Source organism: Actinoplanes sp. CA-030573 (genome assembly GCF_050951115.1).
Taxonomy (GTDB): domain Bacteria; phylum Actinomycetota; class Actinomycetes; order Mycobacteriales; family Micromonosporaceae; genus Actinoplanes.
In genome coordinates this window covers 6,150,908-7,066,873 of sequence record NZ_CP192038.1, presented here as the reverse complement: position 1 = coordinate 7,066,873, position 915,966 = coordinate 6,150,908, and the positions used below count along the sequence as shown (strand labels likewise).

General features: G+C 72.0%; 794 protein-coding genes, 1 tRNA gene, 8 pseudogenes and 3 riboswitches (2 of these 806 only partly in view). Of the genes and pseudogenes, 439 read left to right on the top strand and 364 right to left on the bottom strand.

What is annotated here, in order from left to right; genetic code table 11:
- On the bottom strand, positions 1-31 hold the beginning of the coding sequence (locus ACQP2F_RS32470; protein WP_433294192.1) for an STAS domain-containing protein. It extends 308 nt beyond the left edge of the window; the window shows 31 of its 339 coding nt (coding positions 1-31); it begins with the start codon at positions 29-31; its stop codon lies off the left edge, out of view.
- A gap of 306 nt (positions 32-337) precedes the next feature.
- On the opposite strand from ACQP2F_RS32470, the gene ACQP2F_RS32465 reads away from it, so the two are divergent.
- Positions 338-1,153: an alpha/beta fold hydrolase gene (locus tag ACQP2F_RS32465; protein ID WP_433294189.1), complete on the top strand. Its 816-nt coding sequence runs from the start codon at positions 338-340 to the stop codon at positions 1,151-1,153.
- Between the two features lie 121 nt (positions 1,154-1,274).
- On the opposite strand, the gene ACQP2F_RS32460 is transcribed toward ACQP2F_RS32465, so the two are convergent.
- Positions 1,275-1,448 (bottom strand): CsbD family protein, encoded by a 174-nt coding sequence (locus ACQP2F_RS32460; RefSeq protein WP_433294187.1) that lies wholly within the window; start codon positions 1,446-1,448, stop codon positions 1,275-1,277.
- Positions 1,449-1,815: 367 nt separating this feature from the next.
- Positions 1,816-2,787: a quinone oxidoreductase family protein gene (locus tag ACQP2F_RS32455; protein ID WP_433294185.1), complete on the bottom strand. Its 972-nt coding sequence runs from the start codon at positions 2,785-2,787 to the stop codon at positions 1,816-1,818.
- A 75-nt stretch (positions 2,788-2,862) separates the two neighbouring features.
- On the opposite strand from ACQP2F_RS32455, the gene ACQP2F_RS32450 reads away from it, so the two are divergent.
- Positions 2,863-3,522, top strand: coding sequence for a TetR family transcriptional regulator (locus ACQP2F_RS32450; protein WP_433294183.1), 660 nt, complete (start codon positions 2,863-2,865; stop codon positions 3,520-3,522).
- A 550-nt stretch (positions 3,523-4,072) separates the two neighbouring features.
- Here the strand turns inward: ACQP2F_RS32450 and ACQP2F_RS32445 are convergent.
- The gene (locus ACQP2F_RS32445; RefSeq protein WP_433294181.1) at positions 4,073-5,275 is read right to left on the bottom strand and encodes a tyrosine-type recombinase/integrase; all 1,203 of its coding nucleotides are present in this window, start codon (positions 5,273-5,275) and stop codon (positions 4,073-4,075) included.
- A gap of 276 nt (positions 5,276-5,551) precedes the next feature.
- Between ACQP2F_RS32445 and ACQP2F_RS32440 the strand changes: the two genes are divergently transcribed.
- Positions 5,552-6,961: a sigma factor-like helix-turn-helix DNA-binding protein gene (locus tag ACQP2F_RS32440; protein ID WP_433294179.1), complete on the top strand. Its 1,410-nt coding sequence runs from the start codon at positions 5,552-5,554 to the stop codon at positions 6,959-6,961.
- Between the two features lie 100 nt (positions 6,962-7,061).
- On the opposite strand, the pseudogene ACQP2F_RS32435 reads toward ACQP2F_RS32440, so the two are convergent.
- From ACQP2F_RS32435 to ACQP2F_RS32415, 5 genes and pseudogenes are all read right to left on the bottom strand, one after another.
- Positions 7,062-7,376, bottom strand: a pseudogene (locus ACQP2F_RS32435) (ISL3 family transposase); the annotation flags it as partial.
- A 65-nt stretch (positions 7,377-7,441) separates the two neighbouring features.
- Complete coding sequence (locus ACQP2F_RS32430) at positions 7,442-8,320, bottom strand: aldo/keto reductase (protein WP_433294177.1); 879 nt, start codon at positions 8,318-8,320, stop codon at positions 7,442-7,444.
- A gap of 69 nt (positions 8,321-8,389) precedes the next feature.
- Positions 8,390-9,043, bottom strand: coding sequence for a flavodoxin (locus tag ACQP2F_RS32425; RefSeq protein ID WP_433294175.1), 654 nt, complete (start codon positions 9,041-9,043; stop codon positions 8,390-8,392).
- A gap of 2 nt (positions 9,044-9,045) precedes the next feature.
- A complete protein-coding gene (locus ACQP2F_RS32420; RefSeq protein WP_433294173.1) occupies positions 9,046-10,026 on the bottom strand; it encodes an aldo/keto reductase in 981 nt (326 codons plus the stop codon).
- Between the two features lie 95 nt (positions 10,027-10,121).
- On the bottom strand, positions 10,122-11,006 hold the full coding sequence (locus ACQP2F_RS32415; protein ID WP_433294171.1) for a helix-turn-helix transcriptional regulator: 885 nt from the start codon (positions 11,004-11,006) through the stop codon (positions 10,122-10,124).
- 149 nt (positions 11,007-11,155) lie between these two features.
- Between ACQP2F_RS32415 and ACQP2F_RS32410 the strand changes: the two genes are divergently transcribed.
- The 12 genes from ACQP2F_RS32410 (at position 11,156) to ACQP2F_RS32355 (ending at position 21,756) form a co-directional block, all read left to right on the top strand.
- Positions 11,156-12,361: an aldo/keto reductase gene (locus ACQP2F_RS32410; protein WP_433294169.1), complete on the top strand. Its 1,206-nt coding sequence runs from the start codon at positions 11,156-11,158 to the stop codon at positions 12,359-12,361.
- 109 nt (positions 12,362-12,470) lie between these two features.
- Positions 12,471-13,127: an MFS transporter gene (locus tag ACQP2F_RS32405; RefSeq protein WP_433294167.1), complete on the top strand. Its 657-nt coding sequence runs from the start codon at positions 12,471-12,473 to the stop codon at positions 13,125-13,127.
- Between the two features lie 68 nt (positions 13,128-13,195).
- A complete protein-coding gene (locus ACQP2F_RS32400; RefSeq protein ID WP_433294165.1) occupies positions 13,196-13,948 on the top strand; it encodes an MFS transporter in 753 nt (250 codons plus the stop codon).
- 561 nt (positions 13,949-14,509) lie between these two features.
- A complete protein-coding gene (locus tag ACQP2F_RS32395) occupies positions 14,510-14,848 on the top strand; it encodes a helix-turn-helix domain-containing protein (RefSeq protein WP_433294164.1) in 339 nt (112 codons plus the stop codon).
- Positions 14,849-14,865: 17 nt separating this feature from the next.
- Positions 14,866-15,729 carry an ImmA/IrrE family metallo-endopeptidase gene (locus tag ACQP2F_RS32390; protein WP_433294162.1) on the top strand — a complete coding sequence of 288 codons (864 nt, stop codon included), beginning with the start codon at positions 14,866-14,868 and terminating at the stop codon, positions 15,727-15,729.
- A 261-nt stretch (positions 15,730-15,990) separates the two neighbouring features.
- The gene (locus ACQP2F_RS32385) at positions 15,991-16,365 is read left to right on the top strand and encodes a hypothetical protein (RefSeq protein WP_433294160.1); all 375 of its coding nucleotides are present in this window, start codon (positions 15,991-15,993) and stop codon (positions 16,363-16,365) included.
- 289 nt (positions 16,366-16,654) lie between these two features.
- A complete protein-coding gene (locus ACQP2F_RS32380) occupies positions 16,655-17,326 on the top strand; it encodes a hypothetical protein (RefSeq protein WP_433294158.1) in 672 nt (223 codons plus the stop codon).
- Positions 17,254-19,506 carry a GmrSD restriction endonuclease domain-containing protein gene (locus tag ACQP2F_RS32375; RefSeq protein ID WP_433294156.1) on the top strand — a complete coding sequence of 751 codons (2,253 nt, stop codon included), beginning with the start codon at positions 17,254-17,256 and terminating at the stop codon, positions 19,504-19,506. The genes ACQP2F_RS32380 and ACQP2F_RS32375 overlap by 73 nt, the downstream gene beginning before the upstream one ends.
- Before the next feature lie 254 nt (positions 19,507-19,760).
- Entirely contained in the window at positions 19,761-19,997 is a 237-nt protein-coding gene (locus ACQP2F_RS32370; protein WP_433294154.1) for a hypothetical protein, read from the top strand.
- A 170-nt stretch (positions 19,998-20,167) separates the two neighbouring features.
- Complete coding sequence (locus ACQP2F_RS32365; protein ID WP_433294152.1) at positions 20,168-21,019, top strand: hypothetical protein; 852 nt, start codon at positions 20,168-20,170, stop codon at positions 21,017-21,019.
- Entirely contained in the window at positions 21,016-21,306 is a 291-nt protein-coding gene (locus ACQP2F_RS32360) for a hypothetical protein (protein ID WP_433294149.1), read from the top strand. Before ACQP2F_RS32365 ends, ACQP2F_RS32360 begins: the two co-directional genes overlap by 4 nt.
- A gap of 33 nt (positions 21,307-21,339) precedes the next feature.
- The gene (locus ACQP2F_RS32355; protein WP_433294147.1) at positions 21,340-21,756 is read left to right on the top strand and encodes a hypothetical protein; all 417 of its coding nucleotides are present in this window, start codon (positions 21,340-21,342) and stop codon (positions 21,754-21,756) included.
- 611 nt (positions 21,757-22,367) lie between these two features.
- On the opposite strand, the gene ACQP2F_RS32350 is transcribed toward ACQP2F_RS32355, so the two are convergent.
- Positions 22,368-22,625: a hypothetical protein gene (locus ACQP2F_RS32350; RefSeq protein WP_433294145.1), complete on the bottom strand. Its 258-nt coding sequence runs from the start codon at positions 22,623-22,625 to the stop codon at positions 22,368-22,370.
- A 486-nt stretch (positions 22,626-23,111) separates the two neighbouring features.
- Complete coding sequence (locus ACQP2F_RS32345; protein WP_433294143.1) at positions 23,112-23,345, bottom strand: hypothetical protein; 234 nt, start codon at positions 23,343-23,345, stop codon at positions 23,112-23,114.
- A gap of 148 nt (positions 23,346-23,493) precedes the next feature.
- Between ACQP2F_RS32345 and ACQP2F_RS32340 the strand changes: the two genes are divergently transcribed.
- Both ACQP2F_RS32340 and ACQP2F_RS32335 read left to right on the top strand, forming a co-directional pair.
- Positions 23,494-26,949 carry a tetratricopeptide repeat protein gene (locus tag ACQP2F_RS32340; protein WP_433294140.1) on the top strand — a complete coding sequence of 1,152 codons (3,456 nt, stop codon included), beginning with the start codon at positions 23,494-23,496 and terminating at the stop codon, positions 26,947-26,949.
- A gap of 48 nt (positions 26,950-26,997) precedes the next feature.
- Complete coding sequence (locus tag ACQP2F_RS32335; RefSeq protein ID WP_433294138.1) at positions 26,998-27,858, top strand: esterase/lipase family protein; 861 nt, start codon at positions 26,998-27,000, stop codon at positions 27,856-27,858.
- Between the two features lie 872 nt (positions 27,859-28,730).
- Here the strand turns inward: ACQP2F_RS32335 and ACQP2F_RS32330 are convergent.
- Positions 28,731-29,720 (bottom strand): zinc-binding alcohol dehydrogenase family protein, encoded by a 990-nt coding sequence (locus ACQP2F_RS32330; RefSeq protein WP_433294136.1) that lies wholly within the window; start codon positions 29,718-29,720, stop codon positions 28,731-28,733.
- 75 nt (positions 29,721-29,795) lie between these two features.
- Between ACQP2F_RS32330 and ACQP2F_RS32325 the strand changes: the two genes are divergently transcribed.
- The 5 genes from ACQP2F_RS32325 (at position 29,796) to ACQP2F_RS32305 (ending at position 36,510) form a co-directional block, all read left to right on the top strand.
- The gene (locus ACQP2F_RS32325; protein ID WP_433294134.1) at positions 29,796-30,176 is read left to right on the top strand and encodes a winged helix-turn-helix transcriptional regulator; all 381 of its coding nucleotides are present in this window, start codon (positions 29,796-29,798) and stop codon (positions 30,174-30,176) included.
- A gap of 787 nt (positions 30,177-30,963) precedes the next feature.
- Complete coding sequence (locus ACQP2F_RS32320) at positions 30,964-32,610, top strand: magnesium transporter MgtE N-terminal domain-containing protein (protein WP_433294132.1); 1,647 nt, start codon at positions 30,964-30,966, stop codon at positions 32,608-32,610.
- 290 nt (positions 32,611-32,900) lie between these two features.
- Positions 32,901-35,405 (top strand): excinuclease ABC subunit UvrA, encoded by a 2,505-nt coding sequence (gene uvrA, locus ACQP2F_RS32315; protein WP_433294130.1) that lies wholly within the window; start codon positions 32,901-32,903, stop codon positions 35,403-35,405.
- Between the two features lie 30 nt (positions 35,406-35,435).
- Positions 35,436-35,828, top strand: coding sequence for a nitroreductase family deazaflavin-dependent oxidoreductase (locus ACQP2F_RS32310; RefSeq protein ID WP_433294128.1), 393 nt, complete (start codon positions 35,436-35,438; stop codon positions 35,826-35,828).
- A gap of 103 nt (positions 35,829-35,931) precedes the next feature.
- Positions 35,932-36,510 carry a dihydrofolate reductase family protein gene (locus ACQP2F_RS32305; protein ID WP_433294126.1) on the top strand — a complete coding sequence of 193 codons (579 nt, stop codon included), beginning with the start codon at positions 35,932-35,934 and terminating at the stop codon, positions 36,508-36,510.
- Here the strand turns inward: ACQP2F_RS32305 and ACQP2F_RS32300 are convergent.
- Together ACQP2F_RS32300 and ACQP2F_RS32295 are read right to left on the bottom strand one after the other, a co-directional pair.
- Complete coding sequence (locus ACQP2F_RS32300; protein WP_433294124.1) at positions 36,492-37,202, bottom strand: helix-turn-helix domain-containing protein; 711 nt, start codon at positions 37,200-37,202, stop codon at positions 36,492-36,494. The two genes, ACQP2F_RS32305 and ACQP2F_RS32300, sit on opposite strands and share 19 nt — an antisense overlap.
- Before the next feature lie 115 nt (positions 37,203-37,317).
- The gene (locus ACQP2F_RS32295) at positions 37,318-38,034 is read right to left on the bottom strand and encodes a lysostaphin resistance A-like protein (RefSeq protein ID WP_433294122.1); all 717 of its coding nucleotides are present in this window, start codon (positions 38,032-38,034) and stop codon (positions 37,318-37,320) included.
- A gap of 124 nt (positions 38,035-38,158) precedes the next feature.
- On the opposite strand from ACQP2F_RS32295, the gene ACQP2F_RS32290 reads away from it, so the two are divergent.
- From ACQP2F_RS32290 to ACQP2F_RS32270, 5 genes are all read left to right on the top strand, one after another.
- On the top strand, positions 38,159-38,674 hold the full coding sequence (locus ACQP2F_RS32290) for an SRPBCC family protein (RefSeq protein WP_433294120.1): 516 nt from the start codon (positions 38,159-38,161) through the stop codon (positions 38,672-38,674).
- Positions 38,675-38,848: 174 nt separating this feature from the next.
- Complete coding sequence (locus ACQP2F_RS32285) at positions 38,849-39,862, top strand: LacI family DNA-binding transcriptional regulator (protein ID WP_433294118.1); 1,014 nt, start codon at positions 38,849-38,851, stop codon at positions 39,860-39,862.
- 35 nt (positions 39,863-39,897) lie between these two features.
- On the top strand, positions 39,898-41,700 hold the full coding sequence (locus ACQP2F_RS32280) for a ricin-type beta-trefoil lectin domain protein (protein WP_433294116.1): 1,803 nt from the start codon (positions 39,898-39,900) through the stop codon (positions 41,698-41,700).
- 242 nt (positions 41,701-41,942) lie between these two features.
- Entirely contained in the window at positions 41,943-43,580 is a 1,638-nt protein-coding gene (locus ACQP2F_RS32275) for a cellulose binding domain-containing protein (protein WP_433294114.1), read from the top strand.
- 17 nt (positions 43,581-43,597) lie between these two features.
- The gene (locus ACQP2F_RS32270; RefSeq protein WP_433294111.1) at positions 43,598-45,031 is read left to right on the top strand and encodes an RICIN domain-containing protein; all 1,434 of its coding nucleotides are present in this window, start codon (positions 43,598-43,600) and stop codon (positions 45,029-45,031) included.
- A 57-nt stretch (positions 45,032-45,088) separates the two neighbouring features.
- Here ACQP2F_RS32270 and ACQP2F_RS32265 read toward each other — a convergent pair whose 3' ends face one another.
- Positions 45,089-46,729, bottom strand: a complete 1,641-nt coding sequence (locus ACQP2F_RS32265; RefSeq protein WP_433294110.1) for a cellulose binding domain-containing protein — start codon at positions 46,727-46,729, stop codon at positions 45,089-45,091.
- Between the two features lie 399 nt (positions 46,730-47,128).
- Between ACQP2F_RS32265 and ACQP2F_RS32260 the strand changes: the two genes are divergently transcribed.
- The gene (locus tag ACQP2F_RS32260; protein ID WP_433294107.1) at positions 47,129-48,553 is read left to right on the top strand and encodes an arabinofuranosidase catalytic domain-containing protein; all 1,425 of its coding nucleotides are present in this window, start codon (positions 47,129-47,131) and stop codon (positions 48,551-48,553) included.
- Between the two features lie 166 nt (positions 48,554-48,719).
- Here ACQP2F_RS32260 and ACQP2F_RS32255 read toward each other — a convergent pair whose 3' ends face one another.
- Both ACQP2F_RS32255 and ACQP2F_RS32250 read right to left on the bottom strand, forming a co-directional pair.
- A complete protein-coding gene (locus ACQP2F_RS32255) occupies positions 48,720-48,944 on the bottom strand; it encodes a preprotein translocase YidC (protein ID WP_433294105.1) in 225 nt (74 codons plus the stop codon).
- A gap of 234 nt (positions 48,945-49,178) precedes the next feature.
- Positions 49,179-50,291 (bottom strand): carboxylate-amine ligase, encoded by a 1,113-nt coding sequence (locus ACQP2F_RS32250; protein ID WP_433294103.1) that lies wholly within the window; start codon positions 50,289-50,291, stop codon positions 49,179-49,181.
- 172 nt (positions 50,292-50,463) lie between these two features.
- Between ACQP2F_RS32250 and ACQP2F_RS32245 the strand changes: the two genes are divergently transcribed.
- The 3 genes and pseudogenes from ACQP2F_RS32245 to ACQP2F_RS32235 all read left to right on the top strand — a co-directional run.
- Positions 50,464-51,012, top strand: coding sequence for a hypothetical protein (locus tag ACQP2F_RS32245; RefSeq protein ID WP_433294101.1), 549 nt, complete (start codon positions 50,464-50,466; stop codon positions 51,010-51,012).
- A gap of 71 nt (positions 51,013-51,083) precedes the next feature.
- On the top strand, positions 51,084-51,911 hold the full coding sequence (locus ACQP2F_RS32240; protein WP_433294099.1) for a formate/nitrite transporter family protein: 828 nt from the start codon (positions 51,084-51,086) through the stop codon (positions 51,909-51,911).
- Positions 51,912-52,051: 140 nt separating this feature from the next.
- A pseudogene (locus tag ACQP2F_RS32235) lies at positions 52,052-52,453 on the top strand (GTPase HflX); the annotation flags it as partial.
- Positions 52,454-52,713: 260 nt separating this feature from the next.
- On the opposite strand, the gene glgX reads toward ACQP2F_RS32235, so the two are convergent.
- Positions 52,714-54,804, bottom strand: a complete 2,091-nt coding sequence (glgX, locus tag ACQP2F_RS32230; protein WP_433294097.1) for a glycogen debranching protein GlgX — start codon at positions 54,802-54,804, stop codon at positions 52,714-52,716.
- Positions 54,805-55,098: 294 nt separating this feature from the next.
- Between glgX and ACQP2F_RS32225 the strand changes: the two genes are divergently transcribed.
- The 11 genes from ACQP2F_RS32225 (at position 55,099) to ACQP2F_RS32175 (ending at position 69,941) form a co-directional block, all read left to right on the top strand.
- On the top strand, positions 55,099-56,595 hold the full coding sequence (locus tag ACQP2F_RS32225; protein ID WP_433294095.1) for a S8 family serine peptidase: 1,497 nt from the start codon (positions 55,099-55,101) through the stop codon (positions 56,593-56,595).
- A 170-nt stretch (positions 56,596-56,765) separates the two neighbouring features.
- Complete coding sequence (locus ACQP2F_RS32220; protein ID WP_433294093.1) at positions 56,766-58,286, top strand: diguanylate cyclase; 1,521 nt, start codon at positions 56,766-56,768, stop codon at positions 58,284-58,286.
- A gap of 48 nt (positions 58,287-58,334) precedes the next feature.
- Complete coding sequence (locus tag ACQP2F_RS32215; protein ID WP_433294091.1) at positions 58,335-60,113, top strand: ABC transporter substrate-binding protein; 1,779 nt, start codon at positions 58,335-58,337, stop codon at positions 60,111-60,113.
- A 118-nt stretch (positions 60,114-60,231) separates the two neighbouring features.
- A complete protein-coding gene (locus ACQP2F_RS32210) occupies positions 60,232-61,950 on the top strand; it encodes a S8 family serine peptidase (protein WP_433294089.1) in 1,719 nt (572 codons plus the stop codon).
- A 139-nt stretch (positions 61,951-62,089) separates the two neighbouring features.
- Positions 62,090-64,540: a putative bifunctional diguanylate cyclase/phosphodiesterase gene (locus tag ACQP2F_RS32205; protein WP_433294087.1), complete on the top strand. Its 2,451-nt coding sequence runs from the start codon at positions 62,090-62,092 to the stop codon at positions 64,538-64,540.
- Positions 64,541-64,668: 128 nt separating this feature from the next.
- Positions 64,669-65,880 (top strand): serine hydrolase domain-containing protein, encoded by a 1,212-nt coding sequence (locus ACQP2F_RS32200; RefSeq protein ID WP_433294085.1) that lies wholly within the window; start codon positions 64,669-64,671, stop codon positions 65,878-65,880.
- Positions 65,881-66,061: 181 nt separating this feature from the next.
- Positions 66,062-66,376 (top strand): hypothetical protein, encoded by a 315-nt coding sequence (locus tag ACQP2F_RS32195; RefSeq protein ID WP_433294083.1) that lies wholly within the window; start codon positions 66,062-66,064, stop codon positions 66,374-66,376.
- A gap of 173 nt (positions 66,377-66,549) precedes the next feature.
- Positions 66,550-67,710, top strand: a complete 1,161-nt coding sequence (locus ACQP2F_RS32190; RefSeq protein ID WP_433294081.1) for a glutathione-independent formaldehyde dehydrogenase — start codon at positions 66,550-66,552, stop codon at positions 67,708-67,710.
- 1 nt (position 67,711) lies between these two features.
- On the top strand, positions 67,712-68,287 hold the full coding sequence (locus tag ACQP2F_RS32185) for a type 1 glutamine amidotransferase domain-containing protein (RefSeq protein WP_433294079.1): 576 nt from the start codon (positions 67,712-67,714) through the stop codon (positions 68,285-68,287).
- Positions 68,284-68,769: a hypothetical protein gene (locus ACQP2F_RS32180; protein ID WP_433294076.1), complete on the top strand. Its 486-nt coding sequence runs from the start codon at positions 68,284-68,286 to the stop codon at positions 68,767-68,769. The genes ACQP2F_RS32185 and ACQP2F_RS32180 overlap by 4 nt, the downstream gene beginning before the upstream one ends.
- Positions 68,766-69,941 carry a zinc-dependent alcohol dehydrogenase gene (locus ACQP2F_RS32175; protein WP_433294074.1) on the top strand — a complete coding sequence of 392 codons (1,176 nt, stop codon included), beginning with the start codon at positions 68,766-68,768 and terminating at the stop codon, positions 69,939-69,941. Before ACQP2F_RS32180 ends, ACQP2F_RS32175 begins: the two co-directional genes overlap by 4 nt.
- A gap of 3 nt (positions 69,942-69,944) precedes the next feature.
- Here the strand turns inward: ACQP2F_RS32175 and ACQP2F_RS32170 are convergent, their stop codons facing one another.
- Positions 69,945-70,970, bottom strand: a complete 1,026-nt coding sequence (locus ACQP2F_RS32170; RefSeq protein WP_433294072.1) for a LuxR C-terminal-related transcriptional regulator — start codon at positions 70,968-70,970, stop codon at positions 69,945-69,947.
- Between the two features lie 91 nt (positions 70,971-71,061).
- Positions 71,062-72,411, bottom strand: a complete 1,350-nt coding sequence (locus ACQP2F_RS32165; RefSeq protein ID WP_433294070.1) for an FUSC family protein — start codon at positions 72,409-72,411, stop codon at positions 71,062-71,064.
- Between the two features lie 161 nt (positions 72,412-72,572).
- On the opposite strand from ACQP2F_RS32165, the gene ACQP2F_RS32160 reads away from it, so the two are divergent.
- On the top strand, positions 72,573-73,325 hold the full coding sequence (locus tag ACQP2F_RS32160; RefSeq protein ID WP_433294068.1) for a ZIP family metal transporter: 753 nt from the start codon (positions 72,573-72,575) through the stop codon (positions 73,323-73,325).
- A gap of 33 nt (positions 73,326-73,358) precedes the next feature.
- Here the strand turns inward: ACQP2F_RS32160 and ACQP2F_RS32155 are convergent, their stop codons facing one another.
- The gene (locus tag ACQP2F_RS32155) at positions 73,359-74,255 is read right to left on the bottom strand and encodes a LysR family transcriptional regulator (RefSeq protein WP_433294066.1); all 897 of its coding nucleotides are present in this window, start codon (positions 74,253-74,255) and stop codon (positions 73,359-73,361) included.
- Positions 74,256-74,480: 225 nt separating this feature from the next.
- Between ACQP2F_RS32155 and ACQP2F_RS32150 the strand changes: the two genes are divergently transcribed.
- The 10 genes from ACQP2F_RS32150 to ACQP2F_RS32105 are packed head-to-tail and all read left to right on the top strand — an operon-like array spanning position 74,481 to position 86,291.
- A complete protein-coding gene (locus ACQP2F_RS32150) occupies positions 74,481-75,815 on the top strand; it encodes an LLM class flavin-dependent oxidoreductase (RefSeq protein WP_433294064.1) in 1,335 nt (444 codons plus the stop codon).
- Positions 75,805-77,190 carry an NtaA/DmoA family FMN-dependent monooxygenase gene (locus ACQP2F_RS32145; RefSeq protein WP_433294062.1) on the top strand — a complete coding sequence of 462 codons (1,386 nt, stop codon included), beginning with the start codon at positions 75,805-75,807 and terminating at the stop codon, positions 77,188-77,190. The genes ACQP2F_RS32150 and ACQP2F_RS32145 overlap by 11 nt, the downstream gene beginning before the upstream one ends.
- Positions 77,187-78,809 (top strand): ABC transporter substrate-binding protein, encoded by a 1,623-nt coding sequence (locus ACQP2F_RS32140; RefSeq protein WP_433294060.1) that lies wholly within the window; start codon positions 77,187-77,189, stop codon positions 78,807-78,809. The genes ACQP2F_RS32145 and ACQP2F_RS32140 overlap by 4 nt, the downstream gene beginning before the upstream one ends.
- A gap of 8 nt (positions 78,810-78,817) precedes the next feature.
- Positions 78,818-79,804: an ABC transporter permease gene (locus ACQP2F_RS32135; protein ID WP_433294058.1), complete on the top strand. Its 987-nt coding sequence runs from the start codon at positions 78,818-78,820 to the stop codon at positions 79,802-79,804.
- Positions 79,801-80,640, top strand: coding sequence for an ABC transporter permease (locus tag ACQP2F_RS32130; protein WP_433294056.1), 840 nt, complete (start codon positions 79,801-79,803; stop codon positions 80,638-80,640). Before ACQP2F_RS32135 ends, ACQP2F_RS32130 begins: the two co-directional genes overlap by 4 nt.
- Entirely contained in the window at positions 80,637-82,301 is a 1,665-nt protein-coding gene (locus tag ACQP2F_RS32125) for a dipeptide ABC transporter ATP-binding protein (RefSeq protein ID WP_433294054.1), read from the top strand. Before ACQP2F_RS32130 ends, ACQP2F_RS32125 begins: the two co-directional genes overlap by 4 nt.
- The gene (locus ACQP2F_RS32120; protein ID WP_433294052.1) at positions 82,298-83,437 is read left to right on the top strand and encodes a hypothetical protein; all 1,140 of its coding nucleotides are present in this window, start codon (positions 82,298-82,300) and stop codon (positions 83,435-83,437) included. The genes ACQP2F_RS32125 and ACQP2F_RS32120 overlap by 4 nt, the downstream gene beginning before the upstream one ends.
- The gene (locus tag ACQP2F_RS32115) at positions 83,434-84,603 is read left to right on the top strand and encodes an SfnB family sulfur acquisition oxidoreductase (protein ID WP_433294050.1); all 1,170 of its coding nucleotides are present in this window, start codon (positions 83,434-83,436) and stop codon (positions 84,601-84,603) included. The genes ACQP2F_RS32120 and ACQP2F_RS32115 overlap by 4 nt, the downstream gene beginning before the upstream one ends.
- 6 nt (positions 84,604-84,609) lie before the next feature.
- A complete protein-coding gene (locus tag ACQP2F_RS32110) occupies positions 84,610-85,773 on the top strand; it encodes an LLM class flavin-dependent oxidoreductase (protein ID WP_433294048.1) in 1,164 nt (387 codons plus the stop codon).
- 2 nt (positions 85,774-85,775) lie between these two features.
- Positions 85,776-86,291 (top strand): flavin reductase family protein, encoded by a 516-nt coding sequence (locus tag ACQP2F_RS32105; protein ID WP_433294046.1) that lies wholly within the window; start codon positions 85,776-85,778, stop codon positions 86,289-86,291.
- A 108-nt stretch (positions 86,292-86,399) separates the two neighbouring features.
- Here ACQP2F_RS32105 and ACQP2F_RS32100 read toward each other — a convergent pair whose 3' ends face one another.
- From ACQP2F_RS32100 to ACQP2F_RS32090, 3 genes are all read right to left on the bottom strand, one after another.
- Positions 86,400-86,687: a hypothetical protein gene (locus ACQP2F_RS32100; RefSeq protein ID WP_433294044.1), complete on the bottom strand. Its 288-nt coding sequence runs from the start codon at positions 86,685-86,687 to the stop codon at positions 86,400-86,402.
- A gap of 262 nt (positions 86,688-86,949) precedes the next feature.
- Positions 86,950-87,387, bottom strand: coding sequence for a maleylpyruvate isomerase family mycothiol-dependent enzyme (locus ACQP2F_RS32095; RefSeq protein WP_433307952.1), 438 nt, complete (start codon positions 87,385-87,387; stop codon positions 86,950-86,952).
- Positions 87,294-87,635 (bottom strand): maleylpyruvate isomerase N-terminal domain-containing protein, encoded by a 342-nt coding sequence (locus ACQP2F_RS32090; protein WP_433294041.1) that lies wholly within the window; start codon positions 87,633-87,635, stop codon positions 87,294-87,296. The genes ACQP2F_RS32095 and ACQP2F_RS32090 overlap by 94 nt, the downstream gene beginning before the upstream one ends.
- On the opposite strand from ACQP2F_RS32090, the gene ACQP2F_RS32085 reads away from it, so the two are divergent.
- Together ACQP2F_RS32085 and ACQP2F_RS32080 are read left to right on the top strand one after the other, a co-directional pair.
- A complete protein-coding gene (locus ACQP2F_RS32085; RefSeq protein ID WP_433294039.1) occupies positions 87,553-87,936 on the top strand; it encodes a MarR family winged helix-turn-helix transcriptional regulator in 384 nt (127 codons plus the stop codon). The genes ACQP2F_RS32090 and ACQP2F_RS32085 overlap by 83 nt on opposite strands.
- A 61-nt stretch (positions 87,937-87,997) precedes the next feature.
- On the top strand, positions 87,998-88,663 hold the full coding sequence (locus tag ACQP2F_RS32080) for a VOC family protein (protein ID WP_433294036.1): 666 nt from the start codon (positions 87,998-88,000) through the stop codon (positions 88,661-88,663).
- 23 nt (positions 88,664-88,686) lie between these two features.
- On the opposite strand, the gene ACQP2F_RS32075 is transcribed toward ACQP2F_RS32080, so the two are convergent.
- The gene (locus ACQP2F_RS32075) at positions 88,687-89,226 is read right to left on the bottom strand and encodes a hypothetical protein (protein ID WP_433294034.1); all 540 of its coding nucleotides are present in this window, start codon (positions 89,224-89,226) and stop codon (positions 88,687-88,689) included.
- Positions 89,227-89,437: 211 nt separating this feature from the next.
- Here ACQP2F_RS32075 and ACQP2F_RS32070 point away from each other — a divergent pair, with 211 nt between their 5' ends.
- On the top strand, positions 89,438-91,033 hold the full coding sequence (locus ACQP2F_RS32070) for a hypothetical protein (protein ID WP_433294032.1): 1,596 nt from the start codon (positions 89,438-89,440) through the stop codon (positions 91,031-91,033).
- 60 nt (positions 91,034-91,093) lie between these two features.
- On the opposite strand, the gene ACQP2F_RS32065 is transcribed toward ACQP2F_RS32070, so the two are convergent.
- The gene (locus ACQP2F_RS32065; RefSeq protein ID WP_433294030.1) at positions 91,094-91,717 is read right to left on the bottom strand and encodes a TMEM175 family protein; all 624 of its coding nucleotides are present in this window, start codon (positions 91,715-91,717) and stop codon (positions 91,094-91,096) included.
- 53 nt (positions 91,718-91,770) lie between these two features.
- Here ACQP2F_RS32065 and ppk2 (ACQP2F_RS32060) point away from each other — a divergent pair, with 53 nt between their 5' ends.
- A complete protein-coding gene (ppk2, locus tag ACQP2F_RS32060; protein ID WP_433294028.1) occupies positions 91,771-92,667 on the top strand; it encodes a polyphosphate kinase 2 in 897 nt (298 codons plus the stop codon).
- A gap of 55 nt (positions 92,668-92,722) precedes the next feature.
- On the opposite strand, the gene ACQP2F_RS32055 is transcribed toward ppk2 (ACQP2F_RS32060), so the two are convergent.
- The 3 genes from ACQP2F_RS32055 to ACQP2F_RS32045 form a co-directional block, all read right to left on the bottom strand.
- On the bottom strand, positions 92,723-93,181 hold the full coding sequence (locus ACQP2F_RS32055; protein WP_433294025.1) for a VOC family protein: 459 nt from the start codon (positions 93,179-93,181) through the stop codon (positions 92,723-92,725).
- A gap of 119 nt (positions 93,182-93,300) precedes the next feature.
- Positions 93,301-93,690, bottom strand: a complete 390-nt coding sequence (locus tag ACQP2F_RS32050) for a DUF1003 domain-containing protein (protein WP_433294023.1) — start codon at positions 93,688-93,690, stop codon at positions 93,301-93,303.
- A gap of 4 nt (positions 93,691-93,694) precedes the next feature.
- The gene (locus ACQP2F_RS32045) at positions 93,695-94,123 is read right to left on the bottom strand and encodes a hypothetical protein (protein ID WP_433294021.1); all 429 of its coding nucleotides are present in this window, start codon (positions 94,121-94,123) and stop codon (positions 93,695-93,697) included.
- 234 nt (positions 94,124-94,357) lie between these two features.
- Between ACQP2F_RS32045 and ACQP2F_RS32040 the strand changes: the two genes are divergently transcribed.
- Positions 94,358-94,993, top strand: coding sequence for a hypothetical protein (locus ACQP2F_RS32040; RefSeq protein ID WP_433294019.1), 636 nt, complete (start codon positions 94,358-94,360; stop codon positions 94,991-94,993).
- Here ACQP2F_RS32040 and ACQP2F_RS32035 read toward each other — a convergent pair.
- The 4 genes from ACQP2F_RS32035 to ACQP2F_RS32020 form a co-directional block, all read right to left on the bottom strand.
- Positions 94,953-97,700, bottom strand: a complete 2,748-nt coding sequence (locus ACQP2F_RS32035) for an ATP-binding protein (protein WP_433294017.1) — start codon at positions 97,698-97,700, stop codon at positions 94,953-94,955. The genes ACQP2F_RS32040 and ACQP2F_RS32035 overlap by 41 nt on opposite strands.
- Before the next feature lie 110 nt (positions 97,701-97,810).
- Complete coding sequence (locus tag ACQP2F_RS32030) at positions 97,811-98,587, bottom strand: alpha/beta hydrolase (RefSeq protein WP_433294015.1); 777 nt, start codon at positions 98,585-98,587, stop codon at positions 97,811-97,813.
- A gap of 52 nt (positions 98,588-98,639) precedes the next feature.
- Positions 98,640-99,557: an alpha/beta fold hydrolase gene (locus tag ACQP2F_RS32025; protein WP_433294013.1), complete on the bottom strand. Its 918-nt coding sequence runs from the start codon at positions 99,555-99,557 to the stop codon at positions 98,640-98,642.
- Positions 99,554-99,967, bottom strand: coding sequence for a hypothetical protein (locus tag ACQP2F_RS32020; protein ID WP_433294011.1), 414 nt, complete (start codon positions 99,965-99,967; stop codon positions 99,554-99,556). The genes ACQP2F_RS32025 and ACQP2F_RS32020 overlap by 4 nt, the downstream gene beginning before the upstream one ends.
- 280 nt (positions 99,968-100,247) lie before the next feature.
- Here ACQP2F_RS32020 and ACQP2F_RS32015 point away from each other — a divergent pair, with 280 nt between their 5' ends.
- On the top strand, positions 100,248-100,931 hold the full coding sequence (locus ACQP2F_RS32015) for an SRPBCC family protein (protein ID WP_433294009.1): 684 nt from the start codon (positions 100,248-100,250) through the stop codon (positions 100,929-100,931).
- Position 100,932: 1 nt separating this feature from the next.
- On the opposite strand, the gene ACQP2F_RS32010 is transcribed toward ACQP2F_RS32015, so the two are convergent.
- Genes ACQP2F_RS32010 through ACQP2F_RS32000 form a run of 3 tightly spaced genes read right to left on the bottom strand, consistent with a single transcriptional unit; the run spans position 100,933 to position 103,944 of the window.
- Positions 100,933-101,754, bottom strand: a complete 822-nt coding sequence (locus ACQP2F_RS32010; RefSeq protein WP_433294007.1) for an alpha/beta hydrolase — start codon at positions 101,752-101,754, stop codon at positions 100,933-100,935.
- A gap of 55 nt (positions 101,755-101,809) precedes the next feature.
- On the bottom strand, positions 101,810-102,550 hold the full coding sequence (locus ACQP2F_RS32005) for an SDR family oxidoreductase (RefSeq protein WP_433294005.1): 741 nt from the start codon (positions 102,548-102,550) through the stop codon (positions 101,810-101,812).
- A gap of 26 nt (positions 102,551-102,576) precedes the next feature.
- Positions 102,577-103,944, bottom strand: a complete 1,368-nt coding sequence (locus ACQP2F_RS32000) for an epoxide hydrolase family protein (RefSeq protein ID WP_433294003.1) — start codon at positions 103,942-103,944, stop codon at positions 102,577-102,579.
- A gap of 218 nt (positions 103,945-104,162) precedes the next feature.
- Between ACQP2F_RS32000 and ACQP2F_RS31995 the strand changes: the two genes are divergently transcribed.
- The 5 genes from ACQP2F_RS31995 (at position 104,163) to ACQP2F_RS31975 (ending at position 108,519) form a co-directional block, all read left to right on the top strand.
- Complete coding sequence (locus tag ACQP2F_RS31995; RefSeq protein WP_433294001.1) at positions 104,163-104,489, top strand: STAS domain-containing protein; 327 nt, start codon at positions 104,163-104,165, stop codon at positions 104,487-104,489.
- 15 nt (positions 104,490-104,504) lie between these two features.
- Positions 104,505-106,460 (top strand): SpoIIE family protein phosphatase, encoded by a 1,956-nt coding sequence (locus ACQP2F_RS31990; protein ID WP_433293999.1) that lies wholly within the window; start codon positions 104,505-104,507, stop codon positions 106,458-106,460.
- A complete protein-coding gene (locus ACQP2F_RS31985; protein ID WP_433293997.1) occupies positions 106,457-106,864 on the top strand; it encodes an ATP-binding protein in 408 nt (135 codons plus the stop codon). Before ACQP2F_RS31990 ends, ACQP2F_RS31985 begins: the two co-directional genes overlap by 4 nt.
- Positions 106,865-106,924: 60 nt before the next feature.
- A complete protein-coding gene (locus tag ACQP2F_RS31980; protein ID WP_433293995.1) occupies positions 106,925-107,923 on the top strand; it encodes a zinc-binding alcohol dehydrogenase family protein in 999 nt (332 codons plus the stop codon).
- A gap of 329 nt (positions 107,924-108,252) precedes the next feature.
- Entirely contained in the window at positions 108,253-108,519 is a 267-nt protein-coding gene (locus tag ACQP2F_RS31975) for a hypothetical protein (RefSeq protein ID WP_433293993.1), read from the top strand.
- 72 nt (positions 108,520-108,591) lie between these two features.
- Here ACQP2F_RS31975 and ppk2 (ACQP2F_RS31970) read toward each other — a convergent pair whose 3' ends face one another.
- The 3 genes from ppk2 (ACQP2F_RS31970) to ACQP2F_RS31960 form a co-directional block, all read right to left on the bottom strand.
- Positions 108,592-109,404, bottom strand: a complete 813-nt coding sequence (gene ppk2, locus ACQP2F_RS31970) for a polyphosphate kinase 2 (RefSeq protein ID WP_433293991.1) — start codon at positions 109,402-109,404, stop codon at positions 108,592-108,594.
- A gap of 41 nt (positions 109,405-109,445) precedes the next feature.
- Positions 109,446-109,655, bottom strand: coding sequence for a DUF1918 domain-containing protein (locus tag ACQP2F_RS31965; protein ID WP_433293989.1), 210 nt, complete (start codon positions 109,653-109,655; stop codon positions 109,446-109,448).
- 125 nt (positions 109,656-109,780) lie between these two features.
- Complete coding sequence (locus ACQP2F_RS31960; protein WP_433293987.1) at positions 109,781-110,767, bottom strand: Acg family FMN-binding oxidoreductase; 987 nt, start codon at positions 110,765-110,767, stop codon at positions 109,781-109,783.
- 192 nt (positions 110,768-110,959) lie between these two features.
- Between ACQP2F_RS31960 and ACQP2F_RS31955 the strand changes: the two genes are divergently transcribed.
- Both ACQP2F_RS31955 and ACQP2F_RS31950 read left to right on the top strand, forming a co-directional pair.
- Positions 110,960-111,784, top strand: a complete 825-nt coding sequence (locus ACQP2F_RS31955; RefSeq protein ID WP_433293985.1) for an alpha/beta hydrolase — start codon at positions 110,960-110,962, stop codon at positions 111,782-111,784.
- A gap of 135 nt (positions 111,785-111,919) precedes the next feature.
- Complete coding sequence (locus ACQP2F_RS31950) at positions 111,920-113,950, top strand: sensor histidine kinase (protein ID WP_433293983.1); 2,031 nt, start codon at positions 111,920-111,922, stop codon at positions 113,948-113,950.
- On the opposite strand, the gene ACQP2F_RS31945 is transcribed toward ACQP2F_RS31950, so the two are convergent.
- Together ACQP2F_RS31945 and ACQP2F_RS31940 are read right to left on the bottom strand one after the other, a co-directional pair.
- Complete coding sequence (locus tag ACQP2F_RS31945) at positions 113,854-115,809, bottom strand: GTP-binding protein (RefSeq protein ID WP_433293981.1); 1,956 nt, start codon at positions 115,807-115,809, stop codon at positions 113,854-113,856. The two genes, ACQP2F_RS31950 and ACQP2F_RS31945, sit on opposite strands and share 97 nt — an antisense overlap.
- Before the next feature lie 222 nt (positions 115,810-116,031).
- Positions 116,032-116,970: a LysR family transcriptional regulator gene (locus tag ACQP2F_RS31940; protein ID WP_433293979.1), complete on the bottom strand. Its 939-nt coding sequence runs from the start codon at positions 116,968-116,970 to the stop codon at positions 116,032-116,034.
- Positions 116,971-117,041: 71 nt separating this feature from the next.
- On the opposite strand from ACQP2F_RS31940, the gene ACQP2F_RS31935 reads away from it, so the two are divergent.
- Positions 117,042-117,911, top strand: coding sequence for a DMT family transporter (locus ACQP2F_RS31935; RefSeq protein WP_433293977.1), 870 nt, complete (start codon positions 117,042-117,044; stop codon positions 117,909-117,911).
- Between the two features lie 8 nt (positions 117,912-117,919).
- On the opposite strand, the gene ACQP2F_RS31930 is transcribed toward ACQP2F_RS31935, so the two are convergent.
- Positions 117,920-120,172 carry a LuxR C-terminal-related transcriptional regulator gene (locus ACQP2F_RS31930; RefSeq protein WP_433293975.1) on the bottom strand — a complete coding sequence of 751 codons (2,253 nt, stop codon included), beginning with the start codon at positions 120,170-120,172 and terminating at the stop codon, positions 117,920-117,922.
- Between the two features lie 224 nt (positions 120,173-120,396).
- Between ACQP2F_RS31930 and ACQP2F_RS31925 the strand changes: the two genes are divergently transcribed.
- Positions 120,397-122,607: a ricin-type beta-trefoil lectin domain protein gene (locus ACQP2F_RS31925; RefSeq protein WP_433293973.1), complete on the top strand. Its 2,211-nt coding sequence runs from the start codon at positions 120,397-120,399 to the stop codon at positions 122,605-122,607.
- Positions 122,608-122,754: 147 nt separating this feature from the next.
- A complete protein-coding gene (locus tag ACQP2F_RS31920; protein ID WP_433293970.1) occupies positions 122,755-123,111 on the top strand; it encodes a hypothetical protein in 357 nt (118 codons plus the stop codon).
- A gap of 30 nt (positions 123,112-123,141) precedes the next feature.
- On the opposite strand, the gene ACQP2F_RS31915 is transcribed toward ACQP2F_RS31920, so the two are convergent.
- Genes ACQP2F_RS31915 through ACQP2F_RS31895 form a run of 5 tightly spaced genes read right to left on the bottom strand, consistent with a single transcriptional unit; the run spans position 123,142 to position 130,340 of the window.
- Positions 123,142-123,690, bottom strand: a complete 549-nt coding sequence (locus tag ACQP2F_RS31915) for a GNAT family N-acetyltransferase (RefSeq protein WP_433307674.1) — start codon at positions 123,688-123,690, stop codon at positions 123,142-123,144.
- Positions 123,690-125,450: a penicillin acylase family protein gene (locus tag ACQP2F_RS31910; RefSeq protein WP_433293968.1), complete on the bottom strand. Its 1,761-nt coding sequence runs from the start codon at positions 125,448-125,450 to the stop codon at positions 123,690-123,692. The genes ACQP2F_RS31915 and ACQP2F_RS31910 overlap by 1 nt, the downstream gene beginning before the upstream one ends.
- The gene (locus ACQP2F_RS31905) at positions 125,447-127,645 is read right to left on the bottom strand and encodes a GNAT family N-acetyltransferase (protein ID WP_433293966.1); all 2,199 of its coding nucleotides are present in this window, start codon (positions 127,643-127,645) and stop codon (positions 125,447-125,449) included. The genes ACQP2F_RS31910 and ACQP2F_RS31905 overlap by 4 nt, the downstream gene beginning before the upstream one ends.
- Complete coding sequence (locus tag ACQP2F_RS31900) at positions 127,642-128,928, bottom strand: lysine N(6)-hydroxylase/L-ornithine N(5)-oxygenase family protein (RefSeq protein ID WP_433293964.1); 1,287 nt, start codon at positions 128,926-128,928, stop codon at positions 127,642-127,644. Before ACQP2F_RS31900 ends, ACQP2F_RS31905 begins: the two co-directional genes overlap by 4 nt.
- Complete coding sequence (locus tag ACQP2F_RS31895) at positions 128,928-130,340, bottom strand: pyridoxal phosphate-dependent decarboxylase family protein (RefSeq protein ID WP_433293962.1); 1,413 nt, start codon at positions 130,338-130,340, stop codon at positions 128,928-128,930. Before ACQP2F_RS31895 ends, ACQP2F_RS31900 begins: the two co-directional genes overlap by 1 nt.
- A gap of 316 nt (positions 130,341-130,656) precedes the next feature.
- Here ACQP2F_RS31895 and ACQP2F_RS31890 point away from each other — a divergent pair, with 316 nt between their 5' ends.
- The 3 genes from ACQP2F_RS31890 to ACQP2F_RS31880 all read left to right on the top strand — a co-directional run bounded on the left by ACQP2F_RS31890 (position 130,657) and on the right by ACQP2F_RS31880 (position 134,617).
- Positions 130,657-131,175: an RICIN domain-containing protein gene (locus ACQP2F_RS31890; RefSeq protein ID WP_433293960.1), complete on the top strand. Its 519-nt coding sequence runs from the start codon at positions 130,657-130,659 to the stop codon at positions 131,173-131,175.
- 81 nt (positions 131,176-131,256) lie between these two features.
- The gene (locus tag ACQP2F_RS31885) at positions 131,257-134,193 is read left to right on the top strand and encodes a helix-turn-helix transcriptional regulator (protein ID WP_433293958.1); all 2,937 of its coding nucleotides are present in this window, start codon (positions 131,257-131,259) and stop codon (positions 134,191-134,193) included.
- Positions 134,194-134,299: 106 nt separating this feature from the next.
- Positions 134,300-134,617 (top strand): hypothetical protein, encoded by a 318-nt coding sequence (locus ACQP2F_RS31880; RefSeq protein ID WP_433293956.1) that lies wholly within the window; start codon positions 134,300-134,302, stop codon positions 134,615-134,617.
- 3 nt (positions 134,618-134,620) lie between these two features.
- Here ACQP2F_RS31880 and ACQP2F_RS31875 read toward each other — a convergent pair whose 3' ends face one another.
- Positions 134,621-137,422 (bottom strand): BTAD domain-containing putative transcriptional regulator, encoded by a 2,802-nt coding sequence (locus ACQP2F_RS31875; protein ID WP_433293954.1) that lies wholly within the window; start codon positions 137,420-137,422, stop codon positions 134,621-134,623.
- A gap of 136 nt (positions 137,423-137,558) precedes the next feature.
- Between ACQP2F_RS31875 and ACQP2F_RS31870 the strand changes: the two genes are divergently transcribed.
- From ACQP2F_RS31870 to ACQP2F_RS31860, 3 genes are all read left to right on the top strand, one after another.
- Entirely contained in the window at positions 137,559-137,996 is a 438-nt protein-coding gene (locus ACQP2F_RS31870; RefSeq protein ID WP_433293951.1) for a DUF7144 family membrane protein, read from the top strand.
- A gap of 66 nt (positions 137,997-138,062) precedes the next feature.
- Entirely contained in the window at positions 138,063-139,655 is a 1,593-nt protein-coding gene (locus ACQP2F_RS31865) for an MFS transporter (RefSeq protein ID WP_433293949.1), read from the top strand.
- Positions 139,655-141,232, top strand: coding sequence for a GMC oxidoreductase (locus ACQP2F_RS31860; protein ID WP_433293947.1), 1,578 nt, complete (start codon positions 139,655-139,657; stop codon positions 141,230-141,232). Before ACQP2F_RS31865 ends, ACQP2F_RS31860 begins: the two co-directional genes overlap by 1 nt.
- On the opposite strand, the gene ACQP2F_RS31855 is transcribed toward ACQP2F_RS31860, so the two are convergent.
- Together ACQP2F_RS31855 and ACQP2F_RS31850 are read right to left on the bottom strand one after the other, a co-directional pair.
- On the bottom strand, positions 141,194-142,234 hold the full coding sequence (locus ACQP2F_RS31855; protein ID WP_433293945.1) for a cytochrome d ubiquinol oxidase subunit II: 1,041 nt from the start codon (positions 142,232-142,234) through the stop codon (positions 141,194-141,196). The genes ACQP2F_RS31860 and ACQP2F_RS31855 overlap by 39 nt on opposite strands.
- Positions 142,231-143,610 (bottom strand): cytochrome ubiquinol oxidase subunit I, encoded by a 1,380-nt coding sequence (locus ACQP2F_RS31850; protein WP_433293943.1) that lies wholly within the window; start codon positions 143,608-143,610, stop codon positions 142,231-142,233. Before ACQP2F_RS31850 ends, ACQP2F_RS31855 begins: the two co-directional genes overlap by 4 nt.
- A gap of 117 nt (positions 143,611-143,727) precedes the next feature.
- On the opposite strand from ACQP2F_RS31850, the gene ACQP2F_RS31845 reads away from it, so the two are divergent.
- The 3 genes from ACQP2F_RS31845 to ACQP2F_RS31835 are packed head-to-tail and all read left to right on the top strand — an operon-like array spanning position 143,728 to position 148,491.
- Positions 143,728-145,011: an NAD(P)/FAD-dependent oxidoreductase gene (locus tag ACQP2F_RS31845; RefSeq protein WP_433293941.1), complete on the top strand. Its 1,284-nt coding sequence runs from the start codon at positions 143,728-143,730 to the stop codon at positions 145,009-145,011.
- Positions 145,012-145,030: 19 nt separating this feature from the next.
- The gene (gene zwf / locus ACQP2F_RS31840; RefSeq protein ID WP_433293938.1) at positions 145,031-146,431 is read left to right on the top strand and encodes a glucose-6-phosphate dehydrogenase; all 1,401 of its coding nucleotides are present in this window, start codon (positions 145,031-145,033) and stop codon (positions 146,429-146,431) included.
- Positions 146,416-148,491, top strand: coding sequence for a LuxR C-terminal-related transcriptional regulator (locus tag ACQP2F_RS31835; protein WP_433293936.1), 2,076 nt, complete (start codon positions 146,416-146,418; stop codon positions 148,489-148,491). Before zwf ends, ACQP2F_RS31835 begins: the two co-directional genes overlap by 16 nt.
- Here ACQP2F_RS31835 and ACQP2F_RS31830 read toward each other — a convergent pair.
- Positions 148,481-150,712, bottom strand: a complete 2,232-nt coding sequence (locus tag ACQP2F_RS31830) for a LuxR C-terminal-related transcriptional regulator (protein WP_433293934.1) — start codon at positions 150,710-150,712, stop codon at positions 148,481-148,483. The two genes, ACQP2F_RS31835 and ACQP2F_RS31830, sit on opposite strands and share 11 nt — an antisense overlap.
- Positions 150,713-150,816: 104 nt before the next feature.
- Here ACQP2F_RS31830 and ACQP2F_RS31825 point away from each other — a divergent pair, with 104 nt between their 5' ends.
- Entirely contained in the window at positions 150,817-152,136 is a 1,320-nt protein-coding gene (locus ACQP2F_RS31825; protein ID WP_433293931.1) for a neutral zinc metallopeptidase, read from the top strand.
- A gap of 8 nt (positions 152,137-152,144) precedes the next feature.
- Here ACQP2F_RS31825 and ACQP2F_RS31820 read toward each other — a convergent pair whose 3' ends face one another.
- The 9 genes from ACQP2F_RS31820 to ACQP2F_RS31780 form a co-directional block, all read right to left on the bottom strand.
- Positions 152,145-153,827, bottom strand: a complete 1,683-nt coding sequence (locus ACQP2F_RS31820; protein WP_433293929.1) for a SulP family inorganic anion transporter — start codon at positions 153,825-153,827, stop codon at positions 152,145-152,147.
- Positions 153,828-153,909: 82 nt separating this feature from the next.
- The gene (locus tag ACQP2F_RS31815) at positions 153,910-154,500 is read right to left on the bottom strand and encodes a hypothetical protein (protein ID WP_433293926.1); all 591 of its coding nucleotides are present in this window, start codon (positions 154,498-154,500) and stop codon (positions 153,910-153,912) included.
- Complete coding sequence (locus tag ACQP2F_RS31810; RefSeq protein WP_433293924.1) at positions 154,500-155,186, bottom strand: hypothetical protein; 687 nt, start codon at positions 155,184-155,186, stop codon at positions 154,500-154,502. Before ACQP2F_RS31810 ends, ACQP2F_RS31815 begins: the two co-directional genes overlap by 1 nt.
- A 204-nt stretch (positions 155,187-155,390) precedes the next feature.
- Positions 155,391-155,933 (bottom strand): hypothetical protein, encoded by a 543-nt coding sequence (locus tag ACQP2F_RS31805; protein WP_433293922.1) that lies wholly within the window; start codon positions 155,931-155,933, stop codon positions 155,391-155,393.
- A complete protein-coding gene (locus tag ACQP2F_RS31800; protein WP_433293920.1) occupies positions 155,926-156,426 on the bottom strand; it encodes an RNA polymerase sigma factor in 501 nt (166 codons plus the stop codon). Before ACQP2F_RS31800 ends, ACQP2F_RS31805 begins: the two co-directional genes overlap by 8 nt.
- Before the next feature lie 68 nt (positions 156,427-156,494).
- A complete protein-coding gene (locus ACQP2F_RS31795; RefSeq protein WP_433307672.1) occupies positions 156,495-157,400 on the bottom strand; it encodes an SUMF1/EgtB/PvdO family nonheme iron enzyme in 906 nt (301 codons plus the stop codon).
- A 47-nt stretch (positions 157,401-157,447) separates the two neighbouring features.
- On the bottom strand, positions 157,448-158,950 hold the full coding sequence (locus ACQP2F_RS31790) for an arylsulfatase (protein ID WP_433293918.1): 1,503 nt from the start codon (positions 158,948-158,950) through the stop codon (positions 157,448-157,450).
- A 104-nt stretch (positions 158,951-159,054) separates the two neighbouring features.
- The gene (locus ACQP2F_RS31785) at positions 159,055-160,044 is read right to left on the bottom strand and encodes a transcriptional regulator TrmB (RefSeq protein ID WP_433293916.1); all 990 of its coding nucleotides are present in this window, start codon (positions 160,042-160,044) and stop codon (positions 159,055-159,057) included.
- A gap of 55 nt (positions 160,045-160,099) precedes the next feature.
- Positions 160,100-163,912 carry a S8 family serine peptidase gene (locus ACQP2F_RS31780; protein ID WP_433293913.1) on the bottom strand — a complete coding sequence of 1,271 codons (3,813 nt, stop codon included), beginning with the start codon at positions 163,910-163,912 and terminating at the stop codon, positions 160,100-160,102.
- 681 nt (positions 163,913-164,593) lie between these two features.
- Between ACQP2F_RS31780 and ACQP2F_RS31775 the strand changes: the two genes are divergently transcribed.
- The gene (locus tag ACQP2F_RS31775) at positions 164,594-164,911 is read left to right on the top strand and encodes a MerR family transcriptional regulator (RefSeq protein ID WP_433293911.1); all 318 of its coding nucleotides are present in this window, start codon (positions 164,594-164,596) and stop codon (positions 164,909-164,911) included.
- Positions 164,912-164,927: 16 nt separating this feature from the next.
- Here ACQP2F_RS31775 and ACQP2F_RS31770 read toward each other — a convergent pair whose 3' ends face one another.
- From ACQP2F_RS31770 to ACQP2F_RS31745, 6 genes are all read right to left on the bottom strand, one after another.
- Complete coding sequence (locus ACQP2F_RS31770) at positions 164,928-166,772, bottom strand: serine/threonine-protein kinase (RefSeq protein ID WP_433293908.1); 1,845 nt, start codon at positions 166,770-166,772, stop codon at positions 164,928-164,930.
- A 328-nt stretch (positions 166,773-167,100) separates the two neighbouring features.
- Positions 167,101-167,502 carry a hypothetical protein gene (locus tag ACQP2F_RS31765; protein ID WP_433293906.1) on the bottom strand — a complete coding sequence of 134 codons (402 nt, stop codon included), beginning with the start codon at positions 167,500-167,502 and terminating at the stop codon, positions 167,101-167,103.
- Positions 167,503-167,656: 154 nt separating this feature from the next.
- A complete protein-coding gene (locus ACQP2F_RS31760; protein WP_433293904.1) occupies positions 167,657-168,142 on the bottom strand; it encodes a glutathione peroxidase in 486 nt (161 codons plus the stop codon).
- 27 nt (positions 168,143-168,169) lie between these two features.
- Positions 168,170-168,685 carry a hypothetical protein gene (locus ACQP2F_RS31755; RefSeq protein WP_433293902.1) on the bottom strand — a complete coding sequence of 172 codons (516 nt, stop codon included), beginning with the start codon at positions 168,683-168,685 and terminating at the stop codon, positions 168,170-168,172.
- 24 nt (positions 168,686-168,709) lie between these two features.
- Positions 168,710-169,384, bottom strand: coding sequence for a response regulator transcription factor (locus ACQP2F_RS31750; RefSeq protein WP_433293900.1), 675 nt, complete (start codon positions 169,382-169,384; stop codon positions 168,710-168,712).
- Positions 169,385-169,398: 14 nt separating this feature from the next.
- Positions 169,399-169,794, bottom strand: coding sequence for a hypothetical protein (locus ACQP2F_RS31745; protein ID WP_433293898.1), 396 nt, complete (start codon positions 169,792-169,794; stop codon positions 169,399-169,401).
- Positions 169,795-169,851: 57 nt separating this feature from the next.
- On the opposite strand from ACQP2F_RS31745, the gene ACQP2F_RS31740 reads away from it, so the two are divergent.
- Entirely contained in the window at positions 169,852-171,195 is a 1,344-nt protein-coding gene (locus ACQP2F_RS31740; protein ID WP_433293896.1) for an ATP-binding protein, read from the top strand.
- 256 nt (positions 171,196-171,451) lie between these two features.
- Here ACQP2F_RS31740 and ACQP2F_RS31735 read toward each other — a convergent pair whose 3' ends face one another.
- Positions 171,452-172,600 (bottom strand): alpha/beta hydrolase, encoded by a 1,149-nt coding sequence (locus ACQP2F_RS31735; RefSeq protein ID WP_433293894.1) that lies wholly within the window; start codon positions 172,598-172,600, stop codon positions 171,452-171,454.
- A gap of 26 nt (positions 172,601-172,626) precedes the next feature.
- On the bottom strand, positions 172,627-173,847 hold the full coding sequence (locus ACQP2F_RS31730; RefSeq protein WP_433293891.1) for a hypothetical protein: 1,221 nt from the start codon (positions 173,845-173,847) through the stop codon (positions 172,627-172,629).
- A gap of 114 nt (positions 173,848-173,961) precedes the next feature.
- Here ACQP2F_RS31730 and ACQP2F_RS31725 point away from each other — a divergent pair, with 114 nt between their 5' ends.
- The 4 genes from ACQP2F_RS31725 (at position 173,962) to ACQP2F_RS31710 (ending at position 180,850) form a co-directional block, all read left to right on the top strand.
- Positions 173,962-175,110, top strand: a complete 1,149-nt coding sequence (locus tag ACQP2F_RS31725) for an LCP family protein (protein ID WP_433293889.1) — start codon at positions 173,962-173,964, stop codon at positions 175,108-175,110.
- 42 nt (positions 175,111-175,152) lie between these two features.
- Complete coding sequence (locus ACQP2F_RS31720; protein WP_433293887.1) at positions 175,153-177,360, top strand: putative bifunctional diguanylate cyclase/phosphodiesterase; 2,208 nt, start codon at positions 175,153-175,155, stop codon at positions 177,358-177,360.
- Between the two features lie 119 nt (positions 177,361-177,479).
- Positions 177,480-180,065, top strand: coding sequence for a rifamycin-inactivating phosphotransferase (gene rph, locus ACQP2F_RS31715; RefSeq protein ID WP_433293885.1), 2,586 nt, complete (start codon positions 177,480-177,482; stop codon positions 180,063-180,065).
- A 23-nt stretch (positions 180,066-180,088) separates the two neighbouring features.
- Positions 180,089-180,850: a hypothetical protein gene (locus ACQP2F_RS31710; protein ID WP_433293883.1), complete on the top strand. Its 762-nt coding sequence runs from the start codon at positions 180,089-180,091 to the stop codon at positions 180,848-180,850.
- Here the strand turns inward: ACQP2F_RS31710 and ACQP2F_RS31705 are convergent.
- On the bottom strand, positions 180,847-182,040 hold the full coding sequence (locus ACQP2F_RS31705) for a cysteine desulfurase-like protein (protein ID WP_433293881.1): 1,194 nt from the start codon (positions 182,038-182,040) through the stop codon (positions 180,847-180,849). The two genes, ACQP2F_RS31710 and ACQP2F_RS31705, sit on opposite strands and share 4 nt — an antisense overlap.
- Positions 182,041-182,285: 245 nt before the next feature.
- On the opposite strand from ACQP2F_RS31705, the gene ACQP2F_RS31700 reads away from it, so the two are divergent.
- On the top strand, positions 182,286-184,067 hold the full coding sequence (locus ACQP2F_RS31700; RefSeq protein ID WP_433293879.1) for a SpoIIE family protein phosphatase: 1,782 nt from the start codon (positions 182,286-182,288) through the stop codon (positions 184,065-184,067).
- Positions 184,068-184,223: 156 nt separating this feature from the next.
- On the opposite strand, the gene ACQP2F_RS31695 is transcribed toward ACQP2F_RS31700, so the two are convergent.
- A complete protein-coding gene (locus tag ACQP2F_RS31695; protein ID WP_433293876.1) occupies positions 184,224-184,601 on the bottom strand; it encodes a hypothetical protein in 378 nt (125 codons plus the stop codon).
- Between the two features lie 269 nt (positions 184,602-184,870).
- Here ACQP2F_RS31695 and ACQP2F_RS31690 point away from each other — a divergent pair, with 269 nt between their 5' ends.
- On the top strand, positions 184,871-185,677 hold the full coding sequence (locus ACQP2F_RS31690) for an NmrA family NAD(P)-binding protein (protein WP_433293874.1): 807 nt from the start codon (positions 184,871-184,873) through the stop codon (positions 185,675-185,677).
- Positions 185,678-185,681: 4 nt separating this feature from the next.
- Here the strand turns inward: ACQP2F_RS31690 and ACQP2F_RS31685 are convergent, their stop codons facing one another.
- Both ACQP2F_RS31685 and ACQP2F_RS31680 read right to left on the bottom strand, forming a co-directional pair.
- Positions 185,682-186,350, bottom strand: a complete 669-nt coding sequence (locus ACQP2F_RS31685; RefSeq protein WP_433293872.1) for a GTP pyrophosphokinase — start codon at positions 186,348-186,350, stop codon at positions 185,682-185,684.
- A gap of 79 nt (positions 186,351-186,429) precedes the next feature.
- On the bottom strand, positions 186,430-186,963 hold the full coding sequence (locus ACQP2F_RS31680; RefSeq protein ID WP_433293869.1) for a hypothetical protein: 534 nt from the start codon (positions 186,961-186,963) through the stop codon (positions 186,430-186,432).
- Between the two features lie 102 nt (positions 186,964-187,065).
- Here ACQP2F_RS31680 and ACQP2F_RS31675 point away from each other — a divergent pair, with 102 nt between their 5' ends.
- On the top strand, positions 187,066-188,358 hold the full coding sequence (locus tag ACQP2F_RS31675; protein ID WP_433293867.1) for a DUF2252 domain-containing protein: 1,293 nt from the start codon (positions 187,066-187,068) through the stop codon (positions 188,356-188,358).
- On the opposite strand, the gene ACQP2F_RS31670 is transcribed toward ACQP2F_RS31675, so the two are convergent.
- On the bottom strand, positions 188,331-190,172 hold the full coding sequence (locus ACQP2F_RS31670; RefSeq protein ID WP_433293866.1) for a glycoside hydrolase family 9 protein: 1,842 nt from the start codon (positions 190,170-190,172) through the stop codon (positions 188,331-188,333). The genes ACQP2F_RS31675 and ACQP2F_RS31670 overlap by 28 nt on opposite strands.
- 59 nt (positions 190,173-190,231) lie before the next feature.
- Positions 190,232-190,891: a glycoside hydrolase family 75 protein gene (locus tag ACQP2F_RS31665; protein WP_433293864.1), complete on the bottom strand. Its 660-nt coding sequence runs from the start codon at positions 190,889-190,891 to the stop codon at positions 190,232-190,234.
- Between the two features lie 207 nt (positions 190,892-191,098).
- On the opposite strand from ACQP2F_RS31665, the gene ACQP2F_RS31660 reads away from it, so the two are divergent.
- Both ACQP2F_RS31660 and ACQP2F_RS31655 read left to right on the top strand, forming a co-directional pair.
- Positions 191,099-195,199, top strand: coding sequence for a caspase, EACC1-associated type (locus ACQP2F_RS31660; protein ID WP_433293862.1), 4,101 nt, complete (start codon positions 191,099-191,101; stop codon positions 195,197-195,199).
- Between the two features lie 4 nt (positions 195,200-195,203).
- A complete protein-coding gene (locus ACQP2F_RS31655) occupies positions 195,204-196,202 on the top strand; it encodes a tetratricopeptide repeat protein (RefSeq protein WP_433293860.1) in 999 nt (332 codons plus the stop codon).
- 39 nt (positions 196,203-196,241) lie between these two features.
- Here the strand turns inward: ACQP2F_RS31655 and ACQP2F_RS31650 are convergent, their stop codons facing one another.
- The 6 genes from ACQP2F_RS31650 to ACQP2F_RS31625 all read right to left on the bottom strand — a co-directional run bounded on the left by ACQP2F_RS31650 (position 196,242) and on the right by ACQP2F_RS31625 (position 203,109).
- Positions 196,242-197,900 (bottom strand): S8 family serine peptidase, encoded by a 1,659-nt coding sequence (locus ACQP2F_RS31650; protein ID WP_433293858.1) that lies wholly within the window; start codon positions 197,898-197,900, stop codon positions 196,242-196,244.
- Positions 197,901-197,996: 96 nt separating this feature from the next.
- Complete coding sequence (locus ACQP2F_RS31645) at positions 197,997-199,208, bottom strand: YncE family protein (protein ID WP_433293855.1); 1,212 nt, start codon at positions 199,206-199,208, stop codon at positions 197,997-197,999.
- Positions 199,205-199,996, bottom strand: a complete 792-nt coding sequence (locus tag ACQP2F_RS31640; RefSeq protein WP_433293853.1) for a polysaccharide deacetylase family protein — start codon at positions 199,994-199,996, stop codon at positions 199,205-199,207. Before ACQP2F_RS31640 ends, ACQP2F_RS31645 begins: the two co-directional genes overlap by 4 nt.
- 46 nt (positions 199,997-200,042) lie before the next feature.
- Complete coding sequence (locus ACQP2F_RS31635; protein ID WP_433293849.1) at positions 200,043-200,858, bottom strand: PIG-L family deacetylase; 816 nt, start codon at positions 200,856-200,858, stop codon at positions 200,043-200,045.
- Positions 200,855-202,096, bottom strand: a complete 1,242-nt coding sequence (locus ACQP2F_RS31630) for a glycosyltransferase family 4 protein (RefSeq protein WP_433293847.1) — start codon at positions 202,094-202,096, stop codon at positions 200,855-200,857. The genes ACQP2F_RS31635 and ACQP2F_RS31630 overlap by 4 nt, the downstream gene beginning before the upstream one ends.
- Positions 202,087-203,109, bottom strand: a complete 1,023-nt coding sequence (locus tag ACQP2F_RS31625; protein ID WP_433293843.1) for a lysylphosphatidylglycerol synthase transmembrane domain-containing protein — start codon at positions 203,107-203,109, stop codon at positions 202,087-202,089. Before ACQP2F_RS31625 ends, ACQP2F_RS31630 begins: the two co-directional genes overlap by 10 nt.
- Positions 203,110-203,246: 137 nt before the next feature.
- On the opposite strand from ACQP2F_RS31625, the gene ACQP2F_RS31620 reads away from it, so the two are divergent.
- The 6 genes from ACQP2F_RS31620 (at position 203,247) to ACQP2F_RS31595 (ending at position 208,862) form a co-directional block, all read left to right on the top strand.
- Positions 203,247-203,834: an RNA polymerase sigma factor gene (locus ACQP2F_RS31620; RefSeq protein ID WP_433293841.1), complete on the top strand. Its 588-nt coding sequence runs from the start codon at positions 203,247-203,249 to the stop codon at positions 203,832-203,834.
- Complete coding sequence (locus tag ACQP2F_RS31615) at positions 203,831-204,625, top strand: hypothetical protein (RefSeq protein ID WP_433293840.1); 795 nt, start codon at positions 203,831-203,833, stop codon at positions 204,623-204,625. The genes ACQP2F_RS31620 and ACQP2F_RS31615 overlap by 4 nt, the downstream gene beginning before the upstream one ends.
- Before the next feature lie 20 nt (positions 204,626-204,645).
- Complete coding sequence (locus tag ACQP2F_RS31610; RefSeq protein ID WP_433293838.1) at positions 204,646-205,446, top strand: ABC transporter ATP-binding protein; 801 nt, start codon at positions 204,646-204,648, stop codon at positions 205,444-205,446.
- A complete protein-coding gene (locus ACQP2F_RS31605; RefSeq protein ID WP_433293836.1) occupies positions 205,443-206,714 on the top strand; it encodes a hypothetical protein in 1,272 nt (423 codons plus the stop codon). The genes ACQP2F_RS31610 and ACQP2F_RS31605 overlap by 4 nt, the downstream gene beginning before the upstream one ends.
- 64 nt (positions 206,715-206,778) lie before the next feature.
- A complete protein-coding gene (locus ACQP2F_RS31600; protein ID WP_433293834.1) occupies positions 206,779-207,381 on the top strand; it encodes a hypothetical protein in 603 nt (200 codons plus the stop codon).
- A 146-nt stretch (positions 207,382-207,527) separates the two neighbouring features.
- Positions 207,528-208,862: an FAD-dependent oxidoreductase gene (locus tag ACQP2F_RS31595; RefSeq protein WP_433293832.1), complete on the top strand. Its 1,335-nt coding sequence runs from the start codon at positions 207,528-207,530 to the stop codon at positions 208,860-208,862.
- 86 nt (positions 208,863-208,948) lie between these two features.
- Here the strand turns inward: ACQP2F_RS31595 and ACQP2F_RS31590 are convergent, their stop codons facing one another.
- The 4 genes from ACQP2F_RS31590 to ACQP2F_RS31575 all read right to left on the bottom strand — a co-directional run bounded on the left by ACQP2F_RS31590 (position 208,949) and on the right by ACQP2F_RS31575 (position 210,394).
- Positions 208,949-209,263 (bottom strand): DUF1048 domain-containing protein, encoded by a 315-nt coding sequence (locus ACQP2F_RS31590; protein ID WP_433293829.1) that lies wholly within the window; start codon positions 209,261-209,263, stop codon positions 208,949-208,951.
- Between the two features lies 1 nt (position 209,264).
- Positions 209,265-209,621, bottom strand: a complete 357-nt coding sequence (locus ACQP2F_RS31585; RefSeq protein WP_433293827.1) for a DUF1048 domain-containing protein — start codon at positions 209,619-209,621, stop codon at positions 209,265-209,267.
- On the bottom strand, positions 209,618-209,944 hold the full coding sequence (locus ACQP2F_RS31580) for a PadR family transcriptional regulator (protein ID WP_433293825.1): 327 nt from the start codon (positions 209,942-209,944) through the stop codon (positions 209,618-209,620). Before ACQP2F_RS31580 ends, ACQP2F_RS31585 begins: the two co-directional genes overlap by 4 nt.
- Positions 209,945-210,190: 246 nt before the next feature.
- On the bottom strand, positions 210,191-210,394 hold the full coding sequence (locus ACQP2F_RS31575; RefSeq protein WP_433293823.1) for a cold-shock protein: 204 nt from the start codon (positions 210,392-210,394) through the stop codon (positions 210,191-210,193).
- Positions 210,395-210,616: 222 nt separating this feature from the next.
- Between ACQP2F_RS31575 and ACQP2F_RS31570 the strand changes: the two genes are divergently transcribed.
- Positions 210,617-211,552, top strand: a complete 936-nt coding sequence (locus ACQP2F_RS31570; protein WP_433293821.1) for an aldo/keto reductase — start codon at positions 210,617-210,619, stop codon at positions 211,550-211,552.
- Positions 211,553-211,603: 51 nt separating this feature from the next.
- Here the strand turns inward: ACQP2F_RS31570 and ACQP2F_RS31565 are convergent, their stop codons facing one another.
- On the bottom strand, positions 211,604-212,428 hold the full coding sequence (locus tag ACQP2F_RS31565; protein ID WP_433293819.1) for a DeoR/GlpR family DNA-binding transcription regulator: 825 nt from the start codon (positions 212,426-212,428) through the stop codon (positions 211,604-211,606).
- A 272-nt stretch (positions 212,429-212,700) separates the two neighbouring features.
- Here ACQP2F_RS31565 and ACQP2F_RS31560 point away from each other — a divergent pair, with 272 nt between their 5' ends.
- The 6 genes from ACQP2F_RS31560 to ACQP2F_RS31535 are packed head-to-tail and all read left to right on the top strand — an operon-like array spanning position 212,701 to position 218,874.
- Positions 212,701-213,990 carry an ABC transporter substrate-binding protein gene (locus ACQP2F_RS31560; protein WP_433293817.1) on the top strand — a complete coding sequence of 430 codons (1,290 nt, stop codon included), beginning with the start codon at positions 212,701-212,703 and terminating at the stop codon, positions 213,988-213,990.
- A gap of 57 nt (positions 213,991-214,047) precedes the next feature.
- The gene (locus ACQP2F_RS31555; protein ID WP_433293815.1) at positions 214,048-214,977 is read left to right on the top strand and encodes a carbohydrate ABC transporter permease; all 930 of its coding nucleotides are present in this window, start codon (positions 214,048-214,050) and stop codon (positions 214,975-214,977) included.
- A gap of 1 nt (position 214,978) precedes the next feature.
- Entirely contained in the window at positions 214,979-215,824 is an 846-nt protein-coding gene (locus ACQP2F_RS31550; protein WP_433293813.1) for a carbohydrate ABC transporter permease, read from the top strand.
- Positions 215,825-215,847: 23 nt separating this feature from the next.
- Positions 215,848-216,711: a ketose-bisphosphate aldolase gene (locus ACQP2F_RS31545; protein WP_433293811.1), complete on the top strand. Its 864-nt coding sequence runs from the start codon at positions 215,848-215,850 to the stop codon at positions 216,709-216,711.
- A gap of 1 nt (position 216,712) precedes the next feature.
- The gene (locus ACQP2F_RS31540; protein ID WP_433293809.1) at positions 216,713-217,933 is read left to right on the top strand and encodes an ADP-dependent glucokinase/phosphofructokinase; all 1,221 of its coding nucleotides are present in this window, start codon (positions 216,713-216,715) and stop codon (positions 217,931-217,933) included.
- Positions 217,930-218,874: a class I mannose-6-phosphate isomerase gene (locus tag ACQP2F_RS31535; RefSeq protein WP_433293807.1), complete on the top strand. Its 945-nt coding sequence runs from the start codon at positions 217,930-217,932 to the stop codon at positions 218,872-218,874. Before ACQP2F_RS31540 ends, ACQP2F_RS31535 begins: the two co-directional genes overlap by 4 nt.
- 12 nt (positions 218,875-218,886) lie before the next feature.
- Here the strand turns inward: ACQP2F_RS31535 and ACQP2F_RS31530 are convergent, their stop codons facing one another.
- From ACQP2F_RS31530 to ACQP2F_RS31520, 3 genes are read right to left on the bottom strand one after another with little or no spacing between them, the layout of a single operon-like run.
- Positions 218,887-220,533: a dihydrolipoamide acetyltransferase family protein gene (locus tag ACQP2F_RS31530; RefSeq protein WP_433293805.1), complete on the bottom strand. Its 1,647-nt coding sequence runs from the start codon at positions 220,531-220,533 to the stop codon at positions 218,887-218,889.
- A complete protein-coding gene (locus tag ACQP2F_RS31525; RefSeq protein WP_433293803.1) occupies positions 220,530-221,516 on the bottom strand; it encodes an alpha-ketoacid dehydrogenase subunit beta in 987 nt (328 codons plus the stop codon). The genes ACQP2F_RS31530 and ACQP2F_RS31525 overlap by 4 nt, the downstream gene beginning before the upstream one ends.
- Entirely contained in the window at positions 221,513-222,619 is a 1,107-nt protein-coding gene (locus tag ACQP2F_RS31520; RefSeq protein WP_433293801.1) for a thiamine pyrophosphate-dependent enzyme, read from the bottom strand. Before ACQP2F_RS31520 ends, ACQP2F_RS31525 begins: the two co-directional genes overlap by 4 nt.
- 95 nt (positions 222,620-222,714) lie before the next feature.
- Between ACQP2F_RS31520 and ACQP2F_RS31515 the strand changes: the two genes are divergently transcribed.
- The 4 genes from ACQP2F_RS31515 to ACQP2F_RS31500 all read left to right on the top strand — a co-directional run bounded on the left by ACQP2F_RS31515 (position 222,715) and on the right by ACQP2F_RS31500 (position 226,076).
- The gene (locus tag ACQP2F_RS31515; protein ID WP_433293799.1) at positions 222,715-223,188 is read left to right on the top strand and encodes an Lrp/AsnC family transcriptional regulator; all 474 of its coding nucleotides are present in this window, start codon (positions 222,715-222,717) and stop codon (positions 223,186-223,188) included.
- Positions 223,185-223,733 (top strand): RNA polymerase sigma factor, encoded by a 549-nt coding sequence (locus tag ACQP2F_RS31510; RefSeq protein ID WP_433293797.1) that lies wholly within the window; start codon positions 223,185-223,187, stop codon positions 223,731-223,733. Before ACQP2F_RS31515 ends, ACQP2F_RS31510 begins: the two co-directional genes overlap by 4 nt.
- Positions 223,733-224,716, top strand: a complete 984-nt coding sequence (locus ACQP2F_RS31505) for a hypothetical protein (RefSeq protein ID WP_433293794.1) — start codon at positions 223,733-223,735, stop codon at positions 224,714-224,716. The genes ACQP2F_RS31510 and ACQP2F_RS31505 overlap by 1 nt, the downstream gene beginning before the upstream one ends.
- A 124-nt stretch (positions 224,717-224,840) precedes the next feature.
- Positions 224,841-226,076 (top strand): L,D-transpeptidase, encoded by a 1,236-nt coding sequence (locus ACQP2F_RS31500; RefSeq protein WP_433293792.1) that lies wholly within the window; start codon positions 224,841-224,843, stop codon positions 226,074-226,076.
- On the opposite strand, the gene ACQP2F_RS31495 is transcribed toward ACQP2F_RS31500, so the two are convergent.
- Both ACQP2F_RS31495 and ACQP2F_RS31490 read right to left on the bottom strand, forming a co-directional pair.
- Positions 226,057-226,812, bottom strand: coding sequence for a DUF72 domain-containing protein (locus ACQP2F_RS31495; RefSeq protein WP_433293790.1), 756 nt, complete (start codon positions 226,810-226,812; stop codon positions 226,057-226,059). The two genes, ACQP2F_RS31500 and ACQP2F_RS31495, sit on opposite strands and share 20 nt — an antisense overlap.
- A gap of 60 nt (positions 226,813-226,872) precedes the next feature.
- Positions 226,873-230,373 (bottom strand): ricin-type beta-trefoil lectin domain protein, encoded by a 3,501-nt coding sequence (locus ACQP2F_RS31490; protein WP_433293788.1) that lies wholly within the window; start codon positions 230,371-230,373, stop codon positions 226,873-226,875.
- Positions 230,374-230,445: 72 nt separating this feature from the next.
- Between ACQP2F_RS31490 and ACQP2F_RS31485 the strand changes: the two genes are divergently transcribed.
- The 3 genes from ACQP2F_RS31485 to ACQP2F_RS31475 are packed head-to-tail and all read left to right on the top strand — an operon-like array spanning position 230,446 to position 233,293.
- The gene (locus ACQP2F_RS31485) at positions 230,446-231,555 is read left to right on the top strand and encodes a hypothetical protein (RefSeq protein ID WP_433293786.1); all 1,110 of its coding nucleotides are present in this window, start codon (positions 230,446-230,448) and stop codon (positions 231,553-231,555) included.
- Positions 231,552-232,463 (top strand): ABC transporter ATP-binding protein, encoded by a 912-nt coding sequence (locus ACQP2F_RS31480; RefSeq protein ID WP_433293783.1) that lies wholly within the window; start codon positions 231,552-231,554, stop codon positions 232,461-232,463. Before ACQP2F_RS31485 ends, ACQP2F_RS31480 begins: the two co-directional genes overlap by 4 nt.
- Complete coding sequence (locus tag ACQP2F_RS31475; RefSeq protein WP_433293781.1) at positions 232,460-233,293, top strand: ABC transporter permease; 834 nt, start codon at positions 232,460-232,462, stop codon at positions 233,291-233,293. The genes ACQP2F_RS31480 and ACQP2F_RS31475 overlap by 4 nt, the downstream gene beginning before the upstream one ends.
- A 157-nt stretch (positions 233,294-233,450) precedes the next feature.
- Here the strand turns inward: ACQP2F_RS31475 and ACQP2F_RS31470 are convergent, their stop codons facing one another.
- Positions 233,451-234,227: an esterase/lipase family protein gene (locus tag ACQP2F_RS31470; RefSeq protein WP_433293779.1), complete on the bottom strand. Its 777-nt coding sequence runs from the start codon at positions 234,225-234,227 to the stop codon at positions 233,451-233,453.
- A 39-nt stretch (positions 234,228-234,266) separates the two neighbouring features.
- Between ACQP2F_RS31470 and ACQP2F_RS31465 the strand changes: the two genes are divergently transcribed.
- Positions 234,267-235,058 (top strand): SAM-dependent methyltransferase, encoded by a 792-nt coding sequence (locus tag ACQP2F_RS31465; RefSeq protein ID WP_433293777.1) that lies wholly within the window; start codon positions 234,267-234,269, stop codon positions 235,056-235,058.
- A 76-nt stretch (positions 235,059-235,134) separates the two neighbouring features.
- Positions 235,135-237,558 carry a transglycosylase domain-containing protein gene (locus ACQP2F_RS31460; RefSeq protein ID WP_433293775.1) on the top strand — a complete coding sequence of 808 codons (2,424 nt, stop codon included), beginning with the start codon at positions 235,135-235,137 and terminating at the stop codon, positions 237,556-237,558.
- Between the two features lie 10 nt (positions 237,559-237,568).
- Here ACQP2F_RS31460 and ACQP2F_RS31455 read toward each other — a convergent pair whose 3' ends face one another.
- From ACQP2F_RS31455 to ACQP2F_RS31420, 8 genes are all read right to left on the bottom strand, one after another.
- On the bottom strand, positions 237,569-238,252 hold the full coding sequence (locus ACQP2F_RS31455; protein WP_433293773.1) for a siderophore-interacting protein: 684 nt from the start codon (positions 238,250-238,252) through the stop codon (positions 237,569-237,571).
- Between the two features lie 185 nt (positions 238,253-238,437).
- Positions 238,438-240,411 carry an ABC1 kinase family protein gene (locus tag ACQP2F_RS31450; protein WP_433293771.1) on the bottom strand — a complete coding sequence of 658 codons (1,974 nt, stop codon included), beginning with the start codon at positions 240,409-240,411 and terminating at the stop codon, positions 238,438-238,440.
- Between the two features lie 134 nt (positions 240,412-240,545).
- Positions 240,546-241,724, bottom strand: a complete 1,179-nt coding sequence (locus ACQP2F_RS31445) for a hypothetical protein (protein ID WP_433293769.1) — start codon at positions 241,722-241,724, stop codon at positions 240,546-240,548.
- A 181-nt stretch (positions 241,725-241,905) separates the two neighbouring features.
- Entirely contained in the window at positions 241,906-243,357 is a 1,452-nt protein-coding gene (locus ACQP2F_RS31440) for an APC family permease (RefSeq protein ID WP_433293767.1), read from the bottom strand.
- 45 nt (positions 243,358-243,402) lie between these two features.
- On the bottom strand, positions 243,403-246,261 hold the full coding sequence (locus tag ACQP2F_RS31435) for a glycoside hydrolase family 3 C-terminal domain-containing protein (RefSeq protein ID WP_433293765.1): 2,859 nt from the start codon (positions 246,259-246,261) through the stop codon (positions 243,403-243,405).
- 98 nt (positions 246,262-246,359) lie between these two features.
- A complete protein-coding gene (locus ACQP2F_RS31430) occupies positions 246,360-246,923 on the bottom strand; it encodes a hypothetical protein (protein WP_433293762.1) in 564 nt (187 codons plus the stop codon).
- 9 nt (positions 246,924-246,932) lie between these two features.
- Entirely contained in the window at positions 246,933-248,072 is a 1,140-nt protein-coding gene (locus ACQP2F_RS31425; protein ID WP_433307671.1) for a zinc-dependent alcohol dehydrogenase, read from the bottom strand.
- Between the two features lie 73 nt (positions 248,073-248,145).
- A complete protein-coding gene (locus ACQP2F_RS31420; RefSeq protein ID WP_433293760.1) occupies positions 248,146-249,159 on the bottom strand; it encodes a LacI family DNA-binding transcriptional regulator in 1,014 nt (337 codons plus the stop codon).
- A 53-nt stretch (positions 249,160-249,212) separates the two neighbouring features.
- On the opposite strand from ACQP2F_RS31420, the gene ACQP2F_RS31415 reads away from it, so the two are divergent.
- The 6 genes from ACQP2F_RS31415 to ACQP2F_RS31390 all read left to right on the top strand — a co-directional run bounded on the left by ACQP2F_RS31415 (position 249,213) and on the right by ACQP2F_RS31390 (position 256,749).
- A complete protein-coding gene (locus ACQP2F_RS31415; RefSeq protein ID WP_433293758.1) occupies positions 249,213-250,025 on the top strand; it encodes a phytanoyl-CoA dioxygenase family protein in 813 nt (270 codons plus the stop codon).
- 69 nt (positions 250,026-250,094) lie between these two features.
- Positions 250,095-251,384 (top strand): NAD(P)/FAD-dependent oxidoreductase, encoded by a 1,290-nt coding sequence (locus ACQP2F_RS31410; RefSeq protein WP_433293756.1) that lies wholly within the window; start codon positions 250,095-250,097, stop codon positions 251,382-251,384.
- A gap of 2 nt (positions 251,385-251,386) precedes the next feature.
- The gene (locus tag ACQP2F_RS31405; protein WP_433293754.1) at positions 251,387-253,198 is read left to right on the top strand and encodes a glycoside hydrolase family 15 protein; all 1,812 of its coding nucleotides are present in this window, start codon (positions 251,387-251,389) and stop codon (positions 253,196-253,198) included.
- Positions 253,199-253,251: 53 nt separating this feature from the next.
- Positions 253,252-253,656 (top strand): hypothetical protein, encoded by a 405-nt coding sequence (locus tag ACQP2F_RS31400; RefSeq protein ID WP_433293752.1) that lies wholly within the window; start codon positions 253,252-253,254, stop codon positions 253,654-253,656.
- Positions 253,657-253,955: 299 nt separating this feature from the next.
- Positions 253,956-255,284 (top strand): AI-2E family transporter, encoded by a 1,329-nt coding sequence (locus tag ACQP2F_RS31395; RefSeq protein WP_433293750.1) that lies wholly within the window; start codon positions 253,956-253,958, stop codon positions 255,282-255,284.
- 166 nt (positions 255,285-255,450) lie between these two features.
- Entirely contained in the window at positions 255,451-256,749 is a 1,299-nt protein-coding gene (locus ACQP2F_RS31390; protein ID WP_433293747.1) for a discoidin domain-containing protein, read from the top strand.
- A 21-nt stretch (positions 256,750-256,770) separates the two neighbouring features.
- Here the strand turns inward: ACQP2F_RS31390 and ACQP2F_RS31385 are convergent, their stop codons facing one another.
- Complete coding sequence (locus ACQP2F_RS31385; protein WP_433293745.1) at positions 256,771-257,259, bottom strand: pyridoxamine 5'-phosphate oxidase family protein; 489 nt, start codon at positions 257,257-257,259, stop codon at positions 256,771-256,773.
- Positions 257,260-257,419: 160 nt separating this feature from the next.
- Here ACQP2F_RS31385 and ACQP2F_RS31380 point away from each other — a divergent pair, with 160 nt between their 5' ends.
- Together ACQP2F_RS31380 and ACQP2F_RS31375 are read left to right on the top strand one after the other, a co-directional pair.
- Positions 257,420-260,512 (top strand): S8 family serine peptidase, encoded by a 3,093-nt coding sequence (locus tag ACQP2F_RS31380; RefSeq protein WP_433293743.1) that lies wholly within the window; start codon positions 257,420-257,422, stop codon positions 260,510-260,512.
- A gap of 187 nt (positions 260,513-260,699) precedes the next feature.
- Entirely contained in the window at positions 260,700-262,061 is a 1,362-nt protein-coding gene (locus tag ACQP2F_RS31375) for a helix-turn-helix domain-containing protein (RefSeq protein ID WP_433293741.1), read from the top strand.
- On the opposite strand, the gene ACQP2F_RS31370 is transcribed toward ACQP2F_RS31375, so the two are convergent.
- The 8 genes and pseudogenes from ACQP2F_RS31370 to ACQP2F_RS31335 form a co-directional block, all read right to left on the bottom strand.
- Entirely contained in the window at positions 262,030-262,602 is a 573-nt protein-coding gene (locus ACQP2F_RS31370) for an NUDIX hydrolase (protein ID WP_433293739.1), read from the bottom strand. The two genes, ACQP2F_RS31375 and ACQP2F_RS31370, sit on opposite strands and share 32 nt — an antisense overlap.
- A gap of 457 nt (positions 262,603-263,059) precedes the next feature.
- Positions 263,060-263,248, bottom strand: coding sequence for a hypothetical protein (locus ACQP2F_RS31365; protein ID WP_433293737.1), 189 nt, complete (start codon positions 263,246-263,248; stop codon positions 263,060-263,062).
- Positions 263,249-263,826: 578 nt separating this feature from the next.
- Positions 263,827-264,540: a hypothetical protein gene (locus ACQP2F_RS31360; RefSeq protein WP_433293734.1), complete on the bottom strand. Its 714-nt coding sequence runs from the start codon at positions 264,538-264,540 to the stop codon at positions 263,827-263,829.
- Complete coding sequence (locus ACQP2F_RS31355) at positions 264,537-265,910, bottom strand: dipeptidase (protein ID WP_433293732.1); 1,374 nt, start codon at positions 265,908-265,910, stop codon at positions 264,537-264,539. Before ACQP2F_RS31355 ends, ACQP2F_RS31360 begins: the two co-directional genes overlap by 4 nt.
- 9 nt (positions 265,911-265,919) lie before the next feature.
- Entirely contained in the window at positions 265,920-268,502 is a 2,583-nt protein-coding gene (locus ACQP2F_RS31350) for a putative bifunctional diguanylate cyclase/phosphodiesterase (RefSeq protein ID WP_433293730.1), read from the bottom strand.
- A gap of 65 nt (positions 268,503-268,567) precedes the next feature.
- The gene (locus ACQP2F_RS31345) at positions 268,568-269,689 is read right to left on the bottom strand and encodes a Gfo/Idh/MocA family protein (protein WP_433293728.1); all 1,122 of its coding nucleotides are present in this window, start codon (positions 269,687-269,689) and stop codon (positions 268,568-268,570) included.
- A gap of 129 nt (positions 269,690-269,818) precedes the next feature.
- Positions 269,819-270,073 (bottom strand): annotated as a pseudogene (locus ACQP2F_RS31340) (helix-turn-helix domain-containing protein); the annotation flags it as partial.
- A 67-nt stretch (positions 270,074-270,140) separates the two neighbouring features.
- A complete protein-coding gene (locus ACQP2F_RS31335; RefSeq protein WP_433293726.1) occupies positions 270,141-270,500 on the bottom strand; it encodes a VOC family protein in 360 nt (119 codons plus the stop codon).
- Between the two features lie 124 nt (positions 270,501-270,624).
- On the opposite strand from ACQP2F_RS31335, the gene ACQP2F_RS31330 reads away from it, so the two are divergent.
- From ACQP2F_RS31330 to ACQP2F_RS31300, 7 genes are all read left to right on the top strand, one after another.
- On the top strand, positions 270,625-271,791 hold the full coding sequence (locus ACQP2F_RS31330) for an MBL fold metallo-hydrolase (RefSeq protein ID WP_433293724.1): 1,167 nt from the start codon (positions 270,625-270,627) through the stop codon (positions 271,789-271,791).
- 18 nt (positions 271,792-271,809) lie between these two features.
- Entirely contained in the window at positions 271,810-272,841 is a 1,032-nt protein-coding gene (locus ACQP2F_RS31325) for a LacI family DNA-binding transcriptional regulator (RefSeq protein ID WP_433293722.1), read from the top strand.
- 79 nt (positions 272,842-272,920) lie between these two features.
- Positions 272,921-275,146 (top strand): alpha-mannosidase, encoded by a 2,226-nt coding sequence (locus ACQP2F_RS31320; RefSeq protein ID WP_433293720.1) that lies wholly within the window; start codon positions 272,921-272,923, stop codon positions 275,144-275,146.
- Positions 275,068-275,499 carry a hypothetical protein gene (locus ACQP2F_RS31315; RefSeq protein WP_433293718.1) on the top strand — a complete coding sequence of 144 codons (432 nt, stop codon included), beginning with the start codon at positions 275,068-275,070 and terminating at the stop codon, positions 275,497-275,499. Before ACQP2F_RS31320 ends, ACQP2F_RS31315 begins: the two co-directional genes overlap by 79 nt.
- A 517-nt stretch (positions 275,500-276,016) precedes the next feature.
- On the top strand, positions 276,017-277,408 hold the full coding sequence (locus ACQP2F_RS31310; RefSeq protein WP_433293716.1) for an ABC transporter substrate-binding protein: 1,392 nt from the start codon (positions 276,017-276,019) through the stop codon (positions 277,406-277,408).
- Between the two features lie 9 nt (positions 277,409-277,417).
- On the top strand, positions 277,418-278,335 hold the full coding sequence (locus ACQP2F_RS31305; RefSeq protein WP_433293714.1) for a carbohydrate ABC transporter permease: 918 nt from the start codon (positions 277,418-277,420) through the stop codon (positions 278,333-278,335).
- Entirely contained in the window at positions 278,335-279,249 is a 915-nt protein-coding gene (locus tag ACQP2F_RS31300; RefSeq protein ID WP_433293712.1) for a carbohydrate ABC transporter permease, read from the top strand. The genes ACQP2F_RS31305 and ACQP2F_RS31300 overlap by 1 nt, the downstream gene beginning before the upstream one ends.
- On the opposite strand, the gene ACQP2F_RS31295 is transcribed toward ACQP2F_RS31300, so the two are convergent.
- The 4 genes from ACQP2F_RS31295 to ACQP2F_RS31280 form a co-directional block, all read right to left on the bottom strand.
- Positions 279,227-280,615, bottom strand: a complete 1,389-nt coding sequence (locus tag ACQP2F_RS31295) for an FAD-binding oxidoreductase (protein WP_433293710.1) — start codon at positions 280,613-280,615, stop codon at positions 279,227-279,229. The genes ACQP2F_RS31300 and ACQP2F_RS31295 overlap by 23 nt on opposite strands.
- Before the next feature lie 32 nt (positions 280,616-280,647).
- Positions 280,648-283,869, bottom strand: coding sequence for a BTAD domain-containing putative transcriptional regulator (locus tag ACQP2F_RS31290; protein ID WP_433293708.1), 3,222 nt, complete (start codon positions 283,867-283,869; stop codon positions 280,648-280,650).
- A 138-nt stretch (positions 283,870-284,007) separates the two neighbouring features.
- Positions 284,008-285,324 carry an MFS transporter gene (locus ACQP2F_RS31285; RefSeq protein WP_433293706.1) on the bottom strand — a complete coding sequence of 439 codons (1,317 nt, stop codon included), beginning with the start codon at positions 285,322-285,324 and terminating at the stop codon, positions 284,008-284,010.
- Between the two features lie 10 nt (positions 285,325-285,334).
- Positions 285,335-286,495, bottom strand: coding sequence for an extracellular catalytic domain type 1 short-chain-length polyhydroxyalkanoate depolymerase (locus tag ACQP2F_RS31280; protein WP_433293704.1), 1,161 nt, complete (start codon positions 286,493-286,495; stop codon positions 285,335-285,337).
- 133 nt (positions 286,496-286,628) lie between these two features.
- On the opposite strand from ACQP2F_RS31280, the gene ACQP2F_RS31275 reads away from it, so the two are divergent.
- Positions 286,629-287,786: a VOC family protein gene (locus ACQP2F_RS31275; RefSeq protein WP_433293701.1), complete on the top strand. Its 1,158-nt coding sequence runs from the start codon at positions 286,629-286,631 to the stop codon at positions 287,784-287,786.
- A gap of 84 nt (positions 287,787-287,870) precedes the next feature.
- Here ACQP2F_RS31275 and ACQP2F_RS31270 read toward each other — a convergent pair whose 3' ends face one another.
- From ACQP2F_RS31270 to ACQP2F_RS31255, 4 genes are all read right to left on the bottom strand, one after another.
- A complete protein-coding gene (locus ACQP2F_RS31270; protein ID WP_433293699.1) occupies positions 287,871-288,413 on the bottom strand; it encodes a hypothetical protein in 543 nt (180 codons plus the stop codon).
- 92 nt (positions 288,414-288,505) lie between these two features.
- A complete protein-coding gene (locus ACQP2F_RS31265; protein WP_433293697.1) occupies positions 288,506-289,663 on the bottom strand; it encodes a hypothetical protein in 1,158 nt (385 codons plus the stop codon).
- Positions 289,664-289,731: 68 nt separating this feature from the next.
- Positions 289,732-292,830 (bottom strand): ATP-binding protein, encoded by a 3,099-nt coding sequence (locus ACQP2F_RS31260; RefSeq protein WP_433293695.1) that lies wholly within the window; start codon positions 292,828-292,830, stop codon positions 289,732-289,734.
- A gap of 128 nt (positions 292,831-292,958) precedes the next feature.
- A complete protein-coding gene (locus ACQP2F_RS31255; protein WP_433293693.1) occupies positions 292,959-293,261 on the bottom strand; it encodes a hypothetical protein in 303 nt (100 codons plus the stop codon).
- 415 nt (positions 293,262-293,676) lie between these two features.
- On the opposite strand from ACQP2F_RS31255, the gene ACQP2F_RS31250 reads away from it, so the two are divergent.
- Genes ACQP2F_RS31250 through ACQP2F_RS31230 form a run of 5 tightly spaced genes read left to right on the top strand, consistent with a single transcriptional unit; the run spans position 293,677 to position 298,264 of the window.
- The gene (locus tag ACQP2F_RS31250) at positions 293,677-294,816 is read left to right on the top strand and encodes a substrate-binding domain-containing protein (RefSeq protein WP_433293691.1); all 1,140 of its coding nucleotides are present in this window, start codon (positions 293,677-293,679) and stop codon (positions 294,814-294,816) included.
- A gap of 2 nt (positions 294,817-294,818) precedes the next feature.
- Positions 294,819-295,565, top strand: a complete 747-nt coding sequence (locus ACQP2F_RS31245; RefSeq protein ID WP_433293689.1) for an ABC transporter ATP-binding protein — start codon at positions 294,819-294,821, stop codon at positions 295,563-295,565.
- Positions 295,562-296,266 carry an ABC transporter ATP-binding protein gene (locus tag ACQP2F_RS31240; RefSeq protein WP_433293687.1) on the top strand — a complete coding sequence of 235 codons (705 nt, stop codon included), beginning with the start codon at positions 295,562-295,564 and terminating at the stop codon, positions 296,264-296,266. The genes ACQP2F_RS31245 and ACQP2F_RS31240 overlap by 4 nt, the downstream gene beginning before the upstream one ends.
- A 1-nt stretch (position 296,267) precedes the next feature.
- Positions 296,268-297,131: a branched-chain amino acid ABC transporter permease gene (locus ACQP2F_RS31235; protein WP_433293685.1), complete on the top strand. Its 864-nt coding sequence runs from the start codon at positions 296,268-296,270 to the stop codon at positions 297,129-297,131.
- Entirely contained in the window at positions 297,128-298,264 is a 1,137-nt protein-coding gene (locus ACQP2F_RS31230; RefSeq protein WP_433293683.1) for a branched-chain amino acid ABC transporter permease, read from the top strand. Before ACQP2F_RS31235 ends, ACQP2F_RS31230 begins: the two co-directional genes overlap by 4 nt.
- On the opposite strand, the gene ACQP2F_RS31225 is transcribed toward ACQP2F_RS31230, so the two are convergent.
- Positions 298,242-298,703: a peptidoglycan-binding domain-containing protein gene (locus ACQP2F_RS31225; protein ID WP_433293681.1), complete on the bottom strand. Its 462-nt coding sequence runs from the start codon at positions 298,701-298,703 to the stop codon at positions 298,242-298,244. The genes ACQP2F_RS31230 and ACQP2F_RS31225 overlap by 23 nt on opposite strands.
- A 69-nt stretch (positions 298,704-298,772) precedes the next feature.
- On the opposite strand from ACQP2F_RS31225, the gene ACQP2F_RS31220 reads away from it, so the two are divergent.
- Both ACQP2F_RS31220 and ACQP2F_RS31215 read left to right on the top strand, forming a co-directional pair.
- Positions 298,773-299,318, top strand: a complete 546-nt coding sequence (locus ACQP2F_RS31220; RefSeq protein WP_433293679.1) for a DNA glycosylase AlkZ-like family protein — start codon at positions 298,773-298,775, stop codon at positions 299,316-299,318.
- Positions 299,306-299,710 carry a DNA glycosylase AlkZ-like family protein gene (locus tag ACQP2F_RS31215; RefSeq protein WP_433293677.1) on the top strand — a complete coding sequence of 135 codons (405 nt, stop codon included), beginning with the start codon at positions 299,306-299,308 and terminating at the stop codon, positions 299,708-299,710. The genes ACQP2F_RS31220 and ACQP2F_RS31215 overlap by 13 nt, the downstream gene beginning before the upstream one ends.
- Here ACQP2F_RS31215 and ACQP2F_RS31210 read toward each other — a convergent pair.
- Together ACQP2F_RS31210 and ACQP2F_RS31205 are read right to left on the bottom strand one after the other, a co-directional pair.
- Complete coding sequence (locus ACQP2F_RS31210) at positions 299,596-300,039, bottom strand: hypothetical protein (protein ID WP_433293675.1); 444 nt, start codon at positions 300,037-300,039, stop codon at positions 299,596-299,598. The two genes, ACQP2F_RS31215 and ACQP2F_RS31210, sit on opposite strands and share 115 nt — an antisense overlap.
- 6 nt (positions 300,040-300,045) lie before the next feature.
- Positions 300,046-301,080 carry a hypothetical protein gene (locus tag ACQP2F_RS31205; RefSeq protein WP_433293673.1) on the bottom strand — a complete coding sequence of 345 codons (1,035 nt, stop codon included), beginning with the start codon at positions 301,078-301,080 and terminating at the stop codon, positions 300,046-300,048.
- A gap of 112 nt (positions 301,081-301,192) precedes the next feature.
- On the opposite strand from ACQP2F_RS31205, the gene ACQP2F_RS31200 reads away from it, so the two are divergent.
- On the top strand, positions 301,193-301,447 hold the full coding sequence (locus ACQP2F_RS31200; RefSeq protein WP_433293671.1) for a hypothetical protein: 255 nt from the start codon (positions 301,193-301,195) through the stop codon (positions 301,445-301,447).
- Positions 301,448-301,622: 175 nt separating this feature from the next.
- Here the strand turns inward: ACQP2F_RS31200 and ACQP2F_RS31195 are convergent, their stop codons facing one another.
- From ACQP2F_RS31195 to ACQP2F_RS31185, 3 genes are read right to left on the bottom strand one after another with little or no spacing between them, the layout of a single operon-like run.
- The gene (locus tag ACQP2F_RS31195) at positions 301,623-302,105 is read right to left on the bottom strand and encodes an SRPBCC family protein (RefSeq protein WP_433293669.1); all 483 of its coding nucleotides are present in this window, start codon (positions 302,103-302,105) and stop codon (positions 301,623-301,625) included.
- Positions 302,102-302,425 (bottom strand): ArsR/SmtB family transcription factor, encoded by a 324-nt coding sequence (locus ACQP2F_RS31190; protein ID WP_433293667.1) that lies wholly within the window; start codon positions 302,423-302,425, stop codon positions 302,102-302,104. The genes ACQP2F_RS31195 and ACQP2F_RS31190 overlap by 4 nt, the downstream gene beginning before the upstream one ends.
- Positions 302,426-302,470: 45 nt before the next feature.
- Positions 302,471-305,653 carry a glycoside hydrolase family 3 C-terminal domain-containing protein gene (locus ACQP2F_RS31185; protein WP_433293665.1) on the bottom strand — a complete coding sequence of 1,061 codons (3,183 nt, stop codon included), beginning with the start codon at positions 305,651-305,653 and terminating at the stop codon, positions 302,471-302,473.
- 210 nt (positions 305,654-305,863) lie between these two features.
- Between ACQP2F_RS31185 and ACQP2F_RS31180 the strand changes: the two genes are divergently transcribed.
- A complete protein-coding gene (locus ACQP2F_RS31180; RefSeq protein ID WP_433293663.1) occupies positions 305,864-306,001 on the top strand; it encodes a hypothetical protein in 138 nt (45 codons plus the stop codon).
- Positions 305,998-306,747, top strand: coding sequence for a CHAP domain-containing protein (locus ACQP2F_RS31175; protein WP_433293661.1), 750 nt, complete (start codon positions 305,998-306,000; stop codon positions 306,745-306,747). The genes ACQP2F_RS31180 and ACQP2F_RS31175 overlap by 4 nt, the downstream gene beginning before the upstream one ends.
- On the opposite strand, the gene ACQP2F_RS31170 is transcribed toward ACQP2F_RS31175, so the two are convergent.
- The gene (locus ACQP2F_RS31170; RefSeq protein ID WP_433293659.1) at positions 306,737-307,468 is read right to left on the bottom strand and encodes a hypothetical protein; all 732 of its coding nucleotides are present in this window, start codon (positions 307,466-307,468) and stop codon (positions 306,737-306,739) included. The genes ACQP2F_RS31175 and ACQP2F_RS31170 overlap by 11 nt on opposite strands.
- Entirely contained in the window at positions 307,461-308,036 is a 576-nt protein-coding gene (locus tag ACQP2F_RS31165; protein WP_433293657.1) for an RNA polymerase sigma factor, read from the bottom strand. The genes ACQP2F_RS31170 and ACQP2F_RS31165 overlap by 8 nt, the downstream gene beginning before the upstream one ends.
- 74 nt (positions 308,037-308,110) lie before the next feature.
- Here ACQP2F_RS31165 and ACQP2F_RS31160 point away from each other — a divergent pair, with 74 nt between their 5' ends.
- The 3 genes from ACQP2F_RS31160 (at position 308,111) to ACQP2F_RS31150 (ending at position 315,400) form a co-directional block, all read left to right on the top strand.
- Positions 308,111-309,367 (top strand): YncE family protein, encoded by a 1,257-nt coding sequence (locus ACQP2F_RS31160; RefSeq protein ID WP_433293655.1) that lies wholly within the window; start codon positions 308,111-308,113, stop codon positions 309,365-309,367.
- Between the two features lie 125 nt (positions 309,368-309,492).
- Entirely contained in the window at positions 309,493-309,846 is a 354-nt protein-coding gene (locus ACQP2F_RS31155; protein ID WP_433293653.1) for a hypothetical protein, read from the top strand.
- Positions 309,847-309,931: 85 nt separating this feature from the next.
- On the top strand, positions 309,932-315,400 hold the full coding sequence (locus ACQP2F_RS31150) for a carboxyl transferase domain-containing protein (RefSeq protein ID WP_433293651.1): 5,469 nt from the start codon (positions 309,932-309,934) through the stop codon (positions 315,398-315,400).
- A gap of 696 nt (positions 315,401-316,096) precedes the next feature.
- On the opposite strand, the gene ACQP2F_RS31145 is transcribed toward ACQP2F_RS31150, so the two are convergent.
- Positions 316,097-317,896 (bottom strand): galactose-binding domain-containing protein, encoded by a 1,800-nt coding sequence (locus ACQP2F_RS31145; protein ID WP_433293649.1) that lies wholly within the window; start codon positions 317,894-317,896, stop codon positions 316,097-316,099.
- 283 nt (positions 317,897-318,179) lie between these two features.
- Here ACQP2F_RS31145 and ACQP2F_RS31140 point away from each other — a divergent pair, with 283 nt between their 5' ends.
- From ACQP2F_RS31140 to ACQP2F_RS31130, 3 genes are all read left to right on the top strand, one after another.
- Entirely contained in the window at positions 318,180-319,721 is a 1,542-nt protein-coding gene (locus ACQP2F_RS31140; protein WP_433293647.1) for a M4 family metallopeptidase, read from the top strand.
- An 89-nt stretch (positions 319,722-319,810) separates the two neighbouring features.
- Positions 319,811-320,746 (top strand): helix-turn-helix transcriptional regulator, encoded by a 936-nt coding sequence (locus ACQP2F_RS31135; protein ID WP_433293645.1) that lies wholly within the window; start codon positions 319,811-319,813, stop codon positions 320,744-320,746.
- Between the two features lie 974 nt (positions 320,747-321,720).
- Positions 321,721-321,885 carry a hypothetical protein gene (locus ACQP2F_RS31130; protein ID WP_433293643.1) on the top strand — a complete coding sequence of 55 codons (165 nt, stop codon included), beginning with the start codon at positions 321,721-321,723 and terminating at the stop codon, positions 321,883-321,885.
- A gap of 64 nt (positions 321,886-321,949) precedes the next feature.
- Here the strand turns inward: ACQP2F_RS31130 and crcB are convergent, their stop codons facing one another.
- The 10 genes from crcB to ACQP2F_RS31080 all read right to left on the bottom strand — a co-directional run bounded on the left by crcB (position 321,950) and on the right by ACQP2F_RS31080 (position 329,751).
- A complete protein-coding gene (crcB, locus tag ACQP2F_RS31125) occupies positions 321,950-322,306 on the bottom strand; it encodes a fluoride efflux transporter CrcB (RefSeq protein WP_433293641.1) in 357 nt (118 codons plus the stop codon).
- The gene (locus ACQP2F_RS31120; protein WP_433293639.1) at positions 322,303-322,755 is read right to left on the bottom strand and encodes a fluoride efflux transporter FluC; all 453 of its coding nucleotides are present in this window, start codon (positions 322,753-322,755) and stop codon (positions 322,303-322,305) included. The genes crcB and ACQP2F_RS31120 overlap by 4 nt, the downstream gene beginning before the upstream one ends.
- A gap of 59 nt (positions 322,756-322,814) precedes the next feature.
- Complete coding sequence (locus ACQP2F_RS31115) at positions 322,815-323,510, bottom strand: GNAT family N-acetyltransferase (protein WP_433293637.1); 696 nt, start codon at positions 323,508-323,510, stop codon at positions 322,815-322,817.
- On the bottom strand, positions 323,507-324,838 hold the full coding sequence (locus ACQP2F_RS31110; RefSeq protein ID WP_433293635.1) for an NtaA/DmoA family FMN-dependent monooxygenase: 1,332 nt from the start codon (positions 324,836-324,838) through the stop codon (positions 323,507-323,509). Before ACQP2F_RS31110 ends, ACQP2F_RS31115 begins: the two co-directional genes overlap by 4 nt.
- Positions 324,831-325,988 carry an LLM class flavin-dependent oxidoreductase gene (locus ACQP2F_RS31105; protein WP_433293633.1) on the bottom strand — a complete coding sequence of 386 codons (1,158 nt, stop codon included), beginning with the start codon at positions 325,986-325,988 and terminating at the stop codon, positions 324,831-324,833. Before ACQP2F_RS31105 ends, ACQP2F_RS31110 begins: the two co-directional genes overlap by 8 nt.
- 2 nt (positions 325,989-325,990) lie before the next feature.
- Positions 325,991-326,971 carry an ABC transporter substrate-binding protein gene (locus ACQP2F_RS31100; RefSeq protein ID WP_433293631.1) on the bottom strand — a complete coding sequence of 327 codons (981 nt, stop codon included), beginning with the start codon at positions 326,969-326,971 and terminating at the stop codon, positions 325,991-325,993.
- 17 nt (positions 326,972-326,988) lie between these two features.
- Positions 326,989-327,744: an amino acid ABC transporter ATP-binding protein gene (locus ACQP2F_RS31095; RefSeq protein ID WP_433293629.1), complete on the bottom strand. Its 756-nt coding sequence runs from the start codon at positions 327,742-327,744 to the stop codon at positions 326,989-326,991.
- Positions 327,741-328,628, bottom strand: coding sequence for an amino acid ABC transporter permease (locus ACQP2F_RS31090; protein ID WP_433293627.1), 888 nt, complete (start codon positions 328,626-328,628; stop codon positions 327,741-327,743). The genes ACQP2F_RS31095 and ACQP2F_RS31090 overlap by 4 nt, the downstream gene beginning before the upstream one ends.
- A 62-nt stretch (positions 328,629-328,690) precedes the next feature.
- Positions 328,691-329,521, bottom strand: coding sequence for a hypothetical protein (locus ACQP2F_RS31085; protein WP_433293625.1), 831 nt, complete (start codon positions 329,519-329,521; stop codon positions 328,691-328,693).
- Positions 329,452-329,751 carry an MFS transporter gene (locus tag ACQP2F_RS31080; RefSeq protein ID WP_433293623.1) on the bottom strand — a complete coding sequence of 100 codons (300 nt, stop codon included), beginning with the start codon at positions 329,749-329,751 and terminating at the stop codon, positions 329,452-329,454. Before ACQP2F_RS31080 ends, ACQP2F_RS31085 begins: the two co-directional genes overlap by 70 nt.
- Positions 329,752-329,818: 67 nt before the next feature.
- On the opposite strand from ACQP2F_RS31080, the gene ACQP2F_RS31075 reads away from it, so the two are divergent.
- The gene (locus ACQP2F_RS31075; RefSeq protein ID WP_433293621.1) at positions 329,819-330,925 is read left to right on the top strand and encodes an LLM class flavin-dependent oxidoreductase; all 1,107 of its coding nucleotides are present in this window, start codon (positions 329,819-329,821) and stop codon (positions 330,923-330,925) included.
- Positions 330,926-330,932: 7 nt separating this feature from the next.
- On the opposite strand, the gene ACQP2F_RS31070 is transcribed toward ACQP2F_RS31075, so the two are convergent.
- Positions 330,933-331,811 (bottom strand): hypothetical protein, encoded by an 879-nt coding sequence (locus ACQP2F_RS31070; protein ID WP_433293619.1) that lies wholly within the window; start codon positions 331,809-331,811, stop codon positions 330,933-330,935.
- Positions 331,808-332,896 carry an SPFH domain-containing protein gene (locus ACQP2F_RS31065; RefSeq protein ID WP_433293617.1) on the bottom strand — a complete coding sequence of 363 codons (1,089 nt, stop codon included), beginning with the start codon at positions 332,894-332,896 and terminating at the stop codon, positions 331,808-331,810. Before ACQP2F_RS31065 ends, ACQP2F_RS31070 begins: the two co-directional genes overlap by 4 nt.
- Before the next feature lie 63 nt (positions 332,897-332,959).
- On the opposite strand from ACQP2F_RS31065, the gene ACQP2F_RS31060 reads away from it, so the two are divergent.
- Entirely contained in the window at positions 332,960-333,631 is a 672-nt protein-coding gene (locus tag ACQP2F_RS31060; RefSeq protein WP_433293615.1) for an NUDIX hydrolase, read from the top strand.
- 41 nt (positions 333,632-333,672) lie between these two features.
- Here ACQP2F_RS31060 and ACQP2F_RS31055 read toward each other — a convergent pair whose 3' ends face one another.
- Positions 333,673-334,200 carry a hypothetical protein gene (locus tag ACQP2F_RS31055; protein ID WP_433293613.1) on the bottom strand — a complete coding sequence of 176 codons (528 nt, stop codon included), beginning with the start codon at positions 334,198-334,200 and terminating at the stop codon, positions 333,673-333,675.
- Between the two features lie 204 nt (positions 334,201-334,404).
- Between ACQP2F_RS31055 and ACQP2F_RS31050 the strand changes: the two genes are divergently transcribed.
- Entirely contained in the window at positions 334,405-336,114 is a 1,710-nt protein-coding gene (locus tag ACQP2F_RS31050) for a hypothetical protein (protein WP_433293611.1), read from the top strand.
- 11 nt (positions 336,115-336,125) lie between these two features.
- Here ACQP2F_RS31050 and ACQP2F_RS31045 read toward each other — a convergent pair whose 3' ends face one another.
- The gene (locus ACQP2F_RS31045) at positions 336,126-336,557 is read right to left on the bottom strand and encodes a universal stress protein (protein WP_433293609.1); all 432 of its coding nucleotides are present in this window, start codon (positions 336,555-336,557) and stop codon (positions 336,126-336,128) included.
- A gap of 158 nt (positions 336,558-336,715) precedes the next feature.
- Between ACQP2F_RS31045 and ACQP2F_RS31040 the strand changes: the two genes are divergently transcribed.
- Both ACQP2F_RS31040 and ACQP2F_RS31035 read left to right on the top strand, forming a co-directional pair.
- Complete coding sequence (locus tag ACQP2F_RS31040; RefSeq protein ID WP_433293607.1) at positions 336,716-338,680, top strand: MFS transporter; 1,965 nt, start codon at positions 336,716-336,718, stop codon at positions 338,678-338,680.
- A 63-nt stretch (positions 338,681-338,743) separates the two neighbouring features.
- Positions 338,744-338,983: a hypothetical protein gene (locus ACQP2F_RS31035; RefSeq protein ID WP_433293605.1), complete on the top strand. Its 240-nt coding sequence runs from the start codon at positions 338,744-338,746 to the stop codon at positions 338,981-338,983.
- A 16-nt stretch (positions 338,984-338,999) separates the two neighbouring features.
- On the opposite strand, the gene ACQP2F_RS31030 is transcribed toward ACQP2F_RS31035, so the two are convergent.
- From ACQP2F_RS31030 to ACQP2F_RS31020, 3 genes are read right to left on the bottom strand one after another with little or no spacing between them, the layout of a single operon-like run.
- Positions 339,000-340,700 carry a glycerol-3-phosphate dehydrogenase/oxidase gene (locus ACQP2F_RS31030; RefSeq protein WP_433293603.1) on the bottom strand — a complete coding sequence of 567 codons (1,701 nt, stop codon included), beginning with the start codon at positions 340,698-340,700 and terminating at the stop codon, positions 339,000-339,002.
- 2 nt (positions 340,701-340,702) lie between these two features.
- Positions 340,703-342,220 (bottom strand): glycerol kinase GlpK, encoded by a 1,518-nt coding sequence (gene glpK, locus ACQP2F_RS31025; protein WP_433293601.1) that lies wholly within the window; start codon positions 342,218-342,220, stop codon positions 340,703-340,705.
- Positions 342,213-343,058, bottom strand: a complete 846-nt coding sequence (locus tag ACQP2F_RS31020; protein ID WP_433293598.1) for an MIP/aquaporin family protein — start codon at positions 343,056-343,058, stop codon at positions 342,213-342,215. The genes glpK (ACQP2F_RS31025) and ACQP2F_RS31020 overlap by 8 nt, the downstream gene beginning before the upstream one ends.
- Positions 343,059-343,180: 122 nt before the next feature.
- Here ACQP2F_RS31020 and ACQP2F_RS31015 point away from each other — a divergent pair, with 122 nt between their 5' ends.
- Complete coding sequence (locus ACQP2F_RS31015) at positions 343,181-343,942, top strand: IclR family transcriptional regulator (protein WP_433293596.1); 762 nt, start codon at positions 343,181-343,183, stop codon at positions 343,940-343,942.
- 20 nt (positions 343,943-343,962) lie between these two features.
- Complete coding sequence (gene glpK / locus ACQP2F_RS31010) at positions 343,963-345,456, top strand: glycerol kinase GlpK (protein ID WP_433293594.1); 1,494 nt, start codon at positions 343,963-343,965, stop codon at positions 345,454-345,456.
- 3 nt (positions 345,457-345,459) lie between these two features.
- Here glpK (ACQP2F_RS31010) and ACQP2F_RS31005 read toward each other — a convergent pair whose 3' ends face one another.
- A complete protein-coding gene (locus ACQP2F_RS31005) occupies positions 345,460-347,100 on the bottom strand; it encodes a DHA2 family efflux MFS transporter permease subunit (RefSeq protein WP_433293592.1) in 1,641 nt (546 codons plus the stop codon).
- A 77-nt stretch (positions 347,101-347,177) separates the two neighbouring features.
- Between ACQP2F_RS31005 and ACQP2F_RS31000 the strand changes: the two genes are divergently transcribed.
- Positions 347,178-347,591, top strand: a complete 414-nt coding sequence (locus ACQP2F_RS31000) for a cupin domain-containing protein (RefSeq protein ID WP_433293590.1) — start codon at positions 347,178-347,180, stop codon at positions 347,589-347,591.
- Between the two features lie 16 nt (positions 347,592-347,607).
- Here ACQP2F_RS31000 and ACQP2F_RS30995 read toward each other — a convergent pair whose 3' ends face one another.
- On the bottom strand, positions 347,608-350,484 hold the full coding sequence (locus ACQP2F_RS30995; protein WP_433293588.1) for an Ig-like domain-containing protein: 2,877 nt from the start codon (positions 350,482-350,484) through the stop codon (positions 347,608-347,610).
- Between ACQP2F_RS30995 and ACQP2F_RS30990 the strand changes: the two genes are divergently transcribed.
- Positions 350,471-350,656: a hypothetical protein gene (locus ACQP2F_RS30990; protein WP_433293586.1), complete on the top strand. Its 186-nt coding sequence runs from the start codon at positions 350,471-350,473 to the stop codon at positions 350,654-350,656. The two genes, ACQP2F_RS30995 and ACQP2F_RS30990, sit on opposite strands and share 14 nt — an antisense overlap.
- Positions 350,657-350,720: 64 nt before the next feature.
- On the opposite strand, the gene ACQP2F_RS30985 is transcribed toward ACQP2F_RS30990, so the two are convergent.
- Complete coding sequence (locus ACQP2F_RS30985) at positions 350,721-351,167, bottom strand: nitroreductase/quinone reductase family protein (RefSeq protein WP_433293584.1); 447 nt, start codon at positions 351,165-351,167, stop codon at positions 350,721-350,723.
- A 756-nt stretch (positions 351,168-351,923) separates the two neighbouring features.
- Here ACQP2F_RS30985 and ACQP2F_RS30980 point away from each other — a divergent pair.
- Both ACQP2F_RS30980 and ACQP2F_RS30975 read left to right on the top strand, forming a co-directional pair.
- Positions 351,924-354,530: a S8 family serine peptidase gene (locus ACQP2F_RS30980; protein ID WP_433293582.1), complete on the top strand. Its 2,607-nt coding sequence runs from the start codon at positions 351,924-351,926 to the stop codon at positions 354,528-354,530.
- 109 nt (positions 354,531-354,639) lie between these two features.
- Positions 354,640-355,836 carry an MFS transporter gene (locus tag ACQP2F_RS30975; RefSeq protein ID WP_433293580.1) on the top strand — a complete coding sequence of 399 codons (1,197 nt, stop codon included), beginning with the start codon at positions 354,640-354,642 and terminating at the stop codon, positions 355,834-355,836.
- Positions 355,837-355,843: 7 nt separating this feature from the next.
- On the opposite strand, the pseudogene ACQP2F_RS30970 reads toward ACQP2F_RS30975, so the two are convergent.
- Positions 355,844-356,032: pseudogene (locus ACQP2F_RS30970) on the bottom strand (hypothetical protein); the annotation flags it as partial.
- A gap of 292 nt (positions 356,033-356,324) precedes the next feature.
- On the opposite strand from ACQP2F_RS30970, the gene ACQP2F_RS30965 reads away from it, so the two are divergent.
- The 4 genes from ACQP2F_RS30965 (at position 356,325) to ACQP2F_RS30950 (ending at position 359,660) form a co-directional block, all read left to right on the top strand.
- Entirely contained in the window at positions 356,325-356,888 is a 564-nt protein-coding gene (locus tag ACQP2F_RS30965; protein ID WP_433293578.1) for a winged helix-turn-helix domain-containing protein, read from the top strand.
- Between the two features lie 119 nt (positions 356,889-357,007).
- Entirely contained in the window at positions 357,008-357,832 is an 825-nt protein-coding gene (locus tag ACQP2F_RS30960) for a lysostaphin resistance A-like protein (RefSeq protein ID WP_433293576.1), read from the top strand.
- The gene (locus tag ACQP2F_RS30955) at positions 357,832-359,010 is read left to right on the top strand and encodes a sensor histidine kinase (RefSeq protein WP_433307669.1); all 1,179 of its coding nucleotides are present in this window, start codon (positions 357,832-357,834) and stop codon (positions 359,008-359,010) included. The genes ACQP2F_RS30960 and ACQP2F_RS30955 overlap by 1 nt, the downstream gene beginning before the upstream one ends.
- Positions 359,007-359,660, top strand: coding sequence for a response regulator (locus ACQP2F_RS30950; RefSeq protein ID WP_433293574.1), 654 nt, complete (start codon positions 359,007-359,009; stop codon positions 359,658-359,660). The genes ACQP2F_RS30955 and ACQP2F_RS30950 overlap by 4 nt, the downstream gene beginning before the upstream one ends.
- A gap of 36 nt (positions 359,661-359,696) precedes the next feature.
- On the opposite strand, the gene ACQP2F_RS30945 is transcribed toward ACQP2F_RS30950, so the two are convergent.
- A complete protein-coding gene (locus ACQP2F_RS30945) occupies positions 359,697-360,413 on the bottom strand; it encodes a hypothetical protein (protein ID WP_433293572.1) in 717 nt (238 codons plus the stop codon).
- A gap of 162 nt (positions 360,414-360,575) precedes the next feature.
- Between ACQP2F_RS30945 and ACQP2F_RS30940 the strand changes: the two genes are divergently transcribed.
- Genes ACQP2F_RS30940 through ACQP2F_RS30930 form a run of 3 tightly spaced genes read left to right on the top strand, consistent with a single transcriptional unit; the run spans position 360,576 to position 363,996 of the window.
- Positions 360,576-360,920 (top strand): SDR family oxidoreductase, encoded by a 345-nt coding sequence (locus ACQP2F_RS30940; RefSeq protein ID WP_433293570.1) that lies wholly within the window; start codon positions 360,576-360,578, stop codon positions 360,918-360,920.
- A gap of 38 nt (positions 360,921-360,958) precedes the next feature.
- A complete protein-coding gene (locus tag ACQP2F_RS30935; protein WP_433293568.1) occupies positions 360,959-362,140 on the top strand; it encodes an FIST signal transduction protein in 1,182 nt (393 codons plus the stop codon).
- Positions 362,141-362,151: 11 nt separating this feature from the next.
- On the top strand, positions 362,152-363,996 hold the full coding sequence (locus ACQP2F_RS30930) for a putative bifunctional diguanylate cyclase/phosphodiesterase (protein ID WP_433293566.1): 1,845 nt from the start codon (positions 362,152-362,154) through the stop codon (positions 363,994-363,996).
- A gap of 2 nt (positions 363,997-363,998) precedes the next feature.
- On the opposite strand, the pseudogene ACQP2F_RS30925 reads toward ACQP2F_RS30930, so the two are convergent.
- Positions 363,999-364,634, bottom strand: a pseudogene (locus ACQP2F_RS30925) (DUF427 domain-containing protein); the annotation flags it as partial.
- 148 nt (positions 364,635-364,782) lie between these two features.
- On the opposite strand from ACQP2F_RS30925, the gene ACQP2F_RS30920 reads away from it, so the two are divergent.
- The gene (locus tag ACQP2F_RS30920; protein WP_433293564.1) at positions 364,783-365,322 is read left to right on the top strand and encodes a GNAT family N-acetyltransferase; all 540 of its coding nucleotides are present in this window, start codon (positions 364,783-364,785) and stop codon (positions 365,320-365,322) included.
- Here the strand turns inward: ACQP2F_RS30920 and ACQP2F_RS30915 are convergent.
- Positions 365,283-366,086, bottom strand: coding sequence for an endonuclease/exonuclease/phosphatase family protein (locus ACQP2F_RS30915; RefSeq protein WP_433293562.1), 804 nt, complete (start codon positions 366,084-366,086; stop codon positions 365,283-365,285). The two genes, ACQP2F_RS30920 and ACQP2F_RS30915, sit on opposite strands and share 40 nt — an antisense overlap.
- 111 nt (positions 366,087-366,197) lie before the next feature.
- On the opposite strand from ACQP2F_RS30915, the gene ACQP2F_RS30910 reads away from it, so the two are divergent.
- The 4 genes from ACQP2F_RS30910 (at position 366,198) to ACQP2F_RS30895 (ending at position 371,942) form a co-directional block, all read left to right on the top strand.
- Complete coding sequence (locus ACQP2F_RS30910) at positions 366,198-369,008, top strand: FAD-binding and (Fe-S)-binding domain-containing protein (RefSeq protein WP_433293559.1); 2,811 nt, start codon at positions 366,198-366,200, stop codon at positions 369,006-369,008.
- Between the two features lie 5 nt (positions 369,009-369,013).
- Complete coding sequence (locus ACQP2F_RS30905; protein WP_433293557.1) at positions 369,014-369,670, top strand: response regulator transcription factor; 657 nt, start codon at positions 369,014-369,016, stop codon at positions 369,668-369,670.
- 9 nt (positions 369,671-369,679) lie between these two features.
- The gene (locus ACQP2F_RS30900) at positions 369,680-371,098 is read left to right on the top strand and encodes a sensor histidine kinase (RefSeq protein ID WP_433293555.1); all 1,419 of its coding nucleotides are present in this window, start codon (positions 369,680-369,682) and stop codon (positions 371,096-371,098) included.
- Positions 371,099-371,234: 136 nt separating this feature from the next.
- On the top strand, positions 371,235-371,942 hold the full coding sequence (locus ACQP2F_RS30895) for a G5 domain-containing protein (protein WP_433307667.1): 708 nt from the start codon (positions 371,235-371,237) through the stop codon (positions 371,940-371,942).
- A gap of 9 nt (positions 371,943-371,951) precedes the next feature.
- Here ACQP2F_RS30895 and ACQP2F_RS30890 read toward each other — a convergent pair whose 3' ends face one another.
- Complete coding sequence (locus tag ACQP2F_RS30890) at positions 371,952-372,965, bottom strand: AraC family transcriptional regulator (RefSeq protein WP_433293553.1); 1,014 nt, start codon at positions 372,963-372,965, stop codon at positions 371,952-371,954.
- Between the two features lie 81 nt (positions 372,966-373,046).
- Between ACQP2F_RS30890 and ACQP2F_RS30885 the strand changes: the two genes are divergently transcribed.
- Positions 373,047-373,511: a DUF1772 domain-containing protein gene (locus tag ACQP2F_RS30885; protein WP_433293551.1), complete on the top strand. Its 465-nt coding sequence runs from the start codon at positions 373,047-373,049 to the stop codon at positions 373,509-373,511.
- Positions 373,512-373,562: 51 nt separating this feature from the next.
- Here ACQP2F_RS30885 and ACQP2F_RS30880 read toward each other — a convergent pair whose 3' ends face one another.
- The gene (locus ACQP2F_RS30880; protein ID WP_433293548.1) at positions 373,563-374,228 is read right to left on the bottom strand and encodes an esterase/lipase family protein; all 666 of its coding nucleotides are present in this window, start codon (positions 374,226-374,228) and stop codon (positions 373,563-373,565) included.
- A 115-nt stretch (positions 374,229-374,343) separates the two neighbouring features.
- Here ACQP2F_RS30880 and ACQP2F_RS30875 point away from each other — a divergent pair, with 115 nt between their 5' ends.
- A complete protein-coding gene (locus tag ACQP2F_RS30875; protein WP_433293546.1) occupies positions 374,344-375,288 on the top strand; it encodes an acyltransferase domain-containing protein in 945 nt (314 codons plus the stop codon).
- A 19-nt stretch (positions 375,289-375,307) separates the two neighbouring features.
- Here ACQP2F_RS30875 and ACQP2F_RS30870 read toward each other — a convergent pair whose 3' ends face one another.
- Positions 375,308-376,234: a TAXI family TRAP transporter solute-binding subunit gene (locus ACQP2F_RS30870; protein WP_433293544.1), complete on the bottom strand. Its 927-nt coding sequence runs from the start codon at positions 376,232-376,234 to the stop codon at positions 375,308-375,310.
- A 71-nt stretch (positions 376,235-376,305) separates the two neighbouring features.
- On the opposite strand from ACQP2F_RS30870, the gene ACQP2F_RS30865 reads away from it, so the two are divergent.
- Entirely contained in the window at positions 376,306-376,902 is a 597-nt protein-coding gene (locus tag ACQP2F_RS30865; RefSeq protein ID WP_433293541.1) for a hypothetical protein, read from the top strand.
- 15 nt (positions 376,903-376,917) lie between these two features.
- Here the strand turns inward: ACQP2F_RS30865 and ACQP2F_RS30860 are convergent, their stop codons facing one another.
- The 10 genes from ACQP2F_RS30860 to ACQP2F_RS30815 all read right to left on the bottom strand — a co-directional run bounded on the left by ACQP2F_RS30860 (position 376,918) and on the right by ACQP2F_RS30815 (position 385,323).
- A complete protein-coding gene (locus tag ACQP2F_RS30860) occupies positions 376,918-377,295 on the bottom strand; it encodes a DUF6582 domain-containing protein (protein WP_433293539.1) in 378 nt (125 codons plus the stop codon).
- 60 nt (positions 377,296-377,355) lie between these two features.
- Positions 377,356-377,595, bottom strand: coding sequence for a hypothetical protein (locus ACQP2F_RS30855; protein WP_433293537.1), 240 nt, complete (start codon positions 377,593-377,595; stop codon positions 377,356-377,358).
- A 33-nt stretch (positions 377,596-377,628) separates the two neighbouring features.
- The gene (locus ACQP2F_RS30850) at positions 377,629-378,309 is read right to left on the bottom strand and encodes a FadR/GntR family transcriptional regulator (protein WP_433293535.1); all 681 of its coding nucleotides are present in this window, start codon (positions 378,307-378,309) and stop codon (positions 377,629-377,631) included.
- A 9-nt stretch (positions 378,310-378,318) separates the two neighbouring features.
- Positions 378,319-379,167 carry an amidohydrolase family protein gene (locus tag ACQP2F_RS30845; RefSeq protein ID WP_433293533.1) on the bottom strand — a complete coding sequence of 283 codons (849 nt, stop codon included), beginning with the start codon at positions 379,165-379,167 and terminating at the stop codon, positions 378,319-378,321.
- The gene (locus ACQP2F_RS30840; RefSeq protein WP_433293531.1) at positions 379,164-380,120 is read right to left on the bottom strand and encodes an aldo/keto reductase; all 957 of its coding nucleotides are present in this window, start codon (positions 380,118-380,120) and stop codon (positions 379,164-379,166) included. The genes ACQP2F_RS30845 and ACQP2F_RS30840 overlap by 4 nt, the downstream gene beginning before the upstream one ends.
- The gene (locus ACQP2F_RS30835; RefSeq protein WP_433293529.1) at positions 380,117-380,428 is read right to left on the bottom strand and encodes an L-rhamnose mutarotase; all 312 of its coding nucleotides are present in this window, start codon (positions 380,426-380,428) and stop codon (positions 380,117-380,119) included. Before ACQP2F_RS30835 ends, ACQP2F_RS30840 begins: the two co-directional genes overlap by 4 nt.
- Positions 380,429-381,442 (bottom strand): ABC transporter permease, encoded by a 1,014-nt coding sequence (locus ACQP2F_RS30830; protein WP_433293527.1) that lies wholly within the window; start codon positions 381,440-381,442, stop codon positions 380,429-380,431.
- Positions 381,439-382,917, bottom strand: coding sequence for a sugar ABC transporter ATP-binding protein (locus tag ACQP2F_RS30825; protein ID WP_433293525.1), 1,479 nt, complete (start codon positions 382,915-382,917; stop codon positions 381,439-381,441). Before ACQP2F_RS30825 ends, ACQP2F_RS30830 begins: the two co-directional genes overlap by 4 nt.
- Positions 382,914-383,951, bottom strand: coding sequence for a sugar ABC transporter substrate-binding protein (locus tag ACQP2F_RS30820; protein ID WP_433293523.1), 1,038 nt, complete (start codon positions 383,949-383,951; stop codon positions 382,914-382,916). Before ACQP2F_RS30820 ends, ACQP2F_RS30825 begins: the two co-directional genes overlap by 4 nt.
- A gap of 85 nt (positions 383,952-384,036) precedes the next feature.
- Positions 384,037-385,323, bottom strand: a complete 1,287-nt coding sequence (locus ACQP2F_RS30815; RefSeq protein ID WP_433293521.1) for an L-fuconate dehydratase — start codon at positions 385,321-385,323, stop codon at positions 384,037-384,039.
- A gap of 136 nt (positions 385,324-385,459) precedes the next feature.
- Here ACQP2F_RS30815 and ACQP2F_RS30810 point away from each other — a divergent pair, with 136 nt between their 5' ends.
- The 4 genes from ACQP2F_RS30810 (at position 385,460) to ACQP2F_RS30795 (ending at position 388,099) form a co-directional block, all read left to right on the top strand.
- Positions 385,460-385,702 (top strand): hypothetical protein, encoded by a 243-nt coding sequence (locus ACQP2F_RS30810; RefSeq protein ID WP_433293519.1) that lies wholly within the window; start codon positions 385,460-385,462, stop codon positions 385,700-385,702.
- 101 nt (positions 385,703-385,803) lie between these two features.
- Positions 385,804-386,196: a hypothetical protein gene (locus tag ACQP2F_RS30805; RefSeq protein WP_433293517.1), complete on the top strand. Its 393-nt coding sequence runs from the start codon at positions 385,804-385,806 to the stop codon at positions 386,194-386,196.
- A 53-nt stretch (positions 386,197-386,249) separates the two neighbouring features.
- Positions 386,250-386,456 carry a hypothetical protein gene (locus tag ACQP2F_RS30800; RefSeq protein ID WP_433293515.1) on the top strand — a complete coding sequence of 69 codons (207 nt, stop codon included), beginning with the start codon at positions 386,250-386,252 and terminating at the stop codon, positions 386,454-386,456.
- 290 nt (positions 386,457-386,746) lie between these two features.
- Entirely contained in the window at positions 386,747-388,099 is a 1,353-nt protein-coding gene (locus tag ACQP2F_RS30795) for a glycoside hydrolase family 6 protein (RefSeq protein ID WP_433293513.1), read from the top strand.
- Between the two features lie 16 nt (positions 388,100-388,115).
- Here the strand turns inward: ACQP2F_RS30795 and ACQP2F_RS30790 are convergent, their stop codons facing one another.
- The gene (locus ACQP2F_RS30790) at positions 388,116-389,000 is read right to left on the bottom strand and encodes a helix-turn-helix domain-containing protein (protein ID WP_433293511.1); all 885 of its coding nucleotides are present in this window, start codon (positions 388,998-389,000) and stop codon (positions 388,116-388,118) included.
- Between the two features lie 93 nt (positions 389,001-389,093).
- Positions 389,094-390,323, bottom strand: a complete 1,230-nt coding sequence (locus ACQP2F_RS30785) for a lactate racemase domain-containing protein (RefSeq protein WP_433293509.1) — start codon at positions 390,321-390,323, stop codon at positions 389,094-389,096.
- A 61-nt stretch (positions 390,324-390,384) separates the two neighbouring features.
- Here ACQP2F_RS30785 and ACQP2F_RS30780 point away from each other — a divergent pair, with 61 nt between their 5' ends.
- The 3 genes from ACQP2F_RS30780 to ACQP2F_RS30770 all read left to right on the top strand — a co-directional run bounded on the left by ACQP2F_RS30780 (position 390,385) and on the right by ACQP2F_RS30770 (position 393,597).
- Positions 390,385-391,764 (top strand): N-6 DNA methylase, encoded by a 1,380-nt coding sequence (locus ACQP2F_RS30780; protein WP_433293507.1) that lies wholly within the window; start codon positions 390,385-390,387, stop codon positions 391,762-391,764.
- Between the two features lie 31 nt (positions 391,765-391,795).
- Entirely contained in the window at positions 391,796-392,878 is a 1,083-nt protein-coding gene (locus ACQP2F_RS30775; protein WP_433293505.1) for a restriction endonuclease subunit S, read from the top strand.
- A 65-nt stretch (positions 392,879-392,943) separates the two neighbouring features.
- A complete protein-coding gene (locus ACQP2F_RS30770) occupies positions 392,944-393,597 on the top strand; it encodes a DUF2238 domain-containing protein (RefSeq protein ID WP_433293502.1) in 654 nt (217 codons plus the stop codon).
- 21 nt (positions 393,598-393,618) lie between these two features.
- Here the strand turns inward: ACQP2F_RS30770 and ACQP2F_RS30765 are convergent, their stop codons facing one another.
- Entirely contained in the window at positions 393,619-394,560 is a 942-nt protein-coding gene (locus tag ACQP2F_RS30765; RefSeq protein WP_433293500.1) for an inositol-3-phosphate synthase, read from the bottom strand.
- 127 nt (positions 394,561-394,687) lie between these two features.
- Between ACQP2F_RS30765 and dhaK the strand changes: the two genes are divergently transcribed.
- From dhaK to ptsP, 3 genes are read left to right on the top strand one after another with little or no spacing between them, the layout of a single operon-like run.
- Positions 394,688-395,689 carry a dihydroxyacetone kinase subunit DhaK gene (gene dhaK / locus ACQP2F_RS30760; RefSeq protein WP_433293498.1) on the top strand — a complete coding sequence of 334 codons (1,002 nt, stop codon included), beginning with the start codon at positions 394,688-394,690 and terminating at the stop codon, positions 395,687-395,689.
- Between the two features lie 3 nt (positions 395,690-395,692).
- On the top strand, positions 395,693-396,328 hold the full coding sequence (gene dhaL, locus ACQP2F_RS30755; protein WP_433293496.1) for a dihydroxyacetone kinase subunit DhaL: 636 nt from the start codon (positions 395,693-395,695) through the stop codon (positions 396,326-396,328).
- A 6-nt stretch (positions 396,329-396,334) separates the two neighbouring features.
- Positions 396,335-399,442 (top strand): phosphoenolpyruvate--protein phosphotransferase, encoded by a 3,108-nt coding sequence (ptsP, locus tag ACQP2F_RS30750; RefSeq protein ID WP_433293494.1) that lies wholly within the window; start codon positions 396,335-396,337, stop codon positions 399,440-399,442.
- Between the two features lie 34 nt (positions 399,443-399,476).
- Here the strand turns inward: ptsP and ACQP2F_RS30745 are convergent, their stop codons facing one another.
- Positions 399,477-400,076 carry a TetR/AcrR family transcriptional regulator gene (locus ACQP2F_RS30745; protein WP_433293492.1) on the bottom strand — a complete coding sequence of 200 codons (600 nt, stop codon included), beginning with the start codon at positions 400,074-400,076 and terminating at the stop codon, positions 399,477-399,479.
- A 57-nt stretch (positions 400,077-400,133) separates the two neighbouring features.
- Between ACQP2F_RS30745 and ACQP2F_RS30740 the strand changes: the two genes are divergently transcribed.
- Entirely contained in the window at positions 400,134-401,345 is a 1,212-nt protein-coding gene (locus tag ACQP2F_RS30740) for an NAD(P)/FAD-dependent oxidoreductase (protein ID WP_433293490.1), read from the top strand.
- Between the two features lie 77 nt (positions 401,346-401,422).
- Here the strand turns inward: ACQP2F_RS30740 and araA are convergent, their stop codons facing one another.
- From araA to ACQP2F_RS30720, 4 genes are all read right to left on the bottom strand, one after another.
- The gene (gene araA / locus ACQP2F_RS30735; RefSeq protein ID WP_433293487.1) at positions 401,423-402,913 is read right to left on the bottom strand and encodes an L-arabinose isomerase; all 1,491 of its coding nucleotides are present in this window, start codon (positions 402,911-402,913) and stop codon (positions 401,423-401,425) included.
- Complete coding sequence (locus ACQP2F_RS30730; RefSeq protein WP_433293485.1) at positions 402,910-403,575, bottom strand: L-ribulose-5-phosphate 4-epimerase; 666 nt, start codon at positions 403,573-403,575, stop codon at positions 402,910-402,912. The genes araA and ACQP2F_RS30730 overlap by 4 nt, the downstream gene beginning before the upstream one ends.
- Positions 403,572-405,203 (bottom strand): ribulokinase, encoded by a 1,632-nt coding sequence (araB, locus tag ACQP2F_RS30725; protein ID WP_433293483.1) that lies wholly within the window; start codon positions 405,201-405,203, stop codon positions 403,572-403,574. The genes ACQP2F_RS30730 and araB overlap by 4 nt, the downstream gene beginning before the upstream one ends.
- A gap of 554 nt (positions 405,204-405,757) precedes the next feature.
- Complete coding sequence (locus tag ACQP2F_RS30720; RefSeq protein ID WP_433293481.1) at positions 405,758-406,336, bottom strand: TetR/AcrR family transcriptional regulator; 579 nt, start codon at positions 406,334-406,336, stop codon at positions 405,758-405,760.
- Positions 406,337-406,492: 156 nt separating this feature from the next.
- On the opposite strand from ACQP2F_RS30720, the gene ACQP2F_RS30715 reads away from it, so the two are divergent.
- Positions 406,493-408,826, top strand: coding sequence for an MMPL family transporter (locus ACQP2F_RS30715; protein WP_433293479.1), 2,334 nt, complete (start codon positions 406,493-406,495; stop codon positions 408,824-408,826).
- A gap of 1 nt (position 408,827) precedes the next feature.
- On the opposite strand, the gene ACQP2F_RS30710 is transcribed toward ACQP2F_RS30715, so the two are convergent.
- Positions 408,828-409,601 carry a hypothetical protein gene (locus ACQP2F_RS30710; RefSeq protein ID WP_433293476.1) on the bottom strand — a complete coding sequence of 258 codons (774 nt, stop codon included), beginning with the start codon at positions 409,599-409,601 and terminating at the stop codon, positions 408,828-408,830.
- Positions 409,598-411,175, bottom strand: a complete 1,578-nt coding sequence (locus tag ACQP2F_RS30705) for a CotH kinase family protein (RefSeq protein WP_433293474.1) — start codon at positions 411,173-411,175, stop codon at positions 409,598-409,600. Before ACQP2F_RS30705 ends, ACQP2F_RS30710 begins: the two co-directional genes overlap by 4 nt.
- A gap of 113 nt (positions 411,176-411,288) precedes the next feature.
- Between ACQP2F_RS30705 and ACQP2F_RS30700 the strand changes: the two genes are divergently transcribed.
- Positions 411,289-412,035 carry a S1 family peptidase gene (locus ACQP2F_RS30700; RefSeq protein WP_433293472.1) on the top strand — a complete coding sequence of 249 codons (747 nt, stop codon included), beginning with the start codon at positions 411,289-411,291 and terminating at the stop codon, positions 412,033-412,035.
- A gap of 158 nt (positions 412,036-412,193) precedes the next feature.
- Positions 412,194-413,210, top strand: coding sequence for a DUF2278 family protein (locus tag ACQP2F_RS30695; protein ID WP_433293470.1), 1,017 nt, complete (start codon positions 412,194-412,196; stop codon positions 413,208-413,210).
- Between the two features lie 50 nt (positions 413,211-413,260).
- On the opposite strand, the gene ACQP2F_RS30690 is transcribed toward ACQP2F_RS30695, so the two are convergent.
- Positions 413,261-414,766 carry an alpha-N-arabinofuranosidase gene (locus tag ACQP2F_RS30690; protein WP_433293468.1) on the bottom strand — a complete coding sequence of 502 codons (1,506 nt, stop codon included), beginning with the start codon at positions 414,764-414,766 and terminating at the stop codon, positions 413,261-413,263.
- A gap of 258 nt (positions 414,767-415,024) precedes the next feature.
- Between ACQP2F_RS30690 and ACQP2F_RS30685 the strand changes: the two genes are divergently transcribed.
- Entirely contained in the window at positions 415,025-415,867 is an 843-nt protein-coding gene (locus tag ACQP2F_RS30685) for a discoidin domain-containing protein (RefSeq protein WP_433293466.1), read from the top strand.
- A 3-nt stretch (positions 415,868-415,870) separates the two neighbouring features.
- On the opposite strand, the gene ACQP2F_RS30680 is transcribed toward ACQP2F_RS30685, so the two are convergent.
- Positions 415,871-416,137, bottom strand: a complete 267-nt coding sequence (locus tag ACQP2F_RS30680) for a hypothetical protein (RefSeq protein WP_433293463.1) — start codon at positions 416,135-416,137, stop codon at positions 415,871-415,873.
- Positions 416,134-416,697, bottom strand: a complete 564-nt coding sequence (locus ACQP2F_RS30675) for a TetR/AcrR family transcriptional regulator (RefSeq protein ID WP_433293461.1) — start codon at positions 416,695-416,697, stop codon at positions 416,134-416,136. Before ACQP2F_RS30675 ends, ACQP2F_RS30680 begins: the two co-directional genes overlap by 4 nt.
- 82 nt (positions 416,698-416,779) lie before the next feature.
- On the opposite strand from ACQP2F_RS30675, the gene ACQP2F_RS30670 reads away from it, so the two are divergent.
- The 3 genes from ACQP2F_RS30670 to ACQP2F_RS30660 are packed head-to-tail and all read left to right on the top strand — an operon-like array spanning position 416,780 to position 418,767.
- A complete protein-coding gene (locus ACQP2F_RS30670; RefSeq protein ID WP_433293459.1) occupies positions 416,780-417,157 on the top strand; it encodes a nuclear transport factor 2 family protein in 378 nt (125 codons plus the stop codon).
- Positions 417,158-417,211: 54 nt separating this feature from the next.
- The gene (locus ACQP2F_RS30665) at positions 417,212-417,553 is read left to right on the top strand and encodes a YciI family protein (RefSeq protein ID WP_433293456.1); all 342 of its coding nucleotides are present in this window, start codon (positions 417,212-417,214) and stop codon (positions 417,551-417,553) included.
- Positions 417,550-418,767, top strand: a complete 1,218-nt coding sequence (locus ACQP2F_RS30660) for an RNA polymerase sigma factor (RefSeq protein ID WP_433293454.1) — start codon at positions 417,550-417,552, stop codon at positions 418,765-418,767. Before ACQP2F_RS30665 ends, ACQP2F_RS30660 begins: the two co-directional genes overlap by 4 nt.
- 351 nt (positions 418,768-419,118) lie before the next feature.
- Here the strand turns inward: ACQP2F_RS30660 and ACQP2F_RS30655 are convergent, their stop codons facing one another.
- Entirely contained in the window at positions 419,119-419,631 is a 513-nt protein-coding gene (locus tag ACQP2F_RS30655; protein ID WP_433293452.1) for an N-acetyltransferase family protein, read from the bottom strand.
- 10 nt (positions 419,632-419,641) lie between these two features.
- Positions 419,642-420,316, bottom strand: a complete 675-nt coding sequence (locus ACQP2F_RS30650; protein WP_433293450.1) for a hypothetical protein — start codon at positions 420,314-420,316, stop codon at positions 419,642-419,644.
- A gap of 77 nt (positions 420,317-420,393) precedes the next feature.
- Between ACQP2F_RS30650 and ACQP2F_RS30645 the strand changes: the two genes are divergently transcribed.
- Entirely contained in the window at positions 420,394-421,356 is a 963-nt protein-coding gene (locus tag ACQP2F_RS30645; RefSeq protein ID WP_433293447.1) for an RNA polymerase subunit sigma-70, read from the top strand.
- A gap of 69 nt (positions 421,357-421,425) precedes the next feature.
- Here the strand turns inward: ACQP2F_RS30645 and ACQP2F_RS30640 are convergent, their stop codons facing one another.
- Positions 421,426-421,833: a winged helix-turn-helix transcriptional regulator gene (locus ACQP2F_RS30640; RefSeq protein WP_433293444.1), complete on the bottom strand. Its 408-nt coding sequence runs from the start codon at positions 421,831-421,833 to the stop codon at positions 421,426-421,428.
- A 118-nt stretch (positions 421,834-421,951) separates the two neighbouring features.
- On the opposite strand from ACQP2F_RS30640, the gene ACQP2F_RS30635 reads away from it, so the two are divergent.
- The gene (locus ACQP2F_RS30635; RefSeq protein WP_433293442.1) at positions 421,952-422,806 is read left to right on the top strand and encodes an SDR family oxidoreductase; all 855 of its coding nucleotides are present in this window, start codon (positions 421,952-421,954) and stop codon (positions 422,804-422,806) included.
- 53 nt (positions 422,807-422,859) lie between these two features.
- On the opposite strand, the gene ACQP2F_RS30630 is transcribed toward ACQP2F_RS30635, so the two are convergent.
- Positions 422,860-423,153 (bottom strand): hypothetical protein, encoded by a 294-nt coding sequence (locus ACQP2F_RS30630; RefSeq protein ID WP_433293440.1) that lies wholly within the window; start codon positions 423,151-423,153, stop codon positions 422,860-422,862.
- Positions 423,154-423,322: 169 nt separating this feature from the next.
- Here ACQP2F_RS30630 and ACQP2F_RS30625 point away from each other — a divergent pair, with 169 nt between their 5' ends.
- Both ACQP2F_RS30625 and htpG read left to right on the top strand, forming a co-directional pair.
- Entirely contained in the window at positions 423,323-424,201 is an 879-nt protein-coding gene (locus ACQP2F_RS30625; protein WP_433293438.1) for a hypothetical protein, read from the top strand.
- Between the two features lie 103 nt (positions 424,202-424,304).
- A complete protein-coding gene (gene htpG / locus ACQP2F_RS30620) occupies positions 424,305-426,140 on the top strand; it encodes a molecular chaperone HtpG (RefSeq protein ID WP_433293436.1) in 1,836 nt (611 codons plus the stop codon).
- Positions 426,141-426,144: 4 nt separating this feature from the next.
- On the opposite strand, the gene ACQP2F_RS30615 is transcribed toward htpG, so the two are convergent.
- The 3 genes from ACQP2F_RS30615 to ACQP2F_RS30605 all read right to left on the bottom strand — a co-directional run bounded on the left by ACQP2F_RS30615 (position 426,145) and on the right by ACQP2F_RS30605 (position 428,159).
- The gene (locus tag ACQP2F_RS30615; protein WP_433293434.1) at positions 426,145-427,065 is read right to left on the bottom strand and encodes a PfkB family carbohydrate kinase; all 921 of its coding nucleotides are present in this window, start codon (positions 427,063-427,065) and stop codon (positions 426,145-426,147) included.
- A complete protein-coding gene (locus tag ACQP2F_RS30610; protein ID WP_433293432.1) occupies positions 427,062-427,217 on the bottom strand; it encodes a hypothetical protein in 156 nt (51 codons plus the stop codon). Before ACQP2F_RS30610 ends, ACQP2F_RS30615 begins: the two co-directional genes overlap by 4 nt.
- 72 nt (positions 427,218-427,289) lie before the next feature.
- Positions 427,290-428,159, bottom strand: coding sequence for an amidohydrolase family protein (locus ACQP2F_RS30605; protein WP_433307665.1), 870 nt, complete (start codon positions 428,157-428,159; stop codon positions 427,290-427,292).
- A 56-nt stretch (positions 428,160-428,215) separates the two neighbouring features.
- Here ACQP2F_RS30605 and ACQP2F_RS30600 point away from each other — a divergent pair, with 56 nt between their 5' ends.
- Both ACQP2F_RS30600 and ACQP2F_RS30595 read left to right on the top strand, forming a co-directional pair.
- Positions 428,216-429,721 (top strand): MFS transporter, encoded by a 1,506-nt coding sequence (locus ACQP2F_RS30600; protein ID WP_433293430.1) that lies wholly within the window; start codon positions 428,216-428,218, stop codon positions 429,719-429,721.
- On the top strand, positions 429,718-430,311 hold the full coding sequence (locus tag ACQP2F_RS30595) for a TetR family transcriptional regulator (protein WP_433293428.1): 594 nt from the start codon (positions 429,718-429,720) through the stop codon (positions 430,309-430,311). Before ACQP2F_RS30600 ends, ACQP2F_RS30595 begins: the two co-directional genes overlap by 4 nt.
- On the opposite strand, the gene ACQP2F_RS30590 is transcribed toward ACQP2F_RS30595, so the two are convergent.
- The gene (locus ACQP2F_RS30590; RefSeq protein ID WP_433293426.1) at positions 430,298-430,813 is read right to left on the bottom strand and encodes a TetR/AcrR family transcriptional regulator; all 516 of its coding nucleotides are present in this window, start codon (positions 430,811-430,813) and stop codon (positions 430,298-430,300) included. The two genes, ACQP2F_RS30595 and ACQP2F_RS30590, sit on opposite strands and share 14 nt — an antisense overlap.
- A 77-nt stretch (positions 430,814-430,890) precedes the next feature.
- On the opposite strand from ACQP2F_RS30590, the gene ACQP2F_RS30585 reads away from it, so the two are divergent.
- From ACQP2F_RS30585 to ACQP2F_RS30575, 3 genes are read left to right on the top strand one after another with little or no spacing between them, the layout of a single operon-like run.
- Complete coding sequence (locus ACQP2F_RS30585) at positions 430,891-431,571, top strand: SDR family oxidoreductase (RefSeq protein WP_433293424.1); 681 nt, start codon at positions 430,891-430,893, stop codon at positions 431,569-431,571.
- Positions 431,572-431,598: 27 nt separating this feature from the next.
- Positions 431,599-431,925 (top strand): effector-associated constant component EACC1, encoded by a 327-nt coding sequence (locus ACQP2F_RS30580; protein WP_433293422.1) that lies wholly within the window; start codon positions 431,599-431,601, stop codon positions 431,923-431,925.
- Positions 431,915-435,283, top strand: a complete 3,369-nt coding sequence (locus ACQP2F_RS30575; protein ID WP_433293420.1) for a caspase, EACC1-associated type — start codon at positions 431,915-431,917, stop codon at positions 435,281-435,283. Before ACQP2F_RS30580 ends, ACQP2F_RS30575 begins: the two co-directional genes overlap by 11 nt.
- Here ACQP2F_RS30575 and ACQP2F_RS30570 read toward each other — a convergent pair.
- Complete coding sequence (locus tag ACQP2F_RS30570; RefSeq protein WP_433293418.1) at positions 435,222-436,763, bottom strand: FUSC family protein; 1,542 nt, start codon at positions 436,761-436,763, stop codon at positions 435,222-435,224. The genes ACQP2F_RS30575 and ACQP2F_RS30570 overlap by 62 nt on opposite strands.
- Positions 436,764-436,820: 57 nt before the next feature.
- Between ACQP2F_RS30570 and ACQP2F_RS30565 the strand changes: the two genes are divergently transcribed.
- Positions 436,821-438,407 (top strand): GntP family permease, encoded by a 1,587-nt coding sequence (locus tag ACQP2F_RS30565; RefSeq protein ID WP_433293416.1) that lies wholly within the window; start codon positions 436,821-436,823, stop codon positions 438,405-438,407.
- A 7-nt stretch (positions 438,408-438,414) separates the two neighbouring features.
- Here the strand turns inward: ACQP2F_RS30565 and ACQP2F_RS30560 are convergent, their stop codons facing one another.
- Positions 438,415-439,068 (bottom strand): TetR/AcrR family transcriptional regulator, encoded by a 654-nt coding sequence (locus ACQP2F_RS30560; protein ID WP_433293414.1) that lies wholly within the window; start codon positions 439,066-439,068, stop codon positions 438,415-438,417.
- Between the two features lie 57 nt (positions 439,069-439,125).
- Between ACQP2F_RS30560 and ACQP2F_RS30555 the strand changes: the two genes are divergently transcribed.
- Entirely contained in the window at positions 439,126-440,001 is an 876-nt protein-coding gene (locus ACQP2F_RS30555; protein ID WP_433293412.1) for an SDR family NAD(P)-dependent oxidoreductase, read from the top strand.
- 3 nt (positions 440,002-440,004) lie between these two features.
- On the opposite strand, the gene ACQP2F_RS30550 is transcribed toward ACQP2F_RS30555, so the two are convergent.
- Positions 440,005-440,454 carry a hypothetical protein gene (locus ACQP2F_RS30550; protein ID WP_433293410.1) on the bottom strand — a complete coding sequence of 150 codons (450 nt, stop codon included), beginning with the start codon at positions 440,452-440,454 and terminating at the stop codon, positions 440,005-440,007.
- 162 nt (positions 440,455-440,616) lie between these two features.
- Between ACQP2F_RS30550 and ACQP2F_RS30545 the strand changes: the two genes are divergently transcribed.
- Complete coding sequence (locus ACQP2F_RS30545) at positions 440,617-442,443, top strand: LamG-like jellyroll fold domain-containing protein (RefSeq protein WP_433307663.1); 1,827 nt, start codon at positions 440,617-440,619, stop codon at positions 442,441-442,443.
- An 11-nt stretch (positions 442,444-442,454) separates the two neighbouring features.
- Here ACQP2F_RS30545 and ACQP2F_RS30540 read toward each other — a convergent pair whose 3' ends face one another.
- The 4 genes from ACQP2F_RS30540 to ACQP2F_RS30525 all read right to left on the bottom strand — a co-directional run bounded on the left by ACQP2F_RS30540 (position 442,455) and on the right by ACQP2F_RS30525 (position 447,317).
- Entirely contained in the window at positions 442,455-444,245 is a 1,791-nt protein-coding gene (locus ACQP2F_RS30540) for a serine/threonine-protein kinase (protein WP_433293408.1), read from the bottom strand.
- 10 nt (positions 444,246-444,255) lie between these two features.
- A complete protein-coding gene (locus ACQP2F_RS30535) occupies positions 444,256-446,415 on the bottom strand; it encodes a bifunctional polysaccharide deacetylase/glycosyltransferase family 2 protein (RefSeq protein WP_433293406.1) in 2,160 nt (719 codons plus the stop codon).
- Positions 446,340-446,588: a hypothetical protein gene (locus ACQP2F_RS30530; protein WP_433293404.1), complete on the bottom strand. Its 249-nt coding sequence runs from the start codon at positions 446,586-446,588 to the stop codon at positions 446,340-446,342. The genes ACQP2F_RS30535 and ACQP2F_RS30530 overlap by 76 nt, the downstream gene beginning before the upstream one ends.
- Positions 446,589-446,699: 111 nt before the next feature.
- A complete protein-coding gene (locus ACQP2F_RS30525; protein WP_433293402.1) occupies positions 446,700-447,317 on the bottom strand; it encodes a maleylpyruvate isomerase family mycothiol-dependent enzyme in 618 nt (205 codons plus the stop codon).
- 140 nt (positions 447,318-447,457) lie between these two features.
- Here ACQP2F_RS30525 and ACQP2F_RS30520 point away from each other — a divergent pair, with 140 nt between their 5' ends.
- Positions 447,458-448,207, top strand: coding sequence for a sulfite exporter TauE/SafE family protein (locus ACQP2F_RS30520; protein WP_433293400.1), 750 nt, complete (start codon positions 447,458-447,460; stop codon positions 448,205-448,207).
- A gap of 71 nt (positions 448,208-448,278) precedes the next feature.
- On the opposite strand, the gene ACQP2F_RS30515 is transcribed toward ACQP2F_RS30520, so the two are convergent.
- Positions 448,279-449,691, bottom strand: a complete 1,413-nt coding sequence (locus tag ACQP2F_RS30515) for a DHA2 family efflux MFS transporter permease subunit (protein WP_433293398.1) — start codon at positions 449,689-449,691, stop codon at positions 448,279-448,281.
- A 65-nt stretch (positions 449,692-449,756) separates the two neighbouring features.
- On the opposite strand from ACQP2F_RS30515, the gene ACQP2F_RS30510 reads away from it, so the two are divergent.
- Together ACQP2F_RS30510 and ACQP2F_RS30505 are read left to right on the top strand one after the other, a co-directional pair.
- Positions 449,757-450,305 (top strand): TetR/AcrR family transcriptional regulator, encoded by a 549-nt coding sequence (locus ACQP2F_RS30510; RefSeq protein ID WP_433293396.1) that lies wholly within the window; start codon positions 449,757-449,759, stop codon positions 450,303-450,305.
- Between the two features lie 18 nt (positions 450,306-450,323).
- Positions 450,324-450,521 (top strand): hypothetical protein, encoded by a 198-nt coding sequence (locus ACQP2F_RS30505; protein ID WP_433293393.1) that lies wholly within the window; start codon positions 450,324-450,326, stop codon positions 450,519-450,521.
- Here the strand turns inward: ACQP2F_RS30505 and ACQP2F_RS30500 are convergent.
- The 4 genes from ACQP2F_RS30500 to folP form a co-directional block, all read right to left on the bottom strand.
- Entirely contained in the window at positions 450,518-451,894 is a 1,377-nt protein-coding gene (locus ACQP2F_RS30500; protein WP_433293391.1) for a WD40 repeat domain-containing protein, read from the bottom strand. The genes ACQP2F_RS30505 and ACQP2F_RS30500 overlap by 4 nt on opposite strands.
- Positions 451,891-452,391, bottom strand: a complete 501-nt coding sequence (locus ACQP2F_RS30495) for a SigE family RNA polymerase sigma factor (protein WP_433293389.1) — start codon at positions 452,389-452,391, stop codon at positions 451,891-451,893. Before ACQP2F_RS30495 ends, ACQP2F_RS30500 begins: the two co-directional genes overlap by 4 nt.
- Before the next feature lie 157 nt (positions 452,392-452,548).
- Positions 452,549-452,989 (bottom strand): Hsp20/alpha crystallin family protein, encoded by a 441-nt coding sequence (locus ACQP2F_RS30490; RefSeq protein ID WP_433293387.1) that lies wholly within the window; start codon positions 452,987-452,989, stop codon positions 452,549-452,551.
- Positions 452,990-453,169: 180 nt separating this feature from the next.
- A complete protein-coding gene (folP, locus tag ACQP2F_RS30485; RefSeq protein WP_433307661.1) occupies positions 453,170-453,967 on the bottom strand; it encodes a dihydropteroate synthase in 798 nt (265 codons plus the stop codon).
- Between the two features lie 93 nt (positions 453,968-454,060).
- Here folP and ACQP2F_RS30480 point away from each other — a divergent pair, with 93 nt between their 5' ends.
- Complete coding sequence (locus ACQP2F_RS30480; protein WP_433293385.1) at positions 454,061-454,999, top strand: TIGR03557 family F420-dependent LLM class oxidoreductase; 939 nt, start codon at positions 454,061-454,063, stop codon at positions 454,997-454,999.
- Here ACQP2F_RS30480 and ACQP2F_RS30475 read toward each other — a convergent pair.
- Positions 454,992-455,456: a MarR family transcriptional regulator gene (locus ACQP2F_RS30475; RefSeq protein ID WP_433293383.1), complete on the bottom strand. Its 465-nt coding sequence runs from the start codon at positions 455,454-455,456 to the stop codon at positions 454,992-454,994. The two genes, ACQP2F_RS30480 and ACQP2F_RS30475, sit on opposite strands and share 8 nt — an antisense overlap.
- Before the next feature lie 58 nt (positions 455,457-455,514).
- On the opposite strand from ACQP2F_RS30475, the gene ACQP2F_RS30470 reads away from it, so the two are divergent.
- Positions 455,515-456,180: an NAD(P)-dependent oxidoreductase gene (locus ACQP2F_RS30470; RefSeq protein ID WP_433293381.1), complete on the top strand. Its 666-nt coding sequence runs from the start codon at positions 455,515-455,517 to the stop codon at positions 456,178-456,180.
- A gap of 9 nt (positions 456,181-456,189) precedes the next feature.
- On the opposite strand, the gene ACQP2F_RS30465 is transcribed toward ACQP2F_RS30470, so the two are convergent.
- Positions 456,190-456,813: a CG0192-related protein gene (locus ACQP2F_RS30465; protein WP_433293379.1), complete on the bottom strand. Its 624-nt coding sequence runs from the start codon at positions 456,811-456,813 to the stop codon at positions 456,190-456,192.
- 87 nt (positions 456,814-456,900) lie between these two features.
- On the opposite strand from ACQP2F_RS30465, the gene surE reads away from it, so the two are divergent.
- Positions 456,901-457,689 carry a 5'/3'-nucleotidase SurE gene (gene surE / locus ACQP2F_RS30460; RefSeq protein ID WP_433293376.1) on the top strand — a complete coding sequence of 263 codons (789 nt, stop codon included), beginning with the start codon at positions 456,901-456,903 and terminating at the stop codon, positions 457,687-457,689.
- Here the strand turns inward: surE and ACQP2F_RS30455 are convergent.
- On the bottom strand, positions 457,658-458,248 hold the full coding sequence (locus ACQP2F_RS30455; RefSeq protein WP_433293374.1) for a TetR/AcrR family transcriptional regulator: 591 nt from the start codon (positions 458,246-458,248) through the stop codon (positions 457,658-457,660). The genes surE and ACQP2F_RS30455 overlap by 32 nt on opposite strands.
- Before the next feature lie 85 nt (positions 458,249-458,333).
- On the opposite strand from ACQP2F_RS30455, the gene ACQP2F_RS30450 reads away from it, so the two are divergent.
- From ACQP2F_RS30450 to ACQP2F_RS30430, 5 genes are all read left to right on the top strand, one after another.
- A complete protein-coding gene (locus tag ACQP2F_RS30450) occupies positions 458,334-459,521 on the top strand; it encodes a thiolase family protein (RefSeq protein WP_433293371.1) in 1,188 nt (395 codons plus the stop codon).
- A 141-nt stretch (positions 459,522-459,662) separates the two neighbouring features.
- On the top strand, positions 459,663-461,699 hold the full coding sequence (locus ACQP2F_RS30445) for a prolyl oligopeptidase family serine peptidase (RefSeq protein ID WP_433293369.1): 2,037 nt from the start codon (positions 459,663-459,665) through the stop codon (positions 461,697-461,699).
- A gap of 66 nt (positions 461,700-461,765) precedes the next feature.
- Positions 461,766-462,191 carry a hypothetical protein gene (locus ACQP2F_RS30440; RefSeq protein WP_433293367.1) on the top strand — a complete coding sequence of 142 codons (426 nt, stop codon included), beginning with the start codon at positions 461,766-461,768 and terminating at the stop codon, positions 462,189-462,191.
- Positions 462,191-462,670, top strand: coding sequence for a hypothetical protein (locus tag ACQP2F_RS30435; RefSeq protein WP_433293364.1), 480 nt, complete (start codon positions 462,191-462,193; stop codon positions 462,668-462,670). Before ACQP2F_RS30440 ends, ACQP2F_RS30435 begins: the two co-directional genes overlap by 1 nt.
- 27 nt (positions 462,671-462,697) lie before the next feature.
- Positions 462,698-462,874 (top strand): hypothetical protein, encoded by a 177-nt coding sequence (locus tag ACQP2F_RS30430; RefSeq protein WP_433293362.1) that lies wholly within the window; start codon positions 462,698-462,700, stop codon positions 462,872-462,874.
- Here the strand turns inward: ACQP2F_RS30430 and cydC are convergent.
- The 3 genes from cydC to ACQP2F_RS30415 are packed head-to-tail and all read right to left on the bottom strand — an operon-like array spanning position 462,871 to position 468,802.
- Positions 462,871-466,452 carry a thiol reductant ABC exporter subunit CydC gene (cydC, locus tag ACQP2F_RS30425; RefSeq protein WP_433293360.1) on the bottom strand — a complete coding sequence of 1,194 codons (3,582 nt, stop codon included), beginning with the start codon at positions 466,450-466,452 and terminating at the stop codon, positions 462,871-462,873. The genes ACQP2F_RS30430 and cydC overlap by 4 nt on opposite strands.
- Positions 466,449-467,429 (bottom strand): cytochrome d ubiquinol oxidase subunit II, encoded by a 981-nt coding sequence (gene cydB, locus ACQP2F_RS30420; protein WP_433293357.1) that lies wholly within the window; start codon positions 467,427-467,429, stop codon positions 466,449-466,451. Before cydB ends, cydC begins: the two co-directional genes overlap by 4 nt.
- An 11-nt stretch (positions 467,430-467,440) precedes the next feature.
- The gene (locus tag ACQP2F_RS30415; protein ID WP_433307659.1) at positions 467,441-468,802 is read right to left on the bottom strand and encodes a cytochrome ubiquinol oxidase subunit I; all 1,362 of its coding nucleotides are present in this window, start codon (positions 468,800-468,802) and stop codon (positions 467,441-467,443) included.
- A gap of 84 nt (positions 468,803-468,886) precedes the next feature.
- Between ACQP2F_RS30415 and ACQP2F_RS30410 the strand changes: the two genes are divergently transcribed.
- From ACQP2F_RS30410 to ACQP2F_RS30400, 3 genes are all read left to right on the top strand, one after another.
- A complete protein-coding gene (locus ACQP2F_RS30410; protein WP_433293355.1) occupies positions 468,887-469,240 on the top strand; it encodes a BlaI/MecI/CopY family transcriptional regulator in 354 nt (117 codons plus the stop codon).
- Positions 469,237-470,139 carry a M56 family metallopeptidase gene (locus tag ACQP2F_RS30405; protein ID WP_433293352.1) on the top strand — a complete coding sequence of 301 codons (903 nt, stop codon included), beginning with the start codon at positions 469,237-469,239 and terminating at the stop codon, positions 470,137-470,139. The genes ACQP2F_RS30410 and ACQP2F_RS30405 overlap by 4 nt, the downstream gene beginning before the upstream one ends.
- A 122-nt stretch (positions 470,140-470,261) precedes the next feature.
- Positions 470,262-470,399, top strand: a riboswitch (cyclic di-AMP (ydaO/yuaA leader).
- Positions 470,400-470,413: 14 nt separating this feature from the next.
- The gene (locus ACQP2F_RS30400; RefSeq protein ID WP_433293349.1) at positions 470,414-471,409 is read left to right on the top strand and encodes an NlpC/P60 family protein; all 996 of its coding nucleotides are present in this window, start codon (positions 470,414-470,416) and stop codon (positions 471,407-471,409) included.
- Positions 471,410-471,459: 50 nt separating this feature from the next.
- On the opposite strand, the gene ACQP2F_RS30395 is transcribed toward ACQP2F_RS30400, so the two are convergent.
- Together ACQP2F_RS30395 and ACQP2F_RS30390 are read right to left on the bottom strand one after the other, a co-directional pair.
- Positions 471,460-472,797, bottom strand: a complete 1,338-nt coding sequence (locus tag ACQP2F_RS30395; protein WP_433293347.1) for a M1 family metallopeptidase — start codon at positions 472,795-472,797, stop codon at positions 471,460-471,462.
- A gap of 24 nt (positions 472,798-472,821) precedes the next feature.
- A complete protein-coding gene (locus tag ACQP2F_RS30390) occupies positions 472,822-473,265 on the bottom strand; it encodes a MarR family winged helix-turn-helix transcriptional regulator (protein WP_433293345.1) in 444 nt (147 codons plus the stop codon).
- A 73-nt stretch (positions 473,266-473,338) separates the two neighbouring features.
- Here ACQP2F_RS30390 and ACQP2F_RS30385 point away from each other — a divergent pair, with 73 nt between their 5' ends.
- Genes ACQP2F_RS30385 through ACQP2F_RS30375 form a run of 3 tightly spaced genes read left to right on the top strand, consistent with a single transcriptional unit; the run spans position 473,339 to position 476,858 of the window.
- Positions 473,339-474,421, top strand: coding sequence for an epoxide hydrolase family protein (locus ACQP2F_RS30385; RefSeq protein WP_433293342.1), 1,083 nt, complete (start codon positions 473,339-473,341; stop codon positions 474,419-474,421).
- Positions 474,422-474,430: 9 nt separating this feature from the next.
- Complete coding sequence (locus tag ACQP2F_RS30380; RefSeq protein WP_433293340.1) at positions 474,431-475,687, top strand: AAA family ATPase; 1,257 nt, start codon at positions 474,431-474,433, stop codon at positions 475,685-475,687.
- Positions 475,688-475,712: 25 nt separating this feature from the next.
- Complete coding sequence (locus ACQP2F_RS30375) at positions 475,713-476,858, top strand: hypothetical protein (RefSeq protein WP_433293338.1); 1,146 nt, start codon at positions 475,713-475,715, stop codon at positions 476,856-476,858.
- Positions 476,859-477,018: 160 nt separating this feature from the next.
- Here ACQP2F_RS30375 and ACQP2F_RS30370 read toward each other — a convergent pair whose 3' ends face one another.
- Positions 477,019-477,411: an SCO5389 family protein gene (locus tag ACQP2F_RS30370; RefSeq protein ID WP_433293336.1), complete on the bottom strand. Its 393-nt coding sequence runs from the start codon at positions 477,409-477,411 to the stop codon at positions 477,019-477,021.
- A 101-nt stretch (positions 477,412-477,512) separates the two neighbouring features.
- On the opposite strand from ACQP2F_RS30370, the gene ACQP2F_RS30365 reads away from it, so the two are divergent.
- Both ACQP2F_RS30365 and ACQP2F_RS30360 read left to right on the top strand, forming a co-directional pair.
- The gene (locus tag ACQP2F_RS30365) at positions 477,513-478,133 is read left to right on the top strand and encodes a tyrosine-protein phosphatase (RefSeq protein WP_433293333.1); all 621 of its coding nucleotides are present in this window, start codon (positions 477,513-477,515) and stop codon (positions 478,131-478,133) included.
- Entirely contained in the window at positions 478,130-478,615 is a 486-nt protein-coding gene (locus tag ACQP2F_RS30360; RefSeq protein ID WP_433293331.1) for a hypothetical protein, read from the top strand. Before ACQP2F_RS30365 ends, ACQP2F_RS30360 begins: the two co-directional genes overlap by 4 nt.
- Before the next feature lie 4 nt (positions 478,616-478,619).
- Here the strand turns inward: ACQP2F_RS30360 and ACQP2F_RS30355 are convergent, their stop codons facing one another.
- The 5 genes from ACQP2F_RS30355 to ACQP2F_RS30335 form a co-directional block, all read right to left on the bottom strand.
- A complete protein-coding gene (locus ACQP2F_RS30355; RefSeq protein ID WP_433293328.1) occupies positions 478,620-479,732 on the bottom strand; it encodes a HoxN/HupN/NixA family nickel/cobalt transporter in 1,113 nt (370 codons plus the stop codon).
- 118 nt (positions 479,733-479,850) lie between these two features.
- Positions 479,851-480,684 carry a GntR family transcriptional regulator gene (locus ACQP2F_RS30350; protein WP_433293326.1) on the bottom strand — a complete coding sequence of 278 codons (834 nt, stop codon included), beginning with the start codon at positions 480,682-480,684 and terminating at the stop codon, positions 479,851-479,853.
- Positions 480,685-480,703: 19 nt separating this feature from the next.
- Entirely contained in the window at positions 480,704-481,447 is a 744-nt protein-coding gene (trpA, locus tag ACQP2F_RS30345) for a tryptophan synthase subunit alpha (protein WP_433293324.1), read from the bottom strand.
- Complete coding sequence (trpB, locus tag ACQP2F_RS30340) at positions 481,444-482,607, bottom strand: tryptophan synthase subunit beta (RefSeq protein ID WP_433293322.1); 1,164 nt, start codon at positions 482,605-482,607, stop codon at positions 481,444-481,446. Before trpB ends, trpA begins: the two co-directional genes overlap by 4 nt.
- Before the next feature lie 77 nt (positions 482,608-482,684).
- Positions 482,685-483,842 carry a LolA family protein gene (locus tag ACQP2F_RS30335; RefSeq protein ID WP_433293320.1) on the bottom strand — a complete coding sequence of 386 codons (1,158 nt, stop codon included), beginning with the start codon at positions 483,840-483,842 and terminating at the stop codon, positions 482,685-482,687.
- Between the two features lie 102 nt (positions 483,843-483,944).
- On the opposite strand from ACQP2F_RS30335, the gene ACQP2F_RS30330 reads away from it, so the two are divergent.
- From ACQP2F_RS30330 to ACQP2F_RS30320, 3 genes are all read left to right on the top strand, one after another.
- The gene (locus ACQP2F_RS30330; protein ID WP_433293318.1) at positions 483,945-484,604 is read left to right on the top strand and encodes a response regulator transcription factor; all 660 of its coding nucleotides are present in this window, start codon (positions 483,945-483,947) and stop codon (positions 484,602-484,604) included.
- A 40-nt stretch (positions 484,605-484,644) separates the two neighbouring features.
- A complete protein-coding gene (locus ACQP2F_RS30325; RefSeq protein WP_433307657.1) occupies positions 484,645-485,979 on the top strand; it encodes a sensor histidine kinase in 1,335 nt (444 codons plus the stop codon).
- 87 nt (positions 485,980-486,066) lie between these two features.
- A complete protein-coding gene (locus tag ACQP2F_RS30320) occupies positions 486,067-486,840 on the top strand; it encodes a YcnI family copper-binding membrane protein (protein WP_433293316.1) in 774 nt (257 codons plus the stop codon).
- Between the two features lie 88 nt (positions 486,841-486,928).
- On the opposite strand, the gene ACQP2F_RS30315 is transcribed toward ACQP2F_RS30320, so the two are convergent.
- Positions 486,929-487,396, bottom strand: a complete 468-nt coding sequence (locus ACQP2F_RS30315; protein WP_433293314.1) for a hypothetical protein — start codon at positions 487,394-487,396, stop codon at positions 486,929-486,931.
- A 54-nt stretch (positions 487,397-487,450) separates the two neighbouring features.
- On the opposite strand from ACQP2F_RS30315, the gene ACQP2F_RS30310 reads away from it, so the two are divergent.
- Together ACQP2F_RS30310 and ACQP2F_RS30305 are read left to right on the top strand one after the other, a co-directional pair.
- On the top strand, positions 487,451-487,948 hold the full coding sequence (locus ACQP2F_RS30310; protein WP_433293312.1) for a TspO/MBR family protein: 498 nt from the start codon (positions 487,451-487,453) through the stop codon (positions 487,946-487,948).
- 109 nt (positions 487,949-488,057) lie between these two features.
- A complete protein-coding gene (locus ACQP2F_RS30305; RefSeq protein WP_433293310.1) occupies positions 488,058-488,660 on the top strand; it encodes a YbhB/YbcL family Raf kinase inhibitor-like protein in 603 nt (200 codons plus the stop codon).
- A 201-nt stretch (positions 488,661-488,861) separates the two neighbouring features.
- Here ACQP2F_RS30305 and ACQP2F_RS30300 read toward each other — a convergent pair whose 3' ends face one another.
- Positions 488,862-489,560 carry an isocitrate lyase/PEP mutase family protein gene (locus tag ACQP2F_RS30300; protein WP_433293308.1) on the bottom strand — a complete coding sequence of 233 codons (699 nt, stop codon included), beginning with the start codon at positions 489,558-489,560 and terminating at the stop codon, positions 488,862-488,864.
- Between the two features lie 88 nt (positions 489,561-489,648).
- Between ACQP2F_RS30300 and ACQP2F_RS30295 the strand changes: the two genes are divergently transcribed.
- The 3 genes from ACQP2F_RS30295 to ACQP2F_RS30285 all read left to right on the top strand — a co-directional run bounded on the left by ACQP2F_RS30295 (position 489,649) and on the right by ACQP2F_RS30285 (position 491,432).
- On the top strand, positions 489,649-489,918 hold the full coding sequence (locus ACQP2F_RS30295) for a DUF2277 domain-containing protein (protein ID WP_433293306.1): 270 nt from the start codon (positions 489,649-489,651) through the stop codon (positions 489,916-489,918).
- 327 nt (positions 489,919-490,245) lie between these two features.
- The gene (locus tag ACQP2F_RS30290) at positions 490,246-490,455 is read left to right on the top strand and encodes a hypothetical protein (RefSeq protein WP_433293304.1); all 210 of its coding nucleotides are present in this window, start codon (positions 490,246-490,248) and stop codon (positions 490,453-490,455) included.
- 2 nt (positions 490,456-490,457) lie between these two features.
- Positions 490,458-491,432: a polysaccharide deacetylase family protein gene (locus ACQP2F_RS30285; protein WP_433293302.1), complete on the top strand. Its 975-nt coding sequence runs from the start codon at positions 490,458-490,460 to the stop codon at positions 491,430-491,432.
- On the opposite strand, the gene ACQP2F_RS30280 is transcribed toward ACQP2F_RS30285, so the two are convergent.
- Positions 491,429-492,775 carry a serine hydrolase domain-containing protein gene (locus ACQP2F_RS30280; RefSeq protein ID WP_433293300.1) on the bottom strand — a complete coding sequence of 449 codons (1,347 nt, stop codon included), beginning with the start codon at positions 492,773-492,775 and terminating at the stop codon, positions 491,429-491,431. The genes ACQP2F_RS30285 and ACQP2F_RS30280 overlap by 4 nt on opposite strands.
- Positions 492,776-492,831: 56 nt before the next feature.
- On the opposite strand from ACQP2F_RS30280, the gene ACQP2F_RS30275 reads away from it, so the two are divergent.
- Both ACQP2F_RS30275 and ACQP2F_RS30270 read left to right on the top strand, forming a co-directional pair.
- The gene (locus ACQP2F_RS30275) at positions 492,832-493,374 is read left to right on the top strand and encodes a TetR/AcrR family transcriptional regulator (RefSeq protein WP_433293298.1); all 543 of its coding nucleotides are present in this window, start codon (positions 492,832-492,834) and stop codon (positions 493,372-493,374) included.
- Between the two features lie 6 nt (positions 493,375-493,380).
- Positions 493,381-493,773 (top strand): DUF1992 domain-containing protein, encoded by a 393-nt coding sequence (locus ACQP2F_RS30270; protein WP_433293295.1) that lies wholly within the window; start codon positions 493,381-493,383, stop codon positions 493,771-493,773.
- Here ACQP2F_RS30270 and ACQP2F_RS30265 read toward each other — a convergent pair.
- Together ACQP2F_RS30265 and ACQP2F_RS30260 are read right to left on the bottom strand one after the other, a co-directional pair.
- Positions 493,763-495,403 (bottom strand): DUF6114 domain-containing protein, encoded by a 1,641-nt coding sequence (locus tag ACQP2F_RS30265; protein ID WP_433293293.1) that lies wholly within the window; start codon positions 495,401-495,403, stop codon positions 493,763-493,765. The genes ACQP2F_RS30270 and ACQP2F_RS30265 overlap by 11 nt on opposite strands.
- A gap of 78 nt (positions 495,404-495,481) precedes the next feature.
- Complete coding sequence (locus tag ACQP2F_RS30260) at positions 495,482-496,105, bottom strand: DUF6230 family protein (protein ID WP_433293291.1); 624 nt, start codon at positions 496,103-496,105, stop codon at positions 495,482-495,484.
- 393 nt (positions 496,106-496,498) lie between these two features.
- Between ACQP2F_RS30260 and ACQP2F_RS30255 the strand changes: the two genes are divergently transcribed.
- From ACQP2F_RS30255 to ACQP2F_RS30225, 7 genes are read left to right on the top strand one after another with little or no spacing between them, the layout of a single operon-like run.
- Positions 496,499-498,577 carry a transglycosylase domain-containing protein gene (locus ACQP2F_RS30255; RefSeq protein WP_433293289.1) on the top strand — a complete coding sequence of 693 codons (2,079 nt, stop codon included), beginning with the start codon at positions 496,499-496,501 and terminating at the stop codon, positions 498,575-498,577.
- Between the two features lie 38 nt (positions 498,578-498,615).
- Positions 498,616-499,842, top strand: a complete 1,227-nt coding sequence (locus ACQP2F_RS30250) for a sensor histidine kinase (RefSeq protein WP_433293287.1) — start codon at positions 498,616-498,618, stop codon at positions 499,840-499,842.
- Positions 499,839-501,764, top strand: coding sequence for an ATP-binding protein (locus ACQP2F_RS30245; RefSeq protein ID WP_433293285.1), 1,926 nt, complete (start codon positions 499,839-499,841; stop codon positions 501,762-501,764). Before ACQP2F_RS30250 ends, ACQP2F_RS30245 begins: the two co-directional genes overlap by 4 nt.
- 51 nt (positions 501,765-501,815) lie before the next feature.
- Entirely contained in the window at positions 501,816-503,525 is a 1,710-nt protein-coding gene (locus tag ACQP2F_RS30240; RefSeq protein ID WP_433293283.1) for a phosphatidylglycerol lysyltransferase domain-containing protein, read from the top strand.
- The gene (locus tag ACQP2F_RS30235) at positions 503,522-504,187 is read left to right on the top strand and encodes a hypothetical protein (protein WP_433293281.1); all 666 of its coding nucleotides are present in this window, start codon (positions 503,522-503,524) and stop codon (positions 504,185-504,187) included. The genes ACQP2F_RS30240 and ACQP2F_RS30235 overlap by 4 nt, the downstream gene beginning before the upstream one ends.
- Positions 504,184-505,161, top strand: coding sequence for an alpha/beta hydrolase (locus tag ACQP2F_RS30230; protein ID WP_433293279.1), 978 nt, complete (start codon positions 504,184-504,186; stop codon positions 505,159-505,161). Before ACQP2F_RS30235 ends, ACQP2F_RS30230 begins: the two co-directional genes overlap by 4 nt.
- Positions 505,158-505,865: an SGNH/GDSL hydrolase family protein gene (locus tag ACQP2F_RS30225; protein ID WP_433293277.1), complete on the top strand. Its 708-nt coding sequence runs from the start codon at positions 505,158-505,160 to the stop codon at positions 505,863-505,865. The genes ACQP2F_RS30230 and ACQP2F_RS30225 overlap by 4 nt, the downstream gene beginning before the upstream one ends.
- Before the next feature lie 3 nt (positions 505,866-505,868).
- On the opposite strand, the gene ACQP2F_RS30220 is transcribed toward ACQP2F_RS30225, so the two are convergent.
- The 5 genes from ACQP2F_RS30220 to ACQP2F_RS30200 are packed head-to-tail and all read right to left on the bottom strand — an operon-like array spanning position 505,869 to position 513,680.
- Positions 505,869-507,866 (bottom strand): hypothetical protein, encoded by a 1,998-nt coding sequence (locus ACQP2F_RS30220; RefSeq protein ID WP_433293275.1) that lies wholly within the window; start codon positions 507,864-507,866, stop codon positions 505,869-505,871.
- Positions 507,867-507,903: 37 nt separating this feature from the next.
- Positions 507,904-508,767 carry a hypothetical protein gene (locus tag ACQP2F_RS30215; RefSeq protein ID WP_433293273.1) on the bottom strand — a complete coding sequence of 288 codons (864 nt, stop codon included), beginning with the start codon at positions 508,765-508,767 and terminating at the stop codon, positions 507,904-507,906.
- Positions 508,764-511,376 carry a molybdopterin-dependent oxidoreductase gene (locus ACQP2F_RS30210; protein WP_433293271.1) on the bottom strand — a complete coding sequence of 871 codons (2,613 nt, stop codon included), beginning with the start codon at positions 511,374-511,376 and terminating at the stop codon, positions 508,764-508,766. Before ACQP2F_RS30210 ends, ACQP2F_RS30215 begins: the two co-directional genes overlap by 4 nt.
- A complete protein-coding gene (locus tag ACQP2F_RS30205) occupies positions 511,373-512,155 on the bottom strand; it encodes an FAD binding domain-containing protein (RefSeq protein WP_433293269.1) in 783 nt (260 codons plus the stop codon). Before ACQP2F_RS30205 ends, ACQP2F_RS30210 begins: the two co-directional genes overlap by 4 nt.
- A 52-nt stretch (positions 512,156-512,207) precedes the next feature.
- On the bottom strand, positions 512,208-513,680 hold the full coding sequence (locus ACQP2F_RS30200; protein WP_433293267.1) for a hypothetical protein: 1,473 nt from the start codon (positions 513,678-513,680) through the stop codon (positions 512,208-512,210).
- A 77-nt stretch (positions 513,681-513,757) separates the two neighbouring features.
- Between ACQP2F_RS30200 and ACQP2F_RS30195 the strand changes: the two genes are divergently transcribed.
- A complete protein-coding gene (locus ACQP2F_RS30195; RefSeq protein ID WP_433293265.1) occupies positions 513,758-514,288 on the top strand; it encodes an EXLDI protein in 531 nt (176 codons plus the stop codon).
- A gap of 5 nt (positions 514,289-514,293) precedes the next feature.
- On the opposite strand, the gene ACQP2F_RS30190 is transcribed toward ACQP2F_RS30195, so the two are convergent.
- Entirely contained in the window at positions 514,294-515,235 is a 942-nt protein-coding gene (locus ACQP2F_RS30190) for an SGNH/GDSL hydrolase family protein (RefSeq protein WP_433293263.1), read from the bottom strand.
- A 125-nt stretch (positions 515,236-515,360) separates the two neighbouring features.
- Here ACQP2F_RS30190 and ACQP2F_RS30185 point away from each other — a divergent pair, with 125 nt between their 5' ends.
- Entirely contained in the window at positions 515,361-516,335 is a 975-nt protein-coding gene (locus tag ACQP2F_RS30185; RefSeq protein ID WP_433293261.1) for a DUF4037 domain-containing protein, read from the top strand.
- Here the strand turns inward: ACQP2F_RS30185 and ACQP2F_RS30180 are convergent.
- From ACQP2F_RS30180 to ACQP2F_RS30170, 3 genes are read right to left on the bottom strand one after another with little or no spacing between them, the layout of a single operon-like run.
- Positions 516,332-517,006: a lysophospholipid acyltransferase family protein gene (locus tag ACQP2F_RS30180; RefSeq protein ID WP_433293259.1), complete on the bottom strand. Its 675-nt coding sequence runs from the start codon at positions 517,004-517,006 to the stop codon at positions 516,332-516,334. The genes ACQP2F_RS30185 and ACQP2F_RS30180 overlap by 4 nt on opposite strands.
- A gap of 1 nt (position 517,007) precedes the next feature.
- Positions 517,008-517,568 (bottom strand): TetR/AcrR family transcriptional regulator, encoded by a 561-nt coding sequence (locus ACQP2F_RS30175; RefSeq protein ID WP_433293257.1) that lies wholly within the window; start codon positions 517,566-517,568, stop codon positions 517,008-517,010.
- A gap of 32 nt (positions 517,569-517,600) precedes the next feature.
- Positions 517,601-517,972, bottom strand: a complete 372-nt coding sequence (locus ACQP2F_RS30170) for a VOC family protein (protein ID WP_433293255.1) — start codon at positions 517,970-517,972, stop codon at positions 517,601-517,603.
- Between the two features lie 36 nt (positions 517,973-518,008).
- On the opposite strand from ACQP2F_RS30170, the gene ACQP2F_RS30165 reads away from it, so the two are divergent.
- The 4 genes from ACQP2F_RS30165 (at position 518,009) to ACQP2F_RS30150 (ending at position 521,656) form a co-directional block, all read left to right on the top strand.
- Positions 518,009-518,749 (top strand): hypothetical protein, encoded by a 741-nt coding sequence (locus tag ACQP2F_RS30165; RefSeq protein WP_433293253.1) that lies wholly within the window; start codon positions 518,009-518,011, stop codon positions 518,747-518,749.
- 190 nt (positions 518,750-518,939) lie between these two features.
- Positions 518,940-521,123 carry a ricin-type beta-trefoil lectin domain protein gene (locus ACQP2F_RS30160; RefSeq protein ID WP_433293251.1) on the top strand — a complete coding sequence of 728 codons (2,184 nt, stop codon included), beginning with the start codon at positions 518,940-518,942 and terminating at the stop codon, positions 521,121-521,123.
- Between the two features lie 177 nt (positions 521,124-521,300).
- Entirely contained in the window at positions 521,301-521,432 is a 132-nt protein-coding gene (locus tag ACQP2F_RS30155; protein WP_433293249.1) for a hypothetical protein, read from the top strand.
- An 8-nt stretch (positions 521,433-521,440) separates the two neighbouring features.
- On the top strand, positions 521,441-521,656 hold the full coding sequence (locus ACQP2F_RS30150) for a hypothetical protein (protein ID WP_433293248.1): 216 nt from the start codon (positions 521,441-521,443) through the stop codon (positions 521,654-521,656).
- A 94-nt stretch (positions 521,657-521,750) separates the two neighbouring features.
- Here ACQP2F_RS30150 and ACQP2F_RS30145 read toward each other — a convergent pair whose 3' ends face one another.
- Positions 521,751-522,347, bottom strand: a complete 597-nt coding sequence (locus ACQP2F_RS30145) for a TetR/AcrR family transcriptional regulator (protein WP_433293246.1) — start codon at positions 522,345-522,347, stop codon at positions 521,751-521,753.
- A gap of 49 nt (positions 522,348-522,396) precedes the next feature.
- Here ACQP2F_RS30145 and ACQP2F_RS30140 point away from each other — a divergent pair, with 49 nt between their 5' ends.
- A complete protein-coding gene (locus ACQP2F_RS30140; RefSeq protein WP_433293244.1) occupies positions 522,397-524,163 on the top strand; it encodes an FAD-binding dehydrogenase in 1,767 nt (588 codons plus the stop codon).
- Between the two features lie 127 nt (positions 524,164-524,290).
- On the opposite strand, the gene ACQP2F_RS30135 is transcribed toward ACQP2F_RS30140, so the two are convergent.
- A complete protein-coding gene (locus ACQP2F_RS30135) occupies positions 524,291-525,439 on the bottom strand; it encodes a ricin-type beta-trefoil lectin domain protein (RefSeq protein ID WP_433293242.1) in 1,149 nt (382 codons plus the stop codon).
- Between the two features lie 317 nt (positions 525,440-525,756).
- Between ACQP2F_RS30135 and ACQP2F_RS30130 the strand changes: the two genes are divergently transcribed.
- Entirely contained in the window at positions 525,757-527,625 is a 1,869-nt protein-coding gene (locus ACQP2F_RS30130) for an alpha/beta hydrolase (protein WP_433293240.1), read from the top strand.
- A 261-nt stretch (positions 527,626-527,886) separates the two neighbouring features.
- On the opposite strand, the gene ACQP2F_RS30125 is transcribed toward ACQP2F_RS30130, so the two are convergent.
- The gene (locus ACQP2F_RS30125) at positions 527,887-530,337 is read right to left on the bottom strand and encodes a VIT domain-containing protein (RefSeq protein WP_433293238.1); all 2,451 of its coding nucleotides are present in this window, start codon (positions 530,335-530,337) and stop codon (positions 527,887-527,889) included.
- On the bottom strand, positions 530,334-530,990 hold the full coding sequence (locus tag ACQP2F_RS30120; RefSeq protein ID WP_433293236.1) for a MerR family transcriptional regulator: 657 nt from the start codon (positions 530,988-530,990) through the stop codon (positions 530,334-530,336). Before ACQP2F_RS30120 ends, ACQP2F_RS30125 begins: the two co-directional genes overlap by 4 nt.
- Positions 530,991-531,096: 106 nt before the next feature.
- Between ACQP2F_RS30120 and ACQP2F_RS30115 the strand changes: the two genes are divergently transcribed.
- Positions 531,097-531,906, top strand: coding sequence for a cyclase family protein (locus ACQP2F_RS30115; protein WP_433293234.1), 810 nt, complete (start codon positions 531,097-531,099; stop codon positions 531,904-531,906).
- A gap of 507 nt (positions 531,907-532,413) precedes the next feature.
- On the opposite strand, the pseudogene ACQP2F_RS30110 reads toward ACQP2F_RS30115, so the two are convergent.
- From ACQP2F_RS30110 to ACQP2F_RS30090, 5 genes and pseudogenes are all read right to left on the bottom strand, one after another.
- A pseudogene (locus ACQP2F_RS30110) lies at positions 532,414-532,830 on the bottom strand (peptidase M6 immune inhibitor A); the annotation flags it as partial.
- 1,532 nt (positions 532,831-534,362) lie between these two features.
- A complete protein-coding gene (locus tag ACQP2F_RS30105; RefSeq protein ID WP_433293232.1) occupies positions 534,363-534,629 on the bottom strand; it encodes a hypothetical protein in 267 nt (88 codons plus the stop codon).
- 108 nt (positions 534,630-534,737) lie between these two features.
- Positions 534,738-535,529, bottom strand: coding sequence for an ABC transporter permease (locus ACQP2F_RS30100; RefSeq protein WP_433293230.1), 792 nt, complete (start codon positions 535,527-535,529; stop codon positions 534,738-534,740).
- Positions 535,526-536,425: an ABC transporter ATP-binding protein gene (locus ACQP2F_RS30095; protein WP_433293228.1), complete on the bottom strand. Its 900-nt coding sequence runs from the start codon at positions 536,423-536,425 to the stop codon at positions 535,526-535,528. The genes ACQP2F_RS30100 and ACQP2F_RS30095 overlap by 4 nt, the downstream gene beginning before the upstream one ends.
- Before the next feature lie 254 nt (positions 536,426-536,679).
- Positions 536,680-537,861, bottom strand: coding sequence for a dipeptidase (locus tag ACQP2F_RS30090; RefSeq protein WP_433293226.1), 1,182 nt, complete (start codon positions 537,859-537,861; stop codon positions 536,680-536,682).
- 832 nt (positions 537,862-538,693) lie between these two features.
- Here ACQP2F_RS30090 and ACQP2F_RS30085 point away from each other — a divergent pair.
- The gene (locus tag ACQP2F_RS30085) at positions 538,694-541,276 is read left to right on the top strand and encodes a putative bifunctional diguanylate cyclase/phosphodiesterase (RefSeq protein ID WP_433293224.1); all 2,583 of its coding nucleotides are present in this window, start codon (positions 538,694-538,696) and stop codon (positions 541,274-541,276) included.
- A gap of 193 nt (positions 541,277-541,469) precedes the next feature.
- Here ACQP2F_RS30085 and ACQP2F_RS30080 read toward each other — a convergent pair whose 3' ends face one another.
- On the bottom strand, positions 541,470-542,105 hold the full coding sequence (locus ACQP2F_RS30080) for a DUF998 domain-containing protein (protein WP_433293222.1): 636 nt from the start codon (positions 542,103-542,105) through the stop codon (positions 541,470-541,472).
- Positions 542,106-542,243: 138 nt separating this feature from the next.
- On the opposite strand from ACQP2F_RS30080, the gene ACQP2F_RS30075 reads away from it, so the two are divergent.
- The 3 genes from ACQP2F_RS30075 to ACQP2F_RS30065 are packed head-to-tail and all read left to right on the top strand — an operon-like array spanning position 542,244 to position 545,035.
- A complete protein-coding gene (locus ACQP2F_RS30075; RefSeq protein WP_433293220.1) occupies positions 542,244-542,561 on the top strand; it encodes a YciI family protein in 318 nt (105 codons plus the stop codon).
- 4 nt (positions 542,562-542,565) lie between these two features.
- Positions 542,566-544,584 (top strand): DUF6596 domain-containing protein, encoded by a 2,019-nt coding sequence (locus ACQP2F_RS30070; RefSeq protein ID WP_433293218.1) that lies wholly within the window; start codon positions 542,566-542,568, stop codon positions 544,582-544,584.
- Positions 544,585-544,636: 52 nt separating this feature from the next.
- A complete protein-coding gene (locus tag ACQP2F_RS30065; protein WP_433293216.1) occupies positions 544,637-545,035 on the top strand; it encodes a MazG nucleotide pyrophosphohydrolase domain-containing protein in 399 nt (132 codons plus the stop codon).
- Positions 545,036-545,152: 117 nt separating this feature from the next.
- On the opposite strand, the gene ACQP2F_RS30060 is transcribed toward ACQP2F_RS30065, so the two are convergent.
- The gene (locus ACQP2F_RS30060; RefSeq protein ID WP_433293214.1) at positions 545,153-546,379 is read right to left on the bottom strand and encodes a benzoate/H(+) symporter BenE family transporter; all 1,227 of its coding nucleotides are present in this window, start codon (positions 546,377-546,379) and stop codon (positions 545,153-545,155) included.
- Positions 546,380-546,671: 292 nt separating this feature from the next.
- Between ACQP2F_RS30060 and pgi the strand changes: the two genes are divergently transcribed.
- The 3 genes from pgi to ACQP2F_RS30045 all read left to right on the top strand — a co-directional run bounded on the left by pgi (position 546,672) and on the right by ACQP2F_RS30045 (position 550,856).
- Complete coding sequence (pgi, locus tag ACQP2F_RS30055; RefSeq protein WP_433293212.1) at positions 546,672-548,300, top strand: glucose-6-phosphate isomerase; 1,629 nt, start codon at positions 546,672-546,674, stop codon at positions 548,298-548,300.
- 33 nt (positions 548,301-548,333) lie between these two features.
- Complete coding sequence (locus ACQP2F_RS30050; protein WP_433293210.1) at positions 548,334-549,410, top strand: winged helix DNA-binding domain-containing protein; 1,077 nt, start codon at positions 548,334-548,336, stop codon at positions 549,408-549,410.
- A gap of 66 nt (positions 549,411-549,476) precedes the next feature.
- On the top strand, positions 549,477-550,856 hold the full coding sequence (locus ACQP2F_RS30045) for a carbohydrate-binding protein (RefSeq protein WP_433293208.1): 1,380 nt from the start codon (positions 549,477-549,479) through the stop codon (positions 550,854-550,856).
- A gap of 379 nt (positions 550,857-551,235) precedes the next feature.
- Here ACQP2F_RS30045 and ACQP2F_RS30040 read toward each other — a convergent pair whose 3' ends face one another.
- Complete coding sequence (locus ACQP2F_RS30040) at positions 551,236-552,081, bottom strand: alpha/beta fold hydrolase (protein WP_433293206.1); 846 nt, start codon at positions 552,079-552,081, stop codon at positions 551,236-551,238.
- Between the two features lie 36 nt (positions 552,082-552,117).
- Between ACQP2F_RS30040 and ACQP2F_RS30035 the strand changes: the two genes are divergently transcribed.
- Complete coding sequence (locus ACQP2F_RS30035) at positions 552,118-552,666, top strand: helix-turn-helix domain-containing protein (RefSeq protein ID WP_433293204.1); 549 nt, start codon at positions 552,118-552,120, stop codon at positions 552,664-552,666.
- 164 nt (positions 552,667-552,830) lie between these two features.
- On the opposite strand, the gene ACQP2F_RS30030 is transcribed toward ACQP2F_RS30035, so the two are convergent.
- Positions 552,831-553,796: an FAD-dependent oxidoreductase gene (locus tag ACQP2F_RS30030; RefSeq protein WP_433293202.1), complete on the bottom strand. Its 966-nt coding sequence runs from the start codon at positions 553,794-553,796 to the stop codon at positions 552,831-552,833.
- 313 nt (positions 553,797-554,109) lie between these two features.
- Here ACQP2F_RS30030 and ACQP2F_RS30025 point away from each other — a divergent pair, with 313 nt between their 5' ends.
- Both ACQP2F_RS30025 and ACQP2F_RS30020 read left to right on the top strand, forming a co-directional pair.
- A complete protein-coding gene (locus tag ACQP2F_RS30025; RefSeq protein WP_433293200.1) occupies positions 554,110-555,027 on the top strand; it encodes an SCO2521 family protein in 918 nt (305 codons plus the stop codon).
- A complete protein-coding gene (locus ACQP2F_RS30020; protein ID WP_433293198.1) occupies positions 555,024-555,980 on the top strand; it encodes a DUF6879 family protein in 957 nt (318 codons plus the stop codon). The genes ACQP2F_RS30025 and ACQP2F_RS30020 overlap by 4 nt, the downstream gene beginning before the upstream one ends.
- Here the strand turns inward: ACQP2F_RS30020 and ACQP2F_RS30015 are convergent.
- From ACQP2F_RS30015 to ACQP2F_RS30000, 4 genes are read right to left on the bottom strand one after another with little or no spacing between them, the layout of a single operon-like run.
- Complete coding sequence (locus ACQP2F_RS30015; protein WP_433293196.1) at positions 555,965-556,894, bottom strand: SCO2522 family protein; 930 nt, start codon at positions 556,892-556,894, stop codon at positions 555,965-555,967. The genes ACQP2F_RS30020 and ACQP2F_RS30015 overlap by 16 nt on opposite strands.
- On the bottom strand, positions 556,891-557,811 hold the full coding sequence (locus ACQP2F_RS30010; RefSeq protein WP_433293194.1) for an SCO2523 family variant P-loop protein: 921 nt from the start codon (positions 557,809-557,811) through the stop codon (positions 556,891-556,893). Before ACQP2F_RS30010 ends, ACQP2F_RS30015 begins: the two co-directional genes overlap by 4 nt.
- On the bottom strand, positions 557,811-559,667 hold the full coding sequence (locus ACQP2F_RS30005) for an SCO2524 family protein (protein ID WP_433293192.1): 1,857 nt from the start codon (positions 559,665-559,667) through the stop codon (positions 557,811-557,813). Before ACQP2F_RS30005 ends, ACQP2F_RS30010 begins: the two co-directional genes overlap by 1 nt.
- A gap of 34 nt (positions 559,668-559,701) precedes the next feature.
- Complete coding sequence (locus tag ACQP2F_RS30000; protein ID WP_433293190.1) at positions 559,702-560,466, bottom strand: SCO2525 family SAM-dependent methyltransferase; 765 nt, start codon at positions 560,464-560,466, stop codon at positions 559,702-559,704.
- A 269-nt stretch (positions 560,467-560,735) separates the two neighbouring features.
- Between ACQP2F_RS30000 and ACQP2F_RS29995 the strand changes: the two genes are divergently transcribed.
- From ACQP2F_RS29995 to ACQP2F_RS29985, 3 genes are all read left to right on the top strand, one after another.
- Positions 560,736-561,827 carry an LLM class flavin-dependent oxidoreductase gene (locus tag ACQP2F_RS29995; RefSeq protein WP_433293188.1) on the top strand — a complete coding sequence of 364 codons (1,092 nt, stop codon included), beginning with the start codon at positions 560,736-560,738 and terminating at the stop codon, positions 561,825-561,827.
- The gene (locus ACQP2F_RS29990) at positions 561,824-562,432 is read left to right on the top strand and encodes a CE1759 family FMN reductase (protein ID WP_433293186.1); all 609 of its coding nucleotides are present in this window, start codon (positions 561,824-561,826) and stop codon (positions 562,430-562,432) included. Before ACQP2F_RS29995 ends, ACQP2F_RS29990 begins: the two co-directional genes overlap by 4 nt.
- Before the next feature lie 157 nt (positions 562,433-562,589).
- A complete protein-coding gene (locus tag ACQP2F_RS29985; protein WP_433293185.1) occupies positions 562,590-562,901 on the top strand; it encodes a hypothetical protein in 312 nt (103 codons plus the stop codon).
- A 69-nt stretch (positions 562,902-562,970) separates the two neighbouring features.
- On the opposite strand, the gene ACQP2F_RS29980 is transcribed toward ACQP2F_RS29985, so the two are convergent.
- Positions 562,971-563,378, bottom strand: a complete 408-nt coding sequence (locus ACQP2F_RS29980) for a hypothetical protein (protein WP_433293183.1) — start codon at positions 563,376-563,378, stop codon at positions 562,971-562,973.
- 179 nt (positions 563,379-563,557) lie between these two features.
- Between ACQP2F_RS29980 and ACQP2F_RS29975 the strand changes: the two genes are divergently transcribed.
- From ACQP2F_RS29975 to ACQP2F_RS29960, 4 genes are all read left to right on the top strand, one after another.
- On the top strand, positions 563,558-564,121 hold the full coding sequence (locus ACQP2F_RS29975; RefSeq protein WP_433293181.1) for a histidine phosphatase family protein: 564 nt from the start codon (positions 563,558-563,560) through the stop codon (positions 564,119-564,121).
- 3 nt (positions 564,122-564,124) lie between these two features.
- Positions 564,125-565,501 (top strand): MFS transporter, encoded by a 1,377-nt coding sequence (locus tag ACQP2F_RS29970; protein WP_433293179.1) that lies wholly within the window; start codon positions 564,125-564,127, stop codon positions 565,499-565,501.
- Between the two features lie 150 nt (positions 565,502-565,651).
- Positions 565,652-565,870, top strand: a complete 219-nt coding sequence (locus tag ACQP2F_RS29965) for a hypothetical protein (RefSeq protein ID WP_433293177.1) — start codon at positions 565,652-565,654, stop codon at positions 565,868-565,870.
- Between the two features lie 220 nt (positions 565,871-566,090).
- On the top strand, positions 566,091-566,978 hold the full coding sequence (locus ACQP2F_RS29960) for a hypothetical protein (protein ID WP_433293175.1): 888 nt from the start codon (positions 566,091-566,093) through the stop codon (positions 566,976-566,978).
- Between the two features lie 7 nt (positions 566,979-566,985).
- On the opposite strand, the gene ACQP2F_RS29955 is transcribed toward ACQP2F_RS29960, so the two are convergent.
- Positions 566,986-569,382 (bottom strand): beta-glucosidase family protein, encoded by a 2,397-nt coding sequence (locus ACQP2F_RS29955; RefSeq protein WP_433293174.1) that lies wholly within the window; start codon positions 569,380-569,382, stop codon positions 566,986-566,988.
- 35 nt (positions 569,383-569,417) lie between these two features.
- Between ACQP2F_RS29955 and ACQP2F_RS29950 the strand changes: the two genes are divergently transcribed.
- Positions 569,418-570,419 carry a LacI family DNA-binding transcriptional regulator gene (locus ACQP2F_RS29950; protein WP_433293172.1) on the top strand — a complete coding sequence of 334 codons (1,002 nt, stop codon included), beginning with the start codon at positions 569,418-569,420 and terminating at the stop codon, positions 570,417-570,419.
- Positions 570,420-570,516: 97 nt separating this feature from the next.
- Positions 570,517-570,987 (top strand): hypothetical protein, encoded by a 471-nt coding sequence (locus tag ACQP2F_RS29945; protein ID WP_433293170.1) that lies wholly within the window; start codon positions 570,517-570,519, stop codon positions 570,985-570,987.
- Between the two features lie 192 nt (positions 570,988-571,179).
- Here the strand turns inward: ACQP2F_RS29945 and ACQP2F_RS29940 are convergent, their stop codons facing one another.
- Positions 571,180-571,773 (bottom strand): hypothetical protein, encoded by a 594-nt coding sequence (locus tag ACQP2F_RS29940; protein WP_433293168.1) that lies wholly within the window; start codon positions 571,771-571,773, stop codon positions 571,180-571,182.
- 164 nt (positions 571,774-571,937) lie between these two features.
- On the opposite strand from ACQP2F_RS29940, the gene ACQP2F_RS29935 reads away from it, so the two are divergent.
- The 9 genes from ACQP2F_RS29935 (at position 571,938) to ACQP2F_RS29895 (ending at position 583,011) form a co-directional block, all read left to right on the top strand.
- Positions 571,938-573,428 (top strand): efflux RND transporter periplasmic adaptor subunit, encoded by a 1,491-nt coding sequence (locus ACQP2F_RS29935; protein WP_433293166.1) that lies wholly within the window; start codon positions 571,938-571,940, stop codon positions 573,426-573,428.
- A gap of 69 nt (positions 573,429-573,497) precedes the next feature.
- Entirely contained in the window at positions 573,498-574,259 is a 762-nt protein-coding gene (locus ACQP2F_RS29930) for a response regulator transcription factor (RefSeq protein WP_433293164.1), read from the top strand.
- Positions 574,256-575,773: a sensor histidine kinase gene (locus ACQP2F_RS29925; RefSeq protein WP_433293162.1), complete on the top strand. Its 1,518-nt coding sequence runs from the start codon at positions 574,256-574,258 to the stop codon at positions 575,771-575,773. The genes ACQP2F_RS29930 and ACQP2F_RS29925 overlap by 4 nt, the downstream gene beginning before the upstream one ends.
- Positions 575,774-575,838: 65 nt before the next feature.
- Positions 575,839-577,122 (top strand): efflux RND transporter periplasmic adaptor subunit, encoded by a 1,284-nt coding sequence (locus ACQP2F_RS29920; RefSeq protein ID WP_433293160.1) that lies wholly within the window; start codon positions 575,839-575,841, stop codon positions 577,120-577,122.
- Complete coding sequence (locus ACQP2F_RS29915; protein WP_433293158.1) at positions 577,119-577,856, top strand: ABC transporter ATP-binding protein; 738 nt, start codon at positions 577,119-577,121, stop codon at positions 577,854-577,856. Before ACQP2F_RS29920 ends, ACQP2F_RS29915 begins: the two co-directional genes overlap by 4 nt.
- A complete protein-coding gene (locus ACQP2F_RS29910) occupies positions 577,853-579,076 on the top strand; it encodes an ABC transporter permease (protein ID WP_433293156.1) in 1,224 nt (407 codons plus the stop codon). The genes ACQP2F_RS29915 and ACQP2F_RS29910 overlap by 4 nt, the downstream gene beginning before the upstream one ends.
- 18 nt (positions 579,077-579,094) lie before the next feature.
- Positions 579,095-579,712 carry a hypothetical protein gene (locus ACQP2F_RS29905; RefSeq protein ID WP_433293154.1) on the top strand — a complete coding sequence of 206 codons (618 nt, stop codon included), beginning with the start codon at positions 579,095-579,097 and terminating at the stop codon, positions 579,710-579,712.
- Positions 579,713-579,824: 112 nt separating this feature from the next.
- Entirely contained in the window at positions 579,825-582,590 is a 2,766-nt protein-coding gene (locus tag ACQP2F_RS29900; protein ID WP_433293152.1) for an AAA family ATPase, read from the top strand.
- Positions 582,591-582,753: 163 nt separating this feature from the next.
- Complete coding sequence (locus ACQP2F_RS29895) at positions 582,754-583,011, top strand: hypothetical protein (RefSeq protein WP_433293150.1); 258 nt, start codon at positions 582,754-582,756, stop codon at positions 583,009-583,011.
- Here ACQP2F_RS29895 and ACQP2F_RS29890 read toward each other — a convergent pair.
- Together ACQP2F_RS29890 and ACQP2F_RS29885 are read right to left on the bottom strand one after the other, a co-directional pair.
- The gene (locus ACQP2F_RS29890; RefSeq protein ID WP_433293148.1) at positions 582,999-584,009 is read right to left on the bottom strand and encodes a TerC/Alx family metal homeostasis membrane protein; all 1,011 of its coding nucleotides are present in this window, start codon (positions 584,007-584,009) and stop codon (positions 582,999-583,001) included. The genes ACQP2F_RS29895 and ACQP2F_RS29890 overlap by 13 nt on opposite strands.
- Before the next feature lie 87 nt (positions 584,010-584,096).
- Positions 584,097-584,858, bottom strand: a complete 762-nt coding sequence (locus tag ACQP2F_RS29885; RefSeq protein WP_433307655.1) for a dioxygenase family protein — start codon at positions 584,856-584,858, stop codon at positions 584,097-584,099.
- A 1,404-nt stretch (positions 584,859-586,262) separates the two neighbouring features.
- On the opposite strand from ACQP2F_RS29885, the gene ACQP2F_RS29880 reads away from it, so the two are divergent.
- From ACQP2F_RS29880 to ACQP2F_RS29870, 3 genes are read left to right on the top strand one after another with little or no spacing between them, the layout of a single operon-like run.
- Complete coding sequence (locus ACQP2F_RS29880) at positions 586,263-586,913, top strand: GOLPH3/VPS74 family protein (protein WP_433293146.1); 651 nt, start codon at positions 586,263-586,265, stop codon at positions 586,911-586,913.
- A 37-nt stretch (positions 586,914-586,950) separates the two neighbouring features.
- Positions 586,951-588,462, top strand: a complete 1,512-nt coding sequence (locus tag ACQP2F_RS29875; RefSeq protein WP_433293144.1) for an APC family permease — start codon at positions 586,951-586,953, stop codon at positions 588,460-588,462.
- Positions 588,459-589,058: a GNAT family N-acetyltransferase gene (locus tag ACQP2F_RS29870; protein ID WP_433293142.1), complete on the top strand. Its 600-nt coding sequence runs from the start codon at positions 588,459-588,461 to the stop codon at positions 589,056-589,058. Before ACQP2F_RS29875 ends, ACQP2F_RS29870 begins: the two co-directional genes overlap by 4 nt.
- 57 nt (positions 589,059-589,115) lie before the next feature.
- Here the strand turns inward: ACQP2F_RS29870 and ACQP2F_RS29865 are convergent, their stop codons facing one another.
- On the bottom strand, positions 589,116-590,891 hold the full coding sequence (locus ACQP2F_RS29865) for a serine/threonine-protein kinase (RefSeq protein WP_433293140.1): 1,776 nt from the start codon (positions 590,889-590,891) through the stop codon (positions 589,116-589,118).
- Between the two features lie 127 nt (positions 590,892-591,018).
- Complete coding sequence (locus ACQP2F_RS29860; protein WP_433293138.1) at positions 591,019-591,771, bottom strand: GntR family transcriptional regulator; 753 nt, start codon at positions 591,769-591,771, stop codon at positions 591,019-591,021.
- Positions 591,772-592,014: 243 nt separating this feature from the next.
- On the opposite strand from ACQP2F_RS29860, the gene iolC reads away from it, so the two are divergent.
- The 17 genes from iolC to ACQP2F_RS29775 all read left to right on the top strand — a co-directional run bounded on the left by iolC (position 592,015) and on the right by ACQP2F_RS29775 (position 611,763).
- On the top strand, positions 592,015-592,968 hold the full coding sequence (gene iolC, locus ACQP2F_RS29855) for a 5-dehydro-2-deoxygluconokinase (protein ID WP_433293136.1): 954 nt from the start codon (positions 592,015-592,017) through the stop codon (positions 592,966-592,968).
- Entirely contained in the window at positions 592,961-593,830 is an 870-nt protein-coding gene (locus ACQP2F_RS29850) for a Cgl0159 family (beta/alpha)8-fold protein (protein WP_433293134.1), read from the top strand. Before iolC ends, ACQP2F_RS29850 begins: the two co-directional genes overlap by 8 nt.
- The gene (gene iolB / locus ACQP2F_RS29845) at positions 593,830-594,717 is read left to right on the top strand and encodes a 5-deoxy-glucuronate isomerase (RefSeq protein WP_433293132.1); all 888 of its coding nucleotides are present in this window, start codon (positions 593,830-593,832) and stop codon (positions 594,715-594,717) included. Before ACQP2F_RS29850 ends, iolB begins: the two co-directional genes overlap by 1 nt.
- Complete coding sequence (iolD, locus tag ACQP2F_RS29840; protein ID WP_433293130.1) at positions 594,714-596,567, top strand: 3D-(3,5/4)-trihydroxycyclohexane-1,2-dione acylhydrolase (decyclizing); 1,854 nt, start codon at positions 594,714-594,716, stop codon at positions 596,565-596,567. The genes iolB and iolD overlap by 4 nt, the downstream gene beginning before the upstream one ends.
- Positions 596,568-596,575: 8 nt before the next feature.
- Positions 596,576-598,072, top strand: a complete 1,497-nt coding sequence (locus ACQP2F_RS29835) for a CoA-acylating methylmalonate-semialdehyde dehydrogenase (RefSeq protein ID WP_433293128.1) — start codon at positions 596,576-596,578, stop codon at positions 598,070-598,072.
- A gap of 53 nt (positions 598,073-598,125) precedes the next feature.
- Positions 598,126-599,073 carry a TIM barrel protein gene (locus ACQP2F_RS29830; protein ID WP_433293126.1) on the top strand — a complete coding sequence of 316 codons (948 nt, stop codon included), beginning with the start codon at positions 598,126-598,128 and terminating at the stop codon, positions 599,071-599,073.
- The gene (locus tag ACQP2F_RS29825; RefSeq protein ID WP_433293124.1) at positions 599,060-600,052 is read left to right on the top strand and encodes a sugar ABC transporter substrate-binding protein; all 993 of its coding nucleotides are present in this window, start codon (positions 599,060-599,062) and stop codon (positions 600,050-600,052) included. Before ACQP2F_RS29830 ends, ACQP2F_RS29825 begins: the two co-directional genes overlap by 14 nt.
- A 13-nt stretch (positions 600,053-600,065) precedes the next feature.
- Complete coding sequence (locus tag ACQP2F_RS29820) at positions 600,066-601,127, top strand: ABC transporter permease (RefSeq protein ID WP_433293122.1); 1,062 nt, start codon at positions 600,066-600,068, stop codon at positions 601,125-601,127.
- Positions 601,128-601,131: 4 nt separating this feature from the next.
- Positions 601,132-601,950 carry an ATP-binding cassette domain-containing protein gene (locus ACQP2F_RS29815; protein ID WP_433293120.1) on the top strand — a complete coding sequence of 273 codons (819 nt, stop codon included), beginning with the start codon at positions 601,132-601,134 and terminating at the stop codon, positions 601,948-601,950.
- On the top strand, positions 601,950-602,963 hold the full coding sequence (locus ACQP2F_RS29810; protein WP_433293118.1) for a Gfo/Idh/MocA family protein: 1,014 nt from the start codon (positions 601,950-601,952) through the stop codon (positions 602,961-602,963). The genes ACQP2F_RS29815 and ACQP2F_RS29810 overlap by 1 nt, the downstream gene beginning before the upstream one ends.
- Positions 602,960-603,820 carry a sugar phosphate isomerase/epimerase family protein gene (locus ACQP2F_RS29805; protein ID WP_433293116.1) on the top strand — a complete coding sequence of 287 codons (861 nt, stop codon included), beginning with the start codon at positions 602,960-602,962 and terminating at the stop codon, positions 603,818-603,820. Before ACQP2F_RS29810 ends, ACQP2F_RS29805 begins: the two co-directional genes overlap by 4 nt.
- A gap of 19 nt (positions 603,821-603,839) precedes the next feature.
- Entirely contained in the window at positions 603,840-605,078 is a 1,239-nt protein-coding gene (locus ACQP2F_RS29800; protein ID WP_433293114.1) for a D-arabinono-1,4-lactone oxidase, read from the top strand.
- 75 nt (positions 605,079-605,153) lie between these two features.
- On the top strand, positions 605,154-606,014 hold the full coding sequence (locus tag ACQP2F_RS29795) for a TolB family protein (RefSeq protein WP_433293112.1): 861 nt from the start codon (positions 605,154-605,156) through the stop codon (positions 606,012-606,014).
- Positions 606,015-606,255: 241 nt separating this feature from the next.
- Positions 606,256-607,401 carry a hypothetical protein gene (locus ACQP2F_RS29790; RefSeq protein WP_433293110.1) on the top strand — a complete coding sequence of 382 codons (1,146 nt, stop codon included), beginning with the start codon at positions 606,256-606,258 and terminating at the stop codon, positions 607,399-607,401.
- 112 nt (positions 607,402-607,513) lie between these two features.
- Positions 607,514-609,676: an ATP-dependent zinc metalloprotease FtsH gene (ftsH, locus tag ACQP2F_RS29785; RefSeq protein WP_433293108.1), complete on the top strand. Its 2,163-nt coding sequence runs from the start codon at positions 607,514-607,516 to the stop codon at positions 609,674-609,676.
- Positions 609,677-610,107: 431 nt separating this feature from the next.
- On the top strand, positions 610,108-610,863 hold the full coding sequence (locus tag ACQP2F_RS29780; RefSeq protein ID WP_433293106.1) for a glycoside hydrolase family 16 protein: 756 nt from the start codon (positions 610,108-610,110) through the stop codon (positions 610,861-610,863).
- 81 nt (positions 610,864-610,944) lie between these two features.
- Positions 610,945-611,763, top strand: coding sequence for a hypothetical protein (locus ACQP2F_RS29775; RefSeq protein WP_433293104.1), 819 nt, complete (start codon positions 610,945-610,947; stop codon positions 611,761-611,763).
- Positions 611,764-611,772: 9 nt separating this feature from the next.
- Here the strand turns inward: ACQP2F_RS29775 and ACQP2F_RS29770 are convergent, their stop codons facing one another.
- The gene (locus ACQP2F_RS29770; protein WP_433293102.1) at positions 611,773-612,945 is read right to left on the bottom strand and encodes a PucR family transcriptional regulator; all 1,173 of its coding nucleotides are present in this window, start codon (positions 612,943-612,945) and stop codon (positions 611,773-611,775) included.
- Between the two features lie 149 nt (positions 612,946-613,094).
- Between ACQP2F_RS29770 and ACQP2F_RS29765 the strand changes: the two genes are divergently transcribed.
- The gene (locus ACQP2F_RS29765) at positions 613,095-614,330 is read left to right on the top strand and encodes a YncE family protein (RefSeq protein WP_433293100.1); all 1,236 of its coding nucleotides are present in this window, start codon (positions 613,095-613,097) and stop codon (positions 614,328-614,330) included.
- 55 nt (positions 614,331-614,385) lie between these two features.
- Here ACQP2F_RS29765 and ACQP2F_RS29760 read toward each other — a convergent pair whose 3' ends face one another.
- Positions 614,386-616,605, bottom strand: a complete 2,220-nt coding sequence (locus ACQP2F_RS29760; protein ID WP_433293098.1) for an MMPL family transporter — start codon at positions 616,603-616,605, stop codon at positions 614,386-614,388.
- A gap of 273 nt (positions 616,606-616,878) precedes the next feature.
- Here ACQP2F_RS29760 and ACQP2F_RS29755 point away from each other — a divergent pair, with 273 nt between their 5' ends.
- The 3 genes from ACQP2F_RS29755 (at position 616,879) to ACQP2F_RS29745 (ending at position 624,553) form a co-directional block, all read left to right on the top strand.
- Complete coding sequence (locus tag ACQP2F_RS29755) at positions 616,879-617,430, top strand: TetR/AcrR family transcriptional regulator (RefSeq protein WP_433293096.1); 552 nt, start codon at positions 616,879-616,881, stop codon at positions 617,428-617,430.
- A 28-nt stretch (positions 617,431-617,458) separates the two neighbouring features.
- On the top strand, positions 617,459-619,651 hold the full coding sequence (locus ACQP2F_RS29750; RefSeq protein WP_433293094.1) for an MMPL family transporter: 2,193 nt from the start codon (positions 617,459-617,461) through the stop codon (positions 619,649-619,651).
- A gap of 66 nt (positions 619,652-619,717) precedes the next feature.
- Positions 619,718-624,553, top strand: a complete 4,836-nt coding sequence (locus ACQP2F_RS29745; RefSeq protein ID WP_433293092.1) for a DUF4011 domain-containing protein — start codon at positions 619,718-619,720, stop codon at positions 624,551-624,553.
- Here ACQP2F_RS29745 and ACQP2F_RS29740 read toward each other — a convergent pair.
- The 6 genes from ACQP2F_RS29740 to ACQP2F_RS29715 all read right to left on the bottom strand — a co-directional run bounded on the left by ACQP2F_RS29740 (position 624,550) and on the right by ACQP2F_RS29715 (position 632,765).
- Positions 624,550-625,920, bottom strand: coding sequence for an NAD(P)/FAD-dependent oxidoreductase (locus tag ACQP2F_RS29740; protein ID WP_433293090.1), 1,371 nt, complete (start codon positions 625,918-625,920; stop codon positions 624,550-624,552). The two genes, ACQP2F_RS29745 and ACQP2F_RS29740, sit on opposite strands and share 4 nt — an antisense overlap.
- A 119-nt stretch (positions 625,921-626,039) precedes the next feature.
- On the bottom strand, positions 626,040-627,146 hold the full coding sequence (locus ACQP2F_RS29735) for a glycoside hydrolase family 53 protein (RefSeq protein WP_433293088.1): 1,107 nt from the start codon (positions 627,144-627,146) through the stop codon (positions 626,040-626,042).
- Positions 627,147-628,463: 1,317 nt separating this feature from the next.
- Complete coding sequence (locus ACQP2F_RS29730) at positions 628,464-629,522, bottom strand: LacI family DNA-binding transcriptional regulator (protein WP_433293086.1); 1,059 nt, start codon at positions 629,520-629,522, stop codon at positions 628,464-628,466.
- Between the two features lie 20 nt (positions 629,523-629,542).
- Positions 629,543-630,451, bottom strand: coding sequence for a carbohydrate ABC transporter permease (locus ACQP2F_RS29725; protein ID WP_433293084.1), 909 nt, complete (start codon positions 630,449-630,451; stop codon positions 629,543-629,545).
- Positions 630,452-630,454: 3 nt separating this feature from the next.
- Positions 630,455-631,381 carry a carbohydrate ABC transporter permease gene (locus tag ACQP2F_RS29720; protein ID WP_433293082.1) on the bottom strand — a complete coding sequence of 309 codons (927 nt, stop codon included), beginning with the start codon at positions 631,379-631,381 and terminating at the stop codon, positions 630,455-630,457.
- 64 nt (positions 631,382-631,445) lie between these two features.
- Positions 631,446-632,765, bottom strand: a complete 1,320-nt coding sequence (locus ACQP2F_RS29715) for an ABC transporter substrate-binding protein (RefSeq protein ID WP_433293080.1) — start codon at positions 632,763-632,765, stop codon at positions 631,446-631,448.
- 192 nt (positions 632,766-632,957) lie between these two features.
- On the opposite strand from ACQP2F_RS29715, the gene galT reads away from it, so the two are divergent.
- Positions 632,958-636,386, top strand: coding sequence for a galactose-1-phosphate uridylyltransferase (gene galT / locus ACQP2F_RS29710; protein WP_433293078.1), 3,429 nt, complete (start codon positions 632,958-632,960; stop codon positions 636,384-636,386).
- A gap of 5 nt (positions 636,387-636,391) precedes the next feature.
- On the opposite strand, the gene ACQP2F_RS29705 is transcribed toward galT, so the two are convergent.
- Positions 636,392-636,691 carry a hypothetical protein gene (locus ACQP2F_RS29705; RefSeq protein WP_433293076.1) on the bottom strand — a complete coding sequence of 100 codons (300 nt, stop codon included), beginning with the start codon at positions 636,689-636,691 and terminating at the stop codon, positions 636,392-636,394.
- 157 nt (positions 636,692-636,848) lie between these two features.
- Between ACQP2F_RS29705 and ACQP2F_RS29700 the strand changes: the two genes are divergently transcribed.
- From ACQP2F_RS29700 to ACQP2F_RS29685, 4 genes are all read left to right on the top strand, one after another.
- Entirely contained in the window at positions 636,849-641,501 is a 4,653-nt protein-coding gene (locus ACQP2F_RS29700; protein ID WP_433293074.1) for a DUF6531 domain-containing protein, read from the top strand.
- 32 nt (positions 641,502-641,533) lie between these two features.
- The gene (locus tag ACQP2F_RS29695; protein WP_433293072.1) at positions 641,534-642,634 is read left to right on the top strand and encodes a hypothetical protein; all 1,101 of its coding nucleotides are present in this window, start codon (positions 641,534-641,536) and stop codon (positions 642,632-642,634) included.
- A 158-nt stretch (positions 642,635-642,792) separates the two neighbouring features.
- A complete protein-coding gene (locus ACQP2F_RS29690) occupies positions 642,793-643,929 on the top strand; it encodes a hypothetical protein (RefSeq protein WP_433293070.1) in 1,137 nt (378 codons plus the stop codon).
- Between the two features lie 82 nt (positions 643,930-644,011).
- Positions 644,012-645,463, top strand: a complete 1,452-nt coding sequence (locus ACQP2F_RS29685) for a hypothetical protein (protein WP_433293068.1) — start codon at positions 644,012-644,014, stop codon at positions 645,461-645,463.
- A gap of 55 nt (positions 645,464-645,518) precedes the next feature.
- On the opposite strand, the gene ACQP2F_RS29680 is transcribed toward ACQP2F_RS29685, so the two are convergent.
- The 8 genes from ACQP2F_RS29680 to ACQP2F_RS29645 form a co-directional block, all read right to left on the bottom strand.
- Positions 645,519-646,646 (bottom strand): glycosyltransferase, encoded by a 1,128-nt coding sequence (locus tag ACQP2F_RS29680; protein WP_433293066.1) that lies wholly within the window; start codon positions 646,644-646,646, stop codon positions 645,519-645,521.
- Positions 646,643-648,193 (bottom strand): lipid II flippase MurJ, encoded by a 1,551-nt coding sequence (locus ACQP2F_RS29675; protein ID WP_433293064.1) that lies wholly within the window; start codon positions 648,191-648,193, stop codon positions 646,643-646,645. The genes ACQP2F_RS29680 and ACQP2F_RS29675 overlap by 4 nt, the downstream gene beginning before the upstream one ends.
- A complete protein-coding gene (locus ACQP2F_RS29670) occupies positions 648,190-649,377 on the bottom strand; it encodes a glycosyltransferase family 4 protein (protein WP_433293062.1) in 1,188 nt (395 codons plus the stop codon). Before ACQP2F_RS29670 ends, ACQP2F_RS29675 begins: the two co-directional genes overlap by 4 nt.
- The gene (locus ACQP2F_RS29665; RefSeq protein WP_433293060.1) at positions 649,374-650,390 is read right to left on the bottom strand and encodes a glycosyltransferase; all 1,017 of its coding nucleotides are present in this window, start codon (positions 650,388-650,390) and stop codon (positions 649,374-649,376) included. Before ACQP2F_RS29665 ends, ACQP2F_RS29670 begins: the two co-directional genes overlap by 4 nt.
- The gene (locus tag ACQP2F_RS29660) at positions 650,341-651,837 is read right to left on the bottom strand and encodes an O-antigen ligase family protein (RefSeq protein WP_433293058.1); all 1,497 of its coding nucleotides are present in this window, start codon (positions 651,835-651,837) and stop codon (positions 650,341-650,343) included. Before ACQP2F_RS29660 ends, ACQP2F_RS29665 begins: the two co-directional genes overlap by 50 nt.
- Entirely contained in the window at positions 651,830-653,047 is a 1,218-nt protein-coding gene (locus ACQP2F_RS29655; RefSeq protein ID WP_433293056.1) for a glycosyl transferase family 1, read from the bottom strand. The genes ACQP2F_RS29660 and ACQP2F_RS29655 overlap by 8 nt, the downstream gene beginning before the upstream one ends.
- A gap of 66 nt (positions 653,048-653,113) precedes the next feature.
- Complete coding sequence (locus ACQP2F_RS29650; RefSeq protein WP_433293054.1) at positions 653,114-654,313, bottom strand: acyltransferase family protein; 1,200 nt, start codon at positions 654,311-654,313, stop codon at positions 653,114-653,116.
- Between the two features lie 88 nt (positions 654,314-654,401).
- Positions 654,402-655,508: an acyltransferase family protein gene (locus tag ACQP2F_RS29645; RefSeq protein WP_433293052.1), complete on the bottom strand. Its 1,107-nt coding sequence runs from the start codon at positions 655,506-655,508 to the stop codon at positions 654,402-654,404.
- Positions 655,509-655,614: 106 nt separating this feature from the next.
- Here ACQP2F_RS29645 and ACQP2F_RS29640 point away from each other — a divergent pair, with 106 nt between their 5' ends.
- Both ACQP2F_RS29640 and ACQP2F_RS29635 read left to right on the top strand, forming a co-directional pair.
- On the top strand, positions 655,615-656,877 hold the full coding sequence (locus ACQP2F_RS29640) for a DUF1800 domain-containing protein (RefSeq protein ID WP_433293050.1): 1,263 nt from the start codon (positions 655,615-655,617) through the stop codon (positions 656,875-656,877).
- Position 656,878: 1 nt separating this feature from the next.
- Complete coding sequence (locus tag ACQP2F_RS29635; protein WP_433293048.1) at positions 656,879-658,132, top strand: DUF1501 domain-containing protein; 1,254 nt, start codon at positions 656,879-656,881, stop codon at positions 658,130-658,132.
- Here the strand turns inward: ACQP2F_RS29635 and ACQP2F_RS29630 are convergent.
- A complete protein-coding gene (locus ACQP2F_RS29630; protein ID WP_433293046.1) occupies positions 658,116-659,213 on the bottom strand; it encodes a phytanoyl-CoA dioxygenase family protein in 1,098 nt (365 codons plus the stop codon). The two genes, ACQP2F_RS29635 and ACQP2F_RS29630, sit on opposite strands and share 17 nt — an antisense overlap.
- A gap of 72 nt (positions 659,214-659,285) precedes the next feature.
- On the opposite strand from ACQP2F_RS29630, the gene ACQP2F_RS29625 reads away from it, so the two are divergent.
- Positions 659,286-660,293: a LacI family DNA-binding transcriptional regulator gene (locus tag ACQP2F_RS29625; protein WP_433293044.1), complete on the top strand. Its 1,008-nt coding sequence runs from the start codon at positions 659,286-659,288 to the stop codon at positions 660,291-660,293.
- A 25-nt stretch (positions 660,294-660,318) separates the two neighbouring features.
- Here ACQP2F_RS29625 and ACQP2F_RS29620 read toward each other — a convergent pair whose 3' ends face one another.
- The 5 genes from ACQP2F_RS29620 to ACQP2F_RS29600 all read right to left on the bottom strand — a co-directional run bounded on the left by ACQP2F_RS29620 (position 660,319) and on the right by ACQP2F_RS29600 (position 669,119).
- On the bottom strand, positions 660,319-662,430 hold the full coding sequence (locus ACQP2F_RS29620) for an Hsp70 family protein (protein WP_433293042.1): 2,112 nt from the start codon (positions 662,428-662,430) through the stop codon (positions 660,319-660,321).
- Between the two features lie 106 nt (positions 662,431-662,536).
- Entirely contained in the window at positions 662,537-664,741 is a 2,205-nt protein-coding gene (locus ACQP2F_RS29615; protein ID WP_433293040.1) for an NACHT domain-containing protein, read from the bottom strand.
- A 1-nt stretch (position 664,742) separates the two neighbouring features.
- Positions 664,743-664,946 carry a hypothetical protein gene (locus tag ACQP2F_RS29610; protein ID WP_433293038.1) on the bottom strand — a complete coding sequence of 68 codons (204 nt, stop codon included), beginning with the start codon at positions 664,944-664,946 and terminating at the stop codon, positions 664,743-664,745.
- Complete coding sequence (locus ACQP2F_RS29605) at positions 664,883-666,040, bottom strand: serine/threonine-protein kinase (protein WP_433293036.1); 1,158 nt, start codon at positions 666,038-666,040, stop codon at positions 664,883-664,885. Before ACQP2F_RS29605 ends, ACQP2F_RS29610 begins: the two co-directional genes overlap by 64 nt.
- Positions 666,041-666,161: 121 nt before the next feature.
- Positions 666,162-669,119, bottom strand: a complete 2,958-nt coding sequence (locus ACQP2F_RS29600; protein WP_433293034.1) for an alpha-mannosidase — start codon at positions 669,117-669,119, stop codon at positions 666,162-666,164.
- A 36-nt stretch (positions 669,120-669,155) separates the two neighbouring features.
- On the opposite strand from ACQP2F_RS29600, the gene ACQP2F_RS29595 reads away from it, so the two are divergent.
- Complete coding sequence (locus ACQP2F_RS29595) at positions 669,156-670,268, top strand: DUF3500 domain-containing protein (RefSeq protein ID WP_433293032.1); 1,113 nt, start codon at positions 669,156-669,158, stop codon at positions 670,266-670,268.
- A gap of 20 nt (positions 670,269-670,288) precedes the next feature.
- Here the strand turns inward: ACQP2F_RS29595 and ACQP2F_RS29590 are convergent, their stop codons facing one another.
- Positions 670,289-671,092, bottom strand: coding sequence for an SAM-dependent methyltransferase (locus ACQP2F_RS29590; RefSeq protein ID WP_433293030.1), 804 nt, complete (start codon positions 671,090-671,092; stop codon positions 670,289-670,291).
- Positions 671,093-671,230: 138 nt separating this feature from the next.
- Between ACQP2F_RS29590 and ACQP2F_RS29585 the strand changes: the two genes are divergently transcribed.
- A complete protein-coding gene (locus ACQP2F_RS29585; protein ID WP_433293028.1) occupies positions 671,231-672,073 on the top strand; it encodes a helix-turn-helix domain-containing protein in 843 nt (280 codons plus the stop codon).
- On the opposite strand, the gene ACQP2F_RS29580 is transcribed toward ACQP2F_RS29585, so the two are convergent.
- The 3 genes from ACQP2F_RS29580 to ACQP2F_RS29570 are packed head-to-tail and all read right to left on the bottom strand — an operon-like array spanning position 672,042 to position 674,295.
- Positions 672,042-672,626, bottom strand: coding sequence for a hypothetical protein (locus tag ACQP2F_RS29580; protein ID WP_433293026.1), 585 nt, complete (start codon positions 672,624-672,626; stop codon positions 672,042-672,044). The genes ACQP2F_RS29585 and ACQP2F_RS29580 overlap by 32 nt on opposite strands.
- Before the next feature lie 34 nt (positions 672,627-672,660).
- The gene (locus ACQP2F_RS29575) at positions 672,661-673,707 is read right to left on the bottom strand and encodes an alcohol dehydrogenase catalytic domain-containing protein (RefSeq protein ID WP_433293024.1); all 1,047 of its coding nucleotides are present in this window, start codon (positions 673,705-673,707) and stop codon (positions 672,661-672,663) included.
- Positions 673,708-673,767: 60 nt separating this feature from the next.
- Complete coding sequence (locus ACQP2F_RS29570) at positions 673,768-674,295, bottom strand: gamma-glutamylcyclotransferase family protein (RefSeq protein ID WP_433293022.1); 528 nt, start codon at positions 674,293-674,295, stop codon at positions 673,768-673,770.
- A 168-nt stretch (positions 674,296-674,463) separates the two neighbouring features.
- On the opposite strand from ACQP2F_RS29570, the gene ACQP2F_RS29565 reads away from it, so the two are divergent.
- The 7 genes from ACQP2F_RS29565 to ACQP2F_RS29535 are packed head-to-tail and all read left to right on the top strand — an operon-like array spanning position 674,464 to position 681,796.
- Positions 674,464-675,090, top strand: coding sequence for a hypothetical protein (locus ACQP2F_RS29565; RefSeq protein WP_433293020.1), 627 nt, complete (start codon positions 674,464-674,466; stop codon positions 675,088-675,090).
- The gene (locus ACQP2F_RS29560; RefSeq protein WP_433293018.1) at positions 675,087-676,553 is read left to right on the top strand and encodes a DUF4407 domain-containing protein; all 1,467 of its coding nucleotides are present in this window, start codon (positions 675,087-675,089) and stop codon (positions 676,551-676,553) included. The genes ACQP2F_RS29565 and ACQP2F_RS29560 overlap by 4 nt, the downstream gene beginning before the upstream one ends.
- Entirely contained in the window at positions 676,550-677,311 is a 762-nt protein-coding gene (locus ACQP2F_RS29555) for a vWA domain-containing protein (RefSeq protein WP_433293016.1), read from the top strand. The genes ACQP2F_RS29560 and ACQP2F_RS29555 overlap by 4 nt, the downstream gene beginning before the upstream one ends.
- Entirely contained in the window at positions 677,298-678,650 is a 1,353-nt protein-coding gene (locus ACQP2F_RS29550; RefSeq protein WP_433293014.1) for a protein phosphatase 2C domain-containing protein, read from the top strand. The genes ACQP2F_RS29555 and ACQP2F_RS29550 overlap by 14 nt, the downstream gene beginning before the upstream one ends.
- Positions 678,638-679,801: a hypothetical protein gene (locus ACQP2F_RS29545; RefSeq protein WP_433293012.1), complete on the top strand. Its 1,164-nt coding sequence runs from the start codon at positions 678,638-678,640 to the stop codon at positions 679,799-679,801. Before ACQP2F_RS29550 ends, ACQP2F_RS29545 begins: the two co-directional genes overlap by 13 nt.
- 1 nt (position 679,802) lies before the next feature.
- Entirely contained in the window at positions 679,803-681,080 is a 1,278-nt protein-coding gene (locus ACQP2F_RS29540; protein WP_433293010.1) for a trypsin-like serine peptidase, read from the top strand.
- A 17-nt stretch (positions 681,081-681,097) separates the two neighbouring features.
- A complete protein-coding gene (locus ACQP2F_RS29535; protein ID WP_433293008.1) occupies positions 681,098-681,796 on the top strand; it encodes a M12 family metallopeptidase in 699 nt (232 codons plus the stop codon).
- 27 nt (positions 681,797-681,823) lie between these two features.
- Here ACQP2F_RS29535 and ACQP2F_RS29530 read toward each other — a convergent pair whose 3' ends face one another.
- Entirely contained in the window at positions 681,824-682,483 is a 660-nt protein-coding gene (locus ACQP2F_RS29530; RefSeq protein ID WP_433293006.1) for an AMIN-like domain-containing (lipo)protein, read from the bottom strand.
- A gap of 149 nt (positions 682,484-682,632) precedes the next feature.
- On the opposite strand from ACQP2F_RS29530, the gene ACQP2F_RS29525 reads away from it, so the two are divergent.
- Positions 682,633-684,924 carry a putative bifunctional diguanylate cyclase/phosphodiesterase gene (locus ACQP2F_RS29525; protein ID WP_433293004.1) on the top strand — a complete coding sequence of 764 codons (2,292 nt, stop codon included), beginning with the start codon at positions 682,633-682,635 and terminating at the stop codon, positions 684,922-684,924.
- On the opposite strand, the gene ACQP2F_RS29520 is transcribed toward ACQP2F_RS29525, so the two are convergent.
- From ACQP2F_RS29520 to ACQP2F_RS29500, 5 genes are read right to left on the bottom strand one after another with little or no spacing between them, the layout of a single operon-like run.
- Positions 684,914-686,479, bottom strand: coding sequence for a glycoside hydrolase family 13 protein (locus tag ACQP2F_RS29520; RefSeq protein WP_433293002.1), 1,566 nt, complete (start codon positions 686,477-686,479; stop codon positions 684,914-684,916). The two genes, ACQP2F_RS29525 and ACQP2F_RS29520, sit on opposite strands and share 11 nt — an antisense overlap.
- Positions 686,480-686,491: 12 nt before the next feature.
- Positions 686,492-687,664 (bottom strand): ABC transporter ATP-binding protein, encoded by a 1,173-nt coding sequence (locus ACQP2F_RS29515; RefSeq protein WP_433293000.1) that lies wholly within the window; start codon positions 687,662-687,664, stop codon positions 686,492-686,494.
- A 10-nt stretch (positions 687,665-687,674) separates the two neighbouring features.
- Positions 687,675-688,478, bottom strand: a complete 804-nt coding sequence (locus ACQP2F_RS29510; protein ID WP_433307654.1) for a carbohydrate ABC transporter permease — start codon at positions 688,476-688,478, stop codon at positions 687,675-687,677.
- Between the two features lie 32 nt (positions 688,479-688,510).
- On the bottom strand, positions 688,511-689,470 hold the full coding sequence (locus ACQP2F_RS29505; RefSeq protein WP_433292998.1) for a carbohydrate ABC transporter permease: 960 nt from the start codon (positions 689,468-689,470) through the stop codon (positions 688,511-688,513).
- Positions 689,467-690,681, bottom strand: a complete 1,215-nt coding sequence (locus ACQP2F_RS29500; protein ID WP_433292996.1) for an ABC transporter substrate-binding protein — start codon at positions 690,679-690,681, stop codon at positions 689,467-689,469. The genes ACQP2F_RS29505 and ACQP2F_RS29500 overlap by 4 nt, the downstream gene beginning before the upstream one ends.
- Before the next feature lie 222 nt (positions 690,682-690,903).
- Between ACQP2F_RS29500 and ACQP2F_RS29495 the strand changes: the two genes are divergently transcribed.
- The 3 genes from ACQP2F_RS29495 (at position 690,904) to ACQP2F_RS29485 (ending at position 696,759) form a co-directional block, all read left to right on the top strand.
- Positions 690,904-691,626 carry a peptidylprolyl isomerase gene (locus ACQP2F_RS29495; RefSeq protein WP_433292994.1) on the top strand — a complete coding sequence of 241 codons (723 nt, stop codon included), beginning with the start codon at positions 690,904-690,906 and terminating at the stop codon, positions 691,624-691,626.
- 431 nt (positions 691,627-692,057) lie between these two features.
- On the top strand, positions 692,058-695,297 hold the full coding sequence (locus tag ACQP2F_RS29490) for a glycoside hydrolase family 3 C-terminal domain-containing protein (RefSeq protein WP_433292992.1): 3,240 nt from the start codon (positions 692,058-692,060) through the stop codon (positions 695,295-695,297).
- Between the two features lie 31 nt (positions 695,298-695,328).
- Positions 695,329-696,759 (top strand): TIGR04013 family B12-binding domain/radical SAM domain-containing protein, encoded by a 1,431-nt coding sequence (locus ACQP2F_RS29485; protein ID WP_433292990.1) that lies wholly within the window; start codon positions 695,329-695,331, stop codon positions 696,757-696,759.
- Here the strand turns inward: ACQP2F_RS29485 and ACQP2F_RS29480 are convergent.
- Together ACQP2F_RS29480 and ACQP2F_RS29475 are read right to left on the bottom strand one after the other, a co-directional pair.
- Complete coding sequence (locus tag ACQP2F_RS29480) at positions 696,726-697,916, bottom strand: RNA polymerase sigma factor (RefSeq protein ID WP_433292988.1); 1,191 nt, start codon at positions 697,914-697,916, stop codon at positions 696,726-696,728. The two genes, ACQP2F_RS29485 and ACQP2F_RS29480, sit on opposite strands and share 34 nt — an antisense overlap.
- Positions 697,904-698,275 carry a YciI family protein gene (locus ACQP2F_RS29475; RefSeq protein ID WP_433292986.1) on the bottom strand — a complete coding sequence of 124 codons (372 nt, stop codon included), beginning with the start codon at positions 698,273-698,275 and terminating at the stop codon, positions 697,904-697,906. Before ACQP2F_RS29475 ends, ACQP2F_RS29480 begins: the two co-directional genes overlap by 13 nt.
- 111 nt (positions 698,276-698,386) lie before the next feature.
- Between ACQP2F_RS29475 and ACQP2F_RS29470 the strand changes: the two genes are divergently transcribed.
- The gene (locus ACQP2F_RS29470; protein ID WP_433292984.1) at positions 698,387-698,803 is read left to right on the top strand and encodes a nuclear transport factor 2 family protein; all 417 of its coding nucleotides are present in this window, start codon (positions 698,387-698,389) and stop codon (positions 698,801-698,803) included.
- A 198-nt stretch (positions 698,804-699,001) separates the two neighbouring features.
- Here ACQP2F_RS29470 and ACQP2F_RS29465 read toward each other — a convergent pair whose 3' ends face one another.
- Genes ACQP2F_RS29465 through ACQP2F_RS29455 form a run of 3 tightly spaced genes read right to left on the bottom strand, consistent with a single transcriptional unit; the run spans position 699,002 to position 701,091 of the window.
- Entirely contained in the window at positions 699,002-699,334 is a 333-nt protein-coding gene (locus ACQP2F_RS29465; RefSeq protein ID WP_433292982.1) for a hypothetical protein, read from the bottom strand.
- Positions 699,335-700,540, bottom strand: coding sequence for an MFS transporter (locus ACQP2F_RS29460; RefSeq protein WP_433292980.1), 1,206 nt, complete (start codon positions 700,538-700,540; stop codon positions 699,335-699,337).
- Positions 700,537-701,091 carry an ArsR/SmtB family transcription factor gene (locus ACQP2F_RS29455; protein WP_433292978.1) on the bottom strand — a complete coding sequence of 185 codons (555 nt, stop codon included), beginning with the start codon at positions 701,089-701,091 and terminating at the stop codon, positions 700,537-700,539. Before ACQP2F_RS29455 ends, ACQP2F_RS29460 begins: the two co-directional genes overlap by 4 nt.
- A 58-nt stretch (positions 701,092-701,149) precedes the next feature.
- Between ACQP2F_RS29455 and ACQP2F_RS29450 the strand changes: the two genes are divergently transcribed.
- On the top strand, positions 701,150-701,899 hold the full coding sequence (locus ACQP2F_RS29450; protein ID WP_433292976.1) for a 3-keto-5-aminohexanoate cleavage protein: 750 nt from the start codon (positions 701,150-701,152) through the stop codon (positions 701,897-701,899).
- Positions 701,900-701,908: 9 nt separating this feature from the next.
- Here the strand turns inward: ACQP2F_RS29450 and ACQP2F_RS29445 are convergent, their stop codons facing one another.
- Both ACQP2F_RS29445 and ACQP2F_RS29440 read right to left on the bottom strand, forming a co-directional pair.
- Positions 701,909-702,682 carry a hypothetical protein gene (locus ACQP2F_RS29445; protein WP_433292974.1) on the bottom strand — a complete coding sequence of 258 codons (774 nt, stop codon included), beginning with the start codon at positions 702,680-702,682 and terminating at the stop codon, positions 701,909-701,911.
- Positions 702,683-702,741: 59 nt separating this feature from the next.
- Positions 702,742-703,524 (bottom strand): hypothetical protein, encoded by a 783-nt coding sequence (locus ACQP2F_RS29440; protein WP_433292972.1) that lies wholly within the window; start codon positions 703,522-703,524, stop codon positions 702,742-702,744.
- A 188-nt stretch (positions 703,525-703,712) separates the two neighbouring features.
- Between ACQP2F_RS29440 and ACQP2F_RS29435 the strand changes: the two genes are divergently transcribed.
- The 5 genes from ACQP2F_RS29435 to ACQP2F_RS29415 all read left to right on the top strand — a co-directional run bounded on the left by ACQP2F_RS29435 (position 703,713) and on the right by ACQP2F_RS29415 (position 713,371).
- Positions 703,713-705,944, top strand: a complete 2,232-nt coding sequence (locus tag ACQP2F_RS29435) for an LPXTG cell wall anchor domain-containing protein (RefSeq protein ID WP_433292970.1) — start codon at positions 703,713-703,715, stop codon at positions 705,942-705,944.
- A gap of 99 nt (positions 705,945-706,043) precedes the next feature.
- A complete protein-coding gene (locus ACQP2F_RS29430) occupies positions 706,044-706,238 on the top strand; it encodes a hypothetical protein (RefSeq protein ID WP_433292968.1) in 195 nt (64 codons plus the stop codon).
- A gap of 133 nt (positions 706,239-706,371) precedes the next feature.
- Entirely contained in the window at positions 706,372-710,148 is a 3,777-nt protein-coding gene (locus ACQP2F_RS29425) for a chemotaxis protein CheB (RefSeq protein WP_433292966.1), read from the top strand.
- Positions 710,149-710,609: 461 nt separating this feature from the next.
- Positions 710,610-711,668, top strand: coding sequence for a hypothetical protein (locus ACQP2F_RS29420; protein ID WP_433292964.1), 1,059 nt, complete (start codon positions 710,610-710,612; stop codon positions 711,666-711,668).
- Positions 711,669-711,982: 314 nt separating this feature from the next.
- The gene (locus tag ACQP2F_RS29415) at positions 711,983-713,371 is read left to right on the top strand and encodes a hypothetical protein (protein ID WP_433292962.1); all 1,389 of its coding nucleotides are present in this window, start codon (positions 711,983-711,985) and stop codon (positions 713,369-713,371) included.
- Positions 713,372-713,943: 572 nt separating this feature from the next.
- Here ACQP2F_RS29415 and ACQP2F_RS29410 read toward each other — a convergent pair.
- Positions 713,944-714,036: transfer RNA gene (locus ACQP2F_RS29410), tRNA-Sec, on the bottom strand.
- Between the two features lie 42 nt (positions 714,037-714,078).
- On the opposite strand from ACQP2F_RS29410, the gene selD reads away from it, so the two are divergent.
- A complete protein-coding gene (gene selD / locus ACQP2F_RS29405) occupies positions 714,079-715,080 on the top strand; it encodes a selenide, water dikinase SelD (protein ID WP_433292960.1) in 1,002 nt (333 codons plus the stop codon).
- 109 nt (positions 715,081-715,189) lie between these two features.
- On the opposite strand, the gene ACQP2F_RS29400 is transcribed toward selD, so the two are convergent.
- On the bottom strand, positions 715,190-716,455 hold the full coding sequence (locus ACQP2F_RS29400) for an L-lactate MFS transporter (protein ID WP_433292958.1): 1,266 nt from the start codon (positions 716,453-716,455) through the stop codon (positions 715,190-715,192).
- A gap of 86 nt (positions 716,456-716,541) precedes the next feature.
- On the opposite strand from ACQP2F_RS29400, the gene ACQP2F_RS29395 reads away from it, so the two are divergent.
- Positions 716,542-717,651, top strand: coding sequence for a polysaccharide deacetylase family protein (locus ACQP2F_RS29395; RefSeq protein ID WP_433292956.1), 1,110 nt, complete (start codon positions 716,542-716,544; stop codon positions 717,649-717,651).
- Here ACQP2F_RS29395 and ACQP2F_RS29390 read toward each other — a convergent pair.
- Complete coding sequence (locus tag ACQP2F_RS29390) at positions 717,644-718,423, bottom strand: inositol monophosphatase family protein (protein ID WP_433292954.1); 780 nt, start codon at positions 718,421-718,423, stop codon at positions 717,644-717,646. The genes ACQP2F_RS29395 and ACQP2F_RS29390 overlap by 8 nt on opposite strands.
- A 57-nt stretch (positions 718,424-718,480) precedes the next feature.
- On the opposite strand from ACQP2F_RS29390, the gene fdh reads away from it, so the two are divergent.
- The 3 genes from fdh to nrfD all read left to right on the top strand — a co-directional run bounded on the left by fdh (position 718,481) and on the right by nrfD (position 723,775).
- Positions 718,481-721,747 carry a formate dehydrogenase gene (gene fdh / locus ACQP2F_RS29385; RefSeq protein WP_433292952.1) on the top strand — a complete coding sequence of 1,089 codons (3,267 nt, stop codon included), beginning with the start codon at positions 718,481-718,483 and terminating at the stop codon, positions 721,745-721,747.
- Positions 721,740-722,795: a 4Fe-4S dicluster domain-containing protein gene (locus ACQP2F_RS29380; protein ID WP_433292950.1), complete on the top strand. Its 1,056-nt coding sequence runs from the start codon at positions 721,740-721,742 to the stop codon at positions 722,793-722,795. Before fdh ends, ACQP2F_RS29380 begins: the two co-directional genes overlap by 8 nt.
- 68 nt (positions 722,796-722,863) lie before the next feature.
- On the top strand, positions 722,864-723,775 hold the full coding sequence (gene nrfD / locus ACQP2F_RS29375) for an NrfD/PsrC family molybdoenzyme membrane anchor subunit (protein WP_433292948.1): 912 nt from the start codon (positions 722,864-722,866) through the stop codon (positions 723,773-723,775).
- Here the strand turns inward: nrfD and ACQP2F_RS29370 are convergent.
- Together ACQP2F_RS29370 and ACQP2F_RS29365 are read right to left on the bottom strand one after the other, a co-directional pair.
- On the bottom strand, positions 723,762-724,349 hold the full coding sequence (locus ACQP2F_RS29370; protein ID WP_433292946.1) for a DinB family protein: 588 nt from the start codon (positions 724,347-724,349) through the stop codon (positions 723,762-723,764). The genes nrfD and ACQP2F_RS29370 overlap by 14 nt on opposite strands.
- The gene (locus ACQP2F_RS29365) at positions 724,346-725,119 is read right to left on the bottom strand and encodes a class I SAM-dependent methyltransferase (protein ID WP_433292944.1); all 774 of its coding nucleotides are present in this window, start codon (positions 725,117-725,119) and stop codon (positions 724,346-724,348) included. The genes ACQP2F_RS29370 and ACQP2F_RS29365 overlap by 4 nt, the downstream gene beginning before the upstream one ends.
- Positions 725,120-725,163: 44 nt before the next feature.
- Between ACQP2F_RS29365 and ACQP2F_RS29360 the strand changes: the two genes are divergently transcribed.
- The 3 genes from ACQP2F_RS29360 to ACQP2F_RS29350 are packed head-to-tail and all read left to right on the top strand — an operon-like array spanning position 725,164 to position 726,140.
- Positions 725,164-725,415 carry a type II toxin-antitoxin system HicB family antitoxin gene (locus tag ACQP2F_RS29360; protein ID WP_433292942.1) on the top strand — a complete coding sequence of 84 codons (252 nt, stop codon included), beginning with the start codon at positions 725,164-725,166 and terminating at the stop codon, positions 725,413-725,415.
- The gene (locus ACQP2F_RS29355; RefSeq protein ID WP_433292940.1) at positions 725,415-725,621 is read left to right on the top strand and encodes a type II toxin-antitoxin system HicA family toxin; all 207 of its coding nucleotides are present in this window, start codon (positions 725,415-725,417) and stop codon (positions 725,619-725,621) included. The genes ACQP2F_RS29360 and ACQP2F_RS29355 overlap by 1 nt, the downstream gene beginning before the upstream one ends.
- 45 nt (positions 725,622-725,666) lie before the next feature.
- Positions 725,667-726,140, top strand: a complete 474-nt coding sequence (locus ACQP2F_RS29350; protein WP_433292938.1) for a hypothetical protein — start codon at positions 725,667-725,669, stop codon at positions 726,138-726,140.
- Between the two features lie 30 nt (positions 726,141-726,170).
- Here ACQP2F_RS29350 and ACQP2F_RS29345 read toward each other — a convergent pair whose 3' ends face one another.
- The 3 genes from ACQP2F_RS29345 to ACQP2F_RS29335 are packed head-to-tail and all read right to left on the bottom strand — an operon-like array spanning position 726,171 to position 727,904.
- Entirely contained in the window at positions 726,171-726,413 is a 243-nt protein-coding gene (locus ACQP2F_RS29345; protein WP_433292936.1) for a hypothetical protein, read from the bottom strand.
- A 26-nt stretch (positions 726,414-726,439) separates the two neighbouring features.
- Positions 726,440-726,892: a lamin tail domain-containing protein gene (locus tag ACQP2F_RS29340; protein WP_433292934.1), complete on the bottom strand. Its 453-nt coding sequence runs from the start codon at positions 726,890-726,892 to the stop codon at positions 726,440-726,442.
- Between the two features lie 55 nt (positions 726,893-726,947).
- A complete protein-coding gene (locus ACQP2F_RS29335) occupies positions 726,948-727,904 on the bottom strand; it encodes an alpha/beta fold hydrolase (protein ID WP_433292932.1) in 957 nt (318 codons plus the stop codon).
- Positions 727,905-728,157: 253 nt separating this feature from the next.
- On the opposite strand from ACQP2F_RS29335, the gene ACQP2F_RS29330 reads away from it, so the two are divergent.
- The 5 genes and pseudogenes from ACQP2F_RS29330 (at position 728,158) to ACQP2F_RS29310 (ending at position 733,555) form a co-directional block, all read left to right on the top strand.
- A complete protein-coding gene (locus ACQP2F_RS29330) occupies positions 728,158-729,051 on the top strand; it encodes a methyltransferase domain-containing protein (protein WP_433292930.1) in 894 nt (297 codons plus the stop codon).
- Between the two features lie 177 nt (positions 729,052-729,228).
- A complete protein-coding gene (selA, locus tag ACQP2F_RS29325; protein WP_433292928.1) occupies positions 729,229-730,548 on the top strand; it encodes an L-seryl-tRNA(Sec) selenium transferase in 1,320 nt (439 codons plus the stop codon).
- A gap of 17 nt (positions 730,549-730,565) precedes the next feature.
- Positions 730,566-732,320 carry a selenocysteine-specific translation elongation factor gene (gene selB, locus ACQP2F_RS29320; protein WP_433292926.1) on the top strand — a complete coding sequence of 585 codons (1,755 nt, stop codon included), beginning with the start codon at positions 730,566-730,568 and terminating at the stop codon, positions 732,318-732,320.
- 142 nt (positions 732,321-732,462) lie between these two features.
- A pseudogene (locus ACQP2F_RS29315) lies at positions 732,463-733,089 on the top strand (alkaline phosphatase family protein); the annotation flags it as partial.
- Between the two features lie 109 nt (positions 733,090-733,198).
- A complete protein-coding gene (locus ACQP2F_RS29310; protein WP_433307652.1) occupies positions 733,199-733,555 on the top strand; it encodes a phospholipase domain-containing protein in 357 nt (118 codons plus the stop codon).
- A 165-nt stretch (positions 733,556-733,720) separates the two neighbouring features.
- On the opposite strand, the gene ACQP2F_RS29305 is transcribed toward ACQP2F_RS29310, so the two are convergent.
- On the bottom strand, positions 733,721-734,140 hold the full coding sequence (locus ACQP2F_RS29305; protein ID WP_433292924.1) for a RidA family protein: 420 nt from the start codon (positions 734,138-734,140) through the stop codon (positions 733,721-733,723).
- A gap of 80 nt (positions 734,141-734,220) precedes the next feature.
- Here ACQP2F_RS29305 and ACQP2F_RS29300 point away from each other — a divergent pair, with 80 nt between their 5' ends.
- Positions 734,221-735,117 carry a LysR family transcriptional regulator gene (locus tag ACQP2F_RS29300; protein ID WP_433292922.1) on the top strand — a complete coding sequence of 299 codons (897 nt, stop codon included), beginning with the start codon at positions 734,221-734,223 and terminating at the stop codon, positions 735,115-735,117.
- Positions 735,118-735,135: 18 nt separating this feature from the next.
- On the opposite strand, the gene ACQP2F_RS29295 is transcribed toward ACQP2F_RS29300, so the two are convergent.
- Positions 735,136-736,017 carry an alpha/beta hydrolase family protein gene (locus tag ACQP2F_RS29295; RefSeq protein WP_433292920.1) on the bottom strand — a complete coding sequence of 294 codons (882 nt, stop codon included), beginning with the start codon at positions 736,015-736,017 and terminating at the stop codon, positions 735,136-735,138.
- Between the two features lie 142 nt (positions 736,018-736,159).
- Between ACQP2F_RS29295 and ACQP2F_RS29290 the strand changes: the two genes are divergently transcribed.
- From ACQP2F_RS29290 to ACQP2F_RS29275, 4 genes are read left to right on the top strand one after another with little or no spacing between them, the layout of a single operon-like run.
- Entirely contained in the window at positions 736,160-736,690 is a 531-nt protein-coding gene (locus ACQP2F_RS29290) for a QsdR family transcriptional regulator (protein ID WP_433292918.1), read from the top strand.
- A 30-nt stretch (positions 736,691-736,720) separates the two neighbouring features.
- The gene (locus tag ACQP2F_RS29285) at positions 736,721-737,017 is read left to right on the top strand and encodes a YciI family protein (RefSeq protein ID WP_433292916.1); all 297 of its coding nucleotides are present in this window, start codon (positions 736,721-736,723) and stop codon (positions 737,015-737,017) included.
- Between the two features lie 28 nt (positions 737,018-737,045).
- A complete protein-coding gene (locus ACQP2F_RS29280) occupies positions 737,046-737,693 on the top strand; it encodes a dienelactone hydrolase family protein (RefSeq protein WP_433292914.1) in 648 nt (215 codons plus the stop codon).
- Positions 737,694-737,713: 20 nt separating this feature from the next.
- Positions 737,714-738,376: a phosphoribosyltransferase gene (locus ACQP2F_RS29275; RefSeq protein ID WP_433292912.1), complete on the top strand. Its 663-nt coding sequence runs from the start codon at positions 737,714-737,716 to the stop codon at positions 738,374-738,376.
- Here the strand turns inward: ACQP2F_RS29275 and ACQP2F_RS29270 are convergent.
- Positions 738,360-739,778 carry a D-alanyl-D-alanine carboxypeptidase family protein gene (locus ACQP2F_RS29270; RefSeq protein ID WP_433292909.1) on the bottom strand — a complete coding sequence of 473 codons (1,419 nt, stop codon included), beginning with the start codon at positions 739,776-739,778 and terminating at the stop codon, positions 738,360-738,362. The genes ACQP2F_RS29275 and ACQP2F_RS29270 overlap by 17 nt on opposite strands.
- Positions 739,779-739,937: 159 nt before the next feature.
- Between ACQP2F_RS29270 and ACQP2F_RS29265 the strand changes: the two genes are divergently transcribed.
- Both ACQP2F_RS29265 and ACQP2F_RS29260 read left to right on the top strand, forming a co-directional pair.
- The gene (locus ACQP2F_RS29265; RefSeq protein ID WP_433292907.1) at positions 739,938-741,290 is read left to right on the top strand and encodes a ferredoxin reductase family protein; all 1,353 of its coding nucleotides are present in this window, start codon (positions 739,938-739,940) and stop codon (positions 741,288-741,290) included.
- 29 nt (positions 741,291-741,319) lie between these two features.
- Complete coding sequence (locus tag ACQP2F_RS29260; protein ID WP_433292905.1) at positions 741,320-742,294, top strand: polysaccharide deacetylase family protein; 975 nt, start codon at positions 741,320-741,322, stop codon at positions 742,292-742,294.
- Between the two features lie 12 nt (positions 742,295-742,306).
- On the opposite strand, the pseudogene ACQP2F_RS29255 reads toward ACQP2F_RS29260, so the two are convergent.
- Together ACQP2F_RS29255 and ACQP2F_RS29250 are read right to left on the bottom strand one after the other, a co-directional pair.
- Positions 742,307-743,196: pseudogene (locus ACQP2F_RS29255) on the bottom strand (IS5 family transposase).
- Positions 743,197-743,250: 54 nt separating this feature from the next.
- Positions 743,251-744,078 carry a hypothetical protein gene (locus tag ACQP2F_RS29250; RefSeq protein WP_433292903.1) on the bottom strand — a complete coding sequence of 276 codons (828 nt, stop codon included), beginning with the start codon at positions 744,076-744,078 and terminating at the stop codon, positions 743,251-743,253.
- A gap of 450 nt (positions 744,079-744,528) precedes the next feature.
- On the opposite strand from ACQP2F_RS29250, the gene ACQP2F_RS29245 reads away from it, so the two are divergent.
- Genes ACQP2F_RS29245 through ACQP2F_RS29230 form a run of 4 tightly spaced genes read left to right on the top strand, consistent with a single transcriptional unit; the run spans position 744,529 to position 749,090 of the window.
- Complete coding sequence (locus ACQP2F_RS29245; protein ID WP_433292902.1) at positions 744,529-746,118, top strand: translation initiation factor III; 1,590 nt, start codon at positions 744,529-744,531, stop codon at positions 746,116-746,118.
- Positions 746,115-747,590, top strand: coding sequence for an NADH-ubiquinone oxidoreductase-F iron-sulfur binding region domain-containing protein (locus ACQP2F_RS29240; protein ID WP_433292900.1), 1,476 nt, complete (start codon positions 746,115-746,117; stop codon positions 747,588-747,590). The genes ACQP2F_RS29245 and ACQP2F_RS29240 overlap by 4 nt, the downstream gene beginning before the upstream one ends.
- 44 nt (positions 747,591-747,634) lie before the next feature.
- On the top strand, positions 747,635-748,159 hold the full coding sequence (locus ACQP2F_RS29235) for a redoxin domain-containing protein (protein ID WP_433307650.1): 525 nt from the start codon (positions 747,635-747,637) through the stop codon (positions 748,157-748,159).
- Positions 748,160-748,196: 37 nt separating this feature from the next.
- Positions 748,197-749,090, top strand: coding sequence for a cytochrome c biogenesis CcdA family protein (locus ACQP2F_RS29230; RefSeq protein ID WP_433307648.1), 894 nt, complete (start codon positions 748,197-748,199; stop codon positions 749,088-749,090).
- Here the strand turns inward: ACQP2F_RS29230 and ACQP2F_RS29225 are convergent.
- Positions 749,065-749,310, bottom strand: a complete 246-nt coding sequence (locus ACQP2F_RS29225) for a PspC domain-containing protein (protein ID WP_433292898.1) — start codon at positions 749,308-749,310, stop codon at positions 749,065-749,067. The two genes, ACQP2F_RS29230 and ACQP2F_RS29225, sit on opposite strands and share 26 nt — an antisense overlap.
- A gap of 176 nt (positions 749,311-749,486) precedes the next feature.
- Here ACQP2F_RS29225 and ACQP2F_RS29220 point away from each other — a divergent pair, with 176 nt between their 5' ends.
- Together ACQP2F_RS29220 and ACQP2F_RS29215 are read left to right on the top strand one after the other, a co-directional pair.
- On the top strand, positions 749,487-750,032 hold the full coding sequence (locus ACQP2F_RS29220) for an MmpS family transport accessory protein (RefSeq protein ID WP_433292896.1): 546 nt from the start codon (positions 749,487-749,489) through the stop codon (positions 750,030-750,032).
- A gap of 61 nt (positions 750,033-750,093) precedes the next feature.
- Complete coding sequence (locus ACQP2F_RS29215) at positions 750,094-750,444, top strand: hypothetical protein (protein ID WP_433292894.1); 351 nt, start codon at positions 750,094-750,096, stop codon at positions 750,442-750,444.
- Here the strand turns inward: ACQP2F_RS29215 and ACQP2F_RS29210 are convergent.
- The 3 genes from ACQP2F_RS29210 to ACQP2F_RS29200 all read right to left on the bottom strand — a co-directional run bounded on the left by ACQP2F_RS29210 (position 750,404) and on the right by ACQP2F_RS29200 (position 752,082).
- Positions 750,404-750,826 (bottom strand): SRPBCC family protein, encoded by a 423-nt coding sequence (locus ACQP2F_RS29210; protein ID WP_433292892.1) that lies wholly within the window; start codon positions 750,824-750,826, stop codon positions 750,404-750,406. The genes ACQP2F_RS29215 and ACQP2F_RS29210 overlap by 41 nt on opposite strands.
- 94 nt (positions 750,827-750,920) lie before the next feature.
- The gene (locus ACQP2F_RS29205; RefSeq protein WP_433292891.1) at positions 750,921-751,244 is read right to left on the bottom strand and encodes a GNAT family N-acetyltransferase; all 324 of its coding nucleotides are present in this window, start codon (positions 751,242-751,244) and stop codon (positions 750,921-750,923) included.
- Positions 751,245-751,362: 118 nt separating this feature from the next.
- Entirely contained in the window at positions 751,363-752,082 is a 720-nt protein-coding gene (locus ACQP2F_RS29200) for a PP2C family protein-serine/threonine phosphatase (protein ID WP_433292889.1), read from the bottom strand.
- Positions 752,083-752,143: 61 nt separating this feature from the next.
- On the opposite strand from ACQP2F_RS29200, the gene ACQP2F_RS29195 reads away from it, so the two are divergent.
- Both ACQP2F_RS29195 and ACQP2F_RS29190 read left to right on the top strand, forming a co-directional pair.
- Positions 752,144-753,124, top strand: coding sequence for a LuxR C-terminal-related transcriptional regulator (locus ACQP2F_RS29195; protein ID WP_433292887.1), 981 nt, complete (start codon positions 752,144-752,146; stop codon positions 753,122-753,124).
- Positions 753,121-755,736: a Tex family protein gene (locus ACQP2F_RS29190; RefSeq protein ID WP_433292886.1), complete on the top strand. Its 2,616-nt coding sequence runs from the start codon at positions 753,121-753,123 to the stop codon at positions 755,734-755,736. Before ACQP2F_RS29195 ends, ACQP2F_RS29190 begins: the two co-directional genes overlap by 4 nt.
- Positions 755,737-755,947: 211 nt before the next feature.
- Here ACQP2F_RS29190 and ACQP2F_RS29185 read toward each other — a convergent pair whose 3' ends face one another.
- Positions 755,948-757,672: a serine/threonine protein kinase gene (locus tag ACQP2F_RS29185; protein ID WP_433292884.1), complete on the bottom strand. Its 1,725-nt coding sequence runs from the start codon at positions 757,670-757,672 to the stop codon at positions 755,948-755,950.
- 109 nt (positions 757,673-757,781) lie between these two features.
- On the opposite strand from ACQP2F_RS29185, the gene ACQP2F_RS29180 reads away from it, so the two are divergent.
- Positions 757,782-758,510, top strand: coding sequence for a nucleotidyltransferase domain-containing protein (locus tag ACQP2F_RS29180; RefSeq protein WP_433292882.1), 729 nt, complete (start codon positions 757,782-757,784; stop codon positions 758,508-758,510).
- Here the strand turns inward: ACQP2F_RS29180 and ACQP2F_RS29175 are convergent.
- A complete protein-coding gene (locus ACQP2F_RS29175; protein ID WP_433292880.1) occupies positions 758,507-759,400 on the bottom strand; it encodes a glycoside hydrolase family 16 protein in 894 nt (297 codons plus the stop codon). The genes ACQP2F_RS29180 and ACQP2F_RS29175 overlap by 4 nt on opposite strands.
- Positions 759,401-759,425: 25 nt before the next feature.
- Here ACQP2F_RS29175 and ACQP2F_RS29170 point away from each other — a divergent pair, with 25 nt between their 5' ends.
- Positions 759,426-759,965: a GNAT family N-acetyltransferase gene (locus ACQP2F_RS29170; RefSeq protein WP_433292878.1), complete on the top strand. Its 540-nt coding sequence runs from the start codon at positions 759,426-759,428 to the stop codon at positions 759,963-759,965.
- Between the two features lie 60 nt (positions 759,966-760,025).
- On the opposite strand, the gene glgB is transcribed toward ACQP2F_RS29170, so the two are convergent.
- From glgB to ACQP2F_RS29145, 5 genes are all read right to left on the bottom strand, one after another.
- A complete protein-coding gene (glgB, locus tag ACQP2F_RS29165) occupies positions 760,026-762,131 on the bottom strand; it encodes a 1,4-alpha-glucan branching protein GlgB (RefSeq protein ID WP_433307646.1) in 2,106 nt (701 codons plus the stop codon).
- Positions 762,132-762,187: 56 nt separating this feature from the next.
- Positions 762,188-763,513 (bottom strand): maltokinase N-terminal cap-like domain-containing protein, encoded by a 1,326-nt coding sequence (locus ACQP2F_RS29160; RefSeq protein ID WP_433292876.1) that lies wholly within the window; start codon positions 763,511-763,513, stop codon positions 762,188-762,190.
- Positions 763,510-765,285, bottom strand: coding sequence for a maltose alpha-D-glucosyltransferase (gene treS / locus ACQP2F_RS29155; protein ID WP_433292874.1), 1,776 nt, complete (start codon positions 765,283-765,285; stop codon positions 763,510-763,512). The genes ACQP2F_RS29160 and treS overlap by 4 nt, the downstream gene beginning before the upstream one ends.
- Positions 765,286-765,307: 22 nt before the next feature.
- Positions 765,308-767,272, bottom strand: coding sequence for a maltotransferase domain-containing protein (locus tag ACQP2F_RS29150; RefSeq protein ID WP_433292872.1), 1,965 nt, complete (start codon positions 767,270-767,272; stop codon positions 765,308-765,310).
- A 124-nt stretch (positions 767,273-767,396) separates the two neighbouring features.
- Positions 767,397-768,161: a spermidine synthase gene (locus tag ACQP2F_RS29145; protein ID WP_433292870.1), complete on the bottom strand. Its 765-nt coding sequence runs from the start codon at positions 768,159-768,161 to the stop codon at positions 767,397-767,399.
- Positions 768,162-768,255: 94 nt separating this feature from the next.
- Between ACQP2F_RS29145 and ACQP2F_RS29140 the strand changes: the two genes are divergently transcribed.
- Positions 768,256-768,831 carry a hypothetical protein gene (locus tag ACQP2F_RS29140; protein ID WP_433292868.1) on the top strand — a complete coding sequence of 192 codons (576 nt, stop codon included), beginning with the start codon at positions 768,256-768,258 and terminating at the stop codon, positions 768,829-768,831.
- 87 nt (positions 768,832-768,918) lie between these two features.
- On the opposite strand, the gene ACQP2F_RS29135 is transcribed toward ACQP2F_RS29140, so the two are convergent.
- Positions 768,919-769,383, bottom strand: coding sequence for a PPOX class F420-dependent oxidoreductase (locus tag ACQP2F_RS29135; RefSeq protein ID WP_433292866.1), 465 nt, complete (start codon positions 769,381-769,383; stop codon positions 768,919-768,921).
- 11 nt (positions 769,384-769,394) lie between these two features.
- Positions 769,395-770,174: a polyphosphate--glucose phosphotransferase gene (gene ppgK, locus ACQP2F_RS29130; protein WP_433292864.1), complete on the bottom strand. Its 780-nt coding sequence runs from the start codon at positions 770,172-770,174 to the stop codon at positions 769,395-769,397.
- A 223-nt stretch (positions 770,175-770,397) separates the two neighbouring features.
- On the opposite strand from ppgK, the gene ACQP2F_RS29125 reads away from it, so the two are divergent.
- Complete coding sequence (locus tag ACQP2F_RS29125; protein WP_433292862.1) at positions 770,398-771,168, top strand: RNA polymerase sigma factor SigF; 771 nt, start codon at positions 770,398-770,400, stop codon at positions 771,166-771,168.
- A gap of 93 nt (positions 771,169-771,261) precedes the next feature.
- On the opposite strand, the gene ACQP2F_RS29120 is transcribed toward ACQP2F_RS29125, so the two are convergent.
- Positions 771,262-771,786 (bottom strand): general stress protein, encoded by a 525-nt coding sequence (locus ACQP2F_RS29120; RefSeq protein WP_433307645.1) that lies wholly within the window; start codon positions 771,784-771,786, stop codon positions 771,262-771,264.
- Between the two features lie 191 nt (positions 771,787-771,977).
- The gene (locus ACQP2F_RS29115) at positions 771,978-772,919 is read right to left on the bottom strand and encodes a phosphatase PAP2 family protein (protein ID WP_433292860.1); all 942 of its coding nucleotides are present in this window, start codon (positions 772,917-772,919) and stop codon (positions 771,978-771,980) included.
- A gap of 199 nt (positions 772,920-773,118) precedes the next feature.
- Here ACQP2F_RS29115 and gsmA point away from each other — a divergent pair, with 199 nt between their 5' ends.
- The 10 genes from gsmA (at position 773,119) to ACQP2F_RS29065 (ending at position 788,261) form a co-directional block, all read left to right on the top strand.
- Positions 773,119-774,258: a sporangiospore maturation cell wall hydrolase GsmA gene (gene gsmA / locus ACQP2F_RS29110; RefSeq protein ID WP_433292858.1), complete on the top strand. Its 1,140-nt coding sequence runs from the start codon at positions 773,119-773,121 to the stop codon at positions 774,256-774,258.
- A gap of 478 nt (positions 774,259-774,736) precedes the next feature.
- Positions 774,737-776,122 carry a hypothetical protein gene (locus ACQP2F_RS29105; protein ID WP_433292856.1) on the top strand — a complete coding sequence of 462 codons (1,386 nt, stop codon included), beginning with the start codon at positions 774,737-774,739 and terminating at the stop codon, positions 776,120-776,122.
- Positions 776,119-777,657, top strand: coding sequence for a hypothetical protein (locus ACQP2F_RS29100; RefSeq protein WP_433292854.1), 1,539 nt, complete (start codon positions 776,119-776,121; stop codon positions 777,655-777,657). Before ACQP2F_RS29105 ends, ACQP2F_RS29100 begins: the two co-directional genes overlap by 4 nt.
- 1 nt (position 777,658) lies before the next feature.
- Entirely contained in the window at positions 777,659-779,005 is a 1,347-nt protein-coding gene (locus ACQP2F_RS29095) for a CHAT domain-containing protein (protein WP_433292853.1), read from the top strand.
- Between the two features lie 174 nt (positions 779,006-779,179).
- On the top strand, positions 779,180-781,543 hold the full coding sequence (locus ACQP2F_RS29090) for an ATP-binding protein (protein ID WP_433292851.1): 2,364 nt from the start codon (positions 779,180-779,182) through the stop codon (positions 781,541-781,543).
- A gap of 81 nt (positions 781,544-781,624) precedes the next feature.
- Positions 781,625-782,401 carry an aldo/keto reductase gene (locus ACQP2F_RS29085; RefSeq protein WP_433292849.1) on the top strand — a complete coding sequence of 259 codons (777 nt, stop codon included), beginning with the start codon at positions 781,625-781,627 and terminating at the stop codon, positions 782,399-782,401.
- 43 nt (positions 782,402-782,444) lie between these two features.
- Complete coding sequence (gene hrpA / locus ACQP2F_RS29080; protein WP_433292847.1) at positions 782,445-786,338, top strand: ATP-dependent RNA helicase HrpA; 3,894 nt, start codon at positions 782,445-782,447, stop codon at positions 786,336-786,338.
- A gap of 75 nt (positions 786,339-786,413) precedes the next feature.
- Positions 786,414-786,809, top strand: a complete 396-nt coding sequence (locus tag ACQP2F_RS29075; RefSeq protein WP_433292845.1) for a DUF6401 family natural product biosynthesis protein — start codon at positions 786,414-786,416, stop codon at positions 786,807-786,809.
- Positions 786,810-786,858: 49 nt separating this feature from the next.
- Entirely contained in the window at positions 786,859-787,635 is a 777-nt protein-coding gene (locus ACQP2F_RS29070; protein ID WP_433292843.1) for a LamG-like jellyroll fold domain-containing protein, read from the top strand.
- Positions 787,636-788,021: 386 nt separating this feature from the next.
- Complete coding sequence (locus tag ACQP2F_RS29065) at positions 788,022-788,261, top strand: hypothetical protein (RefSeq protein ID WP_433292841.1); 240 nt, start codon at positions 788,022-788,024, stop codon at positions 788,259-788,261.
- 18 nt (positions 788,262-788,279) lie between these two features.
- Here ACQP2F_RS29065 and ACQP2F_RS29060 read toward each other — a convergent pair whose 3' ends face one another.
- The 5 genes from ACQP2F_RS29060 to ACQP2F_RS29040 form a co-directional block, all read right to left on the bottom strand.
- Positions 788,280-789,302, bottom strand: a complete 1,023-nt coding sequence (locus tag ACQP2F_RS29060; protein ID WP_433292839.1) for a cobalamin B12-binding domain-containing protein — start codon at positions 789,300-789,302, stop codon at positions 788,280-788,282.
- The gene (locus ACQP2F_RS29055) at positions 789,299-790,969 is read right to left on the bottom strand and encodes a PP2C family protein-serine/threonine phosphatase (RefSeq protein ID WP_433292837.1); all 1,671 of its coding nucleotides are present in this window, start codon (positions 790,967-790,969) and stop codon (positions 789,299-789,301) included. Before ACQP2F_RS29055 ends, ACQP2F_RS29060 begins: the two co-directional genes overlap by 4 nt.
- 85 nt (positions 790,970-791,054) lie before the next feature.
- Complete coding sequence (locus ACQP2F_RS29050; RefSeq protein WP_433292835.1) at positions 791,055-791,816, bottom strand: exodeoxyribonuclease III; 762 nt, start codon at positions 791,814-791,816, stop codon at positions 791,055-791,057.
- A gap of 196 nt (positions 791,817-792,012) precedes the next feature.
- Positions 792,013-794,253: a putative bifunctional diguanylate cyclase/phosphodiesterase gene (locus ACQP2F_RS29045; RefSeq protein ID WP_433292833.1), complete on the bottom strand. Its 2,241-nt coding sequence runs from the start codon at positions 794,251-794,253 to the stop codon at positions 792,013-792,015.
- Positions 794,254-794,291: 38 nt separating this feature from the next.
- Entirely contained in the window at positions 794,292-795,140 is an 849-nt protein-coding gene (locus ACQP2F_RS29040) for a universal stress protein (protein ID WP_433292831.1), read from the bottom strand.
- A gap of 164 nt (positions 795,141-795,304) precedes the next feature.
- On the opposite strand from ACQP2F_RS29040, the gene ACQP2F_RS29035 reads away from it, so the two are divergent.
- The 5 genes from ACQP2F_RS29035 (at position 795,305) to ACQP2F_RS29015 (ending at position 798,576) form a co-directional block, all read left to right on the top strand.
- Positions 795,305-796,588 (top strand): citrate synthase, encoded by a 1,284-nt coding sequence (locus tag ACQP2F_RS29035; RefSeq protein ID WP_433292829.1) that lies wholly within the window; start codon positions 795,305-795,307, stop codon positions 796,586-796,588.
- A gap of 76 nt (positions 796,589-796,664) precedes the next feature.
- Positions 796,665-797,342: a polysaccharide deacetylase family protein gene (locus ACQP2F_RS29030; RefSeq protein ID WP_433292827.1), complete on the top strand. Its 678-nt coding sequence runs from the start codon at positions 796,665-796,667 to the stop codon at positions 797,340-797,342.
- 2 nt (positions 797,343-797,344) lie between these two features.
- The gene (locus ACQP2F_RS29025) at positions 797,345-797,863 is read left to right on the top strand and encodes a pyridoxamine 5'-phosphate oxidase family protein (RefSeq protein ID WP_433292825.1); all 519 of its coding nucleotides are present in this window, start codon (positions 797,345-797,347) and stop codon (positions 797,861-797,863) included.
- A gap of 11 nt (positions 797,864-797,874) precedes the next feature.
- Entirely contained in the window at positions 797,875-798,207 is a 333-nt protein-coding gene (locus ACQP2F_RS29020; RefSeq protein ID WP_433292823.1) for a cupin domain-containing protein, read from the top strand.
- 6 nt (positions 798,208-798,213) lie between these two features.
- On the top strand, positions 798,214-798,576 hold the full coding sequence (locus ACQP2F_RS29015; RefSeq protein WP_433292821.1) for a nuclear transport factor 2 family protein: 363 nt from the start codon (positions 798,214-798,216) through the stop codon (positions 798,574-798,576).
- Between the two features lie 8 nt (positions 798,577-798,584).
- Here the strand turns inward: ACQP2F_RS29015 and ACQP2F_RS29010 are convergent, their stop codons facing one another.
- Positions 798,585-799,079: an SRPBCC family protein gene (locus ACQP2F_RS29010; RefSeq protein WP_433292819.1), complete on the bottom strand. Its 495-nt coding sequence runs from the start codon at positions 799,077-799,079 to the stop codon at positions 798,585-798,587.
- A 3-nt stretch (positions 799,080-799,082) separates the two neighbouring features.
- Positions 799,083-799,385: an ArsR/SmtB family transcription factor gene (locus ACQP2F_RS29005; RefSeq protein WP_433292817.1), complete on the bottom strand. Its 303-nt coding sequence runs from the start codon at positions 799,383-799,385 to the stop codon at positions 799,083-799,085.
- A 47-nt stretch (positions 799,386-799,432) separates the two neighbouring features.
- On the opposite strand from ACQP2F_RS29005, the gene ACQP2F_RS29000 reads away from it, so the two are divergent.
- The 10 genes from ACQP2F_RS29000 to ACQP2F_RS28955 all read left to right on the top strand — a co-directional run bounded on the left by ACQP2F_RS29000 (position 799,433) and on the right by ACQP2F_RS28955 (position 811,805).
- Positions 799,433-800,662 carry a glycosyltransferase gene (locus ACQP2F_RS29000; protein ID WP_433292815.1) on the top strand — a complete coding sequence of 410 codons (1,230 nt, stop codon included), beginning with the start codon at positions 799,433-799,435 and terminating at the stop codon, positions 800,660-800,662.
- A gap of 59 nt (positions 800,663-800,721) precedes the next feature.
- A complete protein-coding gene (locus ACQP2F_RS28995; protein ID WP_433292813.1) occupies positions 800,722-803,076 on the top strand; it encodes an ATP-binding cassette domain-containing protein in 2,355 nt (784 codons plus the stop codon).
- A gap of 66 nt (positions 803,077-803,142) precedes the next feature.
- Positions 803,143-803,637: a SigE family RNA polymerase sigma factor gene (locus tag ACQP2F_RS28990; protein ID WP_433292811.1), complete on the top strand. Its 495-nt coding sequence runs from the start codon at positions 803,143-803,145 to the stop codon at positions 803,635-803,637.
- Positions 803,634-804,806 (top strand): hypothetical protein, encoded by a 1,173-nt coding sequence (locus tag ACQP2F_RS28985; RefSeq protein WP_433292809.1) that lies wholly within the window; start codon positions 803,634-803,636, stop codon positions 804,804-804,806. The genes ACQP2F_RS28990 and ACQP2F_RS28985 overlap by 4 nt, the downstream gene beginning before the upstream one ends.
- A 16-nt stretch (positions 804,807-804,822) precedes the next feature.
- Positions 804,823-805,170, top strand: a complete 348-nt coding sequence (locus ACQP2F_RS28980; protein ID WP_433292807.1) for a VOC family protein — start codon at positions 804,823-804,825, stop codon at positions 805,168-805,170.
- 10 nt (positions 805,171-805,180) lie between these two features.
- Positions 805,181-806,737, top strand: a complete 1,557-nt coding sequence (locus ACQP2F_RS28975) for a gluconokinase (RefSeq protein WP_433292805.1) — start codon at positions 805,181-805,183, stop codon at positions 806,735-806,737.
- 47 nt (positions 806,738-806,784) lie between these two features.
- A riboswitch (cobalamin riboswitch) is annotated at positions 806,785-806,975 on the top strand.
- 6 nt (positions 806,976-806,981) lie between these two features.
- Positions 806,982-809,369, top strand: a complete 2,388-nt coding sequence (locus ACQP2F_RS28970) for a VWA domain-containing protein (RefSeq protein ID WP_433292803.1) — start codon at positions 806,982-806,984, stop codon at positions 809,367-809,369.
- Positions 809,369-809,968 carry a cob(I)yrinic acid a,c-diamide adenosyltransferase gene (cobO, locus tag ACQP2F_RS28965; RefSeq protein ID WP_433292801.1) on the top strand — a complete coding sequence of 200 codons (600 nt, stop codon included), beginning with the start codon at positions 809,369-809,371 and terminating at the stop codon, positions 809,966-809,968. The genes ACQP2F_RS28970 and cobO overlap by 1 nt, the downstream gene beginning before the upstream one ends.
- Positions 809,962-811,323, top strand: coding sequence for a cobyrinate a,c-diamide synthase (locus ACQP2F_RS28960; RefSeq protein WP_433292799.1), 1,362 nt, complete (start codon positions 809,962-809,964; stop codon positions 811,321-811,323). Before cobO ends, ACQP2F_RS28960 begins: the two co-directional genes overlap by 7 nt.
- Positions 811,320-811,805 (top strand): cobalamin biosynthesis protein, encoded by a 486-nt coding sequence (locus tag ACQP2F_RS28955; protein ID WP_433292797.1) that lies wholly within the window; start codon positions 811,320-811,322, stop codon positions 811,803-811,805. The genes ACQP2F_RS28960 and ACQP2F_RS28955 overlap by 4 nt, the downstream gene beginning before the upstream one ends.
- Before the next feature lie 18 nt (positions 811,806-811,823).
- Here the strand turns inward: ACQP2F_RS28955 and ACQP2F_RS28950 are convergent, their stop codons facing one another.
- Together ACQP2F_RS28950 and ACQP2F_RS28945 are read right to left on the bottom strand one after the other, a co-directional pair.
- Positions 811,824-813,305: a glutamate--cysteine ligase gene (locus ACQP2F_RS28950; RefSeq protein ID WP_433292795.1), complete on the bottom strand. Its 1,482-nt coding sequence runs from the start codon at positions 813,303-813,305 to the stop codon at positions 811,824-811,826.
- Between the two features lie 84 nt (positions 813,306-813,389).
- A complete protein-coding gene (locus tag ACQP2F_RS28945; protein WP_433292793.1) occupies positions 813,390-813,911 on the bottom strand; it encodes a hypothetical protein in 522 nt (173 codons plus the stop codon).
- 105 nt (positions 813,912-814,016) lie between these two features.
- Here ACQP2F_RS28945 and ACQP2F_RS28940 point away from each other — a divergent pair, with 105 nt between their 5' ends.
- On the top strand, positions 814,017-815,111 hold the full coding sequence (locus tag ACQP2F_RS28940) for a Vms1/Ankzf1 family peptidyl-tRNA hydrolase (protein ID WP_433292791.1): 1,095 nt from the start codon (positions 814,017-814,019) through the stop codon (positions 815,109-815,111).
- Between the two features lie 150 nt (positions 815,112-815,261).
- Positions 815,262-817,994: a hypothetical protein gene (locus ACQP2F_RS28935; protein ID WP_433292789.1), complete on the top strand. Its 2,733-nt coding sequence runs from the start codon at positions 815,262-815,264 to the stop codon at positions 817,992-817,994.
- A 57-nt stretch (positions 817,995-818,051) separates the two neighbouring features.
- On the opposite strand, the gene ACQP2F_RS28930 is transcribed toward ACQP2F_RS28935, so the two are convergent.
- Positions 818,052-818,786, bottom strand: a complete 735-nt coding sequence (locus ACQP2F_RS28930) for an ATP-binding protein (protein WP_433292787.1) — start codon at positions 818,784-818,786, stop codon at positions 818,052-818,054.
- 95 nt (positions 818,787-818,881) lie between these two features.
- Between ACQP2F_RS28930 and ACQP2F_RS28925 the strand changes: the two genes are divergently transcribed.
- The 6 genes from ACQP2F_RS28925 to ACQP2F_RS28900 all read left to right on the top strand — a co-directional run bounded on the left by ACQP2F_RS28925 (position 818,882) and on the right by ACQP2F_RS28900 (position 826,009).
- On the top strand, positions 818,882-820,615 hold the full coding sequence (locus ACQP2F_RS28925) for an ABC transporter ATP-binding protein (RefSeq protein WP_433292785.1): 1,734 nt from the start codon (positions 818,882-818,884) through the stop codon (positions 820,613-820,615).
- Positions 820,616-820,651: 36 nt separating this feature from the next.
- A complete protein-coding gene (gene secA2 / locus ACQP2F_RS28920; protein WP_433292783.1) occupies positions 820,652-822,943 on the top strand; it encodes an accessory Sec system translocase SecA2 in 2,292 nt (763 codons plus the stop codon).
- A 333-nt stretch (positions 822,944-823,276) separates the two neighbouring features.
- The gene (locus tag ACQP2F_RS28915; RefSeq protein ID WP_433292781.1) at positions 823,277-823,843 is read left to right on the top strand and encodes a winged helix-turn-helix domain-containing protein; all 567 of its coding nucleotides are present in this window, start codon (positions 823,277-823,279) and stop codon (positions 823,841-823,843) included.
- A gap of 11 nt (positions 823,844-823,854) precedes the next feature.
- A complete protein-coding gene (locus tag ACQP2F_RS28910; protein WP_433292779.1) occupies positions 823,855-824,487 on the top strand; it encodes a uridine kinase in 633 nt (210 codons plus the stop codon).
- 167 nt (positions 824,488-824,654) lie between these two features.
- Positions 824,655-825,071, top strand: coding sequence for a TraR/DksA family transcriptional regulator (locus tag ACQP2F_RS28905; RefSeq protein WP_433292777.1), 417 nt, complete (start codon positions 824,655-824,657; stop codon positions 825,069-825,071).
- A 65-nt stretch (positions 825,072-825,136) separates the two neighbouring features.
- Positions 825,137-826,009, top strand: a complete 873-nt coding sequence (locus ACQP2F_RS28900) for a DUF72 domain-containing protein (RefSeq protein WP_433292775.1) — start codon at positions 825,137-825,139, stop codon at positions 826,007-826,009.
- Here ACQP2F_RS28900 and ACQP2F_RS28895 read toward each other — a convergent pair.
- Positions 825,984-826,724: a DUF72 domain-containing protein gene (locus tag ACQP2F_RS28895; RefSeq protein WP_433307643.1), complete on the bottom strand. Its 741-nt coding sequence runs from the start codon at positions 826,722-826,724 to the stop codon at positions 825,984-825,986. The genes ACQP2F_RS28900 and ACQP2F_RS28895 overlap by 26 nt on opposite strands.
- Positions 826,725-826,814: 90 nt before the next feature.
- Here ACQP2F_RS28895 and ACQP2F_RS28890 point away from each other — a divergent pair, with 90 nt between their 5' ends.
- Both ACQP2F_RS28890 and ACQP2F_RS28885 read left to right on the top strand, forming a co-directional pair.
- Positions 826,815-827,069, top strand: coding sequence for a BatC protein (locus ACQP2F_RS28890; protein WP_433292773.1), 255 nt, complete (start codon positions 826,815-826,817; stop codon positions 827,067-827,069).
- Between the two features lie 16 nt (positions 827,070-827,085).
- A complete protein-coding gene (locus ACQP2F_RS28885) occupies positions 827,086-828,315 on the top strand; it encodes a cupin domain-containing protein (RefSeq protein WP_433307641.1) in 1,230 nt (409 codons plus the stop codon).
- Here the strand turns inward: ACQP2F_RS28885 and ACQP2F_RS28880 are convergent.
- The 6 genes from ACQP2F_RS28880 to ACQP2F_RS28855 form a co-directional block, all read right to left on the bottom strand.
- Positions 828,312-829,010, bottom strand: a complete 699-nt coding sequence (locus ACQP2F_RS28880; protein WP_433292771.1) for a hypothetical protein — start codon at positions 829,008-829,010, stop codon at positions 828,312-828,314. The genes ACQP2F_RS28885 and ACQP2F_RS28880 overlap by 4 nt on opposite strands.
- Positions 829,011-829,062: 52 nt before the next feature.
- The gene (locus ACQP2F_RS28875) at positions 829,063-831,705 is read right to left on the bottom strand and encodes an FtsK/SpoIIIE domain-containing protein (protein WP_433292769.1); all 2,643 of its coding nucleotides are present in this window, start codon (positions 831,703-831,705) and stop codon (positions 829,063-829,065) included.
- Between the two features lie 193 nt (positions 831,706-831,898).
- Positions 831,899-832,783, bottom strand: coding sequence for a hypothetical protein (locus ACQP2F_RS28870; protein ID WP_433292767.1), 885 nt, complete (start codon positions 832,781-832,783; stop codon positions 831,899-831,901).
- Positions 832,784-832,787: 4 nt separating this feature from the next.
- Entirely contained in the window at positions 832,788-833,048 is a 261-nt protein-coding gene (locus tag ACQP2F_RS28865; RefSeq protein WP_433292765.1) for a hypothetical protein, read from the bottom strand.
- A 305-nt stretch (positions 833,049-833,353) separates the two neighbouring features.
- Positions 833,354-834,511 carry an MFS transporter gene (locus tag ACQP2F_RS28860; protein WP_433292763.1) on the bottom strand — a complete coding sequence of 386 codons (1,158 nt, stop codon included), beginning with the start codon at positions 834,509-834,511 and terminating at the stop codon, positions 833,354-833,356.
- Between the two features lie 246 nt (positions 834,512-834,757).
- Positions 834,758-835,141, bottom strand: a complete 384-nt coding sequence (locus tag ACQP2F_RS28855) for a hypothetical protein (RefSeq protein ID WP_433292761.1) — start codon at positions 835,139-835,141, stop codon at positions 834,758-834,760.
- Positions 835,142-835,275: 134 nt separating this feature from the next.
- On the opposite strand from ACQP2F_RS28855, the gene ACQP2F_RS28850 reads away from it, so the two are divergent.
- Positions 835,276-837,792 (top strand): ATP-dependent Clp protease ATP-binding subunit, encoded by a 2,517-nt coding sequence (locus ACQP2F_RS28850; RefSeq protein ID WP_433292759.1) that lies wholly within the window; start codon positions 835,276-835,278, stop codon positions 837,790-837,792.
- Positions 837,793-837,815: 23 nt separating this feature from the next.
- Here ACQP2F_RS28850 and ACQP2F_RS28845 read toward each other — a convergent pair whose 3' ends face one another.
- The gene (locus tag ACQP2F_RS28845) at positions 837,816-838,808 is read right to left on the bottom strand and encodes a LysR family transcriptional regulator (protein ID WP_433292757.1); all 993 of its coding nucleotides are present in this window, start codon (positions 838,806-838,808) and stop codon (positions 837,816-837,818) included.
- Between the two features lie 100 nt (positions 838,809-838,908).
- Positions 838,909-839,538, bottom strand: coding sequence for a hemerythrin domain-containing protein (locus ACQP2F_RS28840; protein ID WP_433292755.1), 630 nt, complete (start codon positions 839,536-839,538; stop codon positions 838,909-838,911).
- 24 nt (positions 839,539-839,562) lie between these two features.
- On the opposite strand from ACQP2F_RS28840, the gene ACQP2F_RS28835 reads away from it, so the two are divergent.
- Together ACQP2F_RS28835 and ACQP2F_RS28830 are read left to right on the top strand one after the other, a co-directional pair.
- Positions 839,563-840,870, top strand: a complete 1,308-nt coding sequence (locus tag ACQP2F_RS28835) for a M20/M25/M40 family metallo-hydrolase (RefSeq protein ID WP_433292753.1) — start codon at positions 839,563-839,565, stop codon at positions 840,868-840,870.
- 21 nt (positions 840,871-840,891) lie between these two features.
- Positions 840,892-841,563 carry a hypothetical protein gene (locus tag ACQP2F_RS28830; RefSeq protein ID WP_433292751.1) on the top strand — a complete coding sequence of 224 codons (672 nt, stop codon included), beginning with the start codon at positions 840,892-840,894 and terminating at the stop codon, positions 841,561-841,563.
- 20 nt (positions 841,564-841,583) lie between these two features.
- Here ACQP2F_RS28830 and ACQP2F_RS28825 read toward each other — a convergent pair whose 3' ends face one another.
- Entirely contained in the window at positions 841,584-841,775 is a 192-nt protein-coding gene (locus ACQP2F_RS28825; protein ID WP_378966921.1) for a DUF5703 family protein, read from the bottom strand.
- A 113-nt stretch (positions 841,776-841,888) separates the two neighbouring features.
- Between ACQP2F_RS28825 and ACQP2F_RS28820 the strand changes: the two genes are divergently transcribed.
- Positions 841,889-842,638 (top strand): hypothetical protein, encoded by a 750-nt coding sequence (locus tag ACQP2F_RS28820; protein ID WP_433292749.1) that lies wholly within the window; start codon positions 841,889-841,891, stop codon positions 842,636-842,638.
- 22 nt (positions 842,639-842,660) lie between these two features.
- Here the strand turns inward: ACQP2F_RS28820 and ACQP2F_RS28815 are convergent, their stop codons facing one another.
- Positions 842,661-843,665 carry an aldo/keto reductase gene (locus ACQP2F_RS28815; RefSeq protein WP_433292747.1) on the bottom strand — a complete coding sequence of 335 codons (1,005 nt, stop codon included), beginning with the start codon at positions 843,663-843,665 and terminating at the stop codon, positions 842,661-842,663.
- Positions 843,666-843,789: 124 nt separating this feature from the next.
- Here ACQP2F_RS28815 and ACQP2F_RS28810 point away from each other — a divergent pair, with 124 nt between their 5' ends.
- The 4 genes from ACQP2F_RS28810 to ACQP2F_RS28795 all read left to right on the top strand — a co-directional run bounded on the left by ACQP2F_RS28810 (position 843,790) and on the right by ACQP2F_RS28795 (position 847,039).
- Entirely contained in the window at positions 843,790-844,842 is a 1,053-nt protein-coding gene (locus tag ACQP2F_RS28810) for an LLM class F420-dependent oxidoreductase (protein WP_433292745.1), read from the top strand.
- A complete protein-coding gene (locus tag ACQP2F_RS28805; RefSeq protein ID WP_433292743.1) occupies positions 844,842-845,522 on the top strand; it encodes a histidine phosphatase family protein in 681 nt (226 codons plus the stop codon). Before ACQP2F_RS28810 ends, ACQP2F_RS28805 begins: the two co-directional genes overlap by 1 nt.
- Before the next feature lie 108 nt (positions 845,523-845,630).
- Entirely contained in the window at positions 845,631-846,227 is a 597-nt protein-coding gene (locus ACQP2F_RS28800; RefSeq protein WP_433292741.1) for a DUF3090 domain-containing protein, read from the top strand.
- The gene (locus ACQP2F_RS28795; RefSeq protein ID WP_433292739.1) at positions 846,224-847,039 is read left to right on the top strand and encodes an SCO1664 family protein; all 816 of its coding nucleotides are present in this window, start codon (positions 846,224-846,226) and stop codon (positions 847,037-847,039) included. Before ACQP2F_RS28800 ends, ACQP2F_RS28795 begins: the two co-directional genes overlap by 4 nt.
- A gap of 25 nt (positions 847,040-847,064) precedes the next feature.
- On the opposite strand, the gene mshC is transcribed toward ACQP2F_RS28795, so the two are convergent.
- Positions 847,065-848,303 carry a cysteine--1-D-myo-inosityl 2-amino-2-deoxy-alpha-D-glucopyranoside ligase gene (gene mshC / locus ACQP2F_RS28790; RefSeq protein WP_433292737.1) on the bottom strand — a complete coding sequence of 413 codons (1,239 nt, stop codon included), beginning with the start codon at positions 848,301-848,303 and terminating at the stop codon, positions 847,065-847,067.
- Between the two features lie 218 nt (positions 848,304-848,521).
- On the opposite strand from mshC, the gene ACQP2F_RS28785 reads away from it, so the two are divergent.
- Complete coding sequence (locus tag ACQP2F_RS28785; protein ID WP_433292735.1) at positions 848,522-848,785, top strand: hypothetical protein; 264 nt, start codon at positions 848,522-848,524, stop codon at positions 848,783-848,785.
- A gap of 72 nt (positions 848,786-848,857) precedes the next feature.
- On the top strand, positions 848,858-849,430 hold the full coding sequence (locus ACQP2F_RS28780; RefSeq protein ID WP_433292733.1) for an NUDIX hydrolase: 573 nt from the start codon (positions 848,858-848,860) through the stop codon (positions 849,428-849,430).
- Here ACQP2F_RS28780 and ACQP2F_RS28775 read toward each other — a convergent pair.
- From ACQP2F_RS28775 to ACQP2F_RS28765, 3 genes are all read right to left on the bottom strand, one after another.
- On the bottom strand, positions 849,387-850,178 hold the full coding sequence (locus ACQP2F_RS28775; RefSeq protein WP_433292731.1) for a GntR family transcriptional regulator: 792 nt from the start codon (positions 850,176-850,178) through the stop codon (positions 849,387-849,389). The genes ACQP2F_RS28780 and ACQP2F_RS28775 overlap by 44 nt on opposite strands.
- Positions 850,179-850,266: 88 nt before the next feature.
- A complete protein-coding gene (locus ACQP2F_RS28770; RefSeq protein ID WP_433292729.1) occupies positions 850,267-851,136 on the bottom strand; it encodes a PAC2 family protein in 870 nt (289 codons plus the stop codon).
- A 95-nt stretch (positions 851,137-851,231) separates the two neighbouring features.
- Positions 851,232-852,149 carry a CDP-alcohol phosphatidyltransferase family protein gene (locus ACQP2F_RS28765; RefSeq protein ID WP_433292727.1) on the bottom strand — a complete coding sequence of 306 codons (918 nt, stop codon included), beginning with the start codon at positions 852,147-852,149 and terminating at the stop codon, positions 851,232-851,234.
- A gap of 189 nt (positions 852,150-852,338) precedes the next feature.
- Here ACQP2F_RS28765 and ACQP2F_RS28760 point away from each other — a divergent pair, with 189 nt between their 5' ends.
- Positions 852,339-852,896, top strand: a complete 558-nt coding sequence (locus ACQP2F_RS28760; RefSeq protein WP_433292725.1) for a phosphoribosyltransferase — start codon at positions 852,339-852,341, stop codon at positions 852,894-852,896.
- 4 nt (positions 852,897-852,900) lie between these two features.
- Here the strand turns inward: ACQP2F_RS28760 and ACQP2F_RS28755 are convergent, their stop codons facing one another.
- Complete coding sequence (locus tag ACQP2F_RS28755) at positions 852,901-853,359, bottom strand: N-acetyltransferase family protein (RefSeq protein ID WP_433292723.1); 459 nt, start codon at positions 853,357-853,359, stop codon at positions 852,901-852,903.
- Positions 853,360-853,416: 57 nt separating this feature from the next.
- Between ACQP2F_RS28755 and ACQP2F_RS28750 the strand changes: the two genes are divergently transcribed.
- The 4 genes from ACQP2F_RS28750 to ACQP2F_RS28735 are packed head-to-tail and all read left to right on the top strand — an operon-like array spanning position 853,417 to position 855,366.
- On the top strand, positions 853,417-853,968 hold the full coding sequence (locus ACQP2F_RS28750) for a hypothetical protein (RefSeq protein ID WP_433292721.1): 552 nt from the start codon (positions 853,417-853,419) through the stop codon (positions 853,966-853,968).
- 47 nt (positions 853,969-854,015) lie between these two features.
- The gene (locus tag ACQP2F_RS28745) at positions 854,016-854,228 is read left to right on the top strand and encodes a hypothetical protein (protein ID WP_433292719.1); all 213 of its coding nucleotides are present in this window, start codon (positions 854,016-854,018) and stop codon (positions 854,226-854,228) included.
- Positions 854,174-854,668: a helix-turn-helix transcriptional regulator gene (locus ACQP2F_RS28740; RefSeq protein ID WP_433292717.1), complete on the top strand. Its 495-nt coding sequence runs from the start codon at positions 854,174-854,176 to the stop codon at positions 854,666-854,668. Before ACQP2F_RS28745 ends, ACQP2F_RS28740 begins: the two co-directional genes overlap by 55 nt.
- Positions 854,665-855,366: an SDR family NAD(P)-dependent oxidoreductase gene (locus ACQP2F_RS28735; RefSeq protein ID WP_433292715.1), complete on the top strand. Its 702-nt coding sequence runs from the start codon at positions 854,665-854,667 to the stop codon at positions 855,364-855,366. Before ACQP2F_RS28740 ends, ACQP2F_RS28735 begins: the two co-directional genes overlap by 4 nt.
- A gap of 10 nt (positions 855,367-855,376) precedes the next feature.
- On the opposite strand, the gene ACQP2F_RS28730 is transcribed toward ACQP2F_RS28735, so the two are convergent.
- The gene (locus ACQP2F_RS28730; protein WP_433292713.1) at positions 855,377-856,132 is read right to left on the bottom strand and encodes a YqjF family protein; all 756 of its coding nucleotides are present in this window, start codon (positions 856,130-856,132) and stop codon (positions 855,377-855,379) included.
- Between the two features lie 22 nt (positions 856,133-856,154).
- On the bottom strand, positions 856,155-856,958 hold the full coding sequence (locus ACQP2F_RS28725) for an aminoglycoside 3'-phosphotransferase (protein ID WP_433292711.1): 804 nt from the start codon (positions 856,956-856,958) through the stop codon (positions 856,155-856,157).
- A gap of 76 nt (positions 856,959-857,034) precedes the next feature.
- Here ACQP2F_RS28725 and ACQP2F_RS28720 point away from each other — a divergent pair, with 76 nt between their 5' ends.
- A complete protein-coding gene (locus ACQP2F_RS28720) occupies positions 857,035-857,697 on the top strand; it encodes an HAD family hydrolase (protein ID WP_433307639.1) in 663 nt (220 codons plus the stop codon).
- 46 nt (positions 857,698-857,743) lie between these two features.
- Here ACQP2F_RS28720 and ACQP2F_RS28715 read toward each other — a convergent pair whose 3' ends face one another.
- Together ACQP2F_RS28715 and ACQP2F_RS28710 are read right to left on the bottom strand one after the other, a co-directional pair.
- Positions 857,744-860,272 carry an ABC transporter permease gene (locus ACQP2F_RS28715; RefSeq protein WP_433292709.1) on the bottom strand — a complete coding sequence of 843 codons (2,529 nt, stop codon included), beginning with the start codon at positions 860,270-860,272 and terminating at the stop codon, positions 857,744-857,746.
- Positions 860,272-861,027 (bottom strand): ABC transporter ATP-binding protein, encoded by a 756-nt coding sequence (locus ACQP2F_RS28710; protein WP_433292707.1) that lies wholly within the window; start codon positions 861,025-861,027, stop codon positions 860,272-860,274. Before ACQP2F_RS28710 ends, ACQP2F_RS28715 begins: the two co-directional genes overlap by 1 nt.
- A 298-nt stretch (positions 861,028-861,325) precedes the next feature.
- Between ACQP2F_RS28710 and ACQP2F_RS28705 the strand changes: the two genes are divergently transcribed.
- Both ACQP2F_RS28705 and ACQP2F_RS28700 read left to right on the top strand, forming a co-directional pair.
- Positions 861,326-861,823, top strand: a complete 498-nt coding sequence (locus ACQP2F_RS28705) for a hypothetical protein (protein WP_433292705.1) — start codon at positions 861,326-861,328, stop codon at positions 861,821-861,823.
- A 21-nt stretch (positions 861,824-861,844) separates the two neighbouring features.
- Positions 861,845-862,666 carry a DUF4097 family beta strand repeat-containing protein gene (locus ACQP2F_RS28700; RefSeq protein ID WP_433292703.1) on the top strand — a complete coding sequence of 274 codons (822 nt, stop codon included), beginning with the start codon at positions 861,845-861,847 and terminating at the stop codon, positions 862,664-862,666.
- A 280-nt stretch (positions 862,667-862,946) separates the two neighbouring features.
- Here the strand turns inward: ACQP2F_RS28700 and ACQP2F_RS28695 are convergent, their stop codons facing one another.
- Both ACQP2F_RS28695 and ACQP2F_RS28690 read right to left on the bottom strand, forming a co-directional pair.
- Positions 862,947-863,738 carry a LuxR C-terminal-related transcriptional regulator gene (locus ACQP2F_RS28695; RefSeq protein ID WP_433292701.1) on the bottom strand — a complete coding sequence of 264 codons (792 nt, stop codon included), beginning with the start codon at positions 863,736-863,738 and terminating at the stop codon, positions 862,947-862,949.
- 91 nt (positions 863,739-863,829) lie between these two features.
- Entirely contained in the window at positions 863,830-864,804 is a 975-nt protein-coding gene (locus ACQP2F_RS28690; protein ID WP_433292699.1) for a RecB family exonuclease, read from the bottom strand.
- 76 nt (positions 864,805-864,880) lie between these two features.
- Here ACQP2F_RS28690 and ACQP2F_RS28685 point away from each other — a divergent pair, with 76 nt between their 5' ends.
- From ACQP2F_RS28685 to ACQP2F_RS28675, 3 genes are all read left to right on the top strand, one after another.
- Complete coding sequence (locus tag ACQP2F_RS28685; RefSeq protein ID WP_433292697.1) at positions 864,881-866,038, top strand: site-2 protease family protein; 1,158 nt, start codon at positions 864,881-864,883, stop codon at positions 866,036-866,038.
- Between the two features lie 16 nt (positions 866,039-866,054).
- Complete coding sequence (locus tag ACQP2F_RS28680) at positions 866,055-867,083, top strand: tRNA (adenine-N1)-methyltransferase (RefSeq protein ID WP_433292695.1); 1,029 nt, start codon at positions 866,055-866,057, stop codon at positions 867,081-867,083.
- 227 nt (positions 867,084-867,310) lie between these two features.
- On the top strand, positions 867,311-867,901 hold the full coding sequence (locus ACQP2F_RS28675; RefSeq protein WP_433292693.1) for a hypothetical protein: 591 nt from the start codon (positions 867,311-867,313) through the stop codon (positions 867,899-867,901).
- Positions 867,902-868,004: 103 nt separating this feature from the next.
- Here ACQP2F_RS28675 and ACQP2F_RS28670 read toward each other — a convergent pair whose 3' ends face one another.
- Positions 868,005-868,298 (bottom strand): ferredoxin, encoded by a 294-nt coding sequence (locus ACQP2F_RS28670; RefSeq protein WP_433292691.1) that lies wholly within the window; start codon positions 868,296-868,298, stop codon positions 868,005-868,007.
- A 174-nt stretch (positions 868,299-868,472) separates the two neighbouring features.
- Between ACQP2F_RS28670 and arc the strand changes: the two genes are divergently transcribed.
- From arc to prcA, 6 genes are all read left to right on the top strand, one after another.
- Positions 868,473-870,254: a proteasome ATPase gene (gene arc / locus ACQP2F_RS28665; RefSeq protein ID WP_433292689.1), complete on the top strand. Its 1,782-nt coding sequence runs from the start codon at positions 868,473-868,475 to the stop codon at positions 870,252-870,254.
- 60 nt (positions 870,255-870,314) lie between these two features.
- Complete coding sequence (locus ACQP2F_RS28660; RefSeq protein ID WP_433292687.1) at positions 870,315-871,589, top strand: acyltransferase family protein; 1,275 nt, start codon at positions 870,315-870,317, stop codon at positions 871,587-871,589.
- Between the two features lie 56 nt (positions 871,590-871,645).
- The gene (gene dop, locus ACQP2F_RS28655) at positions 871,646-873,163 is read left to right on the top strand and encodes a depupylase/deamidase Dop (RefSeq protein ID WP_433292685.1); all 1,518 of its coding nucleotides are present in this window, start codon (positions 871,646-871,648) and stop codon (positions 873,161-873,163) included.
- Between the two features lie 99 nt (positions 873,164-873,262).
- The gene (locus ACQP2F_RS28650) at positions 873,263-873,478 is read left to right on the top strand and encodes a ubiquitin-like protein Pup (RefSeq protein WP_433292683.1); all 216 of its coding nucleotides are present in this window, start codon (positions 873,263-873,265) and stop codon (positions 873,476-873,478) included.
- 313 nt (positions 873,479-873,791) lie between these two features.
- Positions 873,792-874,631 (top strand): proteasome subunit beta, encoded by an 840-nt coding sequence (prcB, locus tag ACQP2F_RS28645; protein WP_433292681.1) that lies wholly within the window; start codon positions 873,792-873,794, stop codon positions 874,629-874,631.
- 51 nt (positions 874,632-874,682) lie between these two features.
- Positions 874,683-875,594, top strand: coding sequence for a proteasome subunit alpha (gene prcA / locus ACQP2F_RS28640; RefSeq protein WP_433292679.1), 912 nt, complete (start codon positions 874,683-874,685; stop codon positions 875,592-875,594).
- A 97-nt stretch (positions 875,595-875,691) separates the two neighbouring features.
- Here the strand turns inward: prcA and ACQP2F_RS28635 are convergent, their stop codons facing one another.
- Positions 875,692-876,696 (bottom strand): dTDP-glucose 4,6-dehydratase, encoded by a 1,005-nt coding sequence (locus tag ACQP2F_RS28635; RefSeq protein ID WP_433292677.1) that lies wholly within the window; start codon positions 876,694-876,696, stop codon positions 875,692-875,694.
- Positions 876,697-876,834: 138 nt separating this feature from the next.
- Here ACQP2F_RS28635 and pafA point away from each other — a divergent pair, with 138 nt between their 5' ends.
- The 3 genes from pafA to ACQP2F_RS28620 are packed head-to-tail and all read left to right on the top strand — an operon-like array spanning position 876,835 to position 879,862.
- Positions 876,835-878,193, top strand: a complete 1,359-nt coding sequence (pafA, locus tag ACQP2F_RS28630; RefSeq protein WP_020518589.1) for a Pup--protein ligase — start codon at positions 876,835-876,837, stop codon at positions 878,191-878,193.
- A gap of 19 nt (positions 878,194-878,212) precedes the next feature.
- Positions 878,213-878,401 (top strand): hypothetical protein, encoded by a 189-nt coding sequence (locus tag ACQP2F_RS28625; protein WP_433292675.1) that lies wholly within the window; start codon positions 878,213-878,215, stop codon positions 878,399-878,401.
- Positions 878,402-878,440: 39 nt separating this feature from the next.
- Positions 878,441-879,862 (top strand): GGDEF domain-containing protein, encoded by a 1,422-nt coding sequence (locus ACQP2F_RS28620; protein WP_433292673.1) that lies wholly within the window; start codon positions 878,441-878,443, stop codon positions 879,860-879,862.
- Here the strand turns inward: ACQP2F_RS28620 and ACQP2F_RS28615 are convergent.
- Together ACQP2F_RS28615 and ACQP2F_RS28610 are read right to left on the bottom strand one after the other, a co-directional pair.
- Complete coding sequence (locus ACQP2F_RS28615; protein ID WP_433292671.1) at positions 879,852-880,937, bottom strand: DUF3866 family protein; 1,086 nt, start codon at positions 880,935-880,937, stop codon at positions 879,852-879,854. The two genes, ACQP2F_RS28620 and ACQP2F_RS28615, sit on opposite strands and share 11 nt — an antisense overlap.
- Before the next feature lie 11 nt (positions 880,938-880,948).
- Positions 880,949-881,986, bottom strand: coding sequence for a cation diffusion facilitator family transporter (locus ACQP2F_RS28610; RefSeq protein ID WP_433292669.1), 1,038 nt, complete (start codon positions 881,984-881,986; stop codon positions 880,949-880,951).
- 60 nt (positions 881,987-882,046) lie between these two features.
- Here ACQP2F_RS28610 and ACQP2F_RS28605 point away from each other — a divergent pair, with 60 nt between their 5' ends.
- The 7 genes from ACQP2F_RS28605 (at position 882,047) to ACQP2F_RS28575 (ending at position 887,075) form a co-directional block, all read left to right on the top strand.
- Positions 882,047-883,021 (top strand): helix-turn-helix transcriptional regulator, encoded by a 975-nt coding sequence (locus ACQP2F_RS28605; RefSeq protein ID WP_433292667.1) that lies wholly within the window; start codon positions 882,047-882,049, stop codon positions 883,019-883,021.
- Positions 883,018-883,989 (top strand): helix-turn-helix transcriptional regulator, encoded by a 972-nt coding sequence (locus ACQP2F_RS28600; RefSeq protein WP_433292665.1) that lies wholly within the window; start codon positions 883,018-883,020, stop codon positions 883,987-883,989. The genes ACQP2F_RS28605 and ACQP2F_RS28600 overlap by 4 nt, the downstream gene beginning before the upstream one ends.
- Positions 883,990-883,999: 10 nt before the next feature.
- Entirely contained in the window at positions 884,000-884,215 is a 216-nt protein-coding gene (locus ACQP2F_RS28595; RefSeq protein WP_433292663.1) for a hypothetical protein, read from the top strand.
- Between the two features lie 174 nt (positions 884,216-884,389).
- A complete protein-coding gene (tatA, locus tag ACQP2F_RS28590) occupies positions 884,390-884,713 on the top strand; it encodes a Sec-independent protein translocase subunit TatA (protein WP_433292661.1) in 324 nt (107 codons plus the stop codon).
- A gap of 9 nt (positions 884,714-884,722) precedes the next feature.
- Positions 884,723-885,688, top strand: a complete 966-nt coding sequence (tatC, locus tag ACQP2F_RS28585; protein ID WP_433292659.1) for a twin-arginine translocase subunit TatC — start codon at positions 884,723-884,725, stop codon at positions 885,686-885,688.
- Positions 885,689-885,702: 14 nt separating this feature from the next.
- Positions 885,703-886,599, top strand: a complete 897-nt coding sequence (locus ACQP2F_RS28580; RefSeq protein ID WP_433292657.1) for a diacylglycerol kinase family protein — start codon at positions 885,703-885,705, stop codon at positions 886,597-886,599.
- Positions 886,600-886,796: 197 nt separating this feature from the next.
- The gene (locus ACQP2F_RS28575) at positions 886,797-887,075 is read left to right on the top strand and encodes a hypothetical protein (RefSeq protein ID WP_433292655.1); all 279 of its coding nucleotides are present in this window, start codon (positions 886,797-886,799) and stop codon (positions 887,073-887,075) included.
- 115 nt (positions 887,076-887,190) lie between these two features.
- Here the strand turns inward: ACQP2F_RS28575 and ACQP2F_RS28570 are convergent, their stop codons facing one another.
- Complete coding sequence (locus tag ACQP2F_RS28570) at positions 887,191-887,934, bottom strand: HAD family hydrolase (RefSeq protein WP_433292653.1); 744 nt, start codon at positions 887,932-887,934, stop codon at positions 887,191-887,193.
- An 87-nt stretch (positions 887,935-888,021) separates the two neighbouring features.
- On the opposite strand from ACQP2F_RS28570, the gene ACQP2F_RS28565 reads away from it, so the two are divergent.
- Both ACQP2F_RS28565 and ACQP2F_RS28560 read left to right on the top strand, forming a co-directional pair.
- Positions 888,022-890,766, top strand: coding sequence for a DEAD/DEAH box helicase (locus ACQP2F_RS28565; protein WP_433292651.1), 2,745 nt, complete (start codon positions 888,022-888,024; stop codon positions 890,764-890,766).
- Positions 890,763-891,485: a Pr6Pr family membrane protein gene (locus tag ACQP2F_RS28560; RefSeq protein ID WP_433292649.1), complete on the top strand. Its 723-nt coding sequence runs from the start codon at positions 890,763-890,765 to the stop codon at positions 891,483-891,485. Before ACQP2F_RS28565 ends, ACQP2F_RS28560 begins: the two co-directional genes overlap by 4 nt.
- A 207-nt stretch (positions 891,486-891,692) precedes the next feature.
- Here ACQP2F_RS28560 and ACQP2F_RS28555 read toward each other — a convergent pair whose 3' ends face one another.
- The 3 genes from ACQP2F_RS28555 to ACQP2F_RS28545 form a co-directional block, all read right to left on the bottom strand.
- A complete protein-coding gene (locus ACQP2F_RS28555) occupies positions 891,693-892,343 on the bottom strand; it encodes a C40 family peptidase (RefSeq protein WP_433292648.1) in 651 nt (216 codons plus the stop codon).
- A gap of 6 nt (positions 892,344-892,349) precedes the next feature.
- A riboswitch (cyclic di-AMP (ydaO/yuaA leader) is annotated at positions 892,350-892,497 on the bottom strand.
- Positions 892,498-892,643: 146 nt separating this feature from the next.
- The gene (locus ACQP2F_RS28550; RefSeq protein ID WP_433292646.1) at positions 892,644-893,753 is read right to left on the bottom strand and encodes an XdhC family protein; all 1,110 of its coding nucleotides are present in this window, start codon (positions 893,751-893,753) and stop codon (positions 892,644-892,646) included.
- A 58-nt stretch (positions 893,754-893,811) separates the two neighbouring features.
- On the bottom strand, positions 893,812-894,222 hold the full coding sequence (locus ACQP2F_RS28545) for a DUF2000 family protein (protein ID WP_433292644.1): 411 nt from the start codon (positions 894,220-894,222) through the stop codon (positions 893,812-893,814).
- Positions 894,223-894,272: 50 nt separating this feature from the next.
- Between ACQP2F_RS28545 and ACQP2F_RS28540 the strand changes: the two genes are divergently transcribed.
- Positions 894,273-895,106, top strand: coding sequence for a helix-turn-helix domain-containing protein (locus ACQP2F_RS28540; RefSeq protein WP_433292642.1), 834 nt, complete (start codon positions 894,273-894,275; stop codon positions 895,104-895,106).
- Between the two features lie 6 nt (positions 895,107-895,112).
- Here ACQP2F_RS28540 and ACQP2F_RS28535 read toward each other — a convergent pair whose 3' ends face one another.
- Positions 895,113-895,931 (bottom strand): SAM-dependent methyltransferase, encoded by an 819-nt coding sequence (locus tag ACQP2F_RS28535; protein WP_433292640.1) that lies wholly within the window; start codon positions 895,929-895,931, stop codon positions 895,113-895,115.
- Between the two features lie 149 nt (positions 895,932-896,080).
- Between ACQP2F_RS28535 and ACQP2F_RS28530 the strand changes: the two genes are divergently transcribed.
- Positions 896,081-896,509: a hypothetical protein gene (locus ACQP2F_RS28530; protein ID WP_433292638.1), complete on the top strand. Its 429-nt coding sequence runs from the start codon at positions 896,081-896,083 to the stop codon at positions 896,507-896,509.
- Complete coding sequence (locus ACQP2F_RS28525; RefSeq protein WP_433292636.1) at positions 896,506-900,456, top strand: hypothetical protein; 3,951 nt, start codon at positions 896,506-896,508, stop codon at positions 900,454-900,456. The genes ACQP2F_RS28530 and ACQP2F_RS28525 overlap by 4 nt, the downstream gene beginning before the upstream one ends.
- A gap of 149 nt (positions 900,457-900,605) precedes the next feature.
- Here ACQP2F_RS28525 and ACQP2F_RS28520 read toward each other — a convergent pair whose 3' ends face one another.
- Complete coding sequence (locus ACQP2F_RS28520) at positions 900,606-901,844, bottom strand: MFS transporter (protein WP_433292634.1); 1,239 nt, start codon at positions 901,842-901,844, stop codon at positions 900,606-900,608.
- A gap of 137 nt (positions 901,845-901,981) precedes the next feature.
- Between ACQP2F_RS28520 and ACQP2F_RS28515 the strand changes: the two genes are divergently transcribed.
- Entirely contained in the window at positions 901,982-902,206 is a 225-nt protein-coding gene (locus ACQP2F_RS28515; protein ID WP_433292632.1) for a hypothetical protein, read from the top strand.
- A 109-nt stretch (positions 902,207-902,315) separates the two neighbouring features.
- Here the strand turns inward: ACQP2F_RS28515 and ACQP2F_RS28510 are convergent, their stop codons facing one another.
- Together ACQP2F_RS28510 and ACQP2F_RS28505 are read right to left on the bottom strand one after the other, a co-directional pair.
- Positions 902,316-903,143: an NAD-dependent epimerase/dehydratase family protein gene (locus ACQP2F_RS28510; RefSeq protein WP_433292630.1), complete on the bottom strand. Its 828-nt coding sequence runs from the start codon at positions 903,141-903,143 to the stop codon at positions 902,316-902,318.
- 343 nt (positions 903,144-903,486) lie between these two features.
- Positions 903,487-904,197, bottom strand: coding sequence for a hypothetical protein (locus ACQP2F_RS28505; protein ID WP_433292629.1), 711 nt, complete (start codon positions 904,195-904,197; stop codon positions 903,487-903,489).
- Between the two features lie 163 nt (positions 904,198-904,360).
- Here ACQP2F_RS28505 and ACQP2F_RS28500 point away from each other — a divergent pair, with 163 nt between their 5' ends.
- Positions 904,361-905,482, top strand: coding sequence for a sensor histidine kinase (locus tag ACQP2F_RS28500; protein ID WP_433292627.1), 1,122 nt, complete (start codon positions 904,361-904,363; stop codon positions 905,480-905,482).
- Entirely contained in the window at positions 905,479-906,288 is an 810-nt protein-coding gene (locus ACQP2F_RS28495) for a response regulator (protein ID WP_433292625.1), read from the top strand. The genes ACQP2F_RS28500 and ACQP2F_RS28495 overlap by 4 nt, the downstream gene beginning before the upstream one ends.
- A gap of 126 nt (positions 906,289-906,414) precedes the next feature.
- Here the strand turns inward: ACQP2F_RS28495 and ACQP2F_RS28490 are convergent, their stop codons facing one another.
- A complete protein-coding gene (locus tag ACQP2F_RS28490) occupies positions 906,415-906,963 on the bottom strand; it encodes a MarR family winged helix-turn-helix transcriptional regulator (protein WP_433292623.1) in 549 nt (182 codons plus the stop codon).
- Here ACQP2F_RS28490 and ACQP2F_RS28485 point away from each other — a divergent pair.
- Positions 906,962-909,034, top strand: coding sequence for an MMPL family transporter (locus tag ACQP2F_RS28485; RefSeq protein WP_433292621.1), 2,073 nt, complete (start codon positions 906,962-906,964; stop codon positions 909,032-909,034). The two genes, ACQP2F_RS28490 and ACQP2F_RS28485, sit on opposite strands and share 2 nt — an antisense overlap.
- A gap of 32 nt (positions 909,035-909,066) precedes the next feature.
- Here the strand turns inward: ACQP2F_RS28485 and ACQP2F_RS28480 are convergent, their stop codons facing one another.
- The 4 genes from ACQP2F_RS28480 to ACQP2F_RS28465 form a co-directional block, all read right to left on the bottom strand.
- A complete protein-coding gene (locus ACQP2F_RS28480) occupies positions 909,067-910,431 on the bottom strand; it encodes a hypothetical protein (protein WP_433292619.1) in 1,365 nt (454 codons plus the stop codon).
- Positions 910,432-910,448: 17 nt separating this feature from the next.
- On the bottom strand, positions 910,449-912,428 hold the full coding sequence (locus tag ACQP2F_RS28475) for a S8 family peptidase (RefSeq protein WP_433292617.1): 1,980 nt from the start codon (positions 912,426-912,428) through the stop codon (positions 910,449-910,451).
- 158 nt (positions 912,429-912,586) lie between these two features.
- Positions 912,587-914,020 (bottom strand): aldehyde dehydrogenase family protein, encoded by a 1,434-nt coding sequence (locus ACQP2F_RS28470; protein WP_433292615.1) that lies wholly within the window; start codon positions 914,018-914,020, stop codon positions 912,587-912,589.
- A gap of 87 nt (positions 914,021-914,107) precedes the next feature.
- Positions 914,108-915,346 carry an isocitrate lyase/PEP mutase family protein gene (locus ACQP2F_RS28465; RefSeq protein ID WP_433292613.1) on the bottom strand — a complete coding sequence of 413 codons (1,239 nt, stop codon included), beginning with the start codon at positions 915,344-915,346 and terminating at the stop codon, positions 914,108-914,110.
- Between the two features lie 120 nt (positions 915,347-915,466).
- On the opposite strand from ACQP2F_RS28465, the gene ACQP2F_RS28460 reads away from it, so the two are divergent.
- On the top strand, positions 915,467-915,966 hold the 5' portion of the coding sequence (locus tag ACQP2F_RS28460) for a zinc-dependent alcohol dehydrogenase (RefSeq protein ID WP_433292611.1). The gene runs 463 nt beyond the window's last position; the window shows 500 of its 963 coding nt (coding positions 1-500); the start codon lies at positions 915,467-915,469; its stop codon lies beyond the right edge, outside the window.

The following is a 915,966-nucleotide window of genomic DNA, read 5'->3' as shown; positions in this document are numbered from 1 at the left end:
CACCACCATCGTCATAGAAGGCGATGTCCATAGCTGCTCCGTCCCGCTGACCGCATCGACGAGTCAGTCACGACGCCGAACGCTCGGGACTCTCGCAGCGCGCTGCCCGACTATGGTACGTATGTCCAGCCAGAAGTCAGGTCTTTCCCGATCACCTGTCGCCGCGTTTGCGTCACGCCAGCACATCCCTGCTGTCTGCATCGACCAAAATTGACGGGCCTCGCGCTTAGCGGGCCGTACCACCGGTTACCTGGTCACCGCGAGGCGGTAACCGACCTAACCCGGTTCAGTGACAGCAGGTGTAGTGAGCGTCCGCCATCGATGAGAGGCTGAACCGATGACGGAGCAAGCCGAGCAGACGGTACGCCGGCACGCCATCCACATCACCGGCGTCCCAGAGGGTCAGCCGATGATCTTCGCCCATGGCTACGGCTGTGACCAGAACATGTGGCGGCTGGTAGCGCCGTTCTTCACCGAAAGTTACCGAGTCGTACTGTTCGACCACGTCGGGGTCGGCCGCTCGGACCTGAGTGCCTACGACGACGCCCGTTACGCCAGCCTGGACGGCTACGCCTGCGATGTGTTGCAGATCGTGCACGATCTCGACCTGCACGATGTGATCTTCGTCGGGCACTCGGTCAGTGCCATGATCGGCATGCTGGCAGCGATCCGGGAACCCGAACGTTTCGCCCACCTCATCCTCGTCGGCCCCTCGCCGTCCTACATCGACGACGGTGACTACATTGGAGGTTTCAGCCGCAGCGACATCGAACAGATGATGCACGCGCTGGACAGTAACTATCTGGGCTGGTCCAGTGCGATCGCGCCGATGATCATGGCGAATCCGCAGCGGCCGGAGCTGAGCCAGGAGCTGGTCAACAGTTTTTGTGCCACGGACCCGGACATCGCCAAGAAGTTCGCCCGGGTCACGTTCCTGTCCGACAACCGCAAGGACCTGGCCGCGGTAAGCACGCCTTCGCTGGTCATGCAGTGCACCGACGACATCATCGCCCCTCGCCCGGTGGGGGAGTACGTGAACGCTCACCTGCGCCAGAGCGCGATGGTGGTCATGAACGCCACGGGGCATTGCCCCAACCTCAGCGCCCCGGAAGAAACCATCGAGGTCATGACGGCGTACCTGAACGGCCGCTAGCACGCAGCACAGGGGCATGCCGGCAACGCGACTCTGCTGAAGCGCGGCGGGCGGCACGCCAGGCGCGGGCGCTTACTCCTCGGCCTGGCGATACCGCCTCGCAGCATGCTGCCGGCTGCTGTTAAGACTTGAAAGCGTCCTTCACGTTCTCAACGGCCTGCTTGAGCTTCGAGCTGCTCTGGTCCGCCTTACCCTCAGCCTCGAGCTGCTCATCGTCGGTGGCCTTGCCGACTCCCTCTTTTACCTTGCCGCCGAACTCCTCGGCCTTGTTGTCAACCTTGTCATCGAACGCCATGCCGGCCCTCCTGAATGCCGAAGTGTCTGGTTGACGGGTACCCGACTTGTCCGGCGGGCAATCATCGACGATGTCCGGCGCACGGGGGCAGGACCGGGCAACGCAAAACCTCAGCAGGGCAGTTCCCTGCGTCAGGTCACAAGGTTTTGCCGGCCCCATATTGAGCCACATGCACGGCTCGGCTGGCCGAACGGCGTAGCTCGGTCCACTTCGTCGCCTATTCACCTGTCCCGAGCGGGTCCGTACTCTGTGCGCTCGGGCTCGAGAGCCGACGGCCGTACGTCTGGGTCGGTCCTGCGTGATCCGGCCGCCTGTTCCTACCGCCCGTTCGCAGCCGCATCATCGAGTTCGAGCTACGCGATCGAGGTCAAGGCGTCAGGACGATCCGTCCGCCGACCGAACCGCTCTCGAGTCGACGGTGAGCCTCAGCCGCCCGGGCGAGAGGGAGGGCCTCGACGCGGACGTCGAGCAATCCTTGTTCGATGGCCCGCCGTGCGGCCTGGACCGCCAGGGGCACCTGCTCGGGGTGGGATGGCAGATAGAAGCCGGCGGCGAAACCGGCCAGCGACAAATTGCTGCCCCACAGGCCAGTCGTGGATACCGTGTGCCCCCAATCACCGCTGGCGTTGCCGACCAGGAGCATCCGCCCCATCGGAGCCATCACCGCGAGACTATCGGTGCGCACCTGTCCGCCGACCGGATCGACCACCACGTCGAAGCGTTCGTTGCCGACCTCGGCCGCCAGGTCGGCGCTGGAAACGAGCCGGTCGTAGGGCAAGGCGGTCGGGCGTACACCCCCGCGTACGGTGCCCACCACCCTTTCCGCGCCCAGAAGGCGGGCGACACCAGGGAATGCGGAAGCCAGGCCGCCGAGAGCCCCGTGCACCAGAACCCGTTCTCCCGGCTGCAGGTGCGCCGCCCGACTCAGCGCCAGATAGGCAGTAGCGGCATTGGGCACGACCGCTACCGCCACCGCGGGATCCACCTCGGTTTCGGACAAGTCGGCCACCATCGCCGCGTCGACGACGGCAATGGAGGCGTACCCGTTGTCAGCGCCGGTGCCGGACAGCGTGACCACCGGCTGGCCGACCTGGAAAGCGCGTACTCCCGGGCCCAGTGCTCGCACCGTGCCGGCTACTTCAAGTCCGGGCACGAATGGCGGCTGTGGGAGGCCGGGGAAGTCTCGGTAGAGCCCCTGGCGGATGTAGACGTCGATCAGTCCGACGGCGGCGTAACTGACGTTGATCGAGATCTGACCCGGTCCCGGTAGCGGATCTGGTAGCTCGGACAGAGTAAAGACGTCGGGGTCGCCGAACTGTGTGACCACTGCAGCCTGCATGGCCGCCTCCTTCATTAACGCAATCCAATTGCGTTAACTCACCGTACCGTACCCGGCATGCGTAAAGTTCATGGGATGCATCACCGTGCCCGGTCCGCGGAGGCCAAACAACGCCGCGCCGAAGATCTGCTGGCAGCGGCCCGTGACCTGGCCGCCGAAAGAGGCGGGGTACGCCACCTCACGCTCGCCGCGGTCACGGCGGCGGCCGGCCTGCACCCGTCTGCAGTGCGACGCTACTTCGCCAGCCGAGAAGAGCTGCTGCTCGAACTCGCCGAACGTGAATGGAAACAGTGGAGCGACGCGGTCACCACCCGCCTCGCCGATCAGCGAGCCCTCACCCCGGCCGAGACCGCGACGCTGGTGAGCAGCACTCTCGCCGCCCAGCCGCTGTTCTGCGACCTGCTCACTCATGTGCCGCTGAGCCTCGAGGGCGATGTCGATCTCGAGCGCGCGCGACGCTACAAGACCCGATCGTTCGAGGCATATGACGCGATCGTCGAGGCGCTGACCGTAGCAGGCACGATGAGCGCGGCCCAGATCCAGGATCTGATCACCACGGCCCTGGGGGTCACCGCCAACCTCTGGCAGATCGCGCACCCCACCCCGACCTTGGCCCAGCTCTACGCCCAGCAGGCCCGGTGGCGACACGCCGCACTTGACTTCGAGCCTCGCCTCACACGGCTGCTCCGAGCTGCTGCCATCGGCCTCGCCGACTACTCGCGCCGTACTCCTTGACGAACAAGCCCCAGCAGCACCGCCTGCGCCAGGACCTACCCGGCCTACACCTGCAACCGGCCGCAGACAGGGACAATCTCAACGCGAGCCGAGAAACGTGATGCTCGCCGCCACAGCACTTCCGCGTACTTAACGGCCCGGATCAGAGGGCAGATCTGCCCCTGACCAGCATCGAGCCATTCTGCGCTTCGAGCGCTCACCGCCAACTCCCCACGCGAGGCCGGCCCTCCACGGATCGAGGTGGTCGCACCGGAGGATCTGATCAACAGGTAGCGCTGGCGAAAGGCTGTGTAGACCGTCGGCGATGGCCGGTGCAGCGGGATGTAGATCGGCGTTGCGGCCATGGCGGCGAGCGGCGCCGATCGCGGATGCGCCAAAGATGGGGCCCAGCGTCGGTGCAGAAACTTCCCTGGCCGAGCGCCGGACGGCCAGACTCGCCGGCTCAGCTACCGGCCGACATCGGTCACGACCGGTTGTCGCCGGAGTCAGGCGTCGGACATTCCGCGCGAGGCGAGGCGAACGGCTACCCAGGGCTCACGAATACGGCGCATCACAGCTCAGGTAGAAGCTGGTCGAGGGCGTCGACCCGGTCACGTTCGCCGTGCGGAAGCAGATGCCCGTAGGTGTCGAACGTCGTCTTTATCGACGCATGCCCGAGTCGAAGCTGGATCATGTAAAAATCCCAGCCGGCCGCGATCAGAAACGCCACATGCGAATGCCGCAGGTCATGAAAACGGGGCTTCGCATGCAGCCGAGTCGAACACCCGCACGCCGACACTGCTATCAGGCCGAGGCGTCCTGTGGTCCCACCCACGGGCGGATGCAGCCGGCAGCGCTGCGCGGCGGCGACCGCGGGACGCCAATACCGGTGTCGCAAGCTCCCGGCATCCCACGGGCCACCCCAGGGCGCGGCGAAAACCAGCTGCTCCGGATGCTTGCCCGCGAGCCAGCCGCCGAACAGCTGCGCCGTGTGCGGCGACAGCAAAATCGAGCGCCGCGACCTCGGAGTCTTCACCGGCCCGAACTCGCCTGTGCGGGACAACGCCTGCTCGACGTGCACCGCCGGGCTCGGCACATCCAGGCGCACATGCCTAACCTTCAAGCCGAGCAATTCGCCCAGCCGCATCCCGGTGCTGAGCGCGGCCAGCACGAGCGGCCGGATCGGCTCCTGGCAGCAGCGCAGAAGAATCGCGGCCTGCTCCCTGTCGAGTAGGCACGCTTGCCACGGCGTGATACGCGGCAGGCCGTTGCTGCGCAGCCCCTCGGGGCGGCGCGTCGGGTTGTCCGGCCGATACCGCGGGACCGCGTCGCGCAGGACCTGACTCAACACCGTCCAGTGCTTTCGCACGCTCGACGGCCGTAGCTGCTGAGCGAGGGCGGCCTTCCACGGATCCAGGTGTTCGAGCCGGGTGATGTCGGCGACCCGTAGATCTCCGAGATCACGGGCGACCCGGCGGCGCAGCAGCCGCGCGTACTCGTAGTGGGTGCCCGGGCTGACGTCGATCTTCATGGCGATCCAGCGCTCGATCCAGTCGCGTAGCAGCGGCGACGCCGCCCGTACGGCCTTGGGCGACTGCGGGTCGATGGCCGCGTACACCTCCCCACTGGTGACCCGATGGCGCCGCGATTCGATGTAGTGCCTGGCCGCGATCGCCGTCATCCCCGACGGGTCGCGGAAGGTGCAGCACTGATGCTCGCCGGAGGAGCGCCAGCGCAAGCAGAACGATTCTTTTCGTTGCGTCAGGTAAGCCATGACCCGAGCGTTCCTCGCGAACACCGCAGCCCGTGTACCCCGAATGTGCGCTGTCACCCGGGCTGGTTCTCGACGGCCGGCAACATTGCCCGCAACGGGTGGACGCCGACGCCCCGTTCGAGTGCCACCGCGCCGCAGCCGCTCACACGGCGGCCGGCCGTATCGCCGGCGGCGGCACCCCGGCCTGGCCTCGGAGGCCGACGCAGGGATCGTGATTTCACCGACGGCGGTGACGGATGAACGATCGGCCCGCCTGTACCGCTGCTCTGGTGGAGCTTGGCGAGCACCTTGGCTTTCTGGCGCCGGCCGGACGCAAAAACGCTCGGCGATAACAGCATAGGGATACATTATGGACTGATCTCGGTGTGGCCATGCCCGAAATTCGAGGTCATCGGCGTCGCGCGGACGGCGAGGGCGATGGGTGCGGCCTGGTCGACGGACGAAGCGGCCTTACTGCTCCACAATCTGCAAGCAGGTGTGTCGCTTGGTGGGCTGACCACGCAGCTCGGCCGCACGGCCGGAGCGATCACGCTGCGACTCAACTACATGATCCCCGCCGAACAGAACATCGATCCCGGTGCGGCGATGGCCTGGCTACTTGCCCGCTTCGCGGTAGAGCCCGGCTACGACTGGCGGGCCGTCCTGACTGCCCCGTGGGCGCGACCGCCACAACCGGTCGAGCTTGCCGCCTCCCACCTCTTCTCGCCGCCTGATCAGTCGTCCAGCCGTGCCGCGGTCACAACGTCGAGAGCGGCCAAGAGCGGCGGCCGAGCAGATACGCCGGATCTGGCAGGCGTCGTCGGCACTGTCCTGAGCCTGCAACGCGAGCAGCTGTTCACCGCCCATCCCGACCTTCACATGATCGGCTATTTCCCGGAGGAACGGATCGGTACGGCTGGCGAGCAACTCTATCGACGCGCCGGAGGGCTGCGGATTTCCTCATGGCTGCGCGAATGCACCGTCGACGGCGGCGCCACGACGAGTCTCACCTCCCGGATCGGACGCCGCCATCTTCATGCGAGATCTGCTCGACGCAGCGGCGGCGGCCTCGCCGCACCGCGAAGCCAGCGCATCATCGTCGAGCGGCTGGGCCTGCACGGCGACCCCGCCCGGACGCTGGCCGCTGTCGCCACCGACCTGTCGCTGAGCCGCGAGCGGGTCAGGCAACTGCAGGAACAGGCGTTCGCACACTTGCGGCGCCGCCACCGGCCGCCCAAACCGGCACAGTACGTCGGCCAGATCTTCGCTGACGTTCTCAATCAAGCAGGCGACGTCGGGGTCGATCTGCTGCACGCGGTGCTCGCCGTCACCGACGCCGCCGCGCTGAGCGGGCCCGACGCTCTGCTGGTCCGCACCATCGCCGCGCTGACGCGGCGCAACGACCAGGTCATGAGGCAGGTCGCGGCCGACGTCGAAGAGCTGGCCGCCTTACGCTGCGCCAAAGCCGCCCGTGCCGCTGGCGACGCCGCGGCGATCGAGCGTGCCAGCCGACATGTGGCCATCATGCTCGACGACGCCGAATGGCCTGACACCCCGGTGCTCCTGCCGGACTCCTCGCTCATCCGGCCGTTACGAACTACCCCACAGGACAGGGAAGGCGCCGGCACCTGGACGTCACCGGCCCGGTCATGGATCAATAAACCCGACGACAAGGACCTCGGAGAGACTCACCGCCGCAGCCGCTAGAAGCCTTCCACCAGCACAAAGCTCAAGAAAATGAAGAAGATGTCTCACTGGACTTGACGGGTTCCGCCGTAGGCAACGTGGTCTTCTCGACGGCCGTGGCCAGATTCGCCCACAGATGCCAGCGGTCGCTGGCCTGCACCGCTTGGGGTGCTCCGGTACGGATCGCCTCGGCGTAGCCCGCCGACCCGTCGCGGCACACCACCTGCACGCCGGGATGTTCCTGCAGCCACACGGCGAGGGTGCCGGCCTTGCGGTCGGGCAGCACATCGACACGGCGATGGGTGACCGCATCGATCAGCAACGTCGCATAGCGGCGGCTCTGGGGCAGCGCGAAGGTGTCCACGCTGAGCACGGTCGGCACCGCAGGCTCGGGGATCGGCGCCGCCATCAGCACCCGCAGCACCGTGCTACGCGAAACTCGAGCGCCGACCCGGGCCGGCGGCCGCACCGGCCCGGCACATGAGCGTCTGTTTAAAGGGCTCAGGCTTCGGGGATGATCAGTCCGAATCCGTCTGCGCTGATCGATGCGGGGTCGATGCCGCCGCGTTCGCCGGTCTTCAGGGCGTCGATCGCGGCGATCTGTTCGGTGGTGAGCTGGAAGTCGAACACGGCGAAGTTCTCGGCGATGCGCTGCGGTCGGACCGACTTGGGAATGGCCGAGCGGCCTTGCTGCAGGTGCCAGCGGATCATCACTTGTGCGGCGGTTTTGCCGTGGGCGGCGGCGATGTCGAGGATCGTGGGGTCGGCGAAGGTGGGACGGGTCCCGCCGCGGTAGCTGGTGATCCCGCCGATTGGGGACCACGCCTGGGTGAGGGTGCCCAGTTCGGCGTCGGCGGTCTGCACATCGGGCTGTGTGTAGTAGGGGTGCAGCTCGATCTGGTTCACCGCCGGGACGATCTCGGTGCGGTTGCGCAGTTCGGCGAGCAACTCGGGGGTGAAGTTGGAGACGCCGATGGCGCGGACGCGGCCGTCGGCGAGGAGTTGTTCCAGCGCCCGGTAGGCGTCGATGGTGGTGTCGAAGGCGGTGGGGACGGGCTGGTGCAGCAGGAGCAGGTCGAGTTGGTCGACGTCGAGTTTGGCTGCGCTCTTCTCGAAGGCGTGCAGGGTTTTGTCGTAGCCGTAGTCGGTGACCCAGATCTTCGTCTCGATGAACACCTCGGCGCGGTCGACGCCGGATCGGCGGATGGCGTCGCCGACCTCGCGTTCGTTGCCGTACGCGGCGGCGGTGTCGATTAGGCGGTAGCCCGTGGCCAACGCTGCGGTGACGGCGTCGGTGGTGGCCTCGGGCGCGGTCTGGAAGACCCCCAGTCCGAGGGCGGGCATCTCAACACCGTTGTTCAGCTTGATCATCATGGTCATAGTCCCAGCGTAGGAGTGGTTGTGGTGGTGAGGCAGACCGTGTCAGTGACCCTCTGAAAGGGTCAGGTTTTAGCTGTGCAGGCCGGTCGTGGTCAGCCATCGGGTGATCTGTTGCGCGGCGTCGGTGACCTGTTCGCCGCGCACGGCGAGGCCGTCGCCGACCGTGGCGCCGGGTGCCGCCGCGCGGTAGAGGTCGGTGGTGCTGCCGAGGCCGCTGACGGCGTAGGTTACGAACGGCAGGATGGTCTTGCCGCGCAGGTCGACCCGGTCGAGGAACGTGTTCATGATCATCGGTGGGCGTAGGTTCCAGATGGGGCTGCCGAGCAGCACGACGTCGTAGGCGGCGAGGTTCGGTAGTGGCCGGGCGATGGCGGGGCGGGCGTTCGTGTCCTGTTCACGAACGTTGCGGGCGACGGTGTCGTCGTAGCTGGCCGGGTAGGGGTCGGACGCTTCGATGCGGTAGACGGTGCAGCGGAGCCGGTCGGCGAGCATGCCGGCGAGGGCTTCGGTGTTGCCGATCGTGAGGGTGCGCCGGCCACCGTTCCAGTAGTTTTCCCCGGGGCGGGAGAAGTAGGCGATCAGCAGGTTCGGCGAGTTCATGGTGACTGCGTTCGCGGACGGGCTGATGGCGGGTGCGGGGGTGCCGGGGGTGCACGCGGCGGCGGCTGTCGCGCCGCTGAGCAGACTCGCCGCGCGTAGCACGCCACGCCTGGTCAGCGTCATGGTTAAAAGTAGGTGGGTTCGCGGGGGGTGTAGGGGCTCTCCAGGGCGTTGACCTCGTCGTCGGTCAGGGTGATGTCCAGCGCCGCGACCGCGTCGGTGAGGTGGGTGTCCTTGGTGGCGCCGGCGATCACGGTGCTGACGACCGGGTTCCGCAGCACCCAGGCCAGGGCTACGGAGGCCATGGCGACGCCGCGCTGTTTCGCGATCTGTTCGACGGCGTCGACGATGGCTTTGTCGCTGTCGAGGAAGATCGGCCGGCCGTGCTGGTCGACGGTGAAGTTCTCTTGGGAGCGGGTGGTGCCGGCCTGGCCCCAGGGGCGGGCGAGCAGGCCGGCGGCCAGGGGGCTCCAGGGCATGCTGGCCACGCCCTGGTCGGCGAGCAGCCCGAACATTTCGCGTTCCTCTTCGCGCTGGGCGAGGTTGTACTGGTCCTGCATGGAGATGAACCGGGTCCAGCCGTTGAGCTGGGCGGCGGTCTGCAGTTTCGCGAACTGCCAGGCGTACATGCTGGACGCGCCGATGTAGCGGACCCGGCCCGATGTGACCACGTCGTGCAGGGCTTGCATGGTCTCCTCGACGGGGACTTCTGGGTCGAAGCGGTGGATCTGCAACAGGTCGATGTAGTCGGTGCCGAGCTGGGCCAGCGACGCGTCGGTCTGCTCGAAGATCGCCTTGCGGGATAGCCCGGATCCGCCGGGGCCGTCGTGCATCGGCCAGTACAGTTTCGTGGCGAGCACGATTTTCTCGCGGGTCGTGTACTTTTTGACGGCCCGGCCGAGGATTTGTTCGGATGAGCCGTAGGCGTAGGCGTTGGCGGTGTCCCAGAAGGTGATGCCCAGCTCGACCGCGCGGCGCAGCAGTGGCTGGGCGGCGTCCTCGCCGAGGCTCCAGCCCCACATCGTCCCCGGCTCGCCGATGCTCATGCCGCCGAGCGTGATGCGGCTGACCTTCAGGCCGGAGTTACCCAGGCGCGTGTATTCCATGGTTTTCCCTTTCGAGGAACAAAGTGTGAGCGCACGCCGATGGCGGCAGTGCCGAACCAAGAAACGGCGGCGCCGATCAGACGAGAGGCGGGTGGTTACCGCTGGAGCAGCCGGGTGCTCCAGCTGGCGAGAAGCCGCAGGGCTTCGGCGTCCGGGGTGTGCGGAGCGGCGCAGTAGGAGGTCATGGTCAGGCCTGGATCCGCAGCCAGGGTCATGACCTCGTAGGTGAGGGTGATGTCACCGACGATCGGGTGATGCAGGGTCTTGGGGCCGGTGCGGTGCTCGCGGACGTTGTGTTCGGCCCAGCGGATCCGGAAGTCGTCGCTCTGCACGGCGAGGTCGCCGACGAGGGCGGACAGCTGTTTGTCGTACGGATGGTCGGTGGCCGCCACCCGCAGGATGGCGACCATCTGGTCGGCGGACTGCTCCCATTGCGGGTAGAACCGCTGGGCGGCGGGGTCGAGGAACATGAACCGGGCGCCGTTGACCGCCGGCGGCCGCTCGGTCATGGTGCTCGGATCGTCGATGCCCCACATCGGCGAGAACAGGGCGTAGCCCAGCCGGTTGGCGCCGATGATGTCCGCCCGATGGTTGCCGACCACCACGGGAGCATCGGTGATCGCGTCCAGGAACAGCTGCACGCTCGGGCGTAGCTGCTGCGCGACCGGCCGGGGTACACGCTGTGGCCGGGTGCCGGCCCCGGCGTGAGCGAGGGTGAACAGGTGCCGGCGTTCGGCGTCGTCGAGTTGCAACGCGCGGGCGATGGCTTCCAGGACGCTGTCGGAGGCCCCGGACGCGTCGCCGCGTTCCAGCCGAACGTAGTAGCTAATCGACACCCCGGCCAGCGAGGCCAGTTCCTCTCGGCGCAGACCGGGCACCCGCCGGGATGCGTTCATCCGCGGCAGGCCCGCTTGTTCCGGCGTGATCCGGGCGCGCCGGGTCATCAGAAACTCGCGCAGCTGCTGTCGGGCGTCGTCCATAACCCGAGCATAGGAGCGGTCACGACCCGCAGGCAGCCTCTGCCAGTGACCCCCTTGACCGGGGCTCCCACCGTGGCGGCGCCCGTGCTGGACTCAGAAACACGCCCACCCCGACACCGACTATCCACATGCACGGGAGAACGAGGCCGATGAGCGACATCGACAACACCGCGACCGGCGGTCCCACCGGCAGCAGCCGGCGCCGCCTGCTGGCCGGCGCCGCGGGCCTGGCCGCCGCGTCCGCCGTGGGCGGATGGGCCGTCTCGTCGGCCCAAGCGCAAGCCGACCCGCGACGCAACACCACGGCCGGCGGTAGCCGCCGGGTAACCGATGCCGTCACCCAGCGCGGACAACGGCGGCTCGGCACCCTGAAGGTCTCCAGCCTCGGAATGGGCACCCAGACGCTGCCCGGCACCCTCTACGGCCCGGTCACCAGCCGCAACGACATGGTCACCCTCATCCGGACCGCCGTCGACCAGGGCGTGACCTCCTTCGACACCGCCGAAGCCTACGGCCCGTTCGAAGCCGAGAGCATCCTCGGCGACAGCCTGCGCGGCGTCCGTGACAAGGTGACCATCACGTCCAAGTTCGGCTACGACATCGACCCGGCCACCGGGACGTTCGGCCCTGCCGTGTTGAACAGCCGGCCCGCGCACATCCGCGCCGCCGTCGACGGCATGCTCAAACGGCTGCGCACCGACCGCATCGACCTGCTCCTGCAACACCGGGTCGACCCGGCCGTGCCCATCGAGGACGTCGCCGGCACGGTCAAAGACCTGATCCGCCAGGGCAAGGTCCTGCACTGGGGCCTGTCCGAGCCGGGCCTGAACACCATCCGCCGCGCCCACGCCGTTCAACCGCTGACCGCGATCGAGAACGAATACTCGATGATCTGGCGAGGCCCGAAGACCAGTGTCCTGCCGCTGTGTGACGAGCTGGGCATCGGCTTCATACCGTTCAGCCCGCTCGGCGCCGGATTCACCACCGGAACCATCAGCCCCTACACCCGCTTCACCGCCGGTGACTTCCGCACCCAGGTACCCCGCAACAGCGCCGCCAACATGGCCGCGAACATGCCGCTGGTCCAGCTGCTGCAGGACTGGGCCGTCCGCAAGGGCGCCACCCCCACGCAGATCTCCCTCGCCTGGCTGATGGCCCAGCGCCCGTACATCGTCGCGATCCCCAGCACCACCCGGCTCTCGCATCTCATCGAGAACATCGGCACCGAACAGGTCACCTTCACCCCGACCGAGATCACCCAGCTCAACGCCGCCGTCGCCGCCATCACCATCCACGGCGCCCGGCTCCCGCAGGCCGCCCTCGACATGACCGGCGTCGAGGCACCCACCCGCTAAGCACCACCCGGCCGGCCCGGCGAGGCACACGCGCCGAGCCGGCCGGGTGAACGCTTCGCACGTCTTTCCGGTCGCCTAACCCGCCCACCTACTGTCACAGGAAGCACCCATGACCGACACCGCCGCACCGTCCACGGCACCCGCCATAGATCCCCGCCGCTGGCAGGCGCTCGCATTCATCTCGATCGCCCAGCTGATGGTCATCCTCGATGGCACCATCGTCAACATCGCCCTGCCCCGGATGCAGGCCGACATGGGCTTCTCCGACGGCACCCGGCAGTGGGTCATCACCGCCTACAGCCTCACCTTCGGCGGGCTGCTCCTACTCGGCGGCCGCCTGGGCGACCTCTGGGGCCGCAAACGCATCTTCCTCACCGGCCTCGTCGGTTTCGCCCTCGCATCCGCCCTCGGCGGCATCGCCGTCACCACCGGCATGCTGCTCACCGCCCGCGCACTGCAAGGCGTCTTCGGCGCCATCCTCGCCCCCGCCGCCCTGTCCCTGGTCGCGACCGCGTTCACCACCGGCCGTGAACGGGCCAAGGCCTTCGGGATCTTCAGCGCCATCGCCATGGCCGGCAACGCCACCGGCCTGCTGCTCGGTGGCGTGCTCACCGAGTACGTCGACTGGCGCTGGTGCCTGCTGATCAACATTGTGTTCGCCGCTGTTGCTGTGGCGGTGCGATCCCGTCGATCCACGACGTCGCCGCACCCACCCGCCACCGGCTCGACATCCCCGGAACCCTGCTCGGCAGCGGCGGAATCCTAGCGCTGGTCTACGCCTTCGCCCACGCCGAGCAAACCGGCTGGGCCTCACCCGTCACCATCGGCGCGTTCGTGGCCGCAGCCATCCCGCTGGCTGTGTTCGTGCTCGTGCAGTCCCGGGTGCCAGCACCGTTGCTGCCGCTACGGATCGTCACCGACCGCAACCGCGCCGGGATCTACCTCGGCGTCGCCCTGCTCATGATCGCGATTTTCGGCCAGTTCCTGTTCCTGGCCTACTACTTCCAGCAGATCAAGGGCTGGTCACCACTGACCAGCGGACTGGCATTCCTGCCGCTGACCGTCGCCCTAGCGATCGGATCCACTCAGATCGGCGCACGCCTGGTCACCCGGCTCCCGGCCAGGGCACTGCTCGTACCCGGCTATCTCAGTGCCGCCGCCGCCATGCTTCTACTCGCCCAGCTGTCCACCAGCTCCTCGTACACGACGCTGATCGTGCCCGCGCAACTGCTCCTCGGCCTGGGCATGGGCACCGCATTCACCGCCGCGATGAACGTCGCCACCGCCGGCGTCCAGCCGCAAGACGCCGGGATCGCCTCGGCCCTGCTCAACACCTCACAACAGGTAGGCGGCGCCATCGGCACCGCGCTGATGAACACCGTCGCCGCCGGTGCCACCGCAACCTGGCTCACCCGCAGCACCGCACAACAAGCCGCCGTCCACGGCTACGCCACCGCCTTCGCGCTCGCCTCAGCCTGCGCCCTGGCAGCCGCGATCATCGTCCTCATCTGCGTGAACGTCCGCCCCCAGCGGCCGCACGACAGCGCACCGGCCGGCGGACGGTCCACCCCGGTCGCCACCCACTGACAACGCCCCAGCCGAAGCAGTACCGCCGGTCGCGCCTGGGCTGGCCACCGGGCACACGGCGCGCCGAGCGGCGATCCGGAATCCCCGTCCGAGGCGATTCTGACTCTTGTAATATCTATCTTTGTCCGCCAGTGACAGATAGCTCTGTCGACTCGGACGTCACGATGGATTAGGGGCTTTTTGGGCCTTGCCCTGGTGACGGGCCCGAGGGTTTGCCAGGCTTTGCCAGGAAGGACGACGCCGGGGCGCCGGGGGTTGGTCCGGCAGGAGACTCTGTGTAACTCGGGATTAGGCCGCTGGCGTCCCACGCGCGATCGCGCCAACCGGCAACCGAAGGCTTGACTACGCGGCAGGCGCCCGAGTTGCTCGACTGGCCGGCTTCCGACCTCGCGCATGGCGGACGTCGCGGCTCTGTGAGGTCGGTCCGGACGGCGTTTCTAGTACCGAACGGGCGACCTGCGCGCCATCTGTCGCCGCGGCTCTGGGCTGCTGGCAGTGTCTGGCGCTATCACCTATACTGAATCACATGATCCGATCATGATTCAGCCTGAAGGAGGGGTCATGACCACAACCAATATCGGCGCGCTGATCGACGAAGCTCTGAGGGCAGCCGGCCTGAGCCAGCGATCCTTGTCCGAGGCCACCGGCATCTCCCAATCCACGCTGTCGCGCATCATCTCCGGTGATCGTGCGGCAAAGCTGCCCGAGCTCATGGCGATCGCCCAGGCGACCGGCTACACCGTCGCGCAGCTGACCGGTAGCGGCACCGTCGCCGACCGGGTCCAGTATGCGGCCCGCGCCACCAACGGCGCCGACATGGAAAGCATGCGCAAGACGCTGCTGCACTACATACAACTCAGCGACTACTTAGACGAGCAGGCCATCCCTGCCACGACGTGACGGCGGTAGTAACCCTCATGAGCTCTGAAGCCGAAGGCCGAGCCGCCGCCGATCAGTTCCGCAACGAGCATCGCCTGGGCCGCCAGCCTCTGGGCGATCTCGTTGCGCTGATCGAACAAGCAACCGGCATCGACGTGTCCGTCCTCGACGCCGGGCCCGACGAACACGGCCTGACCATGCGCGACCCCACGCGTGGCACCGTGTTCATCGGCGTTGCCCGCACGCGACGGCCGATGCGCCAGCGCAGCACCCTGGCCCACGAACTCGCGCACGCGTTGTTCGAGGACTGGACCGACACCAGTCCTCCCGGCTCGACCGTACGGCCCCCCGCCGAAGTCCGAGCCGATGCCTTCGCCCGGCACCTGCTGGTGCCGCTGCTCGGGCTACGCGACTTCCTCGGCGCCGCCCGTGACGCCGACCTAGCGACGCTGTCGGCCGTCGTCCAATACTTCTTGGTGTCACCGGCGATCGCCGTGATCGCTATGGAACAAGCCGGCTACATCGACGCCGCTACCAAACAGTCGTGGATGAGCACGACAACCCCGCAACTCGCCGTCCGATACGGATGGAGCGACCAATACCACGCGCTACAAGCCGACGCGGACCAGCGCCGAGCCCCGCAGCGGCTACTGACCCGCGCCATCCACGCCTACACCGAGGGACTACTCGCCCCGCAAGCCATCGCCACCCTCCGCGGCGTCCCCGTCACCACCCTGGAACAAGAACTGTCCGAGGCCGGCATCGTCCCAGCTGAGGATGCCGTCGCCTGGACGCCTGTAGCCGACCTGCCTGACGCCGACGTCGATCTCGACGCTCTGGACGCTGACCTCGGTGGGCCTGGCGATGACCATGAAAGCTCATGGGGGCCATACACGTCATGACCCACCGGCCGATCATCGATGCAGGCCCGAGCCTGAACTTCCTGTCGACCAACCAGGAGCGGCTGCTTATCGGCGTCCTCGGGAAAATCAGCGTCCCCGAGACGGTGCAAGACGAAGTGCTTCGCAAATCCGCGCAGGACCCCCGCTTCAAAGCCGCCGCCACGGTCTGGAAGAAGCTGACCCCGACCTGGATCCAGATCCTCGCCGATGACCCCACCCCGCCACTGGTCAAGACCGTCGACCGCATCGGCGCAGCAACCCATGGCCCAACGCGTCAAAACCTCCAAAGACCTCGGCGAAACCATGGTGATCGCCCACGCCGTCGTGGCCGCGGAAACAGGTGCCCACGTCGTCGTCCTGATCGACGACGGCGCCGGATCCCGGCTCGCAACAACCGAAACCCGCAGACTCGACCGGCTGCGACGTACCGACACCACGATCGGCTCGATCCAGCTGATCAACACCCTGACCGTCCTGGAGAAAGCCGCCGGTGGAAAGCACCTGCCGGGAAAGGCCGAGATGCGCGCCCTGTACCAGCGGCTCCGCGGTCTCGACGACGCATTGCCCCCGATCGAAACGACCAGACTGCTCTCGACCTCGCTCTGGACACCGAGCAGCCGCCGGCCAAACCCTTGAAGGGCCCCGGCTGTGCAAAGCCGGGGGAACGAACCCGGGTCTTCGGCGAACGCCAGCAGATCGGGGCAATTCCAATCAAGGCTCCCGGACCGCTCGGACCCGGCGAACTTGGTGGCCAACGCACCAGACGCCGACCCGCCATACCTGATCCGTCCCCTTGATCGGAAGGTGACGACATTGTCGCGGTGACGACACCTCGGCGATCATCGATCGATGCTTATGATGTAACCGTAGGTGGACGGCACTACTACTGAAAGTAATTTCACTGTCGACGGTGAAGGTGGACGGCGTGGGCCTGCTCGATCGATTCGACAAAGACGCGGAATCCGTTTTCGCGGAAGTCATTGAACGCGCCGGGCGCCCAGTTCAGCTTCGTGATATCCGTGAGGTGATCGTCGAGGCAGGTGCCGATCCCATCACGGTTAACCGCCGATGGAAGTCTGCGCAGAAAAGGCTCGCCGAGCATCCGCAGATCGGCCGGCCGGACAAGACCCATTACGAATGGTCACCCGTCACGGTCACCTCAGGAAGAGCGCTGACCGAGCTGACCGACCTGGCCCTGAAGTCCAGCCGCAGCTGGATCGTGCAACCATATGTCAAGGCGATCAAGAATGTGCTGGCCGCCGCCGAGAACTCGGGGCCCAGAGCCAGGCCTGACTGGACCGAGCAGAGCACACGGGAGAAGGTCACGCTGCTGGCCGACGTGGTTGCAGGCGCCGACCAGCTCGCTGCCGAGGACCAGAAGGCCCCCGAGATCGTGGCATGGCTGATGCGTGAGGCCCAAGACAATCGGCTGGACGTAATCGGTCCCGTTGGTGCCGCCGTAGATTTCGCGGCCGAACGGCACGAAGGGAACGCCCGCGCCGGAGAACGCGTCAGAATCAGGCGTTGCGGATTCATCTGGACCGGAACAGGCAAACCCATCATCGTTCTCAAGGCGCTGGCCGAACCGGTTTCCTGAGTACGCTGGGGGTCGTCATGGCCGGATCGCCAGATCCGAAGGAGATTGTGCGCGCCCGATCCGCAACGGTGCGCATACTCTTCGAGGGAAACGCCTACAGCCTCGGCTATTTCCAGCGCCGCTACGCCTGGGAAAAACTCCAAGTCGAAAAACTGATGCTCGACCTAATCAAAAAATTCGAACGAGAGTGGCGGCCGAACCACCAGGTCGCCGACGCGATGACCTACGAGCCCTACTTTCTCGGCTCGGTCATCACCTATCGCCGCGCCGAGGAGAAATACCTCGCCGACGGCCAGCAGCGGGTGGTCACCCTTCTCCTTCTGCTAATTCGGCTCTACCATCTGACGTCATCGCGTGAGGACACCAGGGATCAGAGCGCTCGCCTGCTGACGCTGATCCTCGGCATCGACCCCGTCCGGCGACAGTTCACCATCACCGACATCGGCTACCGCGACTGCTTCAACGACCTGCTCAACGGGCAGGCTTTCGGCGCGTACGGCGAGCCAGACGTCGTCCGGGTATTCCAGGCCTACCAAGACGTCACTCAGTTCTGCCTGCAAAACTTGCCAGGCGAGGCGCTACCAAACTTCGTCACCTGGCTACTCGAACGAGTATCGCTTGTCGAACTCGACGCCGGCGACCCCGACCGCGCACTCGAAATGTTCGTGGCGATGAACGACCGCGGCGTCCGGCTCACCCCACTCGACCTGCTGAAACAATACCTACTCAGCGATGCGCGACCCGATCCACGCGTGCACGACGCCGGCTGGCAGTCCATGCAAGCCGCGCTCGACGCGGTGGCGAAGGACGCGACGCTCGACTTCGTGCGTAGCGTGCTGAGGGCACACTACTTCCACCTGCACCCCGACGACGGTGACGGCATCACCCTCGACGAGGCACCGCACGAATGGCTGGTGCGGCACGAAGAAGCGATCTGGCCACGCTACAAGACAGGCGACCACGCCAAACTCTTCACCCAGGAACTCCAGCCGCTCTACCCGTTCTACGCCGATCTGCTGCGCTGGGCCGCCGCACCGGTCGAAGGCCATCTCGGCACCTGGTTTAACACCTCCAACGGCATCATCCGGCAGTTCGACCTCACCATGGCCGCCATACGCTCCAGCGACAACGAGGACGACATGCACCGCAAGGCCACCCTCGTCGCCAACTTCCTCGACCTGTTCGTCGTCACCCGCGGCCTAGTCGCTGAAAACTACGGACAGGCCGAAATCGACGAACTGGTCAACGAACTGCGGCCGGCGGTACGTGAATCCCGGACGGTGCACGACCTCGCCATCGCCCTGGGAAAGACCGCAGCCAACTGGTACCCGAATTTCAGCGGCGTGCTGACCCTGCGCTACCGCGAGCGCGGCAACCGGCCTTTCGTCGTCTACTTTCTCGCCCGGCTGACCGCCTGGATGGAATCACGCACAGGCCGCGGCGACCGCGCCGTGCATATGCTCAACCATATCGACGGCCGCGGCCACGAGGTCGAACACCTCTTCACGAGCAGGCACGCCGAATACCGCAACGTAATCCCAGACAGCGACGCCTACTCCCGCCAGCGCAGCCGCCTGGGCGCCCTGGTTCTGCTGGAAGGCTCAGACAACGCGAGCCTGGGCGCCCTAAGACTGGCCGACAAACTCGGCGCATACCGCAGCCACTACATGCTGGCCGGCTCGCTGCACCCCGACAGCTACGGGCGAGGTGAGGTACGGTTCCGCCGGTTCCGCGAGGACGAGAAACTCGATTTCCAAGCCTACGATGAAACGATACCAATCCCCGCGTTCGTGCAATCCCGCAGCCAGTTGTTCAAAGCCATGGCCGAGAAAATCTGGGCGGCGGACCGGCTCGGCCTGATCCTTCCGACACAACCGGTCGCCACACCAAGACCCAGGCAACGGAAAAGGTCACTGGTCACCCTCGTCGAACTTATCCGAGAAGGAATGCTCGCGCCCGACACTGGCCTGATCGGCACGCGCAACCGAAAAATGTTCCGCGCGACGCTACTAGGTGACGGCAGAATCCGTACCGCGAGCGACGAACCTTTCCCTTCCCCTACCGCCGCAGCTGAAGCGGTACTGGACGGAAAATCTGCGAACGGCTGGACCTTCTGGCGCATCGGCGAGGGAAAGGAAACCCTCGCCGAGGTGCGAACGAGATATGAACACCGCCGCTGACACAAAGAAAAAATAATCCCCGATACGGGCAACCGGGACCATCCTGTTCCAATGAGCCACCACCGTACGCAGATAGCTGGCCCTGGTCCTTGCGGATCCGCCAAATACGCCTCCCGGATCAAATCGACCTACGACCCGGCAGACCCCACCCCCTCCGTCGCGATGGCCACCCTCGGCGTCGAGGCCGTCGGCGGCCTCTGGGACAGCCGTCCCCTCGAGCGACGGCCCGCCGTCCGTACCTTCACCAGCGAGCCATGTCCGAGCCGATGTACCTAGCCGGCCGCGTCCGCGCCACCACGACCCTTTGCTCGGACGCTGGCGCCGACTTCTTCCTGCGACTCCTGGACGTCCACGAAGACGGCCAGCTACGCACCTTGGTCGACGGCTTCCCGCGCATCACCGAACCGGCCCTCGCCGACGGCTTACCCGTGCAGATCGACCTCGGCCCGGCCGGCCACCGCTTCGCCCCGAGGCGCGGGCCTACGCGGTGAATGAAACGTCGCAGCATCACCACTTCCACGCCCGCCTCCATACATTCAGTGATCGCGTGTGTACGCGATGCCTGTTAAGCTGCCAACCGCATAGATGCGGATCTATCGATGCGGGGGTAGCGGTGCGTGGAACTCGGTCGGCTCTTAGAGGCAGGGCCATAGCCGTTCTGATGGCGATCGCCGTAACACTGGGCCAAGCTTTCTCTGGCGCGGGACCAGCGGTTGCGGCGCCGTCCCAAGGGGTCAACGCGATCCCGTTCTACTCGTCGATCATGTCGGCCGGTGCATCGGTCGACGCAGACTCGGCACAACGGGACAGCCCTCCTGCTCGGCACATCGCCGTTGCGGGCCAGACGATTGGTGTAGAAGCTGGGCTTGTCAACGAGACCGGCAGCGAGCAGACCGTCGATGTCACTATGGCCCTGTGGTGCTGGACCGCAGCGTCGGCGCAGCGGGAGGTCAGCACGCCGGCCGTCGCAGTGACGGTGCCGGGGGATCCCGGCCTGATCAAGGGCGCGACAGTCCTGCGCCGAGTACGGGGCACGGTGCAGATTCCGGCGGACTGCGTCCATCAGAAGATCTTCGAGCAGCTCAGTCTGCCGGACGGGTTCACCTCGGTCACCACGACGCAGAACGGCCAGGGCTCGGCGTCAGACAACCAGTTCATGCTCGCCGGCCAGCTCCCCGGGCCAGGTTTACCGACAGCGGCCGACGGCGCGCTGGTCACGTTGTATCGGGCGGTCGATGCACAGGAGTTCGATGCGATTGCTGGTAACGGCGGCCGGTACGCGTTGGGGCCTGGCCAGATCGGGAAATACTTCTATCCGACGCGGGAGCAGGCGCAGAGCCTCGCGCAGAAGTATGAGCAGGCCGGCTACGGCGACTATGTCGTCACGAGTTCGCAGGTCGACGAAGGGCTTCTGGCCAGTGGGGCCGACAGCATCACGGTGGCCGGTGAGGGGGACGCATACTTCCTACTGGAAGAGGCGGTCTTGGGCTTGGGTGAGGTAGCGATCCTGTGAGCGAAGTGTTGCACGCGCACGCGGAGTTCTTCGCCGCAGCGATGACTGGCGGAGCGATGCCGAATCCGTCGCGGTCGTTCGTCATCGGCGACCCGGCCGTCGACACGCTAGTGTATGGCTGCGTCCTGGACCTGCTCGGTGCTAAGAGCATCGAACCTGGTTCCTCAGGTGAGGTTTCGATTCGTCTGATCCCCGGGCAGGCGTTGCCATCGCTGGATCGAACGTGGCCGCTATGGAGCGGCCGTGTCCTTGGCGAGCTTTCCGACCTGCGCCGGGTGGCCAGCTAGCGCCGCCCGCCGCTCACCCGCAACTTCTTCAGGGTGATTTACCACCCCTCTCTTTTCAACCACTTCGCCGTAATCGAAGCGTACGAAAACCTCCTCCGGAAACTTGACAGCTACACGTCGACGACCGAGATGCGTCACGCATTGCGCTACGAGTGGGGACCGGCGAGACGCAAACGCGGAATGCCGACTCGCGCTTTTGTAATCTTGACAGGATCAAACGACAAATACGCGCTGTGCCTTACGCGCGAATCGCAGACTGCGCCGGATTCAGCGACGTCGACTTGCAAGCCGCAGCCGCTAGCGGCCAGCCGCCTTACCGAATACAAAACTGACTGCGCCGGGATTCGCAACGAAAAGAAGGTGAAAGAGGGTCGGCAGCTATTGTCGATTTCGGCTTTCGAGAGGTTCGGACTGGAAGCAACAAAAAAAATCAAAAAGATGCGCGCATAGCTTTCGCCACGGCGCATTCCTCTAAAGTGAGACGGACGACGCAGTGCTTCTCGTTAGCAAAGCACCGCAAGGTCGTGCGGTTGCCCCAAAGGCGAAGTCGCGTGGCGGAAGCCTTTCAAGCATCTCATGTCTACCTGCGAAGCCAAGTGAATCATCCACGTGGCGATGTTTCGCGCTCCCCAGCACCTGATGATCCTCACCCCGCCAGGGTTCGATGCGACTTGGTGCGAACCGACCTCATCGGCTGCTATTCTGTAAAAAGTTGAGGCCCTGGAGCCGCTATGAGAGCTTCCGGTGCGGAGCGAGGGTGGGCCTCTCATATGCTGTCAAGTGCGCACCTAGAGCGCCGGCCCCGCGCGGTTTTGAATCGTTCAGGCGTCAGAAAGTCATGCGACCTCGTTCACGAAGGCGCGAAAGCATCAGGCCAATGGTCCGTACTGAATGGTGGCGATCCCATTTGATCGACCGTGGTCACGGACCTGGTCACGGCGTTGGTCGAAGTCTCTAGGATTGGTTGAAATCGGACGGCGTCACCATGGCGTTCTGTCCGGTTCTGCGTATAAAACGACACCACTTAGAAGGGCTTAATCAAATCGTTATCGGACTGGGGGTCAAGGGGTCGCAGGTTCAAATCCTGTCAGCCCGACCAGAAAACCGCAGGTCAGGGCCGGTATCGCGGAGACGCGGACCGGCCTTCTCCGTTCTTCGGCCTTCTTGGCCACGTTTCCTGTGCCGCAGTTCCTCGGATACCACACGGCCAGCGGCACGCCTTGATCAATCATGATGGTCGGGGCGGTGTGCTGCGGGTCGTGCACCCGGGTCACGGGCAGCCCGGCGTCGGCGGTGAGCTGGCGCAGGTGGTCGAGCACTTACCGCGGTTGCATGAGTTGCCTGTCCCCTCTGCGTGTGACGCTCCTCCTTGTCGGCCGGTCCAAAAGTGGTCGTCAGGCATCACCTCGACGTTCATTCGACGAGTTAGCAATCTGTCCCGGCGCAGCCAGGCCGCACCTCGCGGGGAGCCGGATTACTTGACGCGGGTCACGGGGATCAGCGATGACGACGATTCTCTGATTCACCCGGCAACGCTTGGCGATGGTCCGCTGCTGATGTTCCGACGCCACATAGATGACCACGTCGGCCAATCAACTCGGCCGTCTCCCCCGTGATCCGGGATGCGACTGGGCGGATCGCCGCTACGATTCGAGCCTTCGTTGAGGATCGATACACCCATCGCATAGTCCGGGTCACCATCCAACGGCCACGCCCTCGATCCGGTCCGATCATCGCAGCTGTCGGCCCGGCGCTGGCCGCCGCAAGAGGAAGCGTCGTTCGGACCCGGCCAACTAGGGTCCTCTCTAGCCAGCGGCGACGTCGGGTAGCGGGCCGGCCAAGCACGACGACACGGGCATTGCGGGCACCGCCACCGAGCCGTCCTTGTCACTGACGGTGTCGTTCACGACATCCCCGGCATGCCTGTTGATCATTATTGCGTTGCCGAGCTCATGAACACGGCTCGCCGCGCGCATGAGGCGATCGACTCGCCGGTCGTAAAACGGCCCGGAGACGTGCGAGCGCGCCAGCTCGACCACGCCAAGTGGCGCCAACTCCAGTCGCCGCCTCCCCGGCCGGTTTGGTAGGCGGAGGCCACGGAGATCGTCCCGCCCCCCGGGTCACGCTTGGTCAGCACCTCGTGTGACGGCTGTCCCGGATGCGCGGCGCCGGAGTGATAATGGCGGGATGCAAGACAGGTCGGTCACGACAACTCAAAATTTCGGCGTTATCGTGACCGGAGACCACAATGTCATCGCGTCGTTCGGCAGCGTGCAGGAAGAAGTGTCGCCACCGCAAGACCTGTCAGCCTGCCGGAGGATGCTTTTCGGCATGTCGGCACGACCGGCGCGAGGCCCTTCCCTGTTCCATTGGCTCGCCCCGGATGCTGGAATCGTCAGTGTCCAGCCTCGACCGGAGGTCGCCGAGCTCACGTCGTGGGCGCACGCGCCGCTGGCCCCCTTTGTCAGGCTAGTCACGGGCGAGGGAGGGCAGGGCAAGACTACGTTGGCGCGTTCCGTGTCGGAGGTGCTCGCCGAATCGGAGTGGATCTCCGGTCAACTTGATCTTCCGCCCGCGACGCTTCAGGCACGGGAAAACAGCCTGGGCCGCATCGACGCGCTTCACCATTGGCTCAAGCGTTGGGCCGAGATCAACGCCGCCTTGCTGTTCCTCTCGACGCACGAGTCTCACAATGCATTGCTGGTCGTGGACTATGCCGAGGAGCAGGCCGACGCCGTCGCGAAGCTTCTGACAGCGATCGTCGCCTCGAACGACGGACTCCTCGTCGGGCGGGTCAAACTGCTCCTGCTCGCCCGTACCGAAGGCGATTGGTGGGCGACTGTGGCACGTGATCACCCGTACCATCGGTGGGTAGATCCCGAACCGACGCGGCTGAAGTCTTTGACGGCCGCCCTCGACGCCGATCGGATGAACAAGGTCTGGTTCGATGCGGTGCGACAGTTCTACCGCAAGGCGACGGCAATGGAAGGACCAGCACCGTCGAGCGTGGAAGACGCTCCTCCGCCCCGCCAAGCGAGCGAGGCGACAACGCTGGACTTCTACGCGCAAGCCTTGCTGGTCGCTCTCTCCATGACCCGCGGGGCGGAGCCTGGTGAATTCTCCGATGCACTAGCCGGGGTGTTGCTGCACGAGAAGCGCATGCTCAAGAAGCTGGCGATCGCCGAACATGTGGAGTGCGAGGAGGCTCAGCTGGACAGCGCGATGTCGTCGGCTTTCCTCTACCCGCCCAACGATATCGAGGAGGCCGCGGCTATCCTCGTCCGGAATCCGGCCTTCCGGCAGCTTCCCTTCGCCACGATTCAAAAAATTTGCACCCTCCTCAGCGCAATCTACCCGGACCCCGCCGGCGACCTCTACTGGAGGGCGCCGACACCCGACCGGCTCCCGGACACGCACTTGCTGCGAGCCCTGGACCGCGCGCCGAACGACAGCAGCGCGATCGAGCCTTTCGTGCAGCTGCTGGAGCCAACCAACGCCGCCAGCGGAGGCTTTACGGCGGGGCGGATCTTCGTCGTGCTTACCAGGGCCATATCGACTCCCCGCGCCGCAAAGAACTACCCGCACGGTCTGCGCCGCCTCGAACAGCTGAGACTGCGGCTGATCGAACAATTTCCTCAGTACTACGTACGCGCCGCCATCGCCTTCGACCCCTTCCCGACCAGAGATGCAGTCCGCCTGGCGATCGAGGACGTCGACGGGGAAGAGCTCGAGTACATCGACGCGGTGCTGGGCGCCGTCGGCTTCAGCAGCAGCCGGGCGGACATCGCCGTCGAGGTATCAAAACGGCTACTTGGGTCCGTGCCCACTCCGGACGAGGTCCGTGGCGAAGACGATCCGGCCACCGTCAGAGACAGCGCATACCGGACCGCCACGCACGCCAGCCGTCTTTCGGACGCCGGCCGGACGGCCGAGTCGGTGGAGGTGTACCGGTCCATACTCCCGCTGTATCGCCGGCTCAGCGAGAGCGGTGACGCCGAGGACGTGCGGAATTACAGCGTCGTGCTCACCAACCTGTGCAACTGCTACCTGACTCTGGGTGATTCGCGCCGGGCGTTGTCGGCGGCCGAAGAGGCGGTACACGTTCAACGAGGACTAGCTGACAACGCAGTTTCGACGCGGCTCGATCTGGCTACCGCCATGGTGAACCTGGGGCTGGCGCAGTCGGAATGCGGCCTCAACGATGAGTCGCTGGTCACCATGGAGGATGCGGTCAATGCGATCCTCGCGATATCCCAGCAAAGGAGCGATCTCACCGAGCGCGAGGAGGTGGAGGTCCGGGAGGGGCTCGGTAGTGCCCTGACCAACCTCGGAGTCACCCTGGCCCGAAAGGGCGAGATCCGGGCGGCGCTGGACGCGACCCGGCGCGCCGCGGCCTTGCGGGCCGGGCTTGCCGAGCAGAACTCTGAAAAGTACCTGCCCAGTCTCGGGGCGACAATGGCGAACATTCCGGAGTTGCTGAGCCGTCTCGGCCTCTATGAAGATGCCTTGGAGGTTTCGCGAAGCGTAGTCGAGATCAGACGAGAGTTGTATGAAGCGAATCCCAACAGCAATCGTGAGGATCTTGCCGATTCCCTCCGAGCGCTAGCAAACCTCCTGCGCGAATTCGGCGATATCGAGAACGCCGCCGACAGTTTGACGGAGGCGATCGGGCTCTATCAGACCATTTCCGAGGAGAATCCGTTCAAGCTCAGGGATCTCAGCGTCGCCCTCAGCAATCTCGGCACGATCCTCAAGGACGCCGGCCGGTTCGACGAAGCGCTCGAGGTCTCACAGCAGTCGGTCGAGTCGCTGGAGCAACTGCCAGCGGAGATCGCCGACCTCCAGGTGTTCAGTTTGGCTGCCGCTAGGGTGAATCTGGCCAATCTTTACGGCGAGATGGGCATGCACGAGGAAGCGATCGCGCTCTCCACCGAAGCCGTGGCGGCGCTGAGGCGTCTGGCTGCCGACCGCTCGATGGACCGGCGGGGTGATCTGGCGAAGGGTCTCGCCGCGCTCGGCGGCCACCACCTCCTCTCCGGGCAACCGTCATCCGCGATTGGGCCACTCCGCGAGTCCGCCCACATCTACGAGGTCCTTCATGGCGAGGACCCGGACAGTTGGTCGTCCAGCCTCGCCAACTCCTTGGATCTGTACGCGTCGGCGGTAGGCAAGGATGACCGCCTCGATGAGGCTCTACCGGTCATCAGAAGGTCCGTGGAGATTCGCGAACAACTGGCCGACGCGCATCCCGACGTTCATCGGATCGACCTTGTTCGTGGGCTGGTGAATCTCGGCAACGTGTTTCTGGATCTCGGGAACTCCGCCGAGGCGGCGCCGCCGCTGCGACGCGCGGTCCGAATTCTGCGTTCGCTACGGTCGGGGGGTTCGAACTTATATTCTCATGAGCTCGCCCTGGCTCTGTTTTCGCTGTCGCGAAGCGATAACTCCACCATTTCATCTTCGGCGGACGCGGAGGAAGCCCTCGAATTGTGGATCAATCTGGCGAACTCTTCGCCAGTGGTGTATGGGCGATGGGTGATCGCCGCGCTCCACCATCTGGAGTGGATCTACCGCCGCTCCGGCCGCGGCGACGAGGCCGACGCGGTGCAGCAGGTAATAGACTCTCTGCAGCACGGTTCCTGACGCTGCGGGGTACGTGCCTCAACGGCACAGAACACGAGGAGCCGAGTGGTGACGGAGATCTTTGAGATTGCTTCGCCAGACGATGCGGCTTTGGATGTGGTCTTTCTCCACGGGCTGGACGGTGACGCACGGAAGTCCTGGTCGAGCGGGGGCGACGACTCGTTCTGGCCGCTGTGGCTGGCGCAGGACGTGGAGCGGATCGCGGTCTGGTCCGTTGACTACGACGCCTGGTCGAGCGGGTGGCGCGGCCGGTCGATGAGCATTCCGGATCGTGCCATCAATGTGCTTGCGTTGTTGCAAAACCACGAGATCGGCCGGCGTCCCATCTGCTTCGTCGCCCACAGCATGGGCGGCCTCCTGGTTAAAGAGATGCTGCTGCACGCGTCGGAGGCAGGAACGGCATACTCCGCCGTCGCGGAGATGACGAAGGGTGTTGTTTTTCTCGCCACGCCGCACACAGGATCCGGCACGGCCAAGGCCGTCCGGGCCCTCGGTTCGGTCTATCGGGGGACGCCCGCTGTCGAGGACCTGGTGCGCAACGAACCGCACCTTAGGCAGCTCAACGATCGGTACCGAGATTGGCTTGACTACCGAGCGATCCGCACCCTGGCGTTCTTCGAGACGCAGGCCACAGGCGGACTGAGAGTGGTCGACGAGAGTTCCGCCAATCCCGGCATCGCTAAGGTGCGGCCGATTCCGGTGGATGCGAATCACGTCTCCATTTGCAAGCCGGTCAGCCGCCGTGATGTTGTTTACGGCCAGATCAGGCGCTTCATTGCCGGCCTGCTCGATGGCCAGGTCAACCACCCGCAGTCAGCCGGCCGGCACGTCGCCGTCGACGGCGCCAATTACGGCGTCATCGTCACCGGCGACGGCAATGTCATCGACCCGAAGCGGCTTGACCCGTAGCGGGCCGGGGAGGCTCCACCGCGATGCCGATTCGCGAACGCGCCGGCATCCGCAGCGAACGACTACGCCGCTGGGGCTAACCCGCCATGCGGGCAGCCGCCCGACCCACAACAACCCATAGGAGACCGGCGCTCATCTGCGTCGGGTGCCGTTAGCTAGACCGCCATCGGTCCGCGGCGGCGGTGCCGTCCTCGCTGGGGCTAGGTTAGCCCCGGGAAGCACGGATGGCTCGCTCCAGCCGGTCGGCCCTGACCGCTTCGGCGTTACGGCGTCCCGCACTCGGCCGGTGAGGTCGTCACGGAACTGCTCCATGTCGGCCGTCTGGATGAGGCTTTTCCACCAGGTATTGAAGCCGCCTCATCGATCGATCATCGCGTGACTCGTCTCGTTCGATGCCGGCTTTCCATACTTTCATCGGCAGGTCGGATGTTCCGTCGGTGTTTTGCTGGTGCTCCGCAACATGTGTAACTGGCGAAGGACTCCGTCACCAACGTGCAAAGGACGCCGACGGCTCGTACGACGTGTTCGGCACCAAGGCCGGCGCCCGGTCAGGTACGAGGTGAGCGCCGACCTGAAGACCATCACCGCTAGTACAGGTCGCCACGGAGGCCCCGACGGGCATGGAGGCCGAGCCGCGCCACTCCGGCTTCCGGGTCGGCTTCATGACGTAGCCGCCGCGAGGGAGACCAACACCACCTATGTCCGGCGGCGGGCCGAAACGCTTCGTAACTATGGCTGGCCGACCGTGCTGAGCGACTAGATGGCCGAGCGGGTCGTGAGGGCTCTACGGGGCAAAAGTTCGGCCGAGGTGATAGCGCCGCCCATACGAGTGCCCGACGCGGATAACCGGCTCGGTCTGCCCGTCGGATCCGTTACATGGCGTAATCGAGGACCACCTTGCCGATGGCCGAGCCGGTCTCCACCGTGGCGTGCGCGCGGCGGAGGTTGGCGGCGTTCATCCCGTGGAGGCGTTCGGTGAGCGTGGTGTGCAGAACTCCTTTGTCGACCAGTTCGGCGGCCTGCCGCAGGATCTCGTGCTGCGCGGTGCTGGTGGGGTCGTACAGGGCGCGGGTGAACATCAGCTCCCAGTGCCAGGAGATGCTCTTGGATTTGAGCGGCAGGATGTCCAGGCCGGCCGGTTCATCGATGGCGACCACGGCGCCGAACGGCCGTAGGATCCGCGCGAATGTGGGCACCATGCCGGCCGAGTGCGGCGTGAGGATGTAGTCGACCCCGTCCGGCAGGCCCTCGGCTCGGTGGTCGACCACCCGATGCGCGCCCCGATCGAGGACGTACTGCCGGGACTCCGGGCGGGAGGCGGTGCCGATCACCTCGACGTTCGTCAGCTGCCGCGCCAGCTGGACGGCGATCGAGCCCACCCCGCCGGCCGCGCCGAGGACCAGCAGCGTGCCCGTGCTGTCCGGGCCGAGGCGCAGGTGCTCGAAGAGCGCCTCCCACGCGGTGAGGGTGGTCAACGGGAGCGCGGCGGCCCCGGCGAAATCCAGCGACACCGGCTTCGGGCCGGCGATGCGCTCGTCGACCAGGTGAAGCTCGGAGTTCGTGCCGGGACGCGCGATCGAACCGGCGTACCAGACCTCGTCGCCGGGGCGGAACAGAGTGACGGCCGTGCCGACGCGCTCGACGACTCCCGCCGCGTCGTAGCCGAGGATCTTCGGCTCGCCGTGCGGGTCGCTCCCTGCGCGTACCTTCACGTCCACCGGATTGACCGAGACGGCCCGGACCCGGACGACCAGGTCGTGCGGGCCCGGCTCGGGCACCGGAAGCTCGAGGTCGAGCAAGGACGAGGGGTCGGAGACCGGAAGGTTCTTGCGGTAGCCCACCGCACGCATCAATTCGGACATGCGGCCGACGGTATTTGAACGACCCTAGTTACCGTCAATGGCCCTTAGTTACCTTCGTATACTACGGTGGAGGTCATGGCATCCCCATCCTGCGGCCGCGCCCACGACGTGTACGACGCGACCTGCCCCTGCCGGCACATGCTGGATCTGCTGGCCAACAAATGGAGCGCCCTCGCCCTCGGCGCGCTCGAGGACGGGCCGCGCCGGTTCGGAGCGTTGCGGGCCCGGCTCGACGGGGTGAGTCCGAAGGCGCTCACCGCCACTTTGCGCCGCCTGGAGGAGCACGGCCTGATCGACCGGACCGTGTACCCCGCGGTGCCGCTGCACGTGGAGTACTCGTTGACGCCGCTCGGCCGCGACGCGTGCGAGCCCCTCGCGCTGCTGCGCCGCTGGGTGGTCGACAACATCGGCCGTTTCCCGCCCGCCGTGCTCGAAGTCCCGGCCGCTGTTCGGTGACAGCGCGGGAGCTGCACGGGCCGACGCGGAACTCGCACTGATCAAGGACGAGCTCGACCGCATCGCGGGCGCTGCCGAAACGGTGCGGGAGATCGGTTTGTACGGCTGCGGACCAGTGAGGAGCCCGCTGAGTATCGCCGCGCCACCAACGAGCCGGCGCAGCAGCGATCTGGCGCGGGCCATTGGTCGCTTCCCGCAGATGCGGTTCTGGGTTGCTCACAACAAGACGGTCCGTTGTCGGTCCTGGAGATACTCCGCAAAGATCCGGAGGAACGGGTTCGCTCGATGGCCAGACCAGCATCTTCCCCGCCATGACCGAGTTCATGTCGCGCTGCAGCTATTGACGATCGCCTCCGCGGCAATCGTCATCACGCCCCCGGGCAAGAGCACCCGAAGCACCTTATACGCCGCGGTTCGCCGTTCGGAGGTCTTGCTAAAGACGCCAGTCAATGCCAGAAGGATGACGACGCAGGTGTAGGCGACAATGATGGTAGGAAAGACCCAATGTGGCATTGTTGACGCTCCTCTTCAGGGCAGCTCTGGCCGGCGGCTGGACGTGGATCGCGCCTACGGCCCGTGACTGTCGCAATGACGAATGCTTCTTTCTGGATGACTCGATTTGCGGCAATTCGCGAACCGGTTACGAGCAATCGGCTCTGCTGCGTAGTTAAGAGGCACCAAGGCGATCGAGGAAGGGCTTACGGACAAAGCCGGAGAACCTCGCTCCCCGGCGGCCATCGTTGGACAGCATGGGACAACGTGGGACGTCTTCAGCTATCGTCAGGCGATGGCAGGTGATGTGCAGCTTCCTGATGATCAAGCCGCTGCGGGGATACACGCGGACCCCGACTCTGTCCATAGTGTCCCAGAGCTGGGCCGCGAGTTGCGACGGCTGAGAATATCGGCTGGGGCTCCAACGTTGCGTGCTTTGGAGTCGAAGGCTGCTAATTTGGGGGAACAACTACCCCGCAGCACGGCCGGAAACGCCGAATCTGGCCGGCATCTGCCCCGGCTTGACGTTGTGCAGGCATTTGCCCGCGCGTGTGGTGCCGGCGCGGCGGAGATTGTTCAATGGCGCCGTGCCTGGCAACGCGCATATGCCAGTCGTTATTCAGTGACGGCGAATGTCACCACCACGAGCTCCGCGGCAGAGCCAGTGGAGGATTCCAGCGAATACCTACCGGCCGAGGACGCCACGATAACGCGGACTCTCGCCGCCATGCCAATTGCGGATGCCGCCGTTCGGCTGGCTGGAATGCACCCCGAAACCGCTGCCCGACGCTTGACTGAAATGCCCACCACTGCAGCCGCGCTGCGGCTCGGCGGAATGCCCACTAAAGCGGCTGTCATGGTGCTTTTGGCGATGGATCCGTCACGAGCTGGCGCATTGCTTGCAGAGTTCGATCCCGATGCAGCAGCACGACTCGTGACCGACATGGCGGAGGATTCAGCCGTGCAGCGGCTGTCCACTCTGCTCACTCAACCCGCCGCATCGATCTTGGCAGCAATGAGCCCTAGACGAGCCATCGACTTTCTTGTATTGATGAACGTTGATCAGGTAGCCGCGATGCTGAACGTGATGCACGAGGAGCGAGCCGTCGAACTACTGCAGGCCACGCCTCACCGTCGCGCTGCTGAGCTCTTGAAGGCAATGCACCACAGCCAGACAGCCTCATTGTTGCAGGGCATGGACCAAACCTGGCTAACCGAATTCCTGACTGCGATCGACCCAGTCCAAGGGGGCGAACTGATTGGCCAGATCAGCCGATATCATCCACCCATGAAGGGCCGGTTCAGTTTGGCGGATTTGCTCGTTGGCTTGAACCGGGACACGGCGGCTGGCCTATTGGCGTCAATGGATCAAACTTTAGCAGCCAGGATCCTGGCCGAGACAGAGCCGAGGTCGGCGGGCGAGCTGCTCGCGATCATGGACAAGGGGCGAGCCACGTTGCTGACCGCGATCGCTCCGGGACCAGCGGGGGAACTTTTCACACAAATCGACTGGGAACGCGCCGCCAGACTGCTTTTGGCAATGGACGACCAGCAAGCAGTGGAGTGCTTCGGGCGAATCGGCTCACGCGGCGCGATTGAGGTGTTGAGACGAGTAGACAACGACTGGGCGGCCGCAACGCTGAGGCGGATGCATCCGTTCGCTGCAGCCGGAAGGCTCGACGATCTAGATGCCGCCACGGCCGCCGCCATCCTGTCGAGCATGCGTTCCTGGGAAGCAGCCGATATTCTGGGGCAAATGGGTTCAGATTCGCGCGAGGCAGTGCTGACGGAGATGCAACCCGCTGAAGCGGGAACGTTGTTGGCGGAAATGGATCGCACCGACGCGGCGGATATCCTGCGATACATGGACTCCGAACGTGCGGAAGACATTCTGGCCACCATGGAACCGAGTGATTCGGCTCAGCTCAGGATGGATATGTGAGCACACCGCGAGGCTGGTATCGTCTCGCGGTCGGCCCCACTACTCAACCTTGACATCCGGGTCTGCCGCCGTCCGTGCGCTCTGGCTCGTCATGATCCGCGGAAGGCCTTCGGTGTGCCGGGCGGCCAGTCATGTCGAGATGAGCACGGTCCCACGCTCGCGTACGAGCTGATCGGATCGGCAGTCCGAGGGCTCGCAAGACCGGACCGTCATAGCCACAAACCAGCGCCGAGGTGACGGGAGCGCTCGTGATGATGATTCGGCGCCGCCGAACAGGGTAAGCAGAGCCGGTGGAAAGCGACGTTTATGACGGGTTTGTGCGCGTCCGGGGCGCCGCCGAGCACAACCTTCGGAACGTCGACGTCGACATTCCCCGCGATGCCATGGTCGCCTTCACCGGCGTCTCCGGTTCGGGCAAGTCCTCGCTGGCCTTCGGCACGCTGTACGCCGAGGCCCAGCGCCGATACTTCGAGTCCGTCGCGCCGTACGCCCGCCGGCTGTTGCAGCAGGTCGGTGCGCCGCACGTACAGGAGATCACCGGGCTGCCCCCGGCCGTGGCCCTGCAACAGCGTCGCGGGGCACCCAGTTCGCGGTCGACGGTCGGCACCATCACCACGCTGTCGAACCTGCTGCGGATGCTCTACTCGCGCGCCGGGACCTACCCGCCGGACGCCCCACGGCTGGAGGCCGAGGCGTTCTCCCCCAACACCGCGGCCGGCGCCTGCCTGCGGTGTCACGGACTGGGCGTCGTGCACGACGTCGCCGAGGACCTGCTCGTCCCGGACCCGTCACTGAGCATCCGCGACGGCGCCATCGCGGCCTGGCCGGGCGCCTGGCAGGGCGCCAACCTGCGCAGCGTCGTGAGCGGCCTGGGCATCGACATCGACCGACCGTGGCGCAAGCTCCGGAAGAAGGACCGGGACTGGCTCCTCTACACCGACGAGCAGCCGTCCGTCCTCGTCGCGCCCGAGCAGGACCGCGTCGACTACGGCTACTACGGGAAGTTCTGGAGCGCCCGCAAGCACGTCATGCACGTCCTCGCCGACTCCAAGAGTGACCGGATGCGCGAGCGGGCGATGCGGTTCGTCCGGAGTGTGCCCTGCCCGCTGTGCCAGGGCAGCGGCCTGCGCCCGGAGGCGCTCGCGGTGACCTTCGCCGGCCGTACCATCGCCGAGGTCAACGCGATGCCGCTCACCGAGGTCGCGGCGCTCCTGCGGCCCGCCGCGACGTTGTCCGGGGCCGCGGCTGCCACGCCGACCGCCGAGGTCGCCGTCCGGCTCTGCGCCGACCTGGTCACGCGCGTCGAGGTTCTGCTCGACCTCGGCCTGGGCTACCTCAGCCTCGGGCGCCGCTCGACCACGCTGTCGCCCGGCGAGGCGCAGCGCCTGCGCATCGCCACCCAGTTGCGTTCGGGGCTGTTCGGGGTCGTCTACGTGCTCGACGAGCCCTCCGCGGGCCTGCATCCGGCCGACGCGGAGCCGCTGCTGGACGTCCTCGACCGGCTGAAGGCGGCGGGCAACTCGCTGTTCGTCGTGGAGCACGACATGGACGTCGTACGCCGGGCGGACTGGGTGGTCGACATCGGCCCCGGCGCGGGCGAGGGCGGCGGACGCGTGCTGTACAGCGGTCCGGTCCCCGGCCTCGAACCGGTCGAGGAGTCGGCCACCAGCCGGTACCTGTTCGGCCGCGGCGAGCCGCTCGACCATCGCCCGCGTACGCCCCAGGGCTGGCTGCACCTGCGCGGCGTCTCCCGCCACAACCTGCGCGGCGTGTCCGTCGACGTACCGCTCTGCGTGCTGACCGCGGTGACCGGGGTGTCCGGCTCCGGAAAGTCGACGCTGGTCACGCAGGTGCTCGCCGAGGTCGTACGGAGCCACCTCGGACTGGCATCCGAAGAGCCCGACGAGGCGGTGCCCGACGTCGATGTGGGGGACGTGGCGGGGCTCGACTCCTTCGACCGGCTGGTCCGCGTCGACCAGCGGCCCATCGGCCGCACGCCCCGGTCCAACCTGGCCACCTACACCGGGATGTTCGACGCGGTGCGCAAGCTGTACGCGGCGACGGACGAGGCCGAGGCGCGCGGGTACCCGGCCGGGCGGTTCTCCTTCAACGTCCCGGAGGGGCGATGCGAGACCTGCCAGGGCGAGGGGTTCGTCGAGGTCGAACTGCTGTTCCTGCCCGGGACCTACGCGCCGTGCCCGACCTGCCACGGCGCGCGGTACAACGCCGAGACGCTGGAGGTGACCTACCGCGGCAAGAACATCGCGGACGTGCTGGCGATGTCCGTCGACGCCGCCGCCAAGTTCCTCGCCGACGTCCCGGCCGCCTCCCGCAGCCTCGAGACGCTCCGCGAGGTGGGGCTGGGCTACCTGCGGCTGGGCCAGCCGGCGACCGAGCTCAGCGGTGGCGAGGCCCAGCGCATCAAACTCGCCGCCGAGTTGCAGCGCGCACGCCGCGGCCACGCCCTCTACCTGCTCGACGAGCCCACCGCGGGGCTGCACCCCGCGGACATCGCGCTGCTGCTGCGCCAACTGCACCGGCTGGTCGACGCCGGCAACACCGTCGTCCTGGTCGAGCACGACCTGGACACGATCGCCGGCGCCGACTGGGTCATCGACCTCGGCCCGGGCGGTGGGGACGCGGGCGGCCGGGTTGTCGCGACCGGTCCTCCCGCCACGATTGCGGAGGCCGGGGACAGCGCGACCGGGCGCTACCTGGCGCGCCACCCCGAACGCTCCGGGAAGATCCTGGAGCTGCCGCCACTTAGCAGTGGTGTCACAACCGTCGCCGACTGACAGCGGGTCCGCGGTAGCGCAGGAGGGCACATGGACGAGAACACCAGGACGGCACTCCACCACAGTCAGCTGATCGATCTGACCACGACCGGTCGCCGGACCGGCCGGCCGCGCAGGATCGAGATCTTCCTTCACGAGCAGGACGGCCGGCTGTTCATCACTGGCATGCCACGGGCGGACCGTACGCGCGACTGGATTCACAACATCACCGCTGACCCGGACGTCGTGGTTCACCTGAAGCAGTCCGTCGCGGCGGACATCCCGATGACGGCGCGCGTGGTCACCGACCCGGACGAACGGCGCCCGTACATCGAAGCCGCAGCTAGACGCTGGGGTCGCACCGACGTGGAGGAGATGGTGCGGCACAGTCCGCTGATCGTGCTGACCATGCCGGACGCCGGCGAGCAGGCGACCGCGCAGTAGTTCTCCGAGCGGCCGCGGGTGTCGTTTCCGTACAAGACGGCGGCTGGTGGTGCTTCCTACCGTGGCCGGAGTAGTTCACGGCCATCTACTGGGGAGGGACACCATGCGCGATCTTGTCTACACCGGCTTCCTGTCGCTCGACGGCGTGCTCGATTCGCCGGGCGGCGGTCCGGGCGAGGAGCACCGCAGCGGCGGCTGGGTGATCAAGGACATCGAGGTCCTGCCCGAAGTCTTCTCGCTCAAGGGCGAGGAACTGAAGGACACGACGGCCTTGCTGTTCGGCCGGCGCAGCTACGAGCTGTTCGCGCCGGTTTGGCCGGGCTCAGCGGACCATGCCGCCTACAAGGAGCTGCCTAAGTACGTTGTTTCCACCACCCTGGCCGACGATGCGCTCGTCGACGGCTGGGGCTCGACGACGATCCTGCGCTCGACCGAGGACGTCGCCGAGCTCAAGAAGAGCGAGGGCGGCGCGATCTTCATCCACGGGAGTGCCGAGCTCGCTCGCCGTCTCGCCGATGCGGGGCTGATCGACAGGTACAACTTGCTGGTCTTCCCGGTGCTGCTCGGTGCCGGGAAGAGCTTGTTCAGCCGGGCGGACAACGACAAGCAGAGGCTTCACCTGCGCGAGTCGGAGGCCTACCCGAACGGTGTGCTCAAGCTGATCTACGACGTCGTACGCTGATTCAGGTCCAGCGAGATCGCGCCACCGATGCCTTCCCGGAGCTGCCGTGCCGTGTACCCGATGTACTGGCGCAGCGCGCGGGCCAGGTGCGGCTCGTCGAAGTATTCGAGTCCGGTGACGACGTCAGCGACCGGTATGCCGGCGGTCAGCTGGATCGACGCCTTTCGGGCACGCTCGATCTGCCGCACGGCACCCTGGGTGAGCCCGGTGGCCGTGCGGAATCGGCGTTCGACGGTGCGTTGCGACACCTCGGGAACGTTGCCTCGCTGGACCTCGGCGACGAGCGGATCACGGACCACGACCCCGGCGCGGACAAGGCGCTCGACGAGCGCCTCCGCATCGTCGGGGCCAGGGGTGTCCCACCGTACGCCGTCCAGCCGGAAGGTCTTGTGTGTGGTGTCGGGCAAGTCGAGGCCGCCGTCGAGCAGGGTCGGGGTCGGCACGTTCCGCAGCGAGGTGCCCACCGCGAAGTCGATGCCGAGAAACGTCGCGCCCTCGGGCACGGGTGCGGTGCTGGATCTGCTCTCCGGACCCGTGACGCTCGCGTAGGACCTGCCCTCGCGCTGCCAGAACACCAAACCCCAGCGCACCGCCGCGACGGAGGTCATCTCGAAGACCTGCTCGCTCGTGGAGGTCCACACGGACTGGACCCACGGCGAGTCGGACGCGCGCGTCTCGAACCGGAGAGTCACACAAGCAGGGTAGGACGTTCAAGCCGGCTCTGTGCTCTCCGACAGCGCTCAGGTCAGGATGACTGGCCGAGATGATGCCGGTACCGAAGGCGTAAGACAGCAGCGCGTGCCATGGTCATGGATGGATCAGTGCCGGCAAAGCGAACAGCATGGTGGTCGACCAGGTGATGTGCGTGAGAGCGGGCGCGAGGATGCCACCGGTGGCACGTCGTTGGAGACCGAGCAGAAGGCCGAGGGTTCCCGCCGCGAAGACCAGCATCGCGTTGCCGGTCGCGAGGGTGGCAGCGGCATACACGGCGGTCGAGATGGCCACGGGGTGGCGGCGGCCGATGGCGGCGAACAGGGCGCCGCGGAAGAAGATCTCTTCGGCGACGCCGTTGATCACGGTGATGGCGGCGATCGCCATCAGGTTGCCGTAGCGGGCGTGGGCGAGCACATCGTTGACCGGGTCACGCAGGGCCGGGATCTGACGGACGAGCAGGGCACCGACGACGAAGACGGCCGCGATGGCCAGTCCGATGGCGATGGGTATCAGGACCGGGCGGCGCAGCCGGCCCCGCCGCGGGGCCCACCCGAGGTGCAGCGGCCCGGACAGCACCGCGCCGACGATCCACACCAGGGCGACCATGACGGTGAGCGGGTAGAAGATGGCGTCGCCGGGGCGTACCGACAGGGAGATGCCCAGCAGGGCCGCCCCGGCCGTCAGGGTGAGCGCGGCGACCAGCCGGCGGCGGCGGAACTGGTGGTCGCTCTGTTGGTGGTCGCGCTCGACCGGATCGATCAGGGCTGCGGTGATCGCGCGCCGGATGCGGGCCGGCCAGCCGGCGTTCACGGGTTCGGCCGGGCTCGACGTGCGAGCCGATGAAGCGTCACCGGTGGCTGTTACCCGCTCGGGTTGCCGAGGTCACCACCGGCTTGCTCACACCGGGCGCCAACCGGCGATCCGACGAGGGTTGATGCGCGATGATCGTCGGGAGGTCACCAGCAAGGGGGAGTGGACGATGGCGCGTTTCACGGTCGTGCAAGAGGTGGGCGCGCCGGCGAGCGTTGTCTGGGCTGCTCTGGTCGACTGGCCGCGGCATGGCCGGTGGGCGCCGCTGACCGTGGTGCGCACCGTGAGCGCACGGCCGGACGGCGTCGGCGCCCGGTTCGTGGCGCGTACGGGGGTAGGCCCGCTGGCCTTCGATGACCCGATGACGGTGACGGTGTGGCAGCCGCCGTCCGGTGACGGCTCCGACGATCGGCCGGGGCGCTGCGAGGTGGCCAAATCGGGTCGTGTCGTGCATGGCCGGGCATGGTTCTCGGTGCAGCCGTTGCCCGGGTCCCGCAGCCGGGTGGTGTGGGACGAGGACGTGACGGTGTCCCCGCGCCGAGTCACGCGCTTCGCTGGTCCGCTGGTGTCGGTCGCGGGCCGGCTGGGCTTCACCGCCACGTTGCGCGCATTCGCCAAGGATGTGGAGCAGCGCCGGTAGCCGTCACGGGCGATGTTCAGCGAACCGATTCGACGTAGCGGCCGGTCGAAACGCGCTACCAGTTGACATCGATGGGTGTCGCTATTTATGTTGTCCAACGAATCGGTTCGACCGTCTCCCCACTCTCCCGGTTCGCAGCCGGCCCGGCCGGGCCATGACTCAGGCGGAGTGGCGATGAACATCGGGGAGATAGCGCGCCGGGCCGGGGTGTCGCGCAGCACGGTGTCGTACGCGTTGAGCGGCCGCCGCGCGGTCAGCCCGGGAACCAGACAGCGCATCCAGGCCGTGATCGACGAGATCGGCTACCGCCCGAACGCGGCCGCGCGGGCTCTCAAGGAGGGCCGCACCCGCACGCTCGGGCTCGTCATCCCCCCGGCCAGCCTGCTGCTGACCGACATGCAGCTGGGCTTCGTCGCCAGCGTCGTGGAGGCCGCCGCCCACGCCGACCTCGACGTGCTGCTGTCGCCCTCGGGCGGGGACCACGACCGGTCGTTCGAGCGGCTGATCTCCGGCCGCCGGGTCGACGGGGTCATCCTGATGGAGATCCGGCTGGAGGACGAGCGGGTCACTCGGCTGCAACGGGCCGGGCTGCCGTTCGTCACCATCGGGCGCACCGCCCACCCGCACGGCACGTGCTGGGTCGATGTCGACTACGCCACGCTGGTCGCCCGGTGCACGCACCATCTCGCCGACCTCGGGCACCGCGAGATCGCGCTGATCAACCGGTCCACCGAGCTGGTCGCGGCCGGCTACGGGCCGGCGCACCGCGCTCAGGCGGGCTTCGGCGAGGCCGTCGCCCGGCGCGGCCTGACCGGCACCCACCTGCCCTGTGCCGACGACCCGGCGGCCGGCGAGGAGTGCTTCGAGCAGCTCCACGAACGGCACCCCGAGATCACCGCGATCGTCACCATCAACGAGGCCGCGCTGCCGGGCATCCAGCGTGGCATGGAGCGGGCCGGCCTCGCCGTCCCGCACGACCTGTCCCTCGCCGGCGTCGCCGCCCGCCACTGGGCGGAAGGCTTCCGCCCCCAGCTCACCGCCGCCGACATTCCCACCCTGGAAATGGGCAAGCACGCCGTCGAACTGCTCCTCGAACGGATTGCCACCCCGGACGGCGCCCCCCGTCACCTGCTGCTCACGCCGCCTATCTCGCTGAGGGACAGCACCGGGCCGGCACCCGTCCGCTGACCCTGTGCGCCGTCGACTCGCCACCGGAGACCTCGATGCATCAGAGAAGAACAGTCCGACGGCTCGCGACCCGGGCCGCGCTCGCCCTCGGCATGGCCCTGGCCGCGGCCGCCCCACTGACCGTGGCCGGGACCGGCCAGGCCGCCACCAACGAGGCGCTCAGCGTCGACCTGGCTGCCGGCCGGGGCGCGTCCTCGCTGGTCGGCGAGGGCGTCCTCTACGGGATCAACCAGGACGCCAGCCTGCCGGCCGACCAGCACATCAAGCCGCTCAAGCTCAACGCCTTCCGGGGCGGCGGGTGGTTCTCCGGCGGCTGGATCAAGGACAACTACCAGTACGGCGCGGCCACCCAGGCCGACATCACCTCGATCATCGCGCAGGCTCGCAGGCTGAACCAGGTCGGCAGCCACCCGCAGTACCAGGTGCTGCTGAGCGACCTGTACGGCCTCAACGCCGGGCAGCCGTCGAACACGGTCTACCCGTGCGACAACGGCAACTGCTCGAACTGGGCGACCTTCATCGACACCACAGTGGCCGCGCTGCAGGCCAGTGGGCTGCCGTTCGCGTACGACATCGACAACGAGCCGGACATCTCGGCCTTCTGGAAGGCCGGCGTCAACACCACCCAGTACTTCCAGATGTGGGACACCGCGTACCGGGAACTGCGCAAGGTCGCCCCGGGCGCGCAGATCGCCGGCCCGTCGTTCGCCTACACGCCGCTGGCCCGGCCGGCGCAATGGAGCACCTTCCTCAACCACGTCAAGTCCGCCGGCACCGTGCCGGACTGGATCACCAACCACGACGAGGGCGACGTCGATGACCCGGTCGCGGTGTCGCAGGCGCTCAACAGCCAGCTGTCCGCCGCCGGGATCGCCGCCCGGCCGCTGTCGGCCAACGAGTACCAGCCCGCCGATCGGCAGACCGCCGGCGTCACCGCGTGGTACCTGGCCCGGTTCGCGCAGTCGGGGTACACCAACGCGATGCGCGGCAACTGGGTCTGCTGCATGACCCCGAACCTCACCGGCATCCTGACCGCGAGCAACGGCACCTGGACCACCAGCGGCAACTGGTGGGCGATGCGGTCGTACGCCGACATGACCGGCACCCTGGTGAACACCTCCGGGCAGGTCGGCAGCACCGCGATCTCCGCGTCGATCGACAGCGCCAACCGTCGCGCCGTGGCGATCGTCGGTGACAGCAACGGCTACACCGGCAGCGCGACGGTGACCTTCACCGGTCTGTCGGCCAGCAGCTGGCTGGCCGGCAACGGCAGCGTCACCGTCACCGTCGACCGGATTCCCGATCAGGCGACGCTGAGCGCGCCGCTGGTGGTGCTGAACCAGACGATGACCGTGAACGGCGGCGCGATCACCGTGCCGCTGACCTTCCAGGCCTCGCACGACGCCTTCGCCGTCTACCTGACCCCGGCTTCCACCGGCGGTGGTCAGCCGGGCGTCGAACTGGTCGGCGGCCAGTCCGGCCGCTGCGTGGACGTGCCCGGCGGCTCCCCGGCCAACGGCACCCAGACCCAGCTGGCCGACTGCACGGGCGGCGCCTCGCAGCGCTGGACCTACACCTCGGGCAGGCAATTGCAGGTGTACGGCAACAAGTGCCTGGACGCCAACGGCCAAGGCACCGCCAACGGCACCGCGGTCATCATCTGGGACTGCAACGGCCAGGCCAACCAGCATTGGAACGTGAACGCCAACGGCACGATCACCGGTCAGCAGTCGGGACTGTGCCTGGACGCCACCGCCGCCGGGACGGCCAACGGCACGAAGATCATTCTTTGGTCCTGCAACGGTGGCTCCAACCAGCAGTGGAGCACGCGCGCCTGAGACCCGCCGGGCGGCGATTTTTTCGCTGAAAAGGCGTTACGAAAAGCGGTCTGGCCAAGGCTTGATACGCCGGAAATCCTCTGGCAATATTTGCAAATCTCGATGGGAGCGCTCCCAGCGCTGTGTCCTTCTGCGAGGTCCTCATGCGCCAATCCGCGTCCTCCGGGCGCCGGCTGCCATCACCAACCACCGGCGATTCGCCGCTGAGCGTGCGGAAATCCGCCCGCACCTGGAGAACCCACATGACTTCTTGGACGCGTCGCCGGCTTGTCGCCGCCGGGCTGACGATCGGCTCACTGCTGGCCGCCGGGGCCGCCTTCACCCTCTGCGCGCCCTCCGCCCAGGCCCTGGAGAATGGCGTCGCCCGGACGCCGCCGATGGGCTGGAACAGCTGGAACACCTTCGGGTGCAATATCAATGAGACGTTGATCCGGCAGATGGCGGACGCCATTGTCTCGTCCGGCATGAGTGATCTGGGATATAAGTACGTCGTCGTGGACGATTGCTGGTTCAACCCGAACCGGGACTCGTCCGGTAATTTGCAGGGTGATCCGTCGCGGTTCCCGAGCGGGATGAAGTCGCTGGGGGATTACCTGCACGGCAAGGGCCTGAAGTTCGGCCTGTACGAGGTGCCGGTGGCCAAGACGTGTGCGCAGGGCACGGGCGGTTACCCGGGGTCGACCGGCAGCCAGGGTCATGAGGCGCAGGACGCCCGGCAGTTCGCCGCGTGGGGCGTGGACTACCTCAAATACGACTACTGCTCGGGCAGCGGCACGATCAACGACCAGGTGACCACCTTCGCGAAGATGCGGGATGCGCTGGCGGCGACCGGCCGGCCGATCGTGTACAGCATCAACCCGAACAGCTTCCACTGCTGTACGGGTCCGCAGCGGAACTGGGGCGACGTGGCCAACATGTGGCGGACCACGGAGGACATCACCAACAAGTGGGACACCGGCCAGACCAACGGGTATCCGATGGGTATTCAGAACATCGTCAACGTCACGGTGCCGCTGGCCGGTAATGCCCGGCCCGGGGCGTTCAACGATCCGGACATGATGGAGGTCGGCCGGGGCGGGCTGACCGACACCGAGCAGCGTAGTCATTTCGCGTTGTGGGCGATGATGGCTTCGCCGTTGATCGCGGGCAACGACGTTCGGTCGATGACCTCGGCGACGCAGACGATCCTGAAGAACGCGAACCTGATCGCGATCGACCAGGACAGCCTGGCGGCGCAGGCGACGCAGGTGTCCAACGACGGTACCCGGCGGGTGCTGGCCAAGAAGCTGGCCAACGGGGACGTCGCGGTGGCGTTGTTCAACCAGGGCGGCAGTACGACCACGATCAGCACCACGGCCGCGACGATCGGCATGCCGGGCAGCTCGTTCACCTTGCGCGACGTGTGGAGCAACGCGACCAGCACCACCACGGGCACCATCTCGGCCGGCGTCCCGTCCCACGGCACCGTGGTCTATCGGGTCAGCAGGACTGACACGCCGACCTCGCCTCCGCCGACGTCGGCCCCGCCGTCGTCCAGCCCGCCGACTCCGCCGCCGGCCGCCGGAAGCTGCCGGGTCAGTGACACGCTCAGCGCCTGGAACACCGGCCTGACCTCCACCATCACCATCACCAACACCGGCACGAACGCCATCAGCGGCTGGTCCCTGGGCTTCACGCTGCCGAATGGCCAGACCATCACCTCGGGCTGGAACGCCACCTACTCGCCCAGCTCGGGCCAGGTGACGGCGAGGAACGTCTCCTACAACGGCGACCTCGCACCGAACGCGTCCCTGACCATCGGATTCCAGGCCACCCACACCGGCAACGCCGCGGCCCCCACCTCGTTCACCTTGAACGGCAGCAGCTGCGCAGTCGCCTGATCGGGAGGAGCCCCGAGATGTGCGCGTCAACTTCCGGGCGTACGCTCCGGATCCTGCTCGCCGCCGTGCTGGCGCTCGCCGGAACAACCGTGGTTCAGCATCGGGCGTACGCCGGCACCTCGCAGTTCCACGGGGTGAACTGGGCCGATCAGCGCGACAACTTCGTCGACGGCGTCCTGTACGTGTCGGGCCTCGGCTCGACCGACACGTACGCCTCCGCCGCCGTCGTCGCCGAGCGGGTCGTCGGGCAGCTGTATTCGATCACCGGAGCGGACACCGTCCGCATGCCGATCAACGAGCCGACCGTGGCGACGTACTGGACCACCTACACCGGCGCCATCGACCAGGCGCTCAGCCGGGGCAAGGTGATCCTGGCCTACTGGGCGCACGGCAACGGCCGCCCCGCGAGCGTCGCCGCCTACGACCAGATGTGGGACACCGTGGTGGCCCGGTACGCCGGCAACAGCAATGCCTACTTCGAGATCATCAACGAGCCGTACGGCTACTCCACGCCCGATCTGAACAACCTTTACAGCGGCTGGCTCGCCCGGCACCCGGACGTGCCTCGCGGCCGGGTCATCCTCGACGGCGCCGGGCTCGCCCAGAACGTCGCCGCGGTCGGCCAGGACAGCCGGCTGGACGGGACCCTGCTCGCCGTGCACGACTACTCGTTCTTCGCCGGTTACGAGGACGAGACCTCGTGGGCGAACCACATCGCGAGCTCCATCGGCGGGTACGCGTCGCGGACCGTGGCCACCGAGTGGGGCGCCCCGATGAGCCCCGGCAGCAAGAACGGCGTCTCCTACGACACCATCGACTACAGCATCCCGAGCGGCTCGTTCTTCGCCGACTACATCCGGGGTGTCAGCGGCAAACTGCGCGAGCTCGGCGTCGGCGGGGTCTACTGGCCCGGCCTGCGCGACGGTGACTGGTACAGCCTGACCAGACGCACGGGCAGCGGATCGAACCTCAACCTCACGCTGACGAACGCGTCCGGGCTGAACCGGCTGCAGTACTCGTGGGGCATCGGCACCGGCGGCACCACCACCGTTCGCATCGTCAACACCGCCACCGGGCTGTACGCCGACGGTTGGGGCCGTACCGCGGCCGGTAGCGACATCGCTCAGGGCCCGGCCGGCGCGAGCCCCAACCAGCGATGGGTGATCGAGAACTCGGGCACCTTCGTCCGGATCAGGAACGTCAGCAGCGGTCTGTACTTCGACGGCATGGGCCGTACCGTCAACGGCGCCGCCGCCGGGCAGTACAGCGGCTCGACCAGCGCCAACCAGCAGTGGAGCGTGCTCACCGACGCGAACACCGTGCGGTTGCGCAACCGGGCCACCGGCCTTTACCTCGACGGCATGGGGCGTACGGCGAACGGCGCCGCCGCCGGTCAGTACAGCGACTCCACCAGCGCCAACCAGCGCTGGAAGATCGTCGCCGCGGGATGAGGCGACCGCACATGAGGACTCGGCCGGGCCGCCATGGGCGGCCCGGCCGGAGTCGTTCTATCGGGCCGCGCAGGTGGGCGTGCCCGACGGTCCGACGCCGGTGCCCTGGAAGCCGAACTCGGTGTAACCGCCGGCCGGGACGCTGCCGTTGTACCCGACATTGGTGAAGCTCACCGCGCCGCTGCTGCCCTGGGCGGTGGCGTTCCAGGTGCTGGTGAGGGCGGCGCCGGCGGGCAGGGTGACCCCGGCCGTCCAGCCGTTCAGCGGCGTGGAACCGGCGGTGACCCGTACCGTCGCCACGAAGCCGCCGTTCCACTGGTTCACCGTGACCGACGCGACGCAGCCGGACCCGGCCGGCGGGGTGGTGGGCGGCGTCGTGGGCGGGGTGGTCGTGCCGCCCGCCGGTGCGACGGTGATGCGGTAGGCGTTGTTGGTGGCCATCGTGATCGGCACGGTGATCGTGCCGTTGGCCGGCGTGGCGACCGAGGTGGAGATCGTGCTCGGGCCGGAGGAGGCGACGGTCCGCCCCTGCGACACGGTCTGCTCGACCTTGACCGAGACGGCGCCGCCGAACCCGAGCGCGTCCAGGCCGTTGACTGTCACCGCGCACGATCCGTTGCAGTTGCCGGCCACGACGCTGACCTGGTCACGTCCGGCCGGCACCGCGGCGAACCCGTCGATGCCGGTCTGTGCGGGCGGGGTGGTGACCACCATGGTGCCGCTCATCGCGCCGTACCAGGTGTACATCCAGTACGCGGCGTTCGGGCTTCCGCCGCGGGCGGTCAGCAGGTCGCCCAGCGCGCCCGACTGGTTCCAGAACGCCAGCTCGGCGTCGCGGATGCCCAGACGTTCGAACTTCGCGACATAGCCGACCAGCGGTCCGGGCAGCCCGACCTCGCTCGGCGCCGCGTACTCCTCGATCGCGATCGGCCGCCGGCTGATGCCCAGCTGATCCTCGAGCGCCTGGACCTTTGCCACGTCCCCGGCGATCTTCGACGAGCTGATCAGCTCGTGCCAGGCGAGGACGTCCGGCACGGTGTTGGTCGCGACCGCGTTGCGCAGGAAGTTCTCCATGTCGCTGATGTTGTCGGAGAAGCTCGGGCCCTGAATGGGTTTGGTGGCGTCGAGCGAGCGGACCTGGCGGAAGGTCGTGGTCCAGAAGCTCTCGTAGGTTCCGTTGGCCGACTTCCAGGTGTTGTCCGACTCGTTCCACAGCTCGTACGCGGAGATGTTGTTGTAGTACGAGGACGACTTCATCGCCGCGATCTGCGAGTTCACGAACGGCGTCCAAGTGCTCCAGCTGAACTGGTACGGCCAGCCGGCGTAGTAGTCGGACAGCCGGTTGACCAGCTTGGCGCCGACGCTGACCGCGGTCGGCGCCACCACCGAGATGTCGCCGGTGGGTTGCTGCTTGCCGCCCTTCGGCATCTGCACGAAGGCGTTCGGCTTGATCGCCTGGGCCAGGGCGACGGACGGCTGGGTCGCGTTCGCCAGTCCGTAGAGGCTTCCGGTCGCGACATGGGTCACCGGGCGCAGATTCTGACCGGCGTTCACCACGAGCGTGTTGGCGGCCGCCGCCGCCGCGGCGGGGTTCGTCATCGAGCCGGAGTACACCAGCCCGGCGGCCAGTGCCACTACCGAGGCCACCGCGGTGGTCCGGCGGAACGGCCGCCGCATCGGTGCCGGGACAGTTCGCATCATGCTCTCTTTCCTCTTCGAGCGGAGCCGCCATCGCAGTCAGGATGGCGGCGCTTCCGGCCGGCCCGGCGCCGGGCGATGGCCACGGCCAGGTCCGGCCGGCAACGTCAGCGGCGCATTCCGCCGCCTTCGGGACTGGTCCGCCGGGAAAACGGCATGCGGATATGACGGGCGCCGTCGTGCGGGGCCCGGGATGGCAAGACGGAAAACGTTTTCCTAAAATATTCAGATAGCATCCGCGTCGTCAAGAGAGAAATACTGGCGAAATCCATTGCTGAAAAGTCGTTATAAGCCGGAAAGGGCTTTAACCAAATTACCGCCTTGAATGTATGGGAGCGCTCCCGTTACCGTTTGGTTGTGGGTCCCGCGCCGGAATCCGCACCCAGCAGGGGAGACGTCATGAGAACCAGAGCCTTGCTCCTCGCCGTCGCGCTGGCCTTCACGGCGGGGGTGATCGCCACGACGACGGCACCGGCGCAGGCCGCAGCCGGCTGCCGGGCCGACTACGCGGTCACCAGTTCCTGGCCGGGTGGTTTCGGTGCCTCGGTCACCGTGACCAACCTCGGCGATCCGATCAACGGCTGGCAGCTGTCCTGGTCGTTCACCGCCGGTCAGACCGTCACCCAGCTGTGGAACGGCACGGTGAGCCAGTCCGGTGCGCAGGTCACCGTGACCAACGCGAGCTACAACGCGTCCCTCACCACCGGTGGCACCACGGCCTTCGGCTTCAACGGCGCCTCGACCGGCAGCAACCCCGCTCCGTCCGCCTTCACGCTCAACGGCGTGGCCTGCACCGGCGCGCCGGCCACGCCCACTCCGACCACGTCGTCGGCCACCCCGGCCCCGACCCCGACGACCAGCCCGCCGCCGGCCGGCCTGCCCTGCGACCTCTACGCCGCCGGTGGGACGCCGTGCGTGGCCGCGCACAGCACGACCCGGGCGCTGTTCGCCGCGTACACCGGCGCCCTGTACCAGGTGCGCCGTTCGTCGGACAACGCCACTCGCGACATCGGCGTGGTGAGCCGGGGCGGCCCGGCCGACGCGGCGACGCAGGACTCGTTCTGCGGCGGGACCTCGTGCGTCATCACCGTCATCTACGACCAGTCGGGGCGCGGAAACAACCTCGGCTACCAGGGCCCCGGCGGCGTCGGCGGCGCCGACACCGCGGCCGGCGCCACGCGCGAGACGGTCACGGTCGGCGGGAGCAAGGTCTACTCGCTCTACATCAACCCCGGCAACAGCTACTGGCGTAACGGCTCGGCCACCGGCATACCGACCGGCAGCGCGCCCGAGGGCATGTACATGGTCACCAGCGGCACGCACGTCAACAGCGGCTGCTGCTTCGACTACGGCAACAGCGAGACCACCCGGCGCGCGGACGGCGCCGGCGCGATGGACGCGATCTACTTCGGCACCAGTTGCTGGTTCGGCGGATGTTCGGGCTCCGGTCCCTGGGTCCAGGCCGACCTCGAGTACGGCCTGTACCCCGGCGGCAGCAGTTCCTGGAACCCCAACCAGCGCGCGTTCTCCAGCAAGTTCGTCACCGCGATGCTGAAGAACAACGGCACCTCGCGATTCGCCATCAAGGGCAGCAACGCCCAGTCCGGCTCGCTCGCCACGCTGTGGGACGGTTCCCTCCCGCGCGGGTACAGCCCGATGCGCAAGCAGGGCGCGATCATCCTCGGCAGCGGGGGCGACTGCTGCGCCACCAACACCAACCTCAGCACCGGCACCTTCTACGAGGGCGCCATGGTCTCCGGCTACCCGAGCGACGCGACCGAGAACGCCGTCCAGGCCGGCATCGTCACCGCCGGCTACCGATGATCCCGTCTCCGTGCGTCCCAGGGAGAGGAGTCTCTTCGCGTTGCTTCGCCTCCAAGGCGATCGGATGACACCCGGACGCGCCGCCCAGGACTTGAACGAGGCGGTCCGCGGGGGTGATCCGGCGAATCGACCGAAGCGCGCCGCCGGGGAAGTAGTTGTCGGCCTATCAGCGGACACCGTCGGGATGGCCCGGCATGCTCGAGCCGCCACCGCTGCTTCCCGAGGAGCCGCCCGCCATACCGGAGCCGTCCGCCTCGGTGACGATGTCGCTCTCCGGCATGCCGCCCGGTCGGCGGTCGGTCTCGGCCTGAGTCGCCGGGGCACCTTCTTCCTGCTTGTCCACCGGGTCGACAGGCAGCTGCCCGTCGCGATCGCCGTCATTCGTCGTCATGACCGTGCGCGTACCCCTGCCTGAGCAGTCCATGCCGGGCGTGGTGCTGCGGTGCCCGATCGAACGGTGTCCGGAGGGGTGCTCGTGTGCTTGCGCTCGCTGGCACCCGGCAGAGTGCGTTTCGCCAGCGCCAGCTGGTGGGCACCGCCGAGAACGCCTGTGCCGCCATCCGGTGCGGGCCGCGGACGTGGGGATGTCACTCTTGGACACCGCGAAGGCGATCATCGCCGGCTATCAGTCACCGACGGTCTGGGCCGCCATGGCGGTGAGGACTGTGCCCAGGTCTCCGCCGTCACGGCGTACCCGCCGTTGCCGGGCGGCGCCGGTTCCCTGCCGGCGCAGACGGTCGAGCTGGTCGTGGACGAGCCGGTCGTCGCCGAGCCGGTGGAGCGCCGGGGTGACCGCCGCTACGAGGTCGCTGATCACGTCCCAGGCCGGCCGCGCGCCGCTGCGGCCGGGGTGGACCAGCGTGCCGTCGAGGCTGTCGTGGGCGGCATGCCAGTGCGCCGCGGACAGCAGGCAGTCGCGTACCTGCCGGGCGCGTACCCCAGCCCGTACGTCGTCGGCCGCCGTCACCACCAACGCGCGGATCAGGCCGGCGAGTAACAGCACGTCATCCACGGTGGGACACACGTCGGCCACCCGGACCTCGACGGTGGGATAGGCGTCGGACGGGCGGGCATACCAATACACCATGTGCCGGTCCAGAACGGTCCCGGATGTGATCATCTCATCGACCGTGGCGTCGTACTCGGCGGCGTCCGCGAACAGCGGAGTCGGGCCCATGCTCGGCCAGCGTTCGAGCTGGGCGCACCGCCAGCTGCCGTAGCCGGTGTCCGCGCCCTCCCAATACGGTGAGTTCACCGTCATGGCCTGAATCATCGGCAGCCACACCCGCAGGTGGTTGCAGATCTGCACGGCCAGCTCCCGGTCAGGCACGCCGACGTGCACATGGCACCCGCAGCAGGCGGGATCCTCGGCGATCGGCCCGTAGCGGCGGACCATGTGCTGGTAGCGCGGGTCGTCGGGCACGGTCCGCGTCGGCTCGGCGACCGGGGTGGCGCCGATCGCGACGAGCCGGGCGCCAATGCTCTGGGCGGCCCGGCCGGCCTCCCGGCGGAGCCGGATCAGCGTGTCGCGCACCTCGGACAGCCCGGAGCACACGGGCGTCACCATCTCGATCATGCTGCGGCGGAACTCGGGCCGGCTCTGAGCGCGCGCCTCGTCCGGCAGCGCGGTCAGGACCCGGTCGGCCACGGCCACGTTCTCTCCCGTGCCCGGATCGATCAGGAGAAACTCCTCCTCGACCCCGACGGTCGGGGCCTCGGGCCATCGATGATTGCCCATGGAAACGTCCCCGTTCGCGCAGCCTCCCGGACGACGTCCCGAGTACCCTGCGGCAAAAACAATAACGTATTTGTCCGACATGGTGGATAAGGAGAACGCGGCTCCCGACCGGTGTAGCGGACCGATGGTGGGGTAGCCCTGGCCGAACACCTCATCGAGTACGGAGGACCCCTTGGCGAAAGACACACTGTCCCGATCCCTGCACGATGTCGGTCTGGCTGCCTGGTTCGGCGGCACCCTGGCCAACGCGGTCGCGTTGAATCCGGCATCCGCGCAGGCGGACACGGCCAACGGCACCGGCCGCGTCGTGAACACCGGGTGGAACAAGTGGACGCCGGTGAACGCGACCGCCATCGGCGCGCACTTGATCGGCAGCGTCGGTGAACTCGTCGGCAACCGGTCACGGCTGGTCGCTCAGCGCGGCGCCGGCTCGACCGCGCTGGCGAAGGCCGGACTGACCGCGGCGGCGCTGGCCGTCACCGGATACAGCCGGGTGCTTGGCCGGAAGGTGGCCCAGGAGGAGTCGGTGCCGGCACTGGCCGGTACCGAGCCTGCCGCGAGCACGCCCGGTGACGTGGCGAAGGCGCAGAAGCAGCTGTCCGCGCTGCAATGGGTCGTCCCGGCGCTCACCGGTGCGCTGATCGTGGTCAGCTCGCTGGCCGGAGAGCAGCAGCGAGCGAGTGAGGTGAAGAAGGGCTTCCTCGCCCGCTTCAGCCGCTGATCATCAGCAACGCGTCCGAGCAATCGTGGGCCCGGGGGAATAGCGCCGCGCGTTGCGGGCAGTCGGCGGGGATGAGCTCCTCCACCGGCAGCACGGGAAGACCGGGATCCGGGATCAGTCAGCCGCCGGACGAACCCGAGCGTGAGCTCGAGGAAGCGTTCGATCTGCTGGTCGACGAAGGGTCCACGCGGCTGGCCCGGCCGTGGTCCAGCCTGACCGTCACCGGCCTGGTGGGTGGGATCGATATCGGCACGGGTGTGCTGGCCTATCTGATCGTGCACCGTGCCACCGGGTCGACGGTGCTGGCCGGCCTCGCATTCGCTATCGGGTTTGTCGCGCTGGTGCTGGCCCGCAGCGAGCTGTTCACCGAGAACTTCCTGGTGCCGGTGACCGCGGTGGTCGCCCGGCACGGCACGCTCGGCGGGCTGGCCCGGCTGTGGGTAGTGACGCTGCTGGGCAACCTGGCCGGCGGGTGGCTGGTCGCCTGGCTGATCATGCAGGCCTTCCCCGAGCTCCACCCGACCGCCGTGCTGGCCGGCGCGCACTACGCCGAGCTGGGGGTCAATCTTCGCTCGTTCTGCCTGGCGGTGCTGGCCGGGATGGTGATCACGCTGATGACCCGCATGCAGCATTCGACCGAGAGCCTGGGCGTACGGCTGGTGCCCGCGCTGTTGTTCGGCGCGCTGCTGGCCGGCGGGCAGCTGTTCCACTGCGTGCTCGACTCGATCCTGATGTTCGCGGCGCTGATCGCCGGCGCGCCGTTCGGCTATCTGGACTGGCTGGGCGCCCTGGCGTTCTCGGTTGTCGGCAATGTCGTCGGCGGGGTCGGGTTGGTGGCGTGCCTGCGGTTGGTGCGGGTGCCACACCGGATCGCGGAGGAACGCCGCCGCGCCGGCTGACTCCAGCAAGGCATCGACATGCCACCGTCGCTGATCGCGGTGGCGCCGGCACCACCGGCCGAGGAGGGGCGCCCGGCACCGATACCTCGCTGCGCGAGCTACGGCGGTTGGCCGACACCGACGGCCTGACCGTGCGAAACATGGTGGTGCAGAGCCGCCAGCATCCGGACGCGGCCACCTACCTGGGTTCCGGCAAGGTCGCCGAGCTGGCCGGCACGGTGGAGCGCGAGGCCGCCGACGTGGTGATCGCCGATGGTGAGCTCAGCTCCGGTCAGGCGCGTAACCTCAGCGACCGGCTGGGCGTGCCGGTGGTCGACCGGACAGCGCTGATCCTCGACATCTTCGCCCAGTCTGCCCGCAGCGGCGAGGGGCGTCTGCAGGTCGAGCTGGCCCAGATCGCGTACCAGCTGCCGCGGCTGCGCGGCGCCGGCCGGGCGATGTCGCGGGTCGGTGGCGGCCGCGTGGTGGGTGGGGCCGGCATGGGTGTACGCGGGCCCGGTGAGATGCGCCTCGAGGTGCAGCGTCGCCGGCTTCGCCGCCGGGCCGCCGGCCTTCGGGAACAGGCCGCCGAGCTGGGCCGGCGCCGGGACCGTACGCAGCGCCGCGCTGGTCGAAGCTTTCCGCTCGACGCTGGAGGAGGTGGGCCGGGCGGACGTCGCCCGGCACGTGGTCGACGCCTCGGCGTGGCTGCTCGCCGTGCGCCGCACCGCCGACCAGGAGGCCCGCCGGGTGCTGTGGCGGCCTTCGACCGGCGTTCCTCGCCCGGTCCCACCCGGGCGAGGAACGGACGGCTCGGGACCGTTCAGTATCGCCGGCGAAGCACGATCAGGCTGTGTGCGGTCACCGGCAGGTTCTGCTGCGCCTTGATGTTCCCGCCGGCGAAGGCGAGCAGCGGGTCAACGGTGTTCGCCACGACCTCCCACATCTCCCCGAAGGCCTGCTCGGGCAGGACGAAGTCGACCTGGTCCGGCGACGCGTTGAACAGCAGCAGAAAGGAGTCGTCGAGGATTCGCTCGCCCAGCGCGTCGCGCTCGTGGATGCCCTCGCCGTTGAGGAAGACGACCATGGTCCGCGCCGAGTCCCGTCCCCAGTCGTGTCCGGCCATCGGCCGGCCGTCGGGGCGCAGCCACGCGATGCCGGGCAGGCCGGAGGCGCCGGCCGGCTCACCGGTGAAGAACCGCCGGCGGCGGAAGATGGGGTGGTCGGCGCGGAGCTGGGTGAGCTGCCGGACGAAGGTGGTCAGCACGTCGTGGTTCCGCGCATTTGCCCAGTCGATCCAGCTGATCTCGTTGTCCTGGCAGTAGACGTTGTTGTTGCCGCGCTGGGTACGGCCGAGCTCGTCGCCGTGCACGATCATCGGTACGCCCTGGGACAGGAGCAGCGTCGCCAGGACGTTGCGCTTCTGCCGCTCGCGCAGCGCGATGACATCCGGGTCGTCGGTGGGCCCCTCGGCGCCGCAGTTCCAGGACCGGTTGTGGCTCTCGCCGTCCCGGTTGTCCTCGCCGTTGGCCTCGTTGTGCTTCTCGTTGTAGGAGACGAGATCCTCGAGCGTGAACCCGTCGTGGGCCGTGACGAAGTTGATCGACGCTACCGGCCGGCGGCCGTCGATCTCGTACAGGTCGGAGCTGCCGGTGAACCGGGACGCGAACTCGCCGAGGCTGGCCGGCTCGCCGCGCCAGAAATCCCGTACGGAATCGCGGTATTTGCCGTTCCACTCCGTCCAGTTCGGCGGAAACCCACCCACCTGGTAGCCGCCGTCGCCGACGTCCCAGGGCTCGGCGATCAGCTTCACCTGCGACACCACCGGGTCCTGGTTGACCAGGTCGAAGAACGCGGCCAGCCGGTCGACCTCGTGGAACTCCCGGGCCAGTGAGGCCGCCAGGTCGAAGCGGAACCCGTCGACGTGCATCTCGGTCACCCAGTACCGCAGCGAGTCCATGATCAGCCGCAGCGACTCGTGATGGCGGACGTTGAAGCTGTTCCCGGTACCGGTCGTGTCGTAGTAGTACTGCTTGTCGGCGTCGACCAGCCGGTAGTACGCCGGGTTGTCGATGCCGCGGAACGACAGCGTGGGCCCGAGGTGGTTGCCCTCGGCGGTGTGGTTGTAGACCACGTCCAGAATGACCTCGATGCCGGCCTGGTGCAGGCTCTTGACCATGGTCTTGAACTCCTGGACCTGACCCCCGTCGCCGCCGAACGACGAGTACTCGTTGTGCGGCGCGAAGAAGCCGATGGTGTTGTAGCCCCAGTAGTTGGTCAGCCCGCGGTCGATCAGGCCGCCGTCGTGCACGAACTGGTGCACCGGCATCAGCTCGACCGCGGTGACGCCGAGCTTCTTGAGGTGCTTGATCATCACCGGGTGGGCCAGGCCCGAGTAGGTGCCGCGGACATCGTCGGGAATCCCCGGGTGCCGCATGGTCATACCCTTGACGTGCGCCTCGTAGATGACCGTCTGGTGGAACGGGATCTTCAGCGGCCGATCGTTTCCCCAGTCGAAGAACGGGTTGATCACCACGGAACGCGGAGTGTACGGCGCCGAGTCGACGCCGCGAGCCAGATAGGAGAACAGCGCCGGGTCCCAGGCGATCCGGCCGTCGACGGCCTTCGCGTACGGGTCGAGCAACAGCTTCCCGGGGTCACACCGCAAGCCTTCGGACGGCTGGTAGGGGCCGTGCACCCGGTAGCCGTACCGCTGACCCGGAACCACCCTCGGCAGGTAACCGTGCCAGACGAACGCCTCGCGCTCCGGCAGGTCGAACCGCGTCTCCACGCCGGCCTCGTCGAACAGGCACAACTCGACCCGTTCGGCCACCTCGGAGAAGAGCGCGAAGTTGGTACCGCCGCCATCGAAAGTGGCGCCCAATGCGTACGGGTGCCCGGGCCAGATCTTCATGGGGCCCTGGCTACCCCTTTCTGACGAGGTCAGACGCCCGCGTGACCTGCGTCATCCACCGCCGCGCGTGGCTCGCTGATGTGGATCCGTGGCGAGGCCGACACCCTCGTGCCGACCGAGGGCTCCCGCGGCCGGGCGGCCAAGCTACCGCTGCCCGGCCCGGCCGTTGATCTCCCGGTGGCCGTTCGGGCGAGGCGGGCAACCGACCGGTCACCCTTGCGGCAACTCATTCATAACCCAGGAAACGCTGCCGACGAGGCGGGTCACAGAGTCACCTCGTCGAAGGAGCAGCAGTTGAAGGGGAAGGTGCGCCTCCGGGCAGCCGGGGCGGCCGTCGTCACCTCGGCCGCCCTGCTATACCCGGGCACGGCGAATGCCGCCACCGCGACGTCGCCCAGCGATTACAACTACACCGCCACCGCGGCCACGCTCTCCGACGTCCGCCGGATCATCCGTGACGACGTGGCGGCGGCGGCCGGCTACACCGGCAAGGGCGTCGGTATCGCGCTCATCGACACCGGCGTCGTCCCGGTCGCCGGCCTCACCAGCGGGAACGTGGCCAACGGGCCCGATCTGTCGCTGGAGTCGCAGGTGCCGGGGCTGCTCCGCCGCGACACGTACGGTCACGGCACCCACCTGGCCGGGATCATCGCCGGCCGCGACGCCGCCGGCGGCACGTTCACCGGCGTGGCGCCGGACGCCAAGGTGCTCTCCATCAAGGTGGGCGCGGCCAACGGCGCGGTCGACGTCACCCAGGTGATGGCCGCCGTCGACTGGGTCGTGGCGCACCGCAACGACGATCCGGCCAACCCGATCAAGGTGATCAACCTGTCGTACGGCACGGACAGCACGCAGAGCTGGGTGAGCAGCCCGCTGAGCGAGGCCGTGGAGAACGCGTACCTGGCCGGGATCAGCGTGGTCGCCGCCTCCGGGAACACCGGCGGCAACATCCTGAACCCGGGCTCGAACCCGTACATCATCACCGTCGGGGCGACCGACCCGCTGGGCACCACCAACCCGGCCGACGACAAGGTCGCCTCCTTCAGCAGCCAGGGCGCCAACAACCAGGACAACGCGCCGGACGTGATGGCGCCGGGCCGCTCGATCGTGTCGCTGCGCAACCCCGGCTCGTACGCCGACGTGAACTACGCGTCCGCGCGGGTGGGTGACCGGTTCTTCAAGGGCAGCGGCACCTCCCAGGCCGCGGCCGTGGTCAGCGGTGCCGCCGCCGTGCTGCTCCAGAAGTATCCGACGCTGTCGCCCATGCAGGTCATGTGCTACCTGAAGGCCACCGGCACGGCGGTCGCCGGCTCGTACGCGCCGCAGATCAACCTGCAGACGGCGATCAAGTCCACGCTGACCGGGTGCAGCCAGAGCGGCAGCACGATCACCGGCACGGGCAGCATCCAGAAGGACCGCGGCACGTCTCAGGTGACCATGGGCGACGGCGTCGCGCTGACCGGTGAGCGGGACATCTTCGGCCCGCTGAGCACGACGACCTGGGCCGCCGCCAGCGCCGCCCGGACCTCGTGGAACGGCGGCGACTGGATGGGCCGCCCGTGGACCGGCACCGGCTGGACGACCAGCACGGACGGGCAGGCGAACTGGTCCGCGAAGGCCTGGTCGGGCAAGGCGTGGTCGGGCAAGGCCTGGTCCGACATCGCCTGGTCGGGGCAGACCTGGTCGGGCAAGGCATGGTCCAGCAGCTCCGGCGGCGCGCCGAACTGGAGCGGGGCGACCTGGTCCTCGTCCGGCTGGCTCAGCGCCGGCGACAAGGGTTGGTTGTACTGACAGTTTCTCCAGACGGTGGGTGCCCGGCGTACGGGCACCCACCGTCCGTCTTTCTTGGTGAAGAAATGCACTCGAAAACACTGGCGACGGCGGTCCGGGATGTCGATACGGCTGGCATGAGTTCAGTCGGCAGCGGAACTGGCGTTGACGCGCCGGAGCTGCGCCGGCTGTTGGATGATCTTGAGACCTATCAGGGTCATGACATCCAGGCCAACCTGGCGTCGGCCACGGCCATCGAGCGGGCGGCCCGCGACGGCGGAGACATCGTCCTGCAGCTGCGTGCCCGGCTCGTACAGGCCGACATGACCCAGCGAAACGGTGACCGCGGCGGCGCGGCGCAGGTGTTCCTGGAGGTCCAGCGGCGGGCGCAGGACATGCAGGAGCCCGCGCTGCTGGCCCGCAGCCATTTCCACCTGGCGTTGACGTACAGCTACCTCGGCGACCACGCGGCGAGCCTCGAGCATGCGATCGGCGCGGTGGAGCTACTGGACGATCAGGCCTCGCCCGGGCTGCGACTGATGTACCTGATCCGGCTGGCGAACGCCCTCGGCGACGCCGGATCGATCGATGCGGCGCGGGAGCGCTACCTGGAGGCGGAACGGCTGGCGATCTCGATCAACGACCTCACACGGCGGCTGCTGGTGCTCAACAACCGCGCGTACACCGAGTTCGAGGCCGGCGAGCTGGCGGCCGCCGCGGCCGTCGTGGAGCGCATGCGGCCGGTCGCGGCGGCGCTGGGACGCGACTTCCTCATCGTGGAACGCGACACCATCGCCAGCATCCAGATCGGTCTGGGGGAGTACGCGGCGGCCGAGCAGACCTTGCTGTCGGTGACCGATTCGCCGCTCTGGTACGAGGTGCACGATCTCGCCGAGGCGACCCTGACGCTGGCCGGCGCGCAACGTCGTCTCGGGGCGCTCGACCGGGCCCAGAAGAGCCTGGATCGCGCCCGCACGCTGGGCGAGGAGCGGGAGCTGACCGGCGTGCGGGTGCGGGTCATGGCCGAGCAGGCGGAGCTGTACGCGGCGGCCGGCGCGTTCGAGCAGGCGTTCGCCGAGTACAAGCGCTATCACGCCGCGGGCGAGGAGTTGCGGTCGGCGCAGCAGGAGGCCCGCGCGCACACCCGGCAGGTGATGTTCGAGACCGCGCAGGCCCGCAACGACGCGCAACGCTACCGCGAACAGGCGCTGCGTGATCCGCTCACCGGGCTGTGCAACCGGCGCTACGTGGACGACCACCTGCCGACCGCGGTCGCCCTGGCCGCCGAGACGCGATCGCCCCTGACCATCGCGCTGGTCGACGTCGACCACTTCAAACGCATCAACGACACGTTCTCGCACGACACCGGCGACGAGGTCCTGGTCGCCGTGGCGCACGTGCTGAGCTCCGTGCAACAGACGGTGTCGGACAGCGGCTTCGTCGCCCGCATGGGCGGTGAGGAGTTCCTGGTCGTGCTGCCCGGCGTGGCCGCCGGGCAGGCAGCCGGCCCGTTGGAGGCGCTGCGGAGGGCGATCGCCGGGCACCGGTGGACGCCGTTGACCGGCGATCTGCCGGTCACGGTCAGCATCGGAGCCACGACGACTTCCGGCGACGACGCTCTGACCACCCTGCTCGCCGACGCCGACCGCATGCTGTACGCCGCGAAGCACGCCGGCCGCGACCGCGTGATGGTGCTGCCCCGCGCGGCGTGATGCCCGGAACTCGACCGCTGCTACCCAGCGCGACAGTACGATTACCGAATGTTTCCGGGTGGATCGGACATTTCGCGAGGCCTTCACGGCGAACGCTGCCGAGCGGGGATCGCGGCCACCGCCGCGCTGGCCCTGGTGCTGGCGGGATGTGGCAGCCCGTCGTCCAAGAACGGGTCCGGTGCGGGCGGCACCGCCGAGATCACGACTCAGCAGAGCGCGATGGATCCGGACGCCAAGGGCCCGGCGCCCGAGGTCGCCGGCGCCGTGAAGGGCGGCACGCTGACTGTCTACGCCGAGGCCGTGCCCACGTCGTTCGACCCGACCGACACCTACTACGCCGACGCGACGGTGATGGAGAAGCTCTTCCTCCGCACCCCGACGCAGTACGCCTTGCGCGACGGCAAGCCGGTCCTGGTCCCCGACCTGACCGATCTCGGTGCCGTGTCGGCGGACAAGCTGACCTGGACCTTCAAGATGACCGGCGCCTACAAGTACGAGGACGGCACGGACGTCAAGGTCGAAGACCTCGCGTATGCGGTCAAACGGTCGTTCGCGCACGACGTCTACCCGGACGGCCCGACCTACCAGCTTTCCTACTTCAAGGACGGCGACAAGTACAAAGGCCCGTACACCGACGGCGACACGTTCGCCGGCGTCGAGACCCAGGGCACCGACACCCTGGTCATCCACCTGGCCAAGCCGTTCGCCGACCTGCCGTTCTTCATGGCCTTCCCGATGTTCACCCCGATTCCGAAGGCCAGGGACACCAAGCAGGAATACAAGAACCACCCGCTCGCCACCGGTCCGTACATGTTCGCCGAGTACGTCGCCGGCACCTCGCTGACGCTCACCAAGAACCCGCACTGGGATCCCGGCACCGATCCGGTCCGGCACCAGTACGTCGACGGCTGGAGCTTCCGGTGGGGCGGCGACGCGGTCTCGACCCAGCAGCGGGTGCTCAACTCGGCCGGGGCGGACGCCAGTTCGGTACAGGCCGAGGAGATCGACTCCTCGCTCATCCCGCAGCTCACCGGCGACAAGGCCAAGCAGCTGAGCACCGGTCAGAGCCCCTGCCTCTACGTGCTGAACATCGACACCCGCAAGATCCCGGACATCAACGTCCGGAAGGCGATCGCGAAGGCGATCAACTGGGACGCGATCTCGAAGGCCAACGGCAACAACCCGTACACCGCCCAGCCGGCCAGCACCTTCCTCTCGCCGAGCGTCCCGGGCTACGAGCAGTACCCGCCGTACCCAGACCTCACCGGCACGGGCTCAGGTGACCCCGAGGGCGCGAAGAAGATCCTCATCGACGCCGGCAAGCTCGGCTTCGCGCTGAGCTGGTACTACGACAACACCTTGCCGATCCCGCAGCAGCGGTCCGCCATCCGGGCCGACAACCTGACCAAGGCGGGCTTCACGGTGAAGGCGATCGGCGCCTCGTCGGCCGTCATCCGGGCCAAGGCCGGCGACTACAACGCCCCGGTCAACCTCGACCAGGCGCCGCGCGGCTGGTGCTCCGACTGGCCCACCGGCTCGAGCTGGCTACCCACCCTGTTCGAGTCGCGGGCCGTGGCCGAGGGCACCAGCTGGGGCATGCAGCAGGACAAGGCGCTCGACGCCGAGATCGAGGCGGTCGCCGCCCTGCCCGCCGAACAGGCCACCGGCAAGTGGGCCGCGCTCGACCGGAAGATCATGGGCCGGTACGTCGCGCTGCCCTGGTACTACGGCAAGACCGCGTTCGTGGTCGGCAGCAAGGTCGGCGGCGCCGAAGCGGACCCGACTCAGGGACAGCCCTCCTACCTCGGCATGTTCCTGCGCCGATAGCGGGCACCGAAAAGCCTCATGGTTGCCGTACGGGTGCCGATGACCACCCATCGGAGAGGCCGAAGGGGTCCTCCGGAGGGAGCAGTCCGTGAAATCGGCAATGAGATTGCGACGGGCGATGACCGCGGTCCTCGCGGTAGCGGCGGGCGCGGGAAGCATGCCGGCCGTCGCCCTGGCCGCGCCCGCAGCGAGTTCCGGCCCTCAGACGGACGTGGTCGTCACGCTGGACGACGGCGTGAGTCCCGCGGCCGCTGAGCGCCTCGTCCTGCGTTCGGGTGGAACGGTGCGACGGCAACTGCCGATCGTCAACGGCTTCGCCGCGCAGCTGCGGGCCGCGCAGATCCCGTCCCTGCGGGCGGTCGCGGGCGTGCGGTCGGTCACCCCGGACGCCGGCGGCCACCTCATGGCGGTCGACCCGGTCCTGGGCTACGACGCGACCAGCGACGAGGGGTCCCTGTCCTTCGTCCGTAACACGATGCACGTCACCGACGCGTGGAAGGCCGGATACACCGGCAAGGGCGTCGACGTGGCGCTCATCGACTCCGGCGTGGCCCGGGTGCCCGGTCTGACCTCCGGCAACGTGGTCGACGGCCCGGACCTGTCGTTCGAGTCGCAGTACGCCGACGTCCGCTACCGCGACACGTTCGGGCACGGCACGCACATGGCGTCGCTCATCGCGGGCCGGGACGCCGCCGGCACCCCCGCCCAGTACACGGCGAGCACCGGCTTCAACGGCATCGCCCCGGACGCCCGGATCGTCAACCTCAAGGTGGCGGCGTCCGACGGCTCGGCCGACGTGTCGCAGGTGATCGCGGCGATCGACTGGGTCACCCAGCACGCGCACGACAACGGCCTCAACATCCGGGTGCTGAACCTCTCGTACGGCACCGACAGCGCCCAGGCGTCGACGCTCGACCCGCTGTCGTACGCGGTGGAGCAGGCGTGGCGCCGGGGCATCGTGGTGGTCGTGGCGGCCGGCAACGACGGAACCCTCCGGCAGGAGCTGGCCAACCCGGCCGTCAACCCGTACGTGATCGCCGTCGGCGCCGAGGACCCGAACAACACGGCCGTGGCCGCCGACGACCTCGTCCCGGCGTTCGCCCAGCGCGGCACCACCACCCGCCACGTCGACGTGGTCGCGCCCGGCGTTCACATCCTCGGGCTGCGGGTGCCGAACAGCTACGTCGACCAGAACAACCCGCTCGGCCGGGTCGGCACGCGGTTCATCCGGGGCAGCGGGACGTCGCAGGCCACCGCGATCGTCTCCGGTGTCGCGGCGCTGCTGGCGCAGGAGAACCCGACGGCGACGCCGGACCAGATCAAGTACCTCCTCACCTTCAGGGCCAGTCCGCTGGCTCTGGCCAAGTCCCTCTGGCAGGGCACGGGCCTGGTGGACGTGCGCACGGCGCTGGCCCTGAACCCGGCTTCCGCGCCGGTGCAGAGCTTCACCGCCGCCGCCGGCACCGGCACGCTGGAGGGCGCCCGCGGCACCGGTCACGTCACCATCAACGCCGTACCGCTGATCGGGGAGAAAGACATCTTCGGCCGGTCGTGGAACGCAACCGCCTGGTCCGCCGCGGTCCGGTCGAACACGGCGTGGTCCGGCGGCACGTTCAACGGCACGGGCTGGACCGGAACCGGCTGGGACACCTCCGGCGTCGCGTGGAAGCCGTCGACCTGGACCGGCGCCGACTGGACGGGGGGAAGCTGGTCCAGCCGGAGCTGGGTGAGCCGCTCCTGGGTCGCCAGCAGCTGGGACAGCCGCAGCTGGGTGACCGGCAACTGGTACAGCCGCAGCTGGGTGTCCGACGGATGGTCGGACGCGTACTGGGGCTGAGCGCGTCCGAAGCCCGGCGGCGGAAGGCTCAGGTAGCGCCGCCCCCGGCCGACTGGAGGAGCGAGGACGGCACGGCGTATCGCCCGTGCCGTCCTTCTGCCCACACCACGAGGCAAGGCCCCCAGGCAGGAGGGAAGGCGTGGACCCCACCGCGCGCCGTCGCGTCAGCGTGATGGTTGCGCTGCTGGTCGCGATCGCCTCCGTCCTGTGGGTCTTCGCGGTGCGCCTGCCGGGCTACCGGCCGTCGCACTTCATGACCTGGATCGTCGTGGCCGTTCTGTCGGCGGCGGCCGAACGTTTCGTCGTCCACATCCAGCTCCGCCGGGAGGCGCAGGCCGTCTCCCTCAGCGAGATTCCCCTCGTCCTGGGACTGTTCCTGGCCACGCCGGTGGACTTCGGGGTCGGCCGTACGCTGGGCATGCTGGCCGCCTGCGTCATCTGGCGCCGGTCCAGCCCGCTCAAGACGATCTTCAACACGGTCCAGGTCGCGGTCGAGTCGGCCGTCGCGCTGCTGGTCTTCGACGGGCTGCTCGCCGGTGTCGGTGACGGCACACCGGCGCGGTGGCTCGCCGCCTTCGCCGCCACCGCCGCGGTCGGCGCCGTGAGCGCGCTCAGCATCACCGCCGTGGTCGCCCTCGCCGACGGCGCGCTGCACGCCGGCGACCTGCTGCGTGAGCCCGCGCGCGGGGCCGTGACCTCGGCCGCCGCGGCGATCGGCGGTCTGATCGCCGTCATCCTCGTGGAGCAGAGCTGGTGGAACGGGCTGCTCGTGCTCAGCGCCCTCACCGGCCTGATGATCGTCTACCGGGCCTATGCCGGCCTGGCCGAGCGGCACCTCTCGCTGGAGCGTCTGCACCAGTTCAGCCAGGCCGTCGGCGCCGGCCCGGAAGTGAACGAGGTGCTGCACACCATCCTGAGCCAGGCCACCCAGGTGTTGCACGCCGCGCGGGCGGAGGTGCTCTTCCTCCCCGGCACCACGGACGCCGAGGCGGTGCGGATCGGGGTCGGGCCGCAGGGCGAGTTGGTGCGCACGGCGGCGACGCTCGACGGGCCGTGGGCGCAGGCCGTGAACTCGGGTGAGCCCGTGCTCATAGCGCGCACCGGACACGATGGCATCGTCGTGCCGCTGCGCGGCGACGCCGGTCTCATCGGCGCGCTCCACGTCTCCGATCGGCTGGGGGACGTGCGCACCTTCGACGAGAACGACGTACGGCTGCTGGAGACGGTGGCGAACCACGCCGCGGTCGCGCTCGGCCGGGGCCAGCTGGTGCATCGGCTGGAGCACGAGGCCGCGCACGACGCGCTGACCGGCCTGCCCAACCGCGACTCGCTGCGGCGCCGGATCGGCGAGCTCCTGGCCGCCGACGCCGGGGTCGCGGTGATGCTGATGAACCTCGACGACTTCAACCGGGTCAACGACGCCCTCGGCCACCACCACGGCGACGCGGTGCTGCGGCACGTCGCCCGGGTCCTGCGGGAGGCCACGCCCGCGGAGGGCATGGTCGCCCGGCTCGGCGGCGACGAGTTCGCCATCGTCCTGGCGCAGGTCCGGGACGCGCGGGAGGCCGTCGAGATCGGCGACCGGTTGCGTGCCGCGATCCGCACCCCGGTGACCGTCGATGGGGTCCGGCTGGAGGCCAGCGCGTCGCTCGGCGTCGCCGTCGCGCCCGAGCACGGTCACGACGAGGCCCACCTGCTGCGGCACGCCGACATGGCGATGCACCGGGCGAAGAAGACCCACCGCGGCGTCAGCGTCTTCGACCCCGGCGGCGGAGCTCCGGAGAGCGCTGCCCAGTTGACGCTGGCGGCCGACCTGCGGGCGGCCCTCGGCGAGGGCCAGCTGCGGTTGTACGTCCAGCCCAAGGCCGGCGCGCTGAGCGGGGAGGTGCTCGGCGTCGAGGCGCTGGTGCGGTGGGTGCACCCGAGCCAGGGGATGATCATGCCGGACCAGTTCATCCCGATCGCCGAGCGCACCGGGTTGATCCAGGCGGTGACGGCCGAGGTGCTCGACGCGGCGATCACGGCGGCCGCGGGCTGGGCCGCCTCCGGCACCCCGATCGGCATCGCCGTCAACCTCTCGCCCCGCAGCCTGCTCGGCTCCGATCTGGAGGGGCAGGTCGCCGCGCTGCTGGCCGCACACCGGGTGGACCCGGGACTGCTCACCCTGGAGCTGACCGAGAGCTCGATGATGACCGACCCGGACCGCGTCGCCGCGCTGATGGCCGACCTGCACCGCCGAGGTGTCCGGCTCTCGATCGACGACTTCGGCACCGGCTACTCGTCGCTCTCGACACTTCGGGGCCTGCCACTGGACGAAGTCAAGGTCGACAAGTCGTTCGTCATGGGCATGGCCGACAACGCCGACGACGAGACGATCGTCCGCACGGTCGTCGATCTCGGGCGCAACCTCGGCCTCGACGTGGTCGCCGAGGGAGTCGAGAGCGAGCAGGCGTGGCAGACACTGCGCCGGATGGGCTGCACCCACGTCCAGGGCTACCACCTGAGCCGCCCGATGCCGGTCGGCGAGTTCCCGGGCTGGCTGGCGCGGTACCGGCGCACGCGGGCGGCGGGCACACCCGAGGCCGCGTAAGGCGAATCCGTCCGGATGACTGTTTCGGCATAGGCAACCAATCCTCATCGGATCGATCTCCGGCTATGGCGGCAGCCACCAGGATGGGAGCCGTCCGGTTCCGATGAGAGGAGCCTGTCATGTACCGGATGAGGCTCGTAACGATCATGGTCGCCGCGCTCGTGGCTGTACCGGCCGGGGCGACCTCCGCGGCGGCGTCCGCCGCCGACCGGTCCAGGCCGGACCGGCAGCTCCAGCAACTGCTCGACGCGGTCCACGCCGCCGGGATGCCCGGCCTGTTCGCCGAGGTCCGGGACGGCCACGACACCTGGCGGGGTGCTTCGGGGCTCGCCGATGTCCGAACGGGCCGGCCGGCCGATCCGGCTTCGGAACACCGTATCGGCAGCATCACCAAGACCTTCGTAGCGACCACCGTGCTGCAGCTCGTCGGCGAGCACCGGGTGCGGCTCGACGCACCGATCGGCCGGTATCTTCCCGACGTGGTCGGTGGCCGGCTCGGCCGCGAGGTGACCGTCCGGATGCTGCTGAACCACACCAGCGGCATCGGGAACTACACGGACGCGCTGCTGGCGACACCCGAGGACATCGTCAGCGTCGGCAAGCGCACGTTCACGCCCGAGGAGCTCGTCGCGATCGGGCTGGCGCTGCCCCCGACCGGGCCGCCGGGAGCCCGGTTCTCCTACACCAACACCGGATACATCATCCTCGGACTGCTCATCGAGCGGATCACCGGGCATCCGTACGCCGCCGAGGTGAGCCGCCGGATCCTGCGCCCGCTGCGGCTGCGCCACACGTACTTCCCGGGTACGAATCCCTACCTCCCGAAGCCGCACCTCAACGCGTACGTGGTCTGGACCGACGGCAGGCTGCGCGACTTCACCGTGTACAACATGTCCTGGGGCTGGTCCGCCGGCGAGATGATCTCGACGGCGCACGATCTCAACGTGTTCTACCGGGCGCTGCTGTCCGGTCGCCTGCTGCGGCCGAGCCTGCTGGCGCAGATGAAGACGACGGTGCCCTTCGATCCCAACGCGCCGGAGCGGGGCGGCTATGGACTCGGGATCGGCTACATGGACCTGCCGTGCGGGCGGATCTGGGGTCACGGCGGCGGAGTGATCGGCCACACCACGGAGTCCTTGCACAGCGAGGACGGCAGCCGGCAGGTCACCGAGGGGGAGAACCTGATCGGCTACGAGACCGAGGGACAACCCAGCCCGATCGACGACGCCCGCGTGCAGTTCCTGCTGCAGGCTCTGTGCGGCACCGCCGGCAACGCAACACTGCGCTTCACCCCCCGCGACCTCCAGTTGCGGGATCGGTTGCCGATGACTACGGCGTGAGAGCAGGGTCGGCGCCGCGGTACGCCCTTATCGTCGGTGCCGGCCTTGTGCTCCAGGTCCTGCTGCCGCACCTGTCGCTGAGCGCCGGCCTGGTCGTCTCCAGCGCTCCGATCGCGGTCGCGCGGCCGACAGCCTCGGCATCCTGGCCGCCACGGTCACGGTGCCGGCGATCCTGGTCGCTGTGCCGCCGTTCGGCCATCGGCTGACGCGTGCTACGTACGCCATCGACGTCACCACCGTCGCGGGCGCCGTCTTCGCCACCGCCTGGCAGTTCGTGCTCGCCCCCACGCTCGTCCGCCTCGTGCCCGAAGACCGCGCGAGATTCCTGATCACCATGCTGCCCGAGATCGTCGCGGCCGCGCTCGCCCTGATGCTCATGTCCCGGCCCGGCGCCCGTCAGTACCGGTCCATGCGGGTCCTGGCCGCCGGCAAGGGCGTGGTGCGCCGCTACCAACCGGCCACGGTCGGCGATGCGGCCGGAGCAATCCACATCTGACCACCGGCGCTTGCCCGGCGGCGGCCTTCTCATATACCCCTCGCGGTGCCGGATTCACCTCCAGTAGGCATGGCATTTCTACCAATACCGGGCCAATGGTCCGCCGCGTGTAATGAAGACGAACCCGAGGCGCGGAGCGCCGGGATGCGTCTGCGACGACACGAGGAGGAACCGTGAAGGCAGTGGTTTATGAGGGGCCGCGGCAGGTCCGGGTCAAGGATGTGCCGGATGCGCGGATCGAGCGGCCGACGGATGTGCTGGTGCGGATCACGTCGGCGAATATTTGTGGTTCGGATCTGCATATGTATGAGGGGCGGACTGATTTCGAGCCGGGGCGGTGGTTCGGGCACGAGAATCTGGGCCAGGTGGTGGAGGTCGGCGATGGGGTCGACAAGGTGCGGGTGGGGGAGTATGTGGTCCTGCCGTTCAATATCTCGTGTGGGCATTGCAAGAATTGTGAGCGTCAGCTGACGAATTATTGTCTGACCGCGCAGCCGGATCCGAAGATGGCCGGTGCCGCGTACGGTTTCGCCGATATGGGCCCGTACGGTGGGGGCCAGGCGGAGTTGTTGCGGGTGCCGTGGGGTGATTTCAACTGTCTGCGGTTGGGGGAGGACGCCGAGGAGCGGCAGACCGATTATGTGATGCTGGCCGACATTTTCCCGACCGGGTATCACGCGACGGAGATGGCGGGGGTGCAGCCGGGGGACCAGACGGTGATCTACGGCGCGGGTCCGGTCGGTTTGATGGCGGCGTTGTCGGCGACGATCCGGGGGGCGGGCAAGGTGATGGTCGTCGACCGGCATCCGGACCGGTTGCGGCTGGCGGAGTCGATCGGGGCGATCGCTATCGATGACTCGAAGGTTGATCCGGTGCAGGCGGTGCTGGAGCAGACCATGGGGTTGGGTGCGGACAACGGGTGTGAGTGTGTCGGGTATCAGGCGCATGAGCCCGATGGTCAGGAGCAGGCCAACCTGACGATGAACCGGCTGGTGGCGTCGGTGCGGTTCACCGGGCGGATCGGTAACGTCGGGGTGTTCGTGCCGCAGGACCCGGGGGCCAGTGACGAGCTGGCCAAGCAGGGCAAGCTGGCGTTCGACTACGGCATGTTCTGGTTCAAGGGTCAGCACATCGGTTCCGGGCAGGCGCCGGTGAAGAAGTACAACCGGCAGTTGCGGGACCTGATCGCCGGGGGCAAGGCCGAGCCGTCGTTCATCGTCAGCCACGAGCTGCCGTTGGAGCGGGCGCCGGAGGCCTACGAGCACTTCGACAACCGCGACGACGGCTGGACCAAGGTCGTCCTGCACCCGGCGATGGCCGGAGCGGGTGCCTGACATGGCCGGAGACTTGAACGGACGCCGGATCGCCATCCTCGCCGCCGACGGGGTGGAACGGGTCGAGCTGGAGCAGCCGCGGCAGGCCCTCGACGACGCCGGCGCCCGTACCGTCGTGGTCTCGATCAAAAGCGGGGAGATCCAGGCCCGCGACCACGACCTGGAGGACGCGGGCACCTTCGCGGTCGATCGGCTGGTCGGCGACGTGTCGATCGACGACTACGACGCGTTGCTGCTGCCGGGTGGGACGGTGAATCCGGACAAGCTGCGGATGGAACCGGCCGCCGTGCGGTTCGTCCGGGAGTTCGTCCAGTCCGGCAAGCCGGTCGCGTCGATCTGCCACGGCCCGTGGAACTTCGTCGAGGCCGACGTCGCGCGCGGCCGGCGGTTGACGTCGTGGCCCAGCGTGCGCACCGACCTGCGCAATGCCGGGGCCGAGGTGGTCGACGAGGAGGTCGTCACCGACGGCAACATCACCACCAGCCGGTCACCCGACGACCTGCCGGCGTTCTGCGAACGCATCGTGCGGGAGTTCGCCGGGGCTCCGCAGGCGGCCCGGGCGGGAGGCCGCGCATGAGCTCGTCGATCGGCACCGTGGCGTCCCTCGCCGCCCGCGGCGCCGGGAGCGTCGTGCGCCACGTGCGCGCGGTCGTCAACCCGTCCGCCGCGCATCCGGCCGGCGCCGACCGGCCGGCATCCGGATGGCTCGCCGTGACCGTGCTCGCCGAGCCGTCCGAGATCGACGCGGCGAAGCTGCCGCCGCTGGCCGAGTTCGGCGACCGGATCGAGGTCCGCGTCCACGCCGCCCCCGGTGGCAAGGGCACCGAACTTGCGGCGCGGCTGCGCGACCAGCAGCACTCGGGCAGTGCGCTCAGCCGGCTGACCGGCAACGATCCGCAGGCCGATCTGCGATCCGCGCTGCGCCGGGCCGAGCAGCTCGTCGAGGTGGGCGAGGTGCTGGCGGTGGATCCGGCCCCGCACGGCGAGCGGACGGCGACTCCCGGCGGCGCGCTCCTGGAGGGGTGGACCAAGGTGGCGCCGAAAGCAGGTGTGCGATGAAGGCGGTGACCTGGCGCGGGGTGAACGAGATCGGTGTCGAGGACGTCCCCGAGCCGACGATCATCAACGACCACGACATCATCCTCGAGGTCGGGCTCAGCGCGACCTGCGGCTCGGACCTGCACCTGATGGGCGGCTACATCCCCGCGATGCGCGCGGGGGACGTGCTCGGGCACGAGTTCATGGGCCGGGTCGCCGAGGTCGGCCGCGGTGTGACGAAGCACCGGGTGGGTGACCGCGTGGTGGTCGTCTCGTTCACCAGCTGCGGGCAGTGCTGGTACTGCCGGCAGGGGCTGTGGTCGCTGTGCGACAACGGCAACCCCAACCCGGGCATGACCGAGGCGCTGTGGGGTCAGGCCATCGGTGGCTGCTACGGCTACTCCCACGCGCTGGGCGGCTGGGCGGGCAGCCATGCCCCGTACATCCGGGTGCCCTACGCCGATCAGGGCGCTTTCGCGATCCCCGAGGGTGTCTCCGACGAGCGGGCGCTGTTCGCCTCCGACGCCGCACCCACCGGCTGGACCGGGGCGCACCAGGCCGAAGTCCGGCCGGGTGACGTGGTCGCGGTGTGGGGAGCGGGCGGCGTGGGCCAGATGGCGGCCCGGGCGGCGATGCTCATGGGCGCCGAGCGGGTGGTCGTCATCGATCGGTACGACAACCGGCTCGAGCAGGTCCGCACGCACATCGGCGCGGAGACGCTCGACTACGAGAAGGCCGACATCCCGGCCGAGCTGCGCGAGATGACGGGCGGCCGGGGGCCGGACGTCTGCATCGAGGCGGTGGGCATGGAGGCGCACTCCCCGGGCCCGCAGTACCTCTACGACCAGGTGAAGCAGCAGATGCGGTTGCAGACCGACCGTCCCGCGGCGGTGCGCGAGGCCATCTACGCCTGCCGAAAGGGCGGGACCGTGTTCACCCTCGGCGTGTTCGCCGGTCTGGTCGACAAGTTTCCCCTCGGCGCGGTGATGAACAAGGCGCTGACCCTGCGCGGCGCCCAGCAGCACGGGCACCGGTACATCCCCGAGATCCTCGAACGCATGAGCCGGGGCGAGGTGAAGACAGAGCACCTTGCCACCCACGTGATGCCGCTGAGCGACGGGCCGAAGGGCTACCAGATGTTCAAGAACAAGGAGGACGGGTGCGTCCGGGCGGTGTTCCGCCCCGGCGCGTGAAGATCACCAGGTTTCGGCGAGGCGGTAGGGGATGTAGAGGCCACCGCGCATCGCGAGCACGGCGGCGGCCGTACGGGTCGGCGCACCCAGCTTCGCGCGGATGTGCTCGAGGTGAGCCGCGGCGGTCCGCGCGGTGATGGACAGCCGGCTCGCGATGCCCTGGTTGGCGTACCCCTCGATCACCAGGCCGAGCACGACCAGTTCGCGAAGCGTCAGACCGCGCAGATCCCCCGGCGGTGAGGTCACCACGAGGCCGACCAGGTCGTCCGGCGTGCCCGCCGGACAGGCGAGCCCGGTGATCCGGACGTAGCGCTGCTGGCCTCCGTCCGCCGGAACCGGTGAGAGGAAAGATGTGTGCCGCACCTGGTCGTCCAAATCGTCGATCGCCGTGGTCACGACGTCCGGAGTCCCGGTGAGCAGGGGGTCGCGGGGCATCCCGGGCAGCGGGGCGAGCATGCCCCGGCGGTCGACGGTGACGGCGGCGGTGGCGCCCTGGACCAGCCGGGCCAGCCCGGTCAACGAGTTCATCGGGTCCAGGACGGCGGCGATGGCGTGCGTTATGACCGCCACCGCGTCCCGGCCCATGGCGGTCGGCCGCCCGGCCGAATCGGTGTGCAGCGTGAGGACGCCGAGGTGACGACCATCCCGGGTGGCGATCGGAGCGACGACGGCCTCCCGGAAACCCGCCGGCCACCAGTGCTCGGACCAGCACGGTAGCTGCGCCCAGTGCGGCGGCGCGTCCTGCATGCGCAAGGGCCGGCGTCGCCCCACCAGACCGGTGGTCTTCCTCAACTCGGTCAGATCCTCCGATTCCATGTACGACGTGCCGTCCGCGTCGTGACCGGCGGAGGCCACGGTGGTGTAGCGACGGTGGTCCTCGTCGATCGTGCCGATCCACCTCGCAACGAACGGCACGAGCCGCCTCATCGGATCCCACATGAAAGCAAGGTCCTGAGCGGGATCGCCGCCCGGTGTCACCCGGTGGATCTCCGCCGCCAGATCCAGCGCCACCCCGAGCGGCTCTGCCACGGCCTGTATCCCCTCAAGGAAGAAGAACCGGTCAAGGCGCGGCGGGTACCCACGGCGAACGGTGGCAAACCACCCGATGGGAACGGCCGGGTCACGGCTCGGTGTCCTCCCCGGCCGGCGAGCCTGCGCCGGCATCCCGCCCGCCCGGGCGTGCCGTACGCGGGTCGGGGTTGGCCAGATGGTCCGCGGCGGCGTCCATCACGCGGCGGACCGCCTGGCGGGAACGGTCGGTGACCAGCGGAAGGGTCTGCTCGGCGACGCGCTGGGCGGCGCGCCGAGGCCCATCGGTCAGCGACGGCGGGCGCCACGGCGCGGTGGCCGGGCGTACGGCCGCCTCGACCTCGACCCGCAGCCGGTCCACCGCCGTGAGCAGCGCGCCGTGTTGCTGCCAGGCGGCGGCGTCGGCCTGCGGGTCCACCAGCAGGAGCCGGCCCAGAAGCTCCCGCCGTTGGTACAGCTCCTCCAGCTCGGCGAGCACCCGGGCGCGGGCGATGTCGACCGGCTCGGTGCCCTTGGCGACCGCGGCCACACCGTCGAAGGCCGCGGCGGCGGCGTCCAGCGCGTCAGCGAGGGCTTCCCGGGCCGGCGCCGAGTATGCCTCCGCCTCGAGTTCCGGCGGCAGATAGAACGTCCGGTCGAAGATCTCCCGGCACAGGGTCCGAACGACGATGGTGCAGTACTCGATCGCGGTGAGGGCCGTGCGCAGGCGTGGCTGAGCCACCCGGACCTCACCCCCGCGCGGGTTCAGCACGGCGCTCTGCTCGGCCCGCACCAGCGAGTGGTCGGCCTCCAGAACCGTTGCGCTCAGGCCGCGGGCCGCCGTGAGCCAGTCCTGCGCGGCCTGACGCGACCACCCGGCGCGCAGGTGCGTGGCCAGCGACCGCAGGAACTCCCCGAGCCGGGTGGCCAGGCCGGCAACCGCCGAGCCGGCCGACTCCACATGCACCGGGGGAACGATCGCGAAGTTCACCGCGACGCCGGTCGCGGTGCCGATGAGCGTCTCGTACACCCGGCCGGTCGCCGCCAGCGGCGCTGCGCCGCCGCCGACCGCGAGGATGAGCATCGCGCTGATCGGCACTTCCAGGGTGTGTGGCCCCAGGCGGAGAAGCTGCCCGAGGACGAGACTCGCGGCCACCACGACCCCGAGGCTCCACCAGGTCAGCCCGACGACGGTCGCGAGCCCGACCGCGACCAGGACGCCGGCCAGCACGCTCAGGACACGCTGCAGTCCTTCGGTGACCGTCTGGAACACGGTCACCTGCACCACCAGGATGGCGGTCAGCGGCGCGAGGATCGGTGACGCGGTGGTGTTCAGCAGATCGGCGGCGACATAGGCCAGTACGGCGGCGAGCGTGACCTTGAAGGTGCGGATCCCGGGAATGCGGCCCCAGCGGGCCAGCGCGGCCCGCCACGGGTGCCGCACGACGGTGAGCAGCCGCATCGCTCCTCCTCAGCGGCCGGGCAGGTGGCCGAGTTTCACCGTAACGGTGTGTCCGGTGCGCCGCCCTCGTCGCGGAGTTGCCCAGCGCAATGTTTGCCGACTGCAATGAGTGGTATGAGGGCGGCAGCTGAAATTCGCCGGGCGGGGAGGAGGGCCGAGGCATGCCGGAGTGGCTTCAGGCCGGAGGCTGGGGTTTGCTGGCCGGGTCGGCGTTGCTGGTCGGTGCCGCCGTCGGCTATCTGGTCCGGGTGCCGCGGCACGTGGTCGCGTCGGTCATGGGCTTCGGCGCGGGGGTGCTGCTGTCGGCCGTCGCCTTCGAGCTCATCGCCGAGGCCGACGAGCGCGGCGGACTCACCCCGACCGCGTTCGGCGCGATCGTCGGCGCGCTGGCTTACACCGGCTGCAACGTGCTCCTGGCCCGGCGCGGCGCGCGGCACCGCAAACGCTCCGGCGACCAGCAGCCGTCGGAAGGCGAGCAGTCGGGGTCCGGCCTGGCCATCGCGCTCGGCGCCCTGCTCGACGGCATCCCCGAGTCGATCGTCATCGGCGCCAGCCTGCTCGGTGGCGGCGCGGTCGGCGGGGTCACGGTGGCCGCGGTCTTCATCAGCAACGTCCCGGAGGGACTGTCCAGCGCGGCCGGGATGCGGCACGCCGGCCGCAGTCCCCGGTACGTCTTCGGCCTGTGGACCGGCATCGCGGTGGTGAGCGCGTTGGCCGCCGTCGCCGGTTACACCCTGCTGGGTGGGGCGCCGGCCGCCGTCCTGGCCGCCGTGACCGCGCTGGCCGCCGGCGCGATCCTGGCGATGGTCGCCGACACGATGATCCCAGAGGCGTTCGAGAACGCCCACCTGCTGATCGGGCTGGTCACCGTGGCGGGCTTCCTGATCGCCTTCGGCCTGTCCCAGATGGGCTGACCCCGCGGCCGGCCGGTGTCGCGCCGGGGCGTTTCAGGCTGCCTCGGCGCTGGTCACCAGGTGGCGGATCATGTCGCGGACGACGGGCGGGGTGCGGTGGTGGCGGCGCCGGACGGCGGCCATCGTCACGGCGGTGCGGTCGCCGGCGATCGGGCGGCTGACGATGAGGTTGGCCCGCTCCAGCGGATCCCCGTGCACGCTGTAGTCCGGCAGCAGGGTGATGCCGATGCCCTGGGCCACCATGATCTTTCCCATCTCGGCGCCGTCCGCCGAGTACCACTCGGCCGGCAGGTCGCGGCCGAAGAGCCGGTGCGCGAAGCGGTGCATGAGGTAGCCGGCGCGCATCGCGACGAAGTGCGCGCCGCGCAGGTCGTCGGCGCTGAGCTCGGCCAGCGCGGCCAGCGGGTGGGCGGCCGGGACGACGGCCACCGGCCGGCCCGAGACCAGCGTGGTGTGCTCCAGCTCGGGCGGGACGTCGTCGCCCTCGAGCAGGTTCACCAGGCCGACGTCGAGCGTGCCCTCGGTCAGGAGTGTGTAGATCTCGTCCTGCTGCATGTTGCGCACCTCCACCGTCGAGCTCGGGTGCTCGGCCTGGAACGAGCGCAGCGCCGGCAGCAGCAGGGTGACCGTCCCGGCGTTGACCGTGCCGACCCGCACGAACCGGCGGGAGGCGAGCTGGTCGCCGGCCGCCGCGCGCAGCCGGGACACCGACTCCAGCACGTCGGCCATCGGCTGGAGCAGCTCGCGGCCGGCGTGGCTGACCCGCGCGCCGGAGCGGCGGCGGTCGAGCAGGACCACGCCCAGCTCGCGTTCCAGCTTGCTCACCGCCTCGCTCAGCGCGGGCTGTGATACGTGGAGCTGTTCGCTGGCGCGACGCAGCGAGCCGTGCTTGCTCACCGCTACCAGGTACTCGAGCTGCTCTATTCGCATGACCGTCCTGAACGCGAAGGGCGATGGGGTGATCGGTTCTACCTGTCACCCGCGGTCTTGGCAGCATAAGCTACATCGCCTATCGTTCCTATAGGAATAAGGCCGCAGCGACGTCTCGCTCTGTCGGTGAGCCGGCCGGGCCAGCGCGGGCCCCCGCTCACTCGAAATCCCCCTCCTTGGAGTCCATCCATGCCAGCACGTCCGCTGCACTTTGCGGCATTTGTCATGAACACCACCGGTCACATCATCCAGGGCACCTGGCGTCGCCCGACCGCGCGCCAGACCGACTTCAACAACCTCGACCACTGGGTCGACCTGGCCCGGACGCTCGAGCGCGGCACCTTCGACGCCATCTTCTTCGCCGACGTGGTGGGCCTGTACGCGCCGTACCGCGGCGACGAGCGCAAGTACTTCGAGTCCGGGCTGCAGGTGCCCAGCAACGACCCGTCGGTGCTGGCCGCGGCGCTGGCCTACGCCACCGAGAACCTCGGGATCGCGTTCACCGCGTCGATCCTGCAGGAGCACCCGTTCAACTTCGCCCGCCGGATCTCCACCCTGGACCACGCCACCAAGGGCCGGATCGCGTGGAACATCGTCACCAACTACCTGCCGAACGCGTCACGCAACTTCGGGCTCGACGGCCTGACCAAGCACGACGAGCGGTACGCCTGGGCCGATGAGTACGTCGATGTCACGTACAAGCTCTGGGAAGGCTCCTGGGAAGAGGACGCCCTGATCCAGGACCGTGCGACCGGCATACACGCCGACTACGACAAGGTCCACCGGATCAACCACGAAGGACCGCGCTACCGGGTCGAGGGCCCGCACCTGGTCAGTCCGTCGCCGCAGCGCACCCCGCTGCTGTTCCAGGCGGGCGCCTCCGAGGCCGGCCGCACGTTCGCCGCCAGGAACGCCGAGGCCGTCTTCATCCAGTCGCCGAACCTCGCCGCCGCCGCCCGCGACACCGCCGACATCCGCGATCGGGCCGAGCGGCACGGGCGCCGCCGCGACGACATCAAGTTCTTCCAGGGCCTGTACGTCATCCCGGCGTCCACCGAGGCCGAGGCCGAGGCCAAGGCGGCCGAGCTGGACGAGTGGATCGACTACGACGCTCAGCTGTCGCACATGTCCGGCGCGGTCGGCATCGACTTCGGGCACGAGGACCTCGACACCCCCATCGGCGAGCTGCGCACCGAGGGCGTGCAGAGCATCGTCGGCTGGATCAAGGACCTGGTCCCGGACCGGCCGGCCACCCTGCGCGACGTCGCCCACTACACCGCCACCAACAGCCGCATCGTCGGCACGCCCGAGCAGATCGCCGACCGGCTCGCCCGGTGGCAGGCGGCCGGCGTCGACGGGATCAACCTGGTCAACGCCGAGATCCCCACCTCGTACGAGGAGTTCGTCGACCACGTCATCCCGGTGCTCCGCGAACGCGGCCTGGCGCACACCGAGTACGCCGAGGGGACGCTGCGCCACAAGCTGTTCGGCCGCGGCGACCGGCTGCCCGACCGGCACCCCGCGGCCCGCTACCGGAAGAGCGTCGCGCATGTCCGATAAGAAGCGGCTGATCCTGAACCTGTTCGAGATGAACTGCGTCAGCCACATCACCCACGGGCTGTGGCGGCTGCCCGGCAACAACCGCGACCGCTTCAACGACATCGAGTACTGGATCCGGCTCGCCCGGCTGCTCGAGGACGGCGGCTTCGACGCGGTCTTCCTGGCCGACGTGATCGGCACCTACGACACGTTCCGCGGCTCGGCCGAGACCTCGATCCGCGAGGGCCTGCAGATCCCGAACAACGACCCGGTGCTGGTGGTGCCCGCGATGGCCGCCGTCACCGAGCACCTCGGCTTCGGCATCACGTTCTCCACCACGTACGAGCCGCCGTTCGCCTGGGCCCGCCGGCTGAGCACCCTGGACCACCTCACCAAGGGCCGGGTCGGCTGGAACATCGTCACCTCGTACCTGCCCAACGCCGCCCGCAACTTCGGCCTCGACGGCGAGGTCGACCACGACACCCGCTTCGCGAAGGCCGACGAGTACCTCGACGTCCTCTACAAGCTGTGGGAGGGCTCCTGGGACGAGGACGCGATCGTCGAGGACCGCGAGCGCAACGTCTTCGCCGACCCGGAGAGGATCCACCCGATCTTCCACGAGGGCGAGTGGTTCAAGGTCGAGGGCCCGCACCTGAGCTCGCCCAGCCGCCAGCGCACGCCGGTGCTGTTCACCGCCACCGCGTCGGCGGCGGGCACCGCGTTCGCCGGCAAGCACGCCGAGGTCGTCTTCACCGGCGGCCCGACCACCGAGTTCCTCCAGCGCACGATCGCCGGCATCCGGCAGGCGGCGGTCGAGGCCGGCCGCCGCGCCGACGACGTCCGCTTCGTGACCACCGCCGGCGTCATCGTCGGCCGCACCGAGCAGGAGGCGGCCGCGAAGGTCGCCGAGTTCCAACGGCTGAGCAGCCCCGAGGGCTACCTCGCGCACGCCGGGCTCACCTGGGACCCGTACGCCTATCCGAGCGAGACCCGCCTGGGCGACGTCCCCGGCGACAAGGACAGCCGGTGGCGGGTGTCCGACCCGGACAAGACGGTCGGCGAGTTCCTGGCCGGCTTCGGCGACATCACCCGGCACCCGCTGTTCGTCTCGGGCACGCCCGAGCAGGTCGCCGACCGGATCGAGAGCTGGCTCGACGACGTCGGCATCGACGGCATCAACCTCCTGCAGTACCACTCGTACGGCACCGCCGAGGACTTCATCGAGCTCGTCGTGCCCGTGCTGCGGGCCCGCGGCCGGCTGCGCACCTCGTACGACAAGGGCGAATCGCTGCGGCAGCGCATCTTCGGCGCCGGCGACCGCCTCCCCGACCGGCATTTCGGCACCCGCTACCGCGGCGGCGCCAACCTCCCCGCACAAGGAGAAGGACAACGATGAGAATCAGACATGTGGTGGCGGCCGCCTCCGGCGCGTTGCTGGTCGCGAGCCTGGCCGCCTGCGGTGGCAGCGCCGCGGCGAGCGGCGACGGCGAGAAGGTCCAGGGCGGCACGATCGTCTACGGCCACGAGCAGGAGCCGCCCTGCATCTTCGGCGGCTGGGTCCAGCAGGCGTACATCTCCCGCAACATCCTCGACTCGGTCGTGACGATGGCCGACGACGGCTCGATCAAGCCCTGGCTGGCCACCGACTGGAAGATCTCCGCCGACGGGCTGACCTACACCTTCACCCTGAAGCCCGGCGTGAAGTTCACCGACGGCACCCCGCTGGACGCGCAGGCGGTCGCCGACAACTTCGCGTACTGGGAGAAGGGCGGCAACAGCACCGCCAAGGTCTCCATCGACCCGTACTTCAAGGCGGCCCGCGCGATCGACGCCACCCATCTCGAGGTGACACTGACCAAGCCGTACCTGCCGCTGCTGCAGATGATCTCGCAGGCGTACTTCGGCATCCAGTCACCGACCGCGCTCAAGCGCGGCGACCAGCAGAACTGCGAGGACCCGATCGGCTCGGGCGCGTTCAAGGTGCAGGAGTGGAAGCACGGCCAGGAGGTCGTGCTGACCCGCAACCCGGACTACACGTCCTGGCCGGCCACCGCCAAGCACCAGGGCCCGGCCATCGTCGACACGGTGCGCTGGAAGTTCCTCAGCGACGCGGTCAGCCGCTACTCGTCGCTGGCCACCGGCGAGACCAACGTCATCTACGACGTGCCCACGGTCAACTGGAAGGACGCCAAGACCAAGTACGACGTCCAGCAGTACATCACCCCCGGCAAGCCGGTCTCGATCTACCTGAACACGGTCAACGGCATCTTCACCGATAAGGCGCTGCGGCAGGCGTTCGCGTACGGCGCCGATCGCAAGTCCGCCGTCGAGGCCGCGTTCCACGGCGTCATCCCGTACGAGGGCAACCCCGCGGTGAGCCAGTCGACCCCCGGCTACCACGCCGCGGTCGCCGGCGCGTACGCCTTCGACCAGGCCAAGGCGAACGCGCTGCTCGACCAGGCGGGCTGGACGGCGCGCGACGCCTCCGGGTTCCGCACCAAGGACGGCAAGCAGCTCGCGGTCAAGTTCACGTACCCGGCCGGCTCGGTCTTCACCACCGAGGGCGCGACCCTGCTGCAGATCCTCCAGCAGCAGTGGAAGCAGGTGGGATTCAACGTCACGCTGATCCCCGAGACGCAGGCCGAGACGTTCGCCGGCAAGTACTCCGGGCCGAAGGCGTACGACGCGCAGCCGTGGTACTGGACCAGCCCGAGCTCGGCGATCCTGTGGATCGTCTGGCGCCCGGACACCAAGGACAACCCCAACGGCAGCAACTCCGCGTTCTACAACAACGACCAGCTCTCCACGGTCATCCAGGCCGGCAACAGCGCCGCCACCACCGAGGAGGCCAACGCGAAGTACGCCGAGGCGCAGCAGATCATCCAGGACAACGCGCCCGCCGTCGGCCTCTACACCCAGACGACCTCGCTCGCCTCGGCCCGCAACCTGCACGACGTCTGGCTGGAGAAGAGCCAGGGCGAGCCGGTCTTCGCCGACGCGTACTTCACCAAGTGAGGTAACGAATGACGACCGCAGTGCTCCCGCGCGCGCTGTCCGTGCCCTCCTGGGTGCGGACGGCCCGCGGGGCCCTCCTCAAGATCGCCACAGCCGTCCTCGTCCTGGTCGCCGCCGCCTCGATCACGTTCTTCGCCCAGCTGCTGGTGCCGGGCGACCGGGCGACCGCCATCCTCAACCAGCAGACCGGCCGCGCCCAGCAGTACACGGCGGCCGAGCTGGCCCCGGTCAACGCGCAGTTCGGCTTCGACCGGCCGCTGATCGCCCAGTACCTCGACTACGTCACCGGGCTGTTCCGCGGCGACCTCGGCACCTCGTACACCCAGCACCGGCCGGTCACCGAGATCATCGCCGACCAGATCGGGCCGAGCCTGGTCCTGACCGCCGCCGCCCTGGTCACCGCCTGGGCTCTGGCGGTCGGGATCACCCTGCTGACGGTCAAGCGCCGGCGGGCGGTCTCGGCGGTCGGCTCCGCCTGGGAGGCGCTCACCGCGAGTCTCCCGCCGTACTGGATCGGGGTCGTGCTGCTCGTGGTCTTCGCGGTCCAGCTGCGGATCTTCCCGGTGATCGGGGAGACGAGCGCGCGCGGCACGGTGCTCCCGGTGCTCACCCTGGCCATCCCGCTGGCCGGCTTCCTCGGCCAGGTCACCCGGGACGAGTTCGAGAAGGTGCTGGACCAGCCGTTCATCACCACCGCCCGGACCCGCGGGATGAGCGATGCGGCCGTACGCCTGCGGCACGCGTTGCGGCATTCGGTGGTCCCCGCCATCACCCTCTCCGGCTGGGCCCTGGGCGCGCTGCTGTCCGGCGCGGTGATCGCCGAGAACGTCTTCGGCCGGCCGGGCATCGGGCAGGTCCTGGTGACCGCCGTCAACACCCGGGACGTGCCGACGGTCTCCGGCATCGTGCTGGTCGTGGCCGGCGTGTACGTCATCGCCAACCTGATCGTGGATCTCGCCTACACGATCGTCGACCCGCGGCTGCGTACGTCATGACCGCCCTCGCCCTCCCGTACCGCGCCGCCCTGCGACTGCGCCCGGCCACCGTGTTGTCGGTGCTGGTCCTCGCCGTGCTCGTGGTCGCGTTGATCGCCCCGGGCCTGCTCACCACCCGCGACCCGAACGCGATCGACCTGCAGAGCACTCTGCTGTCGCCGTCCTGGAGCCACTGGTTCGGCACCGACGACGCCGGCCGCGACATGTACACCCGGGTCGCCTACGGCACCCGCGAGTCGTTCGGCATCGGCCTCGGCGCCACCGCGCTGGCCATGCTCATCGCCGTGGTCCTCGGCTTCATCGCCGGGCTCGGCCGCGGCTTCGTCGACACCATCCTGTCGCGGATCCTCGACGTCGCCTTCGCGTTCCCGGTCCTGCTGCTGGCGCTGCTGCTGATCGCCATCCGCGGTCCGTCGCTGGGCACGGTGATCGTCGCGGTCGGCATCGGCTCGGCGCCCGGCTACGCCCGCATGGTCCGCGGCCAGGTGCTGCACGTGCGGCAGGCCGGGTACATCCAGGCCTCGCACGCGCTCGGGCACACCCGGTGGGCCGTGGTCCGGCAGCACCTGTTCCCGAACGCCATGCGCCCGCTGGTCGCGATGATGACCCTCGGCGTCGGCCAGTCCATCGTCTGGGCCTCCGGGCTGGCCTTCCTCGGCCTCGGCGTGGCGCCGCCCAGCCCGGAGTGGGGTGCGCTGCTGGACGCGGGCCGCTCGGCCATCACCACCTCGCCGTGGCTGGAGATCCTGCCCGGCCTGGTGATCGTGGTGGCCACCCTCGCACTGACCTCGCTGGGACGCACGCTCCAGCACCGCCTGGAAGGGGCCGCCCGATGACCGTTCCCACCGCCGCCGCCGATCCGGTGGTGACCGAGCCGCAGGCCGCGCTGCTGTCGGTCGGCAACCTGCGGGTCTCCTTCGCCGGACGGGAGGTCGTCAAGGGCATCTCGTTCGACGCGTACCCCGGTCGCTGCCTGGCCATCGTCGGGGAGTCGGGCTCGGGCAAGAGCGTCACCGCCCGCACGCTGGTCGGCCTCACCGGCGCCGGCTCGCACGTCACCGCGGACCGGATCGAGCTGGACGGCCTCGACCTGGCCACCCGCTCCGAGCGGTCCTGGCGCGCGATCCGCGGCCGCGACATCGGCTTCGTCCTGCAGGACGCGCTCGTGTCGCTGGACCAGCTGCGCCGGGTCGGCGACGAGGTGGCCGAGCCGCTGCGCGTCCACCGCCGGGGCACCCGCCGGTCCCGGCAGGCGCGGGCCGTCGAGCTGCTCGAGGCGGTGGGCGTCCCGGAGCCGTCGGTCAAGGCCCGGCAGCGCCCGTACCAGCTCTCCGGTGGTCTCCGCCAGCGCGCGCTGATCGCCTCGTCGATCGCGCTCGACCCCAAGGTGCTGATCGCCGACGAGCCGACCACCGCGCTGGACGTCACGGTGCAGGCCCAGGTGCTCGACCTGCTCGCCGAGTCCAAGCGGCGGGGCACGGCGATCATCATGATCAGCCACGATCTGTCGGTGGTCGCCCGGCTCGCCGACGAGGTGGCGGTCATGCGCGAGGGCGAGATCGTCGAGCACGGGCCGGTCGACGAGGTGCTGTACCGCCCGGTGCACGAGTACACCAAGGCGCTTCTCGACGCGATCCCGTCCGAGCACACGCGTGGCACCCGGTTGGTACGCGGCAGCTCGGCGCCGCAGCGCACCCGCCGGCCGATCGACACCGGCCGGCCGCTGCTGTCGGCCCGGCACCTCAGCAAGGTGTACCGGGGGCCGGACCGGGTGGACCGCACCGTCGTCGACGACGTGTCGTTCGAGCTGTTCGCGGGGGAGACGCTGGGCATCGTCGGCGAGTCCGGCTCGGGCAAGACGACCACGGCCGGCATCGCGCTGGCGCTGGTCCCGCCGACCACCGGGGAGGTGGAGCTGGACGGCTCGCCCTGGACGTCGGCCACGCCCGGCCGGCGGCGCCCGCTCCGCCAGCGCATCGGCGTCGTCTACCAGGACCCGCTGAGCTCCTTCGACCCGCGCTGGACGGTCGGCCGGATCCTGGTCGACGCGCTCGCCCGGGGCAAGCGGCCGCCGTCGTCGCGGGCCGAGTCCCGCGGCCGCGCGGTCCGGCTGCTGGAGCAGGTGGGGCTGACCGCGCAGCACCTGGAGGCGGCGCCGCTGCGGCTCTCCGGCGGGCAGCGGCAGCGGGTCGCCATCGCCCGGGCGCTCGCACCGGAGCCCGAGATCCTGGTCTGCGACGAACCGGTCTCCGCGCTCGACGTGTCGATCCAGGCGCAGGTCCTCGACCTGCTCACCGACCTGCAGGACGAGCTCGGCGTCAGCTATCTGTTCATCTCGCACGACCTGGGAGTCATCCACCACATGAGTGACCGCATCCTGGTCATGAAGGACGGCAAGGTCGTCGAGTCCGGCGACGCGGACGCCGTCTTCCGCAACCCTCGGCACCCCTACACCCAGCGGCTGCTCACCGCCCTGCCGCGGCTGGCCCGGTCATGAGCGGATACGACTTCACCCCGGTCTTCGACAAGATCGCCGAGGGGGCGCTGACCCGGGAGGCCGAGCGGGTGCTTCCGTACGCCGAGGTCGAGCAGCTGCGCGAGGCCGGGTTCACGCGGCTGCGGGTGCCCGTCGAGCACGGCGGTTTCGGCGCCACCCTGCCCGAGCTCGTCGAGCAGCTGATCGCGCTGGGCCGGGCCGACTCGAACCTGCCCCAGCTGCTGCGCGGCCACATCGGCTTCGTGGAGAGCCGGCTCGCCCGCCGCGACGAACGCTGGCTGCGGCGCATCGCCGACGGTGCCGTCTTCGGCAACGCGCAGAGCGAGCTGGGCAACCGGTCGTTCTTCCACGGCGCGACCACGCTCGCCGACGGGCGGCTGAACGGCGCGAAGTTCTACTCGACCGGCAGTCTCTTCGCCGACTTCATCCACACCACCGCCGCGGTCGACGACCAGCACAGCGCGGACGTGTACGTGCCGACGGCCGCCGACGGGGTGCGGCGGCTCGACGACTGGAACGGCTTCGGGCAGCGGCTCACCGGCAGCGGCACCACCGTCTTCGAGGACGTGCGGATCGCCGCCGAGGACGCCGAGGTCTTTGAGAACGGGAAGCCACCCCGCACGTACCTCCCGGCCGTCTTCCAGCTGGTGCACCTGGCGACGCTGGCCGGGATCGGGCGGGCCGCGCTCGACGAGGTGACCGCGTACGTCCGGCAGCGGCGGCGCAACCTGCACAACCCGTCGACCGTCCCCACCGCCGACCCGCTGGTGCAGGAGACGGTCGGCCGGGTCGCCGGGGCCGCGTTCGCCGCCGCCGCCACGACGCTGGCCGCCGCCGCGGCGGTCGAGAAGGTGGCGCGGCTCGGCGACGCCGCCTCGCCCGCGGACTTCGACGTCGCCGACGCCGCCGTCTACTCGGCCCAGGGCCCGGTCATCACGCTGGTGCTCGGCCTGGTCACCGAGCTGTTCGAGGTGGGCGGGTCGTCGGCGGTGACCACCCGGTACGCGCTGGACCGGCACTGGCGCAACGCCCGGACGCTGGCCTCGCACAACCCGCTCATCTACCGGTACCGCAGCGTCGGCGACCACGTGCTCAACGGCACCAGCCTGGCCTATTTCGGCAAGGGGGACTCATGATCGGCCCGGACAAGGCGCTGCGGCTGGCCGCCGAGCTGGCCGCCGACTTCGCCCGCACCGCGGCCCGGCGGGACGCCGAGCGCATCCTGCCCACCGAGGAGCTGGACCGGCTGAGCGAGGCCGGTCTGCTGGCGATCACCGTGCCCGCCTCGCACGGCGGCGCCGACCTGCCGGCCTCGGCCGTGGCCGAGGTGATCCGGCTGCTGTCGGTCGCCGACCCGAACATCGGCCAGATCCCGCAGAGCCACTTCGCCTACGTCCGCAACCTCCGGCAGCACGGCACGCCGGCGTTGCGGGACCGCCTGTTCGCCGGGCTGCTGGCGGGCAAGCGGCTCGGCAACGCGCAGTCCGAGGCCGGCACCCGGCACGTCCGCGACATCCGCACCACGCTGCTGCCGCGCGGCTCCGGCTGGACGCTGACCGGGCGCAAGTTCTACGCCACCGGGGCCCTGCTGGCCGACTGGATACCGGTGCTCGCCCATCTCGGCGCGGACGGGCCGCTGCACGTGGCCTGGGTCGAGCGGACCGCGCCCGGCGTCGAGGTGATCGACGACTGGGACGGGTTCGGCCAGCGCACCACGGCCAGCGGCAGCGTCGTGCTCGACGAGGTGGCGGTCCCGGCGGAGTACGTCACCGCGTACGACGCCACCTTCGGCGGCCCGCAGACGTACGGCTCGTTCGCGCAGCTCCTGCACGCCGCGATCGACGCGGGCATCGCCCGCGGCGCGGTGACCGAGGCCGCCGCCTTCGTCCGCCGCAAGAGCCGTCCCTACCCCGACGCCGCGGTCGAGCGCGCGGCCGACGACCCGCTGGTGGTGCACGCCTTCGGCGAGGTGGAGCTCGCGGTCCGGGCGGCCGAGGCCCTGCTGCGGGAGGCCGCCGCGGCGGTCGACCGCGCCGACGCCGCCCTGAGCGCGGAGTCGGCCGGCGAGGCCAGCCTGGCCGTCGCCGCGGCCCGCGCGGCGACCACGCACGCCGCCCTGACCGCCGCCGGCCGGCTCTTCGAGGTGGCCGGCACCCGATCGGCCGCCGCCGGCCTGGGCCTCGACCGGCACTGGCGCAACGCCCGCACACACACGCTGCACGACCCCGCCGCCTGGAAGGTCCAGCGCCTCGGCCGGTGGGCCGTCGACGGCGTCTATCCCCCCAACCACGGACAGCTGTGAGACGCCATGACTGAACTGAAGTTCCACTGGTTCCTGCCCACCAACGGCGGCGACGGCCGGCATGTCGTCGGCGGCGGCCACGGCGTCGGGGCCGAGGCCGCCAGCCGGCCCGCCACCGTTCCCTACCTGGGCCAGATCGCCCGCAGCGCCGAGCAGCTCGGCTTCGAGGCCGCGCTCACCCCCACCGGCGCGTGGTGCGAGGACGCCTGGGTCACCACCGCCATGATCAGCAGCCTCTCCGAACGGCTGAAGTTCCTGGTCGCGTTCCGGCCCGGCGTCATCTCCCCGTTCTTGGCCGCGCAGATGGCCGGCTCGTTCCAGAACCTGTCCGGCGGGCGCCTGCTGCTCAACGTGGTGACCGGCGGGGAGAGCCACGAGCAGCGGATGTACGGCGATCACCTGGACAAGGCCGCCCGGTACCGCCGCTGCGGCGAGTTCCTCGAGGTCGTCCGCGGCCTGTGGCGCGGCGAGCGGGTCGACTTCGCCGGCGAGCACTACCGGATCGACGCGGCCACCCTCGCGCAGATCCCCGACCCGCTACCGGAGATCTACTTCGGCGGGTCCTCGCCGGAGGCCCTCGAGGTCGCGGCCGAGCACGTCGACGTCTACCTCACCTGGGGCGAGCCGCCGGCGGCCGTCGCCGAGAAGATCGAGCGGGTGCGCGTGCTCGCCGACAAACAGGGACGGGAGCTGCGGTACGGGATCCGCCTGCACACGATCGCCCGGGACACCGCGGACGAGGCCTGGCACGAGGCGAACCGGCTGCTGGCCGGCATCTCGGAGGAGCAGATCCGCCGGGTCCAGGACGGCCTGCGGCGCAGCGAGTCCGAGGGCCAGAAGCGGATGCTCGCCCTCAACGGCGGCACCAAGGACGGTCTCGAGATCTACCCCAACCTGTGGGCCGGCGTCGGCCTGGTCCGCGGCGGCGCCGGCACCGCCCTGGTCGGCTCGCACCGGCAGATCGCCGACCTCATCGAGGAGTACGCGGCGGCCGGCATCTCCGAGTTCGTCCTCTCCGGCTACCCGCACCTGGAAGAGGCCTACCGCTTCGGCGAGGGCGTCCTGCCCGAGCTCACCCGGCGCGGCCGCTGGCACCACCCGGCGCCGCCCCGCCGCACGTCCGCCGCCGTCCCGTTCGGCGGCGCCGTCAGCCCCACCCCCGGGAGGTAGTCATGACCGCCGCGCCCGTGTTCCCCACCAACCAGGACCTCGACCCGGCCGGCCTGCGCAAGGCGTTCGGCATCTTCCCGACCGGCGTCGTGGCCGTCGCCGCCGAGGTCGACGGCGAGCTGACCGGCCTGGCCGCGAGCTCGTTCACCTCGGTCAGCCTGGACCCGCCGCTGGTCTCGTTCTCGATCGCCAACACCTCGAAGACGTGGCCGCAGCTGCGCCGGGCCCGGCACGTCGGCGTGACCATCCTGGCCGACCACCACGGCCCGGTGGCGCGCCGCCTGGCCGGCCCGGTGGACAGCCGTTTCGACGGCCTCTCGCTGACCCGCACCGACCTCGGCGCGGTGACGATCGCGGACGGGCTGGCGCAGTTCGTCACCAGCATCTACCGCGAGGTGGAGGCCGGCGACCACACCATCGTGCTGCTGCGGCTGCACACCGTCGAGCACGTCGACACGTCGTCGCCGCTGGTCTTCCACCGCAGCGCGTTCCGCAGCCTCCGGCACCCGCCGGCGTGACCGCCCGGCCGCTGACGAGTGGCTCGGCCGGGGAGTCTCAGCGGCGGAACGTGCCTGCCGACCGGGGCCCGCCGGCCCGGGGGAGTGTGAGCCGGCGGGCGTACGGGGTCAGTGCTTCTTGATCCACGCCTTCTGGTGGTTGTTGGTCTTGCTGCTGCACACGGCCTTGTTGCCGCCGAGCAGGGTGGCCGTGATCACGTCCACGTTGACCTGGCAGAACTGTGCCGCCTCCAGCACCGACACGTTCTGCAGCAGAACGATGGTGTTGCCGGACGCGATATCGGTCGCCGTGACGTCGACGTTGCCGATGTTGCCGCTCGCCTGGGCCGGGGCGGCGAAGGCCATGGTGGCAGCGGCGCCGGCAAGCGCCAAGGCGAACGCAGAACGAACTCGCATGGTGTTCCTTTCGGATCGGGTGGGTCGGTCCCACCGGTCCGGCAATTTGGCCAGGAATGTCCGATGCGGAGTAGTGGAATCGCCGCAGACGAACAAACGTCAGACCGGTCTTACACACGCTCAGGGGCCAAATGCACCCTGCACGCCACACCGTGAGGTCGTGGCGACCCCGGGACGGCGGGGCCGTCTTCAGCGCGTCTCGTTCTCGGCGTATCGGTCCAGGGCCGACGCCCACGGCCGGGAGCGGCGCCACCGGACGACATCACAGCGGGCCGGTCAGGTGGGGCCGGGCGGTTGCGGTGCGGCCGGTGAGGAGCAGCAGCAGGGCCGCGATCGGGCCGGTGATCTCGTCGCCGGCGCCCGCCGACCAGTCGGTGTCGGTGGCGATCAGCCGCCGGCCGCGCAGCCGGCGCCGCGCGCGGAACGGCCAGCCCATGTCCCATACCCGATCGGCCGCGGCGCGGGCGGCGGCGGTGGGGGCGGGCAGGTCGCGGCCGAGCGGGATGGCGATGTCCTGGCTGTGCACCAGTACGTCCGGGACGATGTTGCGGTAGTTGGTGACGGCCGGCAGGCGGCGGGACGAGGCATGGCGGCGCAACTCGGCGACTATCTCGCCGGGCGGCCGGGCCGCGTGCCGTACGGCCATGTCGTGGTTGAGCCGGTCGAAGCTTCCCCGGGCGCGGACCGCCGCGCCGAGCATCGCGACCGGGCCGGGGGCTGTGGCGCCAGGGCCACGTGGGCGGCCACGTCCCGCACCCGCCAGCCGGCGCACAACGACGGGTGTTCCCACTCCGTGCCGGTCAAGCCCGCGAGCAGCTCGGCCAGGGCCAGCCGCTGCTGCGTGATGACCGTCCAGCTGGCTTCGATGGAGACCCGCGTGTTCGCCGCCCTGGCCGCGGCCGGCGTCGACGACTTCACCCCGTCCCAGGCCCGGGTCTTCCAGCGCATCGCTCCCGGCGGCAGCCGGCTCACCGACCTGGCCGAACAGGCGGGGATCACCAAGCAGTCGGCCGGCTTCCTGGTCGATCAATTGATGAGGGCCGAGTACGTCGAGCGGGTGCCGGATCCGACCGACGCCCGCGCCCGGCTCGTCCGGATCGCACCCCGGGGGGCCCGCGCCATCCCCGTGGCCGCCGCGGTGGTCGCCGAGGTGGAGGCGGAATGGGCCGATCACCTCGGCTCGGACCGGACCGCCCTGCTCCGGGACATCCTCACCGACCTGCGGGGCCTCACCGACCCGTACGCGTGAAGCGCAACCCCACCGGCCGGTGACTACTGCTCGTGATCATGGTTGCTGTACCGTGCCCGGCATGCAATCTCGGGTGCAGGCGGCGGTGCCGGTTGTCTACGTGCGCGATATCGGCCTCAGCGAGCGTTTCTACGCTTTGTTCGGCTATGAGATCCAGCGTTCGGGACGCGACGGCGAGTCGCGCTGGTCGTACCTGCAGTGCGGCGAGCACACGCTGCTGCTGGCCTTCGTGCAACCGCCGTTGATCCAGGTGGAACTGCCGCTGCTGATCTACCTGTACGTCACCGACCTGGCTGCCGTGCGTGAGCAGTTCGACCAGGCCGAGCACGGGTACGACATGGTCGGCTACCCGGATCACGCACCCGGCGGCGAAATGCGCACTCGCGACCCGGACGGCAACGTCGTACTGGTCGGCCAGCGCACCGCGGTCGCCGCGCACGACCGGGTCGACACCACCGCCCCGGAGGCACGCTTCTCGCTGATCAAACAAGCGGCCGAGGCCATCGCCCGCCGGAGCGGGGCACCGTCCGCTTGTCAGGTCGCGTCCTCGGACGGCAGCCCGTGTGACCGGCCCGCCGAGATCAAGTTGGCCGATTCCTGGGGCGTGACGGTGTGGAGCTGCCTGCCGCACGCCGACGAGGCGTTGATCGATGCGCCGGGCGCGTTCATCGCCACCGAGGACGCGCAAGGGCTCGGACCCTGGCTCCATCGACGCGCGGGCAAGTAGCAGCCTTACCGGGAGCTCACCGGCTACTCCCAGACGGTGCTCCAGCAGCAGTCGTGACCGAGCTGGCGCAGCACATGGGTGTAGCCGTCGACCCCCTGCACCTGTACGTGGATGGTGCGGGTGGAGCCGTCCAGCCAGGCCTCGAGCGGCGTCCACGGCTCGATGCGGCCGCTCAGTGGCTGCCAGTTGCTCCAGCTGCCGCCCGGCGTGAGCTGGTAGGCGTGCCAGAGCTTCTCGTCGTAGCCGCGGGCGAACACCTCCAGGCGGCCGTCGTTGTTGCTGGTGGCGCCCAGCCCGCTGCTGGGCAGGAACGGCTTGTTGGCGCTACCCACGAGCCGGTACTCCCCGCTGGAGGGAATCCCACCCCGGATGGGCGCCCATTTGTGGTACACGTAGCCGCTGTCGTTGCCGTTGCCCCAGAACCACTCCTCGCGGCCGTCGGAGTTGTAGGCGGCGACGAGCTGGTTGAAGAAGCCGGCCTGGGCCGGGGTGGTCGGCACCACCGCGAAGGCGGCCGCGGCGATCGCCAGGATGGGCACGATTCTGCGGATCAGCTTGGTCATTTCGTTCCCCCGTCCCGTGGACGTCCGTCCACGCGCGACAGTCTCGGCGCGGACGTCGGCGATGGACAAGGTTCACTCGACAGGTTGCGGATGACAGCAACGACCCGGTGCGTTCATCGGGCCGGCGGCCGGAACCTTTAGGGGCTGCGTGAGCGGAGGCGGGCCGTCTATGCTGCGCTCCGCTTCTTGATCACCCTAGTTGAGGACCCCCATGCAGCTCACCCACGGCCGGCGCGTCCTCGCCGGCCTCGGCGCCGCGGTCGCCGCGTGCGCGTTCATGACGCCCGCGTACGCCGCCGCCACCCCCAAGATCACCATGGTCTCGCCGGACGTGACCGTCGCCGCCGGCGGCAACGTCCCGCTCAGCCAGTACCTTTACGCCGACGTCGAGGACGAGACCGAGCTCTTCGACGTCATTACGACGTATGAGCTGAGCGGCGACCTCGGCGGCGTGACCCTCAGCAACATTCCCGACTCCAGCGGCTGCACCCCGGACGGCCCGGCCAAGCTGACCTGCTCCGAAGTGATCATGTTCGTCGGCCCGGACGGCCAGATCACGGCCCCGGACGCGCAGATCAACGCCACCGCGGCGGCGCTCGGCAAGACCGGCAAACTGACGATCACGCTGACCGCCGACGGCATCGAGCCGGTCGTCGCCACCGCGCCGGTGACCGTGGCCGAGGCGGTCGACCTGGCCGCCGGACCGGCCAGGACGATCAGCGCCAAGCCGGGTGCATCGTTCAAGGCCGCGGTGCAGGTGCACAACACCACCGACACGGTCGTGCACGGCGCCGCGCTGACCTTCGGCACCGACTACGCGTTCGGCAACCCGAAGCAGTTCGCCAACTGCTTCTACGCCGACGGGTTCCTCAACACCTGCGTGTTCGACCAGGACCTGCAGCCCGGCGTCACGTACCAGGCGGTGATCGGCTACACGCTCGGCAAGGACGCCATGGCGCCCGGCAACGCGTACGGGGAGTTCGGTTGGATGGCCAAGGGTGACTACGACGACCTGCTCAAGTTCGTCCACGACGCCGGCGACGACGGACCCGGCAAGCCCGGCACCGGCCCGAAGCTGAAGCTCGAGCCGCTGCCGGCCGCCCGCGCCCTGAACAAGCAGACCGACATCGACACCAGCAACAACTGGCAGGCGCTCGACGTCCGGGTGACCGGCAAGTCGGGTGCCGACATCCAGGCGGTCCCGGTGTCGGCGACCGGCAAGGCCGGCGACATCGTCACCGCCAAGGTGGCCGTCCGCAACAACGGCCCGGCGACGGTCGACGCCAGCCGCGGCGGCAGCGCGGCCACGATGGTCGTCGTCACCCCGCCGGACGGCACCGAGGTCGCCGAGCTGCCCGAGGCGTGCATGTCCGCCCGCGAGATCCTCAGCACCCCCAAGGGCAAGGGCAAGGACCAGTACGCCTGCTTCACCGACACGGTGTTCCCGGCGTCGACGACCGCCGAGTGGACCTTCAAGCTGCGGATCACCAAGGTCATCGACAACGCCACCGGCTGGATCGAGGCCAACCCCGAGTGCGCCTGCGACCACTTCTCCTCCGACGCCGACAAGGCGAACGACGTGGCGAAGATCGTCATCAACCCGCTCGCCGGCAGCGACAGCGACAGCGACGGCGCCGGCGCCGGCGCCGGCGCGGGCAACGGCACCGGCGGCCAGGGCGGCGGCGGGGGCCTGCCGATCACCGGCCCGCAGACCGCCCTGGTCGGCGGCGCCGGAGCGATCCTGATCGCCATCGGCTCCGCCGGCTTCCTGACGGCGCGCCGCCGGCGTACCCGCTTCGAGGCCTGATCCCGCGTTTCGCAGCACCTCCGGCCGGATCTCGACGGGTCCGGCCGGAGCCGCGGAAGGTCACTCGATGGTCACCCGGGAGCCCGGCCGGATCTGCTGAAAGCAGTAGTAGAGCGCGATCAGGAAGTGGGCCACCAGGCACAGGGGAGCGCTGATCAAAGCGACGACGAGCGTCCCGACGTACAGGATGATGCCGACCGCGCTGAAACGGATGATGGATTTGCGGGCGGCCACCGGGTCGACGTGTTCGGACAGCAATGCCGGTTGCCGCGCCAGGTGCGAGTAGAGCGCGGCGAACGCGAGCGACATCGCGAGCATCACCCCGGAGTAGACCAGCGCGGCGGTCCGCGCGTCACGACCGCCGGCGAGCAGGTACTCCGACATCAGCGCGGTGGTGAACGGGATGGCCACGACCGACATCAGCAGCAGGAGGTTGAGGAACAGCGCGAGCCGATCCACCTTGCTGACCAGGTCGAACACGCCGTGATGGTTGACCCAGATGATTCCGATGATCAAAAAGCTGGTGACGTACGCGGCGTAGGCCGGCCATCGTTCGGAAAGTGCGGCCGCCAGAGGTTCGTCGAGCGTCTCCCGGACCGGGACCCGGAGGTCGAGTACGAGCAGCGTGATCGCGATGGCGAGCACGCCGTCGCTGAAGGCCTCGGTTCTGCCGGTGTCGCTCACCGTGCCATTATCGACAGTCGCCGGCCGGCCTCGCTCGGATCGATACTTGACCGGTGATACGGGAGAACTTCCGGGAGTACCTGGAGCAGCTGCTTCGGGAGGGCTACAGCGTGCGGCACGACGAGCACCTGTCCGATCCCGACCTGATCGATCCCGGCGGCAACCCGGTGGAGACCTGGCGCGAGGACTACCCGTACGACGAGCGGATGGACCGTGACCTGTACGAGCAGGAGAAGTATCAGCTGCAGATCGAGCTGCTGAAGTTCCAGAACTGCGCGCAGGAGACCGGCACCAAGCACGTGATCCTGTTCGAGGGTCGCGACGCCGCCGGCAAGGGCGGCACGATCAAGCGGTTCATGGAGCACCTCAACCCGCGTGCCGCCCGGGTGGTCGCGCTGACCAAGCCCACCGAGACCGAGCTCGGCCAGTGGTACTTCCACCGGTACGTCGCCCAGCTCCCCACGGCGGGGGAGATCGTGCTGTTCGACCGCTCCTGGTACAACCGGGCCGGAGTGGAGCGGGTGATGGGCTTCGTCGACGACCATGATTACGAGCTGTTCCTCCGGCAGGCCCCGCTGTTCGAGCGGATGCTCGTCGAGAGCGGCTTCTCGCTGACCAAGCTGTGGTTCTCGGTCACGCAGTCGGAGCAGCGCACCCGGTTCGCGATCCGTCAGATCGACCCGGTGCGCCGCTGGAAGCTCTCGCCGATGGACCTCGAGTCGCTCGACCGCTGGGACGACTACACCGCCGCCAAGGAGACGATGATCGAGCACACGGACACCGACTACGCCCCGTGGACGTCGATCAAGAGCAACGACAAGAAGCGTGCGCGCATCAACGCGATGCGGTTCTTCCTCAACCAGTTCGAGTACGAGGACAAGGACCCGGCCGTGGTCTACCCCGCCGACCCGCTGCTCGTCCAGCGCGGCCGAGACGCGATCAAGGACTGACGGCGCTCGTGTCCGCGCGTCTCCTTCGCCGGCCCGGTGCCGAAGGTTCCGGCGGTCAGCTCCGGGCCGGGGTGGGCTCGCGGCCGGGCCGGCGGGCGGTGACTTCCTGCAGCGTCCAGCCGTTGCCGTCCGGGTCCTGGAAGGAGGCGTACGAGTTGTAGCTGGCTCGGTCCGGATCGGGGCCGGGGACGCGGGCGGCGGGCAGGAACGGGCTGCCCGGGCCGTGGTAGACGTCGGTGATGTCCACGCCGCGTTTGGCGATCTCGTCGCGGGTGGCGACGATGTCGTCGGTCACCAGCTCCAAGTGGTGCATCGAACCCGGCGTACCCTGCGGAATGCCGGCGCCGAAGGCGATCGAGACGTGGCCTTCGCCGGTCGGGGTGATCTGCACGACGCGGAAGTCGCCGCTCTTGATGTCGGCGTCGACGCGCCAGCCGAGCCGGTCGCGGTAGAACTCGAGTGCCTTCTCCACGTCGGAGACCGGGATGCTGACCACCTCGAGGTTGACGAACATGGGTATCGCTCCTTCCGCGTACGTTCCGTGCTGCCGGATACCGATGAGGACAGCGTGGCCCTGGCCGGCGGGAGCTCGCGCCCGTCGTTACCACGGGTCCGCCGGGCGGACACGCCAGATCAGCGGCGGGCGTCGTCGATGAGACGCCGGTGCAGCTCGGTGGTGAGCCGGTGGATCTCGCGGGTCAGCTCGGTGTTGGTCTTGAGCTCCAGCTCCTGCTCGTTGAAGTCGTGGTCGGCCTTGGCCTGCTGGAACGAGGCCTGCCGGTTCTGTCCGATCATCACGAAGGTGGACAGGAAGATCGCTTCGAGCGAGACGATCAGGGTCAGCATCGGCCACGGGTCCTTCTCGATGAACAGCATCCAGATCGCGAACAGTGCAATGTGGATGTAGACGAACGGCATCGAGCCGGCGTACGAGGTGATCGCGTCGGCGATCCGCAGTTGCAGGTGGTTGGCCCGCTGCGCCTCCTGCGCGAGCACGGTCGGGTGGTGCGTCGCGAGCTTCATGTGCTCAAGGCTGCTCCGCACTCGCCGCGGTTCGCGCCCGTCGATCCCCCTGGATCGCGAACTGGCTGTACGCCGCGGCCCAGAGCGTATGGCGGTTGCCGTGGGCGGGATACCTCTCGAGCATGCGATCGATGACTTCCCGCGGCGTACCGGAAACCGCTTTGGCCTCTTCGAAGTCCTCGAGGTAGCGGCGCGACTGGTCGAGCACCCGCCGGGCGTCGTCGTCGGGTGCGTCCGGATCTTTGTGGCCGGTGACGACGGTGGCGGCCCCGAAGGCGGCGATCGCGTCCAGCGAGGCGAGCCAGGCTTTGCGCGACTCGCGCCGATGACCCGCAACTGCACGGGGCTGCCCTCGATGTCGAGGTCGGTGGCGCCGGCCCGGACCGGTACCGGTGGCGACGCCGGAAGCTGCCCGGGGAACAGCGCATTCCACCGGGCCATCGCCTCGGGTGTGGTCTGGCCGCGGGCCTCGTCCACCACCTGCTGGTCGCAGGCGATCAGCCGGCATCCGGGGTACGCCTCCAGCAGTGGGCCGGCGCCGAAGAAGTGGTCGAATGCCCGTGCGTGACGACGATCGCCCGGAGGCTCTTGCCGGACTCGCGCACCCACGTGACCAGCCGGTCGCCCTCGCCGGTCGTGGTCAGCGCGTCGATGAGGATCGCGTCGGGTGCCGGCCTGGACCCAGGAAAAGCCCTGGTCCCGGTACGGGTGTGGAGCGACCGGTGAGGCCGGTGCTCCGACCGGGGGCAGCACGGGTGCCATCGGCCGGGGTGGGCGGCACGCTGACGACATGTCGGACTCGCCTCTGCTGGGGCAGACCGTGGTGGTCATCGGCGGCTGCGCGCCCGCCGTACGGGAGATCGCTCGTCGAGCCAAGCAGGCGGGAGCGCAATTGGTGATCACCGATCGGCGTGCCGGTCCGCTCGAGGACCTGGCCGACGAGATCGGGGTGGAGGCGACCGACTGCTTCGACGAAGAAGACGCCGACGCGCTCGAGGCGTTTCTCGGTAGTCTGCCCGGCCACGTCGATCACGTCGTGCTCGGCGGCGGCGAGCCGGGCTGCATCGTCCGTTATGCCCGACGGGAGATGCGCGATGGCGGGTCGTTGGTGCTCGTCACGACCACCTTGCCCGCAGTCGTCGGGCAACTCGCCGCCGAGGTGGCGCCGGTCCGGGTCAATGTGATCACCGATGGCCCGGCGCAGGCCGTCGCGTCGACGGCGGTGGCTTTGATGATCGATCCCTCGCGGACCGGGGTGGTGGTCAGTCCGGGAACGCCGTGTGCAGGTAGCGGCGTGAGCTGACGCCGAGCTTCGTGTAGACCTTCCGCAGGTGCCATTCCACGGTTCGGCTGCTGATGAACAGCTGCGCGCCGATCTCGGAGTTCGTCCGTCCCCGGGCGGCCAGCCGGGCGATCTGCTCTTCCTGGGCGGTCAGCTCGGTCGGCTCCTCGAAGCCACGTCTGCGCACGGTGGCCCCGGTGGCCGACAGCTCGTGCCGCGCCCGCTCGGCGAAGGCGGCCATCTCCATCGCGGTGAACAGCTCGTAGGCGGTCGCGAGCTCGCGGCGCGCGTCGACCCGGCGGCTCGCCCGGCGCAGCCATTCGCCGTAGAGCAGGTGGGCGCGCGCCAGGTCGCTGCGGATCCGGGTACGGGCGAGGTGGTCGATGGCGGCCTGATACCGGCCCTCCGCCTCGTCGCCGTCGCCGACCAGCGCGCGGCAACGTGCCTCCACGCCGAGCGCCCAGTCCGTTCCGCACGCCCGGGTCTTCTCGGCCAGCCGATCCAGGCTCGAGGTGGCCAGTTCCCGGTCGCCGGCCCGGGACGCCGCCTCGATCAGCTCGGGAAGCGCCCAGTTCTCGGCGACGACCTCCCGGTGGTCACCGGCGTCGCGGGCGGCGGCGACCGCCTCCTGATAGCGTCCGTTGCTGTTGGCCAGCACGGCGTCGGTGTAGGCGCAGATGGCCACGCCGATGCCCTCGCCGCGGGCGGTCGCCTCCTGCCGGGTGCTGCCGATCAGCCGAGCGGCATGACCGGCGCGGCCCTGCCAGGCGGCGAGAATCAGCGCGCCGTACGGTGCGGCCGCGATGCCGGTCATCTCCTCCACCGACCGGGTCTCGGCGACGGCCGCCGCGGCGGTGGCCAGCTCGCCGCAGAACACCAGCACCGGAATGCGGGAGCTGAGGGCCAGGGCCACCTCGCTGAGCGCTCCGGTCCGGCGGGCGATCTCGACATGGTCGCGGGACAGGACGTACGCGCTCTCGTCGTCCCAGATCTCGATCGCCACGACGCAGCCCTGCCACAACCGCCGCAGCTGGTCCGGCGGCGGGGTCCAGCCGGTGGCCATCCGCCGCACGGCGGCGCGGCACGCGGGCGCGGCGGTGACGTAGTCGTCGGCCAGCGCGATCAAACCGGTGAGCAGCAGGTCGGCCGGTGTGGGCTCGGCGCCGGCCCGGCCGGCGGCGGCTCGGGCGGCGTCGGCGATCTCGGTCATCCCGACGTCCCGGTTCAGCCGCGCGCCGAACAACGCCGCGGTGAACGCGTCCAGGTAGGTCTCGCGGGCCAGCCCCACGTCGAGCGGTTGGAGGCGCCGCGCGGCCGCCAGCAGCAGCGGCGGCGCCTCCGTGCCCCGGCTGGAGGCGAAGGCGACCTGAGCCCGCAGCAGGTCGACCTGCGCGCGCTGGAGGTCGTCGGCGACGCCGTCGGTGGCCAGCGTGAGCATCCGCCGCGCGGTTTCGAACTCGCCCGCCTGCACGTTGGCGAATGCCGCGGCGAGTGCGCGCCGGCCGCGCCTCGCCGCGTCGGGCGTCAGCTCGGTCGCCCGCGACAGGAACGCGCCGGCGGCGGCGAACCCGCCCCGGGACTGGGCCCGGCCGGCCGAGCGTTCCAGCTCGGCGGCGACGTCCTCGTTGGCCGCCTTGGTGGCCCGGGAACGGTGCCACGCCCGGCGGTCCGGGTCGGCGCCCGCGTCCGTCGCCTCGGCCAGCGCGCGATGCACCCGCTGACGCTGATCGGGTACGGCCGACCGGTAGGTCGCCGATCGAACCAGCGGATGGGCGAACTCCACCCGGGCCGACAGCCGGAGCAGACCGGCGGCGATCGCCGGGGTCGCCGCGGCCGGGTCGATGCGCAGCGTGCTCGCGGCCGCCGTGAGCAGGCGCGGGTCGCCGAGCGGCTCGGCCGCCGCGATCAGCAGGAACTGCTGCGTATCGGTCGGCAGCGTGGCCAGCCGCTGGGCGTAGCTCTGCTCGATCCGGCTGGCCACCGGCTGGCTGTCGGGCAGGCCGTAGCCGCCCGCGAGCTCGTGGCCGGTCCAGGTGCGCGGCAGTTCCAGCAGGGCCAGCGGGTTGCCGTGGCTCTCGGCGACGATCTGATCGACCACGTCGGGGTCGAGCGGCCCGGCGACGTTGGTCAGCAGCAGGGCGCGGGCGTCCTCGGCCTCCAGTCCGCCGACCGTCAAGGCGGCCGCGCCGGCGAGGATCGCGTCGCCGCTCCCGGTCCGGGCCGCGCACAGCAGGGCGATCGGCTCGGCCAGCAGGCGGCGCGCCACGAAGCCCAGCACCTGCGCCGACGCCTGGTCGAGCCAGTGGGCGTCGTCGACGACGCAGGCCAGCGGCTGATCCTTGGCGACCTCGTCGAGCAGGGTCAGGGTGGCCAGCGCGACCAGGAAGCGGTCGGGTGGCGGTCCCGGGCTGAGGCCGAACACCACCGTCAGCGCGTCACGCTGTGGCCGGGGCAGCCGGTCCAAATGATCGAGCACCGGCGAGCACAGCTGGTGCAGGCCGCTGTAGGCCAGCTCCATCTCCGACTCGACGCCGGTCGCCGTCAGCCGGTGCCATTCGCCGAGCAGCCCGGAGGCGTACTCCAGCAGCGCCGTCTTGCCGGAGCCGGGGTCGCCTCGCAGCACCAGGACCTGGCTCCGGCCCTCGCGGGCGTCGGCCAGCACCTGGCGCAGCAGCTCACACTCCCGGTGACGGCCGCGGAGGGCCGGCTCCGGCATCGCACGGGTCATGGCCGCCCATCCGCCCGGATCGATCGCTGCACGGTTGCAGACACGCGCCGCCGAGCTTCGCATGCCGGCAACCGGCAACGCATCACCCGGTCCGGACGATGAGCATGTCCCTAGACGTGCGCGGCGCGGGCGGCCGCGACGATCAGCGCGGCGACCTTGTCGGGGTGCGAGGCGGGTGAGGCGTGGCTGGACCGCACCTCGATGGTGGTCGAGTGGGCGCGGGCGGCCATGAAGCGCTCCAGGTCCGGGTTGATCATCCGGTCCTCGGTCGAGACGAGCGCCCACGACGGCAGTGTCCGCCAGGCCGCCGGGCCGGCCAGGTCGCCGAAGCAGCGGGCGGCGATCGGCTTCTGCGTCGCGGCCAGGACCCCGGCGTCGGCGACCGGGATGTCCTGGGCGAAGTTGGTCGGAATGGCCGCCGGGTCGAACCACAGATTGCCGAGCGAGTCGGGCTGTGCGTGGGCCAGGCCGGGAGGCGCGGGGAACCCGGCGTTGAGGCCGCCCAGCGTCTCGCCCTCGTCGGGGGCGAACGCCGAGGCGTACACCAGACCGACGACGTCGGCGGCCCCGGCAGCGGCCTCGGAGATCACCGCACCACCGTAGGAGTGCCCCGCCATCACGGTCGGGCCGTGCACCCGTTCGGCCAGCACGTGCCGGGTCCACGCCACATCGTCGGGCAGCGACGTCAAGGGCAGCTGCACCGCGACCACGGTGTATCCGTGGCGTTGCAGGATGGCGATGACCGCGTTCCAGCTCGAGCCGTCGACCCAGGCCCCGTGCACCAGCAGGACGGTGGCCTTGCGGTGGCCGGTGGCGTGGGCTGCCGGCGCCAGACCGGATGTCGTCACCACGGCCGCGCCGGCCAGCGCGGCGGTGCCCCTCAACACGGTTCGTCGTGTCGACATACCTGTCGTTCCCCCTCTGCTCCCGTTTTTGTGGTCAGTCGGCTCGACCGGGCGCGAAGAAGCCGGTCAGCAGCTCGTTGACGCGATCGGCCTGGTCGTGATGAACCCAGTGGGAGGCGTCCGGCAACCGCTCGACCCGCTCGAGGCCCGGAACGTCGTCGCGGTCGGGCTCGGCCAGCTCCGGCCCGAGATAGGCGTCGCGTTGCCCCCAGATGACCAGCGTCGGGGCCTTGATGGGCTGGATCGCGGCTTCGGACTTCTTGGCCGGTGTCCGCACCGAGGACCGGTAGTAGTTGATCATCCCGGTGGCGGCGCCGGGCTGTGACCAGGCCTCGATGTAGTGGTCCATCTCGTCCGCCGTGAACGCCGGATCGGCGTCGTGCAGGAAGTGCCGGAAGAAGTGCCAGTTGTTGGCGTGGACGACCGCGTCCGGCAGGTCCGGCAGCGCGAAGAAGAAGAAATACCACGACTTCCGGAGCTGGCCCGGATGGTGCAGTCCCTCCGACAGCTTCCGCGGGTGGGCCGCGTTGAGGATGGCCAGCCGGTCGACCACCTCGGGGTGCGCCATCGCCGTCGCCCAGGCCACGCTCCCGCCCCAGTCGTGCCCGGCGAGCAGCGCGGATTGAGCGCCCAACCGGTGAATGAGGTCGCGGATGTCGCCGGTCAGCTTGTCGGTGTCGTAGCTGTCGACACCCTCGGGCCGCGACGACAGGTTGTAGCCCCGCATGTCGGGCGCGACGACCCGGAATCCGGCGTCGGCCAGCGCTTTGATCTGCAGCCGCCAGCCGAACCAGAACTCGGGAAAACCGTGCAGCAGGACGATCAGGGGCCCGTCACCCGCCTCGACGTAGTGCAATCGCACCTCGCCGAGGTCGGCGTAGTCTTCCCGGACTCCGCCGAGCCATTGTCCTTGCTCGCGGTGCCGGGCGGTCTGCTGATCGTCGGTGCTCATCGGTGCGCCAGCTCATCCGCGTGGACCTGCGCGTCGATGGCGTCCAGAATGGCCAGCTCGGCGTTGTCCACAGCCCACACGGCGAGGTCCAGCGCATCAGCCGCATCAGCCTCTGCCATCTGCGCGTCGCGGGCCGCGACCTTGGCATCGTGTTGCCGTGACCGTTCCTGGATCTTGGCCCGCATGTCGTCGACCCGGGCCGCGGCATCGTCCCGCAGTTCCGCCCACTTCGAGCGGGCATCGTCGGTGACCTGCTTCTGAGCCTTCTGTACGGCCTGGGCGATGTCGACCTGGGTCTGGTCGATGCGCTTCCCGATCTGGTCACGGGACTCGCCGACGGCAGTCTCGGTCGCCGCCCTGGCCGCCGCGACACGCTGCTGAAGCGCGTCGAGTCGCTCCGAGAAGTCCATCATCGCTCCCTCGATCTCGTCGATAGGGCTGGGTCGGTGCTGCTTCGAGCCTCTTCCGGCCGCTTGCCCGCCGCGCCCGTGGTTGCCCTAGCTGGTGCACTGGTCGGTACGGACGGCGGGCGCCCGATGGCCGGTTCCCGTCGAGCCGCCACCGCCGGCGGTCATTGCCCGGAGGCCGACGCCGAGTAAAGTCGGCTGCGCAGAGGGTCACGAACGCTGAGGTGCGCCATCCTGCCGGTCCGGATGGCGGCCGGCTGGTAGCAGGTCAGGAGGCGATCCCGTGGCCGGCCCGACCAACGCGCGGCCCGAGGGGACCGCGCGGCCCGAGTGGACACCGCCGCTGCCGACGGCGGCCGATCTCGTACGCCAGCTCCGGGATGTCATCGCCGATCTGCCGCGGTTCGTCGCGTCGCCCCTGCGCCGGCGGCGGCACCGCACCTGGGGTGCCACGCCGGCCGAGGTCGGCGCGCCGATGCCCGGCGACGATCTGCAACCACGCGCTCAGTACCGCAGCACGCGAGCCATCACCGTCGCCGCCACGCCCGCGCAGATCTGGCCGTGGTTGATCCAGGTCGGCGTCGGCCGTGCCGGCTGGTATGCCGACGACCTGCTGGACAACTTCGCCCGGCCCAGTGCCTGGCGGATCATCCCCGAGTTGCAGCACCACGAGCCCGGTCAGTGGCTGGGGTACGGCCCGAAACCATCGGAGCGGTTGTCGTTCGTGGTCGACAGCTTCGACGAACCGCACTGGCTTCTCTGGCGGGGCCGGGTCCGCAGCTGGGCCTGGCGGCTGGTGCCGCTGGCCGGCGGACGGACCCGGCTGATCTCCCGATTGAACACGTTCTACAACTGGCGGCGTCCCGGGACGCTGGTCACGGTGGCGCTGATGGAGTTCGGCGACTACGCGATGATGCGGCGCATGCTCCTCGGCATCAGGAACCGGGCAGAGGGACGCGGTCCGTGACCTAGGAGGTCCGGGCGTTCCGGATCGCCCACTCCAGGGCGTAGTCGGCCACCTGCTCCCAGCCCGGCTCGACACCGGTGAAGTGCGAGCGTTCCGGGAACTCGTAGAAGTCGGTGAGCGCCTCGGAGTCGCGGTACTTCTTGGCGTTCGAGCGGATCACCGCCGGTGGCATCAGGTGGTCCTTGCCGCCCGCGATGAACAGCAGCGGGGCTCGATCGTCGAGGTCGTAGTCGACCCAGGTCTCCTGGTGGCCGGGCTTCCAGTTGGCGATCAGACCGTACGCCCAGACCCAGCTGCCCGGCGCGGGGATGTGCAGCCGGTCGTAGGCCGCATCGGACTCCTCCCGGCTGACCGTGTTGGCGAAGGCGTAGTGGAACTGCTCCTTGGTGAAGCCGACGGCGCGGTGCCGGTTGGCCGGGTTCTTCAGGACGGGGAACAGGGACCTGATCTGGGACGGCGGGTTCACCCGTACGCCCTCCGGCGGCGCGCTGTCGATGGTCACCGCGGCCGCCCCCAGCCCGCGGTTGACCAGGAGCTGGGTGAAGGTGCCGCCGAACGAGTGACCCATGATGATCGGCGGACGGTCGAGGCCCTCGACCACCTCGGTGAGGTGCTCGAGGGTGTCCGGAACGGTGGCCTCGGCGATGATCTCGGGCTTCTCCCGCAGGGCCTCGACCTCGACTTCGAAACCCGGGTAGGTCGGCACGACGACCTGGTGGCCCTTGGACCGGTAGTGCTCCACCCAGCGGTCCCAGCTGCGGGCGGTCATCCAGAGACCGTGGATCAGCACGATCGGCGGGGCGTCGGTTCTCGGCTGGCTCATGATGGTCCTCCGTTCCGGTCGTTGTCAGGTGGTGCCGTCCCGCCGGTCCCGGCGGTCATCGGCGAAGCCAGTCGTCCAAGGTGATCCGGCCGAACTCGGCGCCCGGGCCGGGAAGCAACGTGCGTTCGCCGATCCGCGCTCCGGAGTAGCGGGCCCGCGCATCGGCGACGACCTCGCGCGGGTCGCTCTCGGTCGCGAGGATCTTGCGCACCAGGTCGTCGAGCCGGAATTGCTCGGGGCCGCCGATCTCGCGGAGCCCGTTCAGCGGGTCACCGGCCGCGACGCGGGCGACCGCGGCCGCGACGTCGTCGGCGGCCATCGGCTGGATCAGCGCCGGCGGTACCCGAACCGTGCCGTCGACCATGCTGAGATCGGCGATGGCCTTGATGAACTCGAAGAACTGGGTGGCGTGCACGATCGAGTACGGCCGGCCCGATTCGCGGACGAGCCTCTCCTGTACGTCCTTGGCGCGGAAGTAACCGGACTCGAGCAGCCGGTCGGTGCCGACCACCGACAGCGCCACGTAGTGCCCGACTCCCGCGTTGGCCGAGAACTTGAGCAGGTTGGCGGTCGAGGTCCGGGAGAACTCCATCACCGCGTCGTCGGCGAACGACGGCGAGTTCGATACGTCCACCACCACCGCGGCATCGTCGAGTACCTCGGCCAGGCCCTCACCGGTCAGGGTGTTCACTCCGGTGCTCGGGGCGGCCCGTACCGCCTCGTGACCGTGCTCGCCGAGCCGGGCGACGAGCCGCGATCCGATGAGCCCCGTTCCGCCGATCACAACGATCTTCACGGGCGTACCCCTCCCTGCTTGAAGGCTCAGGCCTGGCCACGAAGCGGCCGGAACGCCCTGCGCAGTTCGTCGGTGAACAGCTCGGGCTCCTCCCAAGCCGCGAAGTGACCACCCTGGCGGGGCTTGTTGTAGTACGTGAGCGTCGGGTAACCGATCTCGACCCAGCTGCGCGGCGCCTGGAAGATCTCGCCGGGAAAAGCGCTGAACGCGACCGGGACCGTCACCGGCGGTGGAGCCTGCCCGCCGCCGGCGAGGGCGGCGTGGAAGCTTTCCCAGTACGAGCGGGCGGCCGAGACACCGGTGCCGGTCAGCCAGTAGAGCGTGATGTTGTCGAGGACGTGCTCGCGGGTGAGGTTGCCCGATGGCGGCCCGCCACGGAACGCGCGAGAGATCTTGTAGTAGCTGTCGGTGTCGTGGTCGAGCATCCAGGACGCCATGGCCACGGGTGAGTCCAGCAGCGCGTAGCCGATGGTCTGCGGCCGGGTCTGCTGCTCGATGAAGTAGCCGTTGCCGGTCATGGCGAACTGAGCCTTCGCCGCGGCCGCGGCCTTCTCTTCGTCGGTGTCGGTCGGCAGGGTGGCGTTGCCGAGCGCGGTGATCAGCAAGTTCATGTGAATGCCGAGCAGCCCGGCCGGTGCCATGCGGCCCAGGTTGTCGGTGACCACCGCGCCGACGTCGCCGCCCTGCGCGACGTAGCGGGTGTAGCCCAGTCGCCGCATCAGCTCGACCCAGGCGCGGGCCGTGCGGTGGGTCTCCCAGCCGAGCTCGGTGGGGGCGCTGGAGAAGCCGTAGCCGGGAATGGACGGCAGCACCAGGTGGAAGGCGTCGGCGGCGGTGCCGCCGTGCGCGGTCGGGTCGGTGAGCGGGCCGACGGTCTCCAGCAGCTCGACGATCGAGCCCGGCCAGCCGTGCGTCATGATCAGCGGGAGGGCGCCGGCGTGCCTCGAGCGTACGTGGAGGAAGTGGACGTCGACGCCGTCGATCTCCGTCCGGAACTGCGGGAGCGCGTTCAGCTTCCGCTCGAACGCTCGCCAGTCGTACCGGGTGGTCCAGAAGTGGGCCAGCGCCTGCGCGGTCGCCAGTTGCACGCCCTGCTCCCGGTCGGTGACCAGTTCCGGAGAGGGCCAGCGTGTTCCGGTCACGCGGCGGCGCAACGCCGCGAGCTGCGCGGTCCGGATCGCGACGCGGAAGGGATGGATCGCCGCGGGATCGGTGGATCCGTCACGCAGACGCGGTGTGATCGCGGGCGGCGTTGCGATCGCCGGCGTGTCACCGAGCGCGCCCGTCGCGGCGAGGCTGACTCCCGCCGCGAGCCCGCCGTGCAGCAGCGTTCGTCGCGTCGGTCCTGATGCGGTTTGCCCGGAGGTTGGCGGCTGGTTCCCGGAGGAGCGCATGGGTCGTCCCCTTTCGCCGATCGGTCGAGCATGCTGTGGCATGGAGCCTGCGCGGCTCGCCCGGCCGTCGCGCCCGTATTCACCCTGGTCGGTTCCATGCCGCCGCCGGGTTGCCGCGCCGCTGGGGCGGCGGCAAGGTCAGCTGTCGGGGGATACCTGTCCAGGCGGCGGGGGCGTAGCGTGAGGGCCGGGCGGCGTTTGCTCCGGAGGAGGCCGCTATGCAGGCCGTTTCGATCGGCCCGGAAGTCGATGGCACTCTCACGATCAGTTTGCGTGGTGAAGTGGACTTCACCAACGCCGAAGGGGCGGCGGCGGTGATCCGCGGGGCGCTGGCGGAACGGCATCCCCGGGCCGTGTGCGTGGACGTCGCCGAAGTCAGCTTTCTCGATTCCTCGGGCATCGGCGTGCTGGTCAACGCCATGCAGGCGGCCGAGGACATCTCGGCCGGGTTCCGGGTCGAGAACCCCCGGTACAAGATCTTCGATCAGCTCCGGATGAGCGGGCTGCTGGATTCGTTCGGCCTCGCCGAAGCGCCGCCCGGCTGACGAGGCGGGCGTGCGATGGACATCGACGATGGATACGCCCGACGTCTGGCCGAGCTCAGCACGAAGATCGAGCAAGCCCGGCTGAGTCCCGAGATGGTGTGCGAGCGCGCGGCCGGGCTGCTGGCCGGCCGGGTCGGATGTGGCATCGACGAGGCGCACGCCCACCTGCGGCTGCTCGCGGCCCAGCGGGACTCCGATGTCGGCGCCGTGGCCGCCGCGGTGATCGCCACGCTGGAGACCCGGCGGCCGTTGCCGGCGACCGGCCTGCACCTGGTGCCGCCACCGATGCCGGGGACCGGTTTGCACCCGGTGCCGCCGCCGACGCCGGCGACCGGCCCGCACATCGTTCCGCCGCCGTCGGCGAGACGGCCGCGTGCGCCGGCGCCGCCGCCGGCGCCGGTGCCCCCGCCGGCCGACCCGAGCGACTCCGGATGGGCCGCCACCGTGCAGCAGATGCTGGACGGGCTGCCGGGCCGGCACATCGTGGTCAGCCCGGAGCGGGACGACCGCGGGAACATCGTCGACTACCGGGTCGCCGCCGTGAGCCCGTCGGTGGTGGATCTGTCCGGGCGTACCGGCGTACAGCTGATCGGTGATCGGGTGAGTGCGGTGTGGCCGGGCATCGTCGGCGGCTCGGTCTGGCGTGCGTGGGCCGATGCCCTCGGCGACGGGCAGGCCCGGACCGTCGCACCGGTGCCCTATGTGCACCGGGACGACGGGCACGAGACCGAGCATGTGCTGACGGTGCACATCCAGCCGGTGGGGGACGGTCTGCTCAATACCTGGGTACGTCAGGACGAGCACACGCGTCTCGCCGAGCGGATCGGGCAGACCGAGCGACTCGGCCAGCTGGGCTGGGGCGAATGGGACCTGATCACCGACGCGACCGTCTGGTCCGAGGGCCTGTACCGCATCTACGAGCGCGACCCGGCCGACGGCCCCCTGCCCCGGGAGGAGTCCGACGCGCTCGGGCTGCCCGAGGACGAGGGCCATCGCCGGCACGCGGCCGAGGCGTTCGGTCGCGGCGAGACCGTCGACGTGACGACCCGGTCCCGCATCAACGGCAAGGTCAAATGGCTGCGGGCGGTGATCGACGCCACCCGCGACACCGACGGCCGCCCTGTCAAGATCTACGGCATCATCCAGGACGTCACCGCCCGCGAGACCAGCCGCCTCAAGCTCGCCGAGGTCGAGGAACAGCTCCGCGAGCACCAGCGGAGCCTGGCCGCCGAGCACCGGGTCGCCACCCAGCTCCAGCAGATCGTGATCCCCATCCCGGAGGCGCCCATCGAGTTGCCCGAGCTGCGGGTCGGTGTCCGGTACCTGCCGGCCGAGCAGGCCAGCCGGGTGGGCGGCGACTGGTACCACGCCGACACCGCCGCCGACGGGGCGATCATCCTGGCGGTCGGCGACGTCGCGGGCCACGGCTTGCACGCCGCCACGACCATGGCGAAGCTCCGTCACGCCCTCGCCGCCCTCGCCGTGACCACGACCTCGGATCCGGCGACGCTGCTGACCCAGCTCAACCGCCTGCTCTGCTCCACCGGACCGTGGGCCGCCGCACCGACGGCCACCGCCGTCGTCGTCCGCTACCAACCGGCCGATCACACCTTGACCTGGGCGCAGGCCGGCCACCCCGGTCCTCTGCTGGCGTGCCGCGGCCGCACCACGGAACTCGATCGGCCGGCCGGTCCCTTGCTCGGCGCTCTTCGCGAGGCCGCCTACGCGACCGCCACCCGTACGCTGGGATCGGATGATCTGCTGGTCCTCTACACCGATGGGCTCGTCGAGAACCGCGCGCACAGCATGCGGGAGGGGCTGGCCGGCGTGACCGGGCTGCTCGACCGGGTCACCGCGGCGGCCGGGCCGCAGACCATGGAGGACTTCCTCACCCTGATGCGCCGGGCCAACCCGGAGGACGACACCTGCGTGCTGGTCGCCCGCCGATCCGCGGAACGAGGCACGCCGTGACCGGCGCGCGTGGCCGGGAACCGGCAGTGAACCTCCTGCGCCGGGAGTTCGGGCTGAGCGGATTGGTCGAGCTGCGTCATCAGGTCGAGCGCCGAGCGCTCGACTGCGGCCTCCGGGACATGGCGCTCTATCGATTCGTGGTCGCGGTCAACGAGATCACCACCAACGCCGTACGCCACGGAGGCGGCCACGGTCGTCTCGAGCTCTGGCGAGCGGCCCGGCGCCTGCACTGCCGGATCACCGATCACGGCCCCGGCCTGCCCGCCGGTCACCGGCCTCGCCGCCCCGGCACGCACGACGCCAGCGGACGCGGACTCTGGCTCGCCCAGCAGAGCTGCGGCGACCTGACCATCGAGACCGGAAGCCGCGGCACGACGGTCAGCCTCTCCGTACCGGCCGGATAGGACGATGTGAAAGCGGGCCGGTCGCGGGTCACCGGCCTGTCGTCGGATCGGAGGTGCGGCATGTTCGGCTGGCAGGTGGAGAACCCCGGCCCCGACGTCCGGCGGGCCTTGGTGCGGAAGCCGATGGAGATGCCGCGGCCCGGGCCCGGCGAGCTGCTGGTCGCGGTGGACGCGTGCGGCGTGTGCCGCACCGACCTGCACGTGGCGTCCGGTGAGCTGCCGGTCCACCGCCCGGCGGTGGTGCCCGGCCACGAGATCGTGGGGCACGTGCTGGAGACCGGCGACGGCGTCACCCGCTTCGGGCCGGGCGACCGGGTCGGCGTGGCGTGGCTGCGGTGGACGGACGGAACGTGCCGGTTCTGCCGGAACGGCGCGGAGAACCTGTGCCCGCGGTCGCGGTACACCGGCTGGGACGCGGACGGCGGGTACGCCGGCTGCACCACGGTCCCGGCCGACTACGCGTACGCGTTGCCGGCGGGCTACTCCGACGCCGAGCTCGCGCCGCTGCTGTGCGCGGGCATCATCGGCTACCGCGCGCTGCGGCGGGCCGAGCTGCCACCGTCCGGACGGCTCGGCGTCTACGGCTTCGGCGCGTCGGCCCATCTGACGGCTCAGATCGCGATCGCCGAGGGAGCCCGGGTGCACGTGCTCACCCGCTCGGCGCAGGCCCAGAAGCTGGCGCTCGAGCTGGGCGCGGCGTCGGCCGGTGGCGCGTACGACGAGCCGCCCGAGCCGTTGGACGCGGCGGTGCTCTTCGCGCCGGTCGGCGATCTCGTCCCGGTGGCGCTACGGGCGCTGGACCGGGGCGGGACGCTGGCGATCGCCGGCATCTATCTGAGCGACATCCCGGCGCTGAACTACGAACGCGCCCTGTTCCAGGAGCGGACCGTCCGCAGCGTCACCGCCAACACCCGGCGGGACGGGCGCGAGCTGCTCGAGTTCGCGGGCCGGCACCGGCTGCGGGTGGCCGTCACGCCGTACCCGATGGACCGGGCTCCGGACGCGCTGGCCGACCTCGCCGCCGGCCGGGTGAACGGCGCCGCCGTCCTGCTCCCCTGAGAGACGCCGGGACCCTGGACCCGGCCGACCGCCCCGCGCATCGCATTCGGGACCTTCGACCCCTTCAGCTCGGGTTCATGGACCCGGGTGGGCGCCGCGCGGCGGGAGGAGAGTCAGAGACATAAAGAGGCTTTCTGAGGAGGAACGATGACCATCGCCGGCCGGAGCCACGCGGCCCACCTCGAGCAGGTTGAGGCACCCGGCTCCATGCTCACCAAAGCCGCGGGTCGCCGACCAAGGGCTTCCTGGCGAGCGTCGACGTCGGCCCGCACTGGCTGCAGACCACCTTCCACGACATCGCCGGCGACCCGTGGGCGAACTGGCTGTTCATGCTCGGCCTGCTCGGCATCGGGGTCGCGCTCATCCTCGGCATCGGCCTGCGCATCGCCGCCGGCGCCGCGGTCGCCATGATGGCGCTGATGTGGCTGGCCGAGTGGCCGCTCGCCAAGGGTTCCGCGAACCCGATCACCGACTACCACTTCATCTACGCCGTCGGCGCCGTCGTGGTGGCACTCACCTATGCCGGGCACACCTGGGGACTCGGCAAATGGTGGGCCTCGCTGCCCCTGGTGCAGAAGCACCGCTGGCTGATCTGAGACTCCGCCGCTTCCCCGCCCGGGCCGGATCACCGGCCCGGGCGGTCTGCTGTGCGGCCGCGAGCGCCGCGGTCACGAACTCAACTTCCCGGCGTGATCCGGTACGAACGTCTGCATGTCACGTGGCGTTCGCTGGTAACCGATCGACGGTGGCCGCGGCGGCAGCGACAGGGGAACGCGTACCACCTCGTGGTAGGGAATCGTGGAGATCAGATGGGCGATCATGTTGATCCGCGCCCGCCGCTTGTCCTCACTGTCCACGACGTACCAGGGCGCCTCGGGGATGTCGGTGTGCAGGAACATCTCGTCCTTGGCCCGCGAGTAGTCCTCCCACCGGCTGATCGACTCGAGGTCCATGGCGGAGAGCTTCCAGCGCCGCATCGGGTCCTGCAGCCGGGATCGGAAGCGTTCCTCCTGCTCGTGGTCGCTGACCGAGAACCAGTACTTGCGCAGCAGGATCCCGTCCTCGACCAGGAGCCGTTCGAAGATCGGGCACTGGTGCAGGAAGCGCATGTACTCCTGCTTGCTGCAGAAGCCCATCACCCGTTCGACGCCGGCCCGGTTGTACCAGCTGCGGTCGAACAACACGATCTCCCCGGCGGCCGGGAAGTGCTCGACATAGCGCTGGAAGTACCACTGCCCGCGCTCGCGCTCGGTCGGGGCCGGCAGCGCGGCGATGCGGGCGAGCCGCGGGTTGAGATATTGCGTGACCCGCTTGATGGTGCTGCCCTTGCCGGCCGCGTCCCGGCCCTCGAAGACGATGACCACGCGGGCGCCCTGGACCTTCACCCATTCCTGCAGCTTGACCAGCTCGCCCTGCAGGCGGAACAACTCCGCCTCGTACGCCTGCTTCGGTAGTCGCCTGGTTTGTTGGTCCTTGGCCACGGTCGCTCACCTCTCCGTACCGCGTCGGCGCGAGCGCGTGGTCATCCGGCGGAGCCGGCCGGTTCGCCGTCATGGACGACATGGGCCTCGGGCCCGGGGAAGATCAGACCGACGTGACCGTTGTCCAGCCAGCGCACCTCGTACGGCGGTGTGCCGTCGGGGTTGCGCAGGGCGGTGACGACGCCGACGCGGACGGCGTCGCCCACGTGCGTCCCCTTGACGACGATGCGGTCTCCTACGTACGCGATCATCGTTGCCTCCTGAGTCGAGCCGGAACTCCGGACTCCGGGGTGTCTTCGCTCGGAGCCGGAGGGCGTCACCTCATCGTCGCGCCGGTCGTCGCCGGGTAAAAGGGGCACGAGCCGGTTCGGCGGGATCAGGAAAGGACGTCGGTGACGTCGCGCCGCGGGGCGGGGTGGCCCGGTGTGCCGTAGCCGAAGCGGATGACGATCTGCGGGAACCCCGTGCGACCCAGGGAGCGGCGCAGCTGGTCGCGGGCGGCCGGCACCTCGATCGGCTGGCTGATCATCGAGGTGTCCAGGCCCGCGGCGGTGGCGGTGAGCAGCACCTTCTGCATGGCCTGGCCCGCGGCGAGCTGGTCGGTGACCCGATCGCCGCCGACCCCGAGCACACCGACGAGCGGCTCCGGCTCGTAGTCCCGTCCCGCTGCCCGGCGCCGATCGGTGAACAGCCGCTGGGGCAACAGGTCCTGCGGCTCGCCCACCGGGGCGCCGGCGTGCGCCGGCACACCGTCCGGCGCCAGGTCGGCATGGGTCCAGGCGGCGAGCTCGGCCTGATAGTGGTAGTCGCGCCGCAGTACCCGATCCGCGCTGTACGCGATCTCGCTGAACGCGGTGAGCGCGGTCGTGCCGACCAGCAGGTCCAGCCACGCCGACTCGCTACGTGCGGCCTGCAGCAGTGCCATCCGGACGTCGGCCGGTACCGGGTCCGGCCAGAACGGCCCCCGGTTGCTGTAGCGGCGGGCGACGGCGGCGTACAGGTCGCGCTCGGCGTAGGTCGCCGGTCGCGGCCGGCCGGGCGTCAGCCGGGCCGCGAAACCGGGGTCGGCGGTGTCCGGATGCAGCGCCACGACCGGGGGCAGACCGGCGGCGGCCAGCGCCAGCCGGGCGTTGAACGTGGCGGCCCCGCAGGCCAGGCGGGCGGCCCAGCCGGTGCGGTCGGCCGTGAGCTGCCGCTCGGGGTCGACGTGGATCTCGACAGCCCCGGCGCCCAACCGGATGCGCCACGGTTGGCTGTTGTGCAGTGACGGGGCTCGGATGGCCGCCTCGGCCGCGAGCCGCAGGTGGGACTCGCCGTAAGCCGAAGCGACCTCACCGGTGGGTGTCGCGGTCGCGCGTTGCATGGTCGTACCTCGGGATTCACGTGGCTCGTCGGTGATGGAGCCAGGAGCTACCACGGTGCCAGGCGGCGGTGGTTCCGGTCAGAGGCTTTGGTCCTGTCGGCGGCCGGACCTTTCGCGGATGTCGGCCCCGCACCCGCCGGTCAAGGTCATACGATGCGAGCGCGGACGCGCACATCTACCCCTGGAGCACCCATGACGGAGCGGCACGCCGAGGGCCGGCTGGCCTCCGGTCAGTATTGGCAGAGCTGGAGCGGCCCGGCACCAGGCGGCCTGGTCGTCGTCGTGCACGGCGTGCACGAGCACAGCGGCCGATACCACTGGGTCGCCGAGCGACTTGTCGCCGCGGGCTACGACGTCTATGCCGTGGACCATCCGGGGCATGGCCGGTCGCCGGGCCGGCGGGGAAACATCACGAGCATGGCCACGGCCGTGGACGGCGTGGACGCGGTGACCCGGTTGGCCGCCGAGCGGGTCCCGGGCGTACCGGTGTTCGTCTACGGGCACAGTCTCGGTGGGCTGATCGCATTGCAGTACCTGACGGGGCAGCCGGACGATCGGATCAGCGGCGGGATCATCTCGGCGCCCGCCCTGGACACCAGCGCCGCAACCCCCGCGCAACGACGTCTCGCGCCGTTGGTGTCGGCACTGGCGCCCAACCTCGGCATGCTGACGCTCGACCTGGAGGCGGTCAGCCGTGATCCGGAGGTGGTCGGCGCCTACCGCGCCGATCCGCTGAACTACCTCGGCAAGATGACCGCCCGCACCGGCACGGAGCTCATGGTGACCGCCACCGCGATGCCGGCCCGGCTCGCGGGGCTCACGATGCCGCTGTTCGTGCTGCACGGCGGGGCGGACCGGCTCGTACCCCCGGCGGCCGGCGCGCTCGTCCGCGAGCACGCCGGCTCCCCGGACCTCACCCTCAAGATCTACGAAGGCCTCTACCACGAACCGCACAATGAGCCGGAGCGTGAGCAGGTGCTGGCCGATATCGTGAGCTGGCTCGACGCCCATCGATGAAACCGGATCTCGGGATCTGGGAACACAGCGCATGGCCGAACCGGGGACGGGCGGCGAGCCGTACTCCACATCGGATGCCGGCAGGTCGCCTTTCACCCGGAGGACTTCGCCCGTCGTCTGCCCGATCGAGGTCCCATGCCAACGAAACCGAGGTCCATCCGCTCGAAGATCGTCCTGGCTCTGCTGGCGCCGGTGGTGGCGCTCACCGCGCTGTGGGTGATGGACGTGCGGGCTTCGCTCACCGACGCGACCGCACTGCGCGACACCTACAACACGCGCGACAACGTGAGCCTGCCGTGCGATCGGATGGTGGCCGCTCTGCAGGCGGAGCGCACGAGATCGGCGGAGCTCCTCGCCGTCTCCGGTGGTGACGCTGCCGGTCTGCGTACGCAACGGGCCGCCACCGACGCGGCGATAGCCCAGTTCCGGGAACTGTCGCGCCGTTACCGGGGGAGCGGTGTCTCGGCCGAGATCACCCGGGCGCGTATCGCCGACATGGCGATCAGCCTCGACTCCCTGACCCTGGTGCGGGCCCGGGTCGACGCCCGGGAGGCCACCCTGACCTCGGCCCTCAGCGGCTACACCGGCATCATCCGCACCGCCTTCAGCGTCTCGAACGCCGCCGCGGCCTCCAGCGACCCGCTGGTGGAACGGGTCATGCGCACCATGGTCGCCATGCGGCGGGCCGGGGAGCTGCTCTACCAGGAGGACGCGCTGCTGACCGGCGCCACCGCGGCGGGGCGCTTCGGCAGCGGCGAGTACGTGCAGCTGGTCCAGATCGTGGGGGCGCTGCGCTTCCAGATCCCGACCGCCGGCTCGACCCTGCCGGCGCCCGATCAGGCGCGGTTCAAGGGCATGCTCAGCGGTCCCGCCTTCGCGGCGCTGCGGTCGGCCGAGGACCAGGTCATCGAGACGGGACGCCCCGGTGGGCCGGTGGGGATCAGCGCCGGGGTGTGGAAGGCGACCGCGACCCCGGCGCTGGGCCAGCTGTTCGCCTTCATGACCGACGGCTACGACCACGCCGTCACGTTCGCGAAGCAGGCCCGCGACCGGATCCTGATCCGGTTCGGCGTCTCCGGCCTGCTCGGCCTGCTCGCCATCGTGGTGTCCCTGGTCGTCGCCGTGCACATCGGGGGCTCGGTCGTCCGGCGGCTCTCCCTGCTGCGGACCGCGGCCGCCGAGCTCGCCCGCCGGCGGCTGCCGGAGCTGGTCCGGCGGTTGCGGGCCGGCGAGCGCATCGACGTGGACGGCGAGGCGCTGCGCCTTCGCCTGGGCGACGACGAGATCGCGGAGGTCGGCGCCGCGCTGACCGACGTGCACCTGAGCGCGGTCGAGTCGGCGGCCGGGGAAGCGGCCATGCGGTACGACCTGAACAAGGTGCTGGTCAACATCGCCCGGCGCAACCAGGCGCTGCTGGACCGCCAGATCGAGGCGCTCGGGCCGATGGACGGCACCGGCGCCCGGGCGCACCAGCTGGCCGTCCGGATGCGCCGGCACGCGGAGCATCTGGTCATCCTGGCCGGCTCGGCGCGCAGCCGGCGCGGGCTCGGTCCCGAGTCGCTGGCCTCGATCCTCGCCCGGGTGGCCGGCGAGACCGAGCACGCCGAACGGGTCGTCATCGAGCCGGTGGTGAACGCCGAGGTGCCCGAGCACGCCGTCGCCGATCTCGGCCATCTCGTCGGTGAGCTGCTGGAGAACGCGATCGCCTTCTCGGCGCCGGACACTTCGGTCCGCCTGTCGGCCCGGCGGGGACCGGACGGGATCGTGGTGGAGATCGAGGACCACGGCATCGGGATGTCGCCGGCCGCGATCGAGGAGACGAACGGCCGGCTGGCGCAGCCGCGGGAGTTCGATCCCGCCGACAGCGCCCGGCTCGGCCTGTTCGTGGTGGCGACCCTGGCCGCCCAGCACGGGATCGGCGTGACCCTGCACCCGGCCGGCGGTCGCGGCATCCGCGCGGTGATGACCCTGCCGGCGGCGGTGGCCGTCCCGGCCGAGGAGGCGGCGCCGGCGCCCGCCCCGACCGGCCGGTCGGACGCGTCCCGGCTGGTCGGGATGGCGGTCCGTGGTCAACGAGGGACGGCCCGGAACCACTCCTGGCGGTCGGCCGGGTCGGGGCCGCGCCGGGGCAGCGCCGGCGGGTCCTCGCCGGTGACCGGTGCGTAGTGGTCGAACCGGGCGGTCAGCACGGCCTCGCCGCCGGTGAGGTCGGGCAGCGCGCCCACCACCTGCGGCACCCGCGACGACGGCAGGACGCCGCTGACCTCGAGGTACCCGCCGGCGGTGGCGGTGTCGTGCAGAACCGCACCGGCCCGGCCGAGCAACGCGGCCACCGCGTCGAACGTCTCCGGCGGCAGGTTGACGTCGAACCGTTCGATCGGCTGGCACACCCGGGTTCCCGCCCGGCTCAGCGCGGCGCTGACCACAACCGGGGCGAGGTTGCGGAAGTCGGCGGCCACACTGGAGACCGACTTGTCGAACTTCTGATGCGGTTTGCTCTGTCGCGGCCAGTACTGCGAGGAGGTCATGGTCACGACGCAGTCGGTCACCGGCCAGCCGTGACGGCCCTGGCGCAGGGCGGCGCGCACGCCTTCCTCGGTGGCGGCCACGAACGCGGGCGGCAGCCGCCCGGGCTCGATGCCGGGGCGGAACTCGATGCCGTGCCCGGCCGGGGCGGCCTCGATGCGCAAGCCGATCCCGGCCAGGTACGGGTTGCCGCGCTCCTTGATCCGTTCCTCGGCCGACCCGGTGCCGGCGACCCGCTCGATGCAGGCGGTCAGGGTGCCCGAAAACCTGGCCTTCACGCCGTACCGCTCCTCCAGCAGGGCGGCGATCACCTCTTTCTGCACCTCGCCGTGCAGCCGGATCACCGCCTGCGCCTCGTGCTCGTCGAGCCGCAGGTCGACCAGGGGATCCTCGTCGGCGAGCTCGGCGAGGCCGGCGAACAGCGCCAGCCGCTGGGCCGGGTCCACCGGCTCGACCAGGGCCTGGCGGGTCGGCGGCGGGAACCGGTAGAGGTGCCGCCGCGGCGGGTTCCCGATGTGCTGGCCGATCCGCGCCGGCAGCCCGCGCACCGCCGCGATCTGGCCGGCGGACGCCGACGGGCGCACCAGAACACCGTCGGGCTCACTCACGGCGATCTGTGTCACCCTCTGCGGCCGGTTGCGGTCGAGCGACACCCGGTCCCGTACGCGCAACTGGCCGGACCAGACCCGCAGCCAGGCTCGCCGGCCGTGGTCGTCGCGGTCGACGGCGAACACCGTGCCCGCCAGCGGCGCATCCCGCTCGTCGCCGTGGGGCAGCAGGTCGACCAGGACGTGGCGCAGCTGCGACACGCCTGCCCCGGTGACCGCCGAGCCGTGGACGACCGGGAAGAGCCGGTTGTCGCGTACGGCTTCCCGGATGGCACGCCGGACCTGGCGCACGCGGACCGGCTCGTCGGTGAGCCACCGCGCCGCCACGGTGTCGTCGAGCTCGGCGGCCGCTTCGACGACCGTCTCGGCGTCGAGGCCGAGGGCACGCACCCGCGCGGTCCGCTCGCCCTGCCCGGCGACCGTGGTCAGCACGAGCGGGCGGGTCGCGAGCCGCTCGCGCAGCTGGGTCACGACCCGCTCCACGTCGGCGCCGCGGCGGTCCACCTTGTTCAGGAAGAACACGGTCGGCACGCCGATGCGGCGCAGCGCCCGCCAGATGGCGACGGTCTGCGGCTGGACGCCCTCCACCCCGGAGACGACCAGGACGGCCGCGTCGAGGACGGCCAGCGACCGCTCGACCTCGGCGATGAAGTCCGGGTGGCCGGGCGTGTCGAGCAGGTTGACGGTCAGGTCACCGAGCCGGATCGAGGTGACGGCGGCCCGGATGGTGATGCCGCGCCGGCGCTCGAGCTCCATCGAGTCGGTGCGGGTGGTGCCGGCGTCGACGCTGCCGGGCTGCGACACCGCGCCCGCCTCGAACAGCAGGCGTTCGGTCAGGCTGGTCTTGCCGGCGTCAACATGGGCGACGATCCCGAGGTTCAACGAGGCCAAAGCGGAACTCCACGGTAGGACGGTCAAGGGTCCGGAGCGTGGAAGCTGCTCGCATGGTCACTCCTCGTCGTGATCGGGTCGGCGGCGTGGCCGTCGCGCCGCGCCGGACATCACCGTCGCACGCCGCTCACCGGGCCGCCACCGCTTTTCGCGGCTTGCGCATGGCGGCTCTCCACCGTCCCGCGTTGTGGATGGCGGCTCGAAGTTGTCGTACCCGCGTGGTTAAGTCGCTCCCACCCACCAGGGCGGGGGAGGCGGTGGGCCGGCGACGGTTTCGGCCGCGATCGCGCGCAGCGCGTCGAGCACGGCTCGCACCGACGCCCGGTGCAGGGTCTCCGGTCTCGTCAGCACGTCGATGTGGCGGCCGGCCCGCACGTCGGCGAGCGGCCGCAGCACGAGCCGCGGGTCCGGCGCCGTCGTGTGACCGGGCAGCAGCGCGAGCGCCTCGCCGGCGGCGGCCACCGACGCGGCGACCGTGAACTCGTTGATCCGGTGCCGGACGTCGAGCGCGCGCCCGGCCAGCGCCTCGATCGCGGTCAGCACGCCGGTCAGCGGGAACCCCTCGTGCACGCTGATCCAGGGCCAGGCGCTCACGTCGGCCGCGGTGAGGCGGTCCCGCGCGGCCAGCGGATGGGTGGCCGCCATCGCCACGTACAGCGGCTCGTGGATCAGCGGGACCACCGTGAGGCGGTCGGCCGGCCAGGGCGGGCTGTGTGCCAGCCGATGCGCCAGCACCAGGTCGTAGTCGCCGACCAGGGCCGGGAAGTCGGCCTGGGCCACGTCGCGGTCCGCGCACCGCACCGGCGGCCCGCCGGTCTCGGCGAGCCGGGTGATCAGCGGCGCGAACCAGGTCAGGCCGGCGCTGTGGAACGCGGCCACGGTGACCGGCGTACCCGGCGCGTCGAGGTAGTCGCCGACGGCCCGCGACGCCCGGTCGAGTGCGGTCATCACCTCGACCGCGGCCGCCGCCAGGGCGCGACCCGCCTCGGTCAGCACCAGCCGCCGGCCGCTGCGCTCGGTCAGCGGCACCGGCGCTCCCCGTTGCAGGACGTTGAGCTGCTGGGAAACCGCCGACGGGGTGATGTGCAGCGCGCGGGCGACGGCGGCGACACTGCCCCGTTCGCCCAGTTCGCGCAGCAGCCTCAGGTGATGCGGATCCATTAGTCCCACTACATCGTCGATTCAGCAGATGGCGTCTTGTCTACCGTATCGGCGGGACGGAGGCTTCCGGTGTGACGGGAGACCTTCTGCTGGTGGCCGTGGCCGTGATCTGGGGAAGCAGCTACCTGGCGGCCAAGACGCTGGTCGCGGCGGGCGGGGTGCTGGTCGTGCTGGCGCTGCGCTATCTGGTGTCGGCGGCGGCGATGCTGCCGCTGATGATCGGCCGGCGTCCGGCGCGGGGCGAGGTGTGGGTGGGACTTCTGCTCGGCGGCACGCAGGCGTCGGTGCTGGCGCTCGAGACGTACGGTGTGTCGCGCACCAGTGCCACCAACGCCGGCGTGCTGATCAGCCTCACCATCCTGCTCACGCCGCTGCTGCAGGGCGGCCTGCCACCGCGGTTCTTCCTGGCCGCCACGGTCGCGACCGGTGGGGTGGTGCTTCTGGTCGCCGGCCCGGGCCTGCGTACGCCGTCGGCCGGCGACGCCCTGATGCTGGGCGCGGCCGTGGTCCGGGCCGCGCACGTCACGCTCTCCGGGCGGCTGAGCAGGCCCGCTTACGACACGGTCACGCTCACCACGTTGCAGACCGTGGTCGGTGCGGTGGTGTTCGCCGTCGCGGCCGGTCCGGCCCTGCTCCCGGCCGCCACCGGCCTCGGCGCCGACGCCTGGCTGGGCGTGCTGTACCTGGCGCTGGGCTGCAGCGTCTTCGCGTTCGTGGCGCAGCTGTGGGCGGTGCGCCGCAGCTCGGCCGCCCGGGTGAGCCTGCTGCTGGGCACCGAGCCGGTGTGGGCGGTGCTGATCGGCCTGAGCCTCGGCGGCGAGCGCCTGACCGTCCTCGCGGCGGCCGGCATCGCACTGGTCCTGGCCGGCGTCTTCTGGGGCCAGCGGATCGAGCGCGCCCACCGCACCGTTCCGGCCCCGGCCGCCGTGCCGGTGGGCTGATCCCGGTCCTACATGCCGAGCTCGCCGGCCCGGGCCACCGCCGCGTCGCGGTCGGCGACGCCGAGCTTGCGGTAGATCGACCAGGCCCGCGTCTGCACCGTGGCCGGCGCGGTGTGCAGCTGGAGCGCGATCTCGCCGAGGGACAGGTGGGTGGCCAGCAGCGGGAGCAGGCGCAGCTCGTCGGCGGTCAGCGAGGAGGCGCCGTGCCCGGCGAGGGGCAGCCCGCCCAGCTCGGACCGCAGCTCGTCGGCCTGCGCCCCGAGGTCACCGAGGTCGGGGCGGCGACGGCGGATCTCGGCGGCCTGCCGCAGGACCGCGTCGGCGCCGTCGGCGTCGGCCAGCGTGAGATAGGCACGAGCCATCTGGAGCAGCGTCTGCACGGAGACGACCGGCAACGCGTACGTCAGAAGGGGCCGCAAGTGGGTCGCCCGGACCAGATGCCGCCGGGCCGCCGCCCGGTCGCCGCGAAGCGCTGCGGCCAGCCCGGCCTGGGCGAAGATCAGCGCGCTGGACCAGTACCCCTCGAAGTGCCCGTCCTCGACGATCGCCAGCGCCCGCGCGGACAGCGCCTCGACCGCGGCCAGGTCGCCCCGGGCGGCGGCCGGGATGCAGCGTTCGGCCAGCACGAGGGCGGCCACCGGCGGCGACCCGGCCGCGAGCGCGTCGTCGAACGCGGAGGCCAGGATCGGGTCGGCCCGGTCGAGGTCGTTCTCGAGCAGGTGGGAGATGCCGACATAAAGCGTGGTGGTGACGCGATAGGGGCTGTCCGGGCCGAGGCCGGCCGAGCTCTCGCGGGCGTCGCGCCGCATCGCCTCGACCCCGTCCCGGCCGAGCAGGGCACGCAGATAGGCGAGAACGCTTTCCATGGTGCTGCCGTCGGCGAGCACACCGGACTTCTCGCCCCGCTCGGCGACGGCCACCCACCGGTCCGCCTCCCGGGCCCGGCCGAGCAGCGCCAGGATGAGCGCCCCGTGCACGGCGATGGCCGGGTAGCGTTCGACCGCGCGGCGTTCGTCGAGCCATTCCATCCAGCGCAGGACGGTCTCCACCCGGCCGCTCGCCCAGACCGGCTGGATCGCCTCCAGCACCAGCTCGGCGACGAGATCGGCGTCGCCAGCCGCCTGCGCGTGCCGGATGGCGGCCTCCGGCAGGCCGTGGCACCGCAGCCACCGCGCCGCCCGCAGGTGGAGCGGAGGGACCGACTCCGGCTCGCGCCGCCGCAGCTCGGTGCCGAGCAGGCGACGCAGCAGGTGGTGGTAGCGGTACCAGTGCCGGTTGCGGTCGACCGGGATGACCAGCATGTTGCGGGCGGCGAGATCATCCAGCACCCCGGCCGAACCGGCGGCCTCCAGCACCGCGTCGCACAGCGAACCGGTCATCCGGTCCAGCACCGACGTCCGGACCAGGAACGACGCCTCCGCCGGCGACACCCGGTCGAGCAGCTCGAAACGCAGATAGTCGAGCATGAGAGTCTCGGTCTGCGCCAGGGCGAAGCCGGCCGCCCGGTGCGGGGTACCGGCCCGGATGGAGAGGGCGGCGAAGTAGAGGCCCGCCGCCCAGCCCTCGGTGCGGGCGATGAGGTCCTCCACGCCGATGGCCGGCAGGTCCACCGCGGCCCCGGCGATGAGCTGCCCGGCCTCGTCCGGATCCATGGCGAGCTCGGCCGCTCCGATCTCGACGATCCGGCCACCGGCCCGGAGCCGCCCGAGCGGCAGCGGCGGCGCGTTCCGCGACGCGATCGCCAGCTGCCACCCGCTGGGCAGGGTGAGGGCGAACTCGGCGAGGACCCGGCGCGACTCGGGATCGGTGATCGCCTCGGCCGAGTCGATCGCGATCGAGAACGGGCCGAGCGCGCTGAGCGCGGTGGTGAGCTCGAACATGGCGGCGACACCGAGGGTCGACGAGGCGACGGTGTCGAAGGCGGCCGAGGCGCCGGGGTCCACCCGGCCGAGCGCCGCGCCGAGACAGGTCAGCAGGACGGCGGGATCGTTGTCGTCGTCGTCGCAGGAGAACCAGGCCGCGCGGGGGCCGCGGCGTTTCACCCACTGCGCGAGAAGTGTGGTCTTGCCGTATCCGGGCGGGGCGGCCACGGCGATCACCGGAACGTCGCTCACCGCGTCGAGGCGATCGAGCAACGCCGTACGGGTGACGGTGCCGGCCCGGTCGGCGGGTGGCTCGATCTTCGCCTCGAGCAGCTCGAACGGCGGCGCGGCGGGGGCGACGCCGCGCTCCGCCGGGTCGTGGCCGGCCTGGGGGTCCACGCCAGTGAACTTACCGCGCCCGGCACCCGGCACGCCGTCCCGTCACTCACTGGGCCGCCCGCGCGGCCGCGGACCGAAGGGGATCGCCGGTGCACGAGTCGCCGGTTCCGGTGCCCGTTCGCACCTTCTTCATTGACAGTTAACAAAGCCGTCACAAGACTCCGGCTGGAGAGCGCTCTCTTCGTCCCCCCACTGCTGGTAGGTACAAGAAAGTAGGGAAGCGCATGAATGCTGTCCCCCGATGGCGCCGCCGTGGGCTGGTCGCGGCACTGGTGCTGAGCGTGGTCGCCGCGCTCGGACTCTTCGGCACGACGCAGTTCGCCTCGGCCGCGATCGTCGGCAACACGATCGCCGGGCCGGGCGGGAAGTGCGTCGACGTCAGCGGCGACGACACCGGCGTCAACGGCACCGCGGTCCAGCTCTGGGACTGCCAGGCCACCAGCGTGGACCAGCACTGGAGCTGGAACGGCAGCGCGCTGACCACGATCGGCCGCTGCCTGGACGTGACCAGCGGCGGCACCGCCAACGGCAGCAAGCTGCAGCTCTGGGACTGCAACGGCACCGGGGCGCAGGCGTGGGTGCAGCAGACCAACGGCACCCTCAAGAACCCGCAGTCCGGCCGCTGCATGGACGCGCCGGGCGGGGCCACCGCCAACGGCACCCGCCTGCAGATCTGGGACTGCAACGGCACCGGAGCCCAGGCGTTCACGGTCACCACCGGGACGACGAACCCGGGGACCTGTCCGACCTACTCCGACACCCCGGACCTCGGCCCGAACGTTCACATCTATGACCATTCGATGTCGGATGCCACGATCCAGTCCTCGCTGGACAGCGTCTTCAACGCGCAGAAGGACACCCAGTCGGCGCAGTTCGGCACCCGGCGCGACGCGCTGCTGTTCAAGCCGAGCACCACGCCGTACGCGGTCGGCGCCAACATCGGCTTCAACACCTCGATCCTCGGCCTCGGCCAGAACCCCGACGACACCCGCATCAACGGCGCGGTGACGGTCGACGCCTTCAACGCGAGCGACGCCGGCAACGCGACACAGAACTTCTGGCGCTCGGCCGAGAACCTGTCGGTCAACACGCTCGGCGGGACCAATCGCTGGGCCGTCGCGCAGGCCGCGCCGTACCGCCGCATGCATGTCCTCGGGGGTTTGAACCTGTTCCCGGCCAGCTACGGCTGGGCCAGCGGCGGCTACATCTCCGACTCGAAGGTCGACGGGAACGTCGAGTCGGCCTCCCAGCAGCAGTGGTACACCAAGGACAGCACGCTGGGCAGCTGGAGCGGCTCGAACTGGAACATGGTGTTCTCGGGCACCAACGGCGCGCCGGCGACCAACTTCAACACCAACCCGGCGGCCGGACCGCGCTACACGACGCTGGCGACCACGCCGGTGTCGCGCGACGTGCCGTATCTTTACCTCGACTCGGCCGGCAAGTACCGGGTGTTCCTGCCCTCGCTGCGCACCAACGCCTCCGGGCCGAGCTGGGCCAGCGGCAGCACGCCGGGAACGTCGCTGCCGATGAGCAACTTCTACGTCGTGAAGCAGGGCGACTCGGCGGCGAACATCAATACGGCGCTGGCCAACGGCTGCAACCTCTTCTTTACGCCGGGCATCTACCACGTGAACCAGACGCTGCACGTCACCAAGGCCAACACGGTGGTGCTCGGCATCGGCTACCCGACCATCATTCCCGACAACGGCGTCAATGCGATGGACGTGGCGGACGTCGACGGCGTACGGCTGAAGGGTCTGCTTTTCGATGCCGGAACCACGAACAGTGACACCCTGCTGAAAGTGGGCCTGGCCAAGTCGGCCGTGTCGCATGCGGCCAACCCGACGACGGTGCAGGACGTCTTCTTCCGGATCGGCGGAATGGTCGCCGGAAAGGCCACCAACAGCCTGGTCGTCAACAGCAACAACACCATCATCGACCACACCTGGGCCTGGCGCGCCGATCACGGCGCCGGGATCGGCTGGACGGTGAACACCGCGGACAACGGGCTGACCGTCAATGGCGACAACGTGCTCGCCACCGGCCTGTTCGTCGAGCATTACCAGAAGAACGAGGTCGTCTGGAACGGCGCCAACGGCAAAATCGTCTTCTTCCAGAACGAGATGCCGTACGACCCGCCGAACCAGGCCGCCTGGATGAACGGCTCGCAGAACGGTTACCCGGCCATCAAGGTGGCGTCCGGGGTCACCACGTTCGAGGCGTGGGGTCTCGGTAGCTATTGCTTCTTCAACGTGAACAATTCAGTCTCGTCGCTGCGCGCCTTCGAGGTGCCGGCGGTGGCCGGCGTGAAGTTCCACGACATGGCGGTGGTCTCGCTGGGCGGGGTCGGCACCATTTCGCACATCATCAACAACACCGGGGGGCCGGCCAACTCGACGACCAACAACGTCTATCTGGTGTCGTTCCCGTAGGCTCGCTCACCCGCAATCCGGTCAGCGGCGGGCCGGCGTCGGAGGCAATCCGACGTCGGCCCGGCGGGCGGTGGCGGGTACGCTGAGCAGCCCGCGTTGGATTGAGGAAGCAATGAATCCGCAGGTCACGGCCGAGGACTACGCGGCGTGGACGGAGGAGCAGTGGAGCCGGCGCTGAGCATCGCCGACCACGTGGGGGCGGAGCCGCTCGAGGACGCCGAGCGGGTGACGGCCTATCTCGACAGCGGTTACCTGCTGATCGACATGATGGACGTCGAGCGGGATGTGCTCGATCCGGCGCAGGAGATCCTCGGCGGGTCGTCGATCATGACGGACGGGGAGTGGCTCTGGCGTCAGGATCTGTCCTACTACGTGCGTCGCCACCATGTCGCCCTGCCGGCGGAGCTGCTCGCGCGCATCCGGGAACGCCACTACACGATGCCGGCGGTCGAGGAGAAGCGGCTGATCGCCCTTACCGAGTACGCCGAGCAGCTCGCGTTCTGAGCGCGCGCGGCCCGCTGCCGCGGCCGGCCGTCACCCGGCCGCGGCGAAGCCGGCCCGGGTCAGGAACGTCAGCCTCGCCCGCTTGTGGCCCAGGTCGATCTCCGGGCCCAGCGTGAACCCGTGCCGCTCGAGGCGGCGTACGGCCTTCTCGTTGCGGATGTCCGGCTCGGCGATCAGGCGCCGGTGGGCGGGGTCGCCGAAGGCGAACCGGAGCAGCGCCGGGACGGTCAGCGTGCTCAGGTGCGGCAGGACCACGTCGCCGGGGGAGAGCAGCAAGTGGATGCCGAAGTCGCCGGGCTCGACCGGGTAGCGGTCGCCCACCGGGTCGTGCTCCGGCTCGTACGTCTGGAAGATGCCGATGGGCCGCTCGTCGATGCGGATGAGGTACGCGTGATGGGTCGCCAGGCTGTCGACGAACTCGTAGATCTCGCGGACCTGACCGACGGTATGGTCGCCCATGCCCCAGAACCGGTTGCGCGGCTGGACCACCCAGCCGTGCACCAGCCCGGCGTGGACCGCGGGGTCGAGCGGTATCAGCGTCAGCTCGCCCAGCCCGGGCAGCTTCTCGGCATAAACGATCATGGCAACTCCACGGAAGCGAAGGCGGGGATCAGCGAACCGGACGACCAGAGCGGCAGCTGGTCGAGGAAGTGGGGCGATCCGGGCGACCCGGCCGCGCCGAACGGGACGATCCAGCGGCTGCGCCTGCGGTCGGTGAGGTCCCAGACGTAGCGGGCGACCGGGCCCCGCCGGCAGGCGTCGCTGACGCCGGGGATGCTGGTCGTGCACAGCACCGAGTCGTTCGAGCCGGACAACTCGGTGCGGGGCACCTCCGCGTCCAGGCCGGGCAGCAGAACCGGGTGCAGCAGGTGCCGCGCGCCCCAGGGCCCGGCGGCCGCGAAGGGTGGCCCGGAGGGCGGCGGAACCAGTGACGACGGGTCGAGACCGAGGCCGGCCAGCACCCCGTCGAGGGCCAGTCCGATCCGGGCCCGCGGATCGGTCCAGGGCGCGAAGAGCGGATCGTAGGGCGACGGCGCGAACAGCGGCCGCAGCGCGGGATGCTCGTGCAGCGCCCGGGCGACCGCGTCGCGCCACGCGGCGTGCCGGCCGGCGTCGAGGCTGCCGGCGGGCATCGCGGTGTCCATGTGGATCCGCTCCGGCGGCGCGCCCGCGTCGAGCAGCTCCCGGATCCGCCGGGCCCGGGCCGGCGGCGAGAAGTCGACGCCGTACGGCGCGGTGTCCGGCCGCCGGTCGTTGGCGTTGACCGCGCTGGTCACCTCGGTCCGGGCCATCGGGGCCCAGCCGGGCTGCCAGGCGTACCGGGGGTCCCCGGCCGGGACCGGCACGTGCCGGTTGCGGTCGTCGCGGATCGGCACCCGGCCCGCGGTCAGCTGCAGGACGCGGCCGGTGGTGTCGGCGACCAGCACGCTGTTGACCGGCTCGACCCAGCGGGACAGGGCGCCGGCCACGTCGTCGACGGTCCGGGCCCGCAGCAGGGGCAGCAGCGCGCCGAAGCCGAGGTCCGATCCGGCGCGGGCCGGGGTGCGCAGGCTGAGGTTGCCGTCGACGACCGGGCCCCGCTCGGTCTCGACGATCTCGACCACTTCGGGTGCGGCGTCGCGTACCGGAATGGTCTCGGAGAAAGCATGCAGCGGCGGATCGCGGAAGTCCTCGATGTAGAGGTCCTGGTAGTCGGCCATCGCGTTGGTGACGGCCCAGGCCACGCCCTCGGTCTGCCCGAAATGCTGCACGCCCGGCACGCCGGGAAAGGTCAGCCCGGCCACGTCGAACTCCGGGCAGGTGAGCTGGATCTGCTGGTAGACGCCGGGCAGCTCGAGCAGGCGGTGCGGGTCGCCGGCGATCAGGCCGGGCACCGCCCAGGCGTTGCTGCCGGACGCGGACGGGCCCTCGATCGCGAACCAGCCGGCCGCCGCGGGGCCGAGCGTGCGTTCGACGTGCGCGCGCCACATCTTGTTCGGGAAGGTGCCGAAGAGGATGTGCTGGACGAGGAAGACGCCGAGCGCGGACCACGGCTGCCACGCGACACCGCCCGCCCGTACCCCCTCGGTGTAGGCCCGCAGCCAGCTCTTCGTCTCGGTGCCGAGGGTGGCGAAGCAGCGCCGGGCGGTGTCGTCTAGCCGGGCCCGCCGCGCGAAGCGGTCCCACGGCAGGCCGGCGCGGCCGGTGATCTCGGCGAGCCGGCCCTCGGAGCGGCGGCGCTCGACCTCGATCTGCCGCCCCCGGTCCTCGGCGGTCACCCGCCCCTGCAGGTACGCGAGCTCGTCGGCCGAGCCGGCCCGCAGGTGCGGGATCCCGTGGTCGTCGCGGAGGACCCTCATGAGGCGATCGGGTTGTCCAGCGTGCCCGCGAAGATCAGCGAGCCGGCCTGGTCGGTGAGGTCGACCATCTGCAGCGTGTCGCGCAGCTGCAGCCGGTTGAGGCAGGAGTGCCGGAAGGTGGGCCGGAAGAGGTCGAGCCGTCCGGCCAGCGCGGGGTGGTCGGCCGCGTGCCCGCGCACGCAGTCGCGCACCAGGCCCCAGAACTCGTCCGCCGGAAGCACGCCGTCGACGTCGAGGATGCCGGCGAGGTGCCGCAGGAACCCGTCGAACACGTCGGTGAACAGAGCGAGCTCCTTGATCTCGTCGGTGACGTCGATCCGGATCCTCGCCACGGCCGGCGGCAACGGCCGGTCGTTCATCACCGCCACCTCCTCGCCGATGTCCTTCATGAACACCCGGCGCGGCACGTGGTTCTCCAGCACGAGGATCAGGTTCTCGCCGTGCGGCATGAAAGCGAGGTCGTGCGCGAGCAGGCAGTGCACGACCGGCCGCAGGTAGGCGCGCAGGTAGGCGGCGACCCACCCGGCCGGCGTCTGGCCGGAGGCCTTGATCAGGGCGGTGACCAGCGCGTCTCCCCACCGGTCCCGATGCAGCAGGCTCGCCATCGTGGACAGTCGTTCGCCTGCGGCGAGCATCGGCACCGGGCTCTCGCGCCAGAGGGCGGCCAGCATCTTCGTGTACGCCGAGGAGGTCCCGGTGCGGTGGTAGGCGTCGCCGGTGTACCCGATCGCGGCCCGTTCCCGCAGCACGCCGAAGCCGCACGCGCGCAGCTCGTCGTCGCCGCTCACCAGCTCGGCGACCCACTCGTTGATCGGTGGGGTGGCCCGCATGTACCGCGGCGACAGCCCGCGCAGGAAGCCCATGTTCTGCACGGCGATCGCGGTCTTCACGTAGTCCCGGTCGGGCCGGTCGACGTTGAAGAAGGTGCGGATCGACTGCTGCGCCCGGTAGCGGTCGAGCCCGGCGTCGAGCGGCACGATCGCGCGGCGCGCCACGTCCGGCGCGAAGGTGACGGCGATCTTGTGCTCCCACTGCCACGGATGCACCGGCAGATAGCGGTAGTCGCCCGGATCGAGGCCCTCGGACCGCAGCTTGCGCTCGAAGCGGTCGAGGGTCTCGTCGCCGAGCTCGTCGCGGTAGTGGTCCTCCTCCGGCCGGGCGGACACGAACAGGCTCTCGCTCTTGCGGATCGCTACCCAGCGCAGGCGGACCGGGCGGCCGGCCTCGGGTGCGTACGCCTCGTGGTCGCGCAGCCCGAAGCCGATCCGGCCGTTGTTCGCCACGAAGCCGGGGTGGCCCTCGGTCATCGCCGCCTCGATCGCCTGGAAGTCGGCGTGCACCAGCTCCTCGGCCGTCTCCCGCCGGTGATGGTGCTTCCAGGCGGCGCCGGCCAGCGTCGCGGAGATCTCCTCCAGGTACGTGCCGAGCAGCTTCTCCGGGATGCCGAGCGTCTCCCGCAGACCGGCGATGAAGCCGAGCGCGTCCAGCGGCCCGCGCAGCGAGTGCGGGTCGACCACCCAGTGCTCCAGGGGGAACCGGCGGGCCCGGAAGGTGAGCTCGCCGAAGCGGTAGCCGTCGCCGTCGGGGACCGGTTCGATCAGGCGCTCGTGGCTGAACTCGGCCAGCGCCTTGGCGATCAGGCGGCGGTGGGCGTGCTCGATCGCGGCCGGGCTCAGGTGCGGGGTGCTCATCTCGTACGCGCCGCGGGTGCAGAAGCTCAGCCGGGCCACCTTGTCGTGCAGCTCGATCTGCCGTTCCTCGACGAAGCCGGCCTCGGCGTTCTTGCGGGCGATCGCCGCGTTGCGCACGTCGGGCTCGACCACCACCCGTTCGACGCGGGGGTCGGCGAAGCAGAAGTCCAGGACCGTGCGCATCACCGCCGAGGTCACTCCGGATCGGGGCGTGGTCGGCGGCGCGACCAGCACGTGCATGCCGAGATCGCCGGGCCGCACCGGATAGTGCGCGGCCAGCTCGCTGTGCGCCGGGTCGTAGGTCTCGGCCAGGAACAGGGGAGTGCCGTCGTCGTCGAGGCCGAGCCAGGCGTGGTGGTGCGGGTTCTCCGCGATCCGGCGGTACTCGGCGCGGACCCGGTCCGGGCCGGCGTCCTGCATTCCCCAGAAGTGCGACCGCGGGTGGGTCACCCACGCGTGCACCAGGCCGAGGTCGCGGTCGATGTCCAGTGGTACGAGCCTCACGAGGTCACCAGCGTCCGGGGAAGGCCGGCGGTCGGCGCGCCGAACTGCTGGAAGGCGATCCGCCGCTCGATCGGGTAGACCTCGCGACCGGTGAGCCCCTTGATGATCACCGAGTTGCGGTACGCGCCCATGCCCAGGTCGGGGGCGGTGAGGCTGTGCGTGTGCTCCTCCGCGTTCTGCACGAAGATCTCGGTGCCGGCGGCGTCGATCGAGTAGTCGACGGCGACGTCGAAGCGGCCGCGCTCGTCCCAGCGGATCCGGTGGCGCACCGGGTCGAGGAAGGACGGCACCCGCGGCGCGTAGCCGGTGGCGAGGATCAGGCCCTGGGTGATGGCGGTGAACGAGCGGCCCTGCTCGGCGTGGTGCAGCGCCAGCGTGTACCGCTGCGCGGGCTCGTCCCAGATGACGCCGGCCAGCTCGGCGCCGGTGAGCAGGGTCGTCGGGACCGGACCGGCGACGCTCTTGGCGTACAGCGTCTCGTGGATCGCGTCGATCAGATCCCCGCTGATGCCCTTGTAGAGGTGGCGCTGCTCGCGGGCGAGCCGGTCGCGGGTGCCGGCCGGCAGCGCGTGGTGGTAGCGGATGTACTCGGGTGAGGTCATCTCCAGGGTCAGCTTGGTGTACTCCATCGGGAAGAAGCGCGGCGACCGGGTGAGCCAGCTCAGGTGGTAGCCGTGGCGATCGATCTCGCCGAGCAGGTCGTGGTAGATCTCGGCGGCGCTCTGCCCGCTGCCCACCACGGTGATCGAGTCGAGCCCCTGCAGGCGCGCCTTGTTCGGCAGGTAGTCGGCGCTGTGCACGTACGGGCCCTGGTCGGCGACGGCCGGGACGCGCGGCGCCGTGCCGATGCCGAGCACCAGCTTGCGCGCCCGGAACGTCTCGCCCGCCGCGTGTACGAGGTAGGCCTCGCCGTCGTGGGTGACCGTCTCGACCGGGGTGTTCCAGCGGATCGACGGCAGCTGGGCGGCGACCCACCGGCAGTACGCGTTGTACTCCGCCCGCAGCGGGTAGAAGCTCTCCCGGATGTAGAACGGGTACAGCCGGCCGGTGTGCTTGAGGTAGTTGAGGAACGAGAAGCGCGAGGTCGGGTCGGCCATCGTGACGAGGTCGGCGAGGAACGGCACCTGGATGGTGACGCCCTCGAGCATCAGGCCCGGGTGCCAGTCGAAGCCGGGCCGCCGCTCGAGGAAGACGCCGTCCAGGCCGGGCAGGTCGGCGGTGAGCGCCGCGAGACCCAGGTTGAACGGGCCGACGCCGACCGCGACGAAGTCGTGCGTACGCATCAGGCCATCACCGGCGCCGCTGCCCGCTCGCCCGCCAGGTCCCGGCCGATCTCGCGGATCAGGTCGAGCACGTCGCGCAGGTGGGCCATCGTGGTGTTCGGGTTGAGCAGTGTGAACTTCAGCCAGTGGTGGCCGCCCGCGGTGGTGCCGGCGACGATGGCCCGGCCGTCGTGGAACAACCGCTGCCGCAGCCGGGGCGTCAGCACGTCGCACTCCGGCACGCTCAGCCCGGCCGGGCGGTAGCGGAAGAGCAGGGTGCTGAGCGTCGGCGCGGCGAGGACCTCGAAGTCGGGGTCGTCGAGCAGGTGCCGGTGCGCCTCGTGGGCCCGGTCGACCACCGCGTCGAACATCTCGCCGATCCGGTCCGAGCCGATCGCGCGCAGCGTCATCCAGAGCTTGAGCGCGTCCAGCCGGCGAGTGGTCTGCAGGCTCTTGTCCACCTGGTTGGGCACGGTGGCGGCGCGCGGGTTCAGGTAGTCGGCGTGCACCGCGATGCGGCCCAGCGCCTCGCCCCGGCGTACCACGATCGCGCTGGAGCTGACCGGCTGGAAGAAGCTCTTGTGGAAGTCGACCGTCACCGAGTCGGCGCGCTCGATGCCCTCGAGCAGGTGCCGGCGGCGGTGCGAGGCCAGCAGACCGCAGCCGTACGCGGCGTCGACGTGCAGCCAGATCCGGCGCCGTTCGCAGACGTCGGCGATCGCGGCGAGCGGGTCGATCCGGCCCAGGTCGGTGGTGCCGGCGGTGGCGACGACCGCCATCGGGGCGCCGTCCGCGTCGTCGATGGCGGCGGCGAGCGCGGCCGGATCCATCCCTCCGTCGCGGTCGGTGGCGACGCCGACCACGGCGCCGGGGCCCAGGCCGAGGACGGCGGCCGACTTGGCCACGCTGAAGTGGCTCTCGGTGGTCGCGAAGATCTTCCCGCCGCCGGTCTCCTCCCGTGCCAGCAGGAGGCCGTGCAGGTTGGACTGGGTGCCGCCGCTGGTGAAGACGCCGTCCGCGTCCGGGCCGAAGCCGATCCGCCCGGCGGTCCAGTCGATCAGGCGGCGCTCGATGAGCGTGCCGGCCGTGCTCTGGTCCCAGGTGTCCACCGAGGAGTTCACCGCGGCGATCAGCACCTCGGCGCTCAGCGCGGGGATGACCACCGGGCAGTTCAGGTGGGCGACGTAGGCCGGCTCGTGGAACCAGACGGCGTGGTCCAGATAGAGCCGGGCGACCTCGTGCAGCGCCGCCCCGGTGTCGCCGAGCGGGCGGTCGAGGTCCACGGCGCCGACCTGGTCCCGCAGGTCCTCGACGGACGCGCCCGAGTACGGGCCGCGCACCGCCTTCACACGGTCGGCGAGCAGCGCCGACGCGTGCCACACCGCGGACGTGTAAGCGTCCAGAGTGGACCCCGAGAACAGATGCGGGGACACGGATCCTTCCAAGGCTGCCTCCTAAGGTTAGCCTCACCTAACTTGCGCAGCCTAGCGGGTGACGTGTGTCCGCGGGAACAGGGGGCTGCTGTCTGAGGTAGCCGGCCTAGGCGAATGTCCGGGGACGGACAAGGCGGCGGCATGGCCCACCATTGCGTCTTTGCCGAAATTCCGCTATGCCGGTCGCCGGCGATCTGAGGTACCCGCCGGACGGGGAAATACGGCAGCTGACCAATATTCGGCGGGAGAACAATTCCGTAGCGTTTTTGGCATGCCACCGCCATTCACGGCGGGGCCCGCCGAAAGGAAAAACAAAATGTCACGCATCTCGTTCCGCAAGACGTTCGCCCTCGCCGCGAGCGGGGCCGCCGCCGTCGCCGGGCTGCTGCTGGCCGCGCCCGGCGCCGCCCACGCGAGCGGCCCCCAGGTCCGGCTGTCCCCGCTGTCCAACCCGTTCCTCTTCCTCGACGTGCAGGGCGGGTCGCACGGCGACGGCGCGCCGATCATCCAGTGGACGGCCTCCGGCGACAACCAGGTCTTCACGATGCAGCCCGCGGGCAGCCACTTCGAGCTGGTCAACAAGCTCACCGGCAAGTGCGTCACCACCGACCGGGTCGCCGGGCACCAGGTCTACCAGTGGTCCTGCAACGGCGCCGCCAACCAGCTCTGGGACACCTCGCTGGTCGCCAACAACGGCGTCTCGTACTCGATCTCGAGCGTCGCCACCGGTCTCTATCTGGAGGTGAACGGCGCCAGCGGCTCGCGCGGCGCGGCGATCGACACCTGGTACTGGAATGGCGGCCCGAACCAGTATTTCAGCGGCATCGGAGCCTGAATCCGGAAATGCGGAAGGCGCCGGCCGGTTTGTCCGATGCACGGCAGCGGAACCGGCCGGCCCGCACCTATGGTCGTCGATATGACGCGTGAGGTGGTCAGCCCGGTCCTGGTCGGCCGCGGCGACAATCTCGACCGCCTGCGGGCGCTGCTCGAGATGGCCGTCGGCGGCGAGCCGGCCGTCGCCCTGATCGGCGGCGAGGCCGGGGTCGGCAAGACCCGGCTGGTGGCGGAGATCAGCCGGATCGCGGCCGAGCGGGGCGTGCGGGTGCTCAGCGGAGGCTGTGCCGAGCTCGGCGGCGAGGGACTTCCGCTCGCGCCGCTGGTCGACATTCTCCGCACGGTCACCCGGGCCACTCCGGAGCGCGACCTCGACCGCTGCTTCGGGCCGGCCCGGCGGGAGTTCGCCCGGCTGCTGCCCGAGCTCGACCCCGAGGCGGCCAAGGCCCCGGCCCAGGAGTTCTCGGCCGGCCAGCTGCGTGAGCACGTGCTCGGCCTGATCACCCGGCTGGCCGCGTCGAGGCCGATGCTGCTGGTGGTCGAGGATCTGCACTGGGCCGACCGGTCGACCCGGGAGCTGGTCGCGTTCCTCGTGCAGACGATCCGTGCGCTCGGCGTGCTGCTGCTGCTCACCTACCGCTCCGACGAGCTGCACCGGCGGCACCCGCTGCGGCCGGTGGTCGCCGCCTGGGAGCGGATGCGCAGCGTCGACCGCATCGAGGTCGGCCGGTTCACCCGGGACGAGGTCGCCGCTCAGCTGCAGGCGATCCGCCGGTCGGCGCCGACGGCCGCGTTCACCGACGTGGTCTACGAGCGCTCCCAGGGCAACGCCTTCCTGGTCGAGGAGATCGTGGCGGCGGTCGACGCCGGCGCCGACCCCGGTGACCTTCCCCCCTCGCTGCGCGACGTGCTGCTCGCGCGCACCGAGACGGTCTCCGAGGCGGCCCAGCGGATCGTGCGCACGGCGGCCGCGGCCGGGCCCTGGGTGGACGATCGGTTGCTCGAGGCGGTCACCGGCAGCTCCGGGCCGGAAATCTATCCCGCCCTGCGCGAGGCCGTCGAGCATCACCTGCTGGTCGTCGACCGCACCGGCCGGGGATACGGCTTCCGCCACGAGCTCACCCGCGACGCCCTCTACGACGACATGCTCCCGGGCGAGCGGGTACGGCTGCACGCCGCCTACGGCGAGGCGCTGACCGCCGATCCCTCGCTGCTGGGCGACGACGGCAGCGTGGCGGCGACGCTGGCCCACCACTGGTACGCGGCGCTGGACCTGCCCCGCGCCCTGACCGCCTCGGTGGAGGCCGGCCGGCAGGCGGCGGCCGGCTTCACCCCGGCCGAGGCGCTGCGCCACCTGGAGCGGGCGCTGCAGATCTGGCCGCGGGTGACCGACGCGACCGAGCGCACCGGCCTGGACTGGCCCCAGGTCTGCGTGCTGACGGCCGAGGCGGCGTTCAGCACCGGCGAGCTCGGCCGGGCGCTGTCCATCATGGACCAGGTGCAGGCCGTCACCGACCCGGCGACCGACCCGGTGGGCAGCGCCCGGCTGGTGGAGCGGCGGGCGATCGTGCTGCACGCGCTCGGCCGCACCGACGAGGCGGCCGCGTCCCTGCACGAGGCGCTCGCTCTGCTGCCACCGCAGCCGGTCACCGCCACCCACGCCGAGGTGCTGGCCGCGCTGGCCGGCGCGCTCATCCGCATCGGCGACGACCGCCGCAGCGCCGAGGTCGCCCGCACCGCGGTCGAGACCGCGGCCGCCGTCGGCGCGACCGCGCAGCAGGCCGACGCGCTGATCACGCTGGGCACCGCGGTGACCTATCTCGACGACGCGCCGGCCGGTCTGGCGGCGCTGCGCGAGGGGCTGGGGCTGGCCCTGGCCGAGCGCCAGGAGCGGCACATGGTGGCGCTGCGCGGCCACATCAACCTCTCCGACACCCTCGAGATGATGGGCCGCCACCGCGAGGCCGCCGCCGCGGCGACCGCCGGGATCGAGCTGGCCACGCGGGTCGGCCACGGGCGGTCGTTCGGCGCCATGCTGGTCGGCAACCTGGCCGAGCCGCTGATCCGGCTGGGTCGCTGGCGGGAGGCCCTCGACCTGATCACCGAGGCGCTCGCCGACCAGCCGAGCGGCATCTTCGCCAGCACGCTGCTGCTGTTGCGGGGCGAGCTGCACGTCTGGCAGGGCGACCTCGACGCCGCCGAGCACGACGTACGGGCGGCGCGGCACGAGTTCGGGAGCGGCACCGACGTCCAGTTCACCGTGCCGATCGTCTTCATCGAGGCGGCGCTGGCGCACGGCCGCGGGGAGCCGGCCGAGGCGCTCCGGCGCATCCGGGCCGAGCTAGACAAGCCCGGCACCGGCTTCGGCGTCCGGTACCGGTGGCCGCTGCTCTGGCTCGGGATGCGGGTGGCGGCCGACCTCGCCGACCCGGCCGCCGGGGCCGCGCTGCGGGAGCCGGCCGCGACGACGGCGGCCGGCACCGCGCCCGCGCTGGCCTACCGGGCCATGTTCGCGGCCGAGCAGGCCCGCCTCGCCGGCGCCGGCGAGGCGGCCGGGTGGGAGGCCGCGGTCACCGCGACGCGAGCGGCGGCCGAGGCGTACCCCCTGTGCTACAGCCTGTTCCGGCTGGCCGAAGCCCAGGCCGGGGCCGTCCCCGACGCGGTGCTGCGGGCCACCGTGGCCGAGGGCGCCGCCCTCGCCGACGAGCTGTGTTGCCACCCAAGCCTGGACTATCAGTCGGCGAAGTCGGCGAAGTCGGCGAAGTCGGCGAAGTCGGCCAAGCCGGGGGAGCCGGCCGCGCCGCCGGACCCGCCCGGCCGGGTCCGGCTCACCGGCCGCGAGCACGAGGTCATCGCGCTCGTGGCCGAGGGACGCTCCAACGGGGAGATCGCCACCGCGCTCTACATCAGCCCCAAGACGGCCAGCGTTCACGTCTCCAACATCCTGGCCAAGCTGGGCGTTTCCTCGCGGACCGAGGCGGCCACGGTCGCCCACCGGCTCGGTCTGCTGCCGCTCTGACCGCCGGCGGGCCCGTTCAACGTTTGCTCAACGGTCGTGCAACGCCGCCCGCGGACTCTGAGGTGGTGCCCCGGACAAGCGGGGCCGACCAGAGGGGGACCAGGCAATGCCGACCATCAAGCTCAACTCCATGCACTGCGAGAAGCTGCAGGACTCCATCTCCGAGGACGAGATCGAGGTGCACATCAACGGCCTCAAGGTCGCCGGCCCGTTCGGCGTCCACAAGGATCAGACGGTGAACCTCGGTGGGATCACCCGCGCCTTCACCGGCACGGTGAACGTGCAGCTTGTCGAGAAGGACCCGAACAGCGCCGACGACAGCCTGGGGACGAGGGTCGTCAACTCGCACCCGGTCACCGGCAACACGCTGGTGTTCGACGCGCTCAAGCACGCGTACTACACGCTGAACTACAGCGTCAGCTGACGGTCAGGCCGCCGGCGCGACCGGTCGCGGCCCGTACCGGTACAACCTGGTGCGGAGATCGGCGGCGCGGGGATGCCTCAGCTCCTGGAAGATCGCCAGCGCCGCCTGCCATGCCCGGCGGGCGGCGCCGGTCTCGCCGGCGGCCTGGAGGGTGTCGCCCAGGCCCGCGTGGGCGGCGCCCTGGCGGTAGCGGTCACCGAGCTCGGCGAACATGTCGGCGGCCTGCCGGTAGTAGCCGCGGGCCTCGGCGTGCCGGCCCAGCTGGTGGTGGGCGTAGCCGAGGCTGTCCCAGGCGTTCGCCATGCCGTGGCGGTCGCCGAGCTCCCGGTGCAACGCCAGCGACCGGGTGCAGTAGGCCACCGCCTGGTGCGGGTCGCCGAGATGGGCGTGGTGCCAGCCGATGGCGTTCAGCGCCACGGCCTCGCCCGGCCGATGCCCCGCCACCTGGTACAGGCGCAGGGCGTGCCGGTCGTGGGGCAGCGCCTCGCGGTGCCGGCCCTGCTGGGCGTGGACCCGGGCGAGACCCCGCTGCGTGTCGGCCTGCCCGCGTACGCATCCGATCGCTTGGAACAGCTCCAGCGCATGCCGCAGGTGGGTTCGGGCCTCGTCGTGCCGGCCGAGCCAGACATGACAGAGGGCCATCTCGCGGTGGGCGTGGCCTTGCGCCCAGGTGTCGGCCAGGCGCCGGGACGCGGCCAACGCGATGGCGTGTACGGCGAGACGGTCCTGCCAGTACCCCGACCGGTCCAGGAACGTGGTCAGTCCCCACGCCAGGTGACCGGCCTGGTCGTCGAGACCGGCCTCGGCGGCGCAGCGCTGGGCGGCCTGGAGGCCGGCGTGCTCGGCGGCGAACCACGCGAGCGCCGCACCGTGATCGGCGAACCGTTCCGGGACGACGCCCGCGGCCGGCTCGCCGAGCGCGATCAGATCGCGATGGGGTGCGAGCAGCCGGTCGGCGCCGACGGCGGTATGCGTGTAGTGGTCGAGGATCCGGCGCAGGGCCGTCGCCCGATCGGCGGCGCGCTCCGCGGCGAACAGCCGGACCAGGTCGTGCATCCGGTAGCGGCCGGCGGCCGGCATCTGCACGAGGTGGCCGTCGGTCAGCTCCCGCAGCAGGGCGCCGATCCGGCCCGCGGGCAGGGCGGCCAGGCTCGCCGCGGCGGGCACGGTGAAGTCCGGACCCGGGCACAGGCCGAGCAGGCCGAAGAGCCGGGCCGCGCCCGGCGTCAGCGCCCGGCACGACGTGGACAGCACGGCCCGCAGGCTGACCGTCACCTCGCCACCGTCCAGCGCGTCCAGCCGGGTGGCCGCCTCGTCCAGCTCGCCGGCCAGGGCGGCCAGCGGCAGCTGCGGATGCGACGCGGCCCGGGCGGCCACGATGCTCAACGCCAGCGGCAGCCCGGCGCACCAGCGCAGGAGGACGGCCGCCGCGTCCGGCTCGGTCACCACGCGCTCGACACCGACCCGGTCGGCCAGAAGTTGCCGGGCCTCTCGCTCGGTCAGGACGTCCAGCGTCAGCGGCCGGGCTCCGTACGCGCTGACCAGCCCGAGCAGGTGGCGCCGGCTGGTGATCAGGACGGCGCAGGGTGCGGCGCCGGGCAGCAGCGGAACGACCTGGGCGGCGTCCCGGGCGTTGTCCAGGACGAGGAGCATCCGCCGGTCGGCGATCAGGCTCCGGAAGAGCGCGACCCGGCCATCCAGATCGGGCGGCATGGCCGGCGCCTCCACGCCGAGCGCCTCCAGGAAGCCCCGGACCGCGGTGGCCGGGGGCACCGGCTCGTCCACGGGATCGAAGCCGCGCAGGTTGACGTACAGCTGTCCGTCGGGAAACCGGGAGGCGTTGTCGTGCGCCCAGCGCAGGGCCAGCCAGGTCTTGCCGATCCCGCCGGCGCCACCGATCGCGCAGACGAAGGCGGCGTCCGGGGCCGTGCCGAGCTCGGTCAGGGCGGCACCCCGGCCGGTGAAGCGGGCGGGCGCCGCCGGCAGCTGCCGGGGCACCGGCCGGCGCGACGAGGCCGGCCCGCGTGGCCGGGACGCGGGCTCCAGGGCCGGATCGGCGCTCAGCACCCGCCGGTGGGCGCGTTGCAGCACCGGGCCCGGGTCGGCGCCCAGGGTCTCGGCCAGCGTCCGGCGGATGCCCTGATAGGTGGCCAGCGCGTCGGCCTGCCGGCCGCAGCGGTACTGGGCGAGCATGAGCAGGGCGGCGATGCGCTCGTCCAGCGGGTGCGCCCGGGCGAGGGTCAGGAGATCCGGCAGCAGGCGGCCGTGCTGCCCGGCCCGCAGCGCCGCGTCGTGCCGGTCCAGGACCGCCGCCTGCCGCTGGGCCAGCAGACCGTCGCGGACGCCGTTCAGCCAGGGCGTGTCCGCCACCCCGAAGGGCTCGCCGCGCCACAGGCCGAGCGCCCGGTCGAACAGCTCCACCGCCCGGTCGTCGTCCTCGGCCGCCCGCGCCCGGGCCAGCAGCGAACCGAACCGGTGCACGTCGACCGCTTCCGGCTCGACGGTCAGCACGTAGCCGTCCGGCCGGCGCTCGATCGCGACGTCGCCGGCCGCGTCCCGCAGGCTCCGGCGCAACCGCGACACGTAGGTGCGGAGCACGCCGCGGGCGCACTCCGGGGGGTCCTCGCCCCAGACCCGGTCGAGGATCCGGTCCGGTGGCACCGCGCGGTTGGCGTCGACCAGCAGCGCCGCGAGCACGCACCGCTGCCGGGCGTGGCCGAGGTCGACGCTGCCGCCGTCGACGACCGCCTCCACCTCGCCCAGCACGCGGAACTCCACCGCCATCCGGCCCCCACTCGGCGTCACCGGCGATCCACCGGCTGGTGACGAGTGTGAGCGGCCCGGTCGCCGGAGTCGTCGGTCTGTCGGTGACCGGACCGCGTACCGGCATCATCCGCCGCGGATGTCGTGCCCCGCGGCACGCGCATCACACGATGGCCGCATGTCCGGACAGAGCAGGTATGTGACCGAAGAGGACGACGAGCCGGTGCGCACCGGCTGGGTCGGCGTCCTGGTGTTCGGCGGGCTGATGCTGTTCCTGCTGGGTGTCTTCCACGTGATCCAGGGCATCGTGGCCCTCGCCGACGACACCTTCTACATCGCGCGCAAGGGCGACCTGGTGATCGCCGGGGACTACACGGTATGGGGCTGGTTGCATCTGGTGCTCGGCGTCGTCGCCATCGCCGCCGGCGCCGGGATCTTCACCGGCGCCATGTGGGCGCGGGTGGCCGGCGTCGTGGTCGCCGTGCTCAGCGCGCTGGCCGGCATGCTGTTCATGCCGGCCTACCCGGTCTGGGGCGTCGTCGCGATCACGTTCGACGTCGTGGTGATCTACGCGCTGGTCGCGCACGGGGGCGAGGTGCGCGGGGCCAAGCTGTGAGGGGCGTGCACACATCACCCAGGACGGGGGATGTGTGAACCCGGCCCGCGGGCGAGGTTGGACACCATGGCAGCGGAGTCCGAACAAGCCCCGGCCGCGGCCGCGGAGGCGCCGGCCCGCGGCGGCCTGGTGCTCACCGCGCTCATCGTGGTGGCGGCGGTGGCGAACCTGAACCTGTCGGTGGCCAATGTCGCCCTGCCGTCGATCGGGCGTGCGTTCGACTCCTCGCAGACCACGCTGGATCTCATCGCGGTGGGCTACTCGCTGGGCCTGGCCGCGTCCGTGCTCTATCTCGGCGCGCTCGGCGACCGGTACGGCCGCAAGCTGATGCTGCTGCTGGGCATGGGTTTATCGATCCCGGCCTGCCTGCTCGCCGCCTACGCGCCGTCGGATCTGGTGTTGTTCGGCGCCCGGGTGCTCGGCGGTATCTCGGCCGGCCTCGCCTACCCGACCACCCTGGCGCTGATCACCGCGCTCTGGGCCGGCGCCGGGCGTACGCGCTCGATCGCGCTGTGGTCGGCGATCGGCGGCGGTGTCGCCGCACTCGGCCCGCTGGTGGCCGGCGCGCTGCTGCAGAGCTTCTGGTGGGGCTCGGTCTTCCTGATCACGCTGCCGCTCGCGGTGCTCGCCCTGCTGATGGCGTTCTTCCTGGTGCCGGGCGGCGTCAACGAGACCACCGAGCCGGTCGACAATCTCGGCGGCGTGCTGTCGGTCGTGCTGGTCGGCACGCTCATCCTGTCGATCAACTTCGCGCCGGTGCCGGACAAGGGCACGCTCACCCTCGTCCTGGCCGGGCTCGCCCTGGTCGCGCTGGTCTGCTTCGTGTTGCGGCAGCGGGCCGCCGCGAACCCGCTCTACGACCTGCGCGTGGCCGGCCGGCGGGTGTTCTGGGTGGCGGCCTGCGCCGGCGTGATCGTCTTCGGCTCGCTGATGGGTGCGGCGTTCGTCAGCCAGCAGTACCTGCAGAACGTCCTCGGCTATTCCACGCTGGAGGCCGGCGCCGCGTTCCTGCCGGCGGTGATCCTGATGGTCCTGGTGGCGCCCCGCTCGGCCAAGCTGATCGAGACGCACGGCGCGCGGTTCACCCTTCTTAGCGGGTACGTCTTCCTGCTGCTCGCCTTCGGCTGGATGCTCGTGTTCTGGACCGACGGCAGCTCGTACTGGCAGATCGGTCTCGCCTACGCGTTCATCGGCGTCGGCGTGGGGCTCGCCGGGACGCCGGCGTCGCACTCGCTGACCGGATCGGTGCCGGTGCGCCGGGCCGGAATGGCGTCCGGCACCGCCGATCTGCAGCGCGACCTGGGCGGGGCCATCCTGCAGTCGATCTTCGGCGCGTTGCTGACCGCGGGATACGCTTCGGCGTTCTCGGCGGCGATCACGACCCAGGACCCGAGCGCCTCGGACAGCATCCGGAACATGCTCACGAAGTCCTTCTCCAGCGCCGCCCACGCCGCCCAGCTGTATCCCCAGTACGCGAACCAGATCACCGCCGCCGCGAAGCAGTCCTTCCTGGACGGCGCCGACTGGGCGTACACCGCGGGCATCCTGGCGATCGCGGCCGGCGCCGTACTGGTGTTCTTCATGTTCCCGCGCAAAGAACGAGAGCAGCAGCTCCTCGACGCCTACCAGGCCGAGGACACCGACAGGGGGACGACCTGATGGCCGACCAAGAGCACGCCGACATCATCGTGATCGGGACCGGCGCCGGCGGCGGGACCCTGGCCCACAAGCTGGCCGGAACCGGGAAGCAGGTCCTGATCCTCGAGCGCGGGGACTACCTGCCGCGCGAGCGGGACAACTGGGAGTCGACCGCGGTCTTCGTGAAGGGCAAGTACCGGGCGCCGGAGTTCTGGCTCGACGCCGACGGCAAGGAGTTCCCGCCCGAGGTCAACTACTACGTCGGCGGGAACACCAAGTTCTACGGCGCGGCCCTGTTCCGGCTGCGGCCGGAGGACTTCGGCGAGCTGCGCCACCACGGCGGCATCTCGCCGGCCTGGCCGATCACGTACGCCGATCTGGAGCCCTACTACAGCGAGGCCGAGCATCTGTACGGCGTGCACGGCCAGCACGGCGAGGACCCGACCGAGGGCGCGGCGAGCCGGCCGTACCCGTACCCGCCGGTGCAGCACGAGCCGCGCATCCAGGAGCTGAGCGACAACCTCGAGAAGCTCGGCCGCCACCCGTTCCACCTGCCGATCGGGGTGAACCTGACGCAGGACGCGACCGGCCGGGCCACCCACGACAGCGCCTGCATCCGGTGCGACCGGGTCGACGGATTCCCGTGCCTGCTCAACGCGAAGTCGGACAGCCAGGTGCGGTGCGTGGAGCCGGCCCTGCGGCACGACAACGTCCGCATGGTCACCAACGCGTACGTGGAACGGTTGGAGACCGACCCGAGCGGCCGGACCGTCACCGCGGCCGTCGCCAAGGTCGGCGACGAGACCGTCCGGTTCACCGCCGACATCGTCGTGGTCGCCTGCGGCGCGGTGAACTCGGCGGCCCTGCTGCTGCGCTCGGCGAACGACCGGCACCCGGCCGGGCTCGCCAACGGTTCCGACGTGGTCGGCCGGCACTACATGCGGCACAACAACCTGGCCATGATGACGGTCTCCCGCGAGCCCAATCCGACCCGCTTCCAGAAGACCCTCGCCATCCACGACTGGTACCTGGCGTCCAGCGAGTGGGAGTTCCCGATGGGCGGCATCCAGATGCTCGGCAAGAGCGACGCCGAGCAGATCCGGGCCAACGCGCCCCGGATGGCCGGGCGGCTCTCCCCGGAGACGCCGTTCGAGGTCCTGGCCCACCATGCGGTCGACTTCTGGCTCTGCGGCGAGGACCTGCCGGCGCCGCAGAACCGGGTCACCCTCGAATCCGACGGCCGGATCCGGCTGACCCTCGACGAGAAGAACAACGACGAGGGCGTCAAGCGGCTGCGGCATCAGCTGGAGAGCATGCTCGGCGATCTCGGGATGCACCCGCACCGGATGATCGACCACAGCATCTATCTGCACAAGGGGATGCCGATCGGGGCGACCGCGCACCAGGCCGGCACGGTACGGTTCGGCTCCGACCCGGCGTCGTCGGCGCTCGACGTGAACTGCAAGGCGCACGAGGTGGACAACCTCTACGTGGTCGACACCAGCTTCTTCCCGAGCATCGGGGCGGTGAACCCGTCGCTGACCGCGATGGCGAACGCGCTACGAGTGGGTGACCACCTGGCCGAGCGACTCGGCTGACTCCTCGTGCAGCTCCCCGCGCTGGTCCAGCCGGAACAGCAGGATCAGCGCGGGCACCACCAGCACCAGCGCCACCACGAACCAGACCAGAAGCCAGCGCATGGTCGCGGCCGAGCCGGCGCCCGCGCTCACCGTCAGCGAGAACGGCAGCAGGTACGGGTACTGCGCGACCGCCCACGCCCACACCAGCGTGGCGATGCCGCCCGCGGTTACCAGCCGCATCCGCCACACCCGGGTTCCGGTCGCCAGCAGGAGCGAGCCGGCCAGGGCGAGCACGCTGACGATCAGCAACGGCCAGCCGCGGCCGGTCACCCGATCGAACATCTGCTTGTTGTCGGCCCGCAGCGCGATCAGGGCGGCCAGGCCCAGCAGGAATGCGGCGCCGCCCGTGACCAGGGCGCGGGTCCGGAAGTACCCGGCGAGCTCGCGGACGCCGTGCCGGTGCGCCTCGGCCAGGAGGTACGTCGCCGACGCGTACGCGCCGAGGGCGACCGCAAGGAATCCGACCAGCAGCGCGGTGGGGTTGAACCAGCTGGTCACCTCGTTGCCGGCGGCGTTGCCGAGCGGCACCCGGCCGGTCAGCAGCGCGCCGACCGCGGCGCCCAGCCAGAACGGCGTGAGGATCGAGCCGATCCCGAACACCCAGCCGGCCAGGTGCCGCATCCGGGCCCGGGTCGCGTCCTTGCGCATGGCGAAGCCGCCCGCCCGCAGCACGATGCCGAGCACCGCCAGCGCCAGCGGGACGAACAAGGTGGACATGATCGACGCGAACGCCGGCCCGAACGCCGTCCAGCACACCACGAGCACGTAGATCAGCCAGACGTGGTTCGCCTCCCACACCGGGGTGATCGCATTGTCGATCAGCGAGCGGGCCTGCCGGCCGCGCTCCAGCCCGCCGGCCGCGAGATCCCAGAGCCCGGCACCGTGATCGGCCAGCCCGGTGCACGCGTAGAGCGTGATGGCCAGCACCATGATCGCGGCCACCGCCGTCGCCGCGCTCATCGCACGACCTCCGGGCGCGGACCGTAGACGGCGTCCTCGTCGTCGGTGCGATCACTGTCCCGCCATCGCCGGGACATCGCCCGCAGCACGAGGATCGTGCCGATGCCGAGGACCAGGTAGAGCACGAGGACCACGGTGAAGCTCACCCACAGCCCGCTCGCGTCGGTGACCGCGTCCTCGGTGCGCATGATGTTGTACACGATCCACGGCTGCCGGCCGACCTCGGTCACGATCCAGCCGCACTCGACGGCGATGTACGTGAGAACCCCGGCGCTCGCCGCGAACCACAGGAACAGCCGGTTGCCCGGAACGTCCCGCCGCCGCCAGTAGGCGAGCGCGAGCCACAGGGCGAGCAGGATCAGCACCGTGCCGATGCCGGCCATGGTGTCGAACGCCCAGTGCACGATCGTGACGTTCGACGGCTTGCTGTTCGGGAACTGGTCCAGGCCCTGCACGTACGTGTCGACGCTGTTCCCGGCCAGCAACGAGTCCAGCCCGGGGATCGAGATGCCGCCGTGCACCGTGTTGGTGGCGCTGTCGTAGATGCCGTACAGGACTTCCGGCTGATGGTCGCCGGAGTTCGTGACCACCTCCATGGCCGCGAACTTCGCCGGCTGGTCGTGGAAGATGGCCACGGCGGCCAGGTCGCCCACCACGAACTGGATCGGGGTCAAGGCGGCCGCGATGGTGAGCGGGATGAGGACGCCGAGGCGGTGATACCGGTCGCGGCGGCCCTTCAGCCAGCCGACCACGTAGATCGAGGCGAGCGTGAAGCCGGCCGCCATGTACGCCGCCAGCAGGAAGTGCGTGAGCTCGTACGGCAGCGCCTTGTTGAGAATCGCCGCGCCCGGATCGACGTCGGTGATCTCGCCGTTGGGGCCGAGCGTGAACCCGGATGGCTGGTTCATCCAGGAGTTCGCCGCGATGATCGAGAACGCGCCGCCGATCGCGACGAACGGGATCGGCAGTCCCAGCCGGAAATGGGTCCATGGCCGCATCCGGCGCCATCCGAAGATGTAGATGGCGACCAGGATCGCCTCGAGGAAGAACAGGACGCCCTCGATGGCGAACGGCAGCCCGAACACCTCGCCGAACCGCCCGGTCAGGCCCGGCCACAGCAGGCCCATCTCGAACGAGAGCACCGTGCCGGAGGCCGCGCCCACGGCGAAGGTCAGCCCCGCGGCGTGCGACCAGCGGCGGGCCAGGCGCAGCGCCACCGGATCGTTGTGCCGCAGGCCCTTGTAGTTGGCGATCAGCATCATGGTCGGCAGGGCGATCCCGAACGGCACGAAGATGATGTGGAACATCAGCGTGACCGCCATCTGCTCGCGGGCGGGGAGCAACTGGGCGGGTGCCGCCAGCACGGTCGCATTCACTCTTCCCACCCTGGCCGCACGGCCCCGAATTGACTTCACCCGGTCTGGGTGAAGCCCTCGGCCGCCGGGCCGGTCGACGATGGTCCTCGGGCAGACGGCCGGGGGAAGGGGCCATGGATGGCACGCGTTCTCATCGTCGGCGCGGGATTCGCCGGTGTCGCCTGCGCGCGGCGCCTCGCGGACGAGCCGCGCGCGCAGGTCACGATCATCGATCGCAACGGCTTCCACCAGTTCCAGCCGCTGCTCTACCAGATCGCCACCGCCGAGCTGGCGCCGCGGGACATCCGGTTCGACCTCGACGAGATGTTCGCCCGGCACGCCAATGTGGAGACCCGCACCGGCGAGGTCGTCGCGATCGATCCGAACCGGGTCTCGGTGACCCTCGCCGACGACACGACCATCGACGGTGACGTGCTCGTGCTCGGCGCCGGCGCACAGCCGAACTTCTTCCACACGCCCGGCGCCGACCAGTTCACGCTGCCCCTCTACAGCCTCGCCGACGCGCTGCGCGTCCGCGGCCGGCTGCTGGAGCTGTTCCGCGACGCCGCCGCCAAGCCGGAGCTGGTCGACGACGGGGCGCTCACCTTCGTGGTCGTCGGCGGCGGCCCGACCGGCGTCGAGACGGCCGGCGCGCTCGCCGAGATCGTCCACGACGTGATGCCGCACGTCTATCCGCATCTGGCCATCGCCGGGGCCAAGGTGATCCTGGTCGATCTCGGTCACACCGTGCTCACCGCCTTCTCCGACGAGGCGCACGGCTACGCGGTGCGGCAGCTGCGGCGGCGCGGGGTCGAGCTGCGGCTCGGCGTCTCGGTCAAGGAGGTGGCACCGGACCACGTGACCCTCGGCGACGGCACCGAGATCAAGACCCACCTCGTCGTCTGGGGCGGCGGGCAGATGGCCGCGCCCGTGGCGTTCGGCTCCGGCCTGCCGCAGGGCCACGGCGGGCGCATCGACGTACGCCCGGACCTGACCGTTCCCGGCTTCCCCAAGGTGTACGCGCTCGGCGACGTCGCCAACATCCCGGTCGGCGACGGAACAGTCCTCCCGCAGCTCGGCAGCGTCGCGCAGCAGTCCGGGGACTGGGCCGCCGGCAACATCATCGGCGACCTCGAGGGCACCGGACGCCAGCCGTTCCACTACAAGGACAAGGGAATCATGGCGATGATCGGCCGCAAGGCCGCCGTCGCCGAGATCGGGCCGCACCGCCACGAGCTCAACGGGCGGTTCGCGTTCGCCGCCTGGCTCGGCGTGCACGCCCAGCTGCTCGCCAACGCGGGCGCCGAGCTGCGCGCCTTCGTCTCCTGGCTGGACGACTTCTACGTGCGGCCCGCCCACCGTTCCGCCGAGCTCCTCGACCCGTCCACGATCGACGAGCCGCGCATCCGCAAGAACGCCTGACCCGGCAGGAGAGGACACCATGGCTCCGACACCCAGGCCCGCCGACGTGCTGGTCATCTTCGGCATCACCGGCGATCTCGCCAAGGTGATGACCTTCCGCTCGCTGTACCGCCTCGAGCTGCGCGGTCTGCTCGACTGCCCGATCATCGGGGTCGCCGTCGACCAGTGGTCGCAGGCCGACCTGGTCGCGCACGCGCGGGCCGCGATCGAGGGCACCGGCGAGAAGATCGAGGAGGAGGCGTTCGAGCGGCTGACGGGCCGGATGAGCTATCTCGCGGGCGACTTCGGCGACGCCGCCACATACCAGCGGGTGGCCGCGGCCGTCGGCACCGCCCGGACCCCGGTGTTCTACCTGGAGATCCCGCCGTTCCTGTTCGGCCGGGTCACGAAGGGCCTGGCCGAGGCCGACCTGGTGCGCGACGGCCGGGTCGTGGTGGAGAAGCCGTTCGGTCACGACCTGGAGTCGGCGATCGCCCTCGCCGACGAGATCCACCGGTCGGTCCCCGAGCCGCAGCTGTACCGGATCGACCACTTCCTGGGCAAGATGGGCCTGGAGGAGCTGGTCTTCTTCCGCTTCGCCAACGCCGTGCTCGAGCCGGTCTGGAACCGCAACTACGTGGACTCGGTCGAGATCACCATGGCCGAGAGCTTCGGTGTCGAGGACCGCGGCCACTTCTACGACCCGGTCGGCGCGGTCCGCGACGTGGTGGTCAACCACCTGATGCAGGTGGTCGCGGCCGGCGCCATGGAGTCGCCGGCCGGCCACGACCCCGACATCCTCAAGAACACCCAGCTCGCGCTGTGGCACGCGGTGGCCGAAGCCGATCCGGCCCAGTACGTCCGCGGCCAGTACCGGGGCTACCGCGACATACCCGGTGTGGCTCCGGACTCGACCACCGAGACGTACGCGGCGATCCGGCTCGACATCGACAACTGGCGCTGGTCGGGGGTGCCCTTCTTCATCCGCACCGGGAAGCGGATGCCGGTGACCCAGACCGAGTTCCGCCTGATCTTCAAGCGCCCGCCCCGGCTCGGCCTGCGGCTGCCCGGCATCGCCAACCGGCCCGAACCGGTCGAGCTCGCGGTCAAGATGGACCCGTCCACCGGCCTCCGGCTGCAGTTGCAGGCACACCGGTCGGACGCGGCCGGCCCGGAGCCGGTCACCCTCGACATGGAGTTCGCCGAGGAGGGCGGCGAGGGCCCGACGCCGTACGAGGTGCTCCTGCACGCGGCGCTGGTCGGCAACAGCACCCGGTTCCAGCGGCAGGACGGCGTGGAGGAGACCTGGCGGATCATTCAGCCACTGATCGACAACCCGCCGCCGGTCGAGACGTACGAGCCGGGCACCTGGGGCCCGGCCGGCGCCGACCGGCTCGTGGCCGGCCACGGGGGCTGGCACGGCCCGTGGGTTTCGGCGTAGCGCGGAGCTCGGTTCGGCGGGCCGCCCTGCTGCGGCAGCTCCATGCGATCTCTGGCGACACACCGCTGATCCTGCTGGCGGCGCCGGCCGGGTACGGGAAGACGACGCTGCTCCGGCAGTGGGCGGAGGAGGATCACCGTCGCCTGGGCTGGATTCAGCTGCGCGAGTCGGACAACGATCCGGCGCGGTTGCTGCGGCGCGTCGCCGACGTCCTCGGCCCGGCCGGATCCGATCGGTGGCTGCTGATCTTGGACGATGCCCATCTGCTGCATCGCGAGCAGGGCCTCGGCCTGCTGAGCCGGCTGGCCGCCGACGTGCCGGCCGGGTGCACGCTCGCCATCGCGGGCCGGTCACTGGCCGGGCTCGACCTGGGCGGGACGGCCGCAGGCGTACGGCACGCCGAGCTGGGACCGGCGGAGCTGAGCCTGACCACCGGGGAGGTCGGGACGCTCGTCGCCGGCCTCGGCGTGACGATCTCACGCGCGGCCGTCGCCGTGTTGCGGGAGCGCACCGAGGGCTGGCCGGCCGGGACCTACCTGGCCGCCCTCGCGATCGCGGCGGCGGCCGACGGTGAGGCGGCGGCATCGTCGGTGGGCGGTGACGACGTGTTCATCACCGACTATTTCCTCGACGAGGTGATGCGGGACGAGCCCGCCGAGCTCGTCCGCTTCCTGCTGCGCACCGCGCCGCTGGGGGAGATGACCGCGTCGCTGTGCGACTTCGTCACCGGGCAGTCCGGCTCCGCGGTCTGGCTGACCGGCCTCGAGCGCCGTCACCTGTTCCTCTCCGGACCGGTCGGGGACCGGCGGTGGTACCGGTACCACCCGCTCCTCGCCGAGACGCTGCGATCCGAGCTGCGACGCCGGGAACCGGGCGAGGAGGAGCGGGTGCACCGCCGGGCGGCCCTCTGGTACGAGGCGTATGGCCGGCCCGAGGAGGCGGTGCGGCACGCGTTCGCCGGGCGTGACCCGGTCGCCGCCGCCCGGCTCATCGGTCGGCACCTCGGGCGGTTCGTGGACGAGGGCCGGATCGAGGTGGCGCAGCGCTGGCTGGCCGAGCTCGGCATGGCCGCGCTGGAGCGGATGCCGCTGCTGGCCATCCGGGCCGGGTGGGTGTGGGCCCTCGGCGGCGACGCCGTCCGTGCGCTCCAGTGCCTGGCCGCCGCGGAGAACGGCGCCCGGGCGGCCGGCGTGTCGGCGTGGGGCGCCCGGCTGACCGCCGGCGCCGCCACCCTGCGCGCCGCGCTCGCCCCGCTGGGCGTGGAGGTCATGGTCCACGACGCGCGGTACGCCGCCGCCCAGTTCCTGCCCCCGGCGGAGCAGGGCCGCACCGCCGCGCTGCTCGGGATGGCGCTGCTCCTCACCGGGGACGCCGAGGCCGGCGCGGCCCAGCTGGAACGGGCCGTCGACGCGGGCGGGCACCGCGAGGCCCGGTTCGCGCTCGCCCAGCTGTCCCTGCTCGCCGCCGACGCCGGCGACTGGCCGGCCGCCGCGGGGTACGCCGGCCGGGCCGGTGCTCTCGTCGAGCCGAACCGGTCGGCGGACGATGTCACCAGCATTCCCGCGCACGTCGCCCGGGCCGCGGTCGCCGTCCACGACGGCGATCCGCGCGCCGCGCGCGGCAGCGTGGACCGGGCGCTGCGGCTGTGCGACGGGCCGGCGCTGACCGCCTTTCCCTGGCTCGGCGCCCAGCTCGCGACGAGCCTCGGCGGCATCCTGCTCGACCTCGGTGATCATGCCGCCGCCACGGCCCGGGCCGCCGAGGCCCGGCGCTTCCTCGCGCGGCTGCCGGCCGGGGGCGTCCTGCGCGGCCGGTATCAGCTGCTCGCGGCCGGCCTGGCCGGCCACGACGGACCGGCCGCCACCATCCTGACCGCCGCCGAGCTGCGGATCCTCGGCCTCCTCCCGACCAATCTGACGCTCGGCCAGATCGCCGACCGGCTGTTCGTCACGCGGAACACGGTCAAGAGCCAGGTCGCCGCCGTCTACCGGAAGCTGAATGCCACGACCCGGACGCAGGCCGTCCATGAGGGCCGCACGCTCGGCCTCATCACATCCTGACCGGCCGGGTGCCCAGTTCGCCGGAGCGCACCACCGCCGATCGCCGCCCGGAGGCGCCGAGCTTGCGGTAGATCGATGCGGCCTGGGTCTTGACGGTGTCCCGGGAGACGTGCAGCTGCTGGGCGATCTCGCCGAGCGAGAGATGCGTCGACAACAGCGGCAACAGGCGCAGCTCGGCGGCCGTCAGGCTGGACGCGCCGCCGTCGATCGCCGACAGCCGCCGGACGCGCGACGTCAGCTCGTCCGCCTCCCGCCCGAGGTTGCCGAGATCGGGCCGCCGGGTGCGGATGGCCCGCGCCTGGTCGAGGACCGCGGCGGCGCCGCCGGTGTCGGCGAGCGCCACATATCCGTGTGCCATCTGCAGCAATGCCTGGACCGACACCACCGGCAACGCGTAGGTCAGCAGCGGACGCAACCGGGCGACCCGGACGAGGTGCCGCCGGGCGGCCGTGACGTCGCCCCGGCTCGCCGTGATCCGCGCCGCGACCGCGAAGACCAGCGCGCTGGTCCAGTAGTCCTCGAGGTGGCCGTCCTCGACGATGGCGAGCGCCCGGCCGATCATCTCGTCGGCTTCGGCCCGGCCGCCGGGCCCGGCGGCGATGCACCGCTCGGCGAGGGCGAGGGCGGCCAGCGGCGGCGAGCCGGCCCGCAACGCGTCGTCGACGGCGTTGGCCAGGATCGGGTCGGCCTGGTCGGGGTCGTCCTCGAGAAGATGGGAGATGGCGAGGTAGAACATGGCCGTCGGCCGGTACGGGCTCGACGGGCTGAGACCGGCCCAGCTCTCGGTCGCGTCCCGCCGCATCGCCTCGACCCCGTCGCGGCCGGACATCGCCCGCAGATAGGCCCGGACGCCGTGCTCGGTGCTGCCGTCGGCGAGGGCCCCGGCCGACCGGCCGCGCTCGGCGATGCCGGCCCAGCGTTCCGCCTCCACGGCCCGGCCGAGCAGGGCCAGGATCAGCGCTCCGTGCACCGCGATCGCCGGATATCGCTCCACCGCGCCGTGCCGCTCGAGCCACTCCATCCAGGCCAGGACCGTGGTGATACGCCCGCTCGCCCAGTTCGGCTGGGCCGCGCCGAGGACCAGCCGGGCCACTCGGTCGGCGTCGGCGATCTCCTGGGCGTAGCGGATCGCCGCCTCGGGCTGGTCGTTCTCCTGACACCACTCGGACGCCCGGACGATGAGCGTCCGGACCGTTCCGGGCTCCCGGCGCTGCAGTTCCGCCCGCAGCAGGCGGCGCAGGACGTGGTGGTACCGGTACCACCCCTCACGATGGTCCAGCGGGATCACCAGCAGATTGCGCCCGGCGAGGTCCTTGAGAGCTCGCGCCGACCCGGCGGTGCCGAGCGCCATGTCGCAGAGGGGACCGCTCATCCGATCCAGCACCGACGTCCGGGTCAGGAACGTCACCTCGGCCGGTGACGCCCGGTCGAGGAGCTCGGCCCGCAGGTAGCCGGTCATGTACGACTCGTCCCGGGCCTCGGCGAACCCGGCTTCGCAGTGGGGTGTGCCGGCCCGGATGGACAGCGCGGCCAGATACAGGCCGGCCGGCCACCCCTCCGTGCGCGCGACGAGGTCGTCCACCTCGGCCGCGGTGAGGTCGACCTGCGCGGCGGCGATCAGCATGGCCGCCTCGCCCGGGTCCATGGCGAGTTCGTGACGTCCGATCTCGGCGATCTCGTGCCGGGCCCGCAGCCGCCCGACCGGCAGCGGCAGGACGTGCCGCGAGGCGAGGGCGAGCTGCCAGCCCGGCGGCAGGCGCAGGGCGAGCTCGGTGAGCAGGCGCCGGCATTCCACGCTCGTCAGCGCCTCGACGCTGTCGATCACCAGGAGGACGGGACTCAGCGAGCCGAGCGCGGCGGTGAATGCCGTCATGTCGGCGACTCCCATCGCCGGTGGCGCCGGCGTCGGGAACGCCGCCCGGGCCGCGGGCTCGACCCGGCCGAGCGCCGCGGCGATGCCGGTCAGCAGAACGGCGGGGTCGTTGTCGGTGGCGTCGCAGGTCATCCACGCCACCCGCGGGCCACGACGCTCGGCCCACTGCGCGAGGAACGTCGTCTTGCCGTAGCCGGGCGGGGCGACCACCGCGAGGACCGGCACGCCCGCAAGGGCGGTCGCACGGTCGATGAGCGCGGTGCGGACCACCGTGCCCGGGCGGTCGGTGGGTGGTTCGAGCTTGGCGGACCGCAGCGTGACCGCCGGGCGAGGTGGGGCACCATCCACAGAGCCGAATCTACCGCCTCGCTCGCTCACCTCCGCGGGATGAGGAAGGCCGCCGGACCGGGCTGGGAGGCTGAGGAGTCGCCGAGACGGGAGGACGGATCATCATGACCGGGATCCGCGCGAAGGCCTCGCTGGCCGCCGGAGCAGCCCTGTTCGTGGCCCTCAGCGGATGCAGCGGCGGGACCGGCCCGTCGTCGGTGGCCGCCACGCCGACGGCGTCGCTGTCGCCGGCGCAGGTCGTGGACAAGGCGCTGAGCGACATGCAGCGGTACTGGACGGAGACCTATCCGACGGTCAGCGGCGGGAAGCCGTTCGAGCCCCTGCAGGGCGGCTATCACCCGTACACGCAAAGCACCCCGCCCCCGGCCTGCGGTGGCGAGGAGGGCGTCTATCAGCCGAACGCCTTCTACTGCCCGGTTGGCGACTTCATCGCCTGGGACGCCGAGAAGCTGATCCCGCAGCTGCAGAGCCAGTTCGGCCGGCTGCTGGTCGCGCTGGTCTTCGCGCACGAGTACGGGCACGCCATCCAGCACCGGCTGGGCGACACCGACCAGCCCACGGTGGTCCTCGAGCAGCAGGCCGACTGCTACGCCGGGGCCTGGCTCGCCGATGCGAAGGCCGGCCACTCGCCCTCGTTCACCGGCATCACCCCGGCCCAGATCGACGACGCGCTCGCCGGCATGCTGCAGCTGCGCGACCAGCCGGGCACGTCCGCGACGAACCCGGGCGCACACGGCAACGCCTTCGACCGGATCCGGGCCTTGCAGGACGGCGTGGAGAACGGCGCCACCAAGTGTGCCGGCTACAACGCCGACAACCTGCCGATCACCGAGGTGCCGTTCACCCAGAGGCAGGACGCTGCGAACGGCGGCAACCTGCCGTACGGCGAGGCGGTCACCACGGTCGTCAACGACCTGGAGGCGTACTGGGCCAAGGCGTACCCGCAACTCACCGGCCAGCCGTGGAAGCCGCTGACGGTGCAACCGTTCGACCCGTCCTCGGCGCCCGCGTGCCCGAAGCCGGACGCCATCGCCGACGGCGCCGCCTTCTACTGCCCCGAGGGCGACTTCATCGCCTACGACGACCAGAAACTCCAGGTGCTGTACGACGCCTTCGGCGACAACGCCGTCGGGCTGATCCTCGGTGACCTGTACGCGCGCGCGGTCCAGCATCGGCGCGGCGCGTCGACCGAGGGCAGCGCCGGGCAGCTCGCGGTCGACTGCCTCAACGGCACCTGGACGTACGACCTGCTCCATCGTCCCCGGCAGAGCAACACCCCGACGTTGTCGCCCGGCGACCTGGACGAGGCGGTCGGCGCCCTGCTCGCGCTGGCCCGGGCCACCGGCGGGTCGGGAGCCTCGGGCTTCGAGCGCATCGCCGCCTACCGCAACGGCGTCCTGAACGGCCTGTCCGCCTGCAAGTGACCGCGCGATCAGCCCGGCGTCGCCAGCCATCGCTGGGCGGCGTGATAGCCCTCGAGGCTGGACTCGCCGACCACGTCGGTCGCCTCGAAGATCCGGACGCCGTCCACCCGCTCGACCGTCCGGTTGCGCTGGAGCTGGCGCAGCACGGCCGGGTCGACGCCGGTGAGGTAGAGCCGGCCGCCGGCGTCGGCCAGCCGCCCGGCGTAGTCGGAGAGGACGGCGAAGGCGGTCGCGCCGAGCATGGCGCGTCCGCGCAGCCGCAGGACCACGACCGGCCGCTCGGCATCCCCGGGCTCGGGCAGGCGGGCCTGCAGAGTCCGGGCGCCGGCGTAGAACAGGCTGCCGTAGACGTCGAGCAGCACGACCTGGCGGGACTCCAGCCTCGGCGGCGCCGGCTGCTCGACGAAGGCGCCGTCGTCGCGCGGCGTCAGCCGTACCACCCGCAGGTCCGCCGCCTCCCGGTTGAGCTGCATGACCAGCGACAGCGCCACGCCGATGCCGACGGCGGCGGCCACCGGCAGAAACAGCGTGGCCAGGAAGGTCGCGATCACCGCGACCCGGGAGATGGCACCGGTGCGCAGGATCGCCCGTACGTCGGCGGTCCGGAACGCGCCGACCGCCGCGACGATGAGCACCGCGGCCAGGGTCGACATCACCACGGCGCCGACCAGGCCGGAGAAGAGCAGGAGCAGCACGGCCATCCACAGGCCGGAGAAGATGCCGGCCCAGCGGTCGGCGGCGCCGGACGCGACGTTGAGCGCGGTGCGGCCGACCGAGCCACCGACCGGCTGGCCCCGGAACAGCCCGGCGAGCAGGTTGCCCACCCCCTGCGCCACGAAGTCGGTGTTCGGGTCGGGCCGGGACTTGTCCGGATTGGGCGCCGACTCGCTCACCCCCGCGCCCTGCACCAGGACGACGGCGGCGACCGCGAACGCCCCGGCCAGCAGGCTGAACGAGAAGTCGGAGAGGTGCGGCAGGACCGGCGCCGGCAGCCCGCTCGGGATGCCACCACCGTCCCCGGCCACCGGCACCGAGCCGGCCGGGACGATCGCGACGACGACACTGGGCACGATCAGCGCGACCAGCGTCGCGTACGTCGCGAACCGGGTGCGGCGGAAGGCCACCAGCACCGCCATGGCGAACAGCCCGGCCAGCAGCGCGCCGACGTTCACCCGGCCCAGGTGCCGGATCAGGTCCCAGGCCTTGGCCAGGGCGAACGGGCCGCTCGCGGTGGTGCCGGCGAGCACCGGGAGCTGACTCAGGACGATGTTCACGGCCACCCCGGACAGGAATCCGATCATGACCGAATGCGGCACGAACCGGATGTACCGACCGAGCCGGGCGACCCCGGCCAGGACCATCAGCGCCCCGGCCATCAGGGTCAGCAGGAACAGCGCTCGTGGCTTGTCCGCGGCCGGGACGTCGGCGAGCGCCGACCCGGCGGCGACGGCGGCGGCGCTGGTCGTCGTGATGACCATGAGCCGGGTGCCCGCCGTGAGGCCGCCACCGATCGGGCCGAAGATGCTGGCGTAGAGGCCGTACACCGGGTTGACACCGGCCAGCACGCTCGCCGCCATGCCGTCGGGCACGCCGCTGATCGCTCCCGGCAGCCCGGCCACGAGATCCTTGCGGACCGTCTCCCGCTGCGGCGCCACCCGGCGCAGCCAGCGCCAGGCCCGGCCGGCGATCACCACGCCGTATTGTCGGCGTGCCGTCGCCGGCCGAGCATCATGCGCGGCGGATGAGCCTTCGTCGCGGGCCTGCCGGCGGTGGTCAGGAGGCGATGTTCGCGCCGCTCAGCACGTCGGGAGCGGCGGGTCCGGCCGTGATCGACAGGAACTGGCCGGTGGCCGCGTCGAACACGGTCGTGTAGGAGTCGTACTGCACGGGCTTGGCACCGTACGGCACCGACCGGGGTGTGAAGGCGGCCTTGACCGTGACCAGCCAGACGCACCGGTCGGGAGCGACGATGCCCTCGGCGACGTCGTCCCCGGTCGAGGCGGCCGCCCGGGCGTACGACATCTGCGCCGCCGCCGCCGGCGAACCGGCCACCTTCAGCCCCGCCCGGCCACCGGCGCCGGGCACAGCCTGGGCCGCGGTCACCGCATCCGGAGCCGTGAGGGCCCGGGCGGTGGCCGGCTTCTGCGAGGCGGGATTCGAGCGCCACATGTCGACCCAGCGGGAGTCCCGCCCGGTCGGGGCCGGCGCCACGGCGTCGAGCCGGCACGACGAATCGGCGACCGCCGAGTGCGCGCCACCGCCGAGGACGGGAGCCTGCGCTTGCGCCGCCTGAGTGGCCAGCACGATCGCCGAACCGGTGGCGACGACGGCCGCCGCGGCGAGAATCCGATAGCGGTTCTTCATCACGGGATCCTCCAGGTCCAGGCCGACTCACCGGGGCGGTGGCCGTACAGCGGGGAGTCGACGATCGGCGTCTCGGTGCCCAGGTTCACGCGCGAGCCGGCCGAGTTGAGGCCCTTCGGATACATGTTGAAGGTCCCGGCGGTGCCCGACGAGGTGGCCACCTCGGCGCCGATGTCCAGCGTGCTGCCGCTCCAGAAGCCGACGCTCGGTGTGGTCTTGTACGAGCCGTCGAAATAGATCCGGAAGGTGTTCGTCGTGCCGGCACGGGAGATCTGATACTCGTCGGTGACCCCCGAGCTCTGCGAGACCGCGCCGAAGCTGTACTCGTGGTAGGTGCCGCCGGTGGTCTGGTAGGCGCCGAAGGCGTAGTAGCCGTTCGCGGCCGGCACCGCGAAGTAGCCTCGGGTCAGCCCGGTCTCCACCCACGCATTGGTGCTGGCGTTGGGGGAGAACCACATTTCCGAGTCGACGAACTGCGGATTGGACGCTGAGGACGAGGTGCCCATGGCGGCGCGGTTCCACGTCCCGTACATGCCGTAGAAGGTGGTTCCCGAGCCTCGCAGAATCGAGTAGCAATGGGAACTGAGCGAACAACCGGGCGTGCTGGCCTGTGCCGCCTGTGGAGCGATCAGCCCCACCGTCACCACGCAGGCGGCGACGACCGCGGCTCCGAATCCTTTCCTCACCCTGGCCTCCTTGTATGGGATAGGCCGAGAGTAGGTGCTGTCCATCGTGGACCGGTCGTCGCATTATTGACATAAATCGATGCGCTGACCGACCGTTCGTTCGGCGTGCCGACGGTGCGTGACGGCTTTCGTCACGGTGCCGGAACGGCGGCCGCGCAGAGTGATTGCGATGGCCCGTCGACCACCTTTCGTGACTTCAGGTAATCATCGTTGATTGCAGATCACCTGTACATTATCGAGACCGGCCGCTGTTATTTCGACAGGCTTCTCCGTATGGCATTCGTATTTGCCGGAACCGAACAACGGACTGGTCCCGGTGACGATGTAGCGTCCCGGTTTCACCGTGATCGAGAAGGTGCCGTCGTCGGCCGTCCGGACGCTGGTGATCTCCCCGCCCTCGGCTTGGAACCGCACCGTGCCCGGCAGGCCGGCGGGCTTGGTCCCGGCCGGGCCGCCCACCCGCAGCAGGCCCCCGCGCACGGTGGCCGCCACGGCGGCGGCCCGGGTGCTCGGCTGGATGGTGGTCCGGCCGGCGGCCTGATCGCCGTCACCCGGCCGGTTCCACGCCCGCAGAAACGGAATCGTGCCGATCGCCAGCCCCGCCACCAGCGCCACCGCCACGCCCGTCGCGATGCGCCGGAGACGGCGGCGCCGGCGGGCCCGGGCGCGCAGGGTGGCGAACTCGGGCCGGCGCCCGGGCTCCTGCTGCTCCGCGGCAGCACTCAGCAGCGTCCTCAGATCAGGCATGCGTCGCCTCCTCGTTGAGCAGAAAGGCCAGAGCGCTGCGCGCCCGGCTGAGCCGTGACTTGACCGTGCCTTCCGAGACGGCGAGCGTCCTGGCGACCTCGTGCACGGGGAGATCCGCGAGATGATGCAGGACGATGACCTGACGCTGGGGCGCCGGAAGCTGCCGCAGCGCGCGCACCACATCGATCTTGTCGGCGTTCGGCGGGGCGGCCGCCGTGGCCGGGCCCTGCCGGATCAGCGCCCGCCAGGCGTTGCGGGCTTTTCGGCGCCGGTTCGACAAGAGCCGGAAAGCGACGGTCCGCAACCATGCCTCCGGTGCCTCGTACCGGGACACCCGAGACCACTGGTCGAGCAGCCGGATGAATGCCTCCTGCACGCACTCCTCGGCCTCGGCGCGGCCGTCGGCGGCCAGCGCCACGACCCCGACCAGCCGGCCGTAGCAGGCTCGGTACAACTCACCGACGGCTTCTGGGCCGGACGACAATTCGCTCACGACTCTTAGAACCCGTGGCGAGCCCGTCCGGTTCCATGGAGTTGGCAAATTGCGCCGTGCGGGCGTGTTCAGCGCGACGGCGCGACGCAGCGAAAGCCGATGTGGCTCATGCCGGTGTCGACCATGTGCGGCCGGCGCGCGGCCGGCCGGTACCGCAGGCAGTAGGTGTCGGCGCAGAGGAACGAGCCGCCTTTGATGACCTTGCGAGGGATCCGGGTCCCCGGCTGCGCCCGGTCGTAGCTGTCCTCCGGCCGCCCGCCGCGCGGATCACGGGGGAGGCAGCAGGCGGAGTAGCCGGCCCAGCGTCGTTCGGCGTACCAGTCCTGGGTCCACTCCCACACGTTGCCGGCCATGTCGGCCAGGCCGTAGCCGTTGGGCGGGAAGGAGCCGACCGGCGCGGTGTGGCCGTAGCCGCTCTCGGCCCGCCACGGGAAGTCGCCGTGCCAGTAGTTCGCCCGTCGCCGGCGCGGGGTCTCCGGCTCGTTCCCCCAGGTGTAGGTGGCCCCGTCGAGGCCGCCCCGGGCCGCGTGCTCCCACTGCGCCTCGGTCGGCAGCGCCAGCCCGGCCCAGGCCGCGTAGGCCGCGGCGTCCTCGTAGGCGACATGCACCACGGGATGGTCGGCGCGGCCGTCGAGGTCGCTGCCCGGCCCCTCCGGATGACGCCAGGACGCACCCGGCGCCCACACCCACCACTGGCTCAGGTGGCGCAGGTCGACCGGGCCCGGCGTGCCGGTGAAGACCATGGACCCGGGCACCAGATTCGCAGCCGGGGCGCCCGGGAAGTCGGCCGGGTCGAGCGGCCGCTCGGCCACGGTGCGGTAGCCGGTCGCGGCCACGAACGCGGCGAAGGCGGCGTTGGTCACCGTCGTCCGGCACACCCAGAGGCCGCCGACCTCGACCTCGCGGACCGGCGCCTCCTCCGGGTAGTGGTCGTCGGATCCCATCCGGAACGTGCCGCCGGGCACCCAGACCATGTCGGCGTCCGGCGCGACCGGCGGCGCCGGCGAGGAGGCCGCCGCGGTCACGTGCTCGGCATTCCGGCCTGCAGCTTCGCCAGCACCTGTTCGAGGCTGAAGCTGGCGGGCTTCTGCCGGCGGGGGAACTCGGCGAAGGTCTGCAGCATGTTGGCGACGAACGCCTGCATCGGCACGGCCAGCCACGCGTGGTCGAGGCACCAGTCGTAGTAGGTGTTCGAGGTGACGTCGGCCCGCTCGTACGGGTCGGTGCGCAGGTTGAAGATCTTGGGAACCCGCAGCTCGGTGAAGGGCTCGGCCCACACCCGCAGGGTGCCCGTGGCGCGCTGCTCGAGGAAGACCAGCTTCCAGTTGCCGTACCGCACGGCGGTCAGATCGCCGTCGTCGGACACGTAGAAGAAGTGCTGCCGCGCGCTGGTCGCGGACCGCCCGGTCAGGTAGTCGAGCTGGTCGTGGCCGTCGAGGTGGACGTGATAGCGGGTGCCGTCGAGGTCGGCGCCGGCCCGCAGCTGAGCCGCGATGTCCGGCACACCGGCCGCGGCGAGCAGCGTGGGGAACCAGTCGGTGTGGCTCATGATGTCGTTCAGCACGACTCCCGCGGGGATCCGCCCGGGCCACCGCACGACCGAGGGCACCCGGTACGCGCCCTCCCAGTTCGAGTTCTTCTCGCCGCGGAACGGGGTCATGCCGGCGTCCGGCCAGGTGTTCATGTGCGGCCCATTGTCGGTCGAGTAGACGACGATCGTGTCGTCGGCGATGCTCAGCTCGTCGAGCAACCCGAGCAGGTCACCGACGAGCTTGTCGTGGTCGATCATCGTGTCGTGGTAGTCCGACTGCCACCGCCCGGCCTGACCGCGGCTCTCCGGCTTGACGTGGGTGCGGAAGTGCATGTGGGTGGCGTTGAACCACACGAAGAACGGTTGCTCGGCGGCGGCCTTGTCGCGGATGAAGCCCGAGGCGGCGGCGAGGAACTCGTCGTCGACGGTCTCCATCCGCTTCCTGGTCAGCGGGCCGGTGTCCTCGATCCGCTGGGTGCCGTCCTTGTCCGCCCAGGAGTGGATGACGCCGCGCGGGCCGAACCGCTTGTGGAACTCGGGGAACTCCTCGGGCTGCGGGTAGTCCTCGAGCTCGGGCTCCTCCTCGGCGTTGAGGTGGTAGAGGTTGCCGAAGAACTCGTCGAAGCCGTGCACGGTCGGCAGATGCTCGTCGCGGTCGCCGAGGTGGTTCTTGCCGAACTGGCCGGTCGCGTACCCGTGCGCCTTGAGCGCCGTCGCGATCGTCGGATCCTCGGGCTTGATGCCGACCTCGGCGCCCGGCATGCCGACCTTGGTGAGCCCGGTACGGATCGGGTTCTGCCCGCAGATGAAGGCGGCCCGGCCGGCGGTGCAGCTCTGCTCGCCGTAGTAGTCGGTGAACCGGGCGCCCTCCTCGGCGATCCGGTCGATGTTCGGCGTCCGATACCCCATCAACCCGTCGCTGTAGCAGCTCAGGTTGGAGATTCCGATGTCGTCGCCCCAGATGACCAGGATGTTCGGCCGGTCCGTCGGCATCGCTGACCTCCCCGCTGCTCGAGTGCTCGGGTCGAGTCAAGCGGCGCCGCACCGGGGTCGCCTCATCCCGCCCGGGTGAGGCACCGGCGGGCCGGTCGCCTGTTTCAGGCCCATCCTTTGCGTGCGGCGTGCCAGCCCAGCTGCACCCGGGTGCCGACGCCGGCCCGGGCCATGAGCTGATGGATGCGGCGCTGCACCGTGCGCAGCGACAGCCCGAGCTTGCCGGCGACGGCCTGGTCGGTCAGGCCACTGAGCAGCAGAGCCAGGATCCGCCCGTCGACCTCGTCGATGTCGGCCCCGGCCCCGGTTCCGGCCCCGGCGCCGGCCCCGGGCAGCAGCGGGTAGCCCCGCTCCCAGAGCACATCGTGCAGCGCGAGCATGGCGTCGAGCAGCCCGCTCGGGTGGATGAGCACGGACGCGTGGGCGGTGTGCTGGTTGTGCCGCAGCGGCAGCATCGCCACCTCGCGGTCGACGATCACCGCCTTGACCGGCACCCGGTCGACCACCCGGATCTCCTGCCCGGCGGCGGCGCTGTCGATGACGTCGCCGACCGCGCCCGGCTGGTCCAGCACCCGCCGGTCGATGATCGCCCGGTAGCGGACGCCGCGGCGCAGGCAGTCGTCGCCCGCCGCGTTCTCCCGGTGCGGCACCACCGACAGGTGGGGAACGACCAGCGAGAGCACCTCCTCGCGGGCCCCCTCCTGCAGCTGCGTGAACCGGTGCCGGACACCGTCCACATCGGTGATCACCTCGATGACGTCGGCGGCCGTCCGCCCGGCGCTCGCCGACCGGTACGTCTCGGCCAGCGCCGCGATCGCCAGCTCGGCCGCGCGCAGGTCGTCGTGCCGGCTCCGCAGCAGACCGGCGAGGGCGATCGCGGGCGGCGCCGGGGCGAACCGCACCACCCCGTCCCCGGCCGGCGACGGCTGGGCGGTGGCCAGGCCGCGCCCGACCAGCCCGGCCAAGGAGTCGGTGAGCTCGGCCCGGGTCGTGCCGGCCCCGGGCAGCAGCTCCTCCAGCGTGGCATCGCCGCCCGCGACGAGCAGGCGATATGCCTTCTCCTCAGCGGCATCGAGGCCCAGGGCGGCGAGCATGCTCCGAGGGTACGAGCGGGCGCCGCGGCCGCCAACGGACGGCGTCTTTCGCCGCTCATCTGAGACCGTAGGCCCTGATCACCTCCTGCGTGACGGCGTTGCCGCGGGTGTCCCAGGCGCGCGCCCGCAGCGACACGAAGCCGTGATGCGGCGCCGTGAAGGACGCGACGCCGCCGGCCACCGGCACCGGACGCCAGGTGACCCCGTCGTCGAACGAGACGGACAGCGTCGCCCCGGCGATCGTCCCCGCACCCGCCGCGCCCGGCAGGTGCACGGCGGCGAGCCCGATCGACTGCCGGCCGCCCGGCACGTCGCCGGCCAGGTCGGCGCCGATCCGGTAGTCCAGCTGCAGGACGGGCATCAGCTCGACCCGGCCCGGCGCCGCCGGCACCGACTTGACGGTCCAGACGGTGTGGCTGCGCGGCGACAGGCGGAAGACCGCCGGGTCGCGGCTCGCGACCAGATCCAGGGTGTACGTCGCGGGCCCGGCCGGGATCGGGTACAGCGACGCCGACGCCCAGTCGGACGTGCTCACCAGCGTGCCGTCCTGGTAGACCTTCATCTGTTTGGTGTCGCCGTCCTGGAGGTATCCGGCGTGCCCGGCCCCGCCGTCCGCCCAGGGCTGGACGTTTATCGCGATGGACAGATCGTCGCGGGTGGACGACCAGTAGCCGCCGCCGTCCCGCGGCCGCACGACCGGCCCGAACCAGTCATCGACCGTGCGTGCGCCGGGCCGCAGGGCGTGCACCTCGGCACTGGACACCAGGTTCAGGCCCGGGCCGGTGACGGCGGCCTCGGCCCACGCGGTGCCCGGCTGGGCCGAGGTGTAGTCGACCCGGGTGCCGGGCATCGTGGTCCGCAGCAGGGCGCCGAGGCCGTACGTGCGGTACGGCCGGTAGTCCCAGCGGAACTCGCCGCTCGGGTAGCGGGTGCGCCGGTCGAGGCTGTGGAACCGCATGTCGACCGTCGCCAGGTCGCCCGGCCGCGGCCGGTAGGCGAGCTTCTCCGGAATCCGGCCCGGGTGCGGGTCGACCAGGTCGTAGACGTACGGCGAGTCGGGCACCCCGGCGACGGCAAGGCGCAGCCGGCCCTGTCGTGCCCGCGGGATCAGGCTCGCGCCGGCGCGAGCGGTCACCGACACCACCGGGACAGCGCTGTAGCCGCCGTCGTCGCCGCCCACATAGTCGGCGAGCTTGCCCGGCCCGTCGTTGACCACGATCAGCAGCCGCGCCCCGGCCGCCGCCGCATTGCGGGCTCGCTCGCTGCCGGTCACCGCGTCCGACCGGGTCACCAGCACCGCCCGTCCCTTCGCCCGCAGGCCGGCGTAGTCGTCCGCCGTTCCGGTCCCGGCGTAGATCGCGTCGAGCTCGGCCCGCCCGTCGAAGAACGAGGACCCGGCGAGACCGAGGATCATCAACGGCTTGCCGCGATCGGCCACCGTGAGCAGCGGGTACGCCTTGCGCCAGCGGGCCTCGAACTCGAAGTCTCCGGTGGTGACCCGGGCGGTCGGCAGCGCGTACATGGTGTCGTAGACGGCGGGCAACATGTACTGGCTGGCGATTACGCTCTCCGCGCCGAAGCTGCGGTACCAGTCGAGGTACAGCATGCGGTCCTCGGTGGTGCGCGGCACCTGCGCGGTGACCTCCCGGGCCCGCCGGGCGTCGAGCACCAGCGACTGGCTGTGGTCGAGCACGACCTCCGGCGCGCCGAGCAGCGCCAGGCCGGCCGAATCCGGCCCGTGACTGCCGGCGACGTCGGCGTAGGACACCACGCTGTACGTGCCGGCCCGCAACCGCAGGTCGGCGGTGCCCTCGACGAAGACGTACGTCGGGTCCGGCACGCCGGCCTGCTGGATCTCGACGTACCCGGTCACCGGCGCGCCGGCCCGGTCCTTCACGTCCAGGTGCAGGGTGTAGCGCTCGTCCTCCCGGTAGAGCCCGACCTGGGTGCGCACCGCCGCGCCGGACGAGCGGTCGACGGCGACGATCTGACCGAGGTAGCGACGCCCGGGCGCGGCCAGGTCGGGGCGGGCGCTCGCGGTGACCGCCGCCGTCCCGTGCGCCGGCACCGTGACCGACGCGGCCGAGAGCCCGAACATGCCGTCCGGCGCGGGCGTCCCGGCATCGGCCTGCGGGTCGGTGTCGTACGGCCCGCCGGCCACGGCCACCGTCTCCCGCAGGTCGAGGGTGACCGGCGTGTCGCCGCTGTTCGCGTAGGTCACGGTCCGCGCGGACGTCGTGCCGTCCCCGTGCGGCCAGGCGTCGAAGCCGAGGTAGGCCGAGCCGGTCGCGGTGACCGTCGCCGGCAGTGCCGCGGCGGCGTCGACCCGCCCGGCACCGGCCTGATAGGCGGTCGCGGACAACGGCCGGGACGTGCTCATCAGCGCGTCCTTGAGCTGCGTGGCCCGCCACTCCGGATGGCGCTCGGCGAGCAGCGCCGCGGCCCCGGCCACGTGCGGCGTCGCCATCGAGGTGCCGCTCAACGTCTCGTACCAGCCGGTGCCGGCGGTGCCGCCGGCCTTGGCCGCCAGGATGTCGACGCCGGGCGCGGCGATGTCCGGTTTCAGGGCGTAGTCGCCGATGCGGGGGCCCATCGACGAGAAACTCGCCAGCTGATCATCGGAATCGACCGCGGCGACGGTGAGCGCCGCGTCCGCCGCGCCCGGCGCCGAGATGGTGGCCTCGGTGCCGGCATTTCCCGCCGCGACGACGAAAAGCGCGCCCGTCTGCTCGGTCAGCCGGTTCACGGCCTGGCTGAGCGGGTCGCTGCCGTCGCTCGGGGCCGACCCGCCGAGGCTCATGCTGATCACGCGGGCGCCCTGGCCGGCCGCCCATTCCATGCCGGCGATGATCCAGGAGTCCGCGCCGGAGCCCGCGTCGGACAGGACCTTGCCGACCAGCAGGTCGGCGCCGGGCGCCACGCCACGCTCCGCGCCGCCGGAGGCGCGGCCGCTGCCGCCCACGGTGGACAGCGTGTGCGTGCCGTGCCCGTTGCCGTCGCGAGCGCTCTCGCCGGGCACGAAGCTGACCGCGCTGCCGACCCGGCCCTCGAGGTCGGGGTGGTCGAGGTCGGCGCCGGTGTCGAGCACGGCGACCTTGACCCCGGCACCATCGACGCCGGCCGCCCACGCGGCCGGAGCACCGATCTGGGCGGTGCTCTGTGCCAGGTCGGCGTGTTCGCGCGCGTCCAGCCAGACCTTGGCGGTGCCGCTCGCCGCCCCGCCCGCTCGGCGTCCTGCCCCGCCCGCTGCATCCCGCGCGCCGCCCGCTGCGCCCCGCGCGCCGCTCGTCGCGCCCGGCGTGTGCGGCGAGACCAGCGCCGTCCACGCCTGCCGGGCGCGGCCCTTGGCGATCCGCACCGACCGGCCGTGGATGCTCTTCAGCACCCGAACCGGCTGGGCGCCGGCCGGGACCGGAGGCAGGGCCGCGGCGGCGGGCGACGAGAGGATCAGCGGTACACCGTCGCTGTGCGCGTCGTCGTAGCCCTGCTCGATCAGCGACGTCACGTCGAACAGCCGCCGGTCGACCGCATCGGCGGCCAGGTAGGGCAGCGCCTCGTCGGGCACCACGAACAGGTCGCGGCCGATCGTCTCGGCCCGCACCCCGCCCCGCGCGCCGCGGGGACGGGTGACGTCCACGGTGTGCCGGCCGCCGCCCACGTCGGACACGCGCACGACGTCGCCGGTCACCAGCGTGACGGTGTGCGCGCCGGCCGGGGCGACCGCCGGGACTGTCCGGACGGCCGGGGCGGAGGCGGCCGCGGGTCGCGTCGGGGTCGCGGCGCCGGAGACCAGCACCAGGGCGACGACGCCGGCCACCGGCGCGGTCAGCGCGCGTCCGGCCCGCCGTCCGGGCGGAAGCAGATTCATGGCCAAGGGTTTACCGGCCCCGCTCCCCGGCCGGAATCCTCCTGGCCTGGCGGGGACGTGCCTTGGCGGCGACCCGCCGCGGCGGTCTCGAGGGCCGGCCGAGAAAATCTATGACTGAACGACTAGATATTCTCGCGCGGGTCGGCTAATGTTCCCGGTGTTGACGACGAGATCGTGGAAAGACGCCGACGATCGGACCGACGTGAAGCAGGGCTCAGGACCCGAGTTCTGGGCTCGATCGGTCCCCAGCAAGACACATGTAAGGCACGTTGAAGTGGTTGGACAAGACCCTGATGTAAGTCCAGATCAGGGCGACGGGTCGAGGTGCTGGCACAGATCTCGACCTGGCAAGAGGCTCGTCGCACGTGCTCGGGGCCATGATTCGCGTGGGGCTTCGGCGCCGGCGGGCTGCACGACCGAGTTGAGAATCAGAGGAAAGGGAGGGTTGGACACCGTTGGATCGCCCGCTACCGGATTGCAGTCTTGCCCGGGGGCGGACACCGCAGTTTCCATCGAACGAGAGGTGGTCTTCGGTCACGCTTATGCGATCCTCGCGCCCGGTGCCGCCAGTGGCGGTGGGTGCGGACACGACAAGCCGACGTTCTGTCGGTAGATGGTGTTTTGACTCGTAAACCCTGGGCCCCGGCGCGGAAGCGCCGGGGCCCTCGTCATGGAGAGCGTATGGCCCCACCCGACGACATGTTCGGCGACGAAGACTATCCCGCCTACACCATGGGACGAGCCGCCGAGATCACCGGCGCCTCGCCCGACTTCCTGCGCCGGCTCGGCGAGGCCAAGCTGATCACTCCCACCCGGTCGGCCGGCGGCCACCGCCGCTACTCCCGCTACCAGTTGCGCCTCGCCGTGCGGGCCCGGGAGATGGTCGAGCAGGGCACCGCGCTGGAAGCCGCCTGCCGGATCATCATCCTCGAAGACCAGCTCCACGAGGCCCTCGAGCTGAACGAGCGCTACAAGCGTCAGCAGGAGACCGGCGCCTGACCGGCCCTGCTCCCGGTCAACTGGCCCGGGCGTCGAGGTCGGCGAACGACACCTCGGCCGTCGAGGCGCCGCCGGTGCTGGTGACGCCGAGCTGGATGCGGCCCGAGGTGAGGTCGGGGTCGGTGACGGCGCCCTGCACCGCGTCCGCGCCGTCGACGGTGACGGCGGCGTGCTGGCCGGCGATCTCGATCGCGAGCTGGTGCGGGGACCCCGGCTGCAACGCGGTCGACGACGACTTGCCGATCGAGGTCAGGACGGCGCCGTCCAGCTCCTCCAGCTCGATCTGGTCGGCGCACGCCGTCAGCTGGTAGCCGCGGTCGCCGTGGTAACGGAACCAGACCATCGCGCAGGCGTCGGCGTTGGCGAGCTCCACCCGTACTGCGATGGACTGGTTTCCGGAGAACGAGTCGGCGGGACCCTCGCATTGGTACGTCGACCGGCCCTTGACCTGGGCCCACAGGCGATCGTCGCGGAACGTGCAGCTGCCGGACGCCGCGCTGCTCTGCTTGAACCGGCCGGGGGCGCTCAGCGGGTCGAAGAAGGACGGCGGGCGCAGGCTCGGCGCCGCCGACGTCACCGTCGCGACCTCGGTGTGCGGCTGGGGCGCTTCGGCCTTCGGCGCGTCCCCCCTGGTCCGGGCGTAGGCGACGGTCGCCCCGGCCAGCGACGCCAGCATCAGGGCGCCCACCGCGTAGGTCAGCCGCCGGGTGGTCACCCTCGTCGGCGAGGGCACCGTCCGCCGCGAGGCCGCCCGGCCCTCCGCAGCCCGCCGTGGCGAGGTCCGCCGGGGCGACGGCGAATCGGCAGCGGCGGCCGCCCGCCGGCGGCGGCCCGGCGCGGGCGCGGGCGCGGCCGGTGGACCGGTGAGCGTCGGCGGCTTCGGTCCCTCCGCGATCATCTGCTCGAGCAGCTCGCGCGCGTCGAAGCGGCTGTCGGCCCGCCGCGACCGCCGGCCGCCCGGCGCGGGGCCGGCCGGTGCCGCCCCGGCCGGCGACGAGCCGTTGCGCGATGCCCTCGTGTGCGGCGGGGTGGTGGCGTGCGGGACGTTCACGGCCAGCAACTGCTGCAGCAGCTCGTTGGCGGCCGGCCGGTCGTTGGGGTCCTTGGCGAACGCGCGACTGACCAGGTCGACCAGCGACTCCGGCACCCCGCGCAGCTCGGGCGCCCTGGTCAGGATCTGGGCGGCGGTCGCCACCGGGGTGTCGCCGACGAACGGGTTGCGCCCGGTGCCGGCGAAGACGATCACGCCGCCCCAGGCGAAGATGTCGGCCGCCGGGGTGACCGGGCCGACGTCGGGATCGAGCCGCTCGGGCGCCATGTAGTCGACCGTGCCGACCCAGCGGCCGGGACGCGTGTACTTGGTGGTCGCCTCGAGCGCCCGGGCGATGCCGAAGTCGATCACCTTGGGCAGGCCGAGCGACAGCAGGACGTTGCTCGGCTTCAGGTCACGGTGGATGATGCCGGCGCCGTGGATCGCGGTCAGGGCCGCCGCCACGCCGACCGCCACGCTGTGCAGGTCGCCGGGGGACATCGGGCCGCGCTCCTCGACCACGTCCTGCAGGCTCGGCCCCTCCACGTACTCCACGACCAGGTAGGGCGTGTCGTTGTCGGGGTCGGCGTCGAGCACCGCGGCGGTGCAGAAGGACGGAACCTGCCGGGCCCGCTGCACCTCGCTGCGGAACCGGGCCCGGAACTCGTCGTTGCGGGCGTGCTCGGGCCTGATGACCTTGACCGCGACGGGACCGCCCGCCGGGTCGCGGCCGAGGAACACGGTGCCCATCCCGCCCTCGCCGAGTCGCGAGAGCAGGCGGTACTCACCGAGCCGCCGGGGGTCGCCGGGCCGCAGCGGGCTAGTCGTCATGAGACGTGCTCCCACCCCGGTCGACGGCCGATGTTGTTGGCATACCCATCCCGTACGCGAAGGAAGTTCACGCAAGGTGACGACTTCCGATCTGGACGGTCCCCGATCTTACGACCGAATGTCACGCGTACGAGCACGTGGGCGCCATTATTTTGAACACTCTTCTTGTTACTGGTGGGTTTTGGCACATTGTCGGCTGTCAATACGCAGCGTGAGCCGTGGAGGTCTGGTGGGGTATGCGGCAATTGACGCTATGGCCGGCCGTCACGCTCCGCGCCGGAGCGGGCCGGCGGGTGAGCGCGATGCTCGTCCGCCGGCGTCGCCTTCATCAACCCGCGGTCACGTTCAGCGTGAAGGTGGCCGAGGTGCCGATCGGGTCGCTGCTGATCGTGATCGCGGTGATGGTGATCGTCGCCGAGCCGACCGGGGTCGACGACGAGGTCCGCAGGAACAGGATCGAGCTGCCGATGAGTGCCGGCTTGGCCGGGGCGAACAGCGCGGTCACGCCGCCGGGCAGGCCGGTCGCGCTCAGCGTCACCCGCTTGTTCTCGATCTTCGGGCCGGCGTTGAAGGTGATCACGGTCGAGGCCAGGCCGCCGGCCGCCACGGCGGCCGAGCTCTTGCTGAGGTTCATCGTGTATTCGGTCGCCGGGGCCGCGACCGCGGCCGCCGGTGCGGCGAGGACCAGGGCCAGCGCCGCGCCGGTGGCGCCGCCGAGCGTGCGGTACATGCGGTGTCCTTCCGTTGCCGGGCGGCCGCGTGGGAGCGGGCCGCCGTCCGTCACCGGACGATGGCATCGGACACTGGAACGGCGCTGACGTGGCGCTGAAACCGGACCCTCAGCTCGGGGCGAGCCGACCCTCAGCTCGGGGGCGAGCCGAACCTCAGCTCGGGAGCGCCGCCTCGATCGCGGCGACCACCGACGGGTCCTCGGGCTCGGTGCGGGGGCCGAAGCGCACGACCTTGCCGTCCGGGGCGACCAGGAACTTCTCGAAGTTCCAGCGGATGTCGCCGGTGTAGCCCTCGCCGTCGGGCACGGTGACCAGCTCGGCGTACAGGGGATGCCGGTTGTCGCCGTTGACCTCGATCTTCTCGGTCAGCGGGAAGGTGACGCCGTAGGTGGCGGAGCAGAACTCGGCGATCTCGTCGGCGGTGCCCGGCTCCTGGCCGCCGAACTGGTTGCACGGCACGCCGAGGACCGTGAAGCCGCGGCCGGCGTAGCGCTCCTGCAGCCGCTCGAGGCCGTTGTACTGCGGCGTGAGGCCGCACTTGGACGCCACGTTCACCACGAGGGTGGCGACACCGGGCCGGGGGCCGAGCTGGGTGGAGGGGTCGGTCCCGCCGGGGATCGTCACGTCGAAGATGGTCATGAAGATCAGGATAGTTCGGCGTCGCGGTCAGTGCGTGTAGGGCTCGAGGCAGCCGAACTCGGCGCCGGCGCCGGTGACCTCGACCAGGAGCCGCTCCGGGCGCACGTCGCCGATGACGCAGCCGGCCTCGGGGAAGCGGACCGCGAAGACCGCGCCCGGCGGCGTGCGCATCTCGGTGACCTCGACGTCGTCCGGGCGCAGGCCGAGGCCGAGCAGGGCCTGCCGGGTGGAGGCGGGGGCGTAGTCGCCGGCCGCACGCAGCGCCGCGAGCTTCGGCCGGATGCGCGCGGCGAGGGCGTCGCCGGTCTGCTTCTCGTCGTAGTTGAGCTCGTGCCGCTGCTTCCAGCCGTTGTTCTCGGCCTCGTGCGGCGCGCCGTCCCGGGGCGGGGCGGCCTGGGCCGAGAAGGTGGGCGACGGCGAGGCACTGCCGGACGGCAATGGCGCCGAGTCGCCGTCGCGCGCGCCGGGCTGGGCGCATCCCAGGGCCACCAACCCGAGCGCGGCCGCCGTCGCCCACCGGCCGGCCCGCCTTCTCCCCGTCACAGCCTCGGATCGTACGGCCCGGTGTCAGGCCTCCGGGTCGAGCCGATAGCCGGCGCCCCGGACCGTGCGGATCGTGTCGCGCCCGAAGGGGCGGTCGACCTTGTCCCGCAGGTACCGGACGTAGACGTCGACGACGTTCGACCCGCCGTCGTAGGCGAAGTCCCACACGTGCTCGATGAGATGCGTACGGCTCAGGGTCTCGCCGTTGCGGCGCATCAGCTCGTGCAGCAGCGCGAACTCCTTGGCCGACAGGCTGATCGCGGTGTCACCCCGGCGCACCCGCCGCTCGGCCGGGTCGAGGAGGAGGTCGCCCACCCGCAGCACCGCCGGCCGCTGTCCCGGCTCCCGCCGGATCAGCGCGCGCACCCGGGCCAGCAGCTCGTCGAACGCGAACGGCTTGGTCAGGTAGTCGTCGGCGCCGGCGTCGAGACCGCGGATCTTGTCGGTCGTGCCGTCCCGCGCGGTCAGCATCAGCACCGGGACCCAGCGCTCGGCGGCGCGGATGCGGCGGCACACCTCGAACCCGTCCGGCGGCGGGATCATCGCGTCCAGGACCACCACGTCGTAGTCGGTCTCGGTGATGGTCCACACCGCCTCGGCCCCGTCGGCGGCGCTGTCCACGGCGTAGCCGGCCCGGCGCAGCCCCCGCCGGAGCATCGCCGACATCGCCGGATCGTCCTCCACGACCAGCACCCTCATGCCGCCAGGATCCCTCACCGACGTCGTGCCGGGTAGGCGGCGATGTCGGCGTACGCCGCGAGCCGGGCCACGTCGTCGTGCAGGCGCCGCATCTCGGCCCGCAGGTCCTCGGCCACGGCGGCCGACCGCCGGCTCTCGTCGAGGTGGTGCAGGGCCAGTTCGCGGGCGATCCGCTCGGCCCGGCGGGCGGTGACCAGCAGGACGGACACCCCGACGGCGGCGACGGCGGCGAGGGCGGCCGCCGGCCATGCCGATCCGCCGGGGTGCCCGGCCGCCACCGCGGCCACCGCGACCAGGACGCCGATCGTGAGGGTGATCAGGCAGCCCCGCTCGCCCGCCGTCGGCCGGCTCCCGGCGCGTACGCCGGGGTGCCGGTTCCAGCCGCCGGGGCGAGGGTTGGCCGAGGTCATGCGCCCATCGTGGAACCGGCCGCATGAGAGGATCGTGAAAACGTCGGAGGTGGCGCGGTGCGGCTCGGCCCGGCCTCGATTCGGACCCGGCTGGCCCTGTTCTTCGGGGTCGGCACCTCGATCGTGCTGCTGCTGTCGCTCGGCCTGCTCTACGTGGCGCTGCACCGGCAGCTGAACAGCGCGGTCGACGCCGATCTGACCGCGCGCGGCGACGACCTGCTCGGCAGCGTGCGGGCGGGCGATCTCAGCGGGATCGCCGGCGATCCGATGGCCCAGCTGTACGCCCCGGACGGCACCCTGCTCGCGACCGCCTCCTCGATCGCCGGGCACGTCCTGCTCACGCCGGCTCAGGTCCGTGCGGTGCGGGGCACGAAGGCGACGAGCATGACGCTTCCGCTGGGTGCGGGCGGGGCTCCCCGGCGCGTACGCCTGATGGCGCGCCCGGTCGACGGGACCGGCGAGGTGCTGGCCGTCGCGCTGCCGTCCGGCAACATCGAGCGCGCCGGCAACCGGCAGCTGGTGGTGCTGCTCGTCGCCGCCCCGGTGCTGGTCGCCGCGCTGGCCACGCTGTGCTGGCTGCTGCTGCGCGCGGCGCTGCGCCCGGTCGACGCGCTGACCCGGCAGGCGGCCGCGATCTCCACCCTCGACTCGGGCCGGGAGCTGCCACTGGTCGCCGGGGACGACGAGATCGCCCGGTTGTCGGCCACCCTCCGCGGCATGCTGGCCCGGCTCGCGGTGGCCTTCGCCCGCGAGCGCGCCTTCGTCGACGACGCCAGCCACGAGCTGCGCACCCCGATCGCGGTGTTGCGCGGGGAGATCGACCTCGCGCTAGCGGCGGCCGACAACCCCGAGGAGGTACGCCAGTCGCTGCTGGCCGCCCGGGGCCAGGTGGCTCGGCTCGGCCGCCTGGCCGAGGACCTGCTGCTGCTGGCCCGCGAGCGGGACGGCTCGCTGGTGGTGCGCCGGGAGCCGGTGGACCTGACCGACCTCGCCCGGGCCGAGGCCGGCGCGCTGACCGGGGTCACCGGGCTGGCGATCGAGGTGCGGGGCGACCCGGTGATCGTCGAGGCCGACGCCGACCGGGTGCGCCAGGTGCTGAGCAACCTGGCCGCCAACAGCGCGGCGGCCGGCGCCCGGTCGGCCCGGGTGACGGTGACGCTCGAGCCGCCGGAAGCGTGCGTCGCGTGGGCCGACGACGGGCCGGGGTTCGCGCCGGAGCTGCTGGGGGCGGCGTTCGAGCGGTTCGTGCGCGGTGACCCGTCGCGCACGCCGAGCACCGGGGCCGGGCTCGGCCTGTCGATCGTCCGGGCGGTGGCGACTGCTCACGGTGGCACCGCTGAGTTGCGCAACGGGCCGCCGCTGGGCGGGGCCGTGGTCACCGTCCGGCTTCCGGCCGGATAGCCCCCGGTCCGCTGCTCAACGCCGCGCGTTGGCGAGCGGCACGCGCTCGGTGCGGCGATCGCATTTTTTGCGCGCGGGTCGGCCCTGCTCTGGCCCCGCCCTGCTCTGGCCCCGCCCAGCTCAGACCCCGCCCAGCTCAGACCCCGTCCGGCTCTGGCCCCGCCCTACTCTGACCCCACCCTCGACTGGGTGGGGTCAGAGTAGGGCCCGGGTATGACACTTTCCGCGGAGTGTCCACAGCGGTGCGTGCCACCGCTCAGTGGGGCGGCCGGCGGGGGCTTCCGGCGAGGAGGGCGGTCGACGGGCCGGACGGCGTCGCCTGCTGGGCCGGGGCCGCCTGCTCGGCCGGGGCCGCCTGCTCGGCCGGGACCGCCTGCTCGGCCGGGGCCCAGACGACGGGACGGCCCAGCGTGGTCGACAACCAGTCGAAGGCGGGGGCCTCCATGGCGTGCCAGGTCTGCGCGTTGTGGCCGCCGCCGCGGATGTAGGACGTGGTGACCGACAGCGGCGGCCGCCCGGCGCGGGCCAGGGCGAGAGCGTCGCGCATCGCGCCGCGGTCGGTGGTGGCGCAGGAGAGGTACAGCGAGACGGCCGGGATCGGCAGGTGGGCGAGGCGCCACAGATCGTCGTACGTCGTGTGCTCGCTGTTGTTGCCGACCCGGATGCCCGGCGTGGCGTAGCCGGACAGCCCGGCGCCGGCGGCGTACTCGCGGGGGTGGCGCAGCGCGAGGTCGATCGCGCAGTACCCGCCGGCCGAGTAGCCGATCAGCCCCCAGCCCGCGGCGTCGGTGCGCACCGACAGCCGGGCCCGGATCGCGGCGGGCACGTCGACGGTTAGGAACGTCTCCGACTGCGGGCCGCCGACCAGGTTGGTGCACTCGGTGTCGAGCATCGGCTGCGGCGTCTGGTACGGGAAGATCACGACGGTCGGCGCCATCCGGCCGGCGGCGATCTCGCGGTCGAGGACGGTGGCGACCCCGAAGCCCTTCAGCCACTGAACCGGCGAGCTCGGGTATCCGTGCAGCGCCTCGATGACCGGGTAGCGGGTGCCCGGCGAGCGGCCGTACCCGGCGGGAAGGTAGGCGTAGACCGGCAACGTCAGGCCGCTGGCCCGGCCGGTGACGGTGAAGCGCACGACCTGGCCGGTGCTGCCGCCGGTGCTCGCGGGCGTGGCGGGCGTGGCCGTGTCGGCGGTCGAGCCGAAGAGACTGGCCCAGGTCGGATAGCTGTCTACCTGCCGGTTGAGCCAGACGAGGGTGGTCGCGGTCAGCGTGAGCAGGCAGCCGGCCACGGCCACCGGGCGCAGCCACACCCGCATGACGCCCCAGCCGGCGCTCAGCACGACCGCGGCGGCGACGGTCGCGGCCAGGGCGAGCAGCTCGAGGCCGAGGCTATCGGGCGACATGGCGGCGTACCCAGCGGAGGGCGCGGTTATCGGGGGACATGGCGGCCTTCTCGGGGGAGGGCGGGGGCGCTCGGCGAGGGTGAGCGGGTCGGATGCCGGTAGACCGGGAGCGAGGCGGCGGCCGGAGTCGAGGCGGCCAGCGGGGGAGGCGTCTGCCGGCAGGCCCAGGTGAGCGCCGCGGTCAGGGCGGCCTCCACCGAGGGCGCGGCGGTGGTGGCGGCGGTGAGAACGGTCCGGACGACCGTGACGTCGATGCCGGCCGGCAGGACCGCCGCGACCGGATGGCCGAGCCCGGCGGCGCCCCTGGCCTTGGCGGCCGGCTTCGCCAAGGGTTTCGGCGCGGGCTTCGACAAGGGCTTCGACAAGGGTTTCGGCGGGGGCTTCGACAAGGGTTTCGGCGGAGGCGTGGACAAGGGTTTCCGCGGAGGCGTGGACAACGGCGTCGACAGGGGCTTCGCGAGGGGCTTCGACGGGGGCTTCGCGAAGAGTTTCGACACCGGCTGGACGAGGGCGAGCGCCGGATAGTAAGCGGGGGCGGCGGCCACCGTGCGGTCGGCCAGCACGGCGTCGGTGGCCGGGGCGATCAGCGCCCAGCGGCGGGTGGTGACCCGCAGGTCGCGGGCCAGCGCGGCGGGCAGGGCGGCGGTCAGCGGCGGGGTGCCGGTGGCCGCGGTGGTCCGGACGAAGACCATGACGGCCGGGCCGGCCGCGCTGACGGCGCTGCGGGCGGCCGCCGTCTCGGCCGGCGCGGTCCAGCCGGTGCGGCCGTCGTCGAGGATCAGCAGCGCCGGGTAGCGCCAGGCGGGGTGGGCCAGGTAGCCGGCCGGCACGGCCACCAGCGGCGCCCCGGCCAGGTGCCAGCCCGTCCAGCCGGCCGGCTGCCAGGCGAAGGCGTAGCCCTGGCCGGCGGCCGTCCGGGCGCGCAGCCAGCCGTCGAGGTGGCCGGGGCGCACCGCGTACGTCGTCCCGGCCGGGCGGCCGGAGTGCAGCAGGGCCGCCCAGTTCGGGTAGAAGCCCTGCGACCGGTTGACCACCAGCCCGACCGAGAGCACCAGCAGCACCTCGCCGAGCAGCACTCCCGCCGTCCGCAGCAGAAACCCGGCCCGGAACCAGGCCACGACCGTCCCGGCGAGGACGGCGATCGTGGCCAGGATCGAGCAGGCGATCAGCGGCGAACCGGTCAGGGACATCTCGGCTCCGGCGGCGGGGTGCCGGGCACGGTCGACCGGCAGCTTCGCCAGCACCATGCGTCACGGAAAATGACAGGCGGATGAGAGGAACCGGTTTCCCAACGCATTCACAGGGCACGCAGGGAAGGCTCAGGAAACGCCGCTACAACTGGGGTGACAGGGGGGCGGCACATGATCAGAAGAGGGCGCCGGGCGCCGATCTGGACGCGCTGGTGCATCAGCCTCGGAGCACTGCTGATGCTCGCCAGCGGCGGCATCCTGGTGACCGAGCGCGTCCTCATCACGACCGCGACCGGCGCGATCAAGCAGCAGAACCTGCTGGGCACGGCGGCCGGTGGCGGCCAGCGGCACGCCGACGTCAAGGGCGCCAAGAACATCCTGCTGATCGGCCTCGACACGCGACCGAGCTGGGCCGGCACCGATCAGCTGAGCCGGTCCGACTCGATCATCCTGCTGCACATCCCGGCCGATCACTCCTCGGCGTACCTGATCTCGCTGCCCCGCGACAGCTACGTCGCCATACCGGCCTACGACAACGGCAAGGTGCCCTATCGCGGGGGGCACGACAAGATCAATGCGGCTTTCGCGTACGGGAGCCGGGGTCTCAGTGGTGCGGCGGCCGAGTCGCACGGGTCCGAGCTGCTCGCGCTGACGATCAAGCAGCTGACCGGCATCACGCCCGACGCCGCCGCGATCATCGACTTCTCCGGCTTCACCCGGGTGCTGCAGATCATGGGCTCGGTGTGCATGTACGTCGACGAGACCGTCACCTCGATCCACGTGGGCCACGATCGGAACGGCAACCAGGCGGTGCCGTACAAGACCAACAGCGCCGGCCAGAACCCGCGCCCGGTCCCGGGCGTCACCCCGAACGTGTATCGCAAGGGCAACCACTGCTTCACCCCGACCGAGGCGCTCGACTACGCGCGCCAGCGTGACCTGCTGGCCGACGGCGACGGCGACTACGGCCGGCAGCGTCACCAGCAGCAGCTGCTCAAGGCGATCTTCACCGGCGCGGTGCACCAGGGCCTCACCTCGCCGGCCAAGCTGCCCACGCTGCTGAGCGCGATCGGCAAGACCATGACCGTCGACGACGGCGGCACCTCGCTGGCCGACTGGGCGTTCGCGATGCGCGGCATCACCCCGTCCCGGCTGGTCACCCTCAAGACCAACGACGGCCGGTTCGACAGCCGGACGATACCGGGCGTGGGCAGCGCCGAGATCCTCAGCCCGACCAGCATGCAGATGATCCGGGCCGCCCGGGACGACACGCTGGCCGCGTTCGTCCAGGCTCACCCGTCATGGCAGTCACAGAGCTGACGCAGGACTCAACCGGCGCGGCCGGCTGCCGATATGGCCGACATGCCGGTGACGCCTCTCGACGAGCACGGAGCGGACTTCTGGGCCCGCCAGATCCGCGTCGGCGCGCTCATCGCGTTGCTGATCACCGGGCTCGGCGCCGCCGAGGTCGCCCTGACCTGGGCGGGCGACGCCCGCTGGTGGGCCGTGCCGCTCGCCGTGGCGGGGCTGGCGCAGGGCCTGGTCGCGGCGCTGCCCTGGCGCCGCTGGGTCCGCCGCCCGCAGGTCCGCGCCGCCCTGGTCCTCTGGTGGGTGCTGGAGATTCCGGCGCTGGCCGCGCTGGCCTACCGGGACGCCGACGGCGCCGCGTTCTACCTGCCCTGCGCCCTACTGATCGTCATTCTCGCCACCGCATTGTTCCGCGCCGCGGTCGTGACCGGGCTCGGGCTGGTCTCGCTGGCCGGCTACGCCGTCGTGCTGCACGGCCACCCCGGCACCAGCGTGGTGCTGATCGTCGGCATGGTGTCGGTCATGGTGTGCGCGGTGCTGATCAGCGGTGTCATCGCGCGCAACCGGCGCCGGCTCGACGAGCGGCGCCGGTCGGCCGAGCGGCGCACCGAGGCGCTGCTGCAGAACTCGCCCGAGGTGATCATCGTGCTCGGGCGCGACGGCGACGTCCGCTACGTCACCCCGTCGGTGCGGACCGTGCTCGGCCACGAGCCGGCGGCGGTCACCGGTGAGCTGCTGGGCTCGCTCGTGCACCCGGACGACCTGCCCGGGCAGCGCGGCTGGATGACGGCGCTGTGCTCGTCGGCGGCCGGCACGACGTCGCAGACCGAGACCCGGCTGCGCCGCGCCGACGGGTCGTGGTCGGTTCTCGAGGCCATCGGCACCAACTGCCTGGACGACCCCGACCTCGAGGCGATCGTGGTCAGCGTCCGCGACATTAGCGCCCGCAAGGCGCTGGAGGAGCAGCTCACCCGGCAGGCGTTCAGCGACCCGCTGACCGGCCTGTCGAACCGGGCGCTGTTCCGCGACCGGCTGCAGCACGCCACCGGGCGGCGCGACGCGCACGTCACCGTGCTTCTGATCGACCTCGACAACTTCAAGGACGTCAACGACAACCTCGGCCACAGCGCCGGCGACGAGCTGCTGACCACCCTCGCCGCGCGGCTGCGCGAGGGCGTGCGGCCCGGCGACACCCTGGCCCGGCTCGGCGGCGACGAGTTCGCCCTGCTGATCGACGACCTCGACGACCGGGACCCGGCGGCGGTGGCCGAGCGGCTGCTGCACGAGCTGCGCCAGCCGATGTCGCTGGCCGGCCGGGACATCCGCTGCACGGCCAGCGTCGGCGTGGCCGGCGGCCGCCAGCTCACCGGCGAGGAGCTGCTGCGCAACGCCGACCTGGCGATGTACGCGGCGAAACGGCAGGGCCGCAACGCGTACGCGCTGTTCGACCCGGAGATGTACGCCAGCGTGGTCACCGAGGCCCAGCTCCGCCAGGAGCTGGAGGCCGCCCTCGCCCAGGAGCAGTTCGTCGTCCACTACCAGCCGGTGGTGGACCTGCCCACCCAGCGGATCACCGGCGTGGAGGCGCTGGTCCGCTGGCGCCACCCCGAGCGCGGGCTGCTCGCGCCCCAGCACTTCATCCACACCGCCGAGGAGAGCGGCCTGATCGTGCCGCTCGGGCGCTGGGTGCTGCGGCAGGCGTGCGAGCAGCTGGCGCGCTGGCAGCGGGAGGCGCCCGAGGCCCCGGACCTGAAGATGAGCGTCAACCTCTCGGCCCGCCAGTTCCAGCACGAGGGCCTGGTCGCGGACGTGCGGGCGGCCATCGCCGACGCCGGGGTCGACGCCGCCCGGATCACCCTCGAGATCACCGAGTCGATGCTGCTGCAGGACATCGACAGCGCGGCCGAGACGCTGCACGCGCTGCGCCGGATCGGCGTCCGCCTGGCGATCGACGACTTCGGCACCGGTTACTCGTCGCTGAACTACCTCAAGCGGCTGCCGGTCGACATTCTCAAGATCGACCGGGCCTTCGTCACCGAGGTGGCCACCGACGCGGAGGACAAGGCGCTCGTCGACGCCGTGGTCAACCTCGGGCAGGCGCTGCGGCTGGAGACGGTGGCCGAGGGCATCGAGACCGACGACCAGTGGGAGATGCTGCGCCGGCTGGGCTGCGACTTCGGCCAGGGATATCTCTTCGGCCGGCCGGTCGAGGCGGAGTCGATCGACGCCCTCTTGCGCGCCCCGGTCACCGAAGCGGCCTGAAACGCGTCCCCTCCCACTCCAAGGTATAACGCACCCGGCGGCTTGCAGCAAGACCGGTGTCATAGCGCAGAATCGTCTCTCGAAGGCCACGACCTGCGAAAACCGGGGGAGCGATCGTCGTGATCGAACAGTACGTTCTGGATCTTCAAGAGGTCGGCGACGGCCAGGTGGGGGTCGTGGGCGGCAAGGGCGCGCACCTGGGTGAGCTGGGGCGGCTTCCCGGCGTACGCGTGCCGCCTGGTTTTTGCCTGACGACCGCCGCGTTCCGCCGGGTCCTCGCCGAAGCGCCCGGAGTCGACGGGGAACTGGAGAAGCTCTCGCGGCTGGACCCGGCCGACCGGGAGGGCATTCGGGAGGCCGGCGCGCGGATCCGGGGGGCGATCGAGGACGTCACCATCCCCGGCGATCTGCGCGAGGCGATCACCGCGGCGCTCGCCCGGCACGGCGAGCGGGAAGCCTACGCGGTGCGGTCGAGCGCGACGGCCGAGGACATGCCGACCGCCTCCTTCGCGGGACAGCAGGACACGTACCTGAACGTCATCGGCCCGGCGGCGATCCTCGAGCATGCCGCCCGCTGCTGGGCCTCGCTGTTCACCGAGCGGGCGGTGACCTACCGGCTGCGCCACGGCTTCGACGACCGCAAGGTCCACATGGCCGTGGTGGTGCAGCGGATGGTCGTCCCGCGGGCGTCCGGCATCCTCTTCACCGCCGACCCGGTCACCGGCAACCGGAAGGTCGCCACCGTGGACGCCGGCTTCGGGCTCGGCGAGGCGCTGGTCTCCGGCCTCGTCGACCCGGACGTCTACCGGGTGCGCGACGGCGAGATCGTGGCCCGCACCATCGCCGCCAAGCGGCTGCGCATCGAGGCGCGCCCCGAGGGCGGGACGCGGACGACCGAGATCGGGGCGGCGGAGCAGGAGCGGCCGGCGCTGACCGACGCCCAGGTCGTGGACCTGGTCGCCCTCGGCCGGCGGATCGAGGCCCACTTCGGCCGCCCGCAGGACATCGAGTGGTGCCTGGCCGATGACGGCTTCGCCGTCGTGCAGAGCCGCCCGATCACCACCCTGTTCCCGATCCCCGAAGCGCCCGACGACCAGCACCGGGTCTACCTCTCCGTCGGCCACCAGCAGATGATGACCGACGCCATGAGGCCGCTCGGCCTGTCGATGTGGAAGCTGACCGCGATGGCGAGATTCGAGGAGGCCGGCGGCCGCCTGTTCGTCGACGTCACCCGGCAGCTGGCCTCGCCGGGCGCCCGCCCGGGCTTCCTCGAGCTGGTCGGCCGGGGCGATCCGCTGTTCCGGGACGCGCTGGAGACGCTGATCGAGCGCGGCTTCGTCCCGGAGGTGCCGGACGGGGGCGGGCCGCCGGCCGGGCACCGGGGCGGGAGCGCGCCGCCGGAGCCGGCGACCGACCCGGCGATCGTCACCGGGCTGATCGAGCGCAGCGAGGAGTCGCTGGCGGCCCTGCGGCGCGACATCGACGGCAAGACCGGGCCGGCGCTGTTCGACTTCCTGCTCGAGGCGTTCGAGGAGCACAAGCGGGTGCTCACCGATCCGCTGAGCCTGCAGGCGATCATGGCGGGCATGGGCGCCACCTGGTGGCTCAACGACCACCTCGAGGAGTGGCTGGGCGAGAAGAACGCGGCCGACGCGCTCACTCTCTCGGCGCCGAACAACGTCACCGCGGAGATGGGGCTGGCGCTGCTCGACGTGGCCGACGCGATCCGGCCGGATCCGTCCGTCGTCGCGTTCCTGGAGGGCGTCATCGACGAGAACTTCGTCGACGAGCTGCCGGCCGGGCCGCGCGAGGCCGTCCGGGGCTATCTCGACCGGTACGGCATGCGCTGCGCCGGCGAGATCGACATCACCCGGCCGCGCTGGAGCGAACGCCCGACCACGCTGGTGCCGCTCATCCTCGACAACGTGAAGCTCTTCGAGCCGGGCGCCGCCGCGCGGCGCTTCGAACAGGGGCGGCAGGAAGCCGAGAACAAGCGGCGGGACGTCCTGGAACGCTTGCGGAAACTCCCGGACGGAGAAGCAAAGGCCGACGAGACCGTACGCATGATCGACCGTCTCCGGACCTTCACCGGCTACCGGGAGTATCCGAAGTACGGGATCATCAGTCGCTACTTCGTCTACAAGCAGGCGCTGATGGCCGAGGCCGGCCGTCTCGTGCGGGCCGGGGTGCTCGGCGAGGCGGAGGACATCTTCTACCTGACCTTTCCGGAGCTGCACGAGGTCGCGCGCACCGGCCGCGCCGATGCCGGGCTGATCCGCCGGCGGCGGGACGACTTCCGGTCGTACCAGGCGCTCACCCCGCCCCGGGTGCTGACCTCCGAGGGCGAGGCGATCTCCGGGTCGTACCGGCGTGCGGGCCTGCCGCCCGGCGCCCTGGCCGGCCTGCCGGTCTCGGCCGGCACGGTCGAGGGCCGGGCCCGGGTCATCCTCGACATGTCCGAGGCCCACCTCGAGGCGGGCGACATCCTGGTCACCGCCTACACCGACCCGAGTTGGTCACCGCTGTTCGTGGCGATCGCGGGCATGGTCACCGAGATCGGCGGCCAGATGACCCACGGGGCGGTGATCGCCCGCGAGTACGGCTTGCCGGCCGTGGTCGGCGTGGCCGGCGCGACCCGGCTGATCGCCGACGGTCAGCGCATCCGCGTCCACGGCGGCGAGGGTTACGTCGAGATCCTCACCTGACCGTGCCGGGTAGCGTTGCAGCGGTGTCGGGGATCGCCGCAGCCGGGCCGTCCGGGCTGATCGTCCGGGAGGGTGATCTCGTCGTGGCGAGCGGCCCGGTCGAGGCCGGTTCGAGGATGTGCGCGCCGGCCCTGGACCCCCTCCTCGTCAACACTCCCTGCCGATGGAGCATCCGGGTGCCGGGCGTCGAACCGACGCCCGGTGCGACGGTGCGCGGGCGGTGGCGTCCGGGCCGGCTGTCCGACATCCAGCGGATGCCGTACTCGCCCCCGTCGACCGGCCGGCTCGAGAATCCCGATCTGCCGGACGCCCCGCCGTGCCCGGTCCCCGCCGGTGGTTGGCGCGACGGCGAGGACTGGTTCGACGAGCCGGTCCGCGACTACGTGCGAGCACATGCTGAGCAGTTCGCCGAGCCGTACGCGACACATGTCGGGAACGCCCGCATCCTGGTGGTCGAGGTGGTCAGCGGCGACGTGGACCAGGCCCGCGCGGCGTTGAGGGCGATATACACCGACAACCTCTGCGTGGTCGCCTCACCCGGCGGGCACAGCATCGCCGCCGAGGACAGGCTGCAGGCCACCACCGGCAAAGCCGTCGAGGCGCTGATGGACGGGACCGGGCGGTCGGGCATCTACCTGGCCGGCTCGGAGAACGGCCGGATACGGGTGATGATGGTCCAGTTGACCGAGCCGCTGTACGACGAACTGGCCGCGATCGGCCTCGACCGCCTGATCCTCGACCCGTGGATCCGCCCGGTCGGCCCGCGATCTCCGTTCCACTCCTAGGAAAGGGCCGCCAGAAGCCGGTCGACCTCGTCCTCGGTGTTGTAGTGGTAGAGGCTCGCCCGGACCGCGCCGCCGCTGTCGCGCAGGCCGGCCGCCGCGAAGTACTCGACCGCGTAGTAGTCGCCGTGTGAGACGCAGATGCCCTGCTCGCCCAGGCGGCGGGCGGTCTCGGCCGGGGCCTGGCCGGCGACCCGGAACGAGACGGTCGGGCAGCGGTCGGCGCCGGCCGGGCAGATCGTCACGCCGTCGAGGGCGGCGAGGCCGGTCAGCAGGCGGTCGAGCAGCCGGCTCTCGTGCTCGGCGGCGGCCGCCATGCTCGCTCGCAGCCGTTCCCGGCGGCCGGCGCCGGCCGGGGCGGCGAGGGCGGCCAGGTGGTCGACGGCGGCGGTGATGCCGGCGAGCAGCTCGAAGCTCAGCGTCCCGTATTCGAACCGGTCCGGCGCCTGGGACGGCGACGGGACGAGCTTCACCGGCCGCAGCGGCTCCCAGACGGCCGGGTCGGCGACGACGGCGGCGTAGTGCGGGCCCGACCACTTGTAGGCGCTGGTCACATAGAAGTCGGCGCCGAGCTCGGCCACATCGGTCGGCCGGTGTGCGGTGGCGTGGACGCCGTCGGCGTACAGGAAAGCGCCCGCCGCATGGGCGAGATCGGCGATCTCCCGCACCCCCGGCATGGTCCCGGTGGCATTGCTGGCCGCGGTCACCGCGACCAACCGCGTGCGCGCCCCGATCAGGTCCCGGTACTGCGCGACCGGCAGCTCACCGGTCGCCGGATCGACGCCGGCCCACCGCACGCTCGCGCCCACCGCCTCGGCCGCCTGCACCCACGGCCGCACGTTGGCGTCGTGATCGAGCCGCGACACCACCACCTCGTCGCCCGGCCCCCAGCCCTGCGCCAGCGTGCGAGCCACGAGATACGTCAGCGCGGTGGCGCTCGGCCCGAACACCACGCCCTCGGGTTGCCCGCCGACCAGGTCCGCGACCGCGGCCCGGGCCGCCGCGACGATCTCCCCGGACCGCCGGGCGGGCTCGTGCGCGCTTCCCCGATTGGACACCGCCGCCCGCATGGCCCCGCCGATCGCCTCGATCACCGGCGCCGCCGGCTGGGTGCCGCCGGCCCCGTCGAGGTGCACAAACCCTTCGGCAAGGGCGGGATAGCCGGCCCGCACCCGATCCACATCGAAGATCATGCCCCGACCCTATGCGACCCAGCGGTCGCGTCCGGCGCGCGCGGCGCGTGGCGTGGTCGCGCCCCATCTGCGTCTGCGGCGCGGTGCCCGTGACCGGCAGAGCGGGCCACAGCAAGCTGTCAGGCTGGCAGCGCGGTGACGGCTCTCGTTATTGTTGCTGCGCAGCAAGTATAGATCCCGGCATCCCATGGCTGAGCGCTCCGCGACCCGTCCGTGGCAATCTGCGAGGCAGGAGTGACGCGCCCATGGACGACAAGCCGGACGAGCTCTCCGACAGCGGGCGACTCACCGCGTTGGCCGACACCGGCCTGGAAGCTGCACCGGACCCGGCGCTGGACCGGTTCACCGACATGGTCCGCACCGTGCTCGACGTGCCGGTCTCGCTGGTCAGCCTGGTCGACGCCGACCGGCAGATCTTCCCCGGCGCGTGCGGATTGGGGCAGCCGTGGCAGCAGCGGCGGCAAACCCCGCTGTCACATTCCTTCTGCCAGCACGTCGTCATCAGCGGCACACCGCTGATCGTCGAAGACGCCCGCACCGACCCGCGCGTGACCGGCAACCTGGCCATCACCGACCTCAACGTCGTCGGTTATGCGGGGATGCCCCTGACCGACGACGACGGGCACATCCTCGGCTCGCTGTGCGCGATCGACACCGTACCCCGCACGTGGACCGCGAAAGAACTCGCGGTCCTGTCCGATCTGGCCGCCGCGTGCAGCGACATGCTGCGCCTGCGGATCGCGACCCGCACCGCCCGGCAGCACGAGCAGTACGCCCGTGCGCGTAACGAGAGTGCTGACGCCGCGTTCGACCGCAGTCAGCTGTTGCTACGCGCCAGCGTCGCGCTGGCCAACACCAGCACCGGCGACGACATCGTCGACGTCGTCCGCGACTTGATCACCGGCTCGCTCGACCCCGCCTACGTCGGTCTGTCAGTGCTCGACGCGGCCGGGCGGGTGAGCCTGCAGTCCGGGCGGCAGCTACCCACCTGCGTGGCCGAGCGCTGGGACCGCTACGCCGGCACTACCGCCACCCCCTCGGCCCTGGCCGCCCGCATCGGCGCCCCGGTACTGCTGCCCGACATGGCCACGGTACGGGCATTGACTCCCGATGCCGCCGACACCTTCACCGAGATGGGCTGGCAGTCAGCCGCCAGCGTCCCCCTGCCCGGCCCCACCGGGCCGGTCGGGGCACTTACCATCGTGTGGAAACAGCCCCACCACCTCAACGATGCCGAACAAGCGGTTCTCGCCGCCCTCGCCGGGTTCGTCGCGCAAGCCCTGCAACGCGCCGACTACCTGTTCTCCCGCGAGAACGTCGCCACCGTCCTGCAACGCGCCATGCTCACCGACCTGCCCGACCCGGCGCCCTACGAGCTGGCCGCCCGCTATGAACCCGCCGCCCGCGGCGAACACGTCGGCGGAGACTGGTACGACGCCATCCGCCTCGACAACAATCACCTCGCTCTGGCCGTCGGCGACGTCACCGGACACGACATGGGCGCCGCCGCCCGCATGGGACAACTGCGCAGCAAACTGCGCCTGCTGCTGGTCGACCGGCACGAACCACCGTCGGCATTGCTGCGCCGCCTCGACGCCGCCAACCGCGCCCTCGGCGACCGCATCACCGCCACCGCCGTCCTGGCCTACCTGCGACCACACCCCGATCGCGACGGCTACCAACTGCAGTGGTCCAACGCCGGACACCCCGGCCCGCTACTGATCACCGACACCGGCATCACCGTCCTGACCGGGTACGACCCACTACTCGGCGCGACCCCCCGCACCCCTCGCACCAGCCACACCGCCGACATACCGCCCGGCGCTGTGCTGTTCTTCTACACCGACGGGCTGATCGAAACCCGTCGGAAACCCTTCGACGAACGCGAACAGGAGCTTCACGAGACCGCAGCTGCGCTGGCCGGAAAGCCCCTGACGCAACTGCTGGACCAGCTTTACGACCGGTTCGCCGGCGACAGCCACGAGGACGACGTCGCCCTGCTCGCGGTCCGTGTTCCCCCCTTGTGAGTGCTGCCACCAGCCGTCACCATCCGCACTTCCCGGCAAACTGGCGAAAGTAACGCCGCGGCCGCGCGGTTCGGCCGTTTGACCTTTGTCGCGAGGCGGGACCGCGAATTGTGCCTCCTACGTCGCGGATCGCAGCCAACAATCCGAAAAACGAGATCAACAATCGGTCCGAGGAACGGCAAGGATCCGTCTGGCATCACGTTTGAGATCCCAGTCGAAAATCAGCAGAAGAAGGCAAGCGCTTCCGCCGATACCGCTGGTCCACCGAGGGAACGGCTCGGCCCACAGCACTGCGATGAGCAGCAAGGTCATGGTCAGCATCACCTGGAAGGTGCGCGTGTATAGGAAGGACGACGACGGCTCCTGAAGGGCCATGCGCGAAAACCTCACGGCGGCAGCGTCAACACTGCCATCCGGATGCCGCTCACCTCGTTTTGCCAGTCGTGCCGCTTCCCGACGAGCCTTGAAGGGAACTTCACGCCATTCAGCAGCGATGGCACGCCTTTCCCGGCGCGTCAAACGCGTCTCAGTCATAACGAAGAATAAGGGGATGACGCTATCCGTCAATAATCAGGCCGCACATCACACCCGATCGTGCGGACTTCACCGCACGACCCGCGTCGGTCGTGGTCTCGATCGTCAGTCACCGGGCCGGACCCCGTTCGCGCCGTTGGAACGACTGGAGGGTGGCCGGGAAGGGTTACCGTCCCGGCCACCGAAGCGACTTCGCGGTGAGCGTCTCGCGTATGGAAGCGAGCGCCTCGGCCATTCTGGGTCTCGGCCGGCGTCGCTGTACTGGGCTCATGACTGATACGACGCTTCTCATCGGTGGGAACGGCAAGACCGGACGGCGGGTGGCCGCGCGGCTCGGGGCGCGCGGCGTCGACGTCCGGGTCGGGTCTCGTCGCGGCGGGACGCTGTTCGACTGGGACGACGAGAAGACCTGGGAGCCGGCGCTGGCGGGGGTGCGGGCGGCGTACCTCACCTTCTATCCGGATCTCGGGTTGCCGGGCGCGGCGGAGAAGGTGGGTGCGCTCGCCCGGCTCGCGGCCGGCCACGAGGTCGAGCAGCTGGTGCTGCTCTCGGGGCGCGGTGAGCCGCTCGCTCAGGCGGCCGAGCAGCTCGTGCGCGAGGCCGGCACGGGCTGGACGATCGTGTCCTGCAGCTGGTTCATGCAGAACTTCAGCGAGGACTTCCTGGCCGAGGCGGTGCTCGGCGGCGAGCTCATGCTGCCGGCCGGCGACGTGGCCGAGCCGTTCGTCGACGCCGACGACATCGCCGACGTGGTGGCGGCGGCGCTGACCGACGCGCGGCACCGGGGGCGGACCTACGAGCTGACCGGGCCGCGGGCGCTGACCTTCGGGGAGGCGGCGGCCGAGCTGAGCCGGGCGACCGGGCGGACGGTCATCTACACGCCGGTCACGCACGAACGCTACGAGCGGGTGCTGGTCGATGCGGGCCTGCCGGTGGAGCTCGGCGACATGTTCCGGGGGATCCTCGACGGGCGGAACGCGGCGCCGGCGGACGGGGTGCGGGCGGCGCTCGGCCGTCCGGCGCGGGATTTCCGGACGTACGCGACGACGGCCGCGGCCGCCGGGGCCTGGGGCTGAGGCCTCAGGGGCGCGGGCCGTGGATCTGGGCGTGCAGGCGCTCCATGCGCTCGTCGAGGTGGGCGGCGTCGGCGGCGGTCGCGGCCAGCTCGTCGCGCAGGGCCGCCGGCACGTCCCGCTCGTACTTGTAATGGATCTTGTGTTCGAGGCTCGCCCAGAAGTCCATCGCCACCGTGCGCAGCTGCACCTCGACCGGCACCGCCACCACCCGGTCGGAGAGGAAGACCGGGATCTCGACGATCAGGTGCAGGCTGCGGTAGCCGTTGGCCTTGGGCTCGGCGATGTAGTCCTTGGTCTGCAGCAGCGTGACGTCCTGCTGCCGGGTCAGCATCTCGGCGACCGTGTAGACGTCGGAGACGAAACTGCACACCACGCGTACGCCGGCGATGTCCCGGATCCGGTCGCGAACCGCCTCCAGGGTCAGCGGGCACCCGATCCGCCGGGCCTTGGCGGTCAGGCTCTCGACCGTCTTCAGGCGGGTGCTGACGTGCTCGATCGGGTTGCCCCGGCCGCGGTGCGTCAGCTCCTCGGACAGGATGGTGATCTTGGTGCCGATCTCCGCCAGCCCGAACTTGTAGACCAGCATGAAATGGCCCAGCTCGTCGCCCATCAGCCGCGACGGCTCGATCTCGGCGACGGGCACCGGTTCCAGCGCGGACCGGTCGGTGCTCACGATGTGTCTCCCGGCGTGTTCCTGCGTCGATTGCGCACCCACGGTAATCGGTGCGCGCCCGTCGACGTGCACGCGGGAGTCAGACCGGGGTGGCCGTGCAGCGCGCGTCGCTGCGGTCGGTGAGCAGGTCCTCCGCGGTCGGGTAGCGGCGGTGCAGCGCGGCCAGCACGTGCTCGTAGCCGCTGCGGTGGAACGGCTTCTCCAGCATCTTCGTGACCGACGCGCGGACGGTGGCGGTGAAGTCGGCCGGCCAGCGGACGCGGTGCAGGGCCCGGACGGTGTTGGTGTCGCGGTCGACGAGCACGATCTGCACGATGCCCCGCGGGTCCACGCCCGGTGGCGGGTCGTCCGGCTCGGCGAGGTGCGGCGAGTACGGCACCTGCGACCACGACAGGATCGGGCCCAGCCGGTACAGCAGCACCGCGGCCTCGTCGCCGTCGATCCACGCGAACTGGGTCGGCGCGGCGGTGACCGCGTCGACCTCCAGCTGATGCGGGTGGCTCAGGAAGATCATCAACTGGACCGGCTCCACGGCCGACATCGTCAGCGCGGCGCCGGCCGGATAGTCGATGTCCGGATCGAGCCGGCTGCCCACCTCGACGGTCACGTGCACAGGGCGAGCGTATTAGCCAACGCCCGGCGGCGGGGACGATTCGGCGTCTCTCACCCGGCGCAGGTGATGCCTTCGTGGCCGCTGGGACGTAATTTTCGCCCTGTGAGGGACGAGCGGTGGGCGCGGGGGCGGGCGGCCCGCGACCGGGTGCCGGTCCGGAGCCTCGCCGACTGGGACCCCGCGCACCGGGGGCACGACGCGTTGGGCACGGTGCTCGAGCAGAACAAGTCCCGGGTGCCCGAGCTGGTGCCGATCCGGCTGGAGCGGATGTCGGCGTCGCCGTGGACCTACTACCGGGGCGCGGCGGCGGTGATGGCGGCCGACCTCGGCGCCGCACCGCACACCGGGATCGACGTGCAGCTGTGCGGGGACGCGCACGTGCTGAACTTCGGGCTGTGGGCGACGCCCGAGCGGCAGCTCTCCTTCGACCTGCGGGACTTCGACGAGACGCTGCGCGGGCCGTTCGAGTGGGACGTGAAACGGTTTCTGGCCAGCCTCGTGGTGCTGGCCCGCGACACCGGGCTCGACGACCGGGCCGGGTTGGCCGCGGTCCGGGCGGCTTCCGCGGCGTACCGGGAAAGGATCGGTCTCTATTCGACCGCGGACGAGCTGACCATCTGGTACGACGTGATCACCTCCGGGGACCTGCTCGAGCTCTTCGGCCCGGAGGAGCAGGAGCAGCAGTCCGCGCGGCTGGCGAAACGGGCGCGGCGGCGGACGAGCGCCGGCACGGCCCGCAAGCTCACCCACGTGGTGGACGGTCGGCTGCGGATCGTCGACGACCCGCCGGCCCGGGTGCACGTGCCCGAGATCGCGGCCGAGATCGCCGCGACGTTCCGGGCCTATCGCGAGAGTCTTCCGTACGAGCGGCGCGGGCTGCTCGACCGCTTCACGCCGGTCGACGTGGTCCGCCAGGTCGTCGGCGTCGGTAGCGTCGGGATGCAGGTCTACCTGGTGCTGCTGCTGGGCCGTAACGGCACCGAACCGCTGTTCCTGCAGATCAAGCAGGCCGGGCCGGCCGTCTACGAGCGGACGCTGGGGCCGAGCCCCTATCCGGCGCACGGCGAGCGGGTGATCCGCGGCAAGCGGCAGATCCAGGCGGCGAGCGACATCTTCCTCGGCTGGACCAGTGCCGGCGGCGCCGACTTCTACGTCCGGCAGTTCCGGGACATGAAGGTGATCCCGAACGGCGAGCTGATCGCGCCGTACCTCGTCCCGTTCGCCGAGCGCTGCGGGCACGTCCTGGCCCGGGCACACGCGCGCACCGGTGACGCGATGGCCATCGCCGGCTACCTCGGGCAGGGGCGGCGCTTCGACGAGGCGATGGCCGAGTTCGCGGTGCGCTACGCGGACCAGACCGCGCGTGATCACCAGGAGCTGGTCGCCACCGACTGAGAGGCGGCGGCCAGTACGGCGCTGCCGGTCATGTCCAGCGCCGGCTCGTCGGTCTGCCACGCCCGTACGTCGTCGACGTAGCGGCTGCCGTGCCCGGTGAATGCCGCGAACCGGTCCTTGCCGTCGGCCGGGCAGGTCACCATCTCGTCCATCGGGTCGCCGAGCCCGTCGGCGAACAGCTCCGGGTCGTTCGGCCCGTTCACGACGGCGCCGGTCAGCGTACGGCCGGTCAGGTTGGCGATCTGGTGCTGCGGGCACCGCGGGAAGGTCGAGCCCACGCCGATCATGAAGCTGGTGCCCCAGGCGTTCGCGCCGAGCAGCCAGTCGCGCTGCCGGGTCGCGAAGGCGGCGAACGAGGTGTCGCCGCTCGCCGACCTGTAAAGGGCCTCGGTGGCGATCAGCCCGAAGGTGTGCGAGGCGACGTCGAAGTCGGTGTAGACGCCGCCGGCGTGGAACGGGTCGGCGGCGGCCCGGTCCGCTCCCGTGCGCAGCTGCCGCCGCAGGTCGCCGACCAGCGCGCCGGGGCCGGCCGCGAGATCGTGGCCGCCGCCCGTCTGCCGGATCGCGGTCACCAGGTCGGCGTGGGCCAGCGCGCTCACGTCGTACAGGTTGAACGTGTCCCCGGTCTCGGCGGCGAGGTAGCCGCGGGCGAATCCGGCGGCGTCGCGGACGTAGGCGCGGGCGCCGGGCCGGCCCAGCCGGTGCAGGGCGAGCGCGATCTCGGTGGCGCCCAGCTCCATGTCGTCGTGCCAGGTGTCCTCGGGGTAGAACTCGTTGGGCAGCGCCGTGACCAGCGGCTCCGGCGGGCTCTTGACGTCGGCGCGGGCGTAGAGCGAGGTGGCGGCACGCAGCTCGGCCCGGGCCCGGGCGGGATGGCGGGCGGCGTCCAGCTGCGCCGCCAGCGCGAACGCGGCGGCGACCCGGCCGGCCAGGTTGGGGCTGATCGGCGCGCCGGGCGCGGCGGCGTCGAAGACGGGACGGTGCGCCGCGGCGTACCGGTCGGCGGGGTCGGTGTCGCGGTCGTCGGCGCCGGGCAGCCGCCACAGGTCGTGGTCGCCGGTGAAGGTGCCGGCCTCGTTGCCCGAGCCGATGCCGACCTGCAGCCGCAGGGTCGCGGTGCGCTGGTCCCAGGCCCGCCCGAGCCAGTCGACGCCCGCCCGGGCCGCGGCGCGGGGACCGGCTCCGGCGGCCGGGCCGAGGGCGCGGGCCGCGGCGAGCAGGGAGATGACGCCGTACGCGGTGGTGTGCGTCATCTTCAGGTAGTCCCCGGCGTCGTACCAGCCGCCGGCCACGTCGACCGGGCCGCCGATCGGGGTGAGGTCGGCGTCGGCGATGACGTCCTCGGTGGCGAAATGCGGCGTCGCGTAGACGGTGGCGTGCGCGTCGTTGCGGTGCGCCCGGTCGCGCTGGGTACGGAAGAACGTCACGCCGTCGCGGACCAGCTCGCCGTAGAGGTCGCCGGCCGGCCGTACCCGGAAGCCGGGCGACACGAGCGCGCCGACCCGGATGCGGTAGGTGCCGGGCCGGTCGAGCCGGTCGAGGTCGATCGGGTAGACGGCCGGGTAGGCCGCGTTCCAGGAGCCGCGGCTCGGTCCGACCCGGCCGTGGAGCACCGGCCGCCCGGCCGCGTCGAGAACGGTGAACCGGGCGGCGGGGGCCGGCGCCGTGCTCATCAGGTACGCCCGCTTGCTCTCGCCCGGAGCGAATCCGGCCTGGTCCACGCGGATGACCCCGGCCGCCGGCGCCGCGGCGGCGACGGGCGTGGTGGGTCCGGTGGTGGCTACCAGCAGCAGGCTCATGACCAGTTTGAACACGGCGCCGCCCGTCAATAGGAAGACTGTTTAACAGACACTAAAGAGGGACAAGTGCACGGTCAAGAGTTGACGAACGCCGTCGCGGCGGCCGCGCCCTTGCTGTCGATGGCGCTGTTCGACTCGACCGGGCTGGGGACGCTGCCCGGGAAGACGATATAGGTCACGCCGGAGTCGACACCGCCGTTCTCGGGATCGGGGTTGATGCCGAGAGCCTGCGCGGTCGCGTACGACGCCTCGCCGATGATGTTGCTCGGGCCCTCGTCGGCGAAGACCGCGTACACCACCTTGTTGTTGTAGATGATCGCGGCCACGCTGCCCGGCTTGATCCCCTTGCTCGAGTAGTTGAACCGCGAGCTCGGCAGCGGGATCACGAAGTAGTGCGTCTTGTCGGCCTGGAACGAGTTGCCGGCCGACGTCTCGAACGACGTCTGGTCCTGGTACCAGGGATCGGTGTTCTCGTTGCACTTGGACGTGCGGACACCGTCGCAGTCGATGTCCATGTCGGCCTTCCAGAAGTAGGCCGACCCCTTCTTGCAGATGTTGACGGTCGACGATCCGCCGTCGTCGGTGGCGTACTTGCCGTTCGAGGCGACGGTGCAGGAGCTGACCTTCGCCAGCAGCTGGGCGGCGGTGGGGCCGGCCGCCTGGGCCGGTGCGGCGGCGAGGGCCGTGGTGATCAGCCCGAGCGCGGCCGCGGCGGTCAGGAGCTTGCGGTTCATGTGTCCTCCCGGACGAGGGGATGGCCGGGCGCGCACCGGCCTGGGGGATGTCCGCGGCGGAACTGTTAGTAAAGCTGCCGAACAATTCGACGTTGCCGACCGTATAGATGTCCAGCGATGCGCGCAAGGGCAAACGGCGATCCATCGCGTACCCGGCCCGGGCCGAGCGTGGATAGTGGACGGAGGCGAGGCTCGAGGAGGCGGGGGATGGGCGAGCGCATCGCGGTCCTGATCGTCACCGACGACCACCGCGACCCCGCGTTCGGCCGCCTGCGCGCCCCGGCGCGCGATGCCGCCTCGCTGGCGGCCGTGCTTTCCGACCCGGAGGTGGGCGCCTACCGGGTCGAGCTGCTGCACAACCGCCCGTCCGACCAGGTCCGGCTCCGGCTGGACCAACTGTTCCGGGACGCGGGTCGCGACGATCTGGTCCTGGTCTACGTCTCCGGTCACGGCGCCAAGGACGAGGCCGGAGACCTGCATCTCGTCACCGCCGACACCGTGCGCGACCTGTACGACTCGACCGCCGTCGCCGGGCACTTCCTGCGACGGCTGATCGACCGGAGCCGCTGCCGGCAGGTGCTGGTGTGGCTCGACTGCTGCTACTCCGGCGCGTTCCCGGCCGGCCACCTGCCCAAGTCCGCCGTCGAGGTCGACGTCCTCGACCAGCTCGCCGAGCCCGGCGGTCGCGGTTGCGCGGTGATGACGGCCTCGACCCGGATTCAGTTCGCCTACGAGTCCGGCGCCGGCGCGGTTCCCGGGCACCCGGCGCCCGGATCGGTGTTCACCGACGCCATCGTGGCCGGGCTGCGCACCGGCGACGCCGACCTCCGCCGGGACGGGGTGGTCGACCAGGGTGAGCTCTACGAGTTCGTGTACGAGTGGATGCGGGCCCGCACGCCCCGGCAGACGCCGACGCAGCGCAGCCAGGTCGCCGGGCGGTTGCCGGTGGCCCGCAGCCCGCACCACGCCGGCCCGCCGGTCCGCCGGGAGTTCCTGGGCGCCCCGCCGGTACGCGCGTCGCGGTTCGTGGATCGTCCCGAGCTCGCGGCCCTGGTCGCGGCACTCACCACCGGGCAGGGGCGACCGGTCGCCGTGGCCGGGATGGGCGGCGCCGGCAAGACCGCGCTGGCGGCGGCGGCCGTGCACGACGAGCGGGTGCGGTCGGCTTACCCGGGCGGCGTGGCGTGGCTGGCGGTCGAACCGCGCACCGATCCGCGGATGCTCCAGGCCGACCTGGCCCTGCGGCTGAGCGGCGGCGCGCCCTTCGCCGCCGGCGCCACCGGCGTCATGTCCTTCGCCGCCGACGCCACCGGCGGCGTACCGGCCTTCGCCACCGTCGCCGCCGGCCGGGACGCGCTGGCCGCGCTGCCGGTCGCCGGACCGGTGCTGGTCGTCCTCGACAACGTCTGGGAGCGCGACATCGTCGACGCGTTCCCGCCCTCCTTCCCGCTGCTGATCACCAGTCGCGACGCCGGGCTGGCCCGCGACCTCGACGCCGCCGTGGTGGCGGTCGCCGCCCTCGCCCTGCCCGAGGCGCTCGAGCTGCTCGGGCGCTGGACCGGCCGGACCGCGGACGAGCTCGACACCCTTCCCGCCGACGAGATCTGCACCCGCCTCGACAACCTCGCGCTCGGCATCGCCATGGCCGGCGCCATGATCGGGCCGGGGGCGGCCCCGGCCCGCTGGCACGACATCCTCGACCGGCTCGGCGAGGCCGACCTGTCGAAGATCCGGGCCGACTTCGGCGCCGCCTACCCCCATCCCACGCTGCTCGCGGCGATCACCCTCGGCATCGCCGAGCTGCCCGGTGACGATGCCCGTCGCCGCTACCGGGAGCTGGCCGTCTTCAACGGCCGCGGCGCTTTTCCCCGGTCCGCGGCCGAGGCGCTGTGGCGGCCGGCCGGCGTGCGGCCCGCCGACGCCGGGGACCTGCTGGACCTCTTCGAGCGGCGGTCGCTGATCACCTCGGCCGGCGGTGGCCTGCTCGTCCTGCACGACCTGCAGGCCGATGTGGTAGCACACGAGCTCGGCCGCGACGGGCTGGAGGCGGCGCACCGGCGGCTCATCGACGGCTATCGGCCGGCCGCGCCGGACGGGTGGCCGGCCGCGCCCGACGACGGCTACCTGCTCGACAACCTCGCCCACCATCTCGGCCGGGCCGGGCACCGGGACGAGCTCGAGCGGACGCTGACCGACCTCGACTGGCTGCGGGCCCGGCTCGCCGCGTCCGGCGTGGTGAGCCTGCTGCGCGACTACGCGGCGCTGCCCGGCGTTCCGGCCGCCGACGCAGTCCACGGCGCCCTTCAGCTGTCCACGCACGTGCTCTCGGGCGACCCGGCGCAGCTGCCCGGGCAGGTGATCGGCCGGCTTCCCGAGGAGCAGGACGCCCTGCGGCGGCGGCTGACCGGGGCGGCCGCCGGGTGGGCGCCGTGGCTGTGCCCGACCCGGCCGCTCGCCGCGACCGCCGGCGGCGAGCTGGAACGGACTCTGGTGCACCGGGCGCCGGTGACCGCGGTCGCGATCAGCCCGGACGGGCGCCACATCGTCACCGCGGCCGGGGCGGCCGTGCACGTCTGGGACGCCGGCAGCGGCCGCGAGGAGCGAGCGCTCGAGCACCACGCGGGCCCGGTCCACGCGGTGGCGATCACCCCGGACGGACGGCAGATCGTCTCCGGCGGCGCCGACCGCACCGTGCGGATCTGCCACCTGGTCAGCGGCCGTGAGGTCCGGGTTCTGACCGGGCTCGGTCACCCGGTGCGCGACGTCGCGGCGGCGGACGGACGGGTCGTGGCATCCGGCTCCGACGGCACGATCCTGGTCTGGGCCACGGCCGCCGCCTCCGGCTCGCCGGCCGCCGCCTCCGGCCCGGCCGACCCGGCGCCGGCGGCGATCGTCGGTGATGGGGCGGTCGGCGCGATCGCGGTCACCCCGGACGGAACCGTGCTGGTGGCGGCCGACGGTCACGCCGTCCGGTCCTGGAAGGTGCCGTCCGGGGCGTCCCGGTGGGCGCTCACCGGCGGCCCCGGCGAGGCCGGTCACGTCGCGGTCAGCGCCGACGGGCGCCGGGCCGCCTCGACCGGGCGAGACTCGACCGTGCGGGTCTGGGATCTCGCCACCGGCCGCCCGCTGCGGGTGTTGACCGATCGCCAGTACGGCGGCCCGGTGGCGATCACCGCCGACGGCCGGCACGTCGTGTCGGTCGCCTATGACCATCGCATCCGGGTGACCGACATCGACAGCGGCCGGGACGTGCACACGCTCGCCGGGCACACCGGCCGGGTCGTCGAGCTGGCCGCCGCCCCGACCGGCCAGATCGTGTCGGCCGGCGACGACCGGACCGCCCGGCTGTGGCGACCGCCCGCCGGCGCGCGGATCGGCTTGCCGCCGTCCGCCGGCGCGCGGACCACCTCGCCGTCGTCGGCCGGCGCGCGGGCCACCTCGCCGCCGCCCGCCGGCGATGGGCATCTGCGCAGCGTCGACGCGCTGGCCTTCGTCCCCGGCGGCGGATCGCTAGTGTCCGGCGGATTCGACGGCACCGTGCGGGTCTGGGAGGTGCCCGGCGCCCGGCCGGTGGCCACCCTGCCCGGCCACGCCTACGGCGTGCGGGCCGTGGCCGCCGGCGCCCGGTTCGTGGCCTCGGCCGGCGGCGACGGCGTGGTCCGCGCGGACGGCCGCTCGTGGAACGGTGACGATGCGGGGGCGATCTCGGTGGCGATCAGCCCGGACGGCCGGCTCGTCGCCGCGGCCGGGGAAGACGCCATGACCCGCGTGTGGGACGTCGCCGCCGGCCGGCGGTTGCACACCCTCCCCGGCCATCAGGGCTCGCCGGGCACGCTGGCGTTCGGCGGCGACGGCCGCCTGCTCATCGTCGGCGGCGACGACGGGACGGTCCGGGTGTGGGACACGGCGACCGGGCAGGCGTTGCACCACCTCGCCGGTCATCGCGGGGCGGTGGTGGCCCTGGCCCCGATCCCGGGCGGCCGCAACATCGTCTCGTGCGCGTACGGCGACGACCGGATCCTGCTCTGGGATCTCCTCACCGGAACCTCGGCCGGCTCGCTCGCCTGGCACGGTGACGCGGTGCGCGCCGCGGCGTTCAGCGCCGCCGGTGACTTCCTGGTCTCGAGCGGATACGACAGCACGACCCGGGTGTGGAGCCTGCGCTACGACCGGGAGACGGCCCGCTGGACGGCCGACCACCCGGTGACGAGCTGTGCGGTCGCCTCCGCCGGCGGCCGGGTCACGGTGGCGATCGGCGAGGACGGCGGCGCGATCCACCTGCTGCGCTTGCACGCGAATCTACTGTAGAGAGATGCGGATCGAGGACTACCTCGCCCAACTGGACCGGCGGCTGAAGCGGGAGCGCCGCACCGGCGGGGTGCAGGCCCGGACGCTGGCCGAGATCGAGCAGCTGGCCTGGAGCTTCCTCGACGGCGGCGACGCGCGCACCGCGTGCCTGCTGTGGGAACGCGATCTTGCGGTGCGGCGGCAGCTCGGCGCCGAGCTGCCGCCCACGCTGCAGCTGGCCGGCCTGCTCGGGGAGGGGCTGCGCCGGGCCGGCGAGCTCGAGCGGGCCCGCGTGCTGCTGGCCGGGACGATCGAGGCGATGGAGCGCGTCCTCGGCGAGGACGACTTCGTCACGCTGGCCACCATCAACAACTACGCCCTGGTGCTGGATCAGCTCGGCGAGCACGAGGAGGCCCGTGACCTCTTCCGGCGGATCCTTCCCCCGATGCGCCGCCGGCTCGGCGACGAGCACCCGGACGTCCTGCAGATGGATCAGAACCTCACCTCGTCGCTGCAGGCGCTCGGCGACCTGCGCGGCGCCCGCCCCATCTACGAGCGCATGCTGAGCGTCCAGCGGCGCACCCTCGGCGACCGTCACCCGGAGACCCTGCAGACGATCAACAACCTGGGCGCGACCGTCGCTCAGCTCGGCGACCCGCAGCGGGCCCGCGCGCTGCTCCAGGAGGCGGTCGACGGCCGCCGCGCGACGCTGGGCGCCGAGCATCCCGACACCCAGCGGGCAATGATCAACCTGGGCCGGGTGCTCTTCGACCTCGGCGACCGGATGCGGGCCCGGCGGGTCCTCCAGGAAGTCTTCGACCAGCGGGAACGAACCTTGGGCCTGGACCACGACGACACCCGGGAAGCGATGATCGCCCTCGCGCCGACGCTGCCCGAGCTGGCGCCGGGTGTCTTCGTCGTGCCCGCGCCGGGCGTGGAGCCGGTGCGGCTGGTGCCGGTCGAGGACGACGAGGGCGGCGAGCCGCCCGACGAGCGCCGGGAGCGCTGGTGGCGCCGTGCGTGACGGGGCGGCCCGCTCACCGGAACGGGCCGCCGTCGTGCGTCAGCGGCCGCCGACCGCCGCGTAGGCGTCGACGATGCCGTAGCCGTAGAAGCCGTTGAAGTGCTCGCTGCCGGCGCAGTAGGCGTCGAACTCGGTGCTGCGGCCGACGTCCACGTACGACTGCAGGCGCGGGTCGGGGCAGGCGTGCTCGGCCGCGGTGCGGTAGAGCACCCGCTCGACCCGGTCCGGCGACATCGTCTTGCCGCCGTGCCGGTGGTCGCGCACGCCGTAGCGGCTCACGATCAGCGCGCCCACCCCCGCCGCGTGCGGCGAGGCCATCGAGGTGCCCTGGAGGTACGTGTAGTAGCCGCAGACCCCGGCCTTCGTGCAGTCCTTGAAGACCGACTTGGACCCGGCCGCGGTGATGTTCCCGTCGGCGTCGACGAGCTTCTTGGCCTGCAGCACCTTGAGCGGGTAGGTGGAGAGGATCTCGTTGCCGATGCTCTGGTACGACGGCGTGCCGAGACCGTCCCGCAGGTAGCCGCCCGGCGCCGACACCGAGATCTGCTCGAGCCCGTAGTTGGAGTAGTCGGCCTTGCGCGCGGACGGGCCGAGTGCCGACACGCCGATCACGTGCGGACCCTCGACCGGCAGGTCCCAGCAGGTGCTGTTGTCGATCGGGCGGCTGTACGGCGTGCCGCCGTAGTCGGGGCTCGAGGTGTCCGTGCGTGGGGCCCCGAGGTCCTCGTGGTTGTTGCCGAGCGACCCGAACATGGTCACGCCCTTGCGGTGCGCGTACTCGAGGGCCCTCCGCATGCCCGCGATGATCGCCCGCTGCCCGGCCTGGTCGGTCGGGCTGTCGGCGGGGTTGGCGACGCAGTTGTAGAGCCAGGGGTCGACGTAGAACGACATGTTCACCACGTCGATGCCGTGGTCGCCGGCGTACGTCAGCGCGTTGACCACCGGGTCGAGGAAGAAGTAGCCCGAGTCCTGGCCGACCTTGAGCTCGACCAGCGTGACGTTCGGGGCGACGCCGGAGACGCCGACGCCGTTGGCCGCGGCGGCGATGGTGCCGGCGGTGTGCGTGCCGTGCCCGTCGTCGTCGGTGCCGGTCGGGTCGAGGCAGCTCGGCACCTCGCACGGCCCGTCGATGTCGGGCAGGTCGGGCGCGAAGTTGCGGGACAGCCGGGCGTCGAAGTTCGGCGCCAGGTCCGGGTTGGTGGCGTCGAGCCCGGTGTCGAGGATGCCGACCCGCACGCCGCGGTTGCCGGACTCGATCCGGCGCGCCTTGTCGGCCCGGACCATCGACAGGCCCCAGAGCTTGTCGTCGAGCGGATCCATGGTGGCCGGTCCGCCGTGGTGGCCGTCGCCGCCCGACCCGATCGAGCCGGTGTCGATCCGCTCGATCTGGCTGGGCGCGTGGCCGATGGCCCGGCGCACGCTCGCGCCGATCAGCTTGCCGGAGGCGGCGGCCCGGTCCTCGAACCGCGCGTCGGCCGAGGTGACCTGGTACACCCCGACGGTCTCGTTGCCGCTTACGATCGTGCCGCCGGCGGCGGTGATGGCCGCCGCGGCGTCCGCCGCGGACACCCCGTCGGCGGACACGACCGTGTAATCGACGGCCGCCGTGGGCGCCGCTGTGGCGGCCGACGGGACCGTGGTCAGGAAGGCCAGGCCGGTCGCGGTGGCGACGGCTCCGGCGGTCAGGCGTCTTCTCATGACCCGAATCCCACCGGAAAAGCCGGCGGCGGACCAGGTTCGCCTAAAGGTAAGACTGAAGGAGCGACCAATCCGCTATTTCTGCATTGACGGGCGTCAGCGCAGAATGCCGGTGTGCCCGAGCGAGTATCGGCCGGGCTGGGGCCAGACGCACAGGCCGTGCGGCTCGGTGCCGACCGGGATGCGGGCGACGAGGTGGCCGGTGGCGGTGTCGATGGCGTACACCTCGTGGTCGTAGCGGCCGGAGAGCCAGAGCACGCGCCCGTCGGCGGAGACGCCACCCATGTCGGGGCTGGCGTGGCCGGGCAGCCGCCACTTGGCGACGACCCGGCCGGTGCCGAAGTCGAGGACGGAGATGCTGCCCTCGCCCCGGTTGGCGACGTAGAGATCGCGCGCGTCGCGGCTGGGATAGAGGCCGTGCGCGCCGTCGCCGGTGGGGACGAATGAGCGTACGGCCAAATGGTCGCCGTCGATGACCCACAGCCCGCTGGTCTGCATGTCGGCGACATACCACGTACGGCCGTCGGGAGAGATCTTGATGTCTTGCGGCATCGCGTGCCCGGGCAGATGCAGCCGCCCGGCGACGCGCTGCGCCGCGGTGTCGACCTTGACCAGATCGCCGGAGAACTCGCAGGTGGCGATGAAGTAGCGCCCGTCGGCCGAGAAATCGGCGTGGTTGATCCCGTCGCAGCCCACCGGGAGCACGTGCCGCGGCGCCATGGTGTGCGGATCGCTGAAGATGATCGCCCGGCGGGACTCGGCCATCACCATCGCGAACCTGCCGTCCGGCGTGAAATAGAGGTTGTACGGGTCGTCGACCGGCACGGGACGGCCCAGCCGGCCGGTGCCGGGGTCGATCGGGATCAGCGCGTTGCCGCTGTTGTCGTTGATCCACAGTGTGCGCAGGTCCCACGACGGCACGACGTGCTGCGGGCCCTGACCGGCGGGCACGGTGGCGATCACCCGGTACGTGCGGGGGTCGATCAGCGTTACGGTGTCGCTGCCGAAATTCGGGACGTAGACCAGCGGCCGGGCGTGGACCGCGGCGCCGGTCAGATGGCCGGGACGGTCGGCCGCGTAGACGTCGGCCGGATCGAGCGGCGGCGGCATCCCCGGCAGCAGGCCCGTCGCCGTCGTCGCCCCCGCCCTCGCCCCCGTCGCCCCTGCCCCCGTCGCCCCCGCCGCCGTCGGCGCCGGGCCGGGCGTGGCCGGGGACGGGTGAGCGGCGCGGGGCACGGCCGGCGCGGGCGAGCTGGTGCAGCCGGCCAGCACGAGCAGGGCGGCCAGGGCGGCGATCCGGCGGGTCATGCGAACAGCTCCGACGCCGTGACCGGGCGCAGGCCGCGGTCCCGCAGGCCGGCCAGCAGCGGGGCGATCGCGGCCACCGTCCCGTCGTGGCCGCAGTGCAGGCTGACGATCGAGCCGGGCCGGACCGCGGCGAGGGTCGCCGCGACGATCGCGGACGGGCCGGGATCGGTGAAGTCGCGGGGGTCCACGTCGTACGAGAGGCAGTTCGGATAGCCGGCCCGGCGGGCGGCCGCCTCGATCATCGCGGTCGCGAACTGGGTTTGCGAGGGCCGGAACCACCGGCCGATCCCGCCGGCGACGCCCTTGATCGCTTCGGCGCACGCCGCGACCTCGGCGTAGGCCTGCGCCGGAGTCATCGCCTTGATGTCGGCGTGATGCTGGGTGTGGTTGCCGAGCTCATGACCGTCGGCGAGGATGCGCCGGCCGAGGGCCGGGTTGGCGGACAGCCAGGTGCCGACGGCCAGCACGGTGATGCGGGCGCCGCCCTTGTTCACCTCGTCGAGCAGGGCGCTCACCTGCCTCGGTCGGCCCTGGCCGTGGAAGGTCAGCGCCACCTGGGGACGGTCGCGTGGCCCGTGCCGCAGCTCGCCGGGCGGAACTGTTGCGGCCGGATCGGTCGCGTCCGCTGAGCCTACTTCGTTCGCCGGACCCGCCGCGTTCGCCGGATCGGGGGAATGTGCCGGTCGGACCGGCCTCGGGGCGGATGCGGGCGGCGCGGGGTCACAGCCCGCGGCGGCGGCGCCGAGGGCGAGGGCGGTGACCGCGCGGAGGGCGTCACGGCGTTCCATGGCGCGCACGCTAGGCGGGCGCGCATGAGAAAAGGCTGAAAGCGACTTAGGACCGCAAACTGATGAACACGTCATCGTCCGCCCGCGCGGCCGGTTCGCGACCGGTCTCGATGAACCATTCGCGGCCGGCGACCGCGCGGAACACCGGTCCCGGCAGCCGCCCGAGCAGTGCGACCGTGCGTATGCCAGGGCCGCCGCGCATCTGGGTCTCGTGCATGCGCAGGGCTTCACGTTTCTGCCGCCAGAACCGTCCGACGTCGACCACGTGGGTGGTGTCGCTCCGGGCGGCGTAGCTGCCGGATGACGCGGTCAGCGGGAGCCGCGGCAGCAACCGGCCGGCCGGCCGCATCAGCCGCAGCGCCGCCCGCAGCCGTCCACGGTCGACCGTCGCCTCGAGCAGCACCGGGGTCCCGGCCGCGGCGGCGGCGTGCCGAGCGACGTGATGCAGGTGGCGGTGGTCCGGGTGGCCGTACCCGCCGTGCGCGTCGTAGCCGGTGAGCACGTGCGCCCGCTCCTCGCGCAGAATGGCGATCAGCCCCGCCGCCGCCTCGGCGACCGGCACGTCGACGAACCGCGGCCGGCCGCCGGCCGCCGGTGGGGCGTCGCCGTGCAGGCCAGAGTCGCGGTAGCCGAGGACGGCGACCCGGGCGCAGCCGAGGGCGGCGGCCGCGCGGAGCAGCTCGGCGTGCCGGCGGGTGGCGACCTGCTCGGCGGGCCCCTGGGCGCCGGCCTCGCCGAGGGTGGCGACCACCAGCACCACCCGGTGGCCCTCGGCGGCGGCGCGGGCCAGGGTGCCGCCGGTGAGCAGGCTTTCGTCGTCCGGATGGGCGTGGAACGCCACCAGCGTGAACCGGTCCGTCATCCGGGCACCTCCACCCGTCCTCGGTCCGGTGGAACCGGTCGGCGCCGGATCGCCGTCTCGTACAGCGCGTCGGCGGCGGCGAGCACGGCCGGCCAGCTCATCGGCGGCGCGGTGGCCCGGTTGTGCGCGGCCACGGCGGCGAGCCGCGCCGGATCGTCGAGGAGTGCGGCGAGCGTCGTGGCGAGCTCCTGGTCGGAGCGGACCAGCCAGCCCTCGACGCCGGGCCGGATGAAGTCGGCGACGCCGGTGCCGGCGCGGGCCACGACCGGGAGGCCGGCGGTGCGGGCCTCGAGGGCGGCGATCCCGAACGACTCGCGCACGGCAGGCGCGATGTAGAGATCCGCCGCGGCCAGGACGCGACGGATCGCCGGGCGGGTCAGCGCGCCGGTCAGCTCGATGCCGCCGGTCGCGCCGGTCGCGCCGGTCGCGCCGGTGGCACCGGTGGTGCCGGTCGTGCCGGTCCCGCCGGTCGCGCCGGCTCGTCTCCGCATCCGCGGCAGCTGCGGGCCGTCGCCGACCAGCACCGCCCGGAACCGTCCGGGGTGGTCGTCCCGCAGGCCGAGCAGGACGTCGAGAAGCGGGAGAGGCCGCTTCCGGCCGACCATGCGCATCACGCTCACCAGCGTCGGCACGGGCGCCCCGGTGGCGAACGGCTTGGCCGCGGGCCGTGCGGTCCGCCAGTCGGCGGGATCGATGCCGTTGGGCAGGACGCCGACGGCCGTGCCGTCCAGGGCCGCGCTCACCGCCTCGGCGGCCGCGGTGCTGACCGCCGTCCATACTGCCGGCCATCGGGCGGTGCCGTGCCACCGTGCGTACCGGCGGGCCAGCGGCAGGATGTCGTGCCACATCGAGTGCACCGAGATGACCGTCGGCAGGCCGCTCGCGGCCGCGGTCCGGGCTGCCGTCCACGACAGTGGCGACAGGGTGGAGATGTGGACGTGGACCACGTCCGCGCCGCACGACCGGAGAGCGCCGGTCAGCTCCGGGCCCGGCACCCGGCGGTAGGGGCCGGCGCCGAGCCGTCGACCGGCGCCCAGCCTCAGGACCGGGACGTCGCCGGCCGCCGGGAGAACCGGGGCGGCGGGACCGAGCGCCGCGCCGGCGCCGGCGGCCGGGGTGGTGGTGATGACCACGGTTTCGTCGCCGCGGTGGCGCTGGTGGGTGGCCAGGTCGTGGACCTGCAACTCGACGCCGCCCAGCCGTGGCAGGTAGACGTCGGTGACATGGGCTACACGCATGCCGGCTCCCGGCGTACGGTCAATCGCCTGCTCGCCCACCACCCGAGCAGAACCGCGCCGCCCACCGGGATCTCGGCCGCGAAGACGAACGCGCGGAAGAGCAGCACCCCGGCCAGCGCCCGGGTGGGATCGGCGCCGAGCGCGATCAGGACCGTGATCATGGCCGTCTCGGCCGGGCCGGCGCCGCCCGGGGTGACCACCAGCAGCGTCATCAGCCGCTCGGCGACCAGACCGGCCAGCACCACCGGCGGCGACGGCCGCAGCCCGACGGCGGCGAGGCAGCACCAGAACAGCGCGCCCTGGGCGAGCCAGTAGCCGGCCATGCCCAGCGTGAGGGTGAGCCGTCGCCGCCGGACCAGCACGTCCGTGCCCTCGAGCAGGGCGGAGACCGCCGTCGGCCAGCCTGCACCCACCGACCGCCCGCGCGACGCCCACGAACAGGCCCGGGATGCCAGGCCGACCACGTGCAGCAGCGGCGTAGCGCGCCCGCACATCGCCCGCAGCAGCAGCGCTCCGGCCCCGAACGCGACGGCGGCGGCGAGCACCCAGCCGCCGGCGGCCGGGGACAGAGCGCCGGAAGCGAGCAGGGCGCCGACCGCCACCGCGGGCATCAGCAGCTTGGCGATGACGTCGCAGGCCTTCGTGACCACGACGAAGCGGGCGAAGTCGAGGCGGCTGTGTCCCCAGGACCGGGTCATGGAGAGGTTCAGCGCGGTGCCGGCCAGGCCGCCCAGGGGCAGGACGTTGGAGACGGCGCTGCCGGTCAGGTTCAGGGTCAGGGCCCGGCGGCGGCGCAGGCCGGGCATCGACGCGCTGAGCACGGTCGCGTGCACGCACAGGCCGAGCATCCAGACGGCGCCGAGGCCGAGGATCTCGAACCACGGGAGCCGGCCGATCAGACCGAGCGCCGCCGTCCACGAGCCGCCCACGGCCGGCAGCCGTCCGGCCGCCCACGCCACCGCCGCGACGACGGCCACGGCCACGGCGATCCGAGCCGGTCTTCGTATCGGCACGCGAGCCTCCATCGCCGAACCGCACCCGACCCGGCGACGATCACAAACGCGTACTGAGGGAACGCTGAAAGCACCGCTGTGGCCCAAGTCACACGCTGCGAGGCACCCGCGGCGCCGCCGCCGTCGTCTAGCTGGGTGTGAAAAGAAGCCTGGAGGCCGCCGACGAGGGCGAGCTCGTGCGACGCATAGCGGCGGGGGACCGTCGCGCGTTCGACGAGCTGTACCGGCGGACGTCGCCATGGCTGCTGGCCCGGCTGCGGCGGCGGTGTGCCGACGACGACATGGTCGCCGACGTCATGCAGGAGACCTACCTCGCGGTGTGGCGGGCGGCCGGCAGCTTCGCGGGTACGGCTGCCCAAGGAAGCTCGGTGGCCCAGGGAAAGTCGGTGGCCCAGGGCAGCGCGCTCGGCTGGCTCTGGACGATCGCCGCCCATCGGCTCGTCGACGCGTTCCGGCGGCGGGTCCGGCAGAACCAGGTGCCGCCGGTGCCGCTGACCGAGACGGTCGCCGCCGCCGCCGAGGACGAGGTGCTGGCCGGGCAGGTCGGGCACGAGCTGGAACGGGCCCTGCTCGAGCTGCCGGCCGAGGCGCGTCAGGTGCTGCGGGCGATGGTCCTCGACGGCCTGTCCGTGCGGGAGACGTCGCTGCTGCTGGGGATGCCGGAGAACACGGTGAAATCGCGGGCCCGGCGGGCCCGGATCGCGCTGCGGGAGGCGCTGTCATGACGACCCATCCGAGCCGAGAGATCATCAGCCGGTACGCGCAGGGGGAGCCGGCCCTCGACGAGGTCACCGTGTGGTCGGTCGAGACGCACCTCGAGGACTGCGCCCAGTGCCGGGCGCTGGTGCCGGCCGACGACTCGCGCGCTCTCCTCGATCGGGTCGCGCTCGCCCTGGAGAGCGCCATCGCGGCCGGGCCGGCGCCGGAGCCGCGCCGCCGGTGGTTCGCCGCGCGCAACCGCTGGCTGGTCTGGCATCTGGTGCCGTGGCTGACCATGACGGTGGCGGCGCTGGCCTGCGCGGCCGGGCTGCAGGCGCTGCTGCCCGACGTGCCGTCGCTGGTGATGCTGCTGGCGCCGGTCGCGCCGCTGCCCGGGGTGGCGATCGCGTGGAGCCGGCGGCACGACCCGATGGGCGAGCTGATCGCGACCACCCCGGCGGCCGGATTGACCATGCTGTTGCGGCGTACGGCCGGGGTGCTCGCCGTGATCGTGCCGGCGCTCGCCCTGGCCGGCGCCCGCACCGGCGGCGTGGACCTGGCCCTGACCCTGCTGCCGTGCCTGGCGTTCTCCGCCGCCACCATCGCGCTCGGCGCCTTCGTCGGGGTGCGCCGCGCGGCCCTCTGGCTCGGCGCCGCCTGGGTGCTGGCCGTGGCGACGCCGGCTGTGCTCGCCGCGCGCCTGCCGCTGGTGCTGCGGCCCGGGTCGTCCGTGGCCTGGGCCCTGCTGACCCTGGCGCTGACCGCCCTCGCGGCGACGCGGGCCGCCAACTTCCGCCTGCTGAACAGCCATAACTGACGCTGCGAAGGAGCACGATGATGCGCACGGTGAGCGCGGCCGAGTCGGCACCCACCACCTACCCGTGGGCGGTCCATGCCGATCGGCTGCGAGTGCGGGCGGGACGGCACCTGGCCGTGGACGGGCTCGATCTGGCTCTCGGCACCGGCGTCCACGGCCTGCTCGGCCCGAACGGCGCCGGCAAGACGACCTTGATGCGGGCGCTCGCCACCGTCATCGGTCCGGCCGGCGGCGAGCTGACCCTGCTCGGCGAGCCGGTCGGCGGGCGGGGCGACCTGCGGGGCGTACGGCGGAAGCTGGGTTATCTGCCCCAGCAGTTCGGGTTCTATCCGCGGTTCACGGTGCGCGAGTTCGTCGAATACATGGCCTGGCTCAAGGAGATGCCGAAGGCGGAGATCCCCGGCGCCGTGCAGCGGGCGATCGACCGGGTCGGCCTGGCCGCCAAGGCCGGCGCGCGGATGAAGACTCTCTCCGGCGGCATGCTGCGCCGGGCCGGCATCGCCCAGGCAATCGTCAACGACCCGGCGGTGCTGCTGCTCGACGAGCCGACCGTCGGCCTCGACCCCGAGCAGCGCCTCGACTTCCGCGAGCTGCTGCGCGACGTCGGTGTCGACAGCTGCGTGCTGGTCTCCACCCACCTGGTCGAGGACGTGGTCGCGGCCTGCACCGACGTCGTCCTGATCAACGAGGGGCGGCTGGTCTACCAGGGCACCCCGGACGACCTGGCCGCCCGCGGCGGGGAGCGCGACGCCGGTGACAGCCCGGCCGAGCGCGGCTACTCGGCGCTGCTCAAGGCGCACCGGGCGGAGGCGGCCCGATGAGCCGGATGCTGCGCGTCGAGCTGCGCCGGTCGGCGGCGATCGGCACCGCCCTCGCCCTGCTGGTGGTCGGCGTCCTCGCCCTGTTCTTCGCCGAGGGCATCGGCTTCGCCACCGGGTGGATGCAGCTGGCCATGACCCAGCGGCTCTACCTGGTCCTGCTCTGGCCGCTGGCGCTGGCCGCGGGCGCCTGGCAGGCTCGCCGCGAGCACCGGTCGCGGGTGGCCGAGCTGTTCGCGAGCACGCCGCGGCCGCGGGCCCAGCGGGCGGCGCCGACGCTGGGCGCGATGGCGATCGCGGTGGTCGGCGGTTACCTGGCGATGGGCGTGGTGGGCGGCCTGTGGATCGCCGGCACCGCGCGCTACCTGCCCTTGTCGGTCTTCGTCGTCACCGGGGTCGGCGCGCTGGCGCTGGTCGCCGCCGTCTGGCTCGGTCTCGCGGCCGGCCGCCTGCTGCCCTGGCCGGTGACCGCGCCCGCCCTGGGCGTGGGCGGTCTCGCGCTGCTGCTGCTCATCCCGGGCGCGACCCGGCCGCGGGGCTGGCTGGCACTGGTGTTCTCGCCGATCTACGAGATGAACATGCCGGACGCCTACACGACGGTCCCGGAGCGGGCGAGCGCCGCCCAGGCCCTGTGGCTGGCGGCGCTGACGGTCACCGCGCTGCTGCTGGCGATCTCCGGTGGCTGGCGTTCGCGTACGGCCGCGGTGGTGCCTTTGATCTTGGGGGTGGTGCTGGCCGTCGCCGTCATGCCGCACCGGAACCGGTACGTCGTCTCCTCGGTCGACACCACCGCGCAGGAGCTGGTGTGCGCGAAGGACCAGCCGCGGGTGTGCCTGAGCCGGGTCCACTCCGGACTGCTGGGCGAGGTGGGCCCCGGAGCGGCCGAGGGGCTGGCCGCGCTGGCGAAGCTGCCGGGCGCGCCGACCCGCGTGCACGAGGACACCACCACCTACGTGCCCGATGTCTACCCGGCCTGGGACAACGACGTGGTGCTGCTCGAGGTCGAGGTGGGCACGAACGGTCACCTCCGCGACCGGGCCGACGTGCCGGTGGAGGTGGTGACCGGGGCGTTCGCCAGTCCGCCGCACTGCGAGAGCACGGCGAGCGCGGCGCAGGCGCTGGCCGCCGCCTCCTGGCTGATCGGGCGGCCGCCCGCCGACGCCGAGGCGCGGGCGCTGTGGGAGACGTTGCACGCGCTGCCGGCTGGCGAGGCGCAGGCCCGGGTCGTGGCGCTGCGCACGGCCGCGCTGACCTGTTCGGTCCCGCGATGAGGTGGCTGGGGCAGCCCCCGCGCTCCCGGCACGCCGCGGCGACGCCGGCCCGATGGGTCGCGCCATGAGGTGGCTCGGGTTGTACCTGCGCTCCCGGCACGCTCCGGCCGCGCTGATCGGGGCGGGCGGGTGCGCGGTGGTGTCGTGGTCGCTGTGGTCGGTCTTCTCCGACAGCCGGGCGGTCGGCCCCGAGATGGTGGTCCTCACGCTGCTGCTCTCGGTCGCCGCGCTCACCGCCACCCTCGGCGGGCCCGACGACGCCCTGGAGAAGACAGCCGCCCTGCGCTGGGCGCCGCGCCGGGCCGCGCACCTGCTGGTGGCGTCGCTGGTCGTGGCGGGCCTGCCGCTGGTCACGCTGGCGACCGGGGCGCGCTTCGGGCCGGCCGGGCTCGTGGTACGGGATGCGGCCGGCCTGCTCGGGCTGACGGCGCTGGGCGCGGCGACGATCGGCACGCCGCGCGCGTGGTTCCTGCCGCTGGGCTGGACGCTGGCCGCCATCATGTTCCCGCGGGCGGAGCCGCTGCTCGGCCGGATCGCGACCTGGCAGTCCCAGGCTCCGTCGAGCACCGCCGCGGGGGTGGTCGCCGGGTTGCTCGCCGCGGCCGGGCTTGTCGCCTATGCGGCGGCCGGGCCGGCCAGGCGCGCACCGGCCGGGTCGGCCACATGACGGCCGAGCCGCCGGGCCGGGGCGATCGGCGGGATGTCGGATCACCGGGCCTGGCGTGTCGCCTTCGCGGCAGGACCGATGCCGATGTGCTTCACCCGTGTCAGCCTTCCCCGATGGCAGGCCACCACACGAGGGGGAGTCACACCATGGCCGGAACCATCGGGAAACACGCGCTGGTGCTGGGCGGGAGCGTCGCCGGGCTGCTGACCGCCCGCGTGCTCGCGGACCACTATGCCAGTGTCGCGATCGTCGAGCGTGATCACTTACCCGCCGGCGCCGAGCAGCGGCGCGGGGTGCCGCATGGGCAGCACGTGCACGCCATGCTGCCGCGCGGTTTGCAGATCATCGAGGAGCTGCTTCCGGGCTTCACCGCTCAGGTGATCGCGGCCGGCGGGTCCACCGGCGACATGCTCGCCGACGTCCGGTGGTACCTCAACGGGCGGGCGTTGCGGCGGGCGACCGCGGGCGTGAAGGCCCTCTCGGCCAGCCGGCCTCTCCTGGAGGGCACGATCCGGGAGCGGGTGCGGGCGCTGCCCAACGTCACCTTCCTCGAGGGGTACGACGTGACCGGCCTGCACGCCTCGCCGGGGCGCGAGCGGATCACCGGGGCCGAGGTGGCCAACCGGGACGGCTCCGACGCCCGCGTGGTCTCCGCCGGCCTGGTCGTCGACGCCACCGGCCGGGGCTCCCGGACGCCGCGGTGGCTGGCCGAGCTCGGGTACGAGGCGCCCGCCGCCGACACGGTCGCGATCGACCTCGCCTACAGCACCTGCGTGGTCGCGGCGCCCGGTGATCTGCTCGGCGGCGACCTGGTGGTGGTGACCCCGCGCTTCCCGGGGCAGCTGCGCAGCAGCGTGATGCAGCGCCTGGAGGGCGACCGGGTGCTGATCACCCTGGCCGGCGTGCTGGGCGAGCGCCCGCCGCTGCTGGCCGGCGACCTCCGGGCGTACGCGCGAAGTCTGTCCATGCCCGACACCTACGACGTGCTGCGCGCCGCCGAGCCGCTCGGGCCGCCGGTGCCGTTCCGCTTCCCGGCCTATGTGCGGCACCGCTACGACCAGCTGCGCCGCTTCCCGGCCGGCCTGCTCGTCGCCGGGGACGCGACCTGCGGTTTCAACCCCGTCTACGGCCAGGGCATGTCGGTGGCCGCGATGAACGCCGCCGCCCTCGGCGACGAGCTGGCCCACGGCGGCGAGCCCGACCCGTACCGCTACTTCCAGGCCGTCTCCCGCATCCTGGAGGCCCCGTGGCGGCTGGCCGTCGGCGCTGATCTCGCCCTGCCGGGGGTGACCGGCCCGGCGCTGTCCGAGTCGCCGCTCACCCCCGACTACCTGCGCCGGCTGCAGCTGGCCGCGACCGAGGACGACGAGGTAGCGGTGGCGCTGGTGCGGGTGACCAGCCTGGTCGATCCGCCGGCGAGCCTGCTCCGGCCGGAGATCGTCGAACGGGTCGACCGCGTCCCGGCCGGCGCCACCCCATGAATGCCGGGGTCACCCCAGGAAAGCAGCGCCAACCCAGGAAAGCGGCGCCAACCCAGGAAAGCGGCGTCACCCCATGATCGAAGGCCCTACGCGCGGGGGTCTTTGATGGATCGCTGGTAGACCTCCGCGTAGGTGGGGGAGTCCTGGATCAGGCCGTCGGTGAAGGCGGCGACGTCGGTGCCGATGAGCTCGAGGACTCCCTTGCCGGACGCGGCGCCCTCGGCGAAGAAGTCGAGGATCTCGGAGAGCAGGGTGCCGTCGGCGAGGCCGACCGGGCCGACCTTGAAGAGGTACCGCTGCATCTCCTGGTAGACGATCCGGTAGTCCGGCGGGAGGGCCTTGACCCGGGCCACGTGCGCACGCCACTGCCGCTTGCCCTCGATGATGTCGTGAATGCCCATGTCAGCCTCCCAGCCGGGCCAGTTTGCGGGCGACGTTCCGGTTCAACTGCGCGCGCCACCGGTCGCGGTAGGTGCGGGCGCCCTCGCCGCCGGCCAGTGCCGCGCAGAATCCGGGGATGTCGTCGCCGATGACCTCGTGCGCGCTCAGGCCCTCGGCCGCGGACTCCTCGAGCAGCGCGAGAGCGGCATCGGCGATCGGCATGAGGTTGCGGCCGGAGAAGTTGCCGTACGGGAAGAGGTTGCCCTTGATCTGTTCCCATGCGGCCCGGTGATCGGCCGGCAGCGCCGCGGCCCGGGCCTCGAACGCCGTCCAATCCCGGGTGAGATCGCTGCCGGTGATGGTCTGCCAGAAGCTCATCGCCCGCCCTCCTTGAGCCTGTCGATGCGTGACGAGACGTACTCCCATTTCGCCCAGAACGTCGCGAGCTCCCGCCGCCCGGCGTCGTTGAGCGCGTAGAACTTGCGCGGCGGGCCCACTTCGGACGGTCGTTTCGTCACCTGTACGAGCCCGTTGCGCTCCAGCCGCAGCAGGATCGTGTAGACGGTCCCGTCGATGACGTCGGTGAAGCCGAGATCGTTCAGCCGGCGCGTGATCGCGTACCCGTAGGTCTCCTCGCCGTTGATGATCTCGAGGACGCAGCCCTCGAGCGTGCCCTTCAGCATCTCGGTCAGGTCTTCCATCCCCGGCTCCCCTCTCGCCCCGCGCGGTACCCCGTAGCACCGGGTACCGCTATACGGTAACACCGGGTACCGCTATCCGGTAGTACCGAGTAGCGAGGAGAAAAGTATCGAGTAGCGAGGAGAAAGGGGAAAACGAAGACGGCCGACCGTCCCGGGAGATCACGCGGATGTCGCGGATCTGCAACCTGGAACGATCGGCCGCCGTCGTGCCCGGCGAGTCTCTGCGGAACCGCCGGGCCGCTCGGATCAGAGCGGACGGATGTTCTCCGCCTGAAGACCCTTGGCGCCCTGCGCGACGTCGAACTCCACCCGCTGGTTCTCCTCGAGGGTGCGGTAGCCCGAGGTCGCGATGGCGGAGAAGTGCGCGAACACGTCCTTGCCGCCGTCGTCCTGGGTGATGAAGCCGAAGCCCTTGTCGCCGTTGAACCACTTCACGGTACCGGTGGCCATTTTTTCTCCTTGCCAGCTGTGCGGCCCGCACCTTGCGAGCCGCGCGTCACGGCATTGATCGCCCCGGGAACTTACGACGAAAACAAAAAACGCCTGGCGGGTCTCAGATGACCCAACAGGCGCCGATCACGTCTTAGGAGAATCAAAACTGCAACGCTGCCACCGTAGCGCAGCGGTGGCCGGGAAGCCAGGCAGGCCCACCGGTTGAGCGAAGATGGCGTCATGGAGACCGACATCGTCGAGCGGCTGGCCGGGGCGTCGCGGATCGGGCTGGGTCTGGCGGCGGTCGGCCGGCCCGGCTACATCAATCTCGGCCGGGAGGCGGACCTGCCGGAGCGGCGGACCGTCGAGGCGATGCGCGCCCGGGCGCACGAGATCCTCGACGCGGCGTACACGGCCGGCGTCCGGTACTTCGACGTCGCCCGGTCGTACGGGCGGGCCGAGGAGTTCCTGGCCGGATGGCTGGACGGGCACGACGACGTGGTGGTGGGCAGCAAGTGGGGATACACCTACACGGCCGGCTGGCGGGTCGACGCCGAGGTGCACGAGGTCAAGGACCACAGCCTCGGCTCCTTCGAGCGCCAGTACGCGGAGACGCGGGCCCTGCTCGGCGACCGGCTCGACCTCTATCAGATCCACTCCGTCACGCCCGACAGCCCCGCCCTGCACGACACGCGGCTGCACCGCCGGCTGGCCGGGCTCGGTGTCGTGGTCGGGTTGTCGACCAGCGGGCCGGCCCAGGCCGAGGCGATCCGGGCCGCGCTGCGGGTCGAGGTCGGCGGGCGGCCGCTGTTCCGCAGCGTGCAGGCGACCTGGAACCTGCTCGAGCCGAGCGCCGGCCCGGCGCTGGCCGAGGCGCACGACGCCGGCTGCCTGGTCATCGTGAAGGAGGCGCTGGCCAACGGCCGCCTGGCCGGTGAGCCGGGCGACGCGGTCGCCCTCGCCGCGGCGCTGCGCCAAAGGTGGGCGACGATCGTGCTCTCCGGCGCCGCGACCGTCGAGCAGCTGAGGTCGAACCTGCGCGCGTCCGACCTGGCCGCCGGTCCGGCCGGCGACGCCGGCCACGCGGGCGACGCTGACCACGCCGGCCACGCCGGCGACCTGGCGATTCCAGCCGAGCGTTACTGGCAGGAGCGCTCCCGGCTGCCCTGGCGCTAGCGCCGCCTGCGGAACGCCGCCCGTGGCCGACCGCCGCCGGCGACAAGCCGCTCAGCGGGCGACCGCCGCCTTCGGGGTCATCAGCTCCACGCCGTTCGCCGCCAGGGCCTCGCGCAGGTCCGGCGGCGGCGGGTTGTCGGTGATCAGGTAGTCGGCGGCGCCGAGCTCGGACACCTGGGCGAACAGCCGCCGGCCGAACTTCGACGAGTCGGCCAGGATCGCGACCCGGGCGGCGCGGGAGATCATCTCCTGCATCATCGCCGCCTCGGCCAGGTTGCTGGTCGTGTAGCCGGCCTCGGCCGAGACCGCGCCGACGCCGATCAGCGCCAGGTCGCAGCTGATGTCGAGCTCGGCGCCGGTGTTGGCGCGGAAGCTGACCGGCCCGATGGTGGCCAGCGTGAGCGAGCGGACCGCGCCGCCGAAGACGTAGATGTCGCGGATCGCGGCCGGCGGCAGCGCGCCCGGCACCAGCAGGTTGTTGGTCGCCACCGTCAGCTCGCGGTGCTGGCCCAGGCACTTGGCCAGGGCGAGCGTGGTGGTGCCGCCGTTGATCATGATGGTCGAGCCGTCCTGGACCAGGGTCGCGGCCAGCGCCGCGATCTTCTCCTTCTCCTGCTCCTGCACGGTGAGGCGCTGATCGACGGCGCGGTCGGTGCGGGAGACGGTCGACAGGCTGACGGCCCCGCCGTACGTGCGCACGAGGCTGCCCTCGGCGGCCAGTTGATCGAGGTCGCGCCGGACCGTGTCGATCGAGACGCCGAAGCGTTCGGCCAGCTCACCGACGGTGACCTGACCGGTGTCGGCGACATAGGCCGCGAGCTGAGCCTTGCGTCCGGCAGGTAGATGGCGCGGCCGCTCGTCCCTGTCAACGCTCACTGTTCCCCCTTGTCAGTGCGGCAGTATGCCACAGCCGCGTGTCCATTGAGCACATCGCTGCGCGGAGCCGCGAAGAGCCGCAAGGATGGGCACGACCGGCCCAAACGCGGCTCTGCCCAGGGCGAACGGCGGCTTCGAGGATGTCCCATGGCGCAACAGTATGCCGTACTCCGCAGTTTTCTGCTGTTCTTCTCTTGTATCCATCTGTAACACGCTGCTAACGTGACGCCAACGCAGCAGAGAACGGAAAGATCTCGATAGAAGGAGCCATCATGGCGGTTCGTGCAACCCGGCTGAGGCGAGTGATAGGGGCGGTGACGGCGGCCACGACGGTCGCGTTCGTGGCGGCGTGCGGCGGCGGGGGCTCGGACGACGCGACCTCCGGCGGCAACGTCACGCTGGAGTTCGCCCAGTGGTGGGGGGCCGAGCTTCCGGCCGGGGAGTTCGACAAGATCGTCAACGATTTCACGACGCAGAATCCGACCATCAAGATCAAACTGCTGAGCGCGCCGTACGCCTCGACCAAGCAGCAGCTGATCACCGGTGCCGCCTCGAAGACCCTGCCCGACGTGGTCGGCCTCGACGGCGCCTGGGTCAACGACTTCGCCAAGCAGGGCGCGATCACCGACCTGTCCAAGCTGATGACCGACGCGAACTACGACGGCAGCCAGCTGGCCAGCCAGGTTCAGTACAAGGGCAAGACGTACATGATCCCGGTGGTCAACTTCGTCTACCCGCTGTTCGTCAACAAGGACCTGCTGGCCAAGGCCGGCGTGACCAAGACGCCGTCCACGCGCACCGAGTTCCTCGACGCGGCCAAGAAGATCAGCGCCACCGGCAACGGCGTCAAGGGCTGGGCCCTTCCGCTCGACACGGCGGTCCCCAACGGCATCCAGAACGACGTCATGTCCTGGCTGTGGGCATCCGGCGGCAGCATGCTGGCCGACGGCAAGCCGGCCCTGCAGACCCCGCCGGTCAAGAGCACCGTCGAGTACGTGAAGAGCCTGAACGACGCGGGCGTCATCGCACCCGGCTCGCTCACCATGAAGGAGCAGGACAAGGTCGAGAAGTTCACCAACGGCCAGGTCGGCATGATGATCGACTCGCTCGCGCACATCAACCTGATCAAGAAGAACGCGCCGAAACTCAAGTTCGAGGTGGCGGCCCTGCCGGCCGAGGACGGCTACACCGGCAAGCGCGGCATCCCGTACGCGTCCTGGGGCATCGGCATCTCCAACAGCACCAAGCACAAGGCCGAGGCGTTCAAGTTCGTGTCCTACCTGATGAGCAAGGACACCAACGCCAAGCTCAGCACGATCGCGAACGGCTTCCCCGGCAACAAGACCGCCCAGCCCGACTTCGGTGACAGCGACCCGCTGTTCAAGACCGCCTTCGGCATCTACCAGCAGGGCTACCCGGCCAACGAGTTCGTCGGCCTGCCCAAGTCCGAGGACCTGATGCGCAGCTTCGACGAGCAGCTCCAGCTCGTGCTGACCGGCAAGTCGAGTGTCGACGACGCGCTCGCCAAGGCCCAGCAGTCCTGGTCCTCGGTGATCGAGTAGTCCGCCCGGGCGCCGCGCCTCGGCGAGAGGCGCGGCGCCCGACGAAGGAGAACAGCCATGACTTTGATCGCCTCCAAGACCGCCCCCACGGTCGACCAGGCGGCGCCCGCCAAGAAGACCGTCGCCCGGCGCCTGATCCCGTACGGCTATCTGTCCCCGACGATCGTGCTGATCGTGGTCCTGATGGTGGTCCCCATCGTCATGGTGATCAGCTACTCGTTCCGGGACAACGTGATCGTCCAGGACAACTCGGTCTTCGCCGGGTTCGCCAACTACACGACGGTGCTCACCGACCCCGACTTCCTGGCCGCGATCAAGAACACCGCGATCTTCATCACCGTCAGCATGGTGGCCCACCTGGTCCTCGGCCTGACGTTCGCGATGATGCTGAACTCGCCGCTGCTGGGCGGGGTCACCAAGGCCATCTTCCGGATCGTCTACATCCTGCCCTGGCTGTTCACGATCGCGGTCATCGCCGTCATCTGGCGGCTGCTGCTCGACCCGTCCGGCGTCGTCAACTACGTCCTGCACACGCTGGGCCTGATCGAGCAGGGCGTGAACTGGCTGGGCGACCCGGGCACGGCGCTCTGGGCGGTCACCTTCATCAACATCTGGTCCGGCTACCCGTTCTTCATGATCAGCTTGCTGGCCGGCCTCCAGGGCATTCCCGGCGACCTGTACGAGGCGGCGGCCGTCGACGGCACGAACTGGTTCCAGCGCTTCCGGCACGTCACCCTGCCCCAGCTGCGGCCGGTGATCATCAGCATGGCCGTGCTCGACCTGATCTGGACGTCCCAGCAGTTCGCGCTGATCTGGATGACGACCGGCGGCGGGCCGCTGAACACCACCGAGATGCTCAGCACCTACACCTACAAACAGGCCTTCAGCGAGTACGAGTTCTCGACCGCCTCGGCCGCCGCCGTGATCGTGCTGCTGCTGACGATGATCCTGGCCTTCTTCTACGTCCGTCAGCAGAGGGAGCGCTGAGATGGCGACCACCGTCAAGACCCGCCGCACCCTGGCGAAGACCGGTGTCATCGCCGGGCTCGTCCTCGGCGCCCTGTTCGCCGGCCTGCCGGTGCTGTGGATGCTGTCGACCTCGTTCAAGAACAACGGCGAGGTCTTCCAGAACCCGCCCCGGCTGCTGACCAAGGGCTTCTCGCTGCACGCGTACACCGAGATCCTGGGCAACCCCGCCCAGCTGCGGTTCTTCGCCAACAGCTACATCGTCGCCATCGCGGTGACGGTCCTGACCCTGCTGGTGGCGCTGCTGGCCGGCTACGCGTTCAGCCGCTTCACCTTCCCGTTCCAGAAGACCATCAACGCGGTGATCGTCAGTGTGCAGGCCGTGCCGCCGATCACGCTCGTCATTCCGTACTTCGGGCTCGTCGTCGCGCTCGGGCTGTACAACACCTATCCCGGCCTGATCCTCACCCACATGGTGTTCACCCTCCCGTACGCGATCATCATGATCACCGCGTACCTGAACACCCTGCCGAAAGAGCTGGACGAGTCCGTCAAGGTCGACGGCGGCAACGGCTGGACCGCGCTGTGGCGGATCCTCGTGCCGATCTCGGTCCCGGGCCTGATCGCGGTCGGCGTCTACACGTTCATGATCTCGTGGAACGAGTACCTCTTCGCGCTCACGCTGACCCGTACCGACGACATGCGCACGGTGCCGATCGGGATCCAGCTGCTCATGGGCCAGCACTCGTACGAGTGGAACCAGATGATGGCGATGAGCATCCTCGGCTCGATCCCGGTCCTGGTCCTCTTCCTGCTCTTCCAGAAGCGGTTCATCGGTGGGCTCACCGCCGGTGCCGTCAAGGCCTGACCTCTCAAAGGAGAAACACCGTAATGCTGACGACCGGCAAGGCGATCCTCGATGTCGCCAACGAGCACAGCTTCGCCGTGCCCGCCTTCAACATCAGCGACTGGGCGATGTTCCAGGGCATCGTGGAGATCAGCGAGGAGACCGACGCGCCCCTGATCGTCGCCATCCACCCCGACGAGGTCCGGCACATCGGCGCCGACCTGATCCCGGCCATCGCCGCGCGGGCCCACCGGTCGAGCGTCCCGATCGCCATTCACTGGGACCACGGCGCCGACTTCGCCCAGATGCTGCAGGCCTTCCAGTACGGCTTCACGTCGGTGATGATCGACGGCTCGCTCAAGCCGTTCGAGGAGAACATCGCGATCACCAAGCAGGTCACCGAGGCCGCGCACGTGCTCGGCGTCTCGGTCGAGGGTGAGCTCGGCACGATCGGCGGCAACGACTCGTACGCCGAGGCCGGCGCCGCCGAGATCATCTACACCGACCCGGACGACGCCGTGACCTTCGTCGAGCAGACCGGGGTCGACAGCCTGGCCATCGCGATCGGCACGTTCCACGGCTTCTACCCGAAGGACCTCAAGCCGGAGCTGAAGCTCGACCTGCTCAAGGAGATCAAGGGCCGGCTCGGCATCCCGCTGGTGCTGCACGGTGGTTCCGGCAACCCGGACGACGAGATCCGCGAGGCCGCCCGGATCGGTATCAACAAGATCAACATCTCGACCGACATCAAGGTCGCGTACCACGACAAGATGCGCGAGGTGCTCGGCACCGACTCGAAGCTGCGCGAGCCGAACGCCATCCAACCTGAATGCATTCGCGCTATGCAGGTCGTTGCCGCCCACAAGATCCAGCTGTTCGGGGCCGAGGGCAAGGGTTCGCTCTACTGAGATGGCCGACCCCTCCCGTGTCCTTCTCGGTCTCGGCGGCTGCGTCGACTACGAGCTGAAGCTGACGGCGGCGGTCCTGGAGAAGCTGATCGTCGACCACGGCATCGTCGCCGCGGAGCTGACCTCGCCGGCCCCGGGCAGCGGCTGGGTCGCCAGCGAGCGGGACCTGGTCGTGTCCATCCTCGGATACGTGGCCCGGGGCGGGGGCGGCGAGCACTACGTCGCCTCCGCCCCGGCCCTGTCCACCTTCGCGGACCGGTTCCCGCACCGGCAGACGCTCGGCGGCACGTCGGTGCGGGCCGGGATCCTGATGAGCCGGCTCGGCGTGCCCTCGACCCTGCACCTGGTCACCGTCAACGACACGTTCCGCCGCCTGCTGCCGCCCGGCACCGAGTACATCACCAGCGGCGCCGGGGACACCTTCTACCCGCACCTGATCGTCCAGTACGACCAGGGGCTGTGGATCCGCGCCAACGACATCGACATCCACGCGCCGTACCCGAACCGGCTGATCTACGTCAACGACCCGGCCAACGGCGACATGCGGCTCACCGACGACCTCGGCGACCGGCTCGGCAAGGCCGGCGTCTTCCTGATCTCCGGCTTCAACGCCATGCGCGACCGGGCCGAGCTCGACGTACGGCTGGCCGCGCTGCGCGAGCACATGCGGCAGCTGCCGGACGACGCGGTGACCTACTTCGAGGACGCGGCGTACCACGAGCCGGCCTTCAGCGCCCGGGTCCGGGAGGCGCTGCTCGACCGGATCGACGTCTACGGGCTGAACGAGGACGAGCTCCAGGCGTACCTGGGGCGGCCGGTCGACCTGCTCGACGCGGCCGACGTCGCCGACGCTCTCACCGCCGTGCACGCGCTGATCCCGGTGCCGACGCTGGTGCTGCACACCAAGTACTGGGCGCTGGCGCTCGGGGCCGGCGACGACGCCGGCGACCATGCCGGCGCCCTGGACACCGGCACGGTCATGGCCGCCGCCCGGTACGTCCACGGCGACGACTTCACCGACGCCGACGTCGCCCGGTTGCGGTCGCTGCCCCGCCGCCCGGAGTCGGTCGCGTTCGCGGCCGCGCTGCGTGCCCGGCTGGGCGACGCCGTCCACTGTGTGGCGGGATTCGCGCTGGACGTTCCCGATCCCACTACGGTCGGACTGGGAGACACGTTCGTCGGGGGTTTCCTGGCGTCGGTGGCCAAGAAGGGACTCTCATGACGGTCGAGGCACTGGGCGCCAACCAGCCCGAGACGTTCTACCGCGGCGCCGGCCGGATCGCCGCGTTCCGCAACGTGCCGGCGCTGCCCGATCGGCCGGAGGACTGGGTCGGCTCGACGACCACCCGGTTCGGCCTCGCCCCGTCCGGGCTCTCCACGCTGGCCGACGGGCGGGTGCTGGCCGATGCGATCGCCGCCGATCCGCGCTGGTGGCTGGGCCCGGAGCGCACCGACACCGGCGTGCTGGTGAAGCTGCTCGACGCCGGTCAGCGCCTGCCCCTGCACGTCCATCCCGACCGGCGCTTCGCGACCACGCATCTGGCCTCGCCGTACGGGAAGACGGAAGCCTGGGTGATCGTCGAAGCGCGCCCCGACGCGTACGTCCACCTCGGTTTTGATCGTGATGTCGCGGCCGAGGAGCTCGCCGGCTGGGTGAGTGGGCAGAAGACCGACGAGATGCTCGCCGCGACCAACAAGATCCCGGTGGCCGCGGGCGACGCGATCCTCTGCCCGGCCGGCCTGCCGCACGCGATCGGCGACGGCATCCTGCTGGTCGAGGTGCAGGAGCCGACGGACTTCTCGGTGCTGCTGGAGTACGAGGGGTTCGGGCTCGCGGACGGGCACCTCGGGCTCGGCTACGACCTGGCGCTGCAGTGCGTCGACCGCAACGCGTGGACGCCGTCCCGCCTGGCCGGCCTGCGCGGCGACGCGGCCCACCTGCTGCCGCCGGCGGCGGACGAGTTCTTCTCCGCCCGCCGCCTCTACGGTGGTGACCGCCTGGCGCAGGGGTTCAGCGTGCTGGTCGCGGTGGCCGGCGAGGGCCGCCTGCGCGGCGAGACCGACGACCTGTCCCTCCGGCGGGGTGACACGCTGCTGGTCCCGTACGCCGCCGGGCCGCTCGTCCTCGAAGGCCAGATCGAGGCGATCCGGTTGGCCGGCTAGGTTTTCTGTTTCTTACAGTCGGGCTATCGCCGACGCCGGGTTCTCGACGGCGTCGGCCACCGCCCGCATGAAGCCCGCCGCCGTGCCGCCGTCACAGACCCGATGGTCGAAGACGAACGACATCTGCGTGATCTTCCGGACGCAGATCTGCCCGTCGACGACCCAGGGCCGGTCCATGATCCGCCCGAAGCCGAGGATCGCCACCTGCGGATGGTTGATGATCGCCGCGCTGCCGTCCACGTTGAAGCTGCCGTAGTTGTTGAGCGTGAACGTGCCGGCGGTCAGCTCGGCGGGCGTGACGCGGCCTTCGCGGGCGCGCTGGGTGATCGCGCGGATCTCCCGGTCGAGATCGGTGGTGGTCAGCCGGCCGGCGTCCATGACGGCCGGCACGACGAGGCCGCGGTCACCCTGGACGGCGAGGCCGAGGTTGATGTGGTCGAGCTCGACTATCTCGTCGCGGTCGTTGTCCCTCTCCAGGCGGGCGTTGAAGACGGGGTAGGCCTTCAGGGCGGCCACGGTGAAGCGGGCCAGATAGGCGATCAGGCCGGGACCGGTGGGATTCGATCGGCGGAGCTCCCACAGCGGGGTGGCGTCCACGTCGGCCCAGACGGTTGCTTCGGGGATCTCGGCGCGGCTGCGGGAGAGGGTGGCCGCTACGGCTTTGCGGAAGCCGCTGAGAGGGGTTCGGCGTTCGCCGCCTGTGGATGACGGGCCGAAGTTGTCGGTCCGAGGCGATACGCTGCGCCCACCCATTGAGGGCGGGGGTGGCGGCGGCGTTTGCGCCGCGGCGATTTGATTTTGAACGTCGGCACGGGTGATGACGCCGCCTGCGCCGGTCGGCGTCACGGAGCGCAGATCGATGCCGTTGTCGCGAGCCAGGGCGCGGACCAGCGGAGAGATCACGAGTGGCGGCGCGGCGGGTGTTGGCGCGGGCTGAGCGGGCGGTGCCGGCTGAGTGGGTGGCCCGAGCGGTGGCGGTGTGCCGAGAGCGGCGGATCCGGTGGGCGGTGCCGAGGGCGTGGACGATCTGGGAGATGTGGGCGATCCGGGCACGGTTTGCGGTGCGGGCGGCGCGGGCGATCCGGGCACGGTCTGCGGTGCGGGTGGCGTGGGCGATCCCGGCGCTGCCTGCGATGTGGCCGATGTCGGCGATCCCGTAACGGTCTGCGAAGCGGGCGCGGCGTGCGGAGCCGGAGCCGGAGCCGGAGCCGGAGCGGGAGCGGGAGCCGGAGCCGGAGCCGGAGCGGGGCGCGAGGCCGGTGCGATCGGCGATGTGGATGACGGGGGAGTGGCTGCGGCCCGGGGGCGTCGGCGGCGTCCCTTGCCGTGGGTGGCCGCCGTGCCGTAGCCGATCAGGACGTTGCCGGAGCCGGCCCGCTCCTCCTCCCGATATGCCTCGCCGGCCGGGGAAAGGGCGTCGACGGTGATCAGGGGGGTGCCTACGGTCAGGACCGAGCCCTCGGGGCCGTGCCGGACGGCTACCCTCCCGGCGAACGGGGACGGGACCTCGACCAGCGACTTCGCGGTCTCGACCTCGACGATCGGCTGGTCGACCGCGACCTCGTCGCCCACGGCTACCAGCCAGCGTACGATCTCCGCCTCGGTCAGGCCCTCGCCCAGGTCGGGCAGCAGGAAGACCTGTGCGGTCGCGGTGGTCATGCGTCCTCCCACTGAAGGTCGTCGACGGCGTCGAGGATGCGGTCCACCCCGGGCAGCTGGAAGTGCTCGAGCTTGGGCGGGGGGAACGGGATGTCGAAGCCGGTCACCCGGCGCACGGGGGCGGCCAGTGAGTGGAAGCAGCGCTCGCTCACCCGGGCCGCGATCTCGGCGGCGACGCCGGCGAAACCGGCGGCCTCGGCCACGACCACGGCGCGGCCGGTCGAGCGGACGGCGGCGCAGACGGTCTCGTCGTCGAACGGGACTATCGAGCGGACGTCGACCACCTGGAGGCTGCGGCCCTCCTGGGCGGCGACCTCGGCCGCCTCGAGCGCGGTGGGAACGGTGGGGCCGTACGCGATGAGGGTGGCGTCGGTGCCCGCGCGGACGACCGCGGCCCTGCCGATGCCGGGGACCGGCGTGCCGAAGTCGACCTCCTCCTTCGACCAGTAGAGCTTCTTCGGCTCCAGGAACACCACCGGGTCGGGCGAGGCGATCGCCTCCCGCAGCAGGTAGTACGCGTCGGTGGCGTTCGACGGGGCGACCACGTGCAGGCCGGGCGTGTGCGCGTAATAGGCCTCGGACGAGTCGCAGTGGTGTTCCACGCCGCCGATCCCCCCGGCGTACGGGATCCTGATCACCATCGGCACGGTGACGCGCCCGCGGGTGCGGTTCCGCATCTTCGCCACGTGGCTGACGATCTGCTCGAAGGCGGGGTAGGCGAAGGCGTCGAACTGCATCTCGACCACGGGACGCATGCCGTTCATGGCGAGGCCGACGGCGACGCCGACGATCCCGGACTCGGCCAGCGGGGTGTCGAAGCAGCGGGTCTCGCCGAACTGGGCGGTGAGGCCGTCGGTGATCCGGAAGACGCCGCCGAGCTGGCCGACGTCCTCGCCGAAGACGAGCACGGACGGGTCGTCGGCGAGGGCGTCGCGCAGGGCCCGGTTCAGCGCCTGGGCCATCGACAGCTTCTCGTGCGTCATCGGCCGGCCTCCCGGGCCAGTTCGTCGGCGACGACCGCGGCCTGTTCCTTCAGCTGGGGCGTGCGCTCGGCGTACACGTAATCGAAGAGGTCGTCGGGGCGCGGGTCGACGTCGAGGTTGAGGCCGGCCCGGGTGTGCGCCGCCACCTTCTCGGCCGCTTCGGCGAAAGCCGCCACCTGAGCGTCGGAGAGCGCGAGGAACGACGAAAGGCGGGTGATCGGGTCGCGGGCAACCCACGCGGCCACGTCGGCCTCGTCCCGGTAGCGGGTCGCGTCGTCGGCGTTGGTGTGCGCCTGCATCCGGTAGGTGTGCGCCTCGACCAGCTGCGGTCCCTCGCCGCGGCGGGCCCGCGCGACGGCGTCCCCGAGCACGGTCAGCAGCGCCGCCACATCGTTGCCGTCCACCCGCTCGCCGGGCATGCCGTAACCGATGGCCTTGTGCGCCAGCGACGGCGCGACCGACTGGCGGGCCAGCGGCACCGAGATCGCGTACTCGTTGTTCTGCACGAAGAAGACGACCGGCGCCTTGAAGACGGCCGCGAAGTTCAGCGCCTCGTGGAAGTCGCCCTCGCTGGTCGCGCCGTCGCCGCAGAGCGCCATCACGACCGTGGGCTCGCCGCGCAGCGTGGCGGCGTGCCCGACCCCGACCGCGTGCAACAGCTGGGTGGCGAGCGGCGTGGCCTGCGGGGCGACCTTCTTCTCGTACGGGTCGTAGCCGGCATGCCAGTCGCCCTTGAGCAGCACCAGCACCTCGACCGGGTCGACACCGCGGGCGACGGCCGCGGCCGTGTCGCGGTAGGTCGGGAACAGCCAGTCGCCGTCGGCCAGCACGTGCGCGGCGGCGACCTGGCACGCCTCCTGGCCGTGGGAGGAGGGGTAGACCGCGAGCCGGCCCTGCCGGACGAGCGCGTTGGCCTGGTCGTTGAGGCGCCGGGCGATCACCAGGTCGCCGTACGCCCGGAGCAGGGCCGCGCGATCGGGCAGGGGTTCGCCGGTCGCGGCGCCCGAGGGGTCGATCAGCTGGACGGGATCGGCCGACGGCAGCATGAGACTCGGGTCACGTGTCATGGTGGAATCCTGCGCGGGCCGTCTTTCGGATTCCATATTCGCGGGAAAGGCGAGAAGACGTCTCCGATCCCGCGCCGATGAGGAGCCAAACGTCCAGGGGCACGCCGCGACGACCGGGGAGGGCGAGACAGATGGCCGACGCGCTCGACGAGACCGACCACCGCATCCTCGACGCGCTCGCCGAGGACGGGCGGATGTCGATGCGTACGCTCGCGGAGAATCTGCACATCTCGCGCGCGAACGCCTACGCCCGGGTCGAGCGGCTGCGCTCGACCGGCGTCATCCGCGGCTTCCGGGCCGAGGTCGACCCGGTGCTCAGCGGGCTCGGCACCTCGGCGTACCTCACCCTCAACGTGCGGCAGGCCGACTGGCGCACGATCCGCGAGTCGCTCCGGCGCCTCCCGGGCGTCGCGCACGTCGCCCTGGTCGGCGGCGAGTTCGACGTCATCCTGCTGGTCCGCGCGCGCGACAACGCCGACCTGCGCCGCATCGTCCTCGACGAGATCCAGGGGATGGCGGGCGTGATCAGCACACGTACGCTGCTCGTCTTCGAGGAGATCGAGCCCGCGAACACATCGCGCCCCTCCGGCGAAGTAAGAGCGTGACCGAACTGGAAACCGCGCCGCGGGCGCCCGAGCACTTCACGGCGGTCTTCGACCGGCACTACCGGGACATCTACGCGTACGTGGCCCGGCGGCTCGGTCCGGACCTGGCCGAGGACGTGGCGTCCGAGACGTTCCTGACCGCCTTCGACCGGAGGCAGAGCTACGACCCGGCCCGGGGTGACGCCCGGCCGTGGCTGTTCGGGATCGCCTCGAACCTGGTGGCGCGGCACGTGCGCGCCGAGTCCCGCCGCTACAAGGCGCTGGCCCGGGCCGGCGGGCGGGAGCCGCGGGAGACCGAGTTCCACGCCGACGCGATCGCCGGCCGCCTCGACGCGGCGGCCGTACGGGGGCGGCTCGCGACGGCGCTGGCCGGGCTGCCGGAGCCGGTGCGGGCCGTGCTGCTGCTGGTGGCCTGGGCCGGGCTCAGCCAGCAGGAGGCGGCGGAGGCCCTCGGCATTCCGGCCGGCACGGCCCGGTCCCGGTTGCACCGGGCACGACAGGAGATGCGGCAGGCGCTCGGCGCCGAGATCGAGATGGACGAGTGATGGACGAGATCAGCATGCTCCGAGAGACCTTCGACGCGCCGGCCCCGTCGCCGGCCGCCGAGCAGCGGGCGCGAGCGGCGCTGCTGCACCACATCGCGCCGAAGCCCGCAAAATCCAAAAAAATTTGGTGGCGCGTGCCGATCGCGGTCGGGGTGGCCACGGCCGCGGCCGTCGCCGTGGCGGTGGTCATCGACAAGCCGGCCGAGCAGAAGAGCCCGGTCGTGCGGGCAAATCCCACGATGAAGGCGACGAAAAGCCTTCCGTACCTCAAGCCCGTGAGCGCGGCCCAGGTGCTGGAGAACGCGGCGTGGACGGCCGAGCAGGAGAACTGGACCGATCCGAAGCCGACCCAGTTCATGTACGTCGAATCGCGCCAGATGCGCAACCCGCCCTCGATCGAGTCGGCGCGGCCTAACGGCGCCCTGGTGCCCGGCAAAGCCAAGTACCGGACCGTCCAGAAGTGGGACCGGATCGACGGCCAGGTCCAGGGGGAGATCCGCAACGGCCGGCTCGAGGTGCACAAGCAGGGCGACAACCAGTCCCAGTGGGGATTCATCCCGTGGTCGCAGATCGTCAAGCTGACCTCGTCCGCGCAGATCGACGCGTTCCTCGAGCACCCCGAGGGCGGCTTGTCCCAGGATCCCGACGCGATGGCCGGCCAGTACGTGCTGCCGCCCGAGGTCAAGGCGGCCATCTACCGTTACCTGGCCGAGCAGCCGGGCATGCGGATCAACCCGGACGCCGTCAACCTCGACGGCCGGCCGGCAATCGGTCTCGGCCGGATCGAGGAGGGCTACCTGTCGCAGGAGCTGCTGTTCGACAAGGAGACGTACACGCTGATCGGCGAGCGGCTGGTCGCGGTGGCCGACCATGTGAACCGCGGCGACGACGGCACCTCGTACACGCATAAAGGCGACCTCTTCCGGCAGGTGATCTACCGCAAGATGGTCATCGTCGATCGGCCGGGCCAGACGGCGCCGTAGCCCCTGCAACGAAACCAGGGCCGGCAACCGTCATAAGAAGCGGGATCGCGCCGGGCGACATTGATCTATAAGATGCGCCCGGCCGTATTCCTCTCCGCCAGAGACGAGAGTCGAGAGAGAAGTCATGATTCGGCGACGCAAAGTTCTCCTCGGCGCGCTCGGCGCCGCGGCCGGCCTCACCGCGGCCGGCTGCTCGGCGGCCGAGGCCAGCAGTCCCTCGGCATCGGCGAGCACGGAACCGGTCGGCACCTGGAACACGCCGCCCCCGCCGCCGGTCACGCTGACGGTGAGTCCCCGGGCCGGCGCGGCCAAGGTGCTGCCGACCGAGGAGATCAGGGTTTCGGTCGAGGGTGGCAAGCTGGCGTCGGTCACCGTCGTCGCCGGCGGCAAGAAGGTCGGCGGCACGGTGCAGGACGACGGGCTCAGCTGGAAGTCGACCGGCAATCTCGCCTACGGCAAGACGTACAAGGTGACTGCCTCGATCGTCGACGGCTCGGGCGCGACCGTGGAGAAGACGTCCACCTTCTCGACGGTCAAACCCACGTCGGTCGCGGCGGTCACCTTCCAGGCCAACGGGATGGGCATTCTCAAGACCGGCGGCACGTACGGCGTGGGCCAGCCCGTCATCGTCGCCTTCAGCCGGACGGTGACCGACAAGGCCGCGGCCGAGAAGGCGATCAAGGTCGAGACGACGCCGTCGGTCGAGGGCAAGTTCTTCTGGGTCAACAGCAAGCTCGTGCACTGGCGGCCGGCCAAGTACTGGGCCAAGGGCACCAAGGTCGAGGTCAGCGTCGAGGCGCTCGGCGTGCACCTGGGCAAGGGCGTCTACGGCGCGTCGAACTCCAGGACCCACTTCACGATCGGCCGCGCGCTGGTGGCGATCAGCGACAACAGGACGCACCGCACCAAGGTCTACATCGACGGCAAGATGGTGCGCGACATGGCGTGCAGCAACGGCCGCGGCGGCTACACCACGATCACGGACGGCACCCGGATCCACTTCTGGACGCAGAACGGGCCGCACGTGGTGCTCTCCAAGGAACGCAAGCACACCATGAGCTCGGCCAGCTACGGGCTCGACGACCCGGCGAATCCGAACTACTACGCGCCGGAGGTCGTCGAGTACTGCACCCGCATCTCGTACTCGGGCGAGTTCCTGCACGCCGCGCCCTGGAACCACTCGCTGGGCGCGGCCAACATCTCGCACGGCTGCGTCAACCTGAGCCCGGCCGACGCCAAGTGGGTCTACGAGAACTTCCTGGTCGGCGACGTGGTCGAGGTCAAGAACAGCCCGAAGTCGCTGCCGGTGTGGGACGGCCTCGGCGACTGGAACGTCCCGTTCAGCAAGTACGGCCACTGACCGCGGCCGGCAGCAGGCCGCACAGCGTCTCGGCGTCGCGGACCGCGTTGCCCTCGCCGTCGTTGTTGAAGTAGACGTACACCTCGCGGCCCTGCCCGGTCCACTCGCCGATCCGGTCGGCCCACCAGGCCAGGCTGTCCCGCGCGTACGACCCGGCGTACAGATGCTCGTCGTCCGGCCCGTGCATGCGGAGGTAGACGACGGGCGCGGTCGCCCGCAGCACGCACGGCAGCCGGGCGCCGCTCATCACGCAGTACGCCACCCCGCGCCGCTCGAGCAGGTCGTACACCGGATCGTCGTGCCAGCTCGGATGGCGGAACTCGACAGCCGTGCGGGTGCGGACCCAGCCCGGCAGCAGGTCCAGGAAGTACTCGAGGCGCGCGTCGTCCCGTTGCTGCTGCGGCGCGAGCTGGACCAGGAACACGCCCCGCTTGTCGCCGAGCTCGTGCAGCCCGGCGGTGATCCGCGTGATCCACTCCTCGGGCGCGTACAGCTTCCGGGCGTGGGTCAGGCCGCGCGGCGCCTTGACCGACATCTGGAAGCCGGGCGGCAGCCGGCGCTGCCACCCGGCGAACGTGGCCGTGCGCGGCCAGCGGTAGAAGCTGGCGTTGAGCTCGACGGTGCGGAAGCGGCGCACGTAGTGCTCGAGGCGACCCGGCGGCCGGGTCCCCGGCGGGTAGAGCACGCCGTCCCAATGGCCGTAGCCCCAGCCCGAGGTCCCGACATGAACGGTCATGGGTGCACGATTTCCCCCGCGACGGCCGATCCATGTCAGGGGACCGGCCGTCGCGGGTTGTCAGTGCAGCTTGAACTTCTGGGCGGCGGAGGTATTGCAGTCGTAGACCTGGAGCAGGTCGCCGGCGGTCTGGGCGTTGTCCGGGTCGTCCAGGCAGCGGCCCGAGCGGGCGTTGACCAACGTGCCGTCGTCGCGCGATGTCCAGGTCTGGGCGGCGGTGCCGTTGCAGTCGAAGAGCTGGACGCGGGTGCCGTTGGCGGTGCCGGCGTTGGCGACGTCCAGGCACTTGCCGAAGGCGCGGATGCTGCCGTCGCCCGGGGCCGACCAGCGCTGGGCGTCGGAGCCGTTGCAGGTGTAGAGCTGGACCGGCGTGGCCGAGGACGGGTCGGCGCCGGCCACGTCGGCGCAGAGGCCGCCGGGGCCGGTGACCGGGCCCGGCGGCAGCCGCCAGATCTGGCCGTCGGTGTGCAGGCAGTCGTAGATCTGCAGCTGGGCCGCGCCCGGGGTGGTGTTCGAGTCGGGCACGTCGAGGCACTTGCCCGAAGCGGGGTTGCGCAGGGTCCCGTCGGCCCGCAGCGTCCACTGCTGGCCGGGTGCGCCGGCACAGGTCGTGGTGGTGACCGCGGCCGCGGCGGTGACACACCGCCCGAGCACGCGCAGCGAGTCGTCGGCCGGGTGGCCGATCAGTTGGGCGGCCGTGTGGTTGCAGGTCCAGACCTGCACCGGCTGTCCCTCGGCCGCGGTCCCGCCGCGCACGTCGAGGCACAGCCCGCCGACCCCGACGACCTCACCCGTGGCCGGGTTGTCGGTCGCGGTCCCGCTCAGCGCGACCGTGTGGGCCGAGCCGGCCGGCAGCGCGCCGGTGACGACGGTGACCGTACGGCTGTCCCGGTTGTAGGACCAGGCCGTCTCGGGTAGCTGCGTGCCGTCGACGCTGACCGCGGTGGGCGCGGCGCTGTTCGACAGCCGCAGCGTCCAGGTACGGCTGGACGGCGCGCCCGGGTAGTTGCCGGTGGTCGCACCGACCGTGAATGTGCGGGTGGCGTCGGTCCAGGTCAATGGCGTGGTGGTGAATTGGCCGGACTGGTAGCCGTTGCCCTCGCCGGCGTCGGCGTAGAGGGAGTAGGCGCCGTCGGCGCCGGCCGCCACGGTGACGGTCAGCTGGGTGGCCGCGCTCTCCTTCTGGTTGTGCACGTAGTCGGTGCGGATCGGCACCAGGCCGCCCGCCCGGACCAGCACCGGCATCCGGGACAGCGGCGCCGACATGGTCACCGTCGCCGGTCCGGTGTAGACGGCGCCGGTGAAGTAGTCGGTCCAGGCGCCCGGCGGGACCCACACCGAGGCCGAGCCGGCCGCCGACGTGATCGGGGCGACGAGCAGGTTGTCGCCGTACAGGTACTGGCCGGTCGCCGAGTAGGCCGCCTCCTGGGTGGGGTAGTCGAGGTACATCGGACGCACCAGCGGCATGCCGCTCCGGTTCGCCTGCCGGGCCGCCGTGTACGTGTACGGCACCAGCGCCTCCCGCAGCCGCAGGAACCGCGACGCGCTCGCCTGGGCCGCGCCCGGGTAGTCCCACGGCAGCCGGTCGCCGTGGTCGGAGTGCAGCCGGTCGACCGGCTGGAACGTGGCGAACTGCACCCACCGGGCGTAGAGGTCGTCGGCCAGGTGCCCGCCGTGGAAGCCGCCGATGTCGTGGCTGACGTTGGCCAGCCCGGCCGCGCCCTCGGCGGCGGTGTACCGGACCTCGTACGCGAGCGTGTCCCAGGTCGAGTAGGTGTCACCGGTGAACGCCAGCGAGTTGCGCCGCTCCGACCACGGCCCGGAGGCGAAGCTGCTGCTGTCGCCGGTGGCGTGCTCGGTGCCGCCGATCCGGCTGAACGCGAAGCCGCGCAGGCCCCGGGCGGTGTCGTGATCGGCGTACGCCTGGTTGATGAGGTTGTCGGCGCCGATCTGCGGGTTCGACGAGATCGAGGCGCCGCAGCCGCCGCAGTAGTCGAGCCACCAGGCGCGCACGCCCTGCTGCTCGAACGGCTGGTGCAGACCCTGGTACGCGGCGAGGTGCGCCGCGTTCGCCCAGTCGAAGTAGTGGGTGTGCCCGTCGGACTGGACGGGCAGGCCACCGGCGGCGGCGTCGGCGGCCGGGAACCTCGGGTCGCTGCCGTCGATCGCCGGGTGCACGTTGAGGCTGACGTCCAGGCCCATCTGCCTGGTCCAGGTCAGGAACGCCGGCGGATCGGGGAACAGGTCGGTGTTCCAGTTCCAGCCGTTCCACTCGACCGGCTTCTTCCAGTCGGTGTCGACCACCAGCCAGTCGATCGGGGTGAAGTTGTTCCGGAAGGCCGGCAGCAGCGTGTTCTGGTAATCGGCGGTGCGGTAACCCCAGAACCGCGAGAACCAGACGCCGTACGCGGATTGCGGCAGCAGCGCCGCCCCGCCGGTGAGCGCGTTGAGGTCGTTGAGCGCCTGCTTGTAGTTCTGGCCGTAACCGAAGAAGTAGCCGTCCTGGTAGGGCCGGGTGCCGTGGCTGACCCGGTCCTTGAGGGGCAGCAGGGCGGTCCGGGTGTCGTCGAGCAGATACCAGCCGCCCCGGTTGAGCACGCCCGGGTGCAGCGTCGGCGGCAGCCCGCCGGGCAGGTTGTCCAGCGACCGGTACCAGCCGCCGAGCGCGCTGGTGGGCCCGGCGCCGTAGCCGGTGGTGAGCAGGCCGGTGGCGGGGGCCGGATAGCCGGTCTGAGCGGTGGGCGTGACGGCGAGGCTGTCGAGGTTGACCCGGCCCGAGTCGCCGGCGTCCTGGCTGACCGTGATCGTGTTGACCCCGGCGTGCAGGCTGACCGTCACCGACGCGGTCGACCAGGTGTCCCAGGAGGCGGTCGGCGGCAGGCTGAAGCGCGGCCCGGTGCCGGTGTCGACGTGCGTGGTCAGCGTGCGGGTCGTGCTCTGGTTGTCGCTGCCGACCGCGTTGGCGTAGCGGACGGCGAGCCGCCAGCTGCCGGCGGTGGGTACGTCCACGTCGTACCGGACGCCGCTCCCGATGCTCTCGAAGCCGGCGGCGAACCCGCTGCCGGTGAAGCCGGTGTGGTCGTAGCCGGTGGTCGCCGAGCCGGGGAAGAGCGCGTTCTCCGCCTCGCAGACGGTGGAGACGGTGCAGTACGAGGGGAACGCGGGGAGGGCGGTCGCGCCGGTGGCGGTGATCGCGACCGAGAGGTTGGCGGCGGTGAACGGCCCGCTGTTCTGCTTGTAGCGCAGGGTGAGCGCGCTGGTCCTGATCTCCCGGTAGCCGTCCGCCGTCACGGTGGTCGTGTAGGCGGCGGCCGGGAAGGACCGGTTGATCGCGGTGAAGGTGGCGGCGTCGGTGAACACGCCGTCACCGGCGTACTCGGTGCGGATCAGCGTGGGCGTGAGGACCTGGAAGCGGGCGTTGCCGTCGGTGACGGGGGCGGCGAGGGCGGAGGCGGGTGCGGCGGCGGCCGGGGCGGCCGGCGTGGCGATCGGGCCGATGGCCCCGGCGGCGATGACGCTGGCCGCCGCGGCGAGTGCGCGGGACGGGCGACGGGGGAACATCTTTCTATGAGAACCCCAACATCGACGAAAATAAATTTTGTGCCCGAACGGGCAGGGTAGCTTTGCTGGCCTATGGTCCGCACCGTCGTCGCCAGGCAGGGTCTGCGCCGGTGGGCCCTGGTCGCAGGGCTCGTCGCGGCGCTCGTCGCCGTGCCGGTGACCATCGCCGTGTGGCCGGCCCCGGCGTCGGCGGTCGAGCCGGCCGCGCTGCGCGGCCGCATCGCCGCCTCGGGCGGCCAGGCCTATCACGGGTACGCGCAGAGCACCGGCCTGCTGCCGCTGCCCGCCCTGCCCAACCTCGCCCAGGTCACCGCCCTGGTCAGCGGCACCACCGAGATGCGCGCCTGGTACGCGGCGCCCGGCCGCTGGCGGGTCGACGTGCTCGGCGAGGGCACCGAGCGCGATCTCTACCAGACCCCGGAAGCGCAGTTCACCTGGGACTTCGGCGACAACCGGCTCACCCGGATCGACGGCGACCAGCCGGTGCGCCTGCCCCGCGCCGCCGACCTCACCCCGCCCGAGCTGGTCAAGCGGGTTCTCGGCGCGGCGGCCGGGGACCGGCTCGAGGCCCTCGGCGGCAAGCGGGTGGCCGGCGTCGACGCGGCCGGCCTGCGGCTGATCCCGGCCGGCCCGGACACCACCGTCGCCCACGTCGACGTCTGGGCCGACCCCGAGCACGGTCTGCCGCTGCAGGTCGAGATCACCGCGAAGGGCGGCGCCCGGCCGGTGTTCGTCACCCGCTTCCTCGAGATCCACTTCGGCGCTCCCGACCCGGCGGTGCTGACCCCGCCGGAGCCGCGGGACGGCATCGGCTACACCGAGACCTCGGCGCCGGACATCCTGAGCGCGATCAACCGGCGGCGCCCGGTGCCGCTGCCGCCGGCGCTGGCCGGACTGCCCCGCCGCGACGCCGTGGCCGGCCTGTCCGCGGCCGGCGTCTACGGGACCGGGCTGGCGTCGGTGGTCGTGGCGGCGGTGCCCGGGCGGTTCGGCGGGCCGGCATTCGAGCAGATCACGGCGTACGGGCAGAAGATCGAGGGCGCCGACGCCGCCGTGCTCGCCACCGGGTTGCTCAGCGTGCTCGCCGTGCGCGCCGGCAACCGCACCTACCTGGTGGCCGGGCTGGTCGGGCCCGATCTGATGCGCCGGGTCGCGCTCGGCCTGACGGCGGCGAGTTCATGATCGTCACCAGGGATCTGACCAAGCGCTTCGGGCGGACGGTCGCCGTCGACGGTGTCGATCTGGACGTGCGCGAGGGTGACCGCTACGGGCTGCTCGGCCCCAACGGCTCCGGCAAGACCACGCTCGTACGCATGCTGCTCGGCCTGGTCTTCGCGACGCGCGGCGAGATCGAGGTCCTCGGTGAGCCGGTGCCGAAGCGGGTGCACGAGGTGCTGCCGTCGATCGGGGCCATGGTCGAGGGGCCGGGCGCGTACCCGAACCTCTCCGGGCGCACCAACCTGGCGCTGTTCGACGCGGCCGGGCCCGGCAGCTCCCGCCGCGGCCGCCGCGCGCGGGTGGGCGAGGCGCTGGAACGCGTCGGACTGGCCGGCATCGACCGGCGGCCGGTCCGCGCCTACTCGTTGGGCATGCGGCAACGGCTCGGGCTGGCCGGCGCGCTGCTGCGCAAGCCGCGGCTGCTGATCCTGGACGAGCCGACGAACGGTCTCGACCCGCGCGGCATCCGGGAGATCCGCGACCTGCTGGCCGAGCTCAACGGCGCGGGCACCACGGTGTTCCTCTCCAGCCACCTGCTGGCCGAGATCGACGCGCTGTGCACCCGGGTCGGCGTGATGGACCGCGGCCGGCTGGTCCTGCAGGACGACCTCGACGACCTGCGCGCGCCGACCGGGCGGGTCACCCTCGGCACGCCGACGCCGGCGGAGGTGGTGGCGCTGCTGGACGGCCGGGTCGAGCATCGGGACGGGGAGATCCTGACCGTACGGCATGACGACCCGGGCGCCCTGAACGCCTCGCTGAACGCGGCCGGGGTCACGATCACCTCGATCGCGGCCGAGCGGCGCACCCTGGAACAGGTCGTCCTCGAGGCGACGACGGGCAGCTCCGACCGGATCGAGGCGGCCGGGTGATCCGGGTCGAGCTGGCCAAGCTGTTCCGGCGGCCCCGCACGTACGTGATCGCCGGTCTGCTCTGCGCCCTGCCGCTGGTGGTCGCGATCTTCTTGGCCACCACCCGGATCCCGCCGCCGCCGGGCCAGGGCGGCGCGTTCCTGTCGGCCGTGCTGAGCAACGGCTCGCTCTATCCAGCGGCGGCGATGGCGCTGGTGCTGCCGGTCTTCCTGCCGGTGTCGGTGGCGGTGCTGGCCGGCGACGCGGTGGCCGGGGAGGCGTCCGCCGGCACGTTGCGCTACCTGCTGATCCGGCCGGTCGGGCGGAGCCGGCTGCTGGTCGCGAAACTGATCTCGCTGGTGACGTTCGTGCTGTTCGCGATCGGCGCGGTGCTGATCACCTCGTACGTCACCGGGCTGCTGCTATTCGGGGCCGGGACGACCGCCGCCGGTGTCGCCCTGCCCGCCGACGTGACCTCGCTGTCCGGCGTCACGATCAGCCCGTTCGGCCTGGTCCTGCGGCTGCTCGGGACGGTGGCCTACATCGTGGTCTCGATGCTCGGGGTGGCGGCGATCGCGCTGTTCCTCTCGACCGTGACCGACTCGGCGCTGGGCGCGGCGATGGGCGCGCTGGCCGTGCTGGTCACCAGCCAGGTGCTGGTGACCCTGGACGCGGCGGCGGCGATCCGGCCCTACCTGCCGACGCGCTACTGGCTGGCCTGGGTCGACTTCTTCCGCGAGCCGGTCCTGTGGCGCGACATCGAGCGCGGCGCCGGCATCCAGCTGGTCTACCTGGTGGTGCTGCTGGGCGCGGCGTGGGCGAACTTCCTGACGAAGGACATCGCGAACTGACCGACCCGGCGCATTCAGCGACCCACGCGATCGTGTGGGCTCGTCCGGCTCGGGCCTGGTGGGGGCCGACGCCAGCGCTCCGACGGCTACGTGAGGTCAGCGTGGGCCGGCGTCCCGGACACGAGCGCCTTGCTGCGGTTGCAGTCACGTTCTGAACCTAACCCGCGCTCGTCGGGCAGCTGGTCGGCTCGGTCAGCGGCTCGGTGCCGAGCGCCCGCAGCACCAGGGCGGTCACGGCCGGGTCGGTCGGCAGGTCGCCGTGCGCGACCTGGGCTCCGGGGCAGATGGCCTGCAACGACACGTTGACCGCGCCGTCGAGGCGGGCCGAGTCCGGGGGCTGCACAGTCTCGTCGTTCTCGGTCCAGATCGAGAGCCAGGGCAGGCGGTCGGGCAGCGCGCCGTCGATGCTGTCCAGCAGGTCGCTGCCGGGCGCCAGCTCGCGGCACGCCGGCGGGCAGGCGTCGGGCGCCAGCGCCGCGCCGACCCCGGCGATCCGGGCGCCGTGCAGGGGCGACCCGAGCGTGACGATCCGGCGGGCCACCTCGGCGCCGTGGTGACGGTCGACCCACAGGCGGGTCACCACGCCGCCGGCCGAGTAGCCGATCACGTCGACCGACGGCGACCCGGCGCGCACGGCCGCGCGTACCGCCGCATCGAGGGTCTCGGCCTGCGCCAGCAGGTCGCCGGTCCCGTCGCCGGGCAGCGTCAGCACGTCGGTGGTGCGCCCGGCATCGCGCAACCGGCCGGCCAGCTCGGTCAGCGCGGTGCGGCTGCCGCCGTAACCCGGCACCAGCAGCACCGTCCCCGGCTGCGCCTGGTCCGGCCGGACGCCGCTGTCGCCGCCGCCGAGCAGGCGGACACCGGCCACCACCAGCAGCGCGACGACCACGGCGGCGGCGACACCGAGCAGCAGCAACCGCCGACGTGGTGACACCCCCTCATCATGCCCCGGCTTGGGCTAGGGTGACGCGGCATGGAGGAGCTGGACACGAGCAAGGCGCACGTCGCCCGCGTCTACGACTACTGGCTCGGCGGCAAGGACAACTTCGAGGCCGACCGGGCGTACGGCGATGAGCTCGAACGCCGCGTGCCGGCCATCCGGGTCGCCGCCCGGATGAACCGGCTGTTCCTCGGCCGGGCCGTCCGCTTCCTGACCGCCGAGGCCCGGGTCCGGCAGTTCCTCGACATCGGCACCGGGCTGCCGACCGCCAACAACACCCACCAGGTCGCCCAGCTGATCGCCCCCGCGTCGCGGATCGTCTACACCGACAACGACCCGCTCGTGCTGGTCCACGCCCGCGCCCTGCTGACCAGCTCGGCCGAGGGCCGCACCGCCTACATCGCCGCCGACGTGCGCGAGCCGGCCACGATCCTGGGCGCGCCCGAGCTGACCGCGACGCTCGACCTGCGCGAGCCGGTCGCGGTCCTGCTGATCGCCGTGCTGCACCTGGTCACCGACGATGCGGTGGCCTACCCGGCGATCCGGTCGATCGTCGACGCCATGCCGTCCGGCAGCTACCTGGCGCTCAGCCACGCCACCGGCGACTTCTGGCCGGCCGAGCAGGTCGAGGCGGCGAACGCGACGAACCGCGCGCACAACGTGGACTTCCGGTTCCGTACGCGCGCGGAGTTCGCCCGGTTCTTCGAGGGTCTCGAGCTGGTCGAGCCGGGAATCGTGCCGGTCGCCGAGTGGCGGTCCGACGGCGGCCCGATCCCCGAGCGCCGCGACGCCAACATCTGGGCGGCGGTCGCCCGGAAGGGTTGAACCTGTTTTGTGACCGGCTCCACGGGGAAGCTGTAACTCACATTGACTTCACAGCGGCAATTACTAAGGTGCCTGAGTGTCCTCCTGGTTCCGCCCCCGTGATCACAACATCTTCACCAACGCGACATCGCTGCTGATCTGCGGCCTGCTCGCCGGGGTGGTGGTCGCCGCCGCGGTCTTCCCGGCCGCCGCGATGTCCGGCCTCAGTGTGAAGGCCGGCGATCAGGCCTTCGCCGCGCTGCCCAGCCAGATCAAGGCGTTCGCCTCGCCGCAGATCACCCGGATCTACGCGTCGGACAACAAGACGCAGATCGCGGTCATGTACGACGAGTTCCGCAGCGATGTGCCGTTGTCGCAGATCTCGCCGAACATGCAGAACGCGATCATCGCGGCCGAGGACCGCGGCTTCTACAAGCACGGCGGCGTCGATCTCAAGGGCACGGTCCGCGCGTTCGTCAACGACTCGCAGGGCGGCGACCGGCAGGGTGCGTCGACGCTGGCCATGCAGTACGTGCGGATGGCGCTGGCCTACTCGGCGACCAACCCCCGGGAGGTGGTCGCCGCGACCGAGGACACTCCGAAACGCAAGATCACCGAGATGAAGTACGCGATCCAGATCGAGAAGGAGATGAGCAAGCAGCAGGTCCTCGAGCGCTACCTGAACATCGCCCCGTTCGGCAACGGCGCTTACGGGATCTACGCCGCGAGCCAGATCTACTTCCAGAAGAGCCCTAAGGACCTCGACATCTCGCAGTCGGCGGTGCTGGCCGGCCTGGTCAAGGGCCCGACCGAGTTCAACCCCACCACCCCCAGCGGGTACGCGAAGACGGTGGACCGCCGCAAGTACGTGCTCGACGGCATGGTCACCATCGGCGCGATCACCAAGGCGCAGGAGGACAAGGCCCTCAAGGAGCCGATCCCGCGCCAGGTGAAGAAGGTCGGCAACGGCTGCGTCTCGGTCAACAAGAACGAGTGGGGCTTCTTCTGCGACTACTTCACCCGCTGGTGGAACAGTCAGCAGGCGTTCGGGGCGTCGACCTTCGACCGGGAGCAGCGGCTCAACAACGGCGGCTACCGGATCGTCACGTCGATGGACGTCAAGGCGACCGCTTCCGCGTACAAACGCATCCACCAGCAGATCCAGAACGGCAACAAGGACGCGCTGATGCTGGCCGCGGTGCAGCCCGGCACCGGCCAGGTGCTGGCGCTGGCCGCGAACCGCACGTTCAAGCTGGACGAGTCGCACAACCACATCTCGTCGAACCCGGCCAAGGCCGCGCGCCACCTCAAGGGCACCTACCCGAACACGACGAACCCGATCGTCACCGGTGGCGGCGACGTCGACGGCTACCAGGCCGGCTCGACGTTCAAGATGTTCACCATGGTGACGGCCCTCAAGCAGGGCATCCCGCTGACCAAGACGATCCAGGCCGGGGTGGTGGCCAAGACCCACTACATCGTCGAGCCGAGCAGCCCGGCCGCCTGCCCCGGCACGCACTTCTACTGCCCGGGCAACGCGGGCGAGAGCGAGGCCGGCACGTACAACATGTGGTCGGCGTTCGGGCACTCGGTGAACACGTACTTCGTGCCGCTCGAGGAGGAGGTCGGCGCCGGCAACGTGGTGCAGACGGCCCAGGACTTCGGCATCCAGTTCCGCGCCTCGAACGACGCGACGCTGGCCGCGCCGGGCAGCGCCGAGCAGTGGGGCGCGTTCACGCTGGGCGTCTCCGAGTCGACGCCGCTGGACCTGGCCAACGCGTACGCGACGCTGGCCGCCGACGGCCGGTACTGCGCGCCGACGCCGGTCAAGGAGATCGTCGACCGCGACAACGAGAAGATCGACGTCGGCAGCCCGCAGTGCCGCCGGGTCGTCTCCGCCGACGTGGCCCGGGCCGCGCTCGACGCCGCCCGCTGCCCGGTCGGCGACTCGGCCCAGCTCGGCAGCTGCGGCGGCTCGGGCACGGCCCCGCAGTCGCACGGCGTCGTCAAGCACCCCGTCTTCGGCAAGACCGGCACCACCGACAGCGAGAAGACGGCGGCCCTGATCCTCGGCACGACCTCGATCGTGGTGGCCGGCTACCTGGCCGACCCGGACTGGCCGCAGACCACCCAGCACATGAAGCACGGCGTGGTGAACCCCGCGGTCTGGAACACGGTCGCCGACTTCATGGACGGCAAGCCCAAGGTCCAGTTCCCGAAGCCGGGCGACACCAAGGTCGCCACCGGCGACCTGGTCTCGGTCCCCACCGTGAGCTGCACGAGCGTCGCCGACGCCACCGCCGAGCTGAAGGGCGCCGGCTTCATCCCGACGACCGGCGGCCAGGTGACCTCGACGTGCCCGCCGGGCACGGTCGCCGACACCAGCCCGAGCGGCCGGGCGCCGAAGAACACCCAGATCATCATGGAGATCGCCAAGGACGCGGCCCCCAACCCGGGCGGCGGCGGCACTCCCGGCCCGAAGGGCGGCGACAAGAAGAACGGCGGCAAGCCCCCGCGCTAGGTCACCGGCCTCAGTCGTCGCCGGCGCCGAAGCCGGGGCGGCCGGTCTTCCACTGGGGCTGGGTCAGCACCGAACGCCGAGGCCACCCTCGCTGCTCGATCAGGTGACGCTGGATGAGGCGGCACGTGTCGCTCTCGCCGGCGACGTAGGCGGTGCCGGAAGCCGAGGGCAACTCCAGCTCCTGCACGGCGCGCAGCAGGACGCGGGACGCCACCGGGGAGGCGGCGCCCCGGTGCACCCACGGCAGCGGCGGGACGCCGTCCAGGGCGGCGACGGCGGGGGCGGGGACCTCGTCGGCGGCGCCGGTCGACTCGAAGACGCCGAAGGCCGGCCCGCGCGCGGCCGCTCGCATCGCCAGCAGCGGGACGGCGCCGGTCTCGTCGCCGACGAACAGGTGGAACGGCGCCCGCTCGTCGACGGTGATCTTGCTGCGCGGGGGCTCGACGGCGATCCGGTCGCCGGGCTCGACGCCGCGGGCCCAGTCGCAACCGGGTCCGCCGGCCGGGTGCAGCGCGATCCGGATGGTCAGGGCGGCCGAGCCGGGGCGGTGGGTCCAGATCGAGTAGACCCGCCGGGCGGCGCCGTTGCCCGCCGGGACGTGCACCACCAGGTGGGCGCCGGGGCGCGGGCGCAGGCGGGGCAGATCCGGGCCGGCCAGCTCGATCTCGCGCATGGCCGGCGTCACGTCGGTCACCGCGCGCACCCGGACCGGCAGACGCGACCTCGGCCTACGCACCGGCGGTCGCCCTGCTCGCAAGCCGGCCCACGCCCAAGCCCGCGCCCAGGCCCACGCCCAAGCCCGCGCCCAGGCCCGCGCCCAGGCCCGCGCCCAGGCCCGCGCCCAGGGCCGCACTCAGGGCCGCGCCCGCGGCGGAAGCGCTACTCATGACGGAAGATCGTAACCAGGACGCGCAGCACCAGCACCACCGCGACGATCAGCAGGCCGTAGCCGAGCAGCGGGAACAGGCCGACGCCCTGGCTCACCCGCGGACCGGCGCCGGCGCCCAGCAGGAGGGCCGCCATCACGCCGGCGGCGGTGCCGATCACGGTGAGCAGCGCCTGGTGCAGCAGTCCGGTGACCAGCCGCCGGTCCTGGTCGTCGGCGAAGAGCCGGACGTTGAGCCGCAGCCGGCCGTGCTCGACGGCCTCGCCGATGCGGTCGATGCGTCGCGGCAGGGCGCGCAGCACCGGCAGGAGCGTGGCCAGTTCCTCTTCGAGCACGCCGCGCACGTTCTCCGGGCGTATGGTCTCGGCCAGCCGTCGCATGCCTGCCGCGCGCGCCTCACCGACGATGTCGAAGCCGGGCCGGACCAGCGCCAGGGTGCCCTCGAGCGTGGCGACGGCGCGGAACACGGCGGCCACCGACGGCGGGACTCCCAGCCCGTACGAGGTGAAGGTCCTCATCAGCGCGGTCATCGCGGCGACGCCGGCGCTCCCACCCGGTCCCGCGAATCGGACGATGAGCGCGCCCACCACGCGTTGCAGATCGCGCTCGTCGATGGTCTCCGGCCGGTCGAGCAGCTGCAGCAGCGCGTCGCTCACGCCCACCGAGTCGCCGCGGCCGACCGCCAGCAGCAGGCGGCCGATCGCGCCGCGCGTCACCCCGTCGATCCGGCCGACCGAGCCGAGGTCGAGCATGCCCAGCGCGCCGTCGTCGTCGATCAGCAGGTTGCCCGGGTGCAGGTCGACGTGGAAGAGGCCGTGCACCAGGATCTGGTCGAGCATGCTGTCGAGCAGGCCGGCCGCCACGGTCGCGCGCCGCTCGCCGGGCAGCGCCGCGAGCACATCGTGTGCCGAGCCGAGCGGTGTGCCGGGCAGGCGGCGCATCACCAGCACGCGTTCGGAGCTTATCCGCCCGTACGCCTCCGGCACCGTCACGCCCCGGTCCGGCGACGCCGCCAGCGCCGCCGCCATCGCCTGGAGGTTGTCCCGCTCGACGGTGAAGTCCAGCTCCTCGCGCAACGCCTCGGCGAAGCCCAGGGCCAGCCCGCGCACGCCGAGGGACCGTCCCCAGGCCGTGCGCTCCTCGAGCGTGGTGGCCAGCCGCAGCAGGATGTCGAGGTCGCGCTCGACGACGCCCGCGATGCCCGGCCGCTGCACCTTGACCACCACCCGCTCGCCGCCGGGCAGCCGGGCCGCGTGCACCTGCGCCACCGACGCGGCCGCCATCGGCTCCGGGTCGATCTCGGCGAAGGCCTCGCCCACCGGCCGCCCGAGCTCGGCGGCCAGCACCTCGGACACCTCCGCCCACGGCACCGGCGCGGCCCGGTCCTGCAGGGCGGTGAGCTCGTCGACGAACTCGGCCGGCAGCAGATCGCGCCGGGTCGACAGCAGCTGCCCGATCTTGATGAACGTGACGCCGCCCTCGTCGAGCGCGTCCCGCAACGACCGGGCCAGCCGCCGCCGCGCCGCCGCCGACTCGGGCCCGCGCTGCGGCCGCCCGCGGAGGAACCGCCCGAGCCCGTGCCGCAGCGCGATGCGCACGATCGTCGCGTAGCGCCGGGCCCGCGCGACCCGCCGCCGCCACCCCTTCCACGCCTCGACCGGCCCCGGCAGCGACCCGGTCGGCAGCAGCACCTCGAGGATCACGACGGCGGCCATGGCCAGCAGCGCGGCCACGATGACCGCCGTGGCGCCGAGAAGGAGAGCTTCGCCGGTGCCGATCGAAGCCGGATCGGCCGGCGCCATGGCCGACAGAACCGGCGCCGTGACGAACAGCGCGAGCACCCCGGCGAGCAGCGCCCGCACCGGCCCGATCCGCACCCCGAGCAGCCGCCGGATGACCGCCGCGAACGCCGCCACCGTGACCACGACGACGACGATGAACAGCAGTACCGACAGTGTCCGGGTCACGACGGCAGACGATATCGGCCGGGGTGCGTTCTTTCTGCCCCGTTCAGCGCTCGTCTGCCCCGTTCAGCGCTCGCGGGACGCGGAGCGGCCTCCGGCAAAGATCACTCCGGCGACGTTCTCCAGCACGCGGACGATCAGCCGGCCGGCGAACCGGCAGACGACGTTGTCGATCCGGCGGGGGTCCGGAGCTCCCACCTCAGAGATGTACGCGGCGTAGAGCCGCAGCGGGCGGTCGAGCTCGGCGGCGACATCGGCGACCAGCTCCTTCCGGTGTTGCGGCCGGGCGGCCGTGTCGACGGCGAAGTACATGACGGCGACGCCGGCGAGCAGCAGCGCCACCTTGGCCATGGAGCCCCACGCCGACGGCGGTGAGGCGGTGGGAGCGCCGGTGCCGAGCCATCGGTGATCGTTTTGGGCGGCATGGTGATGGCGCCGAGCACCATCAGGAACGCGAAGACGCCGGCGCCGACCCAGGCGGCCCGCGCGATCTGCCGCATGCCGAGCGCCAGCGCGAGGTTGAGCTGCTGGGAGAGGAGCAGCGGCGGGGGCGGGTCCGGGGCGTCTCTCTGAAGCTCCGCCCGCAGGTCCGTGGCCTCCGCCGCCCCGGCGACGAGGATCACCGCGATCAGGAGCAGCAGGGTGAGGACCATGCGGAACGGCGTGAGGCCGTCGGCGACCTGCCAGACGTCGGGGTTGAGGAAGAAGAACAGGATGAAGAGCGCCATCGCGGGCAGGGTCCGGGCCTGCCGGGCGAGGCTTCCCTCGGCGTGCCGGTGGAGGTGGGTGCGTCCGCGGCCCAGCAGCCGGAGGACGCCGAACCAGGTGACGACCACAGCGACGATGGTGACCACCGCCCATTGCCCGGCATAGAAGGCCATGGTCTCCGCCGTCCGGGCCAGGCTCACGGAGCTTTTCGCGGTGAACCCGCCGTCGCGGAGAGACGGTGGCGGCGTGGTGAATCTAAGCTCAACCGGCAGGCGGGCGAGGGCGAAGACGACCGGAAGGACCAACGGCCAGCTGATCCACAGCAGAAAGGACGTCACCCGCACCGATCGGTGACGCGAGCCGGCCCGGAGCGCCCACCACAGGACCAGCGCCGCCACAAATAAGCCGCCGAACAGGTACGAGTTGCGGCTCACCTCGGCGATCGTCATCACGTAGATGAACAGGGCCGCCCCGGTGAAGAACGGCAGCGCCCGCGGCAGGACGTGCCTGGTCAGGCCGTAGTCGCGGATCAGCGTGGGGATACCGAGGTCGGCGAATCGGCGTTCGGCCTCGGCGGCGGTCAGGACAGTGTGCGGTTGCACCTCCACCGGCTGCCCTTCTGAGGCTGGTCGCGTCGCGGACCAAGCCATTGCAGCGCACCCGTGAGCGAATCGCCATCCCACCCGCGGGTGGGCACGACGGCGGAACATACAACCCCACCCGTGACTACGGGAGGGGTACGAGATTTCCGCGCCGATGTCCACAAGGGCGGCCGTTACCCGGGGTGGCTTACCGGCTCGGGCGCACCGCTGCTTCGTCGGTCAGGTGGCTGTGCCGGCGTCCGTAGGAGAAGTACAGGATCAGGCCCAGCGCCATCCAGATCAGGAAACGCAACCACGTCTCGATCGACAGGTTGGTCATCAGGTAGAGGCACGCCAGCGCCGACACGATCGGGACCAGCGGCGACAGCGGCACGCGGAACGGCCGCTTCAGCGCCGGCCGGGTGCGCCTCAGCACCGGCACCGCCACCGAGACGATGACGAAGGCGAACAGCGTGCCGATGCTGACCAGGTTGGCCAGCGACGACAGCGGCACGAAGCCGGCCAGCGCGGCGACCCCGACGGTGATCGCGGCGGTCAGCCGGTACGGCGTGCCCCACCGGGGGTGCACCGCTCCCACCGGAGCGGGCAGCAGGCCGTCGCGGGCCATGGCGAAGCCGATGCGGCCGATGGCCACGATGTCGACCAGGATGACGCTGGTCAGGCCGGCCACCGCGGCGATCGACACCAGCGTCGACGCCCAGTCGGCGCCGACCGCGGTGAACGCCGAGGCGATCGGGGCGCCGGGGTCGATGCGGCGGTAGTCCACCATGCCGACCACCACGAACGAGACCGCGACGTAGAGCAGCGTGGAGATGCCGAGCGTGCCGAACAGGCCCAGCGGCAGGTCGCGGCTCGGGCGGCGGGTCTCCTCGCCGAGGTTGGCGACGGCCTCGAAGCCGGTGTACGCGAAGAACACCACCGCGGCGGCGGTCAGCACCCCGGCGATGCCGAACGCGGACGGCTCGAGCCCGAACAGCACCTGTGACAGCGGCCGGGCCAGACCGGAGTCGCCGGCCGCGGCGGGACGGGCCGGGGGGACGAACGGTGTCAGGTTCGCGGCCTTGACGAAGAACAGCCCGACGATGACGACGAAGACGCAGATGCTCACCTTGACCACGACCAGCGCGTTGGTCACCCGCGACGACTGGCGGATGCCGACGGTGGCGACGGCGCCGAGCACGAGCGTGATGCCGATGGCCCCGACGTTGACGACACTCGACTCGCCGAAGAAGGTGCCGGGCAGCCCGAACAGCTCGGCGAGGTAGCCGGACCAGCCGCGGGCCACGACCGCGGCGCCGAGCGCGAACTCCAGCACCAGGTCCCAGCCGATGATCCAGGCGACGAGCTCGCCCATCGTCGCGTACGCGTAGGTGTAGGCGCTGCCCGCGGTCGGCACGCTGGAGGCCAGCTCGGCGTAGCAGAACGCGGCCAGCAGGCTCACCACGCCGGCCAGTGCGAACGAGACGGTCACCGCCGGCCCGGCGTGGTCCTGCGCCTCGACCCCGGTCAGCGTGAAGATGCCGGTGCCGATCACGATGCCGATCCCGAAGCCCATCAGGTCGAGCGGGCCCAGCCGCCGGCGCAGGCGGGTCTCCTGCCCGAGCACGTCCTCGACCGGCTTGGTGCGCATCACCGTCATACCGCGCGGGTACCCCGGACGATGCGCACCAATCCGGCAAGATGATCAGGAGTACAGGTTGAGCTCGGCGATCGACCACCAGGAGCCGGCCGAGCCGGTCTGGGTGATCCGCAGGTAGCGGGCGGTCTGGGTGCCGAGCGCCACCGAGATCAGCGCCGACGTGCCGGTCCCGGTGGCCACCGTGCGCCAGGTGGCGTTGTCGGTGGAGACCGCGACCGTGTAGCCGCGGGCGTAGTCGAGCGTGCTGCCGGCCGAGTCCATGGTGAGCCGGCCGAACGTCCGGGCGGCGCCGAGGTCGAGCGTGACCGTGTTGCCGTTGGTCATCGGCGTTCCTGAGCTCCACCGGGTGGCGGCGTTGCCGTCGAGCATCCGGGCGGGGACGTCGGTCGCGCTGGTCGGGACGGCGGCGGCGGTCCATCCCGTACGCGGGAGAGCCGTGCCCGTGGAACCGCCGAGCGCGACCGAGCCGGTCAGCCGGACATCGCGCGACGACGCCCCGACCATGATCTGGTGGGTGCCGGCCGCGGTCCGCCAGCCGCCGTCGTAGTACTGGAAGCTGCGGGCGTCCAGCGTGACCGTGACCCGCTGCGTCTGGCCCGCCGCGAGGCTGACCTTGGTGAAGCCGCGCAGGTTCTTCGGCGGCTCGCCGGTGCTCGCCGGCTGGCCGACGTAGACCTGCGGCACCTCGGCGCCCGCGCGCGTGCCGGTGTTGGTGACGTCGAACGAGACGGCCACGGTGCCGGCGCCGTCCGGGGTGCCGACGGTGAGGTTGCCGTACTGGAAGGTGGTGTAGGACAGGCCGAAGCCGAACGGGAACAGCGGGGCGATGTTCTGCCGGTCGTACCAGCGGTAGCCGACGTCGATGCCCTCGGAGTACTGGACCGTGTTGTTCTGCCCGGGCCACTGGGCGGTGGTGCGGGCCGGCACGTCGGTGAGCGCGGCCGGGAAGCTTACCGGCAGCTTGCCGCTCGGGTTGACGTCGCCGAACAGCAGGGCGGCGATCGCGTTGCCGTACTCCTGGCCCGGGTACCAGGCCTCGACGATGCCCCGCACGCTGCCGGCCCACGGCATGGTCACGGCCGACCCGCTGTTGACCACCACGACCGTGTTCGGGTTGGCCGCGGCGACGTCGGTGACCAGCTGGTTCTGGTCGGCCGGCAGGGTGATGTCGGCGAGGTCGGAGCCCTCCGACTCGAACTTGCCGACGAAGACCACGGCCACGTCGGCGGCCCGGGCGGCGGTCACGGCCGCGTCGTGGCCACCGCCGCTGGGCAGCGTCCACTTCTGGTTGGCGGCGCCGGTGCAGGTCCACAGCTGCAGCGGGGTGCCGTTGGCCGAGCTCTGGCCGGTCGCGTCCAGGCACAGTCCCTGGTTGACCAGCGTGCCGCCGGTGGCGGTCCACTTCTGCCCGGCGCCACCGTTGCAGTCGTAGAGCTGCACCTTCGCGCCACTGGCCGAGCCCTGGGCGGTCATGCATTTGCCCAGCGCGCGGAACGTGCCATCAGCGTTCTGGGTCCAGGTCTGCGCGTTGGTGCCGTTGCAGTCGTACAGCTGGATGGTGGTGTTGTTGGCGGTGTTCGCGGCCGCGACGTCGATGCACTTGCCGCCGATGCCGGTGATGCCGCTCGACGCGGTGCCGGGCGAGTAGGTCACGGTCACCCCGGTGCCGGCGCGACCGACGATTCCCTGGTACGGCGAGACGGTCGCCGACGCGTTGACGGCGGCGCTGCCTCCGCCCTGATACATCGGCGTGCCGATGACGGCGATGTTCTTCGTGGTCGCGGGCAGGGGCAGGACGTTGCTCGCGTTCTTGAGCAGCACGCTGCCGGCCGCGGCGACCTGGCGGGCCACGCCCGTGTGCGCCGCCGACGTCACGACGGCGGACATCGAGCCGGTCTGGGCGTGGTCGAACAGGCCACGCCGGAACATCGGGGTCAGCACCCGGCGTACGTGATCGTCGATGGTCGCCGGCGTGACCTGCCCCGCCGAGATCGCGTTGGTCAGTGCCGTGCCGTAGTAGTCGGCGCCCGGCATCTCCATGTCGAGGCCGTTGTTGGCCGAGGCCACGGTCGAGTGGGTGGCGCCCCAGTCGGAGGTGACGAAGCCGTCGAAGCCCCACCCGGACTTGAGGATCTGGTTCTGCAGCGGCCCGTTCTCGCAGCCGAACGCGCCGTTGATCGCCGAGTACGAGCACATCACCGAGTCGGCGCTTTTCACGGACGTCTCGAACGCGGGCAGGTAGATCTCGCGCTCGGCCCGGTCGCTGACGATCGCGTTGTCGGCGAGCGTGTTGCGGCGCGTCTCCTGGTTGTAGACGGCGTAGTGCTTGACCTGCGCCATCGGGCCCTGGCTCTGCACGCCCTGGATGTCGGCGGCGGCCATCTGCCCGGCCAGGTACGGGTCCTCGCCGAGCGACTCGAACGCCCGGCCCCAGCGCGGGTCGCGGACGATGTTGATGGTCGGCGCGAGCACCACGTTGGTGCCCTTGCCCCACTGCTCGGCGCCGAGGGTCTCGCCGTACTGCCGCATCAGCACGGTGTCCCAGGAGGCGGCGCCGGCCACCGGGGCCGGCAGCTGGGTGACGCCGGTGGCGCCGTCGCCGACGCCGAGCGGGCCGTCCTGCAGGCGCAGGGCGGGAATGCCGAGCCGGGTGTTGGCCGGGATGCAGCCGGCGTAGCCGCAGTTGCCGCCGCCGTGCAGCATGGTGAGCTTCTCGGCCTGGGTCATGGCCGCGAGCAGGGCGTTGGCGCGGTCGCCGGGGGCGAGGGCGGTGTTCATCCAGGGCTGGTCGGCGGCGCGAGCGGGGGAGACGCTCACGGCCAGGGCGCCGCCGACCGCGACGGTGGCGCTTGCCGCGAAGACGGCGAGCGCACGCCGGACGACAGGTCTGATTTTTCGGGACACGGGGGACTCCGGGGGATCGGGGACGCCCTCAGCATCACCGCCTCCCGACCCATCGGGGAAGATGAATGCGGTTCCGGAACGGTTCCGGAACCGCGAGGTCAGCGCCGCAGGCGGCGGATCAGCCCGTACGCGACCGCGGCGCCGATCAGCCAGGGTGCCGCCACGACGATCGGGTCCATCGGGTGGTGCCGCCGATCGACCCGCCGGCCCTCGGCCCGCGACGAGAGACCGTGGTGGGTCACCTCGGCGCGCACCCCGGTCTCGTGGATCAGCCGATCCGGCTTGCCGCTCGCCAGCGCACGCAGGCGGCTCTCCAGCACGTCGACCCGGTCACCGGCCAGCAGGAGCAGCCAGTGGGCGGCGCGGCCCTCGCTGTAGCGGTCGTACGCGTACCGCCGGATCCGGCCGGAGAGGCCGTGGAGCGGGGCCACGGTCCCGAAGACCAGGGTGAGGAACTTGTGCTCGATCGACCGCTCCCGCGGCCACTCCTCGACCTGGCGGTCCGGGAACTCCCAGTGCGCGCCGGCGAAGCCGGGGTCGAACCGCTCGCGCGGCACCGACGGCCGGTCCTTGGGGTCGAGGTCGGCACCCCAGCCGGGGATGCGGGCCCGTAGTTGGTCGCTGGTCTCGGCGAGCTTCGGCTTGTCCGGTGTGTAGGCCACGGTGTCTCCTCACGCGCCGTTCGGGACGATGATCGGCTTGATGCAGCCGTCGAGCTTGGACGACATCATGTGGTACGCCTCCGCGATGTGCTCGAGCGGAACGTGGTGGGTCACGATGTCGCTGGGCTTGAGGTAACCGGCCTGCACGTGCTCGAACAGGCGCGGCCACTGCCGTTTCACGGGGCACTGGTTCATCCGCAGGGTCAGGCCCTTGTTCATGGCGTCGCCGAACTTGACCGCGCTGAAGATCGGGCCGTACGCGCCCATCACCGAGATCGTGCCGCCCTTGCGGACCGAGTCGATCGCCCAGTTGAGCGCCACCGGCGAGCCGCCCTGCAGCTTGAGCTTGGTCGCGGTGACGTGCTGCAGCAGGTTGCCGTCGGCCTCGGCGCCGACCGCGTCGATCGCCACGTCGGCGCCGAGGAAGTCGGTGATCTTCTTGAGGTGCACGACGATGTCGTCGTACTCGGCGAAGTTGTAGGTCTCGGCCTGCGCGAACTCGGCCGCCTTGGCCAGCCGGTAGTCGAGGTGGTCGATGACGATGACCCGGCCGGCGCCCATCAGCCAGGCCGACTTCGCGGCGTACAGGCCGACCGGCCCGGCGCCGAAGACCACCACCACGTCGCCCTCGACGATGTCGCCCAGCTGCGCGCCGAAGTAGCCGGTGGCGAGCGCGTCGGTGAGCAGCACGGCGTCGTCCTCGTCCAGCCAGTCGGGGATGACCGACGGGCCGACGTCGGCGAACGGCACCCGGACGTACTCGGCCTGCCCGCCGTCGTAGCCGCCGGTGGTGTGCGAGTAGCCGTAGATGCCGCCGACCGCGGTGGCGTTGGGGTTGACGTTGTGACAGTTGGAGTACAGCCCGCGGGCGCAGAAGAAGCAGGTGCCGCAGAAGATGTTGAACGGCACCATCACCCGGTCGCCGGGCCGCAGCCGCTCGACCGACGACCCGACCTCGTCGACCACGCCGATGAACTCGTGCCCGAACGTCATGCCGACCCGGGTGTCGGGCATCATCCCGTGGTAGAGGTGCAGGTCCGAGCCGCAGATGGCGGCCCGGGTGACGCGCACGATGGCGTCGTTCGGGTGCTCGATCGACGGCCGGTCCTTCTCCTCCACCCGCACGCGGTAGGGACCGCGATAGACCATTGCTTGCACGACGAACCTCCTGGACCTGTCGACGAGACGGCTGGCTACCCCTCGTCGAGCCGGGCAAACGTCGCTATCCGGGCCGGGTGCTGGCCCGGATCTCCAGGCGGTGCGGCACGACGATGCGGCGGGCGGCGGGCGGATCGCCGCGGCCGCCGAGACGCTCGTCCAGGCAGGTCAGCGCCGCCTCGGCGATGGCCGCCTTGTCGGGGGCGACCGTGGTCAGCGGCGGGTCGGCGTAACGCCCGTCCTCGATGTCGTCGAAGCCGGCCACCGCGAGGTCGCCGGGCACCCGCCGGCCGCGCTCCCGGGCGGCGTGCATCGCGCCCAGGGCGAGCTGGTCGCTGAAGCAGAAGACCGCGTCGACCGGGTCGCCGGCGTCCAGCAGCCGGCCCATCGCGGCGGCGCCGTCGGCCCGGTGCAGCCGCTCGACCGCGATCTCGAGCGCGGGATCAAGCCGGAGGCCGGCGGCCGCCAGCGCCTGCCGGTAGCCCTCGGCCCGGCGGGCCGCGGTGCCGTTGGCCAGGTGCGGCTGCAGGCCGATGGCGGCGATCCGGGTGCGGCCGCCCTCGATCAGGTGGGCGGTGAGGGCGGCGGCCGCGGCCACGTTGTCGATCGCGACGTGGTCGAGCAGCCCGCCGGCGTCCTGCTCGCCCAGCAGCACCAGCGGGGCGCTGTCCGGCCGGCGGGTCAGATCGGCGGGGGAGAGGCCCCACGGGCTCATGATCAGGCCGTCGACGGCCTGCCCGCGTACGCCGTCGAGAAGCTCCCGCTCCCGCGCCGGATCGCCGCCGGTCTGCTGCACCAGCAGGGTCCACGCATGCGCCTCGGCCCGGTCGGCGAGGTGGCCGGCGAGCTCGCCGAAGTAGGGCGAGGCGATCTCGGGCACGACCAGCGCGACCAGGCCGGACCGCCCGCCGCGCAGGTGCCGGGCCGCCGCGTTGGGCCGGTACTGCAACTCGTCGAGGACCCGCTGCACCCGCTCGCGGGTCTCGGGCGCGACCAGCGCGAAGCCGGACACCACGTTGGACACCGTGCGGACGGACACGCCGGCCCGCTCGGCGACCTGCTTCAGATTGGCACCCACGACGTCATGCTAGCCCACTTGCAACGTTGCATGCCACGTTGCAACATGGAGGCATGACGACTGTGGAGCAGGACGCCCGAGAGGCCATCTACACCGACGGCATCACCGCGCTGCGCGGCGCGTTCAGCGTCGAGTGGGCCGACGCCATGCGGGAGGACATCGAGGCCGCCTTCGCCGAGGCCATCGCCCGCCCCGGCGGCGCCGTCGGCCGCGGCCCGAAGCGGTACTACGTGGAGATCCACCCGGAGCAGCTGCGCGGGTTCGTCGACCTGGTGACCCACCCGTGGGTGACCTCGGTCTGCACCGCCGTGCTCGGCCCGGAGTACGAGATCGTCGAGCTCGGCTTCGACATCCCCTTCGCCGGCGCGGTCAACCAGCCGTGGCACCGGGACTTCCCGATGCCGGAGGTGACCCGGGCCGAGGGCCGGCTCAACTCGCTGGCCTTCAACCTGACCGGCGTCGACACCACCGACGACATGGGCCCGTTCGAGATCGCCCCGGGCACCCAGTTCGACGACGACCCCGCATTCGGGCACGGCATGTTCCCGCCCAAGACCCACTACGACCGCTACAACGAGCGCGCGGTCCGCAAGTACCCGCAGCGCGGCGACATCTCGGCCCGCTCGGCGCTGACCATCCACCGCGGCACCGCGAACCACTCGGAGAAGTCGCGGCCGGTGCTGGTGCTCGGCGTCGACGCGCCGGACGGCACCAACGGCGACAAGCACGACATGGCGGTCACCCGGGCGTACTGGGACTCGCTGCCCCCGCTGGTCCGCGACCACCTGCACTGCCCGGTGGTCGACGAGCTCACCCCGATCACCCAGAAGCACACCATCGAGGGCCTGGTGATGGGCGACGCCTGAGCGTTTCCCGCCCGCCGAGCCGGGTAGGCGATCCCTGAGTTCACCCTCGCAGGGATCGGAGCCGGAGAAATGGCGCGTGCGCGCATCGTGATCGTCGGGGCCGGCTTCGCCGGCTTCGAGGCCGCCCGGACGCTGCTGCGCAAGTCCCGCGGCGCCGCCGACATCGTGGTCGTCAACCCCACCGACTACTTCCTCTACCTGCCGCTGCTGCCGGAGGTCGCGGGCGGGGTGCTCGACCCCCGGCGGGTCACCGTGCCGCTCGCCTCGACCCTGCGCGGCGCCCGGCTGCTGCTCGGGCAGGCCGAGGGCATCGACGTCGCGGCGCGGACCGTGACCTGGAGCGGCGGCACCCTCGACTACCACCGCCTGGTGCTGGCGGCCGGCAGCGTGAACAAGCTGCTGCCGATCCCCGGCGTCGCCGACCACGCGCACGGCTTCCGCGGCATCCCCGAGGCGCTGCACCTGCGCGACCACGTGATCCGGCAGATCGAGCTGGCCGACGCGGCCGAGGACCCGGCCGAGCGGGCGGCCCGGCTCACCTTCGTCGTGGTCGGCGCCGGCTACACCGGCACCGAGGTCGTCGCCCAGGTCCAGCTGCTGACCGAGGACGTGATCGCCCGGCACCCGCGGCTGTCCGGCGCCCGCCCCCGCTGGCTGCTGCTGGACACCGCCGACCAGGTGCTGCCGGGCATGGACCGGCGGCTGTCGGCGACCGCCGACCGGGTGCTGCGCGAGCGCGGCGTCGAGATCGGCATGGGGACCTCGGTGTCCGAGGCGACCGCCACCGGTGTCCGGCTCACCGACGGGCGCTTCGTCCCGTCCTACTCGCTGATCTGGTGCGTCGGCGTACGGCCGGACCCGTTCGCCCGGCGCACCGGCCTGCCGATGGACAAGGGCCGGCTGCGGGTCGACGAGTACCTGGCCGTGCCCGGCCACCCCGAGATCCTGGCCTGTGGTGACGCCGCGGCCGTGCCCGACCCGGCCCACCCGGGCAAGGCGGCGCCGATGACCGCCCAGCACGCCGTCCGGCAGGGCCGGCTGGCCGGGAACAACATCGCCGCCTCCTACGGCGTGGGCAAGCGGCGGCCGTACCGGCACAAGGATCTCGGCTTCGTCGTCGACCTCGGCGGTGGCCAGGCGGCCGCCAACCCGCTGCACGTGCCGCTGTCCGGCCTGCCCGCGCGGCTGGTGACCCGCGGTTACCACCTGAGCTCGCTGCCGTCGGGGCGGCTGCGCACGGCCGCCGACTGGCTGTTCGCCGCGGCCGGCTCGCGTCCGCCGGTGCAGCTGGGCCTGGTGCCGGGTCCGGAGGTGCCGCTCGACACCGACGCGCCCGAGCTCGTCCACCCGGCTTCCTGAGCATGCCGGGACGCATCGAGGACTACGCGCTCATCGGCGACCTGCACACCGCGGCCCTGATCGGCCGGGACGGCTCGCTCGACTGGCTGTGCATGCCGCGCTTCGACGCGCCGGCCTGTTTCGCGGCGCTGCTCGGCGACGAGTCGGCCGGGCACTGGCGGATCGCGCCGTCGGGGGCGGGCACGGCGAGCGCCCGCCGGTACCGCGACGACTCGCTGGTGCTGGAGACCGAGTGGCGCTCGGCCGAGGGCGTCGTGCGGGTCGTCGACTTCATGCCGCCGCGCGACGAGGCCGCCGACGTGGTGCGCATCGTCGAGGGCGTCGCCGGCGCGGTGCCGATGACGATGGAGCTGCGCTGGCGGTTCGACTACGGCCGGGTGGTGCCCTGGGTCCGCCGGCAGGACGGCGACCTCCGGGCGATCGCCGGGCCGGACGCGGTGTGGCTGCGCACCGCCGTGCCGCTGCGCGGCGAGGACCACCACACGACCGCCGGCTTCACCGTCCGGGCCGGCGAGCGGGTGCCGTTCGTGCTGACCCACCGGCCGTCGCACCTGCCCCGGCCGGAGCCGGCCGACCCGCTGCGGGCGCTGGCCGCCACCGAGCGGTTCTGGCACGACTGGATCGCCCGCTGCGACTACGACGGCCGCTGGCCGGAGGCCGTGCGCCGGTCGCTGATCCTGCTCAAGGCGCTCACCCACGCGCCCACCGGCGGCATCCTCGCCGCCGCCACCACGTCGCTGCCCGAACAGCTGGGCGGTCCGCGCAACTGGGACTACCGATACTGCTGGCTGCGGGACGCCACCTTCACCCTCCAGGCCCTGCTCGGCACCGGTTACGTGGCCGAGGCCAAGGCGTGGCGGGAGTGGTTGCTGCGGGCGGTGGCCGGCGACCCGGCCGACCTGCAGATCATGTACGCGCTCGACGGCACCCGGCGGCTGCCCGAGTACACGCTGGACTGGCTGGCCGGCCACCACGGCTCGCGGCCGGTGCGCGTGGGCAACGCCGCCGCCGGGCAGCTGCAGCTCGACGTGTGGGGCGAGGTGCTCGACGGGCTGCACCTGGCCCGCGAGGCCGGCATCGGCGCCACCGACGCCGCCTGGGACCTGCAGCGGGCCCTGCTCGACTACCTCGAGGGCGCCTGGCGGCAGCCCGACAACGGCCTGTGGGAGGTGCGCGGCCCCCGCCGGCAGTTCGTCCATTCCAAGGTGATGGCGTGGGCCGGCTTCGACCGGGCCGTCACCGCCGTCGAGCGCCACGGGCTGGACGGCCCGGCCGACCGGTGGCGGGCGATCCGGGACGAGATCCACACCGAGGTCTGCACGGAGGGCTTCGATCAAGAGCGCAACACCTTCACCCAGTCGTACGGCTCGGCCGGTCTCGATGCCGCGCTGCTGCTCATCCCCAGGATCGGGTTCCTGCCCGCGACCGACCCCCGGGTGGCCGGCACCGTCGAGGCCGTCCGGCGTGACCTGGTGCACGACGGGTTCGTCCTGCGCTACCGCGCCGACCAGGACGTGGACGGCCTGCCCGGCACCGAGGGCGCGTTCCTGGCCTGCACGTTCTGGCTGGTCGACGCGCTGCACGCGATCGGCCGCGAGAAGGAGGCCGAGGCACTGTTCGAGCGGCTGCTCGACCTGCGCAACGACGTGGGCATGCTCTCCGAGGAGTACGACCCCCGGGCCGGGCGGCAGCTCGGCAACACGCCGCAGGCGTTCAGCCTGGTCGGCCTGGTCAACTCGGCGCGCCTGCTGAGCGGCGCGGCCACCCGCACCACGGCCGACGCCCGCGAGCAGCGCACCCACCGGCCCGGCTGAGCGTGACGCGAGCGCCCCGAGGGCCGCGGGCCGCCGGTCGGTACAGTGAACGGGTGCCCCGAGGTTCCCGGCGTCTCACCGCGAACCGGATGCTCCTCGCGCTGGCGCTGGTCTCCGCCGGTCCGCCGCTCGTCATCCACGATGGCTGGCGGGGGTTCCTGGTGGCCGTCCCGGCCGCCGGCTACGCCGCCTACCTGGTGCTCGGCAAGCGATGGCCCCGCCTGCGCCGCCGCCCGCGTCCGGCCGCCCCCGCCGGCCCGGCGACGCCCGGCCCGGCGGCCGCCGGCTTCGAGGCGCCCGGTCCTGCGGCGCCCGGTCCTGCGGCGTTCGGCCCTGCAGCGCCCCGTTCCGCGACGCCCGACGGTCCGGCGCCCGGCCCGGCCGCGCCCGGCGGTCCGGCGGTCACCGAACCCGGCGTCGGCGACTTTTTCGCCGAGAAGGGCCGACCGGGCGTTTAGCCGGCGGAAGCCGGGGAAGCCGCCGTCCCCAAGAGGCGAGGGCCTCGGAGGGACGTTTCTCCCGGATCTCGGCGGCGATCTTCGCCGGGGTGTCGGCCCGGCCCGGTCCGGCGTGATGGCGACGACGCCGGCCGGGACCCGGGCCCGGGGCGGCGGCGCGCTCGAAATGGTGACCGGGCTCGGCGTCGCCGCCCCCTTCACCGTCCCCCGGTCAGAGCCCGACAATCACCCGGCTCCCGTAGTTTTCCGCGCGCCGTGTCCGGGTAGTCCCCGGACATCCCCCTCACGAGGAGCGCTTCATGGCGTGGATTGACGAACTGCGGGCGCGCCTCGACCAGGCCGCGCGTGACGAACGCACCCCGCCGTTCGTCGCCGACCCGGAACCGGTCGTGATGGTCGACGCCTCTCCCAAGATCGAGGACGGCATTCCGCGGGCGGTACGCGTGGCGGGGGCGTGGTCGTGGCGGATCATCGTCTTCGTCGGTGCCGTCTACGTGGTGCTGCGGCTGGTCTCCCTGCTGCGGGTGGTCGTCATCCCGGTGGCCGTCGCCCTGCTGCTCGCGGCACTCTTCCAGCCGGTCACGGCGTGGCTGCGCCGGCGGGGCATGAACAAGTCGTTCGCCTCGGCGCTGGTCGAGGTCGGCGCGCTGATCATCGTCTTCGGCGGCCTCGGCCTGATCATCAACACGTTCGTGGGCCAGCTCGACACGCTCAGCTCGCAGGTCGGCGACGGGATCCAGGAGGTGCAGAACTGGCTCGCGAAGGGCCCGCTGCACATCTCCCAGCAGCAGCTGAACAACAGCATCACGCAGCTGCGCGAGACCGTGACCGGCAACCGGGCGGCCCTGACGACCGGCGCGCTGAACACGGCCACGACCGTCGGCGAGCTCGCCGCCGGGTTCTTCCTCACCCTGTTCACGCTGTTCTTCTTCCTGCGTGACGGCGGTCAGATCTGGCGGTTCCTGTGCCGGCTGCTGCCGCGGGACGCCCGGGTGCCCACCGCGCGGGCCGGTCACTACTCGTGGCACACGCTTGTCTCGTACGTGCACGCGACGGTTCTGGTCGCCTTCGTCGACGCGATCGGCATCGGGGCCGGGCTGTTCATCCTGCAGGTGCCGCTGGCATTGCCACTGGCCGCTCTGGTCTTCCTCGGCGCGTTCATCCCGGTGGTCGGCGCGACCCTGACCGGCGCGATCGCGGTGCTGGTCGCGCTGGTGACGGTCGGCTTCGTCAAGGCGCTGATCGTGCTCGGCATCGTGATCGCCGTCCAGCAGCTCGAGGGTCACGTGCTGCAGCCGCTGATCATGGGCCGGGCGGTGGCGCTGCACCCGCTCGCGGTGATCCTGTCGATCGCGTCCGGCGTCGTCATCGCCGGCATCGTCGGCGGTCTGGTCGCGGTGCCGATCCTGGCGGTGCTGAACACGGCGATCCGCTACCTGGCCCATCACCCCGAGGGTGAGCCGACCCCGGACCGCGAGCCGCCGGGCACGAGACCGGCGGACGAGGACGAGGAGGAGCACGAGGAGAAGGCGGACGCCAAGCTGCCCCCGCCGGCCGAGACGTCGGTCGGGTCCGATGAGTCCGGCGTCGCGGCGTCCGACCGGGCCGACCGGCCGGCCGAGAGCTAGCTCCGGCGCGGAAGGCGCTTCCCCGACAAATTGTCGGAGATGAATGCTTGACGACCGCGGGACGGAGTTGTTAGCTGGCTGAGAGAGCGCTCTCTTCCCCATTTCGTGACGCACCCCGGCCGGTTCCCCGCCGGCCGCGGGTGTATCCCCGTCGCAAGGGAGAGCCATGTCCAGACGACATTGGCGTGCCCCGATCGCCGTTGCCGCCCTACTCGCGGTGACCGTCGTGGCCAGCCCCGCACACGCCACGGTCGGCGCCCCACCGGCCGGTTTCACGCTCACGTGGAGTGACGACTTCACCGGGGCGTCGGGCACCGGCGTCAACACCGGCACCTGGAAGTACGACACCGGACCGGGCAGCAGCTTCGGCACCGGCGAGATCGAGACCATGACCAGCAGCACCGCGAACGTCTTCCAGGACGGCGCCGGGCATCTGGTTCTCCGGGCATTGCACAGCGGGACCGCCCCGCGTACCGGATGGACCTCCGGCCGCATCGAGACCCAGGCCGCCACGTTCGGCGCCGCGCCCGGCGGCGTGGTGCGGATGGAGTCCCGCCTGCAGCAACCCAACGTGACCACGGCCAACGGCGCCGGGTACTGGCCGGCGTTCTGGATGCTCGGCGCGCCGCTGCGGTCCGGCGTCTCCTGGCCGACCAGCGGCGAGGTCGACATCCTCGAGGACATCAACGGGCGCAGCTCGGTCTTCGGCACCCTGCACTGCGGCACCAACCCGGGTGGGCCGTGCAACGAGTCGACCGGGCTCGGCAGCGGCGAGCGGGCCTGCTCGGGCTGCCAGACCGGCTTCCACAACTACGCGGTCGAGATCGACCGGTCGAAGTCGCCGGAAGAGATCCGCTGGTATCTGGACGGCGCCAACTACTTCACCCTGCCGGCCACCCGGGTCGACGCGACGACCTGGGCCAACGCGGTCGACCACCCGTTCTTCATCATCTATGACCTGGCCATGGGCGGCGGCTTCCCGGACGCGTTCGGCGGCGGTCCCAACGCCTCGACCGTCTCCGGCGCCCAGATGACCATCGACTGGGTCGCCGTCTACAACAAGGGCCCGTCGAGCGGCGGCGGCAACCTCGCCCAAGGCCGGCCGACCACCGCGTCGTCGACCGAGAACGCCGGCACGCCGGCCTCGGCGGCGACCGACGGCAACACCGGAACGCGCTGGTCCAGCGCCTTCAGCGACCCGCAATGGGTGCAGGTCGACCTGGGCGCCACGCACACCATCTCGCGGGTCGACCTGAACTGGGAGACCGCCTACGCCCGGGCCTTCCAGATCCAGACGTCCGCCAACGGCACCAGCTGGACCACCATCTATTCCACGACGTCGGGCACCGGCGGCAACCAGACGCTCAACGTCTCCGGATCCGGGCGATACGTCCGGATGTACGGGACACAGCGCGCCACCCAGTGGGGCTACTCGCTCTGGGAGCTCGGCGTCTACGGCACCTGACGCCGTTCCACCGGCGGCCGCCTACGGGAACTCGACCGACTGGTTGTCTCCCGTGGGCGGCTGCTTGTGCAGGAGCGCGGCCGTCCCGTACTGGATGAGCGTCACCACCCGGCCGTGCGGCGAGTCCCAGTACTCGGCCGACTCGGCGTGCACCTTGATCAGCGTCAGGCCCGCGGTGTCGAGCCCGTCCGGGAACCAGGCCTTGAGGAAGGGGTTCCAGAGGTCGGCCGCCTTGGCCCGGTCGTGGACGACCTCGGCGGTTCCGCTCAGCGAGACCCAGGCGTTCTTCGCGGTGGCGAACGAGACGTTGACCTGCGGGTTGGCCCGGATCTGCGCGACCTTGGCGCTGTCCTCGTAAGCGAAGAACCAGAGATCCCCGTCGAACTCGGCCTCCTGCAGCCCCATCGGCCGGCTGAGATGGCGGCCCTCGGCGGTCATCGTGGTCAGCATGCCGATCCGCCCGTCGCGGATCAGTTCGGTCACCTTCGTACGCGGCTCGTCGTCAGTCATGCCTCTCGTGTGCCCGGGCCCGGCATGTCTATGCGCAGGCAAATCAATAGGTCTGAGGGATGGTGCTGGAAACAAAACCCGTGTTAACTCCCCATCCAAGATCGGGCCTTGGCGATGCGTTCGCCGGGGTCCGGTCTTCTTCTGAGGGGAGGACGCCCTGGTGGGCAAAGACAGACTCAACAAGCGATTTACGGCATTGGCCGGAATCGGCATCCTTGTGACCGCAATGGGCGTGGTCAGCGCCTCGTCGAGCGCGGTCGCCGCGCCCGGCGTCAAGCAGGCGTTCAAGCCGGTCCCGGCCGGCTCGAAGATCACCAAGCTGCCGGCCGGCCTGCAGAACCGGCCGGTGACCGTGATGGTGCAGCTCAGCGAACAGCCGGTGGCGGCGGCCGACGCCGCGGCCGCGCAGCCGCTGACCGACACGCAGAAGCGGCAGCGCACCGACAAGATCCGGCAGGAGCAGGCGCCCGTCGAGAAGAAGGCGCGTCAGCTCGGCGGAACGGTGCTCGGCACGTACCAGCACGCCTACAACGGCATCAAGGTCCGCGTGAACGCCAAGGAGCTGGCGTCGCTCGCGTCGGCGCCGGGCGTGGTGAGCGTGCACCCGGTGCAGACCGTCAAGCCCGACAACACCCGCGGCGTACCGATGATCGGCGCGCCGACGGTGTGGAACGCGCCGGACAAGTACCGCGGCGAGGGCGTCAAGGTCGCGGTCATCGACACCGGCATCGACTACACGCACGCCGACTTCGGGGGCCCGGGCACCACCGCCGCCTACGACGCCGCGCACGCGACCGAGGCCGCGACGGCCGACCCCAAGCTGTTCGGCCCGAAGGCGCCCAAGGTCAAGGGCGGCGTCGACCTGGTCGGCGACAGCTACAACGCGGACCCGGCGAGCGCCGGCTACCAACCCGTCCCGCACCCGGACCCGAACCCGCTCGACTGCAACGGTCACGGTTCCCACGTGGGCGGCACGATCGGCGGCTTCGGCGTCCTCGCCAACGGCAAGACCTTCCAGGGTTCGTACGACAAGAGCACCGTCGCCGCCAACTCCTGGCTCGTCGGCCCGGGCGTCGCCCCCAAGGCCGACCTCTACGCCGTGCGCGTCTTCGGCTGCGAGGGCTCGACCGACATGACCGTGGACGCGATCGAGTGGGCCGTCGCCAACGACATGGACGTCATCAACATGTCGCTCGGCTCGCCGTTCGGCACCGCCGACGCCCCCGAGTCGGTCGCCGCCGACAACGCGGCCAAGGACGGCGTCATCGTCGTCGCGTCGGCCGGCAACTCGGGCCCGGCGCCGTACATCGTGGGCAGCCCGTCCACCGCGACCAGCACGATCAGCGTCGCCGCCAACGACCCGACGCCGTCGTTCCCGGGCGCGCACCTGTCGATCGGGCTCGACGCCGTCAACGCCAACGGCGCCACCTTCGCCGACGGCCTCTCGCTGCCGATCAAGGTGGTCGGCAACGGCGCCGGCGGCATCGCGCTCGGCTGCAGCACCGCCGAGTTCCAGGCGGCCGGCGTGACCGGCAAGATCGCCGTGGTCGCCCGCGGCACCTGCGCCCGGGTCGCGAAGGCGATCTACGGCCAGGCGGCCGGCGCCGCCGCGGTCATCATGGTCAACACGGACGGCTCGTACCCGCCGTACGAGGGCGCGATCACCAGCAACCCGGACACCGGCGAGGCCGCGAACGTCACGATCCCGTTCCTGGGCGTGCCGAACACCGCGGCGGCGGCCCTGATCGCGGCCGACGGCCAGACCACCACGCTGACCAACAGCCCGCTGACCAACCCGAGCTACACCGCCACCGCGAGCTTCTCGTCCGGCGGCGCCCGGGTCGGCGACAGCTGGCTCAAGCCGGACGTCACCGCGCCCGGCGTCAGCATCTCCTCGGTCGGCGTGGGCACCGGCACCGGCGCGGCCGTGGAGTCGGGCACGTCGATGGCCGCCCCGCACACCGCCGGCGAGGCCGCACTGGTCAAGCAGGCGCACCGGGACTGGCGCAAGGTCGCGTACTGGAAGGCGGCGATCGTCAACACCGCCAACCCGGGCGGGGTCGCGGGCTACTCGACCCGGCTCGACGGCGCCGGCCTCATCCAGGCGCCGGGCGCGGTCGACACCCAGGTGATCGCCCTCGGTGACGCCGGGACGGCCACGCTCAACTACGGTTTCGCCGAGCTCGACCGCAACTACGGCAAGACCAAGACAATCAAGGTCAAGAACCTCGGGCGTACGGCTCAGACGTTCACCGTCGCGGCCGGTCAGGCGGCCGGCAGCCCGCACACGGCCAAGCTTTCCCGTACGCGGGTGACCGTTCCCGGCCGGGGCGAGACCACGGTGCCGGTGACCCTCGAGGTGCCGGCCGCCACGGCCGGCGACTCGGCGCAGTTCCAGGACGTGTCCGGCCTGATCACCTTCACCCCGGTCGGCAAGGGCAACGCCGGCGTCGCGCTGCGGGTGCCGTACTACCTGGTCCCGCAGTCGGTGTCGAACATCGAGACCCACGTCGACACCGGCGCCCTGCGCTGGAAGGGCTCGGCCACCGCGGTGACCAGCAACCGGCACGGCGTCGTCACCGGTACCGCCGACTGGTACGCGTGGGGCCTCTCCGACGGGCGCGACGCCGAGCCCGGCGCCGCCGACCTGCGGGCCGTCGGCGTGCAGAGCCTGCCCGCCGACAACGCGATCGCCTTCGCCGTCAACACGCACAACCGGCTGTCCAACGCCGCCCGCAACGAGTTCGACATCTACGTCGACGTCAACGGCGACGGCACCGACGACTACGACGTCGTCGCCGTCGACTACGGCCTGCTCACCACCGGCGACCTCACCGGCGAGCTGGTCACCGCGGTCTTCGACATCCGCACCGGCGACGGCACGCTGGAGTTCTTCGCCGACGCGCCGACCGACAGCAGCACGTTCGTGCTGCCGGTGCTGCTCTCGCAGCTGTGCGCCGAGGGCTCGCCGTGCCTGTCCGCGGACAGCCCGCGGATGACCTACCACGCCGAGAGCATCGGCACCATCGACGGCAACGACGACACGATCGACGGCACCGCGTCGTTCAACCCGTTCACCCCGTCGCTGACCACCGGAGTGGCCGACGAGGTGGCGCCGAACAAGTACGCCACCGAGACGGTGAAGCTCGACAAGGCCGAGTTCGCGAAGACCCCGGCCCGCGGCTTCATGGTCGTCACCCACGACAACACCAGCCGCACCGAGGCGCAGCTGATCCCGGTCAGCGCACGCTGACCCGGTGAGGCAGGACGGCCCGGGACTCCGCGGAGTCCCGGGCCGTTCCCATGCTCGGCCGGACGCGGAACTGTCAGCCGACATGGTCTGCGCCCGACCGTGTGGTCCAAGGCCCCGCCAGTAGACGTGCCGGCGGTAACGTCGACGGTTACAGAACTTCGGGCGGCGGGACTCCGAGGAGCGGGCCATGCCGAGACAGACGGTCATCGCCGATCCGGCGTTCGCTCGACGGCTGAAGGAACTTCGCGAGGAGCGCGGCCTGTCGCTACGCCGACTCGGTCGGCAGGTCCACTGTTCGCACGGCTATCTCTGGGACTTGGAGTCCGGAATCAAACGGCCCAGCGTCTCTGTCGCGGTGCTGCTGGACGGCGCGCTGGGCGCGGACGGCCAGCTGTCGGCCCTGGTCCACGAGACGTCGGCCGACGTTGGGCATCGGCCGGACGATACCGGAGCGGAAGCTTCGACCGGGTTGAGTTACGCGTCGAATTGGCAACGCGGCGTCGATGCCGCGGTCCGCCTGTGGCGATCCGACATACGGCGACAGGACGGCCTCCGGAACGCGGGATTCAGCGCACCGGCGTTCCTTCCGCCCGCCATGCGGTGGTTGGTCTCGTCGTTCGACGAGCGGCCGGCCGGACGCGGTGAGCGTCTGGTGGGCCGGCCGGATGTGGAGACCGTGCGCCAGATGACCGCGACCTACCGGGCCTTGGACAACCGGTTCGGAGGCGGACACGTTCGCGAGAGTCTGATCCGATTCCTGAACCAGGACGTCGCGGAAGTGATCAGCGGCAGTTACGACGTGACAACCGGCCGCCACCTGCTCTCGGCGGTCGCGGAAGCCACACGACTGGCCGGCTGGACCTCGTACGACGCGGGAATGCACGGCCTCGCGCAGCGGTACCTCATACAAGCTCTGCGGCTCGCGGCCGGAGCGGGTGATCGGGCGCTCGGAGCCGAGATTCTCGCCGCAATGAGCCATCAGGCCGCCTATCAGCAAGCGCCGGTCGAAGCGGTCGATCTTGCGCTGGCCGCGTCCCGAGCGGCCGGCGACGCGGGGGTAGCCGCGATCCAGGCCGAATCGGCCGTGCTGGAGGCTCACGGGCACGCCATCGGCGGGGACGAGCGCGCTTCGGCGAGAGCGCTGAGCAGGGCAGAAGTGATCTTTGACAAGGCGGACCGGGCCGGCGAACCGCAGTGGATCGGCTACTTCGATGAGTCGTACCTCGCCGCAAAGTTCGGTCATTGCTTCACCGCGCTCGGCCGGGGTGACATCGCGCTGCGCTTCGCTGCCCGGTCGCTCGAGATGGACGGCCGCCAGTTCGCCCGCGGCCGTCAGTTCAACCTCGTGCTCCTGGCGGTGGCCCATATCCAGACCGGGAACCCGGAGGAAGCCGCGCGACTCGGCATCGACGCGATAGACGCGACCGAAGGGCTGCGTTCGGCGCGGGCCCGGGACTATCTCGTCGAGCTGGCGAACCGCCTGTCCAAGCACGTAGGTCTCCCGGCCGTTCGAGACTTCACGGAGCGGGCAGCTCTCCCGAGGCCTTGAGAAGCAGCACGGCGAGGAGACCCGAGACAGAGCCGGCACCGACGATACGTCCGTCCTCGATGTATCGCCGGACGTCCGCGAGGGGAATCCAGCTGATCCGCTCGGCCTCGTTGACGTCCGGCGCCGTACCGGTGAAGTCGGCTCCGCGCGCGAGGTAGACGATGTTGTCCTGGTCGATCGTGCCGACCATCGGCTGGAAACCAAGGAGCCGACGCATGCCTCGGGGACGCCATCCGGTCTCCTCCTCCACCTCGCGGGCCGCGCAATCGGCGGGGTCCTCGTCCGGGTCGAGATAGCCGCCCGGCAGCTCCCAGACCCACCGCCGAAGGATGAACCGATGCCGCCACATCATGAGCACGCGCTCCTCGTCGTCCAGGACGATCACCATCGCGGCGCCGGGGACGCGGAGCACGTACTGCTCAAACCGCACGCCGTCGGGCAGCTCCACGTCGGCGATGCTCAAGACGGCACGTCGCGTGTCGTCCACGACGCGTTCCCCATGGATGGTCCACTCGCTGGCGCGTCTGGGCTCGGTGGTCATGGGCGCACGATAGCCGGAGGCAAGGAGCCTCACGGGGAACGCGTCGGCTGACGATGGCGTACGCCCCGCGTCTTCATCCGTGGCGATGCAGCGACGACGCTGGTGATCGGACGCCACACGCGTATTCCAGTGAGTCAGGTCGAGATGAGGCAGCACCCCGATCGGGAGCATGCGCCATGAGGACTGTCGTCCGGACGTCGCCCGTGAGCCCGGCCCGTGCGATCACCGCGCGGGCCGAGCACATCGCGCATCGGCCGACGTGGGACTGTTTGTGCTGCGCCAAGCCGTGGCCTTGCGGTACCGCGCGGGAGAGTCTTCGCAGCGAGATGGGACGGGTTCACCTCATCGTCTACATGTGGGCGAATCTGGAGGAGGCGGCCCGCGACTTACCCACCGGGCCGGCGGCGGAGTTGTTCGAGCGCTTCATCCGCTGGACGCACTGAACGGCGTCGGAGTGCTACGAGCCGTCCGCCGCGGTGTTGTCCGCCGGGCCGTACGGCGACGCCTGGCTCTCCGGCACCGGGGAGTCCCCGGTCTTGTCCTTGCCGCCGTGCGGTGGGTCGGTCGGCCGCGCGTCCTCGGTGCGCTGCTTGGTGGTCGGCGACTCGCCGCTCCGGCGCATCTCCGGCTGCTGGACGTTGGTCATGGCTGGTCCCCTCGCATAGGTCAGATACGCGGGGAGTGCCCGCCGGTTCGCGAGATATGTCAGTAATTTTCCGACCCACGCCGCCGCCGGTCGGGCGGCCGCGAGCGGATGCACGAGCCGCGGTCCGGCAACCATGACAATTCCCCTCCATCGCCGATGAAGGTCGCATTCCCCCGGAAAGGGCGCACTAACGGACACCGCCCATCAGGCGCGGCACCGGCTTGCGGATCAGCCACAGCACCGCGCCCAGCGCGATCGCGATCAGGCCGAGGATGCCGAAGTACTCGACCGTCGTAGTAGCGCGCCAGCGTGCCCGACATGGCCGTCCCGAGCGCCACCGACAGGAGGAACAGGGCGACCATCCGGGTCGGGAACGCGGCCGGCGCGAGCTTCGTCGACGGTGACAGGCCTGGCGGCGACCAGCGGCGGCGACGGCCGGGGAGGGGGTTGGCGACCCGACGGGCGGCGGCCGGCAGCGCTGCCGAAGAGCACCCGCTCGGGGCCGAGCACGCGGTCGGCGAGCCAGGCGCCGACCACCGTGGCGAGGTAGACGGAGTACCCCGGCCCCGGCTGCTGCGTCAGCCGGGAACGGTGCGTGCGACGGCCGCCGGGTTCTCCGGCGCCGGGGTGACGCCGCGCCAGCGCTGGCTCGCCCGGTAGGCGAGGGCCCGGCTGCCGTGCACGAGGCCGGCCGGGTGCAGGCCGGGCAGCGAGTTGCGCACGGCGTCGAAGGCCAGGGCGGCGTCGGCGCCGGGTGACAGCAGGCGCCCGAGCGTCACGCGTCCGATCGGGACCTCCCGCTCACCCTGCCGCATGCCGAGCAGGAACCGGTCGCCCGGAGTGACCTCGCCGAGGCTGCGGCCGATCGCCGGCCCGTCGGGGTCGGGGCGGGCGAGAAGGTAAATCTTGGACCCGGAGCCGAGCCGGTACGCGGTGATGGTCCCGTACGTGGCGGCGAAGGTGCGCCGCGGCATCGGCAGGTGGCGGGTGAGCCGGCCGCGGCCGGCCGTGGACAGCAGCAGGTCCAGGTCGCGCCCGGGCAGGTGGGCGCGCACCGCCAGGCCGCGCACGTCGAGCCGGCCGCCGCGCGTTCCGGCCCCTTTGGACACGCGCACGGTCGCCGGGTGGCGAGCGGGCCCGCCGGGCAGGAGATCGCCGAAGATCTCGACGGTGCCGGCGAAGGAGCGGCCGGCCGGGTGCAGCGAGCGGCGGTGGCGTGAGCGGGCGACGCGGACGGCCAGGCCGGCCGCCACGCCGGTGGCCGCGGCGGCGGCGATGCGAGCAGGCCTCATGGATGAGGTGTGCCCGCCGCGGGGGTGGTCCAATCGGCGACATTGCGCAGCAGCAGAGCCTCGGCCAGGCAGGTGCGCGCGAACTCGCCCAGGTGCAAGCTCTCGTTCGGCCCGTGCGCCCGGCAGTACGGGTCCTCGATGCCGGTGACCAGCAGCGCCGCGGCGGGGAAGCGGCGCGCGAAGGTGGCGACGAACGGGATGGAGCCGCCGATGCCGATCTCCACCGGCTCGGTCCCGTCCCAGGCGGTGGTCAGCGCGGCGCGCATCGCGTCGTAGGCCGGCCCGGTGGCGTCGATCCGGCACGGCTCGCCGAAACCCTCGGGGGTGACGGTGACGCGGGATCCCCACGGTGCGTGCTTCTCCAGGTGGGTGCGCAGGTTGCGGTACGCCGAGAGCGCGTCGTCGCCCGGCGCCAGCCGTACGCTGATCTTCGCCGTCGCCCGCGGGACCAGCGCGTTCGGCGCCGCGCCGGCCGGTGGCGCACCGATGCCGAGCACCGTGATCGCGGGCTGGGTCCACAGCCGGTCGGAGATCCCGCCGTCGCCGATCAGCGTGACGCCGCCGAGCAGGCCGGCCTCGCGCCGGAACCGCTCCTCGGTCCAGTCCACGGTGGTGCCGCCGGCGCCGGCCAGCCCCTCGACGGCGACCGACCCGTCGTCGTGGTGCAGGCTCGCGATCAGCCGCATGAGCGCGGTCAGCGCGTCCGGGACCGGCCCGCCGAAGACGCCGCTGTGCACCGCGCCGCGCAGGGTCGCGACCTCGGCGAGGCAGCTCATCGTGCCGCGCAGCGAGGTGGTCAGCGCCGGCCGGCCGATGTCCCAGTTGTCGGAGTCGGCGATCACGATGACGTCGGCCCGCACCAGCTCGGCGTGCTCGGCCAGCAGCCGGTCCAGCGACGCCGACCCGTACTCCTCCTCGCCCTCGACGAACACCACGACGCCGACCGGCAGCCGGTCGCCGACCGCGCGCAGGGCCGCGACGTGCGCCATCACCCCGGCCTTGTCGTCCGCGGCGCCCCGGCCGTAGAGCCGGCCGCCCCGCTCGACCGGCTCGAACGGATCGCCGTCCCACAGCGCGGGGTCGCCGGCCGGCTGCACGTCATGGTGGGCGTAGAGCAGCACGGTGGGCGAGCCGGGCGGTCCGGGCCGGCGGCCGATGACGGCCGGCTGGCCGCCCGCGCGGACGATGCGCGTCTCCAGCCCGCAGCCGCTCAGCAGCTCCCGGACAAGCGCGGCCGACCGCTCGACGTGCGACGGGTCGAAGCCGTCGAAGGCGATGCCCGGGATGCGGATCAGCCGTTCCAGGTCGGCGCGCACGCCCGGCAGTTCCCGGGCGACGGCGGCGCGCACCGCGGCATCGGTGATGGTCACGCTCGGCGGTTACCCGCGGCGGCGGGTTTGATGCCGTTCGAGCAGGGCCTCCAGGTGCTCGGCCGGCATCGGGCGGCCGAGCGGGGCGCCCTGGCCGAGGCGGCACCCGGCGGCGCGTACCGTCTCCAGGTCCTCCTCCGACCCGAGGCCGTGGGCGATGACCTCGAGCCCGAGCCGCCGGCCGAGGGCGACGGTGACCTCCACAACGGCGTCGTCCGGGCGGCCGGACAGGTCGATCTTCAGCTGGTCGATCGGCAGGATGCGCAGCCGGCTGAGCGAGGTCGGGCCGGCGCCGAAGTTGTCGACCGCGGTGCGGATGCCGTCGGCGCGCAGACGGCCGAGGGTGGCCGCCAGGTCGGCCGGGGGCTGCCCGTCGCGTACGTCCAGAAGGTCCTGCTCGGAGATCTCCAGGACCAGGGACGACGGCGGCAGCTGGTAGAGCTCGACCGCGGTCTGCAGGATCGCCTGGAAGCCGGCGTCGGCCAGCGCCCGGGGACGGACGTTGAGCGCCAGCCAGAGCGTGTCGTTGCGCCGCCGCCAGCTCGGCAGCAGGCGGCAGGACTGGTGCAGCGCCCAGTGCGCGACGTGGCCGAGCAGACCGAGCTCCTCGGCCAGGGGGAGCAGCTCGGCCGCCGGCACCGGGCCCAGCACCGGGTGCCGCCACGCCGGCAGCGCCTCGACCCCGACCGGCCGCCGGCTCTCGAGCTCGACGATCGGCTGGTAGCTCAGCTCCAGCTCACCCCGGTCGACGGCGCCCGGCAGATCCTGCTCGAGGGTGGAGCGGCGCAGGAGACGGGCCTCCATCTGCTCGTCGTACCACTCCACGGCGCCGGGCGGCCCCGAGCGCACCGACCGCACGGCCAGCATCGCCCGGCGGATCACCTCGTCGATGTCGGTCTCGGGCATCAGGTCGGCGAGCCCGGCCCAGCCGGACAGGTGCGCCACCGTGCCGGCCGCCTCGTACGGTGCCGTCAGCGTGGTCAGCAGCCGGCTCGCCAGCAGATGGGCCCGCACCGCGCCGCTGCGGGTGAGCACCGCCAGCCGGGTCTCGCCGACCCGGGCCGGCACGTCCGCCTCCGGCACCGCGGTCCGCAGCCGCCGGGCCGCCTCGGCCAGCACCACCTCGGCCACCTCCGCGCCGTGCACGTCGCCGACCGCGGTCAGCCCGCCCAGCTCGATCACGATCATGGCGCCGGCGCCCGGGGTGAGCTCGCCGGCCCGGCACAGGCCCGGCCGGTTGGCCAGCCCGGTCTGCCGGTCGACGTGGGTGGCCTGGCGCAGCGCCCGTTCGAGGTCGCGCTCGTTGCCGGCGTCGCGCACGTGCACGACCAGGGTCCGCCCGGGCTCGGCCGGGTCGCCGCCGCTGGTCGTCCACTCCGTCTCGCGCCAGTGGCCGAAGCCGTCGCGCAGCCGTACCGGCAGCCCGGCCGCGCCCGGCGGCGGGACGTCGGCCAGCCGGTCGGTCAGGTACGCGTGCACGGCGTCGGCCTGGCCGGGGTGGACCAGCGCGGTCACGGCCCGGCCCAGCACGTCCTGATCGGAGAGGCCGAACTGGCGGGCGGCGGCCGGCGACTGCCAGCGCACGGCGAGGTCGGCGTCCAGGATCATCGCCACGTCGGCCGAGCCGAAGACCAGGCTGCGCAGCCGGTTGCCCTGGTCGGTGAGGTGGTCGGCGTGCCGGCGCAGGACGATCGCCGACACCCACTCGCGGGCCGCCACCGCCAGGATCGCGGTGACGGCGAGGACGATCGACGCCGTACCCATCCGCCCGCCGTTGATCAGGTGGTAGAGAGCGACCAGCGCCGAGCCCAGCATCGGCAGTGTGAGCAGCGGGAACCCGGCCGACGGCTCGCTGCCGGCGGGCGGGATCGGCCCCGCGTCGGGCCGGATCCGGACCGCACCGTGCCACAGCAGGACCGCGGCCGCGTCGATCGCGACCGCGGCCGCGACCGCGCCGATCGCGGCGTTCGGCACCCACGGGAAGTCGTTGGCGATCACCATCGCGGTCAGCCCGATCAGCGCCAGCGCCGCGCCCGGCGCGCACCACTGCAGGGCGGCCCGGTGCCGCACGGCGTGCACACCGGCGACCGCGATGGTCGCCGCCGCGCCGCCGCCGAAGACCAGCGCCGTGATCGCGCCGCCGCGCCGCAGGTCGTCGTCGAACAGCAGCAGCCAGGGCGGGAAGATCAGGCAGGCGGTCACGCCGAGCGCGTCCAGGCCGAACCGCAACCGGCCGAGCACGTCCCGGCGCTGGTGCGGGCGCAGCACCGCGGGCAGGAAGAACAGGGCCACGAAGAACAGGCTGACCAGCGGGATCTCGGCCGGCAGCGGCACGCCGTCGACCTTGGCCCCGGGCGCGGCCAGCACCGCGACGCCGCTCGCCGCGGCGGCCAGGGCGGTGATCATCAGCCCGCCGGCCAGGGCCAGGGCCCGGAAGCGCGGCCCGGCCGGGCGGGCCCGGGCCATCGCCACGGCGACCACGCCCGAGCAGGCGGCGATCAGGCCGGCCGCGGCCGCGGCCGGGAGCAGGGCAAGCGCGGCGACCAGCGCGGCCGTGGCGGCGGCCGCGATCGCCATCCGGCGGACTGCCATTCGGTGTCATCCAGGTACGGCGGAGGGGTGGGGGCACTTCGTTAACGAGCCAGCCGTGCCGGAGGTTACGTGGGCGGCAACTCGATCCTTCTTCCGGTGGCCGCGGCCAGCCGGACGGCCTCGACGACCTCGGCCTGCTCGATGGCGTCGGCCCGGCCGAACGGCGGCTCGGCGCCGGTGGCGATCGCGTGCGAGGCGGCCTCGATCTCGATCCGGTACGCGTCGTTCTCGTCCGGGTCGGGCGGGGCGGCCGACAGCCGCTCGACCGTCCCGTCCCGCTCGACCTCGACGATGCCGTACCGGCACAGCCACGGATCGCGGACCGTGATCTTCCCGCCGGTGCCGATCAGCTCGAGCTCGTCGCGGCGCGGGAAGTCGAGCGCCACGTCGAACTGCGCGAGCACGTCGCCGGGCAGCGCCAGCGTGGCGGCCAGCCGCAGGTCGACCGCTCCGGCGCCGGGCACGTCGGCCCCGCGGGCGCCGCGCGGGCCGGGCCGGCCGGCGCCGGGCACGTCCGCCCCGCGGGCGCCGCGCGGGCCGGCCCGGCCGGCGCCGGGCAGGTCCAACCCGCGGGCGCCGGGTGCGGTGTCGGCCACCTGCTCGGCCGCGACCCGCAGCGGCCGCCCGCCGAAGAGCCGGATCGCGCTGACGCAGTAGCAGCCGAGGTCGAGCGCGGCGCCCCCGCCCATCGCGGCCGTGCGGCGGATGTCGCCGGGCGGCACGTCGACCGTGAGCGCGGCCCGGATCAGGGCGAGCTCGCCGATCGCGCCGTCGGCCAGCAGCGACCGGGCGAGCCGGGTCTGCGGGTGGTGACGCCACATCAGGCCCTCGATGCAGAGCCGGCCGGCCGCGTCGGCCGCGTCGAAGCAGGCTGCCGCGTCGGCGGCGGTGGGCGCGAGCGGCTTCTCGCAGAGCACGTGCTTGCCCGCGCGCAGCGCCCGGATCGTCCACTCGGCGTGCAGCGCGACCGGCAGCGGGATGTAGACGGCGTCGATGCCGTCGTCGGCGAGCAGCTCCTCGTACGACCCGTAGCTCTCCGGGATGCCGAGCTCGGCGGCGTACCCGGCGGCCTTCTCGGCGTCGCGCCCGGCGACCGCGACGAACTCGGCCCGGGCCGAGTCCTGGACGGCGTCGGCCACCACCCGGCCGATCGAGGCGGTCGAGAGCATCCCCCAGCGGACCGTCATGCCGGCTGCGCCGCCCTTCGGTCAGGCGGCCAGGAGCATGGCCGGGCCGGAGCGGTGCGTCGCCGGCTGGGACCGGGCGACCTCGAGCCGGGCGCCGCCGAGCCGGATGACCGGCGCGCGGTGGCCGGTGAGCTCGAGCCGGACCTCGGCCAGCAGGTCGGCCAGCTCGAAGTGCAGCGAGTCGCAGACCGCGGCCAGGATCTCGGAGCTGGGCTCCTTGCGCCCGCGCTCGACCTCGGACAGATAGGGCACCGAGACGCACGCGTCCCGTGCCACCTCGGCGAGCGTGCGGCGCTGCTCCTGCCGACGGCGGCGCAACACCTCCCCGACCACCGTGCGAAGCAGCGGCCGGGGGCGCGAACGGTCGGCCCCGGGGAACTCCATGAGGTCACCGTACCGACGCGGCGCCCGCGGCAATACCCGGCGGGTTACGCCGGGAGCGTAGAGCCGGCTACCGGCGGTGCAGGAGGCAGAACTCGTTGCCCTCGGGATCGGCGAGCACGGTGAAGCCCTCGTCGCCGGTCTGGCCCACGTCGACGCGCCGGGCGCCGAGCGCCAGCAGCCGCGCCGTCTCGGCCTCGACGTCCCCGCCGTCCGCCACGAGATCCGGGTGGTCGCGGTTCTTGCCGGCCTTCTCGGCGCCGGTCGGCTGGAGCCAGACGCTCAGCCCGCCGTCCGGCGGGTAGAGGTGGACACCGCCGCCATCATCGTCGTCGGGTTCGATGCGATATCCGAGCACCGCCGACCAGAAGGCGGCGAGTCGCGGCACGTCGTGCACGTCCAGGGTCCATTGCGCGAACCGGCTCGTCATGACCCTCCGGGTACCCAAGGTCACCGCCACCACACCTCGATCTTGACCGGGCGTCATCGCCATCACCGCCTCCAGAAGTGGGATCGATACCATCCGCCGTGTCGACCGGATCACCGACGTGCTGATGACCCACCACCACCGCGACCAGGCCCAGGGCCTGGCCCGCGCCGCCGCCGCGGGCGCCCGGATCCACGTGCCGGCGGCCGAGCGCGACCTGTTCGGCGACGTCGGCGAGATGTGGCGGGGCCGTGCCCTCCACAACGACTACAACCTGCGGCAGGACCGGTTCTCGCTGCTCGAGCCGGTGCCGGTGCACGACGTCGTGCCCGAGTACCGCACCCGCACCTACGCCGGGACGGCGGTCGAGGTGCTGCCCACGCCCGGGCACACCACCGGCTCCACCAGCTACGTGATCGAGCGTGACGGGCGGCGGCTGGCCTTCACCGGCGACCTGATCTACGCGCCCGGCAAGGTGTGGTCGCTGGCCGCCACCCAGTGGTCGTACGTCGACAACGAGGGCCCGGCGATGACCGTGCTGAGCGCGCTGCAGCTTGCCGGGTGCGGCCTCGATCTGCTGCTGCCGTCGCACGGCGAGCCGATGGACGAGCCCGAGCCGGCCCTGCGTCTGCTGGCCGCCCGAGCACGTGGCCGGCGTCCTCGAGGCGCCGATGGCCGAGGACGTGCCGTGCACCTGGTACGACCCGATCCCGGTCGACCGGCGGCTGCCGCTGGGCCGGAGCTTCGGCTGGCACGAGTACGAGATCATGGTGCACGACCTGCCCGGGCACACCCGCTACCAGGCGGCGTACGAGTTCGTCGTGGACGGTGTGCGGGTGCTGGCCACCGGCGACCAGCAGGTCGGCACGGGGGTGACCGACGGCGCCACCATTTCGCGCTGGTCGCCCGCGAGGCCGAGGAGCAGGAGCGGCTGCACCGCGAGCTGCTGCCGCTGGACGACCTGGCGATCGGCCCGGACGGCGTGGTCGCCCGGGTGACGCCCTATTATTCGCGGGCGGAACCGCGGACGGTCGTACGCCTCGGGCTGCGGGTGCGCAATCCGTTCGACGCCGTGCGCAAGGCCGTGGTCCGCACCGTGCTGCCGGTAGGGTGGGTGGCCGTCCCGGACGAGGCGGCGATCTCCCTGCCGCCGCTCGGCCAGGAGTTGATGGAGATCGAGGTGACCACCGGCGGGCCGTGCCGCCGGGCCCGGCTGGCCGTCGACGTCACGGTCGGGGAGCTGCGCCTGGGCCAGCACGCCGAGGCGGTCATCGACGTACGGGAATCGGCTTAGCAGAGCGGAGAGCGCGAGTTGACCGCAGCTGGGGTGCCGGCGCGCCGCGCCACCATCCGGGAGGTCGCCGAGGCGGCCGGGGTCTCCCGGTCGACCGCGTCCCGGGCGCTGACCGGCCACGGCTATGTCGCGCCGGACGCCCGCGACCGGGTCCGCGCGGCCGCCCGCGCCCTCGGCTACGTGCCCGACGCCACCGCCCGGCACCTGCGCCGGCAGGCCAGCCCGTCGATCGGCGTGCTCCTGTCCGACCTGCGCAACCCGTTCTACGCCGGGCTCGCCGCCGGGATCGGCCAGCAGGCCCGCCGCCGGCAGTACACGATGATGCTGGCCGACGACGGCGGCTCGCCCGCGCTCGAGGCCGAGATCGCCGAGACGTTCGTGGCGCTGCGGGTCGCCGGTGTCATCGTCACCCCGGTCTCGGCGCAGGTCGGCGCCTATCTGACCGGCCAGCGGATCCCGGTCATCGAGGTCGACCGGCAGTTCTCGGCCGGCGAGTGCGACGCCGTGCTGGTCGACAACGGCAGCGCCGCCGAGCGGGTCACCGCCCGGCTGCTCGCCCTCGGCCACCGGCGGATCGCGCTGGCCACCGACGAGATGCACTGGACCACCGGCCGCGACCGGCTGGCCGGCTTCCGGGCCGCATACGCCGCCGCCGGCGTGCGGCTCGACGAGTCGCTGATAGTGACCGCCGGCTGGGACGTCGGCGCCGCCCGCGTCGAGATCCACAAGCTGCTCGGCCGGCCGTCGCCGCCGACGGCCGTGTTCGCCGCCAACAACGTGCTGGCCGAGGCGGTCTGGCGGGTCGCGGCCGAGCTCGAGTTGTCCATCCCGGACCGGCTCAGCCTGGTCTCGTTCGACGACGTCCCGTGGATGAGCATGGTGACGCCCGGGGTGACCGCGGTCGCGCAGGACACGGTCGCGCTCGGCGAGGCCGCCGTATCCCAGTTGTGCGAGCGGATCCTCGCCCCGTCGGCGCCCGCCCGCACGGTCCTGCTCTCCGCTGCGGTCGTCTCGCGCGGATCGACCGCCCCGCCCTTCCGGTTGTCTTGACGCTTTCCCGGCACTTCTCCTAGCGTCGATCTGGGAACGATCCCATGCGGGCCCCGCCCGCGGGAGAGGAGCCGGCATCGTGACCGCACCGATGGCCAACGCCCCGAACGGAGACCAGCCGCCCGGCCGCCCGGCCGGGGAACGCCCGGGCGCCACCCCCGACCGGACCCTGCACATGGTCGGCAACGCGCACCTCGACCCGGTGTGGCTCTGGCCCTGGCAGGAGGGCTACCAGGAGGCGCGGGCCACGTTCTGGTCGGCCATCCACCGCATGGACGAGTACCCCGACTTCGTCTTCACCTGCAACCAGGTCGTGCTGCTGTCCTGGGTGGAGGAGAGCGACCCGGCGTTGTTCGCCCGCATCCGCGAACGGGTCGCCGAGGGCCGCTGGCAGCTGGTCGGCGGCTGGTGGGTGGAGCCCGACTGCAACCTGCCCGCCGGTGAGTCGTTCGTGCGTCAGGGCCTCTACGGGCAGCGCTACCTGCGGGAGAAGTTCGGCGTCACGGCGACCGTGGGGATGAACGTCGACCCGTTCGGGCACCACGCGATGCTGCCGCAGATCCTGGCCGGGCAGGGGCTCAGCTCGTACTGCTTCATGCGGCCGGGACCGCACGAGTCCGGCTTCGGCGCCACCGCGTTCTGGTGGGAGTCGCCGGACGGGACGCGCGTGCTGGGCTACCGCATCCCGTACGAGTACTGCAGCCCGCCCGGCGACGTGAGCGCGCAGGCCGACAAGTCGCTCGGCGCCGTCGACCGCACCCTCGGCGACGTGATGATCTACTTCGGCGTCGGCAACCACGGCGGCGGACCGACCCGCGCCAACATCGAGTCGATCCACCGCTACGACCGGATGGGCACGTTCGGCCGCATGGTCATCTCGTCACCCGGGCGCTACCTCGACGAGCTGGCCAAGCGCCTGGGCCCGGCCGGGCTCGCCGAGCTGCCGGTGTGGCGCGGCGACCTGCAGATGCACGCGCCCGGCTGCTACTCCGCGCACTCCGGCATCAAGATCTGGCAGCGGCGGGCGCAGGCCGCGAGCCTCTCGGCCGAGCGCTGGGCGGCCGTCGGCGCCACCCGGTTCGGCCTGCCGCACCCGGGCGACGACCTCGGCCGGGCCTGGCGGCAGATCCTGTTCAACCAGTTCCACGACGTGCTGCCCGGCTCGGCGATCGAGAGCGCCTACGACGACGCCCGCGACCAGCTCGGCGAGGCCGTCGCGATCGCCAAGCGCATCATCACCCGTACGCACAACGTCATCGCGCGGCAGGTGGACATCCCGCTCGAGGACGGCACCCAGCCGGTGCTGGTCTTCAACCCCCACCCCTGGCCCCTGACCGTCTTCGAGGCCTCGGTTCCGGCGCTGGGGTACCGGCTCTACCGGCTGCGGCCCGGTGCGGAGGCGCCGCTCTCGGGGGCGCTGCGGGCTTCCGCGACGGTGCTGGAGAACGCGGTGCTCCGGGCCGAGTTCGACCCCTCGACCGGGTGGCTGTCGTCGCTGCTGGACAAGCGCACCGGCGCCGACCTGGTGGCCGGCGGCCGCGGCGAGCACACCCAGATCTGCGCCGATCCGACCGACACCTGGGGACATCGCGTCCGGTCGTACCGCTGGCCCGGCGTCTCCCTGCGTACCAGCCGGATGGTTCTCCGCGAGGCCGGCCCCCTCCGCGCCCGTCTCCGCGTGGAGCGCGAGTGGAACCGCTCGACGCTGGTGGAGGAGTTCGTCCTCGGCCACGACGCCGACTGCCTCACGGTCGACGTCACCCTCGACTGGCGCGAGCAGGCCCACCAGCTGAAGCTCTGCTTTCCCACCGGCCTGTCCGCCCCCGTGTCCACCTACGAGATCCCGTTCGGCGCCCTGACCCGCCCGGTCGACGGCGCCGAGAACCCCGCCCAGTCCTGGGTCGACGTCTCCGGCACGATCGGCGACGTCGCCGCCGGCCTGGCCGTGATCACCAATGCCAAGCACGGATACGACGTGTCACCGTCCTCGCCCGCGTCCCCTTCTCCCGATGCCGCACCCGGCGACACTGTCAGCATCGGCGTCACCGCCGTCCGCAGCCCCGTCTACGCCTGGCACGATCCGCGCGGGCTCGACCCCGACGGTTTCTACAGCTACCAGGACCAGGGCCGGCATTCTTTCCGGTACGCCCTGGTGCCGCACCGTGGTGACTGGCGCGCCGCCGGCCTGCATCGCCGCGCCGCCGAGCTGGCGCACCCGTATGCGCCATGCTGGAGAGCTTCCACCGCGGCCCGCTGCCACCCGCCCAGAGCTACGTCTCCGACGGCGGCGGCCAGGTGCTGGTAACCGCCGTCAAGTTCGCCGAAGACAGCGGCGCGTCCCCCGACCTGATAGTCCGGGCCGTCGAGACCACCGGCCACCCCGCGCGCGCCTCGATCGAGGTCCCCATGCTGGGCCGCACCCTCCACGCCGACTTCGCCCCGCACCGGATCCGCACGTTCCGCCTACCCTCCGCCGGCGGCCCGGTCCGCGAGACCGACCTCATCGAGTGGGAGCTGCCCGACGTGCAGGTCAGCTCCACGCCGCTTCCGGTCGCCCCCGCCGGCGGCCGTGACGCCGAGCCCGACCACGACGCTTCCGACGCAACCCTCCCCGCCGAGCGAATGGCCCCCGCCCAGCGACGCCATCCCGACAGCTGACGCATCCCAGCGCATCGAGCCCCACTCGCGCCGCCGCGCGCACCTGGAGATTTTCCGTCAAGCCCGCCGATTTCCCGGAGCGCTGAAGAGTTTGCGCCTGGCGGGTAGCGCCGATTCTTCATAGTTCGCCACGTTAAGCCCGAAGCGCGCGGTCACGGTGGTGCCGGCGTAGGGATGCCGACGCTGGTGCGGTGCCCGGCGACGCCGATGGCGCGGCGGCATTCCACATCGGAGCGCCACCAACACGAAAACTTCGCGCAATAGGCGTGTAAAAAGCCACCACCTGGGGTACTCCGCGGCCACTGCAGTGTCCCTGGCAAGATCACTAACCCACAGATGTGGCAACGTTTTCATGCCGGGCGCTGCGCGGATTTGCCCCTCGGACGACTCTTTGCATGACTTTGACCTGCGGCGATACGGGGCGGTACGCCGCCGACCTCTGTGCCTCTAACGGCGGACATGGGACGGGTTCCACAGGGCGGACAGCGTCCCGTACGCCGCCGAAGGGACGCGCCACATGAAGAACAGGCGAGCGGCCGTGCTGGCCGCGAGCGTTGCGATGGCCTTTGGCATCTCGATGGTCACCACGGGTTGCGAGTCGGGCGGGAGCGGCGACGCCGGCGGCGGGAGCGGTGGCGACGCGACCACGTTCAGCACCAACCCGACCGGGACGCTGAGCGCCTGGGCCTTCGACAACGCCGACGAGGTCGGCAAGGCGCGCATGGACTACGCGGCCAAGCAGCTCCAGGGCGTCACCATCAAGATGGACCAGACGACGTTCGACGCGCAGAAGTTCACCACGCGGCTGGCCAGCGGTGAGGTGCCCGATGTCGTGCAGATGGACCGGGAGTACGTGGCCACGTACGCCGCCCAGGGTCTGATCATGCCGCTGGACAAGTGCTTCTCGGCCAACCAGGTCGACGCGAAGCAGCGGTGGTACCCGAGCGTCGTCGGTGACGTCACCTACAAGAACCAGGTCTGGGCGGTGCCGCAGTTCTACCAGCCGCCGGCCATCATCGTGAACACGGCCGTGGCCGACGCGGCCGGCGTCAAGCCCGAGGACTTCGACACCTCGAAGCCGGACGCGCTGCTGGCCGCGATCGCGAAGATGTACAAGGCGAACGGCGGCGTGCCGGCCACGCTCGGCTTCGACCCGCAGCCGACCGGTCAGATGTACCTGTGGATGATCGGCCTGGGCGGCAAGCTGGTGGACGACAAGGGCGCGCCGACGCTCGACGACCCGGGCAACGTCTACCCGCTCGAGCTGCTCAAGAAGATCACCGACGCGCAGGGCGGGTACGCCAAGTACAAGAGCTTCGCCGACTCGTTCGACTTCTTCGGCGAGCAGAACCAGTACGTGAAGAACCAGGTCGGCGGCGAGGTCAACTACCAGTGGTACCCGAACGTCCTGTCGCCGTACGCGGGCAAGCTCAAGCTCGCCGGGGTGCCGTTCAAGGGCAAGGACGGGCAGCCGGTCGCGGTCGCCACCGGCTCGTCGTTCGCCATCCCGGCCAAGGCCAAGAACCCGAGCGCGGCCTGCAAGTGGGCGCTGGCGCTGACCGACGACAACTCGTGGAACGCCGCCGCCGAGGCCCGCGCCGCGACCATCGCCAAGGACAAGTCGATCAACACCGGCCTGTTCACCGGGCAGCCGGCCGCCGACAAGGCGATCAAGGAGAAGTACGTCAAGTCGAGCGGCAACGCGGGCTTCGACCAGGTCATCAACACGTACTACGACGTGGTGGGCGCCGGTAAGAGCGTCGGTGCCTCGCCGGCCGGCCAGCAGCTCAAGCAGGAGCTGACCAACGCGATCACGTCGGCCCTGCTCGGCCAGAAGAGCCCGCAGAAGGCGCTGGCCGACGCGCAGACGGCCACCATGTCGGCGTACAAGACCGTCACCGGCGGCTGAACCACCGCGATGTCCGAGAAGCTGAAGGCGCGCAAGTACAACCGTCGGGAGGCGGTCGCCGGCTACCTGTTCATCTCGCCGTGGATCATCGGGTTCCTGATCTTCACGCTGGGCACGATGATCTACAGCCTGGCCATCTCGTTCAGCCACTTCAACCTGGCCACGAACAAGATGCGGCCGGGCGGGCTGAGCAACTACCGGGCGCTGCTCGACGACCCGAAGATCGCGAGCTCGCTGGCCAACACGCTTTTCTACGCCGTCCTCGCCGTACCCCTGGAGATCTGTTTTGCTCTGTTCCTGGCGATCCTGCTCAATCGGGTGCGGCGCGGGGCCGGCTTCTTCCGGACCGTTTTCTACCTGCCGAGGATGACGCCGGCGGTGGCCACCGCGGCCATCTTCTTCCTGCTGCTCAACGGCAACACCGGGGCGATCAACCGGGGCCTGCGGGTGTTCGGCATCGAGGGACCGCAATGGCTTGTCGATCCGGCCTGGGTACGCCCGTCGATCGTCATGATGACGCTGTGGGGCGTCAGTGGGACGATGGTCATCTTCCTGGCCGCCCTCAAGAACGTGCCCAAGGATCTCTACGAGGTGGCCGCGCTGGACGGCGCTGGTCCGGTGCGCCAGTTCTTCCGGATCACGCTGCCGATGATCTCCGGCGCGGTGTTCTTCAACGTCATCATCCTGACCATCGCCGCGTTCCAGGTCTTCGACCAGGCCTACCTGCTGTTCTGGCGTGACCAGAACAACGTCGCGCCCGAGTCGTCGCTGTTCTACGCGGTCTACCTGTTCCAGCAGGCGTTCCGCCAGTTCAACTTCGGCTTCGCGGCGGCGATGGCGTGGGTGCTGTTCGTGATCCTGCTGATCCTGACGTTCATCCAGGTCCGGATCGGCAACCGGTTCGTGTACTACGAGGGGGAGCGCTGATGGCGACGGTCACGCTGGCGGAGGCGGCGGCGGAAACGCCGGTCGGGCGGGAGCCGCGCGGTTCACGAAGGCGCCGCTGGACAGCCGGCCAGATCATGCTCGTGGTGCTGCTGATCGGCTTCACCGCGCTCTTCCTCTACCCGCTGGTCTGGCTGATCGCGGCCAGCCTCAAGCCCGGCAGCCAGGTCTTCGACAACTCGCTGATCCCGCACACCTGGAGCTTCGGCAACTACGTCGAGGTCTGGCGCGAGCTGCCCCTGCTGCACTGGATCTTCAACAGCGTGTCGATCGCGCTGATCGCGGCGGCCCTGGTCGCGGTGTCCAGCTCGATCGTGGCCTTCGGGTTCGCGTACTTCCGCTTCCCCGGCCGCAATCTCCTGTTCGGGCTGGTACTGGCCACGATGATGCTGCCGGCCTCGGTGACGATGATCCCGACGTACCTGATCTGGAAGCAGACCGGCTTCCTCGGCACCTGGGTGCCGCTGTTCGGCGCCAACCTGTTCGGCTCCGCGTTCTACATCTTCCTGCAGCGCCAGTTCTTCCTGGGCCTGCCGCGGGAGTTGTTCGAGGCGGCCCGGATCGACGGCTCCAGCTACTGGCAGCTGTTCTGGAAGATCGCCATGCCGCTGTCGATCCCGTCGTTCGTCATCGTGTTCCTCTTCGAGTTCCAGGCGGCGTGGAACAACTTCCAGGGCGCGCTGATCTACCTCAACAGCGGGTCGGTCGACGGTTTCACGGCGCCGCTCGGTGTCGCGTACGCGATGACGAAGTACAGCCCCACAGCGGGCGGCCACAACAACTACCAGTACGTCATGGTCGCCTCGCTGCTGGTCACCCTGCCGATGCTGCTGCTGTTCAGCTTCGGCCAGCGCTACTTCATCGAAGGCGTGGCTACGCAGGGACGGAAGGGCTGATGTTCTGGTTGAGGCGGAACAGGTTGGCCGGGTCGTACCGGTCCTTGACCGCCACCAGCCGCTCGTAGGTGTCCTTGGGGTAGGCGGCCCGCACCCGGTCGGCGCCGCCCTCCCCGGTGAAGTTGACGTAGGTCGGCGCGTCCGGGCCGAGCGCGTCGGTCGCGCCGCGCGCCCAGGCGACCGCGGCCGGGTAGCCGTCCGCGTCGGTGGACCGGGCCACCACGTTCAGGATGAACTCCTGGTCGCGGGTGGCGAACGCGGTGGCATCGGCCGGCACGCGGCCCATCGCGCCACCGAGATGGTGTACGTGGATCTCGGTGAGCGGGTTCGGCAGCCGGCCGAACTCCCGCACCAGCGGGGCGGCCGCCCGGTCCAGGTCGTCGAAGAACGCCGACCGGAAGTAGTTCCACATGCCCCGCGGGTAGAGCGGGTCGAGCAGCCCCTGCATCGCGGTGTAGGGCATCGGGCCGAACAGGTCGGTCACCACCGGCGCCAGCTCGCGCAACGGCCGGGTGGCGGCGTCGCCGTCCTCGATGCGGCCGGCCCACATGCCGCCCACGGCCACGATCGGCTTGCCGTGGATCTCCTCGGGCAGGAACGGCGCCGGGGGAGCGGTGGTCATGTTCACCAGCGCGGTCAGCTCGTCCGGCGCGCCGGCGGTGGCCGTACGGAATCCGCGCAGCACCCGTTCGGCGTGTTCCCCCGCATAGAAGACCAGGCCGGAGAACACGGTCGGGCCCACCTCGTACAGCCGGAACTGCAGTGAGGTGACCACCCCGAAGTTGCCGCCGCCGCCGCGCAGCGCCCAGAGCAGCTCGGGACGCTCGTCCTCGCTGGTGTGCAGATACTGCCCGTCGGCCGTGACGATGTCGGCGGCGATGAGGTTGTCGCAGGTCAGCCCGGCCCGGCGGACCAGCCAGCCGATGCCGCCGCCGAGCGCGAACCCGGAGATGCCGGTGGTCGAGATGATGCCGCCGGTGACGGCCAGGCCGAACGCCTGCGTCTCGGCGTCGACGTCGCTCCACAGACAGCCGGCCTGGGCAGTGACCGTGCGGCCCTCGGGGTCGACCCGGATGCCCTTCATCGGGCTCAGGTCGAGCACCAGGCCGTCGTCGACGGTCGAGAACCCCGGAATGCTGTGTCCGCCGCCCCGGACCGCGAGCGGCAGTCCCTCGCTGCGCGCGAACTCGACGGCCTTGAGCACGTCGGCCACTCCCTGACAGCGGACGATCAGGGCCGGCCTCTTGTCATGGGCGGCGTTCCAGATGGATCGGGCCTCGTCGTAGCCCGGGTCGCTCGGGCGGATCAGGTCGCCCCGCAGGGCCTGTGCCAGCTCACCGAGCGTGGCTTCGCCAAAGGTGTTCATGTGGACCGACGCTAGGAGCGGCGCCTTCGCACTCACTTAGCGGCGCTTAACAGCCGCTCAGCGCGGGGCAGCCCGATCCGGCAGCCGAGCCGCTCGAACAGGTCCCGCGCGATCCGGGCGCCGGCCGGGTCGCCGAGCTCGGCCAGCAGCAGCCGCGACCATGCCTCGAGCCGGAGGAAGCCCTGCGGGGAGAAGGTGGTCACCGCCTGCTCGACCAGCTGCCGGGCCCGGTCCCGCTCGCCGGCGAACAGCTCGACCACCGCCATGTTGAGCAGCGCGCCGCCGACCCCCGGCTCGTCGTCGACCGCCGCACCACGGTCGAGCGCCACGGCCAGCACCCGGCGGCCCTCGACGGCGTCGCCGGCCGCGGCCGCGAGCAGGCCCAGCGCGGCCAGGCTGAGGTTCTCGCCACGCCGGTCGCCGATCTGCTCGCGCAGGCGCAGCGCCTCCCGCAGGTGCTTGCCGGCCGCGTCGAACCGGCGCGCGTCCCGCTCGACGCAGCCGAGGTGGTTGAGCGCGTGCGCGAGGCCGGCGTCGTCGTCGACCAGGGCGAAGGCCTCGACCGAGCGCTCGACCGCGTCACGGGCGCCGGCCAGGTCGCCGGCCAGGCGGTGGGCGTAGCCGAGGGCGGAGAACGCGTACGCGATGCCCTGCACCGCGCCGACCCGGCGGCCGAGCAGCCACGACTCCTCGAAGACCGGGATCACGTGATCGGCGGTCAGCGGGATGAGCGGCACGCACATGGTGACCGCCGGCAGGAACGGCGGCGCCGCCCGGTCGACCTGTCCGAGCGCGTCCAGGCAGGTGGCGAACCGCCGCCGGGCCGTCGCCGCGTCCTCGTGGCTCAGCGCGGCCTGGGCCGCCAGCCAGTGGGCGGTGGCGACCAGCGTCGGCTCCGGCGGCGTGCCGGCGAGGGCGATCCGCTCGGCCTCGTCCGGGTCGGCCACGCCGAGCAGAAGCAGCCCGCGCATGAGCCGGGCCCGGGCGATCTCGATCGGCTCGCCCGTCCGCTCGGCGTCGGCGACCCCGGCGTCGCCGAGGCTGCGCATCCGGTCGCCGCTGCCGCGCCGCCCGTGCAGCACGGCCAGCGCGAACAGGGCGCGGGCCCGCAGCGGCGACGGCGTGGGGGCGGCCTCGATCACCCGTTCCAGCCGGTCGGCCCCCTCGACGAAGTGGCCGCGGGCCAGCCAGTAGCGCCACAGGCTGACGGCCAGCAGCAGCGCCCGGCCGGGGTCGTGGCGCTCGGCCCAGGCGAGCGCGGCGCGCAGGTTGTCGTGGTCGACGTCGAGCCGCTGCGGCCGTTCGAGCACGAGGCCGGCCGCCCGGTCGGGATCGCTGTCGACGGCGATCCGGGTGAAATGCCGGCAATGCGCGTCCTCGAACTCCGCCGCCTCCCCGGCCGCGACCAGCCGCTCCCGGGCGAGCTGCCGGATGGTCTCCAGCAGCCGGTAGCGCGAGCGGTCACCGGCCGGCTCGATCTGCACGAGCGACTTGTCGACCAGTCGCCCGAGACAGTCGAGCACGTCGCCGCGGGGGAGCCGGTCGCCGGCGGGTGAGGGGGCGGCGGTCATGGGGCCGGCCGCCGGCGGGTCGGCGGCCGGCGGGTCGGCGGGCGGCGGGTCGGCGGGCGGCGGGTCGGCGCAGACCTGCTCCGCGGCGGTGAGCGAGAAGCTGCCGGCGAAGACGGCCAGCCGGCGCAGCAGGATCTGCTCGTCGGCGGCCAGCAGGGCGTGACTCCATTCCAACGCGGCCCGCAGCGTGGCGTGCCGGGTGAGCTCGCCGCGGCGGCCGAGCAGCGAGAGCGCCCCGGTGAGCCGCTCGGCGATCTCGGCACTCTCCAGATGGGACATCCGCGCGGCCGCGAGCTCCAGGGCCAGGGGGATGCCGTCGAGGCGGCGGCAGATCTCCATCACGTACGCCGCATTGCCGTCATCGAGCGCAAAGCCCGGCCGCACGTCCCGCGCCCGGTCGAGGAACAGCCGTACCGACGGCAGCGCCGCCAGCCGGCCCGGGTCGCCGCGGTCGTCGGCGGCCGGCACCTCCAGCGACGGCACCCGGAACGTCACCTCGCCCGGCACCCGCAGCGGTTCCCGGCTGGTGGCCAGCAGCGTCACGCCCGGGCAGCCCCGCCGCACGGCCGCGGCCAGGGCGGCGCAGGAGGACAGCAGGTGCTCGCAGTTGTCGAGGATCAGCAGCAGCCTGCGGCCCGCGAGCCGCCCGGTCAGCGTCCGCACCGGGTCGGCGCCGGCCGCCGGGTCGAGGCCGACGGCGGCGCCGACCGTGTCGGCGACCAGCCGCGGGTCGCTCACACCGGCCAGGTCGGCGAACCAGACCCCGTCCGGGAAATCGCGGAGCAGCCGCCGCGCCGCCTCCTCGGCAAGGCGCGTCTTCCCGGCGCCGCCGACCCCGGTGAGCGTGACCAGCCCGCCCGGCGCGAGCAGCCGGTGCACCTCGGCGATCTCCCGTTCCCGCCCGACAAAGCTGGTCAGCGGCGACCCGAGATTGTGGCCCGGCTCTTTCGCACCGCCCTCGCGCGCACCGCCCTCGCGCTCGCCGGTCTCGCGGGAGCCGGTCAGCAGTTCCCGGTACAGCCGCCGGGTCTCCGGGTCGGGGTCGGTGCCGTAGTCGGCGAGCAGGTCCTCGCGCAGCCGCTCGTACCGGGCCAGCGCCTCGGACCGGCGCCCGGCCGCGGCCAGCCGGCGGATCAGCGCCCGTACCGCCCGCTCGTGCCGCGGGTCGATGGCGAGCGCCCGCTGCGCCGCCGCCACCGCTTCCGCCTCGCCGGCTTGCTCGGCCAGGTCGACCAGCAGCTCGCAGAGGGTGCCTCGCAGCTGTTCCCGCCGCGGGATCGCCCACTCCTCGAACCGATCCTCGGGCAACAGGTCGCCGGCATAGGCACCGATCGTCGCCCGCAGACCGGCCAGGTCACGGGCGCCCGCGGCGAGCCGCTCGAACTCGGTCACATCAACCGTGACCGCGCCCATCGCGACGATGTCGTCCTGCAGCCGCAGCAGGTCGTCGTCGCCGAGCGCCCGCCGGGCCACGTGCATCGCCTGATGCAGGTTGTTCACCGCCGAGGCGGGATCCCGATCGGGCCAGAGCAGCTGCAGCAGCTCGTCGCGGTGCATCCGGTGACCGGGGGCGAGGGCGAGGAGCTTGACGAGGGTACGGGCTTTGCGCAGCCGCCACTCGCGGGCCGGCACGGGCACTCCGTCCCGGTCCACCGCGAATCCGCCGAGCAGCCGAAGCCGCACACCGAAACGGTAGCCGCCGCCCTCGGCCATCGGTGGATCGGTGATCCGACACTCGTCGCCGGGATGCCGGCCCGAGGACTTCGGCAGCTATGTGGACAGCCCGATCCACGACCGGACCGGGCTGTCCCGCATGCAGGTCTAGACGCGGTCGTGGTGGAGGGAGGAACGGGCGGTCTCGCGGGCGGCCAGCACGGCGGCCACGGTCAGGAGCGACGCGATGCCCATGTAGACGGCGACGGCGGTCAGGTTCGGATCGTCGGTGTCGCCGAGCAGCTTGAGGGCGATGATCGGGGCCGGCGCGCCGGCCAGGATGGACGCCAGCTGGTAGCCGACCGAGGCGCCGGTGTAGCGGACGGTCGTGCCGAAGAGCTCGGCGAAGAACGCGGCCTGCGGGGCGTACATCAGGGCATGCAGCAGCAGGCCGACGACCACCGCGAGCGTTATCGGGCCGGCCGAGCGGGTGCCGACCAGCTTCAGGAAGGGGTAGATCCAGAGGGCCACGCCGATGGCGCCGGCCAGATAGAGGGGGCGACGGCCGACGCGGTCGGAGAGGGCGCCGATCAGGGGGATCACGATGAACTGGACGGCCGAGCCGATCACCAGGGCGGTCAGGATCGTGTCCTTGTCGGCGGTCGTCCCGGCGTACGTGGTCAGGAAGGTGATCGAGATGACGGTGAACAGGTAGTAGGCGATGTTCTCGGCCAGGCGCATGCCCATGGCGAGCACGATCTCCCGTGGGTAGCGCCTGACCACCTCGAGCAGGGGCCGGCGGTCCCGGGGCATGGTGGCCTGGGCCTCGCGGAACAGCGGCGACTCCTCGATCGACAGCCGCACCCACAGGCCGGTCAGCACGAGCACGGCGCTGAGCAGGAACGGGATGCGCCAGCCCCACGCGTCGAAGGCGTCGTCCGGCTGGGCCAGGGCGAGCACCCACAGGACGGCGGTGGCGAGCAGGTTGCCGAGCGCGACACCGGCCTGCGGCCACGACGACCAGAAGCCGCGCCGGGCGTCGTCGCCGTGCTCGGCCGCCATCAGCACGGCGCCACCCCACTCGCCGCCGACCGCGAAGCCCTGCACCAGACGGCAGAGCAGGAGCAGCAACGGAGCGGCGACACCGATTCCGGCGTACGTGGGAAGCAGGCCGATGGCGAACGTCGCGAGACCCATCGTCAGAAGCGAGACCACGAGCATCTTCTTGCGGCCGACGCGGTCGCCGAAATGGCCGAACACCACGCCGCCGAGAGGACGGGCGACGAATCCGAGCGCATAGGTGCCGAAGGCGAGAAGGGTGCCGGTGACCGGATCCGACTTCGGGAAGAACTGGGAGCCGAAGACGAGAGCGGCGGCCGAGCCGTAGAGGAAGAAGTCGTACCACTCGACGGCGGTTCCGATCAGCGAGGCGAAGACAACCTTGCCGATTCCGGTACGGCGGGTGGCGTCCTGAAGTGTTGCCATGTCGATCCTCTCAGCACTGGCCGTCGGCCAGGACGTAATAGTTGGCGCCGGTCTGGCGCAGGGTGTGCGTGACCGCGACGTTCCAGAGGCCCATGGCCTGGTTGGAGCCATTGGCGTAGGTGTATCCGCCGCTCTGATGCGCGCGCCCGGCCGCCGTGTGCGCGTAGTTGCTCGCCGTGAAGCAGGGTTGGGTCGTGGGGGGCGGCGTCGTTGTCGGCGGCGTGGTTGCCGGCGGCGTTTCGTTGACCAGGCCCCAGAATTGGGCGAGGTAATACGAACTGCAGATCGAAGCGATGTAGTACGTGCCGGTGGTGCCGCATTGGGTCTCCGCCGATCCCGGATCGACCGGCGTGCCGTGAGCGATGCCTTGGACCCGATACAGCTGGACTCTTCCGGCATAGGCCTCACGCGTCGTCCCGCCGGGGAGCGCGTCCGTCGACGTCGGCGACGGAGCGACGCCGAGCACGTCGGTGAACTGGTCGCGCAGCTCGGTCGCATTGGCCGGAACCACTGTCGTGTCCGACGTGCCGTACCAGATGGCCACCTTGGGCCGGGGCCCTTGATAGCCCGGATAGGCGGCCCGCACGAGGTCGCCCCACTGCGCCGGTGTCTTGCTCTGCGCCTGGTATTGGCAGACCGTTCCGCAGTTGTAGGGCAGCCCGGCCACGACGCCGCCGCCGGCGAACACGTCCGGATAGGCCGCCAGCATCACCGCCGTCATCGCGCCGCCCGCCGACAGCCCGGTGACATAGACCTTCGAGGCGTCCGAGCCGTAATGGGCGACCGCGTAGTCGACCATCTGCTTGATCGAGAGGGCCTCGCCGCCGCCGCGGGCGATGTCCCCGGCCTGGAACCAGTTGAAGCAGGACAGGGAGTTGTTGGCCGAGGTCTGCTCGGGGAAGACCAGCGCCGCCCGGTAGAGGTCGGCGTACTTGGGCCAGCCGGAGTGGCCGTAGTAGTCGGAGGCGCTCTGCGTGCAGCCGTGCAGAGCCACCACCAGAGGCCGGCCGCCGGGCAGCCCGGAGGGCACGTAGGAGTACATCCGCAGCGCGCCGGGATTGCTGCCGAAGCCGGTCACCTGGGTGAGCGTGGCGGCGGCGCGGGCGGGGGTGACGAGCGCGGCCGTGGTCAGCACGGCCGCGACCAGAGAGATCCACATCCGTCGCTTCATGTCGGCGAACGTAATCCGCGTCACACTTCGGTTCCCATGGACGGCCGGCCCACAATGCGGGCCGCCGGTGTGTTGGCGGCCTACTCCCCGCGGCTACCCCCGATCGTCCGGAACAGGCTCTACAGTGCCGGGCATGACGGAGATGGGAACGGATTGGCGGAGAGTCGACGGTGTGGCGACGGCCTGGTTCGACGCGCCGTCGCTGGTCGAAGGGGCGGCGCTGGCCGGGCGCATCGTGCGGCCGCCGGCCGAGATCCTGGTCGATCTGCGCGCGACCGGCGTACGGGTGCGCCTCGCCGCGGACGAGCAGGCCGAGGCGGTGTCGGCGGCCGCGCGGGACCTCGGGCTGGCCGCGGACCCGGCCGTGCCGCAGCAGCTGAGCGTCGTGATCGAGGCCGTGGATCGGCCGGAGGTGCGGCGGTTCTGGCAGCGCGTGCTCGGATACGTGCCCGGGCCGGACGGCGACCTGGCCGATCCGGTGCGGCGCGACCCGCCGATCCGGATCCGGCCGTCGACCGAGCCGCGGCCGTTGCGCAACCGCATCCACCTCGACGTGGTCCGGCCGGCCGCCGTGGTCGAGCGGGCCGGCGCCGGGGAGCCGTCGGGACCGTACGGGGTCTGCCACACCGACCCCGACGGCAACGAGGCCGACCTGGTGCCGGGCGAGGCCCTGGGCGACTGGCAGGCGGTGTTCAGCACGATGGCCTGCTACCGCACGACGTCGCCGGCGCAGCAGCGGGACCTGGCCGCCGCCGTCGCGGCGGTGGCCCGCGACGCGGGCTTCCCGCTGCTGATCGACCTGCGCCCCGGACTGGTGATCATCGACAGCGGCAAGGACCAGGCGGACGCCGAGGCCCACGGACTGGATCTCGACTTCGCCGACCTCGCCGGCAACGTCCAGAGTGGCGCCCGCGAGCTCGGGGCCACCGCCGACCCGGAGCTGCCGCGCTTCGCCCAGCTGTTGCTCGACGCCGCCGACGTCGCCGCGGTCCGCGCGTTCTGGCTCGCCGCCCTCGGCTACAGCCCGGACCGGCGAGCCGGGGTCACCGACATCCACGATCCGCGCCGGCTGAACCCGACGCTGGTGTTCCAGCAGCTCGACACCGCCGACACCGACCGGCGCCGGCAGCGCAACCGCATCCACTTCGAGCTCGCCCTGCCGTCCGACCTGGCGCCGGCCCGGCTCGCCGCGATCGCCGACGCCGGCGGCCGGCTCCTCGACGAGTCAGCGGGTCGCCACCGGGTCGCCGACCCCGAGGGCAACGAACTGGTGATCCTCGCCGAGGCGTGAACCCGGCACGCGGGAGTTCTCCGCGGCGACCGATCGAGAGCCTCGCCCCGGCCGGACGCGGCGGGGCGAGGCTCCGCATTGCGGCTACGGGCACGCCACGAGGCAACCGCCGCCTCCGCCGCCCTCGCTGACCGGGGCGAACTCGCCGTGCACGGTTCCGGTCCGGAATGCGACGGTCACGCCACGGTGGTAGTCGAAGAAGGAGACGACGGCGTAGATCTCGTCCTCGTCGTTGTAGTCCTCGTCGAGGGTCGTGCTCGAGAGGGTCGCGGCGAACTCGGCCCCGAGGCCGGTCGGGCCGGCGGCCGGCCAGCCCGGCATCAGGGTCAGGTCGGCGAGGAACTGCCCGGTGCCGTGGTCGTCGCCGAACAGCGACGCGCGGAACCCGGCACCGTAGTCGATGATCTCCTGGGCGTACCTCTGCGGCATCGCCGCGTCCAGGCCGGCGTGGGCACGCCACTCGTTGAGGCCCGTGTGGGTGAAGTCCAGGCAGGCGTTGAAGCTGATGTGGTCGTAGTTGCAGGCCATGTCGGTGGCGGCGGCCCGCGCCGGGCCGACGCCGGCGAGCTGGGCGAGCATCAGGATGCCGGCCGCCAGCGGGGCGGCGACGAGGCGTGACAGTCTCATTCTCGTACTCCGTTCTCGGGTGGTGGTTCTCCCGGGAACGCTGCCGATCGCCGCCCGCCGGCACATGGGTACGCGGCCCCCGAAGCCGTGTCTCAGCCACCCACGTTCCGGTGCAGCACCTGGGTGTTGAAGCCCAGGCAGCCGACCGCCCAGAGATCGCCGGTGCGCTCGGTGGCCGCGATCGCGCTCAGCGCCGTCCCGGCCACGTTGCCGGTCGAGGCCGGCGGTGGGGGCAGCGGATCGGAGGTGAGGGCGGCGCCGTCGAACGACATCACCAGGGCCGTGTCGGCGGACCGGCCGGCGAGATAGCCGGCGGCCCAGACACCGGCCGGAAGCGCCACGACGCTGTGCAGCTCGGCGTCGCCCGGCGCGGCGCCGGACACCTCCTGCCAGCCGTTTCCGGACCAGCGCAGCGCGTACGGCTGCCGCCCGCCCGCCGTGCGCCGGTATCCCACCGCCCACACCACCCCGTCCCCGGCGGCCGCCACACCGAAAAGCGCGGACGGCGACTGCGGCGGCGAGCCGAGCTTCAGCTGCCGCCAGGCCTGGCCGTCCCAGTGCTCGACCTCCGGCTGCTCGTCGGCGCCGAGCTCGCCGGTGTAGCCGACGGCCCACACGTCGCCGGGCCCCGAGCCGGCGACCCCGGTGAGATGCACCGGACGCGAGCCGCCGTCCGGCGCCGGGACCGCGCGCCACGAGTCCCCGCTCCAGCGCAGGATCAGGCCGCGGGGCACGGCGGTGCGGTCCGGGCGGTACGAGCCGACCGCCCAGCCGTCGTTCTCGCCGAGCATGTCGATCGCGGCCAGCGACCCGGCGACGCCCGGCGCGGCGAGGTCGTCGACGGTCCAGGACGCGCCGTCACCGTGCAGCATCAGGGGAACGCCCCGGTCCGGGTCTTCCGCACCGGTCGCCGTCGCGTATCCGACCGCCCACAGGTCGGCCGGCGAGGTGCCGGCCACCGCCGTCAGCGTGTCGTTCCCGTCGGTGTCCGGGCTGTCCACGATGCGCCAGGCGAGGCCGTCCCAGCGTTGCGTCAGCGTGCGCCGGCGGCCGGTCGTGTCGTCCCGCCAGTCGCCCACCGACCAGACGGCGCCGGGTCCCACCGACGCCACCCCGCGCAGGTTGTTGCCGGACAGGCTCGGATTCGGGCTCCGCACCACGGTCCACGACGTGACGGGTCCGGCGCCGGACAGGGCGAGCGCGGCCACGGTCGCGACGGCGCCCAGGGTCATGGTCGATCGTTCGGTCATCTTTGCCCCCGCAGGTCGAGCTTCTCCCCTCACTGTGGCCGAGGCGCCGGCGGCCGTGGCCGCATCGATCAACCCAGTTTCTCCGCGGCACTACCCAATTTCTCCAGTGCCCGGGCGAGGCCGGCGAGCGCGGCGCGATCGTCCTGACCGGTCTTCACCAGCAGGCTGGCCACGTGTTTCTCGACGGTCCGGGGCGAGAGGAACAGGCGGCGGGCGATCTCCTTGTTGCCCAGCCGCTCGGCGATCAACTGCAAGACCTCATGCTCCCGTACGGTGACACCCTGCCGGCGGAGCGATGCCGGTATCCGATCGGAGCCGCGGCGCCGCTGCCGTACCGGCGCCCCCGTCTCGCGCAGCAGCAGACGGCAGGCCGCGGCCACGCGTACCGCATCGGTCGCGTGGAAGTAGGTCTCCGCCGCCGTGAGCCAGGCGGCCGGCTCGCCCCAGCCGTCGGCGAGCGCCCGCTCGCCGACCAGCCGCAACCCCAGGTGGTGGGCCAACGGATAGGGCGCGGCCAGGGTCTCGAACTCGGCCATCGCCGCCGCGGCCGCCGTGGCATGGCCCTGCGCGCCCTCGAGAACGGCCCGGCTCAACGTCACGAACTGCCGGTTCCAGCGGGCCAGCCCGTGCGCCGAGCAGGCCAGGCCGTCGTGCTCGGCCCACCCGGCGGTCCCGGCCAGGGTGGCCAGCAGCAGGTGCGGCCCGCGGTTGAAGGACAGGTAATGCGGCGGCCGGTCGTCCTCCTTCGCGATCGCCCGCCGCAGATGGAGGCCGGCCTGGTCGCGGTCCTCCTCCAGCAGCGCGGCGAAGGCCAGGCCGAGACCCCAGGCCGCGGCCGCGTGGTCGATCTCCTCGCCGCCGAGGACGCTGTACGTCGCGTACAGCTGCTCGGCGCTCTCCCGGCGCCCGCGATGCGCGGCCACGCAGATCCGCAGGGCGAGGGCGATCAGCCGGGTCTCGGTCAGCCGCAGCCGGGCGGCGGCCTCCTCGGACGTCCGGGCACACTGCTCGGCGGCGTCGTACTCGCCGCGGCTGAGGTGCACCATCGCCAGCTCGCACTGGATCACCAGGCCGGTGACCACGGCGCCGGCCGTGACCGCGGTGTCGTGGGCCAGCGCGAGCCGGGCCGGTTCGGCGTCGTGGATCCCGTCGAGGACGCCGAGATGGAACAGGAACCGGATCCGCCACGTGGTCATGCCGTGCCGCTCCGCCGTGGCCAGCGCGCGGTCGCACAGCGCGCGGCTGGCCGCCAGATCGTCCCGCCGGGCACAGCTCGCCAGCACCTCGAGGGCCGCGCACGCGACCTCCGGCTGCCCGTGGTCCTCGGCCGAGCGCAACGCCCGCCGGGCCAGCCGCTGGGCGTGGGCCATCCGGTCCGGGGCGGGATGGCAGAAGGTCAGCCAGGCCTGGACCGCGTCGACCTCGGCGCTGATCTCCGGCCGGGAGTCACCGGCGACCAGCTCGCGCGCGATCGCGACCTGGTGCAGGCCGTCCGCCCACCGGCCGGCCGCCGCGGCGGCCCGGGCGAGCCGCAGGTGCACCGCCGCCCGGCGCCCGGCCGTGGCGTGCAGATCGAGCCAGCCGCCGAGCTCGACCGCGCGTTCGATCTCGCCCGCGTCGATGAGCGCGTCGAGCAGCACCTCGCGCAGCTCGGTCGTCGCCGCGTCGCCGGTGGTTTCGTGGGTGGACTCACGCTCCAGCCGCTCCGCCCTCGCGTCGCCGGTCGTTCCCCGCTCCAAGAGCGACAGACCGTGCTCGGCCTGCGCGATCGCGGTCGAGACGGCGCCCTGGCGCCAGGCCCGGCGAGCGATCAGGCCGAGCACCCGCGCCGCACGCCGGTCGTCGCCCGCCTGGTGCCAGAGCCGGGCGGCCAGATCGCCCCAGCCGCCCGGAAGCGCGGGATACCATCTCTCGATCACCCGCGCCGCGCGGCGGCACCGGCCGGCGCGGTCGGCGGCGGCCAGTCCGGCGCTCAGCGCCTCGGCCGTCAACGCGTGGCGGAAGACGTACATGTCCGGCTCGTCGTCCGGCGTCAGGAGCTGCGCCTCGGCCGCCCGGCGCAGGCAGGCGGACAACTCCTCGCCGGTGACACCGGCGACCTCGCCCGCGACCGACGCCGGGAACCGCCGGCCCAGCAGGGCCGCCGCCTCCACCAGCGTCCGTCCCCGCGGTCCGAGCCGCGCGGCGCGGGCGGCGACGGCGGCCTCGAGGGCGTGCGGCACCCGGGTCCGCCACGGCCGGCGGATCCGCCAGCCCGTCTCGTCCGGTATCAGCGAACCCTCACCGACCATCCCGGCGAGCAGCTCCTCCACGTGGAACGGCACCCCGTCCGCCGCCTCCAGGAGCCGGCTCAGCACCGGCTCCGGCACCCGATCGGGCGGCACGTCGAGGCACTGGGCCGCGAGCCGGATGACGTCCTCGTCGTCGAGGCGGGCCAGCTCGAGGACGGCGGCGCCGCGGCGCCGCCTCGCCGCGCGAAGCAGGTCGAGGCCGGCGCTGGGCTCCGGCCGCAGCGTCGCCACGACCAGCACCGGCTCGTGTTGCAGGTTGTCGACCAGATAATCGATCACGGCGAGGGTGTCGCCGTCCGCATCGTGCAGATCCTCGACCACCGCGAGGCAGCCGCCCCGGCCGTCCGCCCCGCCTCGGCGGCCTCCGCCGCCTGGGTCGCCTCGGCCGCCTGGGCTGTCCGGGCCGCCTCGGCTGTCCGGGCCGCCTCGGGCGTCCGGGCCGCCTCGGCCGCCGAGCGACACGAGCAGGCGCAGCACCGCCTCGGCCAGCACGACCGGTGAGTCGTCCGGACCGGACGGGCGTTCCAGCCGCCATTCCGGCACCAGCCGCGACAGGGCCGGCCGGTAGGGCAGCAGCAACGTGTCGTCCGGCGGCGCCGAGCGGCGCAGCACCGACATGAACGCCTCACGCAGCGCCCGGAACTGGGCCGACGGCGTCGTGGCCCGGCCCCGCAGCACCCGCTGACCGGCCTCCGCGCCCAGCCGCATCGCCTCGGCGGCCAGCCGGGACTTGCCGATCCCGGCCTCGCCGACCAGGAACAACACCCCGCCCGATCCCCGTGCCGCGGCCCCGATCGCGTCGCGCAGGACGGCCAGCTCGACGTGGCGCCCGACCACGTCGAGACCACCCATCCGTACGCCTACGGCCTGCGTCACCTCGAACCACTCCAACGAGCGCCCGGGCGTTTCCGGCAGCGCCGTGCCGCACGATAGGCGGTGCGGCCCGGCGTCCGGAACCGGCGCGTCGGGATTGCGACGCGCCGGTCGTCAAAGCTTCCTTCCGCTCAGCAGAAGAGGTCGACGAAGGCCACCCACCGCGCCTGCTTGACCATGTCGACATCCGGCGTGCCCTCCAGGCAACGCGCCGGGTCGTACCCGGCCGCCTCGGCCTGGCTCCAGGCGTCCGCGCGAGCGTTGCGGATGGCGATGAACGCGGTGGGCCCGGAGCCGACCCCGTCGAAGATCCGCTCGAAACCCGCCTCCGGAACCGCCCGCGCGGCCATCGCGGACGCCGGCACGGCCGAGCCCGCGACCAGAGCTCCCGCCGCGGCCAGGCCCACCATCAAGTGCTTCAGACCACCGACCATGGTCCTCTCCCCTCGTGCTTCCCGCGCCCCGGTGGCGCGGGCCCGGTCACCGTATGAAGGCGGCCGGGGGCGGGACAGGCGGTCGGCGTACCCGGCTTCGGCCGGCACGCCCCCAGATTCCGGGCCGTGCCGCCTCGGCAGCGAAGCCGGCGCCGCGCGAGCGACATGCCTCTATGTGCTGCCGGACCATGCCTCCCGGCATTCCCGTGGTGGGCGCACACGTGGTTCGGCGGCGGAGGGCCGCCCTAGCGTGAGCCCACGCGAAACATCGATGTAACGAGAGGCGACGATGAGTGGATCAGCGACATCCCGGCTGTGGACGGCCGCGGAAAAGTGTCGTAGGGCTCGCCTATTTTTTGCCCACCCAGTAACGGGGCGGGGGAGGCGGCGGACCACCCCGATCAAAACCGCGATCTTGACGGCGGCCACCTTGACCGCCGCGGCCTGCGGCAGCCCCGAGCAGGCGGCCACCGGCGACGCGACCGGCCCCCTCAAGGTGGGCATCGTCTACTCCCAGACCGGTCCCCTCGCCAGCTACGGCCAGCAGTACGCCGACGGCTTCAAGGCCGGCCTCGCCTACGCCACCCAGAACACGAACAAGATCGGCGACCGCGCGATCGAGGTCACCTACGCCGACGACGCCGGTGATCCGGCCAAGGCCGTCGTCGCGGCCAAGGACCTGATCGGCAAGGGCTACCGGGTGCTGGGCGGCTCGACCGCCTCCGGCGTGGCCGCCCAGGTCGCGCCGCTCGCGGCCAGCAACAAGGTGCTCTTCGTCTCCGGGCCGGCCGCCACCGACGCCCTCACCGGCCTCAACAAATACACGTTCCGCTCCGGCCGCCAGTCCTACCAGGACGTGCAGACGGCCAAGGCCTACCTCGGCACCGGCAAGAAGGTGCTGGTCTTCGCGCCCGACTCGGCGTTCGGCAAGTCCAACGTCGCCGCGGTGCAGGCGGTCATCGGGGGCGCGGGCGCGACCGTCAGCAACATCGCCGTGCCGGCCACCGCGACCGACTTCACCCCGTTCGCCCGTCAGGCCAAGGCCGCCGCCCCCGACCTGGTCTTCGTGGCCTGGGCCGGCAGCACCGCCAGCGCCATGTGGCAGGCCCTCGACCAGCAGGGGGTGCTCGCCTCGACGACCGTGGTGACCGGGCTCGACATCCGCGCGACCTGGCCGGTCTTCGGCAAGGCCGGGTCCCAGCTGCACCTGCTCGCGCACTACTTCGACGGCGCCACCGACAACCCGGCCGAGCAGGCCCTCGCGAAGGCGGTGGGCGGCAGGACCGACCTGTTCCACCCGGACGGGTTCGCGGCCGCCCAGATGATCGTGCACGCGCTCGAAGCCGGCGGGGCGAAGACCGACGTCGACAAGATGGTGGCGGCGCTCGAGGGCTACAGCTTCGATTCGGTCAAGGGCAAGCTGACCGTACGAGCGGAAGACCATGCCCTGCTGCAGCCGATGTTCCAGGCGAAGCTCGACGGTGACAACGCCGTGCTCACCGCGACCGTCAGCCCCGAGGACGCCGCCCCACCGGCCGCGGCCATGAAGGGCTGACGGTGACGACCGACGCCCTGACGGTCGAGCAGGTCTCCTGGCACGCCGGCGCCGTCAAGATCCTCGACGAGGTGACGCTGACCGTGGCGCCCGGCGAGTTCGTGGCCCTCATCGGGCCCAACGGCGCCGGCAAGACCTCGCTGTTCAACGTGGTCAGCGGCCTTTACCGGCCGAGCCACGGCCGGGTGCTGCTCGGCGGTGCGGACGTGACCCGCCTCCCGCCGTACCGCCGAGCGCAACGCGGCCTCGGCCGCACGTTCCAGACGTCGGCCGTCTTCGCCTCGCTCAGCGTCGCCGAGAACGTGGCGCTGGCGGTGCAGGCCCACCGGGGCGGCAGCATGCGGCCCTGGCGGCGGGGAACCGACCGGCAGATCGCGGCAGCGGCCGCGGAGATCCTCGATCGCGTCCACATAACCAACAAAACGGCCATCGCCGGCGACCTCTCGCACGGCCAGAAGAGAAAGCTGGAGATCGCCCTGTTACTGGCCGTGGATCCGGCGGTGCTGCTGCTGGACGAGCCGATGGCGGGGGTCAGCGCCGAGGACGTGCCGGCCCTGGCCGAGGTCATCCGCGGGCTCACCGTGGGCGGCCGGGCCGTGCTCATGGTCGAGCACCACATGGAGGTCGTGCTCGACCTGGCCGACCGGGTCGCCGTCCTGCACCACGGCGCGCTGCTGGCGTGCGACTCCCCGTCGTCGGTGATGGCGGACGCGACGGTGCAGCAGGCGTACCTGGGGGAGGAACTGTGATTCTCCGCGTCAGTGACCTCTCGGTCCGCCTCGGCGGGTCGCACATCCTGCAGGGCGTCACCTTCGACGTGCCGCCGACCGGCATCACCGCCCTGCTCGGCCGCAACGGCGTCGGCAAGACCACCACCCTGCGCGCGATCCTCGGTGAAGTGCCGGCCGTGGGGGCGGTCGACTTCGACGGCGAGCCCGCGCTCGGCCGGGCGACCCACAAGCTGGTGCGCGCCGGTCTCGGCTACGTGCCGGAGGACCGCTGTGTCTTCGCGGGCCTCACGGTGGCGGAGAACCTGCGCTTGGCGGTCCGCGTCAAGGACCCCGATTTCCGTACGGTGTATGAGCTGTTCCCCGAGCTGCGCGAGCGCGGCGCCCAGCGGGCCGGCACCCTCTCCGGCGGCCAGCAGCAGATGCTGGCGCTCGCCCGGGTGCTGCTCAACCCGCAGCGCCTGCTGCTGATCGACGAACCGACCAAGGGCCTCGCCCCGGCCGTCGTCTCCGCGGTCGCCGCCGCCCTGGCCCGGATCGCCGAGCGGGTGCCGATGCTGCTGGTCGAGCAGAACCTGGCGGTCGTCCGGCGGCTCGCCACCGGCGCCGTCGTGCTCGCCGCCGGCCGGGTCGCCTGGCGCGGCGCGGCGGCCGAGCTGCTCGGCGACCCCGGCCGCACCCGGGACCTGCTGGGCGTCGGCTCGGCCGCGAGGAGGCCCTGACATGTCGACCGTGGTCCTGCTGACGCTGACCGGCCTCGGGCTGGCCGCGCTCTACTTCCTGATCGCCTCCGGGCTGTCGCTCGTCTTCGGGCTGGCCGGGGTGCTGAACTTCGCGCACGGGCTGTTCCTGTCGGTCGGCGCGTACGCCGCCTGGTGGCTCGAGCCGCACCTGGGTCTGGCCGCCGCCGTGCCGCTGGGCATCGCTGCCGGCGCGGCGACCGGGGCGCTGGTCGAGCTGGTCGTGATCCGGCCGCTCTACCGGCGTCCCACCGAGCAGGTGCTGGCCACCGTCGGCCTGTCGCTGGCCGGGGTGGCGCTGCTGCAGTCGATCTGGGGCGCCGACCCTCGCACCTACCCCCGGCCGGGGTGGGCCGCGCACACCACGAGCGTCCTCGGCGCCGAGGTGCCCGACGACCGGTTCCTGCTGGTCGCGGTGGCCGCGCTGGTCCTTCTCGCGCTGCTGGCCGTGCTCCGCTGGACCCGGTACGGGTTGATCATCCGGGCCGGGGTGGAGAACCGGGCCATGGTCAGCGCCCTCGGCATCGACGTGCGGGCCGCCTTCACGCTGGTGTTCACGCTCGGCGGGGCGCTGGCCGGGACGGCCGGCATCCTCGGCGGCATGTACTTCGGGTCGGTCTCCCCCGGCCAGGGCGCGAGCCTGCTGATCTTCGCGTTCATCGTGGTGGTCATCGGCGGGCTCGGCTCGGTCACCGGCTCGGCGGTGGCGGCCGTCGCGGTCGGCCTGCTCCAGCAGTTCGTGAACTACTTCGGCACGTCCGGCGCCGGCGACGTGAGCGTGGTGGCGCTGCTGGCCATCGTGCTGCTGCTGCGCCCGGCCGGCCTGACCGGAAGGGTCGCCACATGAGTCTCCTCGAAGCCGAACCGGCCGGACCGACTGAACCGGCCGCCGGGGCCGAGCCGGCCGCCCAGACCGGGCGGTCCGCGTGGGTGGCGCGGGCGAAGCGCCTGACCCCGATGGCGGTGCTGCTCGTGGCGGTCGTGCTGCCCTGGTCCACGCTGGACGTCCCGGTGCTGTTCGACGGGCCGCTCAACTCGCCCGGCACGTTGCAGCTGCTCGGCGTATGCCTGGTCTTCGGCGGGCTCGCGCTCGGCTACGACCTGCTCTTCGGGCACGCCGGGATCCTGTCGTTCGGGCACGCGCTGTTCATCGGCCTCGGCGCGTACGGGACCGCGATCCTCCTCGGCCATGCGCACTGGCCCCTGTGGACGGCCGTGGTGGTCGCGGCGGCCGGGACGGCGGTGGTGGCGGCCCTGCTCGGCGCCGTCGCGCTGCGCGTCGCCGGGATCGCGCTGACCATGGTGACGCTCGCCTTCGCCCAGGTCGGCTGGATCGTGGTGAACCGCGACCCGGGCGGGCTGACCGGCGGCGAGGAGGGCCTGCCGCTGGACTCGGCGGCGCTGCCGTCCGGCCTGGTCGGGGTGGCCAACACGGTGAACCTGTACTGGCTGGCGCTGGCGTTCCTGGTGCTGGTCGTCCTGGTCGTGCACGGCATCCGGCGGGCGCCGCTGGGCCGGGTCCTGACCGGGCTGCGCGACGACGAGCGGCGGATCGCGGTGCTGGGCCTGTCGCCGTACCGGGTCAAGCTCGGCACGTTCATCCTGGCCGCCGCCCTGGCCGCGCTGGGCGGGGCGGTCTACGTGCTGGTGGTCGGCGGCGCCACGCCGTACCTGGCCTCGACCGACCTCACCCTGTCGCTGATCGTGATGGCGGTGCTGGGCGGCGCCGGCACCCGGTGGGGCGCGGTGCTCGGCGGCATCCTGTATGCGTACCTGGACCAGCGGCTGACCCACGTCGGCGGGTCGCTGCCCGGACCGCTGGGTCAGCCGCTGTTCGTGCTCGGAACGCTCTTCGTGCTGGCCGTGGCCTTCGTGCCGGGTGGCCTGGCCGGGTTGCGGCTCCCGGTGGAGCTGCTGCGCCGCGGCCTCCGGAGCGGAGGGCCCCCCGGCGGCGGGCTCAGAACGAGAGCATCCCGCTGACGAGCGCCTGCCAGGTCATCGGGCCGACGATCCCGTCGACCGCCATCGACGGGACATCGGCGTGGATCGCGCGCTGGAAGTCGCGTACGGCCGCATCGGTCTTGGGCCCGAAGATGCCGTCCACCGCCAGCCCCTTCGACGGGTCGCCGGAGAGGTTGCGGAACTGGAACTCCTCCTGCACGCCGCGCACGGCGTCACCCTCGTCGCCCTGTCGCACCGTGATGATGAGCGCGGACCACGTGTTCGGCCCGACGATACCGTCGACCGCGAGGTGCTTGTCGCGCTGGAAGGCACGCACCGCGGTGTCGGTCTGCGGCCCGAAGATGCCGTCGACCGTCACCGTCTTGCCGCGCGCCCGCAGCAGGTACTGCAGTGTCGGAACCGGGTGTTCCTTGGCGCCCTGCCGGATCTGCGGCCACGGGCTCAGTGTTCCTGCCAATCGAATCGCCTCCTTCCGCACCTGCATACCGCCCGGTGGCCCGCGAGTCGCTGTTACTGTCCTTGATCTGTGGGGACGGCCCTGACGACCGGCGCGGCACGGCGGATCTGGTTGCGCGCGCAGCTGCTGCACGAGCCGTTCCCCTGGGACACGCTCGCGGCGGTCGCGCACCTCGGCTACGTGCAGATCGACACGATAAACGTGATCGAGCGGGCACATCACCACATCCTCCACAGCCGGATGCCCGCCTATCAGCGCGCCGCCCTGCACCGGGCGCAGACGGCCGACAAGACGGTCTTCGAGACCTGGACCCATGCGCTCTCGTACGTGCCGAGCGCCGACTACCGGTACTTCCTGCCGGCCATGCGCGAGCGCCGGACCGGGCCGTGGCCGTCATGGCAGACCGGCATCACCCCGGAGGACGTGCGCCGCGTGGTGAAGCGGGTCCGCGACACCGGGCCGCTGATGATCCGCGACATCAAGGACGACGTGCTGGTCGAGAAGGACTGGGCGTGGGCGAGCCGCAAGCCGTCGAAGCGGGCCCGCAGGGCCTGGTCAGCGTCGCCTCGGCCTGCCACCACGCGCCGCGGGCGAAGGCCGCCGTGCGCGCGCTGATCGAGCAGCGGGTGGCGCGCAAGCAGCTGGTGCCGGTGACCGTCGAGGGAGTCGAGCACTGGGCGGCGCCGGCCACGCTGGAGACTGTTCCCGAGGCCGGGCCGCCGCTGGTGCACATCCTGTCGCCGTTCGACCCGCTGGTCATCCAGCGTGACCGGCTGTCGCTGTTCTTCGGCTACACCCACGTCTTCGAGGCATACGTGCCGAAGGCCAAGCGCGTCTACGGCTACTTCGCCCTGCCCGTCCTGGCCGGCGACGAGGTGGTGGCGGTTCCAGCTCAGCGGTTGAACCAGCCGCCGCGCAGGGCCACCCCGTGCAGCGACTGGTGCGCCTCCGCCCGCTGTACCTCGTCCGGGCGCCGGTCGTCGTTGTCGATCTTCAGGGACACGTAGACCTGGCGGATCTCGTCCTGGAGACCGGCGTCGTCGCCGTCCGGGAAGCGGTTCAGCGGCTCGGGTGCGAGGCGGAACAGCAGCACCGGCGTGACGCCGTCGGTCGACGCCGTGAGCCGGTCCTGGAAGTACGAGACGGTCTTGATGTAGTCGCCGTAGTTGTCGACGTTGAGCGTCTCGAAGGTGGGCAGCTTCAGAGTGCCGGTGTAGCCGCGGATCTGCAGGCTGGTCTGCGCCCGCGCGTGACCGAGCTGGGCGCGGGCGGCGAGCACCGGGAGCGACACCGACACGTCGCCCCCGAAGCCGTAGTTCACCGGCATCCAGCGCATGGCATGTCACCCTCCCGACGCGGCCGTCACCGGCCCGGCGTAGGCCGGTGACGGGTCCTGATGCCGGTACGGCAGGCGGAAGAAGCCGCGCACCGTGCCCGGGGCCTCGTCGTTGCCGGTTCCGTTGGTGCGGATCACGGCGGTGTCCACCTCGATCACCACGTCGTCGCGGCCGGGGCGGTTGCAGTCGTACATGTGCAGGGTCAGCACCGCGCCGTGCCGTTCGTAACCCCACACCAGCTCGACGTGATTCTCGAAGACCGCCCACGGCTTGATCGACTCGGTCATGACCACGCCGACCGGGCACAGCGTGCCGGCGTCGATGTCGCCGAGGACGGCGGGCAGCTCGCTCATCGTCTGCTTTCGCAGCGCCGCGTCGGACTCGCGCGTCACCGCCAGCCAGCGCTTGACGATCGGGGCGCCGCCGAAGCTGTCGAGCAGCCGGGCCAGGATGTGCTGCGCGACCGGCCGCGGAAGGGCGCTCGGGTCGCGTTCGCGCAGCTGCGGGGTGCCGCTCTCGAAGATGTCGCGGGTCAGGAACGACATGCCGCCGCACAGGCCCATCCTGGTGGCGTCCAGCTTGATCGGGGGTAGCCCGAGCACCGACATCTCGAGGCGGGTGCCCATCGGCCAGGGCCCGTTGCCGAACAGCGGCGCGTTCGCCGACGGCCGGAAGCCGGGCACGAAGCGCGGCCCGAACCACTGCACCGTGTGGGTCGCCCAGAGCGCCCGGCCGGCGGCGTCGTAGACGACCAGGTTGCCGTCGTCCTGCAGCAGGGCCTCGGCGCCGGGATGGCCGTGCGTGCCCGACGCCCACAACGGACGGCCATCGCCGGCATAGGCCACCAGGTTCCCGTCACCCTGCATGATCCCGTACGCCACGGGCCGCGCCGCGGTGCCCGAGGCCCACAGCGCCGCGCCGTCGTCGGTGCGGTAGAGCACGAGATTGCCGTCGCTCTGCAGGACGAGCCGGACCCGCCCGTTCCCGGAGCGGAGCTCGTCACCGCTCGCCAGGCGCGCGCCCGCCGGAAGTCGCTCCATGACGGTCACGGTACGGTCGCCGTGCGCAGCCGGAGCCGAACTGTCGGCGACCGGTCTACGCGCGCCCGCGTGCTCCCGCACGGGGGACGCCGGGAGCACGTGGGAGGTCGCGATGAGCGTGATCGGGGATCGGATCGCCGAGCTCGGCCTGGCGCTGCCGGCGCCGGTGGCGGCGCCGGGCGGGGTCCGGCTGCCGTTCCGTCAAGTACGGGTGGTGGGCACGGTCGCCTACGTCGCCGGCCACGGGCCGCTCGCCGCCGACGGCACGCTCGCCGAGCCGCTGGGCAAGGTGGGCGCGGAGGTCACCGCCGAGCAGGCGTACGAGGCGGCCCGCCGGACCAGGTCATCAACGGCTTCTCCGACCTGATCCTCGAACTCTTCGGCCCCGAGGCAGGCGCACACGCCCGTAGCGCGGTCGGGCAGGCCGTCCTGCCGTTCGGCATCCCGGTCGAGATCGAGGCGGTCGTGCACCTGCACCCGTGACGCGCCGGCCGGGCTCGGGCACGCCGGGCTCGGCGGGGCGCGTATCGGCCGGACGGGCCCTAGACGGACGGGCCGAAGAGCGCGGCGTAGCGGTCCAGGTAGAGCGGCCAGCCCTGGTCGTGGCCCACGCCGTCGCGCACCGACTCCCAGCCCGGACCGTGCCGGTCGAGGTGGCGATGTTCCAGCTCGACCCGGGTGCGGTCCGGGGTCTCGGCGGTGAAGGTCACCTCGACCTCGCTGGTGCGCCCGGGATCGGTCTCGACCTGCCAGGTCGGGCCGATGTCCCAGGAGAACACCACCCGGGCCGGCGGGTCGTAGGCCAGGATCCGTGCCCATCGGCACTCGCTGCCGTCCTCGGCGCGATCGACGATGTGGCCGCCGACCCTCGGCTCGAACACGGTCTCGGCGATCGGCGCCGACAGCAGGTTGTGCTCCTTGGGCTTGAAGTCACCGAACCGCTCGGTGAACACGGTGAACGCCTTCTCGATCGGCGCGTTGACGACGATCCGGCGACGTACCGCCGCCGTGTCGGCCTGGGTCATGAGCTCTCCTCGGTCGTGTCCTCGACGGTGTTCTGGAAGCCGTCCAGCGCCCGGCGCCAGAACGTGTCCAGCTGGTCCCTCAGCGCGGCGACGCCGGCCGGGTTCAGCCGGTACACCCGGCGGGTGCCCTCGGGCCGGGCGGCGACCAGCCCGGCCTCCTTGAGCACCCGCAGGTGCTGGGAGACGGCCTGCCGGGTGATCGGCAGCTCGTCGGCCAGCTCACCGACCGCGCGCGGCCGCTCGGACAGGCACTGCACGATGGCCAGCCGGCTCGGGTCGCCCAGAGCCTCCCAGCCGGGGTGTCCTCTGAAAGTCGCCACGAACGAAAGCTACGACTTTCATTCCGAACCGTCAAGGCCGGTTCGCTAGACCGCTGTCCAGACGAAGGTCATGGCGTCCGGGACGCCGTCGACGGTGACGCGAACCGTGGTCGTGCCTCGGGTGGTGGCCGCGCCGGTGAAGGTGCCGGCGGGGGAGAGCGTCACGCCGGCCGGCAGGGCGGTTGCCGTGAACGTGTGGCCGCTGCCCAGCGACCAGTTCACCGCCTTGCCCACCGGCGAGCTCATGCCGTGTGGATTGACGACATCGGCGCCCGCGACCGGCGCGAGGGAGGCGGGCGCGAGCGAGGCGGGCGCGGTGAGGGTTCCGGTCAGGGGCAGGTTCCGGCTCGAGTCGCCGACCAGGATCTGGTACGAGCCGGCGGTCGTCCGCCACGCGTGGGAGGCGGTGTCCCAGTGGGCGAGGTCGCGCGTACGCACCGGGAAGCTCACCGTGCCGGAAGCGCCCGCCGCCAGGGTGATGCGCTGGAAGCCCTTGAGCTGATGCGGCGGTTCGCCGTCGGCCGCCGGATTGCCCACGTAGAGCTGCGCCACCTCGGTGCCGGCCCGGGTGCCGGAGTTGCGGACCGTGGCCGTCACCGTCGCGGTGCCGTTGGCGAAGGCGCCGACCTGCAGGTTGCTGAACGCGAACGACGTGTAGGACAGGCCGAACCCGAACGGGAACATCGGGGTGACGTTCTGCGCGTCGTACCACCGGTAGCCGACCTTGAGGCCCTCGCTGTACTGGACCTGGCCGTTCGCCCCGGGCCACTGCGCGGTGGTGGACGCCGGCACCGCCGAGAGCGAGGTGGGGAACGTCATCGGCAGCTTGCCCGACGGGTTCACGTCGCCGAAGAGCAGGCCCGCGATCGCCGTTCCCCACTGCTGGCCGTCGTAGAAGCCCTCGAACACCGCCGGGACCGACGACAGCCACGGCATCGCGATGCCGGCGTTGTTGTTGAGCACCACGACCGTACGCGGATTGGCCGCCACCACCGCGGAGATCAGCGCGTCCTGGTTGTTCGGCAGGTTGATGGTCGTCGAGTCGTGCTCCTCGTTGCCGTAGTTGTCGCTGGCGAAGACGACCGCCACGCTGCTGCGCTGGGCCAGCGCCACCGCCGACGCCTGGTTGCTGCCCTCGTCGTAGGCGACCGTGATCCCGGTGCCGGCCACCCGGTTCTGGATGCCGGTCAGCGGCCACACGGTCGCGCCGCTGCGGACGGTCGCCGAGCCGCCGCCGATGGTCTGGGTGCCGGCGCCGCCGTCCACGCCGATCACCGCGATCGACGTCAGGCCGCTGGTGGACAGCGGCAGGATCCCGGTGTTCTTGAGCAGGACCGTGCCCTCCTGCGCGCCGCGCAACGCGACCTGCACGTGCGCGGGCGTCGTCACGGTCGCGCCGAGCGAGCCGCTGGGCGCCCGGTCGAACAGCCCGAACGCGAACATCTGGGTCAGCACCCGGGAGACCATCGTGTCCAGGGTCTGGCTGCTGACCGTACCGGCCTGCACCGCCTGCTTGAGGAAGTCGGCGAAGAAGTAGCCGTTCGGCATCTCCATGGTCAGCCCGGCGTTGGCCGACTCGACCGTGGAATGGGTGCCGCCCCAGTCCGACTCGACGAACCCGCCGAAGCCCGCCTGCTGGTAGAGCCCGGTGTTGAGCAGGGACGGGTTCTGACAGGCCGGCACCGAGTTGACCACGCTGTACGCGCACATCACCGAGGCCGGGGCGCCCTGCTGGACCGCCGTCTGGAAGGCCGGCAGGTAGATCTCCTGGAGCGTCCGCTCGTCGACGACGACCGTGCCGTCGGGGTGCTCGATGTTGTAGACGGCGGCGTGCTTCACCGACGCCATCACCCCCTGGCTCTGCAGGCCACGCACGTCGGCGGCGGCCATCTGCCCGGAGAGGTACGGGTCTTCACCGTACGTCTCGAAGGCCCGGCCCCACCGCGGGTCGCGCACGATGTTCACGGTCGGGCCGAGCGCCACGTTCGCGCCCTTGCCGGCGAACTCGGCGCCGATCGCCGACCCGTAGGCCTGCGCGTAGTCGGGGTCGAAGGTGGCGGCGGTGGCCGTGCCGGACGGCATCTGGGTCACCCCGTCGAGCCCGTCGCCGACGCCGGCCGGCCCGTCCTGCAGCCCCAGGTTCGGAATGCACAGCGCCGGGATGCCGGTGACGTTGCCGATGTACGGCGACGCGTTGTTGTTGCCGTGCAGGATCTGCACCTTCTGGTCGATCGTCATCCGGGCCAGCACCTGGGCCACCCGGTCGGCGACCGGCGCCGCCGAGCCGACCCACGGGCAGCCGGTCCCGCCGGTCGGCGGGGTCGTCGTGGGGCCGCCGACCGTGTGGACGGCGAACTCCCAGAGCGAGTAGCCGTACTGGGTGGCGCGCGTGATCCCGTACAGGCGGAGGTAGCGCCCGGTGGCGTTCAGCGTTACCGATTGCGTGCCGTCGGCCCCGTTCAGCGTGGGCGTCGCGTCGGTCCAGGCGTTGCCGTCGGTGGAGACCTGGAGCTTGAAGGTGGCCGCCCGCGCGGTCTCCCAGTGCAGGTCGGCGCCGCAGATCTGCTGGGACGAGCCGAGGTCGACCTGCAGCCACTGCGGGTCGGCGAAGGCCGACGCCCACCGGGTGCCGTCGTTGCCGTCGGTGGCCGCCGCGGCCGGGGTGCCGGCGTTCTCGGTCGAGAGGGCGGTCGTCGGCCGGTTCAGCGCGCTGTTGCCGGTCGAGCAGGTGGCCGGCGCCGAGCCGCCGAAGACCTGGAACTCCCAGAGCGAGTAGCCGTACGGCGTGGCCCGGGTCAGCCCGTCCATCCGGACGTAGCGCCCGGTGGCGGTCAGCGGCACCGTCTGGGTGCCGTCCACTCCGGCGAGGACGGCGGTGGCGTCGGTCCACGCGTTGCCGTCGGTCGAGACCTGGATCTTGAAGGTGGCCGCGCGGGCGGTCTCCCAGTGCAGCGTGACCTGGCTGATGGCCTGCGACGCGCCGAGGTCGACCTGCAGCCACTGCGGGTCGGCGAAGGCCGAGGACCAGCGGGTGCCGTCGTTGCCGTCGGTCGCCGCCGAGGCCGGGGTGCCGGCGTTCTCGGTCGAGAGGGCGGTGGTCGGCCGGCCCTGCGACAGCAGGGTGAGCGCGGCGTGCGCGCCCGGCGCGACCAGCAGGGTTCCGATGAGCAGGAGGACGGCGGCGCCGATCGTCAACAGCCGTCGCCGAGGGCGGGGAACGGGGGACATGGATGCTCCTTGGGGGAGGAGTCGCGGCGCTCGGGGAAGCGCTCTCTCACCACATTCCCCACGTCATCGCAGGCTGTCAATGCGTCAACCACGGTTCCGGACGTAGACATTCATCAAGATAAGAAAGCGCTTCCTGCCCGTACGCGTCGGGACGGCGACAGTGCGTGACGAAGCCGGGGCACATGCTGGGCCCAGAGACGGAGGTGCTTCATGTCCGACAGCGATGTCGATCTCGACGAACAACTGGCCGAGCTGCTCAGCCATCCCCGGCCCGACACGAAAGTGCATCCGGAGGACGGCGATCAGTCCGCTGCCAAGATCGACCCCGACGAGGAGGACGACTCATGAACGCGGTGGATCGTCTCATCGCCGTGGCCGAGAAGGAACGCAAGCTCAAGTATCACGAGGGCAAGAACGGCTACACCAAGTACGGCGACTGGTTCGCACCCAAGTTCGAGCACGCGGCCTGGTGCGACATGTTCGTGTCATGGTGCGCCGACCAGTGCGGTCTCTCCAAGGTGGTCGGCCGTTATGCGTCGTGCACCGCCCACGCCAAGTGGTTCCAGGCGCACGACCACTGGGGCAGGAAGCCGCGCCGAGGGGCGATCGTGTTCTTCCACATGCCCTCGGGCCACAAGGGACCCAACCACGTCGGCATCGTCGAGCGGGTGCTCGACGACGGCGGCATCGTCACGATCGAGGGCAACTCCAGCGACAAGGTCGCCCGTAACGTGCGGCGCTCGCACATCGTGGGATACGGCTACCCGCAGTACCCCGACGGCGGCGGATCGTCCCTTTCGGTCAAGGTCCCGGCGTTCCCGCTGCCGAAGGACTTCTATTACGGCCCGGCCAAGAAGGGCCCGCACCCGGTGACCGGGCACAGCGGACCGGCGTCCTATCGCGAGGGGCTGAAGAAGTGGCAGCGCCGCATGCTCGTGCGCGGCTGGGGCGGCATCGGCACGGCGGACGGCTTCTACAGCGGCCGCACGGACAAGGTCGCCTCGCAGTTCCAGAAGGAGAAGGGGCTGTACATCGACGGGCTCATCGGTCCCGACACGTGGAAGGCGGCCTGGACGAAGCCCATCACCGGATAGAGCGGGCCACCGCGAGGGCCTCGTCGGGAGCGGCGAGACCCTCGAGGCGGTAGGTGACCGAACCGGACTGCCAGATCAGCACCGGGCCGGACAGCCGGGCCGTCTCGGTGTGCTCGACGCCGTCGCGGTCCACATAGGTGACCGGGTGCGGCGTCGGCAGCCACAGGGCGAAGTCGCCGAGCTCCAGCCACTGGGCGTCCGGCGCCTGTTTCAGGTAGATCGGGGACAGCGTGCCGTCGAACTCGTCGAGGCGCACGGCGCCGGCGCGCCAGGAGAGGGTGACCACGCGCGGGCGGCCGGCCCGGTCCGGGTCGGCCAGCGTGACCTGCTCAGGCGGGCCGAGCGCGGCCGGCGCCACGACCGGGAAGAGGGCGGCCCGGCGGGCCTCGCCGAGCGCGACCGTGCGCAGCGACGGCAGCGGAGCGGGGCTCGCGGGGAGCGACGGCGTGGCGGTGGGCGAGGTGCGCACCTCGACGCCGGCCACCCGCAGCAGGCCGCCGACCGCCTCGACCACGGCGGCCCGGGCCGGGGCGATGCCGCCGGCCGCGGCCGCGGCGGCGACCAGCGCCGAGATCAGCCAGAGGCGCCAGCGGTGGCGGCGCGGCGGCCGGGCGCCGGCGAGGCGGGCGCGCACGGTGGCCCGGTGATCGGCGGCCGGCGGCACGTCGAGGTGGTCGCCGAGCGCTCGCAGCTCCGCGATCAGGTCGTCGTGGTCAGGCATCGGTTCCCTCCTCTCCGCTCAGGTGCTCGCGCAGCTTCGCCAGCGCCCGCGCCGTGCGGGACTTGACCGTCCCCTTGGGCAGGCCGAGCGTCACCGCCGTCTCCGCCTCGGACAGGTCCAGCAGGTAGCGGCAGACCAGCACCTCGCGGTCCCGGTCGTGGAGCCGGCGCAGCTGGTCGACGAGCAGCCGGCGCCGCTCGGCCGCCATCGCCGACTCGGCCGGGTCGGGCGCGGGCTCGTTGGCGGCCCGCGCGGCCGCCCGCAGCACCAGGCCGTCGCGCCGGCCGCGGGACCGGTGCAGGTTGCGGGTCTCGTTGGCCACGATCGCCAGCAGCCACGCCTTGAAGCCCGAGTCGCCCCGGTAGCGCGACAGCTGCCGGTAGGCCTTCACCAGCGACTCCTGCACCACGTCGTCGGCGTCGGAGCCCGCGCCGAGCAGCACCGCCGCCCGGTGCGCGGGCACGGTGTAGCGGTCGACCAGGATCTCGTACGCCTCCAGGTCGCCGTCCCGGGCCCGCGCGACCGCGGTCGCGTCGTCCAGCGCGGTGGTCCTCTCCAGCCTCGCCACCTCCCGCCCTGACGACACCGCGGACACCGAAATGGTTCCAGGAACCTTTCCGGCGTGGCCGGTGTCTTTCCGGCATGACTACCCGGCGGAAGTTTCTCGTGCTGGCCGGCGGCGCCGCAGCCGCCCTGGCCGGCGGTTGCACCCGGCCCGCACCGGCCCGGCCGGCGACGGCCGGCGACGCGGTGCCCGACGTGGTGCTCGCCGACACCGAAGAGGGCCTGGCCGTGCTCGGCGGCCCGCGACCCGGCCGGCCCGGCACGGCATCGGCGGCGAGCGCCGACGGCCGGGTCGTCTACGCGGTGACGGCCGGGTCCGAGCTGATGCGGCTCGACCCGGCGGCGGGGGTGACCACCCGGAGCGCCACGCTCGGGGGCGGGTGGCTGCCCCGGGTCGTCGCCGCCGGCGGCGGGGCGTGCGCGCTGAGCCGTACCGCGGCCGCGCCCCGCCCGGCCGCCCGCGCCCGCACGCCGCTGCTGGTGCTGACGGGCGGCCGCCAGCGCGAGTACGACCTGCCGGGCGTCGTCGAGCCGGACGCGTTCACCAGCGACGGCGCCGGCCTGTTCGTGCTCGAGTGGACCCCGGCCGCGGCGCCCGAGCGCTACCGGGTGCGGCTGCTCGACCTCGGGGGCGGGACGGTCGGGCCGCTGCTCACCCGGGACAAGACGGCGGTGCCGCCGGGGGCCGAGGAGACGATGAGCGGCGAGGGACGGCAGCAGGTGGCCTCGCCGGACGGGCAGGTGCTCTACACGCTCTACACCCATCAGCCCGGCCACCGGCACACCCGCGACCTGCTGTCCGGGCGGCCCGGCAACGCGCACGCCTTCGTGCACGTGCTGCACCTGACCCAGCGCTGGGCGTACTGCCTGGACCTGCCGCACCCGTTCGGCGAGGGGCCGGCCGCCGGGCACGCGATCGCGGCCAGTGCCGACGGCCGTGAGATCGCCGTGCTCGACACCACGTCCGGCTCGCTCGCCTGGGCCGGCACCGAGGCGCTCGCGATCTCCGGTGTGGTGCGGGCGCCCGTCGCGACCGGTGGAGACGGCGTGGCGGCCGCCGACGGCGGGAAGGGCGCGGCGGAGGCGAGCGTGGCTTACCTGCCCGACGGCGGCCGGGTGCTGGTGGGTGCGGGCCGGACGGTCAGCTCGCTCGACCACACCGGCACGGTGACGGCCCGCTGGGAGATGCCGGGCGGCGTGCGCGGCCTGGCGGTGAAGGGCAGCAGGGTGTACGTCGGGGGAGAGGGCGAGATGAGATGGCTGGACGCCGGCACGGGGGCCGTGCAGGGACGGGCGAAGGTCGACGGGCTGGTCACGGTCAGGTCGGTGCGATGAGGCGGGCGGCGCTTTACCTCGTACTCGTGCTCGGGGGTTGCACCGCGCAGCAACCGCAAGCGGCACCGCCCGCGCCACCGACGACGAGCCCGGCCCCGACGGCGCCGGCGAAGTGCGGCTCTCCGGTGAGCACCGCGGCCCTGCCGGACTGGGCGCGGGCCGGGTTCAGCGGCGACGGCAGCGGGAACCCGCACGTGTTCGGGCGCGCCGGGACCATCCTCGGAGTGATCTTCGGAGCGCCGCTGCGGGCCGCGCCGGCCGAGGGACGGGCCAACAAGATCCTCTGGGTGTCGAAGCCGCCGATCGACGGCGACCCGCTGCAGATCACCGCAATCCTCGACGGAACCGGCGAAAAGGCCGAAGCGCACGTCACCGGCGGTCCCGGTCCCTCGATAGTCGATCTTCCCCGGGCCGGTTGCTGGCGGCTGACCCTGCGCTGGTCCGGTCACACCGACACGATGGATCTCACCTACTCATGAGTACTCATGATCAGTTCCCACCCCCGGGACCGCGGGCTGTAGCCTCCCCTCAGAGTTCTCACGAGGTAAGGCAGGGCCGGGTCCGGTGTTCAAGCGAATCGCCATCGTCAACCGCGGCGAGGCCGCGATGCGTCTCATCCACGCCGTCCGCGACCTGGTCGCCGAGTCGGGCACCCCGATCGAGACCGTCGCGCTCTACACCGACGTCGACCGCACGGCCATGTTCGTGCGCGAGGCCGACATCGCGTACGACCTGGGCCCGGCCGCCTCGCGGCCCTATCTCGACCTGAAGACGCTGGAGCGCGCGCTGGTCGACACCGGCGCCGACGCGGCCTGGGTGGGCTGGGGCTTCGTGGCCGAGGACCCGGCGTTCGCCGAGCTGTGCGAGCGGCTCGGCATCACGTTCATCGGGCCGAGCCCGGAGGCCATGCGCAAGCTCGGCGACAAGATCGGCGCGAAGCTGATCGCCGAGGAGGTCGGCGTCCCGGTCGCGCCGTGGAGCCGTGGGCCGGTCGAGACGCTGGAGGCCGCGCTCGAGGCGGCCCAGCGGATCGGCTACCCGTTGATGCTGAAGGCGACGGCCGGCGGCGGCGGGCGCGGCATCCGGGTGGTCCGCGACGCCTCGCAGCTGGCCGACGCCTACGAGCGCACCAGCCAGGAGGCCGCCCGCGCGTTCGGCAGCGGCATCGTCTTCCTCGAGCGCCTGGTCACCGGCGCCCGGCACGTCGAGGTGCAGGTCATCGCCGACGGCCAGGGCACGGCCTGGGCGCTCGGCGTGCGGGACTGCTCGGTGCAGCGGCGCAACCAGAAGGTCATCGAGGAGTCGTCGTCGCCGGTGCTCAGCGCCGAGCGGGCGGCCGAGCTCAAGGCGTCGGCCGAGCGGCTCGCGGTGGCGGTCGGCTACCGCGGCGCGGCCACCGTCGAGTTCCTCTACCACCCGGGCGACGACCTGCTCGCGTTCCTCGAGGTCAACACCCGGCTGCAGGTCGAGCACCCGATCACCGAGTCGACCACGGGCTTCGATCTCGTACGCGCCCAGCTCCACGTCGCCTCGGGCGGGCGGCTCGAGGGCACGCCGCCGGCCGAGCGCGGTCACGCCATCGAGGCCCGGCTCAACGCCGAGGATCCCGACCGCGACTTCGCGCCGTCCCCGGGCCGCATCGCCCGGCTCGTCTTCCCGGCCGGCCCGGGCATCCGCGTCGACACCGGCGTCGGCGAGGGCGACACCATCCCCGGCGACTTCGACTCCATGATCGCGAAGATCATCGCGTACGGCCGGGACCGCGACGAGGCGCTCGGCCGCCTGCGCCGGGCGATGGCCGAGACCACCGTGATCATCGAGGGCGGCGCCACCAACAAGAGCTTCGTCCTCGACCTGCTGGCCCAGCCCGAGGTCATCGACGCCAGCGCCGACACCGGCTGGATCGACCGGGTCCGGGCCGAGGGCCGCCTGGTCTCGCACCGGCACTCCGCCGTCGCCCTGGCCGCCGCCGCGATCGAGGCCTATGAGGAGGACGAACGGGTCGAGGAGGAGCGGCTGCTGTCGACCGCGTTCGGCGGCCGCCCGCAGGTGCGCCACGAGAGCGGCCGCCCGCTCGACCTCAAGCTGCGCGGCGCGAGCTACCGGGTGCGGGTCGCCCGGGTCGGCGCCCACCGGTTCCGGGCGAGCGTCGAGGCCGGCGGCGAGCGTCGCGACGCCGACGTCGAGCTGCACCGCTTCGACCAGCACACCGGCTGGATCGTGGTCAACGGCGAGCGGCACCGGCTGCTCACCGGCGCGCACGGCGCCATCCACCTGATCGAGATCGACGGCGTCGCGCACCGGATCACCCGCGACGAGGGCGGCGTGCTGCGCTCGCCGATGCCGGCACTGGTCGTCGCGACGCCGCTCGCCGTCGGCGACGAGGTCGAGGCCGGCGCGCCGGTGCTGGTGCTGGAAGCGATGAAGATGGAGGCGGTGCTCCGCGCGCCGTTCCGGGCCCGGCTCAAGGAGACGCTGGTCGCGGTCGGGGCCAAGGTCGACGCCGGCGCGGCCCTGCTGCGGCTCGAGCCGCTCGGCGGTGACGAGGCCGCGGCCGAGGCCGACGCCGCGCATGTGGAGATCGACCTGCCGGCGGAGCCGTCCGGGCTGCCGCCCGCGGCCCGCGCCGCCCGCGGCCAGGAGGACCTGCGCAGCCTGCTGCTCGGCTTCGACGCCGACCCGCACGACGAGCGCCGGGTGCTCAACGACTATCTCGCCGCCCGCAAGGACGCGGCCGCCGCCGGTCAGCGCCCCCTGGCCGGCGAGATCCAGCTGCTCGAGGTCTTCGCCGACCTGGCCGAGCTGAGCCGCAACCGGCCCGGCGGCGAGGACGACGGCGGCGACACCCGGGTGCACAGCCCCCGCGAGTACTTCCACGCCTACCTGCAGAGCCTCGACGTCGAGCGGGCCGGGCTGCCCGAGCGGTTCCAGGCCCGGCTGGCCAAGGCGCTGGCCCACTACGGCGTCGCCGAGCTCGAGCGCACGCCCGAGCTCGAGGCCGCGGTGTTCCGCATCTTCCTGGCCCAGCAGCGGGCGGCGGCCGACGCCACCGCCGTCACCGCCCTGCTGCGCGCCTGGCTCGGCGAGCCGCCGCCGGACGACACGCTGCACGAGGCGGCCGGCCTCGCGCTCGAGCGGCTGATCGCGGCCACCCAGGTCCGCTTCCCGTCGATCGCCGACCTGGCCCGCGGCGTGGTGTTCTCCTGGTTCGGCCAGCCGCTGCTGCGCCGCAACCGGGCGCTGGTCTACGCCGGGGTCCGCGCCCACCTGCGCGCGCTCGACGAGCGGCCGGACTCGCCCGACCGCGCCGACCGGATCGCCGAGATGGTCCGCAGCACCGAGCCGCTGGTCCGCCTGCTCGGCCAGCGCCTGGTCCGCGACAACCTCGACAACTCGGTCATGCTCGAGGTGCTGACCCGTCGCTACTACGGCAACAAGGGCATCACCGGCGTCCGTACGATCGAGGCCGCCGGCTGCTCGTTCGTGGTGGCCGAGCGCTCCGGCTCCCGGGTCGTCTCGGCCGCGGTCAAGTTCGCCGAGCTCGGCGCCGCCCTCGACGGCCTGGCCGTGCTGGCCACCGGTGACACCGCGATCGACGCCGACATCTACCTCTCGTGGGAGGGGCAGCCCGCCGACTCCGACGCGATGGCCGCCGCCCTGCACGAAGTGGTCAACGCCCGGCCGCTGCCGGTCCACGTGCAGCGGCTCACGCTGGCCGTCGCCGGCCGCAGCGGCGCCGTCGTCCATCACCACTTCACGTTCCGCCCGTCGTCGACCGGGATGACCGAGGAGCGGCTGATCCGCGGCCTGCACCCGCACATCGCCCAGCGCATGCAGCTCGAGCGGCTGCGCAAGTTCGACCTCACCCGGCTGCCCTCCTCGGACGAGGAGATCTACCTCTTCCGCTGCGTGGCGCGGGACAACCCGGGCGACGACCGGCTGGTCGCCTTCGCCCAGGTGCGCGACCTGACCGAGCTCCGCGAGCACGACGGCCGGCTGGTGTCGCTGCCGACCACCGAGGACACGATCGCCACCTGTCTCGACTCGATCCGCCGCAACGAGTCGGTGCGGCCCTCGGACAAGCGGTTCAACACCAACCGCATCGTGATCTACGTGTGGCCGCCGGTCTCCATCACCCGCGAGGAGATGGAGATGATCGCCCGCCGGGTCGCGCCGACCGTGTCCGGCGCCGGGCTCGAGGAGATCCTCTTCATCGCCCGCCTGCGTGACGAGGCGACCGGCAAGCTCACCAAGGTCGCGGTGCGGATCGCGTTCGACGTGACCGGCGGCGCCGAGCTGATCATCGGGGCGCCGTCGGACGAGCCGATCGAGCCGCTGGACGGCTACCGGCAGAAGGTGCTGCGGGCCGCGCGGCGGGGCGCCGTCTACCCGTACGAGCTGACCGGTCTTCTCGGCGATTTCACCGAGCACGACCTCTCGGCCGACGGCGAGCTGGTCCCGGTCGACCGGCCCAAGGGGCAGAACACGGCGGCCATCGTCGCCGGCGTAGTGACGACGAAGACCGAGCGGCATCCGGAAGGCGTGACCCGGGTCGTGCTGCTCGGCGACCCGACCAAGTCGCTGGGCGCCCTGTCCGAGCCCGAGTGCCGCCGGGTCATCGCCGCGCTCGACCTCGCCGCCCGCATGGACGTGCCGCTGGAGTGGTACGCGCTGTCCTCCGGCGCCCGGATCTCGATGGAGTCCGGCACCGAGAACATGGACTGGGTCGCCGCGGCGCTCAAGCGGATCGTCGAGTTCACCCAGGACGGCGGCGAGATCAACATCGTGGTCGCCGGCATCAACGTCGGCGCCCAGCCGTACTGGAACGCCGAGGCCACGATGCTCATGCACACCAAGGGCATCCTGGTCATGACCCCGGACTCGGCGATGGTGCTGACCGGCAAGCAGGCGCTGGACTTCTCCGGCGGCGTCTCGGCCGAGGACAACTTCGGCATCGGCGGGTACGACCGGGTGATGGGGCCGAACGGGCAGGCGCAATATTGGGCGCCGTCGCTGGCCGGGGCGCGCGATGTGCTGATGGCGCACTACGACCACACGTACGTCGTGCCCGGGGAGACGGCGCCGCGCCGGGCTGTTTCCGTTGACCCGGTCGACCGGGACATTTCGGACTTTCCCCATGACATCGCGGGGAGCGACTTCACCACGGTGGGCGAGATCTTCTCGGCGACGGCCAACCCCGATCGCAAGAAGCCCTTCGACATCCGTACGGTGATGCGCGCCCTGGCCGACCAGGACCACCCGGTGCTGGAGCGCTGGGCCGGCATGGCCGACGCCGAGACCGCCGTGGTCCAGGACGTGCATCTCGGCGGCATTCCGGTCTGCCTGCTCGGCATCGAGTCCAAGTCGGTGACGCGGCGCGGCTTCCCGCCCACCGACGGCCCCGACACGTACACGGCAGGCACGCTGTTCCCGCGCTCGTCGAAGAAGGCGGCCCGGGCGATCAACGCGGCCAGCGGCAACCGTCCGCTGGTGGTCCTGGCCAACCTGTCCGGTTTCGACGGTTCCCCGGAGTCGATGCGCAAGCTGCAGCTGGAGTACGGCGCGGAGATCGGCCGTGCGGTGGTCAACTTCCGCGGTCCGATCGTCTTCTGCGTCATCTCCCGCTACCACGGCGGCGCGTTCGTGGTCTTCTCGAAGCGCCTGAACCCGAACATGACGGTCCTAGCGGTCGAGGGCTCGTTCGCCTCGGTCCTGGGCGGCGCTCCGGCCGCGGCCGTGGTCTTCACCGCCGACGTCAACGCGCGCACGGCGGCCGACCCGCGGGTGAAGGAGCTGCAGACCCGGGTGGCCGCCGCAACCGGCGCCGAGCGCGGCGAGCTGGCCGCCGAGCTCGACGAGCTGCGCACGGCCGTGCGCACCGAGAAGCTGGGCGAGGTGGCCGCCGAGTTCGACCGCGTGCACAGCGTGCAGCGGGCCGTCGAGGTCGGCTCGGTGGACGCCGTCATCAAGGCGGCAGAGCTGCGCCCCCGCATAATCGAGGCAATCGACTTCGGCGCCGGCCGCAAGTCGTAGCCGGCCGTCCGCCCCGGCCCGCCCCGGCCACTCGGCCGGCGCGGCCGCTCGTCAGAGGCGGCCCGCCCGGCGGCTCGGTTGCTCGGCCGCCGTCCGGCTCGGCGGCTCGGTTGCTCGTCCGGCTCGGCGGCTCGGCCGTCGGCCGTCGGCCGACGCGTCGGCTCGGCGGGCTGGTTGCTCGGCCGGCGCGGCCGCTCGGAGGCCGAGTCGCTCCGCCGGTGGTCTGTCTCGGCCGCTCGTTCGAATGACGGAGGGCGCTCCCGTGAGGGGGCGCCCTTCCCGCACGTCCGTCCGACCTCCTCGACCTAGGTTCCTAGGATGCTCAGCTCGCGACCCACTGCCGAGCAACGCGACCTGCCGGGCGTCGGCGACGTCCGCGCCGCCCTTCACCGCCCGGCCGTCCCGTGCGGTCGCCCTCCCGTGCGGTCGCCCTCCCGAGCGGTCGCCCTCCCTGAGCTGACACCCGAGCTGGGTTGGCCACCCGAGCCGGGACGTCCGCGTGCTCGAGTCCGCCGTGGCCGGTCGGGAGCTCACCGCCCGTGGTCGGCCGCTGGTTCGCGCGCCCTTTGCTCTGCTCACCAATACGCGCCTTCCGCATGTCGACTCGCGGTGCGCGTATCGGTAAGCAGAGCAAAGGGCGCCGGCCCGGCCCGTCCGCCCGGAGCTGGCGGATGGGCCGGGCCGGCGCCGGGGGGCCTACCAGCCGACGGCGACCAGCAGGTACTGCGGGCTGCCGTGCGAGACGAACGAGCTCTGGCCCGCCACGTCGTCGTAGGGGAAGCCGTAGGCGAGCTTGCCCAGGGCGTGGTCGTGCCAGAACTTGGCGTAGTAGTTGGCGGGGGCGGCGCGGTAGTAGTTCGAAACCGTCTCCCACTGCGACTGCGGCAGGTCGATCGTGTGCCGGTTCAGCGCGGCGCACTGTTGGGGCTGTCCGGCCAGGACGCCGGCGCAGCCGAAGATGTCGGACGTGGCGGCGGTGATGCCGTTCTGGGCGGCGTAGCTGGACATGTAGTTCTGGTACTGGCCGCCGGCGCGGAACGCCGCGTCGCTGCCGGGCGCCATGATGCGGTACGGCGCGGTGGCGGTGGCCAGGTGCTTGAACTCGGTGGGCGTCTCGTCGGAGAACTTCTGGAACGTGACGGCCCGGTCCTCGGTGAAGGTCTGGTAGTCCTCGCCGACCTGCACGTCGTACCCGTCCTTGGCATGCAGGCGCATCGCGATCTTCAGGCCGAACGCGTCCACCCGGGTGGTGTTGCCGTTGAAGACGTTCGCGCCGACCGTGAACTCGATGAAGTCGTAGTACTGGCTGTTCGGGGAGCCGAGGTAGAAGTACATCCGGCCGGCCGAGTTGGCGGGCATGTCGAGGTACTGCTGCTCGGCGATCGAGTGCGTCTGCCCGTTGAAGCTCCAGTAGACCTGGCTGTCCGGGTACTTGCCGTTGGTGCGGTTGAGGATCTTGACCTGGACCACGTTCTGCGCGGCCGGGATGCTCGCGGTGTCGCCCCAGAACGAGTCGGGCATGGTGCTGCCGCCGGGCGGGGTGGTGGTGGGCGGGGTCGTCGGCGTGGTCGGGGTGGTGACCGTGCCGGTGATGTGAACGACGAAGGAGAACAGCGAGTAGCCGTACGCGGTGGCCCGCGCCGTGCCGAGCATGCGCACGTAGCGGCCGGTGCCGGAGACGTTGAGCGACTGGTTGCCGCCGGCGCCGGTGGTGGTGCTGTAGACGGTGGTCCAGGTGCTGTTGTCGGCGGAGACCTGGATCTGGAACGCCCGGGCGTAGGCCGCTTCCCAGCTCAGGGCCACGTTGCAGATCGTCTGGGAGGAGCCGAGGTCGACCTCGATCCACTGCGGGTCGCTGAACGCCGACGACCACCGGGTGCCCGGGTTGCCGTCGACGGCCGCGCTCGCCGGGGTGCCGGCGTTCTCGGTGGTGGACGCGGTGGCCGTACGGCCCTGGGCGGCGTCGGCGGTGCCGCAGGTGGCAGCCGAGCCGGTCGAGCCGAAGACCTGGAACTCCCACAGCGAGAAGCCGTAGGCGGTGGCCCGGGTGATCAGGTTGAGCCGGACGTACCGGCCGGAGCCGCTGACCGGCAGGGTCTGCACGCCGCCGGCGCCGGTGGTGGTGCTGTAGACGGTGGTCCAGGCCGAGTTGTCGGCCGAGGTCTGGATCTGGAACGACCGGGCGTACGCGGCCTCCCAGTTCAGCGTGACCGAGCTGATCGTGGCCGTGGCCCCGAGGTCGACCTGCAGCCATTGCGAGTCGGCGAACGCCGAGGACCAGCGGGTGCCGGTGTTGCCGTCGACGGCGGCGCTCGCCGGGGTGCCGGCGTTCTCGGTGGTGGACGCGGTCGCGGTCTTGCCCTGCGAGAGCAGGGTGTCGGCGGCGTGCGCGGCGCCGATCGTCACGGCGGCGTAGGCCGCCACGAGCAGGACGAGAACGGCGCCGATGACGGCGGTGACCAGCCGCGGGCGCCGTCGGGGAATGGCGTGTCGCATGGACTTCTCCCAGGGGATGGGGATGGTGCGCGGATTCCGCCGCCCGGCCGTGGGGGGCCTGGGGATGGACGACAGAGAGCGCTCTCACCCGCAGTGTCATCGATGCCGATCGCCGCGAGCAAGCGATTCAGGTTCCGGAACCACGCGCGAACCCCAGGCGCGAAGCGGACATGGCGCGATGTGGACGGCAAGGGTTTTCCCCATTCCGGAGATTGATGCCGATATATAGCGTCTTCTCTGAGCCCGCCCGTCACCCCCTTCGGGCGGGGAAGGAGTACGCGTGATGTCCCGATTCCCCCTCGTCATGGCCGTGGGGACCGCAACCGCGGTCGTCGTGGCGATGACCGCCGGGCCGGCCACCGCCGCCCAGCCCACCGCGCCGTCGGCGCAATCCGCCGCGACGCTGGCCGCCGGCGCGGCCGACGCGCTGATCGCCGCCAACCCGTCCTACCTGCACGCCAGCGCCTCGGACACGTTCCAGCGGCAGGCCGTGATCTCCTCCGGCGGCTTCAACTACGTGCCGTTCACCCGCACCTACAAGGGCCTGCCGGTCGACGGCGGCGACCTCGTCGTGATGACCGACTCCGCCGGCGCGACCAAGTACACGTCGGTCGCCCAGTCGTCCGCGATCGGTGAACTCTCCACCGTCCCCAAGCTCTCCGACGCCGCCGCCCTGGCCATCGCCAAGAAGCAGCTCAAGACCGTCTCGAGCGTCGAGGGCACCAAGCTCGTCGTGGTCGCCGCCGAGGGCGCGGCCGCCCGCCTGGCCTGGCAGTCCACGATCCGCGGCACGAGCGCCGAGGGCGTCAGCCGGCTCACCGTGAACGTCGACGCCGTCAACGGCAAGGTGCTGGGCACCCAGGAGCACGTCACCTCGGCGACCGGCACCGGCACCGGCTGGATCTACGGCTCGGTCTCGCTGAGCACCACCCAGTCCGGCTCGACGTACCTGCTGCAGGACTCGGCGCACACGACGCTGCGCGCGCAGAACGCCTCGGGCAACGCGACCTTCTCCGGCACCGACAACGTCTGGGGCAACGGCAACGGCACCAACCGGGAGACCGGCGGCGTCGACGCGCTCTACGTGGCCGAGAAGCAGTTCGCGATGCTGTCCTCGTGGCTCGGCCGGAACGGCCAGAACGGCTCGGGCGGCGCGTGGCCGATCCGGATCGGCCTGAACGACCAGAACGCGTACTACGACGGCACCCAGGTGCAGATCGGCAAGAACACCGCGGGCCGGTGGATCTCCTCGGCCGACGTGGTCGGCCACGAGCTGGGTCACGGTATCGATGACCACACCCCGGGCGGCATCTCCCGCAGCGGTACGCAGGAGTTCGTCGCCGACACGTTCGGCGCCGCCACCGAGTGGTACATCAACAACCCGAACGACCCGCCGGACTACCAGGTCGGCGAGGAGGTCAACCTGGTCGGCTCCGGTCCGATCCGGTACATGTACAACCCGTCGCTGGCCGGCGACAGCAACTGCTACTCGAGCAGCACCCCGTCGCAGGAGGTGCACGCCGCGGCCGGCCCCGGCAACCACTGGTTCTACCTGCTCGCCCAGGGCTCCAGCGGCAACGGCCAGCCGTCCAGCCCGACCTGCAACGGCAGCTCGGTGACCGGCGTCGGCATCCAGACCGCCATCAAGATCATGTACAACGCGATGCTGCTGAAGACCTCCAGCTCGTCCTACCTGAAGTACCGGGTGTGGACGCTGCAGGCGGCGAAGAACCTCTTCCCGGGCAGCTGCACGCAGTTCAACGCGGTCAAGGCGGCGTGGAACGCGGTGAGCGTGCCGGCCCAGTCCGGCGAGCCCACCTGCTGATCTTTTGACCTGATCTTTTGACCCCGATCGGGGGACCGGCCGCCGTGCCGGTCCCCCTTTCCCGTGCCGGGCTGGGAAGCTGATCGGCTGTGACTCCCTCGGTGTTCGAGACCACCGACGTGGACGCCGCCCACCACTTCCTGAACGGCGTCTACGGCCGGCTGCGCCTGTCGGTCGACGGGCGGTCCTGCGGCGTACGGCTGGTCCAGCGCGCGCTCGGCCGCCTCGACCTGCATCACAACGTCTTCCGCATGCGTTTCGAGGTCGACGCCCCGCCGATCGGCGCAATCGCCATCGGCCGCGTGAACGCCGGCGCCGCCACGATGGAGTCCGGCCGCACCAGCAACGCGTGCGTCGCCGGCGACATCTTCATCCCCGGCCTGCCGGGCGAGCGGTACCGGGCTTCGTTGGACAATTCGAACGCCGAGTTCATCCTCTTCGACCCCGCCCTGCTGGCCGAGGTGGCCGACCCCGCCCCCGGCCGTGCCACGGTCCGGCTGACCGGCCACCGCCCGGTCACCCCCGAGGCGGCGAGCTTCTGGCACCGTACGCACGACTACGTCCTGTCGATGGCCGCCGGCGCCCCGATCGCCCCGCTGGTGACCGGCGACGTGTCCCGTCTGCTGGCCGCCGCCGCCCTCGCCGTCTTCCCGAACGACCACCGCGCCGACCCCACCATCGAGGACCGCCGCGACGCCCGCCCGGAAACCCTGCGGCGGGCCCTCACCTACATAGACGAGAACGCCCACCGCCCCATCACCCCCGCCGACGTGGCCGCCGTGGCCCGCATCACCATCCGCAGCTTGCAGCTGGCCTTCCGCCGCCACCTGAACACCACTCCCACGGCCTACTTACGAGAGGCCCGCCTGGCCCACGCCCACCACGACCTGCGCGCCGCCGACCCCACCACCACAACCGTCGCCGCAGTGGCAGCCCGCTGGGGTTTCGCGAGTCACAGCCGCTTCACGGCCACATACCGAGCCACGTACGGCCAGACCCCGTCCCAAACCCTCCACCGCCACTGACCAGCCACCCCGCCCGCCGCCGTCGGCCCACCCACCCGCGCCCGCGGCCGCTGCCCACCCCACCCGGGCCCGCCGCCGCTGGCCCACGCGCCTGCGCCCGCCGCCGCTGGCCCACCGCCCGCGCCCGCCGTCAGTGACCCACTCGCCCACGCCCGCCGCCGAGGCCGTTGGTGCTCGGCGCCGTTGTCCCCGCTCACCGTTGCCCACCGCCGTCCCCGTGGCCGCCATTGACCGTCGTCCCTGGTCGTTCGTGGCCGCCTCCGTTCCTCCCGGAGTCGAGGGTTCCCTCGCCTTCCGCCGCTTCCCCGGTCGCGTCTTCCAAATGGGCGTTTTCGCCGTTCCCGCGCTCGGAGGAAATTGCTGTGGTGGGTTTGCGCCGGCGCTCTGCGGAGGGGCATTATCGACGCGTTCTCGCCGTTGCCGAAGCCGTGCAGGATGGTGCCGACGGTGAGGTATTTTCCGAGGAAGTAATTTGGGCAGAATCGTCGCAGTTCGCCTTTCGTCGTGGCGGCAATAAAGCTAGGCGGATGCGCGGGTCCGCTTTGCGCTGGATTGCTTCCCGGCCGCGTGGAGCAGGCTTGGCGGCGGGCCTCGCGTCGACCGGCGCCGCGTTGGCTGGTAGCGCTCCGGCGGGGTGCGCTGATCGGTGGTGCGTCGGCGGGCATTGCTCCCGTTGAGGTAGCGCTGACCAGGCGGGCGTTGGCGGGCGGTGTTTCGACTCGCGTGGGGACGGCGGTCGAGGCCGGCGCTGCTCCGGATGCTGCGGGCCCGGCGCTTGCGGATGCTGAGGGCCCGGCGACTCCGGATGCTGGGAGCCCGGCGGCTCGGGATGCTGCGGGCCTGGCGGCTCGGGATGCTGCGGGCCTGGCGGCTCGGGATGCTGCGGGCCCGGCGACCCGGGGCGCTGGCAGCTGGGCGACTCCGGAAGCTGCGTGCCCGGCGACCTCGCGCGGCCGGGCGGCAGCCTCTCTCGCGTGACGCAAACGCTCGGCATGACGGCGGGTCAGCCCCCACGCCCGGTGGCCTTCGTGCACTCGGCGGAAATGGTCGCGCTCGGGCGAATAAATGCGGCCCCGCGAACGATCACGCATGGCGCCGATCGCCGCCGTCGTGAACATCTGGAGCTGCCGTATGCGTAAACTCTCCCGCACCCCGACAGCCCGCCGCCAATATTAGATCATGCCATTCCCGAGGGGCGGCATATCAAAGAGCCTGCGCGGTGAGAATGCCGAGACCTGCGGCGCCCAGGCCGGCTACCAAAGAGGCCAGCACGTTCATGGCGGCGTAGAAAGTGTTGTTCGATTGGGTCAGGCGCAACGTCTCGTAGCTGAATGTCGAGTATGTGGTCAGCGCGCCGCAGAAGCCGGTTCCGAGCAGCGCCGTCCACGGGGCGGCGGCGGGCAGGCCGACCAGCAGGCCGAGCAGGAAGCTGCCGGCCACGTTGACCGTCAGGGTGCCCCACGGGAACGCGGACTCGTGGCGGGACTGGATCGTGCGGTCGGTCAGGTAGCGCAGCGGCGCGCCCACGGCCGCGCCCAGCGCGACCAGCAACCACGTCATGCGGTCTCCGCCGTGGGCGTGCCGGTCAGGCGGGTGGTGAGCGCGCTGCCCGCCCAGACGGCCAGCAAGGCGGTCACCAGTGTCACCGCCAGGTACGCCAGGGCGGTGCCGGGGCGGCCGGCCTGAGCGGCACGTTGCGCGTCCACCGCGTACGTCGAGAACGTCGTGAAACCGCCGAGGACGCCGACCCCGGCGAACGGGCGCAACAGGCGGGACGCACCGCGGTCGACGATCACCATGAGAACGCCGATCAGGAAGCAGCCCGACACGTTGGTGACCAGCGTCGACCAGGCGAAACCGCCGGCCGGATGGGGCCAGGCGAGTGCCAGCGCGTAGCGGCTCAGGGCGCCGACCACGCCGCCGGCCGAGATCGCGGCGAGCACCGGCCACGGGCTCGGGCGCATCTCGTCGCGCATGCGCGGCACATGCAGATCGACGTCGGGGTCCATGCGTAGCCCTTCCGAGGAGCAGGGAGAGGGGTACACGAGCCCCACCGCCGTCCCGAAGATTACCGAAGGGCGCGGTACCGGGCGAACGTCGTCCGCTTGCGCAGCCGGAAGCCGAGCGACTCGTAGAGCCGGATCGCCGGCGTGTTGGCCGCCGCGGTGTGCAGGAATGGGTTCTCACCGCGGGCGCGGATGCCGGCCGCCACCGCCCGGATCAGCCGGGTCGCCAGCCCCTGCCCGCGGAAGGCCGGGTCGGTGCAGACCGCGCTGATCTCGGTCCAGCCCGGCGGGTGCATCCGCTCGCCGGCCATCGCCACCAGCCGGCCGCCGCGCCAAATGCCCAGGTAGGTGCCGAGCTCGATGGTGCGCGGCCGGAACGGGCCGGGCCGGGTGCGCTCGACCAGGTCGAGCATCTCCGGCACATCGGCGGCGGTCAGCCGGAGCGCCTCGGCGTCGGGCCGGGCCCGCAGCGCGACGTCGATGAGCTGCACGCCGGCGATCTCGTCCACCCGCGCCCACCCGTCGGGGGCGGAGGCCTCGCCGGGCAGGGCCACCTCGGCGCCGGGACCGGTCAGCTCGGCCAGGTCGGCCCACGCGCGCGGATCGGCCGGGTCGGCGAGTGCGTAGAACTGTGCCACGTCGTCCGGATAACGGCCGGCCAGTCCGTGGATCACGGCGAGGTGGGCGTGCGCGCCGGTGAGCGACGTCCAGATCGGGTTGTCGAGGACGGCCTCGGCCGGAGCGGAGACGGCGGTCATGACCTCAACCCCAGGTGGTCGCGCAGGGTGGGTCCGGAATAGGCGGTACGGAACACGCCGCGCTCCTGCAGCAGCGGGACGACCGTGTCCGCGAACTCGTCCAGCCCGCCCGGCGTCACGTGCGGCACCAGGATGAACCCGTCGGCGGCGTCGGACTGCACGAGCGTGTCGATCTCCGCGGCCACGGTGGCGGGCGACCCCACGAAGGTCTGCCGCCCGGTCACCTCGATGATCAGCTCGCGGATGGACAGGCTGCCCGCCGACGCCCGCTCCCGCCACTCGCGCGCCACGGCAAGAGGGTCGCGGTGCATGCGGACGCTCGCCCGCCCGCGAGCGATGTGGCTGTCCGAAATGTCGGGCTCGACGGAAGGCAGCGGACCATCCGGGTCGTACGAGCTCAGATCCCGGTTCCACACCTGCTCGAGCAACTTGATCGCGGTCGGCCCGCTGACCTGCGCCCGCCGCACCTCGATCGCCTTCTCGCGGGCGTCGGCGTCGGTGTCGCCGAGCACGAACGTCGCGGCCGGCAGGACCAGAAGATCATCACGACCGCGGCCGTACGCCGGGAGCCGGCGCTTGACGTCGGCATAGAACCGCTGCCCGTCCTCGAGCGTCCCGTGCCGGCTGAAGATGGCGTCGGCGGTGGCGGCCGCGAACTCCCGCCCCGCGTCGGAGTCGCCGGCCTGCAGGATGACCGGCCGTCCCTGCGGACTGCGCGGCACGTTGAACCGCCCGCTGATGTCGAAGTGCTCGTCGGTGTGCTTGAACGCGCCCACCGACCCGTCGTCGAGGAACCGCCCGCTCTCCTTGTCGGCGACCACGGCCCCGGCCGGCCACGAGTCGAACAGCTCCTTGGCCGTCGCCAGGAACTGCGTGGCCCGGCTGTACCGGTCGGACTCGGCCAGGAACCCGCCGCGCCGGAAGTTCTCGCCGGTGAACGCGTCCCAGGACGTGACCACGTTCCAGGCGGCCCGTCCGCCGGAGAGATGGTCGAGGGACGCGAACTGCCGCGCCACCTCGTACGGCTCGTTGAAGGTGGAGTTGATCGTGCCGGCCAGGCCGAGGTGGGTGGTGACCGCGGCCAGGGCGGCCAGGACCGTGAACGTGTCCGGCCGGCCGACCACGTCGAGGTCGTAGATCTGGCCGCCCTGCTCGCGCAGCCGCAGCCCCTTGGCCAGGAAGAAGAAGTCGAACTTGGCCCGCTCGGCGGTTTGCGCGAGCTTCACGAACGACGCGAACTCGATGTGGCTGCCCGACTCCGGGTCGCTCCACACGGTGGTGTTGTTGACGCCGGGAAAATGGGCGGCAAGGTGGATCTGCTTAGGCATGGGAAGCCCCCACGAATCGGTTGGCGGGCCGGGGAAGGCCGAGCAGCCCGCGCAGGGTGGCGGCCTCGTAGCGGTCCCGGAAGGCGCCCCGCAGCCGCAGTTCGGGTACCAGGGCGCGGGTGATCGCCTCGAGATCGGAGGGGAGCCGGCCGGGACGCAACCGGAACCCGGTGATCCCGGCCTCGCGCCACTCCAGCAACAGGTCGGCGAGCTCGGCCGGGCTGCCGCTGAAGACCGCCGCGTCCGAGGAGTACGCCGAGCGGTCGAGTGTGTCCAGGCGGTCCTTGGCGTCCCGGTCGAAGAAGACGACCAGGTCGGCGAAGATGTGCGGGGTGCCGACCTGGCTCACGATCCGGGCGGCGTCGGAGGCGTCGGCCGGGGTCACGAAGGTCAGGTCGGCCGACCGGTTCGCGAACGCGTACGGGATGGCCGCGTGGGCGAGGGCCGTGACGAGCGGCTGGCCCTGCGGTGGCCGGGGCGTGATCGACGGACCCTTCACGCTGAAGTACTTGCCGTCGAAGTCGATGTAGTGCAGCTTGGACCGGTCGATGAACCGGCCGGTGGCGACGTCGCGGATCTCGGCGTCGTCCTCCCAGCTGTCCCACAGCCGCCGCACCACCTCGACGTAGTCGGCGGCCTCGTCGAACAGGTCCTCGACCACCTGGCGGGTGGCCGGCTCGTGCAGCCGGCCGCGCTCGATCACCGGCAGTGTCCGCCGCCCGAAGTGCCCGGCCTCGTGCGCGCGGCCGGAGACCTGCACCCGCCAGCCGGCCCGGCCACCGCTGACGTAGTCGAGCGTGGCCAGCGCCTTGGAGATGTGGAACGGCTCGGTATGCGTCACCGTGGCGGTCGGCACCAGCCCGATACCGGTCGTGAGCGGCGCGACCCGGGCGGCGATCAGCACCGCGTCGAGCCGGCCGCGGACGTGGTCGGTGCGCTCGTCCGGACCGTCCGGCCGGTCCGACTGCAGGCCGAGCGCGTCCTCGAAGGTGACGAAGTCGAGTGCGCCGGCCTCGGCCTCGAGGACCAGGTCGGTCCAGTACCGGGCGGTGAACAGCTCGGCGGGCCGGGCGGCCGGCTCCCGCCACGAGGCGGGATGCCAGCCGGTTCCCTCGAGGGCGACGGCGAGGTGCAGCGGTCGGTTCGGCATGGTCACTTCCCGTCGATCGGCAGGCCGGGCGGGTTGATCTCGGGCGCGGTGACGGCCTCGTTGCCGAGGTTCCAGCGAGCCAGGATCTTGGCGTAGTCGCCGGAGGCGACAAGTGCGTCGAGCGCCGCCTTCAGGGCCGGCACCAGCCCGTTGCCCTTCTTGGTGGTGAGCGCGATCAGGCCCTGGAGGGTGTCGCCGGCGCCCGAGTAGGTGCCGATGATCTCGGTCTGGCCGGCCACCGCGACGTGGTAGGCGGCGGTCGGGTTGGGGCCGAGGTACGCGTCGATCTGCCCCGAGCCGAGCGCCAGATAGGTGGCCTGGTTGGTCTGGTAGTACTTGATGTCGACCGCCGGGAGCCCGTTCGCGACGTCCTGCTTGCTCCACTCGACCAGGATCTTCTCCTGGTTGGTGCCGGAGCTGACCGCGATCTTCTTGCCCGCGACGTCCTTGGGCCCGGTGACCTTCCAGCCCGCGCCCTTCTTCGCCTCGAAGGCCAGGTTGTCCTTGCGGTAGGTGGCGAAGTCGTACTTCTGCTTGCGCAGCTCGGTGACGGTGATGTTGGAGGCGCCGACGTCGTACTTGCCGCTGTCGAGGCCGATGAACAGGTTCTCCCACGAGGAGTTCTGCAGGTCGGGCTCGAGGCCGAGCACGCCGGCGACCGCGACCGCGATGTCCGGCTCGCTGCCGATCAGCGTCTTGTTGTCGGTGGCGGTGAAGGCCAGCGGCGGCGAGCCCGAGCCGGCCGCGCCGAGCCCGATGGTCAGCTTCCCGGTCGCGCGGATCTTCTCCGGGACCAGGGCGGCGGCCGCGTCCACCTTGGCCGGGACGATCCGGTTCTGCTCGGGCCCATCGTTGATCTTGACGGCGTCCGCACCCGCGTCGACGGCGGCGGCCGCGGTCTTCGGCGCCTCGTCGGGCGCGGCGCAGGCGGTCAGGGCCACGGCCAGCGCGGAAAACACCACGGCGGCTTTGAGCGTACGCATGAATGCTCCTTTGATTCTCAAGAGAGGACCTTGGACAGGAAGGCCCGGGTGCGGTCGTGCCGGGGTGCGTCGAGGACCTCGGCCGGGGCGCCGTGCTCGACCACCCGCCCGTCGTCGAGGAAGACGATCGCGTCGGCCACCTCGCGGGCGAAGCCGATCTCGTGGGTGACGACGATCATCGTGGTGCCGGCCCGGGCCAGGTCGCGCATGACGTCGAGGACCTCGCCGACCAGCTCGGGGTCGAGGGCGGAGGTGGGCTCGTCGAAGAGCACCAGCTTGGGGTCCAGCGCCAGCGCCCGGGCGATCGCCACGCGCTGCTGCTGCCCGCCGGAGAGCTGCCGCGGGTAGGCGTCCGCCTTCTCGGCCAGGCCCACCCGATCGAGCAGCTCCCGCGCCCGCCGATAGGCCTCCGCCTTCGGCTTCCGCAAGGCCGAGATCGGCGCCTCGACGACGTTCTCGATGGCGGTGAGGTGCGGGAACAGGTTGAAGGTCTGGAAGACGAAGCCGATGCCGGCCCGCCGCCGCAGCACGTGCCGCTCGCTGAGCTCGTGCAGCCGGTCGCCGGCTTGGCGGTAGCCGATCAGCTCACCGTCGACCCGGACGTGGCCGCGGTCGACCTTCTCCAGGTGGTTGATCGTGCGCAGCAGCGTGGACTTGCCGGATCCGGACGGGCCGAGGATCACCGTGACGCTGCCGGCCGGGACGGTCAGGTCGATGCCCTTGAGCACCTCGTGCGCGCCGAACGACTTGTGCACCCCGCGCAGCTCGATCATCGCCGCCAGCCTCTCGAGAAGTGCCGCTCCACGTAGTGCTGGAAGACCGACAGGACGGCGGTCAGGACCACGTACCAGACGGTGGCGACCATCAGCAGCGGGACGACCCGGCCGTTGCGGCCGTAGACCACCTGGACCTGGTAGAACAGCTCGCCGATCGCCAGCACGTACACGACCGAGGTGCTCTTGAGGAGGTTGACCAGCTCGTTGGCCGCGCTCGGCAGGATCGCCCGCATGGCCTGGGGGAGCAGGATGCGGCGGAACTGACGCAGGCGCGGGATGCCGAGCGCGGCGGCCGCCTCCAGCTGACGCTGGTCGACCGAGATGATGCCGGCGCGGACGATCTCGGCGGCGTACGCGGCCTCGTGCAGCGCGAGGCCGAGCAGGGCCGCGCCGAACGAGCTGACCAGGTGTGCGGTCTCGAAGCCGGCGAAGCCCGGCCCGAACGGAACGCCGATCTGCAGCTTGTCGTAGAGGTAGCCGAGGTTGGCCCAGAACAGCAGCTGCACGATCAGCGGCACCGACCGGAACACCCAGATGTAGGTCCAGCTCACCGCCCGCAGCACCGGGTTGTGCGACAGCCGCATCGGGGCCAGCACGATCCCGCCGAGGAAGCCGAGCACCGCGCCGGCGAAGGTCAGCTCCAGCGTGACCAGCAGCGCCCGCATCACCGACTCCTCGAAGAAGTAGCCTGCGAACGTGCCCCAGTCCCAGCCCGGGTTGGTGATCAGCCCGTGCGTGAACTGAGCGACCAGCACGAGCACGGCGGCGGCGCCGATCCAGCGCCACGGGTGCCGGGCCGGGACGACGGTGAGCCGGCCGGGCTCGTCCGCGGTGGACGGTGGTGGTTCGGTGCCGGCGCGGGCCGAGGAGAGGACGCTCACGGGGATTACCTCCGGCGATGTCGGGGCCTGCCGCTCACGCTAGGGCGCCGTCCGCAATGCGCTCAAGTCCTATCGGCCATGTATGTTTTTACAGGGTTGTCAACGGCCGGTGTGACATCCCGCCAGGCGACGATCGCGGCGGCGGCGAGCATGGCCGCGCCGACCGCTAGGCCGTGCGTGACCGGCCCGGACCCGGCGGCCAGCGCCACGCCGGCCACCGCCGCCATCCCGACGGTGGCCGACACCCGCTGTGCGAGCTGCAGGAACGCGGCCGCCAGCCCGGCCGAGCCGGGCGGCGCGTGGCCCAGCGTCAGGGCCTGGTTGGGCGCGATGATCAGGCCGTTGGCGGCGCCCAGCGCGAGCTGGGTGAGGGTCAGCGCCAGTCCGAGGCGGCCGGGCGGCACCCAGGTGACGACCGCCGCCGCCGCGATCACCGCGGCCAGCGAGGCCACCAGCGCCCAGAGCACGCCGGCCCGGCCGTAGCGGCCGACCACCCGCCAGCCGACCGAGGAGACGGCGGCGAACGCGAACGCGCTCGGCAGCATGGTCAGCGCGGCGTGCAGGGCCGACCAGCCGAGCCCGATCTGCAGGTAGAGGGTGAGTGCGAGCGACGCCGAGAGGTTCGCGCCGAACTGGAGCATGGCGATCACCGTGCCGTTGCGGTACCCGCGCGAGCCGAGCAGCGCGGGCAGCAGGATCGGCGTGCCGCCCCGGCGGTGGTACCGGCCCTCGGCCGCGACCAGCAGCACGACCAGGGCCGCGGCGACCGCGAGCCACATCGCCCGGGGCGGGCCCTGACCGCCGGGCAGCGTGAACGGCAGCATCAGGCAGCCGATCGCCGCCGCGAGCAGGGCGAGCCCGGGCAGGTCGAGGGTGGTGCGCCGGGCGGCCATTTGCGGCCGTGCGCGTCGCCGAGCCGTCCGCCCGGCACCAGTGCCAGCCCGAACGACAGCGAGTAGCCGGCGACGATCCAGCCGATGGTGCCCGGGCCGGCGCCCAGCGACGTGCGCAGAGCCGGGACGGCGGTGTTCAGGCTCGACTGGTCGAGCAGCGTGGTGAAGGCGGCGGCGAGGCAGACCGCGAGGGTGGCGGGACGGGTGTTTCTGGCACGGGCGGCGATCACCCCTTGCTTATATCCTAGTTAAGCTATAGGAAAAAGGGAGCCGACGTCCAGCACCGAGGAGAGAACCATGACCGTTCCGCTGTCGATCCTGGACCTGTCGCCGCTGGTCTCCGGCGGCACCGCCGGCGACGCCCTGCGCCGCACGCTCGACCTCGCCCGGCGGGCCGAGCAGTTCGGCTACCACCGCTACTGGGTGGCCGAGCATCACCTGACCCCGGGCGTCGCCAGCTCGCAGCCGGCGCTGCTGCTGGGCCAGATCGCCGCCGTCACCGAGCGGATCCGGCTCGGCTCCGGCGCGGTGCAGACCGGGTTCCTCACGCCGCTGGGCGTGGTCGAGCAGTGGGGCCTGCTCGACGCCCTGTACCCGGGACGGTTCGATCTCGGGCTCGGCCGGTCGGCCCAGCGCCGCAACTCCGGTGCCGAGGAACCGGCGGTGACCGAGGAGCGCGTGGTCGACGGCCTGCTCATCCCGCGGTCGTTCTCGTTCGCGCCGATCTTCAAGTCGGCCCGGTCCAAGCTGTTCGCCCGCCTGCTGACCCAGCCCGGCGCCGAGCCGGCCGACCTCGACGCGGCGATCGCCGACATCGAGACGCTGCTGGCCGGGCCGTACACCGACGGCGAGGGCAACGAGGCCCGGGCGGTGCCGGGGGAGGGCGCCGACGTCGAGCTCTGGGTGCTGGGGTCGAGCGGCGGCGAGAGCGCCCGGGTGACCGGGGCGAGGGGGCTGCCGTTCGCGGCCAACTACCACGTCTCGCCGGCCCGGGTGCTGGAGGCGGTCGAGGCCTACCGGGCGGCGTTCCGGCCCTCGGCGCGGCTCGCCGCACCGCGGGTGCTGGTCTCGGCCGACGTCGTGGTGGCCGAGGACGACGAGACCGCGCGACGGCTGGCCGTCCCGTACGGGCTCTGGGTGCGCAGCGTGCGCACCGGCCAGGGCGCCATCCCCTACCCGAGCGTCGAGGAGGCCGAGGCGTTCGAGTGGACCGAGGAGGACCGCAAGCTGGTCGCCGACCGGGTCGAGACCCAGTTCGTGGGCTCGCCGGAGACGGTGGCCGAGCGCCTGGAGACGCTGCGGCGCGTCACCGGGGCCGACGAGCTGCTGGTCACCACCATGACGTACGACCACGAGGACCGGGTCCGCTCGTTCGAGCTGCTGGCCAAGCGCTGGTTCAACTGAGGCCCGGTCAGACCAGCCGGAGCCGGCGGGCCGCGACGCCGACCTCGACGCGCTGACCCCAGGTCAGCTCCAGCGCGTCCGACTCGAGGCCGTCGGCGAAGACGACCAGCCGCTCGGACTCGCCGGTCAGCTCGATCCGCTCGCCGGCGCCCAGCACCCCGGCGACCAGCCGCACCCCGGTCGCCGGCGAGGGCCACGCCTCGCGGACGAACCAGCACAGCGCCTGGTCCGCGGGCGCCGGCGCGGGCGGGGCGACCGCCCGCGACCCGGCGATCGAGGCGCACCAGCCGGTCGCGCCGGTCCCGGTGCCGACGATCAGCCCCGACGACGACTGCCGCTCCCGATCGCCGCCGGGCACGCTCAGCACGTAGCGCGCCGACTGGTGGCTCGGGTGGCCCACGAAGATCTCGTTGAGGCCGTAGAGCTCCTGGCCGTCGTCGAGCCGGGCCACGACCATGGTCCGTTCCTGGGCCGCCGGCGCGGTCAGCAGCCCGGCGACCGCGGCCGCCCGGTGCCGGACCAGGACGCCGGCGTTGCGGCCGGGCTCGGGGTCGACGCCGATCACCGGCTGGCCGTCCACGTACTTCGCCACGTTCGCCACCAGGCCGTCCTGGCCGACGGCGACCACCACGTCCTCGGGCGCGAACAGGAACCGGGGCAGGTCGGCCCGCTCGACGTGGCCGCGCCGCCAGTCGGCCGGGACGGCGGCGCCGACCTCGGTCAGCGCCGCCTGCAACGCCTCGTGCCGGGCGGTGACCTCGTCCAGGTCGCGGCCGCGCTGCTTCAGGAAGTAGGCGGCCGCGCCCCGGGTGCCGTGCCGGGCGAGCAGCTCGTCCAGCTCGCTGCGCCGCGACACGACCACCACCCGCGGGGTGAGCGTGCTCATCCCAGCCGCCCGACCAGCTTGGCCAGGATGTCGGGGGTCACGGTGAGCTCGTTGATGTCCGGCACGTGGCCGGCCAGCTCCTTGAGGGCGAGCGCCTGCAGCACCGCCGGGTCGACGTCGCGGTAGGCGGCCAGGCGCGCGGTCTCGGCCTCGGCCTCGGCCAGGCCGACCGCTCGCGCTCCGGCGGCGCGGGCCTCATCCCGTACGCGATCGGCATCGGCTTCGGCCGCGGCCATCAACCGTGCCCGGTCCGCCGCGGCCGTCGCCGCCACCTCCTGCCGTTCCGCCTCGCCGCGCGCCGCGACCAGCTGCCGTTCGGTCTCGCCGCGTGCCGTCACCAGCTGGGCATCGGCGTCGAGCTCGGCCCCGCGCCGGGTGTTGGCGCCGCGCTGCTCGACCAGCTGCTGCTCCCGCCGGGCCAGCTCGATCTTGCTCTGCAGCTCGTTCTCGGCGATCGCGCGCTCCTGCTGCACCGCGTTCGCGCGGCGGGCGTACGTCGCCCGGTCCGCCTCCTGCTGCACCTGCTCGCGGGTGGGGGTCTGGAGCGCCCGCTCGAGGTCGGGCTCGGGCCGGATCGCCACCACCCGGGCACTCACCACGGTCACGCCGGTCTCGGTCAGCCGCGGGTCGGCCGCCAGGGCGTCGGCGACCGACTGCCGCACCGGCGCGATGCCGGTGGTCAGCGCCTCGGCCAGCGGCAGCCGGGCGAGCAGGTCGAGCGCCGGCTGCTGGGCCAGCTCGGCCAGCAGGGTCGCGACCTGGTCGAGCGGCTGCCCCTTCCACCGGCCGCGGTAGGGGTCGATCGAGAAGTCGAGCCGGCCGGCGGCCGCGGCCGGCTCGCTGAACCGGTAGGTCACCGTGGCCTGCACGGTCACGTCGGCGAAGTCCTCGGTGCGGGCGTGGAAGAGCAGGGGCAGCTCGCGGTCGTCGACCGGCACCTCGGACAGCACCGCGGTGAGCGGCCGGTACCAGAAGGAGAGCCCGGTGCCGGCCCGCTTGGTCTTCCCGCCGACGGTGTGACTGACCCAGCTGGTCGGCGCTCCGCGCAGGTGCCGGAGGTGCAGGCGTCGTGTCACGTCAGCCATGTCGTGCCGTCCTTTCCTTTAACGTCACAGTGACGATAAAGGGTGCGAGTTATTATCGTCAACATGACGCGAAACACGGCGGCGGTCACGGTGGATCTCGTGCTGCTGACCATCCGGGAGGGCGCACTGCAGGTGCTGCTGATCCGGCGCGGTATCCCGCCGTTCGAGGGGCGGTGGGCGCTGCCGGGCGGGTTCGTGCTGCCGTCCGAGACCCTCGACGCGGCGGCCGCGCGCGAGCTGCGCGAGGAGACCGGGCTCGATCCTCTGTCCGGGCACTTCGAGCAGCTTTCGACGTACGGCGATCCCGGCCGTGACCCGCGGGGGAGGGTCGTGACGGTCGCCTACCTGGCCCTGCTGCCCGACCTGCCGGCGCCGACCGCGGGCAGCGACGCGGCCGGGGCCGAGTGGCGGCCGGTGTCGTCGGCCGGGGAGCTCGCCTTCGACCACGCCCGGATCCTGGCCGACGGGGTCGAGCGGGCCCGGGCCAAGCTCGAGTACACGCCGCTGGCGACCGCGTTCTGCCCGCCCGAGTTCACGATCGGCGAGCTGCGCGCGGTCTACGAGACGGTGTGGCGCACCCGGCTGGACCCGCGCAACTTCCACCGCAAGGTGACCGGGGCCTCGGGCTTCGTCGAGCCGACCGGGGAGACGGTCATCCGGGAGCGGGGCCGCCCGGCGCAGCTCTACCGGCGCGGCACCGCGACGCTGCTGCACCCCGCGTTGCTGCGCCCATGAGGAAAGGGGGCCGGCGGCCCCCTTTCCTCAACTGCGGGTGATCAGTGCTGGCCCGGCCGGTGGCCGTGCCCGTGGCCGTGGCCCTGGCCCTGGCCCTGGCCCTGGCCCTGCGGGCCGGCGTTGCGCACGACCGGCAGCACCAGGTTGACCCGGGCGAACTGGGTGCGGGCGTGCCGGCCGCAGTCGGTGTACGACAGCGCCGCCTTGAGCACCTCGAACCCGCTGGTCCGGCGCATGGCGTTGACCCGGATCGTGGTGACCCCGGTGCGGCCCGGGCGCAGCGTGTCGCCGGTCCGGAACGTGGTGGTACGGCCCGGGCGCAGGTACGAGACGGCCACCGAGCGGCCGCCGTCGACCGACACGCGGGCGTCGCAGACCGGCCGGTCCGTACGCCACGCGATGTTCACCCAGCTCGGCATGTTCGCCGTGACCGGGGCGAGCCGGGTGGTGACCGGCTGCGGCCCGCGGGGCGCGGCGGCGGCCGGGCCGGCCGTCGCCAGGGCGGCCGCCGAGCCGGCCGCGCCGACCAGGGCGACCGCGGCCAGGGCCTTCGTCATCTTCTTGCTCATCGCATGACCTCTCTGTTGGTCTCGCTTCCGATAGGTCTGACGTTAAGCCGCAAATCGGTCATACCGCGCGACGCACGCGCGGCGATTCCGGCAATAAGGACGAAACGCCTAGACGGCCATAGCCGAACGGATGAGGGGAGCGGTGAGGCGCTACCGTTCCGGGCAGCCTTGACCGCTACCCGACCCCGAAAGGGCCGCAGGCCGATGACCACGACCCTCGGGTCTCCGCCCACCGAGGCGCCCAAGCGCGCCCGATCCGTGCCGCAGACCGTGGGTGGGGTGATCGCGGCCCTGGTCGCGCTGGCCTCGATCGGCGTCACCCTCCGCGCGCAGCTCAACGGCGATGTCACGTACGCGCTCGGCGGCATCGAGACCGCCGGCAAGGGCGGGGTGAGCATCTGGGACGTCTTCATCGCCCGGCCCGTCGTCTACAAGCTGCTGATCGGCTGGATGGACGACTTCCGCGCGCTCTTCGTGGCCGACGAGCGGGTGGTGGTCCAGCAGACGCTGCTGCGGGCCGAGGCCTGGGTGCTCATCGCCGGCGTGGTGGCGGTCCTCTACTTCGGGGTCCGCCGGTTCCTCGGCGCCGCGGCGGCCACCGGCATCGCGGTCGCGACCGGCCTGGCCCTGGTCGTCGCCCCGCCCTGGCACTTCCTCGAGCCCGACTGGGTCGCCGCGCTGGCCGGCGTGCTCGCGGTCGGCGCCGCCTGCGCGCCCCGGCGGGACTGGCTCGGCGGCGTCCTCGGCGGCGTGGCCGCCTGCCTCGTGGTGGCGGTGAAGCTCGCGACCTTCCCGGTCGCGCTGCTGGCCCTGCTGATCGTGGCCGTGCTCGGCCGCCGCCGGGCGATCTGGGCGTCCGGCATGACCGCCCTCGCCGTCGCCGTCTGGTACGTGCTGACCAAGCAGCTGCTGCCCTGGGAGTGGATCTGGCTCGCCGACCAGGCCGCCCTGGTGCAGGATTCGCCGATCCACCACGGCATCCGCTGGGAGGACATCCACCACCTGCTGATCGGCGTCGCCAACGTGGCGATCCTGAGCCCGGTGGTGGTGCTGGCGCCGGCCGCCGCCGTCGTGCTGGTCCGCCGCGCGCCGTCCGGTCGCGGCCGGTGGATCGGGGCCGGGGTCGCCGTCGTCGCGGCCGGCCTGTCGGTGGCCTCCGCCTACGGTCAGGGCGAGTTCTACATGTACCACTTCGCGATCGTGCCGATCCTGGCCGCCGGCGTGTGGGGCGCCGCCTACGCGCTGGTCCCGGCCGCCCGGCTCCCCCTGGCGATCATGACGCTGCTCGTGGCCGTGTCGTGCTACCTGCTGCTGCGCCGCCCGGCCGGCTGGCGGCTCGCCCATGCCGACGAGACGGCGATCGTGATCGGCCTCGTCGCGGTGGTCGCGGCCCTGGTGCTCGCCGGGCTCGGCTCGGGCCGGCGCCGGGTGCCGGCGGCGCCCTGGGCGGTCGGGCTCGTCGCGCTCTGTGCCGCGCTGGTGCCGGCCTCGATGCCGGGCGCGCCGTACGCGTTCAGCTCGTACGACTACGCGATCTACAACAGCGGGTGGAACGGCCACGCGTTCGCCGACCTCAGCCGGCGCCTCGGCCGGGACACCCCGGTGCTGTACCTGACCTTCGGCTCGGTCAACCAGGCCATGGGCAACCCGACCAGCTGCCGCTACCCGTCACCGCAGTGGTTGCAGCGCGGCGCCGGCATCCTCGAGGTGCGCACGTACCGCAGCTACGCCGACAACCTCAAGTGCCTGACCGGCGACCAGGATGCGAAGTACCTGGTCTGGCAGCCCAAATGGTTCAACATCGGCCGGTCGAGCCCCGAGGTCCGCGCGCTGATCGCCCGGCGCTTCAACTGCGACCCGTCCGCCCGGCTCCCGGCGCCGCGGGACTACGTGGTCTGCCCGGCGCGCGGCTGACCCCGCCGGCCTCAGCGGATCACGGCGACCGGGCACTTCGCGTAGGCCGCGACGTGCTGGCTCACCGAGCCGAGCACCAGCCCGGCGAAGCCGCCGTGACCGCGGACGCCGACCACGAGCAGATCGGCGTCCGTCGACTCCTCGATCAGCACCTTGGCCGGCCGGCCCTGCTTGACCTGGGCCTGGACGGCGAGCGGCGGCTCGTCGCCGAGCTCCTGCCGGATCAGCTGGACCAGCTGGTCGGTGGTGCTCTGGCTCGGCTCCGGCACATAGTGCTCGGAGACCGTGACGCTGCCCGCCGGCGGCAGCAGCGTGTGCTCCCAGACATTGATCACGAACAGATTGGCGCCGTGGTCGGCGGCCTCGGCCGCGGCCCAGGTCAGCGCCCGGCGGCTGCCGGTCGATCCGTCGACGCCGACCACGATGGTCTTCCACTTGTTCATCGCCGTCTCTCCCTCCGCGACGCGCCGGGACGATTCCCGGAGTATTGCACGAGTTCACCGCCGGTAAGAGATCGAAAACTCTGAGTTGCGAGAGCCGCGAGACCGATTTAGCGTCGAGACGGGACTATGACGTAGATCACTTCGTCGAAGGGGTCGCCATGACCACCACGACACCGGAAGTCGTCGCCGAGACCGGCGCGGTGGACCGCAAGCCGCTGATGACCGGCGCCGCGATCCTGATGATGAACCTCGGGTTCTTCGGTGTGCAGTTCAGCTTCGGTCTCACCCAGTCGGCGGTGAACCCGCTCTTCTTGCTGATCGGCGCGAACCCCGACCAGCTGCCGATCCTCAACCTCGCCGGGCCGGTCACCGGGCTGATCATCCAGCCGCTGATCGGCGCGATCAGCGACCGCACCTGGAGCCCGCGCTGGGGGCGGCGGCGTCCGTTCGTGACGGCCGGCGCGATCCTCTGCGCGATCATCCTGTTCGTCTTCCCGTTCGTCGGCGTCCTGTGGATCGGCGTGCTCTGCTTCTGGCTGCTCGACGCCGGCAACAACACCTCGATGGAGCCGTACCGGGCCTTCATCTCCGACCGGCTGCCCAAGTCACAGCTGGCCCGGGGCTTCCTGACGCAGAGCATGTTCACCGGCGCCGGCGCGGTGCTGGCCAACATCTCGCTCTTCCTGCTCCAGAAGGTCTCGGCGCTGGAGAAGACCGCGGGCAACGGCGTCCCGTACTGGATGTACGTCTGCTTCATGATCGGCACGGTCTGCATCCTCGCCACCGTGCTGACCGCGATGGCGCGGACCCGCGAGCTGACGCCGTCGGACGAGGAGCTGGCCGAGATGCGCGCCGCGCCGAAGGGCCTCGGCGGCTTCGTGCACGACATCTCCGACGCCGTACGCACGATGCCGGTGGCCATGCACAAGATCGGCGTGGTGTTCCTCTTCCAGTGGTACGCGATGTTCATCTACTGGCAGTTCCTGGCCGTCAGCCTCGGCGAGACGGTCTTCGGCGCCAATCCCGAGCAGGGCGGCCCGGCGTGGGACAGCGCCATCGCGTGGAGCGGCCTGATGAACGGCGCCTACAACTTCGTCACCATGATCTCGGCGCTCTTCCTGGTCGGGTTCGCCCGGCGGATCGGCGCCAAGCGGGTGCACGCGATCGCCCTCGCGCTGGGCGCGGTGGCGCTCTCCTGGCTCGCGCACATCACCAACCAGTACGTTGCCCTGCTCCCGATGATCGGCCTGGGCATCTTCTGGGCCAGCGCGGTCGGCATCCCGTACCTGATGGTCGCCAGCATGGTCCCGGCCAAGCGCACCGGCGTCTACATGGGCATCCTGAACATGATGATCGTCGTCCCGATGCTGATCGAGACGGTGACCTTCGGCTGGATCTTCAAGCACTTCCTGGACGGCAAGGGCTCGAACGCGATCCTGGTGGCCGGCGTGCTGATGGGGATCGGCGCGGTGGCGATGCTGTGGGTCAACCCGCCGGACGAGGCCGACGAGTCCCCGATCGTGCCGCTGGGAGCAAGGCGGAGCATCAGCGTGTACGACCGGGTGGTCGTGGGCTCCGACGGCACACCCACCAGCCTGTACGCCGTGGACCGCGCCGCCGAGGTGGCACAGGCCGCCCAGGCCAAGCTGGTGGTGGTCACCGCCTACCGCGACGGCGGCGAGCAGTCCGAGGCCCAGGCCGCCGGCCTGCACCGCGACATCTTCGGCGCCGACGCGGCCCGCGACGCGCTGGCCAAGTCGGTGACCGGGCTGACCCGGGAGCGGGCCCGCTACATCGAGCAGCGCCTGGTGGCCGGCGACCCGGCGCAGGCCCTGCTCGACACCGTGGGCAACGATCCGGCGAACCTGATCGTGGTCGGCAACCGCGGCCTCGGCGCGAGCCAGGGCCAGCTGCTCGGCTCGGTGCCGGCCGGCGTCGTGCGCAACGCGGTCTGCGACGTGCTCGTGGTGCAGACGTCCGCGCTCGACGAGGACCGGATGTTCGCGGCCGCCGACAAAGTCCGGGACGAGGCCGGCGCGGCCGGCGCGGCCGGCGTGGCCGGCCGGACCGGCCCGACCGCCACCCCCGGCGCCGACACCCCCGACACGGTGAGTGACGTCTAGTCGACGGGAGTCTTCCGATCAAGTCACCTCCGGACAACCATGGGTGTCCGGAGGTGACGGGGGATGGTCTTCCTCTATGTATTTGTCGTGGTCGTCTTGTCGGTGTGCGCGGTCTCCGTCTGGTCGAAAGTCGTCCGGGAGCCGGCGGCCGCACGTCCGTGGCGCACCACGCCGGTGACACCGACGCAACGGGCGAGCGCCGAGGGCGTCCTGGCCGCCCAGCTGGCCGCCGGTGAGATCACCGAGCGTCAGTACGTGACGGCCATGGAACGCCTCGCCGCGAAGGAGGCCCGCTCCGGATAGGCGAGAAACACGCGGCCTAGGGGCGGCTCAGGGGCACCACGTCCGGGGCGCCGAGGCGGGCGGCGTCGGCGGTCTCGTCGTCGGGTTGCTCCTGGGAGCGCCGCTCGGCCTCGACCCGCAGGCGGTAGTTCTCCACCTCGCGGGCGGTCTGCTCCTCGGTCCAGCCGAGCACTCCGGCCACCAGCGACGCGGCCACCGGCGCCGCGGTCACGCCCCGGTCGAAGGTCTCGATCGAGATGCGTGTCCGCCGGGTCAGCAGGTCCTCCAGGTGGCGGGCGCCCTCGTGACTGGCCGCGTAGACGAGCTCCGCGCGCAGGTAGTCCTCGGCGCCCTCGACCGGGCCGGCCAGGTCGGGATCGGCCCGCACCAGGTCGAGCACCTCGGTGACCAGCGTGCCGTAGCGGCCGAGCAGGTGCTCGACCCGGGCCACGTGCAGGCCCGACTCGGTTGCCAGCACCCGGCGCCGGTTCCACAGCGCGGTGAAGCCTTCGGCGCCGAGCAGCGGCACGACCTGGGTGCAGGACGGCGGGACCGACCGGCCCAGGTTGTGCACGCAGGCGTCCACGGCGTCGCGGGCCATCACCCGGTACGTCGTGTACTTGCCCCCGGCGACCACGACCAGCCCGGGCTGCGGGCTGCCGACGGTGTGCTCGCGCGACAGCTGCGACGTCGACTCCGACTCGCCCGACAGCAGCGGCCGCAGCCCGGCGTAGACGCCCTGCACGTCGGCCCGCGACAGCGGCGAGACCAGCACCGAGTTCACGTGCTCGAGCAGGTAGTCGATGTCGGTGCTGGACGCCGCCGGATGCGCCTTGTCCAGCGCCCAGTCGGTGTCGGTGGTCCCGATGATCCAGTGCCGGCCCCACGGGATGACGAAGAGCACGCTCTTCTCGGTGCGCAGGATCAGCCCGGTCTTGGACTGGATCCGGTCGCGGGGCACGACCAGGTGGATGCCCTTCGAGGCCCGCACGTGGAACTGGCCGCGCTCGCCGACCAGGGCCTGGGTGTCGTCCGTCCAGACACCGGTCGCGTTGATGACCTGCTGGGCGCGTACCTCGAAGGTCCGGTCGTGCTCGAGGTCGTGCACCCGCACGCCGGTGACCCGCTCGCCCTCGCGCAGGAAGCCGACCACCTCGGCGCGCGAGGCGACGTGCGCGCCGTACGCCGCCGCCGTGCGCGCCAGGAACATAGTGTGCCGGGCGTCGTCGACCTGCGCGTCGTAGTACTGCAACGCGCCGACCAGGGACTCCTTCTTCAGGGCCGGGCACTCGCGCAGCGCGCCGCGAAGCGACAGGTTGCGGTGGTGCGGCAGCCCGCCGTTGAGCGCCATGGTGTCGTAGAGCGTGACCCCGGTGCCGGCGTAGATCCGTTCCCAGGCCCGATGCTGCAGCGGGTAGAGGAAGCGGACCGGCCGCACCAGGTGCGGCGCGAGGCGGGTCAGCAGCAGCCCCCGCTCGCGCAGCGCCTCGCGTACCAGCGCGAAGTCGAGCATCTCGAGGTAGCGCAGGCCGCCGTGGATGAGCTTGCTGGATCGGCTCGACGTGCCCGAGGCGAAGTCGCGCGCCTCGACCAGCCCGACGGACAGGCCGCGGGTGGTGGCGTCGAGAGCGCAGCCCGCGCCCACCACGCCACCGCCCACGACGAGCACGTCGAGCTCGGCGCCGGCCAGCGCGGCCAGCGCCGAGTCCCGATACTCCGGTGACAGAGCAACAGTCATGGTCAGTCCACGTCCACCCAGTCGAGAGTGCGCTGCACCGCCTTCTTCCACCGCGCGTAGCCCTCGGCGCGTTGCTCCTCGGTCGAGGCCGGCTCCCAGCGCTGCGACTCGTTCCAGTTCTCACGCAACTCGTCGGTCGACTTCCAGAAACCCACGGCGAGACCGGCCGCGTACGCCGCTCCCAGCGCCGTCGTCTCGGCCACCACCGGCCGGCTGACCGGCACCCCGAGCACGTCGGCCTGGATCTGCATGCACAGGTTGTTGGCCGTGATGCCGCCGTCCACCTTGAGCACGTCCAGGGTCACGCCCGAGTCCTGCGCCATCGCGTCGACCACGTCGCGGCTCTGGTAGCAGATCGACTCGAGGGTGGCCCGGGCGATGTGCGCGCCGGTGTTGAAGCGGGACAGGCCGACGATCGCGCCGCGGGCGTCGGACCGCCAGTAGGGCGCGAACAGCCCGGAGAAGGCCGGCACGAAGTAGACGCCGCCGTTGTCCGGCACCGAGGCCGCCAGCGTCTCGCTCTCCTCGGCCGAGTTGATCACGTGGAGCTGGTCGCGCAGCCACTGCACGGCCGAGCCGGTGACCGCGATCGAGCCCTCCAGCGCGTAGACCGGCGCCGCGTCCCCGAACTTGTAGCAGACGGTGGTGAGCAGCCCGTTCTCCGACCGGACCAGCTCGGTGCCGGTGTTCAAGAGCATGAAGTTCCCGGTCCCGTACGTGTTCTTGGCCTCGCCGGGCGCGAAGCAGACCTGCCCGACGGTCGCCGCCTGCTGATCGCCGAGGTCGCCGGTGAGCGGGACCTCCCCGCCCAGCGGGCCGGGCCACCGGGCCACGCCGTAGGTGTTGGGGTCGGACGAGGGCCGGATCTCCGGGAGCATCGAGCGCGGGATGCCGAAGAAGCCGAGCAGCTCGTCGTCCCACTGCAGCGTCTCGAGGTTCATCAGCATCGTGCGGCTGGCGTTGGTCACGTCGGTGACGTGGTTGCCGCCGTCGACCCCGCCGGTCATGTTCCACAGCAGCCAGCTGTCGGTGTTGCCGAAGATCGCGTCGCCGCGCTCGGCCGCCTCCCGGACCCCGTCGACGTTCTCCAGGATCCACTGGATCTTGCCGCCCGAGAAGTAGGTGGCCGGGGGCAGGCCGGCCTTGCGGCGGATCACGTCGCCGCGGCCGTCCCGGTCGAGGGCCGACGCGATGCGGTCGGTGCGGGTGTCCTGCCAGACGATCGCGTTGTAGTAGGGCCGCCCGGTGCGCTTGTCCCACACCACGGCGGTCTCCCGCTGGTTGGTGATGCCCAGCGCGGCCAAGTCGCTCGCCTGCAGGTTCGCCTTCTGCATGGCGGTGCGCACGACCGTCGTGGTCCGGTCCAGGATCTCGACCGGGTTGTGCTCGACCCAGCCGGCCTGGGGCAGGATCTGCTCGTGCTCGAGCTGGTGCCGGGCGACCTCGTTCCCGCCATGGTCGAAAATCATGAAGCGGGTGCTGGTCGTGCCCTGGTCCACGGCTCCGACGAAGTCAGCCACGGGTTGCCTCCACTGTCTCTCCTTCGGGCGGGGTCGGGATCCGGCCGGGCTCCTGCGGCGCCTCCGGCGGCGGCAGGAACCGCGCGATCAGTGCCTGGTACAGGCCGGCGCCCACGAGGCCGCCGACGATGGGTCCGACGATCGGGATCCAGAAATAGAGATACCCGGTCTGGTCGCGGAACGCACCGCCGTAGCCGGTGAGGAAGCTGGCGAGTCGCGGGCCGAAGTCACGGGCCGGGTTGATCGCGTACCCGGCGTTGGTGCCCCACGCCATGCCGATGGCGACCACCAGCAGGCCGATGATGAAGGGCGCCAGGTTGGCCAGCGGCGCCGTGTTGCGCTCGTCGGTGATGGCCAGGATCAGGAACAGCAGGATGGCCGTGCCGACGATCTGGTCGAGCAGGGCGCTCCAGTGCGAGACCGGCAGCACTCCGTTGCCGGGCAGGGTCGAGAACACGCCCTGCGTCTTGATCGTCAGGAAGGGGTCCTTCGCGTGCAGCACGTCGCTGTAGGTCCAGCGGACGATCAGGGCGGCGACGAACGCCCCGAGGAACTGTGCGACAGCGTAGGGGGCCACCTTGCGCCACTCGAAGCCCTTGAACGCGGCGAGTGCGATGGTGACGGCCGGGTTGAGGTGTGCGCCGCTGGTCCGGGCCGCGACGTAGACGCCGAGCGTCACGCCCAGGCCCCACGCCCAGGCGATGCTGTCGTGGTCGCCGAATCCGCCCGCGACCACCTGTGCGACGACGCCGACGCCGAAGAGGATGAGGATCATTGTCCCGGCGAACTCGGCGATCAGTTCGCCCAGCAAGCCCGGGACTCTCAGACGTTCTGCCATGTGCCCTCCTTGCTAGATGCCCCGGACGCTAGGTAGCGAGCAGGACACGGGCAATGACGGCCGTTCGGCATTGTCGAACATTGACCACGGTGGGCGTTCACGTCCTGGCATAGAGTCGAAACGTGCCCGGAACCGTGCAGTCGATCGAGCGGGCCGCCGCGATCCTGCGCCTGCTCGCCGGGGGGTCGGGGCGTCTCGCGCTGGGCGAGATCGCCCGCTCGCTCGATCTGGCGAAGGGCACCACCCACGGCATTCTGCGCACCCTGCAACATGTCGGATTCGTCGAACAGGACCGCGTCTCCGGCCGCTATCAGCTCGGCACCGCGCTGCTGCACCTCGGCACCGCCCACCTCGACATCAACGAGCTGCGTTCCCGCTCGATCAACTGGGCCGACCCGCTCGCGGCGCGCAGCGGGGAGGCGGTACGCATCGGCACCGTCCTCGACGGACAGGTGCTCGTCGTCCACCACGTCTTCCGTCCCGACGACACGTTCCAGACCCTCGACGTCGGGGCGCTGCTGCCGCTGCACGCCACCGCGCTCGGCAAGGTGCTCCTCGCGTACCGGGCCGAGGGCGCCGTCCCGCCGAAGGAGCTGGTCCGCTTCACCCGCCGCACCATCCTCTCGCCGCGCGCGCTCGCGGCCGAGCTCCAGCAGGTGCGCGACACCGGCTGGGCGCTGGAGGCCGAGGAGACCACGCCCGGCAACGCCTCGGTGGCGGCGCCGATCCGCGGCTACGGCGGCCTGGTCGTCGGGGCGATCGGCATCAACGGCCTGGTCGAGCGGATCTGCGACAGCCACTACCGCCCGCACCAGCACCTCGTCGCCTATGTCCGGGACGCGGCCCGTGCCATCTCCCAGGACCTCGGAGCTGCCCGACGCTGAGAGCCTCAAGGGGGAGACTCATGACCGAGCGCTATGTCGTCGCCATCGACCAGGGCACCACCTCGACCCGGTGCATCGTCTTCGACCGTCGCGGGCGGCTGGTCTCCCTGGCCCAGCAGGAGCACCGGCAGTACTACCCCAAACCGGGATGGGTCGAGCACGACGCCGCCGAGATCTGGCGCAACGTCGAGCGGCTCGCTCCCGAGGCGCTGCGCCGGGCCGGCATCACCGAGGAGCAGGTGGCCGCCGTCGGCATCGCCAACCAGCGGGAGACCACGCTGCTCTGGGACCGCGACACCGGCACGCCGATCGGCCACGCCATCGTCTGGCAGGACACCCGCACCGACGCGCTGGTCCAGGAGCTCTCCCACACCGTGGGCGCCGAGCGGGTCGAGCACGACTCGGCGCTGCCGATGGCGACGTACTTCTCCGGCCCGCGGATGCGCTGGCTGCTCGACCACCACCCCGAGGTGCGCGAGCGGGCCGAGCGCGGCGAGGTCCTCTTCGGCACGATGGAGACCTGGCTGATCTGGAAGCTCACCGGCGGCCTGCACGTCACCGACGTCACCAACGCGAGCCGCACCATGCTCCTCGACGTGCACACGCTCGACTGGTCGCCGGCGGCGCTGGCGTTCTTCGGCGTGCCGCGCGCGATGCTGCCGGAGGTGCGGCCGTCGATCGGCGTGTTCGGCACGGCGGTGGCGGCCTTTCCGGGGGTACGCATCGGGGCCGCGCTCGGTGATCAGCAGGCGGCCCTTTTCGGTCAGACCTGCTTCACGCCGGGTGAGGCCAAATGCACGTACGGGACCGGCAGCTTCTTGCTCCTGAACACCGGCGATGAGCTCGTCCGTTCCACGCACGGGCTGCTCAGCACGGTCGCCTACCAGATCGCCGGCGGCCGGGCGGCGTACGCGCTGGAGGGCTCGATCGCGATCACCGGCTCGCTGGTGCAGTGGTTCCGCGACCAGCTGGAGCTGATCACCACCGCCCCCGAGATCGAGACCCTGGCCCGCACCGTCGCCGACAACGGCGGCTGCTACATCGTGCCCGCGTTCTCCGGCCTCTACGCACCGTACTGGCGCAGCGAGGCCCGGGGCGTGATCGTCGGACTCACCTCGTACATCACCAAGGGCCACCTGGCCCGCGCCGTCCTGGAGGCCACCGCCTGGCAGACGCTCGAGGTGGTCGAGGCGATGAACGCCGACTCGGGCCTGGACCTGACCACGCTGCGGGTGGACGGCGGCATGACCGCCGACAACCTGCTGATGCAGTTCCTGGCCGACGTCCTGGACGTGCCGGTGGTCCGCCCGCTGGCCGCCGAGACGGTGTCCCTGGGCGCGGCGTACGCGGCCGGCCTGGCCGTCGGCTACTGGCCCGACCTCGAGGGCCTGCGCCAGAACTGGCACCGCGCGGCGCAGTGGCTGCCGAGCATGGACCCGGAGAAGCGCAAGTCCGAGTACGGCAACTGGCAGCGGGCGGTCGAGCGGACCTTCGACTGGACCCGCCCGTCCTGACTTCTACGTCGCGACCGGGGCCGCCTCGGGCTCCGCGGCCGGGGCCGCCGTGCGCCGCCGCCGCCGGACCAGCAGGACGGAGAGCGCCGCGCAGCCCATGACGGCGATCGGCAGCCACAGCGTGACCCGCATGGCGCCGACGAAGCCTTCGTGGAAGACCAGGGTGAAGAACGCGTTCAGCGCGGCCTTGGCCTGCTCGGGGAGGCCCGGCGGCAGGGCGGTGCCGATCTGGCCGCCGGCGATGTCCTGACTGCCCGACGAGACGTTGCTCAGCGCGTCGAGCACCTGCGGCCGGTACTGCGGCGGCAGCTGGCTCGCGTTGGCCACCGCCGCGTCCTTGAGGTGGGTGGAGAGCTGCGCCTGCAGCAGGGCGCCGACCGCGGCGGCGCCGATCACGCCGCCGAGCTGGCGGGTCGTGTTGATCATGCCGGAGGCGGCGCCGGCCATCCGGGGCTCGACGTTGCGCATCGCGATCGTCTGCAGCGGCGCGAACGTCAGGCCCAGCCCGACGCCGGCCACGATCAGGCCCGGCAGCAGGTGCAGGCGGCTGGAGCCGACGTGCGACGACGCGATGAGGATGCCCATGCCGGTGGAGAACAGCGACAGCCCGGCGAACAGGATCCACTTGCCGCCGAGCCGGTCGGCGGCCCGGCCGGCCACCGGTGCGATGAACATCGAGATCAGCGACATCGGCGCCGTGGTCAGCCCGGCCTGCAGCGCCGACAGGCCGAGCACCGACTGCAGGTAGATGGTCAGCGGCAGGAACAGCCCGAGCATGCCGAACGCGATCGAGCCCGCGACGAAGTTCATCACCGAGAAGTTGCGGTCCCGGAAGATCTCGAACGGCACGAGCGGCTCGTTGCGCTGCTGCGTCCACTGATGCACGGCGAACAGGCCGAGCACCACCACGCCCGCGACGATGATCTCCACGATGGTGATCGGCCCCCAGACCGCGCCCCAGTCGTGCGACTGCCCCTCGATCAGCCCGAACGTCACCAGGAAGAGCCCGACGGTGACCAGGGCGGTGCCGACCCAGTCCAGCCGGTGCTTGCGCTGCGGCCGCAGGTTGGGCATGACGATCGCGGCCAGCACCATGGTCAGCACCCCGACCGGCACGTTCACGAAGAAGATCCACCGCCACCCGAAGTCGGTGACCAGCCACCCGCCGAGCACCGGCCCGGCCAGCGTGGCCACACCGGCGACCGCGCCCCAGATGCCGAACGCCGCGCCCCGCTTGTCCGGCGGGAAGATCACCGTCAGCACCGACAGCGTCTGCGGCGTCAGCAGCGCCCCGCCGACCCCCTGCACCACCCGGAAGATGATGAGCTGCTCCGGGTTCTGCGCGAACCCGCACGCGGCCGACGCCGCCGTGAAGATCACCAGACCCACGAGGAAGAGCTGCTTGGGCCCGTACAGGTCACCGAGCCGCCCGGCCGTGATGAGCAGGACCGCGTACGTCAAGATGTACGCATTGATGATCCACAGCACATCCGACAACGACGCGTCGAGGTGCTCGCTCATCTGCGGGATCGCGATGTTGACGATCGTCGTGTCGAGCAAGATCATGAAGAACCCGAGGCAGAGCGCGACCAGCACGAGCCAGGGGCTGTACCGCCGCTCCGCGGCGACGTTCGGTGATGTCATGTCGGCAGCTCTTCCCTGAGATCCTCGGCCCATCGTCAACCTCCCGGCCGTACCAGACAAGCGCACTGGAGTCGGACATGAACCCTCGCTTCGCGACCAAGCAGCTCGCCGCGCCGGTCGATGCCGTCGCCCCGGACGGTTCGCAGGTGCGGATCCTGGTGGGGCTGGAGGCCGGTGGTCTCGCGCATTTCTCGCTGGGACCGGGCGCCACCTCGGTGCCGGTACGGCACCGCACGGTCTCCGAGATCTGGTACTTCGTCTCCGGCGCCGGCCAGATGTGGCGCCGGCAGGGCGATCAGGAGGCGGTGGACGACGTCCGGGCCGGCACGTCGGTCACCATTCCGGTCGGCACCGCGTTCCAGTTCCGGTCGACCTCCGGCGAGGCGCTGACCGCCGTCGGGGTGACGATGCCGCCGTGGCCCGGTGTGGGGGAGGCCGAGATTCTCGCGGAAGGTGCGTGGACGCCGACGGTGGAAGCCGGGCCGGCCTGAGCCCGGCCGAGGAAGGTCAGGCGGGGCGCGGCCGCAGCAGGGTGATGCGGTTGCCGCCGAGCTCGGTCACGTACAGGTTGCCGTTCGCGGTGTCCTCGGTCAGGTCCAACGGCTGGCTGAAACCGGTGAACCCGGTGATGCCCGTCGAGCGGTTGGCGAGCTTCCCGTCGGCGGCCACGTCGAAGGTCTCGATGTCCTGGCCGTCGGAGTAGCGGACGATCAGCAGCTTGCCGTCCAGCGCACCGCCGCGGTACTCGATCACGCCGTCGGCCGAGGCGTGCAGGCCGGCGTCGTAGATGCCGGCCAGGTCGAGGTTGGCGTCGGGCAGCGTGCCGGCCGGGTAGGCGTTCACCTGGAACGGGTCGGTGCCGGCCGTCGGGTTGCCGCCGGCCAGCACGAACTCGCAGCGCGTCGGGTTCGGGTGACCGTAGTAGCGGCCCCGCTTCACGTCGAAGACGTAGTCGGTCTCGGCCTGGCCGTTGTTCGTGATCGCGGGGACGACCGGGCCGGTGTAGCTGGGGCAGCTCGCGCTGGAGGCGGGCGTGTTGCCGCCGGCGGCCGAGCCGTTGGTCGGCGTGTAGAGATGCCCGTTGCGGTGCCAGACCAGGTCGTAGGCATTGCGCACCCCCGTCGCGTAGAGGGTGAGCGGCGCATTCGTGCCCGCCGGGTTGTAGGTGCCGCCGTCCTCGGTCTTCGCGTCCAGCGGCAGCGTGGCCGGCAGCTTCGTCAGGTCGAGGCGCAGGACGGCCGCGTTGAGCTTGTGCTCGGGCCGGTTGCCCCACGCCGAGTCGGGCGCGCCCATCGCGTTGTTCGCGCCCTGGGTGAAGTAGAGCGCGCCGTCGGGGCCGAAGGCGATCGAGTTGGTCTCGTGGTCCTTCACCGAGCGCGGCAGGTTGGTGACCACCTCGGTGTAGGTGCCGAGGTTGGCGCCGGTCAGCTTGGCGATCTTGCTGGACCAGTCGGGCACGTCGTAGGCGCCGACGAACTCGTAGTTGTCGCTCACCCACAGGACCGGTGCGGCCGCGGTCGACGCGGGGTCGAAGGCGAGACCGATGACGGTGCGGTTGGGCGCGCCGGGCAGGCCGGCGGACGTCGCATGATTCCGGACGGTGTCGATCACCGTCGCCGTGCCGAGCGTTCCGTCGGCGTTGATCGGATAGCGATAGATGTGACCGTCGAGGGTGGCGGCATAGAGCCGGCCGTCGGGGCCTTTCACCACGCTCGTGTACGCGGCGGCGACCGCACCGCTGGCCACCTTGTCGAACGCCACCGGGCCGCCGCCTCCGGTCGTCGCGCCGGTGGTGAAGACCATCGAGTAGGGCGCGAACGCGTTGCCGGCCACGTCCTTGACGGCCGGCGTGATCTCCAGCCGGTAGAGGGTCTGCGCGGCCAGCGGCGCCCGCGGCGAGGCGTTGATGACGTCCCCGCCGCCGCTGGTGATCGCGTTGATGTCCACGGCGGCGCCGTCCGACACCCGGGTGAGCCGCACCGACGACGAGGTCAGCGTGGACGGGTCGACGCCGCCCGCGAACAGGCGCAGGTCGGCCACGACGCTGGCGGTCGGGTCGACGCCGGTCGCCAGGTTGGCCGGGGTGGTGGTGCGGACGGCCGGGGTGGCGGCCGGCGCCGGGACACTCGCCACGTCCACGTAGTCGAACTTGGAGTTGGTGCCGGCCTGCGGGCTCAGCGTCAGCTTCCCGTCGGCGACCGTGACTGTACGGGTCGCGGTGGCGAACTTGCTCGTGGCGCTCGGGACGAAGGCGGCGACGCCGTTCTGGTCCTCGATGTTCAGGTAGTGCACGCTGTTGACCGCCGTGCCCGCGTCGCCGACGACCGCCGTGACCGTGTAGAGGCCGTTCGGGACCGCCAGCTCCCAGCGGCCCGGGGTCAGCACGCCGGCCGAGCCCGCGGGCAGTTGCGTGTGGATGAACGTGGCCAGGCGTACGTCCGCGTTGGCCGCCGTGCCCCGGTTGCGGCCGTTGCCGACCAGGCTGAGCGGGGTGCCCTCGTCGAGGTTCGTCCACCCGTAGGTCTGCCCTTTCCCGCGGGCGCCGTAGGGCTGGCCGTAATCGGTCAGGTAGCCGGCCGGGGGAGCGGTCGCCTGGTCCGCGAAGTTGACCTTGACGCTCAGGGCCGTCGGGGTCGCGGACGCTGATCCGGACAAAGCGGACTCGTTGCCGGAGGTGTCGATCGCGGTGACGGCGTACGTGTGCGCCGTCCCGTTGGCGACGGTGGTGTCGGTGAACGCCGGGGCGGTCGTCAGGGCTAGCCTCGCGCCGTCCCGGTAGACGCGGTAGACGAGCTGGTCGGCGGCGGTGCCGGCGGTCCAGGCGAGCGCGACCTGGTGGTCGCCCGCGGCGGCGGTCGTCCCGGTGGGTGCGGGTGGTGCGCTGGAGTCGTACGAGATCTTGGTGATCTGGATGTAGTTGACCTTGGTGTTGGTGCCCCCGATGGCGTCGGCCGTGAGCAGCCCGTCGGCGACCGGGACGGTGACCGTGCCGGAGGTGAACTCGGCGGCCGTGGTGCCCTTGAAGTGATCGATCGCCGTGACACCCTCGACCCGCACGACGTGGGTGCTGTCATAGGGCGCCTGATCGCCGGCCGAGACCGTGACCGTGTACGTGCCCGGCGGCACCGCGTATTGCCAGGCGCCCGCGGTCGCGACGCCGTTGGTGCCGCCGGTATCGCCGTACTGGAGGTGGATGAGCGTGTTCCGCAGCGGGTCGACGCCCGCACGCGCCCGGTCGCGCGTGTTCCGCGTCAGATCGAGCGTCGCGCCGTTGTCCTGCCGCACCCAGCCCGAGCCGCGCGCCGCCGTGTAGGCCGCGCCGGTGTCCGCCGTCCACCCCGCCGGAACCGCCGACGAGGCCGGCTGGAAGTTGACGCTCGCCACCGGCGTCGAGGTGGCCGCCGCTGCCGCTGCGCTTGCCGCTCCCGCCGCTCCCGCTGCGCTTGCCGCTCCCGCCGCGGATGCCGGCGCGCTTGCCGCGGATGCTGCCGCCCCGCTCGCCGTGATGGTCATCGCCGCCGTGATCAGAACCGTTCCCAGCCTCGACCGCATCTGAGCCCCCTCGATCCCTGAGGCTCAGTCTCGCCGCCGGTCGTACACGATCCACAGTGGCCGAACGGTCAGGCGGACCGCTCCGTCAGCAGGATGACCGGAAGCTCGCGGTCCGTTTTCTTGGCATATCCCGCAAACCGCGGCGCCGCCTCGACCATCCGCCGCCACCCGTCGGCCCGCTCGTCCCCGTGCAACTGCCGCGCGGTGACCGGCACCGTCCGCCCGCCCACGGTGATCGTCACATCGGGCTGGGCCGCGAGGTTGTAGTACCAGGCCGGATTCGAGATCGACCCGTTGGCCGACGCCACGACGATCCACCCGCCGTCCGCCCCCGCCACCCACCGCAACGCCGACTCCCGCGTGGCGCCCGTCTTACGCCCCACCGTGGTGAGCACGAGCATCGGCCCGTCGCTCTTGCGCTTGACCCGCCCGATGGCCATCTTGTTGGCCCAGGCGTAGAGCTTGCCACCGGGCGCCCGGCTGCCGCGGGTCCCCTTACGAGTATCAAAGGTCACGGGGGTGATTGTGCTCGCCGGGCACGGTGTCCGCTGCCCCGACCGGACCGCGCGGTTCGGTTGCCGCTTAGCGCTCGCCCCGCAGGTGCCGCGTCTCTCCATGTCGCGTCGCGCTTTGTGGCGCCGCGCTTTGTGGCCCCGCGCTTTTGCGGCGGCGCATTTGTAGCGGCGCCCCTGCGTTGCGTCGCGCCCTGTCGCGGTTGCTTTGTGACGTTCGCGTTGCTCGAGGCGCGTCGCCAAGCCTCAGTTCGCACTGTCCGCGCCGTGGCAGTCGCCGTTGTTCCCGTTGTCCGCGCGTCGCCCAGCGTCGTGCCGCCGGGCCGGCGATGCCCAGCGCAGTGAAGCGCCGGGCAAACCGCCGATTCCCCATCCCGTGCCGACGCCCCTCGTGAGCCGCCGGCAACCGCCCACCGTCAGATCTTGTAGAGATTGTGCGCCCAGGACGCACGAACTCTTCATCGCCCACGATTCGAGCGACCCAACCCCTGTCGGTTCCGCGTGTTGACCGCAGCCCGCAGTGGACAACGCGCAGAAAGTGTCAGACCCGTCCGCTTCACTCGGCCCACCCAGTGAACGGGGCGGGGGAGGCGGTGGGTCAGGGGCGGTGGGTCAGGGGCGGTGGGTCAGGGGCGGCGGATCAGGGGCGGCGGATCAGGCAGCACGACGCCCCGAGCGCCGACGAGCGGCCCTCAACCGAAACCCTTCCGGGAACCGAGAAGTCTCATGGTTGCCGCCACCCGACCGATTCTCGCGACCATGGCACACAACCTCCGCCGGTCCACCACCCTCGCGGTCGCCGTCGCGGCGGCCGTCACCGCCGGTGGCGCGTCCCCCGTTCTCGCTTCCCCGAGCGTCGCCGCGCCAGCCGCGCCGGCCTCGTCGGCCTCGTCGGCCGCAACGGCCGCAACGGCCGCAACGGCGGCAACGGCCGCTCCGCCGTCCGTGACGGCCGCCAGCGTGGCCGGCCTCAACGCCCCCGATCCGGCCAAGGAGGTCGCGGTCTCGGCGTCGGCCCAGTCGGTGCTGGCCGGCCACGGTGTCCAGGTCGACGGCACCAGCCCGGCGGCGACGATCATGGCGACCGGCGCCGACCCGTTCCGGCCGCAGCAGTGGGGGCTGGACGCGATCAAGGCGCCCGCCGCGAACACGGCCACCACCGGCGCGGGAGTGACCGTCGGCGTCATCGACACCGGCGTCGCCAAGGTCACCGACCTGGCCGGGAAGGTGCTGGCCGGCGCCGACTTCATCGCCGGGAGCGGGGACGGGACGAATGATCTGAACGGGCACGGCACCGGCATCGCGTCGATCATCGCGGCGACGGCCGGCAACGCGTACGGGATGGCCGGTGTCGCCCCGGGTGTGAAGATCCTGCCGGTTCGGGTCTGCGACGCCGCCGGGTCCTGCCCGGTCGACGCCATGGCCGCCGGCATCATGTGGGCGGTCGACCACGGCGCCCAGGTGCTCAACATCTCGCTCGGCGGCAGCGGCACCCCGGCGCTCAGTGACGCCATCGCCTACGCCGAGTCGAAGCAGGTCGTGGTCGCGGCCGCGGCCGGCAACTCGGCCGAGCAGGGCAATCCGGTCATGTATCCGGCCGCCTACGACACGGTGCTGTGCGTCGCGGCGACCGACTCCGCGAACACCAAGGCGACCTTCAGCGAGTACGGGGAGCAGGTCGACATCGCCGCTCCGGGCGTGGGCGTGATCCAGGCCGCCCCGGGCGAGCGCTGGATGCTGGCGTCCGGCACCTCGGAGGCGTCGCCCCACGTCGCCGCCGTCGCGGCCCTGGTCAAGGCGTACCAGCCGGAGGCGTACGCGGCCGGGGTCCGTGGCCTGATCACCGCCAAGGCCCAGGACCTGGGCGACCCGGGCCGGGACGACATGTTCGGCGCCGGCCTGGTCGACGCGGCCGCCACCCTCACGTACGCGGGAGCCGGTCTGACCACCCCCGCACCCACCGTGACCCCGACGCCCGCCGCCGCGACCAAGGCGCCCACCGTCACCGCCGTCTCCCCGGCCGTCGGGTCGACCGACGGCGGCGCGTCGGTGAGCATCAGCGGCACCGGCTTCACCAGCCTCGACCCGGCCGACCCGAACGCCGTGCTGTTCGGCGACACCCCGGCCACCTCGTTCGTCGTCGAGTCGGCCAGCAAGATCACCGCCTTCGCCCCGGCCGGCACCGGCCAGGTTCTGGTCAAGGCGGTCAACGCGATCGGCACCAGCACCGGCACCGCGAAGTTCACCTACCGCGCGCCGCTGAGCGCCGAGTTCGACGACGGCGTCCCGGCCAAGGTCGCCGGCGGCACGACCATCACCGTCACCGTCTCCGGCGGCACCGTCGGCGCCTCGGCGAAGGACTTCGCGGCCGAGAAGATCACCGCCCGGCTCGGCGCCAACGTCGCGCCGCTGGCCTGGATCGACGAGACCCACCTGAAGGTCACCGCGCCGGCCACCACCAACGCCAACTCGGTGCACCTGCAGCTCTTCCACGACGGCGTGCCCGGCCCGGTCTCGACCTCGGCCGTCAACTACACGGCGGCGGTGACCGCGGTGAGCCCGAACAAGGTCAGCGGCGCCGGCGGCACCACGGTCGTCATCACCGGCGCCGGTTTCGCCGGCGTCGACCCGGGCGACCCGTCCGCGGTCACCTTCGGTGGCGTCAACGCGACCAGCTTCACGGTCAACTCGGCCACGAAGATCACCGCGGTCACTCCGCCCGGCGAGAACGGCCCGGCCGCGGTCGCGGTGCGCACGTCCGGCGGCCTCAGCGGCGACGCCCCGAACGCGAAGGTCACCTACCGGGCGGCGCTCGGCCTGGTGCTGCCGGAGGGTGCGGCGGCGAAGGCCAACGGCGGCACGGTCCTCACCCTCGAGGTGACGGGCGGGACGGTCGGCGCCGACGCCAAGGCGTTCGCGGCCGAGAACGTGGTGGCGATGGCCGGCAAGGTGCGCCTGGTGACGGCCTGGGGCGGGGACGAGACCCACGTCAAGATCACGATCCCGGCCGGTACGACCGACGCGGCCACGGTGAGCCTGGTGCACGACACGTTCGCGGGCGAGCCGGTCAGCATCCCGTACGTGCCGGTGATCACCAGCATGTCGGCGTCGAGCGACGTCGTGGCCGGCGGCAAGAAGGTCACCATCAAGATCGTCGGCGGCGAGCTCTCCGGCGCGACCGAGTTCCGCTTCGGCGACAACCCGGCGACCTGCGTGAAGCAGGGCACCGGCGCGGCCACGGCGTACAGCTGCACCGTGCCGGCCGCCTCGGCCGAGGGACCGACCTGGGTGTCGTTCACCGCCAGCACGGGCGCGCGTTCCCGCTTCACCGCCGCGTCGGCGTTCGCCTACTCCGACCTCGGCTGACCCGTCCCGAGCTCTGACCGGGTACGAAGCTGCCCGTCGTCCCTCGCGGACGGCGGGCATTTTCGTGTCCGGCCTTTCCGGCCGGACCGTCACCGAGGATGATCCGTTGATGCGGAACGACGTGAGCGGCGCCCGGCGCGCCGTGTGGATCGGCGCCGGCTACGCCGCACAGGGCTTCGGCTACGCGGCCGTGGTCACCGCGCTTCCCGCGTTCAAGTCCCGCCAGCACATCGGCGACGCCTTCGTCTCGGTCATCCTGCTGCTGGTCTGCGTCGCGGCGGCGGGCGGCTCGGTCCTGGCCGACCGGGCCGCCGCCCGCTGGGGCAGCCGGTACGCGCTCGGCGGCGGCCTGCTCGCGGTCTCGGCCGGGCTCGCCCTGACCACCTTCCCCACGCCCACCGCGCTCTTCACGATCATTCTCATCGCGTACGGGATCGGGCTCGGCGCGGTCGACGCCAGCCTCAGCATGCAGGGCGTCCTGGTCCAGGCCCGGCTGGGCCGCAGCGTGATGAGCCGCCTCTTCGCCGCCTACACCGCCGCCGCCATCACCGCCGCCCTGCTGATGTCCGGCTTCGCCGCCTCCGGCGGTGGCGCCGCGCTCGCGGTGGGCGCCGCCGCCCTGATCGCCGCCGCGGTGGTCCTGCTCGGCTTCTCCTCGTTCGAGCCGGCCCGCACGGTGATGCCCGAGTTGACCGGCGGCAAGCGCCACGGCGGCACCCGCCACGTCGTCTGGATCTGCGGCGCCTTCATCTTCACCGCGTTCCTGGCCGACTCCGCGGTCAGCACGTGGAGCTCGGTCTACCTCGACGACACCCTGCTCGCCACGGCGGCCGTCGTCCCGCTCGGCTACGCCGCCTACCAGGCCGCCGTCCTGCTCTCCCGGCTGGCCGGCGACCACGTGGTGCCGCGCGTCGGCCGAGCCACGGCGGCGGTCGGCTGCCTGCTGGTCTGCGCGCTCGGCTGCGGCCTGGTGGTGGCCGTCCCGTCGATCCCGGTGGCGATCGCCGGTTTCGCCCTGACCGGCATCGGCGTCGGCGTCCTGGTCCCGCTGGCGTTCAGCGCGGCCGGCGAGGCGTCGCCCGGCCACAGCGACGAGGTGATCGCCCGGGTGAACCTCTTCAACTACGGCGGCGCGCTGGTCGGCGCCGTCCTGCTGGGCGCGCTCTCCGACCCGATCGGGCTGCGTACGGCGTTCGTGATCCCGGTGCTCGGCCTGCTGGCGACGATCCCGGTGGTGCGCTCGCTGCGCCGGCTGAGCGGCACGACCCCGGCCGTCCTCGAGCCCCCGGCGACCGCGCCGCGCTGACTCAAGCGGGCGCTGCGGCCGGGCCGAACAGCCGCGACAACCCCGTCAGCAGATAGCGACCGGGTCGAGGATCCTGGCCGACGGCGGCCTTGATGGCCAGGAGGAGGTCCGGGACTCGCTGGGTCTCGTCGATCACCAGAAGGTCGGGAGTCTCGACGAAGCCGACAGGATCGGTCTGCGCGGCGGCGCGGTCCTGTCGTAGCCGGCGATCCGGAAGACGCCGCCGGCATGGGCGCCACCATCATCGCGCCGCGCTCGTCGACCACGTCGAAGCCGGGGGCCGGCGGGTGGTCGGCCGGCCGCGGGGGAAGGGTGAGACCGACGGCCTGGACCTCGCTCGATGCGCGCGCCCGGTGAAGTCGACCCGGCGCTCGCGGAACCCGAAATGCCAGCCGGGCAGCTTGACGCCATGCCCGAGGAACGGATCGGCCGCACCGCGAAGAGCGAGCAGCTCCAGCGTCCGGGCGTGCATCCCAAAGGGTTCGCGGGTGCGTACTTGTCGCCACCTGACCAGCCAGGTGACGATCGGCGCCATGGTGACGACCGCACCGTACCGGCTGATCGCCGACGGGCTCCGCGACCAGATCCTCGACGGGCGGCTGGCCGCCGGGGCCAAGCTGCCGTCGGAGCACGAGCTCGCCGCCCGCCACCAGGTCGCCCGGGCCACCGTCCAGTCGGCGCTGCGCCGCCTCCAGCACGACGGGCTGATCACCTCGCGCAAGGGCGCCGGGCATTTCGTGGCCGGCGCCGCGGTCGCCGGCCCGGGCCGCTGCCCGGCCCGGCTCGAGCTCGACCCGTCCCAGCTGGCCTGGCTCGACCGCCGGCCGTGGCCGGGTCATGAGCCGGCCACGGCGGTGCGCTGCGAGCTCGAGCACACGCACGCCGGCGCCCACGCGGCCCTCGGCCGGCGCACGGTGGCGACCGGGTGGTGGATCCGGTGGACGCTGCGCGCCTCCGAGATCAACGGGTACCCGTCCTGCCCGCACGAGCGGGCCTGCCGGCTCTACGAGGGGCACCCCGGCCGCCATGCGCTCGGCGTCCGGTACGCCTGACGTCCCCCGCGCGAGCTACCGGCAAGTGTCCACCGCACGGTGACGATTCGACCGGCGTTGATCCCTAGCGTTCCGGATGTCCGCGGCACCGGGTCGCGGCACCGGGAACGGGAGTCGTCATGCGACTGGTGAAGCAGCTGGTGGTCGTCGGAGTCGTCGCTTTCCTCGGGAGCCTCGCCGTCGGCGCGGCGGGCTGGAATCCGGCGGGCACGCTCATCCTCGGCCTGGCCACGGCGGTCGCGGCGCTCTTCGCGTACGGCTGGATCGTGCGCCGGACCGAGCGACGCGCCCCGGCCGAGATCGCCCTCCCGGGCGCCGCGAGCGCCCTCGGCCGCGGCACCCTGCTCGGCATCGGGTTGTTCGCCGCCGTGATCGCCAACATCGCGCTGCTCGGCGGCTACTCGGCCGGCGCCGGATCGGCCGGGGGAGCGATCGCGCTGATCGGCTTCATGGCCGCGGCCGCCACCACCGAGGAGCTGATCTTCCGCGGGGTGCTGTTCCGGATCGTCGAGGAGCGCCTCGGCACCTGGCTCGCGCTCGGCCTCACCGGCCTGCTCTTCGGCCTGTCCCACCTGCTCAACCCGCACGCGAGCCTCTGGGGCGCGATCGCTATCGCGATCGAGGCCGGGGGCATGCTGGCCGCCGCGTACGCCGCGACCCGCACCCTGTGGCTGCCGATCGGCCTGCATTTCGGCTGGAACCTCGCCGAGGGCGCGATCTTCGGCACCGAGGTCTCCGGCAGCGACTCGCCGGACGGACTTCTGCACGGGACCACGTCCGGCTCCACGGCGCTGACCGGCGGCGAGTTCGGGCCCGAGGCGAGCGTCTACTCGGTGCTGGCCGGCCTGCTGGTGACGGCCGCGTTCATGTGGCTGGCCCGCCGCCGCGGCCACATCGTGCCGCGCCGCCGCCGGGCGACTCCGGCCGCTACGCTCGCCCGGTGATCGCGGCGATCGGACGGCGCCTCCCGGGCCTGTGGCGCACGCTCGACGTCACGGTCCGGGACGGCGCCTTCGCCGTGGCGCTGGCCGTCGCGTCGTTCGTCCCGGCCTGGCGCGGGCACGGCACCGAGGTCGGCGACCTGACCAACCGGCCGTTCGACGCGCTCGCGTACCTGGTGATCGCCCTGGAATGCCTGCCGCTCGCGCTGCGCCGCCGGTGGCCCGCCCTCTGCCTCGCGCTGGTCTACCTGGGGTTCGCCCTCGACCAGATCCGCGGCTATCACACGGTGGCCGGAACGGCGCTGCCGATCGCGCTGCTCAGCGTGGCGGCGCACCAGCCCCGGCGCCGCTTCCTGGTGGCGGGGGCGTTCTCGATCGCGTACGTGCCGCTCGCGGTCGCCCTGGATCGGCGGGGCTCGACCGAGGGTCCCGCCGGGTTCGTCTCGTTCTACCTGGTGCTGGGGGTGGCCTGGGGGCTGGGCGAATGGCTGCGGCTCTCGCGCGCGGCCGAGGACGAACGCCGCCGGCACGTCGCCGAGGCGACCAGGACGGCGGAGCGTACGCGGATCGCCCGCGAGCTGCACGACGTGGTGACCCACCACGTGACCGCGATGGTCGTGCAGGCCGAGGCGGCGCGCTACCTGACGGCCGCGCCGGAGAAGCTCGACGCGACGCTCACCGCGGTCACCGACACCGGCCGGCACGCGATCAGCGACCTGCGGCACCTGCTCGACCTGCTCGATCCCGGCCACGGTACGCCGGGGTCGCGCACGCCGGCTCTGGGTGACCTCTCGGCTCTCGTGGAGCAGACGCGGCGGGCGGGGCAGCCGGTCTCCCTCGAGGTCGTCGGGGAGGGTCGTTCTTTCCCCGGCGGAAGTGCCGAGGTAGCCGCCTACCGAGTGGTGCAGGAGGCGCTGACAAATGCCCTTAAATACGCACATGGGAGCGCGACGAGCGTGCATGTCCGGCATGGCGACGGCGAGGTGACGGTGTCGGTCACCACTCTAGGTGGGGCGGCGGCCCTCGGTGGGGCGGCGGCCGGGATCGGCGGCAGCGGCCGGGGGCTGGCCGGCCTGCGCGAGCGGGTCGGCGTGCTCGGCGGCGAGTTCAGTGCCGGCTGGGATGCCGGTCGCGGCTTCGTGGTGCGGGCCCGGATCCCGGCCGGTGGCGGCGGCGCATGACCATCCGCGTGCTGGTCTGCGACGACCAGGCCCTGATCCGCACCGGCTTCACCACGATCATCGGCGCCCAGCCCGACATGGAGGTGGTCGCCGAGTGCGGCGACGGCCGGTCGGCGGTCGACCTCGCCGCCCGCACGCACCCGGACGTCGTGGTGATGGACGTCCGGATGCCGGTGCTCGACGGGATCGAGGCCACCCGCCTGCTGGCCGGCGCCGGGGTGGCGGACCCGGTCAAGGTGCTGGTCGTGACGACCTTCAACCTCGACGAGTACGTCTACGAGGCCCTGCGCGCCGGGGCCAGCGGCTTCCTGCTCAAGGACGCCCCGCCGGCCCAGCTGCTGTCCGGCATCCGCACGGTGGCGACCGGCGCGGCGCTGCTCGACCCCGAGGTGACCCGGCAGCTGGTCGGCCGGTACGCGGCCCGGATCCGGCCCGCCGACGGCACGCCCGGGTACAGCCCGCTCACCCCGCGCGAGCGCGAGGTGCTGCGCCTGATCGCCGAGGGGCTCTCCAACGGCGAGATCGCGGCGGCGCTGGTCATCAGCCACGAGACGGTCAAGACGTACGTCTCCCGGATCCTGACCAAGCTCGACCTGCGCGACCGCGTCCAGGCCGTCGTCTACGCCTACCGGCACGGCCTGGTGACGTGAGCGTCAGCCCGGCGGCTCGGCCTGGTGACGTGAGTGTCAGCCGGACGGCTCGGCGAACCACCCGGTCGCCGGCCGCGGCGGTGGCGGCGGCTCGACCGCTTCGGCCCGTGGCGGCGGCGGCCAGAGCACCTCGCTGCGCCCGGCGGCGTCGCGGATGAGCCCGCCGTCGACCTCGGCCCGCGCCTCGGCGATCCCGAAGCGGGGCCAGGACAGCACGAACGTCACCGGCCCCTCCGGCGGCAGCGGAGCCACCCAGTAGCCCTGGTCCACGCTCGTGTCCCCGCCCCCGCCGCCCTGCTGCATCAGCACCAGCGGCCGGCTCGCCCACGGATCCCGGTGGTCGAGCGTCGAGGCGCGGCGGCCGTCGGCGTACTCGATCCCGAAGAGCAGGCGCTCCTCCACCGCAACCTGCGACGCCGGGTGCGGGTGGGTGTTGACCAGGTGGAAGAGGCCGCCCGGGTGATCCGGCACCGGCGTGCGCAGCCGCACCGCGAGGGTGAACCGGAACCCACCCGAGAACGCCTCGACCTGGGTGATCCCGACCGCCGCGTCGTCGGTCCGGCCGAGCACCGCGGTCACGCCGACCCCCGCCGGAAGCTCGTTCTCCGGCGGCTGCATGAGCCGCTGCCATTCCTCGATCTGCTCGGGCGTGGGTGGCTCCCCGTCCCGCCGTCCGCTCACCTGCATGGCGTCCCGTCCTCCCGCGGCTCCGGCCGGTCCGGCCGGTTCGGCCGGCCCGGTGAAGGCCTCCATTCTGGGCCTTCGCCGCTGAGCCCGCGCACCCCTTTTCCGCTTCGGACGGCGTGCCGCGAGGCCGGGCCGATGTGGGCAGCCGCGGCGCGGTGAGTGGGAGCGAGGCGCTGAGTGGGCACGCCGCGGTCAACGGGCACGCCGGCCCGACCGGGCGGCGCCGATGTGAGCGGGCACGCGGCGGACGGCGGCCGGAGCGGGCGGGATCGTCACCTTGGCATCTTCGGGGCGCAACCGGCCCTCGAGATCAGCGGCCACGAGCGGCGGCGGTGCTTCGAGGTCAACGTGCTCGCGGCGGAACGGCTCACGCGGGCCTACCCGCCGGGCATGCGCGACCGGGGGTGTGGCCGCGTCATGCGCAGGTTCCGGCCGCAGTCGCTGCTGCGGCGCCTGATCGAGCCGGAGGAGATCGCCAGCATGGTGGTCTATCCGGCGTCGCCGCCGGCGTCGGCGACCACCGGGGGAGCCGCACGGGTCGACGGCGGCTACGTGGACGCGATTCTGCCCTGAAACCGAAAGTCGGCGGCCGCAACGCCGATGCAACCGGCATGACGCTCGCCGAGGAACGCTGGTTCGCCACCGGTCACAGCACCCTGCCCGATCCGGCCGCGGCCGGAGCGGCCGCCGCCGACGCCGCGATCGCCGGGCGTGCGCCGGTGGTCGTGTTCGTGTTCTGCTCGGTCGGCTATCACGTGCCGGAGATGCTGGACGCGGTGCGCGCCCGGGTCGCCGACGGCACCGTGATCGTCGGCGCCACGACCTCGGGGCAGATGGCCACCGGCGAGGTCAGCGGGGACGGCGTGGCGGTGGTCGCGCTCGGCGGTTCCGGCTTCCAGGTCCGTACGCGGGTGGCCCGCGACGTGACCGGCCATCCGCGCGCCGGCGGGGCCGCCATCGCGGCCGGCCTCGACGAGCTGGACCGGCCGCACCGCGCGCTGCTGATGATCTGCGACGGGCTGACCGGCAACCAGCACGAGATCATCCGGGGCGCGTTCTCGGTGGTCGGCGCGGCGGCGCCCCTGGTCGGTGGCTGCGCCGGCGACCATCTCACGTACGTGCGGACCTATCAGTTCCACGGCGGCCGCGACGGTGTGGAGATCCTCACCGACGCGGCGATCGGCGTCGCGCTCGGCTCCGACCGGCCGCTCAGCGTCGGCATCGCGCACGGCTGGCACACGACCGGGGACGCGATGGTGGTGACCAGCAGCCGCGACGGCCGGGTCTTCGAGCTCGACGGCGAGCCCGCGCTCGACGTCGTCCTGCGCCGGCTCGGCCTCGACGAGTCGGTCCTCGACGACGAACAGGCGTTCCGTGAGCTTCTCGTCCAGCATCCGCTCGGGCTGTCCCGGCGCAGCGGACACGACATGCGGCTGCTGGACGGCGGCGACCGTACCGACCGCTCGCTGAAGTGTCTCGCCGACGTCCCGCAGGGCGCCCTCGCCTGGCTCATGGAGAGCGACCACGGCGCGCTGGTCGACGGCGCGCGCGAGTCGGCGGTGCAGGCGGTCGACGGGCTCGGCGGCGCGCGACCGCTGGGGGTGCTCGCCTTCGACTGCGCGGCCCGCCGGGTGGCGCTCGGCGACCACGGCGTCGAGCAGGAGGTGGCCGGCATCAGCAAGGAACTGGGCGACGTCCCGTACGGCGGCTTCTACACCAACGGCGAGATCGCCCGCCTGCGCGGCGCGCTCGGCATGCACCACTTCACGTTGGTCACGCTGGCCCTGGCCTGAGGGGAACAGCCGTGAACCACTGGTCCACCCATCAGCTCACCGAGTTCTTCGCCGCCGTCTGCGAGGCCCGCGACGAGCGCCTGGCCGCGATGGTCGCCATCGAGCGGGCCAGCGAGGTCCTGGAAACCGAGGTCGGCGCGGTGCTCAGCGGCGACCGGCGGGTCGAGGTCGCCTGGGGCGTACGCGGCGACGTGCTCGAGGACGCCCTCGGCTCGGGCCCGGCGGCCACGGTCGAGGTGCCCGGCCTCGACGAGCTCTTCGTGGCCGAGGCCGGCTTCGGCGGCGGCGACCACGGCCGGCTCATGGTCGCCCGGGCCGGCGAGGCGCTCGGCCCCGAGGAGCGTCAGCTGCTGCAGGCCATGGCCCAGACGCTCGGCCTGGCGCTGGCCAACATCCGGCTGCTGCAGGCCGAGCGCCGGGCGCTCGAATCGCTGCGCGAGGCACGGCACGACTCGCTGACGGGGCTGCCGACCCGGGTGCTGTTCCTGGAGAAGCTCGAGGAGACGGTACGCGAACCGGCCCCGGCCAGCGTGCTCTTCATCGACCTGGACCGGTTCAAGGCGGTCAACGACAGCCTCGGGCACCGGGCCGGCGACGAGCTGCTCGGTCTCGTGGCCGCCCGCATCCGGCACTGCCTGCGCCCCGGGGACGTCGGCGCCCGGATCGGCGGCGACGAGTTCGCGGTGCTGCTGCACGACACGGCGACGGACGAGGCCGTACCCATCGCCGAACGCCTCATCGACGCGGTCCGCCGCCCGTTCCGCGTCGCCGGCCGCGACGTCTTCATCGGCGCCAGCATCGGCGTCGCCACCCGCACCGACACGGCCCCGGCCGACGCCGGCGATCTGCTCGGCAACGCCGACGTGGCGATGTACCAGGCCAAGACCGACGGTCCCGGCAAGGTGGTGGTCTTCGCCCCGCACATGCACGCCGAGGCGCTGGCCCGGCTCACCCTCAACGCCGACCTCCAGCGCGCCCTGGCCGGCGACGAGTTCCGCCTGCAGTACCAGCCGCTGATCCGCCTGGCCGACGGCGCGATGGCCGGCGTCGAGGCTCTGGTGCGGTGGGACAAGCCCGATGGCGTACGCGCGCTGCCCGCCGACTTCCTGCCGATGGCCGAGGAGACCGGGCTCGTCATCGATCTGGGCCGCTGGGTCCTGCACCGCGCCGGTGAGCAGGCGGCCCGCTGGCGCCGCACGATGCCGGGCCTGGTGGTCAGCGTCAACGTCTCGGGAAGGCAGCTGGCCGATCCGGGCTTCGCGCCGGACGTGCGGGGCATGCTCGCGGACTGCGGTCTGCCGCCGTCGGCCGTGACGCTGGAGCTGACCGAGTCGGTGCTGATGAACGACCCGGCCACGGCGATCGCCCACCTGGCCGAGCTGAAGGCGATCGGGGTCGGCCTGTCCATCGACGACTTCGGCACCGGCTACTCGTCGCTTTCGCTGCTGCAGCGGCTGCCGGTGGACGAGCTGAAGATCGACCGTTCCTTCATGGGGCACGCCTCGCCCACGGTCGAGGACGTGGCCGTGATCCGCGCCGTGGTCGAGCTGGCCCGGACGCTGCGCTTGCGAACCGTGATCGAGGGCGTCGAGACGGCGGCCCAGCTGACGGCCATGCGGCGGCTGGGCTGCGACCTCGGCCAGGGCTACCACCTGGGCCGCCCGGCCGACCCGGAGAGGCTGTTCGCCGGCGCCGGCCGGCCGCGTCACGCGACGCCGAACTCGTCCTTCATCACGTCGGCGACCGGCGAGTCCGGCCGCTTGCGGGGCACGCCGTCGACAAGCACGTCGACCGCCTCGTCGAAGAAGGCGACCAGCCCGGCGAGCGGGGCCGCGTCGGGCAGCGGATCCGGGTAGGTCCAGGCCAGGTTCTCGCCCACCGCGAACGACAGATACGCGGCGCGGCCCTTGTACGGGCAGGCCGTCACCATGTCGCTGGGCAGGACGTCGGCCCGGATGTCCTCGCGCGGCAGGTAGAACCGCGGGTACAGCTTCGTCTCGAACACCAGCGTCGGGCGGTGCGACTCGGCGAGCAGCACGCCGTCCCGCTCGATGCGGACGTGCCGGCTGCTGCGACGCGCGTCGACCCGGGAGAACGGGTCACGCGGGTGCGAGAAGACCGGCTCGTCCTCCTCGGTCCAGTCGAACGCCCCGAAGTCGAACACGATATGCCCGGCGAGGTCGGCGTCCTCCGGGCGGAACGCGGCGCGCTCGCGGACGTCGTCACCGACGCGGACGTCGTACGCCTGCCCGGGCGTGGAGTGCGCGGCGAAAGGGATGCCGGGGTGCAGCACCGGCGCGTCGCTCTCCGGAGCCGGCCCGGCCGGTACGAGCTCGGCCCGGACGTCCCCGGCCGGCACGGCATAGGTGGGCACGATGCGGCGCGGCTCCCACAGCAGCAGCGCGGCCCGGCTGTCGGCCACGAGCCGGCCGCCGAGCCGGGCGCGGACCCACTTCTCCGTCGGCTCGTGCCGCAGCACGCCCAACAGCCGCATCATCTCGTCACCGACCTGAACGCTCATGCCGGCAAGTCTGGCCGCCGCACCCGCGCCCGGTCACGTTTCATCGGATTCGCGACTCGCGCCACCCGATATTCGCTGGCGCCGGTGCCGCTGCCGGCGCAGGGTCGGCGGGGTGATCAGCGTGCGGAGATTTCGCGACACCGACGCCGGGACGTTGTGGGCGCTGAACGCCCTGCCCAACATCGGCGAGACGGCCGATCCGGCCGTCCCGGTCCCGCTGCCGCCGGCGACCGTGTCGCCGGCCGGCTTCCCCGATCTGGCCGACGTCGAGCGGAGCTTCCTGGCGGTGGGCGGCGAGTTCCTCGTCGTCGAGCGGGGCGGCGCTGTCGTCGGCATGGGCGGCTACCGCCCCGACGGCGGCTCCGGCGCCGAGATCCTCCGCGTGCGGGTCCATCCGGCAACCCGCCGGCAGGGCGTCGGACGTGCGCTGATGAGCGAGCTGGAGCGGCGGGCGGCCGCGGCCGGCCGGACCTCGGCCCACCTTGACACGGCGACCAACCAGCCGGAGGCGATGGCGTTCTACGAAGCACTCGGCTACCGCGAGACCGGCCGGGAACACCGGCCGGGGTGGACGTGGACGCTGGTGTACTACGTCAAGTCACTTCCGGCGGCGGGCGGCGGTCAGCGGAAGGAGCCCAGGTACATGCAGTGGTCGGAGTAGCCGCCGCAGACCCGGCCGGCGCCGGCCGGGGCGAGGTGGCCGTTGCTGCCGAAGAGGTAGTCGATTTTGCGCTGGGGGAAGGGCTGGAACGTCGCCAGCGGGTGGTCGCGGCTGTCGTCGGCCTCGCCGAACGACTGGTAGAAGCCGTCCAGGTCGGTGCTGTCCGGCGGCAGGTTGAGGTCGCCGCCGAAGAGCACGGGACGGGACCGGGCGTACGGGGTGATCCAGCGCCGCAGGGCCGCGATCTGGGCGACCCGGTTCTCGCCGCTGTGGGCCGTGTGGGTGGTGACGACGAACAGCGACCGGCCGGGCAGGCGCACGTTGGCGGCCAGCAGCACCCGCCCCTCGGCCTGGGACCGGTCGGGGCTGGGCATGCGGTGCGCGTACCGGGAAAGGATCGTCCCGCGGGCCAGGATCGCCACGCCGAACGCCTCGCCGTGCTGGTGGTCGTCGTTGTCGCACTTGCCGCCGACCGAGGCGGTGCCGAACGCGGCGGTGTAGCCGTAGGGCGCGAGCCGGGCCCGGATGCTCAGGAACTGCGAGTAGCACAGCTCCTGGAGCATGACGATCTGGGCCTTGAGGTTGCGGGCCTGGTAGGCGATGTTGGCCGAGGTCATCCCCACCTCGCCGTAGCGGCAGACGTTGCCGCACGCGTTGAAGGTCAGCGCCCGCAGCGCCGGGCGGTACGCCTGGACGGGCGCGGCGCCGGGCAGCGCGGCCACGACGGCGGCGAGCAGCAGCGTGAGGACCAGCCGGATTCGCATGCCGGGTAAGTCGGTCGCCGGCGCCGGCGAGCGCAGGCAAAGCCGGTCGCAGCCCGGTAGCTAGCTGGTGCGGCCGATGGCCGCGCCGGACCGCTCGGTAATCTCGGGACCATGAGTGAGCCGAGTGAGCTGGTGCGCCGGCTGCGCCGGGCGGGCATCGCCGACGTGCTGGACGACGCGACCAACCGCTCGATGTACGCCTCCGACGCCTCCCTCTACCGGGTGGTCCCGCAGACCGTCGTCCGTCCCCGCCACGACGAGGACGTGCTGGCCACGCTGGCCGTCGCCCGGGAGCTCGGCGTTCCGATCACGGCCCGCGGCGCCGGCACGTCGGTGGCCGGCAACGCGATCGGCCCCGGCGTCGTGCTCGACTTCAGCCGCCACCTGAACCAGGTGCTCGAGCTCGACCCCGCGACCCGGACCGCCCGGGTGCAGGCCGGCACGGTCCAGGCCGTCCTGCAGGCCGCCGCCCGGCCGCACGGGCTGCGCTTCGGCCCGGATCCGTCGACGCACACCCGCTGCACGATCGGCGGCATGATCGGCAACAACTCGTGCGGGTCGCGCACGCTCGGCTACGGCCGCACCTCCGACAACGTCGCCGGCCTCAGCGCGCTCACCATCGACGGCGAGCGGTTGATCACCGACGGCCGGCGCACCACCGGCGCCGACAAGATCGTCGCCGGGCTCAAGGACGTGATCAACGACAACCTCAAGACCGGCCGGACCGAGTTCGCGCGCTTCGGCCGCCAGGTCTCCGGCTACGCGGTCGAGCACCTGCTCCCGGAACGCGGGTTCAACCTCACCGAGTTCCTGGTCGGCAGCGAGGGCACCCTGGCCGTGGTCACCGAGGCCACGGTCCGCCTCGTCGCAGATCCGAAATATCGGGTTCTGGTGGTTCTGGGGTACCCCGACTTCGGCGCCGCCGGCGACGCCGTCCCGGGCATCCTCGAGTTCAAGCCGACCGCCTGCGAGGGCATCGACTCACGCATCTGTGACGTGGTGCGCAGCCGTCGCGGGCCGGGCGCCGTGCCGCCGCTTCCGGGCGGTAAGGCCTGGCTCATGGTGGAGATCGCCGGGGACGACCTCGACGAGGCGCGGGCTCAGGCGGAGAAGCTGGCGGCGACGGCCGGCGCGGTGGACACCCTGATCGTCGAGGACCCGGTGGCGGCCGCGCCGCTGTGGCGGATCCGCGAGGACGGCGCCGGGCTGGCCGGCCGGGCGCCCTCCGGCCTTCCCGCCCACGGTGGCTGGGAGGACGCGGCGGTTCCGCCCGCGAAGATCGGGGCCTATCTGCGGGACTTCGACGCCCTCTGCGCGCGGCACGAGCTTTCCGTCATGCCGTACGGGCATCTGGGCGACGGCTGCGTGCACGTGCGCCTGGACTTCCCGCTCGACAAGCCCGGCGGGCCGGCCAAGTTCCGAGCGTTCCTCGAGGAGGCGGCCGATCTCGTGGTCGGCTACGGCGGCTCGCTCTCCGGTGAGCACGGCGACGGCCGCGCCCGCAGCGAACTGCTCACCCGGATGTACTCGCCGGCCGCGATCGGGCTGTTCCGCCGGATCAAGCACACCTTCGACCCCGCCAACCTGCTCAACCCCGGCAACCTGGTCGACCCCGACCCGGTCGACGCCAACATCCGGGTCGCCCAGGCCCGCCCGGTCACGACCAGGCTGGCGCTGGCCTACCACGCCGACCACGGCGACTTCAACCAGGCGGTGCACCGCTGCACCGGGGTCGGCAAGTGCCGCGCCGACACCACGGCGCTCGGCGGCGTGATGTGCCCGTCCTACCTGGCGACCAGGAACGAGAAGGACTCGACCCGGGGCCGCGCGCGGGTCCTGCAGGAGATGCTCGACGGCGATCTCGCCCCGGGCTGGCGCGCGCCCGCCGTACACGATGCGCTTGATCTTTGTTTGTCCTGCAAGGGATGCGCGAGCGACTGCCCGACCGGGATCGACATGGCGGCCTACAAGGCCGAGGTGCTGCACCAGAGCTACAAGCGGCGGGTACGGCCGAGGTCGCACTACTCGCTCGGCTGGCTCCCGCGCTGGTCCCGCCTGGCCGCGCGGATGCCCCGCCTGGCCAATCGGATGACCACTTTGCCCGGTCTGCGGGGAGTGGCCCTGGCGCTGGCCGGAGTCGACGCCCGGCGCAGCATCCCGAAGTTCGCTGACCAGACATTCCGGGCATGGTTCTCACGCCAGAACAAGAAGACCGGCAAACCGGTCGTCCTGTTCGTCGACAGCTTCACCGACCACTTCTCGCCCGAGATCGCCCAGGCCGCGGTCGAGGTGCTGACCGCCGCCGGCTACGCCCCGCGGATCACCACGCGCGAGGGCTGCTGCGGCCTCACCTGGATCTCGACCGGGCAGCTCGACGCGGCCAAGCGCATCCTCGGCCGGACCGTCGACCAGCTGGCCGAGGCGGCGGAGAACGGTGTGCCGATCGTCGGGCTCGAGCCGTCCTGCACCGGCGTGCTGCGCGGCGACCTGCCCGAGCTGATCGACACCGAGGCGGCCAGGAAGGTCAGCGCGGCCACCGTCACGATCGCGGAGCTGCTCGCCCGTACGCCCGGGTGGGAGCCGCCGTCGTTGGACGGCCTGAAGGTGATCGCCCAGCCGCACTGCCACCACCACGCCGTGATGGGCTGGGAGGCCGACGCCAAGCTGCTCAAGCGCGCGGGCGCCAAGGTGGTGCGGCTCGGCGGGTGCTGCGGGCTGGCCGGCAACTTCGGCGTCGAGCGTGGCCACTACGAGGTGTCGGTGCAGGTCGCCGAGCAGCAGCTGCTGCCGGCCCTGCGCCAGGCGGGCGAGGGTGACGTCTTCCTGGCCGACGGGTTCTCCTGCCGCACCCAGGCCGACGACCTGGCCGGCGTGCCCGGCAAACATCTGGTGGAGTTGCTGGCGACGAAGCTGAGAAGCTGAGCGGCATGCGAATCCTGCTCGTCGAGGACGACCGCCGGGTCAGCGCGGTGATGACCTCGATGCTGCAGCGCCGGGGGTACGAGGTGGAGCATGCCGCCACCGCGACGGCGGCCCTCGCCGCGGCGCCGTGCGATCTCGTGCTGCTCGACCTCAACCTGCCCGACGGCGACGGCGTCGACGTGTGCCGGCAGCTGCGGGCGCGCAGCGAACACCTGGGCATCATCGCCGTCACCGCCCGCGGCGAGGAGCGCGACCGGGTCACCGGCCTGCGGGTCGGCGCCGACGACTACGTAGTGAAGCCGTTCTCGATGGCCGAGCTCCAGGCCCGCATCGAGGCCCTGCTGCGCCGCACGGTTCGCCAGGCGCCGCCGCGCGAGGTGGTCGAGACCGGGCCGCTGCGCCTCGACCTGGCCGCCCGCACGGTGCACGTCGACGACGCGCCGGTCGTCCTGACCCGCAAGGAGTTCGACGTGCTGGCCTCGCTGGCCCGGCAGCCCGGCGTCGCGTTGTCCCGCGAGCGCATCCTGCTCGACGTCTGGCAGACGACCTGGTCGGGCAAGCACACGCTGGAGGTGCACGTGGCGTCGCTGCGCAACAAGCTGGGCCGGCCCGAGCTGGTGGAGACCGTCCGGGGCGTGGGCTACCGCTTGCGCACCGAATAGGAGGGTGTGGTGCGCAACCGGCTGGTCGGCACGTACGTGTTGCTGCTGTGCATGGTCCTGCTGGCCCTGGAGCTGCCGCTCGCCGTCGCGCTGACCACCCGCGAGACCGAGCGGGTCGAGGCCGACCGGCTCGCCGACGCCACCCGCTTCGCCTCGCTGGCCGCGCCCGCCCTGCGCAGCGGCGAGCTCGAGTCGTTGCGGGACGAGCTGCACCGCTACACCGACCTGTACGGCATCGCAACCATGGTCGTCGACCAGGACCAGCGGGTGCTCAGCGACTTCGGCCCGCCGGTCCGCGACGCCGGCCTGGCCATCCGCGCCGCGCTGGCCGGACGCCAGGTGGGCACCCCCGAGACGCTGTGGCCGTGGCAGAGCCGCCCGTTGATCGTCGCTGTCCCGGTCAGCGACGGCGGCGCCGTGCTCGGCATCGTGCTGACCGCGTCGCCGACCGGGCACAGCCGCCGGGTGGTGACGCTGAGCTGGCTGGTGCTCGGCCTCGGCGGCCTGCTCGCGGTGGCCGCCTGCCTGGTCACCGCCCACCGCCTGGCCGGCTGGGTGCTGCGGCCGGTGACCCGGCTCGACGCGGCCGCCCACGAGATCGCGGCCGGGGACAGCGCCGCCCGGGTGCAGCCCGGCCTCGGGCCGCCCGAGCTGCGCCGGCTGTCGGCGAGCTTCAACGAGATGGCCGACGCGGTCGCCGAGTCGATGGAACGGCAGCGCTCGTTCGTCGCGCACGCGAGCCACCAGCTGCGCAACCCGCTCACGGTGCTGCGCCTGCGCATGGAGGACCTGGGCGGCGACCTGGCCGACCCGCAGGCGCGCGCCGATCACGAGATCGCGCTGGCCGAGACCGACCGGTTGGCCGACGTGCTCGACGGGTTGCTGGCCCTGGCCCGCGCCGAACGAGGCCAGCACCGCGTGATCGAGATCGACGCGGCCGCGCTGGTCGAGGAGCGGGCCGAGGCCTGGCGCCCGCTCACGTCCCGCCGCGGCATCGAGCTGGTGACGTCGGTGTCCGCCCCCGACCCCGATGCCGGCGTGAAGCTGCCGGCCTGCGCCGTACCGACCGCGCTCGACCAGTCACTGGACGCCCTGATCGACAACGCGCTCAAGTTCACCCCGGCCGGCGGGCGGGTCGAGGTGGCGGCCGCGCCGTCGGACGGCGGTGTGGTGGTGTCGGTGCGCGACTCCGGGCCGGGAATGACCGAGGAGCAGTGCCGCCTGGCCACCGAGCGCTTCTGGCGGGCGCCCGACGCGCAGAACGTCGACGGCGCGGGTCTGGGCCTGTCCATCGTGACCGTGTTGATCGAGGCCTCGGGTGGCCGCTTCACGCTGGCACCCGCCGCCGGCGGCGGCGGCCTCGAGGCGCGCATCTGGCTGCCCCCGCCCGCGTCCCCGGACGTTTCGTCAGACGTATCGCACCCGTAGTCGAACGCTTACTGGCCGAACGGCCGTGGTCCGGCGCCGGCCGTCTGCCGAGACTGACCCGGTGACATATCAGGCACCCCAGCAGCACCCCTGGCCACCGCAGCCTCCCCCGTCCCGGCCGGGTCTCTGGTCGCGCATGAACCCCTTGCAGCGAACCGGGGCCATCGCCGGGGCGTTCCTGCTCGCGTGCTGCGGCGGGCTCCTCGGCATCGGCCTGGTCACCGGCGACTCGAAGAACGAGACGCTCACCGGCACGTCGCAGACCGTGACGACGACGGCGGCGGACGAGCCGGCCGCCGATCCGCTGCTCGGCGACGCCTCCGCGTCCCCGTCGGTCGAGGAGACGGCCGCGACCGACCCGGCGGCGACCGCGGCCACCACCGACCCGGCCGCGACCGACCCCGCGGCGACCGATCCCACGACCGCGGCTCCCGTCGTCACCACGAAGACGGTCAAGCAGACGAAGTCCATCCCCTACGGCACGCGCGAGGTCGAGGACGACTCGCTGGCGGAGGGGAAGACCAAGGTGCGGGTGAAGGGCGTGAACGGGGTGCGGACCATCACGTACCAGGTAACGCTGACCGACGGCGAGGAGACCGCCCGCAAGCAGATCTCCTCGGTCGTCACCAGGAAGCCGGTCACCAAGGTGATCGCCATCGGCACCAAGCAGGCGGGCGACGGCTGCAACCCCAACTACAGCCCGTGCGTCCCGATCGCCAGCGACGTCGACTGCGCGGGCGGCAGCGGCAACGGTCCCGTCTACGTCGACGGGCCGATCCAGGTCATCGGCAGCGACCCGTACGACCTCGACCGCGACGGCGACGGGGTGGCGTGCGACAGCTGATCGGCCGGCTCAACCGGCTTGGCGGAGTGCGTTCGCGCGCAGCTCGCGTGGTGACACCCCGCGCACCCGCTTGAACGCGGCGCTGAGCGCGAACGGGCTGCCGTAGCCCACGTCGCGGGCGATCTTCTCCAGCGTCGCGTCGCTGCGCATGAGCATGTCGGCGGCGCAGGAGAGGCGCCACTCGGTCAGGTAGGTCATCGGCGGGACGCCCACGAGCTCGGCGAACCGCCGGGCCAGCGCCGCCCGCGAGCAGCGGGCCTCGGCGGCCAGGGAGGCGACCGTCCAGGGGCGGTCGGGCCGGGCGTGGATGCGGGCCAGGGCGGCCCCGACGATCGGGTCGTCCTGGGCGGTGTACCAGCGCGGCGGGTGCGCTTCCGGGCGGGACAGCCAGGTGCGTACGGCGGTGATCAGCACCAGGTCGAGGAGCCGGTCGAGAACCACCTCCTGGCCCGGCGCGTCCCGGTCGACCTCGCGGATGACGTGCCCGATCAGCCCGGAGTCCCACTCGCCCGGCCGCAGCACCACCAGCTCCGGCAGCGCCGCCAGCAGCGACCGGCTGATCTCGGCCGGCGAATGGTAGGTGCCGGTGAGCAGTATCGTGCCGCCCTCGGGGTCGTTGCCCCACGACCGCAGCCCGAGCGGTCCCATCGGCCGCCCGGTCGCACCCGGAATCGGCCGGCACACCTGGTCGGGCCCGATCACCACCTGCGGCGCGGTGGCGGGGGAGTCGGCCACCCGGTACGGCGCCGGGCCGCGCACAAGAGCCACGTCGCCCGGCAGGATCCCGGTCGCCGACGCGCCCGCGTCGAGGTGCGCCGACCCGCCCGCGTCGAGGTGCGCCGACCCGCCCGCGTCGAGGCGCGCCGAGCTGCCCACGTCGAGGTGCGCCGACCCGCGCACGACCGCGACCAGGGTCAGCGGCGCCTCGTCCTCGATCCGCATCGACCACGGCGCCGACAGCAGCGACCGCAGGAGGAACGCGCCCCGCGCCCGCGGGTCGAGCAGGCCGCCGACCGGATCCATGCGGGACAGCGTAGACGCTCGCGTATGGAATCGGGTGCCTGCCGCATGGAAAGGCTCACCGGTCCGCGGTGACATGGAGTCATGACTCGTTCCTGGGAAGTTCTCACCGCCGCCACCACCGTCGGGAGCGGCCTGCTCGCCGGGGTGTTCTTCGCCTTCTCCGCGTTCGTCATGAGCGGCCTGCACCGGCTGCCGGCCCCGGCCGGCGCGGCCGCGATGCGCTCGATCAACGTCACCGCCCAGCGGCCGCCACTGATGATCGCCCTGTTCGGCGTCTCGATACTGTGCGTCGCGACGATCGTGCGGGCCCTCAGCACCTGGTCGCGGCCCGGTGCCGGAGGGCTGCTGCTCGGCGCGATCCTGACCATCGTGGGCGCGCTCGGCGTCACCGCCGCGGTCAACGTGCCGCTGAACGACCGGCTCGAGGCCGGCACGATCACCTGGGACCGGTACCTGGCCGCGTGGGACCCGGCCAACCACGCCCGGACGATCCTCTGCCTGGCCGGCTGCGCCGTGCTGCTGGCCGGCGCGATCCGCCGGCACTGAGGAGCCGCGCGCCCTCCCCGGACGCGCGGCCCCTCCGCCGGGTGGCCCGTGTCAGCCGGCCAGGAACGATCGGACCCGGGTGAGCGTGACGGTGTCGGTCAGGTAGCCGATGTGGGTCTGGCAGGCCACGTAGTTGTTGGTGGCGCCGCTCAGGACCGTGCTCGTGTAGGGGATGATGATGCCGTCGCAGGGGGAGTACCAGGTCGCGTACCGGGTGCTGCCCGGCGTCTCGTCACCGGCGCTGAGCGTGGTGATGAACGACGAGCCGGGATACATCTGCTGGCAGGTCACGAAGGCGAGGCAGGCGCTCGCGTACGTGGTGCCGTGGTTGGCCCCGGCGATCGACGCCAGATGCCGCACGTATTGCGCGCCGCCCAGCTGCTTGAGGTACCAGAGGCTGACCAGGCCGCCCATCGAGTGGTTGACGATGTCGACCTGGGCCGCGCCGGTGCGGGCCCGCACCTGGCTGACGTAGCTCGCCAGGCCCTGCGCGTTGGTGATGTTGTTGCCGTACGAGTTGTACTCGTACGCGAACAGCTCGCTGCTCGAATAGCCGCCGGCCCGGAACACCGACATGGCGGTGGTCCAGTTCGAAGCGCTGCCGGTGTAGCCGTGCACGAAGATCACCGGCGTGCCGGGCGCGGCGGCGGCGGGCCGGACCGGGCCGAGCGTGAGCGCGGTCAGCACGGCGGTGAGGAGGACGACGAGACGACGCATGGAACCTCCAAGGCGTTCGGGGTCCTTGCATCGTCAGTGCAAAAATGGGTCCCGCGCATCGGCGAAATCACCGGCCCGTCGCCGCGCCGCCGTGGTTGCCGGTATGGTCGCCCGCGTGGATCCGCAGGACATCGCCGCCCGGCTCGCCGTGCCCGTCGAGGAAGTCGCCCGGGTGCAGAGGCTCGCGGGTGACCGGCCGTCGGCGCCGCTGCCCGGCAAGGCCGGCGCCCCCGCGCTGCTCGACCGGCTGGCGGTGCGGCCGGACGACGCCGCCGAGATCATGGCGGGCTGGCCCGACGCCGGCTCTCCGTTGTGGACGCCGGAGCTGCGCTGGCTGCTCGACCGCTCGGTCGCGCTGGTCCGCGCCGATCTCGGGGGCTACGGCTGGCTGGCGCCGGGGCCGGAGCTGCCGCGCGATCGGGGCCCGGCCTGGCGGCATCTCTACGTCTACGCGTACCTCTCGCTGGTCGAGGAGGTCCGGGCCTACCACCGTGCGCACGGCATCGCCGACGAGGTGTCCTGGGCGACGCTGGCCGACCTCGGGCGCAACCTCGCCGTCGACCGGCGGATGAACCGCGAGGGCTGGCCGGTGATGCAGGCCTGGCTGACGCTGCACGCGCGCGGCGGCCTCTACGAGCTCGGCCGGCTCCAGCACCAGCGCGGCGCCGGCGCCATCGACCTGCACATCCCGGACGCCGGGCCGCTGACCCCGGAGTCCATCGACGCGTCGCTCGACGAGGCGCGCGCGTTCTTCCCGCGCCACTTCCCGGACGAGCGGTACACGTCGTTCGCGTGCGGTTCGTGGCTGCTCGACCCGCAGCTGCGCGACTATCTCCCCGCGGAGTCGAACATCATCCGGTTCCAGCGGCGGTTCGAGCTCGAGCCGTACGAGGAGCCGGAGGGGCTGGACGCCGACGTCGAGGTGCGGCGGTTCGTGTTCCGCACGCTGTCCACGCCGCTCGACCAGCTGCCGCGCGGCACGGTCCTGCAGCGGGCGGTCATCGACCACCTGAAGGCGGGCGGTCACTGGCGGTGGCGGCGGGGTCGCTTCCCGATCTGAGCGAGGCCGGAGCCGGGCGTCACGGTTTGATCGAGCGGTAGTAGCGGGCCGCGCCCGGATGCAGCGGCACCGGCAACGTCGAGATGGCCGAGCGGGAGTCGAGGCGCTCGGCGGCCGGGTGGGCGGCCGCCAGCACGTCGCGGCGCTCCATCAGCAGGCGGGTCAGATCGAAGGCGAGGTCGTCGTCCATCGACGACGCGACGACCAGCAGGTTGGGCACGGCGATGGTGGCGACGGCCGTCGTCCCGTACGCGGAGACCGGCACGTCGCGCACCACGTACACGTCGCTGTACGCCTTGCGCAGGCCGCTCGCCCACTTGGACAGGTCGACGATGCGCACCGAGGCCCGGCCGGTCAGCTCCTTGATGCCGGTCACCGGCAGGCCGCCGGAGAAGAAGAAGCCGTCGATGTCGTCGGCCAGCAGCGCCGCCACCGAGTCGTCGAGGTTGAGCTTCTGCTGGTCGACCCCGGCCAGGCCGGCCACGGCGAACAGGCGCTGCACGGTGACCACCGTCCCGGACCCCTGCGCGCCCACCGACACCCGGCGCCCGCGGAGGTCCTCGAGGGCGTGTATCGGCCCGGTCGCCCGCACGACCAGGTGCAGCAGGTCGTCGTACACCCGGGCCAGCGCCGCCATCGACGGCGCCGGAACCCCGCCGGAGACCAGCACGTCCGCCTGGCTGAAGCCGACCTCGGCGCGGCCCGCCGAGACCAGCTGAACGTTCTCGGCCGAGGCGGCGGTGACCAGCACACTGGCGTCGGCGCCGGGCAGGTCCTGCTCGATGACGCGGGCGAACGCCGAGCCGATCGCGTAGTAGACCGCCGTCGGGCTGCCGGTCGCGATGCGGACCCGCCGATGCGGCGGCTTGCGGACGGCGCAGCCCGCGACCGCCAGCGAGATCACCCCGGCGAGGAAGGCGCGACGCGATGGGCTCCGGAGCGTCACCTGCGCAAGTTTCCCTCAAATCCGCGAGCCGGAGGTACCCGCCGAACGGGCCCATCGCCCACGGTATCGGGATGGACCACGATCCGGTACGCGACATCGTGCTCGCCGGCGCGTTGCCCGCCGCGTTCGAATCGGCCTGTCTGCTGCGCTGCGCCGATGTCCGGCCGGCCGCCAGGCAGCGAACCGCGCCGCTGATCGGCGACACGGTGGCCGAGTTCGACCACGGGGACGCCGCGACACGGCTGACGTTGTTGCTTACCGGGTTGGGGTGCGCCGCCGACCGGGAGAGTCGCACCGGGGGCGGTCGGCGGCGCTACGACCTGCACCGGGTGCTGGTGCCCGGGGCACAGCGGATGGCCGTCGCCCGGATGACGGCGGCGGCCTGGCGTCAGGGCCGGCAGGCGCTGCTGAGCGCCGAGGCCCTGGGCGCGTCCTCGCGGCGGCACGCCCAGCGCGTGACCCTCGCCCACGCGGCGTGGCGGGCGGCCCTGCTGGCCGGCGGCCGGCGCCGTCGCGGGGACCTGCTGTGGGTGCGGACCGGCGACCAGGAGATGGCGGCGATGCTGGTCCGCGCGGCGCGCCTGATCGGGGAGGACACCGAGGTCTCCCGCCGGCCCGGGTGCTTCATGGTCGCCGTACCGCTGCGGGGCGCCCTGTCGGCCGCGTAGCCGCGAGAGGTCCGTCTAGGAGCGGGCCAGCGCCTGCTCCAGCTCGGCCTTGGTCATGTGCGAGCGGCCCTCGATCTTCTTGGCCTTGGCCTCGTTGTAGAGCTGCTGCTTGCTCTTGGCCTTGTCCGACGACTTCCGGCCGGCCGACGGCTTGCCCAGCTCCTGCCAGCGGCTCTCGGTCATCTCCACGCCGTACTTGGCGGCGGCCTTCTTGATCCGGCGGAAGGCCTCGTCCCGCTCCTTGTCGCTCACGTCGCGCACCTGGTCGAAGCGGGCGATCGCGTTGCGTACGTGCCGGGCGTCGCTGAGCGGTTCCTTGCGGACGCGCGGAAACGCGAACTCGCTGTCCGGCATCTTGTTGCGCTCTTCGGCATCCAGTTGATGTCCAGCCATGGAGTAGCACTTACCCGCGGCCGGCGATCGCAATCCGTGCGTCGTCTCCGAACTCGTCGCTCAGAACCCGAGCCCGTCGAGCGTTCTGATGATCGCGTTGCCCGTATCGCGGCGCTCCCGCTTCCGGTCGCCTTGCGCTGCCGGGGCACAGGGCTCGCCCAGAAGCGCCAAGGCGTCATCGGCCTTCTCGGCGACGTCGAGGCGGCCGGCCTGAACGGCGGCCTCGCGCAACCGCGTGGCCAGGGCCGCAAGCCGCGCGGCCGGTGATCCGTCGTCGGGCTGTCCCGCGTGCTCTGCCATGACCTCAGGCTATGCCGCCCCCGCCAGCCCGGCTCACGGGCTCTGCAGGGCGACCCGCAACCAGTCCTCGACGCCGGCCACGTGCACGGTCGCCCACGAGCGGGCCAGGTCGGGCTGCCGGTTGGCCAGCGCGTCGAGGATGGCGGCGTGCTGCTCGCGGGTCCGCTCGACCGCGCCGGCCTGGGTCAGTCCGCGCCAGATGCGGGCCCGCGTCGTCGGCCCGGAGAGGCTGTCGATCAGCGAGCACAGCAGCGCGTTGCCGGAGCCGGCCGCGATCCGGTGATGGAACTCCAGGTCGTTCGCCACCAGCTCGTCGATCGTCGCGTCCTCGGAGAGGCTGGCCAGGACCTTGCGCAGGGCGTCGATGTCGTCGGCCGACATGCGGGTCGCGGCCAGCGCGGTGGCGGCGGGCTCGAGGATGCGGCGCACCTCGAAGAACTCCAGCACCGTGTCGTCGCGGTGGAAGTCGACGATGAAGTTCAGGGCGTCCAGCAGCAGCTGAGGGGCGAGGCTGGTCACGTACGTGCCGTCGCCCTGCCGGACGTCCAGCACCCGGATCAGCGACAACGCCTTCACCGCCTCGCGCAGCGAGTTGCGCGAGAGCCCGAGCCGCTCGGCGAGATCGGCCTCGCGCGGCAGCCGGTCACCGGGCCGCAACTCCCCGGCGACGATCATCGCCTTGATCTTCTCGATCGCCTCGTCGGTCACTGCCACCGGAACCCCCTACGCCAGACTGAGATGGTAGGTCCGCACGGCCGTACCGCCGAGCACCTCGGCCCGAGCGTCCCGCGGCAGGATCGCATTCAAGGTCGAGAGCCATTTCCCGTACGTCGAGGCCAGCGTGCAGACCGGCCAATCCGACCCGAACATCAGCCGTCCGGCCCCGAACAGCTCGAGCGCCCTCAGCACGTACGGCCGCAGGTCGTCCGCGGTCCACCCGGTCCAGGCGGCCTCGGTCACCAGCCCCGACAGCTTCGCGGTGACGTTGGGGCACGCCGCGAGGTCGCCCAGGTCGGCCGCCCACCGGTCGAAGCCCCGTTCCCGGATGGGCGGCTTCCCGAGGTGGTCGAGCACGAACCGCACCCCCGGCAGCGCGGTGGCCGCCCGCGCCGCCGACGCGATCTGATCGGCCCGGATGACCAGATCGAAGGCCAGCCCCGCCTCCCCGACGGTCGCCAGCCCCCGCCGCACGTCGTCCCGGTCGAGATAGCAGACCGCAGCCCGCTCGCCGAACGCCTGGACCTGCGCACGGATGCCCACGAGATGTTCCCCGCCCGGCAGCCCCCGATACTCCTCGATCGTGTCCGCCAGCCCCGGATCGGCCGGATCACCCCACGCCACCACACCGGATATCTCAGAAACATCCGAAGCGAAGGCCAGCAGCAGACGCGCCTCGCCGGTGTCGCAACGGCCGCCCTCGACCAGCACGGTATGCGAGACCCCGTTCGCCTTCAGCTCGTCCCGCAGGTCGTCGGGCGTGAAGGTCCGCCGGATCGGCGCGAGGGACGGCTCGTCCAGCCACGCATAGCCCTGGTCGACCCGCCACAGGTGGTGATGCGCGTCGACGATCATCGGGCGCTCACCGGGATCGGGGCGTCCGGGCGCAACAGCCCGTTCTCCACCAGGTCGGCCCACAACTCCGGCGGCGGCTCCGGGCGGGGACCGAAGTTGGCGCGGGCCTGCTGCCGGCTCTGCGACCCGACGACGACCTTCGTCACGGCCGGGTGGGCGGCCGCGAACGCCAGGGCGGCGGCCGGCAGCGTTGTCGCGTGACGGCGGCATGTCTCCGCGATGCCGGCCGCCTTCGCCAGCACGGGCGCGGGCGCCGCGGCGTACTCGTAGATCGGCCGTTGACGTGGATCTTCGACGGCGAGGATGCCGCTGTTGAAGACGCCCACGTTGACCACCGCGACCGACCGGCGCCGGCACTCGGCCAGGAGGGGGAGGGCGGGCTGTTCGAGCAGGGTGTAGCGGCCGGCCACCATGACGGTGTCGATGTCGGTCTCGGCGACGAACCGCGACAGGATCCCGACGTCCTTCGAGCCGACGCCGATCGCGCGCACCACGCCCTCGGCGCGCAACCGGTGCAGCGCCGGATAGCCCTCGGCCAAGGCCGGGCGGGGGTGGTGCTCGGGGTCGTGCAGCAGCACCAGGTCGACCCGGTCGAGGCCCAGCCGGCTCAGGCTCTCCGACAGCGACCGCCGCACCCCGTCGGCGCTGAAGTCCCACACCCGGCGGTGCGTGGCCGGCACCTCGAACAGGTCGGGATCGCGCCCGGCGGGGGACCCGGCCGGCACCAGCAGGCGGCCGACCTTGGTGCTCACCTCGTACGCGTCCCGGGGGAGCCCGCGCAGCGCGGCGCCCAGCCTCCTCTCGCTCAGGCCGAGCCCGTAGTGCGGCGCGGTGTCGAAGTAGCGCACGCCGCACTCCCACGCCGCCGCGACCGTGTCGTACGCGGCGCCGTCGGAGATCGCCGAGTAGAGGTTGCCGAGCGGCGCGCACCCGAGCCCGGGCGAGGCCGTCACGGCAGCTCCCACACCAGCGGCAGCCCGCGGTCGTTGCCGGAGTAGTCGTCCTCGACCTCCAGCAGCGCCGCCATCTTCTTCTGCCACGGCACGTTGGCCGGATGCTCCCGCAGGAACGCCCGCATCCGGCCGTAGTTCAGCACCTCGACCACGTGGAACAGGTCGAGGCCGTCCCGCCAGATCTCCCACGAGCGCACCCCGGCCTCCCGCAGCGCCCCGTCCAGATCGGACGGGATCTCGGCGTGCAGCGACTCGTACTCCTGCTCCATGCCCGGCTTCAGCCGGGTGTGCAACGCGATGCGTTCCATTCAGTCCTGCGCCTTACCCGACGTGAGCCGCGCCAGCACGAGCGCGGCCAGGATGATCGCGCCGTAGATGGCCTGGATCCACTGGGCCGAGACACCGCCCAGGGTGAGGATGTTGTTGATCAGACCGAGCACCAGCACGCCGCACAGCGCGCCGAAGAGCGTGCCCTTGCCGCCGTCGAGGCTGACCCCGCCGATCACCGCGGCCGCGAACACCGTGAAGATCATGCCCTGGCCCTGCGCCGCCGCCACCGAGCCGAGCCGGCCCGTCATCAGCAGTCCGGCCAGCGCCGCGAGCAGACCACCCGCGATCAAGACCAACCACACCACGCGGTCGGTACGGATGCCGGCCGCCCGGGCCGCGTCCACGTTGCCGCCGATCGCGTAGACCGACCGCCCGGCTCGCAGGAAGCCCAGCGCCAGAATGCCGGCCGCGTAGAGCAGGGCGCAGATCCAGATCGACGCCGGCAGCCCGAGCCAGGTCGCGTTGCCCAGGTAGAGCACCGACGGCGGGACGTCGAACAGGTTCTGCCCGCCGGTCAGGCCGATCTGCAGGCCGCGCAGCACGATCAGCATGCCGAGCGTGACGATGAACGCGGACAGCCGGAACCGCAGGATCAGCAGCCCGTTGAACGCCCCGATCACCGCGCCGGTGAGCAGGCACAACGGGATCGCCAGCGCGGTCGGCCACTCGGTGCCGAGGCCGTTGCTGGCCGTCGGGATGACCAGTCCGAGCGCGAGCGCGGGGGCGAGCCCGATCGTCGACTCGAGCGACAGGTCGAACTTGCCGGCGATCAGGATGACCGCCTCGGCCAGCACCAGCAGCGACAGCTCGGTCTGCTGCTGCAGCACGTTCACCAGGTTGGACTTGCTCAGGAACACCGGGTCGATGATCGCGCCGACCACGACCAGCAGCACGATCGCGGGCACCAGCGCGAGGTCGCGGAAGCGGGCGAGCCGCAGCCGCGGGCGCGGCTCGGTCGGGGTGGAGGTGGACGGGGCGAGGGTTCCGGTCACGACTGCACTCCTTCGACGGCGGCCACCAGCTCGGTGTCGTTCCACCCGCGCGCTTCCTCGCGCACGATCCGGCCGTGGAACATGACCAGCACCCGGTCGCAGCCGCGCACGTCGTCGAGCTCGTCGGAGACGATCAGCACGGCGGTGCCCGCGGCCGCGGCGTCGGCGACGGCGTTCAGGAGGGATTCCTTCGACCGTACGTCGACCCCGGCCGTCGGGCTCACCAGGACGAGCGCCTTGGGGTCGCTGGCCAGCGCCCGGGCCAGCACCACCTTCTGCGCGTTGCCCCCGGAGAGCCCGTTGACCGGCTGGTCGGGTCCGCTGGTCCGGATCTCGTACCGGTCGATCATGGCGACCGCCGCCTCCCGCCGCCGGGCCGGCAGCGTCATGCCGGCCGGGCCCAGGCGGCCGACCGTCATCGTCGCGTTCTCGGCGACCGACAGCAAGGGGACCAGGCCCTCGCGGTGGCGGTCCTGGGGCAGGTAGCCGATGCCGGCCGCGAGCGCGGCCGGGACGCTGCCCGGCTTCGGCGCCGTGCCGCCGACCGTGATCGTGCCGGCGTCGGCCTTGTGCAGGCCGGCGATGGTCTGGGCGAGCGCGTTCTTGCCGCTGCTGCCCGAGCCGACCAGCCCGACCATCTCGCCGGCCCGGACCGTGAGGCTGACGTCCTCGTAGGTCCCCGCCCGGGTCAGCCCGTCGACCCGCAGCACCGCCGCCTCCCGCGCGGTCGATCCTTCGCGACTCATCAGCCCGGCCGCCGCGTCGCCGGTCATCGCGCGGACCAGGTCGTCGTGGGGCAGCTCGGCGACCGGGGCGGTCAGCACCGTGCGGGCGTCGCGGAACACGGTGACGGTCTGGCACACCTCGTACACCTCCTGGAGGTGGTGCGAGATGAACAGGAACGTCACGCCGGAGCCGCGCAGGTCGCGCATCCGCTCGAAGAGCCGGTCGATGGCGGCGGCGTCGAGCCGGGCCGTCGGCTCGTCGAGGATGATGAACCGGGCGCCGAACGACAGCGCCCGGGCGATCTCGACGAGCTGGCTCTGCTCGACCGTCAGGTCACCGGCGACCGTGCCGGGGTCGATCCGCACCCCGTACCGGTCGAGAAGCTCGGTCGCGTTGCGGCGCAGGCCGCGCCAGTCGATCAGCCCGCGCCGGGTCCGCTGCCGGTTGAGGAAGAGGTTCTCGCCGACCGTGAGGGTCGGGATGATCGTGGACTTCTGGTAGACGCAGGCCACCCGGCGGCGCCAGGCGTCCCGGTCGGCCAGCGGCGGCGCCGGCTCGCCGTCGAACGTGACCGTCCCGGCGTCGGCCCGCTGGAGGCCGGTCAGGATGGACACGAGCGTCGACTTGCCGGCGCCGTTGCGTCCCACGAGCGCGTGCGTCTCCCCGCCGGTCAGGGCGATGCCGGCGTCGTCCAGAGCGGTGGTGGCGCCGTACCGCTTGGTGATGCCGCGCGCTTCGACCGCCGTCATATCTGGTTGCCCCACAGGGACTTGTCGTCGACGTTGTCCTTGGTGACCAGGGGAGCGGCGAGCTGGTCCTCGAGGGTGCCGCCGCCGACGTCCACGATGGTCGAGTCGTGGTCGGTCGGTCCGGGCTGGAAGGTCTTGCCGTCCACGGCCGCCTTCGCGTAGAAGAGCGCGTACTTCGCGTACAGGTCGGCGGGTTGGGAGACGGTCGCGTCGATCTCGCCCTTGCGGATCGACTCGTACTCCTGGGGGATGCCGTCGTTGGAGACCGCGAAGATGTGCTTGGGGTCGGTCGGCGGCACCAGCAGGCCCTTGGACTTGAGCACCTGCAGCGTCGGGGCCAGGAAGGCGCCGCCGGCCTGCATGTAGATGCCCTTGATGTCGGGGTGCTGGGCGAGCCGGGTCTGCAGCGCGGCGGCCGCCTTGGGCCCCTCCCACTCGGTCGGCTCGGCGAAGACGGTGATGCCCGGGAACTTGGTCTTCATGCAGTCGCCGAACGCCTCCGACCGGTCCCGGCCGTTGACCGACGACAGCGAGCCCTGGAACTCGATGACCTTGCCCTTGCCGCCGAGCTTCTGACCGAGGAACTCGCACGCCTTCTGGCCGTACGCGCGGTTGTCGGCCCGGACGACCATGAACACCTTGCCCTTGTCGGGGCGGGTGTCGACCGAGACCACCGGGATCTTCTTGGACTCGAGCGTCGTCAGCGTGGACGCGATCGCGCCGGTGTCCTGCGGCGCCATCACGATCGCCTTGGCGCCCTGGCTGACCAGGGCCTGCGTGTTGGCGACCAGCTTCGAGACGTCGTTCTGCGAGTTGGTCGGGGTCATCATGTTGATGCCGAGCTCACCGGCGAACTTCGGCACGTACTTGGCGTAGGAGGTCCAGAAGTCGGTGTCGGCGCGGGGGAAGTCGACGCCGATGGGCGGGTTGCCGTTCGCGGCCGCGGTCTGCGTCTTGTCGTCGGCACAGGCGGCCGTGGCGGTGGTTGTCAAGATCAAAACGGCGGCGAGCGCCGAACGGGATGCGTACCTCATCGTGGATCCTCTCGAGAGAGGTGGATCGGTAACACGCCGGTAATTGATCGGAGGTCTATCAGTCCCTCATGGACGAGTGCAAGGTCTAGGCCCGATTTATCGCATCATCCATCCGATGTTCTGCCAATGACGATGGCTTCATCGTGGAGCTGAAGCCGGGGGCGGCCGGCGCCCGGTAGCGGCCCTGGTGGACGACCACGGGATCGACGAAGTGCTCATGCAGGTGATCGACGTACTCGATGATCCGGTCCTGCATCGAGCCGGAGACGGCGACGTAGTCGAACATGGACAGGTGTTGCACCAGCTCGCAGAGGCCGACGCCGCCGGCGTGCGGGCAGACCGGGACGCCGAACTTGGCCGCCAGCAGCAGGATCGCGATGTTCTCGTTGACGCCGGCGACCCGGGCCGCGTCGAGCTGGAGGTGGTGCAGCGAGCCGGCCTGCAGCATCTGCTTGAAGACGATGCGGTTCTGCACGTGCTCGCCGGTGGCCACGGTGATCGGTGCGATGGCCTCGGCGATGGCCCGGTGCCCGAGGATGTCGTCCGGGCTGGTCGGTTCCTCGACCCACCAGATGTCGTACGGGGTGAGCTCCCGGATCCAGGCGATCGCGTCGGGCACGTCCCACCGCTGGTTGGCGTCGACCGCGATCCGGATCTCCGGGCCGCACGTCTCCCGGGCGATCCGCAGCCGGCGCTTGTCGTCCTCGAGGTCGGCGCCGACCTTGAGCTTGATCTGCCGGAAGCCCTGGTCGATGGCCTCCTTGCAGAGCCGGCGCAGCTTGTCGTCGTCGTAGCCGAGCCAGCCCGGGGAGGTGGTGTAGGCGGGGTACCCGTTCCGGACCAGGTCGCTGGTCCGGTCTTCCCGCCCGGTTCGACCCGTGCGCAGGATCGTCAGGGCCTCCTCGCGGGTCAGGGCGTCGGTCAGATAGCGGAAGTCGACGAGGTCGACGATCTGCTCCGGGGACATCTCCGACAAGAGCCGCCAAAGCGGCAGGCCGGCCCGCTTGGCCTTCAGATCCCAGAGCGCGTTGATCACGGCCCCGATCGCCATGTGCATGACGCCCTTCTCCGGCCCCAGCCAGCGCAGCTGCGAGTCGTGCACGAGCTCCCGCCAGACCGCGCCGAGGTCGTCGTCCACCGGCCGCCCGACCAGGTAGGGCTTGAGCGCCGCGATCGCCGCCGTCTGCACGTCGTTGCCGCGCCCGATGGTGAACGCGAACCCGTGCCCCTCGTGCCCGTCCGGGTCGTCGGTGCGGATCACCAGGTACGCCGCCGAGTAGTCGGGGTCGGGGTTCATCGCATCCGAGCCGTCCCGCTCGAGCGAGGTGGGGAACCGGATGTCGTACGTCTCGATCGCCGTGATCACGCTCATGCGGGTGATCCGATGATTGCTCGTCCCATGTCGCGACGGTGGGCTGTTCCGTGACTTTGCAGGGTCATACATCGGATGTCTATCAGGCCCCGCGAGGGGGAACAAGGGAGGTGACCCCTGACGAAAGGAATCGACCATGACATCTCCGCAGGGCCTGCCCGCCGCCGCCGTGCCGCTGGCCGCCGAGATCACCGAGAACGAGAACGGGCCCGAATCGGCGGCCCGCCGGACCGGGGCCACGGTCGGCGCCTCGGACGCCGACGCCGACGCGGCCGCCTCGGGCGCCGACGTCGACCTGACCGGCGCGACCCGGGACTCCGACGGCGTACCGGTCGGGGAGGCCGACGCCGAGGCCGACCGCAAGGCCTCCGGCGCCTGATCCCGGGACTTCCGCCCCTCCCGTCGCCCGGCGCCCCCGGGCGACGATCGGGACATGATGACAAGCAGCGTCCCCTGTTCCCGTCCCCCGAGACCCCAGCCGTGGGGGCTCAGATCGTGGCGCGGTGGCCGGACGCCATGGTCCCGGCGTCGGAGCTCGTGGCCCGGGAGCCGGAATTCGGCGCCCGGGTGACCGTGACCCACCCGGAGCCGGTCCCCGAGCGCATCGCCGCCCTGGCCGCCGCCATCCCGCACCGCCACACCAACCGCCTGCCGTTCGCCGACCTCCCGGTCGCGCCCCCGGTGATCGACGAACTGCGCGCCGCCGCCCGAACCGAGGGCGCCGTCCTCGCCGTAGCCTCTCCCGCCGCGGCCGACGCGATCCTCTCCCTGGCCCGCACCGCCGACGACTACCTGCACACCCGTCCCGGCTACCGCCGGGAACTCGCCCGCCGCGCCCGGCCGAGCCGTTCGAGCCCCACCCCACGCTGCTGATCCTGGCCACCCATGGCGCCACCCGAGCCGACTGGATCCGAGCCGGTCAGGCATTGCAGCGCGTCCTGCTCACCGCCACCTGGCACGACGTCGCCGCCTCGCCGATCGGCCAGCCGGTCGAGGTGCCGTCGATCCGCCGGCGCCTGCTGGATCCGGCGGCCGGCCTCGCGGTCCAGATGGTCCTGCGCATCGGGTACGGCCGCAGGGCCGGTCGGACCCCGCGCCGGCCGGTGTCCGAAGTGCTGGTCCGCCCGGCCTGAGCCGCGCCCCGGTCGGCCAGCGGGCGCCCGGTCGTCTCGCGGGCGCCGCGGCGCTGGGCGGCTTCGTCGCGGCGCTGCACAAGGCCGGCGGCGCGCTGCACGTCCTCGTCGACGGTGGCCAGCGCCGCCCGCCATTCCCGTCCCGGCTCCGGCCGAAATCTCGCCAGACCCCCGCCCTGACCTGTTGCCCAACGTGTTGCGGGCACGTTAACGTGTGGGAGCGCTCCCATCGACGGACGTAACTTCTGCTCGGAAGGAAGCCCGTGTCCCCTCTCCCCGCATCCCCCCGCATGAGGCGGCTGACCCCCGTCCTCGCCGTTGCGGTGGCCGCCGCCGGTGTCTGGATCACGACCGGCGGCACGGCCAGCGCCGGCGTTGTCAGCGGCAGCCTCTATCGCGACCCCGACACCGCCGTCGCCCGCTGGGTGGCGGCCAACCCGAACGACTCGCGCACCGCGGTCATCCGGGACAAGATTGCCAGCCAGCCGGCCACCCGCTGGCTGTCCAACTTCAACGTGTCGACGGTGCAGAACGAGGTCTCCTCGTACGTCGGCGCGGCCAACGCCGTCGGGCAGATCCCCGCCCTGACCGTCTACGGCATTCCCAACCGGGACTGTGGCGGCGCTTCGGCCGGCGGCGCGCCGGACCTCAACACGTACCAGAGCTGGATCTCCAATATGGCGCGCGGCCTCGGCAACCGGACCGTGCTGATCATGCTGGAGCCGGACTCGATCGCGCTGCAGACGTGCCTGAGCGCCGGCGAGATCACGGCCCGCGACAACGCCCTGCGCACCGCCACCCAGACGCTCAAGGGCGCCAACCCGAACGCGAAGGTCTACCTCGACGCCGGCCACTCGGCCTGGAACAGCGCGAGCGAGCAGGCCAACCGGCTGGTCGCGGCGGGCGTGGCCGACGCCGACGGCTTCTACTCCAACGTCTCCAACTTCAACTCCACCAGCGCCGAGGCCGCCTTCGGGCGCAACGTCATCTCGGCGCTCAACGGCCGGGGCGTGAGCGGCAAGCGCCAGGTCATCGACACCAGCCGCAACGGGGGCGCGTCGGGCGACTGGTGCGGTGACGACAACACCGACCGCCGGATCGGCCAGTACCCGACCACGAACACCGGGGACGCCAACATCGACGCGTACCTGTGGGTGAAGCCCCCGGGTGAGGCCGACGGCTGCAAGTACGCCGCCGGATCGTTCCAGCCCGACCTCGCCTACAGCCTGGCCAGCAGCGCGCCCAACCCGCCGGTGACCACGCCGCCGACGACCGCGCCGACCACGCCGCCGACGACCGCGCCGACCACGACGCCGCCGACGACCCCGCCGACCTCGATCCCGCCGAGCGGTGGGTGCACCGCGAGCTACCAGACGGCGAGCTCGTGGCAGGGCGGCTTCCAGGGCACCGTCACGATCAAGGCGGGCAGCCAGGCGATCACCGGCTGGACGGTCACCTGGCCGCTCGGCAGCGGCCAGTCGATCACCCAGCTGTGGAACGGCGAACTGTCCACCAGCGGCGGCATCGCGACCGTCCGCAACGTGTCCTGGAACGGCTCGCTCGCTCCGAACGGCACCGCCTCCTTCGGCTTCCTGGCCAACGGCACGGCGAGCACCCCGAGCATTTCCTGCACCGCCCGCTGAGCGACGCTGACGGACCTCACCAGCCGGTGAGGTCCGTCAGCCGCGAGCGCAGATAATCGAGCGTGTCGTCCTCCGGCACGGCCGCGTCCCAAATCTTGTCGAACCGCCGCCGGTGCCGCGCCACCGATTGATCCTCGACAATCTCGTCGTGCAGCCCGCTCTCCCGGTAGAGCACCTCCCCGCGCCCCTCCGAGCTTAGGGTGAGCAGGTCGAACGTCGCATTGTTGGTGACCGCCGCATCGAACTTGAACGGCACCATCCGCATCCGCAGCCGCCCGTCGGCCGCCAGCTCGGACAGAAATCGCAGCTGCTCGCGGAAGACCTCGGTCCCGCCGATCGGGCGCAGAAAAACAGATTCATCGAGCAGCGCGTACGCCGTTAGCCCGCGGCCCAACCGCGACAGCATGGTCTGACGGCGCCGTTCCCGGGCATCGGCGCGGACCCGCCGGGTGGTCGCCGGCACGTCGTCGCCGAAACTGTCGAGATTGGCCCGCGCATAGGCCGGGACCTGCAACGGCCCGGGCATGAAGTAGACCTGGTAATAGCGAATTTCGACGGCCTCCGACTCGTACTCGATGAGCCGCAGGATCGCGTCGGAGAGATGTTCCCGGAATTCCGGCGCGTGGTACCACTCGGTCCGCCGCCGGCTCCGCGCGATCTTCGCGATCGCGATCAGCTCGGCCACCGTGTCGCGGTCGCGCACCTCGAGGAAGCTCAGCAGCGGCCGCAGATCGTTCGGGGCGATCGACACGTCGCCGGTCTCGATCCGGATCACCTTGCTGACCGACCACTCCATCGCCTCGGCCACCTGCGGCTGGGTGAGGCCGGCACGCTCGCGGGCATCACGAAGCGCCAGCCGGACGTGGCGGCGGGCGACGGTCGGCGAAAACTCCTCGGGCACTGATCGGACTGTAGCGGTAGATCCCCGCCCGATGACCACCCGCACCGAGCGCGGCGAGCTCGATTTCAGCTCGCGTCCCGGGACCGACGGCCGTCAGCGCAGCCGGAACAGGACCTCGCCGGCCTGCGGGATCACCATCGTCTCCGGGTCGTCGGCCAGGGCCTCGAGGTCGACCGCGGCCGGGTCGAGGTAGTCCAGGTTGGCCCGGCGCACCACGTCCTCGGGGATGCCGGTGGCCAGCGTGACCGTGACCCGGCCGTGCTCGCCGGTCTCCTCGTCCCACGTGCCGGCGCCGCGCAGGTGCGTCGAGTGGGCGAGGACGCCCCAGTGGTGGTGCGCGAACCGGTCCCACTGCTTCACGAAGTAGTCGCGGCAGTGGTAGCCGATCTCCTCGATCTCGGGATGCATCTCCGAGATGCGGGTGATGTGCGGGGCGTAGAGGATCACCTGGCCGCCGTCGGCGACGATCGGCTCGACCTTGTAGAAACCCTTGGCGCCGGTCCACATGTCGTCGTACTTCTCCGGGATCAGCGACAGGATCCGGCGTACGGGCGCATGAAGGTATTGGATGTGGGTTTCGGCGGAGATGTCGGCGCAGGCGGCCCACGCCTCCTCCGGCGTGCCGAACGAGGCCGCGTGCAGCGCGCCGGTGCCCGACTGCACCACCAGGCACAACGCCAGCCGGCGGCTCGGGATCAGCGCCGCGGCCTCGTGGATCAGCGCGCGGACCGGCGTGACGCCGCGGGTGCCGATGATCGACGCGCTGGTGATCAGCGCGCCCAGCCAGTGCGAGAAGTCGATGATCTCCTGGCCCGCCACGCCCGGGAAGAAGTACTTGTTGCCGCCCGAGAACCCGACCACCTCGTGCGGGAAGACCGGGCCGACGACCAGGCAGACGTCGTGCTCGACGACCGCGCGGTTGAGGGTGACGTCGACCTCGCGGCGCATCCGTCCCTCGGCCAGCTCGGCGACCCGGTCGGCGCCGATGACGCCGAGCGAGACCAGCGCCGACGGCTCCCACCACTCGTGGTTGCGCACGTCGAAGCCGGGGTAAGGCCCGCCCAGATGCTTGGCGAGCTGCGCCTGCGACATCGGCGCGTGCGTGCCGAGCGCGACCAGCACGGTCACCCGCCCGGCCCGGCCGTGCAGCGCCTCGTGGACGGCGCCGAGCAGCAGCGGAAGCGGGCAGCTGCGGGTCGCGTCGGGCACGATCACGCACACCGACTTGCCGTCCAGGTCCTCCCGCCGCAGCTGTCCGGCGACGAACGCGCGTACCGTCTCGTCGTCGAGCACCTGATCGGCGGCTCCGATCGTGTCACCCATGTGCGCAACCCTCCGTCGTGTGCGCGCGGCCCGCAAGCCGCCGCCCCGCTAAGGTGCACTGATGTCGCCCAGCACCCGGCCGATCCACGACGTGCTCTGGAAGGCCGCCGGCAAGCTGCGCGGCACGATGGACGCGTCGCAGTTCAAGGAGCTCGTGCTCGCGCTGGTCTTCCTCAAGTACGTGTCGGATGCCGAGCCGTTCCGGGTGCCTCCGGCCGCGCGCTGGGGCCGCATCGCCGATTCGTCCTCGCTGAATACCGCGATGGATTCGCTGATGCGGGCGAACCCGGCGCTCGGCGGGGTGCTGCCGCGCATTTCCGGCACCATCGACCCCGGGCGGCTGGCGTCGCTCGTCGAGCTGATTGGCGGCCTGCGCTTCGAGCGGGGCGGGGATCTGCTCGGCGAGGTCTACGAATACTTTCTCGAACGGTTCGCGCGGGCCGAGGGGAAACGGTCGGGGGAGTTCTATACGCCGGCGGGCGTGGTGCGATTGCTGGTCGAGGTTCTGGAGCCGTTCCGGGGGCGCGTCTACGACCCTTGTTGCGGTTCCGGGGGAATGTTCGTGCAAGCCGCGCGGTTCGTGGCCCGGTCCGGGGACATCGCGGTTTTCGGGCAGGAGGCGAACGAGCGCACCTGGCGGCTGGCGAAGATGAATCTGGCCATCCACGGCATGGACCCGGTCGGAATCGGGGATCGGTGGGCGGACACGTTCGCCGACGACCGGCATCCGGGGCTGACCGCCGATTTCGTCCTGGCCAATCCGCCGTTCAACTACAGCGACTGGGCCCGCCGGGTGGACGATCCGCGCTGGCGGTACGGGGTGCCACCCCTGGCCAATGCCAACTACGCCTGGTTGCAGCACATCGTGGCCAAGCTCGGGCCGGGCGGCAGCGCGGGCGTGGTGCTGTCGAACGGGTCGATGTCGTCGCGGCAGTCCGGCGAGGGCGAGATCCGCGCCGCGCTGGTCCGTGACGATCTCGTGGCGTGCATGGTGGCGCTGCCCGGCAACCTCTTCCGCACCACCGCGATCCCGGCCTGCGTGTGGTTCCTGACCAGGAACAAGACGGCGTTCGGCCGGCGCGGCGAGGTGCTGTTCGTCGACGCGCGCCGGCTGGGCACGATGGTCGACCGGACCGAGCGGGTGCTGTCGCCGGCGGACATCGGGCGCATCGCGGCGGCCTATCACGCCTGGCGGGGAACAAGCCCCATCCCGTACGCGGATGAGCCCGGCTTCTGTTACTCGGCCTCGCTACCGGAGGTAGCCGGGCACGGTTACGCGCTCACGCCGGGCACCTACGTCGGCACGCCGGAGGGTGACGCCGACACCGAGCCGATCCCCGACCGGATCGCGCGGCTGACCAAGGATCTGTTCGTCCAGTTCGAGGAGACGTCCCGCCTCGAGGCGGTGGTGCGGGAACAACTCGGCCGGCTCGATGTCTAGGTGGCCGGTCGGGACCGTGCGGGATGTCGCCGTGCCGAGGGGTCTCGTCGGCGGCCCGTTCGGGTCGGCCCTGGGCGGCAAGGACTACGTGCCGTCGGGGGTGCCGGTCATCCGCGGTTCCAATCTGGCCTCGGCCGGTTTCTTCGACGCTTCCGAGTTCGCCTTCGTGACGGCGGAAAAGGCGTTGTCACTCGGCGGTAATCTCGCCCGCCCGGGCGACGTCGTCTTCACCCAGCGGGGCACGCTCGGGCAGGTCGGCATCATTCCGGACGGCCCGTTCGACACCTATGTGGTCTCGCAGAGCCAGATGCGGTTGCGGGTCGATCCGGCCAAGGCGGTGGCGCGTTTCGTCTACTACCAGTTCCGGACGCCGGCGTTGGTCGACGCGATCCGCAACAGCGCGATCACCACCGGGGTGCCGCACATCAACCTCGGCATCCTCGGCGCGTTACCGATCGTGATCCCGCCCCTCGAGGCGCAGGAAGCGATCGCGTCGGTGCTGAGCGCGATCGACGAGAAGATAACGGCGAACTCCCGTTCGGCCGTCACCGCCTTCGATCTGGCCGCGGCGGAGTTCGCGCGTGCCGCGGTGTCTTCGTCGCGGCCGGTCCCGCTCGGCGAGGTGCTCGATCTGGCCTACGGCAAGGCTTTACCGGCGGGCCGGCGGCGCCCCGGGCCGGTTCCGGTCTACGGCAGCGGCGGCGTCTCCGGAACGCACGACCGGGCACTCGTCGGCGGCCCGGGCGTCATCGTCGGGCGCAAGGGGACGGCCGGCTCCGTGCACTGGTCACCGGGCGACTTCTATCCGATCGACACCACCTATTACGTGCGCCTGAAGAATCGAATGCTTTCCCTCCCGTACGTCTATTTCCTGCTCCGCGGTCTGGGATTGAGCGAGATGAACTCCGACTCGGCGGTTCCGGGGCTGAACCGCTCGCGGGCGCTCGCCGTGCCGGTGCGGCTGCCGGCGGCGTCGGCGATCGCCGAGTTCACCGCGCGTGTGCGGCCGCTCTTCGCGCTGCGTGACCAGCTGGCGAGCGAGAACGACGCGCTGTCCGGGCTGCGCGACTACCTGCTGCCACGGCTGATCGCGGGCGAGATCGAAGTGCGATAGACCCGATATCGATTCGTGGCACCGCCGGCACGCCGCCGAGACCGCGCGTCCGTTGAATGCCGACCATGAGCGCACAGATCGAGGTCGTGCGGACGGGGATCAATCCATATCGGGCGACGCTCGCCGTTTTCCTGGTCGTCGTGGCGGCGACCTGGTGGCGCCCGATCCACCCGGCCGAGCAGGCCATGCACCATTCACTGACGCTGATCGGACTGGTGGCGCTGGTCCTGGTGCAAAGGGCACGGCCCCTGCCGTACGCGTCCTTTCTGCTGATTTTGCTGTTCCTGACCCTGCATTCGGTCGCCGCCCGCTGGATCTACTCGTTCGTGCCCTACGACGACTGGACGCGGGCGCTGTTCGGGGTGCGGCTCTCGGAGGTGTTCGGCTGGCAGCGCAACAACTTCGACCGGCTCGTGCATTTCTCCTACGGCGCCTGTTTCGCCCCGGTCATCTACCGCGCCCTGCGTGAATGGCGCGGCTGGCGTCCGCGGTGGGCGGCGTTCGCGGCGGTCGACATCGTGCTGTCCACGAGCGCGCTGTACGAGCTTTTCGAATGGGGGGTGGCGATGACGCTCGCGCCGCAGGCGGCCGAGGCCTACAACGGTCAGCAGGGCGACATGTGGGACGCGCAGAAGGACATGAGCATCGCCACGCTCGGCGCGGTGGCCGGGGTGTTCGTCTGTCTCGCGGCCGCCCGTCCGGGCCGGGGGCGCCGATGACGGCGCCCGCCGGTTCCGGCGTCAGACGGCCGTTCCCGGCGGCGACTTGAGCAGCGGCGCGGCCTCGGCGACATAACCGCCGCGACCGGCGCGGAGGGCGCCGGCGGCGAGCCGGATCAGATCGATGTTGACGCCGGCCGCGCCGCTCGGGTCGTGCACCTTCAACCGCACGTCCAGGCTCACCTCGGTGCCGCCCCAGCCCTGCGCCTCGACATTGAGATGCGCGACCTTCTGCGATCCCAGGTGCGGCAGGTATCCGAGCGGCGCGATCTGCACCTTGTCCGAGCCGATCGCATTCAACTTCGATCGGTGCTTCGTGCCGGGGTTCTCGACGAGGTTGCGGAAGTCCTCGGTGCCGCCGAGATTGACCTGATACGAGCTCACCAGCGTGAGTCCGCGCTCCTCGAGCAGGCGCAGGAGCGTCCGGTGCAGCACCGAGACGCCGAACTGGCTGGCCAGGTCGTCCCCGATCAGCGGCAGGCCGGCGGCCTGGAACCGGTCCAGGATGGACGGCTCGCGGGCGACCGGATCGGCGGTCGTGTTGATGAAGGCGGCCTTCGCCGTCAGGGCCGCCTCGGCGTAGGCGCGGGCGACCTCGGGGCGGCCGCTCGGCGCGGAGTAGAGGACGACCTCGGCGCCGTTCAGGGATCGCGCCACGCGCTCGATCTCCGTCCCGTCCAGCAGGCCCCGCCGCACCTCAATGCCGGCCGGCGGCAGCTCGGCGCCGAGGTGGGGGAAGTTGTTGGGCGGCGCGAAGATCGCCTCGTGCAGGGGCTTGCCGACCTTGCCGGGCGAGAGGGCGAAGGCCGCGACGACGTCGATGTCGCCGACGCCCAGGCCGGCGATCTCCGGGCGGCGGATGCCGACCAGGCTGCCGGTCTGCCGGTAGAAGGCGATGCCCTGCACCAGGGCCGAGGTGTTGTTGCCGACGCCGACGACGGCGACCCGCGCGTTCTCGATCATGGTTGCCGAGGTTAGCGAGGCGGTGCCATCGACCACCGGCGCGCCATCGCCGACCATCGGCCAAACTTTGGTCGATGCCCGGTTTGTACGGCTCCCCTCCGGCGCTTCCGGGCGTAGGTTGAATTCCATGAACAAGCTCATCAACGACCCGGCGGGAGTGGTCCGCGACGCTCTCCGGGGTCTCGCGGCGGCACATCCTGATTTGCGGGTCGACCATGAGCAACGGGTCGTCTTCCGCGGCGACGCGCCCGTGTCGGGCAAAGTCGGGCTCGTCTCCGGCGGCGGCTCCGGCCACGAGCCGTTGCACGCCGGCTTCGTGGGCATGGGCATGCTCGACGCGGCCTGTGCCGGCGAGGTCTTCACCTCCCCGGTTCCCGACCAGATGGTGGCCGCCACCAAGGGCGTCGACGGCGGCGCCGGCGTGCTGCACATCGTGAAGAACTACACCGGCGACGTCATGAACTTCGAGATGGCGGCCGAGCTCGTCGCGGCCGAGAGCGGCACCGAGGTGGTCGCCGTGGTCACCGACGACGACGTGGCCGTGCAGGACAGTCTCTACACGGCCGGCCGCCGTGGCGTCGGCGTCACGGTCCTGGTCGAGAAGATCGCGGGCGCCGCCGCCGAGCAGGGCCGGCCGCTGGCCGAGGTGGCCGAGGTGGCCCGCAAGGTCAACGCGAACGGCCGCAGCATGGGCGTGGCGCTGACCTCGTGCACGGTGCCGGCCGCCGGCAAGCCGACGTTCGATCTGCCCGACGGCCAGATGGAGGTCGGCATCGGCATCCACGGCGAGCCGGGCCGCCGCCGGGTGCCGATCGCGAGCGCCGCCGAGATCGCCGAGATGCTGGTCTCGCCGATCCTCAACGACCTCGACTTCACCGGCGGCGACGGCGTCATCGCCTTTGTGAACGGCATGGGCGCGACGCCGCTGCTCGAGCTTTACGTGATGTACCAGGAGGTCGCCACCATCCTCGAGAAGAACGGCATCGGCATCGCCCGGTCGCTGGTGGGGCCCTACATCACGAGCCTCGACATGGCCGGCTGCTCGGTGACGCTGGTCAAGGCCGACGACGAGACGCTGCGGTTGTGGGACGCCCCGGTGCGTACGCCCGCGCTGCGGTGGGGAGTCTGACCCATGGCCGACACCGTCGACCTCGACGCGTTGCAGCGGTGGATCCGTGAGTTCGCCCGCCTGATCGCCGAGCACAAGGAGATGCTCACCGAGCTCGACTCGGCGATCGGCGACGCGGACCACGGCGCCAACATGGACAGGGGCATGGCCGCGGTGGTCGCCGCCCTCGACAGCGAGGCGCCCGGCCGCCCGGCCGAGCTGTTCAAGCGCACCGGCATGACCCTGGTGAGTACGGTCGGCGGCGCGAGCGGCCCGCTCTACGGCACCGCCTTCCTGCGCATGTCGGCCGGCGTGGGCGACGCCGAGACGCTGGATGCCGACGACCTCGCCAAGGTGCTGCGGGCGGCCCTGGAGGGGATCACCGCGCGCGGCAAGGCGGTCGAGGGCGACAAGACCATGGTCGACGCGCTGTCCCCGGCCGTCGCCGCGTTCGAGAAGGCGGTCGGGGGCGGCCAGCCCCTGGCCGAGGCCCTGGACGCGGCGGTCCGCGCCGCCGAGGAGGGCCGGGCCGCCACCATCCCGATGGTCGCCCGCAAGGGACGGGCCAGCTACCTGGGCGAGCGTAGCGCCGGGCACCAGGACCCGGGCGCCACGTCGGTGACGTTCCTGCTGGCCGCGGCCGCGACGTCGCTGGGCTGAGCCCCGATGGAGGCGCTGGGCCGGCCGAGCGGGCGCCGGACGCGTTCGGTCGGCCTCGTCGTGGTCAGCCACAGCCGTGCCCTGGCCGAGGCGGCCGTGTCCCTGGCCCTGGAGATGCCGCACGCCGGCGACCTCGCGGTGGAGACCGCCGCCGGCCTCGACGAGACCACCCTGGGCACCGACGCCGTGGCCATCATGGCCGCGATCGAGGCCGCCGACCGCGGCGACGGCGTGGTCGTCCTGATGGACCTGGGCAGCGCGGTCCTCTCCGCCGAGCTGGCGCTGGAGATGCTCGACGACCAGGTGCGGGACCGGGTCGTGCTGTGCCCGGCCCCGCTGGTCGAGGGCTTGGTGGCCGCGGTGGTCGCGGCGGCGTCCGGCGCCGCGCGCGACGAGGTGGCGGCCGAGGCGGTCGGCGCGCTGCAGGGAAAGCAGTCGCAGTTGGGGCTTCCGGCGCCGGAGCCGTCGCGTGGCGCTCCGTCGGCAACGGACACATCGGCCGACGCGTCGGCGCGGGCGACGGGCGGCAGGGCGGGCGGCGGCGCGGCGGGCGGCGGCGCGGCGGGCGGCGGCGCGGCGGGCGGCGGCGCGGCGGGCGGCGGTGATGGTGCGGCGCGGCGGGTGACGGTCACCAATGCGCATGGGTTGCATGCTCGGCCGGTGGCCCGGCTTGTCACGGAGGTCCGGCGGTTCGATGCGGTGGTGGAGGTCCGAAATCTGACGACCGGCTCGGGATGGGTGCCGGCGGCGAGCCTGTCCCGCGTGGCGACGCTGGGAGTCTTGCAAGGCCACGAGATCGAGGTGCGTGCGTCCGGAGTGGAGGCGCGGCAGGCGGTCGATGACATCATGGCGCTGGCCGAGCGCGGGTTCGACGACGATGACACGAGCTCGTTCGGCGACACGAGCTCGTTCGGCGACACGAGCTCGGTCGGCGACGCGCGCTCGGTCGGCGACGCGCGCGGTTTGGCGGCCGGGACCGGCCTGCCGGCCAGCGCGGCGGGCGCAGGGGAAATCGGCGGGGCGGGCGCAGGGGAAACCGGAGCGGCGGGCGCAGGGGAAATCGGCGGGGCGGGCGCAGGGGAAACCGGAGCGGCGGGCGCAGAGAAGACCGGCGGGGCGGGCGCAGAGGAAAAGAGTTCGGCCGCCACCCCGTCATCCCTCCCGCTTTCCGAGTGGCCGGCGACATCCGGAGATCCGGCGCGCAGGCAAGGGGCGGCCACCTACCTCGCGCGCGGGCAAGCGGCCTCTGCTGGTGTCGCTGTGGGGCCGGCGTGGTTGGCGCGGCCCGGGCGCGCGCCCTCCGCGGACACGGCCGGGGGCGGCACGGCCAAGGGCGGTGCGGCCGGAGGCGGCACGGCCGAGGGCGGCGCGGCCAAAGGCGGCACGGCCAAAGGCGGCACGGCCAAGGCCGGCGCGGCCAAGGGCGACACGGCCAAGGGCGACGCGGCCGGGGGCGGCACGGCCGCGGGCGGCACGGCCACGAGCGGCACGGCCGGGGGCGACACGTTCCCGAGCGGCACGGCCCTGCCCGACATTTCGGAAATGTCGCCCGATGGCGACGTCGATGACGAGTGGCAGCGGGTGGAGGCGGCGATCGACCTCGTGCGCGGGGAGATCGAGCGGGCTCGGGATCTTGCGGGAGCCGCGGGTGGGATCTTCGAGGCGCATCTGTTGTTGCTGGAGGATCCGGAGCTGCTGGGGGACGTGCGGGAGAGGGTCGATCGGGGGGAGGCGGCGCCCAAGGCGTTTGCCGAAGCGGCGGGGCGGGTTGCCAGCGAGTTCGAAGGGCTCGGGGATTCCTATCTGGCCGGGCGCGGGGCGGATGTCCGGGCCGTCGCCGGTCAGGTCGTGCGGGCGATGCTGGGCGTCGGCGAGAGCGCGCTCGACGGGGACGGCGTCCTGGTCGCGCGGGATCTCACGCCGGCCGAGGCGGTGGGGCTTCGGCCGGAGCGCGTGACGGGGGTGCTGCTCGCGGAGGGGAGTCCTACGTCGCACGGGGCGATTCTCGCGCGTACGCGGGGAATTCCGATGGTGGTGGGAGCGGGGGCCGGCGTGCTCGGGGTCGACGCCGGCACGGTTGTCGCGCTCGACGGCGGGACCGGGGAGTTCGCGGTGCGGCCCGATGCGGCGACGCTGGCCGATTACCAGGGGCGCGCGGCGGAGCGAGGCCGGCGGCAGGAGGCGGCGGTTCGGCGATCGGGGGAGCGGGCGGCCACGAAGGACGGCGTCGCGATCGCGGTGGCGGCCAACGTCGGGTCGGTCGGGGACGCTGTGGCGGCGGCGGAAAACGGGGCCGACCTCGCGGGGCTGGTGCGGACCGAATTCCTCTTTCTCGACCGGGATACCGCTCCCGATGTCGAGGAGCAGGTCACCGCGTACCGGGAAATCGCCGAAGCGCTCGGCGGGCGGCGCGTCACTTTGCGCACGCTCGACGTGGGTGGCGACAAACCGCTCCGTTATGCGGCGCCGGTGGGGGTCGAGCAGAATCCGTTTCTCGGGGTCCGGGGATTGCGGTATTCGCTGCGGCGGCCGGAATTGTTCCGGGCGCAGTTGCGGGCGATTGTCCAAGTGGCGCGGGAAACGCCGGTCAGCGTCATGTTTCCGATGGTCAGCAGCGTGCGCGAGCTGGTCGAGGCGCGGCGGATGCTCGAGGCGGAACGGCCGCCGGAGAGCCTGCGGGTCGGGATCATGGTCGAGGTGCCGGCGGCGGCGCTCAAGGCCGGCTCGTTCCGGGCGCATGTCGACTTCGTCAGCATCGGGACCAACGATCTGACGCAGTACGCGCTCGCGGCCGAGCGTGGGAATCCGGCGGTGCCGGCCGATGGGCTCGATCCGGCGGTGCTGCGGCTGATCGAGGTGGCGTGCCGGGAGCTGGGCCGGACCGTGGCCGTGTGCGGGGAGCTGGCGGGGGACGAGGCGGCGGTTCCGCTGCTGGTGGCGCTGGGGGTGCGCGAGCTGAGCGTGGCTCCGCCGGCGGTGCCGCTGGTCAAGGAGGCGGTGCGCGCTACGGCGATCGATCGGGAGGTGGCCGGGCGGGCGCTGGAGCTCGCGGATGCGGAGGCGGTGCGCGCGCTGATGGCCGGGAGACGCGAAGATCGGAAGGAGAGCCCCTGAGGGGTTCGGCGACGTCGATGGACCGGCGATCCGGTCAGGCGGGTGGCTCTCGCAAGCCGGTCAGCATCGCGCCCACCGACTGGCGCCAGATCGCCACCGCTTCGGCCTCCCCGCCCAGCACGCCGCGCAACTCGAGCGATGCCAATCCGTGCACGAGCGCGAACAATCCCCGGCCCACGTCGAACTCGGCCCGCCCCGCGAAGACGCCGTCGGCGACGGCCCGGCGCACCACGCTCAGCACCCGCTCGAAACTGCGATAGACCAGCGCGAACAACGGATCGGCCTGGGTGGCGCCGGCCCGGACCGTGCCGAAGAACAGGTCGTAGAGCTTCGGCTTCTCGAGGGCCGCCGCCCGATAGGCCAGCGCCAGCTCGACGATCTCGGCGATCGGATCGGCCTGCGACGGGACCGCCTCGTGATGGCGGCGCATCGTCTCGGCCACGTCGACCGAGAGCGCCCGCAACAGGCCGTCCTTGTCGTCGAACAGGCTGTACACCGCGCGGGTCGTCGTTCCCACGGCGGCGGCCACCCGGCGTACGGAAACCGCTGCCGCACCCTCCGCATGCAGGATCTCCGCCGCCGCCGAGAGCAACGCGGCCCGGGTTTGCGCTCCGTGCTCCTTCGGACGTCCCACGCTTGGCCACAATACGCGACGCTGTTACGTTACGGCGTAACGAAACGGGAGGTCACCATGGATTACGACGTCATCGTGGTCGGCGCCCGGGTGGCCGGTTCGGCGACGGCGATGCTGCTGGCCCGCGCCGGTCTCCGCGTGCTCGTCGTCGACCGCGCACGCTTCCCGAGCGACACGCTCTCCACCCACCAGGTGCAACTTCCGGGCGGCGCCCTCCTGCGCCGATGGGGCATTCTCGACAAACTGACCGCGTACGGCACCCCGCCGGCCCGCAGTGTCACCTTCGACGCGGGTTCGGCCGTCCTGCGCGGGGAGTATTCGCCGTTCGACGGCGTCGACGCGGTGTACAGCCCGCGCCGCACCCTGCTCGACACCCTGTTGCTGGACGCCGCCCGCGAGGCCGGCGCCGAGATCGAGGAGGGCTTCGCCGTCGAGGAGGTGAGCGCACCCGATGCCCGCATCCGCGGCCGTGCGAAAGGCAGCTCCACCGGCCGCACGATCACGGCCGGCCTGGTGATCGGCGCCGACGGCAAGCACTCCACGGTGGCCAAGGCCGTCGGCGCCCGGCGATACCGGGTTCGCACGCCGCGTTCGGCCGCCTGCTATGCCTATTTCGAGGGCCTGCCGGTCAAGGGCGGCGAGGTCTACGTCCGCCCCGACCGCATGATCGGTCTCTGGCCGACCGATGAGGGGCGGACCATCCTGTACGCCGGGATGCCCCGCTCGCATTTCGACCGGTTCCGCCGAGATCTGCCGGGGACCGTCGCAGGCGTGGCCGACCTCGGCGATCGCCTCGCCGCCGCCACGATGGTCGAGCACATCCGCGCCACCACCGACCTGCCGGCCGTGATGCGCCGCCCCTGCGGCCGGGGCTGGGCACTGGCCGGCGACGCCGGCCTGGTCATGGACCCGATCACCGGTCAGGGCATCGCTAACGCCCTGCGCGACGCCGACGCGCTGGCCGCCGCCGTCCTCGCCGGCACCGCGAGGGCGTTCCGCGACTTCCACCGCGAGCGCGACCGCGCCCGGCGCCCGATCTACGACCTGACCGCCCGGTTCGCCTCGTTCCGGCCGGACCCGGCGAACGAGATCCTGTTCCCGGCCCTGGCCGCGGACCCCCACCAGACGGCGCGGTTCCTCGGCGTCCTGACCGGAACCGTGCCGCTCCCGGAGTTCTTCGGCCCGGCCAACCTGCGCGGCCTCGTCGGCATGAGGGGCATGCTGCGCATGATGGCGGCCCGGGCTGGAATGACACGGTCGCGTACCTGATCCGACCGCGCGATCGAGGTGGGCGCGGCGGGTGAAGCCGGCGCCGCGTTCAGCAGGATGAGCGCGGCGCCGGCTTGTCACATCGGGCGGGCGAGGCGGTAGTAGGCCTGGTTCCAGCGCACCCGGTCGGCGAAGTCGTGCGGCGTGGTCTTCTCGTCGATGACCAGCAGCTCGGTGCGGACCATGTCGGCGAAGTCGCGCAGCGTCTCGGCTCCGACGGCCTGGGTCATCACGGTGTGGTGCGGGCCGCCGGCGGTCAGCCAGCACTCGGCCGATGTGGAGAGCGACGGCGCGGGCTTCCACACCGCTCGGGCCACCGGGAGGCGGGGCAGCGGCTCGTCCGGCGGCACCACCTCGATCGTGTTCGCCACCAGGCGGAACCGGTCGCCCATGTCGGCCAGGCCGATCACCACGCCGGGGCCGGGGGCGGCGTCGAAGACCAGGCGCACCGGATCCTCCCGGCCACCGATGCCGAGCGGGTGGATCTCGCAGCGCGGACGCTCGGCGGCGATGGTGGGGCAGACCTCGAGCATGTGGGCGCCGAGGATCTTCGGCTCGCCGGGGCCGAAGTGGTACGTGTAGTCCTCCATGAAGGACGTGCCCCGGCCCGTGCCGGCGCCCATCGCCTTGACCGTGGCCAACAGCGCCGAGGTCTTCCAGTCGCCCTCGCCGCCGAAGCCGTAGCCATCGGCCATCAGGCGCTGCACGGCCAGCCCGGGCAGCTGCCGCAGGCCGCCGAGGTCCTCGAAGTTCGTGGTGAACGCCCCGAAGCCGCCGGCCGTCAGGAACTGCCGCAGCCCGGCCTCGATGCGCGCCGCGTACCGGAGCGACTCGTGCCGGTCGCCGTCCTTCCGCAACGAGGGCGACAAATCGTAAATGTCGGAATACTCGGCGACGAGCGCGTCCACGTCGGCGGAAGAGGCGGCGTCGACCACCTCGACCAGGTCGTTGACGCCGTACGTGTTCACCGAGACGCCGAAGCGCAACTCGGCCTCGACCTTGTCGCCCTCGGTGACGGCCACGTCCCGCATGTTGTCGCCGAACCGGGCGAGCCGCAGCGTACGCATGTGCTGGAAGCCCGCCGCCGCACGCACCCAGGCGTCCACGCGCTGCGCGACCACCGGGTCCGCGGCGTGCCCGGCCACCGTCTTGCGCGGCACGCCGAGCCGCGCCTGGATGAACCCGAACTCCCGGTCGCCGTGCGCGGCCTGGTTGAGGTTCATGAAGTCCATGTCGATGGTCGACCAGGGCAGCGACTGGTTGTGCTGGGTGTGCAGGTGCAGCAACGGCTTGCGCAGCGTGTCGAGCCCGGTGATCCACATCTTGGCCGGCGAGAACGTGTGCATCCACGCGATCACGCCGATCACCGACGGGTCGGCGTTGGCCTCGAGCATGGTCTGCCGGATCGCCGCCGAGTCGGTGAGCACCGGCTTCCCGACGATCTCGGCGCTGAGCCCTCCGTCGGCGAGCAGCCGCTGGATCTCGGCCGACTGGGCGGCCACCTGGTCGAGCGTCTCCGGGCCGTAGAGGTGCTGGCTGCCGGTCAGGAACCAGATCTGGGGCTTCATGCGACGGGCTCCTGTCCGTAGACGTTCTGATAGCGGGCGAAAAGAGAGTCGATGTCGCCCTGGGGGATGGGAATCGGCGCCCCGAGCTGGCGGGCGATGTGCACGGTGCGCGCGACGTCCTCGCACATCACCGCCGCCTTGACCGCGTCGCGCGCGGACCGGCCGATGGTGAAGACGCCGTGGTTGCGCATGAGCACGGCGGGCGAACGGTGGTGGCGAAGCGTCTCGACGATTCCCCGGCCGATGGAGTCGTCGCCGATCAGGGCGAAGGGCCCGACCGGGATCTCGCCGCCGAACTCGTCGGCGATCATGGTGAGCACGCACGGGATGGCCTCGCCGCGGGCGGACCAGGCGGTCGCGTACGTGGAATGGGTGTGCACCACGCCTTGGACGTGGGGCATGTGCTTGTAGACGTACGCATGCGCGGCCGTGTCCGAGGACGGCTTGTGATCACCCTCCACCAGGTTGCCGTCCAAGTCCGTGACCACCATCGCGTCGGCTGTTATCTCGTCGTAGGAGACGCCGGAGGGCTTGATGACGAGCAGGTCCTCACCCGGGACGCGGGCCGACACGTTGCCCGCCGTCCACACCACGAGATCGTTCCGGGGCAGCTCCGCGTGCAGGTCGGCGACCAGCTTCCGGACGTCCCCGAGCACGCTCACGCGGCCGCCTTCCGCTGGATCGCCCGCAACTTGCGCATCACCTTGCTCGTGCCCCGCCCGAAGTAGTCGTGCAGCGCCGAGTACTCGGCGTAGAGCTCGTCATAGACGGCGGCGGCCGAAGCGGACGGCCGGTAGACGGCGCGCTCGACCCGGCCCATGGCCGCGGCCGCCGCGCGTACGGACGGATAGGCCTTTGCCGCCGCGGCCGCGTGGATCGCCGAGCCCAGCGCCGGTCCCTGATCGGAACCGATCACCGAGAGCGGCATGTTCAGCACGTCCGCGTAGATCTGCATGAGCAGCTTGTTCTTGAGCAGGCCGCCGGCCGCGATGAACTCCCGCACCGGCACGCCGGCCGCGACGAACGTCTCGACGATCTTGCGGGTGCCGAACGCGGTGGCCTCGATCAGCGCGCGGTAGACGTCCTGGGGCCGGGTGGCGAGCGTCTCGCCGATCAGCAGGCCGGACAGCTCGTGGTCGACCAGCACCGACCGGTTGCCGCTGTGCCAGTCGAGCGCGATCAGCCCGTGCTCGCCCGGCCTCTGGTCCGCGGCGAGGGCCGTGAGCCGTTCGTGCGTCCACTCGGCGCCGAGGTTGCCGACGTAGTGGCCGAAGATGTCGCCGACGCCGCTCTGCCCCGCCTCGTACCCCCAGAGACTGGCCACGATCCCGCCGTCGACGACCCCGCACATGCCCGGGACCTCGCGGACCTCGTCGCCGTTCAGCACGTGGCAGGTCGACGTGCCCATGATCGCGACCAGCTGACCGGGCTCGAGCGCGACGGCGGCCGCGCTGGTCACGTGCGCGTCGACGTTGCCGACCGCGACCGTGATGCCCTCGGGGAGCCCGGTCCAGGCGGCGGCCTCGGCGGTGAGCGTGCCGGCCGCGTCGCCGAGCTGACCGATCGGCTGGTCGAGCTTCTCCGACACGAAGTCCGCGAACTCGGGGTTGAGCGCGGCGAGGAAGTCCCGGGACGGGTAGGCGCCGTCCTGCAGGATGCCCTTGTAACCGGCGGTGCAGGCGTTGCGCACGTAGCGACCGGTGAGCCGCCAGACGATCCAGTCGGCCGCCTCGACCCATCGTTCGGTCGCGGCGTAGAGCTCCGGATCCTCCTCCAGCAGCTGCAGCCCCTTCGCGAACTCCCACTCCGAGGAGATCAGCCCGCCGTAGCGCGGGAGCCACGACTCGCTGCGCTTCGCGGCGAGCTCATTGATGCGATCCGCCTGCGGCTGGGCGGCATGGTGCTTCCAGAGCTTGACGTACGCGTGGGGACGGCCCCGAAACTGCGCAACCTCGCACAACGGGGTCCCATCGGCGAGGGCCGGCACCATCGTGCAGGCGGTGAAGTCGGTGCCGACCCCGATCACGTGCGCCGGGTCGACGCCGGCGGCGGTGATCGCGGCGGGCACGGCGTGCTTGAGGACGTCGATGTAGTCGCTCGGCACCTGCAGGGCCCAGTCGTGGCCGAGCGGGGTGCCGTCGGGGAGTGACTCGGTGAGGACGGCATGGCGGTAGTCGTGCACCGCGGAGCCGAGCTCCGCGCCGTCCGCGACACGGACGACGACCGCGCGGCCGGAGAGAGTGCCGTAATCGACACCGACCACGCAGGCCACGGAGGGGTCAACGGGCATGGGGGGATACCTCCACGTCGAGGGGCGTTTCAGCATTGTTATCGCTAACAACACAGGTGTCAACGCCACTCGACGGCAGCAATTGTTATCGCTAACATACTGCAGGTCAGCGCGCTGGGCGCATTCTTGAGCCGCGCCGGCCACCCGCCGTGCCGGCCGCCTGCCGTGCCGGCCGCCTGCCGTGCCGGCCGCCTGCCGTGCCGGCCGCCTGCCGTGCCGGCCGCCTGCCGTCCCTGCCTGCCGTCCCTGCCTGCCGTGCCGGCCGCCTGCCGTCCCTGCCTGCCGTCTCTGCCTGCCGTCTCTGCCGCCTGCCGTCTCTGCCGCCCGCCGTCCCGGCCGCCCGCCCGTCCCGGCCGCCTGCCGCCCCCTGCCGCCCGCCGTCCCGGCCGTCCCCTGCCGCCTGCCGTCCCTGCCGCCAGCCGTCCCGGCCGCCCTGCGCTGGCGGCGGGCTCTGCGCTGGCGGCAGGCCCTGCGCTGGCGGCCCTGCGCTGGCGGCCCTGCGCTGGCGGCCCTGCGCTGGCGGCCCTGCCTTGGCGCTCCTCGGCTGGGGCCGGTCAGGCGGTCCGGCGGCGGATGGCCAGGATGCGCCGGCCGCACTCCAGCAAATGCGCCCGTTGGGTCTCGCGGTCCGGCGCGGCCTCGCTCGGCGTCGACAACGGGGCCGTCATGCCGCTCAGGAACACCAGCAAGGCGGTCTGCGTCAGCGGATCGGCCTGCGGGCCCAGAATCTCGTCGACGATCCGGTTCCACCAGCCGACCAGGTCGTGGTGCGACTCCATCAGGCGCGCCACATAAGGGTCGCCGACCAGGACCGAGAAACGGGAGTGGTTGTCGACGATCAGGTTGACCATGCCGGTCACGAACTCGTCGAGCCGGGCCGGCCGGGAACGGTGCGCGGCGGCGCGGTCGAGGACGCCGTCGAGCGACGCGAAAAGCGGCGCGAGCACGCCCAGCACCAGCTCGTCCTTGCTGCGGTAGTGGTAGTAGACGGCGGCCTTGGTGACGCCCATGTCGTCGGCGATCGCCTGCAACGACGTGCCCTCGACCCCGTCGCGGGCGAACAAGCGAAGCGCGGTCTCGTGCAGCGCGGCCCGGCCGGCGCCGCGCGGTCGCACCCCGGCCCCCTGTGTCACACCGGTCATCGTATCGACACGTCCACGAAAAACCTAGCCGACGGGCAAGTGTGATACTTACCGCTTGGCTAGTTCTTTTCTAGCCGGCCGGTAAGTCTCATCTCTACCGTGGCCATGCCGAAACGTAGAGAGCCCGAGACGTGAGAGGGAGGCTTCGTGGCGACCTTGCTGTACCGGCTGGGCCGGTTCTCGTTCCGCCGCCGGAAGGTGGTCGGCCTGCTGTGGGTGGCGGTGCTCGTCCTGTTCGGGGTGGGCGCGGCCACGCTGTCCGGCCCGACCAGCGACGCGTTCTCGATCCCGGGCACCGAGTCGTCCCGCGCGCTGGCCGTGATGGCGGAGAAGTTCGGCGCCGGCGCGGACGGGGCGTCGGCCAAGGTCGTCTTCACCGTCGGCGGCGACGCCACGCTCACCGGCACCGAGCAGAAGGCCGCCATCGAGAAGGCGGTCGCCGCGCTGAAGAAGGCGCCGCAGGTCTCCTCGGTCGCCGACCCGTTCACCGCCAGGACGATCTCCAAGGACCTGCGGACCGCGTACGCGACGGTCAGCTACGGAGTGGCCGCCGGTGACGTGACCGGCGCCGCCCGCGACGCGCTGTTCGCGGCCGGCGACGAGGCCCGGGCGGCGGGTCTGGGCGTCGAGTACTCCGGCGAGATGGTCGCCACCCCCGAGGGCGGCCACTCGAGCGAGGCGCTGGGCATGATCATCGCCGCGTTCGTGCTGGTCATCACGTTCGGCTCGCTGGTAGCGGCGGGCCTGCCGCTGCTCACCGCGATCATCGGCGTGGGCCTCGGCATGACCGGCATCCAGATCGCCACCGGCTTCTTCGACCTGTCGTCGTCGACCTCGGCCCTGGCCACCATGCTCGGCCTCGCCGTCGGCATCGACTACGCGCTGTTCATCGTCTCCCGCTACCGTCACGAGCTCGCCCAGGGCCGCGACGGCGAGGAGGCCGCGGGCCGTGCCACCGGCACCGCCGGCTCGGCCGTGGTGTTCGCCGGCCTCACCGTGATCATCGCGCTGGCCGCGCTGAGCGTCACCGGCATCCCGTTCCTGTCGGCGATGGGCCTGGCCGCGGCGTTCACCGTGGCGATGGCCGTGGTCATCACGCTGACCCTGACCCCGGCGCTGCTCGGCTTCGCCGGCCGCCGCGTGCAGGCAAGGAAGGTGCGCAGGGCCGCCGCAGAAGCGGGCGGCCAAAGCGACAAGCGCGGCGGCGAAGGGGAGCGCGGCGGCGAAGGGGAGCGCGGCGGCGAAGGGGAGCGCGGCGGCGAAGGGGAGCGCGGCGGCGAAGGGGAGCGCGGCGGCGAAGGGCAGCGCGGCGGAAACGGCGAGCGCGGCGTGCGACGAGTGAGCGCCAAGATGCCGTTCGGTGAGCGCTGGGCACGCTTGGTGCTCAAGAACCGGATCGTCGCCCTCGTGCTCGCGCTCGGCGTCATCACGGTGGCCGCGGTCCCGGCGCTGGACCTGCACCTCGCCCTGCCCGACGACAGCACCGCGTCGCCGGCCTCGACTCAGCGCAAGGCCTACGACCAGCTCGCCGCGGGCTTCGGCGCCGGGTTCAACGGGCCGCTCATCGTCATCGCCGAGCACACCACCGAGGCCGCCGCCACCGCCGCCCAGCAGACCATCGCCGGCCTGAAGGACGTCGTGCTGGTCACCCCGCCGGCCATGAACCCGGCCGGCGACACCGCGCTGCTGACCGTCATCCCGGGCAGCGGCGCCACCGCCGAGGCCACCAAGGACCTGGTCGCGGCCATCCGCGCGCTGCCGGACCGGGACGGCACCGCCCTGGCCGTGACGGGCACGACGGCGGTCAACATCGATGTCACCGACAAGATCACGGGCGCTCTGGTCCCGTACCTCCTGATCGTGGTCGGTCTTGCCGTGGTGCTGTTGATGGTGGTGTTCCGCAGTGTCCTGGTGCCGCTCAAGGCGACGCTCGGGTTCCTGCTCTCGGTCGGCGCGACGTTCGGCGCGGTGGTCTTCGTCTTCCAGCAGGGCCACCTGGCCGGACTGATCGGCCTCGACTCGACCGGCCCGATCATCAGCCTGATGCCCATCTTCCTGATCGGCATCCTGTTCGGCCTGGCCATGGACTACGAGGTCTTCCTGGTCACCCGCACGCGCGAGGAGTTCGTGCACGGCGGCGACCCCGACCATGCGGTGATCAGCGGCATGCGGCACGGCGCGCGGGTGGTCACGGCCGCGGCGCTCATCATGATCAGCGTCTTCGCCGGCTTCGTCCTGGCCGACGACACGATCATCAAGACGCTGGGCTTCGCGCTGGCGTTCGGCGTGGCGGTCGACGCCTTCCTGGTACGCATGACGATCGTCCCCGCCGTGCTGTCGCTCTTCGGCCGGGCCGCCTGGTGGCTGCCGCGCGCGCTCGACCGCGTGCTGCCGAACGTCGACGTCGAGGGCGAGGCGCTCACCAGGCAGCCGGCGGCCGAGCCGGCGGACACCGGGGAGAAGGAGCTGATCGCCGCCTGAGTCAGCGGGCCAGGTCGAAGATCTGCAGGCACTCCTCCTCGACCTGGCAGTAGGCCGGCTGCGAGTCGCGTTTCGCCCGGTCGGAGACGGTGACGACACGGTCGGGGGCGATCCACGCGACGCCCTCGACCGTGCAGTAGCCGCGCGGGAAGTGGTCGATGCGGCCGGCGTCGACCGACCACGCGGCGGGATCGAGGTGGCCCGTCCACAGGGCCGCCGACTCCTGCGACACCACGGCCAGGCGGTCGCCGGCGAGGGCGACCGCGGCGTAGTCGGCCAGGCCGGGGATGTCCATCCGCGCTTCCGGATGCCAGTTGCGGCGGCCGCGGCGGAAGACCATGGGTCCCTCCTCCTCGTGCAGCGTGAGCAGGTAGGGGACGCCGTCGCGGCGTACCACCTCGAGGCCCTCCATGCCCTTGTTGGGCCGGGCGATCGGATATTCCAGCCAGGCCGCGTCCAGGAAGACCAGCTTCTCGTCGTACTCCTCGACCCGGGCCTGGTGGCCGCCGTTGCGGCGGGCCGACTCGACCAGCAGGTAGATGTGGCCGGTGAGCGGGTCGCGGGCGATGTCCTCGTAGCCGTCGGACGGTCCCGGCGCCGTCTCGACCAGGTCGGTGGCGGCCGGCGGGCCGGCCGCGATCCGGGCCACCGTCCGCAGGTTGTCGAAGATGACCAGGTAGTGGTCGTCGACCGCGATCACCCCGCTGGCCTCCAGCCGGCCGGGGCTGCCGGCCGGGAGGAGGCTGCGGATGCGGGTCTCGCTGATCAGCCTCATCCGAACGTCGCGCCGCTCGCGCCGGCCGGGAACGTCTTGCGCAGGGCGGTCAGCTGCTCGTGCGCGCTGTCGCAGCGCATCCGGGCGTAGTGGTAGATGCCCAGGATGAACTCGTTGCCGTGCCGCAGCTCCTGCTGCTCGTGGCCGGCCCGGTAGACCTCGTCGTTGGTGAACACCCGGCCGGTGAACGGGGCCGAGTTCGGGAAGTCGGCCTCGAGGTAGGCCGAGGGCACCACCCGCGGCCACAGCGCGTTCATCCGGGCGGTCAGCGCGTCCGGCGTGAAGTCGGTCGCCAGCAGATGGTCGATGTGGTCCAGGTAGTACTGCGCGCAGTCGTGGTCGGCCAGCAGCTTGGTCACCAGCGGGATCCGCGACAAACCCTTCCCTTGGTGGTACGCCTTGGTGTTCGCCGGCCAGTCGAGCAGGTCGGTGTACTGCCAGGCCGTCCCGAAGTAGTCGATGCCGAGGCAGTTGTCGTAGTCCCACGGGATGAAGGTGAAGTACGGCTTGTCGAGGAAGTCTTTCGGCGACCCGGCCTTGCCCGCGTTGTAGAGGTAGTAGTTGGCCGGGGTGGCGAAGTAGTTGTCCCAGCTGCCGAGCAGCACGTTCAGCCCCGCCCAGCGCAGGAAGCCCCGGACGTCGAAGAGGTCCTGGATCTCCGCCATCGACCCCCGGTCGAGCGCCCGGATCAGGTCGGCCAGATCGTCGTACGTGTTGAGGTCCGGGTCGTCCTCGTTGGTCTTGAGGCGATACGTCAGGTCGGGATTGTCGTGGCCGGTGTAGTACTGCTTGCCGCTGTCGTCGCCGTCCTTGCCGGTCCGGTGCTCGAGGGTCGCGCAGCCGACGTCGCCGCAGTAGGCCTTGTACAGGTTCCCGTGGTTGTTGGCGCCGAACCGCTCCTTGAGGAAGCCGCGGTCGACCTGCTCGATGAGCGAGAAGAGGCCCTGGTAGCCGCCGTTGATGGCGAACCGGGCGTAGGTGTGCCGCGCGGCCGGGACGCCGATCCGCCGGAAGAGCGACCAGGCGATGGCCTCGCGCATCTGGGACGGGTCGTTGACCATGGACTTGAGGTTGAGCCGGGACATCCCGACGATCCGGTCGTCGTCGGCCCCGGGGTCGACGTCCAGCTTCCACGAGCGCTTCGGCGCGTACTTCGTCCGGTTACCGCTGTTGACCAGCGAGAACGTGGTGCTGGTGTAGAGCACGCCGGCCTGGTCGGGCGGCGGGATCGGCCGCTGGTCGGCCGGATCGGCGCGCCAGAGCCCGATGCGCGCGTCGCCGCTGGACTCGACCGGCTGGTCGGGTTTCATGTCGGCGGGCGGCCACCCGGTCAAGGTGACCTGGTACATCGGCAGGGCGAAGAACTCCTCCCGGCCGATCGACGCCTTCTTGAAGACGCCGGCCAGTGGCGCGGCCGCGGGCTGGCCGAGCAGCGCCGTGAACTCGGCGCGGGTGCGCAGGGTGGCGTCGCCCGGCCCGCGCGGCCGGTTGGCCTTGGCCGCGAGGTCGCGGGCGGGGCCGGCCGGAAGGTCGGCCAGGACGATCGCCCGATCGTCGTCGAGGGGGTTTTCCATCACCCCATGTAGCGCCCTCATCCACCCGCGGAGAAGGCAAGAGTCAGGTTGGCGTCAGGACGCCACGAGCTGCCGGTACCTCGTTGATCGCTTGGCGTCGATACGGTGTCCCGATGTCACGACCGATACGACGGCTGCTCGCCGTCGCCGCAACGCTCGGGATCGTGCTCGGGGCCGGCACCCCGGCATGGGCCATCGCCAACTCCGAACCGGTGCCGGACGGGAAGTACACGTTCTCGGTCCGCCTGACCATGACCGGCATCCCGACGGCATCGGGCGGCCGCCGCAACAGCGCCTGCTCGGGCGCCCTGATCGCCCCGCGCTGGGTGATCACCGCCGGCCACTGCTTCCGCGACGAGAACAACGTGCGGGTGGACCGCCCGGTGGCCGACCTGACCACCGCCACGATCGCCGGCCGCTCGGCCACCGTGGTCGCGGTCCGCCAGTCCCCGACCGCGGACGTCTCGCTGGCCGAGCTCTCGGCGCCGGTGCACGGCGTCCGGCCGATCGCCCTGGCCCGATCGGCCCCCGAGGTCGGCGCGATCCTCCGGGTCACCGGTTACGGCGCGACGACCAGCGTCAACCCGGTGCCGGGCACCGAGCTGCGCACGGGACAGCTGTCGGTGGTCACCGTGGGCGAGTCGGTGCTGGGCATGCACGGCTACGCGCCGGCGCCGGACACGACCCCATGCCCGTACGACTCGGGTGGTCCCTATTTCACCGAGAGCGCCCACCGATGGCCGCGCCTGGCCGCCGTGGTGAGCAACGGCCCGAGCTGCCCGCACACCCAGATCGAGAACGCCGCCCGGACCGACAACATCGTCCCCTGGATCCGCACGGTCCTGCGCACCGTCCACTGAGAGCCGCCGGGCGGGCCCGCGGGATCCGCCCGGCCTCCTCCTATCGGGTGACGGCCACTCGGCGTGCGCGCCGAACCCCCGCATCGATCGGGTTGACCCGTACCCCTTTGTAGATCTTTTGACTGAGCGCCCCTCCGCCCCGATGCTCTAATCGCGCCATGCCGATCAAGCCCTACGGGGTCCTGCGCGCCGCCGTGATCGACCGCCGGATCGAGACGGCCGACACGCCGCACTATCAGATCCGTCTGCGGGCCGCCGGCGTCGACTACCGGGCGGCGGTCAACGTGCGATCGCAGCAGCGGCCGCCCGAGCTGCTCTACGTCGCCGTCGACGACTTCCGGCATCCGCTCCTCGAGCGCATCGCCGCGCTGCCCGACGGGTTCACCGAGCTGAGCAGCGACGGCACCGGGGCCGCGCTCGACTACATCCGGGGCAATCTGTTCCAGCGTGAGGCCATGCGGCCGGTGCCGACCGCCGAGCCGGGGCCGGAGAACGACCTCGGCGACTTCCTCGACCACTACGTGTCGCGCGCGCTGGGCGATCCGGCGGCGCGGGCCTTCGTGTTCGGCCAGTCGTGGGGTCCCGAGCCGGCCGTCAAGGACAAGATCTTCGACTTCCTGCCCGGCAACGGGGTGCACGACGTCCACATGAACCAGGGCAACAGCGGCCGGTTCGCCGACGACGACGGGGTGTACCAGGACGGCGGCCTGCTGCTGAGCTACCCGGACGGCAAGTGGGTGGCGATCTTCCTCGCCTTCCAGTCCCAGTCGTTCCACACCGACGACACCACGGGACACACCCTGCCCGGCATTCCGGAGCCCGGTCCGGCGCCGGCGCCGAGCCCGCAGGAGCCCGACCATCTCGTACGCATCGTGGCCGCGCTCGCCAACCCGGCCGGCCCCGCCCCCGAACCCGAGACCGTCACCCTGCTCAACGTGTCCCCGGGCGAGCTGGACCTGACCGGCTGGCAGCTGGCCGACCGCAACGGCGGCCGTCAGGAGCTCACCGGCCGGCTCCAGGCGGGCGACGCCGTCCGGCTCAGCGTCGCGGCCCCGGTCGCGCTCGGCAACCGGGGCGGCACCATCACCGTCCTCGACCACCGCGGACTCAAGGTCGACGGCGTCGCCTACACCGCCGACCAGGCCGCCCGCGAGGGCTGGACGATCACGTTCTAGGAGCGCGGGGGGCTGGAGGATCACGTTCCAGGAGCGCGGGGGTTCGACGATCACGTTCTGGGAGACAGCCGGATCGCGCTCCAGGACACCGGCGGCAGCGAGGCGGTGAGCGTGCCGTCGGTGGCAACCGCGGCCGATCCCGGTCGGGGCACGACCCGGTCCGGTTCCTCGAGAGTGTTCGTGGCGGTCAGGTCCGGGTCGGAGAGCGTCCAGCTTTCCGCCACTTCGTAAGACCCGCCCAGCAATACGGACAAGTCCACGGATGAGGACTGGTCCCGGTTGACGACGAAGACCGTCACATCCCCGGACCCGGGATCGTGGGTTGCCACCGCGTCGACGACCGGCACGTCCCCGAAGCGGGCGGTCGGGTACACCGGCGACGACACCTCGACCCGCAGCACGTTCCCCTTGGCGAGCCGGGACGTCAGGGCGAACGGATGGAAGGTCGTCTGCCGCCAGGCCGGCCCGCCGGGCTCGGTCCGGATCGGCGCGATCACGTTCACCAGCTGGGCCTGACAGGCGGCGGCGACCCGGTCGGAGTGCCGCAGCAGCGAGATCAGCAGGCCGCCGACCACGACCGCGTCGGCGACGTTGTACGTGTCCTCGATGACCCGGGGCGCGATCGGCCATTCGTCGTACGATCGATCGGCCTCGAACTTGCGGAGGTACCAGACGTTCCATTCGTCGAAGCTGATCTTCAGGCGCTTGGCCGACTTCAGCCGGGCGGCCACGCTGTCCGCGGTCGCGACCACGCTGTCGATGAAGTGGTCCATGTCGACCGCGGAGGCGAGGAAGCTGCCCAGGTCACCGTCGATCACCTCGTAGTAGGCGTGCGCCGAGACGTAGTCGACCTGGTCGTAGGCCAGCTCCAGCACCTCGGACTCCCACGCCCCGAACGTCGGCATCGACGATCCTGAGCTCCCGCAGGCGATCAGCTCCAGGCCGGGCTCGGCGGCCCGGAGCGCCCGTCCCGTCTCGGCGGCCAGCCGCCCGTACTCGTGCGCGGTCTTGTGTCCCGTCTGCCAGGGCCCGTCCATCTCGTTCCCGAGGCAGAACATCCTTATCCCGTACGGCGTATCCGCCCCGTTTTCCCGGCGCTGCTCCGACAGGCGGGTCCCGGACGGGTGGTTCAGGTACTCGTGGACGTCCAGCGCCTCCTGCACACCGCGGGTGCCGAGGTTCAGCGCGTACATCACCTCGACGCCGGCCTTGGCCGCCCAGCGCATGAACTCGTCGATGCCCACCTCGTTCGTCTCGAGGCTGTGCCAGGCGAGATCGCGGCGCACCGGCCGGTCCGCGACCGGGCCGACGCCGTCCTCCCAGCGGTAGCCGGAGACGAAGTTCCCGCCCGGGTAGCGCACCAGCGACACGCCCAGCTCCCGGGTCAGGGCCAGCACGTCCGGCCGGAAGCCGTCGGCGTCGGCGGTCGGATGGGACGGCTCGTAGATGCCGGTGTAGACACAGCGCCCCATGTGCTCGACGAACGAGCCGAACGTGCGGCGCGAGACCGGCGCGACGGTGAAGGCGGGATCGAGGCGGAACGAGGCGTTGAGCACGGAACTCCTCAGTTGAGCAGTACGACCGACCTTACCCATCCACCGCCCGGGAACGTGGGGTCATGCTGGTCGCGAGCGCGTTTGTCGCGGTCTGCACCTGGACCGGGCTGTTCCCGCTCTTCGTCAGGTGAGCACCCATCACACACAGAGTGACGACACCGACGAAAACTGGACCACATAGGACGTGCATCGACGTCGATGGCCGACGGATCGCTAAACTTCGCCGCGTCCCATTCGCACGCTGCTGAGGAGAGCTTGGTGGACGGCACGCCGACGGATCCGGCTGACGTATCTGACCAGCGCACCGCCGCCCAGCGGGCCGCCTCCGAGCGGGCGGCCTCGTTACGCGCTGTGTTCGCGTCCTCGCCCCGCCCCGGGCAGTCGCCGGAGGTCGCGGCCGGACCGTCCACGTTCGGCGGCGGCCGTCGCCCCGGCGATGACCAGCCCGCTGCGGCACGGCCTGCGGCACGGCCGGCGGCCGAGGCGAAAGCGAGAAGACGCCGCTGGCCGGTCCCGGTGCTCGTCCTGGCCATCCTGGCCGGCGGCGCCGCGGCCGCCGTAGCCACCGGCAAGGTCCACATCGCCCGCCCCAACCCCGCGGCGGCCGAGGGCCATGCGCCGGCCACGCCACCCCCGGGCCCGAACCCGGCCGGCTCGACGGTCCCGGCGACGGCCTCAGCCGGAGCCGAAGCCGGCCCGAAGCCGACTGCAACCGGCCGCCCCAACCTCGCCCTCGGCAAGCGCGCCAAGGCATCCAGCCTGGAAGCCGCCGGCTTCCCGGCCGCGGCAGCCGTCGACGGTGACCTCAACACCCGCTGGAGCAGCGCCTTCGCCGACCCGCAATGGTTCCTGGTCGACCTCGGCGCGATCCGTTCGATCCGCACCATCCGGCTGCGGTGGGAGCACGCCTACGCCGTCAGCTACCGCGTGGACATCTCCACCGACCTCAAGGGCTGGACCACCGTCTACCGCACCACCTCCGGCAAAGGCGGCATCCGTGACATCCCGCTCGAGCCGACCGCCGCGCGGTACGTCCGGATGTACGGCACCAAGCGCAACAGCGTCTACGGCTACTCCCTGCAGGAGCTCGAGGTCCGCTGACCGCTAACCGAACTTGCGCGCCTGCTCGAGGTGGTAGAGCGGCCGGTCCAGGCCGGCGGCCGCGCGATGCCACCGCGCCGCGTGCTCACGGCAGGGAAGGCAGGTCACGCTCTCCGGGCGGGCCGAGGTCATCGCGTACGCCACCCGCAGCCCACAACCCGTAGTGACGGACGACGGCGAGTCGGCGATCAGGCCGAACTCCGACGCCAGCATGTTCCGGGTGGCGGCCTGCCGGTTCAGGTTGCGCTCGACGTGGATGTGGGGGCTCATCGCGCACCTCCCGGGCGCAGGCCGTCGAGGATGACGGCGAGGATTCGCTCGCGGGCGGCCGCGTCCTGCCCTGCGTACTCGATCGCCTTGGAAGTGCCCGCAAGCAGACCGATCAGATCGGCCACCCGCAGGTCCTCGCGCACCGCGCCGCTCGCCTGGGCGCCGCGCAGCAGGGCGCCCAGCGCGGCCGTCACCTCGGCGTGCGCCTCGGCCGCGGCCGTCCGCACATCGACGCCGGCCGAGGTCAGCAGGCCGGCCAGCGCGTTCTTGACCTCGCCCTGCTCGGCCGCCTGCCGCAGGAACGACGCCAGCGCAGCACCCGGATCGGGGCCGCCGGCCAGCCGGTTCGCATCCTCGGCGAGCCGGTGCAGCCGCGCCACGAAGACGCCCTGCAGCAGCTCCTCCTTGGTCGGGAAGTGGCGGAACACGGTGCCGATGCCGACGCCGGCGGCACGCGCGATCTCCTCGGTGGACACCGTCGTGCCCCGCTCGACCAGCACGTGCTCGGCGGCCTCGAGGATGCGGGCCCGGTTACGGCGGGCGTCGGCGCGCAAGGTCATGGCGATCCCGGGGTGGTAAACGGAGTGCGTACTCCGTATATTCGGAAGCGGAGTGGCGACTTCTACTTTAGCGGAGGTTCCGATGAGCACACCCCAGCAGGTGTTCGAGCAGCTCACGGCGGGCATCGGCAGCGACGACTGGACAAACCTGCACCTCCTGTACGCCGAGGACGCATCCGTGGAGATTCCCTTCATGATGCCCGAGCCGGTACGCCTGACCGGCCGTTCGCAGATCCGCGACCACTTCGCGCGGCTGGCCGGCCGGATCTCGCTGCGGGCCGAGGACGTGCGCGTCCACGAGACCGCCGATCCCTCGGTCATCGTGGCGGAGTGGAACTACGACGTGCGGGGCGTCAAACTTCCCAACATCCAGGTCCTGCGCGTACGGGACGGGCTGATCGAGGAGACGCGGGACTACCACCATCACGCCGCCATCGCGAAGTTGTTGAGTGGGGTGTAGAAATCCCGGCGCCTCGTTCGTGTAGACGGTGACACGACGAGAGAGGAGCTTCCGATGAAGCAGTATCTGCTCAGCGTCTACCAGCCCGACGGCGACCCGCCGCCCCCGTCCGTCCTCGAGCCGATGATGAAGAACCTCGAGGTGCTGAACGAGGAGCTCCGGGCGGCCGGCGCCTGGGTCTTCGCGGCCGGCCTGCATCCGCCGTCGACCGCGACCGTGATCCGCTCCCGCGACGGCGAGCCGGTGCTGACCGACGGCCCGTTCACCGAGGGCAAGGAGCACCTGGGCGGCTTCACCCTGATCCGGGCCGCCGACCTCGACGAGGCCCTGTCCTGGGGCGGCAAGATGTCGGCGATCCTGGCGCCCCTGGCGATCGAGGTCCGGCCGGTCGTGTGAGCGACATCGAGACCATCTTCCGTACGGAGTACGGCCGCGCGGTCGCGGTCCTGGTCCGCCACTTCGGCGACATCGACCTCGCCGAGGAGGCGGTGCAGGACGCGTTCGCCGCGGCCGTGCGCCGCTGGCCGGCCGAGGGCATCCCGCCGAGCCCGGCCGGCTGGATCATCACGACCGCCCGCAACCGCGCGATCGACCACGTGCGCCGCGAGTCCCGGCGTGCCGCCCGCGAGGCCTCGTCACTCGTACCGGGGGAGTCGCCGCGAGAGGAGGACGACATGCTGCGCCTGATCTTCACCTGCTGCCACCCGGCGCTCGCCCCCGCCTCCCGGGTCGCCCTCACCCTGCGCCTGCTGGGCGGCCTCACCACCGCCGAGATCGCCCGCGCGTTCGTCGTCCCCGAGGCGACCATGGCCCAGCGCATCACCCGGGCGAAGGGCAAGATCCGCGACGCCGGCATCCCGTACCGGATCCCGCGCGACGAGGACCTGCCCGCCCGCCTCGGCGCCGTCCTGGCTGTCCTCTATCTAGTTTTCAACGAGGGCTACGCCGCCTCGGCCGGCGACCACCTCACCCGATCGGACCTGACCGCCGAGGCGATCCGCCTGACCCGCACCCTGCTCACCCTGATGCCCGACGAGCCCGAGGCCCGTGGCCTGCTGGCCCTGATGCTCCTGATCGACTCCCGCCGCCGAGCCCGCACGACCCCGTCCGGCGACGCGATCCTCCTGTCCGACCAGGACCGCTCCCGGTGGAACCGCCACCAGATCGCCGAGGCCCGGTCCCTCCTGCGCGACTGCCAGCGCCGCAACCGCCCCGGCCCGTACCAGCTGCAGGCCGCGATCAACGCCGTCCACGCCGACGCCCCGACCTCCGCCGACACCGACTGGCCGCAGATCCTCCTGCTCTACGACCACCTCTTCGCCCTGACACCCACCCCGACCGTGGCCCTGCACCGCGCCGTGGCGCTGGCCGAGGTCGAAGGCCCCGCCCCCGCCCTGGCCGTCGTCGACGGGCTGCCCGGCCTCGAGTCCCACCACGTGCGCGAGGTGGTCCGCGCCGACCTCCTGCGCCGGCTGGGCCGCGTGGCGGAGGCCGCCGGCGCCTACGCGAAGGCCGCCGCCGGAACCGGAAACACCGCCGAACGACGCTTCCTCGAGGCCCGCGCCGCAGCCCTCGTCCCGGGCTCCGTCTCGGACCCCGATTGCCGCTGATCCCGATCGCCGCTGATCCCGATCGCCGCCGATCCCCGTCGCCGCCGATCCCCGTCGCCATCGATCCCGATCGCCGTCGATCCCGATCGCCGGGCCGCCCCGTTGCGATCGGGGACGCGGCCGCGCACGGGGGTGACGCGGCCGCGCGAATCGGGGACGCGGTCGCGGGCAGGCGGTGGCGGCCACCCACCCACGACAACGCCGATCGATGCGTCCACCTGCGGAGGCATCGAACGCATCAGACACCGAAAGAACCGTCAATGCAACAGCTCTGTCTCATTCCGGCGTCGGGAAACCCGTGATCTGCTAACTGAGAGGGATCGGGCGTAACCGGCCTGAATCGAGACCCATCTAGCCGGGTTGCGCGATTCCGGAGCCGACCGGCCGCCTCATCTCCAGCGTGATCTCGTCGTGCATTTCGATCCCGTAATCGCCCACGAGCGGAATCCCCGGTTTCAGCCGGCGCGACGCGTCCACCCCGCCGCGCGTGACCCCCTCGATCCGCATCCCGCGACGCTGATAGAACCGCAGCGCGTCGATGTTGTCGTTGGTCGTGATCAGCCAGAGCCGGTCGAGCCCCTTCGCCCACGCGAGCTCCGCCGCCGCGTTCAGCAGCGCCGTGCCGACCCCGGCGTGCCGCACCACGGCGTCGATCGAGACCACTTCGAGACCCTCACTTCCGATGTCGTACGTCAGGAGCCCGGCCAGCCGCCCCCGCCGCTCGGCCAGCAGCGCGGGCAGCTCGGCCGCGTCGTAGCGGACCCCGTGCCCGACCACGACCGTCTCGCCCCATGACCGGGTCAGCAGGTCGACGATCCGGGGATGGTCGGCCGGCGTGGCGGCTCGGACGGCGATGGCGTTCATGCCGGTGAGGTTAGGGCAGGAACGGCGCGAAGTAATCGGCCACGAGGCCCGCGATTTCATCGGCCGGAAGAACGCCGTCCACCTCGATAATGCGGACGCCTTCCGCCTCGGCCTTGAGGACGACGTCGGCGGCGATGAGCCGGTCGCGCTCGATCCGGGTGCGGTTCGCCCGCTCCGGATCGCTCACCCGCTGCCCGACCCGCCGGGCCCGGGGGAGGGTCCGCGCCTGGTGCCGGCGCCACTCGTCGGTGGGCACCAGCACCACCATCCGCCGCGGATCGGTCACCCGGGCGACGAGCTCGGGCCGCAGCCCCCACCCGTCGGCGATCACCGTATGCGGCGTGACGATGCCGCGGAGGTCGTCGAGCACCCATTCGAACCGTTCCGGAAAGCCCCGCAGAGCCTGATCGGCCATCTCCGCCGGGCTGCGGCCGATCCAGGCCGCCTCCCCATCCGGTTCGATATCTCCCGGAGCACAGTCGCCCCGGCGCACCCGGCTTGCGAGCCGGCGATCCTCGTGCCCGCGCGAATCGTGGAAGTCGTAGTGATAGTGGATCAGGCCGAACCGGTCGGTGAGCAGCCCCGCGACCGTCGTCTTGCCCGCCCACTGGCCGCCGCCGATCCACAGCGCGCGCCCGATGGTGCCGTCGATCGTCCATCGCATGACATCGACGGTGCTCGTCATCGCGTACAAGATCAAGTATTGTATGCCGGACCCTGGTCTGATGTATTTGTCGTAGGTGGCGAGTAGCTTTCCCGGGCATGGAGGCACAGCTCACGGCCATGCGGGGCGAGCTCGTCGGGTTCGCCTACCGCATGCTCGGTTCACCATTCGAAGCGGAGGACGCCGCGCAGGAGACCTTGCTGCGTGCGTGGAAGCATGCGGGCGACTTCGATCCCGTACGCGGTTCCTTGCGCACGTGGGTCTACCGGATCGCCACCAATGTCTGTCTCGACATGCTCCGTTCCGCCAAGCGCCGCGCCCGCGCCGTCGACTTCGCCTCCACGGCCGCCCCCGGCGGCGATCTGGGCGCCCCGCTGCCCGAGTCGACGTGGGTCCTGCCCATCCTCGACCGCTCGATGGAGCTCGGCCGGTCGAGGGATCGCTCGGCGGCCGACCCCGCCGATGTGGCCGTGAGCCGCGAGAGCGTCCGCCTGGCGTTCGTGGCCGCCCTCCAGCACTTGCCGCCCCGCCAGCGGGCGGTCCTCATCCTGCGCGACGTCCTGTGCTGGCCGGCCGGCGAGGTCGCCACCCTGCTCGAGACGACGGTCCCGTCGGTCACGAGCGCTTTGCAGCGCGCCCGGGCCGCCCTGCGCAGGGCCGACCTGCCACCCCCGAGCCCGCTCTCCGACGCCGCCAAGCGTTCCCTGCTCGAGCGCTACGCCGACGCCTTCGAGCGCGACGACGTAGCGGCTCTGGTCGCCCTCCTGCAGGAGGACGTCATCAACTCGATGCCGCCGTTCACCTGGTGGATCCGCGGCCGCGACACGGTGGCCGCCGTCATGGCCGCGTCCGACGGCTCCTGCCACGGCGCCCGCATGACGTTCGAGTCCGCAAACGGCGGGCTCGCCCTGTGGCAGGAGCGCCCCACCGGCCCCGGCGGCGCGTTCGAGCCGTTCGCCCTGCTGCTGTTCGACTTCGGCGAAACCCTCATCGCCGGCGTGACGACGTTCCTGGGCTTCCGCCCGCCACCCACCGAGACGGAGGCGGCCATGCCCGGCTAGCCCCGAGCGCCGGCCGCGCCGCCGCCCACCGCCCGCACCGCTGCGCGGTGGCCGAGCGTCAGGCGCCGGCTATTTTCTGGTGCGTTCGTCGTACTTCCTGCGGGCGTCGACAACTTCCTCGATGTGCTGCGTCGACCACTCGGTGAGCGCCTTCAGGGGACCGCGCAGGGTCTGGCCGAGCGGCGTCAGCTCGTACTCCACACGGATCGGCGCCTCCGGATACACCATCCGCAGGATCAGCCCGTCGCGTTCGAGCGTGCGCAGCGTCTGGGTGAGCATCTTCTCGCTGATCCCCCCGAGCTGCTGCCGCAGCTGCGTGAACCGACGCGCCCCATGCCGGCCGAGCTCGCCCATCACCAGGACCGCCCATTTGCTGCCGATCTGGTCGAGCACGTCACGCGACGGGCAGCCCCGCGTATACGGGTCCCACGATGGTGTGGACTCGCTCACTTCCCGGACCGTCACCACAAACCTCACCTGGATCCTTTCGCCCGGGTGGGGACCTTACCCGAAAGTTCGCCCTTACCAAAGGAGAGTGACCAGGTCATGGTGGGTTCGCGTCGCGGAAGGCCCGCAGCGGAAAGGGGTAACCGCCATGTCGATCGTCGTCACCGCAGCGTCCGGAAATCTGGGCCGGCTCACCGTCGAAGCGCTGCTGACCCGTGGGGTGCCGGCCTCCGGGATCGTCGCGACCAGCCGTGACATCAGCAGGATCAAGGACTTCGCCGACCGCGGTGTCGAGGTCCGCCGGGCCGACTTCGCGGAGTCCGGCAGCCTCCCCGCAGCCTTCGAGGGCGTGGACAAGCTTCTGCTGATCTCCACCACGACCCCGAGCGAGCGCGTGGCCAACCACCGCCGCGCCATCGACGCCGCGGTGGTGGCGGGCGCGTCGCTGGTCGCGTTCACGAGCATGCTGCACGCCGACACGTCCACCACCAGTCTTTCTCCCACCCACCGGGCCACGGAGGAGTACCTGCGCGAACGCCTCCCCAGCGTGATGCTGCGCAACGGCTGGTACCTGGAGAACTACACCGACCAGCTCCCTCAGGTAATGCGGGGCGGAGCGCTCGTCGGGGCCGCCGGCCAGGGCCGGATCAGCGCTGCGACCCGAGCCGACTACGCCGGCGCCGCCGCGGTCGTGCTGACTACCAAAGGCCACGACGGCAAGGCGTACGAGCTGGGCGGCGATGAGGCCTTCACCCTGACGCAGCTGGCCGCGGCGATCTCGGCCGCGACGGGCAAGCGGATCGGCTACACCGATCTGCCGGTCGACGAGTTCGCCCAGGTGCTGGTCGACGGGGGCGTGCCCGCCGAGCTTGCCCAGGTCCTTGCGGACGCCGACCGCGCCATGAGCCACGACGAAATGTTCACCGACTCCGGCGACTTGCGGCGCCTGATCGGACGGCCGACCACGACCCCGGCGGAAGCGATCGCCGCCGCCGTCCGCTGACCGGGCGGCGCTGCGCCGTCCCGCCTGATGGTGACAACGAAAACGACGGGACCTCAGGCGCCCCGGTATCCCGGGATCTGCCGCCTCTGGGTGGCGCTCGCCACCCAGTGTCCGATGTCGAGCAGCCCGGCCAGGATCACCCAGAACCAGCCCCACCCGGTCAGGCCCACGCCCGGCACGTACAGCACCACATAGATCAGCGTGGCGAACGGCAGGAAGATGATGCCGAGCAGCGGCACGATCCAGCTGTCGAAGGCGGAGTTGACCAGCACCGGGCGCGCCACCCAGATGATGAACAGGGCCAGGCGCGGGAAGACCCCGGCGAACAGCGCGAACAGGCAACCCACGTCGCCACCTCCCGATCTCGGTGGCGTGATCGTCGCGCTCCGGGGACCCCGCCGGCCTCACCCCACCCGGGTGAATCACGCGGGCAACGCCGGTGATCGGTTGGATGTCATCGGCGACCCGTGACATACGGCCCGGATGCGGCTCGGCGCTGAGGGTGAGCATCGGATCATGTCCATGCGTCGGGTGGCGCCCGCGACAGCCCTCTTCTTCATCTCCCCGCTGGTGGCGGAGTTCCTGCTGGGCGACTTCACGCTTGCCCAGCTGCCGTTCCTCGTCCTGCTGGCCCCGGCCTACGGCGGCGCCGCCGTGCTCGTGCGGGAGATCGCCCGGCGCACCGGCCGCGGCTGGCCGACGATGCTGCTGCTCGCGCTCGCGTACGGCGTGATCGAGGAAGGGCTCGAGACGCAGTCGCTGTTCAACCCGCACTATCTCGGCCTGGATCTGCTCGCCCCGGCGTTCGTGCCGGCGCTGGGCATCTCGGTCTCCTGGACGCTGTTCGTCCTGGCCATCCACACCATCTGGAGCATCAGCACGCCGATCGCCCTGGTCGAGGAGTGGACCACCCGGCGCACGACGCCCTGGCTGCGGCTTCCCGGACTGATCGCGGCCGCCGTCCTGATCACGGTCGCCTTCCTGGTGCCGGCGACGCGGGCCGCGGACGCGAGTGGAAAGGCGGCGCCGGCGGCCTGGGTCGTGGGCATCGTCGCGCTGACGGTCGGTGTCGTGCTGATGCTGGTGGATCCGCTTCCGGCCTACGCCGGCGTGGTCATCGTGCCGGCCGCGTTCGCGACGACGATCACGGTGGTGTGGCGGTGGTCGAACCGGCCCGGCTGGGATGGCCGGCATCGGCTCGCGCTGGCCGGGGGCGCGCTTCTGACGTACGTCTGGCACAGCTTCACGATGAACCCGGTGGTGCCCGCCTCGGCCGCGCTTCGTGTGGGCAGCCACGTGGTCTTCGCGCTGGTGGCCGTGGTGCTGCTCGTCCTGGAGGCCCGGCGCGTGCGGGCCCGGGAGACGCGGCCGGAGATGGCCGCGGCGGTGGCATAACCGGTCAACAAAGGGTGACGAGTCCGGGGGTGTGGCCGCGCGGTCACCGTGAGGTCATACGATCTGGCGGTACGCCCGTCCGCGACCACATGGGAGTTCGGGAATGGAGACGCTGGAGTTTCAGGCCGAGGCCCGGCAGCTGCTGCAACTGATGGTCCATTCGATCTATTCGAACAAGGACATCTTCCTGCGTGAGCTGATCTCGAATGCCTCGGACGCGCTGGACAAGTTGCGGCTGGCCACGCTCCAGGACGGGCTCGAGGCCGACACCTCCGACCTCCACATCGAGATCGAGGCTGACAGCGAGGCCCGTACGCTCACCGTCCGCGACAACGGCATCGGCATGACCCACGACGAGGTCGTCGAGCTGATCGGCACGATCGCCAAGTCCGGCACCGCCGAGCTGCTGGCGAAGGTCAAGGAGGCGAGCGAGGCGCGCGAGACGGAGCTGATCGGCCAGTTCGGCGTCGGCTTCTACTCGACGTTCATGGTCGCCGACAAGGTGACCCTGGTGACGCGCAAGGCCGGCACCGAGGGGCACGGCACGAAGTGGGAGTCGGCCGGCGAGGGCACCTACACGATCGACGACGCCCCCGACGCGCCCGTCGGCACCAGCGTGACGGTCCACCTGCGGCCGAAGGACGAGGAGGACGCCCTCTTCGACTACGCCGACCAGTGGAAGATCAAGGAGATCGTCAAGCGGTACTCCGACTTCATCTCGTTCCCGATCCGCATGGGTGACGAGACGCTCAACTCGATGAAGGCCCTCTGGGCGCGCCCGCGCTCGGAGGTCTCCGACGAGGAGTACCACCAGTTCTACAAGCACATCAGCCACGACTGGAGCGATCCGCTCGAGATCATCAACATGCGGGCGGAGGGCACCTTCGAGTACGAGGCGCTGCTGTTCCTGCCGAGCCGGGCGCCCCACGACCTGTTCCAGCGGGACGCGCGCCGCGGTCTTCAGCTGTACGTCAAGCGCGTCTTCATCATGGATGACAGCAAGGAGCTGATCCCCGACTACCTGCGCTTCGTCAAGGGCGTGGTGGACGCGGCCGACCTGTCGCTGAACATCTCCCGCGAGATCCTTCAGCAGGACCGGCACATCCAGATGATCCGCCGGCGTCTCGTGAAGAAGGTCCTCGCCACGATCAAGGACCTTCTCAACAACAACCCGGAGAAGTACGCGACGTTCTGGCGCGAGTTCGGGCGGGCGCTCAAGGAGGGGTTGCTCAACGACCCCGACAACCAGAAGGCGATCCTGGACGTGTCGACGTTCTCGTCCACGGCCGGCGCCGAGCCGACGACCCTCGCCGCCTACGTCGAGCGGATGAAGGAGGGGCAGGAGGAGATCTACTACCTGACCGGCGAGTCCCGGTCGCAGGTGGAAAACTCGCCGCACATGGAGGCGTTCCAGGCCCAGGGCTACGAGGTGCTGATCCTCACCGACCCGGTCGACGAGATCTGGGTCGAGGCCGTGCCCGACTACGACGGCAAGAAGCTGCAGTCGATCGCCCGCGGCACCGTCGACCTGCCGAAGGACGCCGAGGAGCCGGAGCCCGAGGGTGACTTCGCCCCGCTGCTCGGCTTTCTCAAGGAGAAGCTCGACGAGAACGTCAAGGAGGTCCGGCTCTCGCACCGGCTGACCACCTCGGCCGCCTGCCTGGTCAGCGACACCGACGACATCACGCCGACGCTGGAGAAGATGTACCGGGCGATGGGCCAGGAGGGTCCCCGGGTGAAGCGGATCCTCGAGCTCAACCCGAACCACCCCCTGGTCAGCGGCCTGCGCGCGGCTCACGAGCGCTCGGCCGACGACCCGGCGCTGCCCGAGACCGCCGAGCTGCTCTACGGCACCGCCCTGCTGGCCGAGGGCGGCGACCTGGAGGACCCGGCGCGCTTCGCGAAGCTGCTGGCCGACCGCCTCGCGAAGACCGTCTGACCCGTCAGCGCGGAAGGGCCGCGAGCCAGGCTCGCGGCCCGGCGTGCATGACGCGCACCCCGGCAACGCGGATCGCGAACGCAACGCAATCCGACAAATCCGATTTGTCGGAGTAAGGGGTCAGCGAGGGCTGCGGTGGGAGCGGCGCCGAGGACGGCGGCGGGAGGCTGGCCGGGCGGGGGAGATCCGCTTCGAGCAGGGCGACCGCCAGAGCGCCGTGGAAGGCGTCCCCCGCGCCGGCCGTGTCGACGGCCTCGACGGGCGGGACCGGAATCGAACCGGAGCGCGAGCCGCTGAACCAGCGCACCGGGTCCGGTCCGTGGGTGACGATCACGTGCGGTGAGCCGATCGCCGCCGCCAGCGCCTCGTCGGTGGGGGACGCCTCGGCCGGATGGCGGAAGGCGGCCGAAGCGGCCACGACCTCCGCGAGCGGGAGGATCGACGCGAATACCGGCCGCCACGTGCCCGCGTCCACCAGCAGCCGCCGGGCCTGCCGCGCGGCCTCGACGGCCAGCGCGGGGTGGTGGCCGTCGACCAGCGTGAGGTCGGCGGCGGGCAGGGGCGGGACGGAGAGAGCCAGGTCGCCGGCGTTGCGGCTGACGATCGTGCGCTGGCCGGTCCCCTCCAGCACCGTGATCGCCGAGACCGGTGGCGGCGCGTCGGAGCCGGCGGCGGCGTCGATCAGCTCGACGCCGTACCGGGCGAGGTCGGCCCGGATCAGCGCGCCGAGCGGGTGCGCGCCCACGGCCGTGACCAGCGTGACCGAAGCGCCGAGCGCGGCCGCCGTGACCGCCGCGTTGGCCGCCGGTCCGCCGGCCGCGATCTCCACCCCCAGCGCCTGCGCCTTCTCGTCGACGCCGGGAATGTGGGAGACCCGGTAGACGAGGTCGACGGTGACCAGGCCGGCGCAGAGGATGTGGGTCACGTGGCCAGATCGTGGAAGAACGTGCCGATGCCGCGGAACGCGTTCATGAGCCCGTCCCAGAGGCTCTGGGCGATGTCCGCCGCCGGCCCTGGTTGGGTGCCTATGTAGAAGATGAGGAGGATGAGCAGGATCCAGCCGACTACCTTCTTCATGCCGGTCCCCTTCCACGGCCCGGACGTGCCTTACATGATCGTGGCACGCCGGCGCACGTCCTTACCGGACCTTCACCCGCGAGGCGGCATACCGAACAGGTCACAGGCGCTCGTCCAGCACACCTGGCGCAGCCAGTCGTCACCGAGCGAGAGGCGGGCCAGCGACTCCAGCTGGTGCTCGTAGGCGTACGGGATGGTGGGAAGGTCGCTCCCGAGCAGGACCTTGCCGCCCAGGCCGAGTTCGCGCAGCCGAGGCCGCAAGGTCGGAGGGAAGGGCGCCATCGCCTCGAAGAAGTCGGTGAACGCCATGGTCGTGTCGATCCGCACGTTCGGATAACGGAAGGCCAGGTCGAGGAAGGCGGCGTACTCAGGCGCCCCGGCGTGCGCGATGATCAGCGACAGCCGCGGGTGGCGGGCGAGCACCTCGCCGATCGGGCCGGGCCCGGTGAACCCGGCGGCCACCGGGCCGGAACCGGCGTGGATCACGATCGGCGTCCCGGCATCCGCCAGCAGGCCCCAGGTCTCGGCGAGCAGGTCCGAGCGCGGATCGAACCCGCCCACCTGCAGGTGCAGCTTGAAGATCTGGGCGCCGCGATCGAGGGCCGCGCGGGTGTATGCGGCGACACCGGGCTCGGGGAAGAACGTCGCGCTGCGCAGGCAGCCGGGCGTGCGGGCGGCGAAGTCCAGCGTCCATCCGTTCAGCGAGTCGGCCATCTCCGGCTTGTGGGCGTAGGCCAGCGCCGAGAAGTGCCGGACGCCCCATTTCCCGAGCAGGGCGACACGTTCCTCGGCGGGCACCCGGTAGGTGATCGGCCACGGCCGCCCGAGCAGCGGCCCGGCCATGTCGAAGTGCGCCCACACCCGGCGCTCCATCCGCGGCGGCAGGAAGTGGGTGTGCACGTCGAACAGGCCCGGCAGACCGAGTTGCGAGCAGAGCTCCATCACACCGCCATCCTATGTCTTGACAGTCACTCCTAAGTGAGGGTTACTGTCAAAACATGGTTACTTCCACATCACGGTGGTACGCGTTGGGCGCCCTGGCTCTGAGCACGCTGGCCATCGGGCTGGACACGACGATCCTGAGCGTCGCGCTGCCGACGCTCAGCCGGGACCTGCACGCCTCCACCGGCGACCTGCAGTGGTTCACGAACGCCTACCTGCTGGTGCTGGCGGCGACGCTGTTGCCGGCGGGCATGCTCGGTGATCGCTTCGGCCGCAAGAAGCTGCTGCTCGGCGCGCTGATCGTCTTCGGCGCCGCCTCGGCCGCCTGCGCCTGGTCGGCGACCTCCGGCCAGCTGATCGCCGCCCGGGCCGTGCTCGGGCTGGGCGCCGCGGTGCTGATGCCGCTTTCGGGGGCGGTGCTGACCGTGCTCTTCGACGACCGGGAACGGTCGAAGGCGCTGTCGGTCTGGCTCACCGCGAGCGCGCTCGGCATCCCGCTCGGCCCGCTGCTGGGCGGCTGGCTGCTCGACCACTTCTGGTGGGGCTCGGTCTTCCTGATCAACGTGCCGCTGGTGGCGGTGGCGCTGGTCGCGGTCGCGTTCTGGGTACCGGAGTCGCACGGCGACCGCGGTCGCCGCTTCGACCCGCTCGGCGTGGTGCTGTCGGCGGCCGGGCTGGTCGCCCTCACGTACGGGATCATCGAGGCCGGGGAACGCGGCTGGGGTGACGCCCGCTCACTGATCACCGTGGTCGCCGGCGTGGTTCTGCTGGTGATCTTCGTCCTTACCCAGCGAGACCGGAAGCGCAGGCAGCCGCTGGTCGACCTGGCGCTGTTCCGGTCCCGCGCGTTCACCGGCGGCGCCGTGCTCGCCACCGTCGCCAGCTTCGGCATGCTCGGCCTGCTGTTCGCGCTGCCCCAGTTCTTCTCGATCGCCGGTGGGGAGGACGCGTTCGGATCAGGCCTGCGCCTGCTCCCGGTGATCGGCGGCCTGCTGATCGGCGCCCGCGTGGCCGAGAAGGCCGCCGCCCGGATCGGCGCCCGGCCGGTGATCGCCGCCGGTCTCGCGCTGATGACCGCGGCCATGGCGTTCGGCTCGTTCACGACCGTGAGCAGCGGTTACGGCTTCGTCGCCGCCTGGATCACGGTGGCCGGCATCGGGCTCGGCTGCACCCTGCCGCCGTCGATGGACGCGGCGCTGGGCGCGCTGACCGCCGAGCGCAGCGGGGTCGGCAACGGGCTGCTGCAGGCGATGCGGCAGGTCGGCGGCGCGATCGGGGTCGCGGTGCTGGGCACGGTCCTCAACGGCGCCTACCGCGACGACCTGCCGGCGGGTGCGCCGGCCGCGGCGCGGGAGAGCGCGGCGGTCGCGACCCGGCTCGGCGACCCGGTCCTGGCCGGCGCGGCGCGGCACGCGTTCACCCACGGCATGGATGTGTCGCTGCTGGTCGCGGCCGCGGTGGCGGCGACCGGGGCGGTGCTCGCACTGGTGCTGCTGCCGCGCCGGGCCGGCGTCGCGCCGGTGGAGGACGACCGGCTGGTGCTGGCAGAATCGGGCCTATGACGTCGTCGCCGCCCACCGGCTTGCGCGAGCGCAAGAAGGCGAAGACCCGGGCCGCCATCCGCGATCACGCGATGCGCCTGTTCGAGGAGCAGGGGTACGCGGCGACCACCGTCGACCAGATCGCGGAGGCGGCCGAGGTCTCGCAGAGCACGTTCTTCCGCTACTTCCCGACCAAGGAAGACGTGATCCTGACCGACGACTACGACCCGCTGATCGTCGAGGCGATCAAGGCGCAGCCGCCCGGCACCCCGCCGGTCCGGGCGCTGCTCGAGGGCATGCGGGCGGTCTTCCTGTCGCTCGACGAGGACGAGTGGCGCAGTGAGCAGCGCCGCCAGCGGATCTACCAGGCCGTGCCCGAGCTGCGGGTCCGGGCCATGAACCAGACGGTCCTGGCGATCGACATGCTGGCCGGGGCGCTGGCCGAGCGGGACGGCGAGTCCGCCGACGACATGAGGTACCGGGTGATCGCCGGGGCGATGGTGGGTGTGGTGCTGGCCGTCGCGCCGCCGGGCGGCCACTTCGACCTGACCGACTTCGCCCGGGTCGAGGAGGCCCTGCGCGTGCTCGAGGCCAGCCTCACCCTTCGCTGAGCAGGGCGGCGCGGGCCTCGGCCAGGATGCGGTCGGAGATCTCGGCGCCGGCCGTCGCGCGCGCGAGCACCAGCGCGCCGACCAGGGTGGCGACGTCGGTGAGGCTCCCCAGCTCGCGCGCATAGGCCTCGATCCCCTGCGCGTACGCCTCGACGGCGCCCGGCGTGTGCTCGTGCGTGAGGTCCCCTCCGAAGCCGGCCGCCGGGCAACCGTCGCCGGGGGAGTCGCGATGCCCGGGGGCCAGGTACGAGCGGACGAAGCCATCCCGCCCGGCCGCCGCGATCTTGCCGTCGGCCTCCGCGAACGCCTGCCCGACCGCCTCCGCCACCAGCGCCTCCTTGGAGGCGAACTGCTTGTAGAAGCCGCCGTGGGTCAGGCCCGCCTCGCCCATCACGTCGGCCACGCTCACCCCGGCGACGCCCCGCTCGCGGAACAGCCGGGCCGCCGTCTCGACGACCCGCTTGCGGTTCTCCTGCGCCTGCGCCTGCGACACCCGTCCCATGCCGCCACTATAGCGATAGATGGTGTGTGTCATCTATTACCTTGCGTGAGTTAGATGATGCTCGTAATCTAATCCGCATGGACCTCACGAACTCCGTTGCCCTCGTCACCGGCGCCAACCGCGGCCTCGGCCGGCACTTCGCCGCCCAGCTGCTCGAGCGCGGCGCCAAGGTGTACGCCGCCGCCCGCGACCCCGAGACGGTCGACCTGCCCGGCGCGATCCCGCTGCGCCTCGACATCACCGACGCCGACGCCGTCGAGCACGCCGCCAAGATCGCCGCCGACGTCACGCTGCTGATCAACAACGCCGGCACCAGCACCGGCCAGCCGCTGATCGGCGGCGACCCGGGCCTGATCCGGCTCGAGATGGAGACTCACTACTTCGGCACGCTGGCGGTGACCCGCGCGTTCGCACCCGTGATCGAGGCGAACGGCGGCGGCGCGATCCTCAATGTCCTGTCCGTCCTGTCCTGGTGGCACCCGGCCGGCGTCGGCGCCTACAGCGGTGCGAAGGCCGCCGCCTGGGCGCTCAGCAACGCCGTCCGCGACGAGCTCGCCCCGCGCGGCATCACCGTCTCGGCCCTGCACGTGGGCTACATGGACACCGACATGGCGGCGCACGTCCCGGCCGACCAGAAGACCGACCCCGCGATCGTCGCGGCCCTGGCCCTCGACGGTGTCGCCGCCGGGGTGCCGGAGATCCTCGCCGACGACGTGACCCGGGGCGTGAAGGCGGGGCTGTCGGCCGGTCCGCGCTGATCGCGGCGACATGCTTCAATCCCTTGCATGAGGGTCTCCGCCGCCGTCGCCGATCCGCAGAGCCTGCCCGCCCTGCAGTCCCTGCACGACTGGCTGCGCCGTTCGCCCGACGTCGAGGTCAGTGCCGTCGCCAGTCCCGCGCACCAGGGCGCGGCCGAGATCGTCAACATCGTGCTCAGCAACACGATCGCGCTCGGCAGCTTCCTGGTCTCGCTCCGCGCGTGGCTGGCGACACGGCCGGCCAAGCCGCCGATCACCTTCGAGGTCGACGGGGTGAAGATCACGGTCCCGGACGACTCGCCGGAGAGCCTGGCCGCCTTGGAGAAGGCGCTGCGGGCCCTCGATGACCGGTGACGCCCGGCTGCCCGACCCGCGGCGCTCCCGGGCGGTGCTGGTCGGGCCGGCGGCGTACGAGCATCTGAGCCCGTTGCCGGCCGTGCCCAACAACGTCGCCCGGCTGCGCGAGCTGTTCGCCGACGACGGGCTGTGGGGGCTGCCGCCGGAGAACTGCGTGACCCTGACCGACGCCGGGAGCACGGACGAGGTCGAGGAGGCGCTGCTGGCGGCGGCCCGCGAGGCGGCCGACACGCTGATCTTCTACTTCGCCGGGCACGGTCTGCTCGACCTCGACTCGGGCCGGCTGTTCCTGGCGCTGGGCCGGGCCGAGTCGGCGCCGATCGTGCGGGCCATCGACTACGACCGCATCCGCCGGGCCGTCCGGGAGAGCCGCTGCCCGTCCAAGGTGGTCATCCTCGACTGCTGTTACAGCGGGCACGCGACGATGGGCGACTTCGCGGCGCAGACCGTGGTCGAGGGCACCTACCTGCTGACCGCCTGCGGCGAGCTGAGCCTGGCGGTGGCGCCGCCGGGTGCGCGATACACGGCCTTCACCGGCGCGCTCGTACGCCTGCTGGCCGACGGCATCCCGGGTGGGCCCGAGCTGCTCGGCACCGAGGACGTCTACTGGCGGCTGCGGGAGGACCTGCAGGGCGCCGGCCACCCACTGCCCGTCCAGCGGTCCGGCAACCGCGGCCACCGGATCGTCCTGGCCCGCAACCGGGCCCTCGTTCCCGCGGTCGACCGCACCGCCTCTCCCGCGGTTACTTCTTCTCCCGCGGTCATCTCCGCTCCCTCCGGCGACCCCGCGGCGGCGGCCCGGATCGCCGCCGCTGCGCCCACCCCCTGGCTCGCGCCGGCCGCGGTGCTCGGCCGGGTGCGGGAGTTGCGCGAGGCCGGTGGCGAGCGGGCGGCCGATGCCCTGCTCGACGCCGTCGGCGCCGGCCGCGCCCCGCAGGAGGTGGTCGGCATCGTCGAGGCCCTCGACGCCGGCGGTGCAACGGCCGATGCCGACCGGGTGCTGGCCGCCGCCGCCGGCCGGCCCGCCGCCGAGATCGCCGCCCTGTTCGGCATCCTCACCCGGCTCCGCCGGCGCCCGGTGCTGAAGCGGGCCCGCCGGGCCGTGGCCGCCCGCGAGCCGGTGCCGGTCGCCGCCCTGCTCACACCGGACCAGCGCGACCCGCTGCTCGACGCCGCGGTCGACGCCCGGTTCGGCCGCCCCGAGGCGATGGTCGCCCTGATCGCCGCGATCTCCACCACCCGCGCCCTGAACGGCGGCGTCCTCGACGCGCTGCTCGAACGCACGGCCGGCCGCATCCCGCCCGCCGACGCGGCCGCGCTCGGCGACGTGCTGCGCGACGCCGGCCGCGAGGAGGCCGCGTTCCGCGTGTACCAGCCGGCCGAGGAGGTGCTGGCCGCCCGCCCGGCCGCCGACGTGGTGGCGCTGGCCGTGGCCCTGGACGAGGCCGGGCACCACGACCAGTCCGGCCGGCTGATCGCGCGGGCCGTCGCCGCCTGCCACGACGCCGCCGGTTTCCTCGCCCTGCTGCGGGCGGCCACGTCCCAGCCCGTCACGGGCAACGCGCATTCCCGGCCGCCCGCCGCGGGCAACGGGCGTTCCCGGCCGCCCGCCGCGGGCAACGGGCGTTCCCGGCCGCCCGCCGCGGGCAACGGGCGTTCCCGGCCGCCCGCCGCGGGCAACGGGCCTTCCCAGCCACCCGGAGCGGGCAACGCGCGTTCGCAGCCACCCGGCGCGGTCGGCGTGATCGTCGCCGGGGCAGCCGCCACGCTTCCCGCCGACGCACTGCTCGGGCTCGCCACCGACCTGTGGCGGGCCGGGCGCGACGGCGAGGCGGGCGACCTGCTCGCGACCGCGGCGTCGGTGCGGCCCGTCGGCGAGACGATCGGGACGCTGCGGGCCCTCGCCGACGCCGGGCGCCCGCTCGACATCCGCCGGGTCGTCGAGGCCGCCGCCGGGCGAGGGCCGGACGAGGTCGCCGAGCTCGTCGCCCACCTCGCCGACACCGGCCTGGACTCGGTCGAGCCCCTGCTCGACGCGGTGCTGACGGACTGGTCCAAGGCCGGCCAGGTCCTGGTCCGCGTCGACCGGCCGGAGACCGTGCGCTACCTCGCCCGCCGGCTCGCCCAGTCGCCGCCGCAGGCGATCCTGGTGGCGATGCTCGAGTCGGTGCGTGCGGGCCGGCGGGAGGGCAGCCGCATGCTGGCCGAGCTGCTCACCCGGCCGGCCACCCTGCCGGCGGCCGACCCGGTCGAGCGCGCGCGGCTGGCCATCGACGTGCTCGTGGGCTCGCGCCAGCCGGGCATGTGCGAGGTCATCGGCCGCTCGGTCCACCCGGCCGAACTGGCCGATCAGCTCCTGGCCGAGGCGCCCGGCATCCTCACCACGGTCCTCGGCCTGCTGCACGAGCACCGGCAGGGCCGTCACGTCGACGCCGTGCTCGACCGGATGACGATCCGGCCCGGCGACGGCCTCGGCTGGATCCGGCTGCTCGCCTCGGTGCCGCCCCCGCCGGCCGCGGACGGGTCGCGGCCGCCCGCCGGGGCCGGGTCGCGGCCGCCCGCCGCGGACGGGGTCCGGGCATCCGCCGGGGGCGGGTCGCGGCCGCCCGACCTCGTCGACGCGTACCTGCGGCTGTTCTTGCGCCGGCACCCGCCGGCTGCGGTCGCGGAGCTGGTGCGCGACCTGAACGACAACGGGCTCGCCCCGATCGCCGGCCGGGTGATCCGCGACGTGCGCCTCGATCGGGCCGGCCACGCGCGGCGGGCGGAGGTCGCCCGGGCGCTGGCCGGGTCGCCGCGCACGGCCGCGCTCTGGAACTTCTGGTCGGCCGACCCGACCGAGCTGGCGGCGGCGGCCGCGATCGACGAGCTGCACCGCCGGCTGGGCGAGCGGGAGCTGACCGGCCTGTCGCTGCTCGAGATCGACGGCTGGCGCCAGGAGCTGACGCTGGGCCCGAACGAGTGGCCACTGTGGTACCTGATGATCCCGGCCGGCATGGAGAGCGCGACGATCGGGTTCAGCGACACCGGCCTGCACGTCAAAGCGCGGCCGGCGGGGTACATGGGTGCGGCGCCGGAGATCGTCATCGCGTACGTGCAAATGTTCGATCTTCGCTTCCGCGCCGAGCGGACGGTGATCGAGCTGCGCCGGCAACCGCCGCCCGGGTACGCGGGGCGGCCGCAGATCTTCCACTGGCCGGTGAACGCCGCCATCCTCGGGCGCAAGCGGGTCGAGGTGCTGGTCACCCTGCTCAACCAGGTGGCCGACGCGGTGCGGCAGGGACTGGCGCCGCTCAGTGGCGGCCGACCAGGGCCAGGCGAGCCGCACGTTCGGCCCGCAGCACCCGCTCCGTAGCGTCGGGAGCCAGCCCGGGCTCGCCACTGGCCACCGCGTACGCCTCCCGCAGCTGAAGGAGCAGCCCCGCGAGCCGGCGTGCCTCACCGTGCCCCCGCCGCAGCTCCGCCGTCGCCGCCGCCACCTCGTTGATCGCGCCGTCCAGGTGGCGCGCGGCCGCCCGGTTGCGCACCAGGGCGGCGGCGGCCAGCCCGAGCCCGCAGCCGAGCAGGGTCTGCACCAGGCGATCGCCGATCAGAGCGGCCGGCGGCGTCGGGTGGCCGAGCTCGCCCACCAGCAGCGCCAGCGGGGTGATCGCCAGCATCGCGAGCCCGTAGTTGCGCACCACCAGCAGCTCGGCGGCGACCTGGGCGATCACGATCGCGACGACCAGCGTCCATTGATCGCCGGGCAGGGCCACCGCGGCGCCGGCCAGGAACAGGCCGATCGTGGTGCCGGCGGCGCGCTGCATCGCCTTCTGCAGGGACAGGCGCAGCGAGTCGGCCTGCAGGACGGCCACCGCCGACACCGCCGCCCAGTAGGGGTGACCCAGTCCGGTGCCGTGGACCAGCGCTCCGGCGGCGGCCCCGGCGGCCAGGGCGCCGGCCGCCACCCGGGCGGCGGCCGGCCAGAGCGGTCCGGGGCGGCGGGTCGCCGGCTCCGACAGCAGCAGGGTGGCCAGGCGGCGGCCGAGCACCTCGGCGTCCTCGCCGCCGTCCGCGGGTGGGACGGGCGCGGGTCCCCGGCGGGCGGCGGCGCCGGCCAGCCGGCGCAACTGGGCGGCCGCCTCGGGATCGTGGCCGTGCAGGCCGCTGAGCTCGGTCTCGGCGTGGGCGACCAGCAGCGCCTCGGCGTGCCGGTCGGGCGGGACGGCCCGCCATGCCTTCTCGACGGCCAGCGCCGCCTGGTAGCGGGCCTGGATGCCGGGCGGTCCGTCCGGCGAGTCCACGAGGGCGGCCGAGGCCCGCAGCGCCCGGCTCACGGCCAATCTCATCGGAGCGTCGCGGTCCACGAGCACGCCCGACATCGAGATCAGCCAGGCGAGGGCGGCGGCCGCGGCGACCAGGCCGATGTTCCGCCCGAGGTCGGGGGCGGGGATCGCCGCGGTGACGGCGGCGGCGAAGGCGAACATCAGGCCGCCGGGCGGCCCGACCCGGAAGCGGCCGCACAGCAGCGTGGCCACGCCGCCGACGGCCGCGACGGCGGCGACCGCGGTGACCTCGTGTCCGCCGGCCAGCGTGCCGATGCCGACGCAGGCGATCAGGCCCGCCCCGGCCGCGGCCATGACCCGGGCCCGGCGGCGGTAGGGCTCGTCCCGGGCGTAGAGGGCGGTGAACGCGCCGAACGTGGCGACCCCGGCCGAGGACGGCCGGCCCACGGCCACCAGCAGCACCAGCGGGACGGCCACCGCCAGCCCGGCGCGCAGCGCGAACGCCCACGCCGCGTCGGGCCGGCGAACCAGGCTCGCGGCGCGTACCTCCCGCTCGATCGACCTGCGCATTTGTCCCTTTTACCCGGTCGAGATTGAAAGCCACGTACGAGGGGTAAACGCGCGCGCATGACGCCCCTCGCCGCCGAGGCCATCACCGACGCCGGCACCACCCAACTCGTACTCGCCGCGGTGCTCGGCATCGCGGCCGTCGTCCTGCTGATCGCATGGGCGAAGTTCCACCCGTTCCTCGCCCTCATCCTCGGCTCGGCCGTGCTGGGCCTGGTCGCCGGCGCCTCCCCGGGCTCCACCGTCACCTCGTTCACCACCGGCCTGGGCAGCACGGTCGGCAGCGTGGGCCTGCTGATCGCGCTCGGCTCGATGATCGGTGCCCTGCTCGCCGAGTCCGGCGGCGCCGACGGCATCGTCAAGCGCATCGTCGAACGGGTCTCCGGCAACGCGCTGCCGTGGGCGATGGCCGGCGTGGCCGCCCTCGTCGGGCTGCCGCTGTTCTTCGAGGTCGGCGTGGTGCTGCTGGTGCCGATCGTGCTGCTGGTGGCCCGCCGCACCGACATCGGCCTGCTGCGCATCGGCATCCCGGCGCTGGCCGGCCTCTCCGTGCTGCACGGCCTGGTGCCGCCGCACCCCGGTCCGCTGGTCGCCGTCTCCAGTCTCAACGCCGACCTCGGCCTCACGCTGCTGTTCGGCATCATCTGCGCGATCCCGACCGTGATCGTGGCCGGCCCGATCTTCGGCAACTGGATCGCCAAGCGGGTGCCGCTGCCGGTGCCCGCCCTGCTCACCACCGCCGGCGTCGCCGCCGCCGACACACCCGCCGCCACCACCGCCGGCGTCGCCGCTGCCGACCCACCTGCGGCCACCACCTCCGGGGTTGTCGCCGCCGACGCACCCGCCGCCGCCACCTCCGGCTCGTCGCCCGGTGTCTCACCGCTGTTCCGGCCCGGCGCCGACAATCCCGACGTTCCGGGCGACGTGCCCGGCGACGAGGACTACGCCAGAGGTGGCACCGCCGCGCGGGCCGCGACCCGGAACCCCGGCTTCTGGCCATCCGTGCTCACCGTGCTGCTGCCGATCATCCTCATGCTCGCCCGGGCGATCGGGGAGCTCACGACCGACAAGGGCACCCCGGTCCGGGACGCGCTCGACGTGCTCGGGAACCCGCCGGTGGCGCTGCTGTTCGGCGTGCTGGTCGCGATGTGGACGCTCGGCCACCGCTCGGGCATGGACCGCCGCGAGACCAACGCGGTGATCGGCGGCTCGCTGCCGCCGATCGCCGGCATCCTGCTGATCGTGGCCGCCGGTGGCGGGTTCAAGCAGGTGCTGGTCGACGCCGGCGTGGGCAACGTGGTCGCCGATGCCGCCCAGGACGCGCACATCAACGCCCTGCTGCTGGGCTGGCTGGTCGCGGTCGGCATCCGGGTCGCCACCGGCTCGGCGACGGTCGCCACCATCACCGCCGCCGGCATCGTGGCCCCGCTCGCCACCACCCTCGACCGCCCCGAGGTGGCGCTGCTGGCCCTGGCCATCGGCTGCGGGTCGCTGTTCTTCTCGCACGTGAACGACGCCGGCTTCTGGCTGGTGAAGGAGTACTTCGGCATGACCGTCGGCCAGACCATCAAGACCTGGTCGATCATGGAGACCATCATCTCGGTGGTCGGCGTGATCTGCGTCTTCATCCTCTCGGTCTTCGTCTGACGCCCGCCTACCGCCCGGCCCGCATCCCGTCGAGCAGCGCGCTCAGGATGCGGGCCAGGCGCGGCTCGACATCCACCACCGCGTGGGTCAGCTCGGGCGTGGCCTCGTAGAACGCCCGCAATGCCGTACCCGGCGCCGCCATCTGCCAGAACGCGCCGGCCAAACTGGTCGCCGTGGCGATGAGGTCGATCGCCTGCTCCTCGGTGAGCCCGAGCACGCGATGCAGGTCGTCGACCATGGGCCCGATCTCCCGGCGGGTGGCCATCTTGTAGTCGCGAACCGCCTCGAGCGACACGTTCCGCTCCAGATTCAGCGGCGCGTGGGCCAGCAGGTCGCAGAAGAGCGGCCGCTCGACCAGCGTGCGCGCGATGGCGGCGGCCACGTGCTCCGGCTCTGCTTCGGCGGCGTCGAGGGCGGCGCGAATGGCCGCCGACCAATCGCGCCAGCCCTCGGCGGTCAGCGCCAGGAAGATCTGCTCGCGAGTTTCGAAATATCGCAACATGGCCGACTTGTGCATGCCGACCGCCGCGGCCACATCGGTCAGCGTGATGTCGCGGACCGGTCGCGTACCGGCCAGAGTGCGTGCCGCCGCCAGGATGTCCCGCTCGCGCTGCTGCTTGGCCGCCATGCTGCGGGCGCGTTGCGGAGTCGCTGAGGTCACACGTCACATTAACACAACACCGTTGCGGTAATAACGCAACCGCGTTTTACTAACTGCATGAGCGAACAGACCTGGTTCATCACCGGTTCCTCCCGCGGCTTCGGCCGCGCCCTCACCGCCGCGGCCCTCGCGGCCGGCGACCGCGTCGCCGCCACCGCGCGCAGGCCCGAGCACCTCAAGGACCTCGTCGAGCGGTACGGCGACCGCATCCTCCCGATCGAGCTCGATGTCACCGAATTCGCCGCCGCCACCGCCGCCGTCGAGACCGCGGTCGACCGGTTCGGCCGCCTCGACGTGGTCGTCAACAACGCCGGCTACGCGAACATCGGCCCGATCGAGACCAGCCCCGAGGACGACTTCCGGCGGCAGTTCGAGACCAACTTCTGGGGCGTCTACCACGTGACCAGGGCCGTCCTGCCGACGCTCAAGGCGCAGGGCAGCGGCACGATCGTGCAGTTCTCGTCGATCGGCGGCCGGGTCGGCGGCAGCCCCGGCCTCGGGTCCTATCAGGCCGCCAAGTTCGCGGTGGACGGGCTCACCCGGGTCCTGGCCGTCGAGACCGCCCCGCTGGGCATCCGCACGCTGGTGATCGAGCCGGGCGGCTTCGCGACCGACTGGGCCGGCTCGTCGATGAGCTTCCACGACGTCCCGGCCGAGTACGACGCGACGGTCGGCGCCCGCATCCGCGACATGGACAACCCGCGCCTCACCGCCGGCGACCCGGCCCGCGCCGGCGAGATTCTGGTACGGCTGCTCAAGCGCGACGACATCCCGACCCACCTGGTGCTCGGCGCCGGCGCGGCCGCGATGGCCCAGGACTACTCGCGGCGCCAGATCGCCGAGGTGGACGCGTGGGCCGAGGTCAGCCGCTCGGCCGACTTCGGGCAGGCTTACCCGGCCGCCTTCCCGGCAGGCGCCACACCGCGGCCGTAACGGCTACGCGCCCGCGCAGGCGGCGTCCAGCTTCTGGCCCACGGTCTGGAAGTCGCCGTTCGCGTACGCCTTCGGGTCGGGCTGCTGTGCGCCCGCCGTCAGCGACGCCGCGACCTCGCGCAGCGCCGACTGCAGCGCGGGGTCGGTGGTGGTCTTGTCGGCCTCGGCCGTGAACTTGGCGGCCATCTCGGTGAACGTGTCGCGCAAACCCTGTGTGTTGTGCGGGCCCGAGCCGCGGATGTAGCCGGCGAGCTTGACCGCGCCGTCGGTGAGGATCTTGTAGCCGGCCGTGCACACGTACTTGGGGACGCCGGCCGAGGACGACGGCGTCGGGGCCACGCTGAAGGGGATCGGCGCCGAGACCGCGTCGGGGGAGACCTCGATCGAGCAGCCGGCGGCCAAGGCCACCGTCGCGGCAAAAAGGGGCACGGCGGTGAGGCGGCGTCGCGGCACGGCGTTCTCCTTCGGCGATCGGCGGCGGTACGCGCGGCAAGCATAGTTACCCGCGGGTCAAGATATTGAACGTACGCGATCGATCGCGACCGGGTTAGCCCAATCGGTCCGATTTGCGGCCGGCAACGCATCCTCCGTGGGGAGAGGGCGTTGACGTGCAATGTGCTTAACTTGCGAAAAAGCGGTAAATCGGTCGTCCGGCGAACCCTGATCGTCGGCGTGGCCACGGTCGTGGTCGCGGCCGGCGGCGCCGCCCTCGCCGAGGTGGTCTCGCCCGACCCGGTGACGTCGCCGTCGTTCAACGGGCCCGTCTACGCGGTCGCCTACCGGGGCGGCACCGTCTACGTCGGCGGCAACTTCACCAGCGCCAACGCCGGCGGCAAGAACGTGGCCCGGACCCGGCTCGCGGCCTTCGACGCGCACACCGGCGCGCTGCTGCCGTGGAACCCGGCCGCCGACGCCAACGTGCGCGCGCTCGCCGTCGACGGGGACGTCGTCTACGCGGCCGGCGACTTCGACACGATCAACGGCGAGACCCGGGACGCGGTGGCCGGCATCGGCGCCACCAGCGGCCTGGTCACCTCGATGCGGCACACCGTGCTCGGCCAGCCCAACGCGCTCGTCGCCGGCAACGGCCGCCTCTACCTCGGCGGGCGGATCACGTCGGTCGACGGGGTCCCGCGCTCCAACCTGGCCGCCTTCACGCTGGCCACCGGCGCGCTCGACGCCTGGGCGCCGACCGCCGACGACGTGGTCAGCGCGCTGGCGCTCACCAGCGACCGTGTCTACCTGGGCGGTCGTTTCCACAAGACGAACGGGGTGAGCTCGACCCTGCGGCTCAGCGCGGTGGATCCGGCCACGGGCGTACTGGATCGGAGCTTCGTGCCCAAGCCGGTGTCGCAGGTCTTCGCGCTCGCCGCCGACGACACCGGCGTCTATGCTGCCCTCGGCGGCCTCGGCGGCCGGGCCGTCGCCTACACCCGCGCCGGCGCCACCCGCTGGACCCGGGTCTTCGACGGCGACGCGCAGGCGATCGCCGAGCTCGGCGGCACGACGTACGTGGGCGGGCACTTCGACAAGGCCTGCACCACCTCGAACAACGGCATCAAGGGCGTGTGCACGGACGGCTCGGTGACCCGCGGCAAGCTGGCCGCGATCGACGCCCAGGGCAACCTGCTCGACTGGTCGCCGCAGGCCAACGGCGTGGCCGGCACCCGGCAGCTGGCGGTCAGCCCGGCGCTCGGCTCGGTCAGCGCGGTCGGTGACTTCACCGTGGTGGCCGGCGCGACCCGCAAGCGGTACGTGCAGTTCGACGGGGTCAAGCCGAGCGAGGAGCGGGCGACGGTCAACGCGGACTACGTGGCCTCGTACAACTTCGACACCACGATCGCGGACGGCACGTTCGACGACGGCTCCGGCCACGGTCACCTGCTGCGGGCGGTGACCCGCAACAACGGCAAGCTCACGCTGACGCCGCACGGCACCGGGCAGGCGCTGACCTTCCCGGCCAAGTGCACCGGTACGACGTGCCCGCGCCTGGTGCTGCAGGCGGCCGACACCCCGGACCTCAGCCCGGCGGCCAAGCCCATCCGCTACGGCGCCTCGGTGCTGCTCGCGCCGGCCGAGACCGCCAGCGGCGAGAACATCCTGCAGAAGGGCTACTCGACCGGCGGCGGCCAGTACAAGCTGCAGGTCGACGGCGTCTCCGGCAAGCCGAGCTGCGGGATGGGCGGCAAGGACGAGAAGGCCGTGCACCTGGCCCGCAGCCGCCAGTCGATCGCCGACGGGTCGTGGCACACGCTGGAGTGCCGGCGCACCGGGCCGACGCTGTCGATCCTGGTGGACGGTCAGGTCGAGGCGAGCGTGGCGGTGCCGGAGGCGCTGTCGGTGGTGTCGACTCTGCCGTTCAGCGTCGGCGGCAAGGGTGTCGGCGCCGACAACGACCAGTTCCACGGATCGGTCGACGACATCTGGATCCACATCGGCTGATTTTTCGGGATTCAGGGGGTGACGGGGACCGTCGCGTCGACCGCGGCCGGGTCCCCGTTCTCCTCGCCACCGCCACCGCCACCGCCACCGCCGCTGCCGCCGCTCCCGCTGCCGCCGCTCCCGCTGCCGCCGCCGGTGGTGCTGTCCGCGCCGCCGGAGCCGGAGCCGCCGCCGGAACCGGAGCCGGAGCCGCTGCCCGAGCCGGAACCGCTGCCCGAGCCGCTGCCCGAGCCATTGCCGGAGCCGCTGGCGCCGGTGGTGGTGGTCGATTCCGGTTGGGTCGTGGCGGCGGTGGTCTCCTGGGGCGCCGACGTGGTGGTCTGCTGCGTGGTCGTCGCGCGGCTCGGCGCGGTGGTCTGCCCGGGAGCGCCCGGGTTCGTGGTGGCGGTGGCCCCGCCGGTCGGGCCGGCGCTCGCGTCGTTGCCGCCGGACCGCCCGGTGGTCGCGCGGCCGTTGCCCGACTTGCCGGACTGGCCCTTGGAGGCCGCCGGACCGGCCGATTTGCTGGCGCCCGGCGTGGGGGAGACCGAGCTGGCCGGCGCCCGGTCGTTGCCGAGCAGCCCCGGGTAGAAGACCGTCAACAAGGCCGCCGCCGTGGCCAGCAGCACGAGAGCGGCGATCGCCAGCATGAGCCCACGCTTGCGCCCGCCCGGCGGCGCCGGAAAGACGCTGGTGTCGTGCAGGGGCGAGCCCGGCGCGCCGACGGGAACGGCCGACCGGGCCGCCGGCCCACTGCCCGCCACGCCCGGCGCATAGCCGCCGCCCGCGCCGCCGGCAGATGCGGCGCCCGCCGTGCCCGGCGCAAAATCGCCCGCCGTGCCCGGCGCAAAACCGCCCGCGCTGCCGGGAGATGCCGCCCCCGCCGTGCCCGGCGCGAGACCGCCCACCGCGCCCGCGGCACCTACCGCACCCGCGGCGCCCAGGGCCGCCGCACCCGGGAAGCCGTCGGCGAACGTCCTGGTCGTGGCCAGGATCGCGGTCGTGTCCGCGCCCGCGACCGCCAGCTCGGCCGCGTGTGCCATCGCCGCCGCCGACGCGAAGCGCTCCTCCGGGTCCTTCGCCATCGCCGTCTCGACCACCGCCCGCACGGCCGGCGGGACGTCGGCGGGCAGCGGCGGCGGGTCGTCGCGCAGGTGCTGCATCGCCACGTGGATCGGGTTGTCGCCGAGGAACGGCGGATGGCCGGCCAGGCAGTGGTACGCGACGACGCCCAGCGCGTACACGTCCGCCTTGGGTCCGGTGTTGTCCTTCGAGACCTGCTCGGGCGCGATGTAGAGCGCCGTGCCGACGACCTCCTTGGCCCCGGTCAGCGCGGCGGACTCGGCCGAGCGGGCCACGCCGAAGTCGACGAGCACCACGGTGCCGTCCGGCTCGATGATCAGGTTGCCGGGCTTGACGTCCCGGTGCACGATGCCGGCCTGATGCGCGGCCTCGAGCGCCCGGCCGGCCTGGGCCACGATCGACATCGTCTCGGCCGCAGTGAGCCGGCCGCGGGTGGCGATCCGCTGGTTGAGCGCCTCGCCGTTGACCCGGGCCATCACGATGTACGCGTCGGAGCCGCTCTGCCCGTAGTCGTAGACGTCCGCCACGCCGGGGTGGTGCAGGACGGCCATGGCCCGCGCCTCGTGCCGGAAGCGGGTCTGGAATCCCTCGTCACCGGCCCGTCCGGCGTGCAGCGTCTTGACCGCGACGTCGCGTCCGAGCACGGTGTCGGTGGCCTGCCAGACCTCGCCCATGCCGCCGGCCGCGATCCGGTCGTCCAGCCGGTATCGATCACCGAGTATCTCTCCAGGGTGGGGCATGCTGTCCCCTCTACCCACTTGGCGCGGCGCTGAAATCTCCCGTGCGGCGTATCTTCTGCCAGCCCAGCCGCCGCCCGGTGAGCGCGGCCAGCGCCGAGGCCAGCAGCACCGCGTACATGACCTGCCGATAGACCACCTGCTGCAGCGGAAGCGTCCAGAGCGGCCGCAGGCTCTCGTGGTCGAGCCGGAACGCCATGACCGCGGTCAGCGCCTGCACGACCAGCATCGCGAGCCAGCCGATGATGGTGATCTTGCGGTCGAGGAAGAACAGGCCGTAGACCGCCATCAGATCGATGAGCGGTGCCAGCAGCGGGAGAACCACGCTGAACAGGGCGATGAAGGGGATGCGCGTACGCCCGAAGTGCCCCCGCCGGTGCTTCCAGAGCGCCTGCATCGTGCCGTAGCTCCACCGGTAGCGCTGCCGCCACAGCTGGCGTGCCGTGGCCGGGGCCTCGGTGTAGGCGATCGCCGTCTCCTCGTAGACCACCCGCCAACCGGCCTGCTGGATCGCGCAGGTGAGGTCGGTGTCCTCGGCCAGGGTGTCGTTGCTCAGGCCGCCGGCCTCGACGAGGGCGGCCCGCCGGAAGGCGCCGAGCGCGCCGGGAACCGTGGGAATGCAGCCGAACGTGTCGTAGAGCCGGCGGTCCAGGTTGAAGCCGATCACGTACTCGATGTGCTGCCACTTGCCGAGCAGGCGGCGGCGGTTGCCGACCTTGACGTTGCCGGCGACCGCGCCGATCTTCGGGTCGGCGAAGGGCTGGACGAGGCGCTCGATCGCGTCCGGGGTCAGCACCGTGTCGGCGTCCACCATCACGACCAGCTCGTCGTGGGACAGCGCCACGCCCGTATTGAGGGCGGTCGCCTTCCCGCCGCTCGGCACCCGCACGACCCGGACCCGGTCCAGGTCTCTGACGGCGTCCGCGGTGCCGTCGGTGGACTCGTCGTCGACCACGAGGATGGACACGTCCGGATATGTGGACCGGGTCATGGACTCGACGGCGGGCCGGATGGTGGCCGCCTCGTTGTAGGCGGGCACGACGATGGTGACCGGGTCACGGACCGGCGGGCCCCACGACCAGGTGGACGCGCGCCGGCGCCGGGCATGCGCCCGGGCGAAGACGAACAGGATCAGCGTCCGTACGACGATCAGCCCGCCGGCCACGATCAGCAGCACCCACAGCAGGCGCAGGATCGCGTCGGCGCCCCGGACCGTCCACACCAGCGCGCCACCGCGCCACATCTCGACCGTCCCGGCACGGGGGTTCGGGGTGCCGGTGACCGTCCGGAACCGGTAGCCGCGCTGCTGCAGCGCGGGGATGAGCCGGTCGAGCGCGGCCACGGTCTGCGCGCGGTCGCCGCCGGCGTCGTGGAAGAGCACGATCGCGCCCCGGTCGCCGGGCGGGGTGGCGTTCTTGACGATCCGGTCGACGCCGGGACGCCGCCAGTCCTCACTGTCCAGGTCGTCGAGCACCGTCAGGTAGCCCTGGGCGCCCACCGACCGTACGGTCGCATAGTCCTTGTCGGTCAGCGCGTCGGCCACCGACGAGTAGGGCGGCCGGACCAGCGCGGTCCCGCGGCCGGTGGCGTAGGCGATAGCCAGCTGCGCCTGCGAGTTCTCCAGCGTCCGCCGCCAGGCCGGCAACGACGCCAGGTCGGGATGGGTGAAGGTGTGCGCGCCGATCTCGTGCCCCTCGGCCGTGATCCGGCGGGCCAGCTCCGGGTTCCGGGCCACCTGCGAGCCGATCACGAAGAACGTCGCCGGTACGTGGTGGCGGGCGAGCACGTCGAGGATCCGCGGCGTCCAGATCGGGTCCGGGCCGTCGTCGAAGGTGAGTGCGACGGTCCGGGCGGGCAGCCGGCTCGAGCGGGGCGTCTGCCCGGTCAGGTCGATCATCGGACCGCCGTCCCGGACGGCCGCCGGCACGTCGTTGTCCGTCGTGGAGCGCGGGTTGGTGCCGTCAGGGCTGAACCGGGCGCCGGTGTAGACCTCGACCAGCACCACGGTGGCGATCAGCAGCAGCGCGGCCAGGGCGAAGATGGCACGCAGCGGCCCGCCACCCTTTCTCGGCGGCGGCGGGGGAGCGCCGTAGACGGTCACCGCGCGCAGGCCGACGGGCAGGGCGCGGGGACCGGCGGCGGGGTGGCCGGGCCGGTGAGCTGGGTGATCCACACGGCCACCACGACCACGATCAAGAGCAGCCCGATCACGTACGCGATCCAGCGCACCCGGCGGCGCCGCGACCCGCTCGGGTCCACAAAGATCGGCGCCGGCGGGGTGTCGTCCCGGATCACGTCCGTGAGCGCGCGCTCGGGGGTCGGGGCCTTCCCGACCGCCCGATCCACACGCGCTCGTCCCTTTGGCGGCTTGCGTACGGTGGCGCGTCCGACCGGTCTCTCGTCAGGCTCGCGTTTCTCCTCGGGCACGCCATCGACGCTAAAAGATGGTCGTCATGATCACCCGGTGAAGCGGAACGCGGGCGTGCCTCTCAGCACCCCCTCCGGCAGGCGGCGGCCGCACACCACCAGCAGCAGGTCGCCCGCCTCGCCGGCCAGCGGTTCGCCCTCGCCGAACTGCCAATCCAGGTCGGTCGCCTCGAGGCGGACGCCGCTCAGATCCGTACCGAAGAAGTTCCGGTTCCTTGCCCGCATCGCCTCGAGAACGAGCCCGACCCGGGACGCCGGCGGACGCCGCTCCAGGCCCAGCGCCACCGCGATGTCCAGCCCGTGGATGACGTCGTGCGAGAGGGCGCCGACCTCGCCGCCGCCCGGCGGACTCCACCGGTGCTCGGCGTTGTCCTTGAGATCGTCCAGCAGATCGGCGTCACTCATCCGGGCGGTGTCCCGGCGCGCCATCCGATCGGCCATCAGGTTGAAGTTGGCCTTGGCCTTCGCCATCTCGAGCGCGAACCGGGGCGCCGACATCCGGAACGGCATCGTCATGTGGGCGACCACCTCCCGCACCCGCCAGCCGGCACACAGGCTCGGCGCGGCCCACTGCTCCGGCGTCAGCGCTTCCAGCATCGCGGCCAGCTCCCGCCGCTCCGCGACGACGTTCTCCCGTACGGTCTCCATCTGTTCCTCTCCCGCGTGCGGTTCGCACGCACAGAGGGGGTACGTCGCAGCCTCCGCGAACTAATCGGTCGCCCCCGGGGTGACCCGTCTCGCAGCACCGGCTCGCCGATCATGGCGATGGGCGCCGGTAGGTTGGCCGCGTGCAGCCAGGCAACGCCGTCCTCCTCGTCGCCGGCGGGGTGGGCGCGGGCCTGACCGGCTCGATGGCCGGCCTCGCGTCGCTGGCCAGCTACCCCGCGCTGCTGGCCGTCGGCATCCCGCCGATCGCCGCCAACGTCACCAACACGGTCGCCCTGCTCTCCAACACCGTCGGCACCGCCGCCGGCGCCCGCCGCGAGCTGCGCGGCCACCGCCGCCGCCTGATCCGCCTCTGCGCGGTGGCCGCCGTCGGCGGCCTGGCCGGCGCCGTCCTGCTGCTGGCCACCCCGACCTCGGCCTTCGAGCACATCGTCCCGGTGCTGATCGCCCTCGGCGCCGCGCTCCTGGTGCTCCGCGACCCCCTGCGGCGCTGGGCCGGCCACCGCACGATGTCCCCGCCGCTGCTGGCCACCGCCGTCTTCCTGATCGGCATCTACGGCGGCTACTTCGGCGCCGCCGCCGGCGTCCTGATGCTGGCGGTCCTCTCGGTGGCGGCCACCGAGCCCCTACCGGTGACCAACGCCGTCAAATCCATCGCCCTGGGAGCCGCTAACCTCTCCGCGGCCGTCATCTACGCCGTGATCGCCCCCGTGGAGTGGCCGGCCGCCGCCCTCCTGGCCGCCGGTTGCCTGCTCGGGAGCTGGACCGGTCCGGCCCTGGTCCGGCGGACGCCCGAGCGCCCGTTGCGCTTCGCCATCGCGGTGGCGGCCCTGGGCTTGGCGATCTACCTCTGGCGGAAGGCCGCCGGCTAGCGGGTTCCGACGCCGCACCGCAAGCGAGAACCCGCCGGGGACTCCCCCGGCGGGCCTCGGCACCGAAACCCTCAGCGGCCGGCCCCTTCACGCCGCGGAAGCCACAACGCCACCACCGCCCCCGCGGCCACGATCCCCGCGCCCACCAGCACGGCCGGCCTCAACCCGTCCACGAACGCGGCATGCGACCCGTAGCTCCCGTACGAGCTGAAGATCGAGGCCAGCGCCGCGACACCCACCGCCACCCCCAGCTCCCGGATCGTGTTGTTGGCCCCGGACGCGACCCCGCGCTGCGACGGCGACACGCTCGCCAGTGCCATCGTGCTGATCGGGGCGAACGTCAGCCCCATGCCCACGCCGGCCATCAGGAACGCGACCACCAGATCGGAGTAACTCACCGTAGCGGTGGTGGCCAGCCCCATCCACAGGATCGCCCCGGCCAGCAGGACCTGGCCGGCGAAGATGAGGTTCCGCTGCCCGATGCGGTCGCCGAAGAGGCCGGCCAGCGGCGCCACCACCATCGGCGCCATCGTCCACGGCAGGGTGCGCAGGCCCGAGCCGAGCGGGCTCAGGCCCTGCACCACCTGGAAGAACTGGGCGAGCAGGAAGACCGCGCCGAACGTGCCCGCGGAGAAGGTCAGCGTGACGATGTTGACCAGGCTGAAGCCGCGCGAGCGGAACAGGCCGAGCGGCAGCATCGGGTCCTTGTTGCGGGCCTGCCAGGCGATGAACGCGGTCAGCAGAACGCCGCCGCCGATCAGCATGGTCAGCACCCGGGTCGAGGACCAGCCGTGGTCGGGACCGTCGACGACGCCCCAGATGAGCAGCAGCATGCCGGACGCGGAGAGCGCCAGCCCCAGCGGGTCGAGCTTGCGGGCGCCGCCGCGGGACTCGTCGAGCACGGTGGCGGCCAGGACGACCGCGATGACGCCGACCGGGACGTTCAGCCAGAAGATCCAGTGCCAGTGCAGACCCTCGACGACCGCGCCGCCGACGACCGGGCCGACCGCGACGCCGAGGCCGCTGATGCCGCCCCAGATGCCGACCGCGGCGGTTCGCAGGTTGTCCGGCACCGCCTGGGCCAGCAACGTCAGGGCCAGGGGAGCGACCGCCGCGCCGCCCAGGCCCTGGATCGCCCGGGCCGCGGTGAGCTGCCACGACTCGGTGGCCAGTCCGGCCGCGAGCGAGGCGAGCGTGAAGACCGTGATGCCGGCCACGAACATCCGGCGCCGGCCGATGCGGTCGCCGAGCGCGGCGGCGGTGAGCAGGAACGCCGCGAACGGCAGCGTGTACGCGTTGACGAACCACTGCAGGTCGGCCAGCGACGCGTTCAGGTCGGTGCGGATCACCGGCAGCGCCGTGCTCACGACCAGGTTGTCCAGCGTGACCATGAAGGTCGGGATGCCGACGGCGGCGAGCACCGCGGCCAGCGGGCGGGAGGTGGGACGACGCTGTGCGGAAGGGCGGACAGCGGTGGTGGTCATGGAAACCCCCGGAAGTTGTTATCGACTGATAACCAAACTAGTTATCGACTGATAACCTGTCAAGCATGACCCAGCGCACACGTCTCACGGCCGAGGAGCGGCACGAGCAGCTTGCGGCGGCCGCCGTCACCGCGTTCAGTCTCGGCGGCTATGCCGGCACGACGACCGATCAGGTGGCCCGATTGGCCGGCGTCTCCCAGCCGTACGTGATCCGCATCTTCCGCACCAAGCAGGAGCTCTTCATCGCGGCCGTCAACCACGCCGGCGACCGCATCGAGGCGACGTTCCGGGAGGCGGCGGAGCGGGAGCCGACGCTGGCGAGCCTGGGCCGGGCCTACGACGACCTGCTGGCCCAGCGCGAGGTCATCACCCTGCTGCTGCACGGCTTCACCGCCAGCGCCGACCCGGCCATCGGCGAGCCGGTGCGTGCCTGCTTCGGGCGCCTCTACGGCCTGGTCAAGGAGCTGACCGGGGCGAGCTCGGAGGAGGCGCGCGACTTCTTCGCGATCGGCATGCTGCTGACCTGCCTCGGCGCGATGGGCGTGGTGGGCCCGCAGCCGGTGCCGCACAAGCCGTGGATGGAGGACCTGCTCGGCACGTTCGACAAGCACTGACGCGGGTACCCCCAGGTCATGAGCAGCAACGAGCAGACGGTTCCGGGCAGCAGCACCGACCAGCACATCACCGGCGACGAGGAGACCGGCACCTTCATCACCGACGAGCCGCCCACCTCCGCCACCCCGTCGCACGGCAGCAGCAACAAGGGCATCAACAAGCTGCACGCCAACCGCGAGGACGTCGAGGAGGAGCTCAACCGCAAGATCAGCTAGACCAGCGGCCCGTGCGACGTCTCCCACGGGATGGCGGCCACCCGGCGATGCCGGCGCAGGCGCCGATTCGCGACGAAGACCACCACGACGAGCGCGAGCAGGGCGGCGATCCACAGCCAGGCGCGAGGTCCCAGCACGTACGGCGGGGAGCCGTGCCGGAACGACCCGGACGACAGGGCATCGGTCGCCAGATCGAGCCAGGCCAGGTCGGCCGGAACGGTGATCGCATCGACCGGCCCGGCGGCGCCCGGCGTCAGCCGGATAACCCGCGCCGGCCCGGTCACGAAGACCACCGCGTCCCCGCCGATCCAGCCGAGCAGCGTGCCGGTCGCCGCCCCGGCCACCGGCGGCAGCCCCGGCCCGTCGACCGCCCGCCCGGTCCCGGCGTCGAACCAGCGCGGCCGCCAGGCGTCCGCCCCCGCGGCCGGCGTCCCGGTCGTTCCCGCGGCCGGAGTCCCAGTCGCCTCCGCGGCCGGCGTCCCGGTCGTTCCCGCGGCCGACGGCGGTGTCGTCCCTGAGGCCGGCGTCGCCGTCCCCGCGGCCGGCGGCGCCGCCGCCGGGGAGCCGCCGTCCTCCGCTGGCTCGGTGATCAGCGCGAGCCGGCGGCCGTCCGGCGTCCAGGCGCCCTTGCCCGCCAGCACGGAACCGGCCGGCGGCACGAACGACGAGAGCGTGTGCCCGGCCGCGTCGGCCAGCACGATCCGATGGTCCGACTCGTAGGCCAGCCGGCTCCCGTCCGGCGACCATGCCGCCGACGTCCACGCGTCGGCCGGCCCGAGATCGGCCCCGGAGCCGGCGGCGATGTCGAGCAGCGAGATCCGGACGCCGCTGACGACCAGCCGGCGGCCGTCCGGCGACCACGCGAGCGGGAAGCCCCAGCCGTCGAGCATCATCCGGGTGCGGCCGGTCTCGAGGTCGATGAGGCGGTCGGGCGTGGCGATCTGCCGCCCGTCGGGGGAGAGCAGGGCCGCGTCGTCGATCGGGCCCACCTTCAGCGTCCGGTAGGTCTCCGAGGTGGCGCCGACCAGGCCGGCCAGGGTCGCGTCGTCGGTCAGGCCGCCGAACCGCCAGCCCGGCCCCATGAACACGGCCGACGCGGCGCCGAGGTGCGGGCTGCCGGTCGCCGGGAGCGAGCCGAGCGCGGGTTTCCCGATCCGGTCCGGCAGCGAGGGCCCGGGCGCGTCGGCCGGCTGCACCGGGGCCGACCGCGGCACGAACGGCATCGCCAGCCCCAGCGCCGCCAGCACGAGCACCCAGACGGCCGCCGTCCGCCGGCGGCTCCGCCGGGCCGTGGACAGGCTCCGCGCGTACACGTCGTAGGTCTTGGCCTTGGCGGCCTCGCGCCGCAGCTCCTCGCGCAGGTCGATGGTCATCGCGCGCTCCCCTCGGAAAGCACATCCGCGAGCAGGCCGGGAGCCATCTCGCGCAGGCGGCGCAGGGCATCGTGAGCATGGCGCTTGACCGTGCCGACCCGGCAGCCGAGCACGTCCGCCGCCTGGGCCTCGGTCAGATCGTCGTAGAAGCGCAGCAGGATCACCGCGCGCTGTTTCGGGCTCAGGCGGGCCAGGGCCTCGGTCATCGTCAGGCGCAGGGCGGTCGCGTCGGCCGGGTCGGCGTGGGCGGCGCCCCGCGGGTCGGCGGCGAGGTGCTCGGGTACGCGCCGCCGGCGCCACCAGCTGATGTGCTGGTGGTACATGGCCTGCCGCACGTAGCCGTCCGGGTTGTTGTCACGGACCCGCCGCCAATGCCGGTACGTCGCGGCCAGCGCGCTCTGCAGCAAATCCTCGGCCAGCTGGTGGTCGCCGGTCAGCAGATACGCGTGGCGCGACAACGCCGGTGAGCGTTCCCGGACGAACTCCCGGAACTCCATTCGCCACCCCCTCGCCGAACAAGACGCCGGCCGGTCGGCGAATGGTTGAGGATGCCACGCCACGAATGCGGCCGGGCGGGAGCATCTCCCGCCCGGCGGCGGCGGGGAGGGCAGATTCGCGCCGCCGGGAGACGGCCGGCGGCGCGAACGGGTGGCGTCAGGCCGCGGCGAGCTCGGACTGCGCGCCCGCGCCGGCGCCCGCCGTGGTGATCTCGATGCGGCGGGGCTTGGCCGCCTCGGCGACCGGGATGGTCAGCGTGAGCACGCCCTCCTGCCAGGTCGCGGCGATCCGGTCGACGTCGAGGCCGTCGCCCAGGGTGATCCGGCGCTCGAAGGTGCCGGTCGGGCGCTCGCGGCGGACCCACTGAACCTCGTCGTCGGTGCGGGCGGTGCGCTCGGCGCGAATGGTCAGCACGCGCCGGTCGACGTCGATCTGCACCGAGCCGGGGTCGACGCCGGCCAGATCGCAGTGCAGCACGAAGTGGTCGCCGGACCGGTAGAGGTCGATCGGCATCGCCAGGCCGCCGGTGGAACCGCCGGTGAACAGCTGGCCGGCCAGACGGTCAAGGTCGCGGAAGGGATCGAAAGTCAGCACCACGGACACCTCCTCGAGACAGTCCACCGGCCCGTCCGGCGGACTCGTGGCGCTCGGCTAACAATCAGTCTCGCCGAGTGGCTGCGTGGTCTCCCGAGGTGCATCACCCTGGTTGACCAGCAGCGACAAGACATTTTTTAGCACTCTCCGCGGAGGAGTGCCAACCGTTTCCGGCAAAAATCTCTAGATGTTGTGCCGGGTGTACGCGGGCGCCCGCCAGCCCAGCATGGCCTCGGTCATCCGGACCGCACCGACGGTCGCGGCCACGTCGTGCACGCGCACGATCCGGGCGCCGTGCAGGATGCAGAAGACCACCGCGGCCAGCGTGCCGGCCAGCCGGTCGGCCTGGCTCGCGTCCAGCGTCTCGCCGATGAAGTCCTTGTTGCTGACCGCGGCCAGCATCGGGTAGCCGACCGCCGCGATCTCGTCGAGCCGCCGGGTCAGCTCCAGCGAGTGCCGGGTGTTCTTGTTCAGGTCGTGGCCGGGGTCGATGATGATCTGCTCGGGCCGGACGCCCCGCGACAGCGCCAGCTCCACCCGGTCGCGCAGGAAGGCGGCCACCTCCGCGGTGACGTCGTCGTACCGGGGGGACGGCCAGAGAGTCCGCGGCGGCGCGAGGCTGTGCGTGATCACCAGCTGGGCGTCGGTGCCGGCCACCGCGTCGGCCATCGCCGGGTCGCGCAGGCCGGAGGTGTCGTTGATGACGCCGGCGCCCGCCTTGATCACCTCGCGGGCGACCTCGGGGCGGAACGTGTCGACCGAGACCACGGCCAGGTCGCGGGCCTTGACCACGACCGGCAGCACCCGGTCGATCTCCTCGGCCGCGCTGACCTCGGGGCCGGGCGCGAACGGCACGCCGCCGATGTCGATCCAGTCGGCGCCGGCCGCGGCCGCGCGGTCGACCGCCTCCAGCGCCCGATCCAGGGCGAACGTGCTGCCCCTGTCGTGGAACGAGTCGGGCGTGCGGTTGACGATCGCCATCACGGCGACCTGCCGCCCGAAATCGAAGGCACGTCCGCCGATCAACCGCTTGCTGTGCTGTTCACCCACGGTTCGGGAGGGTACAGCGACGGTATGAGACTCGGATACAAGTTGGCGGCGGAGGCGTTCGGGCCCAAGGAGCTCGTACGCCAGGGAGTGCTGGCCGAGCGGGCCGGCTTCGACTTCGTGGAGATCAGCGACCACTATCACCCCTGGCTGGACGTGCAGGGGCACTCGCCGTTCGCCTGGAACGTGCTGAGCACGCTGGCGGCGCAGACCACCAAGCTCGGGCTGGCCACCGGCGTGACCTGCCCGACCGTGCGTTACCACCCGGCGATCATCGCGCAGGCGGCGGCGACCCTGGCGATCCTCTCGGACGACCGGTTCACCCTCGGCATCGGGTCGGGGGAGCGGCTCAACGAGCACGTGGTCGGGCAGGGCTTCCCGGCCGTGGCCGAACGTCAGGAGCGACTGGCCGAGGCGCTCGACATCATCAACCTGCTGTGGCAGGGCGGCTATCAGTCGTACGACGGCCGGCACCTCCGCCTGGAGGACGCCCGCGTCTTCGACCTGCCCGACAAGCTGCCCGCCATCGCGGTGGCGGCCGGTGGCCGGCAGGCGGCCGAGCTGGCCGCGACCCACGGATCCGGCCTGTTCGCCACCGAGCCGCGGGCCGACCTAGTCGACACGTTCCACGCCAAGGGCGGCAAGGGCCCGAAGTACGTGGAGGTGGCGGTGGCCTGGGCGCCGTCGGAAGAGGAGGCGGTCAAGGCCGCGCACGACACCACCCGGTGGGCGCTGCTCGGCTGGAAGGTGATGTCGGAGCTGCCCAATCCGGTCAACTTCGAGGCGGCCTCCGAGCTGATCCGGCCCGAGGACATCGCGGCCAAGATGGTGGTCGGTCCCGACCCGGAGGCCTACCGGGCGGCCATCCAGGAGCACGAGAAGGCCGGCTACGACCACATCGTGCTGATGAACGCCGGTCCCGACCCGGACGGCTTCCTCGACTTCTGCGCCAAAGAGCTCAGGTGAGCCGGGCCGTCGCGTCCCGGCCGGCGTCGGCGGTGCGCCGCAGGAAGTCGGCGATCACCTCGAGCTGCTCGGGGGTGTAGCCGGCGCACACCTCGTCCATCAGATCACTCATCCCGCGATAGAGACCGAGCACCTCGCGACCGCGCTCGGGCGACGACCGCAGCACCACCGCGCGCCGGTCGCCCGGGTCGCGGTCGCGGGTCAGGAAGCCGGCCTTCTCCAGCCGATCGACCACCCCGGTCATGGTCGCGGGGTGCAGGCCGGCCAGCTTGGCGAGCGCACCCGGCCCGAGCGGCCCGTGCCGGCTGATCAGGTTGAGGCAGTCGAAGTCGGCGTCGCGCAGCTTCAGCCGGGTCCCGATCTGGTGGTTGAGCAGGGCGAGCTGCAGCGAGGCGTCGCGCAGGGCCTGCTTCACGCCGTTCGCGAGCCGCCGGGTCGAAGGTGATACGGAACTCATAAGGTATGTGCCTCAAACTGAGATGGTATGGTTTTCATATTATCTGAGGGAGGGCGTCATGCGGCTCACCATTGTCGCCGCCACCGGCGGCATCGGACGTCAACTACTTCGCCAGGCGCTGGACGCGGGCCACGAGGTCACGGCGATCGCCCGGAGCCCCGAGAAGATCAAGGACCAGGTGCCCACCGCGTACGCCGACCTGGCGCACCCGGACGTCGACGAGCTCGCCGCGGCGGTGAAGGGATCGGACGCCATCCTCTCCGGCCTCGGCGCCCGCACCAAGTTCGAGGAGGGCGTCGCCACGCGCGGCACCGAGGCCCTGATCGGGGCGGCGAGGAAGGCCGGCGTGCGGCGGCTGGTCGTGGTCAGCGCCGCCCCGATCGGCACCGTCCCGTCGCCGGCCCGGCCACACCCGCCGCGGCACGACCCGGGCGAGGGCTTCTTCATGCGCCACCTCGGCACGCCGTTCGCCAAGACGATGTTCCGCACCCACTACGAGGACCTCGCCCGGATGGAGGACGCGGTGCGCGAGAGCGGCCTCGACTGGACGGTCAGCCGCCCGCCCAAGCTCACCGACAAGCCGTTGACCGGCCGATACCGTACGGCCATCGACCGCAACGTGCGCGGCGGGTTCTCCATCTCGCGGGCCGACGTCGCCCACCACATGCTCGCGTGTCTCAGCCGGCCGGAAACGATCGGGCACACCGTCGGCATCGCCTCGTAGCCGCGCGGTTCAGTAGAGGACGGCCAGCACCACCGGGTGTTCGAGCTCGGGCCAGCGGCCCTCCAGGTGCAGGTCGCCCTCGGCGCGGGCGGGGGAGAGGACGCGGCGCACGTCGAGGCGGGCGGCCTCGGCCACCACCACGGCCGGGTCCCCGTCCTCGACCCGGACCAGCCGGCCTACCGGCTCCGACGAGGAGGCCATGCCCGACCCGCGCACGGTCATCAGCGGGTCGCGGCGCTGCGGGCCGTCGTCGGTCTCGATGATCTCCTCGGCCTCGCCGCCGCCGGTCCGGATCGCGGTGGTCAGCGTCTCGACGTACACCGGATCGCCGACCGCGTCGTACACCCACCGGGTGCCCAGCACCGAATGCTCCATCGTGCCGATCAGGAAGAACTCGCCGTCCTCGAGCGGCTCCCCGCGATAGGTCATCGGCACGTGCACCAGCGGGCCGTCGGCGGCGCGGACCACGAAGGTCTCCACACCCACCTCGCCGGCCGGGTCGTCGAAGCGGAAGGCGGCGACCCGCTCCAGCCCGCCGGCGTCCTCGCCCGGATACCAGTGGCGGCCCGGCAGCCAGGCCTCCAGCAGCTCGAGCTTCGTCGGTTTGATGGTGGCCCGGTGGATGGTAGCCATGGGCGAACCCTAAGCGATCGGAAAGGATCTTCCCGGTCCGCCCCGAGGGTGTTCCCCCGCACAGCGCCGGTGCGTGATTCTTGGATCATGACGCGGATTCTGGTGACCAACGACGACGGGGTGGACGCTCCGGGCATAGCGGCACTGGCCGCCGCGGCCTCGGCGGCGGGGCACGAGGTGGTCGTGGCGGCGCCGGCCGAGGAGGCCAGCGGCATGAGCGCGGCGCTGACCGCGGTGACCTCGGAGGGTCGCATCCTGATGGAACGGCGGCCCCTCGGCTACGGCGTGGCGGCGTCCCCCGCGTACATCGTGATGCTCTCTTTCCTGGAGGTCTTCGGCGCGCCGCCGGAGCTGGTGCTCTCCGGGATCAACCGGGGCGCCAACGCCGGCAACGCCGTCCTCCACTCGGGAACGGTCGGCGCCGCCCTGACCGCCGCGGCCCACGGCGCCCGCGCGATGGCCGTCTCCCTCGACGTGATCGACTGGTCCTCCGACACCTCCCGCGGCGGCGCGGCGATCACCGTGGCCGACGACGCCGCCCTGCACTGGACCACCGCCGCCGGCATGGCCGCCGGCCTGCTCGACGACCTGGCCGCCATGCCCGCCGGCACCGTGCTCAACCTCAACGTGCCCGACCGCGCCGAGCCGCCCGAGCTGCGCCAGGTGACGCTGGCGACCTTCGGCCAGGCCCAGATGGCGATCGCCGAGTCGGGCGAGGGATTCGTCCGGATGTCCGTCCACCAGACCACCCGCCGCCCTGAGCCCGGCACCGACCTGGCCGTCCTGGCCGAGGGCTTCGCGACGGTGACGGCCCTGACCCCACCGGCCGAGGCCCGCGGCGTGGTCATCCCCAGGCAGCGGACCGCGCGCTCGTGACGAGCTCGCGAGCCCACTCGACGGCCACGGCCGGATCGCCGCCGGTGTTCGCATAGAGGGCGTCGATCAGCAGCCAGACCCGGTCCGCGGTCACCGCGGGCGCACCCAGCTCCCGCACCAGGCCGTCGACCTGCCCACGCGTGTCACGCAGATAGGCCCGCGCCACGAGCGCGGGCTCGTCGTCCCCGGAGGGAAACTCGGTCAGATAGTTCCGGAACGCGCACCCCCGATATCCGCGGCGCCGCACCCAGGCGGCGACCTCGGCAACCAGGGCGACAAGTTGCCCGGCGGCCTCGTCCGCGTTCGCGCTACCTGCCGGTCGGGTGGCTCCGGCGAGCGCATCCGCCGTCGATTTGTCGCGTTCCGCGCGGGCCAGCTCCAAGTAGGCCGCGACCAGCGCCGCCTTGCCCGAAAAATGCCGATAAAGCATGTTTTTCCCGCATCCGGCCGCCGCGAGCAGCTCGGCCAGGCCGACCGCGCGCACCCCTCGCACGTAGAACAGCCCCGCCGCCGCGGCCAGGATGCGATCGCGCCCGGACGGGTCTTCAGCTCGCGCCATGAGTGACAAGTTTAACGGACCGATCGGTCCGCCACTCGCCTAGTATCGGACCGATCGGTCCGACACAAGCAGAGGGAGAACACCCATGCGGGACGCCGTCATCGTCGACGCGGTTCGTACCCCGATCGCCAAGGGCAAGCCCACCGGCGCCTACCACCACATCCACCCCGTCGACCTGCACGCCCACGTCCTGAAGGCCCTCGTCGACCGCACGCCCGGCCTCGACCCGGCCGAGATCGACGACGTCATCGGCGGCACGGTCGCACAGGTCGGCGAGCAGAGCCTGAACGCCACCCGCCTCGCCGCGCTGGCCGCCGGCTTCCCGGAGTCGGTTCCCGGCGTCACCGTCGACCGCCAGTGCGGCAGCAGCCAGCAGGCGCTCAGCTTTGCCGCCCAGGGTGTCGTCTCCGGCGCGTACGACCTGGTCATCGCCTCCGGGGTGGAATCGATGTCCCGCGTCCCGATCGGCTCCTCGGCCTATGTCGACGGCGCCCGCGCCGACGTCGGAGGCCCCGCCCTCGCCCGCCGCTATCCCGGCGGCCTGATCCCGCAGGGCGTCAGCGCCGAGCTGATCGCCCGCAAGTGGGCCCTCTCCCGCGCCCGGCTCGACGAGTACTCGGCCGTCAGCCACCAGCGCGCCGCCGAGGCCTGGCGCAACGGGCATTTCGCCGGCCAGATCGCCGAGGTCGCCGGCATTCCCATGGCCGCCGACGAGACCGTCCGTCCGGGCACGACCGTCGAGACGCTGGCCGGCCTGCGCACCGCGTTCGAGCACCCGGCCTGGGAGGAGCGCTTCGGCGCGATCGAGTGGAAGGTCACGGCCGGCAACTCCAGCCCGGTCAACGACGGCGCCGCCGCCCTGCTCGTCACCACCGGTGAGAACGCCCGCCGGCACGGATGGCGACCCCGCGCCCGCATCCACACCGCCACCGTGACCGGCGACGATCCGATCCTCATGCTCACCGGCATCATCCCGGCCACCGCCAAGGTGCTCGACCGGGCCGGGCTGTCGATCGCGGACATCGACGCGTTCGAGGTCAACGAGGCCTTCGCATCGGTGGTGCTGGCCTGGCAGGCCGAGACCGGGGCCGACCTCGCCAAGGTCAACGTGGACGGCGGGGCGATCGCGCTCGGGCACCCGCTCGGCGCGAGCGGTGCGCGACTGGCCACGACGTTGCTGAACGTGCTCGAGCGGACCGGCGGCCGTTACGGGCTGCAGACCATGTGCGAGGCGGGCGGCACCGCGAACGCGACGATCATCGAACGGCTGTGAACAACGCGCGGAAATTGTCGTAGGGGGCCGCTATGTTGCCCCCACCCAGTGAACGGGGTGGGGTTGCGTAGCGCCCGACCGGTGAACGGGGTGGGGTTGCGTAGCGCCCGCCGCGGCCCCCGATCGGGAAGACTGGCGACCATGCCTGTCTCGTATCCCGGCCTTCTCGCCCGCACCCAGCGCTTCCGCCTCGGCCGCCCGACCCGCCTCACCCTCACCCCCGACGGCCGGCGCGTGCTCTTCCTGCGCTCCCGGGGCGGCGAGGATCCGGTGCGCTCGCTCTGGCAACTGGACATCGAGACCGGCGCCGAACGACTGCTGGCCGACCCCCGCACGCTGGGTGCGGAGCCGGACGCGCCGTCGGCGCAGGAGCGGATCCGGCGGGAACGGGCGCGCGACCAGGGTTCCGGCATCGCGGCCTACAGCTTCGATTCCGCCGTACGCGTCATAGCGTGCACGTTGTCGCAAGGCCTGCACGTGGTCGGGCCGCGCACCGGAACCGTCACCGAGCTGCCGGCGCGGACGCCCCTCACCGACGCCACCGTCAGCCCCGACGGCGACCTCGTCGCGTACGTGCACGAGAACGAGCTCCGGCTGATCGGGACGGACGGCTCGGATGATCGCGCGCTCGCCTCGCCGGAGAGCCCCGAGGTCACGTACGGGCTGGCCGAGCACGTGGCGGCCGAGTCGATGGAGCGGCTGCGGGGCTACTGGTGGTCGCCCGACTCGGCGCGGCTGGCGGTGGCGCGGGTCGACAACGCGCCGGTGGAGGTCTGGTATCTGAGCGACCCCGGCAACCCGGCCGAGCCGCCGACCGCCCAGCGCTACCCGGCGGCCGGCACCGACAACGCGCTGGTGTCGCTGTGGGTCTACGCCACCGGCGGCGAGCGGGTCGAGGTCGACTTCGGCTGGGACGACTACGAATACCTCGTCGACGTGGTCTGGGACGGGCACGGCCTGCTCGCGGTCCTGCAGAACCGCCCGCAGACCGTGCTGCGGATCGTCGCCGTCGACCCGGACACGGGCGCGTCGTCGGTGGTCGCCGAGAGCCGGGACGAGGCCTGGACGCAGATCGTCCCCGGCGTCCCGGTCCGCACCGCCTCGGGCGCGCTGGTCTGGACCGCCGACGTGGACGACACCCGGCACCTGACCGTGGACGGCAAGCCGGTCACGCCGCCCGGCCTGCAGGTGTCCGAGGTGCACGGCGCCGACGGGGAGACCGTGCTGTTCTCGGCTCAGGAGGAGCCGACCGAGCGCCACCTGTGGACGTGGTCGCCGGACGACGGCGCGACCCGGATCACCACGGCCGCCGGCTGGCACTCCGGGATCCGCACGGCCGGGACCACGGTGGTCAACAGCGCCACGCTCGACGGGCACACGATCACGGTCTCCGGGCGTACGGTCAAGGATCTCTCGGTGCGCTCCCCGCTCGTACCGTCGGTGAAGTGGATGCGCGCCGGAGAGCGCGAGTTGCGGACGGCCGTGGTGTTGCCCTCCGGGTGGGCGGGTGAGCGCCTGCCCGTGCTGATGGATCCCTACGGTGGCGCGGCCATGCAGAAGGCCGTCGCCGACCGGGACTTCTACTACGCCTCGCAATGGTTCGCCGACCAGGGCTTCTGCGTGATCGTCGCGGATGGCCGCGGCACGCCCGGGCGTGGGCCCCGCTGGGAGCGCACGATCTACGGCGACAAGTCGACGCTGCTGCTCGAGGACCAGATCGCGGCACTGCACGCGGTCGCCGCCGAGTACCCGCTCGACCTCACCCGGGTCGGCATCCGCGGCTGGTCGGCCGGCGGCTATCTCGCGGCGCTCGCCGTGCTGCGCCGGCCCGACGTCTTCCACGCGGCGGTGGCGGGTGCGCCGGTCACGGATTTCCTGCTGTACGACACGCACTGGCAAGAGCGTTTCTTCGGTGACCCGCGGATCGACCCCGAGCCGTACCGCCGCGGCTCGCTGATCGACGACGCGGCCGGCCTGTCCCGGCCGCTCATGCTGATCCACGGCCTGCGCGACGACAACGTCTACCCGGTGCACACGATGCGTCTGTCGGCCGCGCTGCTGGCCGCCGCCCGCCCGCACACCGTGCTGCCGCTGCCCGGCGCCAGCCACATCCCGCCCGGCACCGACCTCCTCACGCCCGAGCTGATCTTCCTGCGGGACGCGTTGAACATCGCCTGAACGTCTTTCCTTGCGGGCTCCACAGTGGATTTTGGGACCGCTCCCGCCGGGGCTAGCTTTCTGGCCATGCGCGTGCTCATCGTCGCGGACAGCGGCGGAGTCCTGCTCGACATGCTCGCGTTGCGCCCGTGGTGGTCCCGGCACGAGACGTCCTGGGTCGCGGCGCCGGCCGCCGACACCCTGGTCGCGCTCGACGGCCTCGACGTGAGCTGGCGCCCCGGCTGGCCCGGGGCGTGGCGCGTGCTCCGGCGGGTGCGGCCGGACGTCATCGTCTCGGCCGGTCACCGGATCGCCGTGCCGTACTTCGTGCTGGCCCGCCTGCACCGCGTGCCCGCGCTGTGGGTGGAGACGGTCACCCAGGTCGGGCGCCCGGTGGGCAGCGCCCGGCTGTGCGAGTGGCTGGCCCGGGCGGTCGTGGCCCAGCGTCCCGGTCGTTCCGGCGCTCTCCGCCGTCGTGGTCGTCCCGTGGTCGAGCTGGGGGAACTGCTCTGATGGCCCGCCTGCTGGTCACGGTCGGCATGGGTTCGTGGCCGTTCGACCGCCTGGTCGCCGCCGTGGCGCCGCTCTGCGCGTACCACGACGTCTTCGTCCAGCGCGGCACCTCCGCGGTCACGCCCCCGTGCCCGCACGACCGCTACATCCCGTTCGACGAGATGCAGCACCGCCTGGCCGAGGCCGACATCGTGATCACCCATGCCGGCAGCACCGTCCGGCTCGTGCAGCGCCTGGGCCGCATCCCCATCGTCGTAGCCCGCCGGCGCCGCCTGGGCGAGACCGGAAGCGATCGCCAGGAGCGTTTCCTGCGCACCGAGGAAGACACCGGCCGCGTACACGCCGTCGCCGACGTGGTCGAGCTTCCCGCCGCCGTGGCCGCGTTCACCCCGTCCCCGCCGCCGGCCCTCCCACCCGTGGTGGACCCGTCCCACCTGGTCGCCACCATGGATGACCTCGTGGCCCGATTGCGTCGCTGATTGCCGGGCCCACCTACTCTCGAACGCATGGAACAGCCGGTTCTCGCCTGCCCGCTCTGCCACTGCACCGAGTTCGAGCGCGAGGAGTCCCGCCAGGACAGCCGGTGGGGCTTCACCAGCCACCGCATGACCCTGATGATCTGCCGTCGTTGCCGGTACGTCCTGCACTTCTACGACAGCCACAGCATCTTCGACTTCGACTAAGCGATCACCGCCTCCCGGCTTTCCGTCGCGCGGGTCGCGTGGGCTTCCGCCTCCCGGGTCGCGTGGGCTTCCACCTCGCGGGTCGCGTGGGCTTCCGCGTCCCGAGTCGCGTGGGCTTCCACCTCGCGGGCTTCGGCTGCGCGAGCCGCGCCGGCTTTCGCCGGGCGCGCTTCCGCGTCGAGGTCGATAATGCGGTCGACCCGGTCGAGGCCCTCGGTGCGGTGGGTCAGCAGCAGCACCGTGCGGCCCGCCGACGCCTCCAGAAGGTCGGCCATCAGAGCTTCGGCGAGCTCTTCGTCGAGACCCTCGGTCGGCTCGTCGAGGATGAGAAGCTCGGGCTCCGCCAGCAACGCGCGCGCGGTGGCCAGCCGCCGCGCCTGACCGCCCGACATCGTGGTGCCGCCGGTGCCGAGCCAGGTGTCCAGCGTGAACCACCCGTCCAGCCGCACCCGTCGGAGCACCCCTTCCAACTCGGCGTCGGAAGCGGCCGGGCGAGCCAGGCGCAGGTTCTCCCGCACGGTCGATGCGAAGATGTGCCCGGTCTCGTCACCGACCAGCACGATGCGCCCGCGGATCTCGTGCTCGGGAAACGCGCGCAGATCCCGCCCGCCTGCGGTGATGCTGCCCGACCGAGGATCGAGCAGACGTGCCAGGACAGCGCCGAGCGTCGACTTGCCCGACCCCGACCGGCCCAGCACGGCGACGCGGCCCCCGGCCGGAAGGTCGAGGTCGAAATCGCGCAGCACCGGCTCGCGGCCGGCGTCCCAGCCGGCGTCGAGGCCCCGGATCGCCAGGGAACCAAGGGGCGCGGGTGCGTCGGGTGCGAGTGCGGCCGGCGCCGGTTCGGCGGGCCTGTCTGTGTCGGTCGGCGTGGGTGGGTCGGTAGGCGTGGCGGCGGCTGCCGAGGTGAACGTGACGGGCGTCGGGCCCGACGTGAGGGCGGCCAGGCGGGCGGCGGCCCCGGCTTCGCGGCGGCGGGCGGTCGCGGCGTCGGGGAGGGTCAGGACGGTCTCGCCCAAGGCGACCACGGCCAGGAGGACGACGGCTGTCCACTCGGGGGTCAGGGTGGCGGCGTGGGTGAGGGCATAGGCGGTGCCGGTCACGGCCAGGCCCCAACCCAGGTGGGCGAGGGCGGTCGCGCGGCCGGCCCAGGCGGCGGATCGGGTCTCCAGGCGGGCCAGGGCGCGGCTGCGGGACTCCGGGATCCGGCCGTCGGTCAGCTCCTCGATGCCGTCCACGGTCTCGACCATGGCGTCGCGCAGGCGGGTGCGGGCGTCGGCCGTGTCGGCGTCCTCGCGGGAGGCCTGATGGGCGGCCAGGGCGGGTGCGACGATGGCGGCCACGATCAGCCCGGCGACCAGGGGCAAGGCGACCGCCGGCGCCAGAGCGGCGACGGCGAGCGCGGCCACGGCCAGGGTCACGGCCGCGGTCAGGGCCGGGAGACGGCCCCGGAGCAGGCCGTCCACGCGGGCGTCCACGTCGTCGACCACGCGCGCGAGCAGGTCGCCGCGGCGGCGCAGGTGCGGGCCGGGGGTGCGGGGGATCAGCGCGGCGTAGACCCGGGAACGACGCGCCCCCAGGCGGGCGAAGGCGATGTCGTGCGAGACCAGCCGTTCGACGTAGCGGAGCAGCGGTCGGGCCACCGCGCTTCCCCGGACCAGCACCACGGCGGTCGAGAGCGTGAGGACCGGCGGCATGGTCGCGGCCCGCACGAGCAGCCAGGCGGCGGCGCCGGTGAGGAGCAGGCCGGCCAGGGAGGAACCGCTGCCCAGCGCGATCGCCACCGGCCAGGGCCAGGCGCGTTTCGCGGCGGCGGCCGGATGCGGCTGGTCCGGCGTGCGCGCAACCAGAAGTGAGGCAGAGCTCGGGGAAGAGCCCGGGGACGAGGCGGGCGCGACGCCGGACGTCAGAGTGACCGTGCGGTCGGCCGCTTCGAGCAGGGCGGGGCGGTGGGCCACCACGAGGACGGCCGAACCGGCCGCGGCCGTCTCGCGCAGGCGGGTGATGACCAGCCGTTCGGTGCCGGGGTCGAGGTGGGCGGTGGGTTCGTCCAGCAGGAGGGTCGCGGGGGACGCGGCCGCGCGGTGGAGGAGGGCGGCGAGGGCGAGGCGGTGCCGCTGGCCGGCCGAGATGCCGGTGCCGTGCTCGCCGAGCGGGGTCTGCGGGGACAGATCGAGGCCGACGGCGGCGAGGGCGGTCGCGGCGGCCTCCGGCGCGGGGAACAGGTCGGCGACCGTGCGGGCGTGCGGCAGCGTGGGACGCTGCGGCAGGTAGAGGGGCTCGGCCACGCAGAAGGTGCCGGCCTCGGCGGGGTGCAGGCCGGCCAGGACGCGCAGGGCGGTCGTCTTGCCGGCGCCCGAGGGGCCGCGGAGGGCGACGATCTCGCCGGGCGCCACGGAGAGGGCGGGCAGCGAGAGAGCGTCGACGGCGGCGCCGGCATAGCGGGCGCGCAGGCCGGTCGCCGACAAACCCGCAGGCACGGTCGCCGTCGTGCCATCCACCGGGGGGCCGAGTGGCGGAGCGCCCTGACGGCGGTGAGCGGTGACGGCGGCGGTGGAAGAGCCGGCGGTGGCGGAGTGGGTGGTGGGTGCGTCGGCGGTGAGGATTTCGTCTACGTCGGCGATGGCGGCGGTCGCGTCGGTGGCGGCGTGGTAGCGGGCCGCCATCTCGCGCAGCGGGCGGTAGGCCTCGGGGGCCAGCAGGATCACCAGCAGGGCGGGCGCCAGCGGCAGGTGGCCGGCGGCTACGCGGAGGCCGGCCTCGACGGCGATCAGGCCGACCGAGAGGGTGCCCACCAGGTCGAGGGCGGTGGAGGAGAGGAAGGCGACGCGCAGGACGCGGAGGGTGGCGCCGCGGTGCTGGTCGGTGAGGGCGGCGATGGTGGCGGTCTGGCGTTCGGCGCGGCCGAAGACGCGCAGGGTGGGCAGGCCGCGGACCACGTCGAGGAAGTGGCCGGCCAGCCGGGCGTCGGCCTGCCAGCGGCGCCGGGCCTGGGCCTGGGTGGCCCAGCCGATCAGCGCGCCGAGCAGCGGGATCAGCGGGAGGGTGGCGAGCGTGATCAGCGCCGAGGCTGGGTCGACGACGGCCATGCCGATGACGACGAGCGGGGGCAGGGTCACGCCCAGCACCACGGACGGCAGGTAGCCGGCGAACCACGGGCGCAACGCGTCGAGCCCGCTGGTGAGGACGGTGGTGAGGCGGCCCGCGCCGAAGCCGGCCACCCAGGCGGGGCCGCGGCGCGGGAGGGCGGCGAGCATCCGGCGGCGCAGCTCGTCGGTCACCCGGGCGGCGGTGGTCACGGCCACCCGCTGCTCGGCCCACGACGCGGCGGCGCGGACGAGGTAGGCCGAGGCGAGCAGGCCCAGGGCCCACCCGTGCGGCGCGGCGATCAGAAACGTCAGGGCGATCGCGACGAGCACGGTCGACGCGGCCTGGAGGAACCCCAGCACGGCGAGGACTGCCACACCCCGGCGGGCGGAGCGAGCATGCCGCAGGAGACGGGGGTCGACCGGACCGCGAGCGCGCTGAGCGCAGGCGGCGCCGGAAGGGCGGGCGGCGGGGTGGGGGAGGGCGGTCATGAGGGGACCCGCTCGCTGGCGACGCGCCGGCGGAAGACGACGTAGGAGTACGCCTGGTAGGCCAGGACGCCGGGCAGGATGACCAGGCCGAACCCGGTGAGGAGCGTCAGGGCCTGCGGGGTGGCGGCCGCCGCGGACATGGTCAGGGACCAGGCCGGGGAGATCGTGCTCGGCAGCACGACCGAGCCGTGGGCGGTGAGGACGGCGACCACCGCGCCGGCGACGGCGGTGGCGGTGGCGGCGAACGCGAGGGCCTCGCGGCCGTTGCGGGCCAGGATGCCGGCGGCCAGCGACAGGGCGGCGGCGGCCAGCACCACGCGGGATCCGGTGCCGACGCCGACGATCAGCAGGACGGCCGCGCCGCCGGTGCCCAGCCACCGGGCGAGGGTGCGGGCCCGGCGGCGGACCGGGCCGCTCGTGCGCAGGCTGAGGAAGGTCGCGCCGAGCAGCACCGCGGCGAAGAGTGCGGCCAGCGCGCCGGCGCCGGCTTCCCAGGTGAGTACGGGCGACAGGCTGCGCCCGAGCCCGCGACCGGTGACCGAGCCGTCCGGCCCCAGCGCCAGCCCCCGCACGAAGACCGACAGCAGCGCGCCCCACAGCAGCACGATCCCGGCCGAGCTCGCGGTCAGGGCCGCGTCGCAGCGCCGCCGCCAGCGGGACCCGTCGCCCTTGCCGCGGAACTCGAGCGCCACCCCGCGCACGGCCAGCAGCAGCAACAGCGCGACCATCGGCAGGTAGAGCCCCGAGAGCAGCGCCGCGTACCACGCCGGGAACGCCGCGAACGTGACCCCGATGGCGGCGACCAGCCAGACCTCGTTGCCGTCCCAGAACGGGCCGATCGTGCGGACGACCGCGCCCCGCTCGTGGTCGTCGCGGCCGAGCACCGGACCGAGCAGGCCGACCCCGAAGTCGAATCCCTCGAGGACGAAGAAGAGAACCCACGCGACGACGACGATCGCGAACCAGAAGGTGACCATCAGCAGATCCCTCAGTAGACGGGCGCGAGCTCGGGCGACTTGTCCGAGGCGGCGACGGGGTGCAGGGGCTGGCGGGCGAGGTGGCGGATCAGCCGGAGCCAGACCATCGCCAGCACGCCGTAGACGAGCGTGAAGCCGGTCAGCGACGCGACGACCTCGGCGCTGGTCAGGCCGGGCGAGATGCCGTCGGCCACCTTCGAGATGCCGAAGGCGATCCACGGCTGGCGGGCGGTCTCGGTGAAGATCCAGCCGAGCGTGTTGGCCGCGGTCGGAAGCAGCGGGATCAACGGCAACCAGCGCAGGAGCCAGGCCGGGGCGGAACGGCCCTTCCTCGTACGCCACAGGTAGAACGCGGCGACGGCGGCCGCCAGCATGCCCACGCCGATCATCAGCCGGAAGCTCCAGAACGCTACCGGGATCATCGGGACGTACGAGCCGGGACCGTACTGAGCCGCGTACTGCGCCTGGAGATCGTCGATGCCCTGCACGGTCGCGCCCGGCGAGCCCTTGGCCAGGATCGACAGCAGCCACGGGATGTCGACGGAGAACGACGGCAGCGGCTTGCCGATCGTGAAGACGGAGAAGGGGGCGCCCTCGGTGGTCTGGTAGAGCGCCTCGGCCGCGGCCATCTTCATCGGCTGCACCGAGGTGATGACCTTGCCGAGGTGGTCGCCGGTGAGCGCGGTGGCGGCGCCGCCGGCCAGCGTCACCCAGGCGCCGAGGCGGGCCAGGACCCGCATCGCCGGCTCGTGCGCCATCCGCCACACCGCGATGGCCAGCACCAGAGCGCCGCCGACCATGGCCGCCCCCGACAACGTGTGCGGGAACGCGGCCAGGTTGACCTTGTTGAGCAGCAACTCGGTGAAGGAGGTGAGCCGCGCCCGCCCGGTGACGGGGTCGATCGCGTACGCCACCGGGTTCTGCATGAAGCTGTTGCCGGCCAGGATGATGAACGCGGACAGGATCGTGCCGAGCGAGACGATCACGATCGTCGCCGCATGCGCGAGGCGCGGCAGCCGATCCCACCCGAAATACCAGAGCGCCAGGAACGTCGCCTCGAGGAAGAACGCGAGCATCCCCTCGATCGCGAGCGTCGGGCCGAACACGTCGCCGTAGAACTTCGCGAACGCGCTCCACGCCATGCCGAACTGGAACTCCTGCACCAGGCCGGTGACCACGCCGACCGCGAACGTGACGATCAGCAGCTTCCCGACGAATTTCGTGAGGTCGCGAAACTTGTCGTCGCCGGTGCGCAGCCAGGTGATCTCCAGGCCGGCCGCGATCGCCGCCAGGCTGATCGACAGCGGCACGAAAAAGTAGTGATAGATCGTCACGACCGCGAACTGCAGCCGGGTCAGGTCGAGCACGTCCATCGGGTCCCCCGTCAACAACGAATACGACGTCGCGTAGTAGATACTACGCCTCGTAGTACGACGTTGTGCAGTAGACTTTGGTCCATGGCGCTGGGAGACCTGGAACGTGTGGTCATGAACGTGTTGTGGGACGCGGGTGAGCCGCTCACCGTGCGCCAGGTCCACGAGTCGATCGGGCCCGAGCGCGACCTCGCCTACACGACGGTGATGACGGTGCTGCACCGCCTGGCCAAGAAACGGGTGGTGACGGAGCAGAAAGCGGACCGCGCCTATCGGTACGCCACCACGCAGTCCCGCGAGGAGATGACGGCCTCGGTCATGCTCGACGCGCTCAGCGCCAGCGCCGACCAGGACGCGGCGCTCGCCTACTTCGTCGGGCAGCTGCCGCCGGAGGCTCTGAAGGCCGCCCTCGAGGCCGTCGCCAAGAACGAGCGGTGACCGCCCTGCTGCTCGGCGCCCTCGGGCTGACCCTGTCGCTCGTCGTGCCGGGCGTCCTCGCCGCCGCCCGGTGGCCCGACCGCGCGCCGGCCGCGGCCGTGCTGCTCTGGCAGGCGATCACCTTGACCGCGGTGCTCTCCGCGCTCGGCGTGGTGCTGGCCGGCCCCGAAGAACTGGCCCGCGCGGCCGGCGCCGGGCGGCCGGTCACCGCCGCGGCCCTGGTCGGCGCCCTCGCCGTCGCGGCCACGATCGTGCTGCGGCTGCTCTGGTCCCTCTACGGTGTCACCCGGCGCTCCCGCGAGCGCCGCGCCCGGCACCGGCTGCTGGTCGACCTGCTCGACCGGGCCGAGCAGCGCCAGGAGCTCGACGACGACAACGTGCGGGTGCTCCAGGGCAACCTGCCGCTCGCCTACTGCGTGCCCGGCCGGGAGGCGCGCGTGGTGCTCAGCGACGGCGCGCTCCGGCTGCTCGGCCGGTCCGAGGTCGAGGCCGTCCTCGCCCACGAGCAGACCCACCTGCGGCACCGCCATGAGGTGGTGATGGAGTCGTTCACCGCGTTCTATCGCGCCGTCCCGGCGCCGTTGCGCAGCCGGGCGCCGCTGAACGCCGTACATCTGCTGCTGGAGATGGTGGCCGACGATGCCGCACGCCGCCGCACCGGGTCCGCGCCGCTGCGCGGCGCCCTGGAACGCCTGACCGGCGCTGTCCCTCTGTCGGAGGATGTCGCGCCCGGAACGGACGCCCGGGACCGCCGCCTCGCCCGCCTGGCCGCGCCGCCGAGGTCCTCGATCGCCCTCACCGCGACCGTCGCGCTCGGCGCCCTGGCCCTGCTGGTATTACCGACCGTGATCCTGGTGCTCCCGTGGCTCGACCGCGCCCTGGAAGCCTGGCCGTTGTAGTCACTGTCCGTAGCCCCTGCTGTGCAAGCAGTTTCCTGGTCGTGGCAGCTTCAGTTAACGACTTGATCGGGAGTACGGTGGTCCCCGGTTCGGCAGCCCCCCATCGTCCATCCGGCCGATCTGACGGACCACCGCCTAATCGTCCATGGCGACGAACCGGGGACCCGAGTAGTCGGGGTGAAGCCGCGATCCCTTGCGGCCGGGCGCGCTTCCCGCCCGAACCCGTCAGCTAACCCGGTCGGCGGCTTGATGGAAGAAGGGATAACGCACCTACGTGAAACGGATTGGGGCGCGCCGCGCCGCAGTTCTGCGCAGCCTCGCCTGCGCTGTCGCAGCGGTCGGGATCGTCTTCACCGGCCCGTCCGTAGCGCAAGCGACACCCTCGCCGGCCAGCGTCGAGGCCCAGATCGACAAGCAGTGGAACGAACTCGAGCCGGTCATCGAGCAGTACAACGACGTGCACGGCAAGCTGCTCAAGAACCAGGCTCAGCTGAAGAAGCTCACGACCCAGCTCACTCCGCTCCAGATCCAGGTGGATGTCGCCCTGTCCCAGGTGCGGGGGATGGCCGTCGACGCGTACAAGCAGGGTGCGCCCAACGCGTTCAACGCCATGATCATGAGTGGGTCGCCCACCGGCCTGACCGACAAGCTGACCTACCTCGATCAGCTTGCTCGGCACCAGCAGGACCAGATCGCCGGCGTCGCCAAGCTGCGCGACAAGTACGCCGGCATGAAGTCCGACCTGGACGTGCTGACCAAGTCGATCGCGGCGCGCGACAGCCAGCTCGCGCAGCAGAAGGCCGCGATCCAGAAGAAGATCGACTCGCTCCAGAAGCTGCGGCTCGCGGCGTACGGCGCGGCCGGCGAGTCCGACGGCCCGTTCAAGACCGGGCCGTGCCCCGTCACCTACAGCCAGGACAAGGGCGGCCGTGCGGCGCAGCGAGCCTGCGACCTCGTCGGCAAGCCCTACGTCTTCGGCTCCGAGGGCCCGAACAGCTACGACTGCTCGGGTCTGACGAAGGCGGCGTGGGCCAGCGTCGGCGTCTTCCTCGACCACTACACGAAGGACCAGTGGGGCGAGGGCAAGGCGGTGTCGCGGGACGAGTTGCAACCGGGTGACCTGGTCTTCTTCTATCCGGGCAGCCTCCATCACGTCGCCATCTACATAGGTGGCGGCAAGGTGGTGCACGCCCCGCACACGGGTGACCATGTGCGGATGGCGGTGCTCGACAAGGTGGGACCGATCGCCGGTTTCCGGCGTCCGGGCTGAGAGTTCGCGCAGAAAGGGGCCGCCCGCGGGCGGCCCCTTTCCGTGTGCGGTCAGCCCTCGACGCGGTGCGCCGCCCAGAACGAGGTGAGGCTGGTCGAGCCGGCGGCGGCCTGCGCCGCGGCCTTGAAGTCGGCCACCGTCGAGACCCCGTACCAGTGCGACGCCGCGTACGACTTGAGCAGGTTTGCCATCGCCGTCGTGCCGATCAGCCGGCGCAGGTCGTGCAGCGTGCACTTGCCGTAGCCGTAGACCACGGTGCTGTAGCGGCTCGGGTGCGCGTCCCAGTAAGCCATCGAGTTGGTCAGCTTCTCGGCGCTCGACTGCCAGGTGATCCCGCAGCCGCTGCCGGTCTTGTTGAAGTACAGATCGGTGGCGTAGTCGGTGAAGCCCTCGTCGAGCCACGGCGTCGTGTACTCGTCGTCGCCGACGATCCCGTAGAACCACTGGTGGGCGAGCTCGTGCGCCAGCGCCGTCGAGCTGATGACGTCGAGCACGAAGCCCGGGTACTCCATACCGCCGAACCAGTAGCCGTTGTCCAGCACCACGTCGGCCTCGCCGTAGGGGTAGGCGCCGAAGCGGGACGAGTGCGCGTCGAGGGCGGACCTGGCCGTGCTCAGCATCGAGTTGGCGCTCGACGTGCTGATCGAGCTCACCGAGTAGACGTTCACCGCGACGCCGCCCGCCGTGGTTCCGGAGATCTTGCGGAACGGCCCGGCGGCCCAGGCGAACTCGCGCACCTTCTTCCCGGTGGCGGTGGTGACCGTACGCCCACTGCTGCCGGCCCGGTCGACCGAGGTGCCGGTCGCGGGCACCGAGATCGTGCTCGGGTGATCGAGCGCGACGGTGTAGTCCGAGGCGAGCGCGTAGAAGGACTCCCCGTTGTTCGTGTACGGGTCCAGATGCCAGCCCGCCGCGTCGCGCACGGCCAGCACCGGGATCGCGTTGCCGATGAAGTAGTAGCTGCCGTCGTGGCCGAACCGGTCGATCCCGTCGGTCACCGTGATCGACAGGTCGAAGCCGACGCTGCCGGTCGCGCCCTGGGCCAGCGGCGCGGGCAGCGTGATCTTCAGCGCCGTGCAGGCGACCTCGAGCGCGCCCGGGGTGCCGCCGGTGACGTTGGTGACCTTGATCGGCAGGCTCGTGCAGGTGCCGTGGGCGTTGTCCCACAGACGCAGGTAGACCTCGGTCAGCGGGACCGCCGAGGCGTTGGAGAAGGTCACGCTCTCGTGGCCGGTCCACACGCCGCCGGTGCCGTTGCTGGTCAGGTTGATGGTGTAGGCCGGGGTCGCCGGCGTACGGGTCGCGTCGGTGGCCGCCGCGCGGGCCGGGGTGGCCGGCACGGCGATGGTCGCGGTCAGGGCGAGCAAGGCGGGGAGCACTCGTCTCATCATTCGACGAGAATGAATGCCGTCCTACTCCTTGGGCAACGGGGGAATCCCTTGCCTCAGGTGGTGGTCCAGGAGCTTGACGAGCGTCGAGAGCAGCTGGCCGCGCTCGGCCTCGGTCAGCGGCGCCAGCAGCCTCTCCTGCACGTCGTGCGCCCGCTTGGTCAGCTCGGCGGCACGCAGGCGGCCGGGCCGGGTGAGCGTGATGACATTCCGCCGGCGGTCGGCCGGGTCGGGCTCGCGGGCGACATAGCCCTCGCGCTGCAGCTCGTTGAGCGCGGCGACCATGTCGCTCAGGTGGATGCCGGTGCGCCGGCCGAGGTCGGCCTGGCTCGCCGGACCCTCCTCGAGCAGCGAGTTGAGCAGGCGGTAGTGGTAGCCGCGGGCGCCGACCTCGGCGAAGCCGTCGTGAACCAGGCGACCGGCGTGCGCCGCGGTCTGGGTCAGCAGCCAGCTCGGCAGTTGCTCCATATGCCAACTTTAACATTACGTTTACCTACCTAACGTTTGCCATCTGAATGTTCGTGGGCCTAACGTTAGCCGCATGAACGAATTCGCGCTACACGTTCCGCAGGCCGACCTCGACGATCTCCACGACCGGCTCGCCCGCACCCGATGGCCCGACGAGCTGCCCGATGCCGGCTGGGACTACGGCATACCGCTCGACCGCGTGCGGCAGCTCACGACGGCCTGGGCCACGTTCGACTGGCGGGCGCACGAGGCGGCGCTCAACGCGTACGGGCCGAGGGTCGAAACGATCGACGGCGAGCGGGTGTGGTTCCTGCACGTCCGGTCGGCCGATCCGGCGGCGATCCCACTGATCCTCACGCACGGCTGGCCGGGCTCGGTCGCCGAGTTCCTCGAGCTGATCCCGCTGCTCATGCCCCGCTTCCACCTGGTGGTCCCGGCGATTCCGGGCTACGGCTTCTCGGGGCCGACGCGCTCGCGCGGCTGGGGGCAGGAGCGGGTGGCCCGGGCGTGGGCCACCCTGATGGAGCGTCTGGGCTACGAGCGATACGGCGCGCAGGGCGGCGACTGGGGATCCGGCATCTCCCGGCTGCTGGCCGCGGTCGCGCCGGAACACGTCATCGGGGTGCACGTCAACTTCATGCCGACCGGTGGCGCCTACGACGGGCCGCTGAGCGAGGTCGACGCCGCCCGGCTGGCGAAGACCCGGCAGCTGGCCGGCAACCGGCATCCGCATCAGGTGCTGTTCGCGGCGGCGCCACAGACCATCGCGTACGCGCTCAACGACTCCCCGGCCGGGCAGCTCGCCTTCATCGCGGAGAAGTTCCAGCAGTGGGCCGATCCGGCCCACCCGATCGCCGACGAGGTCGTGCTGGCCGACGTCATGCACTACTGGCTGACCGGCACCGCGGGCTCCTCGTCGCGCCTGGTCAAGGAGACCGGCCTGGGCGGCGGGCCGATCCCGTGCCCGGCGCCGCTGGGGGTGGCGGTCCTGCCGCACGACATCGTCCAGCCGGTCCGTCCCCTGGTCGAGCAGCGTCACGACATCAGGCAGTGGACCGAGTTCCCGTCCGGCGGGCATTTCGCCGCGCTGGAGGTGCCCGATCTGCTGGCGGCCGACATCACCTCCTTCTTCGAGGCGGTGGGGGCGCGGGCATAATTCGGTGTCATGAGCGACTCGCCGCTGATCGACAGCCTGACCGCGGCCGTGCAGGCCCGGCCCGACGACCTGCCGCTCCGGCTGCACCTGGCCGAGCTGCTGGTCGACGCGGGGCGGGGGCCGGAGGCGATCGGCCACGCCGCGCAGGTGCTGGCCCGCGAGCCCGGCAACGCGACCGCTCAGCGGCTGATGACCTCCGCGCTCGGCAACGCCGCGCCCGCGACACCCGAGCCGGCGCCGGGGCCGGCCCCGGCGCCGCAACCGTCGTCCAAGGGCGACCAGAGCGTCGACTGGGCGGCCCTCGAGGAAGACCTCGGCGACATCGTGCCGCCGCGGTTCGCCAAGGCCGACGACGAGCCCGACCCGGTGCGCGGGCACGCCGACCGCACGTTCGACATCGAGACCTCGACCGTCACGCTGGCCGACGTCGGCGGCATGCAGGAGGTGAAGAAGCGGCTCGAGGTCTCCTTCCTCGGGCCGCTGCGCAACCCCAAGCTGCGCACGCTGTTCGGCAAGAGCCTGCGCGGCGGCCTGCTGCTCTACGGCCCGCCCGGCTGCGGCAAGACGTTCCTGGCCCGGGCCGTCGCCGGCGAGATGGGCGCGGCGTTCATCTCGTTGTCGATCACCGACGTGCTCAACATGTGGGTCGGCTCGTCCGAGCGCAACCTGCACGACCTGTTCCAGTCCGCCCGCGGGCACGCGCCGTGCGTGCTGTTCCTGGACGAGATCGACGCGCTCGGCCACAAGCGCAGCCAGCTCAACTCGTCCTCGATGCGCACGGTGGTCAACCAGCTGCTCACCGAGCTCGACGGCGTCGACGGCAACAACGACGGCGTCTTCGTGCTGGCCGCGACCAACGCGCCGTGGGACATCGACTCGGCTCTGCGGCGCCCGGGCCGGCTCGACCGTACGCTGCTGGTGCTGCCGCCGGACAAGGCGGCCCGCGCCGCGATCCTCGAGTACCACCTGCGCGACCGGCCGGTCGCCGGCATCGATCTCGGCAAGGTCGCCGACGCCACCGAGCACTACTCGGGCGCCGACCTGGCGCACGTCTGCGAGACCGCGGCCGAGTTCGCGATGCGCGACTCGATCGCGACCGGCGAGATCCGCATGATCTCCCAGGCCGACATGCTGGCGGCCGTGCGCGAGGTGCGCCCGTCCACCGACGCCTGGTTCGCCACCGCCCGCAACGTCGCGATGTTCGCCAACGAGTCGGGGGAGTACGACGACCTGGCGGCGTACCTGAAGAAGCGCAAGCTGCGGTGAGCCTTCTCGCGCCGATGAGCTCGTGATGGACGACGAGGCCGAGCAGGCCTTCGCGCGGGCGCAGCGGCTGGCCGAGGTCGGCCGTTACGACGACGCCGAGCGGACGGCCCGGGTCGGGCTGACCGTCGCGCCCGAGCATGGCCCGCTGCTCACGCTGCTGGCTTCCGTGCTGCGCCTGCGCCGCGAATACGTGGCGGCGCTGGCCACCGCCGACGCGGCGGTGGCGGCCGCGCCCCATCTGGCCGACGCGCACGCCGAGCGGGCCGAGAGCCTGATGCTGCTGATCCGGGCCAAGGACGCGGTGGCGGCGGCCGAGGAGGCGGTCCGGCTCGAGCCGCTCGACGCCTCCGGCTACCTGGTGCTGGCCCGCGCGCTGTCCCGGGACAACCAGGTCGCGCGGGCCCGGGACGCGGCGGCGCACGGGTTGTCGCTACGGCCGCGCTCGGTCGAGGGGCTGCTCACGGTGGCCGACGTCGAGCGGGACGCGGGCAACCGGGAGGCGGCGACGGCCTCGGCCCGCGCGGCGCTCGAGCTCGACCCCGGCAACGCGTACGGCCGCTGGCTGCTCGCCATGCTCGACGCCGAGCGGCTCAAGGTCCGCCGGTCGATGCGCGGGCTTCGGGACGTGGCCCGCGACCACCCGGCCCGGGCCGACCTGATCTCGCTGACCTGGCCGATCCGGGGCGTGCTGAGCGGCCTGCGGCGGGGCCTGGCGGTGGGTGCGCTGATCGTCGGCGCGCTGCTGGTCGCGGGACACTGGTGGTCGTACGCGACGACGTTCGCCCGGGTGCTCTCCGGCGTGCTGGCCGCGGTGCTGGCCGGCTTCGGCGCGCGGGTGCTGCTGCCGGCCGGCCGGCTGCCGTGGCGGTGCCTGCCGCTGCTCCCGCCGATGATGCGCCGCGCCAACTACGGCGGCCTCGCGATCATGGCGGCGGCGATCGTGCTGCTGGTGCTGCACGCGGCCACCGGGTGGTGGATCGCGGTGGTGGCGGCACTGGTGGCGGCGGTCGCGCTGTGGTTGCTGGGCTTCCTCGAGATGCTGGGGGCGGGGCTCGACGATCCGGGGTTCCGGCAGGCGTTCCGCGACATCGGCGCCGAGTTCCGCGACTGGTGGGTGACCGCGAAGAAGGATCTGCGGGAGGCCTGGACCGACCCGCCCGCGAAGGGTTGAGGCCGGCCGAGCCCCGCGAGGGTTGGGCCGGCCGCCGCCCGATCCCGGCAAAGATCGGGCGGCGGGGCCCCGCAAGCCACCCCCCACCCGAATGGGGTGGGGCCACCCTATGGCAGACCTACGACAACATCATTCGGTTATCCACAGGGAGGACCGGCTCTCAGCAGTTGCGCAACTCCGGGGACTGGTTGAGCAACTGCCCGCGCGGCGAGACGAACGCCTGGTAGCGCTCGCTGCCCACGGCGCCGAACGAGAACGCGGCCACCCGGTGGCAGTTCTGGAACGCGAGCTTCGCGCCGAAGTGGCGCTCCAGGCCACCCCGGATCGCGTCCGACGCGAGCGCCCGCAGCAGCTGGCCTCGTTCGGCCTCGGTGGGCGGCGGCACCTCGTGGTCGGCGAACTCGCCGCCCTCGGCCTTCAGGGACGTCATGACCTTGCTGACGACCTCCCACGCGTACGGCAGGGACTCGCGCACGCAGGCCACGAACTCGGTGTCCGTGACATCGCCGCGCTCGGCGACGGCGAGCAGGTCGGGGGAGACGTTGAGCGACATGGTCCAGGGTTCCTTTCGATCACCAACAACGGGCGGGTCCCATCTTGTTGGAAACGATTCCCATTAGCAAGTAGGCGTCACCCGTTCGGTAACCTGCCCCCATGACGGATCTCGACTGGCCGGCCTGCCGCAACGCCCGCGACCTCGGCGGCCTCGGCAACGTCCGCCCCGGCGCGCTCTACCGATCGGACGGTCTCTTCCTGCTGACGGCGGCGGGCATCGACGCCGTACGCGCGGCGGGCGTCTCGCTGATCCTGGACCTGCGCCGGCCCAGCGAGTGCGAGCGTGAGCCGAGCCCGTTCGCCGGCGAGCCCGGCTACCGGCACGTGTCGATCCTCGAGGAGGTCGTCACCTATGAGATCCCGCACGACTCGTACGGCCCGATGCTCGATTTCAACAAGCCCCGCATCGCCGACGCGTTCCGCGCCCTGGCCGCCGCCCCGCCCGGCGCCGTGCTCGTCTACTGCCACGGCGGCCGGGACCGCACCGCCGTGGTGGTCGCGCTCGCCCTGGCCGTGGCCGGGGTCCCGCCCGAGCAGATCGTCGCCGACTACGGCCGCAGCCCCGACCGCCTGCCGGGCGCGATGGCGGCCACCCTCGATCACCTGGAGACCGTCTACGGCGGCGCGGAGTCCTACCTGGACCACATCGGCGTGACGCCGGCCGAGGTGCGGGCCGTCCGCCGGAGGCTCACCGGGACCGGCGAGGCAGGGCCGGCGTGAGCAGCGACGTCATCTCGATCATCCCGGCCGACCCGCTGTGGGTGCCGGGCGAGCCGGAGGCGGCCGCGGCCCGCGCGGTGCTGGCGGCCATCTATCCGGGCGCCCGCGCCATCGACGCCACGGTCGACGACGATCCGGTCTTCGTCGACCAGGGTGAGAACTTCGAATCGGTGCACTGCCCGCACTGCGCGGCCCGGATGACGATCGACTGGTGGCACGAGCGGATGGACGAGGCGTGGGCGTCGCGGTGCCGGGTCCTAGACGTGCGGATGCCGTGCTGCGGCCGGGACTCCACGCTCAACGACCTGGACTACCGCTGGCCGGCCGGATTCGCGCGCTTCGTCATGCGGGTGCGCGATCCGCGTCGCCCGGGCACGGGTGATCCGTACGTCATCGACGCGACCCACCTCGACGACGCGGAGCTGAGGTGGGTCGCCGAGGCGCTGGGCCACCGGGTGCGCCAAATAGTCGCTCGTTACTGACCCGCTATTCGGCCTTGGCCGGGGCCAGCCGCGCGTTCCACTTCTCCTCGATGCGCCCGTATCGCCACACCAGCAGGGCCACCGCCCACGTCGCGACGAAGAGGCCGACGATCACGAAGCCCACGTAGTTGAGGTCGAGCCCGCCGATCGCGGCCAGCGGGCCGGTGGTGATGCCGAGCTTGTCGGTGAGGATGGAGACCAGCTCGATGGTGCCGATGATCAGCGCCACGGCGACCGAGAGCCCGGTGATGGTCATGTTGTAGTAGACCTTGCGCACCGGCTTGGCGTTCGCCCACCCGTACGCGAAGTTCATGAAGGCGCCGTCGATGGTGTCGAGCAGGCTCATGCCGGCCGCGAACAGGATCGGGAGCGTCAGGATCGCGTACCAGGGAAGCGCGAACGCCGCCGCGCCGCCGGCCAGCACCAGCAGCGAGATCTCGGTGGCGGTGTCGAAGCCGAGGCCGAAGAGCAGGCCGATCGGGTACATCTGCCACGGCTTGGTGACGGCGCGGGTGGCCCGCGACAGGATCCGGTTCATGAAGCCGCGGTTGTTCAGGTGGGCCTCGAGCTGCTGCTCGTCGAAGGAGCCCTGGCGCATCCGGCGGAAGACCTTGAAGATGCCGACCAGCAGCACGAGGTTGATGATCCCGATGACGTACAGGAAGACGCCCGAGACGCTGACCCCGATCACGCCGGTGATCTGCTGCAGGGTCGACGAGTCGCTCTCCACCTGGCCGGCCAGCGAGCGGACGCCGACGCCGAGCAGCATGCACAGCCCGAAGACGACGCTGGAGTGCCCGAGCGAGAACCAGAAGCCGACCGAGAGCGGCTTGCGCTCGTTGCCGAGCAGCTTGCGGGTGGTGTTGTCGATGGCGGCGATGTGGTCGGCGTCGAAGGCGTGCCGCATGCCGAGCGTGTACGCCGTGACGCCGAGCCCGACGCCGTAGACGCCGGCCGTGCCGATCTCGTAGCGCGCCGGCACGATCACGAAGAACAGCAGGCCCCAGCCGACCACGTGCAGCAGCAGGATGAACGCGCCCATCCCGCCAAGACTCGCCCAGCCGCGCGGACCGACCGCATCGCGTACGCCAGGGCGGGTCAACGTCGTCGTCGCCATGCTTCCCCCTACGCCGTATTAATGCTGTTGCCAATCTATGGCAATAGCCGGGCGAGGGGGAGAGTGGCCCCCCTCACGCTTGATCACACTTCGGAGCGGGGGCCGCGGCGGATGGGTCTCAGCCCTGGCGGCTCCACTGCATCGACAGGCCGGTGACCGCGCGCTCGGTGCGGATCTCGAGCACGGTGCCGAGGATGGTGGCGCGGTCGACGACCAGCGGCGTGTCGTCGAGGCCGTAGGTGATGCGGTCGGAGACGAAGGCGGGCGTGCCGGCGGGATGCCCGAGCAGGTCGGCGGTCACCGCGTCGAGCACACCGGGCCGGACGACCTCCGAGGCGCGATGCACGACCACACCCCGATCGGCCAGCGCCGCGTACAGGGAGGTCCCGCTGAGATCGGTCTCCACAAGATCAACACCACGGACCCAGGACAATTGATGTACGGCCGGACGCCCGGCCAGCAGACGCAGGCGCTCGAGCCGGAGCACGCGATCGGCGTCCGCCCCGCCGAGCCGGGCGGCCACCCAGGCCGGCGGCCGCCGCAGCGCCTGACCGAGGATCTGCGTGCTCACGGTCTGCCCCTGGGCGCGCAGATCCTCGGCGAAGCCCCGGAGCGAGTCGAGCCGATAGGCCGCCCGCGGCTCGGCCACGAACGTGCCGCGCCCCGGTTGCTGCGAGAGGAGGCCGTCGTCCTCCAGCTGCCGGAGAGCCTGCCGGAGCGTCGCGAGCGTGACCCCGTAGGCGGCGCTGAGCTCCTTCTGCGGCGGCAGCGCCGACCCCGGCGCCAGCTCGCCGCCCCGGATCTTGGCGGCCAGCTCGGCGGCGATGGCTTGATATTTGGGAGTACGCGGCGCGCTCAGCTCTCCTCCTGCGGCCCGGTTCCGGCACGCGAGCCCCAGCGCGACCCGCGTGCCAGACCTTAACCGAGCGCGCCCGGCCGCGAGCCCGCGCACGCCCGGATCCCGATCCGCGTCAACTCAACGCGGCGCGCAACTCGGCCACGTCCCGCCCCAGCTCGGCGGGGGTCGCGCCGTCGAGGACCCGGCGCATCAGGGCCGAGCCGACCACCACGCCGTCGGCCTCGCGGGCCGCGGTGGCGGCCTGGGCCGGGGTCGTGATGCCGAAGCCGACCAGCACCGGCAGGTCGGTCACCCGCTTGGTGCGGGCCGCCAGCCGGGCCGCCGCGGCGTCCACCGCCGATCGCTCGCCGGTGGTGCCCATCAGGCTCACCGCGTAGACGAACCCCCGGCTCCGGGCGCCGATCTCGGCCAGCCGGTCGTCCGGCGTGACCGGCGCCACCAGCAGGGTCAGCGCGATGCCGGCCTCCGCCGCCGCCCGCTCCACCGCCGCCGCCTCGTCCACCGGCAGGTCCGGCACGATCAGTCCGGAGACGCCGGCCCCGGCGAGCCGGCGGCAGAACGCCGCCGGACCGGCGCGGTAGACCAGGTTGGCGTAGGTGAACGCGATCAGCGGCACGCCGATCGCCAGTTCGGCCAGCTCATCGAGGATCGACCCGATCGTCGTACCGCGTGCCAGCGCCCGATCGGACGCCCGCTGCACCGTCGCGCCGTCGAGCATCGGGTCGGAGAACGGCAACCCGACCTCGATCGCGTCCGCCCCGGCCTCGGCGAACGCCCTCAGGTAACCGGTCCAGTCGGCGGTGATGCCGGCCGTCACGTACGGCACGAGCAGCTTGCGGTCCCGGGAGAGCCTCATCGCGCCGCCCCCGCCAGGCTGACCATGTCCTTGTCGCCCCGGCCCGAGACCGTGACCAGGACTGCCGAGCCGGCCGGCAGCTCGGCCGTGCCGGCCGCGCGCAGCACCCAGGCCACCGCGTGCGCCGACTCGAGCGCGCAGATGATGCCCTCGGCCCGGGCCAGCCGGTTGATCGCCGCCACCACCTCGTCGTCGGTGACCGTCTTGTACTCGGCCCGCCCGATCGCGCCGAGATGCGCGTGCTCGGGCCCGATGCCGGGGTAGTCGAGCCCGGCCGCGATCGACTCCGCCTCGGCGACCTGGCCGTCCGCGTCCTGCAGGACCATCGAGCGCGCGCCGTGCACGACCCCGGGCGCCCCGCCGGTCATCGCCGCGCCGCCCGCCGCCTCCACGCCGACCAGCCGGGCCGGCGTGTCGACGAATCCCGCGAACGTCCCGGCCGCGTTGGACCCGCCGCCCACGCACGCCACCACCACGTCGGGCACGCCCGCCGCCTGCGCCCGCGCCTGCGCGTACGCCTCGGCGCCGATCACCCGCTGGAACTCCCGGACCATCCACGGGTACGGGTGCGGGCCGCCGACCGAGCCGAGCAGGAAATGTGCGTTGTCGACGTCGGCCACCCACGCCCGCATCGCCTCGTTGGTGGCGTCCTTGAGCGTCCGGCTGCCGCTGGTCACCGGCACGACCTCGGCGCCCAGCATCTGCATCCGGAAGACGTTGAGACGCTGCCGCTCGATGTCCCGCGAGCCCATGTAGATCGTGGCCGAGAGGCCGAGCAGCGCCGCCGCCGTCGCCGTGGCCACGCCGTGCTGGCCGGCGCCGGTCTCGGCGATCAGCCGGGTGCGTCCCATCCGCCGGGCGAGAAGGGCCTGCCCCAGCACGTTGTTGATCTTGTGGCTGCCGGTGTGGGCCAGGTCCTCGCGCTTGAGCCAGACGTCGACGCCGAGGGCGGCGGAGAGATTGCGGGCGGGGGTGAGCGGCGTCGGGCGACCGGCGTACACCGCGAGAAGCTCGTTCAGGCGAGCGCGGAAGTCCGGGTCGGACCACGCGTCCCGAAAGGAGGCGGCCAGCTCCGCACAGGCCGGGACCAGGGACTCCGGGACGTAGCGCCCGCCGAAGCCGCCGAACCGGCCGGCCGCCGGTTCCGCCATGAGGGTCATCGTAACCTCCAAAAGTTATAGAACTCTCCGCCGCAGTGTTACACAACGCGGCGGAGAGTTCTAGAACTATGAGGCGGTTACTTGGCGGCGGCCTCGTGCAGCCGCTCCGGGGTCACCGCACCGGCGAACACCCGGCCGTCATCGGTCACCAGCACCGTGAACAGGGTGCCCGCGAACTCGTGCCCGCTGCCCCAGGAGCCGCTGACCGCCGGGAGCATGCCGATCAGGCCGTCGAGCTGCTTGGCGTCGGACGAGTCCTTGGCCTTGGGCAGCTTGGCCTGGACGATCGAGGTCCAGCCCTGGCCGGTCACGGTCGGCTCCTCGCCGCCGGCGAACGCCTGCTGGCGCTGCTTCGCGGCCTTCTCCATCTCGGCCTTGTGCTCCTTGGCCAGGCCCTCGGCCGAGCCCTGGCTCACCGTCGTGCCCGGCGGCGGGTTGAACGCGAACTGCTCTGCGTCCGGCACGGCGAAGCTGATCTGCTGGAACGCCACCCGCACGGCCGGGGTGGTCGCGTTCTTCGCGTAGACGTCGACGCGCAGCGGGATGTGGTGCTCGGCGTCGATCGCCAGGCGGACCTGACCGATCAGCGAGCCCGTGTCCTTCGGGGCGAGCACCAGCTCGTACGCGTCCCGGCCGGCCACCCGTGCGGCGCCGGTCGTGCTGACCTTGGTCGTCGGGTCGATCGCGGCCAGGGCCGCGTCGGCCGCCTCCTGCGGCGTCTTCGGCACCTGCCCGGCCAGCGACTCCGGGTGCTTGACGTCGGAGCCGGCCGGGATCGTCAGGTGGTTGGCGCTCTTGGCGGCGCTGTTCCACAGCCAGACGTCGGTCCCGTTGCGGATCACGTCGGTCTCGCCCTGGCTGCCGACCAGCGCGAGCCGCATCTTGCTGTCTCCCGCGTACCAGACGCGGGCGGTGTTGCTCCCGGCCAGCAGGCTGGTCAGGTTGCCGATGTCGGCCTTGCCCGACCCGGCCGCGCCGGCCGAGTTCGCCATGTTGCCGGCCAGGCCCGCGATGGCGGGCAGACCGAGGTCGGCGCTCTCGACGATGGTCCCGGACAAACCGTCGACCTTCGCGTTCTGGATGTCGACGAGCAGCTGAGCCGCGCTGCGATCCGGCAGCGACGGTTTTGCGCTCGCGACGATCGTGCCGGCCGCGGCGCCACCGCCGATGACGACGACCGCAGCGGCCGAGGGTACGAGCCAGCGCAACGCCGGCCTGGACCTGAACACGGACACGATGTCCACCTCCCGTTCTCTGCCACCAGAGTGCGTCGCAGGCGCTGTGACCGCGCTGAGAGCTTCCCCTAGGGGTGGCGCCCCCCATGTAAAGGTAGTCCCGTGCGGTTGTTGGTGGTGGAGGACGAGGCGCGCCTGGCGGCGGCGCTGCAGCGCGGGCTGCAGGCCGAGGGCTTCGCGGTCGACGTGGCCGGTGACGGGCAGGACGGTCTCGAGATGGCCCGCCACGGCGGGTACGACGCGATGATTCTCGACGTGATGCTGCCGAGGCTCAGCGGCTATCGGGTGGTGCGCCAGTTGCGGGCCGAGCGCAACTGGGTGCCGGTGCTGATGCTCTCGGCCAAGGACGGCGAGTACGACCAGGCCGACGGCCTCGACTGCGGCGCCGACGACTATCTGACCAAGCCGTTCTCGTACATCGTGCTGCTCGCCCGCCTGCGGGCGCTGCTGCGCCGCGGCGCCCACGAGCGCCCACCGGTGCTCGCGCACGGCGACATCGAGCTCGATCCGGCCGAGCGCCGGGTGCTGGTGGCGGGGGAGCAGGTGGTGCTCACCACCCGCGAGTTCGCCCTGCTGGAATACCTGATGCGCCGCCCGGGCGAGGTGGTCAGCAAGATCGAGCTGCTCGACCACGTGTGGGACGCGGCGGTCGAGACGGCGCCGAACGCGGTCGAGGTGTACGTCGGCTACCTGCGCCGCAAGATCGGACGGGACCGCCTCGAGACCGTGCGCGGCGCCGGCTACCGGCTCTCCGGGGCCTGACGTGCGCCGCCCGAGGGAGCTCAGCCTCCGCGCCCGCCTGCTGTGGCTGACCGTGCTGGTGGTCAGCGCCGGCCTCGCCGCCGGCGGCATCCTGCTGGTCGGGGTGCTCAACTTCGCGCTGCTGCGGGCGGTCAACGCCGAGGCGCTCGACACCGCCAAGGGCGTCGCCAAGCTGGTCGACGAGGACTCCCTGGTCAACCAGCTGATCTCGGTCAACCCGGCGATGCGGGTCCAGGTGATCGACGGCAACCAGCGGGTGCTGGCGGTCTCGGCCGGCGCCGACCGGCTCACCCCGATGCTGCACGACGACGAGCTGCGCGGCCTCAAGGACGGCGACGTCACCGAGATCCCCGGCTACCGGATCGGCCTCGACGGCGATGTCCGGGTGGTCATGAAGACCGCGGGGCCGCCGAGCGCGCCGGTGCGGGTCCTGGTGGCGCGCTCGACCGACGACCTGAGCCAGGGCGTGCACCTGCTGCGCGTGACGCTGCTGATCGCGTTCCCGCTGCTGGTGGGCATGCTCGCGGCCATCAAATGGCGCATTCTGGGTGCCGCGCTGCGCCCGGTGGACGCGTTGCGCGCGGGGGCGGAGGAGATCACCGGGGGTACGCGGGCGGGCCGCCTGCCGGTGCCCGAGTCCCGCGACGAGATCTACCGCCTGGCCGTCACGCTCAACGGCATGCTGCACCGGCTCGACGCGGCCCGCGCCCGGCAGCGGGCCTTCGTCGCCGACGCCGCGCACGAGCTGCGCAGCCCGCTGACCAACATGCGGGCCGAGCTCGAGATCGCCCAGCGCCTGCCCGACACCGACTGGCCGGCGCTCTCCGCCGACCTGCTCACCGACGTCGACCGGCTCAGCCGCATGGTCGACGACCTGCTGCTGCTCGCCCGCTCGGACGACGGCGCGCAGGCCGACCGCCGCCGTACGGCCGAGGTCGACCTCGACGGGGTGGTGGCGGCCGTGGTCTGCCGCTACCCGGAGGTGAGCTACCAGCGCCCGGCCGACCCGGTCCTGGTCACGGTCGAGCCGGACGCGATCGGCCGGGTGGTGGGCAACCTGCTCGACAACGCGTCCCGGCACGCGAGGTCCAAGGTCTCCGTCGAGGTGGCGGCCGAGGGCGAATGGGCGCGGATCACCGTGTGCGACGACGGTCCCGGCATCCCGCCCGCCGACCGCGAGCGGGTGTTCGACCGCTTCACCCGCCTCGACGACGCCCGGGCCCGCGACGCCGGCGGCTCCGGGCTGGGCCTGGCCATCGTCCGCGAGCTGGTCCGGCGGCACCACGGGAGCGTCACCCTGGGCGACGCGTCACCCGGTCTGCGCGTGGACATCAAGCTGCCGGTCACCCGGAAGCCGGTCGTCCCGGTCACCTAGAGAAGGCGGGGAACTTTCCGCGTACCGCCGCCGACCAACGTGCGTGCCCGGCACCGGGCGATGTCCACGCGGAAGGTATCGACAGCGATGTCCCTGCTCAAGCGCTCGGCCCTGGTAGCCGCCGCAATCGGCGGCCTGACCCTCGCGCTGGCCGGCCCGGCCTCGGCGCACGTGACCGTCAACCCCGGCACCGCGGCGCCCGGAGGATACGCCAAGGTCACCTTCCGCGTCCCGACCGAGTCCGACACGCTCAACACGACCAAGGTCGAGGTGAACCTGCCGGCCGACGCGCCGGTCGCGTCGGTGTCGGTCAAGCCGGTACCGGGCTGGACCGCGGTCGCCGAGAAGTCGAAGCTGGCCACGCCGATCGAGGCGCACGGCACCCCGATCACCGAGACCGTCTCGAAGATCACCTGGACCGCCGACGCCGGCGCGGTCATCAAGCCCGGCCAGTTCCAGGAGTTCGACGTCTCCCTCGGCCCGCTCCCGGACAAGGGCCAGATGGTCTTCAAGGCGCTGCAGACGTATTCCGACGGCTCGATCGTCCGCTGGATCGACGAGCCGTCGACCGACGGCACCGAGCCCGAGCACCCGGCGCCGGTGCTGAAGCTGGCCGCCGCGCCCGCCACCGCCCCGGCCGGCGCGCCCGCCGCGGCCCCTGCCGCGGCCCCCGCCGCGGCTTCCGCCCCCGGGGCGGCCGACACCTCTGACGGCATCGACGGCCTCGGTCTCGCCGGCCTGATCGCGGGTGTGCTCGCCCTGGTGCTGGCGGTGCTCGCCTTCCAGCGCGCGGGCCGCAAGCCGGCCGTCGCCGTCACCGACGCGGCCGCCGAGAAGAAGGTGCCCGCCGCCAAGGCGTGACGCTGGGCGCGGCCGTGTTCCGCCGGGCGGCGCGTGTTCCGCCGGGCGGGCTGTTCCGCCGGGCGGGCTGTTCGGCCGGGCGGGCGTTTCAGGTGGTGAGCGGGCCGCCCTCCACGCCGTAGAGCCAGTGGTTCTCGGGCGGCACCGGCAGGGTGCCGTCGACCAGGGCCCGCATCGCATCGGCCAGGTCGCCCAGGACGGCGCCGTCCACGTGCTCCTCGAAACGCAGGGCGAACGGCTCGCCCGCACGGACGTAGCGGGCGTCGGCCTCGGCCCGGGTCATCGTCCCGCGGTCGCGCAGCCGGCGGCCGGCCTCGGCGATGATCCGGTGGACGAAGGCGCGCTGCGGTCCCGTCCAGCGCTCGTCGTCGAGCGCCAGCTCCCAGGCCGAGCCGACCTGGGCGTGCGCGTTCAGCATCCCGAGGACGTCGGCCGCCCCCTCGGGCTGGTCCTCGGACCGGGCGGCCTCGATCGCTTCCAGCAGCAGGATGCCGAGGCTCACGTCGTACGCCCAGAACCAGTCGTCGCCGTAGCTCACCGAAACCGTCTTGCTCACCCCGCAGATGCTAGGGCCGCGTTTCGCGCGGCGGGCAGGGGGCAGTTCCCCGGCATGACGACGCATGCGGAGACCGAGGCCCGGCGGCCGGGCGGTCATCGGTGGTGGGGTCTGCTGGGCTTCGGGCTCGCGGTCACGGTCGCCGCCGCCATCGGCGGGCTCGGCGTCGCGGGGACGGCGGCCGAGTACAACAGCCTGCGCCAGCCGGCCTGGGCGCCGCCGTCGAGCGTGTTCGGGCCGGTGTGGACGGTCCTCTACGCGATGGTCGCGGTGGCCGGCTGGCTGGCCTGGCAGCGGGCCGGCTTCAACCGGGCGCTCTGGCTCTACGCCGCGCAGCTGGTGCTGAACGCGATCTGGACCCCGCTGTTCTTCGGGGCCGGGCGGTACGGGCTGGCCTTCGCCGACATCGTCGTGCTGTGGGTGCTGATCGGGGCGACCATTGCCGGATTCTGGCGCATCAAGCGGGCCGCGGCCTGGCTTATGGCGCCTTATTGGGTCTGGGTCACGTATGCGGCCGCGCTGAATCTCGCGGTCTGGACGATGAACCGGTAAGGCCTTGCCCGGCGGCGGTGATGTTGACGACGATCCTTGGATGCGGCCGGCTCGTGACCCGCATCCGAATGTCCATCGCCGGCACGCCACAAAACACGGGAGGAACCTCATGCATCGCATCACCCGCCGCACCGCCGTGATCGCCGCGGCCGTGCTGCTGATCCTGGGCACAGCCGTCGGCGCCTCGGCCGCCGGCACGTTCCCGACCTTCGGCTACCACAAGGTCCGTTCGGGCCTGCCCGCCGGGATCGGTCATTTCAAGCTGACCAGTTCCGACGTACGCGCCGGAAAGCCCATCCCCGCCCGGTTCTGGGGTTGCGGCGACACCAGCATCTCCCCGCAGCTGAGCTGGCGCGGCGCGCCGGCCGCCACCAAGAGCTTCGCGGTCACCGTCTTCGACGTGGACGCACCGACCGGTAGCGGCTTCTGGCACTGGACCGCCTGGGACATCCCGGCCACCACCCGTTCCCTCCCGACCGGCGCGGCGCTGCCGGCGCCCAGCGTGAACGGCGTCAACGACGCCGGCGTGAACGGCTACACCGGACCGTGCCCACCCCAGGGCGACATCACCCACCATTACGTGTTCACGGTCGTGGCGCTGGACGTGCCGACCATCGAGCTGACCCCGGACACGCGCGGCCCCGTGGCGGGTTACGTCGTGGGCCAGCACGCCATCGCGGCGGGAACGTTCACGGCTACGGCTCGTCAGTAGCGCCGGTTGCTGTCCGCCTCCTCTCGCCCCACCCCGGTCACTGGGTGGGGCGAGATTAGGCGGCGGGTACGACACTTTCCGCCCGGTCGTCCACACAGGCCTTCGCGCCTGCTCTCACCCCACCCCGTTCACTGGGTGGGGTGAGATTACGGCGGGAGTACGACACTTCCGGGCGGCCGTCCACAGCGGGACCGGTCGAGCTCAGGCCGACAGGGCGTTCACCTCGGCGTAGCTCAGCACGCCGTCGGGCGCGGGCTCTCCGGCGGCGATCGCGCGGGCCGTCCGGACGGCGGTGTCGAGCGCCACGCGGAACAGCAGCGAGCCGGTGCTGATGCGGGCCACGCCGAGGGCGGCCAGGGCCGGGACGGTCATGCCGGGGAGCAGCAGGACGTTCAGCGGGGCGTCGAGGGCGGTGGTCAGGGCCCGGATCTCGGCGGGGTCCGAGACGGCGGGGACGAAGACGCCGTCGGCGCCGGCCTTCAGATACGTGCGCAGGCGGGGGAGGGTCTCGCTGCGGTCGGCGCCCGGGAGCCAGTAGGTGTCGGTGCGGGCGTTGACGAACATGGCGGGCACCCGCGCCTTCACGGCGGCGATCAGGGCGGCCTGGTCGCGGGGCTGGGCGAGGGCGCCGCCGGGGCGGCCGTCCTCCAGGTTCAGGCCGGCGGCGCCGGAGTCGTGCAGGGCCTGGGCGTACGCGGCCAGCTCGTGCGGGCTGCTGCCGAATCCGCCCGCCACGTCGACCGTGAGGGGAACGTCGAGGCGGTCACGCAGTGCGCGTACGAGGGCAAGGGTTTGATCTTTGCCCTGCTCCTCGCCGTCGGGAAGGCCGTGAGCGGCCGACACGCCCAGGCTCGTCGTGCCGATCGCGGCGAAACCGGCGGCGGCCAGCGCCGAGGCCAAGGGTGCAGGAGCCGGGGGCGGACGCCCCGAACTTGTCGCACCCCGGGCGTAAGTTGGGCGCAGCCGTCGACCGGAAGGAGCACACGAGATGTGCCGCAACATCCACCAGCTGCACAACTTCGAGCCGCCCGCGACGGCCGACGAGATACAGGCCGCCGCGCTGCAGTATGTGCGTAAGGTCGCCGGCGCGACCCGGCCCTCGCAGGCCAACCAGGCGGCCTTCGACCGGGCGGTGGCGGCCGTCGCGGCGGCCACCGCCGACCTGCTGGGCGAGCTGGTGACCACCGCGCCGCCGAAGAATCGGGAGATCGAGGCGGCCAAGGCGCGGGCGCGGGCCGAGAGACGGTACGCCTCCTGATCCTTCGTTTGAGACGGCAGCGGCCGGCCGCAGAAATCCTCGCGCCTCGAAAAAGCCCGGAACTTTCGGAAAACCGAGCGATAAGTTTTGGAAGATGAGCTGCTTTAGAAGACATGAACGCCCCGACGAATGCCGACTCACCTGCAAATATGCCTACGAGTATTACCGACATCTTTCCGTAAGTTGTTGACAAGGACATGCGCGCGGTCCAATACTTCTCGCAATCGACGGATCTCGATAACCCCAAGCCGCTGTACGCCGGCATCCACCAGCCGGCTCGTTTCCCGCTGCCCCTCCCCAGGGCCGTCAGAAAAGGAAGCGCGTGCTATGTCCGAAATCCCCGCTCCCCGGCGCGGCCGCCGAGGCCCGCGCCCGCTGAATCCGTCCGGCCACGCCCGTCTGCCGCTGGGCGGCCGGGCCACCAACACGCTGGTCCGCACCTACGCGGTCGAGAACCACCGCACGAACGCGCCGATCGGCATCCCCACCACCGGCACGCGGGCGCGGAACAGCGCCTCGTGCGGCGGGAGGCGATGACGATGCGCCCCCTCAAGCTCCTGGCCACGCTCACCGTCGTCGCGGCGAGCACCGTCGTCGGCCTGGCCGCCGGCCCGGCGCAGGCCGCCACCTGCAACGGGTACGTCGGGCTGACCTTCGACGACGGACCGTCCAACGACCACACCCCGGCCATCCTCAACGCGCTGCGGCAGAACGGGCTGCGGGCCACGATGTTCAACGAGGGCCAGTACGCGGCCGCCTACCCGGCCCAGGTGCGGGCCGAGGTCAGCGCCGGCATGTGGGTGGGCAACCACAGCTACACCCACCCGCATCTGATCCAGCAGAGCCAGGCTCAGATCGACTCCGAGATATCGCGTACGCAACAGGCCATCGCCAACGCCGGCGGCGGAACGCCCAAGCTCTTCCGGCCGCCGTACGGCGAGACCAACGGCACGCTGCAGTCGGTGGAGCAGAAGTACGGGCTCACCCAGATCATCTGGGACGTCGACTCGCAGGACTGGAACGGCGCCAGTGTCGACGCGATCGTCGCGGCGAACGCCCGGCTCACCAACGGCCAGATCATCCTGATGCACGAGTGGCCGGCCAACACGCTGGCCGCGATCCCGCGCATCGCTCAGGGCCTGGCGAGCCGGGGCCTGTGCGCCGGCATGATCTCCCCGCAGACCGGGCGCGCCGTGGCTCCCGACGGGAGCAGCGGAGGCGGCGGGGGTGGCGGAGGTGGCGGTGGCAGCGGCAGTTGCACCGCCACCCTGTCCGCCGGCTCGACGTGGAGCGACCGCTACAACCTCAACGTCGCGGTCACCGGCTCGAACAGCTGGACGGTCACGATGAACGTCCCCTCGCCGGAGAAGATCATCGCGACCTGGAACATCTCCGCCTCGTACCCGTCCTCGCAGGTCCTGGTGGCCAAGCCGAACGGGAGCGGCAACAACTGGGGTGTGACGATCCAGACGAATGGGTCCTGGACCTGGCCCACCGTCTCCTGCAGCGTCTAAGGAACTACGGCCCCGCCGGCTCGCCAGCCGGCGGGGTCGACGCCGCCCGGGATCACGGTGCCGGGGTCGTAGGGCCGGCGGGTGAAGACGAAGGTGCCGACGTCGAGATGGGTGACGGCGCCGGTCTCGTCGCGCTCGACGGTGAGGCGCTCGCCGTGAAAGTAGCCGTTCTGGCCCACCCATCGCCCCGCGCCGTCGGGATGGAAGCGGATCCGGCCTCCCGCCAGCGGGGACAACTCCAGCCGGCCGTCCTCCAACGGCTTGAGGAGGTACGGCGCGGGGCCCCAGAACCATGGTCCGGCGAGCTCGAGGATGTCCGGGTCGACGCTCCGGAGCGGACGCCAGGGCGCGGGTATACGTGGTTCCTTCTCCGCCACCACGCGGATCAGGTCGGCGGCCAGGGTCGCGACCGGGAAGCCCGCGGTCGTGTTGGCCAGGACCACCGCGCCGACGCCGTCGTCGTGGCCGACCCACAGCGTGGCGACGAAGCCGGGCACGGAGCCGGTGTGGCCGGCCAGCAGGCGATTCTCGTGCCGCAGCAGCTGGGTGCCGAGGCCGTACCCCATGTCCCAGCGTGCCGCCTCGGGCGGGGATGCCGGGCGGCGCATCTCGGCGAGCGACTCCGATCGCAGCACGCGGTCGTCGCCGTTGAGCAGGAAGAGCGCGAACCTCGCCAGATCGGCGGTGGTCGACCACAGCTGGCCGGCGGGCGCCATCGGGCCGAGGTCGGTGGCGGGCTCGGGCATCAGGACGTCGGCCCACGGGTGGACGGCCCAGCCGGCGGCGTGCGGGGCGGTCGCCGATCCGGTGGTGCGGCTCATGCCGAGCGGGGTCAGCACCTCGTCGCGCAGCGCCTGCTCCCACGGCTCGCCCCGCAGGCGCTCGACGAGCGCGCCGATCAGGGCGAAGCCGGGGTTGGAGTAGTGGAAGAGGGCGCCGGGCGGGTGCGCGTACGGGTCCTCGGCGAGGATCTCGGAGATGGCCGGATTGCGCTCGAACCAGGGTCCGGGCGGCTCGGAGCGCAGTCCGGCCGTGTGGCCGAGGAGGGCGGCGATCGTCGCGTCGCCGGCCGCCGTGCCGGGGAGATGGTCGTCGAGGCGGTCGGTCAGGGCGAGGCGGCCCTCGTCGCGGAGGCGGAGCACCAGGATCGTGGTGAAGGTCTTGGTCAGGGAGCCGATGCGGTACTGCACGTCGGGGCCGCCGCCGTCGCCGTGGCTCTCGGCCCAGACCGTGTCGTCGTCGCGGACGACGGCGGCGGTGGCCGAAGGCGCCCGGCCCGTCGTCTGTGCGATGGCCAGGCGGTGGCGGAGGGCGCGGGCGGTTTCCGGCAGCAGCGTCGACATAGGACCCATCCTGCCTTCGCCGAGCGCGCTCTCCGCATCCGGGAGAGGATGCGCGTATGGCGTCGCAGCGGCCCGCGATCACCGAGCGGCAGATCCTGGACGCCGCGCTGGCGTTGCTCGACGCCGGCGGGCCCGCCGCGGCCTCCATCCGGCGGGTCGCGGCCGCGGTCGGTGTCGCGCCCACCACGGTCTACACCTACTTCCCGGAGTGGGCAGCCGTCGAGCGCGCCCTGGTCGAGCGTCTCCTCGGCGACGTGCGGCTGCGGGCGGCCGGCACCTGGCGCGCCCGCGTCGAGGCGCTGGCCACCGAGCTGCGTGCTCGGCTGCTACGGCATCCGGGCGCCGTGCCGATCCTCATCGGCGGGCCGATCCGGTCGCCCAGCGCCGAGCGGCTGCGTGCCTGCCTCGTGGCGTTGCTGATCCGGGCCGGCCTGGCACCGGAGTCGGCGGACCGGGCCGCGTACCTGCTGAAGAACTTCGTCCTCGGGTGGGTCGCTCTCGAGATCGCCGACGCCGAGCGCTCGGGCGGGGCCGAGCAGTATCTCTGGGGGCTGCGGAAGGTGCTGGACGGGATCGAGGCGGAGACGAAACTAGACTGACCAAGCATGGTGCACTGGTACGAGTCGTCGATCGACCGGCAGCTGCGCGAGGCGGCCGAGCGCGGCGAGTTCGACAACCTCGAAGGGGCCGGCAAGCCACTGCGGGACGCGGGCCGGGACTACCAGGAGGACTGGTGGGTCAAGGACTGGCTCGAGCGTGAGGGTGCGACCGCGGGCGTGATCCCGCCGACGCTGGCGCTGCGCCGGGACGTGGAGGATCTCGAGGCCGCGGTCGACCGGCTGCGCACCGAGCGGGAGGTCCGCGACCACGTGGCCGCGCTCAACGAGCGCCTCCGCAAGGCCCGGGTCGGCCTGATGGACGGGCCACCGGTGGTGCTGCCGCCGCGCGACGCCGACCAGGTCGTGGCCGCGTGGGCGGCGCGGCGACTCAGCCGTTGACCTTCAGCGGGTCGCCGGTCAGCGTGTCGCAGCGGACGTACGCGAGCTGGATCTTCACGTCGGTGAACCACAGCACGGGCAGGGTCAGCGGCGGCGGCGAGTCGGGCGTGAAGGTCACCGGGATCAGGCCGAAGAGCTTGCCCTTGAACTCGGGCGTGTAGAACTTCACGTCCCCGGTGGTGGTCAGCGACTTGCTGTTGATGACCGTCTGGCCGCCGCTCGGCTCGTCGATGGTCAGCTTGAACGGCTTGTTCTCGGCCTTGCGCATGCTGAACTTCAGCGCCTTGAACGAGCCCTTCGCGGTCGGCATGTCGACCACGCCGTCGTACGTCGAGTCGTACATGGTGAGCGAGCCGACCTCCATCAGGCCCGGCTTCAGCGCCACCGTCGGGATGTCGTCGGCGCTGGCCACCTTGCCGAAGACGCGGGCGCCGAGGCAGGGGATGTCATCGCTGCCGGCCGTCGGCGTCGGCTCGGTGGTGGCGGGGTCGGCCTTGGCCGGCTCGGTAGTGGCCGGCGCGGTCGTCGGGTCGGCAGCCGGCGGGGTGGTCTTGGCCGGCTCCTCGGCGGGGGTGGTGGCCGGCGTGGTGGCGGGCGCCGTGACCTTCGACGATGCCGGCGACGTGCTCGGAGTGGACGACTCGTCGTCGCCGATGCCGAGCACGTTGCTGACGCCGTCGACGAAGTTGGAGATGCCGTCGAGGACCGGGTTGCTCTTCTTCGACGCGGAGGCCGAGGCCGAGGCGGAGACGGAGGTGGACGCGGGCGCGGTGGGCGACGCCGGCTTCGCCGCGGGCTTGGTGGTGGAACGCGACGCCGGGGACGTCGCGGGCTTGATCTTCTTCTTGGCGGCGGCCGCCGCTTTCGGCGAGACGGCCTCCGATGAGGCGGCGGTCGAGCGGGAGGGCATGCCCTTCGGGCACTCCTCGGCGCTGGCCGGCAGGGTGCTGCCGACCACCAGGATGGACGCGGTCACGGCCAGCGGCACGGCGGCCAGCGTGATCGCATTGCGGTTGCGGCCGAGGCGCTGGAGCGGGGAGCGCCGGTCCCGCTGCCGCGGGATCACGAAGCCGGCCGGCCGCACCTGCTGCGGCTGCTGCTCGTGCGGCCGGTCGTCGTGCCCGGCGATCTCGATCTGCTGGGTCTCCTCGACGTCCCGGCCGTGGTCGTCGCCGGAGTTGAAGATGTCGTCGCCGACGTCGATCGGCTCGTCCTCGTCGTGGTCGGTCGGCTCGTCCGTGGGCGGCCCGTCGAGCGGCGTGCCCGGCCGCGAGCGCGGCGGTCCCCAGGCGATGATCAGCGCGCCGCCGAGGATGCCGAGCAGCATGCCGATCACAAAACCGCCGAGGTTGAGGCCGATGAACGAGTAGAGCGCGGCGAGCAGCGCGATGATGCCGTAGAACAGGCGCTGCTGCGGGGTGAACCAGCAGAGCAGGCCGCAGAGAACCAGGATCGCCGGCAGCACGTACGAGAGGAAGCCCTGCGGCCCGATGTGGATCTCGAGGGCCCCGAGCGACATGTTGGCGCTCAGGAACAGCTCGATCGCCGACAAGATCAGGAACAAGCCGCCCCAGAACGGGCGGTGGCGCCGCCAGCGGCGGAACTTGCCCCAGAAGTTGTCGGTTGCCACGTGGTCCTCCGCGAGAAGAAAAGGGTCGAGCATGAACAGGGCTCGCGGGTCCAAGGTCCCGCGAGCCCCGGCATTAGATCAGAAACATTCCTTGCCGTCGCCCACGAACAGCTTCAGGCTCATGCCGGTCAGCTTGAACGTGCTCGCCTGCGTGGAGTAAGCGACCTGGTGCAGGTTGGTGATCGTGACCTTGTCGGCCTGCTGGCCGAAACCGCCCACGTCGCCGCGCTCGACCGGGTCGGCCTTGCCCATGGTCGAAGCGTCCTGGCCGATGTTGATGTTGGTGAACTCGGCGTCGCCGCTGAGCTCGGACATGCCGATCAGCAGGTTGTCGGCGTGCACCGGGGTGTTCTTGCCCGCCTCGATACGCAGGACGACCGGGCCGACCGCGACGGTCTGGCACAGGTTGGTGATGTCCGCGCTCCTGATGCCCGACTTGGCGGCGATCAGGTACTTCTGGCCGGTCTGCTTCTGTACCGTCTCGGTGTCGAGGCGGCCGCTGTACTGGGTGAAGCCCTCGCCCACGAGCTTGTCCGCGGACAGCTTGAACTGGGTGCCGGACACGGAGAAGCTGGCGGCCACGGCGCCCGAGGCGACCCCGGCCACCAGCACGCCCGCCGCGACGGTGGGAATGCCCATCGCGATGGCGAAACGGCGCCAGTTGGTGCGCCCCTCCACCACGTCGCCTTGCGAATCCTTCACGGATCCTCCTATGGAAGTCAGACGGCTCACGCGGCCACACCGCTATGGGCTCACATCGACGAGAGACCCTGTCGATCAACCGCCAGCAGAGAGATCCGTCGATGCCGTCGTTTAACGTGCGGGAAATGTTGCCGCCCCTGCTCAGCGGTTACAAGTGCCAGAGCTACCAGTCAGTAACCCAAGTCACTTGATCTTGGTTACGCTGAGTGACCTTGGTCGCTGTGCAGACCTGAATTTGCTTCCTAATCTGGACAGAAGTGCCCTCGACGGGCGATGTGACGGTCACCACGTGTATAGGTGGCAGTGAAGGTTACGGATCGGTAACGAAACCCAGGGAGATCTCAGATTCGGGTGCTACCGACTAGAAGTCAGCCCATTGAAAGGATCTTGGGGATGGCAGAGAAGCGGCGCGGGGGCGCTCTGGCCCGGCTGAGCGGCGTGCTGATTCTGATCGGCGCGCTCGTCGGCGTCTCGGCGATCCCGGCCGGCGTGCTGCTGCTCTCCGCCGCGCACTGGTCCGAAAGCCAGCGCGACGAGCTGCCGGCGCAGCTGCTCAACCCGCCGACGGCGCAGGTCACCCGGGTGTACGCGAGTGACGGCAAGACGCTGATCACGACGTTCTACGACGAGGACCGGCACGACGTGGCGATGAGCCAGATCGCGCCCGTGATGCAGCAGGCGATCGTGGCCGCCGAGGACGTGCGCTACTACCAGCACGGCGGCGTCGACCTGAAGGGCGCCGTGCGGGCGCTGGTCACCGACGCCCGCAGCGGGGCCGCCGCCCAGGGCGCCTCGACCATCACCATGCAGGTGGTGCGCAACGTGCTGAAGGAAGACCCGACGCTCTCCGCCGCCGAGCGCGCCGAGGCCACCGCCGACACCCCGGGCCGCAAGCTCAAGGAGGTGCAGTACGCGATCGAGCTCGAGCAGCGGCTGACCAAGCAGCAGATCCTGCAGAACTACCTGAACATCGTGTACTTCGGCGACGGCGCCTACGGCATCGAGGCGGCCAGCCGGCGCATCTTCGGGGTCACCCCGGCCCGCCTCGACCTCGCCCAGGCCGCCATGATCGCCGGCATCGTGCAGTCGCCGGACGCGGACAACCCGGTCGGCGGGGACAAGGACAAGGCCAAGGCGCGGCAGCTGTACGTGCTGGGGGCCATGCAGAAGGCGGGCATGATCACCGCGGCCCAGCAGAAGGCCGCCGCCGCCGAGAAGCTGACGTTCACCGGCAGGACCCAGCCCAACGGTTGCGTCGACGCGTCCGGAAAGGCCGACGGGTGGGGCTTCTTCTGCGACTACGTCCAGCGCTGGTGGGACGCGCAGCCGCAGTTCGGCCGGACCACGGCCGAGCGGGACGCGGCCCTGCGCCGGGGCGGCTACACGATCGTCACCACGCTCGACCCCGCCGTGCAGAAGCAGGCGGCCGCGCAGTCCCGCGCCGTCTACGGGCTGGACAGCAAGAAGGTGCTGCCGATCGCGGTGGTCCAGCCCGGCACCGGCCAGGTGCTCGCGCTCGCCGTCAACCGTCACTACAGCGCCGCCCCGGGCACCTCCAACACGGTGAACCCGCTGATCAGCGGCGGTGGCGGGGTGTACGGCTACCCGTCCGGCTCGACCTTCAAGATGTTCACGATGCTGGCCGCGCTCGAGGCCGGCATGCCGCTGGACACCGGCTTCGACTCGCCGTCCAAGCTGCCCACCGAGTGGCCCGACAGCGGCCCCGGCAACTGCGGCGGCAAGTACTGCCCGGGCAACGCGAACCCGGGCTGGATGGACGGCTACCGCACGATGTGGAACGCGTTCGGCCGCTCGGTCAACACGTACTTCGTGCACCTCGAAGAGCAGGTCGGGCCGGCCGCCGTGGTCGCCGAGGCCAGGAAGCTGGGCATCTCCTTCGCCTCCCCGGACGACGCCCGGATGGCCGGGACCAGCGCGTCGAGCTGGGGGTCGTTCACGCTCGGGGTCATCGACACGACCCCGCTCGAGCTGGCCTCGGCGTACGCCACCGTGGCCTCCGAGGGCACCTACTGCGCGCCGACGCCGGTGCAGTCGATCACCAGGGCGGACGGCACCGCGGTCGCCTTGGCGTCCGGCTGCAGGCGGGTGCTCGACCCGGACGTGGCGCGGGCCGCCACCGACGCCGCGCGCTGCCCGGTCGGCCAGCAGAGCGCCTACGGCCGGTGCGACGGCGGCACCGCCACGCAGGTCGACTCGATCATGGGCGGGCGGCCGGTGGCCGGCAAGACCGGCAGCACCGAGGACAACCGCACCGAGACCTTCGTCGGCTTCACCCGCACCATGGTCGCGGCCGGCATCGCCGCCGACCCGGTCAATCCCTCCGACCACGTGGGCAGCGCGGTCGAGTCGCGGGTGGTGACGGCGGTCGGGCGGACGCTGCGGGCCGCCGTCGGCGACGGCGACTATCCGGGCTTCACCATGCCCGGCGACCAGGTCGCCTTCGGCAACTAAGACTTAGGTGACGGCGGTCACCTGCCGAATTTCCCTAGGTGACCACCCACGAGCGGGAGCGCCTGGCCGCACTGCACGAGTACCGCCTGCTCGACGCGCCGGCCGGCGACGAGCTCGAGGCGGTCGTCCGGGTGGCCGCGATGATCGCCGGCGTGCCGACCGCGACCCTCAACCTGATCGACGAGAACCGGCAGTGCCAGCTCACCACCACCGGCTTCGAGGGCGGCGACTCGGACCGCGCCGACTCGATGTGCGCCGTGCACTTCGAGAAGGGCGAGTTCATCTACCGGCGGGACGCCCGGCTCGACCCCGGCTACGCCCTCAACCCGTGGGTCACCGGCGTGTACGCCAACGTCCGTTTCTACGCGTCGGCGCCGCTGGTCACCCCGCAGGGGCACGCGCTCGGCTCGCTCTGCGTCTTCGACGACGAGCCGCACGAGCTCAGCGCCGCGCAGATCGACCGGCTGAAGGACTGCGCCCGGGTCATCCTGGCGCTGTTCGAGCGGCGCCGGCAGGCCCGGGTCAACGGCGAGCTGGCCGGCGAGCTCGCCGCCACCATCGCCGAGCTGCGGCGCTCCAACACCGAGCTCGAGCAGTTCGCCGGGGTGGTCAGCCACGACCTCGCGGCCCCGCTCACCGTCGTCCGCGGCTACCTCGAGCTGCTCGCCGACGTGGGCCTCGACGACCCCGAGGCGGCCGACTGGATCGCGGCCGCCCGCCGGGCCGTCGGCCGTATGTCGGGGCTGATCAGTTCGCTGCTCAGCTACGCACAGGCCGGCAACGCGCCCTGCCGGATCGAGCCGGCCCGTCTCGGCGACGTGGCCGAGCTGGCCCTCACCGACCTGCGCTCGGCGCTGGACGACGCCGTCGTCGAGGTCGACCCGGCCCTGCCCGAGCTCGACTGCGACCCGACGCTGATGCGTCAGCTGTTGCAGAACCTCGTGGGCAACTCGCTGAGGTACCGGCGCCGCGACCGGGTCTGCCGCATCGGGATCGCGGCCCGGCGAGTCGACGGCGAGTGGGCCGTCTCGGTGGCCGACAACGGCATCGGCATCCCGCCCGAGCAGCGGCAGCGCGTCTTCGACATGTTCGCTCAGGTCGACCCCACGGCCCGGCAGGGGCACGGCGTCGGCCTGTCCACCTGTCAGCGGATCGTCGACCGGCACGGCGGCCGGATCACCGCCGGCGAGACCCCGGGCGGCGGCACCACCATCACGTTCACCGTCCCGGCCCGGGACACCGCCGTCACCGCGGGGCGCCGGTGAGCCTCAAGCATCGAGTCGCGGCCGGCTTCGCCGTCCTCTGCGCGCTCTTCCTGGCGCTGGTGCTGCTCCAGCTCGTGGCCGGCGACCGGCTCCAGGCCCGGCACGACGCGCGGACGGCCCGCATGGAGGGGCTCTTCGAGGCCAATCGCGAGGTGCTCCAGGGCATGACCGACGCGGAGACGGCGGTGCGCGGTCTCCAGCTCACCGGGGAGCAACAGTTCCTCGAGCCGTACGAGAGCGGCAAGCGGGGCGCCTTCGCGGCCCTCGACCGCCTCGACGACGCCGTCGAGAACCCGGTCCTGGTCCGCCTGGTCACGGCCGAGCGGCAGGCGGTGAACCGATGGCTGTACGCGTACGGCATCCCGATCATCAACGCCGGCGTGGCCGACGGTGACCTCCGGCGCGCCGCCCGCGGCAAGGAGCTGTTCGACGACATCCGGGCGGCGAACGCCCTGGTCGGCAAGGCCGTCGAGGCCGAACGGGCCGCCGTGCACGCCGCCGACCGGCGCGACGCCCGGCGCATGCAGCTGATCTTCGGCGGGCTCGCGCTGCTCGTCCTGCTCACCGGGGCCGGCCTCGCACTGCTGCACCAGCGGTACCTGCTCGGCCCGCTCGAGCACATCCGACGCACCCTGCGCCGGCTCGCCGACGGCGATCGCGCGGCCCGCGCCGAGCCGACCGGGCCGGCGGAGATGCGCGCCGTCATCGGCACCCTCAACGACCTGGCCGCCGAGACCGAGCGGCTGATCGACGCCGAACAGGCCCGCGTCGCCGCCGGCGAGGCGCGCCACCGGGTCGCGGCCCGGCTGCGCAGCGGACAGGACCCGGAGACGATCGGGCGGCAGGTCCTCGAGGTCGTCGCCGATGCGTTCGGGGCCGGCGCCGCGTACGCACTGATCACCGTCGGCCGGCCGGCCGGGATGTCGGTGTGCTGGCCGTCCGGCGCCGCCGAGCCCGACCCCGAGCTGGTCCGGCAGGTGCGGTCGGGCCGGCCCGGCGTCGTGCGGGTGATCGGCGACGACCTGGTGATCGCGCTCAGCGGCGACGACGAGTGCCCACCCGGCGCCCTGATCGTGCACCGCCCCGGCGGCCCGGCCTGGACCGGCAACGACGAGCGCCTGCTGGCGCGCCTGGCCCGGGAGATCGAACACGCCGTCGGCCACCAGCGCCTGCACCTGCGGCAGGACCGGCTGATCAGCGAGCTGCGCCAGCTCGACGAGCAGAAGGACGTCTTCGTCGCGACCGTCACCCACGAGCTGCGCACCCCGCTGACCAGCATCCTCGGCTACACCGAGCTGCTCACCGCGGACGACGACCCGGGCGGGCTGTCGCCGATGCAGCGGCGCGGCCTCGACGCGATCCTGCGCAACGCCCACCGGCTCGAGGCGACCGTCGGCGACCTGCTGCTGCTCGACGGCGCGAACGGGCGCCTCGGCCCCGAGCCGGGGCCGGTCGACCTCACCGCGACGCTCACCGGCGTGCACGAGGAGCTGGCCGGCGCGGCCCGGGCCAAACACGTGCAGAGCGTTCTCGAGGCCGAGCCGGTCCGGGTGCTCGGCGACGGCGCCCAGCTCGAGCGGGCGCTGCGCAAGCTGGTCGACAACGCGATCAAGTTCACCCCGCCCGGCGGCCGGTTCGAGCTGCGGCTGTCCATCGACGGCGACGAGGCGGTGATCACGGTCAGCGACACCGGGATGGGCATCCCCGCCGACGACCTGCCCGGCCTGTTCACCCCGTTCCACCGCGCCGCCAACGCCATGCACCAGGCCGTGCAGGGCCCGGGACTGGGACTGGCGATCGTGCGTAACATCGTCACCGAACACGGCGGATCCGTCTCGGCCCGCTCCGAGCTGGGCAAGGGCTCGACGTTCACGCTGATCCTGCCGGTGCTCGCCCCCACGGCCGAGGAAGTGCACAGCTAGTCGGCAGCTTTCTGTCCGCCATTCTTCAGCGGGCGCATAGAAGATGGCGGCATGATGCAACCCCGGCTGGAGCGACCCCCGCTCTCCCGGCGCACGATCGCGCGGCTGGTCCAGCTGGCCGGCCTGATCGATGTCGTCACCGCCATCGCGCCACCCCGGCACGGCCGCATGCTCACGGCGATGGAGTTCGTGCCCGCCGCCGGCGCGCTCTCCGCCCGCGCCGGCACGGTCGTGATCGGCATGCTGCTGGTCTACCTGGGCGCCGGCCTGCGCCGCGGCAAGCGCCGCGCCTGGCAGGTGGCGACCGGGCTGGCCGCCGCCTCGGTCCTGCTGCACCTGGTCAAGGCCCTCGACTACGAGGCCGCCGCGGTCAGCGGCGTTCTGCTGATCATGCTGCTGGCCACCCACGACCGGTTCACCACGATCGCCGACCCGGCCCACCGCTGGCGGGCGGTCACCGCGCTGGCCGGCTTCGCGACGGCCGGCTTCGTGCTCGGCTTCGTCGAGGTCGGCATCCGGGCCGACCATCTGGTCGGCACGCCCGGCGTCACCGCCTGGGCGCAGGAGTCGGCACTCGGCCTGATCGGCCTGGACGGGCCGGTCGAGTTCCAGCGCCGGTTCGCCGCCGACCTGGTGGCCTACACGACCGGCGCCTGCGGCCTGCTCGCCGCCGGGGCGGCGCTGTTCGTGCTGCTGCGGCCCGGCTCGCGGCGGCCGCAGCGGGAGCCCGAGGGCGAGGAGCGCCTGCGCGAGCTGCTGCGGCGTTACGGCGGAGCCGACTCCCTCGGCTACTTCGCGCTGCGGACCGACAAGTCGCTGATGTGGGCGCCCAACCGGGCGTCGGTGGTGGCCTACCGGGTGGTCAACGGGGTGAGCCTGGCCGCCGGCGACCCGATCGGCCCGGAGTCGGCCTGGCCCGAGGCGATCGGCGCCTGGCTCACGGATGCGGCCCGGCATGGCTGGACCCCGGCCGTCCTCGGCTGCGGCAATGCGGCCGGCAAGGCGTACCGGAAAGCGGGTCTGGATGTCGTCGAGCTCGGTGACGAGGCGATCGTGGAGACCGGCGCGTTCTCGCTCGACGGCCGGCCGATGCGGGGCGTGCGCCAGGCGGTCAACCGGATGCGGCGGGCCGGCTACACGTGCCGGGTGGTGCGGCAGCGCGACCTGAGCGAGACCGAGCTGGCCGACGCGATCCGGGCCGCTGACCTGTTCCGCGACGGGCCGGTCGAGCGCGGCTTCTCGATGGCGCTGTCCCGGCTCGGCGATCCGCGCGACGCCGACTGCCTGCTCGTGCTCTGCCACGACGCCGACGGCCGGCTGCGCGGGCTGCTGCAGTTCGTGCCGTGGGGTCCCGACGGGCTGTCGCTCGACCTCATGCGCGGCGACCGCACGGCCGAGAACGGCCTCACCGAGCTGATGGTCACCGCGGTGCTGGAGGAGGCGACCACCTTGGGCGTACGCCGGGTGTCGCTCAACTTCGCGGTGCTGCGCTCGGTCTTCGCCCGTGCCGAGGAGCTCGGCGCCGGGCCGGTCCTGCGCCTGTGGCACCGGCTGCTGCGGGCCGCGTCCCGGCTCTGGCAGATCGAATCGCTCTACCGGTCCAACGCGAAGTACCTGCCGACCTGGACCCCGCGCTACCTGTGCTTCCCGGCCGCCCGTGACCTGCCCCGCATCGCGATCGCGGCGATGACCGCCGAGGCGTTCCTGCCGACGCCGCAGCTGCCGCGGCTGCGCCTGCCGCGGAGCGAGGTCGCCGCGTGAGCCTGACCGGCCTGCGGCTGATCGCGCTCGCGGCCGCCGCGCTCGTCGGGGTGGCCGCGGCCACGGTCTGGCTGTGGCCGCGCGGCGCCCGCCTGCGCCCGGTCACCCGCACGCTGACCGTGTTGCTGGTGGAGGCGCTGACCGTCCTGACCGTGGGCCTCGTGGTCAACCGGCACGAACAGTTCTACCCGTCCTGGCAGGCGCTGCGCGGCGACACCGGCACGGTCGCCACCACCGCGGTCGTGCACGCCGGCGTGCTCGACCACCACGTGCCGCCCGGGCCGTTCGCCTGGCGCCCGCACGACCTCGCCGCCTGGCACCTGGCCGCGCCGCCGACCGTGACGCTCCCGGCCGACTACGCGATCCGGGCCACGGTGACCTTCCCGGTCGTGCTGGCGCTCGGCGTCCCGCCGCCGGCACTCGGCGACGCGGTGCTCGTCCGCCTGGCGCCGACCCCGCGCACGACCGCGGGCGCCCTGCTCGGGCTGCCGTCCGCGCTCCGGCACGACCTGCGCGTCACCGCCACCGGGTGGGACGTGGTCGGCGGTGGCCCGCTCGGCGCCGCGTTCGTGGCCGCCGCGCCGGCCGGGCTCGCCACCCGCGACCGGACGCCCGACGAGGTGCCGCCCGCGCTGGCCGCGCCGCTGAAGCTGCCGTCGTGAGCCCGGACGGAGTGCTGCCGCTGGTCCTGGCCCTGACCGCGGTGGCGGCGACCGCCGTGCTGCTCGCCGTGGCGTGGAACAGGCTGCGCCTCGCCGGCCGCTCGGGACTCGTCCTGCTGGCCGCGCTCAGCGTCGTCGCCTCGGCCGCCCTGCAGGTCAACCGGCTGACCGAGGCGTACCCGCAGGCGGCCGAGGCCGCCCCGCCGGCCAGCGTCACCGGCAGCCGCATGCTGATCGTCCACGTCCCCGGCAAGGCCAGCCGGCTGACCCTCACCATGTTCGTCTACCTGCCGGCGGCGTACCGTGGCGGCAACGGCCGCTATCCGGTGATCGAGGCGCTGCACGGCTACCCCGGCTCGCCGATCACCTGGATAAGGCGGCTGCACGTGCAGGCCACGCTGGACGAGGAGATCGCGTCGGGCCGGATGGCGCCGACCGTGGTGCTGTTCCCGTTCCAGACGACCTGGCACCTGCTGGACACCGAATGCACCAACCTGAAGGACAGCGTGCAGTCCGAGACCTTCCTGACCGTCGACGTGCCGGCCTACGCCCGCGCCCACTGGCGGGTGCGCGCCGACCGGGCCGGGTGGGGCCTGACCGGGTACTCGGCGGGGGCGTACTGCGCGACGAACCTGCTGCTGAAGCACCCCGGCGAGTACGCGGCCGCGGCGAGCCTGGCCGGCTACGCGGCCCCCGGCATCAAGGTCGGTGACGGCTCCGAGCTGACGACCAACAACCCGGCCTGGCGCCTGCGTCACCTGCCGCAGCCGCCGGCGGCGTTGTGGCTGGGCTGGGCCGCCGACGACAAGGAGTCCTCCCGCGACCAGCGCCGTCTCGCGTCCCTGTGCCACCACCCCCTCTCGCTGACCACGGCGACGGTCGCGCACGGCGGGCACAGCGACGCGGTCTGGCTGCGCATGGAGCCGCCGTCGTTCGACTGGCTCTCCGCCCACCTGGCCCGGCCGGTCTCGTGAGGCGGGCGTCTGCGCTGCTGGCGGTGCTCCTGCTGGCGGCCTGCTCGACCGCGGTGCCGGAGCCGGAGCAGGCGTCCACGTCCGGCCCGGTCGAGCTGCGCACGGTGGTCACCCTCGGCGACTCGGTTCCGGCGGGCACGGCGTGCGGCTGCGATCCTTTCCCGGCCCTGTACGCGCGGGAGCAGCACGCCACCGACGTCAACCTCGCCGAGCCCGGCTCCACGGCCGCCGACGTGCGGGCGGCGCTGCCCACCGAGCACGACGTGATCGCCTCCGCCGCCGAGGTGGTCATCATGACCGGCGCCAACGACATGGGCGCCGTCTTCGACGACCCCACCCGGTACCGGTCCGCCGCCGAGAGCGTCCAGGCCGACGTCACCGCGACGGTCGCGGCGATCGAGCAGCTCCGGCCGATCCCGGTGATCGTCCTCGGCTACTGGAACGTCGTGCAGGACGGCGACGTGGGCAAGGCCACCTACGGCCCCGACGGCGTGCAGAACGCGGCCGACGCCACCGACCTGGTCAATAACGCCCTCCAGCAGGCGGCCGCCCAGCCCGGCGCCGCCTACGTCTCGACCGAGGAGGCCTTCCACGGCGACGACGGCACCCACGACCCGACCGGCATGCTCGCCCCCGACGGCGACCACCCGAACGCCGCCGGCCACGCCGCGATCGCCGCGCTGCTCCCGCCGCTGCCCGGCTGACCGTCAGAACAGCCCGGGCCCGCCGATCCCCGGCCCCTCCGGGTACTCGATCCCGGGTTCGTCGAAACGCGGCGGCGGCACATGCCGGTCGGCCGGCGTGTCGACCGGCGGGGCCGGGTCCCACGTGTCGAAGTCGCCACCCTGGAACGACAGCGGCACGGCCAGGATCGAAGGCGGCGGCATCGGCGGTTGCGGCCCCGAAACCGGCGGCGCGGGCATTCCCGGCGAGGTTCCGCCTCCGGCCGGCGACCGCGGAGCCCAGATGGGCGGCGCGGGCATTCCGGGAGCGGAGCCGTTCACGGTCGCCGGCGCCGGGGTGTACTGGTGCGGCGGCCGCGGTGCGGGAACGGCGACGGCCGGCGCCGTCGGCGCGAGGTCGTCCGGCGTAGCCACCGGCGGCGTGTCCGGGTGCGAAGCGTCCGGTTCCACCGGCCCGGGCGCCGGGGCCGGAGCGGAGCCGGGGTCGCCCGGCGATGCCACGAAAATGTGCAGGCGCGACGGCGTGGACGGATCGTGAGCCGCCGGTGTCGGCAGGAACCGGTCCCACCACGCTTCGCCGGGCTGATCTTCGTCCGGCACGTCGACGACCCGGGCCCGGCGGACGGCGCTCCGGACCGGCTCGGGCGCGCGGTCCTCCGGGAAGGACTTGAGCCGCTTCGCGAGCCGGCGCACCGCGGCGGCCCGGCGCCGGATCTCGCGGCGGCGGCGGATCAGGGCCTGCACGAGCGGATGGACGATCACCAGCTGCTCGTCGCCCTGCCCGATCAGCTCGACCATCCCGAAGTCGGCCAGGCGTTCCAGCGCCCGCCACAGCGGGAACGATCGCCCGAACAGGTCCGACTCCCGCAGCACCTGCTCCTCGATCATGATGCGGGGTATCGGTTCGGTGCTGACGCAGGCGATCACCCCGAGCAACAGGCCGGCGCCCGGATGTCCGGCCTCGATCCGGCCCAGCGACCGCTCCCAGGCCGCGACCACCGGCCACAGGTGGCCCGACTTGGCGGTGAGGCGGTTCCACCAAGTCGGCGACCCGATCGCGGCGTGATATCCGGCGAACGTCGACGGTTCGAGGTGATCCTGCGCGGCCACCGCCAGGTAGCGGCCCGCGAGGAACAACGCCATCGCGTTTCCGCCGAGTCGCGCGCTCAGCCGCTCGGCTTCGTGCCGGGGTCCCGCGTGCGGGGCGTGGTCGACAAGCATCCGGCCGCCGGGCGCGGCGGCGAGACCGCCCAGGCGGCGGAAGCGCACCGCGGCCCGGGAGAAGTGCACGGTTCTCCCGTCGGTCGTGGTGATGACCACGGCGCATCCGGGCGGCGGGATGCGTAGCCGGCCGTGCAGCGACCTGAGGTCGGCCCCGCTTCCGAGTAGCTGCACGTCGTCGAGCCCGTCGATGATCAGCAGCCATGGCGTCCGTACGGACAACCATCCCAGCCGATCCCAAAGCCCGTCGATGTCCAGCGGACCGGTCCCGACCGGTAGATCACCGGCCAGCCGGGCGACTCGGGCGTGCACCGCCTGGAAACCGCCCTGCAGCGTGGTCGCCGTCGACCCGTCGACCCAGAAGACCTCGGCGCCGTCGTTCTCGGCTCTGATCCCGAAGCGGCTCGCCAGCGCGGTCGTGCCCGTGCCGGCCAGCCCGTGCACGACGTGGATGCGTTTGCCGTCGTCGTGGTGCAGGGCGTGCACAAGCTCGTGGAACGGGCGGCCGCGACCGAAAAGGGATCCCTCGAACCGCCGCAGCGCGGTGCTGAGCATGTCCGGTGGCAGCAGCCGCGACCCCGGTTCCCCCGCCTCGATAAGGACGGCCTGCAGGGTGAGCACGACCATCAGCACCAGCATGGCCGCGAAGAGCCACCAGTTCCACGTACCCGTGATGAGGTTGGTGACGACACCGAGCAGGGCGCCGGCCACCGGTCCCGCGGCGAGGATCAGGGTCCGGTAGCGGACGGTCCACGGCCGCACGGCGAGGCGCCACCACTTCTTGACCCCGCGCAGCCGCATGTTTGCAGTCTGCTACATCAATGCCGTGGTGGGTTCCTCAGCCGGGGCGGTGGTGCTTCTTCACGAACGTGTAGCCCGGCTCCAGCGGGTCGGCGTCGATCTCCTCCTCCTCGACCGCCTGCTGGTGCAGCGTCAGCTGGCGCTCGGAGGCGTGGGCGCCCGGCGGCAGGCGGCGGACGAAGCCGTTGACCAGGTGCTCGGCCCGGTCGGGGTGGTTCTCGTCCTCGCCCGGGTACACGCCCTCCTCGACCAGCGGGGCGTAGAACAGCAGCTCGGCCGGCTTCTGGCCGTCGACCGCGGGGAAGGTGGCGTAGCCGGTGCCGTCGATGCTGCCGGGCACCCGGGTCAGGAAGCCCTCGCGGATGAGCTGGTCGACGGCGTGGCCGAGCAGGAACCTGCCCTTCGCGCCGCGGCCGAGGCCGGCCAGTGCGGGCACGGCGTCGGCCGGGAGCACCGCGCTGCCGTCGTCGAGGACCCGGCCCTGGCGGCGGACCGCGTGCAGGACCCGGCCGCGGTTGGACCGGCCGGCCTCGAACGAACGGGTCACGACCTTCGGGTCGTACTCGTGGTAGTAGTCGAGGCCGTCGACCCGGATGGGCTCCTCGAGGGCGGTCGTCCGGATGACGATCTCGTCCCTGGCCGGCTGCCACGAGACGGTGACCAGCGTGCCGGGGCGGACGTCGCCGGGCCACTCGATGCCGGTCAGCTGCCACTCGACGTCCTCGGCCAGGGCCGAGGCGAAGACCGCGCGGGCCGGGGTGAGGCCGTAGGTGCGGTGCTCGAGCACGACGGCGACCTCCGCCCGGTCGCGCAGCGCGGGCACGCACTCCTCGGGCACCGCGCACACGCCTCCGTCGAGGTCGGCCCGCCAGAGCGCGAACCGGCGGGTCGCCGTTCTCATGCCCCGAAAATACCGGCCCGCTGCAGTCCTTCCCAGATCCGGTCCCGGGTGAACGGCAGCGCCGTGAAGCGCACACCGGTGGCGTCCCGCAACGCGTTGGCCAGCGCGGGCGCGACCGGGTTGAACGGGCTCTCGCTCATCGACTTGGCGCCGAGCGGCCCGATCGCGTCGTCGGTGTCGGCGAAGACGACCTCCGTACGCGGGGTGTCCGCGAACGTGGGCAGGTGATATTGCCGGAAGCCGGTCGTCGTCACCTCCCCGTTCCCGTCGATGTCGACATGCTCGGCCAGCGTCGCGCCCAGCGCCTGGGCCACCCCGCCCTCGACCTGCCCGCGGCACTGCAGCGGGTTCATCACCGTGCCGGCGTCGGCGCTGTGCACGCTGCGGAGGATGCGCAGCTCGCCGGTCGCCGGATCGACCGCCACCCGGAACCACTGCGCGTTGAACGCCACCGACCGCGGCGACCCGTCGAACTGCCCCGAGGCCGTCAGCCGGTGCCGGGCCGCGAGCTCGGCCAGCGACGCCGGCGACGAGGGCCAGGTGCCGCCGGCCGCGGCGACGATCTTGCCGCGGAGCCCGTTGGCGGCCTCGAGCACGGCCCGCCCGGCCACGACGACGCCGGTCGAGGCGAAGGCCCCGGTGTCGTGCCGCACGACGTCGGTGTCCGACTGCCGCACCCGGATCCGGTCGGGCGTGGTGCGCAGCGCGTCGGCCGCGATCTGCGCGTGCACGGTCGTGCTGCCGTTGCCGAACTCCGCCGTCCCGACCGCGATCTCGAAGGTCCCGTCGGCGAGCAGCGTGGCCGTCGCGTCCGCGTAGTGCCCACCGGGTGGTCCGGCCGCGATCATCGCGATCGCCATGCCCTCCCCGACGAGCCATCCCGGCGGCGTGGGCGACAAATCCGAAGCCGATCGGATGTGGTCCAGGCACTGGTCCAGCCCGTAGCTCGCGATAGTCAGGTCGTCGGCGTGGTTGCCCGGCGCCTCCAACGGCTCGCCGGCCCGCACGATGTTCAGCGAGCGCATCAGGATCGGGTCGATGGACAGGCGGCGGGCGAGCTCGTCGATCACCGACTCGATCGCGAACGTCACCTGCCCCAGCCCATAACCCCGGAACGCCCCGGCCGGCACCGTGTTGGTGTAGACGCAGTACGCGTCGGTCTTCTTGTTCGCGCACCGGTAGACGGCCAGCGACTCGTGGCAGCCGTGGTACATCACCGAAGGGCCATGGTTCCCGTACGCGCCGGTGTCCGCGACCACCGAGAGTTGCAGCGCCGTGAGGATGCCGTCCCGCCGCGCCCCCGCCTTCACCGTCACCGTGAACGGGTGCCGGGTCGTCGCCGAGGTGAACTGCTCGGCCCGGGTGTACTCCAGCTTGACCGGCCGCCGCAGCCGCAGCACCGCCAGCGCCACCAGGTCCTCGACCAGCATCTCCTGCTTGCCGCCGAAGCCGCCGCCGACCCGCCCGGTCAGCACCCGCACCCGCTCCGGCGGCAGGTCGTAGAGGGCGGCGAGCGCGCGCCGGGTCAGGAACGGCGTCTGCGAGCTGGTGCGGATGACCAGGCGGCCGTCGTCGTCGAGCCAGCCGGCCGCGCCGTGCGTCTCCAGGCTCGCGTGCTGCACCCGGGGCGTCGAGAAGGTCCCCTCGTAGACGGCGTCGGCGGCCGCGAAGCCGGCCTCGACGTCGCCGAGCTGACCGTGCAGCTCGCCGACGACGTTGCCCGAGCGGTGCACGCGCGGCGCCCCCGGCCGCATCGCCGACGCGGCGTCGACCACCGCGGGCAACCGCTCGTACTCGACGGTGACGGCGCGGCATCCGGCCTCGGCCGCCGCCTCCGAGGTGGCGACCACGGCGGCGACCCGCTGGCCGGCGTAGCGGACGACGTCGTCGAGCACCCGGGTGTCGGCCGGATCCTCGGAGGCGTTCTCGTGCATGGCGGTCGAGAAGAGCTTGTCCGGGGCGTCGAAGTGGGTGAAGACGGCCTCGACGCCGGGGATCGACAGCGCCGCCTCGACGGCGATGCCGACGATCCGGGCGTGCGGGTGGGGCGAGCGCAGCACCTTCATGTGCAGGACATCGGGCAGGTCGAGGTCGAACGTGTAGCGGGCCGTCCCGGTGACGACCTCGGGGCCGGCGGGGGCGCCGAGGCTGGCGCCGACCGCCCCGCCCGGTGCCGGCGCGGCGATGTTCACCACGCCGGCCAGCGCGTCGGCGATCGCGCGGTACCCCGTACAGCGGCAGAGGTTGCCCTTGAACGTCCGGGGAAGGTCGTCGCGCTGGTCGGGGGTGAGCGCGGCGGTCGTCATGATCAGGCCGGCCGTGCAGAAGCCGCACTGGAAGCCCTGCGCGTCGAGGAACGCCTGCTGGGCGGGATGCAGCCGGTCCGGCCCGGCGAGACCCTCGATGGTGGTGACGCTGCGTGCGGCGGCGCGGAAGGCGGGATAGACGCAGGAGTGCACCGGTACGCCGTCGACGTGCACCGTGCACGCGCCGCAGTCGCCGGTGTCGCAGCCCTTCTTGACCCCGAAGCAACCCTCCTCGCGCAGGTAGGTGCGCAGGCACTGGCCCGGCCGGGGCGCCCGGTCATGGGGCGAGCCGTTGATGATCATCCGGCCAACTCCCGCCGGACCTCCTCGGCGTAGAGCCTGGTCAGGTGCCGCCGCCACGCGGGCAGGCCGTGCACGTCCCGCACGTACGCCTCCTCGGGGATGCGTTCGGTGACCGCGATCTGCACGACCTCCGGCTCCGGCATCTCCGGGAACCTCAGCACATAGGGGCGCCGGGTGGCGGCGGTGACGGTGATCGCGAGGCCGTCTCCGGCGCGGCGGCCGATCACCAGGACGCCCGATCGGCCGTGCGCGTGCAGCGACGCCTGCCGATACGCCGTCGGTGACAAGAGCGGCAACTTCGGCAGATGTACGGATCGGAGCAGCTCCCCGTCGCGCAGGACGGTCGTGGCCTCGCCCGTCACGAACTCGCTCACCGCGACCTCGCGGCGCTCGCCCTCCGGCCCGAGGATCAGGCACTTCCCGTCGAGCGCGGCGCCGAGCGCGATCATCGGCCCGGCCGGCAGCGCCGCGCACAGGTTCCCGCCGACGGTCGCCACGTTCCAGATCTTGAAGGAGGCCAGGAACGCGTGACAGCACCTCTCGACGATGTCGTGGCCGCTCGCCGCCAGCTCGGCGATGGTGCAGGTCGCCGCGATCTCCAGGCCGTCCGCGCGCATGGTCAGCGCCGGCCACCCGGCCGTGGTGAGGTCGAGCAGCCGGGACAGGTGCGGCCGCGGCTCGGCGAACAGCGCCGTCCCGCCGCCCAGCCACGCGTCGCCCGGCCGCCACTGGCCGGGCCCGGCCGGGCTGACCACTTCGGTGACGGTGTTCAGATCCACGTTCGTACGCTACGCGTGTTCTGTTTCCGATTCCGACGAGCCGAAGATCGGCTCAGGCCAGGATCAGCACGGTGAGGACGACCGCGGCCAGCCACGCGGCGTAGAGCGTGAGCGGGCGGGGCGGCACCTCGATCGACGGCGGCGGGGGCAGCGGGCTGATCGCGAACGACTGGCTGCGCGCGTCCCGCAAGGCCGCCACCAGCTGGTCGGCGCTGCGCTGACTGCCGGGCGACGGCCACGGCGGCGGCACCGGCACGGTCAGGACCGACTCGCCCGCGGTGAGCAGCACGGTTCCGGCGTCGTCGTGGACCACGGCGCTGTCGGTCGCCCACGGCTGGCGGTCCGGGCCACGGAAGCCGATCGCCGCCACGCCGCCGGCATGCCAGCGCAACCGCGGCCGCAGCTGGGTGCGCCAGCCGAACTCGAAGCCGGCCGCCCCGGCGACCGCCGCCACCACCCCCAGCACCACCGGGCCGACGCCGGCCAGCCGGGCCAGCTCGCCGGCCGCCAGCGCGCCGCCGAAGCCGATCGACGCCGTCGCCGCCCACGCGCGCTGCGGCGCGATCCGGTGCTCGCGGCACTCGAAGGCGTCCGCCCCGCGGTCGGCGGGCAGCAGCGCGGCCGGGTCGACCAGCTGCTCCTCGTCGTCCTCGATCTCCCGGGGCAGGCCCTGCACCACGTCGTAGGCGACCTCGATCACGTCGCCGACCGGGCCGACCGGCACGTGCAGCCGGCCTTCGACCTCGACCGTGCACCACGCGCCGCGCCGCGGCTCGCCGTAGAGCGTGCCGGGCCGGGTCCGTGGCTCGTCCTCGTCGCCGGTGCCGGCGTCGGCCACGTCGAAGGCGAACTCCTTGGCGACCAGCCCGCCCGGATCCGGCATCAGCACGTGGACGTACCCGGTCTGCTCGACGACCCGGACCGCGTGCATCGGCTGGGCCGTGCCGAACAGCCGGGCCAGCTCGGCGCGGTGCGCGACCACCCGGGCCAGCAGCGCGCACCCGAGCCCGAAGCCGCCGATCACGCCGGTGAGCCAGGCCGGGCCGGCTTGGCGCGTGAGCACCGCGACCAGCCCGCCCATCGCCAGGATCAGCAGCGCGAATCCGCCCACCTCGGCCGGCACGGCCACGTGCGGAAGGCCCACCGGTTCGCCGCGCTGTCCGGGGGAGCGGGCGCCGGTGGCCCGCGCCGGCGCCGGGGGACGGCGCCGGGGGACCGGCGCGGTGACCGGGGAGCGGTCGCGGCGGGTGAGCGCGATGGCGACCAGCGCGTACCCCCAGGCGACGAGGGCCGCGGCCGCGGTGTGGGCGAGCGACATCCAGACCACCGCGGCGAGCACCCCGCCCCAGGCCGCGGCGCCGCGGTGCGCATAAGCCATCAGCGCCGGCGCGAGCAGCACGCCGGCCCCCACCCAGGGCGCGACCGGCGACGGGTCGCCGGGACCGCCGAGCAGCCCGAAGAGCAGCAGGAACGCCACCACCCCGGCGACCGGCACCAGCCCCTCGACCCGCAGCAGCCGACCCATGCCCCTATCGTCGGCGAGGACGTCGGCGCGGGGTGGCGGAATCGGTGAGCTCCGGCCGGTATATGTACGGTGTACGTATGCCGAACAAGACCATCTACGTGTCCGAGGAGGACCTGGCGCTGTTCGCCCGGGCGCAGGAGCTCTCCGGCGGGAACCTGTCGGCGACCATCACGGCGGCACTCAAGCGCTACGTCGAGGCCGAGGAGGGCCGGCGCGAGGGGTACGACGAGATCACCGTCCGGGTCGGGCCCGGTCCCGGGCGCAAGGTCCGGTTCATCGCGGTCCCGCTCGGCGAGTGGGGCCGGTCGACGGCCACGACGGTCGAGAGCTACAAGGTGTTCCGCAGCCAGAAGGGCAAGTTCGTGGTGCACCTCGAGCGCTCGCCCGACCACGTGTGGCGGGCCGGCGAGAACCCGGGCGAGGGCGGCGGCTGGCGGACGCTGCTCAACGCGTTCAGCCCGAACCAGACCTGGGGCAGCAACAGCGGCGAGCGCACGCTCGAGGTCTACGACACCGCCGAGGACCTGCGCGCGCACATCCCGGCCGAGCTCTACGACCTGATCGAGGCGAGCCTCGCCGAGCCCGCGATCGAGGATCTCGACATCTAGTGCCGTCAGCTTGCGGTGATGAAGCGCGTCGTCACCCGTACGCGCATGACGGTCCTGCCTTTGATCTTGACTCGGTAGAGCCGCTTGGACCGCACCGGGAGGCGCCACGCCGACGCGGTCGTGCGGACCCAGGTGTGGCAGCCCTGCACCGCCGCGCCGAGGGTCGAACGCTGGATGCAGCGGGTGCCGTAACGAGCGAGGTAGGGATCCTCGGAACCGGGCCATGCCCGGCCCTCGCCCAGCACCGGTCGCAGCGCGCGGTACCAGTTCCAGGCCATCTTGCGGTAGCCGTAGTCGTTGGGGTGCTCGCGGTTCCACATGTCGATGCCGTGCACGTCGCTCTGGTCGACCAGGTGGAAGTCCGGGCCCTTACCCTCGACGATCGCGCCGATCGACGCGTTGTAGGCCGCCGTCCGCTGCTGCTGGGTCGCCACGTCCAGGTAGTCCGCGAGCCCGACGATCTTGGCGACGAACACCTGGACGCCGGGGCGGTCGGCGGCGATCCGGTCGAGCAGCGCGTCCAGCTGCAGCGGCGCGTCGGCGACCCCACGCACCATGTCGTTGGTCCCGATGTGCAGCAGCACCACGTCCGGCCGGTAGGTGGCCATCCAGTCGTCGACGTGCTCGGCGATCTGCGCGATCGTCCAGCCCTTGTGGCCCTCGTTGTCGGGGTCGGGGGACTGGCCCGAGCGCATCGACCCGACGAAGTCGACCGGGATGCCGGCGCCGGCCAGCCGCCAGTAGAGGTCGGTGCGGTAGGAGTTGGTCGCGGCCGAGCCCACACCCCAGGTGATCGAGTCGCCGAGCGGCATGATCCGGACCGGCGAGCCGTCGTCGGCCGGGCGGGCCTCGGCCGGGGACGCGCCGACGAGACCGCCGAGCAGGACGGCGGGCACCGCAACGGCCGCGGCGAGGCGCCGGAGGAACGTACGCGAGGAGCTCTTCATGACCTCTGCCTTGTGCGGTCGTAACGGGTGTCGGCCTGTCGGATCGGTCACAGTGGTGAGGGTTCTGACGGTTCACCCGGGTTCGCTACCAAAGACGCACTGTTGGTGCGGCCGGCGATATTCGGATGCGCGGCCATCGCGCGGACTGGTACTCCTGCGGGGTGAACGGCATCGAGATCTCCCGGCGGCACTACCTGGCGGAGGTGGCGCCCGGGCTGGCCGGGGTTCCGCACGCGGCGGCGCTGCTCGGTCCGGGGTCGGAGATCCTGGGTTACGACGACGAGGTGTCGCCCGACCACGACTTCGGGCCCCGGGTGCAGGTCTTCTACCCGGACCACGACACGGTGGGCGAGTTCTTCTCCGGGTGGCTCGGCTTCGATCCGGCCGAGGGGGTCTCGGTCGCGGACTGGCTGCTCACGCCGACGCAGATCTTCGCGAGCCTGACGCGCGGGGCGGTCTTCCACGACCCGTCCGGGGAGCTGGGGGCGCGGCGGGCGGCGATCTCCTTCTATCCGGACGACATCTGGCGGTACGCGTTGGCCGCCGCGTGGCGGAAGGTCGGCCAGGAAGAGTCGTTCGTGGCGCGCACCGGGTCGACCGGCGACGATCTCGGATCGCGGGTGCTGGCGGCGCGCCTGGTGCGGGAGCTGATCCGGATCGCCTTTCTGGTGGAGCGGTGCTGGGCCCCGTACGGGAAATGGCTCGGCCGCGCGTTCGGCGAGCTGAAGGTCGCCGGTCGCCTCTCGCCGCTGTTGTCGTCGGCGCTGAGCGCGACGTCGTGGCGCTCGCGGGAGGAGGCGCTGGTCGCCGCGGCCTCGCTGCTCGGGTCCGCGACCAACGATCTGGGCCTGGGCGAGGCGCTGGATCCCTCGCCGCGGCAGTTCTACACGCGCGACATCCGGGTCGTGGGCGCTGATCGCTGGACCTGCGCGCTCACCGCCGCCATCACCGATCCCGATCTGCGCGCGTTGCTCGACCGGCTCGGCACCCGCTTGGCTATCCCCAAGATCCCCGGCACGATCGATCAGGTGGTCGACAACACCGACATCCTCGGAGATGTCGCCCGATGCCGGGCCGCCTCCGCCCTGCTCGGTCTCTAGATCGCGCCGCTGGACAGCTCGTTGTACTCGTCGGCGACCTCCTGGCCGGAAAGCGCGGCGATCGCTGCCATGATCTTGTCGGTGGCCTCCCGACGGGCCGGTCCCGTGCCGCCCCGCTTCTCCTGCCTCTCGAAAGTCATCGGTGTGCCGAACCGGACGATGACCTTGCCGGGCCGGGGGAAGGGCGCGCCCACCGGCTGGATGCGTTCGGTGCCGCTGAGCGCGACCGGCACGACCGGCGCGCCCGAGGCGATCGCGAGCCAGGCGACGCCGGTCCGCCCGCGGTAGAGCCGGCCGTCCCGCGACCGGCTGCCCTCGGGGTGGATGCCGAACGCGCCGCCCTTCCCGAGCACGTTCAGCGCGACCTCGAGCGCCTCCTGCGCCGCCCGGTACCCGCCGCGCGGCACCGGGATCGCGTCGATGCCGGTCAGCAGCTCGCGGGTCGCCCACCGCCGCACGCCGCCGCCCTCGAAGTACTCCTGCTTGGCCAGGAACGACACCCGGCGCGGGGTCATCAGCGGGATCAGGAAGCTGTCGACGAACGAGAGGTGGTTGGCGGCCAGGATGACCGGTCCCGTGCGGGGCACGTTCGCGGCGCCGTGCACCTCGGGGCGGAAGGCCACCCGGGAGATCGGCAGCAGGAACGTCCGCAGCGTCGCGGAGAGCAGCATGTCAGGCTCCCAGGTGCGCGTCGACGGCCGCCTCGAGCAGCGGCTCGGGCGTGTCGAAACCGGTCACGACCTGCAGCGTTCCCCAGTGCCAGAGCTGGGCGATGCCGTGCAGGGCGGCCCACAGCGCGGCGGCCGTCTCGGTCGGCCTCGCTCGGTGTGCCTGGCGCAGCAGGTCCACCAGGACGCCGAACAGCGGCGTGCTCTCCTGCCGGAGCCCGATGTTGTTGCCCCGGAGCAGGTCGTGCCGGAACATCAGCGCGAACATGCCCGGCTCGTCGCGCGCGAACGCCACGTACCGCCGGCCCAGCATCATCAACGCCGTGCGCGGCTCGTGCGCGTGGTCGCCGATCGTCTCCTCGATCACCGTCGCCAGCCGCCGGTATCCCTGGCGGGCGATCGCGGCCAGCAGCGCCTGGTGAGTGGGGAAGTAGCGCCGCGGCGCCCCGTGCGAGACGCCGGCCCGCCGCGCGATCTCCCGCAGGGACAGCGCGTCGGTGCCCGCCTCGGCGAGCAGCTCGACGCCGGCCGTGATCAGGCGTTGTTCGACATCCCCCGATGGCATAGACAGTGTCTACCAAGCTTCGTAGACACTGTCTACCCCACCGGTGGCGCCCAGTGCGGCTTCGGGATCAGGCAGAACGGGTGACCGGCCGGATCGGCGTAGACATGCTCGCCGCCGAGCGCGGTCGCGCCCAGCGCCAGCACCCCGGCGTGCGCCGCGTCCAGGTCGTCGACCATGACGTCGAGGTGGATCTGCTGCGGGACGGTGGGATCGGGCCAGGTGGCCGGGCGCTGGTCGGGCGAGCGCTGGAAGGCCAGGCCCGAGGTGCGGTCGTCGAGGGATACCACGGCGAAGTCCCCGTCGTCGTAGGTGACCGGCGTGCCGAGCAGCCGGCCGTAGAACGCGGCCAGCGCGGACGGATCCGGGCAGTCGAGGATCACGTGGTGAAGTCGGCCGATGGGCATGGTCACAGGATTGCGCTCGGCCGCTACTTTGTCGCTGTGCGAACCGTCGACGTGACCGAGCCGGACGGCAGCCGCTGGCAGGTCCGGGTGCAGTGGGCGCCGCGGTGGCGGGCTCTGGCCCGGCGGTTCGGCGGCTGGCGGTCGAAGCGCACCGGGCGCTCGGGCGACGTCGTCGACGGCGCCTTCGAGGTCGCCGACGCGGGCACGCGCGGCGGCGGTGGGGGTGGGGGCGGCGGCGGTGGGCATGACTGGAGCCTCGGCGACGAGATCGCGGCGATCGTGTTCATCCTCATCGCGTTCGTGATCGCGGGGGCGCTGTTCTGGTGGGTGCTGCTGCCGCTGCTGCTGGTCGTGCTCGACCTGGTGATCGTGCTGGTGCTGCTGGTCGTCTCGCTCGTGGCGCGGGTCCTGTTCCGCCGGCCGTGGACCGTCCAGGCGGTGCGAATCGCGCCGGGCGACGCGGCCACCTCGGGCGGCGCGGCCATCCCGGGTGCGGCCACCTTCGGCGGCCCGCCCATCTCCGGCGCGGCCACCTTCGGCGGCGCGGCCATTCCCGGCGCGGCGAACCTCGGCGGCCTGCCCATCCCCGGCGGCCCGCCCATCCCCGGCGGCCCGCCCATCCCCGGCGGCGCGGTTACCCGCGGCGGAGCCACCCTCGGCGGCGATGTGGTCGCGGTGCGGGTGGTGGGGTGGCGGGCGGCCTTGCGTGCCCGGGACGACATCGCCGACTCCTTGCGGCGTGGACTGCGGCCGGCTGACGTCGTCGGGGCGCTCTGAGCCGTACCAAATGGGGGTTTTGATTGGTGTGGAACCGGTTACGGGACCGATCCCGAGTGAGAGAGCGCTCTCTTGTTCCGGAACCGTTAAGGGAATCTTAAGTCGGTCGATATCGGGTTGACCCGGCCGCCGCGGGATGGGAACTGTAAACCCACTTTCCGGTTTTCCCCACATCCCCATCCGGAGAATCATGTCTAGAAGGAAGCTCCTGGCCGGCGTCGCGATGGCGGTGGTGGTCGGCGCGCTCGGCGTCGTGGGCATCACCACGGCGTTCGCGGCCTCGTCGGGCACGCTGGTGTCGTCGCTGAACGGCAAGTGTCTCGACGTCACCAACGGCTCGACGGCGAACGGGAACCAGCCGCAGCTGTGGTCCTGCACCTCGGGCAACCAGAACCAGCTGTGGACCCTGGCCGACAACGGCTCGGTGCAGGGCCGCGGCAAGTGCCTCGACATCGCCAACAACTCCACGGCCAACGGCGCGGTCGTGCACCTCTGGGACTGCTACGACACGGTGGCGACCCAGAAATGGACGCTCTCCGCGGCCGGCGCCCTGGTCAACAACGCGGCCGGTAAGTGCCTGGACGTCAAGGACAACAACACCGCCGACGGCGCCAAGCTGCAGATCTGGGACTGCGCCGGCAGCGCCAACCAGAAATGGACCTTCTCGGGAGGAACGACGACGCCGCCGACCACGCCGCCCACGACGGTGCCCAGCAACCCGAACAACCCGGACCTCGGGCCGAACGTCTCGGTGTTCGATCCGTCGATGTCGGCGTCGACGATTCAGAGCAAGTTGAACAGCGTCTTCAATTCGCAGGTCAGTAACCAGTTCGGTAACGCGCGGTATGCGCTGTTGTTCAAGCCGGGTTCGTACAACGTGGACGCGAACGTCGGTTTCTTCACGCAGGTGGCCGGGCTCGGTCTCACCCCGGATCAGGTCACTATCAACGGGCATGTGCACGTCGAGGCGGACTGGTGGCCGGACGGGTCGCAGAACGCGACGCAGAACTTCTGGCGTTCGGCCGAGGGGCTCAACGTCGTACCGGCGGATGGTCTTGATCGGTGGGCGGTGTCGCAGGCCGCGCCGTACCGGCGGATGCATGTTCGCGGGAACTTGGCGCTCTCCGACGGCGGCTGGTCCTCGGGTGGTTTCATCGCCGACTCGAAGATCGACGGTCAGATCCAGTCCGGGTCGCAGCAGCAGTTCCTGACCCGCAATTCGCAGATGGGCAGCTGGACCGGCTCGAACTGGAACCAGGTGTTCGTCGGCAGCCCGGGCGCGCCGGCGCAGAGCTTCCCGTCGCCGCCGTTCACCACGGTCGCGTCCGCGCCGGTCATCGCCGAGAAGCCGTATCTGTACGTGGACGGCACCGGCGCGTACCAGGTATTCGTGCCGGCGTTGCGGTCGAACGCGAGCGGCACCACTTGGTCTTCCGGTTCGCCGGCCGGGACGTCGCTGCCGATCAGCAGTTTCTACGTGGTCAAGTCCGGTGACACCGCGACGACCATCAACGCGGCGCTGGCGGCGGGCAAGAACCTGCTGGTCACGCCGGGCGTCTACCACCTGAACCAGACGCTGAACGTGACCCGGGCGAACACCGTGATCCTCGGCCTGGGCCTGGCCACCTTCGTACCCGACGGCGGCGTCGACGCCATCCACATCGCCGACGTCGACGGCGTCCGGCTCGCCGGCGTGCTGCTCGACGCCGGCACCACCAACTCGAACACGCTGCTGCAGGTCGGCCCGGCCGGCTCGAGCGCCTCACACGCGGCCAACCCGACCGTGCTGTCCGACGTGTTCGTGCGCATCGGCGGCGCGATCGCGGGCAAGGCCACGGTCAGCGTCGAGATCAACAGCAACAACGTGATCGGCGACCACGCCTGGATCTGGCGGGCCGACCACGGCAACGGCGGCACCGTCGGCTGGACCACCAACACCGCCCGCAACGGCCTGATCGTCAACGGCCAGAACGTCACCTTCTACGGCCTGTTCGTCGAGCACTACCAGCAATACCAGACGATCTGGAACGGCAACGGCGGCCGGACGTACTTCTACCAGAACGAGATGCCCTACGACCCGCCGAACCAGGCCGCCTACATGAACGGCTCGACCCAGGGCTGGGCCGCGTACAAGGTCGGCGCCTCGGTCACCACCCACGAGGCGTGGGGCCTGGGCAGCTACTGCTACTTCAACGTCAACCCGGCCGTGGTCAACGCCCACGCCTTCGAGGTACCGGCCGTCTCCGGAGTCAAGTTCCACGACATGGTCACCGTGTCACTGGGCGGCACCGGAACGATCAGCCACGTCATCAACAACACCGGCGCCGCCGTCAACAGCGGCCACCAAGTCACCAGCATCGTCAGCGGACCCTGACCGGGACCGAGCGCCCGCCCGGCTCGTCCGGGCGGGCGCCCTTTCCGCCGGCGGCGATCCCCTCGGCCGGCCTACGGCGCCGACCCTTCGCCACCTGCGCCCAGCGCTGAAACGGACAGCCGGACGGGACCACTTGGGGGCGGCCGGGTGGGCTACCTTGTGGCGCGGGAGGCCACAGTGGACACGACCTATTACGAGCGGGTGGGTGGCGAGCCGGCGGTGACCTCGGCGGTCGACCGCCTCTACCGCGTGATCCTCGCCGACGACCGCCTGGCGCCGTACTTGCGGCCGTCGACATCGGACAGCTGAAGACCCACATGGTCGCCCTGCTGAGCCAGGTGCTCGGCGGCCCCGAGGACTACTCGGGACGCGACCTGCGCAACGCCCACGCGGGCCTGGGCATCGCCCGCGAGCACTACGACCTGGTCGGCGCGTATCTGATCGGCGTGCTCGCCGGCCTCGGCGCCGACGACGAGGTGCTGGAGGCGGTCCGCGGCGTGCTGGCCGCTACGGCCGACGACATCACCGTCTGACCGGCGCCCTTTGCTCTGCTTACCGATACGCGCGGCGTGGCGCCTCGCGCGCGCCCGTGTGAGCAGAGCGATGGGCCGATGCGCGCCGCGGCCGTCAGCGGACCAGCAGCGCCGTCAGCAGTTGTGTCAACCATGCGCGCGCGGCGGTCAGGTCGCCGTCGAGCAGCAGCTGCACCGTGACGCCGTCGTAGGCGGCGACCACCGCGCGGGCCGCCGCCGGCACGTCGGCGACACCCCGGGGCAGGGCCAGCCGGCCGTGCGCCGTGGCCAGTCGCGCTTCGATCGCGGCCCGCAGCTCGGCCCGATGAGCCGCGAGCAAGACCGCCACCTCCGGGTGCCGCGCGGCGTACAGGAGGAAGTCGGTTTTGACCAGGAGCCAGTCCCGGTCGAGCAGGAGCGTGGCCGCGGTGCGCGAGATCACCCCGTGGATGGAGGGCTCGATCGGCGCGCCCTCCTCGGTGGCGAGCGCGGCGGCCACCTGGCTCGAGATGATCGCCGCGCGCTCGTCGTAGAGGGCGAAGAAGAGCTCGTCGAGCGACGCGAAGTTGGAGTAGAACGCGCCGCGCGTGAAGCCGGCCGCCTCGCAGACGTCGTCGATGCGCGCCGCGCCGAAGCCCTTGGCCGCGAACACCCGGAACGCCGCGTCGAGCAGCCGCGCTCGCGTCTCCGCCCGTCGCTTCGTGACCCGCACCCGTCGAACCCTACCCAATACATTCGTGTATCCGATACATTCCTGAATCGTGAATGCGGACGTCATCGTCGTCGGTGCGGGCCTCGCGGGCCTGGTCGCCACCCATGAGCTCGTCGCGGCCGGCAAGCGGGTCGCGCTCGTCGATCAGGAGAACGCGGCCAACCTCGGCGGGCAGGCGTTCTGGTCGTTCGGCGGGCTGTTCCTGGTCGACACGCCCGAGCAGCGGCGCCTCGGCGTGCGGGATTCGTTCGACCTCGCCTGGGCGGACTGGCAGGGGAGCGCGCAGTTCGACCGCCTCTCTCCGGCGGGTGTGTCCTCGGGGGGCGCGTCCTCAGGCGGCGCGTCGTCAGGAGGCGCGTCCTCAGCGGCCGCGTCCTCGGTGGGCGCGTCCTTGTCGGGCGAGGACGACTGGGCGCTGCGGTGGGCCCGCGCCTACGTCGAGTTCGCGGCGGGGGAGAAGCGCTCGTGGCTCTCCTCCCTCGGGATGAGCTGGCTGCCGACCGTGGGCTGGGCCGAGCGCGGCGATCTGCGTGCCGACGGTCATGGCAACTCGGTGCCGCGCTTCCACGTCACCTGGGGGACCGGCACCGGGGTGGTCGCGCCCTTCGTCGCGTCGGTCAAGCGCGCCGCCGCCGAGGGCCTGGTCACGTTCCATCACCGCCACCGGGTGGATGAGCTGATCGTTTCGGCGGGAGCAGTTTCGGGCGTACGCGGAAAGCTCCTCGCACCCGACGCCGCCGCCCGTGGTGTGGCGTCCAATCGCGACGAGACCGGTGATTTCGAGCTCACCGCCCAAGCCGTCGTCGTCACCACCGGCGGCATCGGGGGCAACCATGAGCTCGTACGGCGTTATTGGCCGGACCGCCTCGGCACCCCGCCCGGCAGCATGGTCACCGGCGTGCCCGAGTACGTCGACGGCCGCATGCTCGACATCGCCGGTGAGGCGGGCGCGCGCCTGGTCAACCGGGACCGCATGTGGCACTACACCGAGGGCATCCGCAACTGGGACCCGATCTGGCCCGGGCACGGCATCCGCATCCTGCCCGCGCCGTCGTCGATGTGGTTCGACGCGCTCGGCCGCCGCCTGCCCGACCCGTGCCTGCCCGGTTACGACACCCTGAGCACGCTGCGCCACCTGCGCACGACGGCGGACATCGCCGCGTACGACCACTCCTGGTTCATTCTCACCCAGAAGATCATCCGCAAGGAGTTCGCGCTCTCCGGCTCCGAGCAGAACCCGGACATCACGGCGAAGGACCGCCGCGCGTTCGTCCGTTCGCGGATCCTGGGCAAGGGCGCGCCGGCGCCGGTCGAGGCGTTCAAGCAGAAAGGCGCCGACTTCGTCGTCGCGTCCGGGCTGGAAGAGCTCGTCGCCGGCATGAACAAGCTGACCGACACGGCGTTGCTCGACGCCGCGCGCCTCCGCGCCCAGATCGAGGCGCGGGATCGCCAGATCGCCAACCCGTTCTCGAAGGACTCCCAGATCCAGGGAATCCACAACTCACGTCGCTACCGCGGCGACCGCCTGGGTCGCACCGTCTCCCCGCACCGCATCCTCGACCCGGCCGCCGGCCCGCTGATCGCGGTCAAGCTGCACATCCTGACCCGGAAATCGCTGGGCGGCATCCAGACCGACCTCGAGTCCCGTGCGTTGTCCGCCGACGGCACCCCGATTCCCGGCCTGTACGCCGCGGGCGAGGTCGCCGGCTTCGGAGGCGGGGGAGTGCACGGCTACAACGCCCTCGAGGGCACCTTCCTCGGTGGTTGCCTCTTCGGCGGGCGTGCTGCGGGTCGTTCGCTGGTGCAGTCCCTTTGATCGTTGTCCGGGGGAGGGACCGTTGGTGATCGGCTTCTCCCGGGAGTGACCGCCTCCGGTCGGCTTCTCAGGGGAGTGACCACCTCTGGTCGGCTTCTCACGGGAGTGACCACCTCCGGTCGGCTTCTCACGGGAGTGACCACCTCTGGTCGGCGCGGCCGCTGCATGTGGCGACCGTGACTCCCGTGCCGGAGGCCGCCCCCGACGACGGGTCGGTCAGGCATCGTGCGTCGGACACGTTGACCAGCAGCTGACCGTCGGCCCGCCACTGCGCCGTCGTGCGCCCGTCGCAACCGGTGACGTGCACGGTGCCGTCCCCGGCGACCAGCGCGCACATCCCCATGACCCGCAGCGTCCCGTCGGTGGCGAGCGTCCAGCTTTGAGCGACGGTCCCGTTGCAGGTGAACACCTGAACGTGGTTGAAGTCGACCGCCACCGCGCCGTTGAGGTCGAGACACAGCCCGTTCTGCCCGCGGATGGTCCCGATTCGGTCGTCGGCCGGCTTGGGCGCGAGCGCCGCGGGTAGCGAGGTGTTCCCGCCGCTGTCGACCGCACTCGGTGAGGCGGCCGTGGGCGACCCGGTGCCGCCGCTGCCTGCTCCGTTGGTGCTGGTCCCGCCGGTGTTGGTGCCCGCACCGCCGGTGTTGGTGCCCGTACCGCCGCTGTCGGTGCCCGTACCGCCGCTGTTGGTGCCCGTGCCCGTGGCACCGCTGCCGGTGCCGTCGCTGTCTGATCCGCCGTTACCGGTCCCGCCCAGGCCCGTCCCTCCGGAGCCGGTCCCGTCGCTCCCGGTCCCGCCCACGCCAGATCCGTTCGCCCCGGTCCCGTTCCGGCCGGCTCCCTTCGCGCCCGGCGAGCCGGATGCCTGGCCCACGCTTCCCGGCGCCGCACCGCTTGACGTCGCCGTCGGCACCAGCCCGGACAGAGCCGGAATCGGCGCATCCGGCAGCGCCGCCGGACCGGCGGGCCTGGCGTTCGACCGCAGCGCCGCGAACCCGGCGGCCCCCAACCCGATCAGCACGACGGCGCAGGCGGCGATGAGCACGAGCAGCCGGCGGCGGCCGTCCCACACCGGCTTGCGCTTGGCCACCCCGGGCAGCAACAGCACGGCGGTCGGATCGTCGGCACCCTCGAGCGCCCGATGCGACCGCACCTCGCGCGTGGTGGCCGAGGGCCAGGTCTGCGTCGAACGATCGTCCCCGGACGCGTCGGAGTCACGAAGGTACGGCCGCACGAGCAGGGGATCCCGCTCCTCGCCGTGGTCCTCGTCCGTCACGATTCACCCGCCGCCATCGAGCCCTCACAAGACGATCGAGGGCCCAAACTACCTCGGCCTCCGCGCGACTCGCCGATCGCCGAAGATGTGACTTTCCGCCCGATCGGCCGTTCCGGGCCGCCGGGGCCGAGAACGGACGCAATGACCTGCGCCGATGCGTCCCGCGTCAGGTAGCCGACAGTGAACCCGTTCCCGTCCGTTCCCGCCCGGCCGGCAACGGAGATACACCGCGACGGCAAACCGAGCGGATCCACCGCGAACCTACCTTTCTGTACATCCGGGGCGACATGAGCGCCGGTCCACCAGGAAGGTCACTCATGCCGCTCACCACCCGTCTGCTCGCGGCTGGCGCCGCGAGCCTCACGCTGGCCGGAGCGATGATCGTCGCCGCGCCACCGGCGACCGCCGCTACATCGCCGGCCGGCGTTCCCCGGTCGGCCGTCGTCTTCTCGACGGGCAACGCTCGCCTGCTCGACGCCGCTCTCTCGCCGGCTGGCACTTCGTCGACGGCGCCCGCTTCCCGGCCGGGCGCCTGGGATCGCACGTCGGACGCCGAGCGCCGCCGCGTCGATGCGGTCGCCACCCCGACACTGCGGTGGTACTCCTGCTACAGCTGGGGCGAGTGTGCGACCGCCCGGGTGCCGCTCGACTACGACAACCCGCACGGCAAGCAGGTCGGCCTGGCCCTGCTCCGGGTCAAGGCCCGCGACCAGAAGCACCGCATCGGCAGCCTCTTCGTGAACCCCGGCGGCCCCGGCGGCTCGGGCGTGACCATGGCGCTGGCCGCCCCGTACTTTATGAGCGACGCCCTGCTCGACCGCTTCGACGTCGTCGGCATGGACCCCCGCGGCATCGGCTTCAGCGACCAGGTCAACTGCTTCGGCGACATGGGCCGGCAGTCGCCCACGATGCGGGAGCTCGGGATCGGCTTCCCGCTCGGCGCCGCCCAGGAGAAGGCCTTCATCAAGGCCGCCGGCCAGGAGGCGCACGCCTGCTCGACGATCGGCCGTGAGCTGGCCGGCGCCATGTCGACCGCCGAGGTCGCCCGCGACATGGACGTCATGCGCCGCGCCGTCGGCGACAGCAAGCTGACCTATCTCGGCTTCAGCTACGGCACCGCGCTCGGCCAGTACTACGCCAACATGTTCCCGGACCGCTTCCGCGCGATCGCCGTCGACGGCGTCATCAACCCCCAGGCGTGGGTCGGCTCCACGAAGACCGGCAGCCAGATCCAGGACGACCGCCTGCGCTCTGCCGACGGCGCGTGGAAGGCGCTGTCGGAGATCCTGCGCCGCTGCGGGCTCGCCGGAAAGACGAAGTGCGCGTTCAGCGCGAGCCCGATGCGCAACTTCCGGGTGCTGGCCGAGCGCCTCAAGAAGAAGCCGCTCACCGTCGACAGCGAGACGGTGACGTACGCCCAGTTCATCGGCATGGTGCTGAGCGCCCTCTACGAGCCCGACGCCGGTGCCGAGGTCACCGCGCTGGCGGCCGAGCTCTTCCAGCTGACGACGCCCGGCTACGTGCCGACCAAAGCCAAGCTGACCGCCGCCGCCAACCGAGTCGGCCGCATGCGACGCCAGGCCGAGGGGCGCGCCTTCCCCTACGACAACAGCTTCGACGCGTACGCCGCCGTGATGTGCACTGACGGCCGCCACCCCGCCACCGGAGCGTCGTGGCCCAAGGCCGCCGCCCGAGCCGACAAGCGCGCCACCTACTTCGGCCGCGCCTGGGCGTGGGCCAGCGTGCAGTGCGCCCAGAACCACTGGACGGTGCGTGACGAGGACGCCTACACCGGACCGTTCACCAAGCACACCCAGCACCCCGTTCTGATCGTAGGAAGCTTCTGGGACCCCGCCACCAACTACGCCGACGCCGTGCGGTCGTCGCACCTGCTGCCCAACAGCCGCCTGCTGTCCAGCAACAACTGGGGCCACACCGCCTACGGCACGTCGTCCTGCGCCACCGGCATAACCAACCGCTATCTCCTCTACCGCTCGCTGCCAGCTCCCGGAACCACCTGCGTGGGCGACCAGCAGCCGTTCCGAACCCCGCTCCCCGCCACCGACGACAAGCCGTCCCAGACGACCGCCGACGCCTTCGACCTCGGCACCGCCTCGGCCGCCCAGATCGCCGCCCACGGCCTGCCCGCCCCGGGCGCCACCAAGGTGCTGCCGCCGGTGCGCTGACCGCTCGGCCCGGGTCACCCACCCGGGCCTAGCGCCCGCGCTGCCGCGCCAGTGCTGGCGTGCCAGTGCTGGCGTGCTCGCGCTGCCGTGCTCGCGCTGCCGTGCTCGCGCTGCCGTGCTCGCGCTGCCGTGCTCGCGCTGCCGTGCTCGCGCTGCCGTGCTCGCGCTGCCGTGCCCGCGCTGCCGTGCCCGCGCTGCCGTGCCCGCGCCGCGCTGTCTCGGATGCCCCGCTTTCGTTTGGAGAGCGGGGCATCCGTCGTTTCAGCGTTTCCAGAACGACTTGCGCGACGGCCGTCCTTCAGTTGCCGCACCTGGCCCACCGGAAGCGTCCGACCCGCCCCCCGATTTCGAGGTCGGCCCATCGCCCCCGAAGGCGGCAAGTGTCTCGAGGGCCGACGCCCACTTCGCATCGAGCGACCCGTCACCGTTGAGCACGGCGACCAGATCACGCAGCGGGGCGTACTCGTCGCCCGTCAGCGACCCGAGCAGCACCGTGAGCCGGCTGGCCAGATCGTCGAGCGTGTCCCGCCGCTCGTAGGCGGGCCGATCGGCCGCCTCGCGCAGCCGCCCGGCTTCGATCCGGGCGATGTCGCGCACCTGGTCGAGCGACGGAGCCGCCCCGCCCGGCGCGAAGGCCTTGCCGGCCCGCATCGCTCCGGGAACGGCCGCGAAGGTCCGTGCCGCCCGGGAGCGCATGCCGCTCGCGTCGGCGCGCGCCGGAGCGAACCGCGGCGGCCCGGCCGGCGCGGGCATGCCGGGAGCCGGCGGCGTCATCGGCGCGCCGGCAGCGGGCGGAGGCAGCGGCGCCACCGCGCTCATCCGCATCAGCATCGGCGAGGCATCCGCGTCGGACGCCCACCCGGACGGCAGCTCGACCGGCTGCGTGACGCGCTTGGTCTTGCCGCCCTCGTTCACCACCCGGCTATCCACCGCCACGAACGCGGTGAACCGGCACAGCACCCCGTACCGCAGCGAGGTCGCGACGATCCTCTCCTCCAGCCCGCGGTCGCCGGCCGCATACGCGTCCTCGAGGTCGCGCAGCCGCGCCCGCGCCCACTGGGCCCTGATCGCCGGCTCGGTGCGCTCCCGGACCTCGATCGTGGTGCGGAACTCCCGGTCGTCCCGGGTCCGCCCGGTGACGGTGATGCTGCCGCCCGGCTTGCCGGCGAACCGCCCGGCGACCACGAGCGGAACCCCCGGGTAGAGGCCGGGCAGGCGCGCCGGGGCACGCTCGTCGTCGATGAGCCGCAGGCCGTCGCCGGTCACGGCCAGGTCGGTGATGACCGGCGCGCCGATCCGGCGGTGGATGTGCTCCATCGCCTCGTCCAGCCGGTCCTCGCTCTCCACCAGCTCGGCCCGGCCGCCGCCGAGCGCCGCGAGCCGGCCGAGGAAACCGGCGTTGACCGCGCGGTCGATGCCGATGGTGTGGATCCGGGTGGTGCCGATCAGCGGCGTCACGTCCTGGACGATCTGGTCCTCGTTGCCGACCTGTCCGTCGGTGACTAGCACCAGCACCCGGTCGCGGCCCTCGGTGGCGCGCAGCAGGCCGAGCCCGGAGGTGAGCGGCGCGAGCAGCTCGGTGCCGCCCCGGGCGTCGGCGCGGGACAGGTGCTCGACGGCACGGAAGCGGTTGCGGTCGCTCGCCTCGGACAGCCCCTCGCCCAGGTCGGCCGGTCGATCGATCTGGTGGTCGAACGTGAGCACGGCGAAACGGTCGGCGGAGGTGAGGGTGTCGACCACGCGCGCGGCGGCCCGCCGGGCGGCCACCATCTTCCAGCCGCCCATGCTGCCGGAACGGTCGAGCAGCAGGACCACATCCTTGGGGCGCGGCCCGGCGGTGTCGTCCGGCGGCAGCACAACCAGTTGATAGACGCCGCCCGGCTGGTCGCCGGTCTCGTCGGGCACGGCGATGGCGGTCTCGCCGCCACCCGCGTATCCGATGCGCAGCACGAAGTCGCGGTCGGCACGCTCGCCCGGCGCGATGCTGAGCACACCCTCACGTTCGGAGACGGTGTGCAGGCTGGACCGCACCTCGCCGAGGGCCAGGCCGGCCGGGTCGATCTCCACGCCGATCGACAGCCGCAGTGGATTGGGGAACCCCGGCAGCAGCACGGGTGGGGAGATGCGTGACGCGTCCGGGACCGCATCGGTGTCGGGAGTCTGCCCGTCACCGACGTAGGGGCCGGGCAGCGGCGTGCCCGGGACGTACCGCGGCGCCACGACCAGCGGGAACCGGAACGTCGCCGCACCGTCCTCGAACGGCAGCGGACCGACCAGACTGAGCTCGATCGTCACGCGCTCACCGGGCAGGATGTTGCCGACCCGCATGGTGAACACATCGGGCCTCTCCTCCTCGGCGATCGACGCGCGCTTACCGGCCGCGATCGCTTCGTCGTACGCCTCCCGCGCCGCGCCGCGCTCCTGAAGCTCGGCCTCGACCGTGCGGTCGTCGGCGGTCATCTTCATTCCGGTGACCGCGGCCCGATCGGGGAGCGGGAAGATGTACGTCGCCTCGAGCGCGGTGTCGTGTGCGTTGACGAACTCGGTCACCACCACCGTGTGGGCCACCAGCCCGCTGAGGCGCGCCCGCACGTCGAGCCGGTCGAGCGGGAGGTTGCCACGGTCGGTGCTCAGCCGGCCGAAGCCGGCGTCGGGCAGGATGCGGATGCGACCCAGCTCGCCCGGGCTCATCGGAGTGACGGAAAGGGTCATGACGTTCTCCCAACGATCAGGCCACGGGACTCGAGCATGGTCATCAATGGCGCGGCGGCCGCGGCTATCTCGGCGCGGTCGGTGTCGGAGACGGGGTAGGGGAGCAGCAGGACGACACCGTCGCCGAGCACCACTCCGTGGACCGCAGCCGGCGTGTCACCGGGAGCGGCGGGAACGGGCCGCTCCGATGCCGGACCGCCGGCCGGGAGCAGTCTCTCCGCTGCCTCCACGGGCCCGTCGATGTCGGGCGCGATGGCGGTCTCCGTCGGAGCGTCCGCCCAGAATCGGCGCCGGAACGCGATGTCCGGCTTGGGCGCCCCGCTGCCGGACGCCCCGTTGCCCTCCTCGAGCAGGTGGCCGGGCACCCGAGCGGCGTCGGCCAGCCCCTCGGCGGTCAGCCAGGTGAAGTCGGCTTGGATCTGCGCGAGACTCCGGCCCTCAGCCTGCCAGCGCTTGATCGCCACCAGCTGCTGCAGGTGACGCGGGCCGTAGATCGCCGTGCGCCCGCGCATGCCGAGCGGACGGTCGACGAGGCCGATCGTCGTATACCACCGGATGGCGCGCCGATCGGGGACATCGCGGACACGGCCGTTGGGAGCGCCGGAGTATTCGGCCGCCAGGGCCACCCGCACTCTCTCGATCAGCTCATCCATCGTCCACACGCTTGCGAGTCTGACACTGTCACAATGACAGTGTCAATGAATTCTGATGGCGCATTGCCATTGACGTCACTACAGGCAACCCGATAGTCACAATGGCATGCGACGACGCGAGATCATGGGCGCGGCTGCGGCCGGGCTGGCGGGGGCGATGATGACCGGTGAGGCGGCCCGAGCGGGCGGCCGTGAGGTGCCGAGACTCCATCGTCTGCGCCTGGTCAGCCTGTCCCATGTCAACGACCCGGCCACCACCAACGTCTATCCCGGCGACCCGCCGTTCGAGCTCGAGACCATCGCCACCATCGAGAAGGAGGGCTATTACCTCCAGTTCGTCCGCGAGGGCGAGCACACCGGCACTCACTGGGGAGCGCCCGGCCACTTCAACGCGGGGGAGCCGCTGGCCGACGACCTCGACGTCGACGACCTCTACCTTCCCGCCGTGAAGATCGACGTGCGCCGGCAGTGCGCCCGCGACGCCGACTACGAGGTCACGATCGCCGACATCAAGGCGTGGGAACGGCGCCACGGCCGCATCCCCGACGAGTCCATGGTGATCATCTGGACCGGCTGGGACGCCAAGTGGGGCACGGACGCCTACTTCAACTTCGACGCGGACGGCGCGATGCACCAGCCCGGATTCGCCCTCGACACCGTGCAGTGGCTGGTCGACACCGGCCGTCTCGGCTATCGGGGCGGCACCGGCACCGACACGTTCAGCCCCGACGTCGGCACCGACACGACCTATGCGGTGTCACTGCTGGTCTACCAGCGGCACCGGATCAGCTTGGAGATCCTCGCCAACCTCGCCGACCTCCCACCGACCGGCGCCTACGTGCTCTGCGGCGGCCACATCAACAAGGCCGGCGCGGGCTCCACGGCGCTGATCTACGGCATCCTGCCGCCCGGCTGACCGCTCCTCCCCGATGAACCCGAGTGGGGGGCGAGGCCGCGCACCCGGGCGACGGTTTGCGCCTGGCTGGGCAGGTGGCTTGCTGGCGCGTGGCTGGGCGGGTGGCTTGCTGCCGCCGGAGTGGCCGGGTGGCTTCGTCGGGCCCGGTTGCCCGACCGGCTTGGCCGGCGCTGTCGGCTCGCCGCCGCCCGGCTGCAGCGCGCCGTTGACGACGAGCCGATAGGGGGCATACTGCCTCACCTTCTCGGTCGGCTCGTCGTAGGCGACGATGGCGACGACCTTCGGATAACCCTTGAGCTCGGCGAACTTCCCCACCGGCACGATCCGCGCCCGCTTGCCGTCGATGCCGATGAGCGTGACGTGCCAGGCGTGCACCGCCGTCGGCACGATCATGGTCGGCGAGCGCCATCCGGTCAGCGTGCTGCCGTCGCTGACCGCCAGATCGCCGAGACTGATCTTGCCGATCCGCCAGCCCCCGCGGTTGACGGCGCTGTCACTCACGTACCGCAAACCCAGAAGGACTTTCTTTCCCGCGTACGGCTTGAGGCTGTAGCTGGTCGTGACCACGCCCCCGCTCGCCCCGCTCAGCGCAGGTCCCGCCGGGCCCGCGATGGTCCGATCGCCGGCGATCGCCGTGTAGGACCGGCCGCCATCGGTCGAAACGGTCACGTAGCCGAAGTCGTAGGAATCCTCGATGTCGTAGGACGTCTCGAGCTTCAGCGTCGCCTTGGCCGCCGCCGGAACGGTGATCGGCAGGACCGCTTCGTTGTCGAGATCGTTGGTGTTGCCCGAGAACAGCGTCTTGTCGGCGACCGTCCATCCGGTCGGCAGCGGCGGCAACGTCTTCGCGCCCGCGAACGTGACGGACTTCAGCGGCGTCGGCAGGGACACGTAGTCGGCACCGTTCGGCGCCGCTCCCGGCATGTCGTAATCGGACGGGTTGTCCAGGTTGATCATGGAGCGCAAGCCGGCCGCGGTGACCCGGTCGAGCGGAAGGCCGATCATGCGGCCGCCGCCCTCGCCGACGATCTTGTCGACGAGTGTCATGGTCTGGTAGTCGTGCAGGACATCGTAGAGGTTCGTTCCGGCCGGCAGCGCCGCCTGCACACCGGCCAGGCCCTGCCGCAGCCCGTCCCGATGCAGCATGGTGATCGCGTTCGGGCCGAATCGATCGCGCAGGTACAGCATGAACTGGTACGCGTTGCCGTAGTCGGCGAGCACCTCGGTGGGCGCCCCCTCGTCCCACAGGTTCAGCGAGTTCTGCGGGCCGCCGCACGCACGCGGGTTGGGGTTGTACTTGGTCTTGACCGAGCCCCAGCCCTGGAAACAAATCAAATGGTTGTCGTTGCCCCGGTCATTGACTGTCGCGCGACCGTCGACGTACCCCACCAATGTCTGGGCGAAATCGGACAGACCCTCGTTGACCCAGCTCTCCTCGTCCGGGTCGGCGTAGTACTCGAGCAGGTGCTGCCACTCGTGCGCGAACGTGGCCTCGTACATGCGCGGATGCGCCGGCCGGCTCGTGCACAGGTCATCGGTGGGGTCATCGGCCGGCTCGGCGCCGAGACGATGCTTCCAGTCGTACGCGTCGATGGTCATGACGTTGCGGTCGAAGAGCTCGTTGAGCTGGGCTGAGAAGAACCCGGCGACGTACGTGACCGCCTTGGGGTAGGTGAAGTAATTGGCGTCGCGGATGTTGTCGACGAGGGTGACCGTCTTGTCGCCGTCCCCGGTGAAGTCGCCCTTCATCGCCGCATTGCTGCCGTCCCGGTTCGGTGGCGTGCTGAAGGCGGTGGTCTCCTTCGGGTAGATCGTGTCGTCGAACTCGTGGATCAGGTCGCCGATCTGCGCGTCGGTGACGTCGACGGCGTTCTTCCGGCAGTCGGTCTTCGGAAACGAGACGTCGTCGGCCACCCACACCTCGAGGTGTTTGCCGATCGCCCGTAGCTTGTACTTCTTCGCGTAGTACCGCCCGGTCGTGTCGTCGAGCCCGAGCCACTGCCGCTCGGTGCCGATCGCCGGAGTGCCGGCCGCAGCCGACCGCGGCTCGGGCCGTCGCTCGTAGCGGGGGTGCTCGGGCAGCGCCTTGCCGTTGAGGCTGAAGTGGGTGCGGTCGAGTTCGCGAATGTCCGAGCCGGTATGCCGGTACCTCGGCGCAGCAGTGTAGGCCGCGGTGCTCGGATAGCTCGCGGTGCCCGGATGGCTTGCAGCGCTGGGACGGCTTGCAGCGCTGGGACGGCTCGCTGCGCCGGGTTGGGTCGCAGCGCTGGGACGGCTCGCCGTGCCCGGATGGCTCGCGTCCCGGTCGCCGGCTGCCGGGCGGCCTGTCCCGGCCGCGAAGGCTGGTGCCGACGCGAGCTGCGCAACCAGAGTGATAGCCGCAAAAGCTGCAAAACGGGCGCGATCCATGAAGCTGGACGCTACCTGCCGCCCGGCCGGCAGCAGGCCAACACGCGCTATTCGAACAGCGAGTGGTGGCCGTCTCCCTCGGCCCGGCGACGGGCACGCCGCCGCAGCTGCACGATCACCATGTCGATCACGGCAACCGCTGCCCAGGCGGCCAGCAGCCAGCCCGGCAGCGTCCATCCCGCGCGGAACAGCCAGATGGACAGCAGAGTGCACACGACGAAGCCGAACGCTGCCAGCACAAGCCGCAGATTCAGCGCGCTGTACGGCTCGCCGACAGTTCCGCGCCGCCCCGGCGGCTGAGCTCCGATCGGCATGCGGGCCGCGTACCCCGCGGTGCTGACCGCCAAACAAGTTCCATTCGGCACGGCCCCCGGACGACGGCCGCGACTTCCTCACCCAAGGTGACGCCGTTACCGGCTCGGTCATGTCACCTCCCGCCGGAGGATCCGCCACGAGCCCAGCAGCAGCGGCACCACCACCCACAGGACCGTCGACACCGCCAGGCGGCCGTATTCACTCGCGGACATGGCGGGCTCGGAGAGCGGACCGGACGTCACGTCGAGGTCGAGCCATCGCGCTAAGCCGTGCAGGGCGTGGATCGCCTCGCCCAGGACCGACCAGAGGGTGGGCAGGACGAAGTAGGCGACGATCGCCAACGGCGAGCTCATCAACAGCGCGCCGAAGGCCATGCCCATCAGGACGAAGAGGACGAGCAGAAGTGCGCCCTGCCCGATCAGCGACGGCGCGATCCGCCAGCGGCCGTCGCCGCCCAGAGCCATGCCCAGCAGGTTCGCGGCGACGCTCAACACCACCGTTGCGACGGTCGCGGCCAGGGCGACGAGGACCCCGGCCGCCAGCTTTGCGGCGATCACGCGCAGGCGCGCGGGCGTGAGCGTGAAGGTGGTCAGCGCCGTACGCTGCGACCACTCGCCGGTCATCGACAGGATGCCGAGCACCGGCAGCAACGCCGCCGACGGGACCAGGCCGAAGGCGAAGAAGCCGCCGAAGGTGAGCTCGTCGTCGGGTGCCCAGCCGAGCTGGATCGCCGCCGTCCCGGCCGTGCCCAGACCGATCACGATGAGCAGCCAGAGGCCGGCGCGGGTGTCGGCCAGCTTGCGGAGCTCGACGACCGTGAGGCGGACCGGCGAGATAGGGGTAGCCGCGATCGGCGCCGGACCGGTCGTGCGGTGAGCCGGGGACAGAGACGTGGTCATCGAACTGCCTCCCGCCCCGACTCGCCGGCCGTCAGCTCGAGGAAGATCTGCTCGAGCCCTCCGGCACCGGCCGGGCGCAGCTCCAGCAGGACCAGGCCCGCGTCGGCGGCGGCTCGTCCGATGGTCTCGGCGTCGGCCCGTACGACTGTGCCGCCGTCGGTCGACGGAGTGCCCGTCAGGCCGGCCCGACCCAGCATGGCCCCCAGCGCCGCGGGATCGAGAGCCCGGACCAGAGTGCCCGCCGTCGACAGCAGCTCGTCGCGGGCGCCCTGGGCGACAACCCGGCCGCCGCCGATCACGACCAGGTGGTCGGCGACCGCCTCGACCTCGCGCAGCAGGTGGGAGGAGAGCAGCACCGTGCCGCCACGATCGGCGAACTCGCGCAGCAGGCCGCGCATCCAGAAGATGCCCTCGGGGTCGAGGCCGTTCGCCGGCTCGTCGAGGATCAGCACCTGCGGATCGCCGAGCAGAGCGTGGGCGAGGCCGAGCCGCTGGCGCATGCCGAGCGAATAGCGTTTGACCCGGCGGCGAGCGGCCGTCGCGTTGAGCCCGACCCGGTCGAGTGACCGGCCGGCCGCGGCAGTGTCGACACCCATGCTGAGGGCGGCGAGCGCGAGCACTTCACGGCCCGTGCGGCCGCCGTGCTGCGCCGACGCGTCGAGCAGGACGCCGATCAGCCGGCCCGGGTTGCCCAGGCGGCGATAGGGCACGCCGCCGACGGTCGCGGCGCCGGAGGTGGGCGTGGTGAGGCCACAGATCATTCGCATGGTGGTGGACTTGCCGGCGCCGTTGGGCCCGAGAAAGCCGGTCACGGTGCCGGGCTCGCAGGTGAAGGACACGTCGTTGACTGCGGGGTGACTCCCGTACCTCTTGGTGAGGTGTTCGACCCGGATCATGTGGCTCAGCGTGCCGGGGCGGGCCGTCCGCTCGCGTCGGCCAGAGGTCGATGGCTGCGGGCAAAGGTCGATGCAATCGTCGACTTTGGTCGGTATCGCCGCGGTCACCGCAGCCCGTAATGTCGGCGGCACCTCAGGCGAACAAGCCGAGGCAGAGAGAGCGCGGGCCATGGCCTGGCGAGTTGACTGCTGCGGGGCGCCGGCAAAAGAGTAGACCCACGAGCCGGCGCCCGTCCGTGGACGATCGGAACGAGTCAGCGGGCCGGAGACAAAGGCCAGAGAGGCTCCTGGGCCAGCCGTTCGGATTCTCGCAGCACGCGCAAGATGTTGCCGCCCGTGAGCTTGTCGAGATCGGCCTCGGACCAGCCTCGGGCGGAGAGTTCGGAGAGCAGCCGGGGGTAGCTGGAGACATCGCCCATGCCCTCGGGGAGATCGACGGTGCCTTCGTAGTCGCCACCGAGGCCGACGTGGTCGATGCCGGCCACGTCGCGGGCGTGGTCGACATGGTCGGCCACCTGGGCGACGGTGACGGCCGGACGGGGGTTGGCAGCGAGCCACTCCCGGAGGGCGGGCACGGTCATCGGGTCGACGGCGACCGTGGGCGGGACGGTGGCGGGGTCCTCGGCCGGGCGCGGGGCGCGTGGCCAGTGGCCCAAGGGATCGGAGTAAAGACCGAGCCGTTGCTGCTCGGCGTCGCAGGCAAGCATCCAGGCGCGGTATTCGGCGGAGATGAAAGGAGCGACAAAGGTCAGCTGAACTACGCCACCGTTGGTGCGGAGGCGGGTCAGGACGTCGTCGGGAACGTTCCGCGGGTGATCGTGGAGGGCCCGGGCGCCGGAGTGGCTGAAGATCACGGGAGCGAAGGCGGTGTCCAGGGCGGCTCGCATGGTCACCGGGGCTACATGAGAGAGGTCGACCAGCATGCCGATTCGTTGCATCTCGCGCACGACTGCGCGGCCGTCGTCATTGAGGCCTTCCACCGCCGGTTCCGCGGCGGCGGAGTCCGCCCAGGAGGTGTTGTGGTTGTGGGTGAGTGTCATGTAGCGCACGCCCAGGCGGGCGAAGCTGCGGAGCACGCCGAGGGAGGAGGCGATGCTGTGGCCGCCTTCGATGCCGATCAGCGAGGCGATGCGGCCGGCGGCGATGATGCGTTCGACGTCGTCGGCGCTGTAGGCGATGGCGAGGTCGCCGGGGTAGGCGGCGGCGAGCCGGTAGACGGCGTCGATCTGCTCCATCGTCGCCGCCACGGCCTCGGTTTCGGGCAGGTCCGACGGGACGTAGACCGACCAGAACTGGCCGCCCACCCGGCCGGCGCGCAACCGGGGGAGATCGGTCTGCAGCTCGGGGCGGGGCTGGTCCAGGCCTTCCACTCGGTATCCGAAGCGGCCGCGCAGCTGCATGGGCAGGTCGTTGTGCCCGTCGATGATCGGCATCATGAGGACCTGGCTACTCGCTCAGGGCAGCCCGGCGCAACCGCTTCGGCGAATCCGCACGCAGGCAAGGGCGGGCCGCCCGCCGCGCGGCGTCGGCAACGGCGGCAGCGCCGAGCGAGAGAGCCGAACTGGGCGGACAGCGGGCCGGGCGGGCGAGCGGACCGGACGGGAACAGAAGGCCGCGCGCGGGCCGGGCGGTCCAGCGGGCCAGGCGGGTGAGCGCGCCCGGCGGGCCGGGCTGGTGAGCGGGCCCAGCGGGCCGGGCAGGCGAGTTAACCCGGTGGGCGAGTTGTCCGGGAAGACACGGCCGGGCGAGCGAGGAAACGACCCCGAGAGCGAAGCGCCCCAAACGAACCCCGAACCCCACCACCGAGCAAGGAATCAGACCGTGTCAATGCCACGACCCAAACCGTCAATGTCCATTTCTCGCACTTTGGCGATACTTTGCCACACGCGAAGACAACTTTTGTTCATCTTCACAACCCCGCATGAGGCCATGCGTTTCCGTAATGTTAATGATCGGCCGCCTGCGGCAGTGGGTGGCCCCCGTGGTTCGGGAATCCGCCGCGGGCGGGAGGCCGCCAGGCCGGCGTGTCGAAGGGAGGCCCCACCATGGCTAAGAAGTCGAAGAAGTCGAAGAAGGACAAGAAGAACAAGAAGAAGAAGTGATCTTCCGATCTTCGGCGCGGGACGGGAAGCCGAGACCGGGCCCGTCCCGTGCGCCGTTATACCCCCGATCAACGCCGTCTCACGAAGCGGGCCGATAAGCCTTAGGTCTTCGCGGCTTCGCCCGATTCTGGGCTCGACGGGCTGTCGATCGGCGGGGAGGAAAGGGATGACCGTCAGGCGTCCGCTGCCGGCCGCGATCCTGCTGGTGCTCGTGCTCGCCGGCGCGCTGGCGGCGCTGACCGGGCCGGTGGTCACCGCGGCCCTCACGAGTGCGGTCGCCTTCGGGGCGGCCACGTCCTGCCTGGTTCGGGCGGGGCGGCGGAGTGGGCGGGTACGGGTCGCCTGGACCGCGCTCGGCGTCGGCGCGCTGGCCTGTGCTCTCGCGGGCGGCAGTCCGGCCGATCCGGCGCCCGGCTATCTCGGGATGATCCCGTTCATGGTCGCCGGGCTGTTCCTCGTGCCGGTGCCCGTGCGTACCGGCATCGAGAAGGTCCGCGCCGTCATCGACACGTTTCTGATCGCGTCGTGCCTGGTCTCGCTGTCGTTCCACCTCGTGCTCGACACGCACCGCGCGGCCGGTTCGGCGCCGCTCGCATACCCGGTCGGCGACATCGTGCTCGGCACCGCCGCGCTGGTCGTGCTGACGCGCCTGCGCCGAGGCGTGCCCGACCTGCGGGCGATCACCGTGACGGCCGGCGCCTCGCTCCTGATCGCCGTCGCCGGGAGCGTCGCCTACGCCGGACTGGAGTCGCTCGGGGCGGCGAGCCGGCTGGCCGGGCTCGGGTTGCTCGGCGTGGCCGCGGTGCTGGGCCATGCGGGGGAGGATGTCGAGGCCGAGCAGGACGACCGGCCCGCGATGACGGTGCTCCTCCCGTACGTGGTGATCGTTCTCAGCCTTGTGGTGGGTATCGGCCGGTTGCTGCTCGGCGGAGCGCCCAGCACGGTCGGCAGCTGGACCCGGTCGATCAGCATCGCGCTGGTCGTGGGGCGCCAGGTGCTGCTCATGATCGAGAACCGGCGGCTGGCCCGTCGTCTGGAGTCGCGTGTCGCCGAGCGCGCCGCCGAGTTGCACGAGCGTGAGCTGCGGTTTCGTGCGCTGGTCGAGCAGAGCACCGACTCGCTCGCGATCCTCGAGGCGGATTCCACCGTGCGCTGGCAGTCTGAGTCGGTCAAGCGCATCTTCGGCTACCCGGCGTCACAGCTGCTGGGCCGGAAGTTCTGCGAACTGGTGGGGCGGAAGGTCGGCGGACGGGTCGCGGCCGCGATCGACGAGGTCAAGGACACGCCGGGCGCCACGACCGTGTTCGAGATCGTCATCTGGCACGCCGACGGTAAGCCTCGTCTGGCCGAGATGACCGTCACCAACCTGCTGGACGACCCGTACGTCAAAGGCCTGGTCTTCAACACCCGTGACATCAGCGAGGCCCAGGACCTGCAGGATCGCCTGCGCCACGAGGCGTATCACGATCCGCTGACCGGGCTGGTGAACCGCGCGGGCTTCGCCGACCGGCTCGGCCAGGCGATCGAGCGCAACCCCCGCGAGCGCGTGTCGATTCTGCTGCTCGACCTGGACGGCTTCAAGGAGATCAACGACAGCCTCGGGCACGACGCCGGCGATCACCTGCTGGTGTGCGTCGCGGAGCGCCTGCGCGCGTGCCTGCCCGCCGAGTGGACGCTGGCGCGGGTCGGTGGCGACGAGTTCGCGGTGATCGCCGACGCGTCGCTGCCGGCCGCCGAGATCGTCGCGGCCGAGATCCTCGGCGCGCTCGCCGAGCCGGTCCTGGTCGACGACCGTGAGCTGCACGTCAGCGCCGCGGTCGGCATCGCCTCGGCCGCCGACGCCGGCGACATCGAGCAACTGCAGCGCGACGCCGATCTGGCCATGTACCGGGCCAAGGACGCGGGCGGCGGCGGTTACGCGACGTACGACTCGAGCATGCACGATGGTCTGGTACGCCGGCTCGAGCTCGCCACCGATCTGCGGCTCGCCCTCGAGCGGGACGAGCTCGTGCTGCACTACCAGCCGAAGGTCGACCTGCGGAGCGGCGAGATCATCGGCTTCGAGGCCCTCGTGCGCTGGCAGCACCCGACCCGCGGCATGATCCCGCCGCTCGAGTTCATCGGCGTCGCCGAGGCCACCGGGTTGATCGTGCCACTCGGGCGCTGGGTGCTTACCGAAGCGTGCCGCCAGGCCGTAGCGTGGGGCCGCTCGCTCGTGATGGCTGTCAACGTCTCTGTCCGGCAGTTCGAGGCCGGCGACCTGGCCGATGTGGTCGCCGGGGTGCTCGCCGAAACGGGCATGCCGCCCGGTCAGCTCTGCCTGGAGATGACCGAGTCGGTCCTGCTCAACGACACCGATGAGAACCTCGCCCGCATCGTCAGCCTCAAGGCGCTCGGCGTCATGCTCGCCATGGACGATTTCGGCACCGGTTACTCGTCGCTCGCCTACCTGCGCCGCTTCCCGATGGACGTGCTCAAGATCGACCGCTCCTTCGTGGACCGGCTCGGCGGCGACTGCGAGGACGAGGCGCTGGTGCGGACGATCGTGCGGCTGGGGCAGCGATTCGGCATGCGCACGATCGCCGAGGGCATCGAGAACGACGTGCAGCTCGCGCTTCTGCGTGAGATGGGGTGCGACTACGCGCAGGGCTACCTGCTGTCGCGGCCGCTGCCGGCGAGTGACGCGACCGCGTTGCTGGAGAGGGAGACGGCTTTCTCGATGCCCGAAGCAATCCGCCTAGCCTCCTAGGACGGTGGGCGGTCCGGTCGCGCTTGGTCGGCGGCGTTTGCCGGTACGCGTGACAACTCCCACGCTGCACAGGATGCCGGGCGGCAGTGGGAACTCGGGCTCCCATGCCGCGGGCTCGCCACGGGGGCGCACCACGTCGAGCCCCGCACCGAAACCGGCGCGGGGCTCGAAAAAGCCTGACGACCAAAGCGGATCAGAGACCCCGCAGGCGATCGCCGCAGACCGTGGAGATCCAGAGCAGCGCGGTGATCGCGCCGATGGCGAGGGTCAGGGAACCCGCCCTGCCGCCCGCCGTCGCCCACAGGTCGCCTGCCAGCAGGGCTGTTCCGGCGACCACGGACGCCACCGCCCGGGCGCCGCGGAAACCGCGGGCCAGGACGTAGCACGCGGCGATCAGGGTGCCGAACGCCAGCGTGCCGCTCGCGAAGTGGGCGTAGCTGTGCCACGACAGCACTCCCATGCCGGCCGGAGTGCCGGCCGGGAAGCCGTCGCCGGGATCCATGGTGAAGACGCCGGCTGCGATCATGCCCACGCCGTTGAGGGCGACCAGCCGCGGGGCCCAGGTGCCGCGTCCGGTGCGGCGCAGGCCGATCGCGCCGGCGATGGTGAGCGCGCCGGCCAGCAGGAAGTTGGTGATCTGGAGCCAGCCGAGCGAGCCGGTGCTAAGCATGCTCAGCGGGTGACGGGTCAGGTCGAAGCCGTCCCGGGTGAAGGCCTGGGCCAGCGACACCGTGGCCCACAGCGGCGCGGCGACGACGCCGGCCGCCAGCAGCGGGCGGGTGGTCGAGGCGACGCGGACGGGTGCGGCGGCGATCGTTGCTGCGGTCATTTCGGGTTCCTCCTCGGTCGGTTCTCGCCAAATCGTCGAACGACCGATGCGACAGGGAACGGTCTCCATTCCCTGTCGCATAGGCTGGGCCGACGCAGTGGTGTCCGCGACACACGACCTCACCGGAGGAGCACGACCATGCGTTTCCTGATGATGCAGAAGCCGTCCGACACCGCGCCCGACGAGAAGCTGTTCGCCGAGATGGGAGCCTTCATCGAGGAGCTGACCGCGGCCGGCGTCCTGCTCGCCACCGGCGGTCTCGAGCCCGGCGGCGTCCGGATGACCTCGGCCGGCGACGAGATCACCGTGACCGACGGGCCGTTCGCCGAGGCCAAGGAGGCGGCCGCCGGCTTCGCGCTGATCGAGGTCGGCTCCCGCGAGGAGGCGATCGAGCTCGGCCGCCGCTTCCGCAAGATCGTCGGCGACGGGGAGAGCACCATCCAGCAGGTGTTCTGACCCGATGACGACCGACGTCCACCGCACGATCGACGCGGTCTGGAAACTGGAGTCCGCCCGGATCGTCGGCGGCCTGGCCCGGCTCGTGCGCGACGTCGGGCTGGCCGAGGAGCTCGCGCAGGACGCGCTGGTCGCGGCCCTGGAGCAGTGGCCGGTCGAGGGGGTACCCGACAATCCCGGCGCCTGGCTGACCACGGTCGCCCGGCGCCGGGCCGTCGACCACCTCCGGCGGTCGCAGCGGGAGACCGTCGTCGAGCGGGATCTGCCAGCGGCGCCAGAGGCGGGGCCGGAGACGGGGCCGGAGGCGGCGGCCGAGGACGACGTCCTGCGCCTGATGTTCGTCTGCTGTCATCCGGTGCTGCCCCGCGACGCTCGTGTCGCTCTCACTCTCCGGCTGGTCGGCGGGCTCACCGCGTACGAGATCGGTCGCGCTTTTCTGCTCGATGAGCCGCAGGTGGTCCGCCGGATCGCCGCCGCCAAGCAGACGCTCGCCGACGAGGGGGTGGGCTTCGCGCGGCCGGCGGGCGACGCGATGCCGGGGCGGTTGAGCTCGGTGCTCGAGGTGCTCTATCTGATCTTCAATGAGGGGTACGCGGCGACGGCCGGGCAGGATCTCGTCCGCGCCGACCTCTGTCGCGAGGCGCTGCGCCTGGGCCGCATGCTCGCCGAGCTCGCGCCGGACGAGGCCGAGGTGCACGGGCTGGTCGCGCTGATGGAGCTGCAGGCGTCACGCTCGGCCGCGCGCACCGGTCCCGACGGCGAGCTGGTACTGCTCCACGAGCAGAACCGCGGGCGCTGGGACCAGCTGCTGATCCGGCGCGGCTTCGCGGCGATGCTCAAAGCAAGATCTTTGAAAACCACGCCCGGCCCGTACGTCTTACAGGCCGCGATCGCCGTCTGTCATGCTCAGGCGCCGACCGCCGCGGCCACCGACTGGCAGCGCATCGTCGCGCTCTACGACGCTCTGATCCAGCTGGTGCCGACGCCGGTGGTCCGCCTCAACCGCGCGGTGGCGGTGGGAATGGCGCGCGGCGCGGCGGAGGGGCTGGCCGCGACCGAGCCGCTGCTGACCGACCCGTTCCTGCGCGACTACCACTTGTTGCCGGCCGTGCGCGGCGATCTGCTGGCCCGGCTGAACCGCCACGCCGAGGCCCGCCGCGAGTTCGAGCGGGCGCTGACGCTGACCCGCAACCACCGCGAGCTGGAGTTCCTACGCCGGCGCGCGGCCGAGATGACCACCGTGGCGCCGGCCGTCCCCGGCCCGGATCGCGCCGTCTCCGGCCGGGATCGCGCCGTCTCCGGCCTGGGTGCGGCGGTCGATGCCTTTCTGAACCGGGACGACCTCGATCCGGCCAGCGTCCGCTCCTACCGCCAGACCCTCACCCGGTTGCGCCGCGCCTTCGGCGACAGCATGCCCCTCGACGAGCTGACGCCGTCCGCGGTGGCCGCCGCGTGCACGACGGCGTGGGGGCGAGCCGCCCCGAAGACCTGGAACCGCCACCGCGCCGCGTTGCGCTCGTTCGCCGCCTGGTCAGCGGCCGCTTCTTCGTCTTCGGCCGGTTCCTTGTCTTCCGCCGGCTCCTTTGCCGATGCGTTGGATCGCCGCCCCGAGACGACCTCCGTCCCCGCCACCCCGCTCCCCGCCTCCGCTCTGACGGCTCTGCTCGAAGACCCTCGGTTCTCACCCCGGGAGCGCACGTTCTGGCGTTTGCTGCACGAGAGCGGCGCCCCGGTCAGCGCGGTCCTCGCCCTCAACGTCGAAGACCTGGACCTCGAGGATCGCCGCGCCCGTTCCGGCGCACGCTGGGTCACCTGGCGTTCCGGCACGGCCCGCCTCCTCCCGCCGCTGATCGGGGAGCGCACGGCCGGCCCGCTCTTCCTGACCGATCGCCGCCCCGCCCCCGGCGCCGCCGCCGACCGCTGCCCGCACACCGGCCGCGCCCGGTTGTCCTACGAGCGCGCCGAGTACCTCTTCAAGCGCGCCACCGGCGGCCACACCCTTCGCAGCCTGCGCCACGGGTGATGTCGGCGGTGGGTCGCGATCCCCGCCGTACGGGATCGGTATCGTGCCGTGCGTGAGTGAGTCGCCGTGGCGGTTGGTCCGGGAGTTCCATGAGGTGTTCGGGCTGGCGCACGCCGACCGCCCGGCGTCGATCCCGGCCGAGCTGGCCGTGGTCCGGCAACGACTGCTGGACGAGGAAGTGGCCGAGGTCGTGGAGGCATCGGCCGCCGTGCAGCAGGACCCGTCCCCGGAGAGGCTGGCGTCGCTGGCGCGCGAGCTGGCCGACGTCGTCTACGTCGCTTACGGCACCGCGATCTCGCACGGCATCGACCTGGACGCCGTGATCGCCGAGGTCCACCGGGCAAACATGAGCAAGCTCGGTGACGACGGGCGTCCCGTGGTTCGCGACGGGAAGGTCCAGAAGGGGCCGAACTTCCGGCCGCCCGATCTGGCGTCGCTGTTCGACCGGTGAGAAGCCGGTGAGATTCAGCCGGGAGGCCGCTGGGGCCCGCCGCGGCTGTGGATAACGCGCCGAAAATGTCGTAGGCCGGTGGTTTTCTTTACCCCACCCAGAACGGGTGGGGGTCGGTCAGGGGGCCGCGCCGGGCACTTTTACCCCGGCCGCATCGACCTCACCCGTCGCGCTCACCCTCCGGAACGCCCCCGTGGCAAGAGCCGTCAACAGCCCCGCAACCAACCCCCAGAATGCCGACCCCACCCCCAGCAACTTGATCCCGGAGGCGGTAGCCAGAAACGTCACAACCGCCGCCTCCCGCCACCGGGCCTGCGACAGCGCCGAAGTCAGCGACGACCCGATCGTCCCGAGGAGGCCGATCCCCGCGATGCCGAGCACCAACGCCGGCGGCAGCGCGGTCAGCAGCGAGCCCACCGTCGCCCCCAGCGCGCCGATCACCAGGTAGAACACGCCCGCCCAGACGCCGGCGACGTAGCGGCGGCGGGGATCGGGGTGGGCCTGCGGGCCGGTGCAGATGGCGGCCGTGATGGCGGCCAGGTTCAGGCCGAACGCGCCGAACGGGGCCAGCACGAAGTTGGTCAGGCCGGTCCAGGTGATCAGCGGCGAGACCGGCACGTCGTAGCCGTCGTTGCGGAGGACGGCCACGCCGGGCAGGTTCTGGGACGCCATGGTCACCACGAACAGGGGCAGGGCGACGCCGATCACCACCGGCCACGAGAACGACGGCTCGGTGAAGATCGGCTTGGCGAACGCCAGGCGTACGCCGTGCAGGTGCAGTGATCCGGTCAGGGCGGCCACCACCACGCCGGCGGCCAGCGCGCACAGGACGGCGTAGCGCGGGAGCAGGCGGCGGCACAGCAGGTACACCGCGAACATCGTGGCGACCAGCGCGAAGGCGTGCTGCATCGAGGAGAACAAGCCGATGCCGAACTGCACCAGCACCCCGCCGAGGAGGGCGGCGGCCAGCGGTACGGGCACACGGTCCATCACCCGGGCGAACCAACCCGTGACACCGCTCAAGGTGATCAGGGCGGCCGAGACCAGGAAGGCGCCGGTGGCCTCGCGGAGGGTGACGCCGCTCAGGCCGGTGGCCAGCAGCGCGGCGCCGGGGGTGGACCAGGCGGTGATGACCGGGGAGCGGAAGCGCAGGGACAGGCCGATGCAGGTCAGGCCCATGCCGACGCCGAGCGCGAGCATCCAGGAAGCAAGCTCGGCGTCGTTCGCGCCGGCGGCCCGGGCAGCGCTGAAGACGATCGCGGCCGAGCTCGTCACGCCGATGACCATGGCGAGCAGGCCGGCGGTCACGGCGGACAGGGGCGCTGCTCGGGTCAACCAGGTCATGCGCGGCGATGCTAATCGAAGGAGCCCGCCCGGTGGGCGCGGGGCGTCAGGTGGCCGCCACAGGACGTCGCCGATCCGATCGCTGCGCACCGGACCACCCTCGCCCCGCAGGTCGCGGTCGGGTGCTTCCGCGCCGCGCAGCGTGTCGCCGGGGCCGATCCGGGCGCGCTGATGCCGGCATTGCGGCGCCTGTCGGATCTCCTCGTGACGGACGGTTGAACTGATCGGTGACGGGCACCGTTTCATGCCAGGATGAGGACGAGAGTCCGGGTTCGAGCGAGAGACAAGGCCCATGAGCGAACACGTTTCCGACAGCGCCGAGTGGCAGGTCCTGCAGGGGCATGCGGAGAAGTTCTCGGCGGTCCACCTGCGCGACCTGTTCGGCAGCGACCCGGGGCGCGGCGAGCGCCTGACCGCGACCGTCGCCGACCTGACCGTGGACTACAGCAAGAACCTGGTGACTGACGAGGTCATGACCGCGCTGATCGCGCTGGCCGGCAGGGCGGGCCTCACCGAGCGCATCGCCGCCATGTTCGCCGGCGAGCACATCAACGTCACCGAGGATCGCGCCGTCCTGCACACGGCGCTGCGTCTGCCGCGTACGGCGCAATTGGTGGTTGATGGGCAGGATGTCGTCGCCGAGGTCCACGAGGTCTTGGACCGCATGGGCGCGTTCACCGACAAGGTGCGCTCGGGGGAGTGGACCGGGCACACCGGGCAGCGCATCAAGACCGTCGTGAACATCGGCATCGGCGGCTCCGACCTCGGTCCGGTGATGGCCTACGAGGCGCTCAAGGCCTACAAGACGCCCGACATCGAGTGCCGGTTCATCTCCAACATCGATCCCACCGACCTGTACGAGAAGACGCACGACCTCGATCCGGCGACCACCCTGTTCATCGTCTGTTCCAAGACGTTCGGCACCCAGGAGACGCTGACCAACGCGACCGAGGCCCGCAAGTGGCTCGTCGACGGGCTGGGCGGCGCGACCGAGGCGGTGGCCAAACATTTCGTGGCCGTCAGCACGAACGCCCAGCGGGTGGCCGACTTCGGCATCGACACCGCCAACATGTTCGGTTTCTGGGACTGGGTCGGCGGGCGCTACTCGCTGCCCAGCGCGGTCGGCCTGTCGGTGATGGTGGCGATCGGCAAGGAGCAGTTCGCCGACATGCTGGCCGGCTACCACGCCGTCGACGAGCACTTCCGCACCCAGCCGGTCGAGTCGAACGTGCCGGCCCTGCTCGGCCTGATCAACGTCTGGTACGACACGTTCCTGGGCGCGCAGTCGCACGCGATCCTGCCCTACTCGCAGTACCTGCACCGGTTCGCCGCCTACCTGCAGCAGCTGACCATGGAGAGCAACGGCAAGTCGGTGCGGCTCGACGGCTCGCCGGTCAGCTACCAGACCGGCGAGGTCTACTGGGGCGAGCCCGGCACCAACGGCCAGCACGCCTTCTACCAGCTGATCCACCAGGGCACGAAGCTGATCCCGGCCGACTTCATCGGCTTCTCGCAGCCCAACCACGACATCGGCGAGATGCACGACCTCTTCATGTCCAACTTCTTCGCGCAGACCGGAGCGCTTGCTTTCGGCCGTACGCTCGACCAGGTCAAGGCCGAGGGGAGCAGCCCCGAGGTCGCGCCGCACCGCGTCATGCAGGGCAACCACCCCACCACGACGATCCTCGCCGACAAGCTGACCCCGGCCATCCTCGGTCAGCTGATCGCCCTCTACGAGCACATCACCTTCACCGAGGGCACCATCTGGCAGATCAACTCGTTCGACCAGTGGGGCGTCGAGCTCGGCAAGGTCATGGCCAACCAGCTCGCACCCAAGCTGACCGGCTCGTCGGCCGAGGCCGATGACGACTCGTCGACCAACAACCTGATCCGCCTCTACCGGTCCGCCCGCGGGCGCTGACTTTTTGTCGTACCCAAGCCCTAGGGTCGTCGCATGGATGGACGGACGGCCCTGGGGCTTCGGCTCAGCAGCCTGCTGTTGCGCGGCAACGCGCCCGCTTCGGTGGGCGAGATCGTGTCCTGGTTCGGGGCGATGCAGTCGCAGGATGCCAACAGCATGCTGTGGTCCCTGGGCGCGCGCCTGCCCGGCTGGACGCTCGGTGACGTCAACGACGCGCTCGAGAAACGGGAGGTCCTGCGCACCTGGCCGATGCGCGGGACCGTCCATCTCGTGCCCGCCGTCGACGCGCACTGGATGCTCGACCTGATGGGGGTGCGGGCACTCGCCGGGGCCGAGAAACGCCGGGAGACGCTCGGGCTCGATCTCGCGACATCGGAGCGGGCGGTCGAGCTGCTCGGCTCCGCCCTCGCCGGCGGCGGGCGCCTGACGCGATCCGAGTGCCTGGAGGCGCTGCGATCGGGCGGCGTCGAGGTGAGCGGTCAGCGGGGTTACCACCTGCTCTGGTACGCGTCACAGCGTGGCGTGACGGCGATAGCTCCCCACGTCGGCAAGGAGCAGACGTTCGTGCTCCTCGACGAGTGGGTGCCGGCGCCCGTGCGGCCGTCCCGGGAGGAAGCGCTCGGGATGATCGCGTTGCGCTACTTCCGCAGCCACGGCCCGGCCACGCGGAAGGATTTCGCCGGCTGGACCGGCTTGACGATGACCGACTGCAAGGCCGGAATCGCCGTCGCCGGGGATGAGCTGTCCGTGGTCGACGTCGAGGGTGCTGAGATGATCATGGCTGCGAACACCGCTGACCGGGGTGTGGACGGCTGGCTCGCGCTGCCGGGCTTCGACGAATACATGCTCGGCTACAAGGACCGGTCGCTGATGGCCTCGCCGGCCGACCTGGCGGCGATCATCCCGGGCGGTAACGGGGTGTTCCAGTCGACGCTCGTGCGGGACGGGCGGGTCGTCGCGACCTGGAAGCGGGTGCTGGGCGCTCGTGGGGTGACGGTGACCGTTCTGCCCCTCGGGCGATTCACCGCTGCTGATCATCGGGCGGCCGCCCTCGCGCTCGAACCGTTCGCGTCATTTCTGGGGGTGCCGCTGACTGTTAAGAACCCTTGATATTTACGAATGTGAACTCCATGATGTGAGTGTCGTGGGCCACATCGGTAGATGAAGGGGTGCGCCATGGGCGTCCGTCGTCGGGTGTTAGCGCTGGTCGCAGGGGTGGCGGTGGCGGCGGGAGCATTTGCCGTGTCCATCGCCGGAGGGGGCACGTCGTTCGCGGCGGTGGCCTGTTCGGGCACGGTCTGGGCCGAGGGCGTGACCTATACGGCCGGGCAGCAGGTGACCTACAACGGGCACCTGTACCAGGCGCTGGTGACCCACACGGCGTACCCGGGGGCGGGCTGGAACCCGGCCGCGACGCCCTCGCTGTGGAAGGACCTCGGCGCGTGCACGGGCGGCACGACCACGCCGCCCACGACGGCCCCGACCACGCGACCGACCACCACGCCGCCGACAACCTCGCCGACGACGCCTCCGACGACCCGGCCCACGACGCCGCCGACCACCCAGCCCACGACGCCGCCGACCACGACGCCGCCGACCGGCTCGACGTGTGCGGTGAAGTCGCGGCCCGCGGGCAAGGTGCTGCAGGGCTACTGGGAGAACTGGGACGGCGCCTCGAACGGCGTGCACCCGGGGCTCGGCTGGATCCCGATCAACGACAGCCGGATCCTGCAGCACGGCTACAACGTGATCGCGGCGGCGTTCCCGGTGATCCGCTCCGACGGCACCGTGCTCTGGGAGAACGGCATGGACGCCGGCGTGAAGGTGTCGACCCCGGCCGAGATGTGCGCGGCCAAGGCGTCCGGCGCCACGATCCTGATGTCGATCGGCGGGGCCGCGGCCGGCATCGACCTGTCGTCGACGGCGGTGGCCGACCGGTTCGTCGCGACCATCGTGCCGATCCTCAAGCAGTACAACTTCGACGGCATCGACATCGACATCGAGACCGGCCTGACCGGCAGCGGCAGCATCGGCACGCTGTCGGCCTCGCAGTCCAACCTGATCCGGATCATCGACGGGGTGCTGGCGCAGATGCCGTCGAACTTCGGCCTGACCATGGCGCCGGAGACGGCCTATGTCACGGGCGGCAGCGTCACCTACGGCTCGATCTGGGGCTCGTACCTGCCGATCATCAAGAAGTACGTCGACAACGGCCGCCTGTGGTGGCTGAACATGCAGTACTACAACGGCTCGATGTACGGCTGCTCCGGCGACTCCTACTCGGCCGGCACCGTGCAGGGGTTCACCGTGCAGACCCAGTGCCTCAACAACGGCCTGACCATCCAGGGCACGACGATCCGTGTGCCGTACGACAAGCAGGTGCCCGGCCTGCCCGCCCAGTCCGGCGCCGGTGGCGGCTACATGACGCCGTCCCTGGTCGCGCAGGCCTACAACAGCGTCAGCGCGATCAAGGGCATGATGACCTGGTCGATCAACTGGGACGGCTCGAAGAACTGGACCTTCGGCGACAACGTGAAGTCCCTCGAGGGCCGCTGACTCTCCACGCCGGGCCGGCGCGCACCCGCCGGCCCGGCGAGCGGTTCCGTCGACTCCGCCCGGGGCGGACGCCTTCGCCCGCCCGCTGCGCGGATCCGTTCACTCGCGCGGTGTGCGGACGCCTTCGCCCGCCCGGCGCGCGGATCCCTTCACTCGCGCGGTGTGCGGACGCCTTCGCCCGCCCGGCGCGCGGATCCTTCGCCCGCCCGGCGCGCGGATCCTTCGCCCGCCCGGCGCGCGGATCCTTCGCCCGCCCGGCGCGCGGACCCTCCGCCCGCCCGGCGCGCCGAGGTGAGTAGAGCTGGGCCACTCTGTGCGCGCTGAGGTGAGCAGAGCTGGGCCACTTCCTTGCGCGCCGAGGTGAGCAGAGCTGGGGCGGCTATCTCAGCTTCGCCAGCAGGTCGGACAGTGCGGCGCGGACGGCGTCGGGCTGTTCCAGGTGCGGGACCTGGTGGGTGGCGCCCTCCAGGATGCGGTGCTCGCCGTCGGTGACGGCGGCGGCCATCGAGGCGTGCAGGTCGCGGATGCCGTCCAGCGCCTTTCGCACCAGCTCCGGCGGTCCGTATGCCGACCACGCGGGATTGCCGGCGCCGGCGGTCAGCACGATCGTGGGCACGTCGGGCACCGGGCCGCCGCCGCGCAGCTCGTCGTAGACGGCGGACTCCAGGTTGGCCGACTCGAGCAGCGCGATCCGCCACTTCGTCAGGTGGTAGCCGATCAGCTCCTCGCGCACGTCGGGTGGCCATGACGCGAGCAGCGACTCGTATGCCGTGCGCGCCGCCGACAGCTGCTCGGGAGTGAGCTCCGGCAGCTGGGCGGGATCGGGCTTCATCCGGTCGTTGAGAGAGGCCGCCTCGGCCGGCAAGTGCGCGAAGAGGTCCTCGTGCCCGGGGTCGAGCATCAGCAGGCCCGCGACCGAGGCCGGGTACAGCTGCGCGAACCGCCGCGCATAGACCGCGCCCATCGAGTGTCCGACCAGGACGTGCGGACCCGGCCCCGCCACCCGCCGCAGCTCGTGCGCCACCTCGGCGGCACTGCGCGGCAGGGCGGCCGGTGCACTCCACCCGGTGCCGCCCCGGTCGTACAGCAGATGGGCGGCCCCGGGCACCGACGTCAGATTGAGGAAGTCGAGCCCGACCAGCCCGGCGCCCGGCAGGTAGACGACGGACGCCCCGCCCGAGCCGCCGATTCGATAGGTGGCCACCCCGTCGACCATTGTTCTCATGGCTGCGAACATTATCAGGTGTGAGAACATAGCGGAATGGACCCGGTCGAGCTTCTTCTCCATCCGGTACGGCTGCGGATCGTGCACGCGCTCTCCGGCGGCCGCACCGTGACGACGGCCGGGCTGTGCGCCCGCATGCCGGACGTCTCGCAGGCCACCGTCTACCGTCACGTCGGCCTGCTCGCCGACGCCGGCATCATCGAGATCGCGGGGGAGCAGCGGGTCCGCGGCTTCGTCGAGCGCAGCTACCGCCTGCGCCCCGACCGCGCCACGATCGACGCCGGCCGCGCCGCCGCTGCGACTCCCGACGACCACCGCCGCATCTTCGCCACCGCGATGGCGGTGCTGATGGCCGAGTTCGGGGCCTATCTCGACAGCGAGGAGGCGGACCCGGCCACCGACATGGTCGGCTACCGCCAGCACGCGATCTGGCTGACGCCGGAGGAGCGTGACGGGCTGATCGCGGGCATGCGGAAGGCCATCATGCCGGTGATCGCCAACGCCCCGGAAGGCGGTCGCTCGCCCTACCTGCTGAGCCCGATCCTGTTCCCGATGGCCGACGCGCGGCCGCCCGAGGAGGGCTGAGGAGGGGCGATGGCTCGGGCGGCCGGGGAGGTCTGAGCAAGGGCGACGTTCTGGCGCCGCCCGAGGCGGGGCTGAGCGAGGGCGATGGCGCCGCACCACCCGGCGCGGGCGACGGCCCGGCGCCGGCCGGGACGGCCGCGGAGGCGTAGGCGGAAGCGGACCGCTCAGGACCGGCCGAGCAGCCCGAGCACGATGGACGTCACGTCGTCGGCGCAACCCCACGACAGCGACACCCCGGCCCCGCTGTGGCCGTAGTTGTGGACGATATGACCACCGTCCACGGCTTCGTGCTCCAAACGGATGACAGGCCGGGAGGGGCGGATGCCGCCGCGGTGGCCGAGGATCTCGGCCTGGCGGATCTCCGGGAAGATGTCGCCGCAGCGCTTCAGGATCGCCTCGGCCACCAGCGGGTCGGGCTCGGGGTCGGCGATGCCCTCCTCGGCGCTGCCGCCCAGCAGCAGCATGTCGCCCTGCGGGAGCAGGTAGATCATCTCGCCGAGCTCCTCGGTGTGCTCGGCGAAGAACTCGGCGTGCCCGGGATTGGCGATCGCGACCAGCTGGCCCCGGATCGGCTTCACCGACGGGTCGGGCACCAGCTCGCGGGCGCCGGCCCCGCTGCAGTTGACCACGATCGGCGCGTCGGCGAAGCCGTCGGCCAGCGACGTCAGGCGGGCGCCGAAACGCAGGTCGGCGCCGGGCGCGCGGACCATCGCCTCGAGCGCGGCCAGGTACGGCGGCATGTCGATGATCGGGGCGGTGTAGCGCCAGCCGTGCACGAAGCCGCGCGGCAGCTCGGCCGGCGTGCACTCGCGGAAGCCGGGCAGCCCGCGCGCCCACTCCGGCGACACCATCGCCTCGCGGGACGCCTCGACGCCGTCCACCAGGCGCACGCCGGGAAAGCCCTCGCCGGCCATCCGGGAGAAGACGTCGTAGCTGGCCGTGGCCCACACGGCGACCCGCGGGTGCTCGGCGTAGATCGGATCCCAGATCGCGCCGGCGGCGGCCGAGTTGGTCGAGCCGGGCGCGGCCTCGGCCCGGATCCGGACGCGTACGCCCCGCTCCGCCAGCCGCACCCCCGTGGTCAGCCCGGAGACACCGGCGCCGACGACGAGCACATCGGGTCGGTCCATCGTTCGACGCTAACGGTGATCGCCGGTCGGACGCGGGGGCGCGGCAGCGTGAGGAACGTGAATGTGCGGACAATGCGCACTTCGGCATCGCGGGGTTGAATCACCCGGTCGCCGAGTGCTATGCGCACCGAACGCAAACGACTGATCACCCACGGTTGCAATCCGAAAGCCTTTGCGGTGGAATCGACTCGCTGGCGTCATGCGGACGGGGACGCGCCGCTGGGGAGCGCGTGACGGTCATCGACGACCCGCCCACCAACCCAGGTCCCCGCACCGTCGAAGATGGGGGGCCCTCGTGCTCATCGTGGGTGAGGTGGACACCGGACTGTTGCGCGGCCGCGACCCGTCGTCCGGCGACGACGGCGAGAGCCTGGTACGGCTCGTCGCCGGCGAGCGGGTGCTGGTCTCCACGCGGCCACGGTCCTATGTGCGCTCGCCGGAGCGGCCGGTCGGGGTCGACTGCGCGGTGGCCGGCCGGGGTGCGGGCGACCGGTCCGCGCGCGGGATCGGCACGGCGCTGCAGCGCGCGGCGATCACCGACCACGAGGTGGTGCAGGGATCGGCGTACGCGCGGATCGTCCCCGCCGACCACACCGCCCGCCGCCCGTGGTCGCACTATCTCGCCCGCCCCGGGCAGATCGAGACGATCGGCCGCCCGCGATGGGCGGAGATGGCCGACGCGCTCGCCGCGCCGAAGATCGCGCGGGGCGCCCTCGACCTCGGCGCCGTCGCCCAGCGCGCCACCAACGAGGTGCAGGGCGCGACCAGGGGCGGCCGCGAGGAGACGTTCCGGGCCGCGCGGTCGAGGCTGAGATGGGTGGCCGAGACCGGGGGAGAGGGCATCGGAGAGGTGCGTTTCGAGGTTCACGACCGCAAGGTCCGGCTGCTGCGGTTCCGGACGAGGGAGGCGGACGCCGGGCGGCTGGCCTCGATCTGCGAGGACGTGGCGCTGCACGACTGGCTGCTCTTCACCCTGATCGAGAGCGTGCGTAAGGCCGCGATCGGCCGGGCGCCGCGCGGCGACACGCTGGCCCGGCTGGGCCCGGCCGTCGACCGCCTCCTGCACCTGTGGATGCCCGCCGCCCGCGCCGACGAGCTCACCGAGACGATGTGGGCGGTGCTGGAGCGCGGCGCCGGCTTCAGCCGGCAGTGGACGACGCTGGCGACCCGGGTCCGCGACCAGTTCTTGATCGCCCTGGCCGAGTCCTTCGCCGCGGCGACCCGCTCGTGAGCGCCGAGGTGCGGGCCCCGGTGGCCCGCGAGAGCGTGCTGAAGACGGCGCTGCTCACGGTGGCATCCGGTGGCATCACGTTCCTGGTCACCAACGGGCTCGACCAGCCGCAGGCGATCTGCATCATCCTGTCCATCCTGATCGGCGGCATCGCGCTGATGGTCCGCTTCCTGGTCGACTTCGAGAAGCGGCTGGCCGACGTCGAGCAGCTGGAGCGGGACGGCATGGCCGACATGAAGAAGCTGGTCGGCGACGCGTTCTCGGAGATCAGCGAGGCGACCGCGCTGTTCGGGCTGATCGAGGCGTCGGCGCTGCAGACCGACCTGGTCACCCAGCTGGTGCGCAACTCGACGAACATCTCGCCGGACTCGCCGCCGATCGTCTACAAGTTCGTCCAGGCCAAGATCAAGGAGATGTCGGACTTCCTCAAGCAGCTGGCCGAGGGCGGTACGGTCACCTACTACGGCGAGGACCGCGACTGGCTGCTCGGCCTGACCCGCACCGCGACCACCAGCGTCGACGCGATCAGCCTCGCCGCCGTCGACCACGACCTGTGGCGCAGCGAGATCGGCCAGCGCTACCTGGACGCGCAACGGCGGGCGGCCCGGGACGGCCGGCGGGTGCGGCGGATCTTCGTGCTGGACACGCCGGACATGGAGCACGATCCGGAGCTGCGCCGCGCGTACCAGGAACAGCGGTCCATGATGATCGAGGTGCGGCTGCTGGACCGGACGGCGGTGCCGACGCCGCTGCAGGTCCAGGTGCGCGATCTGATCCTGTTCGACGACATCCTGGCGTACGAGACGACGCCGACCACCACCGATCCGAGCCTGGCGCAGGTGGCGGAGACCCGGCTCGTGCTCACCGAGGCCCGGGTCAAGGAGTGCTCGCAGCTGTTCCGCGAGCTCTGGGACGTCTCCCGCGAGCTGACCCCGGTTCAGACGAACAGGTAGTCGATCCGCTCGGTCGTCTCGGCCGGCAGCCGCAGGCCCTCGTCGGCGGCGCGCGCCTGCACCTGCCCCGACACCAGCGGGTCGACCGCCACCTGGTTCAGGATCGTGCGCACGGCGTGCTCGATGGCCAAGAACCGGCGATCAAGAACATTGAAGGTCCGGTACGCGCGGAGCGCCGTCGCCTTCGGATTCAGCTGGACGACCGCCGGCATCTCGTCCCATTCCGCGGGCAGCTCCGCGGCCGCGACCGGAACCGGCGACGCGACCGGCTCGCCCCGATGCCGCAGCAGGCCCAGGCGCTGCAGCTGCCAGACCGCGGCCAGGAACGGGCACGACCATTTGCGGCCGACCGGCTCCTCGCTCCACAGCTCGACGTCCAGGAAGATCGAGTGGTTGCGCACGGCGTTCTCCCGCGGCGGCGCCCACTGCCGCGGCGCCGACATCGCCGAGGCGGCCGTCGACGGCGACCGCTCGCCGTTGGCCAGCCAGCCCGACACGCTCGCCGGCGGCCGGCCGCCGGTCGTGCCCGGCGGCGGCTCGTCGACGATGTGCGCCTGGACCACCGCGGCGATGTCGAGGTCGCCGACCCGGGCGCAGCCGGACTCGCGGGCCACGTAGTCGATCTCGAGCCCGGCCGTGGCGGCCGCCTCGACCAGCGCCGGCACCACCTCGCGCGGCGACGAGAACCGGGTGAAGTAGTCGTCGATCAGAAAGCAGGTGCTGACCCGGGGGCGCCCCACCATGACCTGCTCGGCCGCCACCTTCGCCCACGGCGCCACCCGGGCGAAGTGCTCGCGCAGCCGGGCCGGCCCCTGCTTGTAGTCGTCCATGTAGAGGTGGCCGAGCTCGACGGACAGATGGGAGAGGGCGACCGACCGGACCGCGGGAACCGCGCTCAGCTCGGTGAACGTCACAGCCCCTCCCAGGCGCTCTCGTCGACGATCTTCTTGGCCAGCTCCTCGAGGGCGTTGACGGTCCGCTCGTTGGCCGTCCGGTACATCCAGACGTCGTCGTTGGACAGCAGCTGCTCCTGCCACTGCAGAACCGGGTCGAGCGGCACCTCGCCGAGGAGCTTGGCCTGGCCCACGCCACTGCGGCTGGCCAGCTCCTGCAGCCGCCGGTTGCACACGTCGAGCCAGGCGAGCTGCTCGGGGCGCAGACCGGCCTGCTCCGGCGCGGACGGGTCGAGCACCGCCGTACGGACGAATCTGATGTTCTCGGAAAGGTTCGCCCGGACGTGACCCTTCTGCTCGCCGGTCTCGAGGATGCCCTGCGGACCCTGCACCAGGCTGCTCGCCGCGATGATGTGCTGGCGGGTCCAGCGGTGGAAGACGATCCAGCGGGCCAGCACCCGGTCCCGCATCGCCGCCGACGCGGTCACCTCGAGCACGATCTCGGTGGCGTACGAGCGACCGGCCGAGAGGTCGACGAGGACCAGGTCGTACTCCTCGTCCAGGCGCAGCAGCAGCTCGGTGCAGCGGTCGACGATGCCCGGTCCGGAGCTGAACTCGCCCCGGCCGCGATCGCCCGGCAGCAGGGTCAGCTCGCCCGCGCCGCCCGGCCGCGACCGCAGCGCCTCCCGCTGCGACGTCGCCCAGATGTTGATCTCGCGCGGTTCGGTCTCGCCGTCGACCAGGTAGCTGTGCAGGCCGCCGCCGGCGACCCCGGCCAGGGCGTCGGGCAGGTCGAAGATCGCGCCGGCGGTGGGTGAGCCGAAGTCGAAGTCGAGATAGCAGGCGTCCTTGCCGCCGAGCGCGAACCGGTAGGCCAGGTTGCACGAGGTGACCGAGCGGCCGGTCCCGCCCTTGTCGGAGGTGGCGAAGATCAGCATCAGGTCGTCCCGCTGTCGGCGCGGCGGGCGGCCGAGAGCCGGTCGAGCCGGCGCAGTACCTCTTCGGCCAGCGCGACCGCGACGCCCGGGCGGCCGGGCCGGACCGTGCGGGCCCGGCGCAGCTCGGTGCCGATCCGCTCGAGCTCGATCCGCAGCGCCTCGCCCCGGGTCGTGGTGCCGTTGAGCAGCTCCCGGTCGTAGAGGTACTCCGCCTCGTTCAGCAGGTCCTCGGCGACCCGGCCCAGCAGCTCGCTCGGCGGCGACGGCTCCTGGATCATCTGCGCGGCGGTGACCAGGCAGTCCACCACGCGCTTGGTGTAGTACCAGGAGACCTCGCCGGGATCGTCGCCGTCCCCGGCCAGGTAGCTGAACGCGCCGGCCGGCCGGTCCCACAGGCCGCGGTCCTCGCCGTCGACGATCATCCGGGAGCGCAGGTGCAGCCAGGTCGCGTTGGACAGGTCGATCATCCGGCTGCGGGCCACCCCGTCGGTGAGCATCTGGGCCAGGTCGAGCGTTCGGCGGAACAGCGTGGTGGCGATGTCGGCGACGGTCCAGGCCAGCGTGGGGCCGCCGACGTCCTCGCTGCCCTCCAGCGGGAAGTGCAGGCCGGGATGGTGGACCTGGACGGCGAACTCGGGCTCGGTCGACCGCCGGGTGATCCGGCTGCGGTTGGCCAGGTCCTCGAGCACGGCCGCGACCCGGCGACGCTCGGTGTCCGACGTGCGGGCGACCTGCATGTTCTGCATGACCATGCCGCCGACCAGCAGCGTGAAGTAGTCGAACTCGATGCCGTCGGTGGTGCGCCAGGGCATGTCCTCCAGCGGCCACCGCCCGGTGCCGAAGGTCGCGATCGTCGCCCAGTAGGAGCGGGTGAGCTCGAAGCGCAGCTGCAGCGACTGGGAGAGCCGGGCCTGCTCGGGGTCGAGCAGGCCGAGCAGCCGGGTGCGCTCGGAGGAGAGCGCCTGGATGGCGTCCAGGGCGACGGTCGTGAAGTAGAGGTAGGGCGCGTTCTGCGCGACACCGGGCTTCTGGACGCCGATGTCGGCCTCGGTCTGGATCTCCGGCGCGTCCCGGACCACACCCCACGACCAGCCGCACTCGAAGAGCCGGTTCGGGTTGTCGAGCTCGCTGCCCTCGGCGGCGCCGGAACCGATGGTGACGTCGTCGCGGAGCCGGGCGTTGATCTCCCGGAGGGCTTCCCGCAACTCGTCGACCACCTGCGGGATCGGGCGTTGCTCCTGATTGACCGTACGGATGAGCTCGCGCCCGAAGTCGCTGTCGGCCGAGAAGACGTTGACCGCGAAACTGCGCAGCAGCCCGGTCATCGCCGCCGACAGCCGCCGGTTCGCCTTCTGCTCCAGCTCGGTGACCTGCTCGATCAGGGCCGGGCGGGTGATCACCTGCCGGAAGATCTTGGTGAAGCCCACGATCGCGAGCATCAGCGTGATCGAGATGGAGAACGAGTCCACCACGTCCAGGTCACGCTGGGCCTGCTTGATCTCCTCGCCCTCGATCTCGGAGCGGAAGTAGCCGGCGCCGGAGAAGACGGGTGTGCCGTCGGGCGCCGTGTAGCGGTCGATGTAGCCGGTCAGGGCGCGGATCAGGCGTACCGGAATCTGCCGGTTGTCGCCCAGGCCGCGCAGCTTCTCGAGGACGTCGCTCGCGACGGCGTCGGGCCGGTCGAGCCGGAACAGCGGGATCACCGTGGCCGGCGCCATGATGCACAGAAGCTGTTCCGCGTCGGAGATCGAGTTGCCGCCGTCGCGGCCGTCGGAGATCCACTCACCGTCGCGATAGGACACCCGGGCGGTCGCCTGCCAGATGTCGAGCAGTTGCTGCCGCGGCTGGATCTGCATAGGTGTGCCGTCACCTACCCGTCCGTGGGCTGTGCTACCTCTTCCATCCAGTCGCCACGATCATGCCGCTGTAACCCTCGCGGAGCCCGTGGCTCTCCACCTCTTCAATCTCGTGGATGCGCGCCACGGGGGCAAGACACTCGCGGATGTCCTTTTCGGTGATCGAACAGGCGGGGAAGAAGTCGTCGCCGACCCAGTAGCCCTTGGACTCGCACATGAAGGCGGCCGCGAACGGGCCCCACGGGCGCAGCGAGCCGACGAACTGCTGGGTGGCCCGCTCGAACTCGTCCTTGCGGGTGGTGATCGACTCGGCCACGAAGAACATGGTGCCCAGGTCGTACTGGCCCGGGGTCAGCTTGAAGACGTTGCCCGCGGTCACCTCGGCCCGGCCGGCCAGCACGTCGAGCGGCTCGCGCATGCCCGCGTAGGCCTCGCGGCCGGTCGCGATCCGCGCCCAGAAGTCGCGCCACGAGTCCTGCGGCTTCTCCAGCGACGTGGTCAGCCAGGAGCGGTTGGTGAACGCCCGCTCGAACAGCGTGACGTGCGCGGAGAACGGCAGCATGGTCAGCGCCGGATAGAGGTTGGTGCCCGAGCCGACGTCGATCGCCCGGCCCAGCCGCTTACGGGGGCCGTGGGCGGCGAAGAACGTGGCCACCCGGTCGATGATGTCGCGGTCGTCGTCGCGCAGCCGCGCGTAGTTGTGCAGGTAGTAGTCGGCCGAGTCGAACCTGTCCCACGGCGCGTCCTCGTTGGTGACAGCGTGCTTCACCACCACGGGCAACGTCACGCTTCGGGTCACCTCTTCACTCTACGTATTGCCCTAGTCACGGCGCATCAACTGTTCGGCGCAAGGAACGAGGATGCAGATTAGGACATGGTCCCCCGTTTGGCACTAGTCCACACGTGCGATTCCCGAATTTGGCCACATCCAGTTAAAGGACCGCGCCCGTTCCGGCGACGCCCGAACGGGTGTGACCCGCGCCGCAGCCGGGGTCTTTGAATTTTGAAATACTTGCCGAGGCGGCGGCGTTGTGCGGGCCAGAACCACCGGAGCCAGAGGAGCGGGTCATGCAGTTCGGGATCTTCAGCGTCAGCGACATCACCACCGACCCGACCACGGGCCACACGCCGACCGAGCACGAGCGCATCAAGAACATCGTCACCATCGCCAAGCACGCGGAGGAGGCCGGTCTCGACGTCTTCGCGCTCGGCGAGCACCACAACGAGCCGTTCTTCTCGTCGTCGCCGACGACCACGCTCGCGTACATCGCCGCGCAGACCGACAAGCTGCTGCTGAGCACGGCGACCACGCTGATCACCACCAACGACCCGGTGAAGATCGCCGAGGACTACGCCATGCTGCAGCACCTCTCCGGCGGGCGCGTCGACCTCATGATGGGCCGCGGCAACACCGGGCCGGTCTACCCGTGGTTCGGCAAGGACATCCGGGCCGGCATCCCGCTCGCGATCGAGAACTACGCGCTGCTGCACAAGCTGTGGCGCGAGCACACGGTCGACTGGCAGGGCAAGTTCCGCACGCCGCTGCAGGGCTTCACCTCGACCCCGCGCCCGCTCGACGACGTCCCGCCGTTCGTCTGGCACGGCTCGATCCGCAGCCCCGAGATCGCCGAGCAGGCCGCCTACTACGGTGACGGCTTCTTCGCCAACCACATCTTCTGGCCGGCCTCGCACACCCAGCGCATGATCGCCCTCTACCGGGAGCGCTTCGCGCACTACGGCCACGGCGACCCCGACCAGGCCATCGTCGGCCTTGGCGGCCAGGTCTTCATGCGCCGGAACTCGCAGGACGCGGTCAAGGAGTTCCGCCCGTACTTCGACAACGCCCCCGTCTACGGCCACGGCCCGTCGCTCGAGGACTTCACCCGGGAGACGCCGCTGACCGTCGGCAGCCCGCAGGAGGTCATCGACCGCACGCTCGGCTTCCGCGAGTACGTGGGCGACTACCAGCGTCAGCTGTTCCTGATGGACCACGCCGGCCTGCCGCTCAAGACCGTCCTCGAGCAGCTCGACATCCTCGGCGAGGAGGTCCTGCCCGTGCTGCGCAAGGAGTTCGCCGCGCGCAAGCCCGCCCACGTGCCCGACGCGCCCACCCACGAGTCCCTCGTCGCCGCCTCGCTCGCCAAGAAGGTGTCCGCATGACCACACGTTCCCTGGTCGTCATCTCGGCCGGTCTCAGCCAGCCGTCGTCGACCCGCCTGCTCGCCGACCAGCTGTCGGCGGCGGCGGTGTCGGCCGCCGGCGTCCCGCTGGACGTACGGGTGATCGAGCTGCGCGACCTCGCCCACGACATCACGAACAACCTGCTCACCGGCTTCCCGCCGGCCGCGCTCCGGGAGGCGGTCGACGCGGTGACGGCGGCCGACGCGCTGATCGCGGTGACGCCCATCTTCACCGCCAGCTACAGCGGGCTGTTCAAGTCCTTCGTCGACATCCTCGACAAGGACGCGCTGGCCGGCAAGCCGGTGCTGATCGCGGCGACGGCCGGCACGGCCCGGCACTCGCTCGCCCTCGAGCACGCGTTGCGGCCGCTCTTCGCGTACCTGCGCGCGGTGGTCATCCCGACCGCCGTCTTCGCCGCGAGCGACGACTGGGGATCGGACTCGGCCGAGGGTGCGCTCTCGGCGCGCATCACCCGGGCCGCCGGGGAGCTGGCCGACGAGCTTTCGCGGCGCGCGCCGGTGACGGTGGGTGACCCGTTCGCACTCCAGGTCACCTTCGAGGATCTGCTCGACGTACGGGATTGAGTCTTTGTCCGACCTGCCCGGACATCGACTCGGCTGAACGGCCGACCTCGATGTCGATCAACCCGATCGCCATGGGGCTGCGAGGGTGATGCACGTGTGGCCGGTGATCCCTACGGTCTGGTCAGGAGCTTTAACTGACCGGCTACGGGGAGTTCATGTGACCGCCCTCGACACCCTCCAGGAAGCCCTCGAAGAGACCACCGCCGTCGCCGCCGACTACCAGGTGCCCGAGCACCGGGTGCGGGTGCACGAGGAACGTTTCCGCGAGACGGCCGCCCGCCACGGCTTCCTGCCCGGCGCCATGCAGCGGACCATCCTCGACGTCGCCGCCCAGCATCACGCCGAGTGCGACCGCGAGCACTGCCGCACCTGCGACACCATCCGCCACGGGCTGACCACGACGCTGGCCGCGCTGCGGGTGGCGGTCGCCGCCGAACGCGGGCCGCGCCTGGTGCGCAAGGCAAGCTGACGGCGGCGGCCGGCCCCGGCCCGGCCGCGCGGACTCGTCAGCTCGCGTGCGCGCCCCTCATGCTGCCGGTCAGCTCGCGTCCTCGGTCGCGTGCGCGGCCCGCATCAGCGGCACCACGTTCAGCGGCGTCAGATACGGCTGCAACCGGCGGACGTACCCGGCCTGCGCCAGCACCGTCGCCCGCAGCTCGCTCAGCGTGCTGGCGTCGCTGCGGACGTTCGCCGGCGTGCCCAGCGCCGCGCCCAGCACCAGCGCCGGCAGCTCGGCCGTGAAGCGCACCGCGCCGATGTCCTTGGCCACGATCGTCGTCACGGCCCGGGTCGCCGGGTCGAACACGATCTGATAGTTCAGGCTCTCGCCCGAGTACCGCACGCGCGACGGCCCGTCTCCCGCCCCCTCGGCCGGGCCGGACAGGCCGAACTCCGACACCAGGAAGCCGAACGCCCGCTCCACCTCGGCCTCGAACGATCGCACCACGCTTGCGCCCACGATGACCCCCGATCCGCCGGAAGCCTCCCGGCCGCCTGACGACCGCCGGGTTAGATCGACAAAAGCAGATGGAATCGCCGCGCGCAACGGGTCCGGTGTGACGATCTTGACGGGTTTCCCGGGCCGCTCGAAGCGCGGCGGCGCGGGCGGCACGGTAGAAAGAAGACATGGCGGAGATCGTGCTGATCCGGCACGGGCAGACCGAGTGGAGCGCGGCGGGGCGGCACACGTCGTACACCGACCTCGACCTCACCGAGGAGGGCGAGCGGCAGGCGCGCGCGGCCGGCGAGCGGCTGGCCGGGCGCACGTTCGCCGCGGTCCTGTCGAGCCCGCGCCGGCGTGCCCTGCGCACCGCAGAGCTGGCCGGGCTGACCGTGACCGAGACGACCGAAGACCTCGCCGAGTGGAACTACGGGCGCTACGAGGGGATCACCACCGCGACCATCCGCGAGTCCGACCCGGGCTGGTCGCTGTGGACCGGCGGCGCGCCCGGCGGCGAGACGCCGGACGAGGTCGGCGCGCGCCTCGACCGGGTGCTGGCCCGCGCGTCGAGCTTCCTCGACCGCGGCGACGTCGCGCTGATCGCGCACGGCCACTCGCTGCGGGTGGCGGGCGCCCGCTGGATCGGGCTGCCGGCGAGCGGCGGCGGCAAGCTCAAGCTGGGCACGGCGACGCTGTCGACGCTCGGCTTCGAGCACGGCAACCAGGTCATCGACGCCTGGAACGCCTGAGAAGTGGAACGCGGTGCACGCCGGCTGGCCCTGCTGGTGGCCGGCGCGTACTTCATGGAGATCCTCGACGCCACGGTCATCGCGCCGGCGGCGCCGCACATCGCGGCGGACCTCGGGGTCGCGCCGGTCACGGTCAACGTCGCCATCACCGCGTACGTCCTGACGCTCGCCGTCCTGATCCCGATCAGCGGCTGGCTGACCGAGCGTTTCGGCGCCCGGCGCATCTTCACGGTGGCCATCGGCATCTTCACGCTCGCCTCCGCCGGGTGCGCCGTCGCCGCGAGCCTGCCGATGCTGGTGGCCACCCGCGTGCTGCAAGGCGTGGGCGGCGCCATGATGGTGCCGGTCGGGCGGCTGGTCGTCATCCGTACCACCGCCAAGACGGACCTGGTCCGGGCCATCGCCTACCTCACCTGGCCGGCCTTGGTGGCGCCACTCGTCGCGCCCGCTCTGGGCGGGATTCTCAGCACGTACGCCTCATGGCGCTGGATCTTTCTGATCAACCTCCCGCTCGGCGCCGCCGCGCTGCTGCTCTCGCGGCGCCTGGTCCCCGCCGTCCGCGCCGAGACCCCCGGCCCGCTCGACCTGCGCGGTTTCCTGCTCGCCGCGGTCGGCATCGCCGCCCTGGTCTTCGGTCTCGAGGGCGTCGCCGAGCCGCGGCCGCGCTGGCCGGTGGCGACCGCCGCCCTGCTGATCGCCCTGGTCGCGCTGGCCGGCACGATCGCCCACCTGCTGGGCGCCACCCGCCCCCTGGTCGACCTGCGCATCCTGGCCGTACGCACCTACCGCGTCACCGCCCTGGGCGGCTCGGTGTTCCGCGCCGTGATCACCGCCATCCCGTTCCTGCTGCCCCTGTTCTTCCAGATCGGCTTCGGCTGGAGCGCCGCCCACGCCGGCCTGCTGGTGATCGCGCTCTTCGCCGGCAACATCGGCATCAAGCCGGTCACCACCCCGCTCATGCGCCGCTTCGGCATGCGCCCGGTGATGCTGGGCGCCGTCATCGCCTCGGCGCTGTGCCTCGGCGGCATCGCGCTTCTCCAGGTGACCACCCCGCTGCCGCTGCTGCTGGCCGTGCTGGCGCTGAGCGGCATCTTCCGCTCGATCGGCTTCACCACGTACAACACGGTCGCCTTCGCCGACGTCCCGGCACCCCGCATGACCAGCGCCAACACCTTGATGTCGACGGTCCAGGAGCTGGGCGGCGGGCTGGGCGTGGCGGCCGGCGCCCTGCTCGTCCGCCTGGGCGCGGGCGTCGGGCTGGCCGACGAGAGCGCCTACCGGCTCGCTTTCGTGCTGCTCGCCGTCCTGTTGCTGATTCCGGCGATCGAGGCGTTCCGGCTGCCCCACTCGGCCGGGAACGTGGTGGCCGGGCGGGCGTGACCGCCTCGCCGCGCCCGTTGAGGGGCCTGGCTGCACCAACAGATGATCGACGGGCCGCCCATCGGCCAGGGTGGAGCGCCGGGTCGGACGACGGCCCGCGCCCGGATGTGGGGCTAGCTTCACGTGATCGCCGGATCGAGGGAGCAGCGCGTGGGCCTGGTGAAACGCCCGTGGTTCCGCCGGATCATGCGCTACTTGCGACGTTCCGCGGGCGTGCCGGAGCGGCCGTCCCTCACCTCGGCGCCGGCCCTGCTCGCCGCGACCCGCGAGTGGGAGCGCGAGCAGCCCGAGGCCGGCCTGCCCGGCGCTTGCGGCGTGCACGCCGAGCTCCGCGCCGCCGCGCACCTGGACGACACCACCGACGCCTGACGCGCCGGCGTGCCCGGCTCCGCGCCGCGCGCCTCGACATCGCCGACGGCTGCGTGCCGACGACGCCGTGCCCACCGGGCTGACGCTTCGGCCGGCTCCGCGGCCGGCCGGCGGTGATCGGCCCGGCGCGCGTCGGCGGGGCCGCCCGGCGTGTGTCGGCGGGGTCGCCCGGCGTGTGTCGGCGGGGCCGCCCGGCGCCTAGGTGGGCTTCAATGTCGGCATGGCGGGACGGGACTGGGTGGAATGGCACGCGGACTACGACGTGGCGGGCTCGTCGCTGGCCCGGCGGCTTCGGGTGGTGCGGGGCTTTCTGGGGCGGGCACTCGACGAGCTCGGCGAGAGCGGGCAGCTGGTGGTGAGCATCTGCGCGGGAGACGGGCGAGACGTGCTGCCGCTGCTGGCGGAGCGATGGGGACGGGCGGAAGAGCGGCAAGCGGATGAGTGGCGCCCGGCTGAGGGTGGGCGCCCGGCTGAGGGTGGGCGCCCGGCGGGTGACGGCGCGCGGCGGGCGGGTGACGGCGCGCGGCGGGCGGGTGACGGCGCGCGGCGGGCGGGTGACGGCGCGCGGCGGGCGGGTGACGGCGCGCGGCGGGCGGGTGACGGCGCGCGGCGGCAGGGTGATAGCGCGCAGCAGGCGGGTGACGGCGAGCGCCGGGCGGGCGGGGGCGGGCCGCGCGCGGTGCTGATCGAGTTCGATCCGGAGCTGGCGGGGCGCGCCCGGCGGGCCGCCCACGAGCTGGGTCTCGGTGGCGTCGAGGTGCGGGTCGGTGACGCGGGGGATCGGGCGACCTACGACGGGGTCGGGCGGGCTGATCTGTTTCTGGCCTGCGGGGTCTTCGGGAACGTCAGCGACCACGACATGCGGCGGACCGTCGCGGCGCTGCCGGTGCTGCTGCGCGACGGCGCCGTCGTCGTGTGGACCCGAGGGCGGGGGGACGGCGGGCGGGACTGCGGGCAGGAGGTGCGGGCGGAGTTCCGGCGGGCGGGGTTCGAGGAGCTGGCCTTCGCCGCTCCGGACGACGCACGCTTCCGCGTGGGGATGTGCCGGTGGGTGGGGGAGGCCCGGGACGGTGAAGAGCTTCCGGCGCGGCTCTTCACCTTCCGCTAGCGCAGGATCAGGAGACGGTCGCCCGGATGTCGCCGAGGCCGCGGGCCACCAGGAACGAGCCGCCGTCGGCGAGGCGGCCCCACGAGGAGCCGGCCGGGTCCCAGCGGCGCCACAGGCGGGCGTCGGTCGGGACGACCACGCGGGCCGACTCGCCGGGCGCCACCCGCACCGCGGTCCAGCCGACCAGGCGGACCGGCTCGTCCGGCTCGACCGGGCGCAGGTAGACCTGCACCACCTCGCGGCTGGGGCGGGAGCCGACGTTCCGCACGGTGGCGGTGATGGCGGGCGCGTCGCCGGTCACCAGGCGGACGTCGCTGTACTCCCACTTGCCGTACCCGAGGCCGTGACCGAGCCAGAAGGCCGGTGCGGGGGCGCGGCCGGCGAAATGGCCGCGGTAGCCGATGAAGGTGCGCTCGGTGTACGGCAGCTTGCCGTCCACCGGGGTGACCGACCAGGCCGGTGCCGCGCCGTCGGCGGCCGGGAACGTGGTGACCAGCCGGCCGGCCGGCTCGATGTCGCCCAGCAGGGCCGCCGCCACCGCGTGGCCACCCTCCTGTCCGGGCAGTCCCGCCCACAGCACCGCGTCCACGCGGGAGAGCCACGGCATCAGCACCGGCGTGGCGGCGTTGACGACCACGACCGTGCGGCGTGCGGCGCCGGCGACGGCCTCGACCAGGGCGTCCTGGGCGCCGGGCAGGGCCAGCGTGGACTTGTCGGCGGACTCGGTCTCCTGCTCCTCGGTGAGGCCGACGACGACCACGGCCACGTCGGCGGCCGCGGCGGCGCGGACGGCCTCGTCGATCACGTCGACCGTGGGACGGGCGGCGGGGTGGGCGATCAGGCCGAACAGGCCCATCGGCGCGGCGAGGGTCACGGTGGCGGTGAACGACGCGCCGGGCGACACCCGGAAGCGGTCGGTACGCAGCGGCGGCGTGAGCACCTCTTCGCCGAAACCGTGCCCGGAGGCCCGGAGGGAGTAGTCGAGCGCGGGGGAGCCGTCGACGGTCACGGTCCAGTCCCCGACGCCCATCGGGCCGAGCTCCACGAGACCGGAAGCGGAGGCGATCACACCGGACAGCCGGGCCGACGCGACCGGGCCGGCGAAGTCGTCGTCCATGCCGACCATCGTCGAGGAGCGCGGGCAGAACCGTTCCTCCAGCACCGCGCCGGCGGCGTCGTAGAGGGTCACCCGGATGCCGGCCTGCCCGGTGACCGGGTCGACCAGGAAGCCGTCGCGCGCGGGCACCGGCCGGGTCCGCACGTCGACGCCGTCCACCACCGTCACCGCGGAACCGAGCGCCGAGGTCAGCCCGGCCGCGACGCTCACCTGGTAGGGCGGGTTGACCTGGGCCGAGCCGCCGCCCATGCCTATCGTCTCCACGGCGTGCCGGCCGATCAGCGCCACCGACGCGTCGCGGGCCAGCGGCAGCACGTCGCCCTCGTTCCGCAGGACGGTCATGCCGGACGCGGCGAGCCGGGTGAGCTGCTCACGGCGTACGGGGGAATCGGGGTCGGGAAAGGACGACGGCCAGGAACGCCCGGCACCCAGCGCGCCCACCCGCCGGGCCAGGAGAAGCAGTCGCGTGAGGTGGTCGTCGACCACCGGCTCGTCGACGCCGCCGTCGCGCACCGCCCGCACCAGCGCGTCGCCCCACGGACCGTCCGGACCGGGCATGACCAGGTCGAGGCCGCCGTTCGCCGCCGCGGCCGCGGTCTTGGTGGCGAACCAGTCCGACATCACCAGGCCGTCGTAGCCCCACTCACCCTTGACGATCTCGTTGATCACGTGCTGCTGCTCGGTCGCGGCGACCCCGTTGACGTCGTTGTAGGCCGCCATCATCGACCAGGCGTTCGCCTCCTCGACCGCGATCTCGAACGGCAGCAGGTAGAGCTCGCGCAGCGTCGCCTCGTCGACGACGCTGTCCACCGTGTTCCGCTCCGTCTCCGACTCGTTGGCGACCAGGTGCTTGAGACAGGCCGCCACCCCAAGATCTTGCATTCCGCGCACGTACGCCGCGGCCAGCCGCCCGGTGAGCAGGGGGTCTTCCGAGTACGCCTCGAAGAGCCGGCCGCCGAGCGCGGTCCGATGCAGATTGATCGTGGGACCGAGCACCACGTGGATCCGCTGCGCCATCGCCTCCTCGGCGAGCAGGGCGCCGACCTCGCGCAGCACGCGCTCGTCCCAGGTGGAGGCGAGGAGCGTGGCGTTGGGGAAGAGCGAGACCACCCGGCCGCCGGCGAACTTCAGGCCGCGCACACCGGTGGGTCCGTCGGAGAAGCGCAGCTCACCGAGCCCGATCGCGGGCGCGTCGGCGAGGGTGAAGGCCGAGGCGCCGGTGAGCAGGCGCACCTTGGCGGGCAGATCGAGAGACTTGACGAGGGCGGCGAGGTCGTCGGTGGTCATGGCCCATGGTTACACGTGTAAGTAAGCTTGTCACCATGAGCGAGCACCCGCGCCGGGTCACCAGCGCCGACGTGGCGGAGCTGGCCGGCGTCTCCCGCGCCACGGTCAGCTACGTCCTCAACGACACGCCGCGCCAGACCATCTCGCCCAGCACCCGCACCCGGGTCCTGGACGCGGCGGCCCGGCTCGGCTACGCGCCCAGCGCCGCCGCCCGCACGCTGCGCACCGGCCGCTCCGACGTGGTGCTCTGCCTGCTGCCGGACTGGCCGATCGGGCCCGAGGTGGGCTCGATGCTGGGCAACCTGTCGGCCGCGCTGGCCCGGCACGGCTACACGTTCGTCGTGCATCCCGGCAACCGGGAGGACCGCCCGATCGGCGAGATCTGGAAGGCGATCACCCCGGCCGCGGTCATCGCCTACACCGAGTTCACCGAGGGCGAGATCGCGGCCATGCGGGCGGCCGGGGTGGCGCTGGTGGTCGGCCTCTTCGGCCACGGCCGCCACCAGGACCGGCGCGAGCTCGAGGTGCCGCAGCAGCTGGTCGGGCGCCGGCAGGCCGCACACCTGGCCGCCACCGGTCACGGCCGGATCGGTTACGCCTATCCCGACGACGAGCGGGTGCGGATCTTCGCCGAGCCGCGGCTGGCGGGCGTCCGGGCCGAATACTCGGACCGGGGACTGCGTGGCCCGGCGGTGGAGACGGTCGCGCTCGACGCGGTGCCGGCTTCCCATGCCGTACGCCGCTGGCAGTCCGCGGGCGTCACCGGCATCTGCGCGTACAACGACGAGGTGGCCCTGGCCGTGCTGGCGGGTGTACGGCTGCTGGGTCTGCGCGCCCCGGCCGACCTCGCGGTGATCGGCGTCGACGACATCGCGCCCGCCCGCCTGGCCGTCCCCGCGCTGACCACGGTGACCACCGACCAGGTCGCGATGGCCGCCTATCTCTCGGCCACCGTCGTCGCCGCGATCAACGGCCGTCCCGCCCCCGACGTGCCGTCCGCCGACCTGATCCGGCTGGTGCACCGGGAGAGCGCCTGACTCCTACAGAGAACGCACAGGCACGGCACATGGGGACCTCAGGCTGCGGGCGAAGGGTGAAAGCACGACAACTGACACCGCAATGGGGGACCCCGCCATGCTCGTCCAGCTCAACCGCCACCGCACCGCCCGTGACCTCACCGCCACGGCGACCGACCTGCCGCTCAACCCGGCCGGCCTGCCCGTCTCGACCGGACCGCGCCCGAGCGTGGCGGTCTTCGGCACGCGCAGCCGGGTCGGCGGCCTCGACCAGCACCTGCCGCACGGCTGGCTGGTGCGCTATCCCGGCGACCTCGACGACGTCGCCCCCGACGAGCTCGTGCTCTTCGCCGGCGCGGGGGTCCGCGACGTGGCCCTCGCCCGCCGCCTGCTGCCCGGCCGCACCCAGATCGTCGCCCTGGTCGACGACGCCGCCCCGGCCGAGCTGGTCGCGGCGGTGCTCACCGCCGGCGCGGACGCATGCGTGCGCGGTGGGCAGCCCGCGATCCTGGCCAGCCACCTGGTCGCCTGCCGCCGGCGGCAGCTCGCCGGCCGCTGGGCCGCGGTCAACCAGCAGGAGCGGCACTGACCCGGGGCTCTCCCGCGCCGGCCCGCCGGCGCCCGCCCGCGGGCGCCGACCGGCTCCTGCGGCCCGGAGATGCGGCGGGCCGCCCGCGGCGCTCCGGGGGGTGCGCGTCGCGAGCGGCCCGGGATCGGGGGCGGGCTTCTCGAGCCCGGCTCGGTCGGTTCGGTCCGGCGGCTCAGGCCGGTCGGGTCCGGCTCAGGCGGTCGGTGAGGCGTTCGGCTGCGGCTGCAGCACCTTGCAGGTCTCCATCGCCTTCTTGACCGTCGGGTCGGCGGTGTTCAGCGGGGTCTCGCCCTGGGTCACCCCGTGCTGCTGGAGGCAGTTGCGGTAGGCCGCGTTCGCCCCGTTGCCGCCGTTGCGGTTGCCGCCGAACGAGGGCCGCACCGACGCGCACGCCGACTGCGCCTTCTCCCACGTCGCGTCGTCGACGCCGGCCGGCTTCTGCAGGAAGCCGCCGCCCGGGACGCCGTTGCCGCGGGCGAACGCGCTGCCGGACGGGCGCGGCATGCCGGACGGGAAGCCACCCTCCGGGAAGCCCTCGCCCGGTCCCCGCGAGGCGCCGTCGCCGCGCGGTCCGCGGGACGGCAGGGTGATCGTCACGCCGTTCTTCTTCAGGCAGTCGATGTAGGCGGTGAACGCCTGGTTGTTGCCGCCACCGCCGGTGCCGGTCGCGTTGCCGCCGCCCGAGGAGTCCGAGCCGCCGCCGCAGGCCGCCGCCAGCAGCACGGCGGCCGACGCCACGACCAGCGCTGCCGCGCGGCGGGGCGCCCGGGAACTTACTGTGCGCACGATGCCTTCTTTCCTCGGCCGTCGGTGTCGCACCACCAAAGCCCGGTTGCCTCCAGAGAACGTCGGACGATCCTCAGAGTTAGCTCGGAGCCATCCCGCGCTCCGAGGGAACTCCGAGGTGGGACCGAGCCCGCCGCGAGTTGCTTTCGGAACACTTCCCGGCCATGGGTGAAGCTCTGGCCGGTCGTCGGCGCTGGATCTGGGTCGCCGCCGCCGTGGCGGTGCTCGCGCTGATCGCGTACGGGGTGGTGCACGCGCTGACCGCGAACGCCACCGAGAAGCCGGCGGCGGCCGTCACCGCCGCGGCCGACCGGGGCGCGGTGACCACCGAGGTGGCCACGACCGGGACCGTGCAGCCGGCGCAGACGCGCAGCCTGTCGTTCGCGGTGGCGGGCACGGTGGAGAGCGTGTCGGTGCGGGCCGGCACGACGGTCACCGCCGGGCAGACGCTGGCCAAGGTCGACGACGCGGACGCGGCCGAGGCCGTGAGCAACGCGCAGAGCTCGCTGGACGACGCCGAGGACGCGCTCACCCAGGCCCGGGACAACGCCGCGAAGGCGACCTCGCCCACGCCGGCCGCGGGCGCGGGATGCGACGTGGCCGCGGCGTACACGTCTCCGGCAGCGTCGCCGACGGTGACCGTCTCGCCCAGCCGGACCGTCACGGCGTCGCCGACCCGGACCGTCGCGCCGACCCACACCGCCACGCCGACCCACACCGCGACGCCGACCCGGACCGCGACGCCGACCCGGACCGCGACGCCGACCCGGACCGCCGCGCCGACCAAGACCGGCTCGACCGGCGGCGGGCCCGGCGGCGGCACCGCCCCCGGCACCGGAAGCGGCACTGGAAGCGGCACCGGAAGCGGCACCGGGAGCGGGGCGTGCGGCGGCGGGACCGGCAATGGCACCGGAAGCGGAACCGGCACCGGAAGCGGAACCGGAAGCGGAACCGGCAGCGGCCAGCAGAGCGGCGGCCAGCAGAGCGGCGGCCAGCAGAGCGGCGGCCAGCAGAGCGGCGGCCAGCAGAGCGGCGGCCAGCAGAGCGGCGGCACCGACCCGATCCTCAGCGCCCAGCAGCGGGTCAACGCGGCCACCACCACGCTGGCGAACGCCGAGGACGCGCTCGAGGGCACGACCATCACGGCGCCGATCGCCGGGCGGATCCTCAGCGTCAGCGGCACGGTCGGCAGCCAGGTCGGCGCCGGCTCGACCTTCATCACCCTCGCCGACGTCTACGACATGCAGATCAGCGCCGACTTCCCGGAGGCCGACGCCGACCGGCTGGCGGTGCGCCAGAAGGGGGTGATCACGCTCGCCGACCGGCCGGGCAAGGAGTTCAAGGCGACGGTCGTGCAGGTCGACCCGACCGGCACCAGCGACGGGACGATGGTCCGGTACGGCGTGCTGCTCGCCTTCGACGACGCGCCGGAGGACCTGCTGGTCGGCCAGAGCGCGAACGTCAAGGTGACCACCGGCTCGAAGGCGGACGTGCTGCGGGTCCCGAGCACCGCGGTGCACGACGTGCACGGCGACAGCGGGACCGTGCTCGAGAACGGGGCGCAGACCAAGGTCGGCGTCGGCCTCCGCGGCGACCAGTACACCGAGATAACCTCCGGTCTCACGGAAGGTGACCAGGTCGTACGGTCGTGGTGATCGCCGCAGCACAGCGGGCTCTCGCGGTATTCATAGGGAATTCCTAGGTAGCGTTGATATCCCTTTCGAGTGTTCTCCGAATCCCGCAGTTCCGTCGCCCTCGGCGAGCCCCCGGCACGGGCCGCCCGGGTCCTGGTCGTCGACGACGAGCCGAATATCTCCGCCCTGCTCAGCGCCACGCTCCGGCTGGTCGAGTTCGAGGTGCGGGTGGTCGACTCCGGCCATCGGGCGCTGGTCGCCGTCGAGGAGTTCGAGCCCGACCTGGTCGTGCTCGACGTGATGCTGCCCGACCTCGACGGCTTCGACGTGGCCCGGCGGCTGCGCGCCACCGGCAGCCAGGTTCCGGTGCTGTTCCTGACCGCACGCGACGCGGTGGAGGATCGCATCTCCGGGCTCTCGGCCGGCGCCGACGACTACGTCACCAAGCCGTTCAGCCTCGAGGAGGTGGTGCTGCGCATCCGCGCGATCCTGCGCCGCAGCCAGCCCGAGACGGCGGCGGCCGAGGGACCGGGCGACGCGGGCGTGCTGCGCTACGCCGACCTCGAGCTCGACGAGGACGCGCACGAGGTGCGCCGGGCCGGCCGGCTGGTCGACCTGTCGCCGACCGAGTTCAACCTGCTGCGCTACCTGATGATCAATGCCGGGCGGGTGGTCAGCAAGGCGCAGATCCTCGACCGGGTGTGGAAGTACGACTTCGGCGGCGACGGGCGCATCGTCGAGTCGTACGTGTACTACCTGCGCCGCAAGATCGACAAGACCGACCCGCCGCTGATCCACACCGTCCGCGGCGTCGGCTACGCCCTGCGCCTGCCCCGCGGCGGCGAGGAGTGAAAATCAGGCTCCGCTGGCGACCGCGGCGGTGGGGCCACTGGACACTGCGCGCCCGCCTCGTGCTGGTGGTCGGCGCGCTCGCCGCGGTCGCCCTGGTCGTCGCCGGAATCGCCGGTCTCGTGCTGATCCGCACCTACCTGCTGGGCCGCATCGACGACCAGCTGCGGGGGATGACCCGCCCGTTCGCCGACCGGCCGGCCGGCGTCACCTACATGCCGCGCGGGCGCTTCCTGCGGATCGGTCCCGACCAGGTGATGTACGTCTACAACCCGGACGGCTCGCTCGACCCGCTGCGCAGCTCCACCACCGACGCGAGCCGCCCGCCGGTCGAGCGCCTCGCCGAGGTGGGAAAGCGGGCCGCGGCCGGGCAGCCGTACACGATCGGCGCCACCGACGGCAGCGCCGACTGGCGGGTGATCGCCGTGGCCGACGGCGACGCGGGCGGCTACGCGGTGATCGGGCTGTCCCTCTCCGAGGTGCAGCAGACCACCGACCAGCTGATACTCATCGACGCCGGCGTCTGCCTGCTGGTGCTGGCTCTGCTCACCGGCGGCGCGTGGTTCGTGGTCCGGCTCGGCCTGCGCCCGCTCACCGACATGGAACGGCTGGCCACCGACATCTCGGCCGGCAACCTCTCCGGCCGGGTCGCCGACACCGACCCGCACACCGAGCCCGGCCGGCTGGGCCTGGCGCTGAACTCGATGCTCACCCGGATCGAGGCCGAGGTCGACGCCCGCACGACCAGCGAGCGCCGGCTGCGCCAGTTCGTCGCCGACGCGTCGCACGAGTTGCGTACGCCGCTCACCTCGATCCGCGGCTTCGCCGAGCTCTACCGCCGCGGCGGTGCCCCGCCCGGGCCGGCGCTGGACGAGACCATGAGCCGCATCGAGGGCGAGGCCGGCCGGATGGGCGTGCTGGTCGAGGACATGCTGATGCTGGCCCGGCTCGACCGGCAGCGGCCGCCCGCCGTACGCCCGGTCGACCTGCTCGAGATCGCCGCCGACACGATCCGCGACGCGCACGCCCGGGTGCCGACCCGGCCGGTGCGGCTGGCCGGCCTCGACGACGACACCGACACGTTCGAGCCGGCCACCGTGCTCGGCGACGAGCACGGCCTGCGCCAGGTCGCCACCAACCTGGTCGCCAACGCCCTGCAGCACACGCCGGCCCGGTCGCGGGTCACCGTGCGGGTCGGGCGCCTGCCGTCCCGGCCGCCGCGGTCGGCCACCGTGCTCTCCGGCCCGGCCACGGTGCGCCCCGGGCTGCCGCTGGCCGTCTTCGAGGTCACCGACGACGGGCCCGGCGTGCCGGCCGCGCACGCGCCGCGCGTCTTCGAGCGGCTCTACCGGGCCGACTCCAGCCGCACCCGCGGCAACGGCGGCGGCTCGGGCCTCGGCCTGTCGATCGTCGCGGCGATCGTGCACGGTCACGGAGGGTGGGTCGAGCTGGACGCGCCCCGCGGCGGCGGGGCGACCTTCCGGGTCCTGCTGCCGACCTCCGGTGACGCGCCGTGAGATTCCGAGCTGGCTCCGAGGTTCCGACGTAGATCCTCCCAGGCCGCCGCATCACAGTGTCCGGCATGCCAGCGCGCCTCAACCTGCGACGTCCCTCGGTGGCGGTCAACGCCGCCCTCGGCGTCGCCCTCGTCGCCGGTGCCTTCTGGGCGTACGAGACCCTGTCCGGACCGGACACCTCGACGGCCGCCAACGCCTCGGTGCGGTCGGTCGCGGTCCAGCAGGGCACGGTCACCAAGACCGTGACCGCGGACGGGACCGTGGAGAGCGCGAACACCGCGACCGCCGGCTTCGTGACCGGCGGAACGGTCACCGCGATCAGCGTGCGGGTCGGATCGGTGGTGAAGAAGGGCCAGGTGCTGGCCAAGGTCGATCCGGCCGACGCGCAGCGCAGCCTCGACGCGGCCAACGCCGACCTGGACGCCGCGAACGACTCGCTGAGCCGGGCCGAGGACGCCGGCTCCGACACCTCGACCGCGGAGAACGCGGTCGAGCAGGCCAAGCTCGCGGTCGACGAGGCGCAGGCCGCGGTCGACGGCACCGTGCTGACGGCGCCGATGGCGGGCACGGTCACCGCGGTCAACGGCACGCTCGGCAGCTCGTCGTCCGGCTCCGGCTCGTCGTCCGGCACCGGGAGCAGCGGCGGCGGGAGCAGCGGCGGCGGGAGCAGCGGCGGCGGGAGCAGCGGGGGCAGCCAGGGCGGCGGGAGCCAGGGCGGCGGCTCGACGGGATCCTCCTCGTCCTCGTCGAGCTCGTCGTCCGCCGGCTTCATCGAGATCGAGGACCTGAGCAAGCTGCAGGTCACCGCCGCCTTCGCCGAGGCCGACGCGACCAAGCTCAAGGAGAGGCAGGCCGCCGAGATCACCTGGAACGCCCTCTCCGGGACGACGGCGACGGGCAAGGTGGCGGCGATCGATCCCTCGGCGACGACCTCCAACAACGTGGTCACGTACGGCGTGACGCTCAGCCTGGACAAGGTGCCGGCCGGCGCCAAGGTCGGCCAGACCGTCTCGGTCTCGGTGACCACCGGCAGCGTCCAGGACGCGACGTTCGTCAACTCGGCGGCGATCACCACGGTCGGCAACCGGCACACGGTGACCGTGCTCAGCAACGGTCAGCAGGAGGTCCGGCCGGTCGAGATCGGGCTCGAGGGCGACCAGGCCACCCAGATCACCTCCGGGGTCCAGGCCGGCGAGCAGGTCGTGCTCAAGACGACCTCGACCGGCACGAGCGGGAGCAACGGCTTCCCCGGCGGCGGCTTCCCGGGCGGCGGCCAGCTCGGCGGCGGCGGCAACTTCGGCGGCAACCGCGGCACCGGCACCGGGACCGGCGGCGGGGGCACCCGATGACCCGGCCGGTGATCGAGGTCCGCGACCTCCGGAAGATCTACGGCGAGGGCGAGGCGACCGTGCACGCGCTGCGCGGGGTGTCGCTCACCGTCGAGCCCGGCGACTACGTGGCCATCATGGGCTCGTCCGGCTCCGGCAAGTCGACCCTGATGAACATCCTCGGCGCCCTCGACGTGCCCACCTCGGGCAGCTACCACCTCGACGGCGTCGACGTGAGCAAGCTGGCCGACCGGCAGCTGGCACTGGCCCGGAACCGGCTCATCGGCTTCATCTTCCAGGCCTTCAACCTCATTCCCCGTACGTCGGCCGTGGCCAACGTGGAGCTTCCCCTCGCGTACGCCGGGGTGAAGCCGCGGGAACGCCGCCGCCGAGCGCTCGCCGCCCTGGACGTGGTGGGTCTCGCCGACCGCGCCCGGCACGAGCCGAACCAGCTCTCCGGCGGCCAGCAGCAGCGCGTCGCGGTGGCCCGGGCGCTGGTCACCGAGCCGGCCCTGCTGCTGGCCGACGAGCCGACCGGTAACTTGGACAGCCATTCGACCGAGGACGTGCTCGACGTCTTCGACGACCTCAGCCGTTCGGGACGGACGATCGTGATCATTACGCACGAGCCCGAGGTCGGCGCCCGGGCCAAGCGGCTGGTCCGCCTGGTCGACGGCCAGATCGTCGAGGACCACCGGCAGTCGCCGATCCACCTGCCGCCCGTGGGCGCGTTCGCCGGACGGCACGCGTCATGAGCTTCGGTGAGGTGCTGCGGTTCGCGCTGCGCGGGCTGTCGGCGAACAAGCTGCGCTCGGCCCTGACCATGCTCGGCATCCTGATCGGCGTGGCGGCGGTGATCCTGCTGGTCGCCGTCGGCAACGGCTCGGCCAAGGCGATCAGCGACCGGATCGAGGCCCTGGGCACCAACACGATCACGGTGATGAGCACCAACCGGGGCGGCTCCAGCAACACCGCGCTCACCACCGAGATGGCCGGCGCGCTCAGCGATCCGGCCATGGCGCCCGACGTGAAGTCGGTGTCGCCGGTGGTCAGCTCGTCCGCGACGATCACCTACGAGGGCACCGACCACCAGGTCAGCTCGTTCGTCGGCACCACACCCGGCTGGTTCACCGCCTCGAACACCCCGGTCGGCACCGGCGCCGGCTTCACCGCCGACGACGAGTCGCAGGGCCGCCGGGTCGTGGTGCTCGGGCAGACCGTGGTCGACGAGCTGTTCCCCGGCGTCGACCCGATCGACAAGCAGGTCACCGTCGGCGGCGCGCTGTTCACCGTGGTCGGCGTGCTGCAGGAGAAGAGCTCGACCGGCTTCCAGGACGCCAACGACACCGCCGTCGCGCCGCTGAGCGCGGTCCGCCAGGTGCTCACCGGCTACGGCGCGCTCAACTCGATCCTGGTCGAGGCCAAAGACCCGGGCCGGGTCGACGCCGTCGAGTCCGAGGTCGCCACCATCCTCGACCAGCGGCTGAACGTCTCCGCCACCGCCACGAGCACCTCCGGCGCCGGGTCGTCGACCACGCCGTACCGGATCCAGAACGCCTCCCAGCTGCTGCAGACCCAGACCGAGACCGCCGATACGTTCACCACGCTGCTCGGCGCCGTAGCAGCGATCAGTCTGCTCGTCGGCGGGATCGGCATCACCAACATCATGCTGGTCACGGTCACCGAGCGGACCCGGGAGATCGGCATCCGCAAGGCGCTGGGCGCGCCCCGGCGCACGATCCTCACCCAGTTCCTGATCGAGGCGACGCTGCTGAGCGTGATCGGCGGCGCCCTCGGCGTCGCGGCCGCGCTGATCGGCAGCAGCTTCGAGATCGTCGGGGTCAAGCCGGTGATCGTGCCCAGCTCCATCGGGCTCGCCCTGGGCGTGTCCATCGCCATCGGACTGTTCTTCGGCGGCCTGCCCGCCGGCCGTGCCGCCCGGCTGCGTCCCATCGACGCGCTGCGCTACGAGTGAGGACCCGCTGTGACGCCCATGAATGACGACACCGCCGTGCTGAACACGATCCCGGCCGACGGGGCCGGTCCCTCGCCCGGCGACGACCGGCGCGACGACGGCCTGGCCCGGGAGCTGGCGAAGGCCGCGCCCAAGAAGTGGTGGAACAAGGCGACGATCGTGCTCGGCGCGGTCGTGCTGGTGCTCGGCGGCTTCATCGCCGGCCTGCAGGCGCAGAAGCAGTGGGGCACCGGCTCGACCGGCGCCGGCGCCGGAGCCGGCAACCGCTCGGCGGCGTTCCCGGGGGCCGGTGCCGGCCGCTACGGCGGGGGCTCGGGCGCCTACGGGTTCCCGGGCGGCGGCGCCTTCCCCGGCGGCGGCACCGGCCCGGGCAGCGGCAGCGGCAGCTCCTCCTCTTCGTCCGCGGCCGCGGCCGGGACCACCGGCACGGTCAAGCTCGTCGACGGCGGCACGATCTACGTGCAGACGCCCGACGGCGACGTGGTGACGGTCAAGACCGACGGCAAGACGACGGTGTCGACCGCGAGCAAGGGCAAGGTCTCGGACGTGAAGGCCGGTCAGACCGTCACCGTGCAGGGGACCACCGGATCGGACGGAACGGTCACGGCGACGTCGGTGACGGCCCAGAAGAAGTGAACAACAAGGCAGATATGTGACAAGATCAATAGCTTGTCATAGGTGAACCCATTGATGACCACCGGCTAGGTTCCTAGGCTGAATTCAGCTGCGGACCTAGGGGGTGACTCGCGTGCCGTCCGACGCGACCCTCCGTGGCCGCGGCGCGCTCCTCGCGGCGATCGAGAATCGCCTCGGCGCCGGGGGCGGTGTGGCCCTGCACGGGCCGGCCGGCATCGGCAAGACCGCGGTCCTCGACGCGGTGGCGGCGGCCGCGAGAGGGCGGGGCGAGATCGTGCTCCGCTCGCGCCCGGTCCGCACGGAACGCTCCCTCCCGTACGCGGGAATCGCCGACCTCGTGGCGCAGCTGCCGGAGGAGGCCGCCCAAGCCCTGCCACCCGCCCAGCGTGCCGCTCTCGCCGCCCTGCGGCAGGGTCTCCCGCCGCGCGTCGGCACCCCCGCGCTCGCCCGCCGGCTCGTCCTGCCGCTGCTGCTCGCGCACTGCGCCCGCCGCCAGGCCGTCCTGCTCGTGCTCGACGACACGCAATGGCTGGACGCCGAGTCGGCCGAGCTGATCGGCTTCGCCATGCGCCGCCGACCGGGCCGGCGCGTGCGGGTGCTCGCCGCCCAGCGCCGTCCCGACCCGGCCGGGAAACGCCGCGCCGCCCGCCTCTGCCCCGCGCCCGTGCTCGAGCTGGCCGTGCCCCCGCTCGAGGCCGACGACCTCACCGCGATCCTGGAGGCGCGCGGACTGCCCTGCCGCACGGCCAGCCGGATGCACGAGGCCAGCGCCGGCAACCCGTTCCTGGCCCTCGCGCTCGGCGCCGCGGTCTCGCCCGGACCGCCCTGGCGTCCGGCGCCGATCCCGGAGACCGCCCGTGAGCTGCTGCGCGACCGGCTGCTCGCGCTCAGCGCCGGGGTCCGGGCCACGCTGCTGGTCGCCGCCCTCGCCACCGAGCCGACCACCACCGTGCTGCTGCGCGCCGGGCGCGACGACGCCGCACGTGACCTGCGGCTGGCCGCCGCCGGCGGGGCGATCGAGCTGGACGGCGAGGCGATCCGGTTCACCCCGCCCCTGCTCGCCCAGGTGCTCACCGAGGAGGCCACCGCGGCCGAGCGGCACGCGGCGCACGCCGCCCTCGCGGCCGGCGCGCTCGACCCGACCGAGGCGCTGCGGCACCGGGCCCTGCGCACCGGACGGCCGGACGCCGCCGTGGCCCGCTCGCTGGGCGCCGCCGCCGACCGCCGGGCCGAGCGCGGCGCCGGGCGGGCGGCCGCCGAGCTCTACCTGCTGGCCGCCGACCGCTGCCCGCACTCGCTCGCCGGCCAGCGGCTCGACTGGCTGGTCGCCGCCGCCCGGGCCGCCACCACCGGGGGCGCCCCGGCGCTGGCCGGCCGGGCCGCCGAGGCGGTGATCGCGGCCGAGGACGCGCCGGCCGGGCACCGGGTGCGGGCCCGGCTCGTGCTGCTCGACCTGGCCGGGCAGGGTCTCGCCGAGATGGGGGAGACGTTCGCGGCCGCGCTGGCCGAGGCCGGCGACGACCCGGCCCTGCTCGCCCCGGTACGGCTGCGGCTGACCTGGCTCGCGTTCCTCACCGGCGATCCCGATCGCGCCGCCACCGAGGCCGGTCGCACGGTCGACGCCGCCCGCCGGGCCGGCGACCCGACCACCGAGGCGATGGGGCTGAGCCTGATCGCCCAGGTGCAGCGGCTGCGGGGCGAGCCGCGCTGGGCCGACACGCTGGCCCAGGCACTCGAGCTGCCGGCCACCCCGGCGCCGGACTGGCTGCACTACGGCCCGCGCTACATGGCGGCCCGCTTCGCGATGGTCGACGACCGGCTCGACGAGGCCCGCGACGAGCTGCTCAAGCTGCTGGTGGTGGCCGAGGGCGACCGGATCGGCGAGGCCCGGGTCGAGGTGCTGCGCAGCCTGTCCGAGGTGGCCACCCGGGCCGGGCGGTGCCGCGAGGCCCTGCAGTACGCGCACCGCGCCGTCCACGCCGCCCAGCACGCCGGCCTGAGCCCCGGCCCGACCTGGTACACGGCCGCGGTGGCCGAGCTGGCCGGGGGCAGCCTGGCGGCGGCGGCCGGTTTCGCCCGGCGCGGGGTGCGCGCGTCCGAGCAGGAGAGCGACAGCCTCTACCTGCGTCGCAACCTGCACGCGCTGGGCCAGGCCGAGCTGCGGGCGGGGGAGACCCGGGCCGGCGTGGCGGCGCTGCGCCGGCTGCGCGACCTCGAGGCCGAGTCCGGTGGCGCCGACCCGATGATCGTCCGCTGGCACGGCGACCTGGCCGGCGGCCTGGCCGCCCTGGGCGAGCACGCCGAGGCGGCCGCGACTCTGGCCGAGGCCCGGGCCGCCGCGCACCGGCTGGGCAACACACCCGGCACGGTCGGCTATCTCGACCGGGCCACCGCCGTCGTGCTCTCCGAGAGCGGGCAGGCCGACTCGGCCGTGGTGCTGTCGGCGGCGGCCGCCCGCCACTTCGAGCAGCTGCACCAGCCGATCGAGCAGGCACACGCGCTGCTCGTGCAGGGCGGCGCCGAGCGGCGGCGGCGCCGGTACGCGGCGGCCCGGATGGCGATCGGCGCGGCGCTGACCATCTTCCTGGCCGCCGACGCCAAGCCGTGGGCCGAGCAGACCGAGCGCGCCCTCGCCCGTACCGAGGGAAGCAGCGCGTCCGGCCTGCCGCCGCTCGACCTCGGGCTCACGTCCACCGAGCTGCGCATCGCCGGCCTGGTACGGGACGGCGCCAGCAACCGGGAGATCGCCACCCAGCTCTACCTCAGCGTCAAGACCGTGGAGGCGACCCTGACCAGGGTCTACCGCAAGCTCGGGGTGCGGTCGCGCACCCAGCTCTCGTCCCGCCTCGCGGTGTCCGACATCACCTCGACCGCCTGACCTGCTCCTCGGCCACTCTCGGTGACCGCCACCACTGTTTTCGCGTTACCGGCGTCACTTCCGTCGCGGGAGTTTTACCTGGTCGTTTTGGGGATGAAGTGATTGCCGTGCATTGTTGTACTCAGTGCACAGCAACTACGATCCGTTGAGGAGACACAAGGTCATGCAGATCTCGTCAAGGCTTCGCGACGCTCGCACGGCTCTGGCGAACCGCCGGACCATGCGCGTCGCCCACCGCCGGCTCGCCGACGAGTTGGCTTCCTTCCGCAGCACCGCCGAGCGGGCCGAGCTCGACGAGCTCCTGAGCCGCCACTCGGCGGAGGAGACCCGGGAGATCCGGGCCATCCTCTACCGCCAGGACGTCGAGCGGCAGCAGTCGGCCGTACGGCAGACCGCCGGGCTCGGCGGCTACATCGGCTGACGCTCGTCGTCCTTTACCGACCGGACCCGGACACTGCCCGCGTGGGCCTTGGTGTCCGGGTCTTTCCGTACCTTGATCAGGCTCGCCACCGTGGTGACCACCAGGACCAGCACGATGACCGTCAGCGAGAGGCCGATGCTGACCTCGGGCACCGAGTGGCTGATGTCCTTGTGCGCCCAATGCAGCACCAGCTTGACCCCGATGAAGGCCAGGATGATCGACAGCCCCGTGGACAGGTAGACCAGGCGGTCGAGCAGGCCCTTCACCAGGAAGAACAGGGCGCGCAGGCCGAGCAGGGCGAACGCGTTGGCGACGAAGACGATGTACGCCTCGTCGGTCACCCCGAAGACGGCCGGGATCGAGTCGAGCGCGAACAGGATGTCGGAGCTGCCGATCGCGATCAGCACCAGGAACAGCGGCGTGAACATGCGCCGCCCGTCGACGTGGGTGATCATCTTGCCGCCCACGTAGTCATCGGTCAGCGGCAGGAACCGGCGGCCGGCCTTGACCAGCGCGTTGTCCTCGATGTCGGGATCCTCGTCGCGGTGCCGGAACAGCTGGATCGCGGTGAAGATCAGCAGCAGCCCGAAGATCAGGAACATGAACGAGAACAGGTTGAGCAGGGTCGCGCCGAGCGCGATGAAGACGACCCGCAGGACCAGCGCGATGATGATGCCGAAGGTCAGCACCTCCTGCTGGTACTTCTCCGGCACCGCGAACGTGGTCATGATGATCACGAACACGAAGAGGTTGTCGACCGAGAGGCTTTTCTCGACGATGTAGCCGGCGTAGAACTGGGCGCCGAAGTCCCAGCCGGCGATGGTGCCGAAGACGAGGCCGAAGACCACCGCCACGGCGATGTAGAAGACGGACCAGAGGGCCGCCTCCCGGAAGCCGACGGCGTGCGGGCGCAGCACGCCGAGGGTCAGGTCGAGGGCGAGCAGGGCGACGATGACCCCGATGGTCAGCATCCAGCCGAGCGCGGTGACCTCAAGCAACGTGGGAACCTCCGTATAAGCGGGGTGATTCCTTCGAATGGTCCCCGCTTACCCTGGGAAGTTCCTGACTAACTACTTTTCGTGAGGTCAGGCGACCTGGAATGATCGCTTCGCCAGGCCCATCCAGAAGCCGTCGATCGGCTGGTCGGGCGCCCGCTCGGCGTCGTCGGCCGCGCCCAGCGTGAGGAACATCGGCGCGAAGTGCTCGATGGTCGGGTGCGCCCACGGCATGCCCGGCGCCCGGTGCCGGAAGTCGGCGAGCTCGTCGACCGCGCCCCGGGCCAGCGTCTCGGCCGCCCAGGCGTCGAACTCGCGGGACCAGCCGGGCGCCGGGGCGTCGGTGCGGAAGTCGCGCAGGAACGGCAGGCCGTGCGTGGTGAACCCGGAGCCGACGATCAGCACGCCCTCGTCGCGCAGCGGGGCGAGGCGGCGGCCGAGCTCCAGGAGCCGGTCCGGCTCGAGGGTGGGCAGGGACATCTGCAGTACGGGGATGTCGGCGTCCGGGTACATGACGGTGAGCGGCACGTACGCGCCGTGGTCGAGCCCGCGGCCGGTCCGGGCGACATGCTCGTTGTCCGGCATCAGCTTCTCGATCCGGGTGGCCAGCTCGGGCGCGCCCGGGGCCGGGTATTGGACCTCGTAGTAGCGGCGCTCGAAGCCGCCGAAGTCGTAGACGAGCGGCACCGTCTCGGTGGCGCCCAGCATGAGCGGGGCCGACTCCCAGTGGGCCGAGGCCATGAGGATCGCCTTGGGGCGGGGGAGGCCGTTCGCGAGCTCCTCGAGCTGCGCAACCCAGCGCGGGTCGTCCACCAGAGGCGGGGCGCCGTGGCTCAGGAAGAGGGCGGGCATGCGACTCACGGGTACCTCCGTTGAAGCTTCAAGCTTTCCGGGTTCGATGGTACGCCGCTTTATTTGCATCGTCAACTAAATTGTGGACGGGCGGGCTCTTGGGGTTGTGGTGTTGGAGCCGGCGTCGGTGCCGTTCCGCAGCCCACGCCGTTCCGCGCCTCAGCCCGTTCCGCGCCTCAGCCCGTTCCGAACCCCACGCCGTTCCGCATTCCACGCCGTTCCGCACCCCACCCCGTTCACTGGGTGGGGTGAGTGGACCAGCCGGCTACGACATCTTCTCGACGCTGTCCACAGGGCGCGACGACCCCGCGGCGCGGGAATCGGCGGCGTGGGGTCCTGTGGCGTCAGGCGAGAAGAGTGAGGAGTTGGCGCGTCCTGTGCGAGGGTTCTCTTCAAGATCTGGGCGGTCGGCCGGGCTGGGCGGGTTGGGGGCCTCCCTGACTTCTGGCCTTCGCTGCCGTCCCGCCTGGCGCGTGAGGCCCGGGATCGCTAGGCGCTGGGTGCGGGGCTGCACGCCGCGGGGGTGCGGGCAGACGCGGTGCCGTTCCGGCCTAGGTGGCGGTGCGAGTGGCGTCAGCGGCGCGGTGGCGGCAGTGGTGCGGTGGCGGCAGTGGTGCGGTGGCGACAGCGGCGCGGTGGCGACAGCGGCGCGGTAGCGGTGGCGTTGCGGTGGCGGCAGCGGCGCGGTGGCGTCAGTGGTGCGGTGGCGGCAGTGGTGCGGTGGCGGCAGTGGTGCGGTGGCGACAGCGGCGCGGTGGCGACAGCGGCGCGGTAGCGGTGGCGTTGCGGTGGCGGCAGCGGCGCGGTGGCGTCAGTGGTGCGGTGGCGTCAGTGGTGCGGTGGCGGCAGCGATGCGGTGGCGCCGGCGGTGGCGGTGGCGGCAGCGATGCGGTGGCGGTGCGGAAGAAGATCCGAGCGCACGGTGGGCGGCCGCAAGCGGGGCGCGGACGGGACTCAGCGTGACCGGATGACATGCCGTCCGGGGTATGCCGGGAATCGCCGGGATGCGACCGGTTCGCTTGGGGGTTCGGTTTCGCGGGCGGAAACTACGGAACGTATAAGTTGACCTTGGTCAATACTGTCCGTTATCGCATGATTGCTTCCATCCAGGGGCATGGGTGTCTATCTACTTGATCGGGTGTGTTCGCCCGCACGTGGGTTAAATTTCTTTTACATCGAACGAGTGACATGTATGAAAGTCCTGGTCACAAGCGTTTGGTGAACAGGATTTCCAAATCGGACGATCCACGTCCGAACTCTCTCCCCAAAGGACATTGCATCCTGACCATCGCGCTGGCATGCTACGCGATGTTGCGCAGGGGGGCGCTCAACGTAACGGATGGCGACGACGGGGCGGGCTCACGGTCCGTAGTTGCCATGGGGAGTCAATAAGGAGGGCCTGCAGTGGCGTCGTCGCCGCAGCTTCCCCTCGCCGATGATCTGTTCTTGACCGCCCACGACACGGTCAAGGGCAAGTCGCTGCTGACCCCGGCCACTCTCGGCCTGGGTCTCGCCGCGGCGCTCATCGGCGAGCTTGTGTTCTGGCGGCGGCTGGATCTGATCGACGGCAAGCTCGCGTTGATAGACGATCGGCCGACCGGTGATCCGGCGACCACCGCCGTCCTCGACCAGCTGCTGCGCGAGGGTCACCATCGCGCGGTCCGTGACTGGATCTCGTTCCTCGCCACCGGCATCGCCACCGACCTGGTCGAGCGCCGCCTGTCCCGGGCCGGCCTGCTGCACCGGCAGGAGAAGCGCGGCCTGCTCGGCACCAAGGTGTCGTTCGTCCCCGCCGACTCGATGGTCGCCGGCTGGCCCGCCACCCGCATCCGCACGTTCATCGGCCGCGGTGAGCTCCTCGACGTCTCCGACCTCGTGCTGGCCGGCCTGATCCTGGCGACCGGCCTCGACCAGCACGTCTTCATCACTCTTGACGCTCGCGGCCGCGAGCAGTTGTTCGACCAGTTCCGGCGCCGCCTTCCGGCCATGCTGCAGGAGCTCGTCGCGCACACCGAGGCCGCGGTGGGCGATGCCGTCATGGCCCGGCGCGCCTAACCACCCCCACCCCCTCAACCCCCTCCTGGAGACCCTCGTGTCCACCACCCAAACACCACCGCAAAGCCAGTTGTCGACGGCACTGGCACGCGACCGGCTCGGCGTCGCGGCGGTGGTCTTCTTCGTGATGTCGGCGGCCGCCCCTCTCACCGTGGTCGCCGGCGTCGTACCGACCGGCCTCGCCGTCACCGGCCTGACCGGCATCTCGATCGCGTTCATCGCCATGGCGATCGTCCTGGCGATCTTCGCGGTCGGCTACGTCGCCATGGCCCGGCACATCGCCAACGCCGGCGCGTTCTACGCCTACATCTCCCAGGGCATCGGCCGCCCGTTCGGCGTCGGCGCCGCCTGGCTCGCGCTGCTCGCGTACAACTGCTTCCAGATCGCCGCCTACGGCGGTTTCGGTGCGATCGCGTCGCCGCTGTTCAAGGACTGGTTCGGCCTCGACATCCAGTGGTGGGTGCTGGCGCTGATCTGCTGGGCGATCACCGCCGTCCTCGGCGTCCGGGACGTCGCGGTCAACGGCAAGGTGCTGGCCACCCTGCTGGTCGCCGAGATCATCCTGGTCGTCGTCTTCAGCTTCGCCGACATCTTCTCGCCCAACTTCAACCCGTCGACCGCGCCGGTCGACCTCGGCAGCCTGGTCGGCACCGGCTCCGGCGCGCTGCTGGCCATGGCGATCACCGGCTTCGTCGGCTTCGAGCAGTCGGTGGTCTTCAGCGAGGAGTCGCGCGACCCGCGGCGTACGGTGCCGCGCGCGACGTACATCGCCATCGCTCTGATCGCCGTCCTGTACGGCTTCGCGTCGTGGGCGATGATCTCGGCCGCCGGCGACGACGTCGTCACGCGGGCCGGCAACGAGGGTCCGGACCTGTTCTTCAACGTCGCGTCGGACCAGCTCGGCAGCGCCGCGGTGCACCTGGGCCACGCGCTGTTCCTGACCTCGCTGATCGCCGCGATGATCTCCTTCCACAACATCATCTCGCGGTACACCTTCTCGCTCGGCCGCGAGGGCGTCCTTCCCCGTACGTTCGGCCGTACGGTGCCCGGCACCGGCGCGCCCAAGAACGGCTCGCTGGCCCAGTCGGCGCTCGGCCTGATCGTCATCGTGCTGTACGCGGTGATGGGCTGGGACCCGCTGGTGCAGATGTTCTTCTGGGGCGGCTCGGCCGGCGGCATCGGCGTCCTGCTGCTGATCACGGTCACCTCGATCGCGGTCATCGGCTACTTCGCCCGCCACCCGGAGGGTGAGGACGTCTGGCACCGCATCGGCGCCCCGGTCCTTGGCACCATCCTGCTGCTGGTCATGAGCTACCTCGCGCTCACCAACATCGCCACGCTCTTCGGCGTCGAGCCCGGCAGCGGGCCCACCTGGGTCGTGCCGCTCGCGTTCGCCGTGGTCAGCGTCGCCGGCATCCTCTGGGCGCTGGTGCTGCGCAGCAGCCGTCCCGACGTCTACCAGGGCATCGGTCTCGGTGCCCGCAGCGCTACCTCCGGCACGACCGGTGGCTTCTCCGCCGCCCTCGCCGGTGACCAGGGGGTCAAGTGAGCTTCGACATCCGCCCCGCCCGCGCGGACGAGATCCCCGCGGTCGGTCATCTGATCAGCCTGTCCTTCTTCGACCTGGCCGCGGACGCCTACCTGGTGCCGCCGCTGGACGACCGGCTCCCGGTCATGGCCGACTTCTTCGCGCTGCTCACCGAGCACGCGCACAAGTACGGCCGGGTCGACGTGATCGACAACCCGTCCGGCGACGGCCTGGTGGCGACGGCCGTGTGGTTCGACTACACCAAGGAGTCGCCGGACCCGGAGAACTACGAGGAGCGCCTGCGGTCGCTGGCCGGCGAGTACCTCGACCGGTTCATCGCGCTCGACCAGCTCTTCGAGAAGCACCACCCGCACGACCCGCACTGGCACCTCGCGTTCCTGGCCGTCCACCCGGACTTCCAGGAGCACGGCCTGGGCAGCAAGCTGATGAAGCGGACGCACGACGAGCTCGACGCGGCGGGCGTTCCGGCGTACCTCGAGGCCACGAACGAGAACAACGTGCGCCTCTACCGCCGGACCGGCTACGTCGACATGGAGCCGTTCGAGATGCTGCTGCCGGACGGCACGCCCTTCTTCCGCATGTGGCGCGCGGTCTGACGGAGAGTCGTCCGAGGTGAGAAGGCGTGGCCACCGTCCGGCCACGCCTTCTCCCGTCTACCAGTCGAACTCCGGGCCCTGGGCGCTGCCGCCGGGTAGCAGCGGGCGCTCGGTGTACTGCCACGTCTCGACCAGAACGTAGCGGTGGCCGCGCGGCGGGTCGAGGTCGGACGGGCCGCAGTCGTGGCGGAACGCGAAGTCGGTGAACATCACGGCCTTGCAGGTGAACGGGCCGGCGGCGATCTCCCGGGTCTTCGCGTCGCGCACGGTCAGCGCTATGTCGAGCTGCACGCCGGGGGCCGCCTCCATCTGGCCCATCACCCGGATCGACGGCCCGACCGCGTGGCAGGGCCGGGCCAGGACCGGATGACCCACATCCCAGCTGTACGCGTCACCGCAGCGCCACGGTCCGAACTGCACCTTCGCGTGGCCCTGGACGCCAGTGGCGGCCGCGCCCGCGCTCACCGCGGCCCCGGCCGAGGCGCCGGCGACCGGGCGGCCACGGGCCTGCTCGGGCAACGCGCCGGGGCCGCCGAGGCCGCCGGGGCCGACGAGACCGGCCGGCTGGTCGTTGGACACCTTCGACGGGAGCGAGCCGGCCGGGGCGGCCGACGGGACCGTTACGGCGGCGCCGGCCGGGCCGCCGCTCGCGGGAGTCGCGCCGGGCACGGCGACGGCCGGGAGCCGGCCCTGGGCGGTGCTCGCCGGACGACCGCCGGCGTCGATCAGGTGCCACGCGTTGTAACCGCTCAGGCCGGAGACCGCGACCGAGGCGGCGACCAGCGCGACCATCAGGCCGGGGCGGCGCCACATCCAGGAGCGGGGGCCGTTGCGGGGGCGCCGGCGGGGCGGCGGGCGGCGGGTGGACGGGTGCGGCTGTCCCAGGTGGGCCGTCATCCCGTACGCGAAATCGGGGTTGAGGGTCGCCGCGGTCAGCGCCGGGCAGCCGGCCATCTGCCGGGACAGCTCGCGCAGCGCCACACCCAGCTCACCGGCCGTCGGGCGGCGCGACGGGTCCTTCTCGACGCACCACTCGATCAGCTCCCAGACCGGCAGCGGCAGGCCGGGCGGGCGTTCCGGCGCGTCCTCCACGTGCCGCCGCAGGACCGCGAGCGGCTCGCCACCGTACGGCGGATGGCCGGTGACCAGCTCGTAGAGCACGATGCCCACCGAGTAGACGTCGGAGGCCGGCTCCGCCTCGCCGTGGATCGCCTCCGGCGCCATGTAGTGCGGCGTCCCGACGATGGCCTGCGGCGTGGTCAGGCCGGCCGCGTCGAGCACCCGGGCGATGCCGAAGTCGGTGAGGCGCACCTCGTGCCGGGCCGCCGCGCCCGGGGCCGACTCCACCTCCTGGAGCAGGATGTTGTCGGGCTTGACGTCCCGGTGCACCACGCCGAGCTCGTGCGCCTGGGTGAGCGCGGCGGCGACCTGGGCGAGCAGCCCGGCCGCCTCGGACGGGGGCAGCGTGCCGGCCGCGGTCAGCCGGTTGCGCAGCGAGCCGCCGCTGACGTAGTCCATCACCAGCGCGAGCGAGCCGCCGACGCTGAACAGGTCGTGCACGCCGACGATGTTCTCGTGGCGCATCATCATCAGGATCGTGCGCTCCTGCACGAACCGGATGACCAGCTTGGGCTGCCGCAGCAGTCCCTCGTGGAGCAGCTTGACCGCCACCGGCTCGCCGGTCGACCGGTCGATACCGCGCCACACGGTCCCGGTCGCGCCGTGCCCGACCGGGCACACGAGCACGTAGGAGTTGCCGACACAACGGCCGCTTAAGTCTGCGGTGGCGGCCTCGCTCGGCTGCACGCCACTCATCGACAGGGATGTCCGCACCGCGACGATGGTGCGGATCGGCCGGGCCGCGGGCAACCCGGTGACGCCCGTTCTGTCATGGACGGCCAGTCACGAGAACTTGCCGTAACTCCTCACGTTCTGACTCGTTCGTCCGACAAGCCCGGTTTCAACCCGCGGACAGGTTCAGCTCGAAACTGTAGCGGCTGGCCCGATAGAGATGGCTGCCGTACTCGAGGGCGCGTCCTCCGGTGTCCCAGGCGGTGCGGGTCATGGTGAGCAGCGAGGCGCCGCGCTTCTCGTCCAGCGTGCGGGCCTCGGCGGCGGTGGCCGAGCGGGCCCCGATCACCTGGGTGGCGATCCGCGGCACGTGACCGGCCCGGCGCAGCAGCTCGTAGAGGCCGTGCGCGGCGAGATCGGCCTCGGTCACGTCGAGCACGTCGAGCGGGATCGCATTGTGCATCAGCGCCAGCGGCTCGCCGCCGGCGAAGCGCAGCCGCTCGATCCACGTCACCGGGGTGCCGGGCGCCAGGGACAGCGCCGTGGCGACCTCGTCGGAGGCCGGCACCACCCGCAGCTCCAGCACCTCGGTGCGCGGCGCGCGATCGCCGGCGACCAGGTCGTCGTACAGGCTGGAGAGCTCGACCGGGCGACGGACCTTGGGGTGCACCACCTGGGTGCCCACGCCGCGCTTGCGCACCAGCATGCCGCGCTCGACCAGATACTGGATCGCCCGCCGCGTCGTGGGGCGGGAGACGCCGAGCCGCTCGGCCAGGTCCACCTCGTTCTCGATCCGGTCGCCGACCCCGATCTCGCCCCGCTCGATCAGCTCCTGCAACCGGGTCGCCACCTGGTAATACAGCGGCACCGGGCTGGTCCGGTCGAGGTGGACGGAGCGCACCGGGGCCGGGTCGGTTGTCACGGCTATCTCTCCCCCTGAAGACACGTGGTTCAGATGGTGCAAGTCAGTTTGTCAGGACAAAGTATTGACGGATGAGCCCTCACGTTATTACATCGAGGGCAGCAAACATAGGGTCGCCGGTCGATTACCGACGGCAGGCAACACTTCTTCATCGCGCCGTAATGAGCGCCGTAACGAGCACGGCACCCGGCACGCCGCTACGTGCCCATTTGTGATCATCTGTGCCCAACCCCGGGGAGAGGCATGCCCGCCGACGAGGTACTGACGATGGGACGCATAGGCGTCGACCTGTACCCACAGCAGATCGGCGTCTCGCTGCGCGAGGTGCGCACCTTCGAGAAGTTCCTGGGCGGCAGCGCCTCCAATGTGGCCGTCGCCGCCGCCCGCTACGGCCGGCGCGCCGCGGTCATCACCCGCACCGGCAACGACCCGTTCGGCGAGTTCCTGCACGACGCGCTGCGCGGGTTCGAAGTGGACGACCGCTTCGTGACTCCGGTGGCCGGCCTGCCGACCCCGGTCACGTTCTGCGAGATCTTCCCGCCGGACGACTTCCCGCTCTACTTCTACCGCTTCCCGAAGGCGCCCGACCTCGAGATCCGCGAGCAGGAGCTGGACCTCGACGCGATCCGCGCGGCCGGCATCTTCTGGGTCACCGGCACCGGCCTGTCCCAGGAGCCGAGCCGCACCGCCACGCTGGCCGCGCTGAAGGCCCGGGGCAAGGCCGGCATCACCGTCTTCGACCTCGACTACCGCCCGATGTTCTGGGAGTCCCGTGCGGAGGCCCGCAGCTGGTACGCCGAGGCGCTGCCGTACGCGACGGTGGCCGTCGGCAACCTCGACGAGGTGGACACGGCGGTCGGCGTCCGGGAGCCGGCCGAGGCGGTGCAGCGACTGCACGCGGCCGGCATCGAGCTCGCCGTCATCAAGCAGGGCCCGGCCGGGGTGCTCGCATCACAGGTCAAAGGCGAGCAGGCGGAGGTGCCGCCGGTCCCGGTCGAGGTCGTGAACGGGCTCGGCGCCGGGGACGCGTTCGGCGGCGCGCTCTGCCACGGCCTGCTCGCCGACTGGGAGCTCGAGGCGACGATGCGCTTCGCCAACGCCGCCGGAGCCATCGTCGCCTCGCGTCTGGCCTGTTCGGACGCGATGCCCACGGAGGCCGAGGTCCGCCGGCTGATCGGGGAGGCCGGCCGTGCCTGACTTCGCCGACCTGCTGGAGGCGCGCACCCGGCGCCCCGGCGCCATCGCGACCGCCGCCGCCGCCCGCCGCCGGCCGGCGAGCCTGCTCGGCCCGCACGGCAAGCTGATGATCATCGCGGCCGACCACCCGGCCCGCGGCGCGCTTCGGGCCGGCAAGGACCCGCTCGCCATGGCCAACCGGGTCGACCTGCTCGAGCGCATCCGCACGGCGCTGTCCCGGCCCGGCGTCAACGGCGTGCTCGGCACCCCCGACATCCTGGAGGACCTGCTGCTGCTCGGGGCGCTGGACGACAAGGTCGTGATCGGCTCGATGAACCGGGGCGGCCTGGCCGGCACCAGCTTCGAGATGGACGACCGGTTCACCGCGTACGACGCGGACAGCATCGCCCTGGCCGGCTACGAGGGCGGCAAGATGCTGCTGCGCATCGACCCCGACGACGCCGGCACCGTGGCGACGCTGCAGGCCTGCGGCACCGCGGTGACCGAGCTGGCCGCGCGCCGGCGGATGGCGATGGTCGAGCCGTTCATCTCGCACCGGGTCGACGGCCGGGTCCGCAACGACCTGACCGGCGAGGCGATGATCCGGGCGATGACGGTGGCCGCCGGGCTCGGCACCACCTCGGCCTACACCTGGCTGAAGGTGCCGATCGTGCCCGACATGGAGCGGGTCATGGCCGCGACCACGCTGCCCGCGCTGATCCTCGGCGGCGAGGTGACCGACGACGCCGACGGCGCCTACGACGCCTGGTCCCGGGCGCTGCGGCTGCCGACCGTGCAGGGCCTGGTCATCGGCCGGTCGCTGCTCTACCCGGCGAGCGGCACGGTGGCCGACGCGGTCGACCGCGCGGTGGGGTTGCTGTGATGAGCCGGGTCAATCCGGTCATGCGCCGGGGCAGCACCGCCGACAAGCCGTTCGACACCGTGGTGACACCCGAGAACGCCGGCTGGCGATTCAGCGGCCTGCGCGTGCTCGACCTGCCGATCGGTGCCCGGGCGCGGTTCCGCACCGGCGAGGACGAGATGCTGGTGCTGCCGCTGGCCGGCGGCTGCGACGTGACCTGCGACGACGAGCGGGTCACGCTCACCGGCCGGCGCTCGGTCTTCTCGCGGGTCACCGATTTCGCGTACGTGCCGAGAGAGTCCTGGGTAACCGTGCGCGCCCCCAACGGCGGCCGTTTCGCGCTGCCCGCCGCCCGCGCCGAACGCCGGTTCCCGTTCCGCTACGGCGCGGCCGAGGACGTCCCGGTCGAGCTGCGCGGCGCCGGGCAGGCCAGCCGGCAGGTCAACAACTTCTGCACCCCGGAGAGTTTCGACGCCGACCGGCTGATCGCGTGCGAGGTGCTGACCCCGGGCGGCAACTGGTCCTCGTACCCGCCGCACAAGCACGACGAGGCGGGCGACGGCGAGTCCAGCCTCGAGGAGATCTACTACTTCGAGGTGTCGCCCTCCCCGGCCGGCGGGGCGGGCAGCGGCTACCAGCGGGTGTACGGGCATCCCGACCGCCCGATCGACGTCTGCGCCGAGGTCCGCTCCGGCGACGTCGTGCTCATCCCGTACGGCTGGCACGGCCCGTCGATGGCCGCACCCGGCTACGACCTCTACTACCTCAACGTGATGGCCGGCCCGGGCGCGCGCGAGTGGATCGTGCGCGACGACCCGGCGCACGGCTGGGTGCGCGCCTCGTGGGCCGGGATGCCGGTCGACGAGCGGCTCCCGCTGACCTCCAGCAAGGAAAGGACGCGTCCGTGAGACTCACCGTGGGTCAGGCCGTCGTGCGGTTCCTGGCCAGCCAGTGGACCGAGCGCGACGGCATCGAGCAGCGCACGATCGCCGGGTGCTTCGGCATCTTCGGTCACGGCAACGTCGCCGGGCTGGGCCAGGCGCTGCTGCAGGCGCAGCGGACCGGTGAGGCGGACCTGCCCTACCACCTGGCCCGCAACGAGCAGGCGATGGTGCACGCGGCGGCGGGATTCGCCCGGATGCGGAACCGTCTGTCCACGATGGCCTGTACGGCGTCGATCGGGCCGGGCTCGACCAACATGCTCACCGGCGCGGCCCTCGCCACCGTCAACCGGCTGCCCGTGCTGCTGTTCCCGTCCGACGTCTTCGCGACCCGGGTCGCCGCGCCGGTCCTGCAGGAGCTGGAGGACCCGGGCTCGTACGACGTGAGCGTGAACGACGCCTTCCGCCCGCTGTCGCGCTTCTTCGACCGGGTGTGGCGGCCCGAGCAGCTGCCGGCCGCGTTGCTCGGCGCGATGCGGGTGCTCACCGATCCGGCGGAGACCGGCGCGGTGACCATCTGCCTGCCGCAGGACGTGCAGGCCGAGGCGTACGACTTCCCGGACGCCCTGTTCGCCAAGCGGGTGTGGCACGTCGCCCGCCCCCTGGCCGAGCCGGCCTTCGTCGAGCGCGCGGCCGACGCGATCCGGAACGCGTCGCAGCCCCTGCTCATCGCCGGTGGCGGCGTCATCTACGCGGAGGCGTCGGCCGAGCTCGACCAGTTCGCCCGGGAGACCGGCATCCCGGTGGCCGACACCCAGGCCGGGAAGGGCGCACTGGCCTGGGACCACCCGAACGCGGTCGGTGGCGTGGGCTCGACCGGCACCCCGGTCGCGAACCGGCTGGCCCGCGACGCCGACGTGGTGATCGGGGTGGGTACGCGCTACAGCGACTTCACCACGGCATCGCGTACGGCGTTCCGGAACCCGGACGTGAAGTTCGTGAACATCAACGTGGCCGCCTTCGACGCCGCCAAGCAGTCGGCCTTCCCGATCGTCGCCGACGCCCGGGCCGGGCTCTCCGAGCTGCTGGCGGCGGTGGGCGGCAAGCGGTTCCCGACGGACTACCGGACCGACGTGGTGGCCTGGCAGGCGACGGTGGAGCGCACTTATCGGATGGGTCACGGGCCGGTGCCCGCCCAGGCCGAGGTGATCGGCGCGGTGAACGAGGCGTGCGGCGCACGCGATGTGGTGGTGCAAGCGGCCGGCAGCATGCCCGGCGATCTCCAGCTGCTGTGGCGCGCGCGGGACCCGAAGCAGTACCACGTGGAGTACGGCTACTCCTGCATGGGCTTCGAGATCGCCGGGGCGCTCGGCATCAAGATGGCCGACCCGAGCCGCGAGGTGTACGCACTGGTCGGCGACGGCTCGTACCTGATGATGGCGCAGGAGATCGTCACGGCCGTCGCCGAGGGGATCAAGCTGATCGTGGTGCTGGTCCAGAACCAGGGCTTCGCCTCGATCGGCGCCCTCTCCGAGTCGCTCGGCTCGCAGCGGTTCGGCACCAGCTACCGGTTCCGCGGCGAGTCGCAGGACTACGACGGCTCCTACCTACCGGTCGATCTGGCCGCCAACGCCGAGAGCCTGGGCGCGAGCGTCATCCGTTGCCGGACCATTGCCGACCTGCGGGACGGGCTGAAGCGCGCCCGGGACGCCGACCGGCTGACCGTGGTGCACATCGAGACCGACCCCCTGTCGCCGGTGCCCTCGTCCGAGTCGTGGTGGGACGTCCCCGTACCGGAAATATCCGAATTGTCATCCACGCGCGAGGCTCGCGAGCGGTACGCCGCGGCCAAACGCGACCAGCGGTTCTACCTCTAGGGAAGCCCATGTCAACCATCGACCATTGGATCGGCGGAGAGTTCACCGCCGGTGCGTCTTCGCGGCGAGGGCCCGTCTTCAACCCGGCCACCGGCGAGCAGCAGCACGAGGTGGTGCTCGGCACGAGCGCCGACGTCGACGCGGCGGTCTCGGCCGCGGAAAGCGCATTCCAGGAGTGGAGCCAGGCGTCGCTGAGCAAGCGGACGAAGATCCTGTTCGCCTTCCGCGAGCTGGTCAACGCCCGGGTCAAGGAGATCGCCGAGCTGATCTCGGACGAGCACGGCAAGGTGCTCTCGGACGCGGCCGGCGAGGTGCAGCGCGGCCTCGAGGTGATCGAGTTCGCCTGCGGCATCCCGCAGCTGCTCAAGGGCGACTACTCCGACCAGGCGTCCACCGGGGTCGACGTCTTCAGCTTCCGTGAGCCGCTCGGCGTCTGCGCCGGCATCACCCCGTTCAACTTCCCGGCCATGGTTCCGATGTGGATGTACCCGGTCGCCATCGCCTGCGGCAACACGTTCCTGCTCAAGCCGAGCGAGCGCGACCCGAGCGCGTCGAACTACGTGGCGCAGCTGTGGCGCGAGGCCGGGCTGCCGGACGGCGTCTTCAACGTGGTGCACGGCGACAAGGAGGTCGTCGACGCGATCCTCGAGCACCCGGGCATCGCCGCCGTCTCGTTCGTCGGCTCGACGCCGATCGCCCGCTACATCCACGACCGGGCGAGCGCCACCGGCAAGCGGGTGCAGGCGCTGGGCGGCGCCAAGAACCACGCGATCGTGCTGCCCGACGCCGACCTCGACTTCGCCGCCCAGCACCTGACCGCGGCCGCGTTCGGCTCGGCGGGGGAGCGGTGCATGGCGATCTCGGCCGCGGTCGCCGTCGGCGGCGCCGGCGACGCGCTGATGGACCTGGTGTCGCGCAAGGCCGGCGAGGTGGTGGTCGGTCCCGGCCGCGACCCGCGCAGCGAGATGGGCCCGGTCGTCACGGCCGCCGCCAAGGAGCGCATCGAGGGTCTGATCGGCACCGGCGAGCAACAGGGCGCCAAGGTGCTGGTCGACGGCCGCGGCGTACGGGTGCCGGGGCACGAGAACGGATTCTTCGTCGGCCCGACCGTCATCGACCAGGTGCAGCCGACGATGGACGTCTACACCGAGGAGATCTTCGGGCCGGTGCTGTCGGTGGTGCGGGCCGACGACGTCGACGCCGCGATCGAGCTGATCAACAGCAACCCGTACGGCAACGGCACCGCCATCTTCACCTCCAGCGGCGAGGCCGCGCGCCGGTTCCAGCGCGGCGTCAAGGTCGGGATGATCGGCATCAACGTGCCGATCCCGGTGCCGATGGCCTACTACTCCTTCGGCGGCTGGAAGGACTCCCTGTTCGGGGACAAGCACATCCACGGGCCCGAGGGGGTCTCGTTCTACACCCGCGGCAAGGTCGTGACCTCCCGATGGCCGCACGTCTCGCACGCGTCCGGCGCGTCCCTGCACTTCCCTACGGCGAGCTGAGCCCGTCCAACCACCCCGGCCACCACCCCTCAACTCGACTGAAGGCGACTTGAATGGAAATCCGTCATCTGCAACTAGGTAGCTGCCCCGACTCGTGGGGAGTGTGGTTCGCCGACGACCCCAGGCAGACGCCCTGGGAACGGTTCCTCGACGAGATGGTCTCGGCCGGATATCGCTGGCTCGAGCTGGGTCCCTATGGCTACCTGCCCACGGACCCCGCCCTGCTCTCCGATGAGCTGGCGAAGCGGGGCCTGTCGGTGGCCGGCGGCACGGTGGCCGGGGTCGGCGGCCCGCACAAGGATTTCGACGCGGTGGTCGTCGAGAGCCGCAAGGTGGCCGCGCTGACCTCGGCGCTGGGCGCCGAGAACGTCGTCTTCGTGCCGGTGCCGGGCTACCGCGACGACGTGACCAACTCCTACCGCGAGCCCGCGCAGCTCAGCGACGACGGCTGGCGTGAGCTGGTGCGCAACTCCGACACCCTGGGCCGGATCCTGTTCGAGGAGTACGGGGTGCACATGCGCTTCCACCCGCACGCCGACTACCAGGTCGAGACCCAGGAACAGGTCGAGCGCTTCCTGGCCGGCACCGACCCGGCCTTCGTCTCGCTCTGCCTCGACACCGGCCACCTCGCCTACCGGCGGGCCGACGTGCCGGGCCTGATCCGCAAGTACCCGGAGCGGGTCGGTTACGTGCACATCAAGCAGATGGACCCCGAGATCGCCCGGCGCGCGGTCGAGGAGGACCTGGCCTTCGGCAAGGCCGTGGCCCAGGGCGCCAGCGTCGAGCCACCGGCCGGCGAGCCCAAGATCCCGGCGGTCATGGAGGCCCTGAGCGAGCTCGACGCCGACATCTTCGTCGTGGTCGAGCAGGACATGTACCCGGTCGACTTCGACGTGCCACTCCCCATCGCCACGCGTACCCGTTCCTACCTCAACTCGGTCGGCCTCCACTCCCGGCCGCCCGCCGCCTCACCCCAGGAGATATCCGATGAACGCTCGTAGTCGCACCTTCCGCGTCGCGGCCGCCCTGTCGGTCGTCGCCATCGCCGCCGCCGGATGCAGCGGCGGGGGCCGCGAGAAAACCAACGAGGACACCAGCGGCGGCGGGAACGCCGCCGGCAGCTCCGGGTACACGATCGCCTTCATCACCCACGAGACCCCCGGCGACACGTTCTGGGACAAGATCAAGAACGGCGCGCAGCAGGCGGCCAAGGACACCGGCGTCACGCTGAAGTACTCCAACGACCCGGAGGCGCCCAAGCAGGCCGTGCTCATCCAGAACGCGGTGGACTCCAAGGTGAGCGGCATCGCCACCACCCTGGTCACCCCGGACGCGCTGGCCGGCTCGGTCAAGGCCGCCACCCAGGCCGGCATCCCGGTGGTCGGCTTCAACTCCGGCATCGACCAATACCAGAAGCTCGGCGCGCTGATGTACTTCGGCTCGGACGAGACGCTGGCCGGCACCACGGCCGGCAAGCGGCTGGCCGACCAGGGCGTCAAGCACCCGCTCTGCGTCATCCAGCAGACCGGCTCGGTCGCCCTCGAGGCTCGCTGCGCCGGCGTCAAGAGCTCGGTCCCCGGCACCGAGAACATCCAGGTCAACGGCGCCGACGACGCGGCGGTCACGACCACGCTGCAGGCCAAGCTCTCGCAGGACAAGTCCATCGACGCGATCGTGACGCTCGGCGCGCCCCAGGCCATCGACGCGATCAAGGCCAAGGACCAGTCCGGCAGCCAGGCCAAGCTGGTGACGTTCGACCTCAACCAGGAGGCGGCGCAGGACATCAAGGACGGGAAGATCCTGTTCTCGATCGACCAGCAGCCGTACGTCCAGGGCTACATGGCCGTCACGTCGCTGTACCTGTACCTCAAGAACGGCAACGACATCGGCGGTGGCAAGGCCGTGCTGACCGGCCCGTCCTTCGTGGACAGCTCGAACATCGACAAGATCCTGCCGTTCACCAAGAACAACACGCGGTAGGCGGGGTGACGTCATGACACAGACCGTCCAAGCGCCGTCGCCGTCACCGGCGCCGGCCGACAACCGGGTACGCCTGGGACTCTCCAACCGCCTGCTCGCCCGGCCCGAGATCGGCGCCCTGGTGGCCGCCGTCATCATCTTCATCTTCTTCTTCGCGCTCGCGCCGTCGTTCCGCTCGGCCGAGTCCTTCTTCACCGTGCTCTACCAGTCGTCGGTGATCGGCATCGTCGCGGTCGGCGTCGGGATCCTCATGATCGGCGGCGAGTTCGACCTGTCGTCCGGCGTCATCGTCTACACCGCCGGCCTGTTCAACTCGATGTTCTGCTGGTACTACGGCATCAACCTGTGGGTCGGCGCGTTGCTCTCGCTGGCGTTCTGCCTGCTGATCGGGTTCCTGAATGGCTACCTGGTGATGCGGACCGGCATTCCCAGCTTCCTCATCACGCTCGGCACGTTCTTCGTGCTCCAGGGCGCCAACCTCGGCGTGACGAAGCTGGTCACGGGCACGGTCTCGAGCCCCGACATCAGCCAGATCGCCGGCTTCGACTCGCTCCAGAAGGTCTTCTCGTCCAGCTTCAAGATCGGGTCGGTCACGATCTGGGGCTCGGTGATCTGGTGGATCGCCTTCGTCGCCCTGGCCGCGTGGACGCTGCAGCGCACCAAGGTCGGTAACTGGATCTTCGCGGTCGGCGGCAATCCGGACAGCGCCCGCGCGGTCGGTGTGCCGGTCACGCGTACGAAGATCGGGCTGTTCATGACCGTGTCGTTCCTCGGCTGGTTCGTCGGCATGCACCAGCTCTACCGGTTCAACACGCTGCAGGCCGGCGGCGGCGTCGGCAACGAGTTCCTCTACATCATCGCCGCGGTGGTGGGCGGCACGCTGCTCACCGGCGGCTTCGGCAACGCGATCGGCGTCGCGATCGGCGCCTTCATCTTCGGCATGACCAGCCTCGGCATCATCTACGCCGGCTGGGACCCGAACTGGTTCAAGGCCTTCCTCGGCGTGATGCTGCTGCTGGCGGTGCTGGTGAACCTGTACGTCAAACGCATCTCGACGATGCGGAAGGTGGGGTAGCGCCATGACCGACACCCTGGCCGAACACGCCGACAGCCACCTGCACAAGGGCGAGCCACTGATCGAGATGGACGGCGTCGGCAAGTCGTACGGCGCGATCCGCGCCCTGAGCGGGATCAACCTCCGGGTCAACGCCGGCGAGGTCACCTGCGTGCTCGGCGACAACGGCGCCGGCAAGTCCACGCTCATCAAGATCATGTCGGGCCTGCACCCGCACAACGAGGGCACGCTGAAGGTGGACGGCGCGCCGGTCACCTTCGCCAGCCCCCGGTCCGCCCTCGCGCACGGCATCGCCACCGTCTACCAGGACCTGGCCGTGGTCTCGCTGATGGAGGTCTGGCGCAACTTCTTTCTCGGATCCGAGGTCACCGCGGGCAACTACCCGCTGGCCGGGCTCAAGGTGAAGCAGATGCGCGAGATCGCCGACACCGAGCTGCGCAAGATGGGCATCGTCGTCAAGGACATCAACCAGCCGATCGGCACGCTCTCCGGCGGCCAGCGCCAGTGCGTGGCGATCGCCCGGGCCGTCTACTTCGGCGCGCGGGTGCTGATCCTCGACGAGCCGACCGCGGCGCTGGGCGTCAAGCAGTCGGGCGTGGTGCTCAAGTACGTGGCGGCGGCCCGGGACGCGGGACTCGGCGTCGTCTTCATCACCCACAACCCGCACCACGCGTACATGGTGGGTGATCATTTCGTGATCCTGAAGCTGGGCCGGACCGCGCTCGACAAGACGCGCAAGGAGGTCGGCCTGGACGAGCTGACCCAGCAGATGGCCGGCGGGGACGAGCTGGCCGAGCTCTCGCACGAGTTGGGACGCAAGTGATGCTGAAGGTCGGAGTCATCGGGACCGGCATGATCGGCCAGGACCACATCCGGCGGCTGACCACGGTGCTCAACGGGGTGACGGTCACGGCCGTCGCCGATGTCGACACCGCGGTCGCCGCGGACGTGGGCGGCCGGATCGGCGCCGCCGTCCATGCCCGGGGCGAGGAGGTGGTGGCCGACCCGGACGTCGACGCGGTGCTGGTCTGCTCGTGGGGACCCACGCACGAGCAGTACGTGCTGGCCGCCATCGCCGCCGGCAAGCCGGTTTTCTGCGAGAAGCCGCTGGCCACCACCCAGGAGGCCTGCCTGCGGATCCTCGAGGCGGAGGTGGCCCACGGCAGCCGGCTGGTGCAGGTGGGCTACATGCGGCGCTTCGATTTCGCGTACCGCCAGCTCAAGATGGCCCTCGATGCGGGTGAGATCGGCACGCCGCTGATGATGCACTGCGCCCACCGGAACGCGAGCGTGCCGGGGTTCTACCAGAAGGAGATGGCGATCACCGACACCGCGGTGCACGAGATCGACATGGTGCGCTGGATGTTCGGCACCGAGATCGCGGCGGTGCGGGTGCTGGTGCCGCGCCGCAGCCGCCACGGCGGCGATCTCCAGGACCCGCTGCTGTTGATCTTCGAGATGGCCGACGGCGTGCTCGTCGACGTCGAGACCTCGGTGAACATCCGCTACGGCTACGACATCCGGGGCGAGATCGTGGGGGAGGACGGAACCGCTTCGCTCGGCTCGCTGTCGCCCCTGGCGGTGCGCCGCGAGGGACGGGTGGGCAATCCCGTTCCGGCCGATTGGCGGGAGCGCTTCCTGCAGGCGTACGACGTGGAGCTGCAGGAGTGGGTGCACCAGCTGGCCGGGGGCGGGCAGCCGCTCGGGCCGAGCGCGTGGGACGGGTATGCCGCGGCGGTCGTCTCCGATGCGGGGGTGGCCGCACTCCGTACCGGGAACCGGGTCGAAGTCGCCCTGGTCGACCAGCCGAAGCTCTACGCGGAGGCCGGCCGATGAAGATCGCTCTTGATCCCTACATGCTGCGCAAGGTGCCGCTGCTGTCGCTGCCTCGTCTGGTGGCCGATCTGGGCTACGAGTACATCGAGATGTCGCCGCGCGAGGACTTCCTGCCGTTCTTCGTGCATCCGCGGGCCTCTTCCGCCGACGTCGCCGCGTTCAAGCGGGAACTGGCCGCGGCCGACGTGAAAATCGCGTCGGTTCTGCCGCTCTACCGCTGGTCCGGGCCGGACGAGGACGCGCGGCAGGCGGCGGTCCGGTACTGGAAGCGGGCCATCGAGATCACCGTCGATCTCGGCGTGGACGTGATGAACTCCGAGTTCAACGGGCGGCCCTCGCATCCCGGCGAGAGCGAGGCGCAGTTCTGGCGCTCGATGGAGGAGCTGTTGCCGATCTTCGAGCGGGAGGGCGTACGGCTGGTGCTCGAACCGCATCCGGACGACTTCATCGAGGACGGGATCGCCGGGGTGAACATGGTCCGCGGCATCAACTCCGGCCTGGTGTCGTTCCTCTACTGCGCGCCGCACACGTTCCACCAGGGTGGCGACCTGGCCGCGGTGATCAAGCACGCCGGGCCGCTGCTGACCCAGATGCACATCGCCGACTCGTTCGACCACCGCGGGTCGTCCGGGCTGCGCTACATCGTCAACCCGCCCGGCTCCACCGCCCGGGTCCATCAGCACCTGGACATCGGGCAGGGCGAGGTCGACTGGGACCTGTTCTTCTCGACGCTGACCGAGGTCGGCTTCGACGGGATCGCCACGGTGTGCGTGTTCGCCTGGGAGGAGCGGGCCGAGGACAGCGCCCGGTACAACCTTTCCCAGGTCAACCAGTACCTTCGTAAGTCGGTGAGTTGATCAACTGTAGGCTGGGGCGATGAGCGAGCGCGTGACGAACTGGGCCGGCAACATCGTTTTCGGCGCGCGGGCGCTGCATCACCCCGCCTCGGTCGACGAGGTGCGGGAGCTGGTCGCGAGGGGTGGGCCGCTGCGGGTGCTGGGCAGTGGTCACTCCTTCAACCGGATGGCCGATACGTCCGGTGACCTTCTCTCGCTCGCCGGGCTGCCCCGTCTCACCGAGGTTTCCGCCGATCGCCGTTCCGTGCGGGTCGACGGCGGCATCAAGTACGGTGAGCTGGCCGTCCGGCTCGACGCGTTGGGGCTGGCGCTGCACAACACGGCGTCTTTGCCGCACATCTCGGTCGCCGGGGCGGTTGCCACCGCTACGCACGGTTCCGGCGTGCGCAACGCCAATCTCGCCACCGCCGTCTCCGGGCTGGAGTTCATCGACGGCCGGGGCGATCTCGTGGTCCTGGACCGGTCGCACCCCGACCTCGCCGGCGCCGTCGTCGGCCTCGGCGCTCTGGGTGTCGTCACGGCTCTGACGCTCGACGTCGTTCCGGCCTTCTCGCTGCGCCAGTACGTCTACGACAACGTGCCGCGCGCCTCCATCGAGTCGAGCCTGTCGGAAATGTTGGCCGATGGCTACAGTGTCAGCCTTTTTACGGACTGGTCGGGCCTGGATGCCAACATGGCGTGGCTGAAGCGGACGGCGCCGATGTCGGGCGAGTGGTTCGGGGCACGACCGGCCGACGGCCCGCGGCATCCGGTGCCGGGCATGCCCGCCCAGAACAGCACCGACCAGTCCGGCGAGCCCGGCCCGTGGCACACCCGGCTGCCGCACTTCCGCATGGAATTCACCCCGTCTGCCGGCGCCGAGCTGCAGTCGGAGTGGCACGTGGCGGCCACCGACGGCCTCGCCGCCATCGACGCCGTGGCCTCGATCCGCGCCCGGGTCGCGTCGGTGCTGCAGGTCTGCGAGATCCGCGCGATCGCCGCCGACGAGCTGTGGCTGAGCCCGAACTACGAGCGGGACAGCATCGCGCTGCACTTCACCTGGATCGCCGACACCGAGGCGGTGGAGCCGGTGGTGGCCGAGATCGAGTCGGTGCTGGCGCCGCTGCACGCCCGCCCGCACTGGGGCAAGGTCTTCACCAGCGGCGGCGAGTCGCTGCGGGCGGAGTGGCCGCGGTTCGGCGATTTCGCGAAGCTGGTGGAGCGGTACGACCCGGACGGCGTCTTCCGGAATCCGTGGCTGGAGGCCGTTCTCGGCTGAGCCTCCGGCCTTGACCGCCGGTGTCGCCCTTCCGACGGGCCGGGCCGCCAAGCCCTCCTCGCCACGGGGGCGATCGTGACACTGCTGGCCGGCGCGGCGACGCCGGCGAACGCGGCCGCTTCTCCGGGCGGGCGGATTCTGTCGGTGAACGCCAGTGACGGCAACAGCCCCGGAGAGCTGCGCAGCGCGCGGCCGGACGGCACCGGAATGACCGACCTGGGGCACGAGATCTATCCGCTCTCGTCCCCGGACTACTCACCCGACGGCACCCTGATCGTCTACGACGGCGTCCATTTCACCATCAGGACGATGAAGGCGGACGGCACCGACGATCAGCGGATCGCCGACGCGCCGTGCGGGCCCTCGCGTTCCCGCTGGTCGCCGGACGGCCGCTGGATCGCGTTCGAGTCCTGCGGGGACATCTGGAAGCTCAGCTCCCAGGGGTATCCCGGCGGCTACTTCAATCTGAGCAACAACCTCGCCAATTCCAGCCCGGACTGGGGACCGCTCGGCCGGCGGCTCGCCGCGCCGGCCGAAGGCACCATCCGGATCTACCGCGCCGACGGGTCCGGGTGGCGGGTGCTGACCGACCTGCCCCGGGCCTCCGACGTCGCCTGGAATCCGCGCTCCACCACCATCGCGGTCATGGCCATGGGCGACCTGTGGTTCGTGGACGCGGTCACCGGCGCGAAACGACAGCTGACCGACACGCCGGACGTGGTCGAGTCGCACCCGGTCTGGTCGCCGGACGGCCGGTGGCTGGCGTACGCCAGCGGCGGGGTGCTGCCGCCCCCGCCGCCCGACGAGCAGCCCCCGCCGGAGCCGCCGACGCCGGTCGTGAAGGACCCGCAGATCTGGTTGATGACCGCCGCCGGCAGTCAGCGCCACTCGACCGGCGTGGCGGGCATCCCGACCAGCTGGCGGGCGCAGGACTAGCTGCGCGGTTTCGAACGCGCCGCCTTCCGGGAAGGCTCGGAGGGCGGCGCACCGGCGAAGGCGAGCTTCCGCCGCGATCGCCGGCCCGGCCGCGTGAGCTGGGCGTATTAAGTCTTTCTTAAGCGCTGATCCGCTCATGGGAGCGCTCCCGTATTGCCAGCCGAACGCGAATAACGGCCCCTCTCGGGAAGCGCAGGTCCCAATGTACTCCAGGTCACGCTTCACAAAGTCCCGCACGAACGTGCGCCGCTGGCAGATCGGCGCGGTCGCCGGGGTCGCCGTCGCCATCGCGGGCGTCGGGCTCGGCGTCGCCTCCGCCGACGAGGCCGTGCCGACCGTCAACTGCCCGCAGGTCAAGGTCGCCGTGGCGGTGCCGGCTCAGGCGCAGGCCGAGGTGCAGAGCAACCTCCAGCTGCTCAACACCCAGATCAACGAGGCCAACAACCGGCTGAAGACCTCGGCCGGTCAGGGCGGCCCCAACTTCATCCAGAACGCGATCCTGGGCCCGCTGGCCGACAAGCGGTTCGCGACCATCAACCGGATCGAGACGGCGATCGGCCGGAACGCCGCCAAGCCCGACCTGAACGCCGAGGGTCTCAAGACCTGCACGCTCAATCAGGGTGGTGGGGCGTCGGCCACGCAGCCGACCTCGGCCGCCGGTGGTGGCAACGGAGCGGGTGGCAACAGCGGCGCCGGTACGGGTGAGGGCAGTGCCGCCGCCGGTGTGCCGACCGTCAACTGCCCGCAGGTCAACGTCAACGTGGCCGTGCCCCAGGAGGCGCAGGCTGAGGTCGTACGCAATCTCGAGCTCTTGAACACGCAGATCGACGAGGCCAACAAGCGGCTGGTCGACACGGTCGGCCAGGGTGGCGGGAACTTCATCCGGAACGCGATCCTGGGCCCGCTGGCCGACAAGCGGTTCGCGACCATCAACCGGATCGAGACCGCGATCGGCCGCCGCGCGCCGAAGCCGGACCTGAACGCCGAGGGCCTCAAGACGTGCTCGCTCAACGCGAACGGCGCCGCCTCGGCCAAGCAGGGCACCGGTGTGACCGTACGCCAGGCCGGCCAGAACGCCGCCGGCACCGGTCCCGCCCCGACCGTCAACTGCCCGGCCGTCACCGTGAACGTGGCGATCCCGGCTCAGGCCCAGGCCGAGGTGCAGCGCAACCTGGACCTGCTGAACACCCAGATCGCCGAGGCCGACAAGCGGCTGTCCACCACGGTCGGCCAGGGTGGCGCGAACTTCATCCGGAACGCGATCCTGGGCCCGCTGGCCGACAAGCGGTTCGCCACGATCAACCGGATCGAGACCGCGATCGGCCGCAACGCCGCCAAGCCGGATCTCAACGCGGAGGGTCTCAAGACCTGCTCGCTGAACGGCTGAGCACCTGATCGAGCTCCGGGCGTCCCAGCGGTGGCGGGCGCCCGGAGCTCATTTTCGTCGCGCGCGTCACGAGGGCGTCTTTGTGTCACACCCAAGCGGTACCTTTGCGCTCATGGCCGCCGATGCCCCCGAATCGCCAGCTCCGCAACGCCGCCCGCATCCGTGGCGGGTCGAGGGCGCGCCGCCCGGGAGCGGCCCGGGCCACGACGCGCCGAAGCAGCGGCCGGCCTGGCTGCGGTTCGGCTGGATGCTCATCGTGCTGCTCGCGATCAACTGGATCATCTCCTCGGTGCTGCTGGCGCCCCCGTCGCGGACGAACGTGTCGTACACCTTCTTCTTGACGCAGGTGACCGCGGCCAACGTCAAGGAGATCACCTCGACCGCCGACACGATCGAGGGCGAGTTCACCAAGGAGGTCGCCTACACGCCCTCCGGTGAGACGAAATCCGAGCAGGTCGAGCGCTTCACCACGCAGCGGCCCTCGTTCGCCGACGACGACCTGTTCGCCAAGCTGCAGGCCAACGGCGTGCCCGTCAACGCCAACCCGCCGGACGCGCCCGCGCCGATCTGGCAGCAGGTGCTGGTCGGGTTCGGGCCGACGATCCTGCTGGTCGGGCTGTTCTGGTGGATCAGCCGGCGGGCGGCGGCCGGGCTCGGCGCCGGCGGCGCGCTCGGTGGCTTCGGCCGGTCCCGGGCCAAGCTCTACCAGCCCGAGGCCGGGCCGCGCACGACGTTCGCCGACGTGGCCGGCATCGAGGAGGTCGAGCAGGAGGTCACCGAGATCGTCGACTTCCTGCGCGAGCCCGAGAAATACCGCAAGCTCGGCGCCCAGATCCCGCACGGCGTGCTGCTCTCCGGCCCGCCCGGCACCGGCAAGACGCTGCTGGCCCGGGCGGTGGCGGGCGAGGCGCAGGTGCCGTTCTTCTCGATCTCGGCGAGCGAGTTCATCGAGGCGATCGTCGGTGTCGGCGCCAGCCGCGTACGGGATCTGTTCGACCAGGCCAAGAAGGTGGCCCCGTCGATCATCTTCATCGACGAGCTCGACGCGATCGGCCGGGCCCGCGGCGGTGCGCAGTCGCTGGGCGGCAACGACGAGCGGGAGCAGACGCTCAACCAGATCCTCACCGAGATGGACGGCTTCACCGGCAGCGAGGGCGTGGTCGTGCTGGCCGCGACCAACCGCGCCGAGATCCTCGACGCGGCCCTGCTGCGACCGGGCCGGTTCGACCGCCGGGTGACGGTGAGCCCGCCCGACCTCAAGGGCCGCCGGGCGATCCTCGCCGTGCACAGCCGCGGCGTGCCGATCGCGCCCGGTGTAGACCTCGACGCGCTGGCCTCGGCCACCCCGGGCATGGTCGGCGCCGACCTGAAGAACCTGGTGAACGAGGCGGCGCTGCTGGCCGCCCGGCGCGGGCACGACCAGGTGCAGATGGCCGACTTCACCGACTCGCTCGAGAAGATCATGCTGGGCACGGTCCGGGGCATCATGCTGACCACGGAGGAGAAGGAGCGTACGGCGTTCCACGAATCCGGGCATGCGCTGCTCGGCATGCTCACGCCCGGCGCCGACCCGGTTCGCAAGATCTCGATCATCCCGCGCGGGCAGGCGCTCGGCGTCACGTTCCAGAGCCCGGCCACCGACCGCTACGGCTATTCGGCGAAATATCTGCGCGGGCGCATCATCGGCGCGCTGGGTGGGCGGGCGGCCGAGGAGGTCGTGTACGGCGACATGACCACCGGCGCCGAGAGCGATCTCGACCAGGTGAGCAATATCGCCCGGCAGATGGTCGGCCGCTGGGGCATGTCCGACGCGATCGGCCCGGTCACGGTGCTGCCGCCACCCGGCCAGGAGTCGCCGCTGGGCCTCGACGGCGTGGCGCCGGCGACCAAGGAGCTGATCGACGCCGAGGTCCGCAAGATCGTCGACGAGTGTTACGCCGATGCCCTGCGCCTGCTGCGCGAACACCGCGGCCAGCTCAACTCGCTGGCCCATCGCTTGATCGAGACCGAGACGCTCGACGAGGACGACGCCTACGCGGCGGCCGGCATCGACCGCAGCACGGCCCCCGGCGCGGTGGCCCGCGGCGAGGTTCCCGGCGGCCATCCGGCGCCCGGTATCCCGGCCGCTCCGGGCATCCCGGCCGCGCCCGCTTTCCCGGACACCGCCTCGGACGCCGCGACCCCGGGTGCCGCGACCCCGGGCGCCGCCAATCCAGGCGCTGCGAGCCCGGGCGCCGCGACCCCGGGCGCCGCAGCCTCGGGTGCGGGAACTTAGGCAACTTCGGGCGCTGTAACCCCCCGGCGCCGCAACTTCGGGCGCGGTAACGCCGGGCGCCGCGACCCCGAGCTCGTCGACGTCCGCCTCCGCGTGATCGGCGGATCGCCCAGGGTATGAATCGGCGAGGGCCCCGCGGGTCGGCTGGACCGCAGGGCCTTTTTCGCGGGCCGTTTCGCTGATTCCTGAACCGTTCCGCCGGTCCCGCAGGGCCGTGAGCTGCGGGAATACTGCGGTCCGTGGTTGATCTTCGCAGGGCGGCCGTGGCTGGTATCGGAACCTTCCTTCTCGGTGCGGCGGCGGCATGCGGCACCTCTCCGTCCGCGGAAGGCGAGAGCGCCGCGGCCGGCCCTCAGCCTTCGGTGGCGAACAGCGCGGCGGTGTCCGGCGGGTCGGCGGGGACAGGCTCGGAGGTGCCCGAATCGTCCGGAGTGAGTGCCGCGGCCGTTCCTCTTCGGCGGCTGGGCGAGCTGCTGTCGGAAACGCCCGGCACCTCCGGGAACACCCCCCGGCCGGCGAATCCGGCGGGCTGGGGCGATCCGATTCTCGTCGAGAGCTTCGACGGACCGTTGTCCCGGGACTGGGGACGCTACGACACCGTCAACGGGACGCCGCCGCGCAGTGCGGACGCGGTCTCGGTCTCCGGCGGCATGCTGCACATCACCGGGGGAGTGAACCAGCGGGTCGGCAAGGACGTCGGCGGCGGGGTCATGTATCTGAAGGATCTCAAGTACGGGCGGTGGGAGGTTCGCTTCCGGGTCCAGGCCGGCGCCGGGTACTCGGCCGTCGTGCTGATGTGGCCGAAGGAGAACGCGGACTGGCCCACGGCCGGCGAGATCGACCTCGCCGAGATCACCGACCCGGGGCGGTCGTCGTTCGGCAGCTTTCTGCATCATGGGCGGGACAACCACATGGTCGGCACCGACACCGAGGCGGACTTCACCCGGTTCCACACCGTCGCCGTGGACTGGCTGCCGACCCGGGTCACGTACTACCTGGACGGGAAGAAGATCTACAACGTGACGCCGGGGCAGATCGAGACCGGGCTGCCGACCGAGTCGGTCATGCACCTCGCCCTCCAGCTCGACCAGGGGTGCGACGACTTCATCCCGTGCCGGGACGCGCGCACGCCGGACAAGGTGGTCATGGACGTCGACTCGGTCCGGATCTACCGGATGCCGGCCTGAGTACGCGTGCTCAACCGTCCATACCGTCGATGAGTACGGCGGCGCTGGGCCCGGGCCGGGCGGCCGGCAAGAGTGACGGCCATGAGGATGCTGCGGTGGTGGGCGGTGGTGGTGGGCGGCGGCGCCGTCGCGTTGGTGTTCGCGTGGCTGGGGCGGCTGGCGGGCGTACCCCTGGAAACGCTTTTCGCCGTCGGTGGTGGGGTCGCCGCTCTGATGTGGACGGTGGTGCTGGTCACGCTGCCCTGGAATCTCCATTTCGAGGCGCGGCAGGTGCTGCGGCGCAACGCGGCCGGGCGCGAGCGCGGCATCGGGATCCCGCTCGACCGGGACCGTGAGGCGCGGCTGATCGCCCGCCGGACGCTGTGGCTCGCGGTCGGCGGCCATCTGGTCACGGCGGCGGTGTCGGCGGTGTTCGCGATCGCGACCGGGAGCGTGGCCGGCTGGTACGTCGCGGGCTTCTTCCTGCTGACCACGGCGATCCGGCCGGCGGCGGCGTTCCTGTCGCACCTGCGCGAGCGGCTCTTGATGTTGCGGCGGGAGGGGAGCTTCCCGCCGGACGACGTGGCCGCCCTGAAGGGCACCGTGGTCACTCAGGGTGCCGACCTCTACGAGCGGCGGTGCTTCGAGCAGGAGGCGGTGGAGGCTTTACGCCGTACGGCGAAAGCGTTTGCCGACGACCTCGAACACCTGCGGGATCGGGTCGACGTAGACCTCTCCCGGCTGGAGAACGCGCAGGCGGCCGAGCGGGCCGAGGGTCGCGCGCGCGACGAGCGGATGCGCGAGCGGATCGACCAGATGGCGCGGCGGATCGAGGCGACGCTGGACGGGATCGGGGATCACCAGGAGTTGCTGACCGGGATTCGGGCGCTGGTCCGGATGATCCGCACCGAGCCGGCGTGAGCGGCGCGGTCAGGACGCGGCGGAAGGGGTCGACTGGCGGGACCACGCGCGCAGCGCCCACCACCAGCGGACCGTCTCGAGGACGGGCAGGCCCTCGGCGGGGGTGCCGAAACCGGTCAGGTCCTGGAGGCGGCGCAGCCGGTAGCGGACCGTGTTGGGGTGCAGGTGCAACGCCCCGGCGGTGAGGTCGAGGCGCTGGCCGTGGTCGAGGTAGGCGACGGCGGTGGCGACCAGCTCGCGGTGGAAGTCGTCGCCCGGGGAGAGGGCGCCCAGCAGGTTGTCGCTCAGGAACGACGCCAGCATGGGCTGGGCCGCCAGGGCCGTCTCGCCGGCCAGCTCGACCACGTCGCAGATGCCGGTGGACTCGCGGGCCCGGGCGGCGTGCAGGGCGGTGCGGCTCAGGCGGTAGGCGGACCGGGCCTGGTCGAGGGTCACCGGCGGGGTGGTGACGACCAGGACGGCCGGGTCGAGGGCGCGGCCGGTCGGAACCCTCGGGGTCAGGCCGCTCAGCCGGCCGCCGACGGGGGCGAGGACGCCGCCGCAGCGGGCGAAGGCCTCCTCGAGGGCGCGGACCCGCACCGGGTCGGCGACGTCGGTGACCACGCAGTGGTACGTGCCGCTCGCGTGCAGGCCGAAGCGGGCCGGGTCCTCCTCGGGCGCGGCCGGCGCGCCGTCGTCGTCGAGCAGGAGGCGGCGCAGGACGCGGATGCGGCTCGTGCGGTCGTCGCGGTTCAGCTCGCGCTCGGCCTGGCGGTAGCCATCGATCACGTGGCGTTCGAGCTCGGTGCCGTAGCGGTCGAGCTTCAGCAACGCCTGGAGCAGCTCGTCGTACGGGATGCCGGACTCGCGGCCGCGGTTGATGGCGATCTCCAGCAGGCGGCTGCGGCCACCGTGCACGCCGGCCATCAGGCCCGCCACCGGAACGCCCAGCGCGGCCCGCTCGGCGCCGAACCGGTGGGCCTCGCTGAAGTCGAGGTCGTTGCCGAAGTCGCCCTCGGCCGCGGCCCGCTCGAACGCCGCGAAGCCGGCCGCGAGCAGGGCGGCCACGTGGCGCCGGCTCTCGGCCCAGGGGAGACGGGCGACCTCGGGGAACTGGGCGCGGGCCGAGGCGACGACGTCGTCGACCAGCTGCACGTCCTGGGACATGTCGCGCACGAGCGCGGCCACGGTGCCGGTCAGCATGGCCGGGCCGGTTGTCCGCAGGGCACAAGGAGCGGCTGTGGCATTGGGTGTGGCCCTCTATCGACGTCGGTCGTCAGCTTGTTCCCATTGTGTTACTGAAAAGTAACAGCCCCGACCCGTGTTGTGGAACCTCTCGGGAGAACCCTGTCATGACCGTACACATCGGACCGCTTCGGGGCGTACTCGGCGCACTCGTCGCGCTTCTTCCCCTGGCCGTCAGCGCGCCCGCGGTGGCGCAGAGCCCGGCGCTGCAGGAGGTCATGTTCGTCGGCAACAACTGGGAAGGCACGGTCGACGTCATCCACTCGCGCGGCGACTTCGCCAAGCTCGGCCGGATCAACGTCGTGCCGGACAAGACCCAGCGGCTGCTGGAGATCTACCTGAACCCGATCAAGCTGGCCTACTACCTCGGCATCCAGCAGGGGCCGGGCGAGGGGCACGACCAGCTGGTCGACGACATGTACACCACGCCGGCCGGCGACGCGCTGGTCGCGTCCCGCCCGAGCTTCGCCGACGTGGTGTCGATCGACCTCGCGACCGGCGCGGTGCGCTGGCGCTTCGCCGTCTCCGGGTACCGCGCCGACCACATGGCGGTGTCGCCCGACGGCAAGTCGGTGGCGGTGTCGGCGTCGACCTCGAACACGGTGCACGTGCTCGACATCGTGACCGGCCGGCAGCTGGGCTCGTTCACGGCCGGCGACAAGCCGCACGAGAACATCTTCACCCGCGACGGGCGCTACCTGTGGAACATGTCGATAGGTGAGGTCAACACGTCGCTGGACGACCCGTCGCTGGACTGGACCAAAGGGGACCGGCACATCACGATCGCGGACACCAGGACGTACGGCGTGGTCCGCACCATCGACATGCGGCCCCGGCTCGACGCGTTCGGCCGCAAGGACCTCTCCGACGCCGTGCGCCCCGCGGTCTTCACGCCCGACGAGTCCAAGCTGTACTTCCAGGTCTCGTTCTTCGGCGGACTGGTCGAGTACGACGTCGCCACCGACAAGATCACGCGGGTGAAGGAGCTGCCGCTCAACCCGGCCACCAACCCGGACCGGACGACGTGGGTGAACGACTCGCGCCACCACGGCCTGTCGATCAGCCCGGACGGCTCGAAGCTGTGCGTGGCCGGGACGATGGACGACTATGCGACCGTGGTCGACCGGGCGACGCTCACGCCGGGCCCGCTGGTCACCGCGAGCAAGCCGTACTGGGCGACGGTGAGCGGCGACGGGCTCGACTGCGTCATCTCCGAGTCGGGCGCCGACCGGGTGTCGGCGATCAGCTTCGCCACCGGGCAGCGGGTCGCGACCGTGGCCGTCGGCGACCACCCGCAGCGGGTCCGGATCGGGCACATCCCCGCCGGCTGGACCGCGCCGTAACGAAAAGGGCCGCCCCGCGACTCGGCGGGGCGGCCCATCGGCGTACGGACGGGGACTAAGGCGCACCCACCAGCTCGGGCACCCTCTCGTCGGGGTCCGAAGGCGACGGGAGGCCGTGCGCGGCGTGCCGGCCGCGCGGCCGCAGGAAGCGTGGCGCCCACCAGTTGGCCGGGCCGAGCAGCGTCATCAGCGACGGCAGCACGACCGCCCGGATGATCGTGGCGTCGAGCAGGATCGCCGCCGCCAGGCCGACGCCCAGCTGCTTCATGTCGATCGTGCTGAGCGTCGCGAAGATCGAGAAGACGGCGACCATCACGATCGCGGCGCTGCTCACGGTGCCGGCCGAGCCCGCGATGCCGTCGGCGACCGCCTCCCGGGTCGGCACCCCGCGGCCCACCGCCTCGCGGATCCGGGAGACCACGAAGACGTGGTAGTCCATCGACAGCCCGAACAGGACCACGAACAGGAACATCGGCAGCCAGGTGACGATCGCGCCGGTCGAGGTGAAGCCGAGCAGCCCTTCCGCCCAATGGTTCTGGAAGACCAGGACCATCAGCCCGTACGCCGCGCCGGCCGACAGCAGGTTCAGCAGGATCGACGTCAATGCCACCACGACCGACCGGAACGTCCACGCCATCACCAGGAACGTCAGCGCCAGCACGAAGCCGGCCACGATCGGCAGGGTGTGCCAGATGTGCTTGGCGTAGTCCTCGTTCTCGGCGACGGCGCCGGCCACCGCGTACTTGGCGCCGGGAATCGACCCGAGCGCGGCCGGGGCCAGCTGCTGCCGCAGCTCGTGCAGCGAGTCGGCGGCCTGGTCGCTGCGGGCCGAGAACGGCGTGGCCAGGTTGAGCACGGCGACCGTGCGGTCGGCCGAGACGTCGATGTCCGGTCCGGTGGTCTCGAGCGGGGCGAACAACGGATCGCCCTGGGTGCTGCCGGCCAGCTTGACCAGCGCCGTCTTCACGGCGTCGGCCTGCCCGGCCGGCGCCTGCACGGCGACCACGTGGGTGGTGCCGTTACTCGGGTACGCGGCGGTCAGCCGGTCGTACGCCTGCATCGCCGCCGTGGTCCGCGGCAGGTCCTCGGTCCCCGGGAACTTGAGCTTCATGCCCAGCGCCGGCGCCGCCAGCGCGAGCAGGGCCAGGACGCTCACCGCGAGGGTCGCGGCGGGGCGCCGGAGGGCCGGGGTGAGGATCTTGCGCCAGACCCGGCCGTCGCCGCCGCGGCCACGCAGGCGCCAGATCAGCGGCACCCGCGGCCGGTCGACCCAGCGGCCGAGCTTGGCCAGCAGGGCCGGCAGCACGGTCAGCGAGCCGAGCACGGCCACCGCCACGACCAGGATCGAGCCGGTCGCGAGCGAGGAGAACGTCGAGTCGCCGGCCAGGAACAGCCCGGCCATCGCGATGATCACGGCGGTGCCGGAGACGACGACCGCGTGCCCGGACGTCTCGGCCGCGATCTCGACCGCGTCCACGTGCCCGCGGCCCTTCGCCCGTTCCTCGCGTTCCCGGCGGACGTAGAACAGCGAGTAGTCGACGCCGACCGCCATGCCGATCAGCAGGATCACGCTGCCGGTCGCGTCGCCCATCGGCACCAGGTGCGAGGCGAGCGTGGAGAGGCCCATGGCCGCGGCTACCGACGACAGCGCCAGCAGCACCGGGATTCCGGCCGCGATCAGCGCGCCGAACGCGAGGATCAGGATGGCCAGGGTGACCGGCAGGCTGAGGATCTCGGCCTTCTGGAAGTCCTTGCCGAGCGTGTCGTCGAGGGCCTTGCCGATGGACGGGCCGCCGACCTCCTCGACCCGCAGCTGCGGGTGGGCGGCCTGCACCTCGGCCGTGGCCGCGAGCAGCGGCGCGACCCGGTCGGAGGCCGAGTCCGGGTCGCCGGCCATGGTGATCGGCACCAGCAGCGCCGAGCCGTCGCGGGCCGGGATCGGGTCGCCGACCTTCTCGACGCCGGTGACCGTGCGGAGCTTCGCCGTGGCGTCCTCGGCCACCGCGGCCGCGGCCTTGGCGTCGAGCTTGCCCGAGCGGGCGGTGATCAGCACGTTGTCCACGGCCGGCTCGTCGGCGAACTTGCCGTCCTCGATCATCACGTACGCGCGGCCGGACTCGCCGATCGCGTCGTCCTGCGCGGTCGCCTCGCGGGTTCCGGCCATGTTGCCGCCCACGAAGCACACCGCCACGAATGCCACCCACAACGCGATCGCGCGCCACGGGTGCTCGGCGCTCCAGCGCGCCATGCGTACCGTCACCGGACGCTTCCCCATCTGGGCCCCCTGCCCTCGGATTTCTGTGTCGAAGCTGAAGTTAGGCAGTGCGCGAGCTGGGAACATCGGGGTCGGACCCCGGTCGCACCCGGATCCGCCACGGCCGCCGAAGACGTCGGATCGCCGACTTTGCGGCTCCGCAAATCGGGCTTCTCGCCCCGAAAGATCACGCCGACCCCGAGATCGACTCAGGGGCTTTCCCGGAAAACCGTGTGAGGACCGACACGGTCGGTTCCCGACCAAGTTGGTCCATTGCCGTCTAGGCTGGTCCGCATGCCGCGCCCGACCAAGCAGCAGATCGAGGACGAGATCCTCGAGACCGCGGCCGCGCTCTTCGCCCGGCACGGGTTCAAGGAGACGTCGATCCAGCGGGTCGCCGACGCGGTGGGCTACTCCAAGACCGGCCTGCTGCACCGCTTCCCGACCAAGGAGGCGCTGCAGGACGCGGTGGTCGAGCGGGCGCTGGCCGACATGCGCGGCGTCGCCACCGAGGCCGAGGGCCTGCCGGTCGGTCCCGAGCGCGACCGGGTCGTGCTCACCGGCGTCGCCCGGCTCGCGGTCAACCGGCCCGGCGCCGTCGCGTTGCTGCTCAGCGGCCTGATGAGCGCACCCGACAGCGAGATGCTCCAGCAGGTCGGCGCGGTGGTGTTCGCCGCGTTCGGCGTGCCCGCGCCGGAGTGCGTCACCGAGCTGGACACCCCCCGGCTGCTGCGCATCGTCGGCGCCCTGGGCGCCCTCGCCGTCACCGCGGTCGCCTGCCAGGGCAAGGCCGAGGCCGGCCACCTTGTCGACGTCAGCTACGACGCGCTCGGCCACGAGCGCTGATCTCGCCGGAGAAGAAGAGGACCCCCGCATGGCAACGCTGCTGCACCGCCTCGGACTGGGCGCCGTCCGGCACCGCCTCGCCGTCACCGCCGTCTGGCTGCTCGCGCTGGTCGCGGTGGCGGTCGGTGCGGCGACCCTGTCCGGCGCGACGGTGAACTCGTTCTCGATCCCGGGCCAGGAGTCGACGACCGCGCTCGACCTCATGAAGCAGCGTTTCGGCAACGCGTCGGCCGGGGCCACCGCCCAGGTCGTCTTCGCGGCCCCGGCCGGCGAGAAGGTGACCGCCGAGCAGAACGCGGCCGCGATCGCGCGGACCGTGGCCGTGCTGGGCAAGCTGCCGGGCGTCGTCGCGGCCAGCAACCCGCTCGACCCCGCGTCGCCGGTGGTGTCGCAGGACCAGTCGGCCGCCTACAGCACGGTCACCTACGGCGTGCAGGCGTCGGAGATCACCGCCGAGGAGCGGGAGGCGCTGCTGACCGCCGCCGACCAGGCCCGGGCCGGGCAGCTGACGGTCGAGGTCCGCGGCGAGGCGGTCAAGGAGTCCGGCGCCGACGTGGGCGGCCCGGCCGAGGGCATCGGCGTCATCGTGGCGCTGCTCGTGCTCGCGCTGACCTACCGCTCGCTGGTCGCGGCCGGGATGAACCTGCTCACCGCGGTCGTCGGCGTCGGCATCGGCGCGCTCGGCATCGTGACGCTCACCGGCTTCGTCGAGCTGCAGTCGACGACCTCGATCCTGGCGGTGATGCTCGGCCTCGCCGTCGGCATCGACTACGCGCTGTTCATCATCACCCGGTTCCGGCAGGAGCTGCGGCGCGGCCTGCCGGTGCCGGAGGCCGCGGCCATGGCGGTCGGCACGGCCGGCTCGGCGGTCGTCACCGCCGGCCTGACCGTGGTCATCGCGCTGGCCGGCCTGTCGGTGGCGGGCATACCGTTCCTGACCGAGATGGGCCTCGCCGCGGCGGCCACCGTCGTCATCGCCGTGCTGGTGGCGATCACCCTGGTGCCGGCCATCCTCGGCTTCGTCGGCGTGCGGGCGCTGCCCAGGAAGCTGCGGCACGCGCCGCCGGTCGAGCACACCGGCGAGGAGACCGGCCGCGGCTTCATCCGAGGCTGGGCGAACACCGTCACCAAGCGGCGCTGGGCAAGCCTGATCGTCGCCGTCGCGGCGCTCGGCGTGATCGCCATCCCGGTCACCCGGATGCAGACCTCGCTGATCCAGAAGGAGGTCCCGGGCAGCACGATGGCCAAGGCCGACGCGCTCATCGCCCAGCGGTTCGGCCCCGGCTTCGCCGGCCCGCTGCTGGTGCTGGTCGACGGCGCCGGCTCGACCTCGTACGCGGCGACGGTCCAGCGGCAGGTGAGCACCCTGCCCGGCGTCCTGGTGGCCACCCCGCCGCGGCCCAACCCGAACGGCTCGGCCGCCCTGATCACCGTCATCCCCAGGAGCGGCCCGGACGCGACCGAGACCGTCGACCTCGTGCACGCCATCCGCGACCGGGTCGCCGACGGGCCGGACGCCCGGGTCTACGTGACCGGGCAGACGGCGATCAGCATCGACGTGTCGCAGAAGCTCAACGCCGCCCTGCCGCTCTACCTCGCGCTCGTGGTCGGGCTGGCCTTCGTGCTCCTGGTGCTCGTCTTCCGCTCGATCCTGGTCCCGGTCGCCGGCGTGATCGGCTTCCTGCTCACGATCGGGGCCGCCTTCGGCGCCACGGTCGCGGTCTTCCAGTGGGGCTGGCTCGCCGACGTGGTCAACGTCAAGGTCACCGGCCCGCTGCTGAGCCTGTCGCCGATCATCATCGTCGGCATCCTGTTCGGCCTGGCCATGGACTACATGGTGTTCCTGGTTTCGCGGATGCACGAGGCCCACGCGCACGGCGCCGCCCCACGCGACGCCGTGGTCACCGGCTTCCGCCAGGCGGCGCCGGTGGTGATCGCGGCCGCCACGATCATGTTCTCGGTGTTCGCCGGCTTCGTGCCGCAGGGCAACGACACGGTCAAGCCCATCGCGTTCGCGCTGGCCATCGGCATCCTGTTCGACGCCCTGGTGGTCCGCATGATCGCCATCCCGGCGGCGCTGGCGCTGATGGGCCGGGCCGCCTGGTGGATGCCCCGCTGGCTGGCCAAGCTCCCGGCGCTGGACGTCGAGGGCGCGGCCCTCGAGCGCCGCGCGCCCGAGACGGCTTCGGTCGCCGGGCGAGCGGGAACGCCCGTTATATGACGAATATTCGGAAGGAAGCGCGCGAATCCCCAGCGTGACCGCCGTCCGTCTTGCTGCAATTGAGGAATGCGGCCGGATCATGCAGCGGAACTGAGCGGGCAACCCGACGGCGCGGTCCGGGCTGCGCTCGAAACGTGGCGCTCGGGGCTCGTCGACCTCACGGACGCCAACCGCCTGCTGAACTTCGGCCGGACCCCGTCGGCCGCCGTCGAGATCACCGGCCCGTCGCCGAAGTCGCTGCTCAAGGTCCTGCAGGAGGGCGGCGCCTTCGGCTTCCCCGGCGAGGACGCCGACGGCCAGCTCCCGGTGCTGCGCACCGACCTCGACGAGGAGCACCTGGGCGCGCTGCTGCACCGCTTCTACCGCCGGTCCCGGCAGGAGATGATCGACCGGGGCGTGTGCTCGCTCTACCTCGCCGTCGGGATGCTGCATTGGACCGACGACCGCAACACCCCGTACCAGAGCCCGATCCTGCTGATCCCGGTGGAGATCGACCCGGCCGGCCCGGTGCTGCGGGCGCGCGGCGACGACCCGATCGTCAACCCCGCCCTGGCGCTGCGGATGAGCCCGCTGGGCATCGAGCTGCCCGAGGTCAGCGCGCTGGCCGACCTCGACGTCACCGTGCTCTGGGCGCACATCGACGTCGCGATCGGCGAGCGGGCCGGCTGGTACGCGGACGAGACGGTGGTGCTCAGCGGCTTCGGCGTGCACCGCGAGTCGATCCACGCCGACCTGGTCGAGAGCGAGCCGCACATCGCCGAGCACCCGATCGTGCGGGCGCTCGCCACCCGGGACGCGGCCCGGGCCTTCGCCTTCGAGCCGCCGGACGCGAGCCTGATCGACGAGACCGCCCCGGCCGAGGAGGTGCCGCTGCTGCTGGACGCCGACGCGAGCCAGCGGGCCGCGGTCGCCGCCGCCGTCGCCGGCCGCAGCTTCGTGCTCGACGGCGCGCCCGGCAGCGGCAAGTCGCAGACGATCGCGAACATGGTCGGCTGCCTGCTGCGCGCGGGCAAGCGGGTGCTGGTCGTCTCCGAGAAGGCGGCCGCCCTCGACACCGTGCAGCGGCGGCTGGCCGGGGCCGGGCTCGGGAACTACCTGCTGCCGCTGCACAGCGACCTGACCGGCCGGCGCGAGGTGGCGGTCGCGCTGACCGAGGCGCTGGACACCGATCCGGCGCCGCTGGCGACCATGGATCCGATCGATCGGCGGGCGGTGCGGGAGCGGCGCGAGCGGCTGAGCGCGTACGCGGAATCGATGAACTGCATCCGGCAGCCGCTCGGCCGGAGCCTCCACGACGTGATCGGCATCTGCTCGATGCTGCAGCACGTGCCCGCGGCGCCGGTGCCCGCCGAGATCCCGGCCGAGCTCACCGCGGAGGCGCTCGACCAGATCCGCGACGCCGTCGGCCGGCTGGGCCGCCTGCGCAGCGACACCTACCTGTGGCGGGACGCGATCGAGCGGGAGCCGATGGAGGGCCGGCTGCGGCTCGCCCTGACCGCGCTCGGCACGCTGGCCGAGGCCGTGGTCGGCAACTCCGCCCTGGCCGACGCGTTCGACCTGCACGAGCCGGCCGGCGCGGCGACCCTGGCGGCGCTGGCCGCGCACGCCGGGCACCGGCCGGGCGTGATCGTCGAGGAGTGGCTGACCATCGAGAGCCTCCAGCCCGTACAGGAGGCCGCCACCGAGCTGACCCGGCACCTGGCCGCGCTGCGCTACGGCGGCATCCCGTGGGCCGACCTGCCCTCGGCCGCCGAGCTGACCAGCGTCCCCGACCTCGCCCACCTGACGCCGCCCGGCATCGACCTGCGCCCGCTCAACGCCGCCCAGGCCGAGCACCTGGCCAACAAGTTCGCCGAGGAGGCCGACCGGCTGGAGACCCGGCAGGAGGCCCTCGACCGGGTCACCGCCCGGCTCGGCCTGCCGCACGTGGTGAGCTTCCCCGACTCCCGCCGGGTGATCACGATCGCCGAGCTCATCGCCCGCGACACCAAGCCCGAGGCGGCCTGGTTCGCCGAGGGCGGCATGGCGGCCGCGCACGCCGCCGTGCGGGCGCTGCGCCGCGCGGTCGAGGCCGTCAACGCCGCCGAGGAGCAGGCCCGCCGGCACTTCGACGAGGGTGTGCTCAACGAGCCGATCGAGGAGATGGCCGAGCGGCTCACCGCCCGCCGCGGCCCGCGCAAGCTGCTGCGCACCACCCGCAAGGCCAAGAGGGCCGCGATCGAGGCGGCGCTGCCCGAGGTCAAACCCGAGGACGCGGTCGCGAACGTGGAGGACGCGGCGGCCTGGAAGGCGGCGCTGGACGACCTGGAGGCGCTCGCCGACGAGCACGCCGACATCCTCGGCCGGCACTGGGACGGGCTGGACACCGACTTCGCGGCCATCCAGGAGGCGCTGCACACCGCGGACGAGGTGATCCTGCAGACGCCGCCCGAAGCGCTGGCGGCGGTGGTCGTGCACGTCACCGCGCCCCGGCCGAACAACGCGCTGCTGCGGATCGTCGGGGAGGCCCGCGAGGAGTTCGACCGGTTCCGCACCACGCTGCGCGAGGCCCCGGCCCGGGCGCCCCGGCCCGAGCTGGGCGAGGGTGCGATCCAGGACGCGGTCAGCTGGCTGCGGGCGCACGTCGGTCCGCTGCGGGGCGCGGCCGAGATGCTCCGGGCGTACGGCGGGCCGACCGGTCGCGGGGAGCTGACGCTGGCCGAGGCGGTCGAGATCGCCCAGCAGCGGCAGGCCGCCGTCGACGCCGAGGCCGCCATCTGGGCCAGCGCCGGTCCGCACGCGGCCGTGCTCGGCTCGATCTACCGCGGCACCAAGACCGACGACGAGCTGATGAACCAGATCGTGGTCTGGACCGCCGAGGCCCGCCGGCTGCACACCGGCCACGACGCGCCGCTCACGCCCGAGCAGGCGCACGCGCTGGCCGAGAGCCGGCCCAGCGAGGGGCTGGCCGGGGCGGTGGCGGGCTGGGAGCACGCCCGCGAGTCGGTGCTCGCGGCCTTCGGCCCGGACCGCCGGATCGAGCTGACCACCCATCTCGGCGACTACGACCAGGCCCGCGACCTGCTCGTCGAGCTGCTGCACAACGCCGACGGCCAGCAGGAATGGTTCGGGCACCTGGACGCCCGCGAGGTGATCCTGCAGTACGGGCTGGGCGAGGCGCTCGATTTCTGCGCCGAGAAGGAGCTGCCGCCCGAGCAGATCTGGCCCGTGCTCGAGCGCGCGATCTACCGCGGCTGGGCCGATCAGATCCTGCGCACCGACAACGGCCTCCAGCCGCTCGACGCCGACGAGCGGGTGCACCTGGTCGAGGTGTTCAAGCTGCTGGACAACGAGCTCAACGCGGCGGCGCTGGCCGACATCGTGTACGCGGTCGAGGCCCGCCGCCCCTCCGCCGCGACCACCGGGGAGCCGGCCCTCATCCGGCGCGAGGGCAGCAAACGGACCGGGCATCTCGCCGTACGGGATCTGATCGCCCAGGCCCGCCACGCCGTGCAGGCGCTCAAGCCCTGTTTCCTGATGTCACCGCTCGCGGTGAGCCGGCTGCTCCCGCCGGAGATCGAGTTCGACGTGGTGATCATCGATGAGGCGTCCCAGGTGACCACGGCCGACGCGATCAACTGCGTCTACCGCGGCGACGCGCTGATCGTCTCCGGCGACGAACGGCAGCTGCCGCCGACCACCTTCTACGACAAGGTGGAGGACGACGTCATCGACTTCCCGTCCATCCTCGACCTCGCCCGCGAGACGTTCCCGACGATCGAGCTGAGCTGGCATCACCGCAGCCGGCACGAGGCGCTCTTCGCGTTCCCGAACCTGGCGTACTACGGCGGGCGGCTGGTCAGCCTGCCCCGCGCGTACGCCCGCGAGCCCGACTTCGGGGTGCAGCTCTACCCGGTCGACGGCATCTACCACCGGCTCACCACCTCGGACAACCCGATCGAGGCCGAGGCGGTGGCGGCCCGGGTGCTGCACCATCTCACCCACCGCCCGGGCCGGACGCTCGGCGTCGTCACGCTCTCGGTCGCCCAGGCGGACGCGATCGACGACGCCGTCCAGAACATGATCGCCGAACATCCGGAGCTCTCGCTCGACGACTCCGACCGGCTCGACGGCTTCTTCGTCAAGAGCCTGGAGGCGGTGCAGGGCGACGTGCGGGACGTGATCATCCTGTCCGTCGGCTACGGCTACGACGAGCACGACAAGATCAGCACGAACTTCGGGGTGCTCAACCGGGCCAAGGGCTGGCGGCGTCTCAACGTGGCGATCACGCGGGCCCGGCAGCGCCTCGAGGTGGTCTCCTCGATCCACGCCTCCGACGTGCAGGACATGGGCAACGAGAGCATCCGGCACCTCAAGGCCTTCCTCGAGTACGCCGAGCGCGACGCCGCCACCCTCGGGCGCGAGGTGTCCGACCGGGAGGGCATGACCGCCTTCGAGGAGTCGGTGCTGGCCACGATCAAGGGCTGGGGCTTCGCCGTACGCCGGCAGATCGGCGCCGCCGGGCACTACCTCGACATCGGCGTGCTGCACCCCGACCACCCCGACGAGGTGTACGCCCTGGGCATCGAGTTCGACGGGCCCGGATACCGCCGGATCGCCTCGGCCCGCGACCGGGACCGGCTGCGCGAGCAGGCGCTGCGCGACCTCGGCTGGCACCTGCACCGGGTGTGGTCCACGTCCTGGTACACCGACCAGCCGGCCGAGGCGGCCCGGCTGCTGACCGCGATCCAGCGCGCCCTGGCCGACCCGGCGCCCGGCTTCGACCGCATCCCGCAGCGGGGCCGGCACACGCGGCCGTCCACGCCACACCCGGCCGGGCCGTGGCCGCCGACCGAGCCCTATCGGCCGGTCGGCCGGGAGCTCATGCCCCCGGCCGGCGTCGAGATCCAGCCCGAGCTCTAGCTCCGGACCTCCGCCTCCGCTTCGGCCGCCTCGGCGCGGGCCCGCTCGAACGGGTCACCGTACTCGTGGATGGCCCGCCGGGCGAAGGCCTGCTGCACGGTCGCGACCCGCTCGGAGCGGCCGCGGCCGAGGAAGCTGACCGCCCAGTGCAGCACGGCGGTCACCCGGTTCTTGAAGCCGACCAGATAGAGCAGGTGCACCGCCACCCAGATCACCCAGGCCGGGAAGCCGTCCAGGCGCAGCTTGCCGATGCTGGCCACGGCCGAGAACCGGGAGATGGTCGCCAGACTGCCCTTGTCGAAGTACTTGAACGGCTTGCCCGCGGGCTTGCCGGCCAGCCGCCGCTTGATGGTGTCCGCCGCGTACCGGCCGCCCTGGATCGCCACCTGGGCGACGCCCGGCAGTTGCTGGCCATGCTCGTCGTTGAGGTTCATCATGTCGCCGAGCACGAAGATCTCGGGGTGGCCGGGCACGGTCAGGTCGGGCTCGACGAACACGCGGCCGGCGCGGTCGGTCTTGGCCCCGGCCGCCTCGGCCAGCTTGCGGGCCAGCGGGGGAGCGGCGACGCCGGCCGCCCACACCTTGGTCATCGACGGGATGCGCTCGTGGCCGCGTTCGCTCTCGACCTCGATGCCGGTCGCGTCGACGCCGACCACCTTGGTGTTGAGCTCGACCTCGACGCCGAGCAGGTGCAGCTGGCGCAGCGCCCGGGTCGACAGGTGGTCGCCGAACGTGTTGAGCACCGCCGGCAGCGCGTCGACCAGGATGATCCGGGCCTTGCGCGGGTCGATGTGCTTGTACTGGCCCGGGAGCGTACGGTGGGCGAGCTCGGCGATCTGGCCGGCCATCTCGGTGCCGGTCGGGCCGGCCCCGACGACCACGAAGGTCAGCCAGCGCTCGATGTCCTCGGGGTCGGTCTGCAGGTCGGCGATCTCGAACGCGCCGAAGATGCGGGCGCGCAGCTCGAGGGCGTCGTCGATGTTCTTCATGCCGGGGGCGTGGTCGGCGAACCCGTCGTTGCCGAAGTAGGACTGGGCGGCGCCGGCCGCGACGATCAGCGAGTCGTACGGGACCTCGTAGTCGATGCCGGGACCGTTGACCGACACGATCCTCTTCTCCACGTCGACGTGGCTGGCCCAGCCGAGGCGTACGTCCACGTTCTTCTGCCTTCTCAGCACCTCGCGGATCGGGGGCGCGATCTCGCCCTCGGAGAGGATGCCCGTCGCCACCTGGTAGAGCAGGGGCTGGAAGAGGTGGTACGCCGTGCCGTTGATGAGCGTGATGTCCACCGGCGCGTTCTTGAGTGCCTTGATCGCGAAGAGACCGCCGAAACCGGCCCCGATGACCACCACACGATGCCGCTGCATCATCACTCCTGTCGATCGGTGTTCCGGTTAGTACAGCGCCCTGATCTGGGTGATTATGCCGTGAGTATCGACACCGTGACCGGCCCGGAGTCATACATCACTCCGGGCCGGCCGGGCGTTTAGGGCCTCCAGACGAGGTTCGGGTTCACGTGCCCGGTCCAGTCGAAGGTGGCCATGTTGTCCCAGCCGTCGCCGGTGCCGTTGATGTCGGCGGGGTCCCAGCCGTTGCCCTTGATCGCATACCAGGTCGGCTCCCAGTAGAAGACCCCGGTCGCGCCGGCGTTGCGGGCCGTGTTCTGCACCCAGGTGAACTGCTGGGCCTGTCCCGGCCAGGTCGCCGGGATGTTGTCGCAGAGGACGGTGCCCGGTATGGAGTTGGACTGGCTGTCGGCGTTGGCCGTGGTGAACTGGTACGCGGTCTCGGCGATCACGACCGGCTTGCCGTAGCGGGCCCTCACGTCGGCGATGACGTTGTAGAGGTTCGCCAGCGTGCCGTGCCACATGCAGTAGTAGGACAGCGCCGTGACGTCCCAGCTCACGCCCTGTGCCTTGATCCCGTCGTAGAACCAGCGGGCGTTCGCGTCACTGTCCGCGTCGGCCGTGTGGATCCACACCTGGGTCGCGCCGTTGCACGCCTTGGTGGCGTTGTAGCCCTGCTTGAGCAGGCTCGCCAGCGGCGCGAAGTTGTTGCCGGTCACCTTCCCGGCGGGCCACAGCATGCCGACGTTGATCTCGTTGCCGATCTGCACGCTGTCGGGCGTGGTGCCTTGCGCCTTCAGGGCGGTGCAGACGTCGTACGTGTAGCGGTAGACATCGGTCTGCAGTTGGCTGAGCGAATGTGATGCCCACGCCGCAGGCGGATATTGCTTGCCCGGGTCGGCCCACGTGTCGGAGTAGTGGAAGTCGATCAGGAGCTTGAGGCCCTTGGCTTTGATCGCCCGGGCCTGCTGGAGGACCTTGGCCTTGTTGTTGTAGCCGCTGGCCGGGTTGTTCCAGATGCGCAGCCGCACGTAGTTGGCGCCGGCCGATTTGAGGATGTCGTAGGGGTCGGCGGCGGTGCCCGATTTGTTGTAGTACTTGGCGCCGAGGTCGAGGCTGCGCTGCAGGGTGGAGACGTCGGCGCCGAGCATGGTCAGGGTGGTGGCGGCGTGGGCGGGGGGCGAGATCGCCAGGGGGATCGTCAGGAGGATCGCGGCGGTCAGGGTGGCTTTCAGGGACGGTTTCATGGCGCTCCTTTGCGGACGAAAGGGCGACCGGCGATGGGGGATCGCCGGGGTGGTTCCGTGGCGGGATCCGGGGTTCGGTGGTGGTGGTGTGCGTCGCCCGGCATTTCCGGATTTGTCGGTCGTGGTCGGGCCAGTGGGGTGTGCGGTCGGCGCGCTGGCTGGGACGGGTCGGTTGTTGGGCTCGGGCTGGTTTTCGATGGGAAGCGGCGGCCGTGGGACGGGTGGCGGTCGGCGGCAGCCGGGCGGCGGTCTGGCGGCGGTCTGGCGGCGGTCGGCTGTGGATCACCCCGGGCGGTCGGCTGTGGATGATGCCGGCGAAATTGTCGGACCCGTGTGCTTGTCTGGCCCCCACCCACAAGGGCGGGGGTTGGGAAGACGCCGACAGAGCAGGGCGGGCTGGCGGGCGAGGCGGGAGGGCGTCGGCGGGGCGCGGCGGCAGGGTGCCAGCGGGGGGAGGCCGGGCGGGCGTCGGGTGGGCGAGGCGGAGAGGGCGTCGGCAGCGCGGGCAGTGCGGGGGGTGGGCGGTGTGGAGTGCAGGGGCCGGCGGTGCCGGCGGTGCCGGCGGTAGCGGCGGCGCGGGTGCGGGCGGTGCGGAGTGTGGACGGTGTCGAGTGCGGGCGGTGTCGAGTGCGGGCGGTGTGGACTGCGGGTGCACGCGACACCGGCCGGCCGGGAGAAGCGGCGCGGCGGTGCGGTGCGTGAGCGGCGTGGAGTGCAGGGGCCAGCCGTGCCGGCGGTGTGAAGCGTGGGTCGTGCGAAGTGCGGGTGGTGCGGAGTGTGGGTCGTGCGGAGTGCGGGCGGTGAGCAGAGCTGGCGCTGGCTGCTGAGGGTGCGGGGAGGGAATGCGCGTATAGGTGAGCAGAGCAAAGGGCCGCCCACGGGCATGGCTGCTGGGACATGACTCGCTCGCTGGGCAGATCTTGGAGAGTTTCGTGCTTAGGGCTTGCACGGAACCTTCAAGATTCGGCGTCGGCGCTGAGAATGCTGGCGGGAGCTGCGTAAATATCGGATAAGTCGGACGGGGATGGCTCGCGATGTGGACGGACAGACCACCCGGCGGGAACGGCGCCGCCATTTGGGACGGAGAGCCAATTCGCGGGAGCTGCGGCCACAATGCGGGACCGGCAAGACGGGCGGGACCGGCAAGACGCGCGGGACCGGCAAGACGGGCGGGACCGGCGGGGCTGGCGGGGCTGGCGGGACGGGCGGGCATCGGACGAAAGCCTCCGGAGCGCTCGGGTGACGACCCGGCCGGGCAAACGAGAGCCGCGGGCGGGAAGCGGGAACCGATGGCCGGGGAGGGCCGGAGAACGGGCTTCAGGCGGGGGAGCTGCCCGAAAGCGGAGCGGGCGACGTCTCGCGCAGGACGAGTGTCGTGGGCACGGTGATCGACAGCGGGGTGCGGCCGGCGATCACGTCGGTGAGGAGGCGGACCATCTCCTCGCTGATGCGGTCCAGCGGATGCCGGACGGTGGAGAGCGGGGGATCCAGCGTGGCGGCCAGGCCGGAGTCGTCGAAGCCGACCACCCGCACGTCGCCGGGGACCCGGCGGCCCGCGTCGCGCAGGACCGGCAGGGCGGCGGCGGCCATCGCGTCCGAGGCGGCGAAGACGGCGTCCAGGTCGGGGGCCTGCTCGAGCAGCGTGCGCATGGCGGCGGCGCCCGACGCGCGGCCCCAGTCGCCGTGGACGATGCGGGACGGCTCGATCGGGAGGCCGTGCGCGAGCAGGGCGTCCTGGTAACCCTGCAAGCGGTCGACGCCGCCGGCCGTGTCCTGCGGGCCGGTGATGGTGGCGATCCGGCGGCAGCCGGCGGCGATCAGGTGCTCGACCGCCGAGCGGCCGCCGGAGCGGTCGTCGGCCATCACCGAGCTGATCTGCTGTTCGTAGCCGAGCACCCGGCCGCAGGCGACGATCGGCACCTCGGCCTGGACCAGGTGCGACAGCAGGGGGTCGCCGGAGTGCGGGGAGACCAGCAGCACGCCGTCGACGTGGCCGCCGGAGAGGTACGCGATCGTGCGGTTCCGCTCGTCGGGGGTCGAGGCGATCATCAGGATCAGCGTCAGCGAGCGGTCGGACAGGGCCTGGGCCACGCCGCGCAGCAGGACCGAGAAGTTGGGGTCCTCGAAGAGCAGGTGCTGGGGCTCGGTGAGCAGGAACGCGATCGATCCGGACTTGCCGGTGGCCAGCGAGCGGGCGTGCGGGTTCGCCGTGTAGCCGGTCCGGGCGATGGCCTCCCGCACGGCGCGCACGGCCTCGGGGCTGACCCACTCCCGGCCGTTCAGGACGCGGGAGACGGTCGCGTAAGAGACCCCGGCCTCGCGCGCCACGTCGCGGATGGTGGGCCGCTTGCGCCCCGTACCGGGCGGTGTCGGCACGCTAGGGATCATAGTGCTCATCAGGCCTTCACCGCGCCCGCGCCGAGGTCGACCCGCCAGTAGCGCTGCAGCGCGAGGAACAGCACGACCAGCGGCACGATCGACAGCAGCGCCCCGGTGACCACGGTGATGTACATGGCCGGCTGCGAGGCGCCCTGGTTGAGCAGCCCGTTGAGGCCGACCGTGAGCGGGTAGAGCCGGTCGTCGCCGAGCATGATGTAGGGCAGCATGAAGTTGTTCCAGATCGCCACGAACTGGAAGAGGAAGACGGTCACCAAGCCCGAGCGCATCATCGGCAGCGCCACGGTGCCGAAGGTGCGCCAGTCGCCGGCGCCGTCGATGTGCGCGGCCTCGAGGACCTCGGTCGGAACGGCGGCGGCCGCGAAGATCCGGCAGAGATAGATCCCGTACGGGGTGATCATGCTCGGCAGAAGCACGGACCAGTAGGTGTTGGTCATCCCGGCCTTGGCCAGCAGCAGGTATTGCGGGATCGCCAGGATCACGCCGGGCACCAGCACACCGGCCAGGATCAGGTTGAAGACGAAGCGCTTGCCCGGGAACGCGTACTTGGCCAGGGCGAAGCCGGCCATCGCCGAGATCAGCGTGGAGCCGGCCGCGCCCACCCCGGCGTAGAGGGCGGTGTTCGCCATCCAGCGCCAGTAGAGGCCGCCGCGGTACCCGCTGAGGTCGCCGATGTTGTCGAAGAGGTGGGTGCTGGGCTCGAGCGTGAACGTGGCGAACAGCTCGCCCGAGCTCTTGGTCGCCGCGATCAGCACCCAGAGCACCGGGAACAGGCAGTAGACGGCCCCGAGCAGCAGCAGGACCGTGGCGCTCGGGCTGATCCGGCGGTTGCCGCGGCGCTCGTGGGGCGCGGCCGGGACGGCGGCGGTGGCGGCCGGCGTCGCGGGGACGGCGGTGGTCACGGTCATGGATCAGTCCTCCTGGTTGAAGGCCCGGTTCCCGACGAGCTTGAGGAACCCGAAGGACAGGACGAAGGTGGCGAGCGCGATGATCACCGAGGTCGCGGCGGCGAGATAGACGTCGTTACGGGTGAAGGCGTCCCGGTAGACCTTCATCAGCGGCGTCCAGGTCGTGGAGATCGTGTTGCTCAGCGGCCGCAGCGTCATCGGCTCGGCGAAGACCTGGAGCGTCGCGATCAGCGAGAAGACGAACGTCATGATCAGCGACGGCAGCACGATCGGAATCTTGATGCGCCAGGCGATCTGCACGTCGGAGGCGCCGTCGAGGCGGGCGGCCTCGAACAGGTCGGTGGGGATCGCCCGGAGCGCGGTGTAGATGACGATCATGTTGAAGCCGGTCCCGCCCCAGACCGCGATGTTCGCCACCGCGTACAGGACCCAGGAATCGGACAGTAGATCGGGCGGGGTGACGCCGACCGCCTGGAGCGCGTCGGTGATCGGGCTTACCCGCGGGAGGTACAGGAATCCCCAGAGCAGCGAGGCGACCACCGCGGGCACGGCGTAGGGCAGGAAGATCGAGGTGCGGGCGAAGGCGCCGACCCGGGTGCGGCCGGCGTCCAGCAGGAGAGCCATCAGAAGAGCAAGGCCCAACATCACGGGGACGACGATCATCCCGTACGCGCCGACGCGCCCCACACTCGGCCAGAAATCCGGGTCGGTGAGCGAACGCGTGTAGTTGGACAGCCCGGCCCAGATCTCGGTGCGGGCGCCCCGGCCGAGGCCGAGCCCGCTCACCTTCACCCGGCGCAGGCTCAGGTAGGCCGCGTAGCCGATCGGCGCGGCCAGGAACGCGGCGAACATGACCAGGGCCGGGGCCAGGAACGTGTACGGCACCGCGGCCCTGCGGGGTTTGCGGGCGGGAGTGGGAACGGCCGTCACGGCGTCACCTTCCGACGATGCTCGGGGCGCGGTGCGGCGGCCGCCGCACCGCGCCGGGGAAACCTCAGCCGGCGACCTTGAAGCCGGTGTTCTTCATGTCGTCGAGCGTGGTCTGCTGCATGGTGGTCAGCGCGGTGGTGAAGTCCGCGGCCTTCTTCGATTGGGCCGCCTTGCCGAAGGCGTCGTTGTACGAGCTGTACGCGACGTTGACGTTCGGGCCGTACGTGAACGGGTTGGTGATCTTCGCCGACTCGGCCGCGATGCTGTAGAAGTCGGACTGGTCGGCGAGGAACGCCGGTGGCGAGGTCAGGGCGGCCGACGCGTCGACGCTGGCCGGGTAGACGTTGGCCGTGGTCGCGAGCGCCTTGACGCCGGCCGGGTCGGTGTTCAGCCAGGCGATGAACTGGGCCGCCTGGGCCGGGTGCTTGCTCTGGGTGGTGACGCTGGTGGCCGAGCCGCCCCAGTTGCCGTTCTTCGGGCCGGCCGCGTCCCACTGCGGCATCAGGGCCGCCTTCCACTTGCCCTTGGTGCTCTTGGCGCTGCCCTCGAGCACGCCCGGGCCCCACACCGAGCTCAGCCAGCCGACCTGGGTGCCGTCGTTGAGCGCGGCGTTCCACTCCGGGGTGTACATCGGCTTGTTGTCGATGACGCCCTCCTGGACCAGGCCGCCCCAGTAGCTCGCCACCTTCCGGGTGTTCGCGTCGTTGATCGCCACCGACCAGGTGTCCCCGTTCACGCCCCACCAGGAGGCGCCGGCCTGCTGGGACAGCCCGGAGAACCAGCCCGGGTCGTTGGCCGAGAACGTGCCGAGGAACTGCTTCTTGTTCGCCGAGTGAATCTTGCGAGCGGCCGCCGCGTACTCGTCCCAGGTCTTCGGCGCCTGCAGGCCGAGCTTCTGGAAGACGTCGGTGCGGTAGTAGAACATCATCGGCCCGCTGTCCTGCGGCACGCCGTAGAGCGCGTCGGAGCCGAGGGTCACCGCGTTCCAGGCCGAGTCGGGGAACTTGGCCTTGAGGCTGCCGGCCTCCTTGGTGATGTCGGCCAGCGCGTCGGCCGAGACCAGCGTCGGGATCTTCTGGTACTCGGCCTGCATGACGTCGGGCGCGCCGCTGCCGGCCTTGATCGCGGTGAGCAGCTTGGTGACGGCCGGGTCGCCGCCGTCCTGCTTGTTGACGGTCACGTGGATGTCGGGGTGCGCGCTGTTCCAGCCCTCGACGACCTTGTCCATGTTCGGCGCCCAGGTCCAGTAGGTCAGCTCGACCTTCTCCCCGGGCTTGGGCGTGCTGCCGCCGCTGCCGCTGTCGTCGCTTCCGCCCGAGCAGGCGCTGGTCATCAGGAGAGCCGCGGCCATCACTCCGGCGAGCGGCAGAAAGGTCTTCCTCATCGATCCTCCTCGATCGGCGGCCCTCGGTCGGGGGAGACGTGCGTCACCGAACAGGACCTGTGACCGGTTACAGTGCTGCCCGCTCCCGCAATTGTCAAGCCCTTGCGTCGCGGCGGTTAACGGCCGGTATCGTGCGGGGCCAAGCGGCTGTGACCGGTTACAGTCGTTGTCCCATCTGCGGAGGAGACACCCGTGCTTGACGTCGCGCACCATCCCTGGTCCGAGCCGCCGCGCCGGCCGCGGATGAGCAATGCCGAGGACGTACGGCCGGGGGTCGCCCTCACCAGCCGCCACCTGATCCGCGACGGGGTCCCGGTGATCCCGGTGTCGGGCGAGATCCACTACAGCCGGCTGCCCCGGGCCCGCTGGCGGCGGCGCCTGCGGCAGATGCGCGCCGGTGGCGTGACGGTCGCCGCCAGCTACGTCTTCTGGCTGCACCACGTCGAGCACCGCGGTGCGCCCCGCTTCGACGGCAACCTCGACGTGGCCGCATTCGTCGACCTGGCCGTCGCCGAGGGCCTCGACGTGATCCTGCGGATCGGCCCGTGGTGCCACGGCGAGTCGCGCAACGGCGGCTTCCCCGACTGGGTGCAGGAGGCGCCGGTCCGGCACCGCACCGACGACCCGGGCTACCTCTCGCTCGTGCGCGAGTGGTTCGGCCAGCTCGCGGGCGCGCTCGGCGGGCGGTGCGGCCCGGCCGGCCCGGTGCTCGGCATCCAGCTCGAGAACGAGCTCTACGACCAGCCCGGGCACCTGGTCACGCTGAAGCGGCTGGCCCGGGAGGCCGGCATGTCGGCGCCGCTGTGGACGGCCACCGCGTGGGGCGGCGCGGACCTGCCCGGCGAGGAGGTGCTGCCGCTCTACGGCGGGTACGGCGACGGGTTCTGGGTCGACGCCGACGCGCCGTGGGACCCGACGTTCCGCGACCACTACTTCTTCTCGCACGTCTGGGACGACCCCGGGATCGGGGCGGACGTGCGGCGGATGCAGCCGCGGGGGATGCGGCCCTCCGCCCGTACGCCCTCGGATCTGTTCCCCCCGGCCACCTGCGAGCTGGGCGGCGGGATGGCCACCGCGTACCACCGCCGTCCCCGCCCGGCGCCCCGCGACGTCGCCGCGATCGCCCATTGCAAGATCGGGAACGGCTCGGCCTGGCAGGGCTACTACATGTACGCCGGTGGCACCAACCCGGCCGGCGACCACGGCATGCAGGAGTCGCACGCCACCGGCTACCCGAACGACATGCCGAGACTGGGCTACGACTTCCACGCGCCGGTCGGGGAGGCCGGTCTGCTCGCCGGCAGTCACGCCGAGCTGCGGCGGCAGCACGCGTTCCTGGCCGCGTTCGGCGCCCGGCTGGCGGAGATGCCCTCGAGCCTGCCGCCGGTGCGGCCGGCGGGCGTCGACGATGCCGAGACCTTGCGGTACGCGCTGCGCAGCGACGGATCGAGCGGCTTCCTGTTCATCGCCTGGCATCAGCCGCACGTGCCGCTGGCGACCTATCGGGGCGCTCAGTTCCGGGTGGAGCTGGGCGCCACGGTGCAGACGCTGCCGGCGTCGCCGGTGGACATCCCGCCGGGGACGCTCGCGCGCTGGCCGCTGGGGCTGACGCTCGGCGGGGTGCGGCTGGACTGGGCCACGGCGTCCGCGCTGACCGTGCTGCCGGGCGGGGGCGGGTCGTCGTCCGCGGCGGCCGTGCCCACGCTGGTGCTGGTCGCGGAGGACGGCATCGGGGTCAGCTACGCGGTGGGCGGCGCGACGGCCACGGTGGAACCGGGTCTCTCGCCGGTCCGGGTCCGGCACGGGGAGGGCGCGCTGGATCTGCTGGTCCTGCCCGCCGCCCGCGCCGCCGACGTGTGGGTGTGCGAGGACGGCCCGGCGCGGCGGGTGCTGCTCTCGAGCGCGGAGCTGACCTGGGGCCCGGAGGGGCGGATCGAGTCGTCGGGACCGGACGTGCTCGTCTACGACGGCGCCGCCCAGGGTTTCGTCGCTCTCCCGCTCGAGGGCGGCGACGCCGGCGGCACGCGTCCCCACCCGGTCTGGGTGGGGGCCACTGAAGCACCCGGGTCCGACATTTCCCCGCCGTCATCCACAGGCGAACCGATTCGCGCCGAGCTTGTTCGCCCAGCCGGTGCGGCCGTGCCCGTTGCCTACGGGAAGTTCGACGGGCGGCAGTCGGCGCCGGCCGACGAGACGTTCGACGAACTCGCCGCGGTCTACCGGCTGGTCCTTCCGGCGCCGGGCGCCGACGATCTCCTGCGCATCCGGTGGGCCGGCGACATCGGCCGGCTGCGGGTCGACGGGCGCACCGTGACCGACCGCTTCTGGGACGGCTCCGACTGGGTGGTCAGCCTCCGCGACGCGGGCGTCGGCGCGCGCTCGCACGTCACACTTCACCTGCTGCCGCTGGCCACCGGCTCGACGGTCGCCCTTCCGCGCGACGCGCGCGATCGCCTGGCGGCGGCCGACGGGCAACTTCTGGCGATCGACTCGCTCACCCTCGAGCGTCGGCCGGTCTTCCGGGAGCCCCATCCCGTACGCCGATCAGCGCGCCGGATGGCCGACGGCCGCGAGATCATCTACTTCGACGACACGCCGCCCTTCGCCGCCCGGGAAGCCGTCGACGCCCGGCCGCTGCCGGTCGCGTCCGCCGATCCGGAGATGCGCCGCGACCCGCTGACCGGGGAGTGGGTGGCGATCGCGGCGCTGCGCAACGACCGGACGTTCCGGCCCGCGCCGGATCGGGATCCGCTCGCGCCGACGGTCCCGGGCGGCTTTCCCACCGAGATCGCCGAAGCCGCGTACGACGTCGTGGTCTTCGAGAACCGCTTCCCGTCGTTCTCGTCCCGGGCGGCCGGCGAGCCCGGCGTCGTCGACGGCGATCCGCTGTGGCCGGTGCGGGCGGCCTCCGGGCGTACCGAGGTCGTGTGCTTCTCGTCCGCGGCGCACGGGTCGTTCGGAAGCCTGACCCCGCACCGCGCCCGGACCGTCATCGAGGCCTGGGCCGACCGGACCGCCGAGCTCGGCGCGCGCCCGGAGATCGAGTACGTGTTCCCGTTCGAGAACCGCGGCCGCGAGATCGGCGTGACGCTGCCGCACCCGCACGGGCAGATCTACGCGTTCCCGTTCGTGCCGCCCAAGGCCGCCCGCATGATCGCGATGGCGGCGGACCACCGCGGCGGCAACCTGTTCCGCGACATCCTCGACGCCGAGCGGCGGGCCGGGACCCGGGTGGTGGCGACCTCGGAGCACTGGACCGCCTACGTCCCGGCGGCGTCGCGCTGGCCGATCGAGATCCATGTGGCGCCGCATCGGGACGTCCCCGACCTGCCGGCGCTGACCCCGCCCGAGCGGGACGACCTGGCGCTGATCTATCTCGACGTCCTCGGGCGGCTGGACCGGTTCCATCCCGGCGCCGGCCCGTTGCCGTACATCGCGGGTGTCTTCCAGGCCCCGGCCCGCGCCGCGCGTGACGTGTTCCGCCTGCACCTGCAGGTGTTCTCGATCCTGCGCGCGCCGGGCAAGCTGAAGTACCTGGCGGGCGTGGAGTCGGCGATGGGCGCCTGGATCAACGACACGCGCCCGGAGCGAGTCGCCGAACGCCTGCGAGAGCTGGGCTAGAGCGGTCAACCCGTCCAGCCGAGCCAGTGCTCGCCGGCGGTCAGGGCGGCGAACCAGATCAGCCATGCCAGGATCGGGACGGCCAGGACCCACAGCGGGCGGTGGGCGCGCAGCAGGGCGACGGCGAGCGCCAGCAGGGCGAGCCAGACGAGCAGCAGCAGGGCCACCGCCCAGCCGGGCGCGAGCAGGCCGGACGAGACGTAGAAGACGAGGGTGACCAGGTGGGCGGCCAGGCCCAGCCAGCCGAGCGCCCACTGCCACCAGGGGCGAGCGGCCGCCTCGGCGCCGGCGGGTGGCGGCGACATGGCGGCACTGTAGCAGGACGGTCTGGTTTCCGACTCACATGCATTGACGTGCGTCTAAGGACGTGCCAACTCTGCGACGGGGCAACGCATCGACGCCGATCGGAGTAGCGTCCACACGCGACAGATCGATCACGGTGTGTGAAATCGGGGGAGGATCATGCATCGGCGAATGTGGCTGGCTGCTGCCCTGACCACTCTGCTCACTCTCAATCTGGCGGTCGGCGCCGCCTACGCGGCGCCGCTCGTGGACCGGCCCGTCGCGGAGCTGTACGGGTCGCACGCGATCTACGGGATCGCGGGAAGCGGGGTCAACTCGGCGACCGGGAACTACTCGGTGTCGGCGAGCGACCTCGACTTTCCGGCGGCCCTGCTGCACTGGGGACGCACCTACAACTCACGCGACGACGCCGACGGGCCGTTCGGCAAGGGCTGGACGGCCGACCTCAGCGCGCATCTCACCGTCGGCCCGGAGCGGGTGGTCTTCCATGGCGACGACGGGCGCGCGCTGACCTTCACCGCGACCGGCAGCGGCTTCGCCCGGCCGCAGGACCTCGACGCCGACCTGACCGGCAACGCCGACGGCACCTACACGCTGCGCAACCTGTCCGGCGAGGTGTGGACGTTCGGCGCGGACGGCCGCGGCGTCTCCCGGGCGGGGAACGGCACCCGGGTGACCTTCGGCTACGACGACCAGGGCCGGCTGATCTCGGCGGCCCACTCGGCGGGCGCGAGCCTGGCCGTGAGCTGGACCGGCGACCGCATCACCCGGGTCGCCGCCGACGACGGGCGGGCCATCGCGTACGCGTACGACGGCAACGGCTTCTTGACCAGCGTGACCGGACCGACCGGCGTGATCGCCAAGTATGCGCCGGACGGCGACCGGATCGGCACCGTGACCGACGCCGAGGACCGCGTCGTGGTGGTCAACAGGTACGACGGCGACGGCCGCGTGACCCACCAGGAGTACGGCACCGGTGGCGAGGCCGCCTTCGTCTACGACGACGACGCCGGAACGCTCAAGGTGACCGGCACCGACGACGTGACCGCGACCTACCACCACGACCGGTCGGGGCGGCTGACCTCCGTCGACGACCCGGCCGGCGGCACCGTCACGCAGACCTTCGACGGCAGCGGGCGGATCACCGGCGTGCACAGCGCGGGCGGCACCGACATCGCGATCGCCTACGACGCGCGCGGCAACGTGGTCAGCCGCAGCATCGGCGACTCGGTCACCAGGTACGAGTACGACGGCCAGGACCGGGTCGTCACGGTGACCGACCCGGCCGGGGCGGTCAGCCACTACGCCTACACCGGCGACGACCGCACCCCGTCGCGGGTCACCGACCCGACGGGCGCGACCAGCACCAACACCGTGGTCGACGGCCTGGTGACCGAGACCGTCGACCCGGCCGGGGCGAAGACCACCTTCGCGTACGACGCGGGCCGTCGCCTCACCGCCCTGACCGACGCGGCCGGCGGCGTCACCCGCTACGCCTACGACGCGGTCGGCCGGCCCACCGAGGTCACCACCGCGCGCGGCTCGACCACGAAGTACGGCTACGACGCCTCGGGCCGGGTCACCTCGGTCACCGACCCGCTCGGCGCGGTGACGAAGTACCGCTACTCGGCGTCCGGGCGGCTGCTCGACGCGACCGACCCGGCCGGCGGCGTCACCAAGAACAGCTACGACGGCAACGGGCGGATCACGGCCGTCACCGACGCCCTCGACCGCACGACCACCTACACCTACAACGCGACCGGCCGGGTGGCGACCCGGACGAACCCGGTGGGGGGCGTGGAGAAGTACAGCTACGACCCGTTCGGCCGGGTCAGCGAGGTGACCAGCCCCAACGGCAACACCATCGCCTACTCGTACGACGCCGACGGTCAGCAGACGCAGCGCACGGCTCCGGCCGGGACGCGCAAGACGACGTACGACAGCCGTGGCCTGGTCACCTCGGTGACCGACGCGATGGGCCGGACCACCCGCTACGAGTACGACGCCAAGGGCCGGCTGACCGCGACCACCGACCCGCTCGGCAACGTGTCCCGGCAGTCCTACGACGCCGCCGGCCGCGTCGCCACCCGCACCGACCCGACCGGCGCGGTCACCAAGTACGCGTACGACAAGGTGGGCCGGCTGCTCACCACGACCACGCCGCTCGGGCACGTGGTCACCAACGGCTGGGACGCCCTGGGCCGGCTGGTCTCGGTCACCGACGCGATGGGCGGGGTGACCCGGTACACGTACGACGCCGACGGGCACCGCCTCACGCAGACCACCCCGGCCGGGCTGGTCACCAGGTACGAGTACGACACCGCCGGGCGGCTCGTGAAGTCGACCAGCCCGCGCGGCGGCGTCACCGGCTACGAGTACGACGCCAAGGGCAACCAGATCAAGACGACCGATCCGACCGGCGCGGTCAAGAAGTCCGAGTACGACGCGGCGGGGCAGCTCACCCGCAGCGTCAACGAGAACGGGCAGGCGACCGGGTACGCGTACGACGCAAGCGGGAATCTGCTCCAGATCACCGAGCCGAGCGGCTCCGCGACGAAGTACACGTACGACAAGGCCGGCCGGCAGCTCTCCTCGACCGATCCGCTCGGGCGCGTCACGAAGCAGACCTACGACGCGTCGGGCAACCTGACCGCCGTCACCGACCCGTCCGGCAAGACGCTGCGGATGGAGTACGACGCGGTCGGCGAGCTGCTCAAGCGGACCGGGGACGACGGCAGGACGCAGAGCTTCGCGTACGACGCCGACGGTCGCCGGACGAGCATGACCGACGCCTCGGGGACGACGACGTACGCGTACGACAAGGCGAGCCGGGTGACCGGCTTCACCCAGCCGAACAAGAACGCGTACGCGGTCACCTACGACGCCGACGGCCGGCGGACCAGCCTCAAGTACCCGGACAAGCTGACCGTCACCTACGGCTACGACGACAACGACCGCCTGACCAAGGTCGACGACCCGCGGGCCGGCCGGACCAAGTACACGGTCAACCCGGACGGCCAGGTGCTCGCGGCCGACCTGCCCGACGGCATCCTGCGCAGCTACGGCTACGACGGCGGCCTGCTGGTCCGGTACAAGCAGTGGGGCGGCCTGGCCAAGCCGCAGGACACGGCGCTCGAGCGGGACGGCGACGGGCGGGTGGTCAAGCAGACCGACTTCGGCGTCAGCACCAGGTTCGGGTACGACGCGGCCGGTCAGCTGACCAAGGTGGACGACCCGGGACTGGGCGTCACGTCGATCGCCTACGACGCGAACGGCAACCGCACCAAGGTCACCGGCATCGGGCCGGACACGACCTACACCTACGACGCCGCGGACCAGCTCGTGTCCAGCGACCACGGGCTCAAGCACACCGATTACACGTACGACACGTCCGGCCGTCTCACCCGCCGCGCCAGTCCCGGCGAGTCGGAGTCGATCGAGTACGACTCGTTCGGCGAGCCGGTCACCCGCAAGACCACGCACCTGCTGCTCACCTCGGTCGAGAAGTCGGTCTACAACGCCGACGGCCTGCTCGTCAGCATCGGCCCCGACAAGGGACCGAAGCGGACGTTCGAGTGGAGCGCCGGCGAGCGGACGCCGCAGATCCTGCGGGCCGACGACAAGACCGATTTCGTGTACGGGTCGGGGCGCATCTCCGCCGACACTCCCGTCGGCTCGGCCGCGTTCTCCCAGGACGCGTACGGATCGACGCTGTGGACCCTGCCGACCTCGCCGTGGGCGCTGGCCGGGCGGTACGACGCCTTCGGGAACCCGGACATCGCCGGGCTGCCGACCGCCGACGGGCCCCGCTTCGGCTACCGGGGCGAGCTGTCGGCCGGCGCGGACGAGATCTACCTGCGGGCGCGCTGGTACTCGCCTTCGTCCGGAACGTTCGATTCCCGGGACCCGTTGTCGGTGCTCGTGGGGTCCACGCGGCCGGCCAGCCCGTACCCGTACGCCAACAACGATCCGCTCGACATGGTCGACCCGCTCGGCCAGTTCGCGCTCTTCGACATCCTGTCCTCGATCGTCGCGCTGCTCGGTGAGCCGAACGACTGGCTGGACTGCTGGGAGAACCCGGACCCGGGCAACGACCTGACCCGCCACCAGAAGTGCTTCCAGGGCAAGGGCCCGCTCTGGACCCGCGGCTGGAACATGTCCTCGGACTGCCTCTCCGGCGTGGAGGACTGCCTCAGCGACATGTGGAACGACGGCGGCGAGGAGAAGGCGGCGCACGCGCTGGCCATCAACGAGCTGGCCCGCCAGTACGAGGACTGGTGGGACCGCTTCAAGGACGACCAGCTCGGCATGGGGACGTTCATCAGCAAGGACATCGACTGGGAGGTCGGCGACCAGCCCGGCGTGCCCGGCATCGACCCCGAGATCGGCTACCGCGGCTTCCGGATCGACATCGTCACCAAGGAACGCAACATCTACGAGGTCAAACGGTACGAGGGGGAGAGCACCACGGCCGACGTGAACGCCCAGCTGCAGCGTTACCAGGACACGGCGATGCTCTGGTACGGCATCCAGTTCGACCGGGGCACCGAGCTGCAGCACTGGGCGACCACGTTCCCGGTCTGGAAGCACTGGTACTCGTTCATCCCCGACGAGGTATACGTTTGGGGGCTGGGCGAGCCGGCCGGTCACGTCTACTTCACCGACGACGGCGACCGGGTTCCGGCCGGCGCGCGGGCGAAGGCCGAGACCAATGAGGACAACGGGAACAGCGAGGCCCAGCACGGGGTCCTGAGCTGCGGGTGGTGTGTACCGATCCCGATCATCCCGGAAGTGCCGGTCGTGCCGGTGTAGCCGGCATCTGTTCGCAGCTGAGGGAGGTTTTCGTGGCGGTCAGCGTCGAACCGGGCCTGACCGGCGGGTGGCGCGGCGGCAGCAACGTGCTGCTGCTGGTGCGCTCGCCGGAGGACGCCGGGCTGGTGCGCTCGGCGCTGGTCGCCGCCACGCGGGACATCGCGGCGCTCGGGGCGGCCTACGTGCCGCCGCCGGTCGCCGTGCCCGCCGGTCATCTGCTGACCTTCGACTTCGGAACGGTGCCGGCCGCTTCGTTCCGGTCCGTGCCGGAGTTGATCGCCCGCCGGCTGACCGAGGCCGGCGTCGGGGAGGCCGCCCTGGGCGTGCCGGGGAAGATCGGCGACCGCTATGCCGCGGTCACCGCGCTCGCCCCGGCCGCCCGGGCGTGGCTGCGCGGCCCGCTGGGTGCGCCGCTGGGCCCCGCACCGCTGGGCGCCGACCCGCTCCTGGAGATCGCCGCGGCCTGGGTGTGGGCCACCGCGCCCGAGCTGCCGCCGCAGGGCGTGGTGATCTCGGCCGAGTTCGAGCTGGCCTGGCCCGGCGTCACCGAGGCACTCCGCCCGGCGCTGGCCATGCACGTGCCGGTCGCGATCGTGGCCAGCGACTTCGCGTCGACGGCGACGGTGGCGGCGGTGGAGGGCACGCTGCTGGGCGCGGTCAAACAGGCAACGCTGACCGCCGCCGGCCAGGACGTGGCGGCGGCGATGCGCGGCCAGCGCGACCTGCTGGCCGCCCACGCCGGTGAGCTGGCCTGGGCCGGCGTCGACGCGGTGCCGACCGCGCGCGAGGCGTTGTCGGCCCAGTGGAGCGGCCGCCGGCCCGCGGCGGAGTACGTGCCCGACCTGCTGGTGCCGGAGGCCATGTGGTTCCAGGTGCTGTCACCCGGCCACCTGGACCGGCTGGGCGGCCCGCCACCGGGCGCGGTGCCGCTGCCCGGCGGCCGGGCCGGGCTGACCGTGGGCGAGCCCGAGCAGTGGTTGCCGGGTCACCCCGCCGGGGCCGAGCTGCGAGAGCGGGCGCGCGGCTTGCTGGCCGCCTGCCTGGCCGACGAGGAGACGGGGATGGCGCTCACCCGGGAGCGGCTGGCGGAGGCGCGGGCCCGCGACCGGGAGGGGTTCTTCCGCCGGCGATGAGGAGCTCGATGTGGATGGTCGCCCGTTTTTGTCGGTGGTGGGCCGTAAAGTCGCCCCACCCACCGAGGGCGGGCTGGGACTCGGGCATCCGATGGAGCGCGGGTTCGGGCGGGCGCTGGAGCCGGCACGCCAGCCGGCTCCGGGACGTAGGCCGACTGATGGCGGTGCTTCTGCTGGTCACCGGACTGACTGCCGCCTGCCGGGTTGGAGACCGGGACGACTGCCGGGAAGGCAAGCTGACGCCGGTCACGCCGGGAGCGGTCATGCCGACGCCGGGGAGCATTGACGAAGCACTCTGGGTTGCGGACGAGCGTGGCTCCCTGCGGGCGATCGACGGGCGCAGCGGGCGGATCACGGCGACGGTCGTGCTCGGCCGGGCTGGGGACCCCCCGCCGGCCGGGCATCCCTTTCCGCCGATGCTGGCGGCGGGTGGCGGCCGTGTCTACGCCTACTGGCCCGAGTCCGGAGAGCTGGCCGTCGTCGATGCGGTCGCTGCCCGGGTCGCCGGGAGGATGCAGGTGCCGGGGGTTCGGCCGTACGGCGGCAATCTGATGTTCTTTGCGCACGGCTCGTTGTGGATCGCCCAGCCGGGTCGGCTCTGGCGCGTGCGAGGCACAGCGGATGCCCTCTCGACGGCGCTGCCCGCTGACTTTGCGCCAGGTAGCGTGACCACATCCGATCACTGGCTCTGGCTGGCCGATGGTGGCACTCTTATCCGGATAAATCCGGACAGGCCGCAGGATCAGCAGCCAAGCGACCTGGCGAAGGGCGTCGGCCAACTGGCGAGCGGCATCTACGCGACCGGAGTCAACTCACCCGAGATTCGGCACCTCGACCCGGACGACGGCCACGAACTCGGCACGGTTCGGCTCGACGACAACGAGTTCGCGCTGGCGATCGTGGGCCACGGCGGTCAGGCCTGGGCGCTCGGCAACTGCGGCAACGCGATGCGCCTCGCGGACCGGCGCCGGGTGCGCGTCTCGACCGTCTCGCAGGACCTTCCGGCGGCCTCGGCGATGGGGTCACTCTGGGTGGGCGACGGGGTTCGGTCCGAGGTCGTACGCATCGACGCCGCCACCGGGGCCGTGCTGGCGCGCCTGCCGGTCGCCGCCGCGGATGCGGACGACCCCTCGTTCGGGCTGGTTGCCGGGCGGTCGACGGTCTGGGTGCTGGACGGCGATTTCGGGGGCGGGGTCTCGCGGATCGACGCCGCCGGCGGACGGGTCGTCCGGGTCCTGCCCGGAAAGCCGGGAAGCGGTGCTCTGTCGGCCGTTGTCTCGCTGCCGCCGCGATGAGAAGGTGCCGTGACCAGGGAACGACGCGCGGGCACCGCCCCGCTAGTATTCGCAGACAGGAATACTCGGGGGAAAGGTCGGAATGCAGCCAGTAAGCCCGTACCGGCTCGGCGAGCCGCTGGGTCAGTGCCAGGTGGGAAGCGTGTGGTCGGCCGTCGACGAGCAGGGGCGGCCGTTGACCGTGGCCGTGCTCGACACCGCGGCCCGCGACCAGGGCTGGCGTGACGCGTTCGCCGCGACCGTCAGCGCGCTGGCCGAGCCCGGCCCCGACCGTCCTCAGTACGTGCGCGCCGACGTGCGGGCCGAGGTGCCCTGGGCAGCCTATGCCGGCCCGGTCGGCGCGGGCGCCGGCGCGGAGCGGGTGTTCGAGTCGCTCGGCCAGCGGGTGATCGCCAGCGAGCCGTCCCTGCCCCCGGCCCCGCCGATCTCCGGTGCCCCGGTCTCGGCCTCCGTGATGCAAGCCACCACGGCCCACGCTTCGGCGGCAGGCCACGCTTCCGCGGCCCAAGCTTCCGCGGCCCCGATCTCCGCCGGCCCGTCCTACGGCTCGCCGGCGCCGTCCTCGGGCGTGCCGGTCCCGCAACAAAGTCACTCCCAGCCCAGCCAATCCCAGCCGGCCCAACCCCAGCCCAGCCAATCGCAACCGAGCTGGAACACGTCGGCGTCGGTCTACCCGGCGAGCGGCGGCTCGGTCTACCAGACCTCCTCACCGCCCGACCCGGTCTCCGGCACGCCGGTCTCGCCGGTCTCCACCGGCGGCGGCGTGGATCAGTACGGCCTCGGCTACGCGCCGCCGAGCGAGCCGAACCCGTTCTCCTCGCCCCAGCGCCGCATCGAGCCGTCCCCGCCGCGCAAGAGCCGCAAGAGCCTGTGGATCGCCCTGGCCGCCGTCGTCTTCGTGCTCGCCGGCGCCGGCACCTGGTTCGTGCTCGCCAACCGGGGCGGCGACCCCGACCCCGGCCCGGCCGCCTCGGCCGGCGCCGTTCCCCAGGCGGTCGGCACGGTGCCGACCGGCGCGCCGTCGAGCCCGGGCGTCGAGCCGCCGAAGTCGGGCGGCTGGCCGGCGAACTGGCCGCGGTACTCCCCGGTCGACAAGGTCAAGACGCTCAACCTCGAGGGCGTCGGCTTCCCGGTCAAGGTCCCGCAGACATGGAGCTGCACGCTCGGCGCCCGCGCCGAGGGCTACGTGAAGTACAACTGCGGCACCGCGCCGAGCGACGCCACCCAGGTCGGCGGCGAGCTGATCGTGCGCGCCTGCGCCGCGCCGTGCGACGGGGACCAGCAGGCCGAGGCCCGCCAGAACGAGGAGGCGTGGGGCATCCGCTGGATCCGCAGCGGCGCCTACGCGGCGTTCGGCGAGACGATCGTCCCGGTCGACGGCCAGGACCGGCACGCGCTCGCGGTCGTCGCGTTCTACCGCGGCGAGAGCGGCGAGGTCGACCACGAGATGGTGTTCCGCATGACGGCGCCGGTGAAGGACGCCCAGGTGCTCCGCCGGGTCGCCACCTACATCCACGACACGATCATCTTCTAGCAGTAACGCGGGAAGGGGCCGGGCGACGAATCGCCCGGCCCCTTCCGCGTGCCGGTCAGCGCGTCTCGTGCTCGATCCAGGCCGACATCCGGGCCGCGAACTCGCGCTCCGAGAACATCGCGGCCTGGGCCGCCACCCGCTGCGGGGACAGCCGGTTGAGGTGCCACACCGCCTGGGCGTAGTCGCGCGGGTCCCGCGAGTCGAGCAGGTACCCGCTCTCGCCGTGGGCCACGGTCTCGAGCAGGCCGCCACGGGCGAGCCCGATCACCGGCGTGCCGCACGCCTGGGCCTCGACCGGGATGATGCCGAAGTCCTCGTGCACCGGGAACAGCAGCGCCCGCGCACCCCAGTACAGGGTGCGCAGCCGCTCGCGACTCGGGCGTACCTCGAAATGCACCGGCACCCGGACCTTCGCGGCCACCTTGCGGAGGTTCTCCTCCTCGGGGCCGGAGCCGGCGATGATCACCGGGAGGCCGGCGGCGTCGGCGATCTCGATGATCAGATCGAAGTTCTTGTACGGGATCCAGCGCCCGAGCCCGAGCAGGTAATCGCGGGGCTGGTAGCGGTCGGCGGCCGGCGCCGAGCCGAAGTAGTCCACGTCGACCGGCGGGTTGATGACGACCGCGTCCCGCTTCCAGAACCGGTTGATCCGGTCCCGGACCTCGCGCGAGTTCGCCGCGTACGCGTGCACGTGCTTGCTGAGCTTGACGTCGGCCATCTGGAGGGCGGCGCGCGGCAGGGTCAGCAGCGGGCTCGACCCGCGGCCGTCGAAGTCGGGGCTCCACACGTAGCGGGCGGGGGAGTGGATGTAGCTGAGGTAGCGGGTCGTCTCCGGCGGGCCGAGCCGCACGGTGTGGGCGAAGGCGTGGCTCGACGAGATGACGACGTCGAACCGCTCCTTGCTCAGCGTGCGCCAGGCCAGCGGCATCAGCGGCAGCGCCCCGGCCTTGGACTTGCGCAGCGGCGTGTTCGCCATCCACGACTCGCTCAAGCCCGGCTCGTCCGAGTCGTGGTCCTTCCAGAGCACGAACTTCTTGCCGTGCGGCACGATGTCGGCGATGCGGCGGAAGACGTTCTCCGATCCGCCGGTGGCGCCGAACCATTCGTGTACAAGCGCGACCGACCGCCCGGCCAGGACGCCGGCGCCCGGTTGGCGGGCCGGTGCGTAGTCGGGATAGGTCATGCGTTGCTCCTCACGGCCGGGGTGGCCTGGTCGTTGTCAGAAATGTCGGGTTTGCGGCGAAGGCGGCGCAGGAAGCTGTCGAGGTACGCGTGACGCAGCGGCGGCACGGCGGCGACGTAACCGAGGAACAGCACCCCGATCGCCGCGCAGGAGGCGACCAGCCGGACGATCCCGTCGCCGGCCAGCAGCCAGCCGGTCACGCCGGCCAGGGCCGCGCCCGGCGCCAGCTCGGCCAGCCGCACCAGGCTGAACCTCAGCACGCCCAGCCAGTGGGCGGAGAGCGCGAACATCAGCAGGCCGCAGATCGAGGACGCGGCGCCGAGCGTGAACGCGCCCCAGAAGCGGTAGAGCAGCAGGTTGACCAGGATCGCCGAGCCGAACGCGGCGGCGTTGACGATGGCGACCCGGAAGTTCGCCCCGCGCGCGTTGAGGATCTTGACCAGCGTGTAGCCGATCACCTGGGCCCAGATGCCGAGGGCGAAGCCGACGAGCATGACCGAGGAGATGTCCACCGCACGCTCGTCGAACTGCCCGCGGGCGTACGCGAGGGTGACGATGCCCTTGGCGTTGATGGTGAGCACCAGCGACAGCGGGATCGTCAGGAGCAGGACCGGCGGCACCAGGCGCTTGAGGCCGCCGGACACCTCGTGCGCGGCCATCTTGGCGAACGAGGTCAGGCCGGCCAGCCCGAGCGGGGCGGCGAGCAGCGCCATGCAGGAGTCGACGATGAAGCGCGAGTACTCGGTGGCCGCCACCACCTCGACGCCGAGCAGCGAGCCGACCGCCCGCTCGACGGCGATCGAGCCCTGCAGGATCAGCGGGATCAGCAGCAGCGGGCGCAGGCGCTTCCAGAACAGGGTCAGCGCGGTGCGGCGGGCGACCCGGTACGACAGGTGGATGCCGGTGCCGTCGACGACCGGCACGTGCAGGTAGCGGCGCTGGTGGGTCCAGAACGTGCCGAGCGCGCAGAGCAGCACGTACGGGCCGGTGAAGCCCCACGCCAGCACCGACGCGTGCCCGGAGAAGTAGGCGACCAGGGTGGCCGCGATCAGGCCGATGCTCTGGAACGAGGGCCGGATGTTGAACATGCGGGTGTCGTCGTGGGCGAGCCCGACCAGCACGTACATGTTGTACTGGATGTAGAAGGGCATCCCGAGACCGGCGATGACCAGCATCGACGCGGCCATGCTCGCGGTCTCGCCGTCGAGGCCGGGGCCGAGCACCGCCACCCAGTAGTTCCGCCCGAGCACGAGCGCGAGCACCAGCACGACCGAGAAGCCGACCAGGATGTTGCGGACGTTGCGGTAGAGCACCGCGGCCATCGCCGGGCGGTCCTGCCGGTACTGCACGTACATCGGCAGGAAGCCGGCCGAGAGCGCGTCGGCGGTGAAGAAGTTGATCGGGACCATCGTCCCGGTCAGCGCGATCCGCTGGGCCGCCACCACCTTCCCGGCGCCGAAGAGGGCCGCGAGCAGCACCTCCCGGACGATGCCGAGGATCTTCCCGGTGATGCCCCCGAGGACCAGCTTGACGAAGATCCTGGTCACGGCACCGGGACCAGGTCCTGGAACGCGGTCAGGTAGCTGCGGGCGGAATGGGCGAGGGTGAACTCCTCGGGCAGCAGGCTCGCCCGCGCGCCGCGGTGGCCGGTGACGTCGATCAGCACGTCGGCGAGGCGCTCGGCGTCGGCCGGGTCGGCCTCGCGCACCACCCGGTCGAGCCGGCTGGTGCCGAGCGAGCCGGTCGGCACGACCGAGGGCAGGCCGCAGGCCAGCGCCTCGAGCACGGCCATCGGCAGGCCCTCGAGACGGGCGGTGGTGAGCAGGGCGACGTCGGCGGCGGCGTAGTACGCGCGGACCTCGTCCTTGTGCACCCGGCCGGTGAACCGCACGATGCTCTCCAGCCGCAGCTCGCGGGCCAGGTCGTGCAGCTTGCGCTCCTCGGGGCCGTCGCCGACGATCAGGAACGCGTACCGGCTGCCCAGGCCCCGGTTCCGCAGCACGGCGGCGGCCCGCAGCGCCCGGTCGACCCGCTTCTGGACGTGCAGCCGGCCGATCGACGCGATCACCGAGACCGACTCGTCGAGGCCGAGCGCGCCGCGGACCCGGGCCCGGCTCGCCGGGTCGAAGCCGTGATCCTCCGGGCGTACGCCGTTGGGAATGAGCCGGATGCGCTCGGGCGGCACCGACCAGCTCTGCGGCGGCGCCGCCAGCGACTGCGCCACGTTCTCGCCGATCGCCACGATCGCGTCGAAGTCGCGGTAGCGGGCGAGGTCCTTGGCCAGCCCGAGCATGTTCTTGGGGGAGGTGGCCAGCGAGCGCAGGTCGTGGGCGCGCAGCTTCGAGCCGATCTCCATGGCCGACGTGCCGTGCGCCTGCATGACGAACGGGACGTGCGGGAACTTCGCGCGGTCGCGGACCACGCCGTACGCGCCGGCGCTGACCGACAGCACCACCTCGGGCGGGGTCGGCAGCGACGCCCAGTACGCGCGGGACGCCTCCCACCACTCGGGCGAGTACTCGCCGGGGCGGGTGCCCGGGAGCGGGACGACCCGGACGCCGTCCTCGACGAACGGGGGCGGCGCGGGCGGGCGGGGGATGGCGGTGGTGACGACCCGGACGTCGCGGACGGTCCGGGCCCACTCGGCGGCCAGCGCCCAGGCCACCGTCTCCATGCCGCCGGTGCGGTGGTGCGGCGTGGAGCGGGCGAAGATCAGGATCGAGTCGGTCATAGCAGCGTCCGGTACAGGGCCTCGAGCTTGTCGGTCTGGCGGCGGAGGTTGAAGCGGTGCAGGACCATCTCGCGGCCGGCCTTGCCGAACCGCTCGCCCATCGCCGGGTCGCGCAGGAGCGCGATGAGCCGGTCGGCGAGCGCGGCCGGGTCGTGCTCGGGCACGAGGAAGCCGTTGACGCCCTCGGTGACCGCCTCGTGCGCGGCGCCGTGGTCGGTGGCGACCAGCGGCACGCCGGCGGCGCCGGCCTCCATCAGCACGGTGACCAGGCCTTCCTGGTCGCCGTTGGGCGCGGTGACGCTGGGCACGCAGACGACCCGCGAGTGGCTGAGCCACTGCAGCGTCTCGGCGTGCGGGCGCGCGCCGAGGAACCGGACGGCGCCGGCGATGCCGAGCTCGGCGGCGCTCGCCTCCAGCGACTCGCGCAGCGGGCCCTGGCCGACGATGGCCAGCTCGGCCCCGGGCACGGCCCGGCACACGTCGGCGAACGCCCGCAACAGGTCGGCGGTGCCCTTCTTCTCGACCAGGCGCGCGATGTGCAGGATGCGCGGGGTCTCGGGCACCGGGGCCGGCTGGATGACGTCGACGTCGACGCCGATCGGCAGCACGACGACACGGTCGGCCGGGTATCCCCACTCGATGGCCCGGCGGCGTACGTGCTCGGAGACCGCGACGAAGACGCGGCCGTGCGTGAACAGGTCGTCCCGCCAGGTCACGTAGTTGATCCAGGACGGCTTGCGCGACGCCACCAGTTGCGACTTGGCGACCGACACGTCGAACCCGTGCAGCGTGGTGACCAGCGGGACGCCCAGCGCCTTCGCCAGCGGCGTCACGTAGACGGCCTCGGGGCCGAAATGGGCATGCAGCAGCGCCACGTTCCGGTCGGCGAGCGCCTGCTTCAGCGGGCCCGGGGAACGGGTCAGCGTGTACGCCAGCTGCGCCCGCTTGCCGAACTGGGCGACGCTAACCGAGTCGGCCGGCGGCGTGATCTCCGGAACCCGATCCTTCGCCACGAAAAGTGGATGAAAAGTACGTAGTGCCCGTGCCTGATTGACGATGAACGTCTCCGAGGGCAGGAACTGCTGGTGTCTCACTATCCCGACGACCGGCGTCTGCGACATCGCCCGGAGCCTCCTCGCCAATGGGCCTGGTCAGGTAAACAAGCAGAAGGGCGAAGATCGGCATCAGGTGGATCTCGCCGAACACGTCAGTGTTCTCCGCCATGCCATGAATGAAGATCCAGGCGATGGCCGCGCCCGCGAACGCGGCGAACATCTTGTTCACCGCTACCCGGCCGGAGATGGCACGGATGACGATCCAGGCCACGACCCCGATGAATGCCGCGGTGAGCAGGGCGCCCACGATACCTGTCGTCGCCCAGGCGGCGAGCAGGAGGTTGTGGGGCGGGAGCGGCTTGTACACGCCGTGCGTCGACGCGTACGCCTTGAAGCCGGCGTCCCAGCCGCCGTAGCCGAGTCCCTTCAGCGGGTTGTTCCGGAACGAGTCGGCGCCGAAGCCCCAGATCTCGGTGCGCCCGACGAACGCCTCGGCCATCTGGCCGCGCAGTCCCGGCTTGATCACCAGCAGCGCCGCGACGCCGCCACCGCCGATGACGATCGCGGCGGCGACCAGGAGCAGGCGGCTGCGGGCCGGCATCGAGGAGCGGCTCAGCAGGTACGTCGCCGTGGCCAGCACCGGCAGCCCGATGGCCAGCAGCGAGCCCAGCTTGGAGCCGGTGAAGAACACCGTGACCAGGGAGAAGACGCCGGCCGCGGCCACCCACCGGGTGCGGGTGACGGCGAAGACGGCGAGGGCGGCCAGCCCGCAGACGCCCATGAAGATGGCGCCGACGTTGGCGTTGACGAAGAAGCCGCCCGACTTGCCGGGGTCGAACACGTTGTTGCGCCCGTGGCCGAACAGAGCGGCCGCCGTGTTCTGGCCGGCCACCAGCTTGGCCAGCGTGTGCAGGTACCGGTCCTCGACCCGGGGGGCGAGCCGGAACAGGATCACGACGAAGCCGTGCGCGACCACGAACGGCCAGAACAGCACCTGGATGCGGCGCAGCAGCGCGGGGTCGTCGCGCACGGCGGCGAACATGATCCAGAGCGTGATGGCGAACTGCGCGAGCAGCACCACCGGCCCGAGCGCGTCGCCCGGCACCGGCGACCACGCCATCGCGGCGACCCGGACCACCAGCAGCGCCGTGAGCACCGCGAACAACGCGACGTGCGGGATCGCGAGCCGCCGTGACCGCAGGATCCCGAGCGCGCCGACACCGGCCGCGGCCACGCAGAACAGCGTGGACAGCGCGATGTCGGACGTGCCCTGGGGCAGCAGGTAGATCTGCGGCACGGCGAGCACGAACAGCACGCTCGCCGCGAAGACCGGGGACGTGACGGTGGCGACCAGCTTCGCGAGGCCCGCCGGTGGGCGGGCCGCCTCCGTCGCCGGGCTAGACACCGGCGCTCTCGGCCGGACGGCCCAGGACCTCGGCGGCGAACTGCCGCAGCAGCCGCCCCCGGCCGGCCCAGCCGAAGTCCTGCGCGTACGCGCCACGGGCGTGGATCGCGGCGTCGGACGGCGGGGCGATCGTCGCCAGCACGCTGCGGACGAACCCGGGCGTACTGTCGGCGACCTCGATGAAGTGCGTGTTCGCGGCGGCCCGGACGACCTCGGGGATCGGCGTGCTGACCACATGGATGCCGCCCGCCAGGTACTCGTAGCACTTGAGCGGGCTGACGCCGGTGGTGTAGCTGTTCCGCGCGTACGGGATGAGACCGACCGACACCTCGCCGGTCACCTGGGCCAGCCGGTCGAGGGTGAGCACGCCCAGGTGCTGGGCGCCGAGCCGCTGCAGCTCGGCCAGCTCCCCGTCGAACCCGCCGCCGCCGGCCGCGACCGGCCCGGCCAGCAGCATGTCGCCGCGGCCGCGCAGGGCGATGGTCAGCTCCCGCAGCAGCTCGAAGTCGAGCTTGTGCGGGGTCAGGTTGCCGGCGAACAGCGCGGCCGGGCGTCGCTGGGCGGACGGCCGCGAAGCGCTCGCGAAGACGTCGACGTCGGCGACGTTGGGCAGGGTGTGCACCAGCGGGAAGCCCATGCCGCGCAGGTGGTCGGCGACGGCGTGGCTGGTGGCGATGGCGAACCGGGCGCGCTCGGCCAGGTTGCGCTCGCCGGCATCGACCGCGACCTCGTCGATGCCCGGGAACTCGCGGAGGATGTCGACGCAGTGGTAGATCGTGGCGTCCGCGTACTGCTCGAGGTCGTAGGTGACCGGGGTGAACGCCCACAGGATCTTGGGCCGGGTGCTCTCCCGCCACTCGGCGACGGCCCGGTGCAGCAGGATCCGGTTGGTCAGGCGGGTGGAGCGGCGGTGCACCGGCACGACGATCGGCGAGATGACCTTCGCGCGGGCCGGGACCGGGCGCGTCGACGACTCCGCCGGCTCGCTCGCGCCGACCGAACGGCGCAGCCGGCCGGCCATCCGGCCCAGGTCCTTCGCGTCCAGCTTGGGGCGACGCAGCCCGAGGGACTCGACGAACTGGACGTCGAACATCCGCGACAGCTCCCGCACCACGTAGTGCTGGTTGGTGGCGATCTGCGCGTTCCACTCCGCCGTACCGAGCACCAGGATCAGCGGCTCGGAGTCTCCGTGCTGGGGGGTAGTCGTCACTGGTTCCTTCTAGACATGTCGGGCGAGGGGGTCGCCGGTCCGGTCGGTGATCATAGCCGTCGTCGGTTACCTCGCGATGACCCGTTCGTCGGCCGCCCGGATCCGGGCGAAGCTCCTGATCAGGCCGTCTCGTAGCCGTTTGTTCACGGGGCGTTCGAACAGGTGGTGGACCGCGTAGCTGAGCAGCAGCACCCCGGCCACGACGGTGGTGAACAGCAGCCAGAACGGCACGTGCTCGTGGAACTCGCCGATGAAGGCCAGGCCGATCCGGTGGTGCAGCAGATAGACCGGGTAGGTGAGCGCGCCCAGCGTCACCAGGCCCGGCCACCTGACCCAGGAGAACCAGCCGAGCGCGACGGCGACCATGATGGCCAGGAACGCCAGCAGGATGACCACCGTCACCGGGTACGACGTGATGCCGCGCTTGGTCGGGTCGCGCTGGGCCAGCGAGGTCATGGCGATCGCCGCCGACGTGCCGAGCATGCACCACAGCAGCAGGTCCGGCCCGAACCGGTGGATCAGGTAGAGCGTGATGCCGGCGATGAACAGCGGCGCGTAGAACGGCTCGAACAGGCCCTCCAGGAACGCGGATCCGGTGTACATGGAGAAGAGGGTCGCGATCGTCCAGAACACGCAGAACAGGACAACCCGCTTGTACGTGACGCCGAACGCCACCACGATCGAGAACAGCATGTAGAACTTGAGCTCGATGAACAGCGTCCAGTCGACGCTGTCGACCGACGGGATGTGCAGGAACCGCTGCAGCATCGTCAGGTTGATCAGGGTGTGCGACAGGTGCGGCCGGTCGCGCCCGGCCGGGACCAGCGTGACGACCGCGGCGGTCAGCAGGATCGCGCCGATGTAGGCGGGCATGAGCCGGGTCACCCGGGAGACGAAGAACTGCGACAGCGAGCGGCCCCAGCTGCTCATGCAGATCACGAAGCCGCTGATCACGAAGAAGGCCTCGACGCCCAGGTACGCGTACTGCAGTCCCGCCTTCACGGTGGCGCCCAGCACGTGCGTGTCGCCGCCGGGGCCCCACGAGCCCTCCGACGAGGGGATGAAGTGGTAGCCGAGCACCGCCAGCGCGGCCAGGAACCGCAGCAGGTCCAGGATGTACAGACGGTTACCGGCCCGCTTCGGCCGAGGGGCCGCGGGGGCCGGCGCCTCCACCGGCGCGGGGTCCGGCGCAGCCACGACGACCGGTAGCTGCTGGGTGACCGCGTCGGCGCCGGCCGGCCTCGGTGCCTCGATTTCGATGCTCACTGTTTCCTCGGGCGTAGGGTCCGCGATGTTCCCGCGGAGGATATGTGAGAACGGTTTCGCGCGTGGTCCCGCGGGGGCCCGTTCGCCGTCATCCGCGCGGCGGGCGCGCGTCCGCGGCCCGGATCGTGGCGAAGCCGGCGGCCAGCCCGTGCCGCAGGGCCCGCGAGAGCGGCCTCTCGACCAGCTTCGCGACGGCGTGGCTGAGCAGCAGGACGGCGGCCACGACCAACGTGAACAGCAGCCACGGGTGGATCCCGGTCGGGCTCAGCCGCTGGATCGTGATGAGGCCGATCTCGTGGTGCAGCAGGTACACCGGGTACGTGAGCGCGCCCAGCGTCACCAGGCCCGGCCACCGCACCCAGTCGAACCAGCCGAGCGCCACCCCGGTCATCAGGGCGAAGACGCTGAGCATCAGGACCATGGCGATCGGGTACGAGGCGAAGCCCGTCCTGATCTCGGCCCGCTGCGCCAGGTTGGCCAGCTCGACCGCGACCGAGACGCCGAGCATGCACCAGAGCAGCAGGTCGGCCCCGAACCGGTGGATCAGGTAGAGCACCACGCCGGCCACGAAGAGCGCCGTCGTGCGCGGCTCGACGATCGCCGTGAGCAGCGGCTCGTCCTGGTAGACGGCGAACAGCGCGGCGATCGACCAGAGCACGCAGAACAGCACGACCCGCCGGTAGGTCACGCCGAATGCGACCACGATCGCGAACAGGACGTAGAACTTCAGCTCGATGAACAGCGTCCAGGACACGGCGTCGGTGGCCGGGACGTGCAGGAAGCGCTGCAGCATCGTCAGGTTGACCAGGGTGTGCGAGATGTGCGGCTTCGGTCGGCCCATCGGCATCAGCGTGATGACCGTTGCGGTGATCAGCACCGCGGCCATGTAGGCGGGCATCAGCCGGCTGACCCGCGAGATGAACAAGTGCGACAGCGGCCGGCCCCAGCTGCTCATGCAGATGACGAAGCCGCTGATCACGAAGAACGTCTCGACGCCCAGCCAGCCGTACGTCAGGACGCCCGTCGCCGGCCCGAACGCGCCGGCCCGGCCGGCCCAGACCTCGGGATGGTTCGCCACGTAGTGCAGCCCGAGCACCGAGATCGCGGCCGCGAACCGGAGCAGGTCCAGCACGTGGAGCCGGTCACCGCCGCCGGTTCTGACGACGGTGGGCGGCGGCGCCGTCACCAGGCTCATGGCTCCTCGCGATCTTTCCTCGTGTGCCGGGGGAGGATATGCGAGCGGACCGCGGGACGGTAACCCGCGTTTGCCGGGATATGAGGGTTCGCCTATCTTTCACAGCATGACCGGGGACGTGGGGCTGTTGCTGCGCCGCGCCGGTTTCGGCCCGCTTCCCGCCGAGTTGGCGGCGGCCCGTCAGGTCGGTTACGCGACCACGCTGGCCGGGCTGGTCAGCCCGTCCGGCCCCGACATCGGCGCGATCGGCGCCCCGATGCCGGCGATCGGCCTGGACCCGTTCGTCGGCCTGCCGGCGAAGCCCACCCAGGAGCAGATCGACCGCGCGTCGGTGGCCCGGCGCGAACAGACCGAGCTGCTCGCTCGATGGTGGCTCGACCGCCTGGTCGTGGCCGACCACCAGGCGTTCGAGCGTCTGCAGTTCTTCTGGCAGGGCCACTGGGCCACCAACGTCGTGGCCCAGCAGCTCATGGCAGCCCAGCACCGCACCCTGCGGGAGTCGCGCGACTTCCGGGAGATGGCGCACCGGATGGTCGAGGACCGGGCGCTGATCGAGTTCCTGAACGGCGATCAGAACACCAAGGCGGCGCCGAACGAGAACCTCGCCCGTGAGCTGTGCGAGCTGTTCATGCTGGGCATCGGTCAGTACACCGAACGCGACGTCAAGCAGGCGGCGCGCGCGCTGACCGGCTATCAGATCTCGCTGACCAGCGTGACGCCGGTCTTCCGCCCGCAGCTGCACGACGCCGGGAAGAAGACGATCCTCGGCGTCACCGCGAACTTCGACGCGAAGAGCCTGGTCGACCTGCTGCTCAAGCAGAAGGCCTGCCCGCGCTTCCTCGCGGCCCGCATGTGGTTCCGGTACGCGTCGCCGAGCGTGCCGATCCCGGACCGGGTCAAGGAGCGGATGGCCGCGGCGTTCCCGCGCCCGATGGCCATGCTCGGCGCGATGTTCGAGGCCGAGGAGTTCCAGGCGACCGGTGGCAGCCTGGTGAAGCAGCCGGTGGAGTGGTTCGTGGGCGCGCTGCGCCAGCTCGGCCTGCGCCCGTCGGCGTTCACCCCGGTGATGTTCGACCGCATGTTCTGGGCCCTGGCCGCGCTCGGGCAGCGCCCGTTCGCGCCGCCGAGCGTGGGCGGGTGGCCGTCCGGCACGGCCTGGCTGACCGCGGCGGCCGCCAACAAGAAGCTGTCGATCGCCAGGGACCTCGCCGACCTGCTGAAGCCGGAGCGGATGACGCCGGAGAGCCTCGCCTACACGCTGTGCGTCGACAAGTGGACCGACCGCACGTATGCGGTGCTGCGCGGGGTCAAGGATCCTCGGCGCCTGCTCGCGCTCGGTCTCGTGAGCCCCGAATACCAGGTGACGTGACATGGACGCACTCACCCGCCGTCGCTTCCTGATCGCCTCGGGCGTCACCGGCGCCGTCGCGCTGGCCGGCGGCGCGACCGCCATCGGCCTGCACGAGCTGCTGGCCAAGGCGCCGGACGACGCCCGCCCGGAGGCCGGCGCCGACGAGCCCAAGCTGGTCCTGGTGACGCTGTACGGCGGGAACGACGGGCTCAACACCGTCATCCCGTACGCGGACCCGGCCTACCACTCGGCCCGGCCCGAGCTCGCCTACGCCCCCGAGACCGTCCTGCACCTCGACGACGAGCTCGGGCTGAACCCGAAGATGACCGGGCTCAAGCGGGTCTGGGATGCCAAGCGGCTGGCGATCGTACGCGGCGTGCAGTACCCGAAGCCGGACCACAGCCACTTCCGGTCGATGGACATCTGGCAGTCGGCGTCGCCGGCCGGCGCGGCCGACACCGGCTGGATCGGCCGCTGGCTGGACGGCACGAACGCGCCTATCGAGACCGCGGTGAGCTTCGAGCCCACGCTGCCGCCGCTGCTGGTCGGCCGCTCCCGGGTCGGCGCCTGCGTGAACTACCGCGAGCTGACCTTGCCCGACTGGTTCGAGCCGGACGTGATCTCGGCGCTCGGCCGGGTCCAGCCGGGTGAGCCCCCGCTGCAGGCCCGCGCCGCGGCGTCGTTCGCCGATCTGATCGGCATGGCCCAGGAGATCCGCGACGCCGACCAGGTCACCGCCTCGCCCGACGACGACACGCGGGCCGGCGGCACCGCGACCGGCGGCAGCAGCGCGCTCTCGGCCCAGCTCGCGCTGGTGGCCCGGTGCATCACGGCCGGCGTGCCGACCCGCGTCTACTCGGTGAGCCTCGGCGGCTTCGACACGCACGCCGACGAGAAGGCCGGCCAGGAGCTCCTGCTCGGCCAGCTCGACCAGGCGCTCACCGAGTTCTACGACAAGATGGCGGCGTCGCCGGCCGGCCACAAGGTGACGGTCGTCGTCTACAGCGAGTTCGGCCGGCGCGTACGGGCCAACGCCTCCGACGGCACCGACCACGGCACCGCCGGGCCGCTCTTCGTGCTCGGGTCGTCGGTGGCCGGCGGCTTCTACGGCGAGCAGCCGAGCCTGACCGACCTCGACGACGGCGACCTCAAGGCGACCACGGATTTCCGGGACGTCTTCGGGACGGTGCTCGCCTCGGTGCTGGGCGCCGAGCCGGAGCGCTACCTGAACGGCTACCAGCCCCGGACGATGCCCCTCATCGTGCCGGGCTGAGCTCCCGCTCGAAGCGTTCGGCCGGCCAGCCCTCGTCGAGGGCCAGGCGCACCAGCTCGGCCTGGGTGCGGGGGGCGAGGCCGCCGACCGGCTGGTTGACGTCGAGGTCGGTGGGGAAGGCGTAGCCCTCGGCCGAGGCGGCGATCACGTTGTCCACGTTGCCGCGGTGCTCGCGCAGCACGGGGTACAGGGCGGACACCATCGCCGTGCGGTCGACGGTCTCCATCGCGCGGCCGAAGGCGGAGGATATCTGCAGCAGGTTCGCCATCCGGCGTACGGCCGCGGAATGGTTGTCGCCCGCGCCGTGGAACACAGCCGGGTTGAAGAACGCCGCGTCGCCCTTCCGTAGCGGCAGCTGCACCCGGTGCTCGTCGAAGTAGGCGGTGAACTCGGGCCGGTGGAACGCGACGTAGCCGGCCGGGTATTTCTGCGAGTGCGGCAGGTAGAGCGTCGGCCCGGTCTCCACCGGCATGTCGACGTGCGCGACCGCGCCCTGCAGGGTCAGCGCCGGCGACAGCAGGTGGATGTGCGCCGGGTAGCGCAGCGCCTGCTCCTGCGACATGAAGCCGAGGTGGTAGTCGCGGTGGGCGACCTGCGCCGCGCCGCCCGGGTTGACCACGTTGACCTGCGAGGTCACCTGGTAGCCGGCGCCCAGCCAGGCGTTGCTGACCAGGGCGAGGATGTCGTTGTCGTAGTAGGCGGCGAAGGCCTCCGGGTCACGCAGCGCGAACTTGTCGAGCGCGCCCCAGACCCGGTCGTTGGCGCCGGGCTTGGCGAAGTGGTCGCCCGCGGTGACCCCGGCCGCCTTCTGCTCGGCGATCAGCGCGGCGAAGACGGCGGTGGCCCGGTCGACCACGTCGACGGCGAACGCCCCGGCGAAGACGATCACGCCCGGACCGTCCATCAGGGCCCGGATCAGCTCGCCGCGCACCTCGGCGGTGTCCGGCAGGCGGCCGGGATAGATCAGCACGTTCTCGGCGACGTCGATGGCATGCGGGTAGTCGGTGAGGTCGGTCTTCTGCTCGCAGACCGCCCGGAACGCGTCCAGGTCGGCCGAGTCGGCGGTGAACCAGGTAGTCATGACGTCACGCTAGGTCCGCGCTCGGCCCGGCGGGTGATTGCAAACCCCTCAAAAGCCCATCATCGTGTACGCGTGAAGCACCCCTACCGGATCCGCGAGATCGCCGCCCAGGCCGGTCTCAGCGAGGCCACCGTGGACCGTGTCCTGCACGAGCGCGGCGGGGTGCGGGAGAGCACGATCCGCGAGGTGCACCAGGCGATCGCCGACCTCGACCGCCAGCGCGCCCAGGTCCGGCTGGGCGGCCGGACGTTCATGGTGGACGTCGTGGTGCAGGCGCCCCCGCGGTTCTCGGCCACCATCCGCGCGGCGCTGGAGGCGGCGCTGCCGGCGCTGCGGCCGGCCGTGTTCCGGGCACGGTTCCACCTGCTCGACGGCCGGTCGGTGGTCCCGGTGCTGGAGAAGATCGGCCGGCGCACCCACGGCGTGATCCTCAAGGCGCCGGACGTGCCGGCGGTGGTGGCGGCGGCCGGCCGCCTGGCGGCCCCGCTGGTCACGCTGGTGACCGATCTGCCGGCGACGCCGCGCATCACCTATGTCGGCATCGACAACCGGGCGGCCGGCGCGACCGCGGCGTACCTGATCCAGCAGTGGCTCGGCGACCGGTCCGGCGACGTGCTGGTGGTGCGCGGGCACGAGTCGTTCCGCGGCGAGGACGAGCGGGAGGCCGGCTTCCGGGCCGAGCTCTCCCCGGCCCGCCGCGTGCTCGAGGTGGTCGACGCCTCCGACTCGCCGGGCGCGGTGAGCGAGGGCATCCGCACGGTGCTGGCGGCGAGCCCGTCGGTGCGCGCGATCTACTCGCTCTACGCCGGCGCCGGCGGCAACGCGGCGGTGGTCTCCGCCTTCGCCGCGCTGGGCCGTCGCTACGACGTCTTCGTGGCGCACGACCTGGACGAGGAGAACACGGCGCTGCTGCGGTCGCGCAAGCTCTCCGCCGTCCTGCACCACGACCTGCGCAGCGACCTGCGGCGCGCGTGCTACGCCATCATGCAGGCGCACGGCGTGCTGCCCGGCCCGATCCGCACCAACCCGTCGGCGGTGCAGGTCATCACCCCGCACAACGCCCCACCGGTGGAGTTCTGACCGGGCGCGGGTGACCGCGTGCCGGTCAGCAGGTCACCGCGACGCGGTCGAAGCGGGCGTGGAACGGGGCCGGCTTCGAACCCTGCTGGGCCCGGTTCAGGGCGGCTACGCCGACCCGGACGGTAGGTGGCAGGGTCATGGCCACGGTGGCCAGGTGGGTGAAGGTGGGCCGGTCGGCGGGGCGCCAGGCGCCGGTCAGGGTGCCGCCGGTACGGGACATGCGGAAGACGACGCGGGTCGCGGTGGTGGTGATCGGGGGCTTGTCCAGCGGACCGTGGACCCACTTGTGGCCCTGGCCGTTGTTGTACTCGAAGCCGATCGTTCCGGCCGGCTTGCCGATGCCGCGCTCGATGCGCAGGTAGCTGGTGGGGCCGTTCCACAGCAGCAGGCCGGCCCCCTGGTAGAAGACGCTCGGCGAGGCCTCCACGGTGGCCTCGAGGACGAAGTCGCCGGTCACCGGGCGCAGCAGCTTGGGCGCGGTCGTGTTGGTCTTGTAGATGTCGGTGCCGTCGGGGGCGTCGAGCTCGGCGGCGCCGTTGCCGACGGTGACCCGCAGGTCCTTGCGGGTCTGCTCCCATGCCGGATCGAGCGTGGCGCCGGTGAAGTCGTCGGTGAAGCCGCAGGCGGGGGTGGTCGCGGCCGGTGCGGCGGCCGGGCGGTCGGGGCCGCGGAGGAGCCGGGCGGCGATCGGGACGCTCACCGCGATGGCCAGGACGGCCGCGGCGGCGACCAGGATGCGGGTGCGGCGGCGGGGGTGGGCGGCGACCGGCTCGGTGCGGCCGGGAGCGGGTTGCGATGCCGCCGGCGGAAGGTCCGGTGCGGGCAAGATCGGCGGAGAGGGCGAGAGTGGCGGCGGGGGCGAGGGCGGGCGCGAAGGCGAGGGCGAGGGCGAAGGTGAGGACATGGGCGAGAACGGCGGCGGTGGCGAGGTCGACGGTGGGGAGGAGGTAACGGTGGCGGGCGTCGCAGGTGCCGAGGGCGCTACCGGGCCGGCGGTTGCCGCGGGGACCTTGGCAGCAGAGGGGCCGGTGGGGGCGGAGGGGGCGGCGGAGGCAGTCATGCGGGCCGGAGAGGCGGCGGAGACCGAGGGGGCGGTCATGCGGGCGGCGCCGAGGGCGATGCTGTGTTCGGGGGTGGGGTCGACCACGACGGGACGGTCGAAGGCGGTGCCCACCAGGGAACCGGCCAGCGGGATGCGCGACGAGCCGCCGGCCATCAGGATCGCGCGCAAGTCGGCGGGGGTGACGCCGGCCGAGCGCAGCGCCCGGGTCAGCGAGCCCACCGTCTCGTGCAGGGCGGGGGCGATCATCGCCTCGAACTCGCGGCGGGTCAGCCGCACGCGGGTGTGCAGGCCGGGCAGGGCGACGGGGATCATCACGTCGGTGTCGAAGGACAGCGCCTCCTTGGCCTCGACGCAGTCGCGCCGCAGGCGGAGCAGGGCCGGCCGCAGCTCGGGGTCGTCGCCGGTCAGGCAGTGCGGAGGCAGCGAGCGGGTCACGTGGTCGAAGACGGCCTCGTCGAAGTCGGCGCCGCCCAGCTGCTCGATGCCCTCGGGCACGCCGAGCAGCTCGAACCCGGCCGCGGTGCGGCGCAGCACCGCCGCGTCGAACGTTCCCCCGCCCAGGTCGTAGACGGCGACCAGGTCGCCGTCGGCCATGTGCTCGCCCGCCGCGTACGAGATCGCCGCCGCCTCCGGCTCGGTGCGCAGCTCCACCCGCGGGGCGTCGGCCAGGCGCCCGGCCTGTTCCAGCAGGTCGCGCTTGTACGGACCCCAGTTCGCCGGGCAGGTGAGCACCACGGACTCGGGCGGACCCTGCTCGTTGGTCGCCGCCACCGCCAGCACGTGCGCCAGCTGACGGGCCAGCAGCGCGTGCGCGGGATAGGGCGAGCCGCCGACCAGCAGCGGCACCGGGTCGCCGACCCGCCGCTTGAACTCGCGCGCCAGCCGCTCCGGCTGCTGCTCACCGCGGCGCCCGGCCGGCTCGCCGACCAGCACCGGGCCCTCGGCCGGCAGGAACACGAGCGAGGGGATCTCGGGCCGCTGACTGCCGAGCCGCAGCACCTCGACCGCGTCGCCGCGCCGGACGGCGGCCGCGGTCCAGGTGGTGCCGAGGTCCACGCCCAGCCCATATGTCATCTCGGCCTCCGCGCCCGCCGCGACCCGGCACTCAGCATCGGCCCCGGCCGGGGCGCCGACAAGACCGTGGGCGGGCGCTGCCCGAAAGGCTGCCCGGGCGTACCGGTCAGGCGGCCAGTGCCAGCAACAGCTTGCGCAGTGCGCGCCGGTCCCGGATCAGCTGCTGAAGGGCGGCCGGCGACGTCGCCTCGGCGGTGATGAAGGCGTTGATCAGGTCGACGCCGTCGTCGTTCACCAGCCAGCAGTGCTCGCCGCCGGTGCCGCGGCGCTCCTGGCTGGCCAGGCCGGCCCGGCGGATCAGCTTCCAGCCGTCGTTGTCCTTGGCCTCGGCCAGGTTCTGCATCGGGATGAAGGTGTTCGAGCCGCGCCGCAGCAGCGGGCGGATCAGGCGGTTCAGCCGGTCGGCCCCGGAGGCGAGCAGCACCTGCTCGTCGACGCGGGCCGGCAGGTCGGTCCCCTCGTGGTCGTCGAGGGTCAGGATCGAGTCGTCGTACTGGCTGCGGTCAAGGTTGACGCAATACTGCATCGAACCGCCGCGCCCCTGGATCCGGGCCAGGGTCCAGCCGGTGAAGTCGAGACGCACGAGCGAGAGGTCGACCATGCTCACGTCCTCGAGCCGCGAGCTGCCGAGCAGAGCGGCCAGCTTGCGCGACCGCACGGCCGGGGACTCGCCGGGGACGTCGTCGTCCAGGCGCGCCAGCGCGAGCGCGAGCAGATTGCGCCGTACGAGCTTGGGCTCGTTCTCCGTCGACACCCAGGCGCGCAGCAGATCGGAGTCCTCGACCAGCCGGGCCAGGAACTCGACAGTGGCCTCGTCGAGCTTGCGGGTGCGCAGCTCGGGGGCGATCGACTCGAAGCCGTAGTGCGACCAGTCCCCGGCCAGCGCCCGCGCCGTGAAGAACGCCTGGAACTGCGGGTACTTGAAGGAGACGCTGCGGCCCGCGGCCCGGGTGAGCAGCGCGTGCGGGTTGAGTATGATCGCCGCCCGGGGCTCGGACTGGTCGATGCCGAGCAGCTCGAGCGCCTTGTCGGGGGTCGGCTCGCCGTCCAGGAACATCCAGTGCGCGAGGTCGGTGAGCAGCTGCATCTGGTCGTCGGTGGACACCTCGAGGCGGGGCTCGTCGCGCTGGCAGAACAGCCGCAGGAGCTCGGCGAGCACGCGGGTGCGCGACTGCCGCACGTGCGGGTCGAGCTCGGTGGAGAGATCGACGGCGTACGCCATGAGCAGGAAGAGCGGGATGCGCTGGGTCGGCGAGGCGGCCAGTCGCTTGAGGATCGCGTCGGCCTTCTCGTCGCTCGCGTTGTACTTGGTCAGCAGCTTGTGCGCGTCCTTCTGCGTCATCTCGACGATGCGGGCGATGTCCCGCTCGTCGAATGCGTCGGCCAGCGCGGTCCGCGAGGTCAGGTGGCCGACGCGGGTCGAGACGACCATCTGGCCGCCGTCGAGCTTCACCTTGTACAGCTCGGCCAGGCCTTCGGCGATCTTCTCCCGGCTGATCAGCAGCTCGTCGAGACCGTCGAGGAGCAGGATGACCCGGCCGATGCGCAGCAGCTGGCGCAGGCACTCGCCGCTGCCGATGTTGCGCACCGCCGGCAGCCCGTTGTCGGGGTCGGGCCGCGACAGGTAATGCGCGATCGCGTCGAGCGAGAGCGCGTGCAGGCTGCGCAACGGCACTCGAAGCGCGACCGGCGGCAGGGTCCGCACCTTCTGCGCCCGGGCCGACTCGTAGAACACCGCGTACCGCCACTCGTGCCACTGCAGCAGCTCGCTCTTGCCCTGCCCGGCGTCGGCCAGCACGGCCAGCCACGAACCGGGCGCCGGTAGCGCCTTCTCCAGCAGGCGGTGGTCGAGCACCTTGGTGCCGCCGAGCCAGACCTGCTGCGGCGCGTGCCGGCTGTCCGGCGTCGGCGGCTCGGGCAGGCCCTTGGGGATCAGCGACTCGAACAGCTGGTCCTGCATCTGCGCGTCGAGGCGGGCGCGGACGGCGGCCTGCGGCGCGTCCCAGAGCCGGTCCACGAACGAGGTCAGCCGCTCGACCTGGGGCTCGCGGCCGACGCCGCCCATGCACGCCTTGATCCGCTCGACGTCGAGCTCGGAGGCGTGGTCGGAGACGATGACGAGGTTCGGCCGTACGCTGCGGATGTCGCCGTCGGTCATCGCGGGAGCGTCGCCGGCCATCCAGGTGTGCGAGGTCGGCGTGAGGACGGCCGGCTCGGTGACCGCGAGTGTGAACCGGTTGGCCCGGCACTGCCAGCCCTGCGCCACGAGCAGCGACTCGATCTGCCGGGCGAGCGAGGAGACGTACGCCATCTCAGGCCGCCTGGATCGCGTCGCGCAACAGTGGCGGCAGTCCGGCCCGGCCCAGATGGCGGGCGCACCAGGCGGCCGCGTCGGGATCGTCGCGCAGGTGCCGGGAGAGGACCTGGATCACGGTGGCGTCGCGCTCCTCGATCAGGCTGCGCGACACGATGTAGCCGAACTCGCCCATCTCGTAGCGGATCGCCAGCCGCAGCATCGCCTTGAGACTGAGCTCGTGGATGCGGGGGCGGGGGACACCGCCAGCATCTCCTCGAGCAGCCGCATCGCCGCCATCGCCGAGTCGACGGCGAGCGGGCTCTCCAGGATCTCGACGTAGCTCTCCAGCACGGCGGGCAGCACCGCGGCGTGGTGCCGGGCGAGCGCGGCCCACAGCCGGGCCGGGATCCGCGGGAGCATGCTCAGCATCAGCCGGTAGTCGTGCCGGTTCTCGAGCAGGAACTGGGCAAGCTCCCGGGTGGCCGGCCCGTCGAACACGCCGCTCTCGAGCAGTCCCTGCACCATGGTGAGCACAGTGTCGACCGGGCGCTGCAGGGACGTCGGCCGGTCCAGCGCGAGCCGCAGGTCGGCGGCGAGCTCGTCCGCGCTCTGATAGCGCTCGTTGCGGTTGCGCGCGGTGGAGGTGCGGATGCAGTACTCCAGCCGGCGCACCAGCGGCGAGTCCGCCGGCACGACGACGCTCAGCACGTACTCGAGGAGACGGCCGAGGCTGAAGATGTCGGCGCGATGATCGACCGAGCGCAGATCGAGCCACTGCTCCGGGGCGGCGAACCCCTCGGTCCCGAAGCCGACGCCGGTCTCGGTCTGGAAGGGTGTGTCCCGGGTGTAGTTGCGGCCCAGCCCGAAATCGGAGACCGCGGCGTACATTCCGTCGCCGTTGTCGGACTCGAACACCAGGACATTCGCCGGTTTCACATCACGGTGCAGAACCCGGTTCCGATGGGCGAAGGAAATGCCCCGGACGACGTCCATGTAGAGCGCCAGCGCCTGTGTCGTGCTCACCTTCGGCAGGGTGTCGTCGAGGTTGCCCACGGCCAGCGGCGCCACGAACCACGGCACCTCCGCGTCGGCGTCGAAATCCAATATCGGCAGGATGTTGTGGTGGGTCAGCTGACTCTGCAGCCGGATCTCGCGCTGAAACCGCAGCAGGTTCTCGGTGCCCGAGCGCGGCGACGGCAGCTTGAGGGCAACCCGCATTCCCGAGCCGCGCTCGATCGATTCCCACACCTTTCCCATGCCGCCCTCCCCGAGGACGCGCACGGCGTCGTACGCGGCGGGAAAATATCGATCCATCGCCAACTGCCTCCGGTCGGGAAAAGGGGTCGCGAGACATTATGTTTCGCGACCCGGACCCGGCCCATCGATTGATCGAACCGCAGGAACTACCCGAGCGGTGTACCGCTTGAGGATTACCTCAGCGGATCAGGCGGATCGTGCGCAGCTCGAACGGGGTCAGGCTGATCGAGGGCGACGCCGGCCCCTCGGGGCGCTCGAGCAGGGACGCCTCGTGCATCGCGCGGACGGGGGTGTGGACGTGCAGGGTGCCGGCGGCGCGGCGGCCCCGGGACTCGTAGAGGCGGACGATCAGGTCGCCGCTGCGGTCGTCGGCCAGCTTCACGGCCGAGATCAGGATGCCGGGGTCGCCGGCCACGGACACCAGCGGCTCGAAGCCGTGGTCGCCGGGCACGACCCGGGCCGGGAGGTTCAGGGCGATGCCGGCCTCGGTGGCCCCGGCCACCGACGCGCCGATCACCAGGCCGTACGAGTGGGTCTGCCGGCCCTGGTCGGTCTCCGGATCGGGGAAGCGCGGCGCCCGCAGCAACGAGAGCCGGACCGTGGTCGTCATCGGCGTCTCGCGGGTCAGGTCGTAACCGTAGGTCGAGTCGGTGATCAGGGCGGCGCCGAAACCGGGCTCCTCGACCAGCACGAAACGGTGCATGGAGACCTCGAACTTGGCCGCCTCCCAGCTCGTGTTGGTGTGCGTGACCCGTTTCTGATAGCCGAACTGCGTCTCGGCGGCGGCGTGCTCCGCGCGTACGTCGAAGGGGAATGCGACTTTCAGGAATTTCTCGGTCTCGTGCCAGTCGGTCTTCTGGTCGATCCGCAGGACCCGGCTGCCGGGGGCGAGGGTGAGCGTCTGCTCGACCCGCGACCGGGAGAACGCGCGCACGATGGTGACGTGCGCGCCGGCATCGTCCTCGGTGAAGGACATCGACTCCACCGAGCGCAGATCGGTGACCCGGTTGCGATAGAAACGGTCGACGTCCCAGGCGTCCCAGCGGTTCGGGAAATCCTGGTGCAGCTGCAGCAGATTGGCCTCCCGGCCGGCCGGGACGACGTCGCGCCCGGTGGCCAGATCGACGGCCGAGGTGATGAGTCCCTGGTCGGAGACGGTCACCGACACGATTCCGTTCGACAGCACATTCCCATTGACGGCTACCGATCCGGACGGCGGTTCCGCGACGGCGGCGGACAGCGCCGGAACGCCGTCCCGCGGGAACGGCGCCGGATTCAGCGTGATCGGGCGGTCGCCGTGGCCGATCAGCGCGCGGCCCGCGTCGGCGATGAGCGCGGAGACCTCCGACTCGATGCGCCGGTACGCGGCGACGGCCTCCCGGTGCACCCAGGCGATCGACGTCCCGGGCAGGATGTCGTGGAACTGGTGCAGCAACACGTCCCGCCACAGCCGGTCCAGCTCGTCGTACGGATACCGATGGCCGGCCCGCACCGCCGCCGTCGCCGCCCACAGCTCGGCCTCGATGAGCAGATGCTCGGCGCGCCGGTTTCCCTGCTTGGTCCGATGCTGGCTGGTCAGCGTGGCCCGGTGCAGTTCCAGATAGAGCTCGCCCACCCACACCGGCGGGTGCGCCAACTCGGCCCGGGCCCGTTCGAAGAAGTCGTTCGGATGCTCCCACCGGACGGTCGGGCTGCCCTCGAGGTCGCGCAGCCGCGATGCCCGCCCGGCCATCTCCCGGGTCGTGCCGCCACCGCCGTCACCCCAGCCGACCGGCGCCAGCGAGGACGAGGCGAAGCGGCTCTCCCGGAACTGCGACGCCGCCAGGGCCAGTTCGGCGCCGGAGAGCTGCGAGTTGTACGTATCCATCGGCGGGAAATGGGTGAAGACACGGGAACCGTCGATGCCCTCCCACAGGAAGGTGTGGTGCGGAAAGCGGTTCACCTGGTTCCACGAGATCTTCTGGGTGAAGAACCAGCGGAATCCGGCCCGCCGCATCAGCTGCGGCAGCGCGGGGGAGTAACCGAAGCTGTCCGGCAGCCAGACGCCCTCGCACTCGATGCCGAACTCCTCGCGGAAGAACCTTTGCCCGTACGTGAACTGCCGCACCATGGCCTCGCCGGTGGGCATCACGGTGTCGCTCTCCACCCACATGCCGCCGAGCGGGATGAACCGGCCGTCACGGACCGCCTTCACGACCCGGTCCCACACCTCGGGCCGGTGCTCCTTGAGCCAGGCGTACTGCTGGGCGCTGGACATCCCGTACCGGAAATCGGGGTCGAGATCGATGAGCTCGGCCATGCCGGCGGCCGTGCGCGCCACCTTGCGGATGGTCTCCCGCACCGGCCAGAGCCAGGCCGAGTCGATGTGCGCGTGGCCGATCGCCGCGACGTGGTGCGCGCTGTGCTCGGCGGGCGCGGCCAGCACCCCGGCCAGCTGCGCCCGGGCCTGAGCCGCGGTGCCGGCGACGTCCTGCAGGTCGAGCGCGTCGAGGGCGTCGTCGAGCGCCTGCAGGACGCGCATCCGGCGCGGCGCCGAGGCGGGCAGGACGGCCTGCAGCTCGAGCAGCACCTCCACGTCGAGGGCCAGCTCGTACGTCTGCTCGTCGAGGAGCGCGAGGTCCATCCGCCGGGTCGTGTACAACGGCCGCGGCGACGAGGTCTCGATGTCGCCCTCCCGGGTGGGCCGGAAGGGGTGGTAGTCGAGCAGCACGGGATTGGCCGCCGCCTCGAGGTAGAGCTCGACCGGACCGTCGCCGACCGGGATCCACCGGTTCCGCGGGTTGATCGACTTCACCGGGCTGCCGTCCGGGCGGTAGACCAGCGCCTCGCATTGGAAGCCGGGCATGTTCTCGTCGAAGCCGAGGTCGACGACGGCCTCGACCCGCCGGCCCCGCCAAGCCGAGGGGACCCGGCCGCGCAGCCGGAACCAGGTGGTGTTCCAGGCGGGGCCCCACGGCGTGCCGACGGTGTACGGCTGGTAGTCCAGCGCCAGGCCGGCGGCGGGCGGGATCGGCTCGCCGGGCAGCGCGTGCCAGGCGACCTCGAGCGGCACGCTGTCGCCGTGGACCGCGGGCCGGATGCGCTCGGCCAGGACGCGGGTCGCGCGCCCGACGGTGAGCGGGATGTCGTCGTGCATCCGCCCATCATGCCCACGGCTCGGTAGATTGGCGGGATGACCGAGGAGCTCGCCTCGGCGATGGCCGCCGCCGCCCGCGCGTGGCTCGACATGCTGACCGCCGACCAGCGTGCGATCGCCGTGGGGCCGATGCCGTCGGCGGAGGCGTCCGATGCCGAGCGCCGCCGCTGGTTCTACACGCCGACCGACCATGGTGGCCTGACCCTCCATCAGCAGCGCCCGGCCCAGCAGCGGGCGGCGATGCGCCTGGTCGCGTCCGGCCTGTCGCGGCCCGGTTTCGTCACGGTCGCGACCACGATGGGCCTGGAGAACGTCCTCGACCACACCGAGGGCTTCGTGGCCCGCTTCGACCGTGAGCGCGGCCGCGACCCCGGCCTGTACTACCTGCGCGTCTTCGGCGATCCGGCGCCCGGCGGCACCTGGGGCTGGCGGTTCGGCGGCCATCACGTCTCGCTCAACAACCTGGTCGTCGGCGGCGCGGTCGCCGCCACCACACCGTGCTTCATGGGCGCCGATCCGGCGTCGTCCGAGCTCCTGGGCGGCGCGGTCAACCGGCCGCTGGGCCGGGTCGAGGACCTCGCCCGTACGCTGGTGAAGTCGCTGGATCCGCGGGTGGCCGTGCTCTCGCCCAAGGCGCCGTCCGATTTCGTGACCGCCAACCGCACGACGGTCGCCACCGGCAACCGGGTCATCCCGCTGGCCGGCATCTGGCGCGACGAGCGCTTCCCCGACCCCGCCGAGCAGGCCAAGCTGCAGGCCCTGAGCGACGCCATCGACGCCGCCGCCGGCTACACCGAGTCCGACCACTCGGCCCTGGAGTACACGGCCGTCCCGAAGGGCGTGGCCGGCGCCGCGATGTCGCCGGACCAGCGCGAGGTGCTGCGCGCCCTGCTGGACACGTACTTCGGCCGGGTGCCGGCCGCGGTGGCACCGTCCTACGACGACGCGGCTCTCGACGCGGTGCACTTCGCGTGGGCGGGCCCGACCGAGCCCGGGGCGCCGCACTACTACCGGGTGCAGGGCCCGCGGCTGCTGCTGGAGTGGGACAACACCCAGCGCAACGCCAACCACGCCCACTCCGTCTGGCGCGACCCGGAGAACGACTTCGGCCTCGACGTGCTGGCCACCCACCGCCGCGACCACCACTAGCGCCTGAGCGGAGCGGGCGGTCAGGGCTTGCGGGCGAGGGCGCCGAACTCGTCGACCTCGCGCCGGTCGTCGCCGGTGGCGTCGGGGGAAGGGCGCCAGGTGTTGCACGGGACCAGGCCCGGGTCGACGACCTCGAGGCCGTCCAGGAAACGGGCCAGCTCCTCGGGGCGCCGCAGGTGGTACGACAGCGGGGCGTTCGCGTTCCACACGCCGATCGCCTCCTCGAAGGCCGGCCCGTCGAGCACGTTGGTGCCGTCGGCGGTGACCAGGTAGCTCCCGGACGGCAGCCCGCCCATCAGGTGCCGGACGATCGAGACGGCCTCGTCGAGCTGGGGTACGTGGCCGAGGATGTTCATCAGGATCAGGCCGGTCGGCTCGGTCAGGTCGAGCGTCGTGCGGCCCGCCGCCTCCAGGATCGCGGCCGGGTCGCGCAGGTCGGCGTCGATGTACTCGGTGGCGCCCTCGCCGGTGCCGGTCAGCAGGGCCCGGGCGTGCACCAGCACCAGCGGGTCGTTGTCGACGTAGACGATGCGGGCGTCGGGCGCGACGGCCTGGGCGACCTGGTGGGTGTTCTCGGCCGTCGGCATGCCGGTGCCGATGTCGAGGAACTGCCGGATGCCCACCTCCCGGGCCAGGAACGTCACCGCCCGCTTCAGGAAGGCGCGCGACGACCGGGCCACGACCGTGATGTCCGGGTACAAGCCGGAGAACTGGTCGCCGACGGCCCGGTCGACCTCGAAGTTGTCCTTGCCGCCGAGCCAGTAGTTCCACACCCGGGCCGAGTGCGGGATGCTGGTGTCGAGCTTCGCGCCGGGGTCGGTCATGCCTGGGCTCCCGTCAAGGTTCGGATCGCTCCGTTCGTGGGTATGCTATCGCCCGACGATCATCAAGTTCCACTGTGGACGTCGGGGCAGGCGGGCCAGGTGAGCCAGGGACAGAGCGGCGGTTCCACCGTACGCCGTATGCAGCTCGGCTCTCGTCTGCGTGCCCTGCGCCGGGCCGCCGGGCTGACCCGTGAGCAGGCCGGCGACCCGATCCGGGCGTCCGAGTCGAAGATCAGCCGGATGGAGCTGGGCCGGGTCGGCTTCAAGGAGCGCGACATCGCCGACCTGCTGACCCTCTACGGCGTCGACGATCCGGAGGAGCGCCGGCATCTGATCGCCTTCGCCCGCGAGGCGAACTCCCCGAGCTGGTGGCAACCGTACGGCGACGTGCTCGACACCTGGCTGCAGACCTATCTGGACTTCGAGCAGGCGGCGGAGCTGATCCGGACGTACGAGGTGCAGTTCGTCCCGGGCCTGCTGCAGACCGAGGCCTACGCCCGCGCCGTGATCAGTCTCGGCTACGACGCGTCGGCCGGCGCCGAGATCGACCGCCGGACCCGTCTGCGGATGGAACGCCAGGCCCTGCTGAGCCGGCCGGACGCGCCGAAGCTGTGGGCGGTGCTCGACGAGGCGGTGCTGCGGCGGCCGATCGGTGGCCGCGCGGTGTTGCGCGAGCAGATCGCCGCCCTGCTCGAGCTCACCGGCTCCGCCACCGTACGGCTGCAGGTCATGCCGTTCGCCTCGGGCGGGCACGCGGCGTCCGGCGGCGCGTTCAGCGTGCTGCGCTTCCCCTACCAGGAGCTGTCCGACGTGGTCTACATCGACTACCTGACCGGCGGCCTCTACCTCGACAAGCGCGAGGAGGTCGACCGCTACTCGGCGGTGATCGGCCGGCTGTTCATCGAGGCGGCGCCGCTGAGCGAGACGCCCGCCATCCTGCGCCGCATCCTCAGCGACCTCGACGACACAGCTGGTTCCTGACCGCGGTCACCCAGGTCTGGTCGCCCACCCGGGGCAGCGTCACGGTGGTCCGCTGGTCGTCGACCTGGAGCGTCACCTTGCCGTCGCCGGCCGGCCCGGCGGCGCAGTCGACCCGGCCGGCCACGACCAGCGCCGCCTGCGCGTCGCCGTCCAGCGGCACCGAGGCGTAGGAGGCGGCCTCGACGGCGTCGTAGCCGCGCGTCTGCATCTCCGCGGCGCCGGGCAGCACGGCGGCGGCCAGCCGCTCGAAGCCGGCATGATCGGGCGCGGTCTCCGCCCGTACGTGAACGGGCAGGTGATTGAAGTTCTTGAGGTCGACCCGGACCACGAAGTCCTTCGCCGCGTCGCTGGTCTCGTAGGAGATCCCGGTGCCCGTCTCGACCAGGCCGGCCACCACCCTGACCATCGCGGTCGAGGGAGCCGGCTGCGACGGACGGGCGCGCGACAGCCAGGCCACCGCCGCGACCGCCACCACGAGCAGGCCGATGAGGTAGCGGGGCCAGGCCGGTGGGCGGCGGTCGGCGGAGGGGGTGCCGGTCACGACGATGTCCATCGCAGCGGAACCTAGCAGCGACGGGCCGGTGGTGTCAGGCCGGCTTGATGATCACCTTCAGCGCGGCGTTGGCGGCGGCGTTGCCGAAGACCTGGTACGCGTCGTCGATCTGGCCGAAGGTGAACGAGTGCGTGCCCATCTTCTCCGCCGGGATGCGGCCGCTCGCGACCATCTTCAGCAGCGTCGGGATCGAGACCGTGTCGACCAGGCCCATGGTCAGCCGCACGTTCTTGATCCACATGTCCTGCATCGGCAGCTCGACCGGGACGCCGTGCACGCCGATGTTGGCGATCGTGCCGCCCGGCCGCACCAGCGACGCGGCGGCCAGCAACGTCCCGGGATAGCCGACCGCCTCGATCGCGACGTCGACGCCGAGGCCGTCGGTGAGCGCGAAGACGTCGCCGGCCGTGCCCTCGCCGGCCTCGAAGACGTCGGTCGCGCCGAACTCGAGCGCCTTCTCCAGGCGGAACTTGTTGGTGTCGATCGCGATCACCCGGGACGCGCCCCAGAGCCCGGTCGTCAGGATGGCGGCCAGTCCCACGGCGCCGGCGCCGACCACGGCGACGGTGTGGCCCGGGCGCACCTCGCCGGCCAGCACCCCGACCTCGTACCCGGTGGGCAGCGCGTCGGCCAGGAAGATCGCCTGCTCGTCGGTCACGTCCTCGGGCACGGCGTACAGCGACGTGTCCGCGTACGGCACCCGCACCAGCTCGGCCTGGGTCCCGTCGATGAGGTGGCCGAAGATCCAGCCGATCCCGCCCACGGTCTGGCAGTGCGACGGCATGCTCCGCTGGCAGTACGCGCAACGGCCGCACTTGGTGATCGCCGGCACCAGCACCCGGTCGCCGGGTGCGAACCCCTTGACCGCGTCGCCGATCGCGGTGACCGTGCCGACCGCCTCGTGCCCGAGGATCCGCCCGTCGGTCACGGCGGCCACGTCGCCGTGCAGGATGTGCAGGTCGGTGCCGCAGATCGTGGTGGTGTCCACCCGGACGACCACGTCCGTCGGCTCCTGGATCGTCGCGTCGGGAACGTCCTCCCAGGACTTGCGCCCGGGGCCGTGATAGACCAGAGCCTTCATGGCGACCGACGCTATCGGCGCCCGGGCCCACCGGCCGTCGCAATATGCGACGCCGTGCGCTCAGCGGGCCCGGCGGATCAGCTCGACCACCGGCGCCGGCAGCGGGCCGGGCGGCGGCAGCCCGTCGTGGTGCGCGTGCGCCGCGACCACGGTGTCCAGGTACTGCCGCCGGATCCGGGCGGTGCCCTCGGCGATGCCGCGGCGGGCCCGGGCGGCGCTCTCCGGCTTGGCCACATAGGTCCAGGCCGGTCCGAAGCCGTCGACGTCGACGGCGACCCGGCGGTAGTTGCCCTCGCGGGCGTCGAGCGCGGGCAGCCCGTCGTCGGGCAGCTGGAACAGCACGCCGTCGACGGCGGCGCCGGGCTCGATCGTCAGGAACAGCACCTGGATCGCCGGGCGGGTGCCGCCGGCCGGGTCCTCGTACGTCACCGGGCCGTCGCCGGTGTTGTCGGTGCAGACGTTCCAGCTGCGCGACCAGCCGGTGAGCCGCGCCCGGGCATAGTCGTGGCCCGCGACGACCGGGCGGCCCGCCAACCGCGCGATGGTGGCCGGCGCGATCAATGACCCGTACGCGAAGACGGCCGCCATGCTCGAAGCCTAGGCCCCACGCACCCCGGCTGGACCGCCCGGACGACGGCCGATAGGCCGAACGGACCGGTCGCGGCGACGAAAGTTCGAAGTCTCCGAATGGCCGCCACCTCGCCACGGGGGCGCCGTTAACCGGTGCAGCGACGGCCGCCGGAGGGGGAGCGTGGAGTGGACGATGACGAGCGGGAGCCGTACCCGGTACTGGCCTCCGCACCGCTCGCCGCACCCGCCCCCCGGCTCCGGCGCTGGTTCGCGCCGGAGGTCGTCGAGCTGCCGCCGCCGCAGCCGGGCGCGTGCCTGGTCGCGCAGTCCGGCGCCGGGTTCCGCCGGGTCGAGTACGGCCTTCGGCGCGGCGACCCGGCCCTGCGCGGCGCGATCGCGATACACGTGGTCTCGATCGCGCCCCGGATGGTCAGCGCCGAGACGTCGCTGCCGTCGTTCGAGCCGGGCCTGGAGGTGCGGGTCGGCGCCCGGTTCCGCTGCCGGGTCGACGACCCGGTGCACCTGCTCGAGGCCGGCGTCACCGACCTCGAGCCGCTGCTCGTGCACTACCTGCTGGCCTATCCGCAGATCCGGATGACGGCGCTGTCGATGCCGCTGCGCCGGCCGGCCGAGTGGTCGGCGTTCAAGCGCCGGATGATCGCCATGTTCACCGCGTACGCGGAGCTGCAACCCCTGATGATCCCGGGCCTGGACGCCGCCCTGGTCGACGTGGAGGTCGGCGCCGCCGCGACCGACGTCGTCCCGGCCGGGCCGGTGGCCGCGGGCGACAACTACTGGTGGCCCGAGGCATGACCGACATGAACGACCGGACCGAGGACCTGCTGACCCGGGAACGGGGCGGGAAGCTCGCGCTGCTGCTGCGCCGCGCGGCCGGGGTCGACGAGCGGATCCTCGACGGGATCGACACCGAGCGCACCCGCTACACCGCGATGGGCGGCGTCGTGGCCGGCACCGCGCTGATCGCGATGTTCTCGATGTCGGTGGCGCTGGCCTTCGTGTTCGGCGGCTTCCCACCGTACGCGGCGGTCTTCGTCCTGCTGTGGGGCGCGTTCGTGTTCAGCGTGGACCGGTGGCTGATGGCCTCCTCGGCCGGCGTGCGGGCCCGCGACCGTCTGGTGCGGCTGCTGCCCCGGCTGGTGCTGGCCTCGGCCGTCGGGGTGGTCGTGGCCGAGCCGCTGGTGCTGGCCGCCTTCGACGCGACGGTGGTGGAGCGGGCCGGCGAGGAGCGCAAGGACGCCCTGCTGACGCTGGAGAGCGACCTGCTGGCCTGCAATCCGGTGCCGGGCACCGCGCCGGTTCCGGCCGGCCCCCGCTGCGAGGGCCGCCGGCTGACCATCGCCGAGGCGTCGGCCGAGGGCAAGCAGGGCGAGATCGCCGGGCTGAAGGCGCAGATGGCGACGCTGACCGCGACCGTGCAGCGGGACAGCGAGGCCCTCGACGAGATCGAGCGGCAGGCGGCCAAGGAGTGCAACGGCACCAGCGGTCCCGGCCTGTCCGGCCGCTTCGGCGTCGGGCCGAGCTGCCGGCGGCTGCGCGCCACGGCCGAGCAGTACCGCACCGACCACCGGCTCAAGGAGAACCTCGACGAGGTGGCCGCCCTCGACGGCCGGATCAAGAGCCTGACCGGCGCCCTCGGCCAGGATGCCGACGCCTTCGTCCGGGCCCGCAAGACCGCGATCGCGGCCGAGGTCGCCCAGGCCCGCGAGCGGCAGCGCGACCTCGGCCTGCTCGAGCGGATGCGCACACTCGGGCACATCACGAGCGACAACGGCTACGCCCGGGCCGGCGAGTGGGCCCTGCGGATCTTCCTGATCCTCATCGACTCGCTGCCGGTGCTGGTCAAGCTGCTGGGCGGGGTCACCGCGTACGACGAGATCGTCGCCGACCGGCTGCGCCGGCAGAAGAGCAGCCAGTTCGAGGTCAACCAGGCCCTCGCCGAGCGGGACTCGTACGGCGCGAAGCTGTGGAGCGAGAGCTACCTCATGCAGTTCCGGGCCGGGCGCGAGCGGATCCGCTGGGAGGCCATGCGGGAGCGCAAGGCGCTGGAGGCGTCGATGCACGCCGAGGTCGAGCGCCGGACCCTGCAGATCATCGGCGAGGCGCCCACCCTCACCATGCAGATCGCCGCGGCGCCCGGCGACGTCGTGGACGCGCCGCCGCCCGTGCCGCCGGTGCCGCAGCAGCCGCCGCCCGCCGCCGCTCCCGACCAGACCTGGCAGGACCGGCCGGCCCGCACCGACTGGGCCGACCGGTGAGCCGGCTGGACGCCGCGCCGCCCGGGCCGCAGCGCACCGTCCTCCGCAAATACCCGATCTACCTGCTGCTCGACGTCTCCGAGTCGATGCAGCGCCCGGACCACCACGGCCGGAGCTCGCTCGACGTCTTCGGGCCGATGATGAGCGAGCTCGTCCTCAGCCTCCAGGGCGCGGCCTGGGCCAGGCCCACCGTCTGGATCAAGGTGCTGGCGTTCAGCGAGCGGGTGCAGGTGCTCCGGGAGATGACGTCGCTGAGCCTCACCGAGTCGTTCCCGGAGCTCGAGATGGGACACGAGACGGACTACGCGGCGGCCCTGCGCTACCTGGCCGACACGCACCTGGAGGACTTCCAGCGCATCAACCTCAGTGCCAGCCGGCTCGGCCACCGGGCCCAGATCCGGCCGCCGCTGGTCTTCATCATCACCGACGGCGCGCCCTACGTCGGCGGCCGCAACCAGCCCCAGGCGGCCTGGCAGCGAGAGCGGGACCGGCTGGTCAACGGCACCATGCAGGCCTGGATCGCGGCGATCAGCGTGCGGCCGGAACACCAGGGGACCCTGTGGGACCTGGCCACCGGCTCCTCGCGCGGCGACCAGCGCAACGCGTTCCTGGCCAAGGCCGGCGCGCGCGCCGAGGGCCTCGCGACGAGCATCCACCAGTGCATCACGCAGAGCATCAAGCGGTCGGTACGCGCCGGGGACCGCCTGATGACGACGCCGGACGGCATGGAGAGGGCGGCCCGCGATGCAGCACGATGAGCTCGGCCGCCTGTTCGCGCTGTTCATGCTGACCATGCTGGCGCTGTTGGTGGCGATCATGCTGATGTTCGCGGTGCTGTTCCGGGCGCCGAGGCGGCTCCGCCCGCGCCGGTCGCCCCGCTCGCGCCGGTGGCTCCGGCCGCGCCGCTGGCCCCGGCCGTGGCGGCTCTTCTCGCCGCGCCGGCGGTCCGGTCCCGGCGGTGCGGTCGCGATGGCTGCCGCCGCGCCGGTCCTCGCCTCGCCGCCGGCCACGATGCCGGCCGTGCAGCCGCCGCTCTTCCGCCCGGCGGCCGCGCCCGCCGCGTCCGCTTCCCAGTTCGCGCCACCTTCCCAGGCTGCGCCGGTCTCGCGCGCTGCGCCCGTTTCCCAGGCTGCGCCCGTTTCCGAGGCCGCGCCCGTTTCCGAGGCCGCGCCCGTTTCTCAGGCCGCGCCCGATTCCCAGGCCGCGCGCGTTTCCCAGGCCGCGCCCGATTCCCGGGCCGCGGGCGCGCCGGTGGCGCCGCCCGTTCGGGAGCCCTCGCCCGCGCCGGACCGGGCCGCCGGGCCGCCGCTGCCGGGCACGGCCGTCGTCGACTGCCGCTCGCACGCCTCGCTCTTCTCGGGCTGGTGCGCGCCGCCGCACTCGGCTCCGCGCATGCACGTGCGCGGCGCGGCCTGGCGCGGCGGCCTGCACTCGGCCGACGGCAGCGAGGGCCAGGACGCGGTCGGCGCGGCCTGGGACCCGGCGACCGGCACGCTCTTCGTCGCGGTGGCCGACGGTCTCGGCTCGCTGCCGGGTTCCGGGCCGCTGGCCCGGGAGGCCGTCCGCGCCTCCCTGCGGCTCTGCCTGAAGCGGCCCGGCGGCCGGCCGTTCGCGCAGCTCGGGCCCCAGCTCTTCCGGGCGGTCGCGGACGGGCTGCGCCGCCAGTTCGGCCCGGGCGTGGCCGCCGACGCGGGCACCACGCTGGTCGTGGCCGAGCTGGCGCCGGCCGGTTCCGGCGCGCGGCTGACCGTGCACGGCGTCGGCGACTCCGAGGGCTGGGTGCTGCGGGACGGCCGCTGGTCGGCCGTGCACCTGGAACGGGGGCCGGCCGGCGCCGGCCCGGTCAGCCACGCCACCCGCGACCTGCCGACCGATCCCGTGCCCCGGACCGAGCGGCGCGACCTGGCCCGAGGCGACATGCTGATGCTGGCGACCGACGGCTTCGCCGAGCCGATCGCCCAGCCCGGCTGGTGGTCGACCCGGGTCGCGCTGGAGTTCCGGGAGGCGCCGGCGCCGCTGGACTTCCTGAGCGTGGTGGCGCCCGAGGACGGCGACGAGTCCGACGACCGCGGCGTGGTCGCCGTGTGGCTGGGCTGACCGTGACGCAGACCGACGTGCGCCTGGACGAGCTGCGGGCGGCGACGGCCCCCGACGTGCCCCTGGACCTCGAGGACGGGGGAACGGCGAAGGTCGGCCAGGTGACGTACGCCGGCGAGCCGTACCTGTTCAAGCGCTACCACGACGAGCTGCGCGACGCCGTACGCCCGGACGAGCTGCGCAAGATGCTCGCCTGGCACCGCGACCGTCCCGCCGGCGACCGGGCCTGGCTCAACGTGGGCGCGGCCTGGGTGCGGCACCTGGTCTGGGACGGCGACCGCCTGGCCGGGCTGCTGCTGCCCCAGGCCCCACGCGAGTTCATCGCCGGGCGGCAGCCGCGCACACTGGACACCCTGGCCGGCGACCAGCCGGTGGCGGTCAAGCGGAACGCGTTCGGCCACCTGATCGCGGCGGTCGCCTGGTTCCACGAGCGCGGTGTGGTGATCAACGACCTGCACGCGTACAACGTGTTGGTCCGCGCGGCCGGCGACGGCGTCTACCTGGTCGACTGCGACTCGATGACCGGGGAGCACTGGGCGCCGGTGATCCCCGGCAACCTCGCCCCCGACCAGATGCGCGACGTGATCCCGGACGTCGACGACCCGCGGCCGGAGGTCGACTACGCCCGGCTCGCGCAGGTCATCGTCACCACGACGCTCAACCTCGACGTGGCCCAGATCGCGGCCGAGCCCGGCGATCCCGTCTTCGACCAGCTGTGCGGTGAGCTGACCGAGCCGGTGGCCCGGTTCCTCTGCGCCGCCCGCACCGGGCAGTGCGGGCCGGCCGAGCTCGCCGAGTGGGCGCGGCTGGGCGAGCAGTGGCGCCTCCCGGCCCGCGCCTCGATCCCGATGCCGCACCGCAAGCCGGCCCTCGACGGGTGGAACCCGATCGGCGGCCCGCTGCTGCCGCGCACCGGCCTGCCGCGCATCTCGTGGACCGGCCCGGCGGGCGTCGGCGGCCCGCCCGGCATCCGGCTGCACGGTCCCGACGCCACGTCCGGGTCGCCGATCCGCCGCTACGCCGCCGCCGAGATCCGGTCCCGGTCCTGGTCGCCGCCGCCGGCCGGCCCCCGGCGTACGCGTGCGCTGGTCGCCGCCGGCGGTGTCGCCGCGCTCTGCCTCGTCGTCGTCCTCGTCTCCCTGATCGCCTGACGTGAGCGAGCTGATCGTCGAGGCCGGCACGTCCCGCCTGAGGCTGACCGGCGGGAAGGTGGCCTACGTCCAGACCGTCGCCGACGGCCTCGCGGTGAGCGAGAACCCGCGGGCGCCGGGCCGGGCCGGCTTCATCGTGCGGCTCATCGGCGGCTGGTACCTCTACACCGACGACCCGTCGGCGAGCGGGCTCGAGGTGGACGGGACCCGGATCACCGGCCAGGCGACGCCGCTGACCGGCCGGCGCGTACGGGTGGAGTGCTCGCCCGGCCCGGACCGGGCGAGCAGCGACCGGGCGACGCTCGCGCAGGCGCTGCGGACGGCCTTTCCCACCTACCGTGAGCTCGAGCAGATGCTGCTGGCCAAGTGCGACGTGGAGCTGGGCGACATGCCCGGCCCCCGGGCGATGGACAAGGTCGCGACCCGGGTCGTCGTCAGCGCCGAGCGCTACCGGTGGCTGCCGCTGCTGGCGTCGGCCGTCGGCTGGGACCGGCCGGACGTGCCCGCCGACGCCGGCCTCGACCCGGCGCCGGTGCTCGACGAGAGCGTGGTCGACGAGGCGGCCGGCTTCCAGGACCCCGAGGACTTCGGCCGCAAGCTGCAGCAGAACATCCGGCGTACCTGCTACATCGAGGTCGACACGCCGCGCCGCAAGGTGCACGGCACCGGCTTCCTGGTCGGCCCGGACCTGGTGCTGACCAACCACCACGTGCTGGCCGACGTGCTCACCGGCCAGGCGCCGCCGTCCTCGGTCCGGTTCCGCTTCGGCTACCGGGTGGTCGGGGACGAGGTCGACCGCGGGCGCGAGGCGACGCTGGCCGCCCGCAAGTGGAACGTCGCGAGCAGCCCGCCGGAGCGACAGCGGCCGCGCAGGAAGGGCGCGGAACGGCTGGACTACGCGCTGGTGCGGCTGAACGCGCCGGTCGGCCGGGACCGGGACGCCTCCTCACCCACGGGCGTACGCGGGTGGATGAGCCTGCGGTCCGCGGCCGGCCCGGCCGGTCCCCGTCACCAGCTGCTCATCCTCCAGCACCCGAACGGCGGCCCGCTCAAGATGGCGATGGCCCCCGACGGCATCGTCGACCTGCGCGGCAACCGGCTCACCCACCGGGTCAACACGCTCGGCGGCTCGTCCGGCGCGCCCTGCCTCGACTTCGACTTCACGCTGCTCGGGCTGCACCGCTCCGGCTTCGACGAGCACCGCAACGAGGCGGTGCCGGTCCAGGCGATCGTCCGGCACCTGGACGCCCAGGGCCTCGGCCACCTGCTGGGCCCCTGACCGTGCGAGGAGAACCCATGTCGTTCCTGTGCGTGGACCGGATCCCCGGCCTGCTCGACCTCGACCGGGCGGTCGGGCTCGAGGCCGCGGGCGACCCCCGGTACTTCTGGCCCACCGGCTCGGCCCTGCGGGTCCGGTTCCTGGACGGGCCGCCCGGCCTGCGCGCGCGGGTGATGGCCGCCGCCTCGGCCTGGACCGACCACGCCAACCTGACGTTCACCGTGGTCGGCGCCGAGCCGGCCGACATCCGGGTGACGTTCCGCGGCGCCGGCAACTGGTCGGCGGTCGGCATGATGAGCCGCAACCGCCGGATGTTCCCGCCCGGCGCGCCGACCATGTCGCTGGCCGAGGCGCCCGCCGCCGGCCCGGCCCGGCTCGCCCGCCTGGCCCGGCACGAGTTCGGCCACGCGATCGGCCTGGTCCACGAGCACTCGTCCCCGGACGCCGGCATCGCCTGGAACCGTCCCGTGGTGCTGGCCGCCCTGGCCGGCCCGCCCAACCACTGGTCCACCGCCGACGTCGCGGTCAACGTCTTCGACCGCTACCGCGACACGCGAACGCAGTTCACCGCCTTCGACCCGGAGTCGGTGATGCTCTACGCGTTCCCGCCGGAGTGGACGCTCGACGGCCGGACGTTCCCGGAGAACACCGAGCTGTCGGCGGCCGACCGCGCCTTCGCCGCGCACATCTACCCACCGCGCGGCGCGTCGAGGTGAGCAGAGCGACATCGCTCTGCTCACCGATCAGACGGCGACGTCGACGTAGATCCGGTCGCTCAGCTCGCCGGCGTGGAACCTCCGCACGCCGTTGAGGCCGAGCGCGATCGAGACGTAGCCCTCGTAGTCGCCGACGATCGCGTACGCCTTGATGCCGGCCAGTCCGGTGCGGTGGATCCCGCTGACGGTCGCGGCGCCGTCGGCCCGGTGTGCCTGGGCCGGATGCAGGACGATCATCAGGAAGGCCTCGCCGGGCATCGAGACCGGCTCGTCGGAGCCGTCGCGGCGCACCTCGTCCACGTACCTCACCGTGTACCCGGGCAGGCCGCCGGAGATGTCGAGCACGATGCGGTCGAAGCCGTCGCGGTGCGCGGCGTAGCGGATCCGCTCGACCACCGGTAGGGGCGGCACCGGCGGATCGTTGCGGACGGTGATGGGAGTCGTCGCCCAGGCGGACGGCGTCGCCGTTGCGGTCGCCCGGGCCGGCGTGGCGGTGGTCGTGGCCGGGGCCTTGTCCGGGGCGGGGACGGTCGTGGTCCGGCGGGCCTCGGCGAGGGAAGGGCTGGGGGCGGCGGCGCTCCGCGGCGTACCGGCGCTGTTCGTGGTGGTGGCTGGGGAGGTGCCGCCGGCGCAACCGCCGGCGACCGCGAGTGCGGTGATGACGATGAGTGCTTTCGTTCCCTTCATGGCCGTGGCCTCCGTCGATGATGCTGAGTAAGGCCAGGCTAGGCCCCGGTGGGCCCGGCGTATTCCCGGATTCGTGCCGTCCGCGGACCCGGCAATTGTGGAACGTTCGGAGGAGATCCGGTGCCGATCGAGGCGGATAAGGTCGGCCCGTGACCGCCCGGCGATACGTTCAGGCCACCGCCGCCGTCGCCGCGCTCGGAACCGCCTGGTGCGTGGCGTTCCTGACGGTCGGCGCGGGAACCGAGGCTTGGGCGTACGTCTTCGTCCCGATCGCCGGCGGGCTGGCGGCCGCGTCGGTGCACCGCATGCTCCGCGCCGGGCCGGGCCTCGATCCCGTCGCGCGCCGTTTCTGGCGGGCGGTCCGGCTCGCCGTCGCCGTCATCTCCTTCGGGTACGCGTGGTTGGCCGCCGACATGCTCGCCCACGCCGCCGAGGCCCGGACCCGCAGCATGCCGGTGCCCGCCGCGGCCTGCGTGATCGCCGGGTTCCTGCTCGCCATCGGGGCGCTGGCCCGGGTGCCGGTCGTCGCGACCGGCGGCGTCGAGCGGTGGCGGATGGCGCTGGACCGGACGATCGCGTTCCTCGGCTGCTCGGCCGTGGTGTGGTACGTGGGACTGGCCCCGATGCTGTCGGCCCGCGAGCCGTGGAGCCGGCAGGCGATGCTGATCGACGGGCTCGGTTTCGCGGTCGCGGTCGCGGCCGCGACGAAGGTGTCGTACATCGTGGGCGGCCCGGTCGACCGCGTCGCGATCCGGTTGATCGCCGCCGCCGGCGGGGTCCCGGCCGGTGTGGTGGCCGTGCTCGCGGTCCGGTTCGGGTACGCGGGCAGCATCCCGGCGCAGGCGATCGTGATGCCGCTGGCCCCGCTGCTGGTGGCGCTGGGCGTCGCGGCGCAGGGCCGGGCCGGCCGCCGGCCACGCCGGGACCCGGCCCGGGTCGGCGTCCTGCTGCCCTACCTGGCCATCGTGGCGGCCGACGTGCCGTTGATCGCGGTCGCGTTCGGCGCGCCGCTGCGCTGGCCGGTCCGGGTCGTGCTGGTCACCGCCGTCGCCGTGACCGCGCTGGTCACGCTCCGGCAGTACATCGCGTACCGGGAGAACGACCGGCTGCTGTGGAACACCCGGCTGCAGGAGGAGCGGCTGCAGTTCGAGGTGAGCCACGACGGCCTCACCGGACTGGCCAACCGGGCGCTGTTCCGCGACCGGCTGCGGAACGCCCTGGCCACCACCGGCACGGCCGCGGTGCTGCTGGTCGACCTGGACGACTTCAAGACCGTCAACGACCTGCTCGGCCACGGGATCGGCGACCGGCTGCTGGTCTCGGTCGCCCGGCTGCTGCGGTCCGAGGTCGGCGACGCCGGCCTGCCGGTGCGGGTCGGCGGCGACGAGTTCGCGGTGCTGCTCACCGGCGACGCCGATCCGGAGGAGCTGGCCGCCCGGCTGCTGGCCGCGCTCACCCGCCCGATCAGCGAGCACCGCCTGCTCGTGCAGGCCAGCATCGGCATCGCCGTGGCCGGGCCCGGGGCCACCGTCGACTCGGTGCTGCTGAACGCCGACGTCGCGATGTACACGGCCAAGCAGCGGGGCAAGGCCGGCGTCGTGCGCTACGCCGACGGCATGCGCGAGCCGGTGCTGGCCCACATGCAGCTCGGCGGCGAGCTGCGGCGGGCGCTGGAGAACGACGAGTTCCGCGTGGTGTACCAGCCGATCATGCGGCTTGACGGCCATCGCCTGATCGGCGTGGAGGCCCTGATCCGCTGGGACCACCCCACGCGCGGTGTGGTCAGCCCGGCCGAGTTCATCCCGGCCGCGGAACGGACCGGCCTGATCGTGCCGCTCGGCCGGTTCGTGCTGCGCGAGACCTGCCGCCAGGCCGCGGCGTGGCTGGCCGAGTTCGGGCCGGACGCGCTGCAGGAGGCCGGCCTCAACGTCTCCGCGCGCCAGCTGCACGACCCCGACTTCGTGGCCGAGGTGACCGGCGCGCTCGCCGACTCCGGGCTGCCGTGCGAGCGGCTGGTGCTCGAGGTGACCGAGTCGGCGGTGCTGCGCGGGCAGCAGGTGTCGCGGGCGCTCCACGAGCTCGACCGGATGGGGATCCGGCTGGCCCTGGACGACTTCGGCACCGGCGAGTCGTCGCTTTCGCTGTTGCGGGCGTTCCCGGCCGCCATCATCAAGCTCGACAAGTCCTTCGTGGACGGCATCGAGATCGACGACGGCCGGCCGGCGGCGGCCGACGCCCGCCAGGCGGTGGCCCGGGCGGTGATCCAGCTCGCCCGTGCCCTCCGCCTGGAGACGGTGGCGGAGGGCATCGAGAGCGCCGAGCAGGTGGCGGCGCTGCGCGAGCTCGGCTACACCGTCGGCCAGGGCTTCCACCTGGCCGAGCCGACGGACGCCGACGGCGTCGCCCGCCTGCTGGCCCGCCAGCGCGCCCTTACGTCGTAGCCTCCGCGCGGTACCAGGCGGCGGTCGCCGGGGGAAGCGTGCGGCTGTCGGTCAGGGGATCGCTGGCCAGGAGCAGTTCCCCCGGTACGGCCGGCGGGATCGCGGCCGGGCGCTCGCCGGCGTTGACCACGCAGAAGAAGCCGGGGGCGCGTTCGAAGGCCAGCACGTTCTCGGCGGCCGGCAGCCAGGTCAGCGTGCCGGGGGAGAGGGCGGTCAGGGCGGCGCGGTGGCGCAGCGCGGTCCGGTAGAGCGACAGCATCGACGCCGGGTCGGCGGACTGCCGTTCCACGGTCAGCCCGGACCAGTCCGGTGGCTGCGGCAGCCACGTGCCGCCGGAGCCGAAGCCGAACGGCGGTTCGGTGCCGGACCAGGGCAGCGGCACCCGGCAACCGTCCCGTCCCGGGTCGGCACCCTTCGTACGCCAGAAGGTCGGATCCTGACGCAGATCGGCCGGCAGGTCCTCGACCTCGGGCAGGCCCAGCTCCTCACCCTGGTAGACGTAGGCGCCGCCGGGCAGGGCCAGCATCAGCAGGGCCGCGGCCCGGGCCCGCCGCCGGCCGGTCGCGCCACCGCCGTAGCGGGTGACGTGCCGGATCACATCGTGGTTGGACAGCACCCAGGTCGCGGGCGCGCCGACCTCGGACATCGCCCGCAGGCTCTCGTCGATGGCCTCGCGCAGCGCCTTGGCGTCCCACGGGGCCAGCAGGAAGGTGAAGTTGAACGCGGTGTGCAGCTCGTCCGGGCGCAGGTAGCGGGCGAGCCGGGTGGGATCGGCCACCCACACCTCGCCGACGAAGGTGCGGTCGCCGGCGTACGTGTCGCTGATCGCCCGCCAGTCGCGGTAGACGTCGTGCACCTCGTCGAGATCCCAGTGCGGGTGGCCCTCGACGGCCGGGCCCGAGGTGGCCTGGCCGTGGCCGAGGTCGGTCATCGCCGGGTCCTTGGCCAGGCCGTGCGCCACGTCGATGCGGAAGCCGTCGACGCCGCGGTCGAGCCAGAACCGCAAAATCGACCGGAACTCCGCCCGTACGTCCTCGTTCGTCCAGTCCAGATCGGGCTGTTGCGGCGCGAACAGGTGCAGGTACCACTGCCCGTCGGCGACCTGGGTCCAGGCCCGGCCGCCGAACGCGCTCCGCCAGTTGTTGGGCGGAAGGGCGCCCCGGCCGTCCCGGAACAGGTACCGGGCCCGCTCGCGGCTGCCCGGCTTCGCGGCGAGCGCGGCCTGGAACCAGGGGTGCTGGTCGGAGGTGTGGTTGGGCACCAGATCGAAGATCAGCCGCAGCCCGTGCGCGTGGGCGTCCTCGATCAGCGCCTCGGCGTCGGCGAGCGTGCCGAAGCGCGGGTCGACGTCGCGGTAGTCCGAGACGTCGTAGCCCGCGTCGGCCTGCGGCGACGGGTAGAACGGGTTGAGCCAGAGCGCGTCGACGCCCAGGTCCCGCAGGTACGGCAGGCGGGACCGGACGCCGGGCAGGTCGCCGATCCCGTCGCCGCCGGAGTCGGCGAAGCTCCGCACGTAGACCTGGTAGATCACCGCGTGGCGCCACCAGGGGTCCATGCGGTCCCCCTCTCAGTCGGTCGCCAGCAGGTTCTTGCCGGACGACGCGTCGAACAGGTGGATCTTCGCGGTGTCGTACCAGAGCCGGGCGGTCCGGCCGCGGCGGACGTCGGACGCGGCGTCCAGCCGGGCGGTGATCGACGTGCCGGCCACGTGCATGTCGTTGCCGGTGTCCTTGGCCAGGTCGTCGAGGTCGGCCGAGTGCGCGCCCTCGCCCTTGACGGTGAAGTACGCGTAGACGTCCGACCCCATCGCCTCGACGATGTCGATCGGCGCGTCGAACGTCCCGCCCGGCTTGTCGCCGACCATCGAGGCGTCCTCGAAGTGCTCGGGGCGGATGCCCACCACCACGTCCCGCTCGCCGGCCGCGCCGTCGAGCGCCTGCCGGGTCCGGTCGGGCAGCTGGGCCTCGCCGAGGGCGGTCACCACGACGCCGTCGCCACGAAGCTGCCCGGGCAGGAAGTTCATCGACGGGCTGCCGATGAAGCCGGCCACGAACAGGTTCGCCGGATGGGCGTACAGGTGGGCGGGGGTGCCGACCTGCTGTACGACGCCGGCCCGCATGACCACGACGCGGTCGCCCAGGGTCATCGCCTCGGTCTGGTCGTGGGTCACGTAGAGCGTCGTGGTGCCCAGCGACTTCTGGATGCGGGAGATCTGCGTGCGCATCTGCACCCGCAGCTTGGCGTCGAGGTTGGACAGCGGCTCGTCCATGAGGAACGCCTTGGGGGAGCGGACGATGGCCCGCCCCATGGCGACGCGCTGCCGCTGCCCGCCGGAGAGGTTGGACGGCTTGCGGTCCAGGTGCTGGGTCAGCTCCAGCATCTCGGCCGCCTCGTCGACCTTCTGCCGGATGGTCACCTTGTCCATGCCGGCCAGCCGCAGCGGGAAGCCCATGTTCTCGCGGACGGTCATGTGCGGGTAGAGCGCGTAGGACTGGAACACCATGGCGATGTCGCGGTCCTTGGGCGCCTTGTCGTTCACCACCTGACCGTCGATGATCAGCTTGCCGGCGGTGATGTCCTCGAGGCCGGCCACCATGTTGAGGGTGGTCGACTTCCCGCAGCCGGACGGGCCGACCAGGATGATGAACTCCCCGTCGGCGATGTCGAGGTTGAAGTCGTCCACGGCCAGGGCCCCGTCGGGGTAGCGCTTGACGACATGCTCCAGAACGATCTCGGCCACTTTCCGCTCCTCAGCCTTTTACCGCGCCGGAGGTCAGGCCGGCGACGATGCGCCGCTGGAAGACCAGCACGAACAGCACGATGGGGATGGTGATGACGATGGCCGCGGCCGCGATCGGCCCGGTCGGCTTCTCGAAGGTGGTGGCGCCGGTGAAGTAGCTCATCGCGGCGGGCACGGTGCGCGCCCGCGACGTCGAGGTGAGCGACAGCGCGAACAGGAAGTCGTTCCAGCAGGCGATGAAGACCAGGATCGCGGTGGTGAACACGCCCGGCATCGCGAGCGGCGTGATCACCTGCCGGAAGGCCTGGTACGGGGTGGCGCCGTCCATCTTGGCCGCCTTCTCCAGATCCCACGGGATCTCCCGGAAGAACGCCGAGAGCGTGTAGATCGCGAGCGGCAGCGCGAACGTGATGTACGGGATGATCAGGCCGGGCCAGGTGTCGAACAGCCCGATCGCCGTCTCGATCTTGAACAGGGGAGTGACCAGCGCGATCGCCGGGAACATCGACACCAGCAGCGCCATCGCCAGGATCGCCTTCTTGCCCGGGAAGTCCAGGCGGGCGATCGCGTACGCGGACATGGTGCCGATGACGATGGCGACCAGCGTGGCGATCAGGCAGATGCCGATCGAGTTGATCAGCGAGCGCACGAAGTCGTCGTTCTGGAAGATCGCCTTGTAGCTGTCGGCGGTCGGCTGGGTCGGGAAGTACTTGCCGTCGTTCAGGGTCGCGGCATTCTTCAGCGAGAGCGAGAGCAGCCAGACGACCGGGATGAACGCGTACAGGAGCACGAGGAGGTTGATCCCCCACCACATCAGCTTGCGTTGCGTGGTTTCCGGCTGCACCGCTACCGCCTCCCCCCGGGGTCGGCTCCCGGTGCGGCCGCACCGAAGAGCTTGATGAACAGGAACGCGATGATGCCGGTGGTGATGAAGATCAGCACCGACATGGCCGAGCCGATGCCGAGGTTCAGCCCGCGGATCAGGTTGCTGTAGGTCACCATCGACACCGAGCTGGTCTTGTTGGCGCCGCTGGTGAGGATGAAGATGTTGTCGAAGATCCGGAACGCGTCGAGCGTGCGGAACAGCAGCGCGACCAGGATGGCCGGCTTGATCAGCGGCACGGTGACCATCCAGAAGCGCTTCCAGGCCGACGCGCCGTCCATCGAGGCCGCCTTGAGCAGGTCCTCGGGTACCAGGGCGAGGCCGGCCATCAGCAGCAGCGCCATGAACGGGACGGTCTTCCAGACCTCGGCCAGGATGATGATCCCGATCGAGGTGCCGAACTTGGTCAGCGGCGCCGAGCCGCTGGGCGCCAGCCAGCCCAGGTCCTCGGTCCAGGCGAAGCGCCAGGAGAACGCGGCCACCACGGTCACGATCGCGTACGGGACCAGGGCCGACGTGCGTACCAGCCCGCGGCCGACGATCGTGCGGTGCATGACGACCGCCAGCGCCATGCCCAGGGCCAGCTCGAGGGCCGCGCTCACGACCGTGATCAGCGTGGTGACACCGAACGCGGTCCACCAGATCGGGCTGGACAGCACGGTGATGTAGTTGTCGAACCAGATGAACTTGTTGTCGTTGGGCTTGCGCAGGTCGGCCCGGTTGAGCGACAGCCACACCGCGTACAGCACCGGGTAGGCCGTCACGGCGAGCATGATGATGACCGCCGGCGACACGAGCATCAGGCCGAGCTTGCGTTCGGCCCGCTTGGCCTCGTTGAACCGCCGGCGGGCGATCTCGGTGGTTTCCTCTTCGATCCGGACGTCGGCCGCCTCCGCGGCCGCCGGGGTCGGCGTTGCGGTCACGGCATGATCCCCTTGCCCTCGATCGCGGCCTGAATCGACTTGCGAAGCTTGTCCGCGGACGCCTGCGGGTTGATCTTCCCGGGCGGCGACAACGTGGTGGAGACGATGGTGGAGATGTTCTGGTAGACCGGCGACACCGGGCGCGGCACGGCGTTCTTCAGCTCGGCCAGCATGACGTCCTTCATCGGGTACGCCTTGATGAACTCGGGCTCGTTGAAGACGGTGGCCAGGGCCGGCACGTCACCGGCGTCGATCGCGGCGCTCAGCGCGTTCTTCTCGTTGCGCAGGCACATCCCGGCCTCGAACGACTCGGCGGGGTGCTTGCTGTACGTGCTGATCGCGTAGTTCATCCCGCCCAGCGTCACCTTGGGCTCGCCGCCGTTGATCGACGGATACGGCGCGAAGCCGAGGTCGTCCACCAGCTTCGGGTTGGCCTCGCGCATGGCGCTGAGCACGTACGGCCAGTTGAGCGAGAACGCCGACCGTTCCGCCTGCAGGTCGGCGAAGACCTCCGGCTCCTGGGCGTTGGACAGCGAGTCGCTGGTCACCCCGGAGCTGGCGAGCCGCCGCATCATGGCGAGGGCCTGCACGGTCTTGTCATCGATGGTGGGCGCCGTGCTGTCCGCGTTGACCAGCGTGCCGCCGTACCCGGTGACCAGGTTGTTGATGTTGACGACGTAACCCTCGTACTGGGCCGCGGTCAGGCCGATCTCGTACGGCTTGCCCTGCGCCTTGAGCTGCTGGGCCATCCGCAGCATCTCGTCGAAGGTCTTGGGTGGGGTGGGTACCAGCGACTTGCGGTACCACAGCAGCTGGACGTTGGTCGTACGCGGAATGCCGTACAACTTGTCCTTCCAGGTCGCCGTGTCGATCGGAGGCTGCAGGGTGTCCTTGGTGGCCTGCGTCTTCTGATCGCCGGTCAGCTCCCGGATCCAGCCCGCCTCGGCGAACTCGGCCGTCCACGTGACGTCCATGCCGAGCAGGTCGAGACCGGAGTCGTGGGCCGCGAGCCGGCGTACGAACTGGTCGCGCTGGCCGTCCGCGTCGCTCGGCAGCAGGTTGCCGACGATCGTGTAGCGGCCCGCCGCCGCCTGGTTGCAGTCGGCGATGATCTTGTCGAACCCGGTGCCGCTGGCACCGCCGTACAGGTTGACGACGATCCCCTTGGGACCGCTGGAGCAGGCGGCGAGTGACGCCACGAGAGCGATCACGCTCAGCCCCGCCGTCCATCGTGCCGGGCGCCCGCTCACCTCTGTCGGATTTGGAAGCCTCATTGATCCTCCGTCCGCACATCTGCGTTATGACCTAGATCACAACAGAATTCAGACTGCCAGATCTCCTTACGAAGCGCGAGTGGGGGCTAACTCGGTTTTGCAGATCTTCGCCGGCCGCCGTTGTTGACGACATCAACTTCTGTCGATTAGACAGGGCGGGTGATCAGGAAATTACTCGTCGTCACCCTCACGGCGGTCGCGGTCGGCGTCGCCGGTGCCGCTCCCGCCCGGGCGGCCGGCGCCGATCCCACCCAGCCCACCGGCGGACCCTGCCAGTACACGCCGACGCCGGACGACCCGGCCGCGCGCCCGGTGCCGCTGCCCCGCGACCCGGCCCGGACGCCTTCGCGCGGCTACGCGCACGTCCTGCTGAGCACCAACCTCGGCCCGATCCCGCTGCGGCTCGACCGCGCGGCGGCGCCGTGCACGGTGCAGAGCTTCCTGCATCTGGTGCGGCACCGCTTCTACGACCGGACCATCTGCCACCGGCTCACCGCGTACCCCACGCTGAGCGTCCTGCAATGCGGCGACCCGACCGGTACGGGCGAGGGCGGCCCCGGCTACCGCTTCAAGGACGAGCTGCCGGTCGGCCTGCCGCCCGCCCCCACCGACCCGACCGGCGTGCGCCGCGTCTACGCCCGCGGCGTGCTGGCCATGGCCAACGCCGGCCCCGACACCAACGGAAGTCAGTTCTTCCTGGTCTACGCGAATTCCGCGCTGCGCCCGAACTACACCATCTTCGGCACCGTCGATGCGGTGGGACTGCGCACGTTGGACCGCGTCGCCGCCGGCGGGATCGAGCCCACCCCGGACGACCCGGCCCCGGTCGACGGGCCCCCGGCCTTGCGAACGGAGATCATCCGGGCGAAGTCCTGCCGATAGCGGCGCCGCGGACGGCCCTTCCCCTGCGGCCGCCGCCATGATCCCGGCGGCCGGGTTGTGGTGCTCCGGGACCCACATCCGCACCCCGTGCCTGCGCTGAGGCCGTCCTGCCAAACCGCTTGCGGAACCGTTATAGTACTCCCGATCAATTGACATCGATCTATCCTGGATCAGGCCAGCTCAGCAGTTCCACCCTCTTGGTGGACCGGTTCAGCGGCAACTCCCCTGACGAGGTGATGGGCGACAGGCGCCGTGTGGCAGCAGGACAGCAGTTCGGATCCGTCGAGAGATCGGAGTTCGCCGCCGTGGACAGGGGAGACCTTCACATGGTGAAGACCAGTTCTGCGCCCTCGCCAGGGAGGAGCCACGGCAGAGGGGCCAGAACTTTGGGGCGCGGGGTATTGGCGCTCGGACTGGCGTGGGCTGTGGCGGTGGGCACGCTCGGCGCGTTCGCGCGGCCGGCCTCGGCATCCGCGGGGAGCACGCCGGCGTACCAGAACACCTCGCTGCCCTTCAGTGTCCGTGCGGCGGACCTGGTCTCGCGTATGACGCTGGAGGAGAAGTACGACCAGCTCATAGCGATGCAACCGCATGCGACCTGGCGTCCCAAGCCGAAGGCGATCGACCGGCTCGGCGTGAAGTCGTACGGATACTGGGGAGAGGCGAACCACGGGATCTACTTCCCGACCATCCCCGGCAACGGGAACTACACGCAGTATCCGCAGAGCACCTCGATCGCGTCGACGTGGGATCCGGCCATCACCCAGAAGATCGCCGGCGGTATCGCTGACGAGGCCCGCGTCACCTACAACACGTCCTGCCCGCCGGGTGTGGCGAACCCCGACCCGGTCGGAGGCGCCTGTCACGGCTTGAGCTACTGGTCGCCGAACCAGAACCTCAACCGCGATCCCCGGTGGGGACGGGCGGACGAGTCCTACACCGAGGATCCCTTCCTGGCCGGCCAGGTGGCCGGCGCCTTCGTGACCGGCATGCAGGGCAACACCTCGTCGCGTCCCGACACGATTCCCGCCGGGGCGCACGACTACGTTCAGGCGGTCGCCACGCCGAAGCACTACCTGGCGAACAACTCCGAGGCGAACCGCGACTTCGGCACGTCGAACTTCACCGAGCGTTCGATGCACGAGTACTTCCTGCCGCCCTTCGCGGCCTCGGCCGGCAAGGCGGGCGCGCGGTCGCTGATGGCCGCCTACAACGCTCTCTCCGTGAAGGAGGACTACACGAGGGACTACCCGTCCGCCGCGAGCTACCCGACCCAGTGGAGCCCTCGCGACAATGCCACCCCCGGCGGTACGCCCGGGACGCCGGCCGCGGCGAGCCGGTACTCCCTCGAGACCATGCTGCGCCGGTCGTTCGGCTTCGACGGTTACGTCGTCTCCGACTGTGACGCGATCACCCGCGTGTACGGAACCGGGACGCAGGGACACTCCTGGCATCCCGTCCAGCTCGGCGGTCAGACGCAGATCGACAAGACCCTCGGCAACGCGTGGGCGCTCAAGGCCGGCACCGATCTGGACTGCTCGGGCGGTGACTACCCGACCGCAACCGGACTTCCGGCGGCTCAGAACCAGGGCTTCGTCAGCGAGTCCGACGTCGACATCGCGCTCGTCCGCGCCTTCACCGCGCGGTTCCAGCTGGGCGAGTTCGATCCCGTCGCCGCGGTCCCGTGGAACAGCGAGTCCTACTCGCTGTCGGCGGGCGGCGATCCCGACGTCAAGCTCGCTTCGCCGGCGCACCGGGCGGTCGCGCACGAATCCGCCCTCGAGGCGCCCGTGCTGCTGAAGAACGCCGGCCGAACGCTCCCGTTCGCGGGCGCGGCGACCGGCAAGACCGTCGCCCTGGGCCACGTGGACTCCCTCAACGCGTTCCAGTCGGGCTCCTACTCCGGCCCCACGGCGGTCAACACCACCTTCGCCCAGGCGCTGGCCGAGCGGACCGGGTCGCCCGCCTCGGCCGTGACCGCGGGTTCCAGCACGCCGTTCCTGTCCGACCACCTCGCGGTGTTCCCCGACGTCCTCGACGCCGACGGCACCAAGATCACCACCTCCAAGTGCGCGAGCAGCCCCTGCGATCCCGTGACGGACGCGGCGACCGCCGAATACCAGCTATCCCAGGCGGACAATGTGGTGGTGGCCGTCGGCCAGCGGAACAACGACGGCGGCGAGGGGGCGGACCGCTCCACGGTCGCCCTGCCACGCATGCAGGCCGAGCTGATCCGGGACTCGATCGCCCCGCTCGCCCGCAAGTACGGCAAGAAGATCGTGGTGTGGATCCAGGCCAAGACCATGGTCGACGTCAGCGCGTTCAAGGACCTGCCGAGCGTAGGGGCGATCGTCTGGTCCTCCTTCAACGGCATGTACCAGGGCAAGGCGATGCCCGAGCTGCTGTTCAACGACGCGGTGAAACTCGAGGACGGGCGTACCGCGGTGGCCAACTTCTCGGGCAAGCTGCCGCTGACCTGGTACTCCGACGTCGACGCCCAGCTCGGGCCGGCGGCCGGCCATGCGATCGAGGACTACCGGATGACCAAGGCGGAAGGCGCCAGGTGCGGCCGGACGTACCTCTACTACCAGGTCGGTCCCGGTTGCGCGGCTCCCCACTACGTGTTCGGTCAAGGCCTGTCGTACTCGCCGTTCGTCTACGGCTCCCCGAGACTGTCCTCCTCGAAGATCACTCCCGATGACGCGGTGACGGTCTCGGTGCCCGTGTCGAACCGGGCCGCCAAGCACCCGGGCAAGGCGGTCGTCGAGGTCTACGCCAGAGCTCCGAAGGGAGCCGATGGGAACCAGCGCCCGCTCAAGCAGCTGAAGGGTTTCGTCAAGAGCGGCCTGATCGCCGGGACCGCCAAGACGGTAAAGGTCACCATCGGCGCCGGTGACCTGTGGTTCTGGGACGACGTGAAGCACAAGAAGGTGTTCCCCACGGGCGACTGGACCATCCTGGCCGGTCCGAGCTCGGCCGCCGCGGACCTGAAGCCGGTGCGCCTGCGGGTGACCGGACACCGCACGGCCGGCGTCGAGGTGGTCTCGGCCCAGCCGGACGCCACCGAGTTGAGCCTGGACACCCCCGACAACCGGATCAACGCCCAGCTGTCGGTCACCAAGCACGACATGACGTTCTGGGATCTCTCCGATCGGGCGCTCAGGGTGAGGTACACCTCCTCGAACCCGGCGGTCGCGACGGTCGACGCCGGCGGCTCGGTCCGGCCGGTGTCCACCGGCGCCGTCCTGATCACGGCCAGGGCCAGCGCCGACGGGGAGAGCAGGTCGACCACCTTCCCGGTCGTGGTGACCTCCGGCGCACCGGACGCCACCGGCTCGGCGTTCCCGAACGCTCACACGTCGCGGGTCGACTTCGGTGACCGGAAAGTGACGCTCGACGAGGCATCCTCGGGGTCGAAGCTGTCCGCGAGCGTGTACCCGGCCGACCCGGCAACGACGTACGGCTACCGGATCGCCCCGATGGACACCAACACCGCCGGAGCGAGCGTCACCCCGGCGGGAATCCTGACCGCGGGCCGGACCGGGCACGTACGGGTCACCGTCACCGCAACCAGTGCCGGCGTGCAAACGTCGGAATCCGCCCTGATCACGATCACACCCCGGTGCCGGTTCGGCGGGATGGGGCCACCGCCGCGCCCTGCCATCAGCTGATCTCGCGTCCCGCGGCTGGCAGAATCGCCGCATGGCTGGTGGGCTCGACCTCGTCCTGGTGCTGCGTTACCGCAAGGCGGTCACGTACGGCTTCCACGTGCTGCTCGGCGCGCTCGGGGAGCACGAGACCGCCACCCGGTACGAGGTGCGCTTCGGTGAGACTGCCGAGAAGACGGCCGAGCACATCCGGGCGGCCGGTGGCACCCGCGTACTCGTGTTGTGGTCGTTCTATTCGCCGGATGCGGCGGCGCTCGCCGAGGAGCTGGGGCGGATCCGGGCGCTGGCGGACGGGCCGAACGTCACGCACATCGCCGGGGGAGTGCACGCCACCGCCGAGCCGGTGCAGACGCTCGACGCCGGGTGGGACGTCGCGGCCGTCGGCGAGGGCGAGTCGACGCTCCTCAGCCTGGTCGACGCGCTCGGCGACCCGACCGGGATCGTAGGGCTCGCCTATCGCGACAAGTCCGGCCAGATCGTCCGGACGGGGAAGGCGAAGCAGCGCCCCCTCGACGACTTCCCCGGCTTCGGGCTCAAGTGGGACAAGTTCAACGCCCTCGAGATCACCCGTGGCTGCATCTACGCGTGCCGCTTCTGCCAGACGCCGTTCATGTTCTCGGCCCGCTTCCGGCACCGCAGCGTGGCCAACGTGCGCTGGCACGTCGACCGGATGCGCGAGCGCGGCCTGCGCGACGTCCGGTTCATCACGCCGACCGCGCTGTCCTACGGCACGCCGGACGAGGAGCCGAATCTCGCCGGCGTCGAGGAGCTGCTGGCCACCTGCAAGGAGGGCATCGGACCGGACGGGCGGGTCTTCTTCGGCAGCTTCCCCAGCGAGATCCGGCCGGAGCACGTCAGCCGGGAGGCGCTCCGGCTGGTCCGGCGCTACTGCGCCAACACCAACATCATCGTGGGTGCGCAATCCGGCTCGGACCGGGTGCTCGGCGCGGCCAAGCGGGGCCACGACGTCGAGCAGGTACGCCGGGCCGTCCGCCTCGGCCTCGAGCAGGGCTTCCAGATCAACGTCGACATGATCTTCGGCATGCCGGGCGAGGACCGCGGTGACGTGGCGGCGTCGCTCGGTCTGGCCCGCGAGCTGGCCGATCTCGGCGCCCGCATCCACGCCCACACGTTCATGCCGCTGCCGGGCACCCCGTGGCGCGACGCCCCGCCCGGCGACGTCGACCCGGAGACGATCAGCGAGGTCGACCGCCTCTCCCACCGGGGCGCCCTCTACGGCCACTGGCAGAAGCAGCGGGACCACGCCGTCCGCCTGGCGGCGGCCGCGGAGGCGTACCCCCGGCCGGGCCGCAGCCGCACCATCCTGCCGACCATCCCGGGCCTGCCGACGATCCCGGGCCCGCCGACGATCCCGGGCCCGCCGACGATCACGGGCCTGCCGACGATCACGGGTCACGAGCGGAGAGCCGGTCACGACAGCCGGGACGCCTGCGACTCCAGGTAGCGCTGCTCGGGCAGGCTCAGCGTCAGCCGCGCCGCCCGCCGGTACTCGTCGCGCGCCGCCTCCCGCGCGCCCGACCGCTCCAGCAGGTGGGCCCGGACCGCGGCCACCCGGTGCTCGATCGCCGGCGGCAGGGACTCCAGCTCGCGAAGGGCCGGCAGCGGGCCGTCGACCTCGGCCAGCGCCACGATCCGGTTCAGCGTGACCATCGGCCCGGGGGCGAGGGCCTCGAGCAGGCGGTACAGCAGGAGGATCTGCGGCCAGTCGGTCCCGGCGGCGTCCGGCGCCTCGTCGTGCACGGCCGCGATCGCCGCCTGCACCTGGAACGGGCCGACCGGGAACCGCTTCAGCGCGTCGGTGATGATCTCGATGCCCTCGGCGATCGCCGCCCGGTCCCACTTCCCGCGGTCCTGCGCGGCCAGCGGCACCAGCGCACCGTCCGGACGGGTGCGGGCCGGCCGCCGGGCGTCGGTGAGCAGCATCAACGCGAGCAACCCGGCCACCTCGCCGTCCTCGGGCAGCCGGTCGCGCAACTGCCGGGTCAGCCGGATCGCCTCGGCACTGAGCTCGACCCGGTGCAGCGATCCGCCGGAGCTCGCGGTCGACCCCTCATTGAAGATCAAATACAGCACCTGTCGTACGCCGGTGAGCCGCTCGCCGATCTCCGAGTCCGGCGGCATCGCGAACCGTGCGCCCGTCTCGCGGATGCGCTGCTTGGCCCGGCTGATCCGCTGCCCGACGGTCGCCTCCGGCACCAGCAGGGCCCGGGCGATCTCGGCCGTGGTGAGGCCGCCGACCGCGCGCAGGGTCAGCGCCACCTGCGCGGGCGGTGACAGGGCGGGGTGGCAGCAGAGCACCAGCAGGGTCAGCTCGTCGTCACCGCGTACCTCGGGAAGTGGGTCCTGGGGAATCGCCTCCCGGCGCCGTCGCGCCTGCTCGCTCCGCACCGTCTCGATGTGCCGCCGCGCCGCCACCCGGATCAGCCACGCCGCCGGATCGTCCGGAACGCCGGCGCCGGGCCACTGCTTCGCGGCCGCCAGCAGCGCCTCCTGCACGGCGTCCTCGGCCGCGTAGAAGTCGCCGTAGCGGCGCGCGACCGCGGCCAGGACCCGCGGCGCGCAGGAACGCAGCAGGTCCTCGAGCCCGCTCAGAACTCCCATCCGCTCATGTCGAGCACCGGGCGCACCTCGACCTCGGTGTACTTCGCGTCCGGCACCTTGGCCGCCCACGCCACCGCCTCGTCCATGGTCGCGCAGTCGATCAGGTAGAACCCGGCCAGATGCTCCTTGACCTCGGCGTACGGCCCGTCGGAGGCGATCGTGCGCTCCTCCCGCACCTTCACCCAGCGGGCGAGACCGGGATCGGCCAGCCCCTCGGAGGCGACCAGCACGCCGGCGTCGCCCATCTCCGCGGACAGGCGCAGGTGGTCGCGGCCGAACGCCATGCGCTCGTCGTCGGTCATCTTGTCCCAGGCGGCCAGGCTCCGCGGGTTGGACTGGATGAGGATCAGATATCTCATGGCTCACGCTCCTTCTGACGCTTCATCAGGATGTCGAAACCGGCGCCGCTGCTTCGACGTCTCCCCGAAGTCAGTTTCTTCGGAAGTCAGTCTCTTCAGACGGAGGTCGAGATGCAGGAGATCAAGGACGTCATCCTGGCCCGGGCGAAGGCCCTGGAGGGCGGCGACGCGGCGGCGGTGCAGGCTTATCACGCCGACGAGGTGGTCTCGTTCTCACTGGCCCCGCCCCTGGGCGGCGCCGAGCCCGGCCGCGACCCGCAGCCGCTGCAGGCGTGGATCGACAAGTTCGACGCCCCGCCGCGCCGCGAGGTCACCGACCTGACGGTCACCGCCGACGGCGACGTGGCCTTCGCGACCAGCCTCGACGCGATGACGGCGTCGATGGCGGGAGACGGGTTCACCATGTGGTACCGGGTGACGCTGGGCCTGCGCCGCATCGACGGCCGCTGGCTGGTGACCCACGAACACACGTCGGTGCCTTTCTACATGGACGGCTCGTTCCGCGCCGCGACCGACCTGAAGCCATAGGCCGGCCGACGCGGAGCACGCTGCCGGCCCGGGGACCACCGCGTGATCGGGCAGAGCGCGGGCCCGGCTTCTTCATGCGCCGGCGGGAAGTGCTACTGGGCCTCGACGAGGTAGGTGCGTGAGGTGTTCGGCTCGCCGTTGCGGCGAGCCGGCCACCGATCCATCGTGGCGGTTGCTCAGGACCCGCGAGCTCGCCCCTCACCACGGGGAGTCCGGGCAGCCCGCCTCGCTCAGATACACATCGCCCCCGCCTGCGGGCCTCGAGCCGACCAGCTTGTCGTCCGCGTAGGCGTCGACGGCGGCATCGGCCGGGACCGGTGCCGCGAACACGCCGCCCACCGGGATGGAACCGGAGGCGATCACCGCGCCCGCTCGGCGGAACTCGATGGTCACCCGGCCGGTGGGGTGCGACGCGCCGGGCGCCACGCAGACGGCCATGCGCTGGGTCGGGGCCGGCCGGGCCGGGTGGCCGCAACCGGCCACGAGTGCCAGCGCGATCAGGGCGAGCGACGGGGTCCGCATGGCGATCACTCAAGCATTCTCCAGCAAGGGCGCCCGGCGGACGGCGGGGCTGAGCGTGCCGCCCAGCGCCGCGGCCAGCATCACGGCGGAGAGGACGCCGATGGACACGACCGGGCCGAGGGCCGTGAGCAGGAAGCCGGCCGCCAGGGACGCCAGCGGCAGCACACCCCACGTCACGGTCATCGCGGCGGCCATCACCCGGCCCATCAGCTCGTTGGGGACGAGCACCGCGGCGTACGCCATGAGAACGACGTCGAAGAGTGGGCCGGCGAAAGCGCACGCCGCACCGAGCAGGCCGATCCGGCCGACGTCGGTGGCGACCGCGAAGAACGGCAGCAGGGCCGCCCACACCCAGGTCACCCCGATGATGACGGTGCGTGATGAGAAGACGCGATGCAGCCTGGTCGCGGCGAGCGCGCCGAGGAAGCCGCCGGCGCTGTAGATGCCGAGCATCACGCCGACGGCCGCCGGTGTGGCGCCGCGGTCGCGGGCCAGCACCACGATGACCAGCACCAGGGCCTGGAAGACGAAGTTGCTGACGGCCAGCAGCAGGATCGCGGCGCGCACCAGCGGGTGCCGCCAGACCCAGCGCAGACCCTCGGCCGCCGATCGCCGGAGCGGGCCGGCGGCGGGCGGGACCGAGGCGCGCAGGTCGCGCCGGACGAAAAGCAGGACCAGGGCGGAGAGGAGGTACGAGAGGGAGTCGGCCACGAACGGGATCGACCGGCCCAGTCCGAACAGCAACCCGCCGAGCGGCGGACCGGCGAGGGCGGCGCCCCGCGACCGGGCCTCGTTCCGGGCGACCGCCGCGGCGATCCGGGAGGCGGGCACGACCAGCGGCAGGGCGGCCCGCTCGGCCAGGCCGAAGAACACCGCGCACAGCCCCTGGACGAACGCGACCACGGCCAGGTGGGCGACGGCGGCCCGGTCCAGCCACAGGGCGATCGGCACGGTGGCCAGCGCCAGGCCGGCGACGATCTCGGCGGCCAGCAGGATGGTGCGGCGGTTCCAGCGGTCGACCAGCGGGCCGGCGATCAGGCCGGCCACCAGGAACGGCAGGGCGCCGGCCGCGCCGACCAGACCCGCGTCGGCCGGCGAGCCGGTGAGGGTGAGCACGAGCAGCGGCATCGCGGTGCCGGTGACCGTCGCGCCCAGGGTGGACACGAGCTGCGCCGAGAAGAGGGCGGCGAAGTCGCGGTTGCGCCACAGCGTCATGACGGCGAGGCGGGCGTCGGGAAGGCGTGGAAGACGACGGAGATGTGCCGGCTCCCGGGCGACGCCTCGTCCGGTGCGCGGTGCCACCTGCTGAGCAGCGCGAGGTATTCCGCGCCGAACCGCGCGAGCTCGGCCGGGGTCAGGGAGGTGCTGCCGTACGAGTGCGGGGCCGCGACCGCGAACTCACCGAAGGCCTCCCGGTTCTCCAGGTACGCGATCAGCTCCTCCTGCGACCGGGTGAACCACTGCCGCCCGATCTCCTCCGCGGCCGCGGCCACCGAGGGCGACGCCGGCGTGCGCGGCAGCCGGATGTCCTGCGGGACCGCCTTCCAGTAGCGCCGCCGCCCGGCCGAACGCCGGCTGTCCTCGGCGATGAACCCGAACCGGGCGAGCTGCCGCAGGTGGTAGCTGGTCGCGCCGCGGTCCTCGCCGAAGACGGCGGCCAGATCGGCCGAGGTGGCCGCCCCGTTCCGCTGCAGCCAGGTCAGCAGCCGCTGCCGGAGGGGGTGCGCCAGAGCCTTCAGCGCATCGATGTCGGTCAGCTCAGCCATGATGAGAAGATATCTTTGCAAAGGTTTCTTCTCAAGGGTTCCGGAGAAGAATGGGGGCGTGCTTCTTCAGGTGACGCCGAACGGGCCGTGGGGCAAGGACCGGCACCCGGCCATGCCGGTCGGGCGGGCCGAGCTGCTGGCCGAGGTGCGCGAGTGTCTCCGGGCCGGCGCCCGCGGCGTACATCTGCATGTCCGTGACGAAGCCGGCGCCGAGACGCTGAGCCCGGCCATCGTCAACGAGACGTGCCGGCAGGTGCGTGCGGTGGCCGCCGAGGAGGGCGTGCCGGTCGAGGTCGGGCTCACCACCGGCGCCTGGATCGTTCCCGGCCTGGCCGACCGGATCGCGATGATCCGTGAGTGGGAGGGTGTCGACTGCGCGACCGTGAACCTCTCCGAGGAGGGCTTCGAGCGGGTCATGGCGGCCATGCTCGAGGCCGGCATCGGCATCGACGTCGGGCTGTGGGCGCCGGTCGAGATGGCCGGGCTGATCGCTTCCGGACTGCTTCCCCACGCGCAGCGGGTCAGCATCGAGCTCGACCCGGGCGAGCCCTACTTTCTGACCGGCGATCCCGTCGACGTGGCGCGGCAGGTCAACGACGCTCTGGACGCGGCCGGATCGACGTGTCCCCGGCTCACGCACGGCATGAACGACTGGACCTGGCCGCTGGTGGCGGACGCTTTCCGGCGCGGTCACGACACGCGGGTGGGCTTCGAGGATTCCGTACGCCTGCCCGACGGCACCGTCGCCCGCTCCAATGCCGACCTGGTCCGCGCCGCCGTCGAGCTGCGGTCCAGATGTACCGACTAGATGCACTGACTAGATGTACTGAGTAGTGCGCGCCTCGAAGCCGAGCGGGGTCGCGACCGGGTTCCACAGGGCCACGAACTTCTTCTTCGCCGCCTGCGCCTGCTTCGAGAACGCCTGCGACTTGGCGTACGCCGCCTTGCGGGCCGGCGTCTCGGCGCAGCCGCCCTTGACGGTCGGCTCGGCCCAGGCCACGAACTGCTGGTCGGCGCCGAGCGCGGCCTGCAGCGCCGACTTCAGGGTCGAGCGCAGCTCGCCGGAGTCGATCGCCGAGACGTCGGCCGCGTCGAGGTCGGCGATCTGGGCGTTGCGCTCGTCGCCGACCGACCGCATGTCGGCCAGCGCCGCGTCGAGCCGGGTGCAGCGGTTGACCTTGTCGATCGCCTGGTTGAGCTTGGCCCGGCTGGCGGCGCTGCGGTCGAGGATCGCGTCGATCGCCTCGGCCTGCTGCCGCGCGGTCGGCGGCGCCGTGCCGGCCTGGCCGGCCGGGGTGGTGGTGACCGTGATCGACGGCAGCGCGACCGGATCACCGCCCCGGCCCTGCCGGAACAGCAGCACACCGACGCCGATCACGGCGAGGAACAGCACGACGGCGACGCCGACGAGGATCGGCACGAGCGGGTTGCGCCGCGGCGGACCGGACGGCTGCGGCGCGCCCGGATAGACCATCGGCGTGGTGGGCGCCGGACCGGCCGGCACGAACGCGGGCGCGGTCAGCGTGGCGTTGCAGCGGGCGCAGACGGACGCCGAGGGGTCGTTCGCGAAGCCGCAGACCGCGCAATCCATGCCAGGCAGGCTAGCGACGGCTCACCGACCGGCGGTACCCCCGTACGCACGAAGAGTGATCACTGCCAGTATCCCGACAGTTCGCCGACCAGGTAACCGGGCTCGCCCCGTCTCACGCTGGCCTTGAGCATCGCGATCGGCACGGTGGCGTTGCCGTCCGGGACCTTCACGTAGGGCCGGCCGGACCACGGGTCGCCGGGACCCGGTGTGCCGGGGATGTAGTTCCATCGGGTGCCCCACGCCCGCCGGGTCACCTCGCCGAGGTACCACACCGCACCGTCGGCGAAGGACGACGTGAAATCCGGCCGCTCGGCCATGACCTCCTCCAGCGCGGTCAGCGAGCCGGGCGAGAAATCCCAGGTGGCGGCGTCGCGGCCGGTCTCGGCGGCCCAGGACGGGAACGCGGCCGAGCGGGCCGCGAGCCAGTCGGCGAGCCAGGGGTCGACGGCGGGCGCCGGCTCGGCCGCGGGGGCCTCGCCGGCGGCGGCCCATCGCTCGAGCGCCTCGCGGAGAACGTGCGCGGACTTTTCCCGTACGGCCGCGGAAAGCAACCGCAAGGGTGCGATCGCCGGACCGGCACCGACCGGCGCGAGGACCGGCATGTCGTCGCGGGAATCCCAATCCCATTCGCCGCCGCCGGCGCGCCGGAATGCCTCGCCGACATAGGCCGTCGCCGATTCGAGAAAGTCACCGCCGGGATTGCCCCGGGCGAGCAGCTCGGCCTCCAGCGCGTCGAGCGAGTCGGCCGAGAAATCGAACCGGAAATCGGCGGGCAGCTCGAAGTCGCGCAGGCGGTCGAGGACGATGTCGATCTCGTCCTGCCAGGCGGTGAGGCCGGTCATGGCGGCGAGCCTACTGAATCGGCGCCCGCCGGACCCGCCCCGATCTGGCACATATCGACGCCGGCCTGCGCTTTCGCCGTCAAGATCCGATTTGCGCCGGCGGATCGCCCCCACGATTGATGATCGTCTAGATAAGGTCGGCCCTTCGCAGCGTCCGATCAGGACATACGGGGGAAGGGCACGACGTTTTGAGCAAGCGAACGAGGAGCTCGCGCGGCTGGGCGGCGGCCTGTGTGCTGGCCGTGCTGGCGACCGTGGCGGGGTGGCAGCCGGTCGCGGCGCAGGCGGCGCCGAGCCTGCGGTGCGACGAGCGGTACACCATCACGAAGCCGCCGCCGAAGAAGAGCGACCTGCCCGGCTTCAACGGCCGGACCGAGACGCCGAACCCGGCCGGAAACCGGCGCACCTACGACTACGAGAACCCGGGTGAGAACGCGCGCGGCATATCGCTGCCCGACGATCCCGACGACCTCATTCCGTACGGGACGGACACCAGCAGATACCCGTCCGGCACCAAGGAGCACGTCTATGCGGCGTGGAACCGGTACGTCGAGCGGAAAAGGTCCGAGGGCAAGCCGCAGCTCGACTTCGGCAAATGGCTCAACCGCTATGTGCCCAACCAGGGCAACGACGCGCGCGGCAAGGCGTACGAGAAGCTGGTCGCCGAGGACCTCGGGCTGGGCGGCCAGGACTGGCTCTGCCAGGACAACATCCCGGGCAGCGACAAGACCCGCAAGTACGACGCGATCAACCACAACCTGAAGATCGCGTACGAGTTCAAGTCCGGCCGCACGTTCGACGTCGGCCAGCTGGTGAAGGACCGCGAGAACGCGGCGAAGAGTGGATACAAGCTGGTCTACATCTTCGGCGACAAGCCAACCGCCAAGACGGTGCGTGAGCTCAAGGCGGCCGGCATCGACATCCACCGGATGAGCGCGACCGGCGTGGTCACCAACCGGGCGGCCCCGGTGCGGGGCGCGCCCGGCTCGCAGATCATGAACCCGCGCCCGAACGTGCCCTCCGGCGGCGCGCTCAACGACCTGGCCGCCGGCTCCGGCCGCAGCAAGGCCGAGGCCCGGCTGATCGCCGACGCCGACGACGACCTCGCCCGCCAGTCCCCCCGGCCGGATGCGCGCCTGCGCCGCCCGGGCGGCATCGACTTCTCGACGATGGAGCTGCGCTACGTCTCGGACCAGGCGAGCAACGGGTTCGAGTACGCGTTCGAGGCCGGCGACGTGGTCGAGGAGGAGGACGACCCGTCGTTCGGCGGCCTGGAGAACGCGCAGCTGTCCTCCGACTCGCTGTTCACCTGGCTGGCCCTGCCGAACTCGTCGTTCTGGGTCAACCTCAACCCGGACCAGCCCGACAAGGTGATCGACCCGGCGCTGGGGAAGACGGACGCCGGGCGGGTGCTGCTCGAGGCCGACTTCGCGCTCAAGAAGGCGCACGCCGAGCTGCTCGACCCGGCCACCGAGCTGGGCGACAAGTTCTGGGACGCGGTCCACTTCGACAGCGTCGAGACGTACCCGTGCCTGCCGCTGCGGCTGTGGATCGACGCCAAACCGGCCACCGTGCGCGAGGACGGCGGGAAGCTCTACATCCTCGACGCGCCGCTCAAGGCCAGCGCCGAGTACATGACGACCACGACGCTGCCGGACGGCGCCACGCCGTGCAAGCAGTCGGAGGAGGTCGCCAAGCAGAACGTAGCCGAGTACAACCGGCTCATCCAGCCCGCTCTGGAGCAGAAGATCAACACCGAGCCGGAGTTCGCCGACCTGCGGCGCGTCTACATGAGCCGGGTCGCGGCGGAGTGGGTCAAGCAGCGGGACGCGAAGAAGGCCGGCGCCTTCCACGCGATCATCGGGTCGAACGACATCGGCCGCTGGCCGGCCCGCACCAAGTGGAGCGCGCAGGAGATCTGGCAGCGGTACTACAAGTCGTTCAAGGAGGGCGAGTACCAGTACACCCGCGAGGTCACCCGCGGCGGGCAGACGCTGACCCTGGAGTTCGCGCTCGGCGGCGTCGACTTCGGCAAGGCGCCGCGCACCGAGATGCCGGCCAAGACCTTCACCGCCACCCACCCGGCGTTGCCGGCGACGGTCAAGGAGTCGGTGTACGAGCCGGTCGCCTACGCGAAGGCCGGCGACACCACCGAGCTGAGCTGGCTCGGCGGCGACGCGATCGAGAAGCGCGACACCGGCGGCACGAAGCCACCGACCAGCCCGGTGGCCCAGCCGCCGGCCGGCTCGGGCGATGGCTCGGACGGCGGCGCGGGCGGCGGCTCGGGCAGCGATGAGCCCGGCCTCCCGATCACCGGCACGAATGTGGCCGCGATCGCCGCGGTCGGCGCGCTGCTGCTCGGCGGCGGCGCGGTCCTGCTGATCTGGCAGCGGCGGCGGGGCCGGAGCTTCGAGGCCTGACCCGCCCGCTCCCCGAAGCTGACGCCCGGCCGTGCACGCCGTCACGGCCGGGCGTCACCGTCTCCGCCGGGTCGGGCCCCGGCGTACTAAGGTGCGATCATGGCGGAGATGCGGCGATGCCCGCGCTGCGGGCACCAGACCCGGGCCGACCGGATGGTGAAGGGCTTCGGCCGCGAGTGCGCGACCCAGCTGGGCCTGGTCGGCCGCACCAGCGACACCGGCCACGAGGGCCCCGACCTGCTCGATCTCCTCGACGACCCGCCGGCGGCCGACCACGACCACGTCGGCCGCTAGGCGCTCTCAGCGCGTGCCCGCGGCATCGACGCGCTGATCAGCGCGCAGGTGATGAGCCACGTCAAGAACCCCAGCTACCGAGGACGAAAACGCTGTGTCATCAACACGCGGGTCGCCAGTAACGTAAGGGTTTATGGCGCAGCCAGGGGCGTCGTCGGGCAACGGCGGGCAGGGCAGGGAAGGCAGCGGCGTCGAGGTCGTGGCGCTGGTGACGTCGGCGGGCGGCCTGGAGGCGTTGTCGGGCGTCCTCCGCGTTCTGCCGGCAGAATTTCCCGCCGCGGTCGTCCTCGCCCAGCACCTCGGGGGCCAGGGCAGTGTGTTCGTCGACGTCCTTGCCCGGCGGATCGGGCTTCCGGTGAAGTGGGCGAGCGAGGGCGGTCGGATCGAGCCGGGGGTGGTGACGGTGTGTCCGCCGCGGTCGGTGCTCGAGGTTCTGCCGGACCGTACGTGCGCGCTGCGCCCGGCCGAGCGCGTGCAGACCGAGCGGCCGCTGGATGCGCTGCTGACGTCGATCGGGGACAGCTTCGCGGGCGCATCGGTCGCGGTGGTGCTGACCGGGATGGGCAGCGACGGCGCCGCGGGGGCCGCCGCCGTACACGCCGCGGGCGGCCGGGTGATCGCGCAGAGCGAGGAGACGGCGGAGTTCCCGGCAATGCCGGCCGCCGCGGTGGCGGCGGGCGCGGTGGACCTGGTTCTGCCGCTGTACGACATCGGGCCGGCGCTGGTGGACGCCGCGCTGGGCCGGCGGCTGCCGCTGGCGTCGGACGAGGCGCAGGCCATCCGGGCCACCTTCGGTGATGAGGGCGTGATGGCCGGACAGGCGGCCCGGCTGGACTGGAGCCGGACGCCGCTGGGTCCGGTGTCGAGCTGGTCGCCGACGCTGCGGTCGGTCGTGCGGCTGATGATGGCGAGCCTCGAGCCCACGTTCGTGTTCTGGGGCGACGACATGCTGTGGCTCAGCAACGACGCCAGCCTCCTGGTCATGCCGGGACGCGAGGGCAGCTTGCTCGGCCGGCCGTACGCGGAGATAGTGCCCGAGGTCTCGGACGAGACGCGCCCGGAGTATCAGCGTGTGCTGGACGGCGAAGCGCAGCAGAATCCCTGGGTCTCCCACCTGTACATGCGTGACGGGCGGATGCAGAAGGTCTGGGTGTACGGCACGAACACGCCGATCTGGGAGCCCGACGGCACCGTCGGAGGCATCCATCGAGTGATCCACGAGCGCACCGACGAGGTCCTGGCGGCGCGGCGGCTCAGCACGCTCGACGCCTTGGCGCAGGCGCCGCGCGCCGCCAGCCGGCGGGAGGCGCTCTCCGGTGCGGTCGAGGTGCTGGGCGACGCGGCAGACGTGGTGTTCGCCGTCGCGTACCTCCTCGGCCCGTCGTCGACGCGAGCCGGTCTGGTAGCGGCGGCCGGCGTGGAGCCCGGCGGCGCGCTGGCGCCGAGGGAGTTGCGGCTGGTGCCGGGCGCCGCATGGCCGTTGCACGAGGTGAGCGAACCGGTCGTCGTCGACGACCTGTCCTCGCGCTTCCCCGGCCATGTGGTCGGAGCCGAGGGGGTGACGCCCGGGGCCGCGGTCGTCCACCCGCTGCGCGACGACGCGGAGGAGCGGGTGATCGGGATGCTGATCCTCGGCGTTGATCCGTACCTGAACTTCGACGCCCGGTATCGGGAGTTCCTGATGCTGGTCGGGGACTCGGTCGAGGGGCGGATGGCGGACGCGCAGGCGCGGCATCGGGAGCGTCGGCGGCTGGAGCGGTTGGCGGAGCTCGACCGGGCCAAGACGGAGTTCTTCTCGAACGTCTCGCACGAGTTCCGGACCCCGTTGACGCTGATGCTCGGTCCGCTCGACGAGCTCGTGCGCGACCGCGGTGATGGGCTCACGCCGCAGCAGCGGGCCGACATCGACCTGGTACGCCGCAACGCGCGGCGCTTGCAACGCCTCGTCGGCACCATGCTCGACTTCTCGCAGATCGAAGCCGGGCGTCTGCGAGCGACGTTCGCGCCGGTCGATCTCGCCGAGCGCACCCGGGAGATCGTGGCGCAATTCGAGAGTGCCGTCGCTCGGGCGGGGCTCGCGCTGCGCGTCGACCTCGGGACGCTTCCGGCGCCGGTCCTGGTGGACGTGGAGATGTGGGAGAAGATCGTCTCCAACCTGCTGTCGAACGCGCTGGAATTCACGTTCTCCGGCGAGATCGAGGTGTCGTTGCGCGCCCGGCCCCACCACGCCGAGCTCGTTGTCCGCGACACCGGCGTCGGCATTCCCGCGGAGGAAGTGCCGCACGTCTTCAAGCGCTTCCACCGCGTACGTGACAGCCGCGCGCGGACACACGAGGGTGCGGGGATCGGGCTCGCCCTCGTCGACGAGCTCGTCCGCCGCCACCACGGCCGCGTCCGCGTCACCAGCACCGTCGGCAAGGGAACCACCTTCACCGTCTGGATCCCCTCGGGACGGCGTCCCGAACTGTCGGAAGTGCCGCCGCGGGTACCGGCCTCGACCGAGCTGGCGGCGGCGATGGCCGAGGAGGCGACACGCTGGGGTGAGGCTCCCGAGCCGGAGCTGTTCGCCGACGGCGGCGCCGACCGGCACTCGCTCGCCGGCTATGCGCCGAGCGCACGCATCCTCGTGGCCGACGACAGCCTTGACATGCGCGACTACCTGTCGCGTCTGCTGGCTCCGCATTGGCAGCTCGAGATGGCGTCGAACGGAACGGAGGCCCTGGCGCTCGCCCGCGCCGACCCGCCGGATCTCGTGCTCGCCGACGTCATGATGCCCGGCCTGGACGGTTTCGCGCTGCTGCGCGCGGTGCGCGAGGACGCGGATCTGCGCGCGGTCCCGGTCGTGCTGGTCACCGCGCGCGCCGGCGAGGAGTCCGCTATCGAGGGCCTGCTGGCCGGCGCCGACGACTACATCGTCAAGCCGTTCTCCGCCCGCGAGCTGATCGCCCGCGTCGCCGGACAGCTGGAACTCGCCCGTGTACGGCGGCGCGCGGCCGAGCTGAACACCTTCCGGATCGGCCTGTCCGACGCGCTGCGGGCGCTCGGCGATCCGCTGGAGATCCAACAGACGGCCTGCCGGATGCTCGTCGAGCAGCTCGGCGCCGACCGGGCCCGCTTCGTGGAGGTCGACCAGGCCGCCGGCGAGCTGATCACCATGGGCGGTTACGCGGTCGACGGGATGCCGGGCGGATTCGGCCGCTACCCGCTGAAGGAATACCAGCCGCTCGCCGAGGCGATCCTCGCCGGCCGCCGGCTGGCGATCGAGGACACCCAGACCGACCCGCACGTCGCCGACATCGGCCCGGCGCTGGCGAAACTCCAGATCGGTGCGCAGCTCGTCCTGCCACTCGTGCGCGGCCAAGGATCGACCGTCGCCCTCGCGGTCCACCAGCGCACGGCCCGTTCCTGGACGGCCGAGGAGATCGCGATCGCCGAAGAGTCCGCCGGGCGCGCCTGGGCCGAGGTGCAACGGACCCGCGCCGAGACCGCCCTGCGCGACAGCGAGGAACGCATGCGCCTGGCCATCCGCGCCACCGGCATGGTCACCTGGGAATGGATCCCGTCCGAAGACCGCATCACCACCAGCGACAGCTTCGCCGACATCTACGGCCTGCCCGCCCTCGCCGGTGCCGAGCAAGGCTTCGCCCTCGTGCTCCCCGAGGACGCCACCCGGCACCTCGACAAGGTCCGCGCCATCGCGGCCGAGGGCGGAACCTACCGATCCCAATTCCGGATCCGGCGCCCCGACAACAACCGGATCGTCTGGCTCGAAGAACGCGCCGAAGCCAGGACCGGCCCGGACGGAACCGTCGAAAAGGTCATCGGGGTCACCCTCGACATCACCGCGCCCCAGCACCCCGAGCAGGAAACGCACCTCGGCACCGAGCGCGGTACGCCGCCGGCACCATGACCGTCGAGGTGGCGCTGCGGGCGAAGAAGCGCGAGGTATTGGCAATGTCCTCGTCGGTCCAGGACGGCACGCGACGCCGAGCGGGAGACTGCCGGCCGCCTCGACTGAGCGATGTGTTACCAGCTCAGCCGAGGTCGGGGCAGATCAACGGACGCGGACGGGATTCGAACCCGCCTGGCCCGGATGCCGGGCCACAACGGTTTTGAAGACCGGGTGACCGACCTACGCTCAACTGCGGAAACTCGCCGAATCACGGAACCGTGACCACGCATTTGCCGTGCGATCCGGCCTTCCGTCCCGTCGTCGGCTTGAGGCGGCTCAAGCCGTCTGGCCAGCTAATCAGCGACAAACGCCCGTCGCTACCGTCAACGGCCGCCTTCATGACGCGAGGGTCGCACCCCAGCGCCTCCCGCCAGCCGCCGGGCGCGCGTCGTCCACGGCACCGCAACGGTACCTGTGTCGTGGACGATGTGACACCTGCAATCCGACAGTTCGCGGTCCGGTATGCGCTCGTTCGTAGCCCTCAGGTCGCGGTAACTACTCGTATGCCCACACGGCGACGATTCCGTGACCCGGCCTTGTTGCCGTGGCACCGTTACCGCGGCCGCCCGCTGACTGCTGAGTCCGACGACGAACCTGATCAGGGCACCGGCGACAAGCTTCTGCAAGGGCTGGCTGCCTTCGGTGGTGTAGCAGGACTCGCGACCGGTGTCGCCTTCGTGTTCGGTCGTTCCTACAGCGGCGCGTACTACAACTACTTCGGTCTTGACGTAGACCAACTTGGGATGAGCACCCAGCAGCTGGCCCTCCACAGCATGAGTGTCTTTTGGATGCTGGGGTTCGCATTGGCTTCGACGGCGATTGTGGCGGTCATGTTGTACGCCCACTGGCATCACTTGACCAGCGACGCACGGTTCAGCACCGTACGGGTGCAAGCGGTGTGGGTTGCGGTACCTATGACGCTCACCGTGGCTCTGACGATGCCGTCGAGCATTCTCGGAGAGGGCAGCACGTACTGGCGTTGGTGGTGGGGATACGTCGGCGCCGCTGCATGGGTACTCCTGGCAATGTCAATCGGCTTCCTTCGTATGGCGATGCTTAGGCGACGGGGCAGCGGTGATCCGCCCTGGATGTTGCGGGTGCTGGCGGCGGCCGTCGCGGTCCTCGCCGCGCTTTGGGTGTTCCTCGGCACCTACTCGTATGCACAGCGAAACGGTTCCCTCGCCGCACACACGACAGAAATGTTTATGCAGTCCCTTCCCTCCTTGGTGGTCGACAGTCACGACCGCCTGTATTTCCGAGGCGAGGGCGTATCTGAGACGCGGTTGGCGTCCGATGGTGAGGGTGACGACTCTGGTCCGCGGTATCGCTACACGGGCCTTCGACTGTTGGGATCGACCGGCGACCAGTTGATCGTAACGGCCGTTACCTGGCGCAAGGACGGGTCCCAGTCTGGGTCGGCACCCGTTCTGGTGTTGAAGACCGACAGCGTCCGTGTGCAGTACGTCGCTGGGGGGTGACGACGGCTCGATAGTCCCGAATTCGGACACCCGAACGACAAAGGGCCCTTTGAACTGGACTTTCGGCAGGGTGATCGACGGGAATCGAACCCGCGACCCCCGGACCGCAACCAAGGTCGGCGCTGAGGAGACCTAGTCCGTCCGCTTGTTACCCCAGGTCAGGTGTAATGCGGACCGACGATCTCGCCACCTCGCTCCATCCTCGCTCCCACTTCGCTCCCCCGGCGCCCAAGCAAACAACGCCAACACTGCCAGCGGCGAGCGACTTCATGCGGCAGTTGCCTACAGACCTCGGCAGGCCGCATGATCGGGCAGTGGAGAAAAACGAGAAGCCGTCGGAATCAACTCCCAGGGGCATAACCCCCAACCTGGCCGAGGTTCTCCGTCGCGCCTCCGAAGCAGGTCTAGAGGCGAGATTTGAGAAACAAACTCGCGACCTCGCGGCGGGCCTCTTCCATGCGGAATCGGTTACGGTTGCGTTCAAATCTGGAAGAACCACGAGAGAACTGCGGGTTATCGAAGATGATGCCTCGGAGCTTCTAGAGAACAGCTTCGAAGAATGGCAATTCTTCGAAGGTCTTGACGCAATATACAATCCAAGGGAGCAGCTCATACTTGCGAAGCTCGACGTGATCGCCAGTTCCGAGGACGGCGGACTCAGTCAATTTTTTGTCTCCGAGGATGAGCAACCACCTGTGCCGGCCGATAGCGGCGAGGAAGAACCCGAGCATGCGCGGGAAATGAGAAGTTCGTTATCCTGGATGACTCCTCTCGCTGGTGGTCCTATAGAGCTTAACACCACGTCTGCAGCGATATCGACCGCCATACTCCCATCGCCCCGATTTCTGCTGATGATGACCAGGCAGTCCGCTTTGATGTGGGATTTTCTCGACCGCTCAATTGCACTGCGGATTGTGGGCGATGCTGAAGGCATTGGCACGAACGCACGGGAACTTCTCGACGACTATTCTACGTCTTTGGCCATCGACCTCGACATGATATATGGGGTGTGCATTCAGCTTCAGCAAGCGCCTATTGAGCCCGCGTCATCTGCGACAACGGGGTACGACGCGCGGATGGCCGAGCGTCCGCGCGGTCCCCGGCTGAAATATTCACACGACGCCGCGTCACTCTATACGTACGGGCGCTCGGCGGAAGGTATGCCTCTCATCGCCTTCCTCGCTTATTATCAGGTTGCTGAATTCTACTTTCCTGCGTATAGCCGAGCCGACCTTGTCCGACGCGTCAGGCAAGAAGTCATGGACCCTCGCTTCGACCCAGTGAAAGACGAGGCGATAGGGCGAATCCTACGCCTTGCTAGTGCGAGCGGAAAGTTTGCCAGTGAACGGGAGCAGCTCCGGTCGACGATCGCGCATTGTCTGGACGACGACTCGATCCGAGATTTCATTTGCCGCATAACTGAAAGAGAGCAATTCATGACGGGAAAGCAGCGACTGAAGGGCGTTAGGCCGATCAACTTTCAGGATTTAGGACAGCGACTTTCCGACCAGCTAGCAGATCGCCTCTACCAAATTCGTTGTCGAATTGTGCATAGTAAAGACGACGGCGCCCCCGGGCGCGCGGACATGCTTTTGCCGCGAGGCCCGGAGTCCAAACTCCTGGGTCACGATATAGCAACTATGCGCTACGTGGCCCAAAAGGTGTTGGTGGCGGGTGCTGCTAAGGCGACGTGGGTTAGGTAGAGACTGGGACCTCGCTCGGCCTAACATCAGGTACCTATCCCGCCGCCATTGGTGCGCGCCCTGCGGTGGCACCTCGCTGCCTATGCACGAGTCCAGACGGCCGCCTATTTTTCGTTCCCGGCTACGGCAACAAACCCGTCTCGCGATGGTCGTACCTCAACGCCTGGCGAAAGGCGCGGGCCGCCGGCCTGACCGAAGCGCAACAACGCTCCCCGCTGGCGGCCCGCCCGTACGACCTGCGTCACGCGGCTGTGTCGACATGGCTGAACGCGGGTGTCCCGGCCACGCAAATCGCGAAGTGGGCCGGCCACAAGTGTCGCGGTCCTGCTCAAGGTGTACGCCAAATGCATCGAGGGAGGTGAGCAGGTGGCACGACAGCGGATCGGCGCCGCCCTCGGGCTGGCGGACGACGAAACCTGAGCGAACGCCCGGCGAGCAAACTTTGCCACGCATTTGCCACGACCAGCGGGATACAGCGGGGCGCAGTGAGAACCAGCGAGACCGCCGGACGGCAGCCAGCTGCCTCGGCTGAGCGGTGTATTGCCAGCTCAGCCGAGGTTTGGCCTGATCAACGGAGGCGGACGGGAATCGAACCCGCCTGGCCCGGATGCCGGGCCACAACGGTTTTGAAGACCGCGAGGGGCACCAGCCGCCTGAACGCCTCCGCCGCCCACCCTAGCCGGGCGGCGGCGTGGAACAGTTGGCGGGTGACGATCGCGGAGACGAAGAGGCTTACCGGGTACGCGCACGGCGGCGGGTGCGCCTGCAAGATCCCGCCGGGGGAGCTCGAGGCGGTGGTGGCCGGGCTGGTGGGCGACACGGCCGGGGACGACCTGCTGGTGGGGCTGGACGACGGGGACGACGCGGCCGTCGTGCGGATCGCGAACGGGCAGGCGGTGGTGGCCACGGCCGACTTCTTCACGCCGGTGGTGGACTCGGCGTACGACTGGGGGAGGATCGCCGCGGCCAATGCGCTCTCCGACGTCTATGCCATGGGTGGGGTGCCGGTCGTGGCCGTGAACCTGCTCTGCTGGCCGCGCGACGTGCTGCCGATGGAGCTGGCGGGGGAGGTGCTGCGCGGGGGGCTCGAGGTCGCGCGCGCGGCCGGGTGTCACGTCGCGGGTGGGCACAGCGTGGACGATCCGGAGCCCAAGTACGGCATGGCGGTCACCGGTCTGGCCGACCCGGCCCGGCTCATGCGCAACGACGCGGGGCGGGCGGGGATGCCGCTGACGCTGACCAAGCCGCTGGGCATCGGGGTGCTGAACAGCCGGCACAAGGCGACCGGGGAGGTGTTCCCGCAGGCCGTCGCCGCGATGACCACGCTCAACCGGGCGGCGTCGGAGGCGGCGCTGGCCGCCGGCGTGGTCTGCGCGACCGACGTGACCGGGTTCGGGCTGCTCGGGCACCTGCACAAGCTGGCCCGGGCCAGCGGCGTCACCGCCCGGGTCGACCCGGCGGCGGTGCCCTATCTGGAGGGGGCGCGCGAGGCGCTGCGGGACGGCTTCGTCAGCGGCGGGACGCGGCGCAACCTCGACTGGGTGCGGCCGCACCTGGACGCCGGCGGCACGAGCGAGGACGAGCTCCTGCTGCTGGCCGACGCCCAGACCTCGGGCGGGCTGCTGGTGGCGGGCGAGATCCCGGGGCATCCGGTGGTCGGTGAGCTGCTGCCCGGGCGGTCGTCCGGCGAGACCCTGGTCGTCGGCTAGCGCCGGTGGGGGCGTGGCCGGGGCACGGTCGCGCCTGATGGGAGGCGCAGCCCGGCCCGCCGGCCGCCCGGCGGCGAGCACGGCCGCCGGCGGGCGTGGCCGGTGTGGGCTACTTCGCGTGGACCTCGGCCTCGGCCTCGGTCGGCGCCGGCATCTTGGTGATCAGCGGCAGCGCCAGGGAGGCCAGCGCCACGCCGGCGAGCACGGTGAACGGCAGCGTGTAGCTCTGGCCGTCGGCCTCGTAGAGAGCGGCCGTCAGCAGCGGGCCGACCACGCCGCCGATGCTCCACGCGACGATCATGGCGCCGTACACGGCTCCGGCGTTGGGGGTTCCGAAGTAGTCGGCCGCGGTCGCCGGCATCGTGCCGAAACCGCCGCCGTAGGCGAGGTAGATCAGGGCGGCGAAGACGCAGAACAGGGCGAACGACGCCGCGTACGGCAGGAACGCGAAGCAGATCGCCTGCAGGCCGAGCATGCCGAGGAACGCCGGCATGCGCCCGATCCGGTCGGAGAGCCACGCCCAGAAGATGCGGCCGCCGCCGTTGAACAGGCCGAGCACACCGACCATCGTGGCGGCGGTCGCGGCCGAGGCCTTGGCGATCTCCTCGGCCGAGTCGGCCGCCTGCGAGATGAAGCCGATGCCGCAGGTGACGTTGAGCGCGAGGATCGCGGTGAGCAGGTACCACTGCTTGGTGCGCAGCGCCTCGGAGAGGGTGTAGACGCGGGTGCCGGCGACCGCGCGACCGGTCGACGCCGGCACGAACCCGGGCACCTCGTAGCCGGCCGGCGGGTTGCGGAAGAACGAGGCGCCGACGACCCCGGCGATCAGGTACGCGATGCCGAGCGGCAGGAACACGCTGGTCTTGTCGTCGGTGTTGCCGAGCAGCGCCTTCGCGACCGGCGCCGTGATCACCGCGCCGAAGCCGAAGCCGGCCACCGCAATGCCGGTGATGAGCCCGCGGCGGTCCGGGAACCACTTGGCGAGCATGGCGATCGGGGTGATGTAGGCGGCGCCGAGGCCGATGCCACCCATCACGCCGTACGTGAGAACGAGCAACCACAGCTGGTCCGGTGAGGAGACCAGGGAAGCCAGGATGGTCCCGACCGAGTAGAGGGCGACGCCGCCGAACGCGACCGGCCGCGGTCCGTACCGGTCCTGGATGCGCCCGCCGATCAGGCTGCCGATGAAGATCGTGCCGATCGCCACCTCGAACGGCAGGACGGCCTCGGTCTTGCTCCAGCCGAACTCCGCCTGCAGGGGCTTGTTGAACACGCTCCACGCGTAGACCGCGCCCAGCGCGAGCTGCACGAGGACGGCGGCCACCACGATCCACCAGCGGCCGCGAGTCGGATTGACACTGGTCGAAGACTCCATTCTTCGCGTCTGCCCCCGGGCGAAGATCTCCAAACGTCGGCGCCGCGCCGTTGCTGCTGGCGAGGGGCCGCTAAGCTGCCGCATCTGTGAGACCTCGTCGCCGGCTGGTCCCGGTCGTTGCGATCCTGCTCGCCGCGCTCGCCGGCTGCCGGTCCGGGCCGGACGCCGCGCCGGGCCCCCGGGCCGCCGGGCCGTCCGCGGGCGCGGCGGCCGGCGGAAGTGTGGCGCCGGGCGGAAGTGTGGCGCCGGGCGCAAGCGGGACGGTCGGCGGAAGCGGGGCGGCCCCGGGTGGGAGCGCGGCGCCGGGTGGGAGCGCGGCCGTGGGCGAGAACACGAACGCGGGCGGCGGGAACCCGGCGGCGGGCGGCAGCGGGTCGCCGGCCGCGGCGCCGGGGCCGGTCATCCCGGTCGCCGACCCGCGCGCGGGCGAGGTGGCGGGGGCCGAGCTGGGTGAGGCCGCGGCGCTGCCCGCCGCCCGGCTGCTGGCCATGCCGGCGCCGCGGGGGCCGGGTGCGCTGCCGCGCGGCACCCGGACGCCGCTGATCTTCCACGGGCCACGCGACCGCAAGCGGGTGGCGCTGACCTTCGACTCGAACATGACCGACGCCATGCTGCGGCGGCTGGCGGCCGGGAAGGTCCGGTCGTACGCCAACGTCGCCGTCGTCGACGAGCTGCAGCGCACCCACACGCCGGCCACCTTCTTCCTGGCCGGGAAATGGATCGAGGCGTACCCGCAGCTCACCCGGCGGCTCGCCGCCGACCCGAACTTCGAGCTGGCCAGCCACTCGTGGGCGCACGAGGGGTTCCGCTCGCCCTGCTACGGCCTCGGCTCGATCGCCCCGGCCGGCATGGCCGCCGACGTCGAGCGCTCGTTCGAGGTGCTGGCCCGGTTCACCGACCACCCGACGCGCTACTTCCGGTTTCCGGGCGGCTGCTACGACCGGGCGGCGCTGGCCGCGATCGCGCCGGCCGGCTGCACCGCGGTCGAGTTCGACGACGTCTCCGGCGACGCCTTCGGCAGCAATGCGAAGCGCATCGCGGACGACACGGTCGCGCGGGCCAAGCCCGGCTCGATCGTGGTGCTGCACATCACCGAGGCGAACGCACCGCAGACGGCGAAGGCGCTGCCCGGGATCATCACCCGTCTGCGGGCCGCCGGCTACCAGCTCGTCACGTTGAGCACGCTGCTCAGCTGAGGGCGCCACGGACCCGGCCGGCCAGCTCCTCCCACAACGCCGGCGCCGCACCCACCGTGAGCGACGTCGAGTAGTCCGGCCCGTGCCCGCCGAGCACGACCCCGGCCTCGCGGGCGATGAGCGCCCCGGCCGCGATGTCCCACAGCTTGGTGTCGAGGGCGAAGCCGCCGTCCAGCCGCCCGGCCGCCTGATAGACCAGGTTGAGCGCGGCCGGCACCCGGCGGATGTCGCCGACCCGCGGCAGCAGCTCGCGGATCACCCGGGCCGCGCGCTCCTTGGTCTCCGGCCCGGGCTGGAAGCTGACCCCGACCAGCGCCTCGCTCAGGGGCGGCCCGCCGGAGACCGAGATCGGCTCGCCGCCGAGGTACGCCCCGCCGCCGTCCACCGCGCTGAACGTCTCCCCGGCGGCCGGATCGTGCACCACCGCCACCCGCGGGCGATCACCCTGGTAGAGGGCGATGCACACCGACCACGGCCCGCTGCGGCTGATGTAGTTGCGGGTGCCGTCGAGCGGGTCGACGATCCACGTCCAGCCGCTGTCGCCGGCCCGGCCGTGTCCCTCCTCGGCCTGGACGGCGTCGGCGGGCCAGGCCTCGCGCAGAGCGTCCACGATGAGCCGCTCACTGGCGATATCGACATCGGACACCACGTCGTTGGCGTGGGCCTTGGGCGCGCCCACCCGCAGCGTGTCGCGCCGGTCGAGCTGCAGGCGGCCGGCCTCGACCGCCAGCCGGGCCGCGAGGTCGCGCGCGGCAAGAAGATCCCGATCCACCGACCCAAACTAGTCCCTGCCGTGCGGGGTCCGGGGGGAGGGATTAGGGTCGAGATCGTGGGCGTGCGGACATGGATCGAGGGCTGGCCGGTCTACCGGCAGCTGACCGGGACCGACCCGCTGGGCCGCGGCGCCGCCGCCCAGTCGGAGCGGTCGAAGACACTCGCGGCCCGCACCGAGACCGCCGACCGCGTGGCCCGGAGCGTGTGCCCCTACTGCGCCGTCGGGTGCGGGCAGCGGATCTTCGTGAAGGACGAGAAGATCGTCCAGATCGAGGGCGACCCGGACAGCCCGATCTCCCGCGGGCGGCTCTGTCCCAAGGGCTCGGCCAGCCTCAGCCTGGTCACCAGCGAGCGCCGGCAGCAGCACGTGCTCTACCGGCGGCCGTACGGGACGGAATGGGAACGTCTCGACCTCGAGACGGCGATGGACATGATCGCCGACCGGGTCCTCGCCGCGCGCGAGCAGACCTGGGAGGACCGGGACGCCGACGGCCGGCCGCTGAACCGCACGCTGGGCATCTCGAGCCTGGGCGGGGCGACGCTCGACAACGAAGAGAACTACCTGATCAAGAAGCTGTTCACGGCGATCGGCGCGATACAGATCGAGAACCAGGCCCGTATTTGACACTCCGCCACCGTTCCCGGTCTGGGAACCTCCTTCGGCCGTGGCGGGGCCACCAGCTTCCTCCAGGATCTGGCCAACGCCGACTGCATCATCATCCAGGGCTCGAACATGGCGGAAGCGCACCCGGTGGGCTTCCAGTGGGCGGTCGAGGCCAAGAACCGCGGCGCCAAGATCATCCACGTCGACCCGCGGTTCACCCGGACCAGCGCGCTCGCGCACACCTACGTGCCGGTGCGGGCCGGGGCCGACATCGCGTTCCTGGGCGGGGTGATCAACTACATCCTGGAGAACGAGAAGGACTTCCGGGAGTACGTGCTCGCGTACACCAACGCGTCCGTGATCGTCAGCGAGGACTTCCGCGACACCGAGGACCTGGACGGGCTGTTCTCCGGCTTCAACCCGGAGACGAACACGTACGACCAGTCGACCTGGGCCTACGACGGGCACGAGGAGCACGTCGGCGACCACGGCGACTCGCACGTCGGCCGGGAGACCGGCGCCGGCCTGCAGCAGGAGTCGCACGGCCCGCCGATCCCGGGCGACGTGCCACGGGACCCGACCCTGCAGGATCCGCGCTGTGTCTACCAGATCCTCAAACGGCACTACAGCCGGTACACGCCCGAGGTCGTCGAGCGGCTCTGCGGCGTACCCCCGGAGAAGTTCCTCGAAGTTTGTGAGGCCTGGACCAGCAACTCGGGCCGGGAGCGCACGACCGCGCTGGTCTATTCCGTGGGCTGGACGCAGCACAGCGTGGGCGTGCAGTACATCCGCACCGGCGCGATCATCCAGCTGCTGCTGGGCAACATGGGCCGGCCCGGCGGCGGGGTGCTCGCCCTGCGCGGGCACGCCAGCATCCAGGGCTCGACCGACATCCCGACGCTGTTCAACCTGCTGCCCGGCTACCTGCCGATGCCGCACCACGAGCAGCACGAGACGTTCTCCAAGTGGATCGACGCGATCCGCCACCCGGGGCAGAAGGGCTTCTGGGCGAACGCGGAGTCGTACGCGGTGAGCCTGCTGAAGTCCTACTTCGGCGACGCGGCGACGGCCGGCAACGACTGGGGCTACGACTGGCTGCCCCGGCTGACCGGCGACCACGGCACGTACCGGCAGGCGCTCGACATGATCGACGGGAAGATCAAGGGGTACTTCCTGCTCGGCCAGAACCCGGCGGTCGGCTCGGCGCACGGCCGCGCCCAGCGGCTGGGCATGGCCAACCTGGACTGGCTCGTGGTCCGCGACCTCTACATGATCGAGAGCGCCACGTTCTGGAAGAACGGCCCCGAGCGGGAGACCGGCGAGATCGTCCCCGAGAGCTGCAAGACCGAGGTGTTCTTCATGCCCGCGGCCTCGCACGCCGAGAAGGAGGGCACGTTCACCCAGACCCAGCGCCTGCTGCAGTGGCGGGAGAAGGCGGTCGATCCGCCCGGCGACGCCCGCAGCGACCTGTGGTTCTTCTACCACCTCGGCAAGCGCATCCGGGCCAAGCTGGCCGGGTCGACGCTGCCGCGCGACCAGGGCATCAAAAACCTGACCTGGGAGTACGGCGATGACGAGCCGTCCGGCGAGGCGGTGCTCAAGGAGATCAACGGGTACGACCTCACGTCCGGCAAGCCGCTGTCCTCCTTCACCGAGATGAAGGCGGACGGGTCGACCAGCGGGGGCTGCTGGATCTACACCGGCGTCTTCAAGGACGGCGTGAACCAGGCCAACCGGCGCAAGCCCGGCCGCGAGCAGAGCTGGGTCGCGCCCGAGTGGGGCTGGGCGTGGCCGGCCAACCGCCGCACGCTCTACAACCGGGCCTCGGCCGACCCCGACGGCAACCCGTGGTCGGAGCGGAAGAAGTACGTGTGGTGGGACCCGGAGAAGGGGGAGTGGACCGGCGAGGACGTGCCCGACTTCGAGAAGACGAAGCCGCCGTCCTACCGTCCCGATCCGGACGCGACCGGGGTGGCCGCGATCTCCGGCGACGACGCGTTCATCATGCAGGGCGACGGGAAGGGCTGGCTCTACGCGCCGACCGGGCTGATCGACGGGCCGATGCCGACGCACTACGAGCCGGCCGAGTCCCGGGTGCGCAACCCGCTCTACGGCCAGCAGGCGAACCCGACCCGGAAGATCTACGACCGGGAGGACAACCCGACCAACCCGAGCCCGCCGGAACAGCACAGCGAGGTCTTCCCGTATGTCTTCAGCACCAGCCGCCTCACCGAGCACCACACCGCCGGTGGCATGAGCCGGCAGCTCGCGTACCTCTCGGAGCTGCAGCCGGAGATGTTCGTCGAGGTCTCCCCCGAGCTGGCGTCCGAGCGCGGCCTCGAGCACCTGGGCTGGGCGCACATCGTCACCGGGCGCGCCGCGATCGAGGCCAGGGTTCTGGTCACCGACCGGCTGACCCCGCTGCGCATCGACGGCCGCACGATCCACCAGATCTGGCTGCCGTATCACTGGGGATCGGAGGGCCTGGTCACCGGCGACTCGGCCAACGACCTGATCGGCATCACGCTCGACCCGAACGTGCTGATCCAGGAGAGCAAGGTCGGCACCTGCGACATCCAGCCCGGCCGGCGGCCGATCGGCAAGGCCCTGCTGGCGTACGTCGCGGATTACCGCCGCCGGGCCGGGCTGGTGCCGGGGCACCACACGCCGGTCGTGACCACTCCGCTTCCGGATACCGGGGACGAGGCCGATGAGTAACAGCCTGTACGGGCCACTGGACCCGGCGCCGGACGCCGGCTACACCGACGCGCCGCCGCGGATGGGGTTCTTCACCGACACCTCGGTGTGCATCGGCTGCAAGGCGTGCGAGGTGGCCTGCAAGACGTGGAACGCGGTGCCCGACGACGGCTTCAACCTGCTGGGCCAGTCCTACGACAACACCGGCGGGCTGACCGCGAACTCGTGGCGGCACGTGGCCTTCATCGAGCAGCCCCGGTCCGAGCGCAGCGGGTCGGCGACCGGTGTGCCGGGCGCCTTCGCCGGGGTGCCGGCCGGACCGCCGGCGAGCGCGCGGTCCGCGGTGACGGCGGCGACGGTGGGTCAGGAGACGGGGACCGAGCCCGGCCTGCCGCCGGCGGTGGACGCGCTGGCCGCGGCCGGCACGATCGGCGACCGGACCGAGTTCCTCGGGATGCCGGGCAGCGACCTCCCGGGCCGCACGAGCGACGCCCCGCGCGAGGATTTCCGCTGGCTGATGATGTCCAACGTGTGCAAGCACTGCACGCACGCGGCCTGCCTCGACGTCTGCCCGACCGGGGCGCTGTTCCGCACCGAGTTCGGCACGGTGGTGGTGCAGCCGGACATCTGCAACGGCTGCGGCTACTGCGTGCCCGCCTGCCCGTACGGGGTGATCGACCGCCGGGAGGACGACGGGCGGGCCTGGAAGTGCACGCTCTGCTACGACCGGATCGGCGACGGGCTGATGCCGGCCTGCGCCCAGGCCTGTCCCACCGAGTCGATCCAGTTCGGCGAGCTGGACGAGCTGCGCTCGCGGGCGGCCGAGCGGGTGGCCAAGCTGCACGGGGAGGGCGTCGAATCGGCTCGGCTCTACGGGCACGACGAGGAGGACGGCGTCGGCGGCGACGGCGCGTTCTTCCTGCTGCTCGACGAGCCCGAGGTGTACGGCCTGCCGCCGGACCCGGTGGTGACCACGAGAGACCTGCCGGACATGTGGAAGCGGGCCGGCGTCGCGGCGCTGACCATGGCGGCCGCCGTCGTCGTCTCGTTCCTCGGAGGACGCTCATGAGCCGCAATGCCTCTACCGGCGCCCGGTCCTCCGGACGGCGCGGAGAGTTCGCAAGAGGCGACCGGCCCATGGTCCCGAAGGCCGACTTCCGCTCGTACTACGGCCGGCCGATCGTGCGGCCGGCGCCGTGGACGCACGACGTCGCCGCCTACCTGTTCACCGGCGGGCTCGCGGCCGGGTCGGCGCTGCTCGCGGCCGGCGGCCAGGCCACCGGCCGCCCTCGCACCCGGCGGGCCGGGCGGGTGGCGGCGCTGGGCGCGCTCGGCGCCAGCACCTACTTCCTGGTCGCCGACCTGGGCCGTCCCGAGCGCTTCCACCACATGCTGCGGGTGGCCAAGCCGACCTCGCCGATGTCGATGGGCACCTGGATCCTGAGCGCGTTCGGCGCCGCCGCCGGCACGGCCGCGCTCGCCGAGGCGGCGCCGCTGGTGCCGACCCGGCTGGCCCGGCGGGTGCTGCCGCCGGTGGGCGCGGTCGCCGGCCTGGGCGCGGCGGCGGTCGCGCCGGCCCTGGCGACCTACACGGCCGTGCTGCTCGCCGACACGGCCACACCGAGCTGGCACGCCGCGTACCCGGAACTGCCCTTCGTCTTCGCCGGAAGCGCCCTGGCCAGCGGGGCCGGGGTCGGGTTGATCGCCGATCCGGCGCCGCCCACCCGGCGGATGGCCGTGCTCGGCGCGGCCCTCGAGCTGTGGGGCGCCCACCGGATCGAGACCACGAAGGGCATTCTCAGCGAGCCGTACGCGACCGGCCGCCCCGGCCGCCTGCTGCGAGCCGGCCGGGCGCTGACCGCCGCGGGCGTGGCCGGCGCCGTGCTCGGCCGGCGCAGCCGCGTGGTCTCGGCCCTCTCCGGCCTGTCCCTGCTGACCGCGTCGGCGCTGACCCGGTTCGGCATCTTCGACGGCGGCATGGCCTCGGCGAAGGATCCGAAGTACACCGTCGTGCCGCAGCGGGAGAGGCTGTCGGTCAAGGAGTCCTGAACCGCTCGGCCTCCGCCGTCTCGCGGGCGTGATAACGGTCCCACCACTGCGGGTCGTCGCTGGGCAGGTTGCTGCCGTCCGGGCGTACGCCCGCGGATTTGTCGATGAGCTCGCGCACGATGTCGGCGTGGCCCGCGTGGCGGTGGGTCTCCGCCGTCATGTGCACGAGGATGCGATGCAGGGTGACCTCGTTGCCCGGCCCCCACCACGGCACATGGCCGACGGCGTCGAGCGGCAGCGCATCGATCGTCGCGTCCGAATGCCGCCAGACCCGCCGGTAGAGGGCCTCGATGTCGTCCTTCGACTCGTCGGCGGTGGCCCACATGTCGGCGTTCGGCTCCGCGTCGTCCTCGATCCAGGGCAGCGGCTCCGGGAACGGCCGGCCGAAGGTCACGCCGAAGTAGCCGGCCTCCACGCTCGCCACGTGCTTGACCACGCCGAGCAGATTGGTGCCGGTCGGTGTCAGCGGGCGGCGGGCGTCGTACTCGCCGAGGCCCTCGAGCTTCCACAGCAGGGCCTGGCGCCCCTGGTCGAGATAGCGGCGGAGGGCGTCCTTGGCGTCCGGATCAGTCATTCCTGGGAGGATAGTTCGAAGGTCAGCAGTGTCTCGGTGAACTCGGCCGAAGGCGCGTCCGGATCCTCGGCCACCAGCCGCTCGATGCTGCGCAGGCCGGCGTCGGCCTCCTCGGCGCTGAGGCGGCCGAAGAACGAGAAGGTGCGCAGCCGCAGCCGTTCGAGCATCTCGGCCCGGGTGCCGACGGACGGCTCGGTGACGGTGCCGAAGTGCGCGACCCGCCAGCCCACGCCGGCGCCCGTGAAGGTCGCGATCACCTCGTGCAGCGGCTCGAAGATGGCCGCGTCCACCTCGTACCCGCCCGGGAAATGCGCCAGCCACCACGGCCGCGGGTGATGGTCGCGGAAGTTCGCCCGCAGCAGGAGCCGCCCACCCGGCCGCACCACCCGCGCCAGCTCGCGTGCCGCCGTCGGCTTGTCCGTGACGTGATGCCAGGAGAGGAACATCAGCGCATAGTCGGCGCTGTCATCCGGGAGCGGCAGATCCTCGGCCGAGCCGGCCCGGTAGCGCACGTGCGGGTGCCGCGCCCCGGCCTCGGCGACCGCTCGCATGCGCTCGGCCGGCTCGACCCCGGTGACCGGCCCGAAGGCGTCGGCCAGCGCCGGCGTGAACCGCCCGGTCCCGGAGCCGACGTCGACCCCGGCGAGCGGCCGCTTCTCCGGCAGCACCGCGGCGAAGGCGTCCAGCCAGACCCGCAGTTGCCCGGCGCTGAGCGCCCGGCCGCGCGCGTAGTCCCGGTACTGCTCGGTGTTGTAGTCGATCAGTCGCACGGCGGCCTCTCCGATATATCGATCCGATACATCGGGATATTACGTTGTCGGCCATCACGGCCGCACCGCGCTATGGTGTCCTCGTGCCTGAATCTCGCACGGTAACGGTGCCGGTCGTCGTCGAGCGCGACGAGGACGGCGTTTGGTGCGCCCATGCGCAATTGCGCCCCGGCCTAGGAGCGCACGGCGAGGGTGACACGGAGGAGGCGGCGCTTCAGGACCTGCGCGAGGCGCTGACCGGCCTCATCGAGGAGTTCGGCGTGCCGCGCGAGCTTTCCATCACCGTCGCGGCCTGATGCCGCCGATCCCGTCCGTCCCCGGCGCCCGCATCGTCCGCGCGCTCGAGCGGCACGGCTTCAAGGTGGCGAGGGTTGCCGGCAGCCACCACATCATGCGTCACCCGGATGGACGTGGCACCACCGTTCCCGTGCACGGCAACCGCGACGTCGCCAAGGGCATCCTCGGCGACGTCGGCATGACGATCGAGCAACTCGCCCCCTGAGAGCTGCGCGCTCGGCCATCAAAGGCGGCGGATAGCCTCGGGCTCATGTCCCCCGCGCGCGGTGGTTTCCGCACCCGGCTGCTGGTCGTGGCGGCCTTCTTCGTGGTCATCGGGTGCACCATCGGGGTCGGCAGCCTGACCATGCTCGTGCCGGACTGGCGGGCCGCGCACGGAGGTGGGCGGACGGGGACTTTCACGCTGACCGAGCCGATGTCGTGTGATCGGTGGCCGCCGCCGCGGCAGCGCTGCGGGTGGTTCGGGGACTTCGTGAGCGACGACGGCACGGTCGTGCGGCGGGACATGGAGCTGGCCGGCGGGCTGCCCGCCGGGGCGAGCGCCGGCGACACCGTCGGCGCTCGTGACACGGGCAGCCCGACCGCGATCTATCTGCTCACCGACCGGTCGACCTGGAAGAGCTCGGCCGGGTTCGCCGCCCTCGGGCTGGGCGCCGGCCTGGCCGGTCTGCTCGCGCTCGAGCCCTGGTCGTGGCGGCGCCGATGGCGGGCGCGGCACGGCTAGCCGGCCGCAGCGGTTAGCCGGCCGCAGCGGTTAGCCGGCCGCAGCGGCCTCCTCCGACGGTTCCGCATCCTCCTCCTGGACGGGCGACGACGCGTACAGCTCGACCTCCCAGTGCTCGCTCAGCGTCTCGTCCTCCGGGTCGTCCGCCTCCAGGTAGCTGCGGACGCGGACGCCCAGGCCGAGGCGGCTCGCCGCGCGCAGGTGCTCGGTCACGTCGTCGATGCTGGTCAGGTAGTGCGTGGCAATGAGGTCGGTCTCGTAGACATCGGTCACGCGCACCAGAGTAGGAGGCGCTCCGGTCAGCAGTTGGTGGCGGACCCCGTCCTGCCCCACGTGCAGGTGTCGATCGTGGTGGCCTTGGTGTTCTTCAGGGTGGCCGTGTCGCCGTCGTTGTTCCAGATGTAGTTGCCGGAACCCCAGTGCTTGTTGGTCGCGGTGTCGGAGCCCTTTCCGGTGTGGACGTAGACCGACGCCTTGGCGGCCAGCGCGGTGCTTTTGAAGGTGTAAACGTGGTTCGCTTTGTCGCGTACGGTCCACCCGGCCAGTTGAATCGCCGCCGAGGTGTTGTTCGTCAGTTTGAAGTATTCGGCGTTCAGGCTCGCGTTGCTGCGATCGTCGGTGCCGGGGGAGTTGTAGTAGACGCGGGTGAACGTCAAGGGCGGAGTTGCCGCCTCGGCCGTCGCCGCGATACCGACTCCGGCCGTCGTGGCCGTGACGATCGCGAGGCCGAGAAGGACACGTTTCCCATTCATGGCGACCCTCCGTGGTCTTTCCGATGTGCTCGACCACTCAACGGCACGGCCGCGTTCACCGACGTCCGCCGATCGTCCCGTTTCGATCACCGTCCAGCCAGCGGTAGATGTCGTCGTAGACGGCCGGCCCGGGCAGGTGGCCACCCTCGTAGACGTGGCCCTCGGCGCCGGGGATGTGGGTCAGCGGCCACTCCGCGTGGTCGGCGGGGACGTTCGGGTCGGCGGTCCCGCGCCAGATGGCGGTGGGCACGGCGATCGACGCCGGGTCGAAGCCCCACGGCCGGGCGAAGGCCAGGCTGTCGTCGACCCAGCCGTCCATGCCGTCGACGAAGGTGGCCCGGATGCGCGCCATCGCGTCGGGGTCGTCGCGGGCGGGCGGTCCGGGCTCGGCCGGGAACTCGGGGCCGCCGGCGTCGATCGCGGCGAGGATGGTTTCGGCCCGGTCGGCGAGGCGGGCGCGCAGCTCAGCCTCGCCCGGCGCGGACCGGGCCGGCGCGGACAAAGCCGGCGGGGAGGCCGGCGTGGAGGAAGCCGGCGGGGAGGCCGGCGCGGACAAATCCGGCGGAGAGGCCGGGGTGGAGGAAGCCGGCGCGGAGGAGGCCGGTGCCGGCGGGGCCGGGTCGGCGGGTTTGATGCCGGAGACGACGGCGCAGCGGGTGACGCGCTCCGGGAGCAGGGCGGCGCAGGCGAGGGCGTGCGGCCCGCCGCTGGACCCCCCGAGGACGGCGAAGCGGGCCCACCCGTGCGCGTCGGCCAGGGCCTCCGCGTCGGCGGCGGCATCGGCCACCGTACGGCCGGGTTGGCGGCTCGACCCACCGTAGCCGGGGCGGTCATAGATCAGCAGCCGTACCGGACCCCGCTCCATCCCCGCGATCTGCACCGGTCGCTTCCACCGGCTGCTGGGCGAGCCGCCGTGCATGATCACCGGAGCGCCATCGGCCGGGCCGTGCAGGCAGTACCGCAGGATGCGGCCGTCGGGCAAAGTCAGCTCGGAGTCCGGGGGAAGCGACATGCCTCGATCCAAGCATTCGCCGGCGAGGCCCGGAATAATGCGTTGCCGCCGAATGGCCGCAAACCTTAACGTCATGGGCGTCGAAAGCTTCACGGATGGCCGTTTTCCATTCGGCGGCCAGATCCGGCGCGTGCCCTCACGCCGCGCCGAAGCCGGCCGGCGGGTGCTACCCCCGCCGGCCGTGACAAACGTAGCGGCGCCCGTCCGCGGAAATGGATTCGCGGGCGGCGGCCGGCGCCGATAGGTTTCGACGGTGATCTATCAGAATCCGCTGCATTATCTGCTCGGCCTGGAGGGCCTCGCCCTCCTGCGGGCGTACGGGGGAGACTACGACCAGCGGTTCGCGGAGGAGCGCGTGGCCGAGATCCGCCGCCTGCTGGCCGAGCCGGGGCTGGCCGGCGACGGGGTCAGCGTGGGCACGGTCGACACCAAGGCCGGCTACCGGATCTGGTCGCGCACCTACGACCGGCCCGGCAACGGCCTGTTCCCGATCGAGGAGCCGTTCGTCCACGAGATCGTCGACGCGATCCCGCCCGGCGTCGCGCTCGACGCCGCCTGCGGCACCGGCCGGCACACCGCCTACCTGGCCGGCCGCGGCCACCGGGTGATCGGCGTCGACAGCTCGCCGGACATGCTGGCCCACGCCCGCGAGCGCGTGCCCGGCGCCGAGTTCCACGAGGCCCCGCTCGACGCGCTGCCGCTGCCCGACGAGCATGTGGACCTGGCCGTCTGCGCGCTCGCCCTGGCCCACCTGCCCGACCTGCGGCCGGCCTTCGCCGAGCTGGCCCGGGTGCTGCGGCCCGGCGGCAGCCTGGTGGTCACCGACATCCACCACGAGATCGTGCTGCTCGGGTCGGTGCCGCACGTGCGCACCGACGCCGGCGAGCCGCGGCTCATCCCGTCCTACCGCCATCGAGCGAGCGACTACCTGGGCGCCGCGCTGCCGGCCGGCCTCGAGCTGCGCCGCCTGGAGGAGCCCCGGAACGACACCGCCGCCGACATCCGGGCGCCGATGGCCGCGGCGGTCGAGGCGGGCGAGTGGGACATGTGGCCGTGGACGCTGATGGGCCAGGCGCCGGCCGCGCGCGGCGGCGCCTTCGACGGCACACCCGGCGCCGTCCTCTGGCACTTCCGGAAACTACCCTGAGCGGCATGCCCGAGCTCGTCTTCGAACAGGTCCGCCCGGGCGGCCGCAGCACCGCCCGCGTTGCTGCCCGGCGACGCCAGCCCCTTCGTGGACCTGCGCCTGACCGGCGGATAGCCTCGTGATCGTGACGAAGCGGGTGGTCGGCCCCGGCGGCGGGTGCGTCTGAGGATGGCGACGTTGGACGATCCCCGCCGGCGGGTGCCGCGTACCGACGTGGTCCTCGCCGACCCCCGTCTGGCCGAGGCGGCCGGACGGCTGGGCCGCGCCGCGGTGAAGGCCGCGGTGACCGCCGCCCAGCAGCGCGCCCGGGCCGGCGAGCTGGCACCCGAGGCAGTGGCCGACGCGGCGGTGGCGGCGCTCCCGGCGACGGCCGGCGGCCTGCGCCCGGTGCTCAACGCGACCGGCGTGGTGCTGCACACCAATCTCGGCCGGGCCGCGCTGTCGGAGGCGGCGCGCGACGCGATCCAGGCGGCGGCCGGCCACACCGACGTCGAGCTCGACCTCGTGACCGGGCGCCGGGCCCGGCGCGGCCGGACGGCGCTGCGGGCGCTGCGGGACGCGGTGCCCGAGGCCGGCGACGTGCACGTGGTGAACAACGGGGCGGCCGCCCTGGTGCTGGCGGCGACGGCGCTGGCGGCGGGCCGGGAGATCATCGTCAGCCGGGGCGAGATGGTGGAGATCGGCGACGGCTTCCGGCTGCCCGAGCTGCTCGAGTCGACCGGGGCGCGGCTGCGCGAGGTCGGCACCACGAACCGGACGACGGCCGCCGACTACCGCGCCGCCATCGACCCCGGCGTCTCCGGATTCATCCTCAAGGTGCATCCGTCCAACTTCGTGGTCCGGGGGTTCACCGGCGAGGCGACGGTCGAGGAGCTCGCCCCGCTCGGCCTGCCCGTGGTCGCCGACATCGGCTCGGGACTCCTGCGCCCGGATCCGCTGCTGCCCGCCGAGCCGACCGCGGCCGCGTCGCTGCGCGCCGGCGCGAGCCTGGTCACGGCCAGCGGCGACAAACTGCTCGGCGGCCCCCAGGCGGGACTCGTCCTCGGCGACGCCGGCCTGGTCGAACGCCTCCGCCGTCATCCGCTGGCCCGGGCGTTGCGGGTCGACAAGCTCACCCTCGCCGCGCTGCAGGCCACGCTCACCGGCCCCGAGACGCCAACCTGGCGGGCGCTGCGCATGGATCCGGACGAGCTGCGGTTCCGTACGGAGAAGGCGCGCGACCGTCTGGCGGAGGCGGGCGTCGAGGTCACGCTCATCGAGTCGGAGGCGGTCGTCGGTGGCGGCGGGGCGCCCGAGGTCCGGCTCCCGTCGTGGTCACTCGCGCTTCCGCGGCCGTACGCCGAAGGTCTCCGCACTGCCCCGCAGCCGGTGGTGGGTCGCGTGGAGCGGGGCCGCCTGCTGCTGGATCTGCGCTGTGTCCCACCCGCGGCCGACGACCAGGTGATCGCCGCTGTCCTCGCCGCCGCGGCCCGTCTCCCCCTTCGGCGCAGACTCTAGGCGGGGGCGGACAGACGATGCATGTACTGGCCACCGCGGGCCACGTCGACCACGGGAAGTCGACGCTGGTGCGGGCGCTCACCGGCATGGAGCCCGACCGGTGGGCCGAGGAGCGCCGCCGGGGGATGACCATCGACCTCGGCTTCGCGTGGACGACCCTGCCGTCCGGGGCGACGGTGGCGTTCGTGGACGTGCCCGGGCACGAGCGCTTCGTGCCCAACATGCTGGCCGGCGTCGGCCCGGTGCCGGCCGCGCTGATCGTGGTGGCCGCCGACGAGGGGTGGATGCCGCAGTCGGCCGAGCACGTGGCCGCCCTCGACGCGCTCGGCGTACGGCACGGGCTGCTCGTGGTGACCCGGTCCGACCTGGCCGATCCGGCGGCCGCCACCGGCCGGGCGCGGCAGGAGATCGCGGCGACCGGCCTGGGTGTGGTGGACACGGTGGCGGTGAGCGGCCGCACCGGCGCGGGCCTCGACCAGCTGCGGGAGGCGATCGACCGGCTCGTCGCGAGCCTTCCGGCGCCCGCGGTGGACGCGCCGGTGCGGCTGTGGATCGACCGGGCCTTCACGATCAAGGGCGCCGGCACGGTGGTGACCGGGACGCTGGGCGCGGGGCGGATCCGGGTGGGCGACGAGCTCCAGCTCGGTGACGACCTGGTTCGCGTACGCGGTCTCCAGTCCCTCGGCGACACCGCCGACCGGGTCACGGCCGTCGCCCGGGTCGCCGTCAACCTGCGCGGCGTCGACCGGGACCGGGCCGGCCGCGGCGACGCCCTGCTGACACCGGGCCGGTTCCGCAACGCCGGCCTGATCGACGTCCGGGTGCACGGCGACCCGGCGGCCGGCCTGCCCGCCAGGCTGACCCTGCACCTGGGCTCGGCCGCGGTTCCGGTCCGGGTGCGCCCGCTCGGCCCGGACACCGCCCGCCTGCGCCTGGGCCGCCCGCTGCCGCTGCGCGTCGGCGACCGGGCCCTGCTGCGCGACCCCGGCCGGCACCACGTGGCCGGCGGCGTCACCGTGCTCGACGTGCAGCCGCCCGGCCTGACCCGCCGGGGCGCCGCCGCCGCCCGCGCCGCCGAGCTGGCCACCCTGACCGGCGAGCCCGACCTGCGCGGCGAGCTCGGCCGGCGCCTCCTGGTCCACGGCCGCGACCTGACCGCGATGGGCGTGCCGCTCGACGGCGACCCGGTGGCCGGCGAGTGGTACGCCGACCCCGCCCACTGGTCCGCCCTCGGCCGCCGCCTGGCCGAGGAGGTGGAACGCCACCGCGCCGCCCACCCGCTGGAGCCGGGCGCCCCGATCGAAGCCCTGCGGCACCGTCTCGGCCTGCCCGACCGGGCCCTGGTCGAGGCGCTGGTCCGCGGCCAGCCGGCGCTCACCGTCCGCGCGGGTCGCGTCTCGGCCGGCCTCCCGGGTGTGCCCGCCGAGCTGGTGGCGGCCGTGGACAAGGCGTTCGCGGACCGGGAGCCGTTCGCCGCGCCGGAGACCTACGACCTCGCCGGCCACGGTCTCGGCCCGAAACAGCTCGCCGCCGCCGTCCGGGCCGGCCTGCTCATCCAGGTCGCGCCGAACGTGGTGCTCCGCCCGTCCGCCCCCGAGCAGGCCGCCCGCCGGCTGGCCGCCCTGCCCCAGCCCTTCACCCTCAGCCAGGCCCGCCAGGCGCTGGGCACGACCCGGCGCGTCGCCGTCCCGCTGCTGGAGCTGCTCGACCGCCGCGGCCTGACCCGCCGCCTCCCGGACGACCGCCGGACCACCGCCGGTACGTCCGCCTGAGAACCGGCGGGGGCGACCGACTGTAGGTGATCTGTTCTCCTCGCCGCCGCCCGCCGCCCGCCGCACCGGCACCATCGCCGACGTCGAGCATGTCGTCGTCCTGATCCAGGAGAACCGGTCGTTCGACCACTACTTCGGGGCCTTGCGCGGGGTGCGCGGCTTCGGCGACCGGACCGCGGCCCGGTTGCCCGGCGGCGAGCCGGTGTGGAACCAGGACGGGGTGCTGCCGTTCCGGCCCGACATCGACGACCTCGGGCTGGCCTTCCTGCAGGACCTGCCGCACGGCTGGAACGACGGGCACGACGCGTTCCACGGCGGCCGCTACGACCGCTGGGTGCCGGCCAAGTCGGCGACCACGATGGCGTACCTGACCCGGGAGGACATCCCGTTCCACTACGCGTTGGCCGACGCGTTCACGATCTGCGACGCGTACCACTGCTCGCTGATGGGTCCCACCGACCCGAACCGGTATTACCTGTGGACCGGGTACACGGGCAACGACGGCAAGGGCGGCGGCCCGGTCGTCACCAACGACGAGCTGGGGTACGGCTGGACGACCTACCCGGAGCCGTGCATCGGCAATTACGGCGACAACTCGCTGCTGTACTTCGACGCCTACCGCAACGCCGCGCCCGGCTCGCCGCTGTACGAGAAGGCCCGCACCGGCACGCGTGTGAAGGACGGCGACGACATGTTCGCGCCGCTGCGCAACGACGTGGTGAACGGCAAGCTGCCGCAGGTCTCCTGGATCGTCGCGCCCGAGGCCTACACCGAGCACCCGAACTGGCCCGCCAACTACGGCGCCTGGTACATCGCCAACGTCGCTTCCGGACACCAGCGCGTACGCCCCGGCCGACCGCCGGCGCCACCCCGACTACGTGCCGACGCCGCCCGCCACGCCCTCCCTGCCCCGGCCCGAGCACGGCGTCCGCCCCGCGCGGCCGACCGGCTACGACCTGTCCGCCTCGGCGCGCTTCGGCTCGTCGCTGGAGATCACCTCCGCCAGCCGCGGCCCCGCCGCCGCGGTCTTCTACGTCACCGAGGCGGGCGGCGCGCCGCAGACGTTCACGGCCGCGGCACACACCCACCTCTCCGGCACGTGGGCGGCCGACGCCGACGTCACGGCGCACGGCCCGGACGGCTTCCTGCGTCGCTTCCGCGGCGCCGGCGTCGACGCGACCGTCCGCCAGGGCCGCCTGACCTTGGCCAACCCGTCGCGCGGGCGGCCCGGGTGATCCTCACCGACGCCTATTGCGGGGAGCGGTCGGTGATCCGGCTCAACCCCGGCCAGAGCCAGACGCGCCACCTGCCGATGAGCCAGGGCTGGTACGACGTCACCACCACCAGCGACGTCGACCCCCGATATCTGCGCCGGCTCGCCGGGAAAGCCGTGGCCGGCGTCAGCCAGCCCGGACCGAGCGGACCCCCGCCACCACTTCGACCTCGAGCCGCGCGCCGGGCAGAAACAGCCTGCTGACCTGCACCGTCGTGCTGGCGGGCGGCGGGCTGGCGGCAAACAGGCGGCGCCGGACCGCGCCGTACGCCGGCAGATCGTCCAGGTCCGTCATGAACGTGCGGATGTGCAGCACGTCGCCGAGTGTCGCGCCGTGTGCGGCCAGCACGTTCGCGACGATCTCGAAGATCCGGCCGGCCTGGGCGCCCGCGTCGTCGGGTGCCACGACGCGGCCCTCGTCGTCCACGGCTACCTGGCCGGCGAGCATGAGCAGCGCGCCGCCACCGAGGTCGACCCGGGCCACGTGGGCGAACCGGTCCCCGAACGGTGCGGCGACGCCCGGCGGATTGTCCAATCTCATCTCCATGCCGGTCACGCTAGGGCGCCCACCGCGATGCGACTAACGAATGTCGAGCATCGCTGCCATGCGTGACTAGCATGCGAAGAGTGGAGACGCAGCTGCTCGAGGTCTTTCGCACGGTCGCGCACCTCGGCTCGATCACCGAGGCCGCGCGCCGGCTGCGGTTCACCCAGTCGGCGGTGTCCCGTCAGATCGGCGCGCTCGAGCAGGAGCTGGGCGCCCGCGTGTTCGACCGGCTTCCGCGCGGGGTCACTCTGACCGAGGAGGGGCGCGCCCTTCTGCCGTACGCGGTGAAGATCCTCGACGGCCTCACGTCGGCGCGCGGCGCGGTCGGCGACGTGCGTACCGTTGCTGCCGGCCGGTTGCGGGTCGGCGCGTTTCCGACGGCCGTCGCCGCCCTGGTGCCGTCGGCGCTGGCGCGCTTCCGCCAGGCGTACCCGCAAGTGGTCCTGTCCCTGGTCGAAGGCCTGACCCCCGCGCTGCTGGACCGGCTCGCCCGGGGTGAGGCCGACGTGGCCGTGGTGAGCTCGTCGCCGTCCGGGCCGCTCGACCGCGCCCGCTTCGAGCTGCACCACCTGCTCGACGAGCGCATGCTGGTGGCCGTCGCCCGCGGTCACCGGCTGGCCCGCCGCCGGGTCGTGCGCCTCGCCGACCTGGCCGCGGACGCGTTCATCGCCGGGTCGGCCACCGCCGAGGAGACCCTGCTGCGGGCCTCGCTGCCGTCCGGGTTCCGCCCGCGGATCGAGATCACCGCCGCCGAGTGGACGGGAAAGCTGGGCTGCGTGGCGGCCGGCCTCGGCGTGGCCCTGGTGCCGGCGCTGATGGCGGGCCGGGTGCCGCGCGACATCGCCCTGCTGCGCCTGCACCCGGAGGACGAGCTCCGGCGCCGGATCTACGCCGCCACCCCGGCGGGGCGGACGGTGCCGGCGGCGGCGACCCGGTTCCTGGCGTGTCTGGGTGCCGCCGCCGAGCCGTTGCGTTAGGGATCGCCGCGCCGGCCGTCACCCCTGGTGCGGGCAGTTCGTCCGATAGTCGCTGACGCCCGAGCTCGGCCCCGGGCACAGAAACTGCTCGTACCGGGTGTCGTCGTCCACGAACCGCTTCAGCCACGCCACGCTCGTCGACGCGATCGTGGTGTTCGGGACGTTCGGGGCGAAGTGCGACGCGCCCGCGAGCTCCAGGTATCCCTTGTCGGCGCCGGACGGCAGGGACGCGAAGAACGGCTTGGCGTGCTGCCGCACGGGCGCGACCGTGTCCGACTGGCCGCCGATGATCATCGTGGGGACGGTGACGCCGGCGAAGCTCTTGGTCAGGTCCCAGGGGGTCAGCGGGACCGCGGCCCGCAGCGACGGGCGGCTGCGGGCGGCCTCCAGCGTGCCGCCGCCACCCATCGAGTGGCCCATCACGGCCAGCCGGGACTTGTCGATGCGGGATCTCGCGCTGCTGCTGCCGGTCAGGAAGTCGAGCGCGGCGAGCAGCTCGCGGCCCCGGGTGGCGGGCTGGTCCGAGGTGGTGAGCGTGTCGATGTTGAAGACCACGAAGCCCTGCGAGGCGATGCGCGGCGCCAGCCAGGCCAGGCTGCTGCGGGTGGCGGTGAAGCCGGGCGCGATGGCGACCGCCCCGAACGTGCCGGCGCTGGTGTCGGTCGGGACGTAGATGTCGCCGCCGCCGAAGCCGGAGACGGCGGAGCGGGCCACGGTCGTCCGGCTGATCGCGAACGGGCCGTTGGCCGCCCGGATGCTCGCCGCCGACGGGTCGGGTCCGCGGCGGAACGACGTCGTGGCGGCGTCGGCGTCCGGCACCAGGGTGACCGCGGCCGCGGCGAGGGCCAGGCCCGCGACGGCGGCGGCGATGTTCCGTGGACGTTTGATCGCTGCGTGCATGATCTCTCCCCGGATAGGCATGGACTTGGCCACCGGTACGCGTTCGCTCCGCCGGAAGGTTGAAGATTGCGGTAATGCTGAGACGGCCGTCGCAGACTTGAACCGGCCGAGCCGCGCCGGTGTACCCCTGGACGTGCGGGTCATGGAAAGGGCCGAGGTCGTCCGGGGTGCCGTACGTCAGTTCCAGGCGGACGGCTCGCTCGACATGGACCTGCTCGCCACCCAGCTCGCGGTCAGCCGGGCCACCCTCTACCGCATCGTCGGCAGCCGGGACGCGCTGCTCGGCGACGCGCTCTGGTGGCTCGCCCGCCGCACGCTCGACCGGGTGCGCCGGGCCCGCGAGATGCCCGGCGCCGACGGCGTCATCGAGGTGTCGCGCCGCTTCGCCGACCGGCTGTGGGCGGCCCGGCCGATCTCCCGGTTCGTGGCGGCCGAGCCGAGGACGGCGGCCCGCGTCCTGTTCACCGCGGACGGCCGGGTGCATCGGCGGGCGGTGGCGGCCCAGCGGGAGATCTTCCTCGAGGCCGGCGTCGACCTGCGGGCGGAGGCGATGGAGCGGGCGTTCCTCTACGTACGGATCATGGAGTCGGTCCTGTACGGCGAGCTGATCGGCGGCCGCCGGGTCGAGTTCCCGGTCGCCGAGAAAGCGCTGCGCGCCCTCCTTACGGCATAGTCGACAGGCAAACGACCGGGGGGAACAGAGATGAAGTACGCGGTCCTGCTGTACGAGTCGGCGGCCGGCGTGGCGAGCCGGGCGCCGGAGCATTTTCCCGCCCACAAGGCCCGGCTCGACGAGTTCCACGCCCGGGGCGAGCTCGTCATGGTCGGCACCTTCGGCGACCCGCAGGCGGAGGGCTCGATGGCCGTCTTTACGAGCCGGACCGCGGCCGAGGAGTTCGCCCAGGGTGACCCGTTCGTCAGAAATGGCGTGGTCAAGGCGTACCGGATCCTGGATTGGCACGAGATCTTGACCCGAAAAACCGGCAAGTCGGGCGAATAGGTCGGCCAAAAGGGGGTATGCGGCCGCCATGACGACCGCGACCACAACGACGTTCCCGACGGCCGGGACGGCGCTCGAGGGTGATCTCGTCCTGCCCGCCGGCGCGCACGGCGTGGTGGTCTTCGCGCACGGTTCGGGCAGCACCCGGCACAGCCCGCGCAACCGCTCGGTGGCCGCGGAGCTCAACAAGCGCGCCCTCGGCACGCTGCTGGTCGACCTGCTCACGCGGGAGGAGGAGGTCCGGGACGCGCGCGCCCGCGACCTGCGGTTCGACATCGGGCTGCTGGCCGACCGGCTGATCGGCCTGGTCGACTGGCTCGGCCGGCAGTCGCTGACCCGCAGCCTGCCGGTCGGTCTCTTCGGCGCCAGCACCGGGGCGGCCGCGGCGCTGGTGGCGGCCGCCGCCCGTACGGCCGAGGTGCACGCCGTGGTCGCCCGCGGCGGCCGGCCCGATCTCGCCGGGACGGCCCTTCCTCGGGTCGAGGCGCCCACCCTGCTGATCGTGGGGGAGCGGGACCTGCCGATCGTCGAGCTCAACGAGCAGGCGCGCAATACGATGACGGTCGAGGCCGAGCTGCGTATCGTGCCCGGCGCCACCCACCTGTTCGAGGAGCCGGGCACGCTCGGCGTCGTGGCCGAGGAGGCCGGAACATGGTTCGCCGCGCATCTCCGGTGATCACGCGGAAAGCGCCTCCGGTGATCTTCCGGGATCGGGCTGCGGCCGGCCGGCTGCTCGGCGACGAGGTCGCCCGCGTCCTGACCGCGGCGGACGGCCGCCCGCTGGTGCTGGCCCTGCCGCGCGGCGGCGTGCCGGTCGCGGTGCCGGTAGCGGACCGGGTCGGCGGCGATCTCGGCATCATGCTGGCCCGCAAGATCGGAGCACCGGGACGGCCCGAGTTCGGGGTGGGCGCGATCGCCGAGGACGGCCCGCCGGTCTTCGACGCCGGGTCGCTCGAGATGCTCGGCATCACCGCGGACGACCTGGCCGCGACCGTGGCCGCCGAGCGCGCCGAGCTCGACCGCCGGGCCGCCCGCTACCGGCGTGGACGGCCGGCGCCGGACCCGGCCGGGCGCACGGTAGTGCTGGTCGACGACGGTCTGGCCACCGGCGTGACGGCCCGGGCCGCCCTGCGCCGGCTGCGCGACCGGGCGCCCCGGCGGCTGATCTTCGCGGCGCCGGTGTGCGCTCCCCAGGCGTACGAGTCGCTGGCCGCCGAGGCCGGCACCGTCGTCTGCCTGAGCGCGCCGCCCGCCTTCCGCGCCGTCGGCCAGTGGTACGAGGACTTCCACCAGCTGACCGACGAGGACGTGGACGAGGCCCTGCGGACGCGGGCCGGGCGGGTCACGGCCGGCGGCTGAGCTTCCACCACGTGGTCGGTGGCGTGGTCGACCCGTCCGCGGTCAGGTCGACGGCCTGGCCACCGGCGGAGACCTTGGCCATGGTCTGACCGCTGGTCACCGACGTGCCGACCGTCGAGGAAACGACCTTGACCGGGTAGGAGAGCCCGGGCCAGCCGACCACCTTCAGCGGCGCGGCCGGGCTGACTGGAACCGTCGAGCCCCACGCCGTCGACACCTGCCCCAGCGCCTTGTCGGCCAGGATCGTGTACTGCTTGACCGCCGCCCGCACCGCGGTCAGCAGCTTGCGCACGACCCGGTTGACCTGGGCGAGCTGCTGCGGCGTGTTCGACCCCGGCTGCTGGAACACGGCGCCCACCACCGTGAACGTCCGGCCGGCCACCTGCAGGTGCGCGGAGAAGAGCAGGTTGCCGCCCGCGTCGTCGGTCGAGCCGGTCTTGATGCCGAAGACGCCGAGCTCGCCGAGCAGGTCGTTGTAGTTCTTGATCGCCCCGGCCACCGGGATGGTCGCCGACGGCTGGGCCACGATCGCGGCGAAGACCGGGTCCTTCAGCGCCGCCCGGCCCAGCAGCACCTGGTCGGCGGCGGTGCTGACGGTGCTGGGCAGGAAGCCGCTCGGGTCGGTGTAGTGGGTGTTCTTCATGCCGAGCTCGTCCGCGGCCTGGTTCATCCTCGTCAGGAACGCGTCCTGGCTGCCCGCGTCCCAGACGCCGAGCATGTGGGCCACGTTGTTGGCCGAGGGCAGCATGAGCGCCTCGAGCGCCTCCCGCTCGCTGATCCGCTCGCCGGCCGCGACCGCCACCAGCGACTGCCCGGACGCGATACGGGCCTGGTAGTCGGCCACGTCGGCGGCGGTCACCGTGATGTCGGGGCCCTCCTCACCGCCGGACAGCGGGTGGTTCTTGAGGATCACGTACGCGGTCATCACCTTGGCGACGCTGCCGATGGCGGCCGGCTTCGCGGCTCCCGAGCCGCCGAGCCGGCCCAGCCCCTCGACCATCAGCTCGGCCGAGCCCTGCGACGGCCACGGCAACGACAGCTTGCCCGGGATCTTCAGCGTCGAGGCGATCGATGTGGTCAGGGTGGCGGCCGGCAGGTCGCGCTTGAGCTGAACCGTCACCCCGGTGCCGAGCAGGGCCAGAAGGACCAGGAGCGGCACGAGTACGGCGAGAAGCAGTCGCTTCCGCTTCCGGGAGGAACCGGGGACCGGGGCCGGCGGCGGGGCCGCGCCCGGCGGTGGGGACTGGGCCGGGATCGGGACCGATGCCTTGGCGGCCGCGGGCTTCCCGCCGTACACCTGGCCGGTGGGGGGTTGTCGTGGAGGCGGAGCCGGCGCCGCGCCGCCCGGGGTGACCCTCGCCGAGCCGACCGCCGGTCGTCCGTCCCCCGTCGCCCCCGTCATCACCCCTCCTCGCCGCGCCGGACACCCCGGTCGCCCGACCAGTATTCCCGGTCCGCGCCAACTCGCCGGAGGGCACTTGTCAGCGGGGTGATTTCGAACCGAACCTTCTTCGGCTACGTGTGGTATCTACCAGCACCACCGGACGTTGGGGAGAACCGGATGAGCGCCGTGACCCAGCCACAGACCCGCACCGCCACCACCGCGCGCAGCGCGCACATAGCACTCTGGATCTTCCTGGTCGCCAACCTGGTGATCGTCGAGCTGATGTTCGTGACCGCGAGCCCGCCCGCGCACAACACGCTGACCGCGGCCGGCCGCTTCCTCGGCCTGCATCTGGCCTTCGTGATGGCCCTCCAGCTGCTGCTGGTCGCCCGCCTGCCGTTCCTGGACCGCCGGATCGGCATGGACAAGCTGACCACCTGGCACCGCTGGACCGGCTTTTCCCTCTTCTGGCTGGTTCTGCTGCATCCCACGTTCGTGCTGCTCGGCTACGCCCGCCTTGACAAGATCTCGTTCCTGGCCGAGATCCCGAACCTGGCCAAGCAGATGCCGGTGCTGCTCGGCATGATCGCCGCCGGGCTGATCGTGGTGATCGCCGCCGTCTCGCTGCGCGCCGTCCGCCGCCGCGTCTCGTACGAGTCCTGGCACACCGTGCATCTGCTGGTCTACGTGGTGGTCGTCCTCGGCATCGTGCACCAGCTCTACGAGGGCAGCGCCTTCAAGACCAACATCTTCACCCAGGTCTACTGGTGGGGTCTGTGGGCGTTCGCGCTCGGCGCCCTGCTCACCGGCCGCGTCCTCGTGCCGCTCGTCCGCAACGCCCGCCACCAGCTCAAGGTCGCCGCGGTCGTGCCCGAGGCCGACGACGTGGTCTCGGTCTACCTGACCGGTCACGACCTGGCCCGGCTCGACGCCCAGGCCGGGCAGTTCTTCCTGTGGCGGTTCCTCGGGCACAACCCGTGGTGGCAGGTCAACCCGTTCTCGCTCTCGGCCGCCCCGGACGGCCGCTCGCTGCGCCTCACCGCGAAGGGCATCGGGGTGACCAGCGCCGGGTTGCGGCGGCTGCCGATCGGCACGCGGGTCTTCGCCGAGGGCCCGTACGGGGCGTTCACCGCCGGTCAGGGCGTGACCGGCAAGACGCTGCTGATCGCCGGGGGCATCGGGGTGACGCCGATCCGGGCCCTGCTCGAGGACGAGCGGCTGCCGGGCGACATCGTGGTGCTCTACCGGGTGCACGACCAGGCCGAGGCGGTCCTGCTCGGCGAGATGAACAACCTGGCGTCCGTACGCGGTGCGCGCCTGCACGTCCTCGCCGGGCGCACCGGGGCCGGCACCCCGCCCAACCAGCCGTTCGCCCCCGAGAGCCTGCTCGCCCTGGTCCCCGACATCACCGAGCGGGACGTCTTCGTCTGCGGCCCGGCCGGCATGACCGACGCCGTGCTGCGCAGCCTGCGGGCGCTCAAGGTGCCGGCCCGCCAGCGTCACGCCGAGACGTTTCGCCTCGCAAGTTAGGTTTGCCCCAAGCGTGTAGCCTCCGCCGGGTGATCAAGGTGACCCGGCGGCGGCTGGTGCTCGGCGTCGTCTGTGCCGCCCTCGTGGCCCTGCCCGCGGTGAGCGGATGGAGCGTGGGCCGTTCCCTGCGCTCCTCCACCGCCGCCCCGTCCACGCCCGTCTCCCCGCCGGCGCCTCCCACGTCCTCCGCCGGCTCCGCTCCTCCCGCGACCGCCGGCTCCGCTTCTTCGCCGGCCGCCGGTTCGGCCGCTTCTTCGCCGCCCGCCGGTTCGGCCGCTCCACCCGATCCCGGCGCCCCGGTCGGCTGGAAGCTCAGCGACATCCCGCACTTCCCGCCGCGCCCGGCCCCCGAGCCGATCACCCTTCCCGCCGGCGACGAGATCCCGTATCTGTCCCGGGTCCCGGTCACCCAGCCGGTGGCGTTCCTGACCATCGACGACGGCGTGCTGAAGAACCCCGAGGCCCCGAAGCTGTTCGCCGCCGCCGGCATCCCGGTGACCCTGTTCCTGACGACCGACTTCATCGCCGACGACGTGCCCTACTTCGACAACCTCCGCACGTACGGCGCCGTGATCGAAGCCCACACCATCTCCCACCCGGAGTTGCGCGGCCGCTCGGAGTATTTCCAGCGTCGGCAGATCTGTGAGGGCGCCGACCAACTGGGCCGGTGGTACGGCCGGCGGCCGCTGCTGTTCCGCCCGCCCTTCGGCGACAAGGACCACACCACGCTGCGGGTCGCCAAGGCGTGCGGCCTTCGTGCCGGTTTCATGTGGAAGGAGACCGTCGACAAGGGGATCGTCCGCTACCAGGAGGGCACGGCCGTCCAGCGCGGCGACATCATCCTGATGCACTTCCGCCCGGCGTTCATCAAGGACTTCCTGGCCGCGCTGCACGCGATCCACCGGGCGGGCCTGACGCCGGCGCTGCTCGAGGACTACGTCCCGGCGGCGTTCCCGCCGGACACCGTTCCGCCGCGCGATCCCCGGGAGCGTCCGGCCCCCTGAGCGCGCATGGCCCTAGGTTCTGTCTCTTAGATCAAGTCTGTCGGGTACGGCTCGGAGCCAGTCGAGCATTTCGACGAGGTCGAGGGTGGCTTGAAAGTGGGCGCCGAGCTTGTCGTAGCGGGTGGCCAGTCCGCGCCAGTGTTTGCGCCGGTTGAAGCCGCGTTCGACCTGGTTGCGCCGCTTGTAGGCGTGCGGGTCGAACGCGGGTGGCCGGCCGCCGTTGCGGCCCTTGCGCAGCCGGTTGGCGACCTGGTCACGCGGCTGCGGGATCGTGGTGGCGATGTGTTTGTCCCGCAAGGCCTTGCGGTTGGCCCGTGACGAGTACGCCCGGTCGCCGGTTAACGAGTTCGGACGCACACGCGGGCGCCCAGGTCCGGGTGTGGCCACCCGAACCTGGTTGAGCAGCGGGATCAGCTGCTGGGTGTCGGCGGCTTGCCCGGGCGTGATCAGCGATGCCAGCGACCGGCCCCGGCCGTCGGCCAGGGTGTGGATTTTCGTGGTCAGCCCGCCGCGGGAGCGTCCGATGCCTTCGCGTGCCTGCGTCGCGGCGACGTCGAGCCCCTTTTTGCGGCCCCGGCAGCATGCTGATGGGTGCGCACGATCGTGGCGTCGACCTGGGCGTCCCAGTCGATGTCGTCGTCGAGTTCGGCAAGCGTGACGACCTGGGCTTTCAACCGCGCCCAGGTGCCATCGGCCGCCCACCGGCGGAAACGTTGGTACGGCGTCTTCCACGGCCCGTACCGTTCGGGCAAATCCCGCCAGGGTGAACCGGTGCGCTTGACCCAGCAGATCGCGTTGATCACCTGCCGGTGATCACGCCACCGCCGGCCCTGAACCGGCTGCGCCGGCAGCAACGGCGCCAGCACAGCCCATTCCTGGTTCGTCAAATCACCACGCGCCACACCCGATCCAACGATCGACGCCCATGATCGCCACGATGATCTAAGAGACAGAACCTAACGGCGGCGCCGGCGGTCGGGCATGTTGTAGAAGCCGGTCGGCAGCGTCTGGGTCTCCGTCTGCCAGGCCGGCTGGTCGCCGCGCCCGTCCCGGCGGTTGCGCGACCTGATCCGCAGCAGCAGGGCGACCCCGAGGAACACCAGCACCGCGCCGATGATCAGGCCCGGGCCCAGCACGCTCGGTGTGCCCGCGGCCGGGTTCAGCGCCGCGGCCGTGGTCCGGTCCGCCTGCGGCGCGGTGTCGCCGGCGACCTCCTCGGTCGCCTCCTCGTCCGGCGTACGGCTCGGGCTCGGCGACTCCGACGGGGATCTGCTCGGCCTGGCGGCCACCGGGGTCACCACCCGGCTGCCGGCGGTCGACGCCGCCAGCTCGCGCCCGCCCACGTCGAGGGCGCGGGCCTCGAAGGTGACCTCGCCGTTGTCGGGGCCGGTGAACGAGATGTCCCAGCGGCCGGTGACGGTCTGGTCACGGCACAGCGGCCCGGGGTCGGGCTGCACGTCGGTGATCCGGGCCGCTTCCTCGCCGAGCTGGGCGCGTACCGGAAAGGACTGCCCGTTCTCCACCCGGTTGACCCGGACCTGGTCCAGCGACACGCCCTCGGTGCGGATGGTCAGCGACCAGCGCACCCGGAAGCAGCGCCGCTGGCGGTCGGTCGAGGCCACCGCCGTCAGCGTGCTCGCGTCCTTACCGATGGTGAACGTAGCCGGTGACTGGCCGAACTTCACCGCGAAACCGTCGACGGCGGCCGAGGCCGGCGCCGCGGAAGCCAACGATGCTGCGCCCAGAGCGAGCGCGGTCGCGATCCGTGCCGCCAGGTGTCGCATACGATCATCTCCCTCTCGCGTGCACGCGGGTGCACACGAGATGGTTCGTCGCGGGACGGCGAAAGGTTCAGCCCGTGCGCCGGGTCACTCGGCGACGGACCTTATTTTTCACTTAGCCGGTCGTTTCACGTCGGTATCTGCCCAGCTCAGCGGCCCGTGGCCGGGGGCGGTGGAAACTAGCCGACAAATTCGGGGCCGGACGTTCATCCGAACCCGTGCGCCGCACGTAGATGGGGGAGGGCAAGGACCGGGGCGACCGGACCCTGCCCGGCACAACGTGAAGCACGGGGCATCCCCCACGGATGCCGGCGTCCCGAACGCCCAACGGGACGTTCACCCGCTGCGGAGAACGAGGAGTCAATGGCCCGGACAGGAAACAACCAGCGATCCGCCAATCGTGTGGCAGTCGATGTCGGTGCTACCGGAACGAAGCCGGCCTCCAGGAGCGCCGTGCTGGTCCTGGTCGTGAGCGTGCTCGCGGCGATCTGGGCCCTGGCGATGATGACCGCCCCCGGCCGGGTCGGCTACATCTACTTCTACATGTATGCCGAGTACTACATGGGCGTCCTCACGCTGGTGGCGCTCTCGATCACCATCATGGTCGGCCTGGTCTCCACCGACCGGCTCGTCCTGTCGATCCGGCAACGCGTGCTGCTGCAGTCCGCCCACCGCACCACCGGCCTGATCGCGGTGACCGCGCTGGTCATCCACCTCTGGACGAAGCTCGCCGAGAAGCACATCACGGTGATCGACATCTTCGTCCCGTTCCTCAGCCAGGGAAACCGGCTCTACGTCGGCTTCGGCACGCTGTCCGGCTGGATCATGATGCTGGTGATGTGGACCGGCATCGCGCGCTCCCGGTTCATCGGCCGGGGCGCGCCGTGGGCGTGGCGGGCGATCCACTCGATCTCGTACCTGATGTGGCCGATCGCCCTGGTCCACGGCCTCGCCGCCGGCCGTCCGGCCGCGACCTGGGTCGTCGTCAGCTACATCGTCTGCATCCTCGCCGTGCTGGTCGGCCTGGCCGTCCGCCTCTCGGTCAGCCTCAACCGGAACAAGGACTTCTCCTCGGCGGCCGGCGCCGGCGCGCTGCGCCCGGTCGGCAACATGGTGCCCACCACCTCCCCGGCCCTGAAGAAGCCGCGCGGCCGCCGCGAGCCCGAGCCCGAGCCGCAGGTGCTCGGCCCGGTCGCGGTCGTCGACACCTTCCAGCCGGTCGCCCCGCCCCCGATCGAGCAGCGGGCCGAGCTGGTCGCCCCGGCCGCGCCGCCGCGCCAGCGCCGCGGGGCGATGGAGGACGAGATCGAGTACGACGAGCCGGCCCCGCGCGGCCGCCGGTACCCGGGCGAGGACACCTCCACCCGGATGCGCCGCCCCGATTTCGAGGACACGCAGACCCGGATGCGCCGGGTCGAGATGGACGACACGTCGACCCGGATGCGCCCCGACTTCGAGGACACGCAGACCCGGATGCGCCGGGTCGAGATGGACGACACCTCGACCCGGATGCGGCGCGTCGAGATGGACGACTACGACGAGCCGGCCCCGCGCCCGCGCCGCTACGCCGAGGACGACGAGCCCGCGCCGCGCTCCCGGCGCCGGGCCGCGGCCGAGCCGATGCCGATGTACGACGACGCGCCGCGGGGACGCCGCCGGGCCGAGCCCGACTACGACGACGTCCCGCGTCAGCGCGGCCCCCGCTACGACGACGAGCCGCCGGCCCGCCGCAGCGCCCGCTACGAGCCGCGGTACGGCGACATGCAGGCGGAGGGGGCGCCCCGGGCCCGGCGCGACCGGGGCGCAGACCTTGACGGCGCCGACTCGGGACGGCACAGCCGCAGCGGTTTCGTCGACCTCGCCGAGGACGACGACACCCCGACGCTTGTCGACATGGCCTCGCGCCGCGCGCGCCGGGCCTCACAGCAGGATCTCGGTGGCAGCCAGGTGGGCCGGGGGGCTCGCCGCGGTGGCCGCGGCCGGGCGATCGACGAGGTGGCTGACGACGACTACTGGTCGCAGCTGCGAGGGGAAGCGAATTGAGCACCGCCCAGGTTCCGCCGGTCACCGCGATCGGCGTTCCGCGGATCACCGCGGGCATGGATGAGTACGGCCGTCTGGACCTCCTGGCCCACCAGGAGGTCCACGGCGGGTTCGCCGCGCTCTCGTCCGGCGAGCTGGTCGGCCTGGCCGACCGGATCGAGCTGCGCGGCCGGGGCGGCGCGGGCTTCCCGTTCGCCCGCAAGGTCCGGGCGGTGCTCGACTCCTGCCGGCGCCAGGACCTGCCCCCGGTGATCGTGGTCAACGGCACCGAGGGCGAGCCCCCGTCCTGGAAGGACAAGGCGATCCTGACCCGGGCGCCGCACCTGATCCTGGACGGCGCCGCGCTGGCGGCCGCCGCCCTGGACGCCGAGGAGATCGTCATCGGCATCGCCGACGACGGCATCGGGCAGAGCTCCATCACCGCGGCGCTGGCCGAGCGCCGGATGCCCTGCCCGACCCGGATCGTCACCGTCCCGCACCGCTTCATCTCGGGCGAGGGCGGCGCGCTGGTCCGCGGCATCAACGGCGAGGCGCACATCCCGCCCGGCCGCAAGGTGCGTTCCAGCGACAACGGCGTGATGGGCCTGCCCACGCTGCTGTCCAACGCCGAGACGTTCTCCCAGCTGGCGATCGCGGCCCGGCTCGGGCCGTGGGAGTACAACGCGGTCGGCATTCCGGAGGAGCCGGGCACGGTCATGCTCACGGTCGGCGGGTCGTCCACCAACCCCGCCGTCGTCGAGGCGCCCAGCGGCACCCCGCTGATGGACGTGCTGACCATGTGCGGCGCCGACATCGGGCCCGGCCTGCTGGTCGGCGGCTACCACGGCAAGTGGATCACGGCCGAGGCGGCGAAGACGGTCACGATCTCGCGCAAGGGCTTCGCGAAGGTCGGCGGCACGCTCGGCGCCGGCATGCTGCTCCCGATCGGCTCCAACACCTGCCCGCTCGGCGAGGTCTCCCAGGTCGTGCAGTACCTGGCCGGCGAGTCGGCCGGCCAGTGCGGCCCGTGCCGCCTGGGCCTGCCCGACCTGGCCCGCGCGGTCACGCTGGTCTCGCTCGGCGGCAACGCGGTCGAGAACGTGCGCCAGGCGGCGGGCGTGGTCAAGGGCCGCGGCGCGTGCAGCCACCCGGACGGCACCGCCCGGTTCGCGCTGTCCGCGCTCGAGGTGTTCGCCAAGGACGTCGACGCGCACACCAACGGCGAGGGCTGCGGCAAGGCGGTGCGGGGGATCCTGCCGCTGCCGTACACGGCCGAGACCGGCGCCCGCAAGCTGGCGCTCGACTGGTCCCGCTGCGACGGTCACGGCCTGTGCTCGGCGGTCGCTCCCGAGATCATCCGGCTCGACGCCAACGGCTTCCCGGCGTTCCCGCAGACGCCGCTGCCGCCGTGGCTGGAGATGGGCGCGCGCAAGGCGGTCAACGTGTGCCCGGCGCTGGCGCTGCGGCTCGACGACGCGAAGGCGGCACATTGAGAAGCCGGCCGGAAGTCGTGCGCGCCGCCACCAAGCGCGCGGCTATGGTCGGCGCGGCCGCCCTGCTCGGCGTCGGCGGTTGCGCCGCGTCCGTGGAGCAGCCGCGGTCGGCGGCCATCACGCCGGCTGCGATACCCGCGTCCGGGCAGCCCAGCATTCCGGAAATTCCGGATACGTTGCGGTTCGTGGGGAAGACGCTCGACGGGGCCGGGTTCGACGCCACCACCATGGCGGGCAAGCCGGCGATCCTCTGGTTCTGGGCGCCCTGGTGCGCCACCTGCGCGAGCGAGGCCCAGAGCATCTCCGACCTCGCCGACGAGTACCGGGGCCGGCTCGGCATCCTCGGCATCGCCGGCCTCGGCGACAACAAGGCCATGCACGAGTTCGTCTCCGATCTCAACGTGGCCAAGGTGCCGCACCTCGACGACCAGGCCGGCAAGATCTGGAAGAAATTCAAGATCACACAGCAGAGCACGTACGTCTTCCTGGACCGTTCCGGGAAGATCGTGCGGACCGGGTATCTGGACGACCTCCAGCTGACCGCCGAGGTCAAGTCGCTGGTGGCCTGAGGTGGGGGCCGAGCTGCTCCTGGCCCTGAGCGCCGGGATGCTCGGCGCGGTCAACCCGTGCGGGTTCGCGCTGCTCCCGGCGTACCTGTCGGTGCTGGTGGCGGCGCCCGGCGGCCGCCCGGTGCCGCGGGCGCTGGGCTGCACCGCCGCGCTGACCGCCGGCTACGTGCTGGTCTTCGGCGCGTTCGGGCTGGTGCTGACCCCGGTGGCGAGCGCGCTCGAGCCGCGGCTGCCGTGGCTCACGGTGGTCTTCGGCCTCGCCCTGGCCGGGCTCGGCGGGTGGCTCGCGCTGGGACGCTCGCTTCCGGCGCTTCCGTCGGTACGCGCGCCGGCGCTCGGGTCACCCTGGTCGATGGTGCTCTTCGGCATGGCGTACGCGGTGGCCTCGCTCGGCTGCGCGATCGGCCCGTTCCTGGCGCTGGTCGTCACCAGCCTGCGCGCCGAGTCGATCGGCGCCGGCCTGCTGCTGTTCGTGGCCTACGCCGCCGGGATGGGCCTGGTGGTCGGCCTGACCGCGGTCGCGGTCGCGCTCATGCGCGTCTCGCTGGTCACCCGGGCCCGGCGCCTGCTCGGCGTGGTGCCGCGGCTGGGCGGGACGGTCCTCGTGGTCAGCGGCCTCTACGTCGCCTACTACGGGTGGTACGAGCTGCGGCTGGCCCGTGATCGGCGAGCGGCCGGATCGGATCCGCTCGTCGCGGCGGCCGGCGTGGTGCAGCAGCGGCTCGCCGCGGTCGTCGAGGGCGCCGGCGCTCCCGGGATCGGGGCGCTCCTCGGCGTACTCCTGGTCGGGTATTTGATCTTCAGGCGGTGGCGTGCCCCGGCGCTGCCGCCGGACGGTCCGGAAGGGGCAGGGACCGATCCGGCGGCAGCCGGGCCTACATCACCGCTCCGTGCTGAGTGGCGTCTCAGACGGCGGGCGGGTACGCGGTGACGTAGGCGGGCTTCTCGGCGGGCATCAGGATCCACAGGATCGGGTAGATCAGGATCTGGCTGCCCGGGATGGCCAGCAGGACCAGCACGAACAGAAGTCGCGTGATCCACGGGTCGAGCCCGAAGCGCCGCGCCAGGCCGGCGCAGACACCGCCGAGCATGCGGCCCTCCTGCGGACGGACGAGCCCCTGGCGGGTCATCGAGTCGTGCACCGAGTTCATGGGTCTCTCGCTTTCTCGCTGTGTTGCGAAGCGGTGATGTGACTACTCAAGAGTCGCGTGGCGGGGCGTTCGGCAACATCGGGAAGTGCCCTGACGCGCCCCTGATTCGCCCGGCCCCGGGGATTCAGGGGTCGCTCGGCCGGAAGAACGGGGAAGCTGGTCATACCGGGGGTGGTATGCACTTTCTGCCGGGCTTCGGGCACGACGGGCGGCACGAGCCGCGCCGCGACGGGCAGGACGAGGCGCGCCGCGACGGGCAGGACGAGGCGCGCCGCGACGGGCAGGACGAGGCGCGCCGCGACGCGCAGCACGAGCCGCGGCGGCGTCGCCCGGGGCGCCACGCGCTGAGGGCCGCGGCCGGGATCGCCGCCGGCCTGCTCGTGCCGGCCGGCCTCGGCGGCGCGCTGCTGCTCGGGCGGGCCGCCTCCGACCAGAAGCCCGCGCGCCCGGCCCCGACCGCGACCGGGCACACCATCCGCTACGAGGTCGACGGCGGCTCGGCGACGATCGTCTACCGCTCGGCGGCCGGCGCGTCCCGCCTCGGCGCCGTGCAGCTGCCCTGGTCGCGGCAGATGTGGGTGCCCGGGGACGAGGCCGCCTCGGTGGTCGCGTGGGACCGCGGATCGGGCTACGTGGCGTGCCGCCTCTACGTCGACGGGGCGCTGCGGGCCGGCCAGGAGTCCACCGGCGCCACCGCGGTCGCCACCTGCTCGGTCGGATGAGGGCGCCCGGCACGGTGGAGCCGGGGGCTCGACCGTGGACGGTTAGGGTAGAACAACGGGTGTGAAGAAGCCGACCAAGCGCCAGTGGACCATCATCGCCGTCGTCGCGCTGGTCCTCCTCGCGTGCTTGTGGGGACGCGCCCGGCAGGACGATCAGCACGCCGGCCTGGACGCGGACGGAAAGCAGGCCTGTGACGACTTCGCGGCCGGCTACCCCAAGGCGAAGACGAAGGCCGAGCGGCTGACGCTGGCCGACAAGGTGACCGCGTCGTCGGGCAAGACCGACAACAAGGAGATCCAGCAGAAGGCGGCCGACATGGGCACCGCGGCGTCGGCCGGCGGCTCCGCATGGACGTCGAGCGCCGCCGCCCTCAAGACGGCGTGCCAGAACGCGGGGTGGACCGCCCCATAGCGGCCGCCATCGCGTCCATGACCGCCCGCCAGTGACGGCGCTGCCGCTCGCGCTCCTCCGGCCCGGTCAGCCGCTCCTGGTGGAACCGGAGGGTGGTCCTGCCGCTCGCCGGGGTGCTGACCGTGACCTGCACGGTGGTGTCGTGGTCCCAGCCCGCGGGCTGCCAGGTGAGCCGGACGCGGTCGCGCTCGTGCCGGCTGCGGAGCTCCCCGGTGGTGCCGCCGGCCGTGCGGTAGGGCCCGCCGTCGAGGGCGGCGCCGTCGCCCAGCCAGATGCGCAGCCCGTCGGCGCCGGTCAGGAAGCGCCAGACGAAGTCGATGTCGTGCGGAAGGGTGCGGGACACGCCGATCTGAAAGCCGGCGTCCTTGGTTTGCCCGATCACGCGCGGCCCCCTCTTCGTTCCCCACCCGTTGACTGGGTGGGGAACACACTAGGCGAGGGGTACGACATCTTCGCTCCCCGGTCCACAGGGCAGCTCATCCGACCTCGCCCAGACTCAGCTCGAGGACGTGCCTGGCCTCGCCCGCCCCGAAGTACGCGGGATCGAAGGCGACCTCCACGAATCCCAGGGCATGCCAGATCCGCTCCGAGGCCAGGTTCCCGGGCGCGACCGTGCACCGCACCCGCGTCATCCCCCGCGAAGCGCACCGCCGCAGCGTCTCCACCACGAGCGCCCGGCCGATCCCGCGCTTGCGGAACGACCCCTCGACCGCGACCGACAGGATCCAGCCGAGGGCGGGGTCAACGGACCGCGCGGCCAGCGCATACCCCACGACGTCCGGCTCACAGGCCACTACCATCAACGAATCCGACAATCCAGAAATTGCCGGAGTGTGACCGGATGGTAGCCGGGGGCGCCGAAGGCGGAACGCTCCAGGAGCGCGATCCGGTCCAGGTCGGCGCGGCCGGCCGCGCGGATCATGCCTCGGCGACGTCCGCGACGATGACGGTGACGTTGTCGGGCGCGCCGTTCTCGAGCGTGCGGTGCACCAGCTCGGCCGCGGCCGTCTTGCGGTCGGCGTTGGCCAGCAGAGTCTGCAGGATCACGCTGTCCTCCACATAGTCGGACAGGCCGTCGCTGCACAGCAGGAAACGGTCGCCGGGGCGCACCGGGACCATGCGGCCGGCCGGGCGGAACGGGCCGCCCTGCACGGCCTGCGTCACCAGCGCGCGCTGCGGGTGGCGGCGGGCGTCGTCGGGGGTCAGCACGCCCTGGTCGACCAGCGCCTGCACGTACGTGTCGTCCTTGGTGATCTGGGTGAGCTCCCCGTCGCGTACCAGATAACACCGCGAGTCACCGACGTTGAGCGCCGCCATGCGGTCGCCGGAGAGCAGCAGCGCGGTGACCGTCGTGCCCATGCCGTCGCGGGCGTCGTCGTCGGCCACGGCGGCCTCGATGCGCTCGTTCGCGGTCTGCAGCGCGGCGATCAGGTCCTGCAGCGGCTCGCCGGTGTCCGGCATCTCGTCGACCACGCCCAGCGCCTGCACCAGGATGTCGCTGGCCAGCTCGCCGGCGGGCAGCCCGCCCATGCCGTCCGCGACCACGAGGAGGCGGTTCCCGACGAATACCGCGTCTTCGTTGTTGGACCGTACGAGTCCCTGGTCGGTGGCGGCGACCGCCCGGACAACAAGCGTCATGTGACAAGACTGCCAAAGGCCGGGGGAGATGTCTCTAGTACCTCCTACGTAGTGTGTGTTGATGATGGCGATGCCGATGGTGGGGCGGGCGCCCGCGGTGGAGGAGCTGCGGCGGGCGTGGTCCCGCGTGCGCGATCGTCGCGAGCCGGTCCCGGTCGTTGTCACCGGTGCGGCCGGAACTGGGAAAAGTACCCTCGTGGCGGCCTTTCTGCGGGCCGCGGGCGAGGCTCCGGCGCTGGCCGGGACGGCCCGGGTGCACTCGCCGGCGCCCTACGACTGGCTGGCGGCGGCGCTGGCCGGGCGCGACACGAGCGGCCTCGGCCTGCCACCGGACGCGCTGGCCTGGCTCGAACAGGACCCGGATGTCCCCCGGGAGCGGTACACTCCCGACGCTCTTCTGCGGATCGCCGTCGCGGCCGTCCGCGCGCTCGTGGGCGACTCCCCGGCCGTCCTGGTCGTCGAGGATCTTCATGCGCTCGATCCGGCCAGCCTCAACCTGGTCGCCGAGCTCGCCACCACCGATCTTCCGGCGCTCCTGGTGGTCACCAGCCAACCGGCGGAGGCGGCCGTCTCGCCTCAGCTGACCGAGCGCACGCTGGCGCGCCTGGGTGGACGGCCGGGCGCGGTGCGGCGACATCTGAGCGGTCTGCTTCCGGCCGAGGTCGGGCAGATTCTCCGGCAGATGTACGGGTCGGAGCAGCCCGATGTCGCGGAGGCCGTCTGGCGGCGGACCGCCGGCAACCCGTACCGGCTCAGTGAGCTGCTCGCCGTCGAGGGCCCGCAGATCCTCAGCGCGTCCCGGGTCGAGCTGACCGCCCGCGAGCGCGAGGTGCTGGGCCTGCTCGCCGAGGGCATGGCCAACAAGCAGATCGCCACGGCGCTGGGCATCTCGGTCCGCACGGTGACCGTCCATGTGTCGAACCTGCTGCGCAAGACGGGCGTCTCCTCGCGTACGGAAGCCGCGCTCTGGGCCCTGAGGGGTGATCATCGAGCGGGGTGGCGCGACAACCCGCGGGCGGCTCGGTCACAATCGTCGGCGTGACGACAGCGATCCATCAGCGCATTGCCTCGGAGCTCGGGGTCCGCGACGGGCAGGTCACCGCCGCGGTCGAGCTGCTCGACGGCGGCGCCACCGTGCCGTTCATCGCCCGCTACCGCAAGGAGGTGACCGGCGCCCTCGACGACACCCAGCTGCGGACGCTCGAGGAGCGCCTCGGCTACCTGCGCGAGCTGGAGGAGCGACGGGCCGCCGTGCTGGAGTCGATCCGCTCGCAGGGCAAGCTCGACGACGCGCTGGAGCAGGCCATCCTCGCCGCCGACTCGAAGGCGCGGCTCGAGGACATCTACCTGCCGTACAAGCCCAAGCGCCGCACCCGCGCCCAGATCGCCCGCGAGGCCGGCCTCGAGCCGCTGGCCGACCAGCTCCTCGGCGACCCCACGCTCGACCCGCGTGCGGTTTCCAAGAGTTTCGTCGACGCCGAGAAGGGTGTGGCCGACGAGACGGCGGCGCTGGACGGCGCCCGGGCGATCCTGATCGAGCGGTTCGCCGAGGACGCCGACCTCATCGGCGAGCTGCGCGAGCAGATGTGGACCCGGGGGCGGCTGGTCGCCAAGGTGCGCGACGGCAAGCAGACCGAGGGCGCCAAGTTCGCCGACTACTTCGACTTCGCCGAGCCGTACCCGAAGCTCCCCTCGCACCGCATCCTGGCGATGTTCCGCGGCGAGAAGGAGGACGTCCTCGACCTCACCATGGAGCCGCACCCGGAGGAGGACGAGGGCTACTTCGAGGCGCGCATCGCCGGCCGCAACGGCATCTCCGACCAGGGCCGGCCCGGTGACCGCTGGCTTCTCGACACCGTGCGCTGGGCCTGGCGCACCCGCATCCTCATCCATCTGGGTGCGGACCTGCGGGTCCGGCTGTGGCAGGCGGCCGAGGACGAGGCCGTACGCGTCTTCGCCGCCAACCTGCGGGACCTGCTGCTCGCGGCCCCGGCCGGCACGCGCACCACGATGGGGCTCGACCCCGGATTCCGTACCGGCGTGAAGGTGGCCGTGGTCGACGCCACCGGCAAGGTCGTCGCCACCGACGTGATCTACCCGCACGTGCCGCAGAACAAGTGGGACGAGGCGATCCACCGGCTGGCCGCGCTCGCGTCGAAGCACCAGGTGGATCTGATCGCGATCGGCAACGGCACCGCGTCCCGCGAGACCGACAAGCTGGCCGGCGAGCTGATCAAGCGGCACCCCGAGGCCAAGCTGACCAAGGTGATGGTCTCCGAGGCGGGTGCGTCGGTCTACAGCGCTTCGGCGTACGCGGCGCAGGAGCTCCCGGGCATGGACGTCTCCCTGCGCGGGGCCGTCTCGATCGCCCGCCGCCTGCAGGACCCGCTGGCCGAGCTGGTGAAGATCGACCCGCGCTCGATCGGCGTCGGGCAGTACCAGCACGACCTCTCCGAGTCGAAGCTGTCGAAGTCGCTGGACGCGGTGGTCGAGGACTGTGTGAACGCGGTCGGCGTGGACGTGAACACGGCCTCGGCGCCGCTGCTCACCCGGGTGTCCGGGATCGGCGCCGGCCTGGCCGAGAACATCGTGCTGCACCGCGACGCGAACGGCCCGTTCCGTACCCGCAACGAGATCAAGAAGGTCGCCCGGCTCGGGCCCAAGGCGTTCGAGCAGTGCGCCGGCTTCCTGCGCATCCCGGACGGCGACGACCCGCTCGACTCCTCGGCGGTGCACCCGGAGTCGTACCCGGTGGTGCGCACGATCCTGGAGAGCGCCAAGACCGACATCAAGTCGCTGATCGGCAACAGCCCGCTGCTGCGCGCGCTGCGGCCCGAGCAGTTCGTCACCGACACCGTCGGCCTGCCGACCGTGACCGACATCCTGCGCGAGCTGGACAAGCCGGGCCGTGACCCGCGGCCGGAGTTCACCACGGCGACGTTCGCCGAGGGCGTGGAGAAGATCGCCGACCTCAAGCCGGGCATGGTGCTCGAGGGCGTGGTGACCAACGTGGCGGCGTTCGGCGCGTTCGTCGACGTCGGCGTGCACCAGGACGGACTGGTCCACGTGTCGGCGCTCTCGCACAACTTCGTGAAGGATCCCCGAGAGGTCGTCAAATCGGGCGATGTCGTGAAAGTTCGGGTGGTGGAGGTCGACGAGATCCGGAAGCGGATCTCGCTGACGATGCGCCTCACCGACGAGCCGGCCCAGCGTCGGCCCCGCGAGGACGGCCGTCCGGGCCAGCAACGCCAGGGCGGTGGGCAGCCGCGCCAGGGCGGTGGTCAGCCGCGCCAGGGAGGCGGTGAGCCGCGCCAGGGAGGCGGCCAGTCGCGCCAAGGTGCGGGCCAGGGTGCCGGCGGTCAGGGCGGCGACCAGCGGGGTCAGGGCGGCCCCGGGCAGGGCGGTCCTGGGCATGGCGGCGGGCAGGGCGGCCAGCGCGGCGGCCAAGGCGGCGGCCAGCGCGGCGGCGGTCAGGGCGGCGGCCAGCGCGGCGGCGGTCAGGGCGGCGGCCAGCGAGGCGGCGGTCAGGGCGGCAGTGGTCGTCCTGGCGGCGGCCAGCGGCAGGGCGGCGGCGGTGGCGGTCAGCGTCAGGGAGCGCCGGTCAACGACGCGATGGCCGACGCGCTACGACGGGCCGGCCTGATCAAGGACTGAGGAGTGAGGACCGCCCGGCGCGACGCGCCGGGCGGTCCCGATGAAGCAATCGTTCGCCAAACCCCGGCTGCGGCCGGGTGGTCTTCCCCGGCGCCGTTCGGACCCACCACCCCGTGACCGCGACACGGCGCCCGAGGCCACCAGACTAGGTTCCTAGGATGCCGAAGCGCGCGACCGAAGCACGGGACAGACCGCTGAGCACGCGACGGGCTCAGTTCGGGCCGAGACCCCAGATGCGGACGTTGCTGAAGGCCACCTCGTACGGCCCCTTCTGCGGCACGCCCCGCTCGGTGTAGACGCCCAGCAGCACCTTTCCGCCGGCGATCGACGGGTCGTTCAGCCCGACCGAGCCCAGCGTCGTGCCGTCGCGCTCTACCTCTACCTCGGGACCGGTCGCGCGCAGGCCGATCTCGGTCGGGGCGGCGCCGACCACCAGCGGCCGCTCGAGCGGGAAGCTACGGATCGTGGTGACGCCGCCGTCCTGCTTGTGGGTGCCGACGAAGATGGTGTTCGCGCAGACGCGGATCAGGTAGCCGCGCCACGGCACGAAACGGAACCAGATGCCGGCGCAGCTGTTCGGGGTGCGCAGCTGCACGCCGACCTGGACGTGCACGTCGGCCGGTACGTCGTCGGCCGGGCCGGAGCAGCGGTAGAGGCCCTTCTCCTCGCGGTGGGCGACCAGCGCGCCGCCGGTGAACGAGCACTGCGCCTTCTCGGCCGGCAGGTCCTTGGGCTGCCAGTAGCGCGGCTTGCTCAGCGCGTCGTCGATGATCAGCCGCTCGTCGGGACTGACCGGGGTGACCGGCGCCGGGCCGACCGCGTCGGCGGGGCTGCCGGGCGGGTGGCCGAGGAGGACCATGACGGCCCCGGCCACCACGGCGAGGATCAGCGCGGCGATCGCCACCGGCAGGAACCAGCGGCGGGCCGGCTCGGGCGGCGGCGGGCCGGGCAGCGGCGCCGGCATCTCCGAGATCGGCACCGTGATGATCGAGTTCTCGTCGTAGCCGACCAGGCCGGCCGGCACCTTCACGCCGGTCACCGCCTGCGCCTCGGCGGCGGCCGCGCGCAGGTCGGGCTGCTCGGCCAGGGCGGCGGTGGCGGCCGGGCGGGCCGGGCCGGTGACCAGCAGGTCGAGCAGCTCGCGGGCGCTCGGCCGGTTGGCCGGCTCCTTCTCCAGCGCGTGCGCGACCAGGTCACGCAGCGGCTTGCCGAGGCCCTTGAGGTCGGGCGGCTGGGTCAGGATGCGGACGGCGGTGGCGGTGGGGTTGTCGGCGGCGAAGGGGGTGCGGCCGGTTCCCGCGTACGCGACGACGCCGCCCCAGGCGAAGACGTCGGCGGCCGGGGTGAGCGGCGCGTCGGTGTCGCCGAACCGCTCCGGCGCCATGTACGCCACCGTGCCCACCATCTGGTCGGCCGCCGTGTTCCCGCCGGTCGCCTCCATGTGCCGGGCGATCCCGAAGTCGATCACCTTGGGGGAGCCGGGCGCGAGCAGCACGTTACGCGGCTTGAGGTCGCGGTGGATCACGCCGGCGCCGTGGATGGCGGTCAGCGCGGTGGCCACGCCGATCGCGACGCTGTGCAGGTTGGCCGACGTGAGCGGCCCGCGCTCCTCGACGACGTGGGCCAGGGTCGGGCCGTCGACGTACTCCACGACCAGGTAGGGCCGTTCGTGGTCGGGGTCGGCGTCGAGCACCTCGGCCGTGCAGAACGGCGGGACCTGCCGGGCCCGCTCGACCTCGCTGCGGAAGCGGCGGCGGAACTCGTCGTCGGGGGCCAGGTCGGCGCGGACCACCTTCACCGCGACGAGCACACCCCCGGGCGTACGCGCGAGGTAGACCGTGCCCATGCCGCCCTCGCCGAGGCGGCCGACGATCTCGTACTCCCCGAGGGCGCGCGGATCGTGCGGGCGCAGTGGCTCCGTCTGATCCGCCGGCATGAAAAGTCCCCGTCCCCCCGAACTTGGCGGGGTCACTCTATCCGGCCCCCGCACCTGCGGCGAATACCCTCCCGGCAGGTCGTGGCCGAACCGAGTCATGCTGGACACCATGGACGATCGCCTCGCCGTCGCGCCCGTGGTCCCGCGTTTCGCCGCGGCGATCCGGGAGCCGGCCGGGGTGACCGCCTTCTATGCCGGCGGCTCGATCGGGTCCGGCGACTACCGGCCCGGCATCAGCGATCTCGACCTGGTCGCGGTGCTCGCCGCGCCGCTCACCCGGGCCCGCCGCGCGCGTCTGCGGGCCGTGCACCGCACGATCGGGGCGGCCAAGCTGCATTGCGCCTACGTCCCGGTGGAGGAGATCGCCGAGATCTCGCGCAAGCATGTGAACTGGGCGCACGAGAAGATGTTCCGCCGTCCGCTGAGCGGCATCGCCCGCGCCGAGCTCCACCAGTTCGGCGTCACCGTCTACGGTCCGCCGCCGGCCGATCTCGTCCCGGTGATGAGCCACGAGGGACTGGCCGAGGCGGCCCGGGTCGAGCTGCGCGGCTACTGGACGCGCGCGGTCCGCCGGGCCCGGGTGTGGCGCACCGACCTGCACGTCGACCTGGGGCTCACCACGGTCTCGCGGGCGGACGTCACGATCGCGACCGGTCGCCTGATCACCAAGCGGGAGGCGATCGAGCGACTGCCGTCGCTGGGCGTCCCCGAGCCGCTGGCCGACGAGATCCGCCGGCGGCGGGCGGGGGAGAAGGTCGCGCTCACCGAGGCCGAGATCCGCGATCGGGCGGTCCTGGTTCGTCGCCTCATGCGGGACAACCTCGAAAAGCTCCTCTAAGACCGTTTGTACGCATAAATCCGCACCCAGTCGGTGTGCATGACGACCTTGGCCGGGGTGGCCTTGGTCCGGCACTCGACGAACTTGTCGCAGCCCTGGTCGAACTGGATGGCCAGGTGCATCGGCGACGTGGTCGGCACCAGGTGCAGGGGCGCCGTCCTCGCGTCCAGCCCGACGGTCCACTGCTTCCTGCCGTCGAGGTAGAAGGTCACGTGGTCGGGCAGCCAGTCCACGCTCATCACGTGCCACTGCGTGAAGTCGGCGTACGTGGTGTGCCCGAGCCGGTCGTTGTTCGCATGGTTGTGCACGAAGCTGTTGGTCGACTGCCGGGAGCCGCGGTTGACCTCCGAGATGTCGATCTCCCCGTCCTCCGGCCACTTCTCCGACTGCGGCCAGAGCAGCACGATCGCCGAGTAGCCCGACCCCTTGTCGACGCGGAAGCAGACGTCCGCATGCGCGTACATCAGGTTGGTGTTGCTGGAGATCCCGCCCGAGACGTCCTTGCCGTCCGGGCCGGCGCCGCCGGTCAGCCGCAGCTCGCCGCCGGCGACGGTGACCCGGGCGGGGTCGCGTGGCACATGCCCGTCCGGATCGTTGTAGATCGACCACTTGCTCGTGTCGAGGGTCGTGCCGTCGAAGTCCTCGGCGACCCGGAGCGGCCCCCACCCGGCCGGAGCGGTGGGCTCCGCGCAGCGCGGCCCGGTTCCCGGCGACGTCGTGGCGGCCGAGGCGGCCGGAGCGGTGCGGGCGCCGGTGGCCCACTGCGCCTCGGAGCCCGACTCGTGCCCGGCGCAGGCGGTCAGACCGAAGGCGCCGAGCACACAGACGCCGAGCATCGCGCTCACGACGCCGACCGTCGCGGCGAACGCCCAGCGCGACGAGGCCGACATCAGATCAACAGAATATCCTCGGCCCATGCTCATCACGACGGAACGGCTCGTGCTGCGGCGGTTCCGGGCCGCCGACGCGCCGGTGCTCGCCGCGTACCGCTCCGATCCCGCCGTCGCCCGCTACCAGTCCTGGGACGCGCCCTTCCCGCTGCTGCGCGCGGAGACCGCGGTGGCCAACTTCATGGCCTCCGACCCGGCCAAGGCCGGCTGGTTCCAGTACGCGATCGAGCGCACCGCCGGCCGGCAGCTGATCGGCGACGTGGCCGTCCACCTGCACGACAACCTGCTGCAGGCGGAGGTCGGCTTCACCCTGGCGGCCGAGCACCAGAAGCAGGGCTACGCCACCGAGGCGGTCGGCGCCGTGCTCGACCGCCTGTTCCGCCTCCAGGGCCTGCACAAGGTCACCGGCGAGTGCGACGCCCGCAACGCCGCGTCGGCCGGCCTGATGCGCCGGCTCGGCTTCACGCAGGAGGGCCACCTGCGCCAGCAGACGTACATCAAGGGCGAGTGGACCGACGACCTGATCTTCGGTCTGCTCGCGGCGGAGTGGCTCGCCCGGGAATGACGCCGGGCGGCCACCCGCCGCTCACCTCGGTGTGGTGTAGTGCCCCTCACCCGGCTCCGGTCAGCCGCGGTGGCGTAGCCAGACCGCGCCCAGCGGCGGCACCCGCAGCGAGACCGAGGCGTTGAAGCCGTGCCAGGGCAGGTCCTCGGCCTCCACCTGGCCGAGGTTGCCGACGCCGCTGCCGCCGTAGAGCTCGCTGTCGGTGTTGACGACCTCGTCCCAGCGGCCGGTCCGGGGGAGACCGATGCGGTATCCCTCGAACGGCACGGCGGCGAAGTTCACCACGCAGGCCAGCGTGTCCCCGTTCGGCGCGAAGCGTACGAACGAGAAGGTGTTGTGTTGTGAGTCCTCGCTGGTGATCCAGCGGAAGCCGGACGGCGAGGTGTCCTGGGTCCAGATCGCCGGCGTCTCCCGGTAAACCCGGTTGAGGTCCTGGACCAGGTTCTTCACCCCGCCGTAAGCGGGGTTCTCGAGCAGCCCCCAGTCGAGGCCGCGCTCCTCGCTCCACTCGCGCATGTCGGCCATCTCGCTGCCCATGAACAGCAGCTGCTTGCCGGTGAACGCCCACATGAAGGCCAGCAGCGCACGGGTGTTGGCCAGCTTCTGCCACTCGTCGCCGGGCATCTTGCCGGCCAGCGAGCCCTTGCCGTGCACGACCTCGTCGTGGCTGATCGGCAGGATGTAGTTCTCGCTCCAGGCGTAGACCGTGGCGAACGTCATCTGGTGGTGGTGCCACTGCCGGTAGATCGGCTCCTTGGTCATGTAGGTCAAGGTGTCGTTCATCCAGCCCATGTTCCACTTGAAGCCGAAGCCGAGACCGCCCAGGTGGGTGGGGCGGGTGACGCCGGGCCAGGCGGTGGACTCCTCGGCGATGGTGACCACGCCGGGGTTGTTCTTGTAGACTGTCGCGTTCATCTCCTGCAGGAAGCTGATCGCGTCCAGGTTCTCCCGGCCGCCGTACTGGTTCGGCGTCCACTCGCCGTCCTTGCGCGAGTAGTCGAGGTAGAGCATCGAGGCCACCGCGTCGACCCGCAGGCCGTCGGCGTGGAACTCCTCGCACCAGTAGAGCGCGTTGGCGACCAGGAAGTTGCGCACCTCCTTGCGGCCGAAGTCGAAGACGTACGTGCCCCAGTCCGGGTGCTCGCCGCGCCGCCAGTCGCCGTGCTCGTAGAGCGGCGTGCCGTCGAACCGGGCCAGCGCCCACTCGTCCTTCGGGAAGTGCGCCGGCACCCAGTCGAGGATCACGCCGATCCCGGCCTGGTGCAGCTTGTCGACCAGGTGACGGAACTCGTCGGGGTTGCCGAAGCGGGACGTCGGGGCGAAGTAGCCGGTGACCTGGTAGCCCCACGAGCCGCCGAACGGGTGCTCCATCACCGGCATCATCTCGACGTGCGTGAAGCCCATCTCGACCACGTACTCGACGAGCTGGTCGGCCAGCTCGACGTAGGACAGGCCGGGCTTCCACGAGCCGAGGTGCACCTCGTAGATGCTCATCGGCTCCTGGTGCCACTGCTTCGAGGCGCGCTCGCGCATCCAGGTGGCGTCGTTCCACTCGTACCCGGAGGCGAACACGACCGACGCCGTCGCCGGCGGCACCTCGGTGTGCTGGGCCAGCGGGTCGGCGTGCTCGCGCCACACACCGTCCCGGCCCAGGATCTTGAACTTGTACTTCGAACCGGGATGCGCGTTCGGGACGTAGATCTCCCACACGCCGCTCGAGCCGAGCGAGCGCATGGGCCATCCGTCGTACGCGTTCCAGCCCGTGAAGTCGCCGATCACCTGCACGCCGCGGGCACTCGGCGCCCACACCGCGAAGCCGACGCCCGTGCCGCGCGGCTGCGCGCCCAGCACCCGCCAGAGCTTCTCGTGCCGGCCCTCGCCGATCAGGTGCAGGTCGAGCTCGCCGAGCGTCGGCAGGTGCCGGTACGGGTCGTCGCACTCGGTGCCGTCGACGTCGAGCCGGTAGTCCAGGACGGTGCCCGGCAGCTCGGCCGCGAAGATGCCGGCGTCGTGCACCTTGACCATCTCGGTCCGCTCGCCGTCGTGGATCACCGACACCTTCTCGGCGCCCTTGCGCAGCGTGCGGACCACCGTGCGGTCGCCGACGGGGTGCGCGCCGAGGATGGCGTGCGGATCATGGGTGTCGCCGGCCACCACGCCGTTCATGGCGCGCTGGTCGGCGGCGAGCGAGGAGGCGGGGTGGCCGATCACGGAGTTGCTCCTTAGGAAGAGGTCTTGCCGACCAGCCGGCTGATCGACCGCAGCGGGATGCGCAGCCAACCGGGCCGGTGCCGGGCTTCGTATGCGGCCTCGTAGACCGCCTTGTCCAGCTCGTACGCCGCGAGCAGCGCGGCCTGGTCACGCGGGTCGGACCCGGAGGCGTGGGCGTAACCGTCGCAGAACGCGTTCCGGTTGCGGTCCACCCACTCCCGGGCCCGGGCGGCCAGATGCTCGTCGTCGTCCGAGTCGACCAGCAACTGGTAGGCCGCGTACTCGTAGGAACGCAGCACCCCGGCGATGTCCCGCAGCGGCGAGTCCGGCATCCGGCGCTCGTCGAGCGGCACCCCGGGCTCGCCCTCGAAGTCGATCAGCAGCCAGGCCGCGGGCGTGCGCAGCACCTGACCGAGATGCAGGTCGCCGTGCACGCGCTGGACCGTGACCTGCGTGCCGTCCAGCGCCCGGAACTGGGCCTCGATGGTCGGCACGTACTGCTGGATCTCGCTGACCGCGCCCGCGTTCTGCCGCAGCCGGGCCAGCACCGCGTCGAGCGGGAACGGCGCCGGGCCGGAGCCGAGCTCCTCGGCCAGGTCGGCGTGCACCGACGCGACCGCCTCGCCCAGCCGGTAGGACTCGCCCTGGAAGTCGCCGCCGACCTCACCGGCGCCCATCTCGGCGTCGGCGAACAGGTCGCGGGCCGACGCGGTGGCCATCGCCCAGCCCTCGGCCGAGTTGGCCGCGTACTGGGTGACCATGCCCAGCGGCGACGGCTCGCCGCTCTCGGTGGTCTCGAACGAGCCGAGCAGCTTCGCCACGTGCTGGTTGCCGCGGCGGCCGAGCACCCGGTTGAGCTCGATGTCGGGGTTGATGCCGCTGGCGACCCGGCGGAAGACCTTGAGGATCGCCTCCTGGCCGAAGATCACGCTGGTGTTGCTCTGCTCGGCGTCGAACACCCGGGGGTAGTCGTCCTCGTCCGGGAACTCGGCGCCGGGCTCGGGCTCGAACACCACGTCCCCGATCGTGCCGCCGTTCTGCACCAGCGAGAGCAGGTACCGGGCGGCGCCCTGGTCGTAGAGCGCGTCGTAGCCCGTCCGGTTGTCGTCGGTGCCGATCGTGGCCACGCTCGAGAACTCGGCGATCGGCCCGTTGTCCCAGGCGACGATGACCTGGTAACGCTCCGAGCTGCCGTCGGTGTACTCGACGTCGATCAGCACGAGATCGAGATTGTCGCCGAGCTTGGTCGACGACGCCTCCTTGACGGACGACAGGGTGCGGGCCTTGCCCGCGTACCAGCGTTGCTGCGGCAGCCACTCGGCGAAGGGCAACGTCATTGCTTCTCCTCGGACCTGCACAGCTGGAACCAGTAGAAGCCGTGCCCGGGGAGGGTCAAGAGGTACGGCAACTGGCCGATCCGCGGGAAGTTCACGTGCCCGGTCAGCTCGACCGGCGTGTACCCGTTCCAGTGCTGCAGGTTGAGCTCGATCGGTTGCGGGAAACGCGACAGGTTGTTCACGCAGAGAACCACGTCGTCGCCGTTCTCGCGCAGGTAGGCCAGCACCGACGGGTTGGATCCGCCGAGCTCGCGGAACGTGCCGACGGCGAACGCCTCGTGCCGGCGTCGCACCGCCAGCATCGTACGCGTCCAGTTCAGCAGCGACGTCGAGCTGTCGCGCTGGGCCTCCACGTTCACCGACTGGTAGCCGTAGACCGGGTCCTGGTTGGCCGGCAGGTAGAGCCGCCCGGGGTTCGCCGTCGAGAAGCCGGCGTTGCGGTCGGGGGTCCACTGCATCGGCGTACGGACACCGTCGCGGTCGCCCAGCCAGATGTTGTCGCCCATGCCGATCTCGTCGCCGTAGTAGAGGACCGGCGAGCCGGGCAGCGACAGCAGCAGGGCGGTGAACAGCTCGATCTGGTTGCGGTCGTTCTCCAGCAGCGGGGCGAGCCGCCGGCGGATGCCCACGTTGGCCTTCATCCGCGGGTCCTTGGCGTACTCCGAGTACATGTAGTCGCGCTCTTCGTCGGTGACCATCTCGAGCGTCAGCTCGTCGTGGTTGCGCAGGAAGATGCCCCACTGGCAGTTGTCCGGGATGGCCGGCGTCTGTGCCAGGATCTCCGAGATCGGGAAGCGCGACTCACGCCGCACCGCCATGAAGATGCGCGGCATGAGCGGGAAGTGGAACGCCATGTGGCACTCGTCGCCGCCCGAGCGCGGGTCGCCGAAGTACTCGACCACGTCGGCCGGCCACTGGTTGGCCTCGGCCAGCAGCACCCGGCCCGGGAACTCGTCGTCGATCACCTTGCGGCAGTGCTTGAGGAACGCGTGCGTCTCCGGCAGGTTCTCGCCGTTGGTGCCCTCCCGCTCGTACAGATAGGGGACCGCGTCCAGCCGGAAGCCGTCGATGCCGAGGTCGAGCCAGAAGCGCAGGACGTCGAGCATCGCCTCCTGCACGGCCGGGTTGTCGTAGTTGAGGTCGGGCTGGTGGGAGAAGAACCGGTGCCAGAAGAACTGCCGCCGCACCGGGTCGAACGTCCAGTTCGACTCCTCGGTGTCCACGAAGATCACCCGGGCGTCCTGGTACTTCTCGCTGGTGTCGCTCCATACATAGAAATCGCCGTACGGCCCGTCGGGGTCACGGCGTGACTCCTGGAACCACGCGTGCTGGTCACTCGTGTGGTTCATGACGAGGTCGGTGATCACCCGGATGCCGCGCTTGTGCGCCGCGTCGAGCAGGGCCACGAAGTCCTCGACCGTGCCGAACTCGGGCAGCACCCGGTAGAAGTCGCTGATGTCGTAGCCGCCGTCGCGCAGCGGCGACTGGTAGAACGGCGGCAGCCAGAGGCAGTCGACGCCGAGCCACTGCAGGTAGTCGAGGCGCTCGATCAGGCCGCGCAGGTCGCCCGAGCCGTCCGAGCTGGAGTCGTAGAACGCCCGGACCAGCACCTCGTAGAAGACGGCCCGCTGGAACCAGGTCGAGTCGGCGGGAAGCGTGCGGGCATGACCGAAGTCCTCGGCGGTGGGGTGCTCGACCACACCGTCCTCGACGTGGCTGCCCTCGGCCGGATCGTGCTCGGCCGCCGGTTCGAGATCGTTCGTCAGGTCCATCGAATCCCCCACCTACCCGGTTTCAGTTGCGCTGCAGCACGAACACGTGCGCCGGCTCGACGTACGGGTCGATCCGGACCGCGTTGTGCTGTCCCCACTCGTACGAGGCGCCGGTGATCTGGTCGACCACCACGAACCGCTCGTGCCAGTCCAGTCCGAGCTCGGGCATGTTCAGCGTGGTGTTGCCCCACTGCACGTTGCTGGAGTCGAACGAGACCACTACCAGAACGGTGTTGCCGGTGTCGGCGTCACGCTTGGAGAAGACCAGCAGCGCGCCGTTGTCGACCTCGTGGAAGCGCAGGTTGCGCAGCCAGTGCAGGGCCGGGTTGGCGGCACGTACCCGGTTGAGCTGGGTCAGGTACGGCGCGAGCGACCGTCCACTGGCCTCGGCCGCCGCGAAGTCGCGGGGCTTGAGCTCGAACTTCTCGTTGTCGATGTACTCCTCCGAGCCGGGCCGGGCGACGTGCTCGAACAGCTCGTAGCCCGAGTACATGCCCCAGGACGGCGAGAGCATGCTCGCCAGCACCGCCCGGATCTTGAACATCGGCGGACCGCCGTGCTGGAGCGACTCGTGCAGGATGTCGGGGGTGTTCGGCCAGAAGTTCGGCCGCATCCAGTCGAGCGAGGCCAGCAGCTGTCCCATGTACTCGCGCATCTCCCAGGCCGTCGTGCGCCAGGTGAAGTACGTGTACGACTGGGTGAAGCCGATCTTGCCAAGGCCGTTCATCATGGCCGGCCGGGTGAACGCCTCGGCCAGGAACAGCACGTCCGGGTCGGTCTCCTTGACCTTGGGGATCAGCCACTGCCAGAAGTTGACCGCCTTGGTGTGCGGGTTGTCGACGCGGAAGATCTTGATGCCCTGGTTCACCCAGTGCATGACCACGCGGTAGACCTCGTCGCGCAGCGTCCGGTAGTCGTTGTCCCAGTTGATCGGGTAGATGTCCTGGTACTTCTTGGGCGGGTTCTCCGCGTACGCGATCGTGCCGTCCGCCCGCGTGGTGAAGAACTGCGGGTGCGACTTCGTCCAGGGGTGGTCGGGCGCGGCCTGCAGCGCCAGGTCCATCGCCACCTCCATCCCGTTCTCCTCGGCCACCCGGATGAACGCCCGGAAGTCCTCGAGGGTGCCGAGCTGGGGGTGGATGGCGTCGTGGCCGCCCTCGTCCGAGCCGATCGCCCACGGCGAGCCGACGTCCTCCGGGCGGGCCACCAGCGTGTTGTTGCGGCCCTTGCGGTTGACCTTGCCGATCGGGTGGATCGGCGGCAGGTACAGCACGTCGAAGCCCATGGCCGCGACGGCCGGGATGCGCTCGGCGGCGGTGGCGAAGGTGCCGTGCCTGACCGGCGTGCCGTCCGGGCCGACCTCGGCGCCGATCGAGCGCGGGAAGAACTCGTACCACGCGGAGTAGAGCGCCCGCTTGCGGTCGACCCAGATCGCGTACGACCGGGTGGTGGTCACCTGCTGCCGGACCGGGTTGTGCCAGAGCAGCTCCTCCAGGTCGAGACCGGGGGAGACGCGGGCGAACAGCGACATGCCCTCGTCGCGCAGCGCGGCGGCGGCCGCCCGTACCCGCTCCTCGTGCTCGTGCGGCACGATCTTGGCGGCCAGGTCGAGCACCTCGGCGCCCTCGGCCAGGTCGTTCGCGAGGTCCTCGAGGCCCTGCCCGGCGCCGATCTTCTTCACCACGGCGTCGCGCCAGGTGCGGTAGGGGTCGTCGAACGCCTCCACCGTGAACGTCCACCGGCCGACCCGGTCGGGCCGGATGGTGCCGTGCCACTGATCGAGACCGGGCTCCCCGGCCCGCAGCCGGGTGAACGGCTCGGCCTCGCCCTCGGGCCCGCGCCATACCACGTTGACGCCGAGCGCGTGATGTCCTTCGCGATAGGACACCGCGGAAACCGGGACGAGCTCGCCGACCACCGCTTTCGCGGGATATCGGCCGCAGGACACCGACGGGGTCACGTCCTCGATGGGAAAACGACCGGTCATGATCTCCACCGTAGTCAGACGGGCGTGGGCAGACGCGGGAAAGACCGCCGTCAGGGCATACTTCTCCGCGGGATGGCACCGCAAACAACGGCGGGCCGACGCTTTTCAACCTACCGGAGAGCGCTCAGCGGGGCTCGTCCAGGAGCGGCCGTGCACCCGTGGCGAATTTCGACAGATCGTCGCCGCGCAGCACGCGCTCATTCTTTCCCGCTTTGATCGCCGGCACGTTACCGGCCAGCAAAATCAAATTCCCCACCCGTCTCCCGCGGAGCACCGGCTCCTCGCCGTAGAGCACGCTCTGCTCGAAGATCGTCCCGACGGTGGCCACCTGGACCCGGGTCTGTGCCAGCGGCGGGACGTCGGTCAGGTTCATCGCCAGCAGGCCGTCCGGTCGCAGGGCGTGCCGGGCCGCGACCGCGAATCCGCGCTCGGCGACGCTGCGCGGCATGGCGGCCCCGACGAACACGTCCGCGATGATCAGTCCGTAGCTCTCCGGCCCGGCCGCCTCCAGGGCCTCCCGCGCGTCACCGATCCGCACGTCGATGGTTCCGGGATAGGGCAGGTTCCTGCGCACCAGCGCCGCGATCACCGGGTCCCGCTCGATCACCACCTGCGGAGTCCCCGGCCGGCGGTGCTCGATCAGGCGGGGAAGCGTCAGGCCGCCGCCACCCAAATGCAGAACCGGTTCCCGTACGGCGATGGCGGCGCCGATCATCCGCTGGTACGGGAACTCGAGGTGACCCGGGTCGTCGAGGTCGACGTACGACTGCGGCACCCCGTTCACCAGCAGGGTCCAGCCCCGCGGCCGGGCCGGATCGGGCCGCAGCTCGGCCAGGCCGACACCGGCCAGAAGGCGCAGGGGAGCGCGTTGGTTGCCGACCGGTCCCATCCCGGTGACCCTACTCAGGTCGCCCTTCGCCACGACCGAGGTGTATCTCCGACGCGGCCCGAACGGTGCCGCGCCCGACCCTCAGGAGTGCCTCGTGGCCGGACCGTCCGTCGAGCTTTCGCCCGTGATCGCCGCCAGCACGCACTGGCTGTCGCGTGCCTACCCGGCCGGCACCCCCGACACGATCGCGCACACCCTCTCCGAGCTGCAGGCCCGGCAGGCCGTCACGGTCGCCGCCTGGCTGCGCTACCCCACCGAGATGGACGCCGCCCTGGTCGCCATCGCCGGCCCCGGCGGCTCGGCCGTCCTCGACTGGCGCGTCGGCAGTGAGCCCGACGACGAGCTGGCCGAGGAGGAGGGCTGGCGCACGTGGGTCGACGAGGTCGTCGTGAGCTGGGCCGCCTGCCTGCTCGCCGACCCGCTGCTGGCCCGCAAGGGCGTCGACGCCGTGGCCGCCGCCGTCCCCTACGACGACGACCGCCCGCGCCCGTACCCGCGCCGCGCCGGCGGCCTGCCGAACGAGTTCCGCCGCCTGCTCGACCCCGACCAGCGCGACCGCGAGGCCGCCGTGCTGCTGCGCCACCCCGACCTGCTGGAGCCGGTGGCCGGGATGCACCGCGACTCGCTGCTCTACCTGCTCGATGCCGAGCCCCAGGCCCTCGCCGCCTGATCCGCTCCCCACCACTCCGCTCCGCCACGCAGCGCGGCCGGCACCCAGGTCCGAGGGTGCCGGCCGCGTGCGTGTCCGGCCCGCGCGCTAGTCGGCCAGGCGCGCCGGGAAGCCGCCGGTGGCGATCGGGCTCCAGCGCTCGATCGTGATCCGGATCAGCGATTTGCCCTGGTTGCGCATGGCATTTCGGTACTCGTCCCAGTCGGGGTGCTCGCCGGAGATGACGCGGAAGTACTCGACCAGGGGCTCGAGGGCCTCGGGCAGGTCGAGCACCTCGGCCACGCCGTCGACCTGGACCCAGGCGCCGCCGAAGTCGTCGGAGAGGATGCACACCGAGACCTGGGGGTTGCGGCGTACGTTCATGGCCTTGGCCCGCTCGGGGTACGTCGAGATGACGATGCGGCCCTCGGTGTCGACGCCGCATGTGTTCGGCGACGCCTGGGGGCGGCCGTCCTTGCGGGTCGTCATCAGGATCGCGTGGTGCCGCGGCCGGATGAACTCCAGCAGGCCCTCGCGATCGACCTTGGTGGTGGTGGCGATGGTGCGGGGCACGAGCGCTCCTCTCAGACCCGGGCCGCGGCGTCGACCTGGATCGCTCCGGGGTCGCCCTCGGCCTGGATGGCGGCCATGGCGGCGCCGATGATGCCGGCGTTGTTGAGCAGCGTCGCCGGCACCATGGGGGTGCGGATGTCGATCAGCGGGAAGAACCGGTCGGACTTCTTGCTGACGCCGCCGCCGACGATGAACAGCCGGGGGGAGAGCAGCATCTCGACGTGGCGCAGGTAGTTCTCGACCCGGCCGGCCCACTTCTCCCAGCTCATGTCCTCCGCCTCGCGGGCCCGGTCGGAGGCTTTCACCTCGGCGTCCTTGCCGTCGATCTCGAGGTGGCCCAGCTCGGTGTTGGGGATCAGCACGCCGTCGAGGAACAGCGCGCTGCCGATGCCGGTGCCGAACGTCAGCATCATGGTGAGCCCGCGCTGGTTCTTGCCGGCGCCGAACGCCACCTCGGCCACGCCGGCGGCGTCGGCGTCGTTGAGGACCGTGACCGGCTTGCCGAGCCGCTCGCTGAACAGACTCGCGGCGGGCGCGTCGATCCAGGACTTGTCGACGTTCGCCGCGGTACGCGTGACGCCGTCGACGACGACGCCGGGGAACGTGATCCCGACCCGGTCGAAGCCGTCGAACTGGCCGGCGACCTCGGCCACCGCCTCGACCACGCTGGTCACGTCGCTGGGCTGCGGCGTCGCTACCCGGTAGCGCTCCGCGAGCAGCTCGCCCCGCACCGTGTCGACCGGTGCGCCTTTCACCCCGGAGCCGCCGATGTCGATGCCGAGAGTGGCCATCCCTGTGTCCCGTCTCCTGGTTCGCAGATGTTTCCCGCTGTTTACCACGTGCGGACGACATCAAATCCTGCCCGGCTACTACCTGGCGCGCTCGGATCGGCCATTCGACGTGAATGACTCATACTTTCAGCTAGTCGGGGCTAGTCTTTGTGGTTAACGTGGAAACACGGAACGGTCGCCGCGTGCGGGCACGGCTCTCTGCCCGCTGATGGAGGACCACAACATGATCCCGACTTCGCAGTCGGTGGCCGAAAGCGCCTCCGACCTGTTGACCGGCATGGCCGCTCTCCCGCCGGCGGACCCCGAGCGGGCCGTCCTGCGGGACAGCGCGATCGAGGCGTGGCTGCCGCTGGCCCGCCACCTCGCCAACCGCTACTCCGGCCGCGGCGAGCCCACCGACGACCTCATCCAGACCGCCACCGTCGGCCTGATCAAAGCCGTCGACAAGTTCGACCCCGAACGCGGCGTCGACTTCGCCGGCTACGCCATCCCGACCATCATCGGCGAGATCAAGCGCCACTTCCGCGACCGCACCTGGAGCGTCCGGGTCCCCCGCCGCCTCCAGGAGCTGCGGCTGGCCATCACCGAGGCCAACAGCACCCTCACCCACAGCCTCGGCCGCTCCCCGACCGTCGCCGACATCGCCGCCCACCTGCAGGTCACCGAGGAAGACGTCCTCGAAGGCCTGGAAGGCGCCCGCGCCTACAACGCCACCAGCCTCTCCACCCCGATCAGCGCCGACGGCACCACCGAGCTCGGCGACACCCTCGGCGGCGAGGACCACGAGTACGAGCTCGCGGAAACACGGGTCGCGCTGGGCCCGGCCATGGCGACGCTGGACGAGCGCGAGCAGAAGATCCTGACGCTGCGGTTCTACGGCAACCTGACCCAGTCGCAGATCGCCGACCAGATCGGCATCTCCCAGATGCACGTCTCCCGGCTGCTCACGCGTGCCCTGGCGAAGCTGCGCGCCGAGCTCGACGCCTCCTTCTGATCACCCGCCCCGAGGTCCCGGTCGGCCGCCACCAGCCGGGACCAGAAGAAGAGCCCCGGAGCAGCTGCTCCGGGGCTCTTCCGCGAAGCGGGGTCACTGAGCGCCGGAGGCCCGCCAGTTGAGCTGGACGAGCAGCTGGCGGGCCTGGTCGGCGACCTCCGCGTCGGAGGTCACCGCGTACTGCCCGGCCTGCAGCGAGCTGCGCGACGCGAAGTCCCGCCGGCCGCCGGTCGCGGCGTGCGCGATGGCGCCGAAGATCGCACCCCAGGCGGCGCCGATGAGCAGGCAGACGAGGATCACGCCGAACCAGCTCGAGTCGCTGAACAGGCCGAACAGCAGGCCGACGAACAGGCCGAACCAGGCGCCCGAGGCGGCGCCGGCCAGCGCGGCCCGGCCGGTGGTAAGGCGGCCCAGCACGTTCTCGACCAGGCGCAGGTCGGTGCCGATGATGGCCGTGCGCTCGACCGGGAACTTGTTGTCGGAGAGGTGGTCGACGGCCTGCTGGGCCATCGCGTAGTCGGGATAGGTGCCGACCACGACCGTCGGCACGGCCGCCGCGGCCGCGCCGGGCCCGGTCTGGCTGGGCAGGCTCGGCACGCCGGCGGGGCCGGGCGGCACCGGGGCGGCGGACGGGGACGGCGTCGAAGGCGAGGCGGGAGACGGGGTGGCGGCCGAGGGGGCGGCCGACGGAGTAGCGGCCGGGGCGGCCGAGATGTCCGGCTCGGGCGCGGGACCGGGGATGGCCGTCGGGCCGGGCGCCGAGGCCGGCCCGGGGGCGGTGGGGGTGTTATCGGAAGAGGATGGAGTGGTCACTTCTTCTTGCCTCTCTTCAAGGGCCGGGCCGCAGGGGCGTCGAGCGAGGCGCGGTCGCCGGCCGCGAGCCGCACCCAGATCAAAAAGGCCGCGGCCACCACGGCCGCGCAACCGGCCGAGCCGGTCAGGAAGACGAAGCGGCCGGAGACCAGGTCCGGCGTGACCCGCTCGGACATGGCGGCCGAGATCAGGCCGAGCAGGGCGGCGGCGCCGGTCACCACCGTGACCGCGAGCAGCAGCAGCACGCTGATCCGGCTGACGTGCTCGGCGGCGCCGGTCGCGCGCAGGCGCCACAGGCGGACGCCGAAGGCGGCGAGCGCGGCCCAGGCGAGCACGAGCAGCACGCCGGCGATCGTGTCGCTGGGCCGGTGCCACTCGGCCCAGACGGTCGCGATGGCGATGATGGCCACGTAGCCGGCGCCGATCAGGGCGACCATGCCGCGTACGGCCGAGGGCAGCACGAGGATCAGCGCGAAGGCCACCGACGCCGCCGCCGCGGTGTGCCCGCTCGGGAACGAGTTGGGCGCCGGGAAGTCGTCGAGGTCGGGCCGGTCCAGCCGCATCTTCAGCAGCTGGCAGCTCGCGTTCGCGCCGAGCACCAGCACGGTGGCGCCGATCGCCAGGTCGATCCGCTTGCGCAGGACGCCGATCGTGGCGGCGACCAGGCAGACGAGCACGACGCTGACCAGGGTGGTGCCGTTCAGCGTACGGCTGAGGATCTCCACCACCCGGGGATGGTGCACGTCGCCGCCCCGCATCGCCGCGGTGTCGACCAGCTGGCCGAGCGAGGTGCGGATGAAGATCACGTACGTCGCCACGACGCCCGCGGCCGCGGCCAGCGCGACGGCCAGGGGCAGCAGAACGTGGCCGGCGCCCCGGGACGGCGCGGCCGGCGCCGGGCGCGGGGACGTCGGAGTACGGGACGCCAGGGCCGTCATCGGCGGGAGCCCTCCTGCGCGTGGGGACTGCGGACGGTAGCCGTTTTGCCCAACCGAGCACTTTTTCAAGCGCACTGAATCGTAAGTCTCAGGCGTTCATTTCCGGCGCAACCGAGCCGCACCCGCCATCGCTCTGGCCCCGCAACGCGCCACCGGGACCTTCGTACGGACCGTCAGACCGTTTACGAAGGGACGCTTCATGGGGCTCAACACCCGACTGCTCGCCGGGCCGCTGCTGGCGCTCGCCGCCGGCGCCGGGCTGGTGGTCGCGCCGGTCGCGGCCGACGCGGCCGGGGTGACGGCGACCGTCAAGGTGGGCAGCACGCTCAAGACCCGGTCCGCGCCGTCGCTGTCCTCCCGGATCACCGGCACGCTGCGCAACGGCCAGCGGGTCACCGCCGTCTGCCGCGTCACCGGGCAGTCCATCCGCGGCTCGGTTCGCACGACGAACCAGTGGGATCGGCTCAGCAACAACTCGTACGTGACCCACGCGTACGTCGTCATGAGCAGGACCCTCCCGCTGTGCGCGACCAAGTCACCGCAGGCGGCCCCGGTGAAGGCGAAGCCGAAGCCGGCCGTGCCGGTCACCTACAAGGTCGGCACGGTGCGCAGCACCGACGGCGCCGTCAACATCCGCACCGGCCCGGGCACCGCCTACCCGGTCAAGCGCGCGGTCACCACCGGCGCCACCGTGCAGGGCGTCTGCGGCGTGGTCGGCTCGATGGTGAACGGGACCGTCCGCTCCACCACCCAGTGGAACCGGCTCACCGACGGCGGTTACATCTCGCACGCGTACGTCGTGACGCCGACCCTGCACCTGTGCCCGGGCGCGTCGACCACGCCGGTGACCGGCCCGTCCGTCACGCCCGACCAGTTCCTGACCGCGGCCGTGCCGGGCGCGCAGCGCGGCTGGCGCGAGTACGGCGTGCCGGCCTCGGTCACCATCGCGCAGGCGATCCTGGAGTCGGGCTGGGGCCGCAGCGGCCTGTCGACGGCCGACAGCAACTACTTCGGCATCAAGTGCCAGGGCACCAGCTACGGCACGCTGGCCAACGGCTGCCACGTCTACAACACCACCGAGTGCGACAAGGCCGGCAACTGCTTCCCGACGTCGGCCAGCTTCCGCACCTACGCGAACATGACGAACTCGTTCCGCGACCACGGCAACTTCCTGCGGGTGAACAGCCGCTACAAGCCGGCGTTCGCCTACACCAAGGACGCGAACAAGTTCATCTGGCAGGTGTGGAAGGCCGGGTACGCGACCGACCCGAACTACTACACGAAGGTCACCACGCTGATGGCCTCGTACAACCTCTACCAGTACGACATCTGGAAGTGAGTTCCGCTCGCCCCCGTCGGCCGAACCGGCTGACGGGGGCGATTTGCGCTCACGATCACATTGCTCTATTTCGGCATGGCGCTGGTCCCGAGTGCGGCCCTGACGAACATGTGCCGGTGAGGCTGCGCCGACGGCTGGTGCCGGATCGCCTGCGCGGCCGGGTGAAGAGCCGCTGCCAGACGGTCGCGTGGGTTCTCATGCCGCGGGGTGGCCTGGCCGGGGGCGTCACCGCCCACCACTTCGGGCGGCCGGCGGGATCTCGCCGGCCATCCTCGTGGCGAAGCTGGCGACCCGATCGCGATCGCGCGGAGCATCACCGCTTCGGCAGCTCCTCTACCGCGCCGGGACCAACGGGTGGGAGCGGACGGCTCACCGGTGACCGGCTGCTCGGTTTGTCACGTTGCCGTCTCTCTCGTTCCAGGCGGCGAAGCTCCGCGCGATCGTATGAAGAACCCCTGGTGGCGGCGGGAGGACGCGGTTGAGCCAGACAGCAGCCCGATCGCTCGGCGCCGGAGCGGCCGTCGTGGTTCTGGCCGTGCTGCCCCTGGCGATCGGATCGGCCAAGAGCACGGAACCGACCGCCCAGACCGGGTCACTGACCGTGAACATCTCCGGGCATGCCGGGCCGTACGTCATCGAAGTGTCCGGGCCGGCGCCGCCGCCGACCCGGCCGGCAACGCTCCGCGACACAACGGGGGAGCACACCGCCGCCGTCGTCCCCTCGTCGGGACACTGTGCGCCGGACAGCCGGCGCGCGGCCTTCGACCAGCAGCAGACGCCCTGGTGCCTGGCGTTAGGCGAGGCACCCGCGGGACATGAGCTGACCGGCAGCATCGCCAACGGAAGCGGCGCCAAGCTGACGATGACCGTACGCCGGCGTGTCGCCTTTCTGCCGGGGCCGTTCGCGGCCCTCGTCCTGGGGCTGGTCGCCGGTTTGTCGGTTGCCGTCCTGCCCCGGTTGCTCCGGAGGCTCGTCCGCTGGGTCGTGCTGACTCGGATGATCAGACGCGCGGACCAGGACACGTCGGCAGCGACCCGCATCCAGGGCCTGAAGAACTGGGCGGAGATCCAGCGCAAGTCTGGGCTTGGCCGGGAGGCCCTGATTGCCGCCGTGAGCCGGGTGACCACGAGCGGCCCAGAGCACGCGAAGGCGGCACGCGCCCGGCTAAGCGCGGCGCTCGCGGAGATTTCGTCGATACCCGACGACCATCCCCTGAAGGCGGCGGCGCGGGCGATCGCTGGCAGCACGGTCAACAAGATCGACGACTTCTACGCCGGCGGGGAGGCGCGGGCGACCCATCCGGCCGACCAGTGGACCGCGGCGGTGGTGCGGCTGGGGCAGTACCGGAAGGAGCTCGACTCGCAGGAGCGCCGGATCGACGCTCTTCCGCCCTCCGGCCGCCAGGAGGCCAGACGGGCGTGGGACAAGGCGCTGGTGCGCTTCGGCTCCCTGAAGGATCCAGATGCTCTCGTCACCATGGAGCCGGCACTCGACCAGTTGCGCGACGCCGTCGACGACGCCGTGGTAGGCGGGACGACGCGCGGCTCGGCCGCCCCGCCGCCGGCGTACGTGCCGGCCGTGCGTGGCCGTCTCGAGGCCGTCACCGGGCTGCGGCTGCGGGGCGGCGAGCTGACGGCCTGGATCTGGATCGCTCGCATTCTCACGGCGGCCGCCGTGCTCATCGCGCTGGGGTACGCCTTCGTGACCATCAAGAGTTCCGGATACGACGCGAAGCCGCTGTTCGCCGCGGGCGGCGACTATCTCACGCTGTTCTCGGCGGCGCTCGCGTCCGGCGTGAGCGCGACCATCGTGGCGCTCCTGGGCAACTGGCGACCGGTGAGCAGCGAGGATGAGGAGAAGTGATGGACGCGCGGCCTGCCCATCGGCGCGTCGAGGCATCGGCGTGGCGTGAGCGTGCGCTGACCCGGGCCGCAGAGATCGAAGGACTGCTGGCGTGGTTCCAGGCGCGAGGTGAGGCGATGGACGCCGGGCCGATCGTGGGTCAGGTGGCGGAACATCTGGGCGCCGCGCGGTACGGGGCGACGCGACGGCCGGGACTATTGGAGCGACTGCGCAGCGGCGCCGAATTGGAGCGCGTCGAAGGAAATCTCGATGCTGCCGAGGTCGCCCTGCTGACCATTGCGCCCGAGCCTTATGTGCGCGGTCAGCTGCGAACGCTGGTGGCCCGGGTACGACGGCTCCCGCTCGCCGATCCGCACCGAACGGTGGTCGAGGAACTGGCCCGGCGGCCGCGCGACGAGGAGCTCTCCGAGGCGGACCGGGCGGCGCTGGAATCCGCTGTCCGGGCCGCCGACGCCGAGGCCCGGCGCGATCTCGCACGTGTACGGACCTGGGGTAACGTGGTAACCGTCGTCACCCTCGTCGTGACCGTCTTCGCCGTGGGCCTCGCCATGCTGGGCGCCGTCAGACCCGAACTGCTGCCACTGTGCTTCGCACCCGGCGACCGAGTGGTTTGTCCCACTGGCGAGGCCGCGGTCCGGTTCGAGTCGCCGGAGATCGACGCGATCATCAGATTGACCGCGCGACCCTACGACGTCGCCGTCGTCGAGGTGATGGGCATGCTGGGCGGGCTGCTGGCGGCCGTGGTGTCGATCCGTAGATTCCCGGGGCGGTCCATTCCGTACAACCCGACGGCGGCGCTTGGCGCGCTGAAGTTGCCGGCCGGGGCGCTCTCCGCCGTACTCGGCCTCGTGCTGATCGGCGGGCAGTTCATCCCGGGCTTCAGCGCCCTGGACACTCCCACGCAGATCCTGGCGTGGGCCCTGGTGTTCGGGATCGGGCAACAACTGTTCACCCGCGTCGTGGACAATCGGGCGCTTCAGGTCCTCACTACCGTGGAGGCTCCCGCCGATCGGGAGTCGGCCGACCTGGACGAGTCGACCGCCGAAGCCTTCAACTCCGCCGTGACCACCACCCTGCGCAGCGCGGCGCCCCGCGCCCTGCGGGACGCGATCGCCAGGCCGCGCCTGGTGAACTACGCCGGGTGGCTGACGCTCACCGCGCTCGACGACCGAGGCCGACCCCTCGAGCGGCCGCCGGAGTCCCGCGAGCTCACGCTCGTACCGGGCGAGCGCTACACGCTGCGGGCCGTCATCGGTCACGCTTCGTACCCGGGATGGGTCGAAGAACTGAAGATCACCAACGGCGTGGACCAGCGGACTGTGAACTTCGCGGTCGAAATCCACAGCAACGACCGTCGGGCGCAACAGCCCCCGCGACCGGCGACGGTCGGCGCCCAGGAGGGTGAGGCGACGGTGGACTTCCCCCTGGAGGTCGACGAGAGCCTGCCCCAGCGCTGGCTGTGGGTGCGTGTCCGGCAGGGAGGCCGGATTGTCCTGCAGACCGAGCTGCAGGTCCTCTCGGACGGGCAGCCCTGAGGTGCCGGACCGGCCGGCCGAAGCGCGCCCGCTCGCGAAACTCACCTTCCGCGGGGAATCCAGGCTGACGATCGACTTCGAGTTCGCGCTCGGCGACATCGTGGTGGATCCGGTGACGATCCGCGCCGGCGCGGCCACCGCCGCGTGGGTCAAGGCCGGCGCCATGCTGAACAAGCTGGTCGAGCAGGCGCGCGGGCGCCTCGATCGCGCGAGTTACCTTAGCCTCGCCATGGACGAGCTCGAGAACCGGGGAATCACGCTGGGCCAGGACCTGATGGGTGGAAACGACGGCTGGACACAGGTGCAGGAGGCGTTCTACGAGACGAGGCGGACCCTCTGGCCGGTGTTCGACCGCGATGACGTTCCGGTCGTCGAAGTGGAAACCCACGACAGCGATTTCCCGGTCGAGATTCTGCCGGTCTTCCGGCCGCCCGACGCGGCGTGGACTACCACCATCAACAACGACGCCGACCTGATGGCGATCGCCGAACGCTTCCTGGGATTCACCGCGGTCGTCCGCCGGTATACCCCGCAGCGGCGGCTCGAGCCGATCACCTTGCCGAACGACCCCGCACTGCCCGTCCAGCTGTTCCGGTATCGCGAGGTGCGGACCGACGGATCGGTACCGACGAGCGGCCGCGGCTCGGGTTTCGCCCGTGAGGAGGCGTTCCTCGCCTCGCTCGTCCCCGAGCTCAGCGTCGACGGTCCCTGGCCCGGCGACGAGACCGAGGAAGAGGTCCGCAAGCGCGTCGCCGAAGCCCTGTTCGACGCCCGTCAGCGGTTGATGGCCCCCGGAATTACCCATAGCGCCGCCGCCCTCGCCCACTTCGCCTGCCATTGCGAGGTCGCCGGCGACGACGAGGCCGACGAGGTGCAGCTGTCCACGCGGCAGGGCGAGCTTCGGTCCGTCCGGAAGCGCGACATCGCCGCGGGCTACGGCAAGCTCGGACGGCCCGCTGGACGTCACGACCAGGACCGCGCCGTCGTCATCTTCAATGCCTGCAACACTTCCCGGATCGACCCGCTGTCCTCGTCGTCTTTTCAGCAGTGGTTCCTGGAGAATCGGCATCCGGCCTTCCTCGGCACACAGGCGGCGATTCCGGACGAGATTGCCGCGGACTTCGCCGAGCAGCTCTACGGCTACCTGCTGGGCGGCTACAACCTCGGCGAGGCGGTCGTCCTGGCCCGGCGCGGCCTGTTGCTGACGGCGAAGAATCCGCTTGGGCTGCTGTACGTCCTGTACGGGAACGATCAAATCGCGGTGCAGGTCAGACGCCCGCACCTGCTGCCCAGGGAGGACGGCCCGGATAGTCGTCGTTCCACACTTGGCACCGCGCCGGTGCGGTGACGTGCCTCCAATTTGCGGCGGGGCGGTGGTTCGAGACCATCCGGGCAGCTGAGCGACAGCAGGAAGTGTCAGGCGCTGCATCGGAATCTGGCCGCGGGCCCGAAGTTCTTCGCCGAGCCCTTCGCCTCGGCCGAACCGGCTGACGGGGGCGATTTGCGCATTACGCTGGTTTTGGTGAGGTTGGTGAAGCGGCGACGACGCGCGTGGCTGAGCGGTCCCGTGCTCGCCGCCGCGGTCGTGGTCGCCGGCCTCGCCGCGACCGCGATGATCGTCGCGGGCCTGCGCGCCGACCAGCACGAGAACGCCGAGCGGGTGATGGACCAGCGCGCCGACATGGCCACCGCGGCCGTGCTCACCGAGACCGAGCGGTACAGCGCGCTGCTCGAGGCGACCGCGGCCGGCCTGGCCACCGACGCCAACCTCACCTGGGAGGACTTCGACGCGGCCACGGCCCCGCTCGCCTCGGCGCGGCTGATCGGGGCGGCCAGCGTCGCGCTCGTGGTGCCGGCCACCGCGGACCAGGTCCCGGAGCTGCAGCGGCGGTGGCGGGCGCGGGGGTCGGACGGGCTGGTGCTGCGTCCGTACGCGACGCCGGCCGATCCCGGGTCCGAGCACTACTTCACGGTCTTCACCCGGGGCCTGAGCGGGCTGCCGCCGGCCGACGGGCTCGACCTGTCCGCCGCCCCGGAGCCGTCCGAGGCGCTGGTCGACGCGCGCCGGATGAGCCGGGTGACGGTCTCCAACACGTACGTGCTGCTCCGGGACCGCGATCTGCCGGTGTCGCGGCAGCAGCACTCGTTCGTCTTCGCCGCGCCGATCTGGCCGCGCAGCGCCGATCCCGACTTCCGCGGCTGGCTCGTGCTCGGCATGCGCGGCCAGGAGTTCTTCAACGGGGTGCTGGCCACGGTGAGCCAGGGCCAGCTCGACGGCGAGCTGCGCGCGCACAACGACGACGGCACCCAGCCGGCGGTGGCCCGCTACTTCGTGCCGGGCCGGCCCGACCTCGAACGGCGCAGCCTGCTGGACGTCGCCGACCGGGAGTGGACGCTGATCGTCCGGGCCGACTCCCGGACGCTGCCCGGCGCCCGCAGCGCGTTGCCGGGCGCGGTGCTGTTCGGCTGCGTGGCCATCACCCTCATCCTGGCCGGCCTGGTCTACGTGCTGGCCACCGGCCGGGACCGGGCGATGGCCGAGGTCGAGGCGGCCACCGCCGGGCTGCGGCAGGCCGAGCGGGAGAGCCGGCGGCAGGCGGGACTGCTCGGCGCGGTGATGGCCAGCATCGGCGACGGGGTCGGGGTGGTCGACGAGAACGGCGCGTTCCTGCTGCACAACCCGGCCGCCCGGGAGTTGCTGGGCATCGACGAGGAGCCGGATGCCCTGGAGGCCTGGCCGGAGCACTACGGCCTGTTCAAGCCGGACGGGCACACCCCCTACCCGGTGGCCGAGCTGCCGCTGATGCGGGCGCTGGACGGCGAGTCGCCGGACGGCGTGGAGATGATCGTGCGCAACCCGGGCCGGCCCGAGGGCATCCTGATCAGCGTCGACGGGCGGCCGCTGGACCCGAGTGCGGGCCAGCGCGGCGCGGTGGCGGTCTTCCACGACATCACCGAGCTGCGGCGGTACGAGAACGACCTCGCCGTCTTCGCCGGGGTGGTCGCCCATGACCTCAAGGCGCCGCTCACGGTCATCAAGGGGCACTGCGAGGCGGCCCTCGACGAGGACAGCGGCGCGGCCGCGCCCTCGCTGGCGCGCATCGACCGGGCCGTCGAGCGGATGAGCACGATGATCGACACCCTGCTCGCCTACACCACGGCCCGGGACGCCTCCCTGAGCCTGGTCGGGGTCGACCTGTCCCGGCTGGTCGCGGGCGTGGTCGAGGACCGGGTCGCGCACCTGCCGCCGGCCGGCCGGCCGGACATCTTCGTCGGGCCGATGCCGCGGGTGCGGGCCGACCCGGCGATGCTCCGGCACGTCCTGGACAACCTGATCGGCAACGCCCTCAAGTACGTCCGGCCCGGCGCCGCCCCCCGGGTCGACGTCACCGCCGCGCCCGCCGGCCCGGGCTGGGCCCGGATCGAGGTGGCCGACCGCGGCATCGGGATTCCCGACCAGGAGAAGCCGGCCGTCTTCGAGAGGTTCCACCGGGCGCACGCCTCGGCCGGATACGCCGGCACCGGGCTCGGCCTGGCCATCTGCAAACGGATCGTGGAGCGCCACGGCGGCGAGATCGGCGTCGCCGACAACCCCGGCGGCGGCACGCGCTTCCACTTCACCCTGCCCTTGGAGGAGGACGACATGAAGCTGCGAACGGACAAGATCACCGACGAGCAGGCGCGGGAGCGGCTGGAGCGGGCCCTGGCCGAGCGGGAGGCGATGGAGGACGTGCGGCTGCCCGGCCTGACGGCCCTGCCCGCCGCCGACCCGTCGGCCCTGCCCGCCGCCGACCCGTCGGCCCTGCCCGCCGCCGACCCGTCGGCCCACGAGTCGTCGTCGGCCCGCCTGCGGTCGCCGGTGCCGCACCGTCACCCGGCGGACTGACAACCGCCGCGACCGCCGGTGCCAAGGCGATCGCCGCGGAGCGAAGCGGAGCCGGCCGGCTCCGCCGGGCATGATGGGCGCATGAGCATTCCCGCCCTTCCCCTCACCACCGGGCCCGCCATGCCGGTGCTCGGCTTCGGCACCTGGCAGATCCGCGGCGACGCGGCCTACCAGGCGGTCCGCGCCGCGCTCGAGGCCGGCTACCGGCACATCGACACCGCCACCATGTACGGCAACGAGGACGAGGTGGGCCGCGCGCTCGCCGACTCCGGCGTGCCCCGGGACGAGGTCTTCCTCACCACCAAGCTGCCGCCCGAGCGGGCCGGGCGGGAGCGCGAGACGATCACCGCGAGCCTGCGCGCGCTGCGGGTCGACGCCGTCGACCTGTGGCTCATCCACTGGCCGCCGTCGCGCGGCCGGTCGGTCGCCGTCTGGCGCGAGTTCATCGCGGCCCGCGAGGCGGGGCTGGCCCGGGCCATCGGCGTCAGCAACTTCGACCTCGACGAGATCGACCAGCTCGACCGGGAGACCGGCGAGAAGCCGGCGGTCAACCAGATCCGCTTCGGGCCGGCCCTGTGGGACGAGCGGCTCGTCGCCGGGCACCGGTCGCGCGGCGTGGTGGTCGAGGGGTACTCACCGTTCAAGACCACGAACCTGCACGATCCCGTCCTGGTGAAGATCGCTTCGGAGCACGGCGTCGACACCGCCCGGGTCGTGCTGCGATGGCACGTCCAGCACGAGATCGTGGTCATTCCGAAGTCGAAGTCGCGCTCCCGGATCGAGACGAACTTTGACATCTCCGGCTTTTCGCTCACCGACGACGAGATGGCCGCGATCGACGGCTTGAGGCGGCGTTAATCACCAGGCGTTCCGCGCCCGATCCGCCTATTCTTGCTGCGCCATGTCTGTGTCTGTCTCCTCGCTGCGCTCGCAGCTCGCCGACCTCCTGCCCCGCGACGAACGGCGACTTCAGCGCCGCTTGGACGGCTCCCGCAAGATCAAGGACGAGGCGGCCCGCGCCGCCGTGCTGACCGAGATCGCGGCCGAGGCCGAGCAGGCCCGCGCCCGGCTGGAGGCGCGCCTCGCCTCGGTCCCGAAGGTCACCTATCCCGAGTCGCTGCCGGTCAGCCAGCGCAAGGACGACATTCTCGCCGCCATCCGCGACCACCAGGTCGTGGTGGTGGCGGGCGAGACCGGCTCGGGCAAGACCACCCAGATCCCGAAGATCTGCCTCGAGCTCGGCCGCGGCGTGCGCGGCCAGATCGGCCACACCCAGCCCCGGCGGATCGCGGCCCGCACGGTGGCCGAGCGCATCGCCGAGGAACTGGACCGGCCGCTCGGCTCCACGGTCGGCTACAAGGTGCGCTTCACCGACCAGGCCGGCGACGACACGCTGGTCAAGGTGATGACCGACGGCATCCTGCTGGCCGAGATCCAGAACGACCGGTCGCTGCGCCGCTACGACACACTGATCATCGACGAGGCCCACGAGCGCAGCCTCAACATCGACTTCATCCTGGGATATCTGCGCGAGTTGCTCCCGCGCCGCCCGGACCTGAAGCTGATCATCACGTCGGCGACCATCGAAACGCAGCGGTTCGCCGAGCACTTTTCGGACACGTCGGGAAAGCCGGCTCCGGTGATCGAGGTCTCCGGACGGACATACCCGGTCGAAACCCGATATCGCCCGCTTGTCTCCACCGCCGAGGACGACACCGAAGAGCCGATGGACCAGGTCGACGGCATCGCTCTCGCCGTCGACGAGCTGGGGCGCGAGGGCGACGGCGACATCCTGGTCTTCCTCTCCGGCGAGCGGGAGATCCGCGACACCGCCGACGCGCTGGGCAAGCGCGATCTCCGCGACACCGACATCGTTCCCCTGTACGGGCGCCTCTCCGCGGCCGAGCAGCACAAGGTCTTCGAACGGCACAGCCGGCGCCGCGTCGTGCTGGCCACCAACGTCGCCGAGACCTCGCTGACGGTGCCCGGCATCCGCTACGTGATCGACCCCGGCACCGCCCGGATCAGCCGCTACTCCAACCGGCTCAAGGTGCAGCGGCTGCCGATCGAGCCGGTCTCGCAGGCCAGCGCCAACCAGCGCAAGGGCCGGTGCGGCCGGGTCGCCGACGGCATCTGCATCCGGCTCTACTCGGAGGAGGACTTCGAGAGCCGCCCCGAGTTCACCGAGCCCGAGATCCTGCGGACGAACCTGGCGAGCGTCATCCTGCAGATGACCAATCTCGGACTCGGCGACCTCGCCAAGTTCCCGTTCATCGACCCGCCGGACCGCCGCAACATCACCGACGGCGTCAAGCTGCTCGAGGAGCTCGGTGCGCTGGACGACCGGAAGCTCACCCCGCTCGGGCGCCAGCTCGCCCAGCTGCCGGTCGACCCGCGGCTGGCCCGCATGGTCATCGAGGCGGACAAGCAGGACTGCGTCACCGAGGTCATGGTGATCGCGGCCGCGCTGTCCATCCAGGACCCGCGCGAGCGCCCGACCGACAAGCAGCAGCAGGCCGACGAGAAGCACGCCCGGTTCACCGACAAGGAATCGGACTTCTTCAGCTACCTGAATCTCTGGCGCTATCTGCGCGAGAAACAACAGGAGCTGTCCGGGAACGCTTTCCGGCGGCTGTGCCGGTCCGAGTTCCTCAACTACCTGCGCGTACGCGAATGGCAGGACATCTATGCGCAGCTGCGCCAGGTGGCGCGCAGTCTCGGACTGACCCTCACCGAGGACCGCGAGGAGGTCGCCGAGGGGCAGCACGTGCACACCGCCCTGCTGTCCGGCCTGCTCAGCCACATCGGGCTGAAAGAGGGCGAGAAGCGCGAATACCTGGGCGCCCGCGGTGCGAAGTTCGCCATCTTCCCGGGCTCGGCGCTGTTCAAGAAGCAGCCGCGCTGGGTGATGTCGGCGGAGCTGGTGGAGACCAGCCGGCTGTGGGGGCGGGTGAACGCGCGCATCGAGCCCGAGTGGGCCGAGAAACTCGCGCCGCACCTGGTCAAACACAGCTACAGCGAGCCGCATTGGGAAAAGAAGCAGGGCGCCGTCATGGCGTACGAGAAAGTGACGCTCTACGGTCTTCCGATCGTGCCGCGAAGGCGCGTGGGATATGCCCGCATCGATCCCGTGCTCTGCCGCGAGCTGTTCATCCGGCACGCCCTGGTCGAGGGCGACTGGGACACCCACCACAAGTTCTTCGACGAGAACCGCAAACTGCTCGAGCGGATCGAGGAGATCGAGAACCGGGCGCGGCGGCGGGACATCGCGGTCGACGACGAGACGGTCTTCCGCCTGTACGACGAGCGGATCCCGGCCGAGGTCGTGACGGCGCGCCATTTCGACGCGTGGTGGAAGAAGGCCCGCCGGGAGACCCCGGATCTGCTGACCTTCACCCGCGAGTTGCTGGTCAACGCCGGCCGCGACACCGTCGACCCGAACGCCTTCCCGGACGCCTGGCTGGCGAACGGGGTGCGGCTGCCGCTGACCTACGCCTTCGAGCCGAACTCGGACGCCGACGGGGTGACCGTCGAGGTCCCGCTGGCCCTGCTCAACAAGCTCGACGCCGACGACTTCGGGTGGTCGGTGCCGGGGTTCCGCAAGGACGTCGTGATCGCCCTGATCCGGTCCCTGCCCAAGGCGCTGCGCACCAACTTCGTGCCGGTCCCGGACTGGGCCGAGGCCGTCCTCGACCGGGTTCCGGCCCGTCGCGGCCCGCTGCCGGACGCGGTCGGCAACGAGCTGCGGCGGCTCACCGGCACGGTGGTCCCGCACGACGCCTGGCGGCCGTCCGAGGTGCCGGCGCACCTGCGCGTCAACTTCCGGGTGGTGGACGAGTCGGGCACGGTCCTCGGCTCCGGCCGGGACCTCGACGAGCTGCGGCGCCGGCTCGCGCCCAAGGTGCAGCAGACGATCTCGAAGGCGGCCGGCGACATCGAGCGGCGGGGCATCACCGCCAACGACTTCGGGGTGCTGCCCCGGCGGGTCGAGCAGGTGCGCGGCGGTTACCAGGTGGCGGTCTATCCGGCCCTGGTCGACGAGGGCGACAGCGTGGCGATCAAGGTCTTCGAGACCGAGGCCGAGCAGCGGGTCGCGATGCGGGCCGGCACCCGGCGGCTGTTGCTGCTGACGCTGCCGCCGGCCGCCCGCTACCTGCAGGGACGGCTCGACAACCGGGCCAAGCTCGAGCTGTCGCGGGCGAACCCGTACCGGTCGATCGCCGATCTTCTCGACGACTGCGCGGGCGCGGCGGTCGACCAGCTGGTGGCCGACGCGGGCGGGCCGGTCTGGTCGTCGGTCGAGTTCGCGTCGCTGCGGGACACCGTGCGGCAGGACCTGGTGGACGCGGTCGCCGGGCTGGTCACCGAGGTGCAGGCGGTGCTGGCCACGGCGTACGACGTCGACCAGCGCCTGAAGGCGCTGAAGGACCCGCAGCTGATCCCCGCGCTCGCCGACATCCGGCAGCAGCTCCGGGGGCTGGTGCACGCCGGGTTCGTCACCGAGACCGGCTGGCGGCAGATGCACCACCTGCCGCGCTACCTGCGCGGCATCGTCTACCGGCTGGACCGGGTCGGGTCGAACGTGGCCCGCGACCGGCAGCTGATGGCCCAGGTGCACGAGATCGAGTCGGAGTACCGGGAGATCCGGGCCTCGCTCGGCGCCACCGACGAGGTGGTCGCGATCCGCTGGATGATCGAGGAGCTGCGGATCAACCTGTTCGCGCAGTCGCTCGGCACCGCCTATCCCATTTCGGACAAAAGGATCTATCGGGCGATGGACCTGCTGCCGGCGTAGCGGGGGCGTAGGCGCTCGGGTGCCGTTCGGTTACCCCCCTGTCGTGGCGCCGGCCGAGGCCCTAGCGTCTTCGCCATGACGAACGAATTCCTCGCCTTCGCCCCGATTTCCGCCGACGCGACCGCTGGTGTTCTCACCCCCGCCGCCGCCGTGCTGGACGAGATGATGGCGCGGGTCGGCGTCGACGGCCTGTGCGCGGCGTTCGCCGACCCGGGCCTGCTCGCCCTGGTCGACCAGCACGCCGCCGCGGTGCGCGACGCCATGGGCGACGCCGAGCGCGAGGTCGACGCCGAGGGCCTGGCCGCCTACGCGAAGTCGATCGTCTTCGCCGCCCGTCGCGGCGGCCGCGCGCTGCCGGCGCCGGGGGAGGCCCCGATGCGGTCCGCCGACTGGATGGCCGCCGAGTGGCACCTGCTGCGCCTGCTCGGCGTGTGCGCGCTGGCCGAGGCCACCGACCTGCTGGAAAGCTGATATTTCGGGTTTCCGCATAATGATGTGATCTGATCGTGATCTCCCGGGTATGAAGATCGCGATCCCGTTCGTGGTGCTGGCCGGGCTGATCAGCCCGGCCTTCGCCGTCCAGGCGGCCGCCGCCGCACCCTCCGACACCCCGCCCGCCGCCACCACGGCGGCCGCGCCCACCGGGCCCGCGCTGGTGGCCCGCTGGACCTTCGACGCCGGCGCCGTGGGCGGCCGCGTCGCCGACACCTCCGGCCGCGGCGGACCGACCCTGACCGCCCGCGGCGCCGACGGCGGCGTGATCCGCTTCGAGGGCGGGGCGAACGGCGGGAAGTACGTCGCCTTCCCCGCCCTGTGCGCGACCACCGCCACGACCTGTGCGCGGGCGCTGCTGGAGGCGCCGAGCGTGGCCGCTCTCAACCCGGGCACCCGGTACTTCCGCTGGTCGGCGTCGGTCCACCTGACCAAGGCGCAGCTGCGCGGCTCGGCCAACATCATGCAGAAGGGCGTGGCCGGCACGGCCAGCCAGTGGAAGATGCAGATCGGCGCCACCCAGGGCCGGGCGCAGTGCGTGGTGACCGGCGTGGGCGCGGCCACGATCTACATCGCGCGCTCGGCCGCGCCGGTGACCGACGGCCTGTGGCACAAGGTGACCTGCCAGCGCTCCGGCACGTCGCTGGCCGTCTTCGTCGACGGGGCACAGCGCGGGCAGACCACCATCCCGTCGACGCTGTCGCTGACCAACATGCTGCCGCTGCGCATCGGCGGCCCCAACTTCAACACCCGCAGCGACATGTACCACGGCCTGCTCGACGACGTGTACGCCGAGCTCGGCTGATCTTCACCCACCCTGGTGGCCCGGCGCCGGTGCGCCGGGCCACCCGCATTTAATTCGCTCGCGCGGGCCGGGCGGGGCCGCTACGTTGTTCGCATGATCTCCTGATGTTCTCGAGGCCGCGCTGTTTTTTGAGGCGCGCTGTCCTCTGAGCCGCGCTGCGTTTCTAGGCGCGCTGCCTTTCGAGGCGCGCCGCGCCGCTTTTGAGGCGCCATGCCGCGGCCGCGCGGCTCCGGGTGCTCCGGCGGGTTGGTCCGCCGTGGAGACGCCGTTGTGCCGGCGCCCGGAGCGATCTCGCCCTTCCACGGTTTCACTTCGCTCTGCTGAGCCCACCCCGCCCTGCCCTGTCTCGGGCGGCGGGCGGTCCGGTGGGCGAGAAGGAGGTCCGTATGCCCCCGCAGTTCTCCATCCACGTCGACCAGGACGATCTGGCCAAGCAGGACCTCGCCGCCGGCCTGAACCGGCCCGGCGGCCTGGACACCGGCGCCGGTGACCGCCCGTCCACCGGCCTGGCCGCGCACCACGGCGCCCGGGATGCCCGGCAAGCCGCCCGCGGCCGCTCCGAACGGGACCACGCCCGCGCCGGCGCGCGGGGCAAGTCGCGTTCCTACGCATTCCGCCGCAGCTAGCGGGTGCCGCGCGGGCGGTCAGGCGGTGATGCGGGCCAGACCGGCGTCGACCAGGGACAGGCAGCGCGGGTAGTCGGTCAGCTGGGCCCGGACGGTGTGCAGGCCGACCCGCAGGGCCGGGGCCGGCACCCCGCGCGCCCGCAGCACCTCGGCCGTCCACTCCACGAAGTCGGTGAAGATGGCCGGCTCGCTCACGTAGAGGGCCGCCGCCAGGAAGTCGACGATGTGACCCATGTCCTCGGCCGTGGCGTCCAGCTGACGCTCGTCGTACTGCCGGAACGCGGGATAGGCGGAGGCCAGCGACGACAGCGAGCGGGCGATCAGCGTGGGCCGCTCGCGCATCACGAACGTGTACTCCTCGTCGCCGAGGAACGCGGTTGCCTGCGGATCGCGCGCCGAGGACGGCGGCCAGCCGGCGGAGAGCCGGGCCACCGCCTCCTCGGCGCCGGCCGCCCACGCGTCGGCGCCCAGGAGCTGGGCGTAGCGGCCGCCGGGGCCGAACCCGCGGCCGCCGGCGATCACCGGCACCCCAGCCGAGCGGCAGGCGGTGATGGCGGCGTGCGCCCGCGGCAGCCGGGTGGCGATCATGCAGCTCAGCGCGACCGCGTCGGGGCCGGTCTGATGCAGGTGGGTGACCAGGTGCGGGCCGGGGACGCTGGGACCCAGGAAGTCCACCCGCCAGCCGTCCAGGCGCAGCATCTCGGCGAGCAGGCGCACCGGCAGCGCGTGCCACTCGCCGTCCACGCAGGCGATCGTGATGCGGCCGCGGGTCGGGCGTACCGGCGTGCGGGCCGCCACCGCCGCCAGCGCGCGCTCGCTGGTCGCGGTCGCCGCGTGCTCGCGCGCCACCGACCACTCGTTGGCCGCCCACAGCTCACCGACCCGGGTCTGGGTCGGCCCGATCAGGTCCATCATCACGCGCTGCGCCGGCACCCCGGCGTCCAGCAGCCGGTTCACCACCTCGACCGCGCCGTATTCGTCGCCGTCGCCGACCAGGGCCAAGTAGTCCTCGTGCAGGCCGGCGGCCAGGGTCACGGTCATGAACTGGTTCTCGCCCGGGGTGCGGCGAACGACGAGGCGAGGCTGAGCGGGGCGCGGGTCGGCGCGCGCACGGCCAGCATCGCGATGTCGTCCCGCGCGCCGCCGCGCATCCAGTCGGACACCAGCTGGCGCAGCCGCTCGACGGTGGCCGGCCCGGACAGGCCCCGGCAGGTGGCGAGCGCCGCGTGCAGGCGGGCCTCGCCCCACTGCTCGACGCCGCTGGGGCCGCCGCGCGCCTCGGTCAGACCGTCGCTGTACAGCAGGCAGATCTCGCCCGGCGCCAATTCGACGTCCGCCGGGCGTACCACCGTCTGGGGAACCGCCCCGATCAGCGTGCCGCTGGCCGGCACCTCCTCGACCCCGCCGTTCGCCCGCAGCACCAGCGGCGGCGGATGGCCGCCGGTCGCCAGCGTGAGCCGCACCCGCCCGTGCTCGGCCCGCCGGACCGAGCCCACCACCACGGTCACGAACCGGTGCTGACGGCCGGACTGCAGCAGCGCCTCGTTGAGCACCCGGAGCATGGCCGCCGGCCGGGCGCCGACCAGGCGCAGGGCGCGCAGCGTCTGCCGGACCTTGCCGGTGAGCACGGCCGCCTCGGGGCCGGTGCCGCAGACGTCGCCGAGGGCGATCATCGTGTCCCGGCCGGCGTCGGAGGGCCCGTACACGTCGTAGAAGTCGCCGCCGATCCGCAGCGAGTCGTGTGCGGCCTGGTAGGACCCGGTCAGCTCGATGCCGTCGGGCTGGGGCAGCTCGGGCGGGAGCAGGTCGGCCTGCAGGACCGCGGTGGTGTCGACCTGCTCGCGGTAGAGCGCGGCGGCCGCGATCGCGGCGCCGGCCCGGGCCGCGAAGATGCGGGCGAGCAGCTCGTCGTCGGGCGTGAACCCGGCGCCCGGGTCGCGGCGGGCCAGGATCAGCGCCCCGGCCGGCTCGGCGTTGCCGGGCAGCGGGGTGACCAGCAGCGAGCCGATCGGCCCGAGGCCGAGCCAGGCCGGCGCCTGGGCGGCGTCGAGCCAGCGGCTGGGGATCGGCGGGAAGCCGCCCAGCACCTCGACCAGGCCCGGGACCTCGGACAGCGCGGCCTCGGCGACCGAGCCCTCCTCGATCGGGCCGCCCGCGACCAGCCGCACCCAGGGGTTGCGGCGGCGGGTGGCGGGCAGGATCACCACGGCGGCGTCGGCCAGGTGGGCGACGGCGAGCTCGGCGGTCGTCCGCAGGCAGCGTCCCTGGTGCAGCGAGCCGGCGAGACGACGCCCGGCCTCGGCCAGGAACGCGGTGCGGGCACGCTCGACGGTCAGGGCCGCGGCCCGGTTGACCTCCTCGGTGCGGTCCCGCAGGAACCAGCCGTAGTGGTCGTCGTCGAGCCGGCGCCGGCGCCCGGCCAGGTGCCGTCCCCGGTACTCGTCGGTGAACGTGTCGGCGCCGTCGGCGACCGCCCCGGCCATCCCGCCCAGCGGGCCCGCGCCGGCGGCGCCACCGGCCACGAGACCGGGCACCAGGATCGCGGCCGCGGCGTTGACGAGCAGGATCGTGTCGTCGGCGGTGCCGCACAGGACGACCGCCTCCTCGGCGGCGTCGAGCGCGGCGTGCAGCAGCCCGGCGCGCAGCAGCGCCGGAGCCCGTTCGCCCATGCGGACCTCGCCGGCCGTGGCCGGCGATTGCGCAGTCATGATCCCTCCCAACGTCCCCGCCGCGGTTGATCGTTCCACCCCACCCTAGTTCGTCCCGGCCGGAACGGCCTCGATCGAGGAGTGGTCAGCCGTCGAGGTCGACCACGATCGGCGCGTGGTCGGAGGGTCCCTTGCCCTTGCGCGCCTCCCGGTCGACCACCGCATCCGTCACCCGGGACGCGACGCCGGGGCTGGCCAGGACCAGGTCGATGCGCATGCCCTTGTTCATGTGGAACATCCCGGCCCGGTAATCCCAATAGGTGAACGGGCGGTCGCCCTTGAGCGGCCGGCCGACGACGTCCCGCAGCCCGAGGTCGCGGATCGCGGCCAGGGCCTCCCGCTCGGGCGGCGTCACATGGGTCGAGCCGACGAAGACGGCCGGATCCCACACGTCGTCGTCGGTCGGCGCGACGTTGAAGTCGCCGGCCACCACCATCGGCCCGCCGGCCAGGTCGCCGGCCAGGGCGGTGCGCAGCGCGGCGAGCCAGTTCAACTTGTACAGGAAGTGCGGATCGTCCGGAGTGCGGCCATTAGGGACATACACCGACATGAACCTGATGTCCCCGCAGAGCGCCGAGACCGCGCGGGCCTCGGGATCGGGGTAGCCCGGCTCGCCGGGGAAGCCGTTGCGCACCTCCGCGAGGCCGACGCGGGAGAGGATCGCGACGCCGTTCCACCGGCCCTGCCCGTACGCCGCGACGTCGTAGCCCTCGATCGGCGGGAACCCGTCGGCGGGCACCTTGGTCTCCTGCAGGCAGACCACGTCGGGCTTGGTGATGTCGAGCCACTCGAGCAGCCGCGGCAGCCGGGCCTTGACCGAGTTGACGTTCCAGGTGGCGAATCGCATGGGGCCAGCCTGCCCCATCACGCCGCGAAAATCAGGACCGCCGCACCGCCGTCATGAGCGCCGCGGCAAGACCCACGGTGAGCATGAGCAGAACGCTGACCAGCGCGGTCATGATCCTCCGATCCCAGTGTGACGGGGGTTACGTCTTGGCCACGAATGATGCCCGAGAAATCGCTTGACCGCCAGAGTCCGATTTTCAGTCGGTCTTGGCCAGCGTGGCCGCCGTGCCCGACGCGCGCCAGTGCGCGGCGAACTCGGCCGGCGGCACGGCCGGGCCCCACAGCCAGCCCTGGCCGGTGGTCACGCCGATCGCGGCCAGCGCGTCCCGCTGCACCCGGGTCTCCACCCCCTCGGCGATCACGCTGAGCCGCAGCGCCTGGCTCATCGCCACGATCGCCCGGACGATCTCGCCCGCCTCCTCGTCGTTGCCGAGGCCGACCACGAACGAGCGGTCGATCTTGACGCCGGTGACCGGGAACCGGCGCAGGTAGCCGAGCCCGGAGAAGCCGGTGCCGAAGTCGTCGATGAGCAGCTTCACGCCGAGCTCGCGCAGCTCGAAGACGACCCGGGAGGTGGCGCCGGAGCCGTCCACCATGACGGTCTCGGTCATCTCCAGCGCCACGCAGCGCGCCGGCACGCCGAGGCTGAGCAGCTCGGCCGAGACCACGAGCGGGAAGTCGGGGTCGGTCAGCTGCCGGGCCGAGACGTTGATCGAGAGGTAGAAGTCGTCGTCGACGGTCCCGTCCGCGCGCCACGCGGCCAGCTGCCGCAGGGCCTCCTGCCGGACGAAGTTGCCGATCGCGCCGATCAGGCCGGCGTCCTCGGCGAGCGGGATGAAGACGGCCGGCGAGATCGGGCCGCGCTCCGGGTGCACCCAGCGGACCAGCGCCTCGGCGCCGATCGGCAGGCCGGTCTCCATGCGTACGAGCGGCTGGTAGGCCACCCAGAGCTCGCCGTCGCCCAGCGCGCGCCGCAGCGCCACCTCGAGCTCGATCCGCTCCCGCACCCGGTCGTGCATCGACCGGTCGAAGACCGTCGCATGGCCCGGCCCCTCCGACTTGGCCTGGTACATGGCCGTGTCGGCGTCGCGCATCAGCTCCTCGGCGTCACCGTCGGCGCCGGCCGACGCGATGCCCATCGAGGCGCTGATCTTCAGCTCGACGTCGCGCACCACGAACGGCCGTTCGAAGCAGGCGTGCGCGGCGGCCAGCAGCTGGTCGGCGCAGGACTTGTCGCCGATGCAGGCGAGCAGGAACTCGTCGCCGCCCAGCGCCGCGACCGGCACGTCCGGGGACACCAGCTCGCGCAGCCGCTCGCCGACCTCGATGACCAGGCGGTCGCCGGTGTCGTGGCCCCACGAGTCGTTAACGTACTTGAAGCCGTCGAGGTCGAGCAGCACCACCCAGACCTGGTCGCCGCCGGGCCGGAGCAGCCCGAGCAGGCGGGCGACCTCGTCGGCGATCATCCGGCGGTTCGGCAGGCCGGTCAGCGAGTCGTGGGTGGCCTGGTGCTCGGCGAAGTGCTGGGCACTGGCCTGGGCCTTCACCGCGGCGATCGCGCGCAGCAGCAGCAACGAGACGATCACGGCGCCGGTCACCGCGATGATCCAGCGGTGGGACTCGGTGTCGCCGATGCTCACGACCAGCGCGAACGGGATGGCGAGGGCGGGGATCAGCAGCGCCATCCGCCGGCCCGACCAGGCCGGGACCGGCGGCCGGGACGGGCGACCGAGCATGACGGCGGACGGGTGCAGCGCGGTGACCCCGAGCAACGTGTACGCGAGCAGGAACGGCACGTCGAGCATGGGCGACGTGTAGAGGTGGCCGGAGGCGCCGATGATCGCGTACGCGAGGTCGCCGGTGAGCAGCATCGCCATCGTGCCCAGCATCGTGATGAGGCTGAATGGAAAGATCCGGGCCGTGAACGTCAGGGCCAGCACCAGCATCAGCACCACGACGTCGAACAGGGGGTACAGCCCGGCCAGCACCGACACCACGTCGGACCGGCCCGGCGTGTCCATGGCCGGCACGGCGAGCAGCAGCGTGCTGGCCAGGCCGCTGGAGAGGCAGACGATCAGGCCGTCGAGCACGGTGTGCCACTCGAGGCTCTGCCGGGCCCGCAGCAGCGAGTAGAAGAAGGCGCACAGCAGCACGTAGCCGGGCACGGTGAAGAGATCGGCGATCAGCGGCAGGCCGGCGTCGGTCACGATCGGCCGCAGCAGCACGCCGATCAGGAACACCAGCGAGGCCTCGCCGATCAGCCGCCAGGCACGCCGGGGCTCGGCGCCCAGTCGTCGCGGCCCGGCGAAGCAGGCCACGATCGTCCCGGCACCGAGAGCCAGCGCGCATGCGCTGTTCACCACGGGGGAGAGGTCGAGCACGTATACGGCCGTCGCCGTCACCCCGCCGAGTGCGAACAGCCGCCACAATCCGGTCATCAACGGTTCAGATCGGCGGAATCCGCCCCGTTATTAGCTCAACGGGCCAGCGCCTTGGTGGTGCCGGCCGGGGAGCGCGGGGCCGGCGCCGTCCGGCCGTGCACGAAGACGGCCGGGCAGGCTCCGCGGTGCAGCACCTCACGGGCCACCGAGCCGAGCGGGCCGGACTCGTGCTCGCCGCGGGCGCCGAGCACGATCACCCGCGCCCGTCGGGAGGCCTGCACCAAGGCCCGGCCCGGGCTGCCGGCCAGCAGGCGGACCCGGGCCTTGTTCAGCTCGGGGATCGTCTCGAGCGCCTCGTTCACCAGCCGGCGGCCCTGCTCCTCGTACCGGCCGCCGTACTCGGCCACCACGTGCGCGACCTCGACCGGGATCCGCCGGCGCCGCCCCTCGGCGGCCGCGTGCCGCAGGGCCAGCAGGCCGTACCGCGAGCCGTCCAGCGCGACCAGCACCGGGCCGCGCGGCGGGCGGGGACCCCGGGCCACCGCGACCGGGCACCACGAGCGGGCCACCGTCTGCACCAGCACCGAGGCCGGCGGGAGCCACGGGGTGGTGGCGAGGTCGTCGTCGCCCAGCACGAGCAGGGCGGCGCTGTGACTCAGCCGGAGCAGGACCCGATCGGCCGGCCCGTCCACCAGTTGGCCCACGGCCCGCACCCCCGGTGTGGAACGTTGGGCGGTGGCGACCGCCTCCTCGACCACCTGTGAGGCGGCCCGGCGAGCCTGGTCGTAGTCGAGGCCGGCGCCCGGCGGGCCCGGACTGGGCCAGGTGAACGCGTGAACCACTCGGAGTTGACCGCCTCGGGAGACCGCCTCCCGCGCCGCCAGCCGCACGGCGGACAGGCCGGCCGACGTGCCGGTCACGCCTACCACAACAGGGTTCCGCACGGGTCGCACCTCCGTACTGACACTGTGCACCATTATCTATGGAAGTGCGCCACTCTTCGTGATCAATCCCTCAGCGGGTGGCCACCTGATGACCCATTCAGGTTGAGGGTTTACGGTGAACGACAAATTCTTGTGGACATCTGCCGGTGAAGTGAGGGAAATACATGACGGATGTCAAGCTCGACCACCCGGGTGGCCAGCTGTCGATGCCGGTACGCGAGGCTGTCGAGGGTCCGGGCGGCATCGACGTCAGCGCCCTCCTCAAGGAGACCGGCTTCGTCACCCTCGACCAGGGCTTCGTGAACACGGCCTCGACCACCTCGGCCATCACCTACATCGACGGCGACGCGGGCATCCTGCGCTACCGCGGTTTTCCGATCGAGCAGCTCGCCGAGAAATCGACGTTCCTCGAGGTCTCCTACCTCTTGATGCACGACGCGCTGCCGACGCCGGAGCAGCTGAAGGACTTCGCCGACAAGATCCGGGTGCACACGCTTCTCCAGGAGGAGATGCGCTCGTTCTTCTCCGGTTTCCCGCGTGACGCGCATCCGATGGCCGTTCTTTCCTCGGCCGTGACCGCGCTGTCGACCTTCTACCAGGACACGCTCGATCCGCTGGACCCCGAGCAGGTCGAGATCTCCGGCATCCGTCTGATGGCGAAGCTTCCGACCATCGCGGCGTACGCGTACAAGAAGAGCATCGGCCACCCCCTGCCGTACCCCGACAACACGCTCGACTACGTCGAGAACTTCCTGCGCATGACCTTCGGCCTGCCCACCGTGCAGTACGACGTGGACCCGAAGATCGCCAAGATCCTCGACATGCTCTTCATCCTGCACGCCGACCACGAGCAGAACTGCTCGACGTCGACGGTCCGGCTGGTCGGCTCGGCCCAGGCCAACCTGTTCGCGTCGGTCTCGGCCGGCGTCAACGCCCTGTCCGGCCCACTGCACGGCGGCGCCAACGCGGCGGTTCTCGAGATGCTCGAGCAGATCCGCAAGGAGGGCGGCGACGTCAACTCGTTCGTCACCCGGGTGAAGAACAAGGAAAAGGGCGTCAAGCTCATGGGCTTCGGCCACCGGGTCTACAAGAACTACGACCCGCGGGCCGCGATCGTGAAGAAGGCCGCCCAGGACATGCTCAGCACCCTGGAGAAGCCGGACCCGCTGCTGGACCTCGCGTTCCAGCTCGAGGAGATCGCGCTCAACGACGACTATTTCGTCAGCCGCAAGCTCTACCCGAACGTCGACTTCTACACCGGCCTGATCTACAAGGCCATGGGTTTCCCGACCAAGATGTTCACCGTTCTCTTCGCGCTCGGCCGCCTTCCCGGCTGGATCGCCCAGTGGTCGGAGATGATGACCGACCCGGCCACGAAGATCGGCCGCCCGCGTCAGCTCTACACCGGTTCCCCGGAGCGCGAGTTCGTCGCGATCGACAAGCGATAGATCGCACGCCGAAACGCCTCGCCGCTCCCTCGCGGCGGGGCGTTTCGTCATTTCCCGATCGATCTACTCTTTGTTCATGGCTACGCCACTTCATCGATGGCGCGAGCCGGCGGCGCGCGCCATTTCCCGGATCATTCCCGGCGACGTCCTCTGGTACGAGGACACCGCCGAGCCGGTCTTCGCCCTGACCTTCGACGACGGGCCGGGTCCGCAGAGCACGCCCGGGCTGCTCGAGGTGCTCGCGCGGCACCGGGCCAAGGCGACGTTCTTCCTGGTCGGGGAGCGGGCCGAGCGGTACCCGGAGCTGGTCGCCGCGATCACCGCGGCCGGGCACGAGATCGCCAACCACCTGATGCGGGACGAGCGGTCGGCGCTGATCCCGGACGAGCAGTTCCGGCGGGACCTGGCGCGCACCACGGAGCTGCTGGCTCCGCACGGTCCGGTGCGCTGGTTCCGGCCGGGCTCGGGGGTGTTCACGCCGCGGATGCTGCGCTCGGCCTCCGAGCAAGGCCTGCGGGCCGTGCTGGGCACGCTGGTGGCCGGCAACCGGGGCGGGCCGGCCGACGAGCGGATCGCCCCGTCGCTGGCTTCGGGCGTCCGGCCGGGGTCGATCCTGGTGCTGCACGAGGGCACGCCCGAGCGGGCCGGCGTCGTGCGGACCACCGACGAGCTGCTCGGCGCCCTCGGCGGGCTGCGCGCGGTGACGGTCTCCGCGCTGGTCGATGAGTTCTCCGGCCGGCACCGGTCTGCATAGCCATGAGCGAACCGCGGAAGACCACGAACCTCGACATCTACGGCAACCCGCCGCTGGAGTGGAAGCGGGCGCACGCCATCCTGTCCACGCCGGCGTCGCCCGAGATCACCCAGTTCCTCGGCACCTGCCGGCCGGACGGCACCCCGCACGCGGCCGGCGTCGGCGCCCAGTGGGACGGCGGCTTCTACTACTTCACCAGTGGCCCGGCCGCCCGCAAGGCCCGCGACCTGGCCGCCAACCCGCGCTGCACGATCTCGGTGCGGCTGCCGGGCATGGATCTCGTGCTGACCGGGACGGCGGCCCGGGTCACCGACGCCGCGACGCTGGAACGGCTCGCCGCCGCCTACCGCGACGGCGGCTGGCCCTGCCGGGTCGAGGGGGACGCGCTCACGGCGCCGTTCAGCGCGCCCAGCGCCGGCCCGCCGCCGTGGCATCTCTACCGGCTCACGCACACCTCGATCGTCGGCGTGGCGACCGAGGAGCCGTACGGTGCCGCCCGGTGGGATTTCGAGCGCCCTTAGACTCGACGGCCGTGAGTGTCTCCCGTGAGATCGTGCTCGACGTGACCCTGCCCGCCGGCCTCGCCACCCGGCGGGTCGAGGTGCGCGAGATCCGGATGGACCCGGGGACGGTGGCCGGCCTGCACGTGCACAACGGGCCGGTCTTCGGCAGCGTGGTGGCAGGCTCGGTGGTCTACCAGATCGAGGGCGAGCCGGCCCGTACGCTGACCGCCGGCGAGGTGTTCCACGAGCCCGCGAACACGCGGATCGCCCGCTTCGACGCCACCGGCGAAGGCGTGACGTTCCTGGCGTACTACCTGCTGGCCGAGGGCGAGCAGGCCGAGATCGACTTCCCGGGGGAGTAGAGCACCGTGCACGAGTTCCGCGCCGCCGTCGAGAAGGGCGACATCGAGGCGGCCGTCGCGCTGTTGGCCGACGATGTCGTGTTCCACAGCCCGGTCGCGTACAAGCCCCATCGCGGCCGTCCCGCCGTCGAGACGATCCTGCGCGCGGTCTTCACGGTCTTCGAGGATCTGCGGTACGTGCGGGAGATCGCCGCCGGGGACGACGCGGCGCTGGTCTTCGAGGCCCGCATCGGCGAGCGGTCGCTGACCGGCTGCGACTTCCTGCACGTGAACGAGGCCGGCCGGATCGACGACTTCATGGTGATGGTCCGCCCGCTCAGCGGCGTCCAGGCCCTCGGCGAGGCGATGGCGGCCCGGCTCGGCGCCTGACCGGCCGCTCAGCGCCGGAACTGCCGCTCGTAGGACGCGCGCAGCTCCTCCCAGCCGTGGTTGAGCGCGTCCTTCCCGCGGATCACGCCGACCGGCTCGCCGTCGAGCAGGTGCTGCAGCACGTCCAGGCACAGGTGCCAGCCGGCCGCGACCATCGCACCGGTGTCCGGGTGCGACAGCGTGTGCCGCAGGGTCAGGCGGGTGCCGGTGCCGGCCGGTTCCAGCTCCCAGCGCAGGACGTCCTCGCCCCAGGTGTACTCCAGCAACGACGGCGCGGCGGCCGTGCGTACGGTCGCCGGAAGGTCCTGCCGTTCGTCGCCGTCGATCATGGTGAGCGTGGTGTCGCCGGTGACGGCCAGCGAGGACTTCGCGGCGAACGGCGCCCACTGATCCAGCTCGGCCGGGTCGGTCAGCGCCGCCCACACCTCGTGCGGCGGCTGGCGCAGCTCGCGGATGAAGATCAGGGTCCAGCTCGGGCCGGTGGGAATCATCTCGGCGTGCATGGCTCATCCCTTTCGGTTGAGGTGGTCCTCGAGGGCACTCAGATGCCTGGTCCAGAGGGCGCGGTAGGGCGCGAGCCAGGCGTCGAGCTCGCGGAACGCCTCCGGGTTCAGGCGGTAGATCCGTCTCTGGGCATCGGTGGCGGCGCGGACGACCCCGGCCTCCCGCAGGACGCGCAGGTGCTTCGAGACCGCGGGCTGGCTCATCTCCAGCAGCGCGACCAGGTCGGTGACGCTGCACTCGCGCGCCCGCAGCGCGTCGACGATGCGCCGGCGGGTCGGCTCGGCGATGGCGGTCAGCGCGTCCATGCTCTGCAGGTTATATAACTTCGCCGGCATGTGACAAGATGGGGAGCGTGCGGGTCTTGATCGCCACCTCGGGCTCGATGGGCGACGTGGCGCCCTACACCGGCCTCGGCACGCGGATCCGGGCCTCGGGTCACGAGGTCACGATCGCCACCCACGAGCCGTTCCGGTCGCTGGTCGAGGGCGCGCGGCTCGGCTTCCGGCCGCTGCCCGGCGATCTGCGGGCGACGCTGGCGCGCACCCCGGGCGGCCTGAACCCGGTCGCGCTCCTGCGGCAGGCGGCCCTGGCGCGGCCCCTGATCGCGTCGCTCGGCGCGGGCCTCGCGGCGGCCGCCGACTCCGTACGCCCGGAGGCCCTGCTGTTGTCGGCCATGGTGGCGCCGCTCGGTTATCAGGTGGCGGACGCGCTCGGGATCCGCCGCGCCGCCGCCTTCCTGCAGCCGATCCATCCCACCCGCGAGTTCGCGCCCGTGCTGACCGGGGGCCGCTCGTTCGGCGCGCCCGGCAACGTGCTCGCCGGCCGGCTGTCGGTGCGCGCGATCGAGCCGCTCTACGCCGCGCCGATCCGTGCGCTCCGGCGCGATCTCGGCCTTCCGCGGGTGGGCCTCGCGCGCCTCCGGGAGTCGCAGGAGTGGCGGGCGCCGACCTTCCACGGCTTCAGCCCGGTCGTCGTGCCGCGCCCGCGCGACTGGCCGTCCCCGCTCACGGTGACCGGTTACTGGTGGCCCGCGCCCACGGCATGGGAGCCGCCGGCCGCCTTGACCGCCTTTCTCGCGGCCGGCCCGGCGCCGGTTCTCGTCGGCTTCGGCAGCATGGTGCCGGGCCGGGGCGAGCAACTCGCGGCCGTCGTGGTCGAGGCGGCACGGCGGGCGGGCGTACGCGTGGTGCTGCAGGCCGGGTGGTCCGGGCTCGCCGCGATGGACCGCGACGACGTGCTGAGCATCGGCCCGGCCCCGCACGACCGGCTGTTCCCGCTGATGGCCGCCGTCGTCCACCACGCCGGCGCGGGCACCACCGCGGCCGGGCTGCGCGCCGGGAAGCCCGCGGTCGCCGTGCCGGTGCTGGCCGACCAGCCGTTCTGGGCCGGCCGGCTGCACGCGCTCGGCATCGCGCCGCCGCCGATCCCGATGTCGTCCCTCTCGGCCGACCGGCTCGCCCCGGCCTTCTCCGCCGTCACCGGCAATCCGCACCATGCGGCCCGGGCGCAGGCGCTGGCCGCCCGGATCGCCGCCGAGGACGGCACGAAGCCGGTGCTCGATTGGATCGAAACGGAGAAGTGACGCCCGCGAGCCGCCACTAGAGTGGTCGGACGCCATCGGCCGACCGGACTGGAGACATGATGACGCAGGCCGCCGACTCCCACGACCTGATCCGCGTGCACGGGGCGCGTGTGAACAATCTCAAGGACGTCAGCGTCGATATCCCGAAACGGCGTCTCACCGTGTTCACCGGCGTCTCCGGCTCGGGCAAGAGCTCGCTGGTCTTCGGCACCATCGCGGCCGAGTCGCAGCGGCTGATCAACGAGACGTACAGCGCGTTCGTGCAGGGCTTCATGCCGACCCTGGCCCGGCCCGACGTCGACGTGCTCGACGGGCTGACCACGGCCATCTCGGTCGACCAGGAGCGGATGGGCGGCGACGTGCGGTCCACCGTCGGCACCGCCACCGACGCCAACGCCATGCTGCGCATCCTCTTCAGCCGGATCGGGCAGCCGCACATCGGCTCGCCGCAGGCGTTCTCGTTCAACGTGCCCTCGGTCAGCGGCGCCGGCGCGGTCACCCTCAACAAGGGCGGCGGCCAGGTCAAGGAGCGGCGCAGCTTCAGCATCCTGGGCGGCATGTGCCCGCGCTGCGAGGGCCGGGGCTCGGTCAACGACATCAACCTGGCCGCGCTCTACGACGAGGACAAGTCGATCAACGAGGGCGCCATCAAGATCCCCGGGTACAGCATGGAGGGCTGGTTCGGCCGCATCTTCCGCGGCGTCGGCTACTTCGACCCGGACAAGCCGATCAAGGACTACACCGAGAAGGAGCTGGCCGACCTCCTCTACAAGGAGCCCACCAAGGTCAAGATCGAGGGCATCAACCTGACGTACGCCGGGCTGGTCCCGTCGATCCAGAAGTCCATGCTCTCCAAGGACATCGACGCCCTCCAGCCGCATCTGCGGGCCTTCGTGGAGCGGGTCGCCACGTTCACCAGCTGCCCGGAGTGCGGCGGCACCCGGCTGGCGGCCGAGGCCCGCTCCTCGAAGATCAACGGCGTCAACATCGCCGACTGCTGCGCCATGCAGATCAGCGACCTCGCGGCCTGGGTGCGGGGGCTCGACGAGCCGTCGGTCGCCCCGCTGCTGACCGCGCTGAGCGAGACGCTGGACTCGTTCGTCGAGATCGGCCTCGGCTACCTGTCGCTCGACCGGCCGTCGGGCACCCTCTCCGGCGGCGAGGCCCAGCGGACCAAGATGATCCGGCACCTCGGCTCGGCGCTCACCGACGTGACGTACGTCTTCGACGAGCCCACGATCGGCCTGCACCCGCACGACATCCAGCGCATGAACGATCTGCTCGTCCGGCTGCGCGACAAGGGCAACACGGTGCTGGTCGTCGAGCACAAGCCGGAAGCCATCGCGATCGCCGACCACGTGGTCGACCTCGGGCCCGGCGCCGGCAGCAAGGGCGGCGAGATCGTCTTCGAGGGCACCGTGGCGCAGCTGCGCGCGAGCGGGACGCTGACCGGGCGCCACCTCGACGACCGCGCCGCGCTGAAGCCCGATGTCCGCACGCCGTCGGGGTCGCTGGAGATCCGTGGGGCGTCCACGCACAACCTGCGGGACGTCGACGTCGACATTCCGCTCGGCGTGCTGGTCGTGGTCACCGGCGTGGCCGGGTCGGGCAAGAGCTCCCTGATCCACGGCTCGGTGTCGGGGCGCGAGGGGGTGGTGACGGTCGACCAGGGCGCCATCCGGGGATCGCGGCGGAGCAGCCCGGCGACGTACACCGGCCTGCTCGATCCCATCCGCAAAGCGTTCGCGAAGGTCAATGGGGTGAAACCGGCGCTGTTCAGCGCCAACTCCGAGGGCGCCTGCCCGAACTGCAACGGCGCCGGCGTCATCTACACCGATCTCGGGATCATGGCGAGCATGGCGACGACCTGCGAGGTCTGCGAGGGCAAGCGGTTCGACGCGTCGGTGCTCGAGTACCACCTGGGCGGCAAGGACATCAGCGAGGTGCTGGCCATGCCGGTCGGCGAGGCGGTCACGTTCTTCGCCGACGGCGAGGCCAAGACGCCGGCCGCGCACAAGATCCTGTCCCACCTGGCCGACGTCGGGCTCGGCTACCTGACCATCGGGCAGCCGCTGACCACCCTCTCCGGCGGCGAGCGTCAGCGCCTGAAGCTCGCCACCCACATGGGCGAGAAGGGCGGCGTCTACATCCTCGACGAGCCCACCACCGGCCTGCACCTGGCCGACGTGGAAAACCTGCTCGGCCTGCTCGACCGTCTTGTCGACGCGGGCAAGTCGGTGATCGTGATCGAGCACCACCAGGCCGTGATGGCGCACGCCGACTGGATCATCGACCTCGGCCCGGGCGCCGGCCACGACGGCGGTCGCGTGGTTTTCGAGGGCACGCCGGCCGACTTGGTCGCCGCTCGCTCGACGCTGACCGGCGAGCATCTGGCTTCGTATATCGGTGCCTGATCCGATGCAACCCTTCCCCGCCCGCCGGTGTCTTTGGAGGGTGTGAGAGCGGGGAAGGGACACGCGATGGACGACTTCGACGAGTTCGTGCGCACGAGGTCGACCGGGCTGCTGCGCGTGGCGTACCTGCTCACCGGCGATCGCGGCGCCGCCGAGGATCTGCTGCAGGACGTGCTGGAGCAGATGTGCGCCCGCTGGCGGCGCCTGCGCGGCGGCGCGCCCGACGCCTACGCGCGCCAGGCGATCGTCAACCGGGCCACCAACCGGTGGCGGAAACGGAAACGGAGACCCGAGACCGGGCTCGGGGATCACGACGTACGCGCGCCCGACCACAGCGACGACGTCACCCTGCGCGAGTCGGTGGTGGCCGCGCTGCGCCAGCTGCCGCCCAGGCAGCGCGCCGCCGTCGTCCTGCGCTACCTCGACGACCTGCCGGTGGGCGAGGTCGCGGCCGCGCTCGACTGCAGCGCCGGAACGGTGAAGAGCAACACGGCGCGGGGTCTGGAGAAGCTGCGTGCGGTTCTCGGGCCGGAGCTCGTGCGAGAGGGGGAGCGGCAGTGACCGACACCGATATCCATGTCGCGCTGGAGCGGGCCACCGAGCATCTGAGCCCGCCGCCCGACCTGCTCGAGCGGGTGCGCGCGGGCGGCCGGCGCCGGGTCGTGCGCCGCCGGGCCGTGCTGTTCGGCGGCCTCGGTGCGGCGGTGGCGGCGGCCGGGTCGCCGCTGGCGCTCGGGCGTGGCCGCGGCGGCGAGGTCGCCGACCCGGTGACCCGCGGCGACCTGGCCGGCGACCGGCAGTTCCTGCAGGAGGCCCGGGCCGCCTGGAGCCGTGGCGCCGACGCGTTCGAGACCCGGTCGCGGCCGCACGTGCTGTGGGCGGGCACCACCCCGGCCGGGCCGGCCGCGCTGATCAGCCAGCGCGCGACCGTCGAGACCGCCCCGCAGGACCTGCTGGGCTGGGTCGAGCCGGTCGCCGGCGGCGGCCTGCGCGGCACCGGCTCGGTGCGGCTGATGCCGCCGGGCAAGGTCGAGCCAGGGGCGATCCTGATCGGCGAGCGGCGCGACGTGCTGGTGGTCGCCGATCTCGGGCAGCCGGTCGACCTGTCGGCCGACTACTCGTTCGACGAGGACGGGAAGGTGCGGCGGACGTACAGCCGGGTCTCGTCGGGGGCCGACTGGGTGTTCGTGCGCCGGGTGGCGCCGCAGGCGGAGAACGTGCGGATCGCCATGATCCGGGCCGGCCTGGGCGAGGGCATCCCGCTCGACAACTTCGGGGACGTGGTGCACGAGAAGACCAACCAGGTGCCCGAGCTGCTCGACCGGCGGCTGCCCGGCGCCACCGGGCCGTGGGAGATGCCGGGCGGCTACGACGACCTGTTCGGCTACCACGCGCAGACCGGGCTGGGCGCCTGGCAGATCAGCGGCGCCACGCCGGACGGCCGGCAGTTCACGGTGCGGACGCTGCCGCTGGAGGACACGGTCCGGGCGTTCTGGTTCCTCGGCGGGCCCGAGCCGCATTACGCGGGCCTGATGCGCGACGGCGTGGTGCGGGTGCGGCTGCCCGGCCAGCAGGGCGTGGTGGTGGCCGTGCTCAACGCGACGCTGCGCTACCGCACCCGCGGGGCCTGGATCCCGGTGAGCGACGTGGCGCTGCTGCCCGACGCCGCGACCGAGCTCGAGGTGCGGCCGCGGGGCGGCGGTGATCCGAGGACCGTGCCGTTGCCGTGACGGATAGGTTGGGGTCGTGACGATTCAGGGCCTGCGCCGGATCATCGTGTCGGTGGCGGATCTCGACCGGGCGCTCGCGCTGTATCGCGACGCGCTCGGCCTGGCCGAGAAATACCGGACGGAAGAGATCGCCATGCTCGGCGACCCGGAGGTGCTGCTGCACCGGCGGCCGCCCACCCCGGGCCGGGCCGGGGTCGCGGCGAGCTATCTGGTCGACGACGTCGACGCCGTCACCGCCGCCGCCGAGAAGGCCGGCGCCGCGGTGATCGACCCGCCGGCCGTGCAGCCGTGGGGCGAGCGGCAGGCGGTGCTCACCGATCCGGACGGGCACGTCTTCTGTCTGGTGAGCCCGGGTAACGGGTAAGAGCGTCGCCATGGACGTCGTGATCGGCATCGACACCGGTACCACCGCCACCAAGGGCATCGCGGCCACCGCCGACGGCCGGCTGCGGGCGCACACCAGCGTCCACTATCCACTCGCCGTGCCCGGCCCGGGCCGCGCCGAGCTCGACCCCCAGCACCTGATCGACGCGGCGGTCAAGGCGCTCACCGACGTGGCCGCCGCCTGCCGCGAGCAGGGTGACGCGGTGCGGGCCGTCAGCCTGAGCGCGTTCCTGCACGCCCTGGCCCCGATGGACGCCGCCGGCCGCCCGCTCGGCCCGTTGGTCACCTGGGCCGACAACCGGGCCGGCGCCCAGTGCGACGAGATCATCGCGGCCGGCCGCGACAAGGCGCTGCAGGCCCGCACCGGCACGCCCGTGCATCCGATGTCGCCGCTCACCAAGCTCGCCTGGTGGCGGGCCACCGACCCCGAGCGGCTGCGGTCGACGCCGCGGTGGGGCGGGGTCAAGGAGCTGGTGCTGACCGCCCTCGCCGACGCGCCGTTCCTGCTCGACCTGTCGGTGGCCTCGGGCACCGGCCTTTACGACATCCACTCCCGCACGTGGGATCCCGAGGCGCTCGACATCGCGGGCGCCCGGCCCGGCCAGCTGGCCGAGGTCGTGCCGACCACCACCGTCCTGAAGCTGCGCCCCTCGATCGCGTCGGCGGCCGGGCTGCCGGCCGGCACCCCACTGGTGATCGGCGCGGCCGACGGGCCGCTGGCCAACCTCGGCCTCGGCGCCACGCCGGCCGGCGTCGCGGCCGTCTCGCTCGGCACCAGCGGCGCCCTGCGCACGGTCGTCGACCGGCCCACCGCCGACGCCGCCGGGCGGCTGTTCTGCTACGCGCTGACCGAGGACCGCTGGGTCATCGGCGGTGCGGTCAACAACGCCGGCTCGGTGGTGCGCTGGGCCGGGCAGAGCTTCGCGTCCGGCTTCGAGCGCCCCGGCGCCGAGGGCGAGGACGAGGACGAGCGCGACGCCGCCCTGCTCATGGAGGCGCAGAGCGTGGCGCCGGGCAGCGACGGGCTGCTCTGCCTGCCCTACCTGCTGGGCGAGCGCGCGCCGTGGTGGCGGGCCGGCATGCGCGGCGCCTACCTCGGGCTGCGCCGCGAGCACGGCCGCGCCCACCTGGTGCGCTCGGCGGTCGAGGGCGTGTGCCAGCAGCTGGCGCTGGTCCGCGACTCGTTCGCGGCCGAGGGCTTCCCGGTCACCGAGGTGCGGGCGACCGGGGGAGCGGTCGCGTCCGAGCTGTGGGTGGGCGTGCTGGCGGCCGCCCTCGACCTGCCGGTGGCGATCGCCGGCACCCCCGAGGGCACCGCGCTCGGCGCCTGCCTGCTCGGCCTGCACGCGCTGGGCGACCTGCCCGACCTCGACCGCGCCGCCGCGCTGATCGCGATCGGCACGCCGACCCGGCCCGACCCCGAGAACGCCGCCCTCTACGCCCGCCTGCGCCCGCTGATCGAGAAGTCGGCCCTGGCCACCATGGATATCGTGCGCGAGCTCGACCGCCTGGCCCCGCCGCTGGAGACGGCCGCCCACCCGTCTTAGAGATGGTGGTCACCGCTGGTCACGTTGACGGTCCGCCCGGCGGTGCGAAAGCATGGCGGGCGAGCGGTAGCGGAGGAACCCGGTGCGATTCCGGGACGGTCCCGCCACTGTGACCGGGTAGTGACCCGTCCCGTCGTCGTGGCCCATCGCCACGGCGTTTTGTCGTCGCGGCGTTCAGCGGTGTCGGGGAGCGTCGATCCGGGAGCCAGGAACTCCGGCCGCTCGTGACGCTCATCGTCCGGGCGTGGACACCCGGGCAGAAGGGACCTCCGTGACGCCGTACCCGTTCTCGGCCGTGGTCGGGCTTGCCGACCTGCGCCTCGCGCTGTTGCTCACCGCTGTCTCGCCGGATGTCGGCGGGGTTCTGGTGCGAGGAGAGAAGGGAACGGCGAAGAGCACGGTGGTGCGTGCCCTGGCCGCGCTGCTCCCGCCGGTCACGGTGGTCCGCGGCTGCCGCTTCGCCTGCGATCCGGCGGCGCCCGACCCGGCCTGCCCGGACGGCCCGCACGCGGCGCGCCCCGACGGCCCGCATCCGGCCGGCTCCGACGGCCCGCACGCGGCCGGCTCCGACGGCCCGCACGCGGCCGGCTCCGACGGCCCGCATCCGGCCGGCTCCGACGGCCTGCACCCGGCCGGCTCCGACGTCTCGCTCTCGGCCGGTATCCCGGCGCTGTCCCGGCCGGCCGCGCTGGTCGAGCTGCCGGTGGGGGCGACCGAGGACCGGGTGGTGGGCACGCTCGACATACAGCGTGCGCTGGCCGACGGGGTCAAGGCGTATGAGCCGGGCCTGCTCGCGGCCGCGCACCGCGGCGTGCTCTACGTCGACGAGGTCAACCTGTTGCCCGATCACCTGGTCGACCTGCTGCTGGACGCGGCGGCGATGGGCCGGGCCCACGTCGAGCGGGACGGGGTGTCGGTCAAGCACGCGGCCCGGTTCCTGCTGGTCGGCACCATGAACCCGGAGGAGGGCGAGCCCCGGCCGCAACTGGTCGACCGGTTCGGCCTGGTGGTGACCGTCGGGGCGCCGCGCGAGGCCCGGGAAAGGGCCGAGGTGGTGCGGCGGCGGCTGGCGTACGAGGCCGGCCCCGGCGACTTCGCGGTGCGTTTCGCCGACGACGAGCACGCGCTGTCGCAGCGGATCGTCGCGGCCCGGGAACGGCTGCCGCGGGTCGTCCTGCCGGACGGCGAGCTCGACCGGATCGCCCGGGTCTGCCTCGCCTACGGGGTGGACGGCATGCGCGCCGACATCGTGGTGGCCCGGTGCGCGGTGGCCCTGGCCGCGTGGCACGGCCGGGAGCGGGTCACGGCCGGCGACGTGCGCGACGCCGCCCGCCTGGCCCTGCCGCACCGGCGGCGGAAGGACCCGCTCGACCCGCCCGGCACCGACGAGCAGCGGCTCGAGGAGGCGCTGGCGGAGGCCGAGGCCGAGCTCGAACGCGAACGCGAACGCGCCGATCGGGAGCGAACCGAGCGGGAGTGCGCCGAGCGGGAGGAGCGCGAGCGCGACGGCGGCCCGGACGACGACCCCGACGGTGGCGGCTCGCCGACCGGCGGTCCCGACGATGCCAGCCCCGACGGCTCGGGCGGCTCCGACAGCTCGGGCGGCTCGGGCAACTTCGGTGGCCCAGGCCGTTCTGGTGGCTGGAGCGGCTCCGGTACCCCGGGCGACATTTCGGGAAAGTCGGATTTGGGAGCCAGGAGAGGCGTGGGTGCGGCGGATGGGACCGAACACGGCGGAGCAGGACGGGGCGGGCCGGGACAGGGCGGCCTGGAGCAGAGCGGGCCGGGACAGGGCGGGCCGGGGCAGGGCGGGCCGGGACAGAGTGAGCCGGGGCAGGGCGGGCCGGGGCAGGTCGCGGTTGCGGGGAGTCCCTATCGGACCCGGACGCTCTCGATTGCCCGTCGTGGGGAGGGTGGGCATGCGGGGCGGCGGTCGCCGGCGTTCTCGCGGCGCGGGCGGGTGATCGGCTCGCGCGAGCCGCGCGGCAAGCTGGCCGGGGCGCCGCATCTGCCCGCCACCCTGCGGGCCGCGCTGCACCGCGGCGCGCGGGACGTCCGCCCCCGCGACCTGCGCGAGTCGGTGCACGTCGGCCGCGAGGCGAACCTGGTGCTGTTCGTGGTCGACGCCTCGGGGTCGATGGCCGCCCGCAAGCGGATGGCCATCGTGAAGACCGCGGTGCTGTCGCTGTTGCGGGACGCCTACCAGCGGCGGGACCGGGTCGGGATGATCACCTTCCGCGGGCACGACGCCGAGCAGGTGCTGCCGCCCACGTCCAGCCATGAGGTCGGGGTGCTGCGGCTCGCCGCCCTGCGCACGGGGGGACGCACGCCGCTGGCCGCCGGTCTGCGCCGGGCCGCCGCCACCATCGCCACCGAGCGCCGCCGGGACCCGCGTCGGCGGCCGCTGCTGATCGTGGTCACCGACGGCCGTGCCACCAGCGGGCCGGACCCGGTCACCGTGGCGCCCGCCCTGGCCGGGGTGGCCACCGTGATCGTCGACTGCGAGTCCGGCCCGGTACGCCTCGGCCTGGCCGCCCGGCTCGCCTCCGCCCTCGGCGCCGACCTGATGCCGCTCGGCCATCTCGAAGCGGCCACGGCCGGCTCCGCCACGACCATAAGGAAGGCTGCCTGATGCCGCAGGGGAAGGTCAGCGTCGTACCTCAGGACGGGTTGACCACCCGGCAGCGCCGGCGGCAGGCGGTCTTCGCGGTGCACACGGGGGACGGCAAGGGCAAGTCGACGGCGGCGTTCGGGATGGCGCTGCGGGCCTGGAGCGCGGGCTGGCCGATCGGGGTGTTCCAGTTCGTGAAGTCGGAGAAGTGGCGGGTCGGCGAGGAGTCCGCGCTCAAGGCGCTCGGCCAGGCCGGCGGCGCGCCGGTCGTCTGGCACAAGATGGGCGAGGGCTGGTCGTGGATCCAGCGGGCCGGCACCGAGCGTGACCACGCGGCCGAGGCGGCCGAGGGATGGGCCCAGATCAAACGGGACCTGGCCGCCGAGACCTACAAGTTCTACGTGCTCGACGAGTTCACGTACCCGATGAAGTGGGGTTGGGTCGACGTGGACGACGTCGTGGCGACGCTGGCGAACCGGCCGGGCACGCAGCACGTCGTGATCACCGGGCGGTACGCGGCGCCCGAGCTGCTGGCGGCGGCCGACCTCGTGACCGAGATGACCAAGGTCAAGCACCCGATGGACGCGGGACGCAAGGGACAGCAGGGCATCGAGTGGTGACGATCCCGCGGGTCGTGATCGGCGCGCCCGCCTCCGGACACGGCAAGACCACCGTGTCGACCGGCCTGCTCGCGGCGTTCGCCCGGCGCGGCGTGCCGGTGGCGCCGTTCAAGGTCGGCCCGGACTATATCGACCCGGGCTATCACGCGCTCGCGGCCGGACGGCCCGGTCGCAACCTCGACCCGGTGCTGGTCGGCGAGGACCGGATCGGCCCGCTGTTCGCGCACGGGGCGGCCGGCGCCGGGCTGGCCGTGGTCGAGGGCGTGATGGGCCTCTACGACGGGCGCACCGACGCCGGCGATACCGGCTCGACCGCCCAGGTCGCGGCGCTGCTCGACGCGCCGGTGATCCTGGTGGTGGACGCGGCCGCGCAGGGCCGGTCGATCGCCGCGCTGGTGCATGGGTTCCGCAGCTTCGGCAGCGTGCGGCTGGCCGGCGTGATCCTCAACCGGGTCGGCTCCGACCGGCACGAGGCCCTGCTGCGCGACGCGTGCGAGGAGGTGGGCACGCCGGTCCTGGGCGCGATGCGCCGCGCCGACGCGGTGGCGGCGCCGTCGCGTCACCTCGGGCTGGTGCCGGCGGCCGAGCGCCGGGCCGAGGCGCGCGCCTCGGTGGACGCGCTGGCCGCCCTGGTCGAGGCGTCGATCGACCTGGCCGAGGTGGCGGCGATCGCCCGTTCCGCGCCGCCGCTCGACGTCGAGCCCTGGGCGCCGCCGGCTGCCGGGGAGGCGGGGGAGCGGCCGGTCGTCGCGCTGGCCGGCGGCCCGGCCTTCTCCTTCTCCTACGCCGAGACGCCGGAGCTGCTGGAGGCGGCCGGCGCCGAGGTGGTCGTCGTCGATCCGCTGCACGACGAGAAGCTGCCGGCGGGAACGCGCGGCCTGGTGGTGGGTGGCGGTTTCCCCGAGGTGTACGCGGCGGAGCTGTCCGCCAACGAGCCCCTCCGCCGTGCGGTGGCCGCCCTGGCCGCGGCCGGCGGCCCGATCGTGGCCGAGTGCGCCGGGCTGTTGTGGCTGTGCCGCACGCTCGACGACGCCCCGATGTGCGGGGTCCTCGACGCGGACGCCGCCATGACGCCGACGCTGACGCTGGGTTACCGGGACGCCGTCGCGCTCTCCGACAGCCCCCTGGCCCCGGCCGGCACCCGGGTGACCGGCCACGAGTTCCACCGTACGACCGTCCACCCGCGCTCGGGTCTGCTGCTCTCCCCGGCCGCCGGCGCCGCCTGGCAGTGGCGCGGCGCCGACCCGGAGGGGTTCACGACGCCGGCCGTGCACGCGTCCTACCTGCACCTGCACTGGGCCGGCACGCCCTCGCTGGCCGGCAACGTGGTGGCGGCCGCCCGCACGAGAGCGTGAGCGGCGACCTCGCGCTCGGCGCGGGCGTGCGCCGGCTCGTGCTCGGCGTGGGCGTGCGCCGGCTCGTGCTCGGCGTGGACGCGCGTCGGCTCGTGCTCGGTGTGGGCGTGCGCCGGCTCGTGCTCGGCGTCGGCGCGCGCCGGGGGACGCCGGCGGCGGTCCTGACCGGCGCGATCCGCAGCGTCCTCGGCGAGGCCGGCCTGACGGCGGCCGATGTAGGAGTGCTGGCCACGATCGACCGCCGCGCGGCCGAGGACGGCTTCCGCGAAGTGGCCGCGGCGCACGGCTGGGAACTGGTCGCACTCGCGGCGGCCGACCTCGCGGCCCGCGACGTCCCGAACGCGAGCGACCGGGTCGCCGCCGCCGTCGGGACGCCGAGCGTCGCCGAGGCCGCGGCCCTGGCCGCCGCCGGTCGCGACGCCGAGCTCGTCCTCCCCAAGCGGGTCGTCGACGGTGTCACGGTGGCGGTGGCGAAGGCGTGAGAGAGCCTTCCCGGCGGTTCAGCTCTCCGGGTACTCCCACTCGTGGACGGGACGGTTCTCGTGCATCAGCGGGAGGTAGCGGCGCAGCATCTCGTGCAGGGCGTCGCGCCGGTCGTTGCCCTCGGCCTCGAGCGCGTGCAGGGTCCGCACCTGCCAGGCGGCGCCGTTGCGATGGGTCAGGCAGCGCTGCTCGATGATGCCGAGCAGCCGGTCGCGCTCGGCCGGGGACACGCCCCACCGCTCGAGGCCCTGGTGGGCCAGCGGCAGCAGGCGCCGCAGCACCAGCTCGGTGACCTGGATATAGCCCAGGCCCGGCCAGAACACGCTGGCGTCGATGCCGTGCCGGGCGCAGGCGTGGAAGTTCTCCTCGGCGGCGCTGAAGCTCATCTGCGTCCACAGTGGCCGCTCGGCCTCGGCCAGGTTCCGGATGAGCCCGTAGTAGAAGCCGGCGTTGGCCAGCGTGTCGAGGACCGTGGGACCGGCCGGCAGCACGCGGTTCTCCACCCGCAGGTGCGGGCGGCCGCGGACGACCGCGTAGATCGGCCGGTTCCACCGGTAGATCGTGCCGTTGTGCAGCCGCAGCTCGCTCAGCTCCGGGATCTCGCCGCGCTCCAGGATCTCGGCCGGGTCGGCGTCGTCGCAGATCGGCAGCAGCGCCGGGAAGTACCGCACGTTCTCCTCGAAGAGGTCGAACACGCTGGTGATCCACCGCTCGCCGAACCAGACCCGCGGCCGTACGCCCTGCGCCCGGATCTCCTCCGAGCGGGTGTCGGTGGCCTGCTCGAACAGCGGGATGCGGGTCTCGCGCCAGAGCTCACGGCCGAACAGCAGCGGCGAGTTCGCGCCGAGCGCCACCTGGATGCCGGCGATGACCTGCGCGGCATTCCAGTACGCGGCGAACTGCGCCGGACTGACCTGCAGGTGGAACTGGGTGCTGGTGCAGGCCGACTCGGGCGCGATGGAGTCGGTGGTGACCGCCAGCCGGTCCACCCCGTCGATGCGGATCTCCATGTCCTCGCCCCGGGCCGCGAAGATCTGCTCGTTCAGCAGCTTGTAGCGGGGGTTGGCGGACAGCGCGTCCAGCGTCATGTGCTCGCGGCGCAGCGTCGGGAGGATGCCGATCATCACGGTGTGCGCGCCCACCCCGCGGGCGTGCTTCTCTGCGTTGTTGAGGCTGGCCCGAAGCGAGCGCTCGAGGTCCGCGTTCTCGTCGCCGGCCAGCCGCCGGGGCGGCACGTTGATCTCGATGTTGTACTGGCCGAGCTCGGTCTGGAAGTCGGGGTCGGCGATCGCGCCCAGCACCTCGGCGTTGCGCATCGCCGGATCGGCCGCCTCGTCGATGAGGTTGAGCTCGATCTCCATGCCGGTCAGCGGCCGCTCGAACTCGAAGCGGGACTCGCGCAGCATCGCGGCGAACACGTCCAGGCTCCGGCGGATCTTGTGCCGGTATTTCGCCCGATCCTCTCGGGTGAAGTTGGTCTGCTCGACTTCCTCGCCCACGGCACACCACCTCTCTCGAGTGACTCCAAGTTCGCACACCGCAAGGGTCTGCGCCACAGGTGAGATAGCGTGCCTTTTTGCTTTTCAGGACAGCCAGGCCGCCGCCACCACCACGGCCACTGTCATGCCCAGAAATGCCTGCAGCAGCAGGGCCGGACCCAGATGCGACCACATGGTGGGAATGCGGGGAGTGAGCGGCTGCATGGTGGTCAGGTTGACCACCTGGACCAGGCGCACCGGCAGGCGTACGTCCTTCTGCGGTTGCGTGCGCAGCTGGATCAGGTCGCCGCGGTGCAGGGCCGACTGCGGCAGGTGACCGTGCATCTCGACCTCGTAGGTCTGGCCCAGGTCGTCGCGCACACGCACCGGGGTCACCAGGAACTCGGGACCCTTCTTCAGCTCCTTGAAGCTGCGCCGGGCCGGCCGCATGCGGATCAGCGAGCCGATCAGCTGGACGATGCCGGCCGCGAGAAAGACCACGATCAGTAACGGCTGGCCGACCTTCACCTCCCGTGTGTAGGACGTCTCATACCCGGCGAAGCGACCGGTGATGACGGGACTGACGTGCCGGAGGATCTGCTCTCGGTACAGCTCGACCTCGTCCATGGGGGATCACCTCCTGGATGTCTTCCTATCGTAAAGTGATCATCCAGATACCCAGCGTGAGTGAATTGGCCGTGAGAGGGGCTGAGATCGGGGTACGCGGGCGGTATGGAGCTATCCGAACTTCGCCCCCTGTTCGCCGGCCCGGGCCCGTGGGCGTCGGTCTATCTGGACGCCACCCGGGCCGAGGAGAACGCCGCGCACCAGATCGACCTGCGCTGGCGCGCCCTGGCCGACCGGCTCGCGACCGACGGCGCCGACCCGGCCACCGTCGACGCCATCGGGACAGCCATCCACGAGCACCCGTACCGGCCCGGCCGCTACGGCCTGGCGATCTTCGCCGCCGGCGGGAACGTGGCGCTGGCCGAGCCGCTGCCGGCGCCGCCACCGGCCGACCTCGCGGTGTGGGAGCCGCTGCCGCACCTCATGCCGATGATCGCGCAACGGGGCGAGGAGATCCCGTACGTGCGGGTCGCCGCCGGGCACGCCGGCGGCGATGTCTCCGCGATCGACGCCGACGGGGTGCCGCGCCGGCGCGAGGTGGCGGGCGGGGAGACGTTCCCGCTCCGCAAGGTGCACGCCGGCGGCTGGTCCCACCTGCGCTACCTGCACGCGGTCGAGGAGACCTGGAAGCGCAACGCGGGCGACGTCGCGGCCGCGGCCGCCGAGCTGGCCGGCCGGATCGGAGCCGAGGTGATCCTGGTGGCCGGCGATCCCCACGAGGTGCCCCTGGTGGTCGAACGTCTGCCGGCCCGCTGGCGCGAGCGGGTGGTCACCGCGAACCTGACCGGCGGCTCCGAGCACCTCGACGACGTCACCGTGCAGGCCATCGCCGAGGTGGCCGACCAGCACGCGCGGGCGGCGATCGAGCGGTACGGCGAGGGCCCGGCGGCCGGCGGTCTGTCCGACGTCGTGACCCGCCTGCAGCGCGGCCAGGCCGACACGGTCCTGCTGATCGACGACCCGTCCTCGACCGACCGGCTCTGGATCGGCCTCGACGACTTCAGCCTGGTGGCGGCCGAGCCCGATCTCCTGCGCCAGTCCGGGGTGGAAGATCCGGTGGAGGTACGCGCGGACGCCGCCCTCCTGCGGGCCATCGCCGGAACCGGCGCCGACCTCGTGCTGGTAGCCCCCGGCGAGGCCGAGCTGCCGCACGGCATCGGCGCGATCCTGCGCTACCGCGACGGGCAGAGCGCCGCGTAGCCCGCCCGCCCCGCGCCCGGCGGCCGCCGCTGCGTCGCCCGCAGCCAGGCCGCCGGGCAAATGCCCGAAAAGCGAGCGAATCTCCACTCGAAAAGGTGAACTGGACTCGGAACCGCGCCGGCGTGCGCCGGGAATGGGGGCAGGGGACAGATGGCACCTTCTGAGGCGTTCGTGAAGCCGGACAGCGTCCTCGCGCGTACCGCCCAGGCCATGCTGGAGGCCCACGCCGGCGGCGCCGGCCCGAGCGAGGGTATGACCGAGTGCCCCGCCTGCGGCGAGCCGCTGCCCTGCCCCGCGGGCCGCTCCGCCGCCGAGGTCGTCGAGGCCGCCGGCCTGGCCGAGGCTTCCGGCCTGATCGCCGCCGCCCGCCACGGCCGGGGCGAGCCCGCGTACGCGTCGCCCCTGGCCTTCGGATCCCCGCCCGAGTCGCCCTTCGCCGACCCCAGCCCCGGTTTCGCTCCCGGTCTCGCTTCGGCGTCGTCCGCCGCGTTCGCGTCCGCAGCCGATCTCGCCCCCGGCGCGCCCTCCGCCTTCCTCCCCACCGGCGATCTGGACCCCGCTTTCACCGAGCCCGCCTTCTCCGATCCCGCTTTCGCCGAGCCCGCCTTCTCCGACCCCGCTTTCGCCGAGCCGCCTTTCCCCGAGTCCGCCCGGCCCGGGTCCTCCTTCGGGAATCCCTCGTTCGCCGAGCCCTACCCACCGAGCGAGGCCCAGCTCAACCCACCGTCGCCCGACGACCTCCCGCCCTGGGCCGGCCCCACGGCCGGCGCCCCCGCAACCCCCGGCGCCCCCGTAGCCGTCTCGTTCTCGACGCCACCCTCTTCCTTTGCGACGCCGCCCTCCTCGCTCGCGACGCCGCCTGCCGACCTGCCGCCCACCCTCACCGACCCACCGGGCCCGCGCCTGTCCGGCCCGACCGCCGCGTCCCTGGAGAACCCACCAGCCGTCCCCACGAACGCCCTCCACGCCGAGCCCCGCCTACCCGAGACCCCGCTGACCGAGGCGCCCCGCCTGGAGCCGATCCGCATGCCGGCCGAGGGCCGAAATCCCACCCACTTCGAACCCGAACGCATGGACCCGGTCGCCCCGCCGCGCATGGAGCCTTCCCACCCCGAGCCGATCGCCTTCGAGCCAGGCGCCCCCCGTTCCTTGACGCCCGAGTCCTACGCCCCCACTCAGCCCGGCCCCGTTGCTCCCGCGCCCGAGGCCTACCGCCCGGCGCCGTCCGGGCACCGACCGGCCGGTCCCGAGCCCTCTCTTTCCGCTCCGGTCACCCCCGAGGCCCGCCCGCCCATGCCGGCCCCGGCGAACATTCCGACCGCTCCCGCCACCCAGCCGCAGTACCCTTCCGACTCCGACCCGCTCCTGAGCAACCGCGGCATCTACCCGCCGCAGAACCGGCCCCTCGACGCCCCGCTCTACACCCCGATCCGCCCCACCGCCGCAGGCCCCACCGCTGCGGGCCCGGCCGCCGCCGGCCCCACGGCAACGCCCGGCGCACCCGCGCAGCCGACCTCACCGGCCGCGCCCATGGCCTCGACCGGCCTCGGCACTCCGCCGCGCCCCACCCAGCCCGCGACCACCCAGCCCGCGACCACCCAGCCCGCGACCACTCAGCCCGCGACCACTCAGCCCGCGACCACTCAGCCCGCGACCACCCAGCCCGCGACCACTCAGCCCGCGAACGCCCAGGCCGCCCAGCCCGGGATCGCGCAGCCCGTTCAGCCCGGAGTTGCGCAGACCGCCCAGCCCGGATTCGCGCAGACCGCCCAGCCCGGATTCGCGCAGACCGCCCAGCCCGGATTCGCGCAGCCCGCTCAGCCGGGGGTCGCCCAGCCGGGGATGGCTCAGCCCGGAGCCGCTCAGCCGGGAATCGCGCAGCCCACCCCATCCGGAATCGCCCAGCCCACCCCCGCACCGCAAGCCACTCAGCCTCCGGCTGCGTTCACCCAGCCGCAGGCCCCGGCTCCGCAGCAGGCGCCCCTTGCCGGCCCAGGCGCCGTCGCCCCGCCGACGAGCGGCCTGACTCAGCAGGGAGCGAGCAGTCCAGCTCAGCCGGGTGCGACTGGCCCGCTTCAGCCGCCCACAGCGGGCCCGCTTCAGCAGGGTTCAGCCGGCGCTTTCCAGCAGGGTTCGACCGGCCCGCTTCAGCCGGGGCCGAATGGACCGGTTCAGCAGGGGCCGAGCGGCCCAAGCCAGCAGGGGCCGGGCGGCCCAAGCCAGCAGGCGCCCAGCGGCCTGACTCCGCAAGGCCCGGGAGCGCAGCAGGCCCGACCCGCCCAGAATCCGCAAGGCGCGGCCGCCCAGAGCCCCGCACCGGGCCCGACCGCCGCAGCCGCCCCGACCGCCGGACCCACCCCGGGCGCGCAGCCGTCGGGCGGCCCTTCCAACCGCTTCGGCGGCGACGGCGCCGAGCAGCCCAGCGGGCTCGGCATCCGCGCCAACCGGCCGCCGCTCGAGCCCCCGCAGATGGGCCAGGCCACCCCCGGGGCGCCGGCAACCCACGGACCCGCCGGCCCGGCGGCCGCGACCCACGGACCAGGCAGCCAGACACCGCCGGCCTCCGGCGCCGGAAGCCAGACGCCTGCGGCCCAGGCACCTGCGGCTCAGGGACCCGGGGCGGCTCAGGGACCTGCGGCCCAGGGACCTGCGGCTCAGGGACCTGCGGTCCAGGGACCTGCGGCCCAGGGAGCCGCGGCCCACGCGCCGGGAGCACAAGCTGCCGCCGGGCAACCGCAATCGCCCAACCAGCCGCCGCAAGCCGAAGCCAAGACCGGCCGCCGCAACCGCCCACGGCTGGAACCGCCGCAGATGGGCCAGCTCAACCGCCCGCTCGCCGACGGTGGCCCGCAGACCCCGCCGCGCAACGGCGGCCCCTCTTGAAGAGCACGAACGCCCCAGCGCAACGCGGCGAAGCAGACCAGCGAATAGTGCGACCCACTAGGCCGCAACGGCGAGCTCGGTCCACACCACCTTGCCGTCGGTGACCGGCAGCACGCCCCACGCCTCGGTCAGGTCCCGCACCAGCCACAACCCGCGCCCGCCGGGGGACGCCGGGCCGGGGTCGGCCGGCTTGGGCATGCGCCGGCTGCCGTCGCGGACGCTCATGCTCAGCCGGCCGTCGCGCAGGCCGAGCGTGAACTCCATGGTCGTGTGCGCGTGCCGCACCACGTTGGCCACCAGCTCGGTCGCGATCAGCGCCGCCGTGCCGGTCAGGTCCGAACGGTGCCACGCCTCGCAGGCCTGGGCCACCAGCTGGCGCACCTGCTTGCACGCGTCCGGCACCGGCCGCAGCCGCACCCGGATGCGTTCCGGCTCGGGTTCCGCGTCCGCCTCGGTCATCGCCGCCTCGCAATCGTCCGCGTAGAGAATGTCCGAACATTCCGGCGCCGCCGCGACGGCGGCCCGGGTCGCGGGGGAGGCGCCGCACAGCACGATCGGCACGTGCGGCCAGTCCGCCGTCTGACAGACCACGGCCGACAGCGCGGACAGCCCCAGCGGGTCGCCGATCCGCAGGTCGGCCAGGTCGAGCAGCAACCGGGTCGGCTGCGTCGCCAGGCTGCGCCGGACCGCCTGCTGGAGCGCGTCGCCGGTGACCGGGTCCAGGGTTCCGCTCAGCCGCAGCAGGGCCACGGGCCGGTCCCGAACCGGCCGGCAGACGAGCTGACTGGGCATCCGTCTCCTCCGTGGCCGACCAAGTGCCTCCCTGGTGCCCGGCGCCCGGCGGTAGCAAACGTCAGACGTGGCGATCCGTGGCTAACCTGGGCGTCATGGCTGCCGGCCGGGTCGGGTTGCGGGCGCTCTTGCCGTACCTGTCGCGGCACAAGCGCACCCTCGCGGTGGTCGCCGTGCTCAGCCTGGTGGCCGCCGGGGCCGCGCTGGTGCAGCCGCTGCTCGTGCGCCGGGTGCTCGACGGCGTCTCGGCCGGCCGCCCGGTCGCCGGGCCGGTGGCGCTGCTGGTCGGTCTGCTCCTGGCCGGCGCCGCGCTGCGCGGCGTCCGCGACTATCTGCTGCAGCGGACGGCCGAGGGTGTGGTCCTGGTCACCCGGCGCCGGCTGGCCCGGCATCTGCTGCTGCTCCCGATCGCCGAGTACGACCGGCGCCGCACCGGCGACCTGCTGTCCCGGGTCGGCGCCGACTCGACGCTGCTGCGGGCCGTGGTCACGTCCGGGCTGTTCGAGATCGTCACCGGCGCGGTCATGGTCGGCGGCGCCCTGGCCGCGATGGCCTTCCTCGATCCGCTGCTGCTCGGCGTGGCGGTGGCCGCGCTGGCCGTCGGCCTGACCGTGGCGATGACCGCCTCGCGCCGGGTGCGCGGGCTCTCCGAGCAGGCGCAGGCCCGGCTCGGGGAGATGACCTCGGCGGTCGAGCGGGCGATCTCGGCGGCGCGGACGATCCGGGCGAGCCGGGCCGAGGAGCGCGAGGCGGCGACCGTCGCCGAGGGGGCCGGGCAGGCCTATCGCGCGGGCGTCCGGCTGGCCCGGCTCGAGGCGCTGGTCGGCCCGGTCGCCGACACCGCGATCCAGGGCGCCTTCCTGCTGGTGCTGGCGGTCGGCGGGGTCCGGGTGGCGTCCGGCGCGATCAGCGTGGGCAGCCTGGTGGCGTTCATCCTGTTCCTGTTCTTCCTGGCCATGCCGTTGGGACAGGCGATTCACGCCTACACGCAACTGCAGACCGGGCTGGGTGCGCTCCAACGCATCGAGGAGATTCTCGCGCTTCCCGCGGAAACCGAGGACGACCCCGCCCGTACGCCCGGAGCAGCGCAAGCCGACGCACCCGCCGTCGCCTTCCGGTCCGTCGATTTCGCCTACCCGGGCGAGCGGCCCGTCCTGCATCAGGTGTCGTTCGAGGTGCCGCGCGGCAGCCGGATCGCGCTGGTCGGTCCCTCCGGCGCGGGGAAGTCGACGATCCTGGCCCTGATCGAGCGCTTCTACGACGTGACCGGCGGTGGCATCAGCGTCGACGGCCACGACGTGCGCGACCTGCCCCGCGACGCCCTGCGCGCCCGCCTCGGCTACGTCGAGCAGGAGGCGCCGGTGCTGGCCGGGACCCTGCGCGACAACCTGCTGCTGACCGCCCCGGAGGCGACCGACGACGAGCTGCTGGCCGCACTCGACGAGGTCAACCTCGGCGGCCTGGCGGAACGGGGGAGCGAGGGACTCGGGGTGCAGGTGGGCGAGGGCGGTGTGCTGCTCTCCGGGGGCGAGCGGCAGCGCCTCGCGATCGCCCGCGCCCTGCTCACCGACGCGCCGATCCTGCTGTTGGATGAGCCGACGAGCAATCTCGATGCCCGCAACGAGGCCGCCCTGCGCGAGGCGATCGCCACCGCCGCCGTGAAACGCACCCTGATCGTGGTCGCCCACCGCCTCAGCACCGTGGTCGACTCCGACCGCATCGTGGTGCTGGAGGAGGGCCGGGTGGTGGCCACCGGGCCGCATCACGAGCTGCTCGGCACCAGTCCGCTCTACCGCGAGCTGGCGGCCCATCAGCTCCTGGTGTCGTGACACACCTCTCAGCCAAATGAAGTACCGTTGCCCGCCATGGGTGTGTCGCAGCGGCTCAAGAGCCGGTTCCGCAAGTTTCTGCAGCGTCCGGGCACCACGGTCGATCTGGCGCCGTTCAGTAAGCGGCTGCCGGCGATCGACGCCCGTGAGGAGGCGCTGCGCGAGCTCGACGACGAGGCGCTGACCGCGGCGGCGGGCGAGGCGGCCGACTTCACCGAGATCTGCGCGATCGGGCGCGAGGCCGCCTGGCGCGCGCTCGAGCAGAGGCCGTACGACGTTCAGCTGCTCGGCGCGATGGCCCTGCTCTCCGGCAAGGTCGCCGAGATGGCCACCGGTGAGGGCAAGACCCTGACCGCCACCATCGCCGCCTACGGTCACGTCCGCCTGGGCAACGGCCCGGTACACGTGCTCACCGTCAACGACTACCTGGCCCGCCGCGACGCCGAGTGGATGGAGCCGGTCTACAAGCTGCTCGGCCTCAGCGTCGGCTGGGTCACCGAGGCGTCGACGCCCGAGCAGCGACGCGAGGCCTACCTGGCCGACGTCACCTACGTCTCGGTCTCCGAGGCCGGCTTCGACTACCTGCGCGACCAGCTGGTCACCGACGTCGAGGACCGGGTGCAGCGCGAGCTGGCCACGGCCATCGTCGACGAGGCCGACTCGATCCTGATCGACGAGGCCCGGGTGCCGATGGTGCTGGCCGGCTCGATCGCCGACGAGGCCGACCCGGTGCACGAGGCCGCCGAGCTCGTCCGCGACCTGCGCCCGGGCAAGGACTTCGAGGTCGCCGACGACGGCCGCAGCGTGGCCTTCACCGACGCCGGCCTCAAGCGCATCGAGGAGAAGCTCGGCGGCGTCGACCTCTACGCCGACGACCAGGTCGAGCACCTCTCCGCCGTGAACGTCGCGCTGCACGCCCAGGCCCTGCTCCGGCGGGACGTCGACTACATCGTCCGCAACGGCGGCGTCGAGCTGATCGACGAGATGCGCGGCCGGGTCGCCCAGCGCCGCCGCTGGCCCGACGGCCTGCAGGCGGCGGTCGAGGCGAAGGAGGGGCTGAGCGCCACCGCCGAGGGCGAGGTCCTCGACACGATCACCGTGCAGGCCTACATCGCGCTGTACAAGACGGTCTGCGGCATGACCGCGACCGCCGTGCACGTCGGCGAGCAGCTCCGGGAGTACTTCAAGCTCGAGGTCGCGGTCATCCCGTCGAACGCGGAGAACATCCGCGAGGACGAGCCGGACCGCATCTACTCGGCCCACGACACCCGCGACGAGGCCCTGGTCGAGGAGATCAAGCTCGCCCACGAGAAGGGCCGGCCCGTGCTGGTCGGCACCCTCGACGTGAAGGCGTCGGAGCTGCTGGCCAAGCAGCTGGCCGCGGCCGGCGTCCCGTCGAACGTGCTGAACGCGAAGAACGACGCCGAGGAGGCGGCCATCATCGCCGAGGCCGGCGCGCTCGGCGCGGTCACCGTCTCGACCCAGATGGCCGGCCGGGGCGTCGACATCCGGCTCGGCGGCAGCGACGAGGCCGACCGCGACGCCGTGGTCGAGCTCGGCGGCCTCTACGTGATCGGCGCCGGCCGGCACGACAGCCGCCGCGTCGACGACCAGCTGCGGGGCCGCGCCGGCCGCCAGGGCGACCCGGGCGGCTCGGTGTTCTTCGTGAGCCTCGAGGACGAGCTGGTCACCCGGCACGCCGGCGACATCCTGCCCGCCTCGCCGCGGATGGACATGGACGGCGTCGTCCACGACGACCAGGTGGAGTACGCGGTGGAGCACGCCCAGCGCGTCGCGGAGGGCGTCAACCACGAGATCCACCGCAACACCTGGCGCTACAGCGTCGTCATCGAGCAGCAGCGGGTGGCGCTGGCCGAGCGCCGGGAGCGGCTGCTCACCTCCGAGGTCGCCGCGATCATGCTGCTCGAGCGGTCGCCGGAGAAGGCCAAGGAGCTCGACGAGGACGTCCTCTCCGACGCCGCCCGGGCGATCGCGCTCTACCACCTCGACCGGCGCTGGGCCGAGCACCTGGCCGAGCTGAACGAGGTGCGCGAGGGCGTGCACCTGCGCGCGCTGGGCAAGCTCGACCCGCTCGACGAGTTCCACCGCGCCGCCGTGCCGGCCTTCCAGAAGCTGTTCACCGACATCGAGGCGCGAACGATCGAGACGTTCGAGGAAACCGATTTCGAAGACGGCTGGCAGCCGGAGCGTTCGGAGATCGTGCGGCCCAGCGCCACCTGGACCTATTTGGTGCACGACAACCCGTTCGGCTCCGAGCTGGACCGGTTGATCGCGGCGGTGGGCCGCCGGCTGACCGGCGGAAACTGACCGGAACTGTTCCGTTCCTGATCCGCGCGATGCTCGATCGAGCGTCGCGCGGATTTTTTTGTTCAGTTGCGGCATCAAGGAAATGGCGTGTGGTGCGGATCTCAACAGGTGTGATGAACGCCCGGGACGTTGGGCAATGCTTAAACAGACTGACAGAATCCGTTATCAGAATGCATTTCCCGCCGTCAAAGCCGATGTGGAACGATTTTCCCACAGTGTGGTTGCCGTCTTGACCCGGCAACGACGTTCGCGGAATTATTTGCCGCGAATTTACGGAGGGTGATCGGTCGTATACGGTTACCGACCATGCAATTTCCAGGGGGCAATCTTCCAATGCCGGTAAGCGCGCTGTCGCCTCGTGTCAACCGCCATGTCACAGGCCCGGGCCGCGGAAACTCGGGTGTCCGCCGGCCCGCCGACCCCGCTTTGACGGTCACGGTCGCGATCCCACTCACCACCGACGCCCTGACCCCGCAGGCCCACCGGCTCATCGAGGCGGTCCGCGAGCTTGTCGAGATCAGTCAGGGCACGATCACCGTCGAGCCGGTGCTCCCGGCCCGGGACGAGCGGGACGACCGCGACGGCCGCGAGACGGGCCCCGAGATCCGCCTGCTGACCGGTACGCGTCAGGTCCTCGTCGACGGCGAGCCGCTGCCGCTGACCCGCCTCGAGTTCGACCTCCTGCTGTTCCTGGCCGAGCGGCCGCGCCGGGTCTTCACCCGGGGCCAGCTGCTGGCCGGGGTCTGGGGCTACGAGCACACCGGCGAGCGCACGGTCGACGTCCACGTCCGCCGCCTGCGCCTGAAGCTGGGCGGCGCCCACCCGGTGATCACCACCGTCTACGGCGTCGGCTACCGGCTCTCCGACGACGCCCGCGTGGTGGTCTCGGCGCACGAGTAGCCTTTCCGGGCGTGCGCGTGCGTCCGGTGTCCGTCGAGAATCTCGTCGAGGAACTCGCCGACGAGCTGAACAGTCGGCAACCCGACAGTTACCTCCGCGTCGCGATCGACGGGCCGCCCGCGGCCGATCCGGGGCGCCTCGCGGACGCCCTGGTCGACCCGCTGCGGCTCCGGGGCCGCCCGGCCGTACGGGTCGACACCGCCGACTTCCTGCGGCCCGCCTCGTTGCGCCTGGAGTTCGGCCGGGAGAACCCGGACACGTACTACGCCGGCTGGTTCGACGAGGCCGGGCTGGCCCGCGAGGTCCTCGACCCGGCCGGCCCGGGCGGCGACGGGCGCATCCTGACCCGCCTGTGGAACGCCGAGACCGACCGGTCGGCGCGTGATACGTACCACCCGCTGCCGCCCGGCGCCGTTCTGCTCGTCAGCGGCCCGCTCCTGCTCGGCGGCGGCCTCGGCTTCGACTTCGCGGTGCATCTCGAGCTCTCGCCCGCCGCCCTGCGCCGCCGCACGCCACCTGCGCTGCAGTGGACCGTGCCGGCCTTCGGGCGGTACGCGGCCGAGGTGGCCCCCTCGACCTTCGCCGACGTGGTGCTGCGGGTCGACGATCCGAAGCGCCCGGCGATGGTCGAAGAACGTTGGTGACGCGAGTCTGTAGCGGAGTCGACCACTGACAGTTATGCTCCGGTTACTTTTTTAGCGGAGATCCCGTTTGGGATCTTCGGCGGTGGGTACAAGCCGACCCCACGGTGCGATGGGGGCGGCCCCCGGGGGACCCACCCGCAGGGGCAGAGGAAGGGCAGGGGGAGCGCATGCTCGTCAATGGAGCGGTTATCACGGGCAAGGGTGCCGCGAAGGGGCGTACGCCGGAGGAGGTCGAGCAGATCCGTGCGATCCTGCGCGGCCGGTTCGACGATGCGAACACCGAGTACGAGGAAGCCCTCGCGGAGAACCACAAGCTGCGACTGGTCGAGATCGGCGACGCCGCCGGCGACGACCAGGCCGACAGCGGTTCCAAGACGGCCGAGCGCGACGCCGCCACGTCGTTGCTGCGGACTCTCCTGGACAGGCGGACGCAGGCGGAGCACGCCATGGCGCGGCTCGACGACGGCACGTACGGCAACTGTGAGGGGTGCTCGAACCCGATCCCGTGGGAGCGGCTCGAGGTCTTCCCGTCGGCCACCACGTGCGTGAACTGCAAGCAGAACCGGGAACGCCGGGCCAGCTGACACACGACGTAACGGGTCCGCCGCCGCGAGCGGCGGACCCGCCGTCTACGGGTTAGCTTGATCCCATGGGTTCGATCGCGGTCGGCACGGCGTCCTGGACCGACAAGACGTTGCTCGAGTCGGGGTGGTACCCGCCCTCGGCCGACACCCCCGAGAAGCGCCTGGCCTACTACGCCCGGCAGTTCCCGGTGGTCGAGGTCGACTCGACCTACTACGGGCCGCCGGCCGAGCAGACCACGAAGCTGTGGGCGCAGCGGACCCCGGACGGCTTCACCTTCAACATCAAGGCGTTCAGCCTGCTGACCGGCCACCCGACCAAGGTGTCCGCGATCTACAAGGACCTGCGCCCCGACACCCCGAAGAAGAACATCTACCCGGGCGATCTGCCGCCGCAGGCGTACGAGGACGTCTGGAGCCGTTTTCTCGCGGCGCTGGACCCGCTCGCCCAGGCCGGCAAGCTCGGCGCCGTGCTCTTCCAGTTCCCGCCGTGGTTCGGCATCCGCCGCTCCAACAAGGACTTCATGCTCGAGGTCGCGGCGCGCTGCAAGCCGCTGCGCCCCGTGTTCGAGCTGCGCAACGCGTCCTGGTTCGAGGGCGACAACCGCGACGAGACGTTCGAGTTCCTGCGCAAGCACAAGCTGCCGTTCGTCTGCGTCGACATGCCGCAGGGCCACAAGTCGTCGGTGCCGCCGCTGCTGGAGGCCACCGCCGATCTCGCGGTCGTGCGCTTCCACGGCCACAGCGACAAATGGACCAGCAAGGACATCCACGAGAAGTTCGGCTACAAGTACTCCGAGCGCGAGCTGTCGGAATGGGCGCCGAAGCTGCGCGCCCTCGCCGACGAGGCCAAGCAGACGCAGGTCTTCATGAACAACTGCTACTCGGACTACGCGCAGACCAACGCCTCGACGCTCATCGATCTGCTGGACTCCGACTGACCTCGACGCCTCGGCGGCGGGCCATCGCGATCATCGAGGCGGCATCTCGCACCGCGGCGCCACGCTGGTCGTTGTTGAAGAAGACGTACGCGTCGGAGAAGTCACCCAGACGATCAATCCACTTCGACAACGCCGTCGTCCCGTACCGTGGCCAGTCCTTCGCCCGCCCCTCGTGCAGCCGGAGATACCCGAACCCGGCGGTCGTCCACAGCGGACCGAGCGGGCGACCCTTCCGGTCCGCCCAGCACAGGGCCGCCCCGCGCTTCTCCAGCACCGCCCGCGTCTCGTCGGTGAACCAACTGGCGTGCCGCGGCTCCACGGCGACCTCGACCTCACGGGGAAAGAGCCGCAGCGTCTCGTCCAGCGCGCCCGGATCGCCCTTCAGGGTCGGCGGCAGCTGCAGCAGCACCGGCCCGAGCTTGTCCCCGAGCGCCTCGGCCCGCGACAGGAACCGGGCGACGGGCTCGGCCGGCTCGCGCAGCCGCTTGATGTGGGTCAGGTAGCGGCTCATCTTCACCGCCACCACGAAGTCGTCCGGCGTCCGCTTCCGCCACTGCTCGAACGTCGACCGCTCGGGCAGCCGGTAGAACGCGTTGTTCACCTCGACCGTGGCGAACCCGGCGGCGTACTCCTCGAGCCACAGCCGCTGCGGCACGCCCTTCGGGTAGAAGGACCCGCGCCAGTCTTTGTAGTGCCACCCGGACGTTCCCACCATCAGCACGAACAGGCGGATACCCGGGGTTTGTGGTGATCATGCTTGGGTAAGCCCGGTAGGCCACTTCGACAAGAACTCGAGGAGCTTCCCATGTCACTCAGCGACGACGACATCACCACCGGCGGCGCGGCTTCGGGCGAGGGCCCGGCCGACGGCGGCGCGAACCCGCAGGGCCACGACGGCGGCGCGGACGGCGGCGCCTCGGGTGAGGGTCCCGCCGACGGCGGCGCCAACCCGGACGGCCACGACGGCGGCGCGGACGGCAGCGCGGACGGCGAGGGCCCGGCCGACGGCGGCGCGAACGCGGGCGGCCACGACGGCGGCGCCGACGGCTACGCGTCCTGAGAGCAACACCGTGACGATGGATGCGCCGGGCGGGTTCCGCCCGGCGCTTTCCCGCTGCATCGCCCTCGACGCCGACAAGTTCGCGGCCGCCCACTGGGGCAAGGCCCCGCTCCTGTCCCGGGCCGGGGAGCTGGGCCGGCCCTTCACCGACCTGCTCTCCCCGGCCGCCGTCGACGAGCTGCTGAGCCGCCGCGGCCTGCGCACTCCCTTCCTGCGCGTGGCCAAGCAGGGCAAGGTCCTGGCACCGAACCGGTTCACCGGCTCCGGCGGCGCCGGCGCCGAGATCGGCGACCAGGTCATCGACGACGACGTGATGCGGCTGTACGCGGAGGGCGCCACCCTTGTCCTCCAGGGCCTGCACCGCATCTGGCCGCCGCTGATCGACTTCGCCCGCGAGCTGGGCGCCGAGCTGCGGCGGCCGCTGCAGGTCAACGCGTACCTCACGCCACCGGGCAGCCAGGGCTTCAGCACCCACTACGACACCCACGACGTCTTCGTGCTGCAGATCGACGGCGTGAAGCGGTGGCGGATCCACGAGCCGGTGCTGGCCGACCCGCTGGAGAAGCAGGCCTGGGGCGGTCACGCCGACGAGGTCGCGGCCACCGCCCAGGGCGAGCCGGCGCTCGACGTGGTGCTGCGCCCGGGCGACGCGCTCTACCTGCCCCGGGGCTGGCTGCACTCGGCCGAGTCGCAGGAGGCCCGCTCGCTCCACGTGACCATCGGGATCCGGGCGCTTACCCGGTACGCACTGGTCGAGGAGCTGCTGACGCTGGCCGCCGGCGACGCCCGGCTGCGGGCGACACTGCCGTTCGGGCTGGACGTCTCCGACCCGGGGGCGATCGAGCCGGAGCTGACCGAGACGGTCGAGGCGCTGCGGGACTGGCTCACGCGTACCGGCCCGGCCGAGGTCGCCGACCGGCTGGCCGCCCGCGACTGGCCGGCCGCCCGCCCGGCCCCGATCGCGCCGCTGGCCCAGCTCGACTTCGCCGCCGCGCTCGGCACCGGAGACTCGATCGCCGTCCGGCCCGGCCTGCGCTGGCAGCTGGCCGGCGACGGTCCCGGCCACGTGACGCTGCGCCTGACCGGCCGCACCCTGCGGTTCCCCGCGTACTGCGAGGCGGCGGTGCGGACGGCGCTGGCCGGCGACGGCCCGGTCCGGGTCGCCGACCTGCCGCTGGACAGCCCCGAGGACCAGCTGGTCCTGGCCCGGCGCCTCCTGCGCGAGGCGCTGGTCGTCCCGGCCTAGAGGCCGACCGCGGCGATGATCAGGCCGCCCACCGCCAGGCCGGACAGCAGCACGGTGACCACGGTCGACGTGTCCAGCCCGACCTGGCGGTGGTCGGCCACCTTCTTGGCCGCCACCACCGCAAGCACCGGGCAGGCCAGCAGCACGACCAGCGCCACCACCGGCAGCGCGTCCTTCCACGTGCCGGTCTGCTGGGTGCCGCCGATGGAGTGCAGAATCTCGAACGCGGTGCCGCCGATCAGGCCGCTCACCACGCCGAACAGGGCGAACAGCGTCTTCACGCCGACGTTCAGCGGCTTGGGCGGCGCGATGTACTTCACCTTGGCCGCCACCTCCTCCAGATAGTCGGAGGCGTTCCGCTCGTCGCCGCGCTGCCGGGGGATCGACGGCGGCGGCACCGTCCGGCCGTACCGCTCGGCGACCGGGCCGACCTTGTGCACGTACTCCGCCCACAGCCCCAGCGCCCGCGCGTCCACCTCCTCGAGGTCGCGCTGCGCCTGGGTCGCCGCCTCGGCCGACGCCCGCACGGCCTCGTCGGCCTGCCGCACCGCCTGGTCGGCCGCGGCCAGTCGCTCGTCGTGCCAGCGCTCGGCCTCCGCCCGCATGTCGGCCGCCTCCTCGTCGAGGGTGGTCAGCCGCCGCAGCACGGCGCGGTAGTCGGCGGTGCCGAAATCGGCGGGCTGGATGTCGCTCATGCCGCTGCTCCGCTTCGCTCCGAAGCGGTCCGCGGCGACGACGGGCTCTCGGTCATAGTTGTCCGTAAGGGATGATCACCTCGGCGCCCCGATGCACCGAGCGGTCGAAATGCAGCGCCCGCCACGGCCGGGGGTACCAGGCCGGGGCGCCGGCGCCGGGATAGTACGGCGCCAGCTCGCTGCCGTGCACATCGAGGGCCACCCACGCGCCGATCGGATCGGTGCGCGACCCGTGGCCGCCGAGCGAGTCGCGCAGCAGGCCCGCGCCGCGCCACCAGCCGAGCACGTGGATTCGCCGCTCCGGGCCCTGCCGCAGGATCGTGCGCAGCTGCTCGGCCGCGTCCTTGCCGCCGGGCAGCGCGTCGGCCGCGTAGATCAGGATGAAGTGCGGGCGGTCGGCCGGCCACGACGCCGAGGCCTCGGCCGCCGCGTCCTCGAGCAGCCAGTCCGCGTTGTCCGGCTCGTACCAGCCGCACTCGGGCAGCTCGGCGCAGAGCGCGGAGGCCGGCTGCTTGGCGTCCTGGTCGAGGCAGAGCAGCGAGTAGCGGGCGCCGTCCGGCGGGAACTGGGCGGCCAGCGAGCGGCCGGCCGTGGCCAGCACCGCGCACGCCTCCTCGACCCGGGTGCCGAGCACGGCCAGGTTGCGGCCGGGAGCGCGGCGCAGCACCGTCCGCGCGGACCGGGCGGCCACGTCGATGGTCTCGCCGAGCAGCACCACCGGTGCGGTGTTGTTGCCGCTGCCCTCGGGTGCCGGCGCCAGCCGCCGGAAGTCGGGGCTGTCGGTCAGCCGGGGGTGCGCGTCGCCGTCGAACATCCGCGGCGGGCCCTGCTCGACCGGGCGGCGGCGCCACAGCCGGTGCTGCAGCGCGTTCCACCGGTCGCGGTCGCCGGCGGCCGGGACGCGTACCACCTTGTTGGCCTCGACCGCCCCGGAGTCGGCGTTGACCACCGCGTGATAGCGCGGCAGCGACTCCGCCGCCGTGTTGGTCTCGGCCAGGATCCGCCGGGCCCGCGGCAGCGCGATGCGCAGCGAGAACTGCGCCACCAGCGCCGGCCGGCCCCACAGCGCCTCGATGCCCGACACGTCCTGGCTGGCCAGGATGAGATGGATGCCCTGCGAGCGGCCGCGGCGAGCCAGGTCCTCCAGCAGGTCGACCGCCTCGGCCGCCAGCGCGTCCCGCCCGGCCAGCAGCACCTGGAACTCGTCGACCACCGCCACGATGCGCGGCCACATCCCGTCCGGGTCCTCGGCCCGCAGCTCGGCCAGGTTCGTCACCTCGTGCCGCTTCGCCGCGTCCGCCCGCCGGCGCAGCTCCTCGCCCAGGAACCGCAGCAGCGCCAGGCCGAACTCGCGGTCGGTGTTAACGTTCAGCCCGACCAGCCGCACGTGCGGCAGCCAGCTCTGGTCCCGGCGCCCCGGCGCGAACCGGGCGAACGACACGCCCTCCTTGAAATCGAGCAGGTAGAAGGCGAGCTCGGCGGGGGAGTAGCGGGCGGCGAGCGCGCCCATCCAGGCGTAGATCAGGTTGGTCTTGCCGGTGCCGGACGGGCCGGCGATCAGCGCGTGCGGCGGGTAGTCGCTCAGCGTCACGGTCACCGGCATGCCCTGCGGGCTGTCGCCGAGCGGCGCGGTCAGCCCGGTGGCCGAGCTCTCGGTCCACTCCTCCGGCGGGAGCAGGCTGTCGAGTGCCACCGGGGCCGGACCGGCGGCGACCGCCTCGGCGATCCGGCGGCAGGCCGCGGCCACGATCGCCTGCGGCGGGCCGGGATCCAGGCGTACGGGCAGGGTGCCGGTGCCGGAGAGCCGCGCGTGATCGCCGGGCGCCGCCGTGATGAACTCGATGCCCGGCCCGGCCTGCACCGGCAGGCCCTGGATGATCAGGTGCACGCCGGCCGCCGCCCCCGTGCGCAGCAGCCGCTGGAGCTGGGTCTGCTCGGGCCGGCTCAGCTCGCCCGCGCCCAGCAGCACCGCCACCCGCCACGGCTCCGGCCGCCGATGGGTCGCCGCCGCCAGCTCCCGCAGCGACGTGTACTCGCCGGCCAGCACCGTCTCGTTGATCCGCCGCACGTGGCCGACCAGGTCGTCGAGCACGCCGGCCAGCCCGCCCGGGCCCACGAACGTCAGCACCCCGGCCGGGGCCAGCGTCGCGAACCGGGCCAGCCCCCCGCCCAGGTGCTCGGGGTCGTACCCGGTGATGGTCAGCGACCCGGGAGCGGCCGTGCCCAGCGCCCGCAGCAGCAGGCCCGCGACTACCTCGTCACCGATCGGCCGGTCGCCGCGCACCACGACGTGCCCGTGGTCGAGCAGCGGCACCAGCGCCGGCACCACCTCGGGGTGCGGCAGCAGCAGCCGGCCCACCCGCAGCTCGGCGGCCTGGTCGAGCGGCGTGGGCTGCCAGTCGTCCCACGGGTCGCCGGCGGCGCCCGGCGCGGCCCGGTCGGCGGCGCTCGCGGCCGCCTCGGCCAGCGCGGCCAGGTCGCGGCGGCTGCGCTCGTCGATCTCGCGCAGCCGGGCGTCGCGGGCCTCGGCCACCTTGCGCCGGCGGGCGATCGCCGCCGCCACCACGCGCTCGCGCCGTTCGCGCGCGGCCTCGTGCGCCTCGCGGGCGGCGGTCAGCGCGTTCCCGGCGGCGCCGAGGGCGTGCGAGAGCCCGGCCCGGATGTCCATCACCTGCTGTGCGGTCGACTCAGCCATGGGGACTCAACAGGTTCTCATCGGGCGCTTCGCGCCGCCGGGCCGATGTGGGTCGCTCTCGCGCCGGTGCGCGTCGCTCCGGCGTCGGTGCGCGCCGCTCTCGGGTGCGTGCGCGCCGCTCTCGCCTCGGTGCGCGCCGCTCTTGCGTCGGTGCCTGTCGCTCTGGCGTCGTTGCCATAGGGGATCAACGTTCTCATCGGGCGTCGGCGGCCTCGGGGCGGCGCAACGGCTCTGGGGAGTCGGGGTCGAGCGTGGCCGCGTCGCGTCCGAGCCGGGCGAGGAGCACGCCGGTCAGCACACCGGCCGTCACCGCGCTGTCGGCCGGGTGCCCCGCGGGCCGGCCCTCCTGCTGCTGGGCCGGGACCCGGCAGATCCGGGCCAGCAGCGTGTCGAGCACCGCCGGCGACGTGCCCGGCAGCAGCGACCGCACCCGGCCGGCCGAGGCCGTGCGAAGGCGATCGAGGTCTTCCGGGCGCGGCTCGTGCCCGAGCAGATCGCCGGCCAGACGGTGCAGCACCGGCGAGGTCACGGCGGACAGCGCCAGCCCGGTGGCCGCGCTCGCCCGGTGCAGGTCGCGGCCGACCCGGGCCTTGTCGCCGGCCCGCACGCCGCCGGCGACCCGGCGCAGCAGCTCGGTCGTGTTGCCCTCGCGTTGCTGGTCGTCCTCCGCAGGCGCGGGCTCGCCGGTCAGCTGGGTGACCCGCTGCTGCCACCAGGGCCCGAGCTTCTCGGCCGGCGGCGTCTCGCCCTCGGGCGCCTCGGTCTTGACCTCGGGCCGCTCGAGCCCCGCCTTCCAGTCCTTGTCGGGCGGCGCCGCCGCGTCGCCGCTGAGGCCGAGCCCGGCGAGATAGGCGTTGATCGCGTCCTGCGCGACCCGCAGGGCCGCCGCCGCCCGCTCGGCGTGCTCGGTGGCGCTGCCGAGCTGCGGCACCCCCACCGGGTCGACCGACGTCTCCCGCACCCACATGAGGATCTCGGTGGCGCTGCGCAGCTTCTCCAGGGCCACCGTGACGAGCCCCGTGGGCAACTCGTCGGAGGTGGCGCGAAGCTGGGCGCCGAGGTCCTGGATCAGCGACATCGCGTCAGAGGATCGCCGTGTACTGCTGCGCCTGCTCGACGGCTTGTGCCGTCGCGCCCATGCACTCCTCGAGGGAGTTGTCGGCCTGCGAGAGCGACGCGTGCGCCTGCTCCACCGCATCGTGGCCGCTGCCGTCGAGCGCCGCCGCCAGGCTCTGCTGCGCCTCGCCCAGCTTCTCCCGGGCCGCCTGAATCGCCGCCTGCCCCTCGCTCACCTGCTGGAGCGCGGCATCCACGGCCGCTTTGACCTCGGCGACACTGGCCACCCGTGCAGCCTCCTGCTGTGCGGAACCCGACTACGGACCTCAGCCTACTGCCCCCTTCCTGCCCCGCCGTTCGCGCACACCCCATTTGCGAGACGGTACGGACCCTTCACGAAACCATCGCCCCGCCACCAGCCCGAACACCCGGTCCAAGATTCGACGCCGGAGTGAACGTGATTCACGCCGAAGTGAACACGGTCTCTCCACGTCGGAGTGTCACCCGACCCCACCCACCCCGCCTCGCCTCGCCCCACCTCGCCTCACCGCACCCCACCCCGTTCACTGGGTGGGGCGACTTTAGGGGCCGGCTACGACAATTTCCGGGACTTGCCCACAACCCCGACCATCGCGACTACGGCCAGCGATGCGGCCAGCGGGGCGAACGCGAAGCCCGCGCGGAGGCCGGCGTCGGTCAGCGGCCCCGCGATCGCCGCGCCGGTCGCGCTGCCGACGGTGAAGGCGGTGAAGATCCAGGCGAACGCCTCGACGGCGGTGCCCGGTGGCGCCAGCCGGTCGGCGGCCAGGAAAGCCGCCGTCAGCAGCGGCGGCAGGCCCACGCCGCTCACCGCCTGTAGGACGGCCATCGGGGCGGGCGCGGGCACCAGCAGCAACGGCACGTAGCCGGCCGCGAACAGCACCGCCAGCAGCGGGAGGCGGCGCGCCCGGCCGGGGCCGGCCCGGGTGTAGAGCAGGCCGCCGGCCAGGGCGCCGGTGGCCTGGGCGGCCAGCAGCCAGCCGGTCAGGCTCCGGTCGCCGGCGGCCTCGGCGTAGCCGGTCAGAACCACGGGAATGCTGCCGACCGCCGCACCGGCGCACGCGATCCCGGCGACCAGCGCGACCAGGCGCGGGACGCGCAGCGGGCCCGCCCAGTGCCGGTGGACCTCCTGGCCACGCCAGGCGCGGACGGCCGGGGCCCGGGCGAAGGCGGCCACCCCGCCGAGCTGGCAGGCGGCCGCGACGAGGAGGCCGGCCGCGGGGCCGGCGGCGGCCACCGCGGCCAGGGTGAGCAGCGGGCCGGCGACGAAGATGACCTCCTGGAGGGCGATGTCCAGGGCGTACGCGGCGCTGACCTCGGCCGGTGGGACCAGTGCCGGCCAGAGGGCGCGCAGGCAGGCCTCCAGCGGCGGCGTGCCCAGCCCGGCCAGGGCGGCACCGGCCAGCAGGAGGAGGGCGCTGCCGCCGCTGACGGCCGCCGTCAGGTAGCCGGCGGCGGAGAGTGCGGCCGAGCCGTACAGGACGGGTGGCTGTCGCCGGCGGTCGACCGAGCGGGCCAGCAGCGGCGCGCTCGTGGCCATGCCGGCGGTGAAGACGGCCACCACGATGCCGGAGACGGCGAGGCTCACCGACTCGCGGGCGTGCAGCAGCAGGGCGAGCGGGGCGGCGGCGGCCGGCAGGCGGCCGATCTGGCTGGCGATGAGGACGAGCGGGACCTGCGGCGCGCGCAGGACGGCGGAGGCTGCGGGCATGGGACATCGCTCCCGGCGACGAGAAGGACCTGCGCGAACGGCGCGCAGAAGGACCTGCGGACGAGAGGCAGGGACCGAACGTCAGGGAGCGAAATCGCCGCGGTCGTGGTCGTTGCCGTAGAGCGGGAGATCGGGTGTCACCCAGCGGGCGAGAGCGAGGAGCGCCTTGGCCGAATCCGTGATTCCGGACACAGGCGACCCCGGGGCGAGTGCGGCCGGGAGACGCTCGGAGGACACCGCGACAGACTAGCGCCGCGGAACGCTCGACGGGCCCCGCACCTCGGCGCCCAGCGCCATCACCCGGTCGCGCAAGCCGCGGTCCGCGGTGATCACCAGCACCCGTCGGCCGGCGGGCTGATCCCGTACGAGCTCGACGATCTTGTCATCGCCGGAGCCGGGGGCGCGCTCCACCCGTACGCCGTTGTCGGTTTGCGGAATGTCCCGGGCCTGGCCCTCGACGACCAGCGAAACCTCCACCGGTCCGGAAATGTCGGAAATGCCGTCGGGAATGAGCGCCGCCAGGCGGTCCCGCAGGCGCGCGGCGGCGCCCGGACGGTCACGCCACCAGCCGTCGGGAACCGATCCGACCACGTTCGCACCATCCACGATTAGCAGCGGCGGTACGGTCATGAGAGTTGAGCCTACCCGAGTCAAGTTTCCGGCAGATGTGGGAATCAATCTATGACGACCAACGCTGATAGGGGTCGTGCGGCTCGGGTAACCCCCTCCGCACCGAGGCTAGGTAACAGGAGAGAAGACGACTTATGAGCATCGGACCGATCGGACCGGGTGGACCCGGCAACTGGGACGACCTGTTCGCGCGCTTCTTCGGGGCGGCCGAGCCGCGCCGGCAGCAGCGCATCGACATCACGAAGTACATGAGCGGCGACGCTCGTGAGGTGCTCTCCGCCGCCGCCCGCCGTGCCGCCGAGCTTGCCGACCCGGACCGGATCGTGGCCGACCTGGACACCGATCACCTGCTGTGGGGAGCTCTCCAGCAGGATGCGATGAAGCAGACCGTACGCCGCGCCGGCGCCGACCCGGAGCAGCTGCTCGCCGCCCTGGGTCGCCCCGCGGGCGTCCGCGACAACCCGCCGGAGCAGGTCGCACTGACCCCGCAGGCCAAGCGCGCGCTGCTCGACAGCCTGCAGCTGTCCCGGGGTCTCGGCTCGTCCTACATCGGCCCCGAACACATCCTGATGGCGCTCGGGCTGAACCCGGACTCGGCCGCCGGCCGTCTGCTGGCCGGCAAGCTCGACCCCCAGTCGCTGCAGCATCAGGGTGACCCGCAGCCGAGCGGACCGGGCCGCAGTGGCCCCACCGGCGGCGGCAGCGGCAAGACACCCACCCTCGAGCAGTACGGCGTGGACCTCACCGAGCTCGCCCGGCGCGGCGAGATCGACCCGGTGATCGGCCGCGCGAGCGAGATCGAGCAGGCCGTGGAGATCCTGTCCCGGCGCACCAAGAACAACCCGGTGCTGATCGGCGAGGCCGGCGTCGGCAAGACCGCCGTCGTCGAGGGCCTGGCCCAGCGCATCGTGGACGGTGACGTCCCGCTGACCCTGGAGGGCAAGCGGGTCATCCAGCTCGACCTCGCGGGCCTGGTGGCGGGCACCCGCTACCGCGGCGACTTCGAGGAGCGCCTGCGCAAGGTGATCGACGAGATCCAGAACGAGGGCGACGGCCTGATCGTCTTCCTCGACGAGATCCACACCCTGGTCGGCGCCGGTGGTGGCGGCGGCGAGGGCGGCGGCATGGACGCCAGCAACATGCTCAAGCCGGCGCTGGCCCGCGGCCAGCTGCGGGTGATCGGCGCGACCACGCTCGACGAGTACCGCAAGCACATCGAGAAGGACGCGGCGCTGGCCCGGCGGTTCCAGCCGGTGCTGGTGGGCGAGCCGAGCGTCGAGGACACCGTGGCGATCCTGCGCGGCCTGCGCGACAACTACGAGGCGCACCACCAGGTGCGGATCACCGACGAGGCGCTGGACGCCGCGGCGGAGCTGTCCGACCGCTACATCACCGACCGGTTCCTGCCGGACAAGGCGATCGACCTGATCGACCAGGCCGGCGCCCGGGTGCGGCTGCGGGTGAAGACCCCGTCGGCCGACACCCGCGAGTACGAGCGCGAGCTCGAGCAGCTGAGCCGGGACCGGGACCAGGCGGTGGCGGCCGAGAACTACGAGAAGGCGTCCGAGCTGCGCGACCGGATGAACGAGATCCGCTCCAAGCTCGACGAGGCGACCACGACCAAGGGCGGCGTCCCGCAGGTCACCGACGCCGACATCGCCGAGGTGGTGTCGCGGGCCACCGGCATCCCGGTCGCCCAGCTCACCGAGGAGGAGAAGGACCGCCTGCTGCGCCTGGAGAGCCACCTGCACGACCGGGTGATCGGCCAGGAGGACGCGGTCGAGGCGGTGGCCGAGGCGGTACGCCGTTCGCGCGCCGGCCTGGGCGACCCCGACCGTCCGGTGGGCAGCTTCCTGTTCCTCGGCCCGACCGGTGTCGGCAAGACCGAGCTGGCGCGGTCGCTGGCCGAGGCGCTGTTCGGCGACTCGGACCGGATGATCCGGCTCGACATGAGCGAGTTCCAGGAGCGGCACACCGTGTCGCGGCTGGTCGGCGCCCCGCCCGGATACGTCGGCTACGACGAGGCCGGGCAGCTGACCGAGGCGGTGCGGCGGCGTCCGTACAGCGTGGTGCTGCTCGACGAGATCGAGAAGGCCCACCCGGACGTGTTCAACATCCTGCTCCAGGTGCTGGACGACGGACGGCTGACCGACAGCCAGGGCCGGACGGTGTCGTTCAAGAACACCGTGCTGATCATGACTAGCAACATCGGCTCCGACCTGATCAGCGGCACCCGGCGCAGCGTCGGCTTCGGCGCGGCGGACGGCGGCAAGAGCGCCGACGACGAGCTGAAGGAGCGGCTCGACCGGCGGCTGAAGGAGCAGCTGCGGCCCGAGTTCATCAACCGGATCGACGAGATCATCGTCTTCCGGCAGCTGGAGACCGATCAGCTGCGGCAGATCACCGAGCTGATGCTGAACGAGACCCGGCGCCGGCTGAGCAACCAGAACATCACGCTGGACATCACGGCCGACGCCGTGGACTGGCTGTCGGACAAGGGCTTCCAGCCCGAGTTCGGCGCCCGGCCGCTGCGCCGCACGATCCAGCGCGAGCTGGACAACCGGCTGTCGAAGCTGCTGCTCGGCGGCGACATCAAGCCCGGACAGACGGTGCGGGTGGACGTCAGCGACGGCAAGCTCGCGATCGCCTGACCGCGTCCTTCACACGGCCCCGCTCAGTGACCGCTGAGCGGGGCCAACGCGTCGGCGGACCCGCCCAGGTGCGGGTAGTCGGCCATCCACTCCACGTACGCCGTGTTGCGGGCGACGACCTCGCGGTAGGCCGCCTCGGCCATCTCCACCAGCTTGGGCGCGCTGCGGGCGGCCGCCGAGTCGGGGTGCCAGCCCAGCACCTGCCGCCAGCGCAGCGGCGCGCCGCGCATGGGCCGGTGGGTGAGCCCGGCCGGCGGCCGGAACGTCGGCTGGCACAGCCCGACCGCGAACCCGGACTCGACGATGTCGACGCAGCCGCGCACGTCGGTCTCCAGGACCCGGCGCGGGGTGAAGCCGGCCCGGGCGCAGGCGGCCGCGAAGCACTCGGCCAGGCAGCCGTCGCCGGTGCTGCCGACCCACTCCTCGTGGGCCAGCTCGGCCAGGTCGACGTCCACGTCCTTGGCCGCCGGGTGGTCCTCGGGCAACAGAACGCAGACTGCATCGACGGCGACCGTCTGCCAGACCAGGCCGTAGTCGGCCGACGGCATCGCGTCGCCGCACACGCCGACCAGCGCGTAGTCGAGCTTGCCGCCCTGCAGCATGGTGGCCAGCTCCTCGACCCAGTACGACGCGTACGTGGTGATCTGCGCGTCGGGCTGGGCGGTCGCCAGCGTGTGCACCAGGTGACCGAGGATCGGGCCGCCGATCGCGCCGATCCGGTAGCGGCTCATGGTCTCGGTCCCGGCCGTGCCGGCCAGCCGGGCCGCCTCGTCCTGCAGGCCCTTCATGGCCGGCAGCAGCACCCGGGCCCGGGAGAGCACCAGCTCACCGAGGGCGGTGGGCCGCGCGCCCCGGCGGTCGCGCTCGAAGAGCGGGCCGCCCAGGGTGCGCTCGATGCGCTGCAGCTGCGCGGTCAGGGCCGGCTGGGCGAGGCCGAGCTGCGATGCCGCCTTGGTCACGCTGCCGGTCTCCGCGATGGCGCAGACCACCTTGAGATGGCGCAGCTCCAGGTTCATAGCGTGACGGTAGGACCTTTACGACATCGAAGGCTAGCCCTGCGGGCTGCTGATACTTCCAACACTTGTGACAAAACGGTAAACGAACCCGTCGGTAACATCACAAATCGCTGAGGTATGTCGTACGCCCCGTCACCACATCACGGAGTTTGTCGACCACGGCGACCGCCGGATCGACCAGTTTGTTCCACGGCGGCGACGACGGCGTGCCCGGGTGCGGCCGGGTCGGCGCGGCCTCCTCGGCGGTCTCGACCCGGTTGCCGAGCCGGATGAGGTCGTCGATCGGGACCATCTCGGCCAGCACCGGCAGCAGTTCCTCGGCGTCGGCGGCGACGTGCCGGCGCACCGCCTCGGCGATCTCGTCGATGACCGTGATGTCCTTCTCCAGGCGCTGCAGAAGAACCAGCAGCTCACGGTCCTCGGCCAGCTCGCGGGCGGCCAGGTCCTCGCCGCCCGGCACGACCCGGCGGATCGCGGGGTAGAGGTACTGCTCCTCGGCCGACAGGTGGCGGGACAGCTCGGCGACCAGCACGCCGGCCACCCGCCGGTCGTCGTCCTCGCCCGGGGTCCGCTTCGCGGCCACCAGCCGGTCGCAGAGGTCGAGAAGATCGCGGTGCTGGCGGCCGAGGACATCGATCACGTTGCGGCCGGTGGTCTCGCCGCCGACCGGCGGAAGCGGGGGCAGGTTCAGTGACGACACGGCACCGCCGGTACCCGGACCGTCGATCACGCAAACACCTGGTAAGAAGGGGCGATGGAGACCACCGCCGCCGACGAGGTGACCGGCATCTGCCGTGACCTGCTGCGCATCGACACGACGAACACCGGCGACCAGTCGACCACGGTCGGGGAACGGGTCGCCGCCGAGTACGTGGCGGCGAAGCTCGACGAGGCCGGCATCGCGTACGAGCTGCACGAGTCCGCGCCCCGCCGGGCCAACCTGGTCGCCCGCATCCCCGGCGCCGACTCCTCCCGCGGGGCCCTGCTGATCCACGGCCACCTCGACGTCGTGCCCGCCGACAAGCGGGAGTGGTCGGTCGACCCGTTCTCCGGCGAGGAGAAGGACGGCTTCCTCTGGGGCCGGGGCGCGATCGACATGAAGGACTTCGACGCCATGATGCTGGCGATGGTCCGCGACTGGAAGCGCACCGGCTACGTGCCGCCGCGCGACGTCGTGCTGGCGTTCACGGCCGACGAGGAGGCGGGCATGGAGTACGGCTCCATGTTCCTCGTCCGGGAGCATGCCGACCTGCTCGAGGGGTGCACCGAGGCGATCGGCGAGGTCGGCGGGTACTCGTACACGGTCAATAATGATCTTCGTCTCTATCTCGTGCAGACCGCCGAGAAGGGGCTCGACTGGCTGCGCCTGCACGCGACCGGGCGCCCGGGGCACGGTTCCTTCATCCACGATGACAACGCGGTCACCGCGCTGGCCGAGGCCGTCGCCGCGGTGGGCCGGCACCGCTTCCCGGTCGTCGTCACCCCGACCGTGCGCCGGTTCCTGCAGGAGGTCGGCGACGCGCTGCACATCGACATCGACCCCGAGGATCCGGAGCTGGCCATCGCCAAGCTCGGGCCGATCGCCAACCTGATCGGCGCCACCATCCGCAACACCGCCAACCCGACCCGGCTCGAGGCGGGCTACAAGGACAACGTGATCCCGGGCAAGGCGTCGGCCACCATCGACTGCCGCACCCTGCCCGGCTACGAGAACGAGTTCCTCGAGCAGCTGCGGGACGTGATCGGGCCGGACATCGAGATCGAGCACAACCACCGGCAGCACGCGGTCGAGACCCCGTTCGAAGGTGATCTGGTCGACGCGATGGGCGCGGCGCTGCGGGCCGAGGACCCGGGGGCCCGCACGATCCCGTACCTGATGTCGGGCGGCACCGACGCCAAGGCCTTCTCGACGCTCGGCATCCGCTGCTTCGGCTTCGCGCCGCTGCGCCTGCCGCCCGACCTGAACTTCGCGGCCCTGTTCCACGGCATCGACGAGCGGGTTCCGGTCGAGGGGCTAAAGTTCGGCGTGCGCGTGCTCGACCGTCTGCTCCGAAACAGCTGAATCGCGGAAGGACCCATAGAGATGACCGACCAGAACGCGGAGCTCGACGCCGCTCTCGAAGAGGTCGTGGCCGCCGCCCGGGCGCACCTCGCCGCGGTCAAGGCCGCCGCGGGCCGCATCGACGACGACGACGTCTGGCAGGCGTACGTCGCTTTGAACAACGCTTCCTTCGCGTACGACGAGAAGCTGCTCGACGCCTTCGGCGAGGTGACGCCGTGGGACGTCGAGTCGATCGACCCCGACGAGGCGGACCAGCGGTTCGGCCTGGGCACCGACGGTTTCGACGCGGCCGAGTCGACCGATCCCTACGAGCAGGTGATCTCGGTCCGGCAGCGCCGCGACTACCGGGTGCCGAGCGTGGGCGCGCTGCTGCGGGTGGCCGACGTGGCCCGGCGCAACTCGGTGCCCGAGGACGAGGACGCCGGCGCGGTGGAGTCGGTCGGCGAGGCGGTGCTGGAGCTGCTGCAGGCCGGTGACGGGTCACTCTCGTCGCTGGACGTGCCCGAGCTCGAGCCGCTCGACGGCCTGCTGACCGTGAGCGAGATCGCGGAGCCGCTCGACCTCGAGGCGTTCGAGGACTCCGACGGCGACGGGCCGTTCGCGCCCAAGGAGGGCGACCTGCTGGTGGGCCGGCTCGACGAGCACCCGTTCCTGCCCGACGAGGAAGAGGACCACGCCGGTCACAACCACTGAGAACGGCGTCAGCCGGGACTCTAGTAGCTGAGTCCCGGCTGCGGCGTCGATTGGATCCGGCGGCGGAGCATCACCTTGCGGGTGCCGTCCCGGAAGAGCTGGACTCGCGCCAGCTCCCATCCCGAGAACTCCGCCTGTATGGCGAGCTGCGCCGCCGCGGTCAACTTGTCGACATTCGATGGCAACCGCAGCGGCGCGTATTCGTAGTCCATGGCACCTAGACTGCACCCGCTCCGGGGGTCCCGACAAGCACTGACCAGCGCCTGCCGTGGTCCTCTGGGACTTCGTGAGCAACGGTCGTCGACCGGTCCGCCACAATCAAGGTATGCACCTCGCCGCGCCGTCCGAGCAGGGTGGCTCCAGCCTCACCCTCGTCATTGCGATCCTGGGCATCGTCGGCACGCTCACGGCGGCCTTCGTCACCCAATGGTTGAGCGCCCGGCGCGATGACAAGCAATGGCAGCGGCAGAAACAACTCCAGGATGAGCGGTTCGACCGCGAACGCGACGAGGAGGCCGCTCGCTGGGAACGCGAACGCCGCGAGCGCCAGGAGCAGTGGAAACGCGAAGACTCGGCCAGGCTTCACCAGGCGCGCCTCGGCGCGTACGAAACGCTCCTCGCGACGCTGGACGGTGCCCGCGAAGTCATCAGCAACGTGTCCCTTCGCGCGCGCTCGGCAACGGACGTCGAGAAGGCATTCGACGCGATGCATGATGCGCTTCTCACGGTCGGCGAACCCCGGGCACGCGTCGACATACTCGGATCGCCGGCGGTTGTCGGGGCGATGAGGGCGGCTATCGCGGCCATCAATGACTACGCGGAGTGCGCCCTGGACGAAATGCTCGACACCGGGCCCGGCGATTCTGACGCCCGGGCGGCACGACGAAGTCACCAGCTCGATCTGTTGACGGCCTGGCGTCTTCGCATGAGCGACCTGCGTAACAGCATTCGCCGCGATATCGGCAACGAGCCGATCGACGAGATGGCCGGACTCGGGAACAGGCGGCCACGCGAGCAGACGGGCCTCTCAGGGGCCACGGTTCATCCGGGCAACGCGGGGGCACGAGCCGGCTAGAGGGTTCGGCAGCGGGACGCCCTCACGACACCGGCCCCGGCAAGCCGGGGTAGCCGACGCCCTCACGCTCGGGATATCCCACGTCGATGGCCGAGACGTCGTCGAGCGCGCCGGCGATCTCGGCCGGCAGCGTCAGGTCCTCGCTCTGCAGCGCGCCCTGCAGCTGAGCGGCCGTGCGCGCGCCCAGGATCGGCGCCGCCACCCCGGGCCGGTCGCGCACCCACGCGATCGCCACCTCCAGCGGCGAGACGCCCAGCCCGGCCGCCGCCGTCACCACCGCCTGCACGATGCTCGAGCTGCGCGGCTCCAGGTACGTCTGCACGAACGGCGCCAGGTGCTCGGTGGCGGCCCGCGAGTCGAGCGGGCGGCCGTTGCGGTACTTCCCGGTCAGCACGCCCCGGCCCAGCGGCGACCAGGCCAGCACGCCGAGGCCGAGCGCGGCCGAGGCCGGCAGCAGCTCCCGCTCGATGCCGCGCTCGAGCAGCGAGTACTCCATCTGGGCGGCCACGATCGGCGCCCGGCCGGGGTAGGCCGCCTGCCAGGTCGCGGCCCGGGCGGTCTGCCAGGCCGCGAAGTTCGACACCCCGACGTAGCGGACCCGGCCACTGGCCACCGCGTGGTCGAGGGCGGCCAGGGTCTCCTCCAGCGGGGTCATCGGGTCGACGCCGTGCACCTGCCAGAGGTCGACGTAGTCGGTGCCGAGCCGGCGCAGCGACGCGTCCAGCGCGCGGAGCAGGTTTCCCCGGGAGCCGTCGCGGCGGCGGTAACCGTGCGGAGTCAGCCCGGCCTTGGTGGCGATCACCACCTCGTCCCGCGGCACCAGGTGGTCGAGCAGCGAGCCGATCACCAGCTCGGCGTCGCCCTCGCCGTACACGTCGGCGGTGTCGATCGTGGTGCCGCCGGCCTCGAGGTAGAGCTTGAGCTGGGCGGCCGCGTCGTCGGGGTCGGTGTCGCGGCCCCAGGTCATGGTGCCGAGGGCCAGCCGGGAGACCGCCAGCCCGCTTCGGCCGAGCGGTCGCTGTTGCATGAGTGAACCTTATTCAGAGTGTGTCGTCTGCGAAATGCTCTTAGCAGGTCGGTTACCGGACGGAGAGTCACGCGGCGTGGGTGACTAGGCTGCCTGAGGGATCATTCGGCTCTGGGGAGGACACGTGCGGCTCGGACTCAGCCTCGGTTATCAGTCGGCGTGGTCGACGCCCGCCGATCATCTGGCGATGGCGCAGGAGGCGGATCGGCTCGGCTTCGCGGTGGCCTGGTCGGCCGAGGCGTACGGGTCGGACACCGTCAGCATGCTCGCCTGGCTCGCCGGCCAGACCCGTCAGATCGACCTCGGCGCGGCCGTCATGCAGATCCCGGCCCGCACCCCGGCCATGACCGCGATGACCGCGGCCACCATCGACACCCTCTCCGGCGGCCGGTTCCGGCTCGGGCTCGGCGTCTCCGGCCCGCAGGTCTCCGAGGGCTGGCACGGCGTCCGCTTCGCCAAGCCGCTCAAGCGCACCCGCGAGTACGTGGACATCGTCAAGAAGGCGATCGCCCGCGAGCCGGTGTCCTACGACGGCGAGTTCTACACGCTGCCGCTGCCCGACGGCCCGGGCAAGGCGCTCAAGCTCGGCTTCCACCCGCCGCGCACCGAGATCCCGATCTACCTGGCCGCGGTCGGCCCCAAGAACCTCGAGCTGGCCGGCGAGATCGCCGACGGCTGGCTGGCGATCTTCTTCGCGCCGGACGCCGCGGGGGAGTACCTGCAGCACATCGAGCGCGGGCGGGCCAAACGCGGCCTGGGGCTCAGCGGGTTCGACGTGGCGCCGACGGTCCCGGTCGTGCTCGGCGACAACACCGCCTGGTGCGCCGACGTCATCCGGCCGTACGCGTCGCTCTACGTCGGCGGCATGGGCAGCCGCGAGCAGAACTTCTACAACCAGCTCGCCGTGCGCATGGGTTACGCCGAGGAGGCCGCCCGCGTACAGGATCTGTATCTGAGCGGCAAGAAGGCCGAGGCCGCCGAGGCCGTCCCGCAGGAGTTCATCGAGCGCACCTCGATCATCGGAAACAAGATCCAGGTCAAGGAGCGGATCAAGCAGTACGCGGCGGCGGGCGTCGGCACGTTGTCGATCAGCCCCTACGTCGGCGACCTCAAGAGCGGCATCGACACGCTCCGGGTCGTCGCCGAGGCCTACGAAGAGTCCGGCGTGGCGTCGTAGTGGCCACCGTCCTTCTGCTGCGGCACGGCCGCACGACCGCCAACGCGACCGGCGAGCTGGCCGGCCGCCGCCCGGTCGACCTCGACGACGCCGGCGTCGGGCAGGCGTCGAAGGCCGGCGAGCGGCTGCGCGCGCTCCCGCTGGCCGCGGTCGTCTCCAGCCCGCTGAAGCGCTGCCGGAAGACCCTGGAGCTGGCCCTGCCCGACGCCGAGGTCGTCGAGGACGACGGCCTGATCGAGTGCGGCTACGGCGACTGGGAGGGCCGGCCGCTCAAGGAGCTGGCCAAGGAGGACCTCTGGCCGGTCGTGCAGCAGCACCCGAGCGCGGCCGTCTTCCCCCACGGCGAGGCGATGGCCGACATGTCGGCGCGGGCGATCGCTTCCGTACGCCGCTGGGACGCTCGCGTGACGGAGGAGCACGGCCCGGAGGCGCTCTGGCTCGCCTGCAGCCACGGCGATGTGATCAAGGCCATCATCGCCGACGCGCTCGGGCTGCACCTCGACCAGTTCCAGCGGATCGCGGTCGACCCGGCCTCGATCAGCGTCATCCGGTACACGCCGACCCGGCCGTTCGTGGTGCGCGTCAACGAGGGCGGTGACCTGGCCTCTCTGGTGCCGCCCAAGGCCGAGACGACCGGCTCGGACGCCGCCGTCGGTGGCGGGGCGGGCGCCGGCGTCTGACACTTTGCGTCACCGTCGGCTCACGGCCCGCCGGGTGGCGGTTGCGCCCTAGGCGAACCCGGGTACGCGGGATGAGCGATGGGAGCGGCGGCTCGATAGGGTTGTTGCATGACCCACCAGGTGCACTCCTTCGAGCCACCCGAGCGGTTCGTGGCCGGGACGGTGGGCGAGCCGGGCGATCGCACCTTCTTTCTCCAGGCCCGCGGTGGCGGGCGGGTGATCAGCGTCGCGCTGGAGAAGGTGCAGGTGTCGCTGCTCGCCGAAAAGCTCGAGGAGCTCCTCATCGAGGCCAACAAGCGCTTCGGGGTGAACCTGCCCGAGGCGCCGATGCTGACCGGCAACGACAACGAGCCGCTCGACACCCCCGTCGACGAGGAGTTCCGGGTCGGCACGCTCGGGCTGGCCTTCGACGTCGACAGCGGCACCGTGGTGATCGAGGCGATCGAGGCCGGCGAGGCCGAGGTCGAGATCGAGCTGGGCGAGGACGACGCGGACGACGACGATGACGAGGACGACGAGGACGACGCCGAGCCCGACGACGACCTCGACCGTCTCCGCGTGCGCCTGAGCCCCGAGGCGACCCGCGCCTTCATCGACCGGGCCCGCCGCGTGGTGGCCGCCGGCCGCCCGCCCTGCCCGCTCTGCGGCCAGCCGCTCGACCCGGCCGGTCACCTCTGCCCCCGGCACAACGGCTACCACCGGTGACCACCGAGCCCGCGGCCGCCCTGGGGGAGAAGGACGCCCTCGAGCTGCTGACCCGCGGGCACATCGAGATCGAGGGGCGCCTGGTCGACGCGTCGAACACGACGCTGCGGGCCGAGATCACCCTCGACGGGCTGACCCGGCGCTGCGTCTACAAGCCGGTGCGCGGCGAGCGCCCGCTGTGGGACTTCCCGGACGGCACGCTGGCCGGGCGCGAGGTGTCGGCGTTCCTGGTCTCCCAGGCCACGGGGTGGGACCTGGTGCCGCCGACGATCCTGCGCGACGGGCCGCTCGGCCCCGGGGCGCTGCAGCTCTGGATCGACGAGCCGGAGGAGGCGGAGTCGCTGATCGGCTTCGTCCCGGCCTACGACGTGCCGCCGGGCTGGCTCGCGGTGGCCAACGCCCGCGACGAGGTCGGCGACGCGTACGCGCTGGCCCACGCCGACGACCAGCGGCTGGCCCGGCTCGCCGTCTTCGACGCGGTGATCAACAACGCCGACCGCAAGGGCGGGCACGTGCTCTACCCGGCGACCGGCTCGATCCACGGTGTCGACCACGGCGTCAGCTTCCACGTGGAGAACAAGCTGCGCACGGTGCTGTGGGGCTGGACCGGCAAGGCCCTGATCGCCGAGGCGACCGAGGTGCTGACCGCCCTGGCGGCCGAGCTCGACGGCTCGCTCGGCGAGGCGCTCGAGGAGCACCTGACCATCTCCGAGGTGCAGCACGTCCGCCTGCGCATCCGCCGCCTGCTCCGCGCGGGGCGCTTCCCCAAGCCCCCGCAGGACTGGCCGGCGATCCCCTGGCCGCCGGTCTGACCTTCGCCACGGCGCCGCGCCGGAGTTACAGCCGCACGCCGAGGAGGGCGTCGACCGTCCGGGACATCAGGGCCGGGGCCGCCTCGTCGTCGCCGGTGGCGGTCAGGGCCGCCTCGCACCAGGCGTCGACCACGGCGAGAGCGGCGGGGGTGTCGAGGTCATTGGCGATCGCCTCGCGGACGGCGCCCACCAGGCCCTCGCCCGACGGGCCGGCTGGGGCCGCGGCCGCCGCCCGCCAGCGGGCCAGGCGCTCCTCGCCGGCCTTGAGCACGTCGTCGGTCCACTCGCGGTCGGCGCGGTAGTGACCGGAGAGCAGGCCGAGCCGCACGGCCATCGGGTCGACGCCGTCGCCGCGCAGGCGGGAGACGAAGACCAGGTTGCCGCGGGACTTCGACATCTTCTCGCCGTCCAGCCCGATCATGCCGGCGTGCACGTAATGCCGGGCGAACGGGGCGGCGCCGGTCAGCGTCTCGGCGTGCGCGGCCGAGCACTCGTGATGCGGGTAGAGCAGGTCGTTGCCCCCGCCCTGGACGTCGATCGTGTCGCCGAGCAGGCCCAGCGCGATCGTGGCGCACTCGATGTGCCAGCCGGGCCGGCCGGGACCGAGGTCGCCGCCGTCCCACGCCGGCTCGCCGTCGCGGGCGCCGCGCCACAGCAGGGGGTCGAGCGGGTCGCGCTTGCCGGGCCGCTCGGGGTCGCCGCCACGCTCGGCCGACAGGACCGTCATCTCGTCGCGGGACAGGTTGGACTCGTAGCCGAACCGCGGCGCCGCCGAGATCGCGAAGTACACGTCGCCCGTACCGTCGTCGAGGGTGTAGGCCGCACCCTCGGCCAGCAGCTCGCGCACGTGCTCGGCGATGGCCGGGATCGACTCGACCGCGCCCACGTAGTGCGCCGGCGGGATGATGCGCAGCGCCTCCATGTCCTCCCGGAAGAGGGCCGTCTCGCGCATGGCCAGGACCACCCAGTCCTCCCCGTCGCGGGCGGCGCGCTCGAGCAGCGGGTCGTCGATGTCGGTCACGTTCTGCACGTAGCGCACCTCGAGCCCGGCGTCGCGCCAGGCCCGGTTCACCAGGTCGAACGTGATCATCGTGGCCGCGTGCCCGAGGTGGGTGGCGTCGTAGGGCGTGATGCCGCAGACGTACATCGTCGCCACGCCGCCGGGCGAGGACGGCTCCACCGACCGGCGGGCCGAGTCGAACAGCCGCGGCGCCACCGCGTCACCAGGCAGGGTCGGCACGTCGTGCCCGGTCCAAGCGTCCATGGTCCGAAAGCCTATCGAGCACCTATGACAAAAATGTCAGGCTGAGGCTTAGTTCACGTCGCGGGACGGCGGCGCCGTACCGTACCGGTTCGCCGATAGCTCTGGGGTGATTTCTCCGACAACAAACCCATATGTCGGACTTTGGGGAAAAAGGCTACATTTGGTCGCCAAGACGGCCAGACTTTCGGTGGTCCTAATTTCGTCCGAAAGGAATTATCATGCGTCGTCCGGTTATGTACCTCGCTGGCCTTCTCCTGGCCACCGGCGCGAGCCTCGCTCTCGCGGGACCCGCCTCCGCCGCCCCCTCGCACGACGTCAAGTGCCACCACCACAACCACCACAGCGACTGGTTCTGGTACGACGACGACGAGGGTGACTACTCGTCCTTCGACAACTCCGGCGACTTCCAGAGCCACAACCGGGGCTTCTTCCTGCTGAGCAACAACAACGGCCGCGGCGGGCTCCTCGGCGGCCTGCTCTGATTTGAGCGGTCCGAGACCCGGAGGCGCCCGTACGGGCCTCCGGGTCTTCTCGTCTGCTGGCACCATGCTCCGATGAGCTCCGCCGTGCACGAGATAGTCTCCGCCATCGAGCCCGCCGACCGCCTGGAGGCCGAGCACCGCGCCGCGACGCTGGCCTGGCTGGCCGGCACCGGCGACGTGTTCCGCCGGGTGAAGCCCGACGTCCCGCCCCAGCACCTGGTGTCCTACGTGCTTCCGGTCGACCCCGCCGACGGAGCCGTCCTGCTGGTCGATCACATCAACGCGGGACTGTGGCTGCCGCCGGGCGGGCACGTCGAGCCCGGCGAGCACCCGTACGACACGGCCCGCCGCGAGGTCGCCGAGGAGCTCGGCCTGACCGCCGCCCCGCACCGCGATCCGCTCTTCCTGACCGTCACCCGGACGGTGGGCATCGACTCCGGCCACACCGACGTCAGCCTGTGGTACGTGCTGCCGTGCCCCCGCGCCGAGCCGCTGTCACCGGACGCGGGGGAGTTCCACCGGGTCCGCTGGTTCGCGCCGGGCGAACTGCCGCCCGCGTCCCGCCTCGACCCGCACTTCCCGCGCTTCCTCGCCAAGATCGCTAAGCCAGCGCCAGCCCCGGGTCCGGATCGGGAGCGGGCGTAGGCGCCGGGATCCGGTACTCCTCGGTGAGCGTCGTCATCGGGCCCGGCCACGTGGCCTGGGCGACCTCGATCGGCTTGCGCGACTCGTCGAAGGCCACGTGCAGCAGGTGCAGCACCGGGGTGTCCGGCCGGATCTGCAGGACCTCGGCCTCCTCCCGGCTCGGCTGACGGGCGCTGATCGTGTCGGTCGCCGACGCGTACCGCTTGCCCAGGGCCTCCTCGGCCTCCTGGTAGAGCGGCCGGCCGAACGCCTCGGCCCGTTCCAGTGACGTGCCGGAGGTCTCGGCGGCCCGGAACCAGGAGGCGCCGATCTCGACGGCCGCGTCGTCGGTGCGCACGATGTGCCGCCGCACGAGCATCTCGGTGCCGTCGCGTACGCCGAACGCGTCGGCCACCTCGGACGGGGCCGGCTCGCGTCCCACGCTCACCAGCTGCTGCCGGTACCGCGCGGCCAGGTCGGCGTGGTAGCCACGGTGTGCGCCGTACCGGCCGCGGGAGAGACGGTTCAGGCGGCGGCGCGTCCCCCGGACGTACGTGCCGGATCCGGGTTTGGTGATCAGCACACCCTCGACCCGCAGCTGATCGACGGTGCGTTGCACCGTCTGCTTGGCCACGCCGAACATCTCGGCCATCGCCGGGATGGACGGCAGGCGCTCGCCGGGCTGCCAGTCGCCGCGGCGGATGCGCTCCTTGAGCTGCGAGGCGATCTGCCGATGCGGAAACTCCGCATTGCCGGGGTTGATGGTCATGCCGCACCTCCTCATGCCTAGGTTCCTAGGATGCCAAGAGGCCGGGCCACGACGCTGCCCCGACACGCGGGGCAGCGTCGGCGGGCGACTACCAGGAACCGGCCGTCGGACCGGCCGAACCGCCGCGGCGGCGCAGGTACTTCTCGAACTCGCTGGCGATCTCGTCGCCGGTCAGCGGCTGGATGCCCTCGTCGCCGACCCGCTCCTCGAGCTCGCGCACGTACTCGCCGAGCTCGGCGTCCTGCTCGGCGGCGACCCGCACCCGCTTCTCCCACTCGTCGGCTTCCTCGGCCAGGTCGGCCATCGGCACCGGCAGGTCGAGCACGTCCTCCAGGCGGCCGAGCAGCGCCAGCGTGGCCTTGGGGCAGGGCGGGTTGTTGGCGTAATGCGGCACGTGCACCCAGAACGACAGCGCCTCGAGGTCGGCGCGGCCGGCCGCCTCGTGCAGCACGCCGACGATGCCGGTCGGGCCGTCGTAGCGGGTCGGCACCACCTTGTACTTGTCGGCGATGTCGGGGCCGCTGGCCGAGCCGCTGATCGGCAGCGGGCGGGTGTAGGGCACGTCCGCGAGAAGGGCGCCGAGCAGCACGATCCGGGTGACCTCGAGGCTGTGGCAGAGCTCCAGCACCTGCTCGCAGAACGTGCGCCAGCGCATGCTCGGCTCGATGCCGCGGATCAGCACCACGTCGCGGTCGGACCCGGGCGGGCTCGCCACGGTGAAGCGGGTCGTCGGCCACTCGATCTTGCGGGTCTCGCCCTCGGCCATCGTGATGGTCGGCCGGCTCACCTGGAAGTCGTAGAAGTCCTCGGGATCGATCGAGCTGACCTCCCGGGCCTGCCAGACCTGCTCGAGGTGTTCCACGGCCGCGGTGGAAGCATCCGCCGCGTCGTTCCAGCCCTCGAAGGCGGCGATGGCCACAGGGGAGCGAAGCAGCGGGAGGCCGTCGAACTCAGTCATAGGTGACAGCCTACGTGCGGTGCGTGTGTGTCACTCGGCGGCCGCGCCGCGCCCGCTCGCGCCGGCCCCGTTCGGCGGCGCGTCAATCGGACAATTCAGGAAACGGCGATCCCGCGTTCGGCGGTCGCGGGGACGAGCTGGGCCGGGACTTTCGCGGCGGCGGCCATCTTGCGGTCGTACGTCTTGGTGGCCGACCAGAGCTTGTAGATGAGCAGCAGTTCGAAGCCGGCCAGCAGCGTGGCCGAGATCAGCGTGGTGCCGATGATCCAGTGGACGACCGGCCCGACGATGAAGACGAACATCATGAACTCGATGCCGCTGACCAGGTGCACCCGGATGCGCTGGCGGATGAGCGCGTTGCGGATCGTCACGAACCGGCCGAAACGGTTCTTGAAGTCGCTGTAGACGTCGTCCGGGTCGACCGGCTCGGCGATCAGGTCCTCGCCCTCGCCCTCGGCGTCGTCGGCGAAGGCGACCGTCACCGGCGCCGCGGCCGGACCGTGCGCCGCGGCGAGATTGGCCTTCATCTCACTTTTGACCTTGCCCATCTGCAGGGCGTTCAGGTAGCGGAACATGTCCAGGAAAATGACCAGGCCGGCCAGCCAGACGTACGCGAAATCGCCGGTCCGGTGATATTGACCGCCGAACAGCCCGACCGCGCAGGCGGCCACCCGGAGACGGTCGAAAACGTAGTCGAGCCAGGCGCCGAAGACCGAGCCGGTCCCGTTCAGCCGGGCGATCTTGCCGTCCATGCAGTCGAGCACGAAGCTCAGGTGGAACAGCAGCGCGCCGGCCAGCAGCCACCCGTAGGTGCCCCGCCAGAAGCAGGCGGCCGACCCGGCGCCGATCAGGAACGCCCAGGTGGTCAGCCGGTTGGGCGTGACCCATCGCCACGGCGCCACGAGCCAGACGAGTCGTGAGGCCAGCGGGTCGACGAGCCAGACGGTCCACCAGGCGTCCCGGCGTTTGTAGGTCCGGGAGCGAATCTCCGCGAGAGTGACCCGTCCAGCCATGTAGCAACTCCGCCAAGGTGCCGTAGAAATGAACAATCGACCGCGCGGAGATTACCCGAGCGGAAGGGGCGGGGAAAGGCGCTGCGGAAATGCCCGGAAAATTGGCTAATGCAGTAGTAGCGGCGTTACGCAGCGTTCATATTTCGATGACACGATGATCATGATGCGACCGGGTGGAGGGGGCACAGCGTGGACGCCAGCCACGTGGCGGACGATCTCGAGGCGGTCCTGCTCACCGAGGAGAAGATCCTGGACCGGGTGTCCGCCCTCGCCGCCGAGCTGCACCGGGAGCTGGCCGGTCGGGTGCCGGTCCTGGTCGGCGTCCTCGGCGGCGCCGCCACCTTCACCGTCGACCTCGCGCGCGCCTATCCCGGCCAGGTGGAGATCGGGTGGATGGCGATCAAGTCGTACGCGACCCGCAACCGCGCCTCGGGATCGGTGCGCCTGCTCAAGGACCTCGAGGTCGACATCGCCGGCCGGGACATCGTGATCGTCGACGGGGTGATCGACACCGGGCTCACCATGAGCTGGCTGATCAGCAACCTGGCCCAGCGCGAGCCGGCCTCGATCTCGGTCTGCGCCCTGCTGCGCAAGCCGGACACGGCCCGGTTCGACGACACGCCCACGCACGTCGGCTTCGACGTCGGCCCGGGCCTGATCGTCGGCTACGGGCTGGACTACCGGGGCCGCTACCGCAACCTGCGGTGCGCCGCCGTGCTCGCCGCCCACGTCATCTCCGGGGCCTGACCGGTCACAGCAGGCGGTCCATCACCGCCACGTCGGTCAGCACCTCGAAGTCGTGGCGGGCGTAGAGCTCGATGGCGCGGACGTTGGCCGTCTCGGTCTGCAGCGAGAGCCGGTGCGCGCCCGCCTGCCGCGCCTCGTGGGCGACGTGCCGCAGGAGCGCGCCGCCGACCCCCTGCCGGCGAACGGCGGGAGCGACGTAGAAATCGCGGATCAACCAGACCGTACGCAGGGTGAGCGCGGCCGGGACGACCGAGACCGAGCAGAATCCGACCGCCTGGTCACCGCGTCCCGCCACGTGGATCTGCGCCCGGGCCGCGAGCACCTGCTCCCGCATCCAGGTGGCGACGGCCTCCGGCGCCGGGTTCGCGCCGTAGTGCTGGCGGTACTCGTCGACCAGCAGCGCGGCCCCCGCGAAGAGCGGGTCCGTGGCCGCGGTCAGCCGCACCATCCGCTCGCCGGTCATAGCGCCATAATCTCGGACACCACGCCGTAGAGCCCCCTAAACCCGCATAATGCAACGGTGGCGCACATCGACCAAGTCCTCGGACCGGCCGACGACACCGTGACGTTCTTCCAGCCGCGGGCCATGGTCTACGTGACCATGCTGTGGGTGACCGCGGCCGTGTGGGTGGTCGCCCTCGGCGTGCACGTCCTGATCCGCCTGGCGGTCGGCGACACCCTCACGGCCGGCGCGATCGTCACGTACGTGGAGGTCGCCCTGATCGTCCCCGTGGTGCTGTCGGCCGTCATCCTGCTGGTCGCCTGGCGCCGGCTCGGCTGGCTGCACAGCTCCATGCACGGCCTCGACTTCGCCGCCACCGGCCGCAAGCCGGTCCACATCCCCTGGGCCGGGGTGGCCGCGGTGTCGCTGCGCCATTGGGGGCCGTTCACCGAGCTGGTCGTCACGCCCGTCGCCGAGGACTTCGCCACCGCCGGCGACGGCCCCGGCCGCCGCCCCCGCCTGCGCCGCCGCGGCGGCGAGGTGCAGTACCTGGTCGACGTCGGCCTGATGTCGCCCGGTCCGGACGTGCTGCTGGCCGAGTTGCACCGCCGCCTCCCCACGAAGGTGTGACGCCTCGCCGTCCCCCACCGGAGCGGCCCGCCGGGCAGGATGGGCCCATGCCGGTTCATTCGGTGCCGGCCGCCGGGGAGCCGGTCGGATGCTTCACGATCGCCCGCGCGGCCGCTCCCACCCTGCGTGACCGCGTCCTGGGCTACGGCGGTTTCCGCTCCGCCACCGGCCGCGGCATCCGGCATCGGAGCTGGCCGGCCGGATCGTGGCCCTGCCCGACCTGCTCGGGCCGCGCGCCGTCGAGCTCCGCGACCGCCTGATCGCCGTCCGGGCCGATCGCAACGCCGGCTGGGCCGCGCGCTTCTCCCTGCTCGACACCCTGCTCGGCCGCTGGATGGCCGACGCCGAGCCGGCCGGCCCGGTCATGGCCGGCTGGCACCGCCTCCAGCAGGCCGGCGGCCGCATCCGCGTCGGCGATCTGGCCGGCGAGCTCGGCACACCGCGCCGCAAGCTGGAACGCGCCTTCCGGCAGCGGCTCGGTCAGACGCCCGGCGAGGTGGCGCGGATCGCGCGGTTCCAGCGGGCGATCACCCTCATCGACCGCGGCGAGCCCCTCGCCCGGGTCGCGGCCGAGAGCGGATTCGCCGATCAGCCCCATCTGACCCGCGAGACCCGGGCCCTGGCCGGTGCGACGCCGGCCGAGCTGCGCGCAATTGTTCAAGACCGGCCCGGTCGGCCACAGCTAGCGTCGCGGGCATGACGATCGAGGGAAAGACGGCCGTTGTCACCGGGGGATCGCGCGGGATCGGGCGGGCCGTGGTGCGGCGGCTGACCGCGGCGGGAGCGACCGTCGTCTACACGTACGCCCATGATCCGGGGGAGCCGATCGAGGGGGCGCGGGCGGTGCGGGCCGATCAACGGGACCCGGCGAACCTCGGCGCGGTCTTCGACGCGGTGGGGGACGGGCTCGACATCCTCGTCAACAACGCGGCCGTGGTCGACCGGACGCCGATCGAGAAGCTGACCGCCGCCGACATCGACCGGGTCATGACGATCAACTTCGTGTCGCCGCTGGTGGCGGTCCAGCGGGCGATCCCGCTGCTGCGCGACGGCGGCCGGATCGTCAACATCTCGACGCTCAACACCGTACTGCCGGGGCCGGGGCTGACCCTCTACTGCGCGTCGAAGGGAGCGCTCGAGCAGGTCACCGCGGTGGCCGCGCGCGAGTTGGGGCCGCGCGGCATCACGGTCAACACGGTCTCGCCGGGCGCCACCGACACCGAGATGTTCCGCGAGGCCAACGGGCCGGACGCGCGCGAGGCGGCGGCCGGGTTCGCCGCGCTCAAGCGGATCGGCACGCCGTCGGACATCGCCGACGTCGTCCTCTTCCTGGCGTCGGAGGCGGGCCGCTGGATCACCGGCCAGAACATCCGGGCGACCGGAGGCATGGTGGTCTGAGCGGCATGGATCATCGTGGCAGCCGCCCGCCGCTGCCGAAGGTCACCGGGACGCCGGGCGAGTAGAGCACGCTCACCGGCGGCCCGTCCGGCTGGGGAAGACCGGCGGCGGCGACCAGCTCGTCGTCCAGCGTGAGCAAGGTCGCCCGGTGCAGCGGCCACTGCGGGTGCTCGTTGGGCAGGTGGACCGTGCGGCCCCAGGCCCGGGTGTGCAGCCCCCAGCGGGCGGTCAGGAAATGCTCGAGCGGCGTGGGCTCGTCGATCCGCTCGCCGATGCGCACCGACATCCTCGAGGCGGCGCCTCTCGGCGAAGGCCAGCGCCGGCGGGAGACGTACGTGATCTGCTGCCGGCTTTTGACGATGCGCATTTTCGACCACATGTACGGCAGGTGCAGCCACGCCCTCGCCGTGAGAACCGGGATCAGGCGCTCGGCGTCCAGCGAGCGGAAGACAACCGCCCGGCGCCCGTCGCCGTCGACGCTGTAGAGGCGCACGTTGGTCTCGCAGAATGTGCCGAGATGGGGAATGCCGGGGCCGCTCAGGAAGCCGAATCCCGCCATCCGGAACGCGATCAGCCCGACGTAGGTGACCCCGTCGAGGAGATCGGGCCGGGTGCCCGCCGGCAGCAGCGGCGCGACCAGGGCCGGATCGACCGGCCAGTGCAGGAAGGTGAGATCGGTCCAGCGCTGCACCAGCAGCGAGCGGCGCACCGGCCGAGTCGTCAGCGGCGTGACCTCTTCGACCTGGCCCGGCTCGATGTGGCTCATACCGGCGAAGTTACTCCGCCGGCTACTCGCCGAAATCCCACAGCAGGCGGTAGTAGGCGATCCGCTCGTGGTCGGGCTCGATGCCGTAGGCGGCGAAGAAGCGCTCGTCCCAGCCGGGCCCGTAGTTCCAGCTCAGGCTCCACGACGCGACGGCCAGGTCGGCCCAGCGGTCGGCGACGCCGAGCGACGCCATGTCGACGTGGCCGGCGAAGCGGCCGTCGTCGCCGATCAGCGTGTTGGGGGAGCAGGGGTCGCCGTGGCAGACGACCAGCCTCTCGATCTCCGGCGGCGTGGACACCCGGCGCAGCGCCTCGTCGAGGGAGGCGACGCCGTGGTCGGGATGGATGTCGCCGGAATGGTGCTGCTTGCCGGCCAGGCGGCGCTCGACGCTCCAGTCGAACGGGCACTCCTCGACGGGCAGGGTGTCGTGCAGGTGCCGCAGGCCGGTCGCGATCGCCTCGACCGCCGTCTCCGGCCGCGCGCGCCACCGCTCGGTGACGGCCGACGTGCCGTTCATGGCCCGGGTCTGCAGCCAGACCCCGGTCTCGTCGGCGCCCTCGCCCATCACCTGCGGCACCGCGACGTACCTCGCCGCCCACCGCAGGCGCTCGGCCTCGCGCGCGAGCGGCAACCCGCTGCCGTCCGGCGCATACTTCACGAAAAACCGCACTTCCGGGGCGATGACCTCGTACGTGAGGCCACCGAGCACATTTCGCCAGACCGGCCGGATCTCGTGGCCGCCGGCGAGCCGCTGGACGGCGGTGGGCACGGGCACGCTCTCGTCGATGACGCTCTCCGGAGGCAGCACGATCGTCAACTCTGCCACTTGTGTCACACCCGGCCGCTTTCGCCCGAGCGACCGGGGAGGATTGGTGGTGATGAACGGACACGGACCCGCCGCGGTGCTCTTCGACATGGACGGCACGCTGGTGGACAGCGAGAAGGTGTGGGAGATCGCGCTGCACGAGCTGGCGGCGTGGGCGGGCGGCACGCTCTCGCCCGAGGCCCGGGCGGCCATGGTCGGCGGCAGCATGGCGAGCAGCATGAAGATCTTCCGCGAGGACCTGGGCCAGCCCGACCGGCCGGAGGAGCCGGACGTGAAGTGGCTGACCACCCGGGTCTTCAACCTCTTCCGCGAGGGCCTGGTCTGGCGCCCGGGCGCCGCCGAGCTGCTGCGCGCCGTCAAGGCCGCCGGGCTGCCCACCGCCCTGGTCACGTCGACCGGCCGCCTGCTGGTCGAGGCCGCGCTGGACACGCTGGGCCGGGAGAACTTCGACGTCGTGGTCTGCGGCGACGAGGTCACCATGCCCAAGCCCGACCCCGAGCCCTACCGTACGGCCGCGGCCCTGCTCGGCGTGCCGATCGAGCGCTGCGTCGCCATCGAGGACTCCCCGACCGGCGTCGCCAGCGCCGTGGCCTCGGGCGCCGTGGTCCTGGCCGTCCCGGCCGAGCTCGAGCTCCCGGCGACCGACGGGGTCCACCTCCGCCGATCTCTCGTCGGTGTGGACCCCGCCTACCTGGCCAACCTGCTGATCAGCCGGCACCTGCTCCCGTCCGACCGCTGACCCGCCCGGTGTGCCCGGCCGCTCGTGCCGTGCGGCCGGCCGGCGGTCAGTCGACCGCGATGGCGGTCAGGACGTTCAGGCGGGCCGCCTTGATCGAGGGCAGCACCGCCGCCAGCACGCCGACCAGCGCGGCCAGCACCAGGTAGAGCGCCATCCCGCCCCACGGCAGCACCAGCTTGGTGACGCCGTCGTCGTTCAGCGCCCGCACCACCGCCGCGCCCAGGCCGGAGCCGACCACGACGCCGAGCAGCGCGCCGAAGACCGAGATGACCACGGCCTCGACCGTCACCATCCGCATCGTCTGCGCCCGGCTCAGGCCGACCGCCCGCAGCAGGCCCAGCTCGCGGGTCCGCTCCAGCACCGACAGCGCCAGCGTGTTCACCACGCCCAGCACCGCGATCAGGATCGCCAGCGCCAACAGCACCTGCACCATCGTGATGACGGTGTCGAAGCTGGAGAGCTGGTCGTTCACGAACGTGGTGCGGTCGCTGGCCGAGACCTCGGGACTGTCCGCCACCAGCGCCTTCATCTGCGGGAGAACCTGCGCCACGGTGGCGCCGTCGGCCAGCCGCACGAAGCCCACGATCGGCTGCGGGATGCCGAAGTCCTTGACCGCCGACGCCGGCAGCACGTACGTGCTGGGCAGCGTCTTCTCGTCGAAGGTCCCGGCCAGCGTGTACCGGTGCGGGTCGCCGCGGGACAGCTGCACGGTCAGCGCCTGGCCGACCTTCCAGCCCCGCTTCTGGGCTGCCTGCGTGCTGACCACCATCTGGTCGTCGCGCAGCGTCGCCAGTCGCGTCCCGCTGAACGTGTCGGCCATCCGGGCCAGGTCGTCGGTCGCGTCGACGTAGGCGAGCCGGCCGTCGATCTTCGCTTGGTCCTCCCAGAGGCCGGCCGCCGAGCGCACCCCGGCCGTCTTGCGCGCCTGGTCGAGCACGGTCGCGTCGAACGTCGGCGGCCGCGGCCCGTTCTGGTCGCCGCCGATCACGATCTCGGCCTTGACCGTGTCCTCGACCTGCGCGGCCAGGCTGGTCTTGGCCGAGTTCATCACCACGGTGACGCCGGTGACGAGCGCGATGCCGACCATCAGCGCGGCCGCGGTGATCGCCGTACGCCGCGGGTTGCGGCCGGAGTTGAGCCGGCCCAGCCGCCCCGGCACCGACCACGAGAACAGCCGGCCGAGCAGCGCCACCACCGGCCGCGCGATCAGCGGCGTCAGCAGCGCCACGCCGACGAACGAGACCAGCACGCCGCCGAAGAAGAGCCAGAGCGAGCTCGTCCCGTACAGGCCGATCCCCAGCATCGTGGCGCCGGCCGCCGCGACCACCGCGCCGGTCACGCTCACCTTGGTGAGCGGCCGGTCCGGGGTCGCCACGTCCTGCATGGCCGCGACCGGCGCGATCCGCGAGGCGCGCAGCGCGGGCAGCACGGCCGCGACCACGGTGACCACCACGCCGACGATCAGCGAGCTGAGCACGGCCGCGAGCGGCACACCGACCGAGGCCAGCTCCAGCCCGTCGGCGAACTTCGTGAACAGGTAGCCGAGCCCGGCGCCGACGCCGATGCCGGCGGCCAGACCGATGGCGGCCGCGATCAGGCCGATCACCACCGCCTCCAGCAGCACCGAGCCGATCACCTGGCGGCGGCTCGCGCCCAGCGCCCGCATCATCGCGAGCTCCCGGGTGCGCTGGGCCACGATGATCGAGAACGTGTTGAGGATCAGGAAGACGCCGACGAACAGCGCCACGCCGGCGAAGCCCAGCAGGATCTTGTTGAAGAACGCGAGGGCGTCCTTGAGGTCGCCCGAGCTGTCGGCGGCCAGCTGGTCGCCGGTCTTGACCACGTAGCCGTCGCCGAGCTCGGCCGCGATCCGGTCGCGTACGGCCGCGTCGGCGCTCTTGTCCGTGGTCTTCACGGTGATCATCGTGTAGACGCCGGTCTGCCCGAGCATCAGCTTCTGCGCGACCGGGGTGGTGAACGCCACCTCCTGGGCGCCGCCGATGCTGTCCTTGCCGCCCGGGTAGCCCCAGATGCCGACCAGTGTGAACGTCTTCTTCGGTTCGAGGGTGAGCACGCCCACCCGGTCACCGACGTGGATGCCGGCCGCCTTGGCGACGGCGGCGTTCACCGCGATCTCGGCGTCGGACGTGGGCCCGCGCCCCTCGCGGAGCTTGACCTGGTCGTCCTCGCCGAGCCAGTTGCCGCCCAGCCGGGGCGGGCCGTTGCTGGTCACCACCTTGCCGTCCGAGCCGATCACCCGGGCGCCGTCGGCACTCACCATGCCGACCGCCTCGCGTACGCCGGGAACGCCTTTGACCTTCTCGACGACCGACGCCGGGAGCGGGGTGTCGACCTGCTCGCCCTCCGTCTCCGAGACCGCGACCTTGGGCTTGGCCGTCACCCCGACGTCGGTGCCCGCGTAGACGCTGGCGAAGACCTGGTCGAAAGAGCGGCCGAGCGTGTCGGTGAGCACGAACGCACCGGCCACGAACATCACGCCCAGCACCACGGCCAGGCCGGAGAGCACCAGCCGCAGCTTACGGCCGAGCAGGCTCTTCAGTGTCGCGCGCAGCATCAGACCAGCACTTCCCGGGTGGTGTTCATGGCTTCGAGCACCGTCTCCGGCGTCGGGCGGTCGAGCTCCTGCACGATCGCGCCGTCGGCGAGGAAGATCACCCGGTCGGTGTAGCTGGCCGCCACCGGGTCGTGGGTGACCATGACGATCGTCTGGCCGTGCTCGCGCACGCTGTCGCGCAGGAACGACAGCACCTCGGCGCCCGACCTGGAGTCGAGGTTGCCGGTCGGCTCGTCGGCGAAGATGACGTCGGGCCGGCCGACCAGCGCCCGCGCGCAGGCCACGCGCTGCTGCTGACCGCCGGAGAGCTGGCTCGGCCGGTGGCCCAGCCGGTCCTGCAGGCCGACCGTCGCGATCACCGTCTCCCACCACTGCGGGTCGGGCTTCTTGCCGGCGATGTCCAGCGGGAGCCGGATGTTCTCCGCCGCGGTCAGCGTGGGCAGCAGGTTGAACTGCTGGAAGATGAAGCCGATCCGGTCGCGCCGCAGCCGGGTCAGCGCCTTGTCGCCGAGCCCCGACACCTCGGTGCCGCCGATGTGCACGGTGCCGCGGGTGACCGTGTCGAGGCCGGCCAGGCAATGCATGAGCGTGGACTTGCCGCTGCCCGAGGGCCCCATGATGGCCGTGAACCGGCCCTTGCCGAAGCCGGCGCTCACCCCGCGCAGCGCGACGACGCGGTTCTCCCCGTCGCCGTAGACCTTCCACACTTCTTCGGCGCGTGCCGCCACCGGCTCGAGCGCCTTGGTCCCCATCATCGTGCCCCCTCGTCAGTGCATCTCCGCGATGCCCCCGTGCGCTGCCGCCCCCGTCTGGCCGGCGCGTCCGGTCGTCTCTCCGGTCGTCTCTGGTCCGGCCGGGTGCGGTCGTCGCACCCGGCCGGCAGGGAACAGTGTTTCGGTGTTCGGCTTCCGGGGCGTCCGTCCACGGGCGGAGCGCGACGCGGAGATTGGGATCGGGGGTGCACCCCAGGCGGCCTCAGGGGCGACCCTGAGATGTCAGCGTGACGGCGTCATGACACTTGACTGACGTCACCAATGACGTCATAGTGGTGGCATGGACCTGACGCCCTACCTCGAGACCCTCCGGGCCGACCTCGCCGCGGCAGCCGCGCCGGGCGGTCCGGAGACCACCCGCGCCGCCGAGCTTCTCGGCTATTCCCTCGAGTCGTCGGCCCGGCTGGCGCTTCTCGAGGCGCTCTCCGACGCGGCGGCCGAGATCACCACCCGGCTGTCCGACGCGAGCGTCGAGGTGCGGTTGCGCGGTCGCGAGGCCGACCTCGTGGTCACCCCGGTGGCGCCCGAGGGGCCGGTCTCGCCGGCGCCCGAGGCCCATCCGGCGCCGCCGATCGACGGAGGCGACCTCGCCCGGCTGACCCTTCGGATGCCGGAGACCCTGAAGACCCACATCGAGCAGGTGGCGGCGGCCGAGGGCATCTCGGTCAACGCGTGGCTGGTGCGCGCGGTGACCGCGGCGGTCCGCTTTCCCACCGGGCCGCCCGCGGCCCGCCCCGGCAAACCCGGCAAGTCCCTCAAGGGCTATTTCCAGGCCTGACCCGAAGACAAGGAGACCCTCATGTACGAGTTCGACCGCTCCACCCCCGTCACCGTCGCCCTGCGCGCCCACTCCGGCGTCGTCGACGTGGTCGCCGAGGACCGCGTCTCGATCCAGGTCGACGTGCAGCCGATGAGCGGCGGCGAGTCCGGCGTCGAGGCCGCAGCCGGCACCCGCGTGGTGCTCGAGGACGACACGCTGCTCATCCAGGTGCCCGGCAGCGACTACTGGAGCTGGCGGCGAACACCGAAACTCCGGATCACCGCGCGGGTGCCGGCCGGGAGCTCGCTGGCGGGCAAGACAGCCTCGGCGGACGTACGCGCGGCCGGCGTCTACGGCAACGTGACGCTCGACGTGGCGTCGGCCGACGTCGACCTCGGCGAGGCGTCCGGCGACGTCGACCTGGAGGCGGCCAGCGGCGACCTGACCGTGCGCCGGATCGGTGGCTCGCTGCGCGCCAAGAGCGCCTCCGGCGACGTGCGCATCGGTGACGTCACCGGTGACGTCAGCGCCGAGACCGCGAGCGGCGACATCCGTACCGGCGCCGTCGGCGGTTCGCTGCGGGCCGGCTCGGCGAGCGGCGACATCGAGATCGGTGCGCTACGGCAGGGCCAGGCCGACATCCACACCGCCTCCGGCGACATCACCGTCGGCGTCACGGCCGGCTCGGCGGTCTGGATGGACCTGAACACCGCCTCCGGCAAGTCGGTCACGGATCTGGCGGCCCAGGGCGACGTCCCGCCCGCCGACAACCCGGTCGCCCTGGAGCTGAAGATCCGCACGGCAAGCGGCGACATCCGCGTCCGCCGCGCGATCGCGTCCACCCGTAACGCGGCGGCCTGACGCTCTCCGGCGACCGCCGCGCGACCACAACCATCCGCGCCCCAGCGAAAGGCAGCCTGATGCTTCCCGACAACCGCCTCGGCCTCGAGTCCGCCGCACAAGCCATCCGTTCCCGCTTGTCCGCCCGCGCCGCGAAGGCGCGCGGAGGCCGGTTCGCCCCGGTCGAGTGGCCGCGGAGCCGCGGCCCGTCGCCCCATCCCCAGCGCCGCTGACGCCGACGGCCCGGGTTCGCCCGGGCCGTCGGCGTGCGCGCCTGTCGGCCGGGCCGCTCGACCGGACTTCAGGCGCCCGGCTTGACCAGACCGGTCTCGTAGGCGAGGACCACCGCCTGGGTACGGTCGCGCAGGCGCAGCTTGGTCAGCACGTGGCCGACGTGCGTCTTGATCGTCGTCTCGCTCACCTGCAGGGCCTCGGCGATCTCGGCGTTCGAGTGGCCGCGCGCGACGTGGACGAGCACCTCGCGTTCGCGGTCGGTCAGGGCGTCGAGCTTGGAGGTCGTGGTCGTCTCGGGTGCGGGCAGCGCCTCGGCCACCCGGGTCAGGATGCGGGCCAGCACGGCCGGCGTGATCACGGCGCCGCCCGCGGCCACCGCCCGGATCGCGGCGATGACCTCGGCCGGCGGGGCGTCCTTGCGCAGGAAGCCGGCCGCCCCCGCGGCGATCGCGCCCAGCACCTGTTCGTCACGGTCGTCGGCGGTCAGGATCAGCACCCGCACCGGCAGCCCGGCGCCGGTCACCGCGCGAGCCACGCCGAGGCCGTCGAGCCGCGGCAACGGAATCTCGGCCACCAGCACGTCGGGCAGCAGCCGCCGGGCGAGCTCGACCGCTTCCGCGCCGTCCCCGGTCTCGCCCGCGACGATGATCTCCGGGCCGTCCCCGCCGTGATCGGAAGGCGCGGAGCGCTTTGTGGGCGAGCCGCTGACCAAGGAGCCCTCTGCGGGCGAGCCGCCGGCCGCGGAGCCCGCGCCGGAGATCGCGGTGGCGGCGAGCACCATGCGCAGGCCGGAGCGGTGCATCGGGGCGGGGTCGGCGAGCAGAACGCGCAGTGGCCGCCCGGCCGTTGTCTCCGCCACCCGCACCCCCACGGTCGCCCCCGAAGCCTGGGGTCACCCTAGGCGATCCCCGGCGCGGCGGGTCGATGGGTGCGCCGGCGCCGCTGCGGCGTCAGCCCAGGCGGTCGTCGTCGGCCGCGGTCAGGTCGATGCGGACCACCTCGCCGGCCGGGAAGGGGGGCGGGGTGCCGCCGAACTCCGGACACAACGACTGGTGGCTGCACCAACCGCACAGCCGGCTCGGTTTGGGGCGGAAGTCCTGCTCCCGCTTGGCCCGCTCGATCGCCTCGGAGAGGGCCACCAGCGTGCGCTCGAAACGCTCCAGCTCCTCCTGGTCGGGGCTGTAGTCGCAGACCTCGGCGTCCTTCAGGTAGAGCAGACGCAGCACGCGCGGCACGACGCCGCGGGTGCGCCACAGGACCAGGGCGTAGAACTTCAGCTGGAACAGGGCGCGGCCCTCGAACGCCTCCCGCGGCGCGCCGCCGGTCTTGTAGTCGACCACGCGCAGGTCGCCGGCCGGGGAGACGTCGAGGCGGTCGATGTAACCGCGGATCAGCAGCGTGTCGTCGACCAGGGTGGAGATCAGGGACTCGCGCTCGGCGGGCTCGAGGCGCTGCGGGTCCTCGACCGCGAAGTAGCCGTCGAGCAGGGCGGTGGCGCTGGACAGGAAGGCGGCCAGGCGGGCGGCCTCGCCGGCGTCGAGAACGTCGACCAGCGCGGCCTGGCCGGCGGCGTCGGCCTCGGCGGCGAGCGCGGCGGGGTCGGACGAGCGGGGGGCGGCGACGGCGGCGAAGATCTCGGAGAGCCCGGGCTCGGCGTCGAGCAGGCCCTGCCACGCCGGGGCGACGAGCGCGGCCGCGGCGGCGGGGGTGCGCTCGGCGGCGGGCAGGTCGAACAGGCGCTCCAGCACCGCGTGGACGAGCGTGCCGCGTACCTGGTCGGCGGAGGGCTGCTCGGGCAGCTTGTCGATGGTGCGGAAGCGGAACAGCAGCGGGCAGGTCTTGAAGTCGGCCGCGCGTGACGGCGACAACGAGGGACCGGCATGGGAGTCGCCGGCGGGGAGGGGGGAGACCGTCTGTGCCGTCATGTCAGAGAGGCTAGGGCAGGGGTACGACGAAAACGCGCCGCGACCCCGCCGCCGGCGACTCCGTAGCATCGTGCGGGTGGAGCAGAGCACACCGCGGCCTCGTCGCGCCGCCCGCCCGGGCCGGGCGGTGGGACGCGTGCTGGGCATCCCCGTCTTCGTGAACGGGTCGATGCTGATCCTGGCGGCGCTCGTCATCCTCGTCTACCGCAACTACGTCCGCTCCGAGCTCGGCCTCGGCGACCCGCTCGGCTACCTGGTCGGCCTCGGCTTCGTGGTCTGCCTGCTCGGCTCGGTGCTGCTGCACGAGCTCGGGCACGCGCTGGTCGCCCGGCGCTTCGGCATCGGCGTGCGCGGGATCACCCTCGAGCTGCTCGGCGGCTGGACCGAGATGGACCGCGACGCGCCGAGCCCGCGGGTCGACGCGCTGGTCAGCCTGGCCGGTCCGGCCGTCTCGCTGGTGCTCGGCGGCGTCGCCACGGCCGCGGCCGTCGGGCTCCCCGACCGTACGGCCGCCGGCCAGATCGCCTTCCAGCTGGCCGCCAGCAACATCCTCGTCGCGATCTTCAACGTGCTGCCGGGGCTGCCGCTCGACGGCGGCCGGGCGCTGCGGGCCGTGCTGTGGGCGCTGATCAAGGACCGCAACCGGGCGACCGAGGCCGCCGCCTGGTCCGGCCGCATCCTCGCCTTCGTCTGCATGCTGATCGCCCTCTGGCTCTACCGCCTGCAGACCCTGACCCTGTTCGGCCTGCTGTTCGTGCTGCTGGTCGTCTTCACCCTGTGGCAGGGCGCCGGCCAGTCGATCCGGCTCGCCCGGATGACCCGCCGCTTCCCGCTCGTCGACCTGGCCCGGCTGGCCCGCCCGCTGCTCACCGTCCCGGCCGGCACCCCGCTCGGCGAGGCGCAGCGGCGCCGCTCCGAGGACCCGAGGCCGAACGTGGTGCTCGCGGTCACCGACTCGGCCGGTAATCTCACCGCACTGGTCGACCCGGTCGCCGCCGAGCGCGTCCCGGTCGACCGTCGCCCGTGGGTGGCCGTCGACACCGTGTCCCGGTCGCGCGACGCGGTGCCCGCGCTGGCGCTCGGGCTCACCGGGGAGCAGGTGGTCCGCGCGCTGCAGGCCCACCCGGCCGGTCAGTACGTGGTCACCGCGGGCGAGGGCAAGGACGTGGTGGGCGTCCTGCGCGTCGGCGACGTCGCCGAGGTGCTGGAGCCGCGCCGCGGTAGACGACCCTGACGACAGAGAGAAGCACGTGACCAGTACTACGGGCCCCTTCCACGAGGGCGACCGCGTCCAGCTCACCGACCCCAAGGGGCGGATGCACACGATCGTGCTGGAGCCGGGCAAGTCGTACCACACCCACCGCGGCGCCCTGGAGCACGACGACCTCATCGGCCGGCCCGAGGGCAGCGTGATCAGCTCGGCCGGCGGCACCCAGTACCTCGCGCTGCGCCCGCTGCTGAGCGACTACGTGCTGAGCATGCCGCGCGGCGCCCAGGTGATCTACCCGAAGGACGCGGCGCAGATCGTGGCCATGGGCGACATCTTCCCGGGCGCCAAGGTGCTCGAGGCCGGCGTCGGCTCGGGCGCGCTGACCTGCTCGCTGCTGCGGGCGGTGGGGGAGCACGGCGAGCTGCACTCGTACGAGCTGCGCGACGACTTCGCGGCGATCGCCCGCAAGAACGTCGAGTCGTTCCTCGGCGGCCCGCAGAAGGCCTGGAACCTGCACATCGGCGACGTGGCGGGCAACACCGAGACCGGCTTCGACCGGATCGTCCTGGACATGCTGACCCCGTGGGAGGCCCTCGACATGGTCGAGCGGTCGATCGTGCCCGGCGGTGTCTTCGTCGGCTACGTGGCCACCACGCCGCAGTTGTCCGAGCTGGTCGAGGCCCTGCGCGAGCGCGGTGGCTGGACCGAGCCGCGGGCCTGGGAGTCGCTGGTGCGCGACTGGCACGCCGAGGGGCTCGCGGTCCGCCCCGACCACCGGATGATCGCGCACACCGCGTTCCTGGTCTCCGCCCGCAAGCTCGCGCCCGGCGTCATGGCGCCGCCGCGCCGACGCAAACCGAGCAAGGGCGCCGAGGCGTACGCGTTGAAGCGTGCCGCCCAGGCCGCGCTGGCCGCCGCGAGCGAGGCCGAGGCCGCCGCCGTGGTCGAGAGCGCCGCCCACGAGAGCGCCGCCCACGAGAGCGCCGCCCACGAGGGAGCCGCACCCAAGGGAGTCGCGCCCGAGGGAGCGGGAGACGCGGCCCCAGACGCGGCGCCCGAGGGCGACTGAACGCGCCGGAAGCCCCCGAAAACCGGCGCATCCGGAATGAGCCGATCAATCGGTCACGCCGCGCGGCAGGGGACGAACCAACACCGGGCGCAACCCCGCTCAACACCGTGAAAAAGGACGAAACGGATCGACGGACGTTACCCGGCCGAGCGATGTGACTACGGCCGGTCCGGTCGGGTAGCTTCCCAGGGGGCGACGCAAGCGGACGGGAGGATCGGGTGGGCGCGATGAGTTCTCCGCCGTTCGGTGGCAGCAACGAGATGCCGGCGGTCTTCCCCGACTGGTCGCCATATCAGGATCTCGACTCCGCCGCCCGGGCCTATCTGCGCGACCCCGAGGTGGCGCTGGACGCGCTCTTCGGGGTGCTGCGCGGCGCCTCGGTGCTCAGCTTCACCCTCGAGCGCTTCGTCAACGAGGTGAACGGCGTCTGGCAGGAGGTCGTCATCTGCGACGGCAGCCGGCTGGTGCTCTGGCACGGCGAGGACGTGGCGCCCGGCGACGGCCCGGTCGGCTCGATGACCAGCTCGCTGCGGGTGGTGCCGCTCTCCACGGTCACCGAGGTCGGCTGCCGGCGGCGCCTCACCCGTACGTCGAACGGGCAGGCCCGGGTCGACAGCATCGACGTCTACCTGCTGCTGAGCTCGATCGACGACGCCGTGCCGCCGCCCGGGATGGACGAGGGCGAGGGCCGCACGGCGCTGCGGCACGACGCGCTGCGCTTCGGCAAGACGCTCGACGACGGCGGTCCCGGGCAGATTGCCCGACTGGAGGAGTTCAGCCGAGTTGTCGCCTCGTTGGTGGGACGTCCGACGCTTTAAACCTCGGCGTGCCTCTGTTTCCGGGGTGTGACATTTTCCGCGCTTTCGGTGGCGCCCGGCAAACCTTGGTGCGCGGAAACTTTCCGTACTCGCGAGGCCTTTGTCAGTCGGCGTCCGGACCGGCGACCTCGACGTCGTCCGAGGAACGCACGACGTGGATGCAGTCGCCCGGGCACTCCTTGGCGGCGTCGATCACCTCGAGCCGCAGATGAGCCGGCACCCCGGTCCGTACGCTGGGAGATTGCAGCAGCTCACCGTCGTGATCCTTGACATAGGCGAGTCCGTCGATGTCGAACTCGAAGACCTCCGGCGCGTACTGCACGCAGAGGCCGTCCCCGGTGCAGAGGTCCTGATCCACCCAGACCTGCAGCTCGTCCGTTCCGGTCTGCGCCGACACTTCGTACCTCCCGCGAATAGCCCCACCCGACGGTACCGGATGGCTACGACAACCAACTTGCGGCCACCGGCCGAATGGATCAAGACTCGGTGACGAGGGTGTTGCATGGGTCGAAATCCCGGCCACAGCAGCTAGTGTTATCGCAAGACGTTCGAGCCCCCGGGGAGGTGGGACGTGGCACGTAGCGACGAAGCGGATTCACGCGCCGCACGTTGGGAGAAAGAGGCCAACGATCTCTCCAGCCAGGTCGCGTTCCTTCAGGAGGAACTTGCTCTGGTTCGGCGGAAGTTGACCGAAAGCCCACGACACGTCCGGCAGCTCGAGGAACGGCTCGCGGCAACGCAGGCGCAGCTGGCCCGAGTGACCGAGAACAACGACCGGCTCGTGGCGACCCTCAAGGAAGCCCGGGCCCAGATCGTCACTCTCAAGGAAGAGATTGACCGGCTCGCCCAGCCGCCCAGCGGCTACGGCGTATTCCTGTCCGCACACGAGGACGGCACCGTCGATGTCTTCACCGGCGGCCGCAAGCTGAGGGTGGCGGTCTCGCCGTCGCTCGAGGTCGAGGAGCTGCAGCGGGGCCAGGAGGTGCTGCTCAACGACGCCCTCAACGTCGTCGACGCGTTCGGCTTCGAGCGCTCCGGCGAGGTGGTCACGCTCAAGGAGGTGCTGGCCGGCGAGGGTGGCGTCCCGGGTGACCGGGCGCTGGTGGTCTCGCACGCCGACGAGGAGCGCATCGTGTTCCTCGCCGACTCTCTGGAGATCGCCAAGCTCCGCGCCGGTGACTCGCTCATGATCGAGCCCCGTTCGGCGTACGCGTACGAGCGGATCCCGAAGAGCGAGGTCGAGGAGCTGGTCCTGGAGGAGGTCCCCGACGTCGACTACTCCGACATCGGTGGCCTGCACTCGCAGATCGAGCAGATCCGCGACGCGGTGGAGCTGCCGTTCCTGCACGCCGACCTGTTCCGGGAGCACCAGCTGCGCCCGCCGAAGGGCATCCTGCTCTACGGCCCGCCCGGCTGTGGCAAGACCCTGATCGCGAAGGCGGTGGCCAACTCGCTGGCCAAGAAGATCGCCGAGCGGCGTGGTGAGGAGAAGCACACCAGCTACTTCCTCAACATCAAGGGCCCGGAGCTGCTCAACAAGTACGTGGGTGAGACCGAGCGGCACATCCGCCTGGTCTTCCAGCGGGCGCGGGAGAAGGCCGGCGAGGGCACCCCGGTGATCGTGTTCTTCGACGAGATGGACTCGATCTTCCGGACCCGTGGCTCGGGCGTCTCCAGCGACGTGGAGAACACGATCGTTCCCCAGCTGCTCAGCGAGATCGACGGTGTCGAGGGCCTGGAGAACGTCATCGTCATCGGCGCGTCGAACCGGGAAGACATGATCGACCCGGCGATCCTGCGCCCCGGCCGCCTGGACGTGAAGATCAAGATCGAGCGCCCGGACGCCGAGGCCGCGAAGGACATCTTCGGCAAGTACATCCTTCGCGACCTGCCGCTGAGCGACGACGACCTCAACGAGCACGGCGGCGACCGCGACGTCACCGTCGCCGCGATGATCGAGGCGGTCGTCCTCCGGATGTACACGGAGAGCGAGGAGAACCGCTTCCTGGAGGTCACCTACGCCAACGGTGACAAGGAGGTCCTCTACTTCAAGGACTTCAACTCCGGCGCGATGATCCAGAACATCGTGGACCGCGGCAAGAAGATGGCGATCAAGGAGTTCCTCACCTCCGGCAAGAAGGGGCTGCGCCTGCAGCACCTGCTGGACTCGTGCGTCGACGAGTTCCGGGAGAACGAGGACCTGCCCAACACCACCAACCCCGACGACTGGGCCCGCATCTCCGGCAAGAAGGGCGAGCGGATCGTCTACATCCGCACGCTCGTCTCCGGCGGCAAGGGCGCCGAGGCCGGCCGGTCCATCGAGACCGCGAGCAACACCGGTCAGTACCTGTAGGAGATCGACGCGAACGCGGGCGGGGGGTCACCCTCCGCCCGCGTTCCTCGTTGACCAGAAGTGACCAAACGACTGGACTGGCTGGACGCGCTCCGCGGGTACGCCGCCCTCGTCGTCGTCTGCTTCCACCTGAGCCCGCGGGTGATCGGCTCCGAGCGCCACCTCGCGATCTACCGGCACATCGACTTCGGCAAGTACGGCGTGCTGCTGTTCTTCCTGGTCTCGGGCTACGTCATCCCGATGTCGCTGGAGCGGCACGGCAGCCTGCGCCGGTTCTGGATCGGCCGGCTGTTCCGCATCTACCCGGCCTATCTGTTCGCGATCGCGGTCGTCGTGGCCGCCGGCGCGGCCGGGTGGCTCGCCTGGCAGCCGTCCCTGCGCCTGGAGACGGTCACCAGCGTCCTGGCGCACGCGACGATGATGCCCGACCTGGTCGGCCACCGCGGCGCCGTCCGGGTCTTCTGGACGCTCTCCTACGAGATGACGTTCTACCTGATCGTCTCCGGTCTGTTCGTCTGGCGCCTGCACCGGCTCAGCGCGTGGTGGGCGCCGGCGCTCGGCCTGGCCGCGCTGGTTCTCGGCCGGTCGCTGCCGAACGGCCTGCTCGGCGCCACGTTCGCGGAGCGGCGGATCACGGCCGGATTGCTTGCGGTGATCATCGGGCTGAGCGTTCTCGCGTACGTCCGGGACCGGCTCGTGGCTCTCGCGGGCGCCGCCGGGGTGGCGTTCGTGCTGCTGCCCGCGGTCAACGGGCACGCCACCGCCGACAGCACCGTCATCTCGTCCTGGCAGGGCCTGCTGCTGCTGGCGGTGATGTTCGCCGGCACGGTGGTCTACCGGTGGCAGCACGGCCAGGTCGGCGGCCGGGCGGCGGCCTTCTCGCTGACGGTGGTGGCGCTGAGCGTGATCGGTGCGCATTGGACACACCTCGGCGGTACGGGTGCCGCCCTGCGCCTGTGGACGGCCAACGTCGGCGCGGTGGCCGTCACGTTCGCGTTTGCCTACGCCATGCGAAATCGGACTGTGCCCGCGCCGCTGATATGGCTGGGGCGGATCAGCTACTCGCTCTACCTGTTGCACGTGGTGGTCCTCTACGTGCTGGTGCACGCGCTCCCGGATTTCGGGACGGGACCTCTGCCGGTCCGCGTGACGGCCGGGCTGGGGTACCTGATCCTCGCTCTGCTGGTGGCCTGGCTCGCGTACCGGATGGTGGAAATCCCGGGCCAGGCACTCGGCCGCAAGATCGCCGCCCGCCTCGGCCCACCCCCGCATTTGACCACGCAGCGTGCCAAGCCGGGCGCGGGGCGGGGCGAGAACGTGAGGCAGAGCGTCTAGGCTCGATACATGAGCAGCAGCGTGGCGGGCGGATTGTTGGCGGGCGGAGTGGTCGCATGAGCGTTCGACGGATCATGGGAACCGAGGTCGAGTACGGCATTTCGGTGCCCGGGCAGCCCGGCGCCAACCCGATGGTGACGTCCTCGCAGGTGGTCAACGCCTACGGGGCCCGGCCCGAGCTGAACCGCGGCGGGCGGGCCCGATGGGACTACGAGGAGGAGTCGCCGCTGCGCGACGCCCGGGGGTTCACCTACTCCGGCGCCGCCTACGACCCGGCCGACGCCCTCGCCGACGAGGACCTGGGCCTGGCCAACGTGATACTGACCAACGGCGCCCGTCTCTACGTCGACCATGCGCACCCGGAGTACAGCACCCCGGAGTGCACCAACCCGCTCGACGTCGTCAAGTGGGACAAGGCCGGCGAGCGGGTGATGGCCGAGGCCTCGCGCCGTGCCGCCACCATCCCCGGCACCCACCGGATCCAGCTCTACAAGAACAACACCGACAACAAGGGCGCGTCGTACGGGTCGCACGAGAACTACCTGATGCGGCGCCAGACCCCGTTCGCCGACATCGTCGCCCACCTGACGCCGTTCTTCGTGACCCGGCAGGTGTTCACCGGCGTCGGCCGGGTGGGCCTCGGGCAGGACGGCTCGGGCTCGGGCTTCCAGATCTCGTCCCGCGCCGACTTCTTCGAGGTCGAGGTCGGGCTCGAGACGACCCTGAAGCGGCCGATCATCAACACCCGCGACGAGCCGCACGCGGACGCCGACAAGTACCGACGCCTGCACGTCATCATCGGCGACGCCAACCTCTCCGAGATCGCGTCGTACCTCAAGATGGGCACCACCTCGCTGGTCCTCGCGATGATCGAGGAGAAGGTGTTCACCGGCGAGCTGGGCATCGCCGACCCGGTCAGCGAGCTGAAGTCGGTGAGCCACGACCCGGCGCTCAAGCACCTGATCCGGCTGCGCGACGGCCGCCGGCTGACCGCGCTGGACCTCCAGTGGGCGTACTACGAGCGGGCCCGTGCGTTCGTCGAGGAGCGCTACGGCGACGACGCCGACGAGCAGACCGCCGACGTCCTCGACCGCTGGGAGGACGTGCTCGACAAGCTCGGGCGCGACCCGATGCTGTGCTCGGACTCGCTCGACTGGGTCGCCAAGCTGCGGCTGCTCGAGGGCTACCGGGAGCGGGAGAACCTGGGCTGGTCGTCGCCCAAGCTCCAGCTGGTCGACCTCCAGTACGCGGACGTGCGCCCCGAGAAGGGCCTCTACCACCGCCTGGTGGCCCGCGGCTCGATGAAGACCCTCCTGGACCCGGAGGAGACCCAGCGGGCGATGTACGAGCCGCCGGACGACACCCGCGCCTACTTCCGCGGCCGGTGCCTGGCCCAGTACGCGTCCGAAGTGGTCGCCGCGAGCTGGGACTCGGTCATCTTCGACGTCGGGCGGGAGTCGCTCGTCCGGGTGCCGATGATGGAGCCGGAGCGCGGCACCAAGAAGCACGTCGGGGCGCTCTTCGACAAGTGCGAGAGCGCGAAGGACCTGCTCGAGGTTATTACGGCCCGCTGAGAAAACGACCTCCCCGGCCGGGCAGCCGGTCATCGGCGCGAGGTAGGTTTTGAGTACCCGATGTCGTGCGAACTTCGGGTGGCTAGAAGGGGGACATCCATGGCAACCCGTGACACTGGCGGACAGTCTCAGTCGAGCAAGGGCCGCGCGGACCAGGAGGTCGAGGACGCCACCGTCGAGGCCAACCCGGAGGTGGCCGAGCGCCACGCCGAGATCACCGAGGACGTCGACGACCTGCTGGACGAGATCGACTCCGTGCTGGAGGAGAACGCCGAGGAGTTCGTCCGCGGCTACGTGCAGAAAGGCGGTGAGTGAGCGGATTGTCGGGATCTTCTGATCCGATAATCACGTTTCGCTCTTAGCCGAATTCGGGCAGCGACCAACGGATGCCCGGATCGTCCGGACGCGGACAATCCGGGCATTACCCACCGAAGTGCGGGCCGTCGTGTGCCGGATCGGGCAGGCTTGGTCCTGACCGTGCCCGGCGCGCGGAGGCCCGTGTTTCGTTGCGGCGGAACACGTCGATCACGATCATCGCACCGGTCCGGCGCGCGGGATATTGTGCTTCAACTGCGACGGCGTCCGGGGGTGTGGGCGCCGGTGCGATCACGTATCTGAAAGGAACCACGTGGCCAAGGACTTTGATCCATCCGGGCGGCTGCCCGATGTCTTCACGAACTCGGGGACGTCCTCCTTCACGCAGTTCCTGAGCCACGCGTACCCCGAGCTGCTGCCGGGGCGGCGGCCGTTGCCGCCGGGGCTGTCGGCCGACATCGCGCCGCACGGCACCACGATCGTGGCGATCGCCACCGCCGAGGGCGTGGTCATGGCGGGCGACCGCCGGGCCACCATGGGCAACCTGATCGCGAGCCGGGACATCGAGAAGGTGCACCCCGCCGACGCGTACTCGCTGATCGGCATCGCCGGCACCGCCGGCATCGGCATCGAGCTGATGCGGCTGTTCCAGGTCGAGCTCGAGCACTACGAGAAGATCGAGGGCATCATGCTGTCCCTCGACGGCAAGGCCAACCGGCTGGCCGCCATGGTCCGCGGCAACCTCGGCGCGGCCATGCAGGGCCTCGCGGTCGTGCCGCTGTTCGCCGGCTTCGACCACGCCCCGGCCGACCCGGCGCGGGCCGGGCGCATCTTCAGCTTCGACGTGGCCGGCGGGCTGTACGAGGAGACCGGCTACGACTCGATCGGCTCCGGCTCGCTGTTCGCCAAGTCCGCGCTCAAGAAGAAGTACCGGCCGGGCGTCGGCACCGACGAGGCGATCCGGCTGGCCGTCGAGGCGCTCTACGACGCGGCCGACGACGACACCGCGACCGGCGGTCCCGACGTGACCCGCAAGATCTACCCGGTGGTCATGACCGCCACCGCCCAGGGCACCCACCGGCTGTCCGAGGAGGAGATCTCCGCGGTGGCCGAGGCGGTCGTCGCCGGGCGCATGGAGAACCCGGGCGGCTGAGGCCCGCTCTTTCGACGCTTGCTCATCAGGGGAGAGAGGGAGTAGCCACCCGTGGCCATGCAGTTCTACGCATCACCCGAGCAGGTCCAGCGCGACCGCTCGGAGTACGCCCGCAAGGGCATCGCCCGCGGCCGGTCCGCCGTGGTGCTCACGTACGAGGGCGGCATCCTGCTGGTCGCCGAGAACATCACCACCCTCCGCAAGATCAGCGAGATCTACGACAAGATCGGTTTCGCGGCGGTCGGGCGGTACAACGAGTTCGAGAGCCTGCGGCGGGCCGGCGTGCGGATGGCCGACGTCAACGGCTACAGCTACGACCGGCGGGACGTGACCGGGCGCGGGCTGGCGAACGCGTTCACCCAGACCCTGGGCGCGATCTTCTCCGAGACGCAGAAGCCGTACGAGGTGGAGATCTGCATCGCGCAGGTCGGCGCCTCGCCGGAGTCCGACGAGCTGTACCGGATCACCTACGACGGCTCGGTCATGGACGAGCCCGGCTTCATGGCCATGGGCGGCCAGGCCGAGGCGATCTCCAATGTCCTGCGCGAGCGGCACGACACCGCCGCCGACCTGCCGACCGCCCTCGGGCTGGCGGCCGAGGCGCTGGGCAGCGTGGGCGGCGAGAACGGCGCGACCCGCACGCTCGACGCCAAGCAGCTCGAGGTGGCCGTGCTCGACCGCCGGCGCAAGGGCCGGGCGTTCCGCCGCATCGCCGGCCAGCCGCTGATCGACCTGCTGGCCGGCAGCAAGACGGTGGCCGAGAAGGACCTGGGCGACGTCGACGCGGCCCCGCCGAGCCCCGGCGAGGACAAGCCGACGGTCTCGGCGGCCCCGGTCGCCGAGGACCCGGGCGCCAAGGCCGACACCGCCACCGACACCGGCGCCGCGCCCGGCAGCGCGGAGGGCGCCGCCGCCGACGACCCGGCCGAGCCGGCCGACGACGTCAACGGCGACGGCTCCTGACCGGCTGACGACCGGCGGCTCCTGGTCGGCTGACCGGCGGGAAGTCGAGCTCTTCGCGGAAGGGGGCGCTTCGGTGCTCCCTTCCGCGTGTCCGGGGTCATGCGGAGAGCAGGGGACGCCACCAGGTGGGGTTCTCGCGGTACCAGCGGACCGTCGCGGCCAGGCCGGTGGTGAACTCGACCCGCGGCCGCCAGCCCAGCTCCCGGCGAATCTTGTCGTCGTCGAGTGCCTGGCGGTGGACGTCGGACGGGATCGCACGCGAGGCGGCGGGCGAGGCGTCCGGCGGCCCGGTGGGGGACTCGAGCGCGGTGCACTCGGTGCGGATCAGGTCGCGCAGGTCGTGGTCGGCCAGCTCGACGCTGCCGCCGATGTGGTAGATCTCGCCGGGGCGGCCGTCGAGCAGGGCCAGGGCCAGGCCGCGGCAGTGGTCGCCGACGTGCAGCCAGTCGCGCACCCGGGTGTCGTCGCCGGCCGGCTCCGGCTCGTGGCCCGCCAGCAGCGCGGTGATCAGCCGGGGGACCGGCTCGGCCGGATGCTGGCGGGGGCCGTAGTTGTCGCTGGCCCTGGTCACCACGACCGGCAGGCCGTGTGCACGGTGGTAGGCCAGCGCCATCAGGTCGGCGCCGGCCTTCGCGGCCGCGGCGGGGGTGGCGGGGGCCAGCGGCGAGCGCTCGGTCCAGGCGCCGGTGGGGATCGAGCCGTAGACGTCGCCGGTGGAGACGTGCAGGAAGCGGGCGACGTCGTGGCGCACGCAGGCGTCGAGCAGCACCTCGATGCCGGTCACGTCGCTGCCGGTCATCTCGCCGCGCGCCGGGTCGCCGCCGGTCATCTCCCGGCCGCCGCGGGAAGCCGCGAAGTGCACCACCGTGTCGTGGCCGCGCAGGGCGGCGCCGACCACGGGGGCGTCGCCGACGTCGGCCGGCACGAAATCGAGGCGCCGGTTCTCGGCCACCGGCCCCAGGTTGGCGAAGCTCCCGCCGTACGCCATCTTGTCGAGAACCGTGACCGACGCGCCCTCGAGGCCCGGCAGCCGGTCGGCCAGGACCGCCCGCACGAAGTGCGAGCCGATGAAGCCGGCGCCGCCGGTGACCAACAGGTTCATGGCCCGGCGAGTTTATCCGCCGGGCCCGGCGTGGACACCCGATCCGGTGACGAGGCCCGGGACCACCGCGACGCGTCGTGCCGGGGAATGCGCGAGTGGTGACTGCCAATGGATGGCCGATGAGGCTAGTGTTTCGTCATGGAACGGCGAATTTTCGGCCTCGAGACCGAGTACGGAGTCACGTGTACTTATCGGGGGCAGCGGCGGCTGTCGCCGGACGAGGTGGCCCGCTACCTGTTCCGCCGAGTGGTCTCCTGGGGGCGCAGCAGCAACGTCTTTCTTCGCAACGGTGCCCGTCTCTACCTCGATGTCGGTTCCCATCCTGAGTACGCGACCCCCGAATGCGACTCCGTCACCGATCTGGTCGCCCACGACCGGGCCGGCGAGCGGATTCTGGAGGGTCTCCTGGTCGACGCCGAGAAGCGGCTGCACGACGAGGGGATCGCGGGGGAGATCTACCTGTTCAAGAACAACACGGACTCGGCCGGAAACTCGTACGGCTGCCATGAGAACTACCTGGTGAGCAGGCACGGTGAGTTCGGGCGGCTGGCCGACGTGCTCATCCCGTTCCTGGTCACCCGCCAGCTGATCTGCGGGGCCGGCAAGGTGCTGCAGACGCCGCGGGGCGCGGTCTTCTGCCTCTCGCAGCGCGCCGAGCACATCTGGGAGGGCGTCTCGAGCGCCACCACCCGGTCCCGGCCGATCATCAACACCCGCGACGAGCCGCACGCCGACGCCGAGCGCTACCGCCGGCTGCACGTGATCGTCGGCGACTCGAACATGAACGAGGTCACCACCCTTCTCAAGGTCGGCAGCGCCGACATCGTGCTCCGCATGATCGAGGCGGGCGTGGTGATGCGCGACCTGTCGCTGGAGAACCCGATCCGGGCGATCCGCGAGGTCAGCCACGACGTCACCGGCCGCCGCAAGATCCGCCTGGCCAACAACAAGGAGGTCAGCGCCCTCGAGATCCAGCAGGAGTACCTGGCCAAGGCGACCGAGTTCGTCGAGCGGCGCGGCGGCGACCAGACCGCCAAGCGGGTCGTCGAGCTGTGGGGACGGGTGCTCAACGCGATCGAGAGCGGCGACCTCGACCCGGTGTCCCGCGAGATCGACTGGGTGTCGAAGTACAAGCTGATCGAGCGTTACCAGGCCAAGCACGAGATCCCGATGTCGCATCCGCGCATCGCCCAGCTCGACCTCGCCTACCACGACGTGCGCCGGGGCCGCGGCCTCTACGCGCTGATGGAGAAGCGCAAGCAGGTCGACCGGATCGCCAACGACCTGGAGATCTTCGAGGCCAAGGAGACGCCGCCGCAGACCACCCGGGCCCGGCTGCGCGGCGAGTTCATCAAGCACGCGCAGGAGAAGCGGCGCGACTTCACCGTCGACTGGGTGCACCTGAAGCTCAACGACCAGGCCCAGCGCACCGTCCTCTGCAAGGACCCGTTCCGGGCCTACGACGAGCGGGTGGAGCGCCTGATCGCGAGCATGTAGCGCTGGCTAGGCTGGTCAGGTGAACCCTGACCAGCCCGAGCGCTCCGCGGAGGACGTCGCCTGGGGCAGGGTGCAGCGCAAGCGGGAACGGATTCGGGCCGAGATCGCGCGAAATCGGAGGGGCGGGCACAAGGTTCCCACCTGGGTCCTCGCGTCAATCCTCGGACTTTTCGTGATCGGCTGGGCTGTTCTGCTTCTCACCTCGTAGCAACCAGTTCTGCAACCTTCGCTGCGTCTGATAAGACGCGTGAAGCGATACGCCCTGGTCGCCGCGCTGGTCATCGCCGCGTATCAGCTGATCCCGGCCGACGGGTGGTGGACGAGCGGCTGGCAGCTGGCCGTCGGCTGTCTCGGCGTGGCCGGCATCCTGACCGGGGCGCGCCGGCTGCCCCGCCGTGACCGGCTCCCGTGGTGGTGCTTCGCCTTCGGCGTGGGCGCCAACGTCACCGGCATCCCGGTCGCCATCTGGGCCGAGGACGTGCTGGGCTGGCGCACCCTGCCGAGCCCGGCCGACCCGCTGTTCCTGCTGCTCTACCCCGCCTGCGCGGCCGGGCTGGCGCTGCTGATCCGGCGCCGCGAGCCGCGCCGCAACTGGACCGCCGCCGTCGACGCGGCGATCATCACGACCGGGCTCGGGCTTCTGGCCTGGGTCTACGTGATCAAGTCGGTGACCGAGGGCCAGGACATCGGCATGTTCGGGCGCGCGGTGCAGGCCGCGTACCCGATCGGTGATCTTCTGCTCCTGGCTCTGATGACCCGGCTCCTGCGCGGCGCCGGCAGCCGGGGCGCCTCCTTCTGGTGGATCACCGCGTCGCTCGGCGCGTTCCTGGTCGGCGACACTGCCTGGGTCGTCATCGGCAACCTGCCCGCGGTCGGGGCGCAGGTCGAGGCCATCCAGTGGGTGCAGCGGTCCATCGACATGGTCTTCCTGACCGCGTTCGTGCTGTTCGGGCTGGGGGCGCTGCACAGCGACGCGCAACAGATCGGCGTGGCCGCGGCGTCGCAGCCGGTCCGGCTCAGCCCGGTGCAGCTGGCGCTCCTCGCCGTGGCGTCGCTCGTCGCGCCCGGGCTGTTGGCCGTCGAGCTGCACCAGGGCCGGGTCGTCGACGGCCCGGCCATCGTGGCCGGCTGCACGACGCTGTTCCTGCTGGTCGTGGTGCGGATGGCCCAGCTCGTGCGGGAGATCGAGCGGCAGGCCGCGCAGGTGCGCGACCTGGCTCGCCGCGACGAGCTGACCGGCCTGCCCAACCGCCGGGTCTGGAACGAGGAGCTGCCGCGCGCGCTCGACTACGCCCGGCGCGACGGCCGGCCGATGAGCGTGGCGCTGATCGATCTCGACCACTTCAAGCTGTTCAACGACACCCACGGCCATCCGGCGGGGGATCGGCTGCTCAAGGAGGCGTCGGCGGCCTGGCACGGCACGCTGCGCGCGGTCGACCTGCTGGCCCGCTACGGCGGCGAGGAGTTCGTCGTGCTGCTGCCGGACACCGGGGAGGCCGAGGCGCGGCGGATCCTCGAGCGGGCGCTGGCGGTGACGCCGCAGGGGCAGACGTTCTCGGCCGGCATCGCGGTCTGGGACTTCGCGGAGAGCGCGGACGAGCTGGTGGCGCGGGCCGACGCCGCGCTCTACGAGGCGAAAGCGGCCGGGCGCAACCGGGTCACCGTCTGAGCAGGCGGGCGGCATGCCGTCCGGCGGCCGCGGCGGTCAGGAAATAGGCGTGGTCCTCGTCGAGCCCGCGCCCCATCGTGGACAGGCCGACCGGGCTCGCGCGCAGCGCCTCGTCGAGCCCGTCGGTGGGCACGCGGACGATGCGGTGTCTCCCGGCGAGCGGCGCGAGCGCCGCGTCGACCTGCGCGGCCAGGGTGGGTTCCAGGCCGTCGGGCACCGGCAGGTCGGCGGTGACCAGGGCGACCTTCCCGTACGCGGTGAGCGTGTGATGTGACACGCCGCGGTGCCGTGGTCTGCCGTCGCCGTCGGAGACCCGGAGCGATCCGACCGGGCGCCCGCCGAGGACGCCGATCGCGTTGACCGCCTCGCCGAGCGCGACCCCGGAGAAGCCCCAGGTGGTGCCGGTGCCGAGGTTGCCCGGCCCCTGCGCGACGATCGTGACGTCGGCGCCGAGCACGTGCCGGGCCGCGAGCAGGCCGGTGTGCACGGTGCTCGCCTCGAGGTCGCCGCCGAAGGCCTGGCCGGTGGTGACCGTGCCGGCCAGATGGTCGCGCAGCCCGTCGAGCGTGCGGGAGAACCAGGAAGGCAGCGCGCCGCCGTCGGTCATCACGTACGCCACGCCGGCCGCCGGATCGTCGGCACGGATGCCGGCCAGGATCGCCGGGAGTGCCGAGTGCAGGTCGGCGGTCACCACCGGCATGCCCTCCAGCGAGGTCGCGCCGGCCATCACCGCCCGGTGCGGCGACGCCTCCTCGTCCACGCCGAGCCGGATCGCCTGCAGCGGCGTGTAGCGGGCCTTGACCAGGTGGCCGGCGTCGCGGGTGCGTCCGTCGTCGGCCGGATCGGCGGGCAGCCGGTCGGGCAGGGCCACCACCAGCGCGTAGCCGCCGGTGCCCAGGCCCATGACGAGGGCGCCCACGTTCAGCAGTACGCGGTCGCCGGGCTCGGGGTCGCCGACCAGATCGGGGTAGGCCAGGGCGCGCAGCAAGCCGCCGGCGGTCTCGACCTCGAGCTCGGCGGCGCCGTGCCATCGGCGGCGCACCGCCCGAACCGTCCCCGACCGCCAGCGCACCATGACCGGCGAGGCTACTCGATCCCGCCGTCCACGTGGTGGCGACCGGCCGTGCCCCGGGTCGGGTCCAGGAAGACGTACCGGATCGCCGGGAACCGGGTCCGCAACCGCCGCTCGGCCTCGTCGGAGGCCGCCTCGATCTCCCCGCCGGAGACGTCGTCGTCGAAGTCGACCTTGGCCGCCACCAGGATGTCGCCCGGGCCGAGCTGCATCGTCAGCAGCGTCGGGACGGCGACCACGATCGGGATGCCGGCGATGTCGGCGGCGATCTGGTTGTGGATGCGGCGCGGCACCGACCGGCCGACCAGCAGCGACGCGTTGCTGCGGGCGAGGACGGCGGCGACCAGGAAGAGCAGCAGGCCGATCGCGATCGAGGCGAGGCCGTCCCACAGCTCGTTGCCGGTCATCTCGGTCAGCGCCAGGCCGAGCGCGGCGAGGACGAGACCGACCAGCGCGGCCGAGTCCTCGAAGTAGACCGCCTTGACCGTGGTGTCGGGGGTCAGGCGCAGGAACCGGGAGCGGCTGATGCCCCAGCGGCGGGACTCGCCGGCCACCTGGCGCTGCGCGCGCAGGAACGACGTGCCCTCGGCGACGAACGAGATCGCCAGCACCACGTACGACCAGAGGAACTCCCCGCTCTTCTCGTCGTTCACGATCGCCACGACGCCGTGGTAGATCGAGAAGCCGGCGCCGCCGACGAACGTGAACAGGGCGGCGATGAAGGCCCAGACGAAGCTCTCCTTGCCGTACCCGAACGGATGCTCCTCGTCGGCCGGTTGCCGGCCGCGCACCAGCGCGACGTAGAGAAAGATCTCGGTGATCGTGTCGGCCAGCGAGTGCGCCGCCTCGGAGAGCATCGCGGAGGAGCCGGAGACCAGGCCCGCCACCAGCTTGGCCACGGCGATCGCGAGGTTGGCGGCGCCGGCCAGGATGACCGTGCCGACGCTTTCGTTGTTCTCGGGGGCCTCGTCGCCGGCCGCCAGCGGTTCGGCGCCGGCGAGCCCGGCCGGAACCTCTTCGGCGGCGGGTTGCTCTGATGTCACACCGATCATCCTTCCCCTCGCCGATGACGAATAACCGCGCGGGCCTCGCTGCTGCTAGCGTTGCCTCTCGTGTCGCGCACCCGCACCGAGCGCCTGGTCAATCTGGTGATCTGCCTGCTGTCCACGCGGCGGTTCCTGACCGCCGCGCAGATCGCCGCGACCGTTCCCGGGTACGAGCACGATCCGTCGGACTGGCGCGACCACGAGGCGTTCCAGCGCAAGTTCGAGCGGGACAAGGCCGAGCTGCGCGAGCTCGGCGTCCCGCTGGAGACCGGCACCGCGAGCATCTTCGACCAGGAGCCGGGTTACCGCATCGCGCACCGCGAGTACGCGCTGCCCGACATCATCCTCGAGCCCGACGAGGCCGCCGCGGTCGGCATCGCGGCCCGCCTCTGGCAGCACGCCGGCCTGGCCGCGGCCGCCTCGTCCGGCCTGGCCAAGCTGCGCGCGGCCGGCGTCGAGGTCGACCCGCAGGCCACCCTCGGCGTCGAGCCCGTGATGACCGTCGACCCCGCCTTCGGCCCGCTCACCAGCGCCGCCCGTGACCGGCGTGCGGTGACGTTCAGTTACCGGGTGCCCGAGGTCGACGATCCGGCCACCCGCCGGCTCGAGCCGTGGGGCGTCGTCTGCTGGCGCGGCCGGTGGTACGTCGTCGGCCACGATCGCGACCGGGACGCGACCCGCTGCTTCCGGCTGTCCCGCATCGTCGGGAACGTCCGGCCGGTCGGCCGGCCCGGTGCGTTCGTCCCGCCCGGCAAGGTCGACCTGATCTCCCACGTGGCCGGCTTCGACGGCCCGGTCCAGCGCACCGGCCGGGCCCTGGTGGTCGTCAAGCCGGGCAAGGCGGCCGGTCTGCGCCGTTGGGCTCTTTCCGCGGATGGCGACCGGCTGACGCTGCCGTTCGCCGACGCCGAGCGGCTCGCGTCGACGCTGGCCGGCTACGGGCCGGACGTCTTCGTGGAGGGGCCGCCGGAGGTCCGCGACGCGGTGATCCAGCGGCTCAAGGAGGTCGTGACCCGGCACGAGGGCGTGGTGGCGGCATGACCTCCCCGGCGAAACCGTCCGTCGACCGGCTGGGCCGCCTGCTGAACCTGGTGCCCTACCTGATGGCCCGGCCTGGGATCCTGGTCGCCGAGGCGGCCGCCGACCTCGGCGTCAGCGAGCGGCAGCTGCGGGAGGACCTCGAGCTGCTCTGGGTGTGCGGGCTGCCGGGGTACGGCCCGGGCGACCTGATCGACATGGCGCTCGACGGCGACCGCGTGACGATCAGCCACGACGCCGGCATCGACCGGCCGCTGCGGCTGAACCAGGACGAGGCACTGGCCCTGGTGGTGGCTTTGCGGATGCTGGCCGAGACGCCCGGCACCGGCACCCGCGACGTGATCGAGCGGGCGCTGGCCAAGATCGAGAACGCGGCCGGCGACCTGGCCGACGCGCCGGTCGCGGTGCGGATGCCGGCCAACGCCGAGAAGCTCGACAAGATCCGGGCGGCGGTCGAGGCCGGGCACGCGCTGCGGATGACCTACTACACCGCGGCCCGGGACGAGACCACCGAGCGCGTGGTCGACCCGATGCGGGTGGTGATGGTCGACGGCCGGGCCTATCTGGAGGCCTGGTGCCGCCGGGCGGAGGCGACCCGGATGTTCCGGGTCGACCGGATCGACGCGTTCACCGAGCTCGACGAGCCGGCCGCGCCGCCGCCCACGGCCGAGCACCAGGACGTGAGCACGGGTGTCTTCAAGCCGACGGCCGACCTGCCGCTGATGACCCTGCGGGTGGGCCGGCACAGCCGGTGGATCACCGAGTACTACCCGGTCGAGGAGGTGCGCCCGTCGGCCTCCCCGTCCGGGGAATGGCTCGTGACCATGCGGGTCTCCGACCTCGGCTGGGCCCAGCGCCTGCTGCTCGGCCTCGGCCCGGACGTGACCGTGGTCGGCCCGCCCGAGCTGCTGCGGCGCATCCGGGAACAGGCGACGGCGGCGCTCGACCAGTACAGCGCGCCGGCCCGGTAGGGTGGCCACCGTGCTGCTCCTGTGGATCTGGATCGCCGTGGTCGTGATCGCGCTCGTCATCCTGGCCGTCGCCGGCGTGCGGCTGCTGGGCCGGCTCGGTGGCCTGGGCCGGGCGGTGGCGAGACTGCGCCACCGGCAGGAGGAAGCGCAGCGGCTGCTGGAGAAACTGCTGGTGCTGCAGCAGACGGTGGCGCAGGTCGAGGCCCGCGTGCCGCACCGTCAGTAATCTTTACAGAAGCGGTGACGTGCCGTAGCGTGCGGCGTTCCTTCCCCGTTGTCCAAGAGTTCGCGGGCTTTCGCGCGGCGGAGAGAGAATCCCACGGGGTCCGTGGGCTACTTCACCAGAATTGACACGTACGATGGACCCCGCACTGACTGATCCGATCGACTGGAGTTTTCCATGGGTGCCCTCAAGCCATGGCACATCGCCATCTTCGTGGTCGTACTCGTGCTGCTGTTCGGCGCGAAGCGGCTCCCGGACGCTGCCCGGTCGCTCGGCCGCTCGCTGCGCATCATCAAGGCGGAGACCAAGGGCCTCATCGACGAGCACAACGACACGGCGGAGAAGGCCGAGCCGCAGTACTCGCGACAGCCGCTGCAGGGTGACGTCCAGCAGCCGCCGGCCCCGGGCTACCAGCAGCCGCCGCCCGCTCAGCAGCAGTACCAGCAGCAGCCGCCCGCGCAGCCCTATGTCGACCCGGTGCAGCGCACCAACGACCGCTGACCGTCGGTCATGGCGCTGACCCTTCGCCGTCAGGGGCGGCCCAGCAAGTTCCAGCAGGCCGCCGACGGCTCGATGACCCTGATCGACCACATCCGGGAGCTGCGTAACCGGCTCTTCGTGGCGTCGCTCGGGCTGGTCGCCGGCCTGATCGTCGGCTTCATCCTGTCGAACTGGGTCTTCGACCTGCTCAAGGAGCCGTACTGCGCGCTGCCGTCCTCGTGGGCGGTCCGGGCCGACGGCACCAAGTACTGCGACTTCCTGGTGCTCGGCGTCGGCGACGGCCTGATCATCCGGCTCAAGATCGCGCTCTGGGTCGGCATCATCGTCGGCGCGCCGATCTGGCTCTACCAGCTGTGGGCGTTCATCGCGCCCGGCCTGCACCGGCACGAGCGCAAGTGGGCGTACATCTTCGTCGCGATCGCGGCGCCGCTGTTCGTCACCGGTGCCGTGCTGGCCTACCTGGTGGTCGGCCACAGCCTGGCCTTCATCATGGAGGCCGGCGTCCTGGGCGAGCCGACGAAGCTGGAAGTCGGCAGCTACCTGGGCTTCGTCTCGAGCATGCTGTTGCTGTTCGGGGCGGCCTTCGAGTTCCCGCTGATCCTGCTCATGCTGAACTTCACCGGCGTCGTCTCGGCCCGCCGGCTGCTCGGCTGGTGGCGGATCGTGATCTTCCTGTCGTTCGCGTTCGCCGCGGTCGCCACCCCCGACCCGGGCCCGTTCGGCATGACGCTGCTGGCCGCCTGCATGGTGCTGCTGTACTTCATCGCGGTCGGCATCGGCTTCATCAACGACCGGCGCAAGGGCCGCGGCAAGGAGATCTACGCCGACCTCGACGACGACACGATCTCGCCGCTCGAGGACGACCGGGTGCCGGTCGGTGCGGCCGACCCGATCGAGGCGCCCAGCCCGGTCGACGCGCCCACGCCGGTGAGCAGGCCGCTGCCGCTCGAAGGCCGTTTCGACGACATGACGTAGTAACATCGCGCGCCATGAGCGGTGACATCGCGGTGCTGGCCAACCCCACGGCGGGGCGGGGCCGGCACCGCGGTCTGCTTCCGGGGGTCGTGCAGCGGCTCGGCGCGGCCGGTCATCCCGTACGGCTGCTGGAGGCTTCGTCGGCCGAGGAGGCCGAGAAGGCCTGCCACCGCGCCGTGGCCGACGGGTGCGCCGCGCTGGTGGCCGTGGGCGGCGACGGCACGGTCCACCTCGCGCTCCAGGCCGCCGCCGCCCGCCCGGTCCGCTTCGGCGTCGTTCCCGCCGGCACCGGGAACGACTTCGCCGCCGGCACCGGTGTCGCCGCCGACCCGTTGACCGCCGCCGCGGACATTGCGGAGGCCCTGCGCGCGGGCCGTTCCGTCGCCGTCGACCTGGCCCGCACCACCGGCACCGACGGCGAGGTGCGCTGGTTCGGCGCCGTGCTCGCGGCCGGCTTCGACGCGATCGTCAACGAGCGGGCCAACCGGATGCGGTGGCCGCGCGGCCCCCGCCGCTACGACCTGGCCATCCTGCTGGAGATGATGCGGGTGCGGCCCCGGTTGTACGCCCTGGAGATCGACGGCGTCGACCACGGCTTCGAGGGGACGCTGGTGGCGGTCGGGATCTGCCCGTCGTACGGGGGCGGGTTGCGCATCGTGCCGGCCGCCGACCCTACGGACGGTCTGCTCGACGTGGTGACCGCCGCGCCGCTGAGCCGCGCGGCCATGGCCCGCTTGAAGCCCCGGCTCCGGAGCGGCACGCACGTCTCCGACCCGCGCGTCCGGACATTTCGGGCAAAGCAGGTCAGATTGCACTCGGACGGCATCATCGCGTACGCGGATGGCGAGCGCTTGGGCCCGCTGCCGCTCGAAATCACCTGCGTCCCCGGCGCCGTGCAGCTCCTGCGCTGAGCCCCCGCCGCCGCCCTTGCTCTGCTCACCTATACGCGCGTGGCCGGTGGGCGCGGATGCGTAAGCAGAGCGAAGGAGCGCGTGGCCGGTGTTACGGAGAGCGCCCCGAGCACCCGGTTGAGAAGTCCGCCGGGAGCGGTCCGGTTGCGGAGGCCGCCCCAGGGTCAGTTCCCTACCAGGCGGCCGAACGTGATGGCATGTCGCTCAGCTCTCTGCGCTCGCTCAACGGCGCCGCCTCGCTCGCCACGACCGCCTTCGACACGGCCCGCTCGACGCTGAAGGCGATGGCCGAGGCCGCCGTGCCGCCCGCGGGCGAAGGGGAGGGCGCCACCGGCTCCGCCGGCCAGCAGAAGAGGCCCGCGCCGCAGCCTGCCGCGGAGGGCCTGGCCAAGGCCTCGCCCTCGCCCTCGTCCCCGTCGCCGGAGAAAGCCAAGCGCGGCATCCGCAAGGGCACCGTCCTGGACGCCTACGCCTGATCGCCGACTCTCGCCGTTACGCAACCCCACCCCGTTCACTGGGTGGGGGAAGAATACGGCCCGGGTACGACAAGTTCGCGTGTTCGTCCCCAGGCGGGCGGTCGATCAGGATTGATCAGGCCGCGCAGCCGGCCAGGGCCAGCGCCGCGGTCAGCCCGTTCGGCCGGCCCGGCTCGGACGCCGGCAGCACCAGCGCCGCGCATCCCGCCTTCACCGCGCCCGCGTCGGCCGGGGTGTCGCCGACCATCAGCGTGCGCTCGGGGTCGACCCCCAGCATCCCGCAGGCGCGCAGGAAGATCGCCGGGTCCGGCTTCGTCCGGCCCACCTCGTAGCTCAACGCGTACGCGTCGACCAGCTCCGCCATGCCCCAGGCGGCGAAGTGCGGGCGGATGTCGAAACCGATGTTGCTCACGACGGCGACCTTGATCCCGGCGTCGTGCAGCGTCCGCAGCGTCGGCTCGGTGTCCGCGTACGGCAACCAGCCCTGCGGCCCCAGCAGGCGGTCGTAGAGTGCGTCCGCCAGCCCCTCGATGTCGGTCGGGACCGTCGCCGCCAGGCCGGTGTACGCCGCCCGGTGGCTGTGCGCGTAGAGATCGCGATCGGACCAGTGCTCGGCCAGGTGGGGCGGCACCCGCGCGGGCAGCGGACCACCGGCCCGGCCGGCCGTCACCAGGCGGTCGGCGAGCACCGTGGCCCGGCCGCGCTCGAGCTCGTGCCCGCAGGCCACCGCGGCCGCCTGCACCCACTGGACGGGGTCCTCGACCTGGGCCAGCGTGCCGTGGAAATCGAACAGCACGGCGTCGACCTGACGGGACGGCCGATGGGGAGGATGATCGGTCGAATCCACGGCTTCCGGCACGCGTGCACCATACCCACCCGGTCCGACACCTCGAGACCCAACCGCCGGTGCTGCAAGTTGTCACACCCACGAACTAGCCTTGTGGTCATGACGAGTCCCGCCGAGAAGTATGCGAGATCCAAACGGCGGGCTCAGTTCCCGGCGCTCGAGGATTTCATGGTCGACGTCGGCTTCGACCTCGACGACTTCCAGCGTTCGGCCTGCGAGTCGCTCGAGCGGGGCAGCGGCGTGCTGGTCTGCGCGCCGACCGGCGCCGGCAAGACCGTGGTCGGGGAGTTCGCCGTGCATCTCGCGCTGCGGGCCGGCGAGCGGAAGTGCTTCTACACCACGCCGATCAAGGCGCTGTCCAACCAGAAATACCACGATCTGGTCGAGCGCTACGGTCCCGACAAGGTCGGTCTGCTGACCGGGGACAACGCGATCAACGGCGACGCGCCGGTGGTGGTGATGACCACCGAGGTGCTGCGCAACATGCTCTATTCGGGCTCGGGGAGCCTCAAGGGCCTGGCGTACGTGGTGATGGACGAGGTGCACTACCTCGCCGACCGGTTCCGCGGCGCGGTCTGGGAGGAGGTGATCATCCACCTCCCGGCGTCGGTGACCCTGGTCTCGCTGTCGGCGACGGTCAGCAACTACGAGGAGTTCGCCGACTGGCTGGTCACCGTGCGCGGCGAGACCGAGGTGGTGGTCAGCGAGCACCGGCCGGTCCCGCTCTGGCAGCACATGCTGGTCGGCCGGCGCATGTTCGACCTGTTCCACGACGCCGACGCGGCCCGCAAGCACGACGTGCACCCCGAGCTGCTGCGCTACACGCGCGAGATGGAGCGCCGGCTCGAGCTCACCGACCGTGCGCACGGCCCGGGCTTCCGCGGCCGGTCCCGCCGCTGGCAGCCACCGCCGCGACCGGAGGTGGTCGACCGGCTCGAGCGGGGTGGCCTGCTGCCGGCGATCCTGTTCATCTTCAGCCGGGCGGGCTGCGACGCGGCCGTCCAGCAGTGCCTGTCGGCGGGACTGCGGCTCACCGACTCCGACGAGCGCGCCGAGATCCGCCGCATCGCCGACGCGCGGGTGGCCGGCATCCCGCGCGAGGACCTCTCGGTGCTGGGCTACTGGGAGTGGCTGGACGGGCTCGAGCGGGGCGTCGCCGCACACCACGCCGGCATGCTGCCCGCGTTCAAGGAGGCCGTCGAGGAGTGCTTCGTCCGGGGGCTCGTCAAGGCGGTGTTCGCGACCGAGACCCTCGCCTTGGGCATCAACATGCCGGCTCGCTGCGTGGTGCTCGAGCGGCTGGTCAAGTTCAACGGCGAGGCCCACGTCGACCTGACCCCGGGGGAGTACACGCAGCTCACCGGACGGGCCGGGCGTCGCGGCATCGACGTCGAGGGCCACGCGGTCGTGCTCTGGAGTCCCGAGGTCGACCCGCGGCACGTCGCCGGCCTCGCCTCCACGCGCACCTACCCGCTCCGGTCGTCGTTCCGCCCGTCGTACAACATGGCGGTCAACCTGGTCGGCTCGGTCGGCGCCGACCGGGCGCACGACCTGCTGGAGTCCTCGTTCGCGCAGTTCCAGGCCGACCGGTCGGTGGTCGGGCTGGCGCGTCAGGTGCAAAGAAACATCGACACCATGCAGACGTACGGTGAGGACGCCGCCTGCCATCACGGCGACTTCGACGAGTACTTCGCGATCCGGGTCGCCATCGCCGATCGGGAGAAGGCCCTGGCCCGGCAGGGTGCCAGCCAGCGCCGGGCGGCGGCGGTGTCCTCGCTGGAGCGGCTGCGGGTCGGCGACGTGATCCGGGTGCCGCAGGGCCGGCGGGCCGGGCTGGCCGTGGTGCTGGAGGCGCCGACCGGCGGGTTCGGCGAGCCGCGGCCGCTGGTGCTGACCCAGGATCGCTGGGCGGGCCGGGTCAGCCCCGCCGATTTCCCGGGCGCCGCCGAGGTGCTGGAGCGCATCCGCGTACCGAAGCACTTCAACCACCGCTCGCCCGCCGCCCGCCGTGACCTCGCCGCCCAGGTCTCCGCCACCGGCCTCGATCGTCATGGCAGCGGCCGCCGCGGCCGGCGCGGCGGCGGCAACACCGGGGAGGACGCCGAGATCGCCCTGCTCAAGGTGCAGATGCGCCAGCACCCCTGCCATGCGTGCCCGGAGCGCGAGGAGCATGCCCGCTGGGCCGAGCGGCGCCACCGCCTGCAGCGCGACACCGACGCCCTGCGCGACAAGGTGGCCGGCCGTACGGGTTCGCTGGCCCGCACGTTCGACCAGGTGTGCGCGGTGCTGCGCGACCGCGGCTACCTCTCGCCCGCCGGTGACGTCACCGAGGCCGGCCGCATGCTGGGCCGCATCTGGTCCGAGGCCGACCTGCTGGTCGCCGAGTGCCTGCGCCAGGGCGTGTGGGAGGGGCTCGAGCCCGACGAGCTGGCCGCGGCGGTGTCCATGGTGCTCTACGAGTCGCGCCGCGAGGGCGACGACCGCGCCTCGGTGCCGAAGGGTCCGATCACGGCGGCCGTCGACGCCGGCACCAAGCTGTGGGCCGAGATCGCCGCCGACGAGGCCGACCACGGCCTCCAGCTCACCCGCGAGCCCGACCCCGGGTTCGTCTGGCCGATGTACCGCTGGGCGCGCGGCGAGCCGCTGGCCCAGGTGCTGGCGAGCGGGCACAACTACGACGCCGACATGCCGGCGGGTGACTTCGTACGGTGGGCGCGTCAGGTGCTCGACCTGCTCGGCCAGGTCAAGGACGCGCCGGCGGCGTCCGAGGGCGTCCGGTCCGCGGCCCGCAAGGCGATCAAGGCGGTCAACCGGGGCGTGCTGGCCTATCAGGCGGAACTATGAGGATCTACGGCACGCCGCAGTTCGGGCTGCGCGCGCTCATCGTCGTCTGCGGGGTGGCCGGGCTGCTGCTCAACGAGCAGCGGCTCGTCTACTACACGGCGCAGAGCAACCTGATCGTCCTGGCGTACTTCGTCGGCGCTCTGTATTGGATGGTCAAGCGGTCCACCGTCGACCCGCCCGCCCCACGCTGGCGCGGTGCCGTCACGCTGTGGATCCTGATCACCGGCCTGATCTCGCACTTCCTGCTCAGCCACGGCGCCAACCCGCTGCCCGGCCTGGCCGCAGCCGACCAGTCCACCGCGCTGGCGAACTGGTCGCTGTTCCTCGTGCACTACGTGGTGCCGGTGCTCGTGCTGGTGGACTGGGTGGCGTTCGGCCCGCACCGGGTCGTGCGCTGGCGGGACATCCCGCTCTGGATCGCCTACCCGCTCGGCTACGGCGTCCTGATCGAGCTGCGCGGAGCCCTCTTCCCGGTGGCGCCGGTGCGCTACCCGTATTTCTTCCTCGACCCGGCCGGGCACGGGTACGGCTGGGTCGGTCTCCAGTTCCTGCAGCTGGGCGTGGAGTTCGGCGTGCTGGGCGCCCTGATCGTGGCCCTCGACCGCCTCGCGTCGTGGCGGCAGCGCCCGGAAAAGTCGGAAATGTACGGCAGGGACGAGGCGAGGGAGGAAGCAGAGCGTCCGGCGCCGGGCTCGGAGGACGCCGTCCTGCAGAAGTGAGGGGCGGCCCCGTGTGCGGCGCCGCGGGCAATGGGCGGTGCGGCCGGGCGTGCGCGCGGGTGCCGGGCGTGTGCGGTGCGGCGGGCAATGGGGAGTGCGGCCGGGCGTCCGGGCGTGCGCGGGTGCCGGGCGTGTGCGGCGCGGCGGGCTTGTGGCGTTCGGTATGAGCGTGGCCCGGCCACCGGGGTCGGTGACCGGGCCGGTTAGTCAGAGCGCCACGCGGCCGAAGCGGACGTGGGCCGGGTCCCAGATCTTCGCCAGGCGGACGCGGTCTCCGGCCTTGGGGGCGTGCCAGACCTTGCCGCCGCCGGCGTAGACGGCCACGTGGTAGGCGCGGCCGCCCTGCAGCCAGAAGACCAGGTCGCCGGGGCGGGCGGCGGTGCGGCTGATCGGGTGGGCGGCGTGGTACTGGGCGTTGGCGGTGCGGGGGAGCCGCACGCGGACGGCGCGGTAGGCGTAACCGGCCAGGCCCGAGCAGTCGAAGGCGCGCGGGCCGGCGGCGCCGTAGCGGTAGGGCTTGCCGCGCTGGGCGCTCGCCACCGCGGTGACCCGGGTGCCGCGGATTCGCAGCAGCTGAGCGCGCGAGTAGGCGGCGCGGACAGCGGATGCGGAAGCGGCGCGGCGGGCGGCGGGGGCAGCGGCGTCGAGGACGACGGCGGCGCTGGTCGCAAAGCCCGCGGAACCAGCGGGGTCGGGAGCCGTGGCGGCGGTCGTCAGCCCGGCTCGGGCAGTCGCCCGGAGCGACGGTGCGGCCTCGGCGGGAGCGGCCCCGAGCAGGGCGGCGGAAGCGGACACCAGGGCGGCGAACGCCCACACGGTGACGGACTTGGGCACGGTGAAGCGGACCTTGACGGGCACGTGGGATCCTGGTCCTTCAACCGCCTGCGAGGTTAGCTGTCGGGTTGGGCCTGAAGGCGGCCTGTCGCGCACGGCGACTTCACCCCAAGCCGGCCGTTGAGCCGGCGCAATCGGGTTCCCCGCTCCCGCCCACTGAAGTTTCCGATCGGAGACAGGTCATGGTCCGCCGCGCGGTGGGCGGGACTCGGCGTCCCCGCGGCGGATGGCGGCCGCCGCGCCGGAGAGCGCGGTGGCGGCAAGGGAATCGATCGGGCCCTCGGCGCGGATCCGGCAGCGAAACGCGCAGCCGCTACCGGATGGCTACCCGTGAATCGGGGCGTCGAGGCCGGTGAGGGGCAGACCGGACCCGCCCCAGGCGGTCGCGACGATCTCCGCGGCGATCGCCACGGCCGTCTCCTCAGGGGTGCGCGCGCCGAGGTCGAGGCCGATCGGAGCGGACAACCGGGACAGCTGGGCCTCGGTGACACCGGCCTCGCGCAGGCGGCGCAGGCGGTCGGAATGGGTGCGGCGGCTGCCCATCACGCCGATGTAGCGCGCGGGGGTGCGCAAGGCGACTTCCAGGAGCGGCACGTCGAACTTGGGATCGTGAGTCAGGACACAGAGCACGGTCCGCTCGTCGACCGTCGTGGACTCCAGATAGCGGTGTGGCCACTGGACTACCAGCTCGTCCGCGCTGGGAATGCGTTTGCGGGTGGCGAAGACCGGACGGGCGTCGCAGACCGTGACGCGGTAGCCGAGGAAGCGCCCGATCCGGGCGACGGCGCCGGCGAAGTCGATGGCGCCGAAGATGATCATGCGGGGCGGGGGGAGGAACGTCTGGACGAAGACCTCGACGTCCTCCCGGCGCTGCTCGCCGTGCGAGCCCAGGCGGACCGAGCCGGTCACCCCGGCCGAGAGCATGCCGGCCGCCTGCTGCCCGGCGGCGCGGTCCAGGCCGGCATCGCCGAGCGTGCCGGCGACCCGGGCGGGGACGCCGGACTCGCCCGACGTGCCGGCGACCCGACCCGGCCACACCACCAGCTGGTTGCCGGCCGTCGACACGGTCGCGACCGGCCGGCCGGCGGCGATGGCGGCGAGCACGTCGTCGAGGTCGGTGAGCGCCGAAGACGGCTGGACGAGCACCTCGATGGTGCCGCCGCACGTGAGCCCGACCTCGAAGGCGTCGCCGTCGCTCACCCCGTACGTGTGCTGCTGCGCCTTGCGGGTGTTGATGACCTCCTCGGCGGCGGCGTACACCGCGCCCTCGACGCAGCCGCCGGAGACGCTGCCGAGCACCTCGCCGTGCTCGCTGACGGCCATCGCCGAGCCGGGCGGGCGCGGGGCGGAGTTCCATGTGCGCACGACCGTGGCGACCGCGAACGCGAGGCCCTCGGCTCGCCACGCGATCAGTCCGTCCACGATGTCCCGCACGGCCCCACCCTCCGGTATCAAAGGCGCCGTCGTCGACAAGTGTGGAGCATGCCCGGCCTCACGGGTGCATCACCGCGCCTTTCATCACCTTGTCGACGGCGTTGCGCGGGCCGTAAACCGCCATTCCGACCAGATCCAGCGCCTCGGTCGGGACCGCGCGCACGGCCGCCCGATTGTCCGCGTCGTGGCCGGTCGTGAACAGATCCGAGGTGAAAACCGCAACCGGCAATCCGCGCCCGATCGCCCGCGAATGGGCGGCCGTGAGCAGTTCCTTTCCGCCCGCGAAAATCAGCACCGGCTGGCGGAACATCGGCAGGTATCGTACGTCGCCGGCGTCCTCGTACGGCTCGCCGACGACCTCGGGAACAACCGTGCCGAGGCCGCTGACCAGGAAGGCGGTGACGTTCAGCCGCTGCCACGTGAGCAGGTCGTCCCGCAGGAGCACGGCGATTTTGGTGTCGAAACGCATGCGAGCGATCGTGCGCTTCCGGCCCCGTCCGGCTCTTGTACGATTTTGACATGGTGGCCGGCGCCGAGCTCGCGTCGTGGCGGCCGCGCCTCGACGGCGTGACCGAGGTGCTCACGGCGCACCTGACCGGGCACGCCTATCCGATGCACGCGCACGACACCTGGACGCTGCTGATCCTGGATGAGGGCGGCGTGCGCTACGACCTCGATCGGCACGAGCTTTCGGCGTACGGGGAAATGGTCACGCTTTTGCCGCCGCATGTTCCGCACAATGGTTCTCCGGGGCCGGGCGGGCTGCGCAAGCGCGTCCTTTATCTGGCGCTCGACCAGTTGCCGGACAAGCTGATCGGCCCGACGGTCGACAATTCCGCGTTCGCCGACGCGCCCCTGCGGCGGGCCATCGCGGGACTGCACCGGATCATCGGACGGCCGGGTGACGAGCTCGGCGCCGAGGGACGGCTGGCCGGGATCGTCGAGCGTCTGCGGGCGCGGCTCGGCCACCCGACCGTGCCCGACCGGCTCGACGGCACCCCCGCGCACCGGCTGCGTGACCTGCTCGAGGACCGGGTCGTGCCGGGGATCTCGCTGGCCGAGGCGTCCCGGCTGCTGCACTTCGACCCGGCGTACCTGGTGCGCTCGTTCGGCCGCGAGTTCGGCATGTCGCCGCACCAATATCTGATCTCCCGCCGGGTCGACATGGCGCGGCGGCTGATCCTGGCCGGCGAGCCGCTGCGGTCGGTGGCGGTGGAGAGCGGCTTCTACGACCAGGCCCACCTGGACCGGCACTTCAAGCGGATCCTCGGCGTGAACCCGGGCGGCTTCAGCTCCACGGACGGTGTCAAGTGGCCGGTCCGGGCACTGCGCCCCGCCGGCCCACGGACGTGACTTCGCTCAGGGCTTTCTGCCGACCGCCGCCAACATGCTGATCCGGCTGGGGTCGGCTCGCTCGGCGTCGGCGTCGGCGTCGGCCGGGCGCCAGTCGGTGGCCAGCGCGACGCCCGGTTCCAGCAGGTCGAGGCCGTCGAACAGCGCGGTGAACTCCTCGGTGTCCCGCGGCCAGGCGTCGGTGCGCCCGGCCGCGAGCATCTGCCCGTACCGCTCCTTCTCCTCGGCCGACATGTAGTCGGTGGTGAAATGGGTGGCGGCGAGGAAGCTTCCGGACGGAAGAGCATCGAGCAGTTCCCGTACGAGCGGAAGCGCCGCGCCCTCACCGGGAACGAAGTGGAGGATCGCCACCAGCATGAGCGCCACCGGTTCGCGAAGGTCGAGCGTGCCGTGCAGCCGTTCGTCGCCCAGGATGGCGGCCGGCTCCCGCAGATCGGCCTCGATGTAGGTCGTCCGGCCCGCGGGCGCGCTGTTGAGCAAAGCCTGCGCGTGGGCCATCACCATCGGGTCGTTGTCGACGTAGACGACCCGGGCGTCCGGCGCGATCCGCTGCGCGACCTCGTGCGTGTTGCCGGCGCTGGGCAGTCCGGTGCCGACGTCGAGGAACTGCCGCACGCCGGCCTCGCCCGCCAGATAGCCGACCATGCGGCCGAGCACGTCGCGGTTGGCCAGCACGCCGGCCCGCATGCCGGGAAACTTGCGCTCGATCTCATCGCCGGAGGCCCGATCCGCCGCAAAGTTGTCCTTGCCGCCAAGCCAGTAGTTGTAGCGCCGCGCCGGGTGTGGCACCGACGTGTCGATTCCCGAGTCCCCGTTGCCCATCATAGCGAAATTCTAAAGTGGACGTCGTTGCGCGCGTTGCCCTTGTCCGCGTGCATCGGCCATCCGTATGTCGTGGTGTCTTCGAAGCCAATCGGAGGAGTGATCGCGCTCGCACGGCTCTGTTACTACTACTGATAGCGCAGAGTATCGGGATGGTGGCTGTGATGGATTTTGGCGAGTTGTCGACGGCCGTGGTGCCGTTCGTGTCGGCAGCGGCCGCTGCCTACGGCGGTGCCGTGGTCCACAAAGCGACCGAGGCATCCGTCGACAGTGGCGCCGATGCCACCGTCGCTTGGGGACGGAGGCTCCTGGCCCGGCTGTTGCTCTCCGGCCGGGGTACACAGATCACCGAGGCGGTCGAGGAACTGGCCGAGGACCCGGCGGACGAAGCATCGCAAGCGGTGCTTCAGGCTCAGGTGCGGAAGGCGCTCACAGCCGACCCGGCCCTGGCCCGCGAGCTGGAGAGCATGCTGCGGCAGGCCGGCGGCGATCAGTACCACGTGCGAATCAGCCACAGCAGCGGCTTCCAGATCGGCTCGAACAACGTCCAGCACAACGTGACGAGGCCGCCCGCGGGATGAGCATCCATGACAGCCACGGCTTCCAAACGGGCGACAACAACGTGCAGATCAACTATTTCGGTGCCGGGGGTGTCGTCCTGCGGCCGGAAGCGCTGCTCGAACACGTCCGCGAGCTGGCGCCGGCCACCCTCGAGGACCGCGACGCCGAGCTGGCCGAGCTGCGCGCGTTCTGCTTCGGCGCCGAACCGTACGTGTGGTGGCAGGGAGAGCCGTGGTCGGGCAAGACAGCGCTGCTCGCGACCTTCGTGCTCAAGCCGCCGGCCGGCGTCGACATGCTGCACTTCTTCATCCGGGCGGGCCAGTCCTACTGGAACGACAGCACGGCGTTCGAGCTGACCCTGCACTCCCAGCTGACGACGTACCTCGAGACGACCGCTTCCGGTGTACGTGACCCTTCCCTTTTGCATCTGGAACGAGCCGAGCTGCTGCGCCGTGCACTGGATCAGGCGCAGGCGAACGGACGGCGGATGGTGCTGGTGGTCGACGGCATCGACGAGGATCAGAGCCGCAACCGAGCCAGCTTGCTGCCGAGCATCCTCACGTTGCTGCCGGCCGAGCCGCACCCGGCGCTGCGGGTGGTCTTGGCCGGCCGTCACCAGCTCGACCTGCCGGTCGACGTCATCGATCATCCGGCGCTGACCTGCCGGGTGCGCCGGCTAAGCGGCTCGGCGCGGGCGGCGCGGTTGTACCGGGAAGCGCGGCTGGAGCTCGACACGCTGCTGCGCAGCGACTCTCTTGCCCAGGACGTGCTGGGCTTTGCCGTCGCGTCCGAGGGCGGCATCAGCATCGACGAGGTTGCCGAGCTCACCGGGAATCCTGCCCACATCGTGCGTGAATCGGTGGTCAACGTCGGCGGTCGGACGCTCGTCGTCACACCGTACCCCGATGGCGGTGCCGGCTTCGTCTTCAGTCACGAGTCGCTGCGGGAGCAGGCCAGGGAGGCCCTGGGGGCCGCGATGATCGGCCGCTACCGTGCCGGGATCGACCGGTGGTCGGCGGACTACGGCGCCCGCCGGTGGCCGGCCGACACCCCGTTCTTCCTGCTCGCCCGCTACGGCAAGCTGCTGGCTGACAACGGCGAGACTGCCCCGCTGACCGCCTTGGCGCTCGACTCGGACCGGCATGCCCGGATGCGACGGCGCCTCGGCGGCGACGGACCGGCGCTGGCCGAGATCATCGCTGCCCAAGTTTGCTGGACCCGGGAGAGGGAACCCGATCTCGCTGCCGCCGCCCGGCTGGCAAAGCTGCGCTGGGAGCTGACCGCGCCCAACCTCCACATGCCGCCGTCGCTGCCGGCCGTGTGGACGTTGCTGGGGTCACCCGAGCGGGCCTTCGCCCTGGTCGGCGCCTTCGAGCCGAGCCCGCAGCGCACCGACCTGCAACAGTCGATCGTGTCTGCCTTGCTTCTCGTGCACCGCTTCGACGTTGCTTCCTTCATGGCCGTGCAGATCGAAGGCCCGGAGCGCGGGGCGGCCCTGCTGGCGGTGGCCCTCGACGCTCTCGGACAGGGCCACCCGGAGGAGGCCGACGAGGTCATCGGCTTCGCGCTCGACGAATGCGAGGACGGCATCGACGTGTTGTTGGGGTACGTCCGCGCGCGGGGGCTTACGTTCGCCCGCTCGATCCGGGATCCGGCACTTCGCGACGCCGCGCTGTTCGAGGTCGTCGGCGCCCTCGCGCAGGACGGCCGGACGGCCGAGGCCGAGGAGGCGATCACCGCCATCGCCGACGAGGGCAGTCGCGCCTTCGGCCGGATGGCCGTCGCCGACGCCGGCGGTCGCCCGCTGACGCTGCCGGACGAGCGGCTACTCCTCGCGCTCGCAGACGACGAGCCTCAGGTCAATGAGAACGTGTCGGCGACGCTGGCCCGCTGCTGTGCTCGGGCCGGGCGGTACGACGAGGCCGAAAGCATGCTCCTGCGCATGAACGACCCGGCGGCCGGCGCCCGGCCGCTCCTCGAGATCTACGTCGGCAACCGGGCGTACGACCGAGCGATAGAGCTGGGAACCCGGCTGGACCTGCTCGTGACGGTCTGCGACCTCCTGGCCGCCGCCGGCGAGACCACCACAGCCATCAACATCGCCATCGACCTGCCTCCGGTTGCCGCGGCGCGCACCCTTGCCATGATCGGGGCGAACAAGGTGGCCGAGGGCGATCACGGCGGTCGGGACTTGATCGAGCTGGCCGACAACCTCGCCGCCGAGGCCGGGCGGGAGGCGGCCGCCTCGATCGCCATCGCCGTGGCCCGCACGGGCGACCGCACGATAATCGAGCGCCGCCTCCGCCGGGTGCCGAAGGACCGGCTGATCGCGGTCGTTCACGCCATCGCCCGCGGCGGGTGGGAGGACGCCACCATGTATGCCATCGGTCTGCTCGACGACCCGGTGGAACAAGCCGAGGCCGCGCTCACCCTGGGCGAGACCGTCGTCGGTCAGGACCGGCCGCAGGCCGCCCGGCGGGCGGCCCGGTTCGCCGCGACCCGCCGTCTGACCGGAACCGAGTTCGACGTGGACGAGCCCGATTTCGACCCCGGTGAGGCCGACCCGTTCGACCTCCAGCAGGCGGGTGAGATTCTCGCCCGGGCGGCGAGAATCCTGGTCGTCGCCGGTGATCTGGACGAGGCCGCCCGGGTCGCGGCGATGGCCGAGATCTCGTCTCGCGCGACGATCGACTCCGACAGCGACGACGCGGACCTGGCTCTCGTCGCGGTCGCCCGCGCCGAGCTGGGCGAATTCGCGGAGGCGGAGAAGCCGGCCCGGCGGATCAGCGACGACAAGACTCGTGGCGAGGTCCTCGGGGATATCGCCCTCGTAGCCGCGCGCAAGGGCGACGAGCTGGCGGCGCGGCTCGCCGAGGAGCTGCAGGGCGATGCGTTGCAGCAGGTCATCCGTATCTTCGCCGGCGACCCCGGCACCCTGCCGCTGGCCACCAGAATGGCGGGCCGGGCAAAGGACCCCGACGAGCGCGCGGCAGCTCTGGCTTCGGTCGCCGAGGGCTACCGGAAGGCGGGCGACGAGGGCTTCGCCAACGAGCTGATTGACGCGGCGCTGGCCATACTTCCGCCGGCCGAGCATGTCCAGCTCGCCGAGACCGCGGCTGAGCTGGCCGCGGTGGCGGTCGCCATGCTACGGCTCCCGAAGGTTCCGCAGCTCGAGCAGCGGTTGCCGCTGCCCTGGCAGCGGGCCGTCTTCCACGCCGAGCTGGCCGCGCGCGCCATCGACAACGACGCGTTCGCTCCGGTAACCAGCGCCGGCCACGCCCGGACGGCCGGCGACATCGGCGCCTCGCTGACCCATCCGTGGGAGGCCTGCATGGTATACAGCCGGCTGATCACCGCGTGGGCCGCGATCGGCGATCCCACCATGGTCGCCCGGATGGTTGAGGCGGCGCTCCGCGCAGCACGGTCCGAAGGCGACGAATCCGCGTTCATGCTGGCCGAGCCGATCGTGCTCGGCATCGACGCCTACCTCCGGCTCGGCCTGCCCGACCGGGCCGACCGGCTTGTGGACGAGGACCCCGAACCGGCGCCCGGCATCCATGCCTACCTCGCCGAGCGGCTGGCCGAGTCCGGCCACCGCGACGCCGCACTGCGGGTCGCCGGCGCGATCGCCCTGGACGACCCGTCCCGCGTCCGATGGAACGTCCTGACGCGGGGTGCGTCCGACGATCGGGACGACGCGCTGGCCCGGGTCGTCGCGGTCATGGCCAAGGACGGTGGCCGCCCGGAGAACGCACTGGCGGTGGTCGACCGGATGACCAGCCCGTTGAGCAAGGCACAGGCCCTCTCCGACCTGGCGGTCGGCCTCGCCCACGGCAACCGGCCGATCCGCGCCCGGCAGATCCTGGCGGCCGCGTTCGCGCTGGGCGAGTGGGCGATCCCGCTGCACGGGCTGATCGAGGTGGCGCCCGACATCGCGCGAGCAGTGATCAGCGAGCCGGAGTCCTGAATCGCGTCATTCCGTCCTCGGGACGTGGTCTTCGGCCGTGACCTGGCCGCCCAAGGGATGGCCGCGATCGCTGGCAGCGCCGCACTGGGGTGTGTGGGTGGGGTGAGATTCCGGCCCCAATACGACAACTTCGGGCCGCTGTCCACCGGTCAGGGCCGGGAAAGCGCCCGGCGCCGGGCCGGCACGGCTGCGATCGCGGTGCCTACGCACAGGGCGGCGGCGCTGATCCCCAGCGACCAATGCATGCCGACCACCGCGCCGAAGAGGCCGACGGTTATGCCGCTGCCGAAACGCAGGCCGCTCGCCGCGACGCCGTAGACGCCGATCACCTTGCCGCGGTCGCCGGGCGGGGCCAGCAGCTGGACGACGGTCTGGCCCACCGACATCGCGGCCAGGTTGGCCACCCCACCGATCACCAGGAGGGCGACGGCCAAAACGTAGTTGTCGGCGATCGCGAAGAGGAGGGTGCTCACCCCGTACGCGAAAGTGCTGATGATCGCCGCACCCACCGTGGGCGGAATCCACCCAGTCGCCTCCAGGACCAGGCCGCCCAGCACGCCGCCGGCGCCGTTCGCGAAGAGCAGGATGCCGTACGCCGTGCCCGCGCTGCCGGCGCCGAGGTCCGACGCGAAGATGGGCATCGCCGACTGCAGTGACGCGCCGATGAAGAACGAGCCCAGCCCGCCCAAGATAATCATGCTGATCAGGGTGTGGTTCGTGCGGATGTCGCGCAGGACGCGCAGCGACCCCAGCACGCCGACCCGCTCGTGCCGGACCGGGACACCCCCGTCGCGGGTGTGGCCGGTGAACCGGGTGCGGAACAGGAAGATCGTCAGCGGCAGGTAGAACAGGACGTTCACGAAGATGCCGGCGGTCGCGCCCAGCCCGAGCAGCAGCGCCGAGCCGACGACCGGGCCGAAGAGCACGCCGAGACTCCGGAAGGTCGCATTCAGCCGTACGGCGCTGGGAAGCTCGTGGTCGCCGACGAAGTCGTGGAGCATGAGCTGCTCACCCGGCCCCCACAACGAGCCGGCCATCCCGTGCACGACCAGCAGCACGCAGGCCTCCCAGACGCGCAGCGTGCCGGTCACGAACAGCACGCCCCACAGCACCGAGACCAACATGAACAGTCCCTGCGCGGCCTGGATCACGCGACGGCAGTCGAAGCGGTCGGCCAGTCCACCGAAATACACCGAGAACAGCAGAAACGGCACCCAGTGGCTGATCACCTGGAATCCGGCGAGGGCGGGGGAGTGGAACTTCTGCCAGAGGACCCAGTACGTGATGACGTGCTCGATGTTGTCGGCCATCATCGCCAGGGCGGCCCCGAACAGGTAGGGACGACAGTCGGGGTTGCGTAGAGCGGCAAAGCGCCGTGGCGTTGACATGCGCTTACTCGATCAAACGCCACCCCGGCCGCGGTCACTAGGGCGGCCGAATGTGGCTCACCGGACGTTTCGGCCCCTCCGCCACGGGCAAGGTCGACATTCGTCCGACCTGAAACATCCGGGAAAGGAACGTACGCATGCCGACCTCCGTAAATCTCGACGCTCTCCTCGACAAGGCGTACGAGTCGAAGCCGCTGACCGAGCTCGCCGACGCCCCGGTCTCGGCGCTGTCCGGCGTAAGCGACGCCGACGCCGAGGCCCTGCAGAAGGCCTTCAACATCAAAACGATCGGTGACCTGGCCGGGAACAAGTACGTGCGGGCCGCCCAGGCCATCGCCGAGCTGGGGCGTATCGCCAAGTAGCCCGGTAGCGGGCCGCCCGAGACCCGCAACCGTGGCCGGGGCAGGTGCGTTCGTCGCGCCCGCCCCGGCCGTTTCGGCTGGTTGGGGCTCGAGAAGCCGCAGCGCTCGGTCAGAGCTCGCGGAACCCCGTCCGCCACGAGGCGTGGCGCGGCGTCCAGCCGAGGTCCTCGCGGGCGTGCCGGTTGCTCGCGCCGCGCGCCCAGGGTGCCCGGCCGTCCACCGCGGGCGGGACCGGCGCTCCGACGGCCTCGCAGAACGCCGGCACCCACTCGTGAGCCGGGGCCGGCTCGTCGTCGCAGACGTTGACGGCGCCGGTCGGCCAGCTCAGGGACGCGACCGCGGCCGCGGCGGCGTCCTCGACGTGCACGAAGCTCGCGACGTCACCGTTGTTGACCAGGCTTCCGGGCTGCGCCATCAGGCCGTCGCGGGCGTACCAGGTGCCGGGACCGTAGAACAGCCCGTACCGCAGCAGCACCCACTCGGGCGCCTGACGGACCGCCTCCTCGAGGGCGGCCACGCCCTCGACGCTGGCCAGCCGCGGCTGCGCGGCACCCCGGTCGAGACCGGTCTCCTCGGTCGCCGGGACGTCACCCGGCTCGTAGGCGAAGGCGATGCTCTGCGCGATGACCCGGGAGGCGCCCGCGGCCATGGCGGCGTGCACCAGGTTCGGCGTCACGACCTTGCGGAACTCGCCGTTGGCCGCGGGCGTGCTGCCGGCCGACAGGTTCGTCAGCTGGTGCATGACCACCTCGGGCTCGGCCGCCCGGACGACGGCCGTCAACCCGTCCCGGTCGTAGAGGTCGGCCACCACCACGGTGGCCCCCGGAACCGTGCGCTCGCCGCGAACGAGAACCGTGACCTCATGGCCTTGGGCGAGGAGCGCGGGAACCAGAACCCGGCCGATGGCGCCGGTCCCCCCGGCCAGAACGATGCGCATGCGCCCCACCATGTCACGCCACCCCGCTCCTGACCGCGGCGGGCCTCCCGCTGGTCGCTGTGTCGCGCGCGTGCCCATCGCCGTGTCGCTTGCGTGGGCATCGCCGTGTCGCCCGCGTGCGCATCGCCACGTCGCCCGCCTGCGCATCGCCGTGTCGCGCGCGTGTGCATCGTCGCGTCGCCCGCGTGCGCATCGCCACGTCGCCCGCCTGCGCATCGCCGTGTCGCGCGTGCGCACCGCCACGTCGCCCGCCTGCGCGTCGCATGTCGCGGCCGCTGCGCGGCGCGGTGATGCGGCTTCCGTCGCGGTTACCAGTCATCGGTCGACGGTCATCGGTCATCGGTCATTGGTCATCGGTCGTCGGTCGTCGGTCGTCGCGAAGCCAACGCCAGGCCAGGGCGCCGATCCACAGTTCGTATCCGAGCGTGCCCAGCGCCAGCAGCGGGAAGAAGGCGCCGGACAGCAGGGTCGCGCTGCCGGCCAGGCTGAGCACGAGCACGACCACGGCCGCGCGGACCAGCCAGCGTGCGTTGCCCTCGGCGCGTAGGGCCAGGGCGATCGAGCCGACGAAGAAGACCCGGGCGAAGACGGAGAACGCCAATCCGTAGGGTGCGGCCGCGTCGAACCCGGCGAGGATGCGCACGTCGGCCCCGGCCACGGCGGTGTCCAGCGCGATGTCGTGCAACACGCCGGTCAACGGCCAGATCAACGCCAGCAAGGTGCCCGAGGCGAGGGCGACCGCGGCAAGCGTACCGGTGCCGTCGGCCTTTTTGAGTCTCACGTGGACCGCGCCCAGGAAGCCCAGCAAGAGGGTGCCGGCGGCCATGAAGACGAAGTTGCCGAGGCGGAAGGCGCCGACCGCGTCGAGAGCGCCCTGCCCGCGGACGATGGCCGGGTCGGACGGCGAACCCTCGCGGGGCAGGACGAAGATCGCCATCGCGACCATGACGAGCAGATGGCAGATGGTGAAGACGAGCCCGAATCGGGTGCTGAGCCGGACCAGGTCGCCGGCGTGGCTCGCCGCCGGGCGGTGGGTCGTGGTGAGGGTGGTCATCGATCGTCCTTTCGCGTTCGGTGTGCCGGCCCAGAAAGTTACGGAGCCGGGCGGGTTCGCACATCGACCCACGGTCGGTCCCGTTCTCGTACCGTGGGCCGAGGAAAACGCTCAGCCCTTGGGCTGACGACAGCTCGACCTTCGGCCGCCTACTCTCGCGGTCATGAGCACCTGGGCGGAACGACTGCGGGTCACGAGGACGGATGCGATCCTCGCGGCCGTGCTGACCGTGGCCGGGCTCGTCCAGACACAGTTCTTCCCGGTCGCGCAGCCGGGCGTGGCCGAGCTCTCCATCGTCGGCTCCACCTTGCCGCTCGCGTGGCGCCGCCGGTTCCCGATCGAGGCCGCCGCCGTGTCGAGCGCCTTCTGGCTCATCCCGCTCGCGGGCTATCCCGTGCTCGGGTTCGTGGCGGTGCTTCTGCAGTACTACGCGGTCGGTCTCTACGGCGCCCCGCGCGCGGCGGTCTGGCTGGTCACGACGTGGGGCTGTCTTACCGGAGTGCTCGGCACGTTCCTCGGGCCCGAGCAGCCGGTCGCCGCGATCGGCGGGGTCCTGGTCGTGGTGGCGCCGGTGGTGGCCGGGCAGATCGTGGCCCATCAACGACGACAGACTCAAGCGCTACTGCGGCTGGCGGCCGAGCTCGAGGAGGAGAAACGCAAGGTGCTCGAGGCCGCGGTGAGCGGGGAGCGGGCCCGCATCGCGCAGGAGCTGCACGACGTGCTGGGCCATGAGCTGACGCTGATCGCCGTGCAGGCCGAGGCCGCCTCCGCGGCGCTGCGGCTGGCGCCCGACCGCGCGGCCGTCCCGGTCGAGGCGATCCGCGAGACGGCCCACCGCACGCTCCGGTCGATCCGCTCCACACTCGACGTAGTCGCGCCGCCGAGCGACCCCACCGACGCGACGCCGGCCGGCCTGACCGATCTGGCCCGGCGCGCCCGCGACGCGGGAATCGCCACCGAGCTGGAGCTGACCGGCACGCCATGGCCGGGACAGACGCCGATCTGGCTGGCCGTACACCGGATCGTGCGCGAGTGCCTCACGAATGCGGGTCGCCACGCGCCCGGCCGCCCGGTGTCGGTGTGCGTGCATTGGGCACCGGATTCGGTCACCGTGACCTCGGCCAACGCCACCGACGCGCGTGGTCAGCCGGCCGCGAGCCGCGGCCTTTCCGGCATGCGGCATCGCGCGGAGTTCCTGGGCGGGACCTTCGCCGCGGCGGTCGCGGACGGCATTTTCCGGGTACGCGTGACGCTGCCGGCCGTGGTCGCGGGAGGTGGCTCGTGACGCGCGTGCTGGTGGTCGACGACCAGGCGATGGTGCGCCAGGGTTTGCGGCTGATCCTGGAGCTGGCCGGGTTCGAGGTGGTCGGCGAGGCGGCCGACGGCGAGGAAGCGGTTGCGGCGGCCGGCGAGCATCGGCCCGACGTGGTCCTGATGGATCTGCACATGCCGGTGATGGACGGCGTCGAGGCGACCCGCCGCATCGTCGCGGGCCGGAGCGCGGGCGCGGGCGGGAGCGGTACTGGCGGAAGCGGTGCGGGCGGGGGCGGTGCGGGCGGTGCGGGCGGGGGCGGTGCGGGTGCTGGCGGTGCGGGTGCTGGCGGTGCGGGTGCCGGCGGTGCGGGCGCGGGCGGTGCGGCGGCTGGTGGTGCGGGGGCGGTCCGGGTGCTGGCGCTGACCACGTTCGACGCGGATCAGCTTGTGGTGGATGCGCTGCGTGCCGGTGCGGCCGGGTTCCTGCTCAAGGACGTGACGTCGGCGGGGCTGGCCGATGCGATTCGGCGGGCGGTTGCGGGGGAGCCGGTGGTGGCGCCGTCGGTGCTGGCGCGGCTCATGGGGCATTTTGCGGCCGATCCGCCGCGAGGGGCGGTGGCGGCGCCGGCCCTGGCCGATCTGAGTGAGCGGGAGCGGGAGGTGCTGGCCCGCATCGGCGCCGGGCTGTCGAATGCCGAGATCGCCGCCGAGTTGGTGATCAGTATGGCCACGGTGAAGACGCACGTGCGGCACATCTTGGCCAAGCTCGATCTGCGGGACCGGGCACAGGCGATCGTCGTCGCGCACGACTCCGGGCTGCGTCAAGCACCGCCCTGACCGTCCGCGCGAAGGGGGTGGTCGGGCGCCTCCCGGCCCGGCGGCTCGGCGATGGGTGTCTTGAGCGCCGGGATGCGTGTCTTGAACGGCGCGGAATGCGTGTCACAAGCGCCGGGGATGGGTGTCTTAAAGGGTGGGCTCGGGGGAACGCGACGCCGCGGTGACGGCGATGGTCAGGCGGCGGACGATTTCGGCCGTGCGGGCCAGTTCCTCGGGGGTGAACTCGGCGGCGGCGTCGTTCATGCGCAGGCCCAGCGGCACGAAGAAGGCCGTGGCCACCCGTAACGCCGTCTCCTGCATGGCCACCGTCACGCGGCGGCGGTCGTTCGGGTCCCGGGTGCGGCTCACGTGACCGACCGCCTCCAGGCGGTCGACCAGGGCGGTCGCGGCCGCGGGCGAGAGGCGCAGGCGGTGTGCCAGCTCGCCCACGGTGATCGGGTCCCCGGCGGTGGTGCCGCGGGCGATCCACATGATGGCGTACAGATCGCTGCGTCCAAGGCCGTGGGCCCGGGCGAAGACATCCACGAAGACATCGCTCTCGACGGTGAAGCGGCGGAGCGCGTCGATCAGGTCGTCCATCGCGGCGTCGCGGTCGGGTTGCGTCGGCACGATGGTCATTCTATCGTTTCCATTACCTAAAGATTCGACGATCGAAACATGGGGCTGGTCGATCATGAGTAGGCGGTCCGTCAACTGGCTCACCACCCGGCTCGGTGTGGTGGTGGTCCTGCTGACCACGGTGGTCCTCTCGGGGCTGGTGTTCGCGTTCTCGCCGGAGCAACCCGCGGCCGAGCCGGCCGACGGCCTGCCCGACGGCGCCCAGTCGACGCGCGTGACCGAGCTCGGCGACCGGTTCCCGAGCGGCCGGGCGGCGAGCGCCGTCGTCGTGGTCGAGCGGCGTGACGCGGCGCTGACCGGGGACGACCGCGCGGCGATCGCCGCGGTGAGCGACAAGCTCAAGCTGACGGGCAGCGTGTCCGAACCCGTGTCGTCCGAGGACGGGCAGGCCGCGCTTCTCGTCGTACGGCTGAAGGATGGTCTCGACGACGAAGCGCAGAACGCCGCCGTGGATCAGATCCGCGCGGATCTCAAGGCCGCGGGGCTGCCCGCCGGGCTGGTGGCGCAGGTGACCGGCGGCGCCGCGGTGAGCCGGGACATCTCGGCCGCGTTCGAGGGCGCCGACGTCACGCTGCTGCTCGCCACGGCACTGGTCGTCGCCGTGTTGCTGCTGATCACGTACCGGAGCCCGATTCTCTGGATCGTCCCCCTCGCGGTGATCGGGCTCGCCGACCAGGTCGTCGCCAAGCTGCTGCCGTGGGTCGCGCGGCTGGTCGGCGAGCGCACCGACGCGGCGGTGGCGGGGATCGTGAGCGTGCTCGTCTTCGGCGCGGGCACCGACTACGCGCTGCTTCTGATCTCGCGTTACCGGGAGGAGCTGCGGCGCACCGAGTCCCGGCGCGAGGCGATGACGCGGGCCTGGCGGGGTGCGGCGCCGGCGATCACGGCGAGCGCGGGCACGGTGGTGCTGGCGCTGCTCACGCTGCTGGCGGCGGTGCTGACGTCCAACCGTACGCTCGGGGTCTCCGCCGCGGTCGGCGTCCTGGTCGCCCTGGTCTTCGGGCTGTTCGTGCTGCCCGTGGCCCTGGTGGCGCTGCCCCGCGGCGTGTTCTGGCCGCGCGTGCCGCACGTGGGCAGCCCCGACCCGACCGAGACCGGATGGTGGTCGCGGATCGCCCGCGCAGTGGGACGGCGGCCGGCGGCCGTGCTCGCCGTCGGGCTCGGGATCCTGGCCGTCTTCGCGGCGGGGCTGCTCAAGATCGATGTGGGGCTGGACCAGTCGCAGCAGTTCCGCACCAAGGTCGAGTCGATCGTCGCGCAGGAGGCGCTGGCGAGGCACTTCCCGGCCGGCGCCGCGCAACCGGTCGCTGTCATTGTGAACAGCGATAAATCGGGCGGGGCGGCGGCGGACATCCGGCAGACCGCGGGGGTGGCAGCGGTCCTCCCGCCGGAGCAGTCCATCGACGGCCGACTGACACAGCTGAGCGTCCAGTTGACCAGCGCTCCCGGCACCCCGGAGGCGGACCGGACCATCGACCGCCTCCGCGACATCCCCGGCACCCTGGTCGGCGGCCCCCCGGCCAGCGACTACGACCAACGCGAGGCGAACCTCCGCGACGACCGCGTGATCGTCCCCCTGGTACTGGTCGTCGTGCTGATCGTCCTGGTCGTCCTGCTCCGCTCGATCACCGCCCCGGTCCTGCTGCTGGTGACCGTCGTGGCCAGCTTCGCGGCCAGCCTCGGCGCGGCGACCGTCCTGCTGCGCGCCGCCGGCATGCCCGCCCTCGACGCGAGCGTGCCCCTGCTCAGCTTCCTGTTCCTGGTGGCGCTCGGCGTCGACTACAACATCTTCCTGGTCACCCGGGCCCGGGACGAGGCCAGGGAGCGCGGCAGCACCCGCGACGGCACCCTGCGGGCCCTCGCCGCGACCGGCGGCGTCATCACCTCGGCCGGCATCCTGCTGGCGGCCGTCTTCGCGGTGCTCGGCGTGCTGCCGGTCATCGTGCTGACCCAGATCGGCGTGGTCGTCGGCGTCGGCGTTCTCATCGACACCCTGCTCGTACGGACGGTGGTCGTCCCCGCCCTCGCGCTGCTGCTCGGCGAGCAGTTCTGGTGGCCGTCGCGCCCGGTGCCGGCGCACCGGAAGGCGGAGATCACCGCGCCGAAGGAGCCACATCCGGCGCGATGAGCTAAACCGGCCCGGCCGAAGCCGGCCCGGCCTCACGTCCGGCTGGCGGCCAGCACGATCCCGGTCACCTCCGGGTGCACGATGTCGCTGTGCGCGCCGCTCGGCGCCCCGCCCCGGCTCACCACGGCGCTGCAGTCGACGTTGAGGATGTGGTCCCGGCTGAAGTGGTAGGACGAGCCGGCCGCCTGGACGGCGTCCAGCACCGCGTCGCCGTTCTGCGCCCCGTCGTGCCCGATCGCGCCCCACCGGTAGAGCTTGTCGTGCCCGGCCGACGCGGCGTCCCCGGCGGCCAGCGACGCCAGCGGGTAGAACGTGCCGAGCGCGTGGTCGTGCACCGAGAAGCACGAGACGATCGGCCCGTCGACGCGCTGCTGACGCCCGGCGAGGGCGCCACCGCGACCGGCGTCGAACGGCAGCGGCCGGGCGAAGACGAAGTGCGAGAACGCGCCCTCGACCAGCGTCACCGACTTGACCGGCGAGGGCTGCATCGACGCCGGCAACCCGTCCAGCGCGTACGACACGAGCCGCGCCCCGAAGCTGTGCCCGATCAGGTGGATGCGCAGCCCGGGCGCGCGCGTGGCGAGCCCGCCGAGCAGTGGTCCGAGGCCGTTGCGCCCGACCACCCCGGCCCGGTTCTTCATCTGCCAGTAGGTGGCGCCGCGCAGCGCCTCCTTGGCGCCGTTCCAGATGCCGCGGAATGCGTCGCCAATGCCGGCCTGCCCGTCGCCGTCGCCCGGTATCGGCACCCCGATCTGGGTCAGCGCGTCCCGGTAGCGCTCGTAGAGAGCGGTCGGGTCGTCGTCCTGCAGCATCCGCGGCTCGGCCGGCGGCGTGGCGCCGTCGTGCTCGCCGTCGTCGTCCGGCGTGCCGGCCCGGGCCGCGAACTCCTTGAGGCAGTCGAAGAACTCGGACCGGGCCTCGTCGGTGGGCGGCCCGTCGAGCAGCGCCTTGGCCCGCTCGAGCACGTCCTTGGCCTCGGGGAACTGCTCGAGCAGCCCGGCCAGGGTCTGGTCGTCGACGGTCGGCGGCACCGGCTCCATCGGAGTCTGCGGCACGGCCGCCGCCGCGCCACCGGCCACGCCCAGCATGGGCGGCGCCGGGTCGAAGTTGGGGATCGGCTCGTCCGACCACAGCAGCGACGGCCAGTAGACGCCGGCCAGCCCCGGCTTGCCGGTCGGCGCGGCGATCAGCTGGCCGGCGAGCAGCCCGAGGAAACCGTCGTAGAGCCGGCGCGCGGTGCTCCGCGAGTTGTTCCAGCCGTGCGAGAACACGTACAGGTCGGTGATGCCCTGCGCCGGCAGTTCGGCGAAGAGCGCGTCGCGGCCCGCCGGATCCGGGTCGCCGTCGGAGTCGAAGACGAGGTCCCAGAAGGGCAGCCCGCCGATGGAGTCGGTCATGTCGAATGCTCCCGTCGTCAAACGCTTTGGAGGGCCCGCATCAGATCGAGCAGACCGGCCCCCTGGAACTCGCGGCGCCGGCCGAGGTCGGTGGCCGAGTCGCGGAGGAGGTGCTTGACCTTCTCCGGCTGCCCCAGGAACTCGCGCCGCACCGACAGCAGCGCGGCCGCGGCGCCGGAGACGTGCGGTGCGGCCATGCTGGTGCCGGAGTCCTCGACGTAGACGGCGGTGTCGGCCGGCTTGTCGCCGCTGCCCACCACCGCCACGAGGTTCGCCCCGGCCGCGCACGAGGTGATCCGCTCGCCCGGCGCCACCAGGTCGGGCTTCTCCCGGCCGTCGCCGGTCGGCCCCTTGGAGGAGAAGTAGGAGACGCCGTAGAGGTGCGGCGCCGAGCGGTGGGTGGAGCCGACGGTGATGGCCAGCTGCGCGTTGCCCGGGTCGTTGACGGTCATCGCGAACCCGAACTTGTCCGTGGCGTCCATCTTGACGTTCAGCGTCCCGAAGCCGGAGTTGCCGGCCGCGACCACCACGACCACGCCCGAGCGCACCGTGCGGTCGATCTCCTGGCACAGCGGGCTGCCGCCGCATGCGAACCACTCCGGGTAGAACTCGTACCCGAGGCTGATGTTGACGCCGTGGATGCGCATGCCGTCGACCCCGTCGCCGTTCGTCTCGCGCACGTAGGCGAGGGCCTGGATGACCCGGTTGACGCGGTCGGTCAGCGTGCCCCCGCCGCCGAGGGCCTTGAGGCTGACCAGCCGGGCGCGGGGGGCCATCCCGGCCAGGCGTACGTCATCCGGAAAGTCGCGGGGCATCCGCAGCGGCGTGTCCGGGTTCGCCGCGTTGTACCGGCTCTCGGTCGCGTACACCTTGCGCTGACCCGGCTTCTCCCGCAGCCACGGCTCGATGTCGCCGGCGATGATCCCGGCCACGTGGGTGCCGTGCCCGGTCTGGTCGTCGAGCGCACCGTCCGGCGTGGGGTCGCCGGCCGGCGGGAAATAGCGGTGGAGATCTCGGACCGACGGATCATTCAGGGTCCCGTACGCCGAGAAATGTGGATGATCGGCATCGATGCCCGAGTCGATGACCGCCCAGACGATGCCGCGCCCGTCCGCCTCGAAGGAGTTCCGCGCGGCGTCCGCCTTGATCGTCACGCACGAGGCGTCGATGTGCGGCCGGACCGGGAAGTCCGGCCAGATGTGATGGATGCTGCGGGACGGCCAGCGCACCGGCACCGCGTCCGCGGCCACCAGCCGTTTCATCTGGCTCATGGTGAGCTCCCCGGCCACGTAGCGGCCCGCGATGAGACGCGGAGGCGCCGCGTCGGTGGCGCGCTGCCACAGCTCGCCGAGCCGCGTGACCGCGCCGGCCGGGCCGGAGGAGTACCGCAGGTTGAGCTCGACCATGACCGGGATCGGCTCGTCCTCGGCGTCGCTGAAGCCGAATCCGCGGCGCGCGTCGGGGTCGCGCAGGGGAGCGGAGATGACGCCGGCCACGACCGGGATGCCGTCGCCGTGCCCACCGGGTTCGTTCCCGCCGGGCTGATCCACGCCGGGCTGATCCGCGTCGGGCTGGTCCGCGTCGGGCTGGTCCGCGTCGGGCTGGTCCGCGCCGGCCTCACCCGCGCCGGGCAGGTCTCCGCCGGGCCGGTCTCCGCCGGGCCGGTCTCCGCCGGGCCGGAGGCCGGCGGCGGTCCGCGGGCCGGGCTCGGGTGACGGGCCGGCCAAGGCCGCGAGGGCGTCGCGCCCGGCTCGGGTCAGCGCCAAGCGGTCGGGCTCGATCAACGACGCCGCGCGCAGCTCCTCGACCGCGTCGAGCACGAAGCCCTGCCACTGTGGGCGGGTGGCGAGGCCGACGTAGTCGCGGTCGGCCGGGTCGAACCGGTCGGCGAACCGCAGGGCGACCTCTTCGGCCAGGGTGTCGGGGCCGGTCCCGCCGGGCAGGCCGCCGAGGGCGGTCAGCACGCGGTCCAGCCAGGTCGTCTCCGAAGTGGCCACGGTGCCACCCTCACTGCCACGGGCGGGTCCCGGCCGGGCCCGTCGCGATCGGCCCAGGATCGCGCCGCTCCGCGGTCCGCGCAGTCGGATCAGGGACGCCCGGACCGTACGGGCGACGCGGGTTCCACCGCCCGTATGAGCAGGAGTGCTCGGCGCGGCTAACCCGGGGGCGTATGGATGACGCAGTTCCGGACGTAGGCAGTGAGGCACCGGGTGTGCCGCACCCCGGTCTGCCCGTGGCAGTTCACGAAGACGACACCGGCCTCGAAGCGGCGCGCGAAGCTCATCGCCCGCTCCCGGTCGGCGCTCCACACCGTGACCACCGGTCCGGCGTCCCCGTTGGTCGCCGCGGCCGGCACCGCCTCCTCGTCGCGGTAGCCGAGCACCGGCACGACCGGGGCGAACCGCTCCGCGCTCACCACCGGGTCGCGCGGGTCGGGCTCGACGACCAGGCACGGCCGCACGAAGTAGCCGGTCTCCGGGTCGGCGTCGAAGCGGCCCAGATCCCGGCAGTCGTCGCCGCGCATCAGCTCGGCCGCCTTCTGCGCGGCGGCCGAGATCACCGGGCCCATCGTCACGCCGTCGGCGAGCGGGTCGCCGGTGACCAGCACGCGAGCGGCGGCCGCCTCGTACGCCTCGACGAAGTCCTTCAGCCGGGTTGCCGGCACGAAGAGGCGCCTGGCCGCCATCCGGACCTGACCACCGGTGGCGAAGGTCGCCCTCACCAGGCGGTCCATGGCGGGGTCGTCGAAGGGCGCGTCGTCGAGGAAGACGGCCGAGTCGCTGCCGCCGAGCCACCCGGCCGCTTCGTCGCCGCCGAGCCAGCCGGCCGCATGGGTGCCGCCGAGCCATCCGGCCGCTCCGTCGCCGCCGAGCCATCCGGCCGCTCCGTCACCGCCGAGCCAGCCGCGCGATTCGTCACCGCCGAGCCACTCCGCCGGGACGAGCCGCCCGCCGGCCACCGCCGCCACCGCTCGCCCGCCGGATGCGCCGCCGGTGAACGCGACCCTGCGCACCAGCTCGTGGCCGGCCAGCGCCGCGCCCGTCTCGGCGCCGCCGTGCACGATCCGCAGCGGGCCGCCGATCAGCCGCACGATCCGGTCGAGCGTCAGCGGGGCGAGCGGGGACGGTTTGAGCACGACCGCGTTGCCGGCCGCGAGGGCCGGGGCGATCTTGATCATGGCGAGAAGCACCGGTGCGTTTCCGGGGACGATGGCGGCGATCACCCCGTACGGCCGGCGCTGCCGGACGATGTTCCCCCACCCGTCGTGGATCTCCTCGTCGGCGAAGGCCGCGGGTGCGGTGGCGACCACCCAGCGCAAGTGGCGGACGGCATGGCCGATCTCGGCGCGGCAGTCGCCGAGCACCTGACCGGTCTCCCGCGCGAGCAGTACCGACAGGTCGGCGAGCGCGTCCTCGATCGCCTCGGCCGCCCTCGTGAGCAGGGCCAGCCGCTCGTCCAGCGCCGTCGCCCGCCACCGCCGGAACTCGGCGTCGGCCGCCCAGACCACCGCGTCCACCTCGTTCGGGGACGTCTCGGCCACCGACCCGACGATCTCCGCGACCCGGGCCGGATTCTCCCGCCGGATCACGCCGCCACCCGCATCTCGTCGCGCACGCGGTACGAGTACCGAATGTCCGCGGCGATCAAACCCGGCAACCGATCGTCGTCGGCCGCCTCACGTGTGAAGCCGGTCGTAGGTGTCGCGTCCGTCCACGATGGCCGTTCCTCGCGGCCCTCCCTGACGTGCGCCTGTCTCGCGCCGCACGCCTCCCTCCTGACGTGCGTCGCTCTCCTGGCGGGCGACTCTTTCCGGCGTCGTGCCCGGCGTGTGCGGATGCGCGCCCGGCGACGGCGGCGGGCCGGCGGCGGGCCGCTGGTCGGGCGGCGTGTACCGGTCGCCCGGCGTGTAGCGTGCCTCGAACTCCCGGGCCGCCTGCTCCGGGATCAGCGCGGTGAACGCCGCCCACGGGAGGCGGTCGACCGGTTCGGCGCTGCCGGTGTCGGCGATCTGCCGATAGACCTGCGAGGCGGCGCGCAGGGCGGCGAGCAGCGCGGCCATCGGGTGCAGCACGAGCCGTACGCCCGCGGCCGCCAGGTCGTCGTCGCCGGCACCCGCCGCTCTGCTCACCGCCGCTTTGCTTGCGGTCGCTCTGCTTACGCCGGCGCTGCTTGCGGTCGCTCTGCTTACACCGGCGGTGCTTGCGGTCGCTCTGCTTACACCGGCGCTGCTTGCCGCCGCTGTGCTTACACCGGCGCTGCTTGCCGCGGCTCTGCTCACCGCGCCGCTTGCCGTCTCGGCCTCCGATCGGCTGATCACGATGGGCACGCCCGGGAGCGCGTCGTGCAGCCGGGCGAGCTCGTCGAGGTCCTCCACGCCGCCGGGAAACACCGCATCCGCCCCGGCCGCGGCGTAGGCCTCGCAGCGCTCGATCACGCCGGCCAGGCCATGCCGAGCGTAGGCATCGGTGCGGGCGATCACCACGAGCTCCGGGACCTCGCGGGCCAGGGCGGCGATCTTCTCCGCGGCGAGGTCGACGCCGATCACCTCGGCGCCGTGCTCCCCGGGCTCGGCCCGGTCACCGATGTGCAGGCCGGACACTCCCGCGCGTACGTAGGCGTACCCGGTCCAGACCGCGTTCCTCGGATCGCCGTACCCGGTGTCCACGTCGGCGATCAGCGGCACGTCGCCCAGCGCCGCGGACAGGGTCGCGGCCCGGTCGGCGATCTGGGTGGCGCGCACGATGCCGAGGTCGGGACGGCCCAGCATGAGCGCCGAGACCCCCGTCCCGGACAGATGGACGGCCCGGTGCCCCGCCGCCACCGCGAGCGCGGCCGTCACCGGGTCGTAGACGCCGGGGGCGTGGGTCACCTGGCCGGCCGCGAGCAATGCCCGCAGCTCTTCCGCTCCGGTCATGGTGACCCTCCTTCATGGTCGTCGGGCTCGGCAGCCGTCGGGCTGTGCTGGCGATTGTGCCGTTGCCGCCGGTCCGCCGCCCGGCTCGGGGTGTCCTTTTCCGCTGTTATCGTTCACCGCATGCGTGTTGCCCGCCTCTACGGCGCCGGGGATGTCCGGGTCTCGGATGAGGACGACCCGGTTCCCGGCGCGGGGGAGACCCTCGTCGAGGTGACAAGCGTCGGCCTGTGCGGCTCGGACCTGCACTGGTTCACCGAGGGCGCGATCGGCGACGCGGTGCTGTCACGGCCGCTGGTCCTGGGCCACGAGATGGGCGGCGTGATCCGCGGCGGCGACCGCGACGGTACCCGGGTGGCGATCGATCCCGCGATCCCGTGCGGCCACTGCGAGCCTTGCCTCGACGGCGACCCGAACCTCTGCCTGGCCATCGTCTTCGCCGGCCACGGCGCCTGCGACGGGGGCCTGCGGCAGCTGATGGCCTGGCCGAGCCACCGCTTGCACCCGATCCCCGCCGCGATCTCCGACGACGAGGTCGCGCTGCTGGAGCCGCTCGGGGTGGCCCTGCACGCGTACGACCTGGCGCACCCCCGCCTGGCACAGACGGTCGCCGTCGTCGGCTG

Excerpts from the sequence above, each read along its gene's own strand:
- ACQP2F_RS29045 (WP_433292833.1), bottom strand. The coding sequence starts at position 794,253 with ATGACCGGATTGTGGCGGCTGTTCGCACTCGGCGGGGTGACGGCGACG.
- glpK (WP_433293594.1), top strand. The coding sequence starts at position 343,963 with ATGACCGAGCGCTATGTCGTCGCCATCGACCAGGGCACCACCTCGACC.
- ACQP2F_RS31640 (WP_433293853.1), bottom strand. The coding sequence starts at position 199,996 with ATGGAACGCCGTGACGCCCTCCGCGCGGTCACCGCCCTCGCCCTCGGC.
- ACQP2F_RS28815 (WP_433292747.1), bottom strand. The coding sequence starts at position 843,665 with ATGCAACAGCGACCGCTCGGCCGAAGCGGGCTGGCGGTCTCCCGGCTG.
- ACQP2F_RS30170 (WP_433293255.1), bottom strand. The coding sequence starts at position 517,972 with ATGCCCATCGGCCGACTTCACCACGTGATCCTCGACTGCCCGGATCCG.
- ACQP2F_RS28480 (WP_433292619.1), bottom strand. The coding sequence starts at position 910,431 with ATGACCGACTCCATCGGCGGGCTGCCCTTCTGGGACCTCGTCTTCGAC.
- ACQP2F_RS28560 (WP_433292649.1), top strand. The coding sequence starts at position 890,763 with ATGAGGATCTACGGCACGCCGCAGTTCGGGCTGCGCGCGCTCATCGTC.
- ACQP2F_RS29760 (WP_433293098.1), bottom strand. The coding sequence starts at position 616,605 with ATGGGGAAGCGTCCGGTGACGGTACGCATGGCGCGCTGGAGCGCCGAG.
- ACQP2F_RS31975 (WP_433293993.1), top strand. The coding sequence starts at position 108,253 with ATGCTCGGCCTGCTCGGCATCGGGGTCGCGCTCATCCTCGGCATCGGC.
- iolC (WP_433293136.1), top strand. The coding sequence starts at position 592,015 with ATGCCCGCCGACGAGGTACTGACGATGGGACGCATAGGCGTCGACCTG.
- ACQP2F_RS31180 (WP_433293663.1), top strand. The coding sequence starts at position 305,864 with ATGTCCGACAGCGATGTCGATCTCGACGAACAACTGGCCGAGCTGCTC.
- ACQP2F_RS31940 (WP_433293979.1), bottom strand. The coding sequence starts at position 116,970 with ATGGATCCGCATCACCTGAGGCTGCTGCGCGAACTGGGCGAACGGGGC.
- ACQP2F_RS31505 (WP_433293794.1), top strand. The coding sequence starts at position 223,733 with ATGGACGAGATCAGCATGCTCCGAGAGACCTTCGACGCGCCGGCCCCG.
- ACQP2F_RS29445 (WP_433292974.1), bottom strand. The coding sequence starts at position 702,682 with ATGGATTGCGCGGTCTGCGGCTTCGCGAACGACCCCTCGGCGTCCGTC.
- ACQP2F_RS30150 (WP_433293248.1), top strand. The coding sequence starts at position 521,441 with ATGGTCGCCCTGCTGAGCCAGGTGCTCGGCGGCCCCGAGGACTACTCG.
- ACQP2F_RS28775 (WP_433292731.1), bottom strand. The coding sequence starts at position 850,178 with ATGACCATCAACCCCGGCAATGCGGAGTTTCCGCATCGGCAGATCGCC.
- ACQP2F_RS32395 (WP_433294164.1), top strand. The coding sequence starts at position 14,510 with ATGACCACAACCAATATCGGCGCGCTGATCGACGAAGCTCTGAGGGCA.
- ACQP2F_RS30510 (WP_433293396.1), top strand. The coding sequence starts at position 449,757 with ATGACCCAGCGCACACGTCTCACGGCCGAGGAGCGGCACGAGCAGCTT.
- ACQP2F_RS28675 (WP_433292693.1), top strand. The coding sequence starts at position 867,311 with ATGAGTTCTCCGCCGTTCGGTGGCAGCAACGAGATGCCGGCGGTCTTC.
- ACQP2F_RS31575 (WP_433293823.1), bottom strand. The coding sequence starts at position 210,394 with ATGGCCACCGGTACCGTGAAGTGGTTCAACGGCGACAAGGGCTTCGGC.
- ACQP2F_RS29475 (WP_433292986.1), bottom strand. The coding sequence starts at position 698,275 with ATGAGATATCTGATCCTCATCCAGTCCAACCCGCGGAGCCTGGCCGCC.
- selB (WP_433292926.1), top strand. The coding sequence starts at position 730,566 with ATGCATGTACTGGCCACCGCGGGCCACGTCGACCACGGGAAGTCGACG.
- ACQP2F_RS29455 (WP_433292978.1), bottom strand. The coding sequence starts at position 701,091 with ATGGCTGAGCTGACCGACATCGATGCGCTGAAGGCTCTGGCGCACCCC.
- ACQP2F_RS29935 (WP_433293166.1), top strand. The coding sequence starts at position 571,938 with ATGGGTGAAGCTCTGGCCGGTCGTCGGCGCTGGATCTGGGTCGCCGCC.
- ACQP2F_RS31780 (WP_433293913.1), bottom strand. The coding sequence starts at position 163,912 with ATGAATCTGCTTCCGCCCGGACGGCGGGCCGGACGCGCGCTGACCGCG.
- ACQP2F_RS31230 (WP_433293683.1), top strand. The coding sequence starts at position 297,128 with ATGAGTCTCCTCGAAGCCGAACCGGCCGGACCGACTGAACCGGCCGCC.
- ACQP2F_RS31540 (WP_433293809.1), top strand. The coding sequence starts at position 216,713 with ATGGCCGACCCCTCCCGTGTCCTTCTCGGTCTCGGCGGCTGCGTCGAC.
- ACQP2F_RS29050 (WP_433292835.1), bottom strand. The coding sequence starts at position 791,816 with ATGCGATTCGCCACCTGGAACGTCAACTCGGTCAAGGCCCGGCTGCCG.
- ACQP2F_RS29115 (WP_433292860.1), bottom strand. The coding sequence starts at position 772,919 with ATGACGGCCCTGGCGTCCCGTACTCCGACGTCCCCGCGCCCGGCGCCG.
- ACQP2F_RS30590 (WP_433293426.1), bottom strand. The coding sequence starts at position 430,813 with ATGGGACGGGTGTCGCAGGCGCAGGCGCAGGAGAACCGCAAGCGGGTC.
- ACQP2F_RS31520 (WP_433293801.1), bottom strand. The coding sequence starts at position 222,619 with ATGGAATCCGAAAGACGGCCCGCGCAGGATTCCACCATGACACGTGAC.
- ACQP2F_RS29750 (WP_433293094.1), top strand. The coding sequence starts at position 617,459 with ATGGCAACGCTGCTGCACCGCCTCGGACTGGGCGCCGTCCGGCACCGC.
- ACQP2F_RS31900 (WP_433293964.1), bottom strand. The coding sequence starts at position 128,928 with ATGCGTACGCACGACTTCGTCGCGGTCGGCGTCGGCCCGTTCAACCTG.
- ACQP2F_RS31210 (WP_433293675.1), bottom strand. The coding sequence starts at position 300,039 with ATGCGCTGGATGCCGGTGAACTACGGCTTCGGGGGCGACGTGTCGGTG.
- ACQP2F_RS30770 (WP_433293502.1), top strand. The coding sequence starts at position 392,944 with ATGAGCGCACAGATCGAGGTCGTGCGGACGGGGATCAATCCATATCGG.
- ACQP2F_RS30670 (WP_433293459.1), top strand. The coding sequence starts at position 416,780 with ATGAGCACACCCCAGCAGGTGTTCGAGCAGCTCACGGCGGGCATCGGC.
- ACQP2F_RS30275 (WP_433293298.1), top strand. The coding sequence starts at position 492,832 with ATGGCGTCGCAGCGGCCCGCGATCACCGAGCGGCAGATCCTGGACGCC.
- ACQP2F_RS31105 (WP_433293633.1), bottom strand. The coding sequence starts at position 325,988 with ATGCCGAACCGACCGCTGCACCTCGCCGTCGCCCTCGAGGGAACCGGC.
- ACQP2F_RS30665 (WP_433293456.1), top strand. The coding sequence starts at position 417,212 with ATGAAGCAGTATCTGCTCAGCGTCTACCAGCCCGACGGCGACCCGCCG.
- ACQP2F_RS29990 (WP_433293186.1), top strand. The coding sequence starts at position 561,824 with ATGACCACACGTTCCCTGGTCGTCATCTCGGCCGGTCTCAGCCAGCCG.
- ACQP2F_RS32330 (WP_433294136.1), bottom strand. The coding sequence starts at position 29,720 with ATGTCCGAATTGATGCGTGCGGTGGGCTACCGCAAGAACCTTCCGGTC.
- ACQP2F_RS30885 (WP_433293551.1), top strand. The coding sequence starts at position 373,047 with ATGACTCGTTCCTGGGAAGTTCTCACCGCCGCCACCACCGTCGGGAGC.
- ACQP2F_RS31965 (WP_433293989.1), bottom strand. The coding sequence starts at position 109,655 with ATGATCGCGTACGTAGGAGACCGCATCGTCGTCAAGGGGACGCACGTG.
- ACQP2F_RS28755 (WP_433292723.1), bottom strand. The coding sequence starts at position 853,359 with ATGACCGGCGAGCGGATGGTGCGGCTGACCGCGGCCACGGACCCGCTC.
- ACQP2F_RS29195 (WP_433292887.1), top strand. The coding sequence starts at position 752,144 with ATGATGGCGATGCCGATGGTGGGGCGGGCGCCCGCGGTGGAGGAGCTG.
- ACQP2F_RS31695 (WP_433293876.1), bottom strand. The coding sequence starts at position 184,601 with ATGACTGAGACGCGTTTGACGCGCCGGGAAAGGCGTGCCATCGCTGCT.
- ACQP2F_RS31095 (WP_433293629.1), bottom strand. The coding sequence starts at position 327,744 with ATGATCGAGCTGCGCGGGGTGCACAAGTCGTTCGGCGCGCACGAGGTG.
- ACQP2F_RS29280 (WP_433292914.1), top strand. The coding sequence starts at position 737,046 with ATGACGACCGCGACCACAACGACGTTCCCGACGGCCGGGACGGCGCTC.
- ACQP2F_RS28500 (WP_433292627.1), top strand. The coding sequence starts at position 904,361 with ATGAGCACCTGGGCGGAACGACTGCGGGTCACGAGGACGGATGCGATC.
- ACQP2F_RS30005 (WP_433293192.1), bottom strand. The coding sequence starts at position 559,667 with ATGCAGATCCAGCCGCGGCAGCAACTGCTCGACATCTGGCAGGCGACC.
- ACQP2F_RS28770 (WP_433292729.1), bottom strand. The coding sequence starts at position 851,136 with ATGACTGAGTTCGACGGCCTCCCGCTGCTTCGCTCCCCTGTGGCCATC.
- ACQP2F_RS29560 (WP_433293018.1), top strand. The coding sequence starts at position 675,087 with ATGACCGACATGAACGACCGGACCGAGGACCTGCTGACCCGGGAACGG.
- ACQP2F_RS30915 (WP_433293562.1), bottom strand. The coding sequence starts at position 366,086 with ATGCGAATCCGGCTGGTCCTCACGCTGCTGCTCGCCGCCGTCGTGGCC.
- ACQP2F_RS29025 (WP_433292825.1), top strand. The coding sequence starts at position 797,345 with ATGAGCGAACCGCGGAAGACCACGAACCTCGACATCTACGGCAACCCG.
- ACQP2F_RS31855 (WP_433293945.1), bottom strand. The coding sequence starts at position 142,234 with ATGAGCGCGGCGACGGCGGTGGCCGCGATCATGGTGCTGGCCATCACG.
- ACQP2F_RS30895 (WP_433307667.1), top strand. The coding sequence starts at position 371,235 with ATGAACCCCTTGCAGCGAACCGGGGCCATCGCCGGGGCGTTCCTGCTC.
- ACQP2F_RS30480 (WP_433293385.1), top strand. The coding sequence starts at position 454,061 with ATGAGACTCGGATACAAGTTGGCGGCGGAGGCGTTCGGGCCCAAGGAG.
- ACQP2F_RS29350 (WP_433292938.1), top strand. The coding sequence starts at position 725,667 with ATGTCCCCCGCGCGCGGTGGTTTCCGCACCCGGCTGCTGGTCGTGGCG.
- ACQP2F_RS30780 (WP_433293507.1), top strand. The coding sequence starts at position 390,385 with ATGTCGCCCAGCACCCGGCCGATCCACGACGTGCTCTGGAAGGCCGCC.
- ACQP2F_RS31595 (WP_433293832.1), top strand. The coding sequence starts at position 207,528 with ATGGCCGGAACCATCGGGAAACACGCGCTGGTGCTGGGCGGGAGCGTC.
- ACQP2F_RS29945 (WP_433293170.1), top strand. The coding sequence starts at position 570,517 with ATGCTCGTCCAGCTCAACCGCCACCGCACCGCCCGTGACCTCACCGCC.
- crcB (WP_433293641.1), bottom strand. The coding sequence starts at position 322,306 with ATGACGTGGTTGCTGGTCGCGCTGGGCGCGGCCGTGGGCGCGCCGCTG.
- ACQP2F_RS30705 (WP_433293474.1), bottom strand. The coding sequence starts at position 411,175 with ATGGAAAACCCCCTCGACGACGATCGGGCGATCGTCCTGGCCGACCTT.
- ACQP2F_RS29485 (WP_433292990.1), top strand. The coding sequence starts at position 695,329 with ATGGCTGGTGGGCTCGACCTCGTCCTGGTGCTGCGTTACCGCAAGGCG.
- ACQP2F_RS32305 (WP_433294126.1), top strand. The coding sequence starts at position 35,932 with ATGCGCGATCTTGTCTACACCGGCTTCCTGTCGCTCGACGGCGTGCTC.
- ACQP2F_RS31425 (WP_433307671.1), bottom strand. The coding sequence starts at position 248,072 with ATGGTCTATCGCGGTCCCTACCGCGTGCGGGTGGAGGAGAAGGACCGG.
- ACQP2F_RS32285 (WP_433294118.1), top strand. The coding sequence starts at position 38,849 with ATGAACATCGGGGAGATAGCGCGCCGGGCCGGGGTGTCGCGCAGCACG.
- ACQP2F_RS30075 (WP_433293220.1), top strand. The coding sequence starts at position 542,244 with ATGCGTTTCCTGATGATGCAGAAGCCGTCCGACACCGCGCCCGACGAG.
- ACQP2F_RS32185 (WP_433294079.1), top strand. The coding sequence starts at position 67,712 with ATGGCCGGAGACTTGAACGGACGCCGGATCGCCATCCTCGCCGCCGAC.
- ACQP2F_RS28615 (WP_433292671.1), bottom strand. The coding sequence starts at position 880,937 with ATGGTGCGCTGGCGGTCGGGGACGGTTCGGGCGGTGCGCCGCCGATGG.
- ACQP2F_RS31550 (WP_433293813.1), top strand. The coding sequence starts at position 214,979 with ATGGCGACCACCGTCAAGACCCGCCGCACCCTGGCGAAGACCGGTGTC.
- ACQP2F_RS31040 (WP_433293607.1), top strand. The coding sequence starts at position 336,716 with ATGACCACCACGACACCGGAAGTCGTCGCCGAGACCGGCGCGGTGGAC.
- ACQP2F_RS31960 (WP_433293987.1), bottom strand. The coding sequence starts at position 110,767 with ATGCAACGCGCGACCGCGACACCCACCGGTGAGGTCGCTTCGGCTTAC.
- ACQP2F_RS28890 (WP_433292773.1), top strand. The coding sequence starts at position 826,815 with ATGTCACTCAGCGACGACGACATCACCACCGGCGGCGCGGCTTCGGGC.
- ACQP2F_RS28700 (WP_433292703.1), top strand. The coding sequence starts at position 861,845 with ATGTACGAGTTCGACCGCTCCACCCCCGTCACCGTCGCCCTGCGCGCC.
- ACQP2F_RS28880 (WP_433292771.1), bottom strand. The coding sequence starts at position 829,010 with ATGAGCGACATCCAGCCCGCCGATTTCGGCACCGCCGACTACCGCGCC.
- cobO (WP_433292801.1), top strand. The coding sequence starts at position 809,369 with ATGCCGCAGGGGAAGGTCAGCGTCGTACCTCAGGACGGGTTGACCACC.
- ACQP2F_RS30960 (WP_433293576.1), top strand. The coding sequence starts at position 357,008 with ATGCGACTGGTGAAGCAGCTGGTGGTCGTCGGAGTCGTCGCTTTCCTC.
- ACQP2F_RS31885 (WP_433293958.1), top strand. The coding sequence starts at position 131,257 with ATGACGCGTGAGGTGGTCAGCCCGGTCCTGGTCGGCCGCGGCGACAAT.
- ACQP2F_RS28940 (WP_433292791.1), top strand. The coding sequence starts at position 814,017 with ATGGAGCTATCCGAACTTCGCCCCCTGTTCGCCGGCCCGGGCCCGTGG.
- ACQP2F_RS31860 (WP_433293947.1), top strand. The coding sequence starts at position 139,655 with ATGGCCGACCAAGAGCACGCCGACATCATCGTGATCGGGACCGGCGCC.
- ACQP2F_RS30255 (WP_433293289.1), top strand. The coding sequence starts at position 496,499 with ATGGCAGAGAAGCGGCGCGGGGGCGCTCTGGCCCGGCTGAGCGGCGTG.
- ACQP2F_RS30610 (WP_433293432.1), bottom strand. The coding sequence starts at position 427,217 with ATGAAGAAGGTAGTCGGCTGGATCCTGCTCATCCTCCTCATCTTCTAC.
- ACQP2F_RS32025 (WP_433294013.1), bottom strand. The coding sequence starts at position 99,557 with ATGAGCACCGACGATCAGCAGACCGCCCGGCACCGCGAGCAAGGACAA.
- ACQP2F_RS30215 (WP_433293273.1), bottom strand. The coding sequence starts at position 508,767 with ATGAGAACGGCGACCCGCCGGTTCGCGCTCTGGCGGGCCGACCTCGAC.
- ACQP2F_RS31300 (WP_433293712.1), top strand. The coding sequence starts at position 278,335 with ATGGCGACGGTCACGCTGGCGGAGGCGGCGGCGGAAACGCCGGTCGGG.
- ACQP2F_RS30040 (WP_433293206.1), bottom strand. The coding sequence starts at position 552,081 with ATGAGAACAATGGTCGACGGGGTGGCCACCTATCGAATCGGCGGCTCG.
- ACQP2F_RS29010 (WP_433292819.1), bottom strand. The coding sequence starts at position 799,079 with ATGCACGCCGAGATGATTCCCACCGGCCCGAGCTGGACCCTGATCTTC.
- ACQP2F_RS30495 (WP_433293389.1), bottom strand. The coding sequence starts at position 452,391 with ATGGAGTTCCGGGAGTTCGTCCGGGAACGCTCACCGGCGTTGTCGCGC.
- ACQP2F_RS29055 (WP_433292837.1), bottom strand. The coding sequence starts at position 790,969 with ATGACTGCGCAATCGCCGGCCACGGCCGGCGAGGTCCGCATGGGCGAA.
- ACQP2F_RS29430 (WP_433292968.1), top strand. The coding sequence starts at position 706,044 with ATGGCGGAGATGCGGCGATGCCCGCGCTGCGGGCACCAGACCCGGGCC.
- ACQP2F_RS32140 (WP_433294060.1), top strand. The coding sequence starts at position 77,187 with ATGAGAATCAGACATGTGGTGGCGGCCGCCTCCGGCGCGTTGCTGGTC.
- ACQP2F_RS31560 (WP_433293817.1), top strand. The coding sequence starts at position 212,701 with ATGGCGGTTCGTGCAACCCGGCTGAGGCGAGTGATAGGGGCGGTGACG.
- ACQP2F_RS30060 (WP_433293214.1), bottom strand. The coding sequence starts at position 546,379 with ATGACCTGGTTGACCCGAGCAGCGCCCCTGTCCGCCGTGACCGCCGGC.
- ACQP2F_RS32340 (WP_433294140.1), top strand. The coding sequence starts at position 23,494 with ATGCAAGACAGGTCGGTCACGACAACTCAAAATTTCGGCGTTATCGTG.
- ACQP2F_RS30100 (WP_433293230.1), bottom strand. The coding sequence starts at position 535,529 with ATGACCACGTCTCTGTCCCCGGCTCACCGCACGACCGGTCCGGCGCCG.
- ppgK (WP_433292864.1), bottom strand. The coding sequence starts at position 770,174 with ATGGCCACTCTCGGCATCGACATCGGCGGCTCCGGGGTGAAAGGCGCA.
- ACQP2F_RS28905 (WP_433292777.1), top strand. The coding sequence starts at position 824,655 with ATGCTCGTCAATGGAGCGGTTATCACGGGCAAGGGTGCCGCGAAGGGG.
- ACQP2F_RS29960 (WP_433293175.1), top strand. The coding sequence starts at position 566,091 with ATGGCGGGACGGGACTGGGTGGAATGGCACGCGGACTACGACGTGGCG.
- ACQP2F_RS30845 (WP_433293533.1), bottom strand. The coding sequence starts at position 379,167 with ATGATCGTCGACGCGCATCACCACCTGTGGCGGGTCGACCAGGGCTAT.
- ACQP2F_RS30095 (WP_433293228.1), bottom strand. The coding sequence starts at position 536,425 with ATGATCCGGGTCGAACACCTCACCAAGAGGTACGGGAGTCACCCCGCA.
- ACQP2F_RS31465 (WP_433293777.1), top strand. The coding sequence starts at position 234,267 with ATGGAGGAGCTGGACACGAGCAAGGCGCACGTCGCCCGCGTCTACGAC.
- ACQP2F_RS30710 (WP_433293476.1), bottom strand. The coding sequence starts at position 409,601 with ATGAGGCTGATCAGCGAGACCCGCATCCGCAGCCTCCTCCCGGCCGGC.
- ACQP2F_RS29355 (WP_433292940.1), top strand. The coding sequence starts at position 725,415 with ATGCCGCCGATCCCGTCCGTCCCCGGCGCCCGCATCGTCCGCGCGCTC.
- dhaK (WP_433293498.1), top strand. The coding sequence starts at position 394,688 with ATGAACAAGCTCATCAACGACCCGGCGGGAGTGGTCCGCGACGCTCTC.
- ACQP2F_RS30370 (WP_433293336.1), bottom strand. The coding sequence starts at position 477,411 with ATGTCGCTCAACGTCTCCCCCGACCTGCTCGCCGTCGCCGAGCGCGGC.
- ACQP2F_RS31610 (WP_433293838.1), top strand. The coding sequence starts at position 204,646 with ATGCGCACGGTGAGCGCGGCCGAGTCGGCACCCACCACCTACCCGTGG.
- ACQP2F_RS30375 (WP_433293338.1), top strand. The coding sequence starts at position 475,713 with ATGGACGACGAGGCCGAGCAGGCCTTCGCGCGGGCGCAGCGGCTGGCC.
- ACQP2F_RS29030 (WP_433292827.1), top strand. The coding sequence starts at position 796,665 with ATGGCTACGCCACTTCATCGATGGCGCGAGCCGGCGGCGCGCGCCATT.
- ACQP2F_RS30575 (WP_433293420.1), top strand. The coding sequence starts at position 431,915 with ATGACCGGTGACGCCCGGCTGCCCGACCCGCGGCGCTCCCGGGCGGTG.
- ACQP2F_RS31375 (WP_433293741.1), top strand. The coding sequence starts at position 260,700 with ATGCCGAGACAGACGGTCATCGCCGATCCGGCGTTCGCTCGACGGCTG.
- ACQP2F_RS30795 (WP_433293513.1), top strand. The coding sequence starts at position 386,747 with ATGAGGCGGCTGACCCCCGTCCTCGCCGTTGCGGTGGCCGCCGCCGGT.
- ACQP2F_RS32130 (WP_433294056.1), top strand. The coding sequence starts at position 79,801 with ATGACCGCCCTCGCCCTCCCGTACCGCGCCGCCCTGCGACTGCGCCCG.
- ACQP2F_RS31195 (WP_433293669.1), bottom strand. The coding sequence starts at position 302,105 with ATGACCCAGGCCGACACGGCGGCGGTACGTCGCCGGATCGTCGTCAAC.
- ACQP2F_RS31140 (WP_433293647.1), top strand. The coding sequence starts at position 318,180 with ATGTCCCGATTCCCCCTCGTCATGGCCGTGGGGACCGCAACCGCGGTC.
- ACQP2F_RS31845 (WP_433293941.1), top strand. The coding sequence starts at position 143,728 with ATGGCACGCGTTCTCATCGTCGGCGCGGGATTCGCCGGTGTCGCCTGC.
- ACQP2F_RS32370 (WP_433294154.1), top strand. The coding sequence starts at position 19,761 with ATGTCCGAGCCGATGTACCTAGCCGGCCGCGTCCGCGCCACCACGACC.
- ACQP2F_RS28860 (WP_433292763.1), bottom strand. The coding sequence starts at position 834,511 with ATGCCCGCAGCCTCCGCCGTCCTGCGCGCGCCGCAGGTCCCGCTCGTC.
- ACQP2F_RS32075 (WP_433294034.1), bottom strand. The coding sequence starts at position 89,226 with ATGACCAAGCTGATCCGCAGAATCGTGCCCATCCTGGCGATCGCCGCG.
- ACQP2F_RS30045 (WP_433293208.1), top strand. The coding sequence starts at position 549,477 with ATGGGCGTCCGTCGTCGGGTGTTAGCGCTGGTCGCAGGGGTGGCGGTG.
- ACQP2F_RS31270 (WP_433293699.1), bottom strand. The coding sequence starts at position 288,413 with ATGAGACTGTCACGCCTCGTCGCCGCCCCGCTGGCGGCCGGCATCCTG.
- ACQP2F_RS31590 (WP_433293829.1), bottom strand. The coding sequence starts at position 209,263 with ATGGGCATTCACGACATCATCGAGGGCAAGCGGCAGTGGCGTGCGCAC.
- ACQP2F_RS31615 (WP_433293840.1), top strand. The coding sequence starts at position 203,831 with ATGACGACCCATCCGAGCCGAGAGATCATCAGCCGGTACGCGCAGGGG.
- ACQP2F_RS28930 (WP_433292787.1), bottom strand. The coding sequence starts at position 818,786 with ATGCCCAGTCAGCTCGTCTGCCGGCCGGTTCGGGACCGGCCCGTGGCC.
- ACQP2F_RS28610 (WP_433292669.1), bottom strand. The coding sequence starts at position 881,986 with ATGATCGGTGTGACATCAGAGCAACCCGCCGCCGAAGAGGTTCCGGCC.
- ACQP2F_RS31330 (WP_433293724.1), top strand. The coding sequence starts at position 270,625 with ATGACCCACCACCACCGCGACCAGGCCCAGGGCCTGGCCCGCGCCGCC.
- ACQP2F_RS31145 (WP_433293649.1), bottom strand. The coding sequence starts at position 317,896 with ATGCGACACGCCATTCCCCGACGGCGCCCGCGGCTGGTCACCGCCGTC.
- ACQP2F_RS32320 (WP_433294132.1), top strand. The coding sequence starts at position 30,964 with ATGGCAGGTGATGTGCAGCTTCCTGATGATCAAGCCGCTGCGGGGATA.
- ACQP2F_RS30980 (WP_433293582.1), top strand. The coding sequence starts at position 351,924 with ATGGCACACAACCTCCGCCGGTCCACCACCCTCGCGGTCGCCGTCGCG.
- ACQP2F_RS31880 (WP_433293956.1), top strand. The coding sequence starts at position 134,300 with ATGCCGACCATCAAGCTCAACTCCATGCACTGCGAGAAGCTGCAGGAC.
- araB (WP_433293483.1), bottom strand. The coding sequence starts at position 405,203 with ATGCCCGTTGACCCCTCCGTGGCCTGCGTGGTCGGTGTCGATTACGGC.
- ACQP2F_RS31085 (WP_433293625.1), bottom strand. The coding sequence starts at position 329,521 with ATGGCCGCCCGGCGCACCACCCTCGACCTGCCCGGGCTCGCCCTGCTC.
- ACQP2F_RS32110 (WP_433294048.1), top strand. The coding sequence starts at position 84,610 with ATGACTGAACTGAAGTTCCACTGGTTCCTGCCCACCAACGGCGGCGAC.
- ACQP2F_RS31045 (WP_433293609.1), bottom strand. The coding sequence starts at position 336,557 with ATGAACAAGTGGAAGACCATCGTGGTCGGCGTCGACGGATCGACCGGC.
- ACQP2F_RS32290 (WP_433294120.1), top strand. The coding sequence starts at position 38,159 with ATGCGCGATGATCGTCGGGAGGTCACCAGCAAGGGGGAGTGGACGATG.
- ACQP2F_RS31065 (WP_433293617.1), bottom strand. The coding sequence starts at position 332,896 with ATGGCTGACGTGACACGACGCCTGCACCTCCGGCACCTGCGCGGAGCG.
- ACQP2F_RS31645 (WP_433293855.1), bottom strand. The coding sequence starts at position 199,208 with ATGACCCGCCGGATCGCCGCCCTGGCCGCCCTGCTCGTGCTGGCCGGC.
- ACQP2F_RS31350 (WP_433293730.1), bottom strand. The coding sequence starts at position 268,502 with ATGGCAGTCCGCCGGATGGCGATCGCGGCCGCCGCCACGGCCGCGCTG.
- ACQP2F_RS32135 (WP_433294058.1), top strand. The coding sequence starts at position 78,818 with ATGACGACCGCAGTGCTCCCGCGCGCGCTGTCCGTGCCCTCCTGGGTG.
- ACQP2F_RS30295 (WP_433293306.1), top strand. The coding sequence starts at position 489,649 with ATGTGCCGCAACATCCACCAGCTGCACAACTTCGAGCCGCCCGCGACG.
- ACQP2F_RS32430 (WP_433294177.1), bottom strand. The coding sequence starts at position 8,320 with ATGACCATGATGATCAAGCTGAACAACGGTGTTGAGATGCCCGCCCTC.
- ACQP2F_RS32260 (WP_433294107.1), top strand. The coding sequence starts at position 47,129 with ATGAGAACCAGAGCCTTGCTCCTCGCCGTCGCGCTGGCCTTCACGGCG.
- ACQP2F_RS31485 (WP_433293786.1), top strand. The coding sequence starts at position 230,446 with ATGGTCCGCACCGTCGTCGCCAGGCAGGGTCTGCGCCGGTGGGCCCTG.
- ACQP2F_RS30700 (WP_433293472.1), top strand. The coding sequence starts at position 411,289 with ATGTCACGACCGATACGACGGCTGCTCGCCGTCGCCGCAACGCTCGGG.
- ACQP2F_RS30825 (WP_433293525.1), bottom strand. The coding sequence starts at position 382,917 with ATGACGGCGGTCGAAGCGCGCGGCATCACCAAGCGGTACGGCGCCACC.
- ACQP2F_RS29910 (WP_433293156.1), top strand. The coding sequence starts at position 577,853 with ATGAGCTTCGGTGAGGTGCTGCGGTTCGCGCTGCGCGGGCTGTCGGCG.
- ACQP2F_RS30070 (WP_433293218.1), top strand. The coding sequence starts at position 542,566 with ATGACGACCGACGTCCACCGCACGATCGACGCGGTCTGGAAACTGGAG.
- ACQP2F_RS31700 (WP_433293879.1), top strand. The coding sequence starts at position 182,286 with ATGGACGACAAGCCGGACGAGCTCTCCGACAGCGGGCGACTCACCGCG.
- ACQP2F_RS30555 (WP_433293412.1), top strand. The coding sequence starts at position 439,126 with ATGAGCGAACAGACCTGGTTCATCACCGGTTCCTCCCGCGGCTTCGGC.
- ACQP2F_RS29920 (WP_433293160.1), top strand. The coding sequence starts at position 575,839 with ATGCCAGCGCGCCTCAACCTGCGACGTCCCTCGGTGGCGGTCAACGCC.
- ACQP2F_RS29705 (WP_433293076.1), bottom strand. The coding sequence starts at position 636,691 with ATGTCGCCGCCACCCGCCGGCGCCGAGGCGGCCGCTCGCCCCTGGTGG.
- ACQP2F_RS30475 (WP_433293383.1), bottom strand. The coding sequence starts at position 455,456 with ATGAGTTCCGTATCACCTTCGACCCGGCGGCTCGCGAACGGCGTGAAG.
- ACQP2F_RS31745 (WP_433293898.1), bottom strand. The coding sequence starts at position 169,794 with ATGACCTCGGCCAACCCTCGCCCCGGCGGCTGGAACCGGCACCCCGGC.
- ACQP2F_RS32415 (WP_433294171.1), bottom strand. The coding sequence starts at position 11,006 with ATGGACGACGCCCGACAGCAGCTGCGCGAGTTTCTGATGACCCGGCGC.
- ACQP2F_RS28515 (WP_433292632.1), top strand. The coding sequence starts at position 901,982 with ATGCCGACCTCCGTAAATCTCGACGCTCTCCTCGACAAGGCGTACGAG.
- ACQP2F_RS30180 (WP_433293259.1), bottom strand. The coding sequence starts at position 517,006 with ATGCTGCTCTCCGCGACGCTGCGGACGTTCCTGCTGCCGATCTCCCGG.
- ACQP2F_RS28565 (WP_433292651.1), top strand. The coding sequence starts at position 888,022 with ATGACGAGTCCCGCCGAGAAGTATGCGAGATCCAAACGGCGGGCTCAG.
- ACQP2F_RS28465 (WP_433292613.1), bottom strand. The coding sequence starts at position 915,346 with ATGACCGGAGCGGAAGAGCTGCGGGCATTGCTCGCGGCCGGCCAGGTG.
- ACQP2F_RS31660 (WP_433293862.1), top strand. The coding sequence starts at position 191,099 with ATGGGCGAGCGCATCGCGGTCCTGATCGTCACCGACGACCACCGCGAC.
- ACQP2F_RS28705 (WP_433292705.1), top strand. The coding sequence starts at position 861,326 with ATGGACCTGACGCCCTACCTCGAGACCCTCCGGGCCGACCTCGCCGCG.
- ACQP2F_RS32250 (WP_433294103.1), bottom strand. The coding sequence starts at position 50,291 with ATGGGCAATCATCGATGGCCCGAGGCCCCGACCGTCGGGGTCGAGGAG.
- ACQP2F_RS32160 (WP_433294068.1), top strand. The coding sequence starts at position 72,573 with ATGCCGGAGTGGCTTCAGGCCGGAGGCTGGGGTTTGCTGGCCGGGTCG.
- ACQP2F_RS31115 (WP_433293637.1), bottom strand. The coding sequence starts at position 323,510 with ATGACCGCCGTCTCCGCTCCGGCCGAGGCCGTCCTCGACAACCCGATC.
- ACQP2F_RS29290 (WP_433292918.1), top strand. The coding sequence starts at position 736,160 with ATGGAAAGGGCCGAGGTCGTCCGGGGTGCCGTACGTCAGTTCCAGGCG.
- ACQP2F_RS29220 (WP_433292896.1), top strand. The coding sequence starts at position 749,487 with ATGCACTTTCTGCCGGGCTTCGGGCACGACGGGCGGCACGAGCCGCGC.
- secA2 (WP_433292783.1), top strand. The coding sequence starts at position 820,652 with ATGGGTGTGTCGCAGCGGCTCAAGAGCCGGTTCCGCAAGTTTCTGCAG.
- ACQP2F_RS29775 (WP_433293104.1), top strand. The coding sequence starts at position 610,945 with ATGAGGATGCTGCGGTGGTGGGCGGTGGTGGTGGGCGGCGGCGCCGTC.
- ACQP2F_RS30605 (WP_433307665.1), bottom strand. The coding sequence starts at position 428,159 with ATGGAGCTCTGCTCGCAACTCGGTCTGCCGGGCCTGTTCGACGTGCAC.
- zwf (WP_433293938.1), top strand. The coding sequence starts at position 145,031 with ATGGCTCCGACACCCAGGCCCGCCGACGTGCTGGTCATCTTCGGCATC.
- ACQP2F_RS28745 (WP_433292719.1), top strand. The coding sequence starts at position 854,016 with ATGCCGGTTCATTCGGTGCCGGCCGCCGGGGAGCCGGTCGGATGCTTC.
- ACQP2F_RS31570 (WP_433293821.1), top strand. The coding sequence starts at position 210,617 with ATGGAGACCGACATCGTCGAGCGGCTGGCCGGGGCGTCGCGGATCGGG.
- ACQP2F_RS29460 (WP_433292980.1), bottom strand. The coding sequence starts at position 700,540 with ATGACGCTGTGGCGCAACCGCGACTTCGCCGCCCTCTTCTCGGCGCAG.
- ACQP2F_RS30085 (WP_433293224.1), top strand. The coding sequence starts at position 538,694 with ATGACCGTCAGGCGTCCGCTGCCGGCCGCGATCCTGCTGGTGCTCGTG.
- ACQP2F_RS31995 (WP_433294001.1), top strand. The coding sequence starts at position 104,163 with ATGCAGGCCGTTTCGATCGGCCCGGAAGTCGATGGCACTCTCACGATC.
- glgX (WP_433294097.1), bottom strand. The coding sequence starts at position 54,804 with ATGAAGATCTGGCCCGGGCACCCGTACGCATTGGGCGCCACTTTCGAT.
- ACQP2F_RS31480 (WP_433293783.1), top strand. The coding sequence starts at position 231,552 with ATGATCGTCACCAGGGATCTGACCAAGCGCTTCGGGCGGACGGTCGCC.
- ACQP2F_RS31070 (WP_433293619.1), bottom strand. The coding sequence starts at position 331,811 with ATGAGCACGCTCACCCCGCGGGTGGTGGTCGTGTCGCGGCGCAGCGAG.
- tatA (WP_433292661.1), top strand. The coding sequence starts at position 884,390 with ATGGGTGCCCTCAAGCCATGGCACATCGCCATCTTCGTGGTCGTACTC.
- ACQP2F_RS30975 (WP_433293580.1), top strand. The coding sequence starts at position 354,640 with ATGCGGAACGACGTGAGCGGCGCCCGGCGCGCCGTGTGGATCGGCGCC.
- ACQP2F_RS32100 (WP_433294044.1), bottom strand. The coding sequence starts at position 86,687 with ATGCGAGTTCGTTCTGCGTTCGCCTTGGCGCTTGCCGGCGCCGCTGCC.
- ACQP2F_RS28850 (WP_433292759.1), top strand. The coding sequence starts at position 835,276 with ATGAGCATCGGACCGATCGGACCGGGTGGACCCGGCAACTGGGACGAC.
- ACQP2F_RS31775 (WP_433293911.1), top strand. The coding sequence starts at position 164,594 with ATGGCCCCACCCGACGACATGTTCGGCGACGAAGACTATCCCGCCTAC.
- ACQP2F_RS29065 (WP_433292841.1), top strand. The coding sequence starts at position 788,022 with ATGCCCCCGCAGTTCTCCATCCACGTCGACCAGGACGATCTGGCCAAG.
- ACQP2F_RS31980 (WP_433293995.1), top strand. The coding sequence starts at position 106,925 with ATGTTCGGCTGGCAGGTGGAGAACCCCGGCCCCGACGTCCGGCGGGCC.
- ACQP2F_RS31690 (WP_433293874.1), top strand. The coding sequence starts at position 184,871 with ATGACTGATACGACGCTTCTCATCGGTGGGAACGGCAAGACCGGACGG.
- trpA (WP_433293324.1), bottom strand. The coding sequence starts at position 481,447 with ATGAGGCTCTCCCGGGACCGCAAGCTGCTCGTGCCGTACGTGACGGCC.
- ACQP2F_RS32155 (WP_433294066.1), bottom strand. The coding sequence starts at position 74,255 with ATGCGAATAGAGCAGCTCGAGTACCTGGTAGCGGTGAGCAAGCACGGC.
- ACQP2F_RS29800 (WP_433293114.1), top strand. The coding sequence starts at position 603,840 with ATGAGCGAGCGCGTGACGAACTGGGCCGGCAACATCGTTTTCGGCGCG.
- ACQP2F_RS30645 (WP_433293447.1), top strand. The coding sequence starts at position 420,394 with ATGGAGGCACAGCTCACGGCCATGCGGGGCGAGCTCGTCGGGTTCGCC.
- ACQP2F_RS31200 (WP_433293671.1), top strand. The coding sequence starts at position 301,193 with ATGAGCGTGATCGGGGATCGGATCGCCGAGCTCGGCCTGGCGCTGCCG.
- ACQP2F_RS31365 (WP_433293737.1), bottom strand. The coding sequence starts at position 263,248 with ATGACCAACGTCCAGCAGCCGGAGATGCGCCGGAGCGGCGAGTCGCCG.
- ACQP2F_RS30365 (WP_433293333.1), top strand. The coding sequence starts at position 477,513 with ATGACGGATCTCGACTGGCCGGCCTGCCGCAACGCCCGCGACCTCGGC.
- ACQP2F_RS30240 (WP_433293283.1), top strand. The coding sequence starts at position 501,816 with ATGATGCAACCCCGGCTGGAGCGACCCCCGCTCTCCCGGCGCACGATC.
- ACQP2F_RS30415 (WP_433307659.1), bottom strand. The coding sequence starts at position 468,802 with ATGGACGTGCTCGACCTGACCCGGCTGCAGTTCGCGGTCGTGACGATC.
- ACQP2F_RS29470 (WP_433292984.1), top strand. The coding sequence starts at position 698,387 with ATGCAGGAGATCAAGGACGTCATCCTGGCCCGGGCGAAGGCCCTGGAG.
- ACQP2F_RS30815 (WP_433293521.1), bottom strand. The coding sequence starts at position 385,323 with ATGAGCGTGATCACGGCGATCGAGACGTACGACATCCGGTTCCCCACC.
- ACQP2F_RS29605 (WP_433293036.1), bottom strand. The coding sequence starts at position 666,040 with ATGGATCGATATTTTCCCGCCGCGTACGACGCCGTGCGCGTCCTCGGG.
- ACQP2F_RS32255 (WP_433294105.1), bottom strand. The coding sequence starts at position 48,944 with ATGACGACGAATGACGGCGATCGCGACGGGCAGCTGCCTGTCGACCCG.
- ACQP2F_RS31790 (WP_433293918.1), bottom strand. The coding sequence starts at position 158,950 with ATGCCGACGGACCGGCCGAACATCCTGGTCATCTGGGGCGACGACATC.
- ACQP2F_RS31075 (WP_433293621.1), top strand. The coding sequence starts at position 329,819 with ATGACCGTTCCGCTGTCGATCCTGGACCTGTCGCCGCTGGTCTCCGGC.
- ACQP2F_RS28780 (WP_433292733.1), top strand. The coding sequence starts at position 848,858 with ATGAGCTCCGCCGTGCACGAGATAGTCTCCGCCATCGAGCCCGCCGAC.
- ACQP2F_RS30445 (WP_433293369.1), top strand. The coding sequence starts at position 459,663 with ATGCCTGTCTCGTATCCCGGCCTTCTCGCCCGCACCCAGCGCTTCCGC.
- ACQP2F_RS31265 (WP_433293697.1), bottom strand. The coding sequence starts at position 289,663 with ATGACCGAACGATCGACCATGACCCTGGGCGCCGTCGCGACCGTGGCC.
- ACQP2F_RS29690 (WP_433293070.1), top strand. The coding sequence starts at position 642,793 with ATGGCGGTGCTTCTGCTGGTCACCGGACTGACTGCCGCCTGCCGGGTT.
- ACQP2F_RS29610 (WP_433293038.1), bottom strand. The coding sequence starts at position 664,946 with ATGCTGCGGCTGGCGATCCGCTACGAGATGGGCGAGTTCGGCTACATC.
- ACQP2F_RS29510 (WP_433307654.1), bottom strand. The coding sequence starts at position 688,478 with ATGTGGTGGGGGATCAACCTCCTCGTGCTCCTGTACGCGTTCATCCCG.
- ACQP2F_RS31310 (WP_433293716.1), top strand. The coding sequence starts at position 276,017 with ATGAAGAACAGGCGAGCGGCCGTGCTGGCCGCGAGCGTTGCGATGGCC.
- ACQP2F_RS30390 (WP_433293345.1), bottom strand. The coding sequence starts at position 473,265 with ATGGAGCAACTGCCGAGCTGGCTGCTGACCCAGACCGCGGCGCACGCC.
- ACQP2F_RS31630 (WP_433293847.1), bottom strand. The coding sequence starts at position 202,096 with ATGCGTGTAGCCCATGTCACCGACGTCTACCTGCCACGGCTGGGCGGC.
- ACQP2F_RS31890 (WP_433293960.1), top strand. The coding sequence starts at position 130,657 with ATGTCACGCATCTCGTTCCGCAAGACGTTCGCCCTCGCCGCGAGCGGG.
- ACQP2F_RS28580 (WP_433292657.1), top strand. The coding sequence starts at position 885,703 with ATGAGCGGTGACATCGCGGTGCTGGCCAACCCCACGGCGGGGCGGGGC.
- ACQP2F_RS32455 (WP_433294185.1), bottom strand. The coding sequence starts at position 2,787 with ATGCAGGCTGCAGTGGTCACACAGTTCGGCGACCCCGACGTCTTTACT.
- ACQP2F_RS29085 (WP_433292849.1), top strand. The coding sequence starts at position 781,625 with ATGAGCATTCCCGCCCTTCCCCTCACCACCGGGCCCGCCATGCCGGTG.
- ACQP2F_RS29585 (WP_433293028.1), top strand. The coding sequence starts at position 671,231 with ATGCAGCTCGGCTCTCGTCTGCGTGCCCTGCGCCGGGCCGCCGGGCTG.
- ACQP2F_RS31000 (WP_433293590.1), top strand. The coding sequence starts at position 347,178 with ATGAACCCTCGCTTCGCGACCAAGCAGCTCGCCGCGCCGGTCGATGCC.
- ACQP2F_RS32240 (WP_433294099.1), top strand. The coding sequence starts at position 51,084 with ATGAGCTCCTCCACCGGCAGCACGGGAAGACCGGGATCCGGGATCAGT.
- ACQP2F_RS28600 (WP_433292665.1), top strand. The coding sequence starts at position 883,018 with ATGACCTCCCCGGCGAAACCGTCCGTCGACCGGCTGGGCCGCCTGCTG.
- ACQP2F_RS28830 (WP_433292751.1), top strand. The coding sequence starts at position 840,892 with ATGACCGACCAGAACGCGGAGCTCGACGCCGCTCTCGAAGAGGTCGTG.
- ACQP2F_RS29680 (WP_433293066.1), bottom strand. The coding sequence starts at position 646,646 with ATGACCTATCCCGACTACGCACCGGCCCGCCAACCGGGCGCCGGCGTC.
- ACQP2F_RS31295 (WP_433293710.1), bottom strand. The coding sequence starts at position 280,615 with ATGAACACCTTTGGCGAAGCCACGCTCGGTGAGCTGGCACAGGCCCTG.
- ACQP2F_RS28635 (WP_433292677.1), bottom strand. The coding sequence starts at position 876,696 with ATGAACCTGTTGGTCACCGGCGGCGCCGGCTTCATCGGCTCGCACTTC.
- ACQP2F_RS31765 (WP_433293906.1), bottom strand. The coding sequence starts at position 167,502 with ATGTACCGCACGCTCGGCGGCGCCACCGGCGCGGCGCTGGCCCTGGTC.
- ACQP2F_RS31730 (WP_433293891.1), bottom strand. The coding sequence starts at position 173,847 with ATGGTGCTGGCGAAGCTGCCGGTCGACCGTGCCCGGCACCCCGCCGCC.
- ftsH (WP_433293108.1), top strand. The coding sequence starts at position 607,514 with ATGGCCGCCGATGCCCCCGAATCGCCAGCTCCGCAACGCCGCCCGCAT.
- ACQP2F_RS30880 (WP_433293548.1), bottom strand. The coding sequence starts at position 374,228 with ATGCGTCGTCTCGTCGTCCTCCTCACCGCCGTGCTGACCGCGCTCACG.
- ACQP2F_RS31385 (WP_433293745.1), bottom strand. The coding sequence starts at position 257,259 with ATGACTGACGACGAGCCGCGTACGAAGGTGACCGAACTGATCCGCGAC.
- ACQP2F_RS28520 (WP_433292634.1), bottom strand. The coding sequence starts at position 901,844 with ATGTCAACGCCACGGCGCTTTGCCGCTCTACGCAACCCCGACTGTCGT.
- iolB (WP_433293132.1), top strand. The coding sequence starts at position 593,830 with ATGAGCCGGGTCAATCCGGTCATGCGCCGGGGCAGCACCGCCGACAAG.
- ACQP2F_RS32405 (WP_433294167.1), top strand. The coding sequence starts at position 12,471 with ATGACCGACACCGCCGCACCGTCCACGGCACCCGCCATAGATCCCCGC.
- ACQP2F_RS31525 (WP_433293803.1), bottom strand. The coding sequence starts at position 221,516 with ATGACGCACGAGAAGCTGTCGATGGCCCAGGCGCTGAACCGGGCCCTG.
- ACQP2F_RS30175 (WP_433293257.1), bottom strand. The coding sequence starts at position 517,568 with ATGCCATCGGGGGATGTCGAACAACGCCTGATCACGGCCGGCGTCGAG.
- ACQP2F_RS31605 (WP_433293836.1), top strand. The coding sequence starts at position 205,443 with ATGAGCCGGATGCTGCGCGTCGAGCTGCGCCGGTCGGCGGCGATCGGC.
- ACQP2F_RS31120 (WP_433293639.1), bottom strand. The coding sequence starts at position 322,755 with ATGGACCCCGACGTCGATCTGCATGTGCCGCGCATGCGCGACGAGATG.
- ACQP2F_RS31555 (WP_433293815.1), top strand. The coding sequence starts at position 214,048 with ATGACTTTGATCGCCTCCAAGACCGCCCCCACGGTCGACCAGGCGGCG.
- ACQP2F_RS30910 (WP_433293559.1), top strand. The coding sequence starts at position 366,198 with ATGAGTGAGCCGAGTGAGCTGGTGCGCCGGCTGCGCCGGGCGGGCATC.
- ACQP2F_RS30625 (WP_433293438.1), top strand. The coding sequence starts at position 423,323 with ATGTCCATGCGTCGGGTGGCGCCCGCGACAGCCCTCTTCTTCATCTCC.
- ACQP2F_RS32310 (WP_433294128.1), top strand. The coding sequence starts at position 35,436 with ATGGACGAGAACACCAGGACGGCACTCCACCACAGTCAGCTGATCGAT.
- ACQP2F_RS31635 (WP_433293849.1), bottom strand. The coding sequence starts at position 200,858 with ATGACGGACCGGTTCACGCTGGTGGCGTTCCACGCCCATCCGGACGAC.
- ACQP2F_RS29480 (WP_433292988.1), bottom strand. The coding sequence starts at position 697,916 with ATGGGAGTTCTGAGCGGGCTCGAGGACCTGCTGCGTTCCTGCGCGCCG.
- ACQP2F_RS31100 (WP_433293631.1), bottom strand. The coding sequence starts at position 326,971 with ATGCGTACGCTCAAAGCCGCCGTGGTGTTTTCCGCGCTGGCCGTGGCC.
- ACQP2F_RS31275 (WP_433293701.1), top strand. The coding sequence starts at position 286,629 with ATGACGGAGATGGGAACGGATTGGCGGAGAGTCGACGGTGTGGCGACG.
- ACQP2F_RS31440 (WP_433293767.1), bottom strand. The coding sequence starts at position 243,357 with ATGACGGTGATGCGCACCAAGCCGGTCGAGGACGTGCTCGGGCAGGAG.
- ACQP2F_RS30515 (WP_433293398.1), bottom strand. The coding sequence starts at position 449,691 with ATGACCACCACCGCTGTCCGCCCTTCCGCACAGCGTCGTCCCACCTCC.
- ACQP2F_RS32410 (WP_433294169.1), top strand. The coding sequence starts at position 11,156 with ATGAGCGACATCGACAACACCGCGACCGGCGGTCCCACCGGCAGCAGC.
- ACQP2F_RS31360 (WP_433293734.1), bottom strand. The coding sequence starts at position 264,540 with ATGAGGCCTGCTCGCATCGCCGCCGCCGCGGCCACCGGCGTGGCGGCC.
- ACQP2F_RS30650 (WP_433293450.1), bottom strand. The coding sequence starts at position 420,316 with ATGACGAGCACCGTCGATGTCATGCGATGGACGATCGACGGCACCATC.
- ACQP2F_RS32365 (WP_433294152.1), top strand. The coding sequence starts at position 20,168 with ATGGCGATCGCCGTAACACTGGGCCAAGCTTTCTCTGGCGCGGGACCA.
- ACQP2F_RS29175 (WP_433292880.1), bottom strand. The coding sequence starts at position 759,400 with ATGTCGGCCTCGTCGCGCTGGGCGTTCGCCGCGACGGTCGGCGTCGTG.
- ACQP2F_RS29670 (WP_433293062.1), bottom strand. The coding sequence starts at position 649,377 with ATGACCGACTCGATCCTGATCTTCGCCCGCTCCACGCCGCACCACCGC.
- ACQP2F_RS28990 (WP_433292811.1), top strand. The coding sequence starts at position 803,143 with ATGGACGACTTCGACGAGTTCGTGCGCACGAGGTCGACCGGGCTGCTG.
- ACQP2F_RS32390 (WP_433294162.1), top strand. The coding sequence starts at position 14,866 with ATGAGCTCTGAAGCCGAAGGCCGAGCCGCCGCCGATCAGTTCCGCAAC.
- ACQP2F_RS30130 (WP_433293240.1), top strand. The coding sequence starts at position 525,757 with ATGCCGCTCACCACCCGTCTGCTCGCGGCTGGCGCCGCGAGCCTCACG.
- ACQP2F_RS31345 (WP_433293728.1), bottom strand. The coding sequence starts at position 269,689 with ATGACGGTCCGCTGGGGGATGCTCTCGACCGCCTCGATCGGCCGGGTG.
- ACQP2F_RS29830 (WP_433293126.1), top strand. The coding sequence starts at position 598,126 with ATGGAAATCCGTCATCTGCAACTAGGTAGCTGCCCCGACTCGTGGGGA.
- ACQP2F_RS31315 (WP_433293718.1), top strand. The coding sequence starts at position 275,068 with ATGCTGGAGAGCTTCCACCGCGGCCCGCTGCCACCCGCCCAGAGCTAC.
- ACQP2F_RS28715 (WP_433292709.1), bottom strand. The coding sequence starts at position 860,272 with ATGCTGCGCGCGACACTGAAGAGCCTGCTCGGCCGTAAGCTGCGGCTG.
- trpB (WP_433293322.1), bottom strand. The coding sequence starts at position 482,607 with ATGACCCTCATGGCGGAACCGGCGGCCGGCCGGTTCGGCGGCTTCGGC.
- ACQP2F_RS30105 (WP_433293232.1), bottom strand. The coding sequence starts at position 534,629 with ATGCCGATCGGAGCTCAGCCGCCGGGGCGGCGCGGAACTGTCGGCGAG.
- ACQP2F_RS28535 (WP_433292640.1), bottom strand. The coding sequence starts at position 895,931 with ATGATGGGCAACGGGGACTCGGGAATCGACACGTCGGTGCCACACCCG.
- ACQP2F_RS29145 (WP_433292870.1), bottom strand. The coding sequence starts at position 768,161 with ATGGGACCGGTCGGCAACCAACGCGCTCCCCTGCGCCTTCTGGCCGGT.
- ACQP2F_RS31205 (WP_433293673.1), bottom strand. The coding sequence starts at position 301,080 with ATGGAGCGACTTCCGGCGGGCGCGCGCCTGGCGAGCGGTGACGAGCTC.
- ACQP2F_RS32080 (WP_433294036.1), top strand. The coding sequence starts at position 87,998 with ATGCAATCTCGGGTGCAGGCGGCGGTGCCGGTTGTCTACGTGCGCGAT.
- ACQP2F_RS28545 (WP_433292644.1), bottom strand. The coding sequence starts at position 894,222 with ATGCGTTTCGACACCAAAATCGCCGTGCTCCTGCGGGACGACCTGCTC.
- ACQP2F_RS29620 (WP_433293042.1), bottom strand. The coding sequence starts at position 662,430 with ATGACATATGGGCTGGGCGTGGACCTCGGCACCACCTGGACCGCGGCC.
- ACQP2F_RS30500 (WP_433293391.1), bottom strand. The coding sequence starts at position 451,894 with ATGACCATCGACCTGCGCGAGGAGCTGCGGCGCGAGGCCGCCAAGGCC.
- ACQP2F_RS28945 (WP_433292793.1), bottom strand. The coding sequence starts at position 813,911 with ATGGACGAGGTCGAGCTGTACCGAGAGCAGATCCTCCGGCACGTCAGT.
- ACQP2F_RS31735 (WP_433293894.1), bottom strand. The coding sequence starts at position 172,600 with ATGTCGCCCGATAGCCTCGGCCTCGAGCTGCTCGCCCTGGCCGCGACC.
- ACQP2F_RS31395 (WP_433293750.1), top strand. The coding sequence starts at position 253,956 with ATGGCGTGGATTGACGAACTGCGGGCGCGCCTCGACCAGGCCGCGCGT.
- ACQP2F_RS31760 (WP_433293904.1), bottom strand. The coding sequence starts at position 168,142 with ATGACCATCTTCGACGTGACGATCCCCGGCGGGACCGACCCCTCCACC.
- ACQP2F_RS30320 (WP_433293316.1), top strand. The coding sequence starts at position 486,067 with ATGTCCCTGCTCAAGCGCTCGGCCCTGGTAGCCGCCGCAATCGGCGGC.
- ACQP2F_RS32125 (WP_433294054.1), top strand. The coding sequence starts at position 80,637 with ATGACCGTTCCCACCGCCGCCGCCGATCCGGTGGTGACCGAGCCGCAG.
- ACQP2F_RS29265 (WP_433292907.1), top strand. The coding sequence starts at position 739,938 with ATGAGCGCCGTGACCCAGCCACAGACCCGCACCGCCACCACCGCGCGC.
- ACQP2F_RS31515 (WP_433293799.1), top strand. The coding sequence starts at position 222,715 with ATGGCCGACGCGCTCGACGAGACCGACCACCGCATCCTCGACGCGCTC.
- ACQP2F_RS28870 (WP_433292767.1), bottom strand. The coding sequence starts at position 832,783 with ATGTCGCTGATCCAGGACCTCGGCGCCCAGCTTCGCGCCACCTCCGAC.
- ACQP2F_RS29815 (WP_433293120.1), top strand. The coding sequence starts at position 601,132 with ATGACCGACACCCTGGCCGAACACGCCGACAGCCACCTGCACAAGGGC.
- ACQP2F_RS32165 (WP_433294070.1), bottom strand. The coding sequence starts at position 72,411 with ATGCGGCTGCTCACCGTCGTGCGGCACCCGTGGCGGGCCGCGCTGGCC.
- ACQP2F_RS31370 (WP_433293739.1), bottom strand. The coding sequence starts at position 262,602 with ATGACCACCGAGCCCAGACGCGCCAGCGAGTGGACCATCCATGGGGAA.
- ACQP2F_RS32270 (WP_433294111.1), top strand. The coding sequence starts at position 43,598 with ATGTGCGCGTCAACTTCCGGGCGTACGCTCCGGATCCTGCTCGCCGCC.
- ACQP2F_RS31305 (WP_433293714.1), top strand. The coding sequence starts at position 277,418 with ATGTCCGAGAAGCTGAAGGCGCGCAAGTACAACCGTCGGGAGGCGGTC.
- ACQP2F_RS28765 (WP_433292727.1), bottom strand. The coding sequence starts at position 852,149 with ATGGCTGGACGGGTCACTCTCGCGGAGATTCGCTCCCGGACCTACAAA.
- ACQP2F_RS32120 (WP_433294052.1), top strand. The coding sequence starts at position 82,298 with ATGAGCGGATACGACTTCACCCCGGTCTTCGACAAGATCGCCGAGGGG.
- ACQP2F_RS31255 (WP_433293693.1), bottom strand. The coding sequence starts at position 293,261 with ATGGTCGGTGGTCTGAAGCACTTGATGGTGGGCCTGGCCGCGGCGGGA.
- ACQP2F_RS28525 (WP_433292636.1), top strand. The coding sequence starts at position 896,506 with ATGAGCATCCATGACAGCCACGGCTTCCAAACGGGCGACAACAACGTG.
- ACQP2F_RS30280 (WP_433293300.1), bottom strand. The coding sequence starts at position 492,775 with ATGTCGACGCTGCTGCCGGAAACCGCCCGCGCCCTCCGCCACCGCCTG.
- ACQP2F_RS32275 (WP_433294114.1), top strand. The coding sequence starts at position 41,943 with ATGACTTCTTGGACGCGTCGCCGGCTTGTCGCCGCCGGGCTGACGATC.
- ACQP2F_RS29755 (WP_433293096.1), top strand. The coding sequence starts at position 616,879 with ATGCCGCGCCCGACCAAGCAGCAGATCGAGGACGAGATCCTCGAGACC.
- ACQP2F_RS32265 (WP_433294110.1), bottom strand. The coding sequence starts at position 46,729 with ATGCGAACTGTCCCGGCACCGATGCGGCGGCCGTTCCGCCGGACCACC.
- ACQP2F_RS29640 (WP_433293050.1), top strand. The coding sequence starts at position 655,615 with ATGACCGGGGACGTGGGGCTGTTGCTGCGCCGCGCCGGTTTCGGCCCG.
- ACQP2F_RS32095 (WP_433307952.1), bottom strand. The coding sequence starts at position 87,387 with ATGCTCGGCGCGGCGGTCCGCGCCCGGGGAAGCTTCGACCGGCTCAAC.
- ACQP2F_RS32460 (WP_433294187.1), bottom strand. The coding sequence starts at position 1,448 with ATGGCGTTCGATGACAAGGTTGACAACAAGGCCGAGGAGTTCGGCGGC.
- ACQP2F_RS32090 (WP_433294041.1), bottom strand. The coding sequence starts at position 87,635 with ATGCGCTGGAAGACCCGGGCCTGGGACGGGGTGAAGTCGTCGACGCCG.
- ACQP2F_RS30455 (WP_433293374.1), bottom strand. The coding sequence starts at position 458,248 with ATGGCGCGAGCTGAAGACCCGTCCGGGCGCGATCGCATCCTGGCCGCG.
- ACQP2F_RS31580 (WP_433293825.1), bottom strand. The coding sequence starts at position 209,944 with ATGGAAGACCTGACCGAGATGCTGAAGGGCACGCTCGAGGGCTGCGTC.
- ACQP2F_RS28975 (WP_433292805.1), top strand. The coding sequence starts at position 805,181 with ATGGACGTCGTGATCGGCATCGACACCGGTACCACCGCCACCAAGGGC.
- ACQP2F_RS31060 (WP_433293615.1), top strand. The coding sequence starts at position 332,960 with ATGACGCGAAACACGGCGGCGGTCACGGTGGATCTCGTGCTGCTGACC.
- ACQP2F_RS29160 (WP_433292876.1), bottom strand. The coding sequence starts at position 763,513 with ATGACGTTGCCCTTCGCCGAGTGGCTGCCGCAGCAACGCTGGTACGCG.
- ACQP2F_RS30680 (WP_433293463.1), bottom strand. The coding sequence starts at position 416,137 with ATGAGCCCCCACATCCACGTCGAGCGCAACCTGAACCGGCAGGCCGCC.
- ACQP2F_RS28710 (WP_433292707.1), bottom strand. The coding sequence starts at position 861,027 with ATGATGGGGACCAAGGCGCTCGAGCCGGTGGCGGCACGCGCCGAAGAA.
- ACQP2F_RS29575 (WP_433293024.1), bottom strand. The coding sequence starts at position 673,707 with ATGAAGGCTCTGGTCTATCACGGCCCCGGGCGCAAGTCCTGGGAGGAC.
- ACQP2F_RS30310 (WP_433293312.1), top strand. The coding sequence starts at position 487,451 with ATGACGACGCATGCGGAGACCGAGGCCCGGCGGCCGGGCGGTCATCGG.
- ACQP2F_RS29570 (WP_433293022.1), bottom strand. The coding sequence starts at position 674,295 with ATGGCGGCCGTCTTCGCGTACGGGTCATTGATCGCGCCGGCCACCATC.
- ACQP2F_RS30160 (WP_433293251.1), top strand. The coding sequence starts at position 518,940 with ATGTCTAGAAGGAAGCTCCTGGCCGGCGTCGCGATGGCGGTGGTGGTC.
- ACQP2F_RS29400 (WP_433292958.1), bottom strand. The coding sequence starts at position 716,455 with ATGGAGTCTTCGACCAGTGTCAATCCGACTCGCGGCCGCTGGTGGATC.
- ACQP2F_RS28935 (WP_433292789.1), top strand. The coding sequence starts at position 815,262 with ATGGCACCTTCTGAGGCGTTCGTGAAGCCGGACAGCGTCCTCGCGCGT.
- ACQP2F_RS29765 (WP_433293100.1), top strand. The coding sequence starts at position 613,095 with ATGACCGTACACATCGGACCGCTTCGGGGCGTACTCGGCGCACTCGTC.
- ACQP2F_RS28925 (WP_433292785.1), top strand. The coding sequence starts at position 818,882 with ATGGCTGCCGGCCGGGTCGGGTTGCGGGCGCTCTTGCCGTACCTGTCG.
- ACQP2F_RS30185 (WP_433293261.1), top strand. The coding sequence starts at position 515,361 with ATGCGCGGCCATCGCGCGGACTGGTACTCCTGCGGGGTGAACGGCATC.
- ACQP2F_RS29740 (WP_433293090.1), bottom strand. The coding sequence starts at position 625,920 with ATGCAGCGGCATCGTGTGGTGGTCATCGGGGCCGGTTTCGGCGGTCTC.
- ACQP2F_RS30865 (WP_433293541.1), top strand. The coding sequence starts at position 376,306 with ATGGACCACGATCCGGTACGCGACATCGTGCTCGCCGGCGCGTTGCCC.
- ACQP2F_RS31335 (WP_433293726.1), bottom strand. The coding sequence starts at position 270,500 with ATGACGAGCCGGTTCGCGCAATGGACCCTGGACGTGCACGACGTGCCG.
- ACQP2F_RS28650 (WP_433292683.1), top strand. The coding sequence starts at position 873,263 with ATGGCAACCCGTGACACTGGCGGACAGTCTCAGTCGAGCAAGGGCCGC.
- ACQP2F_RS30035 (WP_433293204.1), top strand. The coding sequence starts at position 552,118 with ATGGACCCGGTCGAGCTTCTTCTCCATCCGGTACGGCTGCGGATCGTG.
- ACQP2F_RS32385 (WP_433294160.1), top strand. The coding sequence starts at position 15,991 with ATGGCCCAACGCGTCAAAACCTCCAAAGACCTCGGCGAAACCATGGTG.
- ACQP2F_RS29270 (WP_433292909.1), bottom strand. The coding sequence starts at position 739,778 with ATGACGGGGGCGACGGGGGACGGACGACCGGCGGTCGGCTCGGCGAGG.
- ACQP2F_RS30905 (WP_433293557.1), top strand. The coding sequence starts at position 369,014 with ATGCGAATCCTGCTCGTCGAGGACGACCGCCGGGTCAGCGCGGTGATG.
- pgi (WP_433293212.1), top strand. The coding sequence starts at position 546,672 with ATGAGCGAACACGTTTCCGACAGCGCCGAGTGGCAGGTCCTGCAGGGG.
- ACQP2F_RS31720 (WP_433293887.1), top strand. The coding sequence starts at position 175,153 with ATGCCGGTGACGCCTCTCGACGAGCACGGAGCGGACTTCTGGGCCCGC.
- ACQP2F_RS28510 (WP_433292630.1), bottom strand. The coding sequence starts at position 903,143 with ATGCGCATCGTTCTGGCCGGGGGGACCGGCGCCATCGGCCGGGTTCTG.
- ACQP2F_RS28800 (WP_433292741.1), top strand. The coding sequence starts at position 845,631 with ATGACCCACCAGGTGCACTCCTTCGAGCCACCCGAGCGGTTCGTGGCC.
- ACQP2F_RS28575 (WP_433292655.1), top strand. The coding sequence starts at position 886,797 with ATGTCGCTCAGCTCTCTGCGCTCGCTCAACGGCGCCGCCTCGCTCGCC.
- ACQP2F_RS30195 (WP_433293265.1), top strand. The coding sequence starts at position 513,758 with ATGCCGAACAAGACCATCTACGTGTCCGAGGAGGACCTGGCGCTGTTC.
- ACQP2F_RS31415 (WP_433293758.1), top strand. The coding sequence starts at position 249,213 with ATGACGACTGTGGAGCAGGACGCCCGAGAGGCCATCTACACCGACGGC.
- glgB (WP_433307646.1), bottom strand. The coding sequence starts at position 762,131 with ATGAACGGCGTGGTGGCCGGCGACACCCATGATCCGCACGCCATCCTC.
- ACQP2F_RS30785 (WP_433293509.1), bottom strand. The coding sequence starts at position 390,323 with ATGGGTGACACGATCGGAGCCGCCGATCAGGTGCTCGACGACGAGACG.
- ACQP2F_RS30675 (WP_433293461.1), bottom strand. The coding sequence starts at position 416,697 with ATGACCTTGCGCGCCGACGCCCGCCGTAACCGGGCCCGCATCCTCGAG.
- ACQP2F_RS30950 (WP_433293574.1), top strand. The coding sequence starts at position 359,007 with ATGACCATCCGCGTGCTGGTCTGCGACGACCAGGCCCTGATCCGCACC.
- ACQP2F_RS31160 (WP_433293655.1), top strand. The coding sequence starts at position 308,111 with ATGACTACCCGGCGGAAGTTTCTCGTGCTGGCCGGCGGCGCCGCAGCC.
- ACQP2F_RS30435 (WP_433293364.1), top strand. The coding sequence starts at position 462,191 with ATGGCCCGCCTGCTGGTCACGGTCGGCATGGGTTCGTGGCCGTTCGAC.
- ACQP2F_RS29235 (WP_433307650.1), top strand. The coding sequence starts at position 747,635 with ATGGTCGGCGCGGCCGCCCTGCTCGGCGTCGGCGGTTGCGCCGCGTCC.
- ACQP2F_RS28845 (WP_433292757.1), bottom strand. The coding sequence starts at position 838,808 with ATGAACCTGGAGCTGCGCCATCTCAAGGTGGTCTGCGCCATCGCGGAG.
- ACQP2F_RS29685 (WP_433293068.1), top strand. The coding sequence starts at position 644,012 with ATGCAGCCAGTAAGCCCGTACCGGCTCGGCGAGCCGCTGGGTCAGTGC.
- nrfD (WP_433292948.1), top strand. The coding sequence starts at position 722,864 with ATGGTCCCGAAGGCCGACTTCCGCTCGTACTACGGCCGGCCGATCGTG.
- ACQP2F_RS29060 (WP_433292839.1), bottom strand. The coding sequence starts at position 789,302 with ATGACCGTGACCCTGGCCGCCGGCCTGCACGAGGACTACTTGGCCCTG.
- ACQP2F_RS30380 (WP_433293340.1), top strand. The coding sequence starts at position 474,431 with ATGAGCGACTCGCCGCTGATCGACAGCCTGACCGCGGCCGTGCAGGCC.
- ACQP2F_RS29370 (WP_433292946.1), bottom strand. The coding sequence starts at position 724,349 with ATGACTGATCCGGACGCCAAGGACGCCCTCCGCCGCTATCTCGACCAG.
- ACQP2F_RS29905 (WP_433293154.1), top strand. The coding sequence starts at position 579,095 with ATGAATGACGACACCGCCGTGCTGAACACGATCCCGGCCGACGGGGCC.
- ACQP2F_RS28690 (WP_433292699.1), bottom strand. The coding sequence starts at position 864,804 with ATGACGGCACAGACGGTCTCCCCCCTCCCCGCCGGCGACTCCCATGCC.
- ACQP2F_RS30190 (WP_433293263.1), bottom strand. The coding sequence starts at position 515,235 with ATGAAGAGCTCCTCGCGTACGTTCCTCCGGCGCCTCGCCGCGGCCGTT.
- ACQP2F_RS29715 (WP_433293080.1), bottom strand. The coding sequence starts at position 632,765 with ATGAGGAAGACCTTTCTGCCGCTCGCCGGAGTGATGGCCGCGGCTCTC.
- ACQP2F_RS28490 (WP_433292623.1), bottom strand. The coding sequence starts at position 906,963 with ATGATCGACCAGCCCCATGTTTCGATCGTCGAATCTTTAGGTAATGGA.
- ACQP2F_RS30115 (WP_433293234.1), top strand. The coding sequence starts at position 531,097 with ATGCGACGACGCGAGATCATGGGCGCGGCTGCGGCCGGGCTGGCGGGG.
- ACQP2F_RS30120 (WP_433293236.1), bottom strand. The coding sequence starts at position 530,990 with ATGGATGAGCTGATCGAGAGAGTGCGGGTGGCCCTGGCGGCCGAATAC.
- ACQP2F_RS30465 (WP_433293379.1), bottom strand. The coding sequence starts at position 456,813 with ATGGCTACCATCCACCGGGCCACCATCAAACCGACGAAGCTCGAGCTG.
- ACQP2F_RS29635 (WP_433293048.1), top strand. The coding sequence starts at position 656,879 with ATGGACGCACTCACCCGCCGTCGCTTCCTGATCGCCTCGGGCGTCACC.
- ACQP2F_RS31795 (WP_433307672.1), bottom strand. The coding sequence starts at position 157,400 with ATGGTCTGGGTGCCCGGCGGCACGTTCCGGATGGGATCCGACGACCAC.
- ACQP2F_RS32150 (WP_433294064.1), top strand. The coding sequence starts at position 74,481 with ATGAACACCACCGGTCACATCATCCAGGGCACCTGGCGTCGCCCGACC.
- ACQP2F_RS30695 (WP_433293470.1), top strand. The coding sequence starts at position 412,194 with ATGCCGATCAAGCCCTACGGGGTCCTGCGCGCCGCCGTGATCGACCGC.
- ACQP2F_RS30890 (WP_433293553.1), bottom strand. The coding sequence starts at position 372,965 with ATGGATCCGGTCGGCGGCCTGCTCGACCCGCGGGCGCGGGGCGCGTTC.
- ACQP2F_RS30090 (WP_433293226.1), bottom strand. The coding sequence starts at position 537,861 with ATGATGCCGATCATCGACGGGCACAACGACCTGCCCATGCAGCTGCGC.
- ACQP2F_RS29915 (WP_433293158.1), top strand. The coding sequence starts at position 577,119 with ATGACCCGGCCGGTGATCGAGGTCCGCGACCTCCGGAAGATCTACGGC.
- ACQP2F_RS29205 (WP_433292891.1), bottom strand. The coding sequence starts at position 751,244 with ATGGTAGTGGCCTGTGAGCCGGACGTCGTGGGGTATGCGCTGGCCGCG.
- ACQP2F_RS30200 (WP_433293267.1), bottom strand. The coding sequence starts at position 513,680 with ATGGGTCGGCTGCTGCGGGTCGAGGGGCTGGTGCCGGTCGCCGGGGTG.
- ACQP2F_RS30050 (WP_433293210.1), top strand. The coding sequence starts at position 548,334 with ATGGATGGACGGACGGCCCTGGGGCTTCGGCTCAGCAGCCTGCTGTTG.
- ACQP2F_RS29975 (WP_433293181.1), top strand. The coding sequence starts at position 563,558 with ATGGCGGAGATCGTGCTGATCCGGCACGGGCAGACCGAGTGGAGCGCG.
- araA (WP_433293487.1), bottom strand. The coding sequence starts at position 402,913 with ATGAAGCCCCAGATCTGGTTCCTGACCGGCAGCCAGCACCTCTACGGC.
- ACQP2F_RS28530 (WP_433292638.1), top strand. The coding sequence starts at position 896,081 with ATGGTGGCTGTGATGGATTTTGGCGAGTTGTCGACGGCCGTGGTGCCG.
- ACQP2F_RS28485 (WP_433292621.1), top strand. The coding sequence starts at position 906,962 with ATGAGTAGGCGGTCCGTCAACTGGCTCACCACCCGGCTCGGTGTGGTG.
- ACQP2F_RS29825 (WP_433293124.1), top strand. The coding sequence starts at position 599,060 with ATGAACGCTCGTAGTCGCACCTTCCGCGTCGCGGCCGCCCTGTCGGTC.
- ACQP2F_RS29305 (WP_433292924.1), bottom strand. The coding sequence starts at position 734,140 with ATGGAGATGAGATTGGACAATCCGCCGGGCGTCGCCGCACCGTTCGGG.
- ACQP2F_RS31280 (WP_433293704.1), bottom strand. The coding sequence starts at position 286,495 with ATGAAGCGACGGATGTGGATCTCTCTGGTCGCGGCCGTGCTGACCACG.
- ACQP2F_RS32020 (WP_433294011.1), bottom strand. The coding sequence starts at position 99,967 with ATGGACTTCTCGGAGCGACTCGACGCGCTTCAGCAGCGTGTCGCGGCG.
- ACQP2F_RS31805 (WP_433293922.1), bottom strand. The coding sequence starts at position 155,933 with ATGCCTGATCTGAGGACGCTGCTGAGTGCTGCCGCGGAGCAGCAGGAG.
- ACQP2F_RS29035 (WP_433292829.1), top strand. The coding sequence starts at position 795,305 with ATGACGGATGTCAAGCTCGACCACCCGGGTGGCCAGCTGTCGATGCCG.
- cydB (WP_433293357.1), bottom strand. The coding sequence starts at position 467,429 with ATGGTCACCTTCTGGTTCGCGATCGTCGTCGTCGCGTGGGTTCTCTTC.
- ACQP2F_RS30385 (WP_433293342.1), top strand. The coding sequence starts at position 473,339 with ATGAACGAATTCGCGCTACACGTTCCGCAGGCCGACCTCGACGATCTC.
- ACQP2F_RS30290 (WP_433293304.1), top strand. The coding sequence starts at position 490,246 with ATGTCCGAAATCCCCGCTCCCCGGCGCGGCCGCCGAGGCCCGCGCCCG.
- hrpA (WP_433292847.1), top strand. The coding sequence starts at position 782,445 with ATGTCTGTGTCTGTCTCCTCGCTGCGCTCGCAGCTCGCCGACCTCCTG.
- gsmA (WP_433292858.1), top strand. The coding sequence starts at position 773,119 with ATGGGGCTCAACACCCGACTGCTCGCCGGGCCGCTGCTGGCGCTCGCC.
- ACQP2F_RS29185 (WP_433292884.1), bottom strand. The coding sequence starts at position 757,672 with ATGCCGGCGGATCAGACGGAGCCACTGCGCCCGCACGATCCGCGCGCC.
- ACQP2F_RS32085 (WP_433294039.1), top strand. The coding sequence starts at position 87,553 with ATGGAGACCCGCGTGTTCGCCGCCCTGGCCGCGGCCGGCGTCGACGAC.
- ACQP2F_RS31750 (WP_433293900.1), bottom strand. The coding sequence starts at position 169,384 with ATGAGGGTGCTGGTCGTGGAGGACGATCCGGCGATGTCGGCGATGCTC.
- ACQP2F_RS32175 (WP_433294074.1), top strand. The coding sequence starts at position 68,766 with ATGAAGGCGGTGACCTGGCGCGGGGTGAACGAGATCGGTGTCGAGGAC.
- ACQP2F_RS31770 (WP_433293908.1), bottom strand. The coding sequence starts at position 166,772 with ATGACGACTAGCCCGCTGCGGCCCGGCGACCCCCGGCGGCTCGGTGAG.
- ACQP2F_RS29580 (WP_433293026.1), bottom strand. The coding sequence starts at position 672,626 with ATGGACATCGTCGTGACCGGCACCCCCTCCGCCGACCGCCGCCCACCG.
- ACQP2F_RS31925 (WP_433293973.1), top strand. The coding sequence starts at position 120,397 with ATGAATGCTGTCCCCCGATGGCGCCGCCGTGGGCTGGTCGCGGCACTG.
- ACQP2F_RS30540 (WP_433293408.1), bottom strand. The coding sequence starts at position 444,245 with ATGCCCCACCCTGGAGAGATACTCGGTGATCGATACCGGCTGGACGAC.
- ACQP2F_RS31585 (WP_433293827.1), bottom strand. The coding sequence starts at position 209,621 with ATGAGCTTCTGGCAGACCATCACCGGCAGCGATCTCACCCGGGATTGG.
- ACQP2F_RS29895 (WP_433293150.1), top strand. The coding sequence starts at position 582,754 with ATGCAGATCTCGTCAAGGCTTCGCGACGCTCGCACGGCTCTGGCGAAC.
- ACQP2F_RS32200 (WP_433294085.1), top strand. The coding sequence starts at position 64,669 with ATGAGGCTCGTAACGATCATGGTCGCCGCGCTCGTGGCTGTACCGGCC.
- ACQP2F_RS32465 (WP_433294189.1), top strand. The coding sequence starts at position 338 with ATGACGGAGCAAGCCGAGCAGACGGTACGCCGGCACGCCATCCACATC.
- ACQP2F_RS31950 (WP_433293983.1), top strand. The coding sequence starts at position 111,920 with ATGCCAACGAAACCGAGGTCCATCCGCTCGAAGATCGTCCTGGCTCTG.
- ACQP2F_RS31545 (WP_433293811.1), top strand. The coding sequence starts at position 215,848 with ATGCTGACGACCGGCAAGGCGATCCTCGATGTCGCCAACGAGCACAGC.
- ACQP2F_RS31825 (WP_433293931.1), top strand. The coding sequence starts at position 150,817 with ATGACCGGGATCCGCGCGAAGGCCTCGCTGGCCGCCGGAGCAGCCCTG.
- ACQP2F_RS29295 (WP_433292920.1), bottom strand. The coding sequence starts at position 736,017 with ATGCACGCAGCGATCAAACGTCCACGGAACATCGCCGCCGCCGTCGCG.
- surE (WP_433293376.1), top strand. The coding sequence starts at position 456,901 with ATGACGCGGATTCTGGTGACCAACGACGACGGGGTGGACGCTCCGGGC.
- ACQP2F_RS29005 (WP_433292817.1), bottom strand. The coding sequence starts at position 799,385 with ATGGACGCGCTGACCGCCATCGCCGAGCCGACCCGCCGGCGCATCGTC.
- ACQP2F_RS29440 (WP_433292972.1), bottom strand. The coding sequence starts at position 703,524 with ATGACCGGCCTCACCGCCTGGCAGGACGAGATCGACATCGTCCTCGAC.
- ACQP2F_RS30860 (WP_433293539.1), bottom strand. The coding sequence starts at position 377,295 with ATGGCTGGACATCAACTGGATGCCGAAGAGCGCAACAAGATGCCGGAC.
- ACQP2F_RS28505 (WP_433292629.1), bottom strand. The coding sequence starts at position 904,197 with ATGACCACCCTCACCACGACCCACCGCCCGGCGGCGAGCCACGCCGGC.
- ACQP2F_RS31865 (WP_433293949.1), top strand. The coding sequence starts at position 138,063 with ATGGCAGCGGAGTCCGAACAAGCCCCGGCCGCGGCCGCGGAGGCGCCG.
- ACQP2F_RS32450 (WP_433294183.1), top strand. The coding sequence starts at position 2,863 with ATGCATCACCGTGCCCGGTCCGCGGAGGCCAAACAACGCCGCGCCGAA.
- ACQP2F_RS31665 (WP_433293864.1), bottom strand. The coding sequence starts at position 190,891 with ATGAACCGCAAGCTCCTGACCGCCGCGGCCGCGCTCGGGCTGATCACC.
- ACQP2F_RS29170 (WP_433292878.1), top strand. The coding sequence starts at position 759,426 with ATGCTCATCACGACGGAACGGCTCGTGCTGCGGCGGTTCCGGGCCGCC.
- tatC (WP_433292659.1), top strand. The coding sequence starts at position 884,723 with ATGGCGCTGACCCTTCGCCGTCAGGGGCGGCCCAGCAAGTTCCAGCAG.
- ACQP2F_RS31785 (WP_433293916.1), bottom strand. The coding sequence starts at position 160,044 with ATGCTCGCCGCCCTGGGCCTCGATGCCGCTGAGGAGAAGGCATATCGC.
- ACQP2F_RS30835 (WP_433293529.1), bottom strand. The coding sequence starts at position 380,428 with ATGGAACGCATCGCGTTGCACACCCGGCTGAAGCCGGGCATGGAGCAG.
- ACQP2F_RS29075 (WP_433292845.1), top strand. The coding sequence starts at position 786,414 with ATGACGAACGAATTCCTCGCCTTCGCCCCGATTTCCGCCGACGCGACC.
- ACQP2F_RS28875 (WP_433292769.1), bottom strand. The coding sequence starts at position 831,705 with ATGGCTGAGTCGACCGCACAGCAGGTGATGGACATCCGGGCCGGGCTC.
- ACQP2F_RS32420 (WP_433294173.1), bottom strand. The coding sequence starts at position 10,026 with ATGGAATACACGCGCCTGGGTAACTCCGGCCTGAAGGTCAGCCGCATC.
- ACQP2F_RS30505 (WP_433293393.1), top strand. The coding sequence starts at position 450,324 with ATGAGCAGCAACGAGCAGACGGTTCCGGGCAGCAGCACCGACCAGCAC.
- ACQP2F_RS31815 (WP_433293926.1), bottom strand. The coding sequence starts at position 154,500 with ATGAAGAACCGCTATCGGATTCTCGCCGCGGCGGCCGTCGTCGCCACC.
- mshC (WP_433292737.1), bottom strand. The coding sequence starts at position 848,303 with ATGGACGCTTGGACCGGGCACGACGTGCCGACCCTGCCTGGTGACGCG.
- ACQP2F_RS30010 (WP_433293194.1), bottom strand. The coding sequence starts at position 557,811 with ATGCTGATCTTCGCCACCTCCGACAAGGGCGGGACCGGCCGCTCGGTC.
- ACQP2F_RS32000 (WP_433294003.1), bottom strand. The coding sequence starts at position 103,944 with ATGCGCTCCTCCGGGAACCAGCCGCCAACCTCCGGGCAAACCGCATCA.
- ACQP2F_RS30570 (WP_433293418.1), bottom strand. The coding sequence starts at position 436,763 with ATGCGCAGGTCGATCGAGCGGGAGGTACGCGCCGCGAGCCTGGTTCGC.
- ACQP2F_RS29225 (WP_433292898.1), bottom strand. The coding sequence starts at position 749,310 with ATGAACTCGGTGCACGACTCGATGACCCGCCAGGGGCTCGTCCGTCCG.
- ACQP2F_RS30595 (WP_433293428.1), top strand. The coding sequence starts at position 429,718 with ATGACGTCGTCGCCGCCCACCGGCTTGCGCGAGCGCAAGAAGGCGAAG.
- ACQP2F_RS30285 (WP_433293302.1), top strand. The coding sequence starts at position 490,458 with ATGCGCCCCCTCAAGCTCCTGGCCACGCTCACCGTCGTCGCGGCGAGC.
- ACQP2F_RS29745 (WP_433293092.1), top strand. The coding sequence starts at position 619,718 with ATGCGGCCGGATCATGCAGCGGAACTGAGCGGGCAACCCGACGGCGCG.
- ACQP2F_RS32210 (WP_433294089.1), top strand. The coding sequence starts at position 60,232 with ATGACCGCGGTCCTCGCGGTAGCGGCGGGCGCGGGAAGCATGCCGGCC.
- ACQP2F_RS29770 (WP_433293102.1), bottom strand. The coding sequence starts at position 612,945 with ATGCTGACCGGCACCGTGGCCGCGCTCGTGCGCGACATGTCCCAGGAC.
- ACQP2F_RS31055 (WP_433293613.1), bottom strand. The coding sequence starts at position 334,200 with ATGAGCAAGAAGATGACGAAGGCCCTGGCCGCGGTCGCCCTGGTCGGC.
- ACQP2F_RS29070 (WP_433292843.1), top strand. The coding sequence starts at position 786,859 with ATGAAGATCGCGATCCCGTTCGTGGTGCTGGCCGGGCTGATCAGCCCG.
- ACQP2F_RS30270 (WP_433293295.1), top strand. The coding sequence starts at position 493,381 with ATGGTGCACTGGTACGAGTCGTCGATCGACCGGCAGCTGCGCGAGGCG.
- ACQP2F_RS32105 (WP_433294046.1), top strand. The coding sequence starts at position 85,776 with ATGACCGCCGCGCCCGTGTTCCCCACCAACCAGGACCTCGACCCGGCC.
- ACQP2F_RS29600 (WP_433293034.1), bottom strand. The coding sequence starts at position 669,119 with ATGCACGACGACATCCCGCTCACCGTCGGGCGCGCGACCCGCGTCCTG.
- ACQP2F_RS31035 (WP_433293605.1), top strand. The coding sequence starts at position 338,744 with ATGGTCTTCCTCTATGTATTTGTCGTGGTCGTCTTGTCGGTGTGCGCG.
- ACQP2F_RS29645 (WP_433293052.1), bottom strand. The coding sequence starts at position 655,508 with ATGAGCCTGGTGACGGCGCCGCCGCCCACCGTCGTCAGAACCGGCGGC.
- ACQP2F_RS30635 (WP_433293442.1), top strand. The coding sequence starts at position 421,952 with ATGTCGATCGTCGTCACCGCAGCGTCCGGAAATCTGGGCCGGCTCACC.
- ACQP2F_RS29885 (WP_433307655.1), bottom strand. The coding sequence starts at position 584,858 with ATGCCCGCCCTCTTCCTGAGCCACGGCGCCCCGCCTCTGGTGGACGAC.
- ACQP2F_RS31410 (WP_433293756.1), top strand. The coding sequence starts at position 250,095 with ATGGCGCGTGCGCGCATCGTGATCGTCGGGGCCGGCTTCGCCGGCTTC.
- ACQP2F_RS30220 (WP_433293275.1), bottom strand. The coding sequence starts at position 507,866 with ATGCGGCTGCGCGGGGTCAAGAAGTGGTGGCGCCTCGCCGTGCGGCCG.
- ACQP2F_RS29590 (WP_433293030.1), bottom strand. The coding sequence starts at position 671,092 with ATGACCGACCCCGGCGCGAAGCTCGACACCAGCATCCCGCACTCGGCC.
- ACQP2F_RS30600 (WP_433293430.1), top strand. The coding sequence starts at position 428,216 with ATGGTTACTTCCACATCACGGTGGTACGCGTTGGGCGCCCTGGCTCTG.
- ACQP2F_RS32215 (WP_433294091.1), top strand. The coding sequence starts at position 58,335 with ATGTTTCCGGGTGGATCGGACATTTCGCGAGGCCTTCACGGCGAACGC.
- ACQP2F_RS31910 (WP_433293968.1), bottom strand. The coding sequence starts at position 125,450 with ATGAGGGTCCTCCGCGACGACCACGGGATCCCGCACCTGCGGGCCGGC.
- ACQP2F_RS31725 (WP_433293889.1), top strand. The coding sequence starts at position 173,962 with ATGATCAGAAGAGGGCGCCGGGCGCCGATCTGGACGCGCTGGTGCATC.
- ACQP2F_RS31655 (WP_433293860.1), top strand. The coding sequence starts at position 195,204 with ATGCGGATCGAGGACTACCTCGCCCAACTGGACCGGCGGCTGAAGCGG.
- ACQP2F_RS29700 (WP_433293074.1), top strand. The coding sequence starts at position 636,849 with ATGCATCGGCGAATGTGGCTGGCTGCTGCCCTGACCACTCTGCTCACT.
- ACQP2F_RS30655 (WP_433293452.1), bottom strand. The coding sequence starts at position 419,631 with ATGAACGCCATCGCCGTCCGAGCCGCCACGCCGGCCGACCATCCCCGG.
- ACQP2F_RS31535 (WP_433293807.1), top strand. The coding sequence starts at position 217,930 with ATGACGGTCGAGGCACTGGGCGCCAACCAGCCCGAGACGTTCTACCGC.
- ACQP2F_RS30440 (WP_433293367.1), top strand. The coding sequence starts at position 461,766 with ATGCGCGTGCTCATCGTCGCGGACAGCGGCGGAGTCCTGCTCGACATG.
- ACQP2F_RS30395 (WP_433293347.1), bottom strand. The coding sequence starts at position 472,797 with ATGAGACGAGTGCTCCCCGCCTTGCTCGCCCTGACCGCGACCATCGCC.
- ACQP2F_RS29735 (WP_433293088.1), bottom strand. The coding sequence starts at position 627,146 with ATGAAACCGTCCCTGAAAGCCACCCTGACCGCCGCGATCCTCCTGACG.
- ACQP2F_RS32055 (WP_433294025.1), bottom strand. The coding sequence starts at position 93,181 with ATGTTCGTCAACCTCGAGGTGGTCAGCATCCCGGTCTCCGACGTGGAG.
- ACQP2F_RS29335 (WP_433292932.1), bottom strand. The coding sequence starts at position 727,904 with ATGTCGCTTCCCCCGGACTCCGAGCTGACTTTGCCCGACGGCCGCATC.
- ACQP2F_RS30765 (WP_433293500.1), bottom strand. The coding sequence starts at position 394,560 with ATGATCGAGAACGCGCGGGTCGCCGTCGTCGGCGTCGGCAACAACACC.
- ACQP2F_RS30210 (WP_433293271.1), bottom strand. The coding sequence starts at position 511,376 with ATGATCATCAACGGCTCGCCCCATGACCGGGCGCCCCGGCCGGGCCAG.
- ACQP2F_RS32070 (WP_433294032.1), top strand. The coding sequence starts at position 89,438 with ATGCAGCTCACCCACGGCCGGCGCGTCCTCGCCGGCCTCGGCGCCGCG.
- ACQP2F_RS30430 (WP_433293362.1), top strand. The coding sequence starts at position 462,698 with ATGGAACAGCCGGTTCTCGCCTGCCCGCTCTGCCACTGCACCGAGTTC.
- ACQP2F_RS30080 (WP_433293222.1), bottom strand. The coding sequence starts at position 542,105 with ATGACCGCAGCAACGATCGCCGCCGCACCCGTCCGCGTCGCCTCGACC.
- ACQP2F_RS29340 (WP_433292934.1), bottom strand. The coding sequence starts at position 726,892 with ATGAATGGGAAACGTGTCCTTCTCGGCCTCGCGATCGTCACGGCCACG.
- ACQP2F_RS31600 (WP_433293834.1), top strand. The coding sequence starts at position 206,779 with ATGAGGTGGCTCGGGTTGTACCTGCGCTCCCGGCACGCTCCGGCCGCG.
- ACQP2F_RS32445 (WP_433294181.1), bottom strand. The coding sequence starts at position 5,275 with ATGGCTTACCTGACGCAACGAAAAGAATCGTTCTGCTTGCGCTGGCGC.
- ACQP2F_RS28855 (WP_433292761.1), bottom strand. The coding sequence starts at position 835,141 with ATGACCGTACCGCCGCTGCTAATCGTGGATGGTGCGAACGTGGTCGGA.
- ACQP2F_RS28915 (WP_433292781.1), top strand. The coding sequence starts at position 823,277 with ATGCCGGTAAGCGCGCTGTCGCCTCGTGTCAACCGCCATGTCACAGGC.
- ACQP2F_RS30855 (WP_433293537.1), bottom strand. The coding sequence starts at position 377,595 with ATGGCAGAGCACGCGGGACAGCCCGACGACGGATCACCGGCCGCGCGG.
- treS (WP_433292874.1), bottom strand. The coding sequence starts at position 765,285 with ATGGACCTGACGAACGATCTCGAACCGGCGGCCGAGCACGATCCGGCC.
- dhaL (WP_433293496.1), top strand. The coding sequence starts at position 395,693 with ATGGCCGACACCGTCGACCTCGACGCGTTGCAGCGGTGGATCCGTGAG.
- ACQP2F_RS29380 (WP_433292950.1), top strand. The coding sequence starts at position 721,740 with ATGAGTAACAGCCTGTACGGGCCACTGGACCCGGCGCCGGACGCCGGC.
- ACQP2F_RS29810 (WP_433293118.1), top strand. The coding sequence starts at position 601,950 with ATGCTGAAGGTCGGAGTCATCGGGACCGGCATGATCGGCCAGGACCAC.
- ACQP2F_RS29150 (WP_433292872.1), bottom strand. The coding sequence starts at position 767,272 with ATGACCGGTCGTTTTCCCATCGAGGACGTGACCCCGTCGGTGTCCTGC.
- ACQP2F_RS29820 (WP_433293122.1), top strand. The coding sequence starts at position 600,066 with ATGACACAGACCGTCCAAGCGCCGTCGCCGTCACCGGCGCCGGCCGAC.
- ACQP2F_RS32425 (WP_433294175.1), bottom strand. The coding sequence starts at position 9,043 with ATGACGCTGACCAGGCGTGGCGTGCTACGCGCGGCGAGTCTGCTCAGC.
- ACQP2F_RS31705 (WP_433293881.1), bottom strand. The coding sequence starts at position 182,040 with ATGATCTTCGATGTGGATCGGGTGCGGGCCGGCTATCCCGCCCTTGCC.
- ACQP2F_RS29835 (WP_433293128.1), top strand. The coding sequence starts at position 596,576 with ATGTCAACCATCGACCATTGGATCGGCGGAGAGTTCACCGCCGGTGCG.
- ACQP2F_RS32050 (WP_433294023.1), bottom strand. The coding sequence starts at position 93,690 with ATGAAGCTCGCGACGCACCACCCGACCGTGCTCGCGCAGGAGGCGCAG.
- ACQP2F_RS29180 (WP_433292882.1), top strand. The coding sequence starts at position 757,782 with ATGGACGATCGCCTCGCCGTCGCGCCCGTGGTCCCGCGTTTCGCCGCG.
- ACQP2F_RS29250 (WP_433292903.1), bottom strand. The coding sequence starts at position 744,078 with ATGCGACACCTGGCGGCACGGATCGCGACCGCGCTCGCTCTGGGCGCA.
- ACQP2F_RS29630 (WP_433293046.1), bottom strand. The coding sequence starts at position 659,213 with ATGACTACCTGGTTCACCGCCGACTCGGCCGACCTGGACGCGTTCCGG.
- ACQP2F_RS31005 (WP_433293592.1), bottom strand. The coding sequence starts at position 347,100 with ATGACATCACCGAACGTCGCCGCGGAGCGGCGGTACAGCCCCTGGCTC.
- ACQP2F_RS31185 (WP_433293665.1), bottom strand. The coding sequence starts at position 305,653 with ATGTCCCCCGTTCCCCGCCCTCGGCGACGGCTGTTGACGATCGGCGCC.
- ACQP2F_RS30565 (WP_433293416.1), top strand. The coding sequence starts at position 436,821 with ATGACGCCCCTCGCCGCCGAGGCCATCACCGACGCCGGCACCACCCAA.
- ACQP2F_RS31285 (WP_433293706.1), bottom strand. The coding sequence starts at position 285,324 with ATGGCAACACTTCAGGACGCCACCCGCCGTACCGGAATCGGCAAGGTT.
- ACQP2F_RS31050 (WP_433293611.1), top strand. The coding sequence starts at position 334,405 with ATGACCACGACCCTCGGGTCTCCGCCCACCGAGGCGCCCAAGCGCGCC.
- ACQP2F_RS29530 (WP_433293006.1), bottom strand. The coding sequence starts at position 682,483 with ATGAAGGGAACGAAAGCACTCATCGTCATCACCGCACTCGCGGTCGCC.
- ptsP (WP_433293494.1), top strand. The coding sequence starts at position 396,335 with ATGGAGGCGCTGGGCCGGCCGAGCGGGCGCCGGACGCGTTCGGTCGGC.
- ACQP2F_RS28835 (WP_433292753.1), top strand. The coding sequence starts at position 839,563 with ATGGAGACCACCGCCGCCGACGAGGTGACCGGCATCTGCCGTGACCTG.
- ACQP2F_RS29725 (WP_433293084.1), bottom strand. The coding sequence starts at position 630,451 with ATGACCGTGACCACCGCCGTCCCCGCGACGCCGGCCGCCACCGCCGCC.
- ACQP2F_RS32325 (WP_433294134.1), top strand. The coding sequence starts at position 29,796 with ATGGCATCCCCATCCTGCGGCCGCGCCCACGACGTGTACGACGCGACC.
- ACQP2F_RS31870 (WP_433293951.1), top strand. The coding sequence starts at position 137,559 with ATGTCCGGACAGAGCAGGTATGTGACCGAAGAGGACGACGAGCCGGTG.
- ACQP2F_RS28820 (WP_433292749.1), top strand. The coding sequence starts at position 841,889 with ATGCACCTCGCCGCGCCGTCCGAGCAGGGTGGCTCCAGCCTCACCCTC.
- ACQP2F_RS30030 (WP_433293202.1), bottom strand. The coding sequence starts at position 553,796 with ATGGACCGACCCGATGTGCTCGTCGTCGGCGCCGGTGTCTCCGGGCTG.
- ACQP2F_RS30580 (WP_433293422.1), top strand. The coding sequence starts at position 431,599 with ATGAGGGTCTCCGCCGCCGTCGCCGATCCGCAGAGCCTGCCCGCCCTG.
- ACQP2F_RS31110 (WP_433293635.1), bottom strand. The coding sequence starts at position 324,838 with ATGCCTAAGCAGATCCACCTTGCCGCCCATTTTCCCGGCGTCAACAAC.
- ACQP2F_RS31175 (WP_433293661.1), top strand. The coding sequence starts at position 305,998 with ATGAACGCGGTGGATCGTCTCATCGCCGTGGCCGAGAAGGAACGCAAG.
- ACQP2F_RS29285 (WP_433292916.1), top strand. The coding sequence starts at position 736,721 with ATGAAGTACGCGGTCCTGCTGTACGAGTCGGCGGCCGGCGTGGCGAGC.
- ACQP2F_RS30470 (WP_433293381.1), top strand. The coding sequence starts at position 455,515 with ATGCGGCTCACCATTGTCGCCGCCACCGGCGGCATCGGACGTCAACTA.
- ACQP2F_RS31990 (WP_433293999.1), top strand. The coding sequence starts at position 104,505 with ATGGACATCGACGATGGATACGCCCGACGTCTGGCCGAGCTCAGCACG.
- ACQP2F_RS29550 (WP_433293014.1), top strand. The coding sequence starts at position 677,298 with ATGCAGCACGATGAGCTCGGCCGCCTGTTCGCGCTGTTCATGCTGACC.
- ACQP2F_RS29200 (WP_433292889.1), bottom strand. The coding sequence starts at position 752,082 with ATGACGCTTGTTGTCCGGGCGGTCGCCGCCACCGACCAGGGACTCGTA.
- ACQP2F_RS30525 (WP_433293402.1), bottom strand. The coding sequence starts at position 447,317 with ATGGAGACCGTACGGGAGAACGTCGTCGCGGAGCGGCGGGAGCTGGCC.
- ACQP2F_RS29230 (WP_433307648.1), top strand. The coding sequence starts at position 748,197 with ATGCTCGGCGCGGTCAACCCGTGCGGGTTCGCGCTGCTCCCGGCGTAC.
- ACQP2F_RS30410 (WP_433293355.1), top strand. The coding sequence starts at position 468,887 with ATGGCGCTGGGAGACCTGGAACGTGTGGTCATGAACGTGTTGTGGGAC.
- ACQP2F_RS30305 (WP_433293310.1), top strand. The coding sequence starts at position 488,058 with ATGCATCGCATCACCCGCCGCACCGCCGTGATCGCCGCGGCCGTGCTG.
- ACQP2F_RS29805 (WP_433293116.1), top strand. The coding sequence starts at position 602,960 with ATGAAGATCGCTCTTGATCCCTACATGCTGCGCAAGGTGCCGCTGCTG.
- ACQP2F_RS30945 (WP_433293572.1), bottom strand. The coding sequence starts at position 360,413 with ATGGAGGCCTTCACCGGGCCGGCCGAACCGGCCGGACCGGCCGGAGCC.
- ACQP2F_RS28885 (WP_433307641.1), top strand. The coding sequence starts at position 827,086 with ATGGATGCGCCGGGCGGGTTCCGCCCGGCGCTTTCCCGCTGCATCGCC.
- folP (WP_433307661.1), bottom strand. The coding sequence starts at position 453,967 with ATGGCGATCGTCAACCGCACGCCCGACTCGTTCCACGACAGGGGCAGC.
- ACQP2F_RS31530 (WP_433293805.1), bottom strand. The coding sequence starts at position 220,533 with ATGACCACCGCGACCGCACAGGTCTTCCTGCTGCCCGACCTGGGCGAG.
- ACQP2F_RS28825 (WP_378966921.1), bottom strand. The coding sequence starts at position 841,775 with ATGGACTACGAATACGCGCCGCTGCGGTTGCCATCGAATGTCGACAAG.
- ACQP2F_RS32035 (WP_433294017.1), bottom strand. The coding sequence starts at position 97,700 with ATGACCCGTGCGATGCCGGAGCCGGCCCTCCGCGGCCGTCACCGGGAG.
- ACQP2F_RS28995 (WP_433292813.1), top strand. The coding sequence starts at position 800,722 with ATGACGCAGGCCGCCGACTCCCACGACCTGATCCGCGTGCACGGGGCG.
- ACQP2F_RS30450 (WP_433293371.1), top strand. The coding sequence starts at position 458,334 with ATGCGGGACGCCGTCATCGTCGACGCGGTTCGTACCCCGATCGCCAAG.
- ACQP2F_RS30820 (WP_433293523.1), bottom strand. The coding sequence starts at position 383,951 with ATGAGGTACGCATCCCGTTCGGCGCTCGCCGCCGTTTTGATCTTGACA.
- ACQP2F_RS28730 (WP_433292713.1), bottom strand. The coding sequence starts at position 856,132 with ATGAGCCACATCGAGCCGGGCCAGGTCGAAGAGGTCACGCCGCTGACG.
- ACQP2F_RS29995 (WP_433293188.1), top strand. The coding sequence starts at position 560,736 with ATGCAGTTCGGGATCTTCAGCGTCAGCGACATCACCACCGACCCGACC.
- ACQP2F_RS32180 (WP_433294076.1), top strand. The coding sequence starts at position 68,284 with ATGAGCTCGTCGATCGGCACCGTGGCGTCCCTCGCCGCCCGCGGCGCC.
- ACQP2F_RS31390 (WP_433293747.1), top strand. The coding sequence starts at position 255,451 with ATGTCCAGACGACATTGGCGTGCCCCGATCGCCGTTGCCGCCCTACTC.
- cydC (WP_433293360.1), bottom strand. The coding sequence starts at position 466,452 with ATGACCGCCCTCCCCCACCCCGCCGCCCGCCCTTCCGGCGCCGCCTGC.
- ACQP2F_RS32280 (WP_433294116.1), top strand. The coding sequence starts at position 39,898 with ATGCATCAGAGAAGAACAGTCCGACGGCTCGCGACCCGGGCCGCGCTC.
- ACQP2F_RS29425 (WP_433292966.1), top strand. The coding sequence starts at position 706,372 with ATGGCGCAGCCAGGGGCGTCGTCGGGCAACGGCGGGCAGGGCAGGGAA.
- ACQP2F_RS31495 (WP_433293790.1), bottom strand. The coding sequence starts at position 226,812 with ATGACCGTTCATGTCGGGACCTCGGGCTGGGGCTACGGCCATTGGGAC.
- ACQP2F_RS31170 (WP_433293659.1), bottom strand. The coding sequence starts at position 307,468 with ATGCCTGACCACGACGACCTGATCGCGGAGCTGCGAGCGCTCGGCGAC.
- ACQP2F_RS29535 (WP_433293008.1), top strand. The coding sequence starts at position 681,098 with ATGTCGTTCCTGTGCGTGGACCGGATCCCCGGCCTGCTCGACCTCGAC.
- ACQP2F_RS31030 (WP_433293603.1), bottom strand. The coding sequence starts at position 340,700 with ATGACTGTTGCTCTGTCACCGGAGTATCGGGACTCGGCGCTGGCCGCG.
- ACQP2F_RS29125 (WP_433292862.1), top strand. The coding sequence starts at position 770,398 with ATGATCCCGACTTCGCAGTCGGTGGCCGAAAGCGCCTCCGACCTGTTG.
- ACQP2F_RS30810 (WP_433293519.1), top strand. The coding sequence starts at position 385,460 with ATGACATCTCCGCAGGGCCTGCCCGCCGCCGCCGTGCCGCTGGCCGCC.
- ACQP2F_RS30740 (WP_433293490.1), top strand. The coding sequence starts at position 400,134 with ATGGATTACGACGTCATCGTGGTCGGCGCCCGGGTGGCCGGTTCGGCG.
- ACQP2F_RS28900 (WP_433292775.1), top strand. The coding sequence starts at position 825,137 with ATGGGTTCGATCGCGGTCGGCACGGCGTCCTGGACCGACAAGACGTTG.
- ACQP2F_RS30125 (WP_433293238.1), bottom strand. The coding sequence starts at position 530,337 with ATGACCCTTTCCGTCACTCCGATGAGCCCGGGCGAGCTGGGTCGCATC.
- ACQP2F_RS28735 (WP_433292715.1), top strand. The coding sequence starts at position 854,665 with ATGACGATCGAGGGAAAGACGGCCGTTGTCACCGGGGGATCGCGCGGG.
- ACQP2F_RS32010 (WP_433294007.1), bottom strand. The coding sequence starts at position 101,754 with ATGAGCCAGCCGAGAACCGACGCCCCGCCGATCGTGCTGATCCACGGT.
- ACQP2F_RS30355 (WP_433293328.1), bottom strand. The coding sequence starts at position 479,732 with ATGGCGACGACGACGTTGACCCGCCCTGGCGTACGCGATGCGGTCGGT.
- ACQP2F_RS29520 (WP_433293002.1), bottom strand. The coding sequence starts at position 686,479 with ATGGACCCCTGGTGGCGCCACGCGGTGATCTACCAGGTCTACGTGCGG.
- ACQP2F_RS32115 (WP_433294050.1), top strand. The coding sequence starts at position 83,434 with ATGATCGGCCCGGACAAGGCGCTGCGGCTGGCCGCCGAGCTGGCCGCC.
- ACQP2F_RS32145 (WP_433294062.1), top strand. The coding sequence starts at position 75,805 with ATGTCCGATAAGAAGCGGCTGATCCTGAACCTGTTCGAGATGAACTGC.
- ACQP2F_RS31490 (WP_433293788.1), bottom strand. The coding sequence starts at position 230,373 with ATGTTCCCCCGTCGCCCGTCCCGCGCACTCGCCGCGGCGGCCAGCGTC.
- dop (WP_433292685.1), top strand. The coding sequence starts at position 871,646 with ATGAGCGTTCGACGGATCATGGGAACCGAGGTCGAGTACGGCATTTCG.
- ACQP2F_RS30935 (WP_433293568.1), top strand. The coding sequence starts at position 360,959 with ATGACGCTCGCCGAGGAACGCTGGTTCGCCACCGGTCACAGCACCCTG.
- ACQP2F_RS31405 (WP_433293754.1), top strand. The coding sequence starts at position 251,387 with ATGCCGGGACGCATCGAGGACTACGCGCTCATCGGCGACCTGCACACC.
- ACQP2F_RS31500 (WP_433293792.1), top strand. The coding sequence starts at position 224,841 with ATGATTCGGCGACGCAAAGTTCTCCTCGGCGCGCTCGGCGCCGCGGCC.
- ACQP2F_RS28895 (WP_433307643.1), bottom strand. The coding sequence starts at position 826,724 with ATGGTGGGAACGTCCGGGTGGCACTACAAAGACTGGCGCGGGTCCTTC.
- ACQP2F_RS29950 (WP_433293172.1), top strand. The coding sequence starts at position 569,418 with ATGAGCGAGCACCCGCGCCGGGTCACCAGCGCCGACGTGGCGGAGCTG.
- ACQP2F_RS31020 (WP_433293598.1), bottom strand. The coding sequence starts at position 343,058 with ATGGCAGAACGTCTGAGAGTCCCGGGCTTGCTGGGCGAACTGATCGCC.
- ACQP2F_RS29615 (WP_433293040.1), bottom strand. The coding sequence starts at position 664,741 with ATGGCGTACGTCTCCTCGCTCGCCCGGCAGATCGAGTCGCTGCTCGTG.
- ACQP2F_RS31235 (WP_433293685.1), top strand. The coding sequence starts at position 296,268 with ATGTCGACCGTGGTCCTGCTGACGCTGACCGGCCTCGGGCTGGCCGCG.
- ACQP2F_RS29595 (WP_433293032.1), top strand. The coding sequence starts at position 669,156 with ATGACCGAGGAGCTCGCCTCGGCGATGGCCGCCGCCGCCCGCGCGTGG.
- ACQP2F_RS28785 (WP_433292735.1), top strand. The coding sequence starts at position 848,522 with ATGCGTCGTCCGGTTATGTACCTCGCTGGCCTTCTCCTGGCCACCGGC.
- ACQP2F_RS31955 (WP_433293985.1), top strand. The coding sequence starts at position 110,960 with ATGACGGAGCGGCACGCCGAGGGCCGGCTGGCCTCCGGTCAGTATTGG.
- ACQP2F_RS31650 (WP_433293858.1), bottom strand. The coding sequence starts at position 197,900 with ATGAGAAGACGCCTGACCGCCGGAGCCGTCGCCACCGCGACCGGCCTG.
- ACQP2F_RS28540 (WP_433292642.1), top strand. The coding sequence starts at position 894,273 with ATGGTGGCCGGCGCCGAGCTCGCGTCGTGGCGGCCGCGCCTCGACGGC.
- pafA (WP_020518589.1), top strand. The coding sequence starts at position 876,835 with ATGGAACGGCGAATTTTCGGCCTCGAGACCGAGTACGGAGTCACGTGT.
- htpG (WP_433293436.1), top strand. The coding sequence starts at position 424,305 with ATGGAGACGCTGGAGTTTCAGGCCGAGGCCCGGCAGCTGCTGCAACTG.
- ACQP2F_RS30585 (WP_433293424.1), top strand. The coding sequence starts at position 430,891 with ATGGACCTCACGAACTCCGTTGCCCTCGTCACCGGCGCCAACCGCGGC.
- ACQP2F_RS29955 (WP_433293174.1), bottom strand. The coding sequence starts at position 569,382 with ATGACCACCGACGACCTCGCCGCCCTCGTCAAGTCTCTCGATCTGCCC.